Annotated in this window: 789 protein-coding genes, 22 tRNA genes, 9 rRNA genes, 2 pseudogenes and 3 riboswitches (2 of these 825 cut by a window edge); of the genes and pseudogenes, 479 read left to right on the plus strand and 343 right to left on the minus strand. The window is 63.5% G+C overall.

Going from position 1 to position 918,302, the window contains the following annotated elements:
• Positions 1–203 carry the 3' portion of an alanine racemase gene (gene alr, locus ACA027_RS01205; protein WP_370680598.1) on the plus strand. Its footprint begins 895 nt before the window's first position, so only the last 203 of its 1,098 coding nucleotides appear in the window; its start codon lies beyond the left edge, outside the window; its stop codon occupies positions 201–203.
• Positions 204–525: 322 nt separating this feature from the next.
• Here the strand turns inward: alr and ACA027_RS01210 are convergent, their stop codons facing one another.
• Complete coding sequence (locus tag ACA027_RS01210) at positions 526–1,038, minus strand: MarR family winged helix-turn-helix transcriptional regulator (protein ID WP_370680599.1); 513 nt, start codon at positions 1,036–1,038, stop codon at positions 526–528.
• Positions 1,039–1,141: 103 nt separating this feature from the next.
• On the opposite strand from ACA027_RS01210, the gene ACA027_RS01215 reads away from it, so the two are divergent.
• Positions 1,142–1,951 (plus strand): siderophore-interacting protein, encoded by an 810-nt coding sequence (locus ACA027_RS01215; RefSeq protein WP_370680600.1) that lies wholly within the window; start codon positions 1,142–1,144, stop codon positions 1,949–1,951.
• 197 nt (positions 1,952–2,148) lie between these two features.
• Here the strand turns inward: ACA027_RS01215 and ACA027_RS01220 are convergent, their stop codons facing one another.
• Positions 2,149–2,769 carry a glutathione S-transferase family protein gene (locus ACA027_RS01220; protein ID WP_370680601.1) on the minus strand — a complete coding sequence of 207 codons (621 nt, stop codon included), beginning with the start codon at positions 2,767–2,769 and terminating at the stop codon, positions 2,149–2,151.
• A 209-nt stretch (positions 2,770–2,978) separates the two neighbouring features.
• Between ACA027_RS01220 and radA the strand changes: the two genes are divergently transcribed.
• The 4 genes from radA to ACA027_RS01240 all read left to right on the plus strand — a co-directional run bounded on the left by radA (position 2,979) and on the right by ACA027_RS01240 (position 6,436).
• Entirely contained in the window at positions 2,979–4,364 is a 1,386-nt protein-coding gene (gene radA / locus ACA027_RS01225) for a DNA repair protein RadA (protein WP_370680602.1), read from the plus strand.
• A gap of 175 nt (positions 4,365–4,539) precedes the next feature.
• Positions 4,540–4,998: a glycerate kinase gene (locus ACA027_RS01230; protein WP_370680603.1), complete on the plus strand. Its 459-nt coding sequence runs from the start codon at positions 4,540–4,542 to the stop codon at positions 4,996–4,998.
• A gap of 128 nt (positions 4,999–5,126) precedes the next feature.
• Positions 5,127–6,065 (plus strand): branched-chain amino acid transaminase, encoded by a 939-nt coding sequence (locus ACA027_RS01235; protein ID WP_370680605.1) that lies wholly within the window; start codon positions 5,127–5,129, stop codon positions 6,063–6,065.
• 161 nt (positions 6,066–6,226) lie between these two features.
• Positions 6,227–6,436, plus strand: a complete 210-nt coding sequence (locus tag ACA027_RS01240; protein ID WP_370680606.1) for a zinc-finger domain-containing protein — start codon at positions 6,227–6,229, stop codon at positions 6,434–6,436.
• Positions 6,437–6,466: 30 nt separating this feature from the next.
• Here ACA027_RS01240 and ACA027_RS01245 read toward each other — a convergent pair whose 3' ends face one another.
• Positions 6,467–7,411, minus strand: a complete 945-nt coding sequence (locus tag ACA027_RS01245; RefSeq protein WP_370680607.1) for a glycosyltransferase family 32 protein — start codon at positions 7,409–7,411, stop codon at positions 6,467–6,469.
• An 84-nt stretch (positions 7,412–7,495) separates the two neighbouring features.
• On the opposite strand from ACA027_RS01245, the gene ACA027_RS01250 reads away from it, so the two are divergent.
• On the plus strand, positions 7,496–8,632 hold the full coding sequence (locus tag ACA027_RS01250; RefSeq protein WP_370680608.1) for a glycosyltransferase: 1,137 nt from the start codon (positions 7,496–7,498) through the stop codon (positions 8,630–8,632).
• Positions 8,633–8,658: 26 nt separating this feature from the next.
• Here ACA027_RS01250 and ACA027_RS01255 read toward each other — a convergent pair whose 3' ends face one another.
• Entirely contained in the window at positions 8,659–9,414 is a 756-nt protein-coding gene (locus tag ACA027_RS01255) for a glycosyltransferase family 25 protein (RefSeq protein WP_370680609.1), read from the minus strand.
• Between ACA027_RS01255 and ACA027_RS01260 the strand changes: the two genes are divergently transcribed.
• Positions 9,413–10,711 (plus strand): O-antigen ligase family protein, encoded by a 1,299-nt coding sequence (locus tag ACA027_RS01260; protein ID WP_370680610.1) that lies wholly within the window; start codon positions 9,413–9,415, stop codon positions 10,709–10,711. The genes ACA027_RS01255 and ACA027_RS01260 overlap by 2 nt on opposite strands.
• A 277-nt stretch (positions 10,712–10,988) precedes the next feature.
• On the opposite strand, the gene ACA027_RS01265 is transcribed toward ACA027_RS01260, so the two are convergent.
• From ACA027_RS01265 to ACA027_RS01275, 3 genes are all read right to left on the minus strand, one after another.
• Positions 10,989–12,263, minus strand: coding sequence for an ATP-binding protein (locus ACA027_RS01265; protein WP_370680611.1), 1,275 nt, complete (start codon positions 12,261–12,263; stop codon positions 10,989–10,991).
• A gap of 279 nt (positions 12,264–12,542) precedes the next feature.
• Complete coding sequence (locus tag ACA027_RS01270; protein ID WP_370680612.1) at positions 12,543–13,271, minus strand: response regulator; 729 nt, start codon at positions 13,269–13,271, stop codon at positions 12,543–12,545.
• A 185-nt stretch (positions 13,272–13,456) separates the two neighbouring features.
• A complete protein-coding gene (locus ACA027_RS01275) occupies positions 13,457–14,821 on the minus strand; it encodes an AmpG family muropeptide MFS transporter (RefSeq protein WP_370680613.1) in 1,365 nt (454 codons plus the stop codon).
• A gap of 88 nt (positions 14,822–14,909) precedes the next feature.
• On the opposite strand from ACA027_RS01275, the gene ACA027_RS01280 reads away from it, so the two are divergent.
• The 3 genes from ACA027_RS01280 (at position 14,910) to ACA027_RS01290 (ending at position 17,811) form a co-directional block, all read left to right on the plus strand.
• Positions 14,910–15,620: a helix-turn-helix domain-containing protein gene (locus tag ACA027_RS01280; RefSeq protein ID WP_370680614.1), complete on the plus strand. Its 711-nt coding sequence runs from the start codon at positions 14,910–14,912 to the stop codon at positions 15,618–15,620.
• Positions 15,621–15,925: 305 nt separating this feature from the next.
• Positions 15,926–16,870, plus strand: a complete 945-nt coding sequence (locus tag ACA027_RS01285) for a DMT family transporter (protein WP_370680615.1) — start codon at positions 15,926–15,928, stop codon at positions 16,868–16,870.
• Positions 16,871–16,935: 65 nt separating this feature from the next.
• Positions 16,936–17,811, plus strand: coding sequence for a M48 family metallopeptidase (locus ACA027_RS01290; protein WP_370680616.1), 876 nt, complete (start codon positions 16,936–16,938; stop codon positions 17,809–17,811).
• A 370-nt stretch (positions 17,812–18,181) separates the two neighbouring features.
• On the opposite strand, the gene ACA027_RS01295 is transcribed toward ACA027_RS01290, so the two are convergent.
• From ACA027_RS01295 to ACA027_RS01315, 5 genes are all read right to left on the minus strand, one after another.
• Positions 18,182–19,126 (minus strand): L-lactate dehydrogenase, encoded by a 945-nt coding sequence (locus ACA027_RS01295; protein WP_370680617.1) that lies wholly within the window; start codon positions 19,124–19,126, stop codon positions 18,182–18,184.
• Positions 19,127–20,635: a DASS family sodium-coupled anion symporter gene (locus ACA027_RS01300; RefSeq protein WP_370680618.1), complete on the minus strand. Its 1,509-nt coding sequence runs from the start codon at positions 20,633–20,635 to the stop codon at positions 19,127–19,129.
• A gap of 172 nt (positions 20,636–20,807) precedes the next feature.
• A complete protein-coding gene (locus ACA027_RS01305; protein WP_370680619.1) occupies positions 20,808–21,446 on the minus strand; it encodes an MBL fold metallo-hydrolase in 639 nt (212 codons plus the stop codon).
• A 374-nt stretch (positions 21,447–21,820) separates the two neighbouring features.
• Positions 21,821–22,273, minus strand: a complete 453-nt coding sequence (azu, locus tag ACA027_RS01310; RefSeq protein WP_370680620.1) for an azurin — start codon at positions 22,271–22,273, stop codon at positions 21,821–21,823.
• Between the two features lie 521 nt (positions 22,274–22,794).
• Positions 22,795–23,601 (minus strand): exodeoxyribonuclease III, encoded by an 807-nt coding sequence (locus tag ACA027_RS01315; protein WP_370682484.1) that lies wholly within the window; start codon positions 23,599–23,601, stop codon positions 22,795–22,797.
• A 10-nt stretch (positions 23,602–23,611) separates the two neighbouring features.
• Here ACA027_RS01315 and pyrE point away from each other — a divergent pair, with 10 nt between their 5' ends.
• A complete protein-coding gene (gene pyrE, locus ACA027_RS01320) occupies positions 23,612–24,316 on the plus strand; it encodes an orotate phosphoribosyltransferase (RefSeq protein WP_370680621.1) in 705 nt (234 codons plus the stop codon).
• Between the two features lie 100 nt (positions 24,317–24,416).
• Here the strand turns inward: pyrE and ACA027_RS01325 are convergent, their stop codons facing one another.
• The 3 genes from ACA027_RS01325 to ACA027_RS01335 form a co-directional block, all read right to left on the minus strand.
• Complete coding sequence (locus tag ACA027_RS01325) at positions 24,417–24,791, minus strand: hypothetical protein (RefSeq protein ID WP_370680622.1); 375 nt, start codon at positions 24,789–24,791, stop codon at positions 24,417–24,419.
• A gap of 50 nt (positions 24,792–24,841) precedes the next feature.
• On the minus strand, positions 24,842–25,789 hold the full coding sequence (locus ACA027_RS01330; RefSeq protein WP_370680623.1) for an exopolyphosphatase: 948 nt from the start codon (positions 25,787–25,789) through the stop codon (positions 24,842–24,844).
• A gap of 287 nt (positions 25,790–26,076) precedes the next feature.
• A complete protein-coding gene (locus ACA027_RS01335) occupies positions 26,077–26,301 on the minus strand; it encodes a hypothetical protein (RefSeq protein ID WP_370680624.1) in 225 nt (74 codons plus the stop codon).
• 307 nt (positions 26,302–26,608) lie between these two features.
• Here ACA027_RS01335 and ACA027_RS01340 point away from each other — a divergent pair, with 307 nt between their 5' ends.
• The 3 genes from ACA027_RS01340 to ACA027_RS01350 all read left to right on the plus strand — a co-directional run bounded on the left by ACA027_RS01340 (position 26,609) and on the right by ACA027_RS01350 (position 28,916).
• A complete protein-coding gene (locus ACA027_RS01340; protein WP_370680625.1) occupies positions 26,609–26,734 on the plus strand; it encodes a hypothetical protein in 126 nt (41 codons plus the stop codon).
• 68 nt (positions 26,735–26,802) lie between these two features.
• The gene (locus tag ACA027_RS01345) at positions 26,803–28,194 is read left to right on the plus strand and encodes an APC family permease (protein WP_370680626.1); all 1,392 of its coding nucleotides are present in this window, start codon (positions 26,803–26,805) and stop codon (positions 28,192–28,194) included.
• Between the two features lie 122 nt (positions 28,195–28,316).
• Positions 28,317–28,916: a LysE family translocator gene (locus tag ACA027_RS01350; protein ID WP_370680627.1), complete on the plus strand. Its 600-nt coding sequence runs from the start codon at positions 28,317–28,319 to the stop codon at positions 28,914–28,916.
• Positions 28,917–29,280: 364 nt separating this feature from the next.
• On the opposite strand, the gene ACA027_RS01355 is transcribed toward ACA027_RS01350, so the two are convergent.
• The 3 genes from ACA027_RS01355 to ACA027_RS01365 form a co-directional block, all read right to left on the minus strand.
• Positions 29,281–29,736: an IrmA family protein gene (locus ACA027_RS01355; protein WP_370680628.1), complete on the minus strand. Its 456-nt coding sequence runs from the start codon at positions 29,734–29,736 to the stop codon at positions 29,281–29,283.
• Positions 29,737–29,746: 10 nt separating this feature from the next.
• Positions 29,747–30,322, minus strand: a complete 576-nt coding sequence (locus tag ACA027_RS01360; protein WP_370680629.1) for a nitroreductase family protein — start codon at positions 30,320–30,322, stop codon at positions 29,747–29,749.
• Positions 30,323–30,425: 103 nt separating this feature from the next.
• Entirely contained in the window at positions 30,426–31,352 is a 927-nt protein-coding gene (locus ACA027_RS01365) for a hypothetical protein (RefSeq protein WP_370680630.1), read from the minus strand.
• Positions 31,353–31,626: 274 nt separating this feature from the next.
• On the opposite strand from ACA027_RS01365, the gene serA reads away from it, so the two are divergent.
• Entirely contained in the window at positions 31,627–32,853 is a 1,227-nt protein-coding gene (gene serA, locus ACA027_RS01370) for a phosphoglycerate dehydrogenase (protein WP_370680631.1), read from the plus strand.
• A gap of 231 nt (positions 32,854–33,084) precedes the next feature.
• Here the strand turns inward: serA and ACA027_RS01375 are convergent.
• From ACA027_RS01375 to ACA027_RS01385, 3 genes are all read right to left on the minus strand, one after another.
• Positions 33,085–33,159: transfer RNA gene (locus tag ACA027_RS01375), tRNA-Thr, on the minus strand.
• Positions 33,160–33,207: 48 nt separating this feature from the next.
• The gene (locus ACA027_RS01380) at positions 33,208–33,567 is read right to left on the minus strand and encodes a hypothetical protein (RefSeq protein WP_370680632.1); all 360 of its coding nucleotides are present in this window, start codon (positions 33,565–33,567) and stop codon (positions 33,208–33,210) included.
• Positions 33,507–34,742, minus strand: a complete 1,236-nt coding sequence (locus tag ACA027_RS01385) for a sulfatase-like hydrolase/transferase (protein WP_370680633.1) — start codon at positions 34,740–34,742, stop codon at positions 33,507–33,509. The genes ACA027_RS01380 and ACA027_RS01385 overlap by 61 nt, the downstream gene beginning before the upstream one ends.
• Positions 34,743–35,433: 691 nt before the next feature.
• On the opposite strand from ACA027_RS01385, the gene ACA027_RS01390 reads away from it, so the two are divergent.
• Positions 35,434–37,431 carry an OPT family oligopeptide transporter gene (locus ACA027_RS01390; RefSeq protein WP_370680634.1) on the plus strand — a complete coding sequence of 666 codons (1,998 nt, stop codon included), beginning with the start codon at positions 35,434–35,436 and terminating at the stop codon, positions 37,429–37,431.
• A complete protein-coding gene (locus ACA027_RS01395; RefSeq protein ID WP_370680635.1) occupies positions 37,428–38,207 on the plus strand; it encodes a hypothetical protein in 780 nt (259 codons plus the stop codon). The genes ACA027_RS01390 and ACA027_RS01395 overlap by 4 nt, the downstream gene beginning before the upstream one ends.
• Positions 38,208–38,615: 408 nt before the next feature.
• Here ACA027_RS01395 and norR read toward each other — a convergent pair whose 3' ends face one another.
• The gene (norR, locus tag ACA027_RS01400) at positions 38,616–40,190 is read right to left on the minus strand and encodes a nitric oxide reductase transcriptional regulator NorR (RefSeq protein ID WP_370680637.1); all 1,575 of its coding nucleotides are present in this window, start codon (positions 40,188–40,190) and stop codon (positions 38,616–38,618) included.
• Between the two features lie 155 nt (positions 40,191–40,345).
• Here norR and nirK point away from each other — a divergent pair, with 155 nt between their 5' ends.
• From nirK to ACA027_RS01415, 3 genes are all read left to right on the plus strand, one after another.
• The gene (nirK, locus tag ACA027_RS01405) at positions 40,346–41,794 is read left to right on the plus strand and encodes a copper-containing nitrite reductase (RefSeq protein WP_370680638.1); all 1,449 of its coding nucleotides are present in this window, start codon (positions 40,346–40,348) and stop codon (positions 41,792–41,794) included.
• 39 nt (positions 41,795–41,833) lie between these two features.
• Positions 41,834–42,511: an iron-sulfur cluster repair protein YtfE gene (gene ytfE, locus ACA027_RS01410; protein WP_370680639.1), complete on the plus strand. Its 678-nt coding sequence runs from the start codon at positions 41,834–41,836 to the stop codon at positions 42,509–42,511.
• Positions 42,512–42,652: 141 nt separating this feature from the next.
• On the plus strand, positions 42,653–44,950 hold the full coding sequence (locus ACA027_RS01415) for a nitric-oxide reductase large subunit (protein ID WP_370680640.1): 2,298 nt from the start codon (positions 42,653–42,655) through the stop codon (positions 44,948–44,950).
• Positions 44,951–45,114: 164 nt separating this feature from the next.
• On the opposite strand, the gene ACA027_RS01420 is transcribed toward ACA027_RS01415, so the two are convergent.
• From ACA027_RS01420 to gatC, 6 genes are all read right to left on the minus strand, one after another.
• Positions 45,115–45,555, minus strand: a complete 441-nt coding sequence (locus tag ACA027_RS01420; RefSeq protein ID WP_370680641.1) for a ribonuclease HI family protein — start codon at positions 45,553–45,555, stop codon at positions 45,115–45,117.
• A 745-nt stretch (positions 45,556–46,300) separates the two neighbouring features.
• Positions 46,301–47,164 (minus strand): pyridoxal kinase PdxY, encoded by an 864-nt coding sequence (gene pdxY / locus ACA027_RS01425; protein WP_370680642.1) that lies wholly within the window; start codon positions 47,162–47,164, stop codon positions 46,301–46,303.
• Positions 47,165–47,387: 223 nt separating this feature from the next.
• Complete coding sequence (locus ACA027_RS01430; RefSeq protein ID WP_370680643.1) at positions 47,388–48,365, minus strand: hypothetical protein; 978 nt, start codon at positions 48,363–48,365, stop codon at positions 47,388–47,390.
• Positions 48,366–48,429: 64 nt separating this feature from the next.
• Entirely contained in the window at positions 48,430–49,887 is a 1,458-nt protein-coding gene (gene gatB, locus ACA027_RS01435; protein WP_370680644.1) for an Asp-tRNA(Asn)/Glu-tRNA(Gln) amidotransferase subunit GatB, read from the minus strand.
• A gap of 116 nt (positions 49,888–50,003) precedes the next feature.
• On the minus strand, positions 50,004–51,506 hold the full coding sequence (gene gatA / locus ACA027_RS01440; protein WP_370680645.1) for an Asp-tRNA(Asn)/Glu-tRNA(Gln) amidotransferase subunit GatA: 1,503 nt from the start codon (positions 51,504–51,506) through the stop codon (positions 50,004–50,006).
• A 20-nt stretch (positions 51,507–51,526) separates the two neighbouring features.
• Positions 51,527–51,826 (minus strand): Asp-tRNA(Asn)/Glu-tRNA(Gln) amidotransferase subunit GatC, encoded by a 300-nt coding sequence (gene gatC, locus ACA027_RS01445; protein WP_370682485.1) that lies wholly within the window; start codon positions 51,824–51,826, stop codon positions 51,527–51,529.
• Between the two features lie 218 nt (positions 51,827–52,044).
• Between gatC and ACA027_RS01450 the strand changes: the two genes are divergently transcribed.
• The 4 genes from ACA027_RS01450 to mrdA all read left to right on the plus strand — a co-directional run bounded on the left by ACA027_RS01450 (position 52,045) and on the right by mrdA (position 56,861).
• Positions 52,045–53,088, plus strand: coding sequence for a rod shape-determining protein (locus ACA027_RS01450; RefSeq protein WP_370680646.1), 1,044 nt, complete (start codon positions 52,045–52,047; stop codon positions 53,086–53,088).
• Positions 53,089–53,228: 140 nt separating this feature from the next.
• Positions 53,229–54,239: a rod shape-determining protein MreC gene (gene mreC, locus ACA027_RS01455; protein WP_370680647.1), complete on the plus strand. Its 1,011-nt coding sequence runs from the start codon at positions 53,229–53,231 to the stop codon at positions 54,237–54,239.
• The gene (gene mreD, locus ACA027_RS01460; protein ID WP_370680648.1) at positions 54,236–54,754 is read left to right on the plus strand and encodes a rod shape-determining protein MreD; all 519 of its coding nucleotides are present in this window, start codon (positions 54,236–54,238) and stop codon (positions 54,752–54,754) included. The genes mreC and mreD overlap by 4 nt, the downstream gene beginning before the upstream one ends.
• A gap of 58 nt (positions 54,755–54,812) precedes the next feature.
• Positions 54,813–56,861, plus strand: coding sequence for a penicillin-binding protein 2 (gene mrdA, locus ACA027_RS01465; protein ID WP_370680649.1), 2,049 nt, complete (start codon positions 54,813–54,815; stop codon positions 56,859–56,861).
• Positions 56,862–57,525: 664 nt separating this feature from the next.
• Here mrdA and ACA027_RS01470 read toward each other — a convergent pair.
• The 7 genes from ACA027_RS01470 to ACA027_RS01500 all read right to left on the minus strand — a co-directional run bounded on the left by ACA027_RS01470 (position 57,526) and on the right by ACA027_RS01500 (position 65,144).
• Entirely contained in the window at positions 57,526–58,422 is an 897-nt protein-coding gene (locus tag ACA027_RS01470) for a DMT family transporter (protein ID WP_370680650.1), read from the minus strand.
• Positions 58,423–58,552: 130 nt separating this feature from the next.
• Positions 58,553–59,305 carry an amino acid ABC transporter ATP-binding protein gene (locus ACA027_RS01475; protein ID WP_370680651.1) on the minus strand — a complete coding sequence of 251 codons (753 nt, stop codon included), beginning with the start codon at positions 59,303–59,305 and terminating at the stop codon, positions 58,553–58,555.
• Entirely contained in the window at positions 59,302–60,084 is a 783-nt protein-coding gene (locus ACA027_RS01480; RefSeq protein WP_370680652.1) for an amino acid ABC transporter permease, read from the minus strand. Before ACA027_RS01480 ends, ACA027_RS01475 begins: the two co-directional genes overlap by 4 nt.
• 57 nt (positions 60,085–60,141) lie before the next feature.
• Complete coding sequence (locus ACA027_RS01485) at positions 60,142–60,903, minus strand: ABC transporter substrate-binding protein (RefSeq protein WP_370680653.1); 762 nt, start codon at positions 60,901–60,903, stop codon at positions 60,142–60,144.
• A gap of 294 nt (positions 60,904–61,197) precedes the next feature.
• Positions 61,198–61,968 carry an ABC transporter substrate-binding protein gene (locus ACA027_RS01490; protein ID WP_370680654.1) on the minus strand — a complete coding sequence of 257 codons (771 nt, stop codon included), beginning with the start codon at positions 61,966–61,968 and terminating at the stop codon, positions 61,198–61,200.
• 257 nt (positions 61,969–62,225) lie between these two features.
• Positions 62,226–62,987, minus strand: coding sequence for a sulfite exporter TauE/SafE family protein (locus ACA027_RS01495; RefSeq protein ID WP_370680655.1), 762 nt, complete (start codon positions 62,985–62,987; stop codon positions 62,226–62,228).
• A 432-nt stretch (positions 62,988–63,419) separates the two neighbouring features.
• Complete coding sequence (locus ACA027_RS01500; RefSeq protein WP_370680656.1) at positions 63,420–65,144, minus strand: GMC family oxidoreductase; 1,725 nt, start codon at positions 65,142–65,144, stop codon at positions 63,420–63,422.
• Between the two features lie 279 nt (positions 65,145–65,423).
• On the opposite strand from ACA027_RS01500, the gene ACA027_RS01505 reads away from it, so the two are divergent.
• The 5 genes from ACA027_RS01505 to ACA027_RS01525 all read left to right on the plus strand — a co-directional run bounded on the left by ACA027_RS01505 (position 65,424) and on the right by ACA027_RS01525 (position 69,910).
• The gene (locus ACA027_RS01505) at positions 65,424–66,551 is read left to right on the plus strand and encodes an MlaE family ABC transporter permease (RefSeq protein WP_370680657.1); all 1,128 of its coding nucleotides are present in this window, start codon (positions 65,424–65,426) and stop codon (positions 66,549–66,551) included.
• Positions 66,551–67,399: an ABC transporter ATP-binding protein gene (locus ACA027_RS01510; protein ID WP_370680658.1), complete on the plus strand. Its 849-nt coding sequence runs from the start codon at positions 66,551–66,553 to the stop codon at positions 67,397–67,399. The genes ACA027_RS01505 and ACA027_RS01510 overlap by 1 nt, the downstream gene beginning before the upstream one ends.
• Positions 67,399–68,379, plus strand: a complete 981-nt coding sequence (locus ACA027_RS01515; protein ID WP_370680659.1) for an MlaD family protein — start codon at positions 67,399–67,401, stop codon at positions 68,377–68,379. The genes ACA027_RS01510 and ACA027_RS01515 overlap by 1 nt, the downstream gene beginning before the upstream one ends.
• Before the next feature lie 12 nt (positions 68,380–68,391).
• Positions 68,392–69,042 carry an ABC-type transport auxiliary lipoprotein family protein gene (locus ACA027_RS01520; protein WP_370680660.1) on the plus strand — a complete coding sequence of 217 codons (651 nt, stop codon included), beginning with the start codon at positions 68,392–68,394 and terminating at the stop codon, positions 69,040–69,042.
• Between the two features lie 343 nt (positions 69,043–69,385).
• Positions 69,386–69,910, plus strand: a complete 525-nt coding sequence (locus tag ACA027_RS01525) for a hemerythrin domain-containing protein (RefSeq protein ID WP_370680661.1) — start codon at positions 69,386–69,388, stop codon at positions 69,908–69,910.
• Between the two features lie 24 nt (positions 69,911–69,934).
• Here the strand turns inward: ACA027_RS01525 and ACA027_RS01530 are convergent, their stop codons facing one another.
• Together ACA027_RS01530 and ACA027_RS01535 are read right to left on the minus strand one after the other, a co-directional pair.
• Positions 69,935–70,567: a MarC family protein gene (locus ACA027_RS01530; protein WP_370680662.1), complete on the minus strand. Its 633-nt coding sequence runs from the start codon at positions 70,565–70,567 to the stop codon at positions 69,935–69,937.
• 23 nt (positions 70,568–70,590) lie between these two features.
• On the minus strand, positions 70,591–71,349 hold the full coding sequence (locus ACA027_RS01535; protein WP_370680663.1) for an SDR family oxidoreductase: 759 nt from the start codon (positions 71,347–71,349) through the stop codon (positions 70,591–70,593).
• Between the two features lie 218 nt (positions 71,350–71,567).
• Between ACA027_RS01535 and ACA027_RS01540 the strand changes: the two genes are divergently transcribed.
• Positions 71,568–72,287 carry a dienelactone hydrolase family protein gene (locus ACA027_RS01540; protein WP_370680664.1) on the plus strand — a complete coding sequence of 240 codons (720 nt, stop codon included), beginning with the start codon at positions 71,568–71,570 and terminating at the stop codon, positions 72,285–72,287.
• Between the two features lie 501 nt (positions 72,288–72,788).
• Here ACA027_RS01540 and ACA027_RS01545 read toward each other — a convergent pair.
• Both ACA027_RS01545 and hemB read right to left on the minus strand, forming a co-directional pair.
• Positions 72,789–73,916, minus strand: coding sequence for a magnesium transporter CorA family protein (locus tag ACA027_RS01545; RefSeq protein ID WP_370680665.1), 1,128 nt, complete (start codon positions 73,914–73,916; stop codon positions 72,789–72,791).
• 105 nt (positions 73,917–74,021) lie between these two features.
• A complete protein-coding gene (hemB, locus tag ACA027_RS01550; protein ID WP_370680666.1) occupies positions 74,022–75,035 on the minus strand; it encodes a porphobilinogen synthase in 1,014 nt (337 codons plus the stop codon).
• Between the two features lie 261 nt (positions 75,036–75,296).
• On the opposite strand from hemB, the gene ACA027_RS01555 reads away from it, so the two are divergent.
• The 21 genes from ACA027_RS01555 to ACA027_RS01655 all read left to right on the plus strand — a co-directional run bounded on the left by ACA027_RS01555 (position 75,297) and on the right by ACA027_RS01655 (position 90,104).
• Positions 75,297–75,716 (plus strand): CopD family protein, encoded by a 420-nt coding sequence (locus ACA027_RS01555; protein ID WP_370680667.1) that lies wholly within the window; start codon positions 75,297–75,299, stop codon positions 75,714–75,716.
• A gap of 49 nt (positions 75,717–75,765) precedes the next feature.
• Positions 75,766–76,881 (plus strand): VanZ family protein, encoded by a 1,116-nt coding sequence (locus ACA027_RS01560; RefSeq protein ID WP_370680668.1) that lies wholly within the window; start codon positions 75,766–75,768, stop codon positions 76,879–76,881.
• On the plus strand, positions 76,878–77,237 hold the full coding sequence (locus tag ACA027_RS01565; protein WP_370680669.1) for a ferredoxin: 360 nt from the start codon (positions 76,878–76,880) through the stop codon (positions 77,235–77,237). The genes ACA027_RS01560 and ACA027_RS01565 overlap by 4 nt, the downstream gene beginning before the upstream one ends.
• A gap of 83 nt (positions 77,238–77,320) precedes the next feature.
• Positions 77,321–77,965 carry an alpha/beta hydrolase gene (locus ACA027_RS01570; RefSeq protein ID WP_370680670.1) on the plus strand — a complete coding sequence of 215 codons (645 nt, stop codon included), beginning with the start codon at positions 77,321–77,323 and terminating at the stop codon, positions 77,963–77,965.
• 68 nt (positions 77,966–78,033) lie between these two features.
• A complete protein-coding gene (locus ACA027_RS01575; RefSeq protein WP_370680671.1) occupies positions 78,034–79,203 on the plus strand; it encodes a D-alanyl-D-alanine carboxypeptidase family protein in 1,170 nt (389 codons plus the stop codon).
• Positions 79,204–79,419: 216 nt separating this feature from the next.
• On the plus strand, positions 79,420–79,797 hold the full coding sequence (rpsL, locus tag ACA027_RS01580) for a 30S ribosomal protein S12 (RefSeq protein ID WP_012202325.1): 378 nt from the start codon (positions 79,420–79,422) through the stop codon (positions 79,795–79,797).
• 184 nt (positions 79,798–79,981) lie between these two features.
• Complete coding sequence (gene rpsG, locus ACA027_RS01585) at positions 79,982–80,455, plus strand: 30S ribosomal protein S7 (protein WP_370680672.1); 474 nt, start codon at positions 79,982–79,984, stop codon at positions 80,453–80,455.
• Between the two features lie 146 nt (positions 80,456–80,601).
• Positions 80,602–82,710, plus strand: a complete 2,109-nt coding sequence (gene fusA, locus ACA027_RS01590; protein ID WP_370680673.1) for an elongation factor G — start codon at positions 80,602–80,604, stop codon at positions 82,708–82,710.
• 175 nt (positions 82,711–82,885) lie between these two features.
• Complete coding sequence (gene tuf / locus ACA027_RS01595; protein WP_370680674.1) at positions 82,886–84,076, plus strand: elongation factor Tu; 1,191 nt, start codon at positions 82,886–82,888, stop codon at positions 84,074–84,076.
• A 24-nt stretch (positions 84,077–84,100) separates the two neighbouring features.
• The gene (gene rpsJ, locus ACA027_RS01600) at positions 84,101–84,412 is read left to right on the plus strand and encodes a 30S ribosomal protein S10 (RefSeq protein WP_005796953.1); all 312 of its coding nucleotides are present in this window, start codon (positions 84,101–84,103) and stop codon (positions 84,410–84,412) included.
• Positions 84,413–84,615: 203 nt separating this feature from the next.
• The gene (gene rplC / locus ACA027_RS01605; protein ID WP_370680675.1) at positions 84,616–85,290 is read left to right on the plus strand and encodes a 50S ribosomal protein L3; all 675 of its coding nucleotides are present in this window, start codon (positions 84,616–84,618) and stop codon (positions 85,288–85,290) included.
• The gene (rplD, locus tag ACA027_RS01610) at positions 85,290–85,910 is read left to right on the plus strand and encodes a 50S ribosomal protein L4 (RefSeq protein ID WP_370680677.1); all 621 of its coding nucleotides are present in this window, start codon (positions 85,290–85,292) and stop codon (positions 85,908–85,910) included. Before rplC ends, rplD begins: the two co-directional genes overlap by 1 nt.
• Positions 85,907–86,221 carry a 50S ribosomal protein L23 gene (rplW, locus tag ACA027_RS01615; RefSeq protein ID WP_066541973.1) on the plus strand — a complete coding sequence of 105 codons (315 nt, stop codon included), beginning with the start codon at positions 85,907–85,909 and terminating at the stop codon, positions 86,219–86,221. Before rplD ends, rplW begins: the two co-directional genes overlap by 4 nt.
• A gap of 2 nt (positions 86,222–86,223) precedes the next feature.
• A complete protein-coding gene (rplB, locus tag ACA027_RS01620) occupies positions 86,224–87,048 on the plus strand; it encodes a 50S ribosomal protein L2 (protein WP_370680678.1) in 825 nt (274 codons plus the stop codon).
• Positions 87,049–87,058: 10 nt separating this feature from the next.
• Positions 87,059–87,334: a 30S ribosomal protein S19 gene (gene rpsS / locus ACA027_RS01625; RefSeq protein WP_370680679.1), complete on the plus strand. Its 276-nt coding sequence runs from the start codon at positions 87,059–87,061 to the stop codon at positions 87,332–87,334.
• 9 nt (positions 87,335–87,343) lie between these two features.
• Positions 87,344–87,676 carry a 50S ribosomal protein L22 gene (gene rplV, locus ACA027_RS01630; protein ID WP_011803747.1) on the plus strand — a complete coding sequence of 111 codons (333 nt, stop codon included), beginning with the start codon at positions 87,344–87,346 and terminating at the stop codon, positions 87,674–87,676.
• Between the two features lie 16 nt (positions 87,677–87,692).
• Positions 87,693–88,562 carry a 30S ribosomal protein S3 gene (rpsC, locus tag ACA027_RS01635; RefSeq protein WP_370680680.1) on the plus strand — a complete coding sequence of 290 codons (870 nt, stop codon included), beginning with the start codon at positions 87,693–87,695 and terminating at the stop codon, positions 88,560–88,562.
• Between the two features lie 2 nt (positions 88,563–88,564).
• Positions 88,565–88,981 carry a 50S ribosomal protein L16 gene (gene rplP, locus ACA027_RS01640; RefSeq protein ID WP_066541965.1) on the plus strand — a complete coding sequence of 139 codons (417 nt, stop codon included), beginning with the start codon at positions 88,565–88,567 and terminating at the stop codon, positions 88,979–88,981.
• A 10-nt stretch (positions 88,982–88,991) separates the two neighbouring features.
• Positions 88,992–89,189, plus strand: a complete 198-nt coding sequence (rpmC, locus tag ACA027_RS01645) for a 50S ribosomal protein L29 (protein WP_003059403.1) — start codon at positions 88,992–88,994, stop codon at positions 89,187–89,189.
• 10 nt (positions 89,190–89,199) lie between these two features.
• Complete coding sequence (rpsQ, locus tag ACA027_RS01650; protein WP_370680681.1) at positions 89,200–89,469, plus strand: 30S ribosomal protein S17; 270 nt, start codon at positions 89,200–89,202, stop codon at positions 89,467–89,469.
• 125 nt (positions 89,470–89,594) lie between these two features.
• Entirely contained in the window at positions 89,595–90,104 is a 510-nt protein-coding gene (locus tag ACA027_RS01655; protein ID WP_370680682.1) for a peroxiredoxin, read from the plus strand.
• A 161-nt stretch (positions 90,105–90,265) separates the two neighbouring features.
• On the opposite strand, the gene ACA027_RS01660 is transcribed toward ACA027_RS01655, so the two are convergent.
• Together ACA027_RS01660 and ACA027_RS01665 are read right to left on the minus strand one after the other, a co-directional pair.
• Positions 90,266–90,757 (minus strand): GNAT family N-acetyltransferase, encoded by a 492-nt coding sequence (locus ACA027_RS01660; RefSeq protein WP_370680683.1) that lies wholly within the window; start codon positions 90,755–90,757, stop codon positions 90,266–90,268.
• A gap of 136 nt (positions 90,758–90,893) precedes the next feature.
• Positions 90,894–91,574, minus strand: a complete 681-nt coding sequence (locus tag ACA027_RS01665) for a cytochrome b/b6 domain-containing protein (RefSeq protein WP_370680684.1) — start codon at positions 91,572–91,574, stop codon at positions 90,894–90,896.
• Positions 91,575–91,718: 144 nt separating this feature from the next.
• On the opposite strand from ACA027_RS01665, the gene ACA027_RS01670 reads away from it, so the two are divergent.
• Positions 91,719–92,168, plus strand: a complete 450-nt coding sequence (locus tag ACA027_RS01670) for a cytochrome c (RefSeq protein ID WP_370680685.1) — start codon at positions 91,719–91,721, stop codon at positions 92,166–92,168.
• Positions 92,169–92,189: 21 nt separating this feature from the next.
• Complete coding sequence (locus ACA027_RS01675; RefSeq protein ID WP_370680686.1) at positions 92,190–92,336, plus strand: hypothetical protein; 147 nt, start codon at positions 92,190–92,192, stop codon at positions 92,334–92,336.
• A 145-nt stretch (positions 92,337–92,481) separates the two neighbouring features.
• Here ACA027_RS01675 and ACA027_RS01680 read toward each other — a convergent pair whose 3' ends face one another.
• The gene (locus ACA027_RS01680; RefSeq protein ID WP_370680687.1) at positions 92,482–92,985 is read right to left on the minus strand and encodes a TlpA disulfide reductase family protein; all 504 of its coding nucleotides are present in this window, start codon (positions 92,983–92,985) and stop codon (positions 92,482–92,484) included.
• Between the two features lie 247 nt (positions 92,986–93,232).
• On the opposite strand from ACA027_RS01680, the gene ACA027_RS01685 reads away from it, so the two are divergent.
• The 4 genes from ACA027_RS01685 to ptsP all read left to right on the plus strand — a co-directional run bounded on the left by ACA027_RS01685 (position 93,233) and on the right by ptsP (position 96,514).
• Positions 93,233–93,727 carry a hypothetical protein gene (locus tag ACA027_RS01685; protein ID WP_370680688.1) on the plus strand — a complete coding sequence of 165 codons (495 nt, stop codon included), beginning with the start codon at positions 93,233–93,235 and terminating at the stop codon, positions 93,725–93,727.
• Positions 93,728–93,924: 197 nt separating this feature from the next.
• Positions 93,925–94,377 (plus strand): PTS sugar transporter subunit IIA, encoded by a 453-nt coding sequence (locus ACA027_RS01690; protein ID WP_370680689.1) that lies wholly within the window; start codon positions 93,925–93,927, stop codon positions 94,375–94,377.
• Complete coding sequence (locus ACA027_RS01695; protein ID WP_370680690.1) at positions 94,346–94,615, plus strand: HPr family phosphocarrier protein; 270 nt, start codon at positions 94,346–94,348, stop codon at positions 94,613–94,615. Before ACA027_RS01690 ends, ACA027_RS01695 begins: the two co-directional genes overlap by 32 nt.
• Positions 94,616–94,747: 132 nt before the next feature.
• A complete protein-coding gene (gene ptsP / locus ACA027_RS01700; RefSeq protein ID WP_370680691.1) occupies positions 94,748–96,514 on the plus strand; it encodes a phosphoenolpyruvate--protein phosphotransferase in 1,767 nt (588 codons plus the stop codon).
• A 567-nt stretch (positions 96,515–97,081) separates the two neighbouring features.
• Here the strand turns inward: ptsP and lipA are convergent.
• The 3 genes from lipA to ACA027_RS01715 form a co-directional block, all read right to left on the minus strand.
• Positions 97,082–98,062: a lipoyl synthase gene (gene lipA / locus ACA027_RS01705; protein WP_370680692.1), complete on the minus strand. Its 981-nt coding sequence runs from the start codon at positions 98,060–98,062 to the stop codon at positions 97,082–97,084.
• A 147-nt stretch (positions 98,063–98,209) separates the two neighbouring features.
• Positions 98,210–98,848, minus strand: a complete 639-nt coding sequence (gene lipB, locus ACA027_RS01710) for a lipoyl(octanoyl) transferase LipB (RefSeq protein ID WP_370682486.1) — start codon at positions 98,846–98,848, stop codon at positions 98,210–98,212.
• 68 nt (positions 98,849–98,916) lie between these two features.
• Positions 98,917–99,213, minus strand: a complete 297-nt coding sequence (locus ACA027_RS01715; protein ID WP_370680693.1) for a YbeD family protein — start codon at positions 99,211–99,213, stop codon at positions 98,917–98,919.
• Positions 99,214–99,437: 224 nt separating this feature from the next.
• On the opposite strand from ACA027_RS01715, the gene ACA027_RS01720 reads away from it, so the two are divergent.
• From ACA027_RS01720 to ACA027_RS01760, 9 genes are all read left to right on the plus strand, one after another.
• Positions 99,438–99,914 carry an ATP synthase subunit I gene (locus ACA027_RS01720; RefSeq protein WP_370680694.1) on the plus strand — a complete coding sequence of 159 codons (477 nt, stop codon included), beginning with the start codon at positions 99,438–99,440 and terminating at the stop codon, positions 99,912–99,914.
• A gap of 21 nt (positions 99,915–99,935) precedes the next feature.
• Complete coding sequence (gene atpB, locus ACA027_RS01725) at positions 99,936–100,799, plus strand: F0F1 ATP synthase subunit A (protein ID WP_370680695.1); 864 nt, start codon at positions 99,936–99,938, stop codon at positions 100,797–100,799.
• Positions 100,800–100,847: 48 nt separating this feature from the next.
• Positions 100,848–101,096 carry a F0F1 ATP synthase subunit C gene (gene atpE / locus ACA027_RS01730; RefSeq protein WP_011803767.1) on the plus strand — a complete coding sequence of 83 codons (249 nt, stop codon included), beginning with the start codon at positions 100,848–100,850 and terminating at the stop codon, positions 101,094–101,096.
• A 35-nt stretch (positions 101,097–101,131) separates the two neighbouring features.
• Complete coding sequence (locus ACA027_RS01735) at positions 101,132–101,602, plus strand: F0F1 ATP synthase subunit B (RefSeq protein ID WP_370680696.1); 471 nt, start codon at positions 101,132–101,134, stop codon at positions 101,600–101,602.
• A gap of 11 nt (positions 101,603–101,613) precedes the next feature.
• The gene (locus ACA027_RS01740; protein ID WP_370680697.1) at positions 101,614–102,153 is read left to right on the plus strand and encodes a F0F1 ATP synthase subunit delta; all 540 of its coding nucleotides are present in this window, start codon (positions 101,614–101,616) and stop codon (positions 102,151–102,153) included.
• A 47-nt stretch (positions 102,154–102,200) separates the two neighbouring features.
• Positions 102,201–103,760: a F0F1 ATP synthase subunit alpha gene (gene atpA / locus ACA027_RS01745; protein ID WP_370680698.1), complete on the plus strand. Its 1,560-nt coding sequence runs from the start codon at positions 102,201–102,203 to the stop codon at positions 103,758–103,760.
• Between the two features lie 18 nt (positions 103,761–103,778).
• Positions 103,779–104,645 carry a F0F1 ATP synthase subunit gamma gene (gene atpG / locus ACA027_RS01750; RefSeq protein WP_370680699.1) on the plus strand — a complete coding sequence of 289 codons (867 nt, stop codon included), beginning with the start codon at positions 103,779–103,781 and terminating at the stop codon, positions 104,643–104,645.
• A gap of 34 nt (positions 104,646–104,679) precedes the next feature.
• A complete protein-coding gene (gene atpD, locus ACA027_RS01755) occupies positions 104,680–106,089 on the plus strand; it encodes a F0F1 ATP synthase subunit beta (RefSeq protein WP_370680700.1) in 1,410 nt (469 codons plus the stop codon).
• A gap of 147 nt (positions 106,090–106,236) precedes the next feature.
• Positions 106,237–106,653, plus strand: coding sequence for a F0F1 ATP synthase subunit epsilon (locus tag ACA027_RS01760; RefSeq protein WP_370680701.1), 417 nt, complete (start codon positions 106,237–106,239; stop codon positions 106,651–106,653).
• A 324-nt stretch (positions 106,654–106,977) separates the two neighbouring features.
• On the opposite strand, the gene ACA027_RS01765 is transcribed toward ACA027_RS01760, so the two are convergent.
• Genes ACA027_RS01765 through ACA027_RS01780 form a run of 4 tightly spaced genes read right to left on the minus strand, consistent with a single transcriptional unit; the run spans position 106,978 to position 109,993 of the window.
• Positions 106,978–107,514: a TPM domain-containing protein gene (locus ACA027_RS01765; RefSeq protein WP_370680702.1), complete on the minus strand. Its 537-nt coding sequence runs from the start codon at positions 107,512–107,514 to the stop codon at positions 106,978–106,980.
• Position 107,515: 1 nt separating this feature from the next.
• On the minus strand, positions 107,516–108,526 hold the full coding sequence (locus ACA027_RS01770; RefSeq protein WP_370680703.1) for a YgcG family protein: 1,011 nt from the start codon (positions 108,524–108,526) through the stop codon (positions 107,516–107,518).
• On the minus strand, positions 108,526–109,392 hold the full coding sequence (locus tag ACA027_RS01775; RefSeq protein WP_370680704.1) for a YgcG family protein: 867 nt from the start codon (positions 109,390–109,392) through the stop codon (positions 108,526–108,528). Before ACA027_RS01775 ends, ACA027_RS01770 begins: the two co-directional genes overlap by 1 nt.
• Positions 109,393–109,399: 7 nt before the next feature.
• Positions 109,400–109,993, minus strand: a complete 594-nt coding sequence (locus tag ACA027_RS01780) for a LemA family protein (protein WP_370680706.1) — start codon at positions 109,991–109,993, stop codon at positions 109,400–109,402.
• A gap of 389 nt (positions 109,994–110,382) precedes the next feature.
• Here ACA027_RS01780 and ACA027_RS01785 point away from each other — a divergent pair, with 389 nt between their 5' ends.
• Positions 110,383–110,928 carry a DUF2946 family protein gene (locus ACA027_RS01785; protein ID WP_370680707.1) on the plus strand — a complete coding sequence of 182 codons (546 nt, stop codon included), beginning with the start codon at positions 110,383–110,385 and terminating at the stop codon, positions 110,926–110,928.
• 106 nt (positions 110,929–111,034) lie between these two features.
• Here the strand turns inward: ACA027_RS01785 and ACA027_RS01790 are convergent, their stop codons facing one another.
• The 4 genes from ACA027_RS01790 to ACA027_RS01805 all read right to left on the minus strand — a co-directional run bounded on the left by ACA027_RS01790 (position 111,035) and on the right by ACA027_RS01805 (position 117,680).
• Positions 111,035–111,559 (minus strand): cytochrome c5 family protein, encoded by a 525-nt coding sequence (locus ACA027_RS01790; RefSeq protein ID WP_370680708.1) that lies wholly within the window; start codon positions 111,557–111,559, stop codon positions 111,035–111,037.
• A 210-nt stretch (positions 111,560–111,769) separates the two neighbouring features.
• Positions 111,770–113,194 (minus strand): efflux transporter outer membrane subunit, encoded by a 1,425-nt coding sequence (locus tag ACA027_RS01795; protein WP_370680709.1) that lies wholly within the window; start codon positions 113,192–113,194, stop codon positions 111,770–111,772.
• On the minus strand, positions 113,187–116,366 hold the full coding sequence (locus tag ACA027_RS01800; protein ID WP_370680710.1) for an efflux RND transporter permease subunit: 3,180 nt from the start codon (positions 116,364–116,366) through the stop codon (positions 113,187–113,189). Before ACA027_RS01800 ends, ACA027_RS01795 begins: the two co-directional genes overlap by 8 nt.
• Positions 116,367–116,381: 15 nt before the next feature.
• Positions 116,382–117,680, minus strand: coding sequence for an efflux RND transporter periplasmic adaptor subunit (locus tag ACA027_RS01805; RefSeq protein WP_370680711.1), 1,299 nt, complete (start codon positions 117,678–117,680; stop codon positions 116,382–116,384).
• Between the two features lie 198 nt (positions 117,681–117,878).
• On the opposite strand from ACA027_RS01805, the gene ACA027_RS01810 reads away from it, so the two are divergent.
• The 28 genes from ACA027_RS01810 to ACA027_RS01945 all read left to right on the plus strand — a co-directional run bounded on the left by ACA027_RS01810 (position 117,879) and on the right by ACA027_RS01945 (position 151,149).
• Entirely contained in the window at positions 117,879–118,505 is a 627-nt protein-coding gene (locus tag ACA027_RS01810; RefSeq protein WP_370680712.1) for a TetR family transcriptional regulator, read from the plus strand.
• An 82-nt stretch (positions 118,506–118,587) separates the two neighbouring features.
• A tRNA-Arg gene (locus ACA027_RS01815) sits at positions 118,588–118,663 on the plus strand.
• A gap of 86 nt (positions 118,664–118,749) precedes the next feature.
• A tRNA-Tyr gene (locus ACA027_RS01820) sits at positions 118,750–118,835 on the plus strand.
• 52 nt (positions 118,836–118,887) lie between these two features.
• Positions 118,888–118,961: transfer RNA gene (locus tag ACA027_RS01825), tRNA-Gly, on the plus strand.
• Between the two features lie 41 nt (positions 118,962–119,002).
• Positions 119,003–119,077, plus strand: a tRNA-Thr gene (locus ACA027_RS01830).
• Positions 119,078–119,150: 73 nt separating this feature from the next.
• The gene (gene tuf / locus ACA027_RS01835; RefSeq protein ID WP_370680674.1) at positions 119,151–120,341 is read left to right on the plus strand and encodes an elongation factor Tu; all 1,191 of its coding nucleotides are present in this window, start codon (positions 119,151–119,153) and stop codon (positions 120,339–120,341) included.
• A gap of 14 nt (positions 120,342–120,355) precedes the next feature.
• Positions 120,356–120,431: transfer RNA gene (locus ACA027_RS01840), tRNA-Trp, on the plus strand.
• Between the two features lie 90 nt (positions 120,432–120,521).
• Positions 120,522–120,905 (plus strand): preprotein translocase subunit SecE, encoded by a 384-nt coding sequence (gene secE, locus ACA027_RS01845; protein WP_370680713.1) that lies wholly within the window; start codon positions 120,522–120,524, stop codon positions 120,903–120,905.
• Positions 120,905–121,501, plus strand: a complete 597-nt coding sequence (nusG, locus tag ACA027_RS01850) for a transcription termination/antitermination protein NusG (protein WP_370680714.1) — start codon at positions 120,905–120,907, stop codon at positions 121,499–121,501. Before secE ends, nusG begins: the two co-directional genes overlap by 1 nt.
• A gap of 120 nt (positions 121,502–121,621) precedes the next feature.
• Positions 121,622–122,053 (plus strand): 50S ribosomal protein L11, encoded by a 432-nt coding sequence (gene rplK, locus ACA027_RS01855; RefSeq protein WP_034359623.1) that lies wholly within the window; start codon positions 121,622–121,624, stop codon positions 122,051–122,053.
• Entirely contained in the window at positions 122,054–122,749 is a 696-nt protein-coding gene (gene rplA, locus ACA027_RS01860) for a 50S ribosomal protein L1 (RefSeq protein ID WP_370680715.1), read from the plus strand.
• Between the two features lie 255 nt (positions 122,750–123,004).
• Complete coding sequence (rplJ, locus tag ACA027_RS01865) at positions 123,005–123,526, plus strand: 50S ribosomal protein L10 (protein ID WP_370680716.1); 522 nt, start codon at positions 123,005–123,007, stop codon at positions 123,524–123,526.
• Positions 123,527–123,566: 40 nt separating this feature from the next.
• The gene (gene rplL, locus ACA027_RS01870; RefSeq protein WP_370680717.1) at positions 123,567–123,941 is read left to right on the plus strand and encodes a 50S ribosomal protein L7/L12; all 375 of its coding nucleotides are present in this window, start codon (positions 123,567–123,569) and stop codon (positions 123,939–123,941) included.
• A 282-nt stretch (positions 123,942–124,223) separates the two neighbouring features.
• Complete coding sequence (gene rpoB / locus ACA027_RS01875; protein WP_370680718.1) at positions 124,224–128,336, plus strand: DNA-directed RNA polymerase subunit beta; 4,113 nt, start codon at positions 124,224–124,226, stop codon at positions 128,334–128,336.
• A gap of 20 nt (positions 128,337–128,356) precedes the next feature.
• On the plus strand, positions 128,357–132,571 hold the full coding sequence (gene rpoC / locus ACA027_RS01880) for a DNA-directed RNA polymerase subunit beta' (protein ID WP_370680719.1): 4,215 nt from the start codon (positions 128,357–128,359) through the stop codon (positions 132,569–132,571).
• 369 nt (positions 132,572–132,940) lie between these two features.
• Complete coding sequence (gene rsmB / locus ACA027_RS01885; RefSeq protein WP_370680720.1) at positions 132,941–134,311, plus strand: 16S rRNA (cytosine(967)-C(5))-methyltransferase RsmB; 1,371 nt, start codon at positions 132,941–132,943, stop codon at positions 134,309–134,311.
• A 37-nt stretch (positions 134,312–134,348) separates the two neighbouring features.
• Positions 134,349–134,960 carry a DUF4390 domain-containing protein gene (locus ACA027_RS01890; RefSeq protein WP_370680721.1) on the plus strand — a complete coding sequence of 204 codons (612 nt, stop codon included), beginning with the start codon at positions 134,349–134,351 and terminating at the stop codon, positions 134,958–134,960.
• Positions 134,957–137,287: an ATP-binding protein gene (locus tag ACA027_RS01895; RefSeq protein ID WP_370680722.1), complete on the plus strand. Its 2,331-nt coding sequence runs from the start codon at positions 134,957–134,959 to the stop codon at positions 137,285–137,287. Before ACA027_RS01890 ends, ACA027_RS01895 begins: the two co-directional genes overlap by 4 nt.
• Before the next feature lie 12 nt (positions 137,288–137,299).
• Positions 137,300–137,995: a response regulator gene (locus ACA027_RS01900; protein WP_370680723.1), complete on the plus strand. Its 696-nt coding sequence runs from the start codon at positions 137,300–137,302 to the stop codon at positions 137,993–137,995.
• Positions 137,996–138,051: 56 nt separating this feature from the next.
• A tRNA-Phe gene (locus ACA027_RS01905) sits at positions 138,052–138,127 on the plus strand.
• A 96-nt stretch (positions 138,128–138,223) separates the two neighbouring features.
• Positions 138,224–138,299: transfer RNA gene (locus ACA027_RS01910), tRNA-Phe, on the plus strand.
• A 134-nt stretch (positions 138,300–138,433) separates the two neighbouring features.
• On the plus strand, positions 138,434–139,090 hold the full coding sequence (locus ACA027_RS01915) for a histidine phosphatase family protein (RefSeq protein WP_370680724.1): 657 nt from the start codon (positions 138,434–138,436) through the stop codon (positions 139,088–139,090).
• A 120-nt stretch (positions 139,091–139,210) separates the two neighbouring features.
• The gene (locus ACA027_RS01920) at positions 139,211–140,434 is read left to right on the plus strand and encodes an NnrS family protein (RefSeq protein WP_370680725.1); all 1,224 of its coding nucleotides are present in this window, start codon (positions 139,211–139,213) and stop codon (positions 140,432–140,434) included.
• Positions 140,434–140,904 carry an Rrf2 family transcriptional regulator gene (locus tag ACA027_RS01925; protein ID WP_370680726.1) on the plus strand — a complete coding sequence of 157 codons (471 nt, stop codon included), beginning with the start codon at positions 140,434–140,436 and terminating at the stop codon, positions 140,902–140,904. The genes ACA027_RS01920 and ACA027_RS01925 overlap by 1 nt, the downstream gene beginning before the upstream one ends.
• A 3-nt stretch (positions 140,905–140,907) precedes the next feature.
• A complete protein-coding gene (locus ACA027_RS01930) occupies positions 140,908–141,348 on the plus strand; it encodes a CopD family copper resistance protein (RefSeq protein WP_370680727.1) in 441 nt (146 codons plus the stop codon).
• Positions 141,349–141,527: 179 nt separating this feature from the next.
• Entirely contained in the window at positions 141,528–145,112 is a 3,585-nt protein-coding gene (gene recC / locus ACA027_RS01935) for an exodeoxyribonuclease V subunit gamma (protein ID WP_370680728.1), read from the plus strand.
• The gene (gene recB, locus ACA027_RS01940; protein WP_370680730.1) at positions 145,109–148,939 is read left to right on the plus strand and encodes an exodeoxyribonuclease V subunit beta; all 3,831 of its coding nucleotides are present in this window, start codon (positions 145,109–145,111) and stop codon (positions 148,937–148,939) included. Before recC ends, recB begins: the two co-directional genes overlap by 4 nt.
• On the plus strand, positions 148,936–151,149 hold the full coding sequence (locus ACA027_RS01945) for an AAA family ATPase (RefSeq protein WP_370680731.1): 2,214 nt from the start codon (positions 148,936–148,938) through the stop codon (positions 151,147–151,149). Before recB ends, ACA027_RS01945 begins: the two co-directional genes overlap by 4 nt.
• A gap of 179 nt (positions 151,150–151,328) precedes the next feature.
• Here the strand turns inward: ACA027_RS01945 and ACA027_RS01950 are convergent, their stop codons facing one another.
• Positions 151,329–151,742, minus strand: a complete 414-nt coding sequence (locus tag ACA027_RS01950) for a VOC family protein (RefSeq protein WP_370682487.1) — start codon at positions 151,740–151,742, stop codon at positions 151,329–151,331.
• Positions 151,743–151,787: 45 nt separating this feature from the next.
• Between ACA027_RS01950 and ACA027_RS01955 the strand changes: the two genes are divergently transcribed.
• The 4 genes from ACA027_RS01955 (at position 151,788) to ACA027_RS01970 (ending at position 155,322) form a co-directional block, all read left to right on the plus strand.
• Positions 151,788–152,168, plus strand: a complete 381-nt coding sequence (locus tag ACA027_RS01955; protein WP_370680732.1) for a hypothetical protein — start codon at positions 151,788–151,790, stop codon at positions 152,166–152,168.
• Between the two features lie 129 nt (positions 152,169–152,297).
• Positions 152,298–152,810: a copper chaperone PCu(A)C gene (locus tag ACA027_RS01960; protein WP_370680734.1), complete on the plus strand. Its 513-nt coding sequence runs from the start codon at positions 152,298–152,300 to the stop codon at positions 152,808–152,810.
• Positions 152,811–153,067: 257 nt separating this feature from the next.
• The gene (locus ACA027_RS01965; protein ID WP_370680735.1) at positions 153,068–154,057 is read left to right on the plus strand and encodes a PhaM family polyhydroxyalkanoate granule multifunctional regulatory protein; all 990 of its coding nucleotides are present in this window, start codon (positions 153,068–153,070) and stop codon (positions 154,055–154,057) included.
• 26 nt (positions 154,058–154,083) lie between these two features.
• Positions 154,084–155,322, plus strand: coding sequence for an FIST N-terminal domain-containing protein (locus tag ACA027_RS01970; protein WP_370680736.1), 1,239 nt, complete (start codon positions 154,084–154,086; stop codon positions 155,320–155,322).
• A 27-nt stretch (positions 155,323–155,349) separates the two neighbouring features.
• Here ACA027_RS01970 and ACA027_RS01975 read toward each other — a convergent pair whose 3' ends face one another.
• Positions 155,350–155,829 (minus strand): YXWGXW repeat-containing protein, encoded by a 480-nt coding sequence (locus ACA027_RS01975; protein WP_370680737.1) that lies wholly within the window; start codon positions 155,827–155,829, stop codon positions 155,350–155,352.
• A gap of 51 nt (positions 155,830–155,880) precedes the next feature.
• Between ACA027_RS01975 and ACA027_RS01980 the strand changes: the two genes are divergently transcribed.
• The 4 genes from ACA027_RS01980 to ACA027_RS01995 all read left to right on the plus strand — a co-directional run bounded on the left by ACA027_RS01980 (position 155,881) and on the right by ACA027_RS01995 (position 160,535).
• Positions 155,881–157,839, plus strand: a complete 1,959-nt coding sequence (locus tag ACA027_RS01980) for an MFS transporter (protein WP_370682488.1) — start codon at positions 155,881–155,883, stop codon at positions 157,837–157,839.
• 221 nt (positions 157,840–158,060) lie between these two features.
• Positions 158,061–158,546, plus strand: a complete 486-nt coding sequence (locus ACA027_RS01985; protein ID WP_370682489.1) for a hypothetical protein — start codon at positions 158,061–158,063, stop codon at positions 158,544–158,546.
• A 56-nt stretch (positions 158,547–158,602) separates the two neighbouring features.
• Entirely contained in the window at positions 158,603–159,391 is a 789-nt protein-coding gene (locus ACA027_RS01990; RefSeq protein WP_370682490.1) for a DUF2145 domain-containing protein, read from the plus strand.
• 82 nt (positions 159,392–159,473) lie between these two features.
• Positions 159,474–160,535 (plus strand): serine endopeptidase, encoded by a 1,062-nt coding sequence (locus ACA027_RS01995; protein ID WP_370680738.1) that lies wholly within the window; start codon positions 159,474–159,476, stop codon positions 160,533–160,535.
• Here the strand turns inward: ACA027_RS01995 and ACA027_RS02000 are convergent.
• Genes ACA027_RS02000 through tgt form a run of 3 tightly spaced genes read right to left on the minus strand, consistent with a single transcriptional unit; the run spans position 160,525 to position 164,741 of the window.
• Positions 160,525–162,024: a diguanylate cyclase gene (locus tag ACA027_RS02000; RefSeq protein ID WP_370680739.1), complete on the minus strand. Its 1,500-nt coding sequence runs from the start codon at positions 162,022–162,024 to the stop codon at positions 160,525–160,527. The genes ACA027_RS01995 and ACA027_RS02000 overlap by 11 nt on opposite strands.
• Positions 162,005–163,525 carry a diguanylate cyclase domain-containing protein gene (locus tag ACA027_RS02005; protein WP_370680740.1) on the minus strand — a complete coding sequence of 507 codons (1,521 nt, stop codon included), beginning with the start codon at positions 163,523–163,525 and terminating at the stop codon, positions 162,005–162,007. Before ACA027_RS02005 ends, ACA027_RS02000 begins: the two co-directional genes overlap by 20 nt.
• Before the next feature lie 43 nt (positions 163,526–163,568).
• The gene (gene tgt, locus ACA027_RS02010; RefSeq protein ID WP_370680741.1) at positions 163,569–164,741 is read right to left on the minus strand and encodes a tRNA guanosine(34) transglycosylase Tgt; all 1,173 of its coding nucleotides are present in this window, start codon (positions 164,739–164,741) and stop codon (positions 163,569–163,571) included.
• Positions 164,742–165,060: 319 nt separating this feature from the next.
• Here tgt and ACA027_RS02015 point away from each other — a divergent pair, with 319 nt between their 5' ends.
• Positions 165,061–165,576 carry a universal stress protein gene (locus ACA027_RS02015; RefSeq protein WP_370680742.1) on the plus strand — a complete coding sequence of 172 codons (516 nt, stop codon included), beginning with the start codon at positions 165,061–165,063 and terminating at the stop codon, positions 165,574–165,576.
• 100 nt (positions 165,577–165,676) lie between these two features.
• Here the strand turns inward: ACA027_RS02015 and ACA027_RS02020 are convergent, their stop codons facing one another.
• The 7 genes from ACA027_RS02020 to ACA027_RS02050 all read right to left on the minus strand — a co-directional run bounded on the left by ACA027_RS02020 (position 165,677) and on the right by ACA027_RS02050 (position 174,455).
• Positions 165,677–166,111 carry a hypothetical protein gene (locus ACA027_RS02020; RefSeq protein WP_370680744.1) on the minus strand — a complete coding sequence of 145 codons (435 nt, stop codon included), beginning with the start codon at positions 166,109–166,111 and terminating at the stop codon, positions 165,677–165,679.
• A gap of 188 nt (positions 166,112–166,299) precedes the next feature.
• Positions 166,300–167,514 carry a phospholipase A gene (locus ACA027_RS02025; protein ID WP_370680745.1) on the minus strand — a complete coding sequence of 405 codons (1,215 nt, stop codon included), beginning with the start codon at positions 167,512–167,514 and terminating at the stop codon, positions 166,300–166,302.
• 383 nt (positions 167,515–167,897) lie between these two features.
• Positions 167,898–169,112, minus strand: coding sequence for a phospholipase A (locus ACA027_RS02030; protein ID WP_370682491.1), 1,215 nt, complete (start codon positions 169,110–169,112; stop codon positions 167,898–167,900).
• 128 nt (positions 169,113–169,240) lie between these two features.
• Complete coding sequence (locus tag ACA027_RS02035; RefSeq protein WP_370680746.1) at positions 169,241–169,570, minus strand: hypothetical protein; 330 nt, start codon at positions 169,568–169,570, stop codon at positions 169,241–169,243.
• Positions 169,571–169,710: 140 nt separating this feature from the next.
• A complete protein-coding gene (locus ACA027_RS02040) occupies positions 169,711–171,774 on the minus strand; it encodes an ATP-dependent helicase (protein WP_370680747.1) in 2,064 nt (687 codons plus the stop codon).
• 165 nt (positions 171,775–171,939) lie between these two features.
• On the minus strand, positions 171,940–173,130 hold the full coding sequence (locus tag ACA027_RS02045) for an ABC transporter substrate-binding protein (RefSeq protein WP_370680748.1): 1,191 nt from the start codon (positions 173,128–173,130) through the stop codon (positions 171,940–171,942).
• On the minus strand, positions 173,127–174,455 hold the full coding sequence (locus tag ACA027_RS02050) for a CitMHS family transporter (RefSeq protein ID WP_370680749.1): 1,329 nt from the start codon (positions 174,453–174,455) through the stop codon (positions 173,127–173,129). The genes ACA027_RS02045 and ACA027_RS02050 overlap by 4 nt, the downstream gene beginning before the upstream one ends.
• Positions 174,456–174,582: 127 nt before the next feature.
• On the opposite strand from ACA027_RS02050, the gene ACA027_RS02055 reads away from it, so the two are divergent.
• The 6 genes from ACA027_RS02055 (at position 174,583) to ACA027_RS02080 (ending at position 181,683) form a co-directional block, all read left to right on the plus strand.
• Positions 174,583–175,533, plus strand: a complete 951-nt coding sequence (locus ACA027_RS02055) for an AEC family transporter (RefSeq protein ID WP_370680750.1) — start codon at positions 174,583–174,585, stop codon at positions 175,531–175,533.
• A gap of 160 nt (positions 175,534–175,693) precedes the next feature.
• Positions 175,694–177,256, plus strand: a complete 1,563-nt coding sequence (locus ACA027_RS02060) for a glycosyltransferase family 39 protein (RefSeq protein ID WP_370680751.1) — start codon at positions 175,694–175,696, stop codon at positions 177,254–177,256.
• Between the two features lie 68 nt (positions 177,257–177,324).
• Positions 177,325–178,344 carry a glycosyltransferase family 2 protein gene (locus ACA027_RS02065; RefSeq protein ID WP_370680752.1) on the plus strand — a complete coding sequence of 340 codons (1,020 nt, stop codon included), beginning with the start codon at positions 177,325–177,327 and terminating at the stop codon, positions 178,342–178,344.
• Complete coding sequence (locus ACA027_RS02070) at positions 178,341–178,775, plus strand: GtrA family protein (protein ID WP_370680753.1); 435 nt, start codon at positions 178,341–178,343, stop codon at positions 178,773–178,775. Before ACA027_RS02065 ends, ACA027_RS02070 begins: the two co-directional genes overlap by 4 nt.
• A complete protein-coding gene (locus ACA027_RS02075) occupies positions 178,776–179,597 on the plus strand; it encodes a ChbG/HpnK family deacetylase (RefSeq protein WP_370680754.1) in 822 nt (273 codons plus the stop codon). It begins immediately after the preceding gene.
• 481 nt (positions 179,598–180,078) lie between these two features.
• A complete protein-coding gene (locus ACA027_RS02080) occupies positions 180,079–181,683 on the plus strand; it encodes a methyl-accepting chemotaxis protein (RefSeq protein WP_370680755.1) in 1,605 nt (534 codons plus the stop codon).
• A gap of 292 nt (positions 181,684–181,975) precedes the next feature.
• Here the strand turns inward: ACA027_RS02080 and ACA027_RS02085 are convergent, their stop codons facing one another.
• The 3 genes from ACA027_RS02085 to hemE all read right to left on the minus strand — a co-directional run bounded on the left by ACA027_RS02085 (position 181,976) and on the right by hemE (position 187,115).
• Positions 181,976–183,049 carry a type II asparaginase gene (locus ACA027_RS02085; RefSeq protein WP_370682492.1) on the minus strand — a complete coding sequence of 358 codons (1,074 nt, stop codon included), beginning with the start codon at positions 183,047–183,049 and terminating at the stop codon, positions 181,976–181,978.
• A 315-nt stretch (positions 183,050–183,364) separates the two neighbouring features.
• Positions 183,365–185,590 (minus strand): primosomal protein N', encoded by a 2,226-nt coding sequence (gene priA, locus ACA027_RS02090; protein WP_370680756.1) that lies wholly within the window; start codon positions 185,588–185,590, stop codon positions 183,365–183,367.
• Between the two features lie 412 nt (positions 185,591–186,002).
• On the minus strand, positions 186,003–187,115 hold the full coding sequence (gene hemE / locus ACA027_RS02095) for a uroporphyrinogen decarboxylase (protein WP_370680757.1): 1,113 nt from the start codon (positions 187,113–187,115) through the stop codon (positions 186,003–186,005).
• 255 nt (positions 187,116–187,370) lie between these two features.
• On the opposite strand from hemE, the gene gltS reads away from it, so the two are divergent.
• Both gltS and ACA027_RS02105 read left to right on the plus strand, forming a co-directional pair.
• Positions 187,371–188,600, plus strand: coding sequence for a sodium/glutamate symporter (gene gltS / locus ACA027_RS02100; protein ID WP_370680758.1), 1,230 nt, complete (start codon positions 187,371–187,373; stop codon positions 188,598–188,600).
• Positions 188,601–188,799: 199 nt separating this feature from the next.
• The gene (locus ACA027_RS02105; protein WP_370680759.1) at positions 188,800–189,636 is read left to right on the plus strand and encodes a GNAT family N-acetyltransferase; all 837 of its coding nucleotides are present in this window, start codon (positions 188,800–188,802) and stop codon (positions 189,634–189,636) included.
• Between the two features lie 357 nt (positions 189,637–189,993).
• Here the strand turns inward: ACA027_RS02105 and ACA027_RS02110 are convergent, their stop codons facing one another.
• The 3 genes from ACA027_RS02110 to ACA027_RS02120 form a co-directional block, all read right to left on the minus strand.
• Entirely contained in the window at positions 189,994–190,452 is a 459-nt protein-coding gene (locus ACA027_RS02110) for a CoA-binding protein (RefSeq protein WP_370680760.1), read from the minus strand.
• Positions 190,453–190,516: 64 nt separating this feature from the next.
• Positions 190,517–192,781: a protein-disulfide reductase DsbD family protein gene (locus ACA027_RS02115; RefSeq protein WP_370680761.1), complete on the minus strand. Its 2,265-nt coding sequence runs from the start codon at positions 192,779–192,781 to the stop codon at positions 190,517–190,519.
• Between the two features lie 109 nt (positions 192,782–192,890).
• The gene (locus ACA027_RS02120; RefSeq protein ID WP_370680762.1) at positions 192,891–194,408 is read right to left on the minus strand and encodes an MATE family efflux transporter; all 1,518 of its coding nucleotides are present in this window, start codon (positions 194,406–194,408) and stop codon (positions 192,891–192,893) included.
• A gap of 170 nt (positions 194,409–194,578) precedes the next feature.
• Between ACA027_RS02120 and ACA027_RS02125 the strand changes: the two genes are divergently transcribed.
• Positions 194,579–195,448 (plus strand): creatininase family protein, encoded by an 870-nt coding sequence (locus ACA027_RS02125; protein ID WP_370680763.1) that lies wholly within the window; start codon positions 194,579–194,581, stop codon positions 195,446–195,448.
• A 73-nt stretch (positions 195,449–195,521) separates the two neighbouring features.
• Here ACA027_RS02125 and ACA027_RS02130 read toward each other — a convergent pair whose 3' ends face one another.
• A complete protein-coding gene (locus ACA027_RS02130) occupies positions 195,522–196,118 on the minus strand; it encodes a hypothetical protein (protein WP_370680764.1) in 597 nt (198 codons plus the stop codon).
• A gap of 104 nt (positions 196,119–196,222) precedes the next feature.
• Positions 196,223–196,894, minus strand: a complete 672-nt coding sequence (locus ACA027_RS02135) for a histidine phosphatase family protein (RefSeq protein ID WP_370680765.1) — start codon at positions 196,892–196,894, stop codon at positions 196,223–196,225.
• Positions 196,895–197,178: 284 nt separating this feature from the next.
• Between ACA027_RS02135 and ACA027_RS02140 the strand changes: the two genes are divergently transcribed.
• The 3 genes from ACA027_RS02140 to ACA027_RS02150 all read left to right on the plus strand — a co-directional run bounded on the left by ACA027_RS02140 (position 197,179) and on the right by ACA027_RS02150 (position 201,079).
• The gene (locus ACA027_RS02140; RefSeq protein ID WP_370680766.1) at positions 197,179–198,213 is read left to right on the plus strand and encodes an extracellular solute-binding protein; all 1,035 of its coding nucleotides are present in this window, start codon (positions 197,179–197,181) and stop codon (positions 198,211–198,213) included.
• A gap of 451 nt (positions 198,214–198,664) precedes the next feature.
• On the plus strand, positions 198,665–200,314 hold the full coding sequence (locus tag ACA027_RS02145; protein WP_370680767.1) for an ABC transporter permease: 1,650 nt from the start codon (positions 198,665–198,667) through the stop codon (positions 200,312–200,314).
• 111 nt (positions 200,315–200,425) lie between these two features.
• The gene (locus ACA027_RS02150) at positions 200,426–201,079 is read left to right on the plus strand and encodes an ABC transporter ATP-binding protein (RefSeq protein ID WP_370680768.1); all 654 of its coding nucleotides are present in this window, start codon (positions 200,426–200,428) and stop codon (positions 201,077–201,079) included.
• Between the two features lie 338 nt (positions 201,080–201,417).
• Here ACA027_RS02150 and ACA027_RS02155 read toward each other — a convergent pair whose 3' ends face one another.
• The 15 genes from ACA027_RS02155 to flgB all read right to left on the minus strand — a co-directional run bounded on the left by ACA027_RS02155 (position 201,418) and on the right by flgB (position 217,173).
• Positions 201,418–202,371 carry a PhzF family phenazine biosynthesis protein gene (locus tag ACA027_RS02155; protein WP_370680769.1) on the minus strand — a complete coding sequence of 318 codons (954 nt, stop codon included), beginning with the start codon at positions 202,369–202,371 and terminating at the stop codon, positions 201,418–201,420.
• 278 nt (positions 202,372–202,649) lie between these two features.
• Positions 202,650–203,831 (minus strand): PLP-dependent aminotransferase family protein, encoded by a 1,182-nt coding sequence (locus ACA027_RS02160; protein WP_370680770.1) that lies wholly within the window; start codon positions 203,829–203,831, stop codon positions 202,650–202,652.
• A 272-nt stretch (positions 203,832–204,103) separates the two neighbouring features.
• Positions 204,104–204,715, minus strand: coding sequence for a LysE family translocator (locus ACA027_RS02165; protein ID WP_370680771.1), 612 nt, complete (start codon positions 204,713–204,715; stop codon positions 204,104–204,106).
• 521 nt (positions 204,716–205,236) lie between these two features.
• Positions 205,237–206,460 (minus strand): HDOD domain-containing protein, encoded by a 1,224-nt coding sequence (locus ACA027_RS02170; protein ID WP_370680772.1) that lies wholly within the window; start codon positions 206,458–206,460, stop codon positions 205,237–205,239.
• Between the two features lie 24 nt (positions 206,461–206,484).
• Positions 206,485–207,771, minus strand: a complete 1,287-nt coding sequence (gene flgL / locus ACA027_RS02175; RefSeq protein ID WP_370680773.1) for a flagellar hook-associated protein FlgL — start codon at positions 207,769–207,771, stop codon at positions 206,485–206,487.
• 18 nt (positions 207,772–207,789) lie between these two features.
• Positions 207,790–209,763: a flagellar hook-associated protein FlgK gene (gene flgK / locus ACA027_RS02180; RefSeq protein ID WP_370680775.1), complete on the minus strand. Its 1,974-nt coding sequence runs from the start codon at positions 209,761–209,763 to the stop codon at positions 207,790–207,792.
• A 15-nt stretch (positions 209,764–209,778) separates the two neighbouring features.
• Positions 209,779–210,747 carry a flagellar assembly peptidoglycan hydrolase FlgJ gene (gene flgJ / locus ACA027_RS02185; protein ID WP_370680776.1) on the minus strand — a complete coding sequence of 323 codons (969 nt, stop codon included), beginning with the start codon at positions 210,745–210,747 and terminating at the stop codon, positions 209,779–209,781.
• Entirely contained in the window at positions 210,744–211,892 is a 1,149-nt protein-coding gene (locus tag ACA027_RS02190; protein ID WP_370680777.1) for a flagellar basal body P-ring protein FlgI, read from the minus strand. The genes flgJ and ACA027_RS02190 overlap by 4 nt, the downstream gene beginning before the upstream one ends.
• A 21-nt stretch (positions 211,893–211,913) precedes the next feature.
• Entirely contained in the window at positions 211,914–212,582 is a 669-nt protein-coding gene (locus ACA027_RS02195) for a flagellar basal body L-ring protein FlgH (RefSeq protein WP_370682493.1), read from the minus strand.
• Between the two features lie 196 nt (positions 212,583–212,778).
• Entirely contained in the window at positions 212,779–213,555 is a 777-nt protein-coding gene (gene flgG / locus ACA027_RS02200) for a flagellar basal-body rod protein FlgG (RefSeq protein ID WP_370680778.1), read from the minus strand.
• A gap of 39 nt (positions 213,556–213,594) precedes the next feature.
• Positions 213,595–214,332, minus strand: a complete 738-nt coding sequence (locus ACA027_RS02205; RefSeq protein ID WP_370680779.1) for a flagellar basal body rod protein FlgF — start codon at positions 214,330–214,332, stop codon at positions 213,595–213,597.
• A 28-nt stretch (positions 214,333–214,360) separates the two neighbouring features.
• Complete coding sequence (flgE, locus tag ACA027_RS02210) at positions 214,361–215,596, minus strand: flagellar hook protein FlgE (RefSeq protein ID WP_370680780.1); 1,236 nt, start codon at positions 215,594–215,596, stop codon at positions 214,361–214,363.
• A 42-nt stretch (positions 215,597–215,638) separates the two neighbouring features.
• Complete coding sequence (locus tag ACA027_RS02215; RefSeq protein WP_370680781.1) at positions 215,639–216,292, minus strand: flagellar hook assembly protein FlgD; 654 nt, start codon at positions 216,290–216,292, stop codon at positions 215,639–215,641.
• 24 nt (positions 216,293–216,316) lie between these two features.
• Positions 216,317–216,721, minus strand: coding sequence for a flagellar basal body rod protein FlgC (gene flgC / locus ACA027_RS02220; RefSeq protein WP_370680782.1), 405 nt, complete (start codon positions 216,719–216,721; stop codon positions 216,317–216,319).
• A gap of 26 nt (positions 216,722–216,747) precedes the next feature.
• Positions 216,748–217,173 carry a flagellar basal body rod protein FlgB gene (gene flgB / locus ACA027_RS02225; protein ID WP_370680783.1) on the minus strand — a complete coding sequence of 142 codons (426 nt, stop codon included), beginning with the start codon at positions 217,171–217,173 and terminating at the stop codon, positions 216,748–216,750.
• 217 nt (positions 217,174–217,390) lie between these two features.
• Between flgB and flgA the strand changes: the two genes are divergently transcribed.
• The 3 genes from flgA to ACA027_RS02240 all read left to right on the plus strand — a co-directional run bounded on the left by flgA (position 217,391) and on the right by ACA027_RS02240 (position 219,083).
• On the plus strand, positions 217,391–218,131 hold the full coding sequence (flgA, locus tag ACA027_RS02230) for a flagellar basal body P-ring formation chaperone FlgA (RefSeq protein ID WP_370680784.1): 741 nt from the start codon (positions 217,391–217,393) through the stop codon (positions 218,129–218,131).
• A gap of 95 nt (positions 218,132–218,226) precedes the next feature.
• A complete protein-coding gene (gene flgM, locus ACA027_RS02235) occupies positions 218,227–218,547 on the plus strand; it encodes a flagellar biosynthesis anti-sigma factor FlgM (RefSeq protein ID WP_370680785.1) in 321 nt (106 codons plus the stop codon).
• A 158-nt stretch (positions 218,548–218,705) separates the two neighbouring features.
• A complete protein-coding gene (locus ACA027_RS02240) occupies positions 218,706–219,083 on the plus strand; it encodes a hypothetical protein (protein WP_370680786.1) in 378 nt (125 codons plus the stop codon).
• A 304-nt stretch (positions 219,084–219,387) separates the two neighbouring features.
• Here the strand turns inward: ACA027_RS02240 and ACA027_RS02245 are convergent, their stop codons facing one another.
• The 10 genes from ACA027_RS02245 to ACA027_RS02290 all read right to left on the minus strand — a co-directional run bounded on the left by ACA027_RS02245 (position 219,388) and on the right by ACA027_RS02290 (position 230,443).
• Positions 219,388–220,104: an RNA polymerase sigma factor FliA gene (locus ACA027_RS02245; protein WP_370680787.1), complete on the minus strand. Its 717-nt coding sequence runs from the start codon at positions 220,102–220,104 to the stop codon at positions 219,388–219,390.
• A gap of 4 nt (positions 220,105–220,108) precedes the next feature.
• Positions 220,109–220,858 (minus strand): hypothetical protein, encoded by a 750-nt coding sequence (locus tag ACA027_RS02250; protein WP_370680788.1) that lies wholly within the window; start codon positions 220,856–220,858, stop codon positions 220,109–220,111.
• Positions 220,851–222,326, minus strand: a complete 1,476-nt coding sequence (gene flhF / locus ACA027_RS02255) for a flagellar biosynthesis protein FlhF (protein ID WP_370680789.1) — start codon at positions 222,324–222,326, stop codon at positions 220,851–220,853. Before flhF ends, ACA027_RS02250 begins: the two co-directional genes overlap by 8 nt.
• Positions 222,323–224,434 carry a flagellar biosynthesis protein FlhA gene (flhA, locus tag ACA027_RS02260; RefSeq protein WP_370680790.1) on the minus strand — a complete coding sequence of 704 codons (2,112 nt, stop codon included), beginning with the start codon at positions 224,432–224,434 and terminating at the stop codon, positions 222,323–222,325. The genes flhF and flhA overlap by 4 nt, the downstream gene beginning before the upstream one ends.
• A complete protein-coding gene (flhB, locus tag ACA027_RS02265) occupies positions 224,431–225,603 on the minus strand; it encodes a flagellar biosynthesis protein FlhB (protein WP_370680791.1) in 1,173 nt (390 codons plus the stop codon). Before flhB ends, flhA begins: the two co-directional genes overlap by 4 nt.
• A gap of 260 nt (positions 225,604–225,863) precedes the next feature.
• Positions 225,864–226,553, minus strand: coding sequence for a protein phosphatase CheZ (locus ACA027_RS02270; RefSeq protein ID WP_370680792.1), 690 nt, complete (start codon positions 226,551–226,553; stop codon positions 225,864–225,866).
• Positions 226,554–226,557: 4 nt separating this feature from the next.
• A complete protein-coding gene (gene cheY, locus ACA027_RS02275; protein WP_370680793.1) occupies positions 226,558–226,944 on the minus strand; it encodes a chemotaxis response regulator CheY in 387 nt (128 codons plus the stop codon).
• 71 nt (positions 226,945–227,015) lie between these two features.
• On the minus strand, positions 227,016–227,954 hold the full coding sequence (motB, locus tag ACA027_RS02280) for a flagellar motor protein MotB (protein WP_370680794.1): 939 nt from the start codon (positions 227,952–227,954) through the stop codon (positions 227,016–227,018).
• A gap of 27 nt (positions 227,955–227,981) precedes the next feature.
• The gene (gene motA, locus ACA027_RS02285) at positions 227,982–228,842 is read right to left on the minus strand and encodes a flagellar motor stator protein MotA (protein ID WP_370680795.1); all 861 of its coding nucleotides are present in this window, start codon (positions 228,840–228,842) and stop codon (positions 227,982–227,984) included.
• A gap of 269 nt (positions 228,843–229,111) precedes the next feature.
• Positions 229,112–230,443 (minus strand): flagellin, encoded by a 1,332-nt coding sequence (locus ACA027_RS02290; protein WP_370680796.1) that lies wholly within the window; start codon positions 230,441–230,443, stop codon positions 229,112–229,114.
• 409 nt (positions 230,444–230,852) lie between these two features.
• Between ACA027_RS02290 and ACA027_RS02295 the strand changes: the two genes are divergently transcribed.
• The 11 genes from ACA027_RS02295 (at position 230,853) to htpG (ending at position 246,213) form a co-directional block, all read left to right on the plus strand.
• Positions 230,853–232,118: a flagellin gene (locus ACA027_RS02295; RefSeq protein WP_370680797.1), complete on the plus strand. Its 1,266-nt coding sequence runs from the start codon at positions 230,853–230,855 to the stop codon at positions 232,116–232,118.
• Positions 232,119–232,312: 194 nt separating this feature from the next.
• Positions 232,313–233,557, plus strand: coding sequence for a flagellin (locus ACA027_RS02300; protein WP_370680798.1), 1,245 nt, complete (start codon positions 232,313–232,315; stop codon positions 233,555–233,557).
• A 345-nt stretch (positions 233,558–233,902) separates the two neighbouring features.
• Complete coding sequence (locus ACA027_RS02305) at positions 233,903–235,189, plus strand: flagellin (protein ID WP_370680799.1); 1,287 nt, start codon at positions 233,903–233,905, stop codon at positions 235,187–235,189.
• A 217-nt stretch (positions 235,190–235,406) separates the two neighbouring features.
• Positions 235,407–236,705, plus strand: a complete 1,299-nt coding sequence (locus ACA027_RS02310; RefSeq protein WP_370680800.1) for a flagellin — start codon at positions 235,407–235,409, stop codon at positions 236,703–236,705.
• 383 nt (positions 236,706–237,088) lie between these two features.
• A complete protein-coding gene (locus tag ACA027_RS02315) occupies positions 237,089–238,363 on the plus strand; it encodes a flagellin (RefSeq protein WP_370680801.1) in 1,275 nt (424 codons plus the stop codon).
• Between the two features lie 204 nt (positions 238,364–238,567).
• The gene (locus tag ACA027_RS02320) at positions 238,568–239,848 is read left to right on the plus strand and encodes a flagellin (RefSeq protein WP_370680802.1); all 1,281 of its coding nucleotides are present in this window, start codon (positions 238,568–238,570) and stop codon (positions 239,846–239,848) included.
• A gap of 196 nt (positions 239,849–240,044) precedes the next feature.
• Positions 240,045–241,316: a flagellin gene (locus ACA027_RS02325; protein WP_370680803.1), complete on the plus strand. Its 1,272-nt coding sequence runs from the start codon at positions 240,045–240,047 to the stop codon at positions 241,314–241,316.
• A gap of 360 nt (positions 241,317–241,676) precedes the next feature.
• Positions 241,677–243,134, plus strand: a complete 1,458-nt coding sequence (fliD, locus tag ACA027_RS02330; RefSeq protein ID WP_370680804.1) for a flagellar filament capping protein FliD — start codon at positions 241,677–241,679, stop codon at positions 243,132–243,134.
• A gap of 67 nt (positions 243,135–243,201) precedes the next feature.
• The gene (gene fliS, locus ACA027_RS02335; protein WP_370680805.1) at positions 243,202–243,615 is read left to right on the plus strand and encodes a flagellar export chaperone FliS; all 414 of its coding nucleotides are present in this window, start codon (positions 243,202–243,204) and stop codon (positions 243,613–243,615) included.
• A gap of 2 nt (positions 243,616–243,617) precedes the next feature.
• Positions 243,618–243,917 carry a flagellar protein FliT gene (locus tag ACA027_RS02340; protein WP_370680806.1) on the plus strand — a complete coding sequence of 100 codons (300 nt, stop codon included), beginning with the start codon at positions 243,618–243,620 and terminating at the stop codon, positions 243,915–243,917.
• Between the two features lie 346 nt (positions 243,918–244,263).
• A complete protein-coding gene (htpG, locus tag ACA027_RS02345; RefSeq protein ID WP_370680808.1) occupies positions 244,264–246,213 on the plus strand; it encodes a molecular chaperone HtpG in 1,950 nt (649 codons plus the stop codon).
• Between the two features lie 96 nt (positions 246,214–246,309).
• Here the strand turns inward: htpG and ACA027_RS02350 are convergent, their stop codons facing one another.
• Both ACA027_RS02350 and ACA027_RS02355 read right to left on the minus strand, forming a co-directional pair.
• The gene (locus ACA027_RS02350) at positions 246,310–247,575 is read right to left on the minus strand and encodes an MFS transporter (protein ID WP_370680809.1); all 1,266 of its coding nucleotides are present in this window, start codon (positions 247,573–247,575) and stop codon (positions 246,310–246,312) included.
• 10 nt (positions 247,576–247,585) lie between these two features.
• Positions 247,586–248,074: a RidA family protein gene (locus ACA027_RS02355; protein WP_370680810.1), complete on the minus strand. Its 489-nt coding sequence runs from the start codon at positions 248,072–248,074 to the stop codon at positions 247,586–247,588.
• 207 nt (positions 248,075–248,281) lie between these two features.
• On the opposite strand from ACA027_RS02355, the gene soxR reads away from it, so the two are divergent.
• A complete protein-coding gene (gene soxR / locus ACA027_RS02360; RefSeq protein ID WP_370682494.1) occupies positions 248,282–248,743 on the plus strand; it encodes a redox-sensitive transcriptional activator SoxR in 462 nt (153 codons plus the stop codon).
• 310 nt (positions 248,744–249,053) lie between these two features.
• A complete protein-coding gene (locus tag ACA027_RS02365; RefSeq protein ID WP_370680811.1) occupies positions 249,054–249,533 on the plus strand; it encodes a hypothetical protein in 480 nt (159 codons plus the stop codon).
• Positions 249,534–249,703: 170 nt separating this feature from the next.
• Here the strand turns inward: ACA027_RS02365 and ACA027_RS02370 are convergent, their stop codons facing one another.
• From ACA027_RS02370 to fliF, 16 genes are all read right to left on the minus strand, one after another.
• The gene (locus ACA027_RS02370) at positions 249,704–250,726 is read right to left on the minus strand and encodes a serine/threonine protein kinase (protein WP_370680812.1); all 1,023 of its coding nucleotides are present in this window, start codon (positions 250,724–250,726) and stop codon (positions 249,704–249,706) included.
• Entirely contained in the window at positions 250,723–252,174 is a 1,452-nt protein-coding gene (locus ACA027_RS02375) for a protein kinase (RefSeq protein ID WP_370680813.1), read from the minus strand. Before ACA027_RS02375 ends, ACA027_RS02370 begins: the two co-directional genes overlap by 4 nt.
• On the minus strand, positions 252,171–252,926 hold the full coding sequence (locus ACA027_RS02380) for a metallophosphoesterase (RefSeq protein ID WP_370680814.1): 756 nt from the start codon (positions 252,924–252,926) through the stop codon (positions 252,171–252,173). Before ACA027_RS02380 ends, ACA027_RS02375 begins: the two co-directional genes overlap by 4 nt.
• Before the next feature lie 328 nt (positions 252,927–253,254).
• Entirely contained in the window at positions 253,255–254,001 is a 747-nt protein-coding gene (gene fliR / locus ACA027_RS02385) for a flagellar biosynthetic protein FliR (protein WP_370682495.1), read from the minus strand.
• Positions 254,002–254,071: 70 nt separating this feature from the next.
• Positions 254,072–254,341 carry a flagellar biosynthesis protein FliQ gene (gene fliQ, locus ACA027_RS02390; protein WP_370680815.1) on the minus strand — a complete coding sequence of 90 codons (270 nt, stop codon included), beginning with the start codon at positions 254,339–254,341 and terminating at the stop codon, positions 254,072–254,074.
• Between the two features lie 15 nt (positions 254,342–254,356).
• A complete protein-coding gene (gene fliP / locus ACA027_RS02395) occupies positions 254,357–255,115 on the minus strand; it encodes a flagellar type III secretion system pore protein FliP (RefSeq protein ID WP_370680816.1) in 759 nt (252 codons plus the stop codon).
• A gap of 63 nt (positions 255,116–255,178) precedes the next feature.
• Positions 255,179–255,583, minus strand: coding sequence for a FliO/MopB family protein (locus tag ACA027_RS02400; RefSeq protein WP_370680817.1), 405 nt, complete (start codon positions 255,581–255,583; stop codon positions 255,179–255,181).
• A complete protein-coding gene (gene fliN, locus ACA027_RS02405; RefSeq protein WP_370680818.1) occupies positions 255,576–256,016 on the minus strand; it encodes a flagellar motor switch protein FliN in 441 nt (146 codons plus the stop codon). The genes ACA027_RS02400 and fliN overlap by 8 nt, the downstream gene beginning before the upstream one ends.
• Positions 256,006–257,010, minus strand: coding sequence for a flagellar motor switch protein FliM (gene fliM / locus ACA027_RS02410; RefSeq protein ID WP_370680819.1), 1,005 nt, complete (start codon positions 257,008–257,010; stop codon positions 256,006–256,008). The genes fliN and fliM overlap by 11 nt, the downstream gene beginning before the upstream one ends.
• A 17-nt stretch (positions 257,011–257,027) precedes the next feature.
• On the minus strand, positions 257,028–257,597 hold the full coding sequence (gene fliL / locus ACA027_RS02415; RefSeq protein ID WP_370680820.1) for a flagellar basal body-associated protein FliL: 570 nt from the start codon (positions 257,595–257,597) through the stop codon (positions 257,028–257,030).
• A 398-nt stretch (positions 257,598–257,995) separates the two neighbouring features.
• Complete coding sequence (locus ACA027_RS02420; protein WP_370680821.1) at positions 257,996–259,330, minus strand: flagellar hook-length control protein FliK; 1,335 nt, start codon at positions 259,328–259,330, stop codon at positions 257,996–257,998.
• Positions 259,331–259,332: 2 nt separating this feature from the next.
• On the minus strand, positions 259,333–259,797 hold the full coding sequence (gene fliJ, locus ACA027_RS02425) for a flagellar export protein FliJ (RefSeq protein WP_370680822.1): 465 nt from the start codon (positions 259,795–259,797) through the stop codon (positions 259,333–259,335).
• A 24-nt stretch (positions 259,798–259,821) separates the two neighbouring features.
• Positions 259,822–261,228, minus strand: coding sequence for a flagellar protein export ATPase FliI (gene fliI / locus ACA027_RS02430; protein WP_370680823.1), 1,407 nt, complete (start codon positions 261,226–261,228; stop codon positions 259,822–259,824).
• Positions 261,218–262,051 (minus strand): FliH/SctL family protein, encoded by an 834-nt coding sequence (locus ACA027_RS02435; protein WP_370680824.1) that lies wholly within the window; start codon positions 262,049–262,051, stop codon positions 261,218–261,220. Before ACA027_RS02435 ends, fliI begins: the two co-directional genes overlap by 11 nt.
• Positions 262,052–262,061: 10 nt before the next feature.
• A complete protein-coding gene (gene fliG, locus ACA027_RS02440) occupies positions 262,062–263,057 on the minus strand; it encodes a flagellar motor switch protein FliG (protein WP_370680825.1) in 996 nt (331 codons plus the stop codon).
• A 40-nt stretch (positions 263,058–263,097) separates the two neighbouring features.
• Positions 263,098–264,801 (minus strand): flagellar basal-body MS-ring/collar protein FliF, encoded by a 1,704-nt coding sequence (gene fliF / locus ACA027_RS02445; protein ID WP_370680826.1) that lies wholly within the window; start codon positions 264,799–264,801, stop codon positions 263,098–263,100.
• Positions 264,802–264,984: 183 nt separating this feature from the next.
• Between fliF and fliE the strand changes: the two genes are divergently transcribed.
• On the plus strand, positions 264,985–265,305 hold the full coding sequence (fliE, locus tag ACA027_RS02450) for a flagellar hook-basal body complex protein FliE (protein WP_370680827.1): 321 nt from the start codon (positions 264,985–264,987) through the stop codon (positions 265,303–265,305).
• Between the two features lie 556 nt (positions 265,306–265,861).
• Here fliE and ACA027_RS02455 read toward each other — a convergent pair.
• Positions 265,862–268,012, minus strand: a complete 2,151-nt coding sequence (locus ACA027_RS02455) for a pseudouridine synthase (RefSeq protein ID WP_370680828.1) — start codon at positions 268,010–268,012, stop codon at positions 265,862–265,864.
• 7 nt (positions 268,013–268,019) lie between these two features.
• Positions 268,020–268,814, minus strand: coding sequence for a Crp/Fnr family transcriptional regulator (locus ACA027_RS02460; RefSeq protein WP_370680829.1), 795 nt, complete (start codon positions 268,812–268,814; stop codon positions 268,020–268,022).
• 362 nt (positions 268,815–269,176) lie between these two features.
• Between ACA027_RS02460 and ACA027_RS02465 the strand changes: the two genes are divergently transcribed.
• The 9 genes from ACA027_RS02465 to ACA027_RS02505 all read left to right on the plus strand — a co-directional run bounded on the left by ACA027_RS02465 (position 269,177) and on the right by ACA027_RS02505 (position 280,900).
• Positions 269,177–271,108, plus strand: coding sequence for a long-chain fatty acid--CoA ligase (locus tag ACA027_RS02465; protein WP_370680830.1), 1,932 nt, complete (start codon positions 269,177–269,179; stop codon positions 271,106–271,108).
• A gap of 20 nt (positions 271,109–271,128) precedes the next feature.
• Complete coding sequence (locus ACA027_RS02470) at positions 271,129–271,914, plus strand: ABC transporter ATP-binding protein (protein ID WP_370680831.1); 786 nt, start codon at positions 271,129–271,131, stop codon at positions 271,912–271,914.
• 204 nt (positions 271,915–272,118) lie between these two features.
• Positions 272,119–273,048 (plus strand): branched-chain amino acid ABC transporter permease, encoded by a 930-nt coding sequence (locus ACA027_RS02475; protein WP_370680832.1) that lies wholly within the window; start codon positions 272,119–272,121, stop codon positions 273,046–273,048.
• Positions 273,049–273,184: 136 nt separating this feature from the next.
• The gene (locus tag ACA027_RS02480; protein WP_370680833.1) at positions 273,185–274,261 is read left to right on the plus strand and encodes a branched-chain amino acid ABC transporter permease; all 1,077 of its coding nucleotides are present in this window, start codon (positions 273,185–273,187) and stop codon (positions 274,259–274,261) included.
• A 107-nt stretch (positions 274,262–274,368) separates the two neighbouring features.
• Positions 274,369–275,685 carry an ABC transporter substrate-binding protein gene (locus ACA027_RS02485; RefSeq protein WP_370680834.1) on the plus strand — a complete coding sequence of 439 codons (1,317 nt, stop codon included), beginning with the start codon at positions 274,369–274,371 and terminating at the stop codon, positions 275,683–275,685.
• Between the two features lie 66 nt (positions 275,686–275,751).
• Positions 275,752–277,059, plus strand: coding sequence for an ABC transporter substrate-binding protein (locus ACA027_RS02490; RefSeq protein WP_370680835.1), 1,308 nt, complete (start codon positions 275,752–275,754; stop codon positions 277,057–277,059).
• An 85-nt stretch (positions 277,060–277,144) separates the two neighbouring features.
• Positions 277,145–277,981, plus strand: coding sequence for an ABC transporter ATP-binding protein (locus tag ACA027_RS02495; RefSeq protein ID WP_370680836.1), 837 nt, complete (start codon positions 277,145–277,147; stop codon positions 277,979–277,981).
• Positions 277,982–278,261: 280 nt separating this feature from the next.
• The gene (locus ACA027_RS02500) at positions 278,262–279,518 is read left to right on the plus strand and encodes a phenylacetate--CoA ligase family protein (RefSeq protein WP_370680837.1); all 1,257 of its coding nucleotides are present in this window, start codon (positions 278,262–278,264) and stop codon (positions 279,516–279,518) included.
• 392 nt (positions 279,519–279,910) lie between these two features.
• Positions 279,911–280,900, plus strand: a complete 990-nt coding sequence (locus tag ACA027_RS02505) for a tripartite tricarboxylate transporter substrate-binding protein (protein WP_370680838.1) — start codon at positions 279,911–279,913, stop codon at positions 280,898–280,900.
• A gap of 274 nt (positions 280,901–281,174) precedes the next feature.
• Here ACA027_RS02505 and ACA027_RS02510 read toward each other — a convergent pair whose 3' ends face one another.
• The 3 genes from ACA027_RS02510 to ACA027_RS02520 form a co-directional block, all read right to left on the minus strand.
• Complete coding sequence (locus tag ACA027_RS02510) at positions 281,175–281,522, minus strand: DUF1840 domain-containing protein (RefSeq protein WP_370680839.1); 348 nt, start codon at positions 281,520–281,522, stop codon at positions 281,175–281,177.
• Positions 281,523–281,544: 22 nt separating this feature from the next.
• On the minus strand, positions 281,545–282,810 hold the full coding sequence (locus ACA027_RS02515; protein ID WP_370680840.1) for a class I SAM-dependent methyltransferase: 1,266 nt from the start codon (positions 282,808–282,810) through the stop codon (positions 281,545–281,547).
• Positions 282,811–282,945: 135 nt separating this feature from the next.
• Positions 282,946–283,560 carry a hypothetical protein gene (locus tag ACA027_RS02520; protein ID WP_370682496.1) on the minus strand — a complete coding sequence of 205 codons (615 nt, stop codon included), beginning with the start codon at positions 283,558–283,560 and terminating at the stop codon, positions 282,946–282,948.
• Positions 283,561–283,600: 40 nt separating this feature from the next.
• Here ACA027_RS02520 and ACA027_RS02525 point away from each other — a divergent pair, with 40 nt between their 5' ends.
• On the plus strand, positions 283,601–284,734 hold the full coding sequence (locus ACA027_RS02525) for an aminopeptidase (protein ID WP_370680841.1): 1,134 nt from the start codon (positions 283,601–283,603) through the stop codon (positions 284,732–284,734).
• Positions 284,715–285,011, plus strand: a complete 297-nt coding sequence (locus tag ACA027_RS02530; RefSeq protein ID WP_370680842.1) for a polyhydroxyalkanoic acid system family protein — start codon at positions 284,715–284,717, stop codon at positions 285,009–285,011. Before ACA027_RS02525 ends, ACA027_RS02530 begins: the two co-directional genes overlap by 20 nt.
• Before the next feature lie 1,246 nt (positions 285,012–286,257).
• Here ACA027_RS02530 and ACA027_RS02535 read toward each other — a convergent pair.
• On the minus strand, positions 286,258–286,512 hold the full coding sequence (locus tag ACA027_RS02535; RefSeq protein WP_370680843.1) for an acyl-CoA-binding protein: 255 nt from the start codon (positions 286,510–286,512) through the stop codon (positions 286,258–286,260).
• A gap of 142 nt (positions 286,513–286,654) precedes the next feature.
• Positions 286,655–287,875, minus strand: coding sequence for a M20 aminoacylase family protein (locus ACA027_RS02540; protein ID WP_370680844.1), 1,221 nt, complete (start codon positions 287,873–287,875; stop codon positions 286,655–286,657).
• Positions 287,876–288,069: 194 nt separating this feature from the next.
• Between ACA027_RS02540 and ACA027_RS02545 the strand changes: the two genes are divergently transcribed.
• On the plus strand, positions 288,070–289,524 hold the full coding sequence (locus ACA027_RS02545) for an AMP nucleosidase (protein WP_370682497.1): 1,455 nt from the start codon (positions 288,070–288,072) through the stop codon (positions 289,522–289,524).
• A 383-nt stretch (positions 289,525–289,907) separates the two neighbouring features.
• Here ACA027_RS02545 and ACA027_RS02550 read toward each other — a convergent pair.
• From ACA027_RS02550 to ACA027_RS02580, 7 genes are all read right to left on the minus strand, one after another.
• Positions 289,908–290,716, minus strand: a protein-coding gene (locus ACA027_RS02550; protein WP_370680845.1) for an IS5 family transposase whose coding sequence is annotated in 2 segments (ribosomal slippage) — positions 289,908–290,386 and positions 290,386–290,716 — 810 coding nt in all. Because the reading frame shifts where the segments join, the coding sequence is not laid out codon by codon here.
• 57 nt (positions 290,717–290,773) lie between these two features.
• Entirely contained in the window at positions 290,774–291,997 is a 1,224-nt protein-coding gene (locus tag ACA027_RS02555; protein ID WP_370680846.1) for an acetate/propionate family kinase, read from the minus strand.
• Between the two features lie 112 nt (positions 291,998–292,109).
• On the minus strand, positions 292,110–293,549 hold the full coding sequence (locus ACA027_RS02560) for a bifunctional enoyl-CoA hydratase/phosphate acetyltransferase (protein WP_370680847.1): 1,440 nt from the start codon (positions 293,547–293,549) through the stop codon (positions 292,110–292,112).
• 151 nt (positions 293,550–293,700) lie between these two features.
• Positions 293,701–294,480 carry an enoyl-ACP reductase FabI gene (gene fabI / locus ACA027_RS02565; protein ID WP_370680848.1) on the minus strand — a complete coding sequence of 260 codons (780 nt, stop codon included), beginning with the start codon at positions 294,478–294,480 and terminating at the stop codon, positions 293,701–293,703.
• Between the two features lie 105 nt (positions 294,481–294,585).
• On the minus strand, positions 294,586–294,969 hold the full coding sequence (locus ACA027_RS02570) for a hypothetical protein (RefSeq protein WP_370680849.1): 384 nt from the start codon (positions 294,967–294,969) through the stop codon (positions 294,586–294,588).
• Entirely contained in the window at positions 294,959–296,749 is a 1,791-nt protein-coding gene (locus tag ACA027_RS02575) for a PHA/PHB synthase family protein (protein WP_370680850.1), read from the minus strand. The genes ACA027_RS02570 and ACA027_RS02575 overlap by 11 nt, the downstream gene beginning before the upstream one ends.
• A 221-nt stretch (positions 296,750–296,970) precedes the next feature.
• Positions 296,971–298,563, minus strand: a complete 1,593-nt coding sequence (locus ACA027_RS02580; RefSeq protein WP_370680851.1) for a GMC family oxidoreductase — start codon at positions 298,561–298,563, stop codon at positions 296,971–296,973.
• 117 nt (positions 298,564–298,680) lie between these two features.
• On the opposite strand from ACA027_RS02580, the gene ACA027_RS02585 reads away from it, so the two are divergent.
• The 3 genes from ACA027_RS02585 to ACA027_RS02595 all read left to right on the plus strand — a co-directional run bounded on the left by ACA027_RS02585 (position 298,681) and on the right by ACA027_RS02595 (position 300,793).
• Positions 298,681–299,529, plus strand: a complete 849-nt coding sequence (locus ACA027_RS02585) for a 3-hydroxybutyryl-CoA dehydrogenase (RefSeq protein WP_370680852.1) — start codon at positions 298,681–298,683, stop codon at positions 299,527–299,529.
• 341 nt (positions 299,530–299,870) lie between these two features.
• On the plus strand, positions 299,871–300,344 hold the full coding sequence (locus ACA027_RS02590) for a MarR family winged helix-turn-helix transcriptional regulator (RefSeq protein WP_370680853.1): 474 nt from the start codon (positions 299,871–299,873) through the stop codon (positions 300,342–300,344).
• A gap of 29 nt (positions 300,345–300,373) precedes the next feature.
• Entirely contained in the window at positions 300,374–300,793 is a 420-nt protein-coding gene (locus ACA027_RS02595) for an organic hydroperoxide resistance protein (protein WP_370680854.1), read from the plus strand.
• A 50-nt stretch (positions 300,794–300,843) separates the two neighbouring features.
• On the opposite strand, the gene ACA027_RS02600 is transcribed toward ACA027_RS02595, so the two are convergent.
• Positions 300,844–301,539, minus strand: coding sequence for a 2'-5' RNA ligase family protein (locus tag ACA027_RS02600; protein ID WP_370680855.1), 696 nt, complete (start codon positions 301,537–301,539; stop codon positions 300,844–300,846).
• Positions 301,540–301,792: 253 nt separating this feature from the next.
• Here ACA027_RS02600 and ACA027_RS02605 point away from each other — a divergent pair.
• Positions 301,793–302,510, plus strand: a pseudogene (locus ACA027_RS02605) (IS5 family transposase).
• Positions 302,511–302,621: 111 nt separating this feature from the next.
• Here ACA027_RS02605 and ACA027_RS02610 read toward each other — a convergent pair.
• Both ACA027_RS02610 and ACA027_RS02615 read right to left on the minus strand, forming a co-directional pair.
• A complete protein-coding gene (locus ACA027_RS02610) occupies positions 302,622–303,251 on the minus strand; it encodes a response regulator (protein ID WP_370680856.1) in 630 nt (209 codons plus the stop codon).
• The gene (locus ACA027_RS02615) at positions 303,248–304,363 is read right to left on the minus strand and encodes an ATP-binding protein (protein ID WP_370680857.1); all 1,116 of its coding nucleotides are present in this window, start codon (positions 304,361–304,363) and stop codon (positions 303,248–303,250) included. Before ACA027_RS02615 ends, ACA027_RS02610 begins: the two co-directional genes overlap by 4 nt.
• Before the next feature lie 171 nt (positions 304,364–304,534).
• Between ACA027_RS02615 and ACA027_RS02620 the strand changes: the two genes are divergently transcribed.
• The 7 genes from ACA027_RS02620 (at position 304,535) to ACA027_RS02650 (ending at position 311,019) form a co-directional block, all read left to right on the plus strand.
• Positions 304,535–304,984: a hypothetical protein gene (locus tag ACA027_RS02620; RefSeq protein ID WP_370680858.1), complete on the plus strand. Its 450-nt coding sequence runs from the start codon at positions 304,535–304,537 to the stop codon at positions 304,982–304,984.
• A gap of 45 nt (positions 304,985–305,029) precedes the next feature.
• Positions 305,030–305,392, plus strand: a complete 363-nt coding sequence (locus tag ACA027_RS02625) for a response regulator (protein WP_370680860.1) — start codon at positions 305,030–305,032, stop codon at positions 305,390–305,392.
• A gap of 30 nt (positions 305,393–305,422) precedes the next feature.
• Positions 305,423–307,540, plus strand: a complete 2,118-nt coding sequence (locus tag ACA027_RS02630) for a chemotaxis protein CheW (protein ID WP_370680861.1) — start codon at positions 305,423–305,425, stop codon at positions 307,538–307,540.
• Positions 307,541–307,608: 68 nt separating this feature from the next.
• A complete protein-coding gene (locus ACA027_RS02635; RefSeq protein ID WP_370680862.1) occupies positions 307,609–308,094 on the plus strand; it encodes a chemotaxis protein CheW in 486 nt (161 codons plus the stop codon).
• A 157-nt stretch (positions 308,095–308,251) separates the two neighbouring features.
• Positions 308,252–309,091, plus strand: coding sequence for a CheR family methyltransferase (locus tag ACA027_RS02640; RefSeq protein ID WP_370682498.1), 840 nt, complete (start codon positions 308,252–308,254; stop codon positions 309,089–309,091).
• Between the two features lie 137 nt (positions 309,092–309,228).
• Complete coding sequence (gene cheD, locus ACA027_RS02645) at positions 309,229–309,906, plus strand: chemoreceptor glutamine deamidase CheD (RefSeq protein ID WP_370682499.1); 678 nt, start codon at positions 309,229–309,231, stop codon at positions 309,904–309,906.
• 15 nt (positions 309,907–309,921) lie between these two features.
• Entirely contained in the window at positions 309,922–311,019 is a 1,098-nt protein-coding gene (locus tag ACA027_RS02650) for a chemotaxis response regulator protein-glutamate methylesterase (protein WP_370680863.1), read from the plus strand.
• A gap of 217 nt (positions 311,020–311,236) precedes the next feature.
• Here ACA027_RS02650 and ACA027_RS02655 read toward each other — a convergent pair whose 3' ends face one another.
• On the minus strand, positions 311,237–313,180 hold the full coding sequence (locus tag ACA027_RS02655) for an ATP-binding cassette domain-containing protein (RefSeq protein WP_370680864.1): 1,944 nt from the start codon (positions 313,178–313,180) through the stop codon (positions 311,237–311,239).
• Positions 313,181–313,681: 501 nt separating this feature from the next.
• On the opposite strand from ACA027_RS02655, the gene ACA027_RS02660 reads away from it, so the two are divergent.
• From ACA027_RS02660 to rrf (ACA027_RS02730), 15 genes are all read left to right on the plus strand, one after another.
• Positions 313,682–315,216 (plus strand): 16S ribosomal RNA (locus tag ACA027_RS02660).
• A 93-nt stretch (positions 315,217–315,309) separates the two neighbouring features.
• Positions 315,310–315,386: transfer RNA gene (locus tag ACA027_RS02665), tRNA-Ile, on the plus strand.
• Positions 315,387–315,416: 30 nt separating this feature from the next.
• Positions 315,417–315,492: transfer RNA gene (locus tag ACA027_RS02670), tRNA-Ala, on the plus strand.
• A 379-nt stretch (positions 315,493–315,871) separates the two neighbouring features.
• Positions 315,872–318,747, plus strand: a 23S ribosomal RNA gene (locus tag ACA027_RS02675).
• A 125-nt stretch (positions 318,748–318,872) separates the two neighbouring features.
• Positions 318,873–318,985: ribosomal RNA gene (rrf, locus tag ACA027_RS02680) — 5S ribosomal RNA — on the plus strand.
• Positions 318,986–319,316: 331 nt separating this feature from the next.
• A 16S ribosomal RNA gene (locus tag ACA027_RS02685) occupies positions 319,317–320,851 on the plus strand.
• A gap of 93 nt (positions 320,852–320,944) precedes the next feature.
• Positions 320,945–321,021: transfer RNA gene (locus ACA027_RS02690), tRNA-Ile, on the plus strand.
• A gap of 30 nt (positions 321,022–321,051) precedes the next feature.
• A tRNA-Ala gene (locus ACA027_RS02695) sits at positions 321,052–321,127 on the plus strand.
• 379 nt (positions 321,128–321,506) lie between these two features.
• A 23S ribosomal RNA gene (locus ACA027_RS02700) occupies positions 321,507–324,382 on the plus strand.
• A 125-nt stretch (positions 324,383–324,507) separates the two neighbouring features.
• Positions 324,508–324,620, plus strand: a 5S ribosomal RNA gene (rrf, locus tag ACA027_RS02705).
• A gap of 331 nt (positions 324,621–324,951) precedes the next feature.
• Positions 324,952–326,486: ribosomal RNA gene (locus ACA027_RS02710) — 16S ribosomal RNA — on the plus strand.
• A 93-nt stretch (positions 326,487–326,579) separates the two neighbouring features.
• Positions 326,580–326,656 (plus strand) — tRNA-Ile (locus ACA027_RS02715).
• A gap of 30 nt (positions 326,657–326,686) precedes the next feature.
• Positions 326,687–326,762: transfer RNA gene (locus ACA027_RS02720), tRNA-Ala, on the plus strand.
• 379 nt (positions 326,763–327,141) lie between these two features.
• Positions 327,142–330,017: ribosomal RNA gene (locus ACA027_RS02725) — 23S ribosomal RNA — on the plus strand.
• A gap of 125 nt (positions 330,018–330,142) precedes the next feature.
• Positions 330,143–330,255: ribosomal RNA gene (gene rrf / locus ACA027_RS02730) — 5S ribosomal RNA — on the plus strand.
• Together the 16S, 23S and 5S rRNA genes with 6 tRNA genes alongside form the textbook arrangement of a ribosomal RNA operon.
• Positions 330,256–330,481: 226 nt before the next feature.
• Here rrf (ACA027_RS02730) and ACA027_RS02735 read toward each other — a convergent pair.
• Positions 330,482–331,246 carry a class II glutamine amidotransferase gene (locus ACA027_RS02735; RefSeq protein WP_370680865.1) on the minus strand — a complete coding sequence of 255 codons (765 nt, stop codon included), beginning with the start codon at positions 331,244–331,246 and terminating at the stop codon, positions 330,482–330,484.
• 152 nt (positions 331,247–331,398) lie between these two features.
• Here ACA027_RS02735 and ACA027_RS02740 point away from each other — a divergent pair, with 152 nt between their 5' ends.
• The 10 genes from ACA027_RS02740 to ACA027_RS02785 all read left to right on the plus strand — a co-directional run bounded on the left by ACA027_RS02740 (position 331,399) and on the right by ACA027_RS02785 (position 341,541).
• On the plus strand, positions 331,399–331,833 hold the full coding sequence (locus tag ACA027_RS02740) for a MerR family DNA-binding transcriptional regulator (RefSeq protein WP_370680866.1): 435 nt from the start codon (positions 331,399–331,401) through the stop codon (positions 331,831–331,833).
• A 47-nt stretch (positions 331,834–331,880) separates the two neighbouring features.
• The gene (locus tag ACA027_RS02745) at positions 331,881–332,327 is read left to right on the plus strand and encodes a PaaI family thioesterase (protein WP_370680867.1); all 447 of its coding nucleotides are present in this window, start codon (positions 331,881–331,883) and stop codon (positions 332,325–332,327) included.
• 91 nt (positions 332,328–332,418) lie between these two features.
• Complete coding sequence (locus tag ACA027_RS02750; protein ID WP_370680868.1) at positions 332,419–333,600, plus strand: isovaleryl-CoA dehydrogenase; 1,182 nt, start codon at positions 332,419–332,421, stop codon at positions 333,598–333,600.
• Positions 333,601–333,649: 49 nt separating this feature from the next.
• Complete coding sequence (can, locus tag ACA027_RS02755) at positions 333,650–334,315, plus strand: carbonate dehydratase (protein WP_370680869.1); 666 nt, start codon at positions 333,650–333,652, stop codon at positions 334,313–334,315.
• 216 nt (positions 334,316–334,531) lie between these two features.
• Positions 334,532–336,328 carry a bifunctional isocitrate dehydrogenase kinase/phosphatase gene (aceK, locus tag ACA027_RS02760; RefSeq protein WP_370680870.1) on the plus strand — a complete coding sequence of 599 codons (1,797 nt, stop codon included), beginning with the start codon at positions 334,532–334,534 and terminating at the stop codon, positions 336,326–336,328.
• A gap of 195 nt (positions 336,329–336,523) precedes the next feature.
• The gene (locus ACA027_RS02765) at positions 336,524–337,708 is read left to right on the plus strand and encodes an acetyl-CoA C-acyltransferase (protein ID WP_370680871.1); all 1,185 of its coding nucleotides are present in this window, start codon (positions 336,524–336,526) and stop codon (positions 337,706–337,708) included.
• A gap of 120 nt (positions 337,709–337,828) precedes the next feature.
• Positions 337,829–338,929: a hypothetical protein gene (locus tag ACA027_RS02770; RefSeq protein ID WP_370680872.1), complete on the plus strand. Its 1,101-nt coding sequence runs from the start codon at positions 337,829–337,831 to the stop codon at positions 338,927–338,929.
• Positions 338,926–339,561 carry an MSMEG_1061 family FMN-dependent PPOX-type flavoprotein gene (locus tag ACA027_RS02775; protein ID WP_370680873.1) on the plus strand — a complete coding sequence of 212 codons (636 nt, stop codon included), beginning with the start codon at positions 338,926–338,928 and terminating at the stop codon, positions 339,559–339,561. Before ACA027_RS02770 ends, ACA027_RS02775 begins: the two co-directional genes overlap by 4 nt.
• Before the next feature lie 80 nt (positions 339,562–339,641).
• Positions 339,642–340,307 carry an SDR family oxidoreductase gene (locus ACA027_RS02780; protein ID WP_370680874.1) on the plus strand — a complete coding sequence of 222 codons (666 nt, stop codon included), beginning with the start codon at positions 339,642–339,644 and terminating at the stop codon, positions 340,305–340,307.
• Positions 340,308–340,410: 103 nt separating this feature from the next.
• A complete protein-coding gene (locus ACA027_RS02785) occupies positions 340,411–341,541 on the plus strand; it encodes an acyl-CoA dehydrogenase family protein (RefSeq protein WP_370680875.1) in 1,131 nt (376 codons plus the stop codon).
• A 481-nt stretch (positions 341,542–342,022) separates the two neighbouring features.
• On the opposite strand, the gene ACA027_RS02790 is transcribed toward ACA027_RS02785, so the two are convergent.
• Together ACA027_RS02790 and ACA027_RS02795 are read right to left on the minus strand one after the other, a co-directional pair.
• Positions 342,023–343,027, minus strand: coding sequence for a DMT family transporter (locus tag ACA027_RS02790; RefSeq protein WP_370680876.1), 1,005 nt, complete (start codon positions 343,025–343,027; stop codon positions 342,023–342,025).
• A gap of 238 nt (positions 343,028–343,265) precedes the next feature.
• Positions 343,266–344,075 carry a helix-turn-helix domain-containing protein gene (locus ACA027_RS02795; protein WP_370680877.1) on the minus strand — a complete coding sequence of 270 codons (810 nt, stop codon included), beginning with the start codon at positions 344,073–344,075 and terminating at the stop codon, positions 343,266–343,268.
• 141 nt (positions 344,076–344,216) lie between these two features.
• Here ACA027_RS02795 and ACA027_RS02800 point away from each other — a divergent pair, with 141 nt between their 5' ends.
• Positions 344,217–344,648 carry a hypothetical protein gene (locus ACA027_RS02800; RefSeq protein ID WP_370680878.1) on the plus strand — a complete coding sequence of 144 codons (432 nt, stop codon included), beginning with the start codon at positions 344,217–344,219 and terminating at the stop codon, positions 344,646–344,648.
• A 5-nt stretch (positions 344,649–344,653) separates the two neighbouring features.
• Here ACA027_RS02800 and ACA027_RS02805 read toward each other — a convergent pair whose 3' ends face one another.
• A complete protein-coding gene (locus ACA027_RS02805; protein WP_370680879.1) occupies positions 344,654–345,142 on the minus strand; it encodes a DUF421 domain-containing protein in 489 nt (162 codons plus the stop codon).
• A gap of 82 nt (positions 345,143–345,224) precedes the next feature.
• Positions 345,225–345,746, minus strand: a complete 522-nt coding sequence (locus tag ACA027_RS02810; protein ID WP_370680880.1) for an ImmA/IrrE family metallo-endopeptidase — start codon at positions 345,744–345,746, stop codon at positions 345,225–345,227.
• A gap of 202 nt (positions 345,747–345,948) precedes the next feature.
• Between ACA027_RS02810 and ACA027_RS02815 the strand changes: the two genes are divergently transcribed.
• From ACA027_RS02815 to ACA027_RS02825, 3 genes are all read left to right on the plus strand, one after another.
• Positions 345,949–346,788 carry an alpha/beta fold hydrolase gene (locus tag ACA027_RS02815; protein ID WP_370680881.1) on the plus strand — a complete coding sequence of 280 codons (840 nt, stop codon included), beginning with the start codon at positions 345,949–345,951 and terminating at the stop codon, positions 346,786–346,788.
• A gap of 170 nt (positions 346,789–346,958) precedes the next feature.
• Entirely contained in the window at positions 346,959–347,399 is a 441-nt protein-coding gene (locus ACA027_RS02820; RefSeq protein WP_370680882.1) for a YchJ family protein, read from the plus strand.
• Positions 347,400–347,571: 172 nt separating this feature from the next.
• Complete coding sequence (locus ACA027_RS02825; RefSeq protein ID WP_370680883.1) at positions 347,572–348,240, plus strand: HAD family hydrolase; 669 nt, start codon at positions 347,572–347,574, stop codon at positions 348,238–348,240.
• Positions 348,241–348,300: 60 nt separating this feature from the next.
• Here ACA027_RS02825 and ACA027_RS02830 read toward each other — a convergent pair whose 3' ends face one another.
• On the minus strand, positions 348,301–349,356 hold the full coding sequence (locus ACA027_RS02830; RefSeq protein ID WP_370680884.1) for an AraC family transcriptional regulator: 1,056 nt from the start codon (positions 349,354–349,356) through the stop codon (positions 348,301–348,303).
• A 116-nt stretch (positions 349,357–349,472) separates the two neighbouring features.
• Between ACA027_RS02830 and ACA027_RS02835 the strand changes: the two genes are divergently transcribed.
• A complete protein-coding gene (locus ACA027_RS02835; protein ID WP_370680885.1) occupies positions 349,473–351,185 on the plus strand; it encodes an AMP-binding protein in 1,713 nt (570 codons plus the stop codon).
• Positions 351,186–351,226: 41 nt separating this feature from the next.
• On the opposite strand, the gene ACA027_RS02840 is transcribed toward ACA027_RS02835, so the two are convergent.
• On the minus strand, positions 351,227–352,942 hold the full coding sequence (locus tag ACA027_RS02840) for a Na+/H+ antiporter (RefSeq protein ID WP_370680886.1): 1,716 nt from the start codon (positions 352,940–352,942) through the stop codon (positions 351,227–351,229).
• Positions 352,943–353,039: 97 nt separating this feature from the next.
• Here ACA027_RS02840 and ACA027_RS02845 point away from each other — a divergent pair, with 97 nt between their 5' ends.
• The 21 genes from ACA027_RS02845 to ACA027_RS02945 all read left to right on the plus strand — a co-directional run bounded on the left by ACA027_RS02845 (position 353,040) and on the right by ACA027_RS02945 (position 386,834).
• On the plus strand, positions 353,040–354,647 hold the full coding sequence (locus ACA027_RS02845) for a carboxyl transferase domain-containing protein (RefSeq protein WP_370680887.1): 1,608 nt from the start codon (positions 353,040–353,042) through the stop codon (positions 354,645–354,647).
• Positions 354,648–354,673: 26 nt separating this feature from the next.
• On the plus strand, positions 354,674–355,183 hold the full coding sequence (locus ACA027_RS02850; RefSeq protein WP_370680888.1) for a DinB family protein: 510 nt from the start codon (positions 354,674–354,676) through the stop codon (positions 355,181–355,183).
• Between the two features lie 55 nt (positions 355,184–355,238).
• Positions 355,239–356,033 (plus strand): enoyl-CoA hydratase/isomerase family protein, encoded by a 795-nt coding sequence (locus ACA027_RS02855; RefSeq protein ID WP_370680889.1) that lies wholly within the window; start codon positions 355,239–355,241, stop codon positions 356,031–356,033.
• Positions 356,034–356,224: 191 nt separating this feature from the next.
• Entirely contained in the window at positions 356,225–358,258 is a 2,034-nt protein-coding gene (locus ACA027_RS02860) for a biotin carboxylase N-terminal domain-containing protein (RefSeq protein WP_370680890.1), read from the plus strand.
• A gap of 454 nt (positions 358,259–358,712) precedes the next feature.
• Positions 358,713–359,633, plus strand: coding sequence for a 2-hydroxyacid dehydrogenase (locus ACA027_RS02865; RefSeq protein ID WP_370680891.1), 921 nt, complete (start codon positions 358,713–358,715; stop codon positions 359,631–359,633).
• A 22-nt stretch (positions 359,634–359,655) separates the two neighbouring features.
• Positions 359,656–360,567: a hydroxymethylglutaryl-CoA lyase gene (locus ACA027_RS02870; protein WP_370680892.1), complete on the plus strand. Its 912-nt coding sequence runs from the start codon at positions 359,656–359,658 to the stop codon at positions 360,565–360,567.
• A gap of 223 nt (positions 360,568–360,790) precedes the next feature.
• Entirely contained in the window at positions 360,791–361,342 is a 552-nt protein-coding gene (locus ACA027_RS02875; RefSeq protein ID WP_370680893.1) for a DUF2799 domain-containing protein, read from the plus strand.
• A gap of 62 nt (positions 361,343–361,404) precedes the next feature.
• Positions 361,405–361,917 (plus strand): YbaK/EbsC family protein, encoded by a 513-nt coding sequence (locus tag ACA027_RS02880; RefSeq protein WP_370680894.1) that lies wholly within the window; start codon positions 361,405–361,407, stop codon positions 361,915–361,917.
• On the plus strand, positions 361,914–362,168 hold the full coding sequence (locus tag ACA027_RS02885) for a DUF1289 domain-containing protein (RefSeq protein WP_370680895.1): 255 nt from the start codon (positions 361,914–361,916) through the stop codon (positions 362,166–362,168). Before ACA027_RS02880 ends, ACA027_RS02885 begins: the two co-directional genes overlap by 4 nt.
• Before the next feature lie 383 nt (positions 362,169–362,551).
• Positions 362,552–363,205 carry a 2-hydroxychromene-2-carboxylate isomerase gene (locus ACA027_RS02890; RefSeq protein ID WP_370680896.1) on the plus strand — a complete coding sequence of 218 codons (654 nt, stop codon included), beginning with the start codon at positions 362,552–362,554 and terminating at the stop codon, positions 363,203–363,205.
• Positions 363,206–363,395: 190 nt separating this feature from the next.
• Positions 363,396–365,084, plus strand: coding sequence for an MFS transporter (locus ACA027_RS02895; RefSeq protein WP_370680897.1), 1,689 nt, complete (start codon positions 363,396–363,398; stop codon positions 365,082–365,084).
• 263 nt (positions 365,085–365,347) lie between these two features.
• Positions 365,348–366,361, plus strand: a complete 1,014-nt coding sequence (locus ACA027_RS02900; protein WP_370680898.1) for a porin — start codon at positions 365,348–365,350, stop codon at positions 366,359–366,361.
• Positions 366,362–366,516: 155 nt separating this feature from the next.
• A complete protein-coding gene (locus tag ACA027_RS02905) occupies positions 366,517–366,729 on the plus strand; it encodes a hypothetical protein (RefSeq protein WP_370680899.1) in 213 nt (70 codons plus the stop codon).
• 230 nt (positions 366,730–366,959) lie between these two features.
• The gene (gene uvrA, locus ACA027_RS02910) at positions 366,960–372,905 is read left to right on the plus strand and encodes an excinuclease ABC subunit UvrA (RefSeq protein WP_370680900.1); all 5,946 of its coding nucleotides are present in this window, start codon (positions 366,960–366,962) and stop codon (positions 372,903–372,905) included.
• A 16-nt stretch (positions 372,906–372,921) separates the two neighbouring features.
• Positions 372,922–373,656, plus strand: a complete 735-nt coding sequence (locus tag ACA027_RS02915) for a hypothetical protein (protein WP_370680901.1) — start codon at positions 372,922–372,924, stop codon at positions 373,654–373,656.
• 14 nt (positions 373,657–373,670) lie between these two features.
• Positions 373,671–374,084 (plus strand): DUF4260 domain-containing protein, encoded by a 414-nt coding sequence (locus ACA027_RS02920; protein ID WP_370680902.1) that lies wholly within the window; start codon positions 373,671–373,673, stop codon positions 374,082–374,084.
• Between the two features lie 37 nt (positions 374,085–374,121).
• On the plus strand, positions 374,122–375,396 hold the full coding sequence (locus tag ACA027_RS02925; protein ID WP_370680903.1) for a glycosyltransferase: 1,275 nt from the start codon (positions 374,122–374,124) through the stop codon (positions 375,394–375,396).
• 158 nt (positions 375,397–375,554) lie between these two features.
• Positions 375,555–376,526 (plus strand): LysR family transcriptional regulator, encoded by a 972-nt coding sequence (locus ACA027_RS02930; RefSeq protein WP_370680904.1) that lies wholly within the window; start codon positions 375,555–375,557, stop codon positions 376,524–376,526.
• 29 nt (positions 376,527–376,555) lie between these two features.
• A complete protein-coding gene (locus ACA027_RS02935; protein WP_370680905.1) occupies positions 376,556–376,918 on the plus strand; it encodes a hypothetical protein in 363 nt (120 codons plus the stop codon).
• Between the two features lie 752 nt (positions 376,919–377,670).
• Positions 377,671–385,713 carry an Ig-like domain-containing protein gene (locus tag ACA027_RS02940; protein WP_370680906.1) on the plus strand — a complete coding sequence of 2,681 codons (8,043 nt, stop codon included), beginning with the start codon at positions 377,671–377,673 and terminating at the stop codon, positions 385,711–385,713.
• Between the two features lie 137 nt (positions 385,714–385,850).
• A complete protein-coding gene (locus ACA027_RS02945) occupies positions 385,851–386,834 on the plus strand; it encodes a Bug family tripartite tricarboxylate transporter substrate binding protein (protein WP_370680907.1) in 984 nt (327 codons plus the stop codon).
• Between the two features lie 307 nt (positions 386,835–387,141).
• Here ACA027_RS02945 and ACA027_RS02950 read toward each other — a convergent pair whose 3' ends face one another.
• Positions 387,142–387,942: an HAD family hydrolase gene (locus tag ACA027_RS02950; RefSeq protein WP_370680908.1), complete on the minus strand. Its 801-nt coding sequence runs from the start codon at positions 387,940–387,942 to the stop codon at positions 387,142–387,144.
• Between the two features lie 180 nt (positions 387,943–388,122).
• A complete protein-coding gene (locus ACA027_RS02955) occupies positions 388,123–389,751 on the minus strand; it encodes a peptide chain release factor 3 (protein WP_370680909.1) in 1,629 nt (542 codons plus the stop codon).
• 268 nt (positions 389,752–390,019) lie between these two features.
• Here ACA027_RS02955 and kdpF point away from each other — a divergent pair, with 268 nt between their 5' ends.
• The 5 genes from kdpF (at position 390,020) to ACA027_RS02980 (ending at position 397,962) form a co-directional block, all read left to right on the plus strand.
• Entirely contained in the window at positions 390,020–390,115 is a 96-nt protein-coding gene (kdpF, locus tag ACA027_RS02960; RefSeq protein ID WP_370680910.1) for a K(+)-transporting ATPase subunit F, read from the plus strand.
• A 251-nt stretch (positions 390,116–390,366) separates the two neighbouring features.
• On the plus strand, positions 390,367–392,073 hold the full coding sequence (gene kdpA, locus ACA027_RS02965) for a potassium-transporting ATPase subunit KdpA (RefSeq protein WP_370680911.1): 1,707 nt from the start codon (positions 390,367–390,369) through the stop codon (positions 392,071–392,073).
• Between the two features lie 165 nt (positions 392,074–392,238).
• Positions 392,239–392,964 (plus strand): K(+)-transporting ATPase subunit C, encoded by a 726-nt coding sequence (kdpC, locus tag ACA027_RS02970; protein ID WP_370680912.1) that lies wholly within the window; start codon positions 392,239–392,241, stop codon positions 392,962–392,964.
• A gap of 3 nt (positions 392,965–392,967) precedes the next feature.
• Complete coding sequence (gene kdpB / locus ACA027_RS02975; RefSeq protein WP_370680913.1) at positions 392,968–395,067, plus strand: potassium-transporting ATPase subunit KdpB; 2,100 nt, start codon at positions 392,968–392,970, stop codon at positions 395,065–395,067.
• Between the two features lie 207 nt (positions 395,068–395,274).
• Positions 395,275–397,962 carry a DUF4118 domain-containing protein gene (locus ACA027_RS02980; RefSeq protein ID WP_370680914.1) on the plus strand — a complete coding sequence of 896 codons (2,688 nt, stop codon included), beginning with the start codon at positions 395,275–395,277 and terminating at the stop codon, positions 397,960–397,962.
• Between the two features lie 78 nt (positions 397,963–398,040).
• Here ACA027_RS02980 and cobF read toward each other — a convergent pair whose 3' ends face one another.
• The 4 genes from cobF to cbiE are packed head-to-tail and all read right to left on the minus strand — an operon-like array spanning position 398,041 to position 401,367.
• Positions 398,041–398,871 carry a precorrin-6A synthase (deacetylating) gene (cobF, locus tag ACA027_RS02985; protein ID WP_370680915.1) on the minus strand — a complete coding sequence of 277 codons (831 nt, stop codon included), beginning with the start codon at positions 398,869–398,871 and terminating at the stop codon, positions 398,041–398,043.
• Positions 398,868–399,713 carry a precorrin-4 C(11)-methyltransferase gene (gene cobM / locus ACA027_RS02990; protein ID WP_370680916.1) on the minus strand — a complete coding sequence of 282 codons (846 nt, stop codon included), beginning with the start codon at positions 399,711–399,713 and terminating at the stop codon, positions 398,868–398,870. Before cobM ends, cobF begins: the two co-directional genes overlap by 4 nt.
• On the minus strand, positions 399,710–400,171 hold the full coding sequence (locus ACA027_RS02995) for a cobalamin biosynthesis protein (protein WP_370680918.1): 462 nt from the start codon (positions 400,169–400,171) through the stop codon (positions 399,710–399,712). The genes cobM and ACA027_RS02995 overlap by 4 nt, the downstream gene beginning before the upstream one ends.
• Positions 400,168–401,367, minus strand: a complete 1,200-nt coding sequence (gene cbiE / locus ACA027_RS03000) for a precorrin-6y C5,15-methyltransferase (decarboxylating) subunit CbiE (RefSeq protein WP_370680919.1) — start codon at positions 401,365–401,367, stop codon at positions 400,168–400,170. The genes ACA027_RS02995 and cbiE overlap by 4 nt, the downstream gene beginning before the upstream one ends.
• Between cbiE and ACA027_RS03005 the strand changes: the two genes are divergently transcribed.
• Positions 401,366–402,148 carry a cobalt-precorrin-6A reductase gene (locus tag ACA027_RS03005; protein ID WP_370680920.1) on the plus strand — a complete coding sequence of 261 codons (783 nt, stop codon included), beginning with the start codon at positions 401,366–401,368 and terminating at the stop codon, positions 402,146–402,148. The two genes, cbiE and ACA027_RS03005, sit on opposite strands and share 2 nt — an antisense overlap.
• Here ACA027_RS03005 and cobJ read toward each other — a convergent pair.
• Genes cobJ through cobG form a run of 4 tightly spaced genes read right to left on the minus strand, consistent with a single transcriptional unit; the run spans position 402,094 to position 405,578 of the window.
• Complete coding sequence (gene cobJ / locus ACA027_RS03010; RefSeq protein WP_370680921.1) at positions 402,094–402,930, minus strand: precorrin-3B C(17)-methyltransferase; 837 nt, start codon at positions 402,928–402,930, stop codon at positions 402,094–402,096. The genes ACA027_RS03005 and cobJ overlap by 55 nt on opposite strands.
• Complete coding sequence (gene cobI, locus ACA027_RS03015) at positions 402,924–403,697, minus strand: precorrin-2 C(20)-methyltransferase (RefSeq protein WP_370680922.1); 774 nt, start codon at positions 403,695–403,697, stop codon at positions 402,924–402,926. The genes cobJ and cobI overlap by 7 nt, the downstream gene beginning before the upstream one ends.
• Entirely contained in the window at positions 403,687–404,316 is a 630-nt protein-coding gene (locus ACA027_RS03020) for a precorrin-8X methylmutase (RefSeq protein ID WP_370680923.1), read from the minus strand. The genes cobI and ACA027_RS03020 overlap by 11 nt, the downstream gene beginning before the upstream one ends.
• A complete protein-coding gene (cobG, locus tag ACA027_RS03025; RefSeq protein WP_370680924.1) occupies positions 404,316–405,578 on the minus strand; it encodes a precorrin-3B synthase in 1,263 nt (420 codons plus the stop codon). Before cobG ends, ACA027_RS03020 begins: the two co-directional genes overlap by 1 nt.
• A gap of 88 nt (positions 405,579–405,666) precedes the next feature.
• On the opposite strand from cobG, the gene ACA027_RS03030 reads away from it, so the two are divergent.
• Positions 405,667–406,374, plus strand: a complete 708-nt coding sequence (locus tag ACA027_RS03030; RefSeq protein WP_370680925.1) for a response regulator — start codon at positions 405,667–405,669, stop codon at positions 406,372–406,374.
• On the opposite strand, the gene ACA027_RS03035 is transcribed toward ACA027_RS03030, so the two are convergent.
• Positions 406,371–406,862, minus strand: coding sequence for a DUF2938 domain-containing protein (locus tag ACA027_RS03035; RefSeq protein ID WP_370680926.1), 492 nt, complete (start codon positions 406,860–406,862; stop codon positions 406,371–406,373). The genes ACA027_RS03030 and ACA027_RS03035 overlap by 4 nt on opposite strands.
• Before the next feature lie 82 nt (positions 406,863–406,944).
• Here ACA027_RS03035 and ACA027_RS03040 point away from each other — a divergent pair, with 82 nt between their 5' ends.
• The 5 genes from ACA027_RS03040 (at position 406,945) to ACA027_RS03060 (ending at position 412,192) form a co-directional block, all read left to right on the plus strand.
• Positions 406,945–407,376, plus strand: a complete 432-nt coding sequence (locus ACA027_RS03040) for a helix-turn-helix domain-containing protein (RefSeq protein ID WP_370680927.1) — start codon at positions 406,945–406,947, stop codon at positions 407,374–407,376.
• Positions 407,377–407,437: 61 nt separating this feature from the next.
• A riboswitch (S-adenosyl-L-homocysteine riboswitch) is annotated at positions 407,438–407,517 on the plus strand.
• 72 nt (positions 407,518–407,589) lie between these two features.
• Positions 407,590–409,020 (plus strand): adenosylhomocysteinase, encoded by a 1,431-nt coding sequence (gene ahcY / locus ACA027_RS03045; protein WP_370680928.1) that lies wholly within the window; start codon positions 407,590–407,592, stop codon positions 409,018–409,020.
• A gap of 162 nt (positions 409,021–409,182) precedes the next feature.
• Positions 409,183–410,373 carry a TlyA family RNA methyltransferase gene (locus ACA027_RS03050; protein WP_370680929.1) on the plus strand — a complete coding sequence of 397 codons (1,191 nt, stop codon included), beginning with the start codon at positions 409,183–409,185 and terminating at the stop codon, positions 410,371–410,373.
• Between the two features lie 137 nt (positions 410,374–410,510).
• Positions 410,511–411,338, plus strand: a complete 828-nt coding sequence (gene metF, locus ACA027_RS03055) for a methylenetetrahydrofolate reductase [NAD(P)H] (RefSeq protein WP_370680930.1) — start codon at positions 410,511–410,513, stop codon at positions 411,336–411,338.
• A 74-nt stretch (positions 411,339–411,412) separates the two neighbouring features.
• Positions 411,413–412,192 carry a septal ring lytic transglycosylase RlpA family protein gene (locus ACA027_RS03060; RefSeq protein WP_370680931.1) on the plus strand — a complete coding sequence of 260 codons (780 nt, stop codon included), beginning with the start codon at positions 411,413–411,415 and terminating at the stop codon, positions 412,190–412,192.
• Between the two features lie 94 nt (positions 412,193–412,286).
• Here the strand turns inward: ACA027_RS03060 and ACA027_RS03065 are convergent, their stop codons facing one another.
• Positions 412,287–413,189 carry a 23S rRNA (adenine(2030)-N(6))-methyltransferase RlmJ gene (locus ACA027_RS03065; protein WP_370680932.1) on the minus strand — a complete coding sequence of 301 codons (903 nt, stop codon included), beginning with the start codon at positions 413,187–413,189 and terminating at the stop codon, positions 412,287–412,289.
• 354 nt (positions 413,190–413,543) lie between these two features.
• On the opposite strand from ACA027_RS03065, the gene rplM reads away from it, so the two are divergent.
• From rplM to mdtD, 4 genes are all read left to right on the plus strand, one after another.
• The gene (rplM, locus tag ACA027_RS03070) at positions 413,544–413,972 is read left to right on the plus strand and encodes a 50S ribosomal protein L13 (protein WP_370680933.1); all 429 of its coding nucleotides are present in this window, start codon (positions 413,544–413,546) and stop codon (positions 413,970–413,972) included.
• Positions 413,973–413,982: 10 nt separating this feature from the next.
• Positions 413,983–414,375, plus strand: a complete 393-nt coding sequence (gene rpsI, locus ACA027_RS03075; protein ID WP_370680934.1) for a 30S ribosomal protein S9 — start codon at positions 413,983–413,985, stop codon at positions 414,373–414,375.
• A 215-nt stretch (positions 414,376–414,590) separates the two neighbouring features.
• Entirely contained in the window at positions 414,591–414,956 is a 366-nt protein-coding gene (gene erpA, locus ACA027_RS03080) for an iron-sulfur cluster insertion protein ErpA (protein ID WP_370680935.1), read from the plus strand.
• 124 nt (positions 414,957–415,080) lie between these two features.
• Positions 415,081–416,514, plus strand: a complete 1,434-nt coding sequence (mdtD, locus tag ACA027_RS03085; protein ID WP_370680936.1) for a multidrug transporter subunit MdtD — start codon at positions 415,081–415,083, stop codon at positions 416,512–416,514.
• 98 nt (positions 416,515–416,612) lie between these two features.
• Here mdtD and ACA027_RS03090 read toward each other — a convergent pair whose 3' ends face one another.
• Positions 416,613–417,749 (minus strand): anhydro-N-acetylmuramic acid kinase, encoded by a 1,137-nt coding sequence (locus ACA027_RS03090; RefSeq protein ID WP_370680937.1) that lies wholly within the window; start codon positions 417,747–417,749, stop codon positions 416,613–416,615.
• A 99-nt stretch (positions 417,750–417,848) separates the two neighbouring features.
• Positions 417,849–419,219 (minus strand): peptidoglycan DD-metalloendopeptidase family protein, encoded by a 1,371-nt coding sequence (locus tag ACA027_RS03095; protein WP_370680938.1) that lies wholly within the window; start codon positions 419,217–419,219, stop codon positions 417,849–417,851.
• A 185-nt stretch (positions 419,220–419,404) separates the two neighbouring features.
• On the opposite strand from ACA027_RS03095, the gene tyrS reads away from it, so the two are divergent.
• Entirely contained in the window at positions 419,405–420,637 is a 1,233-nt protein-coding gene (tyrS, locus tag ACA027_RS03100; RefSeq protein WP_370680939.1) for a tyrosine--tRNA ligase, read from the plus strand.
• Between the two features lie 276 nt (positions 420,638–420,913).
• Here the strand turns inward: tyrS and ACA027_RS03105 are convergent, their stop codons facing one another.
• Positions 420,914–421,891 carry a LysR substrate-binding domain-containing protein gene (locus ACA027_RS03105; protein WP_370680940.1) on the minus strand — a complete coding sequence of 326 codons (978 nt, stop codon included), beginning with the start codon at positions 421,889–421,891 and terminating at the stop codon, positions 420,914–420,916.
• Positions 421,892–422,082: 191 nt separating this feature from the next.
• Between ACA027_RS03105 and glmU the strand changes: the two genes are divergently transcribed.
• Together glmU and ACA027_RS03115 are read left to right on the plus strand one after the other, a co-directional pair.
• Positions 422,083–423,513 carry a bifunctional UDP-N-acetylglucosamine diphosphorylase/glucosamine-1-phosphate N-acetyltransferase GlmU gene (gene glmU / locus ACA027_RS03110; RefSeq protein WP_370680941.1) on the plus strand — a complete coding sequence of 477 codons (1,431 nt, stop codon included), beginning with the start codon at positions 422,083–422,085 and terminating at the stop codon, positions 423,511–423,513.
• Positions 423,514–423,516: 3 nt separating this feature from the next.
• Positions 423,517–424,272, plus strand: a complete 756-nt coding sequence (locus ACA027_RS03115) for an ATP-binding protein (RefSeq protein WP_370680942.1) — start codon at positions 423,517–423,519, stop codon at positions 424,270–424,272.
• A 71-nt stretch (positions 424,273–424,343) separates the two neighbouring features.
• Here ACA027_RS03115 and ACA027_RS03120 read toward each other — a convergent pair whose 3' ends face one another.
• A complete protein-coding gene (locus ACA027_RS03120; RefSeq protein ID WP_370680943.1) occupies positions 424,344–424,853 on the minus strand; it encodes an Lrp/AsnC family transcriptional regulator in 510 nt (169 codons plus the stop codon).
• A 137-nt stretch (positions 424,854–424,990) separates the two neighbouring features.
• On the opposite strand from ACA027_RS03120, the gene glmS reads away from it, so the two are divergent.
• Entirely contained in the window at positions 424,991–426,889 is a 1,899-nt protein-coding gene (glmS, locus tag ACA027_RS03125) for a glutamine--fructose-6-phosphate transaminase (isomerizing) (RefSeq protein ID WP_370680944.1), read from the plus strand.
• A gap of 227 nt (positions 426,890–427,116) precedes the next feature.
• Here the strand turns inward: glmS and ggt are convergent, their stop codons facing one another.
• Together ggt and ACA027_RS03135 are read right to left on the minus strand one after the other, a co-directional pair.
• Entirely contained in the window at positions 427,117–428,748 is a 1,632-nt protein-coding gene (ggt, locus tag ACA027_RS03130) for a gamma-glutamyltransferase (RefSeq protein WP_370680945.1), read from the minus strand.
• A 52-nt stretch (positions 428,749–428,800) separates the two neighbouring features.
• Positions 428,801–429,787 carry a Bug family tripartite tricarboxylate transporter substrate binding protein gene (locus ACA027_RS03135; RefSeq protein ID WP_370680946.1) on the minus strand — a complete coding sequence of 329 codons (987 nt, stop codon included), beginning with the start codon at positions 429,785–429,787 and terminating at the stop codon, positions 428,801–428,803.
• Positions 429,788–429,892: 105 nt separating this feature from the next.
• Here ACA027_RS03135 and ACA027_RS03140 point away from each other — a divergent pair, with 105 nt between their 5' ends.
• The gene (locus tag ACA027_RS03140) at positions 429,893–430,840 is read left to right on the plus strand and encodes a LysR family transcriptional regulator (RefSeq protein ID WP_370680947.1); all 948 of its coding nucleotides are present in this window, start codon (positions 429,893–429,895) and stop codon (positions 430,838–430,840) included.
• Positions 430,841–431,111: 271 nt separating this feature from the next.
• Positions 431,112–441,398, plus strand: a complete 10,287-nt coding sequence (locus tag ACA027_RS03145) for a retention module-containing protein (protein ID WP_370680948.1) — start codon at positions 431,112–431,114, stop codon at positions 441,396–441,398.
• 214 nt (positions 441,399–441,612) lie between these two features.
• Here the strand turns inward: ACA027_RS03145 and ACA027_RS03150 are convergent, their stop codons facing one another.
• From ACA027_RS03150 to ACA027_RS03165, 4 genes are all read right to left on the minus strand, one after another.
• The gene (locus ACA027_RS03150) at positions 441,613–441,957 is read right to left on the minus strand and encodes a DUF4148 domain-containing protein (protein WP_370680949.1); all 345 of its coding nucleotides are present in this window, start codon (positions 441,955–441,957) and stop codon (positions 441,613–441,615) included.
• Between the two features lie 194 nt (positions 441,958–442,151).
• Positions 442,152–445,325 carry an efflux RND transporter permease subunit gene (locus ACA027_RS03155; protein WP_370680950.1) on the minus strand — a complete coding sequence of 1,058 codons (3,174 nt, stop codon included), beginning with the start codon at positions 445,323–445,325 and terminating at the stop codon, positions 442,152–442,154.
• Between the two features lie 13 nt (positions 445,326–445,338).
• Positions 445,339–446,706: an efflux RND transporter periplasmic adaptor subunit gene (locus tag ACA027_RS03160; protein WP_370680951.1), complete on the minus strand. Its 1,368-nt coding sequence runs from the start codon at positions 446,704–446,706 to the stop codon at positions 445,339–445,341.
• A 20-nt stretch (positions 446,707–446,726) separates the two neighbouring features.
• Positions 446,727–448,010 (minus strand): TolC family protein, encoded by a 1,284-nt coding sequence (locus tag ACA027_RS03165; protein WP_370680952.1) that lies wholly within the window; start codon positions 448,008–448,010, stop codon positions 446,727–446,729.
• Positions 448,011–448,187: 177 nt separating this feature from the next.
• On the opposite strand from ACA027_RS03165, the gene ACA027_RS03170 reads away from it, so the two are divergent.
• The 16 genes from ACA027_RS03170 (at position 448,188) to ACA027_RS03245 (ending at position 475,211) form a co-directional block, all read left to right on the plus strand.
• Positions 448,188–448,880 carry a heavy metal response regulator transcription factor gene (locus ACA027_RS03170; protein ID WP_370680953.1) on the plus strand — a complete coding sequence of 231 codons (693 nt, stop codon included), beginning with the start codon at positions 448,188–448,190 and terminating at the stop codon, positions 448,878–448,880.
• 5 nt (positions 448,881–448,885) lie between these two features.
• Complete coding sequence (locus ACA027_RS03175) at positions 448,886–450,265, plus strand: heavy metal sensor histidine kinase (protein WP_370682500.1); 1,380 nt, start codon at positions 448,886–448,888, stop codon at positions 450,263–450,265.
• Between the two features lie 391 nt (positions 450,266–450,656).
• Positions 450,657–451,844, plus strand: a complete 1,188-nt coding sequence (gene urtA, locus ACA027_RS03180; RefSeq protein ID WP_370680954.1) for an urea ABC transporter substrate-binding protein — start codon at positions 450,657–450,659, stop codon at positions 451,842–451,844.
• A 33-nt stretch (positions 451,845–451,877) separates the two neighbouring features.
• On the plus strand, positions 451,878–452,783 hold the full coding sequence (urtB, locus tag ACA027_RS03185) for an urea ABC transporter permease subunit UrtB (protein ID WP_370680955.1): 906 nt from the start codon (positions 451,878–451,880) through the stop codon (positions 452,781–452,783).
• 4 nt (positions 452,784–452,787) lie between these two features.
• The gene (gene urtC / locus ACA027_RS03190) at positions 452,788–453,864 is read left to right on the plus strand and encodes an urea ABC transporter permease subunit UrtC (protein ID WP_370680956.1); all 1,077 of its coding nucleotides are present in this window, start codon (positions 452,788–452,790) and stop codon (positions 453,862–453,864) included.
• A complete protein-coding gene (urtD, locus tag ACA027_RS03195) occupies positions 453,861–454,688 on the plus strand; it encodes an urea ABC transporter ATP-binding protein UrtD (protein WP_370680957.1) in 828 nt (275 codons plus the stop codon). The genes urtC and urtD overlap by 4 nt, the downstream gene beginning before the upstream one ends.
• 262 nt (positions 454,689–454,950) lie before the next feature.
• Complete coding sequence (gene urtE, locus ACA027_RS03200; protein ID WP_370680958.1) at positions 454,951–455,646, plus strand: urea ABC transporter ATP-binding subunit UrtE; 696 nt, start codon at positions 454,951–454,953, stop codon at positions 455,644–455,646.
• Between the two features lie 31 nt (positions 455,647–455,677).
• Positions 455,678–456,715, plus strand: a complete 1,038-nt coding sequence (locus ACA027_RS03205; RefSeq protein ID WP_370680959.1) for an aliphatic amidase — start codon at positions 455,678–455,680, stop codon at positions 456,713–456,715.
• Between the two features lie 71 nt (positions 456,716–456,786).
• On the plus strand, positions 456,787–458,100 hold the full coding sequence (locus tag ACA027_RS03210; RefSeq protein ID WP_370680960.1) for a cytosine permease: 1,314 nt from the start codon (positions 456,787–456,789) through the stop codon (positions 458,098–458,100).
• 21 nt (positions 458,101–458,121) lie between these two features.
• Positions 458,122–459,132, plus strand: a complete 1,011-nt coding sequence (locus ACA027_RS03215) for an alpha/beta fold hydrolase (protein ID WP_370680961.1) — start codon at positions 458,122–458,124, stop codon at positions 459,130–459,132.
• Positions 459,125–459,955, plus strand: coding sequence for a CbbQ/NirQ/NorQ/GpvN family protein (locus ACA027_RS03220; RefSeq protein ID WP_370680962.1), 831 nt, complete (start codon positions 459,125–459,127; stop codon positions 459,953–459,955). Before ACA027_RS03215 ends, ACA027_RS03220 begins: the two co-directional genes overlap by 8 nt.
• The gene (locus ACA027_RS03225) at positions 459,942–461,996 is read left to right on the plus strand and encodes a nitric oxide reductase activation protein NorD (RefSeq protein ID WP_370680963.1); all 2,055 of its coding nucleotides are present in this window, start codon (positions 459,942–459,944) and stop codon (positions 461,994–461,996) included. The genes ACA027_RS03220 and ACA027_RS03225 overlap by 14 nt, the downstream gene beginning before the upstream one ends.
• Before the next feature lie 44 nt (positions 461,997–462,040).
• A complete protein-coding gene (locus tag ACA027_RS03230; protein WP_370680964.1) occupies positions 462,041–463,213 on the plus strand; it encodes a transporter substrate-binding domain-containing protein in 1,173 nt (390 codons plus the stop codon).
• A gap of 67 nt (positions 463,214–463,280) precedes the next feature.
• Positions 463,281–463,838 (plus strand): ANTAR domain-containing response regulator, encoded by a 558-nt coding sequence (locus tag ACA027_RS03235; protein WP_370680966.1) that lies wholly within the window; start codon positions 463,281–463,283, stop codon positions 463,836–463,838.
• 162 nt (positions 463,839–464,000) lie between these two features.
• The gene (locus tag ACA027_RS03240) at positions 464,001–472,604 is read left to right on the plus strand and encodes a putative Ig domain-containing protein (RefSeq protein WP_370680967.1); all 8,604 of its coding nucleotides are present in this window, start codon (positions 464,001–464,003) and stop codon (positions 472,602–472,604) included.
• Between the two features lie 90 nt (positions 472,605–472,694).
• Complete coding sequence (locus tag ACA027_RS03245; protein WP_370680968.1) at positions 472,695–475,211, plus strand: copper-translocating P-type ATPase; 2,517 nt, start codon at positions 472,695–472,697, stop codon at positions 475,209–475,211.
• Between the two features lie 852 nt (positions 475,212–476,063).
• On the opposite strand, the gene ACA027_RS03250 is transcribed toward ACA027_RS03245, so the two are convergent.
• The 6 genes from ACA027_RS03250 to ACA027_RS03275 form a co-directional block, all read right to left on the minus strand.
• Entirely contained in the window at positions 476,064–476,768 is a 705-nt protein-coding gene (locus ACA027_RS03250; protein ID WP_370680969.1) for a riboflavin synthase subunit alpha, read from the minus strand.
• A 782-nt stretch (positions 476,769–477,550) separates the two neighbouring features.
• The gene (locus ACA027_RS03255) at positions 477,551–479,497 is read right to left on the minus strand and encodes a cytochrome c/FTR1 family iron permease (RefSeq protein WP_370680970.1); all 1,947 of its coding nucleotides are present in this window, start codon (positions 479,495–479,497) and stop codon (positions 477,551–477,553) included.
• A gap of 321 nt (positions 479,498–479,818) precedes the next feature.
• Complete coding sequence (locus ACA027_RS03260; protein ID WP_370680971.1) at positions 479,819–480,679, minus strand: hypothetical protein; 861 nt, start codon at positions 480,677–480,679, stop codon at positions 479,819–479,821.
• A 153-nt stretch (positions 480,680–480,832) separates the two neighbouring features.
• Positions 480,833–481,012: a hypothetical protein gene (locus ACA027_RS03265; protein WP_370680972.1), complete on the minus strand. Its 180-nt coding sequence runs from the start codon at positions 481,010–481,012 to the stop codon at positions 480,833–480,835.
• Between the two features lie 295 nt (positions 481,013–481,307).
• Positions 481,308–482,552, minus strand: coding sequence for a PLP-dependent aminotransferase family protein (locus ACA027_RS03270; protein ID WP_370680973.1), 1,245 nt, complete (start codon positions 482,550–482,552; stop codon positions 481,308–481,310).
• Positions 482,549–483,988, minus strand: a complete 1,440-nt coding sequence (locus ACA027_RS03275) for a VOC family protein (RefSeq protein ID WP_370680974.1) — start codon at positions 483,986–483,988, stop codon at positions 482,549–482,551. The genes ACA027_RS03270 and ACA027_RS03275 overlap by 4 nt, the downstream gene beginning before the upstream one ends.
• 170 nt (positions 483,989–484,158) lie before the next feature.
• On the opposite strand from ACA027_RS03275, the gene ACA027_RS03280 reads away from it, so the two are divergent.
• On the plus strand, positions 484,159–485,088 hold the full coding sequence (locus tag ACA027_RS03280) for a LysR family transcriptional regulator (protein ID WP_370680975.1): 930 nt from the start codon (positions 484,159–484,161) through the stop codon (positions 485,086–485,088).
• Positions 485,089–485,374: 286 nt separating this feature from the next.
• Here the strand turns inward: ACA027_RS03280 and ACA027_RS03285 are convergent, their stop codons facing one another.
• Entirely contained in the window at positions 485,375–486,265 is an 891-nt protein-coding gene (locus ACA027_RS03285; RefSeq protein WP_370680976.1) for a transporter substrate-binding domain-containing protein, read from the minus strand.
• A 374-nt stretch (positions 486,266–486,639) separates the two neighbouring features.
• Between ACA027_RS03285 and ACA027_RS03290 the strand changes: the two genes are divergently transcribed.
• Positions 486,640–487,305, plus strand: a complete 666-nt coding sequence (locus tag ACA027_RS03290) for a DUF2760 domain-containing protein (RefSeq protein ID WP_370680977.1) — start codon at positions 486,640–486,642, stop codon at positions 487,303–487,305.
• A 2-nt stretch (positions 487,306–487,307) separates the two neighbouring features.
• Entirely contained in the window at positions 487,308–489,176 is a 1,869-nt protein-coding gene (locus ACA027_RS03295; protein ID WP_370680978.1) for an Hsp70 family protein, read from the plus strand.
• A gap of 223 nt (positions 489,177–489,399) precedes the next feature.
• Here the strand turns inward: ACA027_RS03295 and ACA027_RS03300 are convergent, their stop codons facing one another.
• Positions 489,400–490,419, minus strand: coding sequence for a porin (locus ACA027_RS03300; RefSeq protein WP_370680979.1), 1,020 nt, complete (start codon positions 490,417–490,419; stop codon positions 489,400–489,402).
• A gap of 249 nt (positions 490,420–490,668) precedes the next feature.
• Between ACA027_RS03300 and ACA027_RS03305 the strand changes: the two genes are divergently transcribed.
• The 9 genes from ACA027_RS03305 (at position 490,669) to ACA027_RS03345 (ending at position 498,318) form a co-directional block, all read left to right on the plus strand.
• Positions 490,669–493,566, plus strand: coding sequence for an Hsp70 family protein (locus tag ACA027_RS03305; protein ID WP_370680980.1), 2,898 nt, complete (start codon positions 490,669–490,671; stop codon positions 493,564–493,566).
• A gap of 15 nt (positions 493,567–493,581) precedes the next feature.
• Positions 493,582–494,415, plus strand: coding sequence for a hypothetical protein (locus ACA027_RS03310; RefSeq protein ID WP_370680981.1), 834 nt, complete (start codon positions 493,582–493,584; stop codon positions 494,413–494,415).
• A 122-nt stretch (positions 494,416–494,537) separates the two neighbouring features.
• Positions 494,538–494,714 (plus strand): hypothetical protein, encoded by a 177-nt coding sequence (locus ACA027_RS03315; RefSeq protein ID WP_370680982.1) that lies wholly within the window; start codon positions 494,538–494,540, stop codon positions 494,712–494,714.
• 107 nt (positions 494,715–494,821) lie between these two features.
• A complete protein-coding gene (locus ACA027_RS03320) occupies positions 494,822–495,388 on the plus strand; it encodes a DUF2975 domain-containing protein (RefSeq protein ID WP_370680983.1) in 567 nt (188 codons plus the stop codon).
• Between the two features lie 9 nt (positions 495,389–495,397).
• Positions 495,398–495,640, plus strand: coding sequence for a helix-turn-helix domain-containing protein (locus tag ACA027_RS03325; protein ID WP_370680984.1), 243 nt, complete (start codon positions 495,398–495,400; stop codon positions 495,638–495,640).
• A 131-nt stretch (positions 495,641–495,771) separates the two neighbouring features.
• Positions 495,772–496,386: a LysE family translocator gene (locus ACA027_RS03330; RefSeq protein WP_370680985.1), complete on the plus strand. Its 615-nt coding sequence runs from the start codon at positions 495,772–495,774 to the stop codon at positions 496,384–496,386.
• Between the two features lie 139 nt (positions 496,387–496,525).
• Entirely contained in the window at positions 496,526–497,431 is a 906-nt protein-coding gene (locus ACA027_RS03335) for a tripartite tricarboxylate transporter substrate binding protein (protein WP_370682501.1), read from the plus strand.
• A gap of 71 nt (positions 497,432–497,502) precedes the next feature.
• Positions 497,503–497,913 carry a DUF2809 domain-containing protein gene (locus tag ACA027_RS03340; protein WP_370680986.1) on the plus strand — a complete coding sequence of 137 codons (411 nt, stop codon included), beginning with the start codon at positions 497,503–497,505 and terminating at the stop codon, positions 497,911–497,913.
• A gap of 3 nt (positions 497,914–497,916) precedes the next feature.
• A complete protein-coding gene (locus ACA027_RS03345; protein WP_370680987.1) occupies positions 497,917–498,318 on the plus strand; it encodes a DUF4087 domain-containing protein in 402 nt (133 codons plus the stop codon).
• A 21-nt stretch (positions 498,319–498,339) separates the two neighbouring features.
• Here ACA027_RS03345 and ACA027_RS03350 read toward each other — a convergent pair whose 3' ends face one another.
• A complete protein-coding gene (locus tag ACA027_RS03350) occupies positions 498,340–499,704 on the minus strand; it encodes a PLP-dependent aminotransferase family protein (protein WP_370680988.1) in 1,365 nt (454 codons plus the stop codon).
• A 67-nt stretch (positions 499,705–499,771) separates the two neighbouring features.
• On the opposite strand from ACA027_RS03350, the gene ACA027_RS03355 reads away from it, so the two are divergent.
• From ACA027_RS03355 to ACA027_RS03365, 3 genes are all read left to right on the plus strand, one after another.
• The gene (locus ACA027_RS03355; protein WP_370680989.1) at positions 499,772–500,686 is read left to right on the plus strand and encodes a DMT family transporter; all 915 of its coding nucleotides are present in this window, start codon (positions 499,772–499,774) and stop codon (positions 500,684–500,686) included.
• Between the two features lie 253 nt (positions 500,687–500,939).
• A complete protein-coding gene (locus ACA027_RS03360; protein ID WP_370680990.1) occupies positions 500,940–502,025 on the plus strand; it encodes an aldolase/citrate lyase family protein in 1,086 nt (361 codons plus the stop codon).
• A gap of 279 nt (positions 502,026–502,304) precedes the next feature.
• On the plus strand, positions 502,305–503,747 hold the full coding sequence (locus ACA027_RS03365) for an NAD-dependent succinate-semialdehyde dehydrogenase (RefSeq protein WP_370680991.1): 1,443 nt from the start codon (positions 502,305–502,307) through the stop codon (positions 503,745–503,747).
• A 253-nt stretch (positions 503,748–504,000) separates the two neighbouring features.
• Here ACA027_RS03365 and ACA027_RS03370 read toward each other — a convergent pair whose 3' ends face one another.
• Together ACA027_RS03370 and ACA027_RS03375 are read right to left on the minus strand one after the other, a co-directional pair.
• Positions 504,001–505,980 (minus strand): FUSC family protein, encoded by a 1,980-nt coding sequence (locus ACA027_RS03370; protein WP_370680992.1) that lies wholly within the window; start codon positions 505,978–505,980, stop codon positions 504,001–504,003.
• Positions 505,977–506,486, minus strand: coding sequence for a MarR family winged helix-turn-helix transcriptional regulator (locus ACA027_RS03375; protein WP_370680993.1), 510 nt, complete (start codon positions 506,484–506,486; stop codon positions 505,977–505,979). Before ACA027_RS03375 ends, ACA027_RS03370 begins: the two co-directional genes overlap by 4 nt.
• 413 nt (positions 506,487–506,899) lie before the next feature.
• Between ACA027_RS03375 and ACA027_RS03380 the strand changes: the two genes are divergently transcribed.
• The 6 genes from ACA027_RS03380 (at position 506,900) to ACA027_RS03405 (ending at position 513,431) form a co-directional block, all read left to right on the plus strand.
• On the plus strand, positions 506,900–508,852 hold the full coding sequence (locus tag ACA027_RS03380; RefSeq protein ID WP_370680994.1) for a TonB-dependent receptor plug domain-containing protein: 1,953 nt from the start codon (positions 506,900–506,902) through the stop codon (positions 508,850–508,852).
• Positions 508,852–509,733: a twin-arginine translocation signal domain-containing protein gene (locus ACA027_RS03385; RefSeq protein WP_370680995.1), complete on the plus strand. Its 882-nt coding sequence runs from the start codon at positions 508,852–508,854 to the stop codon at positions 509,731–509,733. Before ACA027_RS03380 ends, ACA027_RS03385 begins: the two co-directional genes overlap by 1 nt.
• A 115-nt stretch (positions 509,734–509,848) precedes the next feature.
• Positions 509,849–510,418, plus strand: coding sequence for a DUF2478 domain-containing protein (locus ACA027_RS03390; protein WP_370680996.1), 570 nt, complete (start codon positions 509,849–509,851; stop codon positions 510,416–510,418).
• Positions 510,415–511,476 carry an iron ABC transporter substrate-binding protein gene (locus ACA027_RS03395; RefSeq protein ID WP_370680997.1) on the plus strand — a complete coding sequence of 354 codons (1,062 nt, stop codon included), beginning with the start codon at positions 510,415–510,417 and terminating at the stop codon, positions 511,474–511,476. Before ACA027_RS03390 ends, ACA027_RS03395 begins: the two co-directional genes overlap by 4 nt.
• Positions 511,477–511,575: 99 nt before the next feature.
• On the plus strand, positions 511,576–512,649 hold the full coding sequence (locus tag ACA027_RS03400; RefSeq protein ID WP_370680998.1) for a FecCD family ABC transporter permease: 1,074 nt from the start codon (positions 511,576–511,578) through the stop codon (positions 512,647–512,649).
• Positions 512,646–513,431, plus strand: a complete 786-nt coding sequence (locus ACA027_RS03405; protein WP_370680999.1) for an ABC transporter ATP-binding protein — start codon at positions 512,646–512,648, stop codon at positions 513,429–513,431. Before ACA027_RS03400 ends, ACA027_RS03405 begins: the two co-directional genes overlap by 4 nt.
• Positions 513,432–513,459: 28 nt before the next feature.
• Here ACA027_RS03405 and ACA027_RS03410 read toward each other — a convergent pair whose 3' ends face one another.
• From ACA027_RS03410 to ACA027_RS03430, 5 genes are all read right to left on the minus strand, one after another.
• The gene (locus ACA027_RS03410) at positions 513,460–514,221 is read right to left on the minus strand and encodes a hypothetical protein (protein WP_370681000.1); all 762 of its coding nucleotides are present in this window, start codon (positions 514,219–514,221) and stop codon (positions 513,460–513,462) included.
• Positions 514,218–514,814, minus strand: coding sequence for a sigma-70 family RNA polymerase sigma factor (locus ACA027_RS03415; RefSeq protein ID WP_370681001.1), 597 nt, complete (start codon positions 514,812–514,814; stop codon positions 514,218–514,220). Before ACA027_RS03415 ends, ACA027_RS03410 begins: the two co-directional genes overlap by 4 nt.
• A gap of 73 nt (positions 514,815–514,887) precedes the next feature.
• Positions 514,888–515,790 carry a hypothetical protein gene (locus ACA027_RS03420; RefSeq protein WP_370681002.1) on the minus strand — a complete coding sequence of 301 codons (903 nt, stop codon included), beginning with the start codon at positions 515,788–515,790 and terminating at the stop codon, positions 514,888–514,890.
• A gap of 131 nt (positions 515,791–515,921) precedes the next feature.
• Complete coding sequence (locus tag ACA027_RS03425; RefSeq protein ID WP_370681003.1) at positions 515,922–516,911, minus strand: Bug family tripartite tricarboxylate transporter substrate binding protein; 990 nt, start codon at positions 516,909–516,911, stop codon at positions 515,922–515,924.
• Positions 516,912–516,987: 76 nt separating this feature from the next.
• Complete coding sequence (locus ACA027_RS03430; protein ID WP_370681004.1) at positions 516,988–518,247, minus strand: amidase; 1,260 nt, start codon at positions 518,245–518,247, stop codon at positions 516,988–516,990.
• Between the two features lie 81 nt (positions 518,248–518,328).
• On the opposite strand from ACA027_RS03430, the gene ACA027_RS03435 reads away from it, so the two are divergent.
• Complete coding sequence (locus tag ACA027_RS03435; protein WP_370681005.1) at positions 518,329–519,249, plus strand: LysR family transcriptional regulator; 921 nt, start codon at positions 518,329–518,331, stop codon at positions 519,247–519,249.
• 37 nt (positions 519,250–519,286) lie between these two features.
• Positions 519,287–519,931 carry an HAD family hydrolase gene (locus tag ACA027_RS03440; protein WP_370681006.1) on the plus strand — a complete coding sequence of 215 codons (645 nt, stop codon included), beginning with the start codon at positions 519,287–519,289 and terminating at the stop codon, positions 519,929–519,931.
• Positions 519,932–520,205: 274 nt separating this feature from the next.
• Here the strand turns inward: ACA027_RS03440 and ACA027_RS03445 are convergent, their stop codons facing one another.
• Positions 520,206–521,303, minus strand: a complete 1,098-nt coding sequence (locus ACA027_RS03445) for a YeiH family protein (RefSeq protein WP_370681007.1) — start codon at positions 521,301–521,303, stop codon at positions 520,206–520,208.
• 175 nt (positions 521,304–521,478) lie between these two features.
• Here ACA027_RS03445 and ACA027_RS03450 point away from each other — a divergent pair, with 175 nt between their 5' ends.
• Complete coding sequence (locus ACA027_RS03450; protein ID WP_370681008.1) at positions 521,479–522,393, plus strand: LysR family transcriptional regulator; 915 nt, start codon at positions 521,479–521,481, stop codon at positions 522,391–522,393.
• A gap of 82 nt (positions 522,394–522,475) precedes the next feature.
• Here the strand turns inward: ACA027_RS03450 and ACA027_RS03455 are convergent, their stop codons facing one another.
• On the minus strand, positions 522,476–523,615 hold the full coding sequence (locus tag ACA027_RS03455) for an HPP family protein (RefSeq protein WP_370681009.1): 1,140 nt from the start codon (positions 523,613–523,615) through the stop codon (positions 522,476–522,478).
• Positions 523,616–524,030: 415 nt separating this feature from the next.
• Between ACA027_RS03455 and ACA027_RS03460 the strand changes: the two genes are divergently transcribed.
• Positions 524,031–524,231, plus strand: coding sequence for a hypothetical protein (locus tag ACA027_RS03460; RefSeq protein ID WP_370681010.1), 201 nt, complete (start codon positions 524,031–524,033; stop codon positions 524,229–524,231).
• A 65-nt stretch (positions 524,232–524,296) separates the two neighbouring features.
• Here ACA027_RS03460 and ACA027_RS03465 read toward each other — a convergent pair whose 3' ends face one another.
• Complete coding sequence (locus ACA027_RS03465) at positions 524,297–524,977, minus strand: helix-turn-helix transcriptional regulator (RefSeq protein ID WP_370681012.1); 681 nt, start codon at positions 524,975–524,977, stop codon at positions 524,297–524,299.
• Positions 524,978–525,115: 138 nt separating this feature from the next.
• Here ACA027_RS03465 and ACA027_RS03470 point away from each other — a divergent pair, with 138 nt between their 5' ends.
• The 10 genes from ACA027_RS03470 to ACA027_RS03515 all read left to right on the plus strand — a co-directional run bounded on the left by ACA027_RS03470 (position 525,116) and on the right by ACA027_RS03515 (position 533,106).
• Positions 525,116–525,775 carry a hypothetical protein gene (locus ACA027_RS03470; RefSeq protein ID WP_370681013.1) on the plus strand — a complete coding sequence of 220 codons (660 nt, stop codon included), beginning with the start codon at positions 525,116–525,118 and terminating at the stop codon, positions 525,773–525,775.
• A 691-nt stretch (positions 525,776–526,466) separates the two neighbouring features.
• Positions 526,467–526,994, plus strand: coding sequence for an HK97 gp10 family phage protein (locus tag ACA027_RS03475; protein WP_370681014.1), 528 nt, complete (start codon positions 526,467–526,469; stop codon positions 526,992–526,994).
• A gap of 2 nt (positions 526,995–526,996) precedes the next feature.
• Positions 526,997–527,338: a hypothetical protein gene (locus tag ACA027_RS03480; RefSeq protein ID WP_370681015.1), complete on the plus strand. Its 342-nt coding sequence runs from the start codon at positions 526,997–526,999 to the stop codon at positions 527,336–527,338.
• A 147-nt stretch (positions 527,339–527,485) separates the two neighbouring features.
• The gene (locus tag ACA027_RS03485; RefSeq protein ID WP_370681016.1) at positions 527,486–528,145 is read left to right on the plus strand and encodes a phage tail tube protein; all 660 of its coding nucleotides are present in this window, start codon (positions 527,486–527,488) and stop codon (positions 528,143–528,145) included.
• Between the two features lie 2 nt (positions 528,146–528,147).
• A complete protein-coding gene (locus ACA027_RS03490; RefSeq protein WP_370681017.1) occupies positions 528,148–528,552 on the plus strand; it encodes a phage tail assembly chaperone in 405 nt (134 codons plus the stop codon).
• An 80-nt stretch (positions 528,553–528,632) separates the two neighbouring features.
• Positions 528,633–528,866, plus strand: a complete 234-nt coding sequence (locus ACA027_RS03495) for a DUF1799 domain-containing protein (RefSeq protein WP_370681018.1) — start codon at positions 528,633–528,635, stop codon at positions 528,864–528,866.
• 1 nt (position 528,867) lies between these two features.
• A complete protein-coding gene (locus ACA027_RS03500) occupies positions 528,868–531,885 on the plus strand; it encodes a phage tail tape measure protein (RefSeq protein WP_370681019.1) in 3,018 nt (1,005 codons plus the stop codon).
• Complete coding sequence (locus tag ACA027_RS03505; RefSeq protein WP_370681020.1) at positions 531,882–532,244, plus strand: hypothetical protein; 363 nt, start codon at positions 531,882–531,884, stop codon at positions 532,242–532,244. Before ACA027_RS03500 ends, ACA027_RS03505 begins: the two co-directional genes overlap by 4 nt.
• On the plus strand, positions 532,241–532,702 hold the full coding sequence (locus ACA027_RS03510; RefSeq protein WP_370681021.1) for a DUF1833 family protein: 462 nt from the start codon (positions 532,241–532,243) through the stop codon (positions 532,700–532,702). The genes ACA027_RS03505 and ACA027_RS03510 overlap by 4 nt, the downstream gene beginning before the upstream one ends.
• A complete protein-coding gene (locus ACA027_RS03515) occupies positions 532,702–533,106 on the plus strand; it encodes a hypothetical protein (RefSeq protein ID WP_370681022.1) in 405 nt (134 codons plus the stop codon). Before ACA027_RS03510 ends, ACA027_RS03515 begins: the two co-directional genes overlap by 1 nt.
• Here the strand turns inward: ACA027_RS03515 and ACA027_RS03520 are convergent.
• The gene (locus ACA027_RS03520; protein WP_370681023.1) at positions 533,091–533,750 is read right to left on the minus strand and encodes a hypothetical protein; all 660 of its coding nucleotides are present in this window, start codon (positions 533,748–533,750) and stop codon (positions 533,091–533,093) included. The genes ACA027_RS03515 and ACA027_RS03520 overlap by 16 nt on opposite strands.
• Between ACA027_RS03520 and ACA027_RS03525 the strand changes: the two genes are divergently transcribed.
• From ACA027_RS03525 to ACA027_RS03550, 6 genes are all read left to right on the plus strand, one after another.
• Complete coding sequence (locus tag ACA027_RS03525; protein WP_370681024.1) at positions 533,715–538,463, plus strand: host specificity factor TipJ family phage tail protein; 4,749 nt, start codon at positions 533,715–533,717, stop codon at positions 538,461–538,463. The two genes, ACA027_RS03520 and ACA027_RS03525, sit on opposite strands and share 36 nt — an antisense overlap.
• Before the next feature lie 7 nt (positions 538,464–538,470).
• Positions 538,471–539,127: a DUF4376 domain-containing protein gene (locus ACA027_RS03530; protein WP_370681025.1), complete on the plus strand. Its 657-nt coding sequence runs from the start codon at positions 538,471–538,473 to the stop codon at positions 539,125–539,127.
• Positions 539,128–539,150: 23 nt separating this feature from the next.
• A complete protein-coding gene (locus ACA027_RS03535) occupies positions 539,151–539,375 on the plus strand; it encodes a hypothetical protein (protein WP_370681026.1) in 225 nt (74 codons plus the stop codon).
• Positions 539,376–539,456: 81 nt separating this feature from the next.
• The gene (locus tag ACA027_RS03540) at positions 539,457–539,792 is read left to right on the plus strand and encodes a hypothetical protein (protein ID WP_370681027.1); all 336 of its coding nucleotides are present in this window, start codon (positions 539,457–539,459) and stop codon (positions 539,790–539,792) included.
• A complete protein-coding gene (locus tag ACA027_RS03545) occupies positions 539,789–540,325 on the plus strand; it encodes a hypothetical protein (protein WP_370681028.1) in 537 nt (178 codons plus the stop codon). Before ACA027_RS03540 ends, ACA027_RS03545 begins: the two co-directional genes overlap by 4 nt.
• Positions 540,322–540,813, plus strand: coding sequence for a hypothetical protein (locus ACA027_RS03550; protein ID WP_370681029.1), 492 nt, complete (start codon positions 540,322–540,324; stop codon positions 540,811–540,813). Before ACA027_RS03545 ends, ACA027_RS03550 begins: the two co-directional genes overlap by 4 nt.
• A 186-nt stretch (positions 540,814–540,999) precedes the next feature.
• Here the strand turns inward: ACA027_RS03550 and ACA027_RS03555 are convergent, their stop codons facing one another.
• Entirely contained in the window at positions 541,000–542,667 is a 1,668-nt protein-coding gene (locus tag ACA027_RS03555; protein WP_370681030.1) for a 2-isopropylmalate synthase, read from the minus strand.
• A gap of 268 nt (positions 542,668–542,935) precedes the next feature.
• Here ACA027_RS03555 and ACA027_RS03560 point away from each other — a divergent pair, with 268 nt between their 5' ends.
• The 3 genes from ACA027_RS03560 to ACA027_RS03570 all read left to right on the plus strand — a co-directional run bounded on the left by ACA027_RS03560 (position 542,936) and on the right by ACA027_RS03570 (position 544,949).
• Positions 542,936–543,742: a helix-turn-helix domain-containing protein gene (locus ACA027_RS03560; protein ID WP_370681031.1), complete on the plus strand. Its 807-nt coding sequence runs from the start codon at positions 542,936–542,938 to the stop codon at positions 543,740–543,742.
• A 104-nt stretch (positions 543,743–543,846) separates the two neighbouring features.
• Complete coding sequence (locus ACA027_RS03565; protein ID WP_370681032.1) at positions 543,847–544,383, plus strand: dihydrofolate reductase family protein; 537 nt, start codon at positions 543,847–543,849, stop codon at positions 544,381–544,383.
• Entirely contained in the window at positions 544,380–544,949 is a 570-nt protein-coding gene (locus tag ACA027_RS03570; RefSeq protein WP_370681033.1) for a TetR/AcrR family transcriptional regulator, read from the plus strand. Before ACA027_RS03565 ends, ACA027_RS03570 begins: the two co-directional genes overlap by 4 nt.
• 78 nt (positions 544,950–545,027) lie before the next feature.
• On the opposite strand, the gene ACA027_RS03575 is transcribed toward ACA027_RS03570, so the two are convergent.
• On the minus strand, positions 545,028–545,540 hold the full coding sequence (locus ACA027_RS03575) for a CreA family protein (protein WP_370681034.1): 513 nt from the start codon (positions 545,538–545,540) through the stop codon (positions 545,028–545,030).
• Between the two features lie 91 nt (positions 545,541–545,631).
• Here ACA027_RS03575 and ACA027_RS03580 point away from each other — a divergent pair, with 91 nt between their 5' ends.
• The 5 genes from ACA027_RS03580 (at position 545,632) to ACA027_RS03600 (ending at position 550,995) form a co-directional block, all read left to right on the plus strand.
• Positions 545,632–546,255: a LysE family transporter gene (locus tag ACA027_RS03580; protein ID WP_370681035.1), complete on the plus strand. Its 624-nt coding sequence runs from the start codon at positions 545,632–545,634 to the stop codon at positions 546,253–546,255.
• Positions 546,256–546,527: 272 nt separating this feature from the next.
• A complete protein-coding gene (locus ACA027_RS03585; RefSeq protein WP_370682502.1) occupies positions 546,528–547,673 on the plus strand; it encodes an acyl-CoA dehydrogenase family protein in 1,146 nt (381 codons plus the stop codon).
• Positions 547,674–547,718: 45 nt separating this feature from the next.
• Entirely contained in the window at positions 547,719–548,585 is an 867-nt protein-coding gene (locus tag ACA027_RS03590; RefSeq protein ID WP_370681036.1) for a phosphate/phosphite/phosphonate ABC transporter substrate-binding protein, read from the plus strand.
• Positions 548,586–548,606: 21 nt separating this feature from the next.
• Positions 548,607–549,728: an acyl-CoA dehydrogenase family protein gene (locus ACA027_RS03595; protein ID WP_370681037.1), complete on the plus strand. Its 1,122-nt coding sequence runs from the start codon at positions 548,607–548,609 to the stop codon at positions 549,726–549,728.
• A 31-nt stretch (positions 549,729–549,759) separates the two neighbouring features.
• Positions 549,760–550,995, plus strand: coding sequence for a ferritin-like domain-containing protein (locus ACA027_RS03600; RefSeq protein WP_370681038.1), 1,236 nt, complete (start codon positions 549,760–549,762; stop codon positions 550,993–550,995).
• A gap of 113 nt (positions 550,996–551,108) precedes the next feature.
• Here the strand turns inward: ACA027_RS03600 and ACA027_RS03605 are convergent, their stop codons facing one another.
• The gene (locus ACA027_RS03605) at positions 551,109–551,606 is read right to left on the minus strand and encodes an Lrp/AsnC family transcriptional regulator (protein WP_370681039.1); all 498 of its coding nucleotides are present in this window, start codon (positions 551,604–551,606) and stop codon (positions 551,109–551,111) included.
• 74 nt (positions 551,607–551,680) lie between these two features.
• Between ACA027_RS03605 and ACA027_RS03610 the strand changes: the two genes are divergently transcribed.
• Positions 551,681–552,601 carry an EamA family transporter gene (locus tag ACA027_RS03610; RefSeq protein ID WP_370681040.1) on the plus strand — a complete coding sequence of 307 codons (921 nt, stop codon included), beginning with the start codon at positions 551,681–551,683 and terminating at the stop codon, positions 552,599–552,601.
• Between the two features lie 281 nt (positions 552,602–552,882).
• Here ACA027_RS03610 and cphA (ACA027_RS03615) read toward each other — a convergent pair whose 3' ends face one another.
• Together cphA (ACA027_RS03615) and cphA (ACA027_RS03620) are read right to left on the minus strand one after the other, a co-directional pair.
• Entirely contained in the window at positions 552,883–555,453 is a 2,571-nt protein-coding gene (cphA, locus tag ACA027_RS03615; protein ID WP_370681041.1) for a cyanophycin synthetase, read from the minus strand.
• Between the two features lie 66 nt (positions 555,454–555,519).
• A complete protein-coding gene (gene cphA / locus ACA027_RS03620) occupies positions 555,520–557,691 on the minus strand; it encodes a cyanophycin synthetase (protein ID WP_370681042.1) in 2,172 nt (723 codons plus the stop codon).
• Between the two features lie 186 nt (positions 557,692–557,877).
• On the opposite strand from cphA (ACA027_RS03620), the gene ACA027_RS03625 reads away from it, so the two are divergent.
• The 3 genes from ACA027_RS03625 (at position 557,878) to ACA027_RS03635 (ending at position 561,308) form a co-directional block, all read left to right on the plus strand.
• Positions 557,878–560,172: an ABC transporter ATP-binding protein gene (locus ACA027_RS03625; protein WP_370681043.1), complete on the plus strand. Its 2,295-nt coding sequence runs from the start codon at positions 557,878–557,880 to the stop codon at positions 560,170–560,172.
• 3 nt (positions 560,173–560,175) lie between these two features.
• The gene (locus ACA027_RS03630) at positions 560,176–560,667 is read left to right on the plus strand and encodes a DUF1854 domain-containing protein (RefSeq protein WP_370681044.1); all 492 of its coding nucleotides are present in this window, start codon (positions 560,176–560,178) and stop codon (positions 560,665–560,667) included.
• 179 nt (positions 560,668–560,846) lie between these two features.
• Positions 560,847–561,308, plus strand: a complete 462-nt coding sequence (locus ACA027_RS03635; protein WP_370681045.1) for a hypothetical protein — start codon at positions 560,847–560,849, stop codon at positions 561,306–561,308.
• Positions 561,309–561,401: 93 nt separating this feature from the next.
• On the opposite strand, the gene ACA027_RS03640 is transcribed toward ACA027_RS03635, so the two are convergent.
• The 10 genes from ACA027_RS03640 to ilvA form a co-directional block, all read right to left on the minus strand.
• Positions 561,402–561,770, minus strand: coding sequence for an EF-hand domain-containing protein (locus ACA027_RS03640; RefSeq protein ID WP_370681046.1), 369 nt, complete (start codon positions 561,768–561,770; stop codon positions 561,402–561,404).
• A gap of 273 nt (positions 561,771–562,043) precedes the next feature.
• Positions 562,044–562,955: a 5'-nucleotidase gene (locus ACA027_RS03645; protein ID WP_370681047.1), complete on the minus strand. Its 912-nt coding sequence runs from the start codon at positions 562,953–562,955 to the stop codon at positions 562,044–562,046.
• A gap of 102 nt (positions 562,956–563,057) precedes the next feature.
• Positions 563,058–563,702: a glutathione S-transferase family protein gene (locus tag ACA027_RS03650; RefSeq protein WP_370681048.1), complete on the minus strand. Its 645-nt coding sequence runs from the start codon at positions 563,700–563,702 to the stop codon at positions 563,058–563,060.
• A 227-nt stretch (positions 563,703–563,929) separates the two neighbouring features.
• Complete coding sequence (locus ACA027_RS03655; protein WP_370681049.1) at positions 563,930–564,622, minus strand: helix-turn-helix transcriptional regulator; 693 nt, start codon at positions 564,620–564,622, stop codon at positions 563,930–563,932.
• Between the two features lie 18 nt (positions 564,623–564,640).
• Complete coding sequence (locus tag ACA027_RS03660) at positions 564,641–565,651, minus strand: LLM class flavin-dependent oxidoreductase (RefSeq protein WP_370681050.1); 1,011 nt, start codon at positions 565,649–565,651, stop codon at positions 564,641–564,643.
• A 302-nt stretch (positions 565,652–565,953) separates the two neighbouring features.
• On the minus strand, positions 565,954–566,244 hold the full coding sequence (locus tag ACA027_RS03665; protein WP_370681051.1) for a hypothetical protein: 291 nt from the start codon (positions 566,242–566,244) through the stop codon (positions 565,954–565,956).
• 74 nt (positions 566,245–566,318) lie between these two features.
• Complete coding sequence (locus tag ACA027_RS03670; protein ID WP_370681052.1) at positions 566,319–566,582, minus strand: DUF2164 domain-containing protein; 264 nt, start codon at positions 566,580–566,582, stop codon at positions 566,319–566,321.
• A 19-nt stretch (positions 566,583–566,601) separates the two neighbouring features.
• Positions 566,602–567,285, minus strand: coding sequence for a histidine phosphatase family protein (locus ACA027_RS03675; RefSeq protein WP_370681053.1), 684 nt, complete (start codon positions 567,283–567,285; stop codon positions 566,602–566,604).
• Positions 567,286–567,292: 7 nt separating this feature from the next.
• Positions 567,293–568,120, minus strand: a complete 828-nt coding sequence (locus ACA027_RS03680) for an adenosylcobinamide-GDP ribazoletransferase (RefSeq protein WP_370681054.1) — start codon at positions 568,118–568,120, stop codon at positions 567,293–567,295.
• Between the two features lie 345 nt (positions 568,121–568,465).
• Positions 568,466–570,022 carry a threonine ammonia-lyase, biosynthetic gene (gene ilvA, locus ACA027_RS03685; RefSeq protein WP_370681055.1) on the minus strand — a complete coding sequence of 519 codons (1,557 nt, stop codon included), beginning with the start codon at positions 570,020–570,022 and terminating at the stop codon, positions 568,466–568,468.
• A 417-nt stretch (positions 570,023–570,439) separates the two neighbouring features.
• Here ilvA and ACA027_RS03690 point away from each other — a divergent pair, with 417 nt between their 5' ends.
• The 3 genes from ACA027_RS03690 to ACA027_RS03700 all read left to right on the plus strand — a co-directional run bounded on the left by ACA027_RS03690 (position 570,440) and on the right by ACA027_RS03700 (position 573,761).
• Complete coding sequence (locus tag ACA027_RS03690) at positions 570,440–570,889, plus strand: OsmC family protein (protein ID WP_370681056.1); 450 nt, start codon at positions 570,440–570,442, stop codon at positions 570,887–570,889.
• Between the two features lie 250 nt (positions 570,890–571,139).
• On the plus strand, positions 571,140–572,213 hold the full coding sequence (locus tag ACA027_RS03695) for a porin (RefSeq protein WP_370681057.1): 1,074 nt from the start codon (positions 571,140–571,142) through the stop codon (positions 572,211–572,213).
• 225 nt (positions 572,214–572,438) lie between these two features.
• On the plus strand, positions 572,439–573,761 hold the full coding sequence (locus ACA027_RS03700; protein WP_370681058.1) for a porin: 1,323 nt from the start codon (positions 572,439–572,441) through the stop codon (positions 573,759–573,761).
• Positions 573,762–573,803: 42 nt separating this feature from the next.
• On the opposite strand, the gene ACA027_RS03705 is transcribed toward ACA027_RS03700, so the two are convergent.
• Positions 573,804–574,652: a MurR/RpiR family transcriptional regulator gene (locus tag ACA027_RS03705; RefSeq protein WP_370681059.1), complete on the minus strand. Its 849-nt coding sequence runs from the start codon at positions 574,650–574,652 to the stop codon at positions 573,804–573,806.
• 177 nt (positions 574,653–574,829) lie between these two features.
• Here ACA027_RS03705 and tal point away from each other — a divergent pair, with 177 nt between their 5' ends.
• Together tal and pgi are read left to right on the plus strand one after the other, a co-directional pair.
• Positions 574,830–575,780: a transaldolase gene (gene tal, locus ACA027_RS03710; RefSeq protein WP_370681060.1), complete on the plus strand. Its 951-nt coding sequence runs from the start codon at positions 574,830–574,832 to the stop codon at positions 575,778–575,780.
• Positions 575,781–575,799: 19 nt separating this feature from the next.
• A complete protein-coding gene (gene pgi / locus ACA027_RS03715) occupies positions 575,800–577,413 on the plus strand; it encodes a glucose-6-phosphate isomerase (protein ID WP_370681061.1) in 1,614 nt (537 codons plus the stop codon).
• Between the two features lie 372 nt (positions 577,414–577,785).
• Here the strand turns inward: pgi and ACA027_RS03720 are convergent, their stop codons facing one another.
• Positions 577,786–579,288, minus strand: coding sequence for an MFS transporter (locus ACA027_RS03720; RefSeq protein ID WP_370681062.1), 1,503 nt, complete (start codon positions 579,286–579,288; stop codon positions 577,786–577,788).
• Between the two features lie 125 nt (positions 579,289–579,413).
• Between ACA027_RS03720 and ACA027_RS03725 the strand changes: the two genes are divergently transcribed.
• Positions 579,414–580,055 carry a TetR/AcrR family transcriptional regulator gene (locus ACA027_RS03725; RefSeq protein ID WP_370681063.1) on the plus strand — a complete coding sequence of 214 codons (642 nt, stop codon included), beginning with the start codon at positions 579,414–579,416 and terminating at the stop codon, positions 580,053–580,055.
• A gap of 55 nt (positions 580,056–580,110) precedes the next feature.
• Here ACA027_RS03725 and ACA027_RS03730 read toward each other — a convergent pair whose 3' ends face one another.
• The 5 genes from ACA027_RS03730 to ACA027_RS03750 form a co-directional block, all read right to left on the minus strand.
• Entirely contained in the window at positions 580,111–581,211 is a 1,101-nt protein-coding gene (locus tag ACA027_RS03730; RefSeq protein WP_370681064.1) for a hypothetical protein, read from the minus strand.
• The gene (locus ACA027_RS03735) at positions 581,205–582,029 is read right to left on the minus strand and encodes an ABC transporter ATP-binding protein (protein WP_370681065.1); all 825 of its coding nucleotides are present in this window, start codon (positions 582,027–582,029) and stop codon (positions 581,205–581,207) included. The genes ACA027_RS03730 and ACA027_RS03735 overlap by 7 nt, the downstream gene beginning before the upstream one ends.
• On the minus strand, positions 582,026–583,096 hold the full coding sequence (locus tag ACA027_RS03740; RefSeq protein ID WP_370681066.1) for a FecCD family ABC transporter permease: 1,071 nt from the start codon (positions 583,094–583,096) through the stop codon (positions 582,026–582,028). The genes ACA027_RS03735 and ACA027_RS03740 overlap by 4 nt, the downstream gene beginning before the upstream one ends.
• Positions 583,093–584,139 (minus strand): ABC transporter substrate-binding protein, encoded by a 1,047-nt coding sequence (locus ACA027_RS03745; protein WP_370681067.1) that lies wholly within the window; start codon positions 584,137–584,139, stop codon positions 583,093–583,095. Before ACA027_RS03745 ends, ACA027_RS03740 begins: the two co-directional genes overlap by 4 nt.
• A gap of 110 nt (positions 584,140–584,249) precedes the next feature.
• Positions 584,250–586,283, minus strand: a complete 2,034-nt coding sequence (locus ACA027_RS03750) for a TonB-dependent siderophore receptor (RefSeq protein WP_370681068.1) — start codon at positions 586,281–586,283, stop codon at positions 584,250–584,252.
• Positions 586,284–586,957: 674 nt separating this feature from the next.
• Here ACA027_RS03750 and groES point away from each other — a divergent pair.
• The 6 genes from groES to ACA027_RS03780 all read left to right on the plus strand — a co-directional run bounded on the left by groES (position 586,958) and on the right by ACA027_RS03780 (position 593,584).
• Entirely contained in the window at positions 586,958–587,248 is a 291-nt protein-coding gene (gene groES / locus ACA027_RS03755) for a co-chaperone GroES (RefSeq protein WP_099738785.1), read from the plus strand.
• Positions 587,249–587,472: 224 nt separating this feature from the next.
• On the plus strand, positions 587,473–589,116 hold the full coding sequence (groL, locus tag ACA027_RS03760) for a chaperonin GroEL (protein WP_370681069.1): 1,644 nt from the start codon (positions 587,473–587,475) through the stop codon (positions 589,114–589,116).
• Between the two features lie 150 nt (positions 589,117–589,266).
• The gene (gene aroB, locus ACA027_RS03765; RefSeq protein WP_370681070.1) at positions 589,267–590,406 is read left to right on the plus strand and encodes a 3-dehydroquinate synthase; all 1,140 of its coding nucleotides are present in this window, start codon (positions 589,267–589,269) and stop codon (positions 590,404–590,406) included.
• A gap of 177 nt (positions 590,407–590,583) precedes the next feature.
• Positions 590,584–591,759 carry a deoxyguanosinetriphosphate triphosphohydrolase gene (locus ACA027_RS03770; protein ID WP_370681071.1) on the plus strand — a complete coding sequence of 392 codons (1,176 nt, stop codon included), beginning with the start codon at positions 590,584–590,586 and terminating at the stop codon, positions 591,757–591,759.
• Positions 591,760–591,992: 233 nt separating this feature from the next.
• Positions 591,993–592,667 (plus strand): DUF1415 domain-containing protein, encoded by a 675-nt coding sequence (locus ACA027_RS03775; protein ID WP_370681072.1) that lies wholly within the window; start codon positions 591,993–591,995, stop codon positions 592,665–592,667.
• Positions 592,667–593,584: an SAM-dependent methyltransferase gene (locus ACA027_RS03780; RefSeq protein WP_370681073.1), complete on the plus strand. Its 918-nt coding sequence runs from the start codon at positions 592,667–592,669 to the stop codon at positions 593,582–593,584. The genes ACA027_RS03775 and ACA027_RS03780 overlap by 1 nt, the downstream gene beginning before the upstream one ends.
• A 9-nt stretch (positions 593,585–593,593) precedes the next feature.
• Here the strand turns inward: ACA027_RS03780 and ACA027_RS03785 are convergent, their stop codons facing one another.
• The 13 genes from ACA027_RS03785 to ACA027_RS03845 form a co-directional block, all read right to left on the minus strand.
• Positions 593,594–595,549 (minus strand): ATP-binding protein, encoded by a 1,956-nt coding sequence (locus ACA027_RS03785; protein WP_370681074.1) that lies wholly within the window; start codon positions 595,547–595,549, stop codon positions 593,594–593,596.
• Positions 595,546–596,244: a response regulator gene (locus tag ACA027_RS03790; protein WP_370681075.1), complete on the minus strand. Its 699-nt coding sequence runs from the start codon at positions 596,242–596,244 to the stop codon at positions 595,546–595,548. Before ACA027_RS03790 ends, ACA027_RS03785 begins: the two co-directional genes overlap by 4 nt.
• 119 nt (positions 596,245–596,363) lie before the next feature.
• Positions 596,364–598,514 carry a TonB-dependent siderophore receptor gene (locus tag ACA027_RS03795; RefSeq protein ID WP_370681076.1) on the minus strand — a complete coding sequence of 717 codons (2,151 nt, stop codon included), beginning with the start codon at positions 598,512–598,514 and terminating at the stop codon, positions 596,364–596,366.
• 362 nt (positions 598,515–598,876) lie between these two features.
• Entirely contained in the window at positions 598,877–599,884 is a 1,008-nt protein-coding gene (locus ACA027_RS03800) for a Bug family tripartite tricarboxylate transporter substrate binding protein (RefSeq protein WP_370681077.1), read from the minus strand.
• A 228-nt stretch (positions 599,885–600,112) separates the two neighbouring features.
• Positions 600,113–600,397 (minus strand): muconolactone Delta-isomerase, encoded by a 285-nt coding sequence (gene catC / locus ACA027_RS03805; RefSeq protein WP_370681078.1) that lies wholly within the window; start codon positions 600,395–600,397, stop codon positions 600,113–600,115.
• An 87-nt stretch (positions 600,398–600,484) separates the two neighbouring features.
• Entirely contained in the window at positions 600,485–601,822 is a 1,338-nt protein-coding gene (locus ACA027_RS03810; RefSeq protein ID WP_370681079.1) for a short-chain fatty acid transporter, read from the minus strand.
• Between the two features lie 80 nt (positions 601,823–601,902).
• Positions 601,903–602,625 carry an SDR family oxidoreductase gene (locus ACA027_RS03815; RefSeq protein WP_370681080.1) on the minus strand — a complete coding sequence of 241 codons (723 nt, stop codon included), beginning with the start codon at positions 602,623–602,625 and terminating at the stop codon, positions 601,903–601,905.
• 34 nt (positions 602,626–602,659) lie between these two features.
• Positions 602,660–602,956 carry a YciI family protein gene (locus ACA027_RS03820; protein WP_370681081.1) on the minus strand — a complete coding sequence of 99 codons (297 nt, stop codon included), beginning with the start codon at positions 602,954–602,956 and terminating at the stop codon, positions 602,660–602,662.
• A gap of 29 nt (positions 602,957–602,985) precedes the next feature.
• The gene (locus tag ACA027_RS03825) at positions 602,986–604,047 is read right to left on the minus strand and encodes a cyclase family protein (protein WP_370681082.1); all 1,062 of its coding nucleotides are present in this window, start codon (positions 604,045–604,047) and stop codon (positions 602,986–602,988) included.
• Between the two features lie 44 nt (positions 604,048–604,091).
• The gene (gene pcaD, locus ACA027_RS03830) at positions 604,092–604,892 is read right to left on the minus strand and encodes a 3-oxoadipate enol-lactonase (RefSeq protein WP_370681083.1); all 801 of its coding nucleotides are present in this window, start codon (positions 604,890–604,892) and stop codon (positions 604,092–604,094) included.
• Positions 604,893–604,895: 3 nt separating this feature from the next.
• The gene (pcaF, locus tag ACA027_RS03835) at positions 604,896–606,101 is read right to left on the minus strand and encodes a 3-oxoadipyl-CoA thiolase (RefSeq protein WP_370681084.1); all 1,206 of its coding nucleotides are present in this window, start codon (positions 606,099–606,101) and stop codon (positions 604,896–604,898) included.
• A gap of 134 nt (positions 606,102–606,235) precedes the next feature.
• Positions 606,236–606,892 (minus strand): 3-oxoacid CoA-transferase subunit B, encoded by a 657-nt coding sequence (locus ACA027_RS03840; protein WP_370681085.1) that lies wholly within the window; start codon positions 606,890–606,892, stop codon positions 606,236–606,238.
• A gap of 26 nt (positions 606,893–606,918) precedes the next feature.
• Positions 606,919–607,614, minus strand: coding sequence for a 3-oxoacid CoA-transferase subunit A (locus ACA027_RS03845; protein ID WP_370681086.1), 696 nt, complete (start codon positions 607,612–607,614; stop codon positions 606,919–606,921).
• 143 nt (positions 607,615–607,757) lie between these two features.
• Between ACA027_RS03845 and ACA027_RS03850 the strand changes: the two genes are divergently transcribed.
• The 4 genes from ACA027_RS03850 to ACA027_RS03865 all read left to right on the plus strand — a co-directional run bounded on the left by ACA027_RS03850 (position 607,758) and on the right by ACA027_RS03865 (position 616,018).
• Entirely contained in the window at positions 607,758–608,549 is a 792-nt protein-coding gene (locus ACA027_RS03850) for an IclR family transcriptional regulator C-terminal domain-containing protein (RefSeq protein ID WP_370681087.1), read from the plus strand.
• Between the two features lie 190 nt (positions 608,550–608,739).
• Positions 608,740–609,465 (plus strand): transposase, encoded by a 726-nt coding sequence (locus ACA027_RS03855; RefSeq protein ID WP_370681088.1) that lies wholly within the window; start codon positions 608,740–608,742, stop codon positions 609,463–609,465.
• A gap of 269 nt (positions 609,466–609,734) precedes the next feature.
• Positions 609,735–614,468, plus strand: a complete 4,734-nt coding sequence (locus tag ACA027_RS03860; RefSeq protein ID WP_370681089.1) for a glutamate synthase-related protein — start codon at positions 609,735–609,737, stop codon at positions 614,466–614,468.
• Between the two features lie 74 nt (positions 614,469–614,542).
• A complete protein-coding gene (locus ACA027_RS03865; RefSeq protein WP_370681090.1) occupies positions 614,543–616,018 on the plus strand; it encodes a glutamate synthase subunit beta in 1,476 nt (491 codons plus the stop codon).
• Positions 616,019–616,171: 153 nt separating this feature from the next.
• On the opposite strand, the gene ACA027_RS03870 is transcribed toward ACA027_RS03865, so the two are convergent.
• A complete protein-coding gene (locus ACA027_RS03870) occupies positions 616,172–616,627 on the minus strand; it encodes a DUF3293 domain-containing protein (RefSeq protein WP_370681091.1) in 456 nt (151 codons plus the stop codon).
• Positions 616,628–616,862: 235 nt separating this feature from the next.
• On the opposite strand from ACA027_RS03870, the gene ACA027_RS03875 reads away from it, so the two are divergent.
• The 16 genes from ACA027_RS03875 to ACA027_RS03950 all read left to right on the plus strand — a co-directional run bounded on the left by ACA027_RS03875 (position 616,863) and on the right by ACA027_RS03950 (position 630,256).
• Positions 616,863–617,672: an amino acid ABC transporter substrate-binding protein gene (locus ACA027_RS03875; RefSeq protein WP_370681092.1), complete on the plus strand. Its 810-nt coding sequence runs from the start codon at positions 616,863–616,865 to the stop codon at positions 617,670–617,672.
• A 323-nt stretch (positions 617,673–617,995) separates the two neighbouring features.
• On the plus strand, positions 617,996–618,646 hold the full coding sequence (locus ACA027_RS03880; protein WP_370681093.1) for an amino acid ABC transporter permease: 651 nt from the start codon (positions 617,996–617,998) through the stop codon (positions 618,644–618,646).
• A 146-nt stretch (positions 618,647–618,792) separates the two neighbouring features.
• Positions 618,793–619,545, plus strand: a complete 753-nt coding sequence (locus tag ACA027_RS03885) for an amino acid ABC transporter ATP-binding protein (RefSeq protein ID WP_370682503.1) — start codon at positions 618,793–618,795, stop codon at positions 619,543–619,545.
• Between the two features lie 203 nt (positions 619,546–619,748).
• Positions 619,749–620,573 carry an ABC transporter ATP-binding protein gene (locus ACA027_RS03890; protein ID WP_370681094.1) on the plus strand — a complete coding sequence of 275 codons (825 nt, stop codon included), beginning with the start codon at positions 619,749–619,751 and terminating at the stop codon, positions 620,571–620,573.
• On the plus strand, positions 620,570–621,352 hold the full coding sequence (gene mlaE, locus ACA027_RS03895; RefSeq protein ID WP_370681095.1) for a lipid asymmetry maintenance ABC transporter permease subunit MlaE: 783 nt from the start codon (positions 620,570–620,572) through the stop codon (positions 621,350–621,352). The genes ACA027_RS03890 and mlaE overlap by 4 nt, the downstream gene beginning before the upstream one ends.
• 36 nt (positions 621,353–621,388) lie before the next feature.
• Entirely contained in the window at positions 621,389–621,907 is a 519-nt protein-coding gene (gene mlaD / locus ACA027_RS03900; protein ID WP_370681096.1) for an outer membrane lipid asymmetry maintenance protein MlaD, read from the plus strand.
• A gap of 6 nt (positions 621,908–621,913) precedes the next feature.
• Complete coding sequence (locus ACA027_RS03905) at positions 621,914–622,663, plus strand: VacJ family lipoprotein (RefSeq protein WP_370681097.1); 750 nt, start codon at positions 621,914–621,916, stop codon at positions 622,661–622,663.
• 86 nt (positions 622,664–622,749) lie between these two features.
• The gene (locus ACA027_RS03910; protein WP_370682504.1) at positions 622,750–623,379 is read left to right on the plus strand and encodes a phospholipid-binding protein MlaC; all 630 of its coding nucleotides are present in this window, start codon (positions 622,750–622,752) and stop codon (positions 623,377–623,379) included.
• Complete coding sequence (locus ACA027_RS03915; protein ID WP_370681098.1) at positions 623,376–623,678, plus strand: lipid asymmetry maintenance protein MlaB; 303 nt, start codon at positions 623,376–623,378, stop codon at positions 623,676–623,678. Before ACA027_RS03910 ends, ACA027_RS03915 begins: the two co-directional genes overlap by 4 nt.
• Positions 623,679–623,786: 108 nt before the next feature.
• Positions 623,787–624,692 carry an ABC transporter ATP-binding protein gene (locus tag ACA027_RS03920; protein WP_370681099.1) on the plus strand — a complete coding sequence of 302 codons (906 nt, stop codon included), beginning with the start codon at positions 623,787–623,789 and terminating at the stop codon, positions 624,690–624,692.
• A gap of 13 nt (positions 624,693–624,705) precedes the next feature.
• Positions 624,706–625,461, plus strand: coding sequence for an ABC transporter permease (locus ACA027_RS03925; protein ID WP_370681100.1), 756 nt, complete (start codon positions 624,706–624,708; stop codon positions 625,459–625,461).
• Between the two features lie 178 nt (positions 625,462–625,639).
• Positions 625,640–625,885 carry a BolA family protein gene (locus ACA027_RS03930; protein ID WP_370681101.1) on the plus strand — a complete coding sequence of 82 codons (246 nt, stop codon included), beginning with the start codon at positions 625,640–625,642 and terminating at the stop codon, positions 625,883–625,885.
• 96 nt (positions 625,886–625,981) lie between these two features.
• Positions 625,982–627,253 carry a UDP-N-acetylglucosamine 1-carboxyvinyltransferase gene (gene murA / locus ACA027_RS03935; RefSeq protein ID WP_370681102.1) on the plus strand — a complete coding sequence of 424 codons (1,272 nt, stop codon included), beginning with the start codon at positions 625,982–625,984 and terminating at the stop codon, positions 627,251–627,253.
• Positions 627,250–627,912 (plus strand): ATP phosphoribosyltransferase, encoded by a 663-nt coding sequence (gene hisG / locus ACA027_RS03940; protein WP_370681103.1) that lies wholly within the window; start codon positions 627,250–627,252, stop codon positions 627,910–627,912. Before murA ends, hisG begins: the two co-directional genes overlap by 4 nt.
• Positions 627,913–627,933: 21 nt before the next feature.
• On the plus strand, positions 627,934–629,250 hold the full coding sequence (gene hisD, locus ACA027_RS03945; RefSeq protein WP_370681104.1) for a histidinol dehydrogenase: 1,317 nt from the start codon (positions 627,934–627,936) through the stop codon (positions 629,248–629,250).
• Between the two features lie 169 nt (positions 629,251–629,419).
• On the plus strand, positions 629,420–630,256 hold the full coding sequence (locus tag ACA027_RS03950) for a hypothetical protein (RefSeq protein WP_370681105.1): 837 nt from the start codon (positions 629,420–629,422) through the stop codon (positions 630,254–630,256).
• A gap of 38 nt (positions 630,257–630,294) precedes the next feature.
• Here ACA027_RS03950 and ACA027_RS03955 read toward each other — a convergent pair whose 3' ends face one another.
• Entirely contained in the window at positions 630,295–630,618 is a 324-nt protein-coding gene (locus ACA027_RS03955; protein WP_370681106.1) for a DUF2917 domain-containing protein, read from the minus strand.
• 152 nt (positions 630,619–630,770) lie between these two features.
• Between ACA027_RS03955 and ACA027_RS03960 the strand changes: the two genes are divergently transcribed.
• The 8 genes from ACA027_RS03960 (at position 630,771) to ACA027_RS03995 (ending at position 637,385) form a co-directional block, all read left to right on the plus strand.
• Positions 630,771–632,213, plus strand: a complete 1,443-nt coding sequence (locus ACA027_RS03960) for a PLP-dependent aminotransferase family protein (protein WP_370681107.1) — start codon at positions 630,771–630,773, stop codon at positions 632,211–632,213.
• A gap of 48 nt (positions 632,214–632,261) precedes the next feature.
• Positions 632,262–632,546, plus strand: coding sequence for a hypothetical protein (locus ACA027_RS03965; protein WP_370681108.1), 285 nt, complete (start codon positions 632,262–632,264; stop codon positions 632,544–632,546).
• On the plus strand, positions 632,543–632,980 hold the full coding sequence (locus ACA027_RS03970) for a PIN domain-containing protein (RefSeq protein WP_370681109.1): 438 nt from the start codon (positions 632,543–632,545) through the stop codon (positions 632,978–632,980). The genes ACA027_RS03965 and ACA027_RS03970 overlap by 4 nt, the downstream gene beginning before the upstream one ends.
• A gap of 78 nt (positions 632,981–633,058) precedes the next feature.
• Entirely contained in the window at positions 633,059–634,177 is a 1,119-nt protein-coding gene (gene hisC, locus ACA027_RS03975) for a histidinol-phosphate transaminase (RefSeq protein WP_370681110.1), read from the plus strand.
• Positions 634,174–634,806, plus strand: a complete 633-nt coding sequence (hisB, locus tag ACA027_RS03980) for an imidazoleglycerol-phosphate dehydratase HisB (protein ID WP_370681111.1) — start codon at positions 634,174–634,176, stop codon at positions 634,804–634,806. The genes hisC and hisB overlap by 4 nt, the downstream gene beginning before the upstream one ends.
• A gap of 83 nt (positions 634,807–634,889) precedes the next feature.
• Positions 634,890–635,558, plus strand: a complete 669-nt coding sequence (gene hisH / locus ACA027_RS03985) for an imidazole glycerol phosphate synthase subunit HisH (RefSeq protein ID WP_370681112.1) — start codon at positions 634,890–634,892, stop codon at positions 635,556–635,558.
• Positions 635,559–635,637: 79 nt separating this feature from the next.
• The gene (gene hisA / locus ACA027_RS03990) at positions 635,638–636,390 is read left to right on the plus strand and encodes a 1-(5-phosphoribosyl)-5-[(5-phosphoribosylamino)methylideneamino]imidazole-4-carboxamide isomerase (protein ID WP_370681113.1); all 753 of its coding nucleotides are present in this window, start codon (positions 635,638–635,640) and stop codon (positions 636,388–636,390) included.
• A gap of 128 nt (positions 636,391–636,518) precedes the next feature.
• A complete protein-coding gene (locus ACA027_RS03995; RefSeq protein WP_370681115.1) occupies positions 636,519–637,385 on the plus strand; it encodes a D-hexose-6-phosphate mutarotase in 867 nt (288 codons plus the stop codon).
• A gap of 120 nt (positions 637,386–637,505) precedes the next feature.
• Here the strand turns inward: ACA027_RS03995 and pelG are convergent, their stop codons facing one another.
• Genes pelG through ACA027_RS04030 form a run of 7 tightly spaced genes read right to left on the minus strand, consistent with a single transcriptional unit; the run spans position 637,506 to position 649,992 of the window.
• The gene (pelG, locus tag ACA027_RS04000) at positions 637,506–638,879 is read right to left on the minus strand and encodes an exopolysaccharide Pel transporter PelG (protein ID WP_370681116.1); all 1,374 of its coding nucleotides are present in this window, start codon (positions 638,877–638,879) and stop codon (positions 637,506–637,508) included.
• Complete coding sequence (gene pelF, locus ACA027_RS04005) at positions 638,879–640,420, minus strand: GT4 family glycosyltransferase PelF (protein WP_370681117.1); 1,542 nt, start codon at positions 640,418–640,420, stop codon at positions 638,879–638,881. The genes pelG and pelF overlap by 1 nt, the downstream gene beginning before the upstream one ends.
• A 3-nt stretch (positions 640,421–640,423) precedes the next feature.
• Positions 640,424–641,440 (minus strand): hypothetical protein, encoded by a 1,017-nt coding sequence (locus ACA027_RS04010; protein ID WP_370681118.1) that lies wholly within the window; start codon positions 641,438–641,440, stop codon positions 640,424–640,426.
• The gene (locus tag ACA027_RS04015; protein WP_370681119.1) at positions 641,433–642,809 is read right to left on the minus strand and encodes a PelD GGDEF domain-containing protein; all 1,377 of its coding nucleotides are present in this window, start codon (positions 642,807–642,809) and stop codon (positions 641,433–641,435) included. The genes ACA027_RS04010 and ACA027_RS04015 overlap by 8 nt, the downstream gene beginning before the upstream one ends.
• Positions 642,810–642,826: 17 nt before the next feature.
• A complete protein-coding gene (locus ACA027_RS04020) occupies positions 642,827–643,366 on the minus strand; it encodes a penicillin-binding protein activator LpoB (RefSeq protein WP_370681120.1) in 540 nt (179 codons plus the stop codon).
• 31 nt (positions 643,367–643,397) lie between these two features.
• Positions 643,398–647,219, minus strand: coding sequence for a tetratricopeptide repeat protein (locus ACA027_RS04025; protein WP_370681121.1), 3,822 nt, complete (start codon positions 647,217–647,219; stop codon positions 643,398–643,400).
• Positions 647,200–649,992: a bifunctional glycoside hydrolase 114/ polysaccharide deacetylase family protein gene (locus ACA027_RS04030; RefSeq protein ID WP_370681122.1), complete on the minus strand. Its 2,793-nt coding sequence runs from the start codon at positions 649,990–649,992 to the stop codon at positions 647,200–647,202. The genes ACA027_RS04025 and ACA027_RS04030 overlap by 20 nt, the downstream gene beginning before the upstream one ends.
• Positions 649,993–650,186: 194 nt before the next feature.
• Here ACA027_RS04030 and galE point away from each other — a divergent pair, with 194 nt between their 5' ends.
• From galE to tatC, 10 genes are all read left to right on the plus strand, one after another.
• Positions 650,187–651,203, plus strand: coding sequence for a UDP-glucose 4-epimerase GalE (gene galE, locus ACA027_RS04035; protein WP_370681123.1), 1,017 nt, complete (start codon positions 650,187–650,189; stop codon positions 651,201–651,203).
• A gap of 441 nt (positions 651,204–651,644) precedes the next feature.
• Positions 651,645–652,445: an imidazole glycerol phosphate synthase subunit HisF gene (hisF, locus tag ACA027_RS04040; protein ID WP_370681124.1), complete on the plus strand. Its 801-nt coding sequence runs from the start codon at positions 651,645–651,647 to the stop codon at positions 652,443–652,445.
• Positions 652,446–652,607: 162 nt separating this feature from the next.
• Positions 652,608–652,997 carry a phosphoribosyl-AMP cyclohydrolase gene (gene hisI, locus ACA027_RS04045; RefSeq protein ID WP_370681125.1) on the plus strand — a complete coding sequence of 130 codons (390 nt, stop codon included), beginning with the start codon at positions 652,608–652,610 and terminating at the stop codon, positions 652,995–652,997.
• 8 nt (positions 652,998–653,005) lie between these two features.
• Complete coding sequence (locus tag ACA027_RS04050) at positions 653,006–653,413, plus strand: phosphoribosyl-ATP diphosphatase (RefSeq protein ID WP_370681126.1); 408 nt, start codon at positions 653,006–653,008, stop codon at positions 653,411–653,413.
• A gap of 23 nt (positions 653,414–653,436) precedes the next feature.
• A complete protein-coding gene (locus ACA027_RS04055; protein ID WP_370682505.1) occupies positions 653,437–653,832 on the plus strand; it encodes a DUF4870 family protein in 396 nt (131 codons plus the stop codon).
• A 73-nt stretch (positions 653,833–653,905) separates the two neighbouring features.
• Positions 653,906–654,946 carry a patatin-like phospholipase family protein gene (locus ACA027_RS04060; RefSeq protein ID WP_370681127.1) on the plus strand — a complete coding sequence of 347 codons (1,041 nt, stop codon included), beginning with the start codon at positions 653,906–653,908 and terminating at the stop codon, positions 654,944–654,946.
• A gap of 56 nt (positions 654,947–655,002) precedes the next feature.
• Positions 655,003–655,401: a histidine triad nucleotide-binding protein gene (locus ACA027_RS04065; protein WP_370682506.1), complete on the plus strand. Its 399-nt coding sequence runs from the start codon at positions 655,003–655,005 to the stop codon at positions 655,399–655,401.
• 275 nt (positions 655,402–655,676) lie between these two features.
• Positions 655,677–655,922 (plus strand): Sec-independent protein translocase subunit TatA, encoded by a 246-nt coding sequence (tatA, locus tag ACA027_RS04070; protein WP_370681128.1) that lies wholly within the window; start codon positions 655,677–655,679, stop codon positions 655,920–655,922.
• A 22-nt stretch (positions 655,923–655,944) separates the two neighbouring features.
• Complete coding sequence (gene tatB / locus ACA027_RS04075; protein WP_370681129.1) at positions 655,945–656,436, plus strand: Sec-independent protein translocase protein TatB; 492 nt, start codon at positions 655,945–655,947, stop codon at positions 656,434–656,436.
• Positions 656,437–656,556: 120 nt separating this feature from the next.
• On the plus strand, positions 656,557–657,381 hold the full coding sequence (gene tatC, locus ACA027_RS04080; protein WP_370681130.1) for a twin-arginine translocase subunit TatC: 825 nt from the start codon (positions 656,557–656,559) through the stop codon (positions 657,379–657,381).
• A gap of 315 nt (positions 657,382–657,696) precedes the next feature.
• Here the strand turns inward: tatC and ACA027_RS04085 are convergent, their stop codons facing one another.
• On the minus strand, positions 657,697–658,848 hold the full coding sequence (locus ACA027_RS04085) for a trypsin-like peptidase domain-containing protein (protein ID WP_370681131.1): 1,152 nt from the start codon (positions 658,846–658,848) through the stop codon (positions 657,697–657,699).
• Between the two features lie 369 nt (positions 658,849–659,217).
• Between ACA027_RS04085 and ACA027_RS04090 the strand changes: the two genes are divergently transcribed.
• The 3 genes from ACA027_RS04090 to pdxA all read left to right on the plus strand — a co-directional run bounded on the left by ACA027_RS04090 (position 659,218) and on the right by pdxA (position 662,972).
• Positions 659,218–660,549, plus strand: coding sequence for an MFS transporter (locus tag ACA027_RS04090; RefSeq protein ID WP_370681132.1), 1,332 nt, complete (start codon positions 659,218–659,220; stop codon positions 660,547–660,549).
• 334 nt (positions 660,550–660,883) lie between these two features.
• Positions 660,884–661,633, plus strand: coding sequence for a Nif3-like dinuclear metal center hexameric protein (locus ACA027_RS04095; RefSeq protein ID WP_370681133.1), 750 nt, complete (start codon positions 660,884–660,886; stop codon positions 661,631–661,633).
• Between the two features lie 280 nt (positions 661,634–661,913).
• Positions 661,914–662,972, plus strand: a complete 1,059-nt coding sequence (gene pdxA / locus ACA027_RS04100) for a 4-hydroxythreonine-4-phosphate dehydrogenase PdxA (RefSeq protein WP_370681134.1) — start codon at positions 661,914–661,916, stop codon at positions 662,970–662,972.
• 112 nt (positions 662,973–663,084) lie between these two features.
• Here the strand turns inward: pdxA and mscL are convergent, their stop codons facing one another.
• Positions 663,085–663,519, minus strand: a complete 435-nt coding sequence (gene mscL, locus ACA027_RS04105) for a large conductance mechanosensitive channel protein MscL (RefSeq protein WP_370681135.1) — start codon at positions 663,517–663,519, stop codon at positions 663,085–663,087.
• 149 nt (positions 663,520–663,668) lie between these two features.
• On the opposite strand from mscL, the gene petA reads away from it, so the two are divergent.
• The 7 genes from petA to ACA027_RS04140 all read left to right on the plus strand — a co-directional run bounded on the left by petA (position 663,669) and on the right by ACA027_RS04140 (position 668,093).
• The gene (gene petA / locus ACA027_RS04110) at positions 663,669–664,268 is read left to right on the plus strand and encodes a ubiquinol-cytochrome c reductase iron-sulfur subunit (RefSeq protein WP_370681136.1); all 600 of its coding nucleotides are present in this window, start codon (positions 663,669–663,671) and stop codon (positions 664,266–664,268) included.
• Positions 664,269–664,278: 10 nt separating this feature from the next.
• Positions 664,279–665,694 (plus strand): cytochrome bc complex cytochrome b subunit, encoded by a 1,416-nt coding sequence (locus ACA027_RS04115; RefSeq protein ID WP_370681137.1) that lies wholly within the window; start codon positions 664,279–664,281, stop codon positions 665,692–665,694.
• Between the two features lie 18 nt (positions 665,695–665,712).
• Positions 665,713–666,471, plus strand: coding sequence for a cytochrome c1 (locus tag ACA027_RS04120; RefSeq protein ID WP_370681138.1), 759 nt, complete (start codon positions 665,713–665,715; stop codon positions 666,469–666,471).
• A gap of 109 nt (positions 666,472–666,580) precedes the next feature.
• A complete protein-coding gene (locus ACA027_RS04125; RefSeq protein WP_066540495.1) occupies positions 666,581–667,192 on the plus strand; it encodes a glutathione S-transferase N-terminal domain-containing protein in 612 nt (203 codons plus the stop codon).
• 62 nt (positions 667,193–667,254) lie between these two features.
• A complete protein-coding gene (locus ACA027_RS04130) occupies positions 667,255–667,797 on the plus strand; it encodes a ClpXP protease specificity-enhancing factor (protein WP_370681139.1) in 543 nt (180 codons plus the stop codon).
• A 59-nt stretch (positions 667,798–667,856) separates the two neighbouring features.
• A tRNA-Thr gene (locus ACA027_RS04135) sits at positions 667,857–667,932 on the plus strand.
• An 85-nt stretch (positions 667,933–668,017) separates the two neighbouring features.
• A tRNA-Thr gene (locus ACA027_RS04140) sits at positions 668,018–668,093 on the plus strand.
• A 232-nt stretch (positions 668,094–668,325) separates the two neighbouring features.
• On the opposite strand, the gene ACA027_RS04145 is transcribed toward ACA027_RS04140, so the two are convergent.
• Positions 668,326–668,640, minus strand: a complete 315-nt coding sequence (locus ACA027_RS04145; RefSeq protein ID WP_370681140.1) for a hypothetical protein — start codon at positions 668,638–668,640, stop codon at positions 668,326–668,328.
• 223 nt (positions 668,641–668,863) lie between these two features.
• Between ACA027_RS04145 and secA the strand changes: the two genes are divergently transcribed.
• The 4 genes from secA to ACA027_RS04165 all read left to right on the plus strand — a co-directional run bounded on the left by secA (position 668,864) and on the right by ACA027_RS04165 (position 674,876).
• Positions 668,864–671,602, plus strand: a complete 2,739-nt coding sequence (secA, locus tag ACA027_RS04150) for a preprotein translocase subunit SecA (protein WP_370681141.1) — start codon at positions 668,864–668,866, stop codon at positions 671,600–671,602.
• Between the two features lie 316 nt (positions 671,603–671,918).
• Positions 671,919–673,148 (plus strand): bifunctional glutamate N-acetyltransferase/amino-acid acetyltransferase ArgJ, encoded by a 1,230-nt coding sequence (argJ, locus tag ACA027_RS04155; protein ID WP_370681142.1) that lies wholly within the window; start codon positions 671,919–671,921, stop codon positions 673,146–673,148.
• Positions 673,149–673,370: 222 nt separating this feature from the next.
• A complete protein-coding gene (locus ACA027_RS04160) occupies positions 673,371–674,324 on the plus strand; it encodes an ATP-binding protein (RefSeq protein WP_370681143.1) in 954 nt (317 codons plus the stop codon).
• 51 nt (positions 674,325–674,375) lie between these two features.
• On the plus strand, positions 674,376–674,876 hold the full coding sequence (locus tag ACA027_RS04165; protein WP_370681144.1) for an NUDIX domain-containing protein: 501 nt from the start codon (positions 674,376–674,378) through the stop codon (positions 674,874–674,876).
• A 110-nt stretch (positions 674,877–674,986) separates the two neighbouring features.
• Here ACA027_RS04165 and ACA027_RS04170 read toward each other — a convergent pair whose 3' ends face one another.
• The 8 genes from ACA027_RS04170 to ACA027_RS04205 all read right to left on the minus strand — a co-directional run bounded on the left by ACA027_RS04170 (position 674,987) and on the right by ACA027_RS04205 (position 681,796).
• Positions 674,987–675,202: a DNA gyrase inhibitor YacG gene (locus ACA027_RS04170; RefSeq protein ID WP_370681145.1), complete on the minus strand. Its 216-nt coding sequence runs from the start codon at positions 675,200–675,202 to the stop codon at positions 674,987–674,989.
• Positions 675,203–675,241: 39 nt separating this feature from the next.
• Positions 675,242–675,997, minus strand: coding sequence for a cell division protein ZapD (gene zapD, locus ACA027_RS04175; protein WP_370681146.1), 756 nt, complete (start codon positions 675,995–675,997; stop codon positions 675,242–675,244).
• A 101-nt stretch (positions 675,998–676,098) separates the two neighbouring features.
• The gene (coaE, locus tag ACA027_RS04180; protein ID WP_370681147.1) at positions 676,099–676,710 is read right to left on the minus strand and encodes a dephospho-CoA kinase; all 612 of its coding nucleotides are present in this window, start codon (positions 676,708–676,710) and stop codon (positions 676,099–676,101) included.
• Positions 676,710–677,585, minus strand: coding sequence for an A24 family peptidase (locus ACA027_RS04185; protein WP_370681148.1), 876 nt, complete (start codon positions 677,583–677,585; stop codon positions 676,710–676,712). Before ACA027_RS04185 ends, coaE begins: the two co-directional genes overlap by 1 nt.
• A complete protein-coding gene (locus ACA027_RS04190) occupies positions 677,585–678,826 on the minus strand; it encodes a type II secretion system F family protein (RefSeq protein ID WP_370681149.1) in 1,242 nt (413 codons plus the stop codon). Before ACA027_RS04190 ends, ACA027_RS04185 begins: the two co-directional genes overlap by 1 nt.
• Positions 678,827–678,875: 49 nt before the next feature.
• Positions 678,876–680,615, minus strand: a complete 1,740-nt coding sequence (gene pilB / locus ACA027_RS04195; RefSeq protein WP_370681150.1) for a type IV-A pilus assembly ATPase PilB — start codon at positions 680,613–680,615, stop codon at positions 678,876–678,878.
• A 110-nt stretch (positions 680,616–680,725) separates the two neighbouring features.
• Positions 680,726–680,802, minus strand: a tRNA-Pro gene (locus ACA027_RS04200).
• A 64-nt stretch (positions 680,803–680,866) separates the two neighbouring features.
• Positions 680,867–681,796: a polyprenyl synthetase family protein gene (locus tag ACA027_RS04205; protein ID WP_370682507.1), complete on the minus strand. Its 930-nt coding sequence runs from the start codon at positions 681,794–681,796 to the stop codon at positions 680,867–680,869.
• 216 nt (positions 681,797–682,012) lie between these two features.
• On the opposite strand from ACA027_RS04205, the gene rplU reads away from it, so the two are divergent.
• From rplU to proB, 4 genes are all read left to right on the plus strand, one after another.
• Positions 682,013–682,324 (plus strand): 50S ribosomal protein L21, encoded by a 312-nt coding sequence (gene rplU / locus ACA027_RS04210; protein WP_370682508.1) that lies wholly within the window; start codon positions 682,013–682,015, stop codon positions 682,322–682,324.
• Positions 682,325–682,342: 18 nt separating this feature from the next.
• Complete coding sequence (rpmA, locus tag ACA027_RS04215; protein ID WP_066540535.1) at positions 682,343–682,600, plus strand: 50S ribosomal protein L27; 258 nt, start codon at positions 682,343–682,345, stop codon at positions 682,598–682,600.
• Positions 682,601–682,795: 195 nt separating this feature from the next.
• Positions 682,796–683,914, plus strand: a complete 1,119-nt coding sequence (cgtA, locus tag ACA027_RS04220; protein WP_370681151.1) for an Obg family GTPase CgtA — start codon at positions 682,796–682,798, stop codon at positions 683,912–683,914.
• A gap of 131 nt (positions 683,915–684,045) precedes the next feature.
• The gene (gene proB / locus ACA027_RS04225; protein ID WP_370681152.1) at positions 684,046–685,185 is read left to right on the plus strand and encodes a glutamate 5-kinase; all 1,140 of its coding nucleotides are present in this window, start codon (positions 684,046–684,048) and stop codon (positions 685,183–685,185) included.
• A gap of 74 nt (positions 685,186–685,259) precedes the next feature.
• On the opposite strand, the gene ACA027_RS04230 is transcribed toward proB, so the two are convergent.
• On the minus strand, positions 685,260–685,913 hold the full coding sequence (locus ACA027_RS04230; protein ID WP_370681153.1) for an RNA pyrophosphohydrolase: 654 nt from the start codon (positions 685,911–685,913) through the stop codon (positions 685,260–685,262).
• A gap of 91 nt (positions 685,914–686,004) precedes the next feature.
• Here ACA027_RS04230 and ACA027_RS04235 point away from each other — a divergent pair, with 91 nt between their 5' ends.
• Together ACA027_RS04235 and ACA027_RS04240 are read left to right on the plus strand one after the other, a co-directional pair.
• On the plus strand, positions 686,005–687,750 hold the full coding sequence (locus tag ACA027_RS04235; protein ID WP_370681154.1) for a proline--tRNA ligase: 1,746 nt from the start codon (positions 686,005–686,007) through the stop codon (positions 687,748–687,750).
• A 94-nt stretch (positions 687,751–687,844) separates the two neighbouring features.
• Complete coding sequence (locus tag ACA027_RS04240; protein ID WP_370681155.1) at positions 687,845–688,492, plus strand: transglycosylase SLT domain-containing protein; 648 nt, start codon at positions 687,845–687,847, stop codon at positions 688,490–688,492.
• 140 nt (positions 688,493–688,632) lie between these two features.
• On the opposite strand, the gene ACA027_RS04245 is transcribed toward ACA027_RS04240, so the two are convergent.
• From ACA027_RS04245 to hemA, 6 genes are all read right to left on the minus strand, one after another.
• Positions 688,633–690,036, minus strand: coding sequence for a hemolysin family protein (locus ACA027_RS04245; RefSeq protein WP_370681156.1), 1,404 nt, complete (start codon positions 690,034–690,036; stop codon positions 688,633–688,635).
• A gap of 345 nt (positions 690,037–690,381) precedes the next feature.
• On the minus strand, positions 690,382–690,699 hold the full coding sequence (gene grxD / locus ACA027_RS04250) for a Grx4 family monothiol glutaredoxin (protein WP_370681157.1): 318 nt from the start codon (positions 690,697–690,699) through the stop codon (positions 690,382–690,384).
• Between the two features lie 55 nt (positions 690,700–690,754).
• A complete protein-coding gene (prmC, locus tag ACA027_RS04255; RefSeq protein ID WP_370681158.1) occupies positions 690,755–691,630 on the minus strand; it encodes a peptide chain release factor N(5)-glutamine methyltransferase in 876 nt (291 codons plus the stop codon).
• Positions 691,631–691,671: 41 nt separating this feature from the next.
• Positions 691,672–693,651 carry a PEP/pyruvate-binding domain-containing protein gene (locus ACA027_RS04260; protein WP_370681159.1) on the minus strand — a complete coding sequence of 660 codons (1,980 nt, stop codon included), beginning with the start codon at positions 693,649–693,651 and terminating at the stop codon, positions 691,672–691,674.
• Positions 693,652–694,731: a peptide chain release factor 1 gene (gene prfA / locus ACA027_RS04265; protein ID WP_370681160.1), complete on the minus strand. Its 1,080-nt coding sequence runs from the start codon at positions 694,729–694,731 to the stop codon at positions 693,652–693,654.
• 143 nt (positions 694,732–694,874) lie between these two features.
• Positions 694,875–696,179 (minus strand): glutamyl-tRNA reductase, encoded by a 1,305-nt coding sequence (gene hemA, locus ACA027_RS04270; RefSeq protein WP_370681161.1) that lies wholly within the window; start codon positions 696,177–696,179, stop codon positions 694,875–694,877.
• A 90-nt stretch (positions 696,180–696,269) separates the two neighbouring features.
• On the opposite strand from hemA, the gene ACA027_RS04275 reads away from it, so the two are divergent.
• Positions 696,270–696,548: a hypothetical protein gene (locus ACA027_RS04275; RefSeq protein WP_370681162.1), complete on the plus strand. Its 279-nt coding sequence runs from the start codon at positions 696,270–696,272 to the stop codon at positions 696,546–696,548.
• Here the strand turns inward: ACA027_RS04275 and ACA027_RS04280 are convergent.
• Positions 696,545–697,447, minus strand: a complete 903-nt coding sequence (locus ACA027_RS04280; RefSeq protein WP_370681163.1) for a LysR substrate-binding domain-containing protein — start codon at positions 697,445–697,447, stop codon at positions 696,545–696,547. The genes ACA027_RS04275 and ACA027_RS04280 overlap by 4 nt on opposite strands.
• Before the next feature lie 164 nt (positions 697,448–697,611).
• On the opposite strand from ACA027_RS04280, the gene ACA027_RS04285 reads away from it, so the two are divergent.
• From ACA027_RS04285 to ACA027_RS04295, 3 genes are all read left to right on the plus strand, one after another.
• Entirely contained in the window at positions 697,612–698,613 is a 1,002-nt protein-coding gene (locus ACA027_RS04285) for a tripartite tricarboxylate transporter substrate binding protein BugE (RefSeq protein ID WP_370681164.1), read from the plus strand.
• Positions 698,613–699,500: an N-formylglutamate amidohydrolase gene (locus ACA027_RS04290; RefSeq protein WP_370681165.1), complete on the plus strand. Its 888-nt coding sequence runs from the start codon at positions 698,613–698,615 to the stop codon at positions 699,498–699,500. Before ACA027_RS04285 ends, ACA027_RS04290 begins: the two co-directional genes overlap by 1 nt.
• Before the next feature lie 370 nt (positions 699,501–699,870).
• Positions 699,871–700,842, plus strand: a complete 972-nt coding sequence (locus ACA027_RS04295) for a Bug family tripartite tricarboxylate transporter substrate binding protein (protein WP_370681166.1) — start codon at positions 699,871–699,873, stop codon at positions 700,840–700,842.
• Between the two features lie 218 nt (positions 700,843–701,060).
• On the opposite strand, the gene ugpQ is transcribed toward ACA027_RS04295, so the two are convergent.
• The 5 genes from ugpQ to ugpB all read right to left on the minus strand — a co-directional run bounded on the left by ugpQ (position 701,061) and on the right by ugpB (position 706,420).
• Positions 701,061–701,834, minus strand: a complete 774-nt coding sequence (gene ugpQ, locus ACA027_RS04300; protein WP_370681167.1) for a glycerophosphodiester phosphodiesterase — start codon at positions 701,832–701,834, stop codon at positions 701,061–701,063.
• A gap of 125 nt (positions 701,835–701,959) precedes the next feature.
• Positions 701,960–702,967 (minus strand): sn-glycerol-3-phosphate import ATP-binding protein UgpC, encoded by a 1,008-nt coding sequence (locus ACA027_RS04305; RefSeq protein ID WP_370681168.1) that lies wholly within the window; start codon positions 702,965–702,967, stop codon positions 701,960–701,962.
• Between the two features lie 56 nt (positions 702,968–703,023).
• Complete coding sequence (gene ugpE / locus ACA027_RS04310; protein WP_370681169.1) at positions 703,024–703,872, minus strand: sn-glycerol-3-phosphate ABC transporter permease UgpE; 849 nt, start codon at positions 703,870–703,872, stop codon at positions 703,024–703,026.
• A gap of 146 nt (positions 703,873–704,018) precedes the next feature.
• Positions 704,019–704,900: a sn-glycerol-3-phosphate ABC transporter permease UgpA gene (gene ugpA / locus ACA027_RS04315; RefSeq protein WP_370681170.1), complete on the minus strand. Its 882-nt coding sequence runs from the start codon at positions 704,898–704,900 to the stop codon at positions 704,019–704,021.
• 203 nt (positions 704,901–705,103) lie between these two features.
• Positions 705,104–706,420 carry a sn-glycerol-3-phosphate ABC transporter substrate-binding protein UgpB gene (ugpB, locus tag ACA027_RS04320; protein ID WP_370681171.1) on the minus strand — a complete coding sequence of 439 codons (1,317 nt, stop codon included), beginning with the start codon at positions 706,418–706,420 and terminating at the stop codon, positions 705,104–705,106.
• A 469-nt stretch (positions 706,421–706,889) separates the two neighbouring features.
• On the opposite strand from ugpB, the gene ACA027_RS04325 reads away from it, so the two are divergent.
• From ACA027_RS04325 to ACA027_RS04415, 19 genes are all read left to right on the plus strand, one after another.
• The gene (locus ACA027_RS04325; RefSeq protein WP_370681172.1) at positions 706,890–710,789 is read left to right on the plus strand and encodes a DUF3683 domain-containing protein; all 3,900 of its coding nucleotides are present in this window, start codon (positions 706,890–706,892) and stop codon (positions 710,787–710,789) included.
• A complete protein-coding gene (locus ACA027_RS04330; RefSeq protein ID WP_370681173.1) occupies positions 710,786–711,247 on the plus strand; it encodes an HIT family protein in 462 nt (153 codons plus the stop codon). Before ACA027_RS04325 ends, ACA027_RS04330 begins: the two co-directional genes overlap by 4 nt.
• A gap of 123 nt (positions 711,248–711,370) precedes the next feature.
• A complete protein-coding gene (locus tag ACA027_RS04335; RefSeq protein ID WP_370681174.1) occupies positions 711,371–711,841 on the plus strand; it encodes a gamma-butyrobetaine hydroxylase-like domain-containing protein in 471 nt (156 codons plus the stop codon).
• A 337-nt stretch (positions 711,842–712,178) separates the two neighbouring features.
• The gene (gene ubiE, locus ACA027_RS04340) at positions 712,179–712,910 is read left to right on the plus strand and encodes a bifunctional demethylmenaquinone methyltransferase/2-methoxy-6-polyprenyl-1,4-benzoquinol methylase UbiE (protein WP_370681175.1); all 732 of its coding nucleotides are present in this window, start codon (positions 712,179–712,181) and stop codon (positions 712,908–712,910) included.
• A gap of 98 nt (positions 712,911–713,008) precedes the next feature.
• On the plus strand, positions 713,009–714,007 hold the full coding sequence (locus ACA027_RS04345) for a Tim44 domain-containing protein (RefSeq protein ID WP_370681176.1): 999 nt from the start codon (positions 713,009–713,011) through the stop codon (positions 714,005–714,007).
• A gap of 31 nt (positions 714,008–714,038) precedes the next feature.
• Entirely contained in the window at positions 714,039–714,626 is a 588-nt protein-coding gene (locus ACA027_RS04350) for a hypothetical protein (RefSeq protein WP_370681177.1), read from the plus strand.
• Positions 714,623–716,191, plus strand: a complete 1,569-nt coding sequence (gene ubiB / locus ACA027_RS04355; protein WP_370681178.1) for a ubiquinone biosynthesis regulatory protein kinase UbiB — start codon at positions 714,623–714,625, stop codon at positions 716,189–716,191. The genes ACA027_RS04350 and ubiB overlap by 4 nt, the downstream gene beginning before the upstream one ends.
• Positions 716,192–716,223: 32 nt before the next feature.
• Positions 716,224–717,687 (plus strand): sodium:solute symporter family protein, encoded by a 1,464-nt coding sequence (locus ACA027_RS04360; RefSeq protein ID WP_370681179.1) that lies wholly within the window; start codon positions 716,224–716,226, stop codon positions 717,685–717,687.
• 131 nt (positions 717,688–717,818) lie between these two features.
• On the plus strand, positions 717,819–718,103 hold the full coding sequence (locus ACA027_RS04365) for an FmdB family zinc ribbon protein (RefSeq protein WP_370681180.1): 285 nt from the start codon (positions 717,819–717,821) through the stop codon (positions 718,101–718,103).
• A gap of 5 nt (positions 718,104–718,108) precedes the next feature.
• A complete protein-coding gene (locus ACA027_RS04370) occupies positions 718,109–718,735 on the plus strand; it encodes a DUF502 domain-containing protein (RefSeq protein WP_370681181.1) in 627 nt (208 codons plus the stop codon).
• A 42-nt stretch (positions 718,736–718,777) separates the two neighbouring features.
• Positions 718,778–720,586, plus strand: coding sequence for an aspartate--tRNA ligase (gene aspS, locus ACA027_RS04375; RefSeq protein WP_370681182.1), 1,809 nt, complete (start codon positions 718,778–718,780; stop codon positions 720,584–720,586).
• Positions 720,587–720,819: 233 nt separating this feature from the next.
• Positions 720,820–721,647 (plus strand): CsgG/HfaB family protein, encoded by an 828-nt coding sequence (locus tag ACA027_RS04380; RefSeq protein ID WP_370681183.1) that lies wholly within the window; start codon positions 720,820–720,822, stop codon positions 721,645–721,647.
• 92 nt (positions 721,648–721,739) lie between these two features.
• Complete coding sequence (gene nudB, locus ACA027_RS04385) at positions 721,740–722,252, plus strand: dihydroneopterin triphosphate diphosphatase (RefSeq protein ID WP_370681184.1); 513 nt, start codon at positions 721,740–721,742, stop codon at positions 722,250–722,252.
• The gene (locus ACA027_RS04390) at positions 722,249–723,043 is read left to right on the plus strand and encodes an endonuclease/exonuclease/phosphatase family protein (RefSeq protein WP_370681185.1); all 795 of its coding nucleotides are present in this window, start codon (positions 722,249–722,251) and stop codon (positions 723,041–723,043) included. Before nudB ends, ACA027_RS04390 begins: the two co-directional genes overlap by 4 nt.
• A gap of 681 nt (positions 723,044–723,724) precedes the next feature.
• Positions 723,725–724,453, plus strand: coding sequence for a GTP cyclohydrolase I (folE, locus tag ACA027_RS04395; protein WP_370681186.1), 729 nt, complete (start codon positions 723,725–723,727; stop codon positions 724,451–724,453).
• Between the two features lie 3 nt (positions 724,454–724,456).
• Positions 724,457–724,879: a BLUF domain-containing protein gene (locus ACA027_RS04400; RefSeq protein WP_370681187.1), complete on the plus strand. Its 423-nt coding sequence runs from the start codon at positions 724,457–724,459 to the stop codon at positions 724,877–724,879.
• 104 nt (positions 724,880–724,983) lie between these two features.
• Positions 724,984–725,865, plus strand: a complete 882-nt coding sequence (locus ACA027_RS04405; protein ID WP_370681188.1) for an EamA family transporter — start codon at positions 724,984–724,986, stop codon at positions 725,863–725,865.
• Between the two features lie 192 nt (positions 725,866–726,057).
• Entirely contained in the window at positions 726,058–726,267 is a 210-nt protein-coding gene (locus tag ACA027_RS04410; protein WP_370681189.1) for a hypothetical protein, read from the plus strand.
• A gap of 25 nt (positions 726,268–726,292) precedes the next feature.
• Positions 726,293–726,940, plus strand: coding sequence for a LysE family translocator (locus tag ACA027_RS04415; RefSeq protein WP_370681190.1), 648 nt, complete (start codon positions 726,293–726,295; stop codon positions 726,938–726,940).
• Between the two features lie 153 nt (positions 726,941–727,093).
• Here the strand turns inward: ACA027_RS04415 and ACA027_RS04420 are convergent, their stop codons facing one another.
• Together ACA027_RS04420 and ACA027_RS04425 are read right to left on the minus strand one after the other, a co-directional pair.
• Positions 727,094–728,272 (minus strand): winged helix-turn-helix domain-containing protein, encoded by a 1,179-nt coding sequence (locus tag ACA027_RS04420; protein ID WP_370681191.1) that lies wholly within the window; start codon positions 728,270–728,272, stop codon positions 727,094–727,096.
• A gap of 34 nt (positions 728,273–728,306) precedes the next feature.
• Positions 728,307–728,729: a 4-oxalocrotonate tautomerase family protein gene (locus ACA027_RS04425; protein WP_370681192.1), complete on the minus strand. Its 423-nt coding sequence runs from the start codon at positions 728,727–728,729 to the stop codon at positions 728,307–728,309.
• Between the two features lie 107 nt (positions 728,730–728,836).
• Here ACA027_RS04425 and ACA027_RS04430 point away from each other — a divergent pair, with 107 nt between their 5' ends.
• Positions 728,837–729,712, plus strand: a complete 876-nt coding sequence (locus ACA027_RS04430) for a LysR family transcriptional regulator (RefSeq protein ID WP_370681193.1) — start codon at positions 728,837–728,839, stop codon at positions 729,710–729,712.
• On the opposite strand, the gene ACA027_RS04435 is transcribed toward ACA027_RS04430, so the two are convergent.
• The 6 genes from ACA027_RS04435 to ACA027_RS04460 all read right to left on the minus strand — a co-directional run bounded on the left by ACA027_RS04435 (position 729,681) and on the right by ACA027_RS04460 (position 737,190).
• The gene (locus ACA027_RS04435; RefSeq protein ID WP_370681194.1) at positions 729,681–731,129 is read right to left on the minus strand and encodes an amidase; all 1,449 of its coding nucleotides are present in this window, start codon (positions 731,127–731,129) and stop codon (positions 729,681–729,683) included. The two genes, ACA027_RS04430 and ACA027_RS04435, sit on opposite strands and share 32 nt — an antisense overlap.
• Positions 731,130–731,397: 268 nt before the next feature.
• Positions 731,398–732,888, minus strand: a complete 1,491-nt coding sequence (locus ACA027_RS04440) for an ABC transporter substrate-binding protein (protein WP_370681195.1) — start codon at positions 732,886–732,888, stop codon at positions 731,398–731,400.
• A 224-nt stretch (positions 732,889–733,112) separates the two neighbouring features.
• A complete protein-coding gene (locus ACA027_RS04445; RefSeq protein ID WP_370681196.1) occupies positions 733,113–733,976 on the minus strand; it encodes an ATP-binding cassette domain-containing protein in 864 nt (287 codons plus the stop codon).
• Between the two features lie 133 nt (positions 733,977–734,109).
• Positions 734,110–735,099 carry an ABC transporter ATP-binding protein gene (locus ACA027_RS04450; protein WP_370681197.1) on the minus strand — a complete coding sequence of 330 codons (990 nt, stop codon included), beginning with the start codon at positions 735,097–735,099 and terminating at the stop codon, positions 734,110–734,112.
• 9 nt (positions 735,100–735,108) lie between these two features.
• Positions 735,109–735,969 carry an ABC transporter permease gene (locus tag ACA027_RS04455; protein WP_370681198.1) on the minus strand — a complete coding sequence of 287 codons (861 nt, stop codon included), beginning with the start codon at positions 735,967–735,969 and terminating at the stop codon, positions 735,109–735,111.
• 258 nt (positions 735,970–736,227) lie between these two features.
• On the minus strand, positions 736,228–737,190 hold the full coding sequence (locus ACA027_RS04460; protein ID WP_370681199.1) for an ABC transporter permease: 963 nt from the start codon (positions 737,188–737,190) through the stop codon (positions 736,228–736,230).
• A gap of 191 nt (positions 737,191–737,381) precedes the next feature.
• Here ACA027_RS04460 and ACA027_RS04465 point away from each other — a divergent pair, with 191 nt between their 5' ends.
• Complete coding sequence (locus ACA027_RS04465; RefSeq protein WP_370681201.1) at positions 737,382–737,660, plus strand: YfhL family 4Fe-4S dicluster ferredoxin; 279 nt, start codon at positions 737,382–737,384, stop codon at positions 737,658–737,660.
• Positions 737,661–737,989: 329 nt separating this feature from the next.
• Here the strand turns inward: ACA027_RS04465 and pth are convergent, their stop codons facing one another.
• From pth to ACA027_RS04500, 7 genes are all read right to left on the minus strand, one after another.
• A complete protein-coding gene (pth, locus tag ACA027_RS04470) occupies positions 737,990–738,610 on the minus strand; it encodes an aminoacyl-tRNA hydrolase (protein WP_370681202.1) in 621 nt (206 codons plus the stop codon).
• A 122-nt stretch (positions 738,611–738,732) separates the two neighbouring features.
• Positions 738,733–739,359, minus strand: a complete 627-nt coding sequence (locus ACA027_RS04475) for a 50S ribosomal protein L25/general stress protein Ctc (protein WP_370681203.1) — start codon at positions 739,357–739,359, stop codon at positions 738,733–738,735.
• A gap of 151 nt (positions 739,360–739,510) precedes the next feature.
• The gene (locus ACA027_RS04480; protein WP_370681204.1) at positions 739,511–740,470 is read right to left on the minus strand and encodes a ribose-phosphate pyrophosphokinase; all 960 of its coding nucleotides are present in this window, start codon (positions 740,468–740,470) and stop codon (positions 739,511–739,513) included.
• Between the two features lie 41 nt (positions 740,471–740,511).
• Positions 740,512–740,588 (minus strand) — tRNA-Gln (locus ACA027_RS04485).
• A 31-nt stretch (positions 740,589–740,619) separates the two neighbouring features.
• Entirely contained in the window at positions 740,620–741,495 is an 876-nt protein-coding gene (gene ispE / locus ACA027_RS04490; RefSeq protein ID WP_370681205.1) for a 4-(cytidine 5'-diphospho)-2-C-methyl-D-erythritol kinase, read from the minus strand.
• Between the two features lie 29 nt (positions 741,496–741,524).
• Positions 741,525–742,064 carry a lipoprotein insertase outer membrane protein LolB gene (locus ACA027_RS04495; RefSeq protein WP_370681206.1) on the minus strand — a complete coding sequence of 180 codons (540 nt, stop codon included), beginning with the start codon at positions 742,062–742,064 and terminating at the stop codon, positions 741,525–741,527.
• The gene (locus tag ACA027_RS04500) at positions 742,061–743,836 is read right to left on the minus strand and encodes a tetratricopeptide repeat protein (RefSeq protein WP_370681207.1); all 1,776 of its coding nucleotides are present in this window, start codon (positions 743,834–743,836) and stop codon (positions 742,061–742,063) included. Before ACA027_RS04500 ends, ACA027_RS04495 begins: the two co-directional genes overlap by 4 nt.
• A 71-nt stretch (positions 743,837–743,907) precedes the next feature.
• On the opposite strand from ACA027_RS04500, the gene mutM reads away from it, so the two are divergent.
• Both mutM and mutY read left to right on the plus strand, forming a co-directional pair.
• On the plus strand, positions 743,908–744,723 hold the full coding sequence (gene mutM, locus ACA027_RS04505; RefSeq protein ID WP_370681208.1) for a bifunctional DNA-formamidopyrimidine glycosylase/DNA-(apurinic or apyrimidinic site) lyase: 816 nt from the start codon (positions 743,908–743,910) through the stop codon (positions 744,721–744,723).
• A 301-nt stretch (positions 744,724–745,024) separates the two neighbouring features.
• Entirely contained in the window at positions 745,025–746,089 is a 1,065-nt protein-coding gene (gene mutY / locus ACA027_RS04510; RefSeq protein WP_370681209.1) for an A/G-specific adenine glycosylase, read from the plus strand.
• Positions 746,090–746,224: 135 nt separating this feature from the next.
• Here the strand turns inward: mutY and ACA027_RS04515 are convergent, their stop codons facing one another.
• The 7 genes from ACA027_RS04515 to ACA027_RS04545 all read right to left on the minus strand — a co-directional run bounded on the left by ACA027_RS04515 (position 746,225) and on the right by ACA027_RS04545 (position 754,040).
• Positions 746,225–746,434, minus strand: a complete 210-nt coding sequence (locus ACA027_RS04515; protein ID WP_370681210.1) for a hypothetical protein — start codon at positions 746,432–746,434, stop codon at positions 746,225–746,227.
• Complete coding sequence (gene creD, locus ACA027_RS04520) at positions 746,431–747,843, minus strand: cell envelope integrity protein CreD (RefSeq protein WP_370681211.1); 1,413 nt, start codon at positions 747,841–747,843, stop codon at positions 746,431–746,433. The genes ACA027_RS04515 and creD overlap by 4 nt, the downstream gene beginning before the upstream one ends.
• 215 nt (positions 747,844–748,058) lie before the next feature.
• Positions 748,059–749,522: a two-component system sensor histidine kinase CreC gene (gene creC, locus ACA027_RS04525; protein WP_370681213.1), complete on the minus strand. Its 1,464-nt coding sequence runs from the start codon at positions 749,520–749,522 to the stop codon at positions 748,059–748,061.
• A gap of 12 nt (positions 749,523–749,534) precedes the next feature.
• Entirely contained in the window at positions 749,535–750,257 is a 723-nt protein-coding gene (gene creB, locus ACA027_RS04530) for a two-component system response regulator CreB (RefSeq protein WP_370681214.1), read from the minus strand.
• A 289-nt stretch (positions 750,258–750,546) separates the two neighbouring features.
• Positions 750,547–751,416 (minus strand): RNase adapter RapZ, encoded by an 870-nt coding sequence (gene rapZ / locus ACA027_RS04535; RefSeq protein ID WP_370681215.1) that lies wholly within the window; start codon positions 751,414–751,416, stop codon positions 750,547–750,549.
• Between the two features lie 59 nt (positions 751,417–751,475).
• On the minus strand, positions 751,476–753,131 hold the full coding sequence (recN, locus tag ACA027_RS04540; protein WP_370681216.1) for a DNA repair protein RecN: 1,656 nt from the start codon (positions 753,129–753,131) through the stop codon (positions 751,476–751,478).
• 3 nt (positions 753,132–753,134) lie between these two features.
• A complete protein-coding gene (locus tag ACA027_RS04545; protein ID WP_370681217.1) occupies positions 753,135–754,040 on the minus strand; it encodes an NAD kinase in 906 nt (301 codons plus the stop codon).
• Positions 754,041–754,069: 29 nt separating this feature from the next.
• Between ACA027_RS04545 and hrcA the strand changes: the two genes are divergently transcribed.
• The 3 genes from hrcA to ACA027_RS04560 all read left to right on the plus strand — a co-directional run bounded on the left by hrcA (position 754,070) and on the right by ACA027_RS04560 (position 756,218).
• Positions 754,070–755,077: a heat-inducible transcriptional repressor HrcA gene (gene hrcA / locus ACA027_RS04550; RefSeq protein ID WP_370681218.1), complete on the plus strand. Its 1,008-nt coding sequence runs from the start codon at positions 754,070–754,072 to the stop codon at positions 755,075–755,077.
• 90 nt (positions 755,078–755,167) lie between these two features.
• A tRNA-Ile gene (locus tag ACA027_RS04555) sits at positions 755,168–755,244 on the plus strand.
• A gap of 491 nt (positions 755,245–755,735) precedes the next feature.
• On the plus strand, positions 755,736–756,218 hold the full coding sequence (locus tag ACA027_RS04560; RefSeq protein WP_370681219.1) for a fimbrial protein: 483 nt from the start codon (positions 755,736–755,738) through the stop codon (positions 756,216–756,218).
• Positions 756,219–756,587: 369 nt separating this feature from the next.
• Here the strand turns inward: ACA027_RS04560 and ACA027_RS04565 are convergent, their stop codons facing one another.
• The 4 genes from ACA027_RS04565 to ACA027_RS04580 form a co-directional block, all read right to left on the minus strand.
• Positions 756,588–756,818: a DUF3079 domain-containing protein gene (locus ACA027_RS04565; protein WP_370681220.1), complete on the minus strand. Its 231-nt coding sequence runs from the start codon at positions 756,816–756,818 to the stop codon at positions 756,588–756,590.
• 203 nt (positions 756,819–757,021) lie between these two features.
• Positions 757,022–758,422 carry an aspartate ammonia-lyase gene (locus ACA027_RS04570; RefSeq protein WP_370681221.1) on the minus strand — a complete coding sequence of 467 codons (1,401 nt, stop codon included), beginning with the start codon at positions 758,420–758,422 and terminating at the stop codon, positions 757,022–757,024.
• A 519-nt stretch (positions 758,423–758,941) separates the two neighbouring features.
• Positions 758,942–759,018 (minus strand) — tRNA-Met (locus ACA027_RS04575).
• A 30-nt stretch (positions 759,019–759,048) separates the two neighbouring features.
• Positions 759,049–759,133 (minus strand) — tRNA-Leu (locus tag ACA027_RS04580).
• A gap of 38 nt (positions 759,134–759,171) precedes the next feature.
• Between ACA027_RS04580 and cysM the strand changes: the two genes are divergently transcribed.
• The 3 genes from cysM to ACA027_RS04595 all read left to right on the plus strand — a co-directional run bounded on the left by cysM (position 759,172) and on the right by ACA027_RS04595 (position 761,223).
• Positions 759,172–760,077 carry a cysteine synthase CysM gene (gene cysM / locus ACA027_RS04585; RefSeq protein WP_370681222.1) on the plus strand — a complete coding sequence of 302 codons (906 nt, stop codon included), beginning with the start codon at positions 759,172–759,174 and terminating at the stop codon, positions 760,075–760,077.
• Positions 760,078–760,306: 229 nt separating this feature from the next.
• A complete protein-coding gene (locus tag ACA027_RS04590) occupies positions 760,307–760,921 on the plus strand; it encodes an NUDIX domain-containing protein (RefSeq protein ID WP_370681223.1) in 615 nt (204 codons plus the stop codon).
• A 74-nt stretch (positions 760,922–760,995) separates the two neighbouring features.
• Positions 760,996–761,223, plus strand: coding sequence for a sulfurtransferase TusA family protein (locus tag ACA027_RS04595; RefSeq protein WP_370681224.1), 228 nt, complete (start codon positions 760,996–760,998; stop codon positions 761,221–761,223).
• A 74-nt stretch (positions 761,224–761,297) separates the two neighbouring features.
• Here ACA027_RS04595 and galU read toward each other — a convergent pair whose 3' ends face one another.
• The 7 genes from galU to ACA027_RS04630 all read right to left on the minus strand — a co-directional run bounded on the left by galU (position 761,298) and on the right by ACA027_RS04630 (position 768,984).
• Positions 761,298–762,185, minus strand: coding sequence for a UTP--glucose-1-phosphate uridylyltransferase GalU (gene galU / locus ACA027_RS04600; protein WP_370681225.1), 888 nt, complete (start codon positions 762,183–762,185; stop codon positions 761,298–761,300).
• Positions 762,186–762,258: 73 nt separating this feature from the next.
• Positions 762,259–765,255: a valine--tRNA ligase gene (locus ACA027_RS04605; protein ID WP_370681226.1), complete on the minus strand. Its 2,997-nt coding sequence runs from the start codon at positions 765,253–765,255 to the stop codon at positions 762,259–762,261.
• Positions 765,256–765,467: 212 nt separating this feature from the next.
• On the minus strand, positions 765,468–765,839 hold the full coding sequence (locus ACA027_RS04610; RefSeq protein WP_370681227.1) for a hypothetical protein: 372 nt from the start codon (positions 765,837–765,839) through the stop codon (positions 765,468–765,470).
• 161 nt (positions 765,840–766,000) lie between these two features.
• Positions 766,001–766,642: a VOC family protein gene (locus tag ACA027_RS04615; protein ID WP_370681228.1), complete on the minus strand. Its 642-nt coding sequence runs from the start codon at positions 766,640–766,642 to the stop codon at positions 766,001–766,003.
• Between the two features lie 426 nt (positions 766,643–767,068).
• Positions 767,069–767,641 (minus strand): YceI family protein, encoded by a 573-nt coding sequence (locus tag ACA027_RS04620; RefSeq protein WP_370681229.1) that lies wholly within the window; start codon positions 767,639–767,641, stop codon positions 767,069–767,071.
• Positions 767,642–767,805: 164 nt separating this feature from the next.
• Complete coding sequence (locus ACA027_RS04625) at positions 767,806–768,378, minus strand: YceI family protein (RefSeq protein ID WP_370681230.1); 573 nt, start codon at positions 768,376–768,378, stop codon at positions 767,806–767,808.
• Between the two features lie 42 nt (positions 768,379–768,420).
• The gene (locus ACA027_RS04630) at positions 768,421–768,984 is read right to left on the minus strand and encodes a cytochrome b (RefSeq protein WP_370681231.1); all 564 of its coding nucleotides are present in this window, start codon (positions 768,982–768,984) and stop codon (positions 768,421–768,423) included.
• A gap of 180 nt (positions 768,985–769,164) precedes the next feature.
• On the opposite strand from ACA027_RS04630, the gene ACA027_RS04635 reads away from it, so the two are divergent.
• A complete protein-coding gene (locus ACA027_RS04635) occupies positions 769,165–769,761 on the plus strand; it encodes a YigZ family protein (RefSeq protein WP_370681232.1) in 597 nt (198 codons plus the stop codon).
• Between the two features lie 35 nt (positions 769,762–769,796).
• Here the strand turns inward: ACA027_RS04635 and ACA027_RS04640 are convergent, their stop codons facing one another.
• Genes ACA027_RS04640 through hemC form a run of 4 tightly spaced genes read right to left on the minus strand, consistent with a single transcriptional unit; the run spans position 769,797 to position 773,939 of the window.
• A complete protein-coding gene (locus tag ACA027_RS04640) occupies positions 769,797–771,077 on the minus strand; it encodes a heme biosynthesis HemY N-terminal domain-containing protein (protein ID WP_370681233.1) in 1,281 nt (426 codons plus the stop codon).
• 17 nt (positions 771,078–771,094) lie between these two features.
• Complete coding sequence (locus tag ACA027_RS04645; protein WP_370681234.1) at positions 771,095–772,186, minus strand: uroporphyrinogen-III C-methyltransferase; 1,092 nt, start codon at positions 772,184–772,186, stop codon at positions 771,095–771,097.
• Positions 772,183–772,998: a uroporphyrinogen-III synthase gene (locus ACA027_RS04650; protein WP_370681235.1), complete on the minus strand. Its 816-nt coding sequence runs from the start codon at positions 772,996–772,998 to the stop codon at positions 772,183–772,185. Before ACA027_RS04650 ends, ACA027_RS04645 begins: the two co-directional genes overlap by 4 nt.
• Positions 772,998–773,939 (minus strand): hydroxymethylbilane synthase, encoded by a 942-nt coding sequence (hemC, locus tag ACA027_RS04655; RefSeq protein ID WP_370681236.1) that lies wholly within the window; start codon positions 773,937–773,939, stop codon positions 772,998–773,000. Before hemC ends, ACA027_RS04650 begins: the two co-directional genes overlap by 1 nt.
• A gap of 74 nt (positions 773,940–774,013) precedes the next feature.
• Here hemC and ppc point away from each other — a divergent pair, with 74 nt between their 5' ends.
• Together ppc and ACA027_RS04665 are read left to right on the plus strand one after the other, a co-directional pair.
• Positions 774,014–776,860 (plus strand): phosphoenolpyruvate carboxylase, encoded by a 2,847-nt coding sequence (ppc, locus tag ACA027_RS04660; RefSeq protein WP_370681237.1) that lies wholly within the window; start codon positions 774,014–774,016, stop codon positions 776,858–776,860.
• Positions 776,861–777,179: 319 nt separating this feature from the next.
• Positions 777,180–777,779, plus strand: a complete 600-nt coding sequence (locus tag ACA027_RS04665; protein ID WP_370681238.1) for a C40 family peptidase — start codon at positions 777,180–777,182, stop codon at positions 777,777–777,779.
• Between the two features lie 195 nt (positions 777,780–777,974).
• On the opposite strand, the gene eda is transcribed toward ACA027_RS04665, so the two are convergent.
• From eda to ACA027_RS04680, 3 genes are read right to left on the minus strand one after another with little or no spacing between them, the layout of a single operon-like run.
• Positions 777,975–778,628 carry a bifunctional 4-hydroxy-2-oxoglutarate aldolase/2-dehydro-3-deoxy-phosphogluconate aldolase gene (eda, locus tag ACA027_RS04670; protein WP_370681239.1) on the minus strand — a complete coding sequence of 218 codons (654 nt, stop codon included), beginning with the start codon at positions 778,626–778,628 and terminating at the stop codon, positions 777,975–777,977.
• Positions 778,625–779,602 (minus strand): sugar kinase, encoded by a 978-nt coding sequence (locus ACA027_RS04675; RefSeq protein ID WP_370681240.1) that lies wholly within the window; start codon positions 779,600–779,602, stop codon positions 778,625–778,627. Before ACA027_RS04675 ends, eda begins: the two co-directional genes overlap by 4 nt.
• An 11-nt stretch (positions 779,603–779,613) precedes the next feature.
• Positions 779,614–780,006 (minus strand): RidA family protein, encoded by a 393-nt coding sequence (locus ACA027_RS04680; protein ID WP_370681241.1) that lies wholly within the window; start codon positions 780,004–780,006, stop codon positions 779,614–779,616.
• Positions 780,007–780,120: 114 nt separating this feature from the next.
• Between ACA027_RS04680 and ACA027_RS04685 the strand changes: the two genes are divergently transcribed.
• The 8 genes from ACA027_RS04685 (at position 780,121) to ACA027_RS04720 (ending at position 789,450) form a co-directional block, all read left to right on the plus strand.
• Positions 780,121–781,710 carry an ABC transporter substrate-binding protein gene (locus ACA027_RS04685; protein WP_370681242.1) on the plus strand — a complete coding sequence of 530 codons (1,590 nt, stop codon included), beginning with the start codon at positions 780,121–780,123 and terminating at the stop codon, positions 781,708–781,710.
• Positions 781,711–781,733: 23 nt separating this feature from the next.
• A complete protein-coding gene (locus ACA027_RS04690; protein WP_370681243.1) occupies positions 781,734–782,684 on the plus strand; it encodes an ABC transporter permease in 951 nt (316 codons plus the stop codon).
• Positions 782,681–783,526 carry an ABC transporter permease gene (locus ACA027_RS04695; RefSeq protein ID WP_370681245.1) on the plus strand — a complete coding sequence of 282 codons (846 nt, stop codon included), beginning with the start codon at positions 782,681–782,683 and terminating at the stop codon, positions 783,524–783,526. Before ACA027_RS04690 ends, ACA027_RS04695 begins: the two co-directional genes overlap by 4 nt.
• Positions 783,523–784,584, plus strand: coding sequence for an ABC transporter ATP-binding protein (locus ACA027_RS04700; RefSeq protein WP_370681246.1), 1,062 nt, complete (start codon positions 783,523–783,525; stop codon positions 784,582–784,584). Before ACA027_RS04695 ends, ACA027_RS04700 begins: the two co-directional genes overlap by 4 nt.
• Positions 784,581–785,546: an ABC transporter ATP-binding protein gene (locus ACA027_RS04705; protein WP_370681247.1), complete on the plus strand. Its 966-nt coding sequence runs from the start codon at positions 784,581–784,583 to the stop codon at positions 785,544–785,546. Before ACA027_RS04700 ends, ACA027_RS04705 begins: the two co-directional genes overlap by 4 nt.
• Before the next feature lie 225 nt (positions 785,547–785,771).
• Positions 785,772–787,067, plus strand: coding sequence for an amino acid deaminase (locus tag ACA027_RS04710; RefSeq protein ID WP_370681248.1), 1,296 nt, complete (start codon positions 785,772–785,774; stop codon positions 787,065–787,067).
• 15 nt (positions 787,068–787,082) lie between these two features.
• Complete coding sequence (locus ACA027_RS04715; RefSeq protein ID WP_370681249.1) at positions 787,083–787,997, plus strand: MurR/RpiR family transcriptional regulator; 915 nt, start codon at positions 787,083–787,085, stop codon at positions 787,995–787,997.
• A gap of 1 nt (position 787,998) precedes the next feature.
• On the plus strand, positions 787,999–789,450 hold the full coding sequence (locus tag ACA027_RS04720; RefSeq protein ID WP_370681250.1) for an amidohydrolase family protein: 1,452 nt from the start codon (positions 787,999–788,001) through the stop codon (positions 789,448–789,450).
• Here ACA027_RS04720 and ACA027_RS04725 read toward each other — a convergent pair.
• The 13 genes from ACA027_RS04725 to modA form a co-directional block, all read right to left on the minus strand.
• A complete protein-coding gene (locus ACA027_RS04725; RefSeq protein ID WP_370681251.1) occupies positions 789,447–790,193 on the minus strand; it encodes a DUF1266 domain-containing protein in 747 nt (248 codons plus the stop codon). The genes ACA027_RS04720 and ACA027_RS04725 overlap by 4 nt on opposite strands.
• The gene (locus tag ACA027_RS04730; RefSeq protein WP_370682509.1) at positions 790,190–791,398 is read right to left on the minus strand and encodes a hypothetical protein; all 1,209 of its coding nucleotides are present in this window, start codon (positions 791,396–791,398) and stop codon (positions 790,190–790,192) included. Before ACA027_RS04730 ends, ACA027_RS04725 begins: the two co-directional genes overlap by 4 nt.
• Positions 791,380–793,695, minus strand: coding sequence for a hypothetical protein (locus ACA027_RS04735; protein ID WP_370681252.1), 2,316 nt, complete (start codon positions 793,693–793,695; stop codon positions 791,380–791,382). The genes ACA027_RS04730 and ACA027_RS04735 overlap by 19 nt, the downstream gene beginning before the upstream one ends.
• 221 nt (positions 793,696–793,916) lie before the next feature.
• Positions 793,917–795,248 (minus strand): tRNA (N6-isopentenyl adenosine(37)-C2)-methylthiotransferase MiaB, encoded by a 1,332-nt coding sequence (gene miaB / locus ACA027_RS04740; protein ID WP_370681253.1) that lies wholly within the window; start codon positions 795,246–795,248, stop codon positions 793,917–793,919.
• Positions 795,249–795,371: 123 nt separating this feature from the next.
• Positions 795,372–795,794 (minus strand): hypothetical protein, encoded by a 423-nt coding sequence (locus tag ACA027_RS04745; RefSeq protein ID WP_370681254.1) that lies wholly within the window; start codon positions 795,792–795,794, stop codon positions 795,372–795,374.
• Positions 795,795–795,871: 77 nt separating this feature from the next.
• Positions 795,872–796,765, minus strand: a complete 894-nt coding sequence (gene fdhD / locus ACA027_RS04750) for a formate dehydrogenase accessory sulfurtransferase FdhD (RefSeq protein WP_370681255.1) — start codon at positions 796,763–796,765, stop codon at positions 795,872–795,874.
• A 96-nt stretch (positions 796,766–796,861) separates the two neighbouring features.
• Positions 796,862–797,827: a formate dehydrogenase accessory protein FdhE gene (fdhE, locus tag ACA027_RS04755; protein WP_370681256.1), complete on the minus strand. Its 966-nt coding sequence runs from the start codon at positions 797,825–797,827 to the stop codon at positions 796,862–796,864.
• Positions 797,824–798,483, minus strand: coding sequence for a formate dehydrogenase subunit gamma (locus tag ACA027_RS04760; RefSeq protein WP_370681257.1), 660 nt, complete (start codon positions 798,481–798,483; stop codon positions 797,824–797,826). Before ACA027_RS04760 ends, fdhE begins: the two co-directional genes overlap by 4 nt.
• A complete protein-coding gene (gene fdxH, locus ACA027_RS04765) occupies positions 798,480–799,397 on the minus strand; it encodes a formate dehydrogenase subunit beta (protein ID WP_370681258.1) in 918 nt (305 codons plus the stop codon). The genes ACA027_RS04760 and fdxH overlap by 4 nt, the downstream gene beginning before the upstream one ends.
• 11 nt (positions 799,398–799,408) lie before the next feature.
• Complete coding sequence (gene fdnG, locus ACA027_RS04770) at positions 799,409–802,459, minus strand: formate dehydrogenase-N subunit alpha (protein ID WP_370681260.1); 3,051 nt, start codon at positions 802,457–802,459, stop codon at positions 799,409–799,411.
• 404 nt (positions 802,460–802,863) lie between these two features.
• Positions 802,864–803,976, minus strand: a complete 1,113-nt coding sequence (gene modC / locus ACA027_RS04775) for a molybdenum ABC transporter ATP-binding protein (protein WP_370681261.1) — start codon at positions 803,974–803,976, stop codon at positions 802,864–802,866.
• On the minus strand, positions 803,973–804,671 hold the full coding sequence (gene modB, locus ACA027_RS04780; protein WP_370681262.1) for a molybdate ABC transporter permease subunit: 699 nt from the start codon (positions 804,669–804,671) through the stop codon (positions 803,973–803,975). Before modB ends, modC begins: the two co-directional genes overlap by 4 nt.
• 322 nt (positions 804,672–804,993) lie before the next feature.
• Positions 804,994–805,749 (minus strand): molybdate ABC transporter substrate-binding protein, encoded by a 756-nt coding sequence (modA, locus tag ACA027_RS04785; RefSeq protein WP_370681263.1) that lies wholly within the window; start codon positions 805,747–805,749, stop codon positions 804,994–804,996.
• Positions 805,750–805,832: 83 nt separating this feature from the next.
• Here modA and ACA027_RS04790 point away from each other — a divergent pair, with 83 nt between their 5' ends.
• The gene (locus ACA027_RS04790) at positions 805,833–806,681 is read left to right on the plus strand and encodes a TOBE domain-containing protein (RefSeq protein ID WP_370681264.1); all 849 of its coding nucleotides are present in this window, start codon (positions 805,833–805,835) and stop codon (positions 806,679–806,681) included.
• A 193-nt stretch (positions 806,682–806,874) separates the two neighbouring features.
• A complete protein-coding gene (locus tag ACA027_RS04795; protein ID WP_370681265.1) occupies positions 806,875–807,414 on the plus strand; it encodes a hypothetical protein in 540 nt (179 codons plus the stop codon).
• A 228-nt stretch (positions 807,415–807,642) separates the two neighbouring features.
• Here ACA027_RS04795 and ACA027_RS04800 read toward each other — a convergent pair whose 3' ends face one another.
• Entirely contained in the window at positions 807,643–808,683 is a 1,041-nt protein-coding gene (locus tag ACA027_RS04800; RefSeq protein ID WP_370682510.1) for a DNA/RNA non-specific endonuclease, read from the minus strand.
• A gap of 284 nt (positions 808,684–808,967) precedes the next feature.
• Here ACA027_RS04800 and ACA027_RS04805 point away from each other — a divergent pair.
• Positions 808,968–809,044: transfer RNA gene (locus tag ACA027_RS04805), tRNA-Arg, on the plus strand.
• Positions 809,045–809,460: 416 nt separating this feature from the next.
• Here ACA027_RS04805 and ACA027_RS04810 read toward each other — a convergent pair.
• From ACA027_RS04810 to ACA027_RS04840, 7 genes are all read right to left on the minus strand, one after another.
• Positions 809,461–811,782 (minus strand): CHASE2 domain-containing protein, encoded by a 2,322-nt coding sequence (locus ACA027_RS04810; RefSeq protein ID WP_370681266.1) that lies wholly within the window; start codon positions 811,780–811,782, stop codon positions 809,461–809,463.
• A gap of 149 nt (positions 811,783–811,931) precedes the next feature.
• The gene (locus ACA027_RS04815; RefSeq protein WP_370681267.1) at positions 811,932–813,632 is read right to left on the minus strand and encodes a FecR domain-containing protein; all 1,701 of its coding nucleotides are present in this window, start codon (positions 813,630–813,632) and stop codon (positions 811,932–811,934) included.
• A gap of 61 nt (positions 813,633–813,693) precedes the next feature.
• On the minus strand, positions 813,694–814,413 hold the full coding sequence (locus tag ACA027_RS04820) for a response regulator transcription factor (RefSeq protein ID WP_370681268.1): 720 nt from the start codon (positions 814,411–814,413) through the stop codon (positions 813,694–813,696).
• 71 nt (positions 814,414–814,484) lie between these two features.
• Positions 814,485–815,789, minus strand: a complete 1,305-nt coding sequence (locus tag ACA027_RS04825) for a tryptophan--tRNA ligase (protein ID WP_370681269.1) — start codon at positions 815,787–815,789, stop codon at positions 814,485–814,487.
• Positions 815,790–815,841: 52 nt separating this feature from the next.
• Positions 815,842–816,510: a site-2 protease family protein gene (locus ACA027_RS04830; RefSeq protein ID WP_370681270.1), complete on the minus strand. Its 669-nt coding sequence runs from the start codon at positions 816,508–816,510 to the stop codon at positions 815,842–815,844.
• A gap of 30 nt (positions 816,511–816,540) precedes the next feature.
• Positions 816,541–817,176 carry an L-threonylcarbamoyladenylate synthase gene (locus ACA027_RS04835; protein ID WP_370681271.1) on the minus strand — a complete coding sequence of 212 codons (636 nt, stop codon included), beginning with the start codon at positions 817,174–817,176 and terminating at the stop codon, positions 816,541–816,543.
• Between the two features lie 9 nt (positions 817,177–817,185).
• A complete protein-coding gene (locus tag ACA027_RS04840; RefSeq protein ID WP_370681272.1) occupies positions 817,186–818,067 on the minus strand; it encodes a PHP domain-containing protein in 882 nt (293 codons plus the stop codon).
• Positions 818,068–818,353: 286 nt separating this feature from the next.
• Here ACA027_RS04840 and ACA027_RS04845 point away from each other — a divergent pair, with 286 nt between their 5' ends.
• Both ACA027_RS04845 and ACA027_RS04850 read left to right on the plus strand, forming a co-directional pair.
• Positions 818,354–820,081 carry a methyl-accepting chemotaxis protein gene (locus ACA027_RS04845; protein WP_370681273.1) on the plus strand — a complete coding sequence of 576 codons (1,728 nt, stop codon included), beginning with the start codon at positions 818,354–818,356 and terminating at the stop codon, positions 820,079–820,081.
• Between the two features lie 198 nt (positions 820,082–820,279).
• Positions 820,280–822,085 (plus strand): methyl-accepting chemotaxis protein, encoded by a 1,806-nt coding sequence (locus ACA027_RS04850; protein ID WP_370681274.1) that lies wholly within the window; start codon positions 820,280–820,282, stop codon positions 822,083–822,085.
• Positions 822,086–822,489: 404 nt separating this feature from the next.
• On the opposite strand, the gene recJ is transcribed toward ACA027_RS04850, so the two are convergent.
• Both recJ and ACA027_RS04860 read right to left on the minus strand, forming a co-directional pair.
• On the minus strand, positions 822,490–824,199 hold the full coding sequence (gene recJ, locus ACA027_RS04855) for a single-stranded-DNA-specific exonuclease RecJ (protein WP_370681275.1): 1,710 nt from the start codon (positions 824,197–824,199) through the stop codon (positions 822,490–822,492).
• On the minus strand, positions 824,196–825,203 hold the full coding sequence (locus tag ACA027_RS04860; protein ID WP_370681276.1) for a phosphoglycerate mutase: 1,008 nt from the start codon (positions 825,201–825,203) through the stop codon (positions 824,196–824,198). Before ACA027_RS04860 ends, recJ begins: the two co-directional genes overlap by 4 nt.
• Before the next feature lie 195 nt (positions 825,204–825,398).
• Between ACA027_RS04860 and ACA027_RS04865 the strand changes: the two genes are divergently transcribed.
• From ACA027_RS04865 to ACA027_RS04945, 17 genes and pseudogenes are all read left to right on the plus strand, one after another.
• Positions 825,399–825,767, plus strand: a complete 369-nt coding sequence (locus tag ACA027_RS04865; protein WP_370681277.1) for a hypothetical protein — start codon at positions 825,399–825,401, stop codon at positions 825,765–825,767.
• A 33-nt stretch (positions 825,768–825,800) separates the two neighbouring features.
• Positions 825,801–826,388 (plus strand): chromate transporter, encoded by a 588-nt coding sequence (locus ACA027_RS04870; protein ID WP_370681278.1) that lies wholly within the window; start codon positions 825,801–825,803, stop codon positions 826,386–826,388.
• Positions 826,385–826,993: a chromate transporter gene (locus ACA027_RS04875; RefSeq protein ID WP_370681279.1), complete on the plus strand. Its 609-nt coding sequence runs from the start codon at positions 826,385–826,387 to the stop codon at positions 826,991–826,993. Before ACA027_RS04870 ends, ACA027_RS04875 begins: the two co-directional genes overlap by 4 nt.
• Positions 826,994–827,053: 60 nt before the next feature.
• Positions 827,054–828,307: a lipoprotein-releasing ABC transporter permease subunit gene (locus tag ACA027_RS04880; protein ID WP_370681280.1), complete on the plus strand. Its 1,254-nt coding sequence runs from the start codon at positions 827,054–827,056 to the stop codon at positions 828,305–828,307.
• The gene (gene lolD, locus ACA027_RS04885; RefSeq protein ID WP_370681281.1) at positions 828,300–828,977 is read left to right on the plus strand and encodes a lipoprotein-releasing ABC transporter ATP-binding protein LolD; all 678 of its coding nucleotides are present in this window, start codon (positions 828,300–828,302) and stop codon (positions 828,975–828,977) included. Before ACA027_RS04880 ends, lolD begins: the two co-directional genes overlap by 8 nt.
• A complete protein-coding gene (locus tag ACA027_RS04890) occupies positions 828,974–829,318 on the plus strand; it encodes a thioredoxin family protein (RefSeq protein ID WP_370681282.1) in 345 nt (114 codons plus the stop codon). The genes lolD and ACA027_RS04890 overlap by 4 nt, the downstream gene beginning before the upstream one ends.
• Before the next feature lie 116 nt (positions 829,319–829,434).
• Positions 829,435–830,505 (plus strand): TatD family hydrolase, encoded by a 1,071-nt coding sequence (locus ACA027_RS04895; protein ID WP_370681284.1) that lies wholly within the window; start codon positions 829,435–829,437, stop codon positions 830,503–830,505.
• Between the two features lie 149 nt (positions 830,506–830,654).
• Positions 830,655–831,197, plus strand: coding sequence for a DNA-deoxyinosine glycosylase (locus tag ACA027_RS04900; protein ID WP_370681285.1), 543 nt, complete (start codon positions 830,655–830,657; stop codon positions 831,195–831,197).
• 17 nt (positions 831,198–831,214) lie between these two features.
• Complete coding sequence (locus ACA027_RS04905) at positions 831,215–832,000, plus strand: spermidine synthase (RefSeq protein ID WP_370681286.1); 786 nt, start codon at positions 831,215–831,217, stop codon at positions 831,998–832,000.
• Between the two features lie 204 nt (positions 832,001–832,204).
• The gene (locus ACA027_RS04910) at positions 832,205–832,576 is read left to right on the plus strand and encodes a hypothetical protein (RefSeq protein WP_370681287.1); all 372 of its coding nucleotides are present in this window, start codon (positions 832,205–832,207) and stop codon (positions 832,574–832,576) included.
• Between the two features lie 746 nt (positions 832,577–833,322).
• The gene (locus ACA027_RS04915) at positions 833,323–833,811 is read left to right on the plus strand and encodes a tripartite tricarboxylate transporter TctB family protein (protein WP_370681288.1); all 489 of its coding nucleotides are present in this window, start codon (positions 833,323–833,325) and stop codon (positions 833,809–833,811) included.
• An 18-nt stretch (positions 833,812–833,829) separates the two neighbouring features.
• On the plus strand, positions 833,830–835,341 hold the full coding sequence (locus ACA027_RS04920; protein WP_370681289.1) for a tripartite tricarboxylate transporter permease: 1,512 nt from the start codon (positions 833,830–833,832) through the stop codon (positions 835,339–835,341).
• Between the two features lie 137 nt (positions 835,342–835,478).
• Positions 835,479–835,565: riboswitch (cyclic di-GMP riboswitch) on the plus strand.
• Positions 835,566–835,672: 107 nt separating this feature from the next.
• A complete protein-coding gene (locus ACA027_RS04925) occupies positions 835,673–837,433 on the plus strand; it encodes a methyl-accepting chemotaxis protein (RefSeq protein ID WP_370681290.1) in 1,761 nt (586 codons plus the stop codon).
• A gap of 131 nt (positions 837,434–837,564) precedes the next feature.
• Positions 837,565–838,878 carry a DUF3422 family protein gene (locus tag ACA027_RS04930; protein ID WP_370681291.1) on the plus strand — a complete coding sequence of 438 codons (1,314 nt, stop codon included), beginning with the start codon at positions 837,565–837,567 and terminating at the stop codon, positions 838,876–838,878.
• A 10-nt stretch (positions 838,879–838,888) separates the two neighbouring features.
• Positions 838,889–839,827, plus strand: coding sequence for a DMT family transporter (locus ACA027_RS04935; protein WP_370681292.1), 939 nt, complete (start codon positions 838,889–838,891; stop codon positions 839,825–839,827).
• Between the two features lie 51 nt (positions 839,828–839,878).
• Complete coding sequence (locus tag ACA027_RS04940) at positions 839,879–840,703, plus strand: SDR family oxidoreductase (protein WP_370681293.1); 825 nt, start codon at positions 839,879–839,881, stop codon at positions 840,701–840,703.
• A 1,284-nt stretch (positions 840,704–841,987) separates the two neighbouring features.
• Positions 841,988–843,541: pseudogene (locus ACA027_RS04945) on the plus strand (putative bifunctional diguanylate cyclase/phosphodiesterase); the annotation flags it as partial.
• Positions 843,542–843,727: 186 nt separating this feature from the next.
• Here ACA027_RS04945 and ACA027_RS04950 read toward each other — a convergent pair.
• On the minus strand, positions 843,728–844,627 hold the full coding sequence (locus ACA027_RS04950) for a DMT family transporter (RefSeq protein ID WP_370681294.1): 900 nt from the start codon (positions 844,625–844,627) through the stop codon (positions 843,728–843,730).
• 106 nt (positions 844,628–844,733) lie between these two features.
• Here ACA027_RS04950 and ACA027_RS04955 point away from each other — a divergent pair, with 106 nt between their 5' ends.
• Both ACA027_RS04955 and ACA027_RS04960 read left to right on the plus strand, forming a co-directional pair.
• Positions 844,734–845,717, plus strand: a complete 984-nt coding sequence (locus ACA027_RS04955) for a quinone oxidoreductase (protein ID WP_370681295.1) — start codon at positions 844,734–844,736, stop codon at positions 845,715–845,717.
• 8 nt (positions 845,718–845,725) lie between these two features.
• Positions 845,726–846,547: a DUF4743 domain-containing protein gene (locus ACA027_RS04960; RefSeq protein ID WP_370681296.1), complete on the plus strand. Its 822-nt coding sequence runs from the start codon at positions 845,726–845,728 to the stop codon at positions 846,545–846,547.
• Between the two features lie 191 nt (positions 846,548–846,738).
• Here the strand turns inward: ACA027_RS04960 and ACA027_RS04965 are convergent, their stop codons facing one another.
• The 4 genes from ACA027_RS04965 to ACA027_RS04980 all read right to left on the minus strand — a co-directional run bounded on the left by ACA027_RS04965 (position 846,739) and on the right by ACA027_RS04980 (position 853,423).
• Positions 846,739–848,400, minus strand: a complete 1,662-nt coding sequence (locus ACA027_RS04965; protein ID WP_370681297.1) for a Na/Pi cotransporter family protein — start codon at positions 848,398–848,400, stop codon at positions 846,739–846,741.
• 305 nt (positions 848,401–848,705) lie between these two features.
• Positions 848,706–849,215, minus strand: coding sequence for a signal peptidase II (gene lspA, locus ACA027_RS04970; protein ID WP_370681298.1), 510 nt, complete (start codon positions 849,213–849,215; stop codon positions 848,706–848,708).
• A 176-nt stretch (positions 849,216–849,391) separates the two neighbouring features.
• A complete protein-coding gene (ileS, locus tag ACA027_RS04975) occupies positions 849,392–852,259 on the minus strand; it encodes an isoleucine--tRNA ligase (protein ID WP_370681299.1) in 2,868 nt (955 codons plus the stop codon).
• 114 nt (positions 852,260–852,373) lie between these two features.
• Entirely contained in the window at positions 852,374–853,423 is a 1,050-nt protein-coding gene (locus ACA027_RS04980; RefSeq protein WP_370681301.1) for a bifunctional riboflavin kinase/FAD synthetase, read from the minus strand.
• A 175-nt stretch (positions 853,424–853,598) separates the two neighbouring features.
• On the opposite strand from ACA027_RS04980, the gene ACA027_RS04985 reads away from it, so the two are divergent.
• Together ACA027_RS04985 and ACA027_RS04990 are read left to right on the plus strand one after the other, a co-directional pair.
• Positions 853,599–854,156, plus strand: coding sequence for an HNH endonuclease (locus ACA027_RS04985; protein ID WP_370681302.1), 558 nt, complete (start codon positions 853,599–853,601; stop codon positions 854,154–854,156).
• 253 nt (positions 854,157–854,409) lie between these two features.
• The gene (locus ACA027_RS04990; protein WP_370681303.1) at positions 854,410–855,357 is read left to right on the plus strand and encodes a bestrophin family protein; all 948 of its coding nucleotides are present in this window, start codon (positions 854,410–854,412) and stop codon (positions 855,355–855,357) included.
• Positions 855,358–855,633: 276 nt separating this feature from the next.
• Here the strand turns inward: ACA027_RS04990 and ACA027_RS04995 are convergent, their stop codons facing one another.
• The 3 genes from ACA027_RS04995 to ACA027_RS05005 all read right to left on the minus strand — a co-directional run bounded on the left by ACA027_RS04995 (position 855,634) and on the right by ACA027_RS05005 (position 859,741).
• Complete coding sequence (locus tag ACA027_RS04995) at positions 855,634–856,749, minus strand: acyl-CoA dehydrogenase family protein (protein ID WP_370681304.1); 1,116 nt, start codon at positions 856,747–856,749, stop codon at positions 855,634–855,636.
• A 137-nt stretch (positions 856,750–856,886) separates the two neighbouring features.
• On the minus strand, positions 856,887–858,080 hold the full coding sequence (locus ACA027_RS05000) for an acyl-CoA dehydrogenase family protein (protein ID WP_370681305.1): 1,194 nt from the start codon (positions 858,078–858,080) through the stop codon (positions 856,887–856,889).
• Positions 858,081–858,214: 134 nt separating this feature from the next.
• Entirely contained in the window at positions 858,215–859,741 is a 1,527-nt protein-coding gene (locus tag ACA027_RS05005) for a hypothetical protein (RefSeq protein WP_370681306.1), read from the minus strand.
• On the opposite strand from ACA027_RS05005, the gene ACA027_RS05010 reads away from it, so the two are divergent.
• A complete protein-coding gene (locus ACA027_RS05010; RefSeq protein WP_370681307.1) occupies positions 859,740–859,874 on the plus strand; it encodes a hypothetical protein in 135 nt (44 codons plus the stop codon). The genes ACA027_RS05005 and ACA027_RS05010 overlap by 2 nt on opposite strands.
• A gap of 23 nt (positions 859,875–859,897) precedes the next feature.
• Here ACA027_RS05010 and ACA027_RS05015 read toward each other — a convergent pair whose 3' ends face one another.
• A complete protein-coding gene (locus ACA027_RS05015) occupies positions 859,898–860,593 on the minus strand; it encodes a YceH family protein (protein ID WP_370681308.1) in 696 nt (231 codons plus the stop codon).
• 21 nt (positions 860,594–860,614) lie between these two features.
• On the opposite strand from ACA027_RS05015, the gene purN reads away from it, so the two are divergent.
• The 3 genes from purN to ACA027_RS05030 all read left to right on the plus strand — a co-directional run bounded on the left by purN (position 860,615) and on the right by ACA027_RS05030 (position 863,658).
• The gene (gene purN, locus ACA027_RS05020) at positions 860,615–861,196 is read left to right on the plus strand and encodes a phosphoribosylglycinamide formyltransferase (RefSeq protein ID WP_370681309.1); all 582 of its coding nucleotides are present in this window, start codon (positions 860,615–860,617) and stop codon (positions 861,194–861,196) included.
• A 525-nt stretch (positions 861,197–861,721) separates the two neighbouring features.
• Positions 861,722–862,429, plus strand: coding sequence for a response regulator (locus ACA027_RS05025; protein WP_370681310.1), 708 nt, complete (start codon positions 861,722–861,724; stop codon positions 862,427–862,429).
• The gene (locus ACA027_RS05030) at positions 862,426–863,658 is read left to right on the plus strand and encodes an ATP-binding protein (RefSeq protein ID WP_370681311.1); all 1,233 of its coding nucleotides are present in this window, start codon (positions 862,426–862,428) and stop codon (positions 863,656–863,658) included. Before ACA027_RS05025 ends, ACA027_RS05030 begins: the two co-directional genes overlap by 4 nt.
• A gap of 55 nt (positions 863,659–863,713) precedes the next feature.
• Here the strand turns inward: ACA027_RS05030 and ACA027_RS05035 are convergent.
• A protein-coding gene (locus ACA027_RS05035) for an IS5 family transposase (RefSeq protein WP_370678786.1) occupies positions 863,714–864,506 on the minus strand; the annotation gives its coding sequence in 2 pieces (ribosomal slippage) (positions 863,714–864,248 and positions 864,247–864,506; 795 coding nt in all).
• A gap of 544 nt (positions 864,507–865,050) precedes the next feature.
• Between ACA027_RS05035 and ACA027_RS05040 the strand changes: the two genes are divergently transcribed.
• A complete protein-coding gene (locus ACA027_RS05040) occupies positions 865,051–865,785 on the plus strand; it encodes a response regulator (protein WP_370681312.1) in 735 nt (244 codons plus the stop codon).
• 355 nt (positions 865,786–866,140) lie between these two features.
• Here the strand turns inward: ACA027_RS05040 and ACA027_RS05045 are convergent, their stop codons facing one another.
• From ACA027_RS05045 to ACA027_RS05060, 4 genes are all read right to left on the minus strand, one after another.
• The gene (locus tag ACA027_RS05045; RefSeq protein ID WP_370681313.1) at positions 866,141–866,734 is read right to left on the minus strand and encodes a chalcone isomerase family protein; all 594 of its coding nucleotides are present in this window, start codon (positions 866,732–866,734) and stop codon (positions 866,141–866,143) included.
• An 86-nt stretch (positions 866,735–866,820) separates the two neighbouring features.
• Positions 866,821–867,519, minus strand: a complete 699-nt coding sequence (locus ACA027_RS05050) for a flagellar basal body L-ring protein FlgH (RefSeq protein WP_370681314.1) — start codon at positions 867,517–867,519, stop codon at positions 866,821–866,823.
• A gap of 42 nt (positions 867,520–867,561) precedes the next feature.
• Complete coding sequence (locus ACA027_RS05055; protein ID WP_370681315.1) at positions 867,562–868,107, minus strand: cell division protein FtsI; 546 nt, start codon at positions 868,105–868,107, stop codon at positions 867,562–867,564.
• A 20-nt stretch (positions 868,108–868,127) separates the two neighbouring features.
• Positions 868,128–868,766, minus strand: coding sequence for a hypothetical protein (locus ACA027_RS05060; protein WP_370681316.1), 639 nt, complete (start codon positions 868,764–868,766; stop codon positions 868,128–868,130).
• A 343-nt stretch (positions 868,767–869,109) separates the two neighbouring features.
• On the opposite strand from ACA027_RS05060, the gene ACA027_RS05065 reads away from it, so the two are divergent.
• A complete protein-coding gene (locus ACA027_RS05065) occupies positions 869,110–869,415 on the plus strand; it encodes a hypothetical protein (RefSeq protein ID WP_370681317.1) in 306 nt (101 codons plus the stop codon).
• A 72-nt stretch (positions 869,416–869,487) separates the two neighbouring features.
• Here ACA027_RS05065 and ACA027_RS05070 read toward each other — a convergent pair whose 3' ends face one another.
• Positions 869,488–869,757, minus strand: coding sequence for a DUF1653 domain-containing protein (locus ACA027_RS05070; RefSeq protein WP_370681318.1), 270 nt, complete (start codon positions 869,755–869,757; stop codon positions 869,488–869,490).
• Positions 869,758–869,842: 85 nt separating this feature from the next.
• On the opposite strand from ACA027_RS05070, the gene ACA027_RS05075 reads away from it, so the two are divergent.
• Both ACA027_RS05075 and ACA027_RS05080 read left to right on the plus strand, forming a co-directional pair.
• The gene (locus tag ACA027_RS05075) at positions 869,843–871,114 is read left to right on the plus strand and encodes an RsmB/NOP family class I SAM-dependent RNA methyltransferase (protein WP_370681319.1); all 1,272 of its coding nucleotides are present in this window, start codon (positions 869,843–869,845) and stop codon (positions 871,112–871,114) included.
• Between the two features lie 223 nt (positions 871,115–871,337).
• Positions 871,338–872,117, plus strand: a complete 780-nt coding sequence (locus tag ACA027_RS05080; protein ID WP_370681320.1) for an SOS response-associated peptidase — start codon at positions 871,338–871,340, stop codon at positions 872,115–872,117.
• 436 nt (positions 872,118–872,553) lie between these two features.
• Here the strand turns inward: ACA027_RS05080 and ACA027_RS05085 are convergent, their stop codons facing one another.
• Positions 872,554–872,901 carry a hypothetical protein gene (locus tag ACA027_RS05085; protein WP_370681321.1) on the minus strand — a complete coding sequence of 116 codons (348 nt, stop codon included), beginning with the start codon at positions 872,899–872,901 and terminating at the stop codon, positions 872,554–872,556.
• Between the two features lie 209 nt (positions 872,902–873,110).
• On the opposite strand from ACA027_RS05085, the gene ACA027_RS05090 reads away from it, so the two are divergent.
• Entirely contained in the window at positions 873,111–874,640 is a 1,530-nt protein-coding gene (locus tag ACA027_RS05090) for a PLP-dependent aminotransferase family protein (RefSeq protein ID WP_370681322.1), read from the plus strand.
• A gap of 225 nt (positions 874,641–874,865) precedes the next feature.
• Here the strand turns inward: ACA027_RS05090 and ACA027_RS05095 are convergent, their stop codons facing one another.
• The gene (locus tag ACA027_RS05095) at positions 874,866–876,311 is read right to left on the minus strand and encodes an IS1182 family transposase (RefSeq protein WP_370678848.1); all 1,446 of its coding nucleotides are present in this window, start codon (positions 876,309–876,311) and stop codon (positions 874,866–874,868) included.
• Positions 876,312–876,470: 159 nt separating this feature from the next.
• Between ACA027_RS05095 and ACA027_RS05100 the strand changes: the two genes are divergently transcribed.
• Positions 876,471–876,947 carry a hypothetical protein gene (locus ACA027_RS05100; RefSeq protein WP_370681323.1) on the plus strand — a complete coding sequence of 159 codons (477 nt, stop codon included), beginning with the start codon at positions 876,471–876,473 and terminating at the stop codon, positions 876,945–876,947.
• Between the two features lie 157 nt (positions 876,948–877,104).
• On the opposite strand, the gene ACA027_RS05105 is transcribed toward ACA027_RS05100, so the two are convergent.
• From ACA027_RS05105 to trxB, 4 genes are all read right to left on the minus strand, one after another.
• Positions 877,105–877,626 carry a 6,7-dimethyl-8-ribityllumazine synthase gene (locus tag ACA027_RS05105; protein WP_370681325.1) on the minus strand — a complete coding sequence of 174 codons (522 nt, stop codon included), beginning with the start codon at positions 877,624–877,626 and terminating at the stop codon, positions 877,105–877,107.
• Positions 877,627–877,754: 128 nt separating this feature from the next.
• A riboswitch (FMN riboswitch) is annotated at positions 877,755–877,908 on the minus strand.
• A 143-nt stretch (positions 877,909–878,051) separates the two neighbouring features.
• Positions 878,052–878,222 carry a 50S ribosomal protein L33 gene (rpmG, locus tag ACA027_RS05110; RefSeq protein WP_370681326.1) on the minus strand — a complete coding sequence of 57 codons (171 nt, stop codon included), beginning with the start codon at positions 878,220–878,222 and terminating at the stop codon, positions 878,052–878,054.
• 20 nt (positions 878,223–878,242) lie between these two features.
• Entirely contained in the window at positions 878,243–878,476 is a 234-nt protein-coding gene (gene rpmB, locus ACA027_RS05115) for a 50S ribosomal protein L28 (RefSeq protein WP_003058229.1), read from the minus strand.
• A 398-nt stretch (positions 878,477–878,874) separates the two neighbouring features.
• Positions 878,875–879,825, minus strand: coding sequence for a thioredoxin-disulfide reductase (gene trxB, locus ACA027_RS05120; protein WP_370681327.1), 951 nt, complete (start codon positions 879,823–879,825; stop codon positions 878,875–878,877).
• Positions 879,826–880,105: 280 nt separating this feature from the next.
• Here trxB and ACA027_RS05125 point away from each other — a divergent pair, with 280 nt between their 5' ends.
• Entirely contained in the window at positions 880,106–882,430 is a 2,325-nt protein-coding gene (locus ACA027_RS05125) for a DNA translocase FtsK (RefSeq protein WP_370681328.1), read from the plus strand.
• A gap of 39 nt (positions 882,431–882,469) precedes the next feature.
• The gene (gene lolA / locus ACA027_RS05130; protein WP_370681329.1) at positions 882,470–883,102 is read left to right on the plus strand and encodes an outer membrane lipoprotein chaperone LolA; all 633 of its coding nucleotides are present in this window, start codon (positions 882,470–882,472) and stop codon (positions 883,100–883,102) included.
• A gap of 181 nt (positions 883,103–883,283) precedes the next feature.
• Here the strand turns inward: lolA and brnQ are convergent, their stop codons facing one another.
• Positions 883,284–884,603: a branched-chain amino acid transport system II carrier protein gene (brnQ, locus tag ACA027_RS05135; RefSeq protein ID WP_370681330.1), complete on the minus strand. Its 1,320-nt coding sequence runs from the start codon at positions 884,601–884,603 to the stop codon at positions 883,284–883,286.
• Between the two features lie 282 nt (positions 884,604–884,885).
• Here brnQ and ACA027_RS05140 point away from each other — a divergent pair, with 282 nt between their 5' ends.
• From ACA027_RS05140 to ACA027_RS05160, 5 genes are all read left to right on the plus strand, one after another.
• On the plus strand, positions 884,886–886,304 hold the full coding sequence (locus tag ACA027_RS05140) for a replication-associated recombination protein A (protein ID WP_370681331.1): 1,419 nt from the start codon (positions 884,886–884,888) through the stop codon (positions 886,302–886,304).
• Between the two features lie 400 nt (positions 886,305–886,704).
• Entirely contained in the window at positions 886,705–887,634 is a 930-nt protein-coding gene (locus tag ACA027_RS05145; RefSeq protein ID WP_370682511.1) for a branched-chain amino acid ABC transporter permease, read from the plus strand.
• Positions 887,635–887,648: 14 nt separating this feature from the next.
• On the plus strand, positions 887,649–888,728 hold the full coding sequence (locus ACA027_RS05150) for an ABC transporter ATP-binding protein (RefSeq protein WP_370681332.1): 1,080 nt from the start codon (positions 887,649–887,651) through the stop codon (positions 888,726–888,728).
• A 5-nt stretch (positions 888,729–888,733) separates the two neighbouring features.
• Positions 888,734–889,552, plus strand: a complete 819-nt coding sequence (locus tag ACA027_RS05155) for an ABC transporter ATP-binding protein (RefSeq protein WP_370681333.1) — start codon at positions 888,734–888,736, stop codon at positions 889,550–889,552.
• 2 nt (positions 889,553–889,554) lie between these two features.
• Positions 889,555–890,319 (plus strand): ABC transporter ATP-binding protein, encoded by a 765-nt coding sequence (locus tag ACA027_RS05160; RefSeq protein ID WP_370681334.1) that lies wholly within the window; start codon positions 889,555–889,557, stop codon positions 890,317–890,319.
• 45 nt (positions 890,320–890,364) lie between these two features.
• On the opposite strand, the gene ACA027_RS05165 is transcribed toward ACA027_RS05160, so the two are convergent.
• A complete protein-coding gene (locus ACA027_RS05165) occupies positions 890,365–890,682 on the minus strand; it encodes a hypothetical protein (RefSeq protein WP_370681335.1) in 318 nt (105 codons plus the stop codon).
• Between the two features lie 200 nt (positions 890,683–890,882).
• Between ACA027_RS05165 and ACA027_RS05170 the strand changes: the two genes are divergently transcribed.
• Both ACA027_RS05170 and ACA027_RS05175 read left to right on the plus strand, forming a co-directional pair.
• Positions 890,883–891,530 carry a DUF47 domain-containing protein gene (locus ACA027_RS05170; protein WP_370681336.1) on the plus strand — a complete coding sequence of 216 codons (648 nt, stop codon included), beginning with the start codon at positions 890,883–890,885 and terminating at the stop codon, positions 891,528–891,530.
• A 19-nt stretch (positions 891,531–891,549) separates the two neighbouring features.
• Entirely contained in the window at positions 891,550–892,560 is a 1,011-nt protein-coding gene (locus tag ACA027_RS05175) for an anion permease (protein WP_370681337.1), read from the plus strand.
• 203 nt (positions 892,561–892,763) lie between these two features.
• On the opposite strand, the gene ACA027_RS05180 is transcribed toward ACA027_RS05175, so the two are convergent.
• Entirely contained in the window at positions 892,764–893,222 is a 459-nt protein-coding gene (locus ACA027_RS05180; RefSeq protein ID WP_370681338.1) for a hypothetical protein, read from the minus strand.
• Positions 893,223–893,433: 211 nt separating this feature from the next.
• Between ACA027_RS05180 and rpsP the strand changes: the two genes are divergently transcribed.
• The 6 genes from rpsP (at position 893,434) to ACA027_RS05210 (ending at position 897,762) form a co-directional block, all read left to right on the plus strand.
• Complete coding sequence (gene rpsP, locus ACA027_RS05185; protein WP_370681339.1) at positions 893,434–893,688, plus strand: 30S ribosomal protein S16; 255 nt, start codon at positions 893,434–893,436, stop codon at positions 893,686–893,688.
• An 86-nt stretch (positions 893,689–893,774) separates the two neighbouring features.
• Positions 893,775–894,344, plus strand: a complete 570-nt coding sequence (gene rimM / locus ACA027_RS05190) for a ribosome maturation factor RimM (protein WP_370681340.1) — start codon at positions 893,775–893,777, stop codon at positions 894,342–894,344.
• A gap of 163 nt (positions 894,345–894,507) precedes the next feature.
• Positions 894,508–895,287 (plus strand): tRNA (guanosine(37)-N1)-methyltransferase TrmD, encoded by a 780-nt coding sequence (gene trmD, locus ACA027_RS05195; RefSeq protein WP_370681341.1) that lies wholly within the window; start codon positions 894,508–894,510, stop codon positions 895,285–895,287.
• Positions 895,288–895,399: 112 nt separating this feature from the next.
• Positions 895,400–895,786, plus strand: coding sequence for a 50S ribosomal protein L19 (rplS, locus tag ACA027_RS05200; protein ID WP_370681342.1), 387 nt, complete (start codon positions 895,400–895,402; stop codon positions 895,784–895,786).
• A 212-nt stretch (positions 895,787–895,998) separates the two neighbouring features.
• The gene (locus tag ACA027_RS05205) at positions 895,999–896,724 is read left to right on the plus strand and encodes a CoA pyrophosphatase (RefSeq protein WP_370681343.1); all 726 of its coding nucleotides are present in this window, start codon (positions 895,999–896,001) and stop codon (positions 896,722–896,724) included.
• 60 nt (positions 896,725–896,784) lie between these two features.
• Positions 896,785–897,762, plus strand: coding sequence for a CobD/CbiB family protein (locus ACA027_RS05210; protein WP_370681344.1), 978 nt, complete (start codon positions 896,785–896,787; stop codon positions 897,760–897,762).
• 351 nt (positions 897,763–898,113) lie between these two features.
• Here the strand turns inward: ACA027_RS05210 and rsgA are convergent, their stop codons facing one another.
• The 3 genes from rsgA to ACA027_RS05225 are packed head-to-tail and all read right to left on the minus strand — an operon-like array spanning position 898,114 to position 900,775.
• Positions 898,114–899,100, minus strand: coding sequence for a ribosome small subunit-dependent GTPase A (gene rsgA, locus ACA027_RS05215; protein WP_370681345.1), 987 nt, complete (start codon positions 899,098–899,100; stop codon positions 898,114–898,116).
• Positions 899,097–899,447: a 4a-hydroxytetrahydrobiopterin dehydratase gene (locus ACA027_RS05220; protein ID WP_370681346.1), complete on the minus strand. Its 351-nt coding sequence runs from the start codon at positions 899,445–899,447 to the stop codon at positions 899,097–899,099. The genes rsgA and ACA027_RS05220 overlap by 4 nt, the downstream gene beginning before the upstream one ends.
• On the minus strand, positions 899,444–900,775 hold the full coding sequence (locus ACA027_RS05225) for a M48 family metallopeptidase (protein ID WP_370681347.1): 1,332 nt from the start codon (positions 900,773–900,775) through the stop codon (positions 899,444–899,446). The genes ACA027_RS05220 and ACA027_RS05225 overlap by 4 nt, the downstream gene beginning before the upstream one ends.
• A 29-nt stretch (positions 900,776–900,804) precedes the next feature.
• Here ACA027_RS05225 and orn point away from each other — a divergent pair, with 29 nt between their 5' ends.
• The 8 genes from orn (at position 900,805) to ACA027_RS05265 (ending at position 909,476) form a co-directional block, all read left to right on the plus strand.
• On the plus strand, positions 900,805–901,383 hold the full coding sequence (orn, locus tag ACA027_RS05230) for an oligoribonuclease (RefSeq protein ID WP_370681348.1): 579 nt from the start codon (positions 900,805–900,807) through the stop codon (positions 901,381–901,383).
• Positions 901,384–901,718: 335 nt separating this feature from the next.
• The gene (locus ACA027_RS05235; RefSeq protein ID WP_370681350.1) at positions 901,719–903,725 is read left to right on the plus strand and encodes a DEAD/DEAH box helicase; all 2,007 of its coding nucleotides are present in this window, start codon (positions 901,719–901,721) and stop codon (positions 903,723–903,725) included.
• 63 nt (positions 903,726–903,788) lie between these two features.
• A complete protein-coding gene (locus tag ACA027_RS05240; protein WP_370681351.1) occupies positions 903,789–904,091 on the plus strand; it encodes a hypothetical protein in 303 nt (100 codons plus the stop codon).
• A gap of 262 nt (positions 904,092–904,353) precedes the next feature.
• Complete coding sequence (ychF, locus tag ACA027_RS05245; protein WP_370681352.1) at positions 904,354–905,448, plus strand: redox-regulated ATPase YchF; 1,095 nt, start codon at positions 904,354–904,356, stop codon at positions 905,446–905,448.
• Between the two features lie 191 nt (positions 905,449–905,639).
• Complete coding sequence (locus ACA027_RS05250) at positions 905,640–906,575, plus strand: hypothetical protein (RefSeq protein ID WP_370681353.1); 936 nt, start codon at positions 905,640–905,642, stop codon at positions 906,573–906,575.
• 154 nt (positions 906,576–906,729) lie between these two features.
• Positions 906,730–907,599, plus strand: coding sequence for a carboxylating nicotinate-nucleotide diphosphorylase (nadC, locus tag ACA027_RS05255; RefSeq protein ID WP_370681354.1), 870 nt, complete (start codon positions 906,730–906,732; stop codon positions 907,597–907,599).
• A 97-nt stretch (positions 907,600–907,696) separates the two neighbouring features.
• Positions 907,697–908,692, plus strand: a complete 996-nt coding sequence (locus ACA027_RS05260; protein WP_370681356.1) for a tripartite tricarboxylate transporter substrate binding protein — start codon at positions 907,697–907,699, stop codon at positions 908,690–908,692.
• 220 nt (positions 908,693–908,912) lie between these two features.
• Positions 908,913–909,476, plus strand: coding sequence for an RNA polymerase sigma factor (locus tag ACA027_RS05265; RefSeq protein ID WP_370681357.1), 564 nt, complete (start codon positions 908,913–908,915; stop codon positions 909,474–909,476).
• Positions 909,477–909,528: 52 nt separating this feature from the next.
• Here the strand turns inward: ACA027_RS05265 and ACA027_RS05270 are convergent, their stop codons facing one another.
• Together ACA027_RS05270 and ACA027_RS05275 are read right to left on the minus strand one after the other, a co-directional pair.
• Entirely contained in the window at positions 909,529–909,717 is a 189-nt protein-coding gene (locus ACA027_RS05270; protein ID WP_370681358.1) for a hypothetical protein, read from the minus strand.
• A gap of 80 nt (positions 909,718–909,797) precedes the next feature.
• Positions 909,798–910,298, minus strand: a complete 501-nt coding sequence (locus ACA027_RS05275; RefSeq protein ID WP_370681359.1) for a YqaA family protein — start codon at positions 910,296–910,298, stop codon at positions 909,798–909,800.
• 99 nt (positions 910,299–910,397) lie between these two features.
• Between ACA027_RS05275 and ACA027_RS05280 the strand changes: the two genes are divergently transcribed.
• The 7 genes from ACA027_RS05280 to ACA027_RS05310 form a co-directional block, all read left to right on the plus strand.
• A complete protein-coding gene (locus ACA027_RS05280; protein WP_370681360.1) occupies positions 910,398–911,030 on the plus strand; it encodes a hypothetical protein in 633 nt (210 codons plus the stop codon).
• Positions 911,031–911,336: 306 nt separating this feature from the next.
• Positions 911,337–912,323 (plus strand): tRNA dihydrouridine synthase DusB, encoded by a 987-nt coding sequence (dusB, locus tag ACA027_RS05285; RefSeq protein WP_370682512.1) that lies wholly within the window; start codon positions 911,337–911,339, stop codon positions 912,321–912,323.
• Entirely contained in the window at positions 912,320–912,577 is a 258-nt protein-coding gene (locus ACA027_RS05290; RefSeq protein ID WP_370681361.1) for a helix-turn-helix domain-containing protein, read from the plus strand. Before dusB ends, ACA027_RS05290 begins: the two co-directional genes overlap by 4 nt.
• 78 nt (positions 912,578–912,655) lie before the next feature.
• Positions 912,656–914,254, plus strand: a complete 1,599-nt coding sequence (gene purH, locus ACA027_RS05295) for a bifunctional phosphoribosylaminoimidazolecarboxamide formyltransferase/IMP cyclohydrolase (RefSeq protein ID WP_370681362.1) — start codon at positions 912,656–912,658, stop codon at positions 914,252–914,254.
• A 343-nt stretch (positions 914,255–914,597) separates the two neighbouring features.
• A complete protein-coding gene (locus ACA027_RS05300; RefSeq protein ID WP_370681363.1) occupies positions 914,598–915,044 on the plus strand; it encodes a c-type cytochrome in 447 nt (148 codons plus the stop codon).
• Positions 915,045–915,412: 368 nt separating this feature from the next.
• Positions 915,413–916,888, plus strand: coding sequence for an amino acid permease (locus ACA027_RS05305; protein WP_370681364.1), 1,476 nt, complete (start codon positions 915,413–915,415; stop codon positions 916,886–916,888).
• Positions 916,889–918,035: 1,147 nt separating this feature from the next.
• Positions 918,036–918,302: the beginning of a DNA-3-methyladenine glycosylase I gene (locus ACA027_RS05310; protein ID WP_370681366.1), read on the plus strand. It continues 345 nt past the right edge of the window; 267 of the gene's 612 nt are visible here — the first part of the coding sequence; the start codon lies at positions 918,036–918,038; its stop codon lies off the right edge, out of view.

The following is a 918,302-nucleotide window of genomic DNA, read 5'->3' on the forward strand; positions in this document are numbered from 1 at the left end:
TGGGCCGCGTCAGCATGGACATGCTGAATGTGGACCTGACCCCCGTGCCCGACGCTGGCATGGGCAGCGAGGTCACGCTGTGGGGTGTGGCCAGCAATGGCGCCCAGTTGCCCATCGATGAAGTGGCTGCGGCCGCAGGCACCGTGGGCTATGAGCTGATGTGCGCGGTGGCGCCACGGGTGCCTTTTGCATGCACCCCCTGAGGCGCTGACGCGCCTTCCCCCTCTCTGACGCTACGCGCCGGAGGGGGACGACAGCCTCGCTGCGGGGCGGCCCTTGCTCGCTGTCCCTGACCTCGGTCACGCCAGTTTTGTACGCTCTGCCTTGCCCCTCGCCCGCTTGCGGGAGAGGGGGGAGGGTTCGTTGCACACAGCAGCGTAGTAGCTCCCGCATACGCTTACGCCTCTTCCAGCTGCGCCGCGTGGGGGCGAGGATGCGCCTTTGTCCTTGAGCGCGTTGCGGAGGGTGTTCGCCAGCGGCTCAGATAGAGCCCTCGGCTGGGGGTAGACAGTTTCGCGGCGCTGGTCAGTCGTGCAGCGGGTTGGGGTGTTCGCAGACGTCGGCGGCGCTGCCATCGGCCTTGCAGGGCAGGGGCAAGGCGTGCAGCTGGGCATGCATCTGGCGCAGGCCGGCCAAGAGCTCACGTTGCTGCGCGGCAGGCATGGTCTGCAGCATCTGTTCTCCCAGTTGGTTGCGGTGATTGCGCAATGCGGTGAAGGCGGTTTCTCCCTGGGCGCTCAGGCGCAGGCAGCGGCTGCGCTTGTCCTGGGGGTGGGGCACGCGCTCCAGCCACTGGGCGGTTTCCATCTGCTGCAGCATGCGTGCCACCTGGGCCTTGTCGGCGCCGGTGTAGGCCACCAGGTCCTTGTGGGTACACAGAGGGTTGCGGCCCACGTAGAGCAGTATCTTCAACTCATTGGGTGTCAGCGGCAGCGGCAATGCCTGGGCCTCCAGGGTGGCGCGCATCTGGCGGCGGTAGGCCAGTGTCAGGTCATGCAGGGTGTCCAGCACGGCAGAGGGCAGCGGGGTGTGGTCCATCGGTGTTCGTGTAGGCAGGGACAAAGTAGGGCTATGTCGTTGACAAAGTCAATAACCAGCGGGTATCTTGTTGACTAAATCAACATTCTAAGCAGGAGCGCGCATGGACGCCACACCTACCACTACCCCGAACCCGGTCTCTACCGAACTGCGTGTGCAGCGCGTGCGCCATGAGTTTGCTGCGCGCCATATGCAGCTGATGGCGCGTGAACGCCTGAGCGCCGGCTTTGTGCGCGTCATCCTGGGCTCGGCCGATCTGAGCGGCTTTCGCAGCGATGGTTTTGACGACCATGTCAAATTGCTGTTGGCGCCCCCTGGCCATGCGCGGCCCGGCCTGCCCGAGCTGGTGGATGGCAGGCCCTTTTTTCAAGGCGAGCGCCCCGTGGCGCGCGACTACACCCCGGTGCGTTGGGATACGGAGCAGGGCGTGTTGGTGCTGGAGTTCGCCATCCACGACGCCGGCCCGGCCGCGCACTGGGCGCGCACGGCGCCCATGGGCCATTGGGTGGGTGTGGCCGGTCCGCGCGGCAGCATGGTCATCCCCAAGGGTTTTGCCTGGCACTGGCTGCTGGGCGACGACAGCGCCCTGCCCGCCATTGAACGCCGCCTGGCCGAGTTGCCGGCCGAGGCCCATGTCACCGTGCGCCTGAAGGTGGCAGAGGCCGATCGCCGCACGCTGCACAGCGCGGCCCGGGTGGATTTGCAATGGGTGGATGACCTGGCCGAAGCCGCCGCCGCCCTGGCGTTGCCCGACACCGAGGGCTATATCTGGGCCGCAGGCGAACACAGCGAGATGGCCGCCATCCGCAGCGTGATGAAGGACAAGGGCGCCCCCCTCAAACGCATGCGCATCGCCGCCTACTGGAAGCGCGGCGAAGCTGCCCACCACGCGGAGCTGGTGGAAGAGGCGTAAGCGCAGCAGGCGCCGCTGCGCTGTTGCTGGAGGCCGTGCCCCCCTCACCCCCATCCTCTCCCCGAAGGGGCGAGGGAGTGAAGTCAGGGCGCGGTGCACAAAACTGGCGCGCCCCATGCCAGGACACCGCGCAAGGGCCGCCCCGCAGCGAGGCTGTCGTCCCCCTGGGGGGAAGGCGCCGTAGGCGACTCAGGGGGTTAGTCGTGCATCGCCGCCCGCACGGCGGGGCGCTGCAGCATGCGCTGGTAATGCTCGGCCACCCGCGGGAAATGCGCCATGTCCACGCCATCGCCGGCCAGCCAGCTGGCCACGGTGAACAGATAGCCATCGGCCACGGTGTATTGGTCGCCCATCACCCAGGGGCCACGGTCCAGCCAATGTTCCTCGATCAGGGCAAAGCAGTCGGCCATATTGCTGGCCACCTTGGCCTGCATCGCGGCGATGGCGTGCTCGTCATCGGCCCAGCGGCTGCCGCGCTTTCTATGGGCGTGGGCCACATGCACGGTGCTGGCTAGATAGCCATGAAAGCTTTGCATACGGGCAAACTGCACCGGGTCGGAAGGGGCCAGATGGGCGCTGGCAAAGCGCTGGGCCACATAGGGCAGCAGGGCCACGGCCTCGGTCAGCACCGTGCCGTCTTCCACACGCAGGGCGGGCACGCGGCCCAGCGGGTTCAGCGCCAGGTACTCGGCGCTGCGCTGGGCGCCCTGGGCAAAGTCCACATACTGCAGCTGGTAGTCGGCGCCGGCCTCGTTCAGCGCAATGCGGGTGGCCAGTGCGCAGGTGCCGGGGGCATAGAACAGGGTGAGGTGGGACATACAGGGTCGAGACGGAGCAAAAGGAAGACCGCAGCATAACGGGCCTGATCGGTCACTGCAAAGACAGGAGCACGGACCGCATATGCCACATGTTTTTACGCGATGAAATGCCGTGCAATGAAAGCGCGGTGCGCACAAGCTGCTCTGGTTTTTGCGGGCATGCAAAGGTCGGCCACCTGCAGCCCCACCCGCCGCTATAGTCCCTGCCCATGGCCAAGGACAAAACCATCTACACCTGCAACGCATGCGGCGGCACCACGCCGCGCTGGCTGGGCAAATGCCCGAACTGCGGCGCATGGAACAGCCTGATCGAGACCGTACCCGAGGCCGCCAGCGGCGGCAAAAACCGCCTGAGTGCCCCGCAAGGCTATGCCGGCATGGCCAATGCCCAGCCGGTGACGCCGCTGTCCGCCATCGAGGCGCAGGACGTGGCGCGCACGCCCAGCGGCATCGAGGAGCTGGACCGCGTGCTGGGCGGCGGCGTGGTCGAGGGCGGCGTGGTGTTGATTGGCGGTGACCCCGGCATTGGCAAGTCCACGCTGCTGCTGCAGGCCATGGACGCGCTGCAGCGCGCCGGCCTGCCCACGCTGTATGTGACGGGTGAGGAAAGCGGTGCCCAGGTGGCCATGCGTTCGCGGCGCCTGGGCATTGATGGCAGCCAGGTGAATCTGCTGGCCGAAATCCAGCTGGAAAAAATCCTGGCCACGGTGGAGGCCACGCAGCCGGCCGTGGTGGTGGTCGACTCCATTCAGACCGTGTATTCCGACCAGCTCACCAGCGCCCCGGGCTCGGTGGCCCAGGTGCGCGAATGCGCGGCGCATTTGACGCGCATGGCCAAGAGCACCGGCGTGACCGTGATTCTGGTCGGCCATGTGACCAAGGAAGGCGCGCTGGCTGGCCCGCGCGTGCTGGAGCACATGGTGGACACGGTGTTGTACTTCGAGGGCGACACCCACAGCCCGCACCGCTTGATCCGTGCCATCAAAAACCGCTTTGGTGCGGTGAACGAGATTGGCGTGTTCGCCATGACGGAGAAGGGGCTCAAGGGCGTCTCCAACCCCAGCGCCATCTTTTTGAGCCAGCACAGCGAGCCCGTGCCCGGCAGCTGCGTGCTGGTCACGCTGGAGGGCACGCGCCCGCTGTTGGTGGAGATTCAGGCACTGGTCGATGGTGCAGGCCCCGCACCCCGGCGCCTGTCCGTGGGCCTGGACAAGGACCGATTGGCCATGCTGCTGGCCGTGCTCAACCGCCATGCCGGCGTGGCCTGTGCCGACCAGGATGTCTTCGTCAACGCCGTGGGCGGCGTGCGCATTGGCGAGCCGGCGGCCGACCTGGCGGTGATGCTGTCCATTACCAGCAGCCTGCGCGGCAAGGCCTTGCCCAAGGGTTTTATCGCCTTTGGCGAAGTGGGCCTGGCCGGCGAGGTGCGCCCCGCGCCGCGTGGCCAGGATCGGCTGAAAGAGGCCGCCAAGCTGGGCTTCACGGTGGCCGTGGTGCCCAAGGCCAATGCGCCCAAGAAAGCCATTGCCGGCCTCACTATCCACGCCGTGGAGCGGGTGGACGAGGCCATGCAGATCGTGCGCGGTCTGGAGTGATGCAAAAAGCAGAGCGCCTATAGCCTGTATGGCTTGAATTTCAGGGTGAAAAGTATCTGAAATCAAACACAGAAGCGCGCAGAGTGCTCTGTTTTTTCTGGTAATGGCAAAGCCCCCGCAGGGGTACGCACTGCCCGCAACCGGCGGTCATTCCCCCTGTTGGACAATAGGGCGCATGAATTTCCGCAAGTTTGTTGTGCCAGTCGGTCTGGCGATTCTGTTTTACGCCGCCCACCGCTCCTATGGCTGGATGGGCGTGGCGGCGGTCGGCGGCGGCACCTTGATGACGCTGTTGCTGCACTTCACCCGCCTGATGACCATCATGCGCCGCGCCTCCCAGCGCCCCATAGGCTATGTGGGCAGCGCCATCATGCTCAACATCAAGCTCAAGCCCAAGGTCACGCTGATGCATGTGATCGCCATGACGCGCTCGCTGGGCCTGCGCATGTCCGAAGAAGGCCAGGACCCTGAGATCTTCCGCTGGACCGATGGCACGGATTCGCATGTGACCTGTGAATTCGTCGGTGGCCGATTGATGAAGTGGACGTTGCAGCGCCCCCAGCCCGCCGCCTCCGAGGCAGCGCAGGAGCCTGGGGCTGCCGAGCCTGCTGCACTGCCACCCGCGAATCCTTGAGCCACATGGGTGCTGCCAGCGCCGGGCACGCGGTCGCCTGGCGCGGTATGGCATGGCCTCTGTAGGCAGCCACCGCCCTAGAATGCTGCTTTGACCCGCAAGCCCTTTTCTTCTGAAGCAGGAGTGGTATGAGCCCCGTAGTTCCTTCGATGTCCGACCGTGACGGCAAGATCTGGATGGATGGCCAACTGGTGGAGTGGCGCGACGCCAAGGTCCATGTGTTGACCCATACGCTGCACTATGGCTGCGGCGCTTTTGAAGGCGTGCGCGCCTACGAAACTGCGAGCGGCCCGGCCATCTTCCGCTTGCAAGACCATACCCAGCGCCTGTTCAACAGCGCCAAGATCCTGCGCATGCAGATCCCCTTTACCCAGGAGCAGGTCAACCAGGCCCATGTGGACGTGGTCAAGGCCAACGGCCTCAAATCCTGCTATCTGCGCCCGCTGACCTGGATTGGCGACCGCAAGCTGGGCGTCTCCCCCAAGGGCAACAGCATCCACCTGATGGTGGCGGCCTGGGCCTGGGGCGCTTACCTGGGCGAGGAAGGCATGCAACGCGGCATCCGCGTGCGCGTGTCCAGCTACACCCGCCACCATGTGAACATCACCATGACCCAGGCCAAGACGGTGAGCAACTACACCAACTCCATCCTGGCGAACACCGAGGCCCTGGACGACGGCTACGACGAGGCGATTTTGCTGGACGCTGCCGGCTTCGTCTCCGAGGGCTCGGGCGAGAACATCTTTGTGGTCAAGGACGGTGTGGTCTACACGCCCGACTTGTCCGCAGGTGCCTTGAACGGCATCACCCGCAACACCGTGTTCCACATCTGCAAGGACCTGGGCCTGGAAGTGGTGCAAAAGCGCATCACGCGCGACGAGCTCTACATTGCCGATGAAGTCTTCTTCACCGGCACGGCCGCCGAAGTGACCCCCATCCGCGAAGTGGACCGCCTGCAAATCGGCGAAGGCCGCCGTGGCCCCATCACCGAAAAAATCCAGAGCGCCTTCTTCGACATCGTCAACGGCCGCAATTCCAAGTACGCGCACTGGTTGACCAAGGTGTGAAAATCACCCCCTGAGCGGCTGCGCCGCTTCCCCCTCTCTCGCTGCGCGGGAGGGGAACGGCACCAGCGCTTCGGGGCGGCCCTTGCGCGGTGCCCCTGACTTGGCGGGCGCTGATGCAGGGGCCTTACCCCATTCAAACATCAAGAGAAAGACACGAGAAAATGAGCACCAACGCCGTCATTGAACTGGCTGCCAAGGACCTGAACGCCCAAGGTGGCGTCTACTGCCCCAGCCCCAAGGCCGATATGAAGCTGTGGAACAACCACCCCAAGGTCTATCTGGATGTGGCCCACACCGGCGAAGCCAAGTGCCCCTACTGCGGCACCCTCTACCGCCTGAAGGCGGGCGAGGTGTTTGCGGGCGGGCATTGAACCCCGCTGCAAGCTTGCAGTCAGGCCGGCTCAAGCTTGCGCAAAGCTGCGCTGCCAGATGCTCCCGGGGACTGCGCCGCCATGCAGCTTGAACATTTCAGTGAAATGGCGGCGCTCCCCGCCGCGCAGCTTGATGATGGGCGCCGATAGCCTGGGAGCGCCCACCAGGCACAGCATGGGGTACAGCAAATACCATTTCCAGCGCAAGGAGTGGTGGTAGTAGTAGGCAGTGTCTTCCGCTTTGAAAAGCGCCATAGGTGCACCGCCTTGCTGGCGCAGCACCTGCTGTGCCGTGATGTGAATCAGTAGGTAATGCGGGTCTCGAATGCCTTGCTGCAAGGCTGCCCAATTGGGCAGCGCTTGCAGGCGCTGCAGATAGGCCGCGCTGCCTTCTTCGATCAGTGCACGGTGAAACTCTTTTTGCCAGGCCACAATAAAAGAAGCCCCTGGCAGCGCCCCGAATGCCCAGCTTTCAATGACGGGAAAGTGCGGGTCCTGGGTGAATTTTTCCAGGTAAAAACCGGTGAACTCGACGGCCTGTGGCAACTGCGCATGCATCCAGTCCAGCGACTGGGTCAGCAGGGTGCTGGCATCCAGCCAGAAACCGCCATGGCGTGCCACCAGGTACAAACGCATCCAGTCCGATTGCTTGGTAGGATGCAGCGCCAAAAATGACTCCGGCAGCTCTCCGCGTTGGACATAGTCGTCCACATTGCCGGGGTGCACCAGGCGAACTTCATAATCCGGGCATTGCTGTCGCCAGCTCTGTATGCATTCGCACACAAAGGCGTCGGGCTGCACCTGGTTCCAGTAAGTCCAGATGATCTTGGGAATCTCCGGTGCTTTCTGCAGCGGCTGTTCGGCACCGCCAGATACATAAGGGGCTGGCAATTCATAGCCCGCACCGCTTTGGAGGTGGTGGGGCCGCACAAGCTGCAGAACGCCTTTAAATAAGCTGGCTGGGATTCGTTTCATGGTGCCCACATTGCGATGAGGCTTGCACTGTACAGGCGCCTCTCGCTTGATTGACTGAAAAAACAGGATGCTTCGGCTGAAAGAATGCAAAACATGACATCCACTGCAGCAGTGCAAGCCCGCCCACAGCCGCTGCGATTGCTGCACTTCGTCACGGGCGGTTTTTCGGGTGCCACGCAGGTGGCGGTGGATCTGTGCCTGGCAGCGCAGCAAACGGGAAACATGGAGGTGTTGCTGGTGCTGCGCCGCAAACGCAATACCACCGACCAACGCGTGCAGCAGCTGCGGGAGCAAGGGCTGAAGGTGCAAGTGGTGTCGAACTTCTTGCACCTGTGGACCGTGTGGGAGCTGCGCAAGATCATCCGGGCCTGGAAGCCCGATGTGGTCTTTGCCCATGGCTTCAGCGACCATATCTGGGGCCGCCAGGCCGCAGTGGCGGAAGAGGTGCCCCATGTTTTCCATGTGGAGCACAACTCGCGTGAGCGCTATACCCCGCGGCGATTGAAGCAGGCGCTGGCCTTGATGCCCCATACCCAGGCCAGCATCGGTGTGTCCGAAGGTGTGCGGGAGAGTTTGGCGGAGCGGGGTTTCCCGCCAGAGAAGTGCATGGCGATCCCCAATGGCATCGATCTGGCACGTTTCCCCGAGGCGCTGCTGACTGCATCGTGGAGCGCGCGGGAGCCCGCCATTTTGATGGCCTCGCGTTTTGCACGCCAAAAAGACCATGCCACCTTGATTCGGGCCTTGGCCTTGCTGCGCGCGCAAGGCATGACGCCAAGGTTGTACCTGGCGGGTGCTGGCAGCCAGCGGCTGCGCAAGCGCGCCGAAGCGCTGGTGGACGAGCTGGGGCTGGGGACGCAAGTCCAGTTTCTGGGCAATGTGGCCGATCTGCCCCAGCGTCTGGCCCAGACCCAGGTGATGGTCTTGTCCACCCACTGGGAAGGCATGCCCCTGGCCTTGGTGGAAGGCATGGCCGCAGGCTGTGCCTGCATCGCCACGCAGGTGTCGGGCATGCAGGCCGTGGTGCGCCATGGCGTGGACGGCTTGCTGGTTCCCCATGAGGATGCCGCTGCGCTGGCAGAGGCTTTGCTGCGCGTGCTGCGGGACAGCGCGCTCGCGGCCCAACTCGGCCAGGCCGCGCGGCAGAAAGCGCTGTCTTCCTATGGCCGGGAACAGATGTGGCAGCACTACCAGGATTTGCTGCCGCATGCGGGCAGTTAAGAGCGTGCTCTAAGCCCGGGGGTAGATCAGCAGATGTCTGCTGCCTGCGGGGGCTTGGCCCGCGCATTGCCCCAGGTCAGCTGCCATTTCATGCGCAGCTTGCGCAGGCGCTGGCTGAACTGCAGCGGCCCTTCGCGCTGTTGCCAGATGCTGCTGACTTCGCTGGTGTCGTCCAGTGCAATCACCGAAGGGTGAACGCCGAAGACACGCAGCCCGTTTTCAAACCAGAAGCGCATGTCCACATCCACGGGCCGCCCGAACGGCACGCGGCTGTCCAGCATTTTTTGCGCGCCGCTGCGGCTGACCACATAGCCGGCAGCAAAGCTGGGCACGCGGCGGTAGGTGATGAGTTCCAAAACAGTGGAGGGCAGAGGGCGGCGGCTGGCGACCTTTTCCTGGGCGCGGCCAAAGAGCTTGATCAAATCCCAGCGCTCTGGAGGCAGCTGTTCAATGGCTTGCAAGGCCTGCGGCAGCGTGGGCAGCAGGCGCACATCGTCTTCAAACACCACCATAGCGGGGGCGTCGCTGGCCAGGAGCTGACGCCATGCGGCCATATGGCTGCTGTAACAACCTTTTTCGCCATTGCCCAGTGGCTTGAAATACTGCGACTGGGTGAGAGGCGCACTATGATGCCGCTCCTGTATTTCAGCGGGAAGATCGGCCCACCATACGGCGGGCAGGCGTGTGGCGGCCAAACCCATTTGCAGCATTTGGGATGCCATGCGCGCCTGGCGCTCGGTGTCCTTGGCAAGGTTGATATAGACAATAGGTAGGCTGGGCATGCAAACAAAACCGGCAGATGTGATCAAGGGCGAAACTATGTACGGAAAGAGCGTAAGCGCAGGAGTCGGCTTTTGTGCCTTCTTGCTGTTCGCTTTGGCGTTGACTGTTCCATCGGGATATTCGTATGGGGCAGTGGGGCTGGTGATTTTCTCGCTGGCTGGCGTGGGGCTGCTCCGACGTGGCGCAAGCTGTGGCGCAGGCATCGCATTAGGGGGCATTTTGCTTGCCATGGGGCTGCTCTGGGGCATGAGCTTTGATGGCTGGTGGTCCTGGACCGGCTCGGATTATTGGCCGAAATACTGGTTGGCAGCCGCTTGCTTGCCCGTGTTGGGCCTGGTGGGTGTGCCAGCAGGCAAGCTGCAATGGGGCCTGGCTGCTGGCAGCGTGGGGGCGCTGGGGGTGGCTGCCTACCAATACCTGGTGCAAGAGATGGTCAAGGCCACGGGCTTTACCAATGCCATCCAGTATGGCGATCTTGCCATGTACATGGGGCTGGCGACCTGGTGCTTTGCACTGTTCAACGGTCGTGGCTGGAAGCAGTCGTTGCTGCTGTGGCTGTATGGTGCCTGCGGTGTGCTGGCCTCGTTGTTGTCTGAAACCCGAGGGGGCTGGGTGGTGGCACCCATGCTGCTGGTGGTGATGCTGTGGGCGCTGTTCCGCAATGGCCGTGCCAAGCTGGCCTTGGCCACGGTGGTGGCCGTGGGTGTGTTGATGGCGGCCGTCCTCATTCCTTATGGAAAGAAATACGAAGAGCGGATGGAGCAAGGGCTAACGCAGTTGCACCAATATGAGACACAGCCTCAACAATTTGCAGCGACGTCGATTGGGCAGCGTTTGGAGCAATGGAGATTAGCTTGGCGCATGATTAAGGCCAAGCCTGTAGTGGGTTGGGGTACGCAAGGTGTGATCATCGGTAAGCAAGCCCTGGTTGATCAGGGCCTGGCGCATCCTTCGGTGATGAAATATGGTCATGCCCATAATGAAATCTTGGACATGTGGGTCAAACGAGGCGCGTTGGGGCTGGTCCTGCTGCTGCTGTTTTATACCATTCCGCTGACGGTTTTTTGGCCTACACGCCAGCGTTTGGCTGCGGTACTGGTCGAGGACCAAGCGGGCATAATGGCGCTGCGGATAGCCGCCTCATTGTTGCCATTGGCTTACTTTGGTTTTGGCTGGACCCAGGTTTTCTTTGCCCATAACAGCGGCAATCTGTTCTACATCTTTGCCCTGGTCAGCTTCTACGGTGGTATCAAGGCGGTGGAAGCGAGACGCATCCAAGCTGCGCAGAGCGCGTAAACACGTTCTAAGAGCGTGTTTACGATCTCCTCGCGACGCGCCAGTGTCTTTGTGGGATGGGATACAAGGCGCGATACCGCAGCAATAGCCGTGCTATTGCGAGGATTCGCAACACCGTAGACCGCCCGCAAAGCCACTGGCCCGAAGGGTTGGAGCGAAATCGGGCGATTTCTTCGCGTTGAAGCTTGCTTGCACACGGGTGCAAGCTGCGCTCCATCACTTCGAACTCCTCCCGATTGCGCTTCAACGCGCCTGCGTAGCGATCGTGAACACGCTCTTACAGCGGCAAGCGCAGCTCAAAACACGCTCCCGCCTCTCCATCGGTGCGCTCTGCGGCATGTACGCTGCCGCCGTGGCGCTCGGCGATGGAGCGCACCAGGGACAGGCCCAGGCCCACACCGCCGGAGCGTTCGCTGGCGCCGGGCAGGCGGTAGAACTTTTCAAAGATGCGTTCGCGCTGCCCGGCGGGCACGCCGGGGCCATGGTCTTGCACGCGGATCAGCGCCATATGCCCATCGCGCGCCAGGGTCAGTGTGATGTTGCCGTGGCTGTAGCGGCGGGCGTTTTCCAGCAGATTGCGCACGGCACGGCGCAGCAGCTTGGCTACGCCTTGCACTTCGAGGGCGTCGATGTCCTGCAGGTCCAGCTCGGCGTCCACGCGGGCGCATTCCTCGGCGGCTAGACCGATCAGGTCCACCGATTCGGCGGTGCCCACATCGGCCTCCTTGGTTTCCAGGCGGCTGGCCAGCAGGATTTCGTCCACCAGCTGATCGAGCTCGCTGATATTGCGCAGTATCTCGGCCTTGGCCGCTGCCGAGGGCTGGCCATTGCCCATCAGCTCCAGGCCCATGCGGATGCGTGTCAGCGGGGAACGCAGCTCGTGCGAGGCATTGGCCAGCAGCGTTTTGTGTGAGGTGACCAGGGTTTCGATGCGGCTGGCTGCGGCGTTGAACTGGCGGGCCAGATCGGCCACCTCATCGTTGCCCTTGGTGGGCACGCGCACCGACAGATCGCCTTCGCCAAAGCGTTGCACGCCGCGTTGCAGATTCTCCAGGCGTTTGAGCAGGCGGCGGATGATGGGGAACACGCCCACGGCCACGGCCACACCGACCAGGCCCAGCATCCACAAAAAGCCAAAGGGCGGGCGCAGCCAGAAGGCCGTGTAGCCGCCTGGGGGATGGTGTTCGCCCCGGCCGCCGCGCTCCCCACGTTCGCCCCGCTCACCCCGGCCCCCACCGCGTTCACCGCGGTCCGCGCGCTCGGTGCGCGGGGCCAGGTGCAGCTGCAGCAGCTCGCCATCGGGGGTCAGCACATCAAAAAGTATGCCTTCTTGCGGCGGCATGGGCGCGCGCGTGGCGTTGCCGCGTGCGATCACCTTGCCCACGCTGTCGGTCAGCACCAGTTCGCGGGCGGGTGGGTTGGCCTGGGTCTGGGCATTCAGCTCGCTGGCTTCCTTCCAGGCCCAGCCCACCAGCAGGGTCAGAATGGCCACGCCCAGCACTACGGCCAGCCAGATGCGCAAATACAGACGCCGGGAAAAAGCCTGGAACATGTGAGGTGCTCCTATAGGTGGTGCATGGCGCTGCGCTTCGCCGCAGGCCCCTCATCCCCACCCTCTCCCCAAAGGGACGAGGAAGCGGGGTCAAGCTCCCATCCCCGCCTTCCCCCGGCGGGGGAAGGAGTCATACAAGGGGCAGCCACTGGCACGGCCCAGGCCAGGGCTGCCGCGCAAGGGCCGCCCCACCGCGCTGGCAGCGTCCCCCTGCCCGCGAGCGCAGCTCGCGAAGAGCGGGGGGAAGGCGCCGCCGGCGACTCAGGGGGGTGTCCCATATCAGTCCTGTTGTTTGGCGAAGACATAACCCACACCGCGCACCGTCAGAATGCGCTTGGGGGCCTTGGGGTCGGCCTCGATGGCGGCGCGGATGCGGCCCATGTGCACGTCGATGGAGCGGTCAAACGCCTCCAGCTCGCGGCCGCGCACGGCTTCCATGATCTGGTCGCGGGTGAGCACGCGGCCGGCGCGCTCGGCCAGGGCCACCAGCAGGTCGAACTGGTAGCTGGTCAGCTCGCTGGGCTGGCCGGCCACGGCGATGGTGCGGGCATCGCGGTCGATTTCCAGCGAGCCAAAGCGCAGCACCGGTGTGGTCTGGGCTGCGGGCGTGTTTTCGTTGCCACGGCGGCGCAAGATGGCGCGGATGCGCGCCAGCAGCTCGCGTGGCTCAAAGGGCTTGGGCAGGTAGTCGTCTGCCCCCATTTCCAGGCCGATCACGCGGTCCATGGGGTCGCCCTTGGCGGTCAGCATCAGCACCGGTACCTGGGCGGCGCTGCCGGGCAGGGCACGCAGGCGGCGGCAGACCTCCAGGCCGTCCATATCGGGCAGCATCAGGTCCAGGATCACCAGGTCGGGCAGATCGGCCGGGTCGCTGGGCTGCAGCCTTTGCAGGCCGCTGCTGGCATCGGCGCAGTGGATGACGGCCAGGCTGTTCTGGCCCAGATACTCGCTGACCATCTGGGCCAGGCGGGCATCGTCTTCAATCATCAGCAGTTGGTAAGTGCTCATGGAGTGGGAGTGTATGCAGGCGCACAAAAATCTAGCTGTCCAGCATGGCAGGCTTGCGTCACCGGCGCTTGTCCTGACGGTAAAGCACAGGTAAATCACCGGCCGCGCTGCGCGGGCGATCGCGCCTGAGGCTCACCCAAGCCGGGGCCGTGCGCAAGGGCTCTGTCGCGCGGCCCGGGGGCGCTTCACCTTTTGGGGCTGAGGCGCGATGCCAGCGCCACCAGCAGCAGCACCGGCAGCCCCAGGGCGGCGGTGCTGATGAAGAACGGGGCATAGCCATGGACGTCCACAAAGGCGCCCGAAAAGCCCGCCAGCCATTTGGGGGCCAGCATCATCATGGAGCTGAACAGCGCGTATTGCGTGGCCGAGTACTGCACATTGGTCAGGCTGGACAGGTAGGCGATGAAGGCCGCCGAGGCAATGCCACTGGCCAGATTGTCGGCGCTGACCACCAGGGTCAGGCCCAGCACATCATGGCCCCGGGTGCTGAGCCAGGCAAACAGCAGATTGCTGGAGGCCGACAGCACGGCGCCCAGCATCAGCACCCGCATCACGCCGATGCGCATGGAAATCACGCCGCCGATAAAGGCGCCAAGCAGCGTCATGATGACGCCGAACACCTTGCTCACCGTGGCCACCTCGGCCTCGGTGTAGCCCATGTCCACATAAAAAGGGTTGGCCATGATGCCCATCACCACATCGCTGATGCGGTAGATGCCAATCAGCGCCAGGATCAAAAAGGCCTGCGCGCCATAGCGGCGCACAAAGTCGGCAAACGGGGCCACCAGGGCCTCCTCCAGCCATTCGATCAGATTGCGCGCCGGTGCCTGGGGCAGGGCCTTGGGTTCGGGGGACAGCAGCACGGTGAGCACGCCCACCAGCATGGAAGCCGCCATGGCGCAGTAGGCAAGGCGCCAGGCCGAAAGCTGGTAGGCCGCATCGCCGTTGTGCAGTGCCAGGGCCACCAGCCACAGCACGCCGGCGCCGGCCCAGATCATGGCCAGTCGATAGCCCGTCTGGTAGGTGGCGGCCAACGCGGCCTGGCGGTCCGCATCGGCGGATTCGATGCGGTAGGCATCCAGCGCAATGTCCTGCGTGGCCGAGCCAAAGGCCACGGCCAGCGCGCACCAGGCCATGCGTGCCAGGTCTTGCTGGGGGTCGGTAAAAGCCATGCCCAGCAAACCGCCCATCACCAGGCATTGCGCCAGCAGCAACCAGCTGCGTCGCCGTCCCAGCAGGCGCTTGAGCACTGGCAGCGGCAGCCTGTCCACCAGGGGCGCCCACACCCATTTGAAGGCATAGGCCAGGCCCACCCAGCTCATATAGCCGATGGTTGCGCGCTCCACCCCGGCCTTGCGCAGCCAGAAAGACAGCGTGCCCAGCACCAGCAGCAAGGGCAGGCCGGCCGAAAAGCCCAGGGCCAGCATGCGCAGGCTGGCCGGCTCGGCATAGACGCGTAGCGTCTGTGCCCAGCTGCGGCGCGGTGGATGGGTGGGGGCGTGGGGAGCGGAAGGCGTGGCCGGTGCGGCAGAGGAGGAAGGTTCGGACATGGGTGGGCGGCAAAAGGCTGAGGGCCATTATCCCGCGATGCCTGTTGGCCGCAGTGCGCGCTACCATGGAAGACCCGATTGCACCACCATGGCCACCACCCGCACACCCGCTATCGCTGCCGCACTGGATGCGCCCAGCAGCTCGGTGCGCCGCTACAGCGGCGAGCACCAGTCCCATGCCCACGACCACGCGCAAATCCTCTATGCGCTGCAGGGCCGCATGGAGCTGGAGCTGAACGGCCATGCCAGTTATGTGGATGCGGCCTGCGGCATGCTGATTCCCGCTGGGGCTGCCCATGGCTATCTGGCCCAGCCCGGTACCCGGGTGCAGGTGATCGATGTGCCCGCCGGCCCGGGATTGGACCGGGGTCGGCGCTTTGCCGTGCCCACCGCGCTACGCGCACCGGCATTGGCTTTGCACCCCATCAGCGCGGCGGCCCAGCTGGCCCTGGTGCTGGAGGCCCCCGGCTTGCTGCAGCGCCGTGCATTGGACCTGGCCTGGCTCACCCAGCAGGTGCAGGCCGCCTTGCATGCCGACTGGCCCACGGCCCGGCTGGCTGCGCTGTGCCACTTGAGCGTGCAGCAGTTTCATGCCCGCTTTGTGGAGCTGACAGGCCGGCCACCCCAGGCCTGGCTGCGTGGCCTGCGGCTGGACGCGGCCCAGCAGCAGCTGGCCCAGGGGCAGTTGCTGGAGACCACGGCGCTGCGCTGTGGCTACCGCAGTGCCAGTGCCCTGGCTTATGCGCTGCGGCGGGAGCGGGGGGTAGGCGCTCGCAGTTTGCGAGCGGTCACCCCCTGAGGCGCGCAGCGCCTTCCCTGGGAAGGGTAGCTTTGCAGCGATGCTCTTCTCGCTTGCATTTGAGGTTGATTCCTCTTTAAACAGGCTGCTTTATAGCGTGCAAGTGCTGGGCATCGCTCAGAGCATCTGCGCAGGCGCGGCCCAAGTCAGGGCAGCGTGCAAGGGCCGCCCCGCCGCGCTGCTGCCGTTCCCCTCCGGCGAAGCCAGAGAGGGGGAGGACGCCGCAGGCGGCACAGGGGGTGCTTCATCTCACCACCAGAGTCGCTCGATAGTTGCAAAAATGGTGCGGCGGCATCATGCGAGGCATGAAATCGTCTGTTTTTTCCGCTTCCACCCTGGGCGTGGCCCTGGTGTCGTTGGCGGGTGTGTTGTGGGGCTCCAGTGGAACGGCCCAGCATCTGGGGGCGGCCGGCTTGTCGCCGTTTTGGGTGGGGGCCGCCCAGTTGGGCGTGGCCAGTGTGTTTTTGCTGGGGTGGCTGTGGTGGTCTGTGCGCGGCCGCTCGCAGCTTCCAGTGCTGCGACCGCGCGCGGCCGGCCTGCGCTGGTCGTGGTTTGTCTGGGCCTCGGTGGGCATTGGTGGTTACAGCGTGTTCTTCTATGAAGGCCTGCGCCTGGCGGGCGTGGGTGTGGGCACGGCCGTGGCCATTGGCAGCAGCCCCATCTGGGCCGGTCTGCTGCAGGCCCTGGTGCTGCGCGCGCCGCTGTCCGCCCTGTGGTGGCTGGGTACGCTGGTCAGCGTGGCCGGGGGGGCGGCCATGGTGGCGGGCAAGGGCGGAGGCAGCAGCATCTCGTGGCATGGGTTGCTGCTGTGTTTGTTGGCGGGGCTGTCCTATGCGGGCTATGCGCTGATCAACAAGCGCCTGGTCAGCCATATGGCGCCCAAGGTGGTCAATTGCTATGTGTTCACCGGGGCGGCACTGTTGGCAGCGCCCGTGGCCTGGCTGCAGGCGGGTGCGCCGCAGTGGTCGCTGTCGGCGCTGCTGGTGGTGGTTTATCTGGGCCTGGTGGTGTCCGGTGTTGCCCATTTGTTGTTCTCCATAGGCCTGCGCCATATCTCCGGCCCTACGGGGGTGACGCTGTCCCTGGTCGAGCCCATGGCCGCTTTTTTGCTGGCGGTGTGGATCGTGGGCGAGCGCCAGCCGCTGGCGGCCTGGCTGGGCCTGCTGGCCGTGCTGGCTGGCCTGATGGTGGTGGTGGCGGCCGAGGTGCGCAGTGCCCGGCAGCGGCCGGTGGCACAAGCCATGGCCTAGCCAGCCCCTTGGGGTTTGGCGGCACAATCCGGGGCTCTTGTTGATTTCCGGAGCCCTGCTGTCTTATGCCGATCCCTCGCATTGCCCGTGATGTGGAATGGACGCCGCCACTGGCTGCGGCTTGTGACTGTCATGCGCCCCGCCGTGGCTTTCTGCAGGCCTTGGTGGCCGGGGCAGCATGGGCGGGCAGCGGCGGTGCCTGGGCACAGGTGAACGTGGGCAGTTCCTCGGGTCTGCGCAAGCTCATTCCGGCGGAAGACCTGGAACAGGCCGCCGGCCAGCAATACCAGGAGTTGCTGCAAAAAGCCAAGTCCCAGGGCGCGCTGGCTGCGACCAGCAACCCGCAGCTGCAGCGCCTGCGGGCCATTGCCCAGCGCCTGATTCCCTATGCCGCACAGTGGAACCCGCGTGCCGCGCAGTGGCGCTGGGAGGTGAACCTGATTGGCAGCAAGGAAATCAACGCCTTTTGCATGCCCGGCGGCAAGATCGCCTTCTACACCGCCATTCTGGAAAAACTCCAGCTCAACGATGACGAGGTGGCCATGATCATGGGCCACGAAATGGCCCATGCGCTGCGTGAGCATTCGCGCGAGCAGATGGCCAAGAACTCGGCCACCAATATCGGCCTGTCGCTGGGTGCGCAGCTGCTGGGTCTGGGTGATCTGGGCAATCTGGCCGCCAAGATGGGCAGCCAGCTGCTGAGCCTGCGCTTCAGCCGCAGCGACGAGAGCGAGGCCGATCTGGTCGGCCTGGAGCTGGCCGCGCGCGCCGGCTACAACCCCCAGGCCGGAGTGACGCTGTGGCGCAAGATGGGGGAGGCCACGGGGGAGGGTGGTGTGGGTTTTCTCTCCACCCATCCCACGGGGCCGGATCGCATACGCGAACTGGAGCGCAATATTCCGCGTGTGCAAGGCTTGTATGAGGCATCGCGGAAGCGATGACACCCCCCTGAGTCGCCTTTGGCGCCTTCCCCCCGCTCTTCGCTAGCTTCGCTCGCGGGCAGGGGGACGCTGCCAGCGCGGCGGGGCGGCCCTTGCGCGGCAGCCCTGACATGGGCAGCACCAGTTTTACGCGCCGTGTCCTGGGCTTACTCCCTTGCCCCTTCGGGGAGAGGGTGGGGTGAGGGGCTGTCGGCCGGAGCGGGCCTGGGTTTGTATTGGGCATTGAATTCCTCCCCACAACGGTCAGACAGCGGTTGAGGCGCGACGCGTGCCCGCTGACAGTACTGGCGTACGGCAAGGGCACGCAACAAAGCATCAAGCGCTGTATGGCCGCCTCCAAACAAGGCGGCCATACAGCGATGAAGTCTGTTTACAGCAGTTGCAGTCCGCCGGCGATGGTGGTGGAGAGCAGGGCCGCGCTGGCGCGCAAGGCCTCGGTCTCGGTCTCGTTCATGGAAGGCATGAACGGGGCAGAGGCGCCGCGTGCGCTGATCAGGTGGGGCAGGGAGACGCAGGTGTCGCGCACGCCCAGCAGCTCGGGCATGCAGGTGGAGACGGCAAACACCGACTGCTCATCGGCCACGATGGCCTTGACCAGGCGGGCAATGCAGCCACCGATGCCGAAGTTGGACACGCCCTTGCCTTCCTTGATGCGGTAGGCCGAGGTGCGCACGTCTTCCGCAATCTGCAGCTGCATGGCGGCATCGATGGGGCGACCCAGCTGTGCGGCAAAGTCCGTCACCGGCATGCCGGCCACCCAGGCGCTGCTCCAGTTGGGCACGGACGAGTCGCCATGCTCACCCAGCACATAGGCGTGGATGGCGGGGGGCGCCACGCCCAGGTAGTCGGCCAGCCGGTCGCGGAAGCGGATGGAGTCCAGCGAGCAGCCCGTGCCGATGGCCCGGCCCGGCGGCAGGCCGTAGCGGTGCACAGCGATGGCGGGCATGACGTCCACCGGGTTGGTGGCGAACAGCAGCACGGCGTCAGGCGCCACCTTCAGCACCTGGCCGATGATGGTGTCCGTCATCTTCAGGTTTTGCTGCAGCAGCTCCAGCCGGGTCTGGCCGGGTTTGAGGCTGGCGCCGGCGGTGATGACCACCACCGAGGCGCCTGCCAGGTCGGCGTAATCGCCTTCGCTGACGCGGGCAGCCGTGCCAAAGGCAGCGGCGTGGCCGATGTCGGCGGCCTCACCGGCCGCGCGGGCAGCGTTCTGGTCCACCAGGGTGATCTGGCTGATGCCGGGCGTAGCCGACAGCAAGTAACCCGCTGCGGCGCCGACCTGGCCGGCGCCAATGATGCCAATATGCGCGCCCATTTACAGCACTCCCATCCAAGGCCACAACGTGGAGGACAACAACAAGATCAGGCCCAGACCGGCCAGCGTGACCACAATGCCCACCTTGGCGAACTGCGCGGTGCTGAAGGCATTGGTGCCGTAGCACAGCATGTTCTGCGGAGCGTTGGTGGGCAGGATGAAGCCAAACGACACCACAAAGCTCTGGATCATGACGATGCCGAAAGCGGTTTCGGTGCTGACGGGCAGGGTCTGGGTGAACGCGATCATGATGGGGATCAGCGTGCTGGCCAGGCCGGTGGCCGAGGCAAAGCCCAAGTGCAGCACGATGCTGAACACCGACAGCGCACCAATCACGGCCACCACGGGCAGCACGGACAGGCCCATCTGGCCCAGCGTTTGCTGTGCCAGCCAGCCGGCAGCGCCGGTCTTGGACAGCAGATTACCCAGGGAGATGGAGGCGGCAAACAGCACGATCGTGCCCCAGGGCACCAGCTTTTCGGCCTGCGACCAGTGCATCACACCGATCTTGGGCATCAGCAGCAGGGCAATACCGATCTGGGTGGTGGTGGTGGTGTCGAAGGGATGCAGCATGCCTTCGGTGGACCACATCACCAGCAGCAGGGCCGCCACGGCGATCAGGCGCTTTTCGGGACCGGTCACCGGGCCCAGCTCGGCCAGTTGCTGGCGCAGCTTGCCGACCATGTCTTCACCGGCGGGCACTTGGGGACGGAGAATCCACAGTGCTGCAAAAAACAGCACCACGCTCATGCCCAGGGTGAAGGGCAGGGCGGTGATGAACCACTGGCCCCAGGTCACGTTGTGGCCAAAGGCTTCCTGCATGAAGTTCAGGCTGATGATGTTCTGCGCAGCACCGGTCTTGATGGCCATGTTGAAGATGGAGCAGGCGCTGGCCGTCACGATCATCAAGGTGGCGCCCAGCGAGCTGTTCACCGCCAGACCCAGGGCGGCAGTGATACCGATCATGATGGGGATCACCGCACCCACGCGGGCCGTGGCCGACGGGATGAACAGGGCCAGCACAAAGCCGACGATCATCGCGCCCAGCACCAGGCGGGCAGGCGAGACGCCGATCTTGCTCATCACGATCAACGCGATGCGCTTGTCCAGCCCCGTGTGCTTGAGTGCCACGGCCAGGAACAGCGCGGCGGCCACCAGCAGCACGGCGGTGGAGGAGAAGCCGCTGAGCATGGTGGTCAGGGCGGCCGAGGAGTTCATGACCTTGCCGCCCTCGGTGAGGGAGGTGCCCATCAGCCCCAGCACGGCGGCGCCGGTCAGCACCACGGCGCTGTTGGCAGGGGAGACGCATTCGCTGATCCACAGCACCACCACCAGGACCAGCAGGCCCAGGGCCACCTGACCCGAGTCGGTCAGTCCGGCAGGTTGGGGCAGGGCCAGCACGATGCCATACAGCACCAGGCCTAGAAGAAGGTAAGCAAGTTTTTTATTGGAATCAGGCTCCGGTTTGGAGGTGATCGGCCCGGTTTCAGGTGCGGATGTAGACGCCATAGGTGCTCCTCGCAAGAGTGAAAATCGCCACACGGATGCAACGATGCTAGTTCTTGCGCGCACTGCCTTACGTCAGATAAAGGATGCTTTTCCTTACAAAATTGATGCATATCAAGCAATATGTCGCCGACGGGACACATGCTGTAACACCGGGCGCCCGGGACGCCGTCGCTCAGGTGTTCCCCACGTAGGGATTGGTGGCGCGCTCGCGGCCAAAGCTGCTTTCCGGGCCGTGACCGGGGATGAACACCGTCGCATCGCCCATGGGCCACAGGCGCTGGGTGATGGAGTCGATCAGCTGCTGGTGGTTGCCCTGGGGAAAGTCGGTGCGGCCTATGCTGCCGGCAAACAGCACATCACCCACAAAGCAGCGCTCAATCTGCGGCGCGTGAAACACCACATGGCCGGGTGTGTGGCCGGGGCAGTGGCGCACGGCCAGTGTTTCCTGGCCGATGCTCACGCTGTCGCCATCCGCCAGCCAGCGCGTGGGCACAAAGGGGCGCGATGGCGGAAAGCCGAACATGGCACCCTGCTGGGGCAGGCCATCAATCCAGAACTGGTCGCCCGGATGGGGGCCGATGATGGGCAGGCCCAACTGCTCGGCCAGATCGGCCGTGCCGCCCGCATGGTCGATGTGGGCGTGGGTGATCCAGATGGCCTTGAGCTGCAACTCCAGCCGCTCCACCTCCCACAAAATGGTCTCCAGATCGCCGCCGGGGTCGATGACGGCGGCGTCCCGGGTCTGGTCACACCACACCAAAGAGCAGTTTTGCTGGAAGGCAGTGACGGGGATGGTGTGGTAGGCAAGCATGGCGTGGGAAGTGTTCTGAGAGGTTCTGAGAAAAGCAAGGCCGATTGTGGCCCAGCATGCAAAAAGCCTCTGTACCTGACGATACAGAGGCTTTGTCACCAACCCATGGTGTCGCCCGTAAAGGGGGCTCGAAACTGGCACGCTCTCAGTCAAAGACAGCGAGCAAGGATCTACGCTGGCCCAGCATGCAAAAAAGCCCCTGCACCTGACGGTACAGAGGCTTTGTCACCAACCCATGGTGTCGCCCGTAAAGGGGGCTCGAAACTGGCACAGGCCCATGTCAGGGCTCCGCGCAAGGGCCGCCCCGCCGCGCTGGTGCCGTCCCCCTCCGGCGCAGCCAGAGAGGGGGAAGACGCGCAGCGGCTCAGGGTGCTTTAGATCAACTTCAACGCACCCTTCATGATGCTGTAGTGGCCGGGGAAGGAGCAGAAGAAGCTGTAGTCGGTGCCGGCCTTGAGCTTGGCCACATCGATGTCGAAGGTGGTGGACTCGCCGCCGCCAATCATCTTGCTGTGGGCGATCACGCGGGCGTCGCCGGCCTTCACGTAGTCAGCAGCGGCCGTGGCCTTCATGCCGTCGGCTGCCACGGCAGCCATGTCGGCGGTGCTGGACACCACGATGTTGTGGCCCATGGAAGTCTTGGGCATCTTGCCCACGTGCTTCAGCGTCACGGTGAACTTCTTGCAGGACTTGGGCACGTCGATGCTCTTGGTGTTGAACTGCATCGCGTCGTTGGATTCCACGGTCAGCGCGCAGTCGGCGGCCATGGCGGGGGCGGCAATAGCACCAGCGGCGCACAGGGCCACAGTCATCAGAATCTTCTTCATGTGCGGAAACTCCTTCACAAAATCAAAAAACGAATCGGGGAATGCCGGACGGCAGACCACGTGCATTCTGTTTCAGAATTTTCTGAAAATTCGGCCCAATCAGAATGGGTACAGCTGTCAACGACGAGGGCAATACCGCCGCAGGCTTGCCAAACCCCGGCTTCTGTGGGCGTGATTTCGGGTCATGCGGACGCCGCGCTGTGTGCTGGAACTTCTTTTGAATTCAACGGCTTGCGACTCTCTGGCATGCGGCGGCGGAGCGCCAGGCTGTGAGGCACGGCAGCCTGGCGGGCGGTGGCAGGCATGGCAGCCGCTGGCGCAGCGCACCAAAGCTTGTGTTGTATCAAGCTTTGCGCACGGACAGACGGTGCAATAAAGGGGTTTTGCTATTTATAAAAGAGCAATATATGCGTATGGAAAGCCAATCTCAGCCGTTTTTCAGGCGGAGATTGGCGTCTTGCAAGCGATGGTTGCTCTGATTTTTGCGAATGCCGGCATGCGGCATCTGCGGGACCTAGCACTCAACCTAGTGTGAGGTCGTAAGCAATGGTGATGGGGGCGTGGTCCGAGAACTTCTCGCCCTTGTAGATGGACTCCTGGCGGGCCAGTGCGGCCAGTGCCGGCGTGGCCAGGTGGTAGTCCAGGCGCCATCCCACATTGTTGGCATAGGCCTGGCCGCGGTTGCTCCACCATGTGTAGCAGGCGTCGGTGGTGTCCGGCTGCAGCTGGCGGTAGACGTCGACGATGCCGCCCGTGGGCGCTACGGGGTCCAGGGCCATGTCCATCCAGGCGCGCTCTTCGGGGGTGAAACCGCTGTTCTTCTGGTTGCCGCGCCAGTTCTTCAGGTCTTCCTTGCGGTGGGCAATGTTGATGTCGCCGCATAGGATGAACTCGCGCTCGCCCTTCATGCGCATCAGGTGGGCATGCATCTCGGCCAGAAAGCGGAACTTGGCGCCCTGGCGCTCCTCGCCCGAGCTGCCGCTGGGGAAATAGGCGCTGATGATGGACAGCTTGCGCGCCGGCGTGTCAAAGCGCGCCTCCACATAGCGGCCCTCGGGGTCGAACTCGGCCGAACCCAGGCCCACGATCACATCCGACGGTGCATGGCGGGTGTACACCCCCACGCCCGAATAGCCTTTTTTCTCGGCAAAGTGGAAGTAGCCGGTCAGGCCGGCCAACTGCTCGAAGCGGCCCTGAATATCTGCAGCCTGCGCCTTGATTTCCTGTACGCAAATACAATCCGGGCCGGTCGCCGCAACCCAGGCTTCCACTCCTTTGGATGTGGCGGAACGGATGCCGTTGAGGTTGAGGCTGGTTAATTTGAACAAGGAAGAGTCCATGGTAGTCAATGGCGCACAGCAACAGGATCAAGATCGTCTGGCACAGGAATTTGTGCAGTTTGCCGTGGACGCAGGCGTGCTGCGCTTTGGTGAGTTCAAGACCAAGGCCGGGCGCATGAGCCCGTACTTCTTCAACGCTGGTCTGTTCGATGACGGCGCCAAGATGGGGCGCCTGGCGGAATTCTATGCAAAAGCCATTATGGCCAGCGGCATGGAGTTCGACATGGTCTTTGGCCCGGCCTACAAGGGCATTCCGCTGGCTGCCACCGTGGCCGTGGAACTGGCCCGCCTGGGCCGCAACGTCCCCTTTGCCTACAACCGCAAGGAAGCCAAGGACCACGGCGAAGGCGGTACCCTGGTGGGCGCCCCGCTCAAGGGCCGCGTGCTGATCATCGATGACGTGATGAGCGCTGGGACTGCGGCCCGTGAATCCATTGCCTTGATCCGCGCTGCCGGTGCCACCCCCCATGCCGTGGCGATTGCCCTGGACCGCCAGGAAAAGGCCACGGAAAACGGCCAGGACGTGGACCACAGCGCCGTGCAATATGTGCGCAACCAATTGGGGCTGCAGGTGGCCACCATCGCCACCCTGGCCGATTTGCTGCAATACCTGCAGGCCCAGGGCGCGGGTGGCGAGATGCAGCAACACCACGAGCGCGTGCTGGCCTATCGCCAGCGTTATGGGGTGGACGACAAGGCCTGAGCCTTTCTCTCTGAGCCCTACATCCTCGGTATCACTCCCTCGCCCGCCTGCGGGAGAGGGTAGGGATGAGGGCCGGTTTGCCGCGCTGGCTGCAGCGCAATTAATCCCTTGGCTGCCGCGGCGCGGCCTGCTTCATAAAGCGTAGCGCCCAGCACACGGCCAGGGCCGCAGCCCAGGCCACTGCGGCGATGAACAAGGGCAGCGACCACAGTGAGGCGCCGTGCACGGCCATTTGCCAGGCCGGGTCGCTGGCCTGCAGCCAGGGGCGGTAGCCGGCCCACAGCCCATAAACCAGCCACAGCAAAGCGGCCACGGTATAGCCCAGCGCAAAGCGCTGGGCACTGGGGGCCTGGGTATGTGTGGGGGGCAGCTGGCGCCGGGCGCGCCAGACGCGAACAATGCCTGCAGCCACCAGCAGCGCGGCGGCCAGCATCGACAGGGCCAGCGGGCCCCAGAAATCCTGCAATGCATTCATGGGGCTGGACGATAGCGCATGGCGCGCCTTCGCCCCCGCTCTCGCCCGCTTCAGGCCGGTGTGGCCTGGTGGTGGTCGCTGGTGATGCGTGCCACCAAAGCGGCCAGCACCTGGTCCGCTTCCTCGCAGGACACCTGGCAGGTGCCTGCAGCCAGGTGGCCACCGCCGCCGTATTCCAGCATCAGCTCGCCCACATTGGTGGTGCAGCCACGGTCCAGAATCGACTTGCCCGTGGCCAGCACGGTGTTGGCCTTGCCCCGGCCCCACATGACGTGGATGGAAATATTGCACTGCGGGTACAGCGCATAGACCATGAAGCGGTTGGTGGCCCAGATGGGCTCTTCATCGCGCAGGTCCAGCACCACCAGGTTGTCGTGCACGGTGGCGCAGCGCTGGATTTGCGCCTTGGCGCGCTCCGTCTGCTCAAAATACAGCGTCACGCGCTCTTGCACATCGGGCAGTTGCAGCACCTGTGACACCGGCAGGTCGCGGCAATGCTGGATCAGCTCCATCATCAGCGCGTAGTTGCTGAGGCGGAACTCGCGAAAGCGGCCCAGGCCGGTGCGGGCATCCATCAGATAGTTCAGCAGCGTCCAGCCCTGCGGGTCGAGGATGTCCTCCAGCGCGTACTGGGCCGAGTCGGCCTTGTCCACGGCCTCCATCAGCTCATCGGTGATGGAGGGGAAGCGCGCCTTGCCGCCGTAGTGCTTGTAGACCACGCGGGCGGCCGAGGGCGCATGCGGGTCGATGATGTAGTTGCCCAGGAAGGCGCGGTTGCGCACCACTTCCGAGGCATGGTGGTCAAACACCAGATGGGCGCCCGGCACAAAAGGCAGGTTGGTGGTGATGTCGTTGCGCGTGATGCGCACCTTGCCATCTTGCATGTCCTTGGGATGGACAAAGGTGATCTCGTCAATCATGTCCAGCTCTTTGAAGAGCATGGCGCAGACAAGACCATCGAAATCGCTGCGGGTGACGAGGCGGTATTTCTGGCTCATGGAAATCGGCGTAGGAAAAGAGGCGGATCGCACGGATGCGGCAAGCGCATGCGTGCCGGTCAGACGCATTTCGTCACATGATAGCGGCGCTCTCTGGGCGCCACCACCGGTTGGCCAACTGCACACAAGGGATGTCCCCAGGCGAATTGCTTCTGAAAAGAGAGCTGCATGTGCAGATGTGCTGTGTTTTTCAGGCCTTTTTGGCCTAAAAAACGACGTTGCCCCAACATGGGGCGGTGGCCCTGAAACGACGCTTTAACGTGGCTTTAACGGCCATCTGGCCCCGATTAGACGGCCGTCAGCCACACCGTGTCGCCTCCGGCGCTGGAGGGCATGGGGCGTATGCCCAGCAAGGCGGCATGGCGTTTGAGCAGGTCTTCAAACTGCGCGGCATCGATCTGGCCGCCGTCTTGCAGGTAGTCGCTGGCCACCTGCGAGGTGGTGAAGCTGGTGCTGCCAAATTTCTGGACGATGTTGCGCAGCTTGTCGAGGTTGATGGGGGCGGTGTTCACGGTACGTTCTCCGGCAAGTGGCAAAAAGCGGTCTGCGTGCACGGCAGGCCATACAGCCAATGTGCATGAGGGCGGCAGGTGGCGCAAGAGGGACGGGCTAGGCCGAAACAGCAATGGTGCGCTGGCGCAAAAGAAGGCAGCCCCTCTTCACCTGGGCCTGCACCAACTGTGGCCAAAGTGCTGCAAACACCGCAAAAGTCCAAGGCTCGGGGCCGTGCAACTGCGGCCACGCCGGCACGGGCTGGCATCTGCCCGTATCATCGGGCGCTTTTTTCGCCGGCTTGCCCATTTTTGGGGCGCTTTCCCCATGCCACCACTTTCGCCCCTGGGCAGCCACATGCTGGCAGCCATCACCATTCCCTCCAGTGCTGCGGCACTGCGCCCCGTTGCACGCCTGCGCGTGGCGGTGGGATGGCCCTGCGCGGCGGTGTGACATGAAAGCACAGACCTGCTGCGGCAAGCCACGGATCTCTCTTCGCTGTAAAAAGGACGGACATTCACATGCAGGCTGCTGACGTACAGAAGACGGCCCAGTTGCAAAAAACGCTGGTGCTGTGGCAGGTCATCATCATCGGGCTGGCCTATATCCAGCCCATGACGCTGCTGGACACCTTCGGCATGGTGTCGCGCGACAGCCTGCAGCATGTGCCCACGTCCTATCTGATCGCCCTGGGCGCGGTGCTGCTGACCTCCATCAGCTACGGCCACATGATCCGCAAGTACCCGTCCTCGGGTTCGGCCTACACCTATGTGCAAAAGTCCCTCCACCCCAACGCGGGCTTTATGGTGGGCTGGTCCTCGCTGCTGGACTATTTGCTCTCGCCCATGGTCAACATCCTGCTGGCCAACATCTACCTGAGCGATATGTTCCCCGAGGTGAACCATTGGGTGTGGGTCATCGGCCTGTCGCTGATGATGGTGGTGGTGAACCTGCGCGGCGTGCGCTTTGTGGCCAATTTCAGCAGCCTGATCGTGGTGCTGCAGCTGCTGGTGATCGGCTTTTTCACCTATCTGATCTATACCAAGCTGGCGGCCGGCCAGAACGCCCTGGGTGATCTGGCCCAGCAATCCGGCAACCAGGGTCTGTGGAGTTTTTCGCCCTTCTGGAGCCCCGATGCCGACCTGGGCAAGCTCATCACCGGCGCCACGATTTTGTGCTTCTCCTTCACCGGCTTCGACTCCCTTAGCTCGCTGGCCGAGGAAACCAAGGACACCAAGCGCACCCTGCCGCGCGCCATCTTTTTGACGGCGCTGATCTCGGGCCTGATCTTTGTCTTTGCCACCTATTTCATGCAGCTGTACTTCCCGGGCGCGCCCACGCAGTACTTCAAGCTGGTGGACGAAACCCAGCCCGAAATCCTGATGCTGGTGGGCGGGGCCTTCTTCCAGTCGGTGGTGCTGAGCTTTGCCATCGTCACCGTGATGGCCTCGGGCATCTCTGCCCATGCCGGCGTCTCGCGCCTGATGTATGTGATGGGCCGCGACGGCGTGCTCCCCAAGAAGTTCTTTGGCCATATCCAGCCCAAGAGCCATACCCCTTCCTACAACATCTGGCTGGCGGGCCTGATCTGCCTGAGCGCAGGCTTTTTCAGCCTGGAATTCGTCGTGGCGCTGATCAGCTTTGGCGCGCTGACGGCCTTCAGCTTCGTCAATCTGTCGGTGATCTGCAGCTACGGTTTTCGCGATGGCCGCTTGAAGACGCCGCGTGACATCCTGCGCTTTTTCGTGCTGCCGCTGTTGGGCTTTGCCTCCATTGGCGCGCTGTGGCTGGAGGTGGAGGAAACCTCGCTCAAGGCCGGCGTGGTCTGGGCGGCGGTGGGCCTGGTCTATCTGGCCTGGCTGACCAAGGGCTTCAAGCGTTCGGCCCCGCAGCTGCACGAGGAAATTGAGTAAACACCTCCTGCCAGAAGCCCGCCCCGTGCGGGCTTTTTGCTGTCTGCGGTGGCGATCAAGGGTGCGAAAGCAAAGGTGCTATGCTGCGCTGCAACATTTCTGCACAGCCCTGCTGTCCCTGCATGCCTATCAGTGACTGGTCTTTTTTTGCGGTGATCGCCACCATCTTGCTCACGCCCGGCCCCACCAACACCTTGCTGGCGGCGGCGGGCATCCGCTCGGGCCTGCGCAGCTCGTGGCAGCTGATACCGGCCGAATGCCTTGGCTATCTGATAGCCACCACCATTTGGGGGGCGCTGCTGCAGGTGGTGGTGACCGAGTCTCCCTGGCTGGTGCAGCTCATCCAGCTGGCCAGCGGCCTGTACATCGGCAAGTTGGGCTGGGAGTTGTGGGTTTACGCCAGCCTGCAGCCGGGCAACAGCCAGGTGCCCGCCATTGGCAGGCGCCAGCTGCTGGTGGCCACCTTGCTCAACCCCAAGGCGGTGATTTTTGCGCTGGCGTTGTTCCCGGCTCAGACTTGGATGAGTGCCAGCAACTATGCCTGTGTCATGGGCGGCTTCTCCCTGCTGGTGGTGGGCATCGGCACGCTGTGGATTGCCTTCGGCGCCGTGCTTCTGGGCGGGCGCATCGCCTGGCTGCAACCCCGCCACTTCCAGCGCGTGGCCGCCGTGGTGCTGTGGGGGTTTGCTGCCTGGTTGCTGCTGAAAGCTGTGGGGGCTTGAAGTTGAGCACCCCCTGAGCGGCTGCGCCGCTTCCCCCTAAAGGGGGACGACAGCCTCGCTGCGGGGCGGCCCTTGCTCGCTGTCTCTGGCGAAAGGGGTCTCGGTAAGCAAAGGGGATATCACCACGTTGCCTGACTAGCGACCCTGGCTTATCCCTCACCACCAAGAGCACATTGCAGCCACTTCTCTCCACAGAGCAAGGGCGCATGCAAGCTGCGCAGCGCTTAAAACTGGCCTGGCCCAACATCAGGGCTGCCGTGCAAGGGCTGCCTTGTCCCCCCGGTCAGCGCTGGCAGCGTCCCCCTGCCCGCATCGCTTGCGATGCGAAGAGCGGGGGGAAGGCGCGTAGCGCCTCAGGGGGGTGTTACGGTCTTTCCCTCGACTGCGGCAAGCGCAGCTCCAGCGGCTCATAGCGCCGCAGCCGCAGCTGCTGGCCTGCCAGCAGGTCGGTGGGCATGCCCTCGATCTGGGCGCTGGCGGTCTTGAACAGCACCACCACCTCGGGGCCGCAGGCATGGGGGCTGATCCAACGGGCCGTGGCAAAGCGGTTGTTGCGGTCCACGCCCATGTCGTCGGGCTCCAGCGTAAAGCGTGCCAGCACCTGGCCCTGGCGGTCCTTGGCGATGGCCTGCACCCGCACGGCGCGGAAGCTGTGGGGGCCGGCATCAAAGATGAAGCTGGCCTCGCAGCGCTGGGAGCTGAGCCGCAAGGTGCCGTAATGCCAGGCATCCAGCACCGGGCCTGCGGCTTGCGCAGGCCAGCAGGCCAGCGCCAGCATGGCGGCGCAGGTGCTATGGAGGAAGGAGCGCAAGCTGCGCATGGGGTGTGCCTTAGGCGGTGGTTTTGCTCAAATGGCCCACGGGGCCTGCGCTCAGAATCTCGCGCAGCGGCTTGCGTGGCGTGGGGGTCTCGCGGGAGGCCAGGTCTTCGGGCAGGGTGGCGGCATCACCACGGCGGCCCACGGCGACCAGGGCCTGCACCTGCATATGGGCGGGCAGCTGCAGCACCTGGCGCGCCGCTTCGGCTTCGATGCCGGCCATGGCATGGCTGGCCAGGCCCATGGCATGGGCCTGCAGCGCCATGAATCCCCAGGCGCAACCGGTGTCAAAAGCGTGCATGCCGGCCGAGGTGTCCGACATCACCACGATCAGCGCGCCGGCGTTCAGGCACCAGCGGCGGTTGAATTCGTTGGGGATGGTGGAGAACGCGGCCCAGTGCGCATCGCCACGCAGCGCATAGGCAAAGTGCCAGGGCTGGATGTTGCTGGCCGAGGGGGCCCAGCGTGCGGCCTCCACCACCTGCTCGACCTGGGTGGTGGTCAAGGGCTCGGGCACAAAGGCGCGCGGCGAGCTGCGTTCCAGAAACTGTGGGGCGATGGGAGCGGTGGCAATGCGGGAAGTGGTCATGGCGTTGCGAAAAAGAATAAAAAAACCACGCCGGCCCGGTGGGGCCAGGCGCGGTCTGCCTGCATTGTGGCGTAAGAGCGTTTTTACGCCATGGCTTGCCGGTTTACTCGGCGCGCTGCGGGCGCTCGCTCATCACGCGCAGATGGCGCTCCATGCGGATAAAGACCACCACCATCACGACCAGCACCAGCAAGGACATCAGCATGCTCCAGAAGGCGGTCTCGGCGGCCTTGTTGTAGAGGTTGAGCAAGCTGGTGTCGCCGTCCTCGCTGCTGTCGCCACGCAGCACGCGCGCGGCCTGGTCAAAGGTAATGGTGTAGTTGGTCAGCACCATGCTCATCAGGCTGGAGGCGGCTTGCTGCTGCAGCTGGGGGGCCAGATCGGCATTGCCAAACACCTGCTGCAATGCGGCGGGCAGGCCTTGCACATAGGCCACATAGGCGCCGGCACCATGCTCGGATTCGGCCATTTGCGCGCGCTCGTGGATGGCGTAGGCTACTTCCAGCGGTTCGCTGAAGTAGCCGTTTTCCTCGTCGTCGCTGTCTTCGCTGCTCACATAGGCGGCACGGCCGTTTTCCTGCTCATCCTTGATCAGGCGCTGCACCAGCGCCGCATCGGGCATGTCCTTGCCCTGGAGCAGCACATTCAGCGGCGCCAGACCACGGCCACCGCTCTCGCTTTCCACGCGCTCGCGCTGGGCTGGGTTTTGGTTGATGAAGGCGCGGATGGCCTGGTCGGCCTGCTGGAAGCTGGGGCGCAGCAGCGGGTCGCTCAAACGCTTGGCCAGCGGGATTTGGCTGTTGCCCAGGTCGCGGCCGGTTTCTGCCACCACATAGGCCAGATCCAGCTTGGCGTCCTTCCAGTTCAACGCGGCAGGTTCGGACAGCGCCGAGCTGGCGGACTTGTTGCCGCGCACGCTGTCCCAGACCCACAGTGCCAGTGCCACCAACACCACCAGCGAAAACGCCAACAACACCACCCGCACCACCTGCACCAGCAGGTCCTCTATGCGTCGCAAAAACGTGAACATGGACTTCCCATCCCTCTGAAATATGAATTTGTGGAATGCGTTTGCTATAAAAAACAAAGCGCTATAAACGCGCGGATTCTATGTGTGCCGGCTTTTTGATGATGTTAAAAAAAGCATCTTTTCTGCGTGAGAGCGCTCACTTTGCGCAAGAGGTAGTGCTGGTATGGAGTCGATGGGCAGGCCAGGCAGAGTGGCGGGCAGATTGCACACACCCGCTGTGGCGAAATAGGCAACAGGCTCTAATGGGGTTTTCACGGATCGGAGCAATGCCCCCATGGCCAAGACATCGCTGGACAAATCGAAGATCAAGTTTTTGCTGCTGGAGGGCATTCATCCCTCTGCGCTGAAGGTGCTGCATGACGCGGGCTACACCAACGTGGAAGCGCTGTCTGGCGCGCTGGAGGGCGAGGAGCTGAAGGCGAAAATCGCCGACGCGCACTTTGTGGGCATTCGCTCGCGCACCCAGCTCACGGCCGAGGTGCTTGCTGCGGCCAACAAGCTGGTGGCCGTGGGGTGCTTCTGCATTGGCACCAACCAGGTCGATCTGGACGCCGCACGCGAGCGCGGTGTGGTGGTCTTCAATGCCCCGTTTTCCAATACCCGCTCGGTGGCCGAGCTGGTGCTGGGCCAGGCCATCTTGCTGCTGCGGGGCATTCCCGAGAAGAACGCCGTGGCCCACCGCGGTGGCTGGAAGAAGAGCGCCGAGAACTCCTTCGAGATCCGGGGCAAGACCCTGGGCATCGTGGGCTACGGCTCCATCGGTACCCAGCTGTCGGTGCTGGCCGAGGGCCTGGGCATGCAGGTCATCTTCCACGATGTGGTCACCAAGCTGCCGCTGGGCAATGCACGCCAGGTCGGCCTGAACGAGCTGCTGGGCCAGGCCGACATCGTCACCCTGCATGTGCCCGAGCTGGCCTCCACCCACGGCATGCTGGGTGCGGCCCAGATTGCGGCCATGAAGCCGGGCAGCATTTTGATCAATGCCTCGCGTGGCACCGTGGTCGACATCGATGCCCTGGCCGCTGCGCTGCAGGCGGGCCAGTTGCTGGGCGCGGCCATCGACGTGTTCCCGGTCGAGCCCAAGAGCAACAAGGACGTTTTCCAGTCGCCGCTGCGTGGCATGGACAACGTCATCCTCACGCCCCACATCGGTGGCTCCACCATGGAAGCCCAGGCCAATATCGGCCTGGAAGTGGCGGAAAAGCTGGTGCGCTACAGCGACAACGGCAGCACCATCTCGGCCGTGAACTTTCCCGAAGTGGCGCTGCCCGAGCACCCGGGCCACAACCGCATACTGCATGTGCACCAAAACCGCCCGGGCATGCTGCTGGCCATCAACCAGGTGTTTGCCGACAACGGTATCAACGTGGCCGGCCAGTACCTGCGCACCGATGAGAAAGTGGGTTATGTGGTGATCGATACCGATACGGCGTCTTCGGCGCTGGCGTTGGAAAAGCTCTCCCAAATCCCCGGCACCATCCGCTGCCGCGTGCTGTTTTGACCTTGGCCTGACGGCGGGGTGGGTGCCCTGTATGGCATGGAAGATGCCAGTCCGTTGGGTCAGGTAGAAGTGGCGGTGCTGGAAGGCACCCCACTCCAAGGACTGTGGAGGGCCATCGGAGGGCCATCGCCTGGTAGCGGGCGGGCCGTGCGACGAGCCCAATCCCGACAACCCGCCGCGCTGAGCGCGCAGAAAAAAAGCCTGCTGGCAATGCCAGCAGGCTTTTGAATGTGGTGCCCATGGGCAGGATTGAACTGCCGACCTCTCCCTTACCAAGGGAGTGCTCTACCACTGAGCCACATGGGCGAAGCCTTCGATTATAGCCCTGGATTCAGGATCGGGTGGGCACAGACCCTACTCCAATGTGCAGGCATTGCTGTGGCGCAGCTCGGTCAGCGTGCGCTGCTGGAATTGCAAGGGGCGCGGCGCGTTCCATGGCGCGGTGGCGGCCATGGCGGTGCCATAGCCTACGGCGCGGATGGCCGCCTCGGCCAGCAAGGCCGTGCTGTGCTCGGGCGGCTGCTGTGCCTGCAGCGGCGGCATCAGCGTTGGGTGCTGTGTGCGCAGCGCCGCATTGCCCCAGGCCAGAAAAGGCACTTCCAGGCTGCTGAGGCTGGGGCCATGGCGGTAGGTGTCACCGCAAGGCGGCACCGTCAGCCCATGGTCGCTGGTGTAGAGCAGCAGGGCAGGCTCGGTGCTGCTGCGCTCCAGCAACTGTGCCCATTGCGCCTGGTGTAGCGGATGGAGTTGTCATAGGCATCAGCCAGGTGGTAGCGCCCGCTGGGATAGCGTTTGGGCAGGTCGGGGTGGCTGCCATAGGTGTGGAGCACCACCAGCTTGCGGGGGGCAGTGTCTTGCAGCGCTTGCGCCAAAAAGGGCGTCAACACCTCGTCAAGCTCGCCGTTGCCCACCTTCTTGTAGACCTGTGCGGCCCGGCGCAATACCTGGGTGGAAAAATCTTCCTGCTGGTTGAGAAAGCGCGAATTGGTGAAGACAAAGACCTTGTAGCCCGCGTGCTGGGCCCAGTCTAAAAACGAGGGCGCGCGCTGCGTGATGCTGTCGTGGGCCGAAAGGCCGGTGAGCAGAAAAGGCAGTGCGGCCGAGGTTGTCAGGCCTTGGGCCAGCACGGGGGCGGCGGCAGTCCCAGGCAACCGCGCCAATGGTGCGTTGGTGTCGGCCTGGGCATAGCCCAGCAGCGACCAGCGCTGGGCCGTGGCGCTTTCTCCCAGCACGACCACCAGGGTGCGGGCCTGCGCGCCCTCCGGCGGCATATCGGGAAGTGCGGGCTGGTAGAACAGCGCATCCTGGATTTCGTTTTGGCGTTCAACGGCCTGGGCGATATGGATGGGATAGAGGCGGCGCAGTTTTTTCAGCGAGTCGCCGGCGTCCCAATGCCGGGCCAGGGCAAAGCCCAGAAACACCAGCCAGAACAGCAAAGCCGCCATGGCCGTGCGCCGTGCCAGTGCGGACTGTGCCAGCGCCGGGCCGTTGCGCCACAGATAGCGACCGACCACGGTGCACAGCAGCAGCCAGCCCAAGACCAGGGCACAGATCTGCCAGGACAGCGTGCTCAGGTACTCCAGGCTCTCCTGCAGGTCCGAGCGCGAGGAGGTGGCAATGAAATATTCGTCCACCAGATTGCCGAAATAGGCGCTGTGCAGCACATTCATCGCACCCAGCAGGCTCAGGACGAGCACGGCCGGCATCCGCACAAAGCGGAGCAGGGCCAGCGGCCAGAACAGCAATGCCGACAGCAGCAGGAACAGCAGGGGCAGATCGGTTTTCCCACTGAGCAGCGACGGGGTGAACAGCAGCAGCCAGGCGGAGAAGGTGAGCAAAGCCTGCTTGCGATCGGTCTTGTGATGGATATGGTTCTCTGGCGCGCGCATGGTGTGGCTGTACGTACCCGCTCCCCCCTCGGTTGCGGGCTGTTGTGTCGCTGGAAAAGCGGGCGAGCTTACTCCAAAGGTCCGCAGCACGGGCTGCCGGGATGCGGGCAGGGTGACGCCAATGTCCACAAGCCTGGTGCTCTCGCTGCAAGGCCTTGTCTGCGGGCGCGTCTTCTCAGAGCGTGTTCATGATCTCCTCGCGGCGCGCCAGTGTCTTTGCGGGATGGGATACAAGGCGCGATACCGCAGCAATAGCCGCGCTATTGCGAGGATTCGCAACGACGTAGACCGCCCGCAAAGGCACTGGCCCTTTGGGTTGGAGCGAAATCGGGCGATTTCTTCGCGCTGGGGCTTGCTTGCACACGCGTGCAAGCTGTGCCCCATCGGCTCGAACTCCTCCCGATTGCGCTTCAACGCGCCTGCGTAGAGATCGTGTTCACGCTCTAAAATTCGGGCAAACGCGCTCCACGCAGGCCACACAAGCTCCGGCAGCTCCTGTTTGGACCTTGCCCCATGCGCTTGCCGCTGCCGTGGCCGCAGTGCATGGCCGTGCACTGCGGCGCTTCTGATCTAACTGGCCGTGAGCCAGGCACAGGAGGTGTAGGCTCGACGCTTTCGAGGATGTGAAGCCTGTTCGCTCACCCACGTGCCTGCGCGGCGCGCCCTTGACCTTTCTTTTCGGCTTGCAGCTATGTCCCATCCACCATCTGTGCGTGAATTCACGCTGCGTGGCGTCCTTCTGGGCGCTCTCATCACCCTGGCCTTCACGGCGGCCAATGTCTATCTGGGCCTCAAGGTCGGCCTCACCTTTGCCTCGGCCATTCCGGCGGCGGTGATCTCCATGGCCTTGCTCTACCGTTTCAAGGACTCCAACATCCTGGAAAACAACCTGGTGCAGACCCAGGCCTCGGCCGCCGGCACGCTGTCGTCGGTGATTTTTGTGCTGCCCGGCCTGTTGATGCTGGGCCTGTGGACGGGGTTCCCGTTCTGGCAGACCGCGCTGATCTGCGCCGCCGGTGGCACGCTGGGCGTGCTCTACACCGTGCCGCTGCGCCGCGTGATGGTGGTGCAGTCCCCCCATCTGCCCTATCCCGAAGGCGTGGCCGCAGCCGAAGTGCTGCGCGTGGGCGAGGCCCAGCGCCAGCAGGCCAAGGGTGGGGCCGCCGGTGGCGGTCTGCGCGAGCTGGGCTGGGGCACGGGCCTGGCTGCACTGTTCGCGCTGTGCAGCAACGGGTTGCGTGTGCTGGGTGATGCCATCAATCTGTGGCTGCCCGTGGGGCAGACGGCGTTTCGCGTGGCGGCGGGCTTCTCGCCCGCTTTGCTGGCCGCGGGCTATCTGATGGGGGCTGCGGCCGGTATTGCCGTGCTGCTGGGCCTGGTGCTGGGCTGGGGTGTTGTGGTGCCCTGGCTCACCCTGCAGGCCACGCCGGCGGCGGGCCAGACCGTGACCGAGCTGGCCACCCAGCTGTGGGGTAGCAAGGCACGTTTTCTGGGGGCCGGTGTGATCGGCATCTCGGCACTGTGGACCGTGGGCACGCTGGCCCGCCCCATTCTGCAGGCCATGCGCCACCAGCCGGTGCGCCGTGGTGATGCGGCTGCCGACCCAGAGGGCGATACCGACCGCGACATGCCCCGCAGCTGGATGCTGGCCATTGGCGCCGTCGCGCTGGCCGTGCTGTTTGGCGTGGTGAATTACTTTGTGGCCCTGCACATGCCCGAGCTCTCGGGCGGTGCGCGCTACGCCCTGTCCGCGCTGTGCGTGGCCTTTGCAGCGGTGTTCGGTTTTCTGGTGGCAGCGGCCTGCGGCTATATGGCCGGCCTGGTGGGCTCTTCGGCCAGCCCCATCTCGGGTATTGGCATCATCGCCACCATTTTGATGGGGCTGTCGCTGCTGGCGCTGCATGCATGGGTGCCGGCTTTTGCGGACAGCGTCACCGGCAAGCTGGGCGTGGCCCTGGTGCTGTTCATGGTGGCGTCCGTGCTGGCCATGGCCGCCATCTCCAACGACAACCTGCAAGACCTCAAGACCGGCTACCTGGTGGGGGCCACGCCCTGGCGCCAGCAAGTGGTGCTGATCATCGGCTGCGTAGTGGGGGCGCTGGTGATTCCGCCGGTGCTGGAGCTGCTCTACAACGCCTATGGCTTTGCCGGCGCCCTGCCACGCGAGGGCATGGACCCCAACCAGGCGCTGGCCGCTCCGCAGGCCACGCTGATGACGCAGATTGCCAATGGCATCTTCCACGGCGATCTGGACTGGACCATGCTGGGCCTGGGCGTGCTGGTGGGCGTCGCCGCAATTGCCACCGACATGGCCTTGCGCAAAAGCGGCCGGGGCGCCCTGCCGCCGCTGGCCATGGGCCTGGGCATTTACCTGCCGCCCACCATTGGCATGACGCTGTTCCTGGGCGCCATGCTGGGCCGCCTGATCCAGCGCAGCATCCGTCGCTACGGCGAACGCAAGGGCAAGGACTGGATGGCCGCTGCCGAAGAACGCGGCCTGCTGCTGGCCTCGGGCCTGATCGTGGGCGAAAGCCTGATGGGCCTGCTGCTGGCCGCGCTGATCGGTTTCAGCGGCAGCGATGCGCCGCTGGCCCTGGTGGGCGGTGATTTCGCGCCCGCCATGTGGCTGGGTCTGCTGGCGTTTGCTGCGCTGTGTGCCTATTTCTATCGCCGGGTGCTGCAGCGATGAAGACGGGCGACTTTGCCGTCGGTGCGCCCTGGCGCGCCTTGGACAGCTTCAGCCACCGCTGGCTTGAAGGTGCGGACAGCCTGGATGCCGTGCTGGCCACGTTGGAGTCCCTGCGCGCCGCCGAGCCCGGCATGGGCTTTCTGTGCACGCTGGACGACGTGGCCCAGTGCCGCTACACCAGCGGCCATGCGCGCCAGGATGACCGCCTGTACCTGGCGTACGACGATGCGCCGGACGAAGCCACCGAAGACCGGTTGCAGCTGGAGCACACCATGCGCCAGCTGCAACACCCCGAATGGGCGCAGGACTGGGCTGCCGTTTGCGGCAGCCTGTTGGTGCTGGAAGAGGATGTGCTGGCCCTGCTGGCGGCCAACCGTGCGCCGCAACGGTTGCTGGACGAGGTGGTCTACATCCAGCGCCTGCCTGTGCCGCGCGACGACCTGTTGCTGGCCGGCATGCCCAATGGCTACTTCAGCGCAGATTGGGATGTGTTCCAGAACCACGCCGTGCTGCACCATCTGACCATGCAGCATGGCTACCGCTTCTTCGGCATCGGCGCGAGCTGGCTGGGCCTGGTGCGCGCCACACCACCGGATGCCGAACAGGCTCGCGCTCTGGTGCAGGACCTGCGCCAGCTCTACGGCCAGGGCCGTGATGCGGTGCTGCAGCACCCGGGCTGGGACGCGTTGGTCGCGGTGCTGCAGGCCCGGCGCACCCTGCTGCTGGGCTACACCGAAGGCATGGCTGAATCATTGGGCTGCAGTGCCGCAGCGTGATGCTGCTGCGTTATCAGGAGCATCTGGTGCAGTCAGGTAAATCTTTTCAGTCTGATTTGGCTTGATTGGATACTTGTCTCAGTCACTGTTGTGAAGTGATGTTCCGAAGCCGGGGCGAGACCCGGCCTCGGAACGTCATATCCGCGCAGCAACGCAATTCGGGGTGAAGCTTCATCTGAGACATGTGGGAAATCAAGCCGAATAGCCAATTAACGCTGATGCAGAGGGCATAGATAGCTATCAAAAAAAAAGCTGCCGTGCGTGTGCACTGGCAGCTTTTTCTTTATCGGAGCGCTCGCAGACTCCCAGTCAAATCCCCGTCGGCGTGGCCCACGCCAGGACTCCGCGCAAGGGCCGCCTCGCAGCGCTGGTGTCGTTCCCCTCCGGTGCGAAGCGGCAGAGGAGGCGTTATTTCAAACCCAATCGCTTGGCCAGCTTGTGCAGATTGCTGGCGTCCAGTCCCAGGGCGCGGGCGGCGGCGGCCCAGTTGTGCTGGTGCTGCGCCAGGGACTGTTGAATGACATGGCGCTGGCAGGTGGCCATGGCCTCTTGCAGCGAAGTCTGGGCGGCAAACGGGGGCAGGGGCGGGAGGGCTGCCGCTTCTGTGGGGGCGCTGCCTGCTGCCGGCGCGGCGGAAGGTGGCAGGGCCTGGGCGTCCAGGTCCAGCATATCGGCCTGCAGTGTGACGATATCGTGGGCTTGTGCGCCACGGCTGATGGCCTTGAGTGCGGCACGGCTGATGACATGTTCCAGCTCGCGCACATTGCCCGGCCAGGGGTAGTGGCGCAGCGCCGCTTCGGAGGCCGGAGACAGGCGCAGGCTGCGCAGACCCAGGCGGGCGCGGTTGCGCTCCAGAAAATGGCCGGCCAGCTGCAGCACATCGCCCTCGCGCTCGCGCAGCGGGGGAATGGGGATGGGGTAGACCGAGAGCCGGTGGTAGAGGTCGGCGCGAAAGGCACCCTCGCGCACCAGGTCGCGCAGCTGGCGGTTGGTGGCGGCAATCACGCGCACGTTGACGCGCCGGGGCCGGTCGGCCCCCAGGCGCTGGATTTCGCCGTTTTGCAGCGTGCGCAGCAGCTTGGCCTGGATGGACAGTGGCAGCTCGCCCACTTCGTCTAGGAACAGCGTGCCGCCTTCGGCGGCCTCGAAGCGCCCGGGCCGGTCGCTCACCGCACCGGAGAAGGCGCCCTTGATATGGCCGAACAGCTCGCTTTCGGCCAGCGACTCGGGCAGGGCCGCACAGTTCACATGCACCAGCGGCTTGTCGGCGCGGCGCGAGCGCTGGTGCAGGCGCAGCGCAAACAGCTCCTTGCCCACACCGGTCTCGCCCAGCAGCAGCGCGGGCAGTTCGGAATCGGCCACCACCTCCAGCTCGTGCAGCAGGTGCACGATGGCCCGGCTCTGGCCAATGATGCCGCCTTCCTCGCGCAGCCCCATCGCAGAGGAGGCGGGCGCGGCCCAGCGTGTGCTGCGCAGGGCGCGGATCTCGGCCTCCATGCGGGTGATGCGCACAGCCGCCTCGATCACGCAGGCCAGCTGGGCCAGGTGGGCCTGTGCCTGGGCATCGAAGCGGCCGATGTCCAGCGCATCCAGCGTCACCACGCCCCAGCGTTTGCCCTCCACATCCAGCGCCAGGCCCATGCAGTCATGCACCGGCAGCGGCTCGCCGGCATGGCCGTCGATGAGGCCGTCATAGGGGTCGGGCAGGTTGCTGTCGTGGTGAAAACAGGTCACGCCGCGCCCCGCCAGGATGGCGGCCAGCCGGGGGTGGTCCTGCACGGCAAAGCGCCGGCCCAGTGCGTCGCTGGACAGGCCATCCACCGCCTGCGGGCGCAGCTGCTGCGCCTCCAACCGCAGCAAGGCCACGGCACCGCAGCCGAAATGCGCACGCAAGGCATTCACCAAGCGCTGCAGCCGCACGGCGGCCGGCAAGTCGGCCACCAGATCGGCCAGCAGCAGCGTTTGCACGGTGTCGATGGTCATATTTACCCTGAATGGTGTTTTCTACCCTTGAATGCTAAGGGTGAAAAGCACCCTTGTTTTTCCAAGTTGCTGATTTAAAACAAGTTTTGTGCTGGCACGGCTTTCGCAACAAGGGGGGTGCCCACCCGGGCATTGCGCTCACAAGAAAGCCTCGTATGAAACGCATCCATCCTCTTGCTCCGTTGGCCGCTGCGCTGTGCGCGCTGGCCCTGTCCCCCGCTGCCCTGGCGCAGCATGCCGGCCACAGCGCTGCTGCGACTGCGACCCAGGCGCCCGCCGCCAAGCTCGTGCGCCTGGAGCTGCACACCAACATCGTCGACGGCAAAATGGTCTATGTCGACGCCAAGGGCCGCGTCAACCCCGACATCCAGGCCCAGGTGGGCGACACCGTGGAGATCACGCTCAGCAGCGGAGAGGGCGCCGAGCATGATTTCGTGGTGGACGAGCTGAAAGTCGCTTCGCCCAAGTTCAATGCCGAAACCGGGCCGCAGCGCCTGCGCTTTCAGCTCACGCAGCCGGGCGAGTTCAACTACTACTGCTCCATTCCCGGCCACCGCCAGATCGGCATGCAGGGCCTGATCAAGGTCACCGGCCAGGCCAGTGCGGCAGCCCCTGCGGCACCTGCTGCTCCCGATCCGGCGCTGGCCCTGTACACGCCAGCGCCCGTGCCGCAGCGCAGCGCCGACCCCACCGCGGTCAGTGTGGTGGCCGACCCGGCCAAGGTGCCTCCCGCCATAGGCCCGCGTGCGCCCCAGGTGCAAAAGCTGCGCATGGAAACCGTGGAGCTGGCCGGCAAGCTGGACGACGGCACCAGCTTCACCTACTGGACCTTTGACCGCCAGGTGCCCGGCCCCATGCTGCGCGCCCGTGTGGGCGACACCATCGAGCTGACGTTGGCCAATGACAAGAGCAGCAAGGCCATTCACTCCATCGACCTGCATGCCGTCACCGGCGGCCATGGCGGTGGTGAACACACTCAGGTGGCGCCCGGCCAGGAAAAAACCATCACCTTCAAGGCGCTGAATTCGGGCCTGTTCGTCTACCACTGCGCCACGCCCTTGGTGCCCCAGCACATTGCCGCCGGCATGTACGGAATGATTCTGATCGAGCCCGAGGAAGGCCTGAGCAAGGTGGACCGCGAGTACTACGTCATGCAGGCGGATATGTACACCCACCGCCCCATAGGCGCCAAGGTCCACCAGGAGCCCGACCTGGACAAGATGGCCAACGAGCTGCCCGACTACTACGTCTTCAACGGCGCCGTCGGTGCGCTGACCAAGACCCACAAGCTCCAGGCCAAGGTGGGCGAGACGGTGCGCATCTACTTCGGCGTGGGTGGGCCCAACAAGGTCTCGTCCTTCCACGTCATCGGCGAGATCTTCGACAAGGTCTACAGCGAGGCTGCGCTCAACACCGTCAAGACCAATGTGCAGACCACCCTGGTCGCTCCCGGCGGCGCCACCATCGTCGAGCTCAAGGTCCAGCACCCCGGCAGCTATCTGCTGGTGGACCACGCGCTGTCGCGCACCGGCAAGGGCGCCGTGGGTGTGCTGGAGGTCACGGGCGAAGGAGAGCCCGGCGTCTACAAGCCCAGCAAGCTTTAACCATCCACCCCCTCTTTGAGACTTGTACAGGAGCGTCCCATGACCTTGATGGACCAATCCCTGGGCCAGCTGGCCCGCAGCATTCCCGGTGCCACCGGCATCTTCAACCGCTACCAGTTCGATTTTTGCTGCGCCGGCAACCGCAGCTTGCGCACGGCCGCCGCTGCGGCCGGTGTGAATGGCGAGTCGATTGCCGCCGAACTGCAAACCCTGCGCGAGCGCGGCGAGCCGCTGCAAGGCCCGGACTGGAGCCAGGCCAGCGACACCGCACTGGTGGACCATATCCTGGCCCGCTACCACGCCGTGCACCGCGAGCAGCTGCCCGAGCTGATCCGCCTGGCCCGCCGCGTGGAGCAGGTGCATGGCGACCGTGAAGACTGCCCCGTCGGCCTGGCCGACCACCTGGCGGCCATGGCCCAGGAGCTGGAAAGCCATATGAAGAAGGAGGAGGCGGTGCTCTTCCCGCTGATAGCGCGCGGCCAGGGCGCCCTGGGCGGCATGCCCATCCATGTGATGCGCGGCGAGCATGAGGAGCATGGCGAATCGCTGCGCCGGCTTCTGGCGCTGACCGACCAGATCACGCCCCCACGCGGCGCCTGCACCACCTGGCGCGTGCTGTACAGCGGGCTGCAGGCCTTTCATGACGACCTGATCGCCCACATCCACCTGGAAAACAACCTGCTGTTCGAGCGCTTTGCGCCAGCGAAAGTCCATTAACCCCCTGAGTCGCTGCGCGCCTTCCTCCTGAAAGGGGGACGGCGGCCTTTGCTGCGGGGCGGCCCTTGCTGGCCGTTCCCGGTGGGGGGCCGTGGGCATAGAGCGCAGCACGACGCCCCATTTTTTTAAGGAGTACGCCCCATGGGACCGTACAAAAAGCATTGGTTTGCGCTGATAGGCCTGTGCATCGTCATGTTCTCGCTGCTGGGTTATCTGGGCGTGGACATTTACCGCAGCGCCCCGCCCATTCCCACCCAGGTGGTGAATGGGCAGGGCAAGACCCTGTTCACCCAGGATGACATCCTCGACGGCCAGACCGCCTGGCAGTCTGTGGGTGGCATGCAGCTGGGTTCCGTCTGGGGCCATGGCGCCTACCAGGCACCGGACTGGACGGCCGACTGGCTGCACCGCGAGCTGATGGCCTGGCTGGAGCTGGGCGCACAGCAGCGCCATGGCCAGCCCTATGCCCAGCTGAACCGGGTGGACCAGGCCGCGCTGCGCGCCGCGCTGCAGGCTGAATACCGTGGCAACCAGGTGGATGGCGCCAACCGCCTGCAGCTGAGCGAGCGCCGCATCCAGGCCGTGGCCCAGACCGCGGCGTACTACGACAGCCTGTTCTCGGCCGACCCGGCGTTGCGTTCCAGCCGCGAGAGCTTTGCCATGAAAGAAGACACGCTGCCCAGCGCCGAGCGCCGTCAGCAGCTCACGCATTTCTTCTTCTGGACGGCCTGGGCCGCCGCCACCGAGCGCCCTGGCAGCCAGGTCACCTACACCAACAACTGGCCGCACGAGCCCTTGATTGACAACCGCCCCAGCAGCGAGAACGTGGTCTGGTCGATTGTCAGCGTGGTGGTGTTGCTGGCCGGCGTGGGCTTTCTGGTCTGGGGCTGGTCCTTTCTGCGCCGCCATGACGAGCCAGAGCCCCCCGCGCCCGAGCGCGATCCGCTCACGCGCTTTGCCCTCACCGCTTCGCAGCAGGCTCTGGGCAAATACCTGTTTCTGGTGGTGGCGCTGTTTTGCTTTCAGGTCTTTATCGGCGGCTTTACCGCCCACTACACGGTGGAGGGCCAGCAGTTCTATGGCGTCGATGTGTCGCAGTGGTTCCCCTATGCGCTGACCCGCACCTGGCATATCCAGAGCGCGCTGTTCTGGATCGCCACCGGCTTTCTGGCCCTGGGCCTGTTTCTGGCGCCCATCATCAACGGCGGCAAGGACCCCCGCTTTCAAAAGCTGGGCGTAGATGTGCTGTTCTGGGCCCTGGTCTTTGTCTGCGTGGGCTCGTTTGTAGGCAACTACCTGGCGATCGCGCACAAGTTGCCGCCCGAGTGGAGCTTCTGGCTGGGCCACCAGGGCTATGAGTATGTGGACCTGGGCCGCATCTGGCAGATTCTGAAATGGGTGGGCATCTTGCTGTGGCTGGTGCTGATGCTGCGCGGCGTGCTGCCGGCCCTGTTGGCACGCAGCAATGCGGCGCAAAAGGAAGACAAAAACCTGCTGGCCCTGCTCACCGCCTCGGTGGGTGCCATCGGCCTGTTCTACGGCGCCGGCCTGTTCTATGGCGAGCGCACCAGCCTGTCGGTGATGGAGTACTGGCGCTGGTGGGTGGTGCACCTGTGGGTGGAGGGCTTCTTTGAAGTCTTTGCCACTACGGCCCTGGCCTTTATCTTCTCCAGCATGGGCCTGGTCTCGCGCCGCATGGCCACCTCGGCCAGTCTGGCCTCGGCCTCGCTGTTCCTGCTGGGTGGCATTCCCGGCACCTTTCACCACCTCTACTTTGCCGGCACCACCACCCCGGTGATGGCCGTGGGCGCAGCCTTTAGCGCGCTGGAAGTGGTGCCGCTGATTGTGCTGGGCCACGAGGCCTGGGAGCATGCCCGCCTCAAGACCCGCGCGCCGTGGATGGCCCAGCTGCAATGGCCGCTGGCCTGCTTTGTGGCCGTGGCCTTCTGGAACATGCTGGGCGCCGGCGTGTTCGGTTTCATGATCAACCCGCCGATCTCGCTCTACTACATCCAGGGCCTGAACACCACGCCGGTGCACGCCCACGCGGCCCTGTTCGGTGTCTATGGCTTCCTGGCCCTGGGCTTCACCCTGCTGGTGCTGCACTATGTGCGCCCGCAGCTGGTGTTCAGCCAACGCTTGATGCAGACCGGCTTCTGGGGCTTGAACATCGGCCTGGTGTTGATGATTGCCACCAGCCTGCTGCCCATTGGCATCATCCAGTTCTATGCCAGCGTCAGCGAAGGCATGTGGTGGGCCCGCAGCGAGGAGTTTATGCAGCAGCCGCTGCTGCAACAGCTGCGCTGGGTGCGCACCTTTGGCGACGTGGTCTTCATCGTCGGTGCGATGGCGCTGAGCTGGCAGGTGGTGATTGGCCTGTTGAGCCCGGCCGCTCGCAAGCCGCAGACGGCGGTGGCGGCCAAGCCGGCACGCGCCTAAACCCTGCCCGTCCTGGCCGTTGGGCCAGAACGGCCACATCCCAAGGCCACGGCATATGCCGTGGCTTTTTTGCGTGGGGCTCAGGTGGGCGATATGCAGCCAAAACGGCGTTTTATGCAGGCTGCATATGCGTAGACAGCTTCTGTTTGGGTAGTGGAGGCCGGTCAGTGCGGGGCGGTGTCTACCGCCTGCGGCAGCCCTGTGGCGGACTCATCCCCCCGCGCCAGCGCATCGGCCACGCCGTTTTTGTGGCGCGGTATCCATTGCACCTTCACCGCCGCAAACAGCGGCAGCAGGGCGCGGGCCTGTTCGTAAATGGGGTGCAGCCGGGCAATGGGCCTGGGCTGGGCCTGGCTCAGTTGCTCGGCCAGGATGCTGCTGTCGGTATAGAGTAGCACCTGCTGCGCCTGTTGGCTGTGCAGCCACTGCAGCGCATGGATGGCGGCCTTGGCCTCGGCCTCGTTGTTGCAACCGGTATGGGGCAGGGCCAGGCTGAATTTGTGCTCGGCACCATCAGGCCCATGGGCCACGCCGCCTATGCGCATGCGGCCGGGGTTGGGGAAGGCGCTGCCGTCGATGTAGACGGTCCAGAGGGGGGATTGCATGGGGGGGAGCTTAACCATGGCGGGTGGGGTGTGTGGCTCGCCGCTGAAAAAAGCTTTTCAGCATGATGGCCTCATTTCTTGCAGCCCAGGCTGGTGTTCTATGACTCCCTCGCCCGCTGGCGGGAGAGGGTTGGGGTGAGGGTGGCGGTTCAGCGCTTGTTTTGAAAAATTCTTTTCTCTGGGCTGTGTTGGATGTTGTTGTGGATTTGTTTTCCGAGGCCGGGTCTCGCCCCGGCGGGCGACTTCATTTTCTTGAACGCTCAAGAAAACGGAAGCAAAAGAAACCGCCCCTGCTGCCCATGTCCCTGGGCTTCGCTGCGGGCAAGCTCGGTGCTCGATCCCAGGGCGGCGCCGCAGAACTCGTTGCGCGGCATGGCCGCTGCGCTCACACATGCTGCGGCAAGCTTGACCACGAAGCAGCTGTGTCTTGCGGCACAGCTGCCCGCCCTGGGCTCTGCGCGCCGAGCCATAGGCAGAAGGGGAAAGCGGGGACCGGATACCTGCCTTGCGAGCGCTGTGCGCCGGACCCAGGCCGGTATTGCACCTTCCCCTGTCGGGGGAAGGTTGGGATGGGGGCTCACCGCGAAGGTGCTACCTGCTGCTTCGTCACTCCGCCCGCCGGGGCGAGACCCGGCCTCGGAACAACGCCTCTTCACAGTGTTTATTCAGAGGAAAGCGGCCTCTAACGCATACCCCAGCAGCAAAGACTGCTCACTTTTTTTGAGAGCTGTACGCAGAAACAAGCTCAACGCACTTGCCGCGCCGCAAAGTGCACGCCCGGCTGCACATAGCTCTCCTGCGCCTGCACCAGCTGCAGCTCAGACTGGCCTGCATCATGGGTGCGCTGCAGCAGCTCAAACATGCTGGCCGTGGTGCGCTCCAGCGCGGTCTTGGCGGAACCCGCCGCGCCAAAGTGTTGGCTGTAGTGGGCGGTGAACAGGGCCGCCGTCACATCGCCCGAGCCGTTGACCTTGCCGGGAAAGCGGGGCGTGCTCACCAGCCAGGCGCCGGTGGCGTCCACCGCCAGCATGGCGATGGTGTCGGCGGGCGCATCGGGCTGGAAGACGCTGGTCACCAGCACGGCGCGTGGGCCCATGGCCATCACGGCGTCCACCGCCGCCAAGGTGCTGGGCAGATCGCTGACCTCCATGCCCGTCAGATAGCCCAGCTCAAACTGATTCGGCGTCACCAAGTCGGCCGCAGGCACCACGCGCTCGCGCAGCAGCTGGGGAATAGCGGGGTTCACAAAACAGCCGGATTTGGCATTGCCCATCACCGGGTCGCAGGTGTAGGTGGCTTGGGGGTTGAGCGCCTTCACGCGGGCCACGGTGGCCAGAATGGCATCGGCGATATCGGCGCCGCCCTGGTAGCCGCTGAGCACCACATCCACCTGCGCCAGCGCGCCGCGCTTTTCCATGCCATCTACGATGGCGATGACCTCGCTGGCCGGAATGGCCGAGCCGCCCCATTGCCCGTAACCCGTGTGGTTGGAGAAGTTGACGGTGTACACAGGCCACACCTCATGCCCCAGGCGCTGCAGCGGAAACACCGCGGCGGCATTGCCGACATGGCCGTAAGAGACATGGGATTGGATGGAGAGGATGTTCATGGCGTGCGCAATGCCTGGGCTGGGAGGCCGCTCTGTGGGGCCTGGGAGATGCGTTGGAGCATGGCTCCAACAGGGTTTGCAAGCTTAGTATAAAAGCGAGGATCCCTCTGGTCTTTGAAAATGCATATTAAGTGTGTTGCTCTCGTGCATCCAGTAGCCGATTTCCCCTTTATTTATTCTGACCGTGCGCTTGCTTGTTTTTTAAAAGAAGCGTGGATCTATATTATTGAATCTTGCTATCGTCTTTTGCTATTAATATTGGTTCAATTCTTAATTTTTCAGAATTTGGAAGCTTTGAATATATATCTGATTCAGGAAATGATATCTGCAGATTCTGGATAGAGTCTTTGGTTTTTTTCTTTTCCAAATGAGAAATGGCAAAATCTAATATTTTTTGCTTGCTTTCTTTGTCGATAATTCCATCGAAACCAATTAGCTTATTGCCAAATATTGCAACATATGTACCAATGAACCAAAATACTTCACTGGGTACATTGGTTTTTATATCATTGTAAATTGCCCAAATGTCACCGGGGGATTTGAATTGTGCTTTGACAAATGAAGGCGTGGACTCATTTTGCTTGCGATTTAGCAACTTTTGGCAGAATTCATCGATTCCGTCTATAAGCTCGAATAATTGGATGATGTCTTTTGTTTTTATATTCGATTGGGCTTTTATCTTTAAAGAAGTATGTACCTTAGATCCTTTAACAAAGAATGGGAAGAGCGTATGGTAAAGAGATTCATGATATTTGGTGATGTTAAATAGGCTTTGATTGCACTTCAAGCCGACTTGTAAATCATATGGAATCTCATTTCTTTTGATTGTTGTTCCCCATTCAACTTTGCGCCGAAGGCCTAAAAGATATTTTTTTGCTTCAAATCCACTTCCATCAAGAAAGGGATCGCTTTTTACTATTCCAATGGCAATTTCTTTTTTGCCGATTGTAATAACCCAGTCATTTATTTTTATCTTATCAATGAAACGATAAACTTGGTTTTGTCGGCTAGTTTTTGCAGAATAAGGCAGGTGCAAAGAAATAATATTTAGAGTATTTTCTGATATCTGATCACTAGTAATTTCGAGATCATCAATATGAGAGAGGGCAACAAAACCACTCTTAATAAAATTATTGAAATAAAATCCACCGTCAGCACGAATTACCCAATAATTTTTCTTTGGATCGACAATAGGGATCATCAGTTCTCCGAAAATGAATAAACCCGCCTTGATGGGCGGGTTTATTGTAGTGGGTAACAAGTGGTTACGCCAACTTCGCCTTCAACACTTCATTCACCTGCCCAGGATTTGCTTTTCCCTTGGAAGCCTTCATCACCTGGCCGACTAGGGCGTTAAATGCCTTGTCCTTGCCCGCGCGGTATTGCTCCACGTTGCCGGGGTTGGCGGCGATGACCTCGTCGATGATCTTTTCCAGCGCGCCGGTGTCGTTCATTTGCTTCAGGCCCTTGGCCTCGATGACGGCGTCGACGTCGGAGCCCTCTCCGGTCCACAGCGCCTCAAACACGGTGCGGGCAGCGTTGTTGGAGATGGTGCCGTCAGAGATGCGGGCAATCATGGCGGCCAGCTGTTGGCTGGACACCTTGACCGCCTCCATGCCGATTTCTTCGGTGTTCAGGCGGCGGGAGATTTCGCCCATCACCCAGTTGCTGGCCAGCTTGGGCTGGCCGCAGGCCTTGGCTGCGTCTTCAAAGTAGGCGGCCATGGCTTGACTTTGGGTCAGCGTGGTGGCGTCGTACGCGGGCAGGGCGTACTGCTCCACAAAGCGGGCGGCCATGGCGCGGGGCAGCTCGGGCATGTCGGCCTTGACGCGCTCCACCCACTCCGGGGCCACGACCAGGGGCGGCAGGTCGGGGTCGGGGAAGTAGCGGTAGTCGGCCGCGTCTTCCTTGGTGCGCATGGCGCGGGTTTCGCCGGTGTCGGGGTTGAACAGCACCGTGGCCTGCTGGATCTTGTGGCCGTCTTCAATCTGCTCGATTTGCCAGAGGATTTCGTAATCGATGGCGATCTGCATGTTGCGGAACGAGTTCAGGTTCTTGATCTCGCGGCGTGTGCCCAGCGGCTGGCCGGGCTTGCGCACGGAGACGTTGGCGTCGCAGCGGAAAGAGCCTTCCTGCATATTGCCGTCGCAGATGCCGATCCAGGTGACGATCTTGTGCAGCTCCTTGGCGTAGGCCACGGCCTCGGCGGTGGAGCGCATATCGGGCTCGGTGACGATTTCCAGCAGCGGCGTGCCGGCGCGGTTCAGGTCGATGCCGGACTGGCCGATGAACTCGTCGTGCACGGACTTGCCGGCGTCTTCCTCCAGGTGGGCGCGCACCAGGCGCACGGTCTTGAGGATGTTCTCTTTGCCTTCTTCCAGATAGAAGCTGACTTCACCGCCTTGCACCACGGGGATCTCGAACTGCGAGATTTGGTAGCCCTTGGGCAGGTCGGGGTAGAAGTAGTTTTTGCGGGCAAAAATGCTGCGCGGCGCGATGGTGGAGCCCAGCGACAAGCCGAGCTTGATGGCGCATTCCACGGCCGTCTTGTTCATCACCGGCAGGGTGCCGGGCAGGGCCAGGTCCACGGCGCTGGCCTGGGTGTTGGGCTCGGCGCCAAAGGCGGTGCTGGCGCGGCTGAAGATCTTGCTGTTGGTGGCCAGCTGGGCGTGGGTCTCAAAGCCGATGACGACCTCGTAGCCATTGATCAGTTTCACAGTCATGTTCTGTGTTTCCTCACTGCTATTGTTTGATGAGCTGTCTGTGCATGAGTGCTGCGGTTTTCAATAGGTTTTGTCATTGAAAGTGGCGCTTCTCATGCACAGCCAGCTCTTGTTTTTTAGATGCCTGTAGGGCGCTGCAGGTGGAAGTCGGTGGCCTGCTGGAAGCGGTGTGCGGCGTTCAGCAAACGGCTTTCGGCAAAGTAGTTGCCGATCAGCTGCAGGCCCACGGGCATGCCGGCATCGCCAAAGCCTGCGGGCAGCGAGAGGCCGGGCAGGCCGGCCAGCGATGCGGGCAGGGTGAAGATGTCGGCCAGGTAGTTGCTCACCGGGTCGGCCTTGCCACCGATGGCCCAGGCCGTGGTGGGGGCTGCGGGGCCGGCGATGACGTCGCAGTCCTTGAAGGCGGCCTGGAAGTCGTCGGCAATCATGCGGCGGATTTTTTGCGCCTGCAGGTAGTAGGCGTCGTAATAGCCTTCGCTCAGCACATAGGCGCCCATCATGATGCGGCGCTTGACCTCGTCGCCAAAGCCTTGGGCGCGGGTCTGCTTGTACATATCGTTGAGGTCGGCAAAGTCCTTGGCGCGGTGGCCGAACTTGACGCCGTCAAAACGCGAGAGATTGGACGAGGCTTCGGCCGGTGCCAGGATGTAGTAGACGGGCACGGACAGCTCGGTGCGCGGCAGCGTGACGGGCACTAATTTTGCCCCCAGCTTTTCGTATTCCTTGAGCGCGGCGTCCACGGCGGTGCGCACATCGGCGGAGAGGCCTTCGCCAAAGAATTCGGCGGGCACGCCAATGCGCAGGCCTTCAATCGAATCATTCAGCTTGGCGCTGAAGTCTTCGGCCGGCATATCCAGGCTGGTGGAGTCGCGGTCCAGATCGGGGCCGCACATCTCACTCAGCAAGAGCGCGCAGTCTTCGGCAGAGCGGGCCATGGGGCCGGCCTGGTCCAGGCTGGAGGCGAAGGCGATCATGCCGTAGCGGCTGGCGCGGCCGTAGGTGGGCTTGATGCCGGTGATGCCGCAAAACGATGCGGGCTGGCGAATGGAGCCACCGGTGTCGGTGCCGGTCACGGCCGGGGCCAAGCGCGCGGCGACGGCGGCGGCCGAGCCACCGGAGGAGCCTCCGGGCACATGGTCCAGGTTCCAGGGGTTGCGTACGGGCTGGGCCGTGTCAAAGCCCACGGGGGCGATGGCCGAGTTCTCGTTGGCGCCGCCCATGGCGAATTCGTCACAATTCAGCTTGCCCAGGGTGACCATGCCGGCCCCACCTTCGGAGCCCCCCAGCTTGGCAACCACGGTGGCGTCAAAAGGCGACTGGTAGCCCTCCAGCATCTTGCTGGCGGCGGTGGTGGGGAAGTCGCGGGTGACGAAGATGTCCTTGTGTGCAATGGGCACGCCGGCCAGCTTGCCGCCCTTGCCAGCGGCGATCAGGGCGTCGGCGGCCTTGGCCTGGGCCAGGGTCACGTCTTCGTTGATGGAGACAAAGGCGCCCAGGTTCTGGTGCTGCTTGGCGCGGGCCAAAAAGTGCTGTGCGGCCTCGGTGGCGGAGACTTGCTGGGTGCGCAGTTGCGCGGCCAGTTCGGCCACGCCGAGGTGGTGCAGTTCGGTGTTGCTCATGGTTCTGTGGCTTTGCGCGTTTATTCGATGACCTTGGGCACCAGGAAATAACCCTTCTCGGCCGCAGGTGCGTTCTGCATGTTGGCTTCACGGTTATTGAAATCGCTTACCAAATCTTCACGTAGGCGCAGGCTTACGTCTTGGATGGCTGCAACCGGATGGGCCAGGGGCTGGATGCCGGAGGTATCCACAGCCTGCATTTTCTCGACAATGCCGAAAAATCCGTTGAGTTGCGTGAGCATGCGCTCGCTTTCGGTGGGCGAAAGCGCAAGCCGCGCCAGATTGGCGATGCGGTCGATGTCTTGTGAGGTGAGTGGCATAGAAAAACGCGGATCAAAAAACTGATGCATTGCAGTGGTGCACTGCATCTGGACTTAAGTTATTCACAGGGGATACGGTATTATCTCGGCTTTGCCGTAATGACATCTGTAAAGGCGTCATTACGCAAAAGAGCCTACACCCCGTTCTACCTTGATCTGCAGATACATATCCTGGCGATGGCAAGCCGAAGCGCATGCTGTGCCTGAGAGGAATTTGAATGTTCGGAGCCTTCCGTCGGTACTTCTCCACCGACCTCGCCATTGACCTTGGCACCGCCAACACCCTGATCTTCGCCCGTGACAAGGGCATTGTTCTGGACGAACCCTCTGTAGTCGCTATCCGCCATGAAGGCGGGCCGCACGGCAAGAAGGTGATCCAGGCCGTTGGAGCCGAGGCCAAGGCCATGCTGGGCAAGGTGCCCGGCAACATCGAAGCCATTCGGCCCATGAAGGACGGCGTGATTGCCGACTTTGTGATCACCGAGCAGATGATCAAGCAGTTCATCAAGATGGTGCATCCACGCTCGGTGCTGGCGCCCAACCCGCGCATCATCATCTGCGTGCCCTGCGGCTCCACCCAGGTGGAACGTCGCGCCATCAAGGACGCGGCCGAAGCGGCTGGCGCCTCCATGGTCTACCTGATCGAAGAACCCATGGCCGCCGGCATCGGTGCCGGCCTGCCGGTGTCCGAAGCCTCGGGCTCCATGGTGGTGGACATCGGTGGCGGCACGACCGAAGTGGGCGTGATCTCGCTGGGCGGCATGGTCTACAAGGGCAGCGTGCGCGTCGGTGGTGACAAGTTTGACGAAGCCATCATCAACTACATCCGCCGCAACTACGGTATGTTGATCGGTGAGCCCACGGCCGAGCTGATCAAAAAGCAAATTGGCTCCGCTTTCCCTGGCTCCGAAGTCAAGGAAATCGAAGTCAAGGGCCGCAATCTGTCCGAAGGCGTGCCGCGCAGCTTCACCATTTCCAGCAACGAAGTGCTGGAGGCGCTGACCGATCCGCTCAACCAGATCGTGTCTGCCGTGAAAAACGCGCTGGAACAGACCCCGCCCGAGCTGGGTGCCGACATTGCCGAGCGCGGCATGATGCTCACCGGTGGTGGTGCCCTGCTGCGCGATCTGGATCGCCTGCTGGCCGAGGAAACCGGTCTGCCCGTGTTGGTTGCCGAAGAGCCGTTGACCTGTGTGGTGCGTGGTTGCGGCATGGCCCTGGAGTCCATGGACCGCCAGGGCAGCATCTTCACCAGCGAATAAGCCCTGACCCCGCCCCGCAGCCTTCGCCCGGGGCGTTCTTTTTTTCTCTTTGCCATGACCCGCTCGAGCGCCTTTGATTTTGCAGCGCGCGGCGTTGCCGACGCCGCATGGGCCGGCCCTCGCCTGCAGGAGGCCCGCACATGAGTCTGGGAACGCTGGAACGCAGCGCACCCTCCATGTTCAAGCAGGGTGCCTCGCCCGTATCGCAGCTGGTGCTCTACAGCGTGCTGGCCCTGGGGCTGATGGTGGCGGATGCCCGCTTCCATGTGGTCGAGCCTGTGCGCCAGGCCGTCTCCACCGCCCTGTACCCGGTGCAGTGGGCCATGGTGCAACCCATGCGCTTTTTTGGCGGCGGCATGCAGTATTTCCAGGACCTGGAAGGCGCCCAGCAGGAGGCGCAGGAAGCGCGCCAGGCCATGCTTGCCATGTCGCAGCGCGCCACCCAGTCCGACCAGTTGCTCAAGGAAAACGAGCAGCTGCGCAAGCTGCTGACCCTGCGTGACCGCGTCACCGTGCCGGCCAAGGCCGCGCAGGTGATTTACGACACGCCCGACCCCTATACCCGCCGCGTGGTGATCGACAAGGGCCAGGTGGCCGGCGTGCTGCCGGGCTCGCCCGTGATCGACGAGCGCGGCGTGCTGGGCCAGGTGACGCGGGTTCAGCCTTTTCTGAGCGAGGTGCGCCTGCTGGTGGACCGCGACCAGGCGATCCCCGTTTTGAACCAGCGCACGGGCGAGCGCAGCGTGGCCTATGGCGACCCATCTGCATTGCGCAGCGACGGCATAGAGCTGCGCTTCATGCCCAGCAATGCCGATGTGAAAGAGGGCGATCTGCTCATCACCAGCGGCGTGGACGGGGTCTACCCCTCGGGCCTGCCGGTGGCCAAGGTGGCCAAGGTGGAGCGCCGTGCCGAATCAGCGTTTGCGCGCATCTACTGCGAACCGGTGGCCCGGCTGCAGGGCGCGCGCCATGTGATGCTGCTGACCCCCATGGACAAGGTCTTGCCGGATACCCCGCACGCCCCCGATATGGCGGCGGACCGGCAGCGCGAGGACAAGTCCGTGACCCGCCGCGCCAGCGAGGTGCGTCTGCCGGGCCGCAGAGACAGTGATGAGCGCCTGCCCGCAGGCCGCAAAGGGGGTGCGCAATGATCATGCCGCGTGGTCAGGAACTGCTGATGCCGGTGAACCCGCTGTTCATCGCGCTGTCCATCATCATTGCGCTGGCCTTGAACATGCTGCCCTGGGGCGGCTGGGTCTGGATGCCGGATCTGCTGCTGGTGGTGCTGGCCTTCTGGGGCGTGCACCAGTCCGGTCGCGTGGGCATGCTGCTGGGCTTTTTGCTGGGCCTGTGCATGGATGTGCACCAGTCCGCCTTGCTGGGCCAGCATGCGCTGTCCTATGTGCTGATGATGTTTGCCTGCCGCATGGCCAGCCGCCGCCTGCTGTGGTTTAACGTGCTGATCCAAGTCGGCTATATGTTGCCGCTGTTCGTGCTGGCCCACAGCGTGGCCGTGCTGGTGCGCATGGTGGCGGGCGGAGTCTTCCCCGGCCCCCTGGTGCTGGTGGCGCCGCTGATTGAAACCCTGATGTGGCCGCTGGCCAGCTGGATGCTGCTGGCGCCACAACGCCGTCCCCCTGACCGGGACAGCAACCGCCCGTTGTGAGACACGCCATGGCATGGGTAAGGCATTCGCTGCCGGGCACTGACGGGGAGCGCGGGCGATGAGTTTCATCGAGGTGCGCAACACCGAATCCGTGTTGCAGGACTTCAAGCTGCGCGTGTGGGTCATCGCCATTGTGGTGATGCTGCTGCTGGGCGTGATCGTGGCGCGGCTGGTGGTGTTGCAGGTGGCGCGGCATGACGCCTTTGTGGAGCGGGCCGAGAGCAATCGCACGGCCGTGGTGCCCATCGTGCCCAACCGGGGGCAGATCCTGGACCGCAACGGCGTGGTGCTGGCCTCCAACTACTCGGCCTATACGCTGGAAATCACCCGTTCCAAGGTGGAGAACCTGGAAGAAACCATTGACGGCCTGGCCGAGGTGGTGGAGATCACGCCGCGTGACCGGCGCAAGTTCAAGCGGCTGATGGAGGACTCCAAGAGCTTTGAGTCCATTCCCATCCGCACCCGGCTGACCGATGTGGAAGTGGCCAAGTTCGCGGCCCAGCGCTGGCGCTTTCCGGGCGTGGACATCCAGGCGCGCCTGTTTCGCTCCTACCCGTTGGAGAGCGTGGGCGGCCATGTGGTGGGCTATATCGGCCGCATCAACCAGCGCGAGAAAGAAGCCATCGAAGACTGGGAAGACGCAGCCAACTACCGCGGCACCGAGGTCATCGGCAAGCTGGGCATTGAGCAAAGCTACGAAAAAGAGCTGCATGGCCTGACGGGCTGGGAGCAGCTGGAGACCTCGGCCGGCGGCTATGCCGTGCGCCGCCTCAACAGCCGTCCCGCCACGCCGGGCGACTCCATCGTGCTGTCGCTGGATATCCGCCTGCAAAAGTTGGTGGAAGAGCTGTATGGCAGCCGCCGTGGAGCGCTGGTGGCGCTGGACCCTCGCAACGGCGAGGTGCTGGCCATGGTCAGCAAACCCACTTACGACCTGAACCTGTTTGTGGGCGGCATCGACACCGAGAACTGGGCCTTGCTCAACGAGTCCATCGACAGGCCGCTGCTCAACCGCGCGCTGCGCGGCACCTACCCGCCGGGCTCCACCTACAAGCCTTTTATGGCCATTGCCGGCCTGGAAAGCGGCAAGCGTCGCACGGACACCATCATCCAGGACAACGGCAGCTGGACCTTTGGCGGCCACACCTTCCGCTCGGGCCACCCCAATGGGGCCACCAATCTGCACCGCTCCATCGTCAAGTCATCCAATGTGTACTACTACATGCTGGCCAACGACATGGGCGTGGACAGCATCCACGAATGGCTGGGGCCCATGGGCTTTGGCCAGCAGACGGGTATTGACCTCAGGGGCGAGGTGCGCGGCGTGCTGCCCAGCACCGAATGGAAGCGCAACACCTACAAGCGCCCCGAGCAAAAGAAATGGTATGCGGGCGAGACCATCTCGCTGGGCATTGGCCAGGGCTATAACAACTTCACCATTTTGCAGCTGGCCGATGCCATGGCCATGCTGGCCAACCACGGCGTGAAGAACAAACCCCAGCTGGGCCTGGGCCGCATCGATGCCGTGACGCGTGAATACCAGCCGCTGTCGCATGAGGCCCCCCAGTCCATGGGCTACAAGCCCAGCAATGTGGAAGCCGTGCGCAATGCCGTGGCCGCCGTGACGGTGGAAGGCACGGCGCGCAGGGTGTTTGCCGGCGCGGGCTATCTGTCGGCCGGAAAGACCGGCACGGCCCAGGCCGTGGGCGTGCGCCAGAACGAAAAATACAACGCGGCCAAGTTGAGCGAATACCAGCGCGACCATTCGCTCTACATCGCCTATGCGCCTGCGGACAATCCCACCATCGCCCTGGCGGTGATCGTGGAGAACGCCGGCTTTGGCGCCGCCGCCGCCGCCCCCATTGCCCGCCGCGTGATGGACTACTGGCTGCTGGGCCGCTACCCCAGCGAGGAAGACATTGCCGCCATGCGCAAGGGCCTGGCGGGCACGCCGGTCGGGGTATCGCGCAATGCCAACGACATCGCCATGCCGGGCGAAACCTTGCCGCTGCCGGGATTGCCGGTGCATCAACTGCCCAATTTCCGCACCGAGGGCGGCGGCAGCCCCGAAGCGCCTAGCGGGCCGGTGGAGGTGGAGGAGGATTGAGCCGCAGGCTCAATCCGATGGCGTGCGCTCAGTCGCCCAGTGCGCAGGCGCCGTCTGGGCTTTGCGCGCAGGCAGCATGGCGTAGGCCCGCTCAGGCAGACCCATTCAAGCCTCAGGCACTGAAAACGGACGCGCCCCTGGTCAGGGCTGCCGTGCAAGGGCCGCCCCGCAGCACTGGCAGCGTCCCCCAGCCCGCGAGCGTAGAGAGCGAAGAGCGGAGGAAGGCACGATGCACCCAGGGGGATGGCTTAGAACGTGTTCAATGTCTCTACGCAGGCGCGTTGGAGCGCAATCGGGAGGAGTTCGAAGCGATGGAGCGCAGCTTGCACCGGGGTGCAAGCAAGCAACAGCGCGAAGAAATCGCCCGATTTCGCTCCAACCCTTCGGGCCAGTGCCTTTGCGGGCGGTCTACGGTGTTGCGAATCCTCGCAATAGCACGGCTATTGCTGCGGTGTCGCGCCTTGTATCCCATCCCGCAAAGACACTGGCGCGCCGCGAGGAGACTTTGAACACGTTCTTACATGCCTCCCAACGCCACATCAGGTTCAGGCACTGAAAACGGACGCGCCCCTGCTCAGGGCTGCCGTGCAAGGGCCGCCCCGCAGCACTGGCAGCGTCCCCGTGAGCGTAGCGAGCGAAGAGCGGGGGGAAGGCGCGCAGCGCCTCAGGGGGGTGTACCCAGGTTCGCAGACTGCGGTGGTGCCCATTGGCTGAAGAACAGGGCCGCCACGATCAGGGCGGCACCGCCTATGGCCACGGTGCCCATGCGTTCGCCGATCAGCACCCAGGCCGTGAGCGCGGCGAAGACGGGCTCCAGGCCGAAGACGATGGCGCTGCGCATGGCGTCCACGCGCTGCTGGCCCCAGGCCTGCAGCGTGACCACGATGACGCTGGCAATCAGGCCCAGGTAGAGCACGGCCATCCAGGCGGGGGTGTCCAGCGCCGCAGCTGCCTGCGCCAGGCTGCCAAACCCGCCTTGCAAGGCCAGGGCCAGCGTGGCGCAGCCCAGCATCACGCTGGCCTGGGCAGCGGCCATGCGAGTGGCGCGCAGCGGCGCGGCCAGGGTGCGGCGTGCGGCCTCTTCCAGCACCAGGATGTAGATGGCATAGAACAAGGTGCTGCTCAGGGTCAGCGTGTCGCCCCAGTTCCAGGGCGCGTCTTCAAAGAACATCAAAAACATGCCGCAGAGGGCCAGGCTACAGGCCACCCACAGCTGCCAGCCATAGCACCGGCCCAGCGCCACCATGGCCAGCATGGGCACGACCAGCACGTTCAGCCCGGTGACAAAGGCATTGCGGTTGCTGCTGGTGCGGGCCAGGCCTTCCACCTGCAGCCAGAAGGCGATGAACATCAGCGTGCCCAGCAGCAGGCCCCAGCGCCATTCGCTGCTGCGCATGCCGCGCCACAGCGGCAGCAGCACGCAGCTGGCGATGATGAAGCGCAGCCAGATGATTTCCAGCGCCGACAGCGGGCCGGACAGCAGCTTCATCGCGGGAAAGGTGGTGCCCCAGACCACGGTGACGATCAGCAGGGCCGCCAGACCCCCACGTTCGGTGCGCATCGATGAAAGACTTTCCGCGCCCGAAGGCTGGCAAAAAAAGGAGCGCCCTACGCTGATGGTGCGCGGCGCTCCAGGTTCAACATGCTGGAGATCCGCGCGGCATAGGCGTAGGACGCTCCTGATAGAGGAGTTATGCGCTCATGCGGCCGATGAAGGCGCGGATGCGGTCATTGGCCGGGTTGGCAAAGAACTCGGCCGGAGGGGCATCGTGGGCGATGCAGCCCTGGTCGAAGAACATCACGCGGTCGGCCACGTCCCGGGCAAAGCCCATTTCGTGGGTGACGACGACCATGGTCATGCCAGCCTTGGCCAGCTCGCGCATCACGTCCAGCACTTCCTGCACCATCTCCGGGTCCAGGGCGCTGGTGGGCTCGTCGAACAGCATGACCTTGGGCTGCATGGCCAGGGCCCGGGCAATGGCCACGCGCTGCTGCTGGCCGCCCGAGAGCTGCCAGGGATATTTGTGTGCATGGTCTTGCATGCCCACGCGCAGCAGCAGCTGCATGGCTTTTTCATTCGCCTGGGTACGGCCCAGCTTGCGGATGCGGCGGGGCGCCAGCGTGATGTTGTCCAGCACCGTCATATGGCCGAACAGATTGAACTGCTGGAACACCATGCCCACTTCGCTGCGCTGCCAAAGCAGTGCGGCTTCGTTGTCGGTCACGGGCACGCCGCCGATGGTGATGGTGCCGCTGTCATGCGGCTCCAAGCGGTTGATGGCGCGCAGCAGCGTGGATTTGCCAGAGCCGGAGGCGCCGATGATGACGGTGACCTCGCCGGTGCGGAACACCGTGGACACGCCCTTGAGCACCTCATGGTTGCCAAAGGATTTGCGCACATCCTGCGTCACGATATAGGGGGTGCCGGTTTGCGTGGCGCTCATTTTGCACGTCCTTCCACGTCAAAGCGGTATTCGATGGCATGGGTCACCTGGGTCACCAGCGTGGTCAGAATCAGGTAGGTGATGGCCACGGTCACCAGGGTTTGCACAGGCTGGAAAGTGGCGGACTGGATGCGGTTGCCCACATTGGTCAGCTCCACCACGCCGATGGCATAGGCCAGCGAGGAGTCCTTGAGCAGGGCCACGAAGTTGCTCACCAGCGGTGGCAGCGAAATCTTGAAGGCCTGGGGGAAGACCACGTCCAGGAACACCCGGCTCTTGGGCAGGCCCAGGGCGCGGGCGGCCTCGGTCTGGCCACGCGGCACGGCCAGCAGGCCGGCACGCACGGCCTCGGCGTTGTAGGCCCCCACGTTCAGGCCCAGGGCCACCACGGCGGCGGCAAAGTCGGGCAGGTTCAGCCCGGGCACCAGCACCGGTAGCGCAAAGTAGACAAACAGAATCTGAACCAAGAGCGGCGTGCCGCGAATGGCCCAGATGTAGAAGCTGGCGACCCAGCGCAGCCAGGTCATGCGCGAGGTGCGGGCCAGCGCAGCGCCCACGCCCAGCAGCAGGCCCACGGCGCCGCTGACCAGGGTCAGGCTCAGCGTGGTGAGCGCGCCTTCGGCGAACAGGGCGGCGTTGGAGCCAATGGGTTCAGGGAAGAAGGCAAGAAGCTGGCCCAGGAGGGAGAGCACCAGCACCATCAGCAGCAGGGCCGCAATCAGGGTGGCATTGCTGCGTTGGGTTCGGCTCCAGTGAGAGGGCCACAGAGTAAGAAGCATGGGAGGAGAAAAGCAAAAGCCCCTGGCGGGGCGGCAGGCACAGCCAGGGGCAGGGGGTTACTTACAGGTGACGTCTTCTTGGAAGTACTTTTGGGAGATGGCCGCGATGCTGCCATCGGCGATGGCAGCCTTCAAGGCCTTGTTCCATGCGTCTGCCAGACCTTGGTTGCCCTTGGACACGGCGGAGGCCACCTGTTCGATGAACAGCATATCGCCGGGCTTGAAGCCGGCCTTGGCATTCTTGGCCAGCATTTCCTTGGCCACGAAGCGGTCGGTCACCCAGGCGTCGACACGCTTGGATGCCAGGGCATTGCGCGCGGCTTCGTCGGTGGGAAAGTTCTTCACATCCTTCACGCCGGGCACTTTTTTCACATGCTCCAGGTAGGTGGTGCCGGTCTGCACGGCCACCGTCTTGCTGGCCAGGTCACCCGCCTTGGCAATAGAGGGTGTCATGGACACGATCTGACCGCCCGAGCAGTAGTGGGGCAGGGTGAAGGTCACGGCCTTGGCGCGCTCTTCGGTGATGGCGTGCGAGGCAATCACCAGGTCCCAGCGGTCCTGGGCCAGGCCGGTCAGCAGGGCGTCAAAGCCCACGGTCTTCCACTCGAACTTCAGGCCCATTTTCTTGGCCACCACTTCGGCGACGTCGATTTCATAGCCGGTGAGCTGCTTGCCTTTGAAAAAGTTGAAGGGCGCGTACTGGCCTTCGGAGGCCAGGATGATGGTGCCGCTTTTCTGGATGTCTTCCAGCGAGCGGGCTTGGGCGGTGACGGCGCCGCACAGGGCTGCAACCAAAGCAAAGGCCTTCAACACTTTCATGGGCACTCCTCGTTTCCTTGTGGTGTGGTTATGCAAAAAACCGACTGGCAGGTACGCCAGCCAAGGCAGATTATGGGGAGCAGCAGCCCGGGAAGGTAAAGCGTCTAAACCCGTAGAGGGGGCCGATCTGCCGAGGATTCCGCCGTTCACAAGGCCGCGATGCCCCCGGCAGAGCGCGGTTTTTCCGGGGTGTAAGGGGCCGCATGTAATGGTGTGTAGCAATCCTGACAACCGGTGCTGCACCGGTTGTCTTGCCGCCGAATCACCCGCGCGCAGGGATGCGCTGCGAGGTGCTTACTCCGGGCAGCGGATGTCTTCCTTGAACCACTTTTGCGAAATCTTGGCGTAGCTGCCGTCCTTGAGCGCGGTCTCGAAGGCCTGGTTCCAGGCGTTCACCAGTGTCTTGTTGTCTTTGGACACGGCGGCGGCAATGCGCTCCACAAACAGCAGCTCGCCCTGCTTGAAGTTGGCATTGGGGTTCTTGGCCAGCATTTCCTTGGCCAGGAAGCGCTCGGTGACCCAGGCGTCGGCACGCTTGGACATCAGGGCCTGCAGGGCGGCTTCGTTGGTGGGGAAGTTCACCAGGCGCTTCACGGAGGGCACATTTTTCTGCACATACTGCAAATAGGTGGTGCCCGTCTGTGCCACCACGACCTTGCCGGCCAGGTCCTTGGCGTTCTTGATGCTGTCATCGCGTGCGATCACCTGGGCGCCCGAGCAGTAATGGGGCAGGGTGAAGGTGACGGCCTTCTCGCGCTCGGGCGTGATGCCGTGCGAGGAGATCACCAGATCCCAGCGGTCTTGCGACAGGCCGGTCAGCAGCGAGTCGAAAGGCACGGTCTTCCACTCGAACTTCACGCCCAGCTTCTGGGCCATCAGCTCGGCCAGGTCGATCTCGAAGCCCACCAGCTTCTTGCCTTCAAAGTAGGCAAACGGGGGGTAATAGCCTTCGGTGGCCATGCGGATGGTGCCCTCCTTCTGGATGGCATCGAGAGGGCGGGCCTGCACAGCGGTCGTGGCCAGCAGGGCCAGCGTTGCGGCGGCAATCAGAGAAATGCGTTGCATGGAAAAGGGCTCCAGAAGACCTTGCTGCACACAGCACCCCGGCCCCATGTGGATGGGGCGCCGCCCGCGCTCGTGGCGCAGCGGTCAAACAACGCGGGGTGACAACTGCCTCCCCACAGGGGCGGGGCGGTGTCTGTGCCGCAGGCGAAGGAACATGCTGTCCTGATGCTGCGGCCCGGGTGGCAAAACAGGGCGATTATAAAAGTGGCCTTGCACGGCTGCCGATGGCGGCACTCGTGCCCTGCGATGGTGCTGGCTTATCCCAGCTGGAAAGCGTCGTATCCGGTCTTGAGAATCAGCAGGCTGACCACGGCGATGAAGATGCCGCGCACAAAGCCCGTGCCATGGCGCAGGGCCATCCAGGTGCCCAGCATGCTGCCCAGCACATTGGCTACAGCCAGCGGAATGGCGAAATGCCACCACACATGGCCCTTGAGCGTGAACAGGGCCAGGGCCGCGACATTGGTGGCAATGTTCAGCAGCTTGGCATTGACCGAGGCATTCAGAAAGTCAAAGCCCAGCAGGCGCACGAACAGAAAGACAAAAAAGCTGCCCGTGCCGGGGCCGAAGAAACCGTCGTAAAAGCCGATCACCAGGCCGATGGCGGCGGTGATCAGCTGCGCGGCCCGGCCGCTGTGGCGCGGTGCGTGGTCGCGGCCCAGCTCTTTTTTGGCCAGGGTGTAGAGCAGCACGCCCAGCAAGATGAGGGGCAGCAGCTTGCGCAGAAAGCTGGGGTCGACCTGGGTGACGGCATAGGCGCCGGCAAAGGCGCCCAGGCAGGCCGCGATGATGCCGGGGATGATGGCGGGCCAGCTGATCTGCAGCCGGCGGCTGTACTGCCAGGCCGAGATGGCCGTGCCCCAGACGGCGGCGCTTTTGTTGGTGCCGAACAAGGTGGCCGGCGGGGCCGAGGGGAAGGCCGCGAACATGGCGGGAATCAGGATCAGCCCGCCGCCGCCCACGATGGCATCCACAAAACCGGCCAATGCCGAAGCGAGAGAGACGAGTATCCATTCCATAGCGGCGCGCATTGTCGCACCAGGAGGGGGAATGCAGCGGCCATAAAAAAGCGCCGGGGGTACCGGCGCTTGGAAAGCAATCTCGTAGACGGATGCTTTTTTTGAATATTGGTCTGGTTGTGTCGAGTCGTCTCCTCGGCTCCTCCGTGTCGCACCGAGGTGCGCTCAGAAGTAGGGTTACTGTAAGACTTGCACTGACATGGTGCATCGGGGATTTCCCGCAGCTTACACGCCCACGGCTCCCAGGGCTGCGACCAAGTGCAACACAGAAAGAGAGGGCGGCTGCCGCAGGGTGGGCCTTGCGGTTGGCAGACATGTAAAAGCAGAGCAACCAGCGTAATGCAGGCCTGCATTTGCGGCTTGATTCAGCGCAGGATACAGGCAGAAAAAGCGCTGGCAGCTCACTTTTTTGAGGCCGCAGGGGGCTGGGCCTCAGGCCGCCTCGGCGGTCTGCTGCAAGGACGCGTTGCGGGTTTGCAGGTCGGTGCGTATCCATTCCGCAGCCTTTTCGGCCAGCATCAGCGTGGGGCTGTTGGTGTTGCCGCTGGTGATGTGGGGCATGGCGCCGGCATCCACCACGCGCAGCCCGGCCACCACGCCGCCGCGCCCGTCGCGCACACGCAGGCGGCTGTCCAGCACGGCCATGGGGTCGCTGTCGCGGCCCATGGCGGTGGTGCCCACGGGGTGGAAGATGGTGGTGGCAATGTCGCCGGCCAGGCGGGCCAGGTCTTCATCGCTTTGGTATTGCGGGCCGGGCTTGTACTCCTCGGGCTGGTAGGGCGCCAGCGCCGGCTGGGCCGCAATGCGGCGGGTCACGCGCAGGCTGTCTGCGGCCACCTGGCGGTCTTCGGCCGTGGACAGGTAGTTGGGCGCAATCGCAGGTGCGTCCTGGAAATCGGCGCTCTTGATCTGCACCGTGCCCCGGCTCGTGGGGTTGAGGTTGCAGACGCTGGCGGTGAAGGCGGGAAAGCTGTGCAGCGGCTCGCCAAAGGCGTCCAGCGACAGCGGCTGCACGTGGTACTCCAGATTGGGGTGTTCGCGCGTGGGGTCGCTGCGCGTGAAGGCGCCCAGCTGCGAGGGCGCCATGCTCATGGGGCCGCTGCGCTTGAGCGCGTATTCCAGACCGATCTTGGCCTTGCCCCACAGCGAGCCGGCCATGGTGTTCAGCGTGGGCGCGCCCTGGATCTTGTAGACCGCGCGGATCTGCAAATGGTCTTGTAAATTGGCGCCCACGCCGGGCAGATCGCACAGCGTGGGAATGCCGTGCTGCTGCAGCAGCGCACCCGGGCCTATGCCGGACAGCTGCAGCAGCTGGGGCGAGTTGACGGCGCCGGCGCTGAGGATGACTTCTTCGGAGGCCTGGGCGGTGACGCGTTCATCGCCGGTCCACACCTCGACGCCGGTGCAGCGCAGGCTGCCATCGGCCTGGCGCTCGGTGATCAAGCGCGTAGCCTGGGCACAGGTCCACAGCTCGAAGTTGTTGCGGCCATAGCAGGTGGGGCGCAAAAAGGCCTTGGCCGTGTTCCAGCGCAGCCCGTCTTTCTGGTTGACCTCGAAGTAGCCCACGCCTTCGTTGCAGCCGCGGTTGAAGTCGTCGGTGGCGGGAATGCCGGCCTGCTGCGCGGCCTGGGAGAAGGCATCCAGAATGTCCCAGCGCAGACGCTGCTTTTCCACCCGCCATTCGCCGGTGCTGCCCGTGGCCTTGTTGCCATGCAGGCGTTTGAAGTTTTCGTTCACGCCCTCGGGCTGGTCCAGGCGCCAGTGGTCCTCATGGCGGCGAAAAGCCGGCAGCACGTTGTCCCATCTCCAGGCGTCGTCCCCGGTGTGCCGGGCCCAGCCGTCGTAGTCGCGGGCCTGGCCGCGCATATAGATCATGCCGTTGATGCTGGAGCAGCCCCCCAGGGTCTTGCCGCGTGGGTAGCGCAGGCTGCGGCCGTTGAGGCCGGCGTCGGCCTCGGTCTGGTAGAGCCAGTCGGTGCGTGGATTGCCTATGCAGTGCAGATAGCCCACGGGGATGTGAATCCAGTGGTAGTCGTCCTTGCGACCGGCTTCGATGAGCAGGATGCGCAGACGGCGGTCGGCGCTGAGCCGGTTGGCGATCAGGGCGCCGGCAGTGCCGCCGCCGATGATGATGTAGTCAAACAGGGTGTCGCTCATGGGTGCACAGGCTGCCGGGGCATCAAAAAAATCTGTCGAAGAAGGGAAAAACTGCGGCAAGCTTGTGGGAGTGGGGCATCGCCTGTCGAGAGGGAAAACGGCAGCTTGCTTCCAAAAAAGGAGCTGATATAGCGCGTCTACCCTGCGTATAAAGGTGTTTTTGATAAATATTGCAATGCGGCATGGGGCGGGGCCGTCTTTTGCAAAACCAGGGGCATGTGCGACAGACGTTATCCTGTGTACTTTTGTGACTTGCTGGAAAACCCGCAGCCCTTTGCCATGAACACCCATCCGCCACAACTGCAACGCCAGGACCAGCCCGAAGGGGCGTGGGCCGTGCTGCAAGGGCGTTGGGGCGCCGCCGACTTTGGCGACCGCGCACATTGGCAGCGGGTGCGTCAGCAGCTCAAGGCCTTGCCGCCCTCGGATGCCCTGGGTTGGGATCTGGAGGCTGTGCAGTGGCTGGACCATGTGGGCGCCCAGCTGCTGTGGCAGCACTGGCAGGGTCGCTGGCCGCAGCGCCTGCGCCTGAGCGCCGGGCAAAAAGCCATGCTGCAGCGGGTGGAGCGCTTTGGCAGCGAAGGCCCCAAGCCAACGCCTGGCTACCGGCTGGGCGATGCCATCGAGTCTCTGGGCTGTGCCGTCATCGACGGGCTGCACCATCTGCAGTCCATGGTGCAGCTGATAGGCCAGCTGCTGATTGATGTGCTGCGCCTGCTGCGCGCACCGCTGCGTGGGCCCTGGCGCGATATGTCCGGCCACCTCTACAGCATGGGGGCCCTGGCCCTGCCCATCACGGCCCTGGTGGGCTTTTTGATCGGCGTGGTGCTGGCCTATCTGATGTCGCTGCAGCTGCGCCAGTTCGGGGCCGAGGCCTTTATCGTCAATATTTTGGGCATCTCGCTGATCCGTGAGCTGGGGCCGCTGCTGGCCGCCATCCTGGTGGCGGGCCGCACCGGATCGGCCATCACGGCGCAAATTGGCGTGATGCGCGTGACGGAAGAGCTGGATGCCATGCAGGTCATGGGCATTCCCCAGGGCTATCGCCTGGTGATGCCGCGCGCCCTGGCGCTGGCGCTGGCCATGCCCCTGATCAGCCTGTGGACCACGCTGGCTGCGCTGGCCGGCGGCATGCTCGCGGCCGATATGACCATGGGCATATCCGCCGCCTATTTTCTGCAGTCTCTGCCCGAGGCCGTGAATGTCGGCAACCTCTGGCTGGCCATGGGCAAGTCCATGGTGTTCGGCGTATTCATCGCCTTGATCGGCTGCCACTGGGGCCTGCGCGTCAAGCCCAACACCCAGAGCCTGGGCCAGGGCACGACGGCTTCGGTGGTGGCGGCCATCACCATGGTGATCGTGGTGGATGCCGTCTTCGCCATTCTTTTTCGCAACGTGGGGTTTTGATGGCTGACGCTTCCGCCCTGGCCTCCACCCCCGCCGCGCCGCCCTGGGCGCGGGGTGAGCGCGTGGTCCACATCGACAAGCTGTGGAGCATTTTTGGCAGCGGCGACAACGCTTTTGCCGTGCACCAGGACCTGGACCTGGACATTTACCGGGGCGAGATGCTGTCCATCGTGGGCGGCTCGGGCACGGGCAAGACCGTGCTGCTGCGCCAGATCCTGGGCCTGTTGGAGCCGGGCAAGGGCAGCGTGCAGGTGCTGGGGCGCCCGGGCAGAGAGATGGGGGGGGAGGGCGCGGCCAGCCGCGTGGGCATGCTGTTTCAGCAGGGTGCGCTGTACTCGGCCTTCAATGTGCTGGACAACGTGGCCTTTCCGCTGCGCGAGCTGGGCACGCTGCCCGATGCGCTGGTGGATGCCGCCGCCTTGGTCAAGCTGCAGATGGTGGGCCTCAAGCCCGAGCACGCCACGCGCATGCCGGCCGATCTGTCGGGCGGCATGGTCAAGCGCGTGGCCCTGGCACGGGCGCTGATCATGGACCCACCGCTGCTGCTGCTGGACGAGCCCACGGCCGGCCTGGACCCCAATGGCTCGGACGACTTCTGCACGCTGCTGCGCGAGCTGCATGCCGAGCTGGATCTGACGGTGGTCATGGTCACCCATGACCTGGACACCTTGTTCGCCCTGTCCAGCCGCGTGGCCGTGCTGGCCGAGAAGAAAGTGCTGGTCACCGGGACGCCGCAGGATGTGGCCGTCTTCCAGCACCCCTTTGTCGAGCAATTCTTTCAAGGGGAGCGTGGCCGCCGGGCCATGGCCCCCGCACCAGTCGGGTCAGACCCGGCGGGAGGTTTGTGATGGAAAACAAGTCCCATGCCATGGCCGCAGGCCTGTTCGTGGTGGTGGTGGCCTGCCTGCTGGCCGGCCTGGCGCTGTGGCTCACACGCGACCGCAACCAGTATGTGCTGTACGAGATGTCCACCAAGGACGCCATCAGCGGGCTGCAGCCCCAGGCCACGGTGCGCTACAAGGGCGTGTCGGTGGGCAAGGTCACCCGCATTGGCTTTGATGCGCAAAACAGCGGCAATGTGCTGATCCGCATCGCCGTGGACAGCGATGCCCCCATCAGCCCCCAGACCACCTATGCCCAGCTGGGCTACCAGGGCGTGACGGGCATTGCCCATATCCAGCTGGATGACAGCGATGCCAAGCAGGAGGTGCTGGCCGAGGGCCCCAGCGGGCTGCAGCGCCTGCCCATGCGCTCCTCGCCGCTCACGGTGCTGGCGGACCAGAGCATGCTGATCATGGGGCGGGTGAATGAGGCCACACGCCGCATCAACGAGCTGCTGGACACTGAAAACCAGGAGCATTTCAGGCAGGCGCTGGCAGACATTGCCGGTGCTGCCAAGGGCGTGAACCGCCTCACCGAGAACTTGAATCACACCCTGAGCGATCGCCTGGAGCCCGCCATGGCCCAACTGCCCGGTTTGACGGAAGACGCGCGCCGCAGCATGCAGGCCATGGTCAAGGCCGGCGATGAAGCCGGGCAACTGGCCAAGGATATGCGCGGCCTGACCGAGCGCCTGCAAAAGTCCGGCGGCGCCCTGGACCAGCTGGAGCATGGCAGTCAGTCGCTGGCCTTTGCCGCCGACCGCCTGGGCCGCTCCACCCTGCCCACGGTCAGCCAGGCCGCCGGCGATGTCTCGCGCGCGGCGCGCAGCATGGGCCAGGCCGCCTCCGGCATTACCAACAACCCGCAATCCCTGATTTTTGGCGACGGTCAGATGCGGCCCGGCCCGGGTGAGCCCGGCTTTGTGCCACCGGCCGCCAGCCGTTGAGGAGTGTCCCCCATGCGCGTTCCCGCCCTGATTCGAATCTCCGCAGTCTCTGCCGCGTTGGCTGCCAGCCTGGTGGCTTGCAGCAGCCTGCCTTCCGTGCCTTCTCAGCCCGCCCGCTATGACCTGGGCGTGCCGCCCCCGGTCCAGGGCAGCCAGGCCACCGCCTTCCCGGTGCTGGCGCTGGCCGATATCCAGTCCCGCACCCAGCATGACGCCAGCACCGCCGTGCTCTACCGCCTGGCCTATGCCGACGGCCAGGCCCTGCAGGCCTATGGCCAGGCACGCTGGAGCCAGCCACCGGCCTTGCTGGTGCAGCAGCGCCTGCGCGAAATCCTGGGCCAGGGCCGCACCGTGCTGTCGGCCGAAAGCGGCGCCCAGCCTCCTCTGGTGAAGGGGCGGCCTGTGCCGGTGCTGCAGCTGTCGCTGGAAGAGTTCTCCCACACCTTCACCAGCGCCGACCGCAGCGCCGGCGTGCTGCGCCTGCGCGCCACCCTGGTCGAGCCCCGGCGCAGCGGAGACACCTTGCTGGGCCAGCAGGTGTTTGCCGTGCAGCAGCCCGCCGCCAGCGCCAATGCTGCGGGCGGCACCCAGGCTCTGGCCCAGGCCGTGGCCGAGGTGGGGGCTCAGTTGCAGACCTGGTTGAACGGGGTAACACCCCCCTGAGTCGCCTGCGGCGCCTTCCCACCGCTCTTCGCTCGCTGCGCTCGCGGGCAGGGGGACGACACCGGTGCTGCGGGGCGGCCCTTGCACGGTGTCTCTGGTTTAGGGCAGCGCCAGTTCTTGCCCTGTGCCCTGGTCTTGCTCCCTCGCCCCTTTGGGAGAGGGTTGGGGTGAGGGGCTGTCTTTTTAGTGTTTCTGCGCTGTAATCCTTGGTGGATAAGCGCAGGCAGCTCCTGAAAAAAGAGCATTCCTTCCCATGGATAGCGCCGACGCTTGATGTAGCGCAGCCCGGTTATGCGGTGGCGGCCCTAAGCTGCGGCGCATTGCAAAACGGGGAATAGCTGCCATGGCGACATTGGAATGGACTGCGGATTTGGTGCTGGAGCTGCCCGCCATGGATGAGACCCACCAGGAGTTCGTCGAGCTGCTGGCCCAGGTGGAGGCGGCGGCTGATGCCGAGTTGCTGCCGCTGTGGCAGCAGTTGGTGGAGCACACCGATGGCCATTTCGGCCAGGAAGACCGCTGGATGCAGCGCACCGGCTTTGCCGCCGACAACTGCCACAGCCTGCAGCACAGCACCGTGCTGCAAATCATGCGCGAGGGGGCCGAGCGCGGCGCCAAGGGCGAGTTGCATGTCATGCGCGGCATGGCGGCCGAGCTGGTGACCTGGTTTGTACACCATGCCCAGACCATGGATGCAGCCCTGGCCCAGCATCTGAAAAGCGTGAATTTCGATCCGGCCTCGGACGTGGTGCACCAGCCGCAAGCGCTGCCGCAGGCACCGATTCACGGCTGCGGCGGTGCCTGCTCCACGGGCGACGACCATATCGGGCAGCAGGAGAGTGCCCAGCAAGTGGCCCAGGCGCTGTAAACCCTCTCTGGGCGGGCTGCAGCGTCAGCCCAGCAGGCCGGGGAAGATCTTCCCCAGGCCGCCGGCCATGACTTCGACAGCCAGGGCCGCCAGGATCAGGCCCATCAAGCGGGTCATCACATTGATGCCGGTTTTTCCTAGCACACGGCTGATGGGATCGGCCAGCGAAAACGCGGCCCACACGGCGGCGGCCACCACCACGCCATAGCCCAGCAGCGCAAGGTGCTGCCAGATATTGCTGGCCTTGTCGGCATAAATCACCACGGTGGACATGGCGGCCGGCCCGGTCAGCAACGGAATCGTCAGCGGCACCACGGCAATGCTGTTGCCCATGGCGGCTTTTTCGGCCCCGGCCTCCAGCGTGCCGGTATTGGGCCGGTCTTCGGCCGGGCGGGCGTTGAGCATATTCATGGCGCTGATCAGCAGCAGCAGGCCGCCGCCGACCTGAAAACTCTGCAGCGAGATATTGAAAAAGTCCAGCACCTGCAGGCCCAGCAGTGCGCAGGCACAGATCACCACGCAGGTGCTGATGGCGGCGCTGCGTATGGTCTGGCGGCGCTGGGCTTCGTCAAAGCCCTGGGTGTAGTGGATGAAAAACGGCACGATGGCCAGCGGGTTGACGATGGCCACCAGCGTGATGAGGGGTTTGAGGTCCATGGCGGTTGGGTTTCAGAGCGTTCTCAGAGTCGGCCGCCGGAGACTTCGGTAAAGCTGGCGGTGGTGTAGCTGGATTCGGGGGACATCAGCCAGACAATAGCGGCTGCCACTTCTTCTGCGGTGCCGCCGCGTTGCATGGGCACCAGGTGTTGCAGTTCACGCACACGGTGGGGCAGGCCGCCGCTGGCGTGGATGTCGGTGTCGATCAGGCCGGGCCGCACGGCGTTGACGCGAATGCCCTCGCCAGCCACTTCCTTGGCCAGGCCGCGTGTCATCACATCCATGGCGCCCTTGGCTGCCGCGTAGTCCACATACTGGTTGGCGGCCCCCAGCAGGGCCGCCCCGCTGGAGACGTTGACAATGCTGCCGCCCGCGCCGCCGCGCAAGGTGCTCATGCGGCGCACGGCTTCGCGGGCGCAGTAAAAACTGCCCAGCACATTGATGCGGAACATGCGCTCCAGCCGTGCCGCGCTCATGTCCTCGACACGGCAGGGCTTGTCCACCACGCCGGCGTTGTTCACCAGGGCCGACAACGGCCGGCCCCAGTGGCGGTCCATGGCGGCAAACAAATCCAGCACCTGGGCCTCGTCACCCACATCGCCCTGTATGGCGATGGCTTCGCCGCCGGCGCTGGCGATTTCCTGCACCAAGGCATCGGCCGCGTCACGGCGCTGCTGGTAGTTCACGGCCACGGCCCAGCCACGGGCTGCGGCCAGGCGGGCGGTTGCGGCGCCAATGCCACGGCTGGCACCGGTGATGAGCGCAATGGGTGAAGCAGGCATGGAGCCTCCGGTAAAAAGCGAACATGCATCAAGGCATGCAGCTTGGCATTAGACCGTGTTTGTGTGCCCTGGTGTCAGCCCGCACCAACACAGGTGCTTGGCATGCAGTCTGTCCCCATGGCACAGTGCCTCCCTTTCGGTTGTTGCCCATGGCCCAAGGCTTTGGCCGTGGGTGCTGGCCCAGTATGTGGTCTGTTTTTTGCTGCCAAGGAAGTCCCATGTCGCCTCTCGGTCCGTCCCAGCCCTTGATTTTGCAGACCGCGGATGGTCGATCTCTGCCGGCCTGGGCGGCCATGCCTGACGGCCCGCTGCGCGGAGCGGTGGTGGTGTTGCAGGAGATTTTTGGCGTCAACAGCCATATCCGTGCCGTGACCGAGCGTTTTGCGGCTCGGGGCTTTGCGGCGCTGGCGCCAGCGCTGTTCCACCAGTTCGACCCCACGGGCCCGCTGGGTGTGGAGCTGGGCTATACCGAGGCCGATGTGCAGGCGGGGCTGCGCCTCAAGGCCCAGGCCGAAGCCCTGCCGCCGCCCGGGGTGCAGCAGGATATTCACGCCGCAGTGGACTGGTTGGCGACCACCACGGGGCAAAAAGTGGGCGTGGTGGGCTTTTGCTGGGGCGGCTTGCTGGCCTGGCGGGCGGCCTGCCAGCTGCCCCAGCTGTCGGCCGCGGTCTGCTATTACGGCGGCGGCATGACCCGCCCCGAGGAGCGCAGCCGCAGCCCGCTGTGCCCGGTGATGGCGCATTTCGGCCGGCAGGATGCCCATATTCCACTGGACAGCGTGCAGGCCTTTGACCAGGTCCAGCCCCAGGCACAGGTGCTGGTGTACGACGCCGACCACGGCTTCAACTGCGGCCAGCGTGGCAGTTATGACGACGCCTCGGCCCTGGTGGCGCGCGACCGCACGCTGGCGTTTCTAGATGCCCAGCTGGGCGGGTGAGGGCGCAGCGCAGTCAAGCGGGCTCGGCTTTTGTTTTGATAGTTGCCAACGCGCTCTGCGCAAGTGATAGTGGCCAATTTCTCTCAATTCAGCAGGGCCTGCGCCCCCAGGAGAACGCAATGCCAGGCCCATGAGGATGTTGGTGATCCGGTAAGGCCTGCTTGTGTCCCCGCTAGAAAACCGGCCAGCCCATGCAAGGGCACCGCGTAAGGGCTGCCAAGGCCCGCCTCACCCCAGCTCTCTCCCCGAAGGGGCGAGGGAGTCAAACCGAAGGCGCAGCGTGCAAAACTGGCGCAGCCCATGCCAGGGCACCGCACAAGGGCTGCCAAGGCCCGCCTCACCTCGGCCCTCTCCCCGAAGGGACGAGGGAGTCAAACCGAAGGCGCAGCGCGCAAAACTGGCGCAGCCCAAGTCAGCAGACAGCGAGCAAGGGCCGCCCCGCAGCGAGGCTGTCGTCCCCCTGGGGGGAAGGCGCCGAAGGCGACTCAGGGGGGGGGAGCGCTACTTCAAACTATTCCGATCCAGGTAGCGCCGGCGCCAGAAGAACACCAGCAGGGTCACGGCAATCAGTGCCATGGAGCCCATGGCCCACCAGAAGCCATCGGCGGTGTGCACCCAGGGAATGAACTCGAAGTTCATGCCAAAGATGGCGGCAATCAAGTTCAGCGGCAGGAACACGGCGGTGAGCGTGGTCAGCGTGCGCATGATGTCGTTGGCGCGGTTGCTTTGGGTGGAGAAATGCATTTGCACGGCGGCTTCGGCACTTTGCTCCATGCGGCGCACATGGTGAATGACGCGCTCTATGTGCTCCAGCACGTCGCGTGAGCGCACGCGCAGCAGCTCATGCTCGCGCCGGGCGTGGGGGGTGTCGGCGTTGACCCAGCCATCCAGGGCCTCGATCCAGTCCTGCAGGGCGCCGCGCTGGTCTTCGCTGATTTCGTCCAGCTGGTGCAGGGCCAGGCGGGCCGTGAGCACGGCACTCCAGTCGTGAAAGCGGGCGTTGGGCCGCAGCAGCGAGAGCTGCCAGTGGTCCAGCTGGCGTGTCATCACGCGGCGCAGTTCCAGATAGCCGTCCACCATCTGGTTGAGCATGCGCAGCATCAGGTCGGCCGGGCTATGAGGCAGCTTGGCGGTGTTGCTGCGGCCTTCGGTTGTGCCGCGTGCGGTCTCCAGCCGTTGCTGGAACTGTTGCTGCATGGTGCATTCAGGGGGGTGCACGGTGAGCAGCAACTGGTCGTACACGGCAAAGCCTATGGGCTGGGTGCGTACGCGCTGCAGCACGGGCACCGGCGGCGGGGCCGAGCCCTTTTTGCCGGCGGCGCGTATGGTGGCCGGCGTATCGCTGGCGCCGGATTCCACCAGGCGGTGGAACAGCATCACGTCGTACTGCGAGGTGTAGTCGTAGGTGGAGGGGATGCTGGGGTTCAGCAGGTCGGCCACATGCAGGTCCAGCAGCGGCGCGCCGCAGACGCTGGTGAGCATGGCCTGCAGCGCGGGCAGCTGGGCTTCGAACTCGGCCCGGGTGCAGGCCAGCCACCAGAAGCTGCCGGCCTCGGGTGCTTCGCTGGGCAGGCTGCCGTTCAGGATGGTGACGCTATGGGCCGTGGGGTGGATGCGCAGCAGTTGCATGCGTTCAGGCGGGCGGTGAAGAGTTCAACATGCCGCAAAGGCAAAGAAGGCGCACTCGGGATGCTATTGCATGCATAGCGTCCAGAGCGCGGTGGCGGCGAGGCCTTAGCCTTGCTGGCGCAGCTTTTTGGCGGCGTCGATGGCGAAGTAGGTGAGGATGCCGTCGGCGCCTGCGCGCTTGAAGGCCAGCAGCGACTCCATCATCACGGCGTCGTGGTCCAGCCAGCCGTTTTGTGCGGCGGCCTTGAGCATGGCGTATTCGCCCGAGACCTGGTAGGCGAAGGTGGGGACCTTGAACTCGTCCTTGACGCGGCGCACCACGTCCAGATAGGGCATGCCGGGCTTGACCATCACCATGTCGGCGCCTTCGGCCAGGTCCAGCGCCACTTCGCGCAGGGCCTCGTCGGTGTTGGCGGGGTCCATCTGGTAGACGTTTTTGTCGGCCTTGCCCAGGGCGCCGCGTGTGCCCACGGCGTCGCGGAAGGGGCCGTAAAAGGCGCTGGCGTACTTGGCGCTGTAGGCCATGATGCGGGTGTAGATCAGACCTTGCAGCTCCAGGGCTTCGCGGATGGCGCCGATGCGGCCATCCATCATGTCGCTGGGGGCGACCATGTCGACACCGGCTTCGGCGTGGTTCAGGGCCTGGCCCACCAGCACTTCCACGGTTTCGTCATTCAGGATGTAGCCGCTCTCGTCCAGGATGCCGTCCTGGCCATGGCTGGTGTAGGGGTCCAGGGCCACGTCGGTCATCACGCCCAGATCGGGGAATTCTTTTTTCAGGGCGCGCACCACGCGGGGGATCAGACCGTCGGGGTTCAGCGCTTCCTTGCCATCGGGGGTCTTCAGGCTGGCATCGATGTTGGGGAACAGGGCCAGCACCGGGATTTCCAGCTTCACGCATTCTTCCGCCAGGGGCAGCAGCAGGTCCAGGCTCAGGCGGTCCACGCCGGGCATGGAGGGCACGGCCTCGCGGCGGTTGCGGCCTTCGTGCACAAACACCGGATAGATGAAGTCGTGCGCAGAGAGGCGGTTTTCACGCACCAGATTGCGGGTGAAGGCATCGCGGCGCAGGCGACGGGGGCGGTTTTGCGGAAAAGGGGTGGGGTTGGACAGATGCATGGGGCCATTGTGCCCCCGCAGATCGGCACTGTCATGGTGCTGTCCTGGCAGCACCGGTCGCCGGGCCGTTGGTGACAGCCATTGGGCGTGCCGTCATGCCCTTCAGATGAGTAGCAGCTGCTGACATGCCGGGGCTCGGTAGATTGGCGTCTGGAGTGGGTTTGCTCACTTCCCTGCTCTTCCTCCCTGAGCAGGTCCTCATCGCGAGGAATTTGCATGCCCGGCTTAGGCCGGGCTTTTTTTGCCTCGTACACTGAGCCCATGTTGTGGGTTAAAGCATTTCACATTGTCTTTGTGGCCAGTTGGTTCGCCGGCCTTTTTTATCTGCCGCGCATCTTCGTCAATCTGGCCATGGTGTCCCCGGGCTCCGTGGCCGAGCGCGAGCGCCTGCTGTTGATGGCGCGCAAGCTGCTGCGCTTCACCACCTTGCTGGCGGTGCCAGCCCTGGGTCTGGGCCTGTGGCTGTGGCTGGGCTGGTGGCGTGGCGCCGGAGGCTGGTTGCATGCCAAGTTGCTGGTGGTGGCCTTGGTGGTGGTCTACCACCTGGTGTGTGCCCGGTTGCTGCGCCAGTTGGCGCAGGACGCCTGCACCCACAGCCATCGCTGGTTCCGCTGGTTCAATGAAATTCCCGTGCTGCTGCTGGTGCTGGCCGTGGTGCTGGTAGTGGTCAAACCTTGGTAAACCCGGCGCGCCGCTGGCGCCCGGAGGAAGAAAAGGGGAGTCGCCTTCCATGCAGGCACGCAGTTCCGCCTGGCCGCTGTCCGCGATCTACACCGCACTGATCGTCTTTGCCAGCCTGTTTCCGTTTGATGGCTGGCGGGGGCAGGGCGTGGATCCCCTGGTGTTTCTGACGGCGCGTATTCCGCCGCCGTACTGGACCTGGTTCGACGTCAACATCAATATTGCCGGCTATGTGCCGCTGGGTTTCCTGCTGGCCCTGGGCATGTTGCGCGATGGCCGCCGTGCCCGCTGGGCCGTGCCGCTGGCGGCGTTGCTGGGCGCGCTGCTGTCGCTGTGCATGGAGTTTTTGCAGATCTACCTGCCGCAGCGTGTGCCCTCCAATCTGGACCTGTCGCTGAATGCAGCCGGCGCTCTGTTGGGTGCCACGTTGGCCGGGCTGCTGGAGCGCCTGGGGGTGCTCCAGCGCTGGGCCCATTTCCGGGAGCGCTGGCTGCTGCCAGGCTCGGGCGGTGCCGTGGCCTTGCTGGCGCTGTGGCCGCCGGCCCTGCTCTTTCCGTTGGCGCTACCCTTTGGCCTGGGCCAGGTGCTGGAACGCCTGGATTTGTGGCTGGGTGAGCAACTGGATGGCACGCCTTTTATGCGCTGGCTGCCGCTGTGGGACGCGCCCGCACTGCCGCTGAGCCCGGGCGCCGAGCTGCTGTGTGTGTTGTTTGGGCTGTTGGTGCCTTGCCTGCTGGGCTACTGCGTCATCACCCATCGTGTGCGGCGTGGGGTCTTTGCCACGGTTGCGGTGCTGATCGGCGTGGGGGTGACGGCCTTGTCGGCGGCGCTCACCTACGGCCCTGTCCATGCCTGGGAATGGTTGCAGCCACCGGTGCGCGCTGCCATCTGGGGCGGAGGGTTGCTGGCGCTGGCGCTGGTGTTTGTGCCCCGGCGCATATGTGGTGTGCTGCTGCTGGTGGCGCTGACGCTGCATCTGAGCTGGCTGAACTTTGCCCCCACCGATGCCTATTTCGACCAGACGCTGCAGCTGTGGGAGCAGGGGCGCTTTCTGCGCTTTTACGGCCTGGCCCAGTGGTTGGGCTGGCTGTGGCCGTACGCCACCCTCGCCTATGTGGGCTGGTATGTGGCACAGCGCAGCCCCGCTTCTAGAATGGCGACATGAGCGACCACTCCAGCGCGCCTGCGGCGCAGCCGGGCTACTACGCCCGCCATATCTTCTTCTGTCTGAATGAGCGCCCCAATGGCGAGGACTGCTGCGCCCTGCATGGCGCCAAGGCAGGGTTCGATCACTGCAAGCAGCGCGTCAAGCAAGAGGGCCTGGCCGGCAAAGGCCAGGTGCGCGTGAACAAGGCCGGTTGCCTGGATCGCTGCGCTGCCGGCCCCGTGGCCGTGGTCTACCCCGAAGGCACCTGGTACACCTTTGTGGATGAGGCGGACATCGATGAAATCGTCGACTCCCACCTGAAGAATGGCAAGGTGGTGGAACGCCTGCTGGTGCCGCCGGAACTTGGGCGCTGAAATGCGCTCACACCTTTATTGGCCTCAAAGCCCTGCTGAGCACGCTGTGATTGCGTGAGCAGCTCCTGATAAAAGAGCAGTACGTGAACGTGCAGACTGAAAAATTCACCTTGACCGGCGCTGCAGGCGCCATCGAGGCCCTGCGTGACCAGCCCGGCCCGGAGAGTGGCCTGCATGCCCCCCGTGGCGTGGCCGTCATCACCCATCCGCATCCGCTGTTTGGCGGCACCATGGACAACAAGGTGGTACAGACCCTGGCGCGTGCCTTTGTGCAATGCGGCTGGACCACGGTGCGCTTCAACTTTCGCGGTGTAGGCGCCAGCGCCGGCACCCACGATGCAGGCCGGGGTGAGCTGGATGATCTGCTGGCCGTGGTGCGCCAGGTGGCGCCCGAGGGGCCGATTGCCCTGGCCGGTTTTTCGTTTGGCGCCTTTGTGGCCAGCCATGCCCTGGCCACGCTGTGGCATGAGGGCCGGGTGGAGCAGGCCGTGCTGGTGGGCACGGCAGCCAGCCGTTTTCAGGTGGCGCCGGTGCCGGCCGAGGCGCATGAGCGCACCTTGGTGGTCCATGGCGAGCAGGACGACACCGTGCCCCTGGCCGCGGTGCTGGACTGGGCGCGCCCGCAGATACTCCCTGTAACCGTTGTACCCGGAGGGGGACATTTCTTCCACGGACAATTGCCTTTGCTCAAAGGCTTGGTCGCCCGCCACCTTCGCGCCGCAGCCTAATGGTGTGGGCGGCACAGGCCATCCCGATCTCTCTTTTTGTCTTTCTTTAGTCTGAGCATTCTGTTCCCATGAAAATTGTGAAAAAGCACCTGCAAGCCCTGGTTCTGAGTGCGGCCCTGGTGCCGGTATGGGGGCTGGCGCAGATCGCCCAACCCCAGCCGCCCGAAATCGCGGCCCGCAACTACCTGCTGATTGATGTCACGGCCAACCAGATCTTGGCCTCCAAAGAGCCCGATGTGGCCATCGAGCAAGCCTCGCTGACCAAGCTGATGACGGGCTACCTGGTGTTCGATGCGCTGCGCACCAAGAAGATCACGCTGGATCAAAAGCTGCCGGTGAGCGAGCAAGCCTGGAAGATGCCTGGCTCGCGCATGTTCATCGACCCCAAGATGCAGGTGTCGGTAGACGATTTGCTGCACGGCATGATCGTGCAGTCCGGCAACGACGCCACCATGGCCCTGGCCGAAGGTGTGGGCGGCTCCAAGGAAAACTTTGTGCGCTTGATGAACGAGCAGGCCAAGGCCCTCGGCATGAAGAGCACCAGCTACAAAAACCCCGAAGGCCTGACCGAGCCCGGTCACCTGACCACGGCGCGTGACCTGTCCATTCTGTCCACGCGCCTGATGCATGACTTCCCCCAGTACATGCACTACTACTCGACCAAGCAGTACCGCTACCCGGGCACGCCAGCCTCCAACAGCAACAACCGCAATACCTTGCTGTTCCGCGATCCCACGGTGGATGGCCTGAAGACCGGCCACACCAATGCCGCCGGCTATTGCCTGGTGGCCACGGCCAAGCGCGACATGCCCAATGTGGGCAGCCGCCGCTTGCTGTCCATCGTGCTGGGCACGGCCAGCGAGAACGCCCGCGCCGGTGAAAGCCAGAAGCTGCTGAACTGGGGCTATACCGCCTTTGACGGCGTGAAGCTGTTCGACGCGGGCCAGCCCGTGGAAGAGGCTCGCCTGTGGAAGGGTGCCAAGGACACGCTCAAGATCGGCCAGGAAAACCCCATTGTGGTGACTGTGCCGGCGGGCAGTGCCGGCAAGCTCACCACCCAGGTGGTGCGCAAGGATCCGCTGATTGCCCCCATCACCAAGGGCCAGACCGTGGGCTCGCTGAAGGTGCTGCTGGGTGCCGACACCGTGGCCGAGGTGCCTGTGGTGGCGCTGGAAGAGGTGCCGGAAGCCGGCTTCTTCCGCCGCCTGTGGGACACGATCCGCCTCTGGATCATGTAAGAGGGCCGAGAGAGCGTGCGTGCGCTCTCTCGGCTCGCTGCGCTTGCAAGTCCTTGATTTCGCAGCCCTGCCAACAGGCAGTGACTGCAAGGGCTAATACCGCAGCACTTGCCCGCACCAGACCGAGCTGGTACAGTTGCGGGCTTTTCGGAATTTCCGAAGGGTTTCACGTTTTCGCTTTTCAAGAAGCAAATTCACGTTTAGGGACGTTTATTAATGCCAACCATTAACCAACTCGTGCGCCAGGGCCGCACGGTCGAAGTTGTCAAATCCAAGAGCCCTGCTATGGAAAACTGCCCCCAACGCCGTGGCGTGTGCACCCGTGTGTACACCACCACGCCTAAGAAGCCTAACTCGGCTTTGCGTAAGGTGGCCAAGGTGCGTCTGACCAACGGTTTCGAAGTGATTTCGTACATCGGTGGTGAAGGCCACAACCTGCAAGAGCACAGCGTGGTGCTGGTGCGCGGCGGTCGTGTCAAGGACTTGCCCGGTGTGCGTTACCACATCGTTCGCGGTTCGCTGGACCTGCAGGGCGTGAAGGATCGCAAGCAATCGCGTTCCAAGTACGGTGCCAAGAAGCCTAAGGCCAAGTAAGAACGCAGTTCTGAAGTCCTGGTTTTTCGAACCAACAAGTAGGTGCTGTGTCCCGCGTGGCGCGAGATCACAGCGTAGTGACCCAAAGCGCAAATGTTTTGTGTGGGTCGAGTAAGTGGGAGTCCAGTTTTGGCTCTCGCGGTGTCTGAAAAGATGCCAACTGAAGCAAAGATAGAGGTAAAAAATGCCACGTCGTCGCGAAGTCCCCAAACGTGAAATTCTGCCGGATCCCAAGTTCGGCAATGTCGAGCTGTCCAAGTTCATGAACGTGATCATGGAAGGCGGCAAGAAGGCTGTTGCAGAGCGCATCATCTACGGTGCCCTGGAGCTGATCGCCAAGAAGTCGCCCGAGAAGGACGCTCTGGAAGTGTTCACCACCGCCATCAACAACGTGAAGCCCATGGTGGAAGTGAAGTCCCGCCGCGTGGGTGGCGCCAACTACCAGGTGCCCGTGGAAGTGCGTCCTGTCCGTCGTCTGGCTCTGTCCATGCGCTGGATCAAGGAAGCCGCCCGCAAGCGTGGTGAGAAGTCCATGGCCCAGCGCCTGGCCAACGAACTGATGGAAGCCACTGAAGGCCGTGGCGGCGCTATGAAGCGTCGTGACGAAGTCCATCGCATGGCCGAAGCCAACAAGGCTTTCAGCCACTTCCGCTTCTAATCGGAATATCGCTCTCGCGAACGGGGCCGCACGCAAAACATTGCTGCGGCCTTGTCTCGATTTAGAGCGTCCCCATATTGAACTGTCCATTCGGCGCACAAGGTCGGGTGAGGCAGATCTCCCATACGATCAATCAAGGATCCATCATGGCTCGCAAGACCCCCATCGAGCGCTACCGCAATATCGGTATCTCCGCTCACATCGACGCAGGTAAGACCACCACTTCCGAACGTATCCTGTTCTACACAGGCGTGACCCACAAGCTGGGCGAAGTGCACGACGGCGCTGCGACCACCGACTGGATGGAGCAAGAGCAAGAGCGCGGCATCACGATCACCTCGTCGGCCGTGACCTGCTTCTGGAAGGGTATGGACCTGTCCCGCCCCGAGCACCGTATCAACATCATCGACACCCCCGGCCACGTGGACTTCACCATTGAGGTGGAGCGTTCCATGCGCGTGCTGGACGGCGCCGTGATGGTGTATTGCGCCGTGGGTGGCGTGCAGCCCCAGTCCGAAACCGTGTGGCGTCAAGCCAATAAGCACAAGGTGCCTCGTCTGGCCTTCGTGAACAAGATGGACCGTACCGGCGCCAACTTCTTCAAGGTCGTTGAAGGCATGAAGACGCGTCTGAACGCGAATCCCGTGCCTATCGTGGTGCCCATCGGTGCTGAAGACAACTTCCAAGGCGTGGTCGACCTCATCAAGATGAAGGCTATCTTCTGGGACGACGCTTCCCAGGGCATGAAGTTCGAATACCGCGACATCCCCGCCGAGCTGGTTGATACCTGCAACGAATGGCGCGAGAAGATGGTTGAGTCGGCTGCCGAAGCTTCGGAAGAGCTGATGAACAAGTACCTGGAAGAGGGCGACCTCTCCGAGGCTGAAATCCTGGCCGGTCTGCGTCAGCGCACCATCGCCACCGAAATTCAGCCCATGCTGTGCGGTACCGCGTTCAAGAACAAGGGTGTGCAGCGCATGCTGGACGCCGTGCTGGACCTGCTGCCTTCGCCCGTGGACATTCCTGACGTTGCCGGTACCGACCCCGATGACGAAGAGAAGAAGCTGAGCCGCAAGGCCGACGATGCCGAGAAGTTCTCTGCTCTGGCGTTCAAGCTGATGACCGACCCGTTCGTGGGTCAGCTGACTTTCGTGCGCGTGTACTCCGGCGTTCTGACCAAGGGTGAGACCGTTCTGAACTCCGTCAAGGGCAAGAAAGAGCGTATCGGTCGTATCGTGCAGATGCACGCCAATGAGCGTCAGGAAGTCGAAGAAATTCGCGCCGGCGACATCGCTGCTTGCGTGGGCTTGAAGGACGTGACCACCGGTGAAACACTGTGTGCCGTGGATGCTCCTATCGTGCTGGAACGCATGGTCTTCCCCGAGCCCGTGATTGCACAGGCTGTGGAACCCAAGACCAAGACCGACCAGGAAAAGATGGGTATCGCCCTGTCGCGTCTGGCTGCTGAAGATCCTTCCTTCCGCGTGCGCACCGACGAAGAATCGGGTCAGACCATCATCGCCGGTATGGGCGAGCTGCACCTGGAAATCATCGTTGACCGCATGAAGCGCGAATTCAACGTGGAAGCCAACGTGGGCAAGCCCCAGGTTGCCTACCGCGAAACCATTCGCCAAAAGGTTGTGGACGTGGACGGCAAGTTCGTTCGCCAATCCGGTGGTAAGGGTCAGTACGGTCACGTGGTGTTCACGGTCGAGCCTCAAGAGCCCGGCAAGGGCTTCGAGTTCGTCGACGCCATCAAGGGCGGTGTGGTTCCTCGCGAATACATCCCTGCGGTGGAAAAGGGCGTGATCGAAGCGCTGACTGCCGGCGTGCTGGCTGGCTACCCCGTGGTGGACGTGAAGGTCACGCTGACCTTCGGTTCGTACCACGATGTGGACTCGAACGAAATGGCGTTCAAGATGGCCGCCATCTTCGGTTTCAAGGAAGCTGCTCGCAAGGCCAGCCCCGTCATCCTCGAGCCCATGATGGCCGTGGAAGTGGAAACCCCTGAAGACTACGCCGGTACCGTGATGGGTGACCTGTCTTCCCGTCGTGGCATGGTGCAGGGCATGGACGACATGGTTGGTGGCGGCAAGGCCATCAAGGCCGAAGTGCCGCTGTCCGAAATGTTCGGCTACGCCACTTCGCTGCGTTCGATGACCCAGGGTCGCGCCAGCTACACCATGGAGTTCAAGCACTACGCTGAAGCTCCTCGCAACGTGGCTGAAGCCATCGTGGCCGCACGCGCCAAGTAAGCTGCATCGTATAATCGAGAGCTTTTGAATCGAATCGCGGCCCTCTTTTTGGGGTGCCGCGATTTTTGCCGGTCTGCGATCTCATGCCGCCCTGTCACCTGTGCGGGGCGACCAAGCAATGGGATGCAGACCTTAAACATCACACAGGTTTGCTCTTTTCTCTGGAGAATTTGCAATGGCAAAAGAAAAATTTGAACGGACCAAGCCCCACGTGAACGTGGGCACCATCGGTCACGTGGACCACGGTAAGACCACCCTGACGGCTGCTATCGCTACCGTTCTGTCCAAGGCCTTCGGCGGCGAAGCCAAGGGTTACGACCAGATCGATAACGCGCCCGAAGAAAAGGCTCGCGGCATCACCATCAACACCTCGCACGTTGAGTACGAAACGGCCAGCCGTCACTACGCTCACGTGGACTGCCCCGGTCACGCTGACTATGTGAAGAACATGATCACCGGCGCTGCTCAAATGGACGGCGCTATCTTGGTGTGCTCGGCCGCTGACGGCCCCATGCCCCAGACTCGCGAGCACATCCTGCTGGCTCGTCAGGTGGGTGTGCCCTACATCATCGTGTTCCTGAACAAGTGCGACATGGTGGACGACGAAGAGCTGCTGGAGCTGGTCGAAATGGAAGTGCGCGAGCTGCTGGCCAAGTACGACTTCCCTGGTGACGACACCCCCATCGTGCGTGGTTCGGCCAAGCTGGCCCTGGAAGGTGACCAGTCCGACAAGGGCGAGCCCGCCATCCTGAAGCTGGCTGAAGCTCTGGACACCTACATCCCGACGCCCGAGCGCGCTGTGGACGGTGCTTTCCTGATGCCCGTGGAAGACGTGTTCTCCATCTCGGGTCGCGGCACCGTGGTGACCGGTCGCATTGAGCGCGGTATTGTCAAGGTCGGCGAAGAAATCGAAATCGTCGGTATCAAGGACACCGTCAAGACCACCGTGACCGGCGTGGAAATGTTCCGCAAGCTGCTGGACCAAGGTCAAGCTGGCGACAACGTGGGTCTGCTGCTGCGCGGCACCAAGCGTGAGGATGTGGAACGCGGCCAAGTGCTGTGCAAGCCCAACTCCATCAAGCCCCACACCCACTTCACCGCTGAGGTGTATGTGCTGTCGAAGGACGAAGGCGGTCGCCACACTCCTTTCTTCAACAACTACCGTCCTCAGTTCTATTTCCGTACCACCGACGTGACCGGCTCCATCGAGCTGCCCGCCGACAAGGAAATGGTGATGCCTGGTGACAACGTGTCGATCACTGTGAAGCTGATCGCCCCCATCGCCATGGAAGAAGGTCTGCGCTTCGCTATCCGCGAAGGTGGCCGCACCGTGGGCGCTGGCGTGGTTGCCAAGATCATTGCCTAATTCTTAGAAAACTAGGAATTAACAATGTCCAAGCAAAAAATCCGCATCCGCCTGAAGGCGTTCGACTACAAGCTGATCGACCAGTCGGCAGCTGAAATCGTTGATACCGCCAAGCGCACTGGCGCCATCGTCAAGGGTCCCGTGCCCCTGCCGACCCGCATGAAGCGTTTTGACATTCTGCGTTCGCCTCACGTCAACAAGACCAGCCGCGACCAGCTCGAAATTCGCACCCACCAGCGCCTGATGGACATCGTGGACCCCACAGACAAGACTGTGGACGCCCTGATGAAGTTGGACCTGCCGGCCGGCGTGGACGTCGAAATCAAACTGCAATAAGAGCAGAAGTGAGGTGTTAAAGCCTCACCTGATTCTTCCTTTTAACGCGAACTTGCCTGAAAAGGCAGTTCGCGTTAAAATTTGGGGCTTCGCTAATTTCTAGCGGAGTTTTATCAACCTTCTTTCGCGCGTTGCCCGCAAGGGCGCAAGTGCGCAACGCTGGGCCAATTGCAGTTACAGCGGCGAAAGTTTTGGAGAAACAAATGAGTCTGAGCAACTCCCTGGGGTTGCTGGGCCGCAAGGTGGGCATGATGCGTCTGTTTACCGATGATGGGGACGCAGTGCCTGTCACGGTGGTGGATGTATCCAACAACCGAGTGACCCAGGTCAAAACCCAAGAGAACGATGGCTATGTGGCCCTGCAGGTCACTTTCGGTGCACGCAAGGCCTCTCGCGTGACCAAGCCAGAAGCCGGCCACCTTGCCAAGGCAGGTGTGGAAGCCGGTGAAGTGACCCAAGAATTCCGTGTGACCGAAGAAACCGCTGCCAAGTACGCAGCCGGTGCAGCCCTGCCCGTGGCCGAGCTGTTCGCTGTCGGTCAAAAGGTGGACGTGCAAGGCACCTCCATCGGCAAGGGCTTCCAAGGCACGATCAAGCGTCACAACTTCGGTGCACAACGCGCTTCGCACGGTAACAGCCGTTCGCACCGCGTGCCCGGTTCTATCGGTATGGCACAAGACCCCGGTCGCGTGTTTCCCGGTAAGCGCATGTCTGGCCATATGGGTGACGTGGCCGTCACGACCCAAAACCTCGACGTGGTTCGCATCGACGAAGCGCGTCAATTGCTCTTGATCAAGGGCGCAATCCCTGGCTCCAAGGGCGGTTTCGTGTCTGTGCGTCCCGCCATCAAGGCCAAAGCTTCTAAAGGAGCGAACTAATGCAGCTCGAACTCCTGAATGAACAAGGCCAGGCCGCATCCAAGTGCGATGTGCCTGAAACCGTGTTCGGCCGTGATTTCAACGAAGACCTGGTCCACCAGATCGTGACCGCCTACCGTGCCAACGCACGCCAAGGCACCCGCGCTCAGAAGGACCGTGAGCAAGTGCGTCACACCACTGCCAAGCCTTTCAAGCAAAAGGGCACTGGCCGCGCACGTGCTGGTATGTCGTCCTCGCCCCTGTGGCGTGGCGGCGGTCGCATCTTCCCGAATCTGCCTGAAGAAAACTTCGCGCAGAAGATCAACAAGAAGATGTACCGCGCCGGTATGGCTTCCATCCTGTCGCAGCTGGCCCGCGAAGGCCGCCTGGCCGTGGTGGACTCCCTGACGCTGGAATCGCCGAAGACCAAGGTCCTGGCTGACAAGCTCAAGTCCATGAACCTGCAATCGGTGATGGTGATCGCCGATGAAATCGACGAAAACCTGTACCTGGCTTCGCGCAACCTGAAGAACGTGTTCGTGGTGGAAGCTCGCTACGCCGATCCCGTTTCGCTGATCCATTACAAGAAAGTGCTCGTCACCAAGGGCGCAATCGACAAACTCAAGGAGATGTTCGCATGAGCACGCTCAAGTTTGACGAAGGTCGTCTGATGCAAGTGCTGGTTGCTCCCATCGTGTCCGAAAAGGCCACCATGGTTGCTGAAAAGTCCAACGCTGTGACATTCAAGGTGCTGCAGAACGCCACCAAGCCTGAGATCAAGGCCGCTGTTGAACTGTTGTTCAAGGTGGAAGTGGCTGGCGTTTCCGTGGTGAACACCAAGGGCAAGACCAAGCGCTTCGGCAAGACCGTGGGCCGCCGTGACAACGTGCGCAAGGCTTACGTGATGCTCAAGCCCGGTCAAGAGCTGAACCTGTCTGGGGAGGCTGCTTAATCATGGCTGTTATCAAAATCAAGCCCACTTCGCCCGGTCAACGCGGCGCAGTGAAGGTGACCCGGGACCACCTGCACAAGGGTGCCCCTCACGCCCCCCTGCTGGAATCGCAATTCCAGAAGGCCGGTCGTAACAACAACGGTCACATCACCACCCGTCACAAGGGCGGTGGCCACAAGCACCACTACCGTGTGGTGGACTTCAAGCGCGACAAGGACGGTATCCCCGCCAAGGTTGAGCGCATTGAGTACGACCCCAACCGTACGGCCCACATCGCTCTGGTGTGCTATGCCGACGGCGAGCGTCGCTACATCATTGCTCCTCGCAACTTGGAAGTGGGCGCAACCATCATCAGCGGCTCTGAAGCGCCGATCCGCGTGGGTAACACCCTGCCGATCCGCAACATCCCTGTGGGTTCGACCATCCACTGCATCGAGCTGCAACCTGCAGGTGGCGCGCAAATCGCCCGCTCCGCTGGTACCTCGGCTACGTTGCTGGCCCGTGAAGGCGTCTACGCTCAAGTGCGTATGCGTTCCGGCGAAGTGCGCAAGATTCATATCGAGTGCCGCGCCACCATCGGTGAAGTCGCCAACGAAGAGCACAGCCTGCGCCAACTGGGCAAGGCCGGTGTGAAGCGTTGGATGGGTATCCGCCCAACCGTCCGCGGCGTTGCCATGAACCCGGTGGATCACCCCCACGGCGGTGGTGAAGGTCGTACCGGTGAAGGCCGTCACGCAGTTGACCCATGGGGCAACCTGACGAAGGGCTACCGTACCCGTAACAACAAGCGCACACAAGTCATGATTGTGTCGCGTCGTAAAAAGTAAGGGGTAGCAAATGACTCGTTCTCTCAAAAAGGGTCCGTTTGTTGACCATCACTTGCTGGCTAAGGTCGAAAAGGCCGTTGCCACCAAGGACAAGCGTCCTGTTAAGACCTGGTCGCGTCGCTCCATGGTTCTGCCCGATTTCATCGGTCTGACCATCGCTGTGCACAACGGCAAGCAACACGTGCCGGTCTACATCACCGACCAAATGGTGGGTCACAAGTTGGGCGAATTCGCTCTGACTCGTACCTTCAAGGGTCACCCCGCCGACAAGAAGGCCAAGAAGTAAGGAACGACCATGTCTGAAACACGTGCAGTCCTCCGTGGCGTCCGCTTGTCGGTTGACAAGGGTCGCCTGGTCGCGGATCTGATCCGCGGCAAGAAGGTGGACCAAGCTCTGAACATCCTCGCTTTCACGCAGAAAAAAGCTGCCGTGATCGTGAAGAAGGTGCTGGAGTCCGCCATCGCCAACGCTGAACACAACGATGGCGCCGACATCGACGATCTGAAGGTCAAGACCATCTTCGTCGAACAAGGCACCACGCTCAAGCGTTTCACCGCTCGCGCCAAGGGCCGCGGCAACCGCATCAGCAAACCCACCTGCCACATCTACGTGACCGTGGGTAACTGAGGCCTAAAGGAAGAATATGGGACAGAAAATCCATCCTACCGGCTTCCGTCTGGCGGTGAGCCGCAATTGGGCAAGCCGTTGGTACGCAAGCAACCGTGACTTCGCTGGCATGCTGGCCGAAGACATCAAGGTGCGTGAATACCTGAAGGCCAAGCTGAAGAACGCCGCTGTGGCGCGCATTCTGATCGAGCGTCCTGCCAAGAACGCCCGTATCACCATTTTCTCGGCACGTCCGGGTGTGGTGATCGGCAAGAAGGGTGAAGACATCGAGGCCCTGAAGAAGGAACTCGCTACTCGCCTGGGCGTGCCTGTTGCTGTGAACATCGAAGAAGTGCGCAAGCCCGAAATCGATGCCAAGCTGATCGCTGACTCGATCACCCAGCAGCTGGAAAAGCGCATCATGTTCCGTCGCGCCATGAAGCGCGCCATGCAGAACGCCATGCGTCTGGGTGCCCAAGGCATCAAGATCATGTCGTCCGGTCGTCTGAACGGCATCGAAATCGCACGTACCGAGTGGTACCGCGAAGGTCGCGTGCCACTGCACACCCTGCGTGCCGACATCGACTATGGCTTCTCTGAAGCCAAGACCACCTACGGCATCATTGGCGTGAAGGTCTGGGTCTACAAGGGTGATACCTTGGGCCGCAACGATCTGCCCGCCGTGGAAACGCCCCGTCCTGACGATGAGCGTCGTCCTCGCGGTCCTCGCCGCGATGGCCGCCGTGATGGTCGCGATGGTGCAGGCCGTGGTGCTCGCCGCCCTGCCGGTGGTAATGCGGCTCCTGCTGACGGTAGCGACAAGGCTGCCGCCGCTGGCGCTGACTCCGTTAAGCGCGTTCGCAAGGCTGACGCGCCCGCTACAGCAGCGGACGGTAAAGGAGAATAAACATGCTGCAACCTGCACGCCGCAAGTTCCGTAAGGAACAAAAAGGCCGCAACACCGGCATCGCTACACGTGGCAACTCCGTTGCCTTCGGCGATTTCGGTCTGAAGTCCACGGATCGTGGCCGTCTGACGGCCCGCCAGATCGAAGCCGCACGTCGTGCGATTTCCCGTCACGTCAAGCGTGGTGGCCGCATCTGGATCCGCGTGTTCCCGGACAAGCCAATCTCTACCAAGCCCGCAGAAGTGCGTATGGGTAACGGTAAGGGCAACCCCGAGTACTACGTGGCCGAAATCCAGCCCGGTAAGGTGATCTACGAAATCGTGGGTGTGCCTGAAGAGTTGGCCCGTGAAGCGTTCCGCCTGGCTGCCGCCAAGCTGCCGCTGCGCACGACCTTCGTGTCCCGTCAAATTGGTGCTTAAGGAGATCAACATGACGAAATCTGCTGAACTCCGCCAAAAAGACGTGGCTGGCCTGGAAGCTGAAGTGAAGTCCTTGCAAAAGGCCCACTTCGGTCTGCGTATGCAAAAGGCCACGCAACAACTGGGCAACACTGCGACCATCAAGGCTACCCGCCGCGACATCGCTCGTGCCAAGACCATCCTTGCTGAAAAGCAAGCCGCCAAGTAAGGAAGCCGACATGACGGAAGCTAAAAAATCCCTCAAGCGCACCTTGATTGGCAAGGTGGTCAGCGACAAGCGCGCCAAGACCGTGACGGTTCTGGTCGAGCGCAGCGTGAAGCACCCGATCTACGACAAGATCGTGGTGAAGTCGAGCAAGTACCACGCTCACGATGAAGAAGGCCAGTACAAGCTGGGCGACACCATCGAGATCACGGAAAGCCGCCCGCTGTCCAAGACCAAGAACTGGGTTGCGACCCGTCTGGTGCAAAAGGCCGGTCTGCTCTAAGCATTCATTTGCTCTGACAGCACTGTCTTGAAAAGCGACCCACAATGTGGGTCGCTTTTTTGTTTTCCGGGTCTTGCAAGCATGTCGCAGGCAGGCCGGAGGCACAACACCCTAGAGGACGCAACATGATCAAGGTCGGAGACACACTGCCCGCATGCAAGCTGATGGAATACGTGGAAGTGGAGGGCAATGGCTGCAGCATTGGCCCCAATCCCGTGGAATTGCCTCAAGCACTGGCTGGCAAGACCATTGCCCTGTTCGCCGTGCCCGGCGCCTTCACGCCCACCTGCTCGGAAAAGCACCTGCCTGGCTATATCGAGCAAGCAGCTGCGTTCAAGTCCGCCGGCGTGGATGAAATCTGGTGCCTGGCGGTGAATGACGCCTTTGTCATGGGCGCCTGGGGCCGCGACCAGCAGGCCACCGGCAAGGTGCGCATGATTGCCGATGGCGATGCCACCTTCTCCAAGGCCGTGGGCCTGACGCTGGACCTGAATGGCAAGGGCCTGGGTCTGCGCGCCAACCGCTATTCCATGCTGATCAAGGACGGCAAGGTGCTGCAACTGAATGTGGAAGCACCGGGCAAGTTCGAAGTCAGCGATGCCGCCACGCTGCTGGGCCAGGCCAAGGTGGCCTGAGCGCACACAGCGCTGCGTGATCCATGCATGGCTCATGCACCAACCAAAAACGCCACATCCGTGGCGTTTTTCTTTTTCGACCGCAGTCTGCTTCGACCGCAGTCTGCTGTGTTTCGTAGGCTTGGCGCATGTCCGCCATGTGGGCGGAGCGACGTCGCAGCCTAGAGAATGTCGGCCTTCAGGTAATGGGCGCCGGCAATGGGGCTGTGGTAGTAGGGGGGGATTTCCTCAAAGCCCAGCTCGGCATAGAGCGTGCGGGCAGATTCCATCTGGTCCAGTGTATCGAGCAGCACATGGTGGTAGCCCAGCTGTTGGGCCGCCGTCAACGTGGCTTCCGCCAGCTCGCGGCCCAGGCCAAAGCCGCGGAAGGCCCGGCGCACATATAGGCGCTTCATTTCTGCGGCGTTGGGGTAGTCGCTGCTGTCCAGGGGGCGCAATGCGCAGCAGCCGGCGGGGCTGCCATCCACATAGGCCAGCAGCAGACAGCCACGGGGTGGGGCGTAGTCTCCAGGCAGCTGTGCCAGCTCGCGCTCGAAATTTTGAAAGGCTAGGTCTATGCCCAGGCTGTCCGCATATTCCGTGAACAGGAGGCGAATGGCTTCAAGTTCAGCGGAAGTTGTGGCGGGCAGCAGGGCCACAGTGGGTCGGTCCACGGGGATGCGGTGCGCTTGGCGCAGAGTGGGCAAAGACGCAGTGTAGCGGGCGCTGCAGCAGGCCGCTATCGGGACTAGGCCTGAGATAGTGCGAGCAGACCCTGGCAGACCGGGCCGGCCAGGACGCCGCAGCGCATCAGAAGGCGGGCGCGGCGGCTAGCTGGTAGATCCACCATGCCCCGGCTGCGCACAGCGCGGCCAGGCCCAGGGCCAGCAGGCGCTGCACCATGCCGTCGCGTGTGGCGCGTGTGCCAGCAGGGGCCGGCTGGTCGCCATGCAACATGGCTGCCACCATGCGCTGGCGGCGCACCACGGTGTAGAACACAACGGCGCACAGGTGCAGTGCTATCAAGGCCAGCAGCAACCACTGTCCCCATTCCTTGTGCCAGGTGGTGGCCCAGCCGACGGTGTCGCCGCTGACAAAGCGGGTCAGCGGGCCGGAGAAGGCAATGTCGTCATCGCTGAACAGGCCGGAGCCCGCCTGTGCGCCAAGCACCAGCAGCATGCCCCATACCGAGAGTGCGCCCAGCGGGTTGTGTCCGTTGCGGTCGCTGGCCGTTCCCTGGCCGCGCAGATAGCGCAGCAGCCGGGCCGGGCTGGGGGTGAAGGTGGTGAAACGCGACCAATAGCCGCCCACCAGGCCCCACAGGATGCGAAACACGAGCAATGCCAGCACGGCATGGCCCAGGCGCAAATGCCATTCCATGGCATTGCCTCCCATCTTGGCGGTGACGACCAGGGCGATGACGCTGGCAGCCAGCAACCAGTGGAAGAGGCGGGTGGGAAGGTCCCAGATGCGGGTGGAAGAGGTATTCATGGCCTCCAATGTATGCGCTAGCTTGCAGGTAGTGGCTGCGATAACGCAAAAAGTCGGATTTTGGAAATCTGGGTGACACGGCGATACTGGAGCCCGGGCCCCAATAGGGGCCTGATTGATACCACCAATAACCAAGGAATCCCCATGAAGAAGACCCTGCCTGCCTTGCTGCTGGCGGCCTCCGCGGCCCTGTTGAGTGCACCGGCCTCCGCCCAGTTCGCCAAGAGCGAAGATGCCATCAAATACCGCCAAAGCGCCTTGTTCGTGATGGCCCAGCATTTCGGCAGCCTGGGTGCCATGGCCAATGGCAAGGCACGGTTCGATGCCAAGCTTGCGCAAGAAAACGCTGCGGTGCTGGACGCTGTGGCCAAGCTGCCCTGGAACGGTTTTGCTGAGGGCACGCAAGGCGGCAAGGCCAAGGCCGATATCTGGAAAGAAAAGGCCAAGTTCAACGACCATAGCAACCAGTTCGTGACGGAAGCGGCCAAGCTGTCTACCGCCGCCAAGACTGGCGATCTGGCGCAGCTGAAGGCCGCTTTCGGCCCTACCGCACAAACCTGCAAGAGCTGCCACGACGCTTTCCGTAGCCGATAAAAGCCACAGCGGGCGCAGCGAATGGCGGACATCAATCCGCTTGCTAACGCTGATATGCGTACAAAAGCCAGCATGATGCTGGCTTTTGTTGTTTATGTTGGGCTGAAGAATGAAAGCGGTAGCGCCCAAAGCTTGTCTACATTGATTTCCCCGCTGAAACCAGTCTGAAAGGTAAGCTGCCCATGCACAAAGTGCTCTTTGTTTTGCAGAAGTGCAGCCGGCGCAGCGCCAAGCTCAGGAGGAGCCTCTGCGCATAACACTGAGGGCGCGTAGCGCCAAAGAGGGGGGAATGTGCGCGAAGCGGCAGGGAGTTTTAAGCCTCCGCCAGCAGCTTTTCAATCAGCTTGTGCAGCTCGGCAAAGTCGGGTGCGCCCACATAGGTCTTCACGATCTCGCCGCGCTGGTTGACGATGTAGGTGGTGGGCGTGATGCGGATATCGCCCCAGGCCTTGGCCGCAGCGCCGGTGTTGTCCAGCGCCACCGCAAAGGGCAACTGGCGTGACTGGGCGAAGTTGACGACATAGCTGGGCGGGTCGTAGCTCATGGCCACGGCCAGGGTGTCATAGCCCCGGTCCTTGTACTTGTTGTAGGTGGAGACAATCTCTGGCATCTCGGCCACACAGGTGGTGCAGCTGGTGGCCCAGAAATTCACCAGCGTGACCTTGCCCTGCATGTCTGCCGTGGTGCGGGTGCTGCCATCCAGCAGCACAAAGGACGACTGCGGCGCCTTCTGGGTGGCAGTGCCCCAGTACACATAGGCTCCAAGGCCTGCGATGGTGGCCAGAGCGACGCCGGCGATCCAGTGTTTCGTTCCCATGCCGCGATTGTGTACCAAGGGCCGGCCTGGGCGTTCATAGCCGACTTGGACGTGAGGCTGAGCAGCGCCTGCATCAAGCCTTGGATTACATCTGGCAGTGAGTGGGTACTTCGGGTATGACTGCATTTAATAAATGGCGCGTGCTGCCGATAATCGGTGTATGACCAGTTCCATCGTTTCCCGTTGTGCTTCGCTTTTGTGGGTATGTGTTGCTGCCGCTGCGCTGTCAGGCTGCGAGAAGGAGCCCATGCTGAGTTGGCATGAGGTGCAGATGAAAGATGCGGGGCTGCTGGCCTACTTCCCCTGTGAGCCCGATGTGGCCCAGCGCAAGGTGGACTTTGGCATGGAGCAAGGCCCGGTGACGGTGAACATGATGGGCTGTGATGCCGTCGACTCCACCTATGCCGTCTCCCACTGGCTGCTGGACGATGCGCGCGAGGCCGACGATGCCCTGGCCTTCTGGGAGGCCGCGGTGCTGACCAAGCTCAACGCGGTAGACAGCGCCGAGGGCAAAAGCGGTGCGCCCTTTGTGCCGGCAGGCGCCATGAACCTGCCGCGCTCCATCCGTGCCACGGTGCAGGGCGTGGGGCCTTCGGGCTGGACTGTCACCACCCATGGCGTGTGGTTCGCCCGCAAGGAGGGGCGCAAGGCCCGCATCTACCACGCGGTCATTTACGCGCCGGCGTCGCAGCACAAGGTGGCCTCGCAGTTCTTCAAAGGCCTGGTGCTGCAAAACGAATAGCAGGTACTGCGCTTTGAGCCTGCGGCTCCCAGCGTTTTCCTTCTCGGAGCAGGGCGGTGTGCCGCTTGACTGTTGTCTGCGTACAACTGCCCCAGGCCTGCGCCCAGACGGGGCGGCAAGCTGTAGCCCAGGGGCATGCCGGGGGGCGCCTGCGGTCGCGGCCCGGCGCGCCATAATGGCCAGAACCATTGCGCTCCATGACACCTGTTCGCATCCTCCTGATTGCCCATGCGCCCCTGGCACACGCCTTGCGCGACGCGGCCCTGCATGTCTTCAATGACTGCGGCGGCGGCGTGCTGGCACTGGACGTAGAAGCGCAGGCCGAACCCGAAGACACTCTCCAGAACGCGCGCAATCTGCTGCGTGACGTGGAGGACGCACCCTTGCTGGTGCTGACCGACATCTTTGGTGCCACGCCCAGTAACGTGGCGCTGCGCTTGGCCGAAGGCCGCAATGCGCGGGTGCTCACGGGTGTCAACATGCCCATGCTGCTGCGGGCTTGGTGCTATCGCGCCGAGTCCTTGGAGAGTGTGGCCGCGCGGGCGCAAGCCGGCGGCACGCAAGGCATCTTGCTGGCAGGTGGAAGCGCACCCCAGAACCAGAGTCCCCGTTTGCACCATGATTCAGAGCACCGTCACGATCAGCAATAAGCTGGGCCTGCATGCCCGCGCTTCCGCCAAACTTACCAAGCTAGCCGGCAGCTTTCCCTGCGAGGTCTGGCTCTCGCGCGGCGAGCGCCGCATCAACGCCAAAAGCATCATGGGCGTGATGATGCTGGCCGCCGGCCTGGGCGCTGAAGTCACGCTGGAAACCGATGGTGCCCAGGAGCAAGAAGCCATGGATGCGCTGCTGGCCTTGATCAACGACAAGTTTGGCGAGGGGCAATAAGCCCGGCGCGCGGCAGCTCCCGCGCGACAATAAGAGCAATACAACGCGCACCCTCGTGTCCTGAGTCGGGATTGGTTCGACGAACTTCTATTTCAGGACACTATCGGTGCGCCACCACAAAGGATTGCCGGCATGACATTTGCCATCCATGGCTTGGCTGTTTCCCGGGGTATTGCGATCGGCCGTGCCGTAGTCGTCGCGTCCAGTCGCATGGAGGTGCGGCACTACTTCATCCAGCCCGAGCAGGTTGCCAGCGAAATTGACCGTGCCCGCACAGCGCGTGACGCGGTCGTGGTGGAGCTCACCCGGCTGCTGGAGAGCATGCCCGCCGACGCGCCGGGCGAAGTCGCGGCCCTGCTGGAAGTGCACCTGATGCTGCTGCAGGACGAGGTGATGGAAAACGGCGTCAAGCAGTGGATCACCGAGCGCCTGTACAACGCCGAATGGGCGCTGACCACGCAGCTGGAAGTGATCTCGCGCCACTTCGATGAGATGGAGGACGACTACCTGCGCGAGCGCAAGTCCGATATGGAACAGGTGGTCGAGCGCATCTTGCGCCATATGCGTGGCGTGGCCAGCCCCGTGTCTGCCGATGCCTGCGTGGCGAAAACGCGGCGCGAGTCCGATGCGCAGGAGGTACTGTCCGACGACATGGTGGACGCGCCCCTGGTGCTGGTCGCGCAAGACCTGTCCCCGGCCGACATGCTGCAGTTCAAACGCAGCGTGTTCGAAGGCTTTGTGACCGCCGTGGGCGGCAAGACCAGCCACACCGCCATCGTGGCGCGCAGCATGGACATTCCCGCCGTGGTGGGCGCGCGTGCGGCCAGCCAATTGGTGCGCCAGGACGACTGGGTGGTGATTGATGGCGATGCGGGCATCGTCATCGTCGACCCCTCGCCCATCTTGCTGGAGGAATACCAGTTCCGCCGCCGCCAGATGCGCCTGGAGCGCGAGCGCCTGACCCGTTTGCGCCACACTCCCGCGCATACGCTGGACGGACAGAAGATCGAGCTGCTGGCCAATATCGAGCAGCCCGAAGATGCGCCCACGGCCCTCAAGGCCGGCGCCATGGGCGTGGGCCTGTTCCGCAGCGAATTCCTGTTCATGGGGCGCAGCGGCAAGCTGCCGGGCGAAGAAGAGCAATACCAGGCCTACCGCGCCGCGCTGGAAGGCATGCAGGGCATGCCGCTGACGATACGCACCATCGACGTGGGGGCCGACAAGCCGCTGGAGGGCAAGATCAATCCTTCGCTCAACCCGGCGCTGGGCCTGCGGGCCATACGCTGGAGCCTGGCCGAACCGGTGATGTTCCGCACCCAGTTGCGTGCCATCTTGCGTGCGGCGGCGCATGGCAAGGTGAACCTGCTGTTCCCCATGGTGGCCCATCTCAGCGAAGTGGAGCAGACCCTGGCCCAGGTGCGCCTGGCCCAGTCCGAGCTGGATGCGCGTGGCATGGTCCATGGCCCGGTGGCACTGGGTGCCATGATCGAGGTGCCGGCTGCCGCGCTGATGGTGCGCAGCTTTTTGCGCTACTTCGACTTCGTCTCCATAGGCACCAACGACCTGATCCAGTACACCTTGGCCATCGACCGCGCCGACGAGGCCGTGGCCGATCTCTACGACCCCTGGCACCCCGCCGTGCTGCAGTTGGTGGCCCAGGTGATTCGCGAGGCGAATGCGGCCGGCAAGGGCGTTTGCGTCTGTGGTGAAATGGCTGGCGATGTGGCCTTTACCAAGCTGCTGCTGGGCCTGGGGCTGCGCAGCTTTTCCATGCACCCGGCGCAGATTCTGTCGGTCAAGCAGGAGGTGTTGCGCGCTGACACCCGCAAGTTGCAGGAGTGGGCCCAGGCCGTGCTGGCGGCAGATGATCCGGCGGCGGTGTTGAAAAGTATTCCCTGAGTGGCTTTGCGCCTCCTCCCTCATTCGCGCAAGCGTGGGAGGGAGCGGTCCTTGCGCGGTGCCCCGGCATGGGCAGGCGAAGTGGGGCTGCGGTGGTGGAAAACCATGCAAATTAAAAGTTATTGAGATTCATTCTCAGTTGGTGCTATAATTGAACCCATGGAAGCAGCACACCGGCCCCGCAGGGGTTTGAAGGTGGCAGCCGCTTCCCATCGGTTTCATCGTGGGGCGACTCAGGGCCTGTAAAGCCCGAAGGTCGTTTTTTGCCAGCCAGCGGACTGCCCGGTTAGCCACGCAATTTTTTCCACCCGAAACCTGGTGCCGTCTTTGTGTGAAATCGCGCCTTGCAGGCTCTATCGCCGCAAGGCGTTGTTGTTTGTGGCTGTGTGCTTATGAGCTGCAAAAACAGGAGCTTGTTGCGCAGATCAGACCCAGGCATGGAGTTGTTTGGTATCTGCCCTTGGCCTTGAGTAAGCGTTGATAGCTTCTGTTTCCGTAGCGCGGGCATAAAAAAGCCACCAGGCTGGCTGGTGGCTTTTTGCATGGCGCTGGCCGCCTGGGTGCGGTTTACACGCCGGCGGCGTGGGCCTGTTGGTCGGCGTGGTAGCTGCTGCGCACCATGGCGCCCACGGCGGCGTGACTGAAGCCCATTTTGTAGGCCTCTTCTTCAAACATCTTGAAGGTGTCAGGGTGCACATAGCGGCGCACCGGCAGATGGCTATTGGTGGGCGCCAGGTACTGGCCAATGGTCAGCATGTCGATGTCATGGGCGCGCATATCGCGCATCACCTGCAGGATTTCCTCGTCGGTCTCGCCCAGGCCCACCATCAGGCCGCTCTTGGTCGGCACATTCGGGTGCAGGGCCTTGAACTTCTTCAGCAGGTTCAGAGAGAACTGGTAGTCGGAACCGGGGCGCGCTTCCCTGTACAGGCGGGGCGCGGTTTCCAGGTTGTGGTTCATCACATCGGGCGGCGCGGCCTTGAGGATTTCCAGGGCGCGGTCGTCGCGGCCTCGGAAGTCGGGTACCAGGATTTCGATCTGCGTGGTGGGCGACAGGGCGCGGATGTTCTGAATGCACTCCACAAAGTGGCCGGAACCGCCATCGCGCAGATCGTCGCGGTCCACGCTGGTGATGACCACATAGTTCAGCTTGAGCGCGGCCACGGTGCGTGCCAGGTTCAGGGGCTCGTTCACGTCCAGCGGGTCGGGGCGGCCATGGCCCACGTCGCAGAAGGGGCAGCGGCGCGTGCACTTGTCGCCCATGATCATGAAGGTGGCCGTGCCCTTGCCAAAGCATTCGCCAATATTGGGGCAGCTGGCCTCTTCGCAGACGGTGTGCAGCTTGTTGCTGCGCAGAATGTCCTTGATCTCGTAGAAGCGTGTGCTGGGGCTGCCGGCCTTGACACGAATCCACTCGGGCTTCTTCAACACCTCGGCCTGCTCCACCTTCACGGGGATGCGGGCCAGCTTGGCGGCCGCTTTCTGCTTGGCCAGCGGGTTGTAGTTTTCGGCGGACTGCGCTTCGCGCACGACTTCATTGGTACTCATGATGTCTCATTTCAATTGATCCAGCGCGCTTGCTTCAGTCCGCGCGCCTTGAGGCCAGGGCACCGCGCAAGGGCCGCCCCACAGCGTCGGTGCCATCCTCCTCTGGCCAAGCCAGGGAGGGAGAAGGCGCGCAGCGGCTCAGGGGTGTCATACAAGTCGGGTCATTAGCTGGTGGCCCAGCACATGGGCGACTTCGTCCCAGCTGGTCTGGACGCCCATTGTAGAAAGGTCCACCGTGGGCAGCCCGGCATAGCCACAAGGGTTGATGCGGGTGTAGGGCTCCAGGTCCATGGCTGCATTCAGCGCCAGACCGTGGTAGCTGCTGTGGCGGCTGACCTTGATGCCCAGGGCGGCGATCTTGCCCAGGCCGCTGAAGTCGGGCTCGGGCGCTGCGCTGCCGGGCACGCGTTGCATGGGGCGCTGCTCCAGCCGGGCGTGGCTGCGCGGATCATCCAGGCGCACATAAATGCCGGGAGCGCCGGCCACACGGTGGCCGGTCACGCCAAAGTGGGCCAGGGTGCGGATGGCGGCTTCTTCCAGGCGGTAGACATATTCCTTGACGAAATAGCCCCGGCGCTGCAAATCCAGCAACGGATAGGCCACTACCTGGCCGGGGCCGTGGTAGGTGACCTGGCCGCCGCGGTTGGTGGCCACCACCGGAATGTCGCCTGTATGCAACAAATGATCGGTTTTGCCAGCCAACCCTTGTGTGAAGGTCGGGGGGTGCTCGCAAATCCAGAGCTGGTCTGGCGTATCTGCCGTGCGTGTGCGCGTGAACTCCTGCATGGCCTGCACGGTGGGGCCATAGGCCACCCGCCCGATGAGCCGGGCATCCAGGGGCAGGGCGCAGGGACTCACAGCACGACCTTGACCATGGGATGGGCGGTGAGGGCGCGGTACAGATTGTCCAGCTGCTCGCGGCTGGTGGCGGTGATGGTGATGGTCACGCCCAGGTATTTGCCGGAGCTGCTGGGGCGCAGTTCCACGGAGGATGCGTCGAAAGCAGGATCGAATTCCTCTGCCACCTTGGTGATGGCGTGCACGAAATCATCGGTCTTGATGCCCATCACCTTGATGGGAAATTGAGACGGATATTCGATCAGCGAGTCCTTGCGAGGATCCGGCGAGGCTGGCGTGGTGGTGTCGTTCATATATGTCAATCGAAGGTACAGACGCCCAAGCGCCAGGGCTTTGCTGGCGATGGACGGGATTGTGCGGTATCGTTGCGCCCGTTTGAGGCGGGGTAGGACGAGTCCTAGCCAAGCATGCGTAAATTCCCGAGTCCAAGAGGGTTCACCCTGACGTGGCGAACGGGTTTCTACTTATAATCAGAGGCTTTGTGAAAGTTCGGGTCTGCTGAGGTCGCTATCTACAAATGAACAAAAAAGCACCCTGGCAGGATGAACTTGAGGCGCAAGACGAGGATTTCAAGCCTTTGACGCCCGAAGAGGCGCAAGCATGGCGCCGGCGCAATCCGCCGGTGTCGGTCTGGCGCATCGTGGCAGGCCAGGTCGCCGTGGGGGCGCTGGTGGCTTTGCTGGCGTGGGGCATCAGCGGACAGGCCCGTGTGGGTTGGTCTGCTGCTTACGGTGCGTTGTGCGTGGCGATACCCGCAGTCATTTTTGCCCGCGGTGTTACGCGAGGCGGCATGGCAGTTGGCGCTGGTGCCGCGATGACGCGCCTCTTTGGTTGGGAATTGGTCAAGCTGGTGCTGTGCATTGCCATGATGGCGGCCGCACCGCATGTGGTACGAGACCTGAGCTGGCTGGCGTTGTTGGCCGGCGTGGTCGCAGTGATGAAAACGTACTGGATTGCACTGTTGGTGCGCTCTGGTGTCCGAAAAACCGTTTGAAGATTGAGAAGAGAGTTGACGATGGCCGCTGATGCGCACGCCCCAACTGCAAGTGAATACATCGTTCACCACTTGCAACACCTGCAAAACATCAAGCAGAAGTCCGTCATTGATTTCTCGGTAGTCAACTACGACTCCGTTGCAGTGTCCGTCGTCCTGGGCTTTTTGAGCCTGTTCGTGCTGTGGCTGGCTGCACGCAAGGCGCACTCCGGCGTGCCGGGCCGCTTCCAGGCTGCTGTCGAAATGCTGGTCGAAATGGTGGACAACCAGGCCAAGGCCAACATCCACAACGCCGAATCGCGCAAGTTCATCGCTCCGCTGGCACTCACGGTGTTCGTGTGGATCTTCATGATGAACGCCATGGACTTGCTGCCCGTGGACCTGCTGCCCGTGCTGTGGCAAGGCGCCACCGGCGACGGCCACGCCTATCTGCGCGTTGTGCCTACCGCCGACCTGTCGACCACGCTGGGTCTGTCCACCGCCGTGCTGGTGCTGTGCCTGATCTACTCGGTGAAGATCAAGGGCGCTGGTGGCTGGGCGCATGAGCTGGTGACCGCCCCGTTCGGCACCTCCAAGAATCCTATCTTTGCCGTGGTCCTGGGTGTGATTAACCTGGCCATGCAAATCATTGAATACGTTGCCAAGACCGTCTCGCATGGCATGCGACTGTTCGGCAATATGTACGCTGGTGAGTTGGTGTTCATGCTGATTGCCCTGATGGGTGGCGCAGCAGCCATGTCGCTCTCTGGTGTGTTGCTCCCTGTGGGGCACATCATTGCAGGCTCTATCTGGGCGATCTTTCACATTCTGATCATCACCCTGCAGGCCTTCATTTTCATGATGCTGACGCTGATTTACCTCGGCCAGGCGCATGAAGCCCACTGACCTTTCCCCTTCACTTTTCAACCTTTCCTCTAATCTCTAGGAGTCATCATGGAAAACATTCTCGGTCTCGTCGCTCTGGCTTGTGGTCTGATCGTTGGTCTGGGTGCTATCGGCGCTTCGATCGGTATCGCTCTGATGGGCGGCAAGTTCCTGGAATCCTCGGCTCGCCAGCCTGAGCTGATCAACGAACTGCAAACCAAGATGTTCATCTTGGCCGGTCTGATCGACGCCGCTTTCCTGATCGGTGTGGCTATCGCTCTGCTGTTCGCTTTCGCCAACCCCTTCGTCCTGGCCTAAGCTCCGATCAACGCCCTAGATAGAAAGGTGTTGCCGTGAGTATCAACGCGACCCTGTTCGTTCAGGCCATTGTTTTCCTGATCCTGGTGCTGTTCACGATGAAGTTCGTGTGGCCCCCGATCGCGAAGGCGTTGGATGAGCGAGCCCAGAAAATCGCCGATGGCCTCGCTGCTGCCGACAAGGCCAAGTCCGAGCTGACCGCTGTCAACCAGCGCGTTGAGCAAGAACTGAGCCAGACGCGCAACGAATCAGCTTCGCGGCTTGCGGACGCCGACCGTCGCGCCCAGGCCATCGTCGAAGAGGCCAAGGCCCGTGCTACAGAAGAAGGCAGCAAGATTGTTGCCGCTGCCCGTGCAGAAGCCGCGCAGCAAGCTGTTGCAGCCCGCGAAGCCCTGCGTGAGCAAGTGGCTGCGCTGGCAGTGAAGGGCGCCGAGCAGATCCTCCGCAAGGAAGTGAACGCCGGTGTCCACACTGATCTGCTGAACCGCCTGAAGACAGAGCTGTAAGGAACGCAAAAATGGCAGAACTCGCCACCATTGCCCGCCCTTACGCTGAAGCATTGTTCAAAGCCTGCGCCGATCAAGGCGCAGATTTGGGCAGCACTGTCGCTTGGGTGGAGGAATTGGCGGCGATTGCCGCCAACCCGCAATTGCGCCAACTGGCCGACAACCCCAACGTGTCGCAGACGCAAGTCTTCGACCTGATCACGGGTGTGGCCAAGTCGGCATTGCCCGAGTCCGCACGCAATTTCTTGCGTGTGATTCTCGAAAACGGCCGTCTGGATGCGCTGCCCGAAGCGGCAGCCCAGTTCCGCAGCCTCGTGAACAGCAAGAGCGGCTCCTCGGATGCCGTGGTGTACAGCGCCTTCCCTATGACGGATGCCGCGCTGGCCGAGCTGGGCGCCACGCTGGAAAAGCGCTTTGGCCGTAAGCTGAATCTCTCCGTGAAGCTGGATGAGTCGCTGATCGGCGGCGTTCGCGTCGTGGTGGGCGACGAGGTGCTGGACACCTCCGTCAAAGCCCGTCTGGAACAAATGAAAGCGGCCCTCACCGCGTAATGCGCGCTTGAGGTCTCGGCTAATACACAAGAAAGAAGGAAAGAGTCATGCAACTCAATCCCGCAGAAATTTCTGAACTGATCAAGAGCCGCATCGAAGGGCTGGCTGCTAGCACGGACGTCCGCAACCAAGGTACCGTGGTCTCCGTGACCGACGGTATCGTGCGCGTGCACGGCCTGTCGGATGTGATGGCTGGCGAAATGCTGGAATTCCCCGCCGGTGCCGATGGTCAGCCTTCCTACGGTCTGGCCCTGAACCTGGAGCGCGACTCCGTGGGCGCCGTGATTCTGGGTGCTTATGAGCACATCTCCGAAGGCGCCACCGTGAAGTGCACGGGCCGCATTCTGGAAGTGCCCGTGGGCCCCGAACTGGTGGGCCGCGTGGTGAACGCCCTGGGTCAGCCTATCGACGGCAAGGGCCCGATCAACGCCAAGATGACCGACGTGATCGAAAAGGTCGCTCCTGGTGTGATCGCCCGTCAATCCGTGGACCAGCCGCTGCAAACCGGCATCAAGTCCATCGACTCGATGGTGCCCGTGGGCCGTGGCCAGCGCGAGCTGATCATTGGTGACCGTCAGACCGGCAAGACTGCCGTGGCCATTGACGCCATCATCAACCAAAAGGGTCAAGGCGTGACCTGCGTGTACGTGGCGATTGGTCAGAAGGCTTCTTCGATCAAGAACGTGGTGCGCGCGCTGGAACAAGCTGGCGCGATGGAATACACCATCGTCGTGGCTGCGACCGCCTCCGAATCCGCTGCCATGCAGTACGTGTCGGCCTACTCCGGCTGCACCATGGGCGAATACTTCCGCGACCGCGGCGAAGACGCCCTGATCGTGTATGACGACCTGTCCAAGCAGGCCGTGGCCTACCGTCAAGTCTCGCTGCTGCTGCGCCGTCCTCCCGGACGTGAAGCTTTCCCCGGCGACGTGTTCTATCTCCACAGCCGTCTGCTGGAGCGTGCCGCTCGCGTGAACGCCGACTACGTCGAAGCTTTCACCAAGGGTGAAGTGAAGGGCAAGACCGGTTCTTTGACCGCGCTGCCCATCATCGAAACCCAAGCCGGTGACGTGTCTGCCTTCGTGCCTACCAACGTGATCTCGATCACCGACGGCCAGATCTTCCTGGAAACCAGCCTGTTCAACGCCGGTATCCGTCCCGCTATCAACGCCGGTATCTCGGTGTCCCGCGTGGGTGGTGCTGCTCAGACCAAGCTGGTCAAGGGCCTGTCCGGCGGTATCCGTACCGACCTGGCGCAGTACCGTGAACTGGCTGCGTTCGCGCAGTTCGCTTCCGACCTGGACGAAGCCACCCGCAAGCAGCTGGACCGCGGTGCCCGCGTGACCGAGCTGCTGAAGCAAGCACAGTACTCGCCACTGTCGACCGCACTGATGGGCGTGTCGCTGTTCGCAGTGAACAAGGGTTTCATGGACGACATCGAAGTCAAGCAAGTGCTGGCTTTCGAATCCGGCCTGCACCAGTTCTTGAAGAGCAGCTACTCCGCCCTGTTGGACCGCCTGAACGAAAAGCGTGCTTTCGACAAGGAAGGCAAGGACGAGGCCGAATTGACCGCCGCTGTCGCTGCGTTCAAGAAGTCGTTCGCTTAAACCGGACGAGGAGCCATCATGGCAGCAGGTAAGGAAATACGCGGCAAGATCAAATCGGTGGAAAACACCAAGAAGATCACCAAAGCCATGGAAATGGTGGCTGCATCCAAAATGCGCAAGGCGCAGGACCGGATGCTGGCTGCCCGTCCATACAGCGAAAAAATCCGCAACATTGCAGCCAACCTTGGTCAAGCCAACCCTGAGTATGTGCATCCGTTCATGCAAGTGAACGATGCCAAGAAGGTCGGCGTCATCGTAGTGACGACCGACAAGGGTCTGTGCGGCGGCATGAACACCAACGTGTTGCGTGCCGTCACGACCAAGCTGCGTGAACTGCAAGATGCGGGTATTGCGACAGAAGCAGTGGCCATTGGCGGCAAGGGACTGGGTTTCCTGAACCGCATTGGTGCCAAGGTGGTTTCCCACGCTACAGGCCTGGGTGACACGCCGCATCTCGACAAGCTCATCGGGCCGGTCAAGGTGCTGCTGGACCAATATGCTGAAGGCAAGCTGAGCGCGGTGTACCTAGCGTACACCAAGTTCATCAACACCATGAAGCAAGAGTCGGTGGTGGAGCAACTGCTCCCCCTGTCGTCCGAAAAGATGCAAGCCGAGAAGACGGGTGCATCGTGGGAATACATCTACGAGCCTGACGCACAGAGCGTCATTGACGAGCTGCTGGTTCGCTATTTGGAATCCCTCGTGTACCAGTCGGTGGCGGAAAACATGGCGTCCGAGCAATCGGCGCGCATGGTGGCCATGAAGGCCGCAACCGACAACGCCGGCAACGTCATCAGCGAGTTGAAGCTGGTCTACAACAAGACGCGTCAAGCAGCGATCACGACCGAGTTGTCGGAAATCGTGGCCGGCGCCGCCGCTGTGTAAACGGCTTTAACAGACAAACAGATTGGAGCAAAAAATGGCTCAAGTACAAGGCAAGATTGTTCAATGTATTGGCGCCGTGGTGGACGTGGAGTTCGCCCCCGGTGAGGTGCCCAAGGTCTACGACGCGTTGAAGCTCGAAGGCTCGGCCCTGACGCTGGAAGTGCAGCAGCAGCTGGGCGACGGCGTGGTGCGTACCATTGCCCTGGGTTCGTCGGACGGCATCAAGCGCGGTCTGATGGTGACCAACACCGGCAACCCCATCACCGTGCCCGTGGGTCCTGCGACCCTGGGCCGCATCATGGACGTGCTGGGTAACCCCATCGACGAACGTGGTCCTGTGGACAACACGCTGACCGCCGCCATCCACCGTAAGGCTCCTGCCTACGACGAACTGTCGCCTTCGCAGGAACTGCTGGAAACCGGCATCAAGGTGATCGACCTGATCTCTCCTTTCGCCAAGGGCGGCAAGGTGGGTCTGTTCGGTGGCGCCGGTGTGGGCAAGACCGTGAACATGATGGAACTCATCAACAACATCGCTAAGGGCCACGGTGGTCTGTCGGTGTTTGCTGGTGTGGGCGAGCGTACCCGTGAGGGCAACGACTTCTATCACGAAATGTCGGACGCCGGCGTGGTGAACCAGCAGTCGCTGGGCGACTCCAAGGTCGCCATGGTTTACGGCCAGATGAACGAGCCCCCAGGAAACCGTCTGCGCGTGGCGCTGACGGGCCTGACCATGGCCGAAGCCTTCCGTGACGAAGGCAAGGACGTGCTGTTCTTCGTGGACAACATCTACCGCTACACCCTGGCCGGTACCGAAGTGTCCGCTCTGCTGGGCCGTATGCCTTCCGCCGTGGGCTACCAGCCTACCCTGGCCGAAGAAATGGGCAAGCTGCAAGAGCGTATTACGTCTACCAAGGTTGGCTCGATCACTTCCATCCAGGCCGTGTACGTGCCAGCGGATGACTTGACCGACCCTTCGCCTGCCACCACCTTCGCCCACTTGGATTCGACCGTGGTGCTGTCGCGTGACATTGCTTCGCTGGGTATCTACCCCGCGGTGGATCCTCTGGACTCCACCAGCCGCCAGCTGGACCCCCAAGTCGTGGGTGAAGAGCACTACTCCGTGGCCCGCCAAGTGCAGGGCACGCTGCAGCGCTACAAGGAACTGCGTGACATCATCGCGATTCTGGGCATGGACGAGCTGGCTCCTGAAGACAAGCTGGTCGTGTCCCGTGCTCGCAAGATGCAGCGTTTCCTGTCGCAGCCTTTCCACGTGGCCGAAGTGTTTACTGGCGCCCCCGGCAAGTACGTGCCCCTGGCTGAAACCATCCGTGGTTTCAAGATGATCTGCGCTGGTGAAGCCGATCACCTGCCCGAGCAGGCCTTCTACATGGTGGGTACCATCGACGAAGCCTTCGAGAAGGCCAAGAAGATGGCAGCCTGAATATCGGCGCCCCGCTAGCGGTGTCTGTCGCTTCCCTCTGCACAGAGGGAGCGATTCCACCGCGCTGCGGGGCCGGCCTTGCTCGGCGTTGCTGAGCGAGGCCATGCTGATTTCAGGTTCCTGTCTTAACCTTTTCTAGGAGCAAAGATGAACACCATCCACGTTGATGTGGTCAGTGCCGAAGAGTCCATCTTCTCCGGTGAAGCGCGCTTTGTCGCCTTGCCCGGTGAAGCGGGCGAGCTGGGCATTTATCCCCGCCACACACCGCTGATCACCCGCATCAAGCCGGGTTCGGTGCGCATCGAAATGCCGGATGGCAGCGAAGAATTTGTCTTCGTGGCCGGCGGTATTTTGGAAGTGCAACCCAACTGCGTGACCGTGATGTCCGACACCGCCATCCGTGGCAAGGATCTGGACGACGAGAAGGCCCAGAAGGCCAAGCAGGCCGCTGAGGAAGCCCTGAAGAACGCCAAGAGCGAACTGGATCTGGCCAAGGCACAGTCCGAGCTGGCCGTCATGGCAGCCCAGATTGCAGCCCTGCGCAAGTTCCGTCAGAAGCGCTGATCGCTTTCGATTTCTGCGCCTCCAAGAAAGCCACCGCGAGGTGGCTTTTTTTGTGGATGGCATGTGGGTGCATGGTGGGCTGAAGAAGGTGAAAAGACTTTTTCTACAGCGGTCGCAAATCGAGGCTGACGCCACTCTGAGCAAGGGTTTTGGCGGTGGCTATTGAAAAATTCTTTGCAGCCCAGCCTGTGCGCAACTATCTGCACAGCTGTCCACAGGGAGGGCGCACCTGATGCCGTGCGCCATCGGCCGAGATTGCACAGAAAAATCCGCTATTTACGCAGATGCAGAAAGCAGTGGCAGCTCTCTTTTCAGGAGCGCGTGTTACAGATCTTTGAAAATACGCCCCTGCACCACGGGCGCATTGGGCAGGTCGTCTTCCCTCGCGCCGGAGTCACTTCGGGGAAATCCTTGCACCAGCAAGCTGGACAGGCGCTCCAGCACTGCAGCCAAGCCATCGGCATAGGCATTGCGGCGAAAGTCCTGCTGCACGCCCTGCAACACGGCTTGCCATTCGCTGGCCGAGACCCGCCGATGCAAAGCGCGGTCGGCCACGACTTCTATAGCGTGATCGGCCAGCAGCAGGTAGATCAATGCGCCGTTGTTGTCTTCCGTGTCCCAGACGCGCAATTTGCCAAACAGTGACAGTGCGCGCTCGCGTGCCGAGGCATCGCGCCAGATATAGCTCCATGGCAGGCCTGCTTCGATACAGATGCGCAGCTGGCCTGTGTGGTGTTGCTCGCTGGCCGTGATCAGTGCTTCGAGCTGATCCAGGAGCAGGGGCGGAATACGCTGGCTCAAGTAAAGCTCGGCCCAGCGATGGCGAACAAGCCGCCCAATGCGAGAAAAGATACGCTGCATCTCACCAGTCTCCCGAGGCGCCGCCGCCACCAAAGTCGCCACCACCGCCGGAGCTGAAGCTGTCGCTGCTGCTGGAACTCCAGTCGCTGCTACTGGAGCTGCTACTCCAGCGGGAGCTACCGCTGTCACTGCTGCTGGAGTGCCAGCTGCTGGCGCTCTTGTTCCGGCCCTTGCCGCCTTTGCCCTTGCCTTTTCCCTGGGAGCGGCCGCGTGAGCCCGCATAACGTCCTGCATTGCTGCGGTTGGCGTTGCCCAGCAAGACAGACAGCATGGCGACCAGGCCGGTGGCCAAGGCCACGGGCGCACTGCCCGAAGTCAAATAGCCCATTGCGCCCATGCCGCCACCCAGGAGCAGCGACCCCAGGCCTTTGCCGAAAAGGGCGCGGCTCCAGGGAATGCCGAAAGCAAAGCCGATGAAGGAGAAAAAGATGAGCTGGAACCAGTTGGCCCGGGAGCCCTGCGGGCTGGCCGGCTCGGGTGCCGGTAGCTCCTCGCCGTGGATGCGCTGGGAGAGCCGCTCTACGGCGGCTTCCAGTCCTTTGGCGTAATCTCCCGTCCGAAAATGCGGCTTCATGGTGCCATCGATGATGCGGGCGGCCATGATGTCGGGGGTAGCGCCTTCCAGCCGGCGCGCGACTTCGATGCGCATGCGCCGGTCGTTCTTGGCCACCACGATGAGTACGCCGTCGCCCTGGTCTTTGCGCCCTATCTTCCAGCTTTGGGCCACGCGGTTGGCATAGGCCGCAATGTCCTCGGGCGCGGTGCTGGCCAGCATCAAGACCACCACCTGGGCGCCGGTGTCATCCTCCAGGGTCTTGAGCTGGGCTTCCAGGCCGGCGAGCTCCTGCGGGCTCAAGGTTGCAGACAGGTCCATGGCCCTTGCCTGCAGCGGGGGCACGGCTTGCAGGCCGGTCTGGGCGGCTGCCGCTGCACCCAGGCAGAGCAGCACCGAGGCCAGCAAGGCGCGCAGCCAGAGCCAGGGGGTGTACAGCGTGGGCGCGGTCCCTGGCATTACCACCCCCCCGAGGCACCGCCGCCGCCAAAGCGGCCGCCGCCACCGGATTTGAAGCCGCCGCCACCGCCCCGGCCACCTCCTCCGCCACCCCGGCCGCCGGACAGCAGCAGGCCCAGCAGTTTGAAAAAGCCCAGCAAGGTGAACAGCATGGCCACCACGCCGGCGCCAAGGGCAATTTCCCAGCTGCGCTCAAGCACAAAGACGGCAATGCCGGTGCCCGCGCCCATGAGCATGGAGCCCTTGAAGCGACCCAGCAGCTTGCGGGCCAAAGGAGCGCCCAGCAGCCAGGACAGTGCGACGAACATCAGGCCGGAATCCGACTCCGGGGCTTTCTGGGCTGCGCTGGGTGGCGGTAGTTTTTCGCCGCGAATCAGCATCGAGAGCTGTTGTATGGCGGCGCCCAGGCCGCCGGCATAGTCCCCGGCCTGAAAGCGCGGCTGCATGGCACTGTCGATGATGCGCGCGGCCATGATGTCGGGCACAGCGCCCTCCAGAGTGCGGGCGACTTCGAGGCGCATGCGCCGGTCGTTCTTGGCCACTACGATGAGCAGGCCATCGCCCACATCTTTGCGGCCTATCTTCCAGCTTTGGGCCACACGGTTGGCGTAGGCCGCAATGTCTTCGGGCGCGGTGCTGGCCAGCATCAAGACCACCACCTGGGCGCCGGTTTCATCTTCCAGGGTCTTGAGCTGGGCCTCCAGGCCAGCGAGCTCCTGGGCGCTCAGCGTGGCCGACAGGTCCATGGCCCTGGCTTTGAGTGCGGGCACGGGCTGCAGCTGCTGGGCTTGCAGGCTTTGCCATGGCAGCAGCAGTGCTGCAAAAACCAGTGCAGCCCAAGCACGCAGCATCAGCGTCACAGGCATGTTGGCCTTATTTTTTGTCGCTGGAGAAGTCCACCGACGGTGGGCGCGAGATCTCGGCCTCGTTTTGCACGCTGAAGTTGGGCTTGGCCTTGTAGCCAAATACCATGCCCGTCAGATTGCTGGGGAAGCTGCGGGCCAGCACGTTGTAGTTCTGCACGCTCTGGATGTATTGGTTGCGGGCCACGGTGATGCGGTTTTCTGTGCCCTCCAGCGTCACGCGCAGGTCGCGGAAGGCCTGGTTGGCCTGCAACTGGGGGTAGCGCTCGGACACCACCATCAGGCGCGACAGGGCGCTGGAGAGCTCACCCTGGGCCTGCTGGAATTGGTTGAAAGCCTCGGGGTTGTTGATGAGCTCGGGCGTGGCCTGGATGGAGGTGGCTTTGGAGCGGGCCTCTATGACCTTGGTCAGCGTGTCCTGCTCGAAATTGGCCTCTCCCTTGACGGAGGCCACGATGTTGGGCACCAGGTCTGCACGGCGCTGATACTGGTTGAGCACTTCACTCCAGGCGGACTTGGTTTGTTCGTCCAGGCGCTGGAAATCGTTGTATCCACAGCCGCTCAGGCTCAGGGTCAGGGCGAACAGGGCAATCAGACGTTTCATGGGTGTCTCGGATCGTTGCAGGATGGGCAGATTGTGCCGCAGAGCAGGCTGGCGAAGGGGCCGCAGGACTTGTGGCCGTCTTCGCAACACATGGCCGCTCCATGCAGGCAGAGGGGCGAAAATGGAGCAGGGCCACACTATCATTCAGACTGTGTTCATGGTCTTGGGCCGCCGCGCTGCCAGGCCATGGCTTGTGGCGATTGGGCTGGAGTCCAAGCCCGGGCTCCAGAGCCTTCCCAGATGGTTTCGGCATGAAAGATGCTGGCAAGCAGCCGGCGATTGCTGCGGTTGTGACCCCAGCATAGCGGATCATGGCCACAGGCTAGGCACGGACCAGTCCACGCTGGGTGCGCAACTGGCGCAAACCTGAGAGAAAGAAGCGTTCCGCTATGGATGACATCGTGAAGCAGGCCATGTTGAAATGGCCGAATGTGGCGGATTGCTATGGCTGGCTAGGCTTGGACGCACGTGGGCGCTGGTTTCTGCGCGACATCACGACACAGACCTGCGGGATGTTTCCGCACAGCAAGGGCTCGTTGCTGCAGCACGAGAAGCTGCAGGGCTTCATCGGCCGCAATTACGAGGTGGACGCTCGCGGGTGCTGGTTCTTCCAGAACGGGCCGCAGCGCGTGTATGTGGAGTTGGAAGACACCCCTCTGGTCTGGCGGCTGGACCAGGATGGCACGGTGCGTGCCCACACGGGTGTGGTCGCCATGCCTGAGCATTGCCTGGTGGATGAGCGCGGCCATGTGTACCTGGTCGCGGAAGCAGTGCTGGGCCTGGTGCATACCCAGGATGTGATGCGCATGGCGGCAGCCATCGAAAGTGGTCGCTGGACGCCGCAAGCGGTGGCGAGTGCCGAGCTGGAGGCGCAATACCATTTTGTGCGCAGCCCCCAGCAGCTGGAGATGCAGGCCTCTGCGGCCGCGGCCTAATCTAGGGTTTGATAGCGTCCGGCGCTTGCCCAGCCTGCGTAAGCGGCCTGTTTGAGCATAAAAAAGGATCGCCGTGGCGATCCTTTTGGCGCTGGAGTGGCAAGCCTTATTTGGCTTCGCCCTCGGCTGCGGCGGCTGGTGGCTGGGGCTCATCGAACTTGCCACCGGCTGCATTGGCCATGAAGGCCACGCCACGGGAGATTTCGAGGTCGTTGAATTCGCCACCACCTTGGGCGCCCATCAGGCCCTTGCCTTTGAGTGCCGACTGCACCAGGGCCTCGAAGCCCTGACCCAGACGCGGGCCCCAGGCTGCGGCGTCGCCAAACTTGGGCGCGCCAGACATGCCGGTGGCATGGCAGGCCGCGCACTGGCCCTTGTAGACCTCTTCGCCACCGCGCAAAGGACGGTTGGCGTCGCGGATTTCCACGGAGCCGATCTTCTGCAGGCGCTGTGCCTGGGCGCGGTCATTGTTGCCGGCGCCCGGACCGGTCTTGTTGGAGGAGTTCACGAATTGCACCAGGCCGATGATGACGAACACCGGAATGACAAACGAGAACAAGACCGCGATCAACAGTTGCTTGGGATTCTTGACCGGGCCCGTATGGGCTTCTTCGTGGGGAGTGGCGCTCATGAAGACCTCAATAGTTATGGGGGCTTAAAGGTAACGGCGGATTATATCCAGCCCCTTGTTTCAAGCCACTGGGCAACGCCATGGCTTGACGCCACTGGCGCACATGCCATGAGCTGGATCAAGCAATGGCATGCCAGGCCAGAAAACAACAAGGCCCCGGGAGGGGCCAGGGCCTTGTGTGGGGGCAGCAGCAGGGAAGCTGCTGTGTGCTCAGGGGGCCGTGGTGGCTGCCGAGCGCTCAGGAGCGGGTTCGGTCCAACCGCCGCCCAGTGCCTTGTACAGGGCCACCTGGTTTTGCAGCTGGGTCAGGCGCACCTGCACCACCGATTGCTCCAGCGTGAACAGCGAACGCTGTGCATCCAGCAGGTCTAGATAACTGGCCACACCGTTGTCATAGCGCAGCGTGGACAGCTTCAGGCGTGCCGTTTCGGCCGTGAGTTGGGCCTCCTGGGCCTGCAGCTGCTCGACCAGGGTCTGGCGGCTGACCAGTGCATCCGAGACTTCGCGGAAGGCCGTCTGTATGGCTTTCTCGTACTGCGCTGCGGCGATTTGCTTGCCGGCCTTGGCCACATCCAGATTGGCCTGGTTACGGCCGGCCGTGAAGATGGGCAGGTACAGCGAGGGCGCAATGCTGAAGGTCTTGGAGCCCGACTTGAACAGGTCCGACAGCTCGGTGTTGGCGTAGCCCGCGGAAGCTGTCAGCGACACGCTGGGGAAGAACATGGCACGGGCCGCACCAATATTGGCATTGGCCGCGATCATGGTCTGTTCAGCCTGACGGATGTCCGGGCGGCGCAGCAGCAGATCGGAAGGCAGACCGGCAGGCACATCGGCCAGGGCCGGCTGATCTGCGAGCTTTTTGCCTTGCAAGCTGGTGACCAGCTCGGGTGGCAAGGTCTGGCCCACCAGCAGCGTCAGCGCGTTGATGTCCAGATCACGCTGGCGCGTTTGCTGGGCCAAGGTGGCGCGGGCACTTTCGACCAGCGAGCGAGCCTGCTGGTAGTCCAGCTCGGACGCGGTGCCGGCATCGAAACGCAGCTTGGCCAGACGCACGGATTCTTCGCGCGTTTGCAGCGTGCGCTGCGAAATGGCGCGCAGTTCCTCGTCGGCCTGCAGGCCCAGCCAGGAGCTGGCCACACTGGCCACCAGGCTGATCTGCGTGGCCTTGCGGCCCTCTTCGGTGGCCAGGTACTGGGCCAGGGCTTGCTGCTTGAGGCTGCTGATGCGGCCCCAGAAGTCAATCTCCCAGCTGGGCATGGACAGGCCCACCGAATAGGCGTTGGTGTAGCCCGAACCCAGGGTGCTGGGTCCGCGCGATCCGTTGGCGGCGACACCCAGGTCGGGGAACTGGGCGGCGCGCTGGATCTGGTAGAGCGCGCGGGCCTGCTCGATGTTGAGCACAGCCACACGCAGATCGCGGTTGTTGTCCAGGGCTTGCTGGATCACTTGCTGCAGGCGTGCATCCGTGAAGAAGTTCTGCCAGGGCACATCGGCCGCAGCCTGGCCTTGGGCCGCATCCGCCACGGCATAGTGGTCAACCACGGGCGCAGCGGGCTTGTCCAAAGCCGGGATGAAGGAGCAGCCCGAGGCCATCAAGGCGCTGGCCAGCAGGGTGGGAAGCAATCGCTTATGCATGGTGAGAGCCTCCTTGCGTTGTCGAGGGGCTGGTCGAGCCCGGAGGGCTTGTGTCTTGCTCGGACTTTTCGCCAAAGAGCTTGAAGACCGCGATGAAGAAAACAGGGACCAGGAAGACCGACAACGGGGTGCCGATCACCATGCCCCAGAACACGCCGGTGCCAATTTCTTTTTGGCTGGCGGCGCTGGCGCCCGAGGCGATGTACAGCGGCACCACGCCCAAGATGAAGGCCAAAGAGGTCATCAAGATGGGGCGGAAGCGCAGGTGCGCAGCTTCCAGCGCCGCGTCATAGGCACTCATACCCTGGGCATGCAGGTCCTTGGCGAACTCCACAATCAAAATGGCGTTCTTGGCCGACAGACCAATCACCGTGATCAGTGCCACCTGGAAGTAGATGTCGTTGGGCATGTCACGGATGAACATACCTGCCAGCGCACCCAGCACGCCCAGAGGCACCACCAGCATCACCGACAGCGGAATGCTCCAGCTTTCATACAGGGCAGCCAGACACAGGAACACCGCCAGGATGGAGAAGGCGTAGAGGATCATGGCCGAGGAGCCGGACTTCTTTTCGTCCAGCGACTGACCGGTCCACTCATAGCCAAAGCCGTCCGGCAGTTCCGCCGCCAGCTTTTCCATTTCGGCCATGGCCTGGCCACTGGTGTAGCCGGGCTTGGCCTGGCCGGTGATGCTCATCGACGGATAGCCGTTGTAGCGGGTCACCTGCATGGGGCCGCTGATCCACTTGGCCGTGACCATGGTGGACAGCTCGACCAGGCTGCCCGCGGAGTTGGGCACAGTCAGGCGCATCACGTCTTCGGGTTGCATGCGGCGGTTGGCGTCGGCCTGGATGGTCACGCGCTGCATATAGCCCTGGTTGGGGAAGTCGGTGGAGTTGGCAGAGCCCAGGGCCGTGGCCAGGGTCGATGCCAGATCGCCCATGTTGACATTCTGCGCATAGACAGCGTCGCGGTCGATTTTGACTTCCCACTGCGGGGCGTCATCCACACCATCAAAGCGCACACCCGCCAGGATGGGGCTCTGGTTGGCCTTGGCAATCATCTGGTTGCGCGCTTGCAGCAAGGCTGCATGGCCCTTGGCGCCACGGTCTTGCAGGCGGAAGGTGAATCCATCGCTGGTGCCCAGTTCCGGAATGGAAGGCGGCACCAGGGTGTAGATAAAACCATCACGCAAGGCCATCATGGCGCCCATGGTGCGGCCGGCAAACGACTCCGCGTCCGATCCCTTGGCGCTGCGCTGCGACCAGTCCTTGAGGGTGGTGAAAGCCAGGCCCACGTTTTGTCCCTGGCCCGCAAAGCTGAAGCCCAGAATGGTCACGATGTGGTCGGTTTCAGGCTGGCTCAGCACAAAGTTTTCCAGCTGTGCCATGGTGTCGGTGGTGCGGTCCAGCGAAGCGCCAGGAGGCAGCTGGGCCAGCGAGATCACATAGCCCTGGTCTTCGGTCGGCAGAAAGCCGCTGGGCAGCTTCATGAACATGAAGACCACGCCGGCAATCACCAGCAGATAGACAACCACGGCCTGTGCCGAACGCTTGACGACGCCGCCCAAAGCGTTTTGGTAGTGCTTGGAGCCCGCATCGAACTTGCGGTTGAACCAGTTGTAGAAGGGGCCCAGGGGGCCGGTCTTCTTGTCATGCGCATGGCCCTTGGGAATGGGCTTGAGCATGGTGGCGCACAGCGCAGGCGTCAGCGTCAGCGCGAAGAAACCCGAGAAGAAGATGGAGATCGCCATCACCAGCGAGAACTGGCGATAGATATTGCCGGTGGCGCCGCTGAACATGGCCAGCGGCACGAACACGGTCACCAGAATCACGGTGATACCGACCACGGCGCCCTGGATCTGGCCCATGGCCTTGATCGTGGCTTCCTTGGGTGGAATCCCTTCCTCGGCCATGATGCGCTCGACGTTCTCCACCACCACGATGGCGTCGTCCACCACGATACCGATCACCAGCACCATGGCAAACATGGCCAGAATGTTGATGGTCAGGCCCACGGCCAGCATGGCGGCAAAAGTGCCCAGCAGCGCGATGGGGACCACGACGGTGGGGATCAGCGTGTAGCGGATGTTCTGCAGGAAGATCAGCATCACGATGAACACCAGCACAATGGCTTCCAGCAGCGTGTGCACCACCTTTTCAATCGAGATCTTCACGAACTTCGATGTGTCATAGGGGGCAGACCACTTCACGCCGGTAGGCAGGAAGGGTTCCAGCGCATCCATCTTGTCGTAGACCAGCTTGGCCGTGGCCATGGCATTGGCGGTGGAGGTCAGCTGCACGGCCAAGGCCACGGCAGGTTTGCCGTCCAGGCGGGAGTTGAAGGCGTAGGTTTCCGTGCCCAGTTCCACGCGTGCCACGTCCTTGACGCGAACGGTCGAGCCGTCGGTATTGGAGCGCAGCACCACGTTGCCGAATTGCTCCGGTGTCGTCAGCTGACCAGGCACCACGATGGTGGCGCTCATGGTGGTGCCGGGGACGTTGGGCGTGTCACCCAGTGCACCGCCGGAGATCTGCTGGTTCTGCGCGGCAATGGCTGCGTTCACCGAGCTGATGGGCAGTCCATAGCCTTGGAGCTTGATGGGGTCAATCCAGACACGCATGGCGCGGCCGGCTGCAAACAGCTGGGCCTTGCCCACGCCTTCCAGACGCTGGACTTCTGGCAGCACGTTGCGGTTGACGTAGTCGGCAATGTCGTCGCGTGAGGTTTCGCCAGATTCGGCCTGGAAGGCCAGAATCATCAGGAAGTTGCTCATGGCCTTGTCCACGCGCACGCCCAGGGCTTGCACCACGGTGGGCAAGCGGGGCAGGGCGCGGGAAAGACGGTTTTGCACGTCCACCTGGGCCAGGTCGGGGTTGGTGCTGGGGTCGAACGTCAGGGTGAGCGTGCCTTGTCCCCCGGCGGGGGCCTTGCTCTCCATGTACATCAGGCCGGTGGCACCATTCATTTCCCGCTCGATGAGCTGGAGTACCGAGTCCGTCATGGCCTCGGAGGTGGCTCCGGGGTAGGTGGCCGTCACCGTGATGGTGGGCGGCGCCACCGACGGAAACTGCGCCACGGGCAGCTGGGTGATGGAGACAACGCCCGCCAGCACCACAAAGATGGCAATCACCCACGCAAAAATGGGGCGGTGAATAAAAAACTTCGACATGGAAGTGCGCTCCGTTTATTGGGCGGCGGAAGGCTTGCTGTCAGCCGCCGCTTCTTGCTTGCTCGCGGGGGCGGCTTTCGCAGCCGGCGCGCCAGCGGGCTTGGCATTGGCTTGCCATGGCACGGGGGTGACCTTCTTGGCACCCATGCCCACCTTGATCAGGCCGTCGACCATGACTTTTTCGCCGCTTTTCAGTCCGCTGGTGACAATCCAGCTGTTGCCTTGCGAGCCATTGATCTGCACCGGGCGCGGAGCCACGGTGCCGTCGTCTGCCACCACCATCACGAAATTGCCTTTCTCGTTGCGGGTGACGGCCTGTTGAGGAATGGCGACGGCGTTGTCGATCAGAGCTTGCTCCAGACGGACACGCACATACATGCCGGGCAGCAAAAAGCCGTCGGGGTTAGGCAGCTCGGCGCGCACGCTGACCTGGCCAGTGGTTTCATCCACGGTCAGGTCGGTGAACAGCATGCGGCCGGTGTGCGCATATTCCCTGCCGTCATCGGTGTAGATGTGCACCTTGGCGGCATTGCTGCCGTCGCGCGTCAGCTTGCCGCTGGCCAGCGACTCCTTGAGGCGAAGAATCTCGGCCGAGGATTGGGTCAGGTTGACGTACAGCGGATGGATCTGCTGGATCGTGGCCAGTTGGGTGACATCGCCTTGACCCACCAGAGCACCTTCGGTGACCAGGGCGCGGCCAATGCGGCCGGCGATGGGGGCGGTGACGGCGGCATAGCCCAGGTTGACGTTGGCTGTGGTGACGCCAGCTTTGGCTGCCGCGACCTGTGCCTGGCCTGCTTTTTCATTGGCAATGGCGGTGTCGTAGTCCTGCTTGCTGATGGCATTGGCCTCTACTAGCGGCTTGTAGCGGCGGGCCGTAGCGGCTGCTTGCATCAGGTTTGCCTCGGCCTGGGCCAACGAAGCCTGCGCACTTTGCAGGCTGGCCTTGTAGGGGGTGTCATCAATTTGGAACAGCAGCTGTCCAGTTTTGACGTCCGAGCCTTCTTTGAACAGGCGCTTTTGCACGATGCCGGCTGCGCGAGCGCGCACCTGTGCCGTGCGGAAAGCTTCCAGGCGGCCAGGCAGGTCCGCAGTCAGAGGCACGCTGCCAAGTTGCACTGTGACAACGCCGACTTCCGGGGGCTGGGCCTGTGCGGCGGCTTGAGATGGCTGCGCGGCATTTTGCTTGTCACCGCATGCGGTCAGCGCCAGTGCGGAGACCAAGGCGACCCCCAGCGCGATGGCGCGCATGGTGTGGGGCGAAGTGACAGAGTGAACAGGAGCCGCTGGGGTTGCTTCATACACGGGCTGCATGAAAGTCCTTCCGGTAGTGAGTTGGATGCGTAAAAGGCACAGAGCCATTGCGCTGCGCCAAAGCGTAAGAGATGTCTTCAGAATATTGCGGATCATTATACATACATGCATGAATGTATAATGACAGAGAAAATGGTGGGGATGTCGGCTCGGAGTCGGGCGAGAGCGTCGCGAGGAGCGCGAGAGAAGGAGTGCGTCATGGTGCGTCGAACGAAGGAAGATGCTTGCGCGACCCGCGCAGGTCTTCTGGATGCCGCGGAACAGGTGTTTTATGAGCAGGGCGTGGCGCGTGCGTCTTTGAGTGAGATTGCGCAGAGGGCAGGGGCTACGCGTGGTGCAGTGTATTGGCACTTCAAGGATAAGTTGGACCTGTTTTTTGCCATGTTGGAGAGGGTGGCATTGCCGCTGGAGCGTGAGGCGTATAGCGATGAGTCCGCGGGCATATCCATGACGGGGGTGGCGCGGGTTCGGCATGTGATGGCTCTGGTCTTTGCTCAACTGGAGCGCGATGCGCAGACTCGGCGTGTCTTTGAGATCTTGTTGAACAAGGTGGAGTACGTGGGTGAGCTGCTTTCCGTGCAAGAGCGCAGTCTGGAAGCGAGGGCCGCATTTGAGGCCAAGCTGGTGACTTATATCGCCGCAGCCCAGCAGGAGCAGTCCGTGCTGCTGCAGGTTCCGGTGGAAGAGGCTGCGCTGGCATTGCGGTGCCTGTTTGATGGGTTGATCAAGAGCTGGCTGATGTCGCACTCCAGGTTCGATCTCTCCGGTGCTGGCATGCGGGCTGTAGATGCTTATCTGCATGGCATCGGACTGCGTACGCAATAGGCATCTGGTTTGGCAGGGCTGCGCTGTGGGTCAAAGTCGTGCGACAATGCGCGGCTCACAAGGCATGTGGATTGTGTCTTGAGCGGCTGTAGCTCAGTGGATAGAGTATTGGCCTCCGAAGCCAAGGGTCGTGGGTTCGATCCCCGCCAGCCGCGCCAGCGTTCTTGCTGAGTCAGCAAGAAATACGGAAAAAGCAGCGTTTTCTTTTTTGTCGGAAAAACGGTGCTACAATTCGAGTCTCTTCGGAGGGGTGGCCGAGTGGTTAAAGGCAGCAGACTGTAAATCTGCCCGCTAACGCGTACACAGGTTCGAATCCTGTCCCCTCCACCAGCAATGGTTGCAAGAGATGCGTCACTTTGTGATGCGCGCAAACGCAAGGTTTGCGGGAGTAGTTCAATGGTAGAACCCTAGCCTTCCAAGCTAATGACGCGGGTTCGATTCCCGTCTCCCGCTCCAATTGTTTGAATTTCAGTGTCTGCGCATAAGTGCAGGCATTTGCCCATGTGGCTCAGTGGTAGAGCACTCCCTTGGTAAGGGAGAGGTCGGCAGTTCGATCCTGCCCATGGGCACCATCTTTCTGGTGCTTCTTTTGGATGGTGGCGCCCAGAGCAAGTTAGGCATTTGGTTTTTTTCGGAGTCGAAAAAATGGCAAAAGAAAAGTTCGAGCGCACCAAGCCCCACGTGAACGTGGGCACCATCGGTCACGTGGACCACGGTAAGACCACCCTGACGGCTGCTATCGCTACCGTTCTGTCCAAGGCCTTCGGCGGCGAAGCCAAGGGTTACGACCAGATCGATAACGCGCCCGAAGAAAAGGCTCGCGGCATCACCATCAACACCTCGCACGTTGAGTACGAAACGGCCAGCCGTCACTACGCTCACGTGGACTGCCCCGGTCACGCTGACTATGTGAAGAACATGATCACCGGCGCTGCTCAAATGGACGGCGCTATCTTGGTGTGCTCGGCCGCTGACGGCCCCATGCCCCAGACTCGCGAGCACATCCTGCTGGCTCGTCAGGTGGGTGTGCCCTACATCATCGTGTTCCTGAACAAGTGCGACATGGTGGACGACGAAGAGCTGCTGGAGCTGGTCGAAATGGAAGTGCGCGAGCTGCTGGCCAAGTACGACTTCCCTGGTGACGACACCCCCATCGTGCGTGGTTCGGCCAAGCTGGCCCTGGAAGGTGACCAGTCCGACAAGGGCGAGCCCGCCATCCTGAAGCTGGCTGAAGCTCTGGACACCTACATCCCGACGCCCGAGCGCGCTGTGGACGGTGCTTTCCTGATGCCCGTGGAAGACGTGTTCTCCATCTCGGGTCGCGGCACCGTGGTGACCGGTCGCATTGAGCGCGGTATTGTCAAGGTCGGCGAAGAAATCGAAATCGTCGGTATCAAGGACACCGTCAAGACCACCGTGACCGGCGTGGAAATGTTCCGCAAGCTGCTGGACCAAGGTCAAGCTGGCGACAACGTGGGTCTGCTGCTGCGCGGCACCAAGCGTGAGGATGTGGAACGCGGCCAAGTGCTGTGCAAGCCCAACTCCATCAAGCCCCACACCCACTTCACCGCTGAGGTGTATGTGCTGTCGAAGGACGAAGGCGGTCGCCACACTCCTTTCTTCAACAACTACCGTCCTCAGTTCTATTTCCGTACCACCGACGTGACCGGCTCCATCGAGCTGCCCGCCGACAAGGAAATGGTGATGCCTGGTGACAACGTGTCGATCACTGTGAAGCTGATCGCCCCCATCGCCATGGAAGAAGGTCTGCGCTTCGCTATCCGCGAAGGTGGCCGCACCGTGGGCGCTGGCGTGGTTGCCAAGATCATCGCGTAAAATTTATCGGGTTTAGGGGTATAGCTCAATTGGCAGAGCGTCGGTCTCCAAAACCGAAGGTTGTAGGTTCGATTCCTACTGCCCCTGCCACCTCCAGGTGGTAAAGATAAGCCCGCCAGAATCTGGCGGGCTTCAGTGTCTTGTGCTCAGCCATTGTGCTGCGCGGAAAAAAGATTAGGTATGGCCACATCGCAAATTGAAACAGTCAGTTCTGGTGCTAGCAAAGCTAAGCTGGCTGCAGTGCTGGCTCTGGTAATTGCATCCATTGCCGGGTTTTATTTCCTGAGCAAGCAAGGGCCTGTTGCCCAGTGGGGTGTATTGCTGGTGGGGTTGGTTGCGGCTGCGGCCGTCTTTTTAGTGTCTGAGCCGGGTAAGCAGTTCGTTGGTTTTGCCAAGGATTCCTGGAAAGAAGTCAAAAAGGTCGTCTGGCCCACCCGCAAAGAGACCATGCAGATGACGCTTTATGTGTTCGCCTTCGTGGTGATCATGGCGTTGTTTCTGTGGCTGACTGACAAGACCGTGGAATGGGTGTTGTATGACCTCATTCTGGGCTGGAGGAAATAATGACTGATGCGATGGACGCCGGTGCGTTGGGTGCTCAAGAGGCACCTGCTTCTGCAGTGAATCCAGATTTGCGCTGGTATATCGTGCACGCCTATTCCGGCATGGAAAAGGCCGTGGAGCGCAATATCACCGAGCGCATCCAGCGCTCCGGTATGCAGGAAAAATTTGGCCGGATTCTGGTTCCCACCGAAGAAGTGGTGGAAATGAAGAACGGCCAGCGCAAGACCACGGAGCGTCGCCTGTTCCCGGGCTATGTGTTCGTTGAGATGGTCATGGACGATGACACCTGGCACTTGGTGAAGCACACCAGCAAGGTGACGGGTTTTGTGGGCGGAGCCAAAAACCGCCCTGCACCAATCTCGGAAGAGGAAGTGCAGAAGATCGTCAGCCAGATGCAAGAGGGCTCCGACAAGCCTCGCCACAAGGTGGAGTTCATGGTGGGCGAGCTGGTGCGTGTCAAAGAAGGTCCGTTCACCGACTTCAATGGCTCGGTCGAAGAAGTCAATTACGAGAAGAGCCGCTTGCGCGTCTCGGTGGCCATTTTTGGTCGCTCGACGCCAGTGGAGCTGGAATTCGCTCAGGTCGAAAAGACGTAAGTCTTTTGGTAAGAACCTGGTGAGTGTTTGCACGTTTTTTTGGACTCGCGTGTCGAAATAAGAGTCCTTCATCACGGGGAGCTATGCATTGCATAGCGCTATACCCGTAAGGAGCAAAAAATGGCGAAGAAAATCGTCGGCTTCATCAAGCTGCAAGTGCCAGCTGGTAAAGCCAATCCCTCCCCACCCATCGGTCCTGCGCTGGGTCAGCGCGGCCTCAACATCATGGAATTCTGCAAGGCGTTCAACGCCCAGACCCAAGGTGTCGAGCCCGGCCTGCCTCTGCCAGTGGTGATCACGGCTTTTGCTGACAAGAGCTTCACCTTCATCATCAAGACCCCTCCCGCTACCGTGCTGATCAAAAAGGCCGTGAAGCTGGACAAGGGTTCTTCTAATCCCCTGAAGAACAAGGTCGGCAAGATCACCCGCGCTCAGCTGGAAGAAATCGCCAAGACCAAGTTGAAGGACATGAACGCCGCTGACGTCGACGCCGCAGTGCGTACGCTGGCTGGTTCTGCCCGTTCGATGGGCGTGATCGTGGAGGGTGTGTAAATGGCCAAGTTGACCAAGAAGCAAAAAGCTCTCCAGGGCAAGGTGGATTCCAACAAGCTGTACGCTTTCGCTGACGCCGTGGTGCTGGTGAAGGACGCTGCAACTGCCAAGTTCGATGAGTCCATCGACGTGGCTGTGCAGCTGGGCGTGGATGCCAAGAAGTCGGACCAAGTGGTGCGTGGCGCTGTGGTGCTGCCTCACGGTACTGGCAAGACCACCCGCGTGGCGGTGTTCGCACAAGGTGCCAAGGCTGAAGAAGCCAAGGCTGCTGGTGCCGACATCGTGGGTATGGACGACCTAGCTGCACAAGTCAAGGCCGGTGACATGCCTTTCGACGTGGTGATCGCTGCTCCCGACGCTATGCGCGTGGTGGGTCAGCTGGGTCAGATCCTGGGCCCGCGTGGCCTGATGCCTAACCCCAAGGTTGGCACGGTGACTCCCGATGTGGCTACGGCAGTGAAGAACGCCAAGGCTGGTCAGGTGCAGTTCCGCGTCGACAAGGCCGGTATCATCCACTCGACCATCGGCCGCCGCTCGTTCGACAACGAGAAGCTGCAAGGCAACCTGGCTGCCCTGATCGACGCGCTGAACAAGGCCAAGCCTGCTTCCAGCAAGGGTCTGTACCTGCGCAAGGTGGCGGTTTCCTCCACGATGGGTGTGGGTGTTCGTGTCGAACCCCAATCCATCTCGGCGTAATTCGCTAAAATCTTTGGTTCGCCGTAAAAGGTGAACCGATGTGGTGGGCTGCATGCCTTGGTAACAAGGCATGCAGGTCATCCAAGACCGCTGGTGTGGCTTGCCGATTGGCTTCCAAGAGGCTTGCCACTTAATGCAAACCAGCGCAGATGGCGATCCCGCTGCAGATGGATGAATGTCCCTCTAACAGTTGGTCGCTGCAACAAGAGCGCGCACAAAGGGCCTGCCCCGCGTGTGCATTTGAAGGAGTAGACCTTGAGTCTTAATCGCAGTGAGAAAGAAGCGGTCATCAATGAAGTGACCAGCCTCGCCGCTAAAGCTCAAACGCTTGTGTTCGCGGAGTACCGCGGCATTACGGTCGCCGACATGACCAAACTGCGCGCCGAGGCCCGCAGCCAAGGTGTGAGCCTGAGCGTGTTGAAAAACACCCTGGCCCGCCGTGCTGTGTCCGGTGGTCAGTTTGAGGTGGTGGCTGATCAAATGACCGGTCCCCTGATCTACGGCTTCTCTGAAGACGCAGTGGCCGCCGCTAAGGTGGTGGCCAACTTCGCGAAGACCAACGACAAGTTGGTGATTCGCGGTGGTGCGTTTTCGGGCAAGGCCCTGGACGTCGACGGCGTGAAGCAGCTGGCAAGCATCCCCTCGAAGGAAGTTCTGCTGGCACAACTGTGTGGCTTGCTCATGTCGCCTATCTCGCGTACAGCCGTGGTGCTGGGCGCGCTGGCGGCCAAAAAGGGCGAAGGCGCAGAAGTTGCTGCCGAAGCTGCTGCAGCTTAATTGCGGCAACAACCAACCAACAAATTGTTAGGAAAACAAAATGGCATTCGATAAAGACGCATTCTTGACCGCCCTGGACAGCATGACTGTTCTGGAACTGAACGACCTGGTCAAGGCAATTGAAGAAAAGTTTGGCGTGAGCGCTGCCGCTATGGCTGCTCCTGCTGCCGCTGGCGGCGGTGCTGCTGCTGCTGCTGAAGAGAAGACCGAGTTCAACGTGGTGCTGACCGAAGCTGGCGCCAACAAGGTGTCCGTGATTAAGGCTGTGCGTGAAATCACCGGCCTGGGTCTGAAGGAAGCCAAGGACTTGGTCGACGGCGCTCCCAAGGTGGTGAAGGAAGCCGCTCCTAAGGCTGACGCTGAAGCCGCTGTGAAGAAGCTGGTCGAAGCCGGTGCAAAGGCTGAACTGAAGTAATTCAGTCCATTCCTGAGGCTGGAGTGCTCGCAAGGGCCTCCAGCCTTTGGTGCTTGTGGAATCCGCCTCCAGAGCACACCAGAAAAAGGGGTATACAAGCCTTTTTTCTAGTGTCTTCTGACAACCCGACAGCAGAAGATGCCTTGGTTCGGGCGATGTGCAATGCATCGCCGTCAGCCATGGTTGGTAGTGGCCAACCGCCAAGCCGGCAAAAGGAGCGCGCCCTTCTTGCCGGACCGTGTCGTCGCAGACCCAGGACTCAAGTCTTTGCCCGGAGATCTCATGGCCTATTCTTACACCGAACGCAAGCGGATCCGCAAAAGTTTCGGCAGCCGCGATAGCGTGCTCGAAGTGCCTTACCTGCTGCAGATGCAAAAAGATGCCTACACCGCATTCCTGCAAGCAGATCTAGCCCCCAAAAAACGTAGCATTGAAGGCCTGCAAGCGGCTTTCAATTCCGCTTTCCCCATCGTCTCCCACAATGGTTTTGTGGAGATGAAGTTTGTTGAGTACAACCTCGCCAAGCCCGCTTTCGACGTTCGTGAATGCCAGACCCGTGGCCTGACATTCGCCTCGGCAGTGCGCGCCAAGGTGCAGTTGATCATCTATGACCGCGAGTCGTCCACGTCGCAGTCCAAGGTGGTCAAGGAAGTGAAGGAACAAGAGGTCTACATGGGCGAAGTGCCCCTGATGACCGACAAGGGTTCCTTCATCATCAACGGCACCGAGCGTGTGATCGTTTCCCAGCTGCACCGCTCGCCTGGCGTGTTCTTCGAACACGACAAGGGCAAGACCCATAGCTCGGGCAAGCTGCTGTTCTCGGCACGCATCATCCCTTACCGCGGCTCCTGGCTGGACTTCGAGTTCGACCCCAAGGACCTGCTGTATTTCCGTGTGGACCGCCGTCGCAAGATGCCGGTTTCCATCCTGCTGAAGGCCATTGGCCTGACCCCCGAGTCCATCCTGGCGAACTTCTTCGTCAACGATAACTTCCGCCTGATGGACAGCGGCGCGCAGATGGAATTCGTGGCCGATCGCCTGAAGGGCGAAGTGGCCCGCTTCGACATCACCGACAAGTCCGGCAAGGTCGTGGTGGCCAAGGACAAGCGTGTCACGGCCCGCCACACCCGCGAACTGGAGCAATCCGGCACCAAGTACATCAGCGTGCCCGAAGACTTCCTGATCGGTCGCGTGCTGGCCAAGAACATCATTGACCCGGACACCGGCGAGATCATTGCCAAGGCCAACGAAGAGCTGACCGAAGCCCTGCTGAAGAAGCTGCGCAGCGCCGGCATCCAGGACATCCAGTGCATCTACACCAATGAACTGGACCAGGGCGCCTACATCTCGCAAACCCTGCGCACCGACGAAACCGCCGACGAATTCGCCGCGCGTGTGGCCATCTACCGCATGATGCGCCCCGGCGAGCCGCCGACCGAAGACGCCGTGCAGGCCCTGTTCCAGCGCCTGTTCTACAACGCCGATACCTATGACCTGTCGCGCGTGGGTCGCATGAAGTTCAACGCCAAGGTGGGCCGCGACGATGCGACCGGCCCCATGGTGCTGTCCAACGAAGACATCCTGGCCGTGGTCAAGATCCTGGTGGATCTGCGCAACGGCAAGGGCGAAGTCGACGACATCGATCACCTGGGTAACCGCCGCGTGCGCTGCGTGGGCGAACTGGCCGAAAACCAGTACCGCACCGGCCTGGCACGTATCGAAAAGGCTGTGAAGGAGCGTCTGGGTCAGGCCGAGCAAGAGCCGCTGATGCCCCACGACCTGATCAACTCCAAGCCGATTTCTGCGGCCCTGAAGGAGTTCTTCGGTGCTTCGCAGCTGTCGCAGTTCATGGACCAGACCAACCCCCTGGCAGAAATCACGCACAAGCGCCGTGTTTCCGCCCTGGGCCCAGGTGGTTTGACCCGCGAACGCGCAGGCTTTGAAGTGCGTGACGTGCACGTGACCCACTACGGCCGCGTCTGCCCTATCGAAACGCCTGAAGGCCCGAACATTGGCCTGATCAACTCCCTGGCGCTGTACGCTCGCTTGAACGAGTATGGCTTCATCGAAACCCCCTACCGCCGCGTGGTGGATGGTAAGGTGACGATGGAAATCGACTATCTGTCGGCCATCGAAGAAGGCAAGTACGTGATCGCCCAGGCCAATGCCGAGCTGGACGCCGAAGGCCGTCTGGTGGGCGAGCTGGTGTCGGCCCGTGAAGCCGGTGAATCGACCCTGCTGTCGCCCGAGCGCGTGCAGTACATGGACGTGTCGCCTGCGCAGATCGTGTCCGTGGCCGCTTCGCTGATTCCCTTCCTGGAACACGACGACGCGAACCGTGCCTTGATGGGCGCCAACATGTCGCGCCAGGCCGTGCCTGTGCTGCGTCCCGAAAAGCCCATGGTGGGCACCGGTATCGAGCGCGTGGCCGCGGTCGACTCCGGCACCGTGGTGACTTCCAAGCGCGGCGGTACCGTGGATTACGTGGACGCGACCCGCATCGTGATCCGTGTGAACGACGACGAAGCCGTGGCTGGTGAAGTCGGTGTGGACATCTACAACCTGATCAAGTATCAGCGTTCCAACCAGAACACCAACATCCACCAGCGTCCCGTGGTCAAGCGCGGCGACAAGCTGGCCAAGGGTGACGTGATTGCCGACGGTGCTTCGACCGACCTGGGCGAAATCGCCATCGGCCAGAACATGCTGATCGCCTTCATGCCCTGGAACGGCTACAACTTCGAAGACTCGATCCTGATCTCCGAACGCGTGGTGGCCGAAGACCGCTACACCTCGATCCACATCGAGGAACTGGTGGTCATGGCCCGTGACACCAAGCTGGGCGCGGAAGAAATCACCCGCGACATCCCCAACCTGTCCGAGCAGCAGCTGAACCGCCTGGACGAGTCCGGCATCATCTACGTGGGCGCCGAGGTGCAACCTGGCGACACGCTGGTGGGCAAGGTCACACCCAAGGGTGAAACCACGCTGACGCCTGAAGAAAAGCTGCTGCGTGCCATCTTCGGCGAGAAGGCTTCCGATGTGAAGGACACCTCGCTGCGTGTGGACCAGGGCTCGTCGGGCACTGTGATCGACGTGCAGGTCTTCACCCGTGAAGGCATCCAGCGTGACAAGCGCGCCCAGCAGATCATCGACGATGAACTCAAGCGCTACCGCCTGGACCTGAACGACCAGCTGCGTATCGTGGAAGCCGACGCCTTCGACCGTATCGAGAAGCTCTTGATCGGCCGCGTGGCCAATGGCGGCCCGAACAAGCTGTCCAAGGGTGCCAAGATCGACAAGGCTTATCTGGACGGCGTGGAGAAGTTCCACTGGTTCGATATCCGCCCTGCCGAAGACGAAGTGGCTGCACAGCTCGAATCCATCAAGAACTCGCTGGAGCAAACGCGCCATGAGTTCGACCTGGCCTTCGAGGAAAAGCGCAAGAAGCTCACGCAAGGCGACGAGTTGCCCGCTGGCGTGCTGAAGATGGTCAAGGTCTACCTGGCCGTCAAGCGTCGTCTGCAGCCTGGTGACAAGATGGCCGGCCGCCACGGTAACAAGGGTGTGGTTTCCCGCATCGTGCCCGTGGAAGACATGCCTTACCTGGCCGACGGCACCACCGCCGACATCGTGCTGAACCCGCTGGGCGTGCCTTCGCGTATGAACATCGGTCAGGTGCTGGAAGTGCACTTGGGCTGGGCCGGCAAGGGCCTGGGCCAGCGCATCGGCGACATGCTGCGCGACGAAGCCAAGGCTTCCGAAGTGCGTGCCTTCATGGAAGAGATCTACAACAGCCGCGGCCGTAAGGAAGATCTGTCCCAGCTGAGCGATGCCGACGTGTTCGCCATGGCCGAGAACCTGAAGACCGGTGTGCCGTTTGCCACCCCGGTGTTCGACGGTGCTTCCGAGCAGGAAATCAAGGACATGCTGAAGCTGGCATATCCCGATGAGCTGAAGGAGCGCAAGGGCCTGACCGACACCCGCACCCAGGCTTACCTGTTTGATGGCCGTACTGGCGAGCGCTTCGAGCGCCCGACCACCGTGGGCTATATGCACTACCTGAAGCTGCACCACTTGGTCGACGACAAGATGCACGCCCGCTCCACCGGCCCGTACTCGCTGGTGACGCAGCAGCCTCTGGGCGGTAAGGCCCAGTTCGGTGGCCAGCGTTTCGGTGAAATGGAAGTGTGGGCGCTGGAAGCTTACGGCGCCGCCTATGTGCTGCAGGAAATGCTGACCGTGAAGTCCGACGACGTGGTGGGCCGTACTAAGGTGTACGAATCCATCGTCAAGGGCGAGCACGCCATCGAGGCAGGTATGCCCGAGTCGTTCAACGTGCTGGTCAAGGAAATCCGTTCCTTGGGCCTGGACATCGAACTCGAACGTTCTTAAATATTGAAGGGAAAGAGTCCATGAAATCGTTACTCGACCTGTTCAAGCAATTCACGCCGGATGAGCATTTCGATGCCATCAAGATCGGTCTGGCTTCGCCCGAAAAGATCCGCTCGTGGTCTTTCGGTGAGGTGAAGAAACCCGAGACCATCAACTACCGTACCTTCAAGCCCGAGCGTGATGGCCTGTTCTGCGCCAAGATCTTTGGCCCGATCAAGGACTATGAGTGCCTGTGCGGCAAGTACAAGCGCCTCAAGCACCGTGGTGTGATCTGCGAGAAGTGCGGCGTTGAAGTCACACAGACCAAGGTGCGCCGCGAGCGCATGGGTCACATCGACCTGGCTGCGCCCTGCGCACACATCTGGTTCCTGAAGTCCCTGCCTTCGCGCCTGGGCCTGGTGCTGGACATGACGCTGCGTGACATCGAGCGTGTGCTGTACTTTGAAGCCTATGTGGTGACCGACCCCGGCATGACCCCGCTGAAGAAGTTCGGCATCATGACCGAGGACGACTACGACGCCAAACAGCGTGAATTCGGCTATGACGAGTTCACCGCCAAGATGGGCGCCGAAGGCATCAAGGACCTGCTCGAAGGCATCGATATCGACAGCGAAATCGAGCGTCTGCGCGGCGATCTGACCGGCTCCGAAGTCAAGGTCAAGAAGAACGCCAAGCGCCTGAAGCTGCTGGAAGCGTTCAAGAAGTCCGGCATCAAGCCCGGCTGGATGGTGATGGAAGTGCTGCCCGTGCTGCCTCCCGATCTGCGTCCGCTGGTGCCCCTGGACGGTGGCCGCTTTGCGACCTCCGACCTGAACGACCTGTACCGCCGCGTCATCAACCGCAACTCGCGTCTGCGTCGCCTGCTGGAGCTGAAGGCTCCCGAAATCATCGCGCGCAACGAAAAGCGCATGTTGCAAGAAGCCGTGGACAGCTTGCTGGACAACGGCCGCCGCGGCAAGGCCATGACGGGCGCCAACAAGCGCGCGCTGAAGTCTCTGGCCGACATGATCAAGGGCAAGAGCGGTCGTTTCCGCCAGAACTTGCTGGGCAAGCGCGTGGACTACTCCGGTCGTTCCGTGATTACCGTGGGTCCTTACCTCAAGCTGCACCAGTGCGGTCTGCCCAAGCTGATGGCCCTGGAGCTGTTCAAGCCCTTCATCTTCTCCCGTCTGGAGCAGATGGGCATTGCCACGACCATCAAGGCCGCCAAGAAGGAAGTCGAATCTGGCTCTCCCGTGGTGTGGGACATCCTGGAAGAGGTGATCAAAGAGCACCCCATCATGCTCAACCGTGCGCCTACGCTGCACCGTTTGGGTATCCAGGCGTTCGAGCCCATCCTGATCGAAGGCAAGGCACTGCAACTGCACCCGCTGGTCTGCGCGGCATTCAACGCCGACTTTGACGGTGACCAGATGGCTGTGCACGTGCCCCTGTCCGTGGAAGCACAGATGGAAGCCCGCACGCTGATGCTGGCCTCCAACAACGTGCTGTTCCCCGCTTCGGGCGAGCCCTCCATCGTTCCTTCGCAGGACGTGGTGCTGGGTCTCTACCACGCGACCCGCGACAAGATCAACGGCAAGGGCGAAGGCATGGTGTTCACCGACACCAACGAAGTCCAACGCGCCCTGGACGCTGATGAGGTGGAGCTGCACGCCAAGATCAGCGTGCGTCTGCCCGAGTGGAACAAGGACAAGGACTCTGGCGAGTTTGTGAAGACGGTCAGCCTGGTGGAAACCACCGTGGGCCGCGCACTGCTGTCGGAAATCCTGCCCAAGGGCCTGGCCTTCAGCAACATCAACAAGGCGCTGAAGAAGAAGGAAATCTCCAAGCTCATCAACGCCTCGTTCCGCAAGTGCGGTCTGAAGGCCACCGTGGTCTTTGCCGACAAGCTGCTGCAAAACGGCTTCCGCCTGTCCACGCACGCTGGCTTCTCCGTGGCCATCGACGACATGCTGGTGCCTCCGCAAAAGGCCGATATCCTGGCCCGCGCCGAGTCCGAGGTGAAGGAAATCGAACAGCAGTACGTCTCCGGTCTGGTGACGGCTGGTGAGCGCTACAACAAGGTGGTGGACATCTGGGGCAAGGCCGGTGACGACGTGTCCAAGGTGATGATGGACCAGCTCAAGGTCCAGAAGACCACCGACCGCCACGGCAACTCGGTGGACCAGGAGTCCTTCAACGCCATCTACATGATGGCCGACTCCGGTGCCCGAGGCTCTGCAGCCCAGATCCGCCAGCTGGCCGGCATGCGTGGCCTGATGGCCAAGCCTGACGGCTCCATCATTGAGACGCCTATTACCGCGAACTTCCGCGAAGGCCTCAACGTGTTGCAGTATTTCATCTCCACCCACGGTGCCCGTAAGGGTCTGGCCGACACGGCCTTGAAGACCGCGAACTCGGGTTACCTGACCCGTCGTCTGGTGGACGTGACGCAAGACTTGGTCGTGAACGAGCAGGACTGCGGTACGTATAACGGCTATCTGATGCGCGCCATCGTCGAAGGCGGTGAAGTGATCGAGTCCCTGCGCGACCGCGTGCTGGGCCGCTCCACGGCCGAAGAGGTGCTGCACCCCGAAACCCGCACTGTGCTGCTGCCTGCAGGCACCCTGCTCAATGAAGACCTCATTGAAGAGCTGGAAGCCCAGGGCGTGGACGAAATCAAGGTGCGCACTGCGCTGACCTGCGAAACCCGCTATGGCCTGTGCGCCACCTGCTATGGCCGCGACTTGGGCCGTGGCGGCCTGATCAACCTCGGCGAAGCCGTGGGTGTGATCGCTGCACAGTCCATTGGCGAGCCCGGCACCCAGCTGACCATGCGTACCTTCCACATCGGTGGTGCGGCTTCGCGTGCAGCCATTGCCTCCAGCGTGGAAGCCAAGTCCAACGGTGCGGTGAGCTTCAACGCCACCATGCGCTATGTGAGCAACACCAAGGGCGAGCTGGTGGTGATTTCCCGTTCCGGCGAAATCGTCATCTCCGACAACGGCCGCGAGCGTGAGCGTCACAAGGTGCCTTATGGCGCCATCCTGACCATCAGGCCCGATGAAGTCATCAAGGCCGGCAAGATCCTGGCCAACTGGGATCCGCTGACCCGCCCCATCATTACCGAATACGCCGGTCAGGTGAAATTCGAGAACGTGGAAGAGGGCCTGACGGTGGCCAAGCAGGTCGACGAAGTGACCGGCCTGTCCACCCTGGTGGTGATCGACCCCAAGCGCCGTGGCTCTGCCAAGGTGGTGCGTCCCCAGGTCAAGCTGATCGACGCCAACAACCAGGAAGTCAAGATCCCTGGCACCGACCACTCGGTGACCATCGGCTTCCAGGTGGGTGCGCTGATCCAGGTGCGCGACGGTCAGGACGTGGGCCCCGGCGAAGTGCTGGCCCGTATCCCGGTCGAAGGTCAGAAGACCCGCGACATTACTGGTGGTCTGCCGCGTGTGGCCGAGCTGTTCGAAGCCCGTACACCCAAGGACAAGGGCACGCTGGCCGAGATGACCGGCACCATCTCCTTTGGTAAGGAAACCAAGGGCAAGATTCGCCTGCAGATCACCGATCTGGAAGGCAAGGTCTGGGAAGAGCTGGTGCCCAAGGAGCGCAACATCCTGGTGCACGAAGGCCAGGTGGTGAACAAGGGCGAGTCCATCGTCGACGGCCCGGCTGATCCGCAGGACATCCTGCGCCTGCTGGGTATCGAGGAACTCTCGCGCTACATCGTGGACGAAGTGCAGGACGTGTACCGCTTGCAGGGCGTGAAGATCAACGACAAGCACATCGAAGTGATCGTGCGCCAGATGCTGCGTCGCGTCGTGATCGAAAACCCCGGCGATACCACCTACATCCAGGGTGAGCAGGTGGAGCGCTCCGAAGTGCTCAACACCAACGAAGCCAAGCAAAAGGACGGCAAGATTCCGGCTACGTACTCCAACGTGCTGCTGGGTATTACCAAGGCTTCGCTGTCGACCGACTCCTTCATCTCCGCGGCTTCCTTCCAGGAAACCACCCGCGTGCTGACCGAGGCTGCCATCATGGGCAAGCGCGACGAGCTGCGTGGCCTGAAGGAAAATGTGATCGTGGGTCGTCTGATCCCCGCAGGTACCGGTCTGGCCTACCACCAGGCACGCAAGGCCAAGGACGCCATGGACGACGCAGAGCGCCGCGCCATTGCCGATGCCGAAGCGGCCGAGCTGGCTGGCGTGACGGCCGACGAGCCTGCTGGTGAAGACAGCGCTGCTTAAGCGCCGTCGTTTCGCCTGAGCGATACGCTCCCCGCCTGCCCACGCAGGCAGGGAGCGTTTTTTATTGCTTCCTCACGGAATATTCAAGCCTTGCGGCTTGGATGGGTGAGTCGTTTTGAGGCGGCCATACAGCGCTTGATGCTTTGTTGCAGGCCCTGGCCGTACCCAAGTACTGTCTGCGGGCCTGCGTCGCGCCTCAAGCACTGTCTGGCCGTTGTGGGCTAGGGTTGGGGCCAATGGGGCTGCTGAGGCCCACTCCGGCATATCCTCTGCTGCCCCGTATTCGTGTTGTTGTATGGAATTTTTGCTAGCCCGTGCAGGGTGGCAATGTGTTGATGCGAAAGCCCAGGCTTTCGCCGTGATCGATTTATGAACAAACCCTCAGCCCCCTCCCGTTCCAACGCCCCGGCCCAGCCGGTGGCGCTGTCGCGTCAGCTGTCCCATGTGGCACAGGCGCTGCAGGCCATCCGTTCCGGCCAATCCGGGGCGGCGGTGCTGCAAGCCGTGCCCGCCGCGCTGCGTCCTGGGGTGCAGGCCCTGCTGTTTCAGGTGCTGCGCCACCTGGGCCGTGCCCTGGCCTTGCGCGCGCTGTTGGCGCCCAAGGCCCCAGCCCCCAAGGTGGATGCGCTGCTGTGCGCGGCCCTGGCCCTGGCCTGGGATGAGGCTATTGCCCCCTACACTCCATTCACCCTGGTCAACCAGACGGTGGAGGCCGCCAAGCACGGCCCCACAGCCCGCCAGGCTGGCTTCATCAACGCCTCCTTGCGCCGTTTCCTGCGTGAGCGCGAAGCGCTGGTGGCCCAGACCGACAGCGATCTGCAGGCCCGCTGGAATCATCCGCTGTGGTGGATCACCCGCCTGCAGCGCGAATACCCCACGCAGTGGCAGCAGATTCTGGAAGCCAACAACGCCCATGCGCCCATGGCCTTGCGCGTTCATGCGCAAAAAAGCACACCAGCGCAGTATCTGCAAGCGTTGAATGCTATTGATTTGAAAGCAACAGCCTTCGGTGCCCACGGCGTGCAACTGGCCAAGGCCCAGCCCGTGGATGCCCTGCCTGGCTTTGCACAAGGCCTGGTCTCCGTGCAAGACGGCGCAGCCCAGTTGGCGGCGCCTTTGCTGCTACAGGGCATGGACCTGGAGGGCGACCGCGCCCTGCAGGTGTTGGATGCCTGCGCCGCCCCCGGTGGCAAGACGGCCCATCTGCTGGAGCTGGGGGGCGAGCGCCTGCAGGTGACGGCGCTGGAGGTGGATGCGGTGCGCGCCCAGCGCATCCATGGCACCTTGGAGCGCGTGGGTGCCAAGGCCCAGGTGCTGGTGGCCGATGCCGGCCAGCCCGCGCAGTGGTGGCAGCAGGCCAATGGCGGCCAACCCTTTGATGCCATCTTGCTGGACGCGCCGTGCACGGCCTCGGGCATTGTGCGCCGCCACCCCGATGTGCGCTGGCTGCGGCGCGAAAGCGATGTGGCCCAGCTGGCCGCCATCCAGTCGCAGCTGCTGGACACGCTGTGGCCGCTGCTGCGCCCCGGTGGCCGCTTGCTGTATTGCACCTGCTCCATCTTCCAGGCCGAAGGCGCTGCACAGGTCAAAGCGTTTCTTATGCGCAACACCGAGGCCAGGCTTCTGCCCTCTCCAGGGCATTTAATTCCCGGAACTTGGTCGGTGGATGGCCCACTCCCGGACAATGGTGCTGGTGATCACGACGGTTTCTTCTACGCGCTCTTCGCCAAGGCGCCTTGACCCCGGGCGTGCCGCAGTGCGGTGCGGTGCCGCACTGTTGGCGTCCGTCCTGTGGCTGGGGACCGTGGCGCCTGTCTGGGCGGAGGCCGAGGCGCCTTCCGCAGTGGCCGAGCTGTCTGTCGATGCAGACAACCGTGGCCTGCAGCTGCGCAGCACCGGCGAGGTGCTGCAACTCAGCGCTGCACTGAATTTCGAGCTGCCGACACTGGTGGAAGACGCCTTGTACAAAGGCATTCCGGTGCATTTCGTGCAAAGCGCGCGCATGGTCAGCGAACGCTGGTATTGGAGCGACAAGCTCATTGCCCAGGTGGAGCGCCATATGCGCCTGAGCTACCAGCCCCTCACGCGCCGCTGGCGGCTGTACAGCAGCAGCAGCCCGCTTAATGAGCGTGGCCAAGGCGGTGGGGTGGCGCTGGGGGTCGGCTTTGACAGCCTGGACGACGCGCTGCAGTCCATGCAGCGCATCACCCGCTGGAGCGTGGCCGAGCTGTCCCAGTTGCCCAGCAGCGGTGAGCTGCTGGTGGAATTGCAGATGCGCATCGACATTGCGCAGCTGCCCCGACCGCTGCAGATCGGCACCCTGGGTCGCAAGAGCTGGAGCGTGCTGGAGTCGCGTGTGCAGCGCGTGGATGTGCTCAGCCTGCAATGAAACCCTCTTTTTCCTCTTCCGGCGCATCGCTCAACCCCAAGGCCGTGCGTTGGGCAGTGGGTGTTTCGGCTGCCGTGATCTGCGCCATTGCCCTGGTGCTGCTGTTTTTGCTGACCCTGGCCACCAACAACCGCGTGCTGTACGAGCGCCATTACCTGTGGCTGTTCGGCCTGAACGTGGTGGTGGCGGCGGTGTTGCTGTGTGTGCTGCTGTGGATGGCGGTGCGCCTGCTGCTGCGCTGGCGGCAGCGCAAATTCGGCAGCCGATTGCTGCTCAAGCTGGCCGCCGTGTTCGCCATTGCCGGCGTGGTGCCGGGGCTGCTGATCTATGTGGTGTCCTACCAGTTCGTGTCGCGCTCCATCGAAAGCTGGTTTGACGTCAAGGTCGAAGGCGCGCTGTCCGCCGGCGTGAGCCTGGCCAGCGTCACCCTCAATACCGTGGCCCAGGACATGGCCAACAACACCCGCACCGCCAGCAACCAGTTGGCCCAGGTGCCGGATGCCGCCGCCGGCCTGGTGCTGGAGCGCATACGCGACCAACTGGGCGCCACCGATGTCATCTTGTGGAGTGGTGGCGGCAAGGCCTTGGCCACGGCCGGCCAATCCCTTTTTTCGCTGCAGCCCGACAGGCCCAGCAGCCAGCAGCTGCGCAGCCTGCGCAGCCAGCGGCCATTGGCCACGATTGAAGGCCTGGACGATATAGACCCCAAGGACCCGAACGCCTACCGCCAGGTGCGCGTGCGCACGCTGGCCGTGGTCAACAACCCCAGCGTGGGCTTGCTGGAAGAGCCGCGCTATCTGCAGGTGGTGATACCCATGCCCCAGGCCCTGGTGAGCAATGCGCTGGCGGTGCAGGAGGCCAACCGGGAGTACCAGGAACGCGCCCTGGGCCGCAGCGGCTTGCGCAGCATGTACATCGGCACGCTGACGCTGAGCCTGTTCCTGGCCGTGTTCGGCACCGTACTGATGGCCGTGCTGCTGGCCAACCAGCTGGCCCGGCCCTTGCTTTTGCTGGCACAGGGCGTGCGGGACGTGACCGAGGGTGATTTGCGACCCAAGGCCGTGGTGCAAACCCATGACGAGCTGGGCGGGTTGACCCGCTCCTTTGCCCTGATGACCCAGCAATTGGCCGATGCACGCGCTGCCGTGGACAAAAGCATGGACGAAGTACAGACCGCACGCACCAACGTGCAGACTATTTTGGACAACCTCACCTCCGGCGTGCTGGTGCTGGATGCGCAAGCCCATGTCATCTCCACCAACCCCGGCGCCACGCGCATTCTGCGTCTGCCCATGGCTGCCCATGTCGGCCACGCGCTGGGGGATGTGCCGGGCCTGGAAGGCTTTGGCGCCATGGTGCAGGAACAGTTCAATGTGTTTTTGGGCGAGCAGGGCGCCTCGCTGGGGCGGGACCGCTGGCAGCAGGTGTTCGAGCTGGGTACCCATGGCGACCTCCCTCGCGCCGGCGAGGTACAGCATGACAAGACCAGCCTGGTGGTGCGCGGTGCCGAGCTACCCGGCGAGCGCCGGCTGCTGGTGTTCGACGACATCTCGGAAATCGTCTCGGCCCAGCGCTCCAAGGCCTGGGGCGAAGTGGCCCGCCGCGTGGCCCATGAGATCAAGAACCCGCTGACACCCATACAGCTTTCTGCCGAGCGCCTGGACATGAAGCTGGCGGGCAAGCTGCCCGAAGCCGAGCAGGCCTTGCTGCACCGCTCGGTGCGCACCATCGTGGAGCAGGTCGACGCCATGAAGCGTCTGGTGAATGAGTTCCGCGACTACGCACGCCTGCCGGCCGCCGAGCTGCAGGTGCTGGACCTGAATGCCCTGGTGCAGGACGTGATGCACCTCTATGGTGAAGAGAATGCCCGCGTGCCCGTGCAGCTTGAACTGGACCCGCAGTGCCCGCCGATTGCGGGTGATGCCCAACAACTGCGCCAAGTGATTCATAATCTTTTGCAAAATGCACAAGACGCCACCGAGCAGCAGGCCAGCGCACAAGGCGTGGCCCCACCGCCGGTGCGGCTCAGCACCCAGTGGCTGGAGGCGGCGCGCCGTGTGCGTCTGAGCATTAGTGACAGCGGGGGGGGCTTTCCTCCCCATATCCTGCAGCGGGCGTTCGAGCCCTACGTGACAACCAAGGTGCGGGGCACAGGGCTGGGCTTGGCGGTGGTCAAGAAAATCGCAGATGAGCATGGTGCGCGCATCGATTTGGCCAACCGCAGCGAAGCGGGTGTGACCCAAGGCGCACAAGTGTCGCTATCATTCATCCCGAATAACAACGCCGCGGCGTCGGAAGGGATGGCGACCGCGTACCGCAGTACATAGGCTTCAAGACACATGGCAAACATACTGGTGGTCGACGACGAACTGGGGATTCGAGATTTGTTGTCGGAAATCCTCAACGACGAAGGTCACAGTGTGGACCTGGCAGAAAACGCGACCCAGGCCCGAGAGGCCCGCAACGCGCATCACTACGACCTGGTCCTTCTCGACATCTGGATGCCCGACACCGACGGCGTCACTCTGCTCAAGGAATGGTCCATGGCGGGGCAGCTGACCATGCCCGTCATCATGATGAGTGGCCATGCCACCATCGATACGGCGGTCGAGGCCACCCGCATCGGCGCCCAGTCCTTTCTGGAAAAACCCATCACCTTGCAAAAGCTGCTCAAGGCAGTGGAGCAAGGCCTGACCAAGGCCGGCGGTGCAGCCTCCTCGGCAGCGGCCCCGTCCGCGCCTGCGGCGCTGTACAGCGAACGCCAGGAAGAGCAGCCCGCCATGGCTTCGCAGCCTGTGCTGGGCCGCGGTGGCATGCACGACACCACGCTCAGTGCCCACCAGGGCTTTGACCTGGACCGCCCGCTGCGCGAGGCGCGCGACGGTTTCGAGAAAGCCTATTTCGAGTTCCACCTGGCACGCGAAGGCGGCTCCATGACGCGTGTGGCCGAAAAAACCGGGCTGGAACGCACCCACCTCTACCGCAAGCTGCGTCAGCTGGGGGTGGATCTGGGGCGCAACAAGCGCGGCAACTAAAAAATCTGCCGTTTTTCCTGAGCAGTCGATTTCTTTGTATATAATCGAGAGCTCTAGGCCCGGTAGCTCAGTCGGTAGAGCAGAGGATTGAAAATCCTTGTGTCGGCGGTTCGATTCCGTCCCAGGCCACCAAAATTGGAAACGAGCGGATGGTGCAAACCTTCCGCTTTTTTCATACGCAGCAAAGCTCGCTGTATGTGGCAAAGCCCACGCCCATCCATTGCTATTGGCCCGGTAGCTCAGTCGGTAGAGCAGAGGATTGAAAATCCTTGTGTCGGCGGTTCGATTCCGTCCCAGGCCACCAAATTTTGAAACCCCGGTACCTCACGGTACTGGGGCTTTTTGTTTTTGCCGGCACCCCCAAATGCTGGGTTTTTTGCATGCCCGCCAGCAGCGGCGTGCAGGCACTGGCAAGGAGGGGGATTGAACGAGGACCCCATGCGCAGCATCACCTTTGTACGCCACGGGCAAAGCACGGCCAATCTGGGTGCCGTGTCCGCACCCCATCCCGATATTCCCCTGAGCCTGCTGGGCCAGGCACAGGCCCAGTTGCTGGCCAGCAGCCTGCCCACCCAGCCTGCGCTGGTGCTGGCCTCGCCCTATATCCGGGCCCAGGACACGGCCCAGCCCTATTGCCAGCAATGGGGGCTGGCTGCACAGCTGGAACCGCTGCTGCATGAGATGGACGCCATCGCCTACGAATGCATTGCCGGCATGGAGGGCGAGCAGCGCATGGCGGTGGCTGCCAAGTACTGGGAGGCAGCTGACCCCGATTTGCGCACCGGCACCCAGGCCGAAACCTATGCCGAATTCGGCCGGCGCGTGCAGCAGTTCCGCAGCCAGAATCTGCCCCAGTTGCCGGATCGCAGCGTGGTCTTTGGCCATGGCCTGTGGATGGCCATGCTGTGCTGGCAGCTCTCGGGCTTTGCCTGGGAAGGCCGCGAGGGCATGCAGGCCTTCAAGCGCTTTCAAATGGGCTGGCCCATGCCCAATGGCGCCAGCTACCGGGTGCAAGGTGATGGGCAAATGCCCTGGGCAGTACAGATCGATAGACAGGTCATGCAGGCACTGGGTGCGCTGTCAGCGTCGCTGTAGCGGCCATTCGCCTTCGCCATTCGCTTCCTCCTTGCGCTACATCAGTCCCACTATTTTTGGCCATGCACTGCTGGTTTTAAAGATATATATTTAATACATCTTATTGCCGGATGTTGTCCCATGACGCCGCTATTGCAGATAGAAGAGCCGCGAGCCGCCCCGCAGCCCGCGCCTGAGTGGAAGGCCTTTATGGCCATGGGCTTCAGGCCCTTGTACCTGGCCGGCTGCCTGTGGGCCGCGCTGTCGGTGGCGCTGTGGGTATATGCCCCGCAGTGGCTGACGGGGCAACTGGGCGGCGTGCTGTGGCATGCGCATGAAATGCTGTGGGCCTTTGTGGCCACGATTGCCGTGGGATTTTTGCTCACGGCCGCCGGCAACTGGACGGGGCGCAACCCCTTGGAGGGCAAGCCTCTGGCTGCCTTGTGTGCCCTGTGGTGCTTGGCGCGCATCGCCTTTTTGTTGCCGGGCATGCCTGCCCTGGTGCTGGGGGCGGCGGCCGAGCTGCTGTTCTTTGCGGGCGCAGCCGTTGCCCTGGGCCGGGTGATTTATGCCACGCGCAGCCGGCGCAACTACGGGCTGCCCCTCCTGCTGCTGGGCCTGGCTGTGGTCGATGGCCTGTACCTGTGGGCGGCCTGGCAGGGCGACTATGGGCTGCTGATGCAGCGCTTTTACGCCGGCCTGCTGTGCATGGCCATCATCGCGCTGCTGATCGCGCGGCGCGTGATTCCGTTTTTTGCCATGCGTGCCGTGGCCGGGCTGGACATTCCCATGCTGGGCGGCAGCGGCCCCTGGCAGCTGGGCGCCAGCGGCCTGGCCCTGGTCTGCCTGCTGCTGGGGTGGCAGCCCGGGCTGGCGCTGGGCCTGGCCGTGGCCGGCCTGCTCACGCTGTGGCAGCTGCTGGCCTGGAAGCCCTGGGCCGTGCGCAAAGTGCCCCTGCTGTGGGTGCTGTATCTTGGCCATGCGGGCCTGGGCGTGGGCCTGCTGGTGGCGGCAGCCCAGGCTGCGGGCTGGGTGCTGCGGCTGGCATGGCCGGTGCATGTGATCGGCGTGGCGGGTTTTGCCGTCCTCATCATGGGTATGGTGACGCGCACGGCCCTGGGCCATCTGGGCCGGCCGCTGCGCAGCGATGCCAGCATGGTCGCGGCCTATGGTCTGGTCATCGCGGCGGCTGTGCTGCGCCTGCTGGCCTTGTGGCCTACGGCACTGTCGCTGGCTGCCCTGCATGCATCGGCCCTGGCCTGGGTATTGGGCTTTGGCCTGTATCTGTGGCGTTTTGCACCCCTGCTGATCCGCCCGCGTGTGGACCAGGCCGGGCAGGGTGCCATACCGATTCGGAGGCGCTGATGCGTTTGACCGCCATGACCGATTACGCGCTGCGCCTGCTGATGTATGTGGCGCAGCGGCCGGAGCGCCTGTGCACGATTGCCGAGGTGGCGCAGGCCCATGGCATCTCCGAGGCCCATTTGATGAAGGTCACCCATTTGCTGGCCCAGCAGGATTGGATAGCGACGGTGCGCGGCAAAGGCGGCGGCATGCGCCTGGCGCACAGCCCTGCCGACATCAACCTGGGTGCCGTGGTGCGCGGCATGGAAAGCGATTTTGCCTTGGTGGAATGCCAGGGCGGCGCCAGCCAGTGCGGCCTGACCGGCCATTGCGCTCTGGCAGGCGTGCTGGACGGGGCCTTGCAAAGCTTTATGGCGCACCTGGACGGATTCTCTCTGGCCGATGTGCTGCCTGCAGCGGCGTCTGCCGTGCCGCAACCGGTGGCAATGCTGCGCAACATCTCTGCGAAAACCTCGAGGAAAAGGCAGTAAGCCATGCCCTATGGTTTCTTGGTCACCGTGCATTTGCTGGCCGCCATCGCCTTTGCCGGCACCGTGTTTTTTGAGGTGGTCATCCTCGGCGGCATCGCGCGCAAGCTGCCTGCCAGAACCCTGATCCCGGTCGAGCAGGCCTTGGGCACGCGCGCCGTGGCCGTCATGCCCTGGGTGTTGCTGCTGCTCTATGCCGCAGGACTGGCCATGGCCTGGCAGCACCGCGCCCTGTTGGCCCAGCCGCTGGCCAGCAGCCTGGGCCTGCTGCTGTCCATCAAGATGCTGCTGGCATTCAGCGTGTTCGGCCACTTTGTGATGGCCATACTCTGGCGCCGGCGCGGCCAGCTTCATGCCCGGCGTTCGCGGCGCTTGCACCTCTGCATTTTTTGCCATGTGCTGGCCATTGTGGTGTTGGCCAAGGCGATGTTTTACGTGAGCTGGTGACTCCTCTATGGATAGCAGGGTGTGCAGGCATAGGGCCGGTCTGGGCCAGGAATGCTGTTGCAAACCAGTGACGGCAAGCATCGGCAGCTATCAAAACTTCTAGTTATAGAGCTTGGTGCGCGCAAGGCAACGCGGGCAAGTTAAGCTCGCAGCTGACACAGCACAGCAGGGGGAAGAGGGTGGAATCGCAATGGCAACCGGGCTTGATCGCCCTGCACGGCAACCAGACCGAGGCCCTGGCCGATACGGTGCTGGCCTGGCTGGCGGCCCATCCGCTTTCTGCGCTGGAGCCCGAGACCGTGCTGGTGCAAAGCAATGGCATGGCCGAATGGTTCAAGATGCGCATGGCCGAGCAGCAGGGCGTGTGCGCCGCCGCGCGCGTGGAGCTGCCGGCGCGCTTTGTCTGGCGCAGCTACCGGCAAATGCTGGGGCCCGATGCCGTGCCGCGCGAGTCCCCGCTGGACAAAACCCCCATGATCTGGCGCTTGATGCGCCTGCTGCCGCACTGCCTGGCCGATGCCGCCATGGCGCCGGTGTTCGCCCCCATCGCCCATTTTTTGCGCCCCGGCGAGCCCCAGCGCCTGCTGCAGCTGGCCCAGCGCCTGGCCGACTTGTTCGACCAATACCAGATCTACCGTGCCGATTGGTTGGAGGCCTGGGCCCAGGGCCGGGATGTGCTGTGCAACCCGGGGCAGCCTGACAAGCCCGTGCCCGAAGCCCAGCACTGGCAGCCCCTGCTGTGGCGTGCGCTGCTGGCCGAGCTGGACGAGGGCGAGCGCGCCGCCACCCGTCCCGCGCTGCTGGCGCGGGTGCTTTCTGCGCTGCAATCGGGCCAGGCTCCGCACAGCCCGCTGGCGCGGCGCGTGGTGGTGTTTGGCATGAGCCAGATGCCGTTGTCGCTGATGCAGTTCTTGAGTGGCATTGCCCGCCACAGCCAGGTGCTGATCGCCGTGCCCAACCCCTGCCGCTTTCACTGGGCCGACGCCATCGATGGGCGCGAGTTGCTGCGCCAGCAGCGCCGTCGCCATCCCGACAAGGCCGGCAAAGACCTGGCCCAGCTGCCTCTGCAGGCCATGCATGCCCATGCCCATCCGCTGCTGGCGGCCTGGGGCCGGCAAAGCCGCGACTATGTGCGCCAGCTCGACGCTTTTGACACCACCCACGACACCGCCGCGCAATGGAACTGGCCGCGCGTGGATGTCTATGAAGAGGGCGATGCCCAAGACCTGGCCCATGCGCCGCTGCTGCAGCAGGTACAGCAGCGCATACGTGATCTGGTGCCGCTGGCCGAGCACCCCAGGCTGGAAATCCCGGCCCAGGATCGCTCCATCGTCTTTCACCAGGCCCACGGCCTGGTGCGCGAGTTGGAGGTGCTGCACGACCAACTGCTGGAACTGCTGGCCCAGCCAGCAGCCGCAGGCAGTCAGCCGCTGGCGCCACGCGATATCGTGGTCATGCTGCCCGCCATCGAAGAGGCTGCGCCGGCGATTCGCGCCGTGTTTGGTCAGTATGGCCGCCAGGACGCGCGCTTTATTCCCTTTGACATTGCCGACATGGGGGCGCGCGCCAGCAGCCCGCTGGTGACGGCGCTGCAATGGCTGCTCAAGCTGCCGCAGCAGCGCTGCCGTTTGAGCGAGCTCTGCGATCTGCTGGACGTGCCCGCCGTGGCCGCGCGCGTGGGTCTGGCGGCCGAAGATCTGCCCCAGCTCACGCACTGGATGGCGGGCGCCGGCATGCGCTGGGGGCTGAATGCGGCCCAGCGCGCCCAGCTGGGCCTGGCGGCCTGCGGCGAGCCCAACAGCGCCTGGTTTGGTCTGCAGCGCATGCTGCTGGGTTATGCCAGCGGCGCCGCACCCGCCGAGGGCCAGAGCCCGGCCTTTGCCGGCGTCGAGCCCTATGACGAGGTCGGAGGCCTGAGCGCCGAGCTGGCCGGCAGCCTGGCCAGCCTGCTGGCACGCATGCTGCAGTGGTGGCAGAGCGGCAACGACAGCGCCACGCCCGAGCTCTGGGCCCAGCGCTTTCGTGCCCTGCTGGACGATTTTTTCGTCGCCCAGACCGACGAAGACCAGGCCTTGCTGGCGGCCCTGGACCAGGCCCTGGTGCGCTGGCAGTCCGCCTGTGCCCAGGCCGGTTTTGTCGATGCCCTGGCCCTGCCCGTGGCGCAAGAGGCCTGGCTGCAGGCGCTGGAAGAGCCGGCGCTGAACCAGCGCTTTCGCGCCGGCGGCGTGACGTTTTGCACGCTGATGCCCATGCGCGCCATTCCGTTTGAGGTGGTGTGCCTGCTGGGCATGAACGATGGCGACTACCCGCGCCGCGCCAGCCGTGCCGATTTCGATTTGATGGCCCAGGCCGGCCAGCACCGCCCCGGCGACCGTGCGCGCCGCGACGACGACCGCCAGCTGATGCTGGACGCGCTGCTGTCCGCACGCCGCATGCTCTACCTCAGCTGGGCTGGTCGCCATGTGCGCGACAACAGCGAACAGCCGGCCTCGGTGCTGGTCTCCCAGCTGTGCGACTACCTGGCCCAGGGCTGGCTGGGGGAGGGCTGCGGCCATCTGCCGCCGCGCGAGCAAGGCAAGCTGCTGCTGGCCCAGCGCAGCCAGCAGCATCCGCTGCAGCCTTTTAGTCGGCGCTATTTTGAGGCCGGTTCAGAGATTTCGACCTATGCCCGCGAATGGCATGCGGCCCATGCCGAAGCGGTGGCCGACAGCCCGCCCAGCCTGCCGGATTTTGCCCCCGACCCCGAGGCCCCGCTGACGCTGACGCGGCTGGCCGACTTCTACCGCAACCCGGCGCGGGCCTATCTGCGCCATCGCCTGCTGGTGCGCTTTGTGCCCGAAGAAGAAGTGGTGATGGATGACGAGCTGTTCCAGCTCGACGGCCTCACCGCCTACGGCCTGGTCCAAGGCCTGCAGCAGGCCGGTGCGGCCCAACTGGCCGCAGCCCCGCAGGCCGATGTGGCGGCCCAGGTCCAGGCCCAGGTGCAGCGCCTGGCGCGTGCCGGTGGCCTGCCCCTGGCCGGTCTGGGCCAGCGTGCGGCCCAGGCACTGCAGGCCCAGGCCACGCCCTCGCTGCTGGCTTGGCAGCATTTGATGCAGGAATGGCCGCACAGCGCGTCCCGTGAGCGTTTGCTGCTCGCAAATGGTGAGCTGCGGCTGGACGATTGGCTGGATGGCCTGCGCGAGCGCAACCAGCCCTGGACGCCGGATGAAGCCGTGGAAGACCCTGGCTTTACCCGCTGCTGGATGGCGCTGGAGCCGCGCACTCTGCTGCGCAAAAAAGGCGATGCCCTGCAGGCCGACAAGCTGCTGGGTCTGTATCTGCGCAGCCTGGCATTGGCCGCCACCGGGACCCAGACCTTGGGCTGTGTGGTGGCACGCGATGTGGTGGTCTGGAGTCTGCCCCTGCCCCAGGCCGAGGCCCGGCAGCGCCTGCTGGAATGGATGGCGCTGTGGCGTGATGGCCAGCATGCGCCCCTTCCCCTGCCGCTGCGCACCGGCGTGGCCGGTGCCGAGGGCGATATGGTGGCCGCCGCCCAGGCCTATGAAGGCAGCTTTGCCCTGCGTGGCGAGGACCAAGACCCCAGCTGGGCCCGCTGCTACCCGGAGTTTGCCGATTTGCTGAGCGCCGCTTACGGCACGGCCGATGTGCAGCAGCTGTCCGCGCTGCTCTATGCCCCCATGCTGGACTGGATGGCTCAGCATGTGCGCAGCCAAGATTTACCCGGCGACGACCTGTCTGCCCTGCAGGAGCGCGCCGCATGAGCGACAGCACAAGCCCCGCCACCACGGCCAGCAGCCACGTGCTGGATGCCCTGCGTTTCCCGCTCTGGGGCTCGCGCCTGATCGAGGCCAGTGCCGGCACCGGCAAGACCTGGACCATCGCCGCCCTGTATCTGCGCCTGGTGCTGGGCCATGGTGGCGATGCGGGTTTCAGCAAGCCGCTGATGCCGCCCGACATCCTGGTGATGACCTTCACCCGCGCCGCCACGCGCGAGCTGTCGGACCGCATTCGCGCCCGCTTGATCGAGGCCGTGCAGTGTTTTCGCGGCGAGGCCGAGCCTGCAGCCCACGACGGCTTTTTGCGTGAACTGCGCGATGCTTTCCCCGAAGGGCCAGAGCGCGAAGCCGCAGCCTGGCGTTTGGACATGGCGGCCCAGTGCATGGACGACGCGGCCATCCACACCATAGATGCCTGGTGCCAGCGCATGCTGCGTGAGCATGCGTTTGACAGTGGCAATCTGTTTGACGAGACGCTGGAGCCCGACGAAAGCCAACGCCAGACCGAGGCCGCGCAAGACTATTGGCGCCAGCAATGCTATCCGCTGTCCGGTGAGTTGCTGGAGCAGGTGCTGGCCGTGTGGCCCCAGGTTGATGCCCTGGTGAGCGATATGCAATCGCTGCTGCGCGAGCCCGTGCCTGCCAGTGCGGGCGAGGGTAGCCTGGGCGAATGCATTACCCAGGCGCTGGCGCAGCACCAGCAGGTGCTGCACGATCTGGCCCAGGACTGGGAGGCCAAGGCACAGCGGCTGGAAGACTGGCTGGATGGCCAGCTGGCCAGCAACAAAAGCGCCTGGAATGGCCTCAAGCTCAAACCGGCCAACTACAAGGCCTGGCTGCAGACTTTGCGGGCCTGGGCCCAGGCGCCGCACCAGGAACTGGCCGCAGCCCTCAAAACCGGTGCCACGCGACTGACGCCCGAAGGCCTGGACGAGGCCCGCAAGGGCGATGCCCCCGTGGACCTGCCGCCCGAATCCCAGGCTCTGGCCCAGGTGCTGGCGCAACTGGCCGCCTTGCCCACCCTGGCCAGCCAGCTGCGCCTGCATGCCGCCGCACAGGTGCAGCAGCGCTTGCTGTGGCTCAAGCGCCAGGCCGGCACCTTTGGCTTTGCCGACATGCTGCAACGTCTGGACGCGGCCCTGGCCGGCGACAACGGCGCTTCGCTGCGCGCCGCCATGCTGGCCCAGTACCCGGTGGCGCTGATCGACGAGTTTCAGGACACCTCGCCGCTGCAATACCGGCTGTTCGACCAGATCTACCGCACCGAAAGCAATAGCACTGAGAGCGCGCTGCTCTTGATTGGCGACCCCAAACAGTCCATTTACGGCTTTCGTGGCGCCGACATCTACAGCTATCTGCAGGCGCGTCAGGCCACGGCCGGGCGCCACTATGTGCTGGGCACCAATTACCGCTCCACCCAGGCCCTGGTGGCGGCCGTGAACCACTGGCTTGTGCAGGCCGAAAGCAGGGCCGGTGAGGGCGCTTTCATGTTCCGCGCCGGCAGCGCAAACAACCCCCTACAGAACCCGCTACCTTTTGAGCCTGTGCAGGCCCAGGGCCGCAGCGAGTGCCTGATGGCGGGCGAGGCGCCCATGGCCGCGCTCACCGTAGCCTGGGACACGGCAGGGGGCGAAGAACCCCTGAGCAACGATGTGATCCGCCTGCGCTTTGCCCAGCATTGCGCCCGGCAGATCGTGGGCTGGCTGTCCGATGCCACCGTGGGCTTTGCCCAGCTGGAAAAAGAATTTCAACGCCTGCGCCCGGCCGATATCGCCGTGCTGGTGCGCACCGGCAAAGAGGCCAGCGCCGTGCGCCGCGCCCTGGCCCAATGCCAGGTGGCCTCGGTCTATCTGTCCGACCAGGACTCGGTGTTTGCCAGCAGTGAAGCACGCGATCTGCTGTACTGGCTGCGCGCCGTGGCCCAGCACCGCGACACTCTGGCCGTGCGCGCCGGCCTGGCCACGGAGTTGATGGGCCTGTCCTTCGAGACCCTGGCCTGGCTGGCCAGCGATGAAGAAGCTTTCGATGCCCGCAGCGAGCAGCTGCGCGAGCTGCACAGCCTGTGGCTGCGCCAGGGCGTGCTGGCCATGCTGCGCCAGACCCTGTACCGCTTTGACCTTCCCGCGCGCTGGCTGGCCTTGCCGGCCCTGGGCGAGCGGCGGCTGACCAACTATCTGCACCTGGCCGAGTTGCTGCAAAGCGCCAGCGCCCAGCTGGAGGGCGAGCAGGCCCTGATTCGCTGGCTGGCCACGCAGATCGAGGCGCCTGGCAGCGGCGGCGAGGCACAAATCGTGCGCCTGGAGTCCGACGCCGACCTGGTCAAGGTGGTCACCATCCACAAGAGCAAGGGCCTGGAATATCCCGTGGTCTGTCTGCCGTTCGCGGGCAGCTTCAGGCCGCTGGAAAAACGCGGCACAGCCTATCTGTCCCTGCCGGTGCAGGGCGAAGATGGGCCGGCACGTGAGCTGGTGCTGGACTACGACGGCGCGCAGCTGGCCCAGGCCGACCGCGAGCGCCTGCGCGAAGACCTGCGCCTGTTCTACGTGGCCCTGACCCGGCCGCGCCACGCGCTGTGGCTGGGTCTGGCGCCCATGAAGCGCGGCCAGGGAAAAGCCTGTGTGAACGAGCAGGGCGCCGCAGGCTATCTGCTGGCCGGCCCTGCGGTGCAAAGCACCACGCAATGGCAGGACAGCCTGCAAGCCCTGGCCGATGGCTGCGGCCATATCGCGGTGCAGGCCCTGGCTGCCGAGTTGCCCGCGCTGCCGCGCTGGGTGTCGGCCCAGGAGGTGCCCGCACTGCGGCCTGCGCCGGTGTATGAGGCCCTGTTCGACAAGCGCTGGGGCATCGGCAGCTTCTCGGCCCTGACCCGTGCCATGGCCGCGCCCAGCGTGCCGGTGCTGCCCGTGGCCGCGCAGTTTCCGGCCGACGATGAGATCGACCCCCTGGCGGCAGAGGGCCCGGAAGCTGCAGTGACCCTGGCCCCGCTTTCGCTGCCCATGCAGCCTGCATCGGCCGCTCCCGTGTGGCACCGTTTTATGCGTGGCCCGGTGGTGGGCAATTTCCTGCACGACCAGCTGCAATGGCTGGCGGGCGAAGGCTTTGCCCTGCCAGCACCAGGCAGCCGCGAAGGCGAGCAGGGCGAGGATGTCAGTTTCACGCCGCTGGAAACCCGGCTGCTGCGCCGCTGCGAGCGCGCGGGCCGCACCGAGCAGAGCCTGGACGCGCTGCGCTGGCTGCGCGCCGTGGTCCACCAGCCGCTGCCACCGCTCTCCCTCAATCTGGTGGAGCTGGCCGCCCAGGATGCGCTGCTGGCCGAAATGGAGTTCTGGCTGCCGGCCCGGCTGCTGTCGGCCCCGCGCATAGACGCCCTGTGCCGGCAATACCTGCTGCCCGGCATGGACCGGCCCGTGCTGCCGCCCCGTGCCTTGCACGGCATGTTGATGGGTTTTGCCGACCTGGTGTTCTGCCACCAGGGGCGCTATTGGGTGCTGGATTACAAAACCAACCACCTGGGAGCGGATGGACAGGCCTATACGGCGCAGGCTTTGCAGCAGGCCATGCTGCACCACCGCTATGACGTACAGGCCGCGCTGTATCTGCTGGCCCTGCACCGCCTGCTGCGCAGCCGCCTGGGCGCGGCCTATATGCCCACCGAACACCTGGGTGGGGCGCTGTACTTTTTTGTGCGCGGTCTGGACGGCGCCACCCAGGGCATGGAGGTGCTGCCCCAATCCGAGGACATGATGGCTTTGCTGCACGCATTGGATGCCTTGCTGGCCGATGGCCAGAGCACGCAGGAGGTGCAGCCATGAAGCGCAGCCGCAAGCTGGATGTGCAAACCCTGGACCTGTTTGCCGAGCCGGCCCTGTCCGTGCCCGACACCTTGACGGCCTTGCAGCGTCTGGCCGATGCAGGCCTGCTGCGTCGCCTGGACAGCGCCCTGGCCGCCATGGTGGCCGATCAGGATGCGGGCGCCACACCGGCCCTGCTGGTGGCCACGGCCGTGCTGGCGCAGATGGAAGGCCGCGGCCACAGCTGTCTGCCGCTGACCGCGCTGGCGGCGAATCCCAATGCCGTGCTGGCCTGGCCCAGCGAAGCCTTGGCTGCGCAGCAGGCGCTGTGGGCCCAGCTGCCCGCCAGCTGGGCCGATTGGCAAGAGGCGCTGCGGCGCAGCCCCGTGGTCCGGGTGCTGGGGCGCGACGCCGATCTGGGCCAGCCCCTGGTGCTACGAGGCGATGGTGCGCCGCTGCTGTATCTGCGCCGCTACTGGGATTACGAGCGCAGCGTGGCCGCACAGATTGCGGCCCGCACCACGGCCGATGTGCTGCTGGATGAAGCCAAGGTGCGCCACTGGCTGCAGCGCCTGTTTGTCCCGGCCAATGGCATTGCGGCCAATGCCTCCATGGACTGGCAAAAGCTGGCCTGCGCGCTGGCGCTGCGCGGGCGCATGTCGGTGATTACCGGCGGCCCGGGCACGGGCAAGACCTATACCGCAGCCCGCTTGCTGGCACTGCTGTTTGCCACGGCGCCTGATGCCACGCAGCTGCGCATCGCCCTGGCCGCGCCCACGGGCAAGGCGGCGGCGCGGCTCAAGCAGTCCATTGATGCCTCGTTGCTGCAGCTGCAAGACATTGTCCAGCCCGAACTGGATTTGCCCTCCCTGGTGCAGCGCATGGGGGCGGCCCGCACCCTGCATGCCCTGCTGGGCGCACGGCCGGATACCCGGCATTTCAAGCACCATGCGGGCCAGCCCCTGGATGTGGACGTGCTCATCGTCGATGAGGCCTCCATGATCCACCTGGAAATGATGGCCGCGCTGTTGGAGGCCCTGCCGCCCACGGCGCGTTTGATTCTGCTGGGCGACAAGGACCAGCTGGCCTCGGTGGAAGCCGGCGCCGTGCTGGGCGATTTGTGCAGCAATGCCCAGGCTGGCAACTACCTGGCCGACACGGCGGCCTATGCGCAGCGTGTGACCGGGCAAGCGATTCCCGCAGAATTCATGGCCGAGTCCCGTGGCACTGTGGATGGATCCCCTGCCTCTGAAACAGGCACGGCACAAGCCAGGGCACCGCGCAAGGGCCGCCTTGTCCCCAGAGAGGCGCTGGTGCCGTCCCCCTCCGGCGAAGCCAGAGAGGGGGAAGACGCGCAGCGGCTCAGGGGGAGTACTCCCATCTCTCAGCATATGGTGATGCTGCGCGAGAGCCGGCGTTTTAGCGGCCCTATCGGCCTGCTGGCCCTGGCCGTGAATGCTGGCGATGCCGTGGCTGCCCAGGCCTTGCTGACCGAGCACACCCGGGCCGGCCGGGACGCGGCGCTGTGGGCCCACCAGGGTGGCCCCGCCCAGCAGGTGGCGCGCATGGCCGTGCAAGGCCGTGGTCCGCAGCCGGGCTATCGCCTGTATGCCCAGCAGTTGCAGCGTGGGCTGCTGGCGCGCCCGGCCACGGCCGAGGCCCATGCCGCCTGGGTGCAGACAGTGCTGCAGGCCTTTGACCGCTTTCGCCTGCTGTGCGCCGTGCGCGAGGGCGATTGGGGTGTGGCCGGGCTGAACACCGCCGTGGTGAAAGAACTGCGCGATGCCGGCCTGGTCGCGGCCGAGGGCGAGTGGTATGCGGGCCGGCCGGTGATGGTCACGCGCAACGATGCCCAGTTGGAGGTGTTCAACGGCGACATCGGCATGGTCCTGCCCAGTTTTGCCGACCCGGCGCGGCTGCGCGTGTACTTTTTGCGCGGCGACGGCTTGCACCATGTGAGCACGGCACGCCTGGCCCAGGTGGAAACAGCATTCGCCATGACGGTGCACAAAAGCCAGGGTTCGGAATTCGCCCACACCGCTCTGGTGCTGGCCGCCCAGGGCGGCAATGTGCTGGGCCGCGAGCTGGTCTACACCGGCATCACCCGCGCACGCGAAGCCTTTACGCTGTGGACCGAGGTGCCGGGCCTGCTGGCCTCGGCCATCGGCAGCCCCACCCAGCGCAGCAGTGGGTTGCTGCGGTTTTGGGAGCATCCTGTGAAGAATAAATAAGCGCTGCGGCGTTTATGCATCAAACTCAGGAGATAGCTTTGGCAGGGGGCTTTGCAACTGGCGCGGCCCAGGTTAGGGCGCCGCGCAAGGGCCGCCCCGCAGCGCTGGTGCCGTCCCCCTCCCTCGCGCAGCGAGAGAGAGGGGGATGACGCGAAGCGGCTCAGGGGGCGTCAATCGCATCAATGTGCATACACCGCATCCCAATGGGTGAAGCCCTTGACCTCGATAGGATTGCCGCTGGGGTCGTGGAAAAACATGGTCCATTGCTCGCCGGGCTCGCCTTCAAAGCGCACCTGGGGCTCCAGCACAAAAGCGGTGTGGGCGGCCTTCAGGCGTTCGGCCAGGGCCTGCCAGTCGGGTTTGAGCAGGATCACACCCAGATGGGGCATGGGCACCATGTGCTGGCCCACCTTGCCGGTATTGGCCACGGCAAAGGGCTGGCCCAGGTGCAGCGAAATCTGGTGGCCGAAGAAGTCGAAGTCAACCCAGGTCTCGGTGCTGCGGCCTTCGCGGCAGCCCAGCACGCCGCCGTAGAAACGGCGCGCGGCATCGAGGTCGGTCACATGGTAGGCGAGGTGGAAAAGGCTTTGCATCATGGATGTGAGCCTAGCACCGCCCATGCCTACAATGCCTGCGTGATGCGCTCCCGCCCCCTCTCCGTCTGGCATGGCTGCACCCGCTGGGTGCTGGCGGCCTGGCTGTGTGTGGTGCTGGGCTCGGTGGCATCACCCTGGGTGCGTGCCCAGGCCGGCATGGGTGAGGTGCTGTGCAGTGCCGCTGGCCCCGTGCTGCAGGTGCCCAGCCCGGCCGAGCAACTGCTGGGCGCGCCGCCTGCCGTGCATGCCCTGGATTGCCCGCTGTGCCTGCCGCTGCTGGCGCCACCGCTGGCCTGGCAGCTGCAGCTCCGGGAAGCGCCCCCCCCGGCGCAGCTGGCGGTGTTGCCGGTGCAAAGCCCCTGGTCTTACCGCGCTGCCGCCGCCTTGCCTGCGCGTGGGCCTCCGGTATTTGAATACTCCTGATTTGTGAGCTTTTGCAGCGCATGCTGTCTGCCTTTGAAGCAGATTTGTGCTGCATGTCTGGATGTATTTTTGGGGAGCTGCGGGCGCATTGGAATGCCTGTGGGCTTCCGCTTTTTTGGAGCAAAAACCATGTTTGCAAAGACCCTGACACGCCGTTTGGCCCTGTCCCTGGCCACGGTGGCCGCGCTGTCGACCTCCGCATGGGCCCAGTCCGATGCCGCCCCTGTGGCGGTGGAGCAGGCCTGGGCGCGCGCCAGCGTGCCTGGCCAGCAGGCTACGGGTGCCTTTATGCGGCTGACGGCCAAGGAGCCGCTGCAGCTGGTGGGTGTGGAGACCCCGGCCGCCGCCGTGGCCGAGGTGCATGAAATGAAGATGGAGGGCGATGTGATGCGCATGCGCGCCATTGCCAGCCTGGACCTGCCCCAGGGCGTGGCCGTCGAGCTCAAGCCCGGTGGCTACCACCTGATGCTGCAGCAGCTGAAAAGCCCGCTGCTCAAGGACACGCAAGTGCCCATCACCCTGGTGTTCAAGAATGCCAAGGGCGTGCTCTCGCGCCTGAGCCTGCAGGTGCCGGTGCAGGCCATGGCCCCCAAGGGTGGGGCCATGCCGACGGGCCATGGCATGCACGGTCACCAGCACTGAGACGGCACAGGCACCCCGGGGTTGCTCCCGCTTTCGCATCGCTGGTGATGTGGGCGCAGGGGCCGGCGCTGCTGCTTCGGGGTCACCCGAGATGCCCGCAGTGCCTGGCTTCCAGGTGATCCAGGCGGTCGTTTGAGCGCAACGGTGGGTGTCTGGCTGTGGCAATGCCTGGCCGCTGGGTTAAGCTCATTGCTCTCCCGCAGCGCGGCCCGGTTCCGGGCGGCGGCTTGCATTGACGCTACTTCTTGGGGACAGCTATGAGCGATTCCGCCGCCTTCGGTTTCGGTAAATTCATTCCGGGATTCGATTTTCTGAACCAGCTGGGCCAGGCCGGCGCATCCAAGGGCATGCCGCCGTTGTCGCACTGGGTGGCGCCGACGGTCAGCGTCGAAGAAATCAGCAAGCGCATCGAAGAGCTCAAGGCCGTGCAGTTCTGGCTGGAGCAAAACAGCCGTGCCCTGTCGGCCACGGTGCAGGCGCTGGAAGTGCAGAAGATGACGCTGCACACCTTGCAGGGCATGAATGTGAGCATGGCTGATCTGGCCAAGAGCTTTGCCGGCCCCGGCAATCCCATGCAAGCTGCGGCCGCACCAGCGGCGGGCGAGCATGCGGACTGGCCCATGTCCTCGGGCGGCGCCAAGTCCCGCAAGAAAAGCGCAGCGGCAGCCAAGCCAGAGCGCGCGGAAGCGGAGGCGCATGCTGCGGCTGCGGCCCAGGCCGCCCAGGAAAAAACGGCGGCTGCCGGTGCGGCCAGCCATGCGGATGCGGCTGGCAAGGCCGATAAGGCCGATGCGGGTGCCCACGCTGGCGCTGCCGCAGGCATGGGCGACCCCATGCTGTGGTGGGGCGCGCTGAGCCAGCAGTTCCAGCAGATTGCCGGCCAGGCCCTGCAGGACCCGGCGCAACAACAGGCCATGGCCAAGGCCACCCATATGGCCACCGATTTCACCAAGGCGGCCATGCAGGCCGCCAGCCAGATGGCACGCAAGGCCGCCGAGGGGGTGAAGGCCGCCTCTAGCGCGGCAACCCCTGGCCGCAAGGCGAGCCAGGCTGCGGGCGGCACTGCGGCCCCCGCGGCGAAGACCACGGCCCGCGCCCCCAGCGCGGCCCAGGAGAGCAAGCCCAGTGCGGCTGCAAAGCCCGCCGCCAAGCGCCCTGCAGCGGCGAAGAAGGCCGCTGCCCGCAAGCCCGCCTCGCCTGCGGCCAAGTCTGCCGCTTCGGCCAAGTCGGTGGCGGGACGCCGATGAGCGCAGGGTTGGACGCAGGAGCGAAGATGGCGTTTTTTCCATGTGCCCATGCCAGCCACTTGCAGTGGCGGCAGGCACTGACCCAGGTTGTGACCCAGGTGCGGGCGCAAATGGCCATGCAAAGCGGCCAGGACTGGCCGGCGCTGGGTCTGATGTATTTGAGTACCCCTTATGTCCCGCATGCGGCGGAGATCCTGGCTGCACTGACCCAGGAGCTGCCCGAGGTGCACCACTGGAGCGGCATGTCGGCACCAGCCGTGCTGGGGGGCGATATGCGCTACGCCGGCGAGCAAGGGGCCATGGCGGTCATGTTGCCGCTGCTGGGCGAGGCGGACTTCCGTCTTTTCTCCGGACTGCGGCCCATTGCCAAGGTGGCATCCGACGGCTTTGCCATCCACAGCGTGCTGGTGCATGGCGACGGTCGCATGCCCCAGCTGGAAGAGCTGCTGCTGGAGCTGGCCTCGCACACGGCCAGCGGCGAAATGATGGGGGGCTTTGGCTCCGAGCGTCGCAGCGGCATGCAGCTGGCATGGAGTCTGCAGTCCAGCCATTCCGAGGACACCGGCCTGCTGTCCGGCGGCCTGTCGGGCGTGGCCTTTTCCGACCAGGTGCACACAGTCTCACGGGTGGTGCAGGGTTGCAAGCCCCTGGCCTTGCCCATGGAAATCACCGATGCGCGTGAGCATGTCATCCTGGGCCTGAATGGCCGTCCCGCCCTCGATGTGCTGATGGAGACCCTCGGTGTGCAGCTGGAGGTGGATGCACAGGCCGCCATAGGCCGTGTGCGCCACACCCTGGTGGCCTTGGCCGCCGGGCCTTATACGCCGCACAGCAGCAGCATTGATGTGCGTGCCCGCGTGCGTCCCATCATGGGGCTGGACCCGCTGCGCCGTGGTCTGGTGCTGGATGAGGTGGTGGACCAGGGCATGTATCTGGCGTTCTGCGAGCGCAGCGGCAGCTCCGCATGGTCTGAGCTGCGCCGCGCCTGCGCGGAAATCCAGGAGCAGCTCACCCCTGACATTCCCTGGCCTGCGGCCGGAGCACAGGCGCCGGCGCGCATTGTCTGCGGCGCCATCTATGTACGCAGCCATTTGCGTGGTGGGACCGCCGCCACCAACGAGGTGGATGCCGAGCTGCAGCTGATACGCCATGCGCTGGGCCCCATCCCGCTGGTGGGCTTTGTGACGGCGGGCGAAATCTCCGGCCGTGAAGTGCATGGCATGAGCGGCCAGCTGACGGTGTTCACCCAGCCGCTGGCGACATAAATAAATCGCACGGCCTCTGCACAGTCTTCAGTGCCGTGAGGCCCTAACCCAGTGGCCGGGCTCCCAGACATAAGCTGCGCGTGGCCCTTGCCAGCGCCAATGACCGGCTACCCAGGTCTGGCCATGGCGTGCCTTGGGGCGGGCTTCATGGCGTGGGGCGGTGGTGCCGGGCGGGAATGCGCGGGCGCATGCTGGACCTGTACCAGCACCGGCGCATTGCTCCGGTGGACCGGTTGGGCTGATGCAACTGCGGCGGCCAGTGCCAGGCTGCTGCCCAGCAGCAGGCGGGAGGTCAAGAGGGTGGGGCGAAGAAGCATGGCGCGGTTCCCGAGAAGCTGTGGTTGAAGGCCTGAGCATCCGAGCTCCGGGTGAACCCGGTGTACGGCGGATGCAAAGCTGTGTGAAGCCCGGTCTGCAATCGTTTCGGGGCGCGCATGCTGCACGCATTGGGTGATCTGGGCACCTGCTGTCGCGGCCGACTCCCTCCCTTTCTGCCCTTGCTACCATGCGCGGCACATGCAGCGCTGCGGGCCACCAGGCAACGCAGCGCCAATGAATATGTTTACAGGACCCGGTATGCGCCCCCAGTCTTCTTCTTCGCCGCCTTCCGAGCACCAGCCCAATCAATTTTCCTTGCTGGGGCAGCGGCGTTTTGCGCCGTTTTTCTGGACACAGTTTTCGGGGGCGGCCAACGACAATCTGTTCAAGTTCGCCCTCACGGTGATGGTGACCTACCAGCTCAGCGTGTCGTGGCTGCCGCCGTCGCTGGCTGGCCTGGTGATTGGTGCGCTGTTCATCCTGCCGTTTCTGTTGTTCTCGGCCACCTCGGGCCAGCTCACCGACAAGTGGGACAAGACCCGCATGTTCCGCCTGGTGAAGAACCTCGAGATCGCCATCATGCTGCTGGCGGCCTGGGGCTTTGTGGCCGCCCATGTGCCCTTGCTGCTGGCCTGTGTGTTCCTGATGGGCCTGCATTCCACGCTGTTCGGGCCGGTCAAGTTCGCCTACCTGCCGCAGGTGCTCAATGAGCGCGAGCTCACCGGTGGCAATGGCATGGTGGAAATGGGCACTTTTGTCGCCATCTTGCTGGGCAATGTGGCCGGCGGCCTGCTGGTGGCCGTGCCCGCCGTGGGCCATTTGCAGGTGGCCGTGGCCTGCGTGGCACTGGCCCTGGTGGGGCGGCTGTGTGCTCAGTTCATTCCGAATGCTCCGGCCACCGATCCAGACCTGGTCATCAACTGGAACCCCTTCACCGAAACCTGGCGCAATCTGCAGCTGGCCCGCCAGCAACCGGTGGTGTTCCGTTCGCTGCTGGGCATCAGCTGGATGTGGTTCTTCGGCGCAGTGTTTCTGGCGCAGTTCCCCAGCTTCGCCAAGGAGGTGCTGCACGGCAACGAGCATGTGGCCTCGCTGCTGCTGGTGATTTTTTCCATAGGCATAGGCGTCGGCTCGCTGCTGTGCGAGGTGTTCAGCCGCCGCCATGTGGAGATTGGCCTGGTGCCGCTGGGTGCCATCGGCATGAGCGTGTTCGCCATCGACCTCTACTTCGCCGCGCGCGCGCTGCCACCATCTGCGCTGATGGATGTGGGTGCTTTCCTGGCCGAGCACCGCAACTGGCGTGTGATGGTGGATTTGGGCTTGCTGGCGCTGTCGGCCGGCATCTACAGCGTGCCCATGTATGCGCTGATCCAGATGCGTAGCCAGGCCACGCACCGTGCCCGCATCATCGCGGCCAACAACATCTTGAACGCCTTGTTCATGATCGCCTCCAGCGTGCTGGCTGGCGCGTTGCTGGCAGCGGGGTTCAGCATCCCGCAAGTGTTTCTGCTCGCCGGCATCGCCAATGCGGTGGTGGCGCTCTATGTCTTTTTGCTGGTGCCGGAATACCTGCTGCGCTTTGTGGCCTGGGTGGCCACGCATTTCATCTACCGCTTCAAGGTGCGTGGTGAGCCGCATATTCCCGCCAGTGGCGCGGCCGTGCTGGTGTGCAACCACGTGAGCTTTGTCGATGCCCTGCTGTTGATGGCCGCCAGCCCTCGGCCCATCCACTTTGTGATGGATGCGCGAATCTTTCAGATGCCTGTGCTGGGCAGATTGTTCCGCCTGGCCAAGGCGATTCCCATCGTTCCCTACAAGGAAGATCCGGCCACTTACGAAGCCGCCTTCGTCCGCGCCGCCCAGGTGCTGCGCGAGGGCGATTTGCTGGCCATCTTCCCCGAAGGCGCCATCACCAGCGATGGTCAGCTGCAGCCCTTCAAGGGCGGCATCATGAAAATCCTGGAGCAGGCCCGGGTCGATGGGCTGGAGCTGTCGGTGGTGCCCATGGCGCTGACCAATCTTTGGGGCTCGTTCTTCAGCCGCATCGAGGTACGAGACGGCAAGAACGTGGCCATGGTGCGGCCGCTGCGCCGTGGCTGGCTCAGCCGCGTGGGCTTGGAGGTTGATGCCGCTGTGCCAGCAGACCAGGTCACGCCGGAGCTGTTGCATGCCCGCGTAGCGGCCTTGCTGGCGCGGTGAGCGCACTTGTTGGATGGCACGGCTTGTGAAGACCGCAGCCACATGAAGGCATGGGGGAGATGTACCCGCCATCCCGGCTTACCCCGCACGAGGTATGTCAAAGACTGTGGCCTGCGCGTCAGGCAGGCGGGTGCAAGGCCGGGGGGCGGGTATAACGCCATGGTCACCGAAGCAGATGGCGGCACGCCAGGAAATCAATGCGCAAGGAATTTTTTGTGAACATGGCTTCGAACCTCTCCACCCCAGCCGTTTCCCCCCGGAGCTTGCTGCACCACAGCCTGTGCGCCATCGGCCTGGTCGGTGCGCTGTGGGGCGTGGGCACCACAGCCCATGCGCAGAGCGAGGCATCACCGGTGTTGTCGGCGCTGCCGCTGGCCTCCATGGTGGGGGCGGCCGCATCGGGTGGTGATTCGGAGCAGGTGATGCTCGCACCGCTGCTGGTCTCCGGTGTGGGGGCTTCGCTGGTGGTGGAATCGGTGCAGGTCTCGGCGAATGGCGTGGTCTATGTATTCAAGAACATGGCCAATGGCGCCTCGGCGGTGCTGGAGGTGTCTGGCAATGCGGTGGGTGCTGTTTCGGTGGGCGTGGGTACCGTGGTGCAAAGCAGCGCCATCGGCGCCGGCGTGATCCTGCTGGCCGCAGGTCAGGTGCTGGCCTTTATCCCGAACGCCGTGGGCAAGGCCTTGCTGCACAACGAGCGCCTGTGATGCGCAGCGTCTGGAGTAGCACGCGCATGCCCTATCTCCGTTGCGCGCCCACCCGCATGGCCGCCGCCACCATGCTGTGCCTGGCCTTCATGGCCGCAGGCACGGCACAGGCCGGTCGCAGCTGTGAAAACCGGCCGATGACGGCGCAGATGCTGACGCAGTCACTGGATCTGGCCCAGCGAACGGCCCAGGTACTGGAAGCGGAGCACCAAAAAATCGGCACCAAGGTGGTGCTGCTGGGGCGTGCCGGCCAGGATCTGTCGACTTACCAGCTGAAGTATTCGCACTTCGGCTGGGCCTACCGTACACCGGAGGGGCTGTGGCGCGTGGCGCACAAGCTCAATGGCTGCGGCACGGCCGAAGGCCATGTCTACCGGCAGGGCTTGGGCGAATTCTTTCTGGATGATTTGTGGCGTTATGTGGCGGCCGTGCAGGTGCCCACGCCCGAGGTGCAGCAGGCGCTGTGGACCTATCTGACGAATCCGCAGACCGTGCTGCGCATGCAGCATGCGCCCTACAGCATGGTCAGCTACGTCTGGGGGCAGCGTTACCAGCAGTCCAACCAGTGGGCGCTGGAGAGCCTGGCCGTGGCTATGGAACCCGCCACGGTGCAGCAACGCGCCCAGGCGCAGGCCTGGCTGCAGTTCAAGGGTTACGAGCCCAGCGCGCTGGTGATCCGCTCCTGGACGCGCCTGGGTGGGCGCATGACCGCCGCCAATATTGCCTTTGACGACCACCCGAATGAAAAGCGCTTTGCCAGCCGCATCGAGACCGTGACGGTGGATTCGGTCACCCAGTGGATGCAGCGCACCCAGCTGGCAGGCCCTGTACGCGAGCTGCGCTGACAGCGGCATGCGATATTTGCCATCAAAATGGTCTGTATCGCCCGTCTGGACTGCATAAGCCGCTATTGAGTCAGGAATTTGTATGAGTAAATCTTTGCGCTTGCCCGAGAAATGGTTTCGCCGTGGCCTGTGGCTGGTGTCGGTGGTGTTTGCCTCTTTTCTGATCGGCCTGGGCGGGCTGGTCGTGGGCAATCTGCCCCAGGTGGCGCCGACACAGGAAGTGGAGGACTTCATCCCCGCTGCCGACGCCCAACCGGTGAAGGCCGCGTTGCAAGCTGCCCGCAAGACCGAGCGTGAGGCAGAGCGGGCGCGGGATACGGCACGGCTCAAGTACGACGCGGAAAAGGCCAGGTACAGCGCTGCCCGCGAAACCTTTGACAACTGGGTGGCCACGCGCCGCGCCACCGACCGCCCCGAGCAGGATGCGGACCTGCTGCGCCGCACCCGTGCGCTGGATGCGCTCAAGCAGGCCGAGGACCAGGCCCGCCAGCTGCTGGAGCAGCAAGACCAGAGCAGTCTGGCGGCCGCGCAGGCGGTGGCACAGTCCGAGTCGGAGTGGTCGGCCTTGCGTGATGCGGCCTATCCCCAGTGGCAGGAGCGCATGCGGGCCGTGGAGCTGCGCGTTTTTCTGTACCGCCTGGCCATCACCTTGCCGTTGCTGGTGCTGGCCGGCTGGTTGTTCGTCAAGCAGCGCAAGAGCACCTGGTGGCCTTTTGTCTGGGGCTTTATTTTCTTTGCCCTGTTTGCCTTTTTCGTGGAGCTGGTGCCCTATCTGCCCGATTACGGCGGCTATGTGCGCTATATCGTCGGCATTGTGCTGACGGTGCTGCTGGGGCGCTATGCCATCCTGGCGCTGAACCGCTATCTGGAGCGACAAAAACTGCAGGAGGCCCTGCCCGAGGTACAGCGCCGCGAGGAGCTGAGCTACGACGTGGCCCTGGAACGCCTGGCCAAGAGCGTGTGCCCCGGTTGCGAGCGGCCGGTGGATGTGAAGAACACCGAGATCGACTTTTGCCCCCATTGCGGCATTGGCCTGTTTGACCATTGCGGCGCGTGCCAAACCCGCAAGAGCGCGTTCTCCCGTTTTTGCCATGCCTGCGGCGAGCCGGCGAAGGCGGTGCTGGCGCAGCCCCTCAAGCCCTGAAAGACAGATCCGGGGCGGCAGAGGGCGTTTGTGCCTGCCGCGGTGTGCTTTGCACTTCCACCTGGATCTGGATGGCGGACGGGGTCTGTGTCTGGGGCAAGGCCATGGTGCTGGGCACCGTGGCCAGACATTCCACGCGGTTGCGCCCGCCCTCCTTGGCGCGGTAGAGCTGGGCGTCGGCCTGTGCCAGTGCCAGTTCTGTCGTGGCGGGCAGGGCCGTGGCCGCGTAGTGGGCCACGCCCACGCTCATGGTGATCTGCAGGCAACCGCCCTGGGGGATGGGAAAGGACAAGGCCTGCACGGCGATGCGCAGACGCTCTGCGGCGGCCAGTGCCTCGTCCAGCGAAGCGCCAGGCAGGCAGACGCAGAATTCCTCTCCGCCATAGCGCCCCACCAGGGTGCCGTCTTGCTGCTGTTGCAGCAGCGTGTTGGCAAAGCCTTGCAAGACCTGGTCGCCCATGGCGTGGCCATGCTGGTCGTTGACCTTTTTGAAATGGTCAATGTCCAGCAGCAGCATGGCCAGGGGAGCAGGTGGGGCATGCAGCTGGGACAGGGCCGCTGCGCTGCGCTGTATGAAGGTGCCGCGTTCCAGTGTGCGGGTCAGAAAGTCATGCTCTGACGCGTAATGCAGGCGCTGCAGCACCTCGTTGCGTGCTGCATGGGAGCAGGCCACGGTCAGCGGGCCCAGCCACAGCAGGCTCAGCTCCAGGCGCAGCGCGGCCATGCCGCCGATGACGGTGCTGGTCTCCAGGTCATAGCCTTGGACGAAGAGCAGACATTTCCACAGCGTGAACAGGGCGAACAGGGAGGCGGTGCAAAACAGCGAATAGCGCAAAGCGCACCAGATAAAGGCCGGCAGCGTGAAGGCCATGGCGCCAGGGCCGCCAATGGCAAAGGCCACCAGCTCGGACAGCAGCAGTGCCAGCAGTGGCAGCGGATTGGAGTGCTGCGAGTCTTTTTGGCGCCCAGGTTGTCCATAGCTGAGCACCATTGGCACGATGAGCAAATGGTTCATGCCTTCGGTGACCAGCATGATGGTCAGCGTATACCAATGTTGCCCCGTACCTGGCTCCACCCATTGCAGCATGGCCGTGACGGTGCTGGCTGCCAGGCAGGGGGCCAGCACATACAGCGGAGAGTGTTCGCGCCGCAGCTGCAAGGTGGCCGGTGTCAGCCGTGCCAGCAGTGTGCTGCCCACCAGCACACCCGAGACGTCGGACAGGGCACAGAACAGGGCGGACTGCAGCGGCTGCTGATCCAGCAACTGAGCGACCAGGCTGGCCAGGGCGATGGCCATAAAGCAGGGCCAGCGACGCCACTGTGGCTGGCGCGCCAGCAGCCCCAGCATCAGGGCATTGGCAATGCCAAAGCTGGAGAAACCATCCCATAGCTGCCATTGCGACGTCAGCGGATAAAGCAGCAGGGCAATGCCCCATGGCAGGGCTGCATGTTGCCGAGGCGAAAAGGAGTCAGCGTGTGCCTGTGACATGGCGGCGGTGGTGCAGATGGGAGGGGGTGTCGCTGGTGTTTCCGTAAACCGTGGAGACCACGCGGTCGCGCCCGTTCTGCTTGGCTTGGTAGAGCTGCAGGTCTGCGCTGTGGATCAGTGCGTCGATGGCATGGGGCGGGGGGCAATGGGGGCAGAACGCCATGCCCACGCTCACGGTGACATGCAGCGGCGGGCTGCTGCCACCCAGCGCAAAGCGGTGGGCGCGCACGGCAGCACACAGTCGCAGTGCCAGTGCCTGGGCCTGGTGCATGGACATCTGGGGAAGCAGCACCAAAAACTCCTCACCACCCAGGCGGCCCATGGTGTCGCCCGCACGCAGTTGGAGCCCAGCCACCTGGGCAAATTGGCGCAGCACGGCATCACCGGCGGCATGGCCATGGCAGTCGTTGATGCGCTTGAAATGGTCCAGGTCCAGCACCAGCATGGCCACCGGCGCCTGTCGGGCGCAGAGGTGGCCCATTTGCTGTTTGGCCTGCAGGAAAAACGCATTGCGGGAGAGCAGCCCGGTGAGAAAGTCGTGGCTGATGGTGTGGTTCAGCTGCTCCATGGCGCGCTGGCGTGCCTGGCGGTTGCAGGCCATGGCCAGCGGCCCCAGTGCGAGCAACGTAATGCCCACCCGCAGCGACAGGGCGCTGTTCCAGAATTGGGGCGTGAACTGAAAGCTGCCCATGGCGACCTCTGCCGTCAAAATCAGGCAAACCACCAGACACAAGATGGCCGTGCTCAGAAAACGGTAGCGGATTGCGCACCAGAGCAAGGCGGGGATCACAACCGGCAAGCTGTCCGCCCCTCCAACGGTCAGGGCCGCGGCGGTGGATGCGATGACGGCAGCCAGCGGTGCCGCGTGCTTCCACAGCCGGAGCAGGGAACGCGGGGGGAAGCAGATGGAAATGCTGAATGGGCGGCAGCGAGGCAGGGCCAGCAGCACGGGGAGGATCAGCATATTGCTTTGCAGCTCGCCGCTGAACCACATCGACAGGCTGACCCAGAGCTCGGTCTGAAACAGCACAGGCCCCGTTCCGCCGGCGACCACGGCACTGGCACTGGCAGCGGCCAGTACCGCAGCGAACAGCAGCAAAGCCGAGTGCTGGCTTTGCATATACCGGGTGGCCGCATCGGCGCGCAGCAGAATCAGGCAGCAGGTGGCACTGCTGACCAGGTTGGCCGCAGTGAACCACAGGGTGCTCAGCAGCTGTGAGCCGGTCAGCAGATCGGCCGCCACAAAGCCCGTGCCGGCACCCAGCCAGGCCAGCGGGGAATGCGCCAGATGCGGGTGGCGCAGCATCAGCCCGGCCAGCACCGGGTTGGCCGGCCACAGGGCCGAGGTGAAGTTGATGGGGCGCCCCAGAATGCCGAGCAGGGCGAAGCAGAAGACGATCAGTGCTACCAGCGCGGGCCCCCGCCATCCGGCCCACGTCGGCTCTGGCGTGTCACAGTCCTGCGCAGCGGTGTGGGAAGGCGGGAGTTGCGGTGTGGGCATGGCGCGGGCTACGCACCATGCAATAGGGCAGGTGCCGTGGCCGTTATACCCCGCGGCTGCGATCCTGCGCGAACTTCTGTCGGAAAGCGCCGAACGTCCCGGCCTCCAGTGCAGCACGCACTTCCTGCATCAGATTCAGGTAGTAATGCAGGTTGTGGATGGTGGTCAGCATGGGGCCCAGCATCTCACCGCAGCGGTCCAGGTGGTGCAGATAGGCGCGCGAGAAACCGTCGCGGCCGCCGTCGTCCCAGCTCACGCCGCTGGTGCCCGCGCAGGCGTGGCAGGTGCAGGTGGTGTCGAGCGGCTGGTGGTCGGTCTTGTGGCGTGCATTGCGCATCTTCAGATCACCATAGCGGGTGAAGACCGTGCCGTTGCGCGCATTGCGCGTGGGCATCACGCAATCGAACATGTCCACGCCGTCGGCCACGCCCTGGACCAGGTCTTCGGGCGTGCCCACACCCATCAGATAGCGCGGCTTGTGGGCCGGCAATAGATGGGGGGTGTGGGCCATGATCTCCAGCATCTCGTCCTTGGGCTCACCGACGGAGACACCGCCCACGGCATAGCCTGGGAAGTCCATTTCCACCAGCGCCTGCAGCGATTCCTCGCGCAGATTCAGGAACATGCCGCCTTGCACAATGCCGAAAAGGGCATTGGGATTTTCCAGGCGTTCGAACTCGTCCTTGGAGCGTTTGGCCCAGCGGCGGCTCATTTCCATGCTCTTGCGCGCCTCGGCCTGGGTGGTCTTTTTGCCGTTGGTTTCGTAGGGCGTGCATTCGTCGAGCTGCATGACGATGTCGGAGTTCAACACCGTCTGGATCTGCATGCTGACCTCGGGCGACATGAACAGCTTGTCGCCGTTCACGGGGCTTTGGAAATGCACGCCTTCCTCGGTGATCTTGCGCATGGAGCCCAGGCTCCAGACCTGAAAGCCGCCCGAGTCGGTGAGGATGGGCTTGTTCCACTTCTCAAAGGCATGCAGGCCGCCAAAGGTCTGCATGATGTCCAGGCCGGGGCGCATCCACAGGTGGAAGGTGTTGCCCAGAATGATTTGCGCGCCCATTTCCTCCAGGCTGCGCGGCATCACGCCTTTGACGGTGCCATAGGTGCCCACGGGCATGAAGATGGGGGTCTGCACCACGCCATGGTTGAGCGTGAGCTGGCCACGGCGCGCGTGGCTGTTGGGGTCGGTCTTGAGAAGTTCGAACTGCAGCATGATGGCGCGCATTGTCCTTGAATTGGCTCCCCCCTGAGGCGCTGCGCGCCTTCCCCCGAGGGGGACGACGGCCTTTGCTGCGGGGCGGCCCTTGCTGGCCGTCCCTGACTTGGGGCGTGCCGTCGTAGGCCCTTGCGCTGGCCCTGGTGTGGTGCGCCGTTGCATGTGGCATGCCTGCGCGAGAGCCGCTGCCTGCGCGCAGCGCTTGTTGGTGGTTCTTGACCTGGGTCACGGCCCAATGCATGCGATGGGGAGGGGGCGGTGCCGGGGTGTCTATAGTGGTGGTTGCGGCCATCAGGCCATTCAGGAGGACATGGAAATGACAAGAATTTTGGTTGCAGTGGATGGTTCTCCCTCGTCGCTGGAGGCTGTGCGCCATGCCGTGGGGCTGGTGCGCAGCGGTCTGCGCGCCACGGTGGTGCTGGCCCAGGTGCAGGAAGAAGCATCTTTTCTCGAGCTGGCCACGCAGGATTCCGACCGCATTGCCAAAGCGGCCTTGGGTGCCGGCATGCACCTGATGGCGCCTGCCGTGGTGGAGCTGCAGGCCGCAGGCGTGCCTTTCGAGCGTGAAGTGGCCCTGGGCGAGCCCGGCACCACCTTGGTGGACATGGCCGAGCGCCTGCAGTGCGACTGCATCGTGGTGGGGGCTCGCGGCATGGGCGCGCTGCGCCGGGCCTTTATCGGCTCGGTGTCGCAGTCGGTGCTCAACCACAGCCGTGTGCCGGTGACCGTGGTGCGTGAGCGCGAAGATGCCGCCATGGAGGTGTTGGGCGAGGACGGTGCCCAGGTGATGGCCGATGGCGTGACGCCTTTGTCGACCAAGGCCAGTCTGTAAAAGACCTGCAGAGCAAGCTCCTGGCGCAGGAGCTGCTATCAAAAAAGCGGAGCTGGGCTCCGCTTTTTGGCTGCTGGAAGAGGGCCGTCTCTTCCCGACTTCAGGCTGCCGCCTGTTGGCGGTAGCGGTCGTAACGATCGTGGCTGTGGGTGGAGGCGCGCTCGCTGGCGGCTTGCAGCTTGCCATGGGGCAGCGTGGCCAGGCGCTGGAACATGCGGCGGCAGTAGCCGCGTATCCACAGGCATTTGTTGATTTCATCCACGGGCAGGGGCCCGGAGACCACGACGATGCCGTCCGCCTCATCCCACAGCCCAGCCAGGCGCAGGCGGCGGCACATGGTCAGCGCCCAGGATTGGATGCGCAGCGGACTGCCATGCTGGTGGACTTCTCCGGTGTGCAGGTTAAAGGCGATGGCGACATGGTCGGTCTTCAGCTTGAACCGGCGTGTACCGGTGACGGCATTGGGCTGTTCGCGCATGTCGTAGAGGTAGTACTGCCCGGATCTGAGCTGATATCGCAGATGCTGTAAATCCATGAATCATGCCCTTTAAAGCGTGCCCCTGAGAGCGGGCGGTACGCAGGACTGCGTGGGAGGCATTCTCTCCGAAATAGCCCAAGGAGGGGATTATCTCGTCGGTTGGACCCTGGCTAACTGCGCATCAGACGGGGCTTCCCCCGCCATGTGTGCGGATTGCGCCAGTCCAGGGACTGCGGCCCGGGGAATTAAAAGTCCAGCAGGCTGAGACCCACGCTGAACATGGTGCGCTTGTAGTTGTAGTCGATCAGGCTGTCGCCGTAGCCGCTGAACAGCTGCACATGCAGGCGCAGATTGCTTTTGCCACCGTTCCAGCCCTCACCCAGGGTGCGCAGCCACTCGATGCGGCCTGAGCCTCGGCCCTTGCCCAGGCTGCCTCTGGCGGTCAGCCCGAGGTAGTTGTGCTGGTTCACATTCCAGCCCAGCTTGAGCTCGCCACGGCCTATGTCGTCTTGTATGCCGGGGTTGTCATCGTTGTTCGGGCTTTCCTTGATGCGCTGCCACAGCTTGGCGTGGACTTGCCAGCGATTGTCCAGTTCGGCTCCGGTGAGCACATACCAGCGGTTCCAGCTGCGCGATAGCGGGTCGCTCTGGCCATTGGACTGGTGGGCCAGCCCCACGCCGCTGTAGCGCCAGCGCCAGCCAAAGGGCAGTTGGGCGGTGGTGGGGTAGATGTAGAAGATTTCCGGCTCGTGGTCGGTGGTGCGAAAAGGCCGGGAAATATCGGCATTGAACACCTGCCAGTACGACTGCTGGGTGTAACCCACCCACAGCGAATCCTTGAGGCCGGAGCTGCTGTCGGTCAGCAGGCCGGAGGCCAGCTTTGTGCGCGCAGACAGCTGTATGCGCATCTCCTGCTTTTGGTAGGGCTCCGAAGTGCTGGCTGGCTTGCCGGGAGTGCTGGGCTGCTCGTTGACATGGTCGGCCGTGGTCAACGACACGCTCATGGGGCGGTAGCCACGCAGGCTGAAAGTGCCGCAATCGGTGCCGGGCTCCAGCTCAAAGAAGCGCGAGACCTCGCTGTAGCGCGGATCGCGGCAGCCGCCGTTGGTGGATTGCAGCCCCTGGCCTGCCACGTCGGCCACGGCCATGGGCGCATTGGCGGCCTGTTGCAGCGTGGGGGCGGGTTGCGCATTGGCGCTGGCAGGCGGGGCTGTCCAGGCCGTGGCGGGCGGCGGGGTCAGTGGTTGCTGCTGCTGGGCCCAGCTGTCAAAGCAGGCCAGGCGGGCCTGGTTGTCGGAGGTGGCAGCGCATTGCTGCCATGTGTGGTCTGCCGCATAGGTGGCTCCAGAGCAGATCAGCGTCAAGCCTGTGGCAAGGGCCCAGACGGAGAGATGCTGCAGGCAACGGTGCAGCCACAGTGGGTGCTTGTCAGTGCTTGGTTGGTGGGCTGTGGCGGGCATGCGATGAGGTCCTTAGGCGCTCCCGGTTTGGAGAGCGTGCCGACCTTAGCGCAGCAGCCCGCAAAAAGCATGGGAATACCTTATTGGTTTTGTCATCGTGTGTGTAAAAAACGCGTCTATCCCCGTGTTCCATAGCCCATGCAGCACAAGCAGGCGAGGCAGTACGCTGTGCAGGGGCCTGCGCCGGCCGCACTGCCTCGCTCGCGGGTGCCATCGCCCTCAAGCGAAGCGGGTTCAGACTGCGCAGCCTCTCGTTTGAGAGGAGTCCCAGGCCTTGAAAGGCCGCGTGATGAAGATGTTGAGCCAGCAGCTTTTGCCAACTCTGTGGCGGCTCAAGCTGCTGCATGGCACTTGATTTTCAAGACGCTGATCCAGACCGTGTTTCAGAAGTCGAGCAGGCTAAAGCCCACGCTGAACACGGTGCGCTTGTAGTCGTAGTCGATCAGGCTGTCGCCGTAGCCGCTGAACAGCTGCACATGCAGGCGCAGATTGCTTTTGTCGCCGTTCCAGCCATCACCCAGGGTGCGCAGCCATTCGAGCCGGCCTGAACCGCGTCCCTTGCCCAGGCTGCCGCGGGTGGTCAGTCCGAGATAGTTGTGCTCGTTCACATTCCAGCCCACTCTGACTTCGCCTCGGCCTATGTAGTCCTCGATGCCCGGGTTCTGATCTTTGTGGGAGCTTTCCGTGATGCGCCTCCACATCTTGGCGTGGACATGCCAGCGGTTGTCCAGCTCGGCACCGGTGAGCACATAGGCGCGGTTCCAGCTGCGCGACAACGGATCGCTCTGGCCATTGGACTGGTGCACCAGCCCTACGCCGCTGTAGCGCCAGCCAAAGGGCAGCTGGGCCGTGGTAGGGTAGATGTAGAAGATTTCGGGCTCGTGGTCGGTGGAGCGAAACGGCCGGGAGATGGCGCCGTTAAACATCTGCCAGTACGACTGCTGGCTATAGCCCACCCACAGCGAATCCTTGAGACCGGAGCTGTCCTCGGTCAGCAGGCCAGACGCGATTTTGGTGCGTGTGGACAGCTGGATGCGCACTTCCTGGTCTTTGTAGGGTTGAGGGTTGTTGGGCCCTTTGCCGGACGGTGTGGGCTGCCGAAGGGTCTGGTTTGCAGTGGTCAGTGACAGGCTCATGGGGCGGTAGCCGCGCAAGCTGAAGGTGCCGCAATCGCTGCCCGGCTCCAGCTCGAAAAGGCGCGAGACCTCGCTGTAGCGTGGGTCGTGGCAGCCACCATTGGTGGAATGCAGCCATTCGTTGCTCACATCGGCTACGGCCATGAGGGCGTCGGCGGCCCGTTGCAAGGCCTGCTCGGGCTGCTCGTTGGCACTTGCCGCAGGGGCGCTCCAGGTGGTGGAGGGCGGAGGGGTCAAGGGCTGCTGTTGATGGGTCCAGCTGTCAAAACAGGCCAGGCGCGCATGGTTGTCTGCGGTGGCTGCACATTGCTGCCAGGCCCCCCCGGCAGTGGCTGGACGGCCTGGGCCGTCAGGCTGCCACCCGTGGCCAGCACCAGGGGAATGTAGGAGGAGATGCAGTGATGTCGCCACAAGGGGCGAGTGTCGGGGCGAGCGCGGGCAGTGACTGGCATGCGAGGCAATCCTTCTGGCTGTGGTGGCCAAATCACCTTATCGCAGCGCTGTACCTGTGGTTACAAATCCCCTGCAATGGAATTTGTCTGACATGCCTCCTGTGCTAGCGCTTGCTTGATGCAAGAATGGACCGCGGGCTATGGGGTGCGCTTGCGCAGCACAAAAGGCAGGGGCTGCGCATCGCCATTGCCTTCGATCTGGTAGTGTCCGCGAACTTCTCGGGCGCAGCTGCCCTCGCTGACCTCGCCCAGCCAGGTGGCGCTGATGTTGATGCCGTTGGCCGACTCTTCCAGCGTGACCGCGCCATCGTTGACATCGCCCACCATGGCGTGGTTTTTATCACCACGCCGGACCTCGCCCTTGACCGTGCCCTGCCACTCGGGATGGGGGCCCAGGCGCAGCACGGCAGCGTTGTCCTGGTCCGCAATGCGGGCCACCCACTCACCTTGCAGCAGGCTTGTGTTCATCTCCCAGGCTTCGGGGCAGTCGGCTGGGGATTCGCTGCTGTTTTGTGCATAAACGCTGGCGCAGACTGCATAGGCAGCTATGTAAAGCGAAGCGCGGGCCAGGGGGCGAAAAGCAAGGGTCAACATATTCCAGAGGCGGCTCAGGCCGCAGGCGGTGCGGCCTTGCGGGCCGCAAATTCTTCGCGCAGCTTGCGCAGCTTTTCGCGCGGGTCTTCCTTGGCAGTGGCCGCGTCCAGGTTCATTTCCTTGATGAAGCGGCTGGGCTGGCATTGCACCATGTCGCGCCCTTTTTTGCGGCGCTTGGTCCAGCTCACGGCCAGGCTGCGCTGGGCACGGGTGATGCCCACATACATCAGGCGGCGCTCTTCCTGCAGGCGGGCGGCGATATCGTCGCTGACGACTAGCTGCTTGCCGTCATCGTCATCGAGCTTGAAGGGCAGCATGCCCTCTGTCACGCCCACCAGCATCACATGCGGCCATTCCAGGCCCTTGGAGGCATGCAGCGTGGAGAGGATCACCATGTCCTGCTCTTGTTCGCGGTCGCTGATGGTGGACAGCAGGGCAATGTTCTTGGCCACTTCCAGCAGGCTTTTGACTTCGGTCTGCGTGGTGGTGCCGGCCGCATCGGCAATCTCGCCGCCGGCGCGCTGGCTCATCCAGTCGCAGAACTCCAGCACATTGCTCCAGCGTGCGGCAGCCACGGTCTCGCTGTCCTCGCTGTCGTACAGATACTGCTCGTAGCCAATGTCTTTCAGCCAGTCGAGCATGAAGCTGCGCGAGGCTTCCGCGCCCAGGGTATGGCGGGCGCGGTATTCCAGGTCGTTGATGTAGCGGCCAAACTCCAGCACGCTCTCATGCGCCTTCTTGGGCAGCAGGGCTTCGAGCATGTGGGAGAACAGCGCGCCAAACATGGACAGCTTGTGCTGGGTGGCAAATTCCCCCAGCTTGCCCAGCGTGGTGTGGCCTATGCCACGGCGCGGCGTGGTGATGGAGCGCAGAAACGCCGGGTCGTCATCGTTGTTGATCCACAGGCGGAACCAGGCGCACAGGTCCTTGATTTCGGCGCGGTCAAAGAACGAGGTGCCGCCCGAAACCTTATAGGGAATATTGGCCTTGCGCAGCGCTTTTTCAAACGGTTTGGCCTGGTGGTTGGCGCGGTAAAGGATGGCGAAATCCTTCCACGCAGGCTGCGGGTTGGCGGCGGCGCGCAGGCTTTGGATGCGCGCCACGGCGCGCTCGGCCTCGTGCTCCTCGGTGTCGCAGTCCACCACGCGCACCGGCTCACCTTCGCCCAGCTCCGAGAACAAGGTCTTGGGAAACAGCTTGGGGTTGGGGCCGATCACATTGTTGGCCGCACGCAAGATGGCCGAGGTGGAGCGGTAGTTCTGCTCCAGCTTGATGATGTTGAGCTGCGGAAAGTCAACCGGCAGCTTTTTCAGATTGTCCAGTGTGGCGCCGCGCCAGCCGTAGATGGACTGGTCGTCATCCCCCACGGCGGTGAAATGGGCACGCTCACCAACCAGAAACTTGAGCAGCTCGTACTGCGTGGCATTGGTGTCCTGGTATTCGTCCACCAGCACATGGCCCAGCAGGCGCTGCCATTTTTCGCGCACCTCGGGGTGGCCGCGCAGCAGGCGCATGGGCATGCCGATCAGGTCGTCAAAGTCCACGCTTTGGTAGGCGGTGAGGCGCTCCTCATAGCGCTGCATGATGAGGGCAATGCTGCGCTCATGGTCGTCCTGGGCCATGGCCAGGGCCTTGCGGCTGTCCCAGCCGGCGTTCTTCCAGCCGCTGATGGTCCATTGCCATTGGCGGGCCGTGGCCATGTCGGTGGTGCCGCCGGCACAGTCTTTCAAGATGCCCGTCACATCATCTTGGTCCAGGATGCTGAACTGGGGCTTGAGGCCCAGCACATGGCCGTCTTCGCGCACCATGCGCACGCCCAGGGCGTGGAAGGTGCAGATCAGCACATCCTTGGCCTGGCGACCTATCAACCCGGTGGCACGTTCGCGCATTTCGGCGGCGGCCTTGTTGGTGAAGGTGATGGCCGCAATGCGCCGGGGGGCCAGGCCGTTTTCGATCAAACGGCCGATCTTGTGCGTGATGACCCGCGTTTTGCCCGAGCCCGCGCCGGCCAGCACAAGGCAGGGCCCTTCGGTGTAGTGGACGGCTTGGAGTTGGGCCAGGTTGAGACCAGCGGACATGGGCAGAGCAGGGCGGGAGCAGGGGTGAAAACAGGCCGCTGATGATACTGGCCGATGGGGCGCCAGGCCCAACTACCCATCCATGGCCTTATGGCTGGCGATTTTTGGAAATTGAGTGAAAAAGCCTGTCTGCGCAGGTGTGGCCTGCGCAGACAGCTTCTTTTTTCATAGTGACTGCGGCTGGGTCTGTGCCCCGGCGCTCAGCCCGAGCGCCGCGCGCCAGCGCGTGATGTTGTCACGCAAGGCCGTATTGGCCAGCGGCGCGGCGAGCTCAGGCCCCAGCGCAATCGGGCGTGCACTGGCACCCAGCTGCTGGCGCAGCGCGGCGCCCGTGGTCTCGCCTTGCACATCCTCGCGCAGCGCATACAGGTGCGAGGTTTGGGCCATCACGGTCTGGCCGCGCCGTGACAGCAGATAGTCCAGCCACAGGCGGGCAGCGTTGGGGTGGGCAGCGCGGCGGTTGATGAGCAGCACGCGGGAGCTGACCAGGGTGTAGTCCTCGGGGAAGATCACGCCCAGTTGGGGCATGCGGCGCGCGGCCGCCAGGGCGTAGGCGCCCAGCAGATTGAAACCGAACGGGGTGCGGCCCGCGGCAATGCGCTGGACCATGGCATCGACGGTCAGCAGCAGCTGGGGGCGCCGGGGCCTCAGGGCCTGGGCGCTGGCCCAGAAAGCATCGGCGTTGGCGGCCATGTCCTGGGTGGCCAGGAAATAGCCGACACCGGATTTCTGGATGTCGTAGCTGGCCACCCTGCCCTGGAACTGGCCCAGCCACGGGGCCAGGGCCGCGTGGCTGCGCGGCACCTGGTGTGCGGGCAGCCGCTGCTTGTGGTGGGCAAACACCACGGGTTCATAGGTGGTGGCCCAGAGCTGGCCCTGCCACTGTGCCCAGGCCGGCAGATGGGCTTGTTCGGGCGATGCATAGGCCAGCGCGTGGCCGGCCTGGGCCAGGGCCACCATCTGGTCCATGGCCGAGCTCCACAGCAGGTCGGCGGCCTCATGGCGGAGCTGGTTTTCGGCGATGAAGCGGTGGTAGAGCGTGGTGCTGCCCAGGTCTTCGTAGCAGACGCTGATGCGGGGGTACAGGCGCCGGAAGTCCGCTACCAGCGGGGCGGCCACGCGCTCATCGGTGTTGGAGTGGATGGTGAGCCGGCCTTCATCCTCGGCGGCCCGCACCGTGGTGGCATAGGCTGCGGGGTAGCCGGCAGGTGCTGCGGCACGCGGGGCATAGCCCAGCAATTCGTCCCGGTCTTGTGCTTGGGCGTTGCCCATCCAGGGGGCTGCGCCCAGGGCGGCCAGCCGGGCCAGCGCATTGCGGCGCGGCAGTCGGGTTTCAGGCGGTTGTTGCATGCTCATGCTGCGCTCCCCATCAACGGAATCACGCCCAGCACCAGCATGCTGACCAGCATGACGACGGCGGCGGACAGGGCCCACAGCAGCGTGAAGCGCTGGTGGTCGCCAAACTCCACCTTGGCCAGGCCCACGAGCAGATAGGTCGATGCCACCAGCGGGCTGAGCAGATGCACCTGCTGGCCGACCAGGGAGGCTCTGGCGATTTCCACATGGCCTATGCCGTAGACGGCAGCCGTCTTGGCCAGGATGGGCAGGATGCCGAAGTAAAAAGCGTCGTTGGAGATCAAAAAGGTGAAGGGAATGCTGAGCACGGCCGTCACCACGGCCATATAGGGGCCCATCCACTCGGGGACCATGGCGATCACGCTGTTGGCAATGGCATCCACCATTTGGGTGCCCGACAAGATGCCGACAAAGATACCAGCCGCAAAGATCAGCGACACCACGGGCACCACGTTGGCGGCATGGGCTTCGATGCGCTCCTTTTGCTGCTCCAGACTGGGGTAGTTGATCACCAGCGCGATGGCCGATGCCACCATGAACAGCACCTGCAGCGGAAGCGCGTCCAGCACCAGCAGCACCATCAAACCCAGGGTGAGCAGGGCGTTGATCCACAGCAGCCTGGGGCGTGCGAGTTCGGGATTGCCTCCGGTGACTTCGGCAATCGACGGATTGCCATCGGCGTTGTGGCCCTGGAAGAGGTGTTGGTTGATATTGCCCAGGCGCCGGCTTTCGCGCTGGCCGAGGATGAAGGCCACCAAGGTGCACCAGATGCCGGTGATGACCATGGGCAAAATCATGGGCACGAACACATCGTTCATCTCCACACCCAGGGCGCTCACGGCGCGGGCCGTGGGGCCGCCCCAGGGCAGGATGTTCATCAACTGGCCGGCCATCATCACCACGCAGGCAAACACCAGGCGGCTGATGCCCAGACGCTGGTACAGCGGCAGCATGGCGGCGCAGCTGATCATGTAGGTGGTGGAGCCATCGCCATCCAGCGACACGCCGGCGGCCAGCAAAAAGGTGCCGACCACGATTTTGGTGGGGCTGCCGCCGACCGCGCGCAGCACCAGTTTGATGATGGGGTCGAACAGCCCGGCGTCGATCATCACGCCGAAGTACAGGATGGCAAACATCAGCAGCACGCCGGTGGGCGCGAGCTTTTTGACGCCATCGAACATCATGGGGCCCAGTTCCATGCCGAAGCCTCCCAGGAGGCCGAAGACGATGGGAACCAGGATCAAGGCCACCATCGCGGAAAGGCGCTTGGTCATGATCAGCGCCATGAAGACGAGGATCATGGTGTAGGCGAGGGCGGTCAGCATAAGAGATACTCCTTTGTCGTTTTTAATTGCTTTTAGTCGCGAATCGCGGTGCGAATCGGCGCGCGATGTTAGCGCATACTTTCCTTTAAAACGGTAAGTAGATTCCTAAATGTCAGAAATACGGCCCATGCTCGCTGTACTTGCCGTCACCTTCCCTTTTTTTGCCCTGGTGTTGTGCGGCTTCGTCGCCACCCGCCAAGGTGTGCTGCCTTTGTCGGCCATCTCGGGGCTCAACAGCTTTGTGCTGTTTTTCGCCCTGCCCTGCATGCTGTTTCGCTTCGGCGCGCAAACCCCTATTGCCCAGCTTCTGGACCCGGTGGTGGCAGGTGTTTACCTGCTGTGTGCCTTGGTGATGGTGGCAGGCACCATGGCACTGACATGGCAGCGCTGGGGGTGGAACGATGCGGCCTTTGGTGCGTTGGTAGCGGCCTTTCCCAACTCCGGCTTCATGGGAGTGCCCTTGCTGCTGGCCTTGCTGGGTGAGCGCAGCGCCGGCCCGGTCATCCTGACCATGGCCCTGGACATGGTGATCACTACCTCGCTGTGTATTGCCCTGTCGCGCCTGGGCCAGGGTGAACATGGTGCGGCGCAGGCTTTGCGCAAGGCACTCAAGGGCATGCTGACCAATCCCATGCCCTGGTCGATTGCGCTGGGGGCGGTGGCATCGGCCTGGGCGCTGCAGCTGCCAGGGCCGCTGGACCAAACCGTGGCCATGCTGGCCGCAGCGGCATCCCCTGTGGCCTTGTTCACCATCGGCGCGGTGCTGGCGCGCTCGCAGATGAACCAGCACGAATATGTGGCGCCGCGCGACTATGTGCCCATCGCCCTGGCCAAGCTGCTGCTCCACCCCCTGCTGGTGTGGTGCGCAGGCCGCGCAGCCCAGGCCATGGGCCTGGTACTGCCGGATGAGGCACTGGTGGCACTGGTGCTGGTGGCTGCTTTGCCCAGTGCCAGCAATGTGTCCTTGCTCACCGAGCGTTTTGGTGCCCATGGCGGGCGGGTGGCACGCATCATCTTGGTGAGCACGGCGCTGGCGTTTGCGACGTTTTCGGGGGCAGTGCTGGCATTGCTGCCTTGATCCCGGTGGGTGTCGCGTCCGGCACGCGTCGCTATACTTGCGCGCCCTGGTGCAGGCCTGACAGACAAGTCCGGACAACCCGCGCGTGCTACTTTTTTCCAGGCGCTTGGTCTTTTTTGCAGCCCTTTGGAGGCTGCTGCGCATGTTCCTTTTTTTGCCCGTGACCTCTTTTTCCGCGACCTCTTCTGTGCAGCCCAGCGCCGCTTTGCGTGCCCTGGCTGTGGTGGCTGTGCTCTATATTTTGTTGTGGACGGTGGCCCCGCCCATGCTCAGCCCCAGCTTTCCTCTGGATGTGGTGGAGAGTCTTTCATGGGGGCGGGAATGGCAGTGGGGTTACTACAAACACCCGCCATTGGCACCCGAGCTGCTGCATGTTTTTTTCCTGCTCTTTGGTCGCTTTGGACCTTTCCTGCTGAGCCAGCTGTGCATTGCCGCCACGCTGTGGCTGGTGTGGTGCACAGGGCGCCGCCTGATGTCGCCGGACCGTGCACTGCTGGGGGCTGTGCTGACCATGGGGGTGGTGTACTACACCTTCCCCGCTCTGGAGTTCAACCACAATATTGCGCAAATGCCTTTGTGGGCCGCGCTGGGCTATGCCTTGCTGATGGCCTTGCAGCAGGGACGGCTCTACCACTGGCTGCTGCTGGGGGCTTTGGCCGGCGTGGGCCTGCTGACCAAATACTCCGTCGCCATTTTGTTGATAGCGCAGGCGTTGTATCTGCTGCTGGGGCCGGACCGGCGCTGCCTGCGCCAGCCAGGCCCCTGGTTGGCCTTGCTGGTCATGGTGCTGGTGTTCCTGCCGCATGGGATGTGGCTGTACCAGTCTGATTGGCTGCCTTTTTCCTATGCCAGCGAACGTGCAGCTGCAGTGGGCGTGCATACGCGGCTGGGTGCCATCAGTTTCTTAGGGGCCCAGATACTCAGCCATCTGCCCATGCTGGTGATTGTGCTGATCGCCGCGCTGTGGGCCCGCAGACAAGCCAGGGCGGTAGCGCCAGAGGCCGGCCCCTGGCGCTTGCAGACCCAGAACGCTGCCTATTTGCTGGCGGTTGCGTTGCTGCCAGGCTTGTTGCTCACCACGCTGGGGCTGGTGACCGGGGCCCGCGTGCGCGATATGTGGGGCTCTCCGATGTGGATGTTCAGCGGCTTGCTGGTGATGGCCTGCCTGTCTGATCGCTGGTTCCAGTCCATGCGCGAGCGCCTGCTGCGCGGTGTGACGGTGTGGCTGGTGTTGGTGTCCTTGTTGACGGGTGCGTATCTTGCCTGGGGTGCCCAGTGGCGACAGCGGCCGGCCCGTATGGACTGGCCCGCCGCAGCGATGGCCACGCAGGCTGAAACCGCCTGGGCGCAGCACAGCCATTGCCGCTTGGATGTGGTGGCCGGCGATTATTGGCTGGCAGGCCTGGTGGCAACTGCTTCGCCGCAAGGCCCCTCGGTGCTGATTACGCGAGATCCGCGTTTTTCTCCCTGGGTGACGACACAGCGCTTGAAGCAGCATGGAGCGCTGTGGGTGTGGCAACTGGACCCGGGTGGCGCCGATCCACAAGCGCCCGCGCCCTTGGATGCCGTGCAGGACGATCCAGCCTTGCAGCTGTTCCAAGGGCAGTGGGATATCCCATGGCCCTACGCCCCTCGAAGTGAGCCGCTGACCATGGGCTGGCGCGCCTATGTGCCCAAGGGCTGTGTGCAGGCTGCCCCAAGCCCGTCAGGAGCGGCGGGGTAATGCCTGGGCAGGGTTGGAATTGCGCACCTGGGGCCGACAGACGCGCGGACTGCGAGGACAATGGCGCCATGAGCACTCAGCCTGTTGATGCGCCGGCGCCCTCTGCGTCGGCCTACCCCTCTGCCGCCCTGCCCCGTGCGCCGCTGCAGCTCAGCTGCGTGGTGCCTGCGCACAACGAAGAAGCCAATCTGGAAGCATTCCTGCGGGCCCTGGTGCCGGCGGTGCAGGCGCTGACGCCGGACTTCGAAATCGTGGTGGTCAATGACGGCAGCCGCGATGGAACCCATGAGGTCGCCATGCGCCTGGCCCAGGAACTGCCGCTGCGCTATATCGCGCTGTCGCGCAATTTCGGCAAGGAAGCCGCCCTGTCTGCCGGTGTGGACTATGCCCGTGGCAATGCCGTGCTGCTGATTGATGCCGACTTCCAGCATCCGTTGGAAATGCTGCCGCAGATGCACAGCCTGTGGCAGTCGGGCTACGACATGGTGTATGGCGTGATCGCCGACCGGGGTGCAGAAAGCAGCACCAAGCGTGTGGGCACCAATATGTTCTACCGGCTGATGAATGCGGGTAGCCGCGTCAAGATTCCACCGAATGCGGGTGACTTCCGTTGGATGGACCGCCAGGTGGTGGACGCCCTCAAGGCCTTGCCGGAGCGCAACCGCTTCATGAAGGGCTTGTATGCCTGGGTGGGCTTCAAGACCGTGGCCCTGCCTTTTGTGCCGCTGGATCGAGCCGGTGGCGAATCCAGCTTCAACCTCTGGCGCTTGTTCAGCCTGGCCATGCAGGGGCTGACCTCGTTTTCCACCTTGCCGCTGCGCGTGTGGAGCGTGGTGGGGGGGCTCATTGCCTTGGTGGCCCTGGTTTATGGCGCCGTCATTACCGTGGACACCGCCCTCAATGGCGCAGACCTGGAAGGCTGGCCCACGCTGGCGGCAGGCATCATGCTGTTTTCGGGTGTGCAGCTGATGTCCATCGGCATTCTGGGCGAGTACATCGGCCGTATCTATGAAGAGGTCAAGCAGCGGCCCACCTATCTGGTGGCCCGTGACGAAGACCACAGCCCGCTGGGCAAGCTGCAGCCATGAGCCTGGCGTATGCGCTTCAGCGCCTGCGCCAGCTGCCGCAAACGCTGCAATTCGTGGGTGTGGGCGGAGCCGCCGCAGCCACCCATTTGGCCGTGGTGTTCCTGTTGGTACAGGGCCTGGGCATGGCGCCGCTGGTGGCCAATGTGCTGGCTTTCCTAGTGGCCTTTGTGGTGAGCTACAACGGCCATGCCTGGTTCACCTTCGCCAGCCATGCCGTGCGCGGCTGGGCGGTGGTGGCCAAATATTTCGCCGTGGCCAGTCTGTCCTTTGTGGTGAACGAAGCGCTGTACTGGGTGGCGCTGCACCGGCTGCATTGGCATTACTTCTGGAGCCTGCTGGGGGTGCTTGTGCTGGTGGCGGTGGGCACGTTTGTGCTGAGCAAGTTCTGGGCTTTTCGCGCCCCCGGTGCCGGCGCGGCGCAGGAGAAATAAATGCGCACTATTGCCTTGTGTGCCGACGACTACGCACTGCACCCGCTGGTGGATGAGGCCGTGGAGCAACTGGTGCTGCAAGGGCGTTTGTCGGCCACCAGCTGCATGACTACGGCGCCGCGCTGGGCTGAGGCGGCCCGCCGCCTGCCGGCGCTGCGCCCGCGCCTGTCCGTGGGCCTGCACTTCAATTTGACCGAGGGCCATGGTGCGCAGCCCGCGCCCGGCATAGGCCAGGTGATTGCACAGGCCTACACCGGCCGCTTGACGGCCTCCGCCATGCGTACCGACTGGCAGCGCCAGTTGGACGCATTCGAAGATGCACTGGGGTCTGCGCCTGACTTTATCGACGGCCACCAGCATGTGCACCAGCTGCCCGGTGTGCGCACGGCGCTGCAGGCCGAGCTGCAGGCCCGCTATGGCGACCGAGGTATGGCCTTGCCCTGGGTGCGCTCCACCGCACCTGCAGGCCGGCTATGGCGCGACCCCAAGGCCAGCATCATTGCCCTGCTGGGCGGCTGGAGCAGCACGCGCCGCCTGCAGCGGCTGGGTGTGCCGCACAACCACGGCTTTGGCGGCGTCTATGGTTTTGACGCGCCCACACCCGAAGCCTATAGCCGCCACATGGCGCAATGGCTGGCCCAGCTGCAGTCCGGCAGCCTGATGATGTGCCACCCCGCCACCGCCCCCGTGGAAGGCGACGCCATAGGCGCCCAGCGTGCGGTGGAATATGCCTATCTGCGCTCCGACGCTTTTGGCAAGGCATTGCAAGCGGCCCATTGCCGTATTGCCCAAGGAGTTCTGCAGCCCTTGTTCGGCGGCTGAGCGCTCTCCAAAGAAAAGCATTCCGTGCAGATCCCGTCTGCATGGAATGCTTTTTTTATGGTGTAAATATGTGGAATGTTTTGGGCGTGAAAAAGCATGCCGAATATAAAAACAAGGTGGCTGAATATTGGTGTGAATGTTTTTTTATATTGATGATGGATTGGTGTATTGTTTTTTGATTATTAATTCTGTGGCGGAAAAATAAAACACCCACTGTGGCTTCAAAACTTGGCGACGAGTGGAGATAAAAAATATGGGAATATTCCTGCATTCAGCATGAGGCTGGCATGGGGTAGACCGTTTATCAGTGTACAAACGTAAATCCTGTGTGGAGGAGCTGCCAGTACGATGGTTGCGTTGGGTTTGACGAAGCAAAGAGCTTGGCCTGGCGCAGCGTCTCAAGTGGATCCGCCTCTGATCAGAGGCTGTGGAAGTTGAGGCACAAGAGGCCAATTTTTTCAACACCACACCACTTCATGCCATGAATCTTTTCAATCAATTAAAAGTGTCCGGCAAGCTCGCTGTGGCTTTCTTCATCATTGTTCTGATGATGATTTCCCTGGGTGCGTTCTCCATCAACCGTTTGAATCGGCTCAACGATCAGACGAACTTCATGGTCACCGCGCGGATGGCCAGTGTGCGTGATGCAGGCCAGATGAGTGAGGCGGCCAACACGCTGCGACTGCTGGAGTTCAAGCTGGCCACATCGCCACAGCAGGAGTGGCCCGAGATTCGCAAAGGCATGGTCGAGGCCATGGAGACATACAACCAGGTGGACAAGCGCTACCCGGAGTCCATTGGCGACCCCACCGAACAGTCCATCTACGACCAGGTGAAAGCCCGCCAGCCTGCATGGGCGGCCATGCACCAACGTGTGATTGGCTTGGTGGAGCAGGGGGCGGGTCAGCAGGCGGTGGATATTCTCAACGGTGAAAGTCGCCAATTGTTTATGGCGCTGAAGGAGCCGATTGCCCAGCTCGTCAAACACAACGAAGACCGGGCGGCGGTAGAGGCCCAGGACAGCAATGCCACCTATATGAATGGGGTCTGGTTCATTATTGCGGAAGTGGTCGCCGCAGCAGGAGCAGCCATTTTTTTGGCTTGGTTTCTTTCACGCCAAATCGTGGAGCCGCTCAACCACGCGGTGAAGCTCTCCCACGCCATAGCTGCAGGGGATCTGACCCAAAGGCTGGACACCAGAGGGCGCGATGAAGTCAGTGACTTGTTGCGTGCATTGGCTGCCATGCGTGACAACCTGGTGCGCACACTATCGGGCATGCGTGACAGCAGCGAGTCGGTGGCCACGGCCAGCGCGCAGATCGCGTCAGGCAATGCCGACCTCTCCAGCCGCACCGAAGAAACCGCCAGCAGCCTGCAGGAGACGGCGGCTTCCATGGGGCAGATCACGGGCGCCGTCAAAAACTCGGCCGATGCGGCCCGGCAGGCCAACAAGCTGGCGCTGGAGGCTTCCGACATCGCGGTGCGCGGCGGTGAGGTGGTGGCCCAGGTGGTGGGCACCATGCGCGCCATCGATGCCAGCTCGCAGAAGATCTCCGACATCATCGGCACCATAGACAGCATTGCATTTCAGACCAATATCCTGGCGCTGAATGCCGCCGTGGAAGCCGCCAGAGCGGGCGACCAGGGCCGAGGGTTTGCGGTGGTTGCCACGGAGGTACGCAACCTGGCCCAGCGCAGCGCGGTCGCCGCCAAGGAGATCAAGGGCCTGATCAACAAGTCTGCCGAAACAGTCGGGGCCGGAACCCTGCTGGTGAACCAGGCCGGCGAGACCATGGAGCAGATTGTCGATAGCGTCAAAAAAGTGGCCGGCATCATCAGCGAGATCAGCGAAGGCGCCGTCGACCAGACCCAAGGTATTGAGCAGATCAACACGGCAGTGGCCCAGCTCGACCGCATGACCCAGGCCAACTCCGCCGTGGTCGAGGAATCGGCCGCCGCCGCCGCCAGCCTCAAAGAGCAGGCCTACCAGCTCTCGGTACTGGTCGATCATTTCCAGCTGACCGACGCCGTGCGCACCGCAAGACCGACTCAGCCATCCATGATGCACGCCGCACTTCTCGCATAAAGCGGCGTTGCCTCGCACCGGCCGGCCCTGGGGGCTTCCCCTCCCGCATACCTAGCCCCCATTCGCCAGCGACACCGCGCAAGGGCCTACGCCGGCTGCCCCGCAGCGCTGGCGTCGTCTCTTTTCAGAAATAGCTTGCCCACGGGGGATCTTGGGCATGCCCTCAAGGTTTGTTTGAGCCCCCACCGCGTAAAACTGGCGCTGCCCCAAGTCAGGGGCAGCCAGCAAGGGCCGCCCCGCAGCCAAGGCTGCCGTCCCCCTGGGGGGAAGCCGCGAAGCGGCTCAGGGGGGATCAATACTCCATAAACATCCGCTGCAATTCCTGCGTGCTGGCGCCCTTGCTCAGGGCCAGCATGGTCAGGATGCGGGCTTTTTCCGGGCGCATATCGTGGGCCACGACCCAGTCGTATTTGTCGTCGGGCTGCTCGGCATTGCGCAGCACAAAGCCGTAGGGCACGCGCGAGGCGCGCACCACGATCACGCCCTGGTTGCGGGCGTCCTGCAGCGGCTTGACCATGCGGTCGGCCACCGAGCCATTGCCGGTGCCGGCGTGGATGATGGCCTTGGCGCCGCTTTGTACCAGCGCATTCACACCCGTGGGCTGCACGCTGCCGTAGGCGTAGACGATGTCCACCTGGGGCAGCTGTGTGAGCTTGTCGATGTTGAATTCGGACTGGTTGGTGTGGCGCTTGGCCGGGGCGCGAAACCAGTAGTTCTTGCCCTCCACCACCATGCCCAGCGGGCCCCACTGGCTCTTGAAGGCGCCAGTCTGGATGTTCACATCCTTGTTCACATCGCGTGCGGTGTTGATCTCGTCGTTCATGGTCACAAACACGCCCTTGCCGCGCGCGTCGGCAGACGCCGCCACGCTCACGGCGTTGACCAGGTTCAGCGCGCCATCGGCCGACAAGGCGGTGCCCGGGCGCATGCTGCCCACCACGGCAATGGGCTTGTCGGTGTGGACCGTCAGGCTCAGGAAGTAGGCGGTTTCGGCCAGCGTGTCCGTGCCATGGGTGACGACAATGCCGTCCACATCGGCCTGCTTGGACAGGGCTGAGACGCGCTGGGCCAGGGCCAGCAGATTGTCGTTGGTGAAGCTTTCGGAGGCGATCTGGAACACCTGCTCGCCGCGCACATTGGCCACCTGGGCCAGCTCGGGCAGGCCTGCCAGCAGCTTGTCCACCGGCACCTTGGCGGCGGTGTAGGTGGCGCTGTTGATGGTGGAGGCGCCAGCGCCGGCAATGGTGCCGCCGGTGGCCAGCACCACCACATTGGGCTTGGCAGCGGCAGGGGCCGCAGCGGCTGCAGCGGTGATGGTGGCCGTGGAGGCGGCGTTGGCCGTGCCCACAGGGCCGGCCAGCAGCATGGCGCCCAGCATGGAGGCGGCAGCCAGACGGCTCAGGGGAAAGCGGACAGAACGGGGAGCAAATCGCATAGACCTTCCTTGGTACAAAGCAGCAACAGGTTGCACACCTTGCGCGTGCGATCGCTCACTCGCAATGCGGGCTAATCCGAATGGTGGTTGCGCTGCATGGCGATGGATGCTCTTAAAAAGAGAGCGGCTTGCGCAATGGGGTGTTGCATCTCTGAGTAGAAGCCGCCAGAGATGCAAGGCACTCGGGCAAAAGCTGCTTTGAAAGTGAGAGCGTCTACCCCGGCGCCCACAGCAGCAACGGGTGGGTTACAGGCTTTGCGGGTCCACATCCACCAGCCAGCGCACCAGGCCTTTGTGGGCGGGCTGGCTGCGCAGCCAGTGCAGCCAGGGCTGCCAGGCGTGCAAAAAGCGTTGCAGGGCGCGGCGGTCGGTCGCCTCGATCAGCATCTGGGCGCGCTCCACATCGGCCACGCGCTGCATGGCCATAGGAATGGGTGGGAACAGAAACACCGCATCGAGGTGGGGCAGCTGGCCTTGCTGTGCGGCCTCGCTGGCGGCGCGCAAAAACGCCTGGGCCGTTTCTTGTGTTTTGGCATCGGCCCGCACCAGGGCCTGGAAGGCAAAAGGCGGCATGCCGGCATCCTGGCGCTCGCGCAGCTGCTGGCCGGCAAAGCGCGGGTAGTCATGGGAGCGCAGGGACTGGAACACGGCGTGCTCCGGGTCATGGGTCTGCACCCACATTTCCGGCCGGCTGCCTTGGTTGGCCACATAGCTGCCATCGCGCCCGGCGCGGCCGGCGGCCTGCATCAGCAGGCAGAACAGGCGCTCGGGTGCGCGGAAATCGCTGGAAAACAAGGCGCCATCGGGTTGCACCGCAGCCACCAGGGTGATGCGGCGAAAGTCATGGCCCTTGGCCACCATTTGCGTGCCCACCAGCACGTCGATCTCGCCGCTGTGCACCTGCTCCAACTGCTGCTCCAGCGCGCCCTTGAGGCGGGTGGTGTCGGCATCGATGCGGCCCACGCGTGCGGGTGCGCCATCCGGACGCTGCACATTGCGCAGCAGGCGCGCCAGCTCTTCTTCCAGCTGCTCCGTGCCTTTGCCCAGCGGCAGGATGTCGGGGTTGCCGCATTCCGGGCAGGCGTGGGGCACGCGCTGGGTAAAGCCGCAGTGGTGGCAGCGCAGCGTGCGGTCGCCCTTGTGAAACACCTGGTGGGCGCTGCAATGCGGGCAGTCGCTTTTCCAGCTGCAGTCGGCGCAGAACAGCACGGGGGCAAAGCCGCGGCGGTTGAGCAGCACCAGGGCCTGCTCGCCGCGCTGTACGCGCTCGGTGATGGCGCCCAGCAGCGCCGGGGAGAACACGGTGCGCCGGGGCTGCTGGCGCATGTCCACCAGGCGCACGCGGGGCAGCTCGGCCGCGCCGATGCGGCTGGGCATGTGCAGGCGCAGATAGCGGCCGGGGCCACCGTCGGTTTCGGGCTCGCTGGCATGCCAGCTTTCCAGCGAGGGCGTGGCGCTGCCCAGAATCACCTGGGCGCCCTGGGCACGGCCGCGCCACAGGGCCAGGTCGCGGGCGGAGTAGCGTGCGCCTTCCTGCTGCTTGTAGCTGGGGTCATGCTCCTCGTCGACCACGACCACCTTCAGCCCCGGCAGGCTGGCAAACACCGCCATGCGCGTGCCCAGCAGCACCCGGGCCTGGGCGCTGTGGGCGGCCAGCCAGCTTTTGAGGCGCTGCGGGTTGGTCATGCCGCTGTGCATGCTGACCACGGCCTGGGGACCGAACAGCGGGGCAAAGCGGGCGGTAAAACGCTCCAGCAGCTGGGGCGTGAGATTGATCTCCGGCACCATCACCAGTGCCTGGGCCTGCGGGTCGGCCTCCAGCGCCTGCTGCACGCGCTGCAAATAGACCTCAGTCTTGCCGCTGCCGGTGGCGCCAAACAGCAAAAAAGGGCCGGGGTGTTGGTCCATTTGCGTGCAAACGCTTTGCTGTTCAGCACTGAGTGCTATGGAGTTTTCGGCGAACGTTGGCGTGAGCAGCGTGGCATCTGCCTCGGCCTGTGCCGCCATCTCGGCGGCCAGGGTGGCCTGTGCCTTTTTGCTCAGCTTTTTGGTCTTGGGCGGCGCCAGGCGCCGGGCCAGTTGCTCGGCCGTCATGTCCTTGAGGGCCGGGGGCAGGCCGGTGAGCGCGATTTCGCCCAGGCTGCGCTGGTAGTACTGGGCGGCAAAGGCCACCAGACGGCGCCAGCTCGGTGACAGCGGCGCCAGGCCTTCCAGCACGCTGCGTACGGGTTTGAGCTGCTCAGGGGCCAGGGTCTCGGTCTGCTCCGGCTTGTCCCAGACCACGCCCAGCAGCTCGCGTGTACCCAGGGGCACACGCACCAGGGTGCCTGGGGGCAGGCTGTGCGGGGCTGTGTAGCTCAGCAAGCCCCCCACGCCGCTGTGTACCGGCGTGTGCACCGCCACATGCACGACACAGGCGGTGGTGTCGGTGGGGGCAGGGGGACAGGGGGGGGCGTGGGGCGAAAGCGGCATGCTGCAAGGCTTTCCACAGGAGGGACGTCAAACAGGTGGCGTTTCTGTGGATAACTTTGTGGGGATTATCCGGTGGAACGGCTGGCGCATGCGGGAGCAGAAAACCCTCAGCGCCTTGGCAAGATGTTGTGCTTGCTGTGATTTTCGAATTAAATCAATGACTTATGACGTGTTTCTGTGATTTGGTGCTTCTCAAAAAAAGCGCCCCACAGGCCATGGCCGCAAGCGGGTTTCTGTGCATAAGTTGGATGTGCACATTCGTCAAGGGCTTGCCAGCGGCGCACAAAATGGCAGAGAAACAGGGCGCAGCCTGGCAAGGTGCGGCTATTGGCGGCCGATGCGAGTGGGTACTTGCGAGAAGCCCGCAGTTACCCACTTTTTTACATTCAGAAACAATGCGCCGCTGTCTGTTTTAACCCGCACGCAGTGCGCGCGAATGCTGGTGCACGGTCTCCACCAGAGCCGCCACATGCTCGGGCGGGGTGAACTGGCTGATGCCATGGCCCAGGTTGAAGATATGGGTGGGGCCGGTGGTGCTGCGGTCGGTGTGGGGCTTGCCAAAGCTGTCCAGCACGGCGCGGGCCTGGGCGGCCACCTGCTCGGGCGGGGCAAACAGCACATTGGGGTCGATATTGCCCTGCAGCGCCTTGCCGGGGCCGCCCACCTGGCCGCCCACGATGGCGCGGGCCTTGGCCAGGTTCACGGTCCAGTCCAGGCCCAGGACTTCGCAGTCCAGGCTGTTCATCTCATCCAGCCAGACGCCACCGCCCTTGGTGAAGACCAGGCGCGGCACATCCTGGCCGTCCACGCCGGTGCGCTTGAGTTGTGCCAGCACGCGCTTGGTGTAGGCCAGGCTGAACTGCTGGAACATGCCGTCGGCCAGCACACCGCCCCAGCTGTCAAAAATCATCACGGCCTGGGCGCCGGCATCAATCTGGGCATTCAGGTAGATGGCTACGCTGTCGGCGTTGACTTCCAAGATGCGGTGCATCAGGTCGGGTCGCGAATACATCAGGCTCTTGACCAGGCGGTAGTCATCGCTGCCGCCGCCTTCGACCATGTAGCAGGCCAGTGTCCAGGGGCTGCCGGAAAAGCCAATCAGCGGCACGCGGCCGTTGAGCGCCTTGCGGATGCTGGTGACGGCATCGAACACATAGCGCAGCTTGTCCATATCGGGCACTTGCAGCTGGGCCACGGCGGCCTCATCGCGCACCACCTTGGCGAACTTGGGGCCCTCGCCCAGGGCGAAAGACAGGCCCAGGCCCATGGCGTCGGGCACGGTGAGGATGTCGCTGAACAAGATGGCGGCATCCAGGGGGAAGCGCTCCAGCGGCTGCAGCGTGACTTCGGTGGCGTAGTCCACATTGGTGGCCAGCCCCATGAAGCTGCCGGCCTGGGCGCGTGTGGCGCGGTATTCGGGCAGATAACGACCCGCCTGGCGCATCAACCACAGCGGGGTGTAGTCGGTGGCCTGGCGGCGGCAGGCGCGCAAAAAGGTGTCGTTCTGAAGGGGGGCAAAAGACATGGAAAGGCTCACACGAAATGACCCGGCGGTGGACGTCAGCGCATGCTGCGGCTGAGGGGCAGGACGCTGCCTTGTCCGGCGGGGGGATGGGGGAGCGGGGAGTGTAGCGGATGGCCCCGTTTCAGGCCGCCATGTCGCAGTGCTGCGGCGGGGTTCCGGCACAGGCTGCTGATACAGCGCAAACCCTGGGTTTATGCCTCAACTTGTTACAACATGGTTACTATTCGCGACCTCTGCTGACTTCCTCTCCCTACCGTGTCCCTGCCCGAGACCCTGCACCTCCCCGCCTTCCAGAGCCTGACGCTGGCCATTCTTTTGTTCTTTGTCGGCCAGAAAGTGGCCGCAGCCTGGGAGCCGCTGCGCCGCTACAACATCCCCGAGCCGGTGGTGGGGGGCTTTCTGTGTGCCAGCGTGGTGGGGCTGGCTTACGCCGTGCTGGGCCTGCGCATCGAGTTCGACCTGCAGGTGCGCGATACGCTGCTGCTGTACTTTTTCGCCGGCATCGGCCTGAAGTCCGATCTGAAGACGCTCAAGGAAGGCGGCAAGCCGCTGCTCATCCTGCTGGCGCTGGCCTCGGGCTTTATCGTGCTGCAAAACCTGCTGGGCATGGGCGTGGCCGAGCTGTTCGGCCTGGACCCGCGCGCCGGGCTCATGACGGGCTCGATCTCGCTCACCGGTGGCGTGGCCACCACGCTGTCCTGGGCGCCGCATTTTGTGGACCAGCTGGGCATTGCCAATGCCATGGAGCTGGGCATGGCCAGCAATATGGTGGGCCTGATTGCCGCCTGCACCATTGGCGGCCCCATTGCCGGCTGGCTGATGCGCCGCTACGCCATCCAGGGCAGCGGCACCACGGCCCTGGATGTGGGCGTGTCCCTGCAGCAAGCCACGGTCAAGCTGGACTATTACGGCGTGCTGCGGGCCCTGCTGTGGCTGAACCTGGCCTTGATGATTGGCGGTGTGCTGACCCCGCTGTTCCAGCAGGCCGGCCTGCAGCTGCCCATGTTTGTGGGCTGTTTGATTGGCGGCATTGTGCTGCGCAACACGGCAGGCCGCTGGATGCTGGGCCGCCGCTACCGCAGGCTGGGCCAATTCCACTGGCACAGCATGCGCGAGGGCCTGGCCATGATCTCGGACATCTGCTTGGGCCTGTTCCTGACCATGGCGCTGATGGGCCTGCAGCTGTGGGTGCTGGAGGGCGTGCTGGGCTTTGTGTTGACGGTGCTGGTGCTGCAGGTGTTGCTGGCCATCGCCTTCACCACCTTCATCGTCTTTCGCACCATGGGGCGCGACTATGAAGCGGCCGTGGTCTGCGCCGGTTTTGGCGGCATCACCCTGGGCTCCACCGCCACCGCCGTGGCCAATATGACGGCCGTGGCCCGCAGTCATGGCGCGGCGCACCGGGCCTTTATCGTGGTGCCCCTGGTCTGCGGCTTCTTTGTGGACATTGTCAACGCCCTGGTGATCCAGTTTCTGGTGCGCTGAACCACCAGCTACAAGCCGTGGGGATAGGCACGACATGCAAAAGTCATGTCTTTGCCATGGATGTGTCACATACGACAAGCACACTGCATGCCGTGAGACGAAGTGAGCCAACAGGGACGTCGGTGGGATCAACCACTGTCGTGTAAGACCCGGCTTCGGACTCACGCGAATTTTCAACGCGCAGGTGCTCGGAGGCAGTATGGACATCCTCACCATCCCGGCAACTGGCGCGGCGGGCTCAGCAAGCCGCTTGCGCCAGGCCCTTCCCGCCAGCCGCCCGGCGGCTCCCGAATTGGCCGTAGGCTGGGCCCGGCATCTGGATGAGGTGCGCGCAGCACAGCGGCTGCGCTACCAGGTCTTTGCGGAGGAAATGGGCGCCAAGCTGCCCCAGGACCAGCCGCACAGCCTGGCGGGCCATGATGCCGACCACTTCGATGATTTTTGTGAACACCTGCTGGTGCGCGACCAGGCCACGCAGAAGGTGGTGGGCACCTACCGCCTGCTGACCCCCAGCCAGGCTCGCCGTGCCGGTGGCCTGTATTCGGAAGGCGAATTCGACTGCAGCGCGCTGGACCCGCTGCGCGAAGACATGGTGGAGCTGGGGCGCAGCTGCGTGCACCGCGACTACCGCAGCGGCGCCGCCATCCTGGCGCTGTGGGGTGCGCTGGCTGACTTTATGCAGCGCAACCGCCTGCAGTCCATGGTGGGCTGCGCCAGCCTGCCCTTGCACCACCCCGGCTTGACCTATGGCGAAGGCGCGGCCCGCATCTGGGCGCAGCTGCCGGAAAAAAGCCATTGCGACCCGCAGTGGCGCGTGCGCCCGCTGCTGGCCCTGCCGCTGCGCGAGCAAGAGCTGGCGGCGCAAGCCGACGGCCCCGCAGTGGAGCTGCCGCCGCTGGTGCATGGTTATCTGCGCATGGGGGCCAAGGTGCTGGGGGCGCCGGCCTGGGATCCGGATTTCCAGACAGCGGACCTGCCCATCATGTTGCAAATCGCCGACCTCCCCGCTCGCTACCGCCGCATGCTGGGGTGTTGAACAGGACACTCCCCTGAGCGGCTGTGCCGCTTCCCCTCGCTCTCGCATCGCTGCGCTCGCGGGCAAGGGGACGACAGCCTCGCTGCGGGGCGGCCCTTGCTCGCTGTCCCTGGCGAAAGGGGTCTAGGCAGACGATGGAGATAAAGCCACAGCTTAACGTTGGGGCGAGTCTGTACAGCTAAAGATACAAGGTTGCACTTTCCTCAACAGGACAAGAGTGTGAGCTAGCTGCACAGCACGTAAAACTGGCGCGGCCCAAAATCAGGGCTGCCGCGCAAGGGCCGCCCCGCCGCGCTGGCAGCGTCCTCCTGCCCGCGAGCGAAGCGATGCGAGAGCGGGGGGAAGGCGCAAAGCGCCTCAGGGGGGTGAGACCAAGCGCCGATGCTCAATTTTGATGCAGGCGTCCTGCATCACCAGCAGCCCGGCTTGCGCGGCCAGCGCGGCGGCGGGCTCGTTCACCACGCCTTGCTGCAGCCACAGGCAGTGCGCACCGACGGCGATGGCTTCCTGGGCGATGGGGGGAATGGCTTCGCTCTTGCGAAAGCAGTCCACGATGTCGACCGTGAGCCCTTGGGCGGTCAGGCTGGCCGCTGCCTCGCTCACGCTGGCATAAACCTGCTCGCCCAGAATCTTTACACCCTCGGCGGCCACCACGGGGTTGACCGGAATCACGCGCAGCCCATGGCGTTGCAGATACTCGGCCACCTCATGGCTGGGCCGGTCGGCCTGCGGCGACAGGCCGACGACGATGACGTTGCAGGGCGGCTGCAGCAAAGCGTGCAGGGCGGAGTCGGATGCGTTGGCAGTGTGTGGCATGGGGGGAGTGTGGCCCAGGTGCTGTGGTCTGTCTGTCACGCAGGTGGGTTGTTGTGCGTGATGTTTACAGCTGGGCCAGGGCCTGCCGCACCTCACTGATCGACAGCAGCTCGCTCAGTATCTGGGGTGGTTTGCCCGGTGCGTACAGCACATAGACCGGCACGCCGCTGCGGCCCAGGCGGCTCAGCTCGGCGGTGATGGCGGGGTCGCGCCGCGTCCAGTCGGCGCGCAGCAGGGCTACGTTGCGTTGCGCAAAGTCGGCCAGCACGGCCTGGTCGGACAAGGTGGTTTTTTTGTTGAACTGGCAGGTCACGCACCAGGCAGCGGTGAAGTCCACAAACACCGGCTGGCCGGCGGTCTGCAGGCTGGCCACCTGCTCGGCGCTCCAGGGCTGCCACAGCGCAGCCTCGGTTCCGGAGGGCGTGCTGGCAGACACGGTGTCCACCGGCTGCAGCACCAGGCGGCCGGCCGAGGGCAGCAGCCACACCGTCAAGGCCAGCACCAGGCCAGCCAACAGCCAGCGGCTGCGGCCGGACAGCGTTAGCGCCCAGGCCAGGGCGGCCAGCAGCAGCAGCAGGCCCAGCAGCGCGGCCGCGCCGTCAATGCCGCTTTGCTGGCCCAGCACCCACACCAGCCACACCACGGTGGCGAACATGGGGAAGGCCATGGCGCGGCGGAAGGTGTCCATCCACGCGCCGGGGCGGGGCAGCCAGCGCAGCACGGCGGGTATCAAGCAGGCCAGCACATAGGGCAGGGCCATGCCCACGCCCAGGGCGGCAAACACCGTCAAGGCTTGCACGGCGGGCATGCCCACGGCAAAGCCCAGCGAGGCGCCCATAAAGGGCGCGGTGCAGGGCGAGGCAATGGCCACGGCCAGCACGCCGGAGAGGAAAGCATCGGCCACCGGATGGCGCGCCTGGGCGCTGGCCCAGCGACTGGGCAGCAGCATGCGCAGCTCGAACATCCCGGCCAGATTCAGGCCGATGAGGGTGAACAGCGCTGCCAGCGCAGCCACCACACCGGGCGACTGCAGTTGAAAGCCCCAGCCCAACTGCTCGCCCGCTGCGCGCAGGCCCAGCAGCAAACCGCCCAGGGCCAAAAAGCTCACGATCACACCTGCGCCATAGGCCAGGCCACCGGTGCGGCGTGCGGCCGCCGTGGTGCCGGGCTGGGTGAAGGCCAGCAGCTTGATGGCCAGCACCGGGAACACACAGGGCATCAGGTTCAGAATCAAGCCGCCCAGCAGGCCGCCAAGCACGGCCAGCCACAGGCTGGTGTTGGCACCAGGGGCGGTACTGTCAGGGCTGTCGGCTGGCTGCACTGCCGTTGCCGCCACGCGGTTGGCCTCCAGTGCCGCGGCCAAGGCCGGGGAAACCGTGGCCACATCGGCCGCCTGCCACTGGCCTTCCACCGGCGCCACCACGCGCCAGGCCTGGGCGGGCGGGGCATGGGCCACATCGCTGCCGGCAGCGGGCAGGCCCAGCACAATGGGCAGGCTGGTTGGGGTGTCGCCGCGCATCTCGGACAGCGGCAACTCGGCCGTCCAGCTGCCGCCGCGCCAGGTCTGGGTCCAGTCCTTGCCCAGCTCGGCCGCATGTACAAAGGTTTCGGCCGATTCGGGGTAGAAGGCGAGCTGCTTGCCCAGGGCGGCGGCAGGCAGGCCGTCGACCTGCAGGCGCACGCGTTCGCCACCAGGCAGCACGGTAAAACGGGCCTCGCCATTCAGTACCTGGGGAGCCCGGTGGGCGGCTTGGGCAAAGTCGGCGGCGGCCATGGCCATGCTGCCCTGCACGGGAATGTCCAGCGTGAAGCGGCCGTCTTCGGGAATGCACTCCACCCGGCAGACCAGCCAGCTGGCCTGCAGCTGGATGCGCAGCTTGCCGTTGGCCTCCGGCACGAAATCCGGGGTCACGGTCACGGGCACCGGCAGCAGCACCTGGCCTTCGTAGCCATAGTTCAGCATGGTGCCCACGCGGATTTGCTGGGGCACAGGCCATTGGATGTCACCCGCCTCCAGGCCGGGGGGCAGTTGCCAGTCCAGTTGGGTGGGCAGGCCGGAGTCGCCGGCGTTCTTCCAGTAGGTGTGCCAGCCGGGCTGGTGGCGTATGCGCAGGCCCAGCGTCAAGGGCTGGCCGGGCGCCACGCCATGCGGGGCCAGGGCCACCAGCTCGGCATGTACGCGCGGGGTCTCCACGGCGGCGCTGCTGGTTGCGGCCTGGTTGCCCAGTTTCAGCTGAATCTGGGCATGGGCCGCAGGCAATCCCAGCAGGGCGAGGGACAGCAGCAGGCGGGCGAGAAAAGCGGGAAAGTGGAGGGCAGGCAAAGACATGGCAGCGGTTGGAGGCAGGAGTGCCATTTTGGTTCCAGAGCGTGAAGCCAGTCTTATGTGCCAGCCTTATCTGCCCGTTTTGCGCAGGGGTGTTGGGGCGCAGCTTGCTTCAACGGGAAGGTCGGACGTCTGGCACGGGATCGGCATGGGTGGGCGCGGAATAACCGGCCTCGGCTCCCACGCTGCACACCGGCGTGGGCGGCTGCCCGGCGACCTCGGCCGGTGTGGCCACCGGGTCCTGCGGGGCTTGGGGCAGCATGCGGGCGGATCGCCAGCTCCCCCAGCGGTAATAGGCCAGGATCATCAGCACCGAGGCCGCCGAGCTGATGGGAAAGCTCCACCAGATGGCGTCCACCCCCAGCGCCGGCTGCAGCCACTTGGCCGCCGGCACGCGTATGCCCCACATGGCAATGCCCAGAATCACCATGGGCACCAGCACGGCGCCGGTGGCGCGCACCACGCCCGAGAGCACAAAGGTCACGCCAAAGAACAGAAACGAGCCTATGGCAATGTGGTTGAGGTGGCGGGCCACGGCAAGCGAGGCGCTGCCGGTGGGCAAAAACCAGCCCAGCACCCAGCGGTCCAGCAGCACGATCAGGGCAATCAGGCTGCCCGTCATCACGATGTTGGCCAGCATGCCGGCGCGGGCCGTGGCGTCCACACGCTTCCACAGGCCTGCGCCCACGTTCTGCGCCGCCATGGACGAGCAGGCCGCACCGATGGCCATGGCCGGCATTTGCACATAGGTCCACAGCTGTAGCGCGGCGCTATAGGCCGAAGCGGTGAGCACGCCGTAGGCATTGACCATGGAGATCATGGCAATCATGGCCATGGAAATCATCACCAGCTGCACCCCCATGGGCAGGCCCTTGACCACCAGGGTGCGCACAATGGCCGGATCGGGTTTGAACAGGCCCAGCTGGCGCCGACCAATCCACAGCGGATGGCGGCGCAGCCGCAGCCAGGCCAGCAAGGCGGCAAAGCTCAGCCCATTGGCCACCAGCGTGGCCATGGCCGAGCCCTGCACGCCAAAGGCCGGCACCGGGCCCCAGCCAAAGATCAGCAGCGGGTTGAGCGCAATGTCCAGCAGCACCACCAGCAGCAAAAACCAGAACGGTGTCTTGGTGTCACCCGCCCCGCGCAGCACGGCGGTGACAAAGCTGAACATGAACAGCAGCGGAATGGCCAGAAAAATCACCTGCAGATAGGCCTCGGCCAGCGGCAGCGAGGCCTCGGGCGTGTCCATCCAGCGCATCAGGCTGTGCGATAGCGGCCAGCCCAGCAGGGCCAGCACCAGCGAAATCAGCCCAAAAAACGTGGCGCTGCTGCCCAGCACCCGCTTGGCCTGGGCGATGTTGTGCGCCCCCATGGCCTGGGCCACCAGGATGTTGGTGGCCATGCTGATGCCGAACATGGCACCCACCAGGGCAAACAGCACATTGTTGGCATTGGCCGTGGCCGTCAGCGCCGCTTCGCCCAGATGGCCGCCTACCCAGACCGCATTCACCGAGCCATTGAGTGACTGCAGCACATTGCCCGCCAGTATGGGCAGGGCAAACACCAGCAGCGTGGGGGCGATGGGGCCTTGGGTCAGGTCGCGCAGGGCGGGCTTGGAGGGGGAAGGCATGGCCCATTGTGGCCGGGCTGCAGAAAAAACCATAGCGGCCAGCGCGCATGCAGGGCGCGGTTACATGCGGAATCCGTCGCAGATCCGCCAGGAGGGTACAGCGCAAGCTATGAATTTCAGAGAGCCTCCATGCCGCCCAGGGCGCGGGTGCGAAGCGCAATAATGCCGTCATGGACGACACAAAAGCCTCCTCCCCCACAGTCTTGCCGCGCTGGCCCGCAAGCCACTGGGCCCAGGTCTCGGCCCGTGACTTTGCGCTGGCTCAGGGCAACGGCCTGGCTGCGGCCACCGTGGCCGTGCTGCCCGTGGGTGCGGTGGAGCAGCATGGCCCGCATCTGCCGCTGGCGGTGGACACCACCCTGGTCGACGGCATCGTGGCCGCCGCCCTGCCCCAGTTACCGGTCGAGCTGCCGGTGCTGGTGCTGCCCACGCAAAGCATAGGCCTGAGTCTGGAGCATGAAAGCTATGCCGGCACCCTGGGCCTGTCGCCCGCCACGCTGCTGGCGCTGTGGACCGAGATCGGTGCCTGTGTGGCCCGTGCGGGAGTGAAGAAGCTGCTGCTCTTCAACGCCCATGGCGGCAATGTCAGCAGCATGGACATCGTGGCCCGCCAGCTGCGCATGCAGTGCGGCCTGCTGGTCTACCACAGCAGCTGGTTCAATCTGCCGCTGCAGGGTGCCGATGCTGCTTTCAGTGCCCACGAACACCGCTTTGGCGTGCATGGCGGCGAGGTGGAAACGGCCATGATGCTGCACCTGGCGCCCGAGGCGGTGTGCATGCAGCATGCGCAAAACTTTGCCTCCAGCTCCGAGCAGCGCGCCCAGCACTATCCCATTCTGGGCAATGGCAAAAGCGCCAAGCTGGGCTGGGCCATGCAGGACTACAACCCCCAGGGCGCAGCCGGCAATGCGGCGGCCGCCGATGCAGCGCGGGGCAAGGCCCTGGTGGACGCTGCCGCCGCCAGCCTGGCAGCGCTGCTGCAGGAAATCCACCAACTGCCCGCCAACACCGTGGCTGCGCTGCCCCGGCCTCTGGACTGAGCCTGCAGGGAACGCGCACGCGGCGCGCGTGTTGGTGAAGGTGATGGGGGCGCGGCTTCAGTGATCGGCTGCGTCAAGCGCTGGCGGGCAGCAGATACAGGCGCTCCTGCTGCCAGTGGTGCAAGGCCTCGCGCAGCACCAGCAAGGCGGCGGCTGCGCGCGCCTCGGTAGGCAGATGGGGGTGGTGGCCGGCGTAGTGGCGGCTGGCCTGGCTGGCCAGTTGCTCGAACAAGGCTTCCACCGCTTGGCGCGTGACATGGTCCGGGGCTTGGCCGGCGGTGGGTGCATGGCTGCCCAGCGTGGGCTGGCCGGCGGCCTGTCGGGCCAGCGCCAGCAGCAGCGGATCCTGTGTGACCAGCAGGCTGTCAGGGGGCAGCAGCCGCGCGACAGGCATGACGGCGTCTTCCACCTCCATGATGCCCACCTCCAACTGAATGGCCGTGGGCAAGGCGTTGCCAAAACTGCGCTGTGTCAGCGGCAGCAGGCCCAGTGGCAGCAGGTGGAGCACCGGCACGGCATGCCGCGGGCCGCCTTGGCTGACCAGCAGCTGGCAGTTGGCGTCGTCCATGGAGAACAGCGCCAGCGTCTGCGTGTCGGCCAGGGTCTGGCCAAACAGGGTGCGCAGCTGGCGCATGAGAGCCGCGTGGTCAGCGTGCAGAAGATGGGGCATGGAAGCTTGGTGGCAGTGCAAAACCCCGTTGTACGCCAAGTCTCGGGCAGGGGCCAGGGTGGTGGCCTCCTGCCGGAGGGGGCTGTTAGAGCGTGTTCACGCTGTTAGGCGAAGGTGGCCCAGTCGCGGGTCTCGGGGGTGTCCAGATGGTTCAGGGTGTTGAAGGTCTGCAGCATCAAGCGCTTGGGGCTGATGCTGAATTCCGTCACCGCGCTGTTGCGCAGGCGCATGTTCAGCGCAATGCAGGCCTCGGGTGTGGTGCCCAGCACCTGGCCGACGGCGGTGGAAATCGGCCCGCCGCTGCTGACCAGCAACACATTGCCGCCCGCATGCTGCTTGCGGATCTGCTCCAGCGCCTGGTGGATGCCGTCGGAGAACGCTTCCCAGCTGGGCATGCCCTGGGGGGTGATGACGCCGCTCATCCATTGGGCCAACGCATCGCACAGCAGGCGAAAGTGCAGGCGGTAGCGCTCGGGGGTGTCTGGTTTTTCCAGCGGCTCGGTGTGGATGCAGCGGATCAGCGCATGGCTGTCGTACTCATTGAGTGCGGGCAGCGCCGTGGCGGCGGGCAGGCCGGGTAGCTGGCGGGCAATGCCCTCCAGCGTCTGCGCATGGCGGTGCAGTGTGCCGGTGAACACGGCATCAAAGGACTGCCCGTGCTCCTGCCAGTACTGGCCCAGGCGCTCGGCCTGCGCCATGCCGCGAGGGCTGAGCTGGTCATAGTTGTCGGCTCCAAAAGATGCCTGGCCGTGGCGTACGAGGTAGAGGGTTCCCATGGGCGGATTGTTGGGCCGCGCAGGCGGGCTGCGCTGTCAACCCCGCGACCAGTTGGCGCTTGGGCGACAGCTGCTATCCCGCATGGCTTGTCTGGATTGCGCCGGCGCACAGTGCCACAGGCCGGGTTAAGATGATTGAGAGCTATTCTCATAAAACATAACAGCACGCTCCGCCTCCAGACCGCCAGATGCCTTTTTTCTGCTATGCCGTAGAAAACCATCGCCCGTCTGGAGGCGGAGCGTGCTTTTTTTCTGTGTTCCCCTTTTCCCTTCTGGAGACTTTCATGTTGCTACGTCCCTTGTTTGCCTTGGCCGCCGTGGCCAGCCTGTGTGCCCCCAGCCTGTCCGCCGCTGCGGCGCCCGAGGCGCTGACGCTCTACACCACGCGCGAGCCGGCGCTGATTCAGCCGCTGCTGGCGGCTTTCACGGCCAAGACGCAGATCGAGGTGAAGACGGTGTTCGTCAAGGACGGCCTGCTGGAGCGCGTCAAGGCCGAGGGCGAACGCTCGCCCGCCGATGTGCTGATGACGGTGGACATCGGCAATCTGCTGGACCTGGTGGACGGCGGTATCACCCAGCCGGTGAAGTCGGCCGCGCTGGAAGCCGCCATTCCCGCCCAGCTGCGCGACGCCGGCAACCAGTGGTTTGCCCTGTCCATGCGCGCCCGCGTGCTGTATGCCGAGAAGGATTTGAAAATCGGCACCTTCCGCTACGAAGACCTAGCCAGCCCCAAGTGGAAGGGCAAGGTCTGCAGCCGCGCCGGCCAGCACCCCTACAACACCGCGCTGATTGCCGCCATGATTGCCCACGACGGCGAGGCCAAGACCGAGCAGTGGCTCAAGGGCGTCAAGGCCAATCTGGCACGCAAGGCCACCGGCGGCGACCGCGACGTGGCGCGCGACATCCTGGGCGGTATCTGCGATGTGGGCCTGGCCAACACCTATTACGTGGGCCATATGAAGGCCGCCAAGGAAGGCACGGACGCCCGCAAGTGGGGTGACGCCATCCAGGTGATCAAGCCCACCTTCGCCCCGGCCAAGAGCGGCACCCACATCAACATCAGCGGCGCCTCGGTGGCCAAGCATGCGCCCCACCGCGCGCAGGCCGTGCAACTGCTGGAGTTCCTGGTGTCCGAGCCGGCGCAAAACCTCTACGCCCAGGCCAACTACGAACACCCGGTGCGCAAGGGCGTGGCCCTGGACCCGGTGGTACAGCAAAGCATTGGTGCCATCCAGATCGATACGCTGCCCCTGGCCGAGATTGCCAAGTACCGCAAGCAGGCCAGCGCCTTGGTGGACAAGGTCGGCTTCGACAAGTGACACCCCCCTGAGTCGCTGACGCGCCTTCCCCCCGCTCTCGCATCACTTCGTGCTGCGGGCAGGGGGACGACAGCCTCGCTGCGGGGCGGCCCTTGCTCGCTGTCTCTGGCGGAAGGGGCCTGAGCAGGCGACTGAGGAGGAGCAAGGCTCCTGTGCTGGTGGGTCGGAATAGGCCCGCGTTAAGATGCCGCCCTTTCAGGGCCACGGCACTCGCGGGGTTCGGACTGCTGGAGTGTGCCGCAAAGGCGCAGTGGGCCTTGGGGCGCCAGCCACAACGGCCAGACAGCGCTGCAGGCGCGGCGTCTCGCCCGCAGACAGTACGCCTGTACGGCAAGGGCGAGCAACAAAGCATGCAGCGCTGTCTGGACGCCTCCAACCAGGGCGCCTGCGTTGAGTCAAGGTGGCGGGCGCATGCCTTCCCACTCCATTTCATGAAGAGATTTTTCTTTTAATGTTTTCTGTGTTTCGTTCTGGGTTGCGGCCTGTGGGGGTGGTGTGGCAGGGGGCGAGTTGGTTGATCGCCCTGGGCGTGCTGGCGCCCGTGCTGTCCCTGGCCTGGCTGGCGCTGGGGGCGGACTGGGCGCATTGGCATGATTTGCTGCGCTATGTGCTGCCCGATGCGGCGGCCAATACGGCGCTGTTGCTGACGGGTGTGGGGCTGTTGGTGCTGGTGGTGGGCACGGGCTGTGCCTGGCTGGTCACGGCTTGTGATTTCCCCGGGCGGCGTTGGCTGCTGTGGGCGCTGCTGCTGCCGCTGGCCATGCCGGCCTATATCGTGGCTTTTGCCTACCTGGATGTGCTGCACCCCATAGGCCCGGTGCAGGGCGCGCTGCGCTGGCTGCTGGGTTATGACAGCCCGCGCCAATGGCGGCTGCCCGATCTGCGCTCCATGGGCGGCGCCATCTTTGTGCTGGGCTTCACGCTCTACCCCTATGTGTATATGACGGCGCGGGCCATGTTCATGACCCAGCCCGCCCATTTGCTGGAAGCGGCGCGCTCGCTGGGCGAGACGCGCTGGGGCGCTTTCTGGCGCGTGGCCCTGCCCATGGCGCGGCCGGCGCTGGCCGTGGGCCTGAGCTTGGCGCTGCTGGAGGCGTTGAACGACATCGGCGCCTCGGAATTCCTGGGCGTGCACACGCTCACCGTCTCCATCTACACCACCTGGGTCACCCGCTCCGATCTGGCCGGTGCGGCCCAGATCGCCTGCGCCATGCTGCTGGCCGTGGTGGCCCTGGTCTGGCTGGAGCGACAGGGCCGCAGCCGCCAGCGCTTTGGCGCGGCCCAGCGCATGCGGCCCATACAGCCCAAGCGTCTGCCCGGTCCGCTGGGCTGGGCCCTGACGGCCCTGGTATCGCTGCCGGTGCTGATCGGCTTTGTGGCGCCCGCGGCCTATCTGCTGTGGGAAAGCGCCAAGCGCTTGCTGCAGGGCAGCGGCATCTCCTCCGCGTTGTGGGCCAGTTTGCTCAACACCCTGGGCCTGGCCCTGGGCGTGACGGTGCTGGCCGTGCTGGCCGGCCTGGTCGTGGTCTGGAGCACGCGCCAGGGCGTCAGCACCCGGGCGCCGGTGCGCTGGCCGCTGCAGCTGGCCACGCTGGGCTATGCCGTGCCGGGCACGGTGCTGGCCATTGGCCTGCTGACGCCGGCGCTGGCGCTGGACGCCGGCCTGGCCCAGTTGTTCGGTGCCCAGGGCCTGCCGCTGCTGGGCTTTGGCGTGGTGCTGGTCGTGGCCTGCGTGATCCGCTTTCTGGCCATGCCCGTGGGCGGTCTGGATGCCGGCCTGGCCCGTATCCCGCCCACGCTGGAACAGGCCTCGCGTCTGCTGGGCGAAACCCCCTGGGGTACGCTGCGCCGTGTGCACCTGCCGCTGCTGCGACCGGCCCTGGCCACCAGCGCCATGCTGGTGTTTGTGGATGCCATGAAGGAGCTGCCCGCCACCTTGCTGCTGCGCCCGGCCGACTTTGACACCCTGGCCACCTGGCTGTATGCCGAGGCCGCGCGCGGCACCTATGAGGAGGGCGCCATCGCCGCCCTGTGCATTGTGCTGGCCGGCCTGGTGCCGGTGCTGTGGCTGGCGCGGGTCCAGCAACAGGAGGCAAAATAAATTGATAGCTGTTTACGCTGATACATCCTTGGCTTCAGGCCAGAATAATGCGCAATGCCAGCCACATAGCGCGCTGAATGCTCTGTTTTTTGCTATGACTGTGAAGCTGCCATGACCGCCGCCCTGCGCCTGGAGCGCCTGCATCTGGCCTATGCCACCCCCCAGGGCCTGCACAGCGTGGTGCAGAATTTTGATCTGCAAGTGCCTGCCGGCCAGATCGCCAGCCTGCTGGGCCCATCGGGCTGCGGCAAGACCTCGGTGCTGCGCGCCATTGCCGGCTTCGAGCCGGTGCAAAGCGGTGCCATCTGGCTGGGCGAACGCCTGCTCTCCGGCCCCGGCGTGCAGCTGCCGCCCGAGCAGCGCCAGGTGGGCATGGTGTTTCAGGAATACGGCCTGTTTCCGCATCTGACGGCGGCAGACAACGTGGGCTTTGGCCTGCGCCGCATGGAGGGCGCCGCGCGTGCCCAGCGGGTGCAAGAGTTGCTGGCCGTGGTGGGCCTGGCCCAGGCCGGCGCACGCTACCCGCATGAGCTCTCCGGCGGCCAGCAGCAACGCATTGCCCTGGCGCGGGCCCTGGCGCCGTCACCCGCCTTGCTGCTGCTGGACGAGCCCTTCTCCAACCTCGACGCCGCCACCCGCGAACGCCTGACGCAAGAAGTGCGCGACATTCTGCGCGCCGCCGGCCAGACCGCCGTGCTGGTCACCCACCATGCCCGCGAAGCGGAGACCATGGCAGATGAAATTTTTGAGATGACACCCTCCTGAGTCGCTGCGCGCCTTCCCCCCGCTCTCGCATCGCAAAGCGATGCGGGCAGGAGGACGACACCAGCGCGGCGGGGCGGCCCTTGCGCGGTGTCTCTGGCGAATGGGGTCTTGGCACGCGGCATGCTGTACCAGGGAACTGCTGTCTTTATGTCTGCCGGAGCGAGCGTGCCGCAGCACAGCGGGGCTTCGGGCCGGCACCCCAACGCCCAGACAGCGCTTCAGGCGCGGCGTCTCGCCCGCAGACAGTAGTCCTCTACGGCAAGGGCGAGCAACAAAGCATGAAGCGCTGTATGGGCGCCTCCAAACGACTCAACGACGCAACAACGCAATCGTAAAAATTACAGCAGCACTTGGCCTTGGATACAGGTGACGGTGTGGCCACCGACCCAAAGCTGTCCTTGGTCATCTTCGCTGATGTGGACCTGACCATCGCGCCCCACGCAGCAGCCCTGCTGGGCCAAATAGGGCGCGCGCAGCAGGCCGCTGTCGCGCAACCACAAGCCCAGGCCGGCGTTCAGGCTGCCGGTGACGGGGTCTTCGTGCACGCCCACAGGGGCGGCAAAGCCGCGTACTTCCAGCTGTGGCCCAGTTGGTTCGCTGCTTGCACGCAAGCCGGTGGCAAAGGCGCGGGCCTCGCGGCTGCTGCGGCCTATCAGCGCTGGAGCCTCTTCGGTGGGGTACAGCGCACACACGCCGGCCTTGACGTTCAAGGCCTTGAGCCGGGCGTGGTCGGGTTCCAGGGCCAGCACGGTGTCCGGGCTGTCCAGCAGCACACCCATCCAGCGCGGGCCGTTGTCCAGCCAGGCAGCACTTTGTACCTGGCTCTCTGAGACGCCCAGGGCCTGGGCCACCTGGGCAAGCAGCGCTGGCTCTACCGCGCTGATGGCCGTGGCCGGTGCGGCAAAGGCCAGGCGCTCGCCAGCCGTATCGGCATGGCGGGTGATGGCCACCAGGCCCTTGGCGCATTCCTGCACGATCCGGTCCGCGCGCTGCGGCACGCCGCCCTGGGTCAGCCAGGCGTGGCAGCTGCCCAGCGTGGGGTGGCCGGCAAAGGGCAACTCCCCCCCGGGGGTAAAGATGCGCACGCGGTAATCCGCCCCACCGGCGTGGCCGGCCGCTGTGGGCGGCAGCACAAAGGTGGTCTCGGACAAATTGGTCCAGGCCGCAAAGGCCTGCATCTGCTCGTCATCCAGGTCCGTGCCATCCAGCACCACGGCCAGCGGATTGCCGCGGTAGGGCACGGAGGTGAACACGTCCACGGTGGTAAAGGGGCGCTGGCGCAGGGTCGTCATGGCAATTTCATCGGTGGTTGCAGTGCTGGGGCCTGCCCCTCACCCCACCCTCTCCCCAGAGGGGCGAGGGAGAAAAACCAGAGGGGGCGCAGCGCAAGAATTTCTTTGCCGCAGAGCCCCTTTTGCCAGGGCCAGAGAGCTGCGGCTTGGCACCGTCTCTTTCGCCAGGGCAACGAGCAAGGGCCGCCCCGCAGCGAGGTTGCCGTCCCCCTCCGGCGCAAAGCGCCAGAGAGGGGTGAAGGCGCGCAGCGCCTCAGGGGGTGCCGTTAGTTCTCGTCTCAGGGGGTGTAGTTACGAATAGCGTCCGCCAGGGCCGCAACCCCCTTGGTGATCTGCTCGGGGGGCACGGTCACATAGGACAGGCGCAGGGTGTTGGTCTGCGGCTCCTGGGCGAAAAAGGGCGCGCCGGGCACAAAGGCCATGCCGCGTTCCACGGCCTTGGCCAGCAGGGCCTGGGCATCCATGCCCTGGGGCAGGGTGACCCACAGGAACATGCCACCCACGGGGCGGGTCCATTGCACGTCCAGGCCGGCCATTTCGCTTTCCAGGGCCATCAGCATCACATCGCGCTGGGCCTTGTACATGGCGCGGATGGTGGGCACATGGCGGTCCAGGAAACCGTCCTTGATGACCTCGGCCACCACGCGCTGGTTGAAGCTGGGGGTGTGCAGATCGGCCGCCTGCTTGGCCTGGGTCAGCTTGCCGTAGACGGACTGGGGCGCGACGATGAAACCAATGCGCAGGCCGGGGGCCAGCACCTTGGAGAATGAGCCCATATAGATCACGCCCTCGGGGTTGCGTGCGGCCAGCGGCAGGGCCGGCTCGCCCTCGTACCAGAGGTCGCCGTAGGGGTTGTCTTCGATCAGGGGAACGCCCAGTTCCTTGGCCTTTTCTACCAGGGCCTGGCGGCGGGCCTCGCTCATGGTGCGGCCGGTGGGGTTCTGGAAGTTGGGCAGCACATAGGCCATGCGGGCCTTGTCGGCGCCCGTACCCACCTTGGCGGCGAAGTCGTCGACCAGCATGCCCTCGTCATCGCTGTCCACACCCACCGGCACCGGCTCCATGGGGGCAAAGGCCTGCAACGCGCCCAGGTAGGTGGGCTTTTCCACCAGCATGCGGCTGCCGGGGTCCAGAAAGACCTTGCCGATCAGGTCCAGCGCCTGCTGGCTGCCGGTGGTGATCAGCACCTGGTCGGGGTTCACATCCCAGGGCAGAAAGTCGGCCACAGCTTGGCGCAGCGCGGGAAGGCCTTCGGTGGTGGAGTACTGCAGGGCAGCGGCGCCGTCGCGCTGCATCACGGCCTGGCAGGCCTCGCTGAAGGCGTCCAGCGGGAAGGCATGGGGCGAGGGCAGGCCACCGGCCATGCTGATGATGCCGGGGCGGTCGGTCAGCTTCAGGATTTCGCGGATCGCGGAGGAATTCATCTTGGCGGCACGTGCAGCCAGGGTCCAGTTCGTCATAACGCACTCTCAAAAATCAGCGCGCGCCCGCATCGGGCGCATCACGGTGGAAGAGCATGCCGTTGTGGGGCATGTGCCAGCTGCGCCATACAGGCGTCGGCATAGGCCGGGGCAGGACGGCTGGCAGAAAAACGGTGGCAGTCTCCGGGGTATGAAGAGCTACTCGGATGCGGCTTATTGTGGGGTGGTGTGACGCCTCTCTCGCAAAGTTGGACAAAAAACAGTGTGCAGCCAAGGGGTGAAGGCTGCGCAGATGGCGATGGCAGCCTTGCTCACGCGCGCAGCATCCAGACAGCGGTGGCCACCAGCAATGCCGCCATGCCGCGGTTGAACCACAACAGCCTGCGGCCCTGGGCCAGCCAGCCACGCAGCAGCGCGCCCAGGCAGGCATAGAGCAGATTGCTGGCCAGGGCATAACACAGCATCACCGGCAGCACCACGGCAAGGCGCAGCAGCGCATCGGGCTTGCCGGCCACCCAGCCGGCCACAATGGTCAGCGCCAGCAGCCAGGCCTTGATATTGACGAACTGCAGGGCCACGCCCTGCCAGAAGCCCACTTGCAGCGGCGCACTGTGCGCCTGCGCCTGAGTTGGAGGAAGTCGGCCGCTGCCCCAGAGCTTGAAGGCCAGCCACAGCAGATAGGCAATGCCCAGGCCCTGCATCAGCCAGCGCAGCGCCGGTGCCGCCGCCACCATGGCGCCTATACCGGCTGCGCACAACAGCAGCAGCAAGCCCCAGCCACAGGGCACGGCCAGCACAAAACGCAGGCTGCGCCGCAGCCCATGGTTGGCGGCCAGCGCGGTGGACAAGGTGGTGTTGGGCCCGGGGCTGAAGCTCATGGCCGAGGCCAGCACCAGCAGGGCAGTGAATTCGTGCAAAGGCATGGGGGAAAACCAAGCAAAACCGTCCCACTGTAGTGTTTGGCACAGGGCTTGCCCAGCGCACTATCCCTAGGAGGGCTGCGCTTGCCTTCTGCAAAAAAGAGAGCGGCCGTAGCGTGTGGAGCCTTGTTGTTCGATAGATAAGGTCTTGAGTTCAAACCAGTGTGCGCTGATGAAGCTATGGTTTTTTGTGCTGCTGCAGCTTGGGCGAGCCCCCATCCTCACCTTCCCCCGGCGGGGGAAGGGGCCATACCGGCAGGCATATGGGGTGTGGCGGCCCTGCAGCCGCTTGCCGGGGCTGCCCCTCACCCCCACCCTCTTCCCGGAGGGGCGAGGGAGAAAAACCAGGGGCCGTCAGGGTTTCATCTCAAAGGGCGAGGGAGTGGGGCACTGCGCATAAAACTGGCGCAGGCCCAGGTCAGAGAGCAAGGGCCGCCCCTTACGCTCCGCTGTCGTCCCCCTGCCCGCGAGCGCAGCGAGCGAGAGCGGGGGGAAGGCGCCGTAGGCGACTCAGGGGGGTGTCCCTATAACACCAGCTTTTCGCAAGGCCATTCCACAATGCTGCGCAGCAGGGTGCGGTTGACATGCTCCATGTCGATCTTGAAGCGCTCGCACAGCTCGCGCACCACCGCACCTTCTTCGCGCTCCAGCGCCTGGGCCAGCAGCAGGCTGGGGGCGTAGGGGCCGTCTTCATCCACGGCAGCCTCATGGATGCGCTCGGACAGCGGCAGACGCTGCAGGGTTTGCGACAGCGGCTCGTCCAGCAGCTCGTCGAGGCGGGAGAACAGGCCGCACAGATACACCTCGCTGCGCAGTTCCTGGCTGACGCCGGGGTCCAGCAGGCGTTCGGTCAGCTCGGCACGCATCACGGTGGAGGCACGTATGGGCTGCAAATCCTTGTCGGCGCTGGCCTGGGTCAGCTGGCCGGCCAGCCACTGCTTGAGGTGGCTGTAGCCCAGCATCACAAAGCCCATGCGCAGCGAATCCACGCCCGAGCGCAAGGCCAGCGAGGCCGAGTTGGTGAACATCAGAAAGCGGTAGGCCAGCATGGGGTCTTCGCTCAGGATCTGTTCGAAGCTGTCCAGCGATTCGTCGGCATCCACGGCCTTGAGCAAGCGCATCACATGTTCATGGCTGGGCGCCAGCGCACGTTCGCCGCGCAGCTTGTGCTGCACGTCTTCCGAGGGCCAGCCCACAATGGCGGCCGCGCGGTGCTGGTCCAGGCAGCGGTGCATGATGGCGCGGCTGTGCAAATCCTCGTACATCTGCCCGTCCAGCAAGGCCAGGTGCGGGGGCAGGGGTGCGTCGGGGTGCAACTGCATCAGCTGCACCGCATCCTGCGGTGCCAGGTGCAGCATGCTGGAGCTGAACCAGCGGGCGCTGTCGGCGTCAGGCAGCGCGTCCAGCGCGCCGCGCCACACCAGGCGCACGCCGCGCGCCTGGGCACGTTGCACCAGGGTGTAGAGGGCCGAGTCGGCCAGCCATTCGCCGCGCACCTCGACCAGCAAATAGGGGTTTTGCGGCGTGTGTTCCAGCAGCAGCACCAGCAAATGGCGCTGCTGCGGCGACAGAATCAGCTGCGGCGCCGTGGGCGACCACATTTCCTGCAGCATGCGCAGAAAATGCGGCACGTCGGGTTGCTCGCCCCCATCTTCGTGCATAAACAATTGCACGCCCGCCAGCTTGCGGTCGGCATTCCACAGGGGCCGGTAGCCCAGGGCCAAGGAGGTGAGCGCAGACTGAACCATGGGGCGATACGGGGGCGGTATTTATCAGTTGATGAAGTTGAACAGCGACAGCTTCTGGATGGAGGCGTAGGACTGCATGGCAGCAGACACGGTGACCTGCTGATTTTGCAACCGGGCGATGGCTGCAATGTATTCCGAATCGTTCATGTCTTCCGCCGCAGCGCGTTGGGCCGCCATCTGCTCGTTGCGGGCCAGCAGGGTTTCGCCGATGCGATCCGACTGGGCCATCAAGTCACCAGCATAGCTGCGAACGGTAGACACACGGTTGAGCGCGGTATCGATTTCTGCCTGGGCCTTGGCCAGGCCATGGGCCAGCTCGCCAAAAGCGGTTTTTCCATCCATCTTGCCGCTGTTGCGGGCCGTGGCAATGGCGCTGTCCATCACCGAGAACAGGTCGGTGCGCTCGCTTTGCTTGACGGTGAAGCCGTCGCCATTGGCGGGCACGCCGGAGATCACCATGTCCATGCCGCCCACGCGGATGGCATCGCCCGACTTATAGGCCAGGTTGGTCATGGGGTTGCCAGCCGTGTCATTGACTGGCGCGCCAGCGCTGTCCACCACGCTGTAGGTGGTGGCGCCGCTGGCATCAACGCTGAACTTGATGGTCTGGGGTCCGACAAAGGCTGCAGCGGCGGATGGGTCTTTGATAGTGCCCACCGTGCTCCAGGCCTTGCCCTGGTTGGGGGTATAGGTGGGCGGCGTGGTGGCAGGGGTGACTTCCACACCCAGCTCCACGGCCAGCACGCCGTTGCCGGTGGAGCCGTTCATAAAGGCCAGGGCACCATCCAGGCTGCTGGCAATGCCGTAGCTGCCGCTGCTGCCTTGCTGGCCGGGCTGACCGTCGTAGTTGTACTTGCCCGAGATGATCTCTTCCTTGCTGTCCAGGCCGCGGAACAGGGGCAGGCCGTTGCTGTCCGTGCGGTTGGCATAGCCCAGGATCTGGCTGCGCAGGCTTTCCATCTGCTGCACCAGGGCATCGCGCTCGGTCTGCGTGAACGTGCCGTTGCCGGCATCAATCGTCAGGGAGCGGAATTTCTGCAGCGCATCGACCACTTCACCCAGGCTGGATTCGCCATAGGTGACGGTGGCGGTCTGGGCATCCAGGGCGCGCTGGTCGGTTTCCAGGCGGGTCATGCGGGTGCGGGCGCGCTCGGCCTGGGCGGCCGCCACGGGGTCATCGCTGGCACGCAGCACCTTGCGCTTGGCGGACACATGCTCGATCTGGTCCGACAGGTCTTTTTGCTGCTTGCTGAGCTGGTTGATGGTGTTGGTGTACAGGGTTGCCGTGCTGTAGCGGTTGACATTGGCCATGGGGAACTCCTAGGGATATCAGCGGTTGACGGCGTTGAGCACGCTGTCGAACAGGCTTTGGGCGGTTTGGATGACCTTGGCCGAGGCCTGGTAGGCCTGCTGGAACTGCATCAGGCGCGCGGCCTCTTCGTCCAGGTTGACGCCGGAGACGGCGGTGCGATCGCCCTCCAGGCTGGCAGCCACGCTGGCCGACAGCTCGGCCGCGTACTGGGCGCTTTGCGTGCGCGTGCCCACCACGGCCATGGCCGAAGAGAAGCCGTCGGTGAGCGCGGTGCCACCGTCAAAGATCTTGGCGTCGCGCAGGTCCAAAAAGGCCGTGGCATTGCCGGCGTTGCGCTTGTAGCTGTCGCCCAGGGAGGGCTCCAGGGCATTGCTCACCTCCACCTTGTCGCCCGCCTGGGGGGTGCCGGCCAGGGTGATCTGCCAGCCATCGATGGTGATGGGCTTGCCCGACTGGTAGGGCTGTGGGCCGCTGGTGTTGCCGTTGTAGTCGTAGAGGATTTTGCCGGTGGCGTCGATGCTGAAGGTAAGTGTCACGGGCGTGCCAACGGCAGGCACTCCGGTGCCCACGGCCTTGAGCTGGGACAGCTGCAGCGTGCCCTTGTTGTCCTGGTTGATGGCGGCGGACACCGGGTTGGCCACGGCCAGATCGGCCGGGGTGTAGACCAGGGCCTTGATGTCGCTGGCGGCAGAGCTGAAGGGCTTGAACAGAATGCTCTGGCCATCGGCGCCGGCATTGGCGGTGGCGTCCAGCGTGAAGGTCAGGCCATCCACGGTAAAGGTGGAGTTGGTGCCGGTGGTGGTGTAGTTCAGCGCAGGATCGCCCAGCGAACGGGTCTTGCCATCGGACAGGCGCACGATCTTGGTGTCGGCGGGGTGGTTGGCACCGAAGACGATTTTGTAGTCCGAGGCCACGAGGGCGTGGGTGTCGGTGAAAGCCACCGAGGCCGAGGGGGTGCCCAGGTCGTAGCCCGGGATATTGCTGTACCCCGGCATGCTGGTGGGCAGGTAGAACAGATCGCTGCCGTGTTCGCCGCTGAGCGTCAGGCCCAGCTTGTTCTGCTTGTTCAGCTCGGTGCCAATGGCCAGGGCCATGCGGCCCATCAGATTGCGGGCTTCGGCCAGGTCTTCGTTGTTGAACTTGAGCAGGCCTGCCACTTCGCCACCGGCCACCATGTTGGCCGTGAGCTCCACCTTCTCGCCGCCGGGCTGGCTGAAGTACAGGGCCAGCTTGCCGCTGCCGGGGTAGTTGGTGGCTTCGCTGACGCTGAGCTGGCCGCTGCTGGCGCCCAGCACCAAAGGCTGGCTGCCGCCCACAAACAGGTTGATGGAGCCGTCATCGGCCTCCACCTGGGTGGTTTTCACATACTGGTTGATCTCGCGGATCACCTGGTCGCGCTGGTCCAGCAGGTCGTTGGGCGAATGGCCGCTGGCCAGCGCACGGCTGATCTGGGTGTTGAAGGTGGCCACCTGGACGGCCAGGCTGTTGACCTGGTTCACATCGTTGGTGATCTGCAGCTTGGTGGTGTAGTCCTGCTCTTCCAGCGCGGCCGAGGAAGCGCGAAAGCGCGAGGCCAGTTCGGACATGCGCGCCAGCACCACGTTGCGCGCGGAGGCGTCGGTGGGCGAGGTCTGCAGGTCGGAAAAGGCATTCATCATGTTGCTGACGGCCGAGCCCAGGCTGGAGTCGCCGCCCGAGAACACGTCCTGCATCTGCGTCAGCGACTGCGAGCGCGCGGCATCTGCCGCGCTGGCCGCATTGGCGGCGTTGGATTGCTTGTTCAGCAGCTCGCTGTAGTTGCGCATCACCGAGGCCACCGACACACCGTTGCCGATGAATCCGTTGCCACGGTTTTGGCCGGCCACGGTCTCCAGGGCCACGGTCTGGCGCGAGTAGCCCTTGGTGTTGACGTTGGCGATGTTGTGGCCAATGGTCTGCAGTGCAGCCTGGTTGGCGGTCAGGGCGGAGACTCCGACGTTCATTAAGCTCATGATGCTGTCGCTTCCTTAGGCTTGGTTGCTGCGCTGCGCTGCTGCGGCACTTTCGATGGCGCGACTCAGCTTGTTGGCGTATTGGGGATCGGTGGCGTAGCCCGCTTTTTGCAGGGCCTGGGCGTAGGCGGCGGCAGAGCCGCTGCCGGCCACGGCTTCGGCCTGGGCATAGCGTGGGTTTTCGGTGATCAGGCGGGCGTAGTCGCGGAACGAGTCCTCGTAGGAGTCATAGGCGCGGAACTTGGCCTTGATCTTGCGGGGCACGCCGTCTATGTATTCGGTGGTGGTGATTTCGGCCACCTTGCCGCTCCAGCCCTTGCCGGCCTTGATGCCGAACAGATTGAAGGAGTTGCTGCCATCGCTATGGCGGATTTCGCCCTTGCCCCAGCCGGTTTCATGGCCGGCCTGGCCCACCATGAAGTTGGCTGGAATGCCGGATTCCTGGGCCACGCGCTGCGCGGCAGGCAGATGGGATTGCACAAAGTTGTCGCGCCCCTTGGGCGCGGGAGCGTAGGCGTCCACGGCGGTGCTGCGCGAGCCCCAGCTGCTGCCTGGCAACTGTGCCATGGCCGAGCGGCTGGCCAGGCTCACGGTGGAGGACAGGCGCTGGGCCAGGGCATCGTCATCGCCCAGCAGGCTGCTCATCTCGCCGGTGACATCGGCCGCGGCCAGGCTGTCCTTGCCGATGGAGCGGGAGATCTGCGCAGTGATGGAGTCGCTCAGGCCGCGCGGCATGCCCGACATGGCTACCGACAGCTGCTGGTCATACATATCGTTGGCCAGGCTGGTGGCGGAGTTCTCGAGCATGCCCGACTTCATGGTCGCGTCGCGCATGCTTTTGATCATCTCGCGCATGAACAGCGACTCCAGCTGCTTGGCGGCTTCGCGCGCGGCCTTGGGGTCGCCCGACTGGGTCTTGAGCGAGTGCAGCGACTGCACATCGCTGACCAGCGCATTGTTGGCGTTAAAAGAGAGGGAGCTCATATCACCTCCAGTTCGGCGTTCAGGGCACCTGCGGCCTTGATGGCTTGCAAGATGGCCAGCAGATCCTGGGGCGTGGCACCCAGGGCGTTCAGTGAGCGCACCACATCCGCCAGTTGCGAGGATGCGGGCATGTTGACGATGGCCCCCGGCTCCTGGCGCAGCTGGATGTTGGCCTTTTCCGCCACCACGGTCTGGCCGCCTTGCGAGAACGGGCCTGGCTGGCTGATGACGGGGGTGGAATTGATGGTGATGGCCAGATTGCCGTGGGCAATGGCGCAGGGGCCCAGCGTCACGGCCTGGTTCATCACGATGGAGCCGGTGCGGGCATTGATGACCACCTTGGCGGCGGGCTTGCTGTTTTGCAGCGTCAGCTCTTCGATGTCGGCAATAAAGCTCACGCGGGCGCTGGGGCTTTGCGGTGCACGTACTTCCACCGTGCGGCCATCCAGGGCCTGGGCCGTGCCCTGGCCATGGCGGTTGTTGATGGCCAGCACCACCTTGCTGGCGGTCTGGAAGTCGGTGGCGTTCAGCCCCAGGCGGATGGTGTCGTTGTCATTCAGCGGCGAGGGCACGGCGCGTTCGACCTGGCCACCCAGTGGAATGCGGCCGGCGCTCAGGTGGTTGATCTGCACCTTGGAGCCGGCTTGCGAGGCGCCGGCACCGCCCACCACCATATTGCCCTGGGCCAGGGCGTAGATCTCGCCATCGGCGCCGCGCAGCGGCGTGGCCACCAGGGTGCCGCCACGCAGCGATTTGGAGTTGCCCATGGAGGACACGACCACATCGATTTGCTGGCCGGGGGTGGCGAAGGCGGGGAGTTCTGCGGTGACGATCACGGCCGCCACGTTCTTGAGCTGCAGATTGCTCATATTGGCGGTGGAGGGGAGGGTGATGCCCATTTGCTGCAGATAGTTCGACAGCGTCTGGGTGGTGTAGGGCATCTGCGTGGTCTGGTCGCCGGTGCCGTCCAGGCCCACGACCAGGCCATAGCCGGTCAACTGGTTGCTACGCACGCCTTGCACGGCAGCCACTTCCTTGATGCGAAGCGCTTGTGCAGGGGGTGCCAGCAGGGTGCCGCACAGGGCAATCAGCAAAAAAATGCCTGGTGCTGTGCGGAACTTTGGGAGCATGGACAGTACTTTCATACTGCCCAATTCTGGAGAGGATCAGAACGGCATAAAGTCCAAAAAGAACGAGGACAACCAGCCAATTGACTGGGCCGAACCCTGCTGTCCGCGGCTGCGCGACTCCACGCGCACATTGGCCACCTGGGTGGACGGAATCACGCTGTTGGGTTGCAGCATATAAGGGTCGACGGTGCCGGTGAAACGCAGCACATCGACGTTGTGGTTGACGCCGATCTGCTTCTCGCCGGCCACGATCAAATGGCCGTTGGGCAGCACATCGATGACAGTGGTGGTGATGGAGCCGGTGAAGGCATTGGCACTCTCGGTGCCGCCCGCGCCGGAGAAGTCGTTTTTGTTATCCAACTCAGCGCCCAGCTTGTCGAAAATGCTGGAGCCTTTCTTCATGAAGGGCAGGGCGGTGACGCCCATTTCCATATTGTTCTTCCGATTGACGCTGGACGACTGCTTCTGGCTGGCCGTGACCTTTTCGATGATGGCAATGGTCACGATATCGCCCACCATGCGAGCCTTGCGGCTTTCAAAGGGAGGGCGGTAGCGGTTGTTCTGGAACAGGCCGCCGGTGTTGGCCGAGGGGGCAGCGGGCGCGGCAATGGCGGCAGCGGCCAGCGGCTGGGTGGGCAGGCCCAGGTCAACGGGAGGCGGCTGGTTGAGGGGGGCGCAGCCGGTCAATACCAGAGCCGCCGTCATCCAGACGCTGGAGTACCAGACCTTGAGGGCGGTGGGCGAAAGAGAGTAGGGGCGCTGGGGCGTGGTCATGGCAAACATTCCATTCGCAAAAACAGGAGCGTGATGTGCAAGCAAAACAAGGTTTTCAAGGTGAATCTCACCTGAAAACCTTGCTGTGTGCGCTATGGCAGCTCACTCAAAGAAAGCAGCAGAGGCATCAGAGCTGCGAGAGCTTGGCCAGCATCTGGTCGCTGGTGGAGATGGCCTTGGAGTTCATTTCGTAGGCGCGCTGGGTCTGGATCATGGCGACCAGCTCTTCCACCACGTTCACGTTGGACGACTCCAGAAAGCCCTGCATGATGGTGCCCAGATTGTTGTTGCCAGGCGTGCCAGTCTGGGGCGTGCCCGAGGCAGGGGTCTCGCGGAACAGGTTTTCACCCAGCGGCTCCAGGCCGGCGGAGTTGATGAAGGATGCCGTGGTGATTTGCGCCGTGCCAATGCTGGTGCTGCCGGCAAAGAACTCCACACCGCCGGTTTTGCTGATGGCGATCTTGGTGGCGTTCTGCGGCACGGTGATGCCATCGAGCAGCGGGTAGCCGCCGGCCGTGACCAGCTGGCCCGTGCCGTTCTTGGTGAAGGTGCCGTCGCGGGTATAGGCCGTGGTGCCATCGGGCATCTGGATCTGGAAGAAACCGTCGCCGCTGATGGCCACGTCCAGGTCCTTGCCCGATTCCAGCGGTGTACCCTGGGTGAAGTTGCGCGTGGTGGCCACGGTGCGCACGCCCAGGCCCAGGTGCATGCCGGTGGGCAGCACGTTTTGCTCGGTGGCCTGGGAGCCGACCTGGCGCAGGTTCTGGTAGATCAGGTCTTCGAACACGGCGCTTTGGCGCTTGTAGCCGGTGGTCGAGACGTTGGAAAGGTTGTGCGAGACCACATCCATATTGGTCTGCTGGGCCTGCATGCCGGTCTTGGCAATCCACAGAGAATTCATCATGGCAAAGTATCCTTAATCGGTGGTGCGTGGGACGGCGGCTTAGCCGTTCATGCTCAGCAGCTGGCTGGCAGTCTTGTCGTTGGCTTCGGAGGTCTGCAGCATCTTGATTTGCTGCTCGAACTGGCGTGAGGCGGCGATCATGCCCACCATCTCTTCGACGGCGTTCACGTTCGATCCTTCCAGCGCGCCGGGCAGCACGCGGGCATTGGCGTCAAAAGGCAGGTCGCCATCCACGCCGCGGAACAGGCCGTCATCGCTGCGCTGAATGGGCTGGTCGGCGGTGGGCGTCACCATCTTCAGGCGCGCAATGTTCAGCGGCTGCTGGCCGGGAATGGTGGCCACCACGGTGCCGTCGCCGCCAAAGCTGACCTTGGCGTTTTGCGGCACGACGATGGGGGCGCCACCGTCGGAAAGAATGGGCAGGCCGGTGGCGGTCACCAGCTCGCCCTGGTCGGTCACTTCCAGTGCGCCGTTGCGGGTGTAGGCCTCCAGGCCGTCCAGACCCTGCACGGTGAACCAGGCGTTGTCCCGGGCCATCAAATCGGTGTTCTTGCCCGTGGTCAGCGCCGGGCCGGGCGTATCCAGGCGGCCGGAGGTGGCGTCCAGCGCAAACACGCGGGTGGTGGAGCCCTGCCCTTGCACCGGCACCGAGCGGAAGGTGGACATCTCCGCGCGGAAGCCTGTGGTCGAGGCATTCGCCAGGTTGTTGGACAGCACCGCCATGCGCTGGCTGGCAGCGTTGGCGCCGGTCATGGTGGTGTAGATGATGCGGTCCATGGTCTGGGCTCCTGTGAGGTATCAGCGCTTAGCGCAGGTTGACCAGGGTCGAGAAGATCTGGTCCTGGGTCTTGATGGTCTGGGCATTGGCCTGGTAGGCACGCTGGGCCGTCATCATGTTCACCAGCTCGGCCGTCATGTCGACGTTGGATTGCTCCAGTGCCTTGCCCTGGATGTTGCCAAAGTTGCCGCTGGTGGCGCTGCCGTAGACGGCGGGGCCGGAGTCGTTGGAGGCTATCCAGTTGTTGTTGCCGTCGGGAATCAGGCCTTGGGAATTGGTGAACTTGGCCAGGGCGATCTGGGCTTCCGCACGGGTGATGCCGTTGGAATACGAGGCCATCAAGGTGCCGTCCTTGGACACGTTGACATCGGTCAGCTCGCCCGAGGCATAGCCGTCCTGGGTGGCCTTGGCCACCGACCAGGCGCTGCCGAACTGGGTGCTCTTGCTCAGGTCCAGATTCACGGAGAAAGGAGCGCTGGCGCCCGTGGTCGGGTTGATGGTCAGCTGGAATGCGGTCGCGGGAGCGGTCGGTGTGGCGCTGGCCAGGGTGCCGTCCGTGTTGAACTTCAACTCGCCGATGGGGTCGGTGGCCGTGAGGCTGTCATAGACCTCCCAGGTATTGGGGCCAGTCTTTTCGAAGTACACCGAAGCGGGGTGGGCCACGCCCAGGCTGTCAAACACCTGCAGCGAGGTGCCAATGGCGGCGCGGGGTGTGGGCGCGATGGGTGGGGTGGCCGAGCTGTCGCCGGCGGCCAGGTTGGCGCGGGCGTCCAGGTTCAGGACGTAGCTGATGCTGGTGGTCTGCTTGGCAGGAATGGGGGCGCCCGTGGGGAAGGTGATGGGGCCCAGCGTCACGCTGTTGCGCAGGCCGGTGAGGGGGTCCACGGTGTAGCCCATGACCTTGTCGCCGTTGACGGTCTCCAGGTCGCCATTCTTGTTCAGCTGGAAGTTGCCGGAACGCGTGTAGGCCGTGCCGCTGGTGGTGTTGACCACGAAGAAGCCATCGCCGTCGATGGCCATGTCCAGGCCATTGTTGGTGGGGGTGATGACGCCCTGGCTGAACTGCTGGGTCACGGCCGCCACGCTCACACCGATGCCGGTGTTGTTGCCGCTGGCAGCGCCCATGGCGCTGGCCACCATTTCATTGAATTCGGCGCGCGAGCCCTTGAAGCCCGTGGTGTTGCCGTTGGCGATGTTGTGGCCGATGACGTCCAGGCTTTTGCTGGAGGCGTTCAAGCCGGAGAGACCGTGATAAAAGCCCATGGTGTGTGCTCCTGGTGAATAGGGTGAGACAGGCCTTGGGCCTTAGAAAACGGACTGAACCTTGTTGTAGTCAACGGTGGTGCCGTTGCCGAGCTCCAGCACCAGCTTGCCGCCGCTCACGGTGGCAGCCACCACGTTGCTGGCGGTCAGCGGTGTGACCTTGACGACGCTGTTGGCATTGGTGGCCTTGACGTTGTATTTCAGGTTGGATTTGTCGCCTTCGTACTTGCTGCCGTCCCAGGTGAAGTAGTTGCGGCCAGCGTTCATATTGCTGAGTTCGACGGTGTCCACCAGCTCGCCGGCGCCATTGGTGATGGTGACGGTCACATTGGCGGCCTTGCCTGCCAGCTCGAAGGCAGCCGTGCCCTCGCCCTTGTCGGTCAGTGCCAGGCCGTTGCCCTCGGTCAGCACCGTGTGGCCAATCAGGCTGCTGCCTTGCAGCATCTGCATCTGGCTGAACTGGCTGGTCACGCTGCTGACGGTTTCGTTGAGCTTTTCAATGCCGCTCACCGTGCTGATCTGCGCCATTTGCGAGGTCAGCTGGGCGTTGTCCATGGGGTTGGTGGGGTCCTGGTTCTTCAGCTGGGCGACCAGCAGGGTCAGGAACTTGTCCTGCATCTCTGCGGCCGAGGTGCCGTTCTTGGCACCAGAGGCAGCGTTGCCGCTGCCGGTGTTGTTATTGACGCCGTTGATCATGCTGTCCTGCTTTCTTGCGAAGGATTACTGGCCGAGCTGCAGCGTCTTGAGCAGCAGCGTCTTGGCGGTGTTCATCACTTCCACGTTGTTCTGGTAGGAGCGTGATGCGGAGATCATGTTGACCATCTCGTCCACGGCATTCACGTTGGAGTGGGTCACATAGCCCTGCTCGTCGGCCAGCGGGTGCTGGGGGTTGTGGATGCGGCGGCCAGGGGTCTGGTCTTCCTCGATGCCCACGACCTTGACGCCTGCGGCGCCTTCCTTGCCCATGGGCGCGGTCTGGAAGACGACTTCACGGGCCTTGTAGACATCGCCGTTGGGGCCGGCGACGGCATCCACGTTGGCCAGGTTGGAGGCCACGACGTTGAGGCGCTGCGACTGCGCGCTGATGGCGCTGCCGGAGACGCTGAAGATGGAGAACATGGACATGGTGTGTTTCCCTCGGGGACGTGGTTTTACTGGCCGGTAATGGCGCTGAGCATGGTCTTGGACTGGCCATTCAGGAAGCGCAGCGTGGCTTCATAGCGCACGGCGTTGTCCACGAAATTGGCCCGCTCACGGTCCAGGTCCACGGTGTTGTTGTCCAGTGCCGGTTGTGAGGCAATGGAGTAGCCCAGGCGGGCATCCTGGTTGTGCCCGGTCTTGGCGGCAGGCAGCGGAATATGGCCGGCGTGGCTGACGCTGCCGGCGCGCTGCTGCTGTACCAACTGCGAGGTCTGCCCGGTGGCAGAACGCAGGGTCTGGGCGAAGTCGAAGTCCCGGGCCACATAGCCAGGGGTATCCGCATTGGCGATATTGCTGGAGATCACGCGCTGACGCTCGGCGCGCAGCACCAGAGCGTCGCTGTGGAAACCTAATCCGCCGGTCATTTTGTCGAGCATGTGTCCCTCGCTGTGCAATAGAAAAGCATCCACGCATCGAAAGGACGCGGGAAGTGGACTGATTATGAAAACCGGGTGTTTTTTCTAAAGCGCGAAGAAGCGGGGGAGGGGGCTGCAGTTCCGGGGTTTGTGCCGGTGGGCTTGCCACTACATTGTTGGGACTGCTCCGAAAAGGAAGGGAGCGTTCTCTCTACCCACTATCGAAAGCGTCGCCGCAATGCCTGGTTTCCAGATCCCGTCCATCTCATTCACTGTTGCCTGGTGGCGGCGTGGGGTGGTTGCGGTCCTGGGGGCTGTGGCGCTGGGGGCGGTAGCCCAGCCGCAGCAAAGCCTGGAGCAGGTCAGCCGCGACTGGTTGCAAGGCGCCGTCCCGCAAGGGGGGCAGAGCCAGGATCTGCCGCTGCGCATGGAAGTGGAGATCGGACGCCTGGACCCCCGACTGAATCTGGCTGCATGCGCACGCATGGAGCCTTATCTCCCCAATGGCTCCAAGCTCTGGGGGCGGACCCGTATCGCCATCCGCTGCCTGGAAGGCAGCCGGCTGTGGAATGTTTTCCTGCCGGTCACCGTCAAGGCATGGGGCCCGGCATGGGTGCTTTCCAACAACGTCAGCATGGGGGAAACCCTGGAGATGCAGGACGCGACCCAGTCCGAAGTGGATTGGGCGGCAGAGACCGCTTCCGTGATCGCTCAGCCCGAGGATTGGGTGGGGCAGACGGCGGCCCGACCCATGATGGCTGGCCAGACTCTGCGCCAGGGCATGGTGCGACCACCGCTGCAGTTCCGGTCTGGCGCGCAGGTCAAGGTGCTGGCGGTAGGCAATGGCTTTGTCGTGACCTCTACGGGCCAGGCCATGGCCGCTGGCGGACAGGGGCAGACAGTGCGGGTTCGCATGGATAATGGCCGGATTGTTTCCGGCACTGTCAATGCGCAAGGAGATGTGGTCGTGGGGCAGTAGCCCTGTGTACCACTTCAGAAATAAATGCTTAAGTTTTTTGGCGGCCCGCCGATAGACTGGATAACAAGCCCCTGACAGGGCGCTGGAGCACATATATGAAGGTCGGACAAAATACAGAGCTGCTGACGCAGCTGCAACAAAATCAGAATCTCTCCGCTGCAGAGAAGAAGGCCGGTACGGCCGGCGAAACCCTGCAGCGCAGCACCCAGACCGCCGCTGCCGGCGTGCCGGTCACGGTGTCGGACTCGGCCCGCTCGCTGGGCGTGAGCAACAGGGCCCAGGGCGATATCGATGCCGCCAAGGTCCGCGCCATGCGTGAGGCCATTGCCAACGGCAGCTTCACAGTGGACGCGGGTGCAGTGGCCGACAAGCTGCTGTCCGAGACCAGCAGCTTTCTGCAGTCGCCTGCCAACTGAGTAGCGCCCACCCTCCAGGGGGCTTTCTCCGCACCCTGACCCGCATTCGCCAGCTCTGCCTTCCGACCTTCGGTAGAGCCTGCGCCATGCGGGTTTTGGTTTTTTCGGCAGCCCCTAAAATTGCTGCACTGTTTTTTTTGATCTACGGGAGCCTTTTCATGCAACTCGACGAAGCACTTGGTCATGTAGAGGGCCTGCTCCAGCTGGTCACTGCCGCCCTGGAGCGCCAGGATGGCGCCCCGCCCGTGGACGAGGCGGTGGAAGGCCTTCGCTCCTGCATGGTGGCTTTCTCTGGGCTGGCCCAGCAGTACGCCCCCGAGCAATTCACCCCCGAAGCGATACAGCGCATGCAGCGCATCTCCCAGACCGTGGCCTTGCAGCGCGAACATCTGGTGCGCCTGGGCGCCATCACCACCCAGCAGGCCCAGGCCCTGGTGCCGCAGCAGCGCGACGCCCATACCTATGGCGATGTGGGCGCCTCTGGTCCTCAGGGCAATCGCGCCTCGGTGTCCAAGCTTTACCACATCAGCGGCTAAGCGCCGCACAGCGGCGCGACTGCCCAGAAACACCAAAGCCAGCGCATGCGCTGGCTTTTTTGTGAGCGTTGATAGCTTATGGGTTATGCGTTTGCGTTGTTTTTACAGCGCAAACACAAGCGGCAATGGCTACGAATGCTACGGTTTTTCAGCAGCCATCTTGGTGATGTCTGGCACTGCGTATGCAACTGGCGCGGCCCAGCTCAGGGGCACCGCGCAAGGGCCGCCCCGCAGCGCAGGTGCCGTCCTCCTCCGGCGCAGCCAGAGAGGGGGAAGCGGCGTAGCCGCTCAGGGAGTGTGGTGCTTAATGCGCCCGCATCTTGGTGCGCAAGCGCGCAATGGCCTGGCTGTGCAGCTGGCAGACGCGCGACTCGGTCACTTCCAGCACGGCGGCAATCTCCTTGAGATTCATATCGTGCTCGTAGTACATGCCCATCACGTATTTTTCACGTTCGGGCAGGCTGTCGATGGCTTCCACCAGGGCGGCACGCAGGCGGTGGTCGCGCAGCATGGCCATGGGGTCGGCGCTGTTGTCGGCCACATAGCGGTCGAGAAAGCTTTCCTCGTCGTCCTGGCCGGGGGACAGATCTTCCAGATAGAACAGCTGGGTGCCGCGCACCTTGCTCAGCAGGCTTTGGTAGTCGTCCAGCGACAGCGCCATGGCGTCGGCGATTTCGGATTCGCGGGGCGCGCGGCCCAGCGTTTGCTCCAGCCGGCGGATGGTGACTTCAATGTCTTTCTGGCCCTTGCGCGAGCTGCGGCTCATCCAGTCGTTCTCGCGCAGCTCATCGAGCATGGCGCCGCGGATGCGTTGGCTGGCAAAGGTTTCAAACTGAACGCCCTGCGCACTTTCGTAGCGCGACAACGCCTCGGCCAGGCCGATCATGCCCACCTGAATCAGATCGTCCAGTTCCACGTTCGGTGGCAACTTGGCGATCATGTAGTGGGCGATACGGCGCACCAGCGGGGCGTGCTGGCGAATCAGCGCGTCTCTATCAAGCTGGCCATGGGCGGTGTACATCAGATCAGTGGCTCCACTCGGTATGAACAGCCGTCTGTGGCGGTGCCACAGGCTCGGCTTGCTCTAAGCATTGTAGCGACCAACGTTGCAGTTGCCGGGGATGCTGGGGGTTGAGCTGCATCACCAGCGGCTCCACATGCAGGTGGTGCATGGCGCACTTGACCACCATTTGCAGATTGTGTGCGATGCCGGTGTCCGGGCTCATGGTGACCAGCTTGGCGGTCAGGCCGGCATGCATCAGCGTGTGCTTGAGCGCACGGTAGCTGCGCAGCACATTGCGGCCCTGGGCAGGCACCATCAGCAGCGGTGGGCGGGTAGCACCTTGCAGCACGGGGCTGAGCAGCAGTTCCGGCGCCACGATCACCACCAGTGCGTGGTTGCGTAGGTGGCGGTGCAGCAAATCCAGGGCGCGCACACCTTGCTGGCGTGCACGGTGGGCCAGTTGCACCAGGCCGCGCGCGGCGGGCAGGGTGGCCACGCTGTGGCTGGCCTCATGCCCCACGGGCAGGGCGACAAAGCCGGTGCCGCTGTGGGGCTGCAGCAGATCCTGCAGGCCGGGAGATTCGGTGGTTTCCTTTTGCGTGCCATCCAGCACCACCACGGGGTAGCCCTGTTGCTGCAAAAGCGCGCAGGCCGCCCACAGATCCTGGGTGCCAGCCATGTCGCCGCCAGGGAGCACGCTGAGCACACGCAGCTGCGATGCCGGGCCTTGCCATTGCAGGCCGTCGCCTTGGTGGAGGCTGTGCTCAAGCATGCAGGGCTCCGGCGCTGCGCGGCGATTCCGCGAAGAAGAAGTCCAGGTCCAGTGCCGATGGGTCAAAGGCCGAGCGGCTTTGGGTGCGCATGGAGGTGGCAACCAGTTCCGAGGCGTTGGCGCGCTCGAAGTCTTCAGGCACGCGCTGGCCGTTGGTGATGCCGCGCAGCTGCATCTGGTGGCGCACCAGGGCGTCCAGCGCAGGGCCCAGCTTCACGGCTTCGTCCACCTTGGAGAGGATGGTCTGCTTGCAGCCTTCGCTCTTGAAGGCGCCCAGGGCTTCGTCCAGGGTGTCGCCCTGGCTGCCGGCGTTGAGCACCAGCAGGCGCTGCACGCGCGGCAGGTCCAGCACGTTCAGAATGTCGTCCTTGCGCGGGTCACGGGGGGCCACGCCGGTGGTGTCGATCAGCACCATCTTCTTGCCGGACAGCAGGCTCAGCAGATCTTGCAGCGCCGCCTTGTCGTGGGCCAGATGGGCCACTACACCCAGCATGCGGCCGTAGGCGCGCAGCTGCTCATGGCCGCCGACGCGGTAGGTGTCCAGGGTGATCAGGCCCACGTTGTGGGCGCCGTGTACCTGAGCGCACAGGGCGGCCAGCTTGGCAGCCGTCGTGGTCTTGCCCACGCCGGTGGCACCCACCAGGGCGAAGACGCCGCCGGTTTCGTAAATAGGCGCCTGCTTGGCGTCGGTGTGCAGATTGCGTTCCAGCACGCCCATCAGCCAGCGCAGGGCTTCGGCAGGGCCGGCGCTCTGGGGCATGCGTTCCAGCAGGGCACGGCCCAGTGCGGGCGAGTAGCCGGCGCGGATGAGCTTGACCATCAGATTGGAGTGCAGCGGGCTGCGCTGGGTCTGGTTCAGCCAGGACAGGGTGTTGAAACGCTCTTCGATCAAGTCCTTCATGGACTGCAGCTCGTTCATCACCTGGGTGCCGGCGACGGGGGCCATGGCGGCAGCGTTCTTGCGTGGCTCCACGGGCAGCTCCACGGCCAGGCCGCGCAGCGGGTTGTGCTTGAGCACCGTGGGCGCTGTGGGCAGGGGGGCGCTATCGCGCACGGCGTCCAGGCGGTTCTTGCGGGCAAAGGTGGGCAGCTCGGCAGTGGCTTCATCTTCCATGCCGGGGTTGGCACCACGGCGGCGCAGCATGCGTTCGCGCACATAGTCCTGGAAGGACAGGGTGCTCATGGCCAGCTGCTCGGTGTCTTCGGCCACGCTTTGCTGGGGCGAAGCCTTCATGACCTTGGGGGCTCGGGTTTCCTCGGCCTCGCGAGCCTGGATGGCAGATTGCAGACGCGAGCTGGGGCGGCTGTTCTGGTCCAGCTTGCCCAGGCCGTCTTCCGACGTGGCCATGACTTCCACACCCGTAGCGGTGCTGCGGTTGGACAGAATCAATGTGCCTTCTCCGAAGACAGCCCGTGCTTTGGCCAGGGCCTCGCGGGAGGTGGGGGCGGTAAAGCGTTGGATGTTCATGCGGATGCACCTTTAAGGATGGGGCCAATGCGGATGGTGTGCGTCTCGGGGATTTCGCTGTGGGCGAGCACCTGCAGACGGGGCGCGACACGACGTACCAGCTTGGAAATGGTGTTGCGAATGGAATCGGGAACCAGCAGGCAGGCGGGCAAGCCCATTTCTTCCTGGCGGTTGGCCACTTCGGCGGCGCGCTGGGTCAGCACGTCGGCCACGCCCGGGTCCAGCGACGGAGCGCTGGGGTTGGCCAGTGCCTGCACCAGCAGGCGCTCCAGACCGGGTTCGATGGCAATGACGTTGAGCTCGCGCGTCGGGCCGTAAATCTGTTGCACGATGGCCGGCGACAGCGCAATGCGCACGCGGCGGGCCAGTTCGGCGGGGTCCTGGGTGCTGCCTGCATGCTCGGCCAGCGTCTCGATGATGGTGCGGATGTCACGGATGTGCACCGAGTCCTCCAGCAGCAGCTGGAGTACTTTTTGGAACGTCGTGATGGACACCATTTTGGGAATGACTTCTTCGATCAGCTTGGGGGCCAGCTTGGCGACATGCTCCACCAGCTGCTGCACTTCGGTACGGCTGAGCAGCTTGGAGGCCTGGACTTGCATCAAGTGTGACAAATGCGTCGCCATGACGGTTTCCGAATCAACGACGGTAAAACCAGCCATTTGCGCGGCTTCTTTCTGGCGCTCGTCGATCCAGTGGGCCGGCAGGCCGAAAGCGGGGTCGGTGGTGGGGGTGCCAATCAGCGGTGTGCTGATGCCGCCCGGGTTGATGGCCAGGTACATGCCGGGGAAGGCCTCGCCCTCGCCCACCATCACGCCGCGCAAGGTGATGCGGTAGGCGCTGGGCTTGAGTTCCAGGTTGTCGCGCACATGCACGGCCGGGGGCAGAAAGCCCACTTCCTGGGCGAACTTGCGGCGCACGCCCTTGATGCGGGTCAGCAGGTCGCCCTGGCGGCTCTTGTCCACCAAGGCGATCAGGCGGTAGCCCAGCTCCAGGCCCAGCAGGTCCACGGGCTGCAAATCGTCCCAGGTGGCTTCGCTGTCTTGCTGGGCTTGGGCCACGGCGGCTTGCTTCTGGCTTTCGCCGCTGGACTCGGACGAGGCCTGCTGCTTTTTGCGGTGGATCATCCAGGCGGCATAGCCAAAGGCCGAGCCCATGGACAGGAACACCAGATGGGGCATGTTGGGAATAAGGCCCAACATGATCAGGATGGCGCCGGTAATGCCCAGGGCACGCGGCGACATGAACATCTGGGAGGCGATCTGCTTGCCGGTGTCTGCGTCCTTGCCCACGCGCGAGATCACCATGGCCGAAGCCACCGAGATCAGCAGGCCGGGAATCTGTGCCACCAGGGCGTCACCCACGGCCAGCAGGATGTAGCTATTGGCCGCATCACCCGCCGACAGGCCGTGCTGGGCCATGCCGATGATGAAGCCGCCGAAGATGTTGATCACCAGAATCAAGATGCCGGCAATGGCGTCACCACGCACGAATTTGGAGGCGCCGTCCATGGAGCCGAAGAAGTTGGCTTCTTCCTGCACTTCCAGGCGGCGGCGCTTGGCCTCGGCCTCGTCGATCAGGCCGGCATTCAGGTCGGCGTCCACAGCCATTTGCTTGCCGGGCATGGCGTCCAGGGTGAAGCGGGCCGAGACTTCGGCAATACGCTCCGCACCCTTGGTAATCACCACGAAGTTGATCACCACCAGGATGGCGAACACGATCAGACCCACGGCGAAGTTGCCGCCAATCAGGAAGTGACCGAAGGCCTCGATCACCGCACCTGCTGCACCGGGACCGGTGTGGCCTTCCATCAGCACCACCCGGGTGGATGCCACGTTCAGCGACAGGCGCATCAATGTGGTGAGCAGCAGCACCGAGGGAAAGGCCGCGAAGTCCAGCGGCTTGATCATGTAGGCCGCCACCATCATCACCATCAGGGCGATGGCGATGTTCAGCGTGAAGAAGGTGTCCAGCATCCAGGTGGGGATGGGCAGCACCATCAGCGCCAGGATGGCGATCACCAGGATGGGCGCGGCCAGGCCCTGGACCGCGGCCCCATGGGTGCCTGTCCATTGCTGCATCTGTTTTTTGAGTGCGGCGGTGTTCATGCTGCAGGGCTTTCCATGGTGGATTGGGGTGACGGTGACGGCTTGTGGTGGGGGTCCAGCTCAGGCGGGACATGGGGCTGGGTTAGCTCGCCTGGTGGCGGGCCATCGCCGTGCAACGCCGCTTTCAGGCGGTAGACATAGGCCAGCACCTGTGCCACAGCGGTGTACAGGGTGGAGGGAATGGATTGGTCCAGCTCGGCATGGGCGTAGAGCGCGCGGGCCAGCATGGGGGACTCCAGCACCGGGATTTCATGGGCCTTGGCCACTTCACGGATCTTCAGCGCCACCAGGTCGGCGCCCATGGCCACCACCTGGGGTGCGGCCATGCTGGCTTCGTCATAGCGCAGGGCCACGGCGTAGTGGGTGGGGTTGGTGACCACAAAATCGGCCTTGGGCACGCGGCCCACGGAGGCGCGGTGTGCCACTTCACGCTGCTTCTGGCGCAGCTTGCCCTTGACTTCGGGGCTGCCTTCGGATTCTTTGTGTTCCTGTTTGACTTCCTGGTGGCTCATCTTCAGGCGGCGCAGGAACAGGAATTTCTGCAGAGGGATGTCGATGATGACGACCAGAAACACCACCAGCAGCATCAGCGTCACGCCGCCGGCGATCCAGTCGCCCACCTTGGCCAGGGCCGAGCTGCTGGGCTGCAGCGGCAGCATGGCCAGCTCGGGAATGCCGGAGCGCAGATACATCCAGCTGACCCAGGCCAGCACCGTGGTCAGCAGCACGTTTTTGGCGGCCGTCACCAGCTGTTGCATGGACAGCAGGTTTTTGATGCCGGACAGCGGGTTGACGCGGTTGAACTGGGGGGTGATGGGCTTGAGGCTCCACACCCAGCCGCCAGCCATGACGGCGCTGATGATGGAGACGGTCGAGATCAGCGTGGCCAGGATCAGCACGGCCACCAGACCCACGCTGGCCATGTCGCCCAGCCGCTCCACCATTTGCTGGGGCGCACGCACGATGCTGGCGTTGAAGGAGAACTGGCGCAGCATGGCTTCATGCATGTGACGCACCATGGTGGGGCCGCCGAACAAAACCACCAGCGCACCCATGCCCAGCACACTCAGGTGCGAGAGGTCACGCGAGCGTGCAGCCTGACCGTCTTTGCGGGTCTTCTGCAGTTTTCGCTCGGTAGCGGGTAGGTTTTTGTCTTGGCTGGATTCCATGGCGGCACGTGGGAATGTCCGTGCCATTGTCCGCAGCGGGCTGCGGCGAGATGCCATGAAAAGCGGGGCAGACGCTGCGCTATTTCGGCGCCCATGGGTTTGGGCGGCGGCCAGAGTCTGCTAGGGGTGGGGCGCAGCGGGTGCTGCGATGCTCTGAAAATATGAGCTGCTTACGCTTTATGCAAGCGCCTTGCAGTCGTATTTTGATGTTGGTGCTGCGGCCTGGGGCTGCAGCGGTGTGCGCAAAAAGAGCGCCAGGCTTAAAAGCCCAGGCTGGCCAGCAAGTCGTCCACTTCCGACTGAGAGGTCACCACATTGGGGGTGTTCTCCGGGTCGACCACGGGGCCTTGCAGCGCTGGGTGGCCGTCGGCGGTGACTTCAAGCGGCGGGGCCTCTGCGGGCTCTTCCACGATGGTGGCCAGCACGGCGGCCGACGCCGGAGCGCTGTGGGTGGGGGCGGTCTGCAGCAGCAGATCCACCAGCTGCTGCTCCAGGTTGGAGGTCAGCTGCACCACTTTGGCGATCACCTGGCCGGTCAGGTCGTGAAAGTCCTGGGCCATCATGATGGAGGTCAGGTGGCTGTCCAGGCGCGCATTGGCGGCGTCCATGGCTTCAAGGTGGTTCATGACCGTGCCCTTGGCCACCGCCGCCACCGGATCGGCCACCAGGGCCTCACGCATCAGCTGGGTTTGCTGCACGATTCCGGTGTGCTCGTCCTTGGCCGTATCCACAATGCCCAGCACTTTTTCGGCGGCTTCGCCAGTCAGGCGGGCGATATAGGTCAGCCGGCTTTGCGCATCGGGCAGGGCGTCCACCGAGTCGCGCAGGCGTTCGGCGTAACCCAGCTCGCGCAGCGAGTTGTGCAATTGGCGGGTGAGCAGTCCCAACTTGTTGTGGACGTCACCCTGGTCATAGCTGCCGGGGAGAGGTGGAGTCGGCGCTTCAGACATGGGATTACATCCCCATCTTTTTCAATACCAGGTTGACTTTCTCTTCCAGCGTGGCCTTGGTGAAAGGCTTGACGATGTAGCCGGCGGCGCCACCTTGTGCGGCGGCCACGATGTCTTCCTTGCGGGCTTCCGCCGTCACCATCAACACGGGCAGGTGTTTGAGCTTTTCGTCGGCCTTGATTTCGGTCAGCAACTGGAAGCCGTTCATATTGGGCATGTTGATGTCCGTCACCACAAAGTCGAACTTGCTGTTGCGCAGCTTGTGCAGTGCCACCACACCGTCTTCGGCTTCATCTGCCTCTGTGAAGCCGCTCTCCTTGAGCAGGTTGCGCACGATGCGGCGCATGGTGGAAAAGTCGTCAACAATCAAAAAGCGAAGGGCATTGGCCACGGGAGGACCCTTTCGGTCGAAATAGCTCAGTTTTCAGCGATGTGCCTGCGCGCATCCTACGCGACAAATTGTCACGAAGACGGCGTTGCAGGTACAGGATTGTCCTGCTTATCGGCAGGTTCAATGGTTTCCTTGATCGCGTTTTTCCCCAAGAGACGTTCTTCGGCCTCATGGGTCAGCACGGTGATGGTGATGCGGCGATTTTGCGGGGCGCGTGGCTTGTCGAGGTAGAGCAAGTCACTGGCTGCCAGTCCGACCACGCGGGCCAGTTTGTCATCGGGCATGCCGGCGGCCACCAGTTCGCGGCGCGAGGCGTTGGCCCGGTCCGAGGAAAGTTCCCAGTTGCTATAGCCTCGGTCGCCGTTGCCGTAGGGGGCGGAGTCCGTGTGGCCAGCCAGGCTGATGCGGTTTTCCACGCCACCCATGGCGGTCCCCACTTCACGCAGTATGTCGCGCATATAGGGTTTCAGAATGGCACTGCCGATGTCGAACATGGGCCGGTTTTGCTCGTCCACGATCTGGATCTGCAGGCCGTCGGGCGTGACGTCGATGCGAATCTGGGACTTGTACTCGTTCAGCGTGGCGTTGCTGCTGATCATGGCGTCAATCTTGGCGCGCAGGGATTTGATGCGTTGTGCGTCCTGCTGCGCCCGGATGGCGCGTGCCGAGCTGTCCGCCTTGCGGTGGTTGTTGTCCTGGTCGGCATCGGAGCGACGCACCTGGCCGTGAACCTTGGCCAGGTCGTTGCCGCCGCCGGGGATGATGCTGGAGCTGTTGCCAGAGCCGTCACCGCCCGCCATGGAGACTTTCAGCGGGGAGTTGAAGTAGGCCGCAATCCCTTGCAGATCACCTTTGGCGGTGGAGCCCAGCAGCCACATCAGCAGAAAGAAGGCCATCATGGCCGTCATGAAGTCGGCGTAGGCGATCTTCCAGGCGCCACCATGTGCACCATGCGCAGCCTTTTTGATGCGCTTGATGATGATGGGCTGCAGTTTTTTTTCGGTAGCCATGGCGTGTCTTGAGCAGTCGGTTGGCGCTTACTTGGTGCTCTTGACGTACTCTTCCAGCTCCAGGAAGCCTGGGCGTTCGGTCGAGAACAATACCTTGCGGCCGAATTCAATCGCCGTGGGAGGGTTGTAGCCCTGCATGCTGGCAATCAGCGTGCACTTCACGCATTCCAGCTCCTTGGTGCCATCTTGGAAAATCTGTTCGATCACGCCGGCCAGTGGCTCCACCAGCGCATAGGCCAGCAAGATACCCAGGAAGGTTCCCACCAGGGCCGAGGCAATCATGCCGCCCAACACGGAAGGTGGCTGGCCCACGGAGCCCATGGTATTCACCACGCCCAGCACGGCGGCCACAATACCGAAGGCTGGCAAGGCGCCGGCCAGGCGCTGCAGTGCAGCGACAGGGCGGTGGTTTTCCTGGTGATGGGCCTCGATTTCGTTCTCCATCAGCGTCTCAATCTCGTGGGAGTTGAGGTTGCCGGAGACCATCATCCGCAGGTAGTCGGTGATGAACTCGACCAGGTGGTGGTCCGCCAGCAATTCGGGGTACTTCTGGAACATGGGCGATTGCTCGGGCTCTTCGACATCGGCCTCAACGGCCATCAGCCCTTCCTTGCGGGCTTTCTGCAGAAGGTCGTACAGCAAGGCCAGCAGGCTCATGAATCGCGCCTTGGTGTGTTTGGAGCCTTTGATGGCCAGCGGGATGGCCGCAGCCGTCGCCTTCAGCACCTTGGGCTGGTTGCTGACAATGAAGGCGCCAATGGCACCACCACCGATGGTGGCCATTTCAAAAGGTAGCGCCTTGGCCAGCACCGACATATTGCCGCCGTGCAGTGCGTAGACGCCGAAGATGCAGCCGAAGGCCACAAGGTAACCGATGAGGACAAGCATGGGGAAATTGTGTCAGTCAGCAGGCCGAGCGATGGGAGGAAGAAGCAGAGAAAGAAAGCATATCTTCAGCGCTAGGGGCGATCTTATCGGGGGATGTGCAACTGAGCCAGAAGTGTATTTTGGTCAACTGATTTTTCATTTTCTTTCATCCGGAGCCGGGTGGCGATCGTTTTCTAGGGAATGGCTCCTCGCTATGGGGTGGCGCATCAATAAAAAACCGCTCTACCGCAGCTTGTGAGCGGTAGAGCGGTTGTCGTGGGGGTGGCGGCTTAGCCTTGCAGCAGCTTCAGCACGTTTTGCGGCAGCTGGTTGGCCTGGGACACCATGGCCGTGCCGGCCTGCTGCAGGATCTGCGTGCGGCTCAGGTTGGCGGTTTCCTTGGCAAAGTCGGCATCCATGATGCGGCCACGGGCAGCAGACAGGTTTTCCACCTGAATGTCGATATTGTTCACGGCATTTTCAAAGCGGGTCTGGATGGCACCCAGGGTGGCGCGTGCACCATTGACCTGGTCGACTGCGCTGTCGATCTTCTTCAGCGCAACCCAGGCGCCGGATTGGGTGGAGACGTTGATGTCTTCGATGCCGCGGGCGGCGTCCACCAGCGTGCCGGCAGTGGCTGTGCCTACGGGCGGGGTGCCTGCGTAGCCAATCGTGATGCTGGGGTCGTTGGCAGCAACGGAGGTATCCATGCCGCTATTGATTTCGGTAAAGCCATTGAAAGCCACGGAAACGGGGTTGCCGTCCACGTCCTTTTTGGAGGACATGATTTCGACCTTGTAGTCCTCGGTGCCTTCGATCTTGGTCAGATAGGCGGTGACGCCGGTGTCTGCTGTCTTGTCGTTGATGGCCGTCACGATTTGGCCCAGACGCTCTTGGCGGCTGGTGGCCTTGTCGATAGCGCCGAGGTTCACGTCGGTGGTAACGGCAGGGTTGTTGGATGTGAGGGTGATGGACAGGCCGCCGGTCACGGGAGGGGTTGCCGTGGGGTTGTTGGCGACGATGGGGGTGCCATACGCGCTCAGGGTCGTATTGGCTGCGTCGTTGGAGGTGTCGACGGCTGCCAGGGTGGACGTTGCGTACGAGACGGTCGACAGCTGGGAGGAGCGGGTATCGGCCAGCGCACCCAGCGTGACGTTGTCGCCCGAGTTGGCGCCCACCTGGAACACGGCGCCGGCAAACGAGCCATCCAGAATTTTTTGGCCGTTGAAGTTGGTTTGCTTGGCCACGCGGTCGATTTCCGCACCCAGCTGGGCCACTTCGGCCTGCAGGGCCTTGCGGTCGCTGTCGCTGTTGGTGGCATTGCTGGACTGCACGGCCAGCTCACGCATGCGCTGCAGCATGTCGCCCACCTTGCCCAGGGCGCCTTCGGCGGTCTGGGCCAGCGAGATGCCGTCGTTGGCATTGCGCGAAGCCACGGCCAGGCCCTTGACCTGGGTGTTCATGCGTTCGGCAATGGCCAGGCCGGCGGCGTCGTCCTTGGCACTGTTGACACGCAGGCCGGAAGACAGGCGCTGCATGGTGGTGTTCAGCGAGCTGCCCGAGAGGGTCAGGTTTCGCTGGGCGTTGATCGAAGCAATATTGGTGTTGATAGTGGCGGCCATTGCTGTTCCTCTAGTGAAAGGGCGGGTTGCATCGCATCGCTACTGAAACCGTGGGCACAAATAAGCGACAGGCAACGCTAGCGATGGGGGAATTCTTCTATGGCTGCCCTGTGTGCGTTGCGGGGATAAGCAGCGCGATGGCGTGCTTTCTTGGGCTTTCAGCCTTGTTGGTGCGCAGCCGCTTTCTGTGGAAATTGGTCGCTTCTTTTTTCAAGGTGATGGCTAAGCAATAGGTTTTTAAAGAGTGAGTGCTTATTTGTTACACAAAACAGATCAAGGGAGAAATCAGGGAATCCGATAAACGGTTTGTACGGAGCCGGCGTGCAGCCCGAGTGGCTGACAAGGTCCATAGAGACATTCGCAGGCCTCTGACACCCAAGCAAACCTTATCCGCTTCAAGGAATTCACCATGGCCCTGACCATCAACACCAACGTTGCTTCGATCAATGCCCAGCGCAATCTGGGTCTTTCGGGCAGCACACTGGGCACTTCCATGCAGCGTCTGTCCTCGGGCCTGCGTGTCAACAGTGCCAAGGACGACGCTGCAGGTCTGGCCATTGCAGAGCGCATGAACGCGGCCGCCAAGGGGCTGGCTGTGGCCTCCCGCAATGCCAACGACGGCATCTCGCTGGCCCAGACCGCCGAAGGCGCACTGGGCAAGGTGGGAGATATGTTGCAGCGCATGCGTGAGCTGGCCACCCAGTCGGCCAATGCCACCAACAGCGACAGCGACCGCAAGGCCTTACAGGCCGAAGCCAGCCAGCTGAGTGCCGAAATCGACCGTGTGGCCAAGACCACCGCCTTCAACGGCCGCAAGCTGCTGGATGGCGCATTTGCGGGCGCGGTATTCCAGGTGGGCGCTGCGGCCGGCGACAACATCACCGTGGGCGGCCTGGGCAACACCACGGCGGCTGGTCTGTCCAATGTGAGCTATGGAGACAAGACGGCCACGGCCACGATGACGACGCAAGACAGCTATGCAGCGCTCCCGGCCACGGTGTCATCTGCCGCCGCCGCTTTCTCCATCACGGTGGCTGGCGTGAATGGTGGCGAGGCTATTGATCTGGGGCCGTTGGAAAACGCCAGCTCCAATGAAGAACGCTTGGGCCAGGTGGTTGCTGCCATCAATGCCAAGACGGCCGACACCGGCGTGACCGCCTTCCTGGAAAAAGACAGCACGGGGGTCTACAAGATCAATGTGAAGTCCGAGAAGCTGGACACCGATGGCGTGCCGCTCAAGGTGGACTTCACGGGGTTGGACACGGTGACCAAGGGGCAGTCCGCCACCCCTGCACAGTTGCTGGAAGCCACCGACCTCAACATCGACCCTGGCACAGCAGCGGACATCCAGCAGAACGTCAAGGGTATCGACACCCTGGATATCTCGACGCAGTCCTCTGCCTGGGTGGCGCTGAAGAAGATCGACGATGCGCTGGACCAGGTGAACGCGGTGCGTGGCCAGTTGGGGGCTCTGCAGGCGCGCTTTGAGAAGTCCATAGAGAACATCGACATCATGGGCGAGAACATCACCGCGGCCCGTGGCCGCATCATAGATGCCGACTTCGCCAAGGAAACCGCCAGCCTGAGCCGCACGCAAATCCTGCAGCAAGCCGGCACGGCCATGGTGTCACAGGCCAATCAGCTGTCCCAAAGCGTGTTGAGCCTGCTGAAGTAATACCAGGGCGTAGCCCTGGCGTTTGAAGCTGAGTGCTCTACCCGGGCTGCGCGTCCAACTTGGGGCTTGTGGTGGCCAGGAGCTACACGAAGCCCTGACAAAACAGGTGGTTGAGCCGCCTGAAAGCACGGCACCGGCAGCGGATTGCCATTGTCAGGTGTCACATAAGTGAGCGTAACCAAGGGGAAGTCATCATGGCTATGTCTATTAATACCAATGTTGTGTCCATCAATGCACAACGCAATTTGAGCCTTAACGGTAACTCGCTGAGCACCTCCATGCAGCGCCTGTCCTCGGGCTTGCGTGTCAACAGCGCCAAGGACGATGCGGCTGGCCTGGCCATTGCCGAGCGCATGAACGCTTCGGCCAAGGGCCTGGCGGTGGCAGCGCGCAATGCCAACGACGGCATCTCGCTGGCCCAGACCGCCGAAGGCGCACTGGGCAAGGTGGGCGACATGTTGCAGCGTATGCGTGAACTGGCCGCCCAGTCGGCCAATGCCACCAACAGCGACAGTGACCGCAAGGCCTTGCAGGCCGAAGCCAGCCAGTTGAGCGCAGAAATTGACCGCGTGGCCAAGACCACCAGCTTCAACGGCAAAAAGCTGTTGGATGGCAGCTTTGCCGGCGCCATCTTTCAGGTGGGCGCCAACTCGGGCGACAACATCACCGTGGGGGGGCTGGGCAACACCACGGCCGCGGGCCTGGCCGATGTGACCTACGCCGAGGCGGTGGTGGCTGCCGCGACTGCGCCTGCGGCAACGTACGCAGCCGTGGCTGCCGGCGGTACTTTCACCATCACCGTGGGGTCGGGAGCTGCGGTTGATTTGGGTGCGTTGGACGAAGCCAGCTCCAACGAGGAGCGTTTGGGCCAGGTGGTCGCCGCCATCAATGCCAAAACGGCCGATACCGGTGTTACCGCTTTCCTGGAAAAGGACAGCACGGGCGCCTACCAGGTGAATGTGAAGTCGGACAAGCTGGATGCGACAGGCAGCACAGAGGCCGTGGCCATCGGTGGCCTGGCGGCGGTGACCACCGGTACCGCAGTGGATTCGACGGCAACTGCGGAGGCATTGCTGGCGGATGACGCTTTGGCGATTGCGGCCGGTGCGGAGGGCGCCAATGGCAAGGGCATTGACACCATCGACATTACGACCCAGGCCAATGCCTGGGTGTCGCTGAAGAAGATTGACGATGCCCTGGACCAGGTGAACGCGGTGCGCGGCCAGCTGGGCGCCTTGCAGACCCGCTTTGAAAAGACGGTGGAAAACATCGACATCATGAGCGAGAACGTCACGGCCGCCCGTGGCCGTATCGTGGATGCCGACTTTGCCAGCGAAACCGCCAATCTGAGCCGTGCGCAGATTCTGCAGCAAGCCGGTACGGCTATGGTGGCCCAGGCCAACCAGCTGCCCCAGAGCGTGCTGAGCCTGTTGCGCTAAGCGCGGATCTGTTTAGCCATGGAGTGTGAGTCCTCCTGGCTGGACTGCAGAAGTTGAAGCTTGCTTTTGGATGGCAGCCCTGTTTCGACAGGGCTGCCTTTTTTCTTGCTGCGCACAGAACCGTTTGTATGGCCAGAGGAGGGGCCGCCATCTATGGGAGGGCAAGTTTGTAGTCGCTGTGTATTCGCTTGTTAATAAAAGGGCTAAAGAAAAAAAAACGCAGCCCGATAACAGATGTGTACAGAGCAAGCATGCAGCCTGAATGGCTGACAAGGTCCATAGAGACGCCCGCAAACCTCTGACAAGCAAACCTTATCCACGTTCATCTGCTTCAAGGAATCCATCATGGCCATGACCATCAACACCAACGTCGCTTCGATCAACGCCCAGCGCAATCTGGGTCTGTCGGGAAGCACTCTGGGTACTTCCATGCAACGCCTGTCTTCGGGTCTGCGTGTGAACAGCGCCAAGGATGACGCTGCAGGTCTGGCCATTGCAGAGCGCATGAACGCGGCCGCCAAGGGTTTGGCAGTGGCCTCCCGCAATGCCAACGACGGCATCTCGCTGGCCCAGACTGCCGAAGGCGCACTGGGCAAGGTGGGTGACATGCTGCAGCGCATGCGTGAGCTGGCTACCCAATCGGCCAACGCCACCAACAGCGAAAGCGACCGCAAGGCCTTGCAGGCTGAAGCCAGCCAGCTGAGCGCCGAAATCGACCGCGTGGCCAAGACCACCACCTTCAACGGCCGTAAGCTGTTGGATGGCTCGTTTGCAGGGGCCATCTTCCAGGTGGGTGCTGCGGCCGGCGACAACATCACCGTGGGCGGCCTGGGTAACACCACAGCGGCTGGCCTGGCCAATGTGAACTACGGCGAAAAGACGATCGACTCTGCCACGCTGGATCTGGCTGCTGCCGACAAGGCGACCTATGACGCACTGGCAGCTACGGTGTCCCCTGCCGCCGCCGTGCTCTCCATCACGGTTGCTGGTGTGAATGGCGGCAATCCCATTGACCTGGGCCCTCTGGAAAAGGCCAGCTCCAATGAAGAGCGTATGGGCCAGATCGTTGCTGCCATCAACGCCAAGACTGCAGACACCGGCGTGACCGCCTTCCTGGAAAAGGACAGCACAGGTGCTTACCAGTTGGGCATCAAGTCGGAAAAGCTGGATGCAACGAACGCACCGGTAGCGGTGACGTTTGAAGGCCTGGATACCGTGACGACCGGTAAAAAAGTGTCCGATGGCACGGCTGCCGGCCCTCTGATCGCGACGGCAACTGGCCTGGATATCGTGGCCGCAGACCTTGGCAAGGATGGTAAGGGTATTGACAAGATTGACGTGTCGACCCAATCCGCTGCCTGGGTGTCGCTGAAGAAGATCGACGATGCACTGGACCAGGTGAACGCGGTGCGCGGTCAGCTGGGTGCTTTGCAAACTCGCTTTGAGAAGTCCATCGAGAACATCGACATCATGGGCGAGAACATCACCGCAGCCCGTGGTCGCATCGTGGATGCCGACTTTGCCAAGGAAACCGCCAGCCTGAGCCGCTCGCAAATCCTGCAGCAAGCCGGTACGGCCATGGTGTCCCAGGCCAACCAGCTGCCCCAGAGCGTGCTGAGCTTGCTGAAGTAAGCACACAGGTAAATGCACGGCGCAACCCTGGATTGCTGAAAAGCATGCGTTCACCCCAGGGTTGCTTACCCAACTTGGGTCTTGTGATGGAGCGTAGCGAACGGCATCGCAAGACCCTGGCAAGAACGGGTGGCTTGACCACCTGAAAGTACGGCGCCGGCAGCGGATTGCCATTGCCAGGCGCCACATAAGTGAGCGTCGAAAAGGGGAAATCATCATGGCTATGTCCATCAACACCAATGTTGTGTCCATCAATGCACAACGCAATCTGAGTCTGACCGGCAGCTCGCTGGCCACCTCCATGCAGCGCCTGTCTTCGGGCCTGCGTGTCAACAGCGCCAAGGACGACGCAGCTGGCCTGGCCATTGCCGAGCGCATGAACGCTTCGGCCAAGGGCCTGGCGGTGGCAGCGCGCAATGCCAACGACGGCATCTCGCTGGCCCAGACCGCCGAAGGCGCCCTGGGCAAGGTGGGCGACATGCTGCAGCGCATGCGTGAACTGGGTGCCCAGTCGGCCAACGCCACCAACAGCGACAGCGACCGCAAGGCCCTGCAAGCCGAAGCCAGCCAGCTGAGCGCTGAAATCGACCGCGTGGCCAAGACCACTTCTTTCAACGGCAAAAAGCTGTTGGACGGCAGCTTTGCAGGGGCCATTTTCCAAGTGGGCGCCAATGCCGGTGACAACATCACCGTGGGCGGTCTGGGCAACACCACTGCGGCTGGCCTGGCCAATGTGAACTATGCGGAGCTGGTGAAGAAGGACATTGATGTCGCGACCAAGGCAACGTTCGGTGCAGTGGCTGCGGATGACGGTGCAACTACTCCGGCCGCAACCTGGACCATTCAGGTAGGCACCGGTACCGCCATCAGCCTGGGAGCCCTGGACAAGGCCAGCTCTAATGAGGAGCGACTGGGTCAAGCCGTGGCGGCCATCAACGCCAAGACTGCTGATACCGGCGTCACGGCTTTCCTGGAAAAGCAGGCTGATGGCAAATATGCACTGAATTTGAAGTCGGAGCGTGTGGACATCGATGCGACCACGGGTGATGTCACCTCCCAAGAGGTGAAGTTCACCGGCCTGGACAAGGTGTTTGCCGGCGTGCAGGCCGATGGCACGACGGCCCAGGACTTGGGTGGCTTGGTTGCCGGCGCCACGGGGCTGGATATTGCAGGTGACGAAACCACGTTGGGCAAGAACGGAAAGGGTATCGACACCATCGACGTGTCGACCCAGTCCGCTGCCTGGGTGTCGCTGAAGAAGATCGACGATGCCATGGACCAGGTGAATGCGGTGCGCGGCCAACTGGGCGCCCTGCAGACCCGTTTTGAAAAGACGGTGGAAAACATCGACATCATGAACGAAAACGTCACGGCAGCCCGTGGCCGTATTGTGGATGCCGACTTTGCCAAGGAAACTGCCAATCTGAGCCGCGCGCAGATTCTGCAGCAAGCCGGAACGGCCATGGTGGCCCAGGCCAACCAGCTGCCCCAAAGCGTGCTGAGTTTGTTGAAGTAAGTGTGAGTGAGTCTGTCCGGTCACGGGGGCAATCCCTGTGCTGGGCAGCAATGGTTGAAGTTTGCTTTTTGATGGCAGCCCTGTTTCGACATGGCTGCCTTTTTTATGGCTGTGTTCCTAGAGTCGTCTGCATGGCTGGCGAGAGGTCCTTGTCGTAGCCACCGAAGGCAGAGCGGAGAGGCTTTATCTCGTTGAGCGCAAGTCTGTAGGAATTGTGTATTCGATTGTTAATAAAAAGGCTAAAGAAAAAAGCAGGCAGCCCGATAACAGATATGTACGGAGCAAGCACGCAGCCCGAATGGCTGACAGGGTCCACAGAGACTTTCGCAATTCCGACACCCAAGCAAACCTTATCCACGTTCATCTGCTTCAAGGAATCCATCATGGCCATGACCATCAACACCAACGTCGCTTCGATCAACGCCCAGCGCAATCTGGGTCTGTCGGGAAGCACTCTGGGTACTTCCATGCAACGTCTGTCTTCGGGCCTGCGTGTGAACAGCGCCAAAGATGACGCTGCAGGTCTGGCCATTGCAGAGCGCATGAACGCGGCCGCCAAGGGTTTGGCAGTGGCCTCCCGCAATGCCAACGACGGCATCTCGCTGGCCCAGACTGCCGAAGGCGCCCTGGGCAAGGTGGGTGACATGCTGCAGCGCATGCGTGAGTTGGCTACCCAGTCGGCCAACGCCACCAACAGCGACAGCGACCGCAAGGCCTTGCAGGCCGAAGCCAGCCAGCTGAGTGCCGAAATCGACCGCGTGGCCAAGACCACCACCTTCAACGGCCGCAAGCTGCTGGATGGCTCATTTGCAGGCGCCATCTTCCAGGTGGGTGCGGCTGCCGGTGACAACATCACCGTGGGCGGCCTGGGCAACACCACGGCGGCTGGCCTGGCCAATGTGAACTATGGCGAGAAGGTGAAGGCCGATATCGATGTCGCGGTGAAAGCAACATACGACGCGGTGAAGGCGGACGACGGCGCATCTCCTCCCGTTCCCACCTGGACCATTCAGGTGGGCACCGATACCGCGATCAGCCTGGGCGCCCTGGACAAGGCCAGCTCCAATGAAGAGCGACTGGGCCAGGTCGTGGCGGCCATCAACGCCAAGACGGCAGACACCGGCGTCACGGCTTTCCTGGAAAAGCAGGCCGATGGAAAATACGCATTGAATGTGAAGTCGGAGCGTATGGACGCCACGGATCCAACCAAGGCTGAAGCCATCACGATCACTGGCCTGGCTGCTTTGGTGACGGGCATGAAGGCCGATGGCACTGGCCCCTCCACGGCTTTGCTTGCCGATGCGGATGTGTCCCTCGTAGCCGCTGATGTGGGCAAGAACGGCAAGGGCATTGACGGTATCGATATCTCGACGCAGGCCAATGCCTGGGTGTCGCTGAAGAAGATCGACGACGCATTGGATCAGGTGAACGCGGTGCGCGGTCAGCTGGGTGCTTTGCAAACCCGCTTTGAGAAGTCCATTGAGAACATCGACATCATGGGCGAGAACATCACCGCAGCCCGTGGTCGCATCGTGGATGCTGACTTTGCCAAGGAAACCGCCAGCCTGAGCCGCTCGCAAATCCTGCAACAAGCCGGCACGGCCATGGTGTCCCAGGCCAACCAGCTGCCCCAGAGCGTGCTGAGCCTGCTGAAGTAATTCCCAGTGCAACCCTGGATTGCTGAAAAGCATGCGTTCACCCCAGGGTTGCTTACCCAACTTGGGTCTTGTGATGGAGCGTAGCGAACGGCATCGCAAGACCCTGGCAAGAACGGGTGGCTTGACCACCTGAAAGTACGGCGCCGGCAGCGGATTGCCATTGCCAGGCGCCACATAAGTGAGCGTCGAAAAGGGGAAATCATCATGGCTATGTCCATCAACACCAATGTTGTGTCCATCAATGCACAACGCAATCTGAGTCTGACCGGCAGCTCGCTGGCCACCTCCATGCAGCGCCTGTCTTCGGGCCTGCGTGTCAACAGCGCCAAGGACGACGCAGCTGGCCTGGCCATTGCCGAGCGCATGAACGCTTCGGCCAAGGGCCTGGCGGTGGCAGCGCGCAATGCCAACGACGGCATCTCGCTGGCCCAGACCGCCGAAGGCGCCCTGGGCAAGGTGGGCGACATGCTGCAGCGCATGCGTGAACTGGGTGCCCAGTCGGCCAACGCCACCAACAGCGACAGCGACCGCAAGGCCCTGCAAGCCGAAGCCAGCCAGCTGAGCGCTGAAATCGACCGCGTGGCCAAGACCACTTCTTTCAACGGCAAAAAGCTGTTGGACGGCAGCTTTGCAGGGGCCATTTTCCAAGTGGGCGCCAATGCCGGTGACAACATCACCGTGGGCGGTCTGGGCAATACCACGGCGGCTGGCTTGGCCAATGTGAGCTATGCTGAAAAAATCAGCGACGCTATCGACGTGTCGGTGAAGGCAACGTATGGTGAAGTGAAGGCCCTGACGGATCCCGCAGACCCAACAACTGCTGTCTGGACCATCAAGGTCGGTGGTGATACTGCCATCAACCTGGGTGCGCTGGACAAGGCCAGCTCCAATGAAGAGCGTCTGGGGCAAATGGTCGCGGCCATCAATGCCAAGACGGCGGACACCGGTGTGACCGCTTTCCTGGAAAAAGACAATGCGACCGGCGAATACAAGCTGAACATGAAGTCGGAGCGCATGGATGCGGCCGATCCAACCAAGGCGGCAACTGTCGTGTTTACCGGCCTGGATACTGTGAGCACGGGTACCCCGGTGGATACCACTGCCACCGCCACTGTGATGCTCAAGGCTGCCGACTTTAAGATTGACGACACCGACCTCGGTACTGCGGGTAAGGGTATGGACACCATCGATATCACGACACAGGCCAATGCTTGGGTGTCGCTGAAAAAGATTGACGACGCCATGGACCAGGTGAACGCGGTGCGCGGCCAACTGGGCGCCCTGCAGACCCGCTTTGAAAAGACGGTGGAAAACATCGACATCATGAGCGAGAACGTCACCGCGGCCCGCGGCCGTATCGTGGATGCCGACTTTGCCAAGGAAACCGCCAATCTGAGCCGCGCGCAGATTCTGCAGCAAGCCGGCACGGCCATGGTGGCCCAGGCCAACCAGCTGCCCCAGAGCGTGCTGAGCCTGCTGAAGTAATACCAGGCCCAGTCCTGCGCTTGCTTTGGGGAGGCATAGGACTGGGCATTCAACTGGGGTTGTGTGATGGCCAAAACGGCATGGGACGCTGGCAAGAACGGGGTGAACCCGTCTGCATGCATGGCGCCTGGCTATGGCCCATCACGGTTCTACGCCCACCGAAGTGGGCGTTAAAAAAGGGGAAATTAGAATGGCTATGTCCATCAACACCAATGTTGTGTCCATCAATGCACAACGTAATCTGAGTCTGACTGGCAGCTCGCTGGCCACCTCCATGCAGCGCCTGTCTTCGGGTCTGCGTGTCAACAGCGCCAAGGACGACGCAGCTGGCCTGGCCATTGCCGAGCGCATGAACGCTTCGGCCAAGGGCCTGGCGGTGGCTGCTCGCAATGCCAACGACGGCATCTCTCTGGCCCAGACCGCCGAAGGCGCCCTGGGCAAGGTGGGCGACATGCTGCAGCGCATGCGTGAACTGGGTGCCCAGTCGGCCAACGCCACCAATAGCGACAGCGACCGCAAGGCCCTGCAAGCCGAGGCCAGCCAGCTGAGCGCTGAAATCGACCGCGTGGCCAAGACCACTTCTTTCAACGGCAAAAAGCTGTTGGACGGCAGCTTTGCAGGCGCCATCTTCCAGGTGGGCGCCAATGCTGGTGACAACATCACCGTGGGCGGTCTGGGCAACACCACAGCTGGCGGTTTGGCCAATGTGACCTACGCTCAAAAAACCCTTGATGCAACTGCGCTGAAGCTGGAAGCTGCAGACAAGGCCAGCTATGGTGCATACGCAGCCACCGCTGCAGGCGCTACCGCCACCTTCACCATTCAGGTTGGCACTACGGGTGCTGTCATTGACCTGGGCGGTCTGGACAAGGCCAGCTCCAATGAAGAGCGCATGGGCCAAGTGGTGGCCGCCATCAACGCCAAGACGGCCGATACCGGCGTGACTGCGTTCATGGAAAAGGACAGCACGGGCAAGTACCAGCTGAACGTGATGTCGGAGAAGCTGACTGCAACTGGTGTGCCGGAAACCGTGGCCATCAAGGGCCTGGAGCTGGTGACTGTGGGCAAGAAGGACAGCGATGGTTCGGCTTCGACCGCACTGCTCGCGGCAGACGCTCTGGCAGTTGCCGCTGGTGATCTCGGCAAGAACGGCAAGGGTATTGACACCATCGACGTGTCGACCCAGTCCGCTGCCTGGGTGTCGTTGAAGAAGATCGACGACGCCATGGACGAGGTGAATGCGGTGCGTGGCCAACTGGGCGCCCTGCAGACCCGTTTTGAAAAGACGGTGGAAAACATCGACATCATGAGCGAGAACGTCACGGCAGCCCGTGGCCGTATCGTGGATGCCGACTTTGCCAAGGAAACGGCGAACCTGAGCCGCGCGCAGATCCTGCAGCAAGCCGGTACGGCGATGGTGGCCCAGGCCAACCAGCTGCCCCAAAGCGTGCTGAGCCTGTTGCGCTAAGTGTGGGTGAGTCTGTCCGGTCATGGGGCGCAAACCCCTTGGCTGGGCAGCATGGTTGAAGTTTGCTTTTTGATGGCAGCCTTGTTTCGACATGGCTGCCTTTTTTACGTCTGTCTGTGGCGGCGCGTATCGAGGGCTCAAGTTGCAGGGAAAGCTGCCGATATAGCGGTAAGCACTGGCAAGCGCGATCGCCTTGGTTATGACAGTAGGTCAATCGGATTGCACGGTGCTATAGGTTTTGTTCAGCCTTTTGCGGTGGAATGACTTGCGTCACAATCTGCGAAGACGCTGATGGTCTTGGCATAAGCGTAGGACAGTTGGCAGGAGGCTGGCTGGCTCAACACTCAGGAGGGTTGAAAAATGGGCGTTTCATCCGTTGGTATCGGTAGCGGGCTGGAAGTTGAAAAGATCGTCTCGCAGATGGTCGAGCTGGAAAAGTCGCCGCTGAAAGCCCTCCAGACCAAGGCCACCAGCATTCAGACTCAGATCTCGGCCTATGGCGAGATCAAGTCCCTCACCTCGTCTTTGAACGACATTGTCTCCAAGATGTCGCGTGACAGCGGCTGGAACAGTGTCAACATCACCTCATCCAATACCGCAGTCAGCGGCGCCATGACCGGGATTGCGGCCACGGGCTCGTTCAACATCAGTGTGAGCCAGTTGGCGCGATCCCAGACCACGATGGTTGGTGGTGCAGGAGGCATTGCTTTGCCCAAGGACCAATCCATGGGGGCTGGTGGCAATTTGAAGCTGGAAATCGGCGGCAAAAGCTTTGATGTAGAGATTGGGGCCGGCGACAACCTGACCAAGATTGCAGCCAAGGTCAATGGCTCTGGAGCCGGTATTCAAGCTACCGTGGTGGCCAACGCCGATGGCACGGAGCGCCTGATGCTGCGCTCCAAGGAAACGGGGACGCCACATGCCTTTACGGCGACGGTGACTACCACCCCCTTGACGCAGAACCCCGGTGAAACTGCGGCAGATTTTGCGGCGCGCCAGGCGGAATTGGCCGATTCGACGCTGGCCAAGCTGAGTATGAGTGAGGCGCAGAGCGCCCTGAATGCCAAGGTGAAAATGAATGGCGTGGATATCGAGTCCGCCAGTAATACCTTCACCGATACCATTCCTGGTATGTCGTTCACGGTGTCGGCCATCACGACGGGCGATGCTCTGCTCACTGTGAAAAGCGATACCGAGTCCATCAAAAAGAACATCCAGGACTTTGTTGAGGCCTATAACAAGCTCAACGATTTGCTGTCCAAGTCGACCAAGAATGTGCGTGACCTGAATGGCAAGGTGGATGCCAAGGCCACCGAAGACGGCACCGGCGTTCTGCAAGGCGATAGCGCGACCGTGAGCCTGCAAAACGCTTTGCGCACGCTGACCATGGGGACTTCAGGCTCCAAGGGCTCGCTGCGGCGCCTGTCCGATATCGGTATTCAGATGCAGCAAGGCGGCAAGTTGACGGTGGACGACACCAAGCTCACCAAGGGGCTGGCCAAGGGCGAGGATTTGAAAGCCTTGTTTGCCAACAAGGCGGACAGCCAAGGCAGCGGTGGTGGCATTGCGGTGAATTTCAAAAGCTTTACCGACAAGCTGCTGGCCTACGAAGGAACTTTTGACAACAAAACCGGCTCGATGGACAAGACGCTCAAGCGCAACCAGCAAGAGCAGGACAAGGTCAACACCCGGGCCAACAATCTGCAGATACGCCTGTACAAGCAGTATTCCGCATTGGATAGCCAGATGGCATCGATTTCGGGATTGAACTCCTATGTCTCGCAGATGGTGTCTGCCATGAACAATCCCAAAAAGTAAGTAGCAGGGAAGTTTCTTCTCTCGAATTTCGTGACGGCCTCTGAGGGCCCACGCAACAAGGATCGATATGTTTTCATCAACAGGTTTCAGCAAGGCCAATGCCTACCGCCAGGTGGGCGTGCAGTCCGGTATCGAGAATGCCTCGCCGCACATGCTGATCCAGATGCTGTTTGATGGTCTGTTCCAGTCGCTGCGCGCGGCACGCGGTGCCATGGACCGCGGCGATGTGGAAGAAAAAGGCCAGCAGATTTCCAAGGCCGTACGCATCTTGCAAGAAGGTCTGGTGCTGGGCCTGGACATGGAAAAAGGCGGCGAGCTTTCTGGGAACCTGAAGCTGCTGTATGACTATGCAGTCAAGCAGTTGACGACGGCGAACCTGAACAATGATGCGTCCCTGGTGGATGAGGTCCTTGACGTGCTGCAGCCGGTGGCGGATGGCTGGAAGGAAATTGGCTCCCAGGTAGATGCTCGCGGAGGCTGAAGATGGAGATGCAGTTGTTGGATTACTACAAGGCCATTGAGGCCAAGAGCGCAGACATGCTGCAAGCTGCGTTGCAACACAATTGGGATGCCGTGGTGGATTGCGAAAAAGCCTGCGGCGTGCTGATCAACGAGCTGCGACTGCAGGCGGAGTCCAGTGCCTTGACCGGCGTGGAGCGCAAGGAAAAAACGCGCATCATGCAGCGCATCTTGCGCAATGACGCCCAGATCCGTGTGCTGGCCGAGCCTTGGCTGGCCCAGCTGGACCATCTCGGCAAAGTGCCTACCTCGGTGATGCATTGATGGACGAGCGACATCCCCCTGAGGCACTGCGTGCCTTCCCCCCGCTCTTCGCTCGCTGCGCTCGCGGGCAGGGGGACGCTGCCAGCGCTGAGGGGCGGCCCTTGCGCGGCAGCCCTGGCTTGGGGGATGCACCAGTTTAGCGTCCAGATAACGATTGCTATGGCGCACCACAGCCCGTATGCCGCAAGGCGTACGGGCTGTTTTGCTTTGTGGGGCAGCACAATCGCTCTCCGGGCCGGGCTGATGCCTTGAAAATCGCTGACTCGATCCCAGATGGGGCTGCATGGCGGTCGCGCAGGCGGCCTTGGCCTCCACTTTTCCCCGTATTTCCAGAAGACAAGCCCTTATGAGCAAGCAAACCCATTCCTTTCAGGCAGAAGTGGCCCAGCTGTTGCACCTGGTCACGCACTCGCTGTATTCCAACCCCGAGATCTTTTTGCGCGAGCTGGTCTCCAACGCCTCGGACGCTTGCGACAAGCTGCGCTTCGAGGCCTTGAATGACAGCAGCCTCTACGGCGACCAGCCCAGCCTGGAAGTGCAGATCACGCTGGACGCCAAGGCCAAGACGGTCACCATCACCGACACCGGCATTGGCATGAGTACACAGGAGGCGATTGACCACCTGGGCACCATCGCCAAGAGCGGTACCAAGAGCTTTATGGACAAGCTCTCCGGCGACCAAAAAGCAGACTCGCAACTGATCGGCCAGTTTGGCGTGGGCTTTTACTCCGGCTTTATCGTGGCCGACAAGATCACCGTGGAGTCGCGCCGCGCAGGCCTGGCTGCCAGCGAAGGCGTGCGCTGGATCAGCGGCGGCTCGGGTGATTTCGAGGTGGAAAGCATCACCCGCGAGCAGCGCGGCACCAGCGTGGTTCTGCACCTGCGCGATGACGCCGAAGAATTCCTGAACGCCTGGAAGATCAAGCAGCTGGTCACCAAGTACTCCGACCACATCAGCCTGCCCATCCTGATGGAAAAGGAAGAGTGGAAGGACGGCGAGAACGATCAGCCCGGCGAGATGGTAAAAACCGGTGAGTGGGAAACCGTGAACAAGGCCAGCGCCCTGTGGACCCGTCCAAAGAAGGACATCACGGCCGAGCAGTACCAGGAGTTCTACAAGGCCATCAGCCACGACTACGAAGACCCGCTGACCTGGAGCCACAACCGCGTCGAAGGCAATACCGAGTACACGCAGCTGCTCTACATCCCGGCCAAGGCCCCGTTTGATCTGTACCAGCGCGACAAGCACGCCGGCATCAAGCTGTATGTGAAGCGCGTGTTCATCATGGACGACGCCGAGGCGCTGATGCCCCAGTACCTGCGCTTTGTGAAGGGTGTGATCGACTCGGCCGATCTGCCGCTGAACGTCAGCCGCGAGCTGCTGCAGGAAAGCCGTGATGTGAAGCTGATCCGTGACGGATCGGTCAAGCGCGTGCTGTCCATGCTGGAAGACCTGGCTCGCCATGACAAGCCTGCTGCAACCGATGCTGCCGAAGCCGACGTGACCGATGTGGTGAGCGATGAAGACAAGGCCAAGCAAGGCAAGTACAGCCAGTTCTACGCCGAGTTCGGTGCGGTGCTCAAGGAAGGCCTGGGCGAAGACATGGGCAACAAGGAGCGCATCTCCAAGCTGCTGCGCTTTGCCTCCACCACCTCCGATGCCGCCACCGTCTCGCTGGCCGACTACAAGGCCCGCATGAAGGAAGGCCAGGAGGCGATTTACTACATCACCGCCGACACCCTGGCCGCCGCCAAGAACAGCCCACAGCTGGAAGTCTTCAAGAAAAAGGGCATCGAAGTGCTCTTGATGACCGACCGCGTGGACGAGTGGACGCTGAACTACCTGACCCATTTCGACGGCACGGCCCTGCAATCTGTGGCCAAGGGCGCGGTGGATCTGGGCAAGCTGCAGAACGAGGAAGAGAAGAAGGCCGCCGAAGAGGCCGCCGAAGCCTTCAAGCCCGTGCTGGCCAAGCTGAAAGAAGCGCTGAAGGACAAGGCCGATGACGTGCGCGCCACCAGCCGCCTGGTGGACTCGCCCGCCTGCCTGGTGGTGCAGGACGGTGGCATGAGCACCCAGCTGGCACGCATGCTCAAGCAGGCCGGACAGGCTGCCCCCGACAGCAAGCCGGTGCTGGAAGTGAACCCCGAGCACCCGCTGATCAAAAAGCTCGATGGCTCGGTGCATTTCCACGATCTGGCCCAGATCGTGTTTGACCAGGCCGTGCTGGCCGATGGCGGCCTGCCCGAAGACCCCGCCGCTTACGTCAAGCGCGTGAACGCCTTGCTGGTCTGAGCGTAAGGGCGGCCCGCCGGCGGCCTTACCATCCCACAGCCCCGGCCTGGTGTCGGGGCTTTTTTGTGGGTGTTTTTGGCGGTTAACGTATACAGGCTAAGTTGTTCTTGCTCTTGATAAAGGAGCGAAAAATACGGCTGTGCCTTTGACCTTGGCCGGCCAATGCTTGGCGGCCAGCCCTCGGTCCCAGCACACCACGGCCAGCGTGCACAGGCCCAGTGCACCACCGGCCAGGCTGACGCTGCCCCAGCCTCCATGCAGCCAGGCCCAGGCACCCAGGGCCGAGCCGCTGGCGGCACCGATAAAGTAGGTGGTCATATAGACCGCGTTCAGGCGTGACCGGGCCTCGGGCGCCAGGGCATAGACCACGCTCTGGTTGCTGATGTGCAGCGCCTGCAGCGCGCCATCCACCACCAGAAATCCCAGCAAAAACAGCCACAGGCTGCTGCCCCCCAGCCACAGAAAGGCCCAGCCCAGCAGCATCAGCAGGGCGCCAGCCAGGGTGGCGGACTGTTCCTTCCCGTGATCTGCCAGGCGGCCCGTCATATTGGCCATCAGCGCCCCGGCAATGCCGACGATACCGATGAGGCCGATCTGCATGTCCGAGAGGCCATAGGCCGGGCCGGCCAGCAGCAGGGCCATGGTGGAAAAAAGCACGCTCACCGTGGCAAAGCCCAGGCCGCCAATCAGCGCCCGGCTGCGCAGGCGCGGGTGCTGGCGCAGCAAAGAGCCCAGGGAGCGTAGCACCTGTCCATAACCCAGCCGGGTGGCAGGCCGTGCCGTGGGCAGGCCTCGGGCCAGCAGCGCTGCCATGGCCAGGGTGGCGACCGCGCCCACCCAGTACACCGCGTTCCAGCCGCCCAGGCCCGAGAGCAGGCCGGCCACGCTGCGTGCGGCCAGAATGCCTACCAGCAGCCCACTCATCACCAGGCCCACGGCCCGCCCGCCCGTCCCGGGGGCGGCCAGGCTGGCCGCCATGGGGACCAGCACCTGGGCCGCCACGGAGAACAGGCCCGTCATGGCGGTGCCCACCACGAGCAGGGTGAACTGCTGGGTGCTGCCACTCAGGCCCGACAGCAGCATGCCGGTGGCGGCCAGCACCATCAGGGACAGCACCAGACGGCGTCGCTCCAGCATGTCGCCCAGCGGCACCAGCAAGAGCAGACCGAGGGCATAGGACAGCTGGGCCAGCGTGACGGTGCTGGCCGCCTGGGCCTCGCTCACCCCCAGATCCTGGGCCATGGAGTGCAGCAGGGGCTGGTTGAAGTAATTGGCGCCCGCGCACAGGCCGCAGGCGATGGCCATCAGCACCAGGGTGCGGGTGGACAGGACGGGCAAAGCCGCCGCAGGGGATGTGGACATGCGGCTGCCTTTACAGCGGCAAGGCCGCCGTGGCGTCCACCTCGATCAGCATGCCGGGCAGGGCCAGCTTGGGCACGGGTATCAGCGTGCAGGCCGGGAAGGGGCGCGGGGGCTGATGCTCCTCGCCCCAGTACTGGCGCAGCGCCTGCTGCCACAGGTGAAAGCGTTCCAGCGAATGGTCCACGATCAGCACCGTGAGCTTGGCCACATCGCTCATGCTGGCGTCGGCGGCTGCCAATGCGGTGTGCACATTGGCCAGAGCCCGCTCGGCCTGGGTGGCAAAGTCGTCGGGCAGCTCGGCCGCTGCGTTCTCACCACCCTGGCCGGAGACAAAGACCCAGCGCAGCGGCGACTCCACACGCACCACATGGGTGTAGCCATTGGGCGCGGCGTCATACAGGCCGGGTGGTTGCAGATGTTGCAGGCGACTGTTCTGCGGCACAGGCTGGGAAGAAGAGTCGGTTGGAGTGGGGGCGAGCGTGGAAAGGGCCTGGGCCATGGGGAGATTCCGAATGAAAAAGCACGGTATGGACGGCAGCCGCGAGCCATCAAAAAGGCAGCCATACCGAACAAGGTTACATTCTTCAACCTCAACTCAACTTGAGGTCAATGGTCCGGCCCCCTGTTTTTCAGGGGCTTTATGGGGCCCGGTGGGTACAGGTAAAAAGGTGATGGAGTGATGCGGGAGCCCCGTAATGCCCTGCTGATGCAGCAGGAGGAAGATGCCGGTGACGCAGAGGCCGTGCTGGCCGTGGGCGAGGTTGCACGCCGCAGCGGCGTGCCGGTGTCCATGCTGCATTTTTATGAATCCAAAGGGCTGATACACAGCCAGCGCACCGCAGGCAACCAGCGCCGCTATGCGAGGGCCGTGCTGCGGCGGGTGGCGGTGATCAAGGTGGTGCAGCGCATGGGCGTGCCGCTGGCCAAGATTGCGGCCGCGCTCGACGCTCTGCCGCGCAGCACACCCACGGCCCAGGATTGGCGTGCCATGTCGGAATGCCTGCGCGGCGATCTGGATGTCCGCATCCAGCAACTTACCCAGTTGCGCGACCAGTTGGACAGCTGCATAGGGTGTGGCTGTTTGTCGTTGCAGGACTGCCCGCTGCGCAATGACCGTGACCAACTGGGCGATGCCGGCCCCGGGCCGCATTTCCGTGAAGGCCCGTAGACAGGTCTTTGAACAAGTTCTTAAGCTTGGGGAGTACCGTGAAGGCTGTGACTGGGCCGTCGCAGGCATGCTGCAGACTGAAGGTGCACAGGGCTGGCGCAGATAGCCGCGTGCGCCGAGAGGTCTGGGGAACGATTGGCACCCATACCATCTCCAATCTTCAGTGGCTGCCCCTTTTTGGGGGTAGCGCTGCTGTCCGACGGCTGTGCACCCATGGTGCGGCTGGCCCGTTGAATGGGCTGATGCTCGTTTTTTGGGCGAAACAAGGGCTTCTGTCCTGCCCCTCTCCCCTCGCTGACAAGGAATTCCCATGCTCTACCGCCTCCATGCCCCCACCGTACGCGCGGCCGTGGCCGCCGCTGTCCTGGTTGCCGCACTGGGCCTGGCCGGCTGCCGTGCAGGCATTGGCGTGGGCATTCCCGTGGGGCCGCTGTCGGTCGGTGTGGGCGTGGGCAGCGGTGGTGTGAGCGCGGGCGTGGGCACCGGCGTCGGCCCGGTCGGTGTGGGTGTGGGCGTCAACCAGCGTGGCCAGGTCACGGGCAATGCGGGCGTGGGTGTTTCCACCGATGTGGGCGGTGGCGCGCGGGTAGGGGCCGGCGTGGGCACCTCCACGGTGCTGCATGACCCCGCCAGATCGGCGGCGCCGGCGGCACAGCCCGCGTCGGCTGCCGCTCCCGTGCAGGCCGCTCCGACAGCGCCTGCAGCGCCCGCAGCGGCGCCTGCCGACATGCAGTGGCGCGATGCCAGCGGCCAGGTGGTGCCTGCCTGCAAGGTTGAAGGGCGTTGTTGAGAGGTTGTTACACCCCCTGAGCCGCCTTCGGCGTCTTCCCCCCTCTCTGGCGCTACGCGCCGGAGGGAGACAGCACCAGCGCGGCGGGGCGGCCCTTGCGCGGTGCCCTGACGTGGGCTGCGCCAGTTTCATGGGGTGCCGTTGGCACGCAGCGCCATGGAGAGTCGCAATCAAATGTAAAGCGGTGCTTCTTCCATGGCCAGTTGCTGGGCTTGCAGGATCTGGGTCTGCTCCTGCCAGTAGTGCTCACTGCCAAACCAGGGAAAGGCGCGGGGAAAGGCTGGGTCCTGCCAGCGCTGGGCCAGCCAGGCGCTGTAGTGGATGAGACGCAGCGTGCGCAGGGGCTCGATCAGGGACAGCTCGCGGCGGTCAAAGTCGCGCAGCTGCTCATAGCCTTCGACGAGGGTGGACAGCTGCTGGCTGCGCTGCATGCGGTCGCCGGACAGCAGCATCCACAGGTCTTGCACGGCCGGGCCCATGCGGGCGTCGTCCAGGTCGACAAAGTGCGGGCCACCGCGGCCTTCGTCGTCCAGCGGGGTCCACAAAATATTGCCGGGGTGGCAGTCGCCATGCAGGCGAATCTGCGTGGCAGGGTGGGCCGCCAGCGCGGCTTCGGCCATGCCCACTGCCGCTTCGGCCGCTTGCTGCCAGGGCTGGCGCAGATGGGGTGGGATGTCGGCATGGGCCAGCAGCCACTGCAGCGGCTGGCGCCCCAGTTGCTGGGCATTCAGTGGCGGGCGGTGGGCAAAGGGCTGCTGTGCACCCACCTGGTGGATGCGGGCCAGAAAGCGGCCAATCCATTCCAGCGTGTCCCAGTCGTCCAGCTCGGGCGTGCGCCCGCCGCGCCAGGGGCTGACGCTGAAGGCAAAGCCCGCATGCTGGTGCAGCGTCTGGCCTGCCAGGGTCAGCGGTGCCACCACCGGCACTTCGGCCTGGGCCAGCTGCAGGGAGAAAGCGTGCTCCTCGCCAATCTGCTGAGCGCTCCAGCGGCTGGGGCGGTAGAACTTGGCCACCACCTTGGCGCTGCCTTGCTCGGGCGTATCCAGGCAGGCCTGGTAGACGCGGTTCTCGTACGAGCCCAGGGCCTGTAGGCGGCCGTCGGGCATCAGCCCCACGGCGCACAGCGCGTCCAGCACGGCGTCTGGCGTCAGCTGGTCATAGGGATGGGAGGAGGCGGATTCGGAATGGCTCATACGGCCACATTGTCATGCCCATGCAGGGCCGCAAACGGCACATGTTGCTTGACCAGGATCACGGTGCAGGGCGCGTCGCGCGCCACGCGCATGGGCACGGTGGCAATCAGGCGCTGCATTTGCAGGCCGTGGGTGGCGGCGCCCAGAATCATCAGCCCCACATTGTTGCCCTCGGCATAGCGCACCAGGGCCTGGGCCACGTCGGTGGCCTCCAGCACGTGGTAGCTGACGCCATGGCTGTGCAGATCCAGCGGCTGGGCCCATTGCTTGAGGCGGGAGCGGTGCTGGCGGTGCAGCGTGGTTTCGCTGCGGCTGCTGTCCGAGGTGCTGCTTGCCAAGGGCGAGAGCACCGTCACCACCGCCAGCCGCGCGCCGGGGCGTATGCCCAGCGAACGGGCCACGGCCTGGCGCAGCGAATACAGCGTGGCATCCGTCACGTCCTGGTGGGGCAGGGCCACCATCAGAATCGGGCGCTCGCCAATCTGCTCGCTGGGCAAGGGACTGGGCCGGTACTCCATGCCGGCGGCGCGCACCCAGCGGCGCAGCTTGGCGCCCAGAGACAGGCCTTGCAGGCGCTGGCTGCGCTCGGTCAAGGGCACTTGTTCGGGATGCAGCAGGTCAAAAGCCAGTTGCGCGGCCGTGGGGTAGCGCAGGGCGGCCTCGGGTTCCAGGCAGCGCAGAATGACTTCCTGCAGCCATTCCGGCAGCTCGGGCCGCAGCGCACGCGGGGGCTCGGGCGCCATCCACATGCGCTGGCGCAGGCCGCCATTGGTGGCCGGATTGCCAAAGGGCAGCTCGCCCGTGGCCAGCTCGTAGAGCATCACGCCGATGGAAAAAATGTCGCTGCGTAAATCACCGCGCACGCCCACGACCTGCTCGGGGGCCATCCAGGCGGGCGAGCCCACAGCCTTGCGCAGTTCCTCGGCCAGCAGGTCGGGGTAATGGGCGTGGCAGGACAGGCCAAAGTCCAGCAGCACGGCCGTGCCGTCGTCCTTGATCAGCACATTGCCGGGCTTGAGGTCGAGGTGGCAGCAGTTTTGCTGGTGCAGGCTGTGCGCCGCCTGGGCCATGGCCGCGCCCAGTTGGGCCACGGTGTGGATGGCGGGGCGTTCGGCCTGGTCCAGCCAGTGCTGCAGCGTGTGGCCATGGACTTGCTCCATCACGATATAGGGCAGGCGCAGCAAATCGCCGGCGGCCACAAAGTGGGGCACATGGGGGCCGCTGAGCACGGGGTGAATTTGCAGCTCCACCTCGAAGCTGACGATGTTCTCCGCCCCGTCGCCCGCCGTCATGCGCGGAATCTTCATCACCATGGGAAAGCCCGGGCCGCTTTCCGCCTGGCGCGGGTTGGCGTATTCGACGGCGTAGATATGGGCCATGCCGCCGGCATGGATGCAGGCGATCACGCGAAAACCGTCGATTTCGGTGCCGGGTTCCAGTTTCTTCATCGTCCCTCCTGCAGGCGCTGGGCAAAGGATGCTGGCATGGGTGTGGCGCGTATGGCGCGGGCTGCCGCCTCGTGGTCATAGACCACGCGGTGGAAGGTCAGGGTGAAGGCCATTTCGTCGAACAGCGCATACATGGCGCGGGTGTCGCCATCGCGGGGCTGGCCGCAGGAGCCGACGATGGCCAGCCATTGCCGGTAAGGCGGTACCGGTACGGGCACGCCGGGCTGGGGCGTGAAACGCATCAGCTTGGCCGTGGGCGTGAGGAAGTACAGCGCTTGCTCATGCACATGGCCGCTGAACACATAGCGGATATTGGGGTCGATCTGGGTGGCCGCACTCATGCTGCGCTCGGCAGCGGCGCTGTTGTCCACATAGTGCCAGCGCTGGGGGCCGTCGGCGCTGGCATGCACCAGCAGCACCTGGCCGGCCAGATGGGTCAGCGGCAGGCCACGCAGAAAGTCGCGTTGGCTGACCGAGAGCTGGTCATGCGTCCACTGCGCGCCCTGGGCGCCCACATGGGTCACCTGCTCGGGTGGGGACACGGCCATGGCATCGTGGTTGCCTTGCACGGCCCAGGCGCCCTGGGCCACCTCCTGCATCACCTGCTCCAGCACGGCAGCGGGCTCACCGCCATAGCCGACCAGATCGCCCAGCAAGGCAATGCGCGTGGCGCCCTGGGCACGGGCATGTTCCAGGCAGGCCGTCAGAGCCTGGCGATTGGCGTGGATGTCGGAGATCAGGGCTAGCTTCATGCACCGCATCTTGCCCACCCAAGCTGGCAGGGGGCTTGCAAATCAGCTGCGGGTTTTGCCCAGTGAGCAACGTAAAAATAGGAGCTATCGCTGCTTTGAATGCATGGCTTTACGATGAAAATCATACAGAAGACGAATGACTAAAAGCGATGGGTGCTCTCTTTTTCGAGGGCATCGCTATGCTGCTGAGGATATGTCAGCGGCACAGAAACTGGCGAAGCCCAGGCCAGGGCACCGCGCAAGGGCCGCCCCGCCGCGCTGGTGCCGTCCCCCTCCTACGCTTAGCGTGAGAGAGGGGGAAGCGGCGCAGCCGCTCAGGGGGAGCTCTTCAAAAGCTCACCGCCCCAAAAATCCCCAGCGTCTGCTCAAACAGCCGCAGCAGTGGCTGCTCCATCATGGGCAGCGTGGCCGTGATGCCCAGCATGCCCACCGTCAGCGTGACCGGAAAGCCCACGGCAAAAATATTCATCTGCGGCGCAATGCGCGAGATGATGCCCATGGTCAGGTTCACAAACAGCAGCAGCGCCATCATGGGCAGGGCAATCCACAGCGCGCTGGAGAAGATGGCCGAGCCCAGCGCGTGAATGCGCATCTGCGACACCGCATGCATGAAGTTGCCATCCACCGGAAAGGCCTGGTAGCTGTTGATCACGGCCATCAGCACCACCAGATGACCGTTGATGGCCACAAACAGCAGCGTGAAGATCTGCACCAGAAACCGCGATACGGCACTGAGCTGTGCATTGCTGACCGGGTCGAAGAAAGAGGCGAAGTTCAGGCCCATCTGCAGGCCCACCAGCTCGCCCGCCACCTCGACGGCGGCAATCGCCAGGCGGGCCGCAAAGCCGATGGCCAGGCCCACACCTACCTGCTGCAGCACCACGCCCAGCGCATCGGGTGAGTTGACGCTGACCACGGGCTGGTCGATCAGCGTGGCCTGGGCACACAGCGCAATCACAAAGGCCATGGCCACCTTGGCCCGCATGGGGATGGCGCGCTGCGAGAACACGGGCGCCACAGCGAACATGGCCAGGGTGCGCAAAAACGGCCAGAACACCGGCGACAGCCAGGCCATGATTTGCGGCTCGGAAAAACCAAACACCGGGGATTGCCTGTGAAAAATAAAAGCGGGCCGCAGGCAGGCGTCAGCCCAGCGCCAGCGGAATGCTCTCTATGGTGCGGCGGATAAAGTCCACCAGCGTGCTGATCATCCACGGCCCGGCAATCAGGAACACCAGCACCGCTGCGACCAGCTTGGGCACAAAGGACAAGGTGTTCTCATTGATCTGCGTTACCGCCTGGAAAATACTCACCACCAGGCCCACGGCCATCACGGTCAGCAGCACGGGCAGTGCAATCATCAGCAGCATCGTCAGCGCCTCTCGGCCAAACGTCAGCACCATTTGCGCGTTCATGGCAGCTCCTAATGGCTAGATGGCAAAACTGGCAGCAAGCGAACCTATCAACAGGTTCCAGCCATCGGCCAGTACAAACAACATGATCTTGAAGGGCAGCGCCACCAGCACCGGTGACAGCATCATCATGCCCAGCGACATCAAAATGGATGACACCACCATGTCGATGATCAGAAACGGAATGAAGATCATGAAGCCGATCTGGAATGCCGTTTTCAGCTCGCTGATCACAAAAGACGGCACCACCACACGGAAGGGCGCGTCCTCGATCTTGGTCTCCGCAGGCAGCTTGGCCAGACGGGCAAACAGCGCATAGTCGGACTGGCGCGTCTGGCGCTGCATGAAGTCACGCATGGGCAGTTGGGCCTTGTCCACGGCTTCTTCAAACGTAATCGTGCCCTTGCTATAGGGCTGGTAGGCATCGGCGTAGACCTTGTCCAGCGTCGGCCCCATGACAAAAAGCGTCAGGAACAGCGACAGCCCAATCACCACCTGATTGGGCGGCGAGGACTGTGTGCCCAGGGCCTGGCGCAGCAGGCCCAGCACGATGACGATGCGGGTAAAGCCCGTCATCATCAACAAAATGGCCGGCAGAAACGACAGCGCCGTAAAGAACAGCAGCGTCTGGATGGGCACCGAAAAATTCGTACTGCCTCCGCCCGACCCCATCAGCAGCGGCAGGCTGGGCGCATTCTGTGCCCAGGCCAGCCCGGGCAATGCCGCACAGGCCAGGGTGCAGGCCGTCCAACGTGCGAATGAGGAGGTGCGAAGCATGGGAAACGATTCCGGAAAGGTAGGCAGAAAAAGCCTGGACCGCGCAGATGCGCGGCCTCTGCGTTACTGAGGGCCCCTGGCCGACTCTTGGGAAGCCATCTGCTCCATGGCCTGAGAGAACGAAGCCTGCGATGTCTGCAACCCAGGCGATACCTGCGATGCGGAGGCCACAGCTGCTGGCCCGCCCTCCAGTACATGCAAGCAGTGGATGTTCTGCGCTGTCACGCCCAGCACCAGGCGGGTGCGCTGTGCGCCCTGCCCCACCTCCACCACCACAATGCGCTGGCCAGGTGACAGCGACACGGTGGACAAGACCTGCGTCTGCACACCTTGCTCGCCCCGCGCCACCAGTTGCCGCTGCTGCCAGCGGCGCAGCAGCCAGGGCAGCGACGCCATGACGGCAACAAACAACACCAGTACCGCAATGGTCTGGAAGTTGGAGGCCGACGCGGCGGCAGTGTTATCCACGGCTGACCCGGCGCAAGCGCTCGGATGGTGTCACCACGTCGGTCAGGCGGATACCGAACTTGTCGTTCACCACCACCACTTCGCCCTGGGCAATGAGGTAGCCATTGACCAACACGTCCATGGGCTCACCCGCCAACGCGTCCAGCTCCACCACCGAGCCCTGGGCCAGTTGCAGGATGTACTTGATCGGCACCTTGGTGCGGCCCAGTTCCACCGACAGCTGGACGGGGATGTCCAGCACCATGTTGATGTCATTGACCGGCACTTCCGTGCCTCGCGCATAGGCGGGATCGCCGCTGAGCGGGCCACCCTGTTCGGGATCGAGCACAGATTGGTCGTCGACCTTTTTCTGCTCGTCCATTGCCTCTGCCCAGTCCGAGAACGGGTCATCGCCCTCGCCCGCACCAGCGCCGGTGTTTTGCTCAGTTGCCATTCTTCTCTCCCGTCCAGTTCCCATCCACACCGCGCAGGCATTGCTCGACGCGGATAGCGTATTTGTTGTTGTAAGTCCCGTACTGGCAATCGAAGACGGGCACTCCGCCAATCGACGCCTTGATACGCGGCTCACGGTCTAATTCAATGAAATCGCCCGGCTTCATCGCCAGCAGCTGCTCCACCGTCGCATCGGCACGGGCCAGCTCGGCCACCAGCGTCACCTCGGCCGACTGGATTTCGCGCGTCAGCACCTTCACCCAGCGGCGGTCCACTTCCATGGAGTCGCCCTGGGTGGACGAATACAGGATGTCGCGAATCGGCTCCAGCGTGGCGTACGGATAGCACATGTGGATGGAGCCGGAGATGTCGCCGATTTCCAGCTGGAACGCGGTGGACACCACGATTTCGCTGGGCGTGGCGATGTTCGCAAACTGCGGCTGCATTTCCGAGCGCTGGTAAGCCAGCTCCAGCGGGTAGATACCGTGCCAGGCTTTTTTGTATTCCTCGCAGATCACATCCACCAGGCGGTTGATCACGCGCTGCTCGGTGGCGGAAAAGTCACGGCCTTCGATACGCGTTTGCAAGCGGCCTGCGCCGCCATACAGCGTGTCGATGATGCCGAACACCAGCGAGGGGTCACACACCACCAGACCGTTGCCACGCAAGGGGCGGATGGCCACGATGTTGAAATTGGTCGGCACCGCAAGGCGGCGCAGAAAAGCACTGTAGCGCTGCACGCTCACCGTACCCACCGAGACTTCGGGGCTGCGGCGGATGAAGTTGAACAGTCCAATACGGAAATTGCGTGCAAAACGCTCGTTGACGATTTCCATGGTCGGCATACGACCACGGACAATCCGTTCCTGGCTGGAGATATCGTAGTTGCGGACGGCGGTATCGTCGACGTCGCCCACCTCCGACTTCTGACTCTCCCCCGTTACCCCTTCCAGAAGGGCATCAACTTCTTCTTGCGAGAGAAAGGAATCACTCATGGCCCTGGCTCCCGCGCTTACTGAATGATGAAGCTGGAGAACAGCACGCGGCGCACCGGACTGGTGCGGCGGCGCGGGCGCTCTTCGTACTCGTCGTCACCTTCGTCCGCACGGTCTTCCGATGCGCGGGGCGCAGTGCCCTTGAAGCCCAGCGGCCTGGCCACTTCCGCCAGGATGTCAGCCGCCAGCTTTTCCTTGCCTTCACGGCGTAGCAGCTCATCGGCCGTGCGCTGAGACACCAGCATCAGCACGCTGTTGCGGATGCTGGGCATGTACTGCTTGACGGCCGTCGAGGTCTTTTCGTCTTGCAATTCCAGCGTGATGCCGATCTGGGCAAAGCGGTCACCACCGGCATCCGCCAGGTTGACCACCATGTTCTCCATGGGCAAGAACGTGGGCACCTGCACTGCAGCGGCCTTGGTTTCGCCCCCGTCCTCGTCGGCGGCATGGCGCTGCTTGTTCACCAGGAACAAGCCCAAAGCGGCCGCAACAATCACCAACAATGCGACAACGGCGCCGATCACGATCAGTTTTTTGCTCTTGGCAGGCTCTTTGCCAGGCGGTGCTGCAGAGGTATTGGCGGACACGTGTGGATTCCTTGGTGGAAAATAAGAACTGCCCGGCTTGGAAGCTGGCATTCATGGCTCCGGCGGGAGACCGCTCTGCATCTTCAGAGTGATCCTCTCCCTCGCGGCAGTCAACAAAATGCTCAACGTCAAGCCCCATACGGGCCTTTGGACGCCAATTATTCCGGGCGCAGCGGAAATCATAGCCAGAATAAAGCGCCCAAACATCGCCCAATCCCCACGGCTCACATTCTTCGGCGTCCCTGGCAAGGGCGGCAACGCAGCGCCAACCCCGGTTTGGCAGTGCCCGCACCGCTGGCCGGACCGCTCCATCATGGCCCTGGCTGGCGAAAGATTCCATAAAAAAGGGGCGCAACCTGCGCCCCATTACCTTGGAATACCTGGATTCTCGCACGCACTCAGGCAAAAACATCCACTCCTTGCGCTGTGCGTGCCGCGCTTGCAGCCACCATCTGCGGCTCCACGCCTTCCAGACCCACGCCGCGCAGCCGCACACGCTGTGCGCCATCGGGCATAAAGCCCGGCTGCTGGCGGTCGCTCCCTGCCTGCCCACCGCCGGCCTGGGTTTGCACCTGCACCCCTGCCAGCTCCACACCCTGCGCGGCCAGCATGTCCCGCAATTGGGACAGGCTGGCGTCCAACTGGCTGCGGGTAGTCTCGGCATCGCTGCGGAAGGTGATGTGGGCCGTATTGCCATCCAAAGCCACCTGCACCCGCACCGGCGCGCCATCGCGCTCCAGCACCAGCTCGGCCCGCTGCTGCCGGGCATTCATCCAGAACGCCATGTCCGGCTCGGCCTGTGCCCCCTGGGTATCACCTTGGGCTTGCTGGCTGGCCGCAGCCTGTGCCACGGCGCTGTCCAGCAGGCGCCCGCTGCCACCAGCCAAATGGCCTTGCGCCGCTGCGGCATCGGTCACCGCGCTGCCACTGTCATCCGCCGACTTGCTGCCCGCGCGACGCAGGCCTGCGGCCTCCGGTGCGCCCGTGGCCGCCAGAAATTGCGACATCTGCCCCATCAGCCGCTGCATGGCCTCGGCAGGCTGGGCCTGGCGGTCCACCGCCACCCATTGCCCATCCAACGCCACGCGGCCTTCGCCTGCGCGCTCGCCGCGCTGCATGGCATCGCCATCCATTTGCATGGCTGCCGCCACATCGTCCAACGCCTGTCCGGCTGCCTGGGTCAGCGCGCTGGCAGCCATACCGGCCTGCATCGCCTGCCCCAATGGCTGGCCTGCAGCCTGGGAAGCGGCCTCCGCCAACGTGGCCACACCCTGTGCCACCACCGGGGTGGCACCGGCGCTGTGCGCCAACATGGACTGGTGCGACAGCCCCAAGGGGTCTCCGGCCTCCAGCCTTGCCTGCAAATGGGTGCCGTTGCGCACGGACACATCACCCGACTGGTCCAGCTGTGCTGTCTGCCCCACCAGGCTGTGCACGGCCGTCCAGGCCATATCACCGACCCAGGGCAGCATCTGCGTCGCGGCGTCCTCCACCGGCGCGGGCACGACCTCGGTCACCACGCTTTTTGCAGCCTGGGCGACCTCCGTCACGGTTTGTGCCACCGCAACCGGCAGCCCGGCTGCCTGCAGCAGCCGCGAAAAGCCGGCGCCGCCATCTGGCAACTCTGCGCCCTCGGCATCGCCGCTGCGACTCTTGCGTAGCGATGCAGCACCCTCGGCGGGCTTGGAGCCTGCCGTGGTGACCGCTGTGGGAATGGGGGTGGTGACAGCCATGGTCAGGCCTCCTGAAACTGCATGCCGAAAGTGCGTCCGATGAACTGCAGGGCCGCACGTTCATCCGTCTGTTTTTGCTCGCGGCGCATCTGCGCCAGCACGATATCGCGGCGACGCGTTTCCACCACCTTGTTCAGGCTGGTCAAACGCAGCTCGGTCGCCATCAACGCTTTCTGGGAAGCCTCCAGGCGCAGGGCCTGGTCTTGCACCACCTTGGTCTGCAGCTGAATCGCGTGCTGCAGCCGGGCCATGAATTGCTCATGGTGGTACATCACTTCCAGCTTCAGCTGCGCGCCTTCCTGTGGCGCCCAACGCTGCTGCATTTCCAGGACATAGTTTTGCAGCTGCTCCATTTGCGACTGCGCAGCCTCCGAGGCACGCTGGCGCTCGCGCAGGGCGTTTCTCGCCTCGTCGCGTTTGCGTGTCGCCATCTCAATGGCCACCGTCAGTGCGTGCAATGATGACATCTGCCTTTTCCTTTACTTGTCCGCTCAGGCCTGCTCCAGTACCGCCGCCATGTCCACCAGGCTTGACTCCATGGGCGCAGCATCAAACATGGACTGCTGCAGGAAATTCACCATCGCGGGCTGCAGGCGGATGGCCTCGTCCACTGCTGGATCCGAGCCACTCGCATAAGCCCCTACTTGTATCAAATCCCTACTCTTTTGATAGCAGGAATAGACGGCCCTAAACCGCCTAGCTAGGTCGAAATGCTCTCGGGGCACCACGTTGTGCATCACCCGGGAGGCAGATTGCTCAATGTCGATGGCGGGGTAATGTCCCTGCTCGGCCAGTGCACGCGAGAGCACAAAGTGGCCATCCAAAATGGCGCGCGAGGCATCGGCAATCGGGTCCTGCTGGTCATCTCCTTCGGACAGCACGGTGTAGAAAGCCGTGATGGAGCCCACGCCATGCAGGCCGTTGCCACTGCGCTCGACCAGGGCCGGCAACTTGGCAAAGCAGGAAGGTGGATAGCCCTTGGTGGCCGGTGGTTCCCCAATGGCCAGTGCAATCTCGCGCTGTGCCTGGGCATAGCGGGTGAGCGAATCCATCAGCAGCAGCACATGCTTGCCCTGGTCGCGAAAATATTCGGCAATCGCCGTGGCATAGCTGGCGCCCTGCATGCGCAGCAGCGGCGGCGCATCGGCCGGGGCGGCCACCACCACGGCGCGCGATCGATCCTGGGCGCCCAGAATGTCTTCCACGAATTCCTTGACTTCGCGGCCGCGCTCACCAATCAGGCCCACCACGATGATGTCGGCCTGCGTGAAGCGCGCCATCATGCCCAGCAGCACCGATTTGCCCACGCCCGAGCCGGCAAACAGACCCAGACGCTGACCGCGCCCCACCGTCAACAGTGCGTTGATGGCGCGCACACCGGTATCCAGGCTTTCGCGCACCGGCGAACGCTCCATGGCGTTGATGGGTTCGCGGTCCAGTGGCTGGGCCTGCACATTCGACAACGGGCCCGCATGGTCCAGCGGCGTACCCTGCGAATCCACCACCCGGCCCAGCAGGCCATCGCCCATGGGCAGGCGCAGCAGACCCGTGGCAAGCGAGGGCACCTCGGTGTCCCCCAATCGCAGCGGAGATACATAGGGCTCGGCCGGCGTCACCGTGGCACCGCAGGACAGGCCCTGGATATCGCCTGCCGGCATCAGAAAGGCACGTTCACCGGCAAAGCCCACCACCTCGGCCAGCACGGGCTCCTGGCCCGGCATCTGCAAATGACATTGCGAGCCCACCGGCACGCGCAGGCCCGAGGCCTCCAGCACCAGGCCCGTCAATCGGGTCAGCGTGCCATGGCTGTGCAAGGGCAGAGGCTGGTTGACCCGCGCCCGCGCCAGCTCCAGCATCTGCTGCAGCTGCTCCGGCACGGTCTGTGTTTCATTGGCCATGCGGCGCTCCGTCATACCAGGTCGACACCAGGCCCAGGGCCGCCACGGCACGCTGCCAGCGTCGTTCCAGACTTCCATCGACCTGCGCACCCGCGCTCTCCACCTTGCAGTCGCCCGGGGCCACACTGGCATCCACCAGCCACTCGATCTTGGGTTGCGGGAACTCGGCCTTCAAGGTGGTCTGCAGCTGCGCCCAGTCCTGGGGGTTGAGGCGCACCGTGGCCGGCTTGGATTCCGCCGACATCATGTCCAGGGCCTCGCGCACCACAGGCAGCAGCGCCTGGGGGTTGCTGCGCAGCTCCTGGCGCACCACCTGGCGGGCGATATCGCAGGCCAGTTGCAGCACATCGGGGGCCATGCGCTGCTGCATGTTCTGCACCTCGCGCTGTGCAGACTGCAACACGCCTTGCAGCTGCTGTGCAATCTGCTGGCCTTGCTGCGCCTGGTAGTCCTGCAGCTTCTGCTGCCACTCGGCAGCCGCTTGTTGCTGGCCTTCCTGCTGTCCCTGGCTGTGACCCAGCTCCAGCCCCTGCTGATAGCCTGCTGCATGTGCGTCCTGGCGCGTCAGCTCCAAGCGTTCCAGCACCTCTTCTTCTGGCACCTGCACGACTTGCTCGTCGAGCGGCATCTCCATCTCGGGAGGCACAACGGGAGGCTGAGGCGCCAACAGGTCTTGTAGCGTGTCCAGCTCCGGCAGCAGGGCTGCGCCATTGCCGGAGCGGGAATGCTCCACGCTTTCGAAGCGCCATTGGCGCACGGCCTGACCGTCGATTTCCTCGCTGGGGATGAAGCGCGCGTAATGGTTGGTGGTGCGTGTTGTCATGCCCATTTCCTCAGACGAAGCTGTCTTCCGCACCGCTGCCCAGACTGATCTGGTTCTCGTCGGCCAGACGACGCACCACCTTCAGGATTTCCTTCTGCTGCGCTTCCACTTCCGACAGGCGCATGGGGCCACGCGACTCCAGATCCTCGCGCAGCGCTGCGGCCGCACGCATGGACATATTGGCCAGAATCTTGTCGCGCACTTCCATGGAGCCGCCCTTGAGGGAGACGATCAGCGTCTCGGACGGCACCTCGCGCAGCACCAGCTGCAGCGAACGGTCGTCCAGCTTGACCAGGTCGTCGAACACGAACATCTTGTCCATGATCTTCTGCGCCAGGTCGGCGTCGTAGTTGCGGATGGTGTCCAGCACCGCCACATCGGCGTTGCCACCCAACTGGTTGATGATTTCCGCCGCCGTCTTGACCCCGCCCAGCGAGGTCTTGCGAATCTTGTCGCCGCCGGCCAGCACCTTGTAGAGCACCTCGTTGAGGTCCTTCAGGGCCGAAGGCTGAATGCCTTCCAGCGTGGCCACGCGCAGCATCACTTCGCTGCGCAGGCGCTCGGGCAGTTGCATCAGCACGGCCGCTGCCTGCTCGAATTCCAGGTGCACCAGAATGGCGGCCACGATTTGCGGGTGTTCGTTGCGCAGCAGCTCGGCCACCGACACCGGGTCCATCCACTTCAGGCTTTCGATGCCGGAGACATCGCCGCCTTGCAAGATGCGGTCCAGCAGCAGCGCCGCCTTGTCATCACCCAGGGCGCGCCGCAGCACCGACTTCACGTAGTCGCTGGCGTCTTCCACCAACAGGCTTTGCGCCGCGCAGTCGTCGGTGAAACGGGCAATCACGAAGTCCACTTTTTCACGCGACACGCCGCGCATGCGGGCGATGGTTTCGCCCAGCTTCTGCACTTCCTTGGGCGACAGGTGCTTGAACACCTCGGCCGCCTCTTCCTCGCCCAGGGACATCAACAAAATGGCGGCGTCATTCAGACCACGATCGTCCATAAAAATCTCTTTGTGTGTGGTGTGCAATCAAGGAGTCGGGTCAGGACGCCTCGCCATTGATCCAGGTCTTGACGATATTGGCCACGGCAATCGGGTTCTGCTTGGCCAGGGCACGTGCCTGCTCCAGGCGAACCTGCTCTTGCGAGGGCTGGCCCGGCTCCAGCGGAGCCGCCAATGCGGGACGCTCCAGCTCGTCGGCAGCCACCAGGTCCACGGCCGTGGCTTCTTGCTTCTTCTGCTTGCGACGGCGCAGCAGCATGCCCAGCAGCAGCACGGCAGCAGCCACGCCCAGGCCCACGGGCCAGGCCAGGGTCTTGGCCAGCTCGATGGTTTCAGGCTGGCGCCACAGCGGCAGGTCCACATGCTGCACCTTCTCCACCAGGAAGGGGGTGTTCATCAGGTTCACCGAGTCACCACGCTCGCTGTTAAAGCCAATGGTTTCGCGCACCAGGGCCAGCATCTGGGCCTGCTGCTCGGCCGGCAGCGCCTTGGGCGCGGCAGCCTCTTCACCGGCCACTGCGGCCACCGGCAGATAGTTCACCACCACGGCCGCGGTCAGGCGCTTGACGCCACCGGTGCTGTTGCGGGTCACGCGCACGGTCTTGTCCACCTCGTAATTGGTCACCGACTCACGCTTGCTGCCGGGAATGGCCATGAAATCCGCCTTCTGCGGGCCATTCGCGGCCTGCAGCACAGGGGCCGCGTTGTTGTTGATCGGTGCCTGGTTGGGCTGTGGCGGCTGGTTGCTGGTGGCACCGGGCACACCCGTGGGCGGCTGGGGCTTTTGTTCGCCCGTGCTCTCCACTGTCTGCTGGCTGCGCACCGCGCTGGGCGCCTGACCCTGGTTGGGATTGTGTTGCTCAGTGGTGGATTCGGTCTGGGAGAAATCCAGCTCGGCCGTCACCTGGGCCTTGACATTGCCCTTGCCCACCACGGGCTCCAGAATGTCCAGAATGCGTTGGGTGTACTGCTTTTCCAGCTGCTGCTGGAACATCAGCTGCTGCAGATCCACAGCAGTGTCCTTGCCATCCGGCGACTGCGACAGCAGCTTGCCGCTGTCGTCCAGCACGCTCACGGCCGAGGGCAGCATCTCCGGCACGCTGGAGGACACCAGGTGCACGATGCCGGCAATCTGGGTGCGGTCCAGCACGCGGCCGGGGTAGAGGGTCAGCAACACCGAGGCCGTGGGCTTTTGCTGCTCACGGAAAAAACCGTTCTGGTTGGGCAGGGCCAGGTGCACGCGGGCACCTTGCACCGCCGACAGGCCTTGGATGGAGCGCGTCAGCTCGCCTTCCAGCGCGCGCTGGTAGTTCACCCGCTCCTGAAACTGGGTGATGCCGAATTTGCTGCCTTCCATGATCTCGAAGCCCGAGACCGATCCCTTGGGCAGGCCTTGCGTGGCCAGCTTCAGGCGCACGTCATGCACGCGGTCACCCGGAATCATGATGGCGCCGCCGCCTTCGGTGTACTTATAAGGCACGTTCATGCCCGTCAACTGGGCCACGATGGCACCGCCATCCTTGTCGCTGAGGTTGGAAAACAGCACGCGGTAGTCAGGCTGGCGGCTGTAGAAGAAAGCGGCTGCCAGACCGGCCACCACCAGCGCCGCCACGATCCCCCAGCGCAGGCGTTGGCCACGGTCCATGCCGTTCAGGCGCTGCTGCCACTGTGCGGGCATGGCAGATGCCTGGGTGACTGCGGGCGGTGAATTCTCGGCAACAGGGACTTGTGCGACAGCTGACATGGGATCTTCCAAAACAGAAAGAGTGGGCCCGACACGGAGCCCAACGTGTTGCCGATTATTCAAATTCCTGCCATCTACGTTCGCCCAATAAGGCGCGGCTTTTCCGCTTTATTCCCCCAGCTGCGCCAGCCCGGTCGCACTTACGATTGCTCACATTACTCCAGCTACGACCAGGAATACACCATGGACCTCCGTCTCAACAGCGCGACCTCTCCCGTCTCTGCCGGCGCCGATCTGGCCAGCAAGCTGACCCGCCCGCTGCAAAAGGCCGAGGCCCAGGGCCACGGCTTCAGCGCCGAGCTGGAAAGCGCTCTGCGCTCGGTCAGCGCAGCGCAAAACCATTCTTCGCACATGCAAAAAGAAGTGCAGCTGGAAAACCCGGCCGTCAGCCTGGAAGAAACCATGGTGGCCATGCAAAAGGCGCAGATCGGTTTCCAGGCTTCGCTGCATGTGCGCAACCGCTTGGTCCAGGCCTATAGCGACATCATGGGAATGCAAGTCTGACCTCCCCCTGAGCCGCTGCGCGGCTTCCCCCTCAGGGGGACGACAGCCTCGCTGCGGGGCGGCCCTTGCTCGCTGTCTGCTGGTGTGAAGCGCGCCAGTTTTACAGGCTTCTGCATCAAACTAGGTCTTCGCCTGTGCACAGCGTGCCCTGGAGACAACAGCCTCGCTGTCTGTGAGGCCTGGACTGCGCCGGTTTTAGGCGACTGGGTCAAGCCCATCTTTTGATGCAGATACAAAGTCTCCATGGGCACGACATGCCTGTTCTTGAGGAACTGCCTGCATAGACCGCATCTACTCAGAAAAATAAAAAAGGAGCGCTTGATGCGCTCCTTTTCTTGTTTGCAGAACAGTAGGGTCCACAGTCCCGGACCAATGCCGGCCGGAGCGGGCGGCTGCCATTGCGCAACCACTCCACCTCAGCCCACAACGCCCAGACGGTGCTTCTGGCGCGGCGCGGGCCCGCAGACAGTATGGGCATACGGCCAGGGCACGCAACAAAGCATCAAGCACCGTATGGGCGCCTCATCACGAGGCGCCACATCCAGCAGATTGAGACTTAAAACTGCTCGTCGGCGCCCAGATAGCGCCATTGGCCCACGGGCAGATTGCCCAGCACCACCTTGCCGATACGGATGCGCTTGAGGCCCACCACATACAGGCCCACCTGTTCGCACATGCGGCGAATCTGGCGCTTCTTGCCCTCGGTCAGCACAAAGCGCAGCTGCTCGGGGTTTTGCCAGTCCACCTGGGCGGGTTGCAGCGGCTCGCCATCCAGCTCCAGGCCATGGCGCAGGCGTGCCAGCTGCTCGGCCGGGAAGACGGACTGGATGTCCACTTCACGGCCTTCATAGGTCACGCGCACCAGGTACTCCTTGTCCATGGTGGAGTCCTCGCCAATGATCTGGCGGGCCACACGGCCGTCCTGGGTCAGCACCAGCAAGCCCACGGAGTCGATGTCCAGGCGACCACAAGGTGCCAGGCCCTTGAGCTGGCTGAAGTTGAAGTGGGTCTTGCTGGTGTCGTGGTTCCAGCGCGACTGTGGGTTGATCAGCACCACGGCGGGCTCGTGACCGTCTTCGGCCTGGCCGCTGACATAGCCCATGGGCTTGTGGATCAGGATGGTGACCTGCTGCTCCTGGCGGTCCTGGGCGGCACGGTCGATCTCGATGCGGTCGCTGGCCACCACCATCTGACCCATCACGGCCACGGCACCATTGACCTTGACCCAGCCGTTTTCCACCCACTCATCGGCCTCGCGGCGCGAGCACATGCCCAGCTCGGCCATGCGCTTGTTGATGCGGGACTCACCGGGGCGCGCGTCAGCACGGGGTTCCTCGGGCTCGGGGCGGATGATCTTCACCGGTGCCGCCTTGCCGCCCAGCCCTTCGGGTGCGCGGTAGGTGCGGATGCCGCCGTAAGAGCGCTCTTCACCGGGCTTGGGGCCAGCACGGCGCTCGGCACGGAAGTCCTCGCGGCTGCGGTTGTCCTGGCGTGGCGCGCGGTCGTCGCCATAGGGGCGGCGTTCGCTGCGCTCACCGTCACGCGGTGCGTAAGGGCGGCTAGGGCGATCCGAACGCTCGAAGCGGTCACCACCGCGATCGCCACCAAGGTCTGCACGGGGGGCAAAGCCTTGGCGGTCACCACGCGGGCCATCGCCACGGTCATCGCGGCGGGGCTGGTAGGGGCGATCCGCACGGCCAAAGCCGCCTTCGCTGCGCTGCTCACGATCGCGGCCTGCGCCTTGACCGTCACGCGGGGCGTAAGGACGGCTGGGGCGATCCGAACGCTCGAAACGGTCACCGCCGCGATCGCCTCGGTCTGCGCGAGGGGCAAAGCCTTCGCGATCACCACGGAAACCGTCGCCGCGCGGGCCATCGCCACGGTCATCGCGGCGGGGCTGGTAGGGGCGATCCGGGCGGCCAAAGCCGCCTTCGTTGCGCTGCTCACGATCGCGGCCACCGCCTTGGCCATCACGCAAGGCATAAGGACGGCTGGGGCGGTCCGAACGCTCGAAACGGTCACCGCCGCGATCGCCTCGGTCTGCACGGGGTGCAAAGCCCTCACGCTCGCCACGGAAACTGTCGCCGCGCGGGCCATCACCGCGGTCGTCGCGGCGGGGCTGGTAGGGGCGGTCCGGGGGGCCAAAGCCGCCTTCATTGCGCGGGTCGCGGCCTGCGCCGCCTTGGCCGTCACGCGGTGTGTAAGGACGGCTGGGGCGGTCCGAGCGCTCAAAACGCTCACCGCCGCGGTCGCCTCGGTCTGCACGGGGTGCAAAACCTTCGCGATCACCACGGAAACCGTCGCCGCGCGGGCCATCACCACGGTCATCGCGGCGGGGCTGGTAGGGGCGATCCGGGCGGCCAAAGCCGCCTTCGTTGCGCTGGTCGCGGCCTGCGCCGCCTTGGCCGTCACGCGGCGCATAGGGGCGGCTGGGACGGCCTTCACGCTCAAAGCGCTCGTTGCGATCGCCACGGTCGGCGCGGGGCGCATAGCCCTCGCGGTCGCCACGGCTGTCATCCCGGCGGGGACGGTCGTCGCGACGGCCAGCGCCAGCGCGGGGCGCACCGGAGTCTTTGCCGCCGGCACGGGGGCCGGGCTTGCGGGCTGCGGGCGCCGCGGCAGGCGCGGCGGCAGGGGCTTTCACGCGCAGCGTGGCCCGGGATGCGGAATGGTCCGCATCGTTGGATTTGGGTGGTGTCGAGGACATGGGGGCGCTATTGTCGCGCCACTGCGGATTCCCCACCGCTCACCTGGCTCTTGTGCACCTTGTCGATGCGGGTCTTTGTGAGGGCACGGTCCGGTTCAAACACCCGGTTGCGCAGTGCTGTCAGGTCCAGCACACGCAGGCCGCCGTACTCCACCTGGATCACGCCTTCGGCCTCCAGCGCGGCCAGGGCCTCGTTGACGCGCTGGCGCGACAGGCCCACCAGATAGGCCAGTTCCTGCTGGGTGATGCGCAACACCAGCCCCACGCCGGGGTAGAGCACGGGATTGAACAAGGCCGCCAGGCTGCGGGCTACGCGCACCTCGGGGTTGTTGAGGCGGTCAATCTCGCGTGCGGCGATGAACTGGCCCAGGCGCTCGTTGAGCTGGTTCATGACAAAGCGGTTGAAACCGATGGAGTGGTCCAGCAACCAGTGAAACGTATCCACCGGCAGGCCAGCCACCACGCTTTTGCGCAGGGCCTGGATGTTGTAGCGGTAGGTTTCGCGCTTGAGCACCGTGCCCTCGCCGAACCAGCCCCCGGGGGGAACGCCGGTGAACGTCATGGTCAGGCCCTGGGCGTTGTCGGCGCTCATCTTGAGCAGCCCCTCGGTCAAACCCATCCAGTAGGTGACGGCGCGGCCCATGGTGCAGATCAGCTCGCCGGTCTCGACCTCGACCACCTGCAGATCGACCACGGCCCGCTCGCGCTCGGCGGGCTGGAGCAGGCGCAGCCAGGGGATTCCATCCAGCTCATGGGGCGTGGGACTGCGGCGGCGTTGGTGAAGAGGCGGTGACGAAGACATAGTGCCTGAGCATGGCCTGTTCTGCACCCTCACAAACATTGGGTTTTCCCCCAGGCTTGTATGCAAATTTTGCTTCGCCGCAAGCAGACAACACCACAAACCGACGGCCGGTAGTCTGCAAAAACCTGGCCTGCACTGCGCAACGTGAACGCCACCCACTGATTTGGCGCAAGGGCCGGGTGGCGATTTCCGCCATCGTCCGACAAGTCGAGCGCGTTTTCCCGATCAGGAGTTTCCCCCGGAAAGTCGTCGCAAAGACAACCAGACGTCAAATCGATTCCTACTATCACGGCAATACCCCGCTGGTGTCGGACCTTGATCCGGCGCCATGGCCAGCAACCAGCATCCTGTGAGGAACCGGAATGAGCAGCACATTCCCGCATCTGCTTCTGAAGCACGCCGCCGAACGCCCCCAGGCGCCCGCGCTGCGTGAAAAGGAGTACGGCATATGGCAAACCTGGACCTGGGAGGAAGTCGCTCGCGATGTGCGCGCCTTCGCCTGCGGCCTGGCCGACCTGGGCCTGAGCAAGGGCCAGAACCTGGCCTTCATCAGCGACAACCGGCCCCATCTGTATATGGGCTTTGTGGCCGTGCAGAGCCTGGGCGCCGTGCCCATTCCGCTCTACCAGGATGCCGTGGCCCAGGAAATGACTTTCGTCATGCAGGATGCCGACATCGCATTCGCCTTTGCCGAAAACCAAGAGCAGGTGGACAAGCTGCTGGAAGTGCGCGAGACCGTGCCCAGCATTCGCCACATCATCTATGACGACCCACGCGGCCTGCGCAAATACGACCAGCCCGGCCTGATCAGCGTGGAACAGCTCAAGGAGCGTGGCCGCGCCTGGGACCAGGCCCATCCCGGCGCCTGGGATACCTTGGTTCAGCAGGTCAAGACCAGCGATGTCTCCGTCATCCTCTACACCTCGGGCACCACCGGCAAGCCCAAGGGCGTCTGCCAGACGCACAGCAGCTTTGTGGGCTCGGCCCAGGGCGCCGTGGAAGTGGACAACCTGACGCCGTCGGACAACGTCATCTCCTATCTGCCACCGGCCTGGGTGGGCGATCATTTGTTCTCGCTGGCGCAATGGATGGTGGCCGGCTTCACCATCAACTGCCCCGAGTCAGCAGCCACGGTCAACATCGACCTGCGCGAGATTGGCCCCAGCTATTACTTTGCCCCGCCGCGCGTGTTTGAAGGCATGCTGACCTCGGTCTCCATCCGCATGGAAGACGCCGCACCCGCCAAGCGCTGGCTGTATGCCCAATGCATGCAGCTGGCCAAGCGCGTGGGCGCCGACATCCTGGATGGCAAGCCCGTGGGCGCGCTGGACCGCATCAAATACAAGCTGGGCGACCTGCTGATCTACGGACCGCTGCGCAATGTGATGGGGCTGTCGCGCATCCGCGTGGCCTATACGGCGGGCGCCGCCATCGGCCCGGACCTGTTTCGGTTTTTCCGCTCCATCGGCATCAACCTCAAGCAGCTCTATGGCCAGACCGAAACCTGCGCCTATGTCTGCATCCAGAAAAACGGCCAGGTCAAGCTCAACACCGTGGGCCAGGCCGCGCCCGGCATCGAGCTGAAGATTGCCGACAACGGCGAGGTACTGGTCAAGGGCGTGTCGGTGCTCAAGGAGTACTACAAGCGCCCCGACGCCACGGCCGAAGTCATTGACGAAAACGGCTATTTCCACACCGGTGACGCCGGCGTGCTGGACGCCGACGGCCACCTGCGCATCATCGACCGCGCCAAGGACGTGGGCAAGACCAACACCGGCGCCATGTTTGCGCCCAACTACATCGAGAACAAGCTCAAGTTCTTCCCCCACATCAAGGAAGCCGTGTGCTTTGGCAATGGCCGCGACCAGGTCTGCGCCTTCATCAATATCGACTACGAAGCCGTGGGCAACTGGGCCGAGCGCCAGAACATTCCCTATGGCGGCTATGTGGACCTGGCCTCCAAGGCCAAGGTGCTGGAGCTGGTGGCCGAGTGCATAGGCGAGGTCAACGCCGACCTGGCCTCCGAAGCCGGCATGGCCGACACCCAGGTGGCACGCTTTTTGGTGCTGCACAAGGAGCTGGACCCCGATGACGACGAGCTGACCCGCACCCGCAAGGTGCGCCGCAACTTCATCGCCGACAAGTACGGCGTGCTGGTGGACGCGCTCTATGATGGCCGCACCGCGCAGTTCATCGAGACCCAGGTCAAGTTTGAAGACGGGCGCACCGGCTCTGTCAGCGCCACGCTCCAGATTCTGGACGCCAAGATCCACCCGGCCACCCTTGCCGCCTGACCGCAAAAAGACCAGCAGCCATGACAGACAAGAACATCGGCGATGTCATCTTGGACATCCAGAACATCAGCCTGCGCTTCGGCGGGGTGAAGGCCTTGACCGACATCTCGTTCAATGTGCGCGAGCATGAGATCCGCTCCATCATCGGCCCCAATGGCGCCGGCAAGAGCTCCATGCTCAACTGCATCAACGGGGTCTACACACCGTCCGAAGGCTCCATCACCTTCCGTGGTCAGAAGTTCGACCACATGAACAGCCGCCAGGTGGCCGAGATGGGCGTGGCCCGTACCTTCCAGAACCTGGCGCTGTTCAAGGGCATGAGCGTGATCGACAACATCATGACCGGCCGCAACCTGAAGATCAAAAGCAATATTTTGATGCAGGCCCTGCGCATAGGCCCGGCGGAAAAAGAAGAGATCGCCCACCGCGAATTTGTCGAGCACATCATCGACTTCCTCGAAATCCAGGCCTATCGCAAGACCCCCGTGGGCCAGCTGCCCTACGGCCTGCAAAAACGCGTGGACCTGGGCCGCGCACTGGCCATGGAGCCGCAGGTGCTGCTACTGGATGAACCCATGGCCGGCATGAACGTGGAAGAGAAGCAGGACATGTGCCGCTTCATCCTAGACGTGAACGACGAATTCGGCACCACCATCGTGCTGATCGAGCACGACATGGGCGTGGTGATGGACATCAGCGACCGCGTGGTGGTGCTGGATTACGGCAAGAAGATTGGCGACGGCGCGCCCGACGAGGTGCGCAACAACGAAGACGTGATCCGTGCCTATCTCGGCACGAGTCATTGAGATGGGACACCCCCTGAGTCGCCTGCGGCACCTTCCCCTGAAATTGGGAAACAGGGAGACGAAATCCTCGCTGAGGGGTGACGCGGCGGGGCGGCCCTTGCTCGCTGTCTCTGAGCTGGGCTGTGCCAGTTTTATGCGCTGCGCCCCAGGCTTTACTTCTCGCGCCTTTGCTTGCGGCAACCGAATCTGAATGAGAGCAAATCTATGGCCTTCTTTCTCGAAACCCTGTTTGGCGGCCTGATGGCCGGCATGCTCTACGCCCTGGTGGCGCTGGGCTTTGTGCTGATCTTCAAGGCCTCTGGCGTCTTTAACTTTGCCCAGGGCGCCATGGTGCTGTTTGCAGCCCTGGCCATGGCACGTTTTGCGGAATGGATTCCGCAGTGGACCGGCATCGAAAGCAAGCTGCTGGCGAATACGGCGGCCTTTGTCATCGCCGCCGCCATCATGTTTGTCTGCGCCTGGGTCATTGAGCGTCTGGTGCTGCGCCACCTGGTGAACCAGGATGCAGCCACGCTGCTGATGGCCACCCTGGGCATCACCTACTTCATGGAAGGTGTGGGCCAGACCCTGTTCGGCAGCGAGATCTACAAGATCGACATCGGCATGCCCAAGGACCCCGTGTTCCTGCTGGATTCGGTGTTCGACGGCGGCGTGATGGTCAACCAGGAAGACGTGATCGCTGCCGTGATCGCCGCCTGCCTGGTGGCCGCCCTGTCCCTGTTCTTCCAGAAAACCAGCACCGGCCGCGCCCTGCGCGCCGTGGCCGATGACCACCAGGCCGCCCAGTCCATCGGCATTCCGCTGAACCGCATCTGGGTCATCGTCTGGTGCGTGGCCGGCATCGTGGCCCTGGTGGCCGGGATGATCTGGGGCTCCAAGCTGGGCGTGCAGTTCACGCTCACCACCGTCGCACTGCGTGCCCTGCCCGTGGTCATTCTGGGCGGTCTGACTTCGGTGCCCGGCGCCATCATCGGCGGCCTGATCATCGGCGTGGGCGAGAAGCTCTCCGAGGTCTACCTGGGCCCCTATGTGGGCGGTGGCATCGAGATCTGGTTCGCCTATGTGCTGGCCCTGGTGTTCCTGCTGTTCAGACCGCAAGGTCTGTTTGGTGAAAAGATCATCGATCGTGTGTGAAACAAGCGATCACCCCGGAGGGGTCTTTGCGCACAGCGCAAAGGATGATCTTCCAGCAAGGCGTGCGCTGCACGCCGCCGCTAAAAGATCAGTGCAAACCGTGATCTTCCAGCAAGAAAAAAATTAGGAGAGAGACATGTTCTATCGTGAAAACGGTCAGTTCAAAACCAGCTACCGTGCGGACCAGCAGATCTTCACCATCCGCCAGGACAAGGTCGCCATTCTGGCGCTGATTCTTGCGGCCTTTCTGGTGGTGCCCATGTTCGCCACCGACTACTTCTACCTGGCGATCCTGACCCCGCTGGTCATCATGTCGCTGGCCGCCCTGGGCGTGAATATTTTGGTGGGCTATTGCGGCCAGATCTCACTGGGCTCGGGCGCCTTCATGGCTGTGGGTGCCTACGGTGCCTACAACTTCGTGGTGCGCATGCCCGGCATGCCCCTGATTCCGGCACTGATTCTGGGCGGTCTGTGCGCCACCTTCTTCGGCATCTTGTTCGGCCTGCCCAGCCTGCGCGTCAAGGGCCTGTACCTGGCCGTGGCCACGCTGGCGGCGCAGTTCTTCAGCGACTGGATGTTCTTGCGCATCAAGTGGTTCACCAACGACTCGCCCTCGGGCTCGGTCTCGGTGAACAACCTGGAAGTCTTCGGCATGGCCATCCAGTCGGCACAGTCCAAATACCTGTTCTGCCTGGCCGTGCTGGTGGTGCTGGCCCTGCTGGCCAAGAACCTGGTGCGCGGCGCCATCGGCCGCGAGTGGATGGCCATCCGCGATATGGACGTGGCGGCCAGCGTGATCGGCATCCGCCCCATGTACGCCAAGCTCAGCGCGTTTGCGGTCAGCTCCTTCATCGTCGGCGTGGCCGGGGCACTGTGGGGCTTTGTGCACCTGGGTGCCTGGGAGCCTGCGGCCTTCTCGGTGGACATCTCGTTCAAGCTGCTGTTCATGGTCATCATCGGCGGCCTGGGCTCCATCATGGGCAGCTTCTTTGGCGCGGCCTTCATCGTGGTCCTGCCCATTGTGCTGAACCTGGTGCTGCCTGCCCTGGCTGGTCTGTTCGGCATGAGCATTTCCACGGCGGGCATCTCCCACGCCGAACTCATCATCTTCGGCGGCCTGATCGTGTGGTTCCTGATCGTGGAGCCCCACGGCATCGCCAAGCTGTGGTCCACCGGCAAGCAAAAGCTGCGTGTCTGGCCCTTCCCGCATTGACCCTTTATTGACCCCCATTGATCCCCTGTTGAGTTTGCAAGGTGTGCATGCGCGCAATGCGCGTTTTCGGTGACGTTGAAACCATTCCATAAGTGAGGAGACAAACCATGAAGTTCACCCGTCTGGCCCTGGCAACCGCCTTGGTTGCAGCAGGCGCAGGCTTTGCCACTACGGCATCGGCCCAAGCCAACGAGCAATTCTTCCCGCAGCTGACCTACCGCACGGGAGCCTATGCGGCCTATGGGATTCCATGGTCCAACGGCAAGGTCGACTACATCAAGCTCATCAATGCACGCGATGGCGGCATCAATGGCGTCAAGCTCACTTACGAGGAATGCGAAACCGCCTACGCCACCGACCGCGGCGTGGAATGCTATGAACGCCTCAAGACCCGCCCTGGTGTGGCTGTGGTCGAGCCTCTGGCCACCGGCATCACCTTTGCGCTGACCGAAAAAGCCCCGGTCGACAAGATCCCGCTGATGACCCAGGGCTACGGCCTGTCCATCTCCCAGGACGGCAATGCCTTCCAGTGGAACTTTCCCTTCCTCGGCAGCTACTGGACCGGCGCCGACATCCTGATCCAGCATCTGGGCAAGCAGGCCGGCGGCCTGGACAAGCTCAAGGGCAAGAAGATCGCCTATGTCTACCACGACAGCCCCTTTGGCAAGGACGCCATCCCCCTGCTGGAAAAACGCGCCAAGATGCATGGCTTTGACCTGCAGCTGATGCCGGTGACGGCACCCGGCGTGGAGCAAAAATCCACCTGGCTGCAGGTGCGCCAGAACCGGCCCGATTACCTGCTGCTGTGGGGCTGGGGCGTGATGAATGCCACCGCCCTCAAGGAGGCCCAGGCCACGGGCTTCCCGCGCGAGAAGATGTACAGCGTGTGGTGGGGCGGCACCGAGCCTGCCGTGCGTGATGTGGGCGATGGCGCCAAGGGCTTTAACGCGCTCTCGCTCTACGGCCATGGCACCTCGTCCAAGGTGATGCAAGACCTGCTGAAGCTGGTGCATGACGCCAAGCAAGGCACAGGCCCCAAGGACGAAGTGGGCACCGTGCTCTATGTGCACGGCGTCATCACCCAGATGCTGGCCATCGAGGCCGTGCGTGTCGCGCAAGAGAAGTTCGGCAAGGGCAAGGTCATGACCGGCGAGCAGGTGCGCTGGGGCATGGAAAACCTCAAGCTCGACGCCAAGCGCCTCAAGGAACTGGGCTTTGACGGCGTGATGCAGCCCATGTCCACCAGCTGCGCCAACCACATGGGCTCCAGCGCCGCCCGCGTCTACGCCTGGGATGGCAAGAACTGGCAGTACAGCTCCGACTGGTACCAGGCCGACGCCAAGGTGCTGGACCCGCTGGTCAAGGAGCATGGCGACAAGTATTTGGCGGACAAGAAGATTGCCCGCCGCACCGACTGCAAGTAAGCAGACTGCCATGGCTTGCGCGCACAGCGAGGCCGGCCATGGCTCCCTCATAAAAAGGAGACAAGCATGAAACTCAACCATCTGACTGTGGCTGCCACCCTCGCCCTGACCGGCCTGGGCTTTGCCGGCAGCGCTGTGGCACAAGCGCAGGAACAGTTCGTCCCGCTGCTGTCCTACCGTACCGGCCAGTTCGCACCCCTGGGCATTCCATGGGGTGACGGCAAGCTGGACTACCTCAAGCTGGTCAATGCCAAGGGCGGCATCAACGGCGTGAAAATTTCCTACGAGGAATGCGAAACCGCCTACGACACCAGCCGCGGCGTGGAATGCTATGAGCGCCTCAAGGGCAAGGGCAGCGGCGCGGCGGGCTTCGACACCCAGTCCACCGGCATCACCTTTGCCGTGACCGAAAAGGCCCCCATCGACAAGATCTCTGTGGTCACGCCCGGCTATGGTCTGTCCCAGTCCGTGGATGGCAAGGTCTTCGAGTGGAACTTCCCCCTGCTGAGCACCTACTGGACCGGCGCTGACGCCATCGTCCAGGACATCCTGAAGAAGGAAAAGGGCAGCCTCAAGGGCAAGAAGATCACCCTGGTCTACCACGACTCTCCCTATGGCAAGGAGCCCATCCCGCTGCTGCAAAAGCGTGCAGAGAAGGAAGGCTTCACACTGGCCCTGCTGCCCGTGACTGCCCCCGGTGTGGAGCAAAAAGCCACCTGGCTGCAAGTGCGCCAGAACCGACCCGACTACGTGATCCTGTGGTCCGCCGGCGTGATGACGCCCACGGCCATCCGCGAAGCGCAGGCCACGGGCTTCCCGCGCGAGAAGATGTACGCCGTCTGGTGGGCTGGCTCCGACCATGACGTGAAGGGCATCGACGGCGCCAAGGGCTACAACACCGTCACCATCCACAACACGGCCGAGCACGACAAGGTGCATGACGAAGTCAAGACCATGCTCTATGACAAGGGCCAGGGCGCTGCCGGCAATGCCAAGGAACTGGGCGCCATTGCGCACACCCGCGGCATGGTGATCGCCATGCTGCAGGTGGAAGGCATCCGCACGGCCCAAGAGAAATTCGGCAAGGGCAAGGTCATGACGACCGAGCAGATCCGCTGGGGCATGGAGAACCTGAACCTCACGCAGGAGCGCCTGAACGAGCTGGGCTTCGGCAAGCTCATCCGCCCCATCAAGACCAGCTGTGACAACCACATGGGCGCTGACTGGGCCCGCATTGCGCAGTGGAACGGAAGCAAGTGGACCGTGACCTCGGACTGGTACCAGGCCGACAAGACCCTGATCGCCCCCCTGGTCAAGGAATACGCGGACAAGTACGCCAAGGACAAGAACATCAAGGTCCGCAGCTGCAATTGACCCCCCATGCATCCGCGCCCACTTCCTCGGAATGCGGCGCGGGTGCAGTGTTGAAAGCTATTTTTTGATGACGAATGTGGAAACCATGACCGATACCCGAACCGCCACTGCCTCCAACTCCGCTGCGCCCGTGCTCGTGGTCAACGGCATTGAGGTCATCTACAACCACGTCATCCTGGTGCTCAAAGGCGTCTCGCTGCAGCTGCCGGAAAAGGGCATCGTCGCCCTGCTCGGTGGCAACGGCGCAGGCAAGACCACCACGCTGCGGGCGATTTCCAATCTGCTCAAGGGCGAACGTGGTGAGGTCACCAAGGGCTCTATCGAGCTGCGTGGTGAACAGATTCAAAACCTCTCGCCCGCCGACCTGGTCAAGCGCGGCGTGGTGCAGGTCATGGAGGGCCGCCACTGCTTTGCCCACCTGACCATCGAAGAAAACCTGATGACGGGCAGCTACACCCGCACCGACAAGGGCGAGATCGCAGCCAACCTGGAAAAGGTCTACAACTACTTCCCCCGCCTCAAGACCCGCCGCACCAGCCAGGCGGCCTACACCTCGGGCGGCGAGCAGCAGATGTGCGCCATTGGCCGCGCCATCATGAGCAACCCGAACATTGTGTTGCTGGACGAGCCCTCCATGGGCCTGGCGCCGCAGATCGTGGAAGAGGTGTTCAACATCGTCAAGGACCTGAACGCCAAGGAGGGCACCACCTTCCTGCTGGCCGAGCAGAACACCAATATGGCGCTGAAGTACGCCGACTACGGCTACATCATGGAAAGCGGCCGCATCGTCATGGACGGCAAGGCCAGCGACCTGGCCAGCAACGAGGACGTCAAGGAGTTCTACCTGGGCGTGGGCGGCGAACAGCGCAAGAGCTTTCGCGACGTCAAGAGCTACAAGCGCCGTAAACGCTGGTTGGCTTGAACTGTTCCCCTGAGTCGCCTGCGGCGCCTTCCCCCCAGGGGGACGACAGCGGAGCGTAAGGGGCGGCCCTTGCTCGCTGTCTCTGGCGGAAGGGGTCTCGGGATGCGGAGGGGAAAAGCGTAAGCCCTCCGGCTTCACTCCTTCCCCCTCCGGGGGAAGGCGGGGATGGGGGCCACAGTGTCCGCCGTATTTTTACTCCTTGTTTCATAGCTTGCTGCGCTTTATGCACAAGCTCTAGAGCGTTATTTCACTTCAAGATTTTGCAGAGGAGCCATCCGAAATGAGTACGTTTTTCGATGCCCTGGAAACCCGCAGCCCGCAGCAGCGGGAGGCCGATCTGCTGGCACGTCTGCCGGCGCAGATTGCCCATGCCCAGCAGCACTCGCCGGCCTTCGCACGCATCCTGCAGGGTGTGGATGCCGCGGCCATCACCAGCCGCGCCGCGCTGGCCCGGTTGCCGGTGACGCGCAAGTACGAGTTGCAGCAGCAGCAGCGCGACCAGCTGGGCCAGGCTGGCCAAGGCCCTTTTGGCGGCTTTGCCACCCAGGGTTTTGGCAAGGCCATGCCGCGCGTGTTTTCCAGCCCCGGCCCGATTTACGAGCCCGAGGGCACGCGCCCGGACTACTGGCGCATGGCCCGCGCCATCCACGCCGCAGGCTTTCGCCCGGGCGAGCTGGTGCACAACTGCTTTTCCTACCATTTCGTGCCGGCCGGCTCGATGATGGAAACCGGTGCCCATGCCCTGGGTTGCACGGTGTTCCCCGGCGGCACGGGCCAGACCGAGCAGCAGGTGCAGGCCATGGCCGAGCTCTGCCCTGCCGGCTATATCGGCACGCCCAGCTTTCTGAAGATCATTTTGGAAAAAGCGGCCGAGCTGGGCATTGCCCTGCCCACGCTTTCCAAGGCCCTGGTCAGCGGTGAGGCCTTTCCGCCCTCGCTGCGCGACTGGCTGGCCGAACGCGGCGTGGCGGCCTACCAGGCCTATGCCACGGCCGATCTGGGCCTGATCGCCTATGAGACCGAGGCCCGCGAAGGCCTGGTGCTGGACGAGGGCGTGATCGTGGAAATCGTGCGCCCCGGCACCGGCGACCCGGTGGCCGAAGGCGAAGTGGGCGAGCTGGTCATCACCACGCTGAACACGGACTACCCCCTGATCCGCTTTGGCACCGGCGACCTGTCGGCCGTGCTGCCCGGACACTGCCCCACGGGCCGCACTGCCACCCGCATCAAGGGCTGGATGGGCCGGGCCGACCAGACCACCAAGGTGCGCGGCATGTTTGTCCACCCCGGCCAGGTGGCCGAAGTGGCCAAGCGCTTTCCGCAGATTCTGAAGGCGCGCCTGGTGGTCAGCGGCGAGATGGCCAATGACCAGATGGCCCTGCTGGTGGAAACCCAGGAGACCGCAGAGGGCCTGGCCCGCCTGATTGGCGACGCCATCCGCGATGTCACCAAGCTGCGCGGCGATGTACAGCTGCTGCCCCCGGGCAGCCTGCCCAATGACGGCAAGGTCATAGAGGACGCACGCAGCTACCGCTGACCGTGCCTTCCCCTGCAGCGCCCATGTCACCGGCCCCGGCGACATGGGCGCTGTTGTTTTGGGGCCGTCGATCACGGCATGCATTGCCAGGCCATGGCGGCCACGCCGCATTGGTGGGGATGATTCCGCCTGCCCGCAATGCCCGATATCAACACCTGGCTTCTGCTGACGCAAATGCGACAGTTTTTGACATCTACCTGACGAAGACGTTCTTCCGACACTGTTTTCACAGGTTTTTTTACTTCCAAAAAAGTAGCAGCAAACAATTACAAATAAATGCTTTGCAGCTTTTCTCTCTTTAAAAACAGCGCCAAAACGCTCGGGTTACTACCGAGCCGGCAACGACAGATGTTCGCCACCATGGCGCCCTTGTTTTCGTAGGAATCGAGTCAATGAAAAACACCCTCCGCCTGGCCGCTGTGGCCGTTGCCGCCGTCGCCGCTTGCGCTGCCCAAGCCCAGACCTTCCCAGTCGCTGGCAAGAACATCACCATCGTGGTGCCCTTCTCGGCAGGTGGCCCCACCGACCGTGTGGCCCGCGACCTGGCCGAAGCCCTGCGCAAGCCCCTGGGCGGCGCCACGGTGGTGATTGAAAACGCCGCCGGTGCCGGCAGCACCATCGGTGCCGCCAAGGTCGCCCGCGCACCTGCGGATGGCTACACCCTGCTGCTGAACCACATCGGCATGGCCACCATCCCCTCGCTCTACCGCAAGCTGTCGTTCAATGTGCTGAACGACTTCGAGTACCTGGGCATCATCAACGACGTGCCCATGACCGTGGTTGGCCGCCCCACACTGGAAGCCAACAACTACGCCGAACTGAACAAGTGGATGCAGGCCAACAAGGAGAAGGTCAACCTCGGCCACTCCGGCCTGGGATCTGCCGGTCACCTGTGCGGCCTGATGTTCCAAAGCGCCATCAATGTGCAGATGACCACCGTGGCCTACAAGGGCGCGGCGCCTGCCATCACCGACTTGATGGGCGGCACCATCGATCTGATGTGCGACCAGACGACCAACACCAGCTCCCAGATCGAGGCCAAGAAGGTCAAGGGCTATGCCGTGACCACCAAGGAACGCCTGAAGACGCCGGCCCTGAAGGACATGCCCACGCTGAACGAGTCCGGCGTGAAGGGCTTTAACGTCACCGTGTGGCACGGCCTGTACGCCCCCAAGGGCACGCCAGAAGCCGTGCTGGCCAGCCTCAACACCGCGCTGAAGACCGCGCTGAAGGACCCCACCTTCATCCAGAAGCAAGAAGGCCTGGGCGCCATTGTGGCCACGGACGGCCGCATGGAGCGCACGGGTCACAAGGAGTTTGTGAAGTCGGAGATCGATGCCTGGGGCAAGGTCATCAAGGCCGCCGGCCAATTCGCCGACTAAGCCTTAAACAGCCTTGCTGTTGGGTACTTGGCTCGTGCCGAGACGCCCATACGGCACTTGATGCGTTGTTGCTCGCCCTTGCCGTATAGAAATACTGTCTGCGGGCGAGCGCCTAGCCTGAAGTGCCGTCTGGGCGTTGTGGGGAGGAATTGAGCACCCACTGAACTGCTTGCCCCCGCTCCGGCCGACATCTTTGCCCCCTGCATTTCTGAGTTGAGCCACAAAAAAACGGTGCCCAAGGCACCGTTTCTTCTTTACGCTTGCCGGCAAGGCCTCAATGCTCCCAGGTCACATCCTTGTTTTCCTGGGCGCTGCTGCGCAGCATGTCCAGCAGCGGCTTGGTGCGTTGGCGCAGGCTGACAGCGCCCAGCTCGTCGCCGAGCTTGGCCAGCGCTTCGCCGGCCTTGGAGTCACCCTGCTGGACGTCTTCTTCCAGGGCCTTGCGGCGGCGGTCATCTTCGACCACGGCGGCTTCCAGGGCCGCAATGGCGGCGGGGATCTGCCCCAGGGTCACAATGCCGGACTCACCCGGCGTCTTGCCCAGAATCTGCAGGATTTGCTTGCCGGGGGCATCCAGCATGATGAGGTCGGCAGTCGCGCGGGATTTGAATTTATAGGCCATGGATGCTTGCTCCTCTCTTTGTCTACCGTTCTCGGTACATATAGTCGCGCTGGAATGGATACGACGATTGTGCACCCCGCAAGCTGCCATGGTCGAGTTTGCCGTCCGGATGGGTGAGCAACATTTGATGTAACGCTATCCATCCCTGCTCGAAAGCCATGGCGCAGCCCGCCAGATAGAGGCGATAGGCCTTCAAGGCTTTCTGTGCCCGCTCGGGCTCGACCTGCTGCTGCAAGATGGTAGCGGCCTGGGGCAGCTGCGCTTCCAGCGCATCGGACCAGGCCCAGAGCGTGCGCGCGTAATGCGGGCGCAGGTTTTCGGTGTCCACCATTTCCAGACCGGCCAGGGCCGTGTCATGCAGCACGGTGCTCACATGCAGCAGCTCCCCGCCTGGAAAGATGTAGCGGTCTATGAAATCCCCCATGCCCGCACCCAGCTCCATATTGTCCACGCCTGCGGCGGTGATGCCGTGGATCAGGGCCATGCCGCCGGGCTTGAGCAACTTTTTCACCACCTGAAAATACGCCGGCATATGGGCCCGCCCCACATGCTCGAACATGCCCACCGAGGCCACCTTGTCAAAAGCGGCCTCGCTGGTTTTCTCGCGGTAGTCGCACAGCTCCATATGCACCCGGCCTTGCAGGCCCTTGGCGGCAATCAGCTGCTGCACATGGTTGTACTGGTTGCGTGACAGCGTGATGCCATGGGCCTGCACGCCATAGTGCTCGGCCGCCCACAGCAGCAAGCCGCCCCAGCCCGCGCCGATGTCCAGAAAACGCTCGCCCGGCTGCAGCTGCAGCTTGCGGCAGATATGGTCCAGCTTGGCCTCCTGGGCCTGGGCCAGGTCCATGCCGGGGTCGCGGTAATAGGCGCAGGAATAGACGCGGCGCGGATCCAGCCACAGCGCGTAGAAATCATCCGAGAGGTCGTAGTGGAACTGGACTTGCTGGGCGTCCCGCACCAGCGTGTGCATGGCCCGGGAACGCAGCTTGCCCACGGCACTGGTCCAGCGGTTGGCCACCTTGAGCGGGTCCACCTCCAGCAAGGAAGCCGCCATGCGCATCACGTCGCGCATATGCCCTTGCACGTCGACCTGGCCTTCGACAATGGCCGTGGCCAGCGAGCCTATCCGGCCGCCCGCCAGAAACGCCAGCGCCAGCGCCGAATGCACCTGCACCCTGACGGGGGCATCGTCCGGGCCTATCTGCTGCCCATTGGGCAGCTGAACCCAAACCGCTGTGGGGAGGGAGGCGAGACGCGCCTCCAGATGGGGGGGCATGGCTTTCATGGCTCCCCATTTTTCGCAGCGTCCATGAAGCGTCAATGACCCCAACGCACGAAAAGGTCCATGAAAAAAGCAATCACTTCGCCGCAAACACCGATGAAATAAGGGTTTCCGTCAGCGCCAACAGAGCTCCAGCATTCAGGCGGTTTTGAGCAACTCTTTGTAAGCCCGCCGCGTTTGTGGGGCCACGGCTTCCAGCACCTGCTCGTAGGAAGTCTTGTGCCGCGCCATCAGCCGCACCGAGGCCACGGTGCGCGACTTGCAGAACCAGTGGCAGCTGTGCTGCATCAGCATCAGCTCGGCCGTCATGCAAAAAGCCTGGGCCTTGCGCTCCGAAAGCGTCATGCCCTCCTGCGCGCAGGCGGCCTTCAAGGCCTTGGCATGCAGCTGCAGGGCCGCACGCATATCGAAGCTGGCGGCCGGCAGCAGGCGCTCAAAATAAGGCAAGGCCAGCGGCAGGGTGCTGATGCGTGTGCGCTCCTCCGGCACCTGGGCAAAATCATCGGCCAGGCGCTGGAACTGGCTGCACAGCTGCTGCTCGTAGCCGGACAAGGTGCCCCAGATCTGCTCCTGGCGCTGGGGGTCGGCTTCACCGGCTGCGCGCAGATAACCATCCATGAGCGTGGCCATCAATTTCTCGATCTGCGTGCCTCCCAGGAACGAGGCCAGCAGCAAGATGCGCTGCTTTTGTGCATGCGCCTTGAGGAAGTACAAAGCTATGGTGAGCAGTAAAAAAAGCGTAAACCAATCCATCAGCGTGCACAGATCCAAACCAAACAAGCGTTCAAGTGTAATGGCCGGCCTCTGTTGCGCGCTCGGCCTGTTGCTGGCGGGCTGTTCTGCCCAGACCTGGCCGGGCTATTACTGGCAGGCCGCAGCCGGGCAAATGCAGTTGCTGGCCGCCGCCCAACCCATTCCCACCGCCGTGCAAGACCCCGCCACGCCAGACGCCCTGCGCCAGCGCCTGGAACGCAGCCAGCGCATACGCCGCTATGCCAGCGAGTGCCTGGCCCTGCCCGACAACGCCAGCTACAGCCGCTACGCCGATCTACAGCGCGAGAACGCAGTCTGGAATGTGGTGGCCGCACCGGCAGATGCGCTGGACTTGCACCAGTGGTGCTTTCCCATCGTGGGCTGCGTGGGCTACCGGGGTTATTTTCAGCAGGCCGATGCCCAGGCCCAGGCCCTCCAGCTGCGCGCCCAGGGGCTGGACGTGCATGTCTATGGCGTGCCGGCCTATTCCACCCTGGGCTGGTTCAACTGGCTGGGGGGCGATCCGCTGCTGAGCAGCTTTATCCACTGGCCGGAGCCCGAACTGGCCGGCCTGGTCTTTCACGAGCTGGCCCACCAGCTGCTGTTTGTGCCGGGCGACACCGCCTTCAATGAGGCCTTTGCCACCACGGTGCAGCGCCTGGGCACGGCGCAATGGTTGCGCGATGCCGGCACACCGGCCCAGCAAGCTGCTTTTGCCCGCAGCGAGCGCTGGCGGCTTTCATGGCAGGCGCTGACCCAGTCCACCCAGGCTGAACTGGCCGCGCTGTATGCCGCACAGCACACCAGCCCGCTCACACCGGAGGCCTTGCTGGCGCGCAAACAGGCCGTGCTGCGGGATTTTCGCCAGCATTACGCGGCCTTGCGCCAGCAGTGGCGACCGGCCTCACAGCCCATGTCTACCAACGACGCCTGGGCCCGCCTGGATGCCTGGGTGGCCCAGGCCAACAACGCCAGCTTTGCCTCTTTGGGCCTGTATGAAGACTGGGTGCCGGCCTTCACCGCCATGTTCCAGCAGGCCGACGGGGATTGGCCCCGCTTTTATGATGCGGTGCGCGCCGTGGCGGCCATGCCCTCCACGTCACGCCAAGCTGCGCTCTGTGCTGCATTTCCTCCAGACTCACTACCAACCGCCTGTGTCCGACATCCAGATTGAACGCGCCCACCAGCTGGGCCTGCCCACCGCCCGCCAACATGCCCGCAGCTGGGCCGACAAGGCCCAGGCCAAATTCGGCGTGGACTGCCGCTACGAAGAGGGCAGCGACAGCGACACCCTGCATTTCAGCGGCAACGGCATCGACGGCCAGCTGCTGGTCACGGCCACGACCTTGTCCCTCCAAGCCGAGCTGGGTTTTCTGGCCGCCATGTTCAAGGACCAGATCGAAACCAAGCTGCGCGCGCAATTTGACGAAATGACCGGTGTGACCGCATAAGCTTACGCAGGAAGCGCTCCCATATTCATAGCTGCCTGCGCAGGCCATCCGCTGACCTTGGTATGTTTTTCCCTGATTAGCCACATGCCTCAGATGAAGAGTCACGACGAATTGTGCTGCTGTTCGCACATGACATTCCGAGGCCGGGTCTCGCCCCGGCGGGCGACTTCATTTTCTTGAACGCTCAAGAAAACGGAAGCAAAAGAAACCGCCCCTGCTGCCCATGTCCCTGCGCTTCGCTGCGGGCAAGCTCGGTGCTCGATCCCGGGGCGGCGCCGCAGAACTCGCTACGCGGCTATGCCGCTCTGCTCAAACATGCTGCGGCAAGCTTGACCACGAAGCAGCTGTGTCCTACGGCACAGCTGCCCGCCCCGCGCTCTGCGCGCCGAGCCATGGGCAGAAGGGGAAGGCGGGAACCGAATACCTGCCCTGCGTAGGCTGTGCTGTTGACGAACTTTATCTCCAAGCCATAAACACCTGATGCTTCGTCACGCTGCTCGCGCTGCGGTTATTCCCCTTCTATATACGCCTGCGGCGCACAGCACACAGGGCCGCATGGCTGCCGAAGGACAGCCATGCTTCGTCAACTGACTTGCCGCAGCTGTTCGAGCGGAGCGCTGTAAGCGCGCAGAGAGCTCTGCGGCAGGCCCTGTGTGCTGGGTGACGCAGGTTGCCCCGGCGCGACAGCGCTGGGGACGGGGATAGCAGGGGCGCATTTTTGGCCTACCTTGTTGTGCGAGCAACAAGGTAGGTCGCCTGCCGGGGCGAATTCCCGGCTTCGGAATATCACTTCACAGCAGTGCCTGAGATAAGTACCTAATCAGGTGTTTTTCATTGAAAAACATTGCCACACCAGCGCAAGCAGCTCCTGTTTTTATATTGCGACTTGCACAGCACGGTACGCTGCCAACAGCATATGCCACGAGCGCAGCCCAGCTCAGGGCTGCCGCGCAAGGGCCGCCCCGCAGCGCGGGCAGGGGGAAAAGCAGCACAACATACCCACGGGTGCGGCTTACATCACACCAAGCCCTCAATCAGGCCCCAGCGCATAAAACAGGCACTACCCAACTCAGAGACAGCGAGCAAGGGCCGTCCCGCAGCGAGGCTGTCGTCCCCCTGCTCGCAAGCGCAGCTCGCGAAGAGCGGGGGGAAGGCGCCGCAGGCGACTCAGGGGGGTGTCCCTGAGCACAAAAAAAGCGGCCCTTGCGGGGCCGCTACCTTGGATCCTCTGCTGGCTGCTTCGCACTCAGCGCAGCGATTCAATGAGGTCAATGTACTGCTGTTTGGCCTCGTCTGCCGTGGTGTCCTTGAGTTTCTCCCATGCATCCCATTTGGCGCGCCCCACCATGTCGGTGAAGCTGGGCTTTTTGGCCTCGTTGTCACCCTCGGTGGCCTGCTTGTACAGGGCATAAATCTTCAGCAGCGTGCCGTTGTCGGGGCGCTCGCTCAGGGTTTTGGAATTGGCCACCGCGGCTTCAAAAACGGCGTTCAGATCGGACATGAAACAGGCTCCTCGCATCATTGCTCTGGCTGGCAGTGTAGCCAAGAATCGACCAACAAAAGCACGATCGTTCGTTTTCAGCACCCAGGCTTTACCCCTAGAGCGCACCAGCATGCACGGAGCCTCATCCCTCAGGATGGATTTACCTGGTGGGCTGCGCCAGCCATTGCTGGGCCAGCAGCACCCAGAAGGCTGCACCACGCGGAATCAGGCTGTCATTGAAGTCATAGCTGGGGTTGTGCAAATTGCACGGCCCGCCGCCATGGCCCATGGCACGGTGGTCGCCGTCGCCATTGGCGATAAAGCAGTAGGCCCCCGGTTTTTCCAGCAGCATGAAGGCGAAGTCTTCCGCACCCATGGAGGGTTCTTGCGGCAGGGCATGGGCCTCGCCCACCACCTGGGCCATCACGCGGCGGGCGAACTCGGCCTCGGGCGCGCTGTTGATGGTGGGCGGGTAGTTGCGCACAAACTCGAACTCGCACTGCATGCCATGGGCGGCGCACAGGCCACGCGCCAGCTCTTCCATGCGGCGCTCGATCAGGTCCAGCACCTCCAGCGTGAAGGTGCGCACCGTACCTTGCAACTCCACGCTGTCGGGCACCACATTGGTGGCCTCGCCGGCATGCACCATGGTGACGGACACCACGCCGGCCTCTATGGGCTTGACGTTGCGGCTGACAATGGTCTGGAAGGCCGTGATCAGCTGCGCCGCCACGGGCACCGGATCCAGCACCATGTGCGGCATGGCCGCATGGCCACCCTTGCCGCGCACCACGATCTTGAATTCATTGCTCGAGGCCATGGCCGGGCCCGGGCCCACCGCCATGGTGCCGGCCTGCATGCCCGGCCAGTTGTGCATGCCAAACACGGCCTGCATGGGGAACAGGGTGAACAGCCCGTCCTGGATCATTTCGCGCGCACCGCCGCCGCCCTCTTCGGCCGGCTGGAAGATCAGGTAGACCGTGCCCTCGAAGCTGTCGCGGTGGGCCGCCAGGTATTGGGCGGCGGCCAGCAGCATGGCGGTATGGCCGTCGTGGCCACAGGCATGCATCTTGCCGGCGTGGCGGCTGGCATGGGGAAAGGTGTTGAACTCCTGCATGGGCAGGGCGTCCATATCGGCACGCAGGCCTATGGCGCGGCCCTTGGAGCCCCCATCCTCGCCGCCGTCCCGGCCGTGGACTATGCCCACCACCCCTGTCTTGCCCAGGCCGCGGTGAATGGGAATACCCCACTCCGTGAGCTTGGCCGCCACCACATCGGCGGTGCGTCGCTCTTCAAAGCACAACTCGGGGTGGGCATGCAGATCACGGCGCAGGGCGGTGATCTGGGGGGCCTGTTCGGCCAGGAATTCAGTCAGGGACATACAGGCCTCTTCGCATCGGGGTAGACAAGCGGGCGCCGGCAAGCAGACAGAGGCAGCGCCGGCCCACAAAGGCGCAGGATACCGCGCCACATGCCGCATTCTGAGTACCTGTGCAGCAACCCTGTTGTCATGCGGATACCGCACAATGCAGCATGCAAAGCTTTCCTGCCCCCGCTTCCGCCACAGCGGCGCATATGCGCCGGTTCGATGATCCCCAGGCCGCGCTGGCCTGCGTCCAGGCCCTCTACCAGGAGCAGGTGGACCACCTGCGCGACGCCATGCGCCGCTTTGTGGCCGGCGAGGTCTTCTCGGCCCCGGTCCACGCCTACTACCCTCTGGTGTGCATAGAGACGCATACCGTGGCCCGGGCCGACACCCAGCTGGCCTACGGCTTTGTCGAAGGCCCCGGCCGCTACGAGGCCACGGTGACCCGGCCCGACCTGTTCGACCGCTATCTGCTCGAACAATTCCGCCTGCTGCGCAAAAGTCACGGCGTGGACATCCAGGTGGGCCTGAGCCAAAAGCCCATTCCCATCCACTTCTCGTTTGCCGACAACGACCATGTGGAAGGCAGCCTCTCGCCCGAGCGCCGGGTGCTGATGCGCGACGTCTTCGACCTGCCCGACCTGGAGGCCATGGACGACGGCATTGCCAACGGCACCTGGCGTGCCCAACCCGGTCAGGCCTTTCCGCTGTCGCTGTTTACCGCACCGCGCGTGGACTATTCGCTGCACCGGCTGCGCCACTACACCGGCACCCAGCCCGAGTGGTTCCAGAACTTTGTGCTGTTCACCAACTACCAGTTCTACATCGACGAGTTCATCCGCCTGGGCCATGCCGAAATGGCCAAACCCGACAGCGAATACATTGCCTTTGTCGAGCCCGGCAACGTCGTCACCCGCCGCACCGGCCTGACGGCCGAAGCCGTGGACGAGCTGGGCGCCGCCCCGCCCCGCCTGCCGCAGATGCCGGCCTACCACCTGGTGCGGGCCGACCAAAGCGGCATCACCATGGTCAACATCGGCGTGGGTCCGGCCAATGCCAAGACCATTACCGACCATATCGCCGTGCTGCGCCCCCATGCCTGGATGATGCTGGGCCACTGCGCCGGCCTGCGCAACAGCCAGCAACTGGGCGACTATGTGCTGGCCCACGCCTACGTGCGCGAAGACCATGTGCTGGACGAAGACCTGCCGCTGTGGGTGCCGATTCCCGCCCTGGCCGAGATCCAGGTGGCGCTGCAGCAGGCCGTGGCCGATGTGACGGCCATGACCGGCTCCGACCTGAAACACATCATGCGCACCGGCACCGTGGCCAGCACCGACAACCGCAACTGGGAGCTGCTGCCCGACAACCTGCCCCAGCGCCGCTTCAGCCAAAGCCGGGCCGTGGCCCTGGACATGGAATCGGCCACCATCGCCGCCAACGGCTTTCGGTTCCGCGTGCCCTACGGCACCTTGCTGTGCGTGAGCGACAAGCCCCTGCATGGCGAGATCAAGCTGCCCGGCATGGCCAATCACTTCTACCGCGAGCGCGTGGACCAACATCTGCGCATTGGCATGCGCGCCGTGGACCTGCTGCGCCAGGGCGGCTCGCAGCGTCTGCACAGCCGCAAGCTGCGCAGCTTCGACGAAGTGGCTTTCCAGTAAGCTCCCCCTGAGCCGCTTCGCGGCTTCCCCCTCTCTTCACGCTGCGCGCGGGAGGGGGACGGCACCGGCGCTGCGGGGCGGCCCTTGCGCGGTGCCCTGGCGAAAGGGGCATGGCATGCGACAGGGGGCGCTCGCCCCTTGCCTTGGCCGTTGCCCCTTCCCCCTCCGGGAGAAGGCGGGGATGGGGGCTTGCCCCGGTATTTCTCCCTCGCCCCTTTGGTGAGAGGGTAGGGGTGAGGGACTGCTCGCCGCGCCCCAAGCTTCAGGCGCGGCGCGCGTCCGCAGACAGTACTTGGCTACGGCAAGAGCGTGCAACAAAGCCGCAAGCGCTGTATGGCCGCCTTCCCACAAGGCGCCATACCCAGGTTCTGAGTTAAGAGTGGCTAACACCACCGATCCACGAAGCGCGCGCAGATGATCGCTGCCGCCAATTTCAGCAGCGCTTCGTGGATATCCAGCCGTCGTTCAAAGCGGATTCGCAGCTTGCCCAAGCCTGCAAACCAGCTGTGCGTCCTCTCCACCACCCACCGGTGTTTGCCCAGCCGCTCGCTGCTCTCAATGCCTCTTCTGGCAATTCGGCCCATGATGCCCTGCTGCCTCAGATGGGCTCGGCATCGCTTGAAGTCGTAGCCTTTGTCGGCGTGCAGCTTGGCTGGCCTTTTACGGGGACGCCCTGGCAGGCCAGCAATCGCAGGAATCGCGTCCACACACTTCTCGAACATCTTGGAGTCGTGCCGGTTCGCGCCGCTGACCAAGATCACCAGCGGGATGCCTCTGGCATCTACGACGATGTGCCGCTTGGAGCCGAGCTTGCCTCTGTCCGTGGGGTTTGGGCCCGTTTCCTGGCCCCCCGGGGGCTTGGTACCGAGGAGCCATCAATGCTGGCCCGGCTCCAATCGATTTGGTCATGTTCACGCAAGCGAGTCAGCATGGCTTGGTGCAGCTGCTCCCAGACACCAGCGGCGTTCCAGTCGCGCAGGCGCCGCCAGCAAGTCATGCCGCTGCCGTAGCCCAGGGATTGGGGAAGGTCTTCCCATGGAATGCCTGTTTGCAGCACGAACAAGATGCCGTTGAGGGCAGCTTCATCGCTGATTGCGAGTTTGCGCGCACCGCCTTTGGCAGAAGGCACGAAGGCTGGGATCAGGGGTTGTAGCTGTCGCCACAGTTCTTTGCTTACGGGTCGTCGTGCCATGAGGGCAGCGAGCATAACCGCTCTGCGAGGCCCTCTGGAGAAGTGGTGTTAGCCACTCTAAGCGAGGACCGCCGGGGCTAGCGCCGGCACGGCTGCGGCCTGCAGCAGCTGTGCGGCTTCGCGTGCGGCCACACGGCCTTCGTCGGTGGGGATGACCCAGACTTCCACGCGGCTGTCGGGCGCATGCACGGCGTAGGCGGCCTTGCCGTCGGCCTTGCGGTTGCGCTGCTCGTCAATGCGCAGCCCCGTCCAGGACAGGCGCTGGCAGACCTGCTCGCGCAGCACGGCGTCGTTCTCGCCAATGCCGCCGCTGAAGGCCAGCACGTCCAGGCCACCCAGGCAGGCCATCAGCGCACCGCTTTCACGGATCACGCGGTGGGTGAATTGCTGAATGGCGCGCTCGGCATCCGGGCTGTCGCTGGCGCGCAGGGTGCGCATATCAGCCGAGATGCCCGACACGCCCAGCAGACCGCTTTGCTTGTAGAGCAGCTTCTCCATTTGCGCATGGGTCCAGCCCTGCTCCATCAGATACAGCAGCACACCGGCATCCAGCGAGCCGCTGCGCGTGCCCATCATCAGGCCGTCCAGGGCCGAGAAGCCCATGGTCGTGGCCACGCTGGAGCCGGCCAGGGCCGCACACAGGCTGGCGCCGTTGCCCAGGTGGGCCATCACCACGCGGCCACGGCCACGGATGGTGTGCTCCAGCAGCATGGACATGATGTATTGGTAGGACAGGCCGTGAAAGCCATAACGGCGCACACCCTCTTCCTGCAGGCTCTTGGGCAGGGCGAAGGCGTAGTCCACCTCGGGCATGGTAGCGTGGAAGGCCGTGTCGAAACAGGCAATCTGCGGCAGCTGCGGGAAGGCGGCGCGAAAGCGCCTGATGCCTTCCAGGTTGTGCGGCTGGTGCAGCGGCGCCAGCGAGTTGAAGCAGGCCAGGCGCTCCAGCACCTCATCGGTGACCAGCACGCTTTCGGTGAACACCCCGCCGCCATGCACCACGCGGTGGGCCACGCCCTCGATGTCGGGTGCGGCTTCCAGCTTTTGCACCAGGGCGCGCAGGCTGTCCAGGGCTATGACAAAAGGAGCACCATCTGCAGGTACAGACAGTGTTTCCTGGTGTTTTTTACCCAGATAGGTCCAGCCCATGGCCGGCGCACCGCCGGGCTCCAGCCCCTGGATATTGCCCGAGAGCACATGCGGTTGCACCTGCCCATCCTTCAGTGGGTGCAGGGAAAACTTCAAAGAGGACGAGCCTGCGTTGACGGCAAGAATGGCCATGGTGTATCTCCTATTTTTTTGCAGCTTCAAGGTTCCACATCTGCACACCCGCCGGCCGTGGCCGGCCCCGGTGGCATGACTGATGTGGTGAGCTTAAAAGCTGTGCACGATCTTAGTGACCGCTCTTCCAGGCATTGGCCGCCTGCTGTTGACGTGCGTCATGCGCCGCCAACACGGCCAGCACGGCCGAGGCCACGCGGGCCATGGGACCGTCGGCGCGGCTGGTCAGGGCGATGGGCACGCGTGCGCCCAGCACCAGGCCCGAGCCCGAAGCGCCCGCCAGGTATTCCAGCTGCTTAGCGACCATGTTGCCGCTTTCCAGATCGGGCACGGCCAGAATGTCGGCCTGACCGGCCACGGCCGAGGCAATGCCCTTGATGCGCACCGCGTCCATGGACACGGCGTTGTCAAAGGCCAGCGGGCCGTCGAGCAAACCACCCTTGATCTGGCCACGATCGGCCATCTTGCACAGCGCGGCCGCATCGATGGTGGAGGGAATGCTGGGGGTGACGGTTTCCACCGCCGACAGCACGGCCACCTTGGGCACTTCCGTGCCCAGAATGCGGGCAAAGTCGATGGCGTTCTGGATGATGTCCACCTTCTCCTGCAAGGTCGGGCGGATGTTGATGGCCGCGTCGGTGATCAGCAGCGGCTTGTCATACAGCGGCACATCGAAGCGGAATATGTGCGACAGGCGTCGACCCGTGCGCAGCGCCGGCTGGCACAGCACGGCCTTGAGCAGCTCGTCGGTGTGCAGGCTGCCCTTCATGATGATTTCCACATCCTTTTTGGCAGCCATCTCGGCGGCCAGCTCGGCAGCAGCGTGGCTGTGCTCCACATGCAGGATTTCCACGCCATCCAGGTTCAGGCCGGCGTCTTCGGCGGTGCGGCGAATGCGGCCTTCGGGGCCGATCAGCACCGGCACGATCAGGCCATGCTGGGCCGCGTCCAGCGCACCGCTGAGCGAGCCTGCATCGCAGGGGTGGACCACGGCGCAGCGCACGGCTTCCAGCGATGCGGCACGGGCCAGCATGTCTTTCAGACGCGCTTCGGGGTCGAACAGCTGGATTTGCGGTGCATGCACCACCGGCACCTTGACCTTTTGCGTGGGCGGCATCAAACGGGCCTCGCCCTTGAGCACCACTTCGCCCTTCTGGTTGGTGACCAGGCAGTCCATCTTGATGCGCTTTTTCTCGTCGTCCTTTTCACTCACCGTGGCCAGCACGGTCAGCGTGTCGCCAATGCGCACGGGCTTGGTGAACTTCAGCTCCTGGCCCAGGTAAATGGTGCCGGGGCCGGGGAACTGGGTACCGAACAGCGCCGAGATCAGCGCCGCGCCCAGCATGCCGTGGGCGATGACGCCGTGGAACATGGTGGCATCGGCGTATTCGGCGTTCAGGTGGGCGGGGTTGATGTCGCCCGAGACAGCAGCGAAGGCCTGGATGTCCTCCAGCGTCACGGTGCGCACCAGCCGGGCGCTCTGGCCCAGGGTCAGCTCGTCATAGGTGACGTTTTCCATCCATTGCTCAACATGCGGGGTCTGCAGGTTCATGGGATACCTCGGGGCAAAAGAAATACGGGAAGGTGTGCGGTGTGCACCTGCGGAATTGCATTCGATGGGATAAAGAGGCGTAGAGCCGCAGACCGTGCTGTAGCACGGCAAGGCGGCCCAACGACCTTAGGCAATCGAAGGCAAACCGTGCTCAGTCCATGGCGTGGACGCCGGCATCCACATAAATGGTCTGGCCGGTCATGCCGGATGCGGCATCGGTGCAGAGGAAGGCCGACAGCTGGGCGATTTCCTCCAGCGTCACCAGACGCTGCAGCGGGGCCTTGTCCATGGCGGTCTGCATCAGCTTGTCGAACTCGGCAATGCCCGAGGCGGCGCGCGTCAGGATGGGGCCGGGGGACACGGCGTGCACACGGATGTTCTTGGGGCCCAGCTCCATGGCCATGTAGCGCACCATCGATTCCAGCGCCGCCTTGACCGGGCCCATCAGGCCGTAGTTGGGCACGGCTTCGCCGGAGCCCAGATAGGTCATGGACAGCATGCTGCCGCCGTTCGGCATATGGGGAGCGCACAGCTTGGCCACTTCGGCAAATGAGTGGCAGGAGACGGAGACGGCGCGGGCAAAGCCTTCGCGCGAGCTGTCCACCACATCACCGTGCAGGTCCTCAATCGGCGCCCAGGCAATGGAGTGGATGACGAAGTCGATCTGGCCCATGGTCTTGACCGCGTGGTCCACCAGCGCCTGTAGCTCGCCTTCGGTTTCGACGTTGCAGTTGACCAGGTCGATGCCGGCGGGCTGGGTCAGGGGCTCCACATATTTGCGGGCCTTGTCGTTCAGGCAGGAGGCCACGACTTGCGCACCCTGTGCGGCGGCCAGCTTGGCGCAGCCCCAGGCGATGCTGTGGTCGTTGGCGATGCCCAGGATCAGGCCTTTTTTGCCTTGCAGGCTGAAGGAAGGAGGTGCTTTGGTCATGGTCTTGGGTACTTTCAGGCTCAAGAAGATCCGCCACACGCTGCGTGGTGCGGAAAGCCTTGCGCGCAACCGGGGCGCGCAGAGGCTGCTATGAAAAGGCGGGAATCAGGAAGCCGAGGCTTCGAGCGCGCGCAGGTCGATGCCGTCAGCACCCGGGCGGAAGCCCTCGCGCTGCAGCTTTTCTTCGGCGTAGATGAAGAGGTCGCGCGTCACTTCGGGGCCCAGCTTCTGGGTGTAGCGCGTGGTCACGCCGTAACGCAGCACCAGCAGACCGCGCAGCTCTTCCTGCATGCGGCGCTGGCGGCCACCGCCCTGCACCACGGCGGCGTCGCATTGCAGAGCGCGCTCGACGTCGCTGTCTTTTTCCAGCGACACATCCAGAGCGGTTGCCAGCCGCGCAATGCGGGCATTCAGCCGTTCAATGGATTCGCTCAAGCGCTCCACACGCGCGCTCAGCGCCAACTCAGTCGTTTTGTCTTCAGTCTGCATAACGCACCATCACGTAGTCGCCCGGTGCTTCACACACCACGCGATCCGGCGAAATCGCCGGGGGTTTGATAGGAGTGCCGGAACGCTCGTTCAACCAGGCGTGCATGGCTTCCCACCAGGAGCCCTGTACCACCGGTGCCTGTGCCACCCAGTCGTCGGGGTCGGTCCAGCCCTGGCCGTCTTCGACGCTGGCTATCTGGTAGCTGCGGCGTGGGCGGCCTGGTTCGGAGACGATACCAGCGTTATGACCACCGGCTGCCAGCACAAAGGTCACGTGCGTGTCGGTCTGGAGGTGGATTTTGTAGACCGACTTCCAGGGCGAGACATGGTCGCGCGTGGTGCCCACCACCATCATGGGCGCGCTGATGTCCATCAGTGCCACGGTGGCGCCGGCAAAACGGTACTGGCCGTTGGCCAGGGCGTTGTTCAGGAACAGCGAGCTCAGGTATTCGCTGTGCATGCGCGCGGGCAGGCGGGTCTGGTCGGCATTCCAGCTCATCAGGTCGAAGCTGCTGTCTTCCTCGCCCAGCAGGTAGCGGCTGGTGTTGCGCGACCAGACCAGGTCCTTGGACGCCAGAAACTGGAAGGAGCCCCCCATCTGGCGGCCGGACAGATAGCCCTTCTTGGCCATGGAACGGCGCAGGCCTTCGAGCTGTTCGTCATCGATGAACACGCCCAACTCGCCAGGTTCGGAGAAGTCGGTTTGCGCCGCCAGCAAGATGACGGAAGCCAGCTCCGGCAGGTTGGCAGGCACCAGGGCTTTTTCCTTGGCCGTCCAGGCATCGGCCTTTTTGCGCGCCAGGCGACCCAGGGTGGCGGCGGCAATCGCCAGGAAGGTGCCGCCCAGGCAATAGCCCACGGTGTGGATGCGCGCTGCGCCGGTGCTGGCCTTGACGGCCTCCATAGCTGCCAGCACGCCGCTGGACAGGTAGTCCTGCATCTTCAGGTCACGGTCCGAGGCATCGGGGTTGCGCCAGGAAATGATGCACACCGTGTGGCCCTGCTCCACCAGGTACTTGACCATGGAGTTCTTGGGCGACAGGTCCAGGATGTAGTACTTCATGATGCACGAGGGCACGATGAGCACGGGCTCTGGCTGGACCTTGGCCGTGGTCGGCAGGTACTGGATGATTTCGATCAGGTGGTTGCGGAACACCACCTTGCCCGGCGTGCAGGCCACATCCTTGCCCACGGCAAATTCCAGGGGCTCCAGCGCTTCGCTGGGGGTGTCGGCCTTGGCATTGGCCAGTGCATGCAGGTCCTGGCTGAAATGCTGGAAGCCCTTGCGCAGGCTTTCGCCCTGGGTTTCACGCGCCTTGGCCAGCACTTCGGGGTTGGTGGCCGCCCAGTTCGAGGGCGACATGGCATCCAGGAACTGGCGGGCAAAGAAGTCCACCATATGGCGGTGGTGGCGGGTCATGCCGTCCACCTTGGCCGCCTCACGCCACCAGCTGTCGCTGGCCTTGAAACCTTCCTTCAGCGCGGCATAGGGCCACTGCGTCCAGGCTGGGTCCTTGAAGCGGGAGTCTTTCTCGGTGGCCTCCGGGTCGGCAGCGTGCAGGCTGCGCTGCACGGCTTGGCGCGACAGCTCGGCCGCCTTTTGTGCCAGAGCCATTTGCTTGCCGGGCGAGCAGGCCAGGTGCATGGCCCAGTCTGCAGCGGCCAGGCTCAGCGCAATTGGCGACAGCCCCATATTGGCGCGGCTGAGCATGGATTGCACCTGGTCATCCAGCAGCTTGGTGGGATCGGGTGCCGGCGTCGCAGGCGTGGTGTTCTCCATGGAATGACCTTTATCAATAGGGGTTACAAATGGATGCACTCAGTACATTCTCGGCAAAAACCCTGAGAAAACCAAGCACATCCACACCAGGCTTGATGCAAGTCAAATCTGCCGGCAAGCCGGCGTGGCGCCTCATCTTTGTCCGAATTGCTGCAACGCAGCATGCAACATATTCACCACAAGCGCCCAAGCAACAGCCAGCGCTCACATTGGTGAAAATTTCAGTCCGCGCCGCGCAGCAAGGCAGCGGCGCGCTCGGCAATCATCACTGTCGGTGCCTGGGTATTGCCGCTGGTGATGCGCGGCATGACCGAGGCGTCCACCACCCGCAGCCCCTGCACCCCATGCACACGCAGCTGGCTGTCCACCACATCCTGCGCGCCGACGCCCATGCGGCAGCTGCCCACGGGGTGGTAGATGGTGTCGGCCCGCTCGCGCACCCAATGCTCCAGCGCGTCCTCGGTGTGCAACTGCGCCAGATCGGGCTGCTCCCGCCCTCCCCATTGGGCCAGCGCAGGCTGGGACAGAATCTCCCGCACCCGCTGCACACCCCGCACCAGGCGGGCCGCATCGTCCGGGTGGGAGAGGAATTGCGGGTCGATCAGGGGGGCTGCCAAGGGGTCCGGGCTGGCCAGGCGCAGCAGGCCCCGGCTTTGCGGTTGCAGCACACAGACATGGCCGGTAAAGCCATGGCCCCAGACATTGCCCCGCCCATGGTCGGCCTGTTTGCCCGGCAGAAAGTGCAGCTGCAAATCGGCCTCGGGCTCGCCGGGGCTGCTGCGGATAAAGCCGCCCGCCTCCGCCAGATTGCTGGTCAGCATGCCGCTGCGCCGCTGCTGCCATTCCCACACCCCTTTGGCGATGCGCCCCAGCCCGGCCAGCGACACGCCCACACCCAAGGCCGACCCCGGCAGGCTGTGGACCACGGTCACATCGGGATGGTCGTGCAGATTGCCGCCCACCCCTGGCAGGTCATGGAGCACCGGCAGGCCCATATCCTGCAAATGCGCCCCAGGGCCAATGCCAGACAGCATCAGCAGCTGCGGAGACTGTAGCGCGCCGGCACACAGCAGCACCTCGCGACGGCAGTGCAACGTCTCGCGCCGGCCCGCACTCAACAGCTCCACACCACAGGCGCGGCGGTCCTGGTCCAACATGATGCGCAACACCTGGCTGCCGGTACGCACCTCCAGATTGGGCCGCCCCCGGTGCGGTGCCACATAGGCCTGGTAGGCACTGCGGCGGGCACCGTCGCGCTGGAACACCTGGTACAGGCCCACGCCTTCGAGACTGTGACCGTTGAAATCGGCATTGCGTGCATGGCCGGCCTCGATGGCGGCCTGGACAAAATGCAGGCTCAGTGGGTCGGGCTGCTGCAGATCGTTGACCGCCAGCGGGCCCTGGTCGCCATGCCACAGGTCCGCGCCCCGGCTGTTGCTTTCCGCCTGCAGAAAATACGGCAGCACATCGCTCCAGCCCCAGCCGGGATTGCCTTCGGCCTCCCAGAAGTCAAAGTCCGAAGGCCGGCCACGGATGTAGATCATGGCGTTGATGGCGCTGGAGCCCCCCAGCACCTTGCCCCGCGGCTGGTAGCCACGGCGCCCGTTCAGACCCGGCTGTGGCGTGGTTTGAAAGCGCCAATTGAACTGCTGCGTCTTGGGCAGCAGGGCCAAACCAGCCGGACAGTGCAGCAGCGGACTGTTGTCAGGCGGCCCGGCCTCCAGCAGGCAGACCTGGGTGTCCAAGTCCTCACTCAGCCTTGCGGCCAATACGGAGCCCGCAGCCCCTCCCCCGATCACGATGTAGTCATGCATTGAGCTGTCCCATCTGGGCCACGCAAAGCGCGGCAGTGCGCTCCACATTACCTGGGTTGCGTACGTTTTTCGATACGATGTAACCCAGCTATTTTTCTTTCTCTGGAGACTTTTCGTATGGCAATCCAAACTGTAGGCATCGTGGGTGCGGGCACCATGGGCAATGGCATCGCACAGGCTTGCGCGGTGTCTGGCATCAATGTGGTGATGGTGGATATTTCCGAAGCCGCCGTGCAAAAGGGCCTGGCCACCGTGGCCGGCAGCCTAGACCGCTTGATCAAAAAGGAAAAGATCACCGCCGCCGACAAGGACGCTGCGCTGGCCCGCATCAAGACCTCGACCAGCTATGACGACCTGAAGAGTGCACAGCTGGTGATCGAGGCAGCCACCGAAAACTACGATCTCAAGGTCAAGATCCTCAAGCAGCTCGACGAGCTGCTGGGCGCCGACGTGCTGGTGGCCACCAACACCTCGTCCATCTCCATCACCAAGCTGGGTGCTGTGACCAAGCGCGCCGACAAGTTCATCGGCATGCACTTCTTCAACCCCGTGCCCATGATGAAGCTGGTGGAAATCATCCGTGGTCTGCAGACCAGCGATGCCACACACGACGCCGTCAAGGCCTTGTCGGAAAAGCTGGGCAAGAGCCCCATCACCGTGAAGAACGCCCCCGGCTTTGTGGTCAACCGCGTTCTGGTGCCCATGATCAATGAAGCCTTCCAGGTGCTGTCCGAAGGCACGGCCACGGCCGAGGACATCGACGAAGGCATGAAGCTGGGTTGCAACCACCCCATCGGCCCGCTGGCCCTGGCCGACATGATTGGCCTGGACGTGTGCCTGGCCGTGATGGAGGTGTACCTGGAAGAGTTCGGCGACAGCAAATACCGCCCCTGCTATTTGCTGCGCGAAATGGTGGCCGCCGGCCGCCTGGGTCGCAAGACCGGCCAGGGCGTATATAGCTACTGACCCCCTGAGACGCTTTGCGTCTTCCCCCCGCTCTCGCATCGCAAGCGCTGCGGGCTGGGGGACGCTGCCAGCGCGGCGGGGCGGCCCTTGCGCGGCAGCCCTGATTTGGGCCGCGCCAAGTTGATGCGTTGCGCTCTGGATTTTCTCCCTCGCCCCTTTGGGGAGAGGGCTGGGGTGAGGGGGCAGCCCCGGCACATTGCTGCCAGGGCTATTGCGCCCTAGAGGCTCCCCCCAAGAAGTGGGGTTCTATTTCAGGGCTTTTTGATGTGTTCACCCTGCTGCGAGCAGGTTTTTATCGCAATTTAATTGCACACAATTTAATTGTAGAAAATAATTCAACCATGCCAAGGACAAAAACGCCCTCCAGCGATGCCGCGCTGCAGCTGGATCACCAGCTGTGTTTTGCGCTGTATTCGACCTCGCTGGCCATGACCAAGCTCTACAAACCTTTGCTTGCGCCGCTGGGCCTGACCTATCCGCAGTACCTGGTGCTGCTGGTGCTCTGGGAGCGCGATGACCACATGGTCTCCGAACTGGGCGAGCGCCTGTTTCTGGACTCGGGCACTTTGACCCCGCTGCTCAAGCGCATGGAGGCGGCTGGCTGGCTGCAGCGCCAGCGCGATGCACAGGACGAGCGCCGCGTGCGTGTCACGCTCACTGCAGCCGGCAGGGCGTTGCGTGCCCAGGCTGCGGGTATTCCAGGCTGTCTGCTGCAGAGCAGCCAGTGCACTGTGGACGAGCTGCAATCGCTCACCCAACAGATTCAGCAGCTGCGCGCCCGCCTGGCCGCAGCGCTGCCACCCGCTTCGGTCTGAAGCGTTTTTCACCCTTGAAGGAGCACACCATGGCCTCTCTGGAAAAAGTTCTCTACACCGCCCGCACCCACACCACAGGCGGGCGCGACGGCGCCTCGCGCAGCGATGACGGGCGTCTGGATGTGCAGCTGTCCTCGCCCGGCACCAGTGGCCAGGGCAGCAACCCCGAGCAGCTGTTTGCCGCCGGCTATTCCGCCTGCTTCATCGGCGCCATGAAGGCCGTAGCCGGCAAGCAAAAACTGGCCCTGCCGCAAGACCTGGCGATTGATGCCGAAGTGGACCTGGGCCCCATTCCCAACGCCTATGGCATTGCCGTGCGCCTCACCGTGCGCCTGCCCGGCATGGACCGCGCCGCCGCCGAAAAACTGGTGCAGGAGGCCGACCTTGTCTGTCCCTATTCCAACGCCACGCGCGGCAATATCGACAAGCAGCTGACTGTGACGGTCTAAGACCCGCAGCAAGCCAAGCGCTATCAGACCGGGCCAAGCGCCCGGTTTTTTCATGCAGCCTGCAGTGCCAGCAGCGCCTCGGGGGCCGGAAAGTAGCGCTGCTGCTGCAGATCCCACACACCTTCCGCCGTCAGCGGCCCGGCGATGTCCTGCGTGGCATAGCGCACCAGCGCCAGCTGTTCCACCTGCAGCGGCAGCGCGGGCTGGCCAATGCCCAGGGCATGCAGCCGCTCCACCAGCGCCAGCATGGGCAGGGCCTGGGCGTAATGGCCCAAGGTCAGATGGGGCACATAGCGCCAGCCCGCCACGGGGGGCTGGCGCTGCAAAGCCTGGTGCAGGCCCGCCAGCTCGGCCGCTCCTTGCGTCACACACAGATAGGGCACGGTGGTGAAGCTGCCCAGCCCCTGCAGCTGCACGGAAAAAGGCAGCTGCTGCAATGCCTGCAACGCGGCCAGATCGGCCTGAAGCCTGGCCGCGCCGAACTCGGCCTGCGGGTGGCCGTCCGCCGCGCACAGTCCCCGGTAGGCCAGCGTCAGATGCGGCTGGCGGGCATAGCGCGGCAACAGGGCCGCGCCCAGCGCATGGCGCGCGGCCTGCACGGAGGCGGCCACGGCGGCGTCATGCACCAGCACCACCCACACGGCACACCAGGGGCAGCCCTGGTGCCACTCCGCAAAGTCGCGGTCCTCGCAGGGTTGGGTCAGAGAAGGCACATGCTCCATGGCGCCAGTGTGCATGAATGACATAGAACTCCCCCTGAGCCGCTGCGCGTCTTCCCTCTCTCGCGCGCTGGGCGCGGGACGGCACCAGCGCCTGACAGGGATACAAGACGGCCCTTGCGCGGTGCCCTGGCCTTGGGGTACGCCAGTTTTTTAGGCTGTGCACAGGTGAAAAAGCAGAGCATTGCTAGGGCCTGTTGAGATTTGATTGACAGGCTTCAGAAGGCGTCACAATCGCACCGTGATTCGATATGTTTTGACAGATGAACAATGGGCTCGAATGAGCCCATTGTGTTTAGGTAAGGTTGGCGACCGAGGCCGCAGTGGCGTGGACAACAGGCTCTTTGTCGAGGCTGTGCTTTGGATCGTGCGCACAGGCAGTCCTTGGCGAGACCTTCCAGTGGAGTTCGGCAAGTGGAACACCACACCGTGTTCAAGCGGTTTGGCGACTGGGTCAAAGCCGACGTTTTTCAAAAGCTGTTTGATGCAGTCAGCATGCAGCCGGATATGGAATACGCCATGGTAGATGCAACGATTGTGCGTGTGCACCGGCATGGACAAGGTGCTAAAGGGGGTCTGCGCGCCAGGTCATAGGTCGCAGCCGAGGAGGATTGACTACCAAGATATTGGCACTGACCGACGCTCTTGGGTGCTTGGTTCGATTCGTTTTACTTCCTGGACAGCGCCATGACCTCCAGGGTGTGCAGGAGCTGCTTGAGGGCGTTGATTTGCAGGCGCTGCTGGCAGATAAAGCTTTCGATGCGGACTGGCTCAAGCAACGCTTGCTGGCACAGGGCTGCCAAGTCGTGATCGCGCAGAAGTCCAATCGACGAGCCCCAATGGCGATCGATATGGAGGTCTACAAGTGGAGGCACTTGATAGAGGACTTCTTTTGCAAGCTCAAGGAGTTCAAGCGTATTGCATTGCGCAGTGACAAGACGGACAGCAGCTTCGCTGCTGTCATCACATTGGCGTCCGCCGTGATCAATTCGCGCTAAATCTCAACAGGCCCTAGTGCTTATGTGCTCGGTTTTAGAGTGATTTATCTCTGAAATCGAGCCGCGATGGGCTAAGGATGCTCTTTTAAAGAGAGTGCCTTCCCCTGGCGCTCACACCAGATTGTTGCGAATGGCGTAGACCGTCAGCTCGGCATTGTTGGCCAGCTGTAGCTTTTCCAGCACGCGGGCGCGGTAGACGCTCACGGTCTTGGGGCTGAGCATCAGCTCTTCGGCAATATCGGTCAGCCGCCGGCCGCTGGCGATTTTTTGCAGCGTCTGCATCTCGCGTTCGGACAGGGTGGAGTGCAGCACTTCGGGCTGGGGTTGGGACAGGCTGTCGGCCAGCATTTGCGCCACTTCGGGCGTCAGGTATTTGCGGCCTTGCATCACCAGGCGCACGGCCTCGATCAGCTGTACCGGGTCGCCGGCCTTGTTGGCATAGCCTTGGGCACCGGCTTTCAGACAGCGCAGCGCATATTGGTCCTCGGGGTACATGGAGACCATGATGACCTTGATCTGCGGGTCGGTCTCGCGCACGCTGGTCAGCACCTCCAGGCCGTTGCGCCCGGGCATGTTGATGTCCAGCAGCAGTACATCGCAGGAGGTGTCGCGCAGGGCCTGGCGCAGCTCGGCATAGCAACCGGCTTCGGCCGTGACACGGATGTCGGTGGCCTCCTGCAAGGTATCCCGGATGCCGCGGCGCAGCACGGCATGGTCATCGCATAGCACTACATCGATCAAGATAACTCCTCTGCTGGGTCAAAATCCGTCCCCGGCGTCAGGGGGATGGAGACGATGATGCTGCTGCCCTGGCCAAGCTGGCTGCTGACATCCAGCCAGCCCCCCACGGTGCGGGCACGCTCGGCCAGGCCGCGCAGGCCAAAGGCCTTGGGTTTGTCGCGCTGCTCGGGGCCGATGCCGCAGCCGTTGTCTCGCACCTCCACGGTGAGCACGCCTTCGGCATCGGACATGTCGATATGCACCGCCGTGGCGGCCGCGTATTTGGCGACATTGGTCAGCGCTTCCTGGGTGGTGCGGTAAGCCACCAGCTGCACGGCCTGAGACAGGGGGGCGCGCAGCGGGTGCAGCAGCAGCGTCACCGGTGTGCCGGTGCGCCGCTCGAAGCCTTCGGCCAGCCACTGGATGGCGGCCGCCAGCCCCTGGTCCAGCACCGGCGGGCGCAGGTTCATCATGATGCGCTGGCTGGCGCCCAGGGCGTGCTGCAGCATTTCCAGCGCGGACTGGGCATGTTCGCCCACGGCTGGCAGAGGCGTTGCATTGCGGGTGATCCAGGCCAGGTCGAACTTCACTGCGGTGAGCGAGCCGCCGATGTCGTCGTGGATTTCACGGGCAATGGCGGTGCGCTCTTGTTCGATCGATGTTTGCAGGTGCTCGGTGAGTTCGGCCAGTCTGCGTTCGGAGGCCGCCAGCTCGGCCACCGCTTGTTCACGGGCGCGCCTGGCCTCATGCACCTCCAGCGCGCGGGTGAGCACATGGGGCAGCCGTGCAATGTCGTCCTTGAGCAGGTAGTCGGAGATGCCTAGACGGATGGCATCGACCGCCGCGGCCTCACCGATCGCTCCGGAAAGCAAGACAAATGGGGGGCAGTGCGGCAACTGCTGGGCAGCTTCCCAAGCCTGGATGGCGGTAAACCCGGGGAGATAGTAGTCCGCGAGCACCAAATCGAACGCTTGGGTCTGTAATTGCTTTAAAAAATCGGGAAGTTGGTCTACGCTCACAACGCTGCAGTTCAGCTGTGCGCGCCGCAATGTCAACGCCGCCAGTCGCTGGTCGGCTTGCGAATCCTCAAGGTGGAGGATCAGGAGGGGTCTATCTGTTGGATTAGTACCCATAAGGAGCGCTATCATAGGATACATCTTGGAACAAACGCGCAGGCTGGCTGGGGCAAGCAGACAGAGAAGACCGGCTGCTTCAGCAGTCAGGCCTGTAACCCATCCTGCGCAGCTTGGGCCCTCAAAAAGCCGCTGTGCCAAGCTTTGCACCTGCCCCTAAATGGAGAAACGATGCATTCAACGCTTATGCCGACTGGAGAACCTGCTGTTCAGGTGCCTGTCATGGTTGCAGCGGAATTGCAGGATTCCCTGTTGGTTGTCATGCGCGACCTTCACCGGTTGGAGGGGCTGCTCAATCATGCCACGTCCAACTTGTTGGAGCGCTTTTCCGAAGCCAATGGTCTGTTGTCGGGCTCTGGCACGATGGAGCGCGACGAGATGGAAGCCGCCCGCCATGCCTTGCGCAGCGCGGTGACGGAGCTGCAGTTTCACGATATGGCTACGCAGCTGATCTGGCATACCACCCAGGTGCTGCAAGGCTGTGCCTTTCGACTGGCATCGGAGACCATGGGCCAGGAAGAAGGGGAAATCCCCGTAGAGCCGGCACAATCCATGATGCCGGAGCGCCCCAACCCCGTTACCCAAAGCGAAATGGACGCTGGGTCGGTGGATTTGTTCTAAGACGCTGTCCTGTTTACCTATTCCAAAGTCAGTTGGAGCCTATACATGCAATCGATCCTCGCTGTAGATGACTCGCCATCCATGCGCAAGATGGTGTCCTTTACCCTGTCCGGCGCGGGCTACAAAGTCGTGGAGGCCGTGGATGGTGTGGACGCACTGGAAAAGGCGGAAGCACAGCAGATTGATCTGGTGCTGGCTGACCAGAACATGCCGCGCCTGGATGGCATCGGCCTGACCAAGAAGCTGCGTGAGCATCCGCGCTTCAAGAACACGCCCATTCTGATCCTGACCACAGAGTCCAGCGACCAGATGAAACAGGCCGGCCGCGCTGCAGGCGCCACGGGCTGGCTGGTCAAGCCGTTCGATCCGAGCCGGCTGATCGAGGTCATTCAAAAAGTCATCCGCTAAAGAGCGGCGCAGGCGAATACAGGAGCCTTCATGGTGGATACACACACAGAGGCTGGCGGGGGCGCAGATTTTGACCTCACCCAGTTCTATCAAATCTTCTTCGAAGAAGCGGGGGAGAACCTCGATCAGATGGAGCAGATGCTGCTCAATCTGGATCTTTCGGCCGCGAATGACGAAGAGCTCAACGGCATCTTTCGCTGCGCCCACTCCATCAAGGGTGGCTCCGCAACTTTCGGTTTTACCGATGTAGCCGAGCTGACCCACAAGATGGAGTCGCTGCTGGATCGGCTGCGCCGCCATGAAATCACGCCCATCCCGGAAATGGTGGACGTGTTGCTCGAGTCTGCGGATGCGTCGCGCAGTCTGCTGGCACGTCACCAGGCTGGCGGCGAGGGCGAGACCATGTCCACCACGGACCTGGTGCGCCGCATTACCGAGCTGGCTGCAGGCAATGGGCCGGCGCCAGTCGCCGCTGCCGCGCCTGCGCCTGTTGCAGCGCCGGTTGCAGCTCCTGCTCCTGTAGCCGCACCGGCCGTGGCCGTGCCTGCAGGCACGCGTGCGCTGGAAATTCGCATCGGCCCCATGGACAACCTCGATCTGGCCGATGCCATCAAGGAGTTGTTTCGCGATATCCCGGGCCTGGGAACGATTGAAGACCTGCCTTGCGCCGATACCGGTTGCCGCCTGTTCAGTGTGCAGACACAGTCGACCGATGACGACCTGCTGGATTTGTTTGCCTTCCATGTGGCCAAGGAGCAGGTGCAGATTCGCAGCCTGACGGCCCAGGCCGCAGCGGCTCCCGTGGCGGAGCCCGCTGTCGCCGAAGCCAGCGCGGAATTGCCTGCGCAGGCCGCGGTGGCTGCGGGCAGCGAAATAGCCGGTGGCAATTTCGGCATCTTCCCTGGCTCCCCGGGCGACCCACAGGCCCGTACCGCCCCGGCCAAGCCTGCTGCTGCGGCCAAGCCCGCCATGGCTGCCGCGATGGAGTCCACCAGCATCCGCGTGGCCCTGGGCAAGGTCGATCAGCTGATCAATCTGGCCGGCGAACTGGTGATCACCCAGGCCATGCTGGCGCAGAACAGCCGGGCCCTGGATCCGGCCGCCAACCAGCAACTGCTGGCGGGACTGGCCGATCTGGATCGCAACACGCGCGACCTGCAGGAATGCGTGATGTCGATCCGCATGATTCCCATGTCCACGGTGTTCAGCCGCTTTCCGCGCATGCTGCGGGATCTGGCGAACAAAATGGGCAAAAAGTTCGACCTTGTGCTGCAGGGCGAAGCCACCGAGCTGGACAAAGGTCTGGTGGAAAAGATCACCGATCCGTTGACCCACCTGGTGCGCAACTCGCTGGACCACGGCATTGAAATGCCAGAGCAGCGCTTGGCATCGGGCAAGTCCGAAGCCGGTACCCTGACGCTGGCGGCCTCACACCAAGGCGGCTCCATCGTCATCGAGGTGCGTGACGACGGCAAGGGCATGAACCGCGAAAAGATTCTGCGCAAGGCCCGTGAGCGCGGCATGGATGTGCCGGACACCATCCAGGACAGCGATGTCTGGCAACTGATCTTCGCGCCAGGCTTCTCTACGGCTGATGTGGTGACCGATGTGTCCGGCCGTGGCGTGGGCATGGACGTGGTGAAGAAAAATATCACTGCCCTGAACGGCTCGGTGGAAATCGACTCCGCCGAAGGCGTGGGCATGCGCGTGGCCATTCGCCTGCCGCTGACCCTGGCCATCATGGACGGCATGTCCGTGGGTGTGGGCAAGGAGGTCTACATCCTGCCGCTGTCTTCGGTGGTGGAGTCCTTCCAGGTCAACCCGGACGATGTCAACACCGTGGCGCAGGGCTCGCAGCTGGTCAAGGTGCGCGATGAATACATGCCCGTGATCGCCATGGAAAAGATCTTCCATGTGCCGCGGGCAGAGAATGAAAAGAGCAGCGACATCATGGTGGTCGTCGAATCCGACGGTAGCCGGGTGGCGTTGCTGGTGGACGAACTCCTGGGGCAACATCAAGTGGTGGTGAAGAACCTGGAGTCCAACTACCGCAAGGTGCCCAATGTGTCCGGGGCCACCATCCTCGGTGATGGCACGGTGGCCTTGATTCTGGACACGATCAGCCTGGTCAATCGGGCGCGCTATTGACGGGGCCTGACCTCTAACACACCAAGGCATGACCGCCGCACAAGGCGGATCGGCCAGGAGAAAATGCAATGAACATAGGCAAAAACGCTGGCGCTGCAGCCACTGGGACGCGCGAGTACCTGACTTTCCGTTTGGGCCAGGAAGAGTACGGCATCGACATCCTGAAGGTGCAGGAAATCCGTGGCTACGAGCAGCCCACGCGCATCGCCAATGCGCCGGAATTCATCAAGGGCGTGGTCAATCTGCGCGGCACCATCGTGCCCATCGTGGACATGCGCCTGAAGTTCAACTGCTCGGAAGTGGAATACAACACTTTTACGGTGGTGATCATTCTGAACCTGCGCAACCGCGTGGTGGGCATCGTGGTCGACTCGGTCAGCGATGTGATGGAGCTGGCGCCGGAAGCGGTGCGCGCGGCCCCCGATATCGAAAGCGCCATCGACAACGGCTGCATTCTGGGTCTGGGCTCGGTGGGCGAGCGCATGCTCATCCTGCTGGACATCGAAAAGCTCATGTCCAATGTCGACATGGGCTTGGTGGCGCCGGCCGAGTAAGGGGCCGGGCGCGGGCCTGATTCCTTTGCCAGCGGCCCGCCTTCGGTGGGCTGTTGATTTTGGACGCCCGACATTGGGCGTTGGCTTTGTTTTATCCCTGTGAGCCATGCGTACTTCTGCTTCTTTGCTGTCCTCGGATGCCGCTCCGTCATCGCCCATGCCGGGTTCCATGGGAGGCGCAGCGGTGCAGCGTGAGTTCGCATGGACCAATGCGGACTTCACCCGCGTCCAGGCGCTGATCTATAAACATGCCGGCATCAGCTTGCATGACGGCAAGCACGCCATGGTCTACAGCCGCCTTTCCCGGCGTCTGCGCGATACCCGCAATGACAGCTTCGACGGCTATCTGTCCTGGCTGGAGAAGCAACCCAGCGATGCTCCGGAATGGCAGGAATTCGTCAACGCGCTGACCACCAATCTGACCTCGTTTTTCCGCGAGCAGCATCACTTCGAAATCTTTGCCCAGCATTTGCGCAGCCGGCCTTCCAATGCCTGGAAAGTGTGGTGCAACGCTGCATCCACGGGCGAAGAGCCGTATTCCATCGTGATGACGGCCATGGAGTCTTTGGGGGCGAATGGGCAATTCAAGCTGATGGCCAGCGATATCGACTCCAAGGTGCTGGCAACTGCCTCGGCCGGGGTCTACCGCCTGGAAAACGTCAAGAACCTGAGCCAGGAGCGCCTGCGGCGCTTCTTCATGAAGGGCAAGGGCAACAACGAAGGCATGGTGCGCGTCAAGCCTGAGATGCGGCGCATGATCGACTTTCTTCAGGTCAACCTGATTCGGGATGACTGGCCCTTCCAGGAGCCCTTTGATGTGGTGTTCTGCCGCAACGTGATGATTTATTTTGATGCGCCCACGCAGCGGCGTGTGCTGGAGAAGATCCATCGCGTGCTCAAACCCGGGGGTATGCTGTTTGTGGGACATGCCGAGAACTTCAGCGAGTCGCGTGATCTCTTCACCTTGCGCGGCAAGACCGTGTATGAGCGCCGCTGAACAGGCAACGCCAGTTATTGGAACAAAGGTCCACCATGAACCCTCTGCGAAAAGGCGTGCCTATGTCGTCCAATCCCCTGGAAAGTAGCTGGGGGGGCTCGATGGCTCGGGGCGAGCGCCGAGGCCCTGTCCCGAAGATGGCCCCGGTCAGCGCTCCCGTTTTTCACAAGCCTGCTGCCAGCCAGCCGCCTGCGCCTCCGTCTTCGCTGGAGGCACTCAAGCGCCGCACGCCCAAGCCGGGTGAGGCTTCTTTTTTCTACTTCGATCCGCACTTCCAGTTCAATGCCGTCAAGGTGTTGCCCGGTGAGTACTTTGTGACCAGCGAGAACATGGCCATCGTCACGGTGCTGGGCTCGTGCATTGCCGCCTGCCTGTGGGACAGCTCCTTGAATGTGGGAGGCATGAATCATTTCATGCTGCCTGATGGCGATGCGGGTGACGTCTCTGGTCGCTATGGCTCCTACGCCATGGAGCTGCTGATCAATGAGATGATGAAGCTGGGTGCACGCCGTGAGAGCATGCAGGCCAAAATTTTTGGCGGCGGCGCGGTGATGGCCAACTTCACCACCATGAATGTGGGCGAGCGCAACACCGACTTCGTTACCCAATATCTGAATACCGAGCGCATTCCCATCGTCTCCGAGGATGTGCTCGACATCTATCCGCGCAAGGTGGTGTATTTCCCGACTACGGGAAAGGCGCTGGTGAAACGCCTGGCCCACGCTCACCCCGAAGAGTTGGTGGCGCAGGAGCGTCGAGGCAATGCGGCCACGGTGGCAAAGAGCAATGCCGGCGGCAGCGTAGACCTGTTTTGAGAGAGGTTTGAGGGAATGAATCGGAAAATCAAGGTGATTGTGGTGGATGACTCGGCGCTGGTACGCAGCCTGCTGGCCGAAATCATCAACCGTCAGCCGGACATGGAATGCATTGGCACGGCCAATGATCCGCTGATTGCGCGGGAAATGATCCGTGAGCTCAACCCTGACGTGATCACGCTGGACGTGGAAATGCCCCGCATGGATGGCATCGACTTCCTCGGACGACTGATGCGGCTGCGCCCCATGCCGGTGCTGATGATCTCCACGCTGACTGAGCGCGGCGCGGAAGTGACCATGCGTGCGCTGGAGCTGGGGGCGGTGGACTTTGTGGCCAAGCCCCGCGTGGGCGTGGCCAACGGCTTGCAGGATCTGGCCCACCAGATCGTGGACAAGATCCGGGTGGCGGCTGTGGCCCAGGTGCACCGTGCCGTGCCTGCTGCCAATCCCGCGCTGACCCCTGCAAACAAGGGTGCTGCACCGGTGTCGTCGGCCACGCTGCTGGGGCGCTTGTCCACAGAAAAAATCATCGCCATCGGCGCCTCTACGGGCGGGACCGAGGCCATCAAGGAAGTGCTGGTGCAGATGCCGGCCGATGCACCGGCCATCGTCATCACCCAGCATATGCCGCCGGGCTTTACCACCAGCTTTGCTGCGCGTCTGAACGGGCTGTGCCAGATCACGGTCAAGGAGGCGGTGAATGGCGAGCGCATTTTGCCGGGTCATGCCTATATCGCACCGGGTGGCAAACAGTTCGCCATTGCGCGCAGCGGTGCCAATTATGTGGCGGTGGTCAATGACGACCCTCCGGTCAATCGCCACAAGCCTTCGGTAGAAGTGCTGTTCAAGTCCGTTGCTGCCTGTGTGGCGCGCAATGCCTACGGCGTGATGCTGACGGGCATGGGGGCGGACGGTGCCGTCGCCATGCGCGAGATGAAGGACGCGGGCAGCTACAACTATGTGCAGGACGAGGCCAGCTGCATCGTCTTCGGCATGCCGCGCGAAGCGATTGCCCATGGAGCGGCCGATGAGGTGCTGCCGCTGACGCAGATTGCCTCGGCCTTGCTGGGCAAGCTGCGCACCGCGCCTGACCATGTGCGTCACCGCATCTGAGTCTTTCGCTGTGTGGTGACCAAGGAGCCGCATGCCAGCGCATGCAGGCTCCTTTTTTTGCCTGCTCTCGCCAGGGCGCAGGCCCGGGATAAATAAAAAAGGAGCGCCTATAGCTTGTGCTACTTGCATCTCAGTGCTGTAAGCGCCGAAGATGCAGCAGACATTAGCTATGGGTGCTCCTGTTTTTAAAACGCTTCAGCGCTCCTGCGCTAGGCGCTCAGTTGGAAGACAGTTGCTCCCAGCGCTCCAGGGCTGTCATCAGGGCGGCTTCGATTTCGCCTTCGCGTTGGTGCAGCTGTACGGCCTGGGCATTGTCGCGGGCGTAGATGCCAGGGTCGGCCAGCTGCTCGCGAATGCCGGCCTGTTCGGCTTCCAGCGCCGCAATCTGTGCAGGCAGTTGGTCCAGCTCGCGCTGCTCCTTGTAGTTGAGCTTGCGCTTGGCGACAGAAGGCACTGGGGCAGCAGGTGCTTCGGCGGGTGCAGGCGCCGCATCCTTGCTTGCCTGTTTGGGCGTGGCTGCTTTGGCGGCTTGTGCCGCTGCGGCCTTGCTGCGCTTGGACTGGACCAGCCAGTCCTGCACGCCGCCTTCGTATTCGCGCCACTTGCCATCGCCTTCATGGGCAATGGTGCTGGTGACCACATTGTTCAGAAAGGTGCGGTCGTGGCTGACCAAGAACACCGTGCCGTCATAGTTCTGCAGCAGGTCTTCCAGCAGCTCCAGGGTGTCAATGTCCAGGTCATTGGTGGGCTCGTCCAATACCAGCACATTGGTTGGGCGGGCAAACAAGCGTGCCAGCAGCAGTCGATTGCGCTCGCCGCCCGAGAGGCTGCGCACGGGCGAATGGGCCCGCGCCGGCGAGAACAGGAAGTCACCCAGATAGCTCTTCACATGCTTGCGCTGGTTGCCAATCTCGATCCATTCGCTGCCGGGGCTGATGAAGTCCTCCAGCGTGGCATCCAGATCGAGCGCATTGCGCATCTGGTCGAAGTAGGCGACGGTGATGTTGGTGCCCTGGCGCACCGTGCCCCAGGGGCTGTCACCTGGCTCGGGTGCTGGCGCATTCGCTGGTGCCGGATCGGGCTGCAGCTGGCCAAGAATGAGCTTGAGCAGCGTGGTCTTGCCGGCGCCGTTTGGCCCCAGCAGGCCAATCTTGTCTCCTCGCAAAATGGTGGCGCTGAAGTCATCCACGATCAGGCGCTCACCAAAGGCCTTGCTGACATGGGTGAGTTCGGCCACCAGCTTGCCGCTCTTGTCGCCGCTGCTGACATCCATCTTCACATTGCCTTGGGCCGTGCGGCGGGCCGCATGCTCGGCACGCAGTTCCTGCAGGCGAACGATGCGGGCCGTGGCGCGGGTGCGGCGGGCTTCCACGCCCTTGCGGATCCAGACTTCTTCTTGAGCCAGCAGCTTGTCGGCCTTGGCGTTGATCACGGCCTCTTGCGCCAGTTGTTCAGCCTTGTTGGTGACATAGGCGGCGAAGTTGCCGGGGTAGGACGTCAAATGGCCTCGGTCCAGCTCCACGATGCGGGTGGCTACGTTGTCCAGGAAAGAGCGGTCGTGGGTAATCAGCACAATGGAGCCCTTGAACTCCTTGAGCAGGCCTTCCAGCCATTCAATAGAGTCCAGGTCCAAGTGGTTGGTAGGTTCGTCAAGCAGCAGCACATCGGGCTCGGTCACCAGTGCCTGCGCGAGGGCCACGCGCTTGCGCACGCCTCCAGACAGATTGCCCACCAAAGCTTGGGCATCCAAATGCAGGCGCTGCAGCGTTTCCTCTACGCGCTGCTCCCAATTCCACGCGTTCTGCGCTTCAATGCGGGATTGCAGCGCATCGAGGTCCACATCCTCTGCGCCTGACAGGTATTGATCTCGCAGCGCGGCCACTTCGGCCAGGCCCTGCGAGGCCGACTCAAACACCGTGTGCTCCGGGTTCAAATCAGGCTCTTGCGCGACATACGCAATGCGCACACCCGTTTGCAGCTGTAGTTGGCCATCGTCTGCATGCACCAGGCCCCCTAAAATTTTCAGCAGCGACGACTTGCCTGCGCCGTTGCGACCGATAAGACCTACGCGTTCGTTGGTCTCCAGAGAAAAGCTGGCGTGATCCAGCAGTGCCACATGCCCGAATGCGAGCTGTGCGTCCAATAAGGTGATGAGTGCCATGTTGCCTGCATTATCCAAGGCAGCGCACGGCGCTGCCTTGGACAAGCACCGGCTTCTGCCGGTGCTTGTTCTGAAGTTGAGGGATAACCCTGATTTGCTGTGCTATGATCCGTCTCCTCTTGAACGAGCCGCTCTATGCAGCAAGCCAAGAGAGTCTTGAAAAGTTCTCGAACATCTCTGAATTTCGATGTACAATGCAAGGCTTCGCTACCAAGAGATGTTTTTCTCGGAGGCGAAAAGATCAAAAATTCTTTGATCTGCACGATGAAAGTTGTGCTACAATACAAGGCTTCGCTGATCGCAGCGAGTCAAGCTTGGAGGCCTGGTGGTTTTTGAGTGGATTCATTAAAAATGTACAGCCGATAAGCGTGGGCGTTTGAAGGCGATTGCCAAGTTCTTTGGAACTAAAACAAACGCTCACAAAAACAGTAATGAGGAAAGAGAAATCTTTCTTGATTCCGTCAAGTGAGTGAGTAGTCGAAAGACTTTAAATTCAAGATCGAACTGTAGAGTTTGATCCTGGCTCAGATTGAACGCTGGCGGCATGCTTTACACATGCAAGTCGAACGGCAGCACGGACTTCGGTCTGGTGGCGAGTGGCGAACGGGTGAGTAATACATCGGAACGTGCCCAGTTGTGGGGGATAACTACTCGAAAGAGTGGCTAATACCGCATGAGAACTGAGGTTGAAAGCAGGGGACCGCAAGGCCTTGCGCAACTGGAGCGGCCGATGGCAGATTAGGTAGTTGGTGGGGTAAAGGCTTACCAAGCCTGCGATCTGTAGCTGGTCTGAGAGGACGACCAGCCACACTGGGACTGAGACACGGCCCAGACTCCTACGGGAGGCAGCAGTGGGGAATTTTGGACAATGGGCGAAAGCCTGATCCAGCAATGCCGCGTGCAGGATGAAGGCCCTCGGGTTGTAAACTGCTTTTGTACGGAACGAAAAGCCTTTTTCTAATAAAGAGAGGTCATGACGGTACCGTAAGAATAAGCACCGGCTAACTACGTGCCAGCAGCCGCGGTAATACGTAGGGTGCAAGCGTTAATCGGAATTACTGGGCGTAAAGCGTGCGCAGGCGGTTTTGTAAGACAGTGGTGAAATCCCCGGGCTCAACCTGGGAACTGCCATTGTGACTGCAAGGCTGGAGTGCGGCAGAGGGGGATGGAATTCCGCGTGTAGCAGTGAAATGCGTAGATATGCGGAGGAACACCGATGGCGAAGGCAATCCCCTGGGCCTGCACTGACGCTCATGCACGAAAGCGTGGGGAGCAAACAGGATTAGATACCCTGGTAGTCCACGCCCTAAACGATGTCAACTGGTTGTTGGGTCTTAACTGACTCAGTAACGAAGCTAACGCGTGAAGTTGACCGCCTGGGGAGTACGGCCGCAAGGTTGAAACTCAAAGGAATTGACGGGGACCCGCACAAGCGGTGGATGATGTGGTTTAATTCGATGCAACGCGAAAAACCTTACCCACCTTTGACATGTACGGAATCCTTTAGAGATAGAGGAGTGCTCGAAAGAGAGCCGTAACACAGGTGCTGCATGGCTGTCGTCAGCTCGTGTCGTGAGATGTTGGGTTAAGTCCCGCAACGAGCGCAACCCTTGCCATTAGTTGCTACATTTAGTTGAGCACTCTAATGGGACTGCCGGTGACAAACCGGAGGAAGGTGGGGATGACGTCAAGTCCTCATGGCCCTTATAGGTGGGGCTACACACGTCATACAATGGCTGGTACAAAGGGTTGCCAACCCGCGAGGGGGAGCTAATCCCATAAAGCCAGTCGTAGTCCGGATCGCAGTCTGCAACTCGACTGCGTGAAGTCGGAATCGCTAGTAATCGTGGATCAGAATGTCACGGTGAATACGTTCCCGGGTCTTGTACACACCGCCCGTCACACCATGGGAGCGGGTCTCGCCAGAAGTAGGTAGCCTAACCGCAAGGAGGGCGCTTACCACGGCGGGGTTCGTGACTGGGGTGAAGTCGTAACAAGGTAGCCGTATCGGAAGGTGCGGCTGGATCACCTCCTTTCTGGAAAACAGAGCAATCAAGTTTGAACGTCCACACTTATCGGTTGTTGGAACAAGCCGCAAGGCTGCAAAGAGATTTGCGGCGTTGAGGAATGGGTCTGTAGCTCAGCTGGTTAGAGCACTGTGTTGATAACGCAGGGGTCGTTGGTTCGAGCCCAACTAGACCCACCATCAAATTCCAATGCCAGTGCAGAGGATCCCGGGGGATTAGCTCAGCTGGGAGAGCACCTGCTTTGCAAGCAGGGGGTCGTCGGTTCGATCCCGTCATCCTCCACCAACGAAAACTGCGCCTGAGAAGGTGCTACAATCGTTGGCTTCGCACTGAAAAGCGTTTAATACAAAAGCAGTCTTGCAAAGACTGCTTTTGTATTGATCGACACGATCAATAGGCTGTTCTTTAAAAATTCATAGAGTCGAAATCAGCGTTGCTGGTGGAAAGCGAAGTCGAAAGATATTCGCACCGTGCCGCCAGCAACATTTTGATTGCGTCAAAACAGATATTTTGCGAATGCGAAATTATCTAGTAATGACGAATATCTCCAAGATAGCAATATCGAGGAATTATTCACATTACGGCATAACGCGTGAGGTGAGAGACCTCACAAGTCTTTGAACACCGAAATGGCGATCTCTAGCGATAGAGGTCAAAGTTATAGGGTCAAGTGACTAAGAGCATGTGGTGGATGCCTTGGCGATTACAGGCGACGAAAGACGTGATAGCCTGCGATAAGCTTCGGGGAGCTGGCAAATAAGCTTTGATCCGGAGATTTCTGAATGGGGAAACCCACCCGCAAGGGTATCGCATACTGAATACATAGGTATGCGAGGCGAACCTGGAGAACTGAAACATCTAAGTACCCAGAGGAAAAGACATCAACCGAGATTCCGATAGTAGTGGCGAGCGAATTCGGAACAGCCTTCTAGTGATAGTCGATTGGTTAACAAAACGGAATGGAAAGTCCGGCCATAGTGGGTGATAGCCCCGTATGTGAAAACCGAACGGTGGTACTAAGCTAGAGAAAAGTAGGGCGGGGCACGAGAAACCTTGTCTGAATATGGGGGGACCATCCTCCAAGGCTAAATACTCGTAATCGACCGATAGTGAACCAGTACCGTGAGGGAAAGGCGAAAAGAACCCCGGGAGGGGAGTGAAATAGATCCTGAAACCGCATGCTTACAAAAAGTAGGAGCCCTAAGGGGTGACTGCGTACCTTTTGTATAATGGGTCAGCGACTTACATTCAGTGGCAAGCTTAACCGAATAGGGGAGGCGTAGAGAAATCGAGTCCGAATAGGGCGTCCAGTCGCTGGGTGTAGACCCGAAACCAAGTGATCTATCCATGGCCAGGATGAAGGTGCCGTAACAGGTACTGGAGGTCCGAACCGACTGATGTTGCAAAATCAGCGGATGAGCTGTGGATAGGGGTGAAAGGCTAAACAAACTTGGAAATAGCTGGTTCTCTCCGAAAACTATTTAGGTAGTGCCTCAAGTATTACCGTCGGGGGTAGAGCACTGTTTAGGCTAGGGGGTCATGGCGACTTACCAAACCTATGCAAACTCCGAATACCGACGAGTACAGCTTGGGAGACAGAGCACCGGGTGCTAACGTCCGGACTCAAGAGGGAAACAACCCAGACCGCCAGCTAAGGTCCCTAAAATTGGCTAAGTGGGAAACGAAGTGGGAAGGCTAAAACAGTCAGGATGTTGGCTTAGAAGCAGCCATCATTTAAAGAAAGCGTAATAGCTCACTGATCGAGTCGTCCTGCGCGGAAGATGTAACGGGGCTAAGCCAGTTACCGAAGCTGCGGATGTGCAATTTATTGCACGTGGTAGGAGAGCGTTCTGTAAGCCTGTGAAGGTGCCTGGAGACGGGTGCTGGAGGTATCAGAAGTGCGAATGCTGACATGAGTAGCGTTAAAGGGGGTGAAAAGCCCCCTCGCCGTAAGCGCAAGGTTTCCTACGCAACGTTCATCGGCGTAGGGTGAGTCGGCCCCTAAGGCGAGGCAGAGATGCGTAGCTGATGGGAAACAGGTCAATATTCCTGTACCGATCAATAGTGCGATGTGGGGACGGAGAAGGTTAGCTCAGCCAACTGTTGGATATGTTGGTTCAAGCCTGTAGTCGTGCCTGGTAGGCAAATCCGCCGGGCTTAGATGAGGGGTGATAACGAGTGTGCTTGCACACGAAGTGAGTGATACCCTGCTTCCAGGAAAAGCCACTAAGCTTCAGCTATTGACGACCGTACCGCAAACCGACACTGGTGCGCGAGATGAGTATTCTAAGGCGCTTGAGAGAACTCAGGAGAAGGAACTCGGCAAATTGATACCGTAACTTCGGGAGAAGGTATGCCCCAAGTAAGTGAAGTTGAACAAACGGAGCTAAAAGGGGTTGCAAAAAATCGGTGGCTGCGACTGTTTAATAAAAACACAGCACTCTGCAAACACGAAAGTGGACGTATAGGGTGTGACGCCTGCCCGGTGCTGGAAGATTAAATGATGGGGTGCAAGCTCTTGATTGAAGTCCCAGTAAACGGCGGCCGTAACTATAACGGTCCTAAGGTAGCGAAATTCCTTGTCGGGTAAGTTCCGACCTGCACGAATGGCGTAACGATGGCCACACTGTCTCCTCCTGAGACTCAGCGAAGTTGAAATGTTTGTGATGATGCAATCTCCCCGCGGAAAGACGGAAAGACCCCATGAACCTTTACTGTAGCTTTGTATTGGACTTTGAACGGATCTGTGTAGGATAGGTGGGAGGCTTTGAAGCCAGGACGCTAGTTCTGGTGGAGCCAACGTTGAAATACCACCCTGGTGCGTTTGAGGTTCTAACCTAGGTCCATTATCTGGATCGGGGACAGTGCATGGTAGGCAGTTTGACTGGGGCGGTCTCCTCCCAAAGCGTAACGGAGGAGTTCGAAGGTACGCTAGTTACGGTCGGACATCGTGACGATAGTGCAATGGCATAAGCGTGCTTAACTGCGAGACTGACAAGTCGAGCAGATGCGAAAGCAGGACATAGTGATCCGGTGGTTCTGTATGGAAGGGCCATCGCTCAACGGATAAAAGGTACTCTGGGGATAACAGGCTGATACCGCCCAAGAGTTCATATCGACGGCGGTGTTTGGCACCTCGATGTCGGCTCATCTCATCCTGGGGCTGTAGTCGGTCCCAAGGGTATGGCTGTTCGCCATTTAAAGAGGTACGTGAGCTGGGTTTAAAACGTCGTGAGACAGTTTGGTCCCTATCTTCCGTGGGCGTTGCAGATTTGAGGAAGCCTGCTCCTAGTACGAGAGGACCGGAGTGGACACACCTCTGGTGTACCTGTTGTCACGCCAGTGGCATCGCAGGGTAGCTACGTGTGGAAGAGATAACCGCTGAAAGCATCTAAGCGGGAAACTCGTTTCAAGATGAGATCTGCCGGGGCCCTGAGCCCCCTGAAGGGTCGTTGTAGACCACGACGTTGATAGGCTGGGTGTGGAAGCGCAGTAATGCGTTAAGCTAACCAGTACTAATTGCCCGAGAGGCTTGACCCTATAACTTTGACTGCCATGCAGTTCAGACTAGTTATGCCAAGTTTTACGCAATCAAGATAATCGCTGATTAAAGACTCTATGAATTTGAGTTGTAGATAGGAATATCTGCAGCTTTACAAGTTATGCCTGATGACCATAGCGATTTGGTACCACTCCTTCCCATCCCGAACAGGACAGTGAAACGAATTTGCGCCGATGATAGTGCGGGTTCCCGTGTGAAAGTAGGTCATCGTCAGGCTCTTACGCCAAAACGCCCGGCAAGCTGCCGGGCGTTTTCTTCTCCCTCCTGAATCAGGGGTGAAAAGAAAACGTGAAAATGTTTTAAAAGCGCAATGAAAGTTGTGCTACAATACAAGGCTTCGCTGATCGCAGCGAGTCAAGCTTGAAGGCCTGGTGGTTTTTGAGTGGATTCATTAAAAATGTACAGCCGATAAGCGTGGGCGTTTGAAGGCGATTGCCAAGTTCTTTGGAACTAAAACAAACGCTCACAAAAACAGTAATGAGGAAAGAGAAATCTTTCTTGATTCCGTCAAGTGAGTGAGTAGTCGAAAGACTTTAAATTCAAGATCGAACTGTAGAGTTTGATCCTGGCTCAGATTGAACGCTGGCGGCATGCTTTACACATGCAAGTCGAACGGCAGCACGGACTTCGGTCTGGTGGCGAGTGGCGAACGGGTGAGTAATACATCGGAACGTGCCCAGTTGTGGGGGATAACTACTCGAAAGAGTGGCTAATACCGCATGAGAACTGAGGTTGAAAGCAGGGGACCGCAAGGCCTTGCGCAACTGGAGCGGCCGATGGCAGATTAGGTAGTTGGTGGGGTAAAGGCTTACCAAGCCTGCGATCTGTAGCTGGTCTGAGAGGACGACCAGCCACACTGGGACTGAGACACGGCCCAGACTCCTACGGGAGGCAGCAGTGGGGAATTTTGGACAATGGGCGAAAGCCTGATCCAGCAATGCCGCGTGCAGGATGAAGGCCCTCGGGTTGTAAACTGCTTTTGTACGGAACGAAAAGCCTTTTTCTAATAAAGAGAGGTCATGACGGTACCGTAAGAATAAGCACCGGCTAACTACGTGCCAGCAGCCGCGGTAATACGTAGGGTGCAAGCGTTAATCGGAATTACTGGGCGTAAAGCGTGCGCAGGCGGTTTTGTAAGACAGTGGTGAAATCCCCGGGCTCAACCTGGGAACTGCCATTGTGACTGCAAGGCTGGAGTGCGGCAGAGGGGGATGGAATTCCGCGTGTAGCAGTGAAATGCGTAGATATGCGGAGGAACACCGATGGCGAAGGCAATCCCCTGGGCCTGCACTGACGCTCATGCACGAAAGCGTGGGGAGCAAACAGGATTAGATACCCTGGTAGTCCACGCCCTAAACGATGTCAACTGGTTGTTGGGTCTTAACTGACTCAGTAACGAAGCTAACGCGTGAAGTTGACCGCCTGGGGAGTACGGCCGCAAGGTTGAAACTCAAAGGAATTGACGGGGACCCGCACAAGCGGTGGATGATGTGGTTTAATTCGATGCAACGCGAAAAACCTTACCCACCTTTGACATGTACGGAATCCTTTAGAGATAGAGGAGTGCTCGAAAGAGAGCCGTAACACAGGTGCTGCATGGCTGTCGTCAGCTCGTGTCGTGAGATGTTGGGTTAAGTCCCGCAACGAGCGCAACCCTTGCCATTAGTTGCTACATTTAGTTGAGCACTCTAATGGGACTGCCGGTGACAAACCGGAGGAAGGTGGGGATGACGTCAAGTCCTCATGGCCCTTATAGGTGGGGCTACACACGTCATACAATGGCTGGTACAAAGGGTTGCCAACCCGCGAGGGGGAGCTAATCCCATAAAGCCAGTCGTAGTCCGGATCGCAGTCTGCAACTCGACTGCGTGAAGTCGGAATCGCTAGTAATCGTGGATCAGAATGTCACGGTGAATACGTTCCCGGGTCTTGTACACACCGCCCGTCACACCATGGGAGCGGGTCTCGCCAGAAGTAGGTAGCCTAACCGCAAGGAGGGCGCTTACCACGGCGGGGTTCGTGACTGGGGTGAAGTCGTAACAAGGTAGCCGTATCGGAAGGTGCGGCTGGATCACCTCCTTTCTGGAAAACAGAGCAATCAAGTTTGAACGTCCACACTTATCGGTTGTTGGAACAAGCCGCAAGGCTGCAAAGAGATTTGCGGCGTTGAGGAATGGGTCTGTAGCTCAGCTGGTTAGAGCACTGTGTTGATAACGCAGGGGTCGTTGGTTCGAGCCCAACTAGACCCACCATCAAATTCCAATGCCAGTGCAGAGGATCCCGGGGGATTAGCTCAGCTGGGAGAGCACCTGCTTTGCAAGCAGGGGGTCGTCGGTTCGATCCCGTCATCCTCCACCAACGAAAACTGCGCCTGAGAAGGTGCTACAATCGTTGGCTTCGCACTGAAAAGCGTTTAATACAAAAGCAGTCTTGCAAAGACTGCTTTTGTATTGATCGACACGATCAATAGGCTGTTCTTTAAAAATTCATAGAGTCGAAATCAGCGTTGCTGGTGGAAAGCGAAGTCGAAAGATATTCGCACCGTGCCGCCAGCAACATTTTGATTGCGTCAAAACAGATATTTTGCGAATGCGAAATTATCTAGTAATGACGAATATCTCCAAGATAGCAATATCGAGGAATTATTCACATTACGGCATAACGCGTGAGGTGAGAGACCTCACAAGTCTTTGAACACCGAAATGGCGATCTCTAGCGATAGAGGTCAAAGTTATAGGGTCAAGTGACTAAGAGCATGTGGTGGATGCCTTGGCGATTACAGGCGACGAAAGACGTGATAGCCTGCGATAAGCTTCGGGGAGCTGGCAAATAAGCTTTGATCCGGAGATTTCTGAATGGGGAAACCCACCCGCAAGGGTATCGCATACTGAATACATAGGTATGCGAGGCGAACCTGGAGAACTGAAACATCTAAGTACCCAGAGGAAAAGACATCAACCGAGATTCCGATAGTAGTGGCGAGCGAATTCGGAACAGCCTTCTAGTGATAGTCGATTGGTTAACAAAACGGAATGGAAAGTCCGGCCATAGTGGGTGATAGCCCCGTATGTGAAAACCGAACGGTGGTACTAAGCTAGAGAAAAGTAGGGCGGGGCACGAGAAACCTTGTCTGAATATGGGGGGACCATCCTCCAAGGCTAAATACTCGTAATCGACCGATAGTGAACCAGTACCGTGAGGGAAAGGCGAAAAGAACCCCGGGAGGGGAGTGAAATAGATCCTGAAACCGCATGCTTACAAAAAGTAGGAGCCCTAAGGGGTGACTGCGTACCTTTTGTATAATGGGTCAGCGACTTACATTCAGTGGCAAGCTTAACCGAATAGGGGAGGCGTAGAGAAATCGAGTCCGAATAGGGCGTCCAGTCGCTGGGTGTAGACCCGAAACCAAGTGATCTATCCATGGCCAGGATGAAGGTGCCGTAACAGGTACTGGAGGTCCGAACCGACTGATGTTGCAAAATCAGCGGATGAGCTGTGGATAGGGGTGAAAGGCTAAACAAACTTGGAAATAGCTGGTTCTCTCCGAAAACTATTTAGGTAGTGCCTCAAGTATTACCGTCGGGGGTAGAGCACTGTTTAGGCTAGGGGGTCATGGCGACTTACCAAACCTATGCAAACTCCGAATACCGACGAGTACAGCTTGGGAGACAGAGCACCGGGTGCTAACGTCCGGACTCAAGAGGGAAACAACCCAGACCGCCAGCTAAGGTCCCTAAAATTGGCTAAGTGGGAAACGAAGTGGGAAGGCTAAAACAGTCAGGATGTTGGCTTAGAAGCAGCCATCATTTAAAGAAAGCGTAATAGCTCACTGATCGAGTCGTCCTGCGCGGAAGATGTAACGGGGCTAAGCCAGTTACCGAAGCTGCGGATGTGCAATTTATTGCACGTGGTAGGAGAGCGTTCTGTAAGCCTGTGAAGGTGCCTGGAGACGGGTGCTGGAGGTATCAGAAGTGCGAATGCTGACATGAGTAGCGTTAAAGGGGGTGAAAAGCCCCCTCGCCGTAAGCGCAAGGTTTCCTACGCAACGTTCATCGGCGTAGGGTGAGTCGGCCCCTAAGGCGAGGCAGAGATGCGTAGCTGATGGGAAACAGGTCAATATTCCTGTACCGATCAATAGTGCGATGTGGGGACGGAGAAGGTTAGCTCAGCCAACTGTTGGATATGTTGGTTCAAGCCTGTAGTCGTGCCTGGTAGGCAAATCCGCCGGGCTTAGATGAGGGGTGATAACGAGTGTGCTTGCACACGAAGTGAGTGATACCCTGCTTCCAGGAAAAGCCACTAAGCTTCAGCTATTGACGACCGTACCGCAAACCGACACTGGTGCGCGAGATGAGTATTCTAAGGCGCTTGAGAGAACTCAGGAGAAGGAACTCGGCAAATTGATACCGTAACTTCGGGAGAAGGTATGCCCCAAGTAAGTGAAGTTGAACAAACGGAGCTAAAAGGGGTTGCAAAAAATCGGTGGCTGCGACTGTTTAATAAAAACACAGCACTCTGCAAACACGAAAGTGGACGTATAGGGTGTGACGCCTGCCCGGTGCTGGAAGATTAAATGATGGGGTGCAAGCTCTTGATTGAAGTCCCAGTAAACGGCGGCCGTAACTATAACGGTCCTAAGGTAGCGAAATTCCTTGTCGGGTAAGTTCCGACCTGCACGAATGGCGTAACGATGGCCACACTGTCTCCTCCTGAGACTCAGCGAAGTTGAAATGTTTGTGATGATGCAATCTCCCCGCGGAAAGACGGAAAGACCCCATGAACCTTTACTGTAGCTTTGTATTGGACTTTGAACGGATCTGTGTAGGATAGGTGGGAGGCTTTGAAGCCAGGACGCTAGTTCTGGTGGAGCCAACGTTGAAATACCACCCTGGTGCGTTTGAGGTTCTAACCTAGGTCCATTATCTGGATCGGGGACAGTGCATGGTAGGCAGTTTGACTGGGGCGGTCTCCTCCCAAAGCGTAACGGAGGAGTTCGAAGGTACGCTAGTTACGGTCGGACATCGTGACGATAGTGCAATGGCATAAGCGTGCTTAACTGCGAGACTGACAAGTCGAGCAGATGCGAAAGCAGGACATAGTGATCCGGTGGTTCTGTATGGAAGGGCCATCGCTCAACGGATAAAAGGTACTCTGGGGATAACAGGCTGATACCGCCCAAGAGTTCATATCGACGGCGGTGTTTGGCACCTCGATGTCGGCTCATCTCATCCTGGGGCTGTAGTCGGTCCCAAGGGTATGGCTGTTCGCCATTTAAAGAGGTACGTGAGCTGGGTTTAAAACGTCGTGAGACAGTTTGGTCCCTATCTTCCGTGGGCGTTGCAGATTTGAGGAAGCCTGCTCCTAGTACGAGAGGACCGGAGTGGACACACCTCTGGTGTACCTGTTGTCACGCCAGTGGCATCGCAGGGTAGCTACGTGTGGAAGAGATAACCGCTGAAAGCATCTAAGCGGGAAACTCGTTTCAAGATGAGATCTGCCGGGGCCCTGAGCCCCCTGAAGGGTCGTTGTAGACCACGACGTTGATAGGCTGGGTGTGGAAGCGCAGTAATGCGTTAAGCTAACCAGTACTAATTGCCCGAGAGGCTTGACCCTATAACTTTGACTGCCATGCAGTTCAGACTAGTTATGCCAAGTTTTACGCAATCAAGATAATCGCTGATTAAAGACTCTATGAATTTGAGTTGTAGATAGGAATATCTGCAGCTTTACAAGTTATGCCTGATGACCATAGCGATTTGGTACCACTCCTTCCCATCCCGAACAGGACAGTGAAACGAATTTGCGCCGATGATAGTGCGGGTTCCCGTGTGAAAGTAGGTCATCGTCAGGCTCTTACGCCAAAACGCCCGGCAAGCTGCCGGGCGTTTTCTTCTCCCTCCTGAATCAGGGGTGAAAAGAAAACGTGAAAATGTTTTAAAAGCGCAATGAAAGTTGTGCTACAATACAAGGCTTCGCTGATCGCAGCGAGTCAAGCTTGAAGGCCTGGTGGTTTTTGAGTGGATTCATTAAAAATGTACAGCCGATAAGCGTGGGCGTTTGAAGGCGATTGCCAAGTTCTTTGGAACTAAAACAAACGCTCACAAAAACAGTAATGAGGAAAGAGAAATCTTTCTTGATTCCGTCAAGTGAGTGAGTAGTCGAAAGACTTTAAATTCAAGATCGAACTGTAGAGTTTGATCCTGGCTCAGATTGAACGCTGGCGGCATGCTTTACACATGCAAGTCGAACGGCAGCACGGACTTCGGTCTGGTGGCGAGTGGCGAACGGGTGAGTAATACATCGGAACGTGCCCAGTTGTGGGGGATAACTACTCGAAAGAGTGGCTAATACCGCATGAGAACTGAGGTTGAAAGCAGGGGACCGCAAGGCCTTGCGCAACTGGAGCGGCCGATGGCAGATTAGGTAGTTGGTGGGGTAAAGGCTTACCAAGCCTGCGATCTGTAGCTGGTCTGAGAGGACGACCAGCCACACTGGGACTGAGACACGGCCCAGACTCCTACGGGAGGCAGCAGTGGGGAATTTTGGACAATGGGCGAAAGCCTGATCCAGCAATGCCGCGTGCAGGATGAAGGCCCTCGGGTTGTAAACTGCTTTTGTACGGAACGAAAAGCCTTTTTCTAATAAAGAGAGGTCATGACGGTACCGTAAGAATAAGCACCGGCTAACTACGTGCCAGCAGCCGCGGTAATACGTAGGGTGCAAGCGTTAATCGGAATTACTGGGCGTAAAGCGTGCGCAGGCGGTTTTGTAAGACAGTGGTGAAATCCCCGGGCTCAACCTGGGAACTGCCATTGTGACTGCAAGGCTGGAGTGCGGCAGAGGGGGATGGAATTCCGCGTGTAGCAGTGAAATGCGTAGATATGCGGAGGAACACCGATGGCGAAGGCAATCCCCTGGGCCTGCACTGACGCTCATGCACGAAAGCGTGGGGAGCAAACAGGATTAGATACCCTGGTAGTCCACGCCCTAAACGATGTCAACTGGTTGTTGGGTCTTAACTGACTCAGTAACGAAGCTAACGCGTGAAGTTGACCGCCTGGGGAGTACGGCCGCAAGGTTGAAACTCAAAGGAATTGACGGGGACCCGCACAAGCGGTGGATGATGTGGTTTAATTCGATGCAACGCGAAAAACCTTACCCACCTTTGACATGTACGGAATCCTTTAGAGATAGAGGAGTGCTCGAAAGAGAGCCGTAACACAGGTGCTGCATGGCTGTCGTCAGCTCGTGTCGTGAGATGTTGGGTTAAGTCCCGCAACGAGCGCAACCCTTGCCATTAGTTGCTACATTTAGTTGAGCACTCTAATGGGACTGCCGGTGACAAACCGGAGGAAGGTGGGGATGACGTCAAGTCCTCATGGCCCTTATAGGTGGGGCTACACACGTCATACAATGGCTGGTACAAAGGGTTGCCAACCCGCGAGGGGGAGCTAATCCCATAAAGCCAGTCGTAGTCCGGATCGCAGTCTGCAACTCGACTGCGTGAAGTCGGAATCGCTAGTAATCGTGGATCAGAATGTCACGGTGAATACGTTCCCGGGTCTTGTACACACCGCCCGTCACACCATGGGAGCGGGTCTCGCCAGAAGTAGGTAGCCTAACCGCAAGGAGGGCGCTTACCACGGCGGGGTTCGTGACTGGGGTGAAGTCGTAACAAGGTAGCCGTATCGGAAGGTGCGGCTGGATCACCTCCTTTCTGGAAAACAGAGCAATCAAGTTTGAACGTCCACACTTATCGGTTGTTGGAACAAGCCGCAAGGCTGCAAAGAGATTTGCGGCGTTGAGGAATGGGTCTGTAGCTCAGCTGGTTAGAGCACTGTGTTGATAACGCAGGGGTCGTTGGTTCGAGCCCAACTAGACCCACCATCAAATTCCAATGCCAGTGCAGAGGATCCCGGGGGATTAGCTCAGCTGGGAGAGCACCTGCTTTGCAAGCAGGGGGTCGTCGGTTCGATCCCGTCATCCTCCACCAACGAAAACTGCGCCTGAGAAGGTGCTACAATCGTTGGCTTCGCACTGAAAAGCGTTTAATACAAAAGCAGTCTTGCAAAGACTGCTTTTGTATTGATCGACACGATCAATAGGCTGTTCTTTAAAAATTCATAGAGTCGAAATCAGCGTTGCTGGTGGAAAGCGAAGTCGAAAGATATTCGCACCGTGCCGCCAGCAACATTTTGATTGCGTCAAAACAGATATTTTGCGAATGCGAAATTATCTAGTAATGACGAATATCTCCAAGATAGCAATATCGAGGAATTATTCACATTACGGCATAACGCGTGAGGTGAGAGACCTCACAAGTCTTTGAACACCGAAATGGCGATCTCTAGCGATAGAGGTCAAAGTTATAGGGTCAAGTGACTAAGAGCATGTGGTGGATGCCTTGGCGATTACAGGCGACGAAAGACGTGATAGCCTGCGATAAGCTTCGGGGAGCTGGCAAATAAGCTTTGATCCGGAGATTTCTGAATGGGGAAACCCACCCGCAAGGGTATCGCATACTGAATACATAGGTATGCGAGGCGAACCTGGAGAACTGAAACATCTAAGTACCCAGAGGAAAAGACATCAACCGAGATTCCGATAGTAGTGGCGAGCGAATTCGGAACAGCCTTCTAGTGATAGTCGATTGGTTAACAAAACGGAATGGAAAGTCCGGCCATAGTGGGTGATAGCCCCGTATGTGAAAACCGAACGGTGGTACTAAGCTAGAGAAAAGTAGGGCGGGGCACGAGAAACCTTGTCTGAATATGGGGGGACCATCCTCCAAGGCTAAATACTCGTAATCGACCGATAGTGAACCAGTACCGTGAGGGAAAGGCGAAAAGAACCCCGGGAGGGGAGTGAAATAGATCCTGAAACCGCATGCTTACAAAAAGTAGGAGCCCTAAGGGGTGACTGCGTACCTTTTGTATAATGGGTCAGCGACTTACATTCAGTGGCAAGCTTAACCGAATAGGGGAGGCGTAGAGAAATCGAGTCCGAATAGGGCGTCCAGTCGCTGGGTGTAGACCCGAAACCAAGTGATCTATCCATGGCCAGGATGAAGGTGCCGTAACAGGTACTGGAGGTCCGAACCGACTGATGTTGCAAAATCAGCGGATGAGCTGTGGATAGGGGTGAAAGGCTAAACAAACTTGGAAATAGCTGGTTCTCTCCGAAAACTATTTAGGTAGTGCCTCAAGTATTACCGTCGGGGGTAGAGCACTGTTTAGGCTAGGGGGTCATGGCGACTTACCAAACCTATGCAAACTCCGAATACCGACGAGTACAGCTTGGGAGACAGAGCACCGGGTGCTAACGTCCGGACTCAAGAGGGAAACAACCCAGACCGCCAGCTAAGGTCCCTAAAATTGGCTAAGTGGGAAACGAAGTGGGAAGGCTAAAACAGTCAGGATGTTGGCTTAGAAGCAGCCATCATTTAAAGAAAGCGTAATAGCTCACTGATCGAGTCGTCCTGCGCGGAAGATGTAACGGGGCTAAGCCAGTTACCGAAGCTGCGGATGTGCAATTTATTGCACGTGGTAGGAGAGCGTTCTGTAAGCCTGTGAAGGTGCCTGGAGACGGGTGCTGGAGGTATCAGAAGTGCGAATGCTGACATGAGTAGCGTTAAAGGGGGTGAAAAGCCCCCTCGCCGTAAGCGCAAGGTTTCCTACGCAACGTTCATCGGCGTAGGGTGAGTCGGCCCCTAAGGCGAGGCAGAGATGCGTAGCTGATGGGAAACAGGTCAATATTCCTGTACCGATCAATAGTGCGATGTGGGGACGGAGAAGGTTAGCTCAGCCAACTGTTGGATATGTTGGTTCAAGCCTGTAGTCGTGCCTGGTAGGCAAATCCGCCGGGCTTAGATGAGGGGTGATAACGAGTGTGCTTGCACACGAAGTGAGTGATACCCTGCTTCCAGGAAAAGCCACTAAGCTTCAGCTATTGACGACCGTACCGCAAACCGACACTGGTGCGCGAGATGAGTATTCTAAGGCGCTTGAGAGAACTCAGGAGAAGGAACTCGGCAAATTGATACCGTAACTTCGGGAGAAGGTATGCCCCAAGTAAGTGAAGTTGAACAAACGGAGCTAAAAGGGGTTGCAAAAAATCGGTGGCTGCGACTGTTTAATAAAAACACAGCACTCTGCAAACACGAAAGTGGACGTATAGGGTGTGACGCCTGCCCGGTGCTGGAAGATTAAATGATGGGGTGCAAGCTCTTGATTGAAGTCCCAGTAAACGGCGGCCGTAACTATAACGGTCCTAAGGTAGCGAAATTCCTTGTCGGGTAAGTTCCGACCTGCACGAATGGCGTAACGATGGCCACACTGTCTCCTCCTGAGACTCAGCGAAGTTGAAATGTTTGTGATGATGCAATCTCCCCGCGGAAAGACGGAAAGACCCCATGAACCTTTACTGTAGCTTTGTATTGGACTTTGAACGGATCTGTGTAGGATAGGTGGGAGGCTTTGAAGCCAGGACGCTAGTTCTGGTGGAGCCAACGTTGAAATACCACCCTGGTGCGTTTGAGGTTCTAACCTAGGTCCATTATCTGGATCGGGGACAGTGCATGGTAGGCAGTTTGACTGGGGCGGTCTCCTCCCAAAGCGTAACGGAGGAGTTCGAAGGTACGCTAGTTACGGTCGGACATCGTGACGATAGTGCAATGGCATAAGCGTGCTTAACTGCGAGACTGACAAGTCGAGCAGATGCGAAAGCAGGACATAGTGATCCGGTGGTTCTGTATGGAAGGGCCATCGCTCAACGGATAAAAGGTACTCTGGGGATAACAGGCTGATACCGCCCAAGAGTTCATATCGACGGCGGTGTTTGGCACCTCGATGTCGGCTCATCTCATCCTGGGGCTGTAGTCGGTCCCAAGGGTATGGCTGTTCGCCATTTAAAGAGGTACGTGAGCTGGGTTTAAAACGTCGTGAGACAGTTTGGTCCCTATCTTCCGTGGGCGTTGCAGATTTGAGGAAGCCTGCTCCTAGTACGAGAGGACCGGAGTGGACACACCTCTGGTGTACCTGTTGTCACGCCAGTGGCATCGCAGGGTAGCTACGTGTGGAAGAGATAACCGCTGAAAGCATCTAAGCGGGAAACTCGTTTCAAGATGAGATCTGCCGGGGCCCTGAGCCCCCTGAAGGGTCGTTGTAGACCACGACGTTGATAGGCTGGGTGTGGAAGCGCAGTAATGCGTTAAGCTAACCAGTACTAATTGCCCGAGAGGCTTGACCCTATAACTTTGACTGCCATGCAGTTCAGACTAGTTATGCCAAGTTTTACGCAATCAAGATAATCGCTGATTAAAGACTCTATGAATTTGAGTTGTAGATAGGAATATCTGCAGCTTTACAAGTTATGCCTGATGACCATAGCGATTTGGTACCACTCCTTCCCATCCCGAACAGGACAGTGAAACGAATTTGCGCCGATGATAGTGCGGGTTCCCGTGTGAAAGTAGGTCATCGTCAGGCTCTTACAAGCGCAACACCCCCAGCTCTCGAAAGAGGCTGGGGGTTTTGTCTTTGGTCTTTGGCTGCTGAATCCCATAATGCCAAGCATCCCGCAGAGAAAATAGAGCAAACAAAAAAACAGGAGCACGCTACGCGTGCTCCTGTTCGTTTATGGGCTGCTTGATATTGGGAATTGAGGCCTGAAGCGCTGTGGAAGCTCTCGAATCAGTAGCGTGAAGTGCTTGTTCTATCTACGACGCTGGCCGTCCACAAACACCATCAGCTCGCCTTTTTCAAAACTGGTCCACTGCTCGTTCTTGGTCAGCGGCGCGGTGACGATGATGGCCACCCGGTCGTTGGGCGTGGTTTCGCTGGCAAAGTCCACGCTCAGGTCTTCATCTGCCAGGTGGGCCTGGGCAAAAGGGTGGCAGCGCTCGGTATAGCAAAGATGGGTGGTGGCATGGGCCCACAGCGCTTCGCCGTTAGAGAGCAGGAAGTTGAAGGTGCCGTGTGGCGCGATGCGGGCTGCCAGCTCGCGCAGTGTCAGCGTGAGCTCCTCGATGGTGGGCACGCCGGCGTGGGATTTCCACAGCTCCTGCATGATCCAGCAAAAGGCCAGCTCGCTGTCGGTGCTGCCTACGGGGTGAAAGTGGGTGTGCAGCTTGGGGGCAAAGTTCTTCAGATCGCCATTGTGGGCAAACACCCAGTTGCGGCCCCAGAGCTCACGCACAAAAGGGTGGCAGTTCTGCAGGCTGACCACGCCCTGGGTAGCCTTGCGGATATGGGCAATGACGTTCTGGCTTTTGATGGGGTAGCGGCGGATCAGCTCGGCCACGGGGGAGTCGATAGCGCGCTCATGGTCCACAAAGTGGCGCAGGCCTTTTTCCTCGAAAAAGGCAATGCCCCAGCCATCGGTGTGATCGCCGGTATTGCCTGCGCGTTGTGCAAAGCCACTGAAGCTAAAGCGCACGTCAGTGGGGGTGTTGCAATTCATTCCAAGCAGCTGGCACATGGCGGCGGTATCTCAATCCAAAGCAAAGAGGCATAGCCTAACCCGGCTGGGGGCCGGTGGTATGCAAAGTCTGCAGCACTGCGTTGGCTTGCCAGCCTACCCAGGGGCAAGTGTGACAGGCAGAATGCGCCCAACCGAGTACCGTAGAGCCCATGCAAAGCACCACCCCAATCCCCCAGCCCCAGGCTGTGAGCTACAGCATCAGCGATCTGGCCAAAGAGTTTGATCTGACCACCCGCGCCATGCGCTTTTACGAGGATATGGGCTTGCTGCAGCCCGAGCGCACCGGCCCTGGCGGACGCAACCGTGTTTATAGCGCGCGCGATCGCACGCGGCTGCGGCTGACCTTGCGGGCCAAGCGCCTGGGACTGTCGCTGTCGGAGGCCAAGGAAATCATCGACCTCTATGACAGCCCGCGGGACACGGGCACGCAGCTGCGCAAGTTCCTGGAAGTGCTGGGTGCACACCGCCTGCAGCTGGAAGAGCGCCTGGGCGACCTGCAGGCGAATCTGGAAGAGGTGATGGAGCATGAAGCCGAAGCCCGCCAACTCCTTGCCAAGCTGGGGCCCAATGAGGTTTTTGATTGACGTTAACGTAAACGTCAGCGTAAACTAGAAAAAAGCAAGGAGACGCTATGGCCGAAGACACTGCCGCCCTGCGCCGCGTGCGCGACAGCTTTGTGCGGCAAGGTGCCATGGGCACGTTGGGGGCTGAAATCACCCATCTGCTGCCCGGCGAGGTCGACATCGGCTTTGACTGGGCCCAGGGGTTGACGCAGCAGCATGGCTTCATCCATGCCGGAATGCTGTCGGCAGCGCTGGATTCGGCCTGTGGTTATGCGGCCTTCAGCCTGATGCCTGAAGACGCCGAGGTGCTCACCATCGAGTTCAAGATCAATCTGCTGGCCCCTGCCAAGGGTCAGCGCTTCCGCTGCGAAGGGCGGGTGCTCAAGCCGGGGCGCACCATCATGGTGGCCGAAGGCCGGGCCTACGCCGTCGACCAGGAGCAGGAAAAACTGGCTGCCACCATGCACTGCACATTGATGGTGTTGCAGGGGCGGCCAGGGATTGCCGTCGTCTAGGCAGCAAAACATATCCCCAGGGCTTGATAAGCCCCACACACCAAGCAGGGGCGCATGACAGCGTGCAGCCCCATCACCGAGGAGACAAGAAATGACCAATCTGCCAGGCCTGAATTTTCAGTTGGGCGAAGACATTGATGCGCTGCGCGATGCCGTGCGCGAGTTTGCACAGAGCGAAATTGCGCCCCGTGCCGCCGAGATCGACCGCAGCGACCAGTTCCCCATGGACCTGTGGCGCAAGTTTGGCGATCTGGGCGTGCTGGGCATCACCGTGTCCGAGCAGTACGGCGGCGCCGACATGGGTTATCTGGCCCACATGGTGGCCATGGAAGAAATCTCGCGCGCCAGCGCCTCGGTGGGCCTGTCCTACGGTGCGCACAGCAATCTGTGCGTGAACCAGATCAACCGCAACGGCAACGAAGCGCAAAAGGCCAAGTACCTGCCCAAGCTCATCAGCGGCGAGCATGTGGGGGCGCTGGCCATGAGCGAGCCCGGTGCGGGCTCCGACGTCATCAGCATGAAGCTCAAGGCCGAGGACAAGGGCGGCTACTACCTGCTCAATGGCAACAAGATGTGGATCACCAACGGCCCCGACGCCGACACCCTGGTGGTCTACGCCAAGAGCGAGCCCGAGCTGGGCGCGCGCGGTGTGACGGCCTTTTTGATCGAAAAAGGCATGCCGGGATTTTCGATTGCGCAAAAGCTGGACAAGCTGGGCATGCGCGGCAGCCACACCGGCGAGCTGGTGTTCCAGAACGTGGAAGTGCCGGCAGAGAACGTGCTGGGCCAGGTCAACGGTGGCGCCAAGGTGCTCATGAGCGGCCTGGACTATGAACGCGCCGTGCTCACCGGTGGCCCCCTGGGCATCATGCAAAGCGTGATGGACAACGTGGTCCCCTACATCCACGACCGCAAGCAGTTCGGCCAAAGCATTGGTGAGTTCCAGCTCATCCAGGGCAAGGTGGCCGATATGTACACGGTGCTGCAGGCCGGCCGCTCCTTTGCCTACACCGTGGCTAAGAACCTGGACATGCTGGGCACGGACCATGTGCGCCAGGTGCGCAAGGACTGCGCCAGCGTGATTTTGTGGTGCGCCGAAAAAGCCACCTGGATGGCGGGCGAGGGCGTGCAAATCTATGGCGGCAATGGGTATATCAACGAGTACCCACTCGGTCGACTGTGGCGAGATGCGAAACTCTATGAGATTGGCGCCGGCACCAGCGAGATTCGTCGCATGCTGATTGGCCGCGAATTGTTCGCTGAAACCTGCTGAAAAAGCAGGGTGGGCGGCGCCGTTTCCCTGTATTCAAAAGGAACGCCAGATGACGACCAGTACCTCCATCGAAGACCTGTTTGTACACAACAAGGAATGGGCCGCCCAGATGGAGCGCGACCGCCCCGGTTTCTTCACCGGGCTGATGGCGCAACAAAAACCCAAGTACATGTGGATCGGTTGCTCCGACAGCCGCGTGCCCGCCAACCAGATCACCGGCCTGGAGCCGGGTGAAGTCTTTGTCCATCGCAATGTGGCCAATGTGGTGGTGCCCAGCGACCTGAACTGCCTGAGCACCATCCAGTACGCGGTGGAGCACCTGAAGGTCGAGCACCTGATGGTGGTGGGCCACTACGGCTGCGGTGGCGTGCTGGCCGCACTGGAAGGCGTGCGCCTGGGCCTGGTCGACAACTGGACCCGCCATGTCCGCAATGTGCGCGACAAACACTACGACCTGATCAAGGCCACGCCCGTGCAGTACCGCCATGATGTGCTGTGCGAGCTGAACGCCATCGAACAGGTCATGAACGTGGCACAAAGCACGGTGATGCAAGACGCCTGGGCCCGTGGCCAGAAGGTGTCGCTGCATGGCTGGTGCTACAGCCTGGAAAACGGCCTCATCACCAATTTGCACATGACGGTGCCCGGCACCGGTGGCCTGCATGAGGTGCACCAGAAGGCGGTGGAAATGGTGGCGGGCCGCGTGCGGGAGTGATGTGAGGCACCCCTGTGCCGCTTCGCGTCTTCCCCCTCTCTATCGCTGTGCGATGGAGGGGGGAGGGGGACGGCACCGGCGCTTACTAGGGGTACAAGGCGGCCCTTGCGCAGTGCCCTTGCATAAGGGGCGCCTGCGATGGTTCACTGATAACTGACGGCTTGCTGTACTGACTGGTATTTTTGTTGAGCACTCTCTGAACCGCGAGCGATTTGCATGTTTCCGCAGCAACTGGATGCCCCCCAGGCCTATGCCATTGCCCAGGCGATGATGGATGGCTTCAACCGCCACTATCTGCTGTTCAGGGCCGAGTCGGCCCGGGCCAAGCGCCGTTTTGAGCAGGCCGACTGGAATGGCCAGCAATGCGCCCAGCGCGAGCGCATTGCCTTTTATGACCTGCGGGTCAACGAATGCGTGCAGCGGCTGGCGGCCGAGTTCCATGCGGGGCAGCTGCCCATGCCCGTGTGGCAGCAGGTCAAGCTGCACTACATCGGCCTGATGGTGGAGCATTTGCAGCCCGAGCTGGCGGAGACCTTCTTCAACTCCGTCACCACCAAGATCCTGCACCGCACCCACTTTCACAACGACTTCATCTTTGTGCGGCCCGCGGTCAGCACGGAATACCTGGAAAGCCGCAACCCGGCCGACGCGCCGGCCTACCGCGCTTATTACCCCGGCTCGCTGGAGGCGCTGCCCCAGTCGCTGCGGCAGATGGTGGAGCATCTGGGCCTGCAATGCAGCTATGAAGACCTGGAGCGCGACATCGCCACCCTGGCCGAGCGCGTGCGCGCACGCATGGCCGGCATGACGCTGCGCGCCAACTTCCAGATCCAGGTGCTCTCCAGCCTGTTCTACCGCAACAAGGGCGCCTACCTGGTCGGCAAAATCATCACCGGCTATACCGAGCTGCCGCTGGCCATTCCCATTTTGCATAGCAGCCAAGGCGCACTGGTGCTGCATGCAGCGCTTTTTGGCGAGGATGATCTGCACGGGCTGTTCAGCTTTGCGCGGGCCTACTTCATGGTGGACATGGCCGTGCCCAGCGCCTATGTGCAGTTTCTGCGCAGCCTGATGCCGCGCAAACCCCGGGCCGAGATCTACAACGCCCTGGGCCTGGCCAAGCAGGGCAAGACCCTGTTTTACCGCGACTTTTTGCACCATCTGCGCCATTCCAGCGACCAGTTCCGCATTGCGCCCGGCATCAAGGGCATGGTGATGCTGGTGTTCGACCTGCCCAGCTTCCCCTATGTGTTCAAGCTGATCAAGGACTTCTTCCCGCCGCCCAAGGAGACCACGCGCGCCCAGGTCAAGGGCAAATACCTGCTGGTCAAGCAGCATGACCGCGTGGGCCGCATGGCCGACACGCTGGAATACAGCCTGGTGGCCTTTCCGCGTGATCGCTTTTCCGAGGAGCTGATTGCCGAAATCCAGCAGTTCGCCCCGAATCAGATCGAGATCAGCGACCGTGATGGCGATGGCCAGCAGGAGGTCATCATCCGCCACCTCTACATCGAGCGCCGCCTGGTGCCGCTGAACCTCTATCTGCAGGAATGCTTCGAGGCCGGGCTGGACCAGCCGCGCGCCAAGGCGAATATGGAGCGCTCAGTCATCGAATACGGCAATGCCATCAAGGAGCTGGTGGCCGCCAACATCTTCCCCGGCGATATGTTGTGGAAGAACTTTGGCGTCACCCGTGGCGGCAAGGTGGTGTTCTATGACTACGATGAAATCGAATACCTGACGGACTGCAACTTTCGCGCCGTACCGCCGCCACGCAATGAAGAGGATGAGATGTCCGGCGAGGTCTGGTGGCATGTGGGCCCGCACGATGTCTTTCCCGAAACCTTTGGCCCTTTCTTGCTGGGCCACCCCGCTGTGCGCGAAGTTTTTATGCGCCACCACGCCGACCTGCTGGAGCCCGCGTTCTGGCAGGGCCACAAGGAGCGCATCCAGCAAGGCCATATGCACGATGTTTTTCCGTATGACCGCAGCAGATGCCTGGTCACCCCCTGAGCGGCTTTGCCGCTTCCCCTTCTCTGACACAAAGCGCCGGAGGGGGACGACAGCGGAGCGCAAGGGGCGGCCCTTGCTCGCTGTCTGTGGCGAAGTGACTTTGCATGCAGCGAGGCCGCGCAAGCGGCCAGCACTGTTGCGGCCTGATTGAGATTGTTTTTTACCTGTGTCGCTATAAAACCTAAGGAGATTTCCATGCACCAAGATCCCGTTGTCATCGTCAGCGCTGCCCGTACCCCCATGGGTGCATTCCAGGGCGATTTTTCCGAGCTGGCCGCCCATGATCTGGGGGGAGCTGCCATCCGCGCTGCGGTGGAGCGCGCCGGCATTGCGGCCGAGAAGGTCGAGGAAGTGCTGTTCGGCAACTGCCTGATGGCGGGCCAGGGCCAGGCACCGGCACGCCAGGCCGGCTTCAAGGGCGGCCTGCCGCAAAGCACCGGCGCCGTGACCCTGTCCAAGATGTGTGGTGCCGGCATGGAAGCCACCATCCTGGCCCATGACCAGCTGATTGCCGGCAGCCGCGAGGTGATGATTTCCGGCGGCATGGAAAGCATGACCAATGCCCCCTATCTGCTGAAGAAGGGCCGCGCCGGCTACCGCATGGGCCACGACAAGATCTTTGACCACATGATGCTGGATGGCCTGGAAGACGCTTACGAAGCCGGCCGCTCCATGGGCACCTTTGGCGAGGACTGCGCCGCCAAATACAGCTTCACCCGTGAAGCCCAGGACGCCTTCGCCGTGGCCAGCGTGCAGCGCGCCCAGGCGGCAACGGCCAGCGGTGCCTTCCAGGCCGAGATCACCCCCGTCACCGTCAAGACCCGCAAGGGCGATGTCACGGTGAGCGTGGACGAAGGCCCGGCCAAGGCCAAGCTGGACAAGATCACCAGCCTCAAGCCCGCGTTCAAGAAGGACGGCACCATCACCGCGGCTTCCAGCTCCAGCATCAACGACGGCGCTGCCGCCATGGTGCTGATGCGCGAGTCCACTGCCAAGCAACTGGGTTGCAAACCCCTGGCCCGCATCGTGGCCCATGGCTCCCATGCCCAGGCACCGGAATGGTTTACGACCGCTCCTGTGGGGGCCACCGAAAAGGCGCTGAAGAAGGCCGGCTGGAAGGTGGAGGACGTGGACCTGTGGGAAATCAATGAAGCCTTTGCCGTGGTGCCCATGGCCTTGATGGCCGAGTTGAACGTGCCCCATGACAAGGTGAATGTGAACGGCGGTGCCTGCGCCCTGGGCCACCCCATCGGCGCCAGTGGTGCGCGCATTCTGGTCACGCTGATCCATGCACTGCAGCACCGTGGCAAGAAGAAGGGCCTGGCCACGCTGTGCATAGGCGGTGGCGAAGCCACGGCCATGGCCATCGAGCTGGTGTGATGCAGGGCATGCGGTAAACCTTCATTTACAGTTGTGCCCCAGTAAGGCCCTTAGGCCCTCGTAGGCCCATGGCTGCATGCGCTGCACAGACGCATGCAGCCTTCTTTGCAAGGTTTCCGCATGCATGCAGACATTCACGACGACGATCACACCGCCCCAGCGTCTTCACCCCTGACCGGGGCACAGAGCGCCGATTTCTGGCGCGCGTTTACCGAGCAGCTGAGCGCGCTGCAAGCGTTGCCGGGCGTGGCGTTTGTGGAGCGCGCCAATGCGCTGCTGCAGCAGCAGGCGCCCGCACTGTCCATGGAGCTGGAGGGCCGGCCGGACGAGCAGGGTGCCCGCCTGGTACTCACCGCCCATGGCGATGTCGAGCAGTTCGAGAACGTGCAAACCCTGGTGCGCCATGTGCCGGAGGGCCTGCCCTATACCGTACAGGCCTTTCGCAGCCGTACCCTGGGCGGCAATTTCGCCATGCGCATGCAGGACTTCGAGCTGTCCTGCGCCGATGTGCGTGTGCAGCACTACGACGCCGGAGGTATCACCGGCCTCACGCTGTCTTTTGCCAAGGACATTCCGGACGATATGCAAGAGCATGCGCGGCATATGGCCTTCATCTTGCTGGACCATGTGCTGGGCGAGTGGGATTTTTCCGTGCGCGTGGGGCCCGTGGATTTTGCCGAAGGCGAGCCCCAGGGCGCGGGCCTGCCGCTGCCTTCCTTCCCCGTGCTCTTTGATGCTTTCCAGCGCGAGGTGCTGGGCCGCAGCTATGCCTTCCCTGCGGAGGCGGAAGACCGCTGGTTGTCGCTCAAGGTCCATGCCCGCGATGCCGGGCCAGATGACGAGCCCGACCTGCTGACCTTCCACGACAGCGCCAATGCCCTGGCGACGCGGGCCGACCTGTCCCACCTGCTGCTGTGGACGCTGCCTTTTTCCAGCCAGGCCAGTCTGGATGCGGCGCGCGATGCCCAGGATGCGCTGGAGGCCGAGTTGCTGCGCCTGCAGCGTGGCGTGACCGCCTTCACGCGCCTGGAGGGCATGGCCACGCGGGTGGCGGCCTTTTATGTGGACGACCCTGCCCATGCCCTGCAGTGGGCCGAGCGGCTGGAGGCGGAATATGCACCCCAGCAGGCAGGCCAGCTGCAGCTGCGCTTTGATCCATCCTGGCGCGAATACCTGGACCTGTATGCCGTCATCCACCGCAACGACAGGGCCGCGACATGATCACCTCCGAAGCGCAGCTGCGCCAGCTCTACGCCATGCCGGCGGAGCGGGCCTTGCTCAAGCAGCAGGTCGATCTGGACCGGCATTGCCTGCGCTTTATCGCGCTGTCGCCGCTGTGCGTGCTGGCCACCGGCGGCGCGGCCGGCAGCCTGATGGACGCCTCGCCCCGTGGCGGCGCTCCTGGCTTTGTCAAAGCCCCGGACGCGCGCACCTTGTTCATCCCCGATGCGGGCGGCAACAACCGCCTGGACAGTCTGAGCAATCTGCTGCGCGACCCGCGCATAGGCCTCTTGTTCCTGGTGCCCGGCATCCATGAGACCTTGCGTGTCAACGGCACGGCCAGGCTGCGCGATGAAAGCCATTACACGGCGCTGTTCGCGGGCCCGCATTTCCACCCCAAGCTGGTGATCGAGGTGCAGGTGCAGGAAGCCTATCTGCACTGCGCCAAGGCGCTGATGCGCGCGCGTGCCTGGCAGCCCGAAGCCCAGGTGGCGCGCACGGCCCTGCCCAGCATGAACCAGATGATCCATGCCCAGATCGGCATGGCGGCGCCCACGGAGACGCAGGCGCAGATGGAACACCGCTACAGCGTGCAAATCGCTGCCGAGCGTCCCGGAGGCAGCATTGGCTGAAGCTCCTGAATCATGAGCTGCTTGTGCTTATGCACAGCGCGTTAGAAGCCTTTTTGCTTGGTATTTCTTGAGGAATTTTCATGGCCTTGGTTTTGATCATGGGCGCTTCGCGCGGTATTGGCCTGGGGCTGGTGCAGGCTTATCTGGAAGGCGGTCACCGCGTGATCGCCACCGTGCGCCAGGATGCCGACCAGGCGCGGCTGCAGGCCCTGGGCGCCGAAGTGCGGGTGCTGGACGTGGCCAATCCGGCCAGCGTCAGCGGCCTGGCCTGGCAGCTCGATGGTGAAGAGATTGACCTGGCCCTGTATGTGGCCGGTGTGTGGAGCGATCTGGATGCCGGTACACCGCCCACGCAGCAGCATTTTGACCAGGTGATGCACACCAATGTGCTGGGCGCCATGCAGGTGCTGCCCCAGGTGGCCCCACGGGTGGCCGCAGCCGGCGGCGTGTTTGCCCTGCTCAGCAGCGAGATGTCCTGCCTGGATACGGCCGAGCCCGATGCTTGGCTGTACCGCGTGAGCAAGGCCGCGCTGAATATGGTGGTGGCCAGCAGCCAGGCCCAGTGGCCCGGGGCCACCCTGGTGGCACTGGACCCGGGCTGGGTGCAGACCACCATGGGCGGCGCCATCGCCCCTTTGACCGTGGCGCAAAGCGTGCAAGGCATGGTCCAGACCCTGGCCGGGGTGACGCCGGCCGATGGTGGGCGACTGCTGCGCTATGACGGTACGCGCGTGCGGGCTGACTGAATTCGTTAGCTATCAAAAACAAAGCTGCAGCAGCTTGTGACATGGGCTGCTGCAGCGGATTTCTCTTCATAACCTACAAGCCGACCACGGCTGGAGACAAGACATGCTGCTGACCCCCGACCAGGAAATGATCCGCGACGCCGTGCGCGATTTTGTGCGCGAGCAAATCACCCCCCATGCTGCGCGCTGGGACAAGGAGCACCATTTCCCCAAGGATGTACACCAGGGTCTGGCCGCCTTGGGTGCCTATGGCATCTGCGTGCCCGAGGAACTGGGCGGCGCCGGTCTGAGCTATGTGAGCCTGGCCCTGGTGCTGGAAGAAATTGCCGCTGGCGACGGCGGCACCAGCACCGTGATCAGCGTCACCAACTGCCCGGTCAACGCCATCTTGATGCGTTATGGCAATGCCCAGCAAAAAGAGCAATGGCTGCGCCCGCTGGCGCAGGGTGCCATGCTGGGCGCCTTCTGCCTGACCGAGCCCCATGTGGGCTCTGACGCCAGCGCGCTACGCACCACGGCGACCAAGGACGGTGGCGACTATGTGATCCAGGGCGTCAAGCAGTTCATCACCAGCGGCAAGAACGGCGACGTGGCCATCGTCATTGCCGTCACAGACAAGGCCGCCGGCAAGCGCGGTATGAGTGCCTTCATCGTGCCCACCAGCAACCCCGGCTACCAGGTGGCGCGGCTGGAGGAGAAGCTGGGCCAGCATTCCAGCGACACGGCGCAGATCAACTTCGAGCAATGCCGCATTCCTGCGGCCAACCTGATCGGTGCCGAGGGCGAGGGCTACAAGATTGCCCTGTCGGCACTGGAGGGCGGGCGCATCGGCATTGCCGCCCAAAGCGTGGGCATGGCGCGTGCGGCTTTTGAATGCGCGCTGCAATACAGCAAGGAGCGCGAGAGCTTTGGCCAGCCCATCTTCAACCACCAGGCCGTGGGCTTTCGCCTGGCGGAATGCGCCACGCAGATTGAAGCTGCACGCCAGCTGATCTGGCATGCGGCCAGCCTGCGCGACGCTGGCCTGCCCTGCCTGAAAGAGGCCGCCATGGCCAAGCTGTTTGCCAGCGAAATGGCCGAGCGCGTGTGCAGCGCCGCCATCCAGACCTTGGGTGGTTATGGCGTGGTGAATGACTTCCCGGTGGAGCGCATTTACCGCGATGTGCGCGTCTGCCAGATCTATGAAGGCACCAGCGACGTCCAAAAAATCCTGATCCAACGCGCGTTAGCCTGATTTTTTGTATGGGTCTGTGATTCGTGTGAGGGCCGACCATACGGCCCTGCATGCTTTGTTGCGCAGCCTTGCCGTGCGACAGCACTGTCTGCGGCTGCGACGCCGCGCCTTCAGGGCCGTCTGCCCGGGAGACCATTCACGCGCCCGCTACGCTCCCCGGGAAATAGCTGCGGTCCATATGCTTGCAACTGGCGTTATCCACACCAGGACCCCCCCTGAGTCGCTTCGCGTCTTCCCCCTCTCTCACGCTGCGCGTGGGAGGGGGACGGTACCAGCGCGGCGGGGCGGCCCTTGCGCGGTGCCCTGGCATGGGCCGTGCCAGTTTTGCACGCAGTGCCCTTGGTCTCGCTCCCTCGCCCCTTCGGGGAGAGGGTTGGGGTGAGGGGCGGGTTGTGGTGTGGGGTTAGGTATGCACTCCGCAGGGCCCGCAGGGCAATGCCCAGCATGGGCTGCGCCGGTTTTTGGGGCTGTGCGCCTGGCTTTACTCCCTCGAACCGAAGGGGAGAGGGTTGGGGTGAGGGGCTGCTTGCCCCACCGGCTGTGCATTTCGCAGCGCCCACAGCACGCCGCCCACCAGCAGGGCAATGCCCAGCAGCGTCGGGGCGGGCGGCCAGCTGCCGCGCAAGCTGTAGGCATAGGCCAGGGCGGTCAGGGTTTCGCAGACGATGAACTGGCTGCTCAGCGTGGTGGGCATGCGTTGGCAGGCGGCGTTCCAGCACATGGCGCCCAGCCAGGAGCCCAGCACGCCGGCGGCCAGCATCAGGAGTACAAACTTGCTTGGTTGCGGGCCCAGGGGCATGGCAAAGCTGTCATGGCCTTCGGGGGCCGTGGCCCACAGCAGCAGATAGCCCAGGGCGGCAATCGGCAGGGTGATCAGGCCCTGGGCCGTGGCCCAGGTGCGGGGCGCGATGTGGGGCTGGCTGCGCAGCCATTCGGCATTGCGGATGGGAAACCAGGTCCAGCACATCAGCGCGCACAGCGCCATCAGAATGCCCAGACCGTAGTCGCCCAGGTCTGCACCTGCACGCATCTGGCCCAGGGCCTGCAACTCATGGTGGTTGACCAGGGCCATGCCGGCCAGCATCAGGCCCAGCGAGGGAAACAGCCGTTGCCAGGCCACGGCCTGGGGGCCTGCGCGCAGATTGGAGGCAATGGCAATCACCACCGGCAGGGCGCCGCTGGCAATCAAGGTGGGCAGCGGCGCACCGGCATGCTGGATGGCGCTGGTCATCAGCAGGTAAAAGGCCAGATTGCCCACCAGCGTGAGGCGCAGGGCCAGCAGCCAGGCCGGGCGGCGCAGCTGGCGCAGGGCGTGGCGGTCCACCCATGCCAGGGGCAGGGCCACCAGGCCGAAGCAGAGGTAGCGCCCCAGCGTCAGCAGCAGCGGTGGGTAGTCGGGCAGCAGCAGGGGTACGACAAACACCAGGCCCCACAGCACGCCTGCCGTGGTGGCGAACAGGCTGCCATTCCAAAGTTGGCGTGTCATCACCATGGCCTCCCAAGCGGTGCCCCAAGGGGCGGGCAGGCGGCGCGCAGCGGCAGGGCTGGCAAGAGGCAGACAGAGGCAAACATGGTGGTTGAAAGATGCGGCCGTGATTGTGCGATGCACAACATCGGTGCGCTGTGCAGGGCCGCACAGTGGACATCGCCGCAGGGGATTGGCCCAGACCCGGGCATGGGGCACGGCGTAGTGCTAGTGCCTGTGGGCCGGGGGGATTGCTATGTCAGCGGCTTCGCCGACTGGCAAAGTAATGCGCAGGCGAGTCGCCCAGAACCTTGCGGAACATGGCGATGAAGTTGCTGGGCGAGGCATAGCCCAGCGCATCGGAGACCTGGGCCACGGGCTGGCCGCGTGCCAGCAAGTCCAGACCATGCGCCAACTGGGCCTGCTGGCGCCATTGCGCAAAACCCATGCCGGTTTCGGCCTGCATCAACCGGCGCAGTGTGCGCGGCGACAGCGCGCCGTAGGCGGCCCAGTCTTCCAGCGTGCGCGGGCTGCCCGGCGCCTGGAGCAGGGCGTGGGCAATGCGCAGCAGCCGGGCATCACGGGGCATGGGCAGGTGCAAGTCCTCGTGCGGGGCCTGGCGGATTTCGTCGTGGATGACGGCGGCCATGCGCGTCTGCTCTGGCGTGGGTGGGGCCTGCTTATCCCATTCCACGGCACGCAGGGCCAGCACGCGCAGCACGGGGCTGATGCCGATCACGCAGGGCTGGGTGGGCAGGCCGGCGCAGAAATCTGCGGTGGCCAGCAGCATCCAGCTGCTGAGCCGGCCGCTGACGCTGACCTTGTGCGGCATATGGGCTGGCATCCAGCCCGCGCGCTGTGGCGGCAGCAGCCAGGCGCCATGGGGCGTGCTCACATGGATCAGGCCCTGCTCCACGCAGAACACCTGGCCGCGCGCATGCTGGTGCCAGTCGTACTCCCGCAGGCCCAGCGGGGCGTCGCCTGTGCTGCCGGCGTCATCACCGCCGCGCACCGCAATGAGTGCCGGCCCATCCAGCCATTCGCTGTAGTCGTGCGCGTACAAGTCCATGGCGGTATTTTGGCCGTGTTTCAGTATTTTCTGGCCGTATGCCGTTACCGTGATTCCGGGTGCTTGCCTAAGAATGGGAATCACTATCACCGGTGACCAGGCTGTCCGGTGGAGGTTTTCCGCATTCGCAAGGAGTATTTGATGAGCACCTACCCAAGCTCTGTGTTTGCGCTGCACGATGTGCGCGACTTTCCCTTTGTTCACACCACGGCGCTGGAGCGCAGCCCTGGCAGCGGTGTTCCATGGCAGGCCGAGATGCAGGCCCTGCTGGCACGCGGCGAGCATTTTGTGATCTTTTACCCCTCGTTCCACAGCGGCGAGCAGCCGGCCCCCGACGCAGGCACCCAGGCCCAGCTGCAGCAGGACCGCAAGGCGCGTGCGCTCTGGCTCAAACAGTACCGCCAGCAGTTGGCCCGGTTCTGCAAGGGCTTGATCACCATCGAGCCCGATGCCCAGCACTATGCCCTGGAGGCCGCCCGCTACCCGGCCATGGAAAAAGCCTTTGGCGTGCCGCTGCGCGTGGCGGCTTCGCGCCAGGAGGCCGAGGCCATGGGGCGCTTGCTGCTGGCCTGACTGCGCTAGGCCCCACCCACATCCGGTGCACGCCGGCGCAGCACCACGGTGATCTGGCCATTGGTTTCGATGGTGGCGCGCTCCACCTCATGGGCGTTGAGGCAGCCATTGGCGCGCAGCGCGGCGGCCAGGTCATCGGTGGTGATCTGCTCCTGGGCCAGCAGCGGCTGCTGCACCACGCCCTGGTGGATCAAGACCTTGGGCCTGCCATCCACCAGATGGCGCAGGCGCGGAAAGCGGTAGCTCAAATGGGCCAGCAGCACATGGCAGGCCAGCAAGGTGGCCGCGCTGACCAGGCCGCCCACCAGGGAGTTGTCGCCAGCGTTCATGGAGTTCTGCACCGCGTTCGACAGCACCAGCAGCAGCACCAGGTCAAAGGGTGCGTATTGCCCGGTCTGGCGCCGGCCCGTCAGGCGCAAAAACACCAGCAAGAAAAAGTACACGGCCACGCCGCGCACCACGAACTCCCACCAGGGGACCGCCATTTGCCACATACCGTGCTCCTCGTATTGCATTGCGCACCACCATAGCGCAAGCCGAAGGCGCCGGATGGGCCGGACGCGCCCGATACAGGGATCAGTTCTCGGCCACGCGGGGGTCCAGCTGCTGGGCCAGGGTCTTGGGCAGGGCCAGGTCCAGATCGGCCAGGCGCTGCTTGACCAGAATCTCCGGCACCTCAAACAAATGGGCCAGCTCCTGCAGGCTGCAGGCATGCCGGCCGGCCACGGTGTAGCGCAGCACGGTCTCGGGCAGCAGCAGCTGCAGGGCGAAGTCATTGGCCTCGCTGTCCTGGCGCTGGTTGTGGTCGGCGTGGTAGCTGTCGCTGATGCAGATGGCGCGCTGCATGCCGGGGCGCAGGTGGTGCAGCGCCAGGTGGGCAATGGCATGGGCCACGCCGTAGCGCTGGCGGGTGATGGGGTGGCTCTGGCCGATGGTGACGCAGGCCTTGTGCGCCCCGGAGACCTCCAGCAGGGCGCAGGCCGTGCCGGTGTCGCCCAGGCTCACACGCAGCTGCATGGCCTTGGCGATGCGCGCCAGATTGACGGGCACCGATTGGTCCCAGTGGGTTTTGAGAATGCCTTCCGCAAGCAGCGCCATGTGCCCATTATCCGCTGCCAGGATGGGGGCACGGCCTGCACCACGGGGGTGCACCAGCGGGCTTTCATGGCCTGCGCCGGCTCGCTAAAGTATTTGACATGAAATAGCGTGCAGTGCAGCAAATTCGGGTGTTGTATGCTATGAAAAATGATGGTTTAAATGCTGCTTTGCAGCAATGCCACAGGTTCAGGGAGACCGCCTTATGCCCAGCCTCACACTGCAAGGACAGCGCCTCTACTACGAGGACACCCAGGGCAGCGCCCCGGCGCTGGTGTTTGCCCATAGCTTTCTCATGGATGGCAGCATGTTCCATGGCCTGGCGCAGCGCTTTCGATCGCAGTGGCGCTGCATCAGCTGGGACGCGCGCGGCCATGGCAGCTCCAGCGGCGCGCTGGAACCCTTTACCTACGACGATGTGGCCGACGACCTGGCCGCGCTGCTCACCAGCCTGGGGGTGAGCAAGGCCGTGGTGGTGGGCGTCTCCCAGGGCAGCCAGGTGGCACTGCGCTTTGCGCTGCGCCATCGCCAGCATCTGCGCGCCCTGGTGCTGATGGGCGCCCAAGCCGGCACTGAAGACCCGCAAAAACTGCCGGGCCAGGCCTCGCTGATTGATGAATGGGCCCGCGCCGGCCTGTCCGAACCCATGGCCCGGGGCATGGCCCACCGGCTGGTCGACGCCGGCTGGCATGGCATTGCCGAGTGGCAGGCCAAATGGCGCAGCTGGACGCCGGCGCAGCTGCGCCGCTGCTTTTCCACTCTGGCCCTGCGTGACGACCTCAGCGGCCGCCTGGGCGATGTGCAGCCGCCGGCGCTGCTGATTCACGGGGGGCGTGATGTCTGCGTCAGCGCTGCGCGGGCCCGTGCGCTGGCGCAGGAGTTGCCCCATGCCCAGTGGCTGCAGATTCCCGGCGCAGGTCATGCGCCGCTGCTCACGCACCCGGCCGAGGTCGAGGCCGCCATGGCCCGCTTTCTGGCCCATCTGGGCGATCCGCTGTACCCCGAGTTTTCCGAGCCCAGTTCATCCCAGTTGGCGGCCGCGTGAACCCTGGGCCGCAGCGCCTGGTCTTTGCACGCATTCTTTGCAACGGCCCCAGGGCCGTTTTTCTTTGGGGCAAAGATGCAGCACCCTGGTGCATGGCTATGCCATCCATGGCCGCAGCCAGCGGCCCGGTCTGCAACAATCCGGGGTGTTTTCCTGAGTGCCCCGTACCCATGTCGCCACGTGATCGCCACACCACCGCCTCGGACCTCGCTGCCTGCCCCTGCGGGCGCGCCGCCCAAGGCAAGCCCCTGGCCTATGCAGTCTGCTGCGGCCACTTCATCGACCATTGGGATGCGGTGCCGGCGCCGGACGCCGAGCATTTGATGCGCTCGCGTTACACCGCTTTTGTGCGCGAGAACGCGGCCTATCTGCAGGCGACCTGGCATGCCAGCCAGCGCCCACCGGAGCTGACGTTCGAGCCCGCAGCCAAGTGGCTGGGCCTGCAGGTCAAGCGCTTTGCTGCCACGGGCGCGGATACGGCTGAGGTGGAATTTGTCGCCCGCTTTCGCGTGGGGGGCCGCGCCGTGCGCCTGCATGAGCGCAGCCGCTTTGTGCGGGAGGATGGGCGCTGGTTTTATGTGGATGGCGATGAAATCACCTCATCCCCCTGAGCGGCTGCGCCGCTTCCCCCTTCTCTCGTGCTGTGCACGGGAAGGGGGACGACACCAGCGCGGCGGGGCGGCCCTTGCGCGGTGTCTCTGGTGGAAGAGACCTGGGCACACCGTTGTGCGTAATTTTTGAATAAATACATTGCTGATGCGCTCTGTATCAGCATCAATAGCTATGCAATTTGAAGCAATCCTGTTTGACTGTGATGGCGTGCTGGTCGACAGCGAAACCATTACCAACCGCGTGCTGCACGGCATGCTCAACGCATCCGGCTGGGCGCTTTCCGAAGACGAATGCATGCGCATTTTTGTCGGCCACACCGTGCGCAGCAAGACGGCGCAGATCGAGGCCGAAACCGGCAAGCCGCTGACCGATGCCTGGATGGCCGAGTTCTACGATCGCCGCAACCAGCGCCTGCGTGCCGAATTGCTGCCCATTGCAGGTGCCGTGCCCGCTGTGGCCAGGCTGCACCAATCCCTGGCCGGCAAGATGGCCGTGGCCAGCGGGGCAGACAAGCCCAAGGTGGTCATGCAGCTGGACAAAGTGGGCCTGCTGCCGTTTTTTGGCGAGCAGGTCTTCAGCGGCCATGACCTGCCGCGCACCAAGCCCTGGCCCGATGTCTACCTGGCCGCTGCTGCGGCCGTGCAGGCAGACCCGGCACGCTGCCTGGTGATTGAAGACTCGGTGCCCGGCCTCACCGCCGGCGTGCGCGCCGGTGCCACCGTGTGGGGCTTTTGCCCCAAGGTCGGCGCCCACTCCACGCCCCAGCAGCTGCTGGAGGCTGGCGCTGCCCGGGTGTTTGACGATATGGTGGACCTGCCCAGGCTGTTGGGCTTGGCCTGATGCTCTGAAAGAGATAGCTGGAAGTGCAGGTGGAGCTTGTGCTGTAGGCCAGAAACGCCTTTATCCCACCACCCGGTGCAGCGCCCGGTATTCCGCCGGGCTGTGGCCGGTCCAGGTCTTGAAGGCGCGCAGAAAGCTTTTGTCGCTGGCAAAGCCGCAGGCCTGGGCGATGCGTTTGAGCGGGCGGTCGCTGCGCAGCAGCAAGGTGGTGGCTCGGTCCAGGCGCACGCTGTCTTTCAGGGCCTGCAGGGTCTGGCCTTCGGCCTGTAGCTGGCGGTGCAGGCTGCGCGGCGACACCAGCAGGGCGCGGGCCAGGGTGTCGGCCGTGTGCAGCAGCTGGGTGTCTGCCACCAGCAACTGGCGCACACGGGCGCTCCACTGGCGTTCACGCCGATAGGGCAGTACCTGGATGGGCAGGGCGCGTTGCAGCATCTGCTGCAGCGCGGTTTCGTCGCGGGCCAGGGGCAGGTCCAGCAACCGGGCCTCAAAGCGCAGGCTGGCCCAGGCTGCATCGAAGCTGATGGCGCCGGGGAACATCTGCGGGTAGGCATCGGCATGCGGAGGGGCGGCAAAGGGAAAGCTGGCCTCCAGCAGCGGCAGGCGCGCATCGATCAACCAGCTGGCCACGCCGTGGACGTTGCGCAGCAGCGAGACGGTGCAGAACTCCCGCACCGGGCCCAGGTTGCGCAGTTCCTGCAGGCGCAGCTCGGCCAGCTCGCCGTGGCGCACCAACTCCAGGGACACATCCTCATTGAGCAGCCCGTGGTGGCGGCACCAGCGCGCCATGGCCAGGCCCATCGTGGGGCTGCTGATGCTGGCGCGCGCCAGCATGCCGTAGCTGCCCCAGGGCAGGCGGCGGCCGAACCAGCCCAGGGCTTCGTCGTCCAGCTCGCGCATGGCGTGGGCGCACAGCAGCTCCATTTGCAGGGCGGTGATGCGGGAGCGGGTCTTGGCCACCTGTTCTGGCGCGATTTGTGCCGCCTGCAGCGCGGCAATGGGGTCCAGCTCGCGCTTGGCATAGGCCCAGACCACGGCCTGCACAAAGGCCATGGGTGTGAGCGCCGTAGAAGCGCTGAGGGCGGAGGCGGTCGTGGGGACCAGGCTGGGCGTGTACATGGGTGGCAATTATTGCAACCTTGCTGACGGCTTCTGCGTGATAGGGGCCCGTATGCTGAAGAGATTGATTGACATGGCGGGGCCACGCAGACCCCCCGGCACCAGGAGACAGCACCATGGACACTTCTTTTTTGTCCACCAGCCATGCGCGCGGCGCTACCGACCAGCCCCTGATCGAGCAGACCATTGGCGACTTTTTTGCGCAGATGGCGGCGCGCCAGCCCGGGCGTGAAGCCCTGGTCAGCCGCCACCAGGGCCTGCGCTACAGCTATGCCGAGCTGCACCGTGCGGCACGCCAGCTGGCCAGCGCGCTGCTGGGCCTGGGCATCACGCGCGGGGACCGCGTGGGTATCTGGAGCCACAACAACGCCGAGTGGGTGCTGATGCAGCTGGCCACGGCCCAGGTGGGCATCATCCTGGTGAACATCAACCCGGCCTATCGCACGGCCGAGGTGGAATACGCGCTGAACAAGGTGGGCTGCAAGGCCTTGGTGGCCATGCCGCAGTTCAAGACCAGCGACTACCTGGGCATGGTGCGCGAGCTGGCGCCCGAGTTGGTGCACTGCGAGCCCGGCCAGCTGCAGGCCACGCGCCTGCCCACGCTGCGCTCCGTGGTATGGATCGACGTGGCAGGCGAGGGCGAAGACCAACCCGGCATGCAGCGCTTTTCCGCGCTGATGGCCACGGGCGATGGCGACGATGCGCGCATCGACCCCATTGCCGCCACGCTGCAGAACACCGACCCCATCAACATCCAGTTCACCAGCGGCACCACGGGCTTCCCCAAGGGCGCCACGCTGACCCACCGCAACATTCTGAACAACGGCTTCTTCATTGGCGAATGCATGCGGCTCACGCCCGAAGACCGGCTGTGCATTCCCGTGCCGCTGTACCACTGCTTTGGCATGGTGTTGGGCAATCTGGCCTGCTTCACCCATGGCAGCACCATCGTCTACCCGAATGACGGCTTTGATGCCCTGGCCGTGCTGGAGGCCGTGCAGGCCGAGCGCTGCACCGGCCTGCATGGCGTGCCCACCATGTTCATTGCCGAGCTGCAGCACCCGCAGTTTGGCGAGTTTGATTTGTCCACGTTGCGCACCGGCATCATGGCCGGCTCGCCCTGCCCCATCGAGGTGATGAAGCGTGTGGTCAAGGACATGCACCTGAGCGAAATCACCATCGCCTACGGTATGACGGAAACCAGCCCGGTCAGCTGCCAGAGCGATGCCGGCACGCCGCTGGAAAAGCGCGTGGCCACCGTGGGCCAGGTGCAGCCCCATCTGGAGGTGAAGGTGGTGGACCCCGACACCGGCGCTACCGTGGCGCCTGGCGTGTCGGGCGAGCTGTGCACCAAGGGCTACTCCGTGATGCATGGCTACTGGGGTGATGCGGAGAAAACCCGTGAAGCCATTGATGAAGACGGCTGGATGCACACCGGCGACCTGGCCACCATGGACGCCGAAGGCTATGTGAATATCGTCGGCCGTATCAAGGACATGGTGATTCGGGGCGGCGAGAACATCTACCCGCGCGAGATTGAAGAGTTTCTCTACCGCCACCCGCAGATCCAGGATGTGCAGGTGGTGGGCCTGCCCGACCAGCGCTACGGCGAAGAGCTGTGCGCCTGGATCATCACCAAGCCCGGTGAAAGCCTGGACGAGGAGGGCGTGCGCAGCTTTTGCAAGGGCCAGATTGCCCACTACAAGGTGCCGCGCTACATCCGCTTTGTCGATGCCTTCCCCATGACGGTGACCGGCAAGATCCAGAAGTTCCGCATCCGCGAAGAGATGGTGGAACGCCTGCACCTGACGGCGGACCGCACAGCATGAAAGCCCTGGTCCGTCGTCCGCTGCACTTCACGCGTCCGTGCTCAATGTCCGTCTATGGGCAGGCCGGCCGCGCGGCGGGCCACGACCAGGCGTTTGCGCATGGCGACCTCGGCCATGTCCAGCTCGCTGACCATGGCGCGCAGCGTCTCGTCATTGATGCGGTGGGCCTGGCGTTCACCGTACAGCGTGTCGCGCTCCACCTGGATGCAGCGCAGGCGCAGTTCCATCTCACGCAAATAGCGCAGGCGGCGGTCCTGCACCAGCTCGGGCGTGTCGCGCTGGGCTTCGGTGGAGTTGGCCACGCCGCTGTCGTCCACCAGGTGGATGCGGTTGCGGTATTCCTGGGTGATGCGCCCCACCACTTCCTGGTACTGGGCCAGCCACTGCTCGTCGTGGCGCTGGGCCTCTTCCTCGGTCAGCGTCAGGCTGGCAATGGCGGCCTTGCAGGCGACGGCGCGTGCATGGCGCTCTTCGTGCTGGGTCTCGGTGTCCTCATGCGGGGGCATGCGGCGCAGGATCAGGGGCAGGGTGATGGCGGCCAGCACCAGGGTGAACAAAATCACGCCGGTGGCCAGAAAAATCAGCAGATCCCGTTCGGGAAAGGGCACGCCGCCGCGCATGTGGACGGGAATCGACAATGCCGCCGCCAGCGTCACCGCGCCGCGTATGCCGGCCATGGTGGTGGCCAGGTTCAGCAGGGCCGAGGGCTTTTCGGTCATGCGGCCTTCGCGGTGGGCCTTGCGCAGCGCACCATGCACGCCCAGCGTGATCCAGATCCAGCGCAGCAGCAGCAGGGCAAACGAGATCACTGCCACATAGCCAAGCAAACGCCAGCCGTCATGGCCGGCGCTCAGCAGGGTGGCGCCCATGATGGAGGGCAGCTGCAGGCCCAGCAGCAAGAAAATGGCGCCGTTGAAGGCCGACTCCACCATGCCCCAGGTGCCCTCGGTCTGCAGCCGCTCCGAGATGAAGTTGCTGCGGTCCAGGTCGGCAAAGTTGGTGGCGATACCGGCGGCCACGGCAGCCAGAATGCCCGAGACGCCAATTTTTTCGCCCACGATATAGGCCGCAAACGGCAGCAGCACCAGCAGCAGCACCATCTGCGTGGCGGCCACATCGCCCACGCGGCGGGTGACGGTGTCGCGCATGCGGCTGAAACCCCAGCCCAGCAGGGCGCCTATGCCCAGGCCGCCCACGGCCATCCAGGTGAAGTCCTTGGCCACGGCGTCCCACGAGAAAACACCCGTCAGCGTGGCGGCCACGGCAAATTTCACGGCCACCAGGCCGGAGGCATCGTTCAGAAGCGACTCACCCTCCAGCATGTGCATGGTCTTGCTGGGCATGCCCAGGTTGCGGGTGATGGCCGAGACAGCCACGGCGTCGGTGGGCGAGACCACGGCGGCCAGGGCGAAGGCCACGGTGAGCGGAATCGAGGGAATCATCCAATGGATGAAATAACCCAGACCCAGCACCGTGAAGCACACCAGGCCAAAGGCCAGCAGCAAGATGGGCTTGGCCATGGCAAAGAATTCGCGCTTGGGAATGCGCCAGCCGTCGGCAAACAGCAGCGGCGGAATGAACAGCAGCAAAAACAGCTCCGGGTCGAAGCTGATGTGCAGGCCCTTCTGGGGCCAGGCAATCACAGCGCCCAGGGCGATTTGAATCAGGGGCAGGGGGATGGCGCGCATATACCGTGCGGCAATGCCTGTCACGGCCCCCAGCATCAGTACCAGCAAAACGGTTTCAACGGTGTGCATAAGGGCCGTATTTTCCGTGACTGCACCGTGCGCGCGCGCTTCGGTCAGAAACAAAAACCACACAAAGAACCAAGGTAGACCTTTCTCAAGGGACAGCATGAACATTCTGGGAACGCAACTGAACCCGCGCTCGGCGGACTTTTTGGCCAATGCGGCTGCCATGCAGGCCGTGGTGAACGACCTGCGCGCGCGCTGCGAACAGGTGGCGCAAGGCGGCGGCGAGGCCGCCCGCGCCAAGCATGTGGCACGCGGCAAGCTGCTGCCGCGCGAGCGCGTGCAGCGCCTGCTGGACCCCGGCACGCCTTTTCTGGAAGTGGCACCGCTGGCCGCGCTGAACATGTATGGCAACGACGCGCCGGGCGCCGGCATGATTGCCGGCATAGGCCGCGTCAGTGGTGTGGACTGCATGGTGGTGTGCAACGACGCCACCGTGAAGGGCGGCACCTACTACCCCATGACGGTGAAAAAGCACCTGCGGGCCCAGGAGATTGCCCAGCAAAACCGCCTGCCCTGCATCTATCTGGTGGATTCCGGCGGTGCCAACCTGCCTAACCAAGATGATGTGTTTCCCGATCGCGATCACTTCGGCCGCATCTTCTTCAACCAGGCCAATATGAGCGCAGAGGGCATTGCCCAGATCGCTGTGGTCATGGGCTCTTGCACCGCTGGCGGCGCCTATGTGCCGGCCATGAGCGATGAATCCATCATCGTCAAAAACCAGGGCACCATCTTCCTGGGCGGCCCGCCGCTGGTAAAGGCCGCCACCGGCGAGGTGGTGAGCAGCGAAGACCTGGGCGGTGGCGATGTGCACACGCGCCTGTCCGGCGTGGCCGATCACCTGGCGCACAACGATTTGCACGCCCTGGCCCTGGCCCGCCAGACCGTGGCGAATTTGAATAAGAACAAGGCGCAAATGCCTGCGGACCAAGCACCGCAAGCTCCGCTTTTTGAAGCAAAAGAGCTGTACGGCGTGATCCCGGTGGACACGCGCAAGCCCTTTGATGTGCGCGAAATCATTGCCCGCATCGTGGATGGCAGCCAGTTCGACGAATTCAAGGCCCGCTTTGGCTCCACCCTGGTCTGCGGCTTTGCGCGCGTCGAAGGCATGCAGGTGGGCATCATCGCCAACAACGGCATTCTGTTTTCCGAATCGGCCGTCAAGGGCGCGCACTTCATCGAGCTGTGCTGCCAGCGCAAGATTCCGCTGGTGTTTTTGCAGAACATCACCGGCTTTATGGTAGGCCGCAAGTACGAGAACGAAGGCATTGCCCGCCATGGCGCCAAATTGGTCACGGCCGTGGCCACGGCAGCCGTGCCCAAGTTCACCATCATCATTGGCGGCAGCTTTGGCGCCGGCAACTACGGCATGTGCGGCCGCGCCTACTCGCCGCGCTTTTTGTGGATGTGGCCCAACGCCCGCATCTCCGTCATGGGCGGCGAGCAGGCGGCCAGCGTGCTGGCCACCGTCAAGCGCGACGGCATCGAGGGCAAGGGCGGCAGCTGGAGTGCGGAAGAGGAAGAGGCTTTCAAGGCACCCATCCGCCAGCAGTATGAAGACCAGGGCCACCCCTATTACGCCACGGCCCGCCTGTGGGACGATGGCGTCATCGATCCCGCCGACACCCGCCGCGTGCTGGCCCTGGGCCTGTCGGCCAGCCGCAATGCGCCGGTGGAAGACACCAAGTTCGGCGTGTTCCGCATGTAAACCTGCCCACCCGAAAGGAGCGCACCATGGACCCCATCAGCCACTTCACCACCTTGGCCGGCTACGGCCAATGGGCCACGGGGCGGCTGCTGGACGCCGTGGCGCTGCTGCCAGAGGCGGAGTACCGGCGTGATGTGGGTTTGTTTTTTCACAGCATCCACGGCACGCTCAACCACCTCTTGGTGACCGAGCACCATTTGTGGTTTGTGCGCTTTTCAGAAGGCGTGTCGCCCAAGGTGGCGCTGGATACCGAGCTGGAGCCAGACCGCGCCACACTGGATGCCAGCTTGCGCAGCCTGGCCGAGCGCTGGGCGCCCTGGCTGGGCACGGTGCCTGCCGCGCGCTGGGCGCAAAACCTGGACTACACCACCATGCGGGGCATACCGGCAAGCCTGCCTTTTGCCGCCATGCTGACCCATGTGTTCAACCATGGCACACACCACCGCGGCCAGATCACGGCGGCGCTGACCCAGATGGGCCAGCCCTGCCCAGAGCTGGACCTGGTGTACTACCTGCAAAGCCTGGGCAGGCCATGAACTCCATGCACCTCTTCCCCTTTTTGCTGGGCCCTACCCGGCAGGAGAAAGTTCTATGACCCACCGTTACCTGACTCTGACCGTCAACGCTGGCGTGGCCACGGTCACGCTGACCCAGCCGGAAATCCGCAACGCCTTCAGCGACGAGGTGATTGTCGAAATCACCGATGCTTTTCGCACGGCGGGCGAGCACCCCGATGTGCGCGCCATTGTGCTGGCGGCGGAAGGCCCTGCGTTCTGTGCTGGCGCCAACCTGAACTGGATGCGCCGCATGGCCGACTACAGCCGCGAAGAAAACCTGCAGGATGCGGGCGCGCTGGCCGAGATGCTGCGCACCATCTACGCCTGCCCCAAGCCCACGATTGCCCGCATCCAGGGCGATGTCTATGCCGGTGGCATGGGCCTAGTGGCGGCCTGCGATATGGCTGTGGCGTCGAACAACGCAGGTTTTTGCCTGTCCGAAGTGAAGATCGGCCTGGTGCCCGGCACCATCGCTCCCTATGTGCTGCGCGCCATGGGCGCACGCGCCAGCCACCGCTACTTTCTGACCGGGGAGCGCTTTGATGCGGCCGAGGCGCTGCGCATCGGTTTTGTCCACCAGGTGGTGGAAGACGCCGAGGCCCTGGATGGTGCTGTGGACGGCCTGCTCAAGTCGCTGCTGGCGGCCGGCCCCGAGGCGGTCAAGGCCTGCAAGCAACTGGTGCAGGACGTGGCCGGGCGCGACATCGATGCCCCCTTGATTGCCTCCACCGTGGAGGTGATTGCCGACATCCGCGCCAGCGAGGAAGGCAAGGAAGGCGTGCAGGCGTTCCTGAATAAACGCAAGCCGAAATGGTTGGGCACCCCCTGAGCCGCTGCGCGTCTTCCCCCTCTCTATCGCTACGCGATGGAGGGGGACGGCACCAGCGCCTACCCGGGGAGACAAGGCGGCCCTGGTGCCCTGGTCTGGGCGCCAGCGTGGGGCGCTACTCCAAGAAACATAGCTAGAAGTGCTTGATAGGTAAGCGCTTCAGGTTGAATAAATGCAATGAGAGACTAGTCATGTTTAAAAAAATTCTGATCGCCAACCGCGGTGAAATCGCCTGCCGTGTGGCCGCCTCCGCTCGCCGCATGGGCGTGCGCACCGTGGCCGTGTATTCCGATGCCGACGCCGATGCCAAGCATGTGGCGGCCTGCGATGAGGCCGTGCACATCGGCGGCAGCGCGCCCAAGGACAGCTATCTGCGCTGGGAGCGCATTCTGGAAGCGGCCAAGGCCACGGGTGCTGAGGCCATCCACCCCGGCTACGGTTTTCTGTCGGAGAACGAAGACTTTGCCCAGGCCTGCCAGGCCGCTGGCCTGGTCTTCATCGGCCCGCCCGCATCGGCGATTCGCGCCATGGGCCTGAAGGCCGAGTCCAAGCAGCTGATGGAAAAAGCCGGCGTGCCCCTGGTGCCCGGCTACCACGGAGCCGACCAGAACCCCGAGATGCTGCACAAAGAGGCCGACCGCATTGGCTACCCCGTGCTCATCAAGGCCAGCGCCGGCGGCGGTGGCAAGGGTATGCGCCTGGTGGAAAAGAGCGAAGACTTTGCCGCCGCCCTGGCCAGCTGCCAGCGCGAGGCCATCAACAGCTTTGGAAACGATGCCGTGCTGATCGAGAAATATGTGCTGCGCCCGCGCCATATTGAGATTCAGGTGTTTGGCGACACCCAGGGCAACTGCGTCTACCTGTTCGAGCGCGATTGCTCGGTGCAGCGCCGCCACCAGAAGGTGCTGGAAGAAGCCCCGGCCCCCGGCATGACCGAGGCCTTGCGCAAGCAAATGGGCGAGGCCGCTGTGGCAGCGGCCAAGGCCGTGAACTATGTGGGTGCGGGCACGGTGGAATTCATCGTCGAGCAGCCCGGCGGCTATGAGGCCCCCGAGCAGATGAAGTTCTACTTCATGGAGATGAACACCCGCCTGCAGGTGGAGCACCCCGTGACCGAGGCCATCACCGGTGAAGACCTGGTGGCCTGGCAGCTGCAAGTGGCCGCCGGCAAGCCTTTGCCCAAGCAGCAGTCCGAGCTGCGCATCATTGGCCATGCCATCGAGGCCCGCATCTGCGCCGAGAACCCCGGCAACGGCTTTTTGCCCGCCACCGGCTCTCTGCATGTCTACCGCAAGCCGGCCTGCACCAGCTTTGAAATCGGTGAGGTGCGCGTGGACGACGGCGTGCGCGAAGGCGATGCCATCAGCCCCTTCTATGACTCCATGATCGCCAAGCTCATCGTGCGCGGAGACACGCGCGAGCAGGCACTGGCGCGGCTGGATGCGGCGCTGGAGCAGACCCATATCGTGGGCCTGGCCACCAATGTGCAGTTTCTGCGCAAGGTGATCCGCAGCAATGCCTTTGCCACGGCACAGCTGGATACGGCGCTGATCGAACGCGAGCGCCCCGTGCTGTTTGGCCAGGACCCCGTGGGTCGCGAGCTGGCCGTGGCCGCCGCCGTGGCGGCAACCCTGGCCTGGGAACAAGGCCTGCAAAGCGCCGACCCCTTTAGCCAGCGCGATGGCTGGAGCATGTATGGCCGCCAACAGCGTTATTTCCAGTTCAGCCACCAGGGCAGCGAACTGGCTGCCACCCTGGTCTATGCCCAGGGCGACACCCCGGCCCAGCTGGGTGTAGCGGAAGTCGGGGCCCAGGCCGCAGGCCAGCCCCAGCCGCTGCAATGGAAGGCCTTGGACGGTGGCTGCTTGGACCTGCAACTGGGCGCGCTGCGCACCAGCGCCAATGTCTATGTGCAGGGCGATGCCGTGGCCGTTTTCACCCCCGCAGGCGGCACGCAGCTGACGGCCGTGGACCTGATGGCCCATGCCGGCGACAGCGGCACCGAAGGTGGGCGCCTCACGGCCCCCATGCCGGGCAAGCTGGTGTCGTTTGCCGTCAAGGCCGGCGATGCCGTGACCAAGGGCCAGGCCCTGGCCGTGATGGAAGCCATGAAGATGGAGCACACCATTGCCGCGCCGGCCGATGGCGTGGTGGAGGAGCTGTTGTATGCGCCAGGTGACCAGGTGGCTGAGGGTGTGGAGTTGATCAAAATCACCACCCCCTGAGCCGCTGCGCGTCTTCCCCCTCTTTAGGCGCTGCGCGCCGGAGGGGGACGGCACCGGCGCTGCGGGGCGGCCCTTGCGCGGTGCCCTGCTGTGGGCCTGCGCCAGTTTTGTGCGTTGTGCCCCAGCCTTGCAGCCGAGCCTTGGCTGTTACCCCTTCCCCCACCGGGGGAAGGTGGGGATGGGGCTGGCCCCGGCGTTTCTCCCTCGCCCCTGTGGGGAGAGGGTAGGGGTGAGGGGCTGCCCCATGTGCGCTGCCATGGCATGGGTCGCGGCAGTTTGATGCGGAGATGACCGTCATAACAAAGTGAGCAGCCATAGCCGATAAAGCTTGGATTTGAAGTATGAAACGTATGAAAAACCAGGCTACATCTGCAAAGCAAGCTCCTGTTTTTTGCTTTTCTGCTGCCCTCTCTTTGACAGCGCAGCAGCGCCAAGCCGGTTACGCTTCAACGCTATGAGAGTCACTTTTTGTTGTAAGGACACCAAGGCCGAGCCTTGGCTGGAAGGTTTGCGCGCCGCATTGCCGGATGCGGAGCTCAGCGTGTGGCAGCCGGGTGCGCCCCAGGCGGATTACGCCGTGGTCTGGGCGCCGCCCCAGCAGTTCATGGACGAGCAGCCAGGGCTGAAGGCCTTGTTCAACATCGGCGCCGGTGTGGATGCGCTGATGCAGCTCAAGCTCCCGCCACAGGCCCAGGTGGTGCGCCTGGATGATGCCGGCATGTCGGTGCAGATGGCCGAATATGTGAGCCAGGCCGTGATCCGCTATTTCCGCGAGCTGGATGGTTATGAGGCCGATATGCGCGCCGGCCGTTGGGCATTTCGCAAGCCGCGTGCGCGTGCCGATTTCACCGTGGGGGTAATGGGCCTGGGCGTGCTGGGCGCGCGCGTGGCCAAGGCGCTGACGGTGTTTGACTTCCCCGTGCTGGGCTGGAGCCGCTCGCCCAAGGCCGTGGAGGGCGTGCGCACTTTGCATGGCAGCCAAGGTTTTGCCGAGTTTCTGGCCCAGACCCGGGTGCTGGTGAACCTGCTGCCGCTGACGCCGGAGACCGAGAACATTCTGAACCGCGCCAACCTCAGCCAGTTGCAGCGCGGCGCCTATGTCATCAACGTGGCGCGTGGCGGCCATCTGGTGGAAGAAGACCTGCTGGCGCTGCTGGCCGAGGGCCAGATTGCCGGCGCCACGCTGGACGTGTTCCGCCAGGAACCACTGCCTGCCGGCCACCCGTTCTGGAGCGAGCCAGGTATCACGCTGACGCCCCACACCTCGGCACGCACGCTGCGCGATGAAAGCATTGCCCAGATTGTCCGCAAGGTGGCGGCCATGAGCCGTGGCGAGGCGGTGGTCGGCATGGTGGACAGAGAGCGTGGGTATTGAGCCTTTTTTATTGGAGACAAACATGCATAACTATCCCCAACGCGTGAAACTGGTCGACGTGGGCCCGCGCGACGGCCTGCAAAATGAAAAGCAACCCGTGCCTGCGGCCGTCAAGGTGGAGCTGGTGCACCGCTTGCAAAACGCGGGCCTGACCGAGATCGAGGTCACCAGTTTTGTGTCGCCCAAATGGGTGCCGCAAATGGCCGACAACGCCGAGGTGATGGCGGCTGTGCAGCGCAAGCCCGGTGTGCGCTACAGCGTGCTCACGCCCAATCTGAAAGGCTTTGAGGCGGCCGTGCTGTCCAAGCCCGATGAGATCGTGGTGTTTGGTGCGGCCAGCGAGGCCTTCAGCCAGAAGAACATCAACTGCTCCATAGCCGAGAGCATCGAGCGCTTTGCCCCGGTGGTGGAAGCGGCGCGTGCCGCCGGCATCTATGTGCGCGGCGCCATGAGCTGCACCGTGGGCTGTCCTTATGAGGGCGAGATTGCACCCGAGCGCGTGGCCTATCTGGCCGGCCTGATGAAGGGCATTGGCGTGCAGCATGTGGGTGTGGCCGACACCATTGGCGTGGGCACCCCCATCAAGGTGCGCAAGGCCATCGAAGCCACGCTGCAGCATTACGACATCCACGATGTTTCCGGCCATTTCCATGACACCTATGGCCAGGCCCTGTCCAACACCCTGGCCGCGCTGGCCATGGGCGTGTGGCAGTTCGATACCTCGGTGGCGGGCCTGGGTGGCTGCCCCTATGCCAAGGGCGCCACTGGCAATGTGGCCACCGAAGACGTGGTCTACATGCTGCATGGTATGGGCATTGAGACCGGCATCGATCTGGACAAGCTGATCGACGCCGGCGCCTATATCAGCGAGCACCTGGGCCGGCCCACGCAGTCGCGGGTGGCCAAGGCCATCTTGGCCAAGCGCGCGGGCTGAGCCCTGTGGGGTTGGCTGGCGTGTGCCGTGATGGGGATGTGAAAAGCCCCAGTGTCCTGAGTTGGAGGTTCGTTGAATAACAAATCGCCCGAGATCGCAGCCAGGCAAGGCGCCAACCGCAGTCATAGCCGTAGCTATGGCGAGGATTGGCAACGCGGTATGGCGAAGATATTCGGGTGATTTGTTCCACGAACTTCTATTTCAGGACGCTAGGATGGCGGCCATGTCAACTCGAACTCATCAACGCCTGTCGCGCCTGGCCGTGGTGCTGTCCTGCAGCCTGCTGCTGGGCGCCTGCGCGGGCATGGACGCCCAGGAATGCAGGGACACGGACTGGGCTTATCTGGGGCAGCTCGACGCCATGGAGGGCAAGCTGGATCTGGAGACCCGCGCCAAGCGCCACTTCAAGGCCTGCAAGAAAAACGGTGTGGCCATGGATGTGCGCGCCTACCAGCAGGGCTGGATGCATGGGCTGAAGCGCTTCTGTACGCCCGAAAGCGGCAAGGCCTATGCCGAAAGCGGCCGCAAGGTCCAGATGGGCTATTGCCCGGCACAGCTCGAAGCCGCTTTTCTGCAAGGCTATTCTCCCGTCCGTGAGCGCTATGAAATGCAGCAGGCCGTAGCCGATCTGGACCGCCGCATCGACGCCAAGAAAAAAGAGCTGCGCGAGGCGCGGGACGCCAAAAACAGTGCCAGCCATATCGCCTATGTGCAAAAGGACTTGCGCGACCTGCAGCTGGAGATGGTGCAGCTCAAGCTCAAACTGGCGCAGTAAAGCCGCTGCGCAAAAACTGCGCGGCTGAGGGCGCGAGGCGCTCATTTTTCAAAGAGTTTTTTATGTGTGGATCAGAACTTCACGCCTTGCCCGAAGGGGTACAGCGCGTCAGCCGTTTTTTGCAGGATGCCGGCCATCCCCATGCGCCGCAGATGCTGGATGGCGCGGCGCGCACCTCGCAAGAGGCTGCTGACCAGTTGGGCACTGCCGTGGGCCAGGTGGCCAAGAGCGTGATCTTCAAGCGCAAGGAAGACGGTGCCCATGTGCTGGTGGTGGCTGCGGGCGACCGCCGCGTGGACGAGAAAAAGCTGGCCGCCCTGGTGGGCAAGGTGGGCCGAGCGGACGCCGACTATGTGAAGGAGCGCACGGGATTTTCCATCGGTGGCGTCAGCCCCGTGGCCCATGCGCAGCAGCCGGTGGTGCTCATCGATGCCAGCCTGGCGCGCTTTGAGGTGCTGTGGGCTGCGGCAGGCCATCCGCATGCGGTGTTCCCACTGTCCATGGCCGCGCTGCAGCAGCTGACCGGTGCGCCGGTGGTGGATGTGGTGCAGGCCTCGGCCGGGGAGGGTGCATGAGCTGTCCTCCCGCACAAGAAGCGCTGTTGTACAAGGCGCGCCAGGTGCTGGCGCAAGGCTTGCTGGAGACGGAAGCTGCCGAGGCCCCGCCGTCACCCTGCATCTCCGTGTGCCGCATGGATGAGGATCGCAGCCACTGCGTGGGCTGTTTGCGCACGCTGGAGGAGTTGCGTCTCTGGGGCAAGACGGACGCCGCCACGCAGCGCCAGATCTGGCATGCCGTGCTGCAACGTTGTGAGCTCACCCCCTGAGCCGCTGCGCGTCTTCCCCCTCTCTGGCACTGCGTGCCGGAGGGGGACGGCACCAGCGCCTATCGGGGAGACAAGGCGGCCCTTGCGCGGTGCCCCTGGCTGGGGGGCTGTGCCAGCGTTCGGAGGATTGCTGGAGCGGGCTCGAGAAGCATTGCAGCCTTTTGGTCGAAACCCACAACGCCCAGACGGCACTTCAGGCGCGGCGTCTCGCCCGCAGACAGTACTGGGGTACGGCCAGGGCGAGCAACAAAGCCTCAAGTGCCGTATGGGCGCCTGAAAACGATACGCCTACCAAGCCGGAAGGCTTGGTGAGGAATAAGGATTTGGGATGGAGATCCTATACCTCAACATCTCATAAAGTCGTTTGAAAACAGGAGTTGCTGATGCGCGAGATCACGTTCTATTTGGACTTTGTGTCGCCTTATGCCTGGCTGGCCTTTGCCAAGCTGCCGGATACGCTGGAGGGCATCAGCTGCCATGTGCGTTATCGCCCGGTGCTGTTGGGCGCTTTGCTACAACAACACGGCAACCCCGGTCCGGCCGGCATTGCGCCCAAGCGTGCCTGGACTTATCGCCATGCCGAGTGGTTGGGCCAGGCCCAGGGCACGCCGCTGCAGATACCGCAGCAACACCCTTTCAACCCCCTGCCTTTGCTGCGGCTGGCGCTTGCATGCAGCGATGACGGCTGCATCAACCGCTTTACGGCCGATGCCCTGTTTCGCCATGTGTGGGAGGGCGGTGGTGATGCGCTGGCGCCGGAGCGCTTGGCCGCATTGCGCACCCGCCTGGCCGAGCAGTTGCGCAGCGATGCACAGGCGCCGGCACGCGCCAAGGAGCTGCTGCGTGCCAACACCGATGCGGCGTTGGAGGCCGGTGTATTTGGTGTGCCCACATTCAGCGTGGACGGGCACGGTTTCTTCGGCCTGGATGGCCTGCCCATGTTGGGTGCCTATCTTCGCGGCGAGCCCTGGTTTGCCACGGACCGCTGGGACCATGCCGCCGCCGTTCCCTCAGGGTTAACGAAGGGCCTGGCGTGAAACCCTTAAGGGTTTGCAAGCGGTTGTTTTATATGGTGAAACTGCCTCTGCGGGTTAGGCCTTAAACCGTCAGTCCCTGGTCAGTTTGACGCAAGTCAGCGTTGGTTTCGCGTCAGAAGGGGGTCAGTGCATTCTTCAAGAATGCATTGACCGGAAATTCCGGAACGAAACCCCCAGAGGAGACAAGACCATGGCCATCAACGCTGCCAACGGCGCAGGGACGAAAGGAGCGGCTACACCCCGCCCCATGACGCCCGAAGAGCGCAAAGTGATTTTCGCGTCCTCACTCGGAACCGTGTTCGAGTGGTATGACTTTTACCTGTACGGATCGCTGGCGGCCATCATCGCCAAGCAGTTCTTCAGTGGACTGGATTCCGGCTCCGCCTTCATTTTTGCGCTGCTGGCCTTTGCCGCCGGCTTTATCGTGCGTCCCTTCGGTGCACTGGTGTTCGGCCGCCTGGGGGACATGATCGGTCGCAAATACACCTTCCTGGTGACGATTCTGATCATGGGCATCTCCACGTTCATCGTGGGTATCTTGCCCAACTACGCCGCCATTGGCGTGGCTGCGCCCGTGATCCTGATCATCCTGCGCATGCTGCAAGGCCTGGCGTTGGGCGGTGAGTACGGTGGTGCCGCCACCTATGTGGCCGAGCATGCACCTCACGGCAAGCGCGGCGCTTACACAGCATGGATCCAGACCACGGCCACGATCGGCCTGTTCCTGTCGCTGCTGGTGATTTTGGGTGTGCGCCTCACGGTCGGTGAAGAAGCCTTTGTCGACTGGGGCTGGCGCATTCCGTTCTTGGTGTCTTTGGCGCTGCTGGGCGTTTCGGTGTGGATCCGCATGCAGCTGTCCGAGTCCCCTGCCTTCCAGAAGATGAAGGCCGAGGGCAAGATTTCCAAGGCGCCGCTGTCCGAAGCCTTTGGCCAGTGGAAGAACCTGAAGGTGGTGATCCTGGCCCTGATCGGCCTGACCGCCGGCCAGGCCGTGGTCTGGTACACAGGCCAGTTCTACGCGCTGTTCTTCCTGACGCAGCAGCTGAAGGTGGATGCCGTCACGGCCAATCTGATGATTGCCGCTGCTCTGCTGCTGGCCACGCCCTTCTTCGTGATCTTTGGCTCGCTGTCCGACAAGATCGGCCGCAAGCCCATCATCATGCTGGGCTGTGTGCTGGCCGTGGTGACCTATTTCCCCGTGTTCAAGGCGCTGACCGAAGCCGCCAACCCTGATCTGGCTGCTGCGCAGGCCAAGAACAAGGTGGTGATCGTGGCCGACCCTGCCGAGTGCTCGTTCCAGTTCAACCCCACCGGCACCGCCAAGTTCACCAGCTCCTGCGACGTGGCCAAGCAAGCCCTGGCCAACCGCTCGGTGAGCTATGACAACGAAGCCGCACCGGCTGGCACGCCTGCCGTGATCAAGATCGGTAACGACAGCATCTCCAGCTTCGCGTCGGCCGGTCTGAGCCCCGATGAGTTGAAGGCCAAGGGCGCCGAGTTCAACAAGGCCGTGGCCGAAACCTTGAAAAAGGACGGCTACCCCGACAAGGCCGACCCGGCCAAGATGAACACGCCGCTGGTGGTCGCCATCTTGTTCTACCTGGTGCTGCTGGTGACCATGGTCTACGGCCCCATCGCCGCCATGTTGGTGGAGCTGTTCCCGACCCGCATCCGCTACACCTCCATGAGCCTGCCCTATCACATCGGCAATGGCTGGTTCGGCGGCCTGCTGCCCACCATGTCGTTTGCCATCGTGGCGCAGACCGGCAATATGTACAACGGCCTGTGGTATCCCATCATCATCGCGGGCGCAACAGCAGTGATCGGCACCCTGTTCCTGCGTGAAACCAAGGACGTGGACATCTACGCCGAGGACTGAATCCGGTGACACGGCGGCGGGCATGGACCTCCATGCTTGCTGACTTCAGCCAAGGCCTCCGGCACCTGCGGCCGGGGGCTTTTTCTATCCGCCTGCAACGGTGTTGCAGCAAAACGTCAAATCATGGTGTTACGTGCCTGTGGCGACATGATTTGTCAGCACGGCTCCTACAATTTCACGGCCTAGCCACTGTCTTTGCAGCGCATGCGCTCTGCCCACAGCGTCGCTGGACCAACGAACTGAAACCACCACAAGGAAACCCAATGAAGATTCAACGCGTGATGCTGGCCGTTCTGGCCCTGTGCGGTACTTCGGCTGCCCTGGCCCAAAGCAGTGTGACCATCTATGGCCGTGTGAATACCACGATCGAAAGCCAGAAGTACTCTGACTCCAAGAGCATGACGGGCATGTTCAATAACGCTTCGCGTATCGGCTTCAAGGGCGTGGAAGACCTGGGCAATGGCCTGAAGGCCGGCTTTGTGTTGGAAGCTGGTTTCGGCTCGGACGATGGCTCTGGTCCCCTGACCTTCGGTCGTCAAAGCGAAGTGAACCTGTCGGGCAACTTCGGTATGGTCCGCCTGGGTAACTTCTTCCCCGAGTCCTACTACGCATCGGCTGACTATGTCAGCTTGCACAACCACGACACCGGCTCGTCGGCTGACGCGCTGTATGTTGACCCTGTCTGGATGGGTGCTGGTTCTGCCAGCCAATATCGTGCTGGCGGTCTGAATACCGGCAACAAGCTGGCTTATCGCACCCCCACTTTTGGTGGTTTCTCTGCTGAAGGTTCGGTGTCCATGCACGAACGTGCAGCCAATACCAACAACAAGTATGGCTACGACCTGGCCGCCAACTACAACCAAGGTCCTCTGGCCCTGGGTGCTGGCTACAGCCAGTGGGATGGCAACAAGCAAGGCTCGCTGCGTGGCCTGTACACCTTTGGCCAAGTGACCCTGGGTGCCTACTACCAGCGCAACGACGAAAACCTGCTGGGTTCTCGCAACAACTTCCGCCTCTCCGGCATGTATGCGCTGGGCGCTTCGGAATTCCACGTCAACGTGGGCCGCGCCAATGCCTGGAGCAAGCTGGATGACTCGGCTGCCACGCAGTGGACCCTGGGCTACAACTACAACCTGAGCAAGCGCACCAAGGTCTATACCTACTACACCAAGATCAACAACAAGGCGAATGCCAGCTATGGTTACGCCGTTGGTGCAACGAATCCCGCAGGCCAGGACTTCCGCTCCTTCGCCGTCGGCATCCGCCACAACTTCTGATCACCCTGCAGCGTAAGCTGCCCGCAATCCGGGGCTGTTCCAATCGGTCCTGGTCTGCTTCAAGGTGCAGGCTCCACACTGGTAACGGTGTGGAGCTTTTTTCTTGGCCCCGGCCGTTCTGTCTGATTGCTATCCATTCCTTGAGGAGACAAAGCATGTGGAAGATTGTTGTGGGCTTTGTGGTGTTTGCCGCCATCAGCCTGTTTGTGATCATGAAAGCCGGTGACAAGGTCGACATGAGCGGTGAAAAACATGGCGCAGATGCCGTGCAGGCCCCCGAGCCTGTGCCAGCAGCGCCGGCAGTGGAAGCGCCAGCCCCTGCGGCAGAAGCACCAACAGCACCTGCTGCAGCTGCCGACGCCAAATAATCGCGCATGTTCTGCGCTGTCTTGCGCGGGCCAACACGCTCTTATCCCTTGCACTGGCGGCAAGGTTTTTTTTATTCCAGCTCGTGTGAGCCCATCGCTTCCAAACCACTGTTGCAGCCCTCGGCATAGGCTGTTGCTGTGATGACCAGTGAAACGATAGAGTATGCGCAATCATGTGGATATATACAGCTGTCTAGAATGATTGGCCTCCGCTAGAAAAGAACGCAGCCATGACCCAGGGCCAGATCCGTATCCGTGGTGCTCGCCAGCACAATCTGCAGAACATCGACCTCGACATTCGCATCGGCGAGTTGACCGTGGTCACCGGGCCCAGCGGCTCGGGCAAGTCCAGCCTGGTGTTCGACACCCTGTTTGCCGAAGGTCAGCGCCGCTATGTGGAAACCTTCAGCGCCTATGCGCGCCAGTTTCTGGACCGTATGGACAAGCCGGCCGTGGACCGGGTCGAAGGCGTGCCGCCGGCGATTGCCATCGACCAGACCAATCCGGTGCGCAACTCCCGCTCCACCGTGGGCACGATGACGGAGCTGAACGACCACCTCAAGCTGCTGTTTGCCCGCGCTGCCCATTTGTTCGACAGCGCCACCGGCCTGGCCGTGCAACACGACACGGCGGAAACCATTTACAGCGCGCTGCAGCAGCGCTGCGCGCAGGCGGGCGACCCGCGCATTGCCCTCACCTTCCCGGTGGAGCTGCCGGCCAATACGTCGGCCGACGAGGTGGCGCAATGGCTGTCCGCCAGCGGCTTCACCAAGGTCCAGGCAGAGCGCGAGGTGGAGCGCGCGCCTGCTGTGCCGGAGGCTCCTGCCAAAGGCAAGAAAGCCAAGGCCGCAGCCCCTGAAAAAATCAAGGTGCTGGACGTGGTGGCCGACCGCTTTCGCTTCAGCCGCGTGGAGCGCGCCCGGGCCATGGAGGCCATTGAGGTGGCGCTCAAGCGCGGCGGTGGCAGGCTCACCGTGTATGTGATGCCGGAAGAGGGCGAGTCCTTTCTGTGGAAGTTCTCCGAAGGCCTGCATTGCCCCGAGAGCAATCTGAGCTACACGGCACCCATGCCCAGCCTGTTCTCGTTCAACTCGGCCGTGGGCGCCTGCGACAGCTGCCGGGGCTTTGGCCGGGTGATTGGCGTGGACTGGGGCTTGGTGATTCCCAACGACAAACTCACGCTGCGCACCGGGGCCATCAAGGCCATACAGACACCGGCCTGGAAGGAGATTCAGGACGACTTGATGCGCCATGCCGAGGCCGAAGGCATTCCCCGCGACATCGCCTGGAGCAAGCTGACGGCCGAGCAAAAGCGCTGGGTCATCGACGGCTCGCCCAACTGGAATGGCAAGTGGAACCAGACCTGGTATGGCATCAAGCGTTTCTTTGAATACCTGGAGACCAAGGCCTACAAAATGCACATCCGTGTGCTGCTGTCCAAGTACCGCAGCTACACGGAATGCCCGGCCTGCAAGGGCGCGCGCCTCAAGACCGAAAGCCTGTTGTGGCGCATAGGAGGCAAGCCCCAGGCCGATGCCGTGCTGCCAGCAGACCAGCGATTCCTGCCCGTGGGGGTGGGGTGGTCGCAGGCGCAGCTGGAGGCGCTGCCCGGCCTGAATCTGCACGATTTGATGCGCCTGCCCATCGCGCGGCTGAGCCAGTTCTTTGACAGCCTCAAGCTCTCGGATCAGACCGGCCTGGCCGAGGGCGAGCTGCAGGCGCTCAAACTCTTGAACGAAGAAATCGGCACCCGCCTCAAATACCTGGTGGACGTGGGCATTGGCTACCTTACGCTGGACCGCCAAAGCCGCACGTTGTCCGGCGGCGAGGTGCAGCGCATCAACCTGACCACGGCCCTGGGCACCTCGCTGGTGAACACGCTGTTCGTGCTGGACGAGCCCAGCATCGGCCTGCATCCGCGCGACATGGAGCGTATCACCCAGGCCATGCACCGCCTGCGCGATGCCGGCAACACCCTGGTGGTGGTGGAGCATGACCCGGCCGTGATGTTTGCCGCCGACCGCATGATCGACATGGGCCCCGGCCCGGGCGCCAAGGGCGGCAACATTGTTTTTGACGGCACGCCGGAAGAGCTGAAGCGGGCCGATACCCTGACCGGCGCCTACCTGGGCGGGCGCAAGCAGGTGGGCTTTGGCGTCAAGCGCATGGTGACCGAGTCCACGCCCCGCCTGGTGCTGGAGGGCGCGCGCGCCCACAATCTGCAGAACCTGAACGTGGACTTTCCGCTGCAGCGTCTGGTGACGGTGACCGGGGTCTCGGGCTCCGGCAAGTCCACGCTGATCCAGGACATTCTGGCGCCGGCCTTGATGCGCCACTTTGGCAAACCCACGGACAGCCCGGGCGCGCATGACCGCCTGCTGGGGGCCGATCACCTGGCCGATGTGGTGTTTGTCGACCAGTCGCCCATTGGCAAGACGGCGCGCTCCAATCCCGTGAGCTATGTGGGTGCATGGGACAGCCTGCGCGAGCTGTTTGCGCTGGCGCCGCTGGCCGCGCAGCGCGGCTATACCGCTTCCAAGTTCAGCTTCAACAGCGGCGATGGCCGCTGCCCCACCTGTGGTGGCTCGGGCTTTGAGCATGTGGAGATGCAGTTCCTCTCCGATGTCTATCTGCGCTGCCCGGACTGCCATGGCAGCCGCTATCGGCCCGAGATTCTGGAAGTCACCCTGGAGCGCGAAGGCCGCGCGCTTTCCGTGGCCGATGTGCTGGAGCTGACCGTGGCCGAGGCCGCCGCGCTGTTTGCCAAGGACACGGACGTGATCCGTGCGCTGCAGCCCATTGTTGACGTGGGCCTGGAATATGTGAAGCTGGGCCAGCCCGTGCCCACGCTGTCGGGTGGCGAGGCCCAGCGCCTCAAGCTGGCCGGCTTTCTGGCCGAGGCCGCCAAGACGGCGGCCAAATCCAAGCAAAAACTGGCGCGCAAGGGCACCTTGTTTCTGTTTGACGAGCCCACCACCGGCCTGCACTTTGAAGACATTGCCAAGCTGATGCGCGCGCTGCGCAAGCTGCTGGAGGCTGGCAACAGCCTGATCGTCATCGAGCACAACCTGGACGTGATTCGTGCCAGCGACTGGTTGATCGACCTGGGCCCCGAAGGGGGTGAGGGCGGCGGCCAGATCGTGGCCCAGGGCACGCCCGAGGAGGTGCGACAGGTCAAGGCATCGCACACCGCCCAGGCGCTGCGCGAGTACGACCAGGCCATGGGCGTGGGCGGTCTGCGCGTGGCCGAAGTGGCCCCCATGCTCACGCAAACAGAGCGTGCCAAGCGCGCCAAGCCTGCGTTTGCAGGCAAAAGCGCCATTGAAATCGTCAACGCCAGAGAGCACAACCTGAAAAAACTGAGCGTGGACATTCCGCGCGGCAAGTTCAATGTGGTGACCGGCGTGTCGGGTTCCGGCAAGTCCACGCTGGCCTTTGACATCCTGTTCAACGAAGGCCAGCGCCGCTATCTGGAGTCGCTGAACGCCTATGCCCGTTCCATCGTCCAGCCCGCGGGCCGGCCCGAGGTGGATGCGGTGTGGGGCATTCCGCCCACCGTGGCCATCGAGCAGCGCCTGTCGCGCGGCGGGCGCAAGTCCACTGTGGGCACCACCACCGAGGTCTGGCACTTTCTGCGCCTGCTGTATGTGAAGCTGGGCACCCAGCATTGCGTGCACGACGGCGCGGCCGTGGAGCCGCAAACGCCGGAGCGCATTGCCGCCCAGTTGCTCACCCAGTTCAAGGGCCAGCATATCGGCCTGCTGGCACCGCTGGTGGTGGGGCGCAAGGGCGTCTACACCGAGTTGGCCGACTGGGCCCGGCCCAAGGGCTACACCCATTTGCGCGTGGATGGGGCTTTTCTGCCCACCACGGGTTTCCCGCGTCTGGACCGCTTCAAGGAGCACCATATCGAGCTGCCCGTGGCCAGCGTCAAGATCTCGGCCGCCAACGAGGCCGAGCTGCGCACGCAGCTGGCCAAGGCGCTGGAGATCGGCAAGGGCGTGGTCCATGTGCTGTCGGGCATTGCACAGCTGGAAGACACCATGGCCAGCGGTGGCGCCGGCGTGGGCCAGGTGCAGGTGTATTCCTCGCAGCGCGCCTGCCCTGTGTGCTCCACCAGCTATGCCGAGCTGCAGCCGGCGCTGTTCTCGTACAACAGCAAGCACGGCTGGTGCCCCGACTGCGTGGGCACAGGTGTCAAGCTCACCAAGGAGCAGCGCAAGGTCTATGACGACAGCCAGCTGGCCGAAGACAACCGCGGCCGCGAGCTGACATTTGACGGCCAGGAGGTGGAAGACCTGCAGGAAACCTGCTGCTCCACCTGCCAGGGCACACGGCTCAACCCCACGGCGCGGGCCGTGCAGTTCCACGGCCTGGCCGTGACGGCGCTGGCGCAGATGTCGGTCACACATTTGCGCGAATGGTTCCAGGCGCTGAAACCCACGGGCCGCGAGGCCGATATCGCCCGTGATCTGCTGCCGGAAATTCTGGGGCGCCTCGAATTTCTGGAAGAGGTGGGCCTGGGCTATCTGACGCTGGATCGCGGCGCGCCCACGCTCTCCGGTGGTGAGGCCCAGCGCATACGCCTGGCCGCGCAGCTGGGCAGCAATCTGCAGGGCGTGTGCTATGTGCTGGATGAGCCCACCATCGGCCTGCATGCGCGCGACAACCATATTCTGCTCAACGCCCTGCACAAGCTGGGCGACAAGGGCAACACCCTGGTGGTGGTGGAGCATGACGAAGACACCATACGCCGCGCCGACCATGTGATCGACATCGGCCCCAGCGCCGGCAAGCGTGGCGGGCATCTGGTGGCCCAGGGCACGCCGGCCGACATCATGGCGGCTGCCGACTCGCAAACCGGCCGCTACCTGCTGCACGCCATGCGCCATCCCTTGCAGGCGCGCCGCGCCGTGCTGGGCGTGGCGGATGCGGTGCAAGCCGCAGCTATCAAAGCCGAAGCGGCTGCCGCTGATACAGCCAGCGTTAAACCGAAAAAACGTAGCAAGAAGCAACTGGCGGAAGATGCTGCCGCGGCGCTGGCCGCCGACAGCGCCGCGGCCAATGCCCAGTTGCAGAACCCCGTCAAAGACAGCGGGCCGCTGCACTGGCTGACGGTGGAAGGTGCACGCCTGCACAATCTGCAAAGCGTGGAAGCCAGCGTGCCGCTCAAGCGCCTGGTGGCCGTCACGGGCGTGTCAGGCTCCGGCAAGTCCACGCTGGCGCGCGATGTGCTGCTGACCAATGTGGCCGCCCTGGTGGCCCAGCGCGCCACCAAGGCCGGCCGCGAGGAGATGGAGTCCGGCAAAAAGGTCAAGCTGGTGGGGGCCAAGGCCGTCACCGGCTACGAGGTGATCGACCGCGTGCTGGAAGTGGACCAGACGCCGATTGGCAAAACCCCGCGCAGCTGCCCCGCCACCTACATCGGCTTCTGGGACACCATCCGCAAGCTGTTTGCCGATACGCTGGAAGCCAAGGCGCGCGGCTATGGTGCCGGGCGTTTCAGCTTCAATACCGGCGAAGGCCGCTGCCCGGCCTGTGAGGGCCAGGGCATGCGCACCATCGAAATGAGCTTTCTGCCCGATGTGAAAGTGCCTTGCGAAACCTGCCATGGCGCGCGCTTCAACCCCGAGACCCTGGCCGTCACCTGGCGTGGCAAAAGCATAGGCGATGTGCTGCAGATGGAAGTGGACGAGGCCGTGGAGTTTTTTGCCTCCATGCAAAACATTGCCCATCCGCTGCAGCTGCTGAAAGACGTGGGCCTGGGCTATCTGACCTTGGGCCAGCCTTCGCCCACTTTGAGCGGCGGCGAAGCCCAGCGCATCAAGCTGGTGACCGAGCTCACCAAGGTACGCGACGATGTCACCAAGCGTGGCAACAAGGCGCCGCACACGCTGTATGTGCTGGACGAGCCCACCGTGGGCCTGCACATGGCCGATGTGGACAAGCTGATCCGCGTGCTGCACCGCCTGGTCAATGCCGGCCACAGCGTGGTGGTGATCGAGCATGACCTGGACGTGATCGCCGAGGCCGACTGGGTGATCGATCTGGGCCCCGAAGGCGGCACCGGTGGTGGCCAGATCGTGGCCACCGGCACGCCGGAAGAGCTGGTGGCCATTGGCACCCACACCGGCCAGGCGCTGGCACCGGTACTGGCGCGCGCTGCCTCGGCCTGAACGGGTGGCCGCACCTATGGCTTTGACACGCAACAACTGGCCCAGCGCCGACGCGGTGGAGCGCAGCCTGGCAGCGCAGTTCACCCTGCCACCCTTGCCCGAGGCGCTGCAGCCGTGGCTGGACTGGTGTGCCGCATTGCCGGCCGATGTGGCCCTGCACCTGGACGCACTGGGCCCACTCACCGGCGCACGCACCGTGGACGGCCCCAGCCTGCTGCGGGCCATGGAGGGCTACCGCTTTGTGCTGAACCCGCAGTCCAGCACGCCGGAGCAGCTGGTCTGGCAGGACATGGCAGAGACGGGCGACTGGCAGCCGCATTGGATCGTGTTGCAAAACAGCGAGGGCGACCCGCTGATTGCCGATCTGCGAGACCCTGCCGTGCCGATACTCGAGGCCATGCATGGCGCGGGGCGCTGGGACCCCCAGCCCTGTTTTGGCAGCGTGGCGGAGTTGATGCAGCACATAGCGGTCTACACACCGCAATCGCCGGGCGATGGGCCGCCTACGGTTTTTTATTCCGTAGACCTGGTGGACCTGGGGCCCCAGCCGCTGCGCGTGCTGACGGCGCTCAAGACCCATCCGCGCTGGCGCGGCCATGCCGGCTCCCGGCTGCTGGCCCTGCGTGATCAGCTGCCGCTGTGCCTGCTGGAAGACAACGTCAGCACCAGCCTGCGCGACCACTGGGTGCACACCTGCGAAGCCCTGGGCGGCAAGGTGGAAGTACGGGAGCGCACGCTGCCGCGCAGCTAAAGAAAGGGATGGCGATGCAGAACGAGGGAGTCCAAGGCGGTGTGCGTCTGCTGCTACGGATGGAGGGCGCGGCCCTGCTGGCGCTGGCAGTGGCTGCTTATGGCCACTGGTGTGTGCCGCAAGGCCAGGGCTGGGGGCTTTGGGCCGCCTGTTTTTTGCTGCCGGACCTGGCCTTGCTGGCCTACCTCGTAGGCCCGCGCACAGGGGCTGCCTGCTACAACAGCACGCACAGCCTGTTGGGCGCGGTGGCCTGTCTGTGCCTGGCTCTAGCAGGTGCTGGCGGCTACTGGTTGGCTGCCGGCCTGGTGTGGGCCGCCCATATCGGCTTTGACCGCATGCTGGGCTATGGGCTCAAGTACGGCAGCGGTTTTGGCCATACCCATCTGGGCCGCATAGGGCGGGAGCGCTCCAGCGCCAAAGCCGAATAAGAGGCCGCACCGCGCTGGCTGCCGAGAAAGAAAACCCATGGAAAAACCCGTCATTGTTTTTGTGAGCGCGGTCTACCCCAGCCAGCACAGCCTGCTGTGCAGCCATCTGCGCCAGACCGGTATGGCAGACAGCTGGTTTATGACCATGCCAGGCCATGTGCAGCGCCATGCCCAGGACGGAGAGCATCTGCTGCCCTTTCAGCCCGATGGCGACATCATGGGCCACCAGGGCTATTACTACGCCAGCAAGGTAGAGCGCTCGGCCCGCATTGCACGCGGCGTTTACCAGGCGATCAAGGCCTTTGAAGCCAAGCAGGGTAAGAAGGTGGATGTGATCGTCTCCCACTCCATGTGGGGGTCTACCAATTTGCTCTATGGCGAGCTGGACGCCGCCTTTGTCAGCTACATCGAATTTCCCAGTTACCGCGCCCATGGCTGGGACGCACGCTACCCGCCCGATCTATCGCAGCGCCTGACGGACCGCAACATGGAAATGCTGCACTACCACCAGGTGCTGTGCAGCGATCTGACCATCACGCCCAGCCAGCATGCCAGGTCCATGTTTCCACCGGAGTTGCAAAGCCGCATTGCGGTGCAATTTGAAGGCTTTGATCTGTCGGCCGAGATGGCGAAAGCACGGCCCACAACGCCTGCGGATACGCGCTTCAGCATCGGGTTTTCTGCCCGCGATCTGTCCAGCGCCAAGGGTTTTGAAACCTTTATGCGCCTGGTGGACCGCATGGTGCGGGAAGGCCAGGCCGAGGGCGTACGCTTTGTGGCCCTGGGCGATGCGCAGGCGCCGACCTATGGCTACGAGCAGCAATGGGTGCAGCGCCAATACGGGGATGCGCAATTCAGCTTCAAAGACCATTTGCTCAAGCTCCACCCGGCTGCCGAGGTGGTGGAGTTTCCGGGCAAGCTGCCCTATGCGCAGTTCGCCCAGTTGCTGGGCGAGATCGACCTGTTTCTCTATCCTTTGCGCCATGGCGTGGCCAATTGGGGGCTGATGGAAATCCTGGCCCGTGGCGGCTGTGTGCTGGGCTCCAACTGGGGCTTTGTGCCCGAGCTGGTGCAGCATGATGTCAACGGCATGCTGCTGCCCGATGCGGACGACGCCTGGATACAAGCCATCGCCAGCTTGCGCGCTGACCCGCAGCGGCGGCAGCGCTATCGCCAGGCGGCCATGGAAACCGGCAAGGCCTTCCACATTGCCCGTGTGGCGCCGCGTTATATGGAGCTGTTTCGCCTGGCCATGTTGAACCAGCGCACGCGAAAGAACGCTTGGGGCGCAGTCCCACTCGCGCCTCGCTAGCTATTACATCCAGAGCGTGAAATGCATGTGCAGCGCCCCTGTGCGGCCTCAATATCTGCATATGACAGGCGCTTGGAGGCGGGGCGCGGGCGGGTGAAATAATGGGCGGAAGCCGGCCGAGCCTGCGACACTCTTTTGCCCTCATCCTCCTTACCCCCATGCCTGAAACACCCCATCGCTCTCTCTTGCAGACCCATGGCAGCGAGGTCAATCGCTCCGGCGAGCTGGAGGTGTTGGTGCTAGTCGCGGAGCGTGGCAGCCTGTCGGCTGCGGCGCGGCAGCTGGATCTGTCGCCCTCGGCGGTGAGCAAGACGGTGTCGCGGCTGGAGGCCCGCTTGGGTGTGCAGCTGCTGCAGCGCAGTACCCGGCACCTGCAGCTGACGGCCGAAGGTGCACAGCTGGTGGAGCAGGGCAAGCGCCTGCTGGCCGATCTGGATGCGCTGGAAGCCAGGGTGGCTGCGCGCAGCGCGCCGCAGGGCGTGGTGCGCATCACGGCCAGCACCTCCACAGGCCAGCTGCTGTTGGTGCCCAAGGTGCCGCAGCTGCTGGAGCAGCACCCGGGGTTGGAGCTGGAGCTGTTGTTCTCCGACCCGGTGGTGGACCTGGTGGCGGAGGGCATAGACATTGCCATCCGCTGGGGCCAGCTGCCGTCCTCGGACATGGTGGCGCGCAGGCTGGGTTGCACCCGCCAGGTGATTGTGGGGGCGCCGGACTATCTGGCCCGCCACGGTGTGCCGCTGCACCCGCAGGAGCTCCAGACCCACAGGCGCATGGGCTGGTCCTATCCCCGTGCCATCCCGCATTGGCCTTTTCTGGTGGAGGGGCAGCGTGTGATGGTGGATGCGGGCGAGGTGCTGCGCGTCAACGATGGCGATGTGCTGCGCAGCCTGGCCGTGGCCGGTGCGGGCCTGGCCAGGCTGTCGCTGTTCCATGCCTGGAAGGATCTGGAAGCGGGGCATTTGCAGGTGGTACTGGAGGACTTCAACTGCGGGGACCTGGAGCCCATTCACGCGGTCTACCTGGGCAAGCCCGATCGCCTGCCACCGCGCACGCGGGCCGTGCTGGATTTCTTGCAAGCCCATGTCGATCTGCGCCATGCCGAGCTGCTGCCAGCGCCGTGGCAGGCTTGAGCCATTGACCAGTGCCTATTGGTTTACCCATGGCCCGCAGCAGCGAAAGAATCATCTATTTGCAGCCCGATGCACCGGCCAAGCCGGCCATGGGGGCGCCCTGCAATGGCTGCGGTCTGTGCTGCCTGGCCGAGCCCTGTCCGCTGGGCATGTGGGTGTCACGCCGCCGCAGCGGGGCCTGCAAGGCCTTGCAATGGCATGAATCTGCCCAGCAGTACCGCTGCGGCATGGTGGTGGACCCTGCTGCCGTGCTGGGCTGGAAAACACCTTGGGCCGTATCGCTGGTGGCCCGGCTGGCCCGGCGCTGGATTGCCGCAGGCATAGGCTGCGATGCAGATTGGCAGGCGCAGCCACCGCGCGATGCAGACCCTGAGGCCACCCCATTTCCTTAATGGTTTCAAGGCCTTGGGTCATTGCAGCGGTCATTGACATCAATAATCAAAAAACTGCCTTGGCAGGCTGGTCTTCGGTGCTTTTTAGGCGCGGAGGGCGCATGGCCTTTCCAAGCGCTGGGCTTTGGCCAGGTTTTGAAAGCACAGTTGGTACCCATACCGCCACACGCTGCAGGGTGAGGCAGGCAGCTTCGATCTGCGCGCAAGCCTGTGCGGCGGCGCCCTCGGGAGCAGCCGGAGCAGAGCCCAAAGAAGACCATGGCAAGGGGCGATCATGTCCCGCCCGGCCACCTTGTGGCGCACTGTTTTTCCGCAGTCCAGGCGCCATGCCGACGCAGGCTTGGGGTTGCTGGTGCTGCCGCTTCCCGGCCCTGTGGCCCTTCGTTATTAGTAGGGCCCATTGGCGAGCCTTGCGGCGCGGCGGTGGTGCCCGGCAGAGCAAGAGGGCATGGACTTGTCAGCTCGTATCTTGCTGCACCCTTTTGGAGTGTTGAAGGCCTGTTGACAGGCCTTTTTCAGGTGGGTGCCGGCTGCTGCGGTACATGGATGATTTGCTTCGCTCGTTTTTTTGAAAGCGCGCAATGATGAACCTACCTGGCCACAGCGCATTGCCCTCTTGGCGGCAACTGCGCTGAATTCCGCTCGCGTTGCAAGGGCCTTTGCAGCCTATGTCGCGGCATTTTTACCCCGCTCCCATGGCATCTTTGCTGCCGGTTGGAGTCTTGTGTTCGGGGTGGGGCATGGCGCTTGCCATGGGAATGCTGCTGGTGCTGGGCGGCCACCATGCCGTGGCCGCCACCTTCCCTCCCGTGGCCAACGCCATCAGCATCACGGTGGTGAAAAACAGCGGTGAGGTGGCGATCCCCCCCGATGTCTCCGGTGTCTTTGATGCGCTGGCGGTCGTCTCCAGCGCTGGCAATGGCTTTGCCCGCGCTGGCACCGACCAACTGCTGTATTACCGCCCCGTCAGCGAGTATTCCGGTACCGACACATTCACCTACACCGCCAGCAACGAAGCCGGCAGCTCTGCGCCCGCGACGGTCACGGTCACCGTGAATCCGGCCCTGCCCATTGCCAAGAGCAGCACCAGCACCGTGGCGGCCAACAGCGTGGGCAATGTGTTGACACTCAGCCTCAGTGGCGGGCCGGTCGACAGAGTCACCATCCAGACCTCTCCCGCCAACGGCCTGCTCACCGTCGCGGGGAGTGGGATTGCCTACACCCCCACAGCCGGGTATTACGGCACGGACTCCTTCAGCTACAGCGCCAGCAATGCGGGAGGAACTTCGCAGACCGCAACAGTCACCATCACCGTCAACCCGCCGCCGCCCATAGTCCATGACGTCAGTGTTTCCGTTGCGAAGAACAGCGGAACCACGTTGATCACGCCCAGTGTCACCGGTACTTACCGCTCGGTGGTCAAGGCTTCTGAACCTGCCCACGGCTCGGCCTGGACCAGCCAGAAGACCATGCTGGGATACACCCCGGATGGTAATTATTCGGGGTCTGATTCTTTCACCTACACCGCCACCAATGACGGTGGAACCTCGGCGCCTGCGACGGTCTACATCAACGTGGGGGCAGCGGTGCCCATTGCCAACAACAGCAGCGCATCTGTGGCGGCCAACAGCAGCGCCAATGTGCTGGCACTGAATCTGAGTGGGGGGGGCGCTACCAGCGTGGCCCTGGTCACTCAGGCGGACCATGGTGTGGCCACGGCCAGCGGCAATGCCATCAGCTACACGCCCACCCCTGGTTACTCGGGCACAGACGCTTTCACCTACACCGCCACGAATGCCAGCGGAACCTCCACCGTGGCGAACGTGAGAATCACTGTGACTCCGCCCACGCTGAGTCTCAGTCCCACCAGTTTGAATATGGGAAAAATGGGCTCGGCCTACAACCAGATTCTGGATGTCAGTTTTGGAACGCCGCCTTATGTGTACGCCCTCAGCGAGGGGCGCTTGCCCGAAGGGATGGTGCTGGGCAGCATCACGGGTACACCCACAGAAAGCGGGACCTTCAGCTTCACAGTTCAGGCCACCGATGTCTATGGGGCCACTGGCACGCAGAGCTATGAGCTGACCATCGCCATTCCAGCGCCTAAGGCGAATGCCACGAGTGCGACGGTGGCGGCGAACAGCAGCACCAACTTGGTGGACCTGGACACCACGGGAGAGGTCGACAGTGTGGCCGTCGTGGGCCAGGCCGGGCATGGAGAAGCCACGGCCAGCGGTGCCAATATCTACTACACACCTGCTGTGGGCTACTCGGGTACGGATGCATTCAGCTACACGGCCACCAATACCAGCGGCACCTCGGCGGCTGCGACCGTCACGGTCACGGTGACGGCTCCCACGCTGCTGCTGACACCCAATACCTTGAACTCGGGCACGGTGGGTTCGGCATACGGCCAGACATTGGCATCCAGCGAAGGTACGGCCCCTTATACCTACACGCTGTCCTCTGGAAGCCTGCCTGAAGGACTGAGTCTGGGAAGCAGTGGTGCAATCACGGGAACGCCTACGGCCAGTGGCAACTTCAGCTTCACCATCCAGTCCACCGACGCCTATGGTGCCACCGGAGCGCAAAACTATGTGCTGCTCATTACGCCCCTACCGGTCCCTGTGGCCAATGCCTCGAGCATCACCGTGTTGGCCAACAGCAATGCCAATCCGGTGGCGTTGAGCATCACGGGAGCGGCCACCAGTGTGGCCGTCGCCACCCAGGCGTTGCAGGGCACGGCCACAGCCAGTAGCACCGGCATCAGCATCAGTTACACCCCCGTGGCGGGCTATTCGGGGGCAGACTCCTTTACCTACACGGCCAGCAATGCCAGTGGCAGCTCGGCGGCGGCCATGGTGACGATTGCGGTGACAGCACCTGTGCTGATGCTGTCACCCAGCACCCTGATCACGGGCATGGTGGGCTCGGCATACAGCCAGACGCTGTCTGCCAGCCAAGGCACGGCCCCCTATACCTATGCCCTGTCCTCAGGGGCGCTGCCCGGTGGGCTGAATTTGGGAAGCGACGGCGTACTCCAGGGAACGCCCACAGCCAGTGACAGCTTCAGCTTCACCATCCAGGCCACTGACGCCCATGGCGCTACCGGAGCGCAAAGCTATGCGCTGTTCATTGCCCCCTTGCCGGTGCCTGTGGCCAACCCGTCGAAGCTGACCGTGGCGGCCAACAGCAATGCCAACCCGGTGACGCTGAGCATCACGGGGGCAGCCACCAGTGTGGATGTGATTGCGCAGGCGCTCCACGGCACGGCATTGGCCAGCGGCGCCAGCATGGGCTACACGCCCACGATGGGTTACTCGGGAACGGATGCCTTTACCTACACCGCCACCAATGACAGCGGCACGTCGGCAGTGGCCACGGTGATCGTGACGGTAAGTCCTCCGTTTTTGAGCATTGCTCCGGGCGTTTTGCCGGATGGCATGGTGGGCACAGCCTATGGCCAAAGCCTGAGCGCCAGCCTGGGAACGGCACCCTATACCTATGCCTTGGTTTCGGGCAGCCTGCCTGGGGGGCTTGGCCTGGGAAGCGGTGGCATGCTCATGGGAACGCCCACGACCAGTGGCAGCTTCAGTTTCACCATCCAGGCCACCGATGCTTATGGTGCGACCGGAACACAAATCTATGCGCTGCTCATTACGCCTCTGCCGGTGCCTGTGGCCAACCCGTCGAAGCTGACCGTGGCGGCCAACAGCAATGCCAACCCGGTGACGCTGAGCATCACGGGGGCTGCCACCCGTGTGGATGTGATTGCGCAGGCGCTCCACGGCACGGCGGTGGCCAGCGGCGCCAGCATGGGCTACACGCCCGCGATGGGTTACTCGGGAGCGGATGCCTTTACCTACACGGCCACCAATGGCAGCGGTACGTCGGCAGTGGCCACGGTGAGCGTGACGGTGAGTCCTCCGGTTCTGAGCATTGCCCCGGGCGCTTTGCCGGATGGCATGGTGGGCGCAGCCTATGGCCAAAACCTGAGCGCCAGCCTGGGGACGGCGCCCTATACCTATGCCTTGGTCTCGGGCAGCCTGCCAGGAGGGCTTGGCCTGGGAAGCGATGGAACGCTCATGGGAACGCCCACGGCCAGCGGCAGCTTCAGTTTCACCATCCAGGCCACCGACGCTTATGGTGCGACCGGAACACAAATCTATGCGCTGCTCATTACGCCTCTGCCGGTGCCTGTGGCCAACCCGTCGAAGCTGACCGTGGCGGCCAACAGCAATGCCAACCCGGTGACGCTGAGTATCACCGGGGCAGCCACCCGTGTGGATGTGATTGCGCAGGCGCTCCACGGCACGGCATTGGCCAGCGGCGCCAGCATGGGCTACACGCCCGCGATGGGCTACTCGGGGGCTGATGCCTTTACCTACACCGCCACCAATGGCAGCGGTACTTCGGCAGCGGCCACGGTGACCGTGACGGTGAGTCCTCCGGTTCTGAGCATTGCCCCAGGCGCTTTGCCGGATGGCACTGTCGGGGCGGCCTATGGCCAAAACCTGAGCGCCAGCCTGGGGACGGCGCCCTATACCTATGCCTTGGTCTCGGGCAGCCTGCCTGGGGGGCTTGGCCTGGGAAGCGGTGGCATGCTCATGGGAACGCCCACGACCAGTGGCAGCTTCAGTTTCACCATCCAGGCCACCGATGCTTATGGTGCGACCGGAACACAAACTTATGCGCTGCTCATTACGCCCCTGCCGGCGCCTGTGGCCAATCCTTCGAATACCACCGTCTTTGCCAACAGCAGCGACAACCTGGTGACGCTGAGCATCACGGGGATGGCTTCCAGTGTGGCCGTCGCGACCCAGGCAGCCTCTGGCACGGCCACAGCCAGTGGTGCCAGCATCCGCTATACGCCTGCGGCGGGCTACTCGGGCTCGGACTCCTTTACCTACACCGCCACCAATGCCAGTGGTACCTCGGCGGCCGCCACGGCGACGATTGCGGTGACAGCGCCTGTGCTGATGCTGAGCCCCTCCACCCTGATCACAGGCATGGTGGGCTCGGCATACAGCCAGACGCTGTCTGCCAGCCAAGGTACGGCCCCCTATACCTATGCGCTGTCCTCGGGGGCGCTGCCCGGGGGGCTCAGCCTGGGCAGCGACGGTGCACTCACGGGAACGCCCACCGCCAGTGGCAGCTTCAGCTTCACCATCCAGGCCAGCGACGCCCATGGCGCCACCGGAACGCAAAGCTATGCGCTGTTCATTGCCCCTCTGCCGGTGCCCGTGGCCAACCCTTCGAGCCTTACCGTGCCCGCCAACAGCAATGCCAACCCGGTCACGCTGAGCATCACGGGAGCAGCCGCCAGCGTGGCGGTGGTCACCCAGGCGCTCCACGGCACGGCTTTGGCCAGCGGCGCCAGCATGAGCTACACGCCCGCGATGGGCTACTCGGGGGCTGATTCCTTTACCTACACAGCCACCAATGCCAGTGGTACCTCGGCGGCCGCCATGGTGAGCGTGAACGTGCTTTCTCCCGCGCTGAGCATTGTTCCGGGCACTTTGCCGGATGGCATGGTGGGCACAGCCTACGGCCAAAGCCTGAGCGCCAGCCTGGGAACGGCGCCCTATACCTATGCCTTGGCCTCGGGCAGTCTGCCTGGGGGGCTCAGCCTGGGAAGCGGTGGTGCGCTCACGGGAACGCCTACGGCCACAGGCAGCTTCAGCTTCACCATTCAGGCCACCGACGCCCATGGCGCCAACGGGGCGCAAAACTATGTGCTGTTCATTGCGCCCCTGCCCGTGCCCGTGGCCAACCCCTCCAATGCCACGGTATTCGCCAACAGCAATGCCAATCAGCTGGCGCTGAGCATCACAGGTGCAGCGGCCAGCGTGGCGGTGGTCACCCAGGCGCTTCATGGCACGGCCTTGGCCAGCGGTGCCAGCATCCGCTATACGCCCATGGCGGGTTACTCGGGTGCGGACTCCTTCACCTACACGGCCACCAATGCCAGCGGCACCTCGGCGGCGGCCACGGTGACGATTGCCGTGACAGCGCCTGTGCTGGCGCTGAGTCCCAGCACCTTGCCGGACGGCATGGAGGGCACAGCCTATGGCCAAAGCCTGAGTGCGAGCTTGGGCACAGCACCCTATACCTACGCGCTGGCCTCGGGCAGCTTGCCTGGGGGGCTCAGCCTGGGAGGCGGTGGTGCCCTCACGGGAACGCCCACGGCCACAGGCAGTTTCAGCTTCACCCTCCAGGCGCGTGATGCCTATGGCGCCACTGGAACGCAAAGCTATGCGCTGCTCATTGCGCCCCCGCCGGTACCCGTGGCCAATTCCGCGAGCATCACCGTGCCGGCCAACAGCAGCGCCACCCCGGTGACGCTGAGCATTACCGGGGTGGTGGTCAGCGTGGCCGTGGCGACCCAGGCCGCCCATGGCACAGCCACAGCCAGCGGCAGCAGCATCAGCTATATGCCCACGGCGGGTTACTCGGGCTCGGACTCCTTTACCTACACGGCCTCCAACGCCAGCGGCACTTCGGTTGCGGCCACGGTGGCGGTGACGGTCAGCCCTCCCACTTTGAGCATCGCCCCTGGCTCGCTGCCGCCGGGCACGATCGGCATAGCCTATGGCCAGCACCTGAGTGCCAGACTGGGAACCGCACCCTATGGCTATACCCTGGCGCAGGGCAGCTTGCCTGCGGGCATCAGCCTGTCCCGTGATGGGCAGCTCAGCGGCACGCCAACGGCCTATGACGCTTTTGACTTCACGGTCCAGGCCTCGGATGTTTATGGCGCCACAGGTCTGCAGCGCTATACGCTGGCGGTCGCCATCCAGGCACCCACTGCCGGCCCGGTGAGCGCCACCGTGGCGGCCAACAGCTCGGACAACCCCATCGCACTCCAGCTGGCCGGGGGGCCGGTCGCCAGCGTGGCCGTGGTCAGCCAGGCTGCGCATGGCACGGCCAAGGTCAGCGGCACCGCCATCCTCTATACGCCCACTCCCGGGTATTCGGGGGGGGATATGTTCAGCTACGCGGCCACGAATGCCGGCGGCAGCGCCACTGCCACGGTGACGGTGACAGTGACCGCGCCCCAACTCGGCATCACGCCCGCGGCGGGCAAGCTGCCCAATGCCACCGAGGGCGCGGCTTACAGCCAGAGCCTGGTGGCCAGCGGAGGGACTGCGCCCTATGGTTTTGCGCTGAGCAGCGGGGCCTTGCCCGCAGGCCTGAATCTCTCCACGGGTGGTCTGATCGCGGGCACGCCACAGGTGTATGCCACTGGTGGCTTCAGCTTCAGCGTCGGGGTGAGCGATGTGTATGGCGCTACGGGAGGGGTGAGCTACACCCTGGCAGTGGGCCAGATGCAGCCTGTGGCCCCATCGCTGAGCGTGACCCTGGAGTCCGGCAGCAGCGTGGAGCTGGACTTGACGGCCAATGCCATGGGCGGGCCCTTCAGCAGCGCCGCGCTGCTGTCCCTGTCACCCGCTGAGGCGGGCAAGGCCTCCATACAGAGCAGCCCATCGGCAGGGGCGGCGGGCGCGCCGGGGTATCTCTTGCGCTTTACCAGCAATCGCAGCTTCAGCGGAGCCGCCGTGGTGGTCTACACCTTGAGCAATACGGCAGGCACTTCGGCTCCAGCTCAGGTCCATATCCAGGTGCTGGCACGCAGCGACCCCAGCAAGGACGCCGAGGTGGCCGGCATTGTGGCGGCCCAGACCCAAAGTGCCAGCCGCTTTGCCAGTGCCCAGATTGCCAATGTCGCCACGCGCCTGGAAGGTCTGCATGCCGATGGCTGGGGGCGCTCGGACTTTGGCCTGAGCCTGAACGCCGGGAGCCGGGCCGCACTCCCTCAGTCCATGCCGGACGGCTTTCCCATGGGGGGCATGCGCAAGACGACGCAGCGCGCCGAGCAGGGATTGCCCGGCTTGTATGCCAGCCCCTATCCCTTGCCGGATCTGCCCGCCAGCAACCAACCCTCCGGCAGCGGCAAACAGGCGCTGACGTTCTGGGCCGGGGGCGCGGTGGACTATGGCCGCCAGTATGTGCGCGGCGTGGATACCGAGTACCGCTTCACCACCAGCGGCATCAGCGCTGGGGGCGACTATCGTCTGAGCGATCTGGCCACATTGGGCCTGGGCCTGGGGTTGGGCAGAGACAGCTCACTCATCGGCTTGAACGGCAGCAAGAGTGCAGCCGACAGTCTCTCCGTCATGCTTTATGGCAGCCTGCGGCCGGCCAAGAACATGTTTGTGGACGGCTTGCTGGGCTATGGCCGTTTGCGCTTTGATTCGACGCGCTACATCACCGATGGCGGCGGCCTGGCCACCGGCTCGCGCACCGGCAAGCAGCTGTTTGCCGCCGTGGTCGCCGGCATGGAGTTTCGCGAGTCCGGCTGGATGTGGTCGCCCTATATGCGGCTGGAGCTGAGCCGTGCCACGCTGGACACCTATAGCGAATCGGCGCCCAGGTTGGCGGCCCTGACCTACTTTGCCCAAAAAACCAGTGTGCTGAGCGGCGTGCTGGGCCTGCGTGCCGAAGGTATCTACAACCTGGGAGAGGCCAAGCTGGTGCCCAAAACCAGGCTGGAATACACACACAGCCTGCGGCGTGATGGCGAGGCCGGCTTGGCCTATGCCGATCTGGCCGACCTGGGGCCGGCCTATAGCCTGGGCAGCAACAGCTTCCAATCCGGGAGCTGGACGCTGGGCCTGGGCCTGCGCCTGCTGTGGCGCAAAGGGCTGGAGCTCTCGCTGGAGCTGAGCTCCAGCATCGATATCAACAACAACCGAAACCAGGGCTTGTCTCTGGGCTTGCGTGTGCCGTTCTAGCCAGGGAGCTAGGGATAGCCCCCTCAGGGAAGAGCCGGCGGGCTCTTATAGTTGCAATGTCATTCATTCAAATAACTGGCGACAGTTCGGGGCCTCAGGGGCACGCCGAAACTTTCACCATCGAGACAAAGAGCAGCATGGCATTCATTTTTCGCAAGACCGCCTGGGGCATGGTGGCCGCTGTGGCGGCGTGGGGCAGCATGGGCGCTGCGCAGGCGCAGGACGTGGCCGCCAACTGGCCGGCCAAACCCATCAAGCTGACCGTGCCCTATACCCCGGGCGGCTCTACCGACATCGTCAGCCGTACCGTGTTTGACGCCGTAGCCAAAAAGCTGGGCCAGCCGGTGATTGTGGAAAACCGCCCCGGTGCCAACAGCACCATCGGCGTGACGCAGACGGCCCGCGCCCCTGCCGACGGCTACAACTTTGTCAGCGTGCTGGCGGCCTATACGGTGAATATGTCGCTGTACAAAAAGCTGGCCTACAAGCCCGGCGACTTTGTGGCCGTCAGCCATATGGCGGACCTGCCGATGTTTTTGTTCGCGGCCAACAAGCTGCCGGTGAAGAACGCCAAGGAGCTGGCCGATTACGGCAAAACGCACCCGCTGAACTACGCCTCCAGCGGCACCGGCGCCAGCGCCCACATGATTGGTGCGCGCTTTGCCCAGGAGAACGGGCTGAATGCCCAGCATGTGCCCTACAACGGCAGCGCCCCCATCCTGTCTGACCTGATGTCGGGCCAGGTGGACCTGTTGTTCGACCCGGCCCTGGTGCCCATGCCCCATGCCAAGAACGGCAAGATCAAGGTGCTGGCCGTGGCCTCGGAAAAACGCTGGCCCGGCGAGCCGAATGTGCCCACCATGCAGGAGTCGGGCTTCCCAGGTTTTGTGATGAATTCCTGGGTGGGTCTGCTGGCGCCCAAGGGCACGCCCCAGCCCATCGTCGACAAGCTGTCCAAGGCGATTGCCGAGGCCGTGCAGTCGCCCGAGGTCAAGGACAAGCTGACGCAGCTGGGCTTTGGTGCCGTGGGCAGCACGCCGGCGCAGTTTCAGGCTTTGATCGACAAGGACACGGCCATGTACCGCCAGATCATCGAAACCGCCAAAGTCAGCATTGATTGATGCTTTCGGGATCGGAGCTGCGAACCGTTCGAGCGCGGCCATACAGCGCTTGAGGCTTTGTTGCTTGCCCTTGCCGTGCATCAGCACTGTCTGCGGTCAAGCGTCGCGCCTGAAGCGCTGTCTGTCCGTTGTGGAGTGATACCCAAGGCCCGCTGCGCTGCGTAGGCCCGCTCCGGCTGAAACCCAGAAGCAAAAGCCCGCAAGCGCTTGACCTGCGGGATTATTTTGATAGCTGCTTGTGCCCATGCAGCATCGGTTTCAAATGATTGAAATGCTGAAGCTGGTGTTATGTCGGCGTAGGCTGCTCTTATTTTTGTGCAGCCAGAATGTGCTCGGCCAGCTGCACAAAGCCGTCGCCGCGCTCGGCCTGGGTGGCGTAGCGGGGCAGGTGCTGCAACTGGGGCACAAAGCGGGCGATATTGGCCACGCCCACCGACAGCGGCACATGCTGGAACATCAGCTGGTCATTGGTGGAGTCGCCGATGTAAATCCAGCGGTCCAGCGTGGCGTCCAGGTCGATGTCGAACAGCGCACGCACAATCCAGCGCGCGCCTTCCAGCTTGTTGTGTCCGCCAAACCAGGCGTTGATGTGGATGGAGCTGACGGTGGCATTCATGCCGGCCGCCTGCATGATGGCGACGCAGGCGTCGATCTGTGCCTGGGGCAGCTGGGTGAACTCGCTGTGGTCCACGGCGATATCGCATTCGCGGCCATGCGAGTCGGTGGCCCGCACGGCGCCGGGCACGGTGGCCTCCACCTGGGCCAGCACTTCCTGCATGCGGGCGAAGTTGTGGGTGCGCTCGGCCTCGTCCTGCTGGTAGAGCTTGTCCAACCCACCAGCGGCATTGCGCTTCAGCGCCACGGCGCCGTTCTCGGCGACGATGGCATCCACCGGCCAGGCCGCTGCAAACGGTACGCTCCAACCCACGGGGCGGCCGGTGATGGGCACTACTTTCAGGCCCGCATCTTTCAACTGGGCTATGGCCGCCACCACATGCGCAGGCACCTCGCCCTCGGTGGTCAGCGTGTCATCGATATCGGTCAGCACGCCCAACACATTCGCCGGCACAACCAGCTCGGACAAAGGACGCAGAAATTCTTGGCTCACTACAAACTCTCAAAAACAAATGCTCAGATCCATACACAGGCCTGCCTGTATGGCACCTTCCCCCTTTGGGGGAAAGGCGGGGATGGGGGCTGCATCCGGGGTCAAGCCAGCCGTCTTGATGGGCTTTCGCCGCTGGCCCCCACCCAACCCCTCCCCCGGAGGGGGAGGGCGTGAAGGCGCTTAGTTCGCGCTGCCCAGGCTCAGCCCTGCGTGTTCGCGCAGCGGATGGAAATGGATCTTGGGGAAACGTTCCTGCGCCAGGCGCACGTCATAGGGGCTGGTGCACAGATAGGCCAGGGTATCGGCCGCGTCATGCGCCAGGCGCAGCGGGTAGGCGTTCTCGAACTCGCGCAACTCAGCCGGGGTGTCGGCCGTGATCCAGCGCGCGCCCGTGTACTGGCAGCCTTCCAGGCGCACATCGCAGTCGTACTCGGTCTGCAGGCGGTGCTGCACCACTTCAAACTGCAGCTGGCCCACGGCGCCGAGCAGCATATTGCCGCCCACATCGGGCTTGAAGACCTGGATCGCACCTTCCTCGCCCAGCTGCATCAGGCCTTGCTGCAGCTGCTTGGTGCGCAGCGGGTTCTTCAGCACCACGGTCATGAACATTTCGGGGGCGAAGAAGGGCAGGCCGGTGAACTGCAGATTGGGGCCATCGGTGATGGAGTCGCCCAGCTGCACGCCGCCATGGATGGTGAAGCCGATGATGTCGCCGGCATAGGCCTCGTCCACGGCCTCGCGGCGCTGGGACATAAAGGTCACAACCGAGGTGGGGCGCAGTTCCTTGCCGGTGCGCTGCACCTTCATCTTCATGCCCGGTGTGTACTTGCCCGAGGCCACGCGCACAAAGGCGATGCGGTCGCGGTGGTTGCTGTCCATATTCGCCTGGACCTTGAACACCACGCCCGAGAAGCCCTTGTCCTCGGGGTGGATGGTCTTTTCCTCGCGGTTGCGATTGACCTCGGTGAAGGCAATGCGCGGGCCGGGCGGGGGCGACATGTCGACCACGGCGTCCAGCACTTCCATCACACCGAAGTTGTTCACACCGGAGCCGAAGAACACGGGGGTCAGCTTGCCGGCCAGAAAGGCTTCATGGTCCCATTCGGCCGAGGCGCCCACGGCCAGCTCCATGCTCTCCAGCGCATCGTCAAAGGCCTTGCCAAAGCGGGCGCGCAAGTTGTCGCTTTCGGACAGCGGAATCACTTCAAAGTCCTTGGGGCCGCGGTCGCTGCCGGGGGCGAACACCGTCATGCTCTGCGTGCGCAGATTGATGATGCCGCCAAAGGACTTGCCCTGGCCCACGGGCCAGGTGATGGGGCAACAGGGCATGCCCAGCTCGCGCTCCACCTCGTCCATGATGTCCAGCGGATCGCGCACTTCCCGGTCAAACTTGTTGATGAAGGAAATGATGGGCGTGTTGCGCTGGCGGCAGACCTCGATCAGGCGGCGGGTCTGGGTTTCCACACCATTGGCCGCGTCGATCACCATCAGGGCCGAGTCCACGGCCGTCAGCACACGATAGGTGTCTTCCGAGAAGTCCTTGTGGCCGGGGGTGTCGAGGAGGTTGATCACGTGGTCGCGGTAGCTCATCTGCATCACCGAAGACGCCACGGAAATGCCGCGCTGCTTTTCAATCTCCATCCAGTCGGAGGTGGCATGGCGCGAGGCCTTGCGGCCCTTGACGGCACCGGCGATCTGGATGGCGCCCGAGAACAGCAGCAGCTTTTCGGTCAGCGTGGTCTTACCCGCGTCCGGGTGGGAAATGATGGCGAACGTACGACGGCGCCGGGTTTCTGGGGCGTATGACACGGTAGGGAATGCGCGGTTGCGGCCGGGTGGCCAGCCAGAAGAAAAGAAGAGCGGCCGTGGATTGCCTGCAATGCAGTGGGCCTGAAAGGCCGGCATTTTAACTTTGGTGGCCTGGCGCTGCAGCTTGGGGGGCTTGGCAGGCGGGTCTGGGCCATCTTGATGCCATCTTGATACGGCGCCTCGCAATCTCAACCCGCTCTTGACGGGGCAATTCCTACAGTGCCTTCATCGCAATCCGGCTGCATGTGCGGCTGGTGGAAGGAAAGCAATGACGAACCACTGGATGGATGTCCTGGCTGTGTGCACGGCCCTGGGACTTTTTGCCTATTTGGGCTATGCGCTGCTGCGCCCCGAGAAGTTTTGAGGGGGCTGCCATGCAAGTGCTGCAAGACCTGGTTTTTGTGGGCCTGACGCTGGCCTGCTTTGTTGGCCTGTTGGGCTTTATCCGTGCGCTGACGCGAATTTAAGAAACGCCCCCTGAGCCGCTGCGCGTCTTCCCCCTCTCTCGCTGCGCGGGAGGGGGACGGCACCGGCGCTGCGGGGCGGCCCTTGCGCGGTGCCCTGGCCTCAGGCCATGTCGGGTTCCAAGGCCTGGTGCCGAATCGGAGAAATTTTATGTGGTTACCCTGGATGGAATACGCCGCCGTGCTGGCGGTGGTGACGCTGCTGACCATTCCCATGGGGCAATGGTTGGCGCGCTGTTTTACGAGTGAGGGCCATACCTGGCTGGAGCGCCTGAGCTACCGCGCCCTGGGGGTGAACCCGGCCGAGCGCATGGACTGGCAACGCTATGGCACGGCCCTGGTGCTCTCCAACGCCGCCATGATGCTGTTGGGCTATCTGATCCTGCGCATGCAGGCCAGCCTGCCGCTGAACCCGCTGGCGATTGCGGCCCAGGCGCCGGACCTGGCCTTCAACACCGCCGTCTCCTTCGTCACCAACACCAACTGGCAGGCCTATGCGGGGGAAAACAGCCTCAGCAATGCCACGCAGATGGCGGCCATCACCTTTTTGATGTTTGCCGGTGCCACGGCAGGTATAGCGGCCGGTGCCGGTTTTGTGCGCGGCCTGGCCCGCTCCAGCAGCCAGGATCTGGGCAACTACTGGGTGGACTATGTGCGCGTGTTCTGGCGCGTGCTGCTGCCGCTGTCGTTTGTCATGGCCCTGGTCTATGTCTGGCAGGGCATGCCGCAGACGTTGCACACCGAGGCAGTCGCCACCACGTTGGAAGGTGCCCGCCAGCAATTGCTGATGGGCCCTGTGGCCAGCTTTGAAAGCATCAAGCACCTGGGCACCAATGGCGGTGGTTTCTTCAGCATGAATGCGGCCCACCCGTTCGAGAACCCCACACCGCTGACCAATGTGCTGCACATCTTCTCGATGCTGCTGATTCCTGCGGGCCTGACCTATGCATTTGGCTCCATGCTGCTGCGCCGCCGCCAGGGCTGGGTGTTGTTTGGCGCCTGCATGGTGATGTTTGTCGGTTTCCTGAGCCTGGTGTTTGTGGCCGAACAAAACGGCAGCGGTCTGCTGGCGCGCGCCGGTGTGGACCAGCAATGGAGTCCCACACAGCCCGGCGGCAATATGGAGGGCAAGGAGCTGCGCTTCGGCATCGTGGACACGGCCTTGTTCGTGACCACCACCACGGCCGCCACCACGGGCTCGGTCAATGCCATGCATGACTCGCTGACGCCGCTGGGCTCGATTACGCCGCTGGCGCAGATGATGCTCAACTGCGTGTTCGGCGGCGACGGCGTGGGCCTGATCAACCTGATCCAGTACGCCATCCTCACCGTCTTCCTGGCCGGCATGATGATTGGCCGCACGCCAGAGTTTCTGGGCAAGAAGATCGAGGTGCGCGAGATCAAGCTGGTCATGCTCTCGGTGCTGGCGCATCCGGCCTCCATACTGGGCTTTACCGCGCTGGCCGTGTTGTGGCCCGATGCGGCGGCCAGCCTGAACAACCATGGCCCGCATGGCTTCTCGGAAATCCTCTATGCCTATGCCTCGGGCACGGCCAACAACGGTTCGGCCTTTGCCGGCCTGAACGCCAACACCCCGTTCTTCAACACCACGATTGGTCTGGCCATGATCGCCGGCCGCTTTCTGACCCTGCTGCCCTTGCTGGCAGTGGCCGGCAGCCTGGCCGCCAAGGCCACGGTGCCCGCAGGTCCGGGCACCTTCCCCACGGCCACGCCGCTGTTCATGGGCCTGCTGGTGTTTGTGGTGCTGGTGGTGGGCGGGCTCACCTTCTTGCCCGCATTGGCACTGGGTCCGGTGGTGGAGCAGCTGCAAATGCTGGTCGGCCAACTGTATGCCTGACACCCCCCTGAGTCGCTGCGCGCCTTCCACCCGCTCTCGCATGGCCAGGCCATGCGGGCAGGGAGACGCAGCCCTCGCTGCGGGGCGGCCCTTGCTGGGCTGCCGCACATGGAGTGCGTCGGCTTCAACGCTCAGGGGCATTCACCAAACCAATGGAAGCAAGCCATGAAATCTTCTTCTCACACAATTTGCACCCCGGCAGCGCCTGCTGCGGTGCCTGCCCAGGCGGATGCGCCTGCGGCCTCCTGGGGCTGTTTGCTGGGCAGCAGCCTGCGCGCTGCCGTGCTGATGATGCTGGTCGCCGGTATCGCCTACCCGCTGTTCACCACTGGCGTGGCCCAGGCCCTGTTGCCCCAGGCCGCCCATGGCAGCCTGATAGAGCGCAATGGCCAGGTGGTCGGCTCAGCCCTGATCGGCCAGCAGTTCACGGGCTCCCAGTATTTCCATGGCCGTCCCAGCGCCACGACGGCGCCCGATCCGCACAACGAGGGCGCCAGCATCGCCGCGCCCTATAACGCTGGTCTGTCCGGTGCCAGCAACCAGGGGGTGACGCACAAAGACCTGGCCGACACCGTGGCCCAGCGTGTGGCGCAGTACCGCGCCGATAACGGCCTGACCGCCGATACGCCCGTGCCGGTGGATGCAGTCACAGCTTCCGCCTCGGGGCTGGACCCGCATATCTCGGTGGCCAACGCCCTGCTGCAGCTGCCGCGCGTGGCGCAGGCGCGCCAGCTGGGTCAGGCACAGGTGCAGACCTTGGTGGACCAGGCCACGCAACAGCGTGTGCTGGGCCTGCTGGGTGAGCCGCGTGTGAATGTGCTGCAGCTCAATCTGGCGCTGGATCAGGCGCAGAGTTCAGTGCAAAAAACGGTTGTAACGCCCAAGGAGTAAGCAATGAGTGCTATCAAAACAAGAGGTGGTGTCAGCGTGCTGGATGGATCGCTGGCACGGGCCGCGCTGTGGCATGCCGTGTGCAAGCTCTCGCCCCGCACGCAATGGGCCAATCCGGTGATGTTCGTGGTCTATCTGGGCTCCATCCTCACCAGCTTGCTGTGGGTGCAAAGCCTGCTGGAGCCGGGCGCTCCGGGCGAAAGCCATTCCGGCTTCACCCTGGCGATTGCGCTGTGGCTGTGGTTCACCGTGCTGTTTGCCAACTTTGCCGAGGCCCTGGCCGAAGGCCGCAGCCGCGCCCAAGCCGCCAGCCTGCGTGGCATGAAGCGCGACACCGTGGCCAAAGTGTTGGACCAGCCCCAGCATGGCGCGGCCTGGATTCCCGTGCGTGCCAGCGAGCTGCGCAAGGGCGTATTTCTGCTGGTGGAGGCCGGTGATGTGATCGCCCTCGACGGCACGGTGGTGCAGGGCGTGGCCTCGGTGGACGAGAGCGCCATCACCGGCGAATCCGCCCCCGTGATCCGCGAGGCCGGCGGCGACTTCTCCTCGGTCACCGGGGGCACCCGCGTGCTGTCGGACTGGCTGGTGGTGGAAGTCACCGTCAACCCCGGCGAATCGTTTCTGGACCGCATGATCTCCATGGTCGAGTCGGCCAAACGCCAGAAAACACCGAATGAATTGGCGCTGACGATTTTGCTGGTCGGCCTGACCCTGGTGTTCCTGCTGGTCATCGTCACGCTGTGGCCCTTCTCGGCCTTTGCCGTGGAGCAGGCGGGCGCAGGCTCGGTGGTGGGTATTGCGGTGCTGATTGCCCTGCTGGTCTGCCTGATCCCCACCACCATCGGAGGCCTGCTGTCGGCCATTGGCGTGGCGGGCATGAGCCGCATGATGCAGGCCAATGTGATCGCCACCTCGGGCCGCGCTGTGGAGGCCGCAGGCGATGTGGACGTACTGCTGCTGGACAAGACCGGCACCATCACCCTGGGCAACCGCCAGGCCAGCGAATTCTTCCCCGCCCCTGGTGTGACCCCGGCCCAGCTGGCCGAAGCGGCGCAGCTGTCCTCGCTGGCCGATGAAACCCCCGAAGGCCGCAGCGTGGTGGCACTGGCCCAGGAGCGCCATGCCCTGCCCGAGCGCCACAGCCAGGACCTGCAGGCCGAGTTCGTGCCCTTTACGGCCCAGACCCGCATGAGCGGGGTGGACCTGCGCACGCCACAGGGCCTGCGTAATTTGCGCAAGGGCGCGGCCGACGCGGTGCGCCGCCATATCGAGGCCCTGGGTGGCAGCTTTCCCGCTCCGGTGCAGCAATCGGTGGACAACGTCTCGCGCAAGGGCAGTACGCCCCTGGTGGTGAGCGACGGCGCCAAGGTGCTGGGCGTGATCGAGCTGAAAGACATCGTCAAACCCGGCATGCGCGAGCGTTTTGCCGAGCTGCGCCGCATGGGCATCAAGACGGTGATGGTCACGGGTGACAACCCCCTCACCGCCGCCGCCATTGCCGCTGAAGCGGGGGTGGATGACTACCTGGCCGAGGCCCGGCCCGAGGACAAGCTGCAGCTGATTCGCAACCACCAGGCCGCAGGCCGGCTGGTGGCCATGACGGGCGACGGCACCAATGACGCGCCCGCCCTGGCCCAGGCCGATGTGGCCGTGGCCATGAACAGCGGCACCCAGGCAGCGAAAGAGGCCGGCAATATGGTGGACCTCGACAGCAACCCCACCAAGCTCATCGAGGTGGTGGAAACCGGCAAGCAAATGCTGATGACCCGGGGTGCGCTGACCACCTTCAGCATTGCCAACGATGTGGCCAAGTATTTCGCCATCATTCCGGCCGCTTTTGTGGGCACCTATCCGCAGCTGGCGGCGCTGAATGTCATGCAGCTGCACAGCGCCGATTCGGCCATTTTGAGTGCCGTGATCTTCAATGCGCTGATCATCATCGCCCTGGTGCCGCTGGCCCTGCGCGGTGTGCGCTATCGCGCCGTGGGCGCCGCCGTGCTGCTGCGCCGCAACCTGCTGATCTACGGCCTGGGCGGCCTGATCGTGCCCTTTGTGGGCATCAAGCTCATCGACCTGCTGCTGACCGCCTTCGGCCTGGTTTAACTGCCATCCCTTGTGTCTTGCCCATGCCCACGCCCCTGCGCGGGCAGGGGCAGGCTTTGACTCCTGCTTTTTCACTATGCATTCTTCTTCCCTCAAATCCTGGCTGGCATTGCGCTCCTTGGCCGTCACCGCGGCCCTGCTGCTGGGCCTGAGCGCAGCATTTTGAGCCCCTTGTTGAGCCTGCGACAGTGATAGGCTGAGAACGCCATGCCCACACCCACCTCCCCCATTGCGCCCCGGCCCGACCCCGATGCCCTGGTGGCCCAGTTGCAGGCCGAGCAGCAGCAGGCCGCACGCGGCAAGCTGCGCATCTACTTTGGCTCCAACGCCGGTGTGGGCAAGACCTACTCCATGCTGGCCGCAGCCCAGCGGGAGCGGCAAAGTGGGCGCAGCGTACTGGTGGGCCTGGTCGAAACCCATGGCCGTGCCGAGACCGAGCAGCAGTTACATGGGCTGGAGCAGCTGCCGCGCCGCTCCCTGGTCTACCAGGGGCGGCATCTGGCCGAGTTCGATCTGGATGCCGCCCTGGCGCGGCGCCCCGATGTGCTGCTGCTGGACGAGCTGGCGCACAGCAACGTCAGCGGCTCGCGCCACCCCAAGCGCTGGCAGGACATGCAGGAGCTGCTGGAGGCCGGTATCGATGTCTGGACCACGCTGAATGTGCAGCACCTGGAAAGCCTCAACGACGTGGTGGGCGGCATTGTGGGCATCCAGGTGCATGAGACCGTGCCTGACCATATCTTTGACGACGCCAGCGAGGTGGTGGTGGTCGACATCCCGCCCGAGGAGCTGCTCAAGCGCCTCAAGGCGGGCAAGGTCTATCCGCTGGAGCAGGCTGAAAGGGCCTCGCGCAACTTCTTTCGCCTGGGCAATTTGCTGGCGCTGCGCGAGCTGGCGCTGCGCCGCACGGCCGACCGGGTGGACGAGGACATGCGCGACTACCGCCGCGAGCAGGCCATAGGCGATGTCTGGCCCACGCGCGAGCGTCTGTTGGTGGGGGTGGGTGGGCGTGCCGGCGACGATGCCCTGGTGCGCCAGGTGGCCCGGCTGGCGCGGCGGCTGGAGGCAGACTGGGTGGTGGTCTATGTGGACGCGCCCACACGCCAGCATCGCTCCCGGCAGGCGCGCGAAGCCGTGCTCAAGACCCTGGCCCTGGCCGCGCGCCTGGGGGCGGAGACCGCCACCATTCCCGGCACCCAGGTGGCCCAGGCCCTGGTGGACTTTGCGCGCGAGCGCAATGCCAGTCACCTGGTGCTGGCCCGTGTACCCCAGCGCCTGACGCGGTGGTGGCCCTGGACGCCGGTCAGCCTGCCCGAGCAGATTGCCCGCCTGAACCCGGGTCTGGATGTGCTGCTGCTGTCCGTACATGCCCACAAGAATGAGAGCACTGTCAGCGCTCCCGTATTGCGTGAAGACGGTATTTCATGGATGGGTTATATCGGCACCACCCTGGCCTGTCTGGCGGCCACGGCCGTGGCCGAGCTGCTGCTGCAGGTGTTTGACCCGGCGAACGTGGTCATGTTGTTCCTGCTGGTGGTGGTGTTGTCGTCCCTGCGCTGGGGCCGGGGGCCTGGAGCCTGGGCGGCGCTGCTGTCGGTGCTGCTGTTCGATTTTTACTTTGTGCCGCCGCGCAGCTCCTTCAGCGTCAACGACACCCAGTATCTGTTTACCTTCTGCCTGATGCTGGGCGTGGCCCTGGTCTGCGGCCAGTTGATGGCCAGGCTGCGGCATGAGGCGCGGGTGGCGGCCGAGCGCGAGCGCCGTGCCGGCGCCTTGGCGCGGCTGGCGCGGGATCTGTCGGGTGCGCTGACGCAGGCTCAGGTCACACAGATTGCACTTTCCACCTTGTCAGGGGTGTTCGATGCGCAGGTGGGACTGCTGCTGCCGGACAGCGAGGAGCGGCTGCAGCAGGTGCGCGGCAGCGAAGGCGTGATCGACCCCAGCGTGGCGCGCTGGTGCATGGAGCATGGCCAGATGGCGGGCTGGGGCACGGACACCCTGGCCGCCGCGCCGGCGCTGTATGTGCCGCTGATGGCCCCGGTGCGTGCGCGTGGGGTGCTGGCGCTGCAGCTGCGTGCGCCCCAGCGCCTGCGCGTGCCCGAAGAGCGCCGCCTGCTGGACGCCTGTGCCAGCCAGATTGCGCTGGCGCTGGAGCGCCAGCATTTTGTGGAAGTGGCCCAGCAGACCCAGGTGGCCATGGAGGGCGAGCGCATGCGCAACACGCTGCTGTCTGCGGTGTCGCATGATTTGCGCACGCCGCTCACTGGCATTCTGGGTGCGGCCCAGGTGGCCCTGCCCCATGCACCGCCGGGGCCGGCCCATGACATGCTGCTGCAGATCCGCAACCAGGCCCAGGCCTTGCAGCAGCTGGTGGACAACCTGCTGGCCATGGCGCGCCTGCAGCAAGGCGGGGTGCATTTGCAGCAGGCCTGGGTGCCCGTGGAAGAGCTGGTGGGCAGCGCCTTGGCGCAGATGCGTGAGCGCCTGGCAGATCACCCGGTGCACACCGACTTGCCGGCAGGCTTGCCACTGCTGTGGATAGATGCCGCCATGCTGGAGCGGGTGCTGGTCAATCTGCTGGACAACGCCTGCAAATACACGCCGGCCGGCACGGGCCTGCAGATCGTGGCCCTTGTGGACGGTGGGCAGCTGCAGCTGCAGGTGGCCGACGCCGGGCCAGGTCTGCCCGCACATCTGGAGCAGGAGCAACTGTTCGAGCCCTTTACCCGTGGCAGCGCGGAATCCAGCATCTTTGGCATAGGGCTGGGCCTGGCCCTGGGGCGGCGCATTGTCCAGGCCCATGGCGGAAGCCTCACGGCCTATGCGGCCCAGCCCGGCCCTGGTGCCGTGTTTGTCATCGCCCTGCCGGTGCTGGAGCAGCCGGCGCTGGATTGATGCGGCCTTGCCTTCAATCGCCTCCCGTTGTGGGGGCGCTTTACCCTGCTGCAGCACGGTCTGCGGCTCCCCGCCGCGTTATCCGATGGGATCCCCATCCGCAGGGCTTTTGCGCAGCAAGTAGATGTCCATGATCCAGCCATGCTCGGCCCGCGCAGCCGCGCGGGTGGCCACGATGCGCTGGGCCACCTCCGCCAGCGGGCCATGGTCCAGCAGCTGCTGCGGCATGCCCAGATAGGCGCCCCACCAGATCTGCACTTCGCGCGCCAGCGCGGCGGGCAGGGCGGTGAAGCTGCACTGCCCATCCAGCATCACCACCATGGTGTCCACGCCGGCTGGCCAGCCGTGTTCGCGCAGTTGTCGGCCCGTGGTCACCACAAAGGGCTGGCCTATGTCGTTGACGGGAATGGCATGGGCGGCGGTCAGGGCCTGCATGGCGGTGATGCCTGCCACCACGGTCACCTGCTGCGGGGCAGGCCGCATGCGTGCGGCAATGCGCAGCGTGCTGTCATACAGCGATGGGTCGCCCCAGACCAGCAGGGCCAGCTGCAGCACCCCATCCGCTGCGCGTGCTGCCAGGCCTGCGGCCAGTGCGTCGGCCATGGCGGCCTGCCAGCGCTCGGTGATGGCTGCATGCCATTCGTTGACCTGCTCCAGATAGTCATCGCCCTGGCTGCGGCGCAGCGGCATGTCGAAGCCGGCAACGCGGGTGGCCGAAGCGGGGGGCAGCACGGCATCGCACAGCTGCTGGCGCAGGGCGGCCAGCTCGGCCTTGTCCTCGCCCTTGTGGGGCAGCAGGATGAGGTCGGCCGCCTGCATGGCGTGGATGGCCTGGCGCGTGAGGTGATCAGGGTTGCCGGTGCCAATGCCAATCAGCGTCAGCGCCACGGGAGGCAGGGTGTGGCTCATGCCTGGCCTTCGGAGAGCGAGGAGCTGGTCAAGGGCCGGTCGGTGGCGGTATCTACAGCCTGGCCGTTGCCGGGAAAGCGCGGCTCCGTGCCCAGAGGGCGGTAGCGGCGGTCGTAATCGGCGGCGTAGAGGCGGCTTTCGCCAAAGTCTTCGGCGCTGATGCTGCGGCCCACCAGCATGATGGCCGTGCGCTCCATGCTGGTGGCCACGGCCTGGGCCAGCGCGCCCACGGTGGTGCGCACCACGGTTTCATCGGGCCAGCTGGCGCGCCAGACGATGGCGGCCGGGCAGTCGGCGCCGTAATGCGGCAGCAGCTCAGCCTGCACTTTCTCGGCCACATGGATGGACAAATGAATCGCCAGCACCGCGCCCGTGGCGGCGAATGCGGCCAGGTTTTCGCCCTCGGGCATGGCCGTGGCGCGGCCCGAGGTGCGGGTCAGCACCACGGACTGGCACAGGCCGGGCAGGGTCAGCTCGGCGCTCAGCGTGGCGGCCGCAGCGGCAAACGAGGGAACGCCTGGCGTCACGGTATAGGCAATGCCTAAAGCGCGCAGGCGGCGCAGCTGTTCGCCCATGGCCGACCATACAGACAGGTCGCCGGAATGCAGGCGTGCCACGTCTTCGCCACGGGCCTCGGCAGCGGCGATTTCGGCCACGATGTCCTCCAGGCTCATGGCTGCGGTGTTGATGATGCGGGCGCCGGGAGGGCAATGCGCCAGCAGCTCGCGTGGAATCAGCGAGCCTGCATACAGGCAGACGGGGCAGCGCGCCATCAGGTCGCGGCCGCGCACGGTAATCAGGTCGGCGGCGCCGGGGCCGGCACCGATGAAATGCACGGTCATGCCGTAACTCCTTGGCTTTCAGTGACAGCGCGGGCGGCTGCCAGACAACAGTTGAGGGGGCCGCTGCGGCGCAGGGCAGCGGCCAGGGTGGCACCGCCATCGTCCGCCACCATGCGGGGCAGCAGCAGGGTGGACGCCGGGCCTGCGGCGCTCAGGGCCACGGCCTCGGCCACGCTGCCGGTGCCATAGCGCGCAAGAAGGCGTGCCGATTGGGTGGCCACGGGCTGGCCAGGCAAATCCTGGGCAGGCACGGCCACCAGGGTGGTGTCAAAGAGCAGGGCAGCCCTCCATTCGCGCAGGGCGGGGTGCTGCTCCTTGCCTTGCAGCACCGCAACCGCACAGAAACGCTGCAGTGCCGGCAGGGCGGTCTGGGCCCGCAGCCACAGCGCTTGCACATCGCTGGCCTGGGCCTGGGCGCGCAGCCCGAGGCCCAGCACCAGGCAGGCGTGATCCCTCATGCCTGCCAGCTCCATTGCAGCAGCGGGCGTGCGGCCTGCCAGCTGCGCATGCGGCCCAAAGGCACGGCGCTGGACAGTTCCAGCTTCAGCAGTTTGCCGCCCAGCTCGCCCTGCAGTTGCACCAGCAGGGCCTGGGTTTCCAGCGTCACGGCATTCACCACCAGGCGGCAGCCCGCAGGCATGTGCTGGCGCAGGGCGGCGAACAGTGCTGCATCAAAACCGCCACCCACAAACACGGCCTGGGGTGTGGGCAGCTGGAGCTGGGGCAGAGCATCGGCAGAGCTGCCATGCACCACCTGCAGGCTTTTCTGCAGACCAAAGCGCGCGGCATTGGTGTGGATATTGGCCACGCGCTGCGCATGCTGTTCCACGCTGACGGCGGTGCCGCCGGCCAGACACCATTCCACCGCCACCGAGCCCGAGCCGCTGCCCAAATCCCACAGCCGCTCGCCACGGCGGGGTGCCAGGGCGGACAGCGTCAGCGCGCGCACTGGCGCCTTGGTGATCTGACCGTCATGGGCATACCAGGCATCGGGCCGGCCGGGCACCTGGGGCAGGGCCGATCCGCCCTGGGCCAGCAGGCCCACGGTCACCGGGGCTTGCGCGGGGTCTGCGGCAAGGGCCTCGGCGGCCGTGTCGGCACGCAGCATGCGGCAGCGCTCGCGCGGCCCGCCCACGGATTCCATGACCCACAGCTGGCTGGCGCCCCAGCCTTCGCGCGTCAGCCACTGCGCCAACTGTTCCACGGCGGCGCCATCGCGCAGCAGGGTGATGAGCTGGCGGCCGGGTGCCAGGCGCGGCAGCAGCTGTTCCAGCGGGCTGGCGTGCAGGCCCAGGCAGTCGGTGGCTTCCAGCCTCCAGCCCAGACGTGCCGCCAGCAGCGAGAATGTCGAGGTTTGGGCAAAGCAGCGCCATTCCTGGGGCGGCAGCTTGGCTGCCAGACTGCCGCCGGCGCCAAACCAGAAGGGATCGCCCGAGGCCAGCACGGCCACGCGCTTGCCGCGCTGGGCCAGCACCGGTGCCAGGTCAAAGGGCTGGGGCCAGGGCTGGCCGCGTTCGCCCACCTCGGCCAGCGCCAGGTGGCGTGGGCCGCCAAAGACCAGCTCGGCGCTGTCCAGCGCCTGGCGGGCTGCGGGGGAAAGCCCAGGCAGACCGTCTTCGTTCAGCCCTATCACACTCAACCACGGATCAGTCATGACGCAAGTTCTCCTGCTGGGTGGCACCAGCGGCGCCAGCCAACTGTCCCAGGCCTTGCACCGCGCGGCGGTGCCAGCCTTGTTCTCGTATGCCGGTGTGACCCAGGCGCCGCTGGCCCAGCCCTTGCCCACACGCAGCGGCGGCTTTGGCGGTGCGGATGGGTTGGCGCAGTTCATTCGCACGCAGGGCATCAGCCATGTGGTCGATGCCACCCACCCTTTTGCCGCCCAGATGAGCCGCAATGCCTGTGCCGCCTGCGCGGCCACCGGCACGCCGCTGCTGGCCCTGGAGCGCGCGCCCTGGCAGGCCCAGGCTGGCGATCGCTGGATAGCGGTGGCCGATATGGCCGAGGCAGCCCAGGCCTTGCCCGAGGCGGCTGCGCGTGTGTTTCTGGCCGTAGGGCGCAAGCAGCTCGATGCTTTCAGCGTGCGCCCTCAGCACCACTATCTGCTGCGTTTGGTGGACAGACCCGAGCCCGGGAGCATTGCGTTGCCGCAGCACACCGTGGTGACAGGGCGCGGCCCCTTTAGCGAGGCAGATGACCTGGCCTTGCTGCAACAGCACGGCATTGAATGGCTGGTGGCCAAGAACGCCGGCGGCGAGGCCACGCGTGGCAAGCTCGATGCCGCGCGCCGCCTGGGCCTGCCCGTGGTGATGGTGCAGCGGCCAGCCTTGCCGGACCGGCCGCGCACCGAAGACGTGGGTGCCGTGCTGCATTGGCTGAGTTACGGTGTGCTGCCGTCGGGTGTGACGCCTACGGCGCCGTCTACTGGGCCATAGTGGCGCGGCGTATAGATCCAGCGGCCCACGCGGCGCGTGCTGCTGTTTCCCACCAACACCACTGTGCGCATATCGGCCATCTCGGGCTGGGCCTGCTCCAGCGTGCAGACCTGCAAGGTCTCGTCGGACGTGGACACGGCACGGGCAAAGACCAGCAGGCGCTGGGGCTCGCAATGTGCGCGCAACAGCTCCAGCAGGCGCACAAAACCCTCGGGTCGGCTGCGCGAGCGCGGGTTGTAAAAAGCCATGGCAAAGTCGGCCTCGGCCGCCAGCTGCACGCGGCGGGCAATCACCGGCCAGGGCTTGAGGTTGTCCGACAGATTGATGCAGCAAAAATCATGGCCCAGGGGCGCGCCGGCACGGGCTGCGGCGGCCAGCATGGCGGTGACGCCGGGCAGCACCTGCACATCCAGCGCCAGCCAGGCCGGGGGCGCGTCGACGGCCTCCATGGCCTCGAACACGGCCGAGGCCATGGCAAAGACGCCCGGGTCGCCCGAGGACACCACCACCACCTGCCGGCCCTGGGCCGCCAGCGCAAGGGCCTGGCGGGCACGCTCCAGCTCCACACGGTTGTCCGAGGCATGCCATTGCACGGCCTGGTCCGGTGCCTGGGCGGTCGCTTCTTGCGCCAGCAGCGCCTGGACCCTGGCCACATAGGGGAAATAGCCGACCACCTCGTCGGCGGCCAGCAGGGCCTCGCGCACGGCTGGTGTGATCTGGGCCAGATCGCCCGGGCCCAGGCCGGCAATGTACAGCCGGCCTGCGGTTGCGGGGATCACCATGCGGCCTCCGGCCTGCGGCCCTGGCCATGGACCAGCACGATGGCGAAATAAGGGCAGACCTCGTCGCCAACCTCGGCCAGCCGCTCCACCTGCTCGTTGGCGGTGCTGCCGTTTTGCACCAGCCAGGCGGACTCCAGCCGGCCGGCACGCACCAGGGCGCGGCGTATGCGCGGCAGATTGCGGCCCACCTTCATTACCACCAGGGCGTCGGCAGTCTCCATGCGCCGCACCAGTTCATCTTCGGAGAGGGTGCCCGTCATCACGCCCAGCACATCGTCGCCCCAGGTAATGGGCTGGCCCGTGGCATGCCAGCAGCCCACCATGCCGGGAATGCCGGGCACCACCTGCAGCCCCACATCGCCGCGCTCGCGCAGCCGGGTGTAGAGGTGCATAAAGGAGCCGTAGAGAAAGGGGTCGCCCTCGCACAGCACGATCACCTGTTCTTGCTTGGCCAGTTCGGCCAGGCGCAGACACCAGTCGTCATAAAAGCGCGAGAGCAGCTGCACGTACTCGGGGCTGTCTACCGGGATCTCGGTGGTCACCGGGTACTCCATGGCGTATTCGCTGGCCTCGCTGCGGAGGAGCCCGTCCACCAATTGCCTGGCCTTGCCGGGCCGGCCTTTTTTGCGGAAAAAGGCCACATGGCGTGCGCCGCGCACCAGGCGATCGGCCTTGACGCTCATGAGTTCCGGATCGCCCGGGCCCAGTCCCACGCAGATGACGCCGGGAGCGGCGCTCTGCGCCAGGTTTTGCGGTTTATTCGACATGGCTGGCCAGGGCGTTGATGGCGGCCACCGTCATGGCCGAGCCACCCAGGCGGCCACGCACAATCATCGAAGGCACGGGCAGGTCCTGCATCAGCGCCTCTTTGGATTCGGCCGCGCCGATAAAGCCCACGGGGCAGCCGATGATGGCGGCGGGGCGCGGGCAGTTGGGGTCTTGCAGCATGTTGAGCAGGTGGAACAGGGCCGTGGGCGCATTGCCTATGGCCACCACGGCGCCGGCCAGGTGGGGGCGCCACAGCTCCAGCGCTGCAGCGCTGCGCGTGGTGCTGAGTTTGTGCGCGAGCTCGGCCACGCCGTCTTCATGCAGCGTGCAGATCACCGGGTTGCTCGCAGGCAGGCGCGAGCGGGTAATGCCTTCGCTGACCATGCGCACATCGCAGAGCACGGGAGCACCGGCCTGCAGCGCCCGCTGGCCGGCCTCATACATGCCGGGCGAGAGCTGCACATGGGGCGCCAGCTCCACCATGCCGGCGGCGTGAATCATGCGCACCACCACGCGCTCTTCACCCGGGGTGAAGCGGGCCAGGTCGGCCTCGCGGCGTATGGTGGCAAAGGACTGCCGATAGATTTCGGCACCATTGGTTTCGTAGGTATGAACCATTAGATTTCTTCAAACAGCAGCCCGGGATTGTCGCGCAGAGTGGCTGCCTCCCAGGCCGCATCGGCAAGGCCATGCGCGGTGCCGTGGCGAATCACTTCAAACATGGGGGCCTTGTCGCCTGCCTGCGCCCGCAGCGTGACCGTGGCCGGCTGCTGGCGCGCACAGCCTTTGGCGCAGCCCGAGACATGCAGATGGGCACCCTGCGGCACATGGGGTGCTAGCGCCAGTGCCAATGCCTGGGTCGGGGCCAGCGCCTGCTGGCAGCCGGGGGCGCCGGTGCAGGCCGAGACGCGCAGCCTGGCGTCGGAGGCGCTGTTCATCCAGTGCTGGGCATCGTCCAGGCCCGCAGCCTCGGCGCCAGCGTGGTCTATCCCTTCGACCAGCAGCATGCGCCAGGGTGTCGGGCGCAGGCCGCCAGCGTGGGTGCTGGCCAGGCGGGCCAGCGCAGATGCCGTCACACGGCCCAGTGGCGCGGCCACCAGCAGGCCCAGGCCGGCTTGCCAACCGGGCGGGGGGGCATCGCTGCTGCTGGTGCAGACGGGTTGCAGGGAGAGTTGTAGCTGGGGGAGAACGGGCAGGGCTGCATGTTCTGCCTGCCAGTCCTGCAGCAGGCGGGACAAGCGCCCTGGGTGCAGTCCCTGCGATCGCCGGGCCAGGGCCTGTGTGGCGCACCAGCGGGCCAGGGCCAGGGCCGCCTCCACAGCCTGTTGGGGCGATGGGGCCTTCCAGGCCATGGCCTGGCCCTCGGCCTGTACCAGCCAGGCCTGGCCGGTGCTGGCCTGCAGGCGCACATCGGCGGCCACCTGGGCCAGGCCGGCATGGTGGCCGCTGGCAATGGAAAAGCCGAATTTGGCGGGCAGGGCGTCCAGGTCTGGCGCCTGTGACAGCGCGGCTTGCAAGGCCTGGGCCAGCGCCTGCACGCCGTCACCCGCGCGCCACAGCGGATCAATGACCAGATTGCGCAGCCGCTCCGTGCGTGCATCGCTGTCCAGCAGGTCTTGCGCGGCCAGGGCCTGCAGCACCACGCGATGGCGATCGGGGGCGATGCCGCGCAGCTGCACATTGGCCCGGCTGGTGAGCTCCAGCAGGCCGCCGCCATGGTCCTGGGCCAGTTGTGCCAGCAGCAAGGCCTGCTGGGCCGTGAGCCGGCCCAGTGGCGGGCGCACGCGCACTACCAACCCATCGCCGGAGGCCATGGGCTGCCAGGCACCGGGACACCAGCCCCGGATATGGGCCGCAGGGTGGGAGGAGGTTGCAGACATGGGTGTGGAATGTAGCGAAGTACGAGAGCTCTCAGGGGTTTGCTGCCCCTGTCGTGCGCGTGGTGCGACTTTTGTCAAAATCATGCACATGACTGCCACCGCCCCCCGCATTTTGCTCATTGAAGATGAGGCCAGCATTCGCCGCTTTGTGCGCCTGGCATTGGAGGACGAGGGCTGGCAGGTCTTCGAGGCCGATACGGCCAAGCGCGGCCTGATCGAAGCCGCCAGCCGCCAGCCCGATGCCGTGGTGCTGGACCTGGGCCTGCCCGATGCGGATGGAAAAACAGTGATCGCCGAGCTGCGCAGCTGGAGCGCCTTGCCGATTCTGGTGCTCTCGGCCCGAGAGCGCGAGGAAGAAAAAGTGGCCGTGCTGGATGCCGGTGCCGACGACTATCTGACCAAGCCCTTTGGCGTGCCCGAGCTGCTGGCGCGCTTGCGCGTGCTGCTGCGCCGCCGCCAGCAGGGGCAGGCTGCAGACAAGCCCGGTAGCCGCGTGCAGTTTGGTGCGGTGGTGGTGGACCTGGCCACCCATGAGGTGGCGCGTGCCGGCGAGCCCGTGCACCTGACTCCCATCGAATTTCGCCTGCTGGCGGCGCTGATTGCAGGCCATGGCAGGGTGCTGACCCACCGCCAGCTGCTGCTGCAGGTCTGGGGGCCGGAATACCTGGACCGGCCGCACTATCTGCGTGTGCACATGGCCAATCTGCGGCAAAAGGTGGAGGCCGATGCGGCCCAGCCCCGGCATTTGATCACCGAGCTGCAGGTGGGCTATCGCTTGGTGGGGCTGGCTAGTTAGCGGATCAGCAAGGCGCAGGCGTACAAGCCCAGTCCAAAGACGGCATGCATGACCAGGCTGTGCATACGGGCCAGCCAGGGGCGCGGCGCGCGGCTGGCGGCCCAGCCTGCACCCAGGGCGGGTTGCATCACAAAAAACGGGAACACCACCGTGGCCGTACCGAACAGCAAGGCCGGCAGCAAACTAGGGGTGGCCAGCCAGGCGCTGCCCTGCCACAGCACCAGGCCAGCGGCAAAAGCGATACCGGTCAGAAAATGTACGGCCCAGCCCAGAACTGCCTCAAAGGCCTTGGGCGCCGCGGCACCAATGGGTGCGTGGGCAAAACGGCCATGGGGCATATGGGCAATCCAGCGGCCGACCAGGGCGTAGTCGAGTGCAGGCACGCCCAGCAGGCGCTTGCGCGCCGCAGCCCATAAGTCGGTGGCGATGGTGGCGCCTATGCCCATGGCGATGGTTTGGAGGGTGACAATGGGGTCAGTAAAGCTCATGGAACGCTCGCGCAAACAAGAAGAAGCAAGATGCTGAAAAATCCCACTATGCAAACTCAAGCCGACTTCAAGTCAAGCCCCCATGTTGGTTGATATAGGAGATGTGGTGCGGCGCACGGGGCTGGCCGCCTCCACCTTGCGCTATTACGAAGCCCAGGGCTTGATTGCCGCTGCGGGTCGCCATGGCTTGCGCCGCCAATACCAGCCCCAGGTCTTGCAGCAGCTGGCCTTGATCACCCTGGGGCGTACGGCGGGCTTTTCGCTGGCGGAAATTCGCCAGATGCTGGGCGATGGCGGCAGCCTGGTGGTGGACCGCCAGGCGCTGGAGCGCAAGGCCGACGAGCTGGACCGCAGCATTCGTCGCATGACGGCGCTGCGCGAAGGCCTGCGCCATGTGGCGCAATGCCCGGCGCCCCAGCATCTGGAATGCCCGAAATTCCAGCAAATCCTGCGCCTGCATACGGCCAGCCAGCGGCACAGGGCGGAAGAGGGCGGCGCTTCAGCGCATCCTTAATCACGTCACATCGGCTGGCCGGTCTGGCTGCCGGATGCGGCGCAGCCCGTATAATCGCGGCCTGTCCGAGGAGCGTTGCAGCGCCCCCAGTGTGAGCGGGGCGTGAGGCTCGGATTTTCATTGCAACGACGCTCACCCACGCTTTCTGTGCGGTGAGGTTCATTCAAAGTCCCCCGCAGAACGTGGTTTTTCATTCATTTTTTGGAGAAAACCATGAACGCTGCTGTTCGATTCAATCCTGCTGACTCCGCGATCACCGATATTTCCCTGGCCGCCTGGGGCCGCAAGGAAATCAAGATCGCCGAAACCGAGATGCCCGGCCTGATGGCTGTGCGCGAAGAGTTCGCCGCTGCCCAGCCGCTGAAGGGCGCGCGCATCACCGGCTCGCTGCACATGACCATCCAGACCGCAGTGCTGATCGAGACGCTGACGGCTCTGGGCGCGCAAGTGCGCTGGGCCTCGTGCAACATCTTCTCCACCCAGGACCATGCCGCAGCCGCCATCGCCGAAACCGGCGTGCCGGTCTACGCCATCAAGGGCGAATCGCTGAAGGACTACTGGGACTACACCCACGCCATCTTTGAATTCGGCGCCAAGGACACCGAGGGCGAAGGCCCGAACATGATCCTGGACGATGGCGGCGATGCCACCATGCTGATGCATCTGGGCAAGAAGGCCGAGAAGGACCTCTCTGTGCTGGCCAACCCCGGTTCGGAAGAAGAAAAGATCGTCTTCGCCGCCATCAAGGTCAAGCTGGCGGTGGACCCCACCTGGTACAGCCGCAAGAGCGCCCACATCCTGGGTGTGACCGAGGAAACCACCACCGGTGTGCACCGCCTGAACGAAATGTCGGCCAAGGGCACGCTGCTGTTCCGTGCCATCAACGTCAACGACTCGGTGACCAAGTCCAAGTTCGACAATCTGTACGGCTGCCGCGAATCGCTGGTGGACGGCATCAAGCGCGCCACCGACGTGATGATCGCCGGCAAGGTGGCTGTGGTCGCCGGCTACGGTGACGTGGGCAAGGGCTGTGCCCAGGCCCTGCAAGCCCTGCGTGCCCAAGTGTGGGTCACCGAGATTGACCCCATCAATGCCCTGCAGGCTGCCATGGAAGGCTATAAGGTCGTGACCATGGAGTACGCCGCTGACAAGTGCGACATCTTCGTGACCACCACCGGCAACAAGGACATCATTCGCCACGAGCACATGATCGCCATGAAGGACGAAGCCATCGTCTGCAACATCGGTCACTTTGACAATGAAATCGACGTGGCGTCGATCGAGAAGTACGAGTGGGAAGAGATCAAGCCCCAGGTGGACCACATCACTTTCCCCGATGGCAAGAAGATCATTCTGCTGGCCAAGGGCCGTCTGGTGAACCTGGGCTGCGCCACCGGCCACCCCAGCTTTGTGATGTCCAACTCCTTTGCCAACCAGACCCTGGCGCAGATCGAGCTGTTCACCCGCCCCGATGCCTACGAAGTGGGCAAGGTCTATGTGTTGCCCAAGATCCTGGACGAAAAAGTGGCCCGCCTGCACCTGAAGAAGGTGGGTGCCCAGCTGACCGTGCTGAGCCAGGATCAGGCCGATTACATCGGCGTGAAAAAAGAAGGCCCTTACAAGCCTGAAACATACCGTTATTAACACCCCCTGAGGCGCTTTGCGCCTTCCCCCTCTCTGGCTTCGCCGGAGGGGGACGACAGCCTCGCTGCGGGGCGGCCCTTGCTCGCTGTCTCTGAGCTGGGGCGCGCCAGTATTTAGGGTCTGGCGCCATAGATAACCGAGATATTCCTGGAGAGCGACGCGATGCGCGCAGATGTATTTTTAGTAGAAGCCGGTCATGCGACCACGCGCTCCCAGGCCCAGCGCCTGATTGCCAGTGGCGTGGAGTGGCGTTTGACGCCTCTGGCACCCTGGAAAAAAGTGGTCAAAAACGGTGACGAGATCCCTGCCGGCGCCGAGTTGCAGCTGTTGGATGCGGCCGAGGCCAAGTACATCTCGCGCGGTGGCTTGAAGCTCGAAGGTGCATTGGCGGCCACCGGCCTTTCGGTGGCCGGGCTGCGCTGCCTGGACGTGGGCCAGAGCACGGGAGGCTTTACCGATTGCTTGCTGCAAGCCGGTGCGACACAGGTGATTGGTGTGGACGTGGGCCATGGCCAGCTGCATGAGCGCCTGCGCTCGGACGCTCGCGTGGTGTGCGTGGAAGGGCTGAATGCCCGCGCCATGACGGCGGCTGCGCTGGAAGCCGCCTGCGATCTGGCGCTGTCGGAAGTCGTCGAGGAAGAAGAGGACAACGACACCCAGCCGCAGGCACCCTATGCCTGGATGCGCAACGGTGGCCAGGTCGATGAAGACTATGACGACAGCGACGACGCCAAGGAGCAGGATGTCGAAGCCTTCAAGGCCGAGCGCGCTGCCATGGCACGCGCCAGGGCCGAAGGTTCGCGCCCGGTGGAATACCGCCGCAAGCCCGGTACCGAACATATCGACCTCACGCCCGCGTTCGACTTTGTCACCGGCGATGTGTCCTTTATCTCGCTGACCCTGGTGCTGCCCGCCGCCGTGCAGCTGCTCAAACCCCACGGCCATTTGCTGATGCTGGTCAAACCCCAGTTCGAGCTGCAGCCCGGCCAGGTGGGCAAGGGTGGCATCGTGCGCGATACCGCCTTGTATGCCGAGGTGGAGCAGCGCATTCGCACCTGCCTGGAGTCCTTGGGTCTGACGGTCAAGGCCTGGCTGGATTCGCCCATTGAAGGCGGTGACGGCAACCATGAGTTCTTCGTCCTGGCCCAACAAGGCGCTGAGATCAAGGCCTTGCCCAGCCTGGAGGCTGAAGATGCGCCCGCCAAGCCGGTGGCAAAGGCTGCGGCCAAACGCCCGTCGCGGGCTGAGGTCCGCGCCAAGCGCAGCGCGCAGGAGCTGTACGAAGACCCCGAGGTGGCCAGTTTTGGTCAGCCCGGCCCTGCTCGCTCCAAGCAGAAAAAACGCAACGCATAAACATCCCCTTGCGCAGCTGCGGCGCTTCCCCCCCGGGAGCGGCGCCTCGGCTGCGGGGTAGCCCAGGCCTCTGGCTGGGACTACCTGGGTAAGGCAGCGCTGCCGCAACGCCATACAAAAATCCTACGGAGACCCGCATGAGCTTTCCCGTCAGCTTTGAGTTTTTCCCCACCAAGACCCCCGAAGGTGCGACCAAGCATGAGCTGGTGCGCCAGCAGCTGTATGCGCGCCAGCCCGAGTTCTGCTCGGTCACCTACGGCGCCGGCGGCTCCACGCAAGAGGGCACTTTCCGCATGGTGCGCGCCATCCTGGATGAGGGCATGGCCGCGGCCTCGCATTTCTCCTGCGTGGGGGCCACGCATGCCAAGGTGCGTGAGGAACTGACGCAGCTGAAAGCCATGGGCGTGCGCCGCATCGTGGCGCTGCGGGGCGATCTGCCCAGCGGCTACGGCCTGGGCGGCGAGTTCCAATATTCCAGCGATCTGGTGGCCTTTATCCGCCAGGAATTCGGTGATGCCTTCCATATCGAAGTGGCGGCCTATCCCGAAACCCATCCCCAGGCGCGCAGCCCCGAGGCCGACCTGCAGGCCTTTGCTGCCAAGGTCAAGGCGGGTGCCGATTCCGCCATCACCCAGTACTTCTTCAATGCGGATGCCTACTACCGCTTCGTGGAAGGAATTGGCAAGCTGGGGATTGCGGTGCCGGTCGTGCCGGGTATCATGCCGATCACCAATTCTTCCCAACTCATGCGCTTTTCCGATGCGACCGGCGCTGAGATTCCCCGCTGGATTCGCCTGCGTCTGCAGGCCTTCGGGGACGACGTGGCTTCCCTCCGTGCCTTTGGCCTGGACGTGGTCACGCACCTGTGCGAGCAGCTGCGCAGCCAAGGCGCGCCGGGCTTGCACTTCTACACCATGAACCAGAGCGCAGCGACCTTGGAGCTGTGCCGCCGCCTCGGCCTGTAACAGACGCGCATTGCGCGCGCTGCCTTGTCTATGGTGTGCGGTGCCTGCCGTCTGTGCGAGACAGAGGACACTGCATGCCATCCATCTGCCAGAACATCGGGCAAGAGCCCGAGACTGCACGCTACCGCTGGGTAGCGCTGTGGGGTGCGGCGCTGCTGCTCAGCGGCTGCGCACCGCTGCCACCCGCGCCGCCCTCCACGTCAACTGCGGCTGTGGTTCCTTCTGCTGCGCCGAGCACCGCCGCCAACCAGGTCAATCCGGCCGCCGATGCGGGCAATGCCCGCCCAGGCCGCTGGGGCTGGTGGCGCCATGACCGTGCCGGCGCTGAAGCCCTGGCCAAGGTCGCCCCCAAGCCTGCGCCACTCAGCGATCAGCCCGACCCGGCAGCCCAACTCGCGCCTGAGGCACGGGACAGCGACCAAAAAGGCATTGCCTCCTGGTATGGCCCCGGCCTGCACGGCCGGCGCACGGCCAATGGCGAGCGCTTTGACAGCGGCGCGTTGACGGCGGCCCACCCTTCCCTGGCCTTTGGTACGCGCGTGTGTGTGCGCAGCGCGGCCACCGGCAAAACAGTGGTGGTGCGTATCAACGACCGGGGGCCGTTCGTAAAAAACCGTGTGATCGACCTGAGCCAGGCCGCCGCCGAGGAGCTGGGCATGATGGGCCTGGGCATCAAGCCGGTAGAGCTGTGGGCCCTGGCCGATGATGAGGTGCAATGCCCGGGCGACGAGCTCGATGAGGATTCGGATGTCGCAATAGACGGCCTGAGCGAAGCGGCCCGGGCGGCCTTGCAGGCGCACCGCGAGACCGTTTCCAGCAAGCCGGTCGTGCAGAGCAAGCCTCAGAAAAAGTGAGCGCCCTATGCGCAGCAGGTCTGCGCAGGCGCGGTAAAAGTCGGACACACCACGCTGCGGCTGGCGTGGTGTGCGCCAAGTACCGGAAGAGACCTCAGCCGCCGGATTCCAGCGTGAAGCCGGCGTGCTTGTCCTGGCCCAGCAGCTTGACCATTTGCGGCAGCGACTGCTTGAGCTTTTCCTTGACGGTGAAGGGTGGATTGATCAGGAACATGCCGCTGGCGGGCAGGCCGGGGCGCTTGCTGGGCTCGTCTTCCGTGGCGGACAGGGCGGCGGACTGCATCTTGCTGGACTTCACCGTCAGCGTGGCATGCAGCCAGCTCTTGCCGGCCTTGGTGGCCATGGTCTTGAGGCGGCGTGGCAGATCATGCGCATCCTGGCGGGCGATGATGGGATACCAGATGGCATAGGTGCCGGTGGCAAAGCGGACCAGGGCGTCCTGCACCATGTCGATCACACGGCCATAGTCGGTCTTGATTTCATAGCTGGGGTCGCACAGCACCAGGCCACGGCGCGAGGGCGGAGGCAGCAGTTTCTTCACGCCGCCAAAACCATCTTCCTGGGCAATCAGAATGCGTTTGCCTGGGTCCAACTGGGCGATGTTTCCGGCCAGGGTGCGCGAGTCCGTGGGGTGCAGCTCGAACAAATGCATCTTGTCCTGCGGACGCAGCAGGCTGTTGCTGATGAAGGGCGAGCCGGGGTAGACGCGCAGCTTGTTGCCCTGGTTGAAGCTGGCCAACACCTGCAGATAGTCCTGCAGCGCAGGCGTCAGCTGGTCCAGTGGCGTGTCCAGCAGGCGCTGCACGCCTTCGCTGGCTTCGCCGCTGGTGCTGGCGTAGTCGCCATCCAGGCGATACAGGCCGGCGCCGGCGTGGGTGTCCACCACCGTCAGCGCCGTCTCCTTTTGCGTCAGGTGCTGCAGGGTGGCAATCAAAACGGTGTGCTTGAGCACGTCCGCATGGTTGCCGGCATGGAAGGCGTGGCGGTAGCTGAACATGGTGGTGCAGGAAAAGGGCCGCAGGGCGACCGCAAGGTATGGGGTGTATCGGGAAGCGTGCCGCGCGATGCAGGGCTGTGCACGGCGGTGCGGGCAGGGCCAAGTGTGGCGCGGCTGCCACCAGCCAGGGGGAAACATGGCCAGTTGCAGGGGTGTTTGCCCGTATTGGACTCTATTTCGTATAATGGAGAGCTTCGCAGCGATTTTATGGCCCCGCGGCGAAGGTTAAAGCTTCGGTTTTAACAACCCCGCCTAAGAGGCTTCCTTTAAAAGACAGGTTTCATATCTGCCTTTTTCAAGAAGAAGCGCCGACCGCGGAAAAGGGCCAGCCAAACCCTCTGAAAGAGAAAACTCATGTCTACATTCAGCGCAAAGCCCGCTGAGGTGCAACACGAGTGGTTTGTGATTGACGCCACCGATAAGGTGCTCGGACGTGTCGCCAGCGAAGTGGCACTCCGTCTGCGCGGCAAGCACAAGGCCATTTACACACCTCACGTTGACACCGGTGACTACATCGTCATCATCAACGCCGCCAAGATCAAGGTCACTGGCACCAAGAACTTGGACAAGGTGTACTACCGTCACTCCGGTTTCCCCGGCGGCATCACTGCCACCAACTTCCGCGACCTGCAAGCCAAGTTCCCTGGCCGTGCACTCGAGAAGGCCGTCAAGGGCATGCTGCCCAAGGGTCCTCTGGGTTACGCCATGATCAAGAAGCTGAAGGTGTACGGCGGTGCCGAGCACCCCCATACCGCTCAGCAGCCCAAGGCTCTGGAAATTTAAGGAGACCTAGATGATTGGTGATTGGAACAATGGTACCGGCCGTCGCAAGTCCAGCGTCGCCCGTGTATTTCTGAAGAAGGGCTCCGGCAAGATCACTGTGAATGGCAAAGACATTCAGCAGTACTTCGGCCGTGAAACCTCCATCATGATCGCAAAGCAGCCCCTGGTGCTGACTGGCAATGTCGAAGCTTTCGACGTCCAGATCAACGTCCACGGTGGTGGTGAATCCGGCCAGGCTGGCGCTGCCCGCCACGGTATCACCCGTGCTCTGATTGACTATGACGCGGCTCTGAAGCCCGTCCTGAGCCAAGCTGGTTACGTGACCCGCGACGCTCGTGAAGTCGAGCGTAAGAAGGTCGGTCTGCGTTCTGCACGCCGCGCCAAGCAGTTCTCCAAGCGTTAATTCGCCGGGTCTACCGAAGGGTGGTCGATGCAAATCGGCCACGCTTTCAGAAAAAACCGCCACCGCTTTCGGGCTTGGCGGTTTTTTTGTGGGCCAAAGACAGGCAGGCAGCGCGGGCAAAGCCCCCACTGTCACTGCCGGCAAAGCCCAGGCGCATGGGAATTCCCGAGCGCGCTGCATTACCATTTCCCGTATTGATTCCTCGGAGTATCCCCATGAGCGCCGTTGCCGAAAACACCATCACCGAAATGCCCGCCCCGATTCTCTTTACCGACAGCGCTGCGGCCAAGGTGGCAGACCTGATCGCCGAAGAGGGCAACCCCGACCTGAAGCTGCGCGTGTTCGTGCAGGGCGGCGGCTGCTCGGGCTTCCAGTACGGCTTTACCTTCGATGAGATCACCAACGAAGACGACACCACCATGACCAAGAATGGCGTGTCCCTGTTGATCGACGCCATGAGCTACCAGTATCTGCTGGGCGCCGAGATCGACTACAAGGAAGACCTGCAGGGCGCGCAGTTCGTCATCAAGAACCCCAACGCCAGCACCACCTGCGGCTGCGGCTCCAGCTTCTCGGTGTAAGTTGCGCTGATTCTGCGTTCTTGCCCCATCCCTCGGATGCCTTTGCAGTTCGCAGGCATCCCGCTCTTCGCAGCCGCTGCTTGTCAGCGGCTTTTTTTACGCCTGCCGCCCGGCCTTTGCCTTGATGCCTGAAGTCTTCGCCTCTCCCGCTTCCCCTGCGCCCTTGGCGTCACACCGTGAACGCCTGCTGTGGCTGGTGGCGATTGCCTTTTTTCTGCAATCGCTGGATGCCACCATCCTCAACACCGCGCTGCCGGCCATGGCCCAGTCGCTGGGGCAGAGTCCGCTGAAGATGCAGACCGTGATCGTGGCCTATTCGTTGACCACGGCCATGTTGATTCCCGCCTCGGGCTGGGTGGCCGACCGCTTTGGCACCCGGCGTGTCTACGGTGCGGCGATTGCCTTGTTTGTGCTGGGCTCCATCCTGTGCGCGCTGGCGCCCAGCCTGAATCTGCTGGTGGCCGCACGCGTGCTGCAGGGTGCGGGCGGGGCCATGATGCTGCCTGTGGGGCGGCTGGCGGTGCTGCGCAGCCACCCCAAGGGGGACTTCATCCGTGCCATGAGCTTTATCGCCATTCCCGGTCAGGTGGGTGCGCTGCTGGGCCCCACGCTGGGCGGTGCGCTGGTGGAGGTGGCCAGCTGGCACTGGATCTTCTGGATCAATGTGCCCGTGGGCCTGTTTGGCATGTGGGCCACGCGCCGCTGGATGCCGGTGGGGGAGCCCCTGCCGCGCCGCAGCTTTGATGGCTGGGGCTACGGCCTGCTGTCCTTTGGCATGGTGTCCATCTCGGTGGCGCTGGACGGGCTGACGGGGATGGGACTGGGTATGGCCCTGGTGGTGGTGTTGATGGTGTTTGGCATGGCCAGTCTGGCCGCTTACTGGATGCATGCGCTGCGGGTGCCACAGCCGCTGTTTCCGCCCGCGCTGTTCCAGGTGCGTTCGCTGCGCGTGGGTCTGCTGGGCAATCTCTTCGCCCGCTTTGGCAGCGGCGCTGCGCCTTTTCTGATTCCGCTCTTGCTGCAGGTGGGGCTGGGCATGTCGCCTTTTCATGCCGGGCTGATGATGCTGTCCACCGTGGTGGGCGGCATGCTAGTCAAACGCTATGCCGTGAGTACGGTGCAGCGCTTTGGCTACCGGCGGGTGCTACAGGTCAACTCCGTGCTGCTGGGCCTGGTGTTGGCCATGTTTGGCCTGAGTTCGCCCACGCAGCCGCTGGGGTTGCTGCTGGTGCAGCTGTTTGTGTTTGGCTGCATCAACTCCATGCAGTTCTCGGCCATGAACTCGGTCACGCTCAAGGATGTGGAGGGCGAGTTCGCCAGCAGTGGCAACAGCCTGCTGTCCATGGTGCAAATGCTGTCCATGGGCATGGGGGTGGCCCTGGCGGGGGCGCTGCTGGCGGGCTTTTCGGACCTGTGGGCGGTGTTGGGCGACCACTCGCTGCGCGCCCTGCAAGCCACTTTTGTCACCGTGGGCCTGATGACACTGGCCGCCACCCTGGTGTTCAGCCAGCTGGACAACGATGAGGTCGTGCGGCCTGGGGCCGATAGCGGCAATTAAAACAGGAGCGCTCTTCGCGTTCTATGTCTTGTATTGCGATGCAAACCATATGGCATCGCAAGCGTGGAGAGCTGAAGGTGCTATGAAAATATTCAGCTTTATGCTGGGTAGATGGCACCCAGCACACGCGGCCCGCGCGCACCGGTGACGGCGGGCAGATTGCCGGGTAGGCCATGCAGGCATTGGCGTGCCAGCCAGGCAAAGGCTGCTGCCTCCACCTCCAGCGGTGGCAGGCCGCGTTCGGCCGTGCTGCCCACGGCCACGCCGGGCAGCAGGGTGGCAATGCGCTGCATCAGGTGGCTGTTCAAGGCGCCACCACCGCAGACCAGCAGCCGGCGGCCGCTCCGGCCCCAGCGGTGCACGGCGTCGGCACAGCTGGCGGCGGTGAGCTCGGTCAGCGTGGCCTGGATATCGACCAGTGCGGCCTGGGCAGCCTCGGGCAGGGCTGCCAGATGGGCTGCCAGCCAATCGGCATGGAACAGGTCGCGCCCCGTGCTCTTGGGTGGTTGCTGGGCAAAAAAAGGCTGGTTCAGCAGGCGTTGCAGCAGCGCGGGCAGCACACGGCCGGAGGCGGCCCAGCGGCCGCCGTCGTCATAGGCCTGGCCGGTGTGCTGCAGGCACCAGCCATCCATCAATGCATTGCCCGGGCCGCAGTCAAAGCCTTGCACGCAGCCACCGGCGCCCAGCACGCTGAGATTGGCAATGCCGCCGATGTTGAGCACCAGCACGGTCTCGCCAGCCCGGCCAAAAACGCCCTGGTGAAAGGCTGGCACCAGCGGGGCACCCTGGCCGCCAGCGGCCAGGTCACGGCTGCGCAAATCGGCCACCACGGTGATGCCGCAACGTTCGGCCAGCAGGGCGGGCGCGTTGAGCTGCAGCGTATAGCCCGTGCCATCGAAGAGCTGGGGCCGGTGGCGCACGGTTTGGCCATGGGCGCCTATGGCTGCCACCTGCTGGGCCGCCACACCGCTGCGCTGTAGTAGCTGCTGCACCACCTGGGCGTAGCAGCCCACCAGGGCGTTGGCCGCCAGGGCGGCGCGGTGCAGTTCATCGCTGCCCCCAGGGGTATTCAAGGCCAGCAGCTCGGCGCGCAAGCCGCTGTCAAAACCGCAGCTGGCATGTTGCAGCACGCGTGTGCCCTGGTGCAGGTCCACCAGCACGCCATCCACGCCATCCAGCGAGGTGCCGGACATCAGGCCTATGAACAATTCGGAAGTGGCGGTGAGCGGGGTCATGGTGCGGGGCGCGAGCGTTGGAGGGCGGATGGGCAAGGGCGCAGTATGGCCTGGAAACACCAAAGGCCCCGAAGGGCCTTTGTGTGGAAGCGGCGGCGCTTATTGGGCGCTGGCCTGCTGGATGGTGGCAGCCGAATCCAGCTGCATGCGCATTTGGGAGGCGAGCTGCTTGAAGGCGGCTTCGTTCTGGCGGTTGAGTGGCGCCTCGGCAGCGGCCTTGGCCATCACTACCTGTGGGTCCTCATGCTTGCCGTTGACGCGGAACTCAAAATGCAGGTGCGGTCCGGTGGCCCAGCCTGTGGAGCCCACGGCGCCCACGTTCTGGCCCTGTTCCACGTTCTGACCCTTCTTGACGTCGATGCGGCTCAGGTGGGCGTAAACGGTTTCGTGGGCGCGGTTGGCATGCTTGATGAACACCACGTTGCCAAAGCCGTTTTGCCAGCCGGCGAATTCCACCACGCCATCACCAATGGTGCGCACCTTGGTGCCCGTGGGGGCTGCGAAGTCGGTGCCCAGGTGAGCCTTCCAGGTCTTCTGGATGGGGTGGAAACGCATGGCAAAGCCGCTGGAAACGCGCGAGAACTCCACCGGGGAGACCATATAGGCTTGGCGCAGGCTGCGGCCATCCAGGTCGTAGTAGTTGCCGCGGTTGCTGCCCTCGGGCTGGTACCACATGGCCTGGTGGGTCTTGCCGTTGTTGTGAAACTCCACACTCAGCAGACGGCCAGCGCGCAGGGGCTCGCCGTCGGCTTCCAGGCTTTCGTAGACCACCGAGAAGCGATCTTCTTTGCGCAGTGCGCGGCGGAAGTCGATGCTGCCGGATAGCACATCGGCCATTTGCACGGCCACGTTGTCGGGGATGAAGGCGGCGTCCGTGGCGGCAAACAGCGAGCTGCGGATCACGCCGCCAGCCAGGCGGGTGTTGATGGTCAGCGGCGCTGATTCCACCTTGGCGCTGAACTGGCCGTTGGCGTCGCGCTCGACCACCAGGCGCTGGAAGTCGCTGCTCTCGTCGTTCAGGATCCAGCGGACCGTCAGGCGTTGCAGCTGGTGGTCGTTGCTGGCTTCTGCCGAAACCAGGCGGCCGGCACGGCCCAGCAGATGCTGGCGAATCGTTTCATTGCTGCGCAGAAAGGACGACGCCACGGGGTCGGCAATGCCCATGCGTTGCAGCAAGGCCTCGGCCGAGTCCGTGCTGCGCGTATAGTCGCTGCGGAACAGGGTGAAATGGTTCAGGTCGGCCAGATCGGCCAGGGTGGTGCCGTCCGCGAGGGAGGCCACCGGTTGGGCGATGGTGCGCACCTGCACGTCTTGTTGCGTGGGGGCTAACGAGGCCACGGCAAACGCCGCCCCACCGCCTGTGAGCAGCATGGCTGCCAGGCCGGAGGTGACGCGCTTGGGGTGGGTTTGCACCAGAAGAGCCAGCCGTGCAAGCAAAGCATTGCCAGCTGTGATCAAGCGGTCTTTCAAAACGATGTCCCTAGGGTCTGTGCACAGCCACCACCAAGCGCCAACTGGCGTGGGCATTAGCTGTGCGGGGATGTCGGACAGCAGCCATATGGCGGAGTAGAAATGGGATGCCTACTAGAATCCGCCACTGCAACCGAGCCCGGAGTATAGCGGGCGTCTCCTCTATAGCATCGAAGAAAACCCTTATGAATCAAGATAGTGTGAAAAAATATCCGATGACGGAAGCGGTAGAGCGAGCGCTGGAAGTGACGTTGCGTGGTGTCGATGAGCTGCTGCCCAAGGAAGACTGGGTGCAGAAGCTGGCCAAGTCCGAAGCCACGGGCGTGCCGCTGCGCATCAAACTGGGGCTGGACCCCACGGCGCCCGACATCCACCTGGGTCACACCGTGGTGCTCAACAAAATGCGCCAGCTGCAGGACCTGGGCCACCAGGTGATTTTCCTGATCGGCGACTTCACCACGCTGATTGGCGACCCATCGGGCCGCAACAGCACCCGCCCGCCCCTGACTGCCGAGCAGATCAAGGCCAACGCCGAAACCTATTACACCCAGGCCGCCAAGGTGCTGGACCCGGCCAAGACCGAGGTGCGCTACAACAGCGAATGGTGTGACCAGCTGGGTGCGCGCGGCATGATTCAGCTGTCGGCCAAGTACACCGTGGCCCGCATGATGGAGCGCAACGACTTCCATACGCGTTTCACCGACGGCAGCTCCATCAGCCTGCACGAATTCCTCTACCCGCTGCTGCAGGGCTATGACTCCGTGGCGCTGAAGGCCGACCTGGAAATGGGCGGCACCGACCAGAAATTCAATCTGATGATGGGCCGCCATCTGCAGGCCGAATATGGTCAGGAGTCGCAGTGCGTGCTCACCATGCCGCTGCTGGTGGGCCTGGACGGTGTGCACAAAATGTCCAAGTCCAAGAACAACTACATCGGCATCACCGAAGACGCCAACACCATGTTTGCCAAGGTGCTGTCGATTTCGGACGAGCTGATGTGGGACTGGTACACCTTGCTGTCCTTCCAGAGCCTGGAACATATTGCCCAGCTCAAGGCCGACATCGCGGCCGGTGGCAATCCCAAGCATGCCAAGGTGGCCCTGGCCAAGGAAATCACCACCCGCTTTCACAGCGCGGCGGCGGCCGATGCGGCCGAGCAGGACTTCATCAACCGCTCCAAGGGCGGTATCCCCGATGACATCCCCGAAGTGAGCCTGTCCGGCGCGCCCATGGGCATTGGCGCGCTGGTCAAGCAGGCCAATTTGGCGGCGTCGACTGGTGAGGCCAACCGCCTCATCGATGGTGGCGGCGTGCGTGTGGATGGCAATGTGGTCAGCGACCGCGGCCTGAAGCTGGAGGCCGGAACCTTTGTGCTGCAAGTGGGCAAGCGCAAGTTTGCCCGCGTGACGCTGGCTTAAGCCGTTTCACGGAGTGTCGAGGGAGCTGCGCCGCTATCTTGACGCACGGGTGGGCGTGCAGCGAAGTCCAGCGGCTTCGGTGGGTGAGCCGTTTAGAGGCGCCCATACGGCACTTGATGCTTTGTTGCGCTCCCTGGCCGTATGCAGATGCTGCCTGCGGGCGCGCGCCGCGCCTGAAGTCCCGTCTGGGCGTTGTGCGGGAGAGGGCTCTGGGGCCGAAGGGCTGCTTAGGCCCGCTCCGGCGGACATCCAGATACTTTGCAGCAGAGCTTCTCGCTAAGCCGACACCGTGCCCATGGCTTGGCGCGTGTCCTCGGCCTGCTGCTGCAGCCAGTCGGAAAAAGCCTGCACCTCCGGGCGCTGGGCGCTGCGCGGGCCGGTCAGCAGCCAGTAGGCCAGGGGGGAGTCCAGGCGCTGCTGCGGAAAGACTTCTACCAGCCGGCCATCGCGCAAGGCTTCGGCCACCAGGGGCAGCCGGGTCAGGGCCAGGCCCTGGCCGGCCAGGGCGGCCTGCACAATCTGGTGGGCATAGCGCAGATACACCCAGCGGCGGGGCTGCAGGGCGGCGCAATCCTGGTCGCGCAGCCAGCGGTGCCAGCTCAGCCACTGCAGATGGGGGTGCTGGTCAGCATCGGTGGCTTCAATCAGGCTCCAGTCGACCAGGTCTTGCGGTTGGCGCGGTGCGCTGGCGGATTGCAGCAGCCAGGGGCTGGCGACCACCGCCAGTTGCTCGCCAAACAATGCCGTGGCGCTGCGCAGTGCGGCCGTGGGGCGGCTGTAGCGTATGGCCAGGTCCACATCGGTGGTTTCCAAATCCACCAGGCTGTCGGTGGTGTCCACGCGAATGTCGATATCCGGGTGCTGGCGTTGAAAGTCTTCCAGCCGGGGGATCAGCCACATGGCCGCAAAGCTGGCCCAGGTGGTGATGGACACGCTTTTGCGGCCGGCGTTCTGGCGCACATTGCGCACGGCGGTATCTATGCGCTCCACCGCCGGGGTCCAGGCCCGCAGCAACTGGGCGCCGGCACTGGTCAGCTCCACGGCGCGGGTGTGACGCAGAAACAAGGACAGGCCCACCTCATCTTCCAGCCCCTGGATTTGCCGGCTTACGGCCGATTGGGTCAGGGACAGCTCCTCCGCCGCCGCTCGGAAGTTCAGATGCCGGGCCACGGCCAGAAAGGCGCGCACATGGCCGATGGCAATCGGGCGCGTGCGCAGGGGCAGAGAAGGGCTGGCAGAAGGAACGAGAGGCATGCTGGAAGAGCCAGGGGCGAGAAAGACGGCCATGTTACGCACAGCCTGCCGGGACGCCAACCCGGCAGTGTGCTGTGTCGTTCCCAATGGAGGGCGACAGATACCTGTGGGCGGCGGATAATTCCCCGCTTTGGCATGCAGCGCCCGTCTTGGCAGGGGCTGTGCCTTCACACCATCCCATTTCCATCGATATGACCGTGCAACTCGACCTCATCATCATGGCCGCCGGCAAAGGCACGCGCATGAAAAGCCGCTACCCCAAGGTATTGCAAAAGCTGGCGGGGCGCGCGCTGCTTTCGCATGTGCTGGACCAGGCTGCGCAGTTGCAGGCCCGCTCAGCCGTAGTGGTGACGGGGCATGGTGCTGCACAAGTGGAAGCAGCCATCGCAGGCGCACAAAGCGCTGCATCCGGTTTTGACCTGAAGTTTGTGCGCCAGGAGCCCCAACTGGGTACCGGCCACGCCGTGCAGCAGGCCGTGCCCGCTCTGGCCGGTGATGGCATGGCCATCGTGCTGTCGGGCGATGTGCCGCTGACCCAGGCAGACACCTTGCAAGGCCTGCTGGACGCCGCAGGCCAGGACAAGATGGCCTTGCTCACCGTGAGCATGCCCGACCCCACGGGCTATGGCCGTATCGTGCGCAACGCGGCGGGCACGGTGCAGCGCATCGTGGAGCAAAAAGATGCCAGCGAGGCGGAGCGTGCCATCACCGAAATCTACAGCGGCATCATGGCCGTGCCGGTGAAACACCTCACCCAATGGCTGTCCCGTCTGAGCAATGACAACGCCCAGGGCGAGTACTACCTGACCGACATCGTCGCCATGGCCGTGGCAGACGGCGTGCCCGTGGTGGGCCACCGTATCAGCGATGTGCTGCAGGTGGCGGGTGTGAACAGCCCGCTGCAGCTGGCCGAACTGGAGCGCGCCCACCAGCAGCGCCAGGCCCGCCAGTTGATGGAGCAGGGCGTGCGCCTGGCCGATCCGGCGCGCTTTGATGTGCGTGACGATGTGCGTGGCAGCAAGGCCGATCTGCGCTGCGGCCAGGATGTGGACATTGACGTGGGCTGCATCTTCACCGGCAAGGTCACCATTGGCGATGGTGCGCAAATCGGCGCCTACTGCCACATCAGCAATGCCAGCATTGCGGCCGGCGCAGTGATTCACCCCTTCACCCATATCGATGGCGAGCAAGCCGGTGCCAGCGTGGGCGAGGGCGCGCTGATTGGCCCGTTTGCCCGTCTGCGCCCCGGTGCGCAGCTGGGCCGCGAGGTGCATATCGGCAACTTTGTGGAGGTGAAGAACTCCACCCTGGCCGATGGCGCCAAGGCCAACCACCTGGCCTATCTGGGCGATGCCACCGTGGGCGAGCGTGTGAACTATGGCGCGGGCTCCATCACCGCCAATTACGACGGATCCAACAAGCACCGCACGGTGATCGAGGCCGATGTGCACATCGGCAGCAACTGCGTGCTGGTGGCGCCCGTCACCATCGGTGCCGGCAGCACCGTGGGAGGCGGCTCCACCATCACCAAGAGCACCGAGCCAGGCTCGCTGAGCGTGGCCCGGGGCAAGCAGATCAGCAAGGCCAACTGGCAGCGCCCGGTCAAGCAAGCCAAGGCCTGAACCATGCAGCAGCCCGAATCCGCCGCGACAACCGCCGACCTGGCCAGCCAGCTGGCGCAAAGCCAGCAAGCGCTGGCCCAATTGCGGGGCGCCCATGAAGGCCTGCTGCGCGCGGTTTCGCACGATTTAAGGGCGCCGCTGCGGCACCTGACCTCGTTCGCCCCGCTGCTGCGCGAGGCTGTGGAGCAACTGGCCTCCCTTGCGCCGGGCGAAGCCGCTGAAGAGGCCCAGGAATTCCTGGGCACCATGGAGCAGTCCGCCCGCAAGATGGGGCGCATGCTGGAGCGGCTGCTGCAGCTGGCCCATGCGATCCAGCAGCCGCTGGCGCTGCAGGCCGTGGATGTGGGCGCCATGCTGCAGGCCTGCGCGGCCCCGGTGTCGCAGCCGCACACGGCGCAGCCTGCGTTGCTGCGGGCCGATCCTGCGGCCCTGCGTGTGGTGCTGACCGAGTTGTTGGGCAATGCCACCAAATTCAGTGCAGGCCGGCCGCAGCCGCAGGTGAAGGTACAGCTCTCCATGCCCGCACCGCAGCTGTGGCATATCGAGATCCGTGACAACGGCGTGGGCTTTGACGCGGCACGCATGGACACCGCGTGGCCACCGTTTCAGCGCATGCACCGTGACAGCGATTTCGAGGGCGTGGGCTGTGGCCTGGCGCTGGCCCATCGCCTTGCCCAGCGCCATGGCGCCCGGCTGCAGCTGCAGGCCCAGCCTGGCGAAGGGTGCACCGCCGTGCTGGCCTGGCCGGCAGCGCTGTAACCCAGCGAGGGCAGCGCGCAAGCGCTGCTCCTCTACGGCGCTGGGGGAGGCGGGCGGCGGCTCAGGGAGTGCTATTTCTGGGCGGCATCCAGCACGGGCAGCAAACTGCTGAACTTGGCCCGCTTGGTGGCAAAAAACGTCTTCACATTGCGCACATTGGCATGCTGGGAAAAAAGGCGCTGCGACAGTGCCAGGTAGGCGGGCATGTCCCAGCAATGCAGCACCAGCACAAAGTCCGGCCCCGGTGCCACGCGCCAGCATTGCTGCACGGCGTCTTCGGCCACGGCCAGGGCCTCGAAGGCGTCCATGGCTTCGGCGTCCTGGCGGTCCAGGGTGATCTCCACCAAGGCCTGCAGCCCATGGCCCAGTTGTTGGGCCAGGCGCTCGGGTTGCACCAGGGCCACGGTGCGCTCCAGCAAGCCCAGGGTCTGCAGGCGGCGGACCCGGCGCAAACAGGTAGGCGCCGACAGGCCCCACCGCTCGGCCAGCGCCTGGTTGCTCAGGCTGGCATCGCGCTGCAATGTGTCTAGCAGTTGCAAGTCGGTGGCATCCAGAGGATAGAGTTCGTTTTTTTCTTTCATTTAAATAAAACTAAAGAAATTAAATTTCGTTTGTAAGTTTTTTGGAATTTTAATTTCATTATCCATGTTTTTATTTTTTGAAAATTTCGTTTCACTGCTTCTACCATTCCGCATCCATTTCAACCGGAGTTCTGTCCATGTGTGGCATCGTCGGCGCCGTCTCTACCCGCAACATTGTTCCCCTGCTGGTGCAGGGCCTGCAGCGTCTGGAATACCGGGGCTATGACTCCTGCGGCGTGGCGGTGCACCGCCTGGTGTCGGGCAGCCCCATCAGCCAGGGGCTGCAGCGCGCGCGCAGCACGGCCCGCGTGGCCGAACTGCTGGAGCAGGTGCAGACCGAAGACCTGCAAGGTCTGACCGGCATTGCCCACACCCGCTGGGCCACCCATGGTGCGCCAGCGGTGCACAACGCACACCCCCATTTCAGCTACGGCCCGGGCCTGACGGTGGAGTCGGGCAAGCCGGCCCGCGTGGCCCTGGTGCACAACGGCATCATTGAGAACTACGAGCAGCTGCGCGCCCAGCTGCAGGAAAAAGGCTATGTCTTTGCCAGCCAGACCGACACCGAGGTCATCGCCCATTTGCTGGACAGCCACTACAACGGCGATTTGTTCGAGGCGCTGAAGGCCACGCGTGCCGAGCTGCATGGCGCTTATGCGCTGGCCGTGATGCACAAGGACGAGCCCCACCGCGTGGTGGGCGCGCGTGCCGGCTCGCCATTGATTTTGGGCGTGGGCGTGGACAACAGCGAGTTCTTCCTGGCCAGCGATGCCATGGCTCTGGCCGGCGTGACCGACCAGATCGTTTACCTCGAAGAGGGCGATTTGGTGGATCTGCAGCCCGGCCGTTATTGGATCGCTGCCAAGGATGGTCATGTGGTGCTGCCAGAGCAGCGCCCAGTCAAGACCGTGCACGCCCACAGCGGTGCGGCCGAGCTGGGCCCCTACCGCCACTACATGCAAAAGGAAATCTTCGAGCAGCCACGCGCGATTGCCGACACGCTGGAAGGCATTGTCAACATTGCCCCCGAGCTGTTCGACGGCGCCGATGGCACGGCCGCCTGGCGCGTGTTCAAGGACATCGACAGCGTGCTGATCCTGGCCTGCGGCACCAGCTACTACAGCGGCTGCACCGCCAAGTACTGGCTGGAATCCATTGCCGGCATCCCCTGCAATGTGGAAGTGGCCAGCGAATACCGCTATCGCACCAGCGTGCCCAATCCCAAGACGCTGGTGGTCACCATCAGCCAGTCTGGCGAGACGGCCGACACCCTGGCCGCACTGCGCCACGCGCAAAGCCTGGGCATGACCAACACCCTGACCATCTGCAATGTGTCCACCAGCGCCATGGTGCGCGAATGCAAGCTGGCCTACATCACGCGCGCAGGGGTGGAAATCGGCGTGGCATCCACCAAGGCCTTCACCACACAGCTGGCCGGCCTGTTCCTGCTGACACTGGCCCTGGCCCAATCCAAGGGACGACTGACCGAGGAGAAAGAACAGCATTACCTGACCGCCATGCGCCACCTGCCCGTGGCACTGCAGGCCGTGCTGGCGCTGGAGCCCCAGGTCATCAGCTGGGCCGAAGACTTTGCCAAGATGGAAAACGCCTTGTTCCTGGGCCGTGGCGTGCACTACCCCATTGCCCTGGAAGGCGCGCTCAAGCTCAAGGAAATCAGCTACATCCACGCCGAAGCCTATTCGGCCGGCGAGCTCAAGCATGGTCCGCTGGCGCTGGTGGACAACACCATGCCCGTGGTGACCGTGGCGCCCAACGACGAGCTGCTGGAAAAGCTCAAAAGCAATATGCAGGAAGTGCGTGCGCGCGGCGGCGTGCTGTATGTGCTGGCCGATTCCAAGACCAATATCGAAAGCGCCGAAGGCATGCATGTGATTCGCATGCCCGAGAACTACGGTGCGCTCAGCCCCATCTTGCACGTGGTGCCGCTGCAGCTGCTGGCCTATCACACGGCCGTGGCACGCGGCACCGACGTGGACAAACCACGCAACCTGGCCAAGAGCGTGACGGTGGAGTGAGGCTGCGGGGCCTTGCAAGGCCTTTCAGTTATGAAAAAAGCGCTCCATCGGAGCGCTTTTGATTGGCGCAGGGGCACCGCAATGCAGTGACCCTGTGGGGCGTTTAGACCAACGAACAAAACCCTTGGTACGTCGTTGTTCAGCCTTGTCGTGCCCTGGTACTGCCTGCGGCTTCACACCTCGTCTCAAGCGTAAATCTGAGATTTACTGGGTTTGGTTGGCCGGTCTTACTGCGTCGTATCGACACGCAGCTTGTAGGCCACGCCGTCGCGGCCGGGGTCTGCTCCGCCGTGCAGGCCATCGGCTTGCACCTGCACACCATGCACCCAGGCAATCGTGTAGTTATAGGGGTTGCGGCCAATGCTGTAGCCCAGATTCTCCAGCGCGCGCGTGGTGTAGCGCGGGATGCGGTTGCACACGTCGATGGTATTGCTGGTCGAAGAAAAACGCGGCGCAGAGACTGCGGCTTGCATTTCCATCTGGTGGTCGATCACATTCAGCAGCACATGCAGCACGCCCATGGCGATTTGCGTGCCGCCGGGTGCGCCCAGTACCACGTCAAGCTGGCCGTCCTTGAAGGTCATGGTCGGGCATGAGGCGGTGAAGCGGCTCTTGCCCGGTTTGATGCTGCCAGCGCGGCCCGGGCGCGGGTCGAACACGCCCATGCAGCCGTTGTACTGGAAACCCATGCCCGGCGTGATGATGCCGGAGGGCATGGCCAGCGAGTGGGTCATGGACACGGCATTGCCATCGGCATCGACCACGCTGAGGTGGGTGGTATCGCGGGGCACCGGGGCGCCAGGGTTGACGCGCTCGATGCTGAAGCGCTGGCCGGCGCGGATCTGGGTCGCAACCTCGCGGGCCATGTCCTTGGAAAGCAGCTGCTCCAGGGGAACTTCAAAGAACTTGGGGTCGCCAATGCAGCGGTCCTTGTCCGTCGTCGCCTTTTTCATGACCTCGCACACCAGCTGAATGTATTCCGGGCTGTTGTGCTCCATGCCGCGCAGGTCGAAGTTCTCCAGGATGTTCAGCATCTCCAGCAGCATGGCGCCCCCACCGGGCGGCTGGTTGGTGGTGATGGTGCGATCTCGGTAGCTACCCACCAGCGGCTGGTTGCGTGTCACCTGGTACTGCGCCAGGTCTTCAAGTGTGATCAGTGCACCCAGCGACTGCAGGTGGCTAACCATCTTCTGGGCCAGATCGCCGTGGTAGAACGGGTGCGAGCCTTCTTCGGCCACCTGGCGCAGCACGCTGGCCATGCCCTGGTTGTGCAACGGCGTGCCAATGGCCTTGGGGCGGCCATCGGGGCGGCAGTAAAGCTGGCGGCTTTCTTCGCAGTACTGCAGGCGCTCCAGATTGCCGACGCGGCCCATGGTGGGCTCGTCAATCCAGAAGGCATGCATGCCGGGGCGCACAAAGAAGCCGTCTTCCGCCCAGCGGATGGCGGGCTCCACCACCTGCTTCCACGGCAGGCGGCCATGGGCCTGGTGCATGGCCTCCAGCCCTTTGAGCGTGGCGGGTGTGCCAATCGACTGGGGGCCTATGTCGTTGACACGGCCTTTGAGGATGAAACCGAAACCATCCTTGGTTTCTCCCTCCAGCAAATGCTCCCACATGTCTTCGCGGGCAGCGAGGGGCGCAGGCGAGTGGAAGTCGAAATACTCGTGCACATTCTTGCCCGGCATGTAGACGGTGCCGGTGCCAAAGCCCGCAATGCCGCACATGATGGGGTCGACCACGGTTTGCGCCAGTGCCGTGGCCACGGCGGCGTCCACCGCATTGCCGCCGGCACGCAGGATTTCAATGCCCGATTCGGCAGCCTCGGGCTGCGGGCATACGACTATTGCTTCTTTTTTCATAGCTTTCAAGCAGATACCCCGCAACGCGGGGCGGGCAGCAAAGCGCTGCGGGTTATTTGGCGCTGAGGTTCAGCTTGTTGAGCGTGGGCCCCCAGGCCTTGGCGTCGCGCACCGTGGTCTCTATCACCAAAGAGGCAGGACCTGCGACGGGGAGCACGCCCAGCGTGCCGAGCTTGGCCAGCACGTCGGGGTTTTTGTGGAAGGCTTCAGTGGCTTTGTTGAGCTTTTCCACAATGCCTGCCGGCGTGCCTGCGCGCGCGACCACCGCGCTCCAGCCCATGGTGTCAAAGCCCTTCACGCCCAGCTCGCTCAGCGTGGGCACATCGGGCAGCTCGGGCATGCGCTGGGGCGAGAGCACGGCCAGGGCATTGAGCTTCTTGGCCTTGATATGCGGCAAAGCTGTGCCGTACACGGGGGCCATTACCTCGGTTTGGCCGCCCATGGTGGCGATGACGCCGTCGGCCTCGCCCTTGTAGGGGATGTGTGTCATGGAGATGCCCAGTGCGTCGGCCATCAGTTCCACGGCCAGATGGGTCGAATTACCCAGACCGGCCGATGCGAAGTTCAGCTTGCCAGGCGCTGTCTTGGCCTTCTCGGTCAGCTGCTTGAGCGTCTGAATGCCGGTGGCGGGGTTGGTCACCAACGCAAAGGAGTTGGTGCTCAACATGGCCACGCCCGTGAAGTCCTTTTCAGGGTTGTAGGGCAGAGGCTTGTAGGTGAACTGGTTGAGCACCATCAGCGAGACGCTGCCATACAGCAGGGTGTAGCCGTCAGCGGGGGCGTTCAACACATTCTGCGCGGCAATGAGGCCACCGCCTCCGGGCTTGTTTTCCACCACGATGGTGGCCCCCATGGCGCGCCCCGCATGCTCGGCCCACAGCCGGGCGATGGTGTCTGAACTGCCGCCAGGGGCTTGCGAGACCACCAGCTTGATCGGCCGGTTGGGGTAGGGCGTTTCCGCCTGGGCTGCCAGGGTGGCGGTAGTGGCAATGGCAAGCCCAGCGAGGAGCTTGGTGAGGTGGTTCAGCGTAGGGGACACAAGCAATTCCTACCAAACAAAAAAGAGGGGGGAGTCATTTCATTGTCATGAGGATTTCGCCATGCTCCTAGTGAAAAGGCACAATGGATACATGAAGGTTTACTCATGATTGAACAGCCAGGAGGACTTGCCTGGGCCCGGCGCCTCAAGCTGCGGCATCTGGAGTCTTTTCTCGTGCTCGACGAGGCTGGCACCCTGACCCAGGCCGCACAGCGGCTGCATATGACGCAGTCGGCCATGTCCCATTGGTTGGCCGAGCTGGAAAGCGATGTTGGCACCCCACTGGTGGTGCGCGGGCGTCGCATCCAGCTCACCGCGGCAGGCCATTTGCTCAAGCGGCTGGCGCAAGGGGTGCTGGGGGATGTGGCGCGTACCGGCATTGAAATGCGTGCGGTGGCGGCAGGGCGTGTGCCCCGGCTCAATGTGGGCAGCGTCTGGGCGGGCATTGCCGGTGGTTTGCCCGAGGCAGTGAGCGCATTCCAGCTGCGCCATCCCGACGTCGCGGTGGCCATCCACGATGGCCCCTTTGACAACCTGCTCAAGGGGCTGGAAACCCATGCCATGGATGCGGTGGTGGGCGTGCTGGATGCACGTGCCCACCGCGCAGGGCTGGAGCACCGCGTGCTGTTCGAGGACCGCGTGGCCATTGTGATCGGGCGGGGCAGCAAGTACTGGCAGCATACGGGGCGCCTGGATCTGGCCGATGTGCTGCATGAGCAATGGGTCATGCCGCCCACGGGAACGCTCACCCGTATCCAGATGGATGCCTTTCTCATCGAGCAAGGGGCCTCCTGGCTGCTGCCCAAGGCCGAAACCGCTTCGCTGGCCATGATGCAGGCCTTGCTGCACAAGGGCGACTATGTGGGCGTGTGTTCGGAGTCCATGGCGGACTACATGGCTTCGCTCAACGTGTTTCGCAAAATTGCCATCGACTCCAGCATCCGCTTTGGGCCCATCACCGTCATGTGGAGCCGCGAGCACGCCAGCGCGACCTTGATGGACTTTGTGCAGTGCCTGGAGGAAAGCGCTGCAGGAAGGCATCTGGGACGCTAGCCAGAAAGTCTTGGTCAGCGCGTTTTGACGCGCTGACCATGGCTTCGGTGCTGACTTTAATGCCCCAGCCTTCTTCATGAGGCCCATGCCGTATGTCGCAATAAAATCTTTCATGGAGCCAAAGCCGATTGACATTTTTAATAAATAAAGTCATCAAACCTGGCGGCGGCGCCAATGCGGGGAAACCCTTGCTGCCTTAGTATCGTTTTGTAAATCTCTGTGCGTGTGTCGTACGACATGCGGACATCTCTCGGACAAAACGGAAAAAACTATGGCCAGCACGACCGTTCTCGTAACGCAATTGACAGGAACCGCTTGGATTCGCGACACGAATGGCAACCTCACACCGCTGCGTGAAGGTATGCGGATTCCGGCGGATGCCGAGGTGGTGACTGCTTCGGGCAGCACGGTGCAGTTGCAGGCCGATGGGCAGCCGCCTTTGACCCTGGGAGAGAACCAGGATGTGGCGCTGAATGCGGAGCTCTTCGATGACGTGCCTGCAGCCGACGCCGCTGTGGCGGCTGCGGTGCCGCCCGAGCTGGAGAGTCTGGTCGCGCGTCTCAATGCCGGGCAAGACCCGTTGGAGGAGCTGGACCCCACGGCAGCCACCATGCAAGGTGGTGGTGGTGGCGGCAGCACTTTTGTGCGTTTGAACGCCGTGCTGGAAGCCACGCTGCCATTGGCGCTGGCCTACCCCCGCCCAGGGGATGAGCTGGTGGAAGACCGCCGAGGTGGCGAGGCCGGAACCACCCTGCCGCCGTTGTACGAGGGCACGTTGACGCTGAGCTCCCAGCCCCAGGTAACAGAAGGCGGCAAGATCATCGTGACCGCGACGGTGGACCGTGCGCCCCGTGGTTCTGATCTGGTCATTACGCTGAAGACGGGCGAGACCATCACCATCAAGGTGGGCCAGACCACCGGCTCCGTGGAGATTGCAACGCGTACCGACGACGCCTATTTGCAAGGCACCGACCACCATGTCTTTGAGGTCGGCACTACCACGGGTGGAGGCTACGACAGGCTGGATACGACCAGCACCACCAGCACGAATGTGGTGGATGACCAGGACGCCACCGAGATCGTGCTGACTTCCGATGCGCAGGTAGTGGAGGGCGGCAAGATCACCATCACGGCCACGGTGGACAAGGCGCCCCAGGGCTCGGACCTGGTGATCACGCTCAAGACCGGTGAACTCATCACCATCAAGGTGGGCCAGACCACGGGCAGCGTGGACGTGCCCACCCGTACCGACGATGGATTTCTGCAGGGCACGGACACCAAGACCTTTGCAATCGACAAGGCCAGCGGCGGCAATTACGAGGCACTGGACACGAGCAGCACCACCCACACGGATGTGGTGGACGACGAGGACGCCACTAAGATTGAGCTGAGCTCGGACAAGAGCGTGACCGAGGGCGACAAGATCACCGTCACGGCCACGGTGGACAAGGCGCCCCAGAACTCGGAGCTGGTGATCACGCTCAAGACTGGTGAAGTCATCACCATCAAGGTGGGCCAGACCACGGGCAGCGTGGACGTGCCCACCCGTACCGACGATGGATTTCTGCAGGGCACGGACACCAAGACCTTTGCAATCGACAAGGCCAGCGGCGGCAATTACGAGGCACTGGACACGAGCAGCACCACCCACACGGATGTGGTGGACGACGAGGACGCCACCAAGATCGAGCTGAGCTCGGACAAGAGCGTGACCGAGGGCGACAAGATCACCGTCACGGCCACGGTGGACAAGGCGCCCCAGAAATCGGACCTGGTGATCACGCTCAAGACCGGCGAGATCATCACCATCAAGGTGGGACAAACCACGGGCAGCGTGGATGTGTCCACCCGTGCGGACGATGGATTTCTGCAGGGCACGGACACCAAGACCTTTGCAATCGACAAGGCCAGCGGCGGCAATTACGAGGCACTGGACACGAGCAGCACCACCCACACGGATGTGGTGGACGACGAGGACGCCACCGAGATCGTGCTGACCTCGGACAAGAGCGTGGTGGAGGGCGAGAAGATCACCGTCACGGCCACGGTGGACAAGGCGCCCCAGAACTCGGACCTGGTGATCACGCTCAAATCCGGCGAGATCATCACCATCAAGATGGGGCAGACCACGGGCAGCGTGGACGTGTCCACCCGGGCGGACGATGGCTATCTGCAGGGCACGGAAAAGCAAAGCATTGGAATTGCCAAGGCGGAGGGCGGCAACTACGAGGCACTGGATACCAGCAGCACGACGACGACCAATGTGCTGGATGATGCTGACGTGGTGACGGTCAAGCTGAGGGCGACGGAATCGACCATCGAAGATGGTGGATCCATCGTCTACACCGCCAGCCTGGTGGATGCCAAGGGCAACCCGGTCACCACGAACAACGCCATCACGGTGACGCTGAAAAATGGCGAGGTGATCACCATTGCGGCGGGTACCAGTGCGGGTGAATCCAAGCCGGTGCCGGTGGACCGTGATGATGTCTATGTGGAAAAGGACAGCATCAGCAACCAGATCAAAACGATCAGCGAAGCCAACGAAGGCCAGGTTGGTGCCTTTGAAAAACTGGTGGCAGACAAGACTCCGGCGATCACCGAAATCCTGGACGACAGCGACCCCGTTTTTGCGCAAATCCATGTGGACAAGTCGGCCGTGTTTGAAGGCGGTGCCCTGGTCTATACCGTGAGCCTGGTGGATGCCGATGGCAAGCCGGTCAAGGTGGCGGATGGCAAGAGCGTGACCATTTCGCTGGACTGGAGCGGTGACGCGGCCAATAGTGCGGATGTCGGCAAGCTGCCCAAGACGGTGACCATCGATGCAGGGAAAACATCTGCTGATTTCACGGTCAAGACCATTGCTGACAAGGTGGATGAATACCGCGAGACCCTGACGGTGACCATCTCCGTCGTCAAAGACCACGACGGCGTCACCAAGGGTTTTGAAGACCTGCAGATCAGCCAGACGGATGCCGGCGTCAGCAGCACGGTGGTGGACAAGCCGTCCATTTCCGGGCAGATCACGGTCTATGAAAAAGGACTGACCAGCACGGCGGACACCTCCGAAAGCGCCTCCGGCATCTTGAAGGTGTCTGCGGGCTCGGGGCTGGACCACATCAAGATCAATGGCGAAGTCATTGCGCTGGCCGATCTGCAAAACCTGGGCGCAGGCAAGACCATCACCATCGCCGGCCATGGCGAGTTGACGATCACAGGCTTTACGCCTACCGCTTTCGTGGATGGCAAGGCCGTGGCTTGGGACATCAGCTACAGCTACACACTGACGGATGCCCAAACCCATGCAGCGGGTCAGGGCGCGAACGAAGCCCTGAAGAACATTGCTTTGGAAGTGGTGGCCAAGGGCGCAGATGGCACGGGGACCGAATCATCCAAGGGCGTGCTGGGCGTGATCGTGGTCGATGATGTGCCCACCATCGAAACCGAAGCCGGGGTGCAGGAGCCTGTTCTGACCACCGACGACGCCGACCTGAAGGGCGGCAAGACCGACAAGGACAGCGTGGATTTCTCCACCGCCTTTGTGATCAAGAACTCGGACTTTGGCGCAGACAAGGGCCAGGGTGCCAACATCAGCTGGAGCTATGCGCTGAGCGTGGTCAACGGCGCGGATTCCGGCCTCAAGAGCGGTGGCCAGACCATCATCCTGCAGCAGCAGGGTGACGGGAAAATCGTAGGTATCGTTGATGGGGCTGGCGGCAAGGAAGTGTTCAACGTCACGGTGGATGCCTTCGGCAAGGTGACGCTGGAGCAAACCGGCGCCATAGACCACAGCAAGTCGGACAGCAGCGACTACAAGAGCGACACGCAGCACATGCTGGACGAGCTGGTCAAGCTCACCGGCACGGCCACCATTACCGACAGCGATGGTGACAAAGCCAGCCACAGCACCAGCATCGACATCGGTGCCAATCTGGTGTTTACCGATGACGGCCCCAGCATTGGTGCGCCTCAAGACGGTCGTGTGGAGGAGAAGAACCTGGCCACGGGCACCGAGGCCAATGCCGGCCCGACCGTGGTGACGGGCTCATTGGCTGTGGACTTTGGTGCGGACAATGCTGCGGGTGCCAAGGCCTATTTCACCGAGGAAACTGTTAAGCAACTGCAAGACCTGGGCTTGAAGTCCAACGGCAGCGCCTTGGGCATCACTCTCAAGGACGGTGTGATCATCGCCAGGGCTGGAGGTGAAGAGATCTTCCGTCTGGAAATCACCAATGCCACCACCAACAATGCCGGCTACCAATTCACGCTCAAGGGCGCGCTGGACCATGTGGATGGCAGCGGAGTGCAGGTCAATGTGCTGGATCTGCCCATCAGCTTTGAAGCCCGGGACAGCGATGGCGATACGGCCCAGGGCAAGTTCCAGGTCACCGTGGTGGACGATGTGGAACGCTCGGAGCTGACCATCACCGTGAACGAAGACAGCCAAGCCACTTGGTCAGGCAACACCTTTGTTCTGGGTGCCGACGTGGCCGCCAGCGAAATCAAGTTGCTGGCCGCAGATGGCAGCCAGCTTCAGGGTGTGCCAGATGGCAAGGGCGGCACGAAGTACACCACTGGCCATGGCTTGCAGGGCACGGTGACCGTCAACAAGGACGGCAGCATCAGCTATGTGCCCAGCAAGGACTACAGCAACCAGCTGCAAGGGAAGGATAAGTACGCGGCGGACGAGCTGAAGTTCTCCATCCTCAAGGACGATGGTTCCACCATTCACGGCACGGTCAAGGTCAATGTCAACGCCGTGGCCGATGCGCCGGTGCTGGACAAGCCGACATCGGTCACGACCGACGAAGATGTCGCCGTGGCACTGCGCCTGAAGACACCGACGACCAGCGATGCGACCGACCAGAGTGCGGGTGCTGGCGACAATCCCGAGCGGTTGGGGGCCATCAAGCTGAGCGGCTTCCCGGATGGCGCAAAGCTGCTGGATGCCGCTGGCAATGTGGTCTACGAGTTTGTGGGTGGGAAGACCTCCATCACCATCAAGCTCTCCAACGGCAACCACACCAGCGACAGCACCAGCGATGCGATACTTTCGATGACCAAGGAGCAGTTCGAGGCGCTGAAGGTGCTGCCACCGGCTGAAAGCGGTGCCAACTTCAAGGTGACGGTCAGCGTGACCAGCTATGAGGTGGATGAGAACGGCGCCAAACTGAGCAGTGTGAACGGCAAGCCGGGCTCCACCACGGTGGAGGTCAAGGTGCATGCCGTGACCGACCCCATCGAACTCAAGATCAATGGTCAGGATTCCCATGAACTGACGATCAAGGAAGACAGCAGCTACAACCTGACGCCGCTGCTCAAGGTCAATCTGGACGTCGGCAAGGATGGCAACACCACGGCCGACGTGGATGGCAGTGAAGTGCGTTGGCTGGCAGTGACGGGCCTGCCCGTGGGCAGCTATGTCAACGGCACGCTGATATATAGCACCACCCAGGTGGTGAACGTTCACATCACTAGCAAGGACGCCAGCAGCCTGCCGGATATCAAGGTAACGCCACCCCAGGACTTCAGTGGTGATATCAATGGCATCACGGTGACGCTCAAGTCCCAGGACAAGGACCCCGATGGTGCGAAGGAAAATGGCGAGGTTCTGAGCGACGCTGTCACGCTGAATCTGCATGTCACGCCAGTAGCCGGAGATGTGGAGGTCCGTCACCCCAAGGCGATCCCCGAAGACACGGAAGTGGCCTTCATGGCCGGCGTGCGTGTGACCGACACCCATATGGTGGGCGGCACCGAGGTCATCACCAAGGTGCAGTTTGAGCTGCCGGATGGCTGGGCGCTGACTGGGCAGCCAGTAGCCGGTTTGGCAGGTGGTGCAGTTTGGACCCTGACGGGCTCGGGCACCCATGCTGACCCCTATGTGATCCAGTTCAGCGCTGGTTCCGAGGCCAGCCGTGAGCAGGTGCTGAGCCAGTTCAAACTTACGCCGCCCGCACACAGCAGCAAGGACGCGACGGTGGACCTGTCCATCACCACGGTGGACACCTCGACTGTCAATGGCCAAGCCGTCAGCGACGAAAAGACCGTCACCAAACCGGTGGAGATCACCGTGACACCGGTGGCCGAAAGCACGGGCAACAAGGATTCGGACGGTAACGGCACCCCTGACTTGACCGTGCCGACCGAGCACCATGTCTACGACTTTGTGGGCAAAGAAGACACGGTGTTCGATTTGAATATCGAATCGGCCGCTTTGCTGAACAAGGCCGGATGGAAGAACGAAGACGCGGACGAAACCACCACCGTGCTGCTGACGCCGGTGAAGTTGTCGGCCGATGGGTCAAGCAGCAGTCCGGCCATTGGTTCGGTCTTTACCTGGGATGGCGGATCCGCCACCTACAACGGCAAGCCCATCGAGGTACCGCTGGAGGCCTTGGCCAGCCTGAAGTTCCAGGCGCCCCACAACGACGCGGGTACCTTCCAGATCCAGTTCCAGGCCAAGACCTATGACTACGACGACGACCACGAAGGCAGCGGCACGCCCGATACTGCAGTGTCCGACGCGGGAAGCCTGACCATCAAGGTAGCGCCGGACGCCGATCTGGCCGCCCTGTCGGTCAAGCCGGCGCAAGGGCTGGAAGACACGGCAATTGCCCTGTCCATCCGCCCCTCCAGCTCGGATGATTCGGAAACCTTTAACGTCAGCATTGCCAAGATCCCGGCCGGTGCCACCCTGCACTACAACGGCGTGGACATCACGGCCGATACCACGGGTGTGGCCGGCATTGAAGTGGTCAAAAACGGTAGCACCTGGTCGGTGGTGATCACGGACTTCCAGCAAAGCGCTGGGCTGAGCGTGACGCCGCCCACCAACAGCAACGTCGACTTCGGACTGGAAGTGAAGACCCAGACCGTGGATGCACTGAATGGCTTTGACACCAGCACCGGTGCCTGGAGCAATGTGCAGACCTTGCCCGTCAAGGTCGTTGGCGTAGCCGACGATGCCAGCCTGGAGGCCAAGGCGCACAGCTATACCGAGGCCGATCTGGACAGCGGCGCTGCCAAGATCACGCTGGGCGACATGATCGAGAGCGTGCACCAGGTGGATACGGATGGCTCCGAAAAACTGAGCTTCCAGATCACGGGTCTGCCGGAAGGCTTCTCGTTGGAAGGCGCTCGCTATCTGGGCGGCAGCGGTGCAGACCGTGTCTGGGCCGTGGATTCGGAGGCCGCACTCAAGGCCATCACCATCACGGGGCCGGAAAACTTCAGCGGCACCGTGTCGGTGAAGGTGACGCCGGTCACCACGGAAAACGACGGCGACTGGAAGGCCCATGCCACGCAAACGCTGGTGGCCATCATCACGCCGTCACCGGAATCCACAGGTTCGGTCCATACGACCTTGTACGAGGATCGCGAGTCTGCGGTCAACTTCTCCATCCGCGTGCCGGAAGGGGAAAACGAAACCCTGACCCATGTACACATAAAGGTGGAGGAATTCACCGACAAGGGCTTCCAGCTGTTCCTGAATGGCAAGCCCCTGGACGCCGCAGGTGTGAAGGTGGTCACGGATGCGCAAGGTGGCAAGTGGTATGTGCTGGATGCCAAGCAGGCCGGACAAGTGACTGCCCAGCCGACCACGGAGAACAAGGCCGACAACCAGGCCGATGCGCCCGAACTCAAGTTCACGGTCAAGTACGAGGTGACGGACAAGTCCAGCGATGGCACGGTAGACCCCGTGACCAAGCTGGGCGATGCCCAGGACTACCAGCTGCATGTGAAGCCGGTGACCGATCAGGTCGGCGTCCACCTGGATGGCATCACCTCCGACACCAGCGGCGGCGCCAGCCTGGTGACTGATACCTCAGGCTCCGTGCCCAGCGTGACGCTGGGAAGCGCAGGCAGCTTCCAGGTGGGGATTGTGTTGGACTCCCCCGACCAGGACGGCAGCGAGTCCCTGATTCAGGTGCTGGTGACGGGCGTGCCCAACGGCTTGACCGTCAATGGATTGACCATTGATGGCGTGCCTGTCGGTGTCGCGCACCAACTGGACAACGGTAAGTGGTTGGTGGACGTGACGCCTTCGCAACTGGCACAGTTCAATGCGACAGTGAATGGCGGCGCCATCGACGCGAAGTTGTCTTTCTCTGCGGGCTCTGGACTGGTCGACCACGCGAATGCCACGATTGGCATTCAGGTGATCAGCCATGACAAGGGGGCCGAAAATCGGCCCAGCGCTTCCACGCAGTACGAGCTCAAGACGGACTACACGGGTGGTAACACGGGTGGCGAGCCCGGCGCGCCGGTGCAGCTGGACTTTGCACAGAACCCGAACTTCGTGGGCAAGGAAGATGCGAAGTTCACACTGGGCGACCTGTTTGATGCAGCGATCAGCCACAACCCGAACGGCCAGGATGTGGCCTTCACGCTGAGCCTGAAGCTGCCGGCCGGCACCACCATCACCCAGGATGGACATGCGCTGCAAGCCATCAAGGTGGGCGATGATGATGGTGCGGAAGTGCTGTGGCTGATCTCCGGCACCGCCAAAAACACGGCAGAGCTGGAAGCCTTGCTCAGCAAGGTGGAGGTCACGCCGCCAAAGAATCTGAATGACCACTTCGGTGGCATGTCGATCGATGCGACCTTTGCCGGTCATGTGCAGTCCACGGGCGCGCAGACCGTGGTGAAGGTCAATGACAAGGTGGCCCTGACCCCCGAGACCGATGGCGTGAACGCTGCAGTTTCGCTGTCTGCCGCCGATGCCCATGGCGTGCCGACGGGCGAGCATCCCAAGGAGGGAAGCGACATTGCCATCCAGGTCGATCTCAGCCGTGGTGTCGATGGTCCGTCGCTGTTGAATGGCACCATGGTCATCAAGCTGACCGAGGGTGGTGGCTTCAGCGGTGGCAAGCTGTTCTATGGCGACACCGAGCTGACCCCGGAAAGCGATGGCAGCTACAAGCTGACGCTGGACGCTGCGACCCAGAACGCCTTGCTGAACGGCAGCAGCACCAGCATCACGGGTCTGCACTACCAGCCGGCCGATGGACAGAAGTACGTCAATGGCAGCCTGCAGGTGGAAGTCTCCGTCCAGAGCAAGGAGCAAGGCTCTGTCTCGGAAGGCTGGGTGAATAGCGAAGGAAACAGCGGCACGGTGGTGACCGACAAGATCAACAACAGCTTCGAGTTCACAAGCGTGGGCTCCAACGACCCCTACCAGAACGGTGATGTGGGTACGGTCAAGGGCAGCGAAAACCAGACCGGAACCAGCCTGATCACGCTGGATATTTCCGGCAAGTTGCTGGATGCCGATGGCTCCGAGCAGATCCACACGGTGACGCTGGAGCACCTGCCCAATGGCTTTTTGGTGTTCTACACGGATGCCAATGGTGCGGTGGTGCAGGCCGTCAACACCGGCTCCAACTGGAGCATTCCGGTGGATGGGGCTAAGTTCCCCGTCATCAGCATCCAGGCACCGCAGAACTGGAGCGGTACCTTGGACAACCTGGAGCTGCGCGTGCTCAGCGGTGAGCGCAGCAATCCCGAAAGCCAGCGTGTGGATACCGCCACCTTCCAGCTGGAAGTGGCCCCCAAGGCCGATGGTTTCGAGACCGATACGCCGGTGGTGGAGCAGTCCTTTGGCCGTGAGGGTGACATCATTGCCCTCAATCTGAATTTGGCCATGAAGGATAGACAGTCCGCAGGTGCCGGTGACAGCTCGCAGGAAACGGTGACCCTGACCCTGACGGGTCTGGGTGAGCATGCCAGCTTCTATGTGGGCAGCACGCTGCACACGGCGAGCTACGACAAGGCAACCGATACCTATACGTTGAATGGCTTGAGCCAGAACGATCTGGACCACCTGGGCTTTATCCAGGCCAAGGATGCCTTGACCGACCAGAACGGCGGTGCAGCCGGCCTGCAGATCGGCTTCACGGCCCACACCGTGGATGGCAGCGACGCCTCGCACACCATCTCTGGCAGCTTCGACCTCACCTTGAACAGCCAAAGCGGAGCCGGTGTGGTGCTGGAGGATTCGAGCAGCAACCATGGCAATTTGATCGGTGGCTCCGGCAACGACACCTTGCTTGGCGGCGCGGGCGACGACATCTTGCGTGGTGGTGCTGGTGACGACCGCCTGGAAGGCGGCAGCGGCAACGATGTGCTGATCGGTGGTTCCGGCAACGACACCCTGATTGGCGGCTCCGGCAATGACACCTTGATTGGTGGTGAAGGCGATGACATCTTTGTCTGGAAGCAGGGGGACGAAGGCGGAAAGGGCCTGAACCTGGCGGCCAAGGACGTGGTGACCGACTTCGGCAATGGCCGTGATGTGCTGGACCTGGCAGACCTGCTGCAAGGCGAGAACGCGGAGAACCTGGGCAAGTACCTGAGCTTCAGCAAAGAGGGTAACGACACGGTGCTGCGCATCTCCAGCTCCGGTGACTTCAACCATGAGGACCCGGGCTCGTTCACCTCCAAGGTGGACCAGCAGATCACCTTGCAAGGGGTGGATCTGCTCAATGGCAGCTCGTCCGAAGACCTGGTCAGGCAGATGCTCAGCGATGGGCGCCTGAAGGTGGACCAGGTCTAAAGCGGGGGCCCTGGCCGCGGTGGCATCGCCCACCGCAGCCAGGCGTCCGGGGAATTGCTCCGTGATTTTGTGGGCAGACCGAGCTTGCAGTTTTGAGAAAAACCACCCGGAAATGCAGCATGCATATGCATTCGCTGCTATGAAAGAAAAAGCGCTCCGTGAGCGCTTTTTTTGTGGGTTTTCTTTGCGAATCCTTTAGGTCGTGAACACGCTCTTATCCCGCCAGCGCCTGCTGGCGCGCATTGCGCTGTGCAGGGGTTTCCTGGGTCAGCTCATCCATAACCTGCTGGCGGGTTTTGCCGGGGCCTTCGCTCTTCACCGGTGCCGGGTAATTGCTGCTGTTGAAGCGGGAGGCACCTTCACGCGCTGCTGCGGCTGCTTCGGCCTGTACCTGCGCGCGGGTCTTGCTGCTTTTGAAATGCTCGGGGTAGGCCTTGGCCCCGGCTTCGTTGTTGGTGGGGTGCCAATAGCTCTCTGCCGCGGCCATGCCAGGGGCTGCGAAGCTCGCGACCAGCAGGGCGGCAGCGGTGAAAGGTGCGAAATAAAAACGGCGTGCCATATCAAACTCCTAGGGTGAAGAAACCATCCTCTGGTTTCAAAAAAACATTGCGAAAGAGGATGGAAGAAGTCTAGAAACCGCATGCCGACATGCAGCCAACTGCCAGGTGACATTGCCGTCATGTCCGCGAGGTGGTGCATGAAAAAAGCCATGGCCGCAATGGCCATGGCTTGTGTGGGAGTGAGGTGTTATTTTTAAGCGGGTTGTTCAGCCTTTGCAACTGGCGGGGCCACCTCTTCGGTTTCCGACAGATCCCTACGGTGCACCAGTCGGTACAGCAAAGGCAGGACCAGCAGAGTGAGAATGGTGGACGACAAAATGCCACCAATCACCACCGTGGCCAGCGGGCGCTGCACCTCGGCACCGGTGCCCGTGGCAATGGCCATGGGCACAAAGCCCAGCGAGGCCACCAGGGCCGTCATCAGCACGGGGCGCAGACGGGTCAGCGCGCCCTCGGTCACGGCGTCGTACAGGCGCCGGCCTGCTTCACGCAGGGAGCGGATGTAGGCAATCATCACCAGGCCATTGAGCACGGCGACGCCGGACAAGGCAATAAAGCCCACGGCGGCCGAGATGGACAGCGGAATGTCCCGCAGCCACAGCGCCACAATGCCACCGGTGAGCGCAAAAGGAATGCCGGTGAACACGATCAGCCCATCGCGCACATTGCCGAACATGGCAAACAGCAACACAAACACCATCAGCAGGGCTGCGGGCACGACGATGGCCAGGCGCTGCCGTGCAGACTCCAGGTTCTCGAAGCTGCCACCCCAGCGTGTCCAGTAGCCGGTGGGCAGCTGCAGGGATTCCAGCCGCTGCTGGGCCTCACCCACAAAGCTGCCTATGTCGCGGCCGCGCACATTGGCGCTGACCACGATGCGGCGTTTGCCGTCCTCGCGGCTGACCTGGTTGGGGCCGGGTGCGATCTCCAGCGTGGCAATGGTCGACAGTGGCACAAAGCCCAGGCGCCCATCGGCTCCCCGTGGCAAGGCAATGGGCAGGCGGCCCATGGCCTGCATATCGTTGCGCACGGCATCCGGCAGGCGCACCTGGATGTCAAAGCGCTTGTCACCTTCAAACACCGTGCCGGCCTCGCGCCCGCCCAGGGCCGTGCTGATGGTGTCCTGCACATCGCCCATGTTCAGTCCGTAGCGCGAGGCTTTCTCGCGGGCTATCTGTATGGTGAGCATGGGCAGGCCGGTGGTCTGCTCGACCTTGACCTCGGAGGCTCCGGAAATCTGCTGCAGCATGCCGGCCACGGTTTGTGCGCTCTTTTCCAGCACCGCCATGTCGTCACCAAAGATCTTCACCGCCACATCGCTGCGCACGCCCGAGATCAGCTCGTTGAAGCGCAGCTGTATGGGCTGGGAGAACTCGTAGTTGTTGCCCGGTATGCGGTTGACCGACGCCTGCACGGCGGCCAGCAGATCGTCGCGCGTGCGCGCCGGGTCGGGCCATTGCTCTCGGGGCTTGAGCATGATGTAGCCGTCCGAGATATTGGGCGGCATGGGGTCGGAGGCGATCTCGGCCGTGCCGGTGCGGGCAAAGACGCGCTCGATTTCGGGGAATTCCTGCTTCAAGGTTTTCTCGATCTGCATCTGCATCTGCAGCGACTGCGTGAGGCTGGTGCCCGGGATGCGCAGGGCCTGGATGGCGAAGTCGCCCTCGTTGAGGTTGGGGGCGAATTCGCTGCCCAGGCGCGTGGCCAGCAGCAAAGAGAGCGCCACAGCTACGCCTGCAGCCGTGAGCACCACGGAGGGTGCGGCCATGACGCGCTCCAGCAGCGGTGCGTAGGCGCGGCGGGCCCAGCCCATGAGGCGGTTTTCCTTCTCTGCCACCTTGTCGCCCATGAACAGGGCAATGGCGGCCGGGATGAAGGTGATGGACAGCAGCATGGCACCGGCCAGGGCAATCACCACCGTGAGTGCCATGGGGTGGAACATCTTGCCCTCCACGCCGGTGAGGGCAAAGATGGGCAGATAGACCACCATGATGATGAGCTGGCCGAACAGCAGTGGCCGGCGCGACTCCTTGGCGGCAGCAAACACCTCGTGGAAGCGTTCGCTGCGGGTCAGGGCGCGGCCCCGTGCTTCTTGTGCATGGGCCAGCCGGCGCACGCAGTTCTCCACAATGACCACCGCCCCGTCGATGATGATGCCGAAGTCCAGTGCCCCCAGGCTCATCAGATTGGCGCTGACCCTGTAGTGCACCATGCCGGTGAAGGTGAACAGCATGGACAGCGGAATGATGAGTGCCGTGATCAATGCCGCGCGCAGATTGCCCAGGAACAGGAACAGGATGGCGACCACCAGGGCCGCCCCTTCCAGCAGGTTTTTCTTTACCGTGGCGATGGCCTTGTCGACCAGATGCGTGCGGTCATACACCGTGATGGCCTTGACCCCCTGGGGCAGGCTGCGGTTGATCTGCTCCATGCGTGCGGCCACGGCCTGTGAGACCGTGCGGCTGTTCTCGCCAATCAGCATGAACACCGTACCCAGCACCACTTCGCGCCCGTTGTCGGTGGCGGCGCCGGTGCGCAGCTCGCGGCCCAGGCCGACTTCGGCCAGGTCGCCTATGCGTATGGGCTGGCCCTGGGCAGAGCCCACGATGACCTGGCGGATGTCGTCCATGCCTGTGACCTGGCCCGGTGCGCGGATCAGGTACTGCTCACCCTGGTGCTCGATATAGCCTGCACCGACGTTGAGGTTGTTGCGCGAAAGCGCGGTCACCAGATCGGCCAGGGTGAAGCCATAGGCCGCCAATTGTTCGGGGCGCGGCGACACCAGATATTCCTTGGCAAAGCCGCCTATGGAGTTGATTTCGGTGACCCCCGGCACATTGCGCAGCTGGGGCTTGATGACCCAGTCCTGGATCTCGCGCAGGTCCATGGGGGTGTAGGGCGTGCCATCGGCCTTCTTGGCGCCGTCCTCGGCCTCCACCGTCCACAGGTAGATCTCGCCCAGGCCCGTGGAGATGGGGCCCAGCGAGGGCGTGATACCGGTGGGCAACTGGCTCTGGGCCTGCTGTATGCGCTCGTTGACCAGCTGGCGTGCGAAATAGATGTCCGTGCCGTCCTTGAACACCACCGTGACCTGGGACAGACCGTAGCGCGACAGCGAGCGGGTCTGCTCCAGATTGGGCAGGCCTGCCATCACGGTTTCTATGGGATAGGTGATGCGCTGCTCGGCCTCTAGCGGTGAGTAGCCGCTGGCCTGGGTATTGATCTGCACCTGGACATTGGTGATGTCGGGCACGGCATCGATGGCCAGGCGCTGGTAGTTGTAAATGCCCAGGGCCGCAAGGGCCAGCACGGCGACCATGACCAGCCAGCGCTGCTCGATGGCAAATCGGATGATGCGTTCAAACATGTGCGGCCTTTGCTTAGTGCGTGTGTTCCGCTGTGGCCTTACCAAGTTCAGCCTTGAGCATGAAGCTGCCTTCGGTGACATAGGTCTGACCCGGTTTCAGGCCTTCGAGAATCTCCGTGCTCTGGGCATCCGCACGCCCCAAGCGCACGGGCTGGGCGCGAAAGCCTCCGGGAACGGGCACGAACACCACGCTTTGCTTGGCGTCCATGCGCTGGATGGCGGGGGTGGCCACGGCCAGAGGCACGGTCTGCGAAGAGGCGGTGAGCTCCACATTCACAAACAGGCCAGGGCGCCACAGACCATCGGGGTTGGGCAGGGTGATGCGTGCGGGGGCGGTGCGGGTCTCCTGGCCGATCAGGGCGCCCACATAGGCCACGTCGCCCGTGGCCGAAGAGGCAAAGGCCGTGGCCTTTACCGTGGCCTTTTCACCCACACGCACGGCGGGCAGATCGGTAGCCGCCACGCGCATTTCGGCCCAGACCGAGCGCAGATCGGAGATGGTGAAGACCTGGGTGGTGTCCTGCACGGCTTCGCCGACGGCCAGGTGTTTTTCCACCACCACACCATCAAAAGGCGCGCGCAGCTCGAAGCGGTTGAGTGCACCGCCACCTGGGCCAGCGCTTGCGCCAGCGCCCGTGGCGGCCAGCTTTTGCTGGGCGTTGGAGGCGGCAATCTCCGCTTCGCGCAGGGCCTGCCGGGCCTGCAGATAGTCCTGCTCGGCCGAGATTTTTTCCTGCCACAGCTGCTTTTCACGCGCATAGGTGGTGCGGGCCAGGGCCAGGCGCTGGCTGGTAGCCTGCAGCTCGCTGCGCTGCTCGGAGACGGCTGCGCTGCTGAGCACGGCCAGCACCTGCCCCTTCTTCACGGTCTGGCCTAAATTGGCCGGCACGGATTCGGCCACACCTGCCACGCGCGGTACCACATGGGCGGTGCGGTCTTCGTTGAAGCGGATCTCGCCGGGCAGTTGCAGCATGGTGCGCACGACGGCAGAGCCGGCCTCTGCGGTCTGTATGCCTGCCGCCTGGGTGCGCTGTGCATCCATGGGGATCAGGCCTTCATCCTCGTCATGTCCCGCTTCGGCCTGCGGTTTGGGTGCAGGCACGGCGGCCTCTTTTCCCTTTTCATCGTCATGGTGCTCGCCATCGGCGTGCCCGTCTTCATCCTGGTGGTCCCCATTTTTTGGGGTGCCGTGGTGCTCAGTATCGGCATGGCCGGCCGCCTCGGTATGGCCATGGCCGTCGTCGCCGGCATTGCTGCTGCCGCCGCTGTCGGGACCACTGCGCAGAATGAGTACGGCAGACAGGGCGCCGATGGCCAGGATGACGGCAATGGCCACCCGGGTGCGGCGGGAGGCCTGGGGCGCTGGATTTTTTTCGTTCATGGTGGTGGCGATGTGGAAAGTTAGCGGCCTGTGGTGAGACCCAGCAAACGGTCGATTTCGGCCGCCGCACGGTGGGTGGCCAGCAATTGGTCGAGGTACTGGTTGCGCATGTCGAACCAGGAGCGCTGGGCATCCAGCACATCGAGGTAGCTGAACTTGCCCAGGGCAAAGCCCTTGCTCGCGGCCTCGTAGGCCGCCTGGGCCGTGGGCAGTACCTGCGTGGAAAGCTGCGAGGCCTGCTGGCGGCTGGTTTCCAGGGCCTCACGTGCGGCATACAGCTGGGCTTGCAGCTCCAGCCGGGTGGCCTGCAGGCGGTCTTCGGCCTGGTCCGCCAGGCGCAAGGCCTTGAGCTGGTTGCCTCGGTTGCTGTCCAGCAAGGGCAGGGGAATGGAGACGCCGAAAACGATCTGGTTGCGGGCCGTCTCCTGGGCGCGTTTCACGCCCAGGCTGAGCGTGGGGTCGGGCACGCGCTTGGCGCGTTCCAGATCGGCCGTGGCACGGCTTTGCTCCAGCACGGAGCGGGCCTGCTGCAGGGCAGGGGCCTGCTCCAGCCCTTCTTGCAGCACCTGGGCATCCGGCACCGCGGGCAGGGCGTCCAATGTCCCTTGTGCCTCGGTGAATGCGGGAGCGTTCTCCCCTATCAGGCTCTGTATGTGTTGGCGTGCCACCCTCTGTGTGGCCTGGGCCTGGGCCTGCTCCAGCAGGGCACTGGACTCGGCCACGCGCGCACGGTTTTCCTCCAGCGGGGCTGCCTTGCCGGCCGCCACGCGTTTGCCTGCGGCCTCGCGTGCGCTGCGGGCAATGTCCAGTGTTTGCGCAGCCAGGGCCGTGCGCTGCTGAGCGGCCAACAAGCCAAAGAAGGCCATGCGCACATCGGCCAGCAGACTGGCTTTGGCCGCATCCAGTTCGGCCTGTGACAGGTCGCGCTCTTTTTCGGCGGCGCGCATGCGGGCTGCGCGTTTGCCGTTGATCTCCAGGGTCTGGCTCCACTGCACGGTGCTGCTGCGTGTGCTGCTGCGGGTGTCCTCCTGGGCGTAGGAAAGCTCGGGGTTGGGCCGGGCGCGGCTTTGCAGCATGGCGCCGTCGCTGGCTTCCAGACCGCGCTGCGCGGCGCGCAGGCGCGGGTGCTGGCTTAGTGCCTGGGCCGCAGCCGCTTCCCATGTCAAGGGGGAGGCGGTCACTGCGCTGCCGGGCTTTTCCTGCGCCATGCCTGCCACGCCCGTCAGGCCGAGACAGGCCAGCAACAAGGCATGGCGCAGCACATCGGTGGGGCGGCAACTGCGATGGGGCGAGGCGAAAATCATGGATGAAGCTCCTTGCCGGGCAACATCCATCGTCTGCCGGGCTTGCGGGTGCCCGTGTGAAAAGAGGAAAGCGGGTGGGCCTGGCCACTCTAAAAAAATGCGGCCTTCGCCATCCTGACCGCCAGATGACAAATATGTCATTTTCAAAAAGCGGCGGCCTATCCCAAAATCGCGGGCATGAAACTCTTGGTCGTGGAAGACGAAATCAAGCTGGCCGATTACCTGGCCAAAGGCCTGGCGGAAGAAGGCTTTGTGGTCGATGTGGCCCACAACGGCATCGACGGCCTGCACCTGGCCTGCGAGCTGGACTACGACCTCATCGTGCTCGACGGCATGCTGCCGGGCATTGACGGGCTGGCCGTGCTGGCGGCGCTGCGGCAAACCAAGTCCACGCCGGTGCTGATGCTGACGGCACGGGGCCAGGTCGAGGACCGGGTCAAAGGCCTGCAGGGCGGCGCTGATGATTACCTGGTCAAGCCTTTTGCGTTTTCAGAGCTGGTGGCGCGCCTGCATGTGCTGTTGCGGCGCAGCGGGCCGGGGGCCGCGCAAGCCATCCCCGAAGCGACCACCCTGCGTTTGGCGGATCTGGAGCTGGACCTGATCCGCCGCCGCGCCATGCGTGCAGGGCAGCGGCTGGAGCTCACGGCCAAGGAGTTCAATCTGCTGAGCCTGCTGCTGCGCCGCCAGGGTGAGGTGTTGTCGCGCACCGAGCTGGCCTCGCAGGTCTGGGACATGAACTTCGACAGCGAGACCAATGTGGTGGAAGTGGCCGTGCGGCGCCTGCGGCTGAAGCTGGACCAGCCGTTTGCACAGCCGCTGCTGCACACCATACGCGGCATGGGCTATGTGCTGGAGTCGCGCACGCCATGAAGCCCATGCTCCCCGCTTCCGCAGCGCCGGTGCCGCATCTGGCCCGGCGCCTGGCTCGCGCACTGGCCTTGCAAACCATTGTGGGCCTGGGCCTGGTCTGCGTGGTGGTGTATCTGGCCATTGCCCTGACCTTGAAGGACCGTCAGCAAGATGCCCTGGACCACAAGCAAGAAGCCATAGAGCATCTCTTGGGTGAAAGCCGTGGCACCCATTCGCCGGAAGCCTTGACGCATATGCTCAACGACTTTCTGACGGGCCACGACGAGCTTTCGCTGCGCATTGCATCGGCCTCGGGAGACCGGGTGTACGAGCTTTTGCGCCAGCCCGAGAATGCGGACCGCAGCACCTCGCGCCGGTTCGCGGTGGAGGTGCCTGTGGCGGATGGCGGTGTGCGGCCCATGCAGGCCGTGCTGTGGCTGGACCAGCGACCCGATGACCGCCTGCTGCGCCATCTGGCCTGGACATTGGGCCTGGCCGCCGTGGCGGGCGCCTTGCTGGTGTCGCTGGCCAGCACCTGGCTGGTACGCCTGGGCCTCAAGCCCTTGCGCTCGCTGGTGGAGCAGACGCGAAGCCTGTCAGCCCAGGAGCTGCACCGGCGGCTGGACGACAGTCACCAGCCCAAGGAACTGCGGCCATTGATCTCGCAGTTCAATGCACTGCTGGACAGGCTGGCCGTGGCCTACCAGCAGATGGAGGCCTTCAATGCCGATGTGGCCCATGAGCTGAATACGCCCCTGACCACCTTGATCAGCAGCTGCGAGCTGGCCTTGCGCAAGCCCCGTGGCGCGGCCGAGCTGCAAGAGATTCTGGCGTCCAATCTGGAAGACTTGCAGCGCATGGCCGGCATCGTGGCCGACATGCTGTTTCTCTCGCATGCAGACCGCGGCGCAGAAGCCCGGCGCAGCGCGGTGCCCAGCCTGGCGGCCCTGGCGCAGGAGGTGGCCGAATTCCATGAAGCGGCGTTGCAGGAAGCCCGGCTGCAGGTGCGCATAGAGGGCGATGTGGCCGCATCGGTGGATGTGCGCCTGCTGCGCCGTGCGCTGTCCAACCTGTTAGGCAATGCCACGCGCTATGCACAGCCTGGCTCCACCGTGGTCATCGAGATAGGGGTCCAAGCTGCCCCCAGAGGTGCGGAGCCTGGGCCTTGGGCGCACCAGCATTTGCAGGTGGCCGTGCGCAATGCCGGTGCGGGGATTGCAGCCCTGGATTTGCCGCGTATTTTTGACCGTTTCTATCGCGCCGAAGTCGCACGCTCTCACGCCGATCGCAACCATGGTCTGGGCCTGGCCATCGTCGCCGCGATTGCACGCATGCATGATGGAAAAGCCTTTGCGGAATCGGCCCACGGTGAAACCCGTATCGGTCTTTTGCTGCCGATGTCGTGAATCTGTCCAGCCATTGGCATGGCCGTCAGGGTGGGCAGCGAGCAGGTCGACGGAGTGCGGCAAAGCGCTGGTGTGCGGCGATCTAGGGTAATTGCTGATTCGCCGTATATCGCCCTGGCTTCTAGAATTTGACACACGATTTACCGCGACCAGATACAGGAATCCATCTGCCAGTGCTGCCAGATGCGTTCCGAGCAATGAAGCTCAAGTCAGTTTTCTGACTTGGGCTTTTTTTGTTTTTGGCACTCCCACCGTCTTGTTTTGCACAACCTCTTTCAGAGGTTGGGCTGATGCATGCCTGTGCGAGCCGGGTGTCTGCCTGCGGCTTCGTCAGCCGCCGCTGTTGTACAGCGGTTTTCAACGCAGCGCTCTCATGCAGGAGGCGGATTCCATGGATACCAACATTTCCCGACGCAAAGTAGTGGGTGCAATGGGGGGGGCTGTTCTGGCGGGTGCCGGAGCAGGTGTTCCGGGCTTTGCATGGTCGCAGGAGACGGTCAAGCTGGGCTTGCTGCATTCGCTGTCGGGAACGATTGCACTCGCAGAGGCCTCGCTGGTGGATGCCGAGAAAATGGCTGTCGAGGAGATCAATGCGGCCGGTGGCGTGTTGGGGCGCAAGATCGAAGTGGTGCTGGAAGACGGTGCCAGCGAGAACACCGTATTCGCCGAAAAAACCCGCAAGCTGCTGGAGCGTGACAAGGTGGCCGCCATCATTGGCTGCTACACCTCGGCCTCGCGCAAAGCCGTGCTGCCGGCGCTGGCCGCCAATAAGGGGCTGCTGTACTACCCCACCTACTACGAAGGCCAGGAGCAGGACAAGCATGTGATCTACACCTCGCAGGAGGCCACGCAGTCGGTGGTGGCCGCCATGGAGTGGATGGTCAAGCACAAGGGCAAGTCCATCTTCCTGGTGGGTTCGGACTACATCTATCCGCGTACCTGCAACAAGATCGCCAAGCAGGCCCTGGTCAAGCTCGGAGGCAAGGTGGTGGGCGAGGAGTACGCCCCGCTGGGGCATTCCGAGTTCTCTTCCATCATCAACAAGATCAAGGCCGCCAAGCCCGATTGCATCTACAGCACTGTGGTGGGGGGCTCGAACGTGGCCTTCTACAAACAGCTGCGCGCTGCTGGATTGGATGGCAGCAAACTGGTGCTGCTGTCCACCGTGGTGTCGGAAAACGAAATTGACGGCATAGGCCGCGACAACGCCGTGGGCTATTACGCCTGCATGGGCTATTTCCAGAGTCTGAAGACTCCGGCCAATGCGCGCTTTGTCAAAGCCTTCAAGGCCAAATATGGCGCAGAGCGGGTGATCGGCGACCCCATGGAGGTGGCCTACAACAGCGTGTATCTGTGGAAGTTGGGCGTGGAAAAGGCCAAGAGCTTTGACCCGGAGAAGGTGATCGCAGCCTCGGCCGGCCTGGAGATTGAAGCCCCCGAAGGCACGGTGCGTGTGCACGAGAGCAACCACCATGTCTACAAAAAGGTGCGCGTGGGCCGGGCGCTGCCGGATGGGCAGTTCGAGGTGGTGTGGGAGTCTGCGGGGCTGATGACGCCCAACCCGTTTCCCAAGTTCTGAACCCCTGTACGCACTTCGAAATAGGGCATGGCGATGAGCTTCGATATTGCGGTGATGCAGGCCTTCAACGGCATCAGCTTGTTCACCATTTTGCTGCTGATGTCGCTGGGGCTGGCCATTGTGTTTGGCCTCATGGGGGTCATCAACATGGCGCATGGCGAGTTGATGGCCATGGGTGCCTACGCCACGTATTTGACTGCCAAGCTCTGCGAGCATTGGCTGCCCGATTGGTGGATGGCCGTGTATTTGTTCATTGCCATTCCAGTGGCCTTTGCCGTCACCTTTGTGGCGGGCTACGCCATAGAGCGGGGGCTGATCCGCTTTCTCTACAACCGCCCGCTGGACACCTTGCTGGCCACCTGGGGGCTGAGCCTGATCCTGCAGCAAGCCTACCGCAGCATCTTCGGCGCACAGGAGGTGAGCGTGCCCTTGCCGGGTTGGCTGGCGGGGGCATGGGAACCCACCACAGCGCTGCAATTTCCGCTGAACCGGCTCTTCATCATTGTCCTGACCGCCGTGGTGGCGGTGGCCGTATATGGGCTGCTCTATCGCATGCGCTGGGGGCTTGAGGTGCGTGCGGTGATGCAGAACCGCCTCATGGGGTCCGCGGTCGGGGTCAACACCGCAAGCGTCGACGCCATGACTTTTGCGCTGGGTGCGGGCCTGGCGGGCATTGCCGGCAGCGTGTTCACCATGGTGGGATCCACCAACCCCGGAACAGGCCAGCTCTACATCGTGGATGCCTTCATCGTGGTGGTGTTCGGGGGCGTGCAAAACCTGCTGGGTACTGCCATGTCGGGCTTCACCCTGGCCGAGGCGCAGACGGTGCTGGAGTCTGTGATGAGTGGCTCCATGGCACGGGTCAGCATTTTGCTGCTGGTGATTGTGGTGCTCTATTTCCGCCCGCAAGGCCTGTTTGCCTTGCGCGCCAGGGGCTGAAGCCATGGGGGCGCAAAAACTCAAACTGGAAGTCGCCAGCGGCCTGCTGGTGTGGGTGCTGCTGCTTGGCGTCGCCCCCTGGGCGCTTGACCCGTTCCGTCTGAATCTGATGGCCAAGTACCTGGCTTTTGCCTTTGTGGCGATCGGCATTGTGCTCACCTGGGGCTATGGCGGCATTTTGAGCCTGGGGCAGGGCATTTTCTTCGGACTCGGCGGCTACATGCTGGCCATGTGCCTGAAGCTGGAGGCCTCTGCGCCGGAGTTGCCCGACTTCATGGTGTGGAGCAGCGTGGAACAGCTGCCGCTGTGGTGGGAGCCCTTCCGGCATTTTGGCTGGACGCTGCTGGGCATTGCCGTGTTGCCTGCGGCATTGGCCTATCTGTTTTCCTATGCAGTGTTCAAAAAACGTGTGAGCGGGGTGTACTTTGCCATCGTCACGCTGGCGCTGGCGCTCACCTTGACGGTGCTTATCGTCGGGCAGCAGGGCGACACCGGTGGGGCCAATGGCATCACCGATTTTCGAACATTGATGCAGATGCCTATTGTGGGCGATGGACCCCAGCGCACGCTTTACTGCATCGAGGTGCTGGTGCTGGAGGCCGTGATGGGCATAGCCCTTTTTGTGGCGCGCAGCCGGTTGGGCAAGGTGCTGGTGGCCATCAGCAACCAGGAGGGGCGTGTGCGCTTCAGTGGCTACAACACGGCGCATATCAAGGCGTCCGTATTTGCACTGGCCGCATTTTTTTCCGCACTGGGCGGTGCGTTCTACACCTTGCAGGTGGGAATGATTGCGCCATCCGTGCTGGGAGTGGTGGCATCGGTGGAGATGGTGATCTTTGCCGCCGTCGGCGGGCGCATGTCGGTCGTGGGTGCGGTGATCGGCGCCGTGCTGGTGGGCTTTCTGCGCTCCTATCTGTCCGAGACCTTCCCGGAGATCTGGCTGTACTTTTTGGGGGCCTTGTTCCTGATCGCAGTGCTGGTGCTGCCAAACGGCTTGTTCGGCTTGCTGGAGCGCTGTGTGCTGCTCCTTAAAAGGAAGCGAGCCGCTTCCATCCCTGTGCAGGAGGATGTGCGCGCATGAATACCCACACCATGGTCCTGACAGCCCCAGAGCGGCCTGTCGAAATCGACGATGCACGCCGCGCCGTGGTGGGCGCCCGCGATGCCGTGGCACCCCTGATTCTGGAAGTGCGTGACCTGAGCGTGTCTTTCGATGGTTTCAAGGCCGTAGACCATTTGAGCCTTTCGGTGGAGGCCCGCGAGCTGCGCGTGGTGATCGGCCCGAATGGTGCTGGCAAGACCACGCTGCTGGACATGATCTGCGGCAAGACGCGGCCCAGCTCGGGGCAGATTCTTTTCCAGGGACAGGATGTGACCCGGCTGAGCGAGGACCGCATCGTCAAGCTCGGCATTGGGTGCAAGTTCCAGACCCCTTCGGTGTACGAAGACCTCACGGTGGCCGAGAACCTGGAGATCTCCCTGCCACAGGGCCAGGGGGTGCTCAGCTCGCTGTTCTTCCGGCGTGGAGCCCAGGTCAGGCAGGCCATTGCCTGGGCCGCGGAGCAGGTGTTTTTGCAAGACATGCTGGAGCACAAGGCCGGCCAGCTCAGCCATGGACAAAAGCAGTGGCTGGAGATCGGCATGTTGCTGACGCAGGAGCCCAAGCTGCTGCTGCTGGATGAGCCCGTGGCTGGCATGAGCCCCCATGAGCGCGAGCTGACGGCCGAGCTGCTGCAGCGCATCTCGGACGGCAAGTCGGTGATCGTGATCGAGCACGACATGGACTTTGTGAAGCGCATTGCGGACAAGGTCACGGTGCTGCACCAGGGCCGTTTGCTCAGCGAGGGTACGGCGGCCCAGGTGCAGGCCGATCCGCGTGTGATTGATGTGTATCTGGGCCATTAGAAATGGCCTTGGAACACCCCCCTGAGTCGCCTGCGGCGCCTTCCCCCCGCTCTCGCTTCGCTGCGCTCGCGGGCTGGGGGACGCTGTCAGCGCGGCGGGGCGGCCCTTGCGCGGCAGCCCTGGCATGGGCCGCGCCAGTTTTGTGTGCCATGGCCCTGGCTTGGCTCCCTCGCCCCTTCGGGGAGAGGGCTGGGGTGAGGGGACTCGCCAAGAAGAACGCTGATCGTATGGATGAAATAAAGCACTGGAAGGGCGGAAGAGCATGCTCGAGGTAAAGCAATTGCAGGTGGGCTATGGCGAATCCAATGTGGTGCACCAGGTGTCGCTGCAAGTGGAGGCGGGTGAGGCCGTGGCGCTGATGGGGCGCAATGGCATGGGCAAGACCACATTGCTCAAGGCCATTGTCGGCATGCTGCCGGCCAAGCAGGGCAGCATCACTTTGGATGGCAGGTCGTTGGCTGGTCTGCCCAGCTACCAGCGTGTGCGCTGCGGCATGGCCTTTGTGCCGCAGGGGCGCATGATTTTTCCGCAGCTCACGGTGGAGGAAAACCTGCTGGTGGCCATGGACCGCAACCACGCGCGCACCAAGACCGTGCCTGGCTATGTGCATGCGGCCTTTCCGGTGCTGGCCGAGATGCGCCACCGCAAGGGCGGCAATCTTTCGGGCGGTCAGCAGCAGATGCTGGCGATTGCGCGGGCGCTGGTCAGCAACCCCCAGGTGCTGATCCTGGATGAGCCTACCGAGGGCATTCAGCCTTCCATCATCAAGGATATGGCACGGATCTTGAATCTGTTGCGGCGTGAGCGCGGCTTCGCCTTGCTGGTTTCCGAGCAGGTGCTGAGCTTTGCACTCGATCTGGCAGACCGCTTTCTGGTGATCGACCGTGGACGGATCGTCCACGAGGAATACCGCGCAACCCTGGACCGCGACAAGGTCAGCGCATTCCTGACCGTGTGACGGTCAACAAGCAACCCAAGTGGAGACAACGATGCGACATGGTGATATTTCAAGCAGTGCCGATGCCGTTGGCGTGGCCGTGGTGAATTACAAGATGCCGCGCCTGCATACCAAGGCGGAGGTGCTTGCGAACGCACACAAGATTGCCGACATGGTGTTGGGCATGAAGCAGGGCTTGCCCGGCATGGATCTGGTGATCTTTCCCGAGTATTCCACCCATGGAATCATGTACGACCCCAAGGAGATGTACGAGACGGCCTCCACCATCCCCGGTGACGAGACGGCCATCTTTGCCGAGGCCTGCCGCAAGGCCAAGGTCTGGGGCGTTTTCTCGCTCACCGGCGAGCGCCATGAGGAGCATCCCCACAAGGCGCCCTACAACACGCTGATCCTCATGAACGACCAGGGCGATATCGTGCAGAAGTACCGCAAGATCATGCCCTGGGTGCCCATAGAAGGTTGGTATCCCGGCGACTGCACCTATGTGAGCGAAGGCCCCAAGGGCCTGAAGATCAGCCTCATCATCTGCGATGACGGCAACTACCCCGAAATCTGGCGTGACTGTGCCATGCAGGGCGCCGAGCTCATCGTGCGTTGCCAGGGCTATATGTACCCCGCCAAGGAGCAGCAAATCCTGGTCTCCAAGGCCATGGCCTTCATGAACAATGTCTACGTGGCCGTGGCCAATGCGGCGGGCTTCGATGGCGTGTACTCCTACTTCGGCCACTCGGCCATCATCGGCTTCGATGGCCGCACCCTGGGGGAATGCGGGGAGGAGGACATGGGCATCCAGTACGCCGAGCTCTCCAAGCACCTGATCCGCGATGCCCGCAAGAACGGCCAGTCGCAAAACCACCTCTTCAAGCTGCTGCACCGCGGCTACACCGGCAAGATCAATTCCGGCGAAGAGGCCAAGGGTGTGGCGGGCTGCCCCTATGGCTTTTACGCCAAGTGGATCAACGACCCCGAGGGCACGCGCGAGATGGTGGAGTCCTTCACGCGCAGCACGGTGGGCACGCCGGAATGCCCCATCCCTGGTATCCCTCACGAGGCGCCCAAGCACCGCTGAGCCTTGTGTCCGCCGGCCCGCGCGCCGCTGTGTGCGGGCTTTTTTCCACCTGATGCGAAAAGAGGCATGCCATGAGCCAGACCCCGGCCGCCGACAATATCCTCGGTGAAGAGTATGAGCATGAGCCGGTGCCGCTCTCACAGCGGCGCAGCACCTTTTCGGTGTCCATGGTCTGGCTCGGCTTTCCCATGATCATCACCGGCGCCATGACAGGCTCCATTCTCGTGGCGGGCATGGGGTTCAAGGCCGCGCTGCTGGCCATGGTCATCGGTAATCTGCTGATGTTCGCCTACGTCGGCGCGCTGGGGGTGTTGGGTACGGCGCGTGGTCACAACTTTGCGTTGCTGGCCAGCACCACTTTCGGCCGCAAGGGCTATGTGCTGGCCTCCGGGCTGCTGTCCACCTTGCTGCTGGGCTGGTATGCCGTGCAGACGGGCATCACCGGCAATCTGATGCATACGGCCTTTCAGCTCGACTACCTCAGCATGACTGTTGCGGCGGGCATGCTTTATCTGGGCATCACCTTTGTCGGCATTCGTGGTCTGCATTGGATAGGCATGGTGTCGGTGCCCTTGTTCGTCGTGCTGGGCGGGTGGGTGGCATGGCACTCGGCCACAGCGGCGGGCTGGGGGCAGGTGCTGGCCTATGGCGGAACGCAGGCGGCGCTGTCCATGTCTTTTGGCGTGGGCCTGACGATGGTGGTGGCGCTGTTCATCGATGCCGGCACGGTGACGGCTGACTTCAACCGCTGGGCCGCCAACCGCCGCAGCTCGCTGATTGCCACGGCCTGTGCGTTTCCTCTTGCCAATCTGGTGGCCATGTTGGTGGGCGGCGTGATGACGGCCGCGCTTGCCCAGCCGCAACCACAGCCTTTTGGTCTGGACAATATGTTCGGCTATCTGCTGGCGCAGAACACCACATGGCTTTCGGTGCTGGCCTTTGTCTTTTTGCTGTGCAATCTGGGCTCGGTGTGCGCGCACTGCCTTTACAACGCAGCCGTGGGCTGGTCGCGCATAGGCTGTGGGCGCATGCGCGTGTTTGCGGTGGTGCTGGCAGCGGTTGGCATCGTGGTTGCTGCGGCCAATGTGTGGGCGCTGTTCATCCCCTGGCTTTCGCTGCTTGGCATTTTGGTGCCCCCCATAGGCGCCATCTTGATTGCGGACCTGTACTTTGTGCGGCCGGGGGCGCAGATTGCGGCGGATTGGCGACCGCGCGCCTTCATCGCCTGGGGCGCCGGTTCGTTGGTGGCCTATGCCACCGAGACCATGGCGCCAGAACTGTCCACTGCTGTGGCAGCTTTCATCGCAGCCGGGGTCTGCTACTTCGCGCTGCACCTGCGTGGCACGCCTATGGTGGGCAAGGCTACTTCCTCCATCGATCGTTGAACTCCCTTTGGATTCACCACCATGGACTACCAAATCTTTGCGCTCGGCGATGTGGTCTTGCAGCGCGGCGCCACGCTGCGCAATGCCAGGCTGGCCTACCAAACCTATGGCAGGCTCAACGCCGAAAAAAACAATGTCATCGTCTATCCCACCTGGTACTCGGGCCAGCATGTCGACAACGAGTGGCTGATCGGTGAAGGCATGGCGCTGGACCCCAGCAAGTACTTCATCATCGTGCCCAATATGCTGGGCAACGGGCTGTCCTCTTCGCCCAGCAACACGCCGGCACCCTATGACCGGGCCCGCTTTCCCCAGGTCACGCTGTATGACAACGTGCGGCTGCAGCACCGGCTGCTGACCGAGTTGTGGGGGATCGAACGCATCAAGCTGGTGGTGGGCTGGTCCATGGGGGCCCAGCAGACCAACCAGTGGGGCTGCCTCTACCCGGAGATGGTGGAGCGCATCGCACCGTTTTGCGGCTCGGCCAAGACTGCGCCCCACAACATCGTCTTTCTGGAAGGCGTGAAGGCCGCGCTGACTTCCGATGCGGCCTGGCATGGCGGCTGGTATGACAAGCCACCCACCACGGGCTTGCGTGCCGTGGGGCGCGTGTATGCGGGCTGGGGGCTGTCGCAGCCGTTTTACATGCAGGAGCTGTGGCGCAGCCTGGGTTACAGCTCGCTGGAGGACTTTCTGGTGGCCTATTGGGAAGGGTTTTTTCTGCCCAAGGATGCCAACAACCTGCTGGCCATGCTCTGGTCCTGGCAGCACGGTGACATCAGCGACAACCCCGTATTCCAGGGCAACTTCAAGCAGGCGCTGGCCGCGATCAAGGCGCGGGCCCTGGTCATGCCCGGTGAGATGGACCTGTACTTCCCCGCCGCAGACAACGCCTGGGAAGTGGCGCAGATGCCCAATGCCGTGTGCAGGCCTATTCCGGGCGTCTGGGGGCATTTCGCGGGGGGCGGCGCCAACCCGGTGGACACGCAGTTCATCGACGACCAACTCAAGGAGTTGCTGGCCTATGAATGAAGCCCATGCCGGGGCCTCGGTGCTGGACCCCCTGGCCGCCTACAGGCTGGCCACGCCGCCTTACTACTACGAGGTGCAGCATGAGGTCGCCATGTTCGAGGCGGCCTACGCGCTGCGCCTGCCGCTGATGCTCAAAGGCCCCACGGGCTGTGGCAAGACGCGGCTGGTCGAGCATATGGCCTGGAAGCTGGGGCGGCCGCTGGTCACGGTGGCCTGCAACGAAGACATGACGGCGGCCGATCTGGTGGGGCGTTACCTGCTCGATGCCCATGGCACCCAGTGGCATGACGGGCCGCTGACACAGGCCGTGCGCTACGGCGCGATCTGCTACCTCGATGAAGTGGTGGAGGCGCGGCAGGACACGACGGTGGTCATCCACCCGCTCACCGATGCCCGCCGCCAGTTGCCGCTGGATAAAAAAGGCGAGCTGGTGCAGGCGCATCCGGATTTTCAGCTGGTGGTGTCTTACAACCCCGGCTACCAAAGCCATAGCAAAGACCTGAAGCAATCCACCCGCCAGCGTTTTCTGGCCATGGATTTTGCCTATCCGCCTTCCGAGCAGGAAGTGCAGATCGTGGCGCATGAAGCCGGGGTTGCGCTTGCGCTGGCGGGCAAGCTGGTTGCCATTGCCAGCCAGTCGCGCGCCCTGGTGGAGCGGGGGCTGGAAGAGGGCATGTCCACCCGCATGCTGATCCATGCAGGGCGTTTGATCCGCCATGGCATGGAGCCCGCAGACGCTTGCGATCTGGCCATGGTGCGGCCTCTCAATGATGAGCCCGACCTGCTGTGGGCATTGAAAAGCCTTGTCGATGCGCATTTCTGAACCCCACACGCAGGCCCGGCCCGATGTCTTGCGGGAGTGGGGGCGTGTCAGCGCGCATTGGCGCAGCGGGGACCAGGCCTTGCTGGCGCTGGCCATGGAGCGGCAACTGCCCCTGCTGCAGCGGCTGCTGCCGGCCAAGGACTGGCCGGTGCTGCTGGAATTGCTGGACGGGCTGCATGCTGCACACCCGAGCGCTGCCCTGGCTGTGGCGGGGCAGCTGGGCATGTTGCTGCAGCAGCTGGATGTGCAAGGGCTGCGGCGCTGGATACTCACCGGGCTGCGCAGCCACGAAGCCGGGTCGGCGGAAATACGGGGCGCCTACTTTCGGCTGCAAAGCCACAGCGCCATACAGTCCATGCACGCCGAAGCCGCGGCCATGCCGCTGACCCAGGCCATGCCCTCTCTGGCCTGGCTGCTGCATCTGCTGGCGGGTGAAGCCATTGCCGTGCAGCCGCGCGCGCAGCCCTTGCTGCATGTCGCTCCCGACCGGCCCGTGCTGGATGCCGGGCATGGCCTGTTTCTGCCAGACAGCTATACCGCACGCGACGGGGCCGATCACTGGGCGCTGCTGCGCGCGGCCGTGGCCCATGCGGCCGCGCATTGGCGCTACTCGCCGCGCAAGCAATCCGGCCGTGGTTTGAAACCCATGGGCCATGCCGTAGTGGGGGCGCTGGAGGATGCGCGTGTCGAATGGTTGTTGGCCCAGGCCTATCCAGGCGTGCAGCGCTGGTTTGTGCAGGCCTTTGTACCGACCGCATCGCTCCAGCAGCGCAGCGATTTCGAAGGGCTGCTGGCCCGGCTGCACTGTGCGCTGGCCAACCCTTTGTATGTGGACGAGCATGGCTGGATTGCCAAGGCGCGCACCCTGTTTCAGGAGCTGCAGCTGCGGGGCGATTTATTCCGGCCGGCGCCGCTGCGCGAAGCCGCATCCGTTCTGGCCAACGACCTGGGGCAGATGCGGCTGCGCATGAATCTGCAGGGCTTTCATGTGCCTGCGGCCTACCGTGACGACAACAGCTTTTTATGGGACCTGGGAGAGAACACCAGCGACCCGGCGCCCGAGCTGCTGGCACAAAGCGTGCTGCGGCCACAGGAGACGCAGCCTGCGCGGCCCGACAACGGTGACGTGCAGCCAGCGCCTGGCGCCACACCGATGGACCCTGTGTCGTTCTTCTATCCGGAATGGGACTATCGCCTGGAGCGGCTGCGTCCGGACTGGTGCACGGTGTATGAGCGCCAGCCGCCGCTGGCCGCTCGCAGCCGGACTCCTGCCGATGCAGCAGCCATTGGCCCGCACTGGCGCCTGGCCCGCCGCAGCAACAGGCATATGCGTTTGCGCAGGCAGCTGCAAGGGGATGAGCTGGACCTGGATGCCGCGATTGACTGGAGCGTGGACCGGCGCGCGGGGCGTGATCCTTCGGCGCATATCTTTCGCGGCGTGGGCCGCGCTGCACCCTTGCTGCACCTGCTGGTGTTGGTGGATTTGTCGCAGTCCTGCAATGACCTGTTGGAGGGCCATGCAGGGCTTACCTTGCTGGGCTTGCAGAAAAAGGCATTGACCTTGCTGGCGCAGCGCGTGGACCGCAGCAGCGTGCGCCTGGCCATCCATGGCTTTCATTCGGACACGCGCCATGCGGTATCGTACTTTCGCCTGCTGGAGTTTGGCCAGCCATGGGATGGCACAGGGGAGGGCTGTATCCATGCGCTGCAGGCCGGCTATTCCACCCGCCTGGGCGCGGCCTTGCGCCATGCCTCCCATATCGCCGCCACCGTGCCGGCTGCGCAGCGGGCGGTGGTGGTACTCAGCGATGGCGCACCTGCAGACATCGATGTGTTTGACCCGCGCTACCTGGTGGAGGATGCGCGCGCTGCCGTGCGCGCCGCACAGCGCACAGGCGTTGCAGTGGTGGCCCTGGGCATTGGGCAGGTGGATGCGGCGCAGATGCGGCAGATCTATGGACGGGGGGGATATGGGGTGGCCCGCAATCCGCTGGAGCTGCCCCAGCGTTTGCTGGGGCTCATTGCCCGCCTGGCGCGCTGAGGCAGGCGTGGTCTGCGTAAAGTGCTATAGAAAGAGGAGACGTTTTGGCCAACAAGGATCCGCTGAGAGTCGGCGTGCTGTTTTCGCAGACCGGGGTGACATCGCGCATCGGCCAGTCGCAGCTGCAGGGCAGCCTGCTGGGAATCGAGGAAGTGAATGAGGCCGGTGGCGTGGATGGGCGTGAGGTGATCCCCGTGATCTACGACGCGCAATCCGATCCGCGCCAATACGCCACGCTGGCCGAGAAGCTGATTGTGGAAGACCGGGTGAACACCATCTTCGGTTGCTATATGTCCAGCAGCCGCAAGGCCGTGATCCCCATCATCGAGCGCTGGAACAAGCTGATGTTCTACCCCACGCTGTACGAGGGTTTCGAGTTCTCCAACAACCTGATCTACACCGGCGCTGCGCCCAACCAGAACAGCGTGCAGCTGGCCGAGTACATGACGGCCAATTTCGGTGCGCGCGCCTATCTGATCGGCTCGGACTACATCTACCCCTGGGAGTCCAACCGCATCATGAAAGAGCTGGTGCAGCAACGCCACCACAGCGAGCTGCTGGGCGAGCGCTATGTGCAGCTCGATGCCAAGGAGGCAGACTTCAAGCCCATTCTGGAAGACATCAAAGCCAGGCAGCCAGACTTCATCTTCTCCACCGTGGTGGGGGATTCCACCGCAAGCCTCTACCAGGCCTATGCCGATGCAGGGTGTGACCCGCAGCGCATGCCGATTGCCAGCCTCACCACATCGGAAGCCGAAATCTCGCAGATGCAGGCGGGGACGGCGGCAGGCCATTTCACGGCGGCGCCGTATTTCCAGTCCATACGCTCGGACGTGAACCAGCGTTGTCTGGAGCGCTTTCGGCGCCGCTTCGGGCACCATGTGATGCCCAATCTCTGCTGGGAGGCGGCGTATTTTCAGATTCACCTTTTTGCCAATGCATTTCGCTTGGCAGGCAGTGACGAGATCAACCTGCTGATGCCCCATCTGCTGGGCAGCGAATTCCAGGCACCCCAGGGCAAGGTGCGCATTGATGCGAGCAACCACCACACCTGTCTGTATCCGCGCGTGGGCCGTGTGGACCACCAGGGGCAATTCACCATCATGCGCGAGGCCACCAGGCCGGTGCATCCCGACCCCTATTTGGTTACACATTCACTGGGGGACTGGACCGTAAAATTGCCCAATCAAATCAAAGCCCCCGCAGAAGGCGGTTGACGTGGACAGTGGTTACAAACCTCGTGCGGCGGATTCAAGTCTTCTGGGAGATCTGCGCACCTTGCGCGTGGCGGTCTTGCATCCCGACGATACGGATGGCCTGCACCTTACCCAACAGCTGCAGCGCATCGGCTGCCAGACGCAGGCGTTCTGGCCTCCGCCCCCAGTCTTGCTCGGCATCACGGATGTGGTCTTCATCGCCGTGCGGCCTGACATCATTCACCGCGATATGACATGGCGCACGCCCGACATCCGGGCTGCAGTGATCGCCATCGTGAACTACGAAAACCCCACCATCGTCCAGAACGTGCTGGCCCTGGGTGCCCATGCGGTGATGCCATCACCGGTGCGCTCGTTTGGTGTGCTCTCCACCCTGGTGGTGGCGCGCGGTGTGCAGCGGGAAATGGGCAACCAGCTCAAGCAGATCCGCAAGCTGGAATCCAAGCTGCTGGGGCAGCGTCGCCTGGCGGAAGCCAAGGCAGTGCTGATGCAGACCCGAGGCATTGCAGAAGACGCGGCCTACGACTTGATTCGGGCCCAGGCCATGGCCAAACGCATGTCCATGGATGAAATCGCCACGGCCATCATCCATGCCAATGACATCCTGAACCTTGGCAAGGCCTGAGCGTCTGCATCCTGTTGTTTTCAAAAAGGCGGAGCGGCCCAGCGATATATCTGATACATGCGATACATGCGAAGCTGGTATTGGCATGGGCTTTTTCGGCCGTTCCGAAAAATAAAATGATCGATCGCCTTTGGCGCTCTGGCCTGACCGGCCCCCATGCCTATGTTGCGGCACTTTCATCAAGTCGGCGCATTCCTGGTGGGGATCGTCATGGGGCTTTCTTCGGGCATGGCCGCTGCGGCCAGCTCCACGGTTTCCATCACCGTCTACACGAACAGCACCAACAACACCATTTACACCCCGGTCGGGGGGGAAAAAGGCGCTTCAGTCTGGACTGCACCAGCCCATGGCACGGTGTCTATCGTGGGCTACAGCGTTTTCTATACGCCCACGGCAGGGTATACGGGGGCGGATAGTTTCACCTACATCATCAACACCACATCGGGGGGGGTGAACTATGCCAACCAGCATGCAGTCAACGTCACGGTCACCTTGCCTCCGCCGCCCACGGCCAATGCCGTCAGTTCCACGGTCGCGGCCAACAGCAATGCCAATGCCGTCACGCTGAGTACCTCGGGCACTGTCACCAGTGTGGCGGTGGCCAGCCAGGCCGCACATGGCACGGCCACGGCCAGTGGCACATCCATCAGCTACACGCCCACGGCGGGTTACTCGGGCACGGATTCGTTCACCTATACCGCCAGCAATGTGGGGGGCACTTCCTCGGCCGCCACAGCGACGATCACGGTCACTCGGCCCACCTTGACCCTGACGCCCAGCAGCCTGGCCGCAGGCACCCAGGGCACGGCCTATAGCCAGAGCCTGGGGGCCAGCCTGGGCACCGGGCCTTATACCTACGCCATCAGCACGGGGAGCCTGCCTGGCGGATTGACGCTGAGCAGTGCCGGTAGCCTGAGCGGAACGCCCACGGCCAGCGGGACTTTCAGCTTCTCTATCCAGGCCACCGATGTCTACGGCGCCACGGGGGTGCAAAGCTATACGCTGCAGCTGGCCCCCATCCCACTGCCGGTCGCTAACCCCACAAGCACGAGCGTGGCCGCCAACAGCAGTGCCAACCCGGTCCCACTGAACATGACGGGGGGCACTGCCAGCAGCGTGGCCGTGGCGGTGCAGGCCGCACATGGCACGGCCGCGGCCAGTGGTACCACCATCACCTATACGCCCACGGCGGGCTACTCGGGGGGCGACAGCTTCAGCTATACCGCCACCAACGCCAGTGGCACTTCGAGTGCGGCTGCGGTGACGGTGACCGTGACCCAGCCGACTTTGGGTATTGCGCCCAGCAGCCTGCCCTCCGGTATGGTGAATACGACCTACAGCCAGAATCTGACGGCCAGCCTGGGCACGGCTCCCTACAGTTATGCCGTCATTTCCGACAGCCTGCCCGCAGGGCTGAGCCTGAGCAGTGCCGGCAGCATCAGCGGCACGCCTACGGCCAGCGGCTCCTTCAGCTTCACGGTGCAGGCCACCGACCTTTATGGCGCCACAGGCGTGCGGTCCTATACGCTGTCCATTGCCGTGCAACTGCCCGTGGCCAACGATGTGTCGGCCACGGTGGCGGCCAACAGCGGTGCAAACCCCATCATGCTGAGCACGACAGGTCCAGTCAGCAGCGTGGCCGTGGCCAGCCAGGCCACGCATGGCATGGCCACGGCCAGTGGCGCCAGCATCAGCTACATGCCTACAGCGGGCTATTCGGGCCCGGACTCCTTTACCTACACGGCCGCCAACTCCAGTGGCACTTCCAACGTGGCCACGGTGACGCTCTCTGTGAGTGCCCCTACGCTGACCCTTGCTCCCAGCAGTCTGCCTGCGGGCATGGTGGCGACGGCCTACAGCCAAAGCCTGTCAGCCAGCCTGGGCTCCGCACCCTATAGCTATGTCGTCAGCCTTGGGACACTGCCTTCCGGTTTGTCACTTGATGCGCCTACCGGGCAGATCACGGGCACGCCTTCCAGCAGCGGCACTGCCAGTTTTACGGTCCAGGCCACGGACCGCTATGGTGCGATAGGCTCGCAAAGCTATACGCTGCAGATCTCGGCCATTCCGGTTCCCGTGACCAGCGCATCGGGCATGACGGTTGCGGCCAACAGCGGTGCCAGCCCGGTGACGCTCGCTATCACCGGAGGAACGCCGACCAGCGTGGCCGTGGCTGGGCAGGCGGCGCATGGCACGGCCACGGCCAGTGGTACCAGCATCAGCTACATGCCCACAGCGGGCTTTTCGGGCCAGGACTCCTTTACCTATACCGCCTCCAACGCGGGCGGTACTTCCAATACCTCCACGGTCACGATGACCGTATCGGCCCCCACATTGACGTTTGTCTCCAGCAGCTTGCCCGCGGGCACACAGAGCCAGGCCTATAGCCAGACGCTGGCGGCCAGTCAGGGCGCGGCGCCTTATACCTACGCCATCAGCGCAGGGAACCTGCCCAGTGGGCTGGTTCTGGGCAGCGATGGCAGCCTCAGCGGCACGCCCACGGTCAGCGGTACGTTCAGCTTCACAGTCGAGGCCACGGACAGCAACGGCGCCAAGGGTTCCCAGATCTATACGCTGACCATCACGGTAGCTGCACCCGTGGCCAATGACGTGTCGGCCACGGTGGCGGCCAACAGCAGCGCCAATGCGATCACGCTCAACATCACCAGGGCCACGGCCAGCAGCGTGGCCGTGGTCAGCCAGGCCACGCATGGCACGGCCACGGCCAGCGGCACCAGCATCAGCTACACGCCTGCGGCAGGCTACTCGGGGGGGGACAGCTTTACCTACACAGCCACCAATGCCAGTGGCACGTCCAGCCCTGCGACGGTGACGATCACGGTCAGCGAGCCTGTGTTGGCGATTGCGCCCGGCAGCTTGCCTTCAGGCGTGGTGGGCACGGCCTACAGCCAGAACCTGACTGCCAGCCTGGGCACGGCCCCTTACAGCTGTGCCCTCAGCGCAGGGAGCCTGCCCAGCGGGCTGAGCCTGAGCAGCGCCGGCAGCCTCAGTGGTACGCCCTCGACAGGGGGCTCCTTCAGTGTGACGGTGCAGGTGACGGACAGCTATGGTGCGACGGGTACGCAGACCTACACCTTGGCCATTGCCGCGCAAATGCCTGTCGCCAACGCTGTGACCGCCACCGTGGCGGCCAACAGCAGTGACAACGTCATCATGCTGAGCACGACGGGCGCCAACAGCGTGGCCGTGAACAGCCAGGCCTTGCATGGCACGGCCACGGCCACGGCCAGTGGCAACAGCATCAGCTACACCCCCATCGCGGGCTACTCGGGCAGTGATAGCTTCACCTATACGGCCACCAATACCAGTGGCACTTCCAGCCCTGCCACGGTGACGGTCACCGTGACGGCGCCGACACTGACCCTGGCCCCCAGCAGCTTGATGGCCGGGGTGGTCGGTACGGCCTATAGCCAGACGGTGAGTGCCAGCCTGGGCACGGCGCCTTACAGCTATGTGCTTGACTCGGGAGGCGGATTGCCCACAGGCTTGTCGATCGATCCGGCGAGCGGGCAGATTTCAGGTACGCCTTCCAGCAGCGGTACTTTCAGCTTCACGGTAAAGGCCACGGACAGTTATGCGGCCACAGGGTCTCAGGCCTATACGCTGTCCATCACCGTGCCGGCGCCCGTGGCCAATGACGTGTCGGCCACCGTGGCCGCCAACAGCAGCAACAACGTCATCGCCCTCAACATCACCAGGGCCACGGCCAGCAGTGTGGCAGTGGCCAGCCAGGCCGCGCATGGCGTGGCCACGGTCAGCGGTACCGGCACCGGCATCAGCTATACGCCCACAGCGGGTTTTTCGGGGCAGGACTCCTTCACCTACACGGCCAGCAATGCCAGTGGCAGCTCCAGCGCGGCGACGGTGACAGTCACTGTCACCACGTCCACATTGGCGATTGCGCCGGGCAGCTTGCCATCGGGTGTGGCGAACACGGCCTATAGCCAAAGCCTGACGGCCAGCCTGGGCACGGCCCCCTATGGCTACAGCATCGGCACGGGCAGCTTGCCTGCAGGCTTGAGCCTGAGCAGCACCGGCAGCCTCAGTGGCACGCCGACGGCCAATGGCTCTTTCAGCTTTACCGTGCAGGTCTCCGACAGCTATGGCGCAACAGGTGCACAGTCTTATACGCTGGCGATTGCCGTGCAGCCGCCCGTTGCCAACAATGCCTTGGCCTCGGTGGCTGCCAACAGCGGTGCCACCTCGGTGACGCTGAACATTACCGGAGGGCAGGCCTCCAGCGTGGCAGTGGCCAGCCAGGCCACGCACGGCACGGCTACGGCCAGCGGCACCAGCATCAGCTACACGCCGGCCGCGGGCTTTTCGGGCAGCGATAGCTTTACCTATACCGCCACCAATGCCAGCGGAACCTCCAGCCCCGCCACGGTGACGGTGACGGTCAGTGCACCCACGCTGACCATCTCACCCAGCAGCCTGACCGCCGCCACCGTGGGGCTGGCCTACAACCAGGCCTTGACGGCCAGCCAGGGCGCAGCGCCTTACAGCTATACCGTCATCGATGGCGCCCTGCCGGCGGGCTTGTCGCTGAACCCCAGCACGGGGCAGATCACGGGCACGGCCACGGTCAGCGGCTCCTTCAGCTTCACGGTGCAGGTCAAGGACAGCAATGGGGCCTTAGGCTCTCAGATCTATGCGCTGTCCAGTGCGCAGCCGGTGCCCGTGGCCAACGCGGTATCGGCCACGGTGGCGGCCAACAGCGGTGCCAACGACATTTCGTTGAACATCACCAGAGCTGCCGCCAGCAGCGTGGCCGTGGCCAGCCAGGCGGGGTATGGCACGGCCATGGCCAGCGGCACCAGCATCAGCTATGCCCCTGCGGCAGGCTACTCAGGGACGGATAGCTTTACCTACACGGCCAGCAACGCCAGTGGCAGCTCCGGTGCCGCCACGGTGACGGTGACGGTCACCGAGCCCAGTTTGAGCATGGCGCCCAGCGCTTTGCCGCAAGGCATGGTGGACACTGCCTACAACCAAAATCTGGCAGCCAGCATGGGCACGGCGCCCTATCGCTACACCCTGGTTTCAGGCAGTTTGCCTAATGGTTTGAGCCTGGGCAGTGACGGCAGCATCAGCGGCACGCCCAAGGAGGACGGCTCCTTCAGCTTCACGGCGCAGGCCACCGACAGCCATAACGCCACGGGCACCCAGGTGTACAAGCTGGCCATTGCGGTGGCGCTGCCTGTGGCAAACAATGCATCGGCCACGGTGGCTGCCAACAGCAGCAGCAACGCCATCACGCTGAATACGGTCGGCACAGTCAACAGCGTTGCGGTGGCCAGCCAGGCCCAGCATGGCACGGCCACGGCCAGCGGCAACAGCATCAGCTACACGCCCGCCGCGGGCTACTCGGGCGGCGACAGCTTTACCTATACCGCCACCAATGCCAGTGGTACATCCAGCGCAGCCACGGTGGACATCACCATCACCGCCCCCACACTGACCATGGGACAAGGCAGCTTGCCTGCGGCAACAGCAGGCGTGGCCTATAGCCAGACCTTGACAGCCAGCCAGGGCACAGCGCCTTACACCTATGCCATCACCACGGGGGCCTTGCCTGCAGGCTTGTCGCTGGATACGGCCACCGGGCAGATCACCGGCACGCCCTCGACCCTGGGCAGCTTCAGCTTCACGGTGGGGATCACCGACCACTATGGAGCGACAGGCTCACAAAGCTATACGCTGCAGGTCACGGGCACCCCGGTCCCCGTGGCCAACCCATCCAGCATGACGGTGGCGGCCAACAGCACGGCCAACCCGGTGAGCTTGGACCTCACCGGAGGTGCGTCGACCAGTGTGGCGCTGTTCGCCCAGGCCACCCATGGCGTGGCTTTGGTCAGCGGCACCAGCATCAGCTACACGCCGACGGCGGGCTATTCGGGCCCGGATGACTTCAGCTATACCGCCTCCAATGCGGGCGGCACCTCGGCCGCTGCCAAAGTCACCATACAAGTCACGGCGTCCACTTTGGCCATTGCGCCCAGCACGCTGGCTGCAGCGACCGAGGGCCGTCCCTACAGCCAGGGCTTGACGGCCAGCCAGGGCACGGCGCCTTATACCTACACCATCATCGGGGGGGCACTGCCTGGCGGCCTGGTCCTGGGCAGCGACGGCAGCCTCAGCGGAACGCCCACGGTCAATGGCACTTTCAGCTTCACCTTGCAAGTTGCCGACAGCTTGGGCGCGATAGGCAGCCAGGCCTATACGCTGACCAGCAGCTTGCCGGCACCCGTGGCCAACGATGTCTCGGCCACGGTGGTGGCCAACAGCAATGCCAACACCATTGCATTGAATATCACCAGGGCGGTAGCCAGCAGCGTGGCCGTGGTGAGCCAGGCGGTGCACGGCATGGCCACGGCCAGTGGCGCCGTGGTGAGCTATACGCCCACGACAGGCTATTCGGGCATGGACACCTTCACCTATACCGCCACCAATGCCAGCGGTACATCAGGGGTGGCCACGGTGACGGTCACCATCACGGACGCCACATTGACCATCACGCCCAACAGTCTGCCGGCCGGCATAGTGGGGACGGTCTATAGCCAGGTACTGACGGCCAGTCTGGGCTCGGCGCCTTATGCCTACACCATCAGCACAGGTGCTCTGCCTGAAGGACTGTCGCTCAACAGCGTCACCGGGCTGCTGGCGGGTACGCCCACGGCCGCAGGCTCCTTCAGCTTCACGGTTTTGGTCACGGATGTCTATCAGGCCACAGGGCCGCAAAGCTATACGCTGCAGATTGTGGCCATGCCGGCTTCCGTCACCCGGAATGCGAGCATGGCGGTGGCGGCAAACAGCCGCGCCAACCCGGTGCAGCTGGGTGTTCTGGGCTCGGTGGCCAGTGTGGTCGTGACAGTCCAGGCGGTGCATGGCATAGCCTCAGCCAGTGGCGCCAGCCTCAACTACACCCCCAACACGGGCTACTCGGGGGTGGATACGTTCAGCTATACCGTGACCGATGACAGCGGTGCCTTGAGCGCCGTTACGGTCGCGGTGCAAGTGAGCCCGCTGCCTCTCAGCGCCACGGAGGGCCGCCTTCCCGATGCGGTCGCTGGCGCCAGCTATAACCACAGCCTGGCGATCAGTGGCGGAACGGCACCCTATGTTTTTGCAGTGGGCAGCGGGGTCTTGCCCCCAGGGTTGACGCTGTCCGCAAGCGGTCAGATTACGGGAACGCCCCAGTCCCAGGCTTTGGGCAGCTTTGCTTTCACCATCGTGGTGACGGATGCACAGGGCGCCAGTCGCACACTGAGCTACAGCCTGCGGGTGAGTCAGGCTGTACCCATAGCCCCCACGCTGAGTGCCAGGATTGCCGCCAATGGCAGCGTGGAACTTGATGTGAGTGCGTCCGCCACAGGCAAGCCCTTGACCGGTGCAGACCTGATTTCTCTGACCCCCGCGGACGCCGGCAAGGCCAGCCTCCGCAGCGCGGCATCTGTGGTGGCTGGTGATGGGCCTGTCTATCTGGTGTCCTTCACCGCTGGGGCCGCCTTCAGCGGCAGCGCCTTGATCAGCTATAGCCTGAGCAATACGGCAGGCACCTCGGCGCCCGGGGAGATTCATATCCAGGTCACCGCGCGCACCGACCCCAGCAAGGATGCGGAAGTGGCCGGCATGGTGGCGGCCCAGATCAGCAGCGCACACCGCTTTGCCTCGGTCCAGATCGCCAACTTCTCCCGGCGGCTGGAAAGCCTGCATGCCGATGGCTGGGGGCGCTCGGACATGGGCCTGACGCTGGATACAGGGCGCCAGCCTGAGCTGGGCCAGGAAGACCGCGTGCTGGGCCGCTCGCCGTTGGCAGGCATGCGCAGGACCAGCGCCAGGATAGGCGTTGCCACCTCCAACCTGCCGGATCTGCCAAGCAGCGATGGCGCCGGGGGTGTGGGAAAGCAGGCGCTGGCGTTCTGGGTTGGCGGCACCGTGAAGTACGGCCGTGAATATGTGCGCAATGTGGACACCAAGTACCGCTTCACCACCAGCGGCATCAGCGCAGGGGCTGACTATCGGGTCAGCGATCTGTGGACCTTGGGGCTGGGGCTGGGGCTGGGCAGGGACAGCAGCTATGTGGGAGAGAACGGCAGCCAGAGCACGGCAGACAACCAGCTGACGGTGTTGCTCTACACCAGCCTGCGCCCGGGGGGGAAGGTTTTTGTGGATGGCCTGCTGGGCCATGGCCGCTTGCATTTTGACTCCAGCCGCTACATCACCGATGGTGGTGGCACGGCCCAGGGCACGCGCAGCGGCAACTTCATGCTGGGCAGCCTGATTGCGGGCATGGAGTTTCGCCAGCCGGGCTGGATGTGGTCGCCCTATGCGCGCCTGGAAGTGGTGCAACTCACACTCGACACCTACAGCGAGTCCGCAGCCGGGCTTGCCGCGCTGACCTATTACGCCCAGCAATCCAGCGTCCGCAATGCCGTGCTGGGCCTGCGCGCCGAAGGCCTTTATGCGCTGCGCTGGGGCAGCCTCATGCCCCGCATCCGGCTGGAATACGCACGCAATATGCAGCGCAACGGCGAGGCCGGTCTGGCCTATACAGACCTGGCGTATCTGGGGCCGGCTTACGCGATCAGCCCTTTCAGCTTCAGCACCGGCAACTGGAGCCTGGGGCTGGGCGCCCGCTTGCAGACCCGGCGCGGTGTGGAGTTTTCGCTGGAGCTGAACCTCGGCTTTGCCTCGGGCAGCCAGAGCCGCTCCATGTCGCTGGGCCTGCGCGTACCGTTTTAGCCCATGGGCTGCCATGACTCTGAATCCCGCGCTTGACTCTGACACCATGGCAATCTTTACAGTGCACGCATTCGTGATGAGGAAACCGCAATGAGTGCATCAACGCCATTAACTGCTGCCGTGGATCTTTCCGTGCAAGGCATGACCTGCGCTTCCTGCGTGGGACGTGTGGAGCGCGCCTTGAAAAAGCTGCCCGGCGTGCAGGACGCCCAGGTCAATCTGGCCACTGAAAAGGCCAGCATCCGCTTCGAGGGAGCACCCGACATTCCCGCTGCCATCGCCGCCATTGAAAAGGCGGGCTACGAAGTGCCGCAGACCCAGGTGGAACTGGTGGTGCAGGGCATGACCTGCGCCTCCTGCGTGGGCCGGGTGGAGCGTGCCTTGAAGAAGGTGGCGGGCGTGCAGGCGGCCAGCGTCAACCTGGCCACCGAACGTGCCCTGGTCACCCTGGCAGGCCAGGGTGGTCCCAGCCAGGTGCAGGACCTGGTGAAGGCCGTGGAAAAGGCGGGCTACGAGGCCCGCGCCCTGGATGCAGGGGCCGCACAGGCCCAGGGCTCCGAGCAGGACGCCATGGCCGAACGCCAGGCCCAGGAGCGCGTTGCGCTCCAGCGCGCGCTGATCGTGGCCACGGTGTTTGCCCTGCCGGTATTTGTGCTGGAAATGGGCGGCCACATGGTGCCGGCTTTCCACCACTGGGTGGGCCAGACCATAGGCACGCAAAACAGCTGGTATCTGCAATGTGTGCTGGCCGCCATTGTGCTGTTTGGCCCTGGGCTGCGCTTTTTCCAAAAAGGCATTCCGGCCCTGCTGCGTGGTGCGCCCGATATGAACTCTCTGGTCGCCGTGGGCACTTCGGCGGCCTTTGCCTATTCGCTGGTGGCCACTTTTGCACCCCAGCTGCTGCCCGCGGGCACCGTGAATGTGTACTACGAGGCCGCAGCCGTCATCGTGGCCCTGATTCTGCTGGGCCGCTTCATGGAAGCCCGGGCCAAGGGCAACACCTCGGAAGCGATTCGCCGCCTGGTGCAGCTGCAGGCCAAGACGGCGCGCGTGCGCCGGGGTGGTGAGGTGCAGGAGGTGGACATTGCCGCCGTGCGCGCCGGCGACATCATCGAGGTGCGCCCTGGTGAACGCATTCCCGTCGACGGCGAGGTGGTCGAGGGCCGCAGCTTTGTCGATGAGTCCATGATCAGCGGCGAGCCCGTGCCCGTGGAAAAGGCCGAAGGCGCCGAGCTGGTGGGCGGTACCGTCAACCAGAACGGGGCATTGGCATTTCGCGCCACCAAGGTGGGCGGCGACACGCTGTTGGCCCAGATCATCCGCATGGTGGAGCAGGCACAGGGCAGCAAGCTGCCCATCCAGGCCCTGGTGGACAAGATCACCATGTGGTTTGTGCCCGCCGTGATGACGGTGGCGGTGATCACCTTCGGCATCTGGCTATTCTTTGGCCCGGACCCCGCTTTAAGCTTTGCCCTGGTGAATGCCGTGGCCGTGCTCATCATTGCCTGCCCCTGCGCCATGGGCCTGGCCACGCCCACCTCCATCATGGTGGGCACGGGCCGCGCCGCGCAAATGGGCGTGCTGCTGCGCAAAGGCGAGGCGCTGCAACAGCTCAAGGATGCCAAGGTGGTGGCCGTGGACAAGACCGGCACATTGACCCTGGGCCGGCCCGAGCTTACCGACCTGGTGCTGGCGGATGCCTTCGAGGGCGAGCGTGCCCGCGTGCTGACCCTGGTGGCGGCGGTGGAGGCGCTGTCCGAGCACCCGATTGCCCGCGCCATTGTGGATGCCGCCAAGGCAGAAGGTCTGGCCTTGGGCCAGGTGGGGCAGTTTGAATCCGTCACCGGATTTGGCGTGCGTGCCGAGGTCGATGGGGTGAAGGTGGAAATTGGCGCTGACCGCTTTATGCGCGAGCTGGGCCTGTCCGTGGACAGCCTGGCTGCCGAGGCCACCCGCCTTGGCAACGAAGGCAAGACGCCGCTGTACGCCGCCCTGAATGGCCGCCTGGCCGCCATGATTGCCGTGGCCGACCCCATCAAGGAAAGCACGCCGGCCGCCATCCAGGCCCTGCATGCCCTGGGCCTGAAAGTGGCCATGATCACCGGCGACAACCAGCACACGGCACAGGCCATTGCGCGTCAGCTGGGCATTGATGAGGTGGTGGCCGAGGTGCTGCCCGGCGGCAAGGTGGATGCGGTCAAACGCCTGAAGGCGCAATACGGCGTGCTGGCCTATGTGGGCGATGGCATCAACGACGCCCCGGCCCTGGCCGAGGCCGATGTGGGCATGGCCATTGGCACGGGCACGGATATCGCCATCGAGGCCGCCGACGTGGTGTTGATGTCGGGTGACCTGGGTGGCGTGCCCAATGCCATCGCCCTGTCCAAGGCCACCATGGCCAATATCGGGCAGAACCTGTTCTGGGCCTTTGCCTACAACGTGGCGCTGATCCCCGTGGCTGCAGGCCTGCTTTATCCCGTCAATGGCATGTTGCTGTCGCCGGTGTTCGCAGCCGGGGCCATGGCGCTGTCCAGCGTGTTTGTGCTGTCGAACGCGCTGAGACTCAAGCGTTTTGTGCCACCGCTGGTGGTTGGGAAGGACTCCTGATGAGCGACCTGCCTCAGACCAACTTTCACGTCGAATTGCACTGTCGCTCAGCGTTTTGATCCCGGGGCCGGGTCTCGCCCCGGCAGGCGAGGTACTTTTCTTGCTCGTGCAAGCAAAGTACCCAAAAGAACACGCCCCCTGCTGCCCATGTCCCTGCGCTGCGCTTCGGGCAAGCTCGGTGCTCGATCCCAGGGCGGCGCCGCAGAACTCGTTGCGCGGCATGGCCGCTTCACTCGAACAACCGCGGCGAGTCAGATGACGAAGCAGCTGTGTCCTGCGGCACAGCTGCCCGCCCCGGGCTCTGCGCGCCGAGCCATGGGCAGAAGGGGGAAGGCGGGAACCGAATACCTGCCCTGCGCAGGCTGTGCCGTTGGCAAGCCTTATCTCCAAGCTATCAGCACCTATCGCTTCGTCACGCTGCTCGCGCTGCGGTTGTTCCCCTTCTATACACGCCTGCGGCGCACAGCACACAGGGGCGCATGGCTGCCGAAGGACAGCCATGCTTTGTTATCGAGCTTGCCGCAGCTGTTTGAGCGGCGCGCTGAAAGCGCAAAGCGAGTTTTGCGGCAGGCCCTGTGTGTTGGGTGATGCAGGTTGCCCCGCCGCGATAGCGTCGGGGTCGGGGATAGAGGGGCGCATTGGTCTCCACTTACATGGCTACGCCATATAAGTTTCGCCCCACGCAAGCGTGAACTTCGCCTACCTTCTTGTGCGAGCAAGAAGGTCGGTCGCCTGCCGGGGCGAATTCCCGGCTTCGGAACACAAGCTCATAACGACATCTGAGACAAGTACCGCATTAGGAGAAATCTCTCTGAGATCCATGCCCATCAAGCGGTTGCAGCTACTTTTTTCTCAGTGCGGCAACTGTGGCACATCCACAAAATCATCCAGGCTCAGGCCCTTCTCCCTGAGCAAGGCCTCCAGCACGGGCTGCAAGCGGCCGAGGCTGGCTTGCACGGTCTCGCGCACCGTGTCCACCACCACCTGGGTGCTGCGTTCGATCTCGATGTTCACCAGATCGCCCACCTGCTTGTCCTCGAACACCGTCATGCGCCGGGTTTCGGGGATGAGCCAGACCTCGAACCAGCCGGCCTGGCGGTCCACTTCCGACACCGTGAGGCTGGCGCCGTTGATGGCGATATAGCCCTTGGCAAACACGTAATGCCTGAAGCCCTCGGGAATGCCAAAGCGGATCTTGTAGTTGGTCTCCGTGGCCATGATGTCGAGCACCGGCGCGGTGAAGTCCACATGGCCCGACAGTGGATGGCCGCCAATCTCGGCGCCATCCTTGGCGGCCCGCTCCACATTGATGCGGCCACCGGCCTTGTAACTGCCCAGAGTGGTGATGTTGAGGCTTTGCAGCATCACATCAAAACTGGCCTGGGTGGGCGAGAGGATCTCGGTCACCGTCAGGCACACGCCGTCATGCGAGACGCTGGCGCCAATGGCCAGCTCGTCGCAAAAGCCTGCGGGAAATTCCATGGTGAAGGTGCGCAGACCGTCCTGGTCGCGCAGCGCGGCAATGCTTGCCACGGCCTGGATGATGCCGGTGAACAAAAGTGGCTCCTTGGATGTGGGGGCTGGACCGTGCGGTGCACCGCCCTGGAGTGCCGATTGTGCCCGGGGTACAGGCCAGGATTGAAGTGGCGGCTTGGCTACCGCAGCCACACAGGGGTTTCTGACTTTTGCCTGATTAGCGATATGCCTCAGATGAAGCTTTACGATGAATTGTGCTGCTGCGCGAGCATGACATTCCGAGGCCGGGTCTCGCCCCGGCAGGCGACTTCATTTTCTTGAGCGCTCAAGAAAACGGAAGCAAAAGAAACCGCCCCTACTGCCCATGTCCCTGCGCTTCGCTTCGGGCAAGCTCGGTGCTCGATCCCAGGGCGGCGCCGCAGAACTCGTTGCGCGGCATGGCCGCTTCACTCGAACAACCGCGGCGAGTCGGTTCACGAAGCAGCTGTGTCCTTCGGCACAGCTGCCCACCCTGGGCTCTGCGCGCCGAGCCATGGGCAAAAGGGGAAGACGGGAACCGAACACCTGCCCTGCGTAGGCTGTGCCGTTGACGAGCTTTATCTCCGAGCCATGAACACCTGATGCTTCGTCACGCTGCTCGCGCTGCGGTCGGGGATAGCAAAGGGGAATTCCCTGCTTCGGAATATCACTTCACAACAGTGTCTGAGATAAGTATCTCATCGGGTTTTTCAATGCTCCAGCGCTTTGCCTGATTGCGTGAGGCGCTATGGAGTTTGATAGCACTCCAGCGCATGAAAAAAGCCGGCGCAGGGCCGGCTTGGGGGCTGGTCTCCAGCGCATGCTGCGCTGGAGCAGGGCCGAGGTTAGACCTCGGTGGCAGCCACTGCCTCGCGGCGTGCCACGGAGCGGTTGTAGGCAAAGCCGGCGATGAGGATGACCAGCACCACGGCCTGGGCCAGCAGCGTTTCCAGCGTGGGGTAGACGCCCAGCAGTTCCATGCGCGTGAAGGCGACGGGTGTGGCATCGACCCAGCCGGCTTCCTGCAGCGAGGACATGCCCTTGCCCACCAGCACCACGGCCAGCACGGCCACCAGGATGGAGGTGGCAGAGAAGAACTTGCCAATCGGCATGCGGGCGCTGGTGCGCAGCAGCACCCAGGCGATCACGGTCAGCAGGGCTGCAGCTGTGAGGCCGCCGCCCAGCAGGGCGCTGTGGTGGCCGTCCGAGGCCAGGGCCGAGAAGAACAGCACGGTCTCGAACACCTCGCGGTAGACCGAGATAAAGGCCAGCAGGAACAGGCCCCACATCGAGCCCTGGCCCATGGCACCGTGGAGCTTCTCGCTCAGATAGGCCTGCCAGCGGCCGGCGCTGCTCTTGCTGTGCATCCACAGGCCCACGCTCAGCAGCACCAGGGCGGCAATCACCGAGCCCAGGCCCTCGGTCACTTCACGGCTGGCGCCGCTGATTTCAACCAGGTAGGTGGCAGCTGCCCAGGTCAGGCCACCGGCCACCAGGGCGCTGGACCAGCCTGCGTGTACATAGCGCAGCGCGTCGGGGCGGCCGGCCTTGCGCAGCAGGGCAATCATGCCCACCACGATCAGCAGGGCTTCCAGGCCTTCGCGCAGCAAAATGGTGAGGGCGCCGACAAAGGTGGCGGTGGCGTCGGAGGCGCCGTTGCCCAGTTCCTCATCCACCTGGCGGAACAGGTCTTCCAGCTGCTGGGCAGCGGCTTCTGCCTCTGCCACGCTGCCCTTGGAGATGGTGCCGCGGTAGGCGATCATGGCCGATTCGACCGAGATCATCAGCTGCTTGTTGCGGGCCGCAATCGTGGGCTCCAGCGGCTCGAAACCGTCCAGATAGGCCGACAGGGCCAGCTTCATGGCCTGGTTGCGGTCTTCTGCCTTCAGCGCTGCCAGGCTCTCGGCCAGGCGCAGGCGCGACAGGGCCACGCCCGTGGGCTTGCCCGCGGTGATCACGCTGGGCTGGGTGCGCAGATAGGCCAGCACATCGCGTGCGGTCTCGGGGGCAATGTGCTGGGACAGGGCTGCCGTGGTGGCCGTGGTCAGCGCCGCCATATCGGGGAAGCGGGCACGCAGTGCGGCGTCGTTCTTCCACAGCTGCTCGCCCTGGGCGCGCATGGCATCGTCATGCGACATGCTGCCGATGAAAAAGGCCAGGGCCCAGCGATCCTCTTCGGGCAGGGTGGCGTAGCTGACCATGGACGTGCCCTCCACGCCTTGCGAGGCCACCTGGTAGAGCGCCATCAGGCTGCGGGCGTTGGCACGCTCGGCGTCGTTGAAGGCAATGGGTTCGGGGTCCAGGCCCTTGGCGGCCGGGCCGTCGCCACCGCCGGTGGCACCGTGGCAGCTGGCGCACAGCTGCTGGTACAGGGCTGCGCCCTTGGACAGCTCGGGCACAAAAGTGGGGGCCACCGGAATGGGGTAGGCCGCCACCAGCATGTCGGCGGCCTGGTGGGCTAGGCGGGCCACGTCATCGCCGGACTCTTTTTTCTCGACCGCGCTGCGCAGCTGGGCAATCACGCCGGCCACGCGGGCCTTGTCGGCATGCTCAGGCAGGACTTCGATCTGCTTGATGGCATTGGCTGTGAAGTCCAGCATCTCCTCGTATTCGCTCTCGCTGGTGATCTTGCCGTCCTCCACGGCGCCGCCGTAGTCCACGGCCACATAGTCCAGCAACTGCCACAGCTGGCGTGCGTCGGGTTCGTTGCCGGAAGGGGAAGTTTGGGCCATGGCCTGGCCCGTGAACGCGCACCACAGCAATGCGGCGGCCCACCAGAGTTTGAATCGCATAAGAAAGCAAATGAGAATTATTCTTTGTATTCTAGAGCGAGTTGCCAGGAGCAGCCTGTCGCGTGCGCTTTTGCCCCTGTGTCTTATGCCAGCGTAGGCCGTGTTCGCAGACCTGCTCCGGAATGCTGGTGTTGTTGGCGGTGGCAGTGCCCACGGGTGCGGCAGACCTGTCATCCAACTCCCCACATAGAACACTGGCGTTCAAAACCGGCGCGCCCCAAGCCAGAGACAGCGAGCAAGGGCCGCCCCGCAGCGAGGCTGTCGTCCCCCCTTGGGGGGAAGGCGCCGAAGGCGACTCAGGGGGGCGCTACTCAGGGGGGCTTATCCCGCCCAATGCCCACTCATCAAGGCCAAAGGCTTGTGGGCGGCATGCACCCAGGCGCAGTCGGGCCAGGACTGCATCTGCACACTCAAGCCGGCAAATACGCCATAGCCTTCTCCGGCCGTGATCGCTCCATCGGCTTGCAAGGTCTCGCCGCTGCGTATGCTGCAGGCCGCGCGGATATCGCCCTGGGACTTGATGCCCCAACCGGCCTGGATATGGTTGCCGCAAGCGATGTGATCGCCGGCCGCCATGCCATGGCCCACATCCAGCAGGCCCTGCACCGTGATGCTGTCGCCCGCGCGCAGGCTTTTGCCGCAGGCCAGGCTGCCTTGCACCTCGACCTCGCGCCCGATATGGGCGCTGTCCTTGATCTGCACATGGCCGGTGCTGCGCAGCTCCCAGCCCGTGCGCAACTCCTGGGCGCGGATATCGCCCTCGCATTCCACGCTCCAGGCGGCCTTGATGCTGCCGCCGGCTTGCAGCAGTTCCTCACAGAAGATGGCGCCGCCGCTGTGAAGGTCTTCGCCGACCTCGATCCTGCCGGCCCGTATGCCGGCACCCACCTGCAGGCTGCGCCCCACCAGCAACTGGCCGGTGACGCGCACATCGCCATGCACGATCACCGTGCCAGCAAACACCAGGTTGTCGGCCTCCAGGTGCTCCACCTCCAGCACCGCATGGGTGGAGCCAAAGTTCTGCAGCAGCCAGCGCGCGTCTTCCACGCGGCCGGCGGCCACCTGGGTGTCCATGGCGTTTTGATAGTCGCCGCCGCTGAGGTTGTTGCGCACAAACCAGCGATAGCCCATGGCGCAGGGGTTTTTGCCGCGCAAAAAGTTTTGGGTGAGTTCCATTTCCATGACCAGATCTCCGCGATACGGGTGGCGAAAGCAAGCGTGTGGCAAGGCCCGTGGCAGCAAACGCTAAGACGTGGTGCTGAAGACGTGGTGGGGCCTTGGCGCATGCGGCTTGCATGCTGAGGAGGAGGCCGTACGGGGGGAGTGCTGTGTGCCTTATGCCGCCCGCACGGCGGCGGAAAGCATGGCCGTGACGCCACTGAGGCTCACGAACGCGGTCGGCAGGCCATGGCGGCGGGTGTGCAGCGCACGCAGCACGCAGGCACGCGAAGCCGGCTCTGCAATCAATGCAAAGCGGCGCAAGCGGGCAGCGGTGGTGAGGTGCAGGCAGGCCATGGTGGTGGAAATCTCTGGGGCCGAATTATGCCGTGGGTGCTGTTGGGGTGCAGCGGGCGCTGTTTTTTTAGGGCTGGCGCGGGCCTGGCGAAGCGCTGCGCTTTGCGGGGCGGCCCCTCACTCCCACCCTCTCCCGCAAACGGGAGAGGGGGTCATACCGGGATCAGGCAGGCCCCTGCCGTATGACGTACCCCTTTCGCCAGGGACACCGCGCAAGGGCCGCCCCGCCGCGCAGGTGTCGTCCCCCTGCCCGCGAGCGTAGCGAGCGAAGAGCGGGGGGAAGCGGCGCAGCCGCTCAGGGGGGTGTCGTCGATTTCACCGCCGCCCGCAAGCGCTGCACCGCCTGCTCAATCTGCGCCACCTCGGGCGCGGCAAACGACATGCGCAGCGTGTGCAGATCCGGTTCGGCCGGGTAGAAAGCCTTGCCGGGCACATAGACCACGCCCTGGGCTATGGCGGCGTCAAACAGCTGCTGTGGGTCTACGCGGCGGTCCAGCTCGGCCCAGACAAACATGCCGCCCGCAGGGCGGGTGCAGCGTATGCCACTGTCTTCGCCACTGTCCTCCCCTTTACTCAGGCCTTGCACCAGGGCCTGCATGCGGCGCTGGTATTCACGGCGTGCGCGTTGCACGGTGGCCGGGTAGCGGCCGCTGTGTAAATAACAGGCCGCCACAGCCTGCGTCAGCGGTGAGGTGCACAAATCGGCCGTTTGCTTGGCCACGGTGCAGCGGCGCAGCAGCGGCGCGTCGGCCAGCATCCAGCCCACGCGCAGCGCGGGTGCCACGGTCTTGGACAGGCTGGACAGATAGATGACGGGGTTGTGGCCAGAGCTTGTCAGGCGCTCGCCCACGGCGCGCAGTGTGGCGGGCATGGCCAGGGGCTGGCCTTGCGCATCGTCAAAACACAGCTCGCCATAGGGATCGTCTTCCACCACCCAAAAGCCGTATTGCACCGCCAGTTGCACCAAGGCCTCGCGGCGCTCGGCCGCCAGCAGGGTGCCGCGCGGGTTGGAGAAATTGGGCACGGTGTAGAGCAGCTTGGGGCGCTGTTCCGCGGGCAGACTGGCCAGCAGCTTGGCCAGGGCCTGGGTTTGCAGGCCTTGCGCATCCATGGGAATGGGCAGTATGCGGGCCTGGGCCAGGCGCAGGGCCTGCAGCGTGGCGGGGTAGGCCGGCACTTCCACCAGCACCGTGTCGCCGGGCTCGATGAGCACGCGCACCAGCAGGTCAAAGGCCTGTTGCGAGCCGGTGGTGACCAGAATGTCGGCCGGCGTGGCTTGCATGCCGCGCTCCTGCGCCTGCTGTGCCAGGGCTTCGCGCAGCGCGGGCTGGCCTTCGGTGGCGCCGTATTGCAGCGCGCCCGCGCCCTGGGTCATGGCCTGTTGGGCGGCTTGGGACAGGCCTTCGGCATCAAACAGGCTGGGCGAGGGATAGCCACCGGCCAGCGAGATCATGCCGGGGCGTGACAGATAGGGAAACAGCTCGCGTATGGGCGAGCCCGCGGGCTCGGCAAAGCTGGCTGCAAAAGGGGCCAGGCTCATACCTGGGCCTCGGCCAGCGCAGCTGCGTCCGCACTTGCGCCGGTCAAGGCCTTGCGCACCTGCTCCATGGATTGCTGCTGCGAGCCTGCATACAGCGCGATTTCGTCGTGCACCTGGGCGCCCAGTGCCAGCTCAAACACCTGCTGGGCCGCATGGGCCTGGTATTGTTTTTGCTCCTCGCCACCCAGGTTGGACTGGAAGATGCCGGCCGCGCTCACGGGTAGAAAGTCTTCGTAGGTGATGGGCTCGGCCTGCACCAGGCCTTGGGTGATCAGGGCTTCCAGGTCTGCTTCTGCATCCACTTTGCCAGCCTGTGCCTGGCCTTGTTCGGTCAGGCTGTAGCGGTAAAAGGCCAGGCCTTGCTGGCGCAGCGCGGCATGGGTGTCGGGGAACTGGGTAAAGACCTGCTGCAGGCGGCCGGCGTAATCCGGGGCGGCGCTGCCGGCGTTGTCCATGCTGCGCACCTGGGCCAGCAGCTCGTCATACAGCGCACGGCCTTTGCGGGTCAGGGCCACGCCGCGTTGCTCGATCTCGCCAAAGCGCGCAGTGTGGGCGCCGCTGCCGGTGCCACCGTTATCGGCATCGGTAAAGCGTATGGCTTCCTTCAAGGCCTTGAAGCTGGTCTGGCGCAGCAGAACCGGGCAGGCGCGGCGGGGCGGGCCTTCGACCACATCCTTGGCGTCCATACCGCGTGCGGGCATGCCGGCCTGGGCGGCGTCAATGTCCAGGGTGCGCGGCGTCAAATGGTTGATGTGGGGGCCCTTGAAGCACACCACATCGGCCACCAGGCGGTGGGATTTTTGCAGCGCGTCGTAGCTGGCGGCATCCACCGTGGCATCGCTGTGCCAGCGGAAGGTCTCCAGCGCTTCTTGCACAAAGGCGTCGGCGTCTGCGCTGTTCAGACCGCCATCGCGCTCGGCCTGGGCGATGAGCTCCAGAGCGCGGGCGGTGAAGATCTGGCGGCGGGCCAGTATCTCGGCGGCCTGGGCGCGCAGCGCCGCATCGGCGATCAGCTCCAGGCGCAGCAGCGAGGTGAAAACGCGAAACGGATTGGCCAGCAGGGCCGCGTCCGTCACGGGGCGGAAGGCCGTGGAGTGCACGGGCACGCCGGCCACCGAGAGGTCGTAATAGCCCACGGGCTCCATGCCCATCACGGCAAACAGGCGGCGCAGCGTGGCCAGCTCCTCGGCCGTGCCCACGCGGATCGCGCCGTGCCGCTCCACATCCAGGCGCTCCAGTTCACCGCTGTGGGCCATGCGCGCGGCCAGTTGCGGATCGGCCTTCAGCGTCTGTGCATTGACCTCGGCCACCAGCTCGATCAGGGCGCCATATTGCGGCACTTCCTGGCGGTACATCTCGGACATGGCGCGCGAAAAACGCGTGCGGATGTCGTTGCTGGAAACAAAGCGGGAGCTGGGGGAGGAAGAGGCACTCATGACAGAACAGAAGGGCTAGGGGTTCGTGGGATGGCCGTGCGTACTGCCGGACCGTAGAGATATGCCGCATGGTGTGCGGTGGTTTGACTTTGGTCAAACGATAATCCGGCCTGCAGGTCATACCTAAATGGAATGAGCCTGCATGCTCGCCTTTTCAGATCGCCACCACCATGCAGCTGTCCCGCCGTTTTCTGCCTCCCATGTCCTTACTCTGCGCCTTCGAGGCCTCGGCGCGCCACCAGAGCTTTACTGCGGCTGCGGCCGAGCTGCATCTGACGCAAAGCGCCGTCAGCCGCCAGATCCGCGCGCTGGAGGAGCGCCTGGGCACCGAGCTGTTTGTGCGCGAGCGCCAGACCGTGCGCCTCAGCGCCGCCGGCCAGGCCTATGCCCAGGAGATTCGCGCGGCCTTGGTGCGCATCTCGCATGCCACGCTGGGCTTTCGCACCAACCCCCAGGGCGGCAGCCTGAACCTGGCCATCCTGCCCACCTTTGGCACGCGCTGGCTGGCGCCCCGGTTGCCGCAGTTTTTCAGCGCCCACCCGGGCATCACCATCAACCTGACCACGCGCTTGTCGCAGTTCGACTTTCAGCTGGAGGCGGTGGATGCCGCCATCCATTTCGGCCTGCCGAACTGGCCCGGTGCCGAGTTGGAGTTTTTGATGAGCGAGACCGTGGTGCCGGCCTGCAGCCCCGAAATGGCCGCCCAGTACGGTTTTGCGAGGCCCGAAGACCTGCTGCGCGCGCCCCTACTGCACCTGGCATCGCGCCACGACGCCTGGCAGCGCTGGATGGCCAGCCAGGGTTGCCAGAGCGGGCAGGGCAGCGAAATACAGGGCATGTTGTTTGACCAGTTCGCCACCGCCGCCCAGGCCGCCATGGCGGGTGTGGGCGTGGCGCTGCTGCCCAAGTTCCTCATCACGCGCGAGCTGCAGACCGGGGGGCTGGTGCAGGCGCTGCCGCAGTTGCCGGAGATGGAAAGCGCCGAGCGTTATTACCTTGCCTGGCCCACCAGCCGCGCAGCCTATCCACCGCTACAAGCTTTTCGTTCTTGGCTGCAGCAGGCTGCGCAAGACTTCTCGACTTGTGACTTGGGTGAGTGAATCGTTTGGAGGCGGTCATACGACGCTTCATGCGTTGTTGCTCGCCCTTGCCGTATCTCGATACTGTCTGCGGGCGAGACGCCTAGCCTGAAGCGTCGTCTGACCGTTGGGGTTGGGTGTGGAAGCCCACTATGCTGCCTTGGCCCGCTCCGGCTGCAGTGAAGTCCGCAAAGCTTGTGCTTGAAAAATGAGCATCTCTTGCAGGTGCTTGCTGGGTTACCAAAGTAAAAATGCCTGAACCCCAGCGGGTTCAGGCATCGACTGCTATCAATAAGCGGAGCGTGGCTCAGCTGTTATAGGCTTCCAGCGGCTTGTCATTGGGTGCCTGCAGCAACTGCTTCAAGGTGTCGCTCATGGGCAGGTTCAGCGGCATGTCCTTGGGGGGGATGGGCTGGGTGAACCATTTGTCATAGACCTTGGCTACTTCGCCGGACTTCATCATGCCCACCAGGGCGTCATCCACGGCTTTCTTGAATGTGGGGTCGTCCTTGCGCATCAGCAGGGCGATGGGTTCGGAGCCCAGCACCTCGCCCACCAGCTTGTAGCCCTTGGGGTCCTTGGAGTTGGCGATCACGCCGGCCAGCAGGTTGTCGTCCAGCACAAAGGCGTCGGCGCGGCCGGATTCCAGCATCAAAAAACTCTCGAAATGGTCCTTGCCCAGCTGGGTCGGCAGCTTGATGCTGTGCTCATGGCTGTATTTGCGCAGCAGCTGCACGGCGGTGGTGCCGGCCGAGGCGGCCACGGTCTTGCCATCGAGCTGTTTGAACGAGGTGATGGGCGAGTCCGCACGCACGGCCATGCGCACCTGGCTGACATAGGTGGTGACGGCAAACGACACCTGTTTTTGGCGGCTGAGGTTGTTGGTCGTGGGGCCGCAGCCCAGGTCCACGGTGCCGTTTTGCACCAGGGGCAGGGTGTTCTGGGCAGTGATGGCCATGTATTCGATTTTTGCGCTGGGCACGATCTGGGCCAGCACCTTCTCGCACAGCTCGACGTGGTAGCCCACGTACTTTTGCATGGAGCCCAGGGCGTAGGCCATGGGGGCCGAGCTTTCGCGCACACCGATCACGACCTTGCCGCTTTTCTGGATTTTTTCCAATGTGGTCTGGGCCTGGGCACCAAAGGTGGCCAGCAGGGCGGTACATGCCAGTGCGATGTTCGCGGTCATAGAGCGCATGAGGGAGAGTCTCCTTGAGTAGTAGGTGGTTGCTAGTGCGCGGGGTTTTTTGTCAAGTGCTTGTCTCAACTATCCGGTAAATAAGTGCATCGTCATAACGATGAAATGGAAGAAGGTCATTCATGCAGCGTATGACTTGCGGCCATGCACAGCCGGGCGCAAAGCCATAGCGCAGAGGGTGGCCCCGCTTTTTGGTTAACATCCGCGCCTATTTCACGGGCCCGCGCGCGCCAGATTGGGGTGTGCGCGGCCTGGTCAGCAAGGCCGTGCCGCAGCCGCCGGCCTGCTCCTTTTTCGGTCAGCGCAGCTTGAGTTTCTGAGTGCCAGGCCCGGAATGCACCGGGTCCGCGCGGACCTCATTCGAGACAGATTTCATGAACACCCACACCCCTCCCTCATTCCTGAGCCGCATCGCGATTGCCATCGGCAGCTTTTTCGCCATCCTGGGCAATGGTCGCCTGGCCGCCGATGTGGTGCGCCTGCGCGCCGGCGAGGCCCTGGCCGCCGACGCCGCACCCCAGGAGGTGCGTGTGGAAGTGCCAGTGGAAAAAATCATCGAGAAGATCGTCGAAGTCCGCGTGGAAGTGCCGGTCGAAAAAATCGTCGAGAAGGTGGTGGAGAAACCGGTAGAAAAACTGGTCGAAAAGACCGTGGAAGTCGCCACCGACACCGCCGCCCTGCAACTGCTGGGCCTGTTGCAGCGCGAGGCACGCTTTGTGGACTTTATCCAGGAAGAAGTGGCGCCCTATACCGATGCCGAAATCGGCGCCGCCGCCCGCGTGGTGCACCAAGGCTGCCGCAAGGTGCTGGGCGCGCATTTCACGCTTTCCCCCGTGCGTACCGAGGCCGAAGGCAGCCGTATCACGCTGCAGGCAGGCTTTGATGCCGCAGCCGTGCGCCTGACGGGCAATGTGGTGGGCCAGGCCCCCTTTACCGGCACCCTGGGTCATCGCGGCTGGCAGGTCAGCGAGGTCAAGCTGCCCCAGCTCACCGATGCCAAGGCCGCTGCCATCATTGCCCAGGCCGAGGTGGAGCTGTGAGCATGAACCAGAACCAGAACGCCAAATTCAGCATTGGCATCGACCTGGGTACCACGCACTGCGCCCTGTCCTATGTGGACAAGGTCGCCAGCGATGGCGAGCAAGTGCAGCAGCAGGTGCTGCCCATTCCCCAGCTCACCGCCCCGGCCAGCGTGCAGGCCCTGCCGCTGCTGCCGTCTTTTCTCTATCTGCCGCATGAGAGCGAACTGAGCGAGGCCGAGCGCACGTTGCCCGGCGCCGCAGCGCAAGACTTCATCGCCGGTGAATTCGCCCGCGCACGGGGCGCGGCCACGCCCATTCGCTTGGTGAGCAGCGCCAAGAGCTGGCTGTGCCACCCCGGTGTGGACCGCCGCGCCGGCATTTTGCCGGCCGATGCGCCCGAAGAAGTCAGCCGCATCTCGCCGCTGACGGCATCCACCCGCTATCTGCAGCATCTGCGCTGGGCCTGGGAACAGGCCCATCCCGAGGCGCCTTTTGCCGAGCAGGACATCACCGTCACCATCCCCGCCTCGTTCGACCCCGCTGCGCGCGAGCTGACGGCCGAGGCCTGCAAGGCCGCAGGTTTTCAAAACCTCACGCTGCTGGAAGAACCGCAGGCCGCGCTGTACAGCTGGATTCAGGCCAGCGGCGGTGACTGGCGCAAGCAGGTCCGCCATGGCGACATCATCCTGGTGGTGGACGTGGGCGGTGGCACCACCGACCTGTCGCTGATTGCAGTGCTGGAGCGTGAAGGCAATCTGGAGCTGCAGCGCATTGCCGTGGGCGAGCACATCCTTTTGGGTGGCGACAATATGGACCTGGCCCTGGCCTATGGTGTGGCCCGCAAGCTGGCGCAAGAGGGCAAGCCATTGGACGCCTGGCAGACCCGGGCCCTGGCCCATGGCTGCCGCGCCGCCAAGGAGCAGTTGCTGGCCGACGCCACGCTGCAGTCCGTGCCCGTGGTCGTGCCCAGCCGGGGAAGCAAGTTGATTGGCGGCAGCATCCGCACCGAAGTCACGTGTGATGAAGTGCTGGCCATGTTGGTCGAAGGCTTCTTCCCCAAGGTGGCCGTCAGTGACAAGCCCCAAACCCGTGCCCGTGGCGCGCTCACGCAGCTGGGCCTGCCCTATGCACAGGATGCCGCAGTCACCCGCCATCTGGCCGCCTTTTTGACCCGCCAGGTCAATGCCCTGGCCGAGATTGAAGGCGTACAAGGTGACCAGGTGGAGGGCTCCACCTTTTTGCACCCCACGGCTGTTTTGTTCAACGGTGGCGTGCTCAAGGCGCCCCAGATCGAGCAGCGCATTCTGGACGTCATCAACGGCTGGCTGGATGAAGAGGCCTGCGAGAGCGCCCGCCTGCTGGAGGGCGCCAATCTGGACCTGGCCGTGGCCCGTGGTGCGGCCTACTTTGGCCATATTGCGGGCTCAGGCCGTGGCATGCGCATACGCGGTGGCACGGCGCAAAGCTACTACGTGGGCGTGGAGAGCAATATGCCCGCCATCCCTGGCATGGAGCCCCCCATCTCGGCCCTGTGCCTGGCGCCCTTTGGCATGGAAGAGGGCACGGAAGTGGCCCTGGACGCGCAAGAGTTCGGCCTGGTCGTGGGCGAGCCGGTGCGCCTGCGCTTTTTTGGTTCCAGCGTGCGCCGCAGCGATGCGGTCGGCACCATGCTGGACTTCTGGGGCCCGGAAGAGCTGGTCGAGCTGCAAGAGATTGAACTGAACCTGCCCGCCTCCGGCCGCGCTGCCGGTGAGGTGGTACCTGTGACCTTGGTGGCCCGCGTCACCGACATCGGCACGCTGGAGCTCAATGCAGTGCCCGTGGGCGGCAGCGAGCGTTGGAAGGTGGAGTTGGATGTGCGGGCGCAGACGTCCGAAGCAGCTGAATAAAGCTTGTTGCTTATCAAGCGAAAGTCCGCTGACTGCAAAGTTGGCGGGCTTTTTTTGTGTCGTGACGAACTCTTCGCCCGATTGGCTATTCGTCTCAGGCGCTGCTGTGAATTGATATTCCGAAGCCGGGGTGAGACCCGGCCTCTGGATGTCATGTTCGCACAGCAGCACAATTCGTCGTGAAGCTATAACCAATCAGTCGCTTCGCAGGCGACTTAGGGCTTCAAAACTCATGCCGCAACCCCACCCCCATGGTGCGCGCATCCTGGCCAAAGGCCACCCCGTTTTTAAAGCCATAGCCATATTTCACGTTCGCGCTGTTATCCAGCTTGGTGTAGAGGGCATAGACCTTGGTGCGGCGGCTGAGGTTGTAGTTGCAGCCCAGCATCAGCTGGCGGGCGCTGCTGTCGGCCACCTGGTCCCATTGGCCGGTTGCACCATAGCCAACGACAAACTGGGCGGCGCCTGCCGTGTACATGGCGCTCACGCGTGCGTTATTGCGCTGGCCGCAGGCTGCACCGCCGTTGTTGCAAGCCAGGCCCAAGGCATCGGTGGCGCGCTGAAAGTAGGCCGCAATCTGGAAAGGGCCCGCGGTGTAGTGCGCACGCAGGCCCCATTGGCTGCTGTCGCCATGGTGAGAATAGCCTGCCGCCAGTGACCAGGCGCCCAGTGCCCAGTTGGCCGCCAGGTCATAGCTGTTTTTCTGGGTGCTGTCGGGATCTCTTTCATGCAGGGAGACGGCACTCACCACTGTCAGTCCATTCACGGTGGGAGAGGTGTAAGCGATGCCATTGCTACCCCTTGTGACGATGTGGTAGAGCGCGTCGGATACTGCACCCGTATCGTGGTTGGGCTGGTCCAGAACTCCGTAGTCGGCGACAAAATCATAGGAGCGCCCCCCAGTCATACCCATCGAAAGCTGGCCGAAATTTCCGGCCAGATAGACATTGCTGTTGCGCTTGAAAGACATGCCGCCATCGGCCAGCATGCCGGCTCCCGTGTCGGACTGAAAGCCCGCCTCCAGTGCAAAGCCTGCCTTCATGCCCTGGCCCAGCGATTCGCTGCCCAGAAAGCCTATGCGGGAGTTGTTGTTGACCATGGCGGTCACGCTGTTTCCGCCCACGGTCTGCCGCTCTATCGAGGTGTTGATGCGGCCGTAGATGCGGAGGTCGCTTTGCGCCCAAACGGCGCTGTTGCTGGCGGTGGTCAGCATGGCAATCATCACAGAGGTCTTGGTGCGCATGGTGGTGGTCCGGATCGTGAATGAAGTGGGGAGGGTCCAAGCAATCGGGTCGAACGCGCGTGCACGAGGGCATTCCGCAAAGGTCTGCCTGTGCTTGAATGGCAAGTTGCATGCCAGGGCGGTGCAACAGTTTGTGTGGCGCCCATGGCTGGTGCTGGCTTGCGCTGCGGCACACCGGCAGATGCAAGGGCTTGGCCGGGCTTGCTACGATTGCTCACAGATAGAACCCGGTTTGCCCCCTTGATTGCCATGTCCCCACCCCGTCCCACCTACGCCATCGGCATCGACCTGGGCACCAGCCACACCGTGGCCGCCTATGCCCCGTTGGAGGGAGGGACCGTCGCTGTGGCTGCGCCCTGTATCGCGCTGCTGCCCATTCCCCAGCGCAGCAGCGCGGGGGAGGTGATTGCCCAGCCGTTGCTGCCCTCGGTGCGCTACCAGGCAGCGGTGGGTGAGCTGGGGGATGCCTGGCAACAGCCCTGGCCGCCGCAGGGGGCGAGCGAGGCAGGACCCGCCGTCATCGGCCGTTGGGCACGCGAGCTGGGGGCCGCTGTGCCGGGGCGCCTGGTGGCCAGCGCCAAGAGCTGGCTGTCGCACCAGGGCGTGGACCGCAGCGCCGCCATACTGCCCTGGGGAGGCGGTGACGATGTGGCCAAGGTCTCGCCCGTGCAGGCCTCTGCCAGCTATCTGGCCCATGTGAAATCGGCCTGGGATGCAGCACACCCCGAGGCCCCGCTGGCACAGCAGGCCCTGGTGCTGACGGTGCCGGCGTCGTTTGACGAAGGCGCGCGGGCGCTGACGCTGGAGGCAGCCCAGCTGGCCGGCCTGCCCCAGGTGCAGCTGCTGGAAGAGCCCAAGGCCGCTTTCCACGACTGGCTGTTGCTGCAAGGCGATGCCCTGGTCACGCAACTGGCGGACAGCCGCCTGGTGCTGGTGGTGGACGTGGGCGGTGGCACCACCGATCTGAGCCTGATTCGCGTGGACACCGCAGAGCCGGGCGCCCCGCATGGTGGCCTGCCCACGCTCACCCGCACCGCCGTGGGCGAGCATCTGATGCTGGGGGGGGATAACATGGACCTGGCCCTGGCCCACCAGCTCGAGCCCCAGTTTGCGGGCGAAGGCGGCAGGCTCACGGCCGCCCGCTTTGCCCAGTTGGTGCAGCGCTGCCGCCAGGCCAAGGAGCAGCTATTGGCTGCGAACGCGCCCGAGCAGGTGGCCGTCACCCTGCTGGGCGCGGGCAGCCGGCTGCTAGCCGCCACCCAGTCCGCCACGCTCACGCGCGCCCAGGTGCAGCACTGCGTGGTGGACGGATTCTTTCCGCAGGTGCAGCTGGCAGATACCCCGGCCAGGCGCCAGGGCGGACTGCGTGGCCTGGGCCTGCCCTATCCGGCCGATGCGGCCATCACCCGGCATCTGGCGCAGTTTTTGGCCCAGCATGCGGGCCCTGCTCTTTCCGATACCCTGCCGGACACCGTGCTGCTCAATGGCGGCGTCTTCCATGCAGCCGCCATTGCCCAGCGCCTGGCCCAGCAGCTCAGTGACTGGCGCGGCAGCCCCGTGCGCGTGCTGCACAACCCGCACCCGGACTGGGCCGTGGCACGGGGTGCGGCAGCCCATGGCCTGACCCAGCAGGCCAGGCATAGGTCTGAGCAAAATACGCCTGCAGCGCAATCCCCATCAGCACCTGCAGCTCCCAAATCCATGGTGCCGCAAATTGGCGGCGGCGCGGCACGCAGCTACTGGCTGCTGCTGCCGGGCAAGGCGGGCGAGGCCCCCCAGGGCCTGTGTCTGCTGCCGCGCGGCACCGAAGAAGGCGTGCGCCTGTTGCTCACGGGCCGGCGCTTTGCGCTCAGGCTGGGCCAGGCCGTGCGCTTCAGCTTGCTGGCACACAGCAGCGGCCAGCCGGCCCAGGCCGGGCAGATTGCCCCGTTGCAAGGCGATGGCTGGGTGGAGCTGCCACCGATTGCCACCGTGCTGCCGGCCCCTGAGGCGCTGAGCCAAGGGCGCAGCACGGCCCAGATCGAGGTGCAGCTGCAGGCCTGCATGAGCGAGCTGGGCACGCTGGAGGTGCGCTGCGTGGCGGTGGATGATGCAGCGCAGTCCTGGCTGCTGCCTTTTCAGCTGCGTGGTGCTGCTATGAAAAACGATGCTGGCAGTGCAGATGCAGCCAGCGTTGCAGACCAAAAAAGCTTGCAATCCGACGACCGCCAGCTGCCCCAGGCCGTGGCTCAGATCGAACGTATCTTTGGCAACCAGTCGCAGGACGTAGAGGCCAAAGAGGTGCGCCAGCTGCGCCAGTCGCTGGAAAAAATCCTGGGCCCGCGCGAGGCATGGGATGTGGCCCTGCTGCGCGCCTTGTTTGATGCGCTGCTGGCCCGCGCCAAGCGCCGCCGTCGCACGCCCGAGCATGAGCGCGTGTGGCTGAACCTGGCCGGCTGGTGTCTGCGCCCCGGCGTGGGCGCCCAGCTCGATACCTGGCGCGTGGAGCAGGTCTGGGCCTTGTATGACCAGGGCTTGGCCCATGGCAAAGAGACCGCCAACTGGACGGAGTGGTGGGTGTTCTGGCGCCGCGTGGCCGCCGGCCTGAATGCGGAGCAGCAGCTGCAACTGCTGGAGGCCGTGGCCGGCCAGATGCAAAAAGCGGTGCAACAAACCACACGCTCCGGCGGCAAGAGCAGCCACGGCAGCTATGACGACATGCTGCGCCTGTTTGCCGCCATGGAGGCCGTGCCCTGGCAGTACCGCCAGGAAATGGGCCAGTGGATGCTGCAGCGTTTGAAGCGCCCGGATGAGACCGTGCACACCTGGTGGGCCATAGGCCGCTTGGCCGCACGCCAGTCATTGGCCGCCAATGCCCATCTGGTGATGCCGCCCGAGGCTGCCCAGGAGTTTCTGAGCGCCACCCTGGCCCAGGACTGGCGCAAGAACGAAACAGCCATGTTTGCCGCCGTGCAAATCACCCGCATGACCGGCGACCGTGCGCGTGACCTACCCGATGTCGTGCGCGCCCAGGTGCTGGAAAAAATGCGGGCTGCAGGTGCACCCGAGCGCTGGGTCGCCATGGTCGAGCAGGTGGTGCAGATGGCGGCAGAAGACCAGAAACGCAGCCTGGGAGATAGTCTGCCGCCGGGGCTGGTGCTGTTGTGAGAGGACGTAGGGACGATGAATAAACGGCAGCCACAAAGGCTTTCACCTTCGCAACTGACGGAGACCGATCGTTTAAGGCGTAAACGGCGCAACGCTGTGGCGAAAGCCGTGCAAGGCATGATGGGCCAATCATGGGTGATGAGAGGCATGCTTCATGCGCAACTCGGTCTGAGGGAGGGCGCTTCAACAGCGGTTGCAGGCTTTGCGTTGCATCCAGCATGGGCCCAGCAGTGCTGGGGGCACAAGCTTGTAGTGCATGTCGCAGTGGAGATAATCAGGCATTACCTGGCGGACTGGTTGGAGGTCGGGGGGCGGCGAATCCACACCAGCGATTTCTTTCTGGCCTATGGGGCTGGGATAGAGCAGGTCAAATATGACATTGAGCGACTCAATGTTTTGAAGGAAGCGCGTGAGTTGATGGCGGCGAGCTGGGACTTCCAGCGGACGGACGCTTATGCCCAAATGGTGCATGCGATAGGACAACAGCGGTCTGTCATGCGCCAGCAGGTGAAGTTGGATACCTTGGAAAAAGTGGAGGCCTATTTTTTAAGGTTCCATGCCTTGTACAAGTCTGTAATTGACCATGGGTTGCTATCAAATCGGGATGTGGTTAGTGAGCTAGGCCAGGCTCCAGATCGAGAAATCGGCATTGCTTTGGGGCGAGATGGGGGACTGGTGAAATTACATGGTGGACAGCATCGTTTTGCACTGGCTGTGGCGCAAGGCATGAAGACCATTCCTGTTGAATTGCGAATGGTGCATGCAGATGTAGTTGCATCTGCATGTAGGGCACATCAATGTTCGGCGGTGGAGGCTGTTGAGATACTTGCTCGCAATTTGAGACACTAACCTCCGATGCTTATGAGTGGCGGAGAGAGAGTTCGAGAGACGCAATTCCGTGAGGTTGGCAGCTATCTAGGAAAAGCTGGTCGATCCACACGGGAACGCCGTGGCCGTCCAACGCACTGGTCTTGCTTCCGCTGCCCGCATCGGTGCGCATGTGGTCGCTGGGTGAGCACACGTTCTACCGGGAAGTGGGCTGGTTGCAGCAGCGCCATCCCAAGGAGCCGGCGTTGATGGCCAGGCTGGTGCAAGGACTGCAGCAGCAGGTGGACGCCTTGAATGCGGCAGCGCCTGGGGCCTTGTAAAGCGAGCAAGAACACGCTTCTGGAAACAAAGTAAATCAATAAAAAATTATCGTTTTGCGATAATTTTTGCTACAGTCACGCCATCTCGAACGTGAAAAGGATGGACCGTGAAATCAACCGACTCTCTGGCGCGCAGCAGCCAGTACATTGCGGCGGCGGCCTTGGTGCTGGTGGTGGCCATGCTGGTGCTGAACACAGCCACCTGGTTTTTCCCTGCACTGGGCCAAGTGGATGGGGGGGCGGGGCTGAGCTTTTCGCTGACCCAGCGCATGGTCAGCATGGCGGGCATCGATGTGGCCGCCATGCCCTGGTGGCAGTTGCTGGGTGCGGCGCTGATTTCCAGCATTCCCTTGTTCGCCATGGCCTACGGCTTGCTGCACCTGCGGGCGCTGTTCCAGCAGTACGCCGGTGGCAGCTATTTTGCGCATTCGGCCTATGGGCATATGGAGAAGCTGGGCCGCGCCATCCTGGCCTGGGTGGTGCTGGACTTTGTCTGTGAGCCGGTGCTGAGCCTGTGGCTCACCATGCTGGCGCCCGTGGGCCAGCGCATGCTCACGCTGAGCCTGGAGCCACCGGTGTTCATCGCCCTGTTTCTGGCGGCCTGCGTGATCGCGATCGCCCGCATTCTGCAGCGCGCTTGCGATTTGCATGCCGAAAACCAGCAGTTTGTGTGATGGTGCGCCATGAGCATTGAAATTGCACTCGACGTGATGCTGGCCAAGCGCAAGGTCAAGTCCAAGGACCTGGCCGCCGCCATTGGCATCACGGAACAAAACCTCTCCTTGCTCAAGCAGGGCAAGGTCAAGGGCATGCGGTTGGCCACGCTGGATGCCATCTGCCGTCACCTGGATTGCACGCCCGGTGATGTGCTGGTCTATGTGCCAGGCAAGGCCGAGGCCGCCGCCGGGTCGGACGACGCGCTGTAGCGGTAACGCCAAGCCAGGAAAGTTTGTGAGGCCATGGCACTGGCCGGGCTGCGGGCTCGGTAGACTGCGCCACGGCCCGGCATGCTGGTCTGGGCCTTGGTGGCAACCCTCTCTGTATAAGGAGCGTGCGCATGATCAGTCTGGAATTCTTGCTGACCTCATTGGTGGTGGTGCTGATACCTGGAACCGGCGTGGTCTACACCGTGTCCACGGGGCTGGTGCAGGGGCGCAAGGCAAGTCTCTATGCGGCCCTGGGCTGCACGCTGGGCATTGTTCCGCACCTGCTGGCTACGGTGCTGGGGCTGGCCGCGTTGATGCATACCAGTGCCCTGGCATTCCAGTTGCTGAAATATGCAGGCGTGGCCTATCTGTTCTATGTGGCCTGGGCCTCCTGGCGTGACAAATCCGCATTCACCGTGGACGGCGGTGTGGCCAAGACTTCGGCGGGCAGCCTGGTCATCAAGGCCATCTTGATGAATGTGCTCAATCCCAAGCTGACCATCTTCTTTTTGGCCTTTTTGCCGCAGTTTGTCCCCCAGGAAGCCACCCAGCCGCTGCTGCAGCTGCTGCTTCTCAGTGCGGTGTTTATGGCGATGACGTTTGCGGTGTTCGCGGTCTATGGCCTGGTGGTCCATGCGTTCCGCCGCCTGGTCATTGAGTCGGCCGCCGTGCAGCGATGGTTGCGCTATGGGTTTTCCTCGGCCTTTGCCGGCCTGGGCATCAAGCTGGCCTTGACCGAAAAATAGGCCCAAGTCCTGGCGGAGACGAAGCAAGAGGGTTGGGCGTTCGTAGAATGATCTGCAACTGTTTGTTGGAGATCCTCCGGTGAAGTTTGTTTCCAGAAAAAGCGCGCTCTCGTTCGCGGCCCTGGCCTTGGTGGGCGGCATGGTGTCTGCCCAAAACGCCTGGCCCACCAAGCCCATCACCTTTGTGGTGCCCCAGGCCCCCGGTGGTGCCAACGATGTGATTGCGCGTGCCGTGGCCCAGGGCCTGGGCCAGACGTTGGGCCAGCCCGTGGTGGTGGAAAACCGCCCCGGCGCCAACGGCAATCTGGGTACCGGCCAGGTGGCACGCAGTGCCGCCGATGGCTATACCTTCTTGGTCACGGCGCAAAGTGCCTACACCATCAACCCGGCGCTCTACACCAAGGTGCCGTTTGATCCCATCAAGGACTTCACCCCGGTGATGCAGCTGGCCGTGGCGCCTTATCTGCTGGTGGTGAACCCGAGCTTTCCGGCCAAGAACCTGAACGAGCTAGTGGCCTATGCCAAGCAGCATCCGGGCAAGGTGGAATACGCCTCGGCCGGCAATGGCACGCTCAACCACCTGCTGGGTGAAATGCTGAAAAAGCAAAAAGCGGTGGACCTGCTGCATGTGCCCTACAAGGGCGCCTCGGCCGCAGCCACCGATGTGGTGGCAGGCCAGCTGCCCATGACCTTTGGCAGCTTTCCGGGTGTGATGCCTTTTGTTGTCAGCGGCAAGCTGCGTGTGCTGGGCGTGGCCGCTGACAAGCCCACCACGCTGGCGCCCGACATCCCCGTGCTGGGCAAGGACCTGGCCGTGACCAGCTGGTATGGCCTGTTTGCCCCCGCGGGGACGCCGCAGCCCATTGTGGACAAGCTCTACCAGTCCATCCAGCAGGTGCTGGCCAGGCCCGAGATGGGGGAGCGCTTCAAGACCCTGGGCGCCGAGCGTGTGGAGTCCAGCCCGCAAAGCTTCAAGGCCATGCTGCCGGCTGAGTTGGCGCACTGGAAGCAGGTGGTCAAGGAGTCAGGCGCCCATATCGATTGATGCTTGGCCGGTTGGGACTGGGGCTACCATCGCGGCTTTGATCGGCCGGATCGCTGTCGGCCCTTGTCTTGATGCTGCTTGTTTCTCCGTTTCGCCGTTCCCGTTGGTGGCTGGCGCTGCTGGCCTTGCTGGTCATTGCCATCGGCCTGGCTTCGCGCCGGGGCTATTCCCCTTTCCCCGCTGCTTTGGGCAACTACCCCGGTGATGCGCTGTGGGCCTGGGTGGTCATGCTGTGCGTGGCCTGGCTGTGGCCGGCCATGGCGCGTGGGCGGCTGGTGGGGGGGGCGCTGCTGGTCGCCTTTGCTATCGAGTTTTTGCAGCTCTACCAGGCCCCATGGATGCAGGCGCTGCGCGCCAACAAGCTGGCCTATCTGGTGCTGGGCAATGGCTTTGATCCGCTGGACCTGCTGGCCTATGCCGTGGGCATTGCGGTAGGCGCTGCGGTGGATGGCATTTGGGAACAGATTCGCAGCAAGGAGTAAAGCATGCGAGGTATGCATTGGAGCCGCATGGCGGCCGGGGCCCTGCTGTGCGCCGCCAGCCTGTGGGGCGCAGCCCAGGCCCAGACATTCGCCAGCCCAGAGACTGCGGCATCGCAGCGGCGCTGCGGTTGGTGGGAAAACCCCAGGCCGGGCAATGCCTGGCTGAATGACCGTGACGGCAGCTGGACCGTGGGCATGCAAGGTGGCCCGCAGGCCGAGGGCGATTGGCCCAGTTTTAGCGATGCGCAATGGGTGCGCACCAATGGCTATTACGGTTACGGCTGTGCCTGCTTGCGTGTGGTGGCCGATGCGGACACGCAGCAGGTGCAGCGCATTCTGTCTGCCACGGCCAAGCCGCTTGCGGCCTGCCGGCTGGACCGGCATCTGCGTGAACCTGCGCGCTGACCTCCAGAGCCTGAAGGGCGCTTAGGCGCTGAAATCCAGCACCGTTTGCCCCACTTGCTGCAGCGCCTGTTCCAGCAAGGGCAGGGGCAGGGATGCCAACGCCAGGCGCAGCGCATGCGGCGCCTGCGCCGTGGTGGCAAAAGGTTCGGCCGTGGAGACGGCAATCTGCTGCTGCAACAAGGCCTGGGCCACCTGGTCGGCCCGCACCTCGGGCGGCAATGGCAGCCACAGAAAGTAGGAGCTGGGATGGCTCATGCGCGGCAGCTCGGGCAGCAGTGTGCCCAGCACGCGGGCGGCGAGCTGCTGGCGCTGGCGGGCATCGGCGCGTTTGTCTGCTTCGAGCTGGGCTACGGTGCCATCTTCCAGCCAGCCACAGGCCATGGCCGTCATCACTCCTGCGGTGTTCCAGGTGGTGGCGCGTATGGCGCTCTCCAGTGCGGGCACCCAGGCCGGTGGTGCCACCACCCAGCCCACGCGCAATCCGGTGGCCACGCTTTTGGACAGGCCCGAAACATACAGCGTGCGCTCCGGTGCCAGCGTGGCCAGTGGCGGCGGCGCCGGGTCGGCCAGGTAGGCATAGGCCGCGTCTTCGATCAGGGTCAAATCATGGCTGCGGGCAATCTCCACCAGCTGTTGGCGCTGCGAAAGCGGTAGCACCCAGCCCAGCGGGTTGTGCAGCGTGGGTTGGGCGTAGACGGCGCGCACGCTGCGCTTCTTGCACAGCTGCTGCAGCGCCGCCATATCCGGCCCCTGGGGCGTGCTGGGAATGGGCAGCAGCTTCAGGTGCAGCTGCTGGGCCAGCAGCTTGAAGCCGGGGTAGCTCAGTGCGTCCACAGCCACCACATCGCCGGGCGCCAGCCGCGCCATCAAGGCCACGGTCAGCCCGTGCTGTGCGCCATCCACCAGCACCACCTGCTCGCTCGCCACTTGCAGGCCCCGGGCTTGCAGATGCTGGGCCACGGCGGCGCGGTCGCGTGGGCGGCCGCCATGGGGCTGGTAGCGCAGCAGGGCGTCCAGGTCGCCGGTCAGGGCCAGCTGGCGCAAGGCGGTGCGCAGCAACTCGGCCTGGCCGGGCAGGGTGGGCATGTTGAAGCTCAGATCCATGCTGCCCGCTGGGGCGGGTGGAATGTCGATGCCATGGCCCGGGGGCAAGGCGGTTTCCTTCACAAAGCTGCCGCGCCCGGTTTCGCCGCTGACCAGGCCCATGGCAGCCAGCTCGGCGTACACACGGCTGGCCGTGACCAGGGCCAGACCTTCGCGCGCTGCCAGTTGGCGGTGCGTGGGCAGGCGGCTGCCTGCGGGCAGCTGACCGTTGCGTATGGCGGCGGCCATATGGTCTACCAAAGCCTGGTAGCGGGTGGTCCGCTGGGGGCGGGGGATGCTCATGGAGGGCTGTGCTTTGTATGCATGACAATTTTTTGATTGTATTGCTGTACCTGCCTAGCATGGCGGCATGACCACCCTACAAACCATCCCAACGCCCCAGCAGACAACGTCCTCCACCCGCAGCGCGCGAGGCTGGTGGGATGGGGCCATCGGCGTGCTCATCTTCAGCGGCTCGCTGCCGGCCACAAGGCTGGCGGTGCAGGATTTGCCGCCCCTGTGGCTGACGGTGGCACGGGCCAGCATTGCCGCAGTGCTGGCGCTGGCGGTGTTGCTGCTATTCAAACAGAAGCGCCCTGTGCGCGCCCAGCTTGCTTCACTGGCCGTGGTGGCCATGGGCGTGGTGCTGGGCTTTCCGCTGCTGACGGCGCTGGCGCTGCAGCAGGTGACGGCAGCGCATTCCATTGTCTGGGTGGCGCTGCTGCCGCTGTGCACGGCGGTGTGTGGCGTGTGGCGCGGGGGGGAGCGCCTGCAGCCCGCGTTCTGGGTGTTCTCGCTGCTGGGGGCGGCCCTGGTCATGGGCTTTGCGCTGGCCCAGGGGGGCGCGTCATCGTGGCAGGGTGACGCCCTGATGCTGCTGGCCGTGGCCTTGTGTGGTCTGGGCTATGCCGAAGGTGCCAGGCTGTCGCGCAGCCTGGGCGGCTGGCAGGTCATCAGTTGGGCACTGGTGCTGTCGCTGCCGGTGATGCTGCCGCTCACGCTGTGGCTGTGGCCCGGTGATCTGGCGAAGGTGCGCGCACCGGCCTGGTGGTCTCTGGCCTATGTGGCGCTGTGCAGCATGTGGCTGGGTTTTGTCTTCTGGTATCGGGGGCTGGTGCGGGGAGGTATTGCGGCCGTGGGCCAGTTGCAGCTGCTGCAGCCCTTGCTGGGTTTTGCCCTGGCGGCCTGGTTGTTGGGTGAGACCGTGAGCCCGGCCATGTTGGCGGTCACGGCGGCCGTGCTGGTCTGTGTGGTGGGAGCCCGGCGGACATCGGCCAGTCGTTAGAGCGTGACAGACCTTGGAATATGCACAGGGCTTGTGTGCCTTGTGGTGTAAAAAACACAAAACAGCGGCTGCAAGAGCGGGGTGCCGCAGGGCGATGAATCCGGGAAAATGCGGGCTGATCTGGTTGATTCGATGTCTACCGCCAGATTTGGCAGAGTAAGCACTCTATCGATCAAAGGTGGTTGATTGATTGAAATTACCTGCGTGCTTTCTTACGACAGAGCGCAGATAAGTTGTACAGAATGGCGAGCGTATGGACATTTCTAACGCCGCGTTGACACAGGTCGCTTTGCAAAAAGAATTGCACGATGCGTTTGCACGCTGGATGGCCTTGTGCGAAATCACGGCCCGTAAAGACGGGGTGTCGCAGGAGGATTTGCAGCAGGAGCTGGACTGGCTGCAGAAACGGCGCGATTTGCTGCTACAGCGCAGCACCCACCAGCATATGCGCCAGGTGGTGGCTGACATTCAAAACGCCGAGGTCTGGGTGCACTCCGGCTTGCGGGCGCATATGCAGGATTTGCGCGCCCTGTCCCATGCTGCCGTCGATAAGGACGGTGCGGCCATGCCCACCATCAACCATTTCAAGCATGCGCTGCAGGCCGGGCTGGCCCAGATCGGCCTGTGGTCTGCTCTGCCCTTTCCCTATGCCAGCAAGGTGATTGCAGGCGCTGGCTTCGATTGGCTGCTGCTGGACAGCGCGCACGCGCCCTCCGAGGTGCAGCAGCTGCTGCAGGCCATGGCCGCAGCCACGCCCGGCGAGGGCCCGCCTTGCTGTCATGCCGTGGTGCGGCCGGCAGGCAATGACCCGCAGGCGATTCAGCAATACCTGGGCATGGGCGCGCAGACCCTGCTGCTGTCGGTGCAAAGCGCCGCGCAAGCCCTGGCGGCGGTGGAGACCGTGCGCGCGGCGTTGGCGGATATGGCCTGCATGGGCCATGGCGCCGGCCATGCACTCGACAGCATCTGCCTGCTGGTGCAGGTGGAAACGCGTGAGGCGCTGTCGCAGTTGGAGGCCATTGCCCGCGTGGATGGCGTGGATGGCGTCTTCATCGGCCCGGCCGATCTGTCGATAGGCCTGGGCTACTCCGACGATGGCAGCCAGCCGGATGGCATGCGGGCCCTGATTGCCCAGGCCTTGGCGGCCGTGCGGGCCTGCGGCAAGGCGCCCGGCATTCTGGCGCCCGATCCTGAAAGTGTGCAGGACTGCCTGGATGCCGGGGCGCTGTTCGTGGTGGTGGGCACGGACATGCAACTGCTGCGTGAAGGGGCCGATGCATTGGCCGCCCGCTTCAAGACGGCCCAGGCCGGACCGGGACTGGGTGCATCCATGTATTGAGCGTGGTGCCCACGCTTTCTAGAATGCCTCAGAGCGTGTTTACGATCTCTACGCAGGCGCGCCGCGAGGAGATCATAAACACGCTCTCAGAGCGCAGCATCCCACATTGCGTAGGGATGCTGCTCTGCTTTTGGAAGCGGCTGTCGCTATATTGTCTTGTGTTTCAGCCAGACTGGGTTGAAATGCCAGGCAGGATGCGCTGGTGCTGCTCCTGTTTTTGACGCCCCCTGGAGCTGCGGCTTCGGGACTCTCCTACACTGTCATGGATGGATTTTTCCCATGTCTCACGCCTACCCCGATACCCAGTTGCTGATTGATGGCCAATGGGTGGATGCCGCCAGCGGCAAGAAAATTGCCGTGCACAACCCCGCCACGGGCGACGTCATCGGCCATGTGGCCCATGCCGGCATTGCCGATCTGGACCGCGCACTGGCCGCGGCGCAAAAAGGCTTTCAGGTCTGGAAGCACACCAGCGCCCACGAGCGCCAGGCCGTGATGCGCCGCGCCGCCCTGCTGCTGCAGGAGCGCGCCGATGTCATCGCCGCCGTGCTGACCCAAGAGCAGGGCAAGCCCCTGGCCGAGGCCAAGGGCGAGGTGCTGGCCGGTGTGGGCATCATCGACTGGTTTGCCGACGAAGCCCTGCGCCTGTACGGCCGCATCGTGCCGGCACGCAAGAGCGATGTGCTGCAGCAGGTCATCAAGGAACCCGTGGGCCCGGTGGCGGCCTTCACGCCCTGGAACTTCCCGGTCAACCAGATCGTGCGCAAGATCAGCGCCGCCCTGGCCACCGGCTGTTCTTTCCTGTGCAAGGCGCCCGAAGAAACCCCGGCCGCACCGGCCGCGCTGCTGAAGTGTTTTGTCGACGCCGGCGTGCCTGCCGGCGTGGTGGGCCTGGTCTATGGCGACCCGCATGAAATCTCCAGCTACCTGATCCCCCACCCCGTGATCCGCAAGATCACCTTCACCGGCTCCACGCCCGTGGGCAAGCAACTGGCCGCCATGGCCGGTGCCCACATGAAGCGCTGCACCATGGAGCTGGGCGGCCACGCTCCGGTCATCATTGCTGAAGACGCCGATGTGGAACTGGCCGTGAAGGCCGCCGGTGCCGCCAAGCTGCGCAATGCCGGCCAGGTCTGTATCTCGCCCACGCGCTTTCTGGTGCACAGCAGCCTGCAAAAAGCCTTTACCGAAAGCGTGGTGCAGTACTTCGAATCCATCAAGGTGGGCAACGGCCTTGCGGCCGACACCAAGATGGGCCCGCTGGCCAACCCACGCCGCATCACCGCCATGAAGGCCCTGGTGGAAAACGCCCAGGCCAAGGGGGCGGATGTGCTGCTGGGTGGCAAGGCCCTGGGCGATGCCGGCAACTTCTACGCTCCCACCATCCTGGGCAATGTGCCGCTGGATGCCGATGTGTTCAACAACGAGCCCTTTGGCCCGGTGGTGGCCATGCGCAGCTTTGAGCGCATCGAAGACGCGATTGCCGAAGCCAACCGCCTGCCCTACGGCCTGGCAGCCTATGCCTTCACCCGTTCGTTGAAGACGGCCCACCAGCTAAGCCAGCAGGTGGAAACTGGCATGCTGTGGATCAACCAGCCGGCGATGGCTTCGGCCGAAATGCCTTTTGGGGGCATCAAGGATTCGGGTTATGGATCGGAAGGGGGCCCCGAAGCGCTGGAGGCCTATCTCATCCCCAAAGCTGTTTCGATAGCGATGGTGTGACTTTCTGACGATGCAGTGGGCGCCTCGTTGTGAGCTGCCCATACAGCGCTTTATGCGTTGTTGCTCGCCCTTGCCGTACGCCTGTACTGTCAGCGGGCGAGGCGCCTAGCCTCAAGCGCTGTCTGGGCATTGTGGAGTGGTGTTGGGAGTCCGATGGACTGCTGAGGCCCGCTCTGGCATGCCTTGAGATCCGCGTAAAAAAACCGCCAGCCCGTTACCGGGTCTGGCGGTTTTTTTGTGGGCAGTGGTGTGTCTACACCTTGGCGGTTTCGCTGAAGAAACTGGGGTGCAGCGCCAGGTCCTGGGCAGCCAGGCGCAGCTGCGCGGCCTGCGTTGCGTGTGCGACGTCCAGGCGCTGGGCCACGGCGCGCAGGCTTTGGGCGGCGCGGGTGGGGGAGTCGGGTAGCTGGCCCAGGCGCTGCAGGCCGTGGTGCAGGCTGCGCGCCAGGCTGTCGCTGTGTTGGCTATCGGCGTGCAGCTGGTGCAGCAAATAGGTGGCCTTGCCCACGCGCAGCGCGGCCAGGCCGCAGTCGGCGGCGTCTTGCACCTGTTCGGTGCCCACTTTCTCGGCGGTGCGCACCAGGCGCAGCAGGCGGTGGTAGAGGCGGGCTCGCCATACGCGCAGGTCCTGGGGCTGCATCGGCGCCCGGGCCATGGCCTGCAGCTCGCGGACCATCATGGCGCGCAGGCCTTGCACGCGGCCCTGCACCGTCACCGGCAGAATAAAGCGGTAGGCCGCCCAACCCGCGAGTGGCCCGGTGATGATGGCCAGGCCCATGGCCAGCGAATGGCCATAGTCCACGACATAGGGGTAATGCGGCGTGAGCGCCAGCAGCAGCACCATGCAGCAGTCATAACCCGAGAGTATGGTGCGGCGGTGGCTGAACAGCAGGGCCCCGATGAAGATAAAGGGCAGCATCCCCAGCACCATTTGCAACTGGCTGTGGGCCCAAGGCCAGACCAGCCACTGGCAGGCCAGGGCCACGACCACGCCCATGGCCTGGCCCAGGGCGACATAGCGCATGGTGAAGGCCGGGTTCTCGAAAGAGGAGAACACCGTGATCATCACCGACAGGCCCAAAAGCATATAGGCGCCGCCACTCCAGCCCGTGGCCACCCAGACCATGCCCACGGTGAACATGGCGGCAAAGGCCCGCAGCAGGGCGCGGCGGGCGCCCAGCCAGTCGCTGTGCAGCACCACGGGCAGGGCGCGGGCGCGCTGGTGGGCGGGCAGGGCTTGGTCGCTGGCCGCCAGGCCATGGGCTTGCAAGGCCAGGGCGATATGGGCCAGCAGCTCGGGCGCTGCGCCCCAGCCCTGGCTGGCGCTGCGGGCCCGGGCCAGCGCCGGCAGCGCGGCCAGCGGGTCGGCCTGGGTTTCCAGTTGGTGGGCGGCCTGCTCCAGCGCCTGGCTCACAGTCTGGGCCTGCGCCATGTCGAGTTGGGGATGGGGGGCGCCGCCAGCGCTGTCGCGCAACCACATCAGCGTGGAGATCTGCACATTCATCAGCCGGCGCAACGCGCGCACGGCCTGGCGTGAGCGCTGGGAGCCAGCGGCATGCGGGTCCAGCCCTTCTTCGATCACGGCCATGGCAGAAAGGCGCCGGGCCAGGTCCTGGGGCGACAGCGCCGCGCTGCTCTGGGTGGCTGCCGCCAGGTCGCGCAGCAGCCGGGCGCAGAGCTGGCGCACCTGGGTGTTGCCGGGGATTTCGGCCCCGCGCGGGGTGAACAGCCAGCCCACCAGCAGGGCCGCCGCCACGCCGGTGAGGGCGGTGAACAGCCGGTCCCAGCCCAGGGCAAACACATGCTCGGGGTGGCCGCTGTCCAGCAGCGCCACCATGGCGGCGGAGTAGCCGGCCAGCATGGTGCCGTAAGAGGCAAAGCTGCGCTGCAGATTGCCCAGGCCGGCGCACAGCCCTATCCACAAGGCCAGGCCGGTGACCAGCCAGAACAGCTGGCCGCCGGCCAGCAGCACCAGGCCCACGCCGGCCGCCGTGCCGATGACGGTGCCCGTGGTGCGGAAAAAGCTTTTCTCCAACAACTGGCCGCGCAGCGGCTGGGAGGCGGCCCACACCGTCATGCCAGCCCATTGCGGGTGCTCCAGCCCCAGGGCCCAGGCGGCCAGCACGGCCAGGCAGGCCGCCAGCGCGGTGCGTAAGTGAAGGCGCAGCCGCGCGCTGTCAAACCCCCAGCCTGCGGCGCGGGTCAGCAGGCGGTCGTAGGCGGCCAGGCTCATGGCTGGGCCTCGGCGGTGGCTTCGCCGCTGCCATCGCTGTCAGCAGTCTTGTCGCTGCCGGCCTGCATCTGCTCCAGTCGGGCGCGGATCTTGTTCACCCCGCCCAGCATGGCCTCTACCTCGGCCTCATCCAGGTCTTGCAGCATGGCCAGCTCGGCCTCCAGCATGGTGGCGCGGATGCGGTCCACGGCCGCGTGGCCGGCCTCGGTCAGGTAAATGCGTTTGCTGCGGCGGTCTGCGGGGTCGGCGCGGCGCTCTAGCCAGCCCCGGGCTTCCAGAATGTCCAGCAGCCGCACCAGGCTGGAGCCGTCCAGGCCCACGCGTTCGGCCAGGGCTTTTTGCGTGCTGCCGTCGCCCCAGGCGCGCAGATGCAGCAGCGGCGTCCAGGTGGCATCGGTCAGGCCGCTGGCGGCCAGTTGTTCCTCGACCTGGCGGCGCCATTGGCGCACCAGCGTCACCATCAAAAAGCCCAGGCGTTCTCGGGCGGGAGATTCGGCAAATGACATGCTGGGGATTTTAGTTGCATTGCAATTAATTTGTATTGCAAATTAATTTAAGTGCAATCTTCTATGCGACCATGGCCGCTGTCTGCAGGCATCCAGACAGGCATGAAATCCACCTAAAAAGCAGACGTGGTCAGCAGAGACTGCTATGGCTTCAGAAGCGGTGCTCGCCTGTGGGCAACGCGCCATGGACTGGTTTTGGGGTCTTGGGTTTATCGCTATTCAATAATTGAATAGCGATGGCTAGAATCGCCGCTCTTACGCTTTTTCACAAATTCCCTGCTGCACGGCCGTGCAGTGCGGGCTGATTTCTCTTTTGCATGTCTTCACACCACCACGCTGATTCTTCGCGCCTTTCGCTTCCCGGTTTCCGGCTCCGCAGCCCTTGGCTGTGGGCGGCATTGGCTTTGTCCCCCATGGCTGCGCTGGCGCAGACCGTTCCGGCCGCAGAAACCGGCAGCCAGACCTTCACGCTGGGCACGGTGGAAGTCAGCGGCCAGCGCCAGGCAGACCAGGGTGCTGGCGATGCACAGCGGGTGGACAGCGCCGAAATGGCGCAGGCCAACGCCAACACCGTGGCCGACGCGGTGCGACAGATGCCCGGCATCAATCTGTCGCGCAACAACCGCAACGAAGAAACCATCAACGTGCGCGGTTTTGACTCGCGCCAGGTGCCCATTTATGTGGACGGCATTCCCCTGTATGTGCCCTATGACGGCTATGTGGACCTGGGGCGCTTTACCACCTTTGACTTGGCCGAGATCAATGTGGCCAAGGCCGGCGCCTCGCTGCTGTACGGCCCCAACACCCTGGGTGGCGCGGTGAATCTGGTGACGCGCAAGCCGGTCAAGGCCTTTGAGGGCGATGCCCGCATCGGCTTTGGCTCGGGCAAGGAGCGCAAGGCCGCCGTCAACCTGGGCGGCAATCTGGGAAGCTGGTATTACCAGCTGGGCGCTTCCTATCTGGATGCCGACAACTTCCCCCTGCCCAAGGGCTTCAAGGACTTCAAGGCCAAGCCTTCCGACACCGGCAACCACCGTGAGAACGCCTATCGCACCGACAAGCGCTTGTCGTTCAAGGTCGGCCTGACGCCCAATGCCACCGATGAATACGCTCTGGGCTATGTGCGCCAGGAAGGCGAAAAGGGCAACCCGGTCTACACCGGCACCTCCACAGGGAAGAACGCCGCACGCTACTGGCGCTGGCCGTATTGGGACAAGGACAGCATCTATTTCCTGAGCACCACGCGCATTGGCAGCAGCAATGTGCTCAAGACCCGGCTGTACCACGACACCTACAAAAACGGCCTGGACATGTACAAGGACGGCAGCTATGCGCAGCATGATCCGACCAGCAGCTACAAGGACGTGAGCCAGGGCGGCAGCGTGGAATGGGCCAACTACAGCCTGCCGGGCCATGAGCTGCGCTTTGCGCTGCACTACAAACAGGATGAGCACACCGACGCGGCCTCGGGCAAAGACCCTGAAAAGCACTACCGCGATGTGACCACCTCGCTGGTGGCGGAAGACCGTATCCAGTTGGGTGAGCGCTGGAATCTGACGCTGGGCCTGAGTCATGAAAAGCGCAAGGCCAAGGAAGTCTATTTCTGGAGCGCCGGTTCGACCGACGCCACCAATGGCCTGGCCAAGCTGAGCTATGCGCTGACACCGGCGGGCGATGAGATCTACGCCATTGCCTCGCACAAGACGCGCTTCCCCACCATCAAGGACCGCTACTCCGCCCGCATGGGCCGTGCGCTGCCCAACCCCGACCTCAAGGCTGAAGTCGCCAACCACCTGGAGTTGGGTGTGAGCGGTGCACCCTGGCAAGGTGGCAAGGGCCAGGCTGCGGTGTTCTACAGCCGGGTGAACAACCAGATCCAGACCATGACGGTGGATTCCACGGCCTGCGGCGGCACCACCTGCGACCAGGCACAGAACGTGGGCAAGACCCGCAACTGGGGTCTGGAGCTGTCGCTGGCGCAAAAGCTGTCGGCACAGTGGAGCGCCAGCGCTGGCTACACCTATCTGAACCGCACCAACCTCAGCGACCGCAGCATCACGCTGACCGACACACCGCGCCAGCGTGTGTTTGCTTCGCTGCAATGGAACCCGCATGCCCAGTGGCAGCTGCGCACCGAGCTGGAGGCCGAGCAGGGCCGCAAGGTGCCGCTGGCCGCCAGCGGCCAGTCTTCGGTCTACCAGATGGCAGGCTACGGCGTGCTCAATCTGCGCGCCCGCTATCTGCCGCGTCCCGACACCACCCTGGACTTTGGTGTGGCCAACGTGGGAGACAAGTGGTATGAGCTGGCCGACGGCCTGCCCATGCCCGGCCGTACGCTGTACGTGAACCTGGGCTACCGCTTCTGATGGAGCAGCTTCTGAACCGTCGCCAGTGGCTTCAGCACAGTGCTGCAGCCGGTGCCGCGCTGGGTCTGGGTGGCTGCGCTTCCATGGGCCAGCCACCCACCACCCCCGGTGTTCAGGTGGCTGCCGTGGGCGGCCTGGTGCTGTGTGGCGTGTGGCCGCGCGTGGCCGAGGCCGCCAGCCAGGCTCTGGCCCTGCCGGTGACCACGGTGGCTGCCGCGCCCAAGGAGGGCGTGGTGCCTGCCTTTGCGCGTGGTGATGCGCAGATGCTGCTGATCCACGCCAGCGACGAAGCCATGGCGCTGGAAGCCGCAGGCCTGGCCGGTCCGGCCCGCGTCTGGGGCTGGAACGAGCATGTGATTGCCGGCCCCGCTGCCGACCCCGTGGGCGTGCGCCAGGCTGCCAGCGGCACCGATGCGCTGCGCCGCATTGCGCGGGCCCAGGCCCCTTTTATTGCGCTGCGCGACCCCGGCAGCTACACGGTGGTGCAGCGTTTGTGGCGGCGCGGCGGTGTGCGGCCCGATGCCCGCTGGCTGCGCGTGGACACCGGGCCCCAGCCTCAGGCCGTGCTGCAACTGGCGGCCGAGCTGCAGGCCTATGCCGTGGTGGGCCATATCCCGCTGCACTTTGGCAAGATGAGCGGGCCGGGCATTGAGCTGTTGCTGCACGGTGACCCGTTGATGCGCCGTCCCTATGTGCTGCTGACCCCCGGCCCCAAGCACCCCGCCACGCGGACTCAGCGCCAGGCCGTGCAGGAGCTGGCAGACTATCTGCTGGGCCCCGCCGGCCAACAGGCCTTGGCGGATGCCAATGTCGCCACGGCCGGCCCCTGGGTGTTTGCGCGCGAGAGCGTGCCGGCCGGCTTGAACACCGGCGCCGATTGATACGGCGTTGTCTTCAATCGTCAAACGTTGTTGGGTCGCCTTGTCGTGCTACAGCACTGCCTGCGGCTCCCCGCCTAGTTATCCCATTGAATGCAAAACCGTATGAGTGCATTGCATGACCGCTTCTTCCGTTTCTCTTGATGATGCCGCGCTGCCGCTGGCCGCGCTGCTCCACGCCGATGACTGCCACGATATGGACGCGCTGCTGGAGCGCGTGGCCCGGCGCCTGATGGCGGCTGGCTGGCAGGTGGGCGGCCTGGTGTTTCGCATGGACCACTATGCCAATGGCAACAAGCGCATGCGCTTGTTTGACCTGCGCAGCGATGCCGAGTTTGAGCTCTCGCAAGACCTGGGGGCATCTTCCGATGCCTGCAGCCTCAACCCCCAGGCCATTGCCCAGGCCAGCGCCGTGCTGCGCAAGGCCTTGGCAGACCGGGTGCAGCTGATGCTGGTCAACCGCTTTGGCCAGGTTGAGGCTTTGGGCGGTGGCTTTGCCCAGGAGTTTGCGGCCTGTGTGGAAGCCGGCCTGCCCGTGCTCACCGCCGTGGCCCAGCGCCATGCCAGCGAGTGGCAACGCTTTACCGGCGGAGCGCATTGCACGCTGGCGGGCGATGAAGAGGCCGTGCATGCCTGGTGTGTGCAGCAGCTGCAAGCCCAAAAGCAGTTACCAAAGGCCACACGGTGAAGCCCCAGCTCACGCGCCGCCATCTGTTGGGCGGTCTGGCGGCCTGGGGCGCTGCGGCGGCTTGGCCGCTGCAGGCCGCTACGCCTGCAGCGGCCCACACCATTGCCGCCCGCTTTGGCCAGCTGCCTGCCGCCCCCCAGCGCGTGTTTGCCGCCGGGCCTCCGGCCGGGGTGCTGGTGGCCGCGCTGGCGCCGCAGCAGCTGATGGGCTGGCCCATGCAGCTGTCCGATGTGGCGCGCAGCTATCTGGGGCCGCAGTTGCGCGCCCTGCCGCATTTGGGGCGGCTGTCTGGCCGGGGCAGCACCATGCCGCTGGAAGCCTTGCTGGCGCTGCAACCCTCGCTGGTGCTGGATGCCGGCACGGCCGATGCCACCTATGTCTCGGCCACCGAGCGCCTGGCACGCCAGACCGGCCTGCCCTGCGTGCTGGTGCAGGGCAGTCTGCCCGATCATGCCCGCCAGCTGCGCGAGGTGGGTGCGCTCTTGGGCGTGGTCGCACGCGGCGAAGTTCTGGCCCAGTACGCCGATGCCATGGCCGCCCTGGTGGCCCAGGTGGTGGGCAGCCTGCCCATGGCCCAACGCCCACGGGTCTATCTGGGCCGCAGCGCCAATGGCCTGGAGACCGGCCTGGCCGGCTCCATCAATGTGGAAGTGATCGAGTTTGCCGGTGGCCGCAATGTGGCGGCCGCTGCCGGGCGCGGCGGGCTGACGCGGGTGTCCATGGAGCAGATGCTGGCCTGGGACCCGGAGGTGATCCTCACCCAGGAGCCGGCCTTTGCCGAACTGTTGCGGCGTGACCCGTTGTGGCGCGGCATCAGCGCCGTGCGCAGCGGCCGCATCCACCTGGCGCCCATGCTGCCCTTTGGCTGGCTGGACGGGCCGCCCAGCGTCAACCGATTGATCGGTGTGCGCTGGCTGCTGGAAAAGCTGCACCCCGGCCATGCCGCGCTGCGTGGCCTGCCGCCGCTGGCCCAGGCCGTGCGCGAGTTCTACGCCCTGTTCTATGGCGCCCAGCTCTCCGATGCGCAGGTGCAGAACCTGCTGGGCATTGCGCGCTGAGGCCTTTCAATACCTGCCTTTCAACATCTCGCAGGCCGCTATGGATGGCATAGCGGCCTGTGCATATCCTCCATGGCTTTTGCGCTGAATTGAATTTGAATGCCTGATTCCCCAAGCACCAGCTGCTCACAAAAAAAGAGCGCGCCAAAGAGTGCACCTGCATCGGCCCGCTGGGGCTGGTTGCTGGCCCTGGGCCTCTTGCTGGCGGTGCTGCTCTGGGCCCTGGCTGTGGGCCAGTTTGCGCTGTCGCCCCAGCAGCTGGGCCAGGCGCTGTGGGCCGCGCTCACCGGCGCGCCATCGCCGCTGTCCCCGCATGCCGAGACCGTGCTGTGGAATATCCGTCTGCCGCGCATTGCGGCCGGCATGGTGGTGGGCGCGGCACTGGCAGCAGCGGGTGCGGCCTACCAGGGCATGTTCCGCAACCCCTTGGTGTCGCCCGACATTCTGGGCGTCTCGGCCGGCGCCGGCCTGGGCGCGGTGCTGGGCATTTTCATGGGCTGGAGCATGGTGATGGTGCAGTTGCTGGCCTTTGGCGGCGGCCTGGCGGCCGTGGCCGTGGTGGTGGCCGTGGCGGCCAGTGTGCGCCGCCATGACCCGGTGCTGGTGCTGGTCTTGGCCGGCATTGCCCTGGGCGCGCTGCTGGGCGCGGGCATTGCGCTGATCAAGACCCTGGCCGACCCCAACACCCAGCTGCCCTCCATCACCTTCTGGCTCATGGGGGGGCTGAGTGCCGTCACCTTGCAGGAGGTGCGCGTTACCGCGCCGCTGATGCTGGCCGCCCTGGTGCCCCTGGTGCTGCTGCGCTGGCGCATCAATCTGCTGGGCCTGCCCGATGAAGAGGCCCTGGCCCTGGGCGTGCAAGTGGGCCGGCTGCGCTTGCTGCTGGTGGCCTGCGCCACGCTGGGCACGGCGGCGGCGGTGTCGCTGGCCGGCATTGTGGGCTGGGTGGGCCTGGTCGTGCCCCATGTGGCGCGGCTGCTGGTGGGGCCCAACTTTGTGCGCCTGCTGCCGGCCTCGGTGCTGCTGGGCGCCGGCTTTGTGGTGGCCGCCGACACGCTGGCGCGCACGGCGGCGCGCATCGAGCTGCCGCTGGGCATTCTCACGGCTCTGGTGGGTGCGCCGTTCTTTCTCTATCTGCTGGCCCGCACCGGCCGGCGCGAGGGCGGGGAATGACGCTGCCGCATACCGCCATCCCCGTGCTGCAGCTGCAGCAGCTGCGCACCGGCCATGGCCGCCGCGTGGTGGGCGAGGGGCTGAACCTGGAGATTGCCGCCGGCGAGGTGCTGTGCCTGCTGGGGCCCAACGGCTGTGGCAAAACCACGTTGTTTCGCACCGTGCTGGGCCTGCTGGCACCCCTGGGTGGCCAGGTGCTGGTGCAGGCCCAGGCGGTGCAGCGCTGGCCGCGCGCCGAGTTTGCACGCCGCGTGGGCTATGTGCCCCAGGCGCAGAACGGGGTGTTTGCCTTCAGCGTGCTGGACATGGTGTTGATGGGCCGCGCCGCGCGCCTGCCGGCCCTGGCCCAGCCTTCGGCCGCCGACCGCGCCCTGGCCCTGCAATGCCTGGAGCGTCTGGGCATGGCCCATCTGGCGCCGCGCCGCTATACCGAACTCAGCGGGGGCGAGCGCCAGTTGGTGCTGATCGCCCGGGCCCTGGCCCAGGAGCCGTTGCTGCTGGTGATGGACGAGCCCGCCGCCAGCCTGGACTTTGGCAACCAGATTCGGGTGCTGGCCCAGATTGCCGCGCTGCGAAGCCAGGGCATGGCGGTGCTGATGTCCACCCACCAGCCCGAGCACGCGCTGCGCGTGGCCGACCGCATCGCCCTGCTGGGCCAGGGCCGGCTGCTGGCCGTGGGTGCGCCGCATGCTACGGCCACGCCCTCGGCGCTGGCCGCGCTTTATGGCGTGGAAGAGGCAGAGATTGCGGCCCATCTGCGGGCCGCAACGCCGGGGCGCTGAGGTTCGCGCACTCGCGGGGAGGCAGCCCTCATGGCTGCGCTGGCTGGTTTTTGGGGCGTGGCCGGCAGGTTGGCGGTGTACTGGTGGCAGACGGCGCTTCGCCCTCCTTGGAGAAGGCCTGCGCATCTGCCGCCATGTTTGCCGTGCTGTCTGGGCACCACGGCAGTGGGGCGGGTGCCAGCTTGCTCGCCGCAGCATTGGTCTGACGCTCTTGTGGCAAAGGCATGCGCTTCGTCACATGTTCTGCGGGTGGAGCGTGCTCCATGGCCTGGTGAGCCTGGCTGGCCTGGTTCTTCTTGGCCTCCGCAAGGCTGTCATGGCGCCGCGCAGAGGCCGATGGGCTGGGCTGAGGCATGGGCGCTGGCGGCGCCGCTGCGGGCGAGGTTGATGCGGCCCTATCGGCAGACATGTCCGCGCTTGGGGACAAGGTTTCGGCGGCAGGTGCGCGATGGGCACCGTGGCTGGCGTCGCCCCACCATGTGGTTTGCAGCATCAACCAACCCACCAGGCCCAGGGTCACCATACCGCCCAAGGCATGGCGCCGCCATTGCCTGTCGTTGGCTGCAGGCTGGGGGGAGGTCTGGGATGCCGCTGGCTTTTCCAGGTCGGCCGGGCCATGCTGCGCTGCAGCCGCATGTGCAGACCCTTGCCGCGCCTTGGCCTGCTGGCGGGCGTAGGCCAGGATGCGTTCGCTGCTGGCCACATCCGGCCCACGGTCCTCGACAACCGCATCCAGGTAAACGGAGCGCAGGCCATCGGGTTGGGGCTCGTGGGGTGTGGGGTGTTTCATCTCAGCTCCTGGAGCGCCGTGCGCAGTTTGGCGCGTGCATAGCGCAAACGGCTTTTGGCCGTTTCCTCGCTCACGCCCGTGGCCTCGGCAATCTCGGCCAGTGACATATCGGCCTCCACCTGCAGCAAAAAACACGCGCGTTGTTCGGGCGGCAGGCTGGCGACAGCGGCCAGCAAGGCGCGGGCGGTCAGTTGCCGGTCCACACAATATTCGGGCTCGGACCCCGAGGCCGCAAACAGGCTGTCGGCCAGGCCCAGGGCTTCCTCGCTGTCTTCATTCAGGCTGATCGTGGGCTTGCGACGGCGCCAATGGTCCACCAGCCGGTGGTGGGCCATGGTGAACAACCAGGTGGTGAATTTGCTGCGAACTTCATAGCTGGCAGCACCATCCACCACTGCAAACCAAAGGTCCTGGCTCATGTCATCGGCCAGGGCTGCGTCTGCGGTGTTACGGAAAAAATAGCGCCATAGGCGCTGGCAGTGCCGCGCATAGAGCGGTGCGAAGGCCGCAGCTTCTCCTGCGGCATAGGCACACATCAGCGCTTCGTCTTTCAGGGCAGAGAGTGGGGCGGGCGTCAACGCGTTCACGGCCATGCGCCCCATTATGCAAACCTGGCCCGCGCGGCCTGTGCGCCCGCGGCCTGCGGCGGCATTTCGTGGTCTGGGTTCACTGGGCAGGGGGATCGACCACAAAGCCATCATCTGGAAAAGGCCGTGGCTTGCGCTGCACGCGGGGAGGGGGCGGCTTGGGAATCACGCCCTTGGCGACCAGATTGGCATAGCTGTCGTAGCGGATGTGCACCAGCTGCTCGGGCCGCGCGGTGGCGCTGTCGACGCTGGTGGTGGACACATGGGAGGTTTCGATGGCGCCATGGCCTGTGCCCAAGGAGGGCGTAGGCGCCGCAGGGGCCGAGCGTGGGGCAGATTTCTCGGCCTGGCGCATGGCCGGTGCGCTGGACGCCGATGCACGCGGCGCTGCCATATCCGCCGCCGCGGCAGATTCCGCCGAGTTGCTGCGGGCGCTGGATTCGTAGCTGGAGCGGTCGTTGGGCTGATAGGCAATGCGCAGTGCTTTTTCCCGAAACAGCGCCACCCCGATGACGCCGACGTCCTGGGGTCGGCCCGTACGGCTGGCATAAGACATATCGCTTTCCGAGAAGTAGAAAGCGGCGACCTTGTCCAGGCTCTTGCGCCAGCCCGCGATATCGGCGGCTTCGCCAGCGTCGAACACATAGCCGTCATCCGGCCGCGCTGCAGCGCGCTTGCCCGTGAGTACGTTCAGACCATCGACGCTGATCACGCCCATGATGCGATCGTCCGTGGTGTTGTGCACGCGAACGGCGTAGTTGGCGCCGGGCCGCCCCGCGACCCAGTATTCGCCCTGGTGGCGGTAGACCGGCAAGACCTTGCCGCTGGCACGCTCCACGATGCGGATCGTGGCCAGCGGCCCCGTTGGGGCCACTGGCAGGGAGGTGGCGCCTGCGCAGGCCGCAGCCAGCCAGACCGCAGCGGCCAGGCCGCCATGCCAGCTCGCTCGGCGCGAGGCAGCCGCGAAAGGGGAAAAGCGCATGGATCTCTCCGAAAGAAGTCGATGACATACGCTGAAACGCGGCACATGCTGGGACGGGGTTAAATCCGGCTGCGGTAATTGTTAGTACATGTAACGCAATCTTTTCTCACCCCACCTCACGGTGCGGTGCTTTAGTTCGCCTCGGCGCCGGACTGCTTGACCACCTGCTTCCACTGCTGGAATTCCTTTTCCTGGCGGGCCGCCAGCTGCTGCGGGCCGTCATGCATGGCGGTGACGCCCAGTTGCTGGAAGCGTTGCTGCAGTGCCGGGTTTTTCATCGCGGCCTGTACGGCGGCATAAAGGCGGTCCACCACCGCCGTGGGGGTGCCGCGCGGGGCGTAGAAGGCCACCCACAGGTCGCCGCTGAAGCCGGGCAGCGCCTCGGCAATCGCCGGCACATCGGGCAGCAGGGCCACGCGGCTGGCGCTGCTCACGCCGATGGCGCGCAGCTTGCCGCCTTTGACGGCTTCCACGGCCGAGGGCAGGCTGGCAAACAGCATGGGGGCCTGGTTGCCCATCACATCGCTCATGGCCGGGGCCACGCCCTTGTAGGGCACATGCTGCAGCCCTAATTTTCCCTGTTCATTCAGCATCTCGCCCAGCAGGTGGTTCAGCGTGCCGCTGCCGGCCGAGGCGTACTGGTAGTAATGCTGGGGCTTGGCTTTGACGACGGCCAGAAACTCCTGCAGATTGTTGGCCGGGAACGAGGGGTGTACGCACAGCACGTTCGGCACCGAGCCCACGGCGGCAATGGGCATGAAGTCCTGGATGGGGTCAAAGCCCGGCTTTTTGTAGACCCAGGGCACGATCAGCTGGTTGCTGTTGGCGGTGAACAGAATGTTGTAGCCATCGGGCTGCTCGCGCTTGGCGGCCTGGGTGCCGATCACGCCACCGGCTCCCGCTTTGTTATTGATCACCAGGGGCTGGCCCAGTTGCACCGCCATCTGCTCGGCCATGATGCGCGCCACGATGTCCACCGTGCCGCCCGGGGCGGTGGGCACGGTGATGGTGATGGGCTTGTCCGGGTAGGCCGCCAGCGCGGCAGAGGACCAGGCCAGGGTGGCGGTGGCGCAGGCCAGCAAGGCGATGCGGCGGGACAGGGAAGCAGGGGTCTTGGCCATGAAAGCTCCAGTGCAAAAAGGACCGAGGGAAAAAGTCATCCAAAAAATGGGCGAGGGGGAGGGAGAAAGTCGGCGCTCAGGCTGGCGTATTGGCAGGTGTTCTGGCACGCCGGTCCAGCAGCGGGTGCAGGGTTTCGGCCCAGGCCAGCAGCGCATGGTCCCAGCCGGGGCGGGCCACCAGCATCACGCCCAGGGGCAGCTCGTTGTCACTCCAGCCCGTGGGCAGGTGCAGACAGGGCCAGCCCAGCACCGACCAGCCTTTGTTGAAGCCGGATTCACCGGTATGGGCCAGCCCTTGGGGCGCGGCGCTGATGGCCCCCGTGGTCATCACCAGATCGGCATCGCCGAAGTAGCGGCGCCATGCACCGCGTTCCTGCGCCTGCCATTGCAGGCTGTCCTGGTAGTGGCCCGTGGAAATGCCCAGGCCCCGTTGCACGGTGGCCTGCAGTGCGGGGCTGAGGTGGCGGAACTGCGTGGGCGTCAGCCGCTGCAGCTGCAGCGCCATCTCGTGGTGCACCAGCAGGCTGTGGGTGGCTATCAGCTGCTGGGTGGCAGCGGGCGTCTCTGCCTTGTCCAGGGTATGTCCGTGGCGCTGCAGGTCGGAGACCGCCGTGTCCAGCACGCGGCGGGCATCGGGGGCCAGCGTGAAACCGGGGTGCTCATGCAAGACGGCAATGCGTGGCGAGACTTTGGGTGGCAGAGGTGCCTCTCCGGCCGACAGCAGCACCTGGGCCACGCGCCGGGCCGTGGACATGCTGTGGGCAAACCAGCCAATGGCATCCAGCGAAGGGCACATGACGCGCATGCCCTCGCGCGGCACCCGGCCGTAAGTGGGCTTGAAGCCCAGCACGCCGCAGTAGGCAGCGGGGCGGATCATCGAGCCCCCCGTCTGGGTGCCCAGCGCAAAGGGCACCATGCCGGCCGCCACGGCAGCGGCCGAGCCGCTGGACGAGCCGCCGGGGGTGTGGTCATGCCGGTGTGGGTTGCAGGTCGGGCCGGGCGTGACATGGGCAAACTCTGCCGTCACCGTCTTGCCTATGGGGGTGGCGCCGGCCTGGCGCAAGCGGGCCACGCATGGTGCGTCCTGGGCCTGGGGCACGGGAACGGACAGGGGCGAGCCACACAGCGTGGGCATGCCGGCCACATCCAGCACATCCTTGACGCCAAAGTTCAGCCCTGCCAGGGGGCCCTGTGCAAGGGGGGCAAAGACCGGCTCGCGCGCCAGATAGGCCCAGGCCCGCAGCTGGGTGTCCTGCTGCGCAATCTCGGTCAGCACCTGCTCCGGCGCCGAGCGCAGGGAGGGGGGACTGGAGGGGGACAGGGTGGCGTAAGTCACGGATCGGGGTTTTCCAAACACAATGCTGCGCATGCTAGGCAGGGTGTTTTGTTCCGTCCAATTCGAAATCAAGGGGAGACTATGACGCGTTCCGACACAATGGCCGTCGATGATCGTCAGCTGGCCTGCTTTCTGGCGGCCGCCGATGAGTTGCACTTCGGCCGGGCCGCGGCGCGCATGCACATGAGCCAGCCGCCCTTCAGCCAGCAGATCCGCAGGCTGGAGGCCAGTGTGGGCACGGCGCTGTTTATTCGCACCACCCGTTCGGTGCGGCTGACGCCGGCCGGTGAGGTGATGTACCAGCATGCCCGCGAGATTGCCGCGCAGACCCAGCGCATGCTGCGCGCCGTGCGCCAGGCTGCGGTAGGAGATGGTGGCACGCTGGTGGTGGGGCTGGCGCCCACGGTGATGTATTCGCCGCTGGCGGATGCGCTGTACCGCTACCGGGCGCAGCACCCCCAGGTCACGCTGGAGCTGCGGGAGATGAACTCCAACACCATGCAGGCCATGCTGCAGTCCCGCTCCATCGATGTGGCCTTGATGCGGCCCATGGCAGTCTGCGCCGAGATCGCCTGCATGGAGGTGTTTCATGAGCCCATGGTGGTGGCGTTGCGGCGTGATCACCCCTGGGCCACGCAGCGGCGCATCACAGCCGAGCAGTTGCAGCAGCTGCCGCTGCTGGGCTATGCGCAGGCCGGGTCGCCGTATTTTCGGCAGGTGCTGCAGAACCTGTTCCAGGCACTGGACGTGCAGCCGCACATCGTGCAGGAAAGCCAGATCCCGACGCTGTTGACGCTGGTGGAGATTGGCGTGGGTGCTGCCATCGTGCCGTGGACGCTGTCACGCCAGCGCACCGAGAGCCTGAAGTTTCTGCCGCTGCAGACCGATGGGGTACAGGCCAGGGCCTGCATCGTGGCGGCCTGGCACCGAGGGGTGTTGCACACCACGCGCGATGTCTTCGTCGCCGCCATGCCTTGCGAGAGCGACACGGTAGAGCAGTGAATGCTTTGGCCAGGGCCTGCATGGCGTACAGTGGGCCATGCCTGTCGACCGCCCTGTTCACCCCGTTTCACCAGCCCCTGTGGCGGCCTTTGATTTTGACGGCACCTTGAGCGTGGGCGACAGCCTGCAGGACTTTGCCCGCTACAGCCTGGGCCGGGCCGGCTGGCTGTGGGCCGCGCTGCGCACCGTGCCGGCGCTGCTGGCCTGGCGTGTGGGATTGGGCAGCCGCCAGCAGGCGAAACAGGCTTTTTTGCGTGCCTGTTGGGGTGGGCAGGACGGCGCTGCGCTGCAGGCCCTGGGCGAGCGCTATGCGCGCGAACGCCTGCCGCAGCTGCTGCGCCCGGAGATGCTGGAGCAGGTACAGCAGCACCGTGCGCTAGGCCATAGGCTGGTACTGGTCAGCGCATCCCCTGCGTTTTATTTGCGCCCCTGGGCGCTGCAGGCCGGCTTTGATGCGGTGCTGGCCACCGAGCTGGATTTGCAAGGCCGTTTTACGGCCCATCTGCACCGGCCCAACTGCTGGGGGCCGCACAAGGTGGAACGCCTGGCTGGGTGGCTTAATACAGAGCCTGTAGCCCTGGCTTATGCCTATGGCGATAGCCGGGGCGACCGGGAAATGCTGGCCTGCGCCCACCACCCCTGGCTGCGCGGCAGCGGGCTGCCTTTACCGCCCTTGTTCTGAGAACGTGTTCAATGTCTCTACGCAGGCGCGTTGGAGCGCAATCGGGATGAGTTCGAGTCGATGGGGCGCAGCTTGCACCCCTGTGCAAGCAAGCTTCAGCGCGAAGAAATCGCCCGATTTCGCTCCAACCCTGCGGGCCAGTGGTTTTGCGGGCGGTCTGCTGTGTTGCGAATCCTCGCAATAGTGCGGTATCGCGCCTTGTATTCCATCCCGCAAAGACACTGGCGCGCCGCGAGGAGACTTCGAACACGTTCTGAAGCAAAAGCGCGGTTGCTTACAGCCACTGCGGTAGCCACAGATTCAGCAGCAGGCCGGCACCCAGCAGCCAGCCAAACAGCACCAGGGCCAGCAGCAAGGGCTTGGTGCCTGCGGCACGCACGGCAGCGATGTGGGTGGTCAGGCCCAGGGCGGCCATGGCCAGGGTCAGCAGCAGGGTGTCCAGCTGCACGCCCACAGCCACCAGCGGTGCGGGCAGAACGTCCAGCGAATGGATGCCGGCCACCAGCACAAAGCCCAGGGCAAACCAGGGAATGCTGATGGGGCTGGGCGTGGCATGGCCGCTGTCTGCCTGGCCTGCTTCGGCCTGGCGCTCGCTGCGGGCCAGCCACCAGGACAGCACCAGCAAAAATGGCGCCAGCATCATCACCCGTACCATCTTGGCAATCACGGCCATGTCAGCGGCTTCGCGGCCCACGGCCTCGCCAGCGGCCACCACCTGGGCCACCTCATGCACGGTGGAGCCCACATACAGGCCGTATTGCTGGGCGCTCACGTCCAGCCAGCCATGGGCCGCATTCCAGGCAAACAGCGCGGGGTAGAGAAAAGTGGCCACGGTGCCAAACACCACCACGGTGGCCACTGCCACGGCCACATCGCTGGCCCGGCCCTTGGCCACAGGCTCGGTGGCCAGCACGGCGGCGGCGCCGCAGATCGAGCTGCCGGCGCCCACTAGCAAGGTGGTGCGCGGGTCCAGCTGGAACACGCGCTGGCCCAGCCACTGGGCCAGCAAAAAGGTGCTGGTCAGCACCACCGCATCGATGGCAATGCCGGCCCAGCCCAGCTGGCCTATGTCCTGAAACGTCAGGCGCAGGCCGTAGAGCACGATGCCGGTGCGCAGCAGCTTGGCCTTGGACAGGCCCACGCCGCTGGCGCAGGGCGCAGCCAGGCGCGGGTAGATGGTGTTGCCCACCACCAGGCCCAGCACAATGGCCAGGGTGAGCGCACTCAGGCCGCGCTCGGCCAACGCCGGCAGCGTGGCAGCCCACAGGGCCACCGCAGCGATGGCGCCGCACAGCAGCAGGCCGGGCAGCCACTGCAGCAGTTGCTGGCCGGAGCGTGACAAAAATGACGGGGAAAGTGCAGGAGTGGACATGGCAGACAATGCCGTCCACGAAAAGAGGGGGGAGGGTCAGGACGGGCCTGGAGCGTGGGCGACGGTCTGGACTTTAGATAACTTGGTTATATTTGTATAACTGATAGTTTGTGTAGGTTCTAGCGATGAAACCGGTTGATGGCTGCGCCAGTGCGCAGCAAAAAGGAGAGTGCCCATGCTCCATCTGACGCTGCGCCAACTGGAAATCTTCTGCGCCGTGGCACAGACCGGCAGCACCGTGGCGGCGGCCCAGACCGTGTCGCTGTCCCAGTCCGCTACCAGTGCCGCGCTGCAGCAGCTGGAGCTGGCCTTGGGCAGCCAGTTGTTCGAGCGCGTGGGTCGCCAGCTGGTGCTGAATGACGCCGGCCGCGCCTTGCTGCCCCAGGCGCTGGACATGTTGGAGCAGGCGCGCGCCATAGAGCAGGCGTTTTCGGGCAAGGGCAGCGGCCTGCCGGTGCGGCTGCGCCTGGCGGCCAGCACCACCATAGGCAGCTATGTGCTGCCCCCGGTGCTTGCCGCGTTTGCGCGCAGCCACCCGCAGGTGGCGGTAGACCTGCAGATCGCCAACACCGCCGAGGTGGCCGAGGCCGTGCAGGCACTGGAGGTGGACCTGGGCCTGATCGAGGGCACCAGCCATTGGCAGGGCATGGAGGTGCAGCCCTGGCTGCGCGACGAGCTGGTCATTGTCTGCGCCCCGCAAGACCCATTGGCCCGGCAGGCCGTGAACAAGCCCGTGGGCGCGGCCGCGCTGCGCCAGGCACGCTGGCTGCTGCGCGAGCCGGGATCGGGCACGCGCGAGATGGTGGAACATGCCCTGCTGCCGCGTCTGCACCAGTTGCCGGCCGCAGCCACCCTGGGCAGCTCCGAAGCCATTGCCCGCTGCGTGGCCCAGGGCCTGGGCATCAGCTGCTTGCCGCGTGTGCTGGTCCAGCCCCTGGTGGATGCGGGCGAGCTGCAGGTGTTGCCCACGGCGCTGCCGCGCATGCAGCGGCATTTCTCGCTGCTGCAGCGCGCGGGCAAACGTCACTCGCCGGCGCTGGCGGCCTTTGTGCAAGCCTGTCTGCAGTTTGCTCCCGGCGAGCGGGTGTGAGGGGTAATGGCTTGCGGGGGCCACTGCATAATCGCGGGCAGCTACAGAATATGAAGTGCTATGCCAGCGCGTCAGCAGCGTTTCAGTGCAGCAGAATGCGCATGATGTCGCTGCGGGTGATCAGCCCCGCCAGCTGACCCTGGCGCAGCACGGCCACAAAGGGCACGGTGTGCTCGGCCAGGGCCTCCAGCAACTGGGACACGGGCGTGCTGTCTTCCACACTCAGGGGTGCGTCCTGCATCAGCGCGGCCGCAGTGACCGTGGCGGCGGCCGGTGGCTTCTTGCCCCACAGCCGCCAGCTGCGTTGCTGGCGCCGGGCGCCGGCGTCCTGCTGTTGTTGCTGCCACAGCCAGTCAAACAGGGCGCCGCGAGCCACCACGCCCAGCAGGCGGCCGCTGCCATCCACCACCGGCAGGCTTTTGATGGGGTGCTGCTGAAACTGTGCCGCCAGCGCAGCCGGGCCGTCGCCAGGGCTGCAGGTCCAGGGGCGGGCCGTCATCACCTGCCCGCAGCTGACGCTGCCAAAGCGCCGGGCAATGGCCTGTTCTTCGGCCGCGCGCACCAGTTGGCCCAGCTCCTGCGGGGTCAGGTTGTAGTCCTGGTCAAAGCGGGCCAGCAGGGCTTGCAGATCGGCCTGGGACAAATCATCGGCCGGCAGATGCTGGGCCTTGGCGCTGGCCGTGGCTGGCAGGGCTTGCAGCGGGTAATGCTTGCCCCAGGCGCGGTGGTAGGCCATGGCCAGCAGCACCAGCAACAGGGTCAGCAGCCCAATGGGCATGAAGGCATAGCTCCAGTCATGGTGCACACCATGCTGGGCCTCCAGCGCCAGCAGCAGGGCCACGGCGCCCCCGGGCGGATGCAGCGAGCGCGTCAGCTGCATGCAGGCAATGGCTCCACCCACGGCCACGGCCGGCAACAACCAGGCCGGAGCGGACTGGGGCCAGCAGGCCACCACCAGCAAGGCCCACAAGGCCGCCACCGTGTTGCCCACCACGCAGGACCAGGGCTGGGACAGCGGCCCGGTGTGCACGGCAAACACCAGCACCGATGTGGCACCCAAGGGGGCAAACAGCGCCCAGTGGCCCACACCGGTGCCTGACAGGGGCAGTTGCAGCAGCCATGCCGACAGCCCCAGGGCCAGGCAGGCGCCCAGGCCCACACGCAGCACATCCAGTCGCGCGGCAGGGGCCACGGCCGGTTTCCATCCATTCCACAGTTGCATGCTATTCCAGGTGAAACATTCGCTCCGGGTGACCGAGGTGAAGCGCAAAAGACCGTCGCAGCAGCCATGCAGGCCCGCAGAGCAGGGCATGGCGCAGGACGAAAATTCCAGTAAAAACCGCCTCTGATGCAATCTACATCAGCAGGGAGTGCTCTGGTTTTTAATTTTTCTGGCACCCGGCGCGATGGGCATGGTGCGCGTGGCAGCGCAGCACAGAGTCGGGCTCCGACCGCCCAGTCCGGGGGGCAGGCGACGACAGCGTACGGCCGTAGCCCAGGCAGGATGCCGCGTGACATTTTCCACCGCAGGCAGGGCTTCCGCAGGTCATTGCTCGCATCCCATCCTTGGAAGGCGGGGCAAGATGTACGCTAGGCTATCCCGGCATCCCTAAAGAACCAAGAAGCGATCCACCCAGATGAAGACCATTGACGAAATGCTGCACCTGGACCTGCTCACCCACGAGCAGCACCTGCAAATCAGCCACTGGATTGCCAGCTCCGAATCACCCGAAGCCATTTTGCAAATGCCCGCACCCCTGTGGCAGGCGGTGGAGCGGGCCAGTCAGGTGATGGGGGTGAATGAAGACCTGTTGCGTCCGCCAGCGATGGAAATCTAAGCACCCCCTGAGCGGCTTCGGCTTGTGCCTCGCAGCACGCATCAGCACAAGATACTGAGCACGTTTTAATGCTTTATGCCACTGCGGCGCACACGGCCCGCAGCAAGCTGGATGGACCTTACCTCGTGAATGCTCAATGTCAAAGGACCATACCCGTTGTTGACAGAAAGTAGCTGCAGCTCGCCGTCGCGCCGCCAGTTCAGCTGTTTGAGCATCTTGCGGCCGTTGGCACAGACCACCACCACATCGTCGCCTTCCTGGGCCTCGATATTGGGTTCGACGATCACAAACTCTCCAGCCCGGTATCTTGGATGCATGGAGTCCCCGCGTACACGAACGGCATATGCGTTCGGGTCTGTGGTCGGGTACTCCACATAGCCATCACCAAACCCAACGGGGTACTCCAGCTCCTCGAGGTACCCGTCATCTCCGCCTTTGACTTCGCCAATCACTGGGATCTTCTTTATTGCTTTCAAGCTCAGTGCATCGCCGATATCGGATGACAAAAGCTCTGTTACTGATCCTATGCCAAATCCATCTTCAAAGTAGCGATCGATCAGGCCTAGCACGGTAGCGATGTTACGCGCCGATCGCTCGCCAAAGCTCTGGCTTGGGTCGAGCAATTGCGATACGCGCCCTTCAGTCAAGCCTGTGGCCTTGGCAAAGCTGGCTTGGCTACCGCTGTACGAAGAAGAGTCAATGAGCGCGCGTAGGCGCCGCTTTCGGTGTTGCGTGATGTCGTCCATGTTCAGCTGATTGTAAGCATTTTCTTTATAAATTTATTGACTAAATGTTTAGAATCATCTAAAGTTAAAACATGCTCCATGGATTGGCTGAGCCAAGAGCTGAGGCAAGAGGACGCAACACAGGAAAGAGAGCACAGGATGATCGAAACACCAACCACTCAAGAGCGGTACTTGACGGCAATCCATTCCAGCAGCCTGCGCGTAGAAGCTGCATGGTCGGGCGATGCGGATTACCTGATCGCTGCGGGTTGGGGCAAATATCGCTTTGGCTCGGCCCTGATGCGGTTGCACAGCGAATGGGATGCCGCCGCGCGCAGAGGCTGCCGAATTCCGCGTCAAGCAACACGCAAGCAGATTGCGGCTCTGGCACAGCACTTCTCCAGGCAGGAAGGGGCAGAAAAAGTGACGCAAGCGCACTCCGAGAAGGCCCGCCAGTCCTTGGCTGAGAAGTTTGAATTGGAACTCAGGGAAACCATGTGCGCTCTGAAGTCGCTGCCGAGCGTACGACTGCATTTGAGCATCAAGGCTGCGATGGAGGAGGTGGCAGATGCTGAGGCCATGAGTGCGCTGCTTTTGTTGCATTGGCTACAGCCTGGCTGTCCCGTGTGCTGTGGCAGGAGATTCCAGTTACAGCCTTGGACGGATGTGTTGTCAAACAAGCCATGCGGTGGCTGCGGTGGTTCGGGCTGTGCTCCTGCACCTGGAGGAGAAAAAGGCAAGGCGTTGCTGAATTACCTGGACGATTGCGTCAACGTGGCGCGACAGGCCATCAAAAAAAGAATTCAGACATTTGCTTGACGTTGGGAAAAGTTTCTGTATACTTTGCTAAGTCGGTAGCAAGAAAAATCTTGCTACCGTAAAATTTTCTATAAAAGACGCGCATCAAGCCTGTGGCGGTGCGTGTAGTTATCAAGGGACAAACTCGTCCTCAAAAAGCAAAGCGGCCTGCAAGGGCCGCTTTTTGTTTTTGTACGTTCACTTTTTGTACGTTCACTTTTTGTGCGCTCACTTGGCCAGGGCTTGCTCAACAGCGGGTTGGGATGTGTGCTGCTCTCATTTTTCAGACCTTCCAGCTGTCAGGCTTTCGCCAAGCGCTGCATTGTCAACATGGTGTGCGCCGGATGAGAGCTGCGCACATGACGCAGCAAACCGTAGGTTTGCGGTCAAAACAAGGCGTGGGGCCGCAGGCAGCACACCTCGCATGACAAGGCTGCGCAACGACGTATCGAGGGTTATGTAAGTGGTTCTTACTGTAGTTGCGAACCAGTGACAGCCTGTAGCTGCCGCTTTGTTTAAAGGCCCGGTGCATTAAGCCTCCGGGTTATGCCCTTCCTTGCTCCTGCCACTTTTATGCCTAGCGCGCTCTGTCGTGGTGGAGAGCTTTGCTTTTCACCGCTGCAAGGGCCTGAAGTTTGCTCTGGTAGAGCTTTCATTGAAGTGGTCTGATGAGGTGGCGTGCAATGCAGGGCTTGGCGAGTAGGACAACGTTATGGTTAAAGGCATGGACATTACCAAACTGGAGTCTTTTGTGGAGGAGCTCGGAGATGCCGTGCAGGCGCTTGCTACTCCGGCAGCTGAGGCTGCGGCACAGGTCATTTATGAACGCATGCAGTTCAATGTGGCGCACATTCCGCAGATTGCAGGCAACGTGGCGGAATCCATCTATTTGGCCGATGCAAGCGATGGCCGCCCAGAAGGGGTCGCCAGCTACCACATCAGCTGGGATAGCACGGCAGCACCCCACGCGAGTTTGATCGAGTATGGCTACTGGCAGCGCTATGCCGTGCGCTATACCCGTCAAGGTTGGGTCACACAAATAAGGCCGGAGATGCAAGGCAAACCAGAGCCAGGGCCTTATGCGTCGCAGGCGCAAAAAGACGCGTATTACCTGCAGAGGCCTGGAGGGCCTGCCTATATCGCGGGCAAAGCCTTTGCGCGAGGCGCTTTGTCGGCAGCAGAAAAAGCCTGTGATGCGGCGGAATCCGTATTGCTGGCCCACATCACAGAGATGGAGTAAACATGGACCAAGCTTTGCAGGCGGCTATCGAAGCTGTCATTTCTCAAACCTATGCATCTGCTGCACCTCCGCAGACAGAGGGGCTGTATGCCGTCTGGCGTCGCATTGGTGGAGAGCCTATGGAGTATCTGGACAACGCCGAGCCGCAGGTGTCGCATGCGTTGGTCCAGGTCGAGGTTTGGGGTGGTGATGTGCTGCAGGTCAAAGAGGGCATACATCAACTGGCTGGTAGCCTGCGTGGCCATGCTGAGTTGGTGATTCGTCCCAATGCTGGATTTCGCGATGGCTATGACGCAGACATGAAGCTGTTCTCGGCCTCGCAGGACTTTGATGTCTGGGGATGATGAAGCGTTTTTCATCGCAATTTTGATCACAGAGTTTTGAGCCCCAAGGTCTTGTTCCTTGGGGCTTTCTTTTGCCCGTAAGGGCTTTTTTCGACCCGTCATGGGAGACCGTGGCGGGTTTCTTTTTTTCCAAAAAGGGACACATTTATGCGCAAAGTACCTCTGCCCGATGGGGCAAAGCTTTATCTGGCTACTGCACTGGGCACAGCCCTGGCATTTGGCTCAGTCTCCAATGCCGCCAATGCGGTGGTCACTGTGGACAACAGCTTGAAGGCCACTGACCTTGTCATCTTGGACAGTGAAGACTGGCCCGAGCTGACGGGCTTGGTGGCCCGCGTCAAAACAGCAACGGCGCAGGCCGTGACGTTGGACGGCGTGGACACCAGCAACACAGTCAAGTTCCCTGCCGGGGGCAAGCTCAGCTTGATTCCGCTCCCGGATGAGACGGGCTTTCAACGCTTGCCCTATGTTCCGACCTTCGCCCTGAGCGGTGGCGAACTGCAAACCGGCAATACCAGCTACCTGGATGTCGAGGAGAGCAGCGAGTTCAAGACAGGGCGCAGTGCCCGTCGCCTGCAATACACCATCAGCTGGAAGGGCGATGGTGTGGCGCGTGCAGCACTCAAGGCCGCCAATGGCCAAGACCCTTCCGTGCACAAGCTGGTCTATCGTGATGGCTCGGCTTCCTTCTATGTGGGGGAGCTCGACTATGACGATGCCGCCAGCACGGAAAAAGGTCAGGAACAGGTGACGACCTCGACCGTGTTGCTGCGCCATGCGCCCACCTATATCGGTAGCGAGGTTTGACCATGGCCCAGGAGAAGGAAATCGCAAGAACCATCCGCCTGGGCCAACGCCCAGATGGAATTCCCGAGGTGGTCAAGTTCAAGCTGCTCGATGGCGGCGATGCCATGCTGCCGGTGACTTTCAAATACCGTACGTTGACCGAGTTTGGCGCTCTGCTGGATGAGGTTTTCGGTCAGTCCCTGGACGCCGAAACGGATTTGCAGGGCAAGCTTTCGAGCAAAAGCCTGCAGCAACAACGTGTGCAGTTCAACGGCCAGTATTTGTTCGCCATCTTCCAGAACTGGGGGCTGGACGTTCCGCTGACCTTGCCGGCATGCATACAACTGGCTGATGAGCTGCCTGGAGCGGCCCAGGCCGCGATGGGTTTGTACCGTCAGCTTATCACCGAGGGTCGCTTGGGAAACTGATAGCGGCGGCCAAGGCGCGCTATGCCCGGATTCCCGACGCAGCCTACTTGCGTCAATGGGGAATGCCTGCGGAGCAATTCGTGGGCACGTATCAAGCCCAGGTCTGGCCCGAAAACTGGGCCGCCTGGTGCTTGTTCGAAACCATGGCCACGCAGTGGCGGGCAGGCCCGGGCGGTGTTATTGGGCTTGACTACTCCGTGCTCGCTGAAGAGTTGCGCTTGGCGCAGATTCCGCAGGTTGAGCACAGGCGTCTGCGCAACGATATCCGCGTGCTGGAAGCCGCCGCACTCGATTGCATTTACGAAGAGGGCTGACATGGCAGACATAGATCGCCGCAAGGTACAGATAGAGGTCGAGGTGAATGCCACGGGCGCCCTCCAAGGCTTTGAGGAGGTGGCCAAGGCCGGGCGCAACATGGCGAGCGAGGTGGCGCAGTCCACCCGAAGGGCGGCCGAAGGTGTCCAGCCCCTGGGGCTGGCGGCCGAGTCTGCCAGCCGTGATATGAGCAGGGCAGAGCAGTCGATGCTGGCCTCCATACAACGAGCCACCACTGCTTTGCAGTCAGGGGCGAAGGCTGGTGCTGACTTCTACAATGCATTGGTTAAGAAGGGCGGTCTTGATCAGGACAGGCTTAAGCCATATATCGAGCAGCTGCGAGAGATCGAGGCCTTGCAAGGCCGGCTAAAAGGTTCTAGTGGCTCTGGCGTGAAGCCGATGCAGGAGGTAGCAGGCGCGAAGAATGAGCCAGCCGTGGGTGACGTGCCTGGGCAGTTCAAGGCTGGGCAGTTCAAGGACCTTGTTTCCAGCCTGCAAGAAGGCCAACGCCCGATGAAGGCCATGCTTGAGCATGGCGACCTGCTCAAGAACATGTTCACGAATACCGGGGCCTCTGCCAGGGCACTGGGGGCCCGTATTCTCGGGCTTGCCAATCCGTATGCCCTTGCTGCAGGTGCTGCGGCGGAGTTGGCCTCAGCCTACAACCAGGGCAGTCAAGAGGCTGACGCTTATGCCAAGGCTCTCATCATGAGCGGCAATGCAGCTGGTGTCACGGTGGGTCAGCTCGCCACCATGGCTCAGGCCATTGATGGCAAGGGGTTCACCCAGGGAGAAGCTGCTGCTGCTTTGGCGCAATTGGCTGGCACCGGCCATGTGGCTGCTGAGAGCATCCAGAAAGTGGCAGAAGTCGCCTTGAACCTGGAACGTGAAGCCGGTGTGCCCATTGCTCAGACTGTCAGTGACTTCGCAGAGCTGGGTAAATCACCGGTAGAAGCATCTTTGCGGTTGACGGAAACGCATCGCTATCTCACGGCCGAGGTGTATGAGCAGATCAAGGCCTTGCAAGACCAGGGGCGCGAGTCCGAAGCTGCCAAGCTGGCGCAGGAAACCTATGCCGACGTCATGATGGGGCGGTCGGACCAGTTGAAGGATCGGCTGGGCTTGCTGGAAAGCGCATGGCGCGGGGTTGGCGACTTTGCTAAAAAAGCATGGGATGCCATGCTGGGGATTGGACGTGGGAAAAGCGTTGAGGAGCAGCTGGAAAAGCAGCAGCAAACAGTTGAAAACCTGCGACAAGTCCATGAGGGATATGTAGAGCGCTTTGGTGCAGGACGTAATAACAGTGGAGCTAAGCTGGCCGCGGCAGAAGCAACGCTGTTTGAACTGCAAGGGCAAGCCAATGATGCATCGGCAAAAGCGATGGGCGAAGCTGCTGCCCAGCAGCGTGAAGGTGCTCGACTTAGATGGAAAAGTAATGGAGAGCGGTACTTAGATAAAAGCGCTAGGTTGAAAACGGCTTTGACAAAAGCCAGAAGCGAAGGAAAGGATGCTGGTGCCTCAGAGGAAGAAATTGCGGGTCGCCTTGCTGCAATTCGTGCAGAGCATGCAGGCGCAGGAAAGAATGCTGGCGCAGCCGCTCGCCGCCAAGGTTCATCCGCAATCCAGAGTTCAAACCGCGCAGAAGTCGCCCTGCTGGATCAGCAACAGCGCAAGCGGGATCTGGAGCGTCAGGCAGGCCTGGTTTCCGAGCAGGACTATTACGCCCAAAAGCGCACCTTTATTCTTGAAGTCAATAAAGCGGAGGAAGACGGGCTTAGGCAGCAAATCAGCAACCTGGAAAGCCGCACACGCAGTGGCAAGGCCTCACGGGAAGAACAAAATCAGCTGGCAGAGGCCCGCACCAAGCTGAATACCAAGGAGTTGGAAAGCCAGAACAAGCTGACAGTCCTTGACCAAGAGGCCAGTGCTGCAGCCAAGCGAAAAAATGACGAGCTGCAATCACTGACAGTGACCCATGAGCGCTACCTGGAACAGCTAGATAAACAGGCTGGCCGCCAAGTGGAAACTGCCTGGATGGGGGATAAGCAAAAGGCGCGACTCCAAGGCCAGTGGGCCATTGAAGATCGCTATCTGGCCGAGCAAAACAAGCTGCAAGACCAGCGCGCAGGCCTGAGTGAGGAGCAGCGCCAACCGATTGATCTGCAGCTGCAACAACTGCAGCGAAAAAAGGCACGCGAACTGCAGCTGTATCAGCAGACCTACGAGCAGATGGAGCTGATGCAAAGCAAATGGTCTTTAGGCGCTGCCAGGGCTTTGGAAAATTATGTGGACCAAGCCGCGAATGTGGCGGGACAGACCGAGGCGCTGTTCTCGCAGGCATTTCGCGGCATGGAAGATGCATTGGTGTCCTTTGCCATGACAGGCAAGGCGGACTTCAAAAGCCTGGCCGACTCCATCATTACGGAGATGATCCGTATCCAGATCCGTGCGGGCATGGCGAGGATGCTTGGTGGCGAGTCCGGTAGTGGGGGCTTGTTTGGTAGCCTTTTTTCCGGGGGCATGAGCCTGTTTGGCGGCGGCGCTGGTGCATCGTCGGGAGCGATCAGTCCTATGGCTGGCGGTGGCTCCTATAGCCTGAGCAGCGGTGCTAGTGGGTTGGGCCTGAAGCTCAATGCCCTGGGGGGTGTTTATGACAGCCCGAGCCTGAATCTGTACAGCAATCAGGTCCACGATAGTCCCAAGCTGTTTGCATTTGCCCAGGGTATGGGGGTGTTTGGCGAGGCTGGGCCAGAGGCCATCATGCCGCTTAAGCGCGGGCCCGATGGCAATCTCGGAATCCGTGCTCTGGGGGCGGCGTCTGGTGGGTCTACGACAGTGGTGAACGTCCATACCCCGCCTGGAGCCCAAGTGGAGCAGCGCAGCTCGCGTGATCTCAATGGGCGAGAAGTTGTTGATGTGTTCATCAGGCAGGCAGTGTCGGAGGTCGCTGGCCAACTGGCATCTGACAGCGGGCAAATAGGCCAGGCCATGAGGGCAAGAAAGAACATGGGGGTGTGAATATGGAAAAGCTACCGAGCTACGTTCGTATGCTCAAAGACGACGCCGGGGAGCAATTTGACCCCGGCGTTGTTGTTTCGGAGATGGATAAAGGCCTGGCCAAGATGCGTGTCGGGCAAAGCAGAGTGGTCGTCCAAGTGACGGCCACTTTGTTTTTCAGGACCCGTGTTGATTCACAGGCCTTCGAGGACTGGTATTTCAACGAAATCCGCCGTATTGGCTGGTTTGACTGGCGCGATTCACGCACGGGACAGGCCCGTTCTGTGCGTTTCAAAGGGGGCGATATTGGAAAGTTACTCCCATTGGCCAGCCAGTACGGTAAAGCGCAGCGCTCAGTCACTCTGGAGTACTTGCGATGAGTAAGTTCAGCGAACGCAATCAACGGATCACCAATGGCGTGGGCCATATTGAGCTGCTGGAGGTAAGTAATGCCAGCTTTTCGGGCCCCATGCGCATTGCCAATGATGTGGTGGACTGGGTGAGTCAAGGGGTCGCCTACATAGGCTTGCCATTCGGCTTCACCTTGCCTGAGGATGTCAGCGGCAGCATGCCGCGCATGCAACTGGCCGTGGATAACGCGGGGCGCGGCTTTAGCGACGAGCTGGAGCGCTTGCTGCCGGGCACCACCACCATGGCCAAGCTGATCATCGTGGCGCGTGATACGCCGGATCGGCATGAGCATGTGTTTTGGTTGCCCATGAGCAGCGTCAGCATCAGCGGCGCAACGGCCCAGGCCACTTGCAGCGTGGATGAGATTACGCGTCAGTCAGCCTGCAAACAGATAGCCAATCCATTCACGCTTCCCGGGATCTTCTGATGGATGCCTGGCAGATAGACCGTTTTGTCGGGATCCCGTATTGCCCTAGGCACATGGACTGCGCGGATCTGGCGATGCAAGTCCAGGGCGAGCTGTTCGGGCGTGAAGTGTGGGTGGCAAACAAACGCCCCCGTCCTTTTTTACCAGCCGAGCAGGATGCGGTCATTTCCACTTACTGCGATCAATTGGCCGACTTGGTCGCTGAGCCGCAGGATGGCGATGCCGTGCTCATGCGTGAGCCTGGAGCACAGATGGCCGGTCACATAGGCACTTACTTTTTTGTCAATTACGCACCGCATGTGCTGCATACAGCTACCTGGATGCAGGGGGGCAGCACGTTGCATCGCTTGCAAGATCTGTCCGGCTTTGGTCTGACAGTGGAGGGGTACTATCGATGGAAATAAGTCGTACACAGATCGACGCTATTTATGACGCCCATGGGCGTTTGGTCATCACGCCGCATGCGCTGACGACCGAGGGCCAGCGCAATGTGCCGGTGGACCTGCAGCCCGGTGAAAGCCTGGCGTCTTTTCTTGAACGCCATGTTCCAGGCATCCAAAGCGGAGCCTGGAGCGTAAGCATTGACGGCTCCACAGTGCCATGCGCCATGTGGGCCAGCATCTACCCTCAGCATGGCATGCACATTGCCTGCCGTGCGGTGGTGGCCAAGCAGGCCGTGCAGCTGGTGGCCATTGCCGCGCTGTCTTATTTCACCATTGGCGCTGGAAATGCCATCTGGGGGATCAATGCCGCAGCCGCACTTGGGTCTACGGGTCTTGCCGTAGCGCAATGGGGCACATTCGTTCTGGGCTCCATGCTGATCAACAAGGTGCTGGGCCCAAAGGCGCCAAAGGTCGGTGATGTTGCGGCTGCGCGCCAGGTCTACAGCCTGAGCGGCCAGCGCAACAGTGCGCGGCCCTATGAGGCTCTGCCTGTGCTGTGGGGTGAGATGCGTGTCACCCCCGACCTTGCCAGCCAGCCCTATGCCTGGTTTGAAGGGGATGAGCAGTTCATGTCCACCATCTTGCTGGGTGGCGTGAACGTGCACACCGCTGCTGATCTGTCCATTGGTGACACGCCCATCGCCTCGTTTTCCGAAGTGAGCGTGTTTCACAATGGTTTCAGGGGCATGCCCAGCGTGGCCGTGCCCCTGTACAGCAATGCCGACACCATTGCCGGTGGCGAGCTGATGGACACAGCGGAATGGGTGACGCGTACCAGCTCCGCTGGTGCTGTCAGCTTGCATGTGGACCTGGAATACCAGCTCTTTGCCCAGGGCAACCAGGGGCTCAAGCGTGCCTATCTGAACCTGGAGGCGCAGTACCGCGCCGTTGGAGCCTCGGCCTGGCAGAACTTCTTTGCCCCCAAGCAGCTGAGCAACAACACCACGGAGGCCCGGCGCACCACCTTCAGTAAAACGGTACCCTCTGGTCAGTATGAGGTGCGCATGCGCCACACGAACGGCAAGAGCCCGGACAAGACCACGCGCCAAGCGCAGTGGACAGCGCTGCGCACCGTGCAGGCAGACGCCACTGATTACAGCCAGTGGGGACGCATCGGCATCAAGATCAAGGCCACGGGCCAGCTGTCTGGCAGCTTGGACACGCTGCGCGCTACCTACCGTGCTCGGCCTATACCAATGTGGGATGGCGTCAAGTGGGTGACGGCCACGACCCGCGAGGAGGGGCTGAGCAACCCTGGCGCCATCATCTTGCAGACCCTGCGCGGCGTATACGTCAAGGATGCTGCGGGCAAGCAAGTGCTGCAGTGGGGCTGCGGCATGTCCGACGAGCAGATCGACATCGAGGGCTTGAAGGCCTTCATGTTGCACTGCAAAGCCAATGGCTACACCTATGACCGCTGGATCACACAGCAGATGTCGCTGCAGGAGTTCTGCGACGAGGTGGCGCTGGCTGGTATGGGGCAGTTCGCCTGGACTGATGGCAGCCGGCCTACGGTGGCATTTGTTGGAAGTGGCCAGCCCATCAGCGCTGTGGTCAACATGGCCAATATGAAAAAAGCCAGCTTCAGCGTGGACTACACGCTGAGTAACGCGGCGGATGGCATTGAATACCAGTACCTGGACCGCAACACCTGGGAAACCAAGACGCTGCGCGTGACGGCCCCGGGCGTGACCACCATGCTCAACCCGGCGCGGGTGACGGGAGAGGGCGTGACAAGCGAGGCCCATGCCGCCGTGCTGGCCCGCTACCACCTGGCCCAGAGCCTGTACCAGTTCAAGACCATCAGCTACCAGGCGGATATTGAGCATCTGGACTATCGCCGCCTGAGCGTGCTGTCTGTGAGTCATGACCTCACGCAGTGGGGCTACGGCGGCCGTGTGATAGCGGCTCAGATCGTGGGCGGAAAAATCCGCTTGCAGCTCGATGAGCCCGTGCCGCTGCTGGCCACGCCGCACCTGGGTCTGCGCATCCCTGGTGAGCGTGACTACCGTGTGTGGCCCATGGTGGCCATGGCCGAGGCTTCGGATGTGGTGGAGCTGGTGGGCGGCTGGCCTGCCGGCGTGGCATTCCCTGGCGATGACCTGGACAACCCTACGCATGACACCTTGTGGTGCGCAGACTTCAAGCCAACGCCGGGCTACCGCGTGCGCGTGACCAGCATTGAGCCCGAGCGCGATCTGTCAGGAGCTTCCATCGCTTGCGTGCCCGAGGGGCCGGAGTTCTGGGATTACGTCCTCAATGGCACCTATGTGCCTGCACCCAACCAGAGCAGTATTCCCCAGCTGGGCCGGCCTGTTGCGCGCGACTTGCGTGTGCAAGAGCAGGTCAATCTGCAGGGTGACACCGAGTGGTACGAGCTGCACGCGCAGTGGGAGGTAGACGGCGACTATGACCACGCCCAGGTGTGGGCCGGCCGCGACGGCGGCGAGCTGCGCCTGGTGGATGGCAATGCCAAGGGTAGCCGCACAACGTTCCGCATTGATGGGGCGGGGGAGTGGCTGGTCGAGGTGCGGCCCTTCAACCCGGGCGGCCGAGTGGGCCAGTCGGCCACGCTGCTGTACATCACGACGATGACCCAGCTGCCACCGCGCAACCCTGGGGCGTTTGCGGTGCTGCAGGTGGATGGCGGCCTGCGCCGCTTTGTGTGGTCCTACTCGGGCGACAAGCCTGCCGCGCTGGCAGGAGTGCAGATCCGCTATCTGCCGGGTGATGTTCCGCTGAATCTGACCAACTGGGACAGCATGCGCCCCCTGGGGGCTGCGGATGATGTCTACACCGCCCAGTTTGAAACAACCAAGCCGGATGCCGGCCAGTGGACCTTTGGGCTGCGTGCAGTCAATACAGCAGGGCAACTGGCCGAGGGCGTGGTGCGCACCGTGGTGCAGCTGGATGTGGTGTTTGATGACATCTTCCAGCCGGACCTGACGCCGCCGCCCATGGCTACCGGCTTTGCAGTGGCGGCCGCACTCACCACGGCCACGCTGCAGACAGCGATGCCTGTGTATGAGCAAGGCCATGGCCACGCCAGCACCAACTTCTATGTGGCAGAGGTCACGGCGGCAGTTCCGAATCCTGGGTTTGCTGCTGCGCGCCTGGCGGCTGCAGGGCCTGAGCACGTTGCCTCGGCCGCTGTGGACCTGGGCAAGACCTACCGTTTCTGGGCCAAGTGGAAGACGGTGGACGGCGTGGAGTCGCTGCAGCCTGCAGGCCCCGTCACCCTGACGGTGGGCAAGGTTGGCAATAGCGACCTGGGCCCGCTGGTGGTGGAAGCTGGCAACCTGGCCAACAACGCGGTGACGGCTACCAAGCTGGCGACCCAGGCCGTGGATGCAACCAAGTTCGCGGCTGGTATCGAGCCTGTGGGGATCATTGCAAGCGGGGCCCTGCCCACGGTCAAGAGCACCAGCACCATCGTCTACGGCGGCAAGCTGTACCGCTGGAACGGGACCAAGTACACAGCAGAGACAGCGGCAGTCGATGTGGCTGGGCAGCTCACAGATGCTCAGCTTGCCGCCATTAGCGCTGCCAAGCTCACAGGGCAGATCGTGGGCACGCAGATCACGGACGGAGCTATCAGCACGCCCAAGATTGCGGCCGGTGCTGTGAGTGCAAACCAGATCGCCGCAGGTGCGGTGGTGGCGGGGAAGCTGGCGGCCAACGCAGTGACGGCAGTGACCATTGCTGCAGGCGCGGTTACGGCCGGAAAGATCGCTGCCAAGGCGGTGACAGCAAACGAGCTGGCGGCCAACTCGGTGACTGCCGCAGCGATTGCAGCAGGCGCCGTGCGTGCTGAGCAGATTGCGGCAGGGGCTATCTCGGCCAGCAAGATGCTGGTGTCTGACACATCAACACTTGTGCCTGATCCTGAGTACCAGGACATTGCGATGTGGTCACCGCACTCTAGAGGCGCGATTTCGTTCAAATTGAATGAGCCTAACGCATCTGCAGGAACCATCAGCAAGTCTGTATTGAGGATAGATAAGGCTTACGAGGCTGCGACGACCTGGGGCGGAGGCTCGTGCACTTTATTCGCAGTAGCACCTGGGTCGGAATATGTGCTGAGAACTAATATCTATGTTCCTGCTGCTGCGATGGTTAAAGTCCGAATCTCTTTCCGTACACCAGCAAACGTACAGAGAGATTTCGACTATGACTTCACAACCACGGGGTCAAGCTGGAACTCGATAGAGCACACAGCGAAGACGTCTAGCGTAGAGTCTTCAGCGTTCGTGAGTGTGTTTATAAGAGTAGACAGCGCAGCAAACTATCTCTTTGTCGGGAAGCTGCGCTTCAGCGAAGCTATGGCAGGGACGCTGATCGTGGACGGCGCAATAACGGCCACAAAGATTGCAGCAAATGCCATCGCTGTGGGCACGGCCGCTATCCAGAACGGTGCCATCATCAACGCCATGATCGGCAATCTGGCAGCAGACAAGATCACGGCAGGGGTGTTGGCAGCTGCGCGCATTGCTGCAGGCTCCATCGATGTCACCAAACTGGCCGCCAACTCTGTGACTGCCACACAGCTTGCTGCCAACGCGGTCACGGCCGGAAAGATCGCGGCCAATGCAGTGACGGCCGCAACCATTGCCGCAGGCGCAATCACAGCTGCAAAGCTGGCAGCCAAAGCGGTTACGGCCGACAAGATGGATGTGACCATGCTGTCCGCAGTTGCGGCAAATATGGGCACGCTTACTGCCGGCCGTATTCAGAACACGGCCAATACAACATTTATCGACCTGAATGCATCCGGTGCGAAACGGGCAATCCAGTTTGGAAACGATCTTGTTTACTCCGAGTCTGGTGGGCTTGTTATTAATAAGCTTGGCGTTATTGATACGCTTCAACTAGCTGGTGGGGCTATTACTTCAATTGCAACAAGAGTCAAAGGGAATATTGCTTTTTACGTTTCAACAAGCAGAATTCTCGATGATTTTAGTTTTGATGGAAAATATGCGAATTTTATTTACCTTTCATGGATTGGGGCGATAAGATCAAATGCAATTCGCTTATATGTCAGTGACGGAGGTGATTCTTCCTATTGGGGAGACTTTACATCTGAATTTGTCTTTGCACGAATAACTGGTATCCCATATATAGGTTCCGAAAAGTCTGGCTACGAATTCTCGATCGGTGTTTATAGTGGAATGAATTTTCCTTATACATCTCCGGTTCATCCGCTGCCTGCAGGAACAACCCGCGTTGTTCTCCGTATGGAGGCGATGAGCAGATCCGCGCCTGAAGGCTATAGAAGCATTAATGACGTTAGAGTGAACCTTCTTTCTATTAAAAGATAAGGCTGATATGTCAATATTGAAAATAATTCCTACCCCTAATGGACTGACAGCTGCACACCGGGTTGTTAAATCTGAATTATTCGGTACTACTTTGCGGCTGCAGGTGCATATGTACCCCAGTGCTGATAAATCCGAGGATGCGCATTTACTCTGGCAGGAGTATCCCGAGTTGCCGCTTTCGGTACTGGATATGCAGGAGCCCACTGACTCGTTGGAACGCGCCCTCGTAGCCCGGGCTGGAGGAGTGTTTGCAGGTGGCACGGTTGTGTCGGCCGCTGCGGGCGACGATCTGGAAAACTCCCAGGCGCGCAAGTGGACGGAGATCAAGGCTGAGTGTGATGCGCTGGAGTCTGGTGGCTTCGACCTGGCCGGCGTGGGGCGCTTTGACAGCGACGCCGAGAGCCGTGCGCGCATCGTGGGCGCGGCCATGGCTGCAAAGATCGCGCGTGATGCTGGCCAGGCTTATGCAATTCGCTGGACCCTGGCGGACAACACCACGGTGGAGCTTGATGCTGATGGCGCGATTGATGTGGGCTTTGCGCTGCTGGCCCACACAGATGGTATCCACCAGCGCAGCCGCGTCCTCTATGCAGCAATCCAGGGTGCAGAAACCGCAGATGCCGTGGCGGCAATCCGCTGGGATGCCGAGTCCGTCAACACCTGATCACCAAAAACCAAAGGATTCATATGAACAACGAAAACGAGAGCGCAATCAATTCCCGCTTGGCCGAAGTGCTGAATGCCAATGTGGGCAACAAGATCACGCCGGAGCTGTCCGCCGGCTTGCAGGGCACGCTGCAGCAGCTGATGAACACCATCGCATGCGAGGCCTATGAGGCTGGTGCAGCCTCTGTGCGCAAGACTGGGGATAGCGTGGTGGACGAGGTTATAGATGTGGAAACCAAGGACTGATTTTTGACAAGTAAAGCCTCAGTCTGAGGCTCTGTATTTGAGAACGTCCTCCCAGGTTTTGTAGGGAGGAAGGGGAGGGGAATGGACAACAACTGGACAGATCAAATCTTGCCAAAGCTCCCCGGGCTGCTTGGGAGCGCTGGGGCATTGCTTTGGATTCAAGGGTCATGGCCGCGCAAGGTGGCGATGCTTGTGCTGGGCGTTGCAGCGAGCGCTTACGGAACAGTGGATTTTGTGGGGCTGACGGGGAGCAGCGAGGGGCTAGCGGGCTTTGTCGTCGGCCTGTTTTCGATGACTGCGGCCGACTGGGCATTTCGTGCATGGGATCAGTTTGCGCTGAGTCCATTGCTCAACGAGTGGGTGCGCAAGCGCTTGGGCCTGGGGCCACAACAAAAAGATGGAGAGAGTGGGGCGTGACACTGGACCAGATCATCAAGACCGGCATTGCGCCGGCCATGGCCCTGCTGCCAGCCAGCATGGACAGCCCGCGCGCCCGGGTCATGCTGCTGGCCATAGGCTTGCAAGAGAGCGGTTTTCAGCACCGCCGCCAGCTAGTGGGTAGCCCGCCGCGCCCGGCAGGCCCGGCCAAGAGCTATTGGCAAGCCGAGCAGGGTGGCGGCATGGTGCATGGCGTGCGCCTACATGTCTCCACCCGTGTCGCCGCAGCGCGGCTGTATGCGGCCCGTGGCGTGGCGGTAACCGATCGTGCAATCTGGGACGCCATCGAGCGAGACGATGCGCTGGCTGCAGGTCTGGCCCGGCTGCTGCTGTGGACCGACCCTAAGGTATTGCCCGCGCTTGAGGATGTGCATGGAGCGTTTGATCTTTACCTGCGGACATGGCGCCCTGGCGCTTGGGAGCGCGGGGGCACAAAAGAGCGTCAGGAGCTAAAGGTACGCTGGATACGCAACCACGACATGGCGAAGGCCACTACAGAGGTGTCAGCATGACCGCACGCGGCAAAAGAATTCTGGCCGCCTTGGTGTTTGCAGGGGCCTTTGCAGCCGGCTGGATGGCCCAGGGCTGGCGGGCAGGTACGGCGCTGGCCCAGCTCGAGCAGCAGCACACCCAGGTGCTGGTAGCCCAGCATGCCCAGGCCCTGGTCGACTACCAACGCATGGAGGCAACAAAGAATGAAGCCATCAACGCAGCGCAGCAGCGCGCCGCACAAAACCGCGCTGCTGCTGACCGTGCTGCCGCTGCTGCTGGCAGCCTGCAGCGCGACATCGCCAGCGTGCCCGACCGCATCACAGCCGCTACCCGCGCCGCCGTCAATGCGTATGCCGCAACAGCAGGAGAGCTACTCGGCGCGTGCACAGCGGAATATCAGTGGCTGGCAGAACAAGCTGATGGACACGCAGCTGATGCGCGACTAATGCGCGAGGCATGGCCAACTGCCAGGCAGAATAAGCTGGTGACGGGCAGTCACCATCTATAACGGAGCCCATGCGGTGGCAGCTTTGCAGTGGGCTCCTGGCTTGCCGCTTCTGAACGCGCCAAGGTCGGGCTGAATCAGCTGCTGGGTTGAAGCGGTGCCGCCGCGTTTCTGCGGTATTGAATATGGGGCGGAATGTGGGGTGAGAATACCGCTAAAGCAGACTGTATATGCACAGCCTGCTCTTTTTTAAGCCGCAGTTTGCGCAAACCGCGCTGCAGCGTTCAGCACCGCCAGCACCGAGGCGGTGACGATGTTGGCATGCCGGCCCACGCCAAAGCGTGAGCCGGGCACGCCGGGCAGGGCGGCTTCGACAATGGCCACGGCGCAGGCATCGGCGCCGGCTCCGGTGCTGCGCTCCTCATAGCTGTCTATGCGCAGCGGCTGGTTCAGTGCGGCCACGGTGGCGGCAATCGGGCCGCTGCCCGTGCCGCGCAGCGTGCGTGCGCTGGCGCTGTCGGCGCCCAGTTGCAACGCAATGCCCTGGCCCTGGGCGTCGTCAAACAGGCTGTGGCCCTGGTAGCGCAGCGCGGGATGCTGCTGATGGGCCTGCAAATAAGTGGCCTCGAACAAGGCCCAGATCTGCTGGCTGGACAGCTCGGTCTCGCTGGCGTCGGCCAGGCGTTGCACGATGGCGCTGAACTCGATCTGCATGCGCCGGGGCAGGTGAATGCCCCAGTCCCGCTGCAGCAAAAACGCAATCCCGCCCTTGCCCGACTGGCTGTTGACGCGCACGATGCTGTCATAGGTGCGGCCCAGATCCTGGGGGTCTATGGGCAGATAGGGCACGCGCCACAGCGCGCCCGCTTGCTGGGCGGCAAAGCCCTTGGCAATCGCATCCTGGTGGGAGCCGGAGAACGCGGTGAACACCAGGTCGCCCACATAGGGGTGGCGCGGGTGAATGGGTAGGGCGGTGCATTCCTCGGCAATGCGGGCCACGGCGGCGATGTCGGAAAAATCCAGGCCTGGCGCAATGCCCTGGGTGTAGAGGTTGAGCGCCAGGGTCACCACATCCAGATTGCCGCTGCGCTCGCCATTGCCAAACAAGCAGCCCTCCACGCGCTGGGCGCCGGCCAGCATGGCCTGCTCGGCACAGGCCACGCCGGTGCCACGGTCGTTGTGCGGGTGCACGGACAGCACAATGTGTTCGCGCCGTGCCAGGTTCCGGTCCATCCATTCGATCTGGTCGGCAAACACATTGGGTGTGCTCACCTCCACCGTGGTGGGCAGGTTGACGATCATGGGGCGCTCGGGCCCCGCATCCCAGGCCGCAATGGCCGCGTTGCACACGGCCAGCGACACCTCCAGCTCGGCCATGCAAAAGGTCTCGGGCGAGTACTGCAGCACCCACTGCGTCTCGGGGTGCTGGTCTGTCAGCCGTTTGAGCAGGCCCACATGCTGCTCCACCATGGCGATGATTTGCGGCACCTCCATGCCAAACACGATCTCGCGAAAGGCCGGGGCAATGGCGTTGTACAGGTGCACGATCACGCGGCGTGCGCCGGCCGCGCTGCGCACCGTGGTGGTGATCAGGTCTTCGCGCAGCTGGGTGATCACCATGGGGGTGACGTCATCGGGGATCAGACCGTCATCAATCAGATGGCGAACGATGTCGAAATCGGTCTGCGAGGCCGAGGGGAAGCCGACCTCGATTTCCTTGAAGCCTATGCGCACCAGCTCGTGAAACAGCCGCAGCTTGCGCTCGCGGTTCATGGGCTCGAACAAAGCCTGGTTGCCGTCGCGCAAATCGGTAGACAGCCAGATGGGAGCCTGCGTCAGCTGGCGCGCAGGCCATTGGCGCTCCGGCAAGTTCACCACCGGATAGGCACGGTATTTTTGAGAAGGTTGAGTCAACATCACTACCTCGTTACAGGGGAAACACAACACCTGGTTTCCCTGCGCGAAGCAGCTACGGTCGGGGCCTGGGGAAACCAGGATGGGACGGTGCGCACATGCGTGCGTACGGGCCCCGACACAGGGTCAGAGCGCGTAGGCCTAGGGAGTGCATGTGGAAAACGGTCACGGTAGCAAGCTGGGGTGCAAACAGAATGCAGCCACTTTAGACTGCGGTCTTCTGGCTATCTATCAAAAATTGGCCATTCGTTTTATTGATTTGGACATGTGAATGGGTTTTGCATCCCCCACGCGCGGCGGCCATGCGCTGGATCTGCTGCAGGCCGAAAACTCCGCCCTGGCCGTGACCGGTGTGGTCCAGCGCTACCCCGCAGGCCATGTGGTGCCGGCGCACAGCCACCGGCGCGGGCATTTGCTCTATGCCATCGAGGGTGTGCTGCTGGTCGAAGCCGACAGCGGCCAATGGCTGGTGCCGCCCACGGCGGCGGTGTGGCTGCGCCCCGAGGTGATCCACCGCATCACCGCCACCGTACCGGTGTGCGTGCACGGCATTTTTATCGACCAGGCACTGGCTACAGCCCTGCCTGAGCAGGACTGTGTGCTGCACATCAGCCCGCTGGCGCGCGAGCTGATTGCCGTCCTGGTGCAGCTGCCCCACCAAGCTCCGCATTCGCCGCGTGACGCCCTGCTGGGCGCACTGCTGGTGGAAGAACTCAAGGCCGTGGCAGCCCTGCCTTTTTATTTGCCTTGGCCCGAAGATGCCCAGATGCGCCGGCTGTGCCAGGCCCTGGTGCAAGCACCGCAGGACCAGGCCAGCGCGGAGGACTGGGCCCAGCGCCTGGCCATGAGCAGCAAGACGCTGCAGCGCCGTTTTCTGAAAAGCACGGGCATGAACCTGGGCCAGTGGCGGCAAAAAATGCGCTTGATGGCCTCGGTGGAGTTGCTGTTGCAGGGCCGGCCCATTACCCAGGCAGCGCTGGAAAGCGGCTATGAAAGCCATAGCGCCTATTCGGTGGCGTTTAAAAAGCAGTTTGGGTGTTCGCCTTCGGAGTTTGTGGCGGTGGGGCGTGGGCGTTAGAGCATCTGTCTTGCGCTTGCATACCCGCTTGGCCGTGATCAGAAGGCTGTCATTGCCTGGGTATTTCATTAAATATACACTGTATGTTTAATGAGGAGGGGTTTATGGCGACTGCACATGTATTCATCGCGACCAGCCTGGACGGCTTTATCGCGCGACCCGATGGCAGCCTGGATTGGCTGCTGCAGCGTGACCATGCCGGCGAGGACCATGGCTACACGGATTTCATGGCCGACAAGGACGCCATCGTGATGGGGCACGGCACCTACACCACCGTCGCGGATATGAAGCCCTGGCCCTATGATCGCCCGGCCTATGTGTTGACCAAGACCTTGGCCGGCACGCCTGTGCCCGAAAGCCAGCAAGGCAAGGTCTTTTTCCTGGATCTGACGCCCCAGGAGTTGCTGGCCAAGCTGGCGCGTGAGCAGGTGCAAAAGGTCTATGTGGATGGCGGGAAATTGGTGCAGTCCTTTTTGCGGGAAGGGCTGGTCCAGGACATGGTCATCACCACGGTGCCCGTGCTGATTGGGGCCGGCAGGCCTTTGTTTGGCGCGCTGGCCAAGGATATTGATCTGGAGCTTGTGTCCAGCCAGCGCTTTCCTTCCGGCATGGTGCAATGCAAATACCGCGTGCTCCCATGAGCCGCCCGCGCGGACGCCCTGCCAAAGGTGAAGGTCTGTCCAAAGACGACATTCTTTCTGCAGCGCTTGCACTGCTGGATGAGGGCGGCGGCACAGGACTGACGATGCGCGCGCTTGCCGCGAGCCTGGGCATTACGCCGATGAGCCTCTACCACCATGTGGCGGATCACGCCGCACTGCTGCGCGCATTGGCAGACAAGGTGTATGGCGGGGTGCGGGAAGAGAGCGCATGTGGCGCAGACCCGGTTTGCGCCATCCGGCAGCTTTTGCAGCGCTATTACGCGGTCGTCACACAGCACCCCCAGTTGACGCTGGCCATCTTCTCCGAACCACAAGCCTTTGCCGGGGTGAACCAGGAGATCACAGACCAGCTGACGTCATGGCTGGCGGCCTTGACCTCCGACGCTGCGCTGTGGCGGGACATCCTGATTGACCATGCCCATGGCTGTGGTCTTGCACGGGTTGCGGTTGCCGCCGACCCGGCGCAGGCAGCGCTTTTGCAGGCGCGGTATCTGCAAGCGCTGGATTGCTTGCTGGCGCAAATCGGAAGCGGCGGCAGCCGCTAGCCTGTGTGCGCCTGCCGTAAAAAATAATGCCCTGAACTGCCTTTCAGGCTGGCAGCAAGGGCATGTCGTGCTCTGTTTTTATTTTTTCACCGGAATCGGCGTGCTGTGCGGCACGGCCACGGCGGTCACGCTGTTTTGTGGCGAGCCCTCGATCACGCGGTCGGAATAGGTCATATAGACCAGGGTGTTGCGCTTGGCGTCCACCATGCGCACCACGCGCAGGCGCTTGAACAGCAGCGAGGTGCGCTCGGTGAACACCTCTTCCTGCTGCTTGAGTGGCTGCGGAATCTGAACCGGGCCGGTGGCCTGGCAGACGATGGAGGCTTCGGAGCGGTCTTCGGCCAGGCCCAGCCCGCCCTTGATGCCCCCGGTCTTGGCGCGCGAGACATAGCAGGTCACGCCGGCCACCTTGGGGTCGTCGTAGGCGTCGACCACGATTTTGTGGTCCGGGCCAATGAATTTGAACACCGTGTCCACGGAGCCGATTTGCTCGGACTCCGCCGCATGGGCGGCGGGCGCTTGCAGGGCGAGGGCAGCCAGCGTGGCCAGCAGCAGGGCGGACAAAGTAGGGCGCGGGGCAGAGGTATGCATGGCTGCCAAGCATACGCGGGCTGAGTGGACTTGTGCCGGCTGCGGATGCTGTCGCGATGCGACAATTTGGCGACTTTCGCAGGACACGGCTATGCACTATCAGGCGTCGCTTTTGCTGATGGCGGGCATTTACCTGGCCGTGCTGGTCAGCCCCGGCCCGAATTTTTTCATCCTCAGTCAAATGGCCCTGGACGGCCATGGCCACTCCGCACGCTATGTGGTGCAGGGGCTGACCAGCAGTGGCCTGGCTTGGGCGCTGTTGTCGATTGCGGGGGTAGCGGCGTTGCTGGCCCAGCATCCGCAACTGGCCATGGCGCTGCGCTGGCTGGGCGCGGCGTATCTGGTCTGGTATGGCGTCAAGCTGCTGCGCGCGGCTTGGCGGGGGTGTACACATGCGCAGAGCCTGTCCCAAGCGCCACGGTCACGCGGGGCCGCGTTTCGCATGGGCTGGTTCACCGGGATGACCAACCCCAAGGGCGCAGCCTTCTGGACCAGCGCCTTTGCGGCGAGTTTTCCGGCGCAAGCTCCGACCTGGTTTTATGGCATTACGCTGCTGCTGGTGGCCGTGATGTCCCTGAGCTGGCACCTGGGCATCACCCAGGTCTTTGGCATCCCCGCTTTGCGCAGTGGCTATCTGCGGATGGAGCGGGCCATCAGTGGCCTGTCCGGCGCTGCACTGGTCTTGCTGGGGGCGCAGCGCGCGGTCTCCCGCTAAGAACGTGAACACGCTCTAAGGTGACAGAGGCCTCAGGCTGCGGGTAATGGTTTTCAGGCTTGCACCATCTTGGTGCCCGCGCTTTCTATAATCGCCACTTCTTTTGTTCGTCTGTCGTGATTGCAGGTCTGCATACGGCGAGACTCCAGATTCCCTTTGCGGGAGCCTGCCGTCTGCTTTGCACCTGCCCGGGTGCAAGCCCGGGCGGCTGCCACCGTTGCCATGCCTTGCTTCCCTGTTCCGGGGCACGCCAGGCCTTGGTGGAGTGGAATATGGAACTGTGGCAGCAACTGGAGCCTCGGCTGGAACAAGTGGTGCGTGAGGTGATCGCACCGGCGGCGGAGGAGACCGATCGCCAGGCCCGCTACCCGCGTGCGGCGCTGAATGCGCTGGGCAAGGCCGGGCTGCTGGGACTGCTCAGCAGTACCGAAGTGGGCGGCCTGGGCGGCGGCCTGCCCGAGGCCGTCCGGGTGATCGAGCGCATTGCCCAGGACTGCCCTTGCACGGCCATGGTGCTGACCATGCACTACTGCGGCGTGGCACTGATCGAGCCCTTTGGCGGCGCCCCCGAAATGGATGCGGTGCGCCGCGACATTGCCGCCGGCCGCCATGTGAGCACGCTGGCCGTGTCTGAAGCTGCCTCACGCAGCCATATCTGGGCCCCGGCCGGTACGGCCAGCGATGCCGGTGAGGAAGCCGGTGATGTGGTGCAGCTCAATGCCCTGAAAAGCATGATCACCTCGGCCGGTGAGGCTGACTCCTATGTCTGGATCTCACGTGCTACGCAGGGCGAGGGCAATACGCTGTGGCTGGTGGACAGCCGCCTGCCCGGCCTGCGCATTCCCAGCCAGTTTGACGGCATGGGCCTGCGCGGCAATGCATCGTCACCGATTGCGGCCGAGAACGTGGTCGTTCCCCGCCATTTCATGCTCGGTGCCGACGGCGCGGGCGAGGCCGTCAAGGGCCAGCATTTGATGCCTTTTTTCACCACGCTGATTGCCACCACCTCGGTGGGACTGATGCAGGGCGTGCTGCGCCGTGCACTGCAGCATGTGGCGGGCACGCGGTTTTCCAGCACTGGCGGCTCGCTGGCCGACCTGCCCACTATCCGCGCCTACCTGGCCAAGGCCCAGCTCAAGGCAGACCAGGCCCAGTTGCTGCGCGACGACGCCGTGGTGGCGGTGCAGACGGGGCGTGCCGATGCGCGCACCCGGCTGCTGCAATGCAAGGCCGCAGCCGCCGAAGCGGCGCTGGAGGTGAGCGACACCGCCATGCGCGTGTGCGGTGGTGCGGCCTTCCGCAAGGAGCTGGGCATTGAGCGCCTGTTCCGCGATGCGCGTGCCGCCTCCGTGATGGCACCCACCACCGATGTGATCTACGACTTGCTGGGCAAGTCACTGTGCGAGGCCGTGGCCTAAGCCACAGCTTTCTTTCTCTCTTCTTCTTATTCACTAGGTAATTCCATGACTGCTTCCTACCAAGTTCTCACGCTGGGCGCCGTGGCCTATGCACCCAAGGTCGTCACCATCTGGGAGGGCTTCAAGTCCTATTTCAGCGAACGCGGGCTGTACTTCGACTTCGTGCTGTATTCGAACTACGAAACCTTGACCGAGGCGCTGATCCGCGGCGATGTGCAGCTGGCCTGGAATTCGCCGCTGGCCTTTGTGCGCGCCGACCGCATGGCCCGCGCTGCGGGCCAGCGCGTGGAATCGATTGCCATGCGCGACACCGATCTGGACGTGCAGTCGCTGCTGGTGCTGCCCGCCGACAGCAAGCTGCAATCGCTGCAAGACCTGCGCGGCCAGACCGTGGGCTTTGGTGCCATTGACTCGCCCCAGGCCACGCTGATTCCGCTGGACCATTTGCGCCAGGCCGGCCTGGTGGGCGGGCGTGACTACCAGGTGCAGCGCTTCGATGTGCTGGGTGGCAAGCATGGCGACCATATCGGCGGCGAACGCCTGGCCGCCAAGGCCATGGTGGCCGGCGAGATTGCCGCGAGCTGGATGGTGGCCAAGAACTACCAGGCCTTTGCCGCCGAAGGTACGTTGCCGGCCGGAGGCACGCGCGTGCTGGCCACTTCGGGCGCTTTTGACCACTGCAATATGACCACGGGGCCCAGCATCACCCAGGCCGACTCCGAGCGCTTTCGCGAGATTTTGATGGGCATGTCCTGGGACGATCCGGCCGTGCGCCCATTGCTGGAACTGGAAGGGTTGAAGGCCTGGCACCCGGGTCGCGCCAGCGGCTATGCGCTGCTGGAACGCGCCGTGACGGACGAGCAGTTCTACAGCGCCGATGGCCGCATCACCGTGCAGGGCTACCAGTACTGAGCGCGCAAAGGACGTACACCCATGAGCCGTTATCTGGAAACGCTGGAAACCATTGTCCAGCACACCATCGCCCCCGCTGCCGCAGACACCGACCGCGAGGCCCGCTTTCCCCAGGCCGAGCTGGATGCGCTGGGCCAGGCCGGGCTGCTGGGCTTGCTCAGTGCCACCGAAGTCGGGGGCCTGGGCCAGGGCCTGGCCCAGGCGGTGCAGGTGATCGAGCGCATTGCGCGCGACTGCCCCTCTACCGCCATGGTGCTCACCATGCATTACGCCGGCACCGTGCTGATCGAAAAATACGGCCCGCTGGACGTGCGCCGGGCGATTGCGGCCGGGCGCCATGTGACCACGCTGGCCTGGTCTGAGGCGGGCTCGCGCAGCCATTTCTGGGCACCGGTCAGCACCGCCACGGCCGATGGTGCGGACCATGTGCTGCTGGATGCACACAAGAGCATGGTCACCTCGGCGCAGCAGGCGGACTCCTATGTGTGGTCCTCACGCCCGGTGGCGGCGAATGGCGCGGCCACGCTGTGGTTGGTGGATAGCCGTCTGCCCGGCCTTGCCAGCCCCCAGGCTTTTGATGGCATGGGGCTGCGCGGCAATGCCTCGGCCCCGGTGCGGGCGCAGCAGGTGCGGTTGCCGCTGCAGGCCCGCCTGGGAGCCGATGGAGCGGGCGGCGACATCATGAACAACGACGAGCTGCCGGTGTTCACCACCTTGATTGCCACCACCTCCATTGGCTTGATGGATGGGGTGTTGGCGCGTGCCACGGCCCACATCACCAGCAGCCACTTTGCCGCCAGCGGCAGCAGCCTGGCCGACCTTCCCACGGTTCGCGCCTATCTGGCGCGCGCACGCATCCGGGCCGACCAGGCCCGGGCACTGCGTGACGACACGCTGGCCGCCTTGGCGACGGGGCGGGCGGACGCCATGCTGCGGGTGCTGGAGGTCAAGGCCAGCGCGGCCGAGGCGGCGCTGGAAGTCAGTGACACGGCCATGCGGATCTGCGGTGGCGCGGCCTTCCGCAAGGAGCTGGGTGTGGAGCGGCTGTTCCGCGATGCGCGTGCGGCGTCGGTCATGGGCCCGACTTCGGACGTGTTGTACGACTTCATCGGCCGTGCCTTGTGCGGCATGCCGCTGGCTTGAGCCGGCAGCGCCCTTCAGGAGAGCCAAGACGATGACGGACTTGCAGATACGGGCCGGCGCAGCCGCCCCAGTGGTGGATCTGGGCGCACTGGGCTTTGATGCCGGGGCCCACCTGCTCATCAAACACGCGCTGGCGCCGCTGGCAGTGGGCGAGGCGGTGCGGGTGCAGGGCAGCGCGCCGGGCTGGCAAGCCCAGCTGGTGGCCTGGTGTCAGGCGCAAGGCCATGCCTTGCAAACGTCGGCGGGCTGGGTGCAGGCGCCGCAGTTGACGGTGTGCAAGGGCGGGGCCCAGGCCGGGCGCTGGCGGGCAGCGGCCCAGACCGGCCACAGCGATGGGGCGCAGCCCGGTGCCGTGGCCGAGCAGGCCTTGCCGCACTGGGGCCTGGCCGCGCGCGGCGCACAGGTGGAGCAGGGCGCACCGGCTTTTCGTTTTCGGCTGGTGGATAAGGCAGAATTCTGGACCGACAGCGCGGCCGATTTGTACGCCCAGGCCGTGGCCGCACAGTGGCATGCCGACACGGCCATCGACTGGAACGATGCACCCGAGCCGCCAGCGCCCATCGAGGACGCCATCGTCCAGATCATGACCTATATGGTCGAGAACGAGAACGCGGCCCTGGTGGTGCCGGCCCGCTTTCTGGGCGAGCTGCACCCGCACTACCGCGAGCTGCAGGCGGCGCTGGCGATTCAGGTGGCGGACGAGGCGCGTCACATCGACGTTTTCACCCGCCGCATACGTCGCCACGGGCGCGTGCCGGCGCTGTCCACGGCCGGGGGGCAGGCCTCGCTGATGAGCCTGCTGGATGAAAAGGATTTTTCAGTCGCCAGCTTTTTGCTGTCGGTGCTGGGCGAGGGCACCTTCGTCAACCTGTTGCAATTTTTGCAGGCCGAGGCGCCTGACCCCCTGACCCGCCAGATCTGCCGCCTGGCCGCACGCGACGAGGCCCGTCATGTCGCACTGGGCATGTCGCACCTGCTGTACCGCTTGCAGCGCGAGCCGGAATTCCGCCACCGACTGGCCGAGGCCGTGGAAGCCCGCCACGATGCGCTGGCCGGCACGGCCGGGCTGAATGAGGAGGTGTTCGACGCCCTGATCCTGGTGGCAGCCGGTGAGATGACGCCCACGGCCATTGCCCGCGGCGCCCAGCGCGTGCAGCAGCTGATGCGCGATATGGAAGACGGGCGCTACACCAAGCTGGTGCGGCTGGGCTTTGACAAGGCCCATGCGGCGGAGCTGGCCTCGCTGCATACGCGGAACTTTATGTGAGCAGTCTGTGCTGATGGGCTCTGGGTTTCCATATTGAAAATATGGTAAATCAAAGCAGATCAAGCAGCAGATGCTCTGCAATGTAGAGCGGCAGCGAGAGTCGGCCCAGGCACTCAAACCTGTACCGGCCCACCAGGCAGCGGTACCTGCAGCCCCACCTTCAAACAGTTCAGCGCCACCGAGGTGCAAAAGCGCCGCACGTTGTCGTCGCCGCCAAACAGTCGGGTGGTGATGGCCTCGTAGTCGGCCATGGTGGCTGCGGTGATCACCAGCAGGTAGTCGGCTTCGCCGGTGATGGCATAGCACTGCTGCACGGCGATTTCATCCTGCATGCGTTGCTGCAGGCCGGCGGTGCGCAGCGGGTGTTCGTCATGCAGATGGACCTCGACCAGCAGCGTCAGCGGCCGGCCCAGGCGGCTGGCGTCCAGCACGGCGGTTTCGGCGCGGATCACGCCGCTGGCTCGGAGTCTGCTGATGCGGCGTTGCACGGCGGGTGCGGACAGGTGCACGGTCTGGGCGATGTCGCGCTGGGACAGGGTGTTGTCGCGCTGCAGCAGGGCCAGGATGGCCAGATCGAAGTCGTCCAGTGTCAAGGAGGAAGGTGAAGCCATGGAATGAGTGAAAGTTGCGCCAAGCAGCTCGATTCAGAGCCAAAACCACAGGGGCTGTGCAATACATTCTCGCCATGTTGATGCAACGCAATGCTGTTTGGCTGCCATGGCTGGCCATTTTCGCCTCCGTCTTGTTTCTGGGCCTGGGGACTTCCTGGGCCAAGCACAGTCTGTTTCCTGCCGTGGGTGCCCAGGGCACCACGGCCGTGCGCGTGGGGTTTTCCGCGCTGATTCTGCTCTTGCTGTGCCGGCCCTGGCGCTGGCCGCTGTCGGCCGCAGACCGTCGTGCGGCCCTGCTCTATGGCGCGGCCCTGGGGCTGATGAACCTGAGCTTTTACATGGCGCTGCGCACCCTGCCTTTTGGGGTGGCCGTCGCCATCGAATTCTCCGGGCCGCTGGCCGTGGCGGTATGGGCCTCGCGCCGGCCGCTGGACTTTGTCTGGGTGCTGCTGGCCGTGGCCGGCCTGGGCCTGTTGCTGCCACTGGGCCATGCGGTCAGCAGCCTGGACCCGGTGGGCGTGTTGTGGGCCGTATTGGCGGCGGTGTGCTGGGCCAGCTACATCCTGTTTGGCAAACGCATAGGGCATTTGCCGGTGGCGCATTCGGTGTCGTTAGGCCTGGCCATGGCGGCCCTGGTGGTGTTGCCTGTGGGTGTGGTGCATGCGGGCAGTGCCCTGCTGTCGCCCAGCGTGCTGCTGGTGGGCCTGGGCGTGGCGGCGGTCTCCAGCGCCTTGCCCATCTCGCTGGAAATGGTGGCGCTCAAGCGCCTGCCGCCTCAGGCCTTTGGCATCATGCTCAGCATGGAGCCCGCCGTGGCCGCCGTCCTGGCCCTGCTGCTGCTGGACGAGCAACTGAGCGCCGTGCAGTGGCTGGCGATTGGTCTGATTGTGCTGGCCTCCATGGGCAGTGCGCTGACGGCCTCCATGGCGACCCTGGTGAAGGAGAAAAGCCGGTCGCGGGCCGATGCACTGCAGGCCGATTTTTCAGCTAAATAGGCCTGTGACGCAGACTACATCTGCACAGACTGCTCACTTTTTGAAGAATCTGCCCATGAAAAAGCCCCGTCAGAGCGGGGCTTATGTGAGAACAGTTGGAGGCTGGCTGGAGCGGGCCTGAAAAGTCCAGCAGAACTTTGGACTCCCTCCACAACGCCCAGACGGCGCTTCAGGCTAGGCGCCGCGCCCGCAGACCGTACTTTCGTACGGCCAGGGCGCGCAACACCGCATGCAGCGCCGTATGAGCGCCCCCAACGAAGGCACTCATCACGGCAGCAGCATCAGGCTTCGGCGATGCGCTTTTGCAAATGGGCCAGGGCCTCTTCCACCTGGTCCACCAGCACCAGACACAGATCACCCGTTTGCAGGCGCGCCAGCGCATGGTCGATGGCGATGAATTCGCCATGGATGTCGGTCACATAGCTGGTGCGGCTGGCGCCTTCCAGGCCCTTGCGCAGCAGGCCGATGACTTCGCCGTCTTCACGGCCGCGCTGGCAGGCATCCTGGTAGAGGATGACGTCGTCAAACGCATGGCCGAGGATGGCGGTCTGCTCGGTGATGTCCTGGTCGCGGCGGTCGCCGGCGCCGGAGATCACCACGCTGCGCTTCTTGGCGGGCATGGCTTCCACGGCCTTGGTCAGCGCGCGGATGGCGTCGGGGTTGTGGCCGTAGTCGGCAATGATGGTGGCGCCCTTGTAATCCATCACATTGAAACGGCCGGGGGCGTTGTCGCTGTCGTTCACAAAGCCGGCCAGGCCGCGCTTGATGGTGTCCCAGGGCAGGCCGACGGCCCAGGCCGCGCCAATGGCGGCCATGGCGTTGTCGACCTGGAAGCCGATGCTGCCGTTGCGGGTCACGGGGATGTCGCGCAGCGGCACGGATTCGCGCCACGAACCTTCGGCGGCCACGATATGGTCGCCGTCCACATAGACTACGCGGTTGCCTTGGGCACGGTGGGTGGCCATGACGGGGTGGTGGCGGTCGGCACCGAAGAAGATCACCTTGCCGGTGCAATGCGCGGCCATGGCCGAGACATGGGGGTCGATGGCGTTGAGCACGCCGTAGCCATTGGGGGCCACGTTCTGCACGATGACGCGCTTCAAGACCATCAGCTCGTCGACGGTGGTGATGAAGTTCAGGCCCAGGTGGTCGCCCTCGCCCACATTGGTGACCACGGCCACCTGGCAGCGGTCAAAGCCCAGGCCTTCGCGCAAAATGCCGCCACGGGCGCATTCCAGCACGGCGGCGTCCACCTCGGGGTGGGAGAGTACATTGCGCGCGCTCTTGGGGCCGGAGCAGTCGCCGCTGTCAATCTGGCGGCCGTTGACGTAGACGCCATCGGTGCTGGTCATGCCCACGCGCAGACCTTGCGAGGTGAACAGCTGGCCGATCAAGCGGGCCGTGGTGGTCTTGCCATTGGTGCCCGTGACGGCCACCAGGGGAATGCGACCGTCATCGTTGCCGGTGAACAGCAGGTCCACCATGGGTGTGCCCACGTTGCGGGGCTTGCCGAAGGAGGGCGCCAAGTGCATGCGCAGGCCGGGGGCGGCATTCACTTCGACGATGCCGCCGTTTTGCTCTTCCAGCGGATGCAGCACGGACTCGCAGATCACGTCCACGCCGCAGATGTGAAGGCCTATGGTCTGGGCGGCTTCAATGGCGCGGGCGGCCACTTCGGGGTGGACGTCATCGGTCACATCGGTGGCGCTGCCGCCGGTGGACAGATTGGCGTTGTTGCGCAACACCACGCGCTGGCCCTGCACGGGCACGCTGTCGGCGGTCAGGCCTTCGGAGGCGATGCGGGCCAGGGCGATGTCGTCCAGGCGAATCTTGGTCAGCGCCGTGCCATGGCCGGAGCCGCGGCGTGGGTCTTGGTTGACGATGTCCACCAGTTCACGAATGGTGTGCTCGCCATCACCCAGCACCTGGGGTGGCTCGCGGCGGGCGGCGGCCACCAACTGGTCGCCGACCACCAGCAGGCGGAAGTCGTGGCCGGGCAGAAAACGCTCCACCATGGCATCGTCGCCATATTGCATGGAGGTGGCGTAGGCAGCTTCCAGCTGGGCGCGGGTGGTGATGTTCACCGTCACGCCCTTGCCCTGGTTGCCGTCCTGGGGCTTGACCACCACGGGCAGGCCCACTTCCTGGGCTACGGCCCAGGCATCTTCCAGATCGGTGACGGGGCGGCCCAGTGGCACGGGCACGCCGGCCGCGTGCAGCAGGCGCTTGGTCAGGTCTTTGTCTTGCGCAATGGACTCGGCCACGGCGCTGGTCTGGTCCACCTCGGCGGCCTGGAAGCGGCGGGCCTTGGAGCCCCAGCCCAGCTGCACCATGGAGCCTGCCGTCATGCGGCGAAAGGGGATACCACGGGCCACGGCTGCATCGACGATGGCACCAGTGGAAGGACCGATGCGATCGTCCTCATCCAGCTCGCGCAGGGCCGCGATCACGGGCGTGGCGTCAAAAGCGCTGTCGTTCAGCGCGGCCTGGATCAGGGCTTCGGCCTGCTCCAGCGCCATGCGGCCCACGGCCTCTTCGGTGTACTCGACCACCACCTGGAAGGTGCCTTCCTCCAGCGTGGCATGGGTGCGGCTGAAGGTCACTTGGCAGCCGGCCTGGGCCTGCAGCGACAGCGTGGCCACTTCCAGCACATCGGCCAGGGACACCGGCTTGTCGGCACCCTGGGGGTGCAGCGGGCCAATGGCGGGGAAACGGGCGCGCAGCCGGTCTTCAAAACCGGTCAGCTGGGCGATATCGCATTCCACCGGTGTGCACACAACCACGGCTTCCACGGCAGTGTTGCGGCTCCACAGGTTGGGGCCACGCAGGGAACGGGTACGAGAGATTTCCATGGTGATTGTCGCTTTCTGGCGGCCGCTGCTCGGGGGAGAGGACCGTTGTTTTTTGAGGGCGTGGACTCAGGCTCGGCTGTATTCAAAAGTTTTTATGCCTGCGGCGATCAGGTCAGGCGCAATGTCCATGGACCAGGCCGTGGCAATCGCGGCCAGCAGGGCCGGGGTGTCCACGCTCAGGCCGGTGGGCTGGCGCAGCGCGTCCAGGGTGCCCAGCACCCGCTCCTGGGAACCGGTGGCCAGAATCACCTGCTTGCCGCGCACCAGCACGGCGCGGCCTTCGGGCTGGACGCGGTGGGCCGCCACGGCGGCGTTGTCGGCCTCGGTGGAATACAGCAACACCTCGCCATCGCACAGCTCGGCGAGCTCGGCCACTTCGGGCAGGTCGGCGTTCAGCACACCGGCGCCTTCGCTCAGCACCACGTCGATCTGGGTGCGCAACACGCGGCGCATCTGGCCGGCTTCGTGCACATCGTGGTCGGCCAGGGATTCAAAACCATCCATGTCGGTGACCACGCCGACCAGGCAGCGGTCATAGGCCAGGCCTTCTTCCAGGATGGAGCGCGAGGTGGTCTGGATCACGGCGGCCTGGGCTAGGCGGTTGGTCAGCAGGCGGTGGGCGCCGGCCCAGTTGGCGGTATTGGTTTTTTGCGTCTGGCGGTTGTTCAGGAACATGCCTTCGCTGGAGGCCACGCCGGTGAGCTTGCCCGACAGCTGCAGCAGCCAGCCCACCAGGCGGGCGATGAAGGCGTTGTCACGCGTGCCCACAATGCCCACCAGGGGAATGCGGCCGGCGCCGGCGCCGTCTTCGCGCGGGAACAGGTGGTCGGCAATCGCCATGCCCACGGGGCGGGGTGCGCCGCTGGTGGGCTTGAGGTGCATCAGCAGGCCGGGGCCGGCATTCACTTCCAAAATGGCGCCCTGGCCCTGCATGGGCTGGGAGACATCCTTCAGGATCATGTCCATGCCGGCAATGTCCAGGCCCACGATTTTGGCGGCCAGCGCGGCGTAATAGGCCACGTCGGGGTGTACGTCGTCGGTGCAGTCAATGGCCATGTTGCCATTGCGCTGCAGCAGCACGCTCTGGCCCTGGGGGATGACGGAGTCGGGCGTGACATGCTGGCGGTTCAGCTCCAGCTTGACGGCGCCGGCGTCCAGCTTGATCCAGTCCAGCGGGTATTCCTGTTCGGGGCCACGGCGTGGGTCCTGGTTGAGCACATCCACCAGCTCGCGCAGCGTGGCCTTGCCGTTGCCGTGCACGGACACGGTCTCGCCCTTGGTGGCGGCGACGACCTTGCCGCCCACCACCAGCAGGCGGTGCTCCACGCCGTCGATGAAGCGCTCGACGATGACGTCCGAGCCCTCAGGCTGGGCCAGGGCAAAGGCGGCCTTGATGTCGGCCTCGGTGGACAGCTCCAACGTCACGCCCCGGGCGTGGTTGCCGTCCGAAGGCTTGACGGTGACGGGGAAGCCGATGTCCTGGGCCACTTCCCAGGCCTCTTCGGGGCTGGCCACGATCTGGCCCTCGGGCACGGGCACGCCGCAGGCCGTCAGCAGGCGCTTGGTGAAGTCCTTGTCCTGGGCAATGCCTTCGGCAATGGCACTGGTCTGGTCGGACTCGGCCGTCCAGATGCGGCGTTGGGCTGCGCCATAGCCCAACTGGACCAGGTTGCCATCGTTCAGGCGAATATGGGGGATGCGGCGCTCGCCAGCTGCATCGACAATGCAGCCGGTGGAGGGGCCGAGGTAACGGTCGTTGATGGCCGTCTTGATGGCGTGAACCGCTGGTTTGAGGTCAAACGGCTGGTCGTTGATGGCGGCCATCAGCAGCTTGTGGCCATGCTCCAGCGCCACGCGGGCCACGGCCTCTTCAGGGCAGCGGAACACCATGCGGTAGACGCCGCGTTGCGAGATTTCGCGGGTTTGGCCGAATTCGGCAGGCATGCCGGCCAGGTTCAGCAGCTCGATGATCACATGCTCCAGCACATGGCCCATCCAGGTGCCGCCTTCCAGGCGTTGGATGAAGCCGCCGCGCTCGCCCACGCCGCAGGTGTGCTCGACCAGGTCGGGCAGCCAGCTGGTCAGGCGCTCGTTGAGTCCAGGAATCTTGTCTGAGGGATAGTCTTCCAACTCTCCCAGATCCAGCCAGACTTCCAACACGGGCCGATAGGTCCAAACGCTGGGGCCGCGCAGGAAAGTGGTGCGCAAGAGTTGGATGTCGTTGAATGTCTTCGCCATGGATGGAGCGTAATGAATGATGAGGGGAGGAGGACGGCCGCAGGCGGCTTCTCACCAGAGTTTGTCAGCCTGAGAGGGTGGTGAAGCGTTAAGTCTGCTAACTCCATTGCAATGGGCTTGCACATTGGTGCGTCCATGTCCATCCACTGGCAGCCAGGCTGCTGGAACGGATACAAACAGTTCAATATGCACATTCACCATGCTATAGAGGCCTCAGGCGTCTCGGATGGCCCTTTCGGGGCTGACTTGCGGGCGCAGCTCGCACCCCATGAAAACGTATTGTCCGTCCTTCCGGTTGACTTGACGGTCGATTTGCGCTTCGCGTCCGGACTGGTAGTGGTCACTTCCTCTCGCCTGCTGGCGCGTGTGGATTCGGATGGAGGCTGGTCTGTCTGGCCCTTGTCACCCGCTCTGCGTTTGCAGTTACTGGACCATGCTGGCGTGGGCACGCTGGAGCTGCACGATGGCAGCCAGCGCCTGGCGCTGTGGCGCTTTCGCCTGGCCGTGCAGAACGAGGCGTTTCGCCTCATCCAGCGCTTTGACCAGCAGCGCGCGCTGCTGGCCCAGGGGGATATGCCGGGCCATGTCCAGGAGAGCGACGAGGTGCTGTGCGAGGTCTGCAGCACGCCGCTGCCCCCTGACAGCGATGAATGCCCGGCCTGTGCCCGCCAGCAGGCGCCCCAGCCTTCCACCTGGGTGCTGCTGCGCCTGTGGCGTTTTGCCCGGCCTTACCGGGGCCAGCTGTTGCTGGGCTTTTTGCTGACGCTGGCCACCACATCCGCCCAGATGGTGGCGCCGTATCTGACCATTCCGTTGATGGACAAAATTCTGATTCCCTTTCAGAACGGCGAAAAAATTGATCCGAATCTGGTTACTTTCTACCTGAGTGCCTTGCTGGTGTCGGCGCTTTTGGCGTGGATGCTGGGTTGGGCGCGTACCTTTGTGCTGGCCAGGGTCTCCGAGCGCATTGGCGCCGGGCTGCGCACCTCCACCTACAACCATTTGCTGACGCTGTCGGTGGACTACTACGGCAGCAAGCGCACCGGCGACCTGATGGCGCGCATTGGTGCCGAAACCGACCGCATCAATCTGTTCCTGTCGCTGAACGCCCTGGATTTCGCCACCGACGTGCTGATGATGGTGATGACCTCGGTGATCCTCTTCACCATCAACCCCTGGCTGGCGCTGGTCACCCTGGTGCCCCTGCCCTTTATTGCCTGGATGATCCACACCGTGCGCGACAAGCTGCGCACCGGCTTCGAGAAGATTGACCGTGTCTGGTCCGAAGTGACCAATGTGTTGGCAGACACCATTCCCGGCATCCGCGTGGTCAAGGCCTTTGCCCAGGAAAAGCGCGAGGCCGACCGTTTTGCTGAGGCCAACCAGGTCAATCTGCAGGCCAACGACAAGGTGAACAAGACCTGGTCGCTGTTCACCCCCACCGTCACCCTGCTGACCGAAATGGGTCTGCTGGTGGTCTGGGGCTTTGGTATCTATCTGGTGGCCCACGAAAACATCACCGTGGGTATCTTGACGGCCTTTATTGCCTACATAGGCCGCTTCTACAGCCGCCTGGATTCGATGAGCCGCATTGTCTCGGTGACGCAAAAAGCGGCCGCCGGTGCCAAGCGCATCTTCGACATCCTGGACCATGTCAGCAACGTGCCCGAGCCCAGCAACCCGGTGAAGCTGGCCAAGACGCAGGGAGCGATCACCATGGATGACGTGGGCTTTCGCTACGGTAGCCGCGCCGTCATCAAGCACTTGAACTTGCAGATACAACCCGGCGAGATGATTGGCCTGGTGGGTCACAGCGGCTCGGGCAAGAGCACGCTGGTGAACCTGATCTGCCGCTTCTACGATGTGTCCGAAGGCTCCATCCAGCTCGACGGCGTGGATGTGCGCCGCATGGCCGTGTCGGACTATCGCAGCAACATTGGCCTGGTGCTGCAAGAGCCCTTTTTGTTCTTTGGCACCATTGCCGAGAACATCGCCTATGGCAAGCCCGGTGCCACGCGGGAGGAAGTGGTGGCCGCAGCCCGCGCCGCCCATGCCCACGAATTCATTCTGCGCCTGCCCCATGGCTATGACTCGCTGGTGGGCGAGCGCGGCCAGGGCCTGTCGGGCGGCGAGCGCCAGCGCATCTCGATTGCCCGCGCCCTGTTGATCGACCCGCGCATCTTGATCCTGGACGAGGCCACCTCGGCCGTGGATACCGAGACGGAAAAGGAAATCCAGAAGGCGCTGGACAACCTGGTGCAAGGCCGCACCACGATTGCCATTGCCCACCGCCTGTCCACGCTGCGCAAGGCGGATCGCCTGGTGGTGATGGACCGTGGCGAGATTGTGGAAGTGGGGCCGCACGACGCGCTGATGGAGGCCAAGGGCCATTACTGGCGCCTGTACGAGGCCCAGGCCCGTCGCGCCGAAGAAGATGCCCAGGCCGCCGGCCTGACGCTGCAAGTCTCGCACCAGGAGTAAGCCATGCTGCACACAACCGATTCCAATCTGGCGGGCCTGCGGCTCAGTCGCAACGCCCATGGCCGTCTGGTGTTGACCTTGAGCAGCGGCCAGACCTTTGAGGCCGTGGTGCCGGTGCGCGCCTACCCCTTGATCGCGCCGGAAGAAGGCCTGTCTCTGGTGGCCACCGACGGCAAGGAAGCCTTGTGGGTGGACCGCATGGCCGACCTGCCGGCCGAAGTCCGTGCGCTGATCGAGGAAGACCTGGCGGTGCGCGAGTTTGTGCCGACCATCTTGGCCATTCGCAATGTGTCGAGTTTTTCCACGCCCAGCACCTGGGACTTGGAGACCGACCGGGGACCTGCGCAGATGGTGCTCAAGGCCGAGGAAGACATCCGCAAGCTGGAAGGGCGCACCAAGCTTTTGATCAGCGGCAGCGACGGGGTGCAGTACCGCATTCCGGACAGCAACCAGCTGGACAAGGCCTCGCGTAAATTGTTGGGACGATTTTTGTAAGTAATCGCTCTCTTTGTATTCGCTTTGTAGGCTCGAAGTGAGTAGTTTGCTGAGAGCTGGCGGTATGCGGGGATGGAAAAAACTGTAAAAAAGCCTAAACTTTTCAAATACAAGGCCGAAAACACAGTGAACCGAGGAATAGCGCCTTCAGCACCCACATCCACAACCGAGAGTACGCCATGCAAATACCACCTGTAGACCGCAATCCCATTCAATGGAACACGCAAGGTGCCAATTTGTATTCGACTGGCGCCTCGGGGCCGGCCCCCATTCGGCCGGTGAACCAGGTCAACGCGGTCGAGTCGACCGACAAAATCGGCGAAGGCGCACAGGCCAAGGGACCGGACAGACCTACTGACAAGGATGCGCGCAACCTGGACTGGACCCAGCGCGCAGACAAGCAGCAGGCTGAAGTCCAGAAGGCCAAGGAGGAAGAGGCCCAGAAAGAGCCCATCTCCAAGATGCTGATAGAGCATATCCAGTCGCTGTGGCGCGCCAGCGCCATGGCGGTCGAGGCTTCGCAGGAAGCCCACCAAAAGGAGCAGGGCCAGGAAGTGCACCAGAAAGTGCAGCCTGCCCGTGCCGCCAGCGAGCGCCTGACTTACGAAGACGTGGCCGTCAAACGCACCAGCGGCCTGTGAGTTTTACCCCTCCAAGGGTTGTGCCTGATACGCCATGCAGCAATGCATGGCGTTTTTTGCTTTTGAGCAGGCTGCAAGCGCAGGTGCTGCTCTCTATTTTGGAGTGCTCTCGCTGGCTGCAGCCTGGGCTGCCTTGGCCGCATCGCGCTGGGCCCGGTACTTGATGGCAAAGGCACGCACCTCGTCCAGGGTCAGATAGCCGTCGTGGTTGGTGTCAGCCTCGTCAAAAGAGCCATACAGGCGTGGCACCAGGGCCAGCTCCTTGCGGCTGATCTTGCCGTCCCTGTTGAAGTCCAGCATCTGGAAGTCTTTGATGGCCTTGATTTCACCCTGGGACAGGGGTTTGCCGTCCGGGCCGGTCATGGCCACGGGGTCGATCTGGCCCTGGGCCCAGGTTGGCGCCAGCGGTGCGGCAGCCGCAGCGCACAAGGCCAGGGACAGAAGCAATCGGGGCAGGGACATGGAAACTTTCTCCAAAACATGCTGGATGGCCCAGTGTGGGCCAAGCCGGTCAACCGGGCACATCGCTGGGGTAAAGCCGGGCAAGCGGATGTGTCTTGCGCCTTCGCAGGATTTTTCGGGTGCATCCCGCATGGCAAGAACTTGCGGGAGGCATTGCATACAAACTGGCAAGGCATAGGCCAGAGACAGCCAGCAAGGGCCTACGCTGGCCACCCCGCCCCGCCCCGCCCCGCAGCAAAGGCTGCCGTCCTCTGAGGGGAGGCACAAAGTGCCTCAGGGGGGATTGGTGACCCCGCTGTGCACATGGCCTGAGGGCACATGGGCTGCGGCCGAGGTGACATGACCGGTCTGGTCGTCAAAAAAGAAGTCGGGCTCGAACTCGCGCAGAAACTCCCCTTTGGACAGACCGCCCAGAAACATGGCCTCGTCCACCCCAATATTCCAATCCATCAGCGTGCGGATGGCGCGTTCATGCGCCGGCGCGCTGCGGGCCGTGACCAGTGCGGTGCGCAGCCGCATGCCGCCGGTTTCGCCTGCCTGGGCGGCCTGTTGCAGCCGGTGCAAGGCGGCCAAAAGCGGCTTGAACGGGCCATCCGGCAGGGGCTGGGTGACATGTTCCACCTCGTGGCGCTGAAAAGCGTCCAGCCCTTCGGCCTGGTAGATGCGTTCGGCCTCGTCGGAAAACAGCACTGCGTCGCCGTCAAAGGCAATGCGCAGCTCCTGCGGATAGTTGGTGCTGGCACCGGCCGACTCGGTCAGTACGCGCGCAGCCGGGTAGCCCAGGCGCAGGGCTTCGCTCACGTCGGCAGCATTGGCGGACAGAAACAAATGGGCCCCCAGCGGCCGCAGATAGCCGAAGGGGTCGCGCCCCTGGGTGAACACGCCGCGCTGGATGTCGTTCAGCCCATGGGCCTTGGCGCTGCGAAACACCCGCATGCCACTGACCGGGTCATTGCGCGACAGCACCACCACCTCCACGCGCGCCTGCTCTGCCGTGTTGAAGGCCAGCAGCTTGCGCACCAGCGGCAGGGCCACGCCGGGAGCGGCGGGGCGGTCCAGCTGGCTGCGCTGCAGGGCCACGTAGGCAGCAGGGTCCTGGTTGAAGACGCGGTTCTCGTCCTCGAAGTTGAACAGGGCGCGGGAGGAGATGGCAACGACCAGCTTGTCTTGAAGGGAGATGGCCATGGTGTGGCGGGCGGCTTGCGTGGTGGAAAGAGGCTTATGGTAACGAGTGCCTCTCTTCACAGCCGGGCCAGATTGTCTGGCCTGCGTGCTGTGCTGCGGCGCTTAGGCCGGTTGCGCTGCCAGCTCTGCGGTGTTGAGATCTATGCTGCGCAGCGAAGCCGGGCGGTCCAGCAGGGGCTGGGTATAGGCGCTGAATTCGGGCAGGTCGGGCAGCGTCTTCATCAGATGGGCCCAGTGCAGGTAGCTGGCCATGAACAGATCGGCTGCCGTGAACTGGTCGCCACACAGATAGCGCTTGCCAGCCACGGCCAGGCGCAGGGTTTCAACCACATCATCCAGGCTGCCATAGCCGGCCATAAAGACTTGTTCGGGCGTTTGCTGGTCCAGGTGGCCGAAGTATTTGGCGGTGAGTGCGGCATCGGCAGGGCCGGCCAGGAAAAACATCCAGCGGTAATAGCTGCCGCGTAGAGGATTGCCGGTTGCCGGGGCCAGATTTTTTTCCGGAAACAGATCGGCCAGGTAGGTCAGGATGGCAGCGGTTTCGGTGATCACCGTATCGCCATGGGTGAGGGCGGGCACCTTGCCCATGGGGTTGAGGGCCAGATAGTCCGGCGCCTTCATGCTGGTGTGAAACTCCAGCCGGGTGATGTCGTAGTGGGCACCGCATTCCTCCAGCATCCAGCGCACCATGGCAGCACGCGAACGGGGATGGAAAAACAGACGCAGGGTGGGTGCTTGGGTGGTCATCACAGTGTTTGAAAGAACATGGCAAGAACGCCATGACCGCTACTGTAAAAACCCATGCTGACAGTTTTTGTCAGCAGTGCGCGGCGTGCTCGGCCTGGCCTGTGCGTCAGCGTTCAATGGCGCATGCAACTGGCGCGGTCCAGATCAGCAGACAGCGAGTAAGGGCCGCCCCGCCGCGAGGCTGTCGTCCTCCTGGGGGGAAGGCGCCGTAGGCGACTCAGGGGGGACTATTTGATCCTGTAGCACATCTGCTTCGACCAGCGCTCAATCAGACTAGCGCGTGGCTCGGGATAGCGCTCCTCCAGCGGCGTGACCGAGCGCACGCGGTCGGCGCGGAAATGCCGGAAATCCTGGCGCAGCTCGCACCAGGCGGTGACCACGCGGGTATGGTCAAAAAACGCCATGGCAAAAGGCCAGACGCAGCGCTCGCTGAGCTGGCCTTTTTCATCGCTGTAGTGCAGCTGTATCTTGCGTTGCTGCCGTATGGCCAGGCGCAGAGCGGTTTGCCAGGGCTCGGGTGCGGCATCGGCCCGGTGCATGGGGGGCACCAGCAGCCCGCTGGTGTCGACCTCGATGCGCAAATCCAGTGGCAGGGCGCTGCGCACGCGGTCCAGCGCGGACTGGGCGGCCTGGGCCAGCTCGGGGTCGGCCTGCTGGCTGGCCCAGCGGGCACCCAGCAGCAGCGCTTCCAGCTCGTCGGGTGTGAACATCAGCGGCGGCAGCAAAAAGCCGGGGCGCATGGCATAGCCCACGCCGGGGTCGCCGGCAATGGCCGCGCCCTGCTCGCGCAGCGTGGCAATGTCGCGGTACAGGGTGCGCAGGCTCACGCCCAGTTGCTGGGCCAGGGCTGGCCCGGTCTGGGGCTGGCGCGCGCGCCGCAGCTGGTCCAGCAGCTGCAGCAGGCGGGCGGAGCGGCTCATGCGGGAAAGGCCAAGGGCTTAGTTCGGCGCCAGGGCCTGGGCGGTGAGCTCCAGGCTGCGCAGGCGCAGCGCCGGGTCGTAGACATCGGAGACCAGCATGAACTCATCGGCTTGCGTGGCCTGGGCAATGGCCTGCAGGCCGGCACGCACGCTCTCGGGGCCGCCCACCACGCCCATGGCCAGAAAGTCGTGGATGGCGGCTTTCTCCTGGTGGCCCAGCAGGGCCATGTAGTTGTCCACCGGTGGCTGCAGGCGGCCGCGCTGGCCGGTGATGATGCCCAGCACGCGCTGGTAGGTGCTGCTGGCCAGGAATTCGGCCTCAGCATCGCTGGGGGCGGCAATCACCGGAACACCGACGATGACGTAGGGCTTGGCCAACTGTGCCGAGGGCTGGAACAGCTGGCGGTACAGCGCGATCGCCTGGTGCAGCATGCGCGGCGCAAAGTGCGAGGCAAAGGCGTAAGGCAGGCCCTTGGCGGCCGCCAGCTGGGCCGAGAACAGGCTGGAGCCCAGCAGCCAGATGGGCACATGGGTGCCGGCGCCGGGCATGGCGACGATGCGCTGGCCCTCTTGCACCGGGCCCAGCAGGCGCTGCAGCTCGCTCACATCGCGGGGAAAGTCTTCTTCTGATTCCACTCGGTCGCGGCGCAGGGCGCGCATGGTGGCTCCATCGGTGCCGGGAGCGCGGCCCAGGCCCAGGTCGATGCGGCCGGGGTAGAGCTCGGCCAGGGTGCCAAAGGCCTCGGCCACCACCAGAGGGGCGTGGTTGGGCAGCATGATGCCGCCCGAGCCCACGCGGATGCTGGAGGTGCCGGCCGCGATATGCCCCACCAGCACGGCTGTGGCCGAGCTGGCAATGCCCGGCATATTGTGGTGCTCGGCCAGCCAGTAGCGGGCAAAGCCCAGCTCCTCGGCCTTGCGAGCCGTGGTCAGCGCAATGTCCAGCGCCTGGCGCACGCTGCCGCCTTCGCGGACGGCCACCAGGTCCAGCATGGACAAGCGGGGTGTGCGTGGGGGGAAGTCGCTCATGGCATGTCTCCAGAAAAGGAAAAATCAAAACCTGTAGCAGCAATAGCGCAACAGAAGCCAGTTGGAATGGGTTTTATGCTTCAGATGCAAAGTCCAAGCGCTTCAGATGCTCTGTTTTTCACAGGTGCAGCCGCACAGATGGGGGCGGCAGGGGCGCTTTGCCAGGGGCTGCTGTGTTTAGAGCAGCTCAGACAACCCTCGATACGTCGTTGCTCAGCCTTGTCGTACTAGGTGTACTGCCTGCGGCCTCGCGCCTCGTCTCGATCGCAAACCTACGGTTTCCTGGGTCGTGTGAGCGGCTCTTATTCGCCACGGCGCGACATCTCGTTCTTGCAGGTGATGCCGATGATCACGCACCACACCAGGGCCAGCACGGCAATGCCCAGGTTTTCGCCGCCACCGGTTTCCATGGCCAGCACCGAGAACGGCAGGGCCACCAGCGCGGCCAGGCGGATGAAGCGGCGCAGGCGCTGGGTGGGCAGGCGCTCCTTGAAGCGCAGCAGCGCCAGGTAGCTGGCTGCAGCCAGCACGGTCAGGTAGAGAAAGGCGTCGCCGCCATAGGGCAGGGCCCAGGTTCGTAGAGATTCCAACATGGGCCCATTGTCGGACAGGGGTGATGTCCGCAGGTGCTGCAGGCTATGGGCCAGGGGTCACGGGCGTGACCGGGTTACTTGCGGCGCCCGCGCTGGTTCCAGTAGCTGAAGGCCTCGTGGTAGACCTCCACATCCAGCTCGGCCACACGTGCCTGCAGGTTTTCCTGTGCATCGGCCACGCCCTGGTTGTAGAAAACTGGGCCGATTTCTTCCACCAGAAACTTCAGCAAGCCGCCGGCAGCGACATTGCCTATGGGCTCTTCCATATGTTCGCGGAAATAGCGCTCGATGGAGGCAATGGCTTGCTGTTGGGCTTCGGGAGAGAGTTGCAGAGGCATGGGGTTGGGAGGCAAAAGTTCAGCGGACGGGCACGCCAAGGCGCTGCAATGCAGGCCCTGAATCTGCCCAGGGTAGCACCAGCCACTGGCCAAAACCGGGTGAGGGCAGCATCCAGTCCGCGCTGGTGGGCGGCTGCTGGCCGTGCAGCAGCAGCCACTGCACGCAGCGTATGACGCCGGCATGTGTGACCCAGACCACATCGCGCGCCCCCTGCTGACTGTCCACCGCCCAGCTGTGCTGCAAGGCCTGCAGCACACGCTGCAGCATGGTGGCCAGGCTCTCGCCGTCGCCGGGAGCGTGGCCGGCCAGGTCGGCGGCCCAGGCATCGATCTCGCTGCGGGCAATGGCCTCCCACGCCAGGCCTTCCCAGGTGCCAAAGTCCATTTCCTGCAGCCGGGCATCGACGCAGGTGTTGTGGGCAAAATCGGGCTGTAACGCAATCAGCGAGCGCGCAAGCTGCTCACATCTTTGTAGGGGTGAGTGGCGCAATGCGGCCATTGATGGCAGGGGCGCTGAAAAGTTTTTTGCAGCGGTGGCCGGTGCAGCTGAAAAATCCTTTGCAGCCTGGGCCGTGAGCGCGGCTACAAAATTTTCAGCCGCCTGCTGGGTGTCGCCGGCATCGGCCGCCACATCCAGTCGGCCATAGCAGACGCCGGAGTCGACCAAGGGGCGGGCATGGCGCAGCAGCCACAGACGGCTCATGGGGTGTTCACAGCAGCTGGCGCAGGTGGATGGCAGCGGCCAGCAACAGGGCCAGCTCGTTCAACTGCTGACAGGCCCCCAGGCAATCACCCGTCATGCCGCCCAGGCGGCGCCAGAACCAGCGCTGCAGCAGCCAGGTGGTGATGCCCATGGCCGCGAGCAGAGCCAGCACCAGGGTGTACGAGCCCAACCAGGCCAGCAGGGCCAGCGCAGGCAGGCACCAAAGGGCTGCGGTGAGCAAGCCATTCCAGCCCAGTTGCTGACCGGCCACGTGCAATGTCTTGCTGCTGGTGGCCAGGCCCACATGGGGCAGGTTGTGCATGAGCACGAGTGGTGCAAAGCGCGACAGCACATGGGTGCAGCACAGCAGCACCAGCACGGGCGCTGCGCCCCAGAATGGCTGCATGGCGGAAAGCAGCAGAGCAATCAGTGCCAGCTTGGTGAGCAAGGCCATGACCAGCGTCATCACGCCATAGGCGCCCATGCGCGAGTCCTTCATGATCTCCAGCGCACGCACAGGCGGCACCCAGCCGCCCAGGCCGTCGGCCACATCGGCCAGGCCATCTTCATGAAAACCGCCGGTGAGCCACAGCGTGCCTGCTGTGCTGAGTAGCGCGGCCAGCAGCGGCGTCCAGCTGGTGGTGGGCAATAGCCAGAGAAAAGCCCCCAGCAACAACGCCGCCCATAGCCCCACCAGCCAGCCCACGCCTGGCAAATGCGCGGCGCTGGCACGCTGCAGCTCCGGGCTCCAGCCCACCCAGGCCGCCAAGCGCCCGGTGACAGGGATGCGGCTGAAGAATTGCACGGCCAGCAAAAAGTGGCGCAGGGGCTGCATGCTGGGGAAGACTCCTGAAAAGTGAGCTGCTGATGCTGGTTCAATAAATAACAGAGGCCTAAGAACGTGTTCAATGTCTCTACGCAGGCGCGTTGGAACGCAATCGAGAGGAGTTCGAGCCGATGGGGCACAGCTTGCACGCGTGTGCAAGCAAGCCCCAGCGCGAAGAAATCACCAGATTTCGCTCCAACCCTTTGGGCTAGTGCCTTTGCGGGCGGTCTACGGTGTTGCGAATCCTCGCAATAGCACGGCTATTGCTGCGGTATCGCGCCTTGTATCCCATCCCGCAAAGACGCTGGCGCGCCGCGAGGAGACTTCGAACACGTTCTAAAAGGCCTCTGTTATTTATTTCAGGAACAGCTGGTAAGCCGGGTTGTCGGTCTCTTCCACCCAGGGGTAGCCCAGGTTTTTGAGGAAGCTCTCGAACTTTTTGCTGCCCTTGGCCGGCACTTGCATGCCCACCAGAATGCGGCCGTAGTCCGCGCCCTGGTTGCGGTAGTGGAACAGCGAGATGTTCCAGGTCGGCGCCATCAGGCTGAGGAACTTGAACAGTGCGCCCGGGCGCTCGGGGAAGACAAAGCGCAGCAAGCGTTCTTCCTGGGCCAGCGGCGAATGGCCGCCCACCATATGGCGCAAATGTTCCTTGGCCATTTCGTCAAAGGTCAGGTCGATGGCGTCGAAGCCATTCTTCTGGAAGGTCTTGCAGATTTTTTCCGACTCGCCCTTGGTTGGGGTGGTCAGGCCCACAAACACATGGGCCTTGTTTTCGTGGCTGATGCGGTAGTTGAACTCGGTCACGCTGCGCGGGCCGCCAGGCAGCTTGCCCACCACTTCGCAAAAATGCTTGAAGCTGCCGCGCTCTTCGGGAATGGTCACGGCAAACAGGGCTTCGCGTTCCTCGCCGACCTCGGCGCGCTCGGCCACAAAGCGCAGGCGGTCAAAGTTCATGTTGGCGCCGCACAGAATGGCGGCATAGGTCTCACCCTTGGTCTTGTGCTTGGCCACGTACTGCTTGATGGCAGCCACGGCCAGGGCGCCCGAGGGCTCGACGATGGAGCGGGTGTCGACAAAAACATCCTTGATGGCGGCGCACACGGCGTCGGTGTCCACCACCACATAGTCGTCCACCAGGTCTTTGGCGATGCGGAAGGTTTCTTCACCCACCAGCTTCACGGCCGTGCCGTCGGCAAACAGACCCACGTCGGCCAGTTCCACGCGTTGGCCGGCGGTGACGGATTGCAGCATGGCGTCCGAATCCTTGGTGTGCACGCCAATCACCTTGATGTCGGGGCGCACGGCCTTGATGTAGTTGGCCACGCCCGAGATCAGTCCGCCGCCGCCAATGGCGACAAACACCGCATCCAGGCGCTGGCTGCCCAGCTTTTGCAGCTGGCGCAGCAGCTCCATGGCAATCGTGCCCTGGCCGGCAATCACATAGGGGTCGTCAAAGGGATGGACAAAGGTCAGGCCCTGTTCTTTTTGCAGCTTGACGGAGTGCTTGTAGGCATCGGAATAGCTGTCGCCGGCCAACACCACCTCGCCGCCCAGAGCCGCTACGGCATCCACCTTGACCTGGGGGGTGGTGGTGGGCATGACGATCACGGCGCGGCAGCCCAGCTTTTTGGCGCTCATGGCCACGCCCTGGGCGTGGTTGCCGGCGCTGGCGCAGATCACGCCTTTTTGCAGCTGCTCGGCCGTGAGATGGGCCATTTTGTTATAGGCACCGCGCAGCTTGAAGCTGAACACGGGCTGCTGATCCTCACGCTTCAAGAGCACCTTGTTGTGCAGGCGGCGGCTGAGGTTTTTGGCAATATCCAGGTCCGACTCCACGGCCACGTCATAAACGCGGGCATTGAGGATGCGGGTCAGATAGTCGGCGGGGGTAAGGGGTGTCTTCGTCATGGGTGTGTGGCCAGCTGCGGCGCGCACAGCAGATGGGCGGCGCGCAAGGGCTACCATCATAGTTATCCATGGCGTTGAGCGTTTCACATACTGTGTGAATCCGGCGCTTCCCATACCGGGGCCGCTGCGGAGCCCAAACGAAAAAAAGCCCCCAGCCGGAAAGGCTGAGGGCTGAATCCACCGTTAGAGGAGGTGGAGGAGACAATCGGCGCGGGGGCGATGAAGCGAGGCTTCTTCGCGCTGTCCATCCGCCGCAGCGGATAACGCATGGACAGATTGTAATGCAGCTTCTGTTGCGGCGCAACAAATACTGAATTTTCAGGAATGGCTGAAACCTTCGGCCTCGCCACTTACCGCCTTGTGCCCAGGCTTTTTCCTGAGGCCTTAGGCTTTACTTGTTGTTAGGAGAACACAGATATGGAATGCACCGTCAGTTGGACTGGCGCCTCGGGCACGCGCTCGGGCATGGGCTTTGTGGCAGAGACCGGCAGCGGCCATGTTCTGGCCATGGATGGCGCCCCCGATGAAAAAAATCCCGCCAACGGCGGCCAGAACCTGGCACCGCGCCCCTTGGAGGCCTTGCTGGCCGGCACCGGTGGTTGTACCGCCTATGACGTGGTGCTAATCCTCAAGCGTGGGCGCCACGATGTGCGGGGCTGCAGCGTCAAGCTGTCCGCCGAGCGCGCCGAGACGGAGCCCAAGGTGTTCACCACCATCCAGATGCATTTCACCGTGACCGGCAAAGGCCTGCCCACCGCTGCCGTGGAGCGCGCCATTGCCATGAGCCACGAGAAGTACTGCTCAGCCAGCATCATGCTGGGCAAGACGGCGCAGATCACCACCAGTTTTGACGTACTGGAAGCCTGAACGGACGGGGATGGCAGGCCGGACTGTCGCAGGCGGCTTCACAGGGCGTCATTCACATTTGTTGCGTTCAAGCAACGTAAAACGCCCTTTTTAGCCGCTGCGTAGGTGAATTGCTTTGCGCATCCCCCATCGGTCTGGTGCAATAGACCCAACTTCCCCACCAGGAGGTTGGCGCGGATGACGAAAAGGTTGTCCTGTAAGAAGACGACTCCCGCACCAGCGCCCTCTGTAAACCTTGGAGTAACTCGCAATGAAGAAATCTTTGATCGCCCTGGCTGTGATGGCCGCTTCCGGCGCCGCAATGGCCCAATCCTCCGTGACCCTGTTCGGCGTGGTCGACGAGGCCGTGACCTATGCAAACGGTGGCCAAAATTGGAGCGGCATCAACTCCGGTGGCAACGCTACTAGCCGTCTGGGCTTCCGTGGTACGGAAGACCTGGGTGGTGGCCTGAAGGCTAACTTCTGGCTGGAAGGCGCTGTGGGCGCTGATGATGGCGGTTCCGGCCTCGACTTCAAGCGTCGTTCGACCGTGGGCCTGGAAGGTGGCTTCGGTGAAGTGCGCCTGGGTCGTGAACTGACCGCTGCCTATAACGCCGTGGCTCGCTACGACGTGTTCGGCAACGTGGGCATCGGCAATTCTCGTATGTGGGCCGATGGCTCCAAGCTGAACGCTGGTGGTCTGACTGGTGTGCAACTGACCAACAACCGTGTCAGCAACGCGATCACCTACATCACGCCTAACTTCAGCGGCTTCAAGGCTGCTGCCAACTATGGCTTTGGCGAAGAGACTGGTTCCAACCGCGGTAACCGTTATCTGTCTGCTGGTCTGACTTATGACAATGGCCCTCTGAGCTTGGGTCTGGGTCTGGAGCGCCAAAACCGCACTGAAATCATTGCTGGTGGTCGTGACGTGACTGCATGGAGCCTGGGTGGTTCCTACAATCTGGGCGTGGTGAAGCTGGCTGCTGCTTACAAGGACAGCCAGTCGAAGATCGAAGCTGGTGACAAGGACAAGTTCAAGGGCTTCATGCTGGGTCTGTCTGCTCCCGTCGGCACTGCTGGTGAAGTTAAGGCTTCCTACAACCACTACGAAAACAAGTACGCTATTGGCGCTGACGGCAAGCTGAAGGCTGACCAGTTTGCCCTGGGCTATGTGCACAACCTGTCCAAGCGTACGGCTGTGTATGGCACTTACGCCTTCATCAAGAACAAGAACAATGACGGCGCGAACCTGGGTATCAACCTGAACTCCGACAAGGGCGGTACGCTGAAGGATAGCGGCAAGCAGCAAGCTATCCAAGTGGGTATCCGCCACTCCTTCTAATCTGACGCAGGCGTAAGTCTGCTTGGATTAGCAAGACCAAAAAACCAGCCTTCGGGCTGGTTTTTTTCGTTGAGAGCTGTCTAGGGTTTTTGCCTGTGGAAAAAAAGCACGGTGGTGCATTTTTGGTAAGGCGCGCTTCTAGAATGGATTTGCACACAGTCAATTACATTCACAAGGAGACAGCTGATGCATACAAAGACCGCAGTGGGAGTTGCCATTGCCTGCATGGGTCTGGGCAGCGCCATGCTTGCACAGGCGCAGAGCAAGGTGGAGCTATGGGGCATTGTGGATACCGCTGTACGACATACCAACAATGAGGGAGCCGGCAAAAACGGGCTGACCAAGATGATTGGCGGCGGCATGTCGCAAAGCCGTTGGGGCCTGAACATCGAGGAAGATCTGGGCGGTGGTAGCAAGGCCTTGGCGCACATGGAGCACCGCTTCAATGCCGATACCGGTGAAAAGGACGCGACCGCGCCTTTCTTCCAGCTGTCCTATGTAGGCCTGCAAGGCCCTTATGGCAAGCTGACCATGGGTCGGCAGTGGAACGTGCTGTTTGATGTGGTGACTTCCACCTATGCATCCTTCCCCTATTCCCCTTATATGGATGCCTACAAGCCCGAGTTGGGCATGGCAGCTGGGGCGCGTTCCAGCAACTCGCTGAAATACACGCTGGCCACGCCTTCACGAAACTGGGTAGGTACGCTGCAGTATTCGTTTGCAGAGGGTAATAAGACAGATGCGCTGGAGCGCGGTGCTTTGGGTGCTGCCAGTGCAGCGCAAACGGCTGCAATGCCAGGCGCGGTGGCTGCGGGGAATGCGGCCGCGGCCGCGGCTGTTGCGGCGGGCAACGCAGCAGGAGCTGCTGCGGCTGCTAGTGCAGCGGCGACACAGTATGTGACGCAGGCAGTAGGTACGGCGGTGAACGCTTATGGCGCAGCGAATATCCCTGGCGTGGCAGCTGGTGCGTTGAAGCAGGTGGGCGGCTTCTTGCGCTACTCTGAAAACGGCATTTCGTTGGGCGGTGGCTATCTGCGTACATCGCTGCCAGGCGGTTCGGACTTGGATGCTTGGACACTGGGTGGTTCGTACCGCACCGGTCCGCTGTATTTCAATTTGGGCTATGGCTTGAACAAGATCAAGATGGACAAGGCGGCCGCTGGTGATATTGCTGGCCTCATCCGTAATTCCACCGATTTGGCGATTGTGGGCAGCATGTGGTCGGGTCAAACCAGCGGTGGTTTCCAGCCGGGTGATGCCAACAAGCGGCAAATGATCAAGGTAGGTTTTGGTTACCAGATCACGCCGCAGCTCAATCTGGGGGCACATTATTTCCATGCCAAGCAATCGGGCAGTGCACTAGGTAATTTCAATGGCAAAGCCAACTTCATTGTGGCAGTGGCTGACTATGCATTCAGCAAGCGTACCGACGCTTATTTTGGTGTCGATAACACCCGTGTCAGCGGCGGCTCTGGCGTGGTAATTGACAAAGACAGTCAGGCGCGTAGCCGCACAGGCATCACCGTGGGCCTGCGCCACCGTTTCTAAAGCGCTTTGGCTTTCCTTCAAACCGGCCATTGGCCGGTTTTTTTATGGGCTGTGTCTTTTGGATTGCAGATTGGTGCGCAGCTTGGGCAAATGTTCCTGCAGCAAGGGGCCCATTTGCAGGGCCACGCTGGTGGCCAAAACATCGATGATCAGCAGATGCAGCAGGCGCGAGACCATGGGGCTGTAGACGTCATAGCCTTCCGGGTGATCGGCTGCCAGGTGGATGTCGCTCAAGCGGGCCAGTGGTGAATGGCTGGCGGTGATGGCGATCACCGTGGCGCCATTGGCCTTGGCAATTTCGGCCGCATCGAGCAGGTCACGGGTATGGCCGGAGTTGGAGATGATGACGGCGCAGTCGCCTGCATGCAGCATGGTGGCACTCATGACCTGGATATGCCCATCGCTGCTGCACAGGCTGGTGATGCCCAGGCGGAAAAACTTGTGCTGCCCATCCTGGGCCACGATGCCGGAGTTGCCTGCGCCGTAAAACTCCAGGCGACGGCCTTGTTTCCATGTGTGCAATATGGCCGTGATGGCTTGTTCCAGGTGGGGGGGGGAGGCTGCGTTGCGGTATTGCAAAAATGCGGCCACCGAGTTGTCGATCACCTTGACCAGTACATCGGCCGTCTTGTCATCCGCATCCACGCTGCGGTGGATGAAGGGGACGCCTTCAGTGGCGTGGCCAGCAAGCTTGAGCTTGAAATCCGCCAGTCCGTCATAGCCCATGCTGCGGCAAAAGCGCACCACGGTGGGCTTGCTGACATGGGAGCGCTCAGCCAACTCTCGTACAGGTAGGCGGGCAAAGGTCAGAGGGTCTTGCAGTACCAGTTCACCCACACGCTGCTCGGCGGGGGCCAGGGAAGGGAGGGAGGCAGCAATCCGGTCTAGCATGGCAAACACTTGTGTGATTCAAAAAGCGGCGAGGGTGCGGCCGCATACACTTACGCTCCAACGACCGGTGCATGGGCCATGCATCCATTCGCGCGACAGACTTAGCGTGTGGGCGATTTCCCTTGGCTGTGTGCCAGTGTGGAAGTCGCCAGCGCGCTTTTACTCAGGGACCGAAGTATGAACCAGCTCGAGGCACTTAAACGATGGACCACCGTGGTTGTAGACACGGGAGATTTTCAGCAAATTGCCCAATTCCAACCGCAAGATGCCACGACCAACCCATCATTGATCTTGAAGGCGGTGCAAAAATCTGACTATGCACCTTTGCTGGCCGAAGTGCTGCACCAAAGCCAAGGTGAAACGCTGGCGCAGCAGATGGACAGGCTGATCGTGCGCTTTGGCTGCGAGATTCTCGCTTTGGTGCCGGGGCGTGTTTCTACCGAAGTGGATGCCCGTCTTTCCTTTGACACCCAAGCTACGGTGGCGCGTGCGCGCAGCATCATGGTGCTGTACCGGGCACAGGGCGTGGATACCTCACGGGTGTTGATCAAGATCGCTGCCACCTGGGAGGGCATTCAGGCTGCGCGCCAGCTGGAGGCAGAAGGCATTCACACGAACCTGACGCTGCTGTTTGCACGCTGCCAGGCCATTGCCTGTGGCGAGGCCAAGGTGCAACTGATATCGCCTTTTGTGGGGCGGATTTATGACTGGTACAAAAAGCAGGCCGGTGCCAGCTGGGACGAAGCGGCCATGGCTGGCGACAACGACCCCGGCGTGCAATCGGTGCGTGCCATTTTTGACTACTACAAACGCTTTGGCATTGCCACCGAAGTCATGGGTGCGAGCTTTCGCAATACCGGGCAGATCACGGCCTTGGCCGGGTGCGACCTGCTGACCATTGCCCCTGAACTGTTGGCACAGCTGCAAAGCACGGCCGCTGATGTGCCGTGCGCGCTGAATGCCACGGCTGCGCTGCAACTGGCGCTGGAGCCGGTGCGCTATGACGAGGCGGCTTTTCGCTTGGCACTGAATGCCGATGCCATGGCTACGGAAAAACTGGCCGAAGGTATCCGGGCCTTTATTGCCGATGCGCTCAAGCTGGAGCAGCTGATGCAGGCTGCGGGCTGAAATTTTTCTCTGATCTTGCATGCAATGTAACCAGACCGCCGCGTGGCAATCCCTTGCGCAGCTGCGCGTGCGGCAAGCCAGCGATTGGGATATTCGCCAGTCTTTCGCAAGCGATAGTGAACGCTTTGACCATTTCAGCCAGCAAGCTCCCCATGTGTTTGCGGACCTGTCCAAGAATGCCTGGGACGGTGAGGTGGAGCGCCGGCTGATGGCCTTGGCGCGGGAATGCCGGCTGGAGCAGTGGCGCAGCGCATTGTTTGCGGGCGACCCTATCAATGCGACAGAACACCGCGCCGCCATGCACTGGCTGCTGCGTATGCCCGCTGATGGCGGTGCGCTGGCGGCAGGCGGGGAAGGTCTTCAGGCCGGTCTGCAGCAGGATTTGCAATTGGTGCACCACACGCTGGATGCCATGCTGGCATTGGCGGAGCAGGTGCGAGCGGATGCATTCATCACCGATGTGGTGAACATCGGCATCGGAGGCTCTCACCTGGGGCCGGAAGTGGCGGTCAATGCGCTGGAAGACTGGGTTACGCCTGGCAAACGCTTTCACTTTGTCTCGAACGTGGATGGCCATGAACTGGGCCATGTGCTGGACAGGGTGGACCCACAGCACACCTTGTTCATCATCGCGTCCAAGTCCTTCACCACGGCGGAGACCATGCTCAATGCCCGCTCGGCACGGGAATGGTTTGTGGCACAGCTGCAAGCGGTGACTCCTGCGGTGCAGGCCGAGGCGCTGGCGCGGCATTTCGTGGCGCTGACCACCAATGTCGTGGCTGCGGCGGAATTCGGCATTCGCACCAGCTTGCCTTTCTGGGATTGGGTGGGGGGGCGTTATTCATTGTGGTCGGCCATTGGCTTGCCAGTGGCCATTGCCGTGGGGGCCGAGCGCTTTCGCGAGATGCTGGCGGGCGCGCACGCCATGGACGCCCACTTTGTGCAGACCCCATTGGAGCGCAATCTGCCTGTGCGCCTGGCATTGCTGGATGTCTGGTACCGCAACTTCATGGGCTATGGCAGTCGCTGCATGGCGGCCTACAGCCATGGGCTGCGCCGCCTACCGGCCTATTTGCAGCAACTGGAAATGGAAAGCAATGGCAAAGGCGTGGACCGAGAAGGTCAGCTGCTTGGCGTACAGACTTCGGCCGTGGTGTGGGGAGAGCCGGGCACCAATGGCCAGCATGCCTTCTTCCAGATGCTGCACCAGGGCCAGGATGTGGTGCCGGTGGAGTTCATTGCCCTGCGCGACGGCGGCAAGCATCTGGGGGCCCACCACCGCAGTCTGGTAATCAATGCCGTGGCCCAGGCCCAGGCCTTGCTGATGGGACGGTATGACGGTCGGCCCGAGCAGTTCTGTCCAGGCAACCGGCCCAGCAGTTTTCTGTTGCTGGAACGGCTGGACCCTGCTGCATTTGGGGCGCTGGTGGCCCTGTATGAGCACCGGGTTTTCTGCTCGGGCGTGATCTGGGGCATCAACAGCTTTGACCAGTGGGGTGTGGAGCTGGGCAAATTGCTGGCCCAGGATTTGCAGGCACGTATGGCACGCAATGACTGGACAGGGGTCGATGCCTCTACCGCCGCGTTGCTGCATCGGCTGCTGCCGGAAGAAGTGGTGGGTGCCTCTGCATAAGCCAGGCGCTTTGCTGTGCTTTGGTGCGTGATGGAGCTTCCGGGCTGGCCTGCACCAGAACGACTCATGCCTGCCCGGCCTCTTCTTTGACCCAGCCCATGAGGCCTTGATTTCTGGCTGGTACATGGCCTTGGGTTGCGTGACCAAGTAGCAAGTAAAGCGTGCGGACCAGGGCTTGTCCATCACCTGCCCCATTTCCCATTGCCTCCAGGGCCTGTAGTGTCGGGAGCCACGTGGTGAGTGCATGAAAGAGCACGGTATGGGCGCCAACACCATATATTGGATTGAAGGCGCCCATGACCTGGAGCGCGCAGCAAGGTGGCTACAGTAGCAAGCGGTGGCGCTATGGTTTGCCTAGGATGCGGGTAGCCATCAGCTCGTGCGTTTCATCGATAGCAACAATGCTGTTGCGACCCCGCAGACCAAGGCTGCGACCAGCATCGCAATCTGGAAGCCGCTGCCGATAGATGTGGCGTACAAAGCCGACAACTGCCCTGGCACCACATGGTGAGTGATCGCCTGGCTTGCCAAATCTGCCGCGCCTTCAACACCTTGCAGCTCCGAAGAACCCACCATTGCCTGGATGGCTCTGTGGGTCATCAGTGCTCCCAGCAGAGCGATGCCCACCGTCATACCCATTTGACGCAAAGCGTTGAGCATTGCCGAGACCATACCTGCGCGCGTTGGCGGCGCACTCTCCATGACCGCCACCCCCGTGGCCGGGACGGCCAGGCCAACCCCCAGTCCCATCAGTACAAAAAGGGCTCCGACAACGGCATACGGTGTGGAGGTCGTGAAAAGCGCCATGGTGGCCATGGAGAGTGTGGTGAGGGCATAGCCGGCCACCATGAGCCGATGTAGAGAAAATCGTGCGCTCAGCCTGCCGAAGAGTACAGAGGCGAGGCCTGTGACCACAAAGAGCGGCATCATGCGCCAGCCGGTTTCGACGGGGGACCAGCCTTGAACGCGCTGCAGAAAGATCGAGAAGAAGAACAAGCTGCTGTAGTAGGAGAAGCCGAGTGCGAAGGATGCAAAGTTCGTCAACGCAAACCCGGACTGCCTAAACATTTGCAGAGGCACAAGCGGCCGCTCGACCTTCAATTCGACGGCAACGAACAGCATGGAGAGCAGCAATGCCAGCCCCAGCGCAGTCATGGGGCGTGTGGCCGTGAAGCTGGATTCACCCGCCTCGATCAGCCCATATGTCAAAGCACCAAGGCAGAGCACGCTCAGCAACTGCCCGGCAGGGTCCAGTGCGGCATCGTCAGGATGGCGGCGCTCCGGGATGCCCCATAAACCCAGCGCCACAGCCAGAATGCCCAAGGGCAGGTTGATGAGAAATATGCTGTGCCATGTCCAGAAATGCAGCAGCAGCCCACCGAGTAGCGGCCCCAGCACCAGTGCCAATGCACTGAAGGCGGACCAGCCGCCGATGACATGTGCCCGCTGCTTGGGATCAGGGTAGGCATGCACGAGGATGGGCAGGGCCCCCGGTATGACCAGCGCACCTGCGAGCCCTTGAAGTGCCCGGCCCGCCAGCAGCGGGTTCAGCGAGGAGGCCATGGCGCAAAGAGCGGATCCAAGGGTGAACAGGACGATGCCGCACATCCAGGCACGCTTGTGACCGTAGCGATCCGCGAGAGGTCCCGCAGAGAGCATGAAAGCCGAAAGGCAGATGGCGTAGGCATTGACAACCCATTGCAGTCCAGCGATGTCGGTGTGCAAGGCTTCTTGCAGCGTGGGCAGTGCGACGTTGACAATGCTGATGTCGAGGGTGGCGAGAAAGGTGCCCAGGTAGGCGGCAGCGACGGCACAGCGGCGGCGGGAGGCCTGATGGTCTGCTGCGGTGAATGAGGTGGTTGGAGTGGAAGGCATGCCTTATCCTAATTATTGACTGACCGTCGGTCAATAATTGGTGTAAAAAAATATCACTTCAGATTTTGCGGTAGCCATTCCTTTAGACTGGCTTTTGCTTGCTCCTACCCAGATAAGTTGACGCGATGAAAGAAAAAACACCTGCAAAGGACTCCACAGCCAAGCGCCCGGGTCGGCCCAGGACGAAGCCGGCCGAAGTGCGTCTTGACGAGTTGATGGCCGCCGCCGAAAAGCTCTTCCTGGAAAAAGGTGTCGAGGCCACGACGATCAGCGACATCGTCGAGTCGGCCCAGGTCGCCAAAGGCACCTTCTACCACTACTTTTCTGCCAAGACCGACCTGCTGGAAGCCCTAGGCAAGCGCTATACAGAGCGCTTCATGAGCAGTCTGGAGCGTGCCATGTCCGCTTGCGCGGCCGATGACTGGGTGGGGCGGTTGCAGGTCTGGGTGTATGCCAATGTCGAAACCTATGTGAAGACCTACCAGATCCATGACATTGTCTACACCAACCACCACCATCACGATCGTTCCAACCAGGCCAAGAATGCCATCCTGGACCAGTTGCTGGAAATCATTGACGGTGGTTGCCGGGCTGGTGTCTGGTCGCCGCCCGCTCCCAGGGTCGTCGCCTTGCTGATCTATTCGGGTGTGCACGGCGCGACCGACGATGTCATTGCCGCCCGAACGAAGAACATCAAGCCCTTTGCCCACAGCGTCTCCGAAGCATGTCTTCAGATGCTGAACCCGGCAAAGAAGGCTGCTGCATAAGTCCACGCCTCTTCCACGCCTCTCTCTGCTCTCTCAGGCCGTGAATGGACTTTTGTCAGCGGATGAAGGCCGGGCGCGCACCAACCGAGGTGCTCGCATGCCCACGGGGATGGCTGAGACATAGCGTTCGTTGCCCCGCCATAGCGCCCGAATACCAGGCGCCGCCGCTGAGAAAAATGCGCTCGCCATAGTTGCGCAGATACACCTGCTCGGCGCTCCCGGTATGGGCATGGGGCGCCAGGCCCAGCATGGCCAGGCGCTGAAAAGCGCCAAATGCGTTGGCACGCATGGCATCAAAAGCAGCGTCCAGCAGGCCGGGGCTGTTGGCATTGCTGCCTGCCATGCCATTGCGGTTCCCGATTTTGTCCGTCCAGATGGGAAGTCCTGCATTGCCGTCCTGGCGGTCCGTGGGCGCATCGAGCTTGGCGGTGCCCACGGTGCCAGGTTCCACCAGCGTGCCATCGCTGAGGCGGATGGCCTTCCAGTGGCTTGAGTCTGTCGACGCGCTGGCATGCGCTACGTTGTTGTCCGGTATCACTTGCACCTCGCCGTCCACAAGGCGCAGGCCGGCCTGCCATTCCCAGAGATTCCCGGTCAGGTCTGCAATGCCGTGCGGCGAATGGTCATGGCGCCAGCTGTGCGGGCCGGAACCGGTCAGCACGGCCGGTTCGCCACCGTCCAGGCCGCAAGGCCCGCCATCGATACGAACGCCCTTCTCACCAGGCGCTTGCGCGTCTTGGCCGAACTGGGTGTTGCCGTGTGATGCATAGCCTTGCGCGTGGCTCCACAGCATCAGCGCTGCGCGCTCGGCGTTGGTGCTCAAGTGCCAGCCCTGGCCACAGGCACGCGCTGCCTGCCAGGCCATGTCGAAATCGAAGCGGCAAGCTGGAGGGACATCCGGCAGGCTCAGCAACTCTCCATCGCTCAGTGTTCCGGCATAGGTCCCGTAGAAGAACTCGCGCTTGCCGTGGCCGTCGACGATGAAGGCCGGGTGCAGCCCCTGGCCCAGTTCCGGGGCGATGTCTTCGAGCCGCCAGCCAGGCACGATGTTCATATGGCTGGGCTGGCCCTTGGCGGTGTAGAGCACGGTTTGTTTGCCGCCCGAGGCTTTTTCTATGCGTGTGCGCAAGGCATCTTTGGCAATGATGGTCAGCATGGCTGCTCCTCTGATGTTGTCTGTGTCCATGCGGCGTTGTGGCGCAGCGATTGATCCACCATCACATGCCACAGGCCCTGGGAGCATTGCTCCACGCGAGCCTGTACGCCATAGACGCGGGCCAGCAGCTGTGGCGTGAGGACCTGGGCCGGCGCTCCACTGGCAAGCACGGAGCCGTTGTGCAGCACCACGACCTGGTCCGCAAAACGCAAGGCGTGGTCTATGTCATGGATGGCCATCACGACGCACATGGCATCTCGTCGGGCCAAGCTTCTCAGCAGCTCCAGCACCTCGAACTTGCGCTGCAGATCCAGCGCGCTGGTGGGCTCGTCAAGCAGCAAGACGCGGGGCTGGCGCACCAGTGCTTGCGCAATGGAAACCAACTGGCGCTGCCCTCCGCTGAGGGCGCTCAACTCACGGTCTGCCAATCCATCGATCTGCAGGGTCGTCAGAATCTGGGTCACGGCATCGAGCTCGTTGTCGGATACCGACCAGCCTCCTGCCGCCTGTTTGCCTGCCAGCAAGACAGCCTCAAAAACGCGCAGCGATGAGCGCATCGAGTAATCCTGCGGCACATGTGCCGGCCGGTTGGGATGGTGGGCAGGCCAGTGCGCCAGGGGCTGTCCGCTCACACGCACCACACCACTGCCTTGCAGCTCGCCCGCCAGGCACCGCAACAGGGTGGATTTTCCGGCCGCATTGGAACCCAACAGGGCGGTGACAGTGCCTGCGCGCAGCGGGCCAAAGGTGATGTCGCTGAGGACCTTGCGGGCGCTGAAGGACACAGACACACCGGCTACATCAAGCATGTCTTTCATCGTGTGCGTGTCCTGAGAATCAAGATGAAGAACAAAGGCACGCCCACCAGCGAGGTGACGATCCCGATCGGCAGCGTTTGCCCGGGCAACAGGGATTTGCTCAGCACGGAAGCGGCCGACAGCATGGCCGCCCCGCACAGGGCAGAGGCCGGGAGCAGATAGCGCTGATCCTCCCCTATCAGCATGCGCGCGACATGGGGCCCCACCAAACCGACAAAGCCTATGGTGCCCACAAAGGACACGCACACGGATGCCAGCAGACTCCCCAGCAAAATGCCACGCAGGCGCAGGCGGTCGACGGGAACGCCCAGGCTGCTGGCGCGGGCTTCTCCCAGGCGCAAAGCGGTCATGGCCCATGCCTGTTTGGCGAAAGCCATCCATACCACCACAAGGACGGTACTCATGATGCCGAGCTTGAGCCAGTTGCTGCGTGAGAGGCTGCCCATGGTCCAGAAGACCACGGCAGACAGCGCCTGGTCCGGCGCCACATATTGCAGGGCCTCCAGCAATGCGCCAAAGGTAAAGACCAGGGTGGTTCCCAGCAGCACAATCATTTCGGTGCTGATGCCGCGGCGCCGGCTCATGCGGTGAATGAAAAGCGCTGCAGCCATGGACACCAGAAAGGCGTTGGCAGGAATGGCAAAAGCCACGGCCGCCGCAGGCAGAATGCTCACGCCCAGCACCAGCCCTATGGCTGCGCCAAAGCTTGCGGCTGCGGAAAGGCCCAAGGTGAAAGGGCTGGCCAGCGGGTTGTTCAGCACCGTCTGCATTTGCACGCCTGCAATCGCCAGGCTGGCGCCGACCACCAGAGCCGAAAGTGCCACGGGGAGCCGGATATCCCACAGGATGACGTGAATGGCGGGTGCCGCGTTGCTGTCCCAAAGCGCGCGCAATATCTGGTCTGGTGCGTACAAGGCTTGGCCCAGTGACAGGTCAAGCACAAAACAGGCGATGGTGAGTAGCGCCATCACCCACAGCATGAGGCTGCGTTTGCGCGAAAGCCGCTGATAGAAATGCCGGCCGTTCTCGAGCATCGAGGGGTCGGCATGCGAAGAAGTCGAGGTCATGTGGATGGGTTCAGACTGAGCCAATAGCCGGGTTGGTAGGGGATGGGGAGAAAGCGCTGGTGCAGTTCGCGGAAGGTGGCGTCCGGATCCAGATCGTGAAAAAGATCGGGATGCAGCCACTTGGCAATCTGCTGCAGCGCGATGAAGTAATAGGGGTTGTCGTAAAACGGATGCCAGATGGCGTGGATCCGCCCTGCTTTCACGGCGCGCAGCGAGCGATAGGCCGGTCTGTTCATCAGGCGCCGCAGGCTGGCCAGGCCTGCGGCGGGGTCAGAGCCGGGGCCCAGATCCACCCAGTCGCCCACGGGCGAATACAGCTTCCAGTTGGCGCCGGTGACCAAGATCACATCCGGGTCGGCTGCAATCACTTGCTCGGGATGCAGCGTGCCGAAGGTCCCGTGCAGCACCTGGCTACCCAGGTTGGTTCCACCTGCTGCGGCCACGAGCTCACCGAAATTCCCATTCCCATAGGAAAGACAGCAATCGTCATAAAGCCCGGCCGCTCTTTCCAGCATCACCAGGGGCCTGTGCCCCAGGTTTTGCAGCCGCTGTGTGACGCGCAGCGTTTGTGCATGCCGAAAGCGCAAAAAGTCCGCGGCCCGGTCCGGGCGACCCATGATCTGCCCCATGATTTCGATGCTGCGCGTGGTGTTCTCGAACATGCGGGTGCGGAAGTCGACGAAGACCACCGGAACGCCCACCTGCGACAGTCGCACCAGCAGACCGGAGGACTCCGCTGCCGACCTGGAGCTCAGATTGAGGACCACCACATCGGGCTCCAACGAAATCGCCAGCTCGATATCGATGGCACCCACGGTCGAGCCCCGAAAGGTTGGTATGCGGTCGATGGCGGGGAATTTCTGGCGATACGCCATATAGCCGCCCAGGTCGGCAGAGCGGAAGTTGTCCCCCCAGCCCACCACGGAGCCGAAGGGATCGCTGTTGCCAAGCAGTGCCACCACATACGCGAGTGGCCCGTCGCCCAGCACCACACGCCGTGCGGGCGTGCGGAGCTTCAACACCCTGCCGGTGATGTCGGTCACGCTGGCTATCTGTTCGCCAGCGTGCGCAGGCGCAACGCCGGCCAGAGTGGTCAGCCCCGCAGCCCATGCGCCTTGCAGCAGCACCCTGCGGAGATTGCGGGTGCCCGGCATCACCAGCGGAACCTGGCGGTGGCCGTGATCGTGCGGTCTTGTCCGATGAAGCAGGACGACTGCGAGCCGCAGCTGGCGATGTACTGTTTGTTGCCCAGATTGCTGACATTGACGGCAAGCGATGCGCCATGGAGGTCACGGCTGAGGCGTCCCAGGTCGTAGCTCAGGGCCAGATCAACGAGCGTGGCCGAGGGCACGGTGAAGGTGTTCATCGGGTTGCCGAAGCTGCTGCCCAGGTAGCGGGCGCCGGCACCCACGCGCAGGCCGCTCAGCCAGCCCGATGCAATGCGGTAGTCCAGCCATAAGGAGCCGCTGTTTCTGGGTGTCTGGGCCTGGCTTTTCCCCTGGTAGTTGGCATCGCTGACCAGCACATTCTCGAGATAGGAATAGCTCGCCAGCAAGTTCAGATTGCGGACGATTTCCGCACTGGCCTGCAGATCCAGCCCGCGTGAGCGCACTTCGCCGGACTGTGTCCAAAAGCCCAGATTGCGCGTATCCGCCGTCTTGACGTTGGTCTGGTTGATCTGGAACACGGCTGCCGAGAGCAAGGTCTTGGAGCCGGCCGGGTGGTATTTCACACCGGCTTCGTACTGCTTGGTCTCGGTGGGCGCAAAGGCTCGGCCATGGAAGTCGTTGCCCAGCACGGGGTCGAACGAGGTGGCGTAACTCAGGTAGGGCGCCACGCCGTTGTCAAACACATAGTTCAGCCCCACGCGGCCACTCCACTTATTGTCTTTTTGCTGGCTGTAGTTCCACTTGGGCGAGTAGCTGCGGGACTGGTCGTCGGTCTTGGACCAGTCGTGGCGGGCATTGAGGGTCAGGCGCCAGCGCTCATAGGCCATCTGATCCTGGGCATAAATGCCGATACGGTCGAACTGCTGGCGCACGTTGTACGGCGTCGTGGCCATGCTGCTGCTGAAGTCCGGCACCGCAATGGGGCGGTAATTGGTCGGGTCATAGGGGTCAAAGGCCACCGGGTCCATGCGATAGGAATCGCTGCGCATGGAGCCTCTTGCGTAATCCATGCCCGCCAGCAAGGTGTGGCGGGTGCTGCCCAGGTCGATGCTCTTGGTGACGTGGTTGTCCGTGGCGAAGGTATTGGAGCTGGCCGGCGCCAGCCCATAGGTGCCCTGCAGCCACAAATGCCCGCCACGGTTCTCGTACGCATAAATGGATGTGCGCTGGATGTCCGAGTTGATGTACATGTAGCGGGAATTGCTGGTGAACTTCCAGCCATTGCCGAACTGGTGCTCGAACAGCGAGCTGATCGAGTTCTGCTTGCGGCTCGAATCCTGAAAACCCATGTCGGTGTAATTGCGCCGGAGGTTGATTTTCGGGAAAGGGCTGTTGTCCAGGCCCACGGCTGCAGCGGGCAGGCTGTTGTAGTCCGGGATTTCGGGCTCGCGTGAGTGGGTGGCCAGCAGCGTCCAGGACGTTGCCGCGTTCGGGCGCCAGGTCAGCGCCGGTGCGAGGTAGATGCGCTTGTGCCTTACGTCCTCGACCTGCCCTTCAGAGTCCAGGCCTGTCGCAGTGAAGCGGTAGAGCAAGGTACCGTCGGCATTGGCTGGGCCGGTGGTATCTATGCCGACCATGCGGCGCCCGAAATTGCCGAGCTGCATCACCACCTCGTTCGAGGCCTCGGCCTGCGGGCGGCGGCTGACCTGGTTCACGATGCCACCGCCTGTGCCTTGGCCATAAAGCGCTGCAGATGGGCCTCGCAACACCTCGATGCGCTCCAGTGAATAGGGATCAATCTGCGGCGTCCATGTCGAGACATTGCTGATGATGCGCAGCCCATCCAGGTAGTAATCGGCATCGAAGCCGCGGATGCGCGTCAGATCCAGCTGGCCGCCAAAGCCGCCGTATTTCTCACTGACGGCGCCACCCGTGTAGCGCAGTGCTTCGCTGCTGGTCAGCGGCTGCAGCACTTCCATCTGCTCGCGCGTCACCACCGAGATCGACTGCGGTGTTTCCAGAATAGGCGTGTCGGTCTTGCTACCCGCGGTGGACTGCTCGGCCACATAGCCATGCACGGCTCCATTGTCCTGGTCTGCGGACGACCCTCCGGTCACTGTGACGGTTGGGAGTGCGGAGGGCGCGCCTGCCGCCGTGCTGTGGGCGGCTGTGTCGTCTGCGGCATGCACTTGTGCAGACCCAAGCAACATGAGCAGGGTCGCGATGGCGCTGTATCGAGGCGAGCGGTTAACCGGCGGTGTGTGATGAGAAAGACGGGCGTAGCGATGCATTGCGGCTCTGGTGCATGAAGTGTTTTCAAAAAGAGAGTCGCATCATATTCACCGACCGACCGTCGGTCAATAAAAATGATTGCTATTACCATGATGAAAAGCGGGTCGAGAAAGGTTCGTTCAGGTGCCTGGGATGAGGGAATCGTGATGTAAAGCCCAGAGCTTTGTCTGCGCTGCGCTTGAATGCAGCCTTCTCGCTTGGGTGCCTCCATCGAGCCGGGGCGATAGCACCCGGTGTCACTCTGGCGGGGGCCTGGTCGGCCCTGCCCGCGGAAAAAACGAAACTGCCGTGACTTTCCGTAGCAGCTCTGGAATTCCCCGCCTCTTGAAAGTGCCGTTTTATCCCTTATTATTAGCACTCGTAGGGGTTGAGTGCTAACAAGCCTCCCTCAGCTCATCCGCTCTGTCTTGGTACGGGGCGGAACGGACATAACCACTGTGTTGATATCTAGGAGAAATGAATGAATCTGCGTCCTCTGCACGACCGCGTGATCGTCAAGCGTCTTGAGAACGAAACCAAGACCGCTTCGGGCATTTATATCCCTGACAACGCCGCCGAGAAGCCTGACCAAGGCGAAGTGCTGGCTGTGGGTCCCGGCAAGCGCAACGACAAGGGCGAGCAGATTGCTCTGAACGTGAAGGTCGGCGACCGCGTGTTGTTCGGCAAGTACTCGGGCCAGACCGTGAAGGTCGATGGCGATGAGTTGCTGGTGATGAAGGAAGACGACCTGTTCGCCGTTGTCGAAAAATAAAGCTGCTGCGCGAGCGCCAGGCGTTGTTGCACCGTGCTCGGAATCCTCACGTACCACAGTACGTTCCGGTTCCTGTGCGCGCTGCGCCTAGCCTGACACCCGCTCGCGACGCTTTCTTTTCCGACAAGCATTTCGCGTATCTCGGATAACTCTCAAATTCATAGCTTCTAGTGCTTACTACATATGCGCTACAAGCTGTTTTGAACCAGATTTAGGAGCCAAACATGGCAGCAAAAGACGTAGTTTTCGGTGGTGAAGCCCGTGCCCGCATGGTGGAAGGCGTGAACATCCTGGCCAACGCGGTCAAGGTCACCCTCGGCCCCAAGGGTCGCAACGTGGTGCTGGATCGCTCGTTCGGCGCCCCCACCGTGACCAAGGACGGTGTGTCCGTGGCCAAGGAAATCGAACTCAAGGACAAGCTGCAGAACATGGGCGCCCAGCTCGTGAAGGAAGTGGCTTCCAAGACCAACGACATCGCTGGTGACGGCACCACGACCGCTACCGTGCTGGCCCAGGCCATCGTGCACGAAGGCACCAAGTACGTGGCCGCCGGCCTGAACCCCATGGACCTGAAGCGCGGCATCGACAAGGCTGTCGCCGCTCTGGTGGAAGAGCTGAAGAAGCAATCCAAGGCCACCACCACTTCCAAGGAAATCGCCCAAGTCGGTTCGATCTCCGCCAACTCCGATGAATCCGTGGGCAGCATCATTGCCGAAGCCATGGACAAGGTCGGCAAGGAAGGCGTGATCACCGTGGAAGAAGGCAAGTCGCTGGCCAACGAACTCGACGTCGTTGAAGGCATGCAGTTCGACCGCGGCTACCTGTCGCCCTACTTCATCAACAACCCCGAAAAGCAAGTTGCCCTGCTGGACAACCCCTTCGTGCTGTTGTTCGACAAGAAGATCAGCAACATCCGCGACCTGCTGCCCACGCTGGAAGCCGTGGCCAAGGCCGGCCGTCCTCTGCTGATCATTGCAGAAGACGTCGAAGGCGAAGCCCTGGCGACCCTGGTGGTCAACACCATCCGCGGCATCCTGAAGGTTGTGGCTGTGAAGGCTCCTGGCTTCGGCGACCGCCGCAAGGCCATGCTGGAAGACATCGCCATCCTGACTGGCGGCAAGGTCATCGCTGAAGAAGTGGGCCTGGCACTGGACAAGGTCACGCTGGAAGACCTGGGCCAAGCTGCCCGCGTCGAAATCGGCAAGGAAAACACCACCATCATCGACGGTGCTGGCAAGGCTGACGAAATCGAAGCCCGCGTCAAGCAAATCCGCATCCAGATCGAAGAAGCCACTTCCGACTACGACCGCGAAAAGCTGCAAGAGCGCGTGGCCAAGCTGGCCGGCGGCGTGGCCGTGATCAAGGTTGGCGCTGCCACCGAAGTCGAGATGAAGGAAAAGAAGGCCCGCGTGGAAGACGCCCTGCACGCTACCCGCGCTGCTGTGGAAGAAGGCATTGTGGCCGGTGGTGGCGTGGCCCTGCTGCGCGCCAAGCAAGCCGTGGGCGAGCTCAAGACCGGCAATGCCGAGCAAGACGCTGGCATCAAGCTGATCCTGAAGGCCATCGAAGCCCCTCTGCGTGAAATCGTGGCCAACGCCGGTGGCGAGCCTTCGGTGGTGGTGAATGCCGTGCTGAATGGCAAGGGCAACTACGGCTTCAACGCTGCCAACGACAGCTATGGCGACATGCTGGAAATGGGCATTCTGGACCCCACCAAGGTGACCCGTACGGCCCTGCAAAACGCCGCTTCCGTGGCTTCGCTGCTGCTGACCACCGAGTGCATGATTGCCGAAAGCCCCAAGGCTGAAGGCGCTGCAGCCATGCCCGACATGGGCGGTATGGGTGGCATGGGCGGCATGGGTATGTAATACCCGCCGTGACGGCAGCGGCCCCGCGCTGCTGCCCGCCACAGTCCAAAACCCGCAGCCCGCAAGGCCTGCGGGTTTTTTCGTATGTCTGCCCTACACTTGGGGCGAGATTTTTTGCATTGACGCCCCCCATTCCGTCCACATTCCCGCATGACCACCGCTGCCCCGCTTGCCCCCTTTATTGCCCATACCGCCGACCACGCCACCGTGCACATTGACCTGGGCGAGCGCAGCTATCCCATTCGCATCGGGGCCGGCCTGCTGGGCGAGACCTCCACCTACCAGGGCCTGCCCAAGGCACGCAGCGCTTTGATCGTCACCAACACCACGGTGGCGCCGCTGTATCTGCAGCAGGTGCGCACCGCGCTGGCCGCGCAGTACGCGCAAGTGCATGTGGTGGAACTGCCCGATGGCGAGGCCCACAAAGACTGGCAGACCCTGAACTTGATTTTTGATGGCCTGCTGCAGCAGGGCTGTGATCGCAAGACCTTGCTGTTTGCCCTGGGCGGTGGCGTGATTGGCGATATGACGGGCTTTGCCGCCGCCAGCTATATGCGCGGCGTACCCTTTGTGCAGCTGCCCACCACGCTGCTGTCCCAGGTGGATTCCAGCGTGGGCGGCAAGACCGCCATCAACCACCCGCTGGGCAAAAACATGATCGGCGCCTTCTACCAGCCGCAGCTGGTGCTGTGCGACCTGGCATCGCTGGACACCTTGCCCGTGCGCGAGCTCTCTGCCGGCCTGGCCGAGGTCATCAAATACGGTCCCATCGCCGATATGGCGTTCTTTGACTGGCTGGAAGCCAATATCGACCTGCTGCGTTCCGGTGACCGCCAGGCCATGGCCCAGGCCGTCAAGCGCAGCGTGGAGATCAAGGCCTGGGTGGTCAGCCAGGACGAAAAAGAAGCCGGCCTGCGCGCCGTGCTCAACTTCGGCCACACCTTTGGCCACGCCATTGAAGCCGGCATGGGCTACGGCGTCTGGCTGCATGGCGAGGGCGTGGGCGCCGGCATGGTGATGGCGGCGCATTTGTCGCAGGAACTGGGCCTGGTGGATGCCGCCTTTGTCGCACGCCTGACCCGCTTGATCGAGCGTGCCGGCCTGCCCACCAAGGGCGCCATGCTGGATGCCAAAGACAATGCTGGCGCCTATCTGGAACATATGCGCGTGGACAAGAAAGCCGAGGCCGGCGAGATCCGCTTTGTGCTGATTGATGGCCCCGGCAAGGCTGTAATGCGCAGCGCACCTGATGCGCTGGTGCGGCAGGTGATTGACCGTTGCTGTGGGTAAATAAGAAGTACCCCCTGTGCCGCTGCGCGGCCGGCGTAGGCCCTTGCGCGGTGCCCTGACCTGGGCTGCGTCGGTTTTATGCGCTGTAGGTGGCGTGTGGATTCCTTAAAACCATAGCTGCCGTAGCTTGTCGATGCTGCATACCAGGCGGTTTTGATGCTTGAAAAGGAGTGGTGGATGGCGATGCAAGGACTGGCCCCCTGGGCATGTGACCCGGCGCAAACCCGGGGCAGGCGCTTTGCCGAGGCCCCTGCGCCCACGCGCAGCGACCACCAGCGTGACCGGGACCGCATCGTCCACTCCAGCGCTTTTCGCCGCCTGGTCTACAAGACCCAGGTGTTCTTGAACCACGAGGGCGACCTGTTCCGCACCCGGCTGACGCATTCGCTGGAGGTGGCACAGCTAGGTCGTTCCATTGCCCGGCCGCTGGGCTTGAATGAAGACCTGGTCGAAGCCATCTGTCTGGCCCATGACCTGGGCCACACCCCGTTTGGCCATGCGGGCCAGGACATGCTGAATGCCTGCATGCGGCCCTGGGGCGGGTTTGAACACAATCTGCAAAGCCTGCGCGTGGTGGACCAGTTAGAAGAGCGTTACCCAGGCTTCGACGGCCTGAACCTGAGCTTTGAAACGCGCGAGGGCATTCTGAAGCACTGCTCCAAGGCCAATGCCGAAAAGCTCGAAGCGCAGGAGCCCGGGGGCGTAGCCCATAGGTTTTTGCACGGCGCCCAGCCCTCGCTGGAGGCCCAGCTGTGCAATCTGGCCGATGCCATTGCCTACAACGCCCACGATGTGGACGACGGCCTGCGCTCCGGCTACATCAGTTGGGAGCAACTGCTCAGCGTGCCCCTGGTGGCCCAGCACCATGACCAGGTGCTGGCGGAGTATCCGGCGCTGGCCGAGCCCGACCAGCAACGCAGGCTGTTGTACGACACCATTCGCCGCATGCTCAGCGAGCAGGTGTATGACGTGATCGCCACCACGCAGGCGCGTGTGAAGGCCGCTGGCGTGGGCAGTGTGGAGGCCGTGCGCCGCCACCCCGAGCGCTTGGTGGCCTTCAGTGACGATATGGCCGGGAAAAGCCAGGCGCTCAAGCAGTTTCTGTTTCGCAACCTCTACCGTCATGCCGAGGTCACGCAAACCATGGACCATGCGCAGACCGTGGTCCAGGAGCTGTTCACCCTCTACCTGGAGCAGCCGCAAGAGATGAAGCCCCGCCACGCCGCCCGGGCCCAGGCCGCAGACACGCAAGCGGGGCGCGCCCGGGCCGTGGCCGATTTTGTGGCCGGCATGACCGACCGCTATGCCGCACGCGAGCATGAACGCCTGACGGGGAAACGCCTGCTGGCCTGAAACGGGCCAAGGGTTTAGGCTTGCGGGCGGAGGAGCCGCGAGAACCCCGAAAAAGTCGATGAGCCTGCCAAGGCCGCAGGCCGGCATGCATGAAAACTGCGGTCTGGGCTGTGTTTGCGCCAGGGCAAAGTCCGAGCCGCGTACGCAGAACTGGCACGCCGATAGAATTCGCGGCAGAGATTCAATGAAAGAGGGGGCATTGCGCCCCCGTTTGCTTTTTTGGGGGCCGCCACATGACCGATACCACCGACCACAACGCCGAAGAACAGCCATCCTTTCCAGAAGACATGGTGATCGCCGACACCGTGCGCTGGCTGGAGCGTGCCGTCATCGGCCTCAACCTGTGCCCCTTTGCCAAGGGCGTGCATGTCAAGGGCCAGATCCACTACGTGGTCAGCCAGGCCAGCGACGCCGAGGGCGTGGCCAATGACCTGCACCGTGAGCTGGAAGCCCTGGCCGAGGCCAACCCCGAAAAGCGCGACACCACGCTGCTGATCCTGCCCGAGGCACTGACCGAGTTTCTGGACTTCAACGACTTCCTGGAAATTGCCGACGCCATGGTCGAGGAGCTGGACCTGGCCGGCATCTTGCAGGTCGCCTCCTTCCACCCGCGCTTTCAGTTTGAGGGCACGGACGTGGACGATGTGACCAACTGCACCAACCGTGCGCCTTACCCCACGCTGCACCTGATCCGCGAGGACAGCCTGGACAAGGCAGTGGAAGCCTTCCCCGAAGCCGAGAGTATTTACGAGCGCAACATGGAAGTGCTGGAAGACATAGGCCTGGAAGGCTGGCTGGACCTGGACGTGGGCCCGCGTTGCCCGGTCACCGGCCATGGCGCACCGGCTGCGCCTGGCGCTGTGGCTGCCACCTCCACTGCCGTCGCCAACCAGGACGCAGACCGCTGATGGCCAAGCACGACAAGGCCGGAAAAAGCGGCAAAGACAGCAAGCCGGCAGCTCCTGATATTGCCACCCAGCTGGGGCTCAAGCCCGGCCAGAGCATAGAGCTGCTCAAGGCCCTGCACATCCTCACGCGCGAGGGCAAGCTCAACCAGGACTCGCGCCGCAAACTCAAGCAGGTCTACCACCTCTACCAGTTCATCGAGCCGCTGCTCAAGGAGTTGGGCGCGGATGGGCATGCCGTCACCTTGGCCGACCATGGCGCGGGCAAGTCCTATCTGGGTTTCATCCTCTACGACCTGTACTTCAAGGCCAGCGGCCAGGGCAGCATCTACGGTATCGAAACCCGGGCACCGCTGGTGGAAGCCTCGCAAAAGCTGGCGGCCGAGCTGGGCTTTGAGCGCATGGAATTCCTCAATATGTCGGTGGCTGAATCCACCCATGTGGACTTCATGCCCGCGCGTTTTGATGTGGTCACGGCCTTGCACGCCTGCGACACCGCCACCGACGACGCCATTGCCTTTGGCCTGGAGAAAAAAGCCAAGGCCATGGTGCTGGTGCCCTGCTGCCAGGCCGAGGTGGCCGCCTGCCTGCGCCAGACCAAGGCCCTGAGCCTGACCCGCACGCCGCTGGCCGAGCTGTGGCGCCACCCCATCCACACCCGCGAGATCGGCAGCCAGATCACCAATGTGCTGCGCTGTCTGTACCTGGAGGCCAGCGGCTACCAGGTGACGGTGACCGAGCTGGTGGGCTGGGAACACAGCATGAAGAACGAGCTGATCGTGGCTCGCTATACCGGCCACAAAAAGCGCGCCGCTGCCGAGCGCCTGCAGCAGCTGCTGGCCGAGTTCGGGCTGGAGGCGCTGGCGCAGACCCGCTTCAAGCTGCCGGAGCAGCCCGCCGCAGCCCAGGCCCAGGCCTGAAGCCAGCCCTCAGCGCCAGGGCCGGACTTCACCCTCAATTTGTGCGGTGCGTGCTGAGGGGCGGTCGGGGGAAGGCCGCTGAGGTGCGGGTGCCCGTGGTGCCAGCGGCAAGGTGGCCTCGATCGCGGTGTGGCCGCTGCGCGAATGCACCTGCAGTTGCCCGCCCATGCGCTCCATGCGTGCCCGCATGCTGGACATCCCTATGCCCAGACCGGCGCGCAAGGTGGCCGGTGCGTCAAAGCCCAGGCCATCGTCTTCGATATAGAGCAGCAAAATGCCTGGCTCGGGGTAGCTCAGACATACCTGCACGGTGTGTGCATGGCTGTGCTTGATGATGTTGGTCAACGCCTCCTCGGCCACCCGGGCCAGCAGCATGCATTGCAAAGCACTGGGGGGCGGGCACCAGTCTGCTGGAGCCCGCCATTCGGAGCGGATGTCCAGGTCGTCGAACAGACTGACAAAGCGATAGCGCAGGGGAATCATCCACTCTTCGGGCGTGGTCGGGGCATGGGCGCCGATGCTGCCATCGCTGTCCACCACCTGGCGCAGGTCATCGCGCAGTAGCTTGAGCATGGACAGGTAGCGTTCCTTGGAGGGCGGGGCATCGTTTTGCTCCACCAGCATGATGGAGCGCACAATCTGTCCGCCCAGGCCATCATGCAGGTCTTGCGCCAGCTGCAGCCGCTCCTGCAAATGGGCATTGGCCAGAGCCAGTGCATGCTCTTCGGAGAGGGTGGTGTTCAGGTCTTCACAGGCTTGGGCCACGGTTTCTCTCAGCTCCTGATTGAAGCGCTCAATGCGCTCTGCATCTTGAAGAATGCGTCGGCGCATCAACAGAGCTGACAGCAGCAGGAACAGCAGGCCTGTGTAGGGGCTGTAGACCTTGTGGCTGGGCCAGATTTCCAGCACCACCAGAAGATCGCGAGCGCCTATGGACACCATCACCACCAGGCAGGCGGCCACGAGTTGGTGCTGCAGTCTGCGCGTGCGCAGCGCATGCCAGATCACCCATGCAGTGTTGCCAAGAAAGAGCAGGGTGTAGAGGTCGGCGATGCGCTGCATGGGCGCCCAGCCCGGACCGGTCACGATGATGAGGGCGCCCGCCAGCATCAGCCATCCCAGGCGCAGCAGATGGGGACGTGACAAGGGGCTCTCTATCAACTGCCAGCAGAACACCGAAAAACTGGCCATATAGCCTATGTAGGCCAGGTGGTTGGCACGGGCCATGGCCAGGTTGTCGGGAAATGGCCAGGTTTCGGTCAGCAGCCCATTGCTGATGAACAGCACCCAGCACAGCGATACCAGGGCATACCAGCCCAGCAGTGGACGCTTGCGCTGGGGAATCCACACCGCCAGGGCCATGACGCCCAGAGCGGCTGACAAGATGATGTTCAGCCAAAAAAGGGTGCGCACATCCCAGTTGCGCTGCAGGTGAGCCTGGAGCATGGCATCGGGGGAGCCCAGCTGCAATGCACCCAGGCCGGGGTGGAGCTCGGATAGGCCGACCACACGCACCCAGATGGTGTTGTGGCCTGCGGCATGGAGCGAGGATTGCGGCAGTATCCAGTAGTGCGAGGTGCTCCAGGAGCGGGACAGTGGCTCCTGCAAATGGCGGTCGCGCCAGACGAGATCCTGGTTGCTGTAGACCTCACCCGCCATGCTGATGCTGCCTATCGTCAAGGCGATAGGGGTGGCGAGAGGGCAATCCGTCGCCCAGGTGATGCGATACCAGACCGTGCCGTCATAACCGGGCCAACGCGGGGCCCAGTTGTCCGGCAGCGTCACAGCCTGCCAGCCATGCTGCGGTGCCTGGGAGGATGCGGCGTTCGAGCGGGCTGCCATCACGCTGACCATGCGGGTCGCGCAGGCTGCGGCTTCCGTGCGGGCGTGGGCCGGCGGCTGCCAGCACAGCCATACCCAGCACAGGCAAAGCTGCCAGGCCAGTTTGCGCCAGCGAGATGTCATGAACCGAGCAGCCCGCGGGCGCGGGCCTCGCTGACGGCACGTATGCGCGAATTGACCGCCAGCTTGCGATAGATGTTGCGCACATGGGCCTCGACCGTGTGGCGCGACAGGTGCAACTGCTCCGCGATTTCCCGGTGCGAAAGGCCATGGGCCACCTGGTTCAGTATTTCGATCTCGCGGCTGCTGAGGGTCGCATCTTCTTGCGATGTCGAATGCCGCAAGCCATCGGCACTGTGCTGCTGGAATTCGCTGATGACGCGCCTGGCAATAAAAGGGTCGATAGGTGCTCCGCCGCGCAGCACGCTGCGTATGGACAGGGTGACCTCCAGGTCATCGCGTTCCTTGAGCACATAGCCGGTGGCGCCAGCGCGCAGCGCGGCGAGGATGGCCTCCTTGGTGCTCCAGGCGGAGATGACCAAAATGCCCATGGCAGGGTCAGTGGCGCGCAGCTCGGCAATCAGCTCGGTGCCATGGCCGTCGGGTAGCCCCAGGTCCACCAGGGCCAGGGCGAAGGCCCGCTGTGCCGCATGCTGGCGCGCCTGGGCCAGCGATGCGGCAAAGCACATGGCGGTATCCGTGTAGCCCAGGGTGACGAGGATGCGATCCAGGCGATGCTGTATCAATGCATCGTCCTCCACGATCAGTACCGGTGTGGGCAGGGGCGGGGCGGCGGGAGGCTGGATGAGGTCGGGCATGGGGGCAGCAAAGAGGGCCATAGGCCAGCCCTCGGTAGCAACAGAAATGCCGGCACTATGGCGCATGGCTGGGCCGCTTGGCTATCCCTGAATCCAGGTAATTTGCGCATGCCGCATCTTCAATACCGGTAGCGCAGCGTCAGCAACCAGCTGCGCGGGCTGCCGTAGCTGGTGAACATGGGGCTGTCTATGCCTCGGTAGTAGCGCTGGTCCAGCAGGTTGTGCACATTGAGCTGCAGCAGCCATTGCGGCGTGAGCTGGCGCGCCGCCATCAGGCCCAGCAAGGTGTAGCCAGGCTGGCGGATGCGGTAGGTGGCACCACTCAGGCTGTCCTGCCCTTCGTTGTAGATGGCGCTTTGGCGGTAGAGGCTGGCGCCCAGGCGCCAGGCGCTGTCCGGCAGGCGGTAGACGGTGGCCAACTGCCACAGCTGGTGCGGCAGCTGGGGCTCAAAGCGCTGGTCTTGCTTGAGGGCATCGCGGGTATAGCGGCTGTGCACCAGGGTGTAGCTGGCCGATAGCTGCCAGGCCGGGGTGATCTGGCCCTGCAGCTGCACCGCCAGGCCCCGGCTGCGTACCTGCTCGCTGGCGCGATAACAGGCCTCGCCAGGAAATTTGGGGCAGCTGAGCTGCTCGTAGATCTGCTCGGGTGCATTGCGTTGTGCGACCTGGAAAAGGTGCAGACCCGCCTGCAGGCGCTGTTCCAGATAGCGGCCCTGCAGGCCGACGCCATAGGTGCGGCCGGTGGTGGCCGGCAGCACGCGGTCTGTGGTGTCTCGTTCGGTGCGGGGCTGGAAGATGTCCGAGGTCTGCAGATAGGCGTTGTGCTGTGCATCCAGCTCCCACACCAGGCCTGCATAACGGCTGAAGTGGTGCAGGCGCCCCTGGTCTGTGCGTCGCAACGGAGTTTTGATGTTGTCTTCCACCCAACCTTGGTGGTGGTAGCGGTCCCAGCGCCCGCCCAAGGTCAGCTGCAGCCGCTCATGCAGCTGCAGCTGCGTGGCCAGCCAGACTCCGCTCTGGGTCGGTGCCAGCTGCTGGCTGTGTTGCAAGGCAGAGGGCTGCAGCAAGGCCAGCGGGGGCAAGGGCCGGGTGATGGGGGGGGCATAAGCATTCAGCCCACCCACCCAGTAAGGGATGGTCCAGCCCTGGCCCATGGCATCACTCTGGCGGTGGCTCCAGCCCAGGGCCAGCTGGTGCTGGCGGCCGGCAAAATGCCAGGGGCCGCGCAGCGACAGGGCGTAGCTGGTCTGGGTCTGCGCAGAGGTGTACAGCCCCAGGCCTTGGTACAGGGCCGTGGGCGTACCTCCGCTCAGATAAGTGCCTAGATAGTTCAGCTCCGAGCGCAAGCGCAGCAGGTCGGCCCGCAGTTTCCAGCCGCTGTTCCATTCATGTTCCAGCTGGGCAAAGGCGGTGCTGGTGCGTTGGCGCCAGTATTCCCAGTCATAGCCCAGGCTGGTCGCGCGAGGCAGGTGCAGATCGCTGCCGTCCGGGGCTGTGGGAATGTCGCTGAGCGATTCCTGGTGGTGGTTGCGCTGCTGGCTGGCGCCCAGGCGCAGCGTGGTCTGGGCTGCGATATCGGCTTCCAGCACACCGTAGTAGCTGCGTTGGCGATGGTTCACCCCGTCCTGGAAGCCGTGCCGGTTCTGGCCATCCACCAGCACACGGGCACGCAGCGAGCGGGCCAGGTTCAGCGGGCCGGAGGCGTCCACCATGGCCTCGTTCTGCCCCCAGCGGCCGGTGCGCAGCTGCAGCTCCACACGTGCTTGGGCGGTGGGTAATTTGCGCACCAGATTGAGGGCGGCCGAGGGGTTACCCATGCCGGACATCAGGCCCGATGCCCCCTGAACCACCTCGACCCTGTCATACAGGGAAAGGCTTTGGCCCAGGTCGAAGTTCTTGTCAAAGCTGGTGCTCACGCCATCCAGCATCCAGTGGCTCAGCGCAAAGCCGCGGGCATACAGCTGCCCGCGCGACACCGTGAGTCCGGTCGAGAGCATGGCCAGGTCCCGCGTGGTGTGCACGGCCTGGTCGTTGAGCAGGCTGCGCGTGAGCACCTGTACCGGCTGGGGCGTAGCCTGGGGCGTCAGGGCCAGTCCGGTGGCCGTGGCGCTGGGAGCGGCGCTGCGGTAGAGCCCATGGTCCTCGGTGGTGGCCGGCGCAGGGGTGCTGACCTCCACGGTCTCCAGCACGGCCGCCACAGGCGCGGCATCTGCCGCCAGGCTCTGCAGCGGAGCCTGGCAAACCAGGGCCGGGACCAGGATCAGAGTCATGTGTGCGCAGACCTGGCGGCCCCCAGCGTGGGCAGACAAGGCGGAAGGTCGGCGGGACAGGGCAGCGCAGAGCAACACGGGAAAGGGGCGCAGCAGCGCCCGGGCAAATGGATGCAGGCGATGTTATGTGACGGCTAATGACAATTAGACACTTTGTGATGCAAAAAGCACGACGGTGTTCTTTGGAGAGAGCTCAGGCGGTCCAAGGCTTGCTTTGGGGGTGGTTTGGGTGCAGGGCGGGCAGACCACAAAAAAACGCCTGCGCAGCCCGGTAAGGGGCGGCTGCAGGCGTGCAAAGGAGGAGAGAGATTGACGTACTGGACGTCGAGGGCAGTGCAGGGAAGCTACTGCCCTGTCCGCACTCAAACCTGAGCGCCAGACTCCTTGACGACCTTGCCCCACTTGGCGGCTTCGGTCTTGATGTAGCTGTCGAACTGGGCCTGGGTGTCCAGCACCACTTCACCGCCCTGGTCTTCGATCTTCTTGATCACGGCAGGGTTCTTCAGCACCTTGGCCAGCGCGGCATACAGCTTTTGCTGTACCTCGACCGGTGTCTTGACTGGGGCCCACATGCCGAACCAGGAGGTAGCTTCATAGCCCGGCACGCCGGCTTCGGCGATGGTGGGCACATCTGGCAGCTCGCGCGAGCGCTTGGCCGTGGTCACGGCCAGGGGGCGCAGCTTGCCCGAGCGCACATGCTGGATGGCCGAGGGCATGTTGTCGAACATGATGGAGATCTGGTTGCCCAGCAGGTCGCTCATGGCCGGGGCGCTGCCCTTGTAGGGCACATGAACCATGTCGATATGGGTCATGGACTTGAACAGCTCGCCCGACAGGTGCACGGAAGAACCGCTGCCCGAGGAGCCGAAATTCACCTTGCCGGGGTTGGCCTTGGCGTAGGCGATCAGTTCCTTGACGTTCTTGAAGGGCTGGGCCGGGTTGGCCACCAGCAGATTGGGCACAGTGGCCACGCGGGTCAGCGGAGCGAAGTCCTTGATGGGGTCAAAGGGCATCTTGCTGTAGAGCGCCGCATTGATGGCGTGCGTGCCCACGGTGCCCAGGAACAGGGTGTAGCCATCGGGCGTGGCGCGGGACGCGGCCAGGCCACCGATATTGCCGCCGGCGCCGGGGCGGTTGTCGATGATCACGGGTTGGCCCAGTTCCTCACCCAGATACAGACCGACGATGCGCGCCAGGATGTCGGTGGTGCCACCTGCCGAGAAGGGAACAATGATGTTGATGGGCTTGCTGGGGAAGGCCGCCTGGGCAGTCGCCGTGCCGGCCACGGCCAGGGTGGCAGCAGCGGCCAGCAGTTTCAGGCCATGGCGGCGGGAGAAGCTGAGGGAAAGGCTGCGGTGGGCATCGAACATGGTGGTCTCCAATTTATAAAAATAGCGGTGCAGCCCCGGCCACAGAGGTGGGCCGGGGTGGGGTGTCTGAGCGGGGGGAGGCGGAGCGGACAGACCTGCTGCCCGCTCCAGGGCAGACCGAGAGTGGCTCACCAAAACCCGAAAAGCGAAGCAGTGCGTGGGGGCCGGGGCGCGAAGCCGTAGCCGGAACAGGACACCACGAGGTCGCCAGGGCTTGGTGGGGCCGCCTTATTCCTGAACGATGGAAGAAGGGTGGTTGGCCAGCGGCGTGACCTTGATTTCCATATAGGGGAACAGGGGCAGCGAGCTGAGCATGGTGTGCAGCTCGTCGTTGTCCTTGGCGTCGAAGATGCTCACATTGGCGTACTCGCCCACCACGCGCCACAGGTGGCGCCACTTGCCTTCGCGCTGCAGCTTTTGCGAGTATTCCTTTTCTTCTTGCTTGATCTTGGCTGCGACCTCGGGGTCCAGCGTAGCGGGGATGCGAACAATCATTTCGGCCATGTACAGCATGGATTGACTCCTTGAGAAAACGGGGGGAAGAGAAGGGAGGGGGGAGAGACCGGGCGCAGGCGCCCGGCCGGGGAATAGATCAGCCGATCAGAGATGCGGCCAGATGAGCATGGTGGCCGAATAGATCACGCCGACCAGAATCATGGAGACCACGGTGTAGCCCATGATGTCCTTGAGCTTGAGCTTGGACAGGGCCAGGGCCGGCAGAATCCAGAAAGGTTGGACCAGGTCGTTCCAGCCATTGCCCAGCATCACCGACATGGCGGTCTGTGCCTGGGATGCGCCCAGGGTGGTGGCCGCATCGATCATGAACGGGCCTTGCAGCACCCAGTGGCCGCCACCCGAGGGGGCGAAGAAATTGATCACAAAGGAGCTGATCAAGCCCCACAGCGGCAGGGTGTCGGCGTTGGAGATGTTGACGAAGATATGGGCGATGGACTCGACCAGACCCGAGCCATGCATGATGGCCATGATGCCGGCGTAGAAGGGGAACTGCAAAATGATGCCGCCAATGGTTTTGACGCCTTCGTTCACCTTTTCCACATATTGCATGGGCGTCTTGAGCAGCAGCACGCCCAGGAACAGGATGAAGAAGTTGATCATGTTCAGGTCGAGGTTGCCGCCCTGGTAGAAGTGCAGGCCCACATAGCCCATACCCGACAGACCGATCAGCAGGCTCAGCGCGCGGCTGTTATTCAGGCGCCAGGCCAGGGTTTTTTCGTCGCCCAGCAGCTCGCTGGCAGCGCCGCCCTGGTTTTCCTTGGCCACGGTGGCGGGGTCCAGCTCCACCACTTTTTCGCCCTTCTTGGGGTGCATGGCGGCGTTGAGTAGGGGCAGGGCGATGAGCACCACCAGGCTGGTGATCAGAATGGGAGCGGAGAAGATGGTTTCCGTCAGCGGAATAATCCCCATGGGGCTTTCAAAGCTGTGGCCCTTGGTGGAGATCAGCACCGGAATCGTCGCCGAGAAACCCAGGCTGTACATGGTGAAGCCGGTATAGGCCGAGGCAATGATCAGGGGGTAATGCACGCCCTTGACCTTGAGCGCCAGCTTGCGCGCCATGATGCCGCCAATCACCAGGCCAAAGCCCCAGTTCAGATAGCTGCCCACGCAGCCCACGATGGTGGCCACGATGATGGCCTGGTAGGGGGTGTGCACATAGCTGGTGATCTTGTCCAGAAAGCGGTTGACCACGGGGGCTGCGGCCAGCACATAGCCCATGACCAGGATCACGGCCATCTGTGTGGTGAAGGCCAGCAGGCTCCAGAAACCCTTGCCCCAGTCCTGCACCACCAATTGGGCGGGACGGTCTTCGACGGCGAAGGCCAGCACCATGGTGAGCAGGGTGAGCAAGATGGCGAAGACAAAGGGGTCGGGCAGATACTTGCGCATCAGCTCCGTGAAGAAGGCGGTGATTTTGGACATGGAAGGCTTCTTGTTTGGCAGTGACTCAACAGGAGAAAACGCGGGTCAGCTTGTGAGGGAAAAAGAGGGAGGTGTTTGGCTTACACGCCGGCAACGCCGACGGTCATGCCCCCACAGACATAGAGCACCTGGCCGGTGACAAAGCCGCTGCGGTCATCGAGCAGGTAGGCCGCGGCGTGGGACACGTCCTCGGGTTCGCCCACGCGCTTGACGGGCACGGAGGCAATGATTTTTTGGGTGCGTGGCGCATCGGGCGGGTTGGCTTTGTCAAACAGCTCGGTGCGTATGGGGCCGGGGCCTATGGCATTGGCGGTGATGCCCCATTGGCCCAGCTCCAGCGCCCAGACGCGGGTCATGCCGATCAGCCCGGCCTTGCTGGCCGCATAGGCCGTGCGCAAATCCTTGCCCAGGGCCGCGCGTGAGGACATGTTGACGATGCGGCCAAAGCCGGCCTCTTTCATGCCGGGCAGCAGGGCCTGCATGCATTGCAGGGCGCAGCGCAGATTCAGCGCCATGGCCAGGTCGAACTCACCCAGGGTCTGGGAGGCCGCGTCGTTGGGCACGACCACGCCCACGTTGTTCACCAGGCGGGTGATGGGACCGCCGGCCAGGGCCTCTTGCAGGGCGCGGGCCGTGTCTTCGGTATTGCTCAGATCGGCCTGTATGCCGCCGGGCACATGGTCGACCACGCGGTCGATGATGACGGGCGCATAGCCGTCTTCGCGGCAACGCCGGGCAATGGCAGCACCGATGCCGGCACCGCCGCCGGTGATCAGTACACGGGGAGCAGTTGGGTTGGTCATGGCAGAGGCTTTCACAAACAAAGGGGTTGCACGCTCAGAGGCAGCATTCGCCGGCCAGATAGGCCTTGCGCCAGCGTGTGATGCTGACCTTGTCGAACAGCTGGGCCTGGTGGAACGGATCGGCCTCTATAAAGGCCTGGGCCTGCTCGCGGGTCTCCAGATCGACGAGGTACAGACCGCCACCCAGGTCCTGGCCGTCGTCGTGCAGCTTGGCGCCGCAGGCCAGCAGCAGATGCTGGTGGGCCTGCAGAAACTCCAGATGGGCTGGCCGGTGGGCCTGGCGCACGGCCTGGTGGTCGGGCTTGTCAAAGGTTTCGATGACAAAGGGCATGGGTGTCTTTCAAGAGCTGAACTGGAGGCTTACACCGTGGCCACGGGTGTCAGTGGCGAGGCCACGGCGCCCGGCAGGTGCAGCGGGGGGGCGGTGAGCAGAAAGTGGTGGCGCTGGTGGGCGCGCAGCCAATGGGCCAGCGGTGTCAGATGCCAGAGCTCGCCCAGGTGCACGCCCAGCTTGAACAAACAATGCTCGTGCAGTGGCAGGGCTGCGCAGCAGTCCGCGCCAGGGCGGGCTGGGTGGGCTTCGACGGCGTAGTTGTCGGCAGCGATGGCGGCTACCTGGCTATCGCTGATCCACTGCAGCAGCTTGTCGTCGCGTCCGTCGAGCACGGCGCAGCTGTTGTTCAGCACCTCGGGGTCGGGGCGCTTGTGCATCTCCAGCACGCGCTGGGCAAAGCCAGTGTGCAGGCACAGGATGTCGCCGACGGCTATCTCCACGCCATCGGCCTCGATGATGCGCATCAGCTGCTCGTAGCCCACCAGGCTGCGGGCATCGCCCAGGTGGGCATGCAGGTCGACCATCACGCCACGGCCTTGCACGCCGTTGGCCGCCATGGCTTCAATGCCCAGGGCCTTGGCGCAGCTGGTGCTGGCTGCCTCGTCCAGGCGCTCGGGCATGCCGGTGCCGCTGATGTCGGCCGGGCCGACGATGTCGATGCCGGCGCGAAAACCGTTGTAGTACAGCGGCTCGGGCAGGCCGTCGCCATTGGCGTCGAACAGCGAACCCACATGGGCCAGACCGTCCCACTGTGTGGAGTACTGCAGCGACAGAATCGCCATGTCGTCGGACAGCACATCGGTGCGGCCGGGCTCCAGCTCCTGCAGTAGGCAGTTGAAGTTGACCATGCCCTTGCGTTGCAGGGGGCGCAGCACGGGCGGCTTGCGGTTGGGGTTGAGCGCGCTGCCACCGGGATAGTCCAGCGGCAGACTGAGGGCAAAGCGCAGGCCTTCGCGCACCTCGGCCACACCCTGGCGCACCTTCTCAGGGGTGAGCAGGTTCAGCCGACCCAGTTGGTCGTTGGGACCAAAGTCGCCCCAGGTCGAGCCTTGGGGGCGGTGTTTCCAGCGAGGATTGGAGATGGACATGCGTGCTCCTTGTTCAGCAGCCGGAGCGGGGCTCCGACTGTGGTTCAGTGCTGCTGCAAAAAGTGCTGCAGTGCCTGGTTGAAAGCCTCGGGTGCTTCCAGGTTGGACAGGTGCGAAGCCGGCACCGTGGCCAGGATCGAGCCCGCAATCGCGGCCTGCATGGCCTGGGCATCGGCCACGGTGGTCACGGGGTCGTGGGCACCGGCCACCAGCAGCGTGGGCGTGGTGATGGTGGTGATGGCGGCGCGTAGGTCTTCCTTGGCCAGGGCTTCGCAGCAGCTGGCATAGCCTTCGGGGGCAATGCCGGCAATCCAGGCCTGGGCCTGTTGCACCACGGCGGGCTGGGCCGCCGCAAAGCCTTCGGTGAACCAGCGGCTGGGCGAGGAATCGGCCAGGGCCTGCATGCCGGCGGCACCCTGGGTGCGCACGGATGCTGCACGCTCCAGCCATGGGCCCTCGGCGCCGATCTTGGCGGCGCTGTTGGCCACGGTGATGCTCCGCATGCGTGCAGCGGCGTTCACACCCAGCCACAGGCCGGTGAGGCCGCCCATGGAGATGCCGCAGAAATGCGCCTTCTCGATCTGCAGCGCATCCAGAATGGCCAGCACATCGCCGCCCAGCTGGGTGAAGCTGTAGGGTCCAGGGCTGCACACGCTGGCGCCATGGCCGCGGGTGTCGTAGCGCAGCACGCGGAAATCACGGCTGAAAGCCTGGGCCTGGGCTTCCCACATCTCCAGCGTGGTGCCCAGGGAGTTGGAGAACACCAGCACCGGTGCGCCCTCAGGGCCTTGCAGCTGGATGCGGAAAGTACCGGCAGCGGTAGTCAGTTGTTGGGTGGCGCTCATGGCTCAGACCTTCTCGAGGATCACTGCAATGCCCTGGCCCACGCCGATGCACATGGTGCACAGCGCATAGCGGCCACCCAGGGTGTGCAGCTGGTTGACGGCGGTGGTGGCCAGGCGGGCGCCGGAGGCACCCAGGGGGTGACCCAGGGCGATGGCGCCGCCCCATTGGTTGACGCGGGCATCGTCATCGGCAATGCCCAGATCGCGCAGCACGGCCAGGCCTTGGGCGGCAAAGGCTTCGTTCAGTTCGATCACGTCCATATCGGCCAGGCTGAGGCCGGTCTGGGCCAGCACCTTGCGCACGGCGGGGGCCGGGCCAAAGCCCATGATGCGAGGGGCCACGCCGGCCGTGGCCATACCCACCACGCGGGCACGGGGCACCAGGTTGTATTGCTTGGCGGCTTCTTCATTGGCCAGCAGCAGGGCGCAGGCGCCGTCGTTCACGCCGCTGGCATTGCCTGCGGTCACGCTGCCGTCAGGACGGACCACGCCCTTGAGCTTGGCCAGCGCTTCCAGCGTGGTGGCGCGGGGGTGTTCGTCCTGGCTGACGATGATGGCGTCGCCCTTTTTCTGGGGGATGGTGACGTTGACGATTTCCTGGGCCAGGTAGCCGGCAGCGATGGCGGCGGCCGCCTTTTGCTGCGAGGCCAGGGCCATGCGGTCTTGGGCTGCGCGCTCGATCTTGAAGTCGTCGGCCACGTTTTCGGCGGTTTCGGGCATGGAGTCCACGCCGTATTGCTGCTTCATCAGCTTGTTGACGAAGCGCCAGCCGATGGTGGTGTCATACACGGCGTTGTTGCGGCTGAAGGCGGACTCAGCCTTGGGCATCACAAACGGAGCGCGGCTCATGGATTCCACGCCACCGGCAATCATCAGCCGGGCTTCGCCGGACTTGATGGCGCGGGCGGCAGAGCCCACGGCGTCCAGGCCGGAGCCGCACAGGCGGTTGAGGGTGGCGCCAGGCACGTCGATGGGCAGGCCGGCCAGCAGGCTGGACATGCGGGCCACGTTGCGGTTGTCTTCACCGGCCTGGTTGGCGTTGCCGTAGAGCACATCGTCCACGGCCTTCCAGTCCACGCCGGGGTTGCGCTCCATCAGCGCCTTGATGGGCAGGGCGCCCAGGTCGTCGGTGCGCACGCTGGACAGCGCGCCGCCGTAGCGGCCGAAGGGGGTGCGGATGGCGTCGCAGATAAAGGCTTGGTTGCTCATGGAAGAAGTCTCCGTGTCGGCAGGTCGCTGCGCCTGCAGGGTTCAAAAACAGGAGCTGCCTGTGCTTTTCTATCAAGCACTTGCAGCTTCTAGCTGTGTGAAAGTGAGTGGGGAAGCGCTGTGGCTGCTACGGTTTATGCTGCGGCAGCAGGGGCGATCGGCAGGCCGACGATGGTTTCCAGCTCGGCATGTGAGAGGCCGGGCACCAGGTCCACCAGGCGCAGGCCGGTGGGCGTGCATTCCAGCGTGCACAAATCGGTGTAGATGCGCTTGACGCAGGCCAGGCCGGTGAGGGGGTAGCTGCAGGCCTCGACCACCTTGCATTCACCGGCCTTGCTGACCAGGTCCATCATCACCCAGGTGGACTTGGCGCCCACGGCCAGGTCCATGGCGCCGCCCACGGCGGGAATGGCGCCAGGCTCACCCGTGCTCCAGTTGGCCAGATCGCCCGTGGCGGAGACCTGGAAGGCGCCCAGCACGCAAATGTCCAGATGGCCGCCGCGCATCATGGCGAAGCTGTCGGCATGGTGGAAATAGCTGCCACCGGGCAGCAGGGTGACGGGCTGCTTGCCGGCATTGGTCAGGTCATAGTCTTCCAGGCCCTTGGCGGGCGCCGGGCCCATGCCCAGGATGCCGTTTTCCGAATGCAGCACCACCTCGCGGTCGGCCGGAATATGGTTGGCCACCAAGGTGGGTTGGCCAATGCCCAAATTGACATAGGCACCGTCGAAGATGTCCTGGGCCACGCGGGCAGCCAGTTGGTCTTTGCTTCGTTTTTGATAGTTGCTCACGCTGGTATCTCCTGCTTGAACGGACGTTATTGCTTGAAGCCACCGGCTTTGGTGGCCACGCGGTCCACCTTCACCAGCTTGCTGACATAGATGCCCGGGGTGACGATGGCCTCGGGATCCATCTCGCGCAACTCGACCAGCTCATGCACCGTGGCCACGGTGTACTTGGCGGCCATGGCGCACACAGGGCCGAAGTTGCGGGCCGACATGCGATAGGTCAAATTGCCCCAGCGGTCGCCGCGCTCGGCCTTGACCAGTGCCACATCACCGTAGATGGGGTACTCCAGCACATAGTGCTTGCCGTTGATTTCGCGGGTTTCCTTGCCGGCGGCCAGCTCGGTGCCATAGGCCGTGGGGCAGAAGAAGGCGCCAATGCCGGCGCCGGCAGCGCGCATGCGCTCGGCCAGATTGCCCTGGGGCACGAGTTCGAGTTCGATCTTTCCGCTGCGATAGAGATCGTCGAACACCCAGCTGTCCACCTGGCGGGGGAAGCTGCAGATGATCTTGCGCACCTGGCCGCTTTTCAGCAGCGCGGCGAGGCCGGCCTCGCCGTTGCCGGCGTTGTTGTTGACCACGGTGAGCTCGCGCGCGCCGGTGGCGATCAGGCCGTCGATCAGCTCAATGGGGTTGCCGGAAGTACCGAAGCCGCCGATGAGGACGGTGGCGCCGTCTTGCACGCCGGCCAGGGCTTCAGCGACGGTGTCGGTGATTTTGTTGATCATGTGTGGGCTCCTGCAGACATGGGCGCTTGCGCGGAAGGCGAAAGCGGTAGAATGTTCGCATATAGAACAAATGTTCGCTAAAAGAATTATAGGAAGTCGAGCAGCCGTTTGGCGGCTGTAGAAACCACATCAGGGAAAACCCCATGAACACCGAAAACACAGCGCCCAAGCCCAGTGACAGCTATGTGCAATCCTTTGCCCGCGGGCTGGAAGTGATCCGCTCCTTCAGTGCCCAGGCGCCGGAACAGACCCTCAGCGAGGTGGCCGCGCGCACCGGCATGACGCGCGCCGGCGCCCGCCGCATCCTGCTGACGCTGCAGTCACTGGGCTATGTGGACAGCGACGGCAAATACTTTCACCTCACGCCGCGCATCCTGGACCTGGGCTTTGCCTATCTCAGTTCCATGCCGCTGTGGAGCCTGGCCGGCCCGTCCATGGAACAGTTGGTGGACACGGTGCAGGAGTCTTGCTCTGCCGCCGTGCTGGAAGGTTTGGACGTGGTCTATGTGCTGCGCGTGCACACCCACAAAATCATGAGCACCAACCTGGGTGTGGGTTCGCGCCTGCCGGCGTTCTGGACCTCGCTGGGCCGGGTGCTGCTGGCGGCACAGCCGGATGAACAGGTACAGGCATTGCTGGAGCGCCGCCCGCGAACCCAGTACACCCAGCTGACCCAGACCAGCGACGAGGCGCTGTGGGCCGCGATTCGCCAGACGCGGGCCCAGGGCTGGTGTTTGCTGAACCAGGAGCTGGAAGAAGGTTTGATCTCCATTGCCGCGCCGGTGCGCAACCGCATGGGGCAGACGGTGGCGGCGCTCAACATCAGCGGCCAGGCCAACCGTACCAGCGCCGAGATGATGCAGAGCCAGTTGCTGCCAAAGTTGTTACAAACCTGCGAGCGCATTTCCCAGTTGCTACAGGCAGCCGGGCGTTGAGAAATTCGAAGAATCCCCTGGTAACAAATGCAGCAATCAGCTGCTAGCTGATGTGTGGCGGTGCGCATAATATGTTGCAAAACATTGCTTTGCGCTCTCTGCGCCGCTGGCTGGTTTGGCTGGCGGGAACGCTCCGGGCAAATGACTTGCTTCTGACTTCCTTCCCCCCCATCCACTACTTTTTGCACCCATGGCCCGCCTGCCCCGACTGACTCTGCCTGGTATGGCGCATTACGTCATCCAGCGTGGCAACAACCAGCAGCCCATCTTTCGGGATGCGCAGGATTACGCCGTGCTGAAGGATTTGCTGCGCGAGATGGCGCGGCGCTTTCAGGTGGAGGTGCATGCCTATGTGTTGCTGAGCACGCAATTCCATGTGCTGGCCACGCCAGAGACGGAAGAAGGGCTGCCGCAGTTCATGCAGTCCGTGGGGCGCAGCTATGTGCGCTACTTCAACAACCGCCATGGCCGCAGCGGCACGCTGTGGGAGGGACGCTACCGCTCCACCGTGCTGGAAGCTCCGGGTTATCTGCTGCCCAGCATGGTGTTGCTGGAGTTGCAGCCGGTGGTGGAAGGCTTGGCGGTGCTGCCGCAAGACTATGCCTGGTCCAGCTGCGCACACAACGCCGGGCTGAAGCAAGACAGTCTGGTGCGCTCCCACACCCAGTATTGGGCGCTGGCCAACACCCCTTTTGCCCGCGAAGCCGCCTACCAGCGCGTGCTGGAGCAGGGCGTGGGGTCCATGGTGGCCGAGGAAATCCTGGAAGCTGCCAGCAAAGGCTGGGCCCTGGGATCGCCCGACTTTGTGGCCAGATTGCAGCAGGACACCGCGCGGCGGCTCACCCGCCGCCGCCCAGGCCGTCCGGTGCGGGCCTCCAAGAATGCGGGGCAGCCGCTGTCAGCCAGCGCACGCTGAATCCTGCTGCGGCAAATATCTGCACCACATCGGTGCAATCAATGCCAATCCCTTTTTGATTTTGCACCTTCGAGGTGCTTGATTTCTGCGTAAGTAGGTGCTTGCGTGTGGGTGGTGATTGTTTTGGTGCATTCAATCTGTCCCTTATTTATTCTTCCTCTTTGCTTTGTAAAAATAATTGGTATCTGACCCCAATTAAATTTTCTTGCATGGGTTCATGCCGTGTCGTACGCTTGCCGTCCCAGCGATAGAAAACTAGAGGAAACCCCATGACGACGGCTGCCGAAATCGCCCATTTGCAAGAGCATGGGCTGTACGCCAAGCACAACGAACACGATGCCTGCGGCCTGGGCTTTGTGGCCCATATCAAGGGCGAAAAGCGCCATGACATCGTCCTGGGCGCCTTGAAGATCCTCGAGAACATCGACCACCGCGGCGCCGTGGGGGCCGATCCGCTGATGGGCGACGGCGCCGGCATCCTGATCCAGATCCCCGACCAGCTCTACCGCGAAGAGATGGCCAAACAAGGTGTGGAGCTGCCGCCTGCGGGTGAATACGGCGTGGGCATGATTTTTCTGCCCAAGGAGCATGCTTCGCGTCTGGCCTGCGAGCAGGAGATGGAGCGCGCCATCAAGGCCGAAGGCCAGGTGCTGCTGGGCTGGCGCGATGTGCCGGTGAACCGCGACATGCCCATGTCGCCCACCGTGCGCGAAAAGGAACCCATACTGCGCCAAGTCTTCATCGGCCGCGGCACGGACGTGATTGTGCAGGACGCGCTGGAGCGCAAGCTGTATGTGATCCGCAAGACGGCCAGCGCTGCCATCCAGAACCTCAAGCTCAAGCACAGCAAGGAATACTATGTGCCCAGCATGAGCAGCCGCACTGTGGTCTACAAGGGCCTGCTGCTGGCCGACCAGGTGGGTGTGTATTACCTGGACCTGGCCGATACGCGCTGCGTCTCGGCCATCGGCCTGGTGCACCAGCGCTTTTCCACCAACACCTTCCCCGAGTGGCCGCTGGCCCACCCCTACCGCTACGTGGCCCACAACGGTGAAATCAACACCGTGCGCGGCAACTACAACTGGATGGTGGCACGCGAAGGCGTGATGGCCTCGCCCGTGCTGGCCGACGACCTGCAAAAGCTCTACCCCATCAGCTTTGCCGGCCAGTCCGATACCGCCACCTTCGACAACTGCCTGGAACTGCTGACCATGGCGGGCTACCCCATCAGCCAGGCCGTGATGATGATGATTCCCGAACCCTGGGAGCAGCACGAGGCCATGGACGAGCGCCGCCGCGCCTTCTATGAATACCACGCCGCGATGATGGAGCCCTGGGACGGCCCGGCCTCCATCGTCTTCACCGATGGCCGCCAGATCGGCGCCACGCTGGACCGCAACGGCCTGCGCCCCTCGCGCTATGTGGTCACCGAAGACGATATGGTCATCTTGGCCTCCGAGGCCGGCGTGCTGCCGGTGCCCGACAGCAAGATCGTGCGCAAGTGGCGGCTGCAGCCCGGCAAGATGCTGCTGATCGACCTGGAGCAGGGCCGCATGATTGAAGACGACGAGCTCAAGGCCAATGTCGTCAATACCAAGCCCTACAAGCAGTGGATCGAGAACCTGCGCATCAAGCTCGACCAGGTGCAGGTGCCGGCTGACTTTGTGGCGCCCGCCAAGTCTGAGCTGAGTCTGCTGGACCGCCAGCAGGCCTTTGGCTTCACGCAGGAAGACCTCAAGTTCCTGATGCTGCCCATGGCCCAGAACGGCGAAGAAGGCGTGGGCTCCATGGGCAACGACAGCCCGTTGGCCGTGCTGTCCGACAAGAACAAGCCGCTTTACAACTACTTCCGCCAGATGTTCGCGCAGGTGACCAACCCGCCGATCGACCCCATCCGCGAAGCCATCGTGATGTCGCTGGTGTCCTTTGTGGGCCCCAAGCCCAATTTGCTGGATATCAACCAGGTCAACCCGCCCATGCGCCTGGAGCTGCAGCAGCCCATCCTCGATTTCGAAGGCATGGCCAAGCTGCGGGAGATCGAAAAATACACCCACGGCAAGTTCAAGAGCGCGACCATTGACATCACCTACCCGCTGTCCTGGGGGCGTGAAGGCGTGGAAGCCAAGCTGGCCTCGCTGTGTGCCCAGGCGGTGGATGCCATCAAGGGTGGTGCCAACATTCTGATCATCAGCGACCGCAATGTGAGCGCTACGCAAGTGGCCATTCCCGCGCTGCTGGCGCTGTCGGCTATCCACCAGCACCTGGTACGCGCGGGCCTGCGCACCACCACCGGCCTGGTGGTGGAAACCGGCACCGCCCGCGAAATCCACCATTTCGCCGTACTGGCCGGCTATGGCGCCGAAGCCGTCCACCCCTATCTGGCCATGGAAACCCTGGCCGAGCTGTTCCAGCAGCCCGTGGAGGGTGTGGATGCCGACAAGGCGGTCTACCACTACGTCAAGGCCATCGGCAAAGGCCTGTCCAAGATCATGTCCAAGATGGGCGTGTCCACCTATATGTCGTATTGCGGCGCCCAGCTGTTTGAGTGCGTGGGCCTTTCCACTGCCACGGTGGACAAGTACTTCACCGGCACCGCCAGCCGCGTGGAAGGCATAGGTGTGTTCGAGATCGCCGAGGAAACCATACGCAACCATGTGGCCGCCTTCAGCGATGACCCGGTGCTGGCCACCATGCTGGACGCCGGCGGCGAATACGCCTGGCGCAACCGTGGCGAGGCCCATATGTGGACGCCCGACGCCATCGCCAAGCTGCAGCATTCCACCCGTAGCAACAACTTCAGCACCTACAAGGAATATGCCCAGCTGATCAACGACCAGAGCAAGCAGCATATGACGCTGCGCGGCCTGTTCGAGTTCAAGTGCGACCCCGCCACGGCCATTCCCGTGGACGAGGTGGAGCCGGCTTCCGAGATCGTCAAGCGCTTTGCCACTGGCGCCATGTCGCTGGGTTCCATCTCCACCGAGGCCCATGCCACGCTGGCCGTGGCCATGAACCGCATTGGCGGCAAGAGCAACACCGGCGAAGGCGGCGAAGACCCCAAGCGCTACCGCAATGAGTTGAAGGGCATCCCCATCCAACAGGGCGATACGCTGGCCTCCATCATCGGCAAGGCCCAGGTGGAGTCCGACATTGAACTGCGCGCAGGCGACAGCCTGCGCTCCAAGATCAAGCAGGTGGCTTCCGGCCGCTTTGGGGTGACGGCCGAGTACCTGTCGTCTTCCGACCAGATCCAGATCAAGATGGCCCAGGGCGCCAAGCCCGGTGAAGGCGGCCAGTTGCCAGGCGGCAAGGTGTCCGAATACATCGGCATGCAGCGCTACTCCGTGCCCGGCGTGGGTCTGATCTCGCCCCCGCCCCACCACGACATCTATTCCATCGAAGACCTGGCACAGCTGATTCACGATTTGAAGAACGTGGCCCCGCATGCTGACATCTCGGTCAAGCTGGTGTCCGAAGTCGGCGTAGGCACGATTGCAGCCGGCGTGGCCAAGTGCAAGAGCGACCATGTGGTGATCGCCGGCCACGACGGCGGCACCGGTGCATCGCCGCTGTCCTCCATCAAGCATGCCGGTGGTCCCTGGGAAATCGGCCTGGCGGAAACCCAGCAAACCCTGGTGCTGAACCGCCTGCGCGGCCGCATCCGCGTGCAGGCCGACGGCCAGATGAAGACCGGCCGCGATGTGGTGATTGGTGCGCTGTTGGGCGCCGATGAATTCGGCTTTGCTACCGCACCCCTGGTGGTGGAGGGCTGCATCATGATGCGCAAATGCCACCTCAACACCTGCCCCGTGGGCGTGGCCACACAAGACCCGGTGCTGCGCGCCAAGTTCACTGGCAAGCCCGAGCATGTGGTGAATTACTTCTTCTTCATCGCCGAAGAAGTGCGCCAGATCATGGCCCAGCTGGGCCTGCGCAAATTCGATGAGCTGGTGGGCCGCTGCGACCTGCTAGACACCAAGAAGGGCATCGAACACTGGAAGGCCCAGGGCCTGGACTTCAGCCGCTTGTTCTACCAGCCCGATGTGCCGGCCGATGTGGCGCGTTTTCATGTCGACAAACAGGATCACCTGTTGGATAAGGCCCTGGATGTGAAGCTGATCGAGCGCTGCCAGCCCGCGATTCAAAACGGCGAGAAGGTGCGCCTGATGGAAGTGGCGCGCAATGTGAACCGCTCCGTGGGCGCCATGCTCTCCGGCGCCGTGACCCGCGCCCATGCCGAAGGCCTGCCGGACGACACCATCCGCATCCACTTCGAGGGCACGGGCGGCCAGTCCTTTGGCGCCTTTCTGTGCCAGGGCATCACGCTGAACCTGACCGGCGAGGCCAATGACTACACCGGCAAGGGCCTGTCCGGCGGTCGCGTGGTGGTGCGGCCCAGCCGCGAATTCCGCGGCAGCTCGGTGGCCAACACCATCGTGGGCAACACCGTGATGTTTGGTGCCACCCGGGGCGAGGCCTTTTTCAGTGGCGTGGCCGGTGAACGCTTTGCCGTGCGCCTGTCCGGCGCCACGGCGGTGGTCGAAGGCGTGGGTGACCATGGCTGCGAATACATGACTGGTGGCACCGTGGTGGTGCTGGGCAAGACCGGCCGCAACTTTGCCGCTGGCATGAGCGGCGGCCTGGCCTATGTCTACGACGAAGACGGCAAGTTTGCCGAGCGTTGCAACACCGCATCGGTGAAGCTGGAGAAAGTGCTGCCCCACGACGAGTTCGTCAGCAGCATCGACCCTGGCGTGTGGCACCACGGCCAGAGCGACGAGCAGCAGCTGCGTGCCCTGGTCGAGGCCCACAGCCGCTGGACCGGATCGCAACGCGCCCGTGACCTGCTGGACAACTGGGCCGCAGCGCGTGCCAAGTTCGTCAAGGTCTTCCCCAGCGAGTACAAGCGTGCCCTCGGCGAAATCTATGAACGCAAACAAAAGGACAAGCAAGCTGCATCTGCGCCGGCCACTCCCAAAAAAGAAGCGGTAGCAGCCAAGTAATAGCGGCCTGAGCGCGGTGGTCGGCTCGACCACCGCACCGCCTACGCGAACAAAGATTTCAAGGAATACACACCATGGGTAAGAGCACCGGCTTTATGGAGTACGAGCGCATCGAAGAGGGCTATGCCCCTGTTGCGGAACGTCTCAAACACTACCAAGAATTCGTCATTGCATTGACGCCCGAGCAGGCCAAGATCCAGGGCGCACGCTGCATGGACTGCGGCACACCGTTTTGCAACAACGGCTGCCCGGTCAACAACATCATTCCGGACTTCAACGACCTGGTGTACCGGGGTGACTGGGCCAACGCCATCCAGGTGCTGCACAGCACCAACAACTTCCCCGAGTTCACCGGCCGTATCTGCCCCGCACCCTGCGAGGCGGCTTGCGTGGCCAATATCAATGGCGATGCCATAGGCATCAAGTCGATTGAGCACGCCATCATCGACCGCGCCTGGGCCGAAGGCTGGGTGAAGCCCCTGCTGCCCAAGCTGCAGACCGGAAAGACGGTCGCCGTGGTGGGCGCCGGCCCGGCCGGCCTGGCTGCAGCCCAGCAACTGGTGCGCGCCGGCCACGATGTGACACTGTTCGAGAAGAACGACCAGGTCGGCGGCCTGCTGCGCTACGGCATCCCCGACTTCAAGCTGAACAAATCCCACATCGACCGCCGCGTGGAGCAACTGGTGGCAGAGGGCCTGAAGATTCGCACCGGCGTGCTGGTGGCGGGCAAGGACGGCCTGGGCAAGGACAGCAAGGTGACCAACTGGTCCAAGGAAACCATTGCCCCTGAAACTTTGATGGCCGAGTTCGACGCCGTGCTGCTCACCGGTGGTGCCGAGCAATCGCGCGACCTGCCCGTGCCCGGTCGCGAGCTCAAGGGCGTGCATTTCGCCATGGAGTTTTTGCCGCAGCAAAACAAGACCACGGCAGAGGGCAAGTACAAGGGCCAGATCCGTGCGGACGGAAAGCATGTGGTGGTGATTGGCGGTGGCGACACCGGCAGCGACTGCGTGGGTACATCCAACCGCCACGGTGCGGCCAGCGTGACCCAGCTGGAGTTGATGCCCATGCCGCCCGAGCAGGAGCACAAGCCCCTGGTCTGGCCTTACTGGCCGCTCAAGCTGCGCACCAGCTCCAGCCACCAGGAAGGTTGCGAGCGCGAGTTCGCCATTGCTACCAAGGAATTCATGGGCGAGAAGGGCCAGCTCACCGCCATCAAGACCGTGCGCCTGGAATTCAAGGACGGCAAGATGACCGAGGTGGCAGGCTCCGAGCAAATTCTCAAGGCCGATCTGGTGTTTCTGGCCATGGGCTTTGTCAGCCCCGTGCAGACCGTGCTCGACGCCTTTGGCGTGGACAAGGACGCACGCGGAAACGCCAAGGCCAGCACCGATTTCACGGGCGGCTATGCCACCAGTGTGCGCAAGCTGTTTGCCGCAGGCGATATCCGCCGTGGCCAATCCCTGGTGGTGTGGGCCATCCGTGAAGGCAGGCAAGCCGCGCGCGCAGTGGACGAGTTTTTGATGGGTACGAGCCAGTTGCCGCGTTGAGTCACCGCCGAATACATGCCAAGGGCGCTGGAGAGCGCCCTTTTTCATGCTTCACATACAGGAGCGCCTATAGCGCTTGCCCACTTGGTTTACATGCGCTTTATGTGTGAGATGTACAACATGAGCGCTATGGCTGCTATCTTTTTTACAAACTCAGCGCAGACATTCCAGTCGGGGAATGGCGTCATCGCCAAAGACCAGCACGGCGTTTTGCGCCCATTGCCGGCCCCAGTAGCGGGCCTGGGCGCGGTCCATATGCCAGATCAACAGGCTCTCCTCGCCCGGCCATTGGCCCAGGGGGTCGCGGCCCAGGGCCGGGGTCCAGGTCCAGCCTTCGGCCTGCAAGGCCTGGCGCAGGGCCTGCATGCGCCGGGTGTTTTCGGCGGCTGGCAGCAACTGCCCCCTGGGGTTACAGGCAGTCAGCAGACAGGCTTGGCGTGCGTTCAGTCGTTGCATGGTCTGGCGCAGTGGCGCATGGGCCACATCCACCTGCAGCAGGCTGGGGGTGTCCTGCACCTGGCTGGACATTTGGCCCGATGCCGGAAGCCACACCTCATACCAGGCCTGGCGATAGGCCTGCACCAGTGCGGGCGGCAGCGTGGTTTTCATGGGCGTTGCGGGGTCAGCAGGCGGTACAGCGGACGCCAGGGAGAGGGGTGGGCGGGGCATGGTCATGCGGAAATGGAGTGCGCAGGGCCGCGCTCTGCGCGACAATAGCGGATTCATCCGGCTGCAGATGGCTTTTCACGCATTCACCTGGGAATCCTTTTTTCTGGCATTTCCTGGGTACAGAGCGCGCTTGCACCGATGGCAGGTTTTCCTTCACTTCAGCTCTTTCTACACCATGAAAAAACGCACCCTCCTGGCCACGGTGGCCCTGACTGCTCTGCTGGCCGCTTGCGGCAAGAACGAACCTGCAGCGACCACTGCCGCTCCGGATGCCGCTCCCGCACCCGTCGCTGCCACCAAGCTGGTGGTGGGCCTGGACGATAACTTCCCGCCCATGGGCTTCCGTGACGAGAAGAACCAACTGGTGGGCTTTGACATCGACATGGCCAATGAAGTGGCCAAGCGCGCCAATATCGAAGTGGAATTCAAGCCCATCGACTGGAACGCCAAGGAAGCCGAGCTGCTGGGCAAGCGCGTGGATGCGCTGTGGAATGGCCTGACCATTCTGGAAGCCCGCAAGGAAAAGATTCTGTTCTCCGACCCCTACATGGTGAACAAGCAGATCATCATCGTGAAGGCTGGCTCGCCCATCAAGGGCAAGGCCGATATGGCCGGCAAGGTCGTGGGTGCCCAGGAAGGCTCCAGCGCCGTGACCGCCATGGAAAAGGACACCGAACTGCACAAGCAGTTCAAGGAAACCAAGCTCTTTGGTGACAACATTGCCGCGCTGATGGACCTGGAAACCGGCCGCCTGGACGTGGTGGTGGTCGATGAAGTGGTGGGCCGTTACCTGGTGAACAAAAAGCCTGACAACTACACCGTGCTGAGCGATGACTTCGGCACCGAAGACTACGGCGTGGGCTTCCGCAAGGACGACGAAGCCACGCGCAACAAGGTCAACGACGTGCTGACCGAGATGAAGAAGGACGGCAAGGCCGCTGAAATCGCACAGAAGTGGTTTGGCGCTGACGTCATCAAGCATTGAGCGTGATGCACCCCCTGAGCCGCTTTGCGTCCTCCCCCTCTCTGGCTTCGCCGGAGGGAGACGGCACCGGCGCTTCGGGGCGGCCCTTGCGCGGTGCCCTGGCATGGACAGCACCCGCTGCATGCGATGTAGGCAGTGCAAGCGCCCTGGTGAACTGAATTTTTTGACTGTATGGCACCGGCAATGCCTGGCATTGCCGGTTTTTTTTGCTTTGCGAGGACAATCGCGTCCGGGCATGCGTGGGGAGGTTTCTCTTTGGCATGTCTGGCGCCTGTGCCTGTGGCAGCTGCCAACCACCCAAGCGCCACCTTGAAGGCCTGTTGATGGATTACGTAATTTCGCTGTTGGGGCCCATGACCGATGGGGCCCTGGTCACTCTCAAACTGTTTGTCATCACGCTGGTGTTGTCCATTCCCCTGGGTCTGGCGCTGGCGCTGATGCGCATCTCCCGCTTTCGGGCGCTCAGCGCCCTGGTGGGGGGCTATATCTGGTTGATGCGCGGCACGCCGCTGATGCTGCAGCTGCTGTTTGTCTATTACGCCCTGCCTTTTGTGCCGGGCGTGGGCATTCGCCTGCCCGATTTTCCGGCCGCCGTGGTGGCCTTTGCGCTGAACTACGCCGCCTACTTTGCGGAGATCTTCCGCGCCGGCATTCAGTCGGTGGACCGTGGCCAGTATGAAGGCGCCAAGGTGCTGGGCATGAGCTATGCCCAGACCATGCGCCGCATCGTCCTGCCCCAGATGTGGTCCCGCATTCTGCCCCCGGTCAGCAACGAGACCATCACCCTGGTCAAGGACACCTCGCTGATCTATGTGCTGGCCCTGAACGACCTGCTGCGCGTGGCGCGCGGCGTGGTGCAGCGCGACTTCACGTTTACCCCCTTCATCGTGGCAGGGGTCTTCTATCTGGCGATGACGCTGGTGCTGACCTGGGGCTTCCAATACCTGGAAAAGCGCCATGCGAGGTATGAGTGACCCCCTGAGCCGCTTTGAGGCTTCCCCCTCTCTGGGGGGCGACAGCCTCGCTGCGGGGCGGCCCTTGCGCGCGGTCCCTGGCTTGGGGGCGATGCAAATGGCGTACAGCACTATGAAAAACGGAGATGGCAGTGGCAACTGAAGTAATGATTTCCGCCCAGGACATCCACAAGGGTTTTGCCGGCACACCGGTGCTCAAGGGCGTGTCTCTGGAGCTGCAACGCGGTGAGGTGGTGGCCGTGATCGGCCCATCGGGCTCAGGCAAGAGCACGTTTTTGCGTTGCCTGAACCACCTGGAGACGATTGACCGCGGCACCATCAGCATTGAGGGTGAGGTGTTGGCCCGCTCCGAAGGCGAGGCCAAGGCCCAGTATGTGAGCGAGGCCGAGATCCGCAAGATCGGCCGCAAGATGGGCATGGTGTTCCAGTCCTTCAATCTCTTCCCCCACCTCACGGTGCTGGAGAACATCATTGAAGCGCCCATACAGGTCAAGGGCATGAAGCGCGAAGCCATCGTGCCCAAGGCCGAGGCGCTCCTAAAGAAGGTGGGCCTGCTGGAAAAGCGCGATGCCTATCCCAACCGCCTCTCGGGTGGTCAAAAGCAGCGTGTGGCCATTGCCCGTGCGCTGGCCATGGACCCGGACATCTTGCTGTTTGACGAGCCCACCTCGGCCCTGGACCCGGAGCTGACCGGCGAAGTGCTGCGCACCATGCGCGGGCTGGCCGAGGAGCATATGACCATGTTGGTGGTGACCCATGAAATGGGTTTTGCCCGCGAGGTGGCCAACCGCGTCATCTTCATGGACGGCGGCCATATCGTGGAGCAGGGCCCTGCGGCGGCCTTTTTTGCCAGTCCACAGCAGGCCCGCACCCGCGCCTTTTTGCACAATATGTTGTGATGCAGCAACGGTTGCAGCGCCATTGGGCTGACAGCCTGGCCCGTTAACCGTCCTACAACCTGACGCAAGTGCTTGTGCTACATGGTGCAAGCGCTTTTGCTATAAACATACATGAATGTATGTTTATGGGTGGCCATACTGGCGGACCATGGGGTGGAACCCGCACAATGTAATGTTTCGGTCCAAGGAAGCTTGAATCCCTGATGTCTCCATCTCCTTCTCTGGTAGAGCTGCACAATGTCACGTTCGGCTATGGCGAACGGACTATTTTGCGCGACCTCTCGCTGTCGGTGCCGCGCGGCAAGGTGACGGCGCTGATGGGTGCCTCCGGTGGCGGCAAGACCACGGTGCTGCGCCTGATCGGCGGGCAGTACCGCGCCCAGCAGGGCCAGGTGCTGTTCGACGGCCAGGATGTGGGGCAGATGGACCAGGCCAGCCTGTACGGCGCCCGCCGGCGCATGGGCATGTTGTTCCAGTTCGGCGCTCTGTTTACCGACATGGACGTGTTCGACAACGTGGCCTTTCCGCTGCGCGAGCACACCCAGTTGCCGCCCTCCATGGTGCGCGACATTGTGCTGATGAAGCTGCACGCCGTAGGCCTGCGTGGCGCGCGTGAGCTGATGCCCAGTGAAATCTCCGGCGGCATGGCCCGCCGCGTGGCCCTGGCACGCGCCATGGCGCTGGACCCGGAGCTGCTGATGTATGACGAGCCTTTTGCAGGGCTGGACCCCATTTCCCTGGGCACCTCGGCGCGGCTGATTCGCACGCTCAACGACGCCATGGGGCTGACCACCATCTTGGTTTCTCACGATGTGGAAGAGACCTTCCGCGTTTCCGACCATGTGGTGATTCTGGGCGCGGGCGGTGTGGCCGCCCAGGGAACGCCCGAAGAGGTCATGCAGCACCCAGACCCCTTGGTGCAGCAGTTTGTGCATGCCCGCCCGACCGGGCCCGTGCCCTTTCACTACGCCGCGCCTTCGCTGGAAGCCGATTTCGGCAGCGCAGGCCGCCAGGGGGGGGAGCGATGAACTGGCTGCATCCCGCACGCATAGGCATGGCCGTACGCGGCAAATTGATCGATCTGGGCCAAGGCGCACGCCTGTTCGCCCGTCTGCTGGGACTGCTGCCCGAGGCGCTGCGGCGCTTTCGGCTGACGGGTGACCAGATCCACTTCCTGGGCAATTACTCGCTGGCCATCATTGGCGTCTCCGGCCTGTTCGTGGGCTTTGTGCTGGGCCTGCAGGGCTATTACATCCTGCAGCGCTATGGCTCGGCCGAAGCTCTGGGCATGATGGTCACCCTGAGCCTGCTGCGCGAGCTGGGCCCCGTGGTCACCGCCTTGCTGTTTGCCGGCCGTGCCGGCACGGCCTTGACGGCGGAAATCGGCCTGATGAAGGCCGGTGAACAGCTGTCGGCCATGGAAATGATGGCCGTGGACCCGGTCAAGCGCATTCTGGCGCCCCGGTTCTGGGCCGGGGTGGTGACCATGCCGCTGCTGGCGGCAGTGTTCAGCGCCGTAGGCGTGCTGGGCGGCTGGATCGTCGGTGTGCTGATGATCGGTGTGGATTCCGGTGCCTTCTGGGGCCAGATGCAGTCTGGCGTGGACTGGTGGGATGACCTGGGCAATGGGGTATTCAAGAGCCTGGTGTTTGGCGTGGCCGTGACCTTTGTGGCGTTGCTGCAGGGCTATGTGGCCAAGCCGACACCAGAGGGTGTGTCGCGCGCGACTACGCGCACGGTGGTGATGGCCTCGCTGGCAGTGCTGGGGCTGGACTTCCTGATGACCGCCTGGATGTTTACCGTCTGAAGCGGCATGGCCGCGCAAACCAAGGGATAGGGATAAATGCAGCAATCCAAAAATGATGTGTGGGTTGGCTTGTTCGTGCTGATCGGTGCTGCGGCGCTGGTGTTTCTGGCGCTGCAATCGGCCAATTTGTTGAATCTGAATTTTCAAAAAGGCTATGGCGTCTCGGCCCGCTTTGACAATATCGGCGGGCTCAAGCCCAAGGCCGCGGTCAAGAGCGCGGGTGTGGTGGTGGGGCGTGTGGAGGCCATCACCTTTGACGACCAGACCTTTCAGGCCAGCGTGAGTCTGGTGATGGAAGAGCGCTACAAGTTTCCCAAGGACAGCTCGCTGAAGATTCTCACCAGCGGCCTGTTGGGCGATCAGTACATCGGCATCGAAGCCGGGGCTGACGAAGAAGACCTCAAAGCCGGTGATCGCATCACCTCCACCCAATCGGCGGTGGTGCTGGAGAATCTGATCGGCCAGTTCCTCTATGGCAAGGCAGAGCAGGGGGCGTCGACCCCCGCCGCCGAGCCCGCTGCCCCGGCCGGCGCAGCGCATGCAATCGGACAGTAAAGCACGATGAGTAAGCAAAACCTTTCTTTTTCCTGGGCGCGCACCGGCGCGATGGCCGCGGTTGCGGCCGCTGCATTGGCCCTGGGTGGCTGCGCCGCCACGGGCAGCAACCCCCAAGACCCTTATGAGTCTTTCAACCGCAAGATGCAGTCGTTCAACGACGGTGTCGATGATGCGGTGCTCAAGCCTGTGGCCACGGGCTACAAGGCCGTAACCCCCGAGCCTGTGCGCCTGGGCGTGGGGAATTTCTTTGGCAACCTGGGTGATCTGTGGTCCCTGGTGAACCATTTGCTGCAGGGCAATGGCGAGCAGGCTTACAACCACGTGGTGCGCTTCTCCACCAACACGGTGCTGGGCCTGGGCGGCTTGTTGGATATCGCCACCGCCATGGGGGTGGACCGCCAGAAGCAGGACTTTGGCCGCACGCTGGGTGCCTGGGGCATCAAGCCCGGGCCTTATCTGGTGCTGCCATTTATGGGCCCCTCCACCGTGCGCGACACCGTGGCCCTGCCCGTGGACTGGAAGGGCTATGTGCTGAGCGATATGCACCCTATCTCTCACCGCAACAGCCTGCTGGGCCTGAAGGTGGTGGACGACCGTGCGCGTCTGCTTCAGGCTGGCGATATGGTGGATGCCGTGGCCCTGGACCGCTATGCGCTGATGCGTGACTTCTACCTGCAATCGCGCCAGAACCGTGGCAGTGACGGCAGGATTGAGGACATGGACGCAGGCAAGCTGCCGCCCGAAGAGGAGTGAACGCCAAGCACATGCCTGCTATGGCGGCATAGCAAGGCATTGGCTGGCAGTGCAGGCCCGGCCTGCCGATTGAAAAGGACATGATGATGATCAACCGCCGTACTTCCGTGCAATCCCTGGTGGCCTTGGCTGCTGCCGCCTGCATTCCCCTGGCTGTCCAGGCCGCCGACGAGGCGCCGGATGCGCTGATCAAGCGCCTGTCGACCGATGTGCTGGAAACCATCAAGGCCGACCCCGCTCTGCGTTCCGGCGACATGGCCAAGATCACCGCCTTGGTGGACCAGGTAGTGCTGCCGAATGTGAACTTCCGCCGCATGACCTCGGCGGCCGTGGGCCCCAAGTGGCGCCAGGCCACACCGGCGCAGCAAGAGCGCTTGCAAACCGAGTTCAAGAAGCTGTTGATGCGCACCTATGCCGGTGCCCTGGCCCAGGTGACGGACCAGACCGTGGTCGTCAAGCCGCTGCGCATGGCCGCAGGCGATACCGATGTGCTGGTGCGCACCGAAGTTCGTGGCAAGGGCGAGCCGGTGGCCCTGGACTTCCGCCTCGAGAAAAAGCCCGAGGGCTGGAAGGTCTACAACTTCAATGTGTTGGGCGTGTGGCTGGTGGAAACCTATCGCACCCAGTTCGCTGAAGAGCTGAACAAAAACGGTGTCGACGGCCTGATCAACACCCTGGCCAGCCGCAGCACCATGCCGGCCAAGGCTGGCCAATGAGCCAGATCGCCCTGCCGGCCCAGCTGGATGGCGACCAGGCAGCCGCGCTGCTGCCGCAGCTGCGTCGCCAGATCGAAGCCCAGGCCTCAGCGCCTGTGGTGCTGGATGCCGCAGCCATACAGCGTTTTGACTCGGCCACGCTGGCGCTGCTGCTGGAATGCCGGCGCCTGACGCAAAGCCGTCAGCAGGTGCTGGAGTTGCGCAATCTGCCGGCCGGCATGTTGTCCATGGCCCATGTTTACGGCGTCGATGGCTTGCTCGGGCTGCCGGTGAGCGCCGCGGCCGACGAGCTGGCCTGAGCGGGGCATAACCCGGCTGCAGCCTGTCCCCGGCCCAGCGTTTGCAAGCCCATCTTGCCGGGCTGCGGGCACGCAAACGGGGTCTGCACTTAAAATGGACGGCTGCCTATGTCTGCCGTCTCATTTCAATCCGTCTCCAAGACCTACCGCACGCCCAAAGGGGCGTTTCAGGCCCTGCAAGAGGTCAGCCTGGACATTGGCGAAGGCGAATTCTTCGGTCTGCTCGGGCCTAACGGCGCGGGAAAGACCACTTTGATCAGCATTCTCGCGGGCCTGACCCGGGCTACCACGGGCCGGGTGCGCGTACAGGGCCACGACGTGCAGGCCGACTTTGCTGCCGCACGCCGTGCGCTGGGCGTGGTGCCGCAGGAGCTGGTGTTTGACCCCTTCTTCAATGTGCGCGAGACCTTGCGGCTGCAGTCCGGCTACTTCGGTGTCAGAAACAACGACGCCTGGATTGACGAACTGCTGGAGAACCTGGGTCTGGCCGACAAGGCCACGGCTAATATGCGCCAGCTCTCGGGCGGCATGAAGCGCCGTGTGCTGGTGGCCCAGGCCCTGGTGCACAAGCCCCCCATCATCGTGCTGGACGAGCCCACGGCCGGCGTGGACGTGGAACTGCGCCAGACGCTGTGGCATTTCATTGCCCAGCTCAACAAGCAGGGCCACACGGTGCTGCTGACCACCCATTACCTGGAAGAGGCCGAGGCGCTGTGCAACCGCATCGCCATGCTCAAAAACGGCCAGATCGTGGCGCTGGACGACACCTCCAATCTGCTGAAAACCGCTTCGGCCAATGTGCTGCAGTTCAAGACCGACCAGGCCTTGCCCGCGCAACTGCTGCCGGTGGCACGTGTCACCGGCCGCGTGGTGCAGCTGCCGGCCCAGGGGCCGAACGACATCGAGGCCTATCTGGCCGCGCTGCGCCAAGCCGGCGTGGCCATGGAAGACATGGAAATCCGCCGTGCCGACCTGGAAGACGTGTTTTTGCAAGTGATGAAGGGGGCCGCCTGAGGGCGCAAGAGTTATGCAAGGCTGGCAGTCCCTGTTCTACAAAGAAATCCTGCGCTTCTGGAAGGTGAGCTTCCAGACCGTGGCCGCGCCCGTGCTCACGGCCGTGCTGTATCTGCTGATCTTCGGCCATGTGCTGGACGGCCATATCAAGGTCTACGGCAGCCTCAGCTACACCGCCTTTCTGGTGCCCGGCCTGGTGATGATGAGCGTGCTGCAAAACGCTTTTGCCAACAGCTCCTCCAGCCTGGTGCAAAGCAAGATCATGGGCAGCGTGGTGTTCATCTTGCTCACGCCGCTGTCGCACTGGGCCTGGTTTGTGGCCTTTGTGGGCGCCTCGGTGGTGCGTGGCCTGGTGGTGGGCCTGGGGGTCTATATCGTCACCCTGTTCTTCACACCGGCCGTGGCTGTGGCGCCGCTGTGGATCATCGCCTTCGCCTTTCTGGGCGCGGCGCTGTTGGGCACGCTGGGCCTGATTGCCGGACTGTGGGCCGACAAGTTCGACCAGATGGCGGCCTTTCAGAACTTTTTGATCATGCCCATGACGTTTCTGTCGGGTGTGTTCTATTCCATCCATTCGCTGCCGCCGTTCTGGCAGCAGGTCAGCCATTTCAATCCCTTCTTCTACATGATCGATGGCTTTCGCTACGGCTTCTTCGGCCTGAGCGATGCGTCCCCCTGGACCAGCCTGGCCATCGTGGGCGGTGCCTGGCTGCTGGTCAGTGCCCTGGCCGTGCACCTGCTGCGCACGGGCTACAAAATTAGAGGCTAAGCCCTTGGAATGAAACAGCCCCTGAGCCGCTGCGCGCCCCCTTTTTCGGCTGTGCCGAAGGGGACGGCACTCGCGCAGCGGGGCGGCCCTTGTGCGAAGCCCTGACAGGGGCGGCTTGCACAGGCTGAGCATGGGGCCCGAGGTTTTGCGCAGAGCGCTACTGGATAATTGAACTGAAATGACTGCAGACCAACTCAAAGACATCATCAGCGCCGGCCTGGCCTGCGAGCACATTGCACTCGAGGGCGATGGCCGCCACTGGTTTGCCACCATCGTCTCGGCCGCGTTCGAGGGCCAGCGCCTGCTGGGCCGCCAGCGCCTGGTCTATGCCACGCTGGGCAACCGCATGGCCACCGACGAGGTGCATGCGCTGTCGATGAAAACCTATACCCCTGAAGAATGGGCCAAGCAGGCTGGGCAGTAAGCGCTTTCGGTCCGCTCCTTTCACTACTGGATTAATAGCTGCGAGCGCAATCACAAAAAGCGCTGCAGCCTTGTTCGACTCATAAGGCTGTCTGCAATGGACAAACTCAAGATTCACGGTGGCCGCCCGCTGCAGGGCGAAGTCACCATCTCCGGCGCCAAGAACGCTGCCCTGCCGGAAATGTGCGCCGCACTGCTCACCAACGAGCCCGTGCACCTGCACAACGTGCCGCGCCTGCATGACGTGGCCACCATGCGCCGTCTGCTGGACAACATGGGCGTGCAGACCGAGACCCATGGCGAGCGCGGTGGCATGAGTTTTGTCGCCCCTGACAGCCTGAACCCCGAAGCGCCCTATGAGCTGGTCAAGACCATGCGCGCCTCGGTGCTGGCCCTGGGCCCGCTGCTGGCCCGCTTTGGCCACGCCAAGGTCTCGCTGCCCGGCGGCTGCGCCATCGGTTCGCGCCCGGTGGACCAGCACATCAAGGGCTTGCAGGCCATGGGTGCCATCATCACCGTGGAAAACGGCTATATGCACGCCAGTCTGCCCGCAGGCCAGACCCGCCTGAAGGGCGCGCGCATCACCACCGACATGGTGACGGTCACGGGCACCGAAAACTTTCTGATGGCCGCTGCATTGGCCGACGGCGAAACCGTGCTGGAAAACGCCGCCATGGAGCCGGAAATCACCGACCTGGCCGAGATGCTGATCAAGATGGGCGCCAAGATCACGGGCCATGGCACCAGCCACATCGTGATCCAGGGCGTGGACAAGCTGCACGGCTGCACCCACCAGGTGGTGGCCGACCGCATCGAGGCCGGCACCTTTTTGTGTGCCGTGGCCGCTGCCGGTGGCCAGGCGCTGCTGCACCATGCGCGCGCCGATCACCTGGGCGCCGTGATCGACAAGCTCAAGGATGCGGGCGTGCAGGTGGAGCCTGTGGAGGACGGCCTGAAGGTCGCCTCCAACGGCCCGCTCAAGGCCCAGAGCTTTCGCACTACCGAATACCCCGGTTTCCCCACCGATATGCAGGCCCAGTTCATGGCGCTGAACCTGGTGGCCCAGGGCTCCAGCGTGGTGACCGAGACCATTTTTGAAAACCGCTTCATGCATGTCAACGAGATGCTGCGCCTGGGCGCCAACATCACCGTGGACGGCCGCGTGGCTCACCTCGAAGGCGGCAAGCGCCTGACCGGCGCCACCGTGATGGCCACCGATTTGCGCGCCTCGGCCAGCCTGGTCATCGCCGGCCTGGTGGCCGAAGGCGAAACCCTGGTGGACCGCATCTACCACCTGGACCGTGGCTATGACCGCATGGAAGACAAACTGCGCGCCCTGGGCGCCGATATCGAACGGGTGACCCAATGACCGCTGCCGCACCCGTGACCATCGCCCTGTCCAAGGGCCGTATCTTTGAAGAAACCGTGCCCCTGCTGGCTGCTGCCGGCATTGTGGTGACCGAGGATGTGGAAAAGTCGCGCAAGCTGATTTTCGACACCAACCAGGCCAATGTGCGCGTGGTGCTGGTGCGCGCCTCCGACGTGCCGGTGTATGTGCAGTATGGCGGTGCCGACCTGGGCGTGTCCGGTCTGGATTCGCTGATCGAGCATGGCGGCCAGGGCCTGTACCAGCCGCTGGATCTGCAGATCGCCAAATGCCGCGTCAGCGTGGCCGTGCGCAACGGCTTTGACTATGCACTGGCCGTCAAGCAGGGGGCGCGTCTGCGCATTGCCACCAAGTACCCCGAGATTGCCCGCAACTTCTTTGCCCAGAAGGGCGTGCACGTGGACATGGTCAAGCTCTACGGCTCCATGGAGCTGGCGCCGCTGATTGGCATGGCCGACGCCATCGTCGACCTGGTCTCCACCGGCAACACGCTCAAGGCCAATGACCTGGTCGAGGTCGAGCCCATCATGGACATCAGCTCGCGCCTGGTGGTCAACCAGGCCTCGCTCAAGCTCAAGCAGGCTCCGCTGCGCCACATCATCGATGCATTCACGCAGGCGGTTGCCGCCAAAAACAACTGATTCTCTCCACCGGTAAATACTATGGAATTCGTAGCTGCTCCCGCCCACCTGTCAACCGCTGATGCCCAATTCGAGCATGATTTTGCGCAGCGTCTGCATTGGTCGGCGGACCAGGATGCAGCCATCGAACAGCGCGTGGCCGACATCCTGGCCGATGTGCAAAAGCGCGGCGATGCCGCCGTGCTGGAATACACGGCCCGTTTTGACGGTTTGACGGTGGACAGCATGGCGGCGCTGGAGCTGAGCCAGGCCGAACTCAAGGCCGCTTTCGACAGCCTGCCCACCGAGCAGCGCGAGGCCCTGGAGTCGGCGGCCCGCCGGGTGAAGAGCTACCACGAAGCCCAGAAAAAAGCCTGCGGCGAAAGCTGGAGTTACCGCGATGAAGACGGCAGCCTGCTGGGCCAGAAGGTCACGCCGCTGGACCGCGTGGGCATTTATGTGCCCGGCGGCAAGGCGGCCTATCCCAGCAGCGTGTTGATGAATGCCATTCCCGCCCATGTGGCTGGTGTGCAGGACATCATCATGGTCGTGCCCACGCCCCAGGGCGCCAAGAACCCGCTGGTGCTGGCCGCCGCCTATGTGGCCGGCGTGCACCGCGCCTTCACCATTGGTGGCGCCCAGGCTGTGGCCGCGCTGGCCTACGGCACGGCCACCGTGCCCAAAGTGGACAAGATCACCGGCCCCGGCAACGCCTATGTGGCCAGCGCCAAAAAGCGTGTGTTTGGCCAGGTGGGCATCGACATGATTGCCGGCCCCAGCGAAATCCTGGTGCTGGCCGATGGCACGACGCCGGCGGAATGGGTGGCCATGGACTTGTTCAGCCAGGCCGAGCATGACGAGCTGGCCCAGTCGATTTTGCTGTGCCCGGACGCGGCCTATATCGTCGCCGTGCAACGCGAAATCGACCGCCTGCTGCCCGAGATGCCGCGCAAGGCCATCATCGCCAAAAGCCTGACCGACCGTGGCGCGCTGATCCTCACGCGCGACATGGAAGAGGCCTGCGCCATCAGCAACCGCATTGCCCCCGAGCACCTGGAAGTCTCCAGCCGCGACCCCCACAAGTGGGAGCCGCTGCTCAAGCATGCCGGCGCCATCTTTTTGGGCGCCTACACCTCGGAAAGCCTGGGCGACTACTGCGCCGGCCCCAACCATGTGCTGCCCACCAGCGGCACGGCGCGTTTTAGCTCGCCACTGGGCGTGTACGACTTCCAAAAGCGCAGCAGCCTGATCGAGGTCAGCGAAGCCGGTGCGCAAATCCTGGGCAAGACCGCTGCCGTGCTGGCCTATGGCGAAGGCCTGCAAGGCCATGCCCGTGCCGCCGAGATGCGCCTGAAGTAAGCACTGCAGCTGGCAGCGCAGCCGTGGCGGGGCCACGGCTTTTTTATGCCCGCTGTGCGGCCAACTTCCGATCTTGGCTGACGGCGGCCGGTCCGCTTTTGCCGCAAACTTGGCGCTGCAGCGCAGGGGTGACACCGCTTTTGCGCCAACCCTCAAAAGGAATACCACAATGAAATCTATCCAGACGGCCAGTTCCCTGCGCTGGTGGCATTGGCTGGCCGCCATGTTGCTTGCGGCGGGCCTGGTGGCTTGCGGTGCACCGCATTCGGCCTCGGAGCGGGCGCAGGCCTCGGAAGCCGCTTCCAGCCGCGCACCAGCCAAAGCCGCCTCCACGCTGGGCACGCAGTGGGGGGAAGGGCGTGCGTCCGCCACCCAGTCCGTGGAGGCCACACGCTTGTACCCCGATCGCCCGCAAGCGCTGTCGCAGCTGCTGTATTCGGACGAAGCCAGCATTCGCCGGGCCTTGGGAGGTACGGCAGACCGCCAGCTCAATGTGCTGCTGGCAGACGGCGATGTGGAATGGGCTGTGCAAGATGGACAAGGCCAGGCGCTGCCCATCTTCAGCACGCGCGGTGCACAGAACTACCAGCTTGCAGGCCGCCATGGCGAGCGTTATGAGCTGGTCTACACCAACCACAGCCAGCGCAGCTACGAAGTGGTGGCCACGGTGGACGGGCTGGATGTGCTCACCGGCCAGGCCGGCAGCATGCAGCGCAGCGGCTATTTGCTGCGCCCCGGTGAAACCCTGCGCATCGACGGCTTCCGCAAAAGCCAGAACGAGGTGGCGGCTTTTCGCTTTGCCAACAAAGGCCGAGCCTACGCCAACCACACACCCGCAGGCGATGCGCGCAATGTGGGTGTGATCGGTGCTGCGCTGTTCGAGGTGCGTCTGGGTGAGCCCAAGCCCGCTGTTCGTCCCTCCCGCCCCCAAGGCACCGAACCTGCGCCTGCGGCCTTCCCTGGTGACCCTGCGCCCACCTATGCGCCGCCACCGCAATACCGCTGATGCGGCATGCGACACACCGCGCCCAGGGCGCGGTTTTTTTATGCCGGCCCATGCTGGCCCGGGTGGAGTAGCACCCAGCGCACGGTGGCCGCTTCCTGTCCCTGGGTACCTACAAAAAGCAGGGCAGGGCCGGGGCAGTAGCGGCGTTGTCCTGGTGCCAGAAAGTGGTCATCCAAGGTGCCGGCCATGGTCAACCACACAGCGCCGTGCAGGCTTTCCAGCACGGCCATGCAGCGCTTGGGAACGCGCAGGCGTTGGACCGGCGCGTCCGCAGCCAGCGCCTGTGTGCGCCAGGGCGGTGGTGGCGGGGGCGTGAAATAGGCGCATGGTGCAGCAGCGGGCAAGAGGCGGTCTTGGTACATGTCTGCACTGTCGTGCGGGGGCGCACAGGAAAACAGTGGCAGCGCCGTGCCAACCGCAGCCATACAGCCGTGGTGCAGGGCGGCGCTGTACTGCCCGGGTCACGTGGGCTCTGTACTAGCAGCTGAAAAAATTTGTAGTACAGAATGCGGGGATGGAATCCCCTCGCTCGCTCCCGCTGTATTTGCAGATTGCCGAACCCCTGGCCCAGTGCATACGCCAGGGCACGCTGGCTCGGGGCGACAAGCTGCCTTCGGTACGCGCGCTGGCGCGCCAGCATGGCGTGGCCCAGGCCACGGTGGTGCAGGCCTTGCACTGGCTGGAAGATGCCCAGCTGATCACGGCCCGCCCGCGCTCGGGCTTTTATGTGGCGCCGCGCCCGGTGGCGCTGCCCGAGCCCAGCACGGCTAGGCCTGTGCGCCGGCCCAGGGCGGTGCAGCCGGACTGGCTGGGCCAGCGTGTGCTGGGGCGCACACAGCCCGAGGGCATGGTGTCGTTCAGCAGCGGCACGCCGGGGCCGGATTTGCTCAACACCGACCGTGTGCGCCGCGCCGTGGCGCGTGCCGTGCAGCAGCACCGCCATCTGCTGTGCACCTATCCCGAAACCAGCGGCCATGCAGGCGCGCGCCGTGCGCTGGCCCGCTATGCCGTGGGCCTGGGTTGCAGCCTGGACCCGGAGCGCATTGTCATCACCGCCGGCTGCATGGACAGCGTGGCCCTGTGTCTGCGTACCGTCACCCGGCCCGGCGATGTGGTGGCCCTGGAGTCGCCCACGCATTTCTCGTTTCTGGAGGTGCTGCAGGCCTTGCAGCTGCGCGCGCTGGAGATTCCCACCCATCCGCGCCATGGACTTTCTCTGGATGCCCTGCAGCTGGCGCTGGACACCCAGCCCGTCAAAGCCTTGCTGATGGTGCCCACGCTGAGCAACCCGCTGGGCAGCTGCATGCCGCAGGCTGAGCGCAAACGCCTGGTGCAGATGGCGGCCCAGCATGGCCTGGCCGTGATCGAAGACGCCATCTATGCCGACCTGGCCGAGGGCGACACCATGCGCCGTACCCTCAAGTCCTATGACAGCACCGGCCATGTGATGCTGTGCCATTCCTTTTCCAAAACCCTGGCCCCGGGCCTGCGCCTGGGCTGGGTGGAGGCCGGACGCTGGGCCGAACCCCTGCGCCGCATCAAGGACATGCATGCCGGCGGCCAGTCTGCGGTGCTGGAGCTGGCCTTGGCCGACCTCATCACCCAGACCGGCCACCACGCGGCCATGCGCCAGTTGCGCGCAGCGATTGCGGTGCGGGTGGACCAGGCGCGCCAGGTGATTGCCCGCCATTTCCCGCAGGGCACGCGGGTCAGTGATCCACCGGGCGGCCTGCTGCTGTGGCTGGAGCTGCCGCGCGGTGTGGATGCTTTGCAGCTGCACCAGGCCTGCCTGGCCGAGAAGATTTTGGTGGCGCCCGGCTCGGTGTTTGGCACGGCAGGGCGTTTTCCCCAGGGCCTGCGCATAGGCCTGGGCGGTGACTGGAGCGAGCAGCACCTGCCGGCGCTGCGCCGCGTGGGCGAGCTGGCGCAGCAGGCCCTGGCTTGTCGCACGAAATAAGTGCGACACGAATTTCGTGTTACACGGATTTCGTGTACGATGGGCCGCATGAAGAACCTCACCATCACCGTGGAAGACAGCGTGCTCGAATGGGCGCGGGTGGAAGCCGCCCGGCGCGGCACCAGTGTCTCGCGCATGGTGGGTGATTTCATGGCCGAGCTGATGCAGCGCGAAGACGCCTACGAGCGAGCCTACCTGGCCTGGCGCACGGACGAGCGCAGCTGGCAGGCTGAGGCTGCCGTCGGTGCATCGGCAGCAAAATCCATAGCGCGCTCTGCTGGTGTAGAGCGCGCAGCAGGCCCCAAAGACAGGAATTCCGGAGCTGCCGCATGAACCCGGTGTTTGTCGATACCTCGGTGTTGATCGCGGCCGAAGATGTGGCCGGTGGCGATTTGCACACCGCCACACTGGCCTGGCTGGACCGGCTGTGGCGCAGCCGCAGGGGCCGCACCGGCAACCAGGCGCTGGTGGAGTTCTATGACCAGGTGACCATGGCCGCCGTGCCCCTGCCCCAGGGCGATGCGCGCGCCGCCATCCGCCGCTACCAGACCTGGGCGCCCTGGAAAACCGATGCCGCCACGCTGGAAACCGCCTGGGCCGTGCAGGCCCGCCACCAACTGGCCTTTGGCGACTGCCTGGCCGTGGCCTGTGCCCAGCACAGCGGCTGCGACCGCATGCTGAGCCTGCATCTGCCGCATGGCGCCGAGTTTGGTGGCGTCACTGTGCTGCATCCGCTGCGCCAGGCGCCCCCTTCTTCGGAGGCCTGAGCCGCAGACCGCATGGCCGCCGCAGGCCATGGCCCCGTGAATCTTTCCTCCGGCTTCTTCTTTCACCCAAGTGCACCCATGACCGCTTCCCCCGCATCCACCCAGGCCCTGCAACGCATACGCGCCGATGTGCGCGCCATGCAGGGCTACCATGTCCAGGCATCACAAGGCCTGTTGAAGATGGACACCATGGAGAACCCCTACCGACTGCCGCAGACCCTGCAGCAGCAGCTGGGCGAGCGCCTCGGGGCGCTGGAAGTGAACCGCTATCCGGGCGAACGCCTGGAGGTGCTGAAGAACATGCTGGCCGACTATGCCGGCGCACCGGCCGGCACGGCCGTGCTGCTGGGCAATGGCTCGGACGAAATCATCACCCTGATGGCGCTGGCCACCGCCCAGCCCACCGCAGGCGCACGGGCCACCATGCTGGCGCCCATGCCGGGCTTTGTGATGTACCCGCTGTCTGCCCAGCTGCAGGGCCTGGACTTTGTGGGCGTGGAGCTGACGGCGGATTTCGCGCTGGATGTGCCCGCCATGCAGGCCGCCATCGCCAAGCACCGCCCCGCCATCACCTATATGGCCTACCCCAACAACCCCACGGCCACGCTGTGGCCCGAAGACCAGGTGCAGGCCGTGATCGACGCCGTGGCCGAGGTGGGCGGCCTGGTGGTGATGGACGAGGCCTACCAGCCCTTTGCCAGCCGCAGCTGGGTGTCCCGCATGCAGGCCGATCCCGCGCGCAACCAGCATGTGCTCTTGATGCGCACGCTGTCCAAGTTCGGCCTGGCCGGTGTCCGCCTGGGCTATCTGATCGGCCCGGCCGCGCTGGTGCATGAAATCGACAAGGTGCGCCCGCCCTACAACGTCAGCGTGCTGAATTGCGAAACCGCCATCTTTGCGCTGGAGCATGCCGCCCTGTACGCCGAGCAGGCCGCCGCCATCCGCGCCGAGCGCCAGCCGCTGATTGATGCCCTGCGTGCCCTGCCCGGGGTGGAGAAGGTCTGGCCCTCCGAAGCCAATATGGTGCTGCTGCGCGTGGGCAATGCAGGCCAGGCCCAGGCCGCCATGAAGGCGCGTGGCGTGTTGGTGAAAAATGTCTCGGCCATGCACCCGCTGCTGGCCAACTGCCTGCGCCTGACCGTAGGCACCCACGAAGAAAACGCCCAGATGCTGGCGGCATTGAAAGAGTCTTTATGAGCAACGCACTCGTCACCTCCACCGCTGCAGACTGCACCGTCGCCCGCGTGGCCGAAGTCCAGCGCAACACCGCCGAAACCCGTGTGCAGGTGCGCATCAACCTGGACGGCACGGGCAAGGCCAGCCTGCATTCGGGCATAGGCTTTCTGGACCATATGCTGGACCAGATTGCCCGCCACGGCCTGATCGACATGGACGTGGACTGCGCGGGTGATCTGCACATCGACGGCCACCACACGGTGGAAGACATCGGCATCACCCTGGGCCAGGCCTTTGCCAAGGCCGTGGGCGACAAAAAAGGCATACGCCGCTACGGCCATGCCTATGTGCCGCTGGACGAGGCGCTGTCGCGTGTGGTGATTGATTTCTCCGGCCGTCCCAGCCTGCACATGGATGTGAAGTTCACCGCCGGCAGCATTGGCCAGCTGGACACCCAGCTGGTCTACGAATTCTTCCAGGGCTTTGTGAACCATGCCGGTGTGACGCTGCACATCGACAACCTCAAGGGCTTCAACGCCCACCACCAGTGCGAGACCATCTTCAAGGCCTTTGCACGCGCACTGCGCTTTGCCCTGGAGCATGATGAGCGCATGGCGGGTGTGGTGCCGTCCACCAAGGGCACGCTGTAAAAAAAGGAGCTGCCATCGCCCATACGGCGCGGAACTGGCAGTGATTTGAATTGAAAAACAAAGCTACAAGCGCTTAGGCTGCTATGAATGCTGTGAACAATACCGTGGCCGTGGTCGACTATGGCATGGGCAATCTGCGCTCTGTCTCCCAGGCCGTGATGGCCGCGGCGGCCGACAGTGCCGTGCGCGTGGTCGTCACCCAGGACCCCGCCGTCGTGCGGGCCGCCAGCCGCGTGGTGCTGCCCGGCCAGGGCGCCATGCGCGACTGCATGGCCGCGCTGCGCGATTCCGGCATGCAGGAAGCCGTGCTCGAAGCCGCCGCCAGCAAGCCGCTGTTTGGCGTCTGCGTGGGCATGCAGATGTTGCTTGAGCACAGCGAGGAGGGCGACACGCCCGGCCTGGGTCTGATCCCCGGCAGCGTGCAACGCTTTCAGCTGCAAGGCCGCATCCAGGCCGATGGCAGCCGCTTCAAGGTGCCGCAAATGGGCTGGAACCAGGTGCAGCCCCAAAGCCACGCAGGCCAGCGCCACGCCATCTGGGGGGACATTCCCGATGGCAGCTACTTCTATTTCGTGCACAGTTTTTATGTTCGCGCGACACAGCCGGAGCATTGCGCCAGCCACACCGATTACGGTGGCTTGTTTGCATCGGCCGTAGCCCGCGATAATATTTTCGCCACCCAGTTTCACCCCGAGAAAAGCGCCGACCAGGGCCTGGCTCTGTACCGCAATTTTCTGCACTGGAAGCCCTAACGGGCTTCAACGGCTTTTTCCACCCGGGCCGCAAGCTCTGTACAGAACCGGCCCATTTCTTTGCTGACCGCTGACCATCATGCTGCTTATCCCTGCCATTGACCTCAAGGACGGACAATGCGTACGCCTCAAGCAAGGCGACATGGACCAATCCACCACCTTCGGTGACAACCCAGGGGCCATGGCCGCCAAGTGGCTGGGCGCTGGCGCCCGCCGCCTGCATCTGGTGGACCTCAACGGTGCTTTTGCCGGCCAGCCCAAGAACTTGGCAGCGATCAAAAGCATTCTGAAGGAAGTGAATGGCGAGATCCCCGTGCAGCTGGGCGGCGGCATCCGTGACCTGGACACGATTGAGCGCTATATCAATCTGGGCATCGAATACCTCATCATCGGCACGGCTGCGGTGAAGAACCCGGGCTTTCTGCAGGAGGCCTGCAGCGCCTTTGCCGGCCACATCATCGTCGGCCTGGATGCCAAGGACGGCAAGGTCGCCATCGATGGCTGGAGCAAGCTCACCGGCCAGGATGTGATCTCCACCGCCAAGCGTTTCGAGGACTGGGGTGTGGAATCCATCATCTACACCGACATCGGCCGCGACGGCATGCTCACCGGCATCAACATCGACGCCACCGTGAAGCTGGCCCAGGCGCTGAAGATTCCGGTCATTGCCTCGGGCGGACTGGCCGGCATGGCCGACATCGAAGCCCTGTGCGCGGTGGAGAGCGAAGGCGTGGAAGGTGTGATCTGCGGACGCGCCATCTACACCGGTGACCTGGACTTCGCCGCAGGCCAAGCGCGTGCGGATGCGCTGGGGAGTGAAAACACCCCCTGAGCGGCTTTACCCCCTCCCCCTCTTTGGCGCTGCGCGCCGGAGGGGGACGACACCGCTGCTGCGGGGCGGCTCTTGCAGGGTGTCTCTGAGCGAGGACATGCTGGTTTGATGCACCAAGGACCATGGATATGAACATGCAGCTGCTTGCGGGCGCTACCCGTGAAATCTGGCGCGGCCTGGACTGCACGCGGCTGGCGCTGGACTGCGGCGACAGCCTGCGCGTGAGCGACTTTGGCGCCCAGGCGCTGTCCTGGCAGGTGCAAGGGCAGGAGCGCTTGTTCCTCAGCCCACAGACTGTGCTGGATGGATCCTTTCCCATACGCGGCGGCATTCCCATTTGCTTCCCCCAGTTCAATCGGCGCGGCGGCCTGCCCAAGCACGGCATCGCGCGCCGCCAGCCCTGGCGGTTTGTGCAGGCCAGCGGCCAGGCCGATCGGCAGCTGCACGCCCAGTGGCGCTGGCAGCACAGCGCCGACACGCAGGCCATGTGGCCTGCGCATATTGCCGCCAGCGTGCATGTCTCTTTGCAGCCGGGGCAGTTGCAGGTGGTGCTGGAGGTCGAGAACCTGGGCGATGCGCCCTGGCCGTTTACCGCCGCCCTGCACAGCTATTTGCGCGTGGACCAGGTCGGCGGCTGCAGGCTGCAGGGCCTGGAGGGTCGGGCCTACTGGGACACCACGAACAACGCCATGCGGCCGGCCGTGCAGCAAGGCGCGCTGGCCTTTGGCACCGAGGTGGACCGCGTCTACCCCGGCAGCAGCCAGCCGCTGCGGCTGGAGGGCGGCCTGCCGTCCACGCTGGCCATCTCCCAGGATGCGGCCTGGGGCGAAACCGTGGTCTGGAACCCCGGTGAGGCCTTGTGTGCCCAGCTGGAAGACATGGCGCCGGACAGCTGGCAGCACATGCTGTGCGTGGAAGCCGCGCACATCAACCAGCCCGTGGCCTTGCTCCCCGGCACAAGCTGGCGCGCCGGCCAGACGCTGCAAGTACTGTAAAAGCGATTTTTTCGGCTGGAGCGGGCCAGGGCAGTGCAGCGGGCATAGGGGCCCGCTTCACAATGGTCAGACAGCGCCACAATGGATAGCCCGCCCTTTGAACACGTTCTTAGGCTCCACTCACTGCAGCATAAAAGTCTTGTACTCCAACTGGTCCAGGGCACGGCTGAGCAGCATCAGACCGGTGCACAGCGTCACCAGCATGGCCAGCGTAAAGCCATAGCCGTAGAAGGCCGCGCCCAGGTACAGAGAAATGCCGGTGAAGATCACATTCAAGGCCACCAGCTCGGCGCACAGCCACACCACGGTGCGGCGCTGGTCCAGATAGAAGAACACATTCAGCACGGCCATCAGGCCCACTTGCAGGGCGGCACCCACCACCTGCACATGCAAGAGCGGCAAATAGAGGTCGGAGATGCCCAGCCACCGCAGCACGGCGGGGCCGGCGACAAAGCTCACCAGCACGGCCAGGGTCTGGATTTTGGCGATCTCGCCCAGGCCGTTCTGAATGGCATAGACCATTTCGTTGCGCATGGACTCTATGTATTCCAGCGAGCCGCCTTCGCGCACGGCGGTGTAGAACTTGTCGTAGTACTCGACAAAGTCGGTCTCTATGCGCACCAGAAACACCGCCATGCCGGGGATGATGGACAGATAGGAGAGAAACACCGGGATGTCGTAGATCAGCGAGGCGCGCAGGCCGCCGATGATGAGCTGCGAGGTGTCCGGGTAGAACCAGAACATCAGCTTGTCGGCCCAGATGCCCAGGTTGTAGAGCAGGCCGGTCAGCACCAGCGAGCCATACAGCCAGCCGGAGCGCAGAAAATCAAAGGCCAGAATGCGGCGCTGGGGATTGAACTCCCGCAGCACCAGCACCCACATGCCGGCAAACATCAGCAAATGGCCGATTACAAAGCTGGCGAGCAGGCCTTCCAGTCCGAAGTGGCGCAGCAGCAGCGACAGCAGCACGATGAAGCTGTAGGCACCGGCAAACAGCAGCGTGATGGCCTTGTAGCGCTTCATGCCCGAGAGCAGCACGGTCAGAATCCAGACGCCGCACATCAGGGCAAAGCCTGCCAGCATCAGCACCCGGTAGAGCAGGCGCTGGCCAGAGAACACCGTGAAGCAGGCCAGCAGCCCCCAGAGGGCCGCGCTGGCCAGTGTCAGCAGCAGCAGACCATGCAGATTGGGCAGCACCAGATCATGGCGCTTTTCAAACAGGCGGTCGGAGATGAAGCGGGTAAAGGCCAGTTGGGCCAGCCCCGTCCAGATCAGGCTGAAAGCCACCAGATAGGTGACCGAGGTCTGGAACTGCGTGACCAGGTAGGAGGGCACCACCAGGCCCACGCTGAGCAGGCCCATCAGCAAGATGCCGACGATGGAGAACACCCAGGGGCCTGAGCCGATCACGCTGGCATAGACATAGGTCTGCAGCAGGCCGAACAAGGTGTTTTTGCGCAGCAGATGCCGCAGCTCGAAGCCGATACCCGCCATCAGCATGCCTCCTTTTGCGCAGCGAGTGCGTCTTGATAAACACGCCGATAGCTGTCGAACATGCGGGTGTCGGTATAGAAGTTTTCCACCCGCTGCACGCCGTTGCGGCTGGCCTGGTGCCAGGCCTGTGGATCGGTGAGCAGGGCCAGCATGGCGTCGGCCAGGGCCTTGGGGTCGGCAATGCCCACCACCTTGCCACTGGCGCCCAGTGCGCGGTCTTCGCCATCCAGGCCTTCCACCAACTGGCGGCAGGAGCCCACATCGGTGGTGACCACGGGAATGCCGGCCGCATAGGCCTCCAGCACCACCAGGGGCAAGGCCTCGCTGATGGAGGACAGCACCACCAGCCCCACCTGGGGCAGGATGTCGGCCGTGCGTTGAAAGCCCAGGAACTTGACCTGTGAGGTGAGGCCCAGTTGCTCCACCAGATGCTGGCATTCCTGGGCGTAGCTGTTGTCTTCTTCCATGGGGCCCACGATCCAGGCCTCGGCCGCGGGATTGCGGTTGACCACGCGGCGCATGGCGCGCAGCAGGGTCTTGATGTCCTTGATGGGCACCACGCGGCCCAGCAGGCAGATCACGGGCGGGATGGGGGCATCGTCTGCACGGCGACCTGCTGCGAACTGGGCCACGCGTATGCCATTGGGAATGTTCAGCGTGCGCTCCGCAGGGGCACCGTCGGCAATCTGCCGCAGCCGGTTGGTTTCATACAGCGCCACGATGGGCGAGGCCGCGCGGTAGCAGTAGCGGCCCATCCATTCGAAGAGGCTGATCCACATCTGGCGGAAGTAGGACACCTCGTTGGGATTGCGCTGGAACACATTACGGTTGTCGCGTATCCAGTCGCTCTTGAGCAGGTCGATCTGCCGCTCCTTGGTGTAGATGCCATGTTCGGAGAGCACGAAAGGAATGCCGCGCTGGTTGTGCAGCAGCGCACCCAGGAAACCGGCATAGCCCGTGGATGCGCTGTGCACCACACGCACTGGCAGCAGCTTGTGGGCTACGCGGGCCATGGTCCACAGCGGCTGGAACATGATGCGCACCGTCCAGAAATAGTCTAAAAAGGACGGGTCGGTGCAGTATTCCTGGTAGCCGTCGCGTATCAGGGTCCACGCCGCTTCGCTGTAGAGAAAGTCCTCTAGGGGCAGGGTGCCGCCCGGCATCATGGCCTGGGCCACCGCCCCCATGGCATCCAGCACCTGATCGGCTGTGGCCTGGCCGCTGGCGTGCAGGGCCAGGCTGTCAATCAGCGCCTGGACCTGGGCATAGGCCTGGGGGTTGCCCGGGCGTGCATGGGGCTGGGCAGGGGCCTGCAACTGGTCGTAGAGGAAATGCTCCTCAAAGTGCACCACGTTGTCAGGCAGCTGGTAGCGAAAGTGCTGGTAGTCCTGGGGGCGGCTGCCTATGAAAACCAGGGCGAAACGGTGTTCCGGATAGGCCTGGATGATCTGGTGCACCCAGCTGGCCACCCCGCCACTGACATAGGGATAGGTGCCTTCGAGGAGCAAGGCGATGTCTGCCTCTGCAGCTTGGGGATGCATGGCTTAGCTCCAGTAGTCGATCACAGGGCGCAGCTTGGGCAGCGTGCTGTGCTGTCCAAGCTGGCGCATGATGGCGCGCACGCGGGTGAAGTCGCCGCGTTCAAAATAAATTTCTGCCTTGTAGGGCAGCACCTGGGTTTCCGGCAGCTGCAGTTGCAGCGCCTGGGCGTAGCACTGCAGGGCCTCATCCTGACGGCCCAGGGCATGCAGCAAACGCCCTCGGCGCAGATGCAAGGGGCCGTCATCGGGCTTGTGCGACAGCACCAGATCGCAGTAGCGCAGCGAGGTCTGTACGGAAAACTCCCGCATGTCATCGGAGGCCAGGCCCTGGTAGATCAGCTCCCAGTACAGATCGGAGAGCTTGCGCGCGGCCTCCAGGCCCTCGGACGACAAAGGAGTTGTGCGGGCTGCAACCTGTCGCTCTGCCTGCTGGAAGAGGACGGATGCTTCGTGTATGGACTGCGAAATCCGTTGCTCCATACGGTCCAGCATGCCGTAGGCCAGCAGACGCATATCGTCGCTGTGGTCGTTGAGGGCATCGCGCAGCAGGGGCGAGGCAATGTGGCCGCTGATGTGGTTGAGCGACACCAGGGCGTGAAAGCGGGTCTGGGCGGGGGCCTGGGGGTTTTTCAGCAGCGCCCGCATGCCCGTGGAGCGGCTGGCGCCTTGCAGATGCTGGTGCAGATCGAATTCGGGCAGCTCCACGCTGTCAAACGGCAGCTCCCGGCTGCGCGCTGGGTAGGTGCGTATGGTGAGGATGGCCAGCACCACCAGGAAAAAACCCACCACCGGGATCACGAAGGCAAAGACGGCGATCAGGCACACCACGGCCCAGCGCGGACGGCTGCGGTCACCGATCAGCCAGGGCAGCACGCACAGGGCCAGCAGCACACAGGCAGCGCCGTGCAGCGCAAAGTAGCTCAGCAAGGCCGGCTCGGAGCGCTCGAGGAACATGCCCATCAGCGACCAGCTGGAGAGCTCCAGGGACAATGCGGCCAGGCCCAGCTTGAGATTAAGCATGCAGCAGTCCGTCGAGATGTTGCAGCAGCGCCAATGGCGGGTGCTGGCCCAGTGAGAACACCCGGGGTGCAATGCCAAAGGCCTGCAGCGTCTGTTTGGACTTGGGGCTCAGCAGCAGCTCGATGCGCTGCAAAAAGCCTTCGGCAGACGAGGCATTGCCCAGGGGCATGAGCACGGCCAGCATCTGCCGGCCCTGGGGTGACTGCATCAGCCAATGCTCATCCAGCATGCGCCGCATGCGCAGAATCTGCTGAGGGTAATGGTGGGCAATGGCCTCGTCGGAGAACTCCAGCACCACCAGCGTGCTGTCGAGCCCCGCAATGGCCTGCATGTGTGACAGGCGCTGCAGCTCCACGGCAAAGGATTCCGGGCATTCCGGGTAGGCCTGGACAATGGGCTGGGCCAGCGCATGGCTGGACAGTCCATCGCAGTAATAGTGGAGCAGCAGATTGATGACCTGCAGGTTCTCGTCCTGCAAGGCATAAAACGGCATTTCCTCGACCACCAGGAGCGCGAACGGTGTGCCGCTGAGGTCCAGCAAGGGCGCGGCAATCAGGTAATGGCTGGAGAGGCCGGCACCGTCCGCGGTCTGCGCCACATGGCACAGGCGAAGCGTGTCCAGGGCCTGGCGAATCAAGGGGTCTTGCAGCTGGGGTGCTTTGGGGGTGCCCAGCTGTGCCAGTGCGTCCGGGTGCACGAGGTCATGGGTCACGGCAAACAGGCTGGCGCTGCTGATCTGGCAGTACTCGCCCAGCAATTGCAGCAGCCGCAATGGCGCCTTCTGCGGATCATCGCCCGTTTGCAGGTGGCGCAGGGCATCGCGCATGGACATGGGGCGGCCGATCAGCTCCTGCTCCAGGCGGTCGTGGGACAGGCGCAGCAGATAGTACTGGCGCACCAGATGTTCGAGGCGCTGGTCCAGGTAATGCTGGGCCAGTTCGGCCCGCCGGGTCTTGTGGCGCCACAGGCTGGAGAACTCGCCCACGACCAGGACGGTGATGAAGCCGCCGAGAAAGTACAGCTGGGGAAAATGCAGCCAGTCAGCACCATGAAAAACTGCCCAGCCGGCCAGCAAGACGGTGCTGGCGCCGAGCCCGCCCAGTGCGCCGTAACGCAGGGCCACCACGATGGGTGCCAGCCAGGCCCAGGGGAACTCGGCATGGACCCACAGCGGGTCCTGGGGCGACAGCCCATAGCCGACCAGCAGAAACAGGGCCGGCAGGAGGAGGATCTCCAGCAGCCGGATGCGGGTGCTGCCCTCGGTGGAGGCCAGCTTGCCCAGTGGTGAGCCCAGCATCCACCTGTTTGGGCTGCTGCCAGGCTGGGCCTGCTGGCGCCGGGCCTCGGGATCAGAACGCACGGTGTCCATGGTGAGATGCCCTGCGGTTAGCGCACATTGCCCAGGCCGGTATGGAGCAGCCCCCGAATGAGCTTTTGGCCGACCGATGCCAGTGCTTCGCGGCTCCAGCCACTCTTGCCGCCGGTGCCGCTCCACAAGGTGGCTCCGGTGTTCACATCGATGATGTGCAGCGCCACGCCGACGGCGGGCTCACCGTCCACGCCGACCTTGTAGCGCCACTCGTCCACGGCGCCGCTCAGGGCATAGGCTGCCCCTTGCTCGCGGGCCCAGTTCATGGCGGCATCTCCGCTGGCCGCATCGGCCGGGGCAAACAGCGCATCGGCGGCATTGGCGCCGCCCGTGTAGCGTTTGACGCTGCCCACGCCCTGTGCCTGGAGCAGGGCCAAGGCAATGGCCTCGGCGCGCTGGCCGGCCATGGGGGTCTCCGTGTGGTTATCGAAAGGCAGCACGACCCAGCTCGCATTGCGCTGCAAGGCGGGGGATTTGCCGTAGTCCACGGTGGAGCAGCCTGCCAGTGCACTGACCAGTGCGAGCGCGGTGAAGGAAAGGTAATGGCGTCGGTTCATGAAGGCGCTCCCTCGGTGAGATGGTGAAAAGTCAGAAATGGCGGCGGTAGCTGATCTGCAGCTCACGCGTGGTGCCAGCCACTTGGGGGCTGGATTTGGCGAAATTGGCGCCCAGCACCAGGTGGTCTTGTCCCCACAAGCTGCCCGCCACACCCAGGGTCAGGCCGTAGCCTGCGCCGTCGCGGCTGTGGCGGGTGAGGGACAGGCTGGCAAAGGGCCGGATGGCACGGGTGTAGTCGTCGGCGTAACGCTGGTTGGTGGACAGGGTGATGCCGTAGTACTGGAAGCTGCGGGGCAGCAGAAAGCCCGCAGGAATGCTGGCCGGTGGATTGGGCAGGTAGCGCAGCAGGTTCAGGTCGCGCCCTTGCAGCAGGCCTACCTGGCCTTCCTGGTAGCTGTAGCTGGACCAGAACATGCCGGCTTGCAGGCTGGGGCTGTCGCTGCGCAGGTTGTGCAGGTATTGCAGCGTGGTGTTGTGGCCATCGCCCACGCGGCCGCCGGTTTGCAGCTGGTAGCGATTGCGCACATGGTCCAGGCTGATGCTGTCCTGGCGCGTGGGGGCATAGCTCAGGCCCAGGCTCAGCTGGTCTTTCATGCCCGCCATGCGCAGCGGCGTGGTTTCTTCGGTGGGCAGTTGGTGGCCCAGTTGGGCACGCAGGCGCAGGCGGCTGCCCAGACGCTGCTCCCACTGCAGTTCCAGCGGGTGATAGCGGTCCAGGCTTTCGCGTTGGCCTGCGCGCAATGTGGCCGTGTGGTCTTCGTTTTTCCAGTGCAGGCGAAAGTCGATGCCGCGCTCATTGCTGGGCTGCTGCAGCAAGCTGCTGTCGCGGGTGCTGCGCTCTATGCGCAGGGCATTGACATCCAGTGACCAACGCGGCGTCATGGCCAGGTGCCAGGTCGCTGTGGTGGAGCGTTCGGCCAGTTCGTTGAGCCGGCGGGAGGCATGTTGCACGCCCAGGCTGTCGCTGAAGGCCAGCAGGCTGTCCGTGAGCTGCTGGTGCAGGGGATCGTCAAAGCCCTGGGCAGTTTGCGCTTCAAAGGCGGCAGACTGGGCCATGCGCGTGTCACCCGCCTGCATGGCGGCCGTGATGCGGTCGTAGCGTGGCAAAGCCTCCCCTGCGGTTTCCAGCAAGCGGCCGGCGGCGGCACGGTCTTCATCGGCCAGGGCCAGGGTGATTTCGGCCCATAACGGCTGTTGTTTGGAGCGGCTGCCTGCGTACTGCTGCCACAGCCGCGCGCGCACGGCCTGGTATTCGCCGGCTTCCAGGTACCAGCCGAGCAGCACATCGGTGGCAGCATCGGAGAGCGCAGGGGGGCTGCTGCCCATCTGGTCCATGCGCAGCAGCTCGCGCAGGACGGCCATGCCGGCATCGCCCGCTTGCTGGTTCATCAGCAGCCGGGTACGGGCGATGCGGCGGGTGGATGCACCGGCATCGCTGTGCAGCCATTGCGCCAGCTGGGTGCGGCGTGCTGCAGCATTGCCGGACAGGGGTTGCACGCCCTGCTCCTGTAGCAGTTGCTTGCGCAGCCGCCATGCCAGGTCGGCCTGCTGGTTTTGCTCCAGGGCATCGGCGTAGCCCATCATCCACAGAAAGTCCTGGCGGTACTCGGCCAGGTGGGGCTGGAGGTACTGGTCCAGGGCGATCTGGGGCTGGGACAGGTTCAGATAGGCTGCAGCCAGGGCTTCATGCATGCTGCTGTCCTGCCTCCACTCGGCTTCGTAGGCCTGGAGCAGCTGGTGCAGCGCGGTGGCATCGCCCGTGTCTATGGCCAGCCACAGCAGGGCCTGGCGCATGTCCTGGCTGCCGGGGAAGACTTGCAAACCAGCGGTGTAGGCGGCACGGGCCTTGGTGGGCTGGTGCATGCCCTGGTAGTAGTTGCCCAGCAGGGTGTAGAAGAGGGGCTGGGCGCGCAGCGCAGCCAGGGCGTCGTCAGGTGTTCCGGTACGCAGGCCCTGGACCATGGGGGTGACGCTGTTCCAGTCCTGGTGCTGGGCGTAGAGCAGCAGGGCCTGCTCGAAATGCCGTGGCTTGTGCAGCTTGTCCCAGCCCATGCGGGCCACGGCGGCGGCTTCGCGTGTCTGGTCCTGCTGGTGCAGCAGTTGCAAAAAGGCGTCGTAATCCTCCGGGGTGGCCGCGTCGGTGTTCAGCAGTGCCGCATAGGCCGCTTCTGCCGTGGGGAGGTCATTTTGGTGGTCTGCCACTTCGGCCTGGAGGCGCAGGAACTCGGCCGCAGCCTGTGGATCGCTGGGCAGGGCTGACGCGCTGGCGCGCAGCCATGCAAGGCCCAGGTCGCCGCGTCCCATGCGCAGGGCCAGGACCGCGGCCTTCATGGCCCGCTCCGGCGTGGTGTGCGGGGTTTGCTGCAGCAACTGCTCCCATTGCTGCAGGGCAGCCTCGTCATCGCCGACACGTTCGTACAGGCCGGCCAAGGCTTCGCCGAGTTCCGCATGCTGAGGCTGCAGCGATTGGAGCACGGCAATGCCCTTCTGGGGCTGTCCCAGGCGCTCGTAGGTGGCAATCAGCGCCTGGAGCAGTTGGGGGTCTTGAGGGTGGTGGCGCAGCTGGTAGTGCAGGGCATCGGCCAGGGGGCCATCTTCCAGCAGCCCGGGCGCCAGGCGCAGTACCTGCTGCCAGGCTGCTGCATCGTTGCTGCGCTGGGCAATGGTGTGCCACTGCGCCAGCGCTTCAGAGGGGCGCTGTGTCCATTCGGAGACCTCGGCCAGGCGCTGTCGCCATACCAGGTCGTCAGGAGCGTGTTGCACGGCCGCCTTGGCCACGCGCCAGGCGTCTTCGAGGTTGCGGTTTTCCAGGAACACGGTGTAGCCCAGCGTGTAGACCTTGTCGTCAAACGGCAGCTGCGGGCCGCTGGAGGACGAGGTGGAGGCCGCGGTGTTGCGCATGTCTGGGGCGCGTGCAGGCATCTGGTCGTCCCAGAAAAAAGCCTGGCGCCGGAGGCCGAACACATCGACCCCGGCCGCGGCCATGGGGCGGGCCTCGTCGGCAGAAGGCTGTTGCCAGGACAGTTGCAGCAGTTGTTTGGCATAGCGTTGCGCCACGGCGGGCTGGCCTGCTGCGCGGGCAATGGCAATCAGCTGGTAGAGCACGGTGGGGTCATCGGTATAGGGGCCGAGCAGTTGCTCGGCCAGCGCCAGTGCTGCGGCCTGCTGGTTGCCGGCCTGCAGCACGGCGACGGCGCTGAGCAGGTATTTTTTTCGCTGCTCCAGGGATGCGCTGGCCGCGCCGGCCTGCTGGTACCAGTGCGAGGCCGCGTCATACCTTCCGTTGCCCAGCGCAGCCTGGGCTGCGATTTCCAGAATATGGCTGCGCTCGTCCTGGGATTCGGGGCGTTGCAGCAGCGTGTCAAAGCTGCGCTGTGCCAGGGCCTCGTCGCCCAGGGCCAAGGCGGCCTGGCCGAGGTAGAGCAGCTGGGATTCGTCCAGATGCTGCAGCTTGATGAGCTTCTGTTTCTGGAGCGCGTTCTGTCGTGCAGATGCGCTTTCCGGGCTGTTTTGGCTGCTGGATTTTTGAAACTGGGCATAGCTGGTTTCCCAGTCTGCCCATGCGGCCTGGTCGGCCTTGCTCGCGGGGGTGGCGTCGGCGGCCAGGCGCAAGGCCTTGGCTTTTTCGACGCGTTGCAGCAGGTCCTGCAGCTCGACGTTGTCCGGGTCGCTGCGCAGCAGATTGCGCAGATAGGACTCGCTCAGGTCGATATTGGCTTGCGAGCTCTGCAGGCGCTGCTCCAGGTTCTTGCGTGGAAACAGCACCCACAGCGCGCAGCCGATCAGGCCTGCCAGCAGCAGGATCAGCCACAGAGGTGCGACCTGTGGCCGCTCAGGAGGCGCACTGTGCATGGAAAGAGGCTGCCGTTGCGGGCAGTCGGAAGCGTTGAATGGTGGTCCCGGCGTTCGTGGTGTGCGATTGCGGCACCAGTACCCGGCCCTCGCTGCGCAATTGGCAGGAGCCGCTCACGGCGAGGCTGAATTCCAGCGGTGCATGGCCTTCCAGGCGAAAGGCGACGCCCTGGGCCTGCGGCTGCCAGGACTGTAGTCGGGCATTGGCCTCTTGCAGGGCGATGGGTGCGGGTTTGGCCGCCTGGCTGGTGCGCAAAAAGGCTGCGCCATTCACCAGATTCACAAAGCGGTCTTGCTGAAAGTCGTTGCTGCCGGCAACGCCGGTGCTGGTCTGCATGTCGATTGGCCCCCAGGCCTTGGGAATGCGCACGGTGCGCAGCTCGCCCTGGGTGCGTATGCGCCAGCCATCGCCCTCGCGCGCCAGGGCCGCGCCGTAGAAGTCCTGCACCTTGCGGATGTACTCCGAGGGGAACACGGGGTGCAGCGGCTGTCGTGCGGCCCAGCCATAGGCCTTGTGCAAGGCGTTGATGCTGGCGAGCTTGCTGGCAGAGTAGGTGTGGTAGTAGATGTCGACCGCCTTGAGCCTTCGGGGCGTTTCGGTCATCTCGAAGGTTTCGATGACGCGCTCATAGCCATAGAAGGGGCCGTGCCAGAGCTCGGTGTAGATGTTCTCGTTGGTGACGGGGGCGTAGACCTGCAGATAGCCCTGCTTGGTGATGCCATGGCCCTGAACAGCGGTCAGCGAAGGGTTGCTGCGCGTGATGTAGGTGTCACCCCCATTCATGTTGAGCAGCCCGTTCTGGGTGGTGATCTTCAAAGCCTCTTCGCCGGGGGCGGTGTCGCCCGACCACAGCAGAATGCGCACAGGTTTGCCCTGGGCCAGGCGATCGCGGATGTAGTTCACCGAGCCCACGATTTCCCGGTGCAGGTCCATGGTGTAGCCGGGAATGCTGAGGTTGATAGCCGCTTCCTTGTTCTCGGCAAACAGGCCGTGGCGCACCGAGGTATCCCACAGATAGGGGTGGGAATAGGTGTGGCTGGCCACCTCCACATGCGGCAGCGCAAACATGCGCTTGGCAATGCCCTCCAGTTGTGCGCTGAACTGCGGGTACAGGCCTTGGGGCGAGACTTCGGACTCGATCACGGACACCGCATGCGGGATGCGGTATTTTTGCAAGATGTCCGTCAGCAGCCAGTCGGCGGCAAAACGGTTTCCGGGCATCTCGGCCTTGGAGGGAAAACCGTCGCCATCGATGTGGGCAAACAGCAGCCTGCGGCCATTTTCGGTGGTCACATCCGGCACCGGCAGCACCTGCAGGCGCAGGGCCTGTTGCACAAAGGCAAACGGGTCCACCACCCAGCGTGAGTCTTCGGTGCCGGGCACGCCCTGCACCACATAGGGGTTGTAGAGAAAGCCACCCCAAGGCGTGATGGCGCCAGCCGTGTAGCTCTGGCCCTTGCTGTCCTGCACCGTCACCAAAGGCTTGCTGCCGGGCTGCGCGGGTGGAAGCATTTCCTGATAGGGCGATCGGTCGGCCGGAAAGCTGCGGGTTTCAAAGCCCACCATGGCATCTTGCTGGGTGACCTTGACCAGGCCACTGGAGGGCGCTTTGCGCTGCAGCCCCAGCTGCTTGGCCCAGGCCGGCGTCATGTCAAAGCCCAGATCGCCCAGCACCGCCCAGGGCAGCCTGGCTTGCATAGTCTGGTAGATCCAGCGCTGCATGGCCGGCTGGGCCGGGCCGGGAATGGCGCCGTCGAACCAGGACGCCACGGCGGCATAGCGGTCGCCATAAATGCCTTCAGGCAGTGGCTTGCGCACGTCGTAGTAGTCGGCGATATAGCCCAGATAGTTCAGCGGCATTTGCAGAAAACGGTGGGCTGCCGAGTAGTTCAGCGCCGGGGATTCATCCCCGTTGTAGAGCACGGCAATGCGCCGTGGCACCAGCTCCACGCTGCCTATGCCCACGGTGTGCAGCTGGTGGTCCGTCACCCAGGGGATGAAGCCTTGCTCCTTGATGCGTTGCGCCGTCTCGCGGGTCTTGGCGCGGTCCTGGGGCGGCACATAGTCGATGATGAGCATGGGAATGCCCATGCTGCGCACGGTGTGCGCCTGCTGCAGCAGCCAGTCGCGGTCTGGGGCACTGACGGGCGCGTACTGTTTGCTGCGTGCATTCCAGCCCTGGTAGAGCGATTCGGCCGCCACCATCTGCACCTTGTCCTTGATGCGGGGCAGCACCTCGAAGCCACGGTTGAGGATCAGCTGTATGCCCGGAAAACGGCGGTGCAGCTGTTCGATGACGGCCACCACCCCGTCTTGCTGGGCCTGCTCATTGAACTGGCTGGCCAGGCGGTAGGAATCCAGGGTGTCGATGAAAAAACCGCGAAAGCCCTGCTCCCACAGCGGCGCAATCACCTGCTCGGCAAAGAATGCGGGCCAATCGGGCTGGCTCTGGTCCACCAGCACCGAATCCCAGTCGCTGTTGCGGCCCAGGCGCCATGCGGCGGGAATGCGCTGGAAGTAGGCGCGGCTGGGATGCACCTCGGTCAGCGCGGCATAGGCATACAAGCTGCTGCCAGGCGCCTGAAAGGCGGCAGGGCGCAAGCCGTGGTCGGCGTCCACCACCACAATGTCAAAGGCTTTGAGCTCGTCCAGTGGTGCAGCAGCACCGTAGTACAGTGCCACCGCCGGAGGGGCCGCAAGTGCCGCCGCCTGGTATGCAAATGCCAAGGCACAGACCAGCAAGCGTCCATAGGCACGAATCAGATGAAGCACAAAGCCCTCCCGTCGTTTTGAATGTAAATAGTATTGAACTATCAATTCAATCGTGATGATTGTTAAATTTTGTTCATGAGTCGGGTATGTACTAGCAATTTGGCTGCAGGTTTACCTGTTGTAGCGACATTCGGTCAATATCTCGAAAACAACACATACCTGTGTAGTAGGTATGGTTTCTCAAGGAGTTCAACTTGATTCTTGTCACCGGCGGTGCCGGATTTATTGGCTCACACACCTGTGTGGCACTGGCGGCCTGCAACGAGCCGTTTCTGATCCTCGACAGCTTCGACAACAGCCGCCGCTCTGTGCTGGAGCGGCTGGCGCGCATCACCGGCCAGACACCGCTGTGCGTGGAAGGCGATATCCGTGATGCAGCGCTGCTGCGCAAATTGTTTGCCGAGCATCCCATCACCGAAGTGATCCACTTTGCAGGCCTCAAGGCCGTGGGTGAGTCGGTGCGCGAGCCGCTGCGCTACTACGACAACAATATTGCAGGCAGTGTCACGTTGCTGCAGGCCATGCGGGAAGCGGGCGTCAAGACCATTGTGTTCTCTTCTTCGGCCACTGTGTATGGGGACCCTGCCTCGTTGCCGATACGGGAAGACTTTCCCCTGTCCGCCACCAACCCTTACGGGCAGACCAAGCTGATGATGGAGCAGGTGCTGGCCGACGTGGACAGGGCCGATCCCGGCCAGTGGCGCATGGCGCGGCTGCGCTACTTCAACCCGGTGGGCGCCCATGAAAGCGGCCTGATTGGTGAAGACCCGCAGGATGTGCCCAACAACCTCATGCCCTATGTGGCCCAGGTGGCCTCGGGCCAGCGCGCCCAGTTGAACGTGTTTGGCGGCGACTACCCCACGCCCGACGGTACGGGGCAGCGCGACTACATCCATGTCACCGACCTGGCCGCAGGCCATGTGGCGGCCCTGCGCTATCTGCGCCAGCACAGCGGCGTGCTGACCGTGAACCTGGGTACGGGCCGGCCGGTATCGGTGCTGGACATGGTGCGCAGCTTTGAAAAAGCCAGCGGCCAGCCCGTGCCCTACGAGATCGTGGCCCGCCGCCCGGGTGATGTGGCCCAGTGCTGGGCGGATCCGACATTGGCCGAGCAACTGCTGGGCTGGAAGGCCGAGCTGGATGTGGACCGCATGTGTGCGGATGCCTGGCGCTGGCAAAACGGGATGGCGCGTGAGCTAAACACCCCCTGAGGTGCTACGCGCCTTCCCCTCTCTGGCGCGATGCGCCGGAGGGGGACGACACCGGCGTTGTGGGGCGGCCCTTGCGCGGTGTCTTCGCATAGGGGCGGTTTTGTGCAGCGCGGGTCTGGCTTTGGGGGCTGCAGCTGTGCCCGTTATGCCGGTGGGTACTGAGAACATGTTCAATGTCTCTACGCTGGCGCGCCGCGAGAAGACTTTGAACACGTTCTAAGTGCATATTCAGGAAGAGGCTGTCCTCGCTCGCAGTCTCTGGCGGAGGTGCGCCGGTTTCATTCCATTCGGATGGTGCGCAGCGCTCTGGATTGAACAGGAGGTGGCCCGGCTCAGCTGGGCATGGCGGTCATCGCCGCTTGCGGCCGAGCCGGGGTGGGAGCGCTGTGCGTGTTATCTTTTGGCCTTTGTTGGTCTCTACGCTACGCGCCTGTTGTTCCTATGCTTGCCAAACGCATCATTCCCTGCCTGGACGTGACCGGTGGTCGTGTCGTCAAAGGCGTTAACTTTGTCGAGCTGCGGGATGCCGGCGACCCGGTGGAAATCGCGGCGCGCTACAACGCCCAGGGGGCGGATGAGCTGACCTTTCTGGACATCACCGCCACCAGCGACGGGCGCGATCTGATCCTGCCCATCATCGAGGCCGTGGCCGCCCAGGTCTTCATCCCCCTCACCGTGGGTGGTGGCGTGCGCACACCGGACGATGTGCGCCGATTGCTCAATGCCGGCGCGGACAAGACCAGCTTCAACTCAGCCGCCATTGCCAATCCCGCGACCATCAATGCCTGCAGCGACAAATACGGCGCGCAATGCATTGTGGTGGCCATTGACGCCAAGCGTCGCACGGCCGAAGACGCCGCCCGCGTGGGCGCCAACGGCCAGCCCGTGGGTGAGGGCTGGGATGTGTACAGCCATGGCGGGCGCAAGAACACCGGCCTGGATGTGGTGCGCTGGGCCGTGGAAATGGCCGAGCGCGGCGCGGGTGAAATCCTGCTAACCAGCATGGACCGCGACGGCACCAAGAGCGGTTTTGATCTGCAGCTGACGCGCGCCGTGGCCGATGCCGTGGGCGTGCCGGTGATTGCCTCCGGCGGTGTGGGCAATCTGGACCACCTGGCCGATGGCGTGCAGCAAGGCGGCGCCGATGCGGTGCTGGCGGCCAGCATCTTCCACTACGGCGAATACACGGTGCAGCAGGCCAAGGAACGCATGCGCGAGCGCGGCATCCCCGTGCGCTTGTAAGGCTTTGCTGCGCCGCACTGCACGGGCTGCACGCCAGCAGCCATGCAGCGTACCGTCAAAAAACAGAAGCATGCTGTGCTGAGGATGCAAGGGTTTGCAGGTGATTTTCATCTGAAACCGTTTGCACACCAGCACAGGCAGCTATCAATTCAAAGGATTGCCATGCAGTGGCTCGATCAAGTGAAGTGGGACGACAAGGGCCTGGTGCCCGTCATCGCCCAGGAAAAAGACACGGGCGACGTGCTGATGTTCGCCTGGATGAACCGCGAAGCGCTGCAGAAAACGGCAGAGCTGGGCCGCGCGGTCTACTTCAGCCGCTCGCGGGGCAAGCTGTGGGCCAAGGGCGAGGAATCGGGCCATGTGCAGCAGGTGCACGAGATGCGCATCGACTGCGACAACGACGTGGTGCTGCTGCAGGTCACCCAGCTGGGGCATGAGCCCGGCATTGCCTGCCACACGGGTCGCCACAGCTGTTTTTTCAGCATCTACCAGGACGGGGCCTGGGTCGCGCATGACCCGGTCTTGAAAGACCCCGATTCCATCTATAAATGAAGATTGCAATGTCTGATACCACCCACACCGTATCGGTAGAAGGCGCGCTGGCGCGTCTGGCTGCCGTGATCGAAAGCCGCAAGGTCGCCAACGGCGGCGATCCGGAGCAAAGCTATGTGGCCCGCCTGCTGCACAAGGGGCCGGACACATTTCTGAAAAAAATCGGCGAAGAAGCCACCGAAGTGGTGATGGCCGCCAAGGATGCCGACCACGGTGGTGACAAAGGCAAAATCCTCTATGAGGTGGCAGACTTGTGGTTTCACACCATGATTGCGCTGTCGCACTATGGCCTTTCCCCCGCCGAGGTCGTGGCCGAGCTGGAGCGCCGCGAGGGCACCAGCGGCCTGGAAGAAAAAGCGCTGCGCAAGGCCCAGGAGCGGGCCGCACAGGAAGCCGTGGCCCATAAGGCCCCATGAAGTCTTATACGAAGGAGTGCAATATGGACCGCAATGACATCGTCGACGTCCGCGCCGTAGACCAAGCCACCCTGGATGGCCTGCGCGCCTGGGGCTGGGTCAGCTACATCCTTCACCTGATCGTGGCCGTCACCGCCGTGCTGCCGGGCACGCAGGCCAGCGTGGCCCTGCTGCTGCTGGCTCTGGTCATCGACCTGGTCAAGCGCTCGGCGGCCGAAGGCAGCTGGCATGCCTCGCATTTTTCCTGGCGCATACGCAGCGTGCTCTGGTGTGGCGTGCTCTACATCATCACGGCACCGCTGTGGCTGGTGTTCATCATTCCGGGCTGGATTGCCTGGGGCTTGATCTCGCTGTGGTTCCTCTACCGCATCGTGCGTGGCATGCTGGCCATGAGCCGCAGCGAGCCGTTGCCGCTGTGAGTTGGAATTTCTGTGGCTGGGCGTTGCCCGGCCGGTTTGCTTCACTATCTGCGTCACCATCACGCTGCTGCCCATGACTGTTCGTGCCTCTGCTGCTCCTATCTGCCTGAACCTGGCTCTGCAAGGTGGGGGCTCGCACGGCGCTTTTACCTGGGGTGTGCTGGACGCCTTGCTGGAAGACCAGGGCTTTTGCTTTCCCGGTATCAGCGGCACCAGTGCCGGCGCCATGAATGCCGCTGCCGTGGTCCACGGTTTTTCCAGTGCAGCGCTGGAGTTTTCCAAGCCGGGCGAGCATCGCCATGTCGAAGGCTGCATCCGCGCCCGCGCCGCGCTGCAGGCGCTGTGGAATGGTGTGGGCACCATGGGCAGCCTGATGTGGGGCGTGCCCGCAGCGCAAAGCGCGCTGATGAACATGATGACCCAGTGGCTTTCGCCCTACCAGACCAATCCGCTGGACTTCAACCCGCTGCGCAACCAGCTGCAGCAGGTGGTGGACTTCGATGCCGTGCAACGCGCCGTGGGCATGGAGGGTGTGCCCCGGGCCTTTGTCTGCGCCACCAATGTGCGCACCGGGCGGGGCAAGATCTTCAAGGGGGCAGAGATCAGCGCCGATGCGGTGATGGCCTCGGCCTGTCTGCCCCAGCTGTTCAGGGCCGTGGAAATTGACGGCGAGCATTACTGGGACGGCGGCTACTCGGGCAATCCGGCGCTGTACCCGCTGATCTACGACACCCAGTGCAGCGACATGCTGCTGGTGCAGATCAACCCCATCGAATACCACGAGCTGCCCAACACGGCCGCCGACATCATGGAGCGCATGAACGAAGTTACCTTCAACGCCGGCTTGCTGTCAGAGCTGCGCGCCATCGACTTTGTGCGCCGCCTGCTGGCCGAAGGTCGGCTGGACGCCAACCGCTACAAGAGTGTGCTGCTGCACCGCATTGACGGCGGTGGGGCGCTGGCGGAGTTTGGCGCCTCCAGCAAGACGCGGGCCGATGGCGCCTTTTTGCGCGAGCTGTTTGCGCTGGGGCGGGCCGAAGGCGAGCGCTGGATTGCGGACCACCGCGGTGACGTGGGCGTGCGCCAGACGCTGCAGATCGTCGACAATCTTTGAGTTCTTTCCCCTCTTCGCGCGGCGCCGCCGCGCAGCATGTTCCCAACCGCTTTGCCATGACCGAACCCGCATCTGCGCCCGCATATTCCGCGCACCCCGATCACGACGCCAACTGCATCTTCTGCAAGATCATTGCCGGCCAGATTCCCTCGCGCAAGGTGTATGAGGACGAGGATGTCTTCGCCTTTCACGACATCCAGCCCTGGGCACCGGTGCATTTCCTGATCGTGCCCAAGCGGCATATTGCCTCCATGGCCCATCTGACGGCCGAAGACGCGCCGCTGATGGGCAAGATCATGGCCTTGGCCCCCCGGCTGGCCCAGGAGCAGGGCTGCAATCCCTATCCGGATGGGGGCTTTCGCGTGGTGATCAACACCGGCGCCGAAGGCGGCCAGGAAGTGCATCACCTGCATGTGCATGTCATCGGGGGGCCCCGGCCCTGGAAGAAAGGGTGAACACCCCCCTGAGTCGCTGCGCGCCTTCCCCCCGCTCTTCGCTCGCTGCGCTCACGGGCAGGGGGACGCTGCCAGCGCTTCGGGGCGGCCCTTGCGCGGCAGCCCTGGCTGGGCTGCGTCGGTTTTATGCGCTACGCCCCTTGCTCTCTGACTCTGGGCTGTGCGCGCTGGCCTTGGTTGAGGCCGTCGCAATCGCCAACGTGGCTTAAGGCTTTCTGCCGCCATCCGGGGTGGCGGCCGTCTACAATGAAACGCATTCGTTAGGAGAAATTTCCATGGGCTCGTTTTCCATCTGGCACTGGTTGATCGTGCTGCTCATCGTGGTCTTGGTGTTTGGCACCAAGAAGCTCAAGAACATCGGCAACGACCTGGGCGGCGCCGTGAAGGGCTTCAAGGACGGCATGAAGGAGCAAGGCGGCAAGGAAGCCGCTGACACCCCGGAAGCCCCTGCCGGTCAGGTGACGGCCAGCACCAGCGCCGACAAGGCCACCATTGACGTTGAAGCCAAGCAAAAAAGCTGAAACGTCGTGAAAGTGTGCGCACATGTTTGATCTCGGCATTTCCAAGATGGCGCTGATCGGTGTGGTGGCCCTGGTGGTCATCGGCCCCGAGAAGCTGCCGCGCGTGGCCCGCACCGTGGGTGCGCTGCTGGGCAAGGCCCAGCGCTACGTGGCGGACGTGAAGGCCGAGGTCAGCCGCTCCATGGAGCTCGACGAGCTGCGCAAGATGAAGGAGACGGTGGAAACCGCCGCACGCGACGTGGAAAAGTCCGTGCACGACACCACCTCCGACCTGGAAAAGGACTGGCGTGACGCCACCGATTTCGAGTCTGCCGGCAGCGAGGCCGGCTCCACCCTGGCCAGCAGCTATGAAAGCTACAGCGCCGTGGCGCCGGTGTACCGGCATCCGGGCAAGAACTTCCGCCTCAAGCGCGGCGCGGTGCCGCAGTGGTACAAGGCGCGTGCAGGTGTGCGCAGCAAGGTACAGTCCGGTGCGGCGCGCGTGGCGCGTTTTCGGCCCAAGCGTTTTCATTGACTGCGCTGGCGATGCGCACAATCTAAGCCTGCGGGGCCGTCAGTTGGCTGACCGGCCCTTTTCCGTTTCAGGGCGTGACGCCTGCATGGCAGGCTGCGCGCCCGGTATCTAACACCCACCATGTCCGACAAACCTTCTCTCGAAGACGAAATGGCAGGCACCGAGCAGCCTTTCGTGCAGCACCTGATGGAGCTGCGCGACCGTCTGCTGTATTGCATCTACGGCATTGCGCTGGCGGTGGCGGTGCTGGCGCTGTGGCCCGGCCCCGACCGGCTGATGGACTTCGTCGCCTATCCCATCCGCGCCCATATGCCGCCGGATGCCAAGCTGATTGCCGTGGGCGTGTTCTCGCCCTTCTTCATCCCGCTGAAGGTGTTGATGATGGTGGGCATGCTGGCCGTGCTGCCCTGGATCATGTACCAGCTGTGGGCCTTTGTGGCGCCGGGCCTGTACAGCCACGAGAAGAAGTTTGCCCTGCCGCTGATTATTTTCGGCAGCCTGCTGGCCTATCTGGGCATTGCCTTTGTGCAGTTCTTTGTGCTGGACAAGATGTTCAACTTCATCCAGCGCTTCACGCCCTCCAGCGTGGCGGCCACGCCGGACATCGCCTCCTATGTGGAGGCCATCTTGTCGCTGTACCTGGCCTTTGGCTTGGCTTTTCAGGTGCCCATTGTGGTGATGCTGCTGGTGCGCTTTGGCGTGGTGGAGATCGCCAAGCTCAAGCAGTTCCGTGGCTACTTCATCGTGCTGGCCTTTGTGGTGGCCGCCGTGGTCACACCGCCGGATGTGATCTCGCAACTGGCGCTGGCCATTCCCATGTGCATCTTGTACGAGGTGGGCATCATCGGCGCGGGCTGGTTTACCAAGGTGTCTCGCGCACCCGAGGGCGAGCAGGCCGAGGCTTCGGATGCGCTGCAGCCGCAGCAGCCAGGGAACGAGAAATAACGCAGCGTTGAGGCGCAGCCTTTGCCCGCTGCCGTTGTGCAGTCCGGTGCAAGGCCGGCGACATGTTTTGACTGGCTTGCCAAGCCCGGTGCATTCACCATGCATCGGGCTTTTTGTTTGTGGAGCTGGGGTGGGTAGCTGCTCCTCAAAAAGTAGCGGTTTCTGCGTATGCGGTCTTTATTTGTGCAATGAACCCGTTTCAAAGTGCCGGTGGATAAGCGATAGCTGCTCTGATAAGCAGAGCGCTGGCTGCAGGCAGCAGGCGCAAAAAAAGCCCGGCCAAGCCGGGCTCTGCTGGGGCGCGGTGCCGCGCGGTCAGCGATTGCGGCGGGGTTGCTGCGGGCTGGGGCGCACGCCGGGGGAGATATTCAGGCTGGCGCTGCCATCGGCACGCTGCACGGTGAAGGCCGTGGCCTCGTTGGGGGTCAGTGCTGCCACGGCGGTCATCAGCTCGGCCACGTTGCGCACCGGCTTGCCAGCCACTTCGGTGATCACATCGCCAGGGCGCATGCCACCCTGGGCTGCCGGGCCGTTGTGCAGCACGCCGGTGATGATCACCCCTTGGGCGGCCTTGACGCCAAAGGTCTCGGCCAGCTCGGGCGAGAGCTCGTTGGGCTCCACACCAATCCAGCCGCGTGTGACCTTGCCGTCTTTGACGATGCCATCCAGCACGATCTTGGCGGTGGACACCGGAATGGCAAAGCCGATGCCCATGCTGCCGCCCGAGCGCGAGTAGATGGCGGTGTTGATGCCCAGCAAATGGCCGTTGACGTCCACCAGCGCGCCGCCGGAGTTGCCGGGGTTGATGGCCGCATCGGTCTGGATGAAGTTCTCGAACGTGTTGATGCCCAGTTGGTTGCGGCCCAGGGCGCTGACGATGCCGCTGGTGACGGTCTGGCCCACGCCGAAGGGATTGCCAATGGCCAGCACGGTGTCGCCCACGGCGGCCTGGTCGGAGTTGCCCAGCACGATGACGGGCAGCTTGTCCAGCTCCACCTTGAGCACGGCCAGGTCGCTGTCGGGGTCGGTGCCGATGATGCGGGCCTTGGCCTGGCGGCTGTCGGCCAGGGTGACCTCAATCTCATCCGCGCCGGACACCACATGGTTGTTGGTCAGGATGTAGCCGTCGGGGCTGATGATGACGCCGCTGCCCAGGCCTGCTTGTTCCTGGGTGCCGGCCTGGTCGCCGAAGAAGAACTGGAACCAGGGGTCATTGGCACGCGGGTTGCGCACGGCCTTGCTGGTGTTGATGCTGACCACGGCCGGCATGGCCACCTTGGCGGCCGCGCTCAGGCTGCCCGCCACGGGTTCGGGGCGCTGGGTGCTGGGGGCTTCCAGCAGCGAAATACCGGCGCGGCTGACGGTGGCGCCGCGCTGCAGCCAGCTCGGCTGCAAGGTGACCACGATGAAATAGGCGGCCAGCAGCACGGTGACTGTCTGCGCGAACAAAAGCCAGAAACGCTTCATACAAAGAAGTTCGGTGGAATGAGAAGAGGGGGTCTGCGAGCGTAAACACGCTGTGAAGAAGCGTACGTGGGTTTGTGCCCGGCTGCAGCGATTGTGCGGCATCGTGGCTGGGAATGTCTGGCTTCGCTGTCCGTGGAGGTGCGGGGTTAATGTCGCCAGGATGTCAGTCGCACGGTGTTAACCCTAGAATATTTCTTCGACTGCGCCTCGCCATGTTCGTCTTGCGTCCGCACACCCGCGGGCTGCAAGGCCGGTGCAAGTCTCCATCCCGAAGTCTTGCTGAACGGCCCGCCACTGCATGTTGCACCCCTAAATGCTGTGGCCGCCCGCTGCGCTGTCTGACCGAATTGATTTCTGGAAAGACGCTCCATGAGTAAGACTGCCAATGCACAAGCCCACCAAGTGGCGGGCGGTGCACACCACCGTCCTTTGAACCGTGACGACTACAAGACCCTGGGCCTGTCCGCCCTGGGTGGAACGCTGGAGTTCTACGACTTCGTCGTGTTTGTGTTCTTTGCCAACGTCATCGGTACCCTGTTCTTCCCTGCCGACCTGCCCGACTGGATGCGGCAGTTGCAGACCCTGGGCATTTTTGCCGCCGGCTACCTGGCACGTCCCCTGGGCGGCATCATCATTGCCCACTATGGCGACAAGATCGGCCGCAAGAAGATGTTCACGCTGTCCATCTTTTTGATGGCCGTGCCCACCTTGGTCATCGGCCTGCTGCCCACCTACGCCACGATTGGTATTGCCGCCCCGTTGCTGCTGCTGTTGATGCGCGTGCTGCAGGGTGCGGCCATCGGTGGCGAAATGCCGGGTGCCTGGGTGTTTGTGGCCGAGCATTCGCCCGCCAAGAACTATGGCCTGGCCATTGGCACGCTGACCTCGGGCATCACTGGCGGCATCTTCCTGGGCTCCATCTTTGCCGTGTGGCTCAACAGCGCCTATACGCAGGCCGAGATCCACGACTGGGCCTGGCGCATGCCCTTTATCTTGGGCGGTGTGTTTGGCCTGGTGTCGGTGTATCTGCGCCGCTTTCTGCAAGAGACGCCGCTGTTTCGCGACATGCAAAAGCGCAAGGCGGCCGATGCCGAGCTGCCCATCAAGACCATCTTGCGTGACCACCGTGCAGCCTGCGTGCTGGTGGCGCTGATGACCTGGGTGCTGTCCACCGCCGTGGTGGTGGTGGTGCTGATGACCCCGTCCTATCTGCAAAAGGTGTTTCACATCGCTCCGAGCGACGCCATGACCGCCAATGCTGTGGCCACGGTCACATTGACCATAGGCTGTGTGTTCTGGGGCTGGCTGAGCGACAAGCTGGGCACCAAGGCCGCCATGCTGCTGGGCTGGGGCGGCATGACCGTGACCGCCTACATCTTCTACCTGAACCTGCCGGGCCTGGACACCCTGGTGCTGCGCTACGCGCTGGTGGGCTTCTTTGTGGGCTCCATCTCGCTGCTGCCCGTGGTGGGCGTGCGCGCCTTTCCCGTGGCCGTGCGTTTCACCGGCCTTTCGTTTGCCTACAACATGGCTTATGCCGTGTTTGGTGGACTCACGCCCATGCTGGTGGCCGTGTGGCAGCAGGTGGATATGATGGCTCCTGCCCACTATGTGGCGGCCATGGGGGTGCTGGGCATGGCCATTGGCTTCTGGCGACTGGCCCGCTTTGGCTGGCAGCCCAAGGTGAAATCTGCGGCTTAACTTCTGTGAGTGATTCGTGCGAGGGCTGCCATACAGCGCTTCATGCTTTGTTGCTTGCCCTTGCCGTATAGAAATACTGTCTGCGGTCAAGACGCCGCGCCTGAAGCGCTGTTTGGCCGTTGTGGCGATAGGCGTTAACGCCAGCGAAGCTGCCATGGCCCGCTCCGGCAGACGATCCAAAGCTTGATTCTTGGCGCTCAAAACTGGCGCGGCCCACGCCAGGGCACCGCGCAAGGGCCGCCCCGCAGCGCTGGTGCCGTCCCCCTCCAATCGCGCAGCGATAGAGAGGGGGAAGACGCCGCAGGCGGCACAGGGGGTGTCTCATAATCTCGCCATGATTCAGCGACACGAACTTCTGGCCCAGTTGGATGGCCTGCTGCAACCCGAACGCTTCAAGGACTACGGGCCCAATGGCCTGCAGGTGGAGGGCAAGGCCGAGATTCGCCGCATGGTCAGCGGTGTCACGGCCAGCCGGGCCTTGATCGAAGCAGCGATTGCCGATGGCGCCGATGCCATTTTTGTGCACCACGGCCTGTTCTGGCGTGGCATGGATGGGTGCATCACCGGCTGGATGAAGGAGCGCATCCGCTTGCTGCTGGCCCACGACATCAATCTGTTCGCCTACCACCTGCCGCTGGATGCCCACCCCGAACTGGGCAACAACGCCCAACTGGGCCAGCGCTTGGGTCTGGCGCATGACGCCACCTTTGGCGACCAGGCCCTGGGTATGGTGGGCAGTGCCAGCTTTGCCAACGCCCAGGCGCTGGCCACCCAGGTACAGGCCGCATTGGGGCGCACGGTGACCTGCGTCAGCGGAGCGGCAGACCAGCCTATCCGCCGCGTGGCCTGGTGCACGGGTGGGGCGCAAGGCTTTTTTGAGGGCGCGATTGTGGCCGGTGCCGATGCCTTTATCACCGGTGAAATCTCCGAGCCCCAGGCCCATCTGGCGCGCGAGACCGGCACCACCTTTATTGCCGCCGGCCACCATGCCACCGAGCGCTATGGCGCTCCGGCCGTGGCCGCCCATGTGGCGCAGCAGCTGGGGCTGGAGCACCGGTTTATTGATATTGATAACCCGGCATGACGGTGGAACACCCCCTGAGTCGCCTGCGGCGCCTTCCCCCCGCTCTTCGCTCGCTGCGCTCGCGGGCAGGGGGACGCTGCCAGCGCGGCGGGGCGGCCCTTGCGCGGCAGCCCTGACATGGACTGCGCCAGTTTTGTGCGCTGTGCCCGTTGTCTTGCTCCCTCGCCCCTATGGGGAGAGGGTGGGGTGAGGGGCTGCATGCCACGACCGACGACTCTGAAAAACAGAGCTGCCTACGCTTGATAGATAAGCGTTAGCGGCTGATTGGATTCCAAACACCATGTCTGCACCTTCTACACCGCTGCCTGTTGCCATCACCCAGGGTGATTCGGCTGGCATAGGGCCAGAAATCATTGCCAAGACCTTCAGAGACCATGGGCCGCTGCTGCATGGCTGCTTTGTGGCAGGCGATGTGGAGACCATGCGCCGGGGGGCGCAGGCAGTGCTGCGCGGGGGCGAGACGCCGCTGCCGGTGGCGGCGATTGCCACGCCTGCCGAGGCCTGGAGCGTGCCGCCGCGCTGTATGCCGGTGCTGCAGCTGGCGGAGATGCCGCCGCCCGCGCCCTGGGGGCAGGTCAGCCGCCAGGCTGGCGAGGCTGCTGCGCGCAGCGTGCAATGGGCGGCGCGTGCGGCCCTGGCCGGTGAGGTGGCGGCCCTGGTGACGGCACCGCTGCACAAAGAGGCCTTGTCGCTGGCGGGTGTGGATTACCCGGGCCATACCGAGCTGCTGCAGGCCGAGGCGGCGTGCCATGCTGGCGTGCCCATTGAGCAGATGCCGGTGCGCATGATGCTGGCCAATGACCAGCTGCGCACGGTGCTGGTCAGCATCCATGTCTCGCTGCGTCAGGCGTTGGAGGCAGTGACTGTGGGCAATATCCTGCAGACATTGCGCATCACCCATGCTGCACTCACGCGCAGTCTGGGGCGTGCGCCCCGCATCGCGGTGGCCGGGCTGAACCCGCATGCGGGGGAGGGCGGGTTGTTTGGGCGCGAGGAAATCGAGGTGATTGCTCCTGCCGTGGCCCAGGCGCGGTCAGAGAAAATGGATGTGAGCGGCCCCATTTCCCCGGATACGGTGTTCATGCGGGCCCGCAATACCCCGCAACATCCCGGGGAATTCGACGTGGTGTTGGCGATGTACCACGACCAGGGTTTGATCCCTATCAAATATCTGGGTGTTGAAGAAGGCGTCAATGTGACCCTGGGATTGCCCTTGGTTCGCACCAGTCCGGACCATGGAACGGCCTTCGACATTGCCGGAAAAGGGCAGGCCGATGCCTCCAGCATGGTGGAGGCAGTGCGCATGGCCAAGCAGCTGGCAGGGCTGCCGCTGCACTGAGAAAAGCCCCGAATGAAGGCGCCGCAAGCCGCCCGGGCCAGGACCGCATGGGCATGAAAAAGCCCCGACAGGCGGGGTTTGGAGGGGTGAAGAACGGCGTTTTACGGGGCGGTCAGCCGTTTTTTCGCAGGCTGTCGCGGATTTCGCGCAGCAGCACAATGTCTTCCGGTGTGACGGGCACGGCCTCGGGTGCGGGCGGGGCTTGGCGCTTCAAGCGGTTGATTTGCTTGATCATCATGAAGATGATGAAGGCCAGAATCACGAAGTTCACAGCCACCGTGATGAAGTTGCCGTAGGCAAAAACGGGTACGCCGGCCTTGCGCACGGCGTCCAGGGTCTGGGGAATGCCGTCTGGCACCGAGCCCAGTGCCAAAAACATATTGGAAAAGTCCAGTTTGCCGAACACCAGGCCCACAACCGGCATGATCAAGTCGTTGACGATGGAGTCCACGATCTTGCCGAAGGCGCCGCCGATGATCACACCGACGGCCAAGTCAATCACGTTTCCTTTGACCGCGAATTCGCGGAATTCTTGCATCATTCCCATGGCGGAAAGCTCCCTGTCAAGAGTTAGACCAAGCGCAAGTATCGGGCGATAAATCAAATTTGCAGTCACGCAGCGACTGGAATAACCCTAGTGGCTCCGCTACAATTTTTCGATTGACCCCAATCTAGCGATGTTCATCGAGGATTCCCATGAGTGAAACTCCAGTCGACTCCAGCAAACGGACGTGGATCATCACGTCTGCTTGTGCAGGCGCGGTGGGCGGCGTGGCTGCTGCCGTGCCTTTTGTGAGTACGTTCCAGCCTTCCGAAAAAGCGAAGGCGGCAGGTGCTGCTGTGGAGGTCGACATCTCCGCATTGAACCCCGGTGAGAAGCTCACCGTCGAGTGGCGCGGCAAGCCGGTGTGGATCATCAGGCGCACCCCTGAGCAGCTCAAGGATCTGCCCGAGCTGGATACCCAGCTGGCCGACCCCCAGTCGCTGCGCAAACCGGATGAGTTCACGCCCGTCTATGCCCGCAATGAAGTCCGCTCCATCAAGCCCGAAGTGCTGGTGGTGGTCGGCATCTGTACCCATCTGGGTTGTTCGCCCTCCGACAAGTTTGTGGCTGGTCCCCAGCCCTCGTTGCCGGCGGACTGGAAGGGCGGCTTTCTGTGCCCCTGCCACGGCTCGACCTTCGATATGGCCGGCCGCGTGTTCAAGAACAAGCCCGCGCCGGACAACCTCGAAGTGCCTCCGCATATGTACCTGTCGGAGACCAAGCTCCTGATCGGTGAAGACAAGAAGGCTTGATGGAGTCGACATGGCACACGAATTCAAAGAAATAGATCCCAACGCGTCCACGGGCGCCAAGGTGACCAATTGGTTCGAGAACCGTTTCCCCACGGCGTTCTCGGCCTATAAGGTTCACATGTCGGAGTACTACGCTCCGAAGAATTTCAACTTCTGGTACATCTTCGGCTCGCTGGCGCTGCTGGTGCTGGTGATCCAGATCGTCACCGGCATCTTCCTGGTGATGCACTACAAGCCGGACGCTGAAAAGGCCTTCGCCTCGGTGGAATACATCATGCGTGATGTGCCTTGGGGTTGGCTGATTCGCTATATGCACTCCACGGGGGCCTCAGCCTTCTTTGTGGTGGTGTATCTGCACATGTTCCGTGGCCTCTTGTATGGCTCCTACCGCAAGCCGCGCGAGCTGGTCTGGGTCTTTGGTTGCGCCATCTTCCTGGCGCTGATGGCCGAAGCCTTCATGGGCTATCTGCTGCCCTGGGGCCAGATGTCGTACTGGGGCGCCCAGGTGATCGTGAACCTGTTCGCGGCCATCCCCTTTGTGGGTCCCGACCTGGCGCTGCTGATCCGTGGCGACTATGTGGTGGGTGATGCCACGCTGAACCGCTTCTTCAGCTTCCACGTGATCGCCGTGCCTCTGGTGCTGCTGGGCCTGGTCGTGGCGCACTTGCTGGCGCTGCACGATGTGGGCTCGAACAACCCCGACGGCGTGGAAATCAAGGCGCCCAATGCGCCCAAGGATGAAAAAGGCCACCCTCTGGATGGCATTCCTTTCCACCCCTACTACACGGTGCATGACATCTTCGGTGTGGCGGTGTTCCTGTTCCTGTTCTCGGCCGTGGTGTTCTTTGCGCCCGAGTTCGGTGGCTACTTCCTGGAATACAACAACTTCATTCCGGCCGATCCGCTGAAGACGCCCAACCACATTGCTCCGGTCTGGTACTTCACGCCGTTCTATTCGATGCTGCGTGCCATCACTTCCGAGATGATGTATGTGCTGGTGGCCTGCGTGGTGCTGGCGGCGCTGTTCACCTTCGTGAAGACCAAGCTGCCCGGCATTGCCAAAGCCATTGTCGGCGGCGCTGCCGTGGTGGCCGTGGCCCTGATGCTGAACATCGACGCCAAGTTCTGGGGCGTGGTGGTCATGGGGGGGGCTGTGGTGATTCTGTTTGCTCTGCCCTGGCTGGATTGCAGCCCGGTCAAGTCCATTCGCTATCGTCCGAGCTGGCACAAATACCTGTACGCCGTGTTTGTGGTGGTGTTCGTGGTGCTGGCCTATCTGGGCGTGCAACCACCATCGCCCATCGGCGAGCGCGTGTCGCAGGTCGGAACCCTGTTTTACTTCGGTTTCTTCTTCCTCATGCCCTGGTGGAGCCAGCTGGGCACGCCCAAGCCCGTGCCTGATCGCGTGACTTTCAAGCCCCACTGAGCCTAGGAGAGAACAACAATGAAAAAACTGATCCTCACGCTGGTTGCCGCTTTGGGCATCGTCACGGGTGCCCAGGCATCCAGTGACCTGCTGGTTCCGCTGGACAAGGCGCCGATCGATACGACCAACCAGGCTTCGCTGCAAAACGGTGCCAAGCTGTTTGTGAACTACTGTCTGAGCTGCCACTCGGCCGCTTTCATGCGCTACAACCGTCTGCAGGACATCGGACTGACCGAGCAGCAGATCAAGGACAACCTGCTGTTCACCACCGACAAGGTGGGCGAGACCATGATCTCGGCCATCGACCCCAAGCAGGCCAAGGACTGGTTTGGTGGCAATCCGCCCGATCTGACCGTGATCGCACGCTCGCGTGCCAGCGGTGATGGCTCGGGTGCGGACTACCTCTACACTTTCCTGCGCACCTTCTACAAGGACGAGACCAAGCCCACGGGCTGGAACAACCTGGCCTTCCCCAGCGTGGGCATGCCCCATGTGCTGTGGCAGCTGCAGGGCGAACGCCGTGCACTGTTTGAAGAGCAGGAAGTCCACGGTCAAAAGACCCAGGTGTTCAAGGGCTGGGAAGAGCTGACTCCCGGCTCCCTGACCCAGGTGCAGTACGATCAGGAGGTTGGCGACTTGGTGAATTACCTGCAATGGATGGGTGAGCCGGCACAAAATACGCGTATCCGTATTGGTGTGGGCGTGCTGATCTTCCTGGGTATCTTCATCTTCATCGCTTGGAGACTGAACGCCGCGTTCTGGAAAGACGTCAAGTAAGTAGTAGTTGGTCTGTGGTCGCCTCCGCTTCGGTGGACAGCGGCCCGGTCTTTGTGGAGTGGGCGCTTTGAGAGCGTCCCACTCTTTTTGATTTTTAGGAGCTTCCACCATGATGGTGCTTTATTCGGGAACGACCTGCCCTTATTCCCACCGTTGCCGCTTCGTGTTGTTCGAAAAGGGCATGGATTTCGAGATCCGCGATGTGGACCTGTACAACAAGCCCGAAGAAATCAGCGTGATGAACCCCTACGGTCAGGTGCCCATCCTGGTGGAGCGCGACCTGATTCTGTACGAATCCAACATCATCAACGAGTACATTGACGAGCGCTTTCCGCATCCCCAGCTGATGCCCGGCGACCCGGTGGATCGTGCCCGCGTGCGTCTGTTCCTGCTCAACTTCGAGAAGGAATTGTTCGTGCACGTGAACACGCTGGAAGAACGCAATGCCAAGGGCAATGAAAAGGCCATCGAAAAGGCGCGTGCTCACATCCGTGACCGCCTGACGCAGCTGGCCCCCGTGTTCCTGAAGAACAAATACATGCTGGGCGAAGGCTTCTCCATGCTGGACGTGGCGATTGCCCCGCTGCTGTGGCGCCTGGACTACTACGGCATCGAGCTCTCCAAGAACGCAGCGCCCCTGCTGAAGTACGCCGAGCGCATCTTCTCGCGCCCTGCCTACATCGAAGCGCTGACGCCTTCCGAAAAGGTGATGCGCAAGTAATGCGTGCCTGAGGCGCCGATAACGCCTTCCTCTTTGTACCCGCCCACTCTGCACCAGAAGCCATGAACGCCCAGGAATCCACATCGACCCGCCCCTATCTGATTCGGGCCATCTACGAGTGGTGCACGGACAACGGCTTGACGCCGTACCTGGCGGTGCGGGTGGACAAGACGGTGCAGGTGCCGCGCGAGTATGTGAACGACGGTGAGATCGTGCTGAACGTCAGCTATGACGCCACCAGCAGCCTGCAAATCGGCAACGACTTCATCGAGTTCAAGGCCCGCTTCGGCGGCAAGCCGCGCGAGATCATGGTGCCCGTGGACAAGGTGCTGGCCATCTACGCCCGTGAAAGCGGGCAGGGCATGTCCTTCCCTGTCGTGGATGATGGTCTGCCATCCATGCCCGCATCTGAGGCCGTGGATGCACCAATCGCCGAAGGTGAAGGCGAGGCCGACCGCGTGGTGCAGCTGGTGCCGGAAGGCCAGAGCGCTGCGCCCCTGAGCGCCGTGCCGCGCAGCCACATGGCCGGCGATGGCGCCGATGAGGAAGACAAACCCCGTCCACCCACGGGCAGTGGCCGTCCTTCGCTGAAATTGGTGAAGTGAGGCGCGCTTGCACGCCAAGGCGCGTGCAAGCCAATTCCTGCATTACAATTAATGGTTCCGCCGGTTTAGCTCAGTTGGTAGAGCACCCGCCTTGTAAGCGGTAGGTCGTCAGTTCGAATCCGACAACCGGCACCAATTTCCCCAGCAGTTTCAGGCGCTTCTTCTGTGAAGCACCTCGTCCCTCCGGCAGCCGATCTGTATGCGGTCTGTGGTGCGGACCGCCGGTTTAGCTCAGTTGGTAGAGCACCCGCCTTGTAAGCGGTAGGTCGTCAGTTCGAATCCGACAACCGGCACCATCTCCCCCCTCCCATATACCTGTCTTGGTTCTTCATGGCGCTGTGCATGAGGCCGGCTCAGCCCATGTCAATGGGACAGGCAGGCCTGCACCTCGATGCGTCCGGTTATGCAGCGCAGCTTGCAAAACTGGCGCGCCACACATGAGGGCACCGCGCAAGGGCCGCCCCGCCGCGCTGGTGCCGTCCCCTCCCACGCGCAGCGTGAGAGAGAGGGGGGAAGACGCGAAGCGGCTCAGGGGGAGACTTTTATCCGAATATGCTGCACATCCCAGCCCTTGACGCGCAAATGTGCCTCCATACCTGGCAGCAGATAGCGCAGCTTGGTCGCCGCGGCGTTGTTGCGCACCAGCACACACCAGCTGCTGCCCTCAATGGGGCCGGCCTCCAGGCAGTGGCGCAGCGCCGGCGGCACCAGGGGCAGCACAGCGCGCAGGCGCTCTTTGGAGTCCTGTGTCAGCGCCACCAGCTGCGTCAGCGTGGGCGAGGCCCGAACGGCTTGTTCAGCAGTGATGGCGTGGTGGCGGCGGGTGAAGGAGGGCGGCGGCATGGGGCGAAATAGTGAGCGAGCATTATGCGGTTCAACGCTGCGGCAGACAGGGCTGTCACACGGCAGAAATTCCCTGTGGCTGGGCCGCAGTTAGAATCAATTTTTGGCTTGCATCGCCTCCTGGACCTTGCAGGAGGTGACGCCAGTCCCCATTTGCACCTTCATCTTAGGGATTCTGACCCACCGCATGGCCTGCAGGGCTGTAACGGCGGGGTCTGTTCGCATGGCCACCAACTTCCTCACCAAATTATTCGGCAGCCGCAATGACCGGCTTCTCAAGCAATACCGCAAGACGGTGGCTCGCATCAATGCGATGGAGCCTGAGTTTGAAAAGCTGAGCGATGAGGCTTTGCGCGCCAAGACCGACGAGTTCCGCGCACGCCTGGCCCAGGGCGCCACGCTGGACGACCTGCTGCCCGACGCCTTCGCAGTGGTGCGTGAAGCGTCCAAGCGCGTCATGAAGATGCGCCATTTCGATGTGCAGCTGATGGGCGGCATGGCCTTGCATGAAGGCAAGATCGCCGAAATGCGCACCGGTGAGGGCAAGACGCTGACCTCCACCCTGCCTGTGTACCTGAATGCCCTGTCCGGCAACGGCGTGCATGTGGTGACGGTGAACGACTACCTGGCCAGCCGCGACGCGGCCACCATGGGACGGCTGTACCACTTCCTGGGCATGGCCGTGGGCGTGAACCTGCCCAATGCGCCGCGCGACGAGAAGCAGCAGGCCTATCTGGCCGACGTCACCTACGGCACGAACAACGAGTTCGGCTTTGACTATCTGCGCGACAACATGGTGTATGACGCGGCCGACCGCGTGCAGCGTGGCCTGAACTACGCCATCGTCGACGAGGTGGACTCCATTCTGATCGACGAGGCCCGCACCCCGCTGATCATCTCCGGCCAGGCCGAAGACAACACGGCCATGTACCTGGCCATCGACAAGCTGGTGCCCCAGATGGTGCGCCAGGAGGGCGAGGCCGACCCCCGCACCGGCGAAGGCGTGACCAAGCCCGGCGACTTCACGCTGGACGAGAAAAGCCACCAGGTCTTTCTGACCGAGCAGGGCCACGAAGTGGCCGAGCGCATTCTCTCGCACGCCGGCATGATTCCCGAAGGCGCTTCGCTGTACGACCCGGCCAACATCGCCCTGGTCCACCACCTCTACGCCGCGCTGCGTGCCCACCATATCTACCACCGTGACCAGCACTATGTGGTGCAAAACGGTGAGGTGGTGATCGTCGACGAGTTCACCGGCCGCCTGATGTCCGGCCGCCGCTGGAGCGATGGCCTGCACCAGGCCGTCGAAGCCAAGGAAGGCGTGTCCATCCAGGCCGAGAACCAGACCATGGCCTCGATCACCTTCCAGAACTACTTCCGCCTCTATGGCAAGCTGTCCGGCATGACCGGTACGGCCGACACCGAGGCCTATGAGTTCCAGAGCATCTACGGTCTGGAAACCGTGGTCATCCCGCCCAACAAGCCCAGCAAGCGCGAAGACCAGCTGGACCGCGTCTACAAGACCACCAAGGAAAAGTACGACGCCGCCATTGCCGACATCCGCGCCTGCCACGAGCGTGGCCAGCCGGTGCTGGTGGGTACGACCTCGATCGAGAACTCCGAAGTCATCGACGAGCTGCTGCAGAAGGCCGGCCTCCCCCACCAGGTGCTGAACGCCAAGCAGCACGCCAAGGAAGCCGACATCATTGCCCAGGCCGGTCGCGAAGGCATGATCACCATCGCCACCAATATGGCCGGCCGTGGTACCGACATCGTGCTGGGCGGCAATATCGAAAAGGAAATCCAGGCCATCGAGACCGATGAGACCCTGGACGCCGGCACCAAGCAGTCCCGCATTGCAGCCCTGCGCGCGCAGTGGAGCGTGGACCACGAGAAGGTGCTGGCCCTGGGTGGCTTGCGCATCATCGCCACCGAGCGCCATGAATCCCGCCGCATCGACAACCAGCTGCGCGGCCGTTCGGGCCGCCAGGGCGACCCCGGCTCCTCGCGTTTCTACCTCAGCCTGGACGACGCGCTGATGCGCATCTTCGCCGGCGACCGGGTGCGCTCCATCATGGACCGCCTGAAGATGCCCGAAGGCGAAGCCATCGAGGCCGGCATCGTCACCCGCTCCATCGAGTCCGCACAGCGCAAGGTGGAAGCCCGCAACTTCGACATGCGCAAGCAGCTGCTGGAGTACGACGATGTCTCCAACGACCAGCGCAAGGTGATCTACCAGGAGCGCAACGACATTCTGGATGCCACCGAGCTGGACTCCATGATTGCCGCCATGCGCCGCGATGTGGTCACCGAAGTGGTGCACCAGCATGTGCCGCCCGAGTCCATGGAAGAGCAATGGGATGTGCCCGCGCTCGAGAAGGCCCTGGTCAGCGACTGGCAGCTGCATGTGGACCTGGTCGCCTGGGTCAAGGGCAACGACCACGCCACCGACGAAGACATCCTCGAACGCGTGCTGGAAGCCGCCAACGCCCATTACCAGGCCAAGGTGGATCTGGTGGGCTCCGAGCAGTTCCTGCAGTTCCAGCGTGCCGTGCTGCTGCAAAGCTTTGACACCAACTGGCGTGACCACCTGGCCGCGCTGGACTATCTGCGCCAGGGCATCCACCTGCGCGGCTATGCGCAAAAGCAGCCCAAGCAGGAATACAAGCGCGAGGCCTTCGAGCTGTTCCGCCAGCTGATCGACCAGGTCAAGAGCGAAGTCACCCGCGTGCTGATGACGGTGCGCATCCAGCAACCCGAAGCGCTGCAGCAGGCCGCCCAAGGCATTGAGCAGCATGCCGAGCAGGTGCAAGGCGGCATGCATTACGCCAGCGCTGACGGCGACAAGAGCGATGCGGGAGAAGGCTTCCAGCTGCCCGAAGGCATGCGTGTGGGCCGCAATGACCCCTGCCCTTGCGGCAGCGGTGAGAAGTTCAAGAACTGCCACGGAAAGCTTGCGTGACACTCCCCTGAGGCGCTGCGCGCCTTCCCCCCGCTCTTCGCTCGCTGCGCTCGCGGGCAGGGGGACGACAGCCTCGCTGCGGGGCGGCCCTTGCTCGCTGTCTGCTGGGTTGGGCTGTGCCCGTTTTGTACGCGCTGCCCCGGTCTTACTCCCTCGCCCCTTCGGGGAGAGGGTTGGGGTGAGGGGGCTGCTCGCACAGCACGGATATGCATCACCAAAACGGGCTCAGGCCCGTTTTGTGTTTTGTGCGTAGACCGCAGCCGCTGTAGCCGGCCGATAATTGGCCACCGTTTCAATTTCCGTAGGAAGCCCTGCAATGCCCGTGAATCTCCCTGTCCCCGTTGCCGCAGACCTGCACCCGGTCGCCGGCGTGCGCATTGGTGTCACCGAAGCCGGTGTACGCAAAGCCAATCGCAAAGACCTGACCGTGTTCTTGCTGGATGAGGGCACGACGGTGGCGGGCGTGTTCACGCAAAACCGCTTCTGCGCCGCGCCCGTGCAGGTCAGCCGCGAGCATTTGCAGGCCGGCCAGGGCATTCGCGCCATGGTCATCAACACCGGCAATGCCAACGCCGGCACCGGCGCCGACGGCCTGGCCCGTACCCATGCCACTTGCGAAGCATTGGCCAAGGCGCTGAACCTGGCGCCCGCGCAAATCCTGCCGTTCTCCACCGGCGTGATCATGGAGCCGCTGCCGGTGGACCGCATCGTGGCGGGCTTGCCTGCGGCGATTGCTGCTGCCAAGGCCGACAACTGGGCCACGGCTGCCGAAGGCATCATGACCACCGACACCCAGCCCAAGGCCTATAGCCGTCAGGTGCAGCTCGGTGGCAAAACCGTCAGCGTCACCGGCATCAGCAAGGGCGCGGGCATGATCCGCCCCAATATGGCCACCATGCTGGGCTTTGTGGCCACCGACGCCGCTATTGCCCCCGCGCTGCTGCAGGCCCTGGTGAAGGAGCTGGCCGATGGCTCGTTCAACCGCGTGACCATTGATGGCGACACCTCCACCAACGATTCCTTTGTGCTGATGGCCACGCACCAGGCCGGCAATGCGCCAGTCACCAGCTGGGACAGTGCCGAGGCCCAGGCCTTGAAGACCGCGCTGCTGGATGTGGCCCGTCTGCTGGCCCAGGCCATTGTGCGCGACGGCGAAGGTGCGACCAAATTCATCACCGTGCAAATCGATGGTGGCAAGACCGAAGAGGAATGCCGGCTGGCCGCCTATTCGATCGCGCATTCGCCGCTGGTGAAGACTGCCTTCTTCGCTTCCGACCCCAATTTGGGCCGCATTCTGGCGGCCGTGGGCTATGCTGGCATCCACGATCTGGATCAGACCAAGATCGATCTGTTCCTGGACGACGTACATGTCGTCGTCAATGGCGGCCGCAATCCCTCCTACAAGGAAGAAGACGGCCAGCGCGTGATGAAGCAGCAGGAAATCACCGTGCGCGTGGGCTTGGGCCGTGGTCAGGCCAGCCAGACGGTGTGGACTTGTGATTTGAGCCACGACTACGTCACCATCAACGCCGACTACCGTTCCTAAAGCGGTTTTCCACAACCCGGATACTTTGTTGCGGAGCCTCGCCGTAGCGCTGCTACTGTCTTCGGCTCCGCGCCGCGTCTCCGGGCTGCGGCCAACCGCTGGCGTTGGGGGTGCTCTCAAATTCAGGAGCATTCACTGCTTTTAAATAGCTGGTTCCAGCATGTTTTGTATCTGAAGCTGGCTTTCTATCAGCAGTGATAGCTATCAAAAATAAATGGAGATATGACTGTGATGGATGTAAGCAACCCTCTGGAGCGGTTGGTGGAGCGTGCTGAGCTGTTGATGCAGCGCATCGAGGCCGTGTTGCCCCAGCCGCTGCAAGCGCCTGCCGACTGGAACGACGCCATTGCTTGGCGCTACCGCAAGCGCGCCAATGGCTGTGGTCTGCTGGAGCCGGTGCGCCATGTGGGCGCCATGCAGCTGTCGGATTTGCAGAACATTGACGGCCAAAAAGACAAGATTGCGCGCAACACCGAGCAGTTTGTGCAGGGCCGCACGGCCAACAATGTGTTGCTCACGGGTGCGCGTGGCACGGGCAAGTCTTCGCTGATTCGTGCCTGCCTGCATGCCTATGCGCCCAAGGGCTTGCGCCTGATTGAGGTGGACAAGGCCGATCTGACCGATCTGCCCGACATCGTCGACGTGGTCGCCGGCCGGCCCGAAAAATTCATCATCTACTGCGACGACCTGAGCTTTGAAGAGGGCGAGCCCGGCTACAAGGCCATGAAGTCCATCTTGGACGGCTCGGTCTCCGCCGCCACGCCGAATGTGCTGGTCTATGCCACCAGCAACCGCCGCCATTTGCTGCCCGAGTACATGACGGACAACCTGGCCCAGAGCAAGGGCGAGAATGGCGAGATCCACCCCGGTGAGGTGGTGGAAGAGAAAATCTCCCTGTCCGAGCGCTTTGGCCTGTGGGTGAGTTTCTATCCCTTCAGCCAGGACGAATACCTGCGCGTGGTGGCCCAGTGGCTGTCTTCGCTGGGCCTGTCGGTTGCCGAGATCGAGGCCTCCCAGCCCGAGGCCCTGGTGTGGGCGCTGGAGCGTGGCTCGCGCAGCGGCCGCGTGGCTCAGCAATTCGCCCGCGACTGGGCCGGCCGCGATCAGCGTCCGGTGGAAGGCCGCCAGCGCATTGCCGATGTGGATGGCCTGAGCGAAGAAGCCGAAACCGATTGATTGAATAGACAGCGTGGTGGCCTGTGGGGCGCCGCGCCTGGAATACCCCCTGTGACTGAAGCCTCTGCCTCCCCAAGCTCTTCCCATACCCCCGCCCGCAGCCACACCGAAGTCGCTGTGGGCGTGCTGATCCGCGAAAGCGATGGCGCCCTGCTGATCACCAGCCGCCCGCAGGGCAAGCCGCGTGCGGGTTGGTGGGAGTTCCCGGGTGGCAAGCTGGAGGCGGGCGAGAGCGTGGAGCAGGCCCTACGCCGCGAGCTGCAGGAGGAAATCGGCATCCACATTACCAACTGCATTGCCTGGAAGGTGACCGAGCATGACTACAGCCACGCCCTGGTGCGCCTGCACTGGTGCAAGGTCACGCAGTGGGAAGGTGAGTTCGAAATGCGCGAAGGCCAGCAAATGGCCTGGCAGCAGCTGCCTTTGACGGTGCGCCCGGTGCTGGAGGGCTCTTACCCTGTACTGGAATGGCTGAGCGCGGAGCGCGGCCTGCCGTTTGATGTGGCCCTGTATGCGCAGCAGGCGCAAGATGGCCTGGCGGCTGAAAAATAAGGAGCAGCCCCTGCGCAAGGGCTGTGCATTTGCGGCAGATTTCTATCTGAAAGCCATGCGTGATGGGCAGCAGGCGCTCTGTTTTTTACCAGCCCGCTGAAAAGCGTTTTTCAGTCTTCGTGGCGCGGGTCGCCGTATTGCGCATCCTGGGGCGGAGTCTGGGCCGGCACGCGAAAGCTTTCATTGGCCCAGGCGCCCAGGTCGATCATCTTGCAGCGCTCGCCGCAGAAGGGGCGAAAGCGGTTGCTGGGTGCAAAAAGGCTGGGGCCGCCGCAGGTGGGGCAGGGCACGGTGGTGGGGGTGGAAGAAACGTCGGGCGTGGTCATACCGCCCAAGCCTAGCGCAAATGCTGTGCCCCTGTGGGCTTAGGCACAGAGAGTGAGCTCAAAAGCCGCTTCTTCATGGGTGGGCTGCAGCTTGCCGGCCTCGTCCGGGCGCATCAGCCGCACCGACACCATCAGGCGGTTGCCGCTGATTTCGGGCACCAAGTTCAGCTCGGGGTCTATGCGCAGGCGCAGCAGCTGAAAGCTGCGGCCCGCGGGCAGGTATTGCTGGAAATGCCCTTTGCTGGCCGCCACCTTCTGTGGCACACCGGTGTCGCGCAGCAGGCCCAGCAGCAGCAGCAAGGCGTTGGACAGGGGCTGAAAGCAGGCAGACCAGCGCTGCAGATCGTCACGGCGGCGCTCGCAGGGCAGGTGCTTCCAGGTGTGATAGGCCGGCAGGTCGAAGCCGCAGGTGCCGCCAGGAATGCCCATGCGGCTGCGCACGGCCATCAACCAGTCGTTTTCGGTCAGCGACTGGCCGGTCTTGCCGGTCTGGGCATTCAGGGCGGTAAAGGCCGTATCCAGCTGGGCAATGATGTGGTCCAGCATTTCCTCGGCGATGGAGGGGTTGCCGCGGTAGCTGTCGAGCAGGTTTTTTTGCCGCTCCAGGTCCTTGAGGATGTCAGCCTTCAGGTCGGCACGTGCCGCGACATCCAGCAGCTCGAACAGCGTGGTCAGGGCAAAGTGGTGATCCAGTGCAGATTCGCCTTCCAGCAGCTCGCTGAGACGGCGGAACAATTGCTCCAGGCGCAAATAGGTTCTCTGCCGTTCGTTGAAAGGATATTCGTAGAGGATCACGCTGGTTGCTTCCGAGGCGGGCTTATCCAATCTGGGGACACATGGCGAAGATGCTGCAAAGGCTGATCCGGCTTGGGTAGTGTGGTTCAGACTTCATAGCATCATAGCCCGAAGAAGTCGGCAATACGATCGGCATGTTCCCGCAATTGCATCAACGTCAGGCTGTCGTTGTAGATCACCCAGTCGGCGGCAGCCCGGCGCTGGCTGCGCGCGGCCTGTGCCGCGATGATGTTTTGCACCGCTTCACGCTCCAGGCCGCTGCGTTGCATCACCCGGGTAATTTGCGTGGTTTCGCTGCAGTCGACCACCAGCACCTGGTCCAGCCGGGCCGGCCAGCGCGGGGACTCCACCAGCAGCGGGATATCGAACACCAGCAGCCGGGCACCCGCCGCCACAGCCGCCTGGGCATGGGCTTCGGTGCTGCTGCCCACCAGGGGGTGAACAATGGCCTCCAGCGCCTGGCGGGCCGTGGCGTCCTGAAAGACCAGCGCACGCATGGCGGCGCGGTCCAGGCTGCCATCCGGGGTGGCGATATGCGGGCCGAAGCGCGCCATGATGGCAGGCATGGCCGCACCGCCTGCAGCGGTCAGACTGCGGGAGATGGCGTCGGCGTCCAGCAGGGCCGCACCGCGATCGGCCAGCATCTGGCCCACGGTGCTCTTGCCGCTGCCTATCCCTCCGGTGAGTCCCAGGCGCAAAGGGTGTCGGTGCATCACATTCCTGCAAAAGCGAACAGGCCGTCCACCATCATGTCGGAACCGAACACCATGGCTGCGCAGCCGGCCCCTGCCAAAAAGGGGCCAAAAGGAATGTAACCGCCTTCGCGCAAGCTGCCGGTGAATTGCAGCGCCAGACCGGCGATGAGACCCAGCACCGAGGCGATGAGGATGACGGGCACCAGGGCCTGCCAGCCCAGCCAGGCACCCAGGGCGGCAAAGAGCTTGAAGTCGCCATAGCCCATGCCCTCCTTGCCGGTGGCCAGTTTGAAGGCCCAGTACACCAGCCACAGCGACAGATAGCCCGCGACCGCGCCATACACGGCATCGGGCAGTGGGGTGGTGGTCCACTGCAGCGCACTGGCCAGCAAGCCGGCCCACAGCAGGGGCAGGGTGATGCTGTCGGGCAGCAAGGTGGTGTCCCAGTCTATGAGTGCCAGCGTCAGCAGTGCAGCGCTGAAGCCGCACCAGGCCAGGCCCGTGGGGTTGGTACCCCAGCGCGCCACGCACAGGGCAAACAAGGCCGCAGTGGCCAGCTCCACCAGCGGATAGCGCATGCTGATGCGGGCCTTGCAGTGGGCGCAGTGCCCGCGCAGCACCAGATAGCTGAGGACGGGAATGTTCTGGTACCAGTAGATGGTGTGTCCGCAGTGCGGGCAATGCGATCGCGGGGTGGACAGGGTGACACCGTAGGCGGGCGCTCGACCAGACCCCGCGACATGCGCAGCACCCCGTATGGCGGCCTCATGCTCGGCGGCCCAGTCCTGTTCCATCTGGCGCGGCAGGCGGAGGATGACGACGTTCAGAAAACTTCCGATCACCAGGCCGAACAGGGCGGCCAGCCAGGCTTCCATGCCAAAGTGCAGCGCCATCACACCACCTGGCCGAGTTTGAAAATGGGCAAATACATGGACACGACGATACCGCCAATCAGCGTGCCCAGGAACACGATGATGAGGGGCTCCATCAGGCTGGACAGGCCGGCCACCCTCTCATCGACCTCTTGCTCGAAGTAGTCGGCGGCCTTGCCCAGCATATGGTCGAGGGTGCCTGACTCCTCGCCGATGGCAGCCATCTGCAGCACCATATGGGGAAAGACCTGGGTATGGCCCATGGCGGTGCTCAGGCTGGTACCGGTGGCCACCTCCTGCTGAATGCGCTGTGTCGCGCTGTGGTAGACATGGTTGCCCGAGGCGCCGCCCACCGAGCCCAGGGCCTCCACCAGCGGAACGCCGGCGGCAAACATGGTGGAGAGCGTGCGCGTCCAGCGGGCCACGCAGGACTGTTGGAGCAGCGGGCCCAAGAGGGGCAGCTTCAGCAGCAGCCGGTCCATGTGCTGCTGCAGGCGTTCGCTGCGCTTCCAGGCCAGCCGCAGGCCGTAGACGGTGGCAACCAGGCCAGCGCAGAGCTGCCACCACCAGCGCACCACGGTGTCGCTGACCGCCATCACCAGCAGCGTGGGCGCGGGCAGATCGGCGCCGAAGGAGGAGAAGACTTCCTTGAACGCCGGGATCACCCAGACCATGATCACGCTCACCACCACCAGGGCCACGGCGAGCACGGTGCAGGGGTACATCAGCGCCGACCGGATCTGGAGCTTGATGCGCTCGGTCTTCTCCATATAGCTGGCCAGGCGGTCCAGCAGCGCCTCCAGAATGCCTGCGGTCTCGCCGGCCTCGATCAGGTTGCAATACAGCGCGTTGAAGTAAAGCGGGTGCTTGCGAAAAGCCGCACTCAGCGAGGTGCCTGTTTCCACATCGCTGCGGATCTCCAGGAGCAGCTGGCTGACTCTGGGGTTGTGGTGGCCGCTCCCCACGATGTCGAAGGCCTGCAGCAGCGGAACACCGGCCTTCAGCATGCTGGCCATCTGGCGGGTGAACAGGGCGATGTCCCTGGGGCGGATGCGCTTGCCTGCAGGCATGCGCCGCTGCTGGATGCGCAGGCCACCAATGCCCTGGCGGCGCAGGCTGGAGTGCACCAGGAGGGCGCTTGCGGCACGCATCTCGCCGCGCACCAGCTTGCCGCTGCGGTCCTTGCCCTCCCAGGCAAACAGCCGCTCTTTGCTGGCGGTGCGCTTGCCACTGCTGCTGTGGGGACGGGCTGCAGTCGCCATGCGAAGCTCCTTTTCAGGCGCGCGTGCGATGGGCGCACGCGTGGAATATTTAGCTGTTGGTAACGGCCAGCACCTCTTCCAGCGAGGTCTGGCCCCATCTGACTTTGTGCAGGCCGGACTCGCGCAGCGAGCGTACGCCCTCGGCTCTGGCCTGCGCGGCCATCTCCAGCGCGCTGCCGTCGCGCAGGATGATGTGTTGCATGGCCTCGCTGATGGGCATGACCTGGTAGATGCCGACGCGCCCTTGGTAGCCCTGGTTGCAGGCCGCGCAGCCCACGGCGTGGTAGGGCCGCCAGGAGCCGTCGAGCGCCTCCTCGGTAAAGCCGGCTTCCAGCAAGGTGTGTGCAGCTAGGTCGACCGGTGCCTTGCAGGCCTCGCACAAGCGCCGCGCCAGACGTTGGGCGGTGATGAGGATCACGCTGGAGGCGATGTTGAACGGTGCAACGCCCATGTTGCGCATGCGCGTGAGGGTGGAGGGCGCATCGTTGGTGTGCAGCGTGGATAGCACCAGATGCCCTGTTTGCGCCGCCTTGATGGCGATATCGGCCGTTTCCAGGTCGCGGATTTCGCCCACCATGATGATGTCCGGATCCTGGCGCAAAAAAGACCGCAGCGCGCAGGCAAAGGTCAGTCCGGCCTTTTCGTTGACATTCACCTGGTTGACGCCGGGCAGATTGATTTCCGAAGGGTCTTCGGCGGTGGCAATGTTCACGCCGGGCTGGTTCAGCAGGTTCAAACAGGTGTAGAGCGACACCGTCTTGCCCGATCCCGTGGGGCCGGTGACCAAAATCATGCCGTAGGGGCGCTGTATGGCCTGGAGCAGGCGCGCTTTTTCGGGGGCTTCGTAGCCCAGGGCGTCTATGCCTATTTTTGCGCTGCTGGGGTCGAGGACGCGGATCACGATCTTCTCGCCAAACAGCGTGGGCAGGGTGGAGACACGGAAATCGATGACGTGGTTGGCAGCCACCTTGAGCTTCATGCGCCCGTCCTGAGGCACGCGTTTTTCGGCAATGTCCAGCCGGGAGATCACCTTGATGCGCGAGGCCAGCTTGTCCTTGATGGCAATCGGAGGCGCGGCGATTTCACGCAACGTGCCGTCGATGCGAAAACGCACGCGGTAGTGGTGCTCGTAGGGCTCGAAATGCAGGTCGGACGCGCGCATGCGGACGGCGTCCAGCAGCATCTTGTGCAGGAATTTGACGACCGGGGCATCTTCCACCTCGTGGCGGAGGCTGCTGTTGTTTGCCTCTTCGGCGGGCATGTCCTGGATGTTTTCAAAGACAAATTCCTCGGGCATGCCGGTGTGGCGGTCCAGGGCATTGGCAGTGCTGTGGTGGCTGGCGTCCAGCAGTTGGAGCAACTGGTCGTACTCGGCCACCACCCATTCCACATTCAGCTGGGTGGTGAACTTGATCTGCTTGGCTGCCTCCTGGTTGCTCGGGTCTGCCGTGGCCACGATCAGCTTTTTCCCGCGCCGGGCCAGGGGCAGCAGTGTGTGGGTGCTGCAGATTTTCCGGTCCAGCAGCTCGCGCGGCAGCTGCGCCGGGTCCAGTGCCGTCACATCCAGCAGCGGAAGGCCAAAAATCTGTGCACTTGCTGTAGCCAGGGTGGCTGCGCTCATGGTTCCAGAGGCGATCAGCTCGGCCGCAAAGCTGGTCTTGGCGCTGGATGCCTGGCGGTGCAGCGCTTCCGCCACATGGGCGGGCAGCTGCTTGGCCTGGACCAGGGCATGTCCCAGTCCGGACGCCGAAGCGCGCGCTGCAGAGGAGGCGGGAGACGGCGCAGCCATGGAGGTGTGTGGCAGCAGGAGTGGGTGATGCTTGGCATCATCCTGCATCACGCATGGGCTGCATAGACACGAAAGCCTGCTTGCGCAGGCTTCAGGTGGCAGAAAGTGGATGGTCGGGGTGAGAGGATTCGAACCTCCGGCCTCTACGTCCCGAACGTAGCGCTCTACCAGGCTAAGCTACACCCCGACTTGAGACTCTTTCGATTTTCTGCGGCGTATGCGTCCGAGAAAGCAGAAATTGTAATCCCAATTTATGTGCGACGCAGCAAAAGCTGGGAGGCCAGCTGGCGCATGGCGGTGGTGCTTTCATGTGCTGGCAAGGCGTCCAGCGCACCGATGGCGCGCATGGCTTCGTCATGTGCGGTTTGGCGCGTGACGTCCAGTGCGCCGGTGGCGCGCACGATGGCCAGGATGTCGGTCAGCTTGTCGGTGGAGCCTTGTTCGATGGCTTCGCGGATCAGGGCGGATTGCTCGGCGCTGCCGCGTTGCATGGCCACAATCAGCGGCAAGGTGCACTTGCCTTCGCGCAGGTCGTCGCCCAGGTTTTTGCCCATTTCGGCGGCATCGCCGTCGTAGTCCAACACGTCGTCAATGATTTGGAAGGCGGTGCCCAGGGCCTGGCCATAGATGACGCTGGCGGCCTCCTGCTCCGGCGTGGCGCCGGCCAGAATGGCGGCGATTTGCGCGCTGGCCTCGAACAGCTTGGCGGTCTTGGAGCGGATGACGTGGAGGTAGCCGGCTTCGGTCAGCGAAGCGTCATGGGTGTTGATCAGCTGCTGCACCTCGCCTTCGGCAATGATGTTGGTGGCGTCCGACAGCACTTGCAATATGCGCATATTGCCGGCGGCCACCATCATCTGGAAGGAGCGGGTGTGCAGAAAGTCACCCACCAGCACGCTGGCGGGGTTGCCAAAGTTTTCGTTGGCCGTGGGGCGGCCTCGGCGCAGGGTGGACTCGTCCACCACATCGTCGTGCAGCAGCGTGGCGGTATGGATCAGCTCCACTACGGCAGCCAGGTCAAAACGGCGCTGGTCGTCGCAGGACAGGGCGCGGGCCAGCAGCAGCAGCAGGGCTGGGCGCAGGCGTTTGCCACCTGCTGCAATGATGTACTGGGAGATCTGCCCGATCAGCGGGACGCTGGTGGTCAGGCACTGGGCGATGACGCGATCCATCGCGTGCATGTCGTCCGCGATGAGGGCCAGCGGATTGGTGTTGGTATGAGCTGTAGTCAAAATAACCGCCTTCAAGAGCCAGGGATTATAGGAAGCCCTGCGTGCCCGTAGGCGCGAGCATGCGGCATCACTGTGGTGCGACATGCGGACAATTTCAAGGAGTGGTATACTTTTGGGCTCCATGGAAATTTGTTCATGGATGATTCCCCTTTGAAAGAGGTTTACATGTACGCGGTCATAAAAACCGGTGGCAAGCAATATCGCGTTGCCGCTGGCGAAAAAATCAAAGTAGAACAGATTGCTGCGGACGTAGGCCAGGAAATCGTGATCGACCAGGTTCTGGCAGTCGGCAACGGCTCTGAACTGAAGGTTGGCACGCCCCTGGTGTCCGGCGCAACTGTGAAGGCAACTGTGGTTGCTCACGGCAAGCACGACAAGGTGCGCATCTTCAAGCTGCGTCGTCGTAAGCATTACGCCAAGTCTCAAGGCCATCGCCAGCAGTTCACCGAACTGCAAATCGTGGCGGTTGCTGCTTAATTCTGAAGGAGCTTAGTCATGGCACAGAAAAAAGGCGGCGGCTCTACGCGCAACGGACGTGATTCCAAGCCAAAAATGCTGGGTGTGAAGGCCTTTGGTGGTCAGCTGATCAGCGCTGGTTCCATCATCGTGCGTCAACGTGGTACCAAGTTCCACCCCGGCACCAATGTCGGCGTGGGCAAGGACCATACCCTGTTTGCTCTGGTCGAAGGCAATGTGGTTTTTGAAACCAAGGGTGCCCTGTCCAAGCACACGGTCAGCGTGACTCCCGTCTAAGCGACGGTCTTCACCAGACCCCAGCAAAGCCCCGACCTGTCGGGGCTTTGCTGTTTCAACCGGGCAGAAAACCCGGTCTTGCCGCTGGCTTGCACGCCTGGCGGTATGCTTGCCCGGTGCCGGATGCGCCGGCTTTTGTCGTATGCGGTGTCTTTTGCCGCATGCGACAGCTTTTCCAGAGTAGCGGGATACCCCATGAAGTTCGTCGATGAAGCTTTTATTGACATTGCAGCCGGTGATGGTGGCAATGGCTGCGTGTCGTTCCGGCACGAAAAATACAAGGAATTCGGCGGCCCGGACGGGGGCGATGGCGGCCGGGGCGGTCATGTGTACGCCGTGGCCGATCCCAATCTGAACACCCTGGTCGATTACCGTTATTCGCGCCGCCACGAGGCCAAGCGCGGCGAGCATGGCAAGGGCTCGGACATGTTCGGCTCTGCGGCCGACGACATCACCTTGAGCATGCCGGTGGGCACCATCATCACCGACGCCGAAACCGGCGAAGTGCTGTATGAGCTGTTGGAGCCGGGCGAGAAGATCACCATTGCCAAGGGCGGCGATGGCGGCTTTGGCAATCTGCGTTTCAAGAGCGCCATCAACCGCGCTCCACGCCAGAAAACACCGGGCTACCCTGGCGAGCGCAAAAGCCTGAAGCTGGAGCTGAAGGTGCTGGCCGATGTGGGTCTGCTGGGCATGCCCAATGCGGGCAAGTCCACTTTTATTGCGGCGGTGTCCAACGCCCGTCCCAAGATTGCCGACTACCCCTTCACCACTTTGCACCCCAATCTGGGTGTGGTGCGTGTGGCGCCCGAGCAAAGCTTTGTCGTGGCCGATATTCCGGGCCTGATCGAAGGCGCTTCCGAAGGCGCGGGTCTGGGCCATCTGTTCCTGCGCCATCTGCAGCGCACCCGCTTGCTGCTGCATGTGGTGGACATTGCGCCGTTCGACGAGGGTGTGGACCCCGTGGCGCAAGCCAAGGCCATTGTGGAAGAGCTGCGCAAATACGACGAAGGCCTGCACAGCAAGCCGCGCTGGCTGGTGCTGAACAAGTTGGACATGGTGCCGGTCGAAGAGCGCGCGGCCAAGGTCAAGGACTTCGTCAAGCGCTTCAAGTGGAAGGGCCCGGTGTTCGAGATTTCGGCGCTGACGCGCGAAGGCTGCGAGCCGCTGATTCGCAAGATCTACGAGCATGTCCATGCCCAGCAGCTGCTGGAGCAGGGCCCCAAGGAAGTCGATCTGCGCTTTGTCGAAGCGGAAGGCGATGCCGGTCCGGACCTGAGCGATCCGCGCTTTGCGCCGCGCGATATTGACTAGCGTGTGGCCTGAGAACGGCTAAGATTTGCAGGTCGACAGCGTCACCCCCAGGGTGGCGCTGTTTTGCTTTTGAATTGATAGCTGCAAAAGCTTATAGCTAGCGATTTGCAGCCCTAAAACGCTGATAAAAAATGGCTTCCAGTGTGTTGCGCGATGCCCGTCGCATCGTGGTCAAGGTCGGTTCCAGTCTGGTCACCAACGAAGGGCGAGGCCTGGATGAGGCTGCCATCAGCGAATGGTCGCGCCAGCTGGCGTCCCTGGTGCATGGTGAGGGCGGCATCAAGCGCGAACTCATCATGGTCTCCAGCGGCGCGGTCGCCGAAGGCATGAAGCGTCTGGGCTGGGCCTCGCGGCCCAAGGAAATCCATGAGCTGCAGGCTGCCGCCGCCGTGGGCCAGATGGGCCTGGTGCAGATGTACGAGACCAAGCTGCGCGAGCAAAACGTGGGCAGCGCCCAGGTGCTGCTCACCCATGCCGATCTGGCCGACCGCGAGCGTTATCTCAACGCCCGCGTCACGCTGCTGACGCTGTTGCAACTGGGCGTGGTGCCGGTGATCAACGAGAACGACACCGTGGTCAATGACGAGATCAAGTTCGGCGACAACGACACCCTGGGGGCGCTGGTGGCCAATCTGGTGGAAGCCGATGCCCTGATCATCCTCACCGACCAGAAAGGCCTGTACACGGCCGATCCACGCAGCAACCCCGATGCCCAGTTTGTGCATGAAGCCGTGGCCGGCGACCTCAAGCTCGAAGCCATGGCCGGCGGCGTAGGCTCCAGCATTGGCAAGGGCGGCATGCTGACCAAGATCCTGGCGGCCAAGCGCGCGGCGGGCTCGGGGGCGTCTACCGTCATCGCCTGGGGGCGTGAGCAGGACGTGCTGCTGCGCCTGACCCAGGGCGAGGCCATTGGCACGCTGCTGGTGGCAGCCACGCACAAAAACCAGGCACGCAAGCAGTGGATGATGGATCACCTGCAGCTGCGCGGCGCCGTCACCGTGGATGCCGGCGCGGCCCGCGTGTTGCGTGCCGAAGGCAAAAGTCTGTTGCCCATTGGCATGACGGCCGTGGAGGGCGACTTCTCGCGCGGCGAGGTGATTGCCGTGCGCGACCCGCAAGGCCAGGAGCTGGCGCGTGGACTGGCCAATTACGCCAGCTCGGAAGCGCGGCTGCTGTGCCGCCATGCCTCCAGCGAAATCGAGCGCCTGCTGGGCTATATGGCCGAGCCCGAGATGGTGCACCGCGATAACATGGTGGTGATAGCGCGCTAGTTGCGGCTGCAAAAGTAGCTATAAAAAAAGGAGTGGCATGCCACTCCTTTTTTTGATCTTTTTGTTAGCGCGCTTCAGGATTGCGGGTCCTGGGAGGACTGTGGGTCAGGGTCGAAACTGGCGCCGGGAGGCAGTTCCAGTCCGGGGTTGAGCAGCAGGCCAAGGCGTTGCTGGGGCACCATGGGGTCTGCTTCCTGCGCCGGGGCACCATCCCGGCCACGCATGCCGCTGCGCAGATAGCGGTTGCGCTGCTCATAGCGGGGCAGAAAGCGGGCCAGCTCGGTGAGCGCCATTTCATACACCCCGCGCTTGAACTCCACCACCACATCGAGTGGCACCCAGTAATCGTTCCAGCGCCAGGCATCGAACTCGGGGTGGTCGGTGGCACGCAGGTTCAAATCCCAGTCGTGTCCGGTCAGCTGCAGCAAATACCAGATCTGCTTTTGCCCCTTGTAATGACCCCGCGCGTCACGGCGTATGTAACGGTCTGGCACCTCGTAGCGCAACCAATCCCGGGTGCGGGCCACCACGCGAACGTGGTTGGGCTTCAGCCCCACTTCTTCATGCAGTTCACGGAACATGGCCTGCTCGGGCGTTTCGCCCCGATCAATGCCACCTTGCGGAAACTGCCAGCTGTGGGTGCGGATGCGTTTTCCCCAGAACACCTGGTTCTTGTGGTTGAGCAGGATGATGCCGACGTTCGGGCGAAATCCGTCCCGGTCAAGCATAATCGAACCCCAATTTTGTCTATTGAGGCCATTATGCACGGTGCCTTGCCCCCGGCAAGGTCGGCGGCTTCATATTCCGTTTGCGCTCCCAATGAAAGCCTCCCAATTTCTTATCTCCACCCTCAAGGAAGCTCCGGCCGATGCCGAAGTGGTCAGCCACAAGCTCATGACGCGGGCTGGCATGATCAAAAAGCTGGGTGCCGGCATCTATAACTACATGCCCATGGGCCTGCGCGTGATTCGCAAGGTCGAAGCCATCGTGCGCGAGGAAATGAACCGCGCCGGTGCCATGGAAGTCACCATGCCCGTGATCCAGCCCGCCGAGCTGTGGCAGGAAACCGGTCGCTTCGACAAGATGGGCCCCGAGCTGCTGCGCATCCAGGACCGCCATGGCCGTGACTTTGTGGTGCAACCCACCAGCGAAGAGGCCGTGACCGACATCGCCCGCCAGGAGTTCAAGAGCTACAAGCAGCTGCCCAAGAACCTCTACCAGATCCAGACCAAGTTCCGCGATGAGCGCCGCCCCCGCTTTGGCCTGATGCGTGGCCGCGAGTTCACCATGAAGGATGCCTACTCCTTCGACAAGGACCACGCCGGCGCCCAGATCAGCTACCAGACCATGCGCCAGGCCTACCAGCGCATCTTTGACCGCTTCGGCCTGCAGTACCGCGCCGTGCGCGCCGACAGCGGCGCCATTGGCGGCGATCTGAGCGAAGAGTTCCAGGTGATCGCCTCCACCGGCGAAGACGCCATCGTCTACTGCCCTCAGAGCGACTACGCCGCCAACATCGAAAAGGCCGAAAGCCTGGCGCCCACGCAGGCTCGCCCCGCTGCCAGCCAGTCCATGGCCAAGGTGGCTACCCCCGGCAACAGCACCTGCGAGGCCGTGGCCGCGCAACTGGGCCTGCCGCTGTCCCAGACCGTGAAGTCGCTGGTGCTGGCCACCGACGAGCTCGACGACAAGGGCCTGATCGTCAAGACCCAGGTCTGGCTGCTGCTGCTGCGCGGCGACCATGAGATGAACGAGATCAAGGTGAGCAAGGTCGAAGGCCTGGCGGGCTTCCGCTTTGCCAGCGTGCCCGAGATCGAAGCCCACTTTGGCAGCCAGCCCGGCTACCTGGGCCCTGTCGGTCTGAAGCTGCCGGTGAACATCGTGGTGGACCGCGATGTGGCCGTGATGGCCGACTGGGTGTGCGGCGCCAATGAAGAGGGCTTCCACATCACCGGTGTGAATTTTGGCCGCGACCTGGCCGAGCCCACCGTGGTGGCCGATCTGCGCAATGTGGTGGCTGGCGACAAGTCGCCCGATGGCGCCGGTGTGCTGGCCATCGAACGCGGCATTGAAATCGGCCATGTGTTCTACCTGGGCACCAAGTATTCCCAGGCCATGAATGCCACCTTCCTGGGCGACAACGGCAAGCCCCAGCACTTCGAGATGGGCTGCTACGGCATCGGCATCACCCGCCTGCCGGCTGCGGCCATCGAGCAGAACCATGACGAGCGCGGCATCATCTGGCCCGACGCGATTGCGCCTTTCACCGTGGTGATCTGCCCTATTGGCATGGGCCGCAGCGAAGCCGTCAAGGAAGAAGCCTTCAAACTCTATGAGGCCCTGCTGGCCCTGGGTGTGGACGTGATCCTGGACGACCGCGACGAGCGCCCAGGCGCCATGCTGGCCGACTGGGAGCTGATTGGCGTGCCCCACCGCGTGGTGTTGGGTGATCGTGGCCTCAAGGACGGCGTGGTGGAATACCAGCACCGCCGCGATGCAGAAGCCACCAAGATCGCCACGGGCGACGCTTTGTCGCACCTCAAGGCGCAGCTGGGCTTGAACTAAGCTTTTCCCCATGACAAAAAGGCAGCGGCAACGCTGCCTTTTTTTATGCCTTCACGCAGGGACTGGTGCAGGGCTTGGTGGAAAGGACTCTCCCATGGAAATGCGGCATGCAAGCACAGGCGCTTGCTCCCGCCGCGCCTGCCTGGGCGCGGTCGCGACCTGGATGCTGGGCCTGGGCCGTAGCACCCAGGCCCATGCCGGTGGCCAGTTGGAGGAGCCGCTGGCCGATGCCGTGCGCACCGCGCTGCGCGCGGCCCTGGGCGGTTTGGCGCTGCCGGAGCCGGTATTTGCCAGCACCGAGGCGCGCATGGCCTATCTGCGCTGGCTGGTGCAGATGAGCCAGCGGCTGGCACCGCGCCAGGGCGATGCCTCCGTGCGCCGCGACTTTCTGCAGACCGCCTGGTATGAGGCCGGCCGCGCCGGGCTGGAGGTGTCTCTGGTGTTGGGCCTGGTGCAGGTGGAAAGCGCTTTTCGCCAGCACGCCATCTCGCAGGCCGGTGCACGCGGCTATATGCAGGTCATGCCGTTTTGGGCGCGGACCATAGGCGACGGCGATGCGGGCAAGCTGTTTCAGCTGCAGACCAATCTGCGCTATGGCTGCGTGATACTGCGCCACTATCTGGACCGTGAGCGTGGCGATATGGCCATGGCCCTGGGGCGCTACCACGGCAGCCGGGGCCAGCATGCTTACCCGAGCGCGGTGCTGGCGGCCCAGCGCTACTGGATGCTGGGCAGCGCCTGAAAGCTCTTGAAAGCACAGCCTGTAAGCACAGGCTGCTATCAAAATTGGAAATCGTAGAAACGAAAAAGGCTGCCGCAGCAGCCTTTTGGCGATGCAGATGCTCAGAGCATCCACAGGGTTCTCAGAGCGTGAACACGCTCTCAGGGCACCAACGGGTGCTGGCCGGCCGCCGGGGCGTCGGGCACGCCGGTATTCAGCGGCGGGGGCAGCTCGGGTGTGGGCAAGGCGGGTGGGGCCGGGGGCATCAGCCCATCGCTGAGACGGGAAACCAGCACCTGGTCGATGCGGTAGCTGTCCACGTCAATCACCTCGAACTTGTAGCCCCCCCAGTCCACGCTGTCGGTGCGGCGCGGCACACGGCGCAGCATGACCATCAGAAAACCCGCCAGGGTCTCGTATTCGTCGTCATGCGGCATTTCTTCCAGGTCCAGGGCGCGGATCACATCGTCGATGGGGGTAACACCGTCGATGAGCCAGGAATGCGCATCGCGGCGCACGATCTGCTGCTCCTCGTCATCGGCCGTTACCAGGTCGCCCATCACCGTGCTCATCACGTCATTGAGCGTGACCACGCCCACCACCAGACTGTATTCGTTGAGGATGATGGCAAAGTCCTCGTGCACCTGCTGGAACTGGTTCAGCACCTCGGCCAGCGTCAGCCGGTCGGGCACGATCAAGGCCTTGTGCACCAGGCTGCTGCCGTCCTGCAGCGAAATGGGCTGGTTGTTCAGCACGCGCTGGAACAGGTCCTTGGCGTCCACATAGCCCACCACATGGTCGATATCGCCATCGCACACCGGGTAGGTGGAATAGGGCTCCTCGGCAATGCGGGCGCGGATCACTGCGTCGGGGTCGTCGCGCAGGAAATAGGCCACGCTTTCGCGCTGCGTCATGGCCGAGGATACGGTGCGCGTGTCCAGCTCAAAGATATTCGCAATCACCTGTTGCTCGCGCCGTTCCAGCACGCCGGCGCGGGTGCCGGCTTCGGTCATGGCCAGAATATCGTCCGAGGTGATGCGCTCGTCACGCACCATGGGCAGGCCGAACAGGCGGAACAGGGCATCGGTGATGCGGCTGTAGAACCAGACGATGGGCTTGAGCAGGCTCATGCACAGCTGCATCGGAGCCAGCACGCGCAGCAGCAGGTATTCCGGCTGGGACATGCTCAGGCGCCGGGGCAGAAGGTCGGCAAACAGAATGAACAGCGAGGTGATGAGGAAAAAGGACAGCACCGAGCCCATGCTCTGCGCCGTGCTGGCGGGCAGCCACCAGGCCAGAACCTCGGCAAAGCCGCCACTGAACGTGCCCTCGCCCACGATACCGCCCAGGATGGCGATGGCGTTCTGTCCCACCTGCACCACAGTGAAATAGTCACCGGGCTGCTCTTGCATCTTCATGGCTTTTTCTGCACGGGGGTCACCCTCGTCGGCCATTTGACGCAGGCGCAGGCGACGGGAAGCGGCCAGGGATATTTCCGCAACGGCCACGAAGGCGCTGGCGGAGATCAGAACAGCAATGATGATCAGGCTTTGGGTCAGGGTCATAGGCGAGTGGGGTGGCGGGTGACTGCCGAATGTCACCGGGGCGCATGCCTCCTTTGCATGCCGGCTTTCATCTACTCTTGCGCCGCTGCCTGGCGGCCAGAAACGAAAAACCGCCCTCTAAGGGGCGGCTTGATAGGGCTGAGTGAGGCGAGCAAAGGCCATGCCAGCCATGCTGGCCATTGGCGTTGGCATCGTGTTTTGCAGTTGCATATCGAACCCATGCAACTGGCGCAGCGCCCCCATCAGGGCGCCGCGCAAGGGCCGCCCCGCCGCGCTGGCGCCGTCCCCCTCCCGCGAAGCGAGAGAGGGGGACGGCGCGAAGCGGCTCAGGGGGAGCTTCATCTCTTAGCCCTGGATCAACTGCTGCAGCTCACCGGACTCGTACATCTCCATCATGATGTCCGAGCCGCCGATGAACTCACCCTTCACATACAGCTGGGGAATGGTGGGCCAGTTGCTGTAGTCCTTGATGGCCTGGCGGATTTCCTGGTCTTCCAGCACGTTCACCGTGGCAATGGCCTTGGGCTCCACGCCGCAGGCCTTCAGAATCTGCACGGCACGGCCGGAGAAGCCGCACATGGGGAAGCTGGCGCTGCCCTTCATGAACAGCAAGATGTCGTTGTTCTTGACCAGTTGGTCTATGCGTTGTTGAACGTCGCTCATGGGGTTCTCCTTGTAAGGGATCTGCAGGCGCATTGCCATGCAGCATTGCCGTTGATTATTTCACTGTCTGCACCCGGCTGTGGGCTGTGGGTGATTGCCCTGCCGTGCAACGCACAATGCCGGCCAGGTCGTGGCGGTGCTGGACAGCGGTGAACCCCGCGGTTTGCAGCAGGGCGGCCACGGCTTCGGCCTGGTCCCAGCCATGCTCGATCAGCAGCCAGCCACCCGCGGTCAGCCGGGCCGGCGCCTGGGCCGCGATGGCGCGGATGTCATCCAGACCATCTTCCCCACTGGTGAGGGCCTGGCGCGGTTCGTGGTGCAGCGCGGGCATATGGGGGTCATCTTCGCGGATATAGGGCGGGTTGGTGACGATGGCATCAAACAAACCCTCCAGCTGCTCCAGCCAGGAGCTGTGCACAAAGCGCACAGGCAGCTGCAGACGCTGGGCATTGGCGCTGGCCACGGCCAGGGCGTCCAGGCTGGCATCCACGGCCGTGACTTCGGCGTCGGGGCGTTGGTGTTGCAAGGCCAGGGCAATGGCGCCGCTGCCCGTGCCCAGGTCGGCTACCTTCGGTTTTGATAGCGGCTGCAGCAGCTCCAGCGCCCATTCCACCAGGGTTTCGGTATCGGGGCGGGGGTCCAGCACGCGGGCATCCACTTGCAGACTGAGGCCAAAGAATTCCTTGTGACCGGTCAGATAGGCCACGGGCTCTCCATCCAGGCGGCGCGACAGCAGCTGTCCCCATTGCGCGGCCTGTGCCGGGGTGAGGGCGTCGTTGTCATGGGTCAGCAACCAGGCGCGGCCCGCATCGCCTTGGCCCACGCAGTGCAGCAGCAGCATCTGGGCGTCGATGCGCGCCAGGCCTTGTGCGGCCGCCTGCTGCAAGGCCTGGGCCACGGTGGGCAAGGGGGTGTGGGCGGATTCGGTCACGGCAGTGCAAATGCTCCAGGCAGAAAGGAAAGGGGGCGGGTTCAGCGGCGCGGGGCGTCCACAAAAGGGCGTGCCTGCAGCACCAGGATTTGCTCGCCCTGCAGCGCCCATTCAATGTCCTGGGCCTGTCCGCCAAAGCGCCGCTGCACCGCCAGGCCCACGGCGGCCAGACGTGGTACCAGGGCGTCGGTGAGCACGGCGCGGCCTGCGGTGGTGGGCACTTCGCGCACGCCACCGGCGGGGTCCAACTGCAGGGCCACATCGTCGGCAGAGCGGTTCAGCACCTGTATGGCCTTGGAGCGGCTGGAGTAGAGGATTTGTTCGGCCACGCGCTGGCCTTCGACCACGCGGATGCCAATGCCGCGCTTGGCCGCGATATAGGTGGCATGGCGGCGCGTGGTGTCAAACGGGTCGCGGGTGATCATGACGCCCGAGGCGCTGGAGTCCACCGCTGTTTGCACCAGCACCGCCATGGCCACTTCGGACTCGGCAATGCCGGCGGCGGCCCGCGCCTCCCAGGCCTCGAAGTTGTAGACCGAGGCCCAGACCTGGCGCACGGCCGTGGCCAGGCCCTCGGCGCTGCGCACATTGGGCACGGTGGTGTACAGGCCGGCGCCGCTGAAGCCGGGCAGGTCTTCCGAGCTGGAGGAGCTGCGCACAAACACGCCCTGGCCTGTCAGCTGGCTCTGCCAGCGCTGCTGCCAGGCCTGGGCTTGGCTGGCATCCAGTGGCCAGTGGCTGATTTCCTCGCGCAGCGCGCTCAGGGCCTGGCGGCGCACACCAGCATCGCTGGCAAAGCCGGGCTGCTGGCGCATGCGCGCAATGCGCTCGGCCAGGCCGTGCTGGCGCATGAAGTCGGCATAGGCCGCAAAGGGAATGCAAAAGCCGTCGGGCACTTGCACATGCTCCAGGCGGGCGGCATTCACCTCGCCCAGATTGGCTGCCTTGGCGCCGCAGTGTTTGCGGCCGGATTGGCGCAGTGCGGACAGCGGTTGCAGCGCGCTTTGGCGCAGATCGGGGGCAATGGTCAGGCGCTGGCCGCCGGTGCGGGCCGCGGCACGGCGTTGCAGCGCCTGTTGCGCGGTCTGGCGTTCAGCCTCGGTGGCGGCGCGCACGGCATAGTCCGAGGCGCGTACTTCCAGGTGTACCCATTGGCCATCCCAGCGGGCCAACTGGCGGGCAGCGTCCTGCACAAAGGCATTGGGTATGCCCCAGCCGCGCGCCAGCAGGTTGACATGGGACAGCACGGTGGAAGGGCGCTCGGTCAGCACACCGGACACCGGTGGCAGGCTGATGGGCACCTCGCGCAGCACCACAATGTCCTGCGGCGCCAGTTGCACAGCCGCCTCGGCGGTTGCGGCAATCCGCAGCCGCCCCACGGCGGCGCCGGTGTTCAGCGCGATAAAGGTCTGTGCGCCCAGCAGGGCTTCCTGCGTGACCACATGCTTGCCGGCGGCCTCGCCCACAGCCTGCTGGGCCGTGGAGTTGGCCTTGAAGCGCAGCGGTGCAAAAAATCCGGCCTGCAGGCTTTGCGCCGTGGTGCGCAGCAGCGCGGGGGTGAGACGGTCGCCTTCCCAGAATTCGTAGGTGTAGCCCGACAGTGCGGGCTGCCAGCTCAGCGTGCCCAGCAGAAAGCGCCGGTCCGCGTCGCGGTAGTTGCGGTTCAGCGCTGCGCGGTCGCCTGTGAGCAGGCCTTGGTGGCGCAGAAAATTGTCGTGCAGCTGAAAGCGCGGCGTGTTGATGAAGTACAGGCGCGGCGCGGGGCGGGCATGGCGGTCGATGGCGAACAGCACATGGGGCATGGCGCCTGGGCTGCCTGCGTCGTAGACACGGGCCAGGCGGTCAAAGTCGGCCTGGTTTGCGAGTGCCGGCAATGCATCGCCGCTGGCGCGGTTGGCCGCAGCCTGCACGGGGCTGCCCGCACCCGACTCATAGGCCGAAGGCTTGCGCACTGGTTGGGCCTGGGCGCCCAGGGCGAATGCCAGCCAAGCGCCTGCCAGCCATGCCGTAGCCCGCCGCATTTACTGGGCCTCCAGCTCGGCCAGCAGCTCGGCCTCGCGGGCGTGTTGCAAGGCCTGCAGCACATCACCCAGGTCACCCTCCATCACGGCCAGCAGCTTGTACAGCGTCAGATTGATGCGGTGGTCGGTGAGCCGGCCCTGGGGGAAGTTGTAGGTGCGAATGCGGTCTGAGCGGTCGCCCGAGCCGATCAGGCCCTTGCGCAGCGCGGCCTCCTTGGCGGCACGCTCGCTGCGTTCCTTTTCCTGGATACGGGCCTGCAGCACCTGCAAGGCCTTGGCCTTGTTGCTGTGCTGGCTGCGGCCGTCCTGGCATTCGGCCACGATGCCGGTGGGCAGGTGGACCACGCGCACGGCCGAGTCGGTCTTGTTGATGTGCTGGCCGCCGGCGCCGCTGGCGCGGAAGGTGTCTATGCGCAGATCAGCCGGGTTCAGCGTGATGGCCTGGTGCTCGTCGGGCTCGGGCATCACGGCCACGGTGCAGGCGCTGGTGTGGATGCGGCCTTGTGTCTCGGTGGCGGGCACGCGCTGCACGCGGTGGCCGCCGGACTCAAAGCGCAGCGCGCCGTAGACATCGTCTCCGTCCACGCGCAGCACCACTTCCTTGTAGCCGCCGATTTCGTTTTCGTTGGAACTCATCACCTCCACCTTCCAGCCCACGTTGGCGGCATAGCGGGTGTACATGCGGGCCAGGTCACCGGCAAACAGCGCGGATTCGTCGCCCCCGGTGCCGGCGCGGATTTCGACAAAGGCGGGACGGGCATCGTCGGGGTCCTTGGGCAGCAGCAGGCGCTGCAGCTCGTCTTCCAGCTTGATCAGCTCGGCCTCGCCGCTTTCGATTTCTTCCTGGGCCATTTCCGCCATGTCGGGGTCTTCCAGCATCTCGCGCGCGGCGGCGATGTCGGCCTCGCACTGCAGATAGCGGCGGTAGCGGCCGGCCACGGCGGTGACATCGGCATGCTCGCGCGAGATGCGGCGGTACTGCTGCATATCGCCCATGATGTCTTCACGGGAGAGCAGAAAGTCCAGTTCTTCCAGGCGCTGGGCGTAACGCTCCAGCTGGGTGCGTAAAAAAGGCTTCATGGCGGGGCAGGGGAGAAGGGGGTGCTATCGCAGGGATAGCTGCCCACGCGCTGCTGGATTGCGTGGGAAGGCAGTTTGGCTGTGTACCACCGGGGGCAGCGAAGCCGGTGCCGGTGGTGCCGCAGCCTGGCGGGCAGGCGCCGCTAACGCTCGCCGGGACGGCGGCCGCGCAGGAACAGGCGGGTGACGGTCTGGGCCGTCTGGGCGCGCTCTTCGGCGTCGCCCTGGTGCAGCGCGGCCATGGTGCCGTGCATCATTTTTTGCGTCAGGCCACGGGACAGGGCTTCGAGCACGGCGTCCATGTCCTCACCCTTGGCCAGCAGCTTTTTAGCGCGGGCAATTTCCAGTGCGCGCCAGGTGTCGGCCTGGGCGTTGATCTGCTGAATCAGTGGCACCACGCCGCCCTGGGCGCGCTGGTCCATCCACTGCACAAAGTTCAGCACGCCGGCATCGATGATGGCCTCGGCCTGGGCCACGGTGGCCTGGCGGCTGGCCTGGGCGGTTTTCACCACGCTGGCCAGATCGTCCACGGTGTAGAGATACACGTCGCGCAGGTCTTTGATTTCGGGCTCGATGTCGCGCGGCACGGCCAGGTCGACCATGAACATGGGGCGGTGCTTGCGCTTCTTGAGGGCGCGCTCCACGGCACCCAGGCCAATGATGGGCAGGCTGGATGCGGTACAGCTGATGATGGCGTCGTATTCGTGCAGATGGTCCGGAAGATCGGCCAGGCGCATGACGCTGGCGCCAAAGCGGCCGGCCAGCTTTTCACCGCGCTCCATGGTGCGGTTGGCAATCGTGATCTGCTGGGGCTGCTTGGCCGCAAAGTGGGTGGTGGCCAGCTCGATCATCTCGCCCGCGCCCACAAACAGAATGCGGATCTTGGTGAGGTCTTCAAACAGCTGGCCGGCCAGGCGCACGGCAGCGGCAGCCATGGAGATGCTGTGCTCGCCGATCTCGGTGGAGCTGCGCACCTCCTTGGCCACGGCAAAGCTGCGCTGGAACAGCTGGTTCAGGGTGCTGCCCAGGGCGCCGGCCTCTTCGGCCGCGCGCACGGCGTTCTTCATCTGGCCCAGGATCTGGGTTTCGCCCAGCACCATGGAGTCCAGGCCCGAGGCGACGCGGAAGGCATGGCGCGCCACCGAGCCGCTTTCCAGCAGATAGGAGTGGGAGCGTAGCAGATCCGGCGCCACGCCACCGGACTGGGCCAGCCAGCCCAGGGTGTGTTCCAGCACAGGGGCGCTGGCGGCGCCCGTGGCGCAGTAGATTTCGGTGCGGTTGCAGGTGGAGAGGATGGCGGTTTCCACCTCGGTGTGGCGCGTGGCGCTGGACAGCGACTGGCGCAGCCCCTGCAAAGTGGGCGCGATCTGGTCGATGGCAAACGCAAAACGGCCCCGTAAATCCAACGGTGCCGTGTGATGGTTGATTCCAAGAGCCCAGACTGCCATGGCGTGGATTATAAAATTCACTGGCGCTCTGTGCGCACTGGCGCTGCAAAGCCTTGATCTGTGTCATTTTCAGATCGCAAACATGTTGTGATGTCCGCACTTACTTTTCTCAACCACCTCTTCAATCTGCTGGCGCCGGCCTTGTTTCTGGCCCTGCTGCTGGCCCTGGGCGCACGCCTGGTCTGGCGCCATGCCACGCCCTTGGTGAACCTGTGGGAGCAGATGGTGCTCAACGCCGTGGTGGGCGCCGTGGTGCTGGGAGGCGCGCTGGCATGGTGGGGACGGGACGGTTTGCTGAGCACTTATGCCTTGCTGGCGCTGGTGATGGCCAGCTGCCAGTGGCTGATGGTGCGCGGCTGGCGCGTTTAAGCCAGGCTATCCGCCGCTGCCTGCTCCAGCACCCAGCGGCGGAAATCTTCCAGGGCCGGGTGGGCGGGGCGCTGCGCCGGCCAGCACAGAAAATAGCCGCGCTCTATGCGAAACGGCCGCTGCACCGGCACCACCACACGGCCGGTGGCCAGGTCTTGTGCGATCAGGCAGCGCTGCACCACGGCCACGCCCAGGCCGGCCATCACGCCTTGCACCAATTGGGTGACCAGTTCGAAATCGGCCGCCGGTGCCGGGCAGGGGCGGTTGTCGCCCATGGCCTGGAACCAGCGAGCCCAGTTGTCCGGGTAGTTGGTGTGGGCCAGCAGCGGGCGGCGGCGCAAATCCTCAGGCGTGCGTATGCCATGCTCCCCTTCCAGGTCTTGCGGGCGGCAAATGGGCACTAGGTCCTGGCCCACCAAGTAGTCGGCATGCAAGGGCTCCGGCCAGGGCGCTGCGCCTATGCGCACCCAGGCGTCGATCTGGGCCGAGGTCAGCGGGTCATCGCGGCGGTAGGGGGCAAAGCGCAGCACCATGCCCGGGTGGCGGGCCGAGAAATCCGGCAGGCGCGGAATCAGCCACTGGCTGAACAGCGTGGGCGGCACCGACAGACACAACTGCTGGCCGTTGGGGCGGCGACGCAGGCTGGTCGTGGCCGACTCGATGGTGAACAGGGCCGGGGCCACGGCGTCCAGGTATTGCTGGCCGGCTGCGGTCAGCACGTTGCGCCGGCCCTGGCGCTCGAACAAGGGGCAGCCCAGATGCTCTTCCAGCCGGGCAATGGCGCGGCTGATGGCGCCCTGGGTGACGCTGAGCTGCTCGGCCGCCAGCGTGTAGCTGCCCAGGCGGGCCGCCTCGGCAAAGGCATGGAGTTCGGACAGGGACGGTGACTGGATGCGCATAACGGAAAGGGCCGGAGGCTGCAGCGGGAGGTGAGTTGGCGGCGAATTATGAGCACTGGTAATACATGCCGGCCTTTTTGTCTCTTTTCCCCCGCACACATTCCTTCAAGAATCGCCCCACCCATTGGTATTCCCATATTCACAAAATTCCGAGGAGATCCCCCATGCCCTTGCGCCGCACCCTGCTGAGCACTGTTGCCGCCACTGCCTTGTTGAGCGCCCTGGCACCCGCCATGGCTGCCAGCCCCGCGAATGCCTCCGGCGCCGGCTACCCCAACCGCCCCATCCGCCTGGTCGTGCCCTTTGGTGCGGGCGGCTCCACCGACATGGTGGCCCGCTTGCTGGCCGAGAAGATGGGCCCCATCCTGGGTCAGTCCGTGGTGGTGGAGAACAAGGGCGGAGCGGGTGGCTCCATTGGTGCGGCAGAAATCGCCCGGGCCGCTGCGGACGGCTACACCATCGGCATGGCCACGGTGTCCACCCATGGCGCTAACCCGGCCATCATGAGCAAGCTGCCCTATGACGCCAAGAAAGACTTCACCCCCATCACCAATGTGATGAGCGTGCCCAGCGTGTTTGTGGTCCACCCCAGCGTGCCGGCCAAGACCATGAAGGAGTTCATTGCACTGGCCAAGGCCAACCCCGGCAAGTACACCTTTGCCTCGCCGGGCACGGGCTCGCTGGGCCATGCCAATATCGAGAACTTCATGAACCTGGCCGGCATCAACCTGCTGCACATCCCCTACAAGGGCGCGGGCCAGGCCTTGAACGACGCCCTGGGCGGCCAGGTGAATGCCATGACGGACAATCTGCCGTCCTCGCTGTCCAACATCCAGGCCGGCAAGCTGCGCCCCCTGGCCGTGCTGGCCTTCAAGCGCGCCGAAGCCCTGCCCGATGTGCCCACCTATACCGAGCTGGGCTTCCCGCAAATGGGCGATGGCGGCTGGTTCGGCCTGGTGGCCCCGGCTGGCACACCGCGCGCCATCATTGACAAGCTCAACGCTGCCGCCCACAAGGCCATGCAAGACTCGGCCTATCTGGCCAAGCAAAAAGACATCTCTGGCGAAGGCATGGCCAACAGCCCCGAGCAGTTTGCCAAGCAGATCGACACCGCCATCGCCCGCTACACGGCCGTGGCACAGCGCGCCCACATCAAAGTTGACTGATGACACAGCTGCCTGATTTTCTGCAGCCCCGGCCCGGGCAACCGGTGCTGGTGCACCCCCCGCAAGGCCCGGTGTTGCCGCTGGTGTGCGACTCGCCCCACAGCGGCACCCACTATCCCACCGACTTTGGTGTGGCTGTGCCGCTGGCGCTGCTGCGCCGTGGTGAGGACAGCCATGTGCATACCTTGTGGGATGCCCTGCCCGCCTACGGCGCCACGCTGATCGAGGCCACGTTTCCGCGCACCTATATCGACCCCAACCGCACGGAGGGTGACATCAACCCCGCCATGCTGGATGGGCCATGGCCGCAGCCCTTGCAGCCCGGCCCCAAGACGCTGCAAGGCCTGGGCCTGGTGTGGGAGCGCATCAGCCAGGCCGGCCAGGCCACGGCGATCTATGAGCGCAAGCTCAGCGTGGCCGAGGTGCAGCACCGCATTGAGGCTTACTGGCGGCCCTACCACGCGGCCGTGGCCCAGGCCATTCGCTGGAGCGTGGACCGCTTTGGCGGCGTGTGGCATATGAATCTGCACTCCATGCCCAGCGATGTCTACCAGCGCCTGGGCCGTGCAGATGCCCCGCCGCTGGCCGACTTTGTGCTGGGCGACCGCGACGGTACGACCTGCGCGCCGGAGTTCATCCACTTGATTGGCGACACCTTGCAGGGCCTGGGCTATAGCGTGGCCTATAACGAGCCCTACAAGGGCGTGGCGCTGCTGGCCGAGATAGGCCAGCCCCAGCTGAACCGCCACAGCCTGCAGATCGAAATCAACCGCCAGATCTATATGGACGAGGCCACGCGCGAGCCCAATGCCGGCTTCGAGCCGCTGCGCCAGAATCTGCAAAAAGTGATGGCGGTGGTGGCGGACTATGTCCACGGAAAGTTGTAGAGCCCCCTGAGTCGCTAACGCGCCTTCCCCCCGCTCTCGCCTCGCAAGCGATGCGGGCTGGGGGACGCTGCCAGCGCGGCGGGGCGGCCCTTGCGCGGCAGCCCTGGCGTGGGCGTGCCGGTTTCATGCGCTGTGCATCTCATCTTGCCCCTCGCCTTTTTGGAAAGAAGGCTGGAGTAAGAGACTGGCGTGGGTGCGGGTACGGCTGTCCTTGCCGTGTGATCCGTGGATAGCTGAAGCAGGCTGACGGCCTGGGCGCTTGTGGCTGGCGGTGCATGCAGCGCTTTCTACAATGGTTTTTGCACACCAGCGCGGCCGAGTTTCCCCGGCCGCGTTGCTTTTTCAGCCCCTAAAAAATCGGAGACACAACATGGCATCCATCGTGCGCACCGGCCTGGCCCTGGCGGCAGGCGTTTTGCTGTCTGTGGCCGCCCAGGCCCAGAGCTTTCCCAACAAGCCCATCCGCGTGGTGATGGGCTTCCCGGCCGGCGGCCCGCTGGACCAGCATGCCCGCCTGCTGAGCGACAAGCTGCAGGCCGTGCTGGGCCAACCCATCATCGTGGACTACAAGCCCGGTGCGGGTGGTTCCGTGGGTGCCCAGGATGTGATGCGCTCGCCGGCCGATGGCTATACGCTGATGCTGGCCAACACCGGGGTGATGGCCATCAACCCCGCGCTCTACAGCCGCCTGCCCTACAACACGCTCAAGGACTTCACGCCCGTGGCGCGCACCGCCATGCAGCCGCTGGCGCTGCTGGTGAACAACAAGGTGCAGGCCAAGAGCCTGCCGGAATTCATCGCTTACGCCAAGGCCCACCCCGGCAGCATCAATTTTGGCTCGGCCGGCAATGGCGGCATCAGCCACCTGGTGCCCGAGATGTTCAAAAGCGCGGCAGGCGTGGACCTGGTGCATATCCCCTACAAGGGCAGCGCCCCGGCCTTTACCGATTTGATCGGTGGCCAGGTGCAGTTCATGGCGGAAAGCATTCCCCAGGCAGCGGCCTATCACAAGCAGGGCAAGGTGCGTGCCCTGGCCGTGACCAGCAAGGAGCGCAACCCGGCCCTGCCCGAGGTGCCTACGGCCATCGAAGCCGGCCTCAAAGGCTTTGAAGTCGTGGGCTTCTATGGCTTTCTGGCCCCGGCCGGTACACCCAAGGAGGTGGTGGGCAAGCTCAGCAGCGCTTTCCAGCAGGTGATGCAGCTGCCCGAGGTGCGCAGCCGCATGGTGGAGCAGGGCGCCGATCCGGCCTTTCTGGGGTCTGATGACTTCGCCAAATTCCTGGCCGGCGAAATGCCGCGCTGGGCCGCAGCCGTCAAGGCTTCCGGCACGAAATTGGATTGACACCCCCTGAGGCGCTCGCAGCCAGCGCGGCGGGGCGGCCCTTGTGCGGCTGCTCTGGCTTGGGGGCGTCAGCGTGGTGCGCTGTTGGGCAGGCAGAAAAACCGGCCATGCCGGTTTGGGGGTGAATATTTCATAGCGCCTAGCGCTTATGCCGCAATGGTTTCAGGCGCATAGAGTGTTGAGGCCCAGGCTATTAACGCTACGAATGCTCCTGTTTTTTACAGCCCCGGCCCGGTCTGCGCCGGGCTGAACAGATCGACCCGGTCGGTGATGATGCCGTCGGTGCCCAGGTCGATCAGGCGCTGGGCGGCCCAGGCGTCGTTCACGGTATAGCTGCTGCAGTGCAGGCCGGCGGCGTGCACCTTGGTCACCAGCTCGGCCGTCCACAGCTCGTGGTTGAGCACCATGGCGCTGCAGCCCAGGTCCAGGGCGGTCTGCAGATCGATGTCTCCGGTGCCATCGGCCAGCTTGTCCACCAGCAGGCCGCGTGGGATATGAGGCGCAACTTCCTTGGCGCCTTGCAGCGAGGCAGGCTTGAAGGAGGTGAACAGCGGCGGGGTGCGGTCCTGGGGCCAGATACGGTTCATCAGTGCGCCACAGGCGCGGCCGGTTTCCAGTTCCTGGCCGGGCGTGGGCTTGATCTCCACATTCAGCTGCAGCTGATTGGCCAGGCACCAGCGCGCCAGGGCTTCCAGCGTGGGCAACTGCTCGCCCGCATAGGCACGCGAATGCCAGCTGCCGGCGTCCAACTGGGCGATCTCGCCCATGGTCAGGTCGCTGCCCGTGCCGTGGCCGTTGGTGGTGCGCTCCAGCTCCGCGTCATGCATCAAAAACAGCACGCCGTCCTTGCTGAGCTTGGCGTCGCATTCAAAAAAGCGGTAGCCGTACTGGGCTCCCAGGCGGAAGGCACTGAGCGTGTTTTCCGGTGCCAGCTTGCCGGCGCCGCGGTGGGCGACCCAACGGGGATAGGGCCAGGGTGCGAGTGTGGTCATGGACTTGTTATGCAATCACGTGGCTTTGAAAACTGGCGTGGCCCAGTCCAGGGACAGCGAGCAAGGGCCGCCCCGCAGCGAGGCTGTCGTCCCCCTTGGGGGAAGCCGCTACGCGGCTCAGGGGGTTACAGTCTTTTTCCTGTCTCGGCGTTAAACCAGTGCAGGCGATCTTCGCGGGCGGAGATACGGGCGGTCTCGCCGGGCTTGGGATAGGGCTTGCCTTCTTCCACGCGCACCGTGACGTCGTCGCTGCCCACCTTGCCGTAGAGCAGGCGCTCGGCGCCCAGCAGTTCCACGGTGTCGACCTTGAATTCCCAGCCGCCGGCATCGACCAGGTCGATGTGCTCGGGGCGGATGCCCAGAATCTGGCCTTGCTTGCCGTTCGGGGCGTTCTTCAGCAGGTTCATGGGGGGCGAGCCAATGAAGCCGGCCACAAAGGTGGAGGCGGGGGTGTGGTAGACCTCTTCGGGCGTGCCGAACTGCTCCACATAGCCGCCATTCATGACCACCATGCGCTGGGCCAGCGTCATGGCTTCCACCTGGTCGTGGGTCACGAAGATGGAGGTGATGCCCAGTTCGGCGTGCAGCTTCTGGATTTCGATGCGGGTCTGGCCGCGCAGCTTGGCGTCCAGGTTGGACAGCGGCTCGTCAAACAGAAACACCTGGGGCTGGCGCACGATGGCGCGGCCCATGGCCACGCGCTGGCGCTGGCCGCCGGAGAGCTGGCGCGGCTTGCGGTCCAGCAGATGGCTCAGCTCCAAAATCTTGGCGGCCTTGTCCACGCGGCGCTTGATCTCGTCTTCCGGCACCTTGGCGAGCTTCAGGCCATAGGCCATGTTCTCGTAGTTGCTCATGTGCGGGTAGAGGGCGTAGTTCTGGAACACCATGGCGATGTTGCGCTTGGCGGGTTCCAGGTCGTTGACGACCTTGTCGCCAATCCACAGCTCGCCACCGGTGATTTCTTCCAGGCCGGCGATCATGCGCAGCAGCGTGGACTTGCCGCAGCCCGAGGGGCCGACCAGCACAATGAATTCGCCGTGCTTGATTTCGACGTTCACGCCATGGATGACGGGCACGGCGGTCTTGCCGCTGCCGTAGCGCTTGACGATGTTCTTGAGAGAGATGGATGCCATAACAGGGTTGTATTCAATCGGTCAAAAGAGGGCGGAGGGGCCCGTTGAGGCGGGGATTACTTTTCGGTATCCACCAGGCCTTTGACAAACCACTTTTGCATCAGCATCACCACGGCTGTGGGCGGCAGCATGGCGAGGATGGCGGTGGCCATCACGATGTTCCAGTCCACGGCGGCTTCGCCACCGGCCAGCATGCGCTTGATGCCGATCACCACGGGGTACATGTCTTCCGAGGTGGTCATGAGCAGCGGCCACAGGTACTGGTTCCAGCCATAAATGAACTGGATCACGAACAGGGCGGCAATCGAGGTCTTGGACAAGGGCACCAGAATGTCCTTGAAGAAACGCATGGCGCCTGCGCCGTCAATGCGTGCGGCTTCCACCAGCTCGTCCGGCACCGACAGAAAGAACTGGCGGAACAGGAAGGTGGCCGTGGCCGAGGCAATCAGCGGCAGCGTCAGGCCGGCGTAGCTGTTGAGCAGACCCAGTTCGGCCACCACCTTGTAGGTGGGCAGAATGCGCACTTCCACCGGCAGCATCAGCGTCAAGAAGATGGCCCAGAAGCAAATCATCTTGAACGGGAAACGGAAGTAGACGATGGCAAAGGCCGACAGCAGCGAGATGGCGATCTTGCCCACGGTGATGATCATGGCCACCCAGAAGCTGACCCACATCATGTGAAGCACATTGGTGTTGGAGCCCAGCTTGCCGGAGCCGATCAGTGCTTCCTTGTAGTTCTCCCACATATGGGAGCCAGGCAGCAGCGGCATGGGGGCCTGGACGATGGCGTCGGCCGTGTGGGTGGAGGCGATCAGGGCCAGGTACAGCGGGAAGGCCACGATGGCCACGCCGAAAATCAGTACGGCGTGGGAGAAAAAATTGAGCCAGGGATTTCTATCAACCACGAGGGGTCTCCGGGTTCAGAAAAAAAGTGGTGAAAGTCATGGGCGTATGCAAGGCACGGCCGAGATCAGAGGTGCCGCGCAAGGGCCGCCCCGCAGCGCCGGCGCCGTCCCCCTGGGGGGAAGCCGCGCAGCGGCTCAGGGGGGGGTCAATACTGCACTTTCTTTTCAACATAGCGGAACTGAATCACGGTCAGCACGACGACGATCAGCATCAGGATCACCGACTGCGCTGCGGAGCCGCCCAGGTCCAGGGCCTTGAAGCCGTCCAGATAGACCTTGTAGACCAGGATGGAGGTCGACTGGCCGGGGCCGCCGTGGGTGGCTGCGTCAATGATGCCGAAGGTATCAAAGAAGGCATAGACGATGTTGATCACCAGCAGGAAGAAGGTGGTGGGCGAGAGCAGGGGCAGCTGGATGTTCCAGAAACGGCGCCAGGGGCCGGCACCGTCGATGGATGCGGCTTCGATCAGCGCCTTGGGAATGGACTGCAGGCCGGCCAGGAAGAACAGGAAGTTGTAGGAAATCTGCTTCCACACCGAAGCCAGCACGATCAGCGCCATGGCCTGGTTCTCGTTCATCAGGTGGTTCCAGCCGTAGCCCAGCTTTTCCAGGCCGTAGGCCACCACACCGAGAGAGGGGGAGAACATGAAGATCCACAGCACACCGGCAATCACGGGTGCCACGGCGTAGGGAATGATCAGCAGCGTCTTGTAGACCATGGCGAAGCGCACGATGCGGTCCGCAAAAATGGCCAGGCCCAGCGAGGCTGCAATGCCGATACCGGCCACCAGCACCGAGAAGATGGCGGTGCGGTAGAAGGAGTCCAGATAGGTCGGGTCGGAGAACAGGGTGCGGAAATTCTCCAGCCCCACCCATTCCGTGTTCATGCCAAAGGCGTCTTCCATCTGGAAGGACTGGAGCACGGCCTGGCCTGCGGGCCAGAAGAAGAAGATGCCAATGACCAGCAACTGGGGAGCTATCAGCACCCAGGGCAGCCATTTGGATCGGAAAAGTACGCGTTTTTCCATGGGGTTCACAAACAAGAAAGCCGCCGTGCCCAGGGAAGGAACTGCGGAGGTCTAGGGTCGACTGCTGCCGTATGCAAGCAGGGAAGCGAGTCGAAACGAATCGAGACGAAACACTTTGTTGTCGAATTTCCGCGTATTGTGCCTAGCGAAAAGCCGCTGCGCCAGAGACGCAGCGGCTGGTCTTGCGAAAAGAAGGGAATTAATTACTTCTTGTACGAACGCTCGAAACGCGCCAGCAGTTCATCGCCGCGGCTCACGATGGAGTCCAGGGCTTGCTTGCCGGTCTTCTTGCCGGCCCACACTTGCTCGAGTTCTTCGTCCTCGATGGTGCGGATCTGCACATAGTTGCCCAGGCGGATGCCGCGCGAGTTGTCGGTGACCTTGCGGACCATCTGGGTCACGGCGGTGTCGGTGCCGGGGTGCTTTTCATAAAAGCCCGACTTGTTGGTCAAGTCGTAAGCGGCCATGGTCACGGGCAGGTAGCCGGTGCGCTGGTGCGAAGCGGCCTGCACCTTGGTCTGGGAGATGAACTCGAAGAACTTGGCCACGCCCTTGTATTCCTCGGCCTTCTTGCCAGCCATGACCCACAGCGAAGCGCCACCGATCACGGTGTTCTGGGGAGCGCCCTTCACATCGGGGTAGTAGGGCAGGGGTGCCAGGCCGTAGGCGAACTTGGCGTTCTTGGCCACGTCGCCGTAGTAACCGGAGGAGGTCTGGATCATGGCGCATTCACCGGCGGTGAACGAAGCCTGGGGGATGGCGCCACGGCCCTTGTAGACAAACTCACCGGCCTTGGCCGCAGCGGCCAGGTTGTCGATGTGCTTGACGTGCAGGGGCGAGTTGATCTTCAGGCGGGCCTTGTAGCCGTTGGCGGAGAGGCCGTTGTGCTCGGTGGCGAACTCCACGTTGTGCCAGGTGGAGAAGGACTCCAGCTGGGTCCAGCCTTGCCAGGCCAGGGTCATGGGGCAGCTGTGGCCGCTGGCCTTGAGCTTCTTGGCGGCTTCGAACACTTCAGGCCAGGTGGCAGGGGCCTTGTCGGGGTTCAGACCGGCCTTTTTGAAGGCGTCCTTGTTGTAATAGAAGATGGTGGTCGAGCTGTTGAAGGGGAAGCTCAGCATCTGGCCGTTGGGGGCGGTGTAGTAACCGGCCACGGCGGGGATATAGGCCTTGGGGTCGAAGGCCACGCCGGCGTCACCCATGATCTTGGCCACGGGCACGGTGGCGCCCTTGGAAGCCATCATGGTGGCGGTGCCCACTTCGAACACCTGCAGGATGTGGGGGGCATTGCCCGAACGGAAGGCAGCGATGGCGGCCGTCATGGATTCGTCGTACACACCCTTGAAGGTGGGCACAACCTTGTATGCCTTCTGGCTTTCGTTGAATTGCTTGGCCAGATCGTTGACCCACTCGTTGTTCACGGCGGTCATGGAATGCCACCACTGGATTTCGGTGGTTGCGTGGGCAGTGCCGATGGCGGCGGAGGCAATCGCGGCAGACAGTGCCAGGCGCTTGAGTTGCATGCAGGACTCCTTGTGTGCAATGCAGGGGGAGAGTGTGTAACCCATGGTAGTGGGCCCGAATGGCGCTTGTGTGACGCAGCTGGCGCCGGCTTGTACCGAAGCGCGCAGCACCTTGACGGTGCGGCTTTGGGGGCTGCAGCGTCACAAACGGTGCGGTCATTCTATGTCTCGAGGTTGCAAACAGGTACCAAAGACACGGCTGCTTGTGGCGCTGTAACAAAACAGAAACGAAAAGATTGGAGCATGAACGCGCTGTTGCTCGAATGGCGTGCGGGGGCGGTGCTTTTGTGCTTGTGGTGCATCGATGGCCTTCTCGCGACCGCACCGCGCAGAGATCGCGGCGCGGCGCTTGGCCCCCAGCCGTGGCATGGCTTCAGGGAAAGCCCGGCAGGATCCGGGCCCCTGGCATAAAATTGCCGTCCCCATGGCTCAGGAGCGCCCTCTAGGGCGCCCATCCCCCGGTCCCCACATGAATGCACCGATTGCGCAGGCCGCCTTATTGGGCAAGTCGGCCGAACCTGCCCGACTCCGCGAAATTCCCTATAACTACACCTCGTTCTCCGACCGGGAAATCGTGATCCGCCTGCTCGGCGCGCCCGCGTGGAACGTGCTGGAGCAGCTGCGCAGCGAGCGCCAGACCGGTCGCTCCGCCCGCATGCTCTATGAGGTGCTGGGCGATATCTGGGTGGTGCAGCGCAACCCCTATCTGCAGGACGACCTGCTGCACAACCCCGGCCGGCGCAAGCAGCTGGTGGAAGCCCTGTCCCACCGCATGGCCGAGGTGCAAAAGCGCCGCGTGCCCGAGGCCGATGCCCAGCGCGACGCCCTGGTGGGCGAGCTGATTGCGGCGGCCAACAACGCGGTGCATGAATTCGACCTCATGTTCGACGAGGCCGAGAAGTTGCGCCAGCGCGTGCGCAAGCAACTGGGCAAGCTCACGCACAAGGACAACATCAAGTTCGATGGTCTGTCGCGCGTCAGCCATGTGACCGACGCCACCGACTGGCGCGTGGAATACCCCTTTGTGGTGCTGACGCCCGACTCTGAAGTCGAGATGGCAGGCCTCGTCAAAGGCTGTATCGAGCTGGGTCTGACCATCATTCCGCGCGGAGGTGGCACGGGTTATACCGGCGGCGCGATTCCGCTGACCTGGCGTTCGGTGGTGATCAATACCGAAAAGCTGGACGCCATCACCGAAGTGCAGATGCAGCAGCTGCCCGGCGTGGATCACCCCGTGCCCACGGTGTGGACCGAGGCCGGCGTGGTCACCCAGCGCGTGGCCGATGCGGCCGAGCGCGCCGGCTTTGTGTTTGCCGTGGACCCGACCTCGATCGAGGCCTCGTGCATAGGCGGCAACATCGCCATGAATGCCGGCGGCAAGAAAGCCGTGCTGTGGGGCACGGCGCTGGACAACCTCGCTTCCTGGCGCATGGTCACGCCCGATGCGCAGTGGCTGGAAGTCACGCGCCTGAACCACAACCTGGGCAAGATCCACGACGCCGAGATGGCCAGCTTCGAGCTGAAGTATTTCGAGGCCGACGGTAAGACCTTTGTGCGCACCGAGCGCCTGGACATTCCCGGCCACAAATTCCGCAAGGAAGGCCTGGGCAAGGACGTGACGGACAAGTTCCTCTCCGGCCTGCCCGGCGTGCAAAAAGAGGGCACGGATGGCCTGATCACCAGCGCACGCTGGGTGGTGCACCGCATGCCGGCGCACACGCGCACGGTGTGCATGGAGTTTTTCGGCAATGCCAAGGACGCCGTGCCCTCCATCGTCGAGATCAAGGATTACATGTTCGCCGAGCAAAAGCGCTCGGGCGTTCTGCTGGCGGGCCTGGAGCATCTGGACGACCGCTATCTGAAGGCGGTGGGCTATGCCACCAAGAGCAAAAAGGGCAACGGCCACCTGCCCAAGATGGTGCTGATTGGCGACATCGTGGGCGATGACGCCGACGAAGTGGCGCGCGTGGCCAGCGAAGTGGTGCGCATTGCCAACTCGCGCAACGGTGAAGGCTTTACCGCCGTGAGCGCCGAGGCACGCAAGAAATTCTGGCTGGACCGCAAGCGCACGGCGGCGATTTCGCGCCACACCAATGCCTTCAAGATCAATGAAGACGTGGTGATCCCGCTGCCGCGCATGGCCGAATACACCGACGGCATCGAGCGCATCAATATCGAACTCTCGCTGCGCAACAAGCTCAAGCTGTGCGACGCGCTGCTGGCCTTCTTCCAGGACGGCAGCCTGCCCCTGGGCAAGCAGGACGATGCGGGCGAAATCCCCAGCGCCGAGCTGCTGGGCGACCGCGTGCAGCAGGCCGTGGCCCTGGTGCAAGAGGTGCGTGGCCTGTGGGCGGGCTGGCTGGGCGATGTGGCCCAGCTGTTCCCGCAGCTGCAGGACCACCGCCTGCGCTCCAGCTGGAAGACGCAGATCAAGGCGCCGCTGGCCCAGATCTTCAATGGCGAAGCTTTCAAGGCTATCCTGGCCGAGACGGTGCAGATTCACCAGCGCGTGCTCAAGGGCCGCGTGTGGGTGGCGCTGCACATGCATGCCGGCGATGGCAATGTGCACACCAACATCCCCGTCAACTCCGACGACTACGAGATGCTGCAGACGGCGCACGAGGCCGTGGCCCGCATCATGCAGCTGGCCCGCAGCCTGGACGGTGTGATCTCGGGCGAGCACGGCATTGGCATCACCAAGCTGGAATTCCTCACCGACGAAGAACTACAGCCTTTTGCTGACTACAAGCAGCGCGTGGACCCGGAAGGCCGCTTCAACCGTGGCAAGCTGATCCGCGAAAAGAACGGCCTGGTGCCGGCGCGCTCGCCGCGCGAGGCGCTGATGTATGCCGATCTGACCAATGCCTACACGCCCTCGTTCGGCCTGATGGGCCACGAGTCGCTGATCATGCGCCAGTCCGACATCGGTGCCATCGCCGACTCCGTCAAGGACTGCCTGCGCTGCGGCAAGTGCAAACCGGTGTGCAACACCCATGTGCCCGGCGCCAATATGCTGTATTCGCCGCGCAACAAGATTCTGGCCACCTCGCTGCTGGTGGAAGCCTTTTTGTACGAGGAGCAGACACGCCGCGGTGTGTCGCTCAAGCACTGGCAGGAATTTGAAGACGTGGCCGATCACTGCACGGTCTGCCACAAATGCTTTACGCCCTGCCCGGTCAAGATCGACTTTGGCGATGTGACCATGAATATGCGCAATCTGCTGCGCAAGATGGGCAAGAAGAGCTTCAACCCGGGCAACAAGGTGGCCATGGCCATGCTCAATGCTACGAATCCCGACACCATCAAGCTGCTGCGCAAGGGCATGGTGGGTGTGGGCTTCAAGGCACAGCGCCTGGCGTCCGATCTGCTGCATGCCGTGGCCAAGCCGCAGATGAAGCGCCCGCCCGCCAGCGTGGGCAAGGCGCCGCTCAAGGAGCAGGTGATTCACTTCGTGAACAAAAAGCTGCCCGGCGGCCTGCCCAGCAAGACGGCGCGTGCGCTCCTGGACATCGAGGACAAGGAGTACGTGCCCATCATCCGCAACCCGGTCACCACCACGGCCGATACCGAGGCGGTGTTCTATTTCCCCGGTTGCGGCTCGGAGCGCTTGTTCAGCCAGGTGGGCCTGGCCACCCAGGCCATGCTGTGGCATGCCGGCGTGCAAACCGTGATGCCGCCCGGCTACCAGTGCTGCGGCTATCCCCAGCGCGGCAGCGGTCAGTACGACGTGGCGGACAAGATGATCACCGACAACCGGGTGCAGTTCCACCGCGTGGCCAACACGCTGAACTACCTGGACATCAAGACCGTGGTCGTGTCCTGCGGCACCTGCTATGACCAGCTGCAGGGCTACCACTTCGACAAGATCTTCCCGGGCTGCCGCATCATCGACATCCACGAGTTCCTGCTGGAAAAAGGCATCACGCTGCCGGCGGGGCAGGGCGGCTACCTCTACCACGACCCCTGCCACAGCCCCATGAAGCTGCAGGATCCGATGAAGACGGTGAAGGCCCTGGTGGGCGATGGTGTGATCAAGAGCGACCGCTGCTGCGGCGAGTCCGGCACCTTGGCCGTCTCGCGCCCCGACATCTCCACCCAGATCCGCTTCCGCAAGGAGCAGGAGATCCTGAAGGGCGAGGCCGAGCTGCGCGCCAATGGCGCTGTGGATGCCAAGCAAAACGTCAAGATCCTGACCAGCTGCCCGGCCTGTCTGCAAGGTCTGTCGCGCTATGGCAATGACCTGAAGGACGGCCTGCTGGAGGCCGACTACATCGTCATCGAAATGGCCAAGCAGATCCTGGGCGAGAACTGGCTGCCCGAGTATGTGAAGCGCGCCAACGATGGCGGCATCGAAAGAGTGCTGCTGTGAGCGCCGCTGCCCCCAACACCTTCCCGGCCCAGCCCGGTTGCCCGCTGTGCGACGAACTGGGCGGCCAACTGGTCTGGCAGGGCAGCAAGGCCCGTGTGATCCGCGCCCAGGAAGCGGGCTTTCCCGCTTTCTACCGCGTGGTGTGGACGGCGCATGCGACCGAGTTCTCCGATCTGGGCCCGGCCGAGCGCGCCGAGTGCATGGAGCTGGTGGCCGCGGTGGAAACCGTGTTGCGTGCCCAGCTTTCTCCGGACAAGATCAACCTGGCGGCCCTGGGCAATATGGTGGCCCATCTGCACTGGCATGTGATTGCACGCTGGCGCTGGGACAGCCACTTTCCCGGCTCGGTCTGGGCTGTGGAGCAGCGCCCGCGCGATCTGGCGCGCGAAGCAGAGATTGCGGCCCGGCTGGACGCAGTGGACCGCGCCATTGCCCAGGCATTGGCCCCGCAGGTTTGAAAATAGGAGCTGCCTCTGCTGATGTAGTTATTATTTCCAGGTGATTTGCCTCGGAAACTGGCTCGGTAAAAGCACAGGTAGCTATGGTTTTAGAGCACTCCATGTTCTTCGATAGGTGTCTTTATGGCTGACTTGCCCATTCCCCAGTCCATCACCCTGCACGGCGCCTCGCGCCTGCTGGAGCTGGGCTATGCCGACGGTGTGGTGCACCGCCTGCCATTCGAGTTTCTGCGCGTGCATTCGCCCTCGGCCGAGGTGCAAGGCCACGGCCCCGGCCAGGAAGTGCTGCAGACCGGCAAGCGCGAAGTGGACATCAACGCGCTGGAGCCCGTGGGGCATTACGCCATCAAGCCCATCTTCAGTGACGGGCATGAAAGCGGCATCTTCACCTGGACCTATCTGCACGAGCTGGGCAGCAAGCAAGAAGCGCTGTGGGCCGACTACCTGGCGCGCCTGGCCGCTGCCGGTGTGGACCGCGACCAGCCCATGGCCGCCAAGGCCGGCGGCAGCTGCGGCACGGGTGCTGCAGCCGCGGCGCCCGCGGAAAGCGGTGGCGGTGGTTGCGGCAGCGGTTCCTGCGGTTGTAAGAGCTGATCCCCCTGAGTCGCCTGCGGTGCCGTCCCCCCAGGGGGACGGCACCGGCGCGGCGGGGCGGCCCTTGCGCGGTGCGGTGCTGGCTGCCGGCATTGCGGGTGCCGCAGGCATCTGTGAATCGTGGATTTGTAGCCGGCCTGTAGCCGCTTCCTGTCCCAAACCCGAGGGCACCATGTGTTCTTGCTGCCATGCAGCATAGATCGCGGTGCTATAGTTAAAGTAGCTGTTGCCTTCGGCGGCATCAGCGTTGATCGCCTCTACGGCTGGAAGCGATGCCCTGTAGGCCTACGGGGTTGTCGCTGTACCTGTCGCCAGGGGCTGCTTACATTTCTGTCCTATGAGCAGCACACACTTTGGATTCCAGACCGTCGACGAGAACGAAAAAGCTGGCCGCGTGCGCGGTGTTTTCGATTCCGTGGCCTCGAAGTACGACGTCATGAACGACCTGATGTCCGTCGGTCTGCACCGCGCCTGGAAGGCCTACACCGTCATGGTGGCCAACCTCAAAGAAGGTGACCAGGTGCTGGACATCGCCGGCGGCACGGGCGATTTGTCCATGGCTTTTTCCAAAAAAGTGGGAACCAGTGGCCGGGTTGTGCACACTGATATCAATGAGGCCATGCTGCGCGTGGGCCGCAACCGCCTGATCGACAAGGGTGTGGTGCTGCCCACCTTGGTGTGCGATGCCGAGAAGCTGCCCTTTCCCGACGGTCATTTCGACCTGGTCAGCGTGGCCTTCGGCCTGCGCAATATGACGCACAAGGACGCGGCGCTCAAGGAAATGAACCGCGTGCTCAAGCCGGGCGGCAAGCTGCTGGTGCTGGAGTTCTCCAAAATTGCCAAGCCGCTGGAGAAGGTCTATGACTGGTACTCCTTCAACATCCTTCCCAAGATGGGTTCGATGGTGGCGGGCGATGCGGAAAGCTACCGCTATCTGGCGGAATCCATTCGCATGCACCCGGGTCAGGAGGCGCTCAAGGGCCTGATGCAGCAGGCAGGCTTCGGTCATGTGGACTATCACAACATGACGGGCGGCGTGGTGGCGCTGCACATGGGCATCAAATGCTGAGCATGCGGGCAGACAAAGACAGGGACAGGTTCACGCAGGCGTGGACCAAGGGTTTTGGTTAGTTTTCAGATTGAGTCAATGACAGGGAGAACAAAGCGATGATGAAGGTGTGGGCAGTGGTTTTGGTCGCAGTGCTGGCCGTGGTGCATCCCGATGCAGAAGCCAAGCGCGTGGGTGGTGGCAGTTCCATGGGACGTCAGTCCAGCAACGTGACGCAGCGCGAGGCCGCTCCGCGTCCGGCGCAGGCGCCAGCGCAGCAGCAGCAAGCTGCCAAACCCGCTACGCCTGCACAGGCAGCGCCTGCGGCACAGCCCAAGAAGCCTTGGGGCGCCATGCTGGGCGGCCTGGCTGCCGGCCTGGGTCTGGCCTGGCTGGCGAATTCGCTGGGTTTTGGTGAAGCCTTTGCCAACATGCTGATGTTCGGCCTGCTGGCCATGGCCATCATGGTGGTCATTGGCATGGTGATGCGTGCCCGCAACAAGCCCAAGGCAGCAACGGCCTCGGCCGCGGCCTCGCCTTTTGCTTTCCAGGGCGCTGGTGCTCCGGTGTCGCCACCGGCTCCGGATACCGTGGTGCAGCCGCGCCAGTACAACCCCGAGAAAGTCGGTAACGACGCCTCGGCCCGTCCCTGGGAGCAAGACCATGTGGCCGCAGGCGGCTCCATGATCGGCTCCGGCCTGACCGGCGGCGGCATTCCCGACAGCTGGAGCGTGCCCGATGGCTTTGATGCCGAAGGCTTTCTGGCTTCTGCCAAGCGCAACTTCATCAGCCTGCAAGCCGCCTGGGACCAGGGTGATGTGGCCACGCTGCGCTCCATGATGACTGATGAGATGCTCGGCGAAATCAAGAGCCAGCTGCAAGAGCGCGAAGGCCAAAGTGGCGGCGCAGCCAACCAGACCGATGTGGTCATGATCGAAGCCCAGCTGCTGGGCATCGAAGACCTGGGTCGTGGCTATATGGCCAGCGTGGAGTTCTCGGGCATGATCCGCGAAGACGCTTCGGCCGGCCCCAGCCCCTTCCGCGAAGTCTGGAACATGACCAAGCCCAAGGACAATTCCAGCGGTTGGCTGGTGGCTGGATTGCAGGCTTTGCAGTAAAGCTTTCCACTTCAGGAATAATCGGGGGACTATGGCAACACAGTCCCCCTTTTCTTTTCTCAACAGCCTGGCCGAACGCGTGGTGCATACCGTGCAGCCGCCCCAGTGGCTGGTGCATGAAACCCAGCAGCGCGTCGTGCTCTTTCTCAACCATGTGTTGATGCAGGAAAAGGCCGCCACGGAGCGCCTGGTGCGTCAAAAGGGTCGTGTGGCCAGGGTGCAGTGGCGCAGCTTCAATATGGCGCTGCTGATCACCCCGGCTGGCCTGTTCAATCTGGCGCCCGAAGGCGCCGCCCCCGATCTGCTGCTGGAAATTGCCGACAGCAACCCGCTGGCGCTGGCCCAGAGCGCGTTGCGCGGTGACAAGCCCGCCATCCGCATCGAAGGCGATGTGCAGCTGGCAGCCGACATCCACTGGCTGGTAGACAACGTGCAGTGGGATGTGGAGGAAGACCTGGCGCGCGTCATTGGCGATGCGCCAGCCCACATGATTGGCAGCGCTGCCCGCAAGCTGGCCCAGGGCCTGCGCCAGTTCGTTGGCGCCCGCATGGGCGGCCAGCAGGCAGCCACCGGCAGCGTGCCGGTGGTGGTGGAACCCGAGTCCCGTCCGCCGCAATGAGCAAGCTCCTGCGCGGTGTCGCCATCGTCTGGGTGGTGTTGCGGTATGGGCTGGATGAGCTGGTGCTCTCCGGCTTCGACCATCCCTGGTTGCGCCAGCTGCGGCGCGTGCTCACCCTGGGTCGCAAGCTGGACAAGCCGCGCGGCCAGCGCCTGCGTCTGGCGCTGGAAGAGCTGGGCCCGATTTTTGTGAAATTCGGCCAGGTGCTGTCCACCCGCAGCGACCTGATGCCTCCCGATGTGGCCGAGGAGCTTGCCAAGCTGCAGGACCGCGTGCCCCCGTTTGATCCGCAGATTGCGATCGAAACCATTGAGCGTGCCTTCCGCAAGCCCCTGGACCAGGTCTTCGTCAGCTTCGAGCGCGAGCCGGTGGCCAGTGCCTCGATTGCCCAGGTGCACTTTGCCGTGGTGCGCGACCGTGACGGCAAAGAGCGCGAAGTCGCCGTCAAGGTGCTGCGCCCGGGCATGAAGCGGGTGATCGACAAGGATCTGGCCCTGATGCACATGATGGCCAGCTGGGTCGAAAGACTCTCTGCCGACGGCAAGCGCCTCAAGCCCCGCCAGGTGGTGGCCGAGTTCGACAACTATCTGCATGACGAGCTGGACCTGATCCGCGAAGCCTCCAACGCCGCCCAGCTGCGCCGCAACATGGAGGGGCTGGACCTGGTGCTGATCCCCGAGGTGTTCTGGGACTTCTGCCGCACCGATGTGATGGTGATGCAGCGCATGAAGGGCGTGCCCATCAACCAGATCGACCGTCTGCGCGAAGCCGGGGTGGACATCCCCAAGCTGGCGCGCGATGGTGTGACCATCTTCTTCACCCAGGTGTTCCGCGACGGGTTTTTCCACGCCGACATGCACCCGGGCAACATCATGGTCAGCCTGGAGCCCGAAACCTTCGGCCGCTATATCTCGCTGGACTTCGGCATCGTCGGCACGCTGACCGAGTTCGACAAGGAATACCTGGCGCAGAACTTCACGGCCTTCTTCCGCCGTGATTACAAGCGCGTGGCCGAGCTGCACATCGAAAGCGGCTGGGTGCCCCCAGAAACCCGAGTCAACGACCTGGAGGCCGCGATACGTGCGGTCTGTGAGCCTTATTTCGACCGGCCGCTGGCAGAGATATCCCTGGGCATGGTGCTGATGCGCCTGTTCCAGACCTCGCGCCGCTTCCAAGTGGAAATCCAGCCCCAGCTGGTGCTGCTGCAAAAGACGCTGCTCAACATCGAAGGCCTGGGGCGCCAGCTCGACCCCAATCTCGATCTGTGGAGCACGGCCAAGCCTTTCCTCGAAAAGTGGATGCTGGACCAGATGGGCCCGCAGCGTTTGTGGCGCGAGCTCAAGGCCGAGGCGCCGCGTTACGCCAAGCTGTTGCCCGAGCTGCCGCGACTGTTCTACGATTTCCTGCAGCACCGTGGCCAAGGTGACCAGCAGGCCTTGCGCGAGCTGGTAGCCGAGCAAAAACGCACCAACCGCCTGTTGCAAACCCTGGTGTATGGCGCTTTGGGCTTTGTGCTGGGCCTGGTGTTGGTGCGCGTTCTGCTGGCTACGCGTTTCATTTTCTAAAAACAATAATTTTTTCTGCGAGAGGACCAGCCGTGCTGCTCTTTATGGTGATTGCCTACCTGTTTGTCACCATCGGCATAGGCCTGTGGGCCGCCAGGCGGGTGAAGAACACGGCCGACTTTGCCGTCGCCGGCCGCCATTTGCCGATGTACATGATCATCACCCTCACGTTCGCCACCTGGTTTGGCTCGGAGATCGTGCTGGGGGTGCCGGCCAAGTTCATCGAGGGCGGCCTGCATGCCGTGGTGGAAGACCCCTTCGGCGCCGGCATGTGTCTGATCCTGGTGGGCCTGTTCTTTGCCGGCAAGCTCTACCGCATGACCTTGCTGACCATCAGTGACTACTATCGTGGCCGCTATGGGCGGGGCATTGAGCTGATCTGCTCACTGATCATCATGCTCAGCTATCTGGGCTGGGTCTCGGCCCAGGTCACGGCGCTGGGCCTGGTGTTCAACCTGCTCTCGGGCGGGACGCTCTCCATACCCTGGGGCATGGCCATTGGCGTGCTGTCGATTCTGATCTATACCCTGTGGGGGGGCATGTGGTCGGTGGCGGTGACCGACTTCATCCAGATGATCATCCTGGTGGTGGGCCTGGTGGTGCTGGCCTACTTTGCCGCCGACATGGCCGGCGGTGCCGACAAGGTGATTGAACTTGCCACCAGCCGCGACCTGTTCAAGTTCTGGCCCGAGCCCAGCTGGCACGAGATTTTGTTCTTCTTTGGCGCGGCCATCACCATGATGCTGGGCTCCATCCCGCAGCAGGACGTGTTCCAGCGCGTGATGTCGGCCAACAGCGAAAAGGCCGCCACGCGCGGCACCATCATCGGCGGCACGGCCTATATCTTGTTTGCCTTTGTGCCCATGTTCCTGGTGGCCAGCGCGCTGATCATCATGCCCAGTGAGGTGACGGCCCTGCTGGCGGAAGACCCGCAGAAAGTGCTGCCCACGTTGGTGATGGAAAAAATGCCGCTGGCCATGCAGGTGCTGTTCTTCGGTGCGCTGCTGTCGGCCATCAAGTCCTGCGCCTCGGCCACCTTGCTGGCTCCCAGCGTCACCTTCACCGAAAACATCTGGCGCCAGATGCGGCCCATGACCAGCGACCGCGAGAACCTGCTCACCATGCGCATCAGCGTGCTGGTGTTTGCCGTCTGCGTGCTGGCCTATTCCATCCTGATGGAGGGCACGCCCATTTATGAGTTGGTCTCCAGCGCTTATCAAGTGCCTCTGGTGGGGGCCTTTACCCCATTGATCTTTGGCCTGTACTGGAAGCGTGCCAGCACCCAGGGGGCTTTTGCCGCCGTGGTGCTGGGCATTGGTGTGTGGCTGTTGTTCATGGTGGTGCCCGGCTGGGCCGAGGTCTTCCCGCAGCAGCTGGCAGGCTTGATGGCGGCCATCACCGGCATGGTGGCCGGCTCGCTGCTGCCGCAATGGGTGTCCAACCGCCGCGATGAGGTGGTGCACTACACCTCCGACACTGGCATGACGCCTGCCTGATGTGATGCTGCAGCCCGGGCCTTGCTGCGTGCAGGCCCGAGGGCCGCAGGTGGGGATTGGCCATGCCGGGGGCGGCCGCGGCACGGCTGCCTATAATTAAAGGTTTTGCGATCTCCTTTTTCTTTCGCCCTATGCCTATTTATGCGTACCTGTGTGGCGCCTGCGGCCACGCCAAAGATGTGCTGCAAAAGCTGTCCGACGCACCGCTGACCCAGTGCCCGGCCTGCAGCGCAGCCGCGTTTGCCAAGCAGCTCACCGCACCGGGCTTTCAGCTCAAGGGCACGGGCTGGTACGCCACCGACTTCAAGGGCGGCGCCAGCAGCGCTGCTTCGGCCAAGACGGAGCCGGCTGCTACCCCTGCCTGTGGTGCCGGCGGCTGCGGCGCTGCGGCGGCATGTTCCGCTGCGGAGGTGTGAACGCCATGTTCGCCTTGCGCAAGTGGCTGTTCAGCGGACTGCTGGTCATTGTTCCCGGGGTCATCACGGCCTGGGTGCTGAACTGGATCGTCAGCACGCTGGACCAGACGCTGCAAATCCTGCCGGAAGCCTGGCAGCCCGACCGCTTGCTGGGCGTGCATATTCCCGGCTTTGGCGTGCTGCTGACCCTGGCCATCTTGCTGGTGGTGGGCGCCGTGGCCAGCAACTTCATCGGCCGCAAGCTGGTGAGCTGGGGCGATGCGGTGATCACCCGCATCCCGGTGGTACGCTCCATCTATTCCAGCGTCAAGCAGGTCTCGGACACGGTGTTCTCCGACAGCGGCAATGCCTTTCGCACCGCGGTGCTGGTGCAATGGCCGCGCGAAGGGGTCTGGACCGTGGCCTTCATCACCGGCAACCCTTCGGGGGAGGTGGCCAACTATCTGCGTGACGAATATGTCAGCGTGTTTGTGCCGACCACGCCCAACCCCACGGGCGGCTACTTTGTGCTGATGCGCAAAAGCGATTGTGTGGAACTTGAGATGAGCGTGGATGCCGCGCTCAAGTACATCGTCTCCATGGGGGTTGTGGCGCCGCCGCCGCTGCCCGTGCCCGACGAACCCAACCGATAAACAACCCAAGCGCGCTCCACAGGGGCGCAGGAAGATAAACCAATGGCCATGCGCTCTGAATACTGCGGTCTTGTGACCGAGGCCCTGATGGGCCAAACCGTGACCCTGTGCGGCTGGGTGAATCGCCGCCGTGACCATGGCGGTGTGATCTTCATCGACCTGCGCGACCGCGAAGGCTATGTGCAGGTGGTGTGTGACCCCGATCGCGCCGAGATGTTCAAGACGGCCGAAGGCATTCGCAATGAGTTCTGCGTGCAGATCAAGGGCCTGGTGCGTGCACGCCCTGCCGGCACCACCAACGACAAGCTCAAGAGCGGCCAGATCGAGGTGCTGTGCCATGAGCTGAATGTGCTGAACGCCTCCGTCACCCCGCCGTTCCAGCTGGACGACGAAAACCTGTCGGAAACCGTGCGCCTCACCAACCGCGTGCTGGACCTGCGCCGCCCGGTGATGCAGCGCAACATGATGCTGCGCTACAAGACTGCCATCCAGGTGCGCAACTTCCTGGACAAGCTAGGTTTTATCGACATCGAAACCCCCATGCTGGGCAAGTCCACCCCCGAAGGCGCCCGCGACTATCTGGTGCCCTCGCGCGTGCATGACGGCGAATTCTTTGCCCTGCCCCAGTCGCCCCAGCTGTACAAGCAGATGCTGATGGTGGCCGGTTACGACCGCTACTACCAGATCACCAAGTGCTTCCGCGACGAAGACCTGCGGGCCGATCGCCAGCCCGAATTCACGCAGATCGACTGCGAAACCTCCTTCCTGAACGAGGAAGAGATCCGCGCCATCTTCCAGCGCATGATCTGCGAAGTCTTCCAGACCCAGCTGAATGTGGATCTGGGCGAATTCCCCATCATGACCTACCAGGACGCAGCCTTCCGCTTCGGTTCGGACAAGCCTGACCTGCGCGTCAAGCTGGAGTTCACCGAGCTGACCGACTGCATGGGCGACGTGGACTTCAAGGTCTTCTCCACCCCCGCCACCACCAAGGGTGGCCGCGTGGTGGCCCTGCGCGTGCCGGGCGGCGCCCAGATCTCGCGCGGCGAAATCGACGGCTACACCGAGTTCGTCAAGATCTACGGCGCCAAGGGCCTGGCCTGGATCAAGGTCAACGAAGTGGCCAAGGGCCGTGACGGTCTGCAGTCCCCCATCGTCAAGAACCTGCACGACGCAGCGATTGCTGAAATTCTGAAGCGCACCGGCGCTCAGGATGGCGACCTCATCTTCTTCGGTGCCGACAAGGAAAAGATCGTCAACGACTCCATCGGTGCCCTGCGTCTGAAGGTGGGGCACAGCGAGTTCGGCAAGAAGAACGGCCTGTTCGAAGACCGCTGGGCACCGCTGTGGGTGGTTGACTTCCCCATGTTCGAGCATGACGAGGAAAACAACCGCTGGGCCGCGGTGCACCACCCCTTCACCAGCCCCAAGGACGGCCACGAAGAACTCATGGTCAGCGACCCGGGCAAGTGCATTGCCAAGGCCTACGACATGGTCCTGAACGGCTGGGAACTGGGCGGTGGCTCGGTGCGTATCCACCGCGCCGACGTGCAGGCCAAGGTGTTTGCCGCCCTGAACATCTCGCCCGAAGACCAGCGCGCCAAGTTCGGCTACCTGCTGGACGCGCTGCAGTACGGCGCGCCTCCCCATGGTGGCCTGGCCTTTGGCCTGGACCGTTTGATCACGCTGATGACGGGTTCCGACTCCATCCGCGACGTGATCGCCTTCCCCAAGACCCAGCGCGCCCAGGACTTGCTGACGCAAGCGCCTTCGCCCGTGGACGAAAAGCAGCTGCGCGAGCTGCACATCCGCCTGCGCAACACGGCGGTGACCACCACCACGGCCGAGTAAGCCTTGCATGCGTGGGGAGCAGGTTTGCATCCCACCACAGCACAGGCTTTGAACACTTTTCGGCCTGCGCGATAGTCCAACGCCATCCAGCCCCGCGGCTGGGTGGCGTTTTTTCTTGCTCTCTGTTTGGGAGCTGACAGTGCACAAGACATGGAGTTTTCAGCTTGAAACCCCATGGAACCGGACGACACAAGGCATGGGTAGCTATGGTTTTTGATATCCGGATGAACCGTATGGGGCGCAGCGCACTGGGCTGGGTGGCCGTATGTGGGGCCGTCTTCGCTGCCTTGGCGCTCGGGGGCTGTGGAGAAAAACGCACCGAACTGGGCCAGGGCGGCTCGGAAATCACGGGTTCTGCCGGCCCGCAGGGTGCGCGCGATGCGGCACCCTCGCTGGAAAAATGCGAGGCACCCATTGCCACCGTGGCCTTGGTTGAGAATCCCCGCGGCTACGTCATGCCCTATGGCAATGGCCAGCTGCCGCCATCGCCCGTGCCCCTGGTGAAACTGCTGGCCCAGCAAAGCGGCTGCTTTCGCGTGGTGGACCGCCATGCCGGCCTGCAGGGCACGCTGCGTGAAGGCCAGTTGCGCGACGCCGGTGTGCTGCGCCAGGGCAGCACGGTACAAAAGGGCAAGGGCTATGAGGCGCAATACCAGTTGGTGCCCAGCCTGACCTTTAGCGAGCAGAACGCGGGCGGTGGCCTGTCCGGCATCATCGCCATGATTCCTGTGCTGCGCGATATTGCTGGGCTTGCCGGCCTGGTGGAGAACGTCAAGTTCAAGGAAGCGCAAACCGCGCTGTTTCTGACCGACACCGAAACCACGGAACAGGTGGCCGCAGCCACGGGTGCGGCCCGCACTACAGACCTGGGAGCGGGCGGCTTGATATTGGGTAAGCTGGGTGGCGGCGGTGGTGCTGGCTGGAGCAATACCAATGAAGGCAAGGTGATTGCCGCCGCATTTCTGGATACCCACAACCAGTTGGTGCACCAGCTACGTGTGCTGCAGACCAAGACCCTGCCTCCGGCGGTCGCAACCCGAACACCCGCTGCGGCACGCTGAGGTCCCTGCGCAAAAGAGGCGGTGAGTGGTGACCTGAGAGCGGGCAAAGGTTTTGTCACGCAGCCGTTGCTCCACGGCGCTACCATGGGGTCATGGTGAATGTGTCAGCCCAGGGCTTGCCTGCTGCTGCGGCAGTGGGGCAGTCTTTCAAGATTCCCGAATCGGTATTGGTCATCATCTACCGTGCCGATGGTCAGGTGCTGCTGCTGCGCCGCAGCCAGCCCGCGCCCGAGGGCCAAGCCTTTTGGCAAGGCGTCACGGGCAGCAAGGATTTTGCGCACGAGGACTGGCGCACCACCGCCATGCGCGAGGTGCAGGAAGAAACCGGCATCGACGCCCTGGCCCCTGGCTGTGAACTGCAGGACTGGGGCCTGGAGAACATCTACACCATCTACCCGCACTGGCTGCATCGGTATGCGCCCGGTGTATGGTGGAACACCGAGCGGGTGTTTGGATTGCGGGTGCCGTCCTACACGGAGCCTGTCTTGAATCCCCGCGAGCACACCGCATTTGCTTGGCATGCTTGGCGGGAAGCGGCCGACCGCTGCTATTCCCCTTCGAATGCCGAAGCCATTCTTCACCTGCCTTCCTACCTTCCTGCATGAAAGAGCCCACTCCCTCAGTGCTGACCACCGCATCGGGCATTGTTTTGCCGCCCGAGCCGGCCGTTTTGCGCGTGGCCACCTACAACATCCACAAAGGTGTGCAGGGCCTGGGGCCCACGCGGCGGCTGGAGATTCACAACCTGGGCCACGCGGTGGAGCAGCTCGATGCCGACATCGTCTGCCTGCAGGAGGTGCGCAAGATGAATCGGCGCGAGGAGCAGTATTTCGAGCGCTGGCCCAAGGTGTCGCAGGCCGAGTTCCTGGCGCCCGAAGGCTATGAATCGGTCTACCGCACCAATGCCTACACCAAGGACGGCGAGCACGGCAATGCGCTGCTCACGCGCTGGCCCGTCAAGGGCAGCAACCACATCGACATCTCCGACCACCGCTTCGAGCAGCGAGGCCTGCTGCATGTGGAGGTGGAGGTGCGCGGCCGGGCCGTGCATGCCATCGTGGTCCACCTGGGCCTGATCCCCGGCAGCCGCGTGCGCCAGATCCAGGCGCTGCAGCAGTTCATCGAACGCGAGGTGCCGCCCGGTGCGCCCCTGGTGGTGGCCGGCGACTTCAACGACTGGGGCACCCACATCAAGCGGCTGCTGGCCAGCTACGGCTTGTACGAGTTCGAAGCCGATGGCCTGAGCGCGTTGACCTATCCCTCGCGCCTGCCGCTGGCCCAGCTGGACCATGTCTATGTGCGCGGCATGACGCCCACCAGCTTGGCCGTACCCCAGGGCCGCATCTGGTGGCGTATGTCCGATCACTTGCCGTTGATTGCGGAATTCCATATATAGGACACCCCCCTGAGGCGCTGCGCGCCTTCCCCCCGCTCTTCGCGAGCTGTGCTCGCGGGCAGGGGGACGCTGCCAGCGCGGCGGGGCGGCCCTTGCGCGGCAGCTCTGACTTGTGGGCTGTGCCGGCTTTATGCGCAGGGGCCTGAATGAGGGCCTGGTGATGTGCAAATTACACCCATGGGTAGGTTGTGCTGCTTTTCCCGCTCTTCGCGAGCTGTGCTCGCGGGCAGGGGGACGCTGCCAGCGCGGCGGGGCGGCCCTTGCGCGGCAGCTCTGACTTGGGCTGTGCCGGTTTTATGCGCTGGGCCTGATTGAGGGCTTGGTGGGATGCAAACCGCACCCATGGGGAGTTTGAGCTGCTTTCCTTGCTTTCGCGTCGCTGCGCTCGCTGGCAGAGGGCGTTGCCAGCGCGGCGGGTGTTGCTCCTTCTCCCGCCGGGGGAAGGCGGGGATGGGGGCCTGGCCCCGGTATGGCTCCCTCGCCCGCTTGCGGGAGAGGGTGGGGGTGAGGGGGGGCTTTCTTCGCTGTGCGCGCCAGATTGGCAGCACAGGGCGGGCCAGCGCTGTCGCACAGGCTATGGTTTGCTATTAAATAGATAGCTTGTAAGTTAGTGTGGGTGCGCTGTGGAGTGCAGATTCCCTGCTGCTTACATGTTGGCCATTCGCTGGTACCATGCCGGGCATGTTTAGTGATCTCGCTGCCGACGACATGACACCTGTGAACCCGGATGAGGGCATCCCCGTCTCCGTGAAAATCCGCGAGCGGATCGCGGCAGCCCGAAAACGCTTCAACGCCAACGACAACATTGCCGAATTTATCGAGCCGGGCGAGCTGGAAAAGCTGCTCGACGAGGTGGAGGTGAAGATGCAGGGCGTGCTCGACAGCATGGTGATCGACACCGCCAACGACCACAACACCAAGAGCACGGCGCGGCGCGTGGCCAAGATGTATTTGAACGAGGTCTTCAAGGGCCGCTACGTGCAGGCGCCGGCGATCACCGAATTCCCCAATGCCGAGCGCCTGAACGAGCTGATGATCGTGGGCCCCATCACCGTGCGCAGCGCCTGCAGCCACCACCTGTGCCCGGTGATTGGCAAGATCTGGATTGGTGTGTTGCCCAATGAGCACACCAATGTGATCGGCCTGTCCAAATACGCCCGCCTGGTGGACTGGGTCATGGGCCGTCCGCAGATCCAGGAAGAGGCCGTGGTGCAGCTGGCCGATCTGATCATGGAAAAAACCCAGCCCGATGGTCTGGCCATCGTGATGGAAGCCTCGCATTTCTGCATGTCCTGGCGCGGTGTGCGCGAGATGGACAGCAAAATGCTGAACTCGGTCATGCGTGGCGCCTTTCTCAAGGATGTCAACCTGCGCCGCGAGTTTCTGTCGCTGATTCCCGGAAGGAGTTAAGCCATGCTGGTGCGCCTGCTCTATGTCAGCCGCGCAGTCGATACCTCGGCCGCGGCCATCGAATCCATACTCGCCCAGTCGCGCGAGCACAATCTCAGCAAGGGCCTGACCGGCGTGCTGTGCTATGGCGGCGGGGTGTTTTTGCAGGCCATAGAGGGCGGGCGCAGCGCGGTCAGCCACCTGTTCAGCACCTTGCAGCAAGATGCGCGCCACAAGGATGTGGAGCTGTTGCAGTTCCAGGAGATCGAAGAGCGCCGCTTTGGCGGCTGGACCATGGGTGTGGTCAATCTGAACAAGCTCAACCATTCCATCTTGCTCAAATATTCCGAAAAGGCCGAGCTCGATCCCTACGCCGTCTCCGGCAAGGTGTCGTTTGCCTTACTGGAAGAGCTGATGGCCACGGCCTCCATCATTGGCCGGGCATGATGCGCTTGTACTAGGTTCCATGTCCGGCAGGAGCGCTCACACGCTCTGAGGCTGGACCCAGGGGCCTGAGGCCCCTTTGTTTTTTCTGGGATGTTGTTGTCGTTATGAGTTTGCAGGCATTTGCGCTGATCATCGTGGCCGGTCTGATCCACGCGGGGTGGAACGTGGCGGCCAAGAAGGCGGGGGGCGACTCCCGCTTTGCCTTTTTCACCTCCTTCATCATGATGCTGGTCTGGGCTCCGCTGGGCTGGTGGGTGGGCCGTGACGTGGTGCAGCACTGGGGGGCGATCGAATGGGTCGTGGTGCTGGTCAGCGGACTGCTGCATGTGGCGTATTACGTGATCTTGCTGCGCGGCTACCGCCATGCAGACCTGACGGTGGTCTACCCGCTGGCGCGGGGCAGCGGGCCGCTGATGTCGTCCATGGTGGCGATCCTCTTTCTGGGCGAGCAGATCTCGACCCTGGGCGTGGCCGGCATTGCCGGCGTGGTGCTGGGCGTGTTCTTCATCGCCGGCGGGCCGGCGTTGCTGCGCCCGCGTACCGATCCCGAAGCCAGGCTGCGCCTGCGCCGTGGCTTGCTGTATGGCGTGGCCACCGGGGTTTTTATCGCCAGCTACACCGTGGTGGATGGCTACGGCGTGCGCATGCTGCTGATGTCGCCCATCTTGATCGACTACATGGGCAATTTTGTGCGCGTCTTCCTGCTGGCCCCCGTGGTGCTGCGTGACCTGCCCGAAGCCCGCCGTCTGTGGGCACTGCAATGGCGCTGGGCCGCGCTGGTGGCCTTGGTCAGCCCCATTGCCTATGTGCTGGTGCTGTATGCCATGCAGACGGCCCCCATGTCCCATGTGGCGCCGGCGCGCGAGGTGTCCATGCTGTTTGCCGCGCTGATTGGTGGGCATTTGCTGAATGAGGGCGACCGCGTGGTGCGCATCTTTGGCGCGCTGCTGATTGCGTTGGGGGTGACTGCGCTTGCATTAGGGTAGAAATGGGACACCCCCTGAGGCGCTGCGCGCCTTCCCCCCAGGGGGATGACACCGGCGCGGCGGGGCGGCCCTTGCGCGGTGTCTCTGGCCTAGGTCGCGCCGGTTGCATGCAGTGTGTATGCAGTACAAGTAAAAATGGCTTGTAGCGCTTTATCCTATGGCATTGGCAGCTATGGTTTTTGGAGTTTTTGCATGATTCGCTTTGGCATTACCTATCCCCGCACCTTGGGTGCGGCGGCGCTGGCGCTGGGCTTGTGGGGTGCAGTGGCCCAGGCAGCACCTGCGCCCTGGTATTGGTGGGTCAGCAAGGTCGATGAGCAGCGCGTCTGCGCCCAGTCCATGCCGGAGCAGGGCTGGGAGCGGGCCGAGGGGCCATTCACCCGTTCCGACTGCCAGCGCTGAGCCGACGCACAGAAAGAATCAACCCATGCCTTCTCTGGAATCGCTGACCGCCTTTTTTGGCATTGCCGTGCTGCTGGCTTTGACGCCCGGGCCAGACAATATTTTTGTGCTGCTGCAGTCCGCGCAAAAAGGCTGGCGTGCCGGGCTGGCGGTGGTGTTGGGTTTGACGGCCGGTGTCGCGGTGCACACCACGGCCGTGGCCCTGGGCCTTGCGGCGGTGTTTGCCGCTTCGGTCACGGCATTCACCGTGCTCAAGTGGTGTGGTGCGGCCTATTTGAGCTATCTGGCCTGGGGGGCGCTGCGGGCGCAGTCCAGCGTCAGCGACATGCCGGTGCAGCAGGCCCGCGACCAGCGTTTGCCGTTGCGTGAGGGGCTGCGCATGGTGGGGCGGGGCCTGGTGATGAACCTTACCAACCCCAAGGTGCTGATTTTCTTCCTGGCCTTCTTGCCCCAGTTTGCCAATCCGGCACTGGGCCCGGTGGCGCCGCAGATTGCGGTCTATGGTGCCGTCTTCATGGCCGCCACCTTGCTGGTGTTTGGCTCCATCGCCTGTTTCAGCGGGCTGTTTGGTGCCATGCTGCAGCGCTCGGCCCGTGCCCAGTGGTGGCTGAACCGGCTGGCCGGCATGGTGTTTTTGGGCATGGCGGTGCGTTTGGCGACGGTGGAAAGGTAACGGCTCCCCCCTGAGCCGCTTCGCGGCTTCCCCCCAGGGGGACGACACCGGTGCTGCGGGGCGGCCCTTGCACGGTGTCTCTGACTTGGGTTACGCCGTTTTTGTGCGCTCCGCCCTGGTCTTACTCTTGCGACCTTATGGAGGAGAGGCACGCTATTTCATCCAGGACTGGAGCCGGGCATCCTCGCTGGCGATTTGCTCGCAGTCGTTGAAGGCTGCAAATTTTTCCAGCGCCTGGCGTAGCTGTGGCCCGAAGCGTTCCAGATCCAGCGCCTGGTTTTCCAGATGCAGGCTCAGCACCTGCAAGCGCTTTTCCTTGCGATGGGCTTTGCAGTCCATGCGGCCCACCAGGCGATCGCCCCACAGCAGGGGCAGGCAGAAATAGCCATAGCTGCGCTGGGGCGCGGGCACATAGCATTCCAGGCGGAAGTCCATGCCAAACAAGGCGGCTAGGCGTTCGCGGTGAATCACCAGATTGTCAAAGGGCGAGAGCAGGCGTATGCCGCGTGGGGCGGGCCTGCGGGCTTCGTCCAGCAGATGGGCGTCGACATAGGCCTGGTCCAGGCCCGCATCCTGCACGGCCAGCAACTGGCCTGCGTCCACGCGCTCGGCCAGCAAGCTGCGCATGGCCTCGCGCAAGGGCTTGCCAGTGCGCAGATGCAGCAGCTGTTTCCAGGTGACCAGACCGTGGGCGCGCAAGCTGGTGTCCAGCAGATAGCGGGCGTACTCCTCGGTGGATGGCTCGCTCAGGTCCATGCCCGCAGGCAGCATTTGCTCGCGCAGTGCATAGACCTTGCCCATGCCGTTGCGTTCACAAATCATCAAGTCGCCCTGCATGAACAGCTTGTCCAGCGCCCGGCGGCCTGGGCCCCAGCTCCACCAGCTGCCGCTGGTGCCGTTGCGGCCCGTGTCCAGCTCGCGCATGGACAGCGCACCTTCGCCGCGCACGCGGGCCAGCAGCTCCTGCATGAGCTTTTTGTCGACGCTTTTGAAGTAGGGATGCTCACCGCTGCGAATGCTGTGCATGCGCGGCAGGGCAAAGCGGTAGTCGCGCATGGGCAGATAGGCCGCCGCATGAAACCAATGCTCAAAGATCTGGCGCTTCTGCACCAGCTGGTTCAGATGCCCTGTTTCATAAGCCGGCACCCGCGCCCACAGCACATGGTGGTGGGCGCGCTGCACCACGGCCAGGGTGTCAATCTGCACATAGCCCAGATGCGCGATGGCGGCCTGTGTGCCGGCCAGGCCTTTGCCAAAAGGCCTGGTGGAGCTCAGGCCCTGGCAGGCCAGGGCCATGCGGCGATAGCGTGGGTGTGCTGCGTTGGGCTGCATGAGGAAAAGCGGGTGCTGGACAGCAGCGCTGTGATCAGGAATCGGGGCTTGCATTCTCGCGTGCCTGCACAGCCAATTGGTAGCGAAATTCCTGGCTGCGGCCACCATAACCATAAGCCGCGGCGCGAGCATCGATGATGTGCACATAGGACACCGCATGCAGCCGTTCGCACAGCGCCGCCATGGCGGTGTAGATCGCCTGCAGATAGGCCGCCTTTTCCGCTTTGGTGTTGGTCTCATCGGTCACGCTGATGGACAGGTAGAAGGCGGATTGCTGCAGGGCCTGCAGCGACTGCCCGGCGACAAACCAGTCGCTGGCAGCGATGTGCTGCACGGCCACGGAAATCAGAGCCGGGTCCTTGCCCAGCAGTTCCGCCGTCAAGGCACTGATGCGTGCCACGGCCTGGGCGCTGCGGGCACTGGCATCGCCCGAAAGTTGCAACTGGATATGGGGCATGGAAAGCTCCTGAGGGGTGATGAAGGCCCGCAGTGTGCGGCTTGTCTATTCATTTGAAAAACGGGAAGATTTTTTGGATGTCACCTGTTTTTCGGATGGATAAACCCATGCAAGGATTTGATCTGCTCCAGCTGCACAGCCTGCGCGTGGTGGCCGAGGCCGGCAGCCTGACGGCTGCTGCACCGCGGCTGTTCTTGTCGCAATCGGCGGTGAGCGAGCACATGCGCAAGCTGGAGGCCGCTTGCGGCCAGCCGCTGTTGTTGCGCAGCAAGAGCGGGGTGGTGCTGACGCCGGCGGGCACGCGGCTGTTGGCCCATGCACAGCGCATCTTGGCGCTGTCTGAGCAAGCCTGGAATGACCTGTGCGGCCCGCAATTGCAAGGCCATGTGCGTCTGGGCGTGAGCGACTATTTCCGTCCCCAAGCCTTGGCTTCTCTGCTGGCCCATGTGGCGGAGGTCCATCCTGGGCTCCGACTGCATGTGCAGGTGATGCACAGCAGCCAGGTGCGCAGCATGTGGCAGCAAGGGGCGCTGGACCTGGGGTTGTGCATGCAGTTGGAGGGCGATGCGGAAGGCGCCAGTACGCTGTGCAGCGAGGCACTGCACTGGGTGGCCGCGCCACATGCGGTATTTGCGCAGGACCAGCCCGTGCCCCTGGTGCTGTTGCCCGCGCATTGTTCTTTGCACCACCTGGCCGTGCAGCGTCTGGCCAGCCAGGGGCAGGCCTATGAGGTGGTGCACCTGGCCTCGGGCGTGGCGGGATTGCAGGCGGCCGTGGCCGCAGGGCTGGGCGTGGGCTGTGTGAATACCTCAAGCCTGGGGGCGGGCATGCAGGCCTGGAAACCTCAGGCGCCAAGGGCGGCCTGGCCGGCGTTGCCGGCGGTGCAATTTCAACTGCTGCCGCTGCGGGCAGGGGCCTCCAGCCTGGTGGCCCAGGTGCGGGCGGCGCTGCTCAGTCAGTGGGCGGCTTTGCCGCTGTCGTAGCGGATTGGCGCGGGTTTGCGGCAGGTGGCTGAGGCCATGCAGGCAGCGGCGCACGCAGCTGTTCAAAAGCGCGGGCGATTTGCAGCACGCCCAGGTCGTCAAAGCGGGCGCCAGCAATTTGCAGGCCTATGGGCAGGCCCTGGCTGGACATGGCGCAGGGCACAGAAATCGCGGGCTGCTCCGACATATTGAAGGGCACGGTGAAGGCAATGTGCTCCAGCGGGCGCAGCGGGTCGTTGGTGGGGGTCGCCAGTTGGGCGTCGAAGGCAGTGATGGGCGCCACGGGCGAGAGCACATAGTCGAATGCTGCGCAGGCCTGCACCGTGGCCTGGCGGGTGAGGAAGAACTGGTGCTGGGCCGCAAACACGGCCGGGGCCGTCAAGGCCTGGGCGCTGTCCGCCCACTGGCGGATAAAGGGCAGAACCTTGGCCTGTTGCGCGGCCGGCAGGGCTTGCAGGTCCATATGGGAGCGCATGCGCCAGAAATGGTCCATGCCGTCCAGCATGTCGCGTGTCAAAAACGGGGCCATGGGTTCGACGATGGCACCAGCCTGTTTCAGCAGCGCGGCGGCCTGCTCCACAGCCTGGCGCACTTCGGGCTCCACGGGCAGACCGCAGCCTGCGTCCAGCAGCAGGCCTATGCGCAGGCCGCGCAGCCGCTGCAGGCCGGGGGCCAGTTGCTGCCAGGCGATGCGCTGGGGCGGCAAGGCCATGCAGTCGCGGGCATCGGGCTGGGCCAGCACCATCATCATCAGCGCGGCGTCTTCCACGCTGCGTGTCATGGGGCCGGCGCAGCGGCCGGTATAGGGAGGGTCTATGGGGATGCGGCCCAGGCTGGGCTTGAGGCCCACGATGCCGCACCAGCTGGCGGGCAGGCGGATGGAGCCGCCGATATCGGTGCCCACATGCAGCGGCCCATAGCCGGCCGCTGCTGCAGCCCCTGCACCGGCACTGCTGCCACCAGGGCCCTTGCTCAGATCCCAGGGGTTGCAGGCCGTGGCGTGGAAGCTGGAAAGCCCGGAGGACAGCATGCCAAAGTCGGGCATGGTGGTTTTGGCCCAGAGCAGGGCCCCGGCCTCGCGCAGGCGGGCGGCGGGTGGGGCATCGGCCGCCGCTGGCTGTAGCGCTGTGGCCGCCGTGCCCAAAGGGGTGGGATCACCCGCGGTGGCGATGTTGTCCTTGATGGTGGTGGGCACACCATCCAGCCAGCCCTGGGGGCTGCGCTGCATCCACCGGGCCTCGCTGGCGCGGGCTTGCGCAAGCGCAGCTTCAGGCCGGTAGAGGTAGGTGGCGTGCAGGCTGGGCTCCCAGCGTTCCACCTGCGCTATGACGGCCTGCATGACTTCCACCGGGGACAGCTGACGGGCCATATAGGCTTGCAGCAGCTGGGTGGCGCTCAATTGGTGCAACTCGCTCATATCCCTCCTTGGTGGCCCGGGTGGGCTTTCAGTATGTCGATACCAGGAAAAACGGCCTGCATGGACTGCTGGAGCGGGCCAGGGCCGTGTGGCAGGGGGCTGAACCCTACTCCACAACGGTCAGACAGCGCTTCAGGCGCGACGCGTGCCCGCAGACAGTACGCCTGTACGGCAAGGGCGCGCAACAAAGCATGAAGCGCTGTATGACCGTCTCAAAACGAGACAGCAACAAGGCCTATTCTTAGGCTGGCATCTTGAAGTCACATGTTTAAGCCCAGGACAGGGCCGACAGATCGTTGACGAAGATGGGCATATCCTTCCACAGACCACGCAACCCCTTGGCAGCCACGGTCACCCATTGCGACTGGTAGAGGAAGGCGTGCACGCTGTCTTCGGCCAGCAGGCGCTGGGCGTCACCAAGCAGGCGGGCACGGTCGGCCGGGCGCGGTGTGTTCTTGATCTTGTCGTAGAGCCGGTTGAACTGCTCGGAGTGATAGTTCCAGTAGTAGTCCGGCTTGGCGAAGTTGCCCAGGTCAAAGGGCTCGACATGGGAGATCAGCGTCAGGTCGTACTGCTTGTTGGTGTAGGTGCTCGACAACCACTGTGCCCATTCCACGTTTTGCAGCTTGAGCTTGATGCCCACCTTGGCCAGCTCGGCGGCGATGATTTCGCCGCCCTGGCGTGCATAGGGCGTGGGCGGCAGCGTCATGCTCAGCTCCAGCGGCAGCTTGACGCCGGCCTCGGCCAGCAGCTTTTTGGCTTTTTCCGGGTCATAGGGGTTGATGCCGGTGGTGTCCACATAGCCAAAGGCGCCGGGCACGTAATGGCTGCCAATGGGCACGCCATAGCCTTCGGCGGCGCCCTCGATGACGGTCTTGCGGTTGATGGCCGCAGCAATGGCGCGGCGCACGCGCACATCATCCAGCGGCTTGCGGCCGTTGTTGATGGCCACAATGGTCTTGGCGCGCGAGCCGCTGACCAACACCTGAAAGCGTGGGTTGTTCTTGAACTGCGGCACGCTGCGCGGGGTGGCGCGGGGGAAGGCGTCCACATCGCCCGCCATCAGCGCGGCCACCTGGGCGGCGGCATCCGGAATGAAGCGGAAGGTGGCGCGCTGGATGCGGATCTTGGCGGCATCGCGGTACTGCGGCCAGGCCTGCAGGGTGATGGACGAGCCCTTGCTCCACGGGCCCAGCTTGTAGGGGCCGGTGCCCACGGGCTTGGTGGTGTTGGTGGCGGCGCTCTTGGGCTCGACGATGATGGCCGTGGCCTGGCCCAGCACGAACAGAAAGTCCGGATCGATCTCCTGGGTGAGGATGACCAACTGGTGGGCATCGATCACGCTGACCTTCATGGCGGCGAAGCTGCGCTTGTCCTTGTTGGTGCTTTTGTCGGCCGCTGCGCGCTCGAACGAGAACTTCACGGCCTGGGCATCGCAGGGTTCGCCGTTCTGGAACGTCACGCCCTTGCGCAGGCGGAAGGTGTAGGTCTTGAGGTCGGGCGAGACCTCCCAGCTTTCGGCCAGCAGGGGCGAGACGCTGCCGTCGCTGTTGATCTTGGTGAGGGTCTCGAAGATGTTGTAGAGGGCGATCTCCGCCACCGACGAGGCCGCGTTGGCCGTGGGGTCCAGCACCGGGGGCTCTAGCGTGAGCGCCAGGGTGACGCTGTCCTTCTTGCTCTGTGCCAGGCCTGCCAGCGGGGTGAGCAGGGGAACGGAAGCAAGAGCGCCTGTGGTCAGAAGGCGGCGGCGGTTGAGCATGGGGTGGGTCTCCGGACGAAAGCTTGTTGTAAGAACGTGTTCAAAGTCTCCTCGCGGCGCGCCTGCGTAGAGATATTGAACACGTTCTAAGAGCGGGGTGGCGATCACCTGCCGATTGCGCTCCAACGCGCCTGCACAGAGATCGCCCTCCCGTTTTCAGAAAAAAGGCCGCAGGGTGCGGCACATTTCGCTTTGTACACCAGTTGGACGTGCAGGCCGAATGCTCAGCGCTGGGCCGCGGTGGTTGCGGCCGCTTGCCGGGCCTGGCGGCGGGCACGGGCCAGGCCGGGGGCGATATGGGGCACGGCCTGCACCAACTGGCGGGTGTAGGGGTGCTGTGGGGCGGTGAACAGCTGTTCGGGGCTACCGCGCTCCACCATGTGGCCCTGGTGCAGCACCACCACTTCCTGGCACAGCTGCTGCACCACGGCCAGGTCGTGGCTGATGAGCACAAAGGTCACGCCATGGTCTTGTTGCAGCTGCTGCATCAGGTTCAGCACCTGGGCCTGGACCGAGACATCCAGGGCGCTGACCGGCTCGTCGGCCACGATCAGCCGGGGCCGGGTTATGAGGGCGCGGGCAATGGCAATGCGCTGGCGCTGGCCGCCGGAGAATTCATGCGGGTAGCGGTCCAGATCGCTGGGGCGCAGGCCCACCTGGGCCAGCACCTCGGCCACGCGCGTGCGGCGTTCGGCCGCCGTGGCACCCAGCACTTCCAGTGGCTCGGCCACGGTGCGGGCCACGGTCTGGCGTGGGTCCAGCGAGCCATAGGGGTCTTGAAAGACCATCTGAAAATGGCGTCGGTGTGCTCGCAATTCGGAAGCGCTTAACGCGCTCAGGTCTTGCCCTAGCAGCCGAATATGGCCCGAAGTGGGGCGGTCCAGCGCCATGATGAGGCGGGCCAGTGTGGACTTGCCGGAGCCGGATTCACCCACCACGCCCAGGCTGCGACCGGCCTGCACCTGCAGGCTGATGTCGTCCAGCGCCGCCACGCAGGCCGGTGCGCTCCACAGCTGGCGGCGTGGCAGGCGGTAATGGCGGGACAGCTGCTGCACTTCCAGCAGCGGGGGGGGCATGGTGCTTGTCATCTCAGTGCTCCATAGAACAGCGGCGCATCCAACGGGCAGGCACCAAAGTCAGGGACAGCCAGCAAGGGCCGCCCCGCAGCAAAGGCTGTCGTCCCCCTGGGGGGAAGGCGCCAGAGGCGACTCAGGGGGGCGCTCATTTCATGGCTTCGGGACGCAGGCAGCGCGCCCAGTGTTGACCCGCTTCATCCTGCTCCATAGCGACAGGCACCTGGCTGTGGCAGGCCGCCTGGGCATAGCTGCAGCGGTTGCTAAAGGCGCAGCCTGCGGGCAGGTCGGCCAGATCGGGCACGGTGCCGGAAATGGTGGGCAGCGGCGGCATGCGGCCATCAGGCTGGCGCTGGGCGTGGAGCTGGGGGCGGGCGGCCAGCAGGCCCCGGGTATAGGGGTGTGCCATATGGGCAAACAAGGTCTCGGTGGGCGCGCTTTCCACCACGCTGCCGCCATACATGACCAGCATCTGGTCCACGTTCTGCGAGACCACGCCCAGGTCGTGGGAGATGAGCACCAGGCCCATGCCGCGCTCGGCCACCAGGTCGGCCATCAGGTCCAGGATTTGCTGCTGCACCGTCACATCCAGCGCGGTGGTGGGCTCATCGGCAATCAGCACATCGGGTTCACAGGCCAGGGCCATGGCAATCATGATGCGCTGGCGCTGGCCGCCGGAGAATTGGTGGGGATAGTCGCCCAGGCGCTCGGCCGCGCGGGGAATACCCACGCGCTCTAGCAAAGCCAGGGCCTGGCGGCGGGCGCTGGCTGCGTCCAGGCGCAGATGGCGGCGCAGCGGCTCGGCCACCTGGCGGCCAATGGGGTGCACGGGGTTGAGGGCGGTCATGGGCTCTTGGAACACCATGGCCAGGCGGTTGCCGCGCAGCTGGCACCATTGCGCCTCGCTCTGGCCCAGCAGTTCCTGGCCCTGCAGGCGCAGGCTGCCGCTGGCGCGGGCGTTGTCGGGCAGCAGGCCCATCAGCGCCAGGGCGGTGAGAGATTTGCCGCTGCCCGACTCGCCAATCAGGCCCAGTGTGCCGCCGCGTTCCAGCGTGAACGCGACATTGCGCACGGCCGCCACTTCCCCGCGCTGGGTGCGGAGGGTGACGGACAGGTTGTCTACTTCCAGCAAGGCCATGGCAGTCCTTTAACGGCGGCGCAGGCGCGGGTCCAGCAGGTCACGCAGGCCGTCGCCCAGCAGGTTCAGACCCAGCACCGACAGCGCAATTGCTACGCCGGGAAAGATGGCCAGCAGCGGGGCCTGGAACATCAGGGTCTGGGCCTCGCTCAGCATACGGCCCCAGGAAGGCATGGGCGGCTGTGTGCCCAGGCCCAGATAGGACAGAGCGGCCTCGGCCAGGATGGCCAGGGCGAACTGTATGGTGGCCTGCACCACCAGCACCGCCAGGATGTTGGGCAGCACATGTTGGCGCGTGATCTGCCAGGTGTTCTTGCCGCAGGCGCGGGCGGCCAGCACATATTCGCGCGTCCACACGGTATTGGCCGAGGCGCGGGTGATGCGCGCAAACGTGGGGATATTGAAGATGCCGATGGCGATGATGGAGTTCACCAGCCCCGGGCCGAACACGGCGGTGAGCATGATGGCCGACAGCAGGGCAGGAAAGGCAAAGGTGAAGTCCGCCAGCCGCATGATGGCTTCTTCCACCCAGCCACGGCGGGCGGCGGCCAGCAGGCCCAGGGCCACACCCAGCACCAGGCCCAGGCCCACGGCAATGATGCCCACCCAGATGGAGTTGCGCGCGCCCACCAGCAGCAGCGAGGCCACGTCGCGGCCATAGGCGTCCGTGCCCAGCCAGTGGCTGGCCGTGGGCGGCAGCAGCTTGGCCTCCAGGTCCATGGCGTACGGGTCCCAGGGTGTCCAGACAAAGGACAGCAGGGCGCAGGCGATGAGCAGCAGCGTCAACACACCGCCGATGGCAAAACTGGGATGGCGGCGCGCGCGCTGCCAGAAGCCGGGAGCGGTCGTTACCGCATTGGCGAGGCTCATATCAATACACCATGGCGAGCAGTCCCCTCACCCCTACCCTCTCCCGCAAGCGGGCGAGGGAGAAATACCGGGGGCAGCCCCCATCCCTGCCTTCCCCCGAAGGGGAAGGAGCAATAGCCAAGGCGCGGCGCACGAATGCCACTGCCGTATGCAGAGCCCCTTTCGCCAGAGGCAGCCGCAGCGAGGCTGTCGTCCCCCTGCCCGCGAGCGCAGCTCGCGAAGAGCGGGGGGAAGGCGCGCAGCGACTCAGGGGGTGTTTCATATATCCGATGACTCCACACGCGGATCGATCACCGCATACAGCAGATCCACCACAAAGTTCACCGCAATCACCATGGTCGCCAGCAGCATCACGCAGTTGCGCACCACGATCAGGTCGCGGTTGGCAATGGACTGAAAAATCAGCCGGCCCAGGCCGGGCAGATAAAACACGTTTTCCACCACGATGGTGCCCGCCAGTAAATTGGCAAACTGCAGGCCCATGACGGTGATGACGGGAACCATGGCATTGCGCAGCACATGGCCCCACAGCGCGGCGCGCTGGGACAGCCCTTTGGCGCGGGCCGTGCGCACAAAGTCTTCGCGCAGCACCTCCAGCACGGCCGAGCGGGTGATACGCGCCAGAATGGCCGCCTGCACCACGGCCAGGGCCACGGCGGGCAGCACCAGGGCCTGCAGCGCGGGCCACAGGCCGCCGCCGGCCTCTTCACTCCAGCCGGGAAATCCGCCGGCGGCAAACCACTGCAGCTTCACCGAGAACAGCAAAATCAAGAGGATGGCAAACCAGAAATTGGGAATGGCAATGCCGATCTGGGCCAGGCCCATGATGCCCACATCGCCCAGTTTGTTGTGATGGGCGGCGGCATAGACGCCGGCCAGCAGGGCCAGCAGCGTGGTCAGCAGCATGGCCAGCACGGCCAGCGGAATGGTGACGGCCAAGCGCTCCAGCACCAGCTCCAGCACCGGCGTGCCATAGGCATAGCTGTCACCCATCTGGCCCTGCAGAAGGCCCCACATCCAGTCGCCATAGCGCTGCCAGGCGGGCTGGTGCAGGCCCAGCTGCTCGGCCATGGTCTGCACGGCCTCGGGGTCGGCATCCGGCCCCAGCAGCACCTGGGCCGCGTTACCGGGCAGTACTTCCAGCACGCCAAACACCACCATGGACGCACCCAGCAAGGTGGCGACCAGGGTCAGCAGGCGTTTGACAAGGAAAGTGCTCATAAAGCGATAGCGTGGTGTGCGCACCAGCCGTGCATGGCGGCGGTGCCTGAGAGGGCGAGCTTAACGGCAAACGAGCGCCCCTGTCTGCCTCCAGGCAGTCAGGGACTTTTCCGTATGCAAGCCAGGTGCATGGCGGGCGCCGATAATGGAGCCATGTCTAGCCAATGCCTGCTGTTTTCGGGAGTGAAGCCATGGCGCTGATGATCACGGATGAGTGCATCAACTGCGATGTGTGCGAGCCTGAGTGCCCGAACGACGCCATCTACATGGGCGAGCATATCTATGAGATTGCGCCGCACAAGTGCACGGAATGCGTGGGCCACTTTGACGAGCCCCAGTGCATGCAGGTCTGCCCCGTCTCCTGCATTCCGGTCAATCCCGAGCATGTGGAAGACCGCGAAACCCTGATGCAGAAATACCTGCGTCTGCAGGCGGCGGCCGCCGCTTCGGCAGGGGCCACGCAAAGCTGATTGCTTTCGTCCAAAAATTGCAGTCAAAACAGCTGTTTACGCAAGCACCGCAAGCGTAAGCAGCTATTTTTTTGGAAGCTTGGGTGAGGTGGCAGGCCCCCATCCCAACCTTCCCCCGGCGGGGGAAGGGGCCAAACCCAAAGGGGCAGGGTTTGCCGGAGCGGGCCAGGGCAGCCCAGCAGGCGTTCAATTCAACCCCACAACGGCCAGACAGTGCCTCAGGCGCGGCGTGTGCCCGCTGACAGTACGCCTGTACGGCAAGGGCGCGCAACAAAGCATGAGGCGCTGTATGGCCGCCTCCACACGGGCCACTCTCCCCATCCAAAAAATCAGGCTTCGGGATTTTGAGGTGGTTTGCGTTCGGGCTTGGGGCGGGGGGGCTTGGTGGTGTGGATGAGATTGGTGGCCTTGCTCATATCCCCTTCAACCAGCTCCCGCCAGTATTTGAGGCTGTGGGCAATGCTGTCCTGAATCAGGTTCCACTGCTCCTGCGGCGGCTTCTTCAGCACCCAGCTGGCGACTTCACCCTTGTGGCCGGGGTGGCCTATGCCCACGCGCAGCCGCCAGTATTGGTCGCTGCCCAGCTGGGCATGGATGTCGCGCAGGCCGTTGTGGCCGCCATGGCTGCCGCCTTTTTTCAGCTTGGCCACGCCGGGCTCGAAGTCCAGCTCGTCATGCACCACCAGAATCTCTTCGGGCTGGATCTTGAAAAACCGTGCCAGCGTGCCCACCGATTTGCCGGACAGGTTCATGAATGTCTGGGGTTCCAGCAGCCACACGGTCTGGCCCAGTACATTGGTGCGCGCCATCAGGCCCCAGTAGCTGCGCTCGGGGTTGAGTTGCACCTTGAGTTCGCGTGCCAGGCCGTCAATCCACCAGAAGCCGGCATTGTGGCGGGTGTCCTCGTATTCGGGCCCCGGGTTGCCCAGGCCCACAAACAGTTTGATCATGGCGGTGATTATCCCGGTGGCGCTGCCATGCTGCAGGCGAGCGCCCAAAAACAAATGGCCCACACAAGGTGGGCCATATGAGGGCATAGCCCTTGCGGGCTATGCAGTGCCAGGCACAAGAATTACTTCTTGCCCTTCTTGGCGGGAGCTGCTGCGGGTGCAGGTGCTGCGTCAGCAGCAGGAGCCACTTCGGGCAGCTTGATGGACACCAGGGCGGGGTTCTTGTTGGAACCACGCACCACGGCCTTCACGCCGTGGGGCAGCTTCACAGTCTGCAGGCCAGGTGCAGCCTTGGAAGTCATGGTGCTCAGGTCCACGTTGATGAACTCGGGCAGGGCGGCGGGCATGCACACCACGTCCAGTTCGTGGATCAGGGGGGTCACGGTGCACTGCTCGCCCTTGACGGCGGGGGACTCTTCCACGCCCACGAAGTGCAGAGGCACCTTCAGGTGCACCTTGGTCTTGTCGTCCACGCGTTGGAAGTCCACGTGCAGCACCAGGGGCTTGTAGGGGTGGAATTGCACGTCGCGCAGAACGACCTTGGTTTCCTTGCCGTCCAGCTCCAGGTCCAGGATGGAGGAGTGGAAGACTTCCTTCTTCAGAGCGTGGAACAGGTTGTTGTGGTTCAGCTCGATCAGTTGGGCTTCAGCAGCACCACCGTAGATGATGCCGGGGGTGTTGCCCGAATTACGCAGGCGGCGGCTCGCACCCGTACCTTGCTTGGCGCGCGAAGTTGCGGCGAATTTCATAATGAACTCCAGATGGGGTGGACCGCGACCAGTCTCACCCTGTTGATAAAAAGACGGGCAGAAAGATTTTCTGACCCTGTCTTTGCTGTGCCCCGTAACACACACCAGCCTCCGCGAGGGAGGCTGTCATGGTTTCGGACCTGAAAGGGGCTTAGTCCGAGAAAAGGCTGCTCACCGAGTCACCCGTGGAAATGCGCTGAATGGTTTCAGCGAACAGGGGTGCGACGGAGAGTTGGCGGATCTTGCTGCAGGCCTGGGCATTGGCGTTGAGCGGAATGGTGTTGGTCACCACCACTTCGTCCAGTGCTTCGCCTTCGGTGATGCGCTGGATGGCCGGGCCCGAGAAGATGGGGTGTGTGCAATAGGCATACACCTTCTTGGCGCCGCGCTGCTTGAGCACTTCGGCCGCCTTCACCAGGGTGCCGGCGGTGTCGATCATGTCATCCATGATCACGCAGTTGCGACCATCGATGTCACCGATGACATGCATCACTTCGGACACATTGGCCTTGGGGCGGCGCTTGTCGATGATGGCCAGATCGCAGCCCAGCTGCTTGGCCAGTGCACGGGCGCGCACCACACCACCGACGTCAGGGGAGACGACGATCAGGTCTTCGTAGTTCTTCTGGCGCAGGTCGCCCAGCAGAACGGGAGAGGCGTAGATGTTGTCGACGGGAATGTCGAAAAAACCCTGGATCTGGTCGGCATGCAAGTCCATGGTCAGCACACGCGACACGCCAGCGGCTTGCAGCATATTGGCCACCAGCTTGGCTGTGATGGCCACACGGGTGGAGCGCACGCGGCGGTCCTGGCGGGCATAACCAAAGTAGGGGATGACGGCGCAGATGCTCTCGGCCGAAGCGCGCTTGAGCGCGTCGACCATCACCAGCAACTCCATCAGGTTGTCGTTGGTGGGGGCGCAAGTGGGCTGGACAACGAAGACGTCGCGGGTGCGGACGTTCTCCGCGATTTCGACCGTGACTTCACCATCGGAGAAACGACCAACATCGGCATCGCCCAGGGACGTGCCGAGATGTTTGGCGATCTCCATAGCCATGGGCTTGTTGGCGTTGCCCGTGAAGACCTTGAATTGGGAATGATTGGAGTGCATGTGCGTCCCAGCTAGGGGGTTACCTGTACGCAAAGAATATCTGGCAGGGGAGGAAGGACTCGAACCCTCGCATGCCGGAATCAAAATCCGGTGCCTTGACCAACTTGGCGACTCCCCTACACAGGTTGGCTGCCCCAACTAAAAGGCAGTCAACCGGTAGTTCTTTTATCTGCTATCCACTCTTTCAGCGGATGGCTCGGCAGATTCTCGCAAACTTTGATTGTCCAGTCGCACGGCTGCGTTACTGAAAAATCGGCTTGCTTTATTTGCGCAAACACTGCACTTCCTGAGCCCGTCATTCTAGCCTGTAAACCGAGCGAGGCGAGCCAGTTGCTGGCTTTTTCCACATCGGGGCACAGTGCTTGTGCAACGGGCTGCAAGTCGTTGTGACCAAAGTCAAAGTGATTTGCAGCAAAGTCTGCGATTGTAGCACGCTGTGTATCGCGCTTGAGAAGGGGCGAGGAAAAAATGCCCGGCGTGTCCAGTCCGGCATTGGGTTTGACCACCACAAAACGCGCGCGGGGCAAGGCCTGCAGGCCCTCTAGCGGCGTGATCTGCTCGCCTATGCCCTCCACCCAGGCATTGCTGCCACCAATGAAAAACGGCACGTCGGCACCCAGTTGCAGGCCAATGGTGGCGAGCTCGCTGCGGTCCAGCCCCAGGTTCCACAACCGGTTCAGGGCCAGCAGCGTGCTGGCCGCGTCCGAGGAGCCGCCGCCCATGCCGGCCTGGGAGGGGATGTGCTTGTCCAGGGCAATGTGCGCGCCCTGTGTGCAGCCGGTGGCGGCTTGCAGGGCCCTGGCCGCGCGCACGATCAAATCATCGGCCGGCAATGCCGGTGCCAGGGTATTCAGGTCCTGGCGGGTGATGCGGCCGTCCTGCGTCACTTCCAGGTGCAGGCTGTCATGCCAGTCGATCAGCATGAACACCGACTGCAGCAGGTGGTAACCATCGGCCCTGCGGCCGGTGATGTGCAAAAACAGATTGAGCTTGGCCGGTGCCGGCACATCGTAGAGCGCGCGCATGGGAAACAGAGGGAATGTGGAAAGACGAATCATCGGTCCAGCACCAGCCGCAGGCTGGCCTGGGGAGCAGGGCTGTGGCGCAGGGCCTGGAGACGGCCTTGCTCCCAGCGGCTCAGGTCCACATTCCAGCCCTGTGCCGCCTGGTCCTGGCCATGCAGCCAGGCAAAGAGGGCGGGAATGGGCAGGTCGGTGCCCAGGGTGTCGCGCACCAGCTCGTCCAGCGAGGCCGAGCTGCGGCTGTCATTGCCCTGCTGCAGGGTGGCACTGCCAGGCTGCCAGCTGAGCAAAGCCAGGCTGGAGCCCAGTGGGGAAAACAGTTGCAGGCTGCCGGCCTGGGGGCTGCCGCGCAGCTCGAAACTGGCGCTGAAGGAACGCTCTTGCGGCGCGACGGGACTGTCAGGCTGTATCTGCAAGGCCATGCGGCCGCTCCAGAATGGGACGGTGGCGCTGTCTGGGGCGGCCGAGCTGCGGGGTGCTGTGCTGCAGCCGGCCAGCCACAGGGTGGTGGCGGCCATGCCTGCGCACAGCAACTGGCGCCGTAGCCCGGGCGCCGGTGCGCGCTGGCTCACGGCTGGACTCCCAGGCGCTTCAAGGTCTCCAGCAAGGTCTCGTTGCCGGGTTCGCGGTCCAGGGCGCGCTTCCAGATGGCGCGGGCGCGTGTGGTCTGGCCTTGCTGCCACAGCACCTCGCCCAGATGGGCGCCAATTTCCACGTCATCGCGCAGACCGTAGGCATTTTCGAGCAGGGTCAGGGCCTGGGCGTTGTTGCCCAGCTTGAATTCCACCCAGCCCAGGCTGTCCATGATGTAGGGGTCCTTGGGGGACATTTCCAAGGCCTTCTGGATCAGGGCCTTGGCCTCATCCAGCCGTTCGTTGCGCTCCACCAGGGCATAGCCCAGGGCGTTGTAGGCGTGCTGGTAGTCGGGCTGGCGCTCGATGATGTCGCGCAGCAGGCGCTCAGCGGTGTCGAACTTGCCGGCTTTTTCGGCCAGCAGGGCCGTGTCGTAGGCGATGTCGTTGTCGTCCGGCGATTGATCCAGCAGCGTGCGTTGCAGCAGATAGGCCTCCTGCGGGGCATCGGCCTCGCGCAGCAGGCGCACCTCGGCACGGCGCTTGAGTCTTTCCTGTTCGGTGGTTTGCGTGGGCACGGCGCGGATCAGCGCTCTGGCCTGGGCCAGCTTGCCCTGGCGGGCCAGGATGGTGGCACGCAGGCTTTGCACGTTCAGGATGTTCTGGCCACCCGCAATCTTGTCCAGCCATTGGACGGCCGACTTTTCATCGCGCAGCTGCAGCGCGATATTGGCCTGCATCAGATAGGCCTGGTTCAGGCCTGCCTGGCGGACGCCGCTGTCGGGGACTTGCTCTGCCAGCGGAATGAATTGCTGCAGCGAGCGCTGGGCAGCCTCCAGCTCATTGTTTTGCAGCTGCAAGTCCGCCAATGCGATCCAGGCGTCGGTGAACTCAGGGTTCTCGTTGGTGAGTATGTCCAGCTGCTGGCGCGCTGTATCGCTGCGCCCATAGCCCATCAGCACCCGGGCGTAGGCCATGCGGATGGCGGCGGAGGGCTGGTGCTGCAGATAGGCCTGAACCTGGAATTCGGCCTCGGGCAGGCCGGCTTCCATCAGCTCCAGCGCCAGCAATGCCGTGGCGCCGCTTTCGGGCGAGATTTTGTGGGCCTGGCGCAGGGCATCCAGGGCCAGTGACTTCTGGCCAGCCGTGATGCGCAAATGGCCCACGGTGGCCCAGGCGGCTGCACCGGTCGTTGGGTTGCGCAGCTCCTTGGCCAGAGCCTGCTCCACCACGGCAGCGGCCAGGGCCTTGTCGGAGACGCGGCTGTAGAGCTGCGCAATGCCCAGGAAGGCCGCGGGCTTGCCGGCAGCCGGTGTGGAATTGATTTCCTGCTGCAGCGGCTGCACCGTGTCGGAGACGCGGTTCAGTGCTATCAGGATTTGCAGCACAAAGCGGTTGGCATCGCGTGAGCGGGGGAAGGCTTGCTTCCATTCCTGGGCTGCAGCCAGTGCGCGTTCGCCGTTGCGGGACTGCAGGGCCAGCTCGGCCACACGCTGGTAGAGCTGCTCGCTGTTGGCGCGGCGGGCTGCTTCTTGCATCAGGGCGATGGCATTGACCAGATCGCCTTGGCCGGAAGCCATTTCGCCCACCAGGATTTCGTAGAACAGCTCGGCGTTCAGCGCTTCCTTGGCATCGGTCTGGCGCGCGGCCTCGTCTACCGGCGGTGCATTCACATGCGCGGCCACCGGGGCGGACTGTGCATGGGCGGCCAGGGTGCCCATCAACAAGGCGCTGACCAGGGATAAGCGCAGGGAGCGGAAATGAAGCTGCATCAACCCATAATAATCCATGCCCATGCCGTCGCATGGCTCCCTTTGTTGTTCCCTTTGCTGTTCTTGTACGCATGCCTGAATTACCTGAGGTTGAAGTCACCCGCCGCAGCTTTGGCACAGCCATTGCCGGCGCCCGCATTCATGCCGTGACCCTGGGTAAACCCCTGCGCTGGCCCCTGGGCATTGCGCCCCAGGCGCTGGAGGGCCGTGTGGTGCAGCAGGTGGATCGGCGTGGCAAATACCTGCGGCTGTGGCTGGACCAGGGCATGGTGCTGCTGCATCTGGGCATGTCGGGCAGCCTGCGCTTTGACCAGGAACTGGGGCCGGCAGGCAAGCACGACCACTTTGATCTGCTGACCGACAAAGGCCATCTGCGCCTGCATGACCCGCGCCGTTTTGGTGCGGTGGTCTATGTCACGGGCGAGGACGATCCCCTGGCCCGCAAGCTGCTGGACGGCCTGGGCATGGAGCCGCTGGACCCCGCTTCCTTTGTCTGGGAGCGCTTTGCAGCTGGCCTGCAAGCCAGCCGCACGCCCATCAAACAGGTGCTGATGGGGGGCAAGCTGGTGGTGGGTGTGGGCAATATCTATGCGTCAGAGGTGTTGTTTCTGGCCCGTATCCACCCGGAAACACCGGCGCGCGATGTGAGCCCGCGCAAGGCCAAGCAGTTGTTTGCCGTGATCAGCGAAGTGCTGGCCCAGGCCGTGGAGCAGGGCGGCACGACGCTGCGTGACTTTTCCAATGCCCATGGCATGCCTGGGCATTTTCAGCTGCAGGCCCATGTGTATGGCCGGGGTGATTTGCCCTGTACTTCTTGCGGCCGGCCCATAAGGCTGCTGCGCCAAGGGCAGCGCAGCACCTATTACTGCGCCCACTGCCAGAAATAAATTGCTTTCTTGGATGGTGTCTCGTTTTGAGGCGGCCATACAGCGCTTGAGGCTTTGTTGCTCGCCCTTGCCGTAGATGACTACTGTCTGCGGGCGAGACGCCGCGCCTGAAGCGCCGTCTGGCCGTTGTGGGGTTTGCTGCAGTGCCCACTCCTCTTCAGACGCCCGCTCCGGCTGGCAGAAAGACCGGCTTCTCAAATAGCCTCTGGCTGAGAGTGGGGCAAGGCGCTGGCGCACAATCCCAGGCAGACCAAAACCAGCAGCGACCCATAGCGGTTGCTGCCTTATTCCAAGCACCCGCGTGACATCTTTGCCCCCGACTCTGGCCACTGCCGTGGTGCAGTGGCAGGCCAGCCATGGCCGCAACCACCTTCCCTGGCAGCAGATGCGCGATCCCTATCGCGTCTGGCTGTCCGAAATCATGCTGCAGCAAACCCAGGTCACCACGGTGCTGGGCTATTACGACCGCTTTCTGCAGCGCTTTCCCGATGTGGCCAGCCTGGCCGCAGCGGCGCAGGACGATGTGCTGGCGCTGTGGAGTGGGCTGGGCTATTACAGCCGGGCCCGCAATCTGCACAAATGTGCCCAGGCCGTGGTGAATGACTTTGGTGGAGCCTTTCCACGCAGCAGCGCGCTGCTGGCCACGTTGCCGGGCATTGGCCGCTCCACCGCAGCAGCGATTGCCAGCTTTTGCTTTGGCGAGCGTGCCGCGATTCTGGATGCCAATGTCAAGCGTGTGCTGACGCGGGCGCTGGCCTATGGCGAGGATTTGTCCCAGGCCAAAAATGAAAAAGCTCTGTGGCTCAAGGCCGAGGCTTTGCTGCCCACGCAGCAGTTGGAGGTGCAAATGCCGCGCTACACCCAGGGCCTGATGGACCTGGGCGCCACCGTCTGCCTGCCGCGCAAGCCCAACTGCCTGATCTGTCCGCTGCAGCCCCAATGCAAGGCCGCGGCCGCGGGCAATCCGCAGGACTATCCGGTCAAGACGCGCAAGACCAAGCGCAGCTCCGAAGCCTGGTGGCTGCTGATTGCGGTGGATGCACAGCAGTGCGTCTGGCTTGAACGCAGGCCCCAGCAGGGTATCTGGGCTGGCTTGTATAGCCCGGCCATCTTTGACGGCCGCACGGCACTGGAGCAGGCCGTGGCCCTGCAATGGCCATCGGCCGCAGCGGCCAATGAGCTGCCCGCGTTTTTGCATGTGCTGACGCACAAGGATTTGTTTCTCCACCCCGTGTTCGTTCCCGTGGGAACTGCCGCAGCGGCCGGGTCTGGCGAAGGCGGCCGCTGGGCCGGCGTGGCCGAATGGGCGGCCATGGGTCTGCCAGCACCCGTGCGCCGCTTGCTGGATGAAGAGCTGGGCGCATAAGCACTGGGTTTGCGGCGAGGACCACAGGCGCTTTGTGCCCAAGGCATAGGCCTTGCCAGCGCGGAACAAGCCAGGGCTTGCTGCATGAAAACCGGCAGGGCCTACAGGGCCTAACGTCGAAGGACGAGCAAGGGATCAGAATCGCCTTTTTGGTAGCAGCAAGGCGCAGCGCAGCAGCATCCATGCCTGCCATTGCTCCCTGGCACCGGGCTCTCGCCGAGCACGGCGGGTGGCGTCGATGATGTACAGGCGCAGATTGCGCAAGGCCTGTCGGTCACGGGTTTGTGTCGCCTGCAGCCAGACTTTTTCACAGCGCTGGCGCTCCAGCATGTGCTCGGTGCTCATGGTTGCGAAGCCTTGTCTGCAATGGATGCCTGGGCCGTTTTGGCTGCTTCGCCGCCAAACGCATACCAGTCCACCTTGCGTGTGCAGACCATGAGCAGGGCCAGTACCGCAAACAAGGCCAGAGCGCCCACGACCAGGGCGGTCTGTTCCAGTTGCAGCAGCACATACAGCAGGGCGTAGAGGGCGGCAATACCGGCTGCAAACGGCAGGCCCAGCCTGAAGCTGCCCAGGATGTGGCTGGCGTAATAGGCCAGCAGGACAACGCAGGCCACGGCGGCCGCGGCGTAGGCGCTGGCAAAGCCCAGATGCTCGGAGAGGCTGATCAGCAGCAGGAAAAAGCTGCACAGCGCCGAACCTACGAACAGGTATTGCACCGGGTGCACACGCAGTTTTTTGAGCACTTCAAACATGGCAACGGCCACAAAAGTCAGCACCACGAACAGCAAGCCATATTTGGTGGCACGGTCGCTGAGTGAATAGAGGTTGACGGGATCCACAAAATCCGTGGTCAGGGTTTCCAGACAGCCTGAAGGAGCCACACTGTCGTAATAAGAATCCTGGTCACGGCCGGCAGGGCAAAGCTGAGTTTGCTGCTGAAAGGCCTGCCTGGCCGAGGAGGCCAGGGCCGAGAGATTCCAGCTGGCGCTAAAGCCTTGCTCGCTGATCTCGCGGCGTGTGGGCAAAAAGCTGCCGCCAAACGAGGGGTGGGGCCAGTCGGACGAGAGACTGACCTGGCTTTGGCTGCCCAGTGGCACAAAGGCCAGGCGCTCCGTCCCCACAAGCTCCAGCTGTACGGACAGCTCCAGGGGCTTGCCTTTCTTGAGCAATGCCAGGGGCAGTGCTGCGCTGACTCCTTGGGTGTAGCGCTCAAGCCCGGTGCCAGGCTCGGCCGTCAGCTCTTTTTGGTCTGCAAGAATGCGTGCGCTGCGCACGCCACGGGCATCGCTCAGGGCCAGAGCAATCTTCAAGGGCTCGCAGCTCACGCGGGTGGAGGCGCTGGCCTTGCCAGCTGTGACGGGCTCCAGATACTCGTCGGCATTGGCGAAGCTGGCGCTGATGCTGTCCTTGAGCACATAGCCGTTGACTTTGTGCAGTCCACGCGCGAGCTCCTCCATATGGGCGGATGCCTCATGGCGCAGCGTATCGGGCTGCAGCATGCGCTGGAAATTTTCGGTGCTGGTCTCGATTTTCTTGCCGTTTTGCACACTGGTGTATCGGGTACAGGCTTGCACCAGCACCGGCCCCATCAGCGTTTGCGGGCCCGCCAGGCTTGCGACCACGCTTTGCACTGCATGGTCGCGGTTGCGTATGCGGTCTTGCACCACGTCCTGGATTTGGTACAAGCCCAGCATCAAAAGGACCAGCATGACAAACAGGGCCAGGCCTTTACTCAGCAATCGGTTCTTCATTTTCCGTCTTCCGGCTATTGATCAGGCCAGCAGTTTCGGCAGAGCTTGTGCGCGGGGGATGAAGTCTGTGAAGTGAAAGTGAAGCCCCCTGAAGCGCTGTGCGCCTTCCCCCTCTCTCGCGTCGGGGGAGGGAGGCGACAGCCTCGCGGCGGGATGGCCCTTGCTCGCTGTCCCTGGCTCGGGGCGCGCCAGTTTCTTGCGCTGTGGCCTTGGCTTTATGCGCTGCGCCTCTGGCCCCAGCGCAGCGTCACGCAAAGTCCGGGTTCGCTGTTGCGGGCTTGCATGCTGCCGCCGTGCAGGGCCATGATGCGCGCAACAATGGACAGGCCAAGCCCTGTGCCGCTGCGTTCGCCTCCGGGCCTGGGTGTGGTGAAAAAGCGCTGGCCCAGCCGGCCCAAAAGGCTTGCTGGTACGCCAGGGCCTTGGTCGCGCACACTGATGCCCGAGGGGGACAGCTCCACAAAAATACGGCTGCCCCGGGGTGAGAAATCCAGGGCGTTTTGCAGCAGATTGCTGATGGCCAGCACGACGAGGCCAGCCTCCCATGGGCCTTGGCTGTCCTCGCCGCTGAGCTCGAACGCTATGCCGCATTGCTCTGCCGCGCTCGCAAGCTGTGCCATGGCCTGCTCGGCGCTCTCGCGCAGGCTGCATAGGCCCTGGGTCTGCAGCTGCTGGCGCTGTTCCAGGCGGCTGAGCTGCAGCAACTGGTCCACGAGATTTTGCAGTCTCTGGCATTGGTCCACGACCTGGCGCGCAAACAGCTGGCGGTCCGGCTCGGGCAGGTCTTCCTGCAGCAGCTCGCCCGCGCCGCGTATGGCGGCCACGGGGCTTTTGAGCTCGTGGGTCAGGGCGCGTACATAGCCTTCTATGTAGTCGCGCCCTTCAAGGCGGCGGCGCATGTTTTCCATGGCCAGTGCCAGCTCACCGAGCTCGCCCGGCATATCGGGAACCTGGGGTGAAGCTGGGGCCGCTGTGGGCAGGGCTTCCTCCTGCAAGGTTGGGGCCTGGACCTGCTGGGCATAGCTGCGCAAGCGCCGCACATGGAGCACCAGCCACCAGGTGACGGCAAAGCCCACGCCGGCCGACAGCAGTAAAAACAGCAGCCCGCCGCGCAGCATCTTGCGTTCGGCACTGTCCACAATTTTCTGCACCGAGCGCGCGGGCTTGGAGGTGGTGAGCACGCCGATGATGCGACCGTCGTCGACGATGGGGGCGGAGACATACATGACGCTGCTGGCTTCGTCATTGGCGATGTTGCGCGTGGTGCGCGCCCCGTATTCGCCGCGCAAGGTGAGGTGGACGTCGCGCCAGCGCGCGTAATCGGCGCCCACATCGCTGCCTGCCGAGTCGAACAGCACACGCCCTTTTTCATTGGTGACCGTGACGCGCAGATCCAGGCTGGCCTTGCGTGTGTCCCAGATCCAGACCTTGACGGGCTGCCCCGTATAGCTTTGCAGCTGGCGCGCAAAAAGGCTGTGGGCAGGATCTTGGACCAGGGTGCCGCTGGCGAGCTCCGGGGCGGCAAGGGCTGCGAGCGCGTAGGAGGTCTCGACCAGGGTGTCCTCGGTGACCTTGCGCACGCTGGGCTTGATCTCGACCATGAAGACGCGCAGCACAAAGAAGGCGGCCAGGCCATTGATGACGAAAAAGGCAAAAAACAGTCGCAGGCCCAGGCGCATGGTGAAGCCCGGTTATAGCGGCAGCTGCAGGCTATAGCCCATGCCGCGGTGCGTGGTGATGAAGTCCTGCCCGCTGGCCTGTGTCCTGAGCTTGGCGCGCAGGGTTTTGACATGGGTGTCCACGGTGCGGTCCGTGCTGTCGCTGTCCTGGCCCCAGATGTTTGCCAGCAGGAAATCGCGGCTCAGTATGCGGTCGGGCCGTGCCAGCATGCATGCCAGCAACTGGTATTCACGCCGCGTCAAATCCAGCACCCTGCCTTGCATGCGTATGCGTTGGCCAGGCTCATCCAGCTCGAACCAGGCGGTGCTGGCTGCGGGCGCCTCCTGGCTGGCGGCGGCTTGCAGGCGCTGTACGCGGCGCAGCAGGGCACGGGTGCGCGCGACGAGTTCACGCGGGCTGAAGGGTTTGCTCAGATAGTCGTCTGCGCCCAGTTCCAGGCCCAGCACGCGGTCCATTTCCTCGCCGCGCGCGCTGAGCACCAGAATCGGCGCATGGACGCCGGCCGCGCGCAGCTCGCGGCACCAGTCCAGGCCGTTGCCGTCGGGTAGGCCCACATCGAGCAGCAGGGCATCAAAGCGCCGCGACTTCCACTGTGCATATGCATCGTCCAGCCGCAGGCAATGGCTGGCGGCAATCCCATCACGCGCCAGTGCATAGCAAACGGTGCGGGCTATGGCGGGGTCGTCTTCGACGAGCAGTACCTGGGGACCTTGGGGGCTGGTGGCGGCTTGCATGGCGCTGAGGGCGAGCTTGGATGCGTTATCAAAAAGGGGCTGTTTGCGCAGGTTTTCAGAGTGCTTACATCCCGTCGGAGGAGGGAGTCCAGCAGGCTGGGTTTGCCGGAGCGGGCCAGCGAAGCGTAGCTAGCGCCTAATTTCACCCCACAACGGCCAGACCGCACTTCAGGCGCGGCGCCTTGCCCGCAGGCAGTACGCCTGTACGACCAGGGCGAGCAACAAAGTATGAAGTGCGGTATGGCCGTCTCAAAACGAAGAAGCCAACCAAGCCGCAGAAGGCAGAAGTTCAATGCCGGCGCTGGTCCATTTCGCGGTGACGGCGCAGCGTGGTCCACTGGCCCAGATAGTGATTGGCCAACTGCTCCACCAGATACACCGATCGATGCTGCCCCCCGGTGCAGCCAATGGCCACCGTCACATAGCTGCGGTGGTTCTGGTTGAGCACATCCAGCCAGTGGTCCAGAAACTCGATGATGTGGGCCTGCATGCGCTGCACATCCGGGGACTGGCGCAGATAGTCAATCACCGGCTGGTCCATGCCCGTTAGCGGTCGCAGCTCCAGCTCGTAATAGGGGTTGGGCAGCATGCGCACGTCAAACACATAGTCGGCATCTACCGGCAGGGCATGTTTGAAGCCAAAGGACTGAAAGACCAGCGTCATCTGCCCCGGTGGCACGGAGATCAGGCTTTTCACATAGCTTTGCAGCTGGGCCGAGCGCAGATTGCTGGTGTCGATGACATGCGAGCGTTCGCGCAGCGGTGCCAGCAGTTCATGCTCGGACTCTATGGTTTGCACCAGGGCCAGCCGGGCGCCATCGCTGCTTTCGCTGGACAGCGGGTGGCGGCGGCGGGTTTCGGAAAAACGGCGCACCAGCGTGCCAATGGAGGCATCCAGAAAGATGGAGTGCAGCACCACGCCCTGGGCCTTGAGGGCGTTGAGCTGATCGGGCAGCTGCGGCAGGCCTCGGGGGCTGCGGGCGTCCATGGCCACCGCCACCTTGTGGCCATAGCGGCTGTGATCGAGCTTTGCAAAGTCGCTCAGCAGCTCGGGCGGCAGATTGTCCACGCAGTAGTAGCCGGCGTCTTCCAGCGCATGCAGGGCCACGGATTTGCCGGAGCCGGACATGCCGGTGATGAGCACGAGTTCCAGGGCCATGGCGGTGAATTTCTCCTTGTGGTGGGCCAATAGGGGATGCCGCGGACTGCAGCGTGCGGTCAGGGGCTGCCGGCCTGGGCCAGCATTTCGCGTGCATGGGCCAAGGTGGTGGCAGACAGGCGTTCGCCGCCCAGCATGCGGGCGACTTCCTGTTCTCGCTCAGTATCGCGCACCGGCGTCACCGAGCTGGTGGTGCAGGTCTTGTCGCGCCGTTTGGACACCACGTAGTGCTGGTCGGCGCAGGCAGCGACCTGGGGCAAGTGGGTGACGGCCAGCACCTGGCGGTCGCGGCCCAGGGCCCGCATCAGCTTGCCCACGGTTTCGGCCACGGCGCCACCCACGCCCGAATCCACCTCGTCAAAAATCAGGGTGCCGGCCTGGCCCAGCTGGCTGGTGGTGACGGCAATCGCCAGCGACAGGCGCGAGAGCTCGCCGCCCGAGGCCACCTTGCCAATCGGCCGGGGCGTGGCGCCGGGGTGGCCGGCCACCAGGAATTGCACCGCGTCCATGCCGCTGGCGCTGGGTTCTTCCAGTTTGTCCAGTTGCACGGCAAATCTGCCGCCCTGCATGCCCAGGCCCTGCATGGCCTGGGTGATGGCGCGCGACAGCTTGGGCGCGGCCTTGGTGCGCTGGCGCGAGAGCTCGCGCGCGGCGGCCTGGTAGGCCTCATGGGCTTGCTGTTCACGCTGGCGCAGGCGGGCCACATCCTCCACGGCGTCCAGCTGGCGCAGCTCGTCGCGCCAACCTTGCAGCAGACCGGGCAGTTCTTCGGGTGAGCGCTTGTAGCGGCGCGCTAGTTGCATCCACAGGGTCAGGCGGCCATCCAGTTCGGCCAGGCGCTCGGGGTCCAGCTCGGTGCGGCGCAGATAGCTGTGCAGGCTGTGTCTGGCGTCGCTGACCTGGGCCAGACTGGAAGCCAGAACATCGGCAATCGCTTGAAATTCGGGCTCCAGATGCTCTTGATTTTGCAGCGTGCTGTGGGCGCGGGTCAGCGGGCCGGAGATGCCGGTTTCATCGTCTTCCAGCAGATACAGCGCGCTTTGCGCGGTTTCGAGCAGGCTTTGGGCGTGAGACAGGCGCGTGTGCTGGGTGTTGAGCTCGTCCCATTCCTCTGCGCCGGGGCTCAGCTTGTCCAGCTCGCCAATCTGCCACTGCAGGCGTTCGCGCTCGCGCTGCAGCGTGTCCTGGGCGGCCAGCGCATGTTCCAGCTCCTGGTGGGCACTGCGCCATTGGCTCCAGCAGGTGCGCAGGGCCTGGGTGTCGGTGCCGGCATAGGCGTCTAGCAGGGCGCGCACGGCATCGGGCCGGGTCAGGCTTTGCCAGGCATGCTGGCCGTGTATGTCCAGCAGCAGATCGCCCAGATGGCGTAGCTGGGTGGCCGTGGCGGGTGCGCCATTGATCCAGGCGCGGCTGCGGCCCTGGGTGTCGATCACGCGGCGCAGCAGCAACAGGTCTTCGCGTGCAAAGCCACCTTCTTCCAGCCAGGCTGCCAGGTGGGTGGGGCAGTCGAATTCGGCGGTGATATCGGCCTGGGTCTGGCCCTCGCGAACCACGCCGACATCGGCGCGGCTGCCCAGGACCAGTTGCAGGGCGTCAATCAAGATGGACTTGCCGGCACCGGTCTCGCCAGTGAGCACGGTGAAGCCGGTGTGCAGGTCCAGGTCCAACGACTGCACGATGACAAAGTCGCGCAGCGCAATGCGTCGCAGGGCCATGGTTCAGGTGCCCCCTTCGTTCCAGCCCAGTTTCTTGCGCAGCGTGGCGTAGTAGTTCCAGCCCGTGGGGTGCAAAAAGCGTATGCCATGCTGGGCGCGGCGTACATAGATGCGGTCGCCGTGGCGCAGCGAGGCCAGGGACTGCATGTCAAAATTGGCGCTGATGTCGCGCCCACCCACCACTTCGATCATGACCTCGCCCTGATCGGACAGCACGATGGGGCGGTTGGACAGGGTGTGGGGCGCAATCGGTGCCATCACCCAGGCGCCCACGGAAGGGTGGAGCAGTGGGCCGCCGGCCGAGAGCGCATAGGCTGTGGAGCCCGTGGGGCTGGCCACGATCAGGCCGTCGGCGCGCTGGTTGGAGACAAAGCGCCCGTCGACCTCGACACGCAACTCCACCATGCCCGAGGTGCTGCCGCGGTTGACCACCACATCGTTCATGGCCAGGGCCTCGAACACGCAGGTGTCGCCGCGCATGACGCGGGCTTCGATCAGCGGGCGGGGGTCTTCCTCGTACTCGCCCTCCAGCATGGCCTGCAGCGTGGGCAGCAGGTTTTCATCCATGGGGATGTCGGTGACAAAGCCCAGCCGCCCCTGGTTGATGCCAATCAGCGGCGTGCCATAGCGCGACAGATGCCGGCTGACACCCAGCATGGTGCCGTCGCCTCCCATGACCAGGGCCAGGTCGCAGGCCAGGCCCAGGGCATCCACATCCAGACTGCGGTAGGCTGCGGGCTGACCCATCTGCAAGGCGGTCTCGGCCTCCACAATCACTTCACAGCCCTGGGTGCTTAAAAAGGCGGCAATGTCTTCCAGCGCCTGGCGCGGGCAATCCTGGGGAGTACCTGTCGCAGAAGGGGCGCGGTACTTGCCGATGAGGGCCACATGGCGAAACTTGGACGTCATGAGGGAAATTACATCATTAAAATCATTCCATGCTCGATGAACGTGCCAAGTTGTTGTTGAAAGCGCTGGTCGAGCGCTACATTGCCGACGGCCAGCCGGTCGGTTCGCGTACGCTGTCGCGCGCCTGCGGCCTGGAACTCTCGCCAGCGACCATCCGCAATGTGATGTCCGACCTGGAAGAGTTCGGCCTGATCGTCAGCCCCCACACCTCGGCCGGCCGTGTGCCCACGGCCAAGGGCTATCGCTTGTTTGTGGACACCATGCTCACCGTCAGCCGCGACATGCTGCCGGCGCCCGAGCTGGCACCCGAGCAGCCGCAAAAAGTGATAGCCAACGCGGCGAATATGCTTTCCAGCCTGTCGCAGTTTGTGGGTGTGGTGATGGCGCCACGGCGCAGCTCGGTGTTCAAACACATCGAGTTCGTCAAACTGTCCGAGCGGCGGGTGCTGGTCATCATCGTCTCGCCCGAAGGCGATGTGCAAAACCGCGTCATCTTCACCGACCATGATTTCTCCGGCACCCAACTGCTGGAAGCCTCCAACTACCTGAACGCCCACTACGCGGGCCTGGCCATCGAGCAGGTGCGCGAGCGCCTGCAGACCGAGGTTGAGCGCCTGCGCAGCGAGGTGACCGATCTGATGCAGGCCGCCGTGAACGTCAGCGCAGAGGCCATGAACCCACAGCCGCAGGAGCAGGTCATCATCTCCGGCGAACGCAATCTGCTGGCCGTGAGCGATTTCTCCAGCGATATGGGCAATCTGCGCAAGGCTTTCGATTTGTTCGAGCAGAAAACGCAAATCCTGCGTCTGCTGGACTTTTCCAGCCAGGCCGAAGGCGTGCGCATCTTCATCGGTGGTGAAAGCCAGGTCGTGCCCTTTGAGGAGCTGTCCGTGGTCAGCGCGCCTTATGAGGTTGACGGTCAGATCGTGGGCACCCTGGGCGTGATCGGCCCCACGCGCATGCACTACGACCGGATGATCCAGATTGTGGACATCACCTCCAAGCTGGTCACCAATGCCTTGAACACCCGGCGTTGAGCGTGCGCGCACGCGATCTGATCGCCAGGCGCCGTAAGTGCCCTCTAAGCCGTTACAATGCACGCGCCCTGCCTTGTGCAGGGCTGGCAAGGGGCGTTAGCTCAGTTGGTTAGAGCAGGGGACTCATAATCCCTTGGTCGTCGGTTCAAGTCCGCCACGCCCTACCAATGAATTCAACGGGTTACGAGTAGTCGTAACCCGTTTTTTTTTGTGGTTGTTCCCGCCTTTTCCTAGCCAAAACGTGCAATTGGAACTATGGTGCCGACCTTTCGCGGTTTGAGGGGCGCATGCAGGCCTCTGTAGATGGCGGAAATTGTCCTGTGCTTTTTGTGTGACCACTTACTGCCAATCTTTTGAAAAGTCAAAGAGGAAATTGTTAAATTGTTTTTCTCTTGATATTTTTTTTCTATATTGTTTCTCCTCGTTTCTAAATTAATTGTGGTTTTCTTAGATTAGTATCTGTCTGTGTCTACGCAGAAGCTGTGTTTCACAAGAGCACATCTTTGTAAGCCTTTTAGGGCTTTGGCACTGGATTGAAAAAGTTTTTCAATCCATTTAGTGAAAGAGAAGTTCGACCATGAAAAAATCATTTGTCAGCCTGGCTATCCTTGCCGTCTTTTTTGCAGCTGGCGTTCAAGCAGCTCCCGCAGTGGGTGCTATGGGTGCGATTTCTTTTGAGGGCAGCATCACCGTGGATGCCTGCCAGGTGAGCAGCGGCGGTGCAACCTCTTCGGGTGCAGACATGCTCGTGTCCATGGGGCCGCACTCGGCTGAGACCTTGGGCACGGAAGCCAATCCGGCGATTTCTGCCGGCAAGCTGAGCACCATTGCCAAGAACATCGATCTGAACGTCGAGTGCACCCAGGGCACCAAGGTTTCGCTCTCGTTGAAGCCTTCCAGGGTGGTGGGCAAGGGCGTTGGGGTGAATGGAACGGCACAGGGTGTGCAGATCATGCTGATGAACGGCAGCGATATCCTGGACTTCAGCCAGGGAGATACGGTGACCCTGGGGGCGACCTCGGGCAGCAACATCAGCATTCCGCTGAAGGCCTACTACACCCTGCAAGCTGGTAAGGCAACTTCGGATGCCAAGGCTGGCACGGCGAGTGCTCTGGTGGCCTACACCCTGTCCTACGAGTAACGCAGGTTGACCTTGGTGGAGTATTAAGCTGTTGCCAAGGTTGTATACAAGGCAAGCAATATTTATTGCTTGCCTCTATTTTTTGAAAATAAAATATTATTCAGTAAATTATTTTCAAAGGTTGATATTTTTATTTTTGGATTCAATGGGTTTTAAAATTTTTTCAATTCATACCTGATATCGAAAGGTGTTGATGAGTTGTAAAAACTCACCCGTTTGATATTTATGGTCAATGTCTTTTCGGAATTTCATAATCCGATTTGTGCATAGATACCGCAAGCCACAAGCATTTAAATGCGTTTTCCTATTTTCTATGCCCAGTCAGGATGCCGCTATAGACCCGCTACTGAATAAGTAGCGGGTTTTGCTTTATAGATGCGCGCAAGAGGGGGATTTGAGTGGAGAGCGCTCCGTGGGCTCCGGGTTGCCTGGGGGCTGGGTGCCGTCCATGGTCTGCCAATCGTCGCCCCACAGCTCGCTGGGGTGGGGTGTGCGGTCGGAGCCGTTGCCGCAGCGCAGGTCGGTGGCGGGGCAGTACAGGTCGCAGCCCCAGCACAGGCGCTCTGGATGGGCTGGGACTGCAGGGAATTTCTTGGCCATGGTGTCGCTCGTTGCATGGGAGGTATGCCCAGTCAGTATGCGGCAGTGCAGGAAGGGGCTGTCTGGGTCGTGGCGTGCATTCCGTCCTGGCTTGGCCTGCATCAAAAACAAAGCGCCCGAGCTGCGGGGCAGTTCGGGCGCTTGGTGGACTCCATTCTGCAAGTGGCCGCAGGATGGAGTGTGCAGGGTGTGTGAGCCGCCTTTTAGCTTGCGCTCAGTGCGCCAGGCATGGTCAGCTTGTCGGCCACCAGCAGTTGTTGCAGCTGGGCCTGGCTCATCACGCCCAGCTCTTCGGCGACCGCGCCGATGGACTTGCCGCTGGCGATGGCGGCCTTGGCGATCTGGGCGGACTTCTCGTAACCAATCAGCGGGTTCAGCGCGGTCACCAAGGTCACTGAGCTGGCGATGCGCTCGTCCAGCACGCGCTGGTTGGCGACGATGCCTTCCACGCAGTTGACTTGCAGCGTCTTGCAGGCATGGGCCAGGTGGTGCAGGCTTTTGTGCAGGGCCCAGGCCATCAGTGGCTCAAAGGCGTTGAGCTGCAGCTGACCGCCTTCGGCAGCCATGGTGATGGCCACGTCGTTGCCGATCACTTCAAAGCAAACCTGGTTCATCACTTCCGGGATCACCGGGTTGACCTTGCCGGGCATGATGGACGAGCCGGCCTGGCGTGCAGGCAGCTGGATGTCGCCCACACCGGCCTGGGGGCCGGAAGACAGCAAGCGCAGGTCGTTGCTGATCTTGGAGAGCTTGACGGCGATGCGCTTCAAAATGCCGGAGATGTCGGCAAACGCGCCGGTATCGCAGGTGGCGGCGATCATGTCGGCGGCCTTGACCACGGGCACGCCCGAGAATTCCGCCAGCTTGGGCACGACCACGTCGACATAGCCCACGGGGGCGTTCAGGCCGGTGCCGATGGCAGTGCCGCCCATATTGATGTCGCACATCAGCACGGCAGATTCGCGCAGGCGCTTCTCGTCATCGGCAATCATGGAGACAAAGGCGGTGAACTCCTGACCCAGGGTCATGGGCACGGCGTCCTGCAGCTGGGTGCGGCCGATTTTGAGTACATCCTTGAATTCCGTGGCCTTTTCCTGGAAGGCGCCACGCAGTGCTGCCAATGCGGCCAGCAGCTCCTGAATGCCAAACCAGGTGGCCAGCTTGACGGCCGTGGGGTAGGAGTCGTTGGTGGACTGGGAAGCGTTGACATGGTCGTTGGGGTGGATCACGTCATAGCGACCCTTGGCCAGACCCAGATGCTCCAGCGCACGGTTGGCGATCACCTCGTTGGCGTTCATATTGGTCGAGGTGCCGGCGCCGCCCTGGATCACGTCCACCACAAACTGCTCATGCAACTGGCCAGCGGCTAGGTCGTCGCAGGCCTTGGAGATGGCCTCGGTCTGCTGGGCGTTGATGGCGCCCATGGCCAGGTTGGCGTGGGCGGCAGCCTTTTTCACAAAGGCGTAGGCGCGGATCAGCTGGGGCATCTGTGCCACGCTGTGGCCGGTGATGGGAAAGTTCTCCACCGCACGGGCGGAGTGAACCCCCCAGTAGGCGTGGTCGGGGATGTCCTTGGAACCTAAAAAGTCGCTTTCTTGGCGCATGGTGAGCAATTGGCTGAAAAAAGAAAAAGGGGCAGACCCGGCGGCTGGGGCCGGGGGCCACGCGGGATGCGGGGTCCAGACGTGGCAAAGCCCGATTTGCAGGCACCAAAACGGTGCGTATCCAAGCCGGGCCGTTGGGCTGAATTATGCTCAAAACAAATGAGAAGCCAAATTTTGCTGCATATCGTTCGCAGTGTCGCACTATTTTGGTGCGATATTGTGTCTGAGTTTGACGTTGCAGAAAGCCGCGCTCAGCCGCATGGCGCAAGGCTTTGCGGCTTTGGAGGGGAAAAGCGGAAGGGGTTTGGGCGGCTTTTGTGCCCATGGGGCGATCTGGCGGCAGCGCTGTGCTTTCGCATGGCCTTGGTGGTCTTGTGGCTGCGCGGTGGGCAGAGTGCCTTGCAGTCAAGTCCCTCATGGCCTCCATGTCTTTGGAGGGCGGCGACGAGATGTGGACAAAAGGCGGTAAAAACAAAAAAGCCCACAGGATGTGGGCTTTTTTGCGGTGCATGCACCAATTGGTTGCGAGGGCTGGATTTGAACCAACGACCTTTGGGTTATGAGCCCAACGAGCTACCAGACTGCTCCACCTCGCGGTAATTTGATTGACTGGTTTCTGATGCTTGTGGTGCCCGGGGCCGGAATCGAACCGGCACGCCTTGCGGCGGCGGATTTTGAGTCCGCTGCGTCTACCAATTCCACCACCCGGGCTGGCATCAGAGAGGCTGGATTATGGCACATTTATGGACATGAAAACGTATCCTTCGATTGAAAGCGTCATCGGCAATACGCCTCTGGTGGCGCTGCAGCGTATCAACGCTGCTGCACATGCAGCGCAAGGCAATGTGGTGTTGGGCAAGCTGGAGGGCAACAACCCTGCGGGCTCCGTCAAGGACCGCCCGGCTGTGTCCATGATCCAGCGGGCCCAGGAGCGCGGTGAAATCAAGCCTGGCGACACGCTGATCGAGGCCACCTCCGGCAACACCGGCATTGCACTGGCCATGGCGGCTGCCATCAAGGGCTATCGCATGGTCTTGATCATGCCGGAGGACTTGTCCATAGAGCGTGCCCAGACCATGAAGGCCTATGGCGCCGAGCTCATCCTCACGCCCAAGAGCGGCGGCATGGAATACGCCCGTGACCTGGCCGACCAGATGGTGGCCCAGGGCAAGGGTGTGGTGCTGGACCAGTTTGCCAATGCCGACAACCCGCGCGCCCATTACGAAGCCACAGGGCCCGAGCTGTGGGAGCAGACCGGGGGCGAGATCACCCACTTTGTCAGCGCCATGGGCACCACCGGCACCATCACCGGCGTGGCCCAGTTCCTCAAGGAAAAGAACCCGAATGTGAAGATCATCGGCGCCCAGCCGTCCGAAGGCTCGCGCATTCCTGGCATCCGCAAATGGCCCGAGGAATATCTGCCCAAGATCTACGACGCCAGCCTGGTCGACGAGCTGGTCTATGTGAGCCAGGACGATGCCGAGGACATGGCCCGCCGCATGGCGCGCGAGGAAGGCATTTTTGCCGGTATCTCCGCGGCCGGTGCCTGCTGGGTGGCCCAGCAGATTGCAGCGCGCGAGCAAAACGCCACCATCGTGTTTGTGGTGTGCGACCGTGGCGACCGCTATCTGTCCACGGGGGTCTTCCCCGCGTAAGCTGGCTACCCCCTGAGGCGCTGGCGCGCCTTCCCCCAAGGGGGACGACACCAGCGCGGCGGGGCGGCCCTTGCGCGGTGTCCCTGGCGGGGGGCGTGCCGGTTTTATGCCGCGTGGGCTTGAATGAGTCATCAGAAGAGCGCAAAGACCTCCATGGGCACGCCATGCATGTTCCAAGGGGGCACCGCCTGCTCTTGCTGGGGTCGAGAAGATTTGATGGAGAGCCTCAATGGCGTTTGAAGTTCGTTTTTGCAGCAATTGCGCCACCGAGTTGCAGTGGATTACCGAGGCAGAGGACAGCGGCGATGTCAGCCGGCTGCGTTGCCCGACCTGTGGCTTTACCCACTGGGGCAATCCCACGCCGGTGCTGGCGGCGGTGGTGGAAAACGACCGTGGTGAGGCCCTGCTGGCGCGCAATGCGCTGTGGCAGGAAGGGGTGTTTGGCCTCATCACCGGCTTTATGGAAGCGGGCGAATCGCCCGAGGCCGGCATCTGCCGCGAGGTGATGGAAGAAACCGGGCTGCGTGCCAAGGGCTTGCGCTTGCTGGGCAGCTGGGAGTTTCTGCGCATGAACCAGGTGCTGATTGCCTACCATGTGCGTGTGGAGGGTGAAGTGCGGCTTTCGCCCGAGCTGCTGGAGTACCGCTGGGTCACACCCGAGGCGGCGCGTTGCTGGCCTTCCGGCACCGGCTATGCGCTGGCCCACTGGGTGCAGAGCAAGGGCCTGGCGCCGCAGTTCGGTGCTTTTCGGCCTGGCCAAAGTCCCGAGCCCGATCCGGCCAAATGGCCGCTGCAGTTCTGGAGCGAAGACCCGCGCTTTTTGCAACCCCCGCAGCTGGACTGATGCCGCACTGAAGTTGTGTGGTGTGCGTACCGCTGCCACCAGCAAGGCTGCTGCAGCTTTTCTACAATCACACCATGCAGATTGACCAAGAAATCGACACCCGCGGCCTGAATTGCCCGCTGCCCATTCTCAAAGCCAAGAAGGCGCTGGCGGGCATGGAAAGCGGCCAGCTGCTGAAAGTGGTGGCCACGGACACCGGTTCCACGCGCGACTTTCAGGCCTTTGCCAAGCAGACCGGCAACGAGCTGGTGCACCAGGAAACCGTGGGCGACGAATTCATCCACGTGCTGCGCCGCCGTTAAAAACCATAGCTGTCACAGCGCAAAAGGCCTGCAACTGCAGGCCTTTTGTATTCAAAACGCAATAGATAAGCGCGTCAGATGCTCAGGTTTTTGAGGTAGTCGCGAAAGCTCGCGCCCACTTGGGGGTGCTGCAAGGCCAGCTCCACCGTGGCTTCCAGAAAGCCTTCTTTGCTGCCGCAGTCATAGCGCTTGCCGCTGTACTGAAAGGCGTAGACGGCCTCGTTGGCCATGAGGCGTTCGATGGCATCGGTGAGCTGGATCTCGCCGCCCACGCCCGTGGGCTGGTTGCGGATCTCGTCAAAAATGGCCGGGGTCAGCACATAGCGGCCGGCCACGCCCATGCGGGACGGGGCCTTCTCGGGCGCGGGCTTTTCCACGATCTCGTCGATGCGCATCAGCGGGCCACCAGCGGGCTCGCCCTTGACGATGCCGTAGCGCTTGGTGTGCTCCAGCGGCACCTCTTGCACGGCCAGCAGCGAGCGGCCTTGCTTTTGGAAGGCCGCCGTCATCTGCGCCATCACGCCGGGGCCACCGGCATCGCCGCGCATCAGGTCGTCGGCCAGGATCACGGCAAAGGGCTCGTTGCCCACCAGGGGCGCGGCGCAGAGCACGGCATGGCCCAGGCCCAGCGAGCGGTGCTGGCGCACAAAGGCGCAGTTCATATCGGCCGGGCTGATGCTGCGCACCAGCTCCAGCATCTCCTGCTTGCCGGCCTGCTCCAGCTCGTTTTCCAGCTCGTAGGCGGTGTCGAAATGGTCTTCGATGGCGCGCTTGCTGCGGCCGGTGACAAAGATCATGTCGCGTATGCCGGCCTCATAGGCCTCTTCCACGGCGTACTGGATCAGGGGCTTGTCCACCACCGGCAGCATCTCTTTGGGAGAGGCCTTGGTGGCGGGCAGAAAACGGGTGCCCAGACCGGCGACGGGAAAGACGGCCTTTTTGACGCGCGTTTGGTTGCTCATGCAGATTCCTTGCTTCAAATCCTAGAGGCACCGCCTCCCCTTTGCAGGGGAAGCGGCGCAGCCGCTCAGGGGGTTATTTCAGCCGCTCGAGTTGCTGCTGGATGCGGGCCAGCGTGGCACCAAATTCGGCCACACGCTTTTTCTCCTGCTCCAGCACGGCGGCCGGGGCCTTGGCGCAGAAAGCCTCGTTGGAGAGCTTGGCGTTGGCCTTGGTGATTTCGCCTTCCAGGCGCTTGGCTTCCTTGGACAGGCGCGCCTTTTCGGCTTCCACGTCCACTTCCACAAACAGCGCCAGGCGGGCATCGCCCACCACGGACACCGGGGCGTTCTGTGCCTCGGCGGCCCAGGCGGCCTCGTCGTCAAACACCTTGACCTCGCTGAGCTTGGCCAGGTTCTTCAGCACGTCGGCATTGGCGCGCAGGAAGGCGGCGCCATCGGCCGAACCTGCCACGGCCAGCAGCGGCAGGCGCTGGGCTGGCGACACGCCCATTTCACCGCGCAGGGCGCGGCAGCTGTCCACCATCTGCTTGATGCGGGCCACATAGGCAATGGAGGCCTCGTCGATCTTCTCTGGCTGTGCTTCGGGGTAGGCGGCAATGGCCACCGATGCGCTTGCGCGGCCGGCCACGGGGGCCACCTTCTGCCACAGCTCCTCGGTCACAAACGGGATGATGGGGTGGGCCAGACGCAAAATGGTTTCCAGCGTGCGGATCAGCGTGCGGCGTGTGGCGCGTTGCTGGGCTTCGTTACCGGTCTGGATCTGCACCTTGGCGATTTCCAGATACCAGTCGCAGAACTCGTTCCAGACAAAGTCGTAAATGGTGTTGGCCACGTTGTCCAGACGGTACTCGGCAAAGCCCTTGGCCACTTCGGCCTCCACCTTCTGCAGCTGAGAGACGATCCAGCGGTCCGGCTGGCTGAAGTGCATATAGCCTTGCAGCTCGCCACCCGCCTGGCATTGCTCCTTGGTGTGCTCCTTCAGGCCGCAGTCAAAGCCTTCGCAGTTCATCAGCACAAAGCGGGAAGCGTTCCACAGCTTGTTGCAGAAATTGCGGTAGCCCTCGCAGCGCTTGCTGTCGAAGTTGATGGAGCGGCCCAGCGAGGCCAGGGCGGCAAAGGTAAAGCGCAGCGCGTCGGCACCGTAGGCGGGAATGCCTTCGGGGAATTCCTTTTGCGTGTTCTTGCGCACCTGGGGAGCGGTCTCGGGCTTGCGCAGGCCCTGGGTGCGCTTTTCCAGCAGGGGCTCCAGCGCAATGCCATCGATCAAGTCCACGGGGTCCAGCACATTGCCTTCGGACTTGCTCATCTTCTTGCCCTGGGCGTCGCGCACCAGGCCATGCATATAGACATGGGTGAAGGGCACGCGGCCGGTGAAGTGGGTGGTCATCATGATCATCCGGGCCACCCAGAAGAAGATGATGTCGTAGCCGGTCACCAGCACCGAAGAGGGCAGGTAGAGGTTGTAGTTGTCGTCCGCCGCATCGGTCTGCTGGGGCCAGCCCATGGTGGAGAAGGGCACCATGGCCGAGGAATACCAGGTATCCAGCACGTCGGGGTCGCGAGTGAGTTGGGGGCCTACGGACAGCAGGCTTTCCAGGCGGGATGCATTGCTGGCCTGGCCTAGATTGCGGGCGGTAAGCAAATCGCCTTCCATGGCACGCATCCAGTTGTCACGTGCCTCTTCCTCATTGCGGGCGACCCAGATGGTGCCTTCCTGGTCATACCAGGCGGGAATCTGGTGGCCCCACCACAGCTGGCGCGAGATGCACCAGTCCTGGATGTTGTTCATCCACTGGTTGTAGGTGTTGACCCAGTTTTCGGGCACAAACTTCACGGCGCCGGATTCCACGGCGTCGATGGCTTTTTGCGCGATGGACTTGCCCGTGGCGTCGCCCGTGCCTTGCTTGGCCACCTGGTTCATGGCGATGAACCACTGGTCCGTCAGCATGGGCTCGATCACCTGGCCGGTGCGGTCGCAGATGGGCACCATCAGCTTGTGCTTTTTGATCTCGACCATCAGGCCGGCGGCCTCCAGGTCGGCGACGATGGCCTTGCGGGCCACAAAGCGGTCCATGCCACGGTACTTTTCGGGCGCTTCGTCGTTGATCTTTGCCGTCAGCGTCAGCACGCAAATCATGGGCAGCTTGTGGCGCACGCCCACCTGGTAGTCGTTCTGGTCGTGCGCAGGCGTGACCTTGACCACGCCGGTGCCGAACTCGCGGTCCACATACTCATCGGCAATGATGGGAATCTCGCGGCCCACCAGGGGCAGGGTCACGGTCTGGCCGATCAGGTGCCGGTAGCGTTCGTCTTCGGGGTGGACCATCACGGCCACGTCGCCCAGCATGGTCTCGGGGCGGGTGGTAGCCACCACCAGTTGGCCTTCACCGCTGGAAAGCGGGTAGGCGATATGCCACAGCGAGCCGTCTTTTTCCTGGTTTTCCACTTCCAGGTCGGACACGGCGGATTGCAGCACCGGGTCCCAGTTCACCAGGCGCTTGCCACGGTAGATCAGGCCTTGCTCATACAGCTTCACAAAGGTGTCGGTCACCACCTGGGACAGGTTGTCGTCCATGGTGAAGTATTCGCGGCTCCAGTCCACGGTATCGCCCATGCGGCGCATCTGCGTGGTGATGGTGTTGCCGGATTGCTCCTTCCACTCCCAGATCTTTTGGGTGAATGCATCGCGGCCCAGGTCATAGCGGCTCACGCCCTGGGTTTGCAGCTGGCGCTCGACCACGATCTGCGTGGCAATGCCGGCGTGGTCGGTGCCGGGAATCCAGGCCGTGTTGAAGCCCTTCATGCGGTGATAGCGCGTGAGGGAATCCATGATGGTCTGGTTGAAGGCATGGCCCATGTGCAGCGTGCCGGTCACATTGGGGGGGGGCAGCTGGATGGAGAAGTTCTGCTGCGCAGCCACGGCTTCGGCGTTGGGGCTGCCCGTGCCACGGTAACCGGCATTGCCATAGCCACGCTTTTCCCACTCGGGGCCCCACTGGGCCTCGATGGCGGAGGGCTCAAAAGACTTGGAGAGGCTGGAAAGACCGGGTTGTGCAGGGGTATCGCTCATGGCTGCTTGGCAAATAGGCTGGAAATAAAAACGGCATCCGCAAGCGGGATGCCATCGTCCGGTTGGAAGGGACGGATTGCCAATGATTTTAGCCAGCCCCCCGGGCTGCGCGCGGGCCGGGGTCTATGGGGGTGGTAAAGCACGGCCCAAATGCAGTATCCATCAGCACATGCAGCTATGAAAACTGCAGTGCCGCAGTCCGGTGCAGGTGTTTATTTTTGATAGGCCTGGACCTGGAAATCCAGGCAGCGCGCCGTCATCACCCAGTCCTGTTGTCCGGCCTTGTTGGTCCAGTCCTTGCTGCACCGGGCCCAGATGCTGGCCTTGCTGGGGGATGCATTCGATGCAAATTCCTGGGCCTTGCTTCTGGCCTCGCTCTGTTTGTCTATGCAGTGGCTTTGCAGAGCCGGGTGGGTGGAGGGCCATTCGCTGGCGCACAGCTGCTGGATGTCCTTGGCGGCTTCCGCTTCGGACGCCACCGCCGGGTGGTGCGGGGCGCCGACATGGCTGGCGCTGCTCTGGGCCTGGGCTGCGGTGCCCAGCATCACCCATGCGGCGGTACAGAGGAATTTGGCGTAATGCATGGTCTTCCCTTTCCTGGCAAATCTGGCAAATGCTTGCAATTCATTCTATGTCCGCATGCGGGCAGACCTTGCTGCGGAACCAGGGCGGGAGAAGGGTGAAGCTTGCGCATGTATGTGCGATCTCCTCGCGACGCGCCTGCGCAGAGATCGCAAGCACGGGCTCAGCGCGCACCGCCGTATTCGGGCCGGTCGTTGTGCTGGGGCTTGAGTGGGGCAGTGCCTTGGCCCTGGGCTCGCTCCGTGCGCCACTGCTGCTTGCGTGCGGTCCATTCGGCCAGGCGGGCGTGGGCGGTCTGGCTTTCGCGTGCCATCTGCACCTCGTCGGCCAGCTGGGCCGACAGCTCCAGGCGAATGCCATTGGGGTCAAAGAAATAAATGCTCTTGAAGATGTGGTGGTCGGTCACGCCCAGCACTTCCACGCCATGGGCCTGCAAGCGGGCCTTGGTGTTCTCCAGCTCCTGCACTGTGTCCACGCGAAAGGCGATGTGGTTGATCCACAGCGGGGTATTGGGTGATGGCAGGGCTTTTTCATCGTCGCCAATGTCGAAGAAGGCGATGAAGCTGCCATCGCGCAGGCGAAAGAAGAAATGGGTGTAGGGGCAGTACTCGCCGGTGCTGGGCACATGGTCGCTCTGGATGATGTGGTAGAGCGGCAGGCCCAGTATGTCTTCGTAGAAGTGGCGGGTTTCCTCGGCATCGCGCGCCTTGTAGGCGTAGTGGTGCAGCTGCTGCACGGCGGCGGGCGGGGGCAGCGCGTCCAGCGCGGCGCGGGTCAGGGTGGTGGGGGCGGTGTGGTGGCCCATGGCAGCTCTCCTTTTACGTATATGCAATGCATTGCACTAAGCGTAATTCTAGAAAGACCAAGACCCGCCAGGGCCAAGAAAAAACCCGCATGCCGAGGTGGCGTGCGGGTTGTGGGCGTCAGAGCGAGTGCTCAGAACGTGTTCAATGCCTCTACGCAGGCGCGTTGGAGCGCAATCGGGATGAGTTCGAGTCGATGGGGCGCAGCTTGCACCGGGGTGCAAGCAAGAGCCAGCGCGAAGAAATCGCCCGATTTCGCTCCAACCCTTCGGGCCAGTGCCTTTGCGGGCGGTCTACGGTGTTGCGAATCCTCGCAATAGCACGGCTATTGCTGCGGTATCGCGCCTTGTATCCCATCCCGCAAAGACACTGGCGCGTCGCGAGGAGACTTTGAACACGTTCTCAAGCATCCGAAGTATGCGCAGGGTTTACTGCTTGACGGCTTCCATCTGCAGCACCAGGCGCACGTTCTTGCTGAAGCCCCAGTCCACGCCGTAGTTCACGCCCCATTGGGTGCGGTCGATGGTGGCTTCAAAGTCGCCGCCGCAGACCTCACGCTTGAGCATGGGGCTTTCGTAGCAGGTGAACTTGTTGGACTTGATGGTGATGGGGTGGGTCTGGCCGTTCAGGGTCAGCTGGCCGGTGACTTCCTTGAGCTTGTCGCCGTCAAACACGAACTTGTCGGAGACGAACTTGGACACCGGGTACTGGTCGGTGTTGAAGATGTCCTTGCCCTTGAGGTGCTTGTCGAAAGCGGCGGTGCCGGAGTTCACCGAAGTCATGTCCAGCGTCACTTCCACCTTGCCGGTCTTGCCGGCCTTGTCGAATTCCACCTGGCCGCTCTTCTTGTCGAAGCGGGCGCGGTTGGTGGATGCGCCGAAGTGGTCGATCTCGAAGGTGGCGAAGGTGTGGGTGGGGTCGATGGCGTACTGGGCCGGAGCAGCGTGGGCAGCGGTGGCGAACAGACCGGCAGCAGCCAGGGCAAACAAGGTGGAACGCATCAAGAAATCTCCTGTGAAGGTGAAGAGGGGGAGAAAAACAAATCTCGGAACTACCGAATCGATAGCTTGCTGTGCGCTGGCTGCAATGATTTCAAAGCAAAACTGCTTTCAAAGCAAGCAGCCATGGGCACAAGCCGCTATCACAAACAATGTGGTGGCAGGGCTTAGAGCTTGCCCACGCCGGTCAGGGCCAGCTTGAACTGCACGGACACCTCATCGGCGACCATGGAGGTGTCGGACCAGTCACCGTCGCCAATCTTGAAGGCCAGGCGCTTGAGCGGCAAGGTGCCTGCGGCCATGGTGGTGGCGCCCGACTGGGTCAGGGCCACGGGCAGGGACACTTTTTGCGCATTGCCCTTGATGGTCAGCGTGCCGTCCACCTGGTATTTGCCGCCGCCCAAGGCCTTGACGGCGGTGGATTCGAAGGTGGCCTTGGGGAATTTGGCGATGTTGAACCAGTCGGCACCCAGCAGATTGCTGTCGGTCTCCTTGGAGCCCATGGTGGCGCTGCCGGTATCCACGGTGAAGTGGATCTTGCTGGTCTCGGGCTTGGCGGTGTCGAAATTCACCTGCGCCTCAAATTTCTTGAAGTGGCCTTGCAGCGGCACACCCATTTGCTTGGCGGTGAAGTTGATGCTGCTTTGCGCCGGCACCAGGGCCTGGGCCGCCATGGCGGCAGTGGCGAAAAGGGCTGCACCGGCGAGGGTGGCAGCACGGAGGGTGGCGGTGAAATGCATGCTGATCTCCTGACGTTCAAAAATGAAAAAAGACGGGGTGGTTCAGGCAGCGCTGCCGGGCCACATGCGGCGCAGCAGACCGTCACGGTCTATGAGTTGGTGCTTCAGCGCGGCGGCGATGTGCAGGGCAATCAGGCCCGCCAGACTGTACGCCGCAATGGCGTGCCAGGGCTTGATGGCCTCAGCCAGCTCCGGGTTGGCGGCCACAAAGTCGGGCAGCTGCCACAGGCCGAACCACACGATGGGGAAGCCCGCCGCCGAGCTATAGGCCCAGCCCAGCAGGGGCACGGCAAAGAACAAGACATACAGCAGCTGGTGCACGCCATGGTGGGCCAGCTGCTGCCAGCGTGGCATGGCCGCCGCCATGGCTTTGGGCAGGGCGGGAGGGCGATGGGTGAAGCGCCACAGCAGGCGCAGCACGCTCAGCACCAGCAGGCTGACGCCGGCCCATTTGTGCCAGTTGTAGTACTTCAGGCGTGCCGGAGAAAACGGCAGCCCGGTCATATACCAGCCAAAGACCAGCAGGCCGATCAGGCCCAGTGCCAGCACCCAGTGGAAGGTGATGGCGGTGAGGCTGTAGCGGGAAGAAGAGGTGGAGTGGGGCATGTAGTTCGCAAGGGAAAGCGCCTGGCAAGCAGGAAAAATGGCGCAGACAACGTTGCCATGTAGGCAGTGTAGGAAAGCTGCAGCGAAAAAAAGTTCAGGCGAATTGACGTGACAGTTCAAAAAGCTTGAATGCCCGCAGGCCCTGGTCAGGGCGGTGGCTCGGGTAAGCTCGCCAGCCCTATGGCACAGACTCTGGCAAGCCCCGCACACAGCGAACTGATCATCAAGAAGAGCCGCTTCATCGGCTGTGTACAGCCCATGGCCGACCGCGCCAGCGCGCAGGCCACGGTGGACGCGCTGTGGCGGGTACACCCCACGGCCACCCATATCTGCTGGGCGCTGCTTGCAGGCGGCCAGTCGGCGGCCGTGGATGACGGCGAGCCCGGCGGCACGGCCGGCCGCCCCATGCTGGACGTGCTGCGTCACCAGGAACTGGAAGGCGTGCTGGCCACCGTGGTGCGCTATTACGGCGGCGTGAAGCTGGGCGCCGGCGGCCTGGTGCGGGCCTATACCGACAGCGTGGCCCAGGCCCTGCTAGGGGCCGACAAGGTGCTGCTGCAGCGCATGAGCACGCTGCAGTGCAGCCTGCCCTACGACATGGAAGGCTGGCTGCGCCGCGACATTGCCCAGGCAGGGGCCGAACTCTTGCAGGTGCGGCATGACAGCCTGGTGCATATGCAGTGGCAGCTGCCGGAAAGCGAAGCCGCAGCCCAGGTGCAGCGGCTGAATGACCAGGGCCAAGGCAAGCTCGGCTGGATAGAACACTGGAAAGACTGACGAAATAAAAACAGGGCCGCAATGCGGCCCTGTTTTTATTTCGCGTGCAAGGCAGCTTGTTTCCAAGCCGCGGCGGCTTCGTCCGGGGCCTCGTGGTGCTCGGCCAGAATGGCCAGGGCCTTCCAGGCGCTGTGCAGCAGGGCGTCGTCCTTGAGCTGGGCCGTGGATTGGCGCAGCAGCTGCTGTGCCTTGCCCCACAGCTGGCGTTGCAGGCAGGCCATGCCCGCCAGGTACTGCAGATGAGGCTGGTGGGGGGCGCTGCGCAGTGCGGTTTCGATGCGGGCCAGCCAGGCGCCATCCACGTCTTCCAGGCATTCCTGCAGGGCTTGGAACAGCAGCACGCTTTGCGAGCGGTTCAATGCCTGGGGGTTGCGCAATTGCGCGTCCCAGACGGGCAGCAACCAGTCGCGGGCCGTGGCGCTGCTGCCGCCCAGGGCCACCAGCCGGCGCGCGGCGGGAATGGCCAGCTCGGGCATCTGGCGCTCATGGGCTTCCAGCTGTGCCCAGGCTGCTTGCAACTGGGCGGGGTCATAGGCCTGGTGCAACTGCTCCAGCAGCAGGCTGCGCAGCAGGCTGCCGGCCGCTTCGGGTGAGAAGGCCTTGTGCTTGGCCAGCAGGCGGGCGGTTTCCAGGGCCGGGCCGGTTTGCTGGGCCAGGCGTGAGGCCTTGAGCTTGATGCGCAGCGCCACCGTGCGGCGTGCGGCGCCATGGGGCAGCTGGGCCAGGCGCTCCAGCGCGGCGGCAGCGTCGCGGTCATCCAATGCCCAGCGGGCCGAGCGCATTTGCGCACCTTCGCGCAGCTCCTGCTGCTGGGCTGTTCCGTTGAGGGGGGCCAGCTCCAGCGCGGCTTCCAGGTGTTTGTCGCGTGTTGTGCGGTCCTGCAGCGCGTGGGAGCTGTCGGCCGCCGCCATATGGGCGATGGTGCGCAGCTGGCGCCGGTAGCTGACCGTGGCCTTGTCCAGTGACAGACCTTCTTCCAGCTGCAGCGATTGCAGCGCCGCCTTGCGGGCACGCAGAAAACGTCCGGCATGTAAATGGGTCAGCGACTCCTGCAAGGCCTGGTGCATATTGCGTTCGCGCTGCTGCAAGCGCCAGCGCTTGGCCTGCAGCGGCAGCGACACCAGCACGGCAAAGCCGCGCAGGGCGCCGTAGAGGATGGCAAAGGCCGACAGCAGCAAGGCCATCACCATGTTCAGCGACAGGTCCAACCGGTAGGGGGGCCAGAACAGCGTGACCGATCCCTGGTTGGTGCCCGCGAACAGGGCGCCCGCCACGGCCAGGCAGAACAGACCAGCAAACCACAGTGCAGCACGCATATCGCCCTCCTAGCGGGTCAGCGGCTGGACGCGGCAGTGGCCAGCGCGCTCAGCGTGTCGTTGAGGGTGGGCTGCTCGGTCTGGCGCAAATGCGTCTGGATCTGCAGCAGCAGGGATTGGGCGCTTTGTGTGCGGCGCGACTGGCCGTCAAAGTATTTGGCGACTGCGGTGCTAGAGGCACCCAGGTCGGAGCGGGCCGCGTCGTACTGGCGCGCCAGCAGGCCCAGGCGGGCATTGAGCAGCTTGAGCTTGAGGTTCTCACGCAGGAAAAAAGCCTGGTCCGGTGCGAGCAGCATGGCATCGGGATGGTCGATGCGGCGTATGCGCACCAGGTCACGGGCTTCATTGGCCGAAGCCGTCCAGATGCGGCTGCCCCAGTGCTGCCACCAGGCCCACTGGGTGGGGGAAACCGCCGCATCCAGCGCGGGTGGCAGCGGTACGCCGGTGGAGGACATGTGGGCGCCCGTGGGCGGGGCCATGGTCACGTTGCTGAGCAGGGGCATGTCATCCACCATGCGCACCAGCTCGTCCAGACGGCCCAGCAGGCCGGCGGTGTCCATCACATTGGCGCGACCCAGGCGTTCCAGGTCTTGTTCCATGGCGCGCTGCACCGGCGCCAACCGGGGTTGGGCCGCACGCTCTATGCGCTGGGCCGAGGATTTGAGTGTGACGGTCAGCGGCTCCAGGCTGCCGGAGAACTGGGCCTGCTGCAGCGCGATGCGCAGTGCCGACTCCACATCCACCAGCAGGGTTTCGTCGCGTGAGCGCGAGACGCTGTGGATCAAATCTTCCAATTGGGTGCGTTGCAGCGTGGCTTCCTGCACCCGGGCCTCGACCACGGCCAGGCGGCCCGCAGCTTCGCGCACCAGGTCCTGGGACTCGCGTGCCAGCGCCCGGGCCTCGGTGGCCTGGGTGCCGGACTCAGCGGTCTGGCGGGCCAACTGCTCCTGCATGCCGCCCACTTTTTGCCAGAGCAGCCCGCTGCTGCCCAGCCCCGCAAGGGCCAACACCATGGCCACCCAGGCCAGCGGAGAAGGCCCAGAGGAAGGGCTTGGGCTGGCCGTTGGAGGCGAGGTGAAAGAGGGTGGGGGTGCGCCGTCGGTGCTCATGACCACGATTCTATCGACGCAGACACATGCTCTACATCGGGCTTACATTCCCGCACCAGACCAAAGCCTGCAGCCCGTGCCGTGGCGGCAATACGCGGGTGGGTGGCCAGGGCGCGCTGTGTTTTCCAGTCCTGTGCTGGGCAGAGCTGTTGCAGGTGGACAACAGCTTCGGAGCTGCTGAACAGCCACAGATTGTGGGTATTGCAGTGGCTGGCAATGGCATCCAGCAGCGCAGGCGTGGCGGCCGGGCATTGACGGGCATAGACGCCCACCAGCTCCACCTGCGCGCCCTGCTGGCGCAGCTGACGGGCCAGCCATTCGCGGCCGGAGCCCTGGACGTCGGCCTGGCTGTGGGCGCTGGCGCCGCGCACGATCAGCACCTGGTCATGGGCCTGGATCTGCGGGCCCACCACGGCCCACAGGGATTCGGAGTCGAATTGGGCCGCATCGGCCGCAGGGCTGTCGATGGCGGTTTCAGGCAGGCCTTGCTGCACCAGCGTCTGGCGCGTGCCTGGGCCTGGCGCCCACAGTCGCAGCTGGCCCGCAGCCACGGCCTGCTGCAGGGCCTGGGCCATGCCCGGGGCCGCTAACAGGCCGCGCACGGCATTGGGGCTGACGAACATCAGCGCGCGGTAGCGCTCCAGCTGTTGGGCGACGCCTTGCAGCGCAGCCTGGGTGGCGGCGTCGGTGGCGGGTGCAATATCGATCAGGGGCAGCACGGCGGCATCCATGCCCTGCGCCTGCAGCAAGCGCTGCCAGTGCTGCGCCTCCGGCAGTGGGCGGGTCAGGATGACGCTGGGCCGCGCCGCCATCACTCGGCCTTGGGGGCGCAGCGTGCACCCTGAGCCAGCAGTTGTTCGGCCACGGCCGCTCCCAGCGCTTCGGCCTGTTCCAACGTGGTCACGGCGGCTTGCTGGCGCACGCGTACCAGCGGCAGCACGCCGTCCACATCGCCCCAGGCAGCGTCCAGCGTCAGCATGCCGTCATCGGCCAGCAGGGCATGGGCGGCCAGTGGCACGGAGCAACTGCCACCCATGCGGCGGCTGACGGCGCGCTCGGCCGCCACACGCAACCAGCTGGGCATGTGCACAAGGGGCTGCAGTGCGGCGATCAGGTCGGTGCGCTCGCTGCGCACCTCGATACCCAGGGCGCCCTGGCCGGCGGCGGGCAGCATGTCGGCGGCGGAGAATTCGCAGCGTATGCGTGCCGCCAGCCCCAGGCGCTTGAGGCCTGCGGCGGCCAGCACGATGGCGTCGTATTGGCCCTCATCCAGCTTGCGCAAACGGGTGTCGAGGTTGCCACGCAAGGGCTCAATCTTCAGGTCGGGGCGCAGGGCCTGCAGCAGCACCTGGCGGCGCAGGCTGGAGGTGCCCACCACGGCGCCTTGCGGCAGTTGGTCCAGGCTGGCGTAGCGGGGTGAGACAAAGGCGTCGCGCGGGTCTTCGCGCTCCATCACGCAGGCCAGGGTGAAGCCCTCGGGCAGCTCCATGGGCACGTCCTTGAGCGAGTGCACGGCAATGTGGGCGCGGCCCTCTTCCAGTGCCACTTCCAGCTCTTTCACAAACAGCCCCTTGCCACCGACCTTGGACAGGGAACGGTCCAGAATCTGGTCGCCCTTGGTGGTCATGCCCAGCAGCTCCACCTGGTGGCCGCGTGCACGCAGCAAGGCCTGCACATGTTCGGCCTGCCACAGGGCCAATCGGCTTTCACGGGTGGCGATTACAAGCGAAGAGAAAGAAGAGGTCACAGTCATACGTTGTCAGCCTTCGGGACAACGGGGGATGCTAGCATGCGCGCCGACCTCATTTGCTTCCTGGAGTCTTTTGCATGAATGCTGCAGCCCGTCGACGTTCCGAGACCCCTTCTGCCCCTTCCGTTCCGGTGCGCCGCACGGACAAGGACCAGCCGCTGATAGATGACATCCGCCTGTTGGGCCGCTTGCTGGGCGATGTGATTCGTGAACAGGAAGGTGCCGCGGCCTATGAGCTGGTGGAGCAGGTGCGCCAGCTGTCCGTGGCGTTTCGCCGCAACGAGGACCAGGCCGCCGACAAGCAGCTCAAGAAGCTGCTCAAGGGCCTGTCCGGCGACCAGACCGTGAGTGTGATTCGCGCCTTCACCTATTTCTCCCACCTGGCCAATCTGGCGGAAGACCAGCACCATATCCGCCGCCGCGAGGTGCATGAGCGCGCCGGCCACAGCCAGGAAGGCAGCGTGGAAGTGGCCCTGTCGCGCCTGCGCTGGGAAGGCATAGAGAACGATGCCGTGGTGCGGGCCCTGGCCCAGGCCTATGTGGCGCCGGTGCTCACAGCCCACCCCACCGAGGTGCAGCGCCAGAGCATTTTGGCGGCCGAGCAAAGCATTGCCCGCCTGCTGGGTGAGCGCGACCTGATCCGCGCCCGCGCCCAGCTCTATGCCAGCAGCAAGGATGCGCTGAGCCCGCGCGAACTGGCCGAGAACGAGGCCCAGCTCAAGGCCCGTGTGGTGCAGCTGTGGCAAACGCGTTTGCTGCGCCATGCCAAGCTGACGGTGGCCGACGAAATCGAAAACTCGCTGCGCTACTACGAAGCCACTTTTCTGCGCGAGATTCCCCGCATCTACCAAGAGATGGAGCAGCAGCTGGGTGGCCAGCGCATCCACAGCTTTTTGCGCATGGGCCAATGGATTGGCGGCGACCGCGACGGCAACCCCAATGTGACGGCAGAGACGCTGACACTGGCCCTGCAGCGCCAGTCCGAGGTGGCGCTGCGCCACTATCTGACCGAGGTGCATTTTCTGGGCACCGAGCTGTCCATGGCGGAGCGTCTGGCCGAGGTTTCGCCACAGATGCAGGCCCTGGCCGATGCCTCGCCCGACCAGAACCCACACCGTGCCGACGAGCCCTATCGCCGTGCCCTGACCGGGGTGTATGCGCGCCTGGCGGCCACGCTGCGCAAGCTCTCGGGCGGTGAGGCCGCACGCCATGCCGTGGCGCCGCAAAACCCCTATGCCAGTGCGCAGGACTTCTTGCAGGAGTTGCGCACGGTGGAAGACTCGCTGCTGCGCAACCATGGCGAAGCCCTGGTGGCCCAGCGCCTGGCGCCGCTGATGCGTGCGGTAGAGGTTTTTGGTTTCCATCTGGCCACGGTGGACCTGCGCCAAAGCTCGGACCAGCATGAGTCGGTAGTGGCCGAGCTGCTGGCCGCTTCCCAACTGGAGGCCGACTACAGCGCCCTGGATGAGCCCGCTCGCCAGGCCCTGCTGCTGCGCCTGTTGCAAGACGCCAGGCCGCTGCGCGTGGTGGGGGCTGAATACTCGCACCACAGCCAGGCCGAGCTGGCCATTTTTGAAACCGCGCGCCAGGCCCGGGCCGATTACGGCCCCGAGGCCTTGCGCCACTGCATCATCAGCCACACCGAGACGGTGAGCGACCTGCTCGAAGTGCTGCTCTTGATGAAGGAAGTCGGCCTGATGCATGGCACGCTGGACAGCAGCAGCGCCGTGGCCGACATGGTGGTGGTGCCGCTATTTGAGACCATCGAAGACCTGCGCCAGGCCGCCTCCATCATGCAGGCCTATTACGCCCTGCCCGGCATGGCGCAGCTGTGGAAGCGTTCGGGCGCCGAGCAGGACATCATGCTGGGCTATAGCGACAGCAACAAGGATGGCGGCATCTTCACCAGCAACTGGGAGCTCTACCAGGCCGAATCGGCTCTGGTGCAGGTGTTCGACCCGCTGGCCGCGCAGTACGGCATTCGACTGCGCATGTTCCACGGCCGTGGCGGCACCGTGGGCCGGGGCGGTGGCCCCAGCTACCAGGCCATCTTGGCCCAGCCACCCGGCACCGTGCGCGGCCAGATCCGCCTGACCGAGCAGGGCGAGGTGATTGCCTCCAAATACTCCAACCCCGAGATCGGCCGGCGCAACCTGGAAACCCTGGTGGCCGCCACGCTGGAGGCCACGCTGCTGCAGCCCACCAAGCCGGCGGGCAAGCCCTTTTTGGTGGCGGCCGAAGCCCTGTCGCGCGCCAGCATGGCCAGCTACCGCAAGCTGGTGTACGAGACCCCGGGCTTTACCGATTACTTCTTCAGCGCCACGCCCATACGCGAGATTGCCGAGCTGAACATCGGCTCGCGCCCGGCCTCGCGCAAGCCCTCGCAAAAAATCGAAGACCTGCGCGCCATTCCCTGGGGCTTTAGCTGGGGTCAGTGCCGCCTCACGCTGCCGGGCTGGTATGGCTTTGGTACGGCGGTGCATGACTTTGTCCATGCCAAGGGCCAGGACCCGGCCAAGCAGCAGGCGCTGCTGCGGCGCATGTACAAGCAGTGGCCCTTCTTTCGCACCCTGTTGTCGAATATCGACATGGTGATGGCCAAGAGCGATCTGGCCCTGGCCTCGCGCTACAGCGAACTGGTGCCCGATGCCAAGCTGCGCCGGCGCATTTTTGCCGCCATCCAGGCCGAGTGGCAGCGCACGGTGGAGGCGCTGGAAATGGTCACCGGCGACAAGGACAGACTGGCACACAACAGCGCGCTGGCACGCTCCATACGCCACCGCTTCCCCTATATCGATCCGCTGCACCACCTGCAGGTGGAGCTGGTGCGCCGCTGGCGCGATGGCGGTGGGGACGAGCGCGTGAAGCTGGGCATTCACATCTCCATCAACGGGATTGCGGCGGCGTTGAGGAATACGGGGTGACACCCCCTGAGGCGCTTCGCGTCTTCCCCCTCTCTCTCTCGCTATGCGAGGGAGGGGGACGGCACCAGCGCGGCGGGGCGGCCCTTGCGCGGCAGCCCTGACATGGGGGTGTTGCGAGCGCTGTGCTCGTTTGATGCGCTGCGTCCCTGGTCTTACTCCCTCGCCCCTCCGGGGAGAGGGTTGGGGTGAGGGGCCTTTCCACAGGCATAGCGCATGGCACCGTGCCCAGCGCGTTTCAAGATGCTTTCAGGGCACAAAGCCAACAGGCTGGCCGGGTCATGCTCCCATGCCGATAGCGCTGCGCGCCATAATGCGGCGCATGCACCTTCCCACTCCGCTTTCCACGGCGTGCGGTTCTGACCGTGCCGCTTCTTCCTCTGCAGCTGCTGTGCAACCCGCGCGACGCCTGCTGTTGCTGGCTGCGGCTGCCGTGCTGGCCGGTTGTGCCAGCAGCGGCAAGCGCGGCAGCGGTGGCAGCACGGCGGCCATTCCCAAGGGGCGGGGCGGTGGTGCGGCGGCCGTGAACCCGCTGGCGCTGAACAGCGATCTGCGCGAGGCCTTGCTGGCCCGCACCATGCTGGTGGTCAACACCCCCTACACCTATGGCGGCAACAGCCCGGAAGGCGGCTTTGATTGCAGCGGCCTGATTCAATGGGCCGTGGCCGGCATCCATGGCGCCAGATTGCCACGCACCACGGCGCAATGGGCCCAGGCCAGCACGCCGGTGAGCCGGGGGCTGGAGCGCGGTGACTTTGTGTTCTTCAACACCTTGGGCGGTGCGTATTCCCATATGGGCATTTACGTGGGCAACGGCCAGTTTGTGCACGCCCCTTCCAGCGGCGGCACGGTGCAGCGCGTGCGCATGGACAACGTCTATTTCGCCAAGCGCTATACCGAGGCGCGCAGTATTTTTGCGTGAGCTGCTGCACCGCCTTCCGCATCTTTCTTCAGAGGTCGGCCGCCTTTTTAAGGCGATAGGGAAGTCTTCTTTTGATAGCTTGCAGCGCTGATGGCATAAGCGCTACAAGCGTTTTAGCCTGAAATTTTTCAGTGTTCTCCACGGACCGCGCGTGAAGAACGCCTGGCACAGCAGACGCTTTGCCGTCAGAGTCGCTCAGTATGCGGGCGGGCTCTTCACCAGCTTGGTGGTGGCGCTGGCCAGGGCCGTGATGGTGGCCCAGTCGCCATGGGCCAGGGCTGCACGCGGTGCCAGCCAGGAGCCGCCGACAAGGGTCACATTGGGCAATGCCAGATAGTCCATGGCATTGCCGGCCGTGAGCCCGCCCGTGGGGCAAAAGCGCAGGTCCGCCAAGGGGGCGGCCAGTGCTTGCAGCAAGGCCAGGCCACCGGCTTGTTCGGCCGGGAACAGCTTGAGCAGGCCAAAGCCATGCTCGCGCGCGGCCAGGGCTTCGCAGGCGGTCATCACGCCGGGAATAAAGGGCAGAGACCCGGCTGCCGCTGCGGCCAGCAGGTCGGGGCCCGCCCCGGGCGAGAGCGCAAAGCGCGCCCCGGCATCGCGCACGCGGTGCAAATCCTGGGCATCCAGCACCGTGCCGGCACCCACGCACATTTGCGGCACGGCATGGGCCACGGCGCTGATGGCATCCATCGCCACCGGCGTGCGCAGCGTGATCTCCATGGCATCCACGCCACCGGCGAGCAAGGCCTGGGCCAGGGGCACGGCCTGGGCCAGCTTGTCGATGACGATGACGGGCAGCACCCGGGTGCTGAATGTGGGCAAGACTGTTGCAGATGTGGGAGTGCTCATGCCATGGCCTCCTTGACCAGCGTCGCATTCACCTGGGCGGCATAGGGCAGCGGCGCGACCGCGCCATAGCCTTGCACGGCCAGGGCGGCGGCGGCATTGGCGTAGCGTGCGGCCGTGGTGATGTCGTTGCCCTGGGCCAGACGGGCCAGTAGATTGCCGTCGAAGCAGTCGCCCGCGCCCGTGGCGTCGGCCAGGGCCACCGGCCGGCCCGCGATACGGGTGCTGGTGTAAAGGCCCTCGTCCTGTCGGGTGCTGACCATGCAACCCTCGGCCCCCAGCTTGAGCACCACGGTGGCCGCGCCGCGTGTATGGCTCCAGTTCAGAATGTCTTGCGGCGCAGTCAGTCCGGTGAGTGCTTGCATGTCTTCCAGACTGGGCAGAAAGATGTCGCACAGCGACACCGCATGGGCGATGCAGGCACGGGCCCGCTCCAGCGGCCAGAGCTTGAGGCGCAGATTGGAGTCGAGCGCCACCTGTGCGCCTGCGGCACGGGCAATGCGCATGGCGGCGAGGGCGGTGTCGCAAGCCGTGGGCGAGATGGCCAGGGAGATGCCCGAGACCATGAGCAGGCGGCAGTCTTGCAGCCGCTGCAGCGCTGGCGCCGTCTCTGCCCAGGCGGGCGTCATATGGCTGGCGGCCGAGCCCGTGCGCAGATAGCTGAACTGGTGGCCGGCCTCGCCATGGGTCACAAAGTAAATCCCCGTGGGCTGGCTGGCATCGCGCTGCACGGCTGCATGGTCCACGCCTTCGCGTTGCCACAGCGAGAGCAGGGCATCGCCAAAAGCGTCCTGGCCCACGCGGGTCAGATAGGCCGTGCGTGCGCCTGCACGTGCGGCCGCAATGGCTGCATTGCTGGTGTCGCCGCCAAAGCCTTGCAGGTACTGGGGCTGGTCGGCATGGGTCTGGTTGAACTCGATCAAGGCCTCGCCCAGCGTGACCAGATCCCAGGTTTTGGAGTGTGTGCCGTGCTGCATGGCGGGGCCACTCAGTTGCGGGGCTTGTAGGCCGTGACGTCGATCTCGACCTTGGCGTCGATCATCAACAGCGACTGCACCGTGGAGCGCGCGGGGCGGTGATCGCCAAAGCATTCCATATAGACGCGGTTGAAGCTGCCGAAGTCGCGGGCATCGGCCAGCCAGACGCTGACCTTGGCCACATCCTGCAGCGTGCAATCGGCCAGGGCCAGGGCGGCCTTGACGCGCTCAAACACCTGGCGTGTCTGGGCTTCGATGCCGCCCGCGATGACCTCGCCCTGGTCGTTGGTGGGCACCTGGCCCGAGACAAACACAAAGTCCCCGGCGCGCGTGGCCGGAGACAGGGGGCGGGCCTGACGGTCCGAGGCCAGCGGCGATTGACCCAGCATTTCGACTTTCGACATGCTCATCTCCTTATGTAATGTTATTACTCAAAAAATACAGGAAAACCCTGTTAATTGCGAACAGAACTCTGAAATACGATTCGCGATGTAATTTTATTACTCAAAGAGGACGCGATGCAAACGAAAAAACCCCGCCAGCCCCTGCAGCCAGCCCAGGGCTTTGCCGTGATGCGGCGCGATCTGCTGGGGCTGGCTGCGGCATCGGCAGCCTGGTGGTGTGGCATGGGCGCTGCGCAGGCGCAGCAGCGGGGCGGGGCCGTGAACCTGGCCATGATTGGCGAGCCCCAGGGGCTGGACCCCATGGTGTCCACGGCCGATCTGGTGGGCACGGTGATGCAGCATGTGTACGAGCCGCTTTACACCTTTGATGGGCAATGGGCGATTGCGCCCATGCTGGCCGAGGCCTTGCCCCAGGTGTCCAAGGATGGCCTGCTCTACCAGATCGCCCTGCGCAAGGGCGTGAAGTTGCACAACGGCCGCGAGCTGAATGCCGAAGATGTGCTGGCCTCGCTGCGCCGCTGGATGGAGGTGTCCCCGCGCGGCAAGGCCGTGGCCAAGGAGGTGGAGGCCTTGACGGCCAGCGGGCCGCTGGCGATTGAGATCAAGCTCAAGGCACCTTATGCACCGCTGTTGGCCCAGCTGGCCCTGCCCACGGGCATGGCGGCCATCATGGCCAAGGAAAGCCTGGCCCCCCAGATCAAGGAGTTCATAGGCACGGGGCCTTACAAGCTCAAGGAGCGCCGGCCCGACCAGTTCATCGTGCTGGTGCGCCATGAAAGCTATAGCGCACGCAAGGAGGCCGCCAGCGGCTATGCCGGCAAGCGCGAGGCACTGATCGACGAGCTGCGCTTTGTGCCCGTGCCCAATGCCAACACCCGCATCGAGGGTGCCCTGTCCGGCCAGTTTCACTATGCCGATCTGCTGCCGGTGGAAGCCGCAGGCCGTGTGGACAAGGGAGCACCGGCCGTGGTGCCCATCGTCACGCCCAATTTTGGTTTCCCCTACATCGTGCTCAACACCCAGGAGGGTGTGCTGGCCAAACCCGCGCTGCGCCAAGCCGTGCAGACCGCCACGGGCCAGGCCGAGTTGATGGCCGCAGGCTTTGGCAACCCGCGCTTTTTCACGGCCGAGCCCAACTTCTTCCCCAAGGGCACGCCTTTTTATGCCGATGCCGGGGCCAAGCAATACAACCAGCGCAACCCGCAGTCGGCCAAGGAGCAGGCCGCCAAGGCCGGCTACAACGGCCAGCCGCTGCGCATCATGGTCAGCCGGCAATACGAGTTCCACTACAACATCGCCCTGGTGCTGAACGAGCAGCTGAAAAAAGCCGGTTTCAAGACCGAGATGCAGGTGGTGGACTGGGCCACGCTGGTGCAGCGCCGCAATGACGCCAAGCTCTGGGATCTGTTCATCACCCACTCGGGGGTGTTCCCCGAGCCCATGCTGTCACCACCTCAATTGGGTGAGGGCGCGCCCGGGGGCTGGGACACACCGGCCAAGAAAGTGGCGCTGACGAGCTTCAACCAGGAGAGCGATCCCGCCAAGCGTGGCGCCCTGTGGGGCCGTGTGCAGCAGCTGGTGTATGACGAGGTGCCCTTTATCGAGGTGGGCAAGTTCAACAGCCTCTCGGCACGCTCGGCCAAGCTGCAGGGCTATACGCCCTTGTTCTGGCCCTTCTTCTGGAACACCAGCCTCGCCAAGTAGGCGGTCACCGTCAGGGGAATGTGATGTTGAAATTTCTCATCCACAGGCTGGGCGGGGCGCTGGTGGTGCTGGCCATTGTGGCGGTGCTGGTGTTTGCGCTGACGCGCCTGGCCTCGGGCGACCCCGTGGCCCTGCTGCTGGGCGACCAGGCCACAGCCGAAGACATTGCCCAGGCCCGCGTGCAATACGGCCTGGACAAGCCTTTGCCGGTGCAGTTTGCCCTTTGGGTGGGCGAGCTGCTGCAGGGCAATCTGGGCCAATCCATCTTTTTGCAGCAGCCCGTGGCGCAAACCCTGCTGGAGCGGGCCGAGCCCACGCTGATGCTGGCCCTGCTGGCCGTGGGCATTGCGGCGCTGATTGGTGTGCCCTGCGGCATGGCGGCCGCCATCTGGCGCGGCAGCCCCAGCGACCAGCTGCTGTCCAGCGTGGCCATGCTGGGCGCCAGCGTGCCCAGCTTCTGGTTTGGCTTGATTTTGATCCAGCTGTTTGCTGTCAAGCTGGGCTGGTTCCCGGCCTCGGGCTATGGCAGCCCGGATGCGTCGTTTGCCGAGCGCTTCACCCATTTGCTGCTGCCGGCTCTGGTGCTGGGTGTGTTGAATTCGGCCCTCATCATCCGCTTCACCCGGGCCTCCATGCTGGACATTCTGGGCGAGGACTATGTGCGTACTGCACGCGCCAAGGGCCTGGGCGAGGCCACGGTCATGACCAAACATGTGCTGCGCAATGCGCTGGTGCCCATCATCACCGTGCTCGGGCTGACGCTGGCCTTGATGATTGGCGGCACCGTGGTCACCGAGACCGTGTTCAACCTGCCCGGCGTGGGCAATCTGGTGGTGCGTGCCGTGCTGCGGCGTGACTACCCCGTCATACAGGGCACGTTGCTGATGATTGCCAGCGTCTATGTGTTCATCAACCTCGCCATCGATTTGGCTTACACCCTGGTCGATCCACGCATACGTCTGGAGGGAAAATGATGGGTGATTGGCGCAAATGGGCCGCGCGGCTGTTCGCGCGCAAGGTGGTGCTGATGTCGGCCTTGTTGCTGGCCGGCGTGCTGCTGGTGGCCCTGATTTTTCCCTGGGTGTCGGATGCCGATCCGAACGCCATCTCGGTCAGCGAGCGTCTGCTCGAGCCTTCGGCCACCCACTGGGGCGGCACCGACGAGCTGGGCCGCGACGTGCTGCTGCGCATTGTGCATGGCGCACGCTACTCGCTGCTGATCGGCTTTTTCACGGCCGCGGGCGCCGTGCTGCTGGGCACGCTTCTGGGCATGTTGGCGGGTTTTTTCCGCCGCCTGGACGCGCCCATCATGCGCTGTGTGGACGCCATGATGTCCTTCCCCGACATCCTGCTGGGCATTGCCCTGGTGTCCATTCTGGGCGCCTCGCTGTGGAACGTGATGCTGGCCCTGGTCATCGTCTACACCCCGCGTGTGGCGCGGGTAGTGCGTGCCGCCACCATGGTGCTGCGCGAGCTGCTGTTTGTGGACGCGGCGCGCGCCCTGGGTGTGAGCACGGCGCGCATTCTGTGGCGGCACATTCTGCCGAACCTGGTCTCGCCGGTGCTGGTGCAGATCACCTTCATCTTTGCCTACGCCATCCTGGCCGAGGCCGGCCTGTCTTTTCTGGGTGTGGGCGTGCCGCCCGACATTCCCACCTGGGGCACCATGATTGCCGGCAGCCTGGAGTCGGCCGACAAGGCGTTCTGGATCATTCTCTACCCCGGCCTGGCCATTGTGTTCACCGCCTTGTCGCTGCAAATGCTGGGCGATGGCGTGCGCGATCTGCTGGACCCCAAGCTCAAGAAGGCCGCATGAACCACCGCACATTCGACTCCCTGGCGCCCCGGCTGCAGGTGCAGGGCCTGTCCACCTCGTTTGCCACCGATGGCGGTCGCATCCAGAGCGTGGCCGAGGTGAGCTTTGCCATACGCCCCGGCGAAACCCTGGCCCTGGTGGGCGAGTCGGGCTCGGGCAAGTCCGTGACCAGTCTCTCGCTGATGGGTCTGCATGCGCGCAGCTCCCAGGCCCAGGTCGGCGGCCAGGCCTGGTTTGTGCAGCGTGATGGCCAGCGCGTGGACCTGCTGGCTCTGGCAGAGCGCGACAAGCGTGCGTTGCGCGGCAATGAGATTGCCATGGTGTTCCAGGAGCCCATGACCAGCCTCAACCCCGTGCTCACCGTGGGCGAGCAGATTGCCGAAAGCGTGCGTCTGCACCTGAGGCTGGACCGCGCAGGCGCACGTGCCCATGCGCTGCGCATGCTGGAGCTGGTGGAAATCCCTGCCGCTGCCCAGCGCGTACATGAATATCCGCACCAGCTCTCGGGCGGCATGCGCCAGCGCGTGATGATTGCCCTGGCCATGGCCTGCAATCCCAGCTTGCTGATTGCCGACGAGCCCACCACCGCGCTGGATGTGACCATACAGGCGCAAATCCTGGCGCTGATGGGCAGGCTGCAGCAGGAGACCGGCATGAGCCTGCTGTTTGTCACCCACAACCTGGGCGTGGTGGCGCAATACGTCGATGCCGTGGCCGTGATGTATGCCGGCCGCATTGTCGAATCCGCGCCCGTGCTCGCGCTGTTTGCCCAGCCCTGCCACCCGTATACCCAGGGCCTGCTGGCCTGCCTGCCCGGTGTGGCGCGGCGCCAGGCCGGCGCTGCTTTTGGCGAGAGCGTGCGCGCCGGTACCCGGCCCAAGCTGGCCGCGATTCCCGGCCAGGTGGCCAGCCCCTTGGCGCCGCCGCCGGGCTGCGCCTTCGGCCCGCGCTGCAGCCGCCATGGCGCGGCCTGCGATGCGCAGATGCCGGCATTGGCAGCCCTGGATGCGCAGCGCCAGGTGCGCTGCGTGCATGCCCATGAGGAGGTGACGGCATGAACGCCAGCCCCAATCTGTTGGAAGTGCGCGGCCTGCGCAAATACTTTGGCCACGGCGCGCATCCCGTGCGCGCCGTGGATGGCGTGAGCTTTGATGTGCGCCCCGGCGAAACCCTGGGTCTGGTGGGCGAGTCGGGCTCGGGCAAGAGCACCATAGGCCGCATGCTCACGCGCCTGATCGACCCCACCGAGGGGCAGATGCACTACCTGGGCGCGGACGGCGCAGCGCATGATCTGGCAGCGCTGTCGGCATCCCGCATGCGGCCGCTGCGCTCGCAAATTCAGATCATTTTTCAAGACCCCTATGCCAGTCTGAACCCCCGCATGCGCATACGCGATGTGCTGGGCGAGGCGCTGGACACCCACGGCCTGGCACGTGGCGCGGCGCGCCAGCCGCGCATTCACGAGCTGCTGGCCCAGGTGGGCCTCAGGCCCGAGCACGCCGAGCGCTTTCCGCACGAGTTCTCGGGCGGCCAGCGCCAGCGCATAGGGATTGCCCGGGCCCTGGCCGTGGAGCCGCGCTTCATCGTGGCCGACGAGCCCTTGTCGGCCCTGGATGTGTCCATACAGGCCCAGGTGGTGAACCTGCTGGGAGAGCTCAAGGAACAGCTGGGGCTGACCCTGCTCTTCATCTCCCACGATCTGGATGTGGTGGAGTATTTGTGCGACCGCGTGGTGGTGCTGTACCTGGGCCATGTGATGGAGGTGGCACCCACCGAGGCCCTGTATGCCCAGCCGCAACACCCTTATACGCAGGCCTTGCTTGCGGCAGCGCCCCTGCCAGACCCCGCGCAGCGGCGTAGCATTCCGCTGCTGCAAGGCGACTTGCCCAGCCCCGCCAACCCGCCTTCGGGCTGCGTGTTTCGCACGCGTTGTCCAAAGGCCGAGGCCGCCTGCGCCCGTGCCGATATGACGCTGCGTGAGGTGCAGCCGGGGCGGTTGACTGCATGCTGGAAAAATTAAATGCACCCCCTGAGCCGCTTCGCGTCTTCCCCCTCTCTTGCGCTGTGCGCTGGAGGGGGACGGCACCAGCGCGGCGGGGCGGCCCTTGCGCGGCGCCCTGGCGTGTGCTGCGCCAGTTTTGTGCGGCACGCCCTGGTCTTGCTCCCTCGCCCCTTGGGGGAGAGGGGGGGGGGAGGGGGAGCCCGCACAGCGCAACGCTATGGATAACGAATACCGATCAATACCATGACTTCTGATTTTTCAAACCCTTTGCTGGATGCCGCTTGCAAAGGCTTTCCACTGACGGCCCAGCCCTGCCGGGCCAGCGAGATTTCCGCGCGTGGCTGGAATCTGTTTGCGGGCGACTTGCCGCTGCCGCTGGCGGTGTTGCGTCGCTCGGCGCTGGAGCACAACCTGGCCTGGATGCAGGATTTTTCGCAGCGCAAAAACGTGCTGCTGGCGCCGCACGGCAAGACCACCATGTCGCCCGAGTTGTTTGCCCAGCAACTGGCCCAGGGAGCCTGGGGGCTGACCTTTGCCACGGCCTACCAGGCCAGCGTGGGTGTGGCGGCCGGGGCGCGGCGCATCATCATTGCCAACCAGGTGGTGTGTGATGCCGATCTGGATGCACTGGATGCCTTGCTGGCCCGCCATGCCGATTTGCGACTGTGGTTTCTGGTCGACTCGCGCGCCCAATTGGCCTTGATCGCAGATTGGGCGCAGCGCCGGGCCAGCCAGCGCGTGTTTGATGTGCTGCTGGAAATGGGTGTTCCCGGCCAACGCACGGGCTGCCGCAGCCTGGAGCAGGCCGTGGACCTGGCCCAGGCCGTTGCGGCTTCGACGGTGGCGCGGCTGGGTGGCATAGAGTGCTATGAGGGCGGCGTGGCACGCTGCGACAGCGAACATGATGCACGTGAGGTCACGGCCCTGGTGCGCCGCGTGGTGGAGGCTGCGCAGGCCTGCGACGCCCAAGGTCTGTGGGCAAAAGGGGAAGAGCCCGTCTTGCTCACGGCCGGTGGCTCGGCCGTGTTCGATTTGGTCGTGCCCCTGTTGCAAACCCAGAATCTGTCTCGCCCCGTGCACGGCGTGCTGCGCTCGGGTTGCTACATCACCCACGACCATGGCAACTACCAGCGCTTTCTGAAGCTGGTGGAGCAGCGTGAAGGCCTGGATGCCTCGCTGCGCCCCGCGCTCAGCGTGTGGGCCATGGTGCAGTCCGTGCCCGAACCTGGGCTGGCGCTGCTGACCTGTGGGCGGCGCGACATCTCCTATGACCTGGAAATGCCTGTGCCCGTGGGCCTGGCAAGGCGCGGTGAGCGCCTGGCGCAGCCCGCCCCTCATGGCTGGAGCATCAGCGCCCTCAATGACCAGCATGCCTATCTGCGTTTTGATGGTCAGAGCCCGCCGCAGGCCTGGCCGCGCGTGGGCGACCTGGTGGAGCTGGGCATCTCCCACCCCTGCACCACGTTTGATAAATGGCGCTGGATGCCCGTGATCGAAGACGACGGTGCCGTGAGTGGCGCCATTCACACCCGGTTTTGATGCATGCCTGAATCCATGATTTCTTCTTCCGCGCCAGGCCTGCTGCAGCAGATGCGCGAGCGCCTGGAACAACTGCCCGAGGCCCAGCGCCGCGTGGTGCAACACGTGCTGCAAGACCCGCGCGAGGCCGTGGCCGCCACGGTGGAGCAACTGGCCCAGCAGGCCGGTGTGTCCATGCCCACCATCGTGCGCACCTGCCGCAGCTTTGGCCATGATTCGGTGCGCGAATTCATGCTGGCCCTGGCCCAGGATCTGGCCGTGTCCGGCTCCTACATCCACCGCAGTGTGCTGGCCGAGGATTCGGCCCAGGACGTGGCCAGCAAGATCGTGCATGCGGCCGTGTCTTCGCTCACCGATCTGGGGCGGCGCATGGATGTGGACATGATCGACCGCGTGGCCACGCGCCTGGCCCAGGCCCGGCGCATCGATTGCTACTCGGTGGGGGCCGCCTCGACTTTTATGGCCAACGAGCTGCAAAGCCGCTTGTTCCGCCTGGGGCGCACGGCGAATGCCATCTTTGATGCCCACCAGCAACTGGTCTCTGCCAGCACGCTGGGACCGGATGGCGTGGCCTTTGTGATCTCCCATGTCGGGCATATGCCCTACACCATAGAGGCTGCGCGCTTTGCACGCTCCCAGGGTGCCACCGTGGTGGCCCTGACCCAGCCTGGTACGCCGCTGGCCGAGACGGCCGACCTGCTGCTGGCGGTCTCGGCGCCGCAGGACGCCGTGATGCGTGTGGGCACGGAAGCCTATCTGGCCCATCTGGTGGTCATCGAAATCCTCACCGTGCGCCTGGCGCAAAAACTGGGTCCCGTGGCCGCACGCGGTCTGCAGCAGTTCAAGCAACTGCTGCACAAGCATGGCTTTGACAGTGCCGAGTACGACGGCATGGTGGACAACATACAGGGCCGAGACCTGGAGAGCTGAGATGGCTGCAAGCTGGTTGCGCGGGGGACGGATTGTCGATGGCTCGGGGCAGGCTGCCTGGTCCGGTGAGGTCTTGTTGGACCAAGGCCGTATTGCGGCTGTGGGGCCAGCGCTGGGGGCGCAGCAGCTCGCGCCCTGGCACAGTGCCGGCATAGAGGAGATCGATTGCAGCGGCCTGGTGGTGGCGCCGGGCTTTATCGATGTGCACACGCACGACGATGCGGTGGCCATAGACGCACCCGACATGCTGCCCAAGCTGTCCCAGGGCGTGACCACGGTGATCGTGGGCAACTGCGGTATCTCGCTGGCGCCTGTGGTCAGCGAGGCACCACGAGCGCCGCTGTCGCTGCTGGGGCGCCACCAGTTCCGCCACGCCAGCATGGCGGCCTATGCCCAGGCCGTGGACGCTGCGCGCCCCGCCGTGAACGTGGCCGCGCTCATAGGTCACACGGCACTGCGCATGCGGCATATGGCCCAGCTGGACCGTGCGGCCACGCCGGCCGAGCGCCAGGCCATGGCTGAGGAGGTGGCCGCCGCCATGGAAGCTGGTGCCCTGGGCCTGTCTTCTGGTGTGTTCTACAAGGAGGCCTATGCGGCCGACCTGGACGAGCTGACCGCCCTGGCCACGGCCGCAGCCCGCCATGGCGGTGTCTACGCCACCCATATCCGCGACGAGCTGGCGCAGATACTGCCGGCCTTGCAGGAGGCGGCCCAGACCGCACGCCAGGCCGGCCTGCCGCTGGTGCTGTCCCACCACAAATGCGCGGGCGCGGCCAACTGGGGCCGCACGCGCGAAACCCTGGCCCTGGTGGATGCACTGGGCCAGCACCAACCCATCAGCCTGGATGTCTATCCCTATACCGCCGGCTCCACGGTGCTGCGCAGCGATCTGGTGGATGGCGTGATCGACATCCTGATCACGGGCAGCCAGCCCCACCCTGAAATGGTGGGGCGCTACCTCAAGGACATTGCGCGGGAATGGGCCGTCAGCGAGCGCGAGGCCAGCGAACGCCTGCAACCCGGCGGTGCCTGTTATTTCCAGATGTGCGAGCAGGATGTGGAGCGCGTCATCGCCCATCCCAAGACCATGATTGGCTCGGACGGCCTGCCGCATGACGAGCGCCCCCACCCCCGGCTGTGGGGCGCTTTTCCCCGCGTGCTGGCCTGCTACTGGCGTGAAAAAGGTGTGCTGGGCCTGGAGGAGGCAGTGCACAAGATGACGGGGCTGTCGGCCTCACGCTTTCGCCTGGCCGAGCGCGGCCTGCTGCGCCAGGGCTTTCATGCCGATGTGGTGGTGTTCGACCCCGAGCGCGTGCGTGACATGGCCAGCTATGAAAGCCCGGTGCAGTTCAGCCAGGGCATAGAGCGGGTCTGGGTGAATGGCCAGCTCAGCTACACCGCCCAGGGCCGCGCCACCGGCGCCCGCGCCGGGCGCTTTGTGCGCCGGGCCTAGGTCGCCGCGCCCTGGGGGAGCAGCGCCAGCTGCCAGTCCATGGCATGCCAGGGGTGCTGGGGCTCCGTCACCCATTGCGCCACCTCGTCCTCGCTGAACAGCTTGCCCAGCACATCGGCTCGGCCCTGGGCCAGCCATTGCGCGCGGCCCCGGGCGTAGGCGCTGCCGAAATCCTGCCAGCTGCCAAAGCATTCCTGGGCACGCTGGGCGTTGAGCAGCAGGATGTGCAGATGGGCCTCGTCCGGCAGCAGATTCAGCATGCGCGCGCTGCGCACAAAAAAGGCCACGCGCGCGCAGGCAAATGCCATGGCGGCACGCAGATCGTCTTCGCGGTGGGGGCGCTGCAGGTCCAGCATGAACCAGCGCTGGCGCAGCGCGGCGGGCAGTTGTTCCTGGGCCTGCTCGTCGCTGAGGTCGGTGCGCAAACCCAGGTGGTGCAGCACCTGGGGGCGCAGTTGCAGGGTCAGTTGGTCGTCGGTTCCGGATACCGCACCGGAAAAACCGTCCTGTATGGAGTGGAAGGCCATGGGGTGGGCCAGGGCCAGCGCCCAGTTCAGCGCGTCGCTGCCGGTGCTGTAGCTGGACATGTCGCCACGCCGCTGGGCCTCTTTGGCTTTGCGCCAGCTCTTGCGTACCACCCAGCACATGCCCACCAGGGCCAGGCTGCCCAGCAGCCAGTGGATTTGCATCAGCCCGTAGATGGCTGCAAAAGGCAGTAGCACGATGAAAAGGGATTTGATCACTGTCTGGCCCTCCCGCGTGCGGCCGGACTGCGGCGCCGGGCCAGCTCCAGCGTGTGCTGCTGGGCCGGGGTTTTGGGCATGCGCTCCATGCCTTCGGCGCCCACGCTGTCCTTGCGGGCAATGGCCATCCATTGCACCAGTGGAGAGCGCAGCGTGCTCAGGTCCAGCAGATCGGGGTGCTGTTGCAGCAGCCACAACTGCTCGGCCTCGCTGCGCATGTCGGCGGCGACGCACCAGGGCGTGAGCGTGGCATCGGCAGTCAGCAGCTGGGCCGGGCGCCGCACAATGCCCATGACCAGGGCGTCATCCGGCACTACCGCGTTCAGTGGCAAGTGGTTGAGCAGGGCCACCACATCGGCGGCATAGCGTGCAATCGGCGGGCGGTTTTGTTTGCCCTTGATTTGCTCGATCTGCAGCAGGCCGCCTTCCTTCAGATAGGCATTGACCGTGATGCGCGGCTGGGCCGAGCCCGTGCGGTAGCTGAACAGCCGCATGCGGCCTTTTTCACAGGCCTCTGCGTAATGCTCGCCATAGCCACCGAAAAACTGCTTGCGATCGGCAAACTGCCCCACGCAGTGGCCCATCATCTGGCTCTCGTAGGCCATTTCCTGGCGCAGCGTGGGGCTTGCGCCATCGAACTCCACAAACGTGCCGTGCTGGCCGCGCAGCAGGCCATGCACGGCGCTGGGACAATGTTCCACCCAGCCGCTGTGCTGCTTTTTCTCGAAGGCCAGGTGTTCCAGCGTCCAGCGCGCGAGCGCCTGGGGTGCATTCACGCGCTGCAGCTTGCCTTCCAGTGAGGTGCCCTTGCGGGTGGAGAGAAACTCCACCAGCCGGGTTTCCAGCGCCAGTACCTCGGGTGCATCGGGCTCCACCCACCACAGATCGGGCAGGGCAAAGCCTGCGGCCTGCTTGGCCAGGCGCTCCTGCGCCCAGGCGGGTGCGGGTGTGCGGCCCAGCAGTTGCTGCAAGGCCTGGGCGTCGGCCATGCGCTGCACGGCCGGTGGATCGGCCTGCACATTGCCGATCACATGGCGGCAGAAGTGGTTGGCCAGCCAGGCTGCGATCTCGGGCGCGTCGCCACGCTCTGCACTGCGGGCCTGTATGCGCGCTTTGATGGCCGGGGCATTGACCACGTCGCGTGCCTTGTAGGCGCTGGCGGTGGTGGGCGCCGTCATGGCCTGGCTCACCAGAATTTCCACCAGGGTTTGCTGCCGGCTGCGGGCTGGTCGCGCTGGGCCAACAGGCGCTGGGCGCGTTCCAGGCCTTCGCGGGCCATGCGCTGCTCGGCCTCGTTGTCGTTCTTGCCCAGGTTGCCTACGGCCTCCTGGTGCATGGCCACGCATTCCTCCAGCAGCTCGGGATAGGCTTCCAGCGCGCAGCCCAGGCGGCGCAGGGCATAGCTTTCCTTGAGCGCACGCACCTCCTGTTGGTAGCTGCGCAGCCGGGGCAGCACCTGCTCGGGGCGGAAGACCGAGAAGAAGTCCAGCATGGACATCAGCGCGGCCAGGTAGCGGCGGCGCTGGTCGCGTTGCTCGTCCTCGTCCAGCTCCTCGAACCATTGGTCCAGGCGTTCCAGCCAGATGCTGATTTCATCGCCACGGTCCAGCTTGTACAGCGACATGGCGATGGTGGAGAAGTAGTTGGCCGGGTCATGGCGGCCATAGCCGTGCTGCTGCACAAAATGCCACAGGCGCTCGGCCTCGGCGACGATGGCCGCGTCATCGTCCTTGCCTATGGCGCACCACAGCAGGCCATCCTGGTGTTCGGCAAACGGGCTGCTGGCCAGGCCTTTATGGTGCAGCACGGCCGCTTCGTCATAGCGATCGGCAAAGCGGTATTTGATGGCCAGGTTGTTGCACAGCATGGAGTAGACATGCAGGTCTGCGTCCTTGAAGCGGCCCTGGCCCGTGGCCCAGAACTGCTCGAAGCGTTCCAGGCCTTGTTCGTAATAGCGAATCACCAGCGGCAGCAGCACCTCGTCGGCAGGCACTTTCTTTTTGCCACCCATGAGGGGGGCCAGGTCGTCCGCATCGTCCAGCACCACGCCAGCGCCATAGCACCAGTGGCCGCCCAGGGCGTTGGGGAAGGGGCGGGCCAGGGCTTCTTCCAGTGGCAGGGCGGCAAAGCGCGCGGCCCAGAGTTTGGGCAGCTTGTCGCTGTCGGCCCATTCGGGATGGCGGCCGACGGATTGCTCCAGCAGCGGCAAGGCCTGCTGCATCTGGCGCTTGGCAGCAAGGCGCAGGCCCAGGATGAGGGCCAGCAGGTCGTTGTCCGGCTCGCGGCTGCGCACAAAGTCCAGGTAAAAATCAGAGGACTCGAGGGGCATGGCGCCCGGTTCCCGGGCCAGCATCTGGCGCATGTCTTCATCTTCCCGGGCGCATGCCAGGATCACCGCCCAGGTGATGGCGTGTTCGCTGTCTGGCGCAAAACGCTCCAGGGCCAGCTGGCAACCGCGCTGGGCCGCGCCGGGGCGGGCATGCAGCACGCTTTCCAGTGCCAGGGCGGCGGCTTCGTCCATGCGGCCGGCCTGCGCCAGCCAGTCCAGCTGCTGGGCACCGAAACTGTCGCCATGGTCGTCGGTCAGGCCGAAGTGGCCCTGCGGAGCCAGCTGCACGGCGGCATCCAGTTGGCCGGCCAGTGCGCAGGCCTGGGCCTGCAGGCGCAGTATGCGCACCTTGCGGTGGGCGCGAACGGCCTGCGAAGGGGCGGGTTGTTCATCGCGTGCCAGCTGCTTCTCGCAGGCCATCAGCAGCGCGGGCAGGCTGGAGGTGACCACGGGCAGCACGCGATCGGCCAGTTCCATCCACTGGTCAAAGTCCACGCCCTGCTCGGGCGGGGCGTCGCGCAGTGTCGTGATGGCGGATTGCACATGGCGGGTGGCGCTGGCGGTATCACCGCGGCGCTGGTCCAGCTCGGCCTTGTGCACCAGGGCCATGGTGTCCAGATAGGCCGCGCGGTCCTCGTTGTCCGGGTCGGCACGTTCCTGGGCACGTTCCAGGTCCACGCCTTGTGCGGCAATCTCCCAGGCCTGGGCCTTGTTGGCCATCCACTGCCAGCCTTGCCAGTAGCCGCTGGCGTCCACGGTGTCCGGCAAGGCCGCCAGCGACTGTGCGGTGGGCAGCAGCAGGGCCACGGCCGAAGCCGGGTCAAAGTCCAGACGGCTTTGGATGTCGCTGAGCGCAATGCGCGCCTGGGCATCGGCGGGGTGGCGTTCATCGCCTTGCAGCGCGGCCTCGCGATGGGTTTGCAGAAAAGCGTTGGCGGTCTCGGGCTGCTCCAGCGTCAGCCAGAAGTCGTGCACCCGCTCCAGCTCTGTCACCGTGGTGGGGGCAAAGCTTTGCTGCGCCATCAGCTCTACCACGGCGGCCACCCGGTCGCTGTGGGCAATGGTGCTGGAACTGTCGTCGTGGAGCAGCTCGTGGGCCTGTTCCAGAAATGCGTGCAGAGCGTCGCCCTGCAGCGCGGAGGCCGATGCCGCCGCGGAGCGTGGTGAATGCATGGTGAATGCCGAAAAAATGGGCGTGTCAGCCCCGAAAAAAAGGGCTTGTGGCCCCCAAACAGCCCGCATCCTAGCGGTCACCATGGTGGGGCGGACGCAGCCTTCGGGGGTTTCACATTCTGTTGCAAATTGTGGTCTGACCCCTTTCCCTCCATAACCTGGAAAGGCTGTGGCTGGTCGGGGGATGGGGTGATAGCGTGCGCTTGCCTTTGCGGCCGAACTTAATCGCGCACCAGCACTTCACCGCGCAAGGTGTAGGCCTTGGCTTCGGTGATCTTCACGTCCACGATCTGGCCGAGCAGGCGCTCGTTGCCGGGGAAGTTGACCACGCGGTTGCACTCGGTGCGACCCATGAGCTCGCTGCCGTCGCGCTTGGAGCGGCCTTCCACCAGCAGGCGCTGTACCGTGCCCACGCGCTCTTCGCTGATGTCCTTGATGTTCTGGTTGATCACGGCCTGCAACTCCTGCAGGCGACGCAGCTTGACCTCGTGCGGCGTGTCGTCGTGCAGATTGGCGGCCGGCGTGCCGGGGCGGGGGCTGAAGATGAAGCTGAAGCTGTTGTCAAAGCGCACGTCGTGGATGAGCTTCATCATCTTCTGGAAGTCCTCCTCGGTCTCACCGGGGAAGCCCACGATGAAGTCGCTGCTCATGGCCATATCCGGGCGAATGGCGCGCAGCTTGCGGATCGTGCTCTTGTATTCCATAGCCGTGTAGCCGCGCTTCATGGCCATCAAGATCTTGTCGCTGCCATGCTGCACGGGCAGGTGCAAATGGCTGACCAGCTTGGGCAGCTTGGCATAGGCCTCGATGAGGCGGGGCGTGAACTCGTTGGGGTGGCTGGTGGTGTAGCGGATGCGCTCGATGCCGGGGATCTCGGACACATATTCCAGCAGCAGGGCAAAGTCGGCAATCTCTGTCGTATCACCCATCTTGCCCAGGTAGGCATTGACGTTCTGGCCCAGCAGCGTGACTTCCTTCACGCCCTGGTCGGCCAGGCCGGCCACTTCCACCAGTACGTCCTCGAACGGGCGGCTGACTTCCTCGCCGCGCGTGTAGGGAACGACGCAGTAGCTGCAGTATTTGCTGCAGCCTTCCATGATGGAGACAAAGGCCGAAGCGCCTTCCACACGGGCGGGTGGCAGGTGGTCGAATTTTTCGATCTCGGGAAAGCTGATGTCCACCTGGGGCTTGGCCTTGGCCGCACGCTGGTTCAAGAGCTCGGGCAGGCGGTGCAGGGTCTGGGGGCCAAACACCACGTCCACATAGGGCGCGCGCTTGATGATTTCCTCGCCCTCCTGGCTGGCCACGCAGCCGCCCACGCCGATGAGCACGCCTTTTTCCTTGAGGTGCTTGAAGCGACCCAGGTCGGAGAACACCTTCTCCTGCGCCTTCTCACGCACCGAGCAGGTGTTGAAAAGAATCAGGTCGGCCTGCTCGGGGTCGTCCGTGGATTCGTAGCCCTGGGCGGCGCCCAGCACATCGGCCATCTTGTCCGAGTCGTACTCGTTCATCTGGCAGCCAAAGGTTTTGATAAAGACTTTTTTGGTGGTCATGGCAGTGGGGCGACGCTAGCGCTTGCGCGCAGGTCTTATGGGGTCAATCGCCTTCTGGCGCATAGGGCATGCGCTGGAGGCTGTCAAAAAAAGGAGCGAATCGGGAGCGGAGCGCGCAGAGGGCTAGCGCTGCGAGGGCAGCTTGGCCTGGATTTCTTCGGGCGTGAGTATCCAGGCCTGGTGCAGCCAGCGGGTGCTGGGCTCGATCACATAGTTCACCGTGAAGGTTTGGCCCTGCAGGGTGTGGGCAAACACCAGGCGGTTTTTGGCGTCGAGCAGGCGAAAGCCTGGTGTGGTGCGCAGGAGCTTGCCGTTGATGGTGAGCTCAGGCAGGGGCGCGACCTGCATCACGCCACGTTGGACATTGTCTGGAAAGCTGCGTTGGGCCGCTTCACTTACACCGCGCGTGCCGGCAGGCGTGGTCTGGGCATGGACAGAGGGGATGGTCTGGGCATGGGCCGCAGACAGTGGAGCGAGCAGGGTCGCCAGCAGGGCAGCGGCGCACAGGCGCAGGCCTGGTGAGAAAAATATGGGGCAGCGGGGCATGGTGTATATCCAGGGGCTGGGGCCGAGATTGTACGAAGCTGCTGCTGTCTGCGTGTTTCAGTGGGGCATGTTCTGGCTCATGCGCCTGCTGCAGCCCCCGGCGCATACAGCACCGCCTGGGGCGGGCGGCACAGGCCCCAGAAGCGCAGGCCGGTGAGCTCGGCCATGCGCACGCCCATGGCTGTGGGGGCCGAGATGGTGGCCAGGGCGGCCACGCCCAGCTTGGCACATTTGCGCACCAGCTCATGGCTGCCACGGCTGGAGAGCACCACAAAGCCGGGCTCGGTGAGCTTGCCGTTGCGCGCCAGGCGGCCCAGCAACTTGTCCAGCGCGTTGTGGCGGCCCACGTCTTCCAGCACATCGTGGAGTTGCCCATCCAGCGTGGCCCAGCCGGCGGCATGGATGGCGCCGGCCTGCTGGTTCAGCAACTGCAGGGCCGGCAACTGCTCCATGGCGCGCAGCACCGTGGGCAGATCGACCTGCGCAATCCAGGGCTGGGGCGGCAGGGCAGGAAAGTCCAGGTCCAGGGCGGCAAAGCTGTCCACGCCGCAGACGCCGCAACCGGTGCGTCCGCTCATGCTGCGGCGGCGGTCCTTGAGCCGGGCAAAGCAGCGCGCGGCAATGTCCAGCTGTACCTCAACGCCATCCATGCCCTCGGGCAGGCCGGCCACAGCGGCGGCCACGGTGTTCACCTCGATGCCATAGCAATCGGCGGCGCGGTCGAGAATGCCTTCGCTCAGCGCAAAGCCCAGGGCAAAGTCCTCCAGATCCTGTGGCGTGCCCATCATCACCGCGTGGGAGATGCCATTGAACACCAGGGCAATCGGTACCTCGTTGGCCAGCACCCGGGTCTGGGCCTGGGGCTGTACGCAGCCATCGCCCTCCAGGCGCAACTGCTGTGCCGTCACCGGCAGCACGCAGGGGATGGAGTCGGGAGCGGGCGAAGAGGGCAGGGGGCAGGCATCAGTCATGGCGATGGCATTATCGAATGCGGGCAAAGCCTGGTGCCAGCGCCGAGTTAACCCCGGCTCCGCGCAGGAAGGCGCGGTAGACGACGCAGAGCGATGTCACGCCAAGGCTGGCAGGAATAGCGGATTGACGCCGCTGCGCACCAACTCCTTGGCTTCCATCTCCGCATCCAGCGCCAGGCTGGCCAGGTCGTCGGCCACCAGCTCCAGCTGGTGATCGGCCTGCAGATAAAAAGCCTTGAGGTAGCTGTGGCAGTCGCCGCAGGCCTCGGCCTTGATGGGGGCCTTCTCGTCCTCCAGACACCAGTAATCGAGTGCGCCAGTGCTGTCACAACTGGTGCATTTGGTGCGCACCACATGCCATTGGCTCTCGCACAGGCTGCATTGCAGATAGCGCAGACCGGCTTGTGCGCCGCTGAGCACCAGGCTGGCCGTGGGTGCATGGTCGCAGACCGGGCATTGGTGGCGCTGCTCGCCGGGCTCGGCCATGCCAGAGGCCGGCAGCTGGCCGGCCAGCTGGCGCCAATACAGTGACAGCGCGGCCCACAGCAGTTGGCCCACGGCGGCATCGGGCAGCGCCGCTCCTGTGTCCGGCGGCAGTGCATCGCCACGCAGCGCGGCCAGCAGGGCGTCGGCCCAGGCGTTGCACTGTGCTGCATCGGCGGCGCGCAGTGTGGCCAGGGCCTGCTGCACGGGCGCACCCTGCATGCCGGGCCGTGGGGTGAGCTGCTGGAGCAATTGCTCCAGCAGCACCAGCCAGTGGGCGCTGCGCGGCCATTGGCCGCTGTGCAGCGGTGCAGGGGGCTGGCCCTGCTGCAGCAGCAGCGTCTGGGCCAGTGCGGCCTGTTCTGTCGCGGGCAACGGTGCGGCCTCGGCCACGGCCTGCTGGGCGTCGACCAGGTCGGCAGCCCACAGCAGGTAGTCGGCCATGGCATGGCCGTGGGCCAGCTTGCGCAGCCGTGCTGCGCGCGGCGCATAGGGCAGGGCCCCGGAGGGCAGCTGCAGCGCGGGGATGTGGGTCACGCCCGGCGAGCGTTCCGATTCAGGGACGATACGAATGCTCATCGCGTGCGCCCTGCCTTGGCCTTGGTGGGCTTGCCTTTGGCCGATATTTCCTCATGCCAACGGTCGTGGTGGGCCTTGGCCCAGGCATGGCTGACATAGCCGGTGACCATGCCGCGGATCGAGCCCTTGACCCAGAAGGCCAGGTAGATGTGGCCCAGGATCAGCAGCATCAGCCCGATGCCGGCGACCGCATGCAGCAGCAAGGCCACGCGCAGCACGGGAATCGGGAACAGGTGCGCGAAATAGGCGCGCCAGATCACCAGGCCGGTGATCAGCAGCAGGCTGATCAGGCTCATGATGCCCCAGAACAAAACCTTCTGGCCGGCGTTGTACTTGCCAATGCGCAGCGGCTTGCTGTGGTCGCCAGCCAGCACGGATTTGACGTTCTCCGCCCAGATACGGTCCTCTTTGGCAAACAGGTTGTATTTGACAAAGCGCACGAACAGATAGACCAGCGCCACAAACACCACCACGCCGAAGAAGGGGTGCAGCAGCCGCGCCATCTGCGGTGTGCCGAACACGTTGTTCAGCCAGTTCAGGCTGGGGAAGACCCAGGACAGGCCGGACAGGGCCACCAGGAAAAAGCACACCACCATGGCCCAATGGCACAGGCGGTCAGGCAGTGGTGTGCGCAGAATTTCGCGGTCTTTTTTCATGCCCGGTCTCCTTGCTTGCCCTTTTTGGCGTGGTCGTGGTGGTGGTCCTCGTCTTCATCGATCTCGTTGGGGCCGGTGGCCATGTAGTGGGCCGCAGCGCCTGCCAGCGTGGCAATGAAGCCCACGGCGGCCAGTGGCTTGAGCAAGCCCTTCCAGCCCTCGACCACGCCGCTGATCTTGGGTTCCTTGGGCAGCTTGTGGTACAGCTCGGGCTGGTCTGCATGGTGCAGCACATACATCACATGGGTGCCGCCCACGCCTTGCGGGTTGTAGACGCCGGCATGGTCGAAACCACGGGTCTTCATCTCTGCCACACGGCCTTCAGCCCTGTCCAGCATGTCGTCCTTGGTGCCAAACGAGATGGCGCCGGTGGGGCAGGTCTTGACGCAGGCCGGCTCCTGGCCCACGGCCACGCGGTCGGAACACAGCGTGCACTTGTAGGCCTTGTTGTCCTTTTCGCTGATGCGCGGGATGTTGAAGGGGCAGCCGGCCACGCAGTAGCCACAGCCTATGCAGTGCTCGGACTGGAAGTCCACGATGCCGTTGGCGTACTGCACGATGGCGCCGGGCTGCGGGCAGGCCTTGAGGCAGCCTGGGTCTTCGCAGTGCATGCAGCCGTCCTTGCGGATCAGCCACTCCAGCTTGCCCTTTTCGTTGATGTGCTCGTCAAAGCGCATCAGCGTCCAGCTCTCGGGCGAGAGGTCGCGCGGGTTGTCGTAGACGCCAAAGTTCTCGCCCACGTCATCGCGCAGGTCGTTCCATTCGCTGCAGGCGACCTGGCAGGCCTTGCAGCCAATGCAGATGCTCACATCGATCAGTTTGGCAACTTCCGCTTTGTGATCGCGTGCACGTGCTGCGGGCGTGAGGCCATTGGTGGCCGAGCGCCGCACAATATCTTGGGATTGCATGCTCATGGGGCCTCGCCTTATGCTTTTTCGATGTTGACCAAAAAGGCCTTGAACTCAGGGGTTTGTGCATTGGCATCGCCGATTCCCGGGCTGAGCGTGTTGGCCAGATAGCCCTTGCGCGTCGTGCCTTCGTAGCCCCAGTGGCAGGGAATGCCGATCTGCTCGATCTCTTGCCCTGCGACCTGCAGCGTCATCACGCGCTTGGTCACCACGGCTTTGCCCTTGATGTGGCCGCGCTGGCTGGAGACGCGGATCATGTCGCCCGCCTTGATGCCTTTCTTTTCTGCCAGCTTCTCCGACAGCTCGATGAACTGCTCGGGTTGCACGATGGCATTCAGGCGCGCGTGCTTGGTCCAGTGGCGGAACATCTCGGTGATCGAGTAGGTTGTGGCCACATAGGGGAACTGCTCGCGCGAGCCCATGCGGGCGGCATCGTCGGCAAAGACGCGCGCCACCGGGCTCTTGCTCACGGCGGGGTGCAGCGGGTTGGCGGCAATCGGGCTCTCGGTGGGTTCGTAGTGCTCGGGGAAGGGGCCGTCGTTCATGCCCTTGAGCGAGAACAGCCGGCCCAGTCCGTCGGGCTGCATGATGAAGGGGCTCACGCCGCTGTTGGGTGCAGCCGTCAGCGGGTAGTCGGGCACGTCGGAGCCGCCCCATTGCTTGCCATCCCAGTGCAGGATCTGGCGCTTGGGGTCCCAGGGCTTGCCGGATGGGTCGGCCGAGGCGCGGTTGTAGAGCAGGCGGCGGTTGGCCGGCCAGGCCCAGGCCCAGCCGGGGGTGTTGCCCAGGCCGGTGTCGGTGTTGTCGCGGCGGGCCATCTGGTTGCCTGCTTCCGTCCACGAGCCGGCAAAAATCCAGCAGTAGCTTGAGGTCGTACCGTCGTCGCGCAGCATGCCGAAGTCCGACAGCAGCTGGCCCTTTTTGGCGATCAGCTTGCCGTTGTCGTCATACAGGTCGGCCAGGGCGTAGCCATTGGCTTCCTTGGCCACCTCTTCGGGGTGGGGGTCCAGCGGGTCGTGGTAGTCCCAGCGCATGTTCATCAAGGGCTCCATGCCTGCGCCGCCTTCCGTGGCGTACAGCTCGCGCAGCTTCATGAAGATGCCGCCCAGAATGCGGCCGTCGTGGCGCGCTTCGTACGGTGGCTCTTGTGCGGCCCAGTGCCACTGCAGCCAGCGGCCGGAGTTGACGATGGCGCCGTTTTCCTCGGCAAAGCAGGATGAGGGCAGGCGGAATACCGTGGTCTGGATCTGCGCTGGATCCACGTCGTTGAACTCGCCGTGGTTCTTCCAGAAGGTGGAGGTCTCGGTCTGCAGCGGATCGATGATGACCAGGAACTTGAGCTTGGACAGCGCATCGCGCACCTTGCCCGAGTCGGGCATGGCCGCCACGGGGTTGAAGCCCTGGGCGATATAGCCGTTGACCTTGCCGCGGTACATCAGGTCGAAGTAGGCCAGCATGTCGTAGCTGCGGTCCCACTTGGGCAGCCAGTCGTAGCCCCAGTTGTTTTCGCGCGTGGCATGTTCGCCGTACAGATCCTTCATCAGGCTGACGAAGAACTTGGGCGTGTGCTTCCAGTAGTTCACCTGGCCGGGCAGATCGGCCTGCGGTGTGGCCTCTTTCAGGTACTGCTCGATGGTTTGCTGCTGGTCTTGCGGCAGGTTCAGGTAGCCGGGCAGGCGGGTGGAGAGCAAACCCAGGTCGGTATAGCCCTGGATGTTGGAGTGGCCGCGCAGCGCATTCACGCCGCCGCCGGCCATGCCGATGTTGCCCAGCAGCAGCTGGATCATGGCGGAGCCACGGATGATCTGCGCGCCTGCGGTGTGGTGGGTCCAGCCCAGGGCGTAGAGGAAGGTGGCGGTGCGATCGGGCACGCAGGTGCTGGCCAGTTGCTCGCAGACATGCAGGAAGTCTTCTGTTTTTGTGCCGGTGATGGTTTCCACCATCTCGGGCGTGTAGCGCTCCACGTGTTTTTTCAGCAGCTGCAGCACGCTGCGCGGGTGCTGCAGCGTCTCGTCCTTGAGTGCATGGCCTTGCGCGTTGCGCTCATAGGTCCAGCTGGATTTGTCGTAGACCTTTTTGTCCGCGTCGTAGCCGCTGAACAGGCCTTCGTCAAAGCTGTAATCCTCGCGCACGATCAGGCTGGCATTGGTATAGGCCTTGACGTAGTCGTGTTGGATCTTGTCGTGCTGCAGCAGGTAGTTGACGACGCCCATCAAAAAGGCAGCGTCCGAGCCTGCGCGAATGGGGGCGTAGAAGTCCGCCACCGAGGCCGTGCGGTTGAAGCGCGGGTCCACCACCATCAGGTGGGCGTTGTTGTGGATCTTGGCCTCGATTGCCCACTTGAAGCCCACCGGGTGGGCCTCAGCGGGGTTGCCGCCCATGACCAAAATCACATTGGCGTTCTTGATGTCCACCCAGTGGTTGGTCATGGCGCCACGGCCAAACGAAGGGGCCAGTGCCGACACCGTGGGGCCGTGGCACAGGCGGGCCTGGCAGTCAAAGCCGACGATGCCCATGGCACGCGCAAAGCGAAAGTCGAGGATGCCGGTTTCGTTCGACGCGGCCGATGAGGCCAGCATGCCGGTGCTGAGCCAGCGGTTGACGGTCTGGCCCTTGTCGTTCTTCTCGATGAAGTTGGCGTCGCGGTCGTCCTTGAGCAGGCGGGCAATGCGTGTATTGGCCTCTTCCCAGCTGATGCGCTTCCACGCGTTGGTGCCGGCTTCGCGCACCTCGGGGTATTTGAGGCGCTGGTCGGAGTGGATATAGTCCAGCGCACCCGCGCCCTTGGGGCACAGCGAGCCACGGCTGACGGGGTGATCCGGGTCGCCCTCGATGTGGAAGATCTTGGACTTGGCGTTTTTGGCGCCATCGCCCAGGCTGTACATCAGCATGCCGCAGCCGACCGAGCAATAGGTGCAGTTGTTGCGGGTTTCCTTGGCGCGCAGCAATTTGTACTGGCGGGGCAGGGTTGCGTGTGCAACCGAAGAGGCAAAGCCCAGAGCGGTAGCGGTGGCGCCAGCAGCACCGGCGCCGCACAGCTTGAAGAAACGTCTTCTGCCGTGATTCATCGTGAGTTTTTTCTTAAACCGCGCTCCCATGACCATGGAGGGCGTTAGGTTTGCAGGCCGCAATGCCTGGTGAGCCGGGGGAACAGCCCGGACTCGGAACCTCGACCTTGACGATTGCCCGCACATTGCCGGACCTCACGGGCCACGTCGAATGTTGAGGGGGTGCCAATGGCAGGCAATTGAACCGCTTCGGTAGGAGCTGGTTCGCAAAGCGAGGAATTGGGTGAAGGCCCTCAAGCCTTCATGTCGTCCAGCCCCTGGAATCTGTTGGCGATGCGAACAGACGCTTACAAGTTGCTGGAAGGATCGGCAATCTAGTCACACCAAACCTTGATGTCCAGCAAAGAAGAGTGTTGCGCTCGGGTATATATGCGCCGGGGCGCAGCAGGCCGCAAAGCGTGCACTCAATCCAGCAGGGCCACGCCCTTGACCTGGGCGAACACCGGCTGGTGCACCTGCAGCCCCAGCTGTTGCACCGAATGCAGGCTCAGCCGCGCCAGCAGCGTGGTTTTGCCTGCTTGCAGCTGCAGCATGGCGTGGCCTTGGGCGTCGGGTTGTATGGCGGCAATCACCACCGGCAGCACATTGAGGATGCTGGAGCCCTGCGGCGCTGTCAGCGCCACGCTCACATCGCGGGCCTGTATGCGCAGGCGCACGGCAGTGCCGGGCGCGCGCTCCTGGCTGCCCACCAGGCGCAGCTGGCCGCCGTCAAAGCTGGCCGTGGTCAGGTGCTGGACTGCGTCATGGCCTGTGACGGTGGCAGGCACCACGGCGGCCGCGGCATCGCCCTGGGCCAGCGGAAGATCTAGGCGCGACAGCAGGCTGGCCGTATCGCCCTGGGCCACCACCTGGCCGGCGCGCAGCAGCACCAGCTGGCTGGCCAGGCGGGCCACCTCGTCCAGCGAGTGGCTGACATAGAGCACGGGAATGTCGAGATGGGCCTGCAGCTTGTCGAAATAGGGCAGCAGCTCGGCCTTGCGCTCGGCATCCAGGGCGGACAGGGGCTCGTCCATCAGCAGCACGCGCGGGCTGGTGGCCAGGGCGCGGGCGATGGAGACGCGCTGGCGCTCACCACCCGACAGCGTGGAGGGCTTGCGCGGCAGCAACTGGGCAATGCCGAGCAAATCGATGACTTGCTCCAGGGCCACGCGCTGGCGGGCCTGGGGTGTGCGGCGCAGGCCGTAGCGGATGTTCTCTTCGGCCGTCAGATGGGGGAAGAGGCTGGCCTCCTGGAACACATAGCCCAGGGCGCGCTGGTGGGTGGGCAGCCAGTGGCGTGCGGCATCGTCCTGCCAGCGCTCGCCATTGACGGTGACGCGGCCACGGGCCCGCTCCAGCCCGGCGATGCTGCGCAAGAGCGTGGTCTTGCCGCAGCCCGAGGGGCCGAACAGTGCGGTCACGCCCTGGCCGGGCAGTTGCAGATCCACGTCCAGCGCAAAGTCGGCGCGCTGCAGCTGCAGGCGGGCGGTGATGTGGCGCTGGGCCTGGTGGTGGGCATTCATGCTGTGTGGGTTCATAGCGGCGAGGCGTTGCGGCTGTCGCGGGGCTGCAGCCAGTTCAGCAGCATCAGCACCACAAAGGCAAAGGCCACCATGCCACCGGCCAGCCAATGGGCCTGGGCGTATTCCATGGCTTCCACATGGTCGTAGATCTGCACCGAGACCACGCGGGTCACGGCAGGGATGTTGCCGCCCAGCATCAGCACAATGCCGAACTCGCCCACGGTGTGGGCAAAGGTCAGCACGGCCGCGGTGATGAAGCCGGGCCGCGCCAGGGGCAGGGCCACGGTGAAGAAACGGTCCAGCCGGCTGGCGCCGAGCGTGGCGGCCACCTCCAGCGGACGGTTGCCCATGGATTCAAAAGCGCGCTGCAGCGGCTGCACGGCAAAGGGCAGCGAATACACCAGCGAACCCACGACCAGCCCCGGAAACGTAAAGGGCAGATGGCCCAGCCCCAGCGCCTGGGTGAAATGGCCTATGGGGCCGTTGGGCCCCATGGTGACCAGCAGGTAAAAGCCGATCACCGTGGGCGGCAGCACCAGGGGCAGGGCCACGACGGCGCCAATCGGCCCACGCCAGCGCGAGCGCGTGTGCGCCAGCCACCAGGCCAGCGGCGTGGTCAGCACCAGCAGCAGCACGGTGGTGACGCTGGCCAGCTCCAGCGTGAGGCGGATGGCGGCCCAGTCTTCGGGGCTGAGGATGGGAGAGTTCACTGCGTAAAGCGCAAAGATTGCACTGTGAAAAAAGGAGCTGTATTCGCTGATAGAAAGCCATTTTCAAAACCAAATAGGCTTGAAACTGGCTTTTTATAAGCGGCAACTGCTATGAGTTTCTAGATATGCTGGAGTGGGCCTGTGCATTGCAGCCAGGAGTAGGTGCATCCCCACAATGGCCAGACAGCGCTTCAGGCTAGGCGCTGGCCTGCAGACAGTACTTTGGTACGGCCCAGGGCCAGCAACACCGCATGAAGCGCTGTATGGACACCTCCAAACGAGGCGGCCAGCGAAGCCCAAGGCTTTGCTATGGCGTGAAAAATTAGAACGCGTAGCCGTAGGACTTGATGATGGCGCGGGCCTTGTCACCCTTGAGGTAATCCATCAAAGCCTTGGCGGCCGCATTGTCCTTGGCCGCGTTCAGCACGATGGCGTCCTGGCGGATGGGCTCATGCATGCTTTCGGGCACGATCCAGGCCGAACCTTCGCGCAGCTTGCCGTCTTCCATCACCTGCGACAGGGCCACAAAGCCCAGCTGGGCATTGCCGCTGGCGGCGAACTGGTAGGTCTGGCCGATGTTCTCGCCCAGCACGGTCTTGGCTTGCACCTGTGCAGTCAGACCCAGCTTTTCCACGGTCTGCATGGCGGCGAGGCCGTAAGGGGCCAGCTTGGGGTTGGCGATGGCGATGTGCTTGTAGTCGCCGGTCTTGAGCACGGCGCCCTTGTCATCCACGTAGTTGGGCTGCTTGCTCCACAGCACCAGCTGGCCGATGGCGTAGGTGAAGCGCGACTCGGCCACGCCACGGTTTTCCTTGGCGATTTTTTCGGGCGTGCTGTCATCGGCCGCTAGCAAGATGCCAAAGGGCGCGCCGTTGGCGATCTGGGCGTAGAACTTGCCGGTGGCACCAAACGACAGCACGGCCTTGTGGCCCGTGTCTTTCTCGAACTGCACCGCAATCTTTTGCATGGGCGCGGTGAAGTTGGCGGCCACAGCCACGGACACTTCGTCGGCGTGGGCGGCGCTGGCCAGCAGCAGGGCGGAAGGCAGGATCAGGTGACGCAGAGAGAAAGTGGTCATGGTTCGTTATTCCTTTGGTGAATAACGTCGAGTATAGGACAGCACGCCGCAGCAAGCCGGGATGTGCGGGCATGATGGCGGCCATGGCTGATATCCCCGCTTCCTCTGCTGCATCCGTTTCCCTGCCCGCCCCCGCTCTGCTGGAGGCCCTGGGCCATGGCATGAGCGACAAGCGCCTCATGGTGCTGCGCCAGCTGGCACTCAATGGCTCCATCTCCCAGGCCGCACGCGACAGCGGCATCAGCTACAAGGCGGCCTGGCAGGCGCTGGACACCCTGACCAATCTGGCCGGCATCACCCTGGTGGAGCGCAGCGTGGGCGGCGCCGGCGGGGGCGGCGCCACGCTGACGGCGGCCGGCCATGCCCTGCTGCGTGCGGCCGACGCCATGGAGCAGGCCCGCGCCGAAGTGCTGGCCCGGTTGCAAGGCGCGGGCCTGCCGCCCCCGGTGCTGGCCCGCCTGGCCGTGCGCACCAGCATGCGCAACCAATGGCCTTGCACGGTGGATGCGCTGCAAACCGAGGGCAGCCGGGTGATGGTGCAGCTGCATTGCGCAGCCACATCGACCGCGAAAAACGCCAAGACTGCCCCCCCTGCGCTGCAGGCCCAGATCACGCATGAAAGCGCCGAGTTGCTGGCGCTGGCCCCAGGCCGGGAGCTGCTGGCCATGTGCAAGGCCACGGCCGTGCAGGTGCTGTCGCTGGAAGAGGCGGACGCAGCCCAGGACCGAGGTCTGCAAGCCACCTACTGGCAAGGCACGCTGGCGCGCATGGATGCCGAGGTGGGCGGCTACAGCCATGAGCTGGCCGTGCGCCTGCCCGGTGGAGTGCACGTGGTGGGCTTCGGGGCGCAAGGGCCCTGGCATGAAGGCATGGCCGTGGCGGTGCATATCCCGGCCGCGGCCGTGGTGCTGGCCCTGGTGGATGGGGCGTAAACCTGGCGGCTTGATGCAGGTCAATCGGCACTGACCCTGAAAATGGGATAGTGGATCGATTTGCCCCAGTCCTTGGGTGGAATGACCATGCGCAAAGGCCAACATGCCCCGAAGACGCGTTGTTTTTGACACAATACGGGCCAGAACCACGCCTTTGCCTGAGGAGGCAGCGCACTACCGCTGAGAGTTATCTGTGAGTATTTTCGACCGACTGAAATCCAATCTGCCTGGCAGCGAAGCTGCCGCTGCTGCACCTGCTGCTGAAAGCAAGGTGGGGGGTGGCCGTTTCATGGGCAAGGACGAGTCCCAGGCCATGCGCCGCGCCGAACGTGCCGTGCAGGAAAAACCGGTCGAGCAAGGTTTGCAGGCGCCGGGGGAGGTCTGGATTTATGTCTGCCCCAATACCCAGCGCGTCATCAAGGTCGAGGCCCTGGGCCAGGCCCAGGGTGAAGTGCTGACGGCGCGCATGATGGCCGATCTGCAGCGCACAGGCATCTGCGAAGAAGTCTCCTACCATGCGGGCTACGACCAGTACTGGAAGATGCCTTCGCAAGAAGCCATCTTCCGCATGCCCACGCTGCATGGCGTGGAGGTGCCCCCGCTCAAGCGCCTCAAGCTCAGCACCAAGCTGGTCAAGCCTGGTGAGGCGCGCGGCTTCTGGATGCGCGTGCGCCTGCGCACCGATGCGGAGCTGCCCCAGGCCGCCTCTGCCGACGACAGCCGCGTGGGCTGAGCGCGCTTACTTCTTCCAGCAGGCGCTGCCTAAACAGGGTCGCCTCATAAAGCACCATCCTGCTCGCAGTCCCCACAGCGGGACATTCCAGTGATGCATCCGCGTTGCTGATATCCATGGCGCATGAAATTGGCGCCGCATAGGTCAGGGCACCGCGCAAGGGCCGTCCCGCCGCGCTGGTGCCGTCCCCCTCCGGCGAAGCCAGAGAGGGGGAAGACGCGAAGCGGCTCAGGGTGTGTGCACCCCGGCCCGCACCGGCAGCCCCGCCAGCAAATGCCAGCCGGTCTGCACCACAAACTCGGCATAGTCCATGGGGCGCTGGATCTGGGCCTGTGCATTGTTGGGCAGCACATAGGCCCAGGCGCGCTGGCTGCTGGCGTCATACACCAGCTTGAACAGCTGGCTGGGCACCCAGACCTGGCCGCTGCCCATGCGCGGTGCGGCATCGGTATACAGCGGCCCGGTATAGACAAACACATCGCCGGCCGCGCGCTGGGCGTATTTGCGCACATCGGCTTCCAGCTTGGCCCAGACCTTGCGGTTGTGGGTGGGGTCTTGCGGCACCATGTTGGTCAGCGCAAATGACTGGGCCATGCCGCTGGCAGTGTACTGGTTGGCGGCGGCCGCCATATGGCCGCGGTCATAGCCGCTGCCCTGGTAGTCGGACAGATCGGCGCGCTGCGATCCGGGCACGCGGGCATCCGCATAGAAGCGATCGGTGCGGGCCAGGCCTGCGGCCTGCTGCAGCCGGTGGCGGTTCAGGCGCTCGACCACCACCATGGGGGTCTTGGTGCGCCCCGAATACAACACGGCAAAGCCATCCGAGCACAGGGCGCGGGCAGACCACAGCGCATCCACGCTGGCAGGCTGCAGGGCGCGGCGCTGCGGAAACTGGTCGCTGCAGGCGGCAAAGGCCGAGCTGTCATCTGCCGTGCTGGCGGCCGGGGCCGGCAAGGAGATGGTGGCTTCGGGAGCGTTGGCCCATTCCCCTACGCGCTGTTTGAAGAGGCGTGTGGCGTCATCGGTCCAGGCCTGGCCCCAGCCACGCAGCTGCTGGCGGGCATCGTTCAACACCAGGCGCCAGCGCTCGCTCAACAGGCTTTCGGGGCTGCGGGTCAGCAAGTCCCAGGGCCCCAGGGTCTGCACCAGCACGGCATTGCCGAACAGGGCGCCCCAGATGAAACAGGCCGTCCGCCCGGTCAGGCGTTGCCGGAGGCGGTGAAACCAGTGCAGGGGAGCGAGGGAGGACTTGCGCTTGCGGGAGGCCATGGACACGCAGCTGCGCGCTCCTGCTGCATGCGGGGCATCGCAGGAGACCGTCAGCCAGGCTCGGGGGAAAGATGCACTGCCCCAGGGGACAGACCATGTCTGCTCTTTTTCAAATAGCAGTACAGTGATGCAGTGTAAGCCTTAGAGAGAATGAGTACTATAGATAACTGTGAAAATAAACAGCTATCCGATCTGCCTGGAAAAGCAGTTTTTTGAGAGGCAGAAGCGAAAAAATTCGCGTTTTCCCTGAATGGGGGATTTTTCTGCATATAATCATGGCTTCGGCGGCTGTAGCTCAGCTGGATAGAGTACTTGGCTACGAACCAAGGGGTCGTGGGTTCGATTCCTGCCAGCCGCACCAAAACGACAAGCCTCAGAGTGGAAACGCTCTGAGGCTTTTTCGTTTCCTGACTCCCCCCTGAGCGGCTGCGCCGCTTCCCCCCAGGGGGACGACAGCCTCGCTGCGGGGCGGCCCTTGCTCGCTGTCTCTGAGTTGGGCTGCGCCGGTTTGTGCGGCATGGGCCGAACCAAGTCTTGGTTGCATACAGAACTCCCATGGGCATGTTCTGCTCGTTCCAAGGGGGATGGCGCCTTTGCTGTGGGATGAGGCGAGGTCTGCCGGAGCGTGCCTGCGCAGTCCAGTGGGCGTTACCCTTCCACCACAACGGCCAGACAGCGCTTGAGGCGCGGCGCGTGCCCGCTGACAGTACTTTGGTACGGCAAGGGCGCGCAACAAAGCATCAAGTGCTGTATGGCCGCCTCCAAACGGCAGACCAACTAAGCCGTAAGGTCACTCAGGCGTTTGGTGAATACCAGGCGGAAGCTGCTGCCTTGGCCGAGGGTGCTGTTCAGTTCGATCTGTGCACCATGGCGCTGCATGACGGTGTGGACAAAAGCCAGCCCCAGCCCCAGGCCCTGCACGGCACTGTTCTCATGCTGGGTCTGTCGTGCAAAAGGGGCAAACAATGTGGCTTGCTGCTCGGGGCTGATGCCGTCGCCCTCGTCGCGCAGCACCACCACCCAGTGGGCGGGGCGCACCTCCAGGCTGCAGTGCACGCGGCTGCCTTCGGGGCTGTATTTGATGGCATTGCCCAGCAGGTTGACCAGCACGCGCCGCAGCTGGCTGGGGTCGCCTGTGGTCAGAGCCTCTGCTTGCTGCGGCTGCCATTCCAGGCGGATCTGCTTGGTCTGGGCCAGGGCCCAGCTGTCGTCCAGGGCCTGGTCCAGCAGCTGCCCCAGTTCCACAGCCTCCTGGCGCGGCGGGTGTTGCTGGGCGCGCGCCAGGTGCACAAAGTCTTCGGCCAGTTCCAGGGCGCTTCTGGCGTAGCGTTCGATACGGGCCTCGGTATCGCGGGGAGCACGTGCCGCCAGCGCTATCGATGATGTGGAGGCGAAGGCCCTGTCCATCTCCAGCAGCGTGAGGATGGCGCCAATGGGGGCACGGATGTCGTGCGAGATGAAGTGCATGGCCTGGTCGCGCTGGGCCATGGCCTGGCGCATGCGGGTGATGTCCACCAACGTCAGCAGCCAGCCGGTGGTGGGCGGGGCGGCAAAGGGGCGGCCCACCAGCAGCAGGTGGCGGCCCAGCCGGTCCTGGCCTTCGCGCTGGAATGCGGCCTGCATGCCTTTCAGGGCCATGGGGTCGAACAGCGGGCCCTGGGTGTCGTTGTCCAGCGCACCGGCCAGCAGGATCTGCACGTCCTGGCGTTCCTGCAGATTCTGGTCCAGCGATTGGGCATAGCGGTGGGCCGCGCTGTTGGCCAGCAAGATATGGCCTTGTGGGTCGCAGACCAGGGTGGGGGACGGCAGCTGCAGCAGGCTTTCGCTGACGAAATGGTGGAGCTGGCGCAGCTGGCGCGAGGCCTGCTCCACGGCCTGGATGCGCTGGGCCAGCATGTCCTGGCCCATGCCGGCGGGCTGTAGTGTGGCCAGGGCGCCGCTGCGCGAAAGATCGCGCATCTCATGCTCCAGAAAACGCGCGGCGGCATTCAGGCGTCGCCAGCTCCACAGCGGATAGGCCAGGGCCAGCACCAGCAAGGCGGCGGCGGGCGCCAGTGTCAGCTGCCACCACAGCGGGGCCAGGGCGGCCACCAGCAAGGTGGCGCTCCACAGCAGGGCGCAGGCGGCCAGGGCGGCGGAGGGGCCCAGCATGGCCAGGGCCACCAGGGCCAGCAGCAGGGGCAAGGTGTTGAAGCTGCGATTGACTAGGGGTGAGGCCGGGGCAGCATGGCGCTGCTGCAGTGCGCCGTTGAGGATGTAGCCCACCATGCTGACATTGGGGCTGTGCCGCATGTCCTGCTGCGCCGGGGTGGCAAAGCCCGGCGCCAGGCCGATGGCGGTCTGGCCGACCAGCACGTATTTGCCCCGGAAGGCGCTGGGGGGGATATCGCCGCGCACCACGTCGATATAGGAATAGGTGGTGAAGGGCGGATTGCCGCTGGCAAAACCTATTTGCTGGCGTGGAGGCTGCGGCGGCTGGCATTGCGCGGCCTGGGGCTGGCCCAGGCACAGCATGGCCAGGCCCAGGTGCAGATGCTGCTGCCCAGCCAGCCCCGTCATGGGGGCAAAGCGACGCACGCCGCCGTCGGTGTCCACCGGCAGCTGCACATGGCCCAGGGCAGCCGCAGCCCGGGTGAGCGCCGGTAACTGGCCCACGGCGCGGCCCGATGCGTCTTGTGCCACGGCCAGCACCACGCGGCCGCTGTCGGCAATGGAGCGCGCCAGCAGGGCGTCATCCGTGGGGTGGTCCAGGTCTTCTTCGCTGAACAGAATGTCCAGGCCTATGGCCTTGGGCTGCTGTTCCGAAAGATGGCGCACCAGCTGGGCATGGATGGCGCGGCGCCAGGGCCAGCGGCCTATGGCGTCTATGCTGCGCTCGTCGATGGCCACCAGCACCACCTCGCTGGAGGCGGGGCGCTGCAGCAGCCGGGCCGACAAATCCTGAACCAGCAGATTGCTGCGCTCCAGCTGCTTGGGGCCGGCCAGCCACCAGACGGCGGCCAGCAGGCAGATGCTGACAATCGCCCATTCCCGGCGCAGGTCCAGCCGTTTTTCGGGCCAGCGGCCCTTGGCGCGCAGCCGACTCAGCCAGGCACGCATGGCGTATTCCTGCTGCTATGGAATGCGTAGCTGCTATCGCTTGTGGAAAAAGCCTTGCAAAGGTAAACCCGTCCAAAACCGAGAAGCTGTGCGCACAGCATGCTCTCTTTTCGATGGGGGGCCTGCATGGACAGCGAGTCTTCCCGGGCTTACTCGGTGATCACGTCCAGGCCGTTGCCGCTGCGCAGCGGGCGGCCAAAGCCATCGCGCACCCAGGGCCGCAGCGTGAACTCGCGGGCGGCGGACAGGGCGCTTTCCAGACCCGATGCATCGCGCGCCTGCAGGCGCAGGTAGTAGCGGCCAGGGCCGAGCTCGGAGGCTTCCCATTGCGGTTGTTCCACCCGGGTGTCCAGCAGCGGTTGCAGGGCCTCGGGCTCGCGCGCCACGACGATGCGCCAGCTCTGGCCGGGCTCGCCCTGCCAATGCATGGTGGGCAGGCCGCCTGCCGTGTTCCAGGCCAGGGCGGCGGCATCGGGCACGGGCGGGCGCTCGGCCGCGCGGAAATCCTGTGCAGCGGCAAACGGGCCCTGGTCGGGCTGGCCGTTGTCCAGCGTGCGTATGCTGGCCGTGCGCCAGCGGTATTCGCCCCGGGGCAGGGTTTCGGTCTCCAGCGCGCAGGTGTTGAGCACCTCGTCGCGCAGCGGCGCGGCAAAGTCCTGGCCGGTGGCTGCAATCTGGATGCGGTAGGCCGTGGCGCCATGCACCGGCGTGCAGTGCAGTGCCACCGCGTCGCTGGGCAGCACGGCGGCGGGAGGGGTTTGGTAGAGCGGCGGGACAGGATGGGCCTTGACCTTTAACAGCCCCTGGGCCGGCAGGCCGGGAATGCCGTGGCCGTCCACGGCCCGTACCTGCAGGAAATAGCTGCCATCGGGCACGGCCGGAAAGCGCACCGTGTCGCCCGCAAAGCGGCCATTGCGCAGCACCTGGCGCCCGGCTGCATCCTCGCTGACCTGCACCACATAGCCTGCAGCAGTGGGCTGGCTGGGCAGGGGCAGGTCCAGCCATTGGGCATCTTCGGCCAGCTGGGGCAGCTGGCTGGCGGGCAGCGCGGGCAGCAAGGCCGCTTGCTGCAGCTGGCCGCTGCGGTCCACCGCGGCGCCCTGGCCCTTGGGCAGGCGGGCGTTGGCGTTTGCCGTCAGCGCCGATTGCACCTGCACCACGCCGCGCTGCACGGTGGTGACGGTGCTGCCGTCCTCTGCCAGATAGACGCCGAATTCCGTGCCGCGCACGCTGCTGGTGGCAACGTTGGTGCGCACATCCAGCGCCGGTGGCCGGCCCTTGTGCGGCGGCACGGCCGCATCGAGCGCGCCGCGCTGCAGATCGACCACGGACTGCAGGCTACCGGCGCGGCCCTTGCGGCGCAGTTGCTGCAACAGGATTTCGCTGTCGGCCTGGACTTGCAGCAGCGTGCCGTCCGCCAGGCGCACGCTGACAAAGGCGTCGGGAGGGACGCGCAAACGGCTGCCTTCGGGCAGGTCCTGGCCGGGGCGCAGCGGGGTTTCTGCGGCCTGGCTGCTGCGAGAGGGCGGGGGCAGCAAGGTGGCATTGCCTTGCAGGAAACTCACCGAGGCCGAGGCCAGGCGCTGCAGGTGGTAGGGAATCTCCAGCACGGAGCCGGGCTGCAGCCGGTAGGGGCTGCCCACCTGGTTGTGGCGTTGCAGCGCAGGCCAGAGGGAGCCGTCGCCCAGATAGTGGCGCGACAGCTGCTCCAGCGTATCGCCGGTCAGGATGCGGTGGCGTGTGGGAGCGCTGGCCGCAGGCGTTTGGGCCTGGGCGGTGAGGGCCAGTGCCAGCAGGCTGGCGGCCGCAGCTTGTGGCCAGCGGACGTGGGCGATGCGATGAGAAGGCATGGGCAGGCGAGTGCAGGTGGCAGGTTGCGGCCTCTACGGGTGGGCGAGGCCGCAAGCTGTTCTAGGCGGGTCGGTGGGGGGCTTCGGATGGCGCCGTGCTGCCTTGGGCATCCAGGCGGTAGCCCAGGCCGTAGACGGCCGAGATGGCGTAAGCCTGCCCGGGTCGCAGCTGCAGCACCTGGCGCAGGCGCGAGACATGGGTGTCCAGCGTGCGCGAGAGCATTTCGGAGTTCTGGCCCCAGACGGCTTCACGCAGGTGGTCGCGTGACATCAAGCGGCCCTCGTTCTGGAACAGCAGCACCGCCAGCGCGAATTCGCGGTGGGTGAGCACCACGCTTTGGCCCTGGAACTCGGCCATGAAGCTGGACTGGGTGAAGCGGTAGGGCCCGAACTCCAGCACATCGCCCCTGGATTGGGGGTAGGCGCGGCGCAGCAGGGCCGCAATGCGTGCCTGCAGCTCGGCCACGCGCACGGGCTTGACGATGAAATCATCCGCGCCGCAGGCCAGGCCTTCGACCAGATCGCTTTCCTCGCTGCGGTGGGTGATGAACACAATGGGCAGCGTTGCGGGGAGGTTCTCACGCGCCCAGCGCACGATTTCCGGGCCGGACAGGTCGGGCACCTCCCAGTCCACCAGCAGCAGATCGAAGCTTTCCCGGCGCAAATCCTGCAAAAAGGCCACGCCGCTGCGATGCAGCCGGCACACATGGCCGGCCTGGCTCGCCACCTGCTCAATCAGCTCCAGCTGCAGTGGTTCGTCATCTAAAACTGCAATGCGCATACTGCCCGCCTCCCTGAATCTTGCTGTGATTGTCGCAAAAGCCGCGCTGCGGCCTATTGCCCGTTGTTTTTTCAGTCTTGTGCCGCCGCGTCCTGCAACTGCTGCAAGGCGGCTGCGATCTCGCTTTGTTCCACCTCGGGCAGGGGCTGCAGATGGGAGTGCAAATCCGCCAGCGCGGCCTGGCCCTCGCCTTGCAGGCGGGCAATCCATTGGCCTGCCTCGCGGGGCTGGGCAAAGCCCTGGCTTTGCAGCAGCACCTGGCCACCTGCCGTGGTGAGCTTGAAGTAGAACAGACCGTCTTTCTCGCGGTATTGCTTGAAGGCAGGCAAAGCGGTTTTTTCGGTCTTGGCAGCCTTGGTCTGGCCCAGCGCGGCCAGATTGCGCAGGCCCACGGCGCTGCGCAGCTGCTGCAGCAGCGGCCGGGTGATGGCACGGGCGCGCGCGGCGCCGGCCTGGAGTATGGCCTCCACCTCTGCGGGGTGGGCCATCAGGTGCTCGTAGCGGGCGCGCATAGGGGAAATTTCCCGGTCAATGCACTCGTACAGCTTTTGCTTGGCGTCGCCCCAGGCGATGCCGTCGGCAAAGGCCTGGCGCATGGCGGCGGCTTCGGCCTCGGTGGCAAAGGCCTGGTACATCTGGAACAGAGCCGAGCCCTCCACGTCCTTGGGCTCCCCTGGAGCGCGGGAGTCGGTGACGATGGAGCCAATCAACTTCTTCAGCTGCGCCGGCGGCGTGAACAAGGCAATGGTGTTGTTGTAGCTCTTGCTCATCTTGCGGCCGTCCAGGCCGGCAAGCAGGGCCACGTTGTCGTCCACGGCGGCCTCGGGCGGGGTCAGAAACTCGCCGTACAGGTGGTTGAAGCTGGCTGCCATGTCGCGGGCCATCTCGATGTGCTGGATCTGGTCGCGGCCCACGGGCACCTTGTGGGCGTTGAAGGCCAGGATGTCGGCGCCCATCAGCACGGGGTACATGAACAGGCCGGCGCTGACGCCGTCATCGCTGTCGCGGCCGGCTTCCTGGTTTTTGTCCTGGGCGGCCTTGTAGGCATGGGCGCGGTTGAGCAGGCCCTTGCCGGTGGCACAGGTGAGGAACCAGGTCAGTTCGGGAATCTCGGGGATGTCCGACTGGCGATAGAAGGTCACATGGGCCGGGTCCAGGCCTGCTGCCAGCCAGCTGGCGGCGATTTCCAGGGTGGAGCGCTGTACGCGCTCGGGGTCCTGGCACTTGATCAGTGCATGGTAGTCGGCCAGGAAATAGAAGTTCTCCACTTCCTTAGAGCGGCTGGCGGCAATGGCAGGGCGCATCATGCCGGCGTAGTTGCCCAGGTGGGGCGTGCCGGAGGGGGTGATGCCGGTGAGGTAGCGGGTAGTCGTCATGGATGCAAACAGTCGAAAGCCAGGCCGGCAGGGAGCCGGCACTCTATCAGGGTCAGGTCAGTAAACGGGCCAGGGGCGTGAGTATCCAGTCCAGCGCTTCGTAGCCCCATTGGATCAGGGGCATCAGCCAGAGTTGGCCCACCACGCCCATCAGCACCAGGGCCAGCACGATGAAAAAGCCAAAGGGCTCCACGCGCGAGAACCAGTAGGCTGCCTTGGGCGGCAGCAGTCCGGCCACAATGCGGCCTCCGTCCAGGGGGGGCAGCGGAAACAGGTTGAAGGCCCACATCACCAGGTTGGTGAGGACGCCGGCATGTGCCATGGCGATGAAAAATCGCTCTTGCACGCCGGAAACCATGAGGACCATCAGCAAAGCGGCCCAGACAATGGCCTGGATGAAGTTGGAGGCCGGGCCTGCCAGCGCCACCCACACCATATCGCGCTTGGGGTGGCGCAGGCGGCTGATGTCGACGGGCACGGGCTTGGCATAGCCGAACAGAAAGGCCCCCGAGGTGGAGAAATACAGCAGCAAAGGCATCAGCACCGTGCCTATGGGGTCGATGTGCTTGAGCGGGTTCAAGGTCAGCCGGCCGAGCATGGCGGCCGTGGGATCGCCAAAGTGACGTGCTGCATAGCCATGGGCGGCCTCGTGCACCGTGATTGCAAACAGCACGGGCAGGGCGTAGATGAGCACGGTTTGGATGAGTTCGGAGGCGTCCACGTCGTTGCGAAAAAGGGTGAGGGAATAGGTTTATAGCCCCAAAGCCTGGAGGTCGCCCTGGCCTTGGCGCACCAGCAGCGCATCGCCGCCCGTGTACATAGGTGTCAAATCCAGCACCGTGGTGGGTTGCATGGGGCAGGCGCCGGCATCGACGATGCCATCGAGCAGCTTGTCAAAGCGTTCGCTGATGTCCTCGGGGTCGTTCAGCGGCTCGGTGTCGTCCGGGGCAATCAGCGTGGTGCCCAGCAGGGGGGTGCCGTGCAGCTCCAGCAACTGCTGCAGACCTTTGTGCTCGGGCACACGCAGGCCTATGGTCTTGCGTGCCGGGTGGCTGACGCGCCGTGGCACTTCCTTGGTGGCGTCCAGGATGAAAGTATAGGGACCGGGCGTGCCCAGCTTCATCAGGCGGAACTGGCGGTTGTCCACACGGGCGTAATTGGCCAGCTCGGACAGGTCGCGGCACAGCAGGGTCAGATGGTGTTTGTCATTGATCTGGCGGATGCGGCGCAGGCGGTCCACGCTGTGCTTGTCGTCCAGGTGGCAGACCAGGGCGTAGCTGGAGTCGGTGGGCACGGCCAGCACGCCGCCGTGCTGCAAGATGTCCACGGCTTGCTGCAGCAAGCGGGGCTGGGGGTTGAGGGGGTGAATCTCGAAATACTGGGCCATGGCATGTCTTTAGGCTGGGTCACGCCCGGGCTGCGGGGCGCGTTGGATGCGAGAAGCCAGCAGGGCCCATACCGGGGGCAGGGCCGAGGGCAGAGAAGGCAGGGAGCCCAGGTCCACGCGGGACTCGGCCGGGCTGTGAAAGTCGCTGCCGCGTGAACCATGCAGCCCCAGGTCCTGGGCCAGCTGTGCATAGCGGGCGGCTTCTGCGGTGGTGTGGCCACCGCAAACCACTTCAACGGCCTGGCCGCCGCAGGCCACGAAATGGCTGCACAGCGCATGCTCCAGCGTGGCGTCCAGGCCGTAGCGCGCCGGGTGGGCCAGCACGGCCACGCCGCCGCCTGCGGTGATCCAGCCCACAGCCTCGGCCACGCTGGCCCAGCGTTGGGGCACAAAGCCGGGCTTGCCTTCGGTGAGAAAGCGCTGAAAGACCTCGCCCATGCTGGTGCAGATGCCGCGCTCCACCAGAAAACGGGCGAAATGGGTGCGGGAGATCAGCGCGGGATTGCCCACATAGCGCAGCGCACCTTCGTAGGCGCCGGCAATGCCGGCGGCCTCCAGCTGGCGTGCCATCTCTTGCGCGCGCGGCCCACGGCTGTGGCGCAGAGCGTGCAATCCTTGCTGGAGCACCTCGTGCTGGACGTCAAAGCCCAGCCCCACGATATGGATGGTGTGGCCGGCATAGCTGGCCGAAATTTCCACCCCCGTGAGGTAGTCCATGCCCAGGGCATGGGCGGCAGCGCAGGCTGCTGCCTGGCCTGCCAGCTCGTCGTGGTCGGTGAGTGCCCACAGGTCCACACCGCCACGGCGGGCGCGTTCTGCCAGCTGTGCAGGCGACAGCGTGCCATCCGAGAACGTGGAGTGGCTGTGGAGATCGGCATTCAAGTAGGGCATGTGCACCGGCAATTGTAGAAGTGCCCGCCAGGGGCCGTTTTCGTGGGGCCGCAATCTGTGCGGTGGCAGCAGGGCAAAGCCTGTGGTGCGGGCGTGCATGTAGGTAACTTTTTTGCCGACCGTTTGCCCTATCCATGGAAGGCGCAGCAGCAGATTTTTGGGGGCCTGCAAGGGATAACAGGCCCTTACAAATTGCTGCGCAGGCGTCGGTGCAATGCGCTAGATTTTCTAGATGGGCGGTATCTCCCGCACCGGTTGGCAACTGAGGGCATGGCCCCATGCAGCGATGAAAACCCAGAACCTTTCCGTGGCCCTGAAGATCTGGGCGCTGGTGAGCATGGTGGTACTGGCCATGGGCGGCCTGGGCAGTGGCCTGCTCTATGTGATGGCGCAAAGCCACACCGAGATCCGCGAAAAAGTGCAGGACTATGAACAGCGCATCCGCCTGGCCGAGCAATGGCGCGCCATCAACGAACTGGCGGCCAGCAGTGTGACGGTGGCATCCCTGTCCAACGAGCCTGCGGTCATTCAGGCACTGGCAGAGCGCAGCCGGGAGGCCAATGCCCGCTCGGCTGCGTTGCAGCAGCAGTTGGAGGGGAGGCTGAATTCGGCCGCCGGCCAGCAGGCCTTGCAACGCATTCGCGCGGCCCACGAGCAGATGCTGTCCATCCACCAGGCGCTGGATCGCCTGCATGTGGCCGGCTCTGCTGCGCAGGCCAAGCAATTGATGGAAGGCAGCTTTGTGCCGGCCGTGTCCTCCTATGTAGAGGCCTTACGGGCCCTGGTGCAACTGGAGGAAAAGCTGCGCGATGGCGTTCTGGAGCAAGACCAGGTGCGCAGCTTGCAGCTGCAGTGGATGGCAGGGGGCGCCCTGGCGCTTGTGCTGGTGATCGCCCTGTTGATTGCGCGGGCCATGATTCGCCAGATCACCTTGCCGCTAGGCCGTGCCGTGGCGGCCACGGCGCAGATTGCGGCGGGTGATTTGACGGTGGATGTGCAGGACGCGCGCCAGGATGAGCTGGGGGCCTTGCTGCGCAGCCTGTCCGCCATGGCTGCCAAGCTGCGCTCGGTGGTGGCTGAGGTGCGCGCGGGCGTGGAGGCTGTGTCCTCGGCTGCCGGCCAGATGGCCATTGGCAACCAGGATCTGTCGGCTCGCACCGAGCAGACCGCAGCCAACCTCGAAGAAACCGCTGCCAGCATGGAAGAGCTCACCTCCACGGTGACCCAGTCCTCCGAGACGGCGCGCCAGGCCAACCAGCTGGCGGGCACGGCGGCCCAGGCTGCCGAACGTGGCGGCGTCGTGGTGCAGCAGGTGGTGCAGTCCATGCAGCAAATCACCGACAGCAGCCGCCGTATCAGCGACATCATCGGCGTCATCGATGGCATTGCTTTTCAGACGAACATCCTGGCGCTGAATGCGGCGGTGGAAGCGGCCCGTGCGGGTGAGCAAGGCCGTGGTTTTGCCGTGGTGGCCGGCGAGGTGCGCTCCCTGGCCGGTCGCAGTGCCGAAGCCGCCAAGGAAATCAAGGCCTTGATCACCACCAGCGTGCGCAATGTGGAGTCGGGCTCGCAGCAGGTGGAGCAGGCCGGCCAGAGCATGCAGGAGATTGTGCAAAGCGTGCGCCATGTGACGGATTTGATTGCCGAGATCACGGCCGCTTCGAACGAGCAGCGCGACGGCATAGGCCAAGTGAACAGTGCCATCAGCAACCTGGACCAGATGACGCAGCAAAACGCCGCCTTGGTGGAGGAGTCCGCAGCAGCGGCCACGGCCATGCGCGAGCAGGCGCTGCGCCTGGAAGAGGTGGTGGCGGTGTTCAAGGTGGGGCAGGCGCAGTCCGCACCGCCAACGCAGCAGGTGGCAAGGCCCTCGGCCCTGGCCGCAAAGACCTTGGTGCGTGCCGCAGCCGTACCTCGCGCCCAGGCGCCGAGGTCGTCGCCGTCGCCGCGCCTGCAGCTGGCGCGCCCCTTGGTGGCTGGGGATACCAGTGCCAAAGGCTACAAGGCGTTCTAAGGCGGACACATCATGGGTTGCAGGCTGGCCCGCCTTGTGGGATTCCCGCCAATGCTGCAGCGCAATGAAATGACATGAAACAAAGGAAGTTGTCAATCGGTGCTGGACCAGTACCGTTGATCGGGTCTGCTCCTACAGAATGAGCACGGGTAGCTTTGCCCGCTTGTCTTTCGTTGGTGTTGCGCTAGGACGATTTTCATGAATTTGCAGAACATTCGTGTCACCCACAAGCTGTGGGCCGTGGTGGTGGGCTCGATGACAGCCATGGTGCTGTTGACTTTTGGTCTGATGGTGTATTCAGACCGCCTGGACACCCAGGTCGCCAAGCAGATTGAGCTCGCGGAAAAGCGCATCGTGCTGTCCATGAACTGGAAGGGCATGACGGAGGTGGCAGTCGAGCGTTATGTGGTGGCCGTGATGTCGTCAGAAGCCCACATCGTCGACCAGATGAAGCAGCTGGCCACCGGTGGCACGGCTCGGATCACCGAAATCCAGAGGCAGGTGGTGGAAGCCGCCGACACCCCGGCGGAAAAGGCCCAGCTGGACAAGGTGGCCAAGGCGCGCACCCAGACCCTGGCCGATATCGCCAAGGCCCAGGATGTGCGCGGCCAGGGCGATATGCTGGCGGTGAACGAGATTGTGGACAAGCAGCTGCGTCCTTCGGCCATCCAGTACGTCAAGGAACAAGAGGCGCTCATCGCCATCCAGGAGCAGATGCGTGAGGTGGCCAAGGCCGACGGCCAGCGTAAGCGTGTGGAGGCCTACGGCATTGCCGCAGGTTGCAGCCTGCTGCTGGTGCTGGTGGGCCTGATGCTGGCGGGCGCCATCGTGCGCTCCATCACCCGTCCGCTGGACCGGGCAGTGCATCTGGCCGACCAGATTGCCGATGGCGATCTGACGGTGGATGTGCATGACGACCGCCAGGATGAAATGGGCCATCTGCTGCGCAGCCTGGCCACCATGACCAGCAAGCTGCGCTCCGTGGTGGGCGAGGTGCGCACGGGTGTGGAGTCGGTGTCCTCGGCCTCCGGCCAGATCGCCACCGGCAACCAGGACCTGTCGGCACGTACCGAGCAGACTGCGGCCAATCTCGAAGAAACCGCTGCCAGCATGGAAGAGCTCACCTCCACGGTGACCCAGTCCTCCGAGACGGCGCGGCAGGCCAACCAGTTGGCGGGCACGGCGGCCCAGGCCGCAGAGCGTGGCGGCGCCGTGGTGCAACAGGTGGTGCATTCCATGCAGCAAATCACCGACAGCAGCCGCCGTATCAGCGACATCATCGGCGTCATCGATGGCATTGCCTTCCAGACCAATATCCTGGCGCTGAATGCGGCGGTGGAAGCCGCCCGTGCGGGCGAGCAAGGTCGTGGCTTTGCCGTGGTGGCCGGCGAGGTGCGTTCCCTGGCAGGTCGCAGCGCCGAGGCCGCCAAGGAAATCAAGGCCTTGATCACCACCAGCGTGAGCAATGTGGAGTCGGGCTCGCAGCAGGTGGAGCAGGCCGGCCAGAGCATGCAGGAGATTGTGCAAAGCGTGCGCCGGGTGACGGACTTGATTGCCGAGATCACGGCCGCCTCGAACGAGCAGCGCGACGGCATAGGCCAGGTCAACAGTGCCATCAGCAACCTGGACCAGATGACGCAGCAAAATGCGGCGCTGGTGGAAGAGTCCACGGCAGCGGCCACGGCCATGCGCGAGCAGGCGCTGCGCCTGGAGCAGGTGGTGGCAGTGTTCAAGGTGGGACAGGAAAGCCTGGTGCGCCGTGCGCCCGTGGCCGCCCCCCGCAGCATGCCGGCAGCCACCCCATCGGTGGCTGCGCCCCGTAGTCCGCAGGCCTCTGGTCAGCAGGCCGCCAAACCTGCGGCGCTGGCCCCGGCCAAAGCCCCTGTCGCCGCAGCACGTCCGGCCGCCACACCACCCGCTGCAGCACCGGCATTGCGCAGGCCCGCACCCGCAGGCGCCAGCACCGTTGCCAGTGCGGACGATGATGAGTGGGAAACCTTTTGATGTGACCTGCTGCAGCGCTCTGTGAATGTGCCGGCCTAGGCCGGCAACCTCACCCGCTTCAGTGCGGGGGAGAAATAGCGGGGGCAGGCCCTTATCCCCGCCTTCCCCCAACGGGGGAAGGAGCAATCCCAAGGTGCTAAGCAAACGTCCCTCTGGCGTATGCAGAACCTCTTTCGCCAGAGACACCGCGCAAGGGCCTACGCCGGCCACGCCGCGGAGAATGCATGTGGTCATGGGGATTTCTACGCTGCCCAGTGCTTTTGCTGTGGCCCCTATCACATAAAACTGGCGCAGCCCAAGTCAGAGACGCCGCGCAAGGGCCGCCCCGCCCCGCCCCGCCGCGCTGGTGTCGTCCCCCTGGGGGGAAGCCGCGCAGCGGCTCAGGGGGGATCAGCACTCAGGGGTCAACATTCCGCCCCCTCAATGAGAAACTGCACCTTGCGCTCGCCGCGCCATTCGTTGATGTCCAGGCGAAACGCCATATAGACGCGTTCAGGCACGGGCTCGGTGCGGCCAAACCAGATGCCGTCCACCACATCGCCCTGGTGGCGCAGCTGCAGCTTCAAATGCTTTTCGCCCACCAGGCGCTGGGAGACGACTTCCACCTCCTCGCTGAACGTGGGGTGGGCAAAGCCCTGGCCCCAGACATCCAGGTTCAGCCGCTCCACCATCTCGGCCTGGCGGAATTCGGCGCGCAGCGGGCCGTCGGTTTCCACGCAGCGGGTCAGCGTGGCCGCGTCCAGCCATTCCTGGGCCACCTGGGAAAAGGCCTGCTCGAACTGCTCAAAACCCTCTTCGTCGATGGTGCAGCCGGCCGCCATGGCATGGCCGCCAAAGCGCAGCAACAGGCCAGGGTGACGTTTGCCCACCAGGTCCAGCGCGTCGCGCAGGTGAAAGCCGGGAATGGAGCGGCCCGAGCCTTTGAGCTCATGCTCCTTGCCCGGCGCCTGGCTGGCAGCAAACACAAACGTGGGGCGGTGCAGCCTGTCCTTGACGCGGGAGGCGACGATGCCCACCACGCCTTCGTGAAAGTCGGGGTCGAACACGCTCACGGCTGGTGGGGCTGTGATGCCATCTTCGAACAGCTCATCGGCCAGAGCGAAGGCCTGCAGACGCATGCCGCCTTCGATCTCCTGGCGCTCACGGTTGATGCGGTCCAGGGTGCGGGCCAGCTCCAATGCGTGTTCGTAGTTGTCGGTGGTCAGGCATTCGATGCCTATGGTCATGTCGGCCAGGCGGCCTGCGGCGTTGATGCGCGGGCCCAGGGCAAAACCGAAGTCAAAGGTGGCTGCCTGCTGAAAGGAACGGCCCGAGGCCTCGTACAGCGCGCGTATGCCGGCCTGCATATGGCCTTTGCGTATGCGTTGCAGTCCTTGGGCCACCAGGCGACGGTTGTTGCTGTCCAGTCGCACCACGTCGGCCACGGTGCCCAGGGCCACCAGGGGCAGCAGCTGGTCCAGCTTGGGTTGGCTGGCCTGGTCCCAGACACCACGCGCGCGCAGCTCGCTGCGCAGGGCCAGCAGCACATAAAACATCACGCCCACGCCGGCCAGGGCCTTGCTCTCGAAACCGCAGCCCGGCTGGTTGGGGTTGACCATGGCGTGGGGCAGGGGCAGTTGCTCGCCGGGCAGGTGGTGGTCGGTGACCACCACGGTCAGCCCCAGGGCCATGGCGGCCGCGACGCCATCCAGGCTGCCAATACCGTTGTCCACGGTGACCAGCACATCGGCGCCCTTGTCCTTGACGCGGCGGGCAATGGGGGCGGACAGACCATAGCCATCGACCACGCGGTCGGGTACCTCGTAGCTGACCTGGTGTGCGCCCAGCATGCGCAGGCCGCGCAGGGCCACGGCGCAGGCGGTGGCGCCGTCGCAGTCGTAGTCGGCCACGATGCAGATATGTTGTTGGCGGGCGATGGCATCGGCCAGCACGCGGGCCGCCTGCTCCACGCCCAACAGCGTGGAAGGAGGGAGCAGCTTGGCCAGGGCAGGGTCCAGCTCGTCGGTGGAGCACACGCCGCGCGCCACATACAGGCGGGCCCATAGTGGGTGCACGCCGGCGGTCACCAGCTGTTGCACGGTGGCTTCAGAAATCTCTTTTGCAATAATTTTCATAGCGCTTTACGCACGCTGTCAAAGCGCTGGGGAGTCAAAAGGCTGCGAATGCGTTGGCCCAGGCCGCGTGGGCCCGTGCTGTAGCTGCGGGCGCTGCGCTCGCCGCACAGTGCCAGGCTGGCGCTGCCGCCGGCTTGCACATGCTGCAGCAGTGCGGCCATGGGGCCTGCGTCCAGCGCGCTCCAGGCCTGCTCCCACAGACGGCTGTGGCCCAGCAGCGCGGGCGCGCGCAGGCTCTCCCACACTTCGGGTTGGGCTGTGGTCACCGCAGCCTTGGCAGCGGGCAGCTTGCCCACGCCATGCAGCCAAAAAGCATTCACGGGCGGCAGGCCGCGCGCGGCACGGCTTTCGTTGAAGGGGTGGGTGTAGAGCAGCATCTGCACCTCGCTGTGCAGGCGCTGCAGCGGCAAGGTGGCGGAGGTGGTGGGCGTCCAATGGCGTACATCACGCAGCAGCACCCGGTCCAGCGAGGCCGATTGCAGCGTCTGCAGCGGCGAGCCCTGTACCAGCCAATGGTCGGGCTGGGCGTAATGCAGCTGCAGGCCGTCTTCCGCAAACCAGGGTGCCAGCACGGCCAGCAGGGCGCGGGAGTCGGTCTCGTCCAGCTGTAGCTCGGTGGGGTTGTCTAGCCGGACCTGGTCGGTGCCCACGGCCCAGTGGCAGGGTGTCAGAAAGGCCCAGGCGCCTGCGGCGGTTCCCTGGGCGCTGCAGTCCGGCTGTTGGTTGGCGGCCAGCGCGGCCCAGGGCAGGGATGCTTTGTGTGCGGCCGCCAGATCAGCCCAGCCGCGCCAGTGTGCTGCCATGCGCTCATGTGGTGGGCACAGGTCTTCTTCCTCGCCATCCAGTGTGTCTGCGCTCACTAGTCGGGCCAGCAAGGCATCCAGGTGGGGCAGTTGCAGTGCCTGCTCCATACCGGCCACGGCGGCATAGGGAATCAGCACATGGCGGTGACCGCTAGCGGCAGGGGCGGTGTGGTGGGGGAAGGGCAGCGGCGGGACAGGCATGGGGACGTATTGTCGGCCATGCACCAAAAAGCGTTTGCGCAGGGATGTTGTTGGTATTAACTATCAAGGCTGCAGGGAAGCTGTAATTTCAGTGTTGATTTGAAACAAAGTAACGCCAATAATTGTAAAAATCATCTCAAAGACATACAGATGCCGGCACCTCTGATTCACTATTCTTTTGAAATGCGAGTTGCCATGCTGATTGAGCACCTGCAGGGGATAGAGCCCTGCACCAGTGCACAAGAAGCCCATGACGCGGTGGCAGCCTATTGGTGGCAGGTGCACAAGGACTGCGGCAGCAGCGCGGGCCACCTGGACAGGCTCAACAGGCTGCGCCTGAATGCCGAAAATGGCTGGAAAGATCTGGATAAGGCCGTGTGTTACTGCGACGGTCATGAGGAGCCACCCATGCGCATTTATTTGCACCGGGACGGCAGCATCGTCATTCAAAGCCTGAAACCCACCGATTTACGCATTTTGTTCACCCTGCCGGGGCGGCGTCGGCTGGAGCCGGCTGCAAGCCGTGTGGCACGGGTGAGCGTGCCTGCTGCCCCCCTGTACTAACATGCGCTTTTTGCACGTTGGCGTGGGAGTTTCATGGTGGAGTATGGGTCTTCGCCTGCCGTAGAGCAGGCGCCTTGCGCTCCGGCTTCTCCGGCAGCACTTTTCTGGGCATTTACTTGGCTGGCCTTGCAAGGTTTTGGCGGCGTGATGGCCGTCATCCAGCGTGAGCTGGTGGAGCGCCGCCGCTGGATGACGCAGGAAGCCTTTTTGCAGGACTGGGCGGCCGCCCAGGTGTTTCCCGGGCCGAATGTGGTCAATCTGTGTGTGATGTTTGGCGAGCGCCACTTTGGCCTGCGCGGCGCACTGGCCGCCATGGCCGGCATGCTGCTGGCGCCCACGGTGCTGGTGCTGGCACTGGGTAGCTTGTATCTGCAGTGGGCCGACCACCCGGCCGTGGCCGGCGCCTTGCGCGGCATGGGGGCCGTGGCTGCGGGCCTGGTGCTGGGCACGGGCATCAAGCTGTCGGCCGGGCTCAAGGGCCACCCGCTGCCGCTGTGGCTGGGCTGGGTGCTGGCAAGCGCCGCTTTCGCCTTGATGGTGTGGCGGCAATGGCCGCTGTGGTGGGTGCTGCCTGTCGTGGGGGGCCTGGGTTGCTGGCTGACCTGGCGCAGGCTGTCATGAGCGCGGCCTTGACTCCCCTGGTGCTGGATGCAGCCGGCTGGTTGCAGCTGACGGCCTATTTTCTGTCGCTGTCCCTGCTGTCCGTGGGCGGGGCCATGGCTACGGCGCCTGATATGTACCGGCATGTGGTGGAGGTCCGGGCCTGGCTGTCCGGCGACCAGTTCTCCACCGCCATCTCCATTGCCCAGGCCGCACCGGGGCCCAACATCATGTATGTAGCGCTTTTGGGCTGGAACATCGGCCTGAACGCCGTGGGGCCGGACCGGGGTGCCGTCACCTGGCTGGTGGCCTTGGCCGGCTGCCTGGCTTGCCTGGTCGGCATGTTGCTGCCCAGCTCCATCCTGGTGTGGAGCAGCACGCGCTGGATGCGCCAGAACCGCATGCGTCGCTCGGTGCGGGCCTTTCGCTGGGGCATGATGCCGCTGGTGGTGGGCCTGGTGCTGGCCACGGGCTGGATTCTGGCCGCGCGCGAGACCGGCGCCGCCCAGGCCTGGGTGCCCTGGCTGCTGGCTGGAGTGACCACGCTGCTGGTCTGGAAGACCCGGATGCACCTGCTGTGGATGCTGGGCGCCGGTGCCCTGCTGGGAGCCATGGGCTGGGTCTGATCTTTGTGCAAAGCCGGCCTGGGTCTGGGCTTGTACCGGCAATGCCACAATGCGGCCACCATGCAATTTCCCTACGAACTGGCTTTGGGCTGGCGCTACACGCGCGCCGGCCGCGCCACGCGGCGCAACGGGTTTATCTCGTTTATCTCGGGTGTGTCCATGCTGGGCATTGCCCTGGGTGTGGCGGCGCTGATCATTGTGCTGAGCGTGATGAATGGCTTTCAAAAAGAGGTGCGCGACCGCATGTTGAGCGTGGTCTCGCACATCGAAATCTTTGCCCCCGATGGTGCGGCCCTGCCCGATGTGGCCCGCACCATGGCCGAGGCCAAGCGCAATCCCGCCGTGCTGGGTGCTGCTCCTTTTGTAGCGGCACAAGCATTGCTGGCGCGCGGTGAAGACATGAAAGGCGCCATGGTGCGCGGCATTGACCCGGCGCATGAGGGCGAGGTGACCGATGTGGCCAGCCACAACGCGCCAGCCCTGGCCACGCTGACGTCAGGCAGCTTCAACGTGGTGCTGGGCAGCGAGCTGGCGTTGGCGCTGGGTGTGCGCGTGGGCGATGTGGTGACCCTGATCGCCCCGGGCGGCCAGGTGACGCCGGCCGGTGTGGTGCCGCGCATCAAGCAGATGACGGTGTCGGGCACTTTTGACTCCGGCCACTACGAATACGACTCGGCCCTGGCCATGCTGTACTACGAAGATGCGCAACGCCTGTTCCGCCTGGAAGGCCCCACCGGTGTGCGCCTGAAACTGCAGGATTTGCATGCGGCGCCCACGGTGGCCCAGCAACTGGCCAATACATTGACCGACCGCCTCTACATCCGCGACTGGACGCAGCAGAACAAGACCTGGTTTGCCGCCGTGCAGGTGGAAAAACGCATGATGTTCATCATCCTGACCCTGATCGTGGCCGTGGCCGCGTTCAATCTGGTGTCCACCCTGGTGATGACGGTGACCGACAAGCGCGCCGACATCGCCATCTTGCGCACGCTGGGTGCATCGCCCTCCAGCATCATGGGCGTGTTCATGGTGCAGGGCGCCATGGTGGGCGTGATCGGCACCTTCAGCGGCCTGGCCCTGGGCCTGCTGGTGGCCTGCAATATCGACGTCATCGTGCCGGCCATTGAGCATGCCGTAGGCGCCAGCTTCTTGCCCAAGGACATCTACCTCATCAGCAAGATGCCCAGTGAGCCGCAAAGCAGCGACATCGTGCCAATTGGTGTCATCTCCCTCATCCTGGCCTTTGTGGCCACCATTTACCCCAGCTGGCGGGCCAGCCGCGTGAACCCGGCGGAGGCCCTGCGCTATGAGTAAGCAAGTCGTTCTGGAAGCCCGTGGATTGGGCAAGCGCTTTACCGAAGGCCGGCTGGACGTGCATGTGCTGCGCGGCGTGGATTTGCAGGTGCATGCGGGTGAGACGCTGGCCATCGTTGGCGCCTCCGGCTCGGGCAAGAGCACCTTGCTGCATTTGCTGGGCGGGCTGGATGCACCCAGCACCGGCAGCGTGCAGCTCATGGGCCAGCCCCTGAACCAACTCAGCCCCCACAAGCAGGGCGTGTTGCGCAACCAGCATCTGGGCTTTATCTACCAGTTCCACCACCTGCTGCCCGAGTTCACCGCCCAGGAAAACGTGGCCATGCCGCTGCGCATACGCCGCGAAGCGCAGACGCTGTGCATGGAGCGTGCGGCGCAAATGCTGGAGGCTGTGGGCCTGGCGCCACGCCTGGACCACCGGCCTGCCGAGCTCTCGGGCGGCGAGCGCCAGCGCGTGGCCATTGCCCGCGCCCTGGTCACCCAGCCCGCCTGCGTGCTGGCCGACGAGCCCACAGGCAATCTGGACCGTGGCACGGCCGACGGCGTGTTCGCCCTGATGCTGGACCTGGCCCAGCGCCATGGCACGGCCTTTGTGATGGTGACGCACGACGAATCCCTGGCCGGGCGCTGCGACCGCGTGGTGCGGCTGGACCAGGGGCAGCTGGCGTGAGTGCAGACCCGGCCCACTGGCAACCCATGGCTTCGGAGCAGGCGCTGCAGCAATGGCTGAGCAAGCCCCTGGCCCTGGTGCTGTGGGGTGGTGCGCACTGCGGCGTATGCCAGGCCCTCAAGCCCAGGCTGGCGCAGATGGTGGCCCAGGATTTTCCGGAAGTTGCCCTGGCCTATGTGGACTGTGAGGCGTTGCCCGCAGCCTGTGCCCAGCAAGGTGTTTTCACCCTGCCCGTGCTGCGCTTTTTCGCAGCGGGCAAGCTGGTGCTGGAATATGGCCGCTCCTTTGGACTGGCCCAGGTGGGCGAGGACATGCGGGCCGCGCTGGAGCGCCTAGGGTAAGAAGAAGTTTTGCTAGCTTGCTGTGCAGCCAATACAAGCGTTTGCCATTGAAAAGCATCGGAAACCCAATGCCGGAAAGCACTGTCAGCACCTGTTTGGATAGCAAATCCCCAGCCATGTGGATAGACACCCATTGCCATCTGGATGCCCCCGAGTTCGATGCCGACCGCGACGCCGTGCGCCAGCAGGCGGCGCAGGCCGGGGTGGGCCATGTGGTCATCCCTGCGGTGGCACGTGCGCATTGGCCGCAGGTAATCGCACTGGCCGAGCGCCATGGGGACAGCTATGCGCTGGGCATTCACCCCCTGTACACACCAGCTGCGCAAGAGAGCGATATCGCCGCGCTGCACGCGATGCTGGCCGAGCACCGCCATGACCCGCGCCTGGTAGCTGTGGGCGAGATCGGCCTGGATTTCTTTGCCGCCGGGCCGCCCCAAGGCAAAGAGCAGCCCCCTCTGGGGGCAGCGAGCCACACGCAGTGGGCGAGCGTGGGGGGCATGCCTGCCGCCGGGCCGCCCCAAGGCAAAGAGCAGCCCTCTGGGGGGGCAGCGAGCCACACGCAGTGGGCGAGCGTGGGGGGCATGCCTGCCGCCGGGCCGCCCCAAGGCAAAGAGCAGCCCCCTCGGGGGGCTGCGAGCCACACGCAGCGGGCGAGCGTGGGGGCCTTGCCTGTGCACGGCCTGGATGCTGCACGCCAGACTTGGTTTTACGAGCAGCAGATTGCGCTGGCACGCGAGTTCGACCTGCCCGTGATCTTGCATGTACGCAAATCCAGCGACCAGCTGCTCAAGGTGCTGCGGGCCACGCCCGTGGTGGGCGGCATTGCCCATGCCTTCAACGGCAGTGCGCAGCAGGCCCAGGCCTTTATCGACCTGGGCTTCAAGCTGGGCTTTGGTGGCGCGGTGACCTATGACCGGGCGCTCAAGTTGCGTGCGCTGGCGGCCACGCTGCCCTTGGACAGCCTGGTGCTGGAAACCGATGCCCCCGACATTCCCCCCCACTGGCTCTACACCACGGCCGAGCAGCGCGCTGCCGGCCAGCCCCAGGGGCGCAACACCAGCGCCGAGCTGCCGCGCATTGCCGCTGTGGTGGCGCAGCTGCGCGGCATGGCGTTGCAGGACTTGCAGGCCGCCACCACGGCCAATGCCCGCGCAGCCTTGCGCGGATTGAAGGGCTTTGCCGCCTGAGCCGTTTCGCGCTGCACGGCAGCAGTGCGTGGTGCACAGAGCAAACAGTGTTTTGCAGTCTCCAGCAAGCAGGCAGCGCGCAGGTCGCTATGCATTTTCAATACCCGGGCATGGGCGTGCGGCATGCATGTGCCGCACAATCGCGGCCCATGGCGAGTACCTCCAGCTCTGAAACTGCGCACGCGCAGCGCCTGCACGGCCTGCCTGCGGTGGCTGATGTGCGCACGCGCCTGGTGGTGCTGGGCAGCTTTCCTGGCGTGGCCTCGCTGCAGGCCCGGCAGTATTACGGCCACCCACGCAACCAGTTGTGGCCCATCTTGCAGCTGCTGTGGCCGCAGCATGCGCTGCCACCACGCGAAGGCTATGCCGGCCGCTGCGCTTGGCTGCTGGAGCGCGGGCTGGGTCTGTGGGATGTGTATGCCAGCTGCGAGCGCCAGGGCAGCCTGGACAGCGCTATCCGCAATCCCCAGCTGAATGATTTTGCGGCACTGAAGCAGCGCTGCCCGCAGCTGGTGGCCGTGGCGCACAACGGCGGCGAAAGCGCCAAACATGCACGCACTCTGCATGGCCTGGGCCTGCAGGTGCACCAATTGCCTTCCACCAGCCCGGCCAATGCCAGCTGGAGTCTGGAGCGCAAACGCCAGGCCTGGCAGCAGGTGATGGCGGAATATGGATTGTTGGACCCGGATTGAAGAGAGAGATAGAGAACATGGCTTCACGCAAAAAACCGGCAGCAGATGCTCACGAGCTGCCCGAAGTCAGCGTCTCGGACGATGGCATTTCCCGTTATCTGCACCTGGGCACGCCCTGGGTGCAGGGTTCGATGAAGCTCAAGGAACCCTTCGAGATCGACCTGGAATATGTGCAGCGCATGATGGCCTGGCTGCTGTTTGTGGAGCCTGCCAGCGTGGGCGAACGCCAGGCGCTGCAACTGGGCCTGGGCGCGGCGGCGCTGACCAAGTTCCACCACAAAAAGCTGCGCATGCCGACCACGGCCATCGAGCTCAACCCCCAGGTGGTGAACATCTGCCGCAGCTGGTTCAAGCTGCCGCCAGACAGCGAAAGCCTGCGCGTGGTGCTGGGCGATGCGGCGGTGGAAATCCGCCGCCCCGAGTGGCAGGGCAGGGTGGATGCGCTGCAGGTGGATCTGTACGACCACAATGCCGCCGCCCCAGTGCTGGACAGCGAAGACTTTTATGCCGACTGCCGCGACAGCCTGACGCCCGAGGGCTGCATGACGGTGAATCTGTTCGGCCGCATGAGCAGCTACCAGGCCAGCGTGGACAAGATCAGCGCGGCCTTTGGGGCCGAGAATGTCTGGGCGTTTCGCCCCACACGCGAAGGCAATACCGTGGTGCTGGCCCAGCGCGTGGCCAGTCGGCCTACGCGCGAGCAGTTGCAGGCCCGCGCCGAGGCCGTGCAGGCGCGCTGGGACTTGCCGGCCACCAAGTGGCTCAAAGTCTTCAAGCCAGTGGTAGCAGACCCGCAGGCCTGAGCGTCACGTCCCGGTCTGCAGGCAAGGGCTGGTGAGGGCAAGCTTTTGTGACGAATGTGAGTAAGCCCTACCTCTTTCGCAGGCTTGCGCGCGATGGACGGTTGTGTGAATATTCTTCGAGGCAGAACGCAGGGGAGCACAGGGCGGCAGCAACAGGCCTTGTGCACGACGGCTGCCTGACCCATTCCTCGAAGAGGTTGCACCATGTCGATTTCCTCCGTCTCCAGTGCATCTTATGGCGCTGCGCCGGCGCGCAGCACGCTCAGTGCCAGCAGCCAGATTGGCGTGCTGCAAAACAGGCTCAGGGATTTGGCCGAAAAGCTCCAAGACACCAGCGCGTCGGTCGATGAGCAGTCGCAGGCCGAGTTGCCGGTGCGTGCCCAGGCCGCCAATGTGCTGGCCAAGATCAAGGCGCTTCAAGAGCAGCAGGATTTGCAAAAAACACAACTCGAAGACACGGCGGCCGCCATTGCTGCGACACCCACCACGGATTGGTCCTCGGAAGAGGTGGCAAACAGCAGCAGCCAGCGCTTCAACGACACGGCCTTGGGGCATAACGTGGATACCTACGCTTGAGAGCGTAAAAGCATTCTCAGAGCGTGTTCACGATCTCAGTCCAGCCCGCAGGCCAAAGCGTGTTTTGCCTGTGCATTCAGTGCCCAGGCAGAGCTGGTGTGTGCGGCCACGAAACGGGCGGCAGCGGCCCATGGCTGTGGGCCGCTGGCCTTCGGCATCACCGAGGGCCTGCATGTATTCCTGCGTCTGAGGCCAAGCTCACCGATGGTGAGAAAAATCCACGGGCCGCCATCGTCGAGATGGCCGCATAGGCTGCACTGACGGCCGCTTGCGGTTTCTTCTGCTCCCTCAACGCCCAAGCTCCCCTGGCACTCTCTGCCGGGCGATGGCGCTGGGCGTTCCCGCCTGCCTGTTACACGCCGCGTCGGCTTTGCGCCTGGTGCGGGTGCTGTACCCGCCGTGCCAAAAAACCGAACCCCAACGCCGCGGCAGACCTGGGCCGCCGCCGTGGCGTCATGCCAATGCCATGGGACGCTCCTGTCCTCGCGCGCAATGGCTTGCCCAAGTGGCTCTCAAGGACTGGCTTTGCGGCGCATGGGCCATGAATGGCTGCAGCGCTTGCCGATGCATGGCGATGGTGGGCAGGTGAAAACCCTTGAGTTGCGATGCCGAGCTCAGGGATAACACTGACATCTGGGGCGTGATGGGTGGAAGTCAAGGGGTTTGGTAGGTGGAATCCACATCAAAACGTCCATGCTTTGCTTACAGAATCCAACCGTCGTTAATCCGTCACAGGAGACGTTTTCGTGAAAATCAAGAGTCAAAAAGACTTTTTTGCCGGTTTGATGTATTTGGCCGTTGGTGGCGCTTTCGCTATCGGCGCAACCGAGTACAGCATCGGTTCTGGGGCCCGCATGGGGCCCGGCTACTTCCCGCTGATTCTGGGGGTGATCCTGGCCTTGATCGGTCTGGTCATCACCTTCCAGGCCACGGTCAAAGGTCCCGATGATGGTGACCCGGTTGGCAAGTGGGCCTGGAAGCAGGTGTTCTTCATCCTGGCCGCCAACTTTGCCTTCGGCATCTTGTTGGTGGGTATCCCGGCTTGGGGCATCCCTGGCCTGGGCCTGATGGTCGCCATCGTCGCCCTGGTGGTGATCGCCAGCGTCGCCGGCTACACCTTCAATCTCAAGGAAGTGCTGGGCCTGTCGCTGGTGTTGGCTGTTGGCAGCTATGTGGTGTTCGTGTGGGCCCTGAGCCTGCAGTTCCCGGTGTGGCCGACCTTTATTACCGGCTGAGTGCGGGAGGTATAGACAATGGAACTCTTTGACAACTTGGCGCTTGGTTTCGGCGTGGCTTTCACCATGCAGAACCTGTTGTACGCGCTGATCGGTTGCGTGCTGGGTACGCTGATTGGTATCTTGCCGGGCCTGGGCCCTGTGGCGACCATCGCCATGCTGCTGCCCGCCACTTACTCGCTGCCCCCTGTGGCTGCGCTGATCATGCTGGCCGGTATCTATTACGGTGCCCAGTACGGTGGCTCGACCACTGCTATTTTGGTGAACTTGCCAGGCGAGTCCTCGTCCGTTGTGACGATGATCGACGGCTACCAGATGGCGCGCAAAGGCCGTGCAGGCCCTGCGCTGGCTGCTGCCGGTATCGGCTCGTTCTTCGCAGGTTGCGTGGGCACCATCATCTTGGCTGCTTTCGCGCCTCCGCTGACCGAGATCGCTTTCAAGTTCGGCCCTGCTGAATATTTCTCGCTGATGATCCTGGGCCTGATCGGCGCTGTGGTGCTGGCTTCCGGCTCCCTGCTGAAGGCTGTGGGCATGATCGTGCTGGGTCTGCTGTTCGGCATGATCGGTACCGACGTGAACTCCGGCGTGGCACGTTACAGCTTTGACATCCCCGAGCTGACCGATGGCATCGACTTCGTGGTGATCGCCATGGGTGTGTTCGGTTACGGTGAAATCATTGCCAACCTGTCCAAGCCCGATGATGAGCGTGAGGTGTTCACCGCCAAGGTGACCGGCCTGATGCCCACCAAGGAAGACTTCAAGCTGATGTTCCCCGCCATGGTGCGCGGTACCTTGCTGGGTTCGGCCCTGGGCATCTTGCCCGGTGGTGGTGCCATGCTGTCGGCCTTCGCTTCCTACACCCTGGAAAAGAAGACCAAGCTGCGTCCCGGTGAAGTGCCTTTCGGTCAAGGCAATATCCGTGGTGTGACGGCGCCCGAGTCGGCCAACAATGCCGGTTCGCAGACCTCGTTCATCCCGCTGCTGACCCTGGGCATCCCCCCCAACGCCGTGATGGCGCTGATGGTGGGCGCCATGACCATCCACAACATCCAGCCTGGTCCCCAGGTGATGACCAGCAATCCCGAGCTGTTCTGGGGCCTGATCGCCTCGATGTGGATCGGTAACGCCATGCTGATCATCTTGAACCTGCCCATGATTGGCATGTGGATCAAGCTGCTGTCCGTGCCTTATCGCTGGCTGTTCCCTGCCATCGTGCTGTTCTGCGCGGTGGGTGTGTACGGCACCAAGAACTCCGAGTTCGACGTGTGGCTTGTGGGTATCTTCGGTTTCATCGGCTATGTGTTCTACAAGCTGGGTACCGAACCTGCACCGCTGCTGCTGGGCTTCATCCTGGGCCCGATGATGGAAGAAAACCTGCGTCGCGCTCTGCTGCTGTCGCGTGGTGACTGGTCGGTCTTCGTGACTCGCCCCATCTCTGCCGTGATGCTGCTGCTGGCTCTGGTGCTGCTGGTCATCGTGACGCTGCCTGCGGTGAAGAACAAGCGCGAAGAAGCGTTTGTGGAAGAGTGACGCCTGGCGCGTAACTGCATCCGCAACCAAAAAAAGCACCTTCGGGTGCTTTTTTTGTGCCTTGCATTCGATAAATGGAGGCAAATTAAAGGGTTTGTTTGGATTGCAAACATGTGAAACAAAATGTTTTTAAAATCCACAATCTTTGGCATACCCGATCGAAAGACGGGGGCGCAAAGCCATGGGCCTACGGCATGCCTTGCCACGGTTGCCAGGTTGCTTCACCGGTACATGCACCGCATGTGCTGCGTCTCTGGGCGTGCCTTTATTGCATTACAGCGCTGGCTGTGCTGCGTCTTCCTGGCAAGAGGTCTAGATGAGCTTTCTGAATATGCGTGTCTCCCAAAAGTTGTGGACCACTATCGTGGCATTGCTGGCAGTGGTGCTGAGCGTTGGTGGTTTTTTGCAATACAGGGCCAATGCCTTGACGGACAGCGCCGTTGCCACGGTGCAGCGCTATGAGGCCAATATCACGTCGGCATTGCGCTGGCAGGCTGCGGTGCTCAAGACCCAGGAGACCGTCATCGCTGCGATTGCCAGCGGCGAGACCCATGTGGAAGAGATGCTCAATCAGCGGCTGAAAGAGGGCCGCGTCATGATTGCCGAGGCCCGCAAAACCGTAGAAGAAAGCCTGCAGACCGAGGCGGATCGCAAAGGTGTGGCCGCCGTGGTGGCGGAAGCCGACAAGGTGAGCGCTGTGATGAAGCAGCTGGACAGCGTGCGCCAGTCCGAGTCCTACAGCGCCCGCACCGACTTTGCCAGCCAAGACTATCTGCCCGCTGCCGAGAAGTACAGAGAGGCTCTGCAGGACTTTGTGGCCTTGCAGGAACGTCAGCGCGATGAAGCCATTGCCCAGGTCCATGCCCAGCAGCGCACACTGGCCAGCTCCGGCATGGTGGTGGTGTTGGTGCTGACGGTGTTGTTGGTACTGATCACCCGCAAGCTCATACAGACGATTGCCCAGCCGCTGGAGCATGCAGTCTCGGTGGCAGAGGCCATCGGTGGTGGTGACCTGACGGTCAACACCAAGGTGGACCGCCACGATGAATTCGGTCAACTGCTCAATGCCCTGAACCATATGGTTCAGCGTTTGCGCTCCGTGGTGGGCGAGGTGCGCACGGGCGTGGAGTCGGTATCTTCGGCTTCCAGCCAGATTGCCACCGGCAACCATGACCTGTCGGCCCGCACCGAGCAGACCGCAGCCAACTTGGAAGAAACCGCTGCCAGCATGGAGGAACTCACCTCCACGGTGACGCAGTCCTCCGAGACGGCGCGCCAGGCCAATCAACTGGCCGGGACAGCCGTGCAGGCCGCAGAGCGTGGCGGCGTCGTGGTGCAGCAGGTGGTGCAGTCCATGCAGCAAATCACCGACAGCAGCCGCCGTATCAGCGACATCATCGGCGTCATCGATGGCATTGCTTTTCAGACGAACATCCTGGCGCTGAATGCGGCGGTGGAAGCGGCCCGTGCAGGTGAGCAAGGCCGTGGATTTGCCGTGGTGGCCGGCGAGGTGCGCTCCTTGGCCGGTCGCAGCGCCGAAGCCGCCAAGGAAATCAAGGCCTTGATCACCACCAGCGTGAGCAATGTGGAGTCGGGCTCGCAGCAGGTGGAGCAGGCCGGCCAAAGCATGCAGGAGATTGTGCAAAGCGTGCGCCATGTGACGGATTTGATTGCCGAGATCACGGCCGCCTCGAACGAGCAGCGCGATGGCATAGGCCAGGTCAACAGTGCCATCAGCAACCTGGATCAGATGACGCAGCAAAACGCCGCACTGGTGGAGGAGTCCACGGCAGCGGCCACGGCCATGCGCGAACAGGCGCTGCGCCTGGAAGAGGTGGTGGCCGTGTTCAAGGTGGGGCAGGAAAGCCTGGTGCGCCGCGCGCCCGTGGCTGCCCCCCGCAGCATGCCTGCCGCACCCCGTGCCGCGATGGTTGCCAGCCCATCAGCCCATAAGCCTGCGGTGACCGTGGGCGCATCCAGTGCTGCAGCTCCGGTGATTGCACAGCCTGCCAAAGCCCCTGCAGCGGCCCTGCGCCGCCCCGGTGTGCCTCACAGCGCCACGGCGGACGATGGGGAATGGGAAAGCTTCTGAGCCTGGCTTGATGGGGCCTCAGGCATGGCGCCCTGGGGTGCCGGATGCAGTTTCTGCTGCCAGGGCATGGGCGGGCATTCATACAATCGCAACGGCTACCCGCACAATAGCGGCAGTTTCTCGAGGTTTGCATGTCTGTTCCGCTCCAGCCCCTTTCCCATCCGCAGCGCACCTTGCTGCACAACGAAATCCATGCCCGCCCGGCCGAGCCCATTCATGCGCCGGCGGCCATCACCCATGTGGTCATGCTCACGGACGCGGCCCAGCGCGAGGCCAGCCGTGCGCATCTGGCGGCGCTGCTGCGCGACCACCACCAGACGGGCCCCGACCAGGACACCACCCATTTGCGTGTGGACCTGGGGGCATTTCGCCTGCGTTGGGAGCTACATACCGAATTCGTCACCTGGACTTTTATGGTGCCGCTGGAACTCGGCGTGCCCCTGGACACCCGCAGCCCGCCCACGGCCATCGAGCAGGTGCCGCAGGCCTGGTTTGCCAAGCTGCCGGGCCTGTGCCTGAGCAGCGCACACCTGTGGATCGTCAAGGAGGCGCAATGCGGGGGTGAAGGCATCAAGGGCCTGGTGCTGCAGATGCTGAACGAAGACACCTTGGCCGGTTCGGTGGTGCATGTGGGACATACCGAGGTCTGTACCGACTTTGCCATCCATGCCGACGGCTACTCGCGCATGCTGGTCAAGCCCTCGGACCACATCAGCGCCCGACGCCTGGGCCGCTTGGTGCAGCGCTTGCTGGAGATTGAAACCTATCGCATGTCGTCCCTGTTGGGACTGCCCGTGGCGCGCCATGCGGCCGCGGTGCTGGCCACGGCGGAAAAAGAGCTGGCCGACCTGGCCCAGGCCATTCGCGAGGCCGATCGTGAGGCCGAGCCCGTGTTGCTGGACCGATTGACGCGCCTGGCTGGCCAGGTGGAAAGCGAATACGCGGCCACGCATTCGCGGTTTTCGGCCAGCCGCGCCTATTTCGAGCTGGTGGACAAACGCATACGCGATCTGCATGAGCAGCGCCTCTCGGGCCTGTTGACGATTGAGGAGTTCATGGACCGGCGCCTGTCGCCCGCCCGCAGCACCTGTGAATGGGCCACGCACCGGCAGAACGCGCTGTCGCAGCGCGTCTCACGTGTCAGCAACTTGCTGCGCACGCGGGTGGAAATCGAGCAGCAGCAAAGCAATCAGCAGATTCTGGAGACCATGAACGACCGCCAGGGCATGCAGCTGAAGATGCAGTCCACGGTGGAAGGCCTGTCGGTGGCGGCCATCACCTACTACATCACCGGCCTGATTGCCTACCTGAGCAAGGGAGCGCAAAAACTGGGCTGGCCCTGGTCGCCGGAAATCACGGCTGCGGTCGCCATTCCCGTGGTGGCCTTCAGTGTCTGGTGGTCGCTGCGCCGCCTGCACCACAAACTGTTCCACGGCAAGCATTGAGTATCTGTGAGTGAATCCGTCTTCTGAGCAGACTGCATCTGCTACGGCAGCTCCCAACGGAATAGCGGGAGGCCTGCTGCTGGCCTCCTTGGGGGCCATCGCCTTCAGCGGCAAGGCCATCATCGTCAAACTGGGCTACCGCTATGGTGCCGACGCCGTGTTGCTGCTGATGCTGCGCATGCTGTTTGCGCTGCCGCTTTTCCTGCTCATGGCCTGGTGGGCGGGGCGTGGCCGGCCGCCGCTGTCACGCCGCGACTGGTTGGGGGTATGGGGCCTGGGTTTTTCGGGCTATTACCTGTCCAGCTACCTGGACTTTGCCGGGCTGCAATACATCACGGCCTCGCTGGAGCGCTTGATCCTCTACCTCAACCCCACGTTGGTGGTCATCTTTGGCTGGCTGGTGTATGGGCGCACCATCACCCGGGGGCAGCTGCTGGGCATGGCGCTGAGCTATTGCGGGGTGCTGCTGGTCTTTGGCCATGAGCTGGGTGCCCAGGGCAGCCATGCTGCCTGGGGTGGCTTTCTGGTGCTGGCCAGTGCCATCAGCTATGCCGTCTACCTGATCTACAGCGGCGAAATGGTGCGCCGCCTGGGTTCGCTGCGCCTGGTGGGGCTGGCCACCAGCGTGGCCTGCGTGCTGTGCATTGCCCAGTACCTGATCGTGGGCGATGTGGCCAGTTTGCAGGCCGTGGCCCGCGAGGTGCTCTGGCTGTCGCTGCTCAACGCCTTTCTGTGTACGGCTGCGCCGGTGTTGATGGTGATGATGGCCATCGAACGCATAGGCCCGGGCCTGGCGGCGCAGGTTGGCATGATAGGTCCACTGTCCACTATTTTGATGGGGGTATGGCTGCTGGATGAAGGCTTCAGCCAGTGGATGCTGGCGGGGACGGTTCTGGTGATGGGGGGCATCTTGCTTTTCACCCGCAAGGCCCGCAGACAGCAAGGCTGAACGCAGGCCCTGACAATGGGGGAGAGCCAAGCAACAACAAGGAGATCTCTCATGGATTTGGGTATTGCCGGCAAATGGGCGCTGGTCTGCGGCGCCAGCAAGGGCCTGGGTTTTGGCTGTGCCAAGGCCTTGGTGGAAGACGGTGTGAATGTGGTCATCAATGCCCGCAGCGATGACCCGCTGCGGGAGGCTGCTACGCAATTGAGAGCGGCTGCAGTGAAATGGGCCAGCACCACAGGGAAAAAAGCCCCTGAAGTACTGGCCGTGGCCTGCGACATCACCACCGAAGCCGGCCGCGCTGCCGTGTTCAGCGTGCCTGGTGGTCCGGGCAAGGATTACGACATGGTGGTGACCAATGCCGGCGGCCCGCCTCCTGGCGACTTCCGCAACTGGGACCGCGATGCCTGGATCAAGGCGGTGGACGCCAATATGCTCACCCCCATCGAGCTGATCAAGGCCACGGTGGATGGCATGGCTGCACGCGGCTTTGGCCGCATCGTCAACATCACCTCCAGCGCGGTCAAAGCACCCATCGACATCCTGGGCCTGTCCAATGGCGCACGCAGTGGCCTGACCGGCTTTGTGGCCGGTGTGGCGCGTTCGGGCATTGCCGCCAAGGGCGTGACCATCAACAACCTGCTGCCCGGCAAGTTCGACACCGACCGCCTCAAGACCACGTTCGGCGCTGCGGCGACCAAGACTGGCAAGAGCGTGGACGAGGTGCGTGAGCTGCAAGCAGCCCAAGTGCCTGCCAAGCGCTTTGGTACACCCGAGGAATTCGGCGCCATCTGTGCCTTTCTGTGCAGCCAGCATGCGGGCTATATGACAGGGCAGAACATTCTGGCCGACGGCGGTTTGTACGCAGGTACTTTCTGAGATAGTTTGCGTGGGCTGACTGCAGGTGTCGGCCCACGATGCTGTAGGCGTATTGGCGAAGCCATTGGTCAGCTGACATCCTTCCAATGGTGCAGGGATGTGGACTCGCTACGCCGCACTCGTTACACCATGTAAAAAATGCGTTGGACATGCCCGCAAAGCTGCGGCGGTCGCGCATGTTTTGGTTGCGACCACGGATGCCAGCATGCCCGCTATCCCTCGTACTGCTGAATTGATGCACCTGCCCGCGCGCCGGGGCTGCGGCATGGCCGCTGCGGGACGCTGAGCATGGAGCGCCCGCGTTTCCAATCCTCTCCTTATGCCGCCAGGGTGGTATGGGCCAGCGCTATCGCACTGGTGCTGGTACTTGTGGTGGGCGTGTTCTGGCTGCTGCACGATATGCGCAGCAGTGCCCGCGCCGACAGTGAGAAGAGCCTGTCCAGCTTTGTTCAGCGGCAGCAGCAGGCGATGAACCGGCTCATAGGCAGCATCGACCTGCTACTGTTCAGCGTGGACGATATATTGCGCCTGTCAGACACTTCCGTTGCCAACCAGAACCTGGCCGATCTGCAAAACGTGCTGCAGATGACGGTCAAGCAAGACTCTCTCATCAGCTCTATCGTCATCGTCCAACTGGACGGCAAGGTCTTGGCGGCTGCCGATAGCCAAGGCAATTACCGGGTGGAGCATATTCCCCGCAGCTGGCTGCAGGGCATTGCCCAGGTACCGGGCAAAGAACGCATGCTGCGCATCAGCGCACCGGACGCAAGCTGGGCCCAGATGCGCGTGGTGCATATTGCACGCATGCTTCCCAGCTCGAAGGGTGTACCTGTTTTTGTGGTGGCCCAGGTGCCTTTGCCCAGCTGGATCAGCGTGCTGATGCAGGGCTCCACCCTCAGTGGTCTGGAGGTGACGCTCGAGCGCATGGATGGCAGCCGGGTGCTGAGCGTGCCCAGCGATACCGAAGACAGCGCACCGTATCGTGCGGCCGTGTTGACGGAGGTGCTGCCAGTGGGTGTGACGGACGCCCGCTCGCGCCTGGATGGGGCTCCCGTGCTGATGGAGGTGGTGCCGCTGAACTATGACGGGCTGCATCTGACGGCTGCCCTGCCGCTGGCTACGGTGCTCCAGCATTGGTATGCCACGCGCAATGCGGTGCTGGTGGGGGTGTTGGTGTTTTCGCTGCTGCTGTTGGGGGGCGCTGCATTGATGCAGGTCTACCTGCGGCGCATGCAGCAGGCTCAGCAGCAGGTGTTGGAGTCTGGCGCCACCTTGCACAGCGCCATGGACAGCATTGCCGTCGGCTTTTTGCAGCTGGATGTGCAGCACAAAGTGGTGCACTGGAATCCGCGCTACGAGGAAATGTTCCCTTGGCAGCGCGGCCATCTGCTGCATGGTTGTTTATGGAGCGATGTGCTGGGCCTGGTGTCTTCGGGGGCCGACACCCAGCTGCACAGCGAGCTGGTGCAGCTGCGTCGGCTGCAACAGGCCTGGGATGCCGGTGAAGCCACCGTGGCTGAACTGGCTACGGTGGGTGGCTTGATGCTGCAGCTGAGCCGACGCTTTACGCCGGATGGCGGCAGCGTCATCACCTGCGAAGACATCACCGAAATTCGGGCGGCCACGGCCGAGATTGAAAACCTGGCTTTCTACGACCCACTCACCGGCCTGCCCAACCGCCGCCTGCTGCTGGACCGCTTGCGCCAGGCCACCCACCTGGCGCTGCGTGCGGGGTGGTTGGGCGCCTTGATGTTCGTGGACCTGAACAAATTCAAGGTCCTCAACGACACCCAGGGCCATGAGGTGGGAGACATGCTGCTGCAGGAGGTGGCACAGCGCTTGCGCAATGCCATACGTGCTTCCGATACGGTCGCTCGCCTGGGGGGGGATGAGTTTGTGATCATGCTGTGCGATCTGCCGGCGGATGCGGAAGCCGCAGCCCGCTTGACCGAGCGCATTGCAGAGAAGATCGTGCACCGCCTGGGAGAGCCTTATCTGTTGGGCTCCTATGTGCATAGAGGCACGGCCAGCCTGGGGGTGACCCTTTTTGGGCAGGAGCCGGTGGAAGTGAGTGAGCTGCTCAAGCAAGCGGACATCGCCATGTACCAGGCCAAGTCCATGCAGGCAGTGGATGTGTGTTTTTTCGAGCCCCACATGCAGGAAGTCATCAACGCCCGCGCGCGCATGGAGGCCGATTTGCGCCAGGCGCTGGCCCTGGAGCAATTTTCCCTGCACTACCAGCTGCAGATTCTGGCGGACGGCAACATTGACGGGATCGAGGCCTTGATTCGCTGGGAGCATCCGGAGCGCGGCATGGTCCTGCCCAGTGCCTTCATTCCTGTGGCCGAAGACAGCGAGCTCATCGTGCGCATCGGCCAATGGGTGTTGCGTACGGCCTGTCAGCAGCTGGCGCGCTGGCAGAACCAGCCGCGCCTGGCCGGCGTGGTGGTGGCTGTGAATGTGAGTGCACGCCAGTTCCGGCAGCAGGACTTTGTACAGCAGGTGCAGCGGGCGCTCAAAGACAGTGGTGTGGCCCCGAGCCTGCTGCGGCTGGAGCTGACAGAGGCGCTGGTGATTGACGACATGGAAGACTCCATCGCCAAGATGAGCGCGCTGCGTGCGATGGGGGTGCGTTTTGCCATCGATGATTTCGGCACCGGCAAGTCCTCGTTGTTCTACCTGACGCGCCTGCCTTTGAGCCAGCTGAAGATCGACCAGTCCTTTGTGCGCCACCTGGGCGTAAGCCATACGGATGATGTGGTGGCGCAGACCATCATCGGCATGGCCCACAACCTGGGCCTGACGGTGATCGCTGAAGGCGTGGAGCAGCAAGACCAGATCGACAGCCTGCTGCGCTTTGGTTGTCAGCGGTTTCAGGGCCATTTTTTCTGCCTGCCGCTGCCTGCAACTGCGTTGCAGGGTTTTGTCGAAGAGATGCCGCCACTTTCGCAGGCCATGCAGGGCGGCAACGTGCTGTCCGGTCAGGGGCGGTTGACCTTGGTCGCCCCTGCGCAGACCGAGCATTCAGCGCCGGGAGGAGACGACGATGCCGCCCACGATGAGCGCGAAAGCCAGCAGGTGGTAGAGGTGGGGCAGCTCGGCCAGGACCAGTGTGGAGAGCATGGCGGTAAAGACCGGGATGAGGTTGGCGAAGAAACCCGCTACAGCCGGCCCAGCGTGTGAGACACCGACATTCCAGAAACGGTAGGCCAACACGGCCGGTCCCAGGGCGATGAACAGCAAGGCAGCGGCCAGTGGCAGGCTTTGTTGCAGGTGCTGCAGGCCCAGTGCCAGCTCACCCCCGGCAAACAGGGCCGACCAGCCCAGGCCGAACACCAGTTGCGCCATCAGAAAAGCAGCCCAGTCGTGGCGGATGGTGAGAGGCTCCTGGGTCTTGGCCAGCATCCAGCTGTAGAGTGACCACAGTACCGTGGCCAGCAGCACGAAGAGATCACCGGGCACCAACTGCAGGCTGAGCAGCTGGCGCAGCTCGCCCCGGCTCAATACCACGGCCACCCCCAGTACCGAGAGCAAGGCGCCCAGCATCTGGCGCAGCGAAATGCGCGCGCCATAGCGCAGACGGCCGATCAGCAGCATCCACACCGGCATGCTGGAGCCCACCAAGGTCACATTGATGGGCGATGAGGTTTGCAGTGCCGCATACAGCAGCGCGTTGTAGCAGCCAATGCCCAGCAGGCCCAGCACGGCATAGCGCCGCCAGTGCGCCCACAGGGGACTGCTTCGGCGCAGCACGCCCGATGCAAAGGGCAGCAACAGCACAAAGGCCAGCCCCCAGCGCAGGAAGTTCAGGGTGAAAGGGGAGATCAGCTCATGGACCATGCGGCCCACCACGGCATTGCCGGCCCACAGCAGCGGCGCAGCCGTCAGCATGGCCGCCGTGCCCAATGTCAACGGGGAAGTCATAGGGCCGCCATGGTAGCGTTGTTGTCCCTGCCCAGGCCTTGCTCGTGGCAGCATGTCAGCTTTGCTGCCATCGTGCATCACGCTGCGTATTTTTTCAGGAGATGTCATGCCCAACCATGTCGTACAAATTACCCACAACGGCGGCCCAGAAGTGCTGCAACTGGTGGAGCAGAGCGTGCCCGCGCCAGCCAACGGCGAGGTGCTGCTGCACCACCGGGCCATAGGCCTGAACTTCATTGACGTCTACCAGCGCTCAGGCCTGTACCAACTGCCTCTGCCGTTGAATCTGGGCATGGAAGCCGCAGGCATGGTCGAGGCCGTGGGCGCTGGTGTGACCCATCTGAAAGCCGGTGACCGCGTGGCCTATGCCAGCCACCCGCCAGGCAGCTACAGCGAGCGCCGCGTGATGCCCGCCACCCATGTCTGCCGCCTGCCCGACGCCATCAGCTTCGAGACCGGTGCGGCCATGATGCTCAAGGGCATGACGGCCCAGTACCTGCTGAAAAAATGCAAGCCCGTGGAAGGGCTGCAACCCGGCGACCATGTCTTGTTCCACGCCGCTGCTGGCGGAGTGGGCATGATCGCCTGCCAGTGGGCCAAAGCCCTGGGGCTGGAGCTGATTGCCACCGCAGGGTCGGATGAAAAATGCGCGCTGGCCCTTGCCAATGGTGCAGCGCATGCTATCAATTACAGAACAGAGAACTTTGCCGAGCGGGTGATGGAAATCACCGGCGGCAAGGGTGTCAAGGTGGTGTACGACAGCGTGGGCAAGGACACCTGGGAGGGCTCGCTGGCCTGCTTGCGCCGCTTTGGGCTGATGGTGAGCTTTGGCAATGCCTCGGGCCCGGTGCCGGCGTTTGCGCCGGCCGTGCTGGCGGCAAAGTCGCTGTATGTGACGCGCCAGACCCTGTTCGCCCACATGGTGGACCGTGAGGCCACCCAGGCCATGGCCAATGACCTGTTCCACGTGGTGGAGAGCGGGCTGGTGAAAATCCACATCGCCCAGCGCTACCCACTGGCCGATGTGCAGCAGGCCCATCGCGACATGGAAGCGCGCAAGACCACGGGCTCCAGCATCCTCCTGGTCTAGTGTCAGACATGGACTTGCAAGCACCACAGGCCTGGATACAGCCCTTGCGCCTGGCCATGCAACAACCGCCTGCCGCGCCACGCTGGCCGCTGCATTGCAACGGCCAGGTCATTGGCAGTGTGGAGCAGGGCCTGCTGGAGTCTATTGCCGCACCGGCATGGGCAGCGGCACAGGGCATGCAACTGCTGCCAGTGCAAGAGGCGGGCCCATGCTGGCAGTTGCAGGCCACGGCCCCCACACAGGCTTTGAACGGCCTGGCGCAGCTGCTGCGTGCACATGGGCGCTGCGGACCCTGGCGCAACGAGCAATTGGATGTGCGCGCCGATGGCAGCGATACGGTGCTGGCCACCATAGAGCGCGGCGCGGTACGCGCCCTGGGGATTGCCACCCAGGCCGTGCACCTGCTGGGGATGGCCCCGGACGGCCGCATGTGGGTGCAGCAACGGGCCTTGAACAAGGCCAGCCACCCGGGCAAATGGGACACGCTGATGGGGGGCATGGTGTCGTCTGGCGACAGCATCGCCACAGCCCTGGCGCGTGAAACCGAGGAGGAGGCCGGGCTGGACGTAGCTGCCTTGCAGGCCTGCACCTATGGCGGCCATGTGGACTTTGCCTGCCCCAATGGCGAGGAGGGCGATGGCGTGGGCTATATGCGAGAGCGCATCCACTGGTACCACGCCCAGCTGCCTCAGGGCTTGGAGCCGCACAACCAGGACGGCGAGGTGGCGCAATTCCAGTGCATAGACCGCGCCACCTTGGAAGCATGGCTGCTGGCTGGCCGCTTCACACCCGAGGCCAGCCTGATTCTGGCGGACTACCTGGCTTGGTAGTTGGTGGGCTTGCCCATGCTGCGGGAAGCCCCCTCCCCCCCCTTTCCCGCAAGCGGGTGAGGGAGTCATACCAGGGGCTCAGTGCTAAAAACAGATGCTGTTGCATGCCACGCCCCTTTCGCCAGGGACTGCGAGCAAGGGCCGCCCCGCAGCGAGGCTGTCGTCCCCCTTGGGGAAAGCCGCGCAGCGGCTCAGGGGGTGGGCACTTTATGCTCACGCAGCCGGCTGGGTGCCAGGGCGCCGGCTTGCTCCAGGATGGGGTAGGCCACCGAGCACAGCAGCGAGTTGATGCGCTTGAGATCGCTGATCAGGTCGATGTGCAGCGAGCTGGTCTCTATGCTGGGGACAGTGTTGTCGGCCAGACGATTCAGGTGGGTGGCTGCATAGGCCAGCTCCAGATCGCGAAAGCGCGCCTTTTCTTCCAGCAGTTTTTGCGCCTCGCGCGGGTTGCCGTTGAGGAACACGCTCATGGCCAGGCGCAGATTGTTCAGCAGGTGCTGGTGCAGCTCGCGGATTTCCTGCATGCCGGCATCCGAGAAATGCCGGCCCTTGCGGATCTTCTTGACTTCGACTTCCTGCAGCACGCGCTCGATGATGTCGCCGATCTGCTCCATATTGATGGTGAAGCTGATGATTTCCGTCCAGCGCTGGCCTTCGCGCTCGTCCAGCTCGGCGCGCGAAATCTTGGTCATGTAGTACTTGATGGCCGAGTACAGATCGTCCACCGTGTCTTCGAGCTTGCGCAGATCCTGCGACAGCTTTTCGTCATCGGTTTCCACCACCTGTTGCAGGCCGATCAGCATGGACTCCACCACATCGGCCTGATGCAGGGCTTCACGCGCCGCGCAGCTGATGGCCAGCGAGGGGGTGGACAGGGCCGATGGGTCCAGATGGCGCGGGCGCAGCAGGCTGGCGGCGCTGTGGTCCTCGGGTTTGGGCAGCAGCTTGGCCACCCAATGGGCCACGGTCTGGGTCATGCCGATAAAGCACAGGCTGTTGAAGATGTTGAACACCAGGTGGAACAGCACCACGTTCTGGCCGGCTCCGTCGATATGGGGCTGGGCATACAGCACCCACAGACCGGTGAACGGGGCCACGATGGCCACGCCCATGATCTTGAACAGCATATTGCCCATGGTGACCTGGCGCACCTCGATGGCCGCCTTGGCGGTGGTCAGCACGGCCACCAGGCCGCTGCCCAGGTTGGCGCCCAGGGTCAGGCCCAGGGCCACGTCCAGCGGGATTACGCCCGAGCTGGCCATGGCCGCAATCAGCAGCACGATGGCCAGGCTGGAATAGGCCAGCACCGCCAGCACGGCGCCCAGCATCAGTTCCATGAAGATGTCGCTGCTGACCGAGGACAGCAGTGTGCGCACGGTGGGCGACTCCAGCAGCGGCTCGGTGGCTTCCACCACCAGACGCAGGGCCAGCAGCATCAGGCCCAGGCCGATCAGCGCACGCCCTATGCGCCCGGGCGTGGTGTCCTGCCGGGTGATGAACAGCACCACGCCCACAAAAATGAACAGCGGCGACAGCCAGGATAGATCGAACGAGAACAGCACCGCCATGATGGCCGTGCCCACATCGGCGCCGCGCATCACGGACAGGGCCGCAGGCAAGGAGATAAAGCCCTGGCCGACAAAGGCCGAGGTCATCAGCGAGGTGGCCGTGCTGGACTGCACCAGGGCGGTGACGCCCAGGCCTGATAGCGCCGCCGTGAAACGGTTGCCCATGCTGTGTGCCAGCAGATTGCGCAAATTGGCGCCAAAGACGCGCAAAACCCCGGTTCGCACCATATGGGTGCCCCAGACCAGGAGGGCCACAGCCGCCAAAAGATTCAGTAAGTGCTTCATCAAAGGTTCGCCAAGAAGCGAACAAATATAACCTTGGGGCCCCCGTCAGCGCACAGACCATACAGAGAGCGCGCACAGAGGGGTGGGAGATAAGAAAATTCTAGAAAGAAAACGAAGCAAAAGGAAGTGGTGATAACGGCATAAAACCCTAGCGTTGCTGCGCATGCTGCTATGTATTTTTTCTACGGCCTACGCTAGCACGGGCATGGAGCGCTGGTGTGGCGGGCCGTCCTTCTGGTGCGCAGAGATGGACAGCCGTGCAGCAAGCTCTCTGGCCGGCGGCTGAAGCCCCGGCCTTGGGGTTTTTACAACCCGCGCTTGGCGCGGCGGGCGCGCAGGATTTCATCGAGGATCAGCAAGACAGCGCCCACGGAGATACCCATATCGGCCACGTTGAAGGCCGGGAAATGGCTGAGGCCCCAGTAGAAGTCCAGAAAGTCCACCACATAGCCGTGTTGCAGGCGGTCCACCACATTGCCGATGGCGCCACCCAGAATGCTGGACAGTGCAAAGCAAAACAGCTTTTGCTCCGGGTGTTTCTTGAGCTGCCAGACGATGAGCACCGTGGCAGCTGCGCCGATGGCCACAAACAGCCAGCGCTGCCAGCCGCTGCCGTCGGCCAGAAAGGAAAACGCCGCGCCGGTGTTGTGGGCGCGCACGATGTTGAAGAAGCCGGTGATGGGTGTCCAGTCGCCCAGCTGGTAGACGCCCAGAATCCACTGCTTGCTCAGCTGGTCGATGGCGATGATGGCCAGGGCCCAGGCCAGCCAGGGCCAGATGCGGGTGCTGCGCGAAGCGCCAAGGGGTGCGGTCATGGCAATCGGGTCCACAGTGAAACTAAAAAATCATAGCTTTCTGTGCAATCACCACAAGGTTTTCAGGTGGATTAATGCCTGAAGCCAGCGGTTCAATTGCACAGACAGCTCCTATCTTTGCATGAACGCAAACCGCCCACGCGGCCGTGGGCGGGGTGTTATCTCAGCGGCGAGGCTTATGCCTTGCTGCGGGCTTCACCGCTGCCGTGCAAATTGCTGTCGCAACGGCCGCACAGCGTGGGGTGCTCGGGGTTGACGCCCACATCATCGCGGTAATGCCAGCAGCGCTCGCACTTGGCATGCGCCGAAGGCGTCACCGCCACGGTCAGGGCCTGTGTATCCGCTGCTGCAGCCACGGCGGCAGCGGCCGAGGTGATGAAGACGAACTTCAGGTCATCGCCCAGCGATTGCAGCAGGGCCAGGTCTTCGGGCTGGGCGCTGAGCGTGACTTCGGCCTGCAGCGAGGCGCCCACCTTGCCGTCGGCACGCAGGGCCTCGATGTCCTTGTTGACCACATCGCGGATGGCGCGGATGCGCTCCCACTTGGCCAGCAGGGCTGGGCTGCCCTCGGGCAGGGTGCTGTATTGCTCCAGGAAGATGGATTCGCTGCTGCCCACGATCTGCCAGGCCTCTTCGGCCGTGAAGGACAGGAAGGGCGCCATCCAGCGCAGCAGTGCCTGGGTGATCTGGTGCAAGGCGGTCTGGGCGCTGCGGCGGGCCAGGCTCTTGGGCGCGCTGGTGTAGAGGCGGTCCTTGAGGATGTCCAGGTAGAAGCCGCCCAGGTCTTCCGAGCAGTACAGCTGCAGCTTGGCCACCACGGGGTGGAACTCATAGACCTTGTAGTGGGCCAGGATGTCCTGCTGCAGCTGGGCTGCGCGGGCCAGGGCGTACTGGTCGATCTCCAGCATGTCTTCAAATGCCACGCTCTCGGTGGCGGCATCGAAGTCGCTGGTGTTGGCCAGCAAAAAGCGCAGCGTGTTGCGGATGCGGCGGTAGGCGTCGACCACGCGGGCCAGCACCTTGTCGTCGCCGGCGATGTCGCCGGAGTAGTCGCTGGCGGCCACCCACAGGCGAATGATTTCCGCGCCCATTTTCTTGCTGACTTCGTCGGGTTCGATGCCGTTGCCCAGCGACTTGCTCATCTTGCGGCCCTGGCTGTCCACGGTGAAACCATGGGTCAGCAGGCCCTTGTAGGGTGCGCGGCCGAAGATGGCGCTGGCCAGCAGCAGCGAGCTGTGGAACCAGCCGCGGTGCTGGTCATGGCCTTCCAGGTACAGATCGGCCTCGGGGCCGCTGTCATGGTGCATCTCGGGGTGGGAGCCGCGCAGCACATGCCAGAACGAGGAGCCCGAGTCGAACCAGACTTCGAGAATATCGGTGCTCTTGGTGTAGAGCTTGGCGTCTTCGGCGCCCAGGATGTCCTCGGCCGTGGCGCGGCTCCAGGCCTCGATGCCGCCGGCTTCCACCATGTCGGCCGCCTGGTCGATGATCTCCATGGTGCGCGGGTGCAGCGCGCCCGTGTCCACATGCAGGAAGAAGGGGATGGGCACGCCCCAGGAACGCTGGCGCGAGATGCACCAGTCGGGTCGGCCGGCGATCATGTCACGCAGACGGGACTGGCCGTTTTCCGGGTAGAAGCCGGTTTGCTCGATGGCCTCCAGCGCGATCTGGCGCAGTGTCTTGGCCGGCTTTTGGGCGGGGTCGGTGAACACGCCCTCGCCCTCGTCCATGCGGACGAACCACTGGGCCGCGGCGCGGTAGATCACCGGGGTCTTGTGGCGCCAGCAATGCGGGTAGCTGTGGCTGATGGTGGTGGTGTCCAGCAGGCGGCCGGCCAATTTCAGCGCGTCGAGGATGACGGGCACGGCCTTCCAGATATGCTGGCCGCCAAACAGCGGCAGCTCGGGTGCGTACACGCCGTTGCCCTGCACGGGGTTCAGGATATCCTTGTAGTCCATGCCGTTGCCGACGCAGGAGTTGAAGTCATCCACGCCATAGGCCGGGGCCGAGTGCACGATACCGGTGCCGTCGTCGGCCGTGGCGTAATCGGCCAGGTAGACGGGCGAGACGCGGTCAAAGCCCTTGTCCACATGGGCCAGGGGGTGCTTGAAGTTGACATGGTCCAGTGCCTTGCCCAGGGCGGTGGCGATGACCTTGCCTTCCAGCTTCCAGCGCGTGAGGCATTTCTCCACCAGGGCGCTGGCGACGATGAGCAGACCACGCTCGGTCTCGACCAGGCTGTATTCCAGCTCGGGGTTGACGTTGAGCGCCTGGTTGGCGGGAATGGTCCAGGCCGTGGTGGTCCAGATGACGATAAAGGCTTCTTTGGAGAGCTTGTCCAGGCCAAAGGCCGCAGCCAGCTTGGCCGGCTCGGCAGCGGGGAACATCACGTCCAGCGTCTGCGACTGTTTGTCCGCGTATTCGATCTCGAACTCGGCCAGGGACGAGGCGCAGTCAAAGCACCAGTACACGGGCTTGAGGCCACGGTAGACAAAGCCGCGCTCCACCACCTTCTTCAAGGCCCGCAGCTCGCCGGCCTCGTTGGCGTAGTTCATGGTCTTGTAGGGGTGGTCCCAGTCGCCCAGCACGCCCAGGCGCTTGAAGCCCGCCATCTGGATGCCGATTTGCTCGGTGGCAAAGGCGCGGCTCTTGGCCTGCATCTCGTCGCGCGGCAGATTGCGGCCGAACTTCTTTTCGATGGCGTTCTCGATGGGCAGGCCGTGGCAGTCCCAGCCAGGGGCGTACATGGCGTCAAAGCCCTCGAGCTGGCGGCTCTTGACGATCATGTCCTTCAGGATCTTGTTGACGGCGTGGCCCATGTGGATCTGGCCGTTGGCATAGGGGGGGCCGTCATGCAAGATGAACTTGGGCGCGCCGTGGCGCGCGTCGCGCAGCTTTTTGTAGATGCCCTTGTCGTCCCATTCCTTGGCCCAGGCGGGCTCACGCTTGGGCAGATCGCCGCGCATGGGGAAGGGGGTGTCGGGCATGTTCAGCGTCGATCGATAGACAGACGCTTCGGGCTTGGCGGACTTGGAATCAGACATGGAAAACCTTAGAGCAGAGCATGGCCCCAGCGGGCGCAGCAGCGCAAAGACCAGGGCGTGAAGGGAGTGCGAGCGCCTGGTGCGCACCCGCGCCCAGGCAGGGGACGGCGAGCGTCAAATTCGGTCGCGCGTGGTCTGGCGACGGGTATCGGTATAGGACGGCTGCTGGGTGGATGCGAAAAACGCACGCGCGTCATCGCAGTCCTTGGCGATGCCGGTCGTGAGGGCGTCGAGACTGTCGTACTTCAGCTCGTCGTGCAGTTTGTGCAAAAGTTCCACGCGGATGATTTTACCGTAGGCGCCTTCGCCTCCGAGTTCGGTGGGCCAATCCAGGCAATGGGTCTCCAGCAGCACGCGGCCGCCGTTGACGTCGCCGGGGTCCAGCGAGGGACGCACGCCCAGGTTGGCCACGCCGCGCAAAGCCTGGCCATGCAGGCCGTGAACCAGCACGGCAAAAATGCCGCTGGCTGCGGGCTTCCAGTGGTCAAAGCGCAGATTCAATGTGCGAAAACCGTCGGCCGCACCGGCGCTGGATTCGGCCAGTTGCCGGCCGAGCTTGCGCCCATGGACCACATGGCCCGAGATCGTATAGGGATGGCCCAGCAGCTTGGCGGCCTGCTGCATGTCGCCGGCCGCCAGGGCCTCGCGCACCGTGGTGCTGGAAACGCGCTCGCCATGCACCTCGTAGCTGTTCATGCGTGCCACATCAAAGCCCTGGGCCTGGCCGGCTGCGTCCAGCATGGCGTAGTCGCCGGCGCGCTTGCTGCCGAAGCGAAAGTCGTCGCCCACCAGCACATACTTGGCGCCCAGGCCGCTGACCAGCACGTCCTGGATAAAGGCCTCGGGCGCCTGGCCTGCCAATGCGGCATTGAAGGGCAGCACCACCACCTGGTCCACGCCGCAAAACGCCAGCTGACCGAGCTTGTCGCGCAGCGTGCCCACACGGGCCGGGGCCAGTGCGGGCTGGTTCAGCTTCTGGGCGAAGTAATCGCGCGGATGGGGCTCGAAAGTCAGCACGCAGGTGGGCAGGCCGCGTTGCGCTGCCTCGGCACGCAGCAATCCCAGCATGGCCTGGTGGCCACGGTGCACACCATCAAAATTGCCTATGGTGAGCGCGCAGGCACCAGCCCGCTCTGGGTGTTGAAGGCCTCGGAAAATCTTCATCGGATTGCTTTATTTTTTATAGCATTGCGTGCTGTTCAACTCAGTGCGCGATGGTGGTTGGACACTGAAAGCGAGTATATTGCCACCGATAAGGTATGCCTGCTGCTTGCCTTATCGAGCCTGCGACTTAGCGCGCGACCCGTCTTGGCCCCTGGTTGGTAAGAGGAGGTGCATCGTGAAGGTTCTGAAGCTGTCCGCCCACGGACTGCCCCAGTCATGGATCAGTCTGGAAGAGGCCGTGCTGCACTACGCCGCCGACGAGGTCCGTTGGGAGTCGGGCGCGCAGGTCGCGGTCTTTCGCGGGGGGCACAACGCCCATACCGGCGTGCAGTCGGTGATCTGTGTCAACAGCATCATCGGCACCAAGGGCGTGCCCCGCATCAATCCCCATGCCCTCAAGCCGGGGCTCACCAACAGCAAGCTGTTTGCCCGTGATCGCCATCTCTGCGCCTATTGCGGGCGCAAGCATGATGAAGCAGATCTGACGCGCGAGCATATCCAGCCCTTTGCCCAGCGTGGCCAGGATCACTGGATGAATGTGGTCACGGCCTGCCGCGCCTGCAACCACCGCAAGGGCCCGCGCACGCCCGAGCAGGCCCATATGCCGCTGCTGTATGCGCCCTACATCCCCAGCCTGTGGGAGGACTTCATCTTGCGCAACCGCCGCATCCTGGTCGACCAGATGGAGTTTTTGCTGGCCCATGTGCCCAAGAGCTCGCGTTGGGCGCTATAGCCAAGGGTGAGAGGGGTGCTGCAGAATTTGCTGGCCGGGCCGGCATGGAGCCCAAAAGCTCACGCTGGGCGCTCTAGCCAAGGGTGAGAGGGGCGCTGCAGAGTTTGCTGGCCGGGCCGGCATGGAGCCCAAGAGCTTACGCTGGGCGCTATAGGCCAAGGGCGAGGCGGGCGCTACAGAATTGGCAGGACTGGCCGGCAGGGATGACGGCGTCGTGGTGAAATAAGGGTTTACCCCTGTCACTGCCCAGCGCATGATCGTCCGCGACCGCCCCACCGGCTTCAATCTCTTTCTCATCCTGCGCGGCTCGGTGCTGCAACGCATACGCTGGGTGCTGTGTCTGAATGTGGGCTTGGCCATCTTGGTGACGCTGGCCCATGGCAATTTGTTCGACATCAAGATCACCCTCACGCCCATTCCCTTCACCTTGATTGGCCTGCCGCTGGCCATTTTTCTGGGCTTTCGCAACACCACGGCCTACAACCGCTTCTGGGAGGGGCGCAGGCTCTGGGGCGAGCTGACCATCTGGGCCCGAACGCTGTCGCGCCAATGCCAGAGCATGATCCACCAGCCCCTGGTGCTGGATGCACACAACCGCGTGGGCGATGTGCGCGTGCGCATGGTGCACCGGGCCATCGCCCATGCGCATGCGCTGCGCTCGCAGCTACGTGGCCACCAGGATGATGGGGTGCTGGAGCGCTGGCTGACGGCCGAAGACTGGTTTGCCATGCGCAATCAGCCGCTGAACTACCGCCCCGATGCCTTGCTGCTGGCCAATTCACGCGATCTGAGCGACTGCCTGCGCAAGGGCTGGATTGACTCCATGCTGGCCAGCCAGATCGACAAGACCCTGACCGGCATGACGGCGGCTGCTGCCTCGTGCGAGCGCATACGCCACACGCCGATTCCGTTTTCCTACACCTTGCTGCTGCACCGCACGGCCTATCTGTATTGCTTTTTGCTGCCCTTTGGCCTGGTGGATACCACGGGATTCATGACGCCTTTTGTGGTGGCCATCGTGGCCTATACCTTCTTCGGCCTGGATGCCCTGGGCGATGAGCTGGAAGAGCCTTTTGGTGTGGAAAGCAATGACCTGCCGCTGGATGCCATGTGCAGGGGCATAGAGATCAGCCTGTGCCAGTCGCTGGGTGACCCCGACGTACCGCCCCCGCTACAGCCCTTGGATTACAGGCTGACTTGATGCCGTGTTCTGAGGGCAGAGCCGTAGTCTTATTGGGCTTTGCGGGGTGCCTCGCTTGGAGGCGCCCATACAACGCTTGATGCTTTGTTGCTCGCCCTTGCCGTATGCAAATACTGTCTGCGGGCAAGCGTCGCGCCTCAAGCATTGTCTGGGCGTTGTGGGGAAGGCGCAGGTATTTGTCAGCGCTTTCGAGGCCCACTCCAGCAGGCATTCAAGTCCTTGCTCACGCAAAACGGACCCGTGAGGGTCCGTTGCGTTGAGGGCCGGGCAGTGCGCTTACGCTGTCACGCCGGCGGTGTCTTGCATGCGTGCCGACACTTCACCGAGGTGGTGCAGGCTGTCGCCATAGGTCATTTCCAGCTGGGTCAGCTTTTTGAAATGGTGGCTGATGATGTATTCATCCGTCACGCCAATGCCGCCATGCAGCTGCACGGCCTGCTGGCCCACATGGCGCATGGACTGGCCCAGCTGCACGCGGGCGCGGGCGATGGCCTGGCGGCGTGCAGCGGCTGGCTGGTCCAGTTGCAGGCTGGCGTAATAGCTCATGGAACGGGCCAGTTCCAGCTGCATCTTCATGTCGGCCGCGCGGTGGCGCAGGGCCTGGAAGCTGGCAATCGCCACGCCGAACTGCTTGCGCTGGTTCAGGTATTCGGCGGTGGTGTGCAGGGCCTGCTCCATCACGCCCACGGCTTCGGCGCAAATGCTGGCGCTGCCCACGTCCACGGCCAGCTCCAGGGCGGCCAGGCCGTCGGTGCTTACCAAGGTGGCGGGGCTGTTGCTGCACTTCAGCTCGGCCGCGCGGCCACCGTCTTGCGTGCCATAGCCTTGGGTGGAGACCCCTGCGGCCGAGGCTTCGACCAGGAACAAGGCCTGCTGGCCGTCCAGCATGGCAGGCACCAGAAAAGCGTCCGCCTGGTCGCCCACGGGGACTATGCTTTTGTGAGCTGTCACTGCATATGCAGCGCCGCTTTTCGTGGCTTTTGCCTCACATAAATCAAGGCGGTAGCGGGCCTTGCGCTCCTGCTGGGCCAGCACCACGATGGCTTCACCGGCCGCAATGCGCGGCAGCCAATCGGCCTGAGCGGCGTCGCAGGCGTATTGGCGCAACACGGCGCTGGCGATCAAGGCCTGGGCCAGGGGCTCCAGCACCATGCCACGGCCCAGCTCCTCCATCACCACCATGGCGTCGACGGAGCCCAGACCCAGACCGCCATGCTGTTCGGGCACGGTGAGGGCGGTCAGGCCCAGCTCGGCCAGCTCGATCCAGGTGTCACGAGAAAAACCACCGGCCTTCACGGCGGCACGGCGGTGCTCGAAGGTATAGGCCTTGTCTACCCAGCGGCGCACGGCATCGCGCAGTTGCTGCTGGTCTTCGGAAAAATTGAAATCCATAAATGTCTCCTGGTGCTGGATGTGGGTAAAAAGGCGCTGGGCGCCGCTTCACATGCCAGCGAAGCTCTGTCTAGAGCCCCCTCACGGAGGGGGCGCGGGGGAGCGGGAAAATAGCGTGGCCGCTCCAGATCTCAACATCAGCCCAGAACCGTCTGCGCCACGATGTTGCGTTGCACCTCGTTCGAGCCCCCGTAGATGGTGGTCTTGCGCATATTGAAGTAGCTGGAGGCCAGCGGGGCCAGGCCCAGATTGCCGCCGGGGTAGTCGCCTTGCCAGCCGGCCTCCATGGCCTCGTGGATCAGGGGCAGGCTGAAGGGGCCACCGGCCAGCATCATCAGCTCGGTGTAGCGCTGCTGGATTTCGCTGCCCTTGATCTTCAACAGGCCGGCAATGTCCAGCGGGTTTTTGCCGCTCTTCTCGGCCGAGAGCACGCGCAGCACCAGCATTTCCAGAGCCACCACATCCACTTCCAGGAGCGCGATCTGGTCGCGAAAGCGTGAGTCTTCCCACACGCCCTCGGCCTGGGCCACGCGCTTCAGGCGCTCCAGCTCGCGCTTGGCGCGGTTCACGTCGGCGATATTGGTGCGTTCGTGGGCCAGCAGGTGCTTGGCGTAGGTCCAGCCCTTGTTCTCTTCACCGATGAGCTGGTCGGCAGGGACCTTCACGTTGTCGAAGAAGACTTCGTTGACCTCGCACTCGCCATCGAGCAGCTTGATGGGGCGCACCGTCACGCCGGGAGACTTCATGTCGATCAGCAAAAAGCTGATGCCGGTCTGGGGCTTGCCTTCGTTGCTGGTGCGCACCAGGTTGAACATCCAGTCGCCGTACTGGCCCAGCGTGGTCCAGGTTTTCTGGCCGTTGACGATGTAGTGGTCGCCCTGGCTATCTGTCACACGTTCGGCACGGGTCTTGACGCTGGCCAGGTCCGAGCCCGAGCCCGGTTCGCTATAGCCCTGGCTCCACCAGACTTCGCCGCTGGCAATGCCGGGCAGAAAGCGCTGCTGCTGTTCCGGCGTGCCAAAGGCCTGAATCACCGGGGCCACCATCACCGGGCCAAAGGGCACGATGCTGGGGGCGCCGGCCTTGGCCAGCTCTTCGGCAAACAAATGCTTTTGCACGGCGCTCCAGCCTGGGCCGCCGAATTCCTTGGGCCAGCCATAGGCCAGCCAGCCTTTTTTGCCCAGGGTCTTGGCCCAGCCCTGGATGTCGGCCCTCGTCAGGCGCAGGCCTTCGTGCACTTTGCGGGTGACCGCAGGGTCCAGATGTTGGTGTATCCAGTTGCGCACTTCCTCGCGGAAGGCTTGCTCTTCGGGCGTGAATGCCAAATCCATGCGGAGTCTCCTTGTAGTGCAAGGTTTTTAGCATGGTCGTTCGCTTGTCCTATGTCGGCGGGGCGACAGCCTAGGGTCTGTCCTGTGCTGGGGTCGCTCATGGAATTTTGCAGGGCGAAAGGGCAGGCCCTTATTTATTCATGCAGCTCCAGCACGTTCATGCGTGCAGCGTCCAGCGACCAGTTGTGGCCGACTACGGCTTCCTGGCCGCGCACCAGCCGCTGGGGCTGTATGGCATCGCTTTCGCTAAACAGTTTCAACTGCTGGCGCAGCAGAGGGCCGCCGGGGTTGGAATGCGCCTGCTGGCCGTTGAAGCTGACCGGAGCCTGCATGTCCTCCAGGTCACCACGCAGTGCGCGCAGCAGCGTCAGGCTGCCCCGGTCGTCGCTGCCGATCCCCCAGACGAAAAGCCGCTCTGCCTGCAGCTGCACCAGTGCGCTGCTGCGGGGAAAGGGCGCACGGTAGATGTGCACCAGGTCGTAGCCTGGGGCGCCGACCTCGAATTCGTAGCCGATGCCAGGCTGGGCCGAAAACGGGCCCCAGCGGCCATCGGCGCCGGTGGTGGTGGCATACACCGCTGCGCCCTGGCGCTGGCCGCTGACGGCATGCACGGCGAAGACCTGCACGCTGGCACCCGCCAATGGCAGGTTGCTGAGGAAATGGCCGCTGGCTGGATCGCTGGGTATATGACCACGGCCCACCACGGTGCCCGACAGCTGGGGTTGTGCCTCGGCACTGATCCAGCGGCTGTTCTGGCCTGGGGCGGCCGCGGCCGGTGCTGCGGGCGGCTTGCCTGAGAGAAAGGGGAAGAGGGCTTCAAAGGCCGCATCGGAGCTGGCTGCGGCGGGGTAGGAGGCTTGTGCCAGTTCCACATGCGGTGCGCCGGCCAGGCGGAAGGTGGCCGGTGTCTGGCGTGCCGCGACGGCCTCACCCAGGGTCCAGTTGCCTGGGGGCATGGCGTAGGGGCCCATGGCCGTGGTGCCAACGGACAGCCAGCGCAGCAGGCCATCGGGCTGGGCAGGGGGCTGCTGGTTCAGTCCGCGCAGATAGGGGCCTGTGGGAGCGAAGTCATGGTGCTCGTACAGCCCTTCGGTCTTCCATGCGCCGGCATGGGGTGTGCCGGCGGTGACGGCATGGCTCAGATACTGGCCACCGCCCTGGCGCACATAGTCGCGCAGCGCCAGGCCGCTGCGCCCCTGGGCCACCACGGCCACCCGATGCGCACCTGTAGCTGCCAGGGCTTGTTGCACCTGTTGGGCAATGAAGTCGCGCAGGCCATCGGCATCGGTGTAGCCATAGGGCGGGGGAGCACTGGAGGTGATCTGCATGCCGGGGGCGCCGGCCACATTGATGCGCTCTTCGGCGCGTTGCGTGGGCGGCAGCAGCGGCAAGGGCAGGCTGGCGGCAAACAGCCGCTCGCGTGGCCAGCCCTGGGATTCGAAACGCCACAGCATGGTTTGCCATTGCGCTGCGCTGCTGTTCTCTCCATGGATGAAGACGATGGGCACGGGCGCCGCGGTGGGGGTGGCCGCCAGGTCTTTGCTGCGGGCAGTCGACGGGGTGGAGGGCGTTTGCAGGCAACCGGCCAGGACAAGGGAAAAGACGGCGGCAAGCGCCAGGTGCAAGAGGCGAGGAGAACGCGGCAGGGAGGGCAAAGGCATGCGAGAAAGGCCGGAAAAAGTGGAGCAGGCCGAGATGGCGCAGACCGGCCAGTCTATGCCGGGCGGGCCACGCCTTGCCCGCCCGGCGCGGCTGGTGCTGGCTGCGGTCGCCAGTGGCACACCGGCGACCTAGTGAGCTCCGGTGTCGGCCGCGCTTCAGTCTGCCTGTTCGGTGGCGCTGTCCGGCTCCACGCCCAAGGCTGTGCACAGCTGCTGCACCGTGGCACGCAGCTGGGCCACCTCGGCTTCCAGCGCGGCCAGGCGTTGGGCTGTGCCGTGGTCCGCACCACTGCTTGCGCTGCTTTCGCTGGTTGCAGCCAGGGCGCTGACATCGACCTCGCCGCACAGCAAATGGGCCCAGCGTGCCTCGCGGGCGCCGGGTGCGCGGGGCAGCAGCACCACCAGCGGGCCGCCTTTTTCCTCGCTGCGGTCGCGCAGCTCTTCCAGAAAGGCCTCAACCGAACCGATGTCGGCAAAGCGGTGCCAGCGCTCGGTGTTGATGCGCAGCTCGCCCGCAGTCTGCGGGCCGCGCAGCATCAGCAGGCCCAGGATGGCGCTGGCCTGGCTGGGCACGCCCACCACGCGCTCGAAGTTGTGCTCCCAGCGCGTGGCACGCTGGCCGCTGGCTTCCATCACCAGGTGGCGCTGGCGCAGCTCGTCCAGTACGGCCTGGATGTCGCCCTCGCTCAATTGCATGGCCGGAGCGCGGCTGGTCTTTTGGTTGCAGCCGGCCTGCAGGCTGTTCACCGTGAGCGGGTAGCTGTCAGGCACGGTGCGGGCTTTTTCCATCAGCGTGGCGAGCACCCGGACGGCGTAGGGCGACAAAGGCTGAGTGCGGTGGTCGAATGGCATGGCAGGGATAATTCGCAAGTAATGAAAAACATCGTGATTTTGATCTCTGGCGGAGGCTCCAACATGGCAGCCATCGTTCGGGCCGCCCAACAGCAGGAATGGGCACGCCGTTTGGACGCTCGCGTGGCCGCCGTCATCAGCAACAAGGCCGACGCCCAAGGCCTGGTTTTTGCCAGTGAACAAGGCATTGCCACCGCCGTGCTGAACCACAAGGAATTCGCCAGCCGCGAGGCTTTTGATACCGCGCTGGCCGAAACCATAGACCGCCATGAACCTGCGCTGGTGGTTCTGGCAGGCTTTATGCGTATCTTGACGCCGGGCTTTGTGCAGCACTACGCAGGGCGCTTGCTGAATATCCACCCTTCGCTGCTGCCGGCGTTTCCGGGGCTGCACACCCACCAGCGCGCCATCGATGCCGGCTGCAAATTTGCCGGTGCCACCGTGCACGAGGTGACGGCCGAGCTGGACGTGGGCCCCATCCTGGACCAGGCCGTGGTGCCCGTGCTGCCCCAGGACACGGCCGAGGCGCTGGCGGCACGTGTGCTGGCGCAGGAACATGTCATCTACCCCCAGGCGGTGGCAAGTTTTTTGCGAAAACTGTAGCGCCTTGCGCAGGCGCACATTGCGCTGGCACCTGTTTTTAATGAAATTCCGGGGTACCGGCCATCCCGGAATGGCGCTGCCTGCGGCGCCATATGGCCATGCACCAGCGGGTCGGTCCGCATCTTCTGGCCGGGGGCGGCCGGGCTGGGAATCGCCCTGGTTGTCGTTTGCAGGCAACAGTTTTTCGCGGTTGGTGTTGCGAAATTACAAGCTGTATCAATGATCCTTGGCTGTGCTGCCTGCTTGCTCGGCTTGCCGCAGGATTTCCCAGTCCACAGGCCGAAATGGCGCTCTGACCGTGTGGGGCTGAGGGGCTTTGCTGCCGGGTGTGGGGCCGGTCGACTGCTGGCGCCAGCAGGACGGTAAGGCTTTGTTTTCATGTTTGTATCGCCGGCTGAGACAAGACAGCTTCCAAGACCCTGAATTGCCTACGGGGTATGCCACCTTTTGTCCGGCAGGAGAGTGAACGCTTCACTACACTTCTTTCAGTTTTGGAAGCGATCACAGAAGAGGGAGCTGGGAACGATGTACCGAATCTTGGTGGTGGATGATGACGAGGAAATCACGGCGTTGCTCAGCCAGTACCTGGGACGCTTTGGCTTTGAGGTGCACTGCGCCCATGACGGCGTGGGTATGCACAGCGAGCTCAAGGCCCATCGTATTGATCTGGTGGTGATGGATGTGATGTTGCCCGGTGTGGACGGACTGACGCTGGCGCGCCTGTTGCGGCAGCAGTCACAGATTCCCATCATCATGCTCACGGCAAGGGCCGAGTCTTACGACTGTGTCGTGGGCCTGGAGCTGGGGGCTGATGACTACATAGGCAAGCCTTTTGAGCCCAGGGAGCTGGTGGCGCGCATCCACAGCGTGCTGCGCCGGCACGGCCATGCCCAGCCCAATGCCCGCCAGGCGACGAATGTGCGCTTTGATGCCTGGACGCTGCAGCGCCTGGAGCGCCAGGTGGTGGACCCGCAAGGCATGGTGGTGCCGCTGTCTTACGCCGAATACCGGTTGCTTTGCACCTTGCTGGAGTCGCCGCGCCGCGTCTTCAGCCGCGAGCAACTGATGGAGCAGGCCCGGGGCCGCACCATGGAGACCATGGACCGCAGTGTGGATCTGTTGGTCTCGCGTCTGCGCCACAAGTTGGGTGAAGAGGGGCCGATGCTCATCAAGACCGTGCGGGGTGCCGGCTATATGCTGGATGCGCGCCAGGTCCAGGCCAGCGCGGTATGAATATGTCTGATGCCCCTGCTTCGCCTGGCAGCTTGGGCGCTGCGAGCGCACCGGTGACCACGCCCTCTTCCCCCTCCAGTGAAGGCCATGAAGCATGGTGGCGTTGGCTGTTGCGTTGCTGGCCGGACACCTTGTTTGGCAGGCTGGCACTTTTGCTGGGGCTGGCAGTCATCATCAGCCATGTGCTGGCCTTGAGCTTGCTTTTCGAGTTTCGCCCCGCGCGGCAGCCGGAGCGACAGATTTGCGTGGTGCCCGAGGTGCTGAGCCCCATCAATCCATCGGCAGAAAAGCCGCATGTGGTGGGGCGTGTGCTTCCCCAGCAGCTACAGCCTGGCGGCTATGCGGCGCAGCCGTCCGAGCAGCCCCGGCCGCGAAAACTGCTGCCTTTTTCGATCGATGTGGGTGTGCGCCTGGCGGTGCTGCTGCTGGCAGCCTGGCTGGGCGCGCGCTGGCTGTCGCAGCCCATGCGCCGCCTTGCTGTTGCGGCGCGAGAGCTGGGAAACAATATCAACCGTCCGCCGCTGCCCGAAACCGGCACGGTGGAGTGCCGCGAAGCCAGCCAGGTGTTCAACCAGATGCAAGAGCGCATCCAGCTGCAGCTGCAGGACCGCGATCGGCTGGTGGCGGCCGTCTCCCATGATCTGCGCACCCCGCTGACCCGGTTGCGCCTGCGCGCCGAGCTGCTGGATGACGCCGAGACCACGCAGGAGTTCCAACGCGACATCGCCGAGATGGAGGCCATGATCCAGGACACCCTGGACTATCTGCGTGGCCAGGCCCAGGGGGTGCCCATGGTGCGTGTGCAGCTGCAGGCCCTGCTACAGAGTGTGATGGACGACTACGCACTGGCCGGCGTGCAGATACCGCTGCGGGGCGAGGCCCGCCCTGTTCAGGCCCAGCCGGGGCAATTGCGCCGCTGCGTGGACAACCTTATTGCCAATGCCTTGCGTTACGGCGGTGGGGCCGAGGTGTGGCTGGAAGACGGCCCGCAGGGCGTGTGCATCACCGTGCGCGACCATGGCCCTGGTTTGCCAGATGACGCATTGCACGAGGTGATGCAGCCTTTTGTGCGCATGGACGCTTCACGCCATCGCCACCATGGCGGGGTGGGCCTGGGCCTGTCCATTGCCCGTGATATTGCGCTGCGCCACCACGGGCAGCTCAGGCTGCTCAATGCGGACGACGGTGGCCTGTGCGCCGTTCTGGAGCTGCCGCACAACCAGCCATAAAGTGCCATCGCGCGGGGGCCCATGCCATTCCGCTGTGCACCTTGTAAGAGCGTGTTCAAAGTCTCCTGAGCAAGAGCCCCAAGAACGCCAGATGGACGAACTGCAAGCTGGTGTTGAGCCAACGCTCGCAGTTTTTCCATAACCTTCTGTTCTTCTCCAGCCAGGCGAAGCTGCGCTCCACTACCCAGCGCTTGGGCATGACCTTAAAGCTGTGCATCTCGCTCCTCTTGGCGATTTGCACCGTCACGTGCTCGCCCAGAATCTCTTGTACGCCCTGCGCAAAGGGCTGGCCCACGTAGCCGCTGTCGCACAGCACGCCTTGCACTCGCCCCAACGTCCGCTTACAGCGCTGCAGGGCCTGCAGGGCACCTTTGCGGTCCGTTACCTCGGCCGTGGTCACCGCAATGGCATGTGGCAGCCCCTGCGTGTCCACCGCAATGTGGCGCTTGATCCCACAGACCTTCTTGCCCGCGTCATAGCCCTTCAGCCCCGCCGTGTCCGTGTTCTTCACGCTCTGCGCGTCCACAATCAAGAACGCGCTGCATGCGTTGCGCCCCAGTTTCTCGCGGGCCGCGCCAACCTGATTTTTTTAAAGCCTGCTCCAGCAGGCTGCCTTCCTCGCGGGGCTCGCTCCAGATCGCCCAGTACGAATGCACCGTGCGCCACTTGGGAAAGTCGCTGGGCAGCGCTCGCCACTGGCAGCCCGTGCGCAGCAGATACAGCACGGCGCAGAACACCTCGTAAAGCTCCACCTTGCGTGGGGCCGTCCTTTTGCGCGCACTCTCCAGCATTGGCCGGATCACTTCGAACTGCTCGCGCTTGATATCGCTGGGGTAGCCTTTTCTCATCCTGCGAGCTTCTCACATCTGGCGAGACTTTGAACACGTTCTAAGAGCGTGTTCAAAGCCTCCTCGCGGCGCGCCAGTGTCTTTGCGCTTGCGGGCGGGCTTTGTCTGCTGCATTCATTGCATGGCCGATAGGTTTCAGCCAATCGATCCCATACAGCCCATACAGCGCCTTTGCATAAAGGGTGTCGAATGTGCCTGCCTGCCTGCCTGCCTGCCTGCCTGCCTGCCTGCCTGCAGTTGTGCAGTGCATCGCAGTCATATGGCCTGGCGCAAAAAAATCCCAGGGAATAAGACCTTGGTGAAAATGATGGCGGTGAAGCCTGTGTTCAAAACCATATTAATAAGCAGGACTTTTAATTGTTAAAAGAAAATACAAATACAGATGTTTGTATCTTGTTTGTTTGGTATTTATCGGTCAATTGATACGTAAAAATTTATAATTCTTTCAAAAAGCGCAGTGGTTTTTGAAAATAACTGCATGCTGGGATATACACTCGCCATTCAAAATGACCATGAAATAATTTGTCTTCACACAATTTCGACTATGCATCACATTCTGGTGGTTGACGACGATGAAGAAATTACCACGTTGCTGACCCGTTATCTCACGCGTTTTGGCTTTGCCACTTATGTGGCCAGCGACGGCGACAGCATGCGTGCGCAGCTTGCGGCCCATCCCATCGACCTGGTGGTGCTCGACATCATGCTGCCGGGCGTGGATGGAATTCGCTTGGCCAAAGAGCTGCGCGAACGCTCGCAGCTGCCCATCATCATGCTGACGGCCAGGGCCAACCCGTTTGACTGTGTGCTGGGGCTCACCTTGGGTGCCAACGACTACATGGGCAAGCCTTTTGAGCCGCGTGAGCTGGTGGCGCGCATACAGAACGTGTTGCGTTACACCGCAGCGGCGGCGCAAGCGGGTGAGGTGCCACAGGACCTGTCCGAGGTGGTGCAGTTCGATGGCTGGCAGCTCTACAGCATGGAGCGCTATCTGGTGGCCCCGGATGGGGCAGTGGTGCCGCTGTCAGGCGCGGAATTCCGGCTGTTGAGCACGTTTTTGCGCTCCCCTCGGCGGGTGTGCAGCCGGGACCGGCTCATGGAGCAGGCCCAAGGACGGACGATGGCGGCCTTTGAGCGCAGCATCGATTTACTGGTCTCGCGCCTGCGCCAGAAGCTGGGGGATGACCCCCGATCCCCCACGCTGATCAAGACCGTGCGCGGCGTTGGCTATTTGTTCGAGGCGCGCAAGGTTCAGGGGCAGGCGGTTTGGCCTAGATGAACGCCTCCCCCTGAGCCGCTGCGCGTCTTCCCCCCCTCTATCGCTGTGCGATGGAGGGGGACGGCACCAGCGCGGCGGGGCGGCCCTTGCGCGGTGCCCTGACATGGACCGCGCCAGTTTCGTAGGCTGTGGCGTTGGCTCACAAGCGCTGTCTGGGCCTTGCGGGATTGGATACCCGCTTGAACCCTCCACTCCCATTTCGGTTTGTATTTCCCTGAATGCGGTGCGCAGCGCTCAAAAACTGGCGCGACCCAGGTCAGCAGACAGCGACCCAGGTCAGCAGACAGCGAGCAAGGGCCGCCCCGCAGTCCCCCTGATGGGAAGACGCGAAGCGGCGCAGGGGAAGTGGAGCATTTCAAGCCGGGGCCTGGCCCAGCAGGGCCGTCTTGAGTCGTGGGTCAGCGGGCTGCTCGCCCAGCCAGATATTGAGCAAGGCGTTGTAGAAGGCAATCTCCTGTATGGGCTGTATCACCCGGCGCTGGTTGTGTTCGATCACCGTGCCGGTGCCTGGAATCCAGTCCAGCGTCAGCAAGTCGCCGCGGCGCAGGCCGGTGGGCAGGCGCGCAATGGCCTGGCTGAGTCCTTCCATTTGCTCCAGCACATGGGTGTCCGTGTGTGCCAGGTCTTTGGACAGTTTTTCCAGCACGCCCGCTTTGAACTCTTGTGAGGAGATATCGCGCATCAGCCGGATCACCAGGCGGCGCGGCCCATCGCTTTGGAGTACGGCCTCGGTGGTGCGACGTTGGTCGCGCAGATAGAGGCTGACGGTGTATATCTTGAACATCAGGCGTGTGCTGACGCCGGCGCCATTGAGCAGCAGGTGCTGGCCTGCCACTTGCACCGAGTTTCCGGTGACGGTGCCATCGGTCTCGGTGGCGCGCGCCAGGCCCGGGAAACAGGTGGCTACGCAGGATGCGAGCGCCAGGGCGCGTTGGTAGGGAAGGTACATGGCTTGCTCCTTGCAAGGTGATGGCAGCAACCGGCCTTGCTGCAAAAAAAGGTGGCCGGGGAAAGAAGAAAGCAAGGGCGCGGGGTTCACCAGATGGCCAGGCTGTTGGTGAGCACCCGTTGCAGCCAGCTGCGTTGACCGGCCTCCGAGGTGTCGCCGCGGCCGGCGACCTCCAGCCTGGCGTTGATGACATCGGCCGAGCCCACGATGTTTTCCGGTCGCAGGTCGCGCGGGTCGACGATGCCGGAAAAGCGCAGCGTCTTGACGTCGCCATTCATGGCCGTGCTGCGCTCGCCCGCCACCACCAAATGGCCGTTGGGCAACACATTGATGACCGACACCGCGATCTGCCCGGTGAAGCTGGTGCTGTTGCTGGTGCTGCCATCGCCCTTGAAGGAGTCACTGCCCGAGGCCGTGGCGTCCAGATTCAGCATCGAGCCCAGAAACCCGGTGCCGGAGTTGCTGCCCGGCCCCTTGTTGATGATTTCGTTCTCGCGGCTGGCATCGGTCTTGGCCGTGCTGCTGGCGTTCATGGATTCCGCAATGTCGACCTTCAGGCTGTCGCCCACATGGCGGGGCTTGGCGCGTCCACCAAAGGGGGCGTTGAAGGTGCTGGCCCGAAAGAGGCTGCCGGTGTTCACGCGCTCAATGGCTGCCAGACGCGGCGGGGCGGTCACGGCAACCGGGGCCGTGACGATGCTGGGCTCGGAAGTGCTGCAGCCGGTCAGCAGATGGGCACACAGGGTGGCAGCTGCCAGCAAAAAAGGGCGGGGAAGAGAGTGCATGGAGGGCTCCTGGACGCAAGAAAGAGGACGCAGAGCGGGGTTTCAGTAACCGGTCACCAGGGCCGCCACCACGGGGCTGAGCTTGGTGCGGGTGTCGCTCCATTTGCCTTTGGCCAGATGGATGTCGAGCTGGAACTGGCTGGACGAGAGCAGCTCGCCGCTTTTCGAGCGCAGGGCCAGCTGCGCCGAGCTCATATAGGGGCGCAGCTCGCCCGTAAGCGGTGTGACGCCCCAGTCGAAGTAGGCCGTGTATTCCAGCCAGATGTTGCACAGCCGGGCTGCGGGCGGGTTGTCGTAGACCTTGCTGCTGACGCCGTGCGACTGCAGCTCGGCCTGCAAGACGGGCACCAGATCCGGCACCTGGTTCTGGGGGTTGAACTCAATGCACACATCGCTGGGCACGCTGCGCAGGTGGTAGAGGGTGTTGCGGGCCTCGGGCGCCGCAGACGACACGGCGGTACTGGCCAGTCCACCTGCGGCCTTGACCAGCTCCCACAGCGGCATGGGAGTGATGATGGAGCAGCCTGTTTGCAGGGTGCAGGCCGCCATGCTCAGGGTGCAGAGCCGGAGGAAAGAGGGGGGGCGCATGCTCGTCTCCTTGCGGGGCATCAGACGATCTCGCTCAGCATGGAGCGCACCGTGGTGGCGCCCAGCGCCAGATAGGTGGCTACGCCCTTGGCGCCGGTGCTCACGGCATCGACCACGGTGTCCGCACCGCTTTCTAGAGCGCCCATCACCGCCTCTGTGCCGCTTGCCACGGTGTCCACAACGGCGTCCGTTCCCGTCTCGAGGGCATCCATGACGCTGTCTGCGCTGCTCTCCAGGGTGTCCATCACGGTGTCACTGCCGGTTTCCAGTGCATCCATCACGCTGTCTGCACCGCTCGCCAGGCTGTCCACCACCGTGTCGGAACCGTCTTCCAGAGCCTCCATGACCGCCTCTGCACCGCTGCCTATGGCGTCCAGCACGGCCTCGGCGGCGTCGCCCACGGAATCCGCAGCAGTGCCGAGCATTTCGGAGGTGCTGTCCACGCCGTCACTCAGCAGGTCGCCGATGCCGGATGCCGCGTCTTCCATTGCTTCCCCGAGCAGGGCCAGGCTTTCGGCGCTGAAGGTGCAAATGGCGCTGACCATGCTCGACGTATCGGCCTGGTCCTGGGTGGTGCTGCTGGTGCTGCGGGTTTGCGCGGGCAGCGGTGTGGTCAGCGAACGGGTGGTGGTGCTTGAAACCGATGTGATGTCGCTCATTGCAAACTCCTTGAAGAGGTGAGCGAATACTAGGATTTCAGGCCACAGCTAAATAAATGGAATAAAAGGCGTTAATCCGGACAACTTACAAAGCGCATGCATGCAATCAACAATATGGATACGAAAGAAAAGCGCTGAGATCTGCTTTTGCGTGCATTTTGTAGCGATGTGGAAAAAATAGAGTCACCAATGCAATACAAGCGCCAGCGCTCTGCCTCGCAGCGGGACCAAGCTTTCGCTCTGGATATTCTTTTGATTTGTATCTATTGAATGAAACGATATTCCATAAGCGGAAAGTCGTGATAAAAAGAATCCATGGAGCTTAAAAACCAATGAAAGCAGCATGAACCCTCTGCAGGCCATTCAATCCGTGCGCGGCATCAGCCATCTGGGCGATGCCTTGCAGTCCAAACGTTCGCTGGGAGATGTGGCCGGGGCCGTGGTCGGGACGGTCTATGCCACCCAGTCCGGTGGCCTGGGCAGCCTGGCCAGCGGCATGTTGGAAGAGATGACCTCGGCACTGGTGGATGGCGTGGTGTCGGGTGTGTCCGAGGTGGTGGACACCTCCACCGCTGCTGGGCGCGCCGTGGCGTCTTACACCAGCCAGGGGGTGCAAAGCCTGGGCAAGCTGGTGGATTTTTTTGCCTGAGACGGCCTGCTGATTGCTCTTTTAAAGTGAGCTGCTAGCGCTTGTATGGCGGGCATTAGCGCCGGGTTTTTATCAAATTGACTCCGGGCGCTGCGCTCCCACCCAGGCAAAACGCGGCTGCGCCACGCCATTCACCTCTACGGTCTCGGTAAACATGGCGGCAGGGCGCACCCACAGCGCGCCTTCGCCATATAAGGGGCGGTATACCACCAGAGCCTCCAGCGTCTCGCTGTGGCGGGCAACTTCCAGCACCTGGTAATGCTGGCCTTTGTAGTGGCGGTAATAGCCGGCGGGAATCTGGGGCAGCGGGGTGAGCGTGTCGAGGGTGTCTGAAGAGGTCATGGCTGCAGATGGTAGAGCAGGGGGAAGGCCTGCCCCAGCAACCAGCGCGCTGCTTGGGAATCGGGGCAATGGGACAATGCAGGCTATGCATCCCAAAGCCCTTCTGGACGCTTGCGCCGAACTGGTCAAGCTGACCTTGCAATTTCAACACCCGGCCGACGCCGTGGTGTCCCGCTATTTCCGCGATCACCGCAACCTGGGCCCGCGCGAGCGCGCCACGCTGGCCGAGACGGCCTACACCGTGCTGCGCAAGAAAACCCTGTTCGAGTCCTTGGCCCGTTCCGGCAGCGGTCCCAAGGAACGGCGCCTGGCCATTCTGGGCTTTCACGGCCCGCGCAGCTTTTTGAAAAGCGCGCTGAACCCGCAGGAAATCCAGTGGGTCGACGACTGCGACGCGGTCAAGCCCGAAGAGCTGATGGCCCAGCACCGCCACAATCTGCCGCAATGGATGGCCGATGCACTACAGGCCCAGGTGGGCGATCAGTTTGAAGCCCTGGCCGCCAGCATGCTGGAATCCGCACCGCTGGATCTGCGCGTCAACGCCTTGCTGGCCAAGCGCGATGCCGTGCAAAAAGAACTGGCCCAGGCCGGCATCAAGGCCGTCGCCACACCGTATTCCCCCTGGGGCCTGCGTGTGGACGAAAAGCCCGCGCTGACCCGGCTGGAGGCCTTCCAAAAGGGCCGTATCGAGGTGCAGGACGAAGGCTCGCAGCTGCTGGCCCTGCTGCTGGATGCCAAGCGCGGCGAAATGGTGGTGGATTTTTGTGCCGGTGCCGGTGGCAAGACCCTGGCCATTGGCGCCTCCATGCGCAACACCGGCCGCCTGTACGCGTTTGACGTGTCCAGCCACCGCCTCGAAGCCCTCAAGCCCCGCCTGGCGCGCAGCGGCCTGTCCAACGTCCACCCCGCCGCCCTGGCCCATGAGCGCGATGAGCGCGTCAAACGCCTGGCCGGCAAGATTGACCGCGTGCTGGTCGACGCCCCTTGCTCCGGCCTGGGCACCTTGCGCCGCAACCCCGATCTGAAGTGGCGCCAGGACATGCAGGCCGTGGCCGAGCTGACCGAAAAACAGCTGTCCATCCTGAGCAGCGCTGCCCGTATGGTGAAAAGCGGCGGCCGCCTGGTCTATGCCACCTGCTCCGTGCTGCCCGAAGAAAACGAGCGCATTGCCGAGGCCTTTCAACAGGCCCATCCCGACTTTGTGCCGCTGGATGCCGGTGAAACCCTGGAAAAGCTCAAGGTGGAGCAGGCGAATAGCCTGTGTGCTGGTGGCGAAACCGGCACGCAATATGTGCGCCTGTGGCCCCATGCTCACCAAACCGACGGCTTCTTCGCCGCCGTCTGGGAACGTAAGTAAAAAATGCTTGGTTGCTGCCTTGTTGTGAGGCGGCCATGCAGCGCTTGATGCTTTGTTGCGTGCCCTTGCCGTACGCAAGTACTGTCAGCGGGCGCGCGTCGCGCCTCAAGCGCTGTCTGGCCGTTGTGGTTGTGCTTTTGTGCCCGCTGCACTGTTCAGGCCCGCTCCGGCCTGCATTCAACTTCCACGCCTTCTCGCCCCTGCACCCTCTACCATCCTCCGCATGAGTTTCCAATACGAAAACCTGGCCCAGCTCGACCTCTGGACGAGCTTCTTCAAAGTCACCCCGCTCGAGCTGCCGGCCGAGCGCCAGATGCGTCCCCGTCGCATCAGCGGCTTTATCCGCGCCAAGGCGCAGCCAGCGCCCGAGACGGCGGTGCCTGCCGCACCTGTGGTGGTTGCGGATGCCGGGGCTGAAGTGACGGCCGAGAGCGGTGGCAAAAAAGCCGCGCCCCCGGTGGAGCGCGAATGGGTGACGGCGCAGTGGGGGCTGGTGCCGGCCTGGGTCAAGTCGGCATCTGACGCCCGTTTGCGCTCGCTCAAGCTGATCGAGGCGCGCAACGAAAGCGTGTCCACCACCCAGGCTTTTCGCGATGCCTGGCTGGCGGGGCAGCGCTGCATCATCCCCATTCAGGCCTTTTATGAGGATGACTTGCGCGCTGGCGGCAAGCCCATCCCCACGCGCATTGCCCGCGTGGATGGCGAGCCCATGGGCGTGGCGGGTGTGTGGTCACGCTGGCAAGACCCGGAAACCGGCGCCGAGTTGATGAGCTACGCCATGCTCACCATCAACGCCAACAGCCACGCCTTGATGCGCCGCTACCAGCACCCGGGCAGCGAAAAGCGTATGCCCGCCATCCTGGGGGAAGGCACTTATGACGCCTGGCTCACCGCCCGCCAGGAAAAAGCCCGCGAATTCATGCGCGCCTACCCGGCCAACTGGATGCTGGCCAATCCGGTGGAAAACAAAAAGGACAAAAAGCCCAAGGGCTTGTTTGATTGAACATTGCTGGGGAAGCGCCGCGTTTTCTTGAGCGCTATAGCAAACAAAGCAAATCGTCCCCTTGTCTCGCTCCCTCTTCCCTTTGCAGGAGAGGGCAGGGGTGAAGGAAGGTTTGCAGCAGTGGCTGCAGCTGGTCCTCCAAAGATTTTCTATTGAACAGCTGCCGAGAGCCTGTTGGCCTAGACCAGCATGTGAATACCTGGGGACAGCCCCTCACCCCCACCCTCTCCCCGAGGGGCGAGGGGCAATACGGGGGCAGCGGCCCTGGATCGCACAACCGCCCGGTGTTGCTCCTTCCCCTTCGGGGGAAGGCAGGGATGGGGGCAGGCCCCTTGTCTTGCGCCCTCTCCCGCTTGCGGGAGAGGGTCGGGGTGAGGGCCGGTTTGCAGCAGGCCGCTGTGTCCCTTGGCACAAGCAAAAGCAGAACCCGAACGACTCAGGCCGCAGCAGGCTGTTGCCGCCCCAGCAGCCTGCGCACCGCTGCGTAGAGACCTGCCACCCAACTGGGCTGCGGCGCAGGCTCCAGCAGCTGCAGCTGCACGGGATTGCTATCCAGGCTGTGCAGATGCAGCCACACCGGCATGCCGTCGTGGCCACCTTCGATAAGCTGGCCGCAGGCCAGCTCGCGCTGCTGGGCCAGCAGTACCTGACCCCATACGAGCGGGCCGCTGCGCACGCCCACACGGCCTTCCAGGCACAGCAAACGCCAGCCTGGTGGCAGGCACAGCACAGGCGTGGTGCGCGGATCAATCCGCTGTGGTTGTGCAGTGGCGGCGGTAGACATGGGCGTTCTTTCAAAGTGGTGTTGCAAGGCCTCCAGCATAAAAATCGCGCCCTGTTTGCAACAGGCACAGCCTGCGGAACAGAAAAGCAGAACAGCAGCGAAACAGGCGCCCTGTTCCGCATGCGGGCATGTCGTTCTGTATCTGTTGAGCGGGCCGCGCCTGCGGCATCATGGGGTCCTGCCTGGTCCATCTTCTGGCTGATCTGCCCATGCCCCGCTCCACTGCCTCGCCCCCGCCTTCGTCCTCGGAGTTACCGCTGTACCGCCAACTGGCCCAGGTGTATGAACAGGCCATTGCCAGCGGCAGCCTGCGCCCCGGCATGCAAATGCCTTCGGTGCGCGAGCTGCGCCAGCGCCACCAGGTCAGCCTGTCCACGGCGCTGCAGGTGTTGCGCTGGCTGGAGGCCCAGGGTGCCGTCGAGGTGCGCGAGCGCGTGGGCTATTTTGTCTGTGCGCCCCGCACACTGGCTGCCGTGCCCGCCGCACGCGAGCCCGATATGCATCTGCCGCTGCAGCCTGACCCCCAGCTGTTTGCCGGCATCAACGAGCGCATCTCGGTGATTCTGGAAAAAGCCCGCCTGGCCGGCCCGCTGGTGGTGGACCTGGGCAGTGCCATGCCTGCCCCCAGCCTGTTCGATGGCACGGCGCTGAACAAGCTGGCCGTGCGCCTGCTCAAGGAGCAGCCCGATGTGCTGGTCTATGGCCCATCTGCGCCGACCACCCACTCCGAGTTCCAGCAGGCCATGGCCCACCATGCGCTGCGCTTTGGCCTGACCCTGGCGCCCGACGAGGTCAGTGCCACCCATGGCAACTCCGAGGCGGTGAACCTGGCGCTGGACGCCGTGGCCCAGCCCGGCGATGTGATCGCGGTGGAGTCGCCCACCTTCTTCGGCATCTTGCAGGCCATCGAGGCCCAGGGCCTGCGCGCGCTGGAAATCCCCAGCAGCCCGCACACGGGCATCTCGCTGGAGGCGCTGGAGCTCGCCGCCCGCAACGAGCCCCGCCTCAAGGCCGTGGTGGTGGTGCCGCATCTGCAAATGCCCCTGGGCAGCGTCATGCCTGATGCCCACAAGCAGCGCCTGGTGCAGCTGTGCGCCGAGCATGGGCTGGCGCTGATCGAGGACGATATCTACCGCGAGTTCATGGACACCCCCCAGCCCGCACGCCCGGCCAAGGCCTGGGACCAGCCGGGTGACAAGGGCTGCGTGATTTACTGCGTCTCGCTCAGCAAAAGCTTTGCCCCCGGCCTGCGCCAGGGCTGGATGAGCGGGGGCCGCTGGCATGCGCGGCTGCAAATGCTCAAGTTCTCGCGCACCCGCAATATGCAAAGCTGGTCACAACTGCTGGCCGCGCGCAGCGTGGACTCTCCCGCCTACGAGCGCCATCTACGCCGCATGCGTGCCCAGCTGCAGGTGCAGCGCGAGCAGGCCGCCCAGGCCGTGGCGCGCTACTTTCCCGTGGGCAGCCGCTTCAGCCTGCCGCGCGGAGGGCTCAGCCTGTGGGTGGAACTGCCGCCCGCTATCTCCACCATGGCCCTGTACGACGAGGCCCTGGCGCGCGGCGTGCGCATCGCGCCCGGGCCCATGTTCTCCAATACCGGGCGCTATGAAAACTTTATTCGCCTGAGTTGCGGCCTGCCTTTTACCTCGGCGGTGGAGCAGGCCTATCAGACGCTGGGGGCACTGATGCATGAGCAGCTGCGGGCTGCGGGGCCGGAGTTGGTGTTGGTGAGGGCTTAGTTTTGAAGACTGTGCTTATTTTTATGGGCTGTTTGGAAAGTGGGAGTGTTGGCTTTCGACCGAGGCTGTGTGGAAACTCAAAAACTTCACCGGCATCTCAGCCAATGGGTCAACAAGCTCTTGCATTTCGTGGTGTTGAAGATTTTTTCCCTCAAGAACGACCTGTCCCCTCCCAATCGGGCATCCAACGCCGTTTCTGACTCCAATTTCACCCTTTAAAAGGGCTCACCTGCCTACCAGACGCATTGCAGCCATGGTTCTTGCGAACCCAAGAATTCCAAGCACTCGCTTAAGGTTGTAGGCCAGCACATTCAAGCTCATCTCGGTGCTCACATTCGGCAGCCGCCTGGTTAGGAAGTGCGTGTACCCCATCCAATGCTTGAGCGTGCCGAACACATGCTCCACCGTCCGCCTTCTCACCATCATGGCGTCAGGCATTTGGTCCAAACGCTGCTGCGCTCGCTCCACGACGTCTTCGTGCTCCCATCGACTGATGCGGCGGTAATCGCTGGGCGTGCACTGGGATTTGATTGGGCATTGTTTGCAAGCGCTGCTCCAGTAGCGTCGCATTTGCAGACCTGCCTCCTCGCGGGTGAAGCGGTAGATGGCCCGCTGTCCTGCGGGGCACTGGTATTCGTCATCTTTCTGGATGTAGATGAAGTCTGAGCGATCGAAGCGGCCTTTGGCACGCGCACCAGATGTATTGGGCTTGGGAAGAATGGCTGCTACACCAGTGTCTTCGCATGCTTTGATCTGCTCACCACTGTAATAGCCACGGTCCGCAATGGCTTGCAGCTTGCGTTTGCCCATGGCCTTGCGTGCAGCCAGTGCCATGGAAGCAAGAGCACTTCTGTCATGGCCTTGATTGATCACTTCATGGGCGACGATCAGATGATGTTTGGCATCTACCGCTACCTGAACGTTATAGGCCACCATGCCAGAGCCTCGGCCACTGGTGGCCATGGATCTGGCATCTGGGTCTGTTGTTGATAGCTGCTTGTCCGGCTGCTCTTTGAGTTGTTCCTTCACCTCATCGAGTGCCTGCATTTGTTTGCGCAGCAAGGCTATCTTGTCTTGGAGTCGGGTGGTCCGCGCCTCAAGCTCCGCAGGCTGCGTGCGATCTGCTGTATCCAGATCTGCCAGGTAGCGCTGAATGCTTTCTTCGATCTGCTGTTGGCGCTTGTCAATCTTGCCCAAGGTGAAGTTCTTGTCACGAGTGTTGACGGCTTTGAACTTGCTGCCATCAATCGCTACCAGAGCCTTGGTAAACAGCTTCAGATCACGACACAGCACTACGAACCGGCGGCATACATTGCGGATGCCTGCGCCGTTATCTCGACGGAAATCAGCGATTGTTTTGAAGTCAGGTGACAAACGGCCAGTGAGCCACATGAGCTCCACATTGCGCTGCGCTTCACGCTCCAGGCAGCGGCTGGATTGGATGCGGTTGAGATACCCGTAGATGTAGACCTTGAGCAGTACCGCAGGGTGATAAGCCGGGCGACCTGTGGCTGCAGGTGTTGCCCCATCAAAGCCCATCGAACACAAGTCCAGTTCTTCAACGAACGCATCGACAATGCGCACGGGATTGTCTACACCCACAAAGTCATCGAGACACTCGGGCAGCAAGGTCACTTGCTCGCGGGCCTGGCCTTCAATGAATCGCTTCATGGGTCACCTCGCTAAAACCGGGTGCTGTGATTTTAAATTTTGAAGCGTGAGCGGCCAAGCGTTTTCACACAGCCTCGACCCAGAGCTGTCTTTCAGCTTGCTGCGTTAGCATGCGTCCGCGACTTTCGTCGGATTTCTAAAAATTGATGTGCCCCAAGTATGAACACAATTGACGCTGGAATGCATAGGTCACTCTGTGCAAAAGCTCCGCATCCTGTCCTTTTGATTGATGGAACACCGCTTGAGATGTGGGCTAAAGGGGTAATTTCCTCCGATGCTCTGGGGACTGATTCAACTGACACACTTGTCCCTGCTCAAGGGTGGCTGGTTGATGAATCCGATTTACAGAATGCTTGGTATCTCTTGGAACCCAAAGATGAAAGTTCATCAACGATAGTGCCAGTATTGATTTGTCCAGACGATATGGACATGAGCTGCACTGTTGCTGTGGTAGAGCAACAGGTTGATACTCAAACAGTGTCATGGCTAAGAATCGGTCGCGCTACGGATGTGCGCAATGGCATCGTTGTTTCAGTTGCATGGGAAATGCCCAGCCAAAAGGCTGTATTTGACAAGGCTGCTTTTCGTGCTGCAGTTGATGAATTGAAACGACTGACTGATGAAGAGTGGCACTAGCCTGCACAGTAGGTGACCGGCAGCTCCTGGCCGAAGGCCGCCATCCAACGTTTAGTCAATAAAAATCCCCGCCAAGCCAAACAGCCCGCGGGGATTCCTTATTTGATAGCTGCCTCAGCGCCTGCAGCAAGCGCCAGAAGCCTAAAACACTCTCAAATCAAGCCGTCACAGCCTGCTCCAGCAGCGCATCAATGGCCGCATGCTGGGCCAGGGTCTGGGCGCAGGCATGGGCGGCTTCCTCGCCTTTTTGGATGAAGTGCTGGCGGAAGAAGTCCACCAGTTCGCCATGCTGGAAGTTGTAGGGTGTCAGCGCCACGGAGAACACGGGCACGCCGGTGTCGAGCTGCACGCGCATCAGGCCGTCGACCACGGCGGTGGAGACAAACTCGTGGTGGTAGATGCCGCCGTTGACGATCACGGCGCAGCCAATGACCGCATCGAACTGGCCGGACTGGGCCAGCTTTTGCGCCATCAGCGGGATTTCAAAGGCGCCGGGCACATCGATCTGGTGAATGCGTGCCGGGGCAGCGCCCAGCTCGGTCAGGCGGCGTGCGGCGGCGTCGCGGGCCTGGTGGACCACGTCGCTGTGCCAGTTGGCGCTGATGATGGCGATGCGGGCCTGGGCCAGTGCAGGGTTGGCCGCGCTGGTGGTGGGGAGGGAAACCGAAATCTGATTCATGGTGTTGGTCTGGAAAGACGTGGAACAAATGAATCAGGGCGCGCGAAGGCAGCGCAGCCAGAGACGGTTGCACATGGCGCGGCCATGCCGCACCCATGCGCTGCCGCCCCAGGCTGGGGGACAGGTCTTCACGTTACTCTTTCATCCGGACTGTGACCGTCGGCTCTGGCATCGCACCAGATCTGCTGACCTTGCCGGGGCTGTGCCTGGCAAGCGCTCGCGGGCTCGCAGCCTAGGCTGCATACCGCCGGTGGGGAGTTTCACCCCGCCCTGAGAACGTTGTCGCCCTTGGTGGGCAACGTGGACATTGTAGGACGCTGCCGGCGCCATCCACTGTCACCTCGGTAAGAGCCTGCTGCGGACGCGGGCAACAAAAAACCGCCAGGGCCGGGGCCGGTGGCGGTTTTTTGGGGAATCAGGCCGAATTACTTCAGCTTGGCTTCCTTGTACTCGACGTGCTTGCGAGCCTTGGGGTCGAACTTCATGATCGACATCTTTTCAGGCATCGTCTTCTTGTTCTTGGTCGTGGTGTAGAAGTGACCGGTACCAGCAGTGGAAGCCAGCTTGATCTTTTCGCGTCCGCCTTTAGCAGCCATGGTGTTTCTCCTTCAGGAAATTAAGCTTGGCCACGGGCGCGCATGTCTGCGAGCACGGAGTCGATACCGTTCTTGTCGATCAGGCGCAGAGCAGCGCTGGAAACGCGCAGGCGCACCCAACGGTTTTCGCTTTCCACCCAGAAACGGCGGTACTGCAGGTTGGGCAGGAAACGACGCTTGGTCTTGTTGTTGGCGTGGGAAACGTTGTTGCCCACCATGGGCTTCTTGCCCGTAACTTCACATACGCGTGCCATTGGGACACTCCGATAGTTGAATCGGCCGCCGGCTCTGAGCCCCTGCTGTGCAGGGTTGTGCCGACAACCTCACCTCGCCAGTTTGAATGGGTGGCGGTAACCCGTTTGCTATCCATGTCCCAATCTGTTGGTACAGACGTCCCACATCCAGCAAAGCCAGGGATTATAGCCAGGAAATGAAAAAGCCCCTGAAGGGGCTTGGAATCACCCCCTGAGGCGCTGCGCGCCTTCACCCCTCTCTGGCGCTACGCGCCGGAGGGGGACGCTGCCAGCGCGGCGGGGCGGCCCTTGCGCGGCAGCCTGGCCTGCGCTGTGCCAGTTTCAAGCGATGTGGCCTTGGCGCAGTCGCAAGGATGCGACAGTTCAGCAACCACCCGGGCGGCGCCGGGAGGTGATGCTTATTCCTGTTCCAGAAAGCGCTGGGCGTCCAGGGCTGCCATGCAGCCGGTGCCGGCGCTGGTGATGGCCTGGCGGTAGACATGGTCCTGGCAGTCGCCGGCGGCAAACACGCCGGGCACGCTGGTTTGGGTGGCAAAACCCTTCAAGCCGCCTTGGGTGACGATGTAGCCGTTTTCCAGCTCCAGCTGGCCCTGGAAGATGTCGGTGTTCGGGTGGTGGCCGATGGCGATGAAGGCGCCTTGCAGCTTGATCTCTTCGGTGTGGCCGTCCTGGGTGTGCTTGAGGCGGATGCCGGTCACGCCGCTTTGGTCGCCCAGCACCTCGTCCAGTGTGAAGTGGGTCTTCAGCTCAATCTTGCCTTCCTTGACCTTGTCCATCAGCTTGTCCACCAGGATGGGCTCGGCCTTGAACTTGTCGCGGCGGTGCACCAGGGTCACCTTGCTGGCGATGTTGGACAGGTACAGCGCTTCCTCCACGGCGGTGTTGCCGCCGCCGACCACGCACACGGGCTGCTCGCGGTAGAAGAAACCGTCGCAGGTGGCACAGGCGGAAACACCGCGGCCCATGAAGGCTTCTTCCGAGGGCAGGCCCAGGTATTTGGCCGAGGCGCCGGTGGCCAGGATGAGGGAGTCGCAGGTGTAGGTGCCGCTGTCACCGGTCAGGGTGAAGGGGCGCTTGGAAAAATCAACCTTGCTGATATGGTCGAACACAATCTGGGTCTTGAAGCGCTCGGCATGCTCCTGAAAGCGCTGCATCAGTTCAGGGCCTTGCACGCCCATGGCATCGGCGGGCCAGTTGTCCACCTCGGTGGTGGTCATCAGCTGGCCGCCCTGGGCCATGCCGGTGATCAAGAGGGGGTTGAGGTTGGCACGTGCTGCATAGACGGCAGCCGTGTAACCGGCGGGGCCGGAGCCGAGGATCAGGACTTTGGCGTGGAGCGGAGAGGTCATGTGCGCAATCAGCAAGCAAGAAAATGGCGCTTTGTATGCGCCGCAACTGCGAGGTGCAATGGCGGTGCCACAAAGGCAGGGGCCGGAGCCAGCCGCAGCACGCTGCGCTGGACCGGAGCAAACAGGTATTGTAGAAAGGGCAAGAGCCCTGTGCCGAATCGGGCTGTTGTAGGCAGCTTGCTTGCTGGTATGGCAAGCTTTGTTGCAACTGTTTGCATTTGCCCAGGCTCCGGAATCCTGGATGCCGCTGAAACGCTGGGGTAAGCTAGCCGCCTTGCATATGACTTCTACTTTCAATGCCTTGAACGCCTCGTCTGCCAAAGCCCCGCCGAAAGCGGGCATTGTTCGTTTTGGACATGAGGTGTGCTTGGTGGTGGCGCTGTTGGCGCTCACCTTCTGGCTGCTGGCACTGTTCACCTACTCCCCCCAAGATGCGGCCTGGTCTACCAGTGGCCAGGCCAATGGCGTGGTCGTGCGCAACTGGGTCGGCAGATTGGGCGCCTGGCTGGCCGATACCTCGTATTTCGGCTTTGGTTACTCCGTCTGGTGGGCGGTGCTGGCTGCTGTTTTCTCCTGGTGGCGCTCGCTGCGCCGCTGGATGCGTGGCGAAACCCTGGTGGGCCAGTTGTGGCAGGAAAAGCTGCAGTTCTGGCTGGGCCTGCTGCTGCTGCTGGGTGCCAGCACGGCGCTGGAATGGTCGCGCCTGTACCGGCTGGAGGCCGCGCTGCCCGGCCACGGCGGTGGCGTGATGGGCTATATGGTGGGCAAGGCCAGCGTGGGCTGGCTGGGCTTCACCGGCTCGGGGCTGATGGGCATCATGCTGCTCATTTTGGGCCTGAGCCTGGTGTTCCATTTCTCCTGGGGCGGCGTGGCCGAAGCCCTGGGTGCGCGCATTGATGCGCTGGTGCGCATCGGCCAGCAACACCGTGAAAAGGTCAAGGACCTGGCCGTGGGCCGCCGCGCAGCCAAGGAGCGCAGCGATGTGCTGGAAGAGGTGCATGTCAGCGCCGAAGAGGCCTACCAGCCCAAGCCGGTGCAGATCAATACCCCGGTGCAGACTCCGGTCGTGCCCAGCGAGCGCGTGATCAAGGAGCGCCAAAAGCCGCTGTTCCAGGAAATGACCGACAGCGCCTTGCCCCAGGTGGACCTGCTGGATGCCGCGCCTGCCAAGCAAGAAAGCGTCTCCGCCGACACGCTGGAGATGACCAGCCGATTGATCGAGAAAAAGCTCAAGGACTTTGGCGTGGAAGTGCATGTGGTGCAGGCCACGCCGGGCCCGGTGGTCACCCGCTACGAGATCGAGCCCGCCACGGGCGTCAAGGGCTCGCAGGTGGTGAACCTGGGCAAGGATTTGGCGCGCTCGCTGTCCCTGGTGTCGGTGCGCGTGATCGAGACCATCCCGGGCAAGAACTACATGGCGCTGGAGTTGCCGAATGCGCGGCGCCAGTCGATTCGATTGTCCGAGGTGCTGGGCTCCCAGGTCTACCACGAGGCCAAGAGCATGCTGACCATGGGCCTGGGCAAGGACATCGAGGGCAAGCCCGTGGTGGCCGACCTGGCCAAGATGCCCCATGTGCTGGTGGCCGGCACCACCGGCTCCGGCAAGTCGGTGGGTATCAACGCCATGATCTTGTCGCTGCTGTACAAGGCCGAGGCCAAGGATGTGCGTCTGCTGATGATCGACCCCAAGATGCTGGAAATGTCGGTCTACGAAGGCATTCCCCATCTGCTGTGCCCGGTGGTGACCGATATGAAGATGGCCGCCAACGGCCTGAACTGGTGCGTGGCCGAGATGGAGCGCCGCTACAAGCTGATGAGCAAGCTGGGTGTGCGCAATCTGGCGGGCTACAACACCAAAATAGACGACGCCAAGACCAAGGGCGAAATCATTGGCAACCCCTTCAGCCTGACGCCGGAGTCGCCAGAGCCGTTGCAGCGCCTGCCGCATATTGTCATCGTCATCGACGAGCTGGCCGACTTGATGATGGTGGTGGGCAAGAAGATCGAAGAGCTGATTGCCCGCCTGGCGCAAAAGGCGCGCGCGGCCGGTATTCATTTGATTCTGGCCACCCAGCGCCCCAGCGTCGACGTGATCACCGGCCTGATCAAGGCCAACATCCCCACCCGCATCGCCTTCCAGGTCTCCAGCAAGATCGACAGCCGCACCGTGCTGGACCAGATGGGGGCCGAAAGCTTGCTGGGCATGGGTGACATGCTTTACATGGCCAGCGGCACCGGCCTGCCGATTCGCGTGCACGGGGCCTTTGTCTCGGACGATGAGGTGCACCGCGTCGTCAGCTACCTCAAGGAGCAGGGCGAGCCCGACTACATCGACGGCGTGCTGGAGTCCTCCATGTCCGATGAGGGCGGCGGGGGTGACGGCGAAGGTGGTGGAGATGGCGAGCAAGACCCCATGTATGACCAGGCCGTGGAAATCGTGCTGAAAGACCGCAAGGCCAGCATTTCCTACGTGCAGCGCAAGCTGCGCATTGGCTACAACCGCTCGGCCAATCTGCTGGAGCAGATGGAAAAGGCCGGGTTGGTCAGCTCCCTCACGGCCAGCGGCCAGCGCGAAGTGCTGGTGCCCGGCCGCGGGGATGAATAACGGCTGCGCGCCGTTTCCTATCGATTAAGGAGTTTGCGCATGCGCAAGACGATTTCCGCCCTGGCGCTGTCCCTGCTGCCGCTGTGGGCCATGGCCGACGGCCTCTCCAGCCTGGAGGCCTTTATGAAAACCGCCCAGGCGGGCAAGGCCCAGTTCACCCAGACCGTGACCTCCCCCGGGCGCGACGGCCAGCCGGGTCGCAGCAAGACCAGCAGCGGTGAATTTCAGTTCCAGCGGCCGGGCAAGTTCAGCTTCAACTACACCAAGCCCTTCGAGCAATTGATCGTGGCCGATGGCAAAACGCTGTGGATGCTGGACAAGGACCTGAACCAGGTCACCCAGCGCGCCCAGGCCCAGGCACTGGGCAGCACGCCGGCGGCGATTCTGGCCTCGGCCACCGATCTGGAGGGGCTGCGCAAGGACTTCGGCCTGGCCAATGCCCCCGATGCCGAGGGCATGGAATGGGTGCAAGCCACGCCCAAGGCGGCCGACAACCAACTGCGCGAGGTGCGCGTGGGCTTTGACGCCGGAAAACTGGCGGCGCTGGAAATCCTGGACAGCTTTGGCCAGCGCTCGCTGATTCGCTTTGCCCAGCTGCAAGTGCTGCCGTCGCTGCCAGCATCGGCTTTTCGCTTCACGCCGCCGGCGGGGGTGGATGTGCTCAAGCAGTAAGCAATAAGCGGCGCGGTGGCGCCTGGCCGCTGCTTTGAAATCAGGAGCTGCTTGAGCTTGTGGTTTATGCGTTAGGGGCTTGAAAGACTTGAGGTTTGGGTCCTGTCAGCCCTTCGGCGTGGGAATGAAGAAAGGGCGTGCCTCGCAAGAGGCATGCCCTTTTTGCTGGTCCTGCAGGGAATCAGACCTGTGCCGCTGCAGCCGGGGCTGGCAACACCCGGTCGGCAGCCGCTGCCAGCAGCAGTGCGGCCAGCACCGGCGTCAGCCAGGCCATGCCCATGGCGGCGCCGGGCAGGGTGCTCAGCCATTGCGGAGCGTCGACCAGGCCCGCAGTCTTGGCGCCATCGATCAGGCCCAGCACCAGGGCCACGCCCATCACCGGCGCGTAGACGCGGCGGGCCTGTTTCCACAGGCCGGAGAGCAGGCTCAGTGCCACCAGGGCGATGGACACCGGGTAGATGATGGCCAGCACGGGCTCGGCCACGGTAATCAGCTGTTCCAGACCCTGGTTGGCAATGGCCATGCTGAGCAGCGATACCGCCACCACCATGCTGCGGTAGGAGTAGGGCAGCAGCTGGCTGAAATAGGCGGCGCAGGCGCTGACCAGGCCCACGCCCGTGGTCAGGCAGGCCAGCAAAATCACCACCGCCAGCAGCACCATGCCCCAGGGGCCAAAGGTGTGCTGCACATAGCTGGTGAGGATCTTCACGCCGGTGGTTGCGTCAGGCGTCAGGCTGCCACTGGTGGCGCCCAGATAGATCAGCGAAACATAGACCAGGGCCAGGCCGGTGGCCGCAATCAGGGCGGCGATGATGGTGTAGCGCTGGTGCAGGCGCGGCTCCTGCACGCCGCTGTCCTTGATGGCGTTGACGATGACGATGCCAAACACCAGGGCGGCCAGCGCGTCCATGGTCTGGTAGCCCTGCACAAAGCCCTGGCCCAGGGCCAGGTCGGGGCTGAGGTAGGCGGGGGCGCTGGCCATCAGCTCGCCGGCGGGCAGCATAAAGGCCGCGCCGCCCAGCACCACCAGGGCCAGGATCAGCACCGGAGTGATGAGCTTGCCGATGTTGTCCACCAGCTTGCCGGGGAACAGCGACAGCAGCATCACCAGGCCAAAGTACACCACGGTGTAGATGCCCAGCGACCAGGGGCTGTCACCCACAAAGGGTGCCACGCCCAGCGCAAACGACACGGTGGCCGTGCGCGGCGTGGCAAACAGCGGGCCAATGGTCAGGTACACGGCCACGCCCAGCAGCAGGCCGGCCACCCGGCCTATGGGGGTGGTGATGGTCTGCAAGCCACCGCCCACGCGGGCCAGGGCCACCACGGTGATCAGTGGCAGGCCTACGCCGGTGAGCAAAAAGCCCAGGGCGGCGCTCCACAGATGCTCGCCTGCCGCCAGACCGACCATGGGGGGAAAGATGATGTTGCCCGCGCCCAGAAATAGCGCGAACGTCATAAAGCCGAGGGCCAGCAGGTCCTGCGTCTTGAGTGTTGTCATACCAAAAGCCCTGCACCCCGGCGCTGCGGCAGGGGATGCGTTAAAACATTGCAAACCAAGTGAAAGCGGGGACTCGGCAACAGGCTTCGGAGGTCGAAGCCAATAGGCAGCCTGCTTGCTGGGTGGCAGCGGGCGGCAACCGAGTCGGGCAGGGCAGGGCCGTTAAGCTTGTGGCTGACGGGCCGGAAGGCGCTGTAGCACCATGGGGGTGAGGGGTGACCTCGCCAATGGAGAGCGTTTGTCCGCTGAAACCCCATTTTGCCCGATGTGAACTTCTGATATATGGCTATTTCCCGAAAACCTGTTGCAAGCACCGATTTGTTTGGCACCGCCGGCGGTGGTGGCGCTGCGGCGGTATCCACCGCCCACCAGCCGCTGGCCGAACGCCTGCGCCCCCATACCTTGGGCGAGGTGGTGGGCCAGCAGCAGGTGCTGGGTGCGGGCATGCCGCTGCGCCTGGCCTTCGAGTCGGGGCGGCCGCACAGCTGCATCCTGTGGGGGCCGCCGGGCGTGGGCAAGACCACCATCGCCCGCTTGATGGCCGACTCCTTTGATGCGCAGTTCATCTCCATCAGCGCGGTGCTGGGCGGTGTCAAGGATATTCGCGAGGCCGTGGAAAAAGCCCAGATGGCCAGAGACAGCCTGCTGCAGCAGCGCACCATCGTGTTTGTGGACGAGGTGCACCGCTTCAACAAAAGCCAGCAGGACGCTTTCTTGCCGCATGTGGAAAGCGGGCTGTTCACCTTCATCGGTGCCACCACCGAGAACCCCTCTTTCGAGGTCAACTCGGCCCTGTTGTCACGCGCTGCCGTCTATGTGCTGCAAAGCCTGACGGCCGAGGAATTGCAGCAAATAGTGCTCAAAGCGCAGGCCCTGGGCGCGGTACCAGCTATCGAAAGCGAAGCGCTTGACCGGCTGATCGCCTACGCCGACGGCGATGCACGCCGCCTGCTGAACACGCTGGAAACCCTGTCCATCACGGCCGAGCAGGCCAAGGTGGAGGCCATCACCGATGCCTGGCTGCTGCAGGTGCTGGGTGAGCGCATGCGCCGCTATGACAAGGGCGGCGAGCAGTTCTACGACACCATCAGCGCGCTGCACAAGTCGGTGCGTGGCTCCGACCCTGACGCCGCCCTGTACTGGCTGGTGCGCATGCTCGACGGAGGGGCCGACCCGCGCTATATGGCGCGGCGCCTGGTGCGCATGGCCTGGGAGGACATCGGCCTGGCCGATCCGCGCGCCATGCAGATCACCAACGAGGCCGCACTCACCTATGAGCGCCTGGGCAGCCCGGAGGGCGAGCTGGCCCTGGCCCAGGCCGTGATCTACCTGGCCGTGGCCCCCAAGAGCAATGCCGGCTACAACGCCTACAACCAGATGCGTAGCTTGGTGAAGAACGACAGCACCCGGCCCGTGCCCATGCATTTGCGCAATGCCCCCACCAAGATGATGAAGGATCTGGACTGGGGCAAGGGCTACCGCTATGCCCACGACGAGGAAGGCGCCTTTGCCGCTGGCGAGCGCTATTTCCCGGATGGCATGGAAGAAGCCCGCCTGTACCAGCCCGTGCCGCGCGGGCTGGAGATCAAGATCGGCGACAAGCTGGCGCAGCTGCGCGCCATGAATGCGGCGGCGCGCCAGGCCGAGGGTGCGGCGCCTGCGGACGCTCCCGCCGAAGCGCGTCCAGACTCCGCAAGCTGACACCGGGCTGAAGACTGTGGTGCCGGGGTAACGGCGCGTAAGTCGCATGCGGCCGCTCCGCCGTCTTTGCCTGCCCGTAGCGGGTTGTGGCATTGATGCGTGTTCTGCATTAACCGCTTTCTGGTCTATCCCGCACAGCCGTTGCATCTACGGCATGGGTGGCTGTGGGCGCGCCTGGCATGCGGCCCGGGCACTAATGCAAACCTGTCCCGCAACGGCCCGGGGAAACCCCATTTTGGGGAGGCCGGCAAGTCCATAACGTGCAGCCATTCCTTTTTCCGGCAGGCCCGCCCGAAATATTTCTGGCGGGCTTTTTGCTAAGGGAAAAGCAAGCGCATGGGCGCTCGGGTCAATCGGTGGCCTGAAAGCAAGCCTGTGACCTGAAGAGAGGATGCAACGTATGGATATCTTGCTGCAGCAGATCATCAACGGTCTGGTTCTCGGCAGCATGTACGCCTTGATAGCCCTGGGCTACACCATGGTGTACGGCATTATTCAGCTCATCAACTTTGCCCATGGCGAAGTGCTGATGGTGGGGGCACTGACCAGCTGGAGCTGCGTCGGCATGATGCAAGAGGCCATGCCCGGAGCGCCGGGCTGGGTCATCTTGCTGCTGGCCACCCTGATTGCCTGCGTGGTGGCTGCATGTCTGAATTTCTGCATCGAAAAAGTTGCTTACCGGCCGTTGCGCAACAGCCCGCGCCTGGCCCCGCTGATCACGGCCATCGGTATGTCCATTCTGTTGCAGGCCCTGGCCATGATGCTGTGGAAGCCCAATCCCAAGGCCTATCCCACGCTGCTGCCGCCCGAGCCCTATGAGGTGGCGGGCGCGGTGATCACGCCCACGCAAATCCTGATCCTGGCCGTCACGGCCATGGCGCTGGCCATCCTTGTCTACCTGGTCAACTACACCAAGTTGGGGCGTGCCATGCGCGCCACGGCCGAGAACCCGCGTGTGGCCGCGCTGATGGGTGTGCGTCCGGACATGGTGATCTCGGCCACCTTCATCATCGGTGCCGTGCTGGCGGCCATCGCCGGCATCATGTGGGCCTCCAACTACGGCACGGTGCAGCACACCATGGGCTTTCTGCCTGGGCTCAAGGCCTTTACGGCAGCCGTGTTCGGTGGCATCGGCAATCTGGCAGGCGCCGTCATCGGCGGCATTCTGCTGGGGCTGATCGAGTCCATCGGCTCGGGCTATATCGGCCAGCTCACGGGCGGTGTGCTGGGTAGCCACTACACCGACATTTTTGCCTTCATCGTGCTGATCATCATCCTGACCCTGCGCCCCTCGGGCCTGATGGGTGAGCGTGTGGCGGACCGCGCTTAAAGGGAGGACGCCGTATGCAATCCAAGAAAACTGTGCAATGGGTGTTGGGCGGCCTTGCCCTGCTGGTGCTGCCGCTGGTGCTGCAGTACTTTGGCAATGCCTGGGTGCGCATTGCCGACCTGGCGCTGTTGTATGTGATGCTGGCCCTGGGCCTGAACATCGTCGTGGGCTATGCCGGTCTGCTGGACCTGGGCTATGTGGCTTTCTATGCCGTGGGTGCCTATATGTTCGGCCTGATGGCCTCGCCCCATCTGTCCGAGACCTTTGAATGGTTCAATGCCCTGTTCCCCGAGGGGCTGCACACCAGCATCTGGCTGGTGATTCCGCTGGCGGCGCTGTTGGCAGGCATTACCGGTGTCTTGCTGGGCATTCCGGTGCTCAAGCTGCGCGGCGACTACCTGGCCATCGTGACCCTGGGCTTTGGGGAAATCATCCGCATCTTCATGAACAACCTGGACCATCCGGTGAACATCACCAACGGTCCCAAGGGCATAGGGCAGATTGATTCCATCCAGGTCTTCGGCCTGGATCTGGCCAAGCGCCAGGAAGTCTTTGGCTACGACATCAGCTCGGTCACGCTGTACTACTACCTGTTTCTGGCCCTGGTGTTGCTGACGGTGCTGATCTGTTTTCGCCTGCAGGATTCGCGCATAGGCCGGGCCTGGATGGCGATTCGCGAGGATGAAATTGCGGCCAAGGCCATGGGCATCAATGTGCGCAATATGAAGTTGCTGGCCTTTGGCATGGGGGCCACCTTTGGCGGGGTGTCGGGCGCCATGTTTGCGGGCTTTCAGGGCTTTGTCTCGCCGGAATCCTTCAGTCTGATGGAGTCCGTGATGATCGTCGCCATGGTGGTCTTGGGCGGCCTGGGCCATATCCCCGGGGTGATTCTGGGTGCGGTGCTGTTGGCCGCGTTACCTGAGGTGCTGCGCTATGTGGCTGGGCCGCTGCAAGAGCTGACCGGGGGGCGGCTGGACGCCGCGATCCTGCGTCAGCTGCTGATTGCGTCAGCCATGATTGTGGTGATGCTGATGCGTCCGCGCGGCCTGTGGCCTTCGCCGGAGCATGGCAAAAGCCTGGCGCAGAAAGGATGAGCCCCATGCAAGAAGCGCGCAAAGAACAAGCAACGGCCACCCCTGTGAACGCAGAGGCCCCCGTGGTGCTGCAGGTGGCCGGTATTTCCAAGCGCTTTGGCGGCCTGCAGGCGCTCAGCGATGTGGGGGTCACCATCCGGCGCGGCCAGGTCTATGGCCTGATAGGGCCGAACGGCGCAGGCAAGACCACGTTCTTCAATGTGATCACCGGCCTGTACACGCCCGACAGCGGCAGCTTTTCGCTGGCGGGCCGTCCTTACGAGCCCGCGGCCGTGCACGAGGTGGCCAAGGCCGGCATTGCCCGTACCTTTCAGAACATCCGCCTGTTTGCAGAGATGACGGCGCTGGAGAACGTGATGGTGGGCCGCCATGTGCGCACCAAGTCCGGCCTGATTGGCGCGGTGCTGCGTACGCCCGGCTTCAAGGCCGAGGAGGCCGCCATACGCCAGCGTGCACAGGAGCTGCTGGAGTATGTGGGCATTGGCAGCTACGCCGACTTCAAGGCCCGGACCCTGTCCTATGGCGATCAGCGCCGGCTGGAAATTGCCCGCGCCCTGGCCACCGACCCGCAGCTGATTGCCCTCGACGAGCCCGCTGCCGGCATGAATGCGACCGAGAAGGTGCAGCTGCGCGAGCTGATCGACCGCATCCGCAAGGACAACCGCACCATCTTGCTCATCGAGCATGACGTGAAGCTGGTGATGGGCCTGTGCGACCGCGTGACGGTGCTGGACTACGGCAAACAGATTGCCGAAGGCACACCGGCCGAAGTGCAGAAGAACGACAAAGTGATTGAGGCCTATCTGGGCACCGGAGGGCATTGAGCATGGCAGAGCAGGTGACACAAAGCACAGGCGCCGCAGCCGGCGCAGAGCAGGGCCCCGTGCTGCTGCAGGTCAAGGGGTTGAAGGTGTCCTATGGCGGCATACAGGCCGTCAAGGGCGTGGACTTCGAGGTGCGCCAGGGCGAGCTGGTCTCGCTGATTGGCTCCAACGGCGCGGGCAAGACCACCACCATGAAGGCCATCACCCGTTCTCTGGTGGCCAATGGCGGCGACGTGCTGTATCTGGGCCAGAGCGTGCAGGGGCGCGGCGCCTGGGATCTGGTCAAGGAAGGGCTGATCATGGTGCCCGAAGGGCGGGGCGTGTTCGCGCGCATGACCATTACCGAGAACCTGTTGATGGGCGCCTACACCCGCAACGACAAGGCCCAGATCGCCCTGGATATCGAACACATGTTTGCCCTGTTTCCGCGCCTGAAGGAGCGTCGCGACCAGTTGGCGGGCACCATGTCCGGCGGCGAGCAGCAGATGCTGGCCATGGCGCGGGCGCTGATGGGCAAGCCAAAGTTGTTGCTGCTGGACGAGCCCTCCATGGGGCTGTCGCCCATCATGGTGGACAAGATCTTCGAGGTGGTGGCCGATGTCCATGCCCAGGGCATGACCGTGGTGCTGGTGGAGCAAAACGCCAGCCGCGCGCTGGCGCTGGCCAACCGTGGCTATGTGATGGAGTCCGGCTGCATCACCATGGAAGGTGCGGGCCAGCAGCTGCTGGACGATCCCAGGGTGCGGGCCGCATATCTTGGTGAATAGATGGAGTGTGTGCGCTCACAATATTTTGTTTTTCTGGATTGGAGATCAGCCATGATTGGAAACAAAAATCAGAGCAGTCAATGCGTGCAAAAAATAACACCCAAGATGAAAAAGCATTGAAAGCGCAGGTGTGTAAGCGTTTGCAGCTTCTGTATTGATAGTAAACACCTGGATACCTGCTGTGAGCTTGGGAGAATCGTCGCTGGAGAGCAACAGAGTGGTGGATTTTTTTTCTACTGTCATAAATCGCTGATAGCGCGCACCCCTCACTCTGTGCTTGGTTGGGTGCGTGCAGTCCTGTGTGGGAAGCGGCGCCGCAGTCTCTGTATCTCCTCTGTAGGCGGGGTGAAAAATGGTGTTCATCGGCAGTGAAGGTACAGAGGCTTTGCAGGCATTTTTCGCACGGCCGCGGCCTGTTGCCACGGCCTTGGAAAACGCTGCCACAGCCTGACGACGCGGTCGCGCTGAGGGCAAGGCCCGCAAGCTGGGCGTTAAACTTCGGCGCAATTTCTTGCCAGCTGCCGAAGAGGCGGCTGGCGTCTCTCAGCCACTAGGAGCCATGGATGCTGTTTGGCAAGCTTTTGCCGCGCGAAGGCAATTTTTTCGAAATGTTCAACCAGCATGCCGAGCGCATCGTGGAGGCTGCCCGCGCCTTCTCTCAGCTGGTCGCCAACTACGGCGATGAACATCTGCGCGACAAGTACAACCAGGATGTGGACAACGCCGAGCGCGCGGCCGACCGCGTCACGCACGAGGTCAACAAGACCCTGCACCAGACCTTCATCACGCCGATCGACCGCGAGCACATCCACACGCTGATCAACACCATGGATGACGTGGCCGATCTGCTGCAGGACTGTGCCGAGTCCATGGCGCTGTATGACGTGCGCCATATGACGGACGAAATCCATCGCCTGACGGACCTGAGCCTCAAGTGCTGCGAGCGCGTGCGCGACGCCGTCAAGTTGCTGGACCGCATTGCCGACCAGAACACGGCCGAGGCTGCGCTCAAGACCTGTGAAGAGATCGACCGCCTGGAAGGCGATGCCGACCGCGTGCTGCGCGCCGCCATGAGCAAGCTGTTCCGTGAAGAGCCGGATGTGCGCGAGGTGATCAAGCTCAAGGCCATCTACGAGCTGCTGGAAACCGTCACCGACAAGTGCGAGGACGTGGCCAACATCATTGAGGGCATCGTCCTCGAAAACGCCTAAGCACGCGAGAGGCTTTCCCATGGAAACCGTACAAGCTGCCCTGTGGGTGGTGATTTTGCTGGTGGTGCTGGCGCTGGTGTTCGACTTCATGAATGGCTTTCATGATGCGGCGAACTCGATTGCCACCGTTGTCTCCACCGGCGTGCTCAAGCCCACGCAGGCCGTGGTGTTTGCCGCCTTCTTCAACTTTGTCGCCATCTTCGTCTTCCACCTCAGTGTGGCAGCCACGGTGGGCAAGGGCATTGTGCAGCCGGACATCGTGGACACCCATGTGGTGTTTGGTGCGTTGAGCGGGGCCATCGTCTGGAACGTCATCACCTGGTATTACGGCATCCCGTCCAGCTCGTCGCACGCCTTGATCGGTGGCATCGTGGGCGCGGCCATTGCCAAGGCCGGTGCCAGCGTGCTGATGGCCAGCGGCATTCTGAAGATCGTGGCCTTTATCTTCATCTCGCCGCTGCTGGGCTTTTTGTTCGGCTCGCTGATGATGGTGGCCGTGGCCTGGATCTGCCGCCGTGCCCGCCCCAACAAGGTGGACAAATGGTTCCGCCGCCTGCAACTGGTGTCTGCCGGTGCCTACTCGCTGGGCCATGGCGGCAATGACGCGCAAAAAACCATCGGCATCATCTGGCTGCTCTTGATTGCCACGGGCTACGCCTCGGCCGGCGACAGCTCGCCCCCGCTGTGGACCATCATCAGCTGCTATGCAGCGATCGGCATGGGCACCATGTTCGGTGGCTGGCGCATTGTGAAAACCATGGGCCAGAAGATCACCAAGCTCAAGCCCGTGGGCGGTTTCTGCGCCGAAACCGGTGGTGCCATGACGCTGTTCCTGGCCACCTTCATGGGTGTGCCCGTGTCCACCACCCACACCATCACCGGCGCCATCGTCGGCGTGGGCTCCACACAGCGCATGAGCGCCGTGCGCTGGGGCGTGGCGGGCAACATCGTCTGGGCCTGGATTCTGACCATTCCCGCCAGCGCCTTTGTGGCGGCCATTGGCTACTGGGTCAGCCTGCAGCTGTATTGATATTGGTTTGATAGCTGTAGGAGCAATCCCAGATTGCTTATAAGGCCTAGAAGGCACATAAAAAGCTCCACCGATGTGGAGCTTTTTTCATGGAACCAGCTCCCAAGTGAGCCCCTCAGCCGTGCAAAACAGGTGTTCACCATGTCCCCGGTCTATACAAGCGCGAAGAGAGGGGGGAAGACGCGCAGCGGCTCAGGGGGAGGCTAGTTCTCCGGCTGCGAGATTTTTCGCGCCTCTTCGATCTGGTACTCAAAGTAATGCTGAAAGCTGTAGGCAATGCTGGCCATCAGCACGGCGGCCCCCACCATCAGCGCAGCGGCAATGGCGAAGATGGTGGGCCAGCCGGTGCGCCCGGGCGCAGCGTCGGGGGCTGCACGGGGGTTGTGGCGGGCATTCCAGCGCTCGGGTGTGGCCAGGCCGTAGAGGATGGCCACCAAGGCGCAGCCGGCGATGGTGAAGCCCAGCAGCGGAATCAGCACCCAGCTGAGCGGGTCGTCCTGGCCCAGCTGCTGCACGCGCTGTATGCCATACAGCCCCAGCGCGGTCGGGACGGGCAGCATCCAGCCCGGCAGATCGCCCAAGCCGTAGAGGTAAAAACGGTGCAGTCCCAGCGGTCCGCCGAGAAAGGCCAGCCATGCGGCCAGGGTCTTGTTCTTGCGCATGGCCCATTATTGGCCGCTGGTCCGCCATTGCCAGCTAGGGTGATCGCCATGGGCAGCGGGCCACTTTGTGGGGAGGCTGTATGCATGGAGGCAATAAATGTCTATAATTGCGCGCTTTGCTGCGTGTCGCTGGCCGGGTGGCTAGTTGCGTGTCTCAAACGCGGTAAAAGATGTGCAGCGCAAGCTGCATGCCCACCCGAAGGATTTAATCATGGTCGTTATTCGTCTGTCCCGCGGCGGCTCCAAGGCTCGCCCGTTCTACACCATCGTTGCAGCTGACAAGCGCGTGCGTCGCGACGGCTCGTTCATCGAGCGTCTGGGTTTCTACAACCCTAGCGCCCGTGGCGCCGAAGAAGGCCTGCGCGTGGCGTTGGACCGCGTGACCTACTGGAAGAGCGTGGGTGCTCAGGCTTCCGAAACTGCGGAACGCCTGATCAAGCAAGCCACTGCCAAGGCTGCTGCTTAATCAGCATCGCTCCTGAAACGGGTTCCGTCGGCCAGTCTGACGGAGCCCGTTTTTTTGTTTTTTCCCTTCACCTGTCAGCCTACGCCATGAGCCAGATGCCCCAACTCGAAGTGACCACCTTGCCTGCCGATGCAGTAGAAGTCGGCCGCATTGCGGATGCCTGGGGCATCAAGGGCTGGTTCAAGGTCATTGCCTACAGCAGCGATGCCGATGTGCTGTTCACTGCCAAGGACTGGTTTTTGCTGCCGGCCGAAAAAGGTGCCAAGCATTTCAGCAGCACCGTGTTGCTGCCCGTGAAGCAGGCGCGTACGCATTCGGACTCCATCGTTGCCACCTCGGCTGCCGTGACGGACCGCAATGGCGCCGAAATGCTGCGCGGCGCGCGCATTTTTGTCTCGCGCGCGGCTTTCCCGCAGGCTGCAGAGGGTGAGTATTACTGGGTGGATTTGCTGGGGCTGGCGGTGGTCAACCGCGAAGGCGTGGCCTTGGGCCAGGTCAAGGACTTGCTGGCCACCGGCCCGCAGACCACGTTGGTGCTGGGCTACGAGGAAGAGGGCAAGGAGCGCGAGCGCATGATTCCCTTTGTCGATGCCTATGTGGACAAGGTGGATCTGGCGAGCAAGACCATCGTGGCGGACTGGCAGCTGGATTACTAAGGCACCCCCTGAGCCGCTTACGCGGCTTCCCCCTCTCTCGCTGCGCGGGAGGGGGACGGCACCAGCGCGGCGGGGCGGCCCTTGCGCGGTGCCCTGGCATGGTGTGTGTCGCTTTAGGACCTGTGCTTGCTGCAAATTTCGGAGCTGCTGTTGCAGATGTGCCATGCGTTTTGATGTGATTACCCTGTTCCCCGAGATGTTTGCCCCCTTTCTAGAGAGCGGGGTGACGCGGCGGGCCTATGCGTCGGGGCAGGTGCAGGTGGTGCTGTGGAATCCGCGGGACTATGCCCAGGGCAATTACCGCCGCGTGGATGATCGCCCCTTTGGGGGTGGCCCCGGCATGGTGATGCTGGCCGAGCCGCTGCAGCATTGCCTGGATGCGATCCGTGCTGCTCGCGTGGTGGGCGATGCGCAAGAGGCTGCGCAGCCCGCGCCGGTGGTGTTGTTCTCGCCCATTGGTGCCACGCTCAAGCATGCGGCGGTGGCGGACTGGGCCGAGGGCCGGGGTGCGGTGCTGCTGTGCGGGCGCTACGAAGGCATTGACCAGCGCTTTATCGATACCCATGTCACCCACCAGATCAGCCTGGGTGACTTCGTACTTTCGGGCGGTGAGCTGGCGGCCATGGTGCTGCTGGACAGCATTGCCAGGCTGCAGCCCGGTGTGCTGAACGACGAGGGCAGCTTTCAGCAGGACAGCTTCAACCCCGCGCTTGACGGCCTGTTGGACTGCCCGCACTACACCCGCCCCGAGCAATGGATGGGTCAGGATGTGCCGGCCGAGCTGCTCAGCGGCCACCACGCCCACATCGAGCGCTGGCGCCGCGACCAGCGTTTGCGCATTACGACGGCCTACCGGCCGGAGCTGATTGATCAGGCCCGCAGCCAGGGGCTGCTGAACGCCAAAGACGAGGCCTATTTGGCAAAAATCACGGCCAAGCTATAATCCTTGGCTCTTTGATCCTCTATCCGGCCGCTGCATCGGTTTGAATGCAGCCCATGGTGCCATCCCGGCACCGGCCAATCCTGGCGCGGACACGATCAAGATGGATGAAACCATGAACCTGATCCAGACCCTCGAGCAAGAGGAAATCGCCCGTCTGAACAAGACCATCCCCGCTTTTGCCCCCGGTGACACTGTCATCGTGAGCGTGAACGTGGTGGAAGGCTCGCGCAAGCGCGTGCAGGCTTACGAAGGTGTGGTGATTGCCAAGCGCAATCGCGGCCTGAACAGCGCTTTCATCGTGCGCAAGATCTCCAACGGCGAAGGCGTGGAGCGTACGTTCCAAACCTACTCTCCGCTGATTGCTGGCGTCGAAGTGAAGCGTCGCGGCGATGTGCGCCGCGCCAAGCTGTACTACCTGCGTGAGCGCAGCGGCAAGTCTGCTCGCATCAAGGAAAAGCTGCCCCAGCGCGTCAACAAGGCTGCTGTCGCAGCCGCGTAAAAGCGTTTTTCGCGCTACAAGGTTGCAATCGCAGCCGCGTAAACGCGAGTTTGCATTACAGGGCTGTTTCGGCAGCCTCGTGTGCGACCGGTGCTTTGCCGGAAAAGCCGCTACAGTCCGCTGTAGTGGCTTTTTTTATGGCCGCAGCGCACCGCGCTTTCCCCGCAGCCATGTCCGAATCTCCCCATTCCTCGACACCCACTTCTGTGCACATGCCTGCACCCACCGGTGCGCCGGCCCCGGCGGCGCACCGTCCTGGCCTGCCCTTGGCATTCGACCCGCGCCAGGCGCCGCTGCTGGGAGTGGATGATCACCTGCCTTCGGTGCCCTTGGCGCAGCAGACCGAGGCCGCGTTGCGTCAGCGTTTTGCCCGATCTCTCCAGTGGGAGCCGGAGCTGCGGCAGGAGCCACGCATGTCTGATCGACCGCCCATGCAGGCTGCCGTGCTGGTGCCGCTGGTGTTGCGTGACGAGCTGACCGTGCTGCTGACTGAGCGCACCATCCAGCTCTCCACCCACTCGGGGCAGGTGGCTTTCCCGGGCGGCAAGCGTGACCCGGAAGATGCAGACCTCACCGCCACGGCCTTGCGCGAGGCCCATGAGGAGGTGGGGTTGGACGCCACCTATGTGCGGGTGCTGGGCAGCTTGCCTATGTATGCCACGGGAACGGGCTTTCAGGTCACGCCCGTGGTGGCGTTGGTGGACCCGGCCGCGCCGCTGCGGCCCAACCCCTATGAGGTGGCGGAGTTGTTCGAGGTGCCGCTGCGCTTTTTGCTCAACCCCGCCCACCACGAGCGCCACAGCTACGACTGGAACGGTGTGCAGCGCGAGTGGTTTGCCATGCCCTACCGCAACGGTGCGCGCGAGCATTACATCTGGGGTGCCACGGCCGGCATGCTGCGCAATTTCTACCGCTTCATGCAGGCACCGTTGGTGTGAAACCCCTCGTTGCACCTGCTACATGAACTGCGCTTTACCAGCTGCCGGTATTATGGCGGCATGAGTTTTTTCGCCATCTTGCTTGCACTGCTACTGGAACAGGCGCGCCCGCTGACCCACAACAACCTGGCCTATGCCGGTATGCGGGCCTGGGCCGTCTCGGTGCGGCGCAATTTTGATGCGGGCCAGGCGCACCACGGCTGGGTCGCTTGGGTCCTGGCTTCCGTGTTGCCAGCCTTGCTGGTGGCGGGCGTGTATTGGCTGCTGGATGTCTTCATAGGCTGGCCCGTGGCCATGCTGTGGAATGTGGCCGTGCTCTACACCACGCTGGGCTTTCGCCAGTTCAGCCACCATTTCACCCGCATCCGCGATGCGCTGGAAGCAGGCGACGAGCAGACCGCGCGCGAGACGCTGGCGGAATGGCAGCAGGTGGACGCCAGCGAGCTGCCGCGCAGCGAAATCGTGCGCCATGTGATCGAGTATTCCGTCATCAGCGCCCACCGCCATGTGTTTGGTGTGCTGTTGTGGTTTGTGGTGCTGGCCATGCTGGGCCTGGGCCCGGCCGGCGCCGTGGTCTATCGCATGGCCGAGTACCTGTCGCGCTACTGGTCGCGCAAATCCATTGCGGGTGCCCCCCCTGTCAGCGAGCGGTTGCAGCGGGCTGCCCGTGCAGCCTGGCAGGCCATGGACTGGCTGCCGGCGCGGGTGACGGCCCTGGGCTTTGCGGTGGTGGGCAGCTTTGAAGAGGCCATAGACGGCTGGCGCTACTACGCCCAGCGCTTTCCGCATGACAACGATGGCGTGATCCTGGCCGCCACGGCTGGTGCCATCAATGTGCAGCTGGGTGGCGAGGCCTTGCGCCAGCGCGAAGACCTCACCGTGGGGCCCATGTACGACGACGAGGCAGATTCCAGCTCCACCCCTGGGCGTACGGCCGAGATCAGCCATTTGCGCAGCGTGGTGGGCTTGGTGTGGCGTTCTGTTGTGGTCTGGATGCTGCTCCTCGCCCTGCTCACCCTCGCCCGCCTGCTGGGCTGATTTTTTACTGTTGGGGTGAGTGATTCGTTTGGAGGCGCCCATACGGCGCTTCATGCTTTGTTGCTCGCCCTGGTCGTACCAAAGTACTGCCTGCGGGCGAGACGCCGCGCCTGAAGCGCCGTCTGTGCGTTGTGGTGTGTGGTTGATGGCCTGCTGCGCTGCGCAAGCCCGCTCCGGCTGAAAACTGCCGCTGAGCTGGCAGCCTTCGCTATTGCTCCTTCCCCTTTCGGGGGAAGGTGGGGATGGGGGCTACCCGCACACAAAGGCCGCAGCTATACAGCATGGGTGCTCATGAAAACAGAGCGACCTATGCGCCCTGTATCTACGCTGCAGAGGGATTTGGCTTAAACCTCAACGCCAGGGCGACTGGCTCAGTTCTTCAAACAGCTCACCATAGATGCGGTAGCGGTTGGCATCTATGGCATGCGGGCTGCCTTCGTTATCCACCTCGGCCATCACGGCGCAGCCGGGCTCGTGCAAATGGGTGCAGTTGTAGAACTTGCATTCCTGGGCACGCGCGCCGATGTCGGGCATGCAGCGCGGCAGGTCGGTGGGGGCGATGTGGTAGAGGCCGAATTCCTGAAAGCCGGGCGAGTCGATCAGCGCGGTGCTGCGCGCCTCGTCCATCCAGTACCAGGTGGTAGTGGTGGTGGTGTGCTTGCCGGAGTTCAGGGCCTGGGAGATCTCGTTTGTGGCCGCGCTGGCGCCAGGCACCAGCAGGTTGATCAAGGTGCTCTTGCCCGAGCCCGAGGGGCCCAGCACCAGGGTACGTTTGCCGGCGAACAGGTCCTCTAGCGCCTCGCGCTGCTCAGGGTCGTCGCTGGTCAGGTTCAGCGGAATCACCGGGTAGCGGTCGCTGCCGTCGGCGTTCTGGATGGCGCGGTAGGCGGACAGGCGCATCCAGGCATCAAAAAACGGTTCTTCCAGATCGCTTTTGTTCAGCGCAATGATGGGCTGGATGCGGGCATCCTCGGCGGCGATCAGGGCGCGTGCCAACTGGCTTTCGGAGAACACCGGTTCGGCAGCGATCAGGATCAGCACCTGGTCGATGTTGGCCGCAAACATCTTGGTGCGGATTTCGTCGCGACGGTACAGCAGATTGCGGCGCTCCAGCACCTTCTCGATCGTGCCTTCCTCACCCTGGCCAGGTGGTGGCGCCTGCCACAGCACGCGGTCGCCCACCACGGCCTGGCTTTTCTTGCCGCGCGGGTGGCAGATGCGGCGGCTGCCGTCATCGGTCTCGACCACGCAGTGGCGGCCATGGCTGCCCACGACCAGGCCTTCTTGTGCAGCGTTGCCGGCGGCGCCTGCAGCGGGAGCGGATCGGCGTTTGCTCACAGGCAGCCCACCAGCGTGTCGGTGCGCTGGGCGCAGTCGAAGTCGGTCTCGGAGATGCCTGCGGCGTCATGCGTGTTCCAGCGCACGGTGCAGCGGCCGTAGTCCACCTGCAGGCTGGGGTGGTGGTCCTGTTGGTGGGCCACCCAGGCCAGGGCATTCACAAAGGCCATGGTCTGGAAGTAATTCGCGAAGTGGAAGGTTTTTTCCAGGGCCGTGCTGGCGCCTTCGCCATGGACTTCCCAGCCGGGGTGGCGCGCCAGGCGCTGTGCCACGGCGGCCGCGCTCAGGGCCTGGCGGAGGGGCAGGCGGGACCAGTCGATGGTGTGCAGCTGGGAGGGCGTGGTCATGCTGGGGTTCCTGCGGGGGCGGTGGGTGTGGCAGGTGCCGGCATGCGGGCCAGGCGTTCCAGTGCCGGGGGATGGGAGTAATAGAACTTGGCAAACACCGGGTCGGGGGTGAGGGTGGATGCGTTGTCCTCATATAGCTTGAGCAGGGCGCTGGCCAGTGCCGCGCCATCGGCCTGGGCCATGGCGTAGGCATCGGCCTGGAATTCATCGCGGCGCGAGCCCATGGCCACCAACGGCGAGACAAAGAAGCTGAACACCGGCAGCACCAGCATGAACAGCAGCAGTGCCACGGCGTTGTCGTCGCCCTGGGGCAGGCCCATGGCCAGGCCCACGCTGGGCAGCACGCCCAGGCCGGTGTAGAACCAGGTCTGCTGTGACAGCCAGCCCAGCAGGGCAAAGCCGGCCAGGCTGAGGGCGAACATCAGCACCATGCGCTTGGTGATGTGGCGGTGCTTGAAATGGCCCAGCTCGTGGGCCAGCACGGCTTCGACTTCTGCGGGTTGCAGCTGCTTGAGCAAGGTGTCGTAGAACACCACGCGCTTGGACGAGCCAAAGCCGGTGAAATAGGCATTGGCATGGGCCGAGCGGCGGCTGCCATCCATGACGAACAAGCCCTTGGCGGCAAAGCCGCAGCGCTGCATCAAGGTGGTGACGCGGGTCTTCAATGCCTCATCGGCCAGGGGTTCGAATTTGTTGAAAAGAGGGGCGATAAAGCTGGGGAAGACCCACATCAGCAGCAGGTTGAAGCCCGTCCACAGGCCCCAGGCCCGCAGCCACCACAGGCTGCCGGTGGCCTGCATCAGCCACAGCACGGCGGCGGCCAGCGGCAGACCAATCGCAGCACCCAGCAGGGTGGACTTGCACAGGTCGGCCAGCCACAGGCGCGGCGTCATCTGGTTGAAGCCAAAGCGCTGCTCCAGCCCAAAGCTCTGGTAGTAGGACAGCGGCAGTTCCACCAGACCGGAAATCAGGGCGAATGTGGCCAGAACGGCCAGCTGTTGTGCAATGCCCGCTCCCATTTCCGAGAGCAGCAGCCGCTGCAGAAAATCCAGTCCACCCAGCAGCGTCCAGGCCAGCAGCATGGCAGTGGAAAGGCTCAGCTGCAGCAGGCCCAGCTTGGCCTTGGCCAGGGTGTAGTCGGCGGCTTTTTGGTGGGCTGCCAGACTGATGCGGCTGGCAAAAGGCGTGGGCACGGCAGCGCGGTGCACGGCCACATGGCGGACCTGGCGGCTGCTGAGCCAAAGCTTGAGCAGCAGCTGCAGCGCCAGGGCTGTGGCGAAGGCCAGCGTCAACAGCAGCGAGGGTGGAAAAGAGTCATTTGCGGGCATGTGCGGCGAGTGTAGGCGACAATTTGCACATGCCTGATGCCGCTTTGAATGAAACCCCTGTGCTGGCCAAGTCCGATCTGAACTTGGTCTGGCTGGACTGTGAAATGACAGGGCTGCAGCCCGAAACCGACCGCCTGATCGAGATCGCCGTGGTCATTACCAATGCCGATTTGTCGGTGCGTGTGGAAGGCCCTGTGTTTGCGATCCACCAAAGCGATGAGCTTCTCAACGGCATGGATGCCTGGAACAAGGGCACGCATGGGCGCAGCGGCCTGATCGACCGGGTCAAGGCGTCCACTATCAGCGAAGCCGATGCCGAAAAGCAGCTGATTGCCTTTCTGTCCAAATATGTGCCCAAGGGCAAGGTGCCCATGTGCGGCAACAGCATCGGTCAGGACCGCCGTTTTCTGGTGCGCTACATGCCCAAGCTGGAAGCCTATTTTCACTACCGCAATGTGGATGTCAGCACGCTCAAGGAGCTGGCCCGTCGCTGGAAACCCGGCGTGGTCAATGGCTTCAAGAAAGCCCAGCGCCACACCGCCCTGGCCGATGTGCTGGAGTCCATCGACGAGCTGGCGCATTACCGGGCGCATTTCCTGGCGCTCTAAACCTGTTCTTGTGGTGCCCTAGGCGTGTGGCGCCGGTCACCTCCTGGTTGCTGTCAGGGGTTTACGTAAAAACCCGAAGTGTGTGATAATTGCGCTCTTGCCTTAGTACAAGCGCCGCAGAGCAGCGGCCGGGCAAATAGCGCATCTCCCCTCACACACCGGGCCCCATTTTGGCGGGCATGGCTTGCAAACTGCACAGCCTGCCGCCGCGAAGCACGCCCTCCAGGCTCAGCAGAGCTGAAGCGTTTGACGGTTGATGTTTTTATGACCGTCAAGCAGCCCCGCAACCCGTGCACCAATTCGCACGTTGTGGCGCTGTACGCATGAGAAAAACCATGAACGACACACTCCTTGAGCAGGGCATTGCTGCGCCTGCCGTATCCGATTTGCCTTCTGAAGCATCGCAACTGGACGCCTTGCTGGCCGACCAAGATAACGAAATTGACGCCGCTGTTGCGGAACCCGAAGCCGAAAACGGCTTTGTGAAGCTGGGCCTGGCTCCTGAGCTGGTGCAGGCTGTGGCTGACCTGGGCTACACCCAGCCCACCGCTGTCCAGCAAAAAGCCATTCCCCTGGCCATGGGCGAAGGCGCTGATGCCAACGGCTTCATCGACCTGATGGTTTCCAGCCAGACCGGCTCGGGCAAGACGGCTGCTTTCCTGCTGCCTGTGCTCAACACCCTGATCCAGCAGCGCGCCGACGCCGATGCTGAAGCCAAGGCCGAGTTCGACCGCCAATGCGCTGAAGCTGCTGCCCGTGGTGAACCCACGCCCAAGCGCGCCAAGCGCAAGGACCCTACCAACGCCCGCAACTTCAAGGCTGCCGTGCCCGGCGCCCTGGTGCTGTGCCCCACGCGTGAGCTGGCCCAGCAGGTGGCGCATGACGCCATCGAACTGGTCAAGCACTGCCGTGGCCTGCGCATTGCCAACGTGGTGGGCGGTATTCCTTACCAGCTGCAAATCGCCAAGCTGCAAAACGCCGATCTGGTGGTGGCAACGCCTGGCCGTCTGCTGGACCTGCAGCGCTCGATGCAGATCAAGCTGGACAAGGTGCAGTTCCTGGTGGTCGACGAAGCCGACCGCATGCTGGACCTGGGCTTCTCCGACGACCTGGCCGAAGTCAACCAAATGACTTCCCAGCGCAAGCAGACCATGATGTTCAGCGCCACGTTCGCTCCCCGCGTTCAGCAGCTGGCCATGCGTGTGATGCACGACAACGGCGCCGGCGTGAAGAAGGTGACCGTGGACACCCCGCAGGAAAAGCACGCCAGCATCAAGCAGGTGCTGTTCTGGGCTGACAACGCCCAGCACAAGCGCAAGCTGCTGGACCACTGGCTGCGTGACTCCTCCATCAACCAGGCCATCGTGTTCGCTTCCACCCAGGTGGAGTGCGACGGTCTGGCAACCGATCTGCAGCAAGAAGGCTTCTCTGCCGTGGCACTGCACGGTGCGCTGAGCCAGGGCCTGCGCAACCGCCGCCTGATGGCGCTGCGCAATGGCCAGGTGCAGATCTTGGTGGCTACTGATGTGGCGGCACGCGGTATCGACGTGCCCACCATCACCCACGTGTTCAACTACGGCCTGCCCATGAAGGCCGAAGACTACACCCACCGTATCGGCCGTACCGGCCGTGCGGGCCGCGAAGGTACGGCCGTGACGTTTGCGGAGTTCCGCGACCGTCGCCGTGTGTTCGACATCGAAGGCTATACCCGCCAGCAATTCAAGGCCGAAGTGCTGCCAGGCCTGGAGCCCCAGCAACGCTTCCCCGCAGCCGGTGAGCGCGATGGCCGCCGTGGCGGTGGTGGCGGCGGCGGTGGCCGTGGTGGTTTTGCCGGTCGCCGTGATGGCGAAGGCTATGGCCGCAAGCAAGGCTTTGGTGGTGATCGTGGCGGTTTCGGCGGTGGCGGTGGTCGTGGTGGCTTCGGCGGCGATCGTGAACGCAGCTTCGGCGGTGATCGCGGTGGTTTTGGCGGCCGTGAGCGCGAAGGCTTTGCCCCGCGTGGTGAGCAGCGTGGCTTCGGCGGCAATGACCGCGGTGGCGAGCGTCGCAGCTTCGGTGGTGACCGTCCTGAGCGCAGCTTTGGTGGTGATCGCGGTGGCTTTGCCGGCCGTGACGGTGGTGCACCGCGTGGCGAACAGCGCAGCTTTGGCGGCGACCGTCCGGAGCGCAGCTTTGGTGGTGGTGACCGTGGTGGCTTCGGCGGTGGCCGTGACCGTGAGGGCTTTGCCCCCCGTGGCGACAGCCGCGGCTTTGGCGGCAAGTCGGCTGCTCCCAAGCCTTATGCACCGCGTGACAACGGCGCAGGCCGTGGCGGCAAGGGCTTTTCGCGCAACGAACGTTGATCGTTCGCTGTCTCCTGCGGCAGGGTCGTTAAGATACGGCCTTGCTCAAGGAGGAGTTCAAGAATGAAATTTGCCCAGATCGCCGTCATTGTTGCTGCTGTTGCCCTGGCGGGCTGTGCAGCCCTGCAGCCCCAGGACCCCATGGTCAAGGACGCTGCGCCCTACGTGGAAAACCCAGACTACGATTACGCGCTGGTCTGCGATTTGCGCCACGACGATCTGCGCAAATGCGAAGCCACGCTCAAGCAGCTGTGCAGTGACCGGGGTTTCCTGGACCTGCGCATCCGCCCACTGCGTGAGCCCGGCAGCAATGTGGAAAGCTCTACGCACCGGCTGATGCAGGTGCAGTGCAAGGCACGCAGCTGAGTCGGTTCTCGCTATTCCCGCAACGGGCACCATGGAAATCCCATGGTGCCCGTTGTCATTGGGGGCATTGAGCCGGTTCTTATTACAATGCGCCCATCGTCGCAGCCAGGCATGCGGCCGGAGCCCGCGCAGTGCAAGCACAGCGCGAGCGCGCCGGCACCGGCACCGCTTGTGTCTGAATGAATGAGTACGCCACCTGGCACCGCCAGATGGCCTGCATGGCGGGTGACGCCACGCACACCCCAACCACCAAAGGAATTCCATGAGCCTCAAATGCGGCATCGTGGGCCTGCCCAATGTGGGCAAGTCCACCCTGTTCAACGCCCTGACCAAGGCCGGCATCGCCGCCGAGAACTATCCCTTCTGCACCATCGAGCCCAATACCGGCGTGGTGGAAGTGCCCGATCCCCGTCTGGACCAGCTGGCCCAGATCATCACCCCCGAGCGCATCGTGCCGGCGATTGTGGAGTTTGTGGACATCGCGGGCCTGGTGGCCGGTGCCTCCAAGGGTGAAGGCCTGGGCAACCAGTTCCTGGCCCATATCCGCGAGACCGACGCCATCGTCAATGTGGTGCGCTGCTTTGAAGACCCCAACGTGATCCACGTGGCCAACAAGGTGGATCCGATTTCCGACATCGAAGTCATCCAGACCGAGTTGTGCCTGGCCGACCTGGCCACGGTGGACAAGGCGCTGAACCGCTACAGCAAGGCCGCCAAGTCGGGCAATGACAAGGAGGCCGCCAAGCTGGTGTCCCTGCTCACCCCCATCCAGGCCGTGCTCAACGAAGGCAAGCCTGCACGCGTTGTGCCGGTCTCCAAGGAAGACGCCCCTCTGCTCAAGCAGTTCTGCCTGATCACGGCCAAGCCCGCCATGTTTGTGGGCAATGTGTCCGAAGACGGTTTCGAAAACAACCCGCTGCTCGACAGCCTCAAGGCCTATGCGGATGCACAAGGCGCACCGGTGGTGGCCATCTGCGCCAAGATCGAGGCCGAAATGTCGGAGATGAGCGACGAAGACCGTGACATGTTCCTGCAAGAGCTGGGTCTGCAGGAGCCGGGCCTGAACCGCCTGATCCGCGCCGGCTTCAAGCTGCTGGGCCTGCAAACCTATTTCACCGCAGGTGTGAAGGAAGTGCGCGCCTGGACCGTGCCCGTGGGTGCCACCGCGCCCCAGGCCGCAGGCGTGATCCACGGTGACTTCGAGCGCGGCTTCATCCGTGCCCAGACCATTGCCTTTGACGACTTCATCCAGTTCAAGGGCGAGCAGGGCGCCAAGGACGCGGGCAAGATGCGCGCCGAAGGCAAGGAATACATCGTCAAGGACGGCGATGTGCTGAACTTCTTGTTCAACGTCTGAGCACCAGAGCGTTGCAACCAAGCCCTCCTTGTGAGGGCTTTTTTGTGACCGGGCGCGGGTCGGTACCGGTTTTCTCGGTCCAGACAGGCCCGCATCGGCAGGCACACAAGGCGCCAGGCCACAGCCCGGTGGCAGGACACTAGAATTTGGGTCTTCTTCCACCTCTTTCGCCGCTTTGGCGCTTGCCCGATTTGAACGACTCTGGATTGCATTCCGTGCAGGCCGATCTGGTGGCTGTGCTGGTGGCCGTGACTGCCGGCCAGCCCCGTATCCTGACCACGCAGACCGGGCGCAAGCTGCCGGCCGGGCCCTTCAGCGCCCACCACCGCTCGCTGCAGGCCAGCCTGCGCGCCTGGGTGGAGGCCCATACCCACCATCCGCTGGGCTATGTGGAGCAGCTCTACACCTTTCCCGACGGAGACCGTAGCCAACAGCTGGGCGTGCGCGCCATCTCCATCAGCTATTTGGGGCTGACGCGGGAGCGCGAAGATGCCCAGGCCGGTGGTGGAATGTGGCAGGACTGGTACCGCTACTTTCCCTGGGAGGACTGGCGCAGTGGTGCGCCGGCGTTGCTGGCGGCGACCATTGACCCGCAGCTGCGCCACTGGAGCCAGGCTGTTCCTGATATGCAAGCGCAACAAGCGCGCTGGCAGCGCGCTGCCATGACATTTGGCCTGGATGGCTGTGAGTGGAATGAAGAGCTGGTGCTGCAGCGCTATGAGCTGCTGTACGAGCTGGGCCTGGTGGCCGAAGCTTGGCGCGATGCCGCACAACCACCCGATCGGTCGCTGCTCCCAGGCCAGGACATGGCCCATGACCACCGCCGCATTCTGGCCACGGCCATGGCCAGACTGCGCGCCAAGATCAAATACCGGCCCGTGGTGTTTGAGCTGATGCCGCCGGAATTCACCCTGCTGCAGCTGCAGCAGACGGTGGAGGCCTTGGCGGGCCGTGGGCTGCACAAGCAGAACTTCCGCCGTCTGATTGAACAGCAGGCCCTGGTGGAAGAGACGGGGCAGATGGCCGTGGGCACGGCCGGGCGGCCCGCCAAATTGTTCCGCTTTCGCAGCAATGTGCTGCTGGAGCGGGCCATTGCCGGCTCCAAGCTGCCTTTGGCAAGAAGCTGAGAGCCTCTTCTGAGGACCGGCCGCAACGCCGACATGCGCTTGGGAGGGCTGGTGTGGCTCCAGGGCTTGACGTGGCTAATGCTCATTATTAGCATAAGTATATGTGCGCGCTGCCGATGGCCGCGCGCTTGTTTTTGGCTAATAAATACTCAAAATGAGCATTAATAAATTTGCAGCCCTCCCGATTCCATCCCTGCCCGAGGTGATGCTGGAGCCGCTGGTGCGCATGGCCCTGCTGGAAGACCTGGGCCGTGCCGGAGACCTGACCACGGACAGCATTGTTCCCGCCGATGCCTCGGACGCCCTGCGCCTGGTGGCGCGCCAGGAAGGTGTGCTGGCCGGTCTGGACCTGGCCCGCCTGGCCTTTGGGTTCATGGACCGGCAGATGGCGTTCGACCTGGTCTGTGGTGACGGCACGCGGCTTCAGCCTGGCATGGAGATTGCGCGCATACGCGGCAAAAGCCGTGCCATCCTCAGCGCGGAGCGCACGGCGCTGAACTATCTCTGCCATCTGAGTGGTGTGGCCTCGGCCACGCATTCCATTGCCCAGGCGATTGCAGGCTTTGGCACCCGTGTGACCTGCACGCGCAAGACTATGCCCGGTCTGCGGGCGCTGCAAAAGTACGCCGTGCGCGTGGGCGGCGGCAGCAACCACCGCTTCGGCCTGGACGATGCCGTGCTGATCAAGGACAACCACATCGCCCTGGCCGGTGATGTGGCCACGGCCGTGGCGCGGGCCAGGGCCGGCGTGGGCCATATGGTGAAGATCGAGCTGGAAGTGGACACGCTGGAACAGCTGGAAGTGGCGCTCTCGCTGGGGGTGGATGTGGTGCTGCTGGACAATATGGATCTGGACCAGCTGCGCCAGGCCGTGGCCATGTGCCGGGGCCGGGCCATCACCGAGGCCTCGGGCCGCATCACGCCCGAAACCGCGCCGGAAGTGGCTGCCACGGGGGTCGACCAGATCGCCGTGGGCTGGTTGACGCACAGCGCCCGTGTGCTCGACATCGGCCTCGACGCATAAGCATGAGATACCTCTTGAACGACAGCGTCGCTGTGCAGCGGCGTTTGCTCGCCGTCACGGGCCTGGAGGGCGCTTGCCCGGCAGGAAGGCCCGGTCTATGAGCAAGTCGGCTCCAAGGCGTAAGGGTTGGGTGCTGTGGACGGGCGCTGCACTCTTGCTCGCGGCCGGTCTGTGGCAGGCCGGCACAGGCATGGCGTCCTTGCGCAAAGACCGGCCTTTGACCATCGTGGTCACGTTTCCGCCCGGGGGCGGCACCGACTTGCTGGCACGCAAGCTGGGCGCCGCGCTGCAGGCGCGCACCGGCCAGACCGTGGTGGTGGAAAACCGCCCCGGCGCCAGTGGCAACATCGGTGCGCGCGAGGTGGCCCAGGCCCCGGCAGACGGCCACACCTTGTTGATGGTCAACAGCGCGTTTGCCATCAACCCCGGCGTTTACCGGCAACTGGACTTTGATCCGCGCAAGGACTTCAAGGCTGTCTTCAACGTCGGCACCATTGCCTCGGTGCTGGTGGTGCCGCAGACCAGTGCGCTTTGGCAGCTGTCCGATGCGCTGGCCATGGCAAGGGCCTCCCGGCCCCTGGCCTTTGCCAGCTGCGGCAATGGCACGCCCCAGCATCTGGCCGGTGAAATGCTGGCCCAGGGCACAGACACGGCTTGGCAGCATGTGCCCTACAAGGGCTGCGGGCCAGCCGTGCTGGCCGTGGCTGCCGGCCAGGTGCCCATGGCCGTGGTCACGGCCAGCAGCGCGGCACCGCTGATGGCGGCCGGCCGGGTGCGTGCCATTGCCACCACGGCACCAGCCCGGCTGGCGCAATGGCCCGAGCTGCCCACCGTGGCCGAGCAAGGTCTGCCCGGTTTTGCGCTGGAGCAGTGGCATGGCCTGCTGGCCCCTGCCGGCATGCCCGACGCCACCATCCAGCATTGGCATGCGGCATTGCGGCAGCAACTGGACGATCCCGACATGCAGCTGGCCCTGCAAGCCCAGGGCTATACCCTGGTGATGCAATCGGCAGCGGAATTTGCGGCGCTGATCCAGGCAGACATGGAGCGCTACGCAGCGACCACGCAGTCCCTGGATCTGCAGATGGACTGAGGGCGTGAACACGCTCTGAGGGCGCCAGCTGTTTATCCACCAGCTTTGAACGCTAAAAACCACGCAAAATACCTGAATCCAGTGATGTTCACGCGGTACCGAAACCGCTTCAATACCCTGAATGGGCACAGCACGCAGCCAGCCTACCCGCTGGCTGTCTCTTTTGGCATGGTGCGAAAAGAGAATGGGGAAGGTGCAAGCCCGTTCTGGGAGAGTGATCGTGGGTCTCGCCACCGCTTCAAGCACGGATACCTTGGGCTCGCCTGCGGGGCATGCCGCCGACGGCCCCTGGCGCCGCCTGGTGGCGGCACACCAGCACAGGCTGCGTCACTTCATCTACCGCCATATCGGCCATGCAGATGACGCGGAAGAACTGGTCCAGCAGGCTTTTGTGGAAGCGGTCCATGGTTATTACGGCTTCCGAAAGGAGGCCGAGCTTTCGACATGGCTCTACGGCATCGCCAAGAATCTGGTGCGCAATTACCTGTCGCGGGCGCCGCAGCGGCGCTATGAGTTCGTGAGTGACGAGGTCTTGCTGGAAACAATGGACACCGCTCCCGGCCCGGACGATGTGCTGGAATGCCAGCAGGCATTGCGGCGGCTGAACCAGGCGTTGCGGGAGTTGCCGCAGAACATGCAGCAAGTCCTGTGGCTGGTGGGGGTGGAGAAGCTGTCGTATGAAGCTGCGGCGCAGCAGCTGTCTGTGCCGACGGGGACGGTGCGCAGCCGGGTCTCACGGGCGCGCAGTGCGCTGCAAACAAGGCTGGGGGGCTTGCCATACTGACGGGAGCCTCGGGGCAGCCAATGGAGCGGCCTTGTGGGCAGACCGCCGGCGCTCAAGGGACCGGGCGCTGAGCAGCGTTGGGGTCTTGCGGTGGATGAGGGGGTGGCTGGGCGGTGTCGGCATTGCGTGCCAGGTCGTAGCGGCGGGCCATGTCATCCGATGCTTGAAGCTGTGCCCGCAGCAGGGCAATCATTGCGCGTGTCTGGGCCATGATTGCTTCGGCGCTGTCGGAGTCGGTCATCGGGTTTCCTTGGACTGAATCTGCATATACAGATTCAGTAACCGTGGGCCGCATGGAGTTCCATGGGCCGTCCGCCGTGTCTATGCCGGGATGAGCGACAAGATGGCCCAGGTCATCAAAAGATAGCGCATGAATTTGCCGACGGCCATGTACAGCACGCAGGGCCAGAACGACAGCCGCAGCCAGCCCGCCACGGCGCACAGGGGGTCACCCACCAAGGGCAGCCAGCTCAGCAAACAGGCCTTGGGCCCCAGCTTGCGCAGCCAGATGCGGGCACGGCGCTCATGGCGTGAGAGGCTGCGTGGCGGCTTGGCCTTCGGGTCGGCGTGCCGGTGCTGGCGTGCCAGCTCCCAGGCGCGGTGGGCGCCCAGGCCCATCCACCAACTGATGGCGCCGCCCAGCGTATTGCCGGCCGTGGCCACGAAGATGGTCTGCCAGAACAGGCCGGGGTTGAGCTGCAGCAGACCGACCACGGCGGGCTCAGACCCCAGGGGGAGCAAGGTGGCAGACACCAGGGCGACGAGAAACACCGTGCTGAGCCCGAACTGGGGCAAGGCCAGCCAGTCAAGCAGTTGCTGCATCCATATTTCCATGGGGACTAAGTGTAGGTCTTGGCAGACAGGCATCTCCCGCCATTGAAGTTATAAGACTATGTTGACGTTTTCGGAGCAAGGCTTGCCATGAACTGGACCCATCAGACATCCGCATACAGGGCGGGGCTGCGTGCCGCTGCATGGCTGTGCTGGGGCTGTGCTCTGGGAGTCGCAGGCGGGGCCGCGGCAGGCACGCCGCAGCCCCATGCAGCGCCGCAGCCCGCATCGGTGCGCTCGGTGCCAGTGGTTGCAGAGCCTGCGCCCCCCATGCCCAGCGTGACGGCGCTGCAGCAGCAAATCACCAACCGGCTGGCCGCGCCAGACTGCAAGGGACTGCTGCCGCAGCCGGCTGCCCTGGTGGCCTTGCAGCAGTTGCTGCGGCCGCAAGGCCTGGGCATTCGTGTGCTGGGTTGTCCCATGGCGCCGGCACCCTGGAGTCGGCGCGTGCTGGCGGTGACGGCCGTGGTGCTGGATGGGGACAAGGCCCAGGACACCGTGCGTGGCGCCCTGGCCGATGGCGAGGAGGTGGATATGGGGGGCGACTACCGGCCCACACCCTGGCCGCAGCGTGGGCATCCGGATGCGGACGAGGTGTTGGACGACGATGCCGTCTCCCCCGATGTGCAGTTCAACCGCCGCTGGCTGCGCAGCGTGCTGGCCTCGCAAGGCTTTGTCGCGTTGAAGGGGCCTTGGTGGGGGTTTATGGAATCTCGCCCCTGAGCCGCTTTGCGGCTTCCCCGCTCTCGCATCGCTGCAAGCTTTGCATGCCTCAAAAGCCCATCATCTGGGCGAGTTTTGCTATGCATTTCGTAAAAAACGGCAGCGTGCAGCCCGGCTTCCAGGTAGTTGACGCGGGGTTGGTGCTATTGCATCTGCGAAGCCGCTGCTGAAAAAATGGGCAGGTACAATCTTGCCTCCCTTCGCGTCCCCTGCACATCCGCCTTCGCCTTCATGTCCCTCCCGCCTGCCCTGCCAACCCTGCGCATAGGCCAACACAGCTTGGCAAATCGCTTGTTTGTCGCCCCCATGGCGGGGGTGACGGACCGGCCATTTCGCCAGCTGTGCAAGCGCCTGGGCGCGGGCTATGCGGTCAGCGAGATGGTCACCTCGCGCAAGGATTTGTGGAACAGCCTCAAGACCAGCCGCCGCGCCAACCACGCGGGCGAGCCGGGGCCGATTGCCGTGCAGATTGCCGGCACCGATGCCCCCATGATGGCCGAGGCGGCCATCTACAACATCGAGCGTGGCGCGCAGATCATCGACATCAACATGGGCTGCCCGGCCAAAAAAGTCTGCAACAAATGGGCGGGTTCCGCCCTGATGCAGAACGAGCCGCTGGCCGTGGAGATTGCCGCTGCCGTGGTCGAGGCCGCGCGCCCCTTCAACGTGCCCGTCACGCTGAAGATGCGCACCGGCTGGAGCGATGGCCACAAAAACGCCGAGCTGCTGGCGCGGCGTTTCGAAGCCGTGGGCATACAGATGCTCACCGTGCATGGCCGCACGCGCGAGCAGGGCTACAAAGGCTTTGCCGAGTACGACACCATTGCCGCCGTCAAGGCTGCGGTGGCCGTGCCCGTGGTGGCCAATGGCGACATCACCAGCCCTGAAAAAGCGCGCGATGTGCTGGCCTATACCGGGGCCGACGCCGTGATGGTGGGCCGTGCCGCCCAGGGCCGGCCCTGGATCTTCCGCGAGATGGCCCATTTCCTTGCCACCGGCACCCACCTGGCACCGCCCAGGGTGGCCGAGGTACGGGAATTGCTCTTGGAGCATCTGCAAGACCATTACGGCCTGTATGGCGAGCTCACCGGCGTGCGCAGCGCGCGCAAGCACATCGCCTGGTATGTGCGCAGCCTGCCGGGCGGGGACGCCTTGCGACAACATATCAACACCATCGACGACTGCCAGCAGCAGTGGCAGGCCGTGGCCCGCTACTTTGACCAGCTGGCCGAACAGATGGAGCGCCTGCCCGAGGGCGGCGTGGACACCGACATTGAGGAAATGGCCGCATGAGCCAGGACAACCAAAACATCGAGGAGTGCGTGCGCTCCAGCCTGGAAATCTACTTTCGCGACCTGGGCGGCGAAGCCCCCAATGGCATGTACGACATGCTGGTGCGCCTGGTGGAAAAACCGCTGCTGGAAGTGGTCATGCAGCAAGCCGAGCAGAACCAGTCGCGCGCGGCGCAATGGCTGGGCCTGAACCGCAACACCTTGCGCAAGAAACTGGTGGACCACCAGATGCTGCAAGGCAACCCTCCCAACTGATACGCCCAATTGATAGCTGCTTACGCAGATGTTGTAAGCGCTAGCCCCCGATTTTTATTAAAACTTCATAGCAGCACCATGAAAGCTCTGATCTCCGTCTCCGACAAGACCGGCATTGTCGAATTTGCCCAAAGCCTGCATGCCCTGGGTGTGCAACTGCTGTCTACCGGCGGCACGGCCAAGCTGCTGGCCGACAAGGGCCTGCCCGTGACCGAGGTGGCGGAAGTCACCCAGTTCCCCGAAATGCTGGACGGCCGCGTCAAGACCCTGCACCCCAAGGTGCATGGCGGCCTGCTGGCCCGCCGCGATCTGCCCGAGCACATGGCTGCGCTTTCGGCCCATGGCATTGAAACCATCGACCTGCTGGTGGTGAACCTCTACCCGTTTGAAGCCACCGTGGCCAAGGCCGGTTGCACCCTGGCCGACGCCATCGAGAACATCGACATTGGCGGCCCCGCCATGGTGCGCTCCGCTGCCAAGAACTGGAAAGACGTGGGCGTGCTGACCGCCGCCGACCAGTACGACGCCGTGCTGGCCGAGCTGAAGGCCGCCGGCAAGCTCTCCGACAAGCTGCGCTTTGCCCTGTCCGTGGCTGCCTTCAACCGCATCGCCCAGTACGATGGCGCCATCAGCGACTACCTGTCTTCGGTCAAGTTTGAAGACGAAAAGCTGAGCGAGGAATACGTGCCCGAGCGCGGCCTGTTCCCCGCCCAGAGCAACGGCCACTTCATCAAGGTGCAAGACCTGCGCTACGGTGAAAACAGCCACCAGCAAGCCGCGCTGTACCGCGACCTGTATCCCGCACCGGGCTCCCTGGTCACCGGTGTGCAGCTGCAGGGCAAGGAACTCTCGTACAACAACATCGCCGACGCCGACGCCGCCTGGGAATGCGTGAAGAGCTTTGACGAGGCCGCCTGCGTCATCGTCAAGCACGCCAACCCCTGCGGCGTGGCTGTGGGCAAGGATGCGCACGAGGCCTATGCCAAGGCCTTCCAGACCGACCCCACCAGCGCTTTTGGCGGCATCATTGCCTTCAACCGCACCGTGGACAAGGCAGCAGCCGAAGCTGTGGTCAAGCAATTCGTCGAAGTGCTGATGGCCCCCGATTTCACCGCTGAAGCGCTGGAAATCTTCAAGCCCAAGGTCAATGTGCGCCTGATGAAGATCGCTTTGCCCCAAGGTGGAAAGAGCGACTGGGACAATGGCCGCAACGCTATGGAATCCAAGCGCGTGGGTTCGGGCCTGCTGCTGCAAACTTCCGACAACCACGAGCTGGCCCTGGCCGACCTGAAGGTGGTCACCGTCAAGCAACCCACGCCTGCCGAGCTGCAAGACCTGCTGTTCGCCTGGAAGGTGGCCAAGTACGTCAAGTCCAACGCCATCGTGTTCTGCAAGAACGGCATGACCATGGGCGTGGGCGCCGGCCAGATGTCGCGCCTGGACTCGGCCCGCATCGCCTCCATCAAGGCCGAAGCCGCCAAGCTGTCGCTGCAGCACACCGTGGTGGCCTCGGACGCCTTCTTCCCCTTCCGCGACGGCCTGGACGTGGTGGTCGACGCCGGTGCCACCTGCGTGGCCCAGCCTGGCGGCTCCATGCGCGACCAGGAAGTGATCGACGCGGCCAACGAGCGTGGCGTGGCCATGGTGTTCACCGGCGTGCGCCACTTCCGGCATTGAACTGGGGAGCACCCCCTGAGCGGCTGCGCCGCTTCCCCCTCTCTGGCGCTGCGCGCCGGAGGGGGACGACACCGGCGCGGCGGGGCGGCCCTTGCGCGGTGTCTCTGGCGAATGGGGCCTTGGCATGCGGCATGCTTGTATTACTACCGGATGCTCTATGTTCGCCGGAGCGGGCGCAAGAAGTCCATTGGGCTTTTGAACGTTCGCCACAACGCCCAGACAGCGCTTCAGGCGCGGCGTCTAGCCCGCAGACAGTACTTGGGTACGGCAAGGGCCAGCAACAAAGCATGAAGCGCTGTATGGGCGCCATGGCATGAGCAACGATCGAAACGATCAAAAAGCAATGACGGATTTCAGAGACGACGAAGACAACTATCCGGCGAAGCCGCGTTGGATGGGGTGGGCGATTGCCATTTTCATGGCGGCGGCTGCGCTGGGTGTGGCCAACATCGGCTGGCGCATCATGCAAGTCAGCCCAGCCGAACAAGCCGCCGACGCCCTGTTGCAGCAGCACCCGGAGCTGGCCGCCGGCAAAAAGCTGGTGGAGTCGTCCGACTGCATGCGCTGCCATGGCTGGGAGCGCAATTTTGTCGGCCCGGCCTTTGTCTCGATCGCCGAGCGCTATCGTAGCCAGGCCGATGCCGAGGCCTATATCGCACGCAAGATCCGCGAAGGCAGTGTGGGTGTCTGGGGCAATGTCATCATGCCGCGTCACCCGCAGATTGATGAGGCCCAGTCGCTGCAGATGGCGCAGTGGCTGCTGGCGGTGCAGCCCGTGGCGCAGCCGTAATACCTGCTGCCACGTAGAGCGCTGGGCGCAAGCCTCGCGTGGCCAGAGGGGCTTGCACCCACGCAGCAGGTTTTTCGGCCTGCAAAGGCTGGCATGGCAGCGTCGGGTGGCGCTGCGCCGCAATCTGCCTGCGCACGCAAGGCGCGATGTGCAGGCTTCTTGTGTGGCGATGGCGCCTAACGGTTTGGCATGCAATATGCAGCCGGCTTGATGCAAGACATGCAATTGCTTTGGGCATGCGCAAGCTTCTAAGGCGAAGTGCCTACTAACTATAAAATGCGCGGTTTTACTTTTGAAGAGTGCCGCACTGCGCCCTGAAGACATGGGATATGTCTGGGGCATGGGCTGCGGGCTTTTTGGGGAACTGCATGCAGTGGCTAAAAACCAAAACCATTGAGCAAGCGCTGGCCGATTCGGACGAGCCGGGCCGCCAGCTTCAACGCAGCCTGGGCACCTTTGATTTGATCATTCTCGGCGTGGCCGTGGCCGTCGGGGCGGGCATTTTCTCGGTGGGCGCACGCGCGGCAGGCAGCTTTGCCGGGCCGGCCGTGATCTTCTCCTTCATCCTGGCCGCGGCCACCTGCGCCGTGGCCACCATGTGCTATGCGGAGTTCGCCTCCAGCGTGCCCGTCACCGGCAGCGCCTATACCTACACCTATCTCACCATGGGCGAAGGCGTGGCCTGGATCATTGGCTGGAATCTGCTGCTGGAGATGATTGCCGCGGGCGCGGTGATTGCCAAGTACTGGGGCATTTACCTGTCCACCGTGTTTGCCACGGCGGGCGTGGATGTGCCCAGCACCTTGCACCTGGGCTCCATCAGCCTGGAGTGGGGGCCGTTCTTCATCGTGGCGGTGTTCACCGCGTTGCTGATTCTGGGCACGCGCGAATCGGCACGGGTGAACAATGTGTTCACGCTGATCAAGATCGCCATCACGCTGTTTGTGATCGTCGTGGGCTTTACCTATATGGATGTGAAGAACTTCATGCCCTTTATTCCACCGGCACAGCCGCCCGTGGTGGGCCATGGCGTGACTGCTGATGTCTGGGGCCAGCCCATGCTGGCCTGGCTGTTTGGCGCCCAGCCCAGCCAGTATGGCTGGCTGGGGGTGATCTCCGGCGCCTCGCTGGTGTTCTTTGCCTTCATCGGTTTTGATGTGGTGGCCACCTCGGCCGAAGAGGTGAAAGATCCGCAGAAAACGCTGCCGCGCGGTATTTTTGGCGGCCTGGCCCTGGTGACCGTGCTCTACATCCTGGTGACGCTGGCCCTCACCGGCATGGTGCCCTATGCCGAACTGGCCAAGGCCGAGAACCCCTCGCTGGCTACCGCCTTCATCAACGTGGGCGCCAACTGGGCGGCCCAGGTGATTGCCGTGGGCGTGCTGCTGGGCCTGACCACCGTGGTCATGGTGCTGCTCATGGGCTCGGCCCGCATCTTGATGGCCTTGTCGCGCGACGGCCTGCTGCCACGCAGCTGGAGCGTGACCTCGGCCACGCGCAAGACGCCGGTGCGCCTGCAACTGCTGGTGGGCGTCATCATTGCCGGCCTGGCAGGCTTCACCCAGGTGGAGCTGCTGGAGGAGATGATCAACATCGGCACCTTGTCGGCCTTTGTGCTGGTGAGCATTGGCGTGCTGATTCTGCGCCGCAAAAACCCCGATATGCCGCGTGGCTACCGCGTGCCCTGGGTGCCGGTGCTGCCCGTGGTGTCGGCCCTGCTGTGCACCTATCTGATGCTCAACCTCACCACGCTGACCTGGCTGCGTTTTCTGGGGTGGATGGTGATTGGCCTCGTCATCTATCTGGCCTACGGCATGCGCCATTCCCGCCTGCGTGAACGATAGGACACCCCCCTGAGGCGCTATGCGCCTTCCCCCCGCTCTTCGCTCGCTGTGCTCGCGGGCAGGGGGACGACACCGGCGCTGCGGGGCGGCCCTTGCGCGGTGTCTCTGGCCTGGGGCGCGCCAGTTGCATGCGCTACGCACTTTGCCTTGCACCCTCGCCCGGTTGCGGGAGAGGGTGGGGGTGAGGGGGGCTGTCTGGCCGTTGTTGTGTTGCTTTAAGGCCCGCTCCGGCAGGCAGCAAAAACCATAGCTGTCTTCACTCTATTTTTCTAGTTTTCAGAAGCTTTTCACCTGATTAGATACTTGTCTCAGGCACTGCTGTGAAGTGATGTTCCGAAGCCGGGAGTTCGCCCCGGCGGGCGAGCTCCTTTCTTGCTCGTGCAAGAAAGGAGCCAAAGAACACGCCCCTGCTATCCCCGACCCCTGCGCTGTCGCGCCGGGGCAACCTGCGTCACCCAACACACAGGGCCTGCCGCAGAACTCTCTGCGCGCTTTCAGCGCTCCGCTCGAACAGCCGCGGCAAGTCAGTTGACGAAGCATGGCTGTCCTGCGGCAGCCATGCGGCCCTGTGTGCTGTGCGCCGCAGGCGTGTATAGAAGGGGAACAACCGCAGCGCCAGCAGTGTGACGAAGCGGCTGGTGTCGAGAGATGAAAAATAAGGTTTGCCAATAGCGCAGCCTTCGCAGGGCAGGTATTCGGTTCCCGTTTTCCCCTTTTGCCCATGGCTTGGCGCGCAGAGCCCGGGGCGGGCAGCTGTGCCGCAGGACACAGCTGCTTCGTGAACTGACTCGCCGCGGTTGTTCGAGCGGCGCGGCTCTGCCGCAAAGCGAGTTCTGCGGCGCCGCCCTGGGATCGAGCACCGAGCTTGCCCGCAGCGAAGCGCAGGGACATGGGCAGTAGGGGCGGTTTCTTTTGCTTCGTTTTCTTGAGCGCTCAAGAAAATGAAGTCGCCTGCCGGGGCGAGTCCCGGCCTCAGAACGTCATATCCGCGCTGTAGCGCAATTCGTAGTGGAGCTTCATCTGAGGTATGTAGCTAATCAGGGCTTTTCATTCTGAACCCAATGCCGAGAGCGCTATAGCTGCTACGAAAAACAATGCCCTGCCAATTTTTTGGCAGGGCATTACTGTTTTTGTGTACAGTGGTGAAATGACGAATACCTCCACACCGGCCGCTGCAGACGGCCAGCCCCGTTGCAAGTGGTGCCTGGGCACACCGCAGTATGTGCACTACCACGACCATGAATGGGGCTTCCCCGTGGGCAACGATCAGCGCTTGTTTGAAAAGCTGTGTCTGGAGGGTTTTCAGTCCGGGCTGAGCTGGCTGACCATTCTCAACAAGCGCGAGAACTTCCGCGCTGCGTTTGCGGGTTTTGACTTTCACAAAGTGGCGCAGTTTGGCGAGGCCGATGTGGAG

Origin of the sequence: Comamonas sp. GB3 AK4-5 (genome assembly GCF_041320665.1) — a bacterium.
Classification (GTDB): Bacteria; Pseudomonadota; Gammaproteobacteria; order Burkholderiales; family Burkholderiaceae_C; genus Comamonas.

Bases quoted from the DNA above. Each gene is read 5' to 3' on its own strand.
- ACA027_RS01210 (WP_370680599.1), bottom strand. From the start codon at position 1,038: ATGGACCACACCCCGCTGCCCTCTGCCGTGCTGGACACCCTGCATGAC.
- ACA027_RS01215 (WP_370680600.1), top strand. From the start codon at position 1,142: ATGGACGCCACACCTACCACTACCCCGAACCCGGTCTCTACCGAACTG.
- ACA027_RS01220 (WP_370680601.1), bottom strand. From the start codon at position 2,769: ATGTCCCACCTCACCCTGTTCTATGCCCCCGGCACCTGCGCACTGGCC.
- radA (WP_370680602.1), top strand. From the start codon at position 2,979: ATGGCCAAGGACAAAACCATCTACACCTGCAACGCATGCGGCGGCACC.
- ACA027_RS01230 (WP_370680603.1), top strand. From the start codon at position 4,540: ATGAATTTCCGCAAGTTTGTTGTGCCAGTCGGTCTGGCGATTCTGTTT.
- ACA027_RS01235 (WP_370680605.1), top strand. From the start codon at position 5,127: ATGAGCCCCGTAGTTCCTTCGATGTCCGACCGTGACGGCAAGATCTGG.
- ACA027_RS01240 (WP_370680606.1), top strand. From the start codon at position 6,227: ATGAGCACCAACGCCGTCATTGAACTGGCTGCCAAGGACCTGAACGCC.
- ACA027_RS01245 (WP_370680607.1), bottom strand. From the start codon at position 7,411: ATGAAACGAATCCCAGCCAGCTTATTTAAAGGCGTTCTGCAGCTTGTG.
- ACA027_RS01250 (WP_370680608.1), top strand. From the start codon at position 7,496: ATGCAAAACATGACATCCACTGCAGCAGTGCAAGCCCGCCCACAGCCG.
- ACA027_RS01260 (WP_370680610.1), top strand. From the start codon at position 9,413: ATGCAAACAAAACCGGCAGATGTGATCAAGGGCGAAACTATGTACGGA.
- ACA027_RS01255 (WP_370680609.1), bottom strand. From the start codon at position 9,414: ATGCCCAGCCTACCTATTGTCTATATCAACCTTGCCAAGGACACCGAG.
- ACA027_RS01265 (WP_370680611.1), bottom strand. From the start codon at position 12,263: ATGTTCCAGGCTTTTTCCCGGCGTCTGTATTTGCGCATCTGGCTGGCC.
- ACA027_RS01270 (WP_370680612.1), bottom strand. From the start codon at position 13,271: ATGAGCACTTACCAACTGCTGATGATTGAAGACGATGCCCGCCTGGCC.
- ACA027_RS01275 (WP_370680613.1), bottom strand. From the start codon at position 14,821: ATGTCCGAACCTTCCTCCTCTGCCGCACCGGCCACGCCTTCCGCTCCC.
- ACA027_RS01280 (WP_370680614.1), top strand. From the start codon at position 14,910: ATGGCCACCACCCGCACACCCGCTATCGCTGCCGCACTGGATGCGCCC.
- ACA027_RS01285 (WP_370680615.1), top strand. From the start codon at position 15,926: ATGAAATCGTCTGTTTTTTCCGCTTCCACCCTGGGCGTGGCCCTGGTG.
- ACA027_RS01290 (WP_370680616.1), top strand. From the start codon at position 16,936: ATGCCGATCCCTCGCATTGCCCGTGATGTGGAATGGACGCCGCCACTG.
- ACA027_RS01295 (WP_370680617.1), bottom strand. From the start codon at position 19,126: ATGGGCGCGCATATTGGCATCATTGGCGCCGGCCAGGTCGGCGCCGCA.
- ACA027_RS01300 (WP_370680618.1), bottom strand. From the start codon at position 20,635: ATGGCGTCTACATCCGCACCTGAAACCGGGCCGATCACCTCCAAACCG.
- ACA027_RS01305 (WP_370680619.1), bottom strand. From the start codon at position 21,446: ATGCTTGCCTACCACACCATCCCCGTCACTGCCTTCCAGCAAAACTGC.
- azu (WP_370680620.1), bottom strand. From the start codon at position 22,273: ATGAAGAAGATTCTGATGACTGTGGCCCTGTGCGCCGCTGGTGCTATT.
- pyrE (WP_370680621.1), top strand. From the start codon at position 23,612: ATGGTAGTCAATGGCGCACAGCAACAGGATCAAGATCGTCTGGCACAG.
- ACA027_RS01325 (WP_370680622.1), bottom strand. From the start codon at position 24,791: ATGAATGCATTGCAGGATTTCTGGGGCCCGCTGGCCCTGTCGATGCTG.
- ACA027_RS01330 (WP_370680623.1), bottom strand. From the start codon at position 25,789: ATGAGCCAGAAATACCGCCTCGTCACCCGCAGCGATTTCGATGGTCTT.
- ACA027_RS01340 (WP_370680625.1), top strand. From the start codon at position 26,609: ATGCCACCACTTTCGCCCCTGGGCAGCCACATGCTGGCAGCCATCACC.
- ACA027_RS01345 (WP_370680626.1), top strand. From the start codon at position 26,803: ATGCAGGCTGCTGACGTACAGAAGACGGCCCAGTTGCAAAAAACGCTG.
- ACA027_RS01350 (WP_370680627.1), top strand. From the start codon at position 28,317: ATGCCTATCAGTGACTGGTCTTTTTTTGCGGTGATCGCCACCATCTTG.
- ACA027_RS01355 (WP_370680628.1), bottom strand. From the start codon at position 29,736: ATGCGCAGCTTGCGCTCCTTCCTCCATAGCACCTGCGCCGCCATGCTG.
- ACA027_RS01360 (WP_370680629.1), bottom strand. From the start codon at position 30,322: ATGACCACTTCCCGCATTGCCACCGCTCCCATCGCCCCACAGTTTCTG.
- ACA027_RS01365 (WP_370680630.1), bottom strand. From the start codon at position 31,352: ATGTTCACGTTTTTGCGACGCATAGAGGACCTGCTGGTGCAGGTGGTG.
- serA (WP_370680631.1), top strand. From the start codon at position 31,627: ATGGCCAAGACATCGCTGGACAAATCGAAGATCAAGTTTTTGCTGCTG.
- ACA027_RS01385 (WP_370680633.1), bottom strand. From the start codon at position 34,742: ATGCGCGCGCCAGAGAACCATATCCATCACAAGACCGATCGCAAGCAG.
- ACA027_RS01390 (WP_370680634.1), top strand. From the start codon at position 35,434: ATGTCCCATCCACCATCTGTGCGTGAATTCACGCTGCGTGGCGTCCTT.
- ACA027_RS01395 (WP_370680635.1), top strand. From the start codon at position 37,428: ATGAAGACGGGCGACTTTGCCGTCGGTGCGCCCTGGCGCGCCTTGGAC.
- norR (WP_370680637.1), bottom strand. From the start codon at position 40,190: ATGACCATCGACACCGTGCAAACGCTGCTGCTGGCCGATCTGGTGGCC.
- nirK (WP_370680638.1), top strand. From the start codon at position 40,346: ATGAAACGCATCCATCCTCTTGCTCCGTTGGCCGCTGCGCTGTGCGCG.
- ytfE (WP_370680639.1), top strand. From the start codon at position 41,834: ATGACCTTGATGGACCAATCCCTGGGCCAGCTGGCCCGCAGCATTCCC.
- ACA027_RS01415 (WP_370680640.1), top strand. From the start codon at position 42,653: ATGGGACCGTACAAAAAGCATTGGTTTGCGCTGATAGGCCTGTGCATC.
- ACA027_RS01420 (WP_370680641.1), bottom strand. From the start codon at position 45,555: ATGCAATCCCCCCTCTGGACCGTCTACATCGACGGCAGCGCCTTCCCC.
- pdxY (WP_370680642.1), bottom strand. From the start codon at position 47,164: ATGAACATCCTCTCCATCCAATCCCATGTCTCTTACGGCCATGTCGGC.
- ACA027_RS01430 (WP_370680643.1), bottom strand. From the start codon at position 48,365: ATGATCCCTATTGTCGATCCAAAGAAAAATTATTGGGTAATTCGTGCT.
- gatB (WP_370680644.1), bottom strand. From the start codon at position 49,887: ATGACTGTGAAACTGATCAATGGCTACGAGGTCGTCATCGGCTTTGAG.
- gatA (WP_370680645.1), bottom strand. From the start codon at position 51,506: ATGAGCAACACCGAACTGCACCACCTCGGCGTGGCCGAACTGGCCGCG.
- gatC (WP_370682485.1), bottom strand. From the start codon at position 51,826: ATGCCACTCACCTCACAAGACATCGACCGCATCGCCAATCTGGCGCGG.
- ACA027_RS01450 (WP_370680646.1), top strand. From the start codon at position 52,045: ATGTTCGGAGCCTTCCGTCGGTACTTCTCCACCGACCTCGCCATTGAC.
- mreC (WP_370680647.1), top strand. From the start codon at position 53,229: ATGAGTCTGGGAACGCTGGAACGCAGCGCACCCTCCATGTTCAAGCAG.
- mreD (WP_370680648.1), top strand. From the start codon at position 54,236: ATGATCATGCCGCGTGGTCAGGAACTGCTGATGCCGGTGAACCCGCTG.
- mrdA (WP_370680649.1), top strand. From the start codon at position 54,813: ATGAGTTTCATCGAGGTGCGCAACACCGAATCCGTGTTGCAGGACTTC.
- ACA027_RS01470 (WP_370680650.1), bottom strand. From the start codon at position 58,422: ATGCGCACCGAACGTGGGGGTCTGGCGGCCCTGCTGATCGTCACCGTG.
- ACA027_RS01475 (WP_370680651.1), bottom strand. From the start codon at position 59,305: ATGAGCGCCACGCAAACCGGCACCCCCTATATCGTGACGCAGGATGTG.
- ACA027_RS01480 (WP_370680652.1), bottom strand. From the start codon at position 60,084: ATGCTTCTTACTCTGTGGCCCTCTCACTGGAGCCGAACCCAACGCAGC.
- ACA027_RS01485 (WP_370680653.1), bottom strand. From the start codon at position 60,903: ATGAAAGTGTTGAAGGCCTTTGCTTTGGTTGCAGCCCTGTGCGGCGCC.
- ACA027_RS01490 (WP_370680654.1), bottom strand. From the start codon at position 61,968: ATGCAACGCATTTCTCTGATTGCCGCCGCAACGCTGGCCCTGCTGGCC.
- ACA027_RS01495 (WP_370680655.1), bottom strand. From the start codon at position 62,987: ATGGAATGGATACTCGTCTCTCTCGCTTCGGCATTGGCCGGTTTTGTG.
- ACA027_RS01500 (WP_370680656.1), bottom strand. From the start codon at position 65,144: ATGAGCGACACCCTGTTTGACTACATCATCATCGGCGGCGGCACTGCC.
- ACA027_RS01505 (WP_370680657.1), top strand. From the start codon at position 65,424: ATGAACACCCATCCGCCACAACTGCAACGCCAGGACCAGCCCGAAGGG.
- ACA027_RS01510 (WP_370680658.1), top strand. From the start codon at position 66,551: ATGGCTGACGCTTCCGCCCTGGCCTCCACCCCCGCCGCGCCGCCCTGG.
- ACA027_RS01515 (WP_370680659.1), top strand. From the start codon at position 67,399: ATGGAAAACAAGTCCCATGCCATGGCCGCAGGCCTGTTCGTGGTGGTG.
- ACA027_RS01520 (WP_370680660.1), top strand. From the start codon at position 68,392: ATGCGCGTTCCCGCCCTGATTCGAATCTCCGCAGTCTCTGCCGCGTTG.
- ACA027_RS01525 (WP_370680661.1), top strand. From the start codon at position 69,386: ATGGCGACATTGGAATGGACTGCGGATTTGGTGCTGGAGCTGCCCGCC.
- ACA027_RS01530 (WP_370680662.1), bottom strand. From the start codon at position 70,567: ATGGACCTCAAACCCCTCATCACGCTGGTGGCCATCGTCAACCCGCTG.
- ACA027_RS01535 (WP_370680663.1), bottom strand. From the start codon at position 71,349: ATGCCTGCTTCACCCATTGCGCTCATCACCGGTGCCAGCCGTGGCATT.
- ACA027_RS01540 (WP_370680664.1), top strand. From the start codon at position 71,568: ATGTCGCCTCTCGGTCCGTCCCAGCCCTTGATTTTGCAGACCGCGGAT.
- ACA027_RS01545 (WP_370680665.1), bottom strand. From the start codon at position 73,916: ATGCAACTGCTGCGCATCCACCCCACGGCCCATAGCGTCACCATCCTG.
- hemB (WP_370680666.1), bottom strand. From the start codon at position 75,035: ATGCATCTGTCCAACCCCACCCCTTTTCCGCAAAACCGCCCCCGTCGC.
- ACA027_RS01555 (WP_370680667.1), top strand. From the start codon at position 75,297: ATGTTGTGGGTTAAAGCATTTCACATTGTCTTTGTGGCCAGTTGGTTC.
- ACA027_RS01560 (WP_370680668.1), top strand. From the start codon at position 75,766: ATGCAGGCACGCAGTTCCGCCTGGCCGCTGTCCGCGATCTACACCGCA.
- ACA027_RS01565 (WP_370680669.1), top strand. From the start codon at position 76,878: ATGAGCGACCACTCCAGCGCGCCTGCGGCGCAGCCGGGCTACTACGCC.
- ACA027_RS01575 (WP_370680671.1), top strand. From the start codon at position 78,034: ATGAAAATTGTGAAAAAGCACCTGCAAGCCCTGGTTCTGAGTGCGGCC.
- rpsL (WP_012202325.1), top strand. From the start codon at position 79,420: ATGCCAACCATTAACCAACTCGTGCGCCAGGGCCGCACGGTCGAAGTT.
- rpsG (WP_370680672.1), top strand. From the start codon at position 79,982: ATGCCACGTCGTCGCGAAGTCCCCAAACGTGAAATTCTGCCGGATCCC.
- fusA (WP_370680673.1), top strand. From the start codon at position 80,602: ATGGCTCGCAAGACCCCCATCGAGCGCTACCGCAATATCGGTATCTCC.
- tuf (WP_370680674.1), top strand. From the start codon at position 82,886: ATGGCAAAAGAAAAATTTGAACGGACCAAGCCCCACGTGAACGTGGGC.
- rpsJ (WP_005796953.1), top strand. From the start codon at position 84,101: ATGTCCAAGCAAAAAATCCGCATCCGCCTGAAGGCGTTCGACTACAAG.
- rplC (WP_370680675.1), top strand. From the start codon at position 84,616: ATGAGTCTGAGCAACTCCCTGGGGTTGCTGGGCCGCAAGGTGGGCATG.
- rplD (WP_370680677.1), top strand. From the start codon at position 85,290: ATGCAGCTCGAACTCCTGAATGAACAAGGCCAGGCCGCATCCAAGTGC.
- rplW (WP_066541973.1), top strand. From the start codon at position 85,907: ATGAGCACGCTCAAGTTTGACGAAGGTCGTCTGATGCAAGTGCTGGTT.
- rplB (WP_370680678.1), top strand. From the start codon at position 86,224: ATGGCTGTTATCAAAATCAAGCCCACTTCGCCCGGTCAACGCGGCGCA.
- rpsS (WP_370680679.1), top strand. From the start codon at position 87,059: ATGACTCGTTCTCTCAAAAAGGGTCCGTTTGTTGACCATCACTTGCTG.
- rplV (WP_011803747.1), top strand. From the start codon at position 87,344: ATGTCTGAAACACGTGCAGTCCTCCGTGGCGTCCGCTTGTCGGTTGAC.
- rpsC (WP_370680680.1), top strand. From the start codon at position 87,693: ATGGGACAGAAAATCCATCCTACCGGCTTCCGTCTGGCGGTGAGCCGC.
- rplP (WP_066541965.1), top strand. From the start codon at position 88,565: ATGCTGCAACCTGCACGCCGCAAGTTCCGTAAGGAACAAAAAGGCCGC.
- rpmC (WP_003059403.1), top strand. From the start codon at position 88,992: ATGACGAAATCTGCTGAACTCCGCCAAAAAGACGTGGCTGGCCTGGAA.
- rpsQ (WP_370680681.1), top strand. From the start codon at position 89,200: ATGACGGAAGCTAAAAAATCCCTCAAGCGCACCTTGATTGGCAAGGTG.
- ACA027_RS01655 (WP_370680682.1), top strand. From the start codon at position 89,595: ATGATCAAGGTCGGAGACACACTGCCCGCATGCAAGCTGATGGAATAC.
- ACA027_RS01665 (WP_370680684.1), bottom strand. From the start codon at position 91,574: ATGAATACCTCTTCCACCCGCATCTGGGACCTTCCCACCCGCCTCTTC.
- ACA027_RS01670 (WP_370680685.1), top strand. From the start codon at position 91,719: ATGAAGAAGACCCTGCCTGCCTTGCTGCTGGCGGCCTCCGCGGCCCTG.
- ACA027_RS01675 (WP_370680686.1), top strand. From the start codon at position 92,190: ATGGCGGACATCAATCCGCTTGCTAACGCTGATATGCGTACAAAAGCC.
- ACA027_RS01680 (WP_370680687.1), bottom strand. From the start codon at position 92,985: ATGGGAACGAAACACTGGATCGCCGGCGTCGCTCTGGCCACCATCGCA.
- ACA027_RS01685 (WP_370680688.1), top strand. From the start codon at position 93,233: ATGCTGAGTTGGCATGAGGTGCAGATGAAAGATGCGGGGCTGCTGGCC.
- ACA027_RS01690 (WP_370680689.1), top strand. From the start codon at position 93,925: ATGACACCTGTTCGCATCCTCCTGATTGCCCATGCGCCCCTGGCACAC.
- ACA027_RS01695 (WP_370680690.1), top strand. From the start codon at position 94,346: ATGATTCAGAGCACCGTCACGATCAGCAATAAGCTGGGCCTGCATGCC.
- ptsP (WP_370680691.1), top strand. From the start codon at position 94,748: ATGACATTTGCCATCCATGGCTTGGCTGTTTCCCGGGGTATTGCGATC.
- lipA (WP_370680692.1), bottom strand. From the start codon at position 98,062: ATGAGTACCAATGAAGTCGTGCGCGAAGCGCAGTCCGCCGAAAACTAC.
- lipB (WP_370682486.1), bottom strand. From the start codon at position 98,848: ATGCAGGAGTTCACGCGCACACGCACGGCAGATACGCCAGACCAGCTC.
- ACA027_RS01715 (WP_370680693.1), bottom strand. From the start codon at position 99,213: ATGAACGACACCACCACGCCAGCCTCGCCGGATCCTCGCAAGGACTCG.
- ACA027_RS01720 (WP_370680694.1), top strand. From the start codon at position 99,438: ATGAACAAAAAAGCACCCTGGCAGGATGAACTTGAGGCGCAAGACGAG.
- atpB (WP_370680695.1), top strand. From the start codon at position 99,936: ATGGCCGCTGATGCGCACGCCCCAACTGCAAGTGAATACATCGTTCAC.
- atpE (WP_011803767.1), top strand. From the start codon at position 100,848: ATGGAAAACATTCTCGGTCTCGTCGCTCTGGCTTGTGGTCTGATCGTT.
- ACA027_RS01740 (WP_370680697.1), top strand. From the start codon at position 101,614: ATGGCAGAACTCGCCACCATTGCCCGCCCTTACGCTGAAGCATTGTTC.
- atpA (WP_370680698.1), top strand. From the start codon at position 102,201: ATGCAACTCAATCCCGCAGAAATTTCTGAACTGATCAAGAGCCGCATC.
- atpG (WP_370680699.1), top strand. From the start codon at position 103,779: ATGGCAGCAGGTAAGGAAATACGCGGCAAGATCAAATCGGTGGAAAAC.
- atpD (WP_370680700.1), top strand. From the start codon at position 104,680: ATGGCTCAAGTACAAGGCAAGATTGTTCAATGTATTGGCGCCGTGGTG.
- ACA027_RS01760 (WP_370680701.1), top strand. From the start codon at position 106,237: ATGAACACCATCCACGTTGATGTGGTCAGTGCCGAAGAGTCCATCTTC.
- ACA027_RS01765 (WP_370680702.1), bottom strand. From the start codon at position 107,514: ATGCAGCGTATCTTTTCTCGCATTGGGCGGCTTGTTCGCCATCGCTGG.
- ACA027_RS01770 (WP_370680703.1), bottom strand. From the start codon at position 108,526: ATGCCAGGGACCGCGCCCACGCTGTACACCCCCTGGCTCTGGCTGCGC.
- ACA027_RS01775 (WP_370680704.1), bottom strand. From the start codon at position 109,392: ATGCCTGTGACGCTGATGCTGCGTGCTTGGGCTGCACTGGTTTTTGCA.
- ACA027_RS01780 (WP_370680706.1), bottom strand. From the start codon at position 109,993: ATGAAACGTCTGATTGCCCTGTTCGCCCTGACCCTGAGCCTGAGCGGC.
- ACA027_RS01785 (WP_370680707.1), top strand. From the start codon at position 110,383: ATGGATGACATCGTGAAGCAGGCCATGTTGAAATGGCCGAATGTGGCG.
- ACA027_RS01790 (WP_370680708.1), bottom strand. From the start codon at position 111,559: ATGAGCGCCACTCCCCACGAAGAAGCCCATACGGGCCCGGTCAAGAAT.
- ACA027_RS01795 (WP_370680709.1), bottom strand. From the start codon at position 113,194: ATGCATAAGCGATTGCTTCCCACCCTGCTGGCCAGCGCCTTGATGGCC.
- ACA027_RS01800 (WP_370680710.1), bottom strand. From the start codon at position 116,366: ATGTCGAAGTTTTTTATTCACCGCCCCATTTTTGCGTGGGTGATTGCC.
- ACA027_RS01805 (WP_370680711.1), bottom strand. From the start codon at position 117,680: ATGCAGCCCGTGTATGAAGCAACCCCAGCGGCTCCTGTTCACTCTGTC.
- ACA027_RS01810 (WP_370680712.1), top strand. From the start codon at position 117,879: ATGGTGCGTCGAACGAAGGAAGATGCTTGCGCGACCCGCGCAGGTCTT.
- tuf (WP_370680674.1), top strand. From the start codon at position 119,151: ATGGCAAAAGAAAAGTTCGAGCGCACCAAGCCCCACGTGAACGTGGGC.
- secE (WP_370680713.1), top strand. From the start codon at position 120,522: ATGGCCACATCGCAAATTGAAACAGTCAGTTCTGGTGCTAGCAAAGCT.
- nusG (WP_370680714.1), top strand. From the start codon at position 120,905: ATGACTGATGCGATGGACGCCGGTGCGTTGGGTGCTCAAGAGGCACCT.
- rplK (WP_034359623.1), top strand. From the start codon at position 121,622: ATGGCGAAGAAAATCGTCGGCTTCATCAAGCTGCAAGTGCCAGCTGGT.
- rplA (WP_370680715.1), top strand. From the start codon at position 122,054: ATGGCCAAGTTGACCAAGAAGCAAAAAGCTCTCCAGGGCAAGGTGGAT.
- rplL (WP_370680717.1), top strand. From the start codon at position 123,567: ATGGCATTCGATAAAGACGCATTCTTGACCGCCCTGGACAGCATGACT.
- rpoB (WP_370680718.1), top strand. From the start codon at position 124,224: ATGGCCTATTCTTACACCGAACGCAAGCGGATCCGCAAAAGTTTCGGC.
- rpoC (WP_370680719.1), top strand. From the start codon at position 128,357: ATGAAATCGTTACTCGACCTGTTCAAGCAATTCACGCCGGATGAGCAT.
- rsmB (WP_370680720.1), top strand. From the start codon at position 132,941: ATGAACAAACCCTCAGCCCCCTCCCGTTCCAACGCCCCGGCCCAGCCG.
- ACA027_RS01895 (WP_370680722.1), top strand. From the start codon at position 134,957: ATGAAACCCTCTTTTTCCTCTTCCGGCGCATCGCTCAACCCCAAGGCC.
- ACA027_RS01900 (WP_370680723.1), top strand. From the start codon at position 137,300: ATGGCAAACATACTGGTGGTCGACGACGAACTGGGGATTCGAGATTTG.
- ACA027_RS01915 (WP_370680724.1), top strand. From the start codon at position 138,434: ATGCGCAGCATCACCTTTGTACGCCACGGGCAAAGCACGGCCAATCTG.
- ACA027_RS01920 (WP_370680725.1), top strand. From the start codon at position 139,211: ATGACGCCGCTATTGCAGATAGAAGAGCCGCGAGCCGCCCCGCAGCCC.
- ACA027_RS01925 (WP_370680726.1), top strand. From the start codon at position 140,434: ATGCGTTTGACCGCCATGACCGATTACGCGCTGCGCCTGCTGATGTAT.
- ACA027_RS01930 (WP_370680727.1), top strand. From the start codon at position 140,908: ATGCCCTATGGTTTCTTGGTCACCGTGCATTTGCTGGCCGCCATCGCC.
- recB (WP_370680730.1), top strand. From the start codon at position 145,109: ATGAGCGACAGCACAAGCCCCGCCACCACGGCCAGCAGCCACGTGCTG.
- ACA027_RS01945 (WP_370680731.1), top strand. From the start codon at position 148,936: ATGAAGCGCAGCCGCAAGCTGGATGTGCAAACCCTGGACCTGTTTGCC.
- ACA027_RS01950 (WP_370682487.1), bottom strand. From the start codon at position 151,742: ATGCAAAGCCTTTTCCACCTCGCCTACCATGTGACCGACCTCGATGCC.
- ACA027_RS01955 (WP_370680732.1), top strand. From the start codon at position 151,788: ATGCGCTCCCGCCCCCTCTCCGTCTGGCATGGCTGCACCCGCTGGGTG.
- ACA027_RS01960 (WP_370680734.1), top strand. From the start codon at position 152,298: ATGTTTGCAAAGACCCTGACACGCCGTTTGGCCCTGTCCCTGGCCACG.
- ACA027_RS01965 (WP_370680735.1), top strand. From the start codon at position 153,068: ATGAGCGATTCCGCCGCCTTCGGTTTCGGTAAATTCATTCCGGGATTC.
- ACA027_RS01970 (WP_370680736.1), top strand. From the start codon at position 154,084: ATGGCGTTTTTTCCATGTGCCCATGCCAGCCACTTGCAGTGGCGGCAG.
- ACA027_RS01975 (WP_370680737.1), bottom strand. From the start codon at position 155,829: ATGGTAGCAAGGGCAGAAAGGGAGGGAGTCGGCCGCGACAGCAGGTGC.
- ACA027_RS01980 (WP_370682488.1), top strand. From the start codon at position 155,881: ATGTTTACAGGACCCGGTATGCGCCCCCAGTCTTCTTCTTCGCCGCCT.
- ACA027_RS01985 (WP_370682489.1), top strand. From the start codon at position 158,061: ATGGCTTCGAACCTCTCCACCCCAGCCGTTTCCCCCCGGAGCTTGCTG.
- ACA027_RS01990 (WP_370682490.1), top strand. From the start codon at position 158,603: ATGGCCGCCGCCACCATGCTGTGCCTGGCCTTCATGGCCGCAGGCACG.
- ACA027_RS01995 (WP_370680738.1), top strand. From the start codon at position 159,474: ATGAGTAAATCTTTGCGCTTGCCCGAGAAATGGTTTCGCCGTGGCCTG.
- ACA027_RS02000 (WP_370680739.1), bottom strand. From the start codon at position 162,024: ATGTCACAGGCACACGCTGACTCCTTTTCGCCTCGGCAACATGCAGCC.
- ACA027_RS02005 (WP_370680740.1), bottom strand. From the start codon at position 163,525: ATGCCCACACCGCAACTCCCGCCTTCCCACACCGCTGCGCAGGACTGT.
- tgt (WP_370680741.1), bottom strand. From the start codon at position 164,741: ATGCTGCAGTTCGAACTTCTCAAGACCGACCCCAACAGCCACGCGCGC.
- ACA027_RS02015 (WP_370680742.1), top strand. From the start codon at position 165,061: ATGACAAGAATTTTGGTTGCAGTGGATGGTTCTCCCTCGTCGCTGGAG.
- ACA027_RS02020 (WP_370680744.1), bottom strand. From the start codon at position 166,111: ATGGATTTACAGCATCTGCGATATCAGCTCAGATCCGGGCAGTACTAC.
- ACA027_RS02025 (WP_370680745.1), bottom strand. From the start codon at position 167,514: ATGCCCGCCACAGCCCACCAACCAAGCACTGACAAGCACCCACTGTGG.
- ACA027_RS02035 (WP_370680746.1), bottom strand. From the start codon at position 169,570: ATGAACACAAGCCTGCTGCAAGGTGAGTGGGTGGCCCGCATTGCGGAC.
- ACA027_RS02040 (WP_370680747.1), bottom strand. From the start codon at position 171,774: ATGTCCGCTGGTCTCAACCTGGCCCAACTCCAAGCCGTCCACTACACC.
- ACA027_RS02045 (WP_370680748.1), bottom strand. From the start codon at position 173,130: ATGAGCATGCAACAACCGCCTGAAACCCGACTGCCGCGCCGCAATGCG.
- ACA027_RS02050 (WP_370680749.1), bottom strand. From the start codon at position 174,455: ATGCTGACCGCCCTCGCCTACACCATGATCCTCGTCTTCATGGCGCTG.
- ACA027_RS02055 (WP_370680750.1), top strand. From the start codon at position 174,583: ATGCTCGCTGTACTTGCCGTCACCTTCCCTTTTTTTGCCCTGGTGTTG.
- ACA027_RS02065 (WP_370680752.1), top strand. From the start codon at position 177,325: ATGAGCACTCAGCCTGTTGATGCGCCGGCGCCCTCTGCGTCGGCCTAC.
- ACA027_RS02070 (WP_370680753.1), top strand. From the start codon at position 178,341: ATGAGCCTGGCGTATGCGCTTCAGCGCCTGCGCCAGCTGCCGCAAACG.
- ACA027_RS02075 (WP_370680754.1), top strand. From the start codon at position 178,776: ATGCGCACTATTGCCTTGTGTGCCGACGACTACGCACTGCACCCGCTG.
- ACA027_RS02080 (WP_370680755.1), top strand. From the start codon at position 180,079: ATGAATCTTTTCAATCAATTAAAAGTGTCCGGCAAGCTCGCTGTGGCT.
- ACA027_RS02085 (WP_370682492.1), bottom strand. From the start codon at position 183,049: ATGCTGCTGGCCGGCCCTGTGGGCACGGCCAACGCCGCCTCCACGGCC.
- priA (WP_370680756.1), bottom strand. From the start codon at position 185,590: ATGCCGCTTTCGCCCCACGCCCCCCCCTGTCCCCCTGCCCCCACCGAC.
- hemE (WP_370680757.1), bottom strand. From the start codon at position 187,115: ATGTCTTTTGCCCCCCTTCAGAACGACACCTTTTTGCGCGCCTGCCGC.
- ACA027_RS02105 (WP_370680759.1), top strand. From the start codon at position 188,800: ATGGACATCCTCACCATCCCGGCAACTGGCGCGGCGGGCTCAGCAAGC.
- ACA027_RS02110 (WP_370680760.1), bottom strand. From the start codon at position 190,452: ATGCCACACACTGCCAACGCATCCGACTCCGCCCTGCACGCTTTGCTG.
- ACA027_RS02115 (WP_370680761.1), bottom strand. From the start codon at position 192,781: ATGTCTTTGCCTGCCCTCCACTTTCCCGCTTTTCTCGCCCGCCTGCTG.
- ACA027_RS02120 (WP_370680762.1), bottom strand. From the start codon at position 194,408: ATGCCTTCCCCCTCCAAGCCCGCCCTGCGCGACCTGACCCAAGGCCCC.
- ACA027_RS02125 (WP_370680763.1), top strand. From the start codon at position 194,579: ATGGACGACACAAAAGCCTCCTCCCCCACAGTCTTGCCGCGCTGGCCC.
- ACA027_RS02130 (WP_370680764.1), bottom strand. From the start codon at position 196,118: ATGCCCCATCTTCTGCACGCTGACCACGCGGCTCTCATGCGCCAGCTG.
- ACA027_RS02135 (WP_370680765.1), bottom strand. From the start codon at position 196,894: ATGGGAACCCTCTACCTCGTACGCCACGGCCAGGCATCTTTTGGAGCC.
- ACA027_RS02140 (WP_370680766.1), top strand. From the start codon at position 197,179: ATGTTGCTACGTCCCTTGTTTGCCTTGGCCGCCGTGGCCAGCCTGTGT.
- ACA027_RS02145 (WP_370680767.1), top strand. From the start codon at position 198,665: ATGTTTTCTGTGTTTCGTTCTGGGTTGCGGCCTGTGGGGGTGGTGTGG.
- ACA027_RS02150 (WP_370680768.1), top strand. From the start codon at position 200,426: ATGACCGCCGCCCTGCGCCTGGAGCGCCTGCATCTGGCCTATGCCACC.
- ACA027_RS02155 (WP_370680769.1), bottom strand. From the start codon at position 202,371: ATGACGACCCTGCGCCAGCGCCCCTTTACCACCGTGGACGTGTTCACC.
- ACA027_RS02160 (WP_370680770.1), bottom strand. From the start codon at position 203,831: ATGACGAACTGGACCCTGGCTGCACGTGCCGCCAAGATGAATTCCTCC.
- ACA027_RS02165 (WP_370680771.1), bottom strand. From the start codon at position 204,715: ATGCCTTTGCACGAATTCACTGCCCTGCTGGTGCTGGCCTCGGCCATG.
- ACA027_RS02170 (WP_370680772.1), bottom strand. From the start codon at position 206,460: ATGGTTCAGTCTGCGCTCACCTCCTTGGCCCTGGGCTACCGGCCCCTG.
- flgL (WP_370680773.1), bottom strand. From the start codon at position 207,771: ATGGCCAATGTCAACCGCTACAGCACGGCAACCCTGTACACCAACACC.
- flgK (WP_370680775.1), bottom strand. From the start codon at position 209,763: ATGAGCTTAATGAACGTCGGAGTCTCCGCCCTGACCGCCAACCAGGCT.
- flgJ (WP_370680776.1), bottom strand. From the start codon at position 210,747: ATGAGCTCCCTCTCTTTTAACGCCAACAATGCGCTGGTCAGCGATGTG.
- ACA027_RS02190 (WP_370680777.1), bottom strand. From the start codon at position 211,892: ATGAAAGTACTGTCCATGCTCCCAAAGTTCCGCACAGCACCAGGCATT.
- ACA027_RS02195 (WP_370682493.1), bottom strand. From the start codon at position 212,582: ATGACGGCGGCTCTGGTATTGACCGGCTGCGCCCCCCTCAACCAGCCG.
- flgG (WP_370680778.1), bottom strand. From the start codon at position 213,555: ATGATGAATTCTCTGTGGATTGCCAAGACCGGCATGCAGGCCCAGCAG.
- ACA027_RS02205 (WP_370680779.1), bottom strand. From the start codon at position 214,332: ATGGACCGCATCATCTACACCACCATGACCGGCGCCAACGCTGCCAGC.
- flgE (WP_370680780.1), bottom strand. From the start codon at position 215,596: ATGGGCTTTTATCACGGTCTCTCCGGCTTGAACGCCTCCAGCAAAAGC.
- ACA027_RS02215 (WP_370680781.1), bottom strand. From the start codon at position 216,292: ATGATCAACGGCGTCAATAACAACACCGGCAGCGGCAACGCTGCCTCT.
- flgC (WP_370680782.1), bottom strand. From the start codon at position 216,721: ATGTCCATGTTCTCCATCTTCAGCGTCTCCGGCAGCGCCATCAGCGCG.
- flgB (WP_370680783.1), bottom strand. From the start codon at position 217,173: ATGCTCGACAAAATGACCGGCGGATTAGGTTTCCACAGCGACGCTCTG.
- flgA (WP_370680784.1), top strand. From the start codon at position 217,391: ATGCCTGGTTTCCAGATCCCGTCCATCTCATTCACTGTTGCCTGGTGG.
- flgM (WP_370680785.1), top strand. From the start codon at position 218,227: ATGAAGGTCGGACAAAATACAGAGCTGCTGACGCAGCTGCAACAAAAT.
- ACA027_RS02240 (WP_370680786.1), top strand. From the start codon at position 218,706: ATGCAACTCGACGAAGCACTTGGTCATGTAGAGGGCCTGCTCCAGCTG.
- ACA027_RS02245 (WP_370680787.1), bottom strand. From the start codon at position 220,104: ATGTACACCGCCCATGGCCAGCTTGATAGAGACGCGCTGATTCGCCAG.
- ACA027_RS02250 (WP_370680788.1), bottom strand. From the start codon at position 220,858: ATGCTTGAGCACAGCCTCCACCAAGGCGACGGCCTGCAATGGCAAGGC.
- flhF (WP_370680789.1), bottom strand. From the start codon at position 222,326: ATGAACATCCAACGCTTTACCGCCCCCACCTCCCGCGAGGCCCTGGCC.
- flhA (WP_370680790.1), bottom strand. From the start codon at position 224,434: ATGAACACCGCCGCACTCAAAAAACAGATGCAGCAATGGACAGGCACC.
- flhB (WP_370680791.1), bottom strand. From the start codon at position 225,603: ATGGAATCCAGCCAAGACAAAAACCTACCCGCTACCGAGCGAAAACTG.
- ACA027_RS02270 (WP_370680792.1), bottom strand. From the start codon at position 226,553: ATGTCTGAAGCGCCGACTCCACCTCTCCCCGGCAGCTATGACCAGGGT.
- motB (WP_370680794.1), bottom strand. From the start codon at position 227,954: ATGGCTACCGAAAAAAAACTGCAGCCCATCATCATCAAGCGCATCAAA.
- motA (WP_370680795.1), bottom strand. From the start codon at position 228,842: ATGCTTGTCCTCATCGGTTACCTTGTGGCCTTCGGCTGCATCTTCGGC.
- ACA027_RS02290 (WP_370680796.1), bottom strand. From the start codon at position 230,443: ATGGCCGCCACTATCAACACCAATATTGCTTCGATCAACGCCCAGCGA.
- ACA027_RS02295 (WP_370680797.1), top strand. From the start codon at position 230,853: ATGGCCCTGACCATCAACACCAACGTTGCTTCGATCAATGCCCAGCGC.
- ACA027_RS02300 (WP_370680798.1), top strand. From the start codon at position 232,313: ATGGCTATGTCTATTAATACCAATGTTGTGTCCATCAATGCACAACGC.
- ACA027_RS02305 (WP_370680799.1), top strand. From the start codon at position 233,903: ATGGCCATGACCATCAACACCAACGTCGCTTCGATCAACGCCCAGCGC.
- ACA027_RS02310 (WP_370680800.1), top strand. From the start codon at position 235,407: ATGGCTATGTCCATCAACACCAATGTTGTGTCCATCAATGCACAACGC.
- ACA027_RS02315 (WP_370680801.1), top strand. From the start codon at position 237,089: ATGGCCATGACCATCAACACCAACGTCGCTTCGATCAACGCCCAGCGC.
- ACA027_RS02320 (WP_370680802.1), top strand. From the start codon at position 238,568: ATGGCTATGTCCATCAACACCAATGTTGTGTCCATCAATGCACAACGC.
- ACA027_RS02325 (WP_370680803.1), top strand. From the start codon at position 240,045: ATGTCCATCAACACCAATGTTGTGTCCATCAATGCACAACGTAATCTG.
- fliD (WP_370680804.1), top strand. From the start codon at position 241,677: ATGGGCGTTTCATCCGTTGGTATCGGTAGCGGGCTGGAAGTTGAAAAG.
- fliS (WP_370680805.1), top strand. From the start codon at position 243,202: ATGTTTTCATCAACAGGTTTCAGCAAGGCCAATGCCTACCGCCAGGTG.
- ACA027_RS02340 (WP_370680806.1), top strand. From the start codon at position 243,618: ATGGAGATGCAGTTGTTGGATTACTACAAGGCCATTGAGGCCAAGAGC.
- htpG (WP_370680808.1), top strand. From the start codon at position 244,264: ATGAGCAAGCAAACCCATTCCTTTCAGGCAGAAGTGGCCCAGCTGTTG.
- ACA027_RS02350 (WP_370680809.1), bottom strand. From the start codon at position 247,575: ATGTCCACATCCCCTGCGGCGGCTTTGCCCGTCCTGTCCACCCGCACC.
- ACA027_RS02355 (WP_370680810.1), bottom strand. From the start codon at position 248,074: ATGGCCCAGGCCCTTTCCACGCTCGCCCCCACTCCAACCGACTCTTCT.
- soxR (WP_370682494.1), top strand. From the start codon at position 248,282: ATGCAGCAGGAGGAAGATGCCGGTGACGCAGAGGCCGTGCTGGCCGTG.
- ACA027_RS02365 (WP_370680811.1), top strand. From the start codon at position 249,054: ATGCTCTACCGCCTCCATGCCCCCACCGTACGCGCGGCCGTGGCCGCC.
- ACA027_RS02370 (WP_370680812.1), bottom strand. From the start codon at position 250,726: ATGAGCCATTCCGAATCCGCCTCCTCCCATCCCTATGACCAGCTGACG.
- ACA027_RS02375 (WP_370680813.1), bottom strand. From the start codon at position 252,174: ATGAAGAAACTGGAACCCGGCACCGAAATCGACGGTTTTCGCGTGATC.
- ACA027_RS02380 (WP_370680814.1), bottom strand. From the start codon at position 252,926: ATGAAGCTAGCCCTGATCTCCGACATCCACGCCAATCGCCAGGCTCTG.
- fliR (WP_370682495.1), bottom strand. From the start codon at position 254,001: ATGGCCTGGCTGTCGCCGGTGTTCTGGCCGTTTTTGCGCACCCTGGCC.
- fliQ (WP_370680815.1), bottom strand. From the start codon at position 254,341: ATGAACGCGCAAATGGTGCTGACGTTTGGCCGAGAGGCGCTGACGATG.
- fliP (WP_370680816.1), bottom strand. From the start codon at position 255,115: ATGCTTCGCACCTCCTCATTCGCACGTTGGACGGCCTGCACCCTGGCC.
- fliN (WP_370680818.1), bottom strand. From the start codon at position 256,016: ATGGCAACTGAGCAAAACACCGGCGCTGGTGCGGGCGAGGGCGATGAC.
- fliM (WP_370680819.1), bottom strand. From the start codon at position 257,010: ATGAGTGATTCCTTTCTCTCGCAAGAAGAAGTTGATGCCCTTCTGGAA.
- ACA027_RS02420 (WP_370680821.1), bottom strand. From the start codon at position 259,330: ATGGCTGTCACCACCCCCATTCCCACAGCGGTCACCACGGCAGGCTCC.
- fliJ (WP_370680822.1), bottom strand. From the start codon at position 259,797: ATGTCATCATTGCACGCACTGACGGTGGCCATTGAGATGGCGACACGC.
- fliI (WP_370680823.1), bottom strand. From the start codon at position 261,228: ATGGCCAATGAAACACAGACCGTGCCGGAGCAGCTGCAGCAGATGCTG.
- ACA027_RS02435 (WP_370680824.1), bottom strand. From the start codon at position 262,051: ATGACAACACGCACCACCAACCATTACGCGCGCTTCATCCCCAGCGAG.
- fliG (WP_370680825.1), bottom strand. From the start codon at position 263,057: ATGGACGATCGTGGTCTGAATGACGCCGCCATTTTGTTGATGTCCCTG.
- fliF (WP_370680826.1), bottom strand. From the start codon at position 264,801: ATGTCAGCTGTCGCACAAGTCCCTGTTGCCGAGAATTCACCGCCCGCA.
- fliE (WP_370680827.1), top strand. From the start codon at position 264,985: ATGGACCTCCGTCTCAACAGCGCGACCTCTCCCGTCTCTGCCGGCGCC.
- ACA027_RS02455 (WP_370680828.1), bottom strand. From the start codon at position 268,012: ATGTCCTCGACACCACCCAAATCCAACGATGCGGACCATTCCGCATCC.
- ACA027_RS02460 (WP_370680829.1), bottom strand. From the start codon at position 268,814: ATGTCTTCGTCACCGCCTCTTCACCAACGCCGCCGCAGTCCCACGCCC.
- ACA027_RS02465 (WP_370680830.1), top strand. From the start codon at position 269,177: ATGAGCAGCACATTCCCGCATCTGCTTCTGAAGCACGCCGCCGAACGC.
- ACA027_RS02470 (WP_370680831.1), top strand. From the start codon at position 271,129: ATGACAGACAAGAACATCGGCGATGTCATCTTGGACATCCAGAACATC.
- ACA027_RS02475 (WP_370680832.1), top strand. From the start codon at position 272,119: ATGGCCTTCTTTCTCGAAACCCTGTTTGGCGGCCTGATGGCCGGCATG.
- ACA027_RS02480 (WP_370680833.1), top strand. From the start codon at position 273,185: ATGTTCTATCGTGAAAACGGTCAGTTCAAAACCAGCTACCGTGCGGAC.
- ACA027_RS02485 (WP_370680834.1), top strand. From the start codon at position 274,369: ATGAAGTTCACCCGTCTGGCCCTGGCAACCGCCTTGGTTGCAGCAGGC.
- ACA027_RS02490 (WP_370680835.1), top strand. From the start codon at position 275,752: ATGAAACTCAACCATCTGACTGTGGCTGCCACCCTCGCCCTGACCGGC.
- ACA027_RS02495 (WP_370680836.1), top strand. From the start codon at position 277,145: ATGACCGATACCCGAACCGCCACTGCCTCCAACTCCGCTGCGCCCGTG.
- ACA027_RS02500 (WP_370680837.1), top strand. From the start codon at position 278,262: ATGAGTACGTTTTTCGATGCCCTGGAAACCCGCAGCCCGCAGCAGCGG.
- ACA027_RS02505 (WP_370680838.1), top strand. From the start codon at position 279,911: ATGAAAAACACCCTCCGCCTGGCCGCTGTGGCCGTTGCCGCCGTCGCC.
- ACA027_RS02510 (WP_370680839.1), bottom strand. From the start codon at position 281,522: ATGGCCTATAAATTCAAATCCCGCGCGACTGCCGACCTCATCATGCTG.
- ACA027_RS02515 (WP_370680840.1), bottom strand. From the start codon at position 282,810: ATGAAAGCCATGCCCCCCCATCTGGAGGCGCGTCTCGCCTCCCTCCCC.
- ACA027_RS02520 (WP_370682496.1), bottom strand. From the start codon at position 283,560: ATGGATTGGTTTACGCTTTTTTTACTGCTCACCATAGCTTTGTACTTC.
- ACA027_RS02525 (WP_370680841.1), top strand. From the start codon at position 283,601: ATGGCCGGCCTCTGTTGCGCGCTCGGCCTGTTGCTGGCGGGCTGTTCT.
- ACA027_RS02535 (WP_370680843.1), bottom strand. From the start codon at position 286,512: ATGTCCGATCTGAACGCCGTTTTTGAAGCCGCGGTGGCCAATTCCAAA.
- ACA027_RS02540 (WP_370680844.1), bottom strand. From the start codon at position 287,875: ATGTCCCTGACTGAATTCCTGGCCGAACAGGCCCCCCAGATCACCGCC.
- ACA027_RS02545 (WP_370682497.1), top strand. From the start codon at position 288,070: ATGCGCCGGTTCGATGATCCCCAGGCCGCGCTGGCCTGCGTCCAGGCC.
- ACA027_RS02555 (WP_370680846.1), bottom strand. From the start codon at position 291,997: ATGGCCATTCTTGCCGTCAACGCAGGCTCGTCCTCTTTGAAGTTTTCC.
- ACA027_RS02560 (WP_370680847.1), bottom strand. From the start codon at position 293,549: ATGAACCTGCAGACCCCGCATGTTGAGCAATGGATGGAAAACGTCACC.
- fabI (WP_370680848.1), bottom strand. From the start codon at position 294,480: ATGACCAAAGCACCTCCTTCCTTCAGCCTGCAAGGCAAAAAAGGCCTG.
- ACA027_RS02570 (WP_370680849.1), bottom strand. From the start codon at position 294,969: ATGCAGACTGAAGACAAAACGACTGAGTTGGCGCTGAGCGCGCGTGTG.
- ACA027_RS02575 (WP_370680850.1), bottom strand. From the start codon at position 296,749: ATGGAGAACACCACGCCTGCGACGCCGGCACCCGATCCCACCAAGCTG.
- ACA027_RS02580 (WP_370680851.1), bottom strand. From the start codon at position 298,563: ATGCATGACTACATCGTGATCGGGGGAGGGGCTGCGGGCTCCGTATTG.
- ACA027_RS02585 (WP_370680852.1), top strand. From the start codon at position 298,681: ATGGCAATCCAAACTGTAGGCATCGTGGGTGCGGGCACCATGGGCAAT.
- ACA027_RS02590 (WP_370680853.1), top strand. From the start codon at position 299,871: ATGCCAAGGACAAAAACGCCCTCCAGCGATGCCGCGCTGCAGCTGGAT.
- ACA027_RS02595 (WP_370680854.1), top strand. From the start codon at position 300,374: ATGGCCTCTCTGGAAAAAGTTCTCTACACCGCCCGCACCCACACCACA.
- ACA027_RS02600 (WP_370680855.1), bottom strand. From the start codon at position 301,539: ATGTCATTCATGCACACTGGCGCCATGGAGCATGTGCCTTCTCTGACC.
- ACA027_RS02615 (WP_370680857.1), bottom strand. From the start codon at position 304,363: ATGGGTACTAATCCAACAGATAGACCCCTCCTGATCCTCCACCTTGAG.
- ACA027_RS02620 (WP_370680858.1), top strand. From the start codon at position 304,535: ATGCATTCAACGCTTATGCCGACTGGAGAACCTGCTGTTCAGGTGCCT.
- ACA027_RS02625 (WP_370680860.1), top strand. From the start codon at position 305,030: ATGCAATCGATCCTCGCTGTAGATGACTCGCCATCCATGCGCAAGATG.
- ACA027_RS02630 (WP_370680861.1), top strand. From the start codon at position 305,423: ATGGTGGATACACACACAGAGGCTGGCGGGGGCGCAGATTTTGACCTC.
- ACA027_RS02635 (WP_370680862.1), top strand. From the start codon at position 307,609: ATGAACATAGGCAAAAACGCTGGCGCTGCAGCCACTGGGACGCGCGAG.
- ACA027_RS02640 (WP_370682498.1), top strand. From the start codon at position 308,252: ATGCCGGGTTCCATGGGAGGCGCAGCGGTGCAGCGTGAGTTCGCATGG.
- cheD (WP_370682499.1), top strand. From the start codon at position 309,229: ATGGCCCCGGTCAGCGCTCCCGTTTTTCACAAGCCTGCTGCCAGCCAG.
- ACA027_RS02650 (WP_370680863.1), top strand. From the start codon at position 309,922: ATGAATCGGAAAATCAAGGTGATTGTGGTGGATGACTCGGCGCTGGTA.
- ACA027_RS02655 (WP_370680864.1), bottom strand. From the start codon at position 313,180: ATGGCACTCATCACCTTATTGGACGCACAGCTCGCATTCGGGCATGTG.
- ACA027_RS02735 (WP_370680865.1), bottom strand. From the start codon at position 331,246: ATGTGCCAGCTGCTTGGAATGAATTGCAACACCCCCACTGACGTGCGC.
- ACA027_RS02740 (WP_370680866.1), top strand. From the start codon at position 331,399: ATGCAAAGCACCACCCCAATCCCCCAGCCCCAGGCTGTGAGCTACAGC.
- ACA027_RS02745 (WP_370680867.1), top strand. From the start codon at position 331,881: ATGGCCGAAGACACTGCCGCCCTGCGCCGCGTGCGCGACAGCTTTGTG.
- ACA027_RS02750 (WP_370680868.1), top strand. From the start codon at position 332,419: ATGACCAATCTGCCAGGCCTGAATTTTCAGTTGGGCGAAGACATTGAT.
- can (WP_370680869.1), top strand. From the start codon at position 333,650: ATGACGACCAGTACCTCCATCGAAGACCTGTTTGTACACAACAAGGAA.
- aceK (WP_370680870.1), top strand. From the start codon at position 334,532: ATGTTTCCGCAGCAACTGGATGCCCCCCAGGCCTATGCCATTGCCCAG.
- ACA027_RS02765 (WP_370680871.1), top strand. From the start codon at position 336,524: ATGCACCAAGATCCCGTTGTCATCGTCAGCGCTGCCCGTACCCCCATG.
- ACA027_RS02770 (WP_370680872.1), top strand. From the start codon at position 337,829: ATGCATGCAGACATTCACGACGACGATCACACCGCCCCAGCGTCTTCA.
- ACA027_RS02775 (WP_370680873.1), top strand. From the start codon at position 338,926: ATGATCACCTCCGAAGCGCAGCTGCGCCAGCTCTACGCCATGCCGGCG.
- ACA027_RS02780 (WP_370680874.1), top strand. From the start codon at position 339,642: ATGGCCTTGGTTTTGATCATGGGCGCTTCGCGCGGTATTGGCCTGGGG.
- ACA027_RS02785 (WP_370680875.1), top strand. From the start codon at position 340,411: ATGCTGCTGACCCCCGACCAGGAAATGATCCGCGACGCCGTGCGCGAT.
- ACA027_RS02790 (WP_370680876.1), bottom strand. From the start codon at position 343,027: ATGACACGCCAACTTTGGAATGGCAGCCTGTTCGCCACCACGGCAGGC.
- ACA027_RS02795 (WP_370680877.1), bottom strand. From the start codon at position 344,075: ATGGACTTGTACGCGCACGACTACAGCGAATGGCTGGATGGGCCGGCA.
- ACA027_RS02800 (WP_370680878.1), top strand. From the start codon at position 344,217: ATGAGCACCTACCCAAGCTCTGTGTTTGCGCTGCACGATGTGCGCGAC.
- ACA027_RS02805 (WP_370680879.1), bottom strand. From the start codon at position 345,142: ATGTGGCAAATGGCGGTCCCCTGGTGGGAGTTCGTGGTGCGCGGCGTG.
- ACA027_RS02810 (WP_370680880.1), bottom strand. From the start codon at position 345,746: ATGGCGCTGCTTGCGGAAGGCATTCTCAAAACCCACTGGGACCAATCG.
- ACA027_RS02815 (WP_370680881.1), top strand. From the start codon at position 345,949: ATGCCCAGCCTCACACTGCAAGGACAGCGCCTCTACTACGAGGACACC.
- ACA027_RS02820 (WP_370680882.1), top strand. From the start codon at position 346,959: ATGTCGCCACGTGATCGCCACACCACCGCCTCGGACCTCGCTGCCTGC.
- ACA027_RS02825 (WP_370680883.1), top strand. From the start codon at position 347,572: ATGCAATTTGAAGCAATCCTGTTTGACTGTGATGGCGTGCTGGTCGAC.
- ACA027_RS02830 (WP_370680884.1), bottom strand. From the start codon at position 349,356: ATGTACACGCCCAGCCTGGTCCCCACGACCGCCTCCGCCCTCAGCGCT.
- ACA027_RS02835 (WP_370680885.1), top strand. From the start codon at position 349,473: ATGGACACTTCTTTTTTGTCCACCAGCCATGCGCGCGGCGCTACCGAC.
- ACA027_RS02840 (WP_370680886.1), bottom strand. From the start codon at position 352,942: ATGCACACCGTTGAAACCGTTTTGCTGGTACTGATGCTGGGGGCCGTG.
- ACA027_RS02845 (WP_370680887.1), top strand. From the start codon at position 353,040: ATGAACATTCTGGGAACGCAACTGAACCCGCGCTCGGCGGACTTTTTG.
- ACA027_RS02850 (WP_370680888.1), top strand. From the start codon at position 354,674: ATGGACCCCATCAGCCACTTCACCACCTTGGCCGGCTACGGCCAATGG.
- ACA027_RS02855 (WP_370680889.1), top strand. From the start codon at position 355,239: ATGACCCACCGTTACCTGACTCTGACCGTCAACGCTGGCGTGGCCACG.
- ACA027_RS02860 (WP_370680890.1), top strand. From the start codon at position 356,225: ATGTTTAAAAAAATTCTGATCGCCAACCGCGGTGAAATCGCCTGCCGT.
- ACA027_RS02865 (WP_370680891.1), top strand. From the start codon at position 358,713: ATGAGAGTCACTTTTTGTTGTAAGGACACCAAGGCCGAGCCTTGGCTG.
- ACA027_RS02870 (WP_370680892.1), top strand. From the start codon at position 359,656: ATGCATAACTATCCCCAACGCGTGAAACTGGTCGACGTGGGCCCGCGC.
- ACA027_RS02875 (WP_370680893.1), top strand. From the start codon at position 360,791: ATGTCAACTCGAACTCATCAACGCCTGTCGCGCCTGGCCGTGGTGCTG.
- ACA027_RS02880 (WP_370680894.1), top strand. From the start codon at position 361,405: ATGTGTGGATCAGAACTTCACGCCTTGCCCGAAGGGGTACAGCGCGTC.
- ACA027_RS02885 (WP_370680895.1), top strand. From the start codon at position 361,914: ATGAGCTGTCCTCCCGCACAAGAAGCGCTGTTGTACAAGGCGCGCCAG.
- ACA027_RS02890 (WP_370680896.1), top strand. From the start codon at position 362,552: ATGCGCGAGATCACGTTCTATTTGGACTTTGTGTCGCCTTATGCCTGG.
- ACA027_RS02895 (WP_370680897.1), top strand. From the start codon at position 363,396: ATGGCCATCAACGCTGCCAACGGCGCAGGGACGAAAGGAGCGGCTACA.
- ACA027_RS02900 (WP_370680898.1), top strand. From the start codon at position 365,348: ATGAAGATTCAACGCGTGATGCTGGCCGTTCTGGCCCTGTGCGGTACT.
- ACA027_RS02905 (WP_370680899.1), top strand. From the start codon at position 366,517: ATGTGGAAGATTGTTGTGGGCTTTGTGGTGTTTGCCGCCATCAGCCTG.
- uvrA (WP_370680900.1), top strand. From the start codon at position 366,960: ATGACCCAGGGCCAGATCCGTATCCGTGGTGCTCGCCAGCACAATCTG.
- ACA027_RS02915 (WP_370680901.1), top strand. From the start codon at position 372,922: ATGGCTTTGACACGCAACAACTGGCCCAGCGCCGACGCGGTGGAGCGC.
- ACA027_RS02920 (WP_370680902.1), top strand. From the start codon at position 373,671: ATGCAGAACGAGGGAGTCCAAGGCGGTGTGCGTCTGCTGCTACGGATG.
- ACA027_RS02925 (WP_370680903.1), top strand. From the start codon at position 374,122: ATGGAAAAACCCGTCATTGTTTTTGTGAGCGCGGTCTACCCCAGCCAG.
- ACA027_RS02930 (WP_370680904.1), top strand. From the start codon at position 375,555: ATGCCTGAAACACCCCATCGCTCTCTCTTGCAGACCCATGGCAGCGAG.
- ACA027_RS02935 (WP_370680905.1), top strand. From the start codon at position 376,556: ATGGCCCGCAGCAGCGAAAGAATCATCTATTTGCAGCCCGATGCACCG.
- ACA027_RS02940 (WP_370680906.1), top strand. From the start codon at position 377,671: ATGGGAATGCTGCTGGTGCTGGGCGGCCACCATGCCGTGGCCGCCACC.
- ACA027_RS02945 (WP_370680907.1), top strand. From the start codon at position 385,851: ATGGCATTCATTTTTCGCAAGACCGCCTGGGGCATGGTGGCCGCTGTG.
- kdpF (WP_370680910.1), top strand. From the start codon at position 390,020: ATGACGAACCACTGGATGGATGTCCTGGCTGTGTGCACGGCCCTGGGA.
- kdpA (WP_370680911.1), top strand. From the start codon at position 390,367: ATGTGGTTACCCTGGATGGAATACGCCGCCGTGCTGGCGGTGGTGACG.
- kdpC (WP_370680912.1), top strand. From the start codon at position 392,239: ATGAAATCTTCTTCTCACACAATTTGCACCCCGGCAGCGCCTGCTGCG.
- kdpB (WP_370680913.1), top strand. From the start codon at position 392,968: ATGAGTGCTATCAAAACAAGAGGTGGTGTCAGCGTGCTGGATGGATCG.
- ACA027_RS02980 (WP_370680914.1), top strand. From the start codon at position 395,275: ATGCCCACACCCACCTCCCCCATTGCGCCCCGGCCCGACCCCGATGCC.
- cobF (WP_370680915.1), bottom strand. From the start codon at position 398,871: ATGAGCCACACCCTGCCTCCCGTGGCGCTGACGCTGATTGGCATTGGC.
- cobM (WP_370680916.1), bottom strand. From the start codon at position 399,713: ATGACCGTGCATTTCATCGGTGCCGGCCCCGGCGCCGCCGACCTGATT.
- ACA027_RS02995 (WP_370680918.1), bottom strand. From the start codon at position 400,171: ATGAGGGATCACGCCTGCCTGGTGCTGGGCCTCGGGCTGCGCGCCCAG.
- ACA027_RS03005 (WP_370680920.1), top strand. From the start codon at position 401,366: ATGACGCAAGTTCTCCTGCTGGGTGGCACCAGCGGCGCCAGCCAACTG.
- cbiE (WP_370680919.1), bottom strand. From the start codon at position 401,367: ATGACTGATCCGTGGTTGAGTGTGATAGGGCTGAACGAAGACGGTCTG.
- cobJ (WP_370680921.1), bottom strand. From the start codon at position 402,930: ATGGTGATCCCCGCAACCGCAGGCCGGCTGTACATTGCCGGCCTGGGC.
- cobI (WP_370680922.1), bottom strand. From the start codon at position 403,697: ATGTCGAATAAACCGCAAAACCTGGCGCAGAGCGCCGCTCCCGGCGTC.
- ACA027_RS03020 (WP_370680923.1), bottom strand. From the start codon at position 404,316: ATGGTTCATACCTACGAAACCAATGGTGCCGAAATCTATCGGCAGTCC.
- cobG (WP_370680924.1), bottom strand. From the start codon at position 405,578: ATGTCTGCAACCTCCTCCCACCCTGCGGCCCATATCCGGGGCTGGTGT.
- ACA027_RS03030 (WP_370680925.1), top strand. From the start codon at position 405,667: ATGACTGCCACCGCCCCCCGCATTTTGCTCATTGAAGATGAGGCCAGC.
- ACA027_RS03035 (WP_370680926.1), bottom strand. From the start codon at position 406,862: ATGAGCTTTACTGACCCCATTGTCACCCTCCAAACCATCGCCATGGGC.
- ACA027_RS03040 (WP_370680927.1), top strand. From the start codon at position 406,945: ATGTTGGTTGATATAGGAGATGTGGTGCGGCGCACGGGGCTGGCCGCC.
- ahcY (WP_370680928.1), top strand. From the start codon at position 407,590: ATGAACGCTGCTGTTCGATTCAATCCTGCTGACTCCGCGATCACCGAT.
- ACA027_RS03050 (WP_370680929.1), top strand. From the start codon at position 409,183: ATGCGCGCAGATGTATTTTTAGTAGAAGCCGGTCATGCGACCACGCGC.
- metF (WP_370680930.1), top strand. From the start codon at position 410,511: ATGAGCTTTCCCGTCAGCTTTGAGTTTTTCCCCACCAAGACCCCCGAA.
- ACA027_RS03060 (WP_370680931.1), top strand. From the start codon at position 411,413: ATGCCATCCATCTGCCAGAACATCGGGCAAGAGCCCGAGACTGCACGC.
- ACA027_RS03065 (WP_370680932.1), bottom strand. From the start codon at position 413,189: ATGTTCAGCTACCGCCACGCCTTCCATGCCGGCAACCATGCGGACGTG.
- rplM (WP_370680933.1), top strand. From the start codon at position 413,544: ATGTCTACATTCAGCGCAAAGCCCGCTGAGGTGCAACACGAGTGGTTT.
- rpsI (WP_370680934.1), top strand. From the start codon at position 413,983: ATGATTGGTGATTGGAACAATGGTACCGGCCGTCGCAAGTCCAGCGTC.
- erpA (WP_370680935.1), top strand. From the start codon at position 414,591: ATGAGCGCCGTTGCCGAAAACACCATCACCGAAATGCCCGCCCCGATT.
- mdtD (WP_370680936.1), top strand. From the start codon at position 415,081: ATGCCTGAAGTCTTCGCCTCTCCCGCTTCCCCTGCGCCCTTGGCGTCA.
- ACA027_RS03090 (WP_370680937.1), bottom strand. From the start codon at position 417,749: ATGACCCCGCTCACCGCCACTTCCGAATTGTTCATAGGCCTGATGTCC.
- tyrS (WP_370680939.1), top strand. From the start codon at position 419,405: ATGAATCAAGATAGTGTGAAAAAATATCCGATGACGGAAGCGGTAGAG.
- ACA027_RS03105 (WP_370680940.1), bottom strand. From the start codon at position 421,891: ATGCCTCTCGTTCCTTCTGCCAGCCCTTCTCTGCCCCTGCGCACGCGC.
- glmU (WP_370680941.1), top strand. From the start codon at position 422,083: ATGACCGTGCAACTCGACCTCATCATCATGGCCGCCGGCAAAGGCACG.
- ACA027_RS03115 (WP_370680942.1), top strand. From the start codon at position 423,517: ATGCAGCAGCCCGAATCCGCCGCGACAACCGCCGACCTGGCCAGCCAG.
- ACA027_RS03120 (WP_370680943.1), bottom strand. From the start codon at position 424,853: ATGAAAGAAAAAAACGAACTCTATCCTCTGGATGCCACCGACTTGCAA.
- glmS (WP_370680944.1), top strand. From the start codon at position 424,991: ATGTGTGGCATCGTCGGCGCCGTCTCTACCCGCAACATTGTTCCCCTG.
- ggt (WP_370680945.1), bottom strand. From the start codon at position 428,748: ATGAAAAAAGAAGCAATAGTCGTATGCCCGCAGCCCGAGGCTGCCGAA.
- ACA027_RS03140 (WP_370680947.1), top strand. From the start codon at position 429,893: ATGATTGAACAGCCAGGAGGACTTGCCTGGGCCCGGCGCCTCAAGCTG.
- ACA027_RS03145 (WP_370680948.1), top strand. From the start codon at position 431,112: ATGGCCAGCACGACCGTTCTCGTAACGCAATTGACAGGAACCGCTTGG.
- ACA027_RS03150 (WP_370680949.1), bottom strand. From the start codon at position 441,957: ATGGCACGCCGTTTTTATTTCGCACCTTTCACCGCTGCCGCCCTGCTG.
- ACA027_RS03155 (WP_370680950.1), bottom strand. From the start codon at position 445,325: ATGTTTGAACGCATCATCCGATTTGCCATCGAGCAGCGCTGGCTGGTC.
- ACA027_RS03160 (WP_370680951.1), bottom strand. From the start codon at position 446,706: ATGAACGAAAAAAATCCAGCGCCCCAGGCCTCCCGCCGCACCCGGGTG.
- ACA027_RS03165 (WP_370680952.1), bottom strand. From the start codon at position 448,010: ATGATTTTCGCCTCGCCCCATCGCAGTTGCCGCCCCACCGATGTGCTG.
- ACA027_RS03170 (WP_370680953.1), top strand. From the start codon at position 448,188: ATGAAACTCTTGGTCGTGGAAGACGAAATCAAGCTGGCCGATTACCTG.
- ACA027_RS03175 (WP_370682500.1), top strand. From the start codon at position 448,886: ATGCTCCCCGCTTCCGCAGCGCCGGTGCCGCATCTGGCCCGGCGCCTG.
- urtA (WP_370680954.1), top strand. From the start codon at position 450,657: ATGGATACCAACATTTCCCGACGCAAAGTAGTGGGTGCAATGGGGGGG.
- urtB (WP_370680955.1), top strand. From the start codon at position 451,878: ATGAGCTTCGATATTGCGGTGATGCAGGCCTTCAACGGCATCAGCTTG.
- urtC (WP_370680956.1), top strand. From the start codon at position 452,788: ATGGGGGCGCAAAAACTCAAACTGGAAGTCGCCAGCGGCCTGCTGGTG.
- urtD (WP_370680957.1), top strand. From the start codon at position 453,861: ATGAATACCCACACCATGGTCCTGACAGCCCCAGAGCGGCCTGTCGAA.
- urtE (WP_370680958.1), top strand. From the start codon at position 454,951: ATGCTCGAGGTAAAGCAATTGCAGGTGGGCTATGGCGAATCCAATGTG.
- ACA027_RS03205 (WP_370680959.1), top strand. From the start codon at position 455,678: ATGCGACATGGTGATATTTCAAGCAGTGCCGATGCCGTTGGCGTGGCC.
- ACA027_RS03210 (WP_370680960.1), top strand. From the start codon at position 456,787: ATGAGCCAGACCCCGGCCGCCGACAATATCCTCGGTGAAGAGTATGAG.
- ACA027_RS03215 (WP_370680961.1), top strand. From the start codon at position 458,122: ATGGACTACCAAATCTTTGCGCTCGGCGATGTGGTCTTGCAGCGCGGC.
- ACA027_RS03220 (WP_370680962.1), top strand. From the start codon at position 459,125: ATGAATGAAGCCCATGCCGGGGCCTCGGTGCTGGACCCCCTGGCCGCC.
- ACA027_RS03225 (WP_370680963.1), top strand. From the start codon at position 459,942: ATGCGCATTTCTGAACCCCACACGCAGGCCCGGCCCGATGTCTTGCGG.
- ACA027_RS03240 (WP_370680967.1), top strand. From the start codon at position 464,001: ATGTTGCGGCACTTTCATCAAGTCGGCGCATTCCTGGTGGGGATCGTC.
- ACA027_RS03245 (WP_370680968.1), top strand. From the start codon at position 472,695: ATGAGTGCATCAACGCCATTAACTGCTGCCGTGGATCTTTCCGTGCAA.
- ACA027_RS03255 (WP_370680970.1), bottom strand. From the start codon at position 479,497: ATGCGATTCAAACTCTGGTGGGCCGCCGCATTGCTGTGGTGCGCGTTC.
- ACA027_RS03260 (WP_370680971.1), bottom strand. From the start codon at position 480,679: ATGGAAATGGAACTCACCCAAAACTTTTTGCGCGGCAAAAACCCCTGC.
- ACA027_RS03265 (WP_370680972.1), bottom strand. From the start codon at position 481,012: ATGGCCTGCCTGCACCTCACCACCGCTGCCCGCTTGCGCCGCTTTGCA.
- ACA027_RS03270 (WP_370680973.1), bottom strand. From the start codon at position 482,552: ATGAGCCTGGCCCCTTTTGCAGCCAGCTTTGCCGAGCCCGCGGGCTCG.
- ACA027_RS03275 (WP_370680974.1), bottom strand. From the start codon at position 483,988: ATGAGTGCCTCTTCCTCCCCCAGCTCCCGCTTTGTTTCCAGCAACGAC.
- ACA027_RS03280 (WP_370680975.1), top strand. From the start codon at position 484,159: ATGCAGCTGTCCCGCCGTTTTCTGCCTCCCATGTCCTTACTCTGCGCC.
- ACA027_RS03285 (WP_370680976.1), bottom strand. From the start codon at position 486,265: ATGCGCTCTATGACCGCGAACATCGCACTGGCATGTACCGCCCTGCTG.
- ACA027_RS03290 (WP_370680977.1), top strand. From the start codon at position 486,640: ATGAACACCCACACCCCTCCCTCATTCCTGAGCCGCATCGCGATTGCC.
- ACA027_RS03295 (WP_370680978.1), top strand. From the start codon at position 487,308: ATGAACCAGAACCAGAACGCCAAATTCAGCATTGGCATCGACCTGGGT.
- ACA027_RS03300 (WP_370680979.1), bottom strand. From the start codon at position 490,419: ATGCGCACCAAGACCTCTGTGATGATTGCCATGCTGACCACCGCCAGC.
- ACA027_RS03305 (WP_370680980.1), top strand. From the start codon at position 490,669: ATGTCCCCACCCCGTCCCACCTACGCCATCGGCATCGACCTGGGCACC.
- ACA027_RS03310 (WP_370680981.1), top strand. From the start codon at position 493,582: ATGAATAAACGGCAGCCACAAAGGCTTTCACCTTCGCAACTGACGGAG.
- ACA027_RS03325 (WP_370680984.1), top strand. From the start codon at position 495,398: ATGAGCATTGAAATTGCACTCGACGTGATGCTGGCCAAGCGCAAGGTC.
- ACA027_RS03330 (WP_370680985.1), top strand. From the start codon at position 495,772: ATGATCAGTCTGGAATTCTTGCTGACCTCATTGGTGGTGGTGCTGATA.
- ACA027_RS03335 (WP_370682501.1), top strand. From the start codon at position 496,526: ATGGTGTCTGCCCAAAACGCCTGGCCCACCAAGCCCATCACCTTTGTG.
- ACA027_RS03340 (WP_370680986.1), top strand. From the start codon at position 497,503: ATGCTGCTTGTTTCTCCGTTTCGCCGTTCCCGTTGGTGGCTGGCGCTG.
- ACA027_RS03345 (WP_370680987.1), top strand. From the start codon at position 497,917: ATGCGAGGTATGCATTGGAGCCGCATGGCGGCCGGGGCCCTGCTGTGC.
- ACA027_RS03350 (WP_370680988.1), bottom strand. From the start codon at position 499,704: ATGAGCATCCCCCGCCCCCAGCGGACCACCCGCTACCAGGCTTTGGTA.
- ACA027_RS03355 (WP_370680989.1), top strand. From the start codon at position 499,772: ATGACCACCCTACAAACCATCCCAACGCCCCAGCAGACAACGTCCTCC.
- ACA027_RS03360 (WP_370680990.1), top strand. From the start codon at position 500,940: ATGGACATTTCTAACGCCGCGTTGACACAGGTCGCTTTGCAAAAAGAA.
- ACA027_RS03365 (WP_370680991.1), top strand. From the start codon at position 502,305: ATGTCTCACGCCTACCCCGATACCCAGTTGCTGATTGATGGCCAATGG.
- ACA027_RS03370 (WP_370680992.1), bottom strand. From the start codon at position 505,980: ATGAGCCTGGCCGCCTACGACCGCCTGCTGACCCGCGCCGCAGGCTGG.
- ACA027_RS03375 (WP_370680993.1), bottom strand. From the start codon at position 506,486: ATGTCATTTGCCGAATCTCCCGCCCGAGAACGCCTGGGCTTTTTGATG.
- ACA027_RS03380 (WP_370680994.1), top strand. From the start codon at position 506,900: ATGGCTGCGCTGGCGCAGACCGTTCCGGCCGCAGAAACCGGCAGCCAG.
- ACA027_RS03385 (WP_370680995.1), top strand. From the start codon at position 508,852: ATGGAGCAGCTTCTGAACCGTCGCCAGTGGCTTCAGCACAGTGCTGCA.
- ACA027_RS03390 (WP_370680996.1), top strand. From the start codon at position 509,849: ATGACCGCTTCTTCCGTTTCTCTTGATGATGCCGCGCTGCCGCTGGCC.
- ACA027_RS03400 (WP_370680998.1), top strand. From the start codon at position 511,576: ATGCCTGATTCCCCAAGCACCAGCTGCTCACAAAAAAAGAGCGCGCCA.
- ACA027_RS03405 (WP_370680999.1), top strand. From the start codon at position 512,646: ATGACGCTGCCGCATACCGCCATCCCCGTGCTGCAGCTGCAGCAGCTG.
- ACA027_RS03410 (WP_370681000.1), bottom strand. From the start codon at position 514,221: ATGAAACACCCCACACCCCACGAGCCCCAACCCGATGGCCTGCGCTCC.
- ACA027_RS03415 (WP_370681001.1), bottom strand. From the start codon at position 514,814: ATGGCCGTGAACGCGTTGACGCCCGCCCCACTCTCTGCCCTGAAAGAC.
- ACA027_RS03420 (WP_370681002.1), bottom strand. From the start codon at position 515,790: ATGCGCTTTTCCCCTTTCGCGGCTGCCTCGCGCCGAGCGAGCTGGCAT.
- ACA027_RS03425 (WP_370681003.1), bottom strand. From the start codon at position 516,911: ATGGCCAAGACCCCTGCTTCCCTGTCCCGCCGCATCGCCTTGCTGGCC.
- ACA027_RS03435 (WP_370681005.1), top strand. From the start codon at position 518,329: ATGACGCGTTCCGACACAATGGCCGTCGATGATCGTCAGCTGGCCTGC.
- ACA027_RS03440 (WP_370681006.1), top strand. From the start codon at position 519,287: ATGCCTGTCGACCGCCCTGTTCACCCCGTTTCACCAGCCCCTGTGGCG.
- ACA027_RS03445 (WP_370681007.1), bottom strand. From the start codon at position 521,303: ATGTCCACTCCTGCACTTTCCCCGTCATTTTTGTCACGCTCCGGCCAG.
- ACA027_RS03450 (WP_370681008.1), top strand. From the start codon at position 521,479: ATGCTCCATCTGACGCTGCGCCAACTGGAAATCTTCTGCGCCGTGGCA.
- ACA027_RS03455 (WP_370681009.1), bottom strand. From the start codon at position 523,615: ATGCAACTGTGGAATGGATGGAAACCGGCCGTGGCCCCTGCCGCGCGA.
- ACA027_RS03460 (WP_370681010.1), top strand. From the start codon at position 524,031: ATGAAGACCATTGACGAAATGCTGCACCTGGACCTGCTCACCCACGAG.
- ACA027_RS03465 (WP_370681012.1), bottom strand. From the start codon at position 524,977: ATGGACGACATCACGCAACACCGAAAGCGGCGCCTACGCGCGCTCATT.
- ACA027_RS03470 (WP_370681013.1), top strand. From the start codon at position 525,116: ATGATCGAAACACCAACCACTCAAGAGCGGTACTTGACGGCAATCCAT.
- ACA027_RS03475 (WP_370681014.1), top strand. From the start codon at position 526,467: ATGGTTAAAGGCATGGACATTACCAAACTGGAGTCTTTTGTGGAGGAG.
- ACA027_RS03480 (WP_370681015.1), top strand. From the start codon at position 526,997: ATGGACCAAGCTTTGCAGGCGGCTATCGAAGCTGTCATTTCTCAAACC.
- ACA027_RS03485 (WP_370681016.1), top strand. From the start codon at position 527,486: ATGCGCAAAGTACCTCTGCCCGATGGGGCAAAGCTTTATCTGGCTACT.
- ACA027_RS03490 (WP_370681017.1), top strand. From the start codon at position 528,148: ATGGCCCAGGAGAAGGAAATCGCAAGAACCATCCGCCTGGGCCAACGC.
- ACA027_RS03500 (WP_370681019.1), top strand. From the start codon at position 528,868: ATGGCAGACATAGATCGCCGCAAGGTACAGATAGAGGTCGAGGTGAAT.
- ACA027_RS03510 (WP_370681021.1), top strand. From the start codon at position 532,241: ATGAGTAAGTTCAGCGAACGCAATCAACGGATCACCAATGGCGTGGGC.
- ACA027_RS03515 (WP_370681022.1), top strand. From the start codon at position 532,702: ATGGATGCCTGGCAGATAGACCGTTTTGTCGGGATCCCGTATTGCCCT.
- ACA027_RS03525 (WP_370681024.1), top strand. From the start codon at position 533,715: ATGTCCACCATCTTGCTGGGTGGCGTGAACGTGCACACCGCTGCTGAT.
- ACA027_RS03530 (WP_370681025.1), top strand. From the start codon at position 538,471: ATGTCAATATTGAAAATAATTCCTACCCCTAATGGACTGACAGCTGCA.
- ACA027_RS03535 (WP_370681026.1), top strand. From the start codon at position 539,151: ATGAACAACGAAAACGAGAGCGCAATCAATTCCCGCTTGGCCGAAGTG.
- ACA027_RS03540 (WP_370681027.1), top strand. From the start codon at position 539,457: ATGGACAACAACTGGACAGATCAAATCTTGCCAAAGCTCCCCGGGCTG.
- ACA027_RS03550 (WP_370681029.1), top strand. From the start codon at position 540,322: ATGACCGCACGCGGCAAAAGAATTCTGGCCGCCTTGGTGTTTGCAGGG.
- ACA027_RS03555 (WP_370681030.1), bottom strand. From the start codon at position 542,667: ATGTTGACTCAACCTTCTCAAAAATACCGTGCCTATCCGGTGGTGAAC.
- ACA027_RS03560 (WP_370681031.1), top strand. From the start codon at position 542,936: ATGGGTTTTGCATCCCCCACGCGCGGCGGCCATGCGCTGGATCTGCTG.
- ACA027_RS03565 (WP_370681032.1), top strand. From the start codon at position 543,847: ATGGCGACTGCACATGTATTCATCGCGACCAGCCTGGACGGCTTTATC.
- ACA027_RS03570 (WP_370681033.1), top strand. From the start codon at position 544,380: ATGAGCCGCCCGCGCGGACGCCCTGCCAAAGGTGAAGGTCTGTCCAAA.
- ACA027_RS03575 (WP_370681034.1), bottom strand. From the start codon at position 545,540: ATGCATACCTCTGCCCCGCGCCCTACTTTGTCCGCCCTGCTGCTGGCC.
- ACA027_RS03580 (WP_370681035.1), top strand. From the start codon at position 545,632: ATGCACTATCAGGCGTCGCTTTTGCTGATGGCGGGCATTTACCTGGCC.
- ACA027_RS03585 (WP_370682502.1), top strand. From the start codon at position 546,528: ATGGAACTGTGGCAGCAACTGGAGCCTCGGCTGGAACAAGTGGTGCGT.
- ACA027_RS03590 (WP_370681036.1), top strand. From the start codon at position 547,719: ATGACTGCTTCCTACCAAGTTCTCACGCTGGGCGCCGTGGCCTATGCA.
- ACA027_RS03595 (WP_370681037.1), top strand. From the start codon at position 548,607: ATGAGCCGTTATCTGGAAACGCTGGAAACCATTGTCCAGCACACCATC.
- ACA027_RS03600 (WP_370681038.1), top strand. From the start codon at position 549,760: ATGACGGACTTGCAGATACGGGCCGGCGCAGCCGCCCCAGTGGTGGAT.
- ACA027_RS03605 (WP_370681039.1), bottom strand. From the start codon at position 551,606: ATGGCTTCACCTTCCTCCTTGACACTGGACGACTTCGATCTGGCCATC.
- ACA027_RS03610 (WP_370681040.1), top strand. From the start codon at position 551,681: ATGTTGATGCAACGCAATGCTGTTTGGCTGCCATGGCTGGCCATTTTC.
- cphA (WP_370681041.1), bottom strand. From the start codon at position 555,453: ATGGAAATCTCTCGTACCCGTTCCCTGCGTGGCCCCAACCTGTGGAGC.
- cphA (WP_370681042.1), bottom strand. From the start codon at position 557,691: ATGGCGAAGACATTCAACGACATCCAACTCTTGCGCACCACTTTCCTG.
- ACA027_RS03625 (WP_370681043.1), top strand. From the start codon at position 557,878: ATGCACATTCACCATGCTATAGAGGCCTCAGGCGTCTCGGATGGCCCT.
- ACA027_RS03630 (WP_370681044.1), top strand. From the start codon at position 560,176: ATGCTGCACACAACCGATTCCAATCTGGCGGGCCTGCGGCTCAGTCGC.
- ACA027_RS03635 (WP_370681045.1), top strand. From the start codon at position 560,847: ATGCAAATACCACCTGTAGACCGCAATCCCATTCAATGGAACACGCAA.
- ACA027_RS03640 (WP_370681046.1), bottom strand. From the start codon at position 561,770: ATGTCCCTGCCCCGATTGCTTCTGTCCCTGGCCTTGTGCGCTGCGGCT.
- ACA027_RS03645 (WP_370681047.1), bottom strand. From the start codon at position 562,955: ATGGCCATCTCCCTTCAAGACAAGCTGGTCGTTGCCATCTCCTCCCGC.
- ACA027_RS03650 (WP_370681048.1), bottom strand. From the start codon at position 563,702: ATGACCACCCAAGCACCCACCCTGCGTCTGTTTTTCCATCCCCGTTCG.
- ACA027_RS03655 (WP_370681049.1), bottom strand. From the start codon at position 564,622: ATGAGCCGCTCCGCCCGCCTGCTGCAGCTGCTGGACCAGCTGCGGCGC.
- ACA027_RS03660 (WP_370681050.1), bottom strand. From the start codon at position 565,651: ATGAGCGACTTCCCCCCACGCACACCCCGCTTGTCCATGCTGGACCTG.
- ACA027_RS03665 (WP_370681051.1), bottom strand. From the start codon at position 566,244: ATGTTGGAATCTCTACGAACCTGGGCCCTGCCCTATGGCGGCGACGCC.
- ACA027_RS03670 (WP_370681052.1), bottom strand. From the start codon at position 566,582: ATGCCTCTGCAACTCTCTCCCGAAGCCCAACAGCAAGCCATTGCCTCC.
- ACA027_RS03675 (WP_370681053.1), bottom strand. From the start codon at position 567,285: ATGAGCCGTCTGTGGCTGCTGCGCCATGCCCGCCCCTTGGTCGACTCC.
- ACA027_RS03680 (WP_370681054.1), bottom strand. From the start codon at position 568,120: ATGCAGCCCCTGCGCCACTTTTTGCTGGCCGTGCAATTCTTCAGCCGC.
- ilvA (WP_370681055.1), bottom strand. From the start codon at position 570,022: ATGACGAAGACACCCCTTACCCCCGCCGACTATCTGACCCGCATCCTC.
- ACA027_RS03690 (WP_370681056.1), top strand. From the start codon at position 570,440: ATGGAATGCACCGTCAGTTGGACTGGCGCCTCGGGCACGCGCTCGGGC.
- ACA027_RS03695 (WP_370681057.1), top strand. From the start codon at position 571,140: ATGAAGAAATCTTTGATCGCCCTGGCTGTGATGGCCGCTTCCGGCGCC.
- ACA027_RS03700 (WP_370681058.1), top strand. From the start codon at position 572,439: ATGGGTCTGGGCAGCGCCATGCTTGCACAGGCGCAGAGCAAGGTGGAG.
- ACA027_RS03705 (WP_370681059.1), bottom strand. From the start codon at position 574,652: ATGCTAGACCGGATTGCTGCCTCCCTCCCTTCCCTGGCCCCCGCCGAG.
- tal (WP_370681060.1), top strand. From the start codon at position 574,830: ATGAACCAGCTCGAGGCACTTAAACGATGGACCACCGTGGTTGTAGAC.
- pgi (WP_370681061.1), top strand. From the start codon at position 575,800: ATGCAATGTAACCAGACCGCCGCGTGGCAATCCCTTGCGCAGCTGCGC.
- ACA027_RS03720 (WP_370681062.1), bottom strand. From the start codon at position 579,288: ATGCCTTCCACTCCAACCACCTCATTCACCGCAGCAGACCATCAGGCC.
- ACA027_RS03725 (WP_370681063.1), top strand. From the start codon at position 579,414: ATGAAAGAAAAAACACCTGCAAAGGACTCCACAGCCAAGCGCCCGGGT.
- ACA027_RS03730 (WP_370681064.1), bottom strand. From the start codon at position 581,211: ATGCTGACCATCATTGCCAAAGATGCCTTGCGCACACGCATAGAAAAA.
- ACA027_RS03735 (WP_370681065.1), bottom strand. From the start codon at position 582,029: ATGAAAGACATGCTTGATGTAGCCGGTGTGTCTGTGTCCTTCAGCGCC.
- ACA027_RS03740 (WP_370681066.1), bottom strand. From the start codon at position 583,096: ATGACCTCGACTTCTTCGCATGCCGACCCCTCGATGCTCGAGAACGGC.
- groES (WP_099738785.1), top strand. From the start codon at position 586,958: ATGAATCTGCGTCCTCTGCACGACCGCGTGATCGTCAAGCGTCTTGAG.
- groL (WP_370681069.1), top strand. From the start codon at position 587,473: ATGGCAGCAAAAGACGTAGTTTTCGGTGGTGAAGCCCGTGCCCGCATG.
- aroB (WP_370681070.1), top strand. From the start codon at position 589,267: ATGACCACCGCTGCCCCGCTTGCCCCCTTTATTGCCCATACCGCCGAC.
- ACA027_RS03770 (WP_370681071.1), top strand. From the start codon at position 590,584: ATGGCGATGCAAGGACTGGCCCCCTGGGCATGTGACCCGGCGCAAACC.
- ACA027_RS03775 (WP_370681072.1), top strand. From the start codon at position 591,993: ATGACCGATACCACCGACCACAACGCCGAAGAACAGCCATCCTTTCCA.
- ACA027_RS03780 (WP_370681073.1), top strand. From the start codon at position 592,667: ATGGCCAAGCACGACAAGGCCGGAAAAAGCGGCAAAGACAGCAAGCCG.
- ACA027_RS03785 (WP_370681074.1), bottom strand. From the start codon at position 595,549: ATGACATCTCGCTGGCGCAAACTGGCCTGGCAGCTTTGCCTGTGCTGG.
- ACA027_RS03790 (WP_370681075.1), bottom strand. From the start codon at position 596,244: ATGCCCGACCTCATCCAGCCTCCCGCCGCCCCGCCCCTGCCCACACCG.
- ACA027_RS03795 (WP_370681076.1), bottom strand. From the start codon at position 598,514: ATGACTCTGATCCTGGTCCCGGCCCTGGTTTGCCAGGCTCCGCTGCAG.
- ACA027_RS03800 (WP_370681077.1), bottom strand. From the start codon at position 599,884: ATGTTCGATGCCCACCGCAGCCTTTCCCTCAGCTTCTCCCGCCGCCAT.
- catC (WP_370681078.1), bottom strand. From the start codon at position 600,397: ATGCTGTACATGGCCGAAATGATTGTTCGCATCCCCGCTACGCTGGAC.
- ACA027_RS03810 (WP_370681079.1), bottom strand. From the start codon at position 601,822: ATGTCCAAAATCACCGCCTTCTTCACGGAGCTGATGCGCAAGTATCTG.
- ACA027_RS03815 (WP_370681080.1), bottom strand. From the start codon at position 602,625: ATGACCAACCCAACTGCTCCCCGTGTACTGATCACCGGCGGCGGTGCC.
- ACA027_RS03820 (WP_370681081.1), bottom strand. From the start codon at position 602,956: ATGCCCTTTGTCATCGAAACCTTTGACAAGCCCGACCACCAGGCCGTG.
- ACA027_RS03825 (WP_370681082.1), bottom strand. From the start codon at position 604,047: ATGTCCATCTCCAATCCTCGCTGGAAACACCGCCCCCAAGGCTCGACC.
- pcaD (WP_370681083.1), bottom strand. From the start codon at position 604,892: ATGAGCGCCACCCAACAACTGACTACCGCTGCCGGTACTTTCCGCATC.
- pcaF (WP_370681084.1), bottom strand. From the start codon at position 606,101: ATGAGCAACCAAGCCTTTATCTGCGACGCCATCCGCACCCCCTTCGGC.
- ACA027_RS03845 (WP_370681086.1), bottom strand. From the start codon at position 607,614: ATGATCAACAAAATCACCGACACCGTCGCTGAAGCCCTGGCCGGCGTG.
- ACA027_RS03850 (WP_370681087.1), top strand. From the start codon at position 607,758: ATGAACACCGAAAACACAGCGCCCAAGCCCAGTGACAGCTATGTGCAA.
- ACA027_RS03855 (WP_370681088.1), top strand. From the start codon at position 608,740: ATGGCCCGCCTGCCCCGACTGACTCTGCCTGGTATGGCGCATTACGTC.
- ACA027_RS03860 (WP_370681089.1), top strand. From the start codon at position 609,735: ATGACGACGGCTGCCGAAATCGCCCATTTGCAAGAGCATGGGCTGTAC.
- ACA027_RS03865 (WP_370681090.1), top strand. From the start codon at position 614,543: ATGGGTAAGAGCACCGGCTTTATGGAGTACGAGCGCATCGAAGAGGGC.
- ACA027_RS03870 (WP_370681091.1), bottom strand. From the start codon at position 616,627: ATGAAAACCACGCTGCCGCCCGCACTGGTGCAGGCCTATCGCCAGGCC.
- ACA027_RS03875 (WP_370681092.1), top strand. From the start codon at position 616,863: ATGAAAAAACGCACCCTCCTGGCCACGGTGGCCCTGACTGCTCTGCTG.
- ACA027_RS03880 (WP_370681093.1), top strand. From the start codon at position 617,996: ATGGATTACGTAATTTCGCTGTTGGGGCCCATGACCGATGGGGCCCTG.
- ACA027_RS03885 (WP_370682503.1), top strand. From the start codon at position 618,793: ATGATTTCCGCCCAGGACATCCACAAGGGTTTTGCCGGCACACCGGTG.
- ACA027_RS03890 (WP_370681094.1), top strand. From the start codon at position 619,749: ATGTCTCCATCTCCTTCTCTGGTAGAGCTGCACAATGTCACGTTCGGC.
- mlaE (WP_370681095.1), top strand. From the start codon at position 620,570: ATGAACTGGCTGCATCCCGCACGCATAGGCATGGCCGTACGCGGCAAA.
- mlaD (WP_370681096.1), top strand. From the start codon at position 621,389: ATGCAGCAATCCAAAAATGATGTGTGGGTTGGCTTGTTCGTGCTGATC.
- ACA027_RS03905 (WP_370681097.1), top strand. From the start codon at position 621,914: ATGAGTAAGCAAAACCTTTCTTTTTCCTGGGCGCGCACCGGCGCGATG.
- ACA027_RS03910 (WP_370682504.1), top strand. From the start codon at position 622,750: ATGATCAACCGCCGTACTTCCGTGCAATCCCTGGTGGCCTTGGCTGCT.
- ACA027_RS03915 (WP_370681098.1), top strand. From the start codon at position 623,376: ATGAGCCAGATCGCCCTGCCGGCCCAGCTGGATGGCGACCAGGCAGCC.
- ACA027_RS03920 (WP_370681099.1), top strand. From the start codon at position 623,787: ATGTCTGCCGTCTCATTTCAATCCGTCTCCAAGACCTACCGCACGCCC.
- ACA027_RS03925 (WP_370681100.1), top strand. From the start codon at position 624,706: ATGCAAGGCTGGCAGTCCCTGTTCTACAAAGAAATCCTGCGCTTCTGG.
- ACA027_RS03930 (WP_370681101.1), top strand. From the start codon at position 625,640: ATGACTGCAGACCAACTCAAAGACATCATCAGCGCCGGCCTGGCCTGC.
- murA (WP_370681102.1), top strand. From the start codon at position 625,982: ATGGACAAACTCAAGATTCACGGTGGCCGCCCGCTGCAGGGCGAAGTC.
- hisG (WP_370681103.1), top strand. From the start codon at position 627,250: ATGACCGCTGCCGCACCCGTGACCATCGCCCTGTCCAAGGGCCGTATC.
- hisD (WP_370681104.1), top strand. From the start codon at position 627,934: ATGGAATTCGTAGCTGCTCCCGCCCACCTGTCAACCGCTGATGCCCAA.
- ACA027_RS03950 (WP_370681105.1), top strand. From the start codon at position 629,420: ATGAAATCTATCCAGACGGCCAGTTCCCTGCGCTGGTGGCATTGGCTG.
- ACA027_RS03955 (WP_370681106.1), bottom strand. From the start codon at position 630,618: ATGTACCAAGACCGCCTCTTGCCCGCTGCTGCACCATGCGCCTATTTC.
- ACA027_RS03960 (WP_370681107.1), top strand. From the start codon at position 630,771: ATGGAATCCCCTCGCTCGCTCCCGCTGTATTTGCAGATTGCCGAACCC.
- ACA027_RS03965 (WP_370681108.1), top strand. From the start codon at position 632,262: ATGAAGAACCTCACCATCACCGTGGAAGACAGCGTGCTCGAATGGGCG.
- ACA027_RS03970 (WP_370681109.1), top strand. From the start codon at position 632,543: ATGAACCCGGTGTTTGTCGATACCTCGGTGTTGATCGCGGCCGAAGAT.
- hisC (WP_370681110.1), top strand. From the start codon at position 633,059: ATGACCGCTTCCCCCGCATCCACCCAGGCCCTGCAACGCATACGCGCC.
- hisB (WP_370681111.1), top strand. From the start codon at position 634,174: ATGAGCAACGCACTCGTCACCTCCACCGCTGCAGACTGCACCGTCGCC.
- hisH (WP_370681112.1), top strand. From the start codon at position 634,890: ATGAATGCTGTGAACAATACCGTGGCCGTGGTCGACTATGGCATGGGC.
- hisA (WP_370681113.1), top strand. From the start codon at position 635,638: ATGCTGCTTATCCCTGCCATTGACCTCAAGGACGGACAATGCGTACGC.
- ACA027_RS03995 (WP_370681115.1), top strand. From the start codon at position 636,519: ATGAACATGCAGCTGCTTGCGGGCGCTACCCGTGAAATCTGGCGCGGC.
- pelG (WP_370681116.1), bottom strand. From the start codon at position 638,879: ATGGCGGGTATCGGCTTCGAGCTGCGGCATCTGCTGCGCAAAAACACC.
- pelF (WP_370681117.1), bottom strand. From the start codon at position 640,420: ATGCATCCCCAAGCTGCAGAGGCAGACATCGCCTTGCTCCTCGAAGGC.
- ACA027_RS04010 (WP_370681118.1), bottom strand. From the start codon at position 641,440: ATGCTTAATCTCAAGCTGGGCCTGGCCGCATTGTCCCTGGAGCTCTCC.
- ACA027_RS04015 (WP_370681119.1), bottom strand. From the start codon at position 642,809: ATGGACACCGTGCGTTCTGATCCCGAGGCCCGGCGCCAGCAGGCCCAG.
- ACA027_RS04020 (WP_370681120.1), bottom strand. From the start codon at position 643,366: ATGAACCGACGCCATTACCTTTCCTTCACCGCGCTCGCACTGGTCAGT.
- ACA027_RS04025 (WP_370681121.1), bottom strand. From the start codon at position 647,219: ATGCACAGTGCGCCTCCTGAGCGGCCACAGGTCGCACCTCTGTGGCTG.
- hisF (WP_370681124.1), top strand. From the start codon at position 651,645: ATGCTTGCCAAACGCATCATTCCCTGCCTGGACGTGACCGGTGGTCGT.
- hisI (WP_370681125.1), top strand. From the start codon at position 652,608: ATGCAGTGGCTCGATCAAGTGAAGTGGGACGACAAGGGCCTGGTGCCC.
- ACA027_RS04050 (WP_370681126.1), top strand. From the start codon at position 653,006: ATGTCTGATACCACCCACACCGTATCGGTAGAAGGCGCGCTGGCGCGT.
- ACA027_RS04055 (WP_370682505.1), top strand. From the start codon at position 653,437: ATGGACCGCAATGACATCGTCGACGTCCGCGCCGTAGACCAAGCCACC.
- ACA027_RS04060 (WP_370681127.1), top strand. From the start codon at position 653,906: ATGACTGTTCGTGCCTCTGCTGCTCCTATCTGCCTGAACCTGGCTCTG.
- ACA027_RS04065 (WP_370682506.1), top strand. From the start codon at position 655,003: ATGACCGAACCCGCATCTGCGCCCGCATATTCCGCGCACCCCGATCAC.
- tatA (WP_370681128.1), top strand. From the start codon at position 655,677: ATGGGCTCGTTTTCCATCTGGCACTGGTTGATCGTGCTGCTCATCGTG.
- tatB (WP_370681129.1), top strand. From the start codon at position 655,945: ATGTTTGATCTCGGCATTTCCAAGATGGCGCTGATCGGTGTGGTGGCC.
- tatC (WP_370681130.1), top strand. From the start codon at position 656,557: ATGTCCGACAAACCTTCTCTCGAAGACGAAATGGCAGGCACCGAGCAG.
- ACA027_RS04085 (WP_370681131.1), bottom strand. From the start codon at position 658,848: ATGAAGCGTTTCTGGCTTTTGTTCGCGCAGACAGTCACCGTGCTGCTG.
- ACA027_RS04090 (WP_370681132.1), top strand. From the start codon at position 659,218: ATGAGTAAGACTGCCAATGCACAAGCCCACCAAGTGGCGGGCGGTGCA.
- ACA027_RS04095 (WP_370681133.1), top strand. From the start codon at position 660,884: ATGATTCAGCGACACGAACTTCTGGCCCAGTTGGATGGCCTGCTGCAA.
- pdxA (WP_370681134.1), top strand. From the start codon at position 661,914: ATGTCTGCACCTTCTACACCGCTGCCTGTTGCCATCACCCAGGGTGAT.
- mscL (WP_370681135.1), bottom strand. From the start codon at position 663,519: ATGGGAATGATGCAAGAATTCCGCGAATTCGCGGTCAAAGGAAACGTG.
- petA (WP_370681136.1), top strand. From the start codon at position 663,669: ATGAGTGAAACTCCAGTCGACTCCAGCAAACGGACGTGGATCATCACG.
- ACA027_RS04115 (WP_370681137.1), top strand. From the start codon at position 664,279: ATGGCACACGAATTCAAAGAAATAGATCCCAACGCGTCCACGGGCGCC.
- ACA027_RS04120 (WP_370681138.1), top strand. From the start codon at position 665,713: ATGAAAAAACTGATCCTCACGCTGGTTGCCGCTTTGGGCATCGTCACG.
- ACA027_RS04125 (WP_066540495.1), top strand. From the start codon at position 666,581: ATGATGGTGCTTTATTCGGGAACGACCTGCCCTTATTCCCACCGTTGC.
- ACA027_RS04130 (WP_370681139.1), top strand. From the start codon at position 667,255: ATGAACGCCCAGGAATCCACATCGACCCGCCCCTATCTGATTCGGGCC.
- ACA027_RS04145 (WP_370681140.1), bottom strand. From the start codon at position 668,640: ATGCCGCCGCCCTCCTTCACCCGCCGCCACCACGCCATCACTGCTGAA.
- secA (WP_370681141.1), top strand. From the start codon at position 668,864: ATGGCCACCAACTTCCTCACCAAATTATTCGGCAGCCGCAATGACCGG.
- argJ (WP_370681142.1), top strand. From the start codon at position 671,919: ATGCCCGTGAATCTCCCTGTCCCCGTTGCCGCAGACCTGCACCCGGTC.
- ACA027_RS04160 (WP_370681143.1), top strand. From the start codon at position 673,371: ATGACTGTGATGGATGTAAGCAACCCTCTGGAGCGGTTGGTGGAGCGT.
- ACA027_RS04170 (WP_370681145.1), bottom strand. From the start codon at position 675,202: ATGACCACGCCCGACGTTTCTTCCACCCCCACCACCGTGCCCTGCCCC.
- coaE (WP_370681147.1), bottom strand. From the start codon at position 676,710: ATGCACCGACACCCTTTGCGCCTGGGACTCACCGGAGGGATAGGCAGC.
- ACA027_RS04185 (WP_370681148.1), bottom strand. From the start codon at position 677,585: ATGGCGCTGCACTTTGGCATGGAAGCCTGGCTGGCCGCCCTGTTCGGC.
- ACA027_RS04190 (WP_370681149.1), bottom strand. From the start codon at position 678,826: ATGGCGACTGCAGCCCGTCCCCACAGCAGCAGTGGCAAGCGCACCGCC.
- pilB (WP_370681150.1), bottom strand. From the start codon at position 680,615: ATGGCTGCGCCGTCTCCCGCCTCCTCTGCAGCGCGCGCTTCGGCGTCC.
- ACA027_RS04205 (WP_370682507.1), bottom strand. From the start codon at position 681,796: ATGCACGCGATGGATCGCGTCATCGCCCAGTGCCTGACCACCAGCGTC.
- rplU (WP_370682508.1), top strand. From the start codon at position 682,013: ATGTACGCGGTCATAAAAACCGGTGGCAAGCAATATCGCGTTGCCGCT.
- rpmA (WP_066540535.1), top strand. From the start codon at position 682,343: ATGGCACAGAAAAAAGGCGGCGGCTCTACGCGCAACGGACGTGATTCC.
- cgtA (WP_370681151.1), top strand. From the start codon at position 682,796: ATGAAGTTCGTCGATGAAGCTTTTATTGACATTGCAGCCGGTGATGGT.
- proB (WP_370681152.1), top strand. From the start codon at position 684,046: ATGGCTTCCAGTGTGTTGCGCGATGCCCGTCGCATCGTGGTCAAGGTC.
- ACA027_RS04230 (WP_370681153.1), bottom strand. From the start codon at position 685,913: ATGCTTGACCGGGACGGATTTCGCCCGAACGTCGGCATCATCCTGCTC.
- ACA027_RS04235 (WP_370681154.1), top strand. From the start codon at position 686,005: ATGAAAGCCTCCCAATTTCTTATCTCCACCCTCAAGGAAGCTCCGGCC.
- ACA027_RS04240 (WP_370681155.1), top strand. From the start codon at position 687,845: ATGGAAATGCGGCATGCAAGCACAGGCGCTTGCTCCCGCCGCGCCTGC.
- ACA027_RS04245 (WP_370681156.1), bottom strand. From the start codon at position 690,036: ATGACCCTGACCCAAAGCCTGATCATCATTGCTGTTCTGATCTCCGCC.
- grxD (WP_370681157.1), bottom strand. From the start codon at position 690,699: ATGAGCGACGTTCAACAACGCATAGACCAACTGGTCAAGAACAACGAC.
- ACA027_RS04260 (WP_370681159.1), bottom strand. From the start codon at position 693,651: ATGCGGCGGGCTACGGCATGGCTGGCAGGCGCTTGGCTGGCATTCGCC.
- prfA (WP_370681160.1), bottom strand. From the start codon at position 694,731: ATGAAGCCTTTTTTACGCACCCAGCTGGAGCGTTACGCCCAGCGCCTG.
- hemA (WP_370681161.1), bottom strand. From the start codon at position 696,179: ATGGCAGTCTGGGCTCTTGGAATCAACCATCACACGGCACCGTTGGAT.
- ACA027_RS04275 (WP_370681162.1), top strand. From the start codon at position 696,270: ATGTCCGCACTTACTTTTCTCAACCACCTCTTCAATCTGCTGGCGCCG.
- ACA027_RS04280 (WP_370681163.1), bottom strand. From the start codon at position 697,447: ATGCGCATCCAGTCACCGTCCCTGTCCGAACTCCATGCCTTTGCCGAG.
- ACA027_RS04285 (WP_370681164.1), top strand. From the start codon at position 697,612: ATGCCCTTGCGCCGCACCCTGCTGAGCACTGTTGCCGCCACTGCCTTG.
- ACA027_RS04290 (WP_370681165.1), top strand. From the start codon at position 698,613: ATGACACAGCTGCCTGATTTTCTGCAGCCCCGGCCCGGGCAACCGGTG.
- ACA027_RS04295 (WP_370681166.1), top strand. From the start codon at position 699,871: ATGGCATCCATCGTGCGCACCGGCCTGGCCCTGGCGGCAGGCGTTTTG.
- ugpQ (WP_370681167.1), bottom strand. From the start codon at position 701,834: ATGACCACACTCGCACCCTGGCCCTATCCCCGTTGGGTCGCCCACCGC.
- ACA027_RS04305 (WP_370681168.1), bottom strand. From the start codon at position 702,967: ATGGCATCCATCTCTCTCAAGAACATCGTCAAGCGCTACGGCAGCGGC.
- ugpA (WP_370681170.1), bottom strand. From the start codon at position 704,900: ATGGAAAAACGCGTACTTTTCCGATCCAAATGGCTGCCCTGGGTGCTG.
- ugpB (WP_370681171.1), bottom strand. From the start codon at position 706,420: ATGCAACTCAAGCGCCTGGCACTGTCTGCCGCGATTGCCTCCGCCGCC.
- ACA027_RS04325 (WP_370681172.1), top strand. From the start codon at position 706,890: ATGAATGCACCGATTGCGCAGGCCGCCTTATTGGGCAAGTCGGCCGAA.
- ACA027_RS04335 (WP_370681174.1), top strand. From the start codon at position 711,371: ATGGCTGACTTGCCCATTCCCCAGTCCATCACCCTGCACGGCGCCTCG.
- ubiE (WP_370681175.1), top strand. From the start codon at position 712,179: ATGAGCAGCACACACTTTGGATTCCAGACCGTCGACGAGAACGAAAAA.
- ACA027_RS04345 (WP_370681176.1), top strand. From the start codon at position 713,009: ATGATGAAGGTGTGGGCAGTGGTTTTGGTCGCAGTGCTGGCCGTGGTG.
- ACA027_RS04350 (WP_370681177.1), top strand. From the start codon at position 714,039: ATGGCAACACAGTCCCCCTTTTCTTTTCTCAACAGCCTGGCCGAACGC.
- ubiB (WP_370681178.1), top strand. From the start codon at position 714,623: ATGAGCAAGCTCCTGCGCGGTGTCGCCATCGTCTGGGTGGTGTTGCGG.
- ACA027_RS04365 (WP_370681180.1), top strand. From the start codon at position 717,819: ATGCCTATTTATGCGTACCTGTGTGGCGCCTGCGGCCACGCCAAAGAT.
- ACA027_RS04370 (WP_370681181.1), top strand. From the start codon at position 718,109: ATGTTCGCCTTGCGCAAGTGGCTGTTCAGCGGACTGCTGGTCATTGTT.
- aspS (WP_370681182.1), top strand. From the start codon at position 718,778: ATGGCCATGCGCTCTGAATACTGCGGTCTTGTGACCGAGGCCCTGATG.
- ACA027_RS04380 (WP_370681183.1), top strand. From the start codon at position 720,820: ATGGGGCGCAGCGCACTGGGCTGGGTGGCCGTATGTGGGGCCGTCTTC.
- nudB (WP_370681184.1), top strand. From the start codon at position 721,740: ATGGTGAATGTGTCAGCCCAGGGCTTGCCTGCTGCTGCGGCAGTGGGG.
- ACA027_RS04390 (WP_370681185.1), top strand. From the start codon at position 722,249: ATGAAAGAGCCCACTCCCTCAGTGCTGACCACCGCATCGGGCATTGTT.
- folE (WP_370681186.1), top strand. From the start codon at position 723,725: ATGTTTAGTGATCTCGCTGCCGACGACATGACACCTGTGAACCCGGAT.
- ACA027_RS04400 (WP_370681187.1), top strand. From the start codon at position 724,457: ATGCTGGTGCGCCTGCTCTATGTCAGCCGCGCAGTCGATACCTCGGCC.
- ACA027_RS04405 (WP_370681188.1), top strand. From the start codon at position 724,984: ATGAGTTTGCAGGCATTTGCGCTGATCATCGTGGCCGGTCTGATCCAC.
- ACA027_RS04410 (WP_370681189.1), top strand. From the start codon at position 726,058: ATGATTCGCTTTGGCATTACCTATCCCCGCACCTTGGGTGCGGCGGCG.
- ACA027_RS04415 (WP_370681190.1), top strand. From the start codon at position 726,293: ATGCCTTCTCTGGAATCGCTGACCGCCTTTTTTGGCATTGCCGTGCTG.
- ACA027_RS04420 (WP_370681191.1), bottom strand. From the start codon at position 728,272: ATGCAGCCCAACGCAGCACACCCACGCTATCGCCGCATGGCCCTGGCC.
- ACA027_RS04425 (WP_370681192.1), bottom strand. From the start codon at position 728,729: ATGCCCCATATCCAGTTGCAACTTTCGGGCGATGCCAGTGCCCGCAGC.
- ACA027_RS04430 (WP_370681193.1), top strand. From the start codon at position 728,837: ATGCAAGGATTTGATCTGCTCCAGCTGCACAGCCTGCGCGTGGTGGCC.
- ACA027_RS04435 (WP_370681194.1), bottom strand. From the start codon at position 731,129: ATGAGCGAGTTGCACCAATTGAGCGCCACCCAGCTGCTGCAAGCCTAT.
- ACA027_RS04440 (WP_370681195.1), bottom strand. From the start codon at position 732,888: ATGCTCAACCGCCGCCGCCTTCTGACCACAGGCGCTCTTGCTTCCGTT.
- ACA027_RS04445 (WP_370681196.1), bottom strand. From the start codon at position 733,976: ATGACAAGCACCATGCCCCCCCCGCTGCTGGAAGTGCAGCAGCTGTCC.
- ACA027_RS04450 (WP_370681197.1), bottom strand. From the start codon at position 735,099: ATGGCCTTGCTGGAAGTAGACAACCTGTCCGTCACCCTCCGCACCCAG.
- ACA027_RS04455 (WP_370681198.1), bottom strand. From the start codon at position 735,969: ATGAGCCTCGCCAATGCGGTAACGACCGCTCCCGGCTTCTGGCAGCGC.
- ACA027_RS04460 (WP_370681199.1), bottom strand. From the start codon at position 737,190: ATGAGCACTTTCCTTGTCAAACGCCTGCTGACCCTGGTCGCCACCTTG.
- ACA027_RS04465 (WP_370681201.1), top strand. From the start codon at position 737,382: ATGGCGCTGATGATCACGGATGAGTGCATCAACTGCGATGTGTGCGAG.
- pth (WP_370681202.1), bottom strand. From the start codon at position 738,610: ATGATCAAACTGTTTGTGGGCCTGGGCAACCCGGGGCCCGAATACGAG.
- ACA027_RS04475 (WP_370681203.1), bottom strand. From the start codon at position 739,359: ATGAAATTCGCCGCAACTTCGCGCGCCAAGCAAGGTACGGGTGCGAGC.
- ACA027_RS04480 (WP_370681204.1), bottom strand. From the start codon at position 740,470: ATGCACTCCAATCATTCCCAATTCAAGGTCTTCACGGGCAACGCCAAC.
- ispE (WP_370681205.1), bottom strand. From the start codon at position 741,495: ATGCGCGCGCTCTACGATGTGCCGGCACCGGCCAAGCTCAATCTGTTT.
- ACA027_RS04500 (WP_370681207.1), bottom strand. From the start codon at position 743,836: ATGCAGCTTCATTTCCGCTCCCTGCGCTTATCCCTGGTCAGCGCCTTG.
- mutM (WP_370681208.1), top strand. From the start codon at position 743,908: ATGCCTGAATTACCTGAGGTTGAAGTCACCCGCCGCAGCTTTGGCACA.
- ACA027_RS04515 (WP_370681210.1), bottom strand. From the start codon at position 746,434: ATGAGCACCGAGCACATGCTGGAGCGCCAGCGCTGTGAAAAAGTCTGG.
- creD (WP_370681211.1), bottom strand. From the start codon at position 747,843: ATGAAGAACCGATTGCTGAGTAAAGGCCTGGCCCTGTTTGTCATGCTG.
- creC (WP_370681213.1), bottom strand. From the start codon at position 749,522: ATGCGCCTGGGCCTGCGACTGTTTTTTGCCTTTTTCGTCATCAATGGC.
- creB (WP_370681214.1), bottom strand. From the start codon at position 750,257: ATGCAAGCCGCCACCAGCCCCCAAGGTCCCCAGGTACTGCTCGTCGAA.
- rapZ (WP_370681215.1), bottom strand. From the start codon at position 751,416: ATGGCCCTGGAACTCGTGCTCATCACCGGCATGTCCGGCTCCGGCAAA.
- recN (WP_370681216.1), bottom strand. From the start codon at position 753,131: ATGGCCCTGCGACGCATTGCGCTGCGCGACTTTGTCATCGTGCAGTCG.
- ACA027_RS04545 (WP_370681217.1), bottom strand. From the start codon at position 754,040: ATGACGTCCAAGTTTCGCCATGTGGCCCTCATCGGCAAGTACCGCGCC.
- hrcA (WP_370681218.1), top strand. From the start codon at position 754,070: ATGCTCGATGAACGTGCCAAGTTGTTGTTGAAAGCGCTGGTCGAGCGC.
- ACA027_RS04560 (WP_370681219.1), top strand. From the start codon at position 755,736: ATGGGTGCGATTTCTTTTGAGGGCAGCATCACCGTGGATGCCTGCCAG.
- ACA027_RS04565 (WP_370681220.1), bottom strand. From the start codon at position 756,818: ATGGCCAAGAAATTCCCTGCAGTCCCAGCCCATCCAGAGCGCCTGTGC.
- ACA027_RS04570 (WP_370681221.1), bottom strand. From the start codon at position 758,422: ATGCGCCAAGAAAGCGACTTTTTAGGTTCCAAGGACATCCCCGACCAC.
- cysM (WP_370681222.1), top strand. From the start codon at position 759,172: ATGAAAACGTATCCTTCGATTGAAAGCGTCATCGGCAATACGCCTCTG.
- ACA027_RS04590 (WP_370681223.1), top strand. From the start codon at position 760,307: ATGGCGTTTGAAGTTCGTTTTTGCAGCAATTGCGCCACCGAGTTGCAG.
- ACA027_RS04595 (WP_370681224.1), top strand. From the start codon at position 760,996: ATGCAGATTGACCAAGAAATCGACACCCGCGGCCTGAATTGCCCGCTG.
- galU (WP_370681225.1), bottom strand. From the start codon at position 762,185: ATGAGCAACCAAACGCGCGTCAAAAAGGCCGTCTTTCCCGTCGCCGGT.
- ACA027_RS04605 (WP_370681226.1), bottom strand. From the start codon at position 765,255: ATGAGCGATACCCCTGCACAACCCGGTCTTTCCAGCCTCTCCAAGTCT.
- ACA027_RS04610 (WP_370681227.1), bottom strand. From the start codon at position 765,839: ATGCATTACGCCAAATTCCTCTGTACCGCCGCATGGGTGATGCTGGGC.
- ACA027_RS04615 (WP_370681228.1), bottom strand. From the start codon at position 766,642: ATGGGCCACCACACCGCCCCCACCACCCTGACCCGCGCCGCGCTGGAC.
- ACA027_RS04620 (WP_370681229.1), bottom strand. From the start codon at position 767,641: ATGCGTTCCACCTTGTTTGCCCTGGCTGCTGCCGGTCTGTTCGCCACC.
- ACA027_RS04625 (WP_370681230.1), bottom strand. From the start codon at position 768,378: ATGCATTTCACCGCCACCCTCCGTGCTGCCACCCTCGCCGGTGCAGCC.
- ACA027_RS04630 (WP_370681231.1), bottom strand. From the start codon at position 768,984: ATGCCCCACTCCACCTCTTCTTCCCGCTACAGCCTCACCGCCATCACC.
- ACA027_RS04635 (WP_370681232.1), top strand. From the start codon at position 769,165: ATGGCACAGACTCTGGCAAGCCCCGCACACAGCGAACTGATCATCAAG.
- ACA027_RS04640 (WP_370681233.1), bottom strand. From the start codon at position 771,077: ATGCGTGCTGCACTGTGGTTTGCTGGTCTGTTCTGCCTGGCCGTGGCG.
- ACA027_RS04645 (WP_370681234.1), bottom strand. From the start codon at position 772,186: ATGAGCACCGACGGCGCACCCCCACCCTCTTTCACCTCGCCTCCAACG.
- ACA027_RS04650 (WP_370681235.1), bottom strand. From the start codon at position 772,998: ATGGCGGCGCGGCCCAGCGTCATCCTGACCCGCCCACTGCCGGAGGCG.
- hemC (WP_370681236.1), bottom strand. From the start codon at position 773,939: ATGACTGTGACCTCTTCTTTCTCTTCGCTTGTAATCGCCACCCGTGAA.
- ppc (WP_370681237.1), top strand. From the start codon at position 774,014: ATGAATGCTGCAGCCCGTCGACGTTCCGAGACCCCTTCTGCCCCTTCC.
- ACA027_RS04665 (WP_370681238.1), top strand. From the start codon at position 777,180: ATGCACCTTCCCACTCCGCTTTCCACGGCGTGCGGTTCTGACCGTGCC.
- eda (WP_370681239.1), bottom strand. From the start codon at position 778,628: ATGAGCACTCCCACATCTGCAACAGTCTTGCCCACATTCAGCACCCGG.
- ACA027_RS04675 (WP_370681240.1), bottom strand. From the start codon at position 779,602: ATGCAGCACGGCACACACTCCAAAACCTGGGATCTGGTCACGCTGGGC.
- ACA027_RS04680 (WP_370681241.1), bottom strand. From the start codon at position 780,006: ATGTCGAAAGTCGAAATGCTGGGTCAATCGCCGCTGGCCTCGGACCGT.
- ACA027_RS04685 (WP_370681242.1), top strand. From the start codon at position 780,121: ATGCAAACGAAAAAACCCCGCCAGCCCCTGCAGCCAGCCCAGGGCTTT.
- ACA027_RS04690 (WP_370681243.1), top strand. From the start codon at position 781,734: ATGTTGAAATTTCTCATCCACAGGCTGGGCGGGGCGCTGGTGGTGCTG.
- ACA027_RS04695 (WP_370681245.1), top strand. From the start codon at position 782,681: ATGATGGGTGATTGGCGCAAATGGGCCGCGCGGCTGTTCGCGCGCAAG.
- ACA027_RS04700 (WP_370681246.1), top strand. From the start codon at position 783,523: ATGAACCACCGCACATTCGACTCCCTGGCGCCCCGGCTGCAGGTGCAG.
- ACA027_RS04705 (WP_370681247.1), top strand. From the start codon at position 784,581: ATGAACGCCAGCCCCAATCTGTTGGAAGTGCGCGGCCTGCGCAAATAC.
- ACA027_RS04710 (WP_370681248.1), top strand. From the start codon at position 785,772: ATGACTTCTGATTTTTCAAACCCTTTGCTGGATGCCGCTTGCAAAGGC.
- ACA027_RS04715 (WP_370681249.1), top strand. From the start codon at position 787,083: ATGATTTCTTCTTCCGCGCCAGGCCTGCTGCAGCAGATGCGCGAGCGC.
- ACA027_RS04720 (WP_370681250.1), top strand. From the start codon at position 787,999: ATGGCTGCAAGCTGGTTGCGCGGGGGACGGATTGTCGATGGCTCGGGG.
- ACA027_RS04735 (WP_370681252.1), bottom strand. From the start codon at position 793,695: ATGCATTCACCACGCTCCGCGGCGGCATCGGCCTCCGCGCTGCAGGGC.
- miaB (WP_370681253.1), bottom strand. From the start codon at position 795,248: ATGACCACCAAAAAAGTCTTTATCAAAACCTTTGGCTGCCAGATGAAC.
- ACA027_RS04745 (WP_370681254.1), bottom strand. From the start codon at position 795,794: ATGCCCCGCTGCCCCATATTTTTCTCACCAGGCCTGCGCCTGTGCGCC.
- fdhD (WP_370681255.1), bottom strand. From the start codon at position 796,765: ATGACTGATGCCTGCCCCCTGCCCTCTTCGCCCGCTCCCGACTCCATC.
- fdhE (WP_370681256.1), bottom strand. From the start codon at position 797,827: ATGAGCATTCGTATCGTCCCTGAATCGGAACGCTCGCCGGGCGTGACC.
- ACA027_RS04760 (WP_370681257.1), bottom strand. From the start codon at position 798,483: ATGAAAAAAGACCGCGAAATTCTGCGCACACCACTGCCTGACCGCCTG.
- fdxH (WP_370681258.1), bottom strand. From the start codon at position 799,397: ATGAGCATGCAATCCCAAGATATTGTGCGGCGCTCGGCCACCAATGGC.
- fdnG (WP_370681260.1), bottom strand. From the start codon at position 802,459: ATGAATCACGGCAGAAGACGTTTCTTCAAGCTGTGCGGCGCCGGTGCT.
- modC (WP_370681261.1), bottom strand. From the start codon at position 803,976: ATGAACCCACACAGCATGAATGCCCACCACCAGGCCCAGCGCCACATC.
- modA (WP_370681263.1), bottom strand. From the start codon at position 805,749: ATGACCACTTTCTCTCTGCGTCACCTGATCCTGCCTTCCGCCCTGCTG.
- ACA027_RS04790 (WP_370681264.1), top strand. From the start codon at position 805,833: ATGGCTGATATCCCCGCTTCCTCTGCTGCATCCGTTTCCCTGCCCGCC.
- ACA027_RS04800 (WP_370682510.1), bottom strand. From the start codon at position 808,683: ATGGCCTCCCGCAAGCGCAAGTCCTCCCTCGCTCCCCTGCACTGGTTT.
- ACA027_RS04810 (WP_370681266.1), bottom strand. From the start codon at position 811,782: ATGCGTGCCTGGCTGAGTCGGCTGCGCGCCAAGGGCCGCTGGCCCGAA.
- ACA027_RS04815 (WP_370681267.1), bottom strand. From the start codon at position 813,632: ATGCCTTCTCATCGCATCGCCCACGTCCGCTGGCCACAAGCTGCGGCC.
- ACA027_RS04820 (WP_370681268.1), bottom strand. From the start codon at position 814,413: ATGCGCATTGCAGTTTTAGATGACGAACCACTGCAGCTGGAGCTGATT.
- ACA027_RS04825 (WP_370681269.1), bottom strand. From the start codon at position 815,789: ATGACGACTACCCGCTACCTCACCGGCATCACCCCCTCCGGCACGCCC.
- ACA027_RS04835 (WP_370681271.1), bottom strand. From the start codon at position 817,176: ATGGCCCAGTATTTCGAGATTCACCCCCTCAACCCCCAGCCCCGCTTG.
- ACA027_RS04840 (WP_370681272.1), bottom strand. From the start codon at position 818,067: ATGCCCTACTTGAATGCCGATCTCCACAGCCACTCCACGTTCTCGGAT.
- ACA027_RS04845 (WP_370681273.1), top strand. From the start codon at position 818,354: ATGAAAACCCAGAACCTTTCCGTGGCCCTGAAGATCTGGGCGCTGGTG.
- ACA027_RS04850 (WP_370681274.1), top strand. From the start codon at position 820,280: ATGAATTTGCAGAACATTCGTGTCACCCACAAGCTGTGGGCCGTGGTG.
- recJ (WP_370681275.1), bottom strand. From the start codon at position 824,199: ATGAAAATTATTGCAAAAGAGATTTCTGAAGCCACCGTGCAACAGCTG.
- ACA027_RS04860 (WP_370681276.1), bottom strand. From the start codon at position 825,203: ATGCCTGTCCCGCCGCTGCCCTTCCCCCACCACACCGCCCCTGCCGCT.
- ACA027_RS04865 (WP_370681277.1), top strand. From the start codon at position 825,399: ATGCTGATTGAGCACCTGCAGGGGATAGAGCCCTGCACCAGTGCACAA.
- ACA027_RS04870 (WP_370681278.1), top strand. From the start codon at position 825,801: ATGGTGGAGTATGGGTCTTCGCCTGCCGTAGAGCAGGCGCCTTGCGCT.
- ACA027_RS04875 (WP_370681279.1), top strand. From the start codon at position 826,385: ATGAGCGCGGCCTTGACTCCCCTGGTGCTGGATGCAGCCGGCTGGTTG.
- ACA027_RS04880 (WP_370681280.1), top strand. From the start codon at position 827,054: ATGCAATTTCCCTACGAACTGGCTTTGGGCTGGCGCTACACGCGCGCC.
- lolD (WP_370681281.1), top strand. From the start codon at position 828,300: ATGAGTAAGCAAGTCGTTCTGGAAGCCCGTGGATTGGGCAAGCGCTTT.
- ACA027_RS04895 (WP_370681284.1), top strand. From the start codon at position 829,435: ATGTGGATAGACACCCATTGCCATCTGGATGCCCCCGAGTTCGATGCC.
- ACA027_RS04900 (WP_370681285.1), top strand. From the start codon at position 830,655: ATGGCGAGTACCTCCAGCTCTGAAACTGCGCACGCGCAGCGCCTGCAC.
- ACA027_RS04905 (WP_370681286.1), top strand. From the start codon at position 831,215: ATGGCTTCACGCAAAAAACCGGCAGCAGATGCTCACGAGCTGCCCGAA.
- ACA027_RS04910 (WP_370681287.1), top strand. From the start codon at position 832,205: ATGTCGATTTCCTCCGTCTCCAGTGCATCTTATGGCGCTGCGCCGGCG.
- ACA027_RS04920 (WP_370681289.1), top strand. From the start codon at position 833,830: ATGGAACTCTTTGACAACTTGGCGCTTGGTTTCGGCGTGGCTTTCACC.
- ACA027_RS04925 (WP_370681290.1), top strand. From the start codon at position 835,673: ATGCGTGTCTCCCAAAAGTTGTGGACCACTATCGTGGCATTGCTGGCA.
- ACA027_RS04930 (WP_370681291.1), top strand. From the start codon at position 837,565: ATGTCTGTTCCGCTCCAGCCCCTTTCCCATCCGCAGCGCACCTTGCTG.
- ACA027_RS04940 (WP_370681293.1), top strand. From the start codon at position 839,879: ATGGATTTGGGTATTGCCGGCAAATGGGCGCTGGTCTGCGGCGCCAGC.
- ACA027_RS04950 (WP_370681294.1), bottom strand. From the start codon at position 844,627: ATGACTTCCCCGTTGACATTGGGCACGGCGGCCATGCTGACGGCTGCG.
- ACA027_RS04955 (WP_370681295.1), top strand. From the start codon at position 844,734: ATGCCCAACCATGTCGTACAAATTACCCACAACGGCGGCCCAGAAGTG.
- ACA027_RS04960 (WP_370681296.1), top strand. From the start codon at position 845,726: ATGGACTTGCAAGCACCACAGGCCTGGATACAGCCCTTGCGCCTGGCC.
- ACA027_RS04965 (WP_370681297.1), bottom strand. From the start codon at position 848,400: ATGAAGCACTTACTGAATCTTTTGGCGGCTGTGGCCCTCCTGGTCTGG.
- lspA (WP_370681298.1), bottom strand. From the start codon at position 849,215: ATGACCGCACCCCTTGGCGCTTCGCGCAGCACCCGCATCTGGCCCTGG.
- ileS (WP_370681299.1), bottom strand. From the start codon at position 852,259: ATGTCTGATTCCAAGTCCGCCAAGCCCGAAGCGTCTGTCTATCGATCG.
- ACA027_RS04980 (WP_370681301.1), bottom strand. From the start codon at position 853,423: ATGAAGATTTTCCGAGGCCTTCAACACCCAGAGCGGGCTGGTGCCTGC.
- ACA027_RS04990 (WP_370681303.1), top strand. From the start codon at position 854,410: ATGATCGTCCGCGACCGCCCCACCGGCTTCAATCTCTTTCTCATCCTG.
- ACA027_RS04995 (WP_370681304.1), bottom strand. From the start codon at position 856,749: ATGGATTTCAATTTTTCCGAAGACCAGCAGCAACTGCGCGATGCCGTG.
- ACA027_RS05000 (WP_370681305.1), bottom strand. From the start codon at position 858,080: ATGGATTTGGCATTCACGCCCGAAGAGCAAGCCTTCCGCGAGGAAGTG.
- ACA027_RS05010 (WP_370681307.1), top strand. From the start codon at position 859,740: ATGCGAGAAAGGCCGGAAAAAGTGGAGCAGGCCGAGATGGCGCAGACC.
- ACA027_RS05005 (WP_370681306.1), bottom strand. From the start codon at position 859,741: ATGCCTTTGCCCTCCCTGCCGCGTTCTCCTCGCCTCTTGCACCTGGCG.
- ACA027_RS05015 (WP_370681308.1), bottom strand. From the start codon at position 860,593: ATGCCATTCGACCACCGCACTCAGCCTTTGTCGCCCTACGCCGTCCGG.
- purN (WP_370681309.1), top strand. From the start codon at position 860,615: ATGAAAAACATCGTGATTTTGATCTCTGGCGGAGGCTCCAACATGGCA.
- ACA027_RS05025 (WP_370681310.1), top strand. From the start codon at position 861,722: ATGTACCGAATCTTGGTGGTGGATGATGACGAGGAAATCACGGCGTTG.
- ACA027_RS05030 (WP_370681311.1), top strand. From the start codon at position 862,426: ATGAATATGTCTGATGCCCCTGCTTCGCCTGGCAGCTTGGGCGCTGCG.
- ACA027_RS05040 (WP_370681312.1), top strand. From the start codon at position 865,051: ATGCATCACATTCTGGTGGTTGACGACGATGAAGAAATTACCACGTTG.
- ACA027_RS05045 (WP_370681313.1), bottom strand. From the start codon at position 866,734: ATGTACCTTCCCTACCAACGCGCCCTGGCGCTCGCATCCTGCGTAGCC.
- ACA027_RS05050 (WP_370681314.1), bottom strand. From the start codon at position 867,519: ATGCACTCTCTTCCCCGCCCTTTTTTGCTGGCAGCTGCCACCCTGTGT.
- ACA027_RS05055 (WP_370681315.1), bottom strand. From the start codon at position 868,107: ATGCGCCCCCCCTCTTTCCTCCGGCTCTGCACCCTGAGCATGGCGGCC.
- ACA027_RS05060 (WP_370681316.1), bottom strand. From the start codon at position 868,766: ATGAGCGACATCACATCGGTTTCAAGCACCACCACCCGTTCGCTGACC.
- ACA027_RS05065 (WP_370681317.1), top strand. From the start codon at position 869,110: ATGAACCCTCTGCAGGCCATTCAATCCGTGCGCGGCATCAGCCATCTG.
- ACA027_RS05070 (WP_370681318.1), bottom strand. From the start codon at position 869,757: ATGACCTCTTCAGACACCCTCGACACGCTCACCCCGCTGCCCCAGATT.
- ACA027_RS05075 (WP_370681319.1), top strand. From the start codon at position 869,843: ATGCATCCCAAAGCCCTTCTGGACGCTTGCGCCGAACTGGTCAAGCTG.
- ACA027_RS05080 (WP_370681320.1), top strand. From the start codon at position 871,338: ATGAGTTTCCAATACGAAAACCTGGCCCAGCTCGACCTCTGGACGAGC.
- ACA027_RS05085 (WP_370681321.1), bottom strand. From the start codon at position 872,901: ATGTCTACCGCCGCCACTGCACAACCACAGCGGATTGATCCGCGCACC.
- ACA027_RS05090 (WP_370681322.1), top strand. From the start codon at position 873,111: ATGCCCCGCTCCACTGCCTCGCCCCCGCCTTCGTCCTCGGAGTTACCG.
- ACA027_RS05095 (WP_370678848.1), bottom strand. From the start codon at position 876,311: ATGAAGCGATTCATTGAAGGCCAGGCCCGCGAGCAAGTGACCTTGCTG.
- ACA027_RS05100 (WP_370681323.1), top strand. From the start codon at position 876,471: ATGAACACAATTGACGCTGGAATGCATAGGTCACTCTGTGCAAAAGCT.
- ACA027_RS05105 (WP_370681325.1), bottom strand. From the start codon at position 877,626: ATGAATCAGATTTCGGTTTCCCTCCCCACCACCAGCGCGGCCAACCCT.
- rpmG (WP_370681326.1), bottom strand. From the start codon at position 878,222: ATGGCTGCTAAAGGCGGACGCGAAAAGATCAAGCTGGCTTCCACTGCT.
- rpmB (WP_003058229.1), bottom strand. From the start codon at position 878,476: ATGGCACGCGTATGTGAAGTTACGGGCAAGAAGCCCATGGTGGGCAAC.
- trxB (WP_370681327.1), bottom strand. From the start codon at position 879,825: ATGACCTCTCCGCTCCACGCCAAAGTCCTGATCCTCGGCTCCGGCCCC.
- ACA027_RS05125 (WP_370681328.1), top strand. From the start codon at position 880,106: ATGACTTCTACTTTCAATGCCTTGAACGCCTCGTCTGCCAAAGCCCCG.
- lolA (WP_370681329.1), top strand. From the start codon at position 882,470: ATGCGCAAGACGATTTCCGCCCTGGCGCTGTCCCTGCTGCCGCTGTGG.
- brnQ (WP_370681330.1), bottom strand. From the start codon at position 884,603: ATGACAACACTCAAGACGCAGGACCTGCTGGCCCTCGGCTTTATGACG.
- ACA027_RS05140 (WP_370681331.1), top strand. From the start codon at position 884,886: ATGGCTATTTCCCGAAAACCTGTTGCAAGCACCGATTTGTTTGGCACC.
- ACA027_RS05145 (WP_370682511.1), top strand. From the start codon at position 886,705: ATGGATATCTTGCTGCAGCAGATCATCAACGGTCTGGTTCTCGGCAGC.
- ACA027_RS05150 (WP_370681332.1), top strand. From the start codon at position 887,649: ATGCAATCCAAGAAAACTGTGCAATGGGTGTTGGGCGGCCTTGCCCTG.
- ACA027_RS05155 (WP_370681333.1), top strand. From the start codon at position 888,734: ATGCAAGAAGCGCGCAAAGAACAAGCAACGGCCACCCCTGTGAACGCA.
- ACA027_RS05160 (WP_370681334.1), top strand. From the start codon at position 889,555: ATGGCAGAGCAGGTGACACAAAGCACAGGCGCCGCAGCCGGCGCAGAG.
- ACA027_RS05165 (WP_370681335.1), bottom strand. From the start codon at position 890,682: ATGAACACCATTTTTCACCCCGCCTACAGAGGAGATACAGAGACTGCG.
- ACA027_RS05170 (WP_370681336.1), top strand. From the start codon at position 890,883: ATGCTGTTTGGCAAGCTTTTGCCGCGCGAAGGCAATTTTTTCGAAATG.
- ACA027_RS05175 (WP_370681337.1), top strand. From the start codon at position 891,550: ATGGAAACCGTACAAGCTGCCCTGTGGGTGGTGATTTTGCTGGTGGTG.
- ACA027_RS05180 (WP_370681338.1), bottom strand. From the start codon at position 893,222: ATGCGCAAGAACAAGACCCTGGCCGCATGGCTGGCCTTTCTCGGCGGA.
- rpsP (WP_370681339.1), top strand. From the start codon at position 893,434: ATGGTCGTTATTCGTCTGTCCCGCGGCGGCTCCAAGGCTCGCCCGTTC.
- rimM (WP_370681340.1), top strand. From the start codon at position 893,775: ATGAGCCAGATGCCCCAACTCGAAGTGACCACCTTGCCTGCCGATGCA.
- trmD (WP_370681341.1), top strand. From the start codon at position 894,508: ATGCGTTTTGATGTGATTACCCTGTTCCCCGAGATGTTTGCCCCCTTT.
- rplS (WP_370681342.1), top strand. From the start codon at position 895,400: ATGAACCTGATCCAGACCCTCGAGCAAGAGGAAATCGCCCGTCTGAAC.
- ACA027_RS05205 (WP_370681343.1), top strand. From the start codon at position 895,999: ATGCCTGCACCCACCGGTGCGCCGGCCCCGGCGGCGCACCGTCCTGGC.
- ACA027_RS05210 (WP_370681344.1), top strand. From the start codon at position 896,785: ATGAGTTTTTTCGCCATCTTGCTTGCACTGCTACTGGAACAGGCGCGC.
- ACA027_RS05220 (WP_370681346.1), bottom strand. From the start codon at position 899,447: ATGACCACGCCCTCCCAGCTGCACACCATCGACTGGTCCCGCCTGCCC.
- ACA027_RS05225 (WP_370681347.1), bottom strand. From the start codon at position 900,775: ATGCCCGCAAATGACTCTTTTCCACCCTCGCTGCTGTTGACGCTGGCC.
- orn (WP_370681348.1), top strand. From the start codon at position 900,805: ATGCCTGATGCCGCTTTGAATGAAACCCCTGTGCTGGCCAAGTCCGAT.
- ACA027_RS05235 (WP_370681350.1), top strand. From the start codon at position 901,719: ATGAACGACACACTCCTTGAGCAGGGCATTGCTGCGCCTGCCGTATCC.
- ACA027_RS05240 (WP_370681351.1), top strand. From the start codon at position 903,789: ATGAAATTTGCCCAGATCGCCGTCATTGTTGCTGCTGTTGCCCTGGCG.
- ychF (WP_370681352.1), top strand. From the start codon at position 904,354: ATGAGCCTCAAATGCGGCATCGTGGGCCTGCCCAATGTGGGCAAGTCC.
- nadC (WP_370681354.1), top strand. From the start codon at position 906,730: ATGAGCATTAATAAATTTGCAGCCCTCCCGATTCCATCCCTGCCCGAG.
- ACA027_RS05260 (WP_370681356.1), top strand. From the start codon at position 907,697: ATGAGCAAGTCGGCTCCAAGGCGTAAGGGTTGGGTGCTGTGGACGGGC.
- ACA027_RS05270 (WP_370681358.1), bottom strand. From the start codon at position 909,717: ATGACCGACTCCGACAGCGCCGAAGCAATCATGGCCCAGACACGCGCA.
- ACA027_RS05275 (WP_370681359.1), bottom strand. From the start codon at position 910,298: ATGCAGCAACTGCTTGACTGGCTGGCCTTGCCCCAGTTCGGGCTCAGC.
- ACA027_RS05280 (WP_370681360.1), top strand. From the start codon at position 910,398: ATGAACTGGACCCATCAGACATCCGCATACAGGGCGGGGCTGCGTGCC.
- dusB (WP_370682512.1), top strand. From the start codon at position 911,337: ATGGCGGGGGTGACGGACCGGCCATTTCGCCAGCTGTGCAAGCGCCTG.
- ACA027_RS05290 (WP_370681361.1), top strand. From the start codon at position 912,320: ATGAGCCAGGACAACCAAAACATCGAGGAGTGCGTGCGCTCCAGCCTG.
- purH (WP_370681362.1), top strand. From the start codon at position 912,656: ATGAAAGCTCTGATCTCCGTCTCCGACAAGACCGGCATTGTCGAATTT.
- ACA027_RS05300 (WP_370681363.1), top strand. From the start codon at position 914,598: ATGACGGATTTCAGAGACGACGAAGACAACTATCCGGCGAAGCCGCGT.
- ACA027_RS05305 (WP_370681364.1), top strand. From the start codon at position 915,413: ATGCAGTGGCTAAAAACCAAAACCATTGAGCAAGCGCTGGCCGATTCG.